Origin of the sequence: Martelella sp. NC20 (assembly GCF_013459645.1) — a bacterium.
In the GTDB taxonomy this organism is placed as follows: domain Bacteria; phylum Pseudomonadota; class Alphaproteobacteria; order Rhizobiales; family Rhizobiaceae; genus Martelella.
Genome location: NZ_CP054861.1, coordinates 4,467,178 through 5,375,591, shown reverse-complemented (window position 1 = coordinate 5,375,591; position 908,414 = coordinate 4,467,178). Strand labels below are relative to the sequence as shown.

833 protein-coding genes, 8 tRNA genes, 1 other RNA gene, 20 pseudogenes and 2 riboswitches (1 of these 864 running past the window's edge) are annotated in these 908,414 nt (G+C 62.1%); of the genes and pseudogenes, 487 read left to right on the top strand and 375 right to left on the bottom strand.

The window, feature by feature from the left end; translation table 11 throughout:
- From HQ843_RS25575 to HQ843_RS25535, 9 genes and pseudogenes are all read left to right on the top strand, one after another.
- Window positions 1–458: the final stretch of an ABC transporter ATP-binding protein gene (locus tag HQ843_RS25575; RefSeq protein ID WP_180900564.1), read on the top strand. It extends 667 nt beyond the left edge of the window; 458 of the gene's 1,125 nt are visible here — the last part of the coding sequence; its start codon lies off the left edge, out of view; its stop codon occupies window positions 456–458.
- A complete protein-coding gene (locus tag HQ843_RS25570) occupies window positions 458–1,309 on the top strand; it encodes an ABC transporter permease (RefSeq protein WP_180900565.1) in 852 nt (283 codons plus the stop codon). Before HQ843_RS25575 ends, HQ843_RS25570 begins: the two co-directional genes overlap by 1 nt.
- 32 nt (window positions 1,310–1,341) lie before the next feature.
- On the top strand, window positions 1,342–2,127 hold the full coding sequence (locus HQ843_RS25565; protein ID WP_180902032.1) for an ABC transporter permease: 786 nt from the start codon (window positions 1,342–1,344) through the stop codon (window positions 2,125–2,127).
- Window positions 2,128–2,174: 47 nt separating this feature from the next.
- Window positions 2,175–3,503 carry an NAD(P)/FAD-dependent oxidoreductase gene (locus tag HQ843_RS25560; protein ID WP_210275288.1) on the top strand — a complete coding sequence of 443 codons (1,329 nt, stop codon included), beginning with the start codon at window positions 2,175–2,177 and terminating at the stop codon, window positions 3,501–3,503.
- Window position 3,504: 1 nt separating this feature from the next.
- Window positions 3,505–4,632, top strand: coding sequence for an acetylornithine deacetylase (gene argE / locus HQ843_RS25555; RefSeq protein WP_180900566.1), 1,128 nt, complete (start codon window positions 3,505–3,507; stop codon window positions 4,630–4,632).
- Window positions 4,633–4,707: 75 nt separating this feature from the next.
- Window positions 4,708–6,750, top strand: coding sequence for a hydantoinase/oxoprolinase family protein (locus tag HQ843_RS25550; protein WP_180900567.1), 2,043 nt, complete (start codon window positions 4,708–4,710; stop codon window positions 6,748–6,750).
- A 3-nt stretch (window positions 6,751–6,753) separates the two neighbouring features.
- Window positions 6,754–8,739, top strand: a complete 1,986-nt coding sequence (locus HQ843_RS25545) for a hydantoinase B/oxoprolinase family protein (RefSeq protein ID WP_180900568.1) — start codon at window positions 6,754–6,756, stop codon at window positions 8,737–8,739.
- Between the two features lie 77 nt (window positions 8,740–8,816).
- On the top strand, window positions 8,817–10,277 hold the full coding sequence (locus HQ843_RS25540) for an aldehyde dehydrogenase family protein (protein ID WP_180900569.1): 1,461 nt from the start codon (window positions 8,817–8,819) through the stop codon (window positions 10,275–10,277).
- A gap of 11 nt (window positions 10,278–10,288) precedes the next feature.
- Window positions 10,289–10,533 (top strand): annotated as a pseudogene (locus HQ843_RS25535) (DUF2274 domain-containing protein).
- A 175-nt stretch (window positions 10,534–10,708) separates the two neighbouring features.
- Here HQ843_RS25535 and HQ843_RS25530 read toward each other — a convergent pair.
- The 5 genes from HQ843_RS25530 to HQ843_RS25510 all read right to left on the bottom strand — a co-directional run bounded on the left by HQ843_RS25530 (window position 10,709) and on the right by HQ843_RS25510 (window position 16,559).
- Window positions 10,709–13,150: a beta-glucosidase H gene (locus HQ843_RS25530; protein WP_371822107.1), complete on the bottom strand. Its 2,442-nt coding sequence runs from the start codon at window positions 13,148–13,150 to the stop codon at window positions 10,709–10,711.
- Between the two features lie 15 nt (window positions 13,151–13,165).
- Window positions 13,166–13,996, bottom strand: a complete 831-nt coding sequence (locus HQ843_RS25525; RefSeq protein WP_180900570.1) for an ABC transporter permease — start codon at window positions 13,994–13,996, stop codon at window positions 13,166–13,168.
- Between the two features lies 1 nt (window position 13,997).
- Complete coding sequence (locus HQ843_RS25520) at window positions 13,998–15,053, bottom strand: extracellular solute-binding protein (RefSeq protein WP_180900571.1); 1,056 nt, start codon at window positions 15,051–15,053, stop codon at window positions 13,998–14,000.
- A gap of 74 nt (window positions 15,054–15,127) precedes the next feature.
- Entirely contained in the window at window positions 15,128–16,210 is a 1,083-nt protein-coding gene (locus tag HQ843_RS25515; RefSeq protein WP_180900572.1) for an ABC transporter ATP-binding protein, read from the bottom strand.
- Between the two features lie 22 nt (window positions 16,211–16,232).
- A complete protein-coding gene (locus tag HQ843_RS25510) occupies window positions 16,233–16,559 on the bottom strand; it encodes an ABC transporter permease (RefSeq protein ID WP_246710219.1) in 327 nt (108 codons plus the stop codon).
- A gap of 5 nt (window positions 16,560–16,564) precedes the next feature.
- Here HQ843_RS25510 and HQ843_RS29615 point away from each other — a divergent pair, with 5 nt between their 5' ends.
- Complete coding sequence (locus tag HQ843_RS29615; protein WP_246710457.1) at window positions 16,565–16,744, top strand: hypothetical protein; 180 nt, start codon at window positions 16,565–16,567, stop codon at window positions 16,742–16,744.
- 85 nt (window positions 16,745–16,829) lie between these two features.
- Here HQ843_RS29615 and HQ843_RS25505 read toward each other — a convergent pair whose 3' ends face one another.
- On the bottom strand, window positions 16,830–17,132 hold the full coding sequence (locus HQ843_RS25505; RefSeq protein ID WP_180900573.1) for an SRPBCC domain-containing protein: 303 nt from the start codon (window positions 17,130–17,132) through the stop codon (window positions 16,830–16,832).
- A 127-nt stretch (window positions 17,133–17,259) separates the two neighbouring features.
- Here HQ843_RS25505 and HQ843_RS25500 point away from each other — a divergent pair, with 127 nt between their 5' ends.
- The 3 genes and pseudogenes from HQ843_RS25500 (at window position 17,260) to istB (ending at window position 20,932) form a co-directional block, all read left to right on the top strand.
- Window positions 17,260–18,294 carry an IS110 family RNA-guided transposase gene (locus HQ843_RS25500; RefSeq protein WP_180900574.1) on the top strand — a complete coding sequence of 345 codons (1,035 nt, stop codon included), beginning with the start codon at window positions 17,260–17,262 and terminating at the stop codon, window positions 18,292–18,294.
- A gap of 280 nt (window positions 18,295–18,574) precedes the next feature.
- Window positions 18,575–20,184, top strand: a pseudogene (gene istA / locus HQ843_RS25495) (IS21 family transposase).
- A pseudogene (gene istB / locus HQ843_RS25490) lies at window positions 20,181–20,932 on the top strand (IS21-like element helper ATPase IstB). Before istA ends, istB begins: the two co-directional pseudogenes overlap by 4 nt.
- Before the next feature lie 139 nt (window positions 20,933–21,071).
- On the opposite strand, the gene HQ843_RS25485 reads toward istB, so the two are convergent.
- A complete protein-coding gene (locus tag HQ843_RS25485) occupies window positions 21,072–22,259 on the bottom strand; it encodes an acyl-CoA dehydrogenase family protein (protein WP_180900575.1) in 1,188 nt (395 codons plus the stop codon).
- A gap of 279 nt (window positions 22,260–22,538) precedes the next feature.
- Here HQ843_RS25485 and HQ843_RS25480 point away from each other — a divergent pair, with 279 nt between their 5' ends.
- From HQ843_RS25480 to HQ843_RS25470, 3 genes are read left to right on the top strand one after another with little or no spacing between them, the layout of a single operon-like run.
- Entirely contained in the window at window positions 22,539–24,149 is a 1,611-nt protein-coding gene (locus HQ843_RS25480; RefSeq protein ID WP_180903350.1) for a class I adenylate-forming enzyme family protein, read from the top strand.
- Between the two features lie 12 nt (window positions 24,150–24,161).
- Window positions 24,162–25,007 carry an FAS1-like dehydratase domain-containing protein gene (locus HQ843_RS25475; protein ID WP_180900577.1) on the top strand — a complete coding sequence of 282 codons (846 nt, stop codon included), beginning with the start codon at window positions 24,162–24,164 and terminating at the stop codon, window positions 25,005–25,007.
- A gap of 4 nt (window positions 25,008–25,011) precedes the next feature.
- Entirely contained in the window at window positions 25,012–25,800 is a 789-nt protein-coding gene (locus HQ843_RS25470) for an HpcH/HpaI aldolase/citrate lyase family protein (RefSeq protein WP_180900578.1), read from the top strand.
- A gap of 19 nt (window positions 25,801–25,819) precedes the next feature.
- On the opposite strand, the gene HQ843_RS25465 is transcribed toward HQ843_RS25470, so the two are convergent.
- Together HQ843_RS25465 and HQ843_RS25460 are read right to left on the bottom strand one after the other, a co-directional pair.
- The gene (locus tag HQ843_RS25465) at window positions 25,820–26,734 is read right to left on the bottom strand and encodes a LysR substrate-binding domain-containing protein (protein ID WP_180900579.1); all 915 of its coding nucleotides are present in this window, start codon (window positions 26,732–26,734) and stop codon (window positions 25,820–25,822) included.
- Between the two features lie 106 nt (window positions 26,735–26,840).
- A complete protein-coding gene (locus HQ843_RS25460; protein ID WP_180900580.1) occupies window positions 26,841–27,884 on the bottom strand; it encodes a quinone oxidoreductase family protein in 1,044 nt (347 codons plus the stop codon).
- Between the two features lie 244 nt (window positions 27,885–28,128).
- On the opposite strand from HQ843_RS25460, the gene HQ843_RS25455 reads away from it, so the two are divergent.
- From HQ843_RS25455 to HQ843_RS25415, 9 genes and pseudogenes are all read left to right on the top strand, one after another.
- Window positions 28,129–28,554, top strand: coding sequence for a Zn-ribbon domain-containing OB-fold protein (locus HQ843_RS25455; protein WP_180900581.1), 426 nt, complete (start codon window positions 28,129–28,131; stop codon window positions 28,552–28,554).
- On the top strand, window positions 28,547–29,695 hold the full coding sequence (locus HQ843_RS25450; protein WP_180900582.1) for a thiolase family protein: 1,149 nt from the start codon (window positions 28,547–28,549) through the stop codon (window positions 29,693–29,695). The genes HQ843_RS25455 and HQ843_RS25450 overlap by 8 nt, the downstream gene beginning before the upstream one ends.
- Window positions 29,692–30,276 carry a hypothetical protein gene (locus tag HQ843_RS25445; RefSeq protein WP_180900583.1) on the top strand — a complete coding sequence of 195 codons (585 nt, stop codon included), beginning with the start codon at window positions 29,692–29,694 and terminating at the stop codon, window positions 30,274–30,276. The genes HQ843_RS25450 and HQ843_RS25445 overlap by 4 nt, the downstream gene beginning before the upstream one ends.
- An 8-nt stretch (window positions 30,277–30,284) precedes the next feature.
- On the top strand, window positions 30,285–31,031 hold the full coding sequence (locus HQ843_RS25440; protein ID WP_180900584.1) for an SDR family NAD(P)-dependent oxidoreductase: 747 nt from the start codon (window positions 30,285–30,287) through the stop codon (window positions 31,029–31,031).
- A 10-nt stretch (window positions 31,032–31,041) separates the two neighbouring features.
- Complete coding sequence (locus HQ843_RS25435; RefSeq protein ID WP_180900585.1) at window positions 31,042–31,548, top strand: MaoC family dehydratase; 507 nt, start codon at window positions 31,042–31,044, stop codon at window positions 31,546–31,548.
- A gap of 8 nt (window positions 31,549–31,556) precedes the next feature.
- Window positions 31,557–32,309, top strand: coding sequence for an electron transfer flavoprotein subunit beta/FixA family protein (locus tag HQ843_RS25430; protein ID WP_180900586.1), 753 nt, complete (start codon window positions 31,557–31,559; stop codon window positions 32,307–32,309).
- Between the two features lie 11 nt (window positions 32,310–32,320).
- Complete coding sequence (locus HQ843_RS25425) at window positions 32,321–33,250, top strand: electron transfer flavoprotein subunit alpha/FixB family protein (protein ID WP_180900587.1); 930 nt, start codon at window positions 32,321–32,323, stop codon at window positions 33,248–33,250.
- A 254-nt stretch (window positions 33,251–33,504) separates the two neighbouring features.
- Window positions 33,505–34,350 carry a 3-mercaptopyruvate sulfurtransferase gene (gene sseA, locus HQ843_RS25420; protein WP_180900588.1) on the top strand — a complete coding sequence of 282 codons (846 nt, stop codon included), beginning with the start codon at window positions 33,505–33,507 and terminating at the stop codon, window positions 34,348–34,350.
- A gap of 91 nt (window positions 34,351–34,441) precedes the next feature.
- Window positions 34,442–34,976: pseudogene (locus HQ843_RS25415) on the top strand (helix-turn-helix domain-containing protein); the annotation flags it as partial.
- Between the two features lie 286 nt (window positions 34,977–35,262).
- On the opposite strand, the gene HQ843_RS25410 reads toward HQ843_RS25415, so the two are convergent.
- Entirely contained in the window at window positions 35,263–36,300 is a 1,038-nt protein-coding gene (locus HQ843_RS25410; protein ID WP_180900589.1) for a nucleotidyl transferase AbiEii/AbiGii toxin family protein, read from the bottom strand.
- Window positions 36,293–36,886, bottom strand: a complete 594-nt coding sequence (locus HQ843_RS25405; RefSeq protein WP_180900590.1) for a DUF6088 family protein — start codon at window positions 36,884–36,886, stop codon at window positions 36,293–36,295. The genes HQ843_RS25410 and HQ843_RS25405 overlap by 8 nt, the downstream gene beginning before the upstream one ends.
- Window positions 36,887–37,261: 375 nt before the next feature.
- Between HQ843_RS25405 and HQ843_RS25400 the strand changes: the two are divergent.
- Window positions 37,262–37,835: pseudogene (locus HQ843_RS25400) on the top strand (tyrosine-type recombinase/integrase); the annotation flags it as partial.
- Between the two features lie 37 nt (window positions 37,836–37,872).
- Window positions 37,873–38,869, top strand: a pseudogene (locus HQ843_RS25395) (IS630 family transposase).
- Window positions 38,870–39,286: 417 nt separating this feature from the next.
- On the opposite strand, the gene HQ843_RS25390 reads toward HQ843_RS25395, so the two are convergent.
- The 7 genes from HQ843_RS25390 to HQ843_RS25360 all read right to left on the bottom strand — a co-directional run bounded on the left by HQ843_RS25390 (window position 39,287) and on the right by HQ843_RS25360 (window position 47,162).
- Window positions 39,287–40,618, bottom strand: coding sequence for an NAD(P)/FAD-dependent oxidoreductase (locus HQ843_RS25390; RefSeq protein WP_180900591.1), 1,332 nt, complete (start codon window positions 40,616–40,618; stop codon window positions 39,287–39,289).
- Window positions 40,619–40,663: 45 nt separating this feature from the next.
- Window positions 40,664–42,070 (bottom strand): M20/M25/M40 family metallo-hydrolase, encoded by a 1,407-nt coding sequence (locus tag HQ843_RS25385; RefSeq protein ID WP_180900592.1) that lies wholly within the window; start codon window positions 42,068–42,070, stop codon window positions 40,664–40,666.
- Between the two features lie 52 nt (window positions 42,071–42,122).
- Window positions 42,123–43,301: a trans-sulfuration enzyme family protein gene (locus tag HQ843_RS25380; RefSeq protein WP_180900593.1), complete on the bottom strand. Its 1,179-nt coding sequence runs from the start codon at window positions 43,299–43,301 to the stop codon at window positions 42,123–42,125.
- A gap of 131 nt (window positions 43,302–43,432) precedes the next feature.
- Window positions 43,433–44,209, bottom strand: a complete 777-nt coding sequence (locus HQ843_RS25375; RefSeq protein WP_180900594.1) for an amino acid ABC transporter ATP-binding protein — start codon at window positions 44,207–44,209, stop codon at window positions 43,433–43,435.
- 3 nt (window positions 44,210–44,212) lie between these two features.
- Window positions 44,213–45,124, bottom strand: a complete 912-nt coding sequence (locus HQ843_RS25370; protein ID WP_180900595.1) for an amino acid ABC transporter permease — start codon at window positions 45,122–45,124, stop codon at window positions 44,213–44,215.
- 4 nt (window positions 45,125–45,128) lie between these two features.
- Window positions 45,129–46,019 (bottom strand): ABC transporter substrate-binding protein, encoded by an 891-nt coding sequence (locus tag HQ843_RS25365; RefSeq protein WP_180900596.1) that lies wholly within the window; start codon window positions 46,017–46,019, stop codon window positions 45,129–45,131.
- 267 nt (window positions 46,020–46,286) lie between these two features.
- Window positions 46,287–47,162 (bottom strand): LysR substrate-binding domain-containing protein, encoded by an 876-nt coding sequence (locus HQ843_RS25360; protein WP_180900597.1) that lies wholly within the window; start codon window positions 47,160–47,162, stop codon window positions 46,287–46,289.
- A gap of 347 nt (window positions 47,163–47,509) precedes the next feature.
- Here HQ843_RS25360 and HQ843_RS25355 point away from each other — a divergent pair, with 347 nt between their 5' ends.
- The 11 genes and pseudogenes from HQ843_RS25355 to HQ843_RS25305 all read left to right on the top strand — a co-directional run.
- Window positions 47,510–48,559, top strand: coding sequence for a LacI family DNA-binding transcriptional regulator (locus HQ843_RS25355; RefSeq protein WP_180900598.1), 1,050 nt, complete (start codon window positions 47,510–47,512; stop codon window positions 48,557–48,559).
- 64 nt (window positions 48,560–48,623) lie between these two features.
- Entirely contained in the window at window positions 48,624–49,862 is a 1,239-nt protein-coding gene (locus HQ843_RS25350; RefSeq protein ID WP_180900599.1) for an ABC transporter substrate-binding protein, read from the top strand.
- Between the two features lie 102 nt (window positions 49,863–49,964).
- Window positions 49,965–50,888, top strand: coding sequence for a carbohydrate ABC transporter permease (locus HQ843_RS25345; RefSeq protein ID WP_180900600.1), 924 nt, complete (start codon window positions 49,965–49,967; stop codon window positions 50,886–50,888).
- A complete protein-coding gene (locus HQ843_RS25340; protein WP_371822108.1) occupies window positions 50,885–51,748 on the top strand; it encodes a carbohydrate ABC transporter permease in 864 nt (287 codons plus the stop codon). Before HQ843_RS25345 ends, HQ843_RS25340 begins: the two co-directional genes overlap by 4 nt.
- 26 nt (window positions 51,749–51,774) lie before the next feature.
- The gene (locus HQ843_RS25335) at window positions 51,775–53,706 is read left to right on the top strand and encodes a glycoside hydrolase family 127 protein (protein WP_180900602.1); all 1,932 of its coding nucleotides are present in this window, start codon (window positions 51,775–51,777) and stop codon (window positions 53,704–53,706) included.
- Between the two features lies 1 nt (window position 53,707).
- The gene (locus HQ843_RS25330) at window positions 53,708–54,796 is read left to right on the top strand and encodes an ABC transporter ATP-binding protein (protein ID WP_180900603.1); all 1,089 of its coding nucleotides are present in this window, start codon (window positions 53,708–53,710) and stop codon (window positions 54,794–54,796) included.
- Window positions 54,797–54,813: 17 nt separating this feature from the next.
- Window positions 54,814–55,851 (top strand): 4-hydroxythreonine-4-phosphate dehydrogenase PdxA, encoded by a 1,038-nt coding sequence (locus HQ843_RS25325; RefSeq protein WP_180900604.1) that lies wholly within the window; start codon window positions 54,814–54,816, stop codon window positions 55,849–55,851.
- A complete protein-coding gene (locus tag HQ843_RS25320; RefSeq protein WP_180900605.1) occupies window positions 55,848–56,750 on the top strand; it encodes an SMP-30/gluconolactonase/LRE family protein in 903 nt (300 codons plus the stop codon). Before HQ843_RS25325 ends, HQ843_RS25320 begins: the two co-directional genes overlap by 4 nt.
- Window positions 56,747–57,697 (top strand): YncE family protein, encoded by a 951-nt coding sequence (locus HQ843_RS25315; RefSeq protein WP_180900606.1) that lies wholly within the window; start codon window positions 56,747–56,749, stop codon window positions 57,695–57,697. The genes HQ843_RS25320 and HQ843_RS25315 overlap by 4 nt, the downstream gene beginning before the upstream one ends.
- A pseudogene (locus HQ843_RS25310) lies at window positions 57,697–58,197 on the top strand (four-carbon acid sugar kinase family protein); the annotation flags it as partial. The gene HQ843_RS25315 and the pseudogene HQ843_RS25310, both read left to right, overlap by 1 nt.
- Before the next feature lie 7 nt (window positions 58,198–58,204).
- A pseudogene (locus HQ843_RS25305) lies at window positions 58,205–58,414 on the top strand (hypothetical protein); the annotation flags it as partial.
- Between the two features lie 218 nt (window positions 58,415–58,632).
- On the opposite strand, the gene HQ843_RS25300 reads toward HQ843_RS25305, so the two are convergent.
- The 4 genes from HQ843_RS25300 to HQ843_RS25285 all read right to left on the bottom strand — a co-directional run bounded on the left by HQ843_RS25300 (window position 58,633) and on the right by HQ843_RS25285 (window position 67,753).
- The gene (locus HQ843_RS25300; protein WP_180903348.1) at window positions 58,633–60,969 is read right to left on the bottom strand and encodes a hypothetical protein; all 2,337 of its coding nucleotides are present in this window, start codon (window positions 60,967–60,969) and stop codon (window positions 58,633–58,635) included.
- A 43-nt stretch (window positions 60,970–61,012) separates the two neighbouring features.
- Window positions 61,013–63,433 (bottom strand): hypothetical protein, encoded by a 2,421-nt coding sequence (locus HQ843_RS25295; RefSeq protein ID WP_180900609.1) that lies wholly within the window; start codon window positions 63,431–63,433, stop codon window positions 61,013–61,015.
- Between the two features lie 360 nt (window positions 63,434–63,793).
- On the bottom strand, window positions 63,794–65,386 hold the full coding sequence (locus HQ843_RS25290) for a hypothetical protein (RefSeq protein WP_180900610.1): 1,593 nt from the start codon (window positions 65,384–65,386) through the stop codon (window positions 63,794–63,796).
- Window positions 65,387–65,578: 192 nt separating this feature from the next.
- Window positions 65,579–67,753, bottom strand: a complete 2,175-nt coding sequence (locus HQ843_RS25285) for an Ig-like domain-containing protein (RefSeq protein WP_180900611.1) — start codon at window positions 67,751–67,753, stop codon at window positions 65,579–65,581.
- Between the two features lie 538 nt (window positions 67,754–68,291).
- Between HQ843_RS25285 and HQ843_RS25280 the strand changes: the two genes are divergently transcribed.
- From HQ843_RS25280 to HQ843_RS25270, 3 genes are all read left to right on the top strand, one after another.
- The gene (locus HQ843_RS25280; RefSeq protein WP_180900612.1) at window positions 68,292–68,525 is read left to right on the top strand and encodes a hypothetical protein; all 234 of its coding nucleotides are present in this window, start codon (window positions 68,292–68,294) and stop codon (window positions 68,523–68,525) included.
- A gap of 248 nt (window positions 68,526–68,773) precedes the next feature.
- Window positions 68,774–73,369, top strand: coding sequence for an autotransporter outer membrane beta-barrel domain-containing protein (locus HQ843_RS25275; RefSeq protein WP_180900613.1), 4,596 nt, complete (start codon window positions 68,774–68,776; stop codon window positions 73,367–73,369).
- An 800-nt stretch (window positions 73,370–74,169) separates the two neighbouring features.
- Window positions 74,170–75,285 carry a hypothetical protein gene (locus HQ843_RS25270; RefSeq protein WP_180900614.1) on the top strand — a complete coding sequence of 372 codons (1,116 nt, stop codon included), beginning with the start codon at window positions 74,170–74,172 and terminating at the stop codon, window positions 75,283–75,285.
- A 285-nt stretch (window positions 75,286–75,570) separates the two neighbouring features.
- Here HQ843_RS25270 and HQ843_RS29610 read toward each other — a convergent pair whose 3' ends face one another.
- Both HQ843_RS29610 and HQ843_RS29830 read right to left on the bottom strand, forming a co-directional pair.
- Entirely contained in the window at window positions 75,571–75,867 is a 297-nt protein-coding gene (locus HQ843_RS29610; RefSeq protein ID WP_256432961.1) for a transposase, read from the bottom strand.
- Window positions 75,868–75,873: 6 nt separating this feature from the next.
- Window positions 75,874–76,047, bottom strand: a pseudogene (locus HQ843_RS29830) (TniB family NTP-binding protein); the annotation flags it as partial.
- Between the two features lie 383 nt (window positions 76,048–76,430).
- Between HQ843_RS29830 and HQ843_RS25260 the strand changes: the two are divergent.
- The 11 genes from HQ843_RS25260 (at window position 76,431) to HQ843_RS25210 (ending at window position 89,602) form a co-directional block, all read left to right on the top strand.
- Window positions 76,431–77,012: a TetR family transcriptional regulator gene (locus HQ843_RS25260; protein ID WP_180900615.1), complete on the top strand. Its 582-nt coding sequence runs from the start codon at window positions 76,431–76,433 to the stop codon at window positions 77,010–77,012.
- Between the two features lie 69 nt (window positions 77,013–77,081).
- Entirely contained in the window at window positions 77,082–79,058 is a 1,977-nt protein-coding gene (locus HQ843_RS25255; protein WP_180900616.1) for a hydantoinase/oxoprolinase family protein, read from the top strand.
- Window positions 79,059–79,061: 3 nt separating this feature from the next.
- Window positions 79,062–79,421, top strand: a complete 360-nt coding sequence (locus HQ843_RS25250; protein WP_180900617.1) for an acetone carboxylase subunit gamma — start codon at window positions 79,062–79,064, stop codon at window positions 79,419–79,421.
- Entirely contained in the window at window positions 79,418–80,221 is an 804-nt protein-coding gene (locus HQ843_RS25245) for a hypothetical protein (RefSeq protein ID WP_180900618.1), read from the top strand. Before HQ843_RS25250 ends, HQ843_RS25245 begins: the two co-directional genes overlap by 4 nt.
- Window positions 80,222–80,250: 29 nt before the next feature.
- Complete coding sequence (locus tag HQ843_RS25240) at window positions 80,251–82,413, top strand: hydantoinase/oxoprolinase family protein (protein WP_180900619.1); 2,163 nt, start codon at window positions 80,251–80,253, stop codon at window positions 82,411–82,413.
- Window positions 82,414–82,455: 42 nt separating this feature from the next.
- Window positions 82,456–84,522: a hydantoinase B/oxoprolinase family protein gene (locus HQ843_RS25235; RefSeq protein WP_180900620.1), complete on the top strand. Its 2,067-nt coding sequence runs from the start codon at window positions 82,456–82,458 to the stop codon at window positions 84,520–84,522.
- Window positions 84,523–84,539: 17 nt separating this feature from the next.
- Window positions 84,540–86,117 carry an AMP-binding protein gene (locus tag HQ843_RS25230; RefSeq protein WP_180900621.1) on the top strand — a complete coding sequence of 526 codons (1,578 nt, stop codon included), beginning with the start codon at window positions 84,540–84,542 and terminating at the stop codon, window positions 86,115–86,117.
- Entirely contained in the window at window positions 86,114–86,524 is a 411-nt protein-coding gene (locus HQ843_RS25225) for a Zn-ribbon domain-containing OB-fold protein (RefSeq protein ID WP_180900622.1), read from the top strand. The genes HQ843_RS25230 and HQ843_RS25225 overlap by 4 nt, the downstream gene beginning before the upstream one ends.
- Window positions 86,525–86,563: 39 nt before the next feature.
- Window positions 86,564–87,715, top strand: coding sequence for a thiolase family protein (locus HQ843_RS25220; RefSeq protein WP_180900623.1), 1,152 nt, complete (start codon window positions 86,564–86,566; stop codon window positions 87,713–87,715).
- A 48-nt stretch (window positions 87,716–87,763) separates the two neighbouring features.
- Complete coding sequence (locus HQ843_RS25215; protein ID WP_180900624.1) at window positions 87,764–88,537, top strand: SDR family NAD(P)-dependent oxidoreductase; 774 nt, start codon at window positions 87,764–87,766, stop codon at window positions 88,535–88,537.
- A gap of 195 nt (window positions 88,538–88,732) precedes the next feature.
- The gene (locus HQ843_RS25210; RefSeq protein ID WP_180903346.1) at window positions 88,733–89,602 is read left to right on the top strand and encodes a transporter; all 870 of its coding nucleotides are present in this window, start codon (window positions 88,733–88,735) and stop codon (window positions 89,600–89,602) included.
- A gap of 38 nt (window positions 89,603–89,640) precedes the next feature.
- Here the strand turns inward: HQ843_RS25210 and HQ843_RS30130 are convergent.
- From HQ843_RS30130 to HQ843_RS25180, 6 genes and pseudogenes are all read right to left on the bottom strand, one after another.
- A pseudogene (locus tag HQ843_RS30130) lies at window positions 89,641–89,757 on the bottom strand (IS630 family transposase); the annotation flags it as partial.
- 140 nt (window positions 89,758–89,897) lie between these two features.
- A complete protein-coding gene (locus HQ843_RS29600; protein WP_180902339.1) occupies window positions 89,898–90,050 on the bottom strand; it encodes a hypothetical protein in 153 nt (50 codons plus the stop codon).
- A gap of 183 nt (window positions 90,051–90,233) precedes the next feature.
- Window positions 90,234–91,226 (bottom strand): branched-chain amino acid ABC transporter permease, encoded by a 993-nt coding sequence (locus HQ843_RS25195; protein ID WP_180900627.1) that lies wholly within the window; start codon window positions 91,224–91,226, stop codon window positions 90,234–90,236.
- 3 nt (window positions 91,227–91,229) lie between these two features.
- Complete coding sequence (locus HQ843_RS25190) at window positions 91,230–92,090, bottom strand: branched-chain amino acid ABC transporter permease (RefSeq protein ID WP_180900628.1); 861 nt, start codon at window positions 92,088–92,090, stop codon at window positions 91,230–91,232.
- Window position 92,091: 1 nt separating this feature from the next.
- Window positions 92,092–92,796 carry an ABC transporter ATP-binding protein gene (locus tag HQ843_RS25185; RefSeq protein WP_180900629.1) on the bottom strand — a complete coding sequence of 235 codons (705 nt, stop codon included), beginning with the start codon at window positions 92,794–92,796 and terminating at the stop codon, window positions 92,092–92,094.
- Window positions 92,789–93,529 (bottom strand): ABC transporter ATP-binding protein, encoded by a 741-nt coding sequence (locus tag HQ843_RS25180; RefSeq protein WP_180900630.1) that lies wholly within the window; start codon window positions 93,527–93,529, stop codon window positions 92,789–92,791. The genes HQ843_RS25185 and HQ843_RS25180 overlap by 8 nt, the downstream gene beginning before the upstream one ends.
- A gap of 139 nt (window positions 93,530–93,668) precedes the next feature.
- Between HQ843_RS25180 and HQ843_RS25175 the strand changes: the two genes are divergently transcribed.
- Window positions 93,669–95,273, top strand: coding sequence for a bifunctional 3-(3-hydroxy-phenyl)propionate/3-hydroxycinnamic acid hydroxylase (locus HQ843_RS25175; protein WP_180900631.1), 1,605 nt, complete (start codon window positions 93,669–93,671; stop codon window positions 95,271–95,273).
- Window positions 95,274–95,325: 52 nt separating this feature from the next.
- Entirely contained in the window at window positions 95,326–96,600 is a 1,275-nt protein-coding gene (locus HQ843_RS25170; RefSeq protein ID WP_180900632.1) for an ABC transporter substrate-binding protein, read from the top strand.
- On the opposite strand, the gene HQ843_RS29825 is transcribed toward HQ843_RS25170, so the two are convergent.
- From HQ843_RS29825 to HQ843_RS25145, 6 genes are all read right to left on the bottom strand, one after another.
- Entirely contained in the window at window positions 96,498–97,331 is an 834-nt protein-coding gene (locus tag HQ843_RS29825; RefSeq protein WP_246716352.1) for an ISAs1 family transposase, read from the bottom strand. The two genes, HQ843_RS25170 and HQ843_RS29825, sit on opposite strands and share 103 nt — an antisense overlap.
- A 118-nt stretch (window positions 97,332–97,449) precedes the next feature.
- Window positions 97,450–97,866: an ISAs1 family transposase gene (locus HQ843_RS29820; protein ID WP_371824624.1), complete on the bottom strand. Its 417-nt coding sequence runs from the start codon at window positions 97,864–97,866 to the stop codon at window positions 97,450–97,452.
- Between the two features lie 171 nt (window positions 97,867–98,037).
- Complete coding sequence (locus HQ843_RS25160; RefSeq protein ID WP_180900633.1) at window positions 98,038–101,613, bottom strand: glycosyltransferase; 3,576 nt, start codon at window positions 101,611–101,613, stop codon at window positions 98,038–98,040.
- Window positions 101,614–102,108: 495 nt separating this feature from the next.
- Window positions 102,109–103,125 carry a GDP-mannose 4,6-dehydratase gene (locus HQ843_RS25155; RefSeq protein WP_180900634.1) on the bottom strand — a complete coding sequence of 339 codons (1,017 nt, stop codon included), beginning with the start codon at window positions 103,123–103,125 and terminating at the stop codon, window positions 102,109–102,111.
- 209 nt (window positions 103,126–103,334) lie between these two features.
- The gene (locus HQ843_RS25150; protein ID WP_180900635.1) at window positions 103,335–104,519 is read right to left on the bottom strand and encodes a glycosyltransferase family 4 protein; all 1,185 of its coding nucleotides are present in this window, start codon (window positions 104,517–104,519) and stop codon (window positions 103,335–103,337) included.
- A gap of 29 nt (window positions 104,520–104,548) precedes the next feature.
- Window positions 104,549–106,195 (bottom strand): glycosyltransferase, encoded by a 1,647-nt coding sequence (locus HQ843_RS25145; RefSeq protein ID WP_180903344.1) that lies wholly within the window; start codon window positions 106,193–106,195, stop codon window positions 104,549–104,551.
- 273 nt (window positions 106,196–106,468) lie between these two features.
- Between HQ843_RS25145 and HQ843_RS25140 the strand changes: the two genes are divergently transcribed.
- A complete protein-coding gene (locus tag HQ843_RS25140; RefSeq protein WP_180900638.1) occupies window positions 106,469–107,440 on the top strand; it encodes an FkbM family methyltransferase in 972 nt (323 codons plus the stop codon).
- Window positions 107,441–107,547: 107 nt separating this feature from the next.
- Here the strand turns inward: HQ843_RS25140 and HQ843_RS25135 are convergent, their stop codons facing one another.
- The 4 genes from HQ843_RS25135 to HQ843_RS25120 form a co-directional block, all read right to left on the bottom strand.
- Window positions 107,548–108,327, bottom strand: a complete 780-nt coding sequence (locus HQ843_RS25135; protein WP_180900639.1) for a TIGR02186 family protein — start codon at window positions 108,325–108,327, stop codon at window positions 107,548–107,550.
- Entirely contained in the window at window positions 108,324–109,250 is a 927-nt protein-coding gene (locus HQ843_RS25130; protein WP_180900640.1) for a sulfite exporter TauE/SafE family protein, read from the bottom strand. The genes HQ843_RS25135 and HQ843_RS25130 overlap by 4 nt, the downstream gene beginning before the upstream one ends.
- 117 nt (window positions 109,251–109,367) lie before the next feature.
- On the bottom strand, window positions 109,368–112,994 hold the full coding sequence (locus HQ843_RS25125; RefSeq protein WP_180900641.1) for an SEL1-like repeat protein: 3,627 nt from the start codon (window positions 112,992–112,994) through the stop codon (window positions 109,368–109,370).
- Between the two features lie 192 nt (window positions 112,995–113,186).
- Window positions 113,187–113,924, bottom strand: coding sequence for a DUF1223 domain-containing protein (locus tag HQ843_RS25120; RefSeq protein ID WP_180900642.1), 738 nt, complete (start codon window positions 113,922–113,924; stop codon window positions 113,187–113,189).
- Window positions 113,925–114,261: 337 nt separating this feature from the next.
- On the opposite strand from HQ843_RS25120, the gene HQ843_RS25115 reads away from it, so the two are divergent.
- Entirely contained in the window at window positions 114,262–114,975 is a 714-nt protein-coding gene (locus HQ843_RS25115; protein WP_180900643.1) for a DNA helicase, read from the top strand.
- A 279-nt stretch (window positions 114,976–115,254) separates the two neighbouring features.
- Here the strand turns inward: HQ843_RS25115 and acnA are convergent, their stop codons facing one another.
- On the bottom strand, window positions 115,255–117,948 hold the full coding sequence (acnA, locus tag HQ843_RS25110; RefSeq protein ID WP_180900644.1) for an aconitate hydratase AcnA: 2,694 nt from the start codon (window positions 117,946–117,948) through the stop codon (window positions 115,255–115,257).
- Window positions 117,949–118,232: 284 nt separating this feature from the next.
- Here acnA and ccmA point away from each other — a divergent pair, with 284 nt between their 5' ends.
- Genes ccmA through HQ843_RS25085 form a run of 5 tightly spaced genes read left to right on the top strand, consistent with a single transcriptional unit; the run spans window position 118,233 to window position 121,111 of the window.
- Window positions 118,233–118,892 (top strand): heme ABC exporter ATP-binding protein CcmA, encoded by a 660-nt coding sequence (ccmA, locus tag HQ843_RS25105; protein WP_180902035.1) that lies wholly within the window; start codon window positions 118,233–118,235, stop codon window positions 118,890–118,892.
- Window positions 118,893–118,895: 3 nt separating this feature from the next.
- On the top strand, window positions 118,896–119,555 hold the full coding sequence (ccmB, locus tag HQ843_RS25100; RefSeq protein WP_180900645.1) for a heme exporter protein CcmB: 660 nt from the start codon (window positions 118,896–118,898) through the stop codon (window positions 119,553–119,555).
- Between the two features lie 34 nt (window positions 119,556–119,589).
- Window positions 119,590–120,360, top strand: a complete 771-nt coding sequence (locus tag HQ843_RS25095) for a heme ABC transporter permease (protein WP_180902036.1) — start codon at window positions 119,590–119,592, stop codon at window positions 120,358–120,360.
- A complete protein-coding gene (gene ccmD / locus HQ843_RS25090; RefSeq protein WP_180900646.1) occupies window positions 120,357–120,518 on the top strand; it encodes a heme exporter protein CcmD in 162 nt (53 codons plus the stop codon). The genes HQ843_RS25095 and ccmD overlap by 4 nt, the downstream gene beginning before the upstream one ends.
- Window positions 120,515–121,111: a DsbE family thiol:disulfide interchange protein gene (locus tag HQ843_RS25085; RefSeq protein WP_180900647.1), complete on the top strand. Its 597-nt coding sequence runs from the start codon at window positions 120,515–120,517 to the stop codon at window positions 121,109–121,111. Before ccmD ends, HQ843_RS25085 begins: the two co-directional genes overlap by 4 nt.
- Window positions 121,112–121,129: 18 nt before the next feature.
- On the opposite strand, the gene HQ843_RS25080 is transcribed toward HQ843_RS25085, so the two are convergent.
- The 4 genes from HQ843_RS25080 to dapF form a co-directional block, all read right to left on the bottom strand.
- A complete protein-coding gene (locus HQ843_RS25080; RefSeq protein ID WP_180900648.1) occupies window positions 121,130–121,777 on the bottom strand; it encodes a septation protein A in 648 nt (215 codons plus the stop codon).
- Window positions 121,778–122,162: 385 nt separating this feature from the next.
- A complete protein-coding gene (gene ftsY / locus HQ843_RS25075; protein ID WP_180900649.1) occupies window positions 122,163–123,596 on the bottom strand; it encodes a signal recognition particle-docking protein FtsY in 1,434 nt (477 codons plus the stop codon).
- Window positions 123,597–123,703: 107 nt separating this feature from the next.
- Window positions 123,704–124,966, bottom strand: a complete 1,263-nt coding sequence (mtaB, locus tag HQ843_RS25070) for a tRNA (N(6)-L-threonylcarbamoyladenosine(37)-C(2))-methylthiotransferase MtaB (RefSeq protein WP_180900650.1) — start codon at window positions 124,964–124,966, stop codon at window positions 123,704–123,706.
- A gap of 64 nt (window positions 124,967–125,030) precedes the next feature.
- Entirely contained in the window at window positions 125,031–125,927 is an 897-nt protein-coding gene (gene dapF, locus HQ843_RS25065; RefSeq protein ID WP_246710218.1) for a diaminopimelate epimerase, read from the bottom strand.
- A gap of 303 nt (window positions 125,928–126,230) precedes the next feature.
- On the opposite strand from dapF, the gene HQ843_RS25060 reads away from it, so the two are divergent.
- Both HQ843_RS25060 and HQ843_RS25055 read left to right on the top strand, forming a co-directional pair.
- The gene (locus tag HQ843_RS25060) at window positions 126,231–127,130 is read left to right on the top strand and encodes a DMT family transporter (protein ID WP_180900651.1); all 900 of its coding nucleotides are present in this window, start codon (window positions 126,231–126,233) and stop codon (window positions 127,128–127,130) included.
- A 31-nt stretch (window positions 127,131–127,161) separates the two neighbouring features.
- A complete protein-coding gene (locus HQ843_RS25055) occupies window positions 127,162–127,851 on the top strand; it encodes a DNA alkylation repair protein (RefSeq protein ID WP_180900652.1) in 690 nt (229 codons plus the stop codon).
- Between the two features lie 2 nt (window positions 127,852–127,853).
- Here the strand turns inward: HQ843_RS25055 and HQ843_RS25050 are convergent, their stop codons facing one another.
- A complete protein-coding gene (locus HQ843_RS25050) occupies window positions 127,854–128,876 on the bottom strand; it encodes an MBL fold metallo-hydrolase (RefSeq protein WP_180900653.1) in 1,023 nt (340 codons plus the stop codon).
- 324 nt (window positions 128,877–129,200) lie between these two features.
- Here HQ843_RS25050 and ffh point away from each other — a divergent pair, with 324 nt between their 5' ends.
- From ffh to HQ843_RS24975, 15 genes are all read left to right on the top strand, one after another.
- Window positions 129,201–130,742, top strand: a complete 1,542-nt coding sequence (gene ffh, locus HQ843_RS25045; RefSeq protein WP_180900654.1) for a signal recognition particle protein — start codon at window positions 129,201–129,203, stop codon at window positions 130,740–130,742.
- A 5-nt stretch (window positions 130,743–130,747) separates the two neighbouring features.
- The gene (locus HQ843_RS25040) at window positions 130,748–131,353 is read left to right on the top strand and encodes a hypothetical protein (RefSeq protein WP_180900655.1); all 606 of its coding nucleotides are present in this window, start codon (window positions 130,748–130,750) and stop codon (window positions 131,351–131,353) included.
- A complete protein-coding gene (locus HQ843_RS25035) occupies window positions 131,350–131,661 on the top strand; it encodes a chorismate mutase (protein ID WP_180900656.1) in 312 nt (103 codons plus the stop codon). The genes HQ843_RS25040 and HQ843_RS25035 overlap by 4 nt, the downstream gene beginning before the upstream one ends.
- Window positions 131,662–131,705: 44 nt before the next feature.
- Window positions 131,706–132,089 (top strand): 30S ribosomal protein S16, encoded by a 384-nt coding sequence (rpsP, locus tag HQ843_RS25030; protein WP_180900657.1) that lies wholly within the window; start codon window positions 131,706–131,708, stop codon window positions 132,087–132,089.
- Window positions 132,090–132,414: 325 nt separating this feature from the next.
- Entirely contained in the window at window positions 132,415–132,981 is a 567-nt protein-coding gene (rimM, locus tag HQ843_RS25025) for a ribosome maturation factor RimM (RefSeq protein WP_180900658.1), read from the top strand.
- Between the two features lie 10 nt (window positions 132,982–132,991).
- Window positions 132,992–133,678 (top strand): tRNA (guanosine(37)-N1)-methyltransferase TrmD, encoded by a 687-nt coding sequence (gene trmD / locus HQ843_RS25020; RefSeq protein WP_180902038.1) that lies wholly within the window; start codon window positions 132,992–132,994, stop codon window positions 133,676–133,678.
- A gap of 116 nt (window positions 133,679–133,794) precedes the next feature.
- On the top strand, window positions 133,795–134,073 hold the full coding sequence (locus HQ843_RS25015; RefSeq protein WP_180900659.1) for a metal/formaldehyde-sensitive transcriptional repressor: 279 nt from the start codon (window positions 133,795–133,797) through the stop codon (window positions 134,071–134,073).
- On the top strand, window positions 134,070–135,011 hold the full coding sequence (dmeF, locus tag HQ843_RS25010) for a CDF family Co(II)/Ni(II) efflux transporter DmeF (RefSeq protein WP_180900660.1): 942 nt from the start codon (window positions 134,070–134,072) through the stop codon (window positions 135,009–135,011). Before HQ843_RS25015 ends, dmeF begins: the two co-directional genes overlap by 4 nt.
- Before the next feature lie 187 nt (window positions 135,012–135,198).
- Window positions 135,199–135,666: a 50S ribosomal protein L19 gene (rplS, locus tag HQ843_RS25005; protein WP_180900661.1), complete on the top strand. Its 468-nt coding sequence runs from the start codon at window positions 135,199–135,201 to the stop codon at window positions 135,664–135,666.
- A gap of 179 nt (window positions 135,667–135,845) precedes the next feature.
- Entirely contained in the window at window positions 135,846–136,022 is a 177-nt protein-coding gene (locus tag HQ843_RS25000) for a hypothetical protein (protein ID WP_180900662.1), read from the top strand.
- A 93-nt stretch (window positions 136,023–136,115) separates the two neighbouring features.
- On the top strand, window positions 136,116–136,916 hold the full coding sequence (locus tag HQ843_RS24995) for a transporter substrate-binding domain-containing protein (RefSeq protein ID WP_180900663.1): 801 nt from the start codon (window positions 136,116–136,118) through the stop codon (window positions 136,914–136,916).
- A 15-nt stretch (window positions 136,917–136,931) separates the two neighbouring features.
- The gene (locus HQ843_RS24990) at window positions 136,932–137,786 is read left to right on the top strand and encodes an amino acid ABC transporter permease (RefSeq protein ID WP_180900664.1); all 855 of its coding nucleotides are present in this window, start codon (window positions 136,932–136,934) and stop codon (window positions 137,784–137,786) included.
- A gap of 268 nt (window positions 137,787–138,054) precedes the next feature.
- A complete protein-coding gene (gene leuC, locus HQ843_RS24985) occupies window positions 138,055–139,464 on the top strand; it encodes a 3-isopropylmalate dehydratase large subunit (protein WP_180900665.1) in 1,410 nt (469 codons plus the stop codon).
- A 333-nt stretch (window positions 139,465–139,797) separates the two neighbouring features.
- The gene (locus HQ843_RS24980; RefSeq protein ID WP_180900666.1) at window positions 139,798–141,510 is read left to right on the top strand and encodes a thiamine pyrophosphate-binding protein; all 1,713 of its coding nucleotides are present in this window, start codon (window positions 139,798–139,800) and stop codon (window positions 141,508–141,510) included.
- 333 nt (window positions 141,511–141,843) lie between these two features.
- The gene (locus tag HQ843_RS24975) at window positions 141,844–142,695 is read left to right on the top strand and encodes an IclR family transcriptional regulator (RefSeq protein WP_180900667.1); all 852 of its coding nucleotides are present in this window, start codon (window positions 141,844–141,846) and stop codon (window positions 142,693–142,695) included.
- 48 nt (window positions 142,696–142,743) lie between these two features.
- Here HQ843_RS24975 and argE (HQ843_RS24970) read toward each other — a convergent pair whose 3' ends face one another.
- From argE (HQ843_RS24970) to HQ843_RS24915, 12 genes are all read right to left on the bottom strand, one after another.
- Window positions 142,744–143,844, bottom strand: coding sequence for an acetylornithine deacetylase (argE, locus tag HQ843_RS24970; protein ID WP_180900668.1), 1,101 nt, complete (start codon window positions 143,842–143,844; stop codon window positions 142,744–142,746).
- Window positions 143,845–143,921: 77 nt separating this feature from the next.
- Window positions 143,922–144,941 carry an extracellular solute-binding protein gene (locus HQ843_RS24965; RefSeq protein WP_180900669.1) on the bottom strand — a complete coding sequence of 340 codons (1,020 nt, stop codon included), beginning with the start codon at window positions 144,939–144,941 and terminating at the stop codon, window positions 143,922–143,924.
- Window positions 144,942–145,024: 83 nt separating this feature from the next.
- Complete coding sequence (locus HQ843_RS24960; RefSeq protein WP_180900670.1) at window positions 145,025–145,825, bottom strand: ABC transporter permease; 801 nt, start codon at window positions 145,823–145,825, stop codon at window positions 145,025–145,027.
- On the bottom strand, window positions 145,822–146,697 hold the full coding sequence (locus HQ843_RS24955) for an ABC transporter permease (RefSeq protein ID WP_180900671.1): 876 nt from the start codon (window positions 146,695–146,697) through the stop codon (window positions 145,822–145,824). The genes HQ843_RS24960 and HQ843_RS24955 overlap by 4 nt, the downstream gene beginning before the upstream one ends.
- Window positions 146,694–147,767, bottom strand: a complete 1,074-nt coding sequence (locus HQ843_RS24950; protein WP_180900672.1) for an ABC transporter ATP-binding protein — start codon at window positions 147,765–147,767, stop codon at window positions 146,694–146,696. Before HQ843_RS24950 ends, HQ843_RS24955 begins: the two co-directional genes overlap by 4 nt.
- A gap of 238 nt (window positions 147,768–148,005) precedes the next feature.
- Complete coding sequence (locus HQ843_RS24945) at window positions 148,006–148,959, bottom strand: LysR substrate-binding domain-containing protein (RefSeq protein ID WP_180900673.1); 954 nt, start codon at window positions 148,957–148,959, stop codon at window positions 148,006–148,008.
- Between the two features lie 66 nt (window positions 148,960–149,025).
- Complete coding sequence (locus HQ843_RS24940) at window positions 149,026–150,507, bottom strand: aldehyde dehydrogenase (protein WP_180900674.1); 1,482 nt, start codon at window positions 150,505–150,507, stop codon at window positions 149,026–149,028.
- Entirely contained in the window at window positions 150,507–151,184 is a 678-nt protein-coding gene (locus tag HQ843_RS24935) for a DUF1028 domain-containing protein (protein ID WP_180900675.1), read from the bottom strand. Before HQ843_RS24935 ends, HQ843_RS24940 begins: the two co-directional genes overlap by 1 nt.
- Before the next feature lie 18 nt (window positions 151,185–151,202).
- Entirely contained in the window at window positions 151,203–151,616 is a 414-nt protein-coding gene (locus HQ843_RS24930; protein WP_180900676.1) for a RidA family protein, read from the bottom strand.
- Window positions 151,617–151,747: 131 nt separating this feature from the next.
- Complete coding sequence (locus HQ843_RS24925) at window positions 151,748–153,019, bottom strand: flavin-containing monooxygenase (protein WP_180900677.1); 1,272 nt, start codon at window positions 153,017–153,019, stop codon at window positions 151,748–151,750.
- Window positions 153,020–153,207: 188 nt separating this feature from the next.
- The gene (locus tag HQ843_RS24920) at window positions 153,208–154,800 is read right to left on the bottom strand and encodes a GMC family oxidoreductase (protein ID WP_180900678.1); all 1,593 of its coding nucleotides are present in this window, start codon (window positions 154,798–154,800) and stop codon (window positions 153,208–153,210) included.
- A gap of 124 nt (window positions 154,801–154,924) precedes the next feature.
- On the bottom strand, window positions 154,925–156,295 hold the full coding sequence (locus HQ843_RS24915) for an aminotransferase class III-fold pyridoxal phosphate-dependent enzyme (RefSeq protein WP_180900679.1): 1,371 nt from the start codon (window positions 156,293–156,295) through the stop codon (window positions 154,925–154,927).
- Window positions 156,296–156,420: 125 nt separating this feature from the next.
- Between HQ843_RS24915 and HQ843_RS24910 the strand changes: the two genes are divergently transcribed.
- The 10 genes from HQ843_RS24910 to cnbZ all read left to right on the top strand — a co-directional run bounded on the left by HQ843_RS24910 (window position 156,421) and on the right by cnbZ (window position 166,097).
- The gene (locus tag HQ843_RS24910; protein ID WP_180900680.1) at window positions 156,421–157,236 is read left to right on the top strand and encodes a helix-turn-helix transcriptional regulator; all 816 of its coding nucleotides are present in this window, start codon (window positions 156,421–156,423) and stop codon (window positions 157,234–157,236) included.
- Window positions 157,237–157,420: 184 nt separating this feature from the next.
- Window positions 157,421–158,323: a LysR family transcriptional regulator gene (locus tag HQ843_RS24905; RefSeq protein ID WP_180900681.1), complete on the top strand. Its 903-nt coding sequence runs from the start codon at window positions 157,421–157,423 to the stop codon at window positions 158,321–158,323.
- A gap of 124 nt (window positions 158,324–158,447) precedes the next feature.
- Complete coding sequence (locus tag HQ843_RS24900) at window positions 158,448–159,650, top strand: amino acid ABC transporter substrate-binding protein (protein WP_180900682.1); 1,203 nt, start codon at window positions 158,448–158,450, stop codon at window positions 159,648–159,650.
- A 73-nt stretch (window positions 159,651–159,723) separates the two neighbouring features.
- Window positions 159,724–160,590 (top strand): branched-chain amino acid ABC transporter permease, encoded by an 867-nt coding sequence (locus HQ843_RS24895; RefSeq protein WP_180900683.1) that lies wholly within the window; start codon window positions 159,724–159,726, stop codon window positions 160,588–160,590.
- Complete coding sequence (locus tag HQ843_RS24890) at window positions 160,587–161,531, top strand: branched-chain amino acid ABC transporter permease (RefSeq protein ID WP_180900684.1); 945 nt, start codon at window positions 160,587–160,589, stop codon at window positions 161,529–161,531. Before HQ843_RS24895 ends, HQ843_RS24890 begins: the two co-directional genes overlap by 4 nt.
- On the top strand, window positions 161,528–162,283 hold the full coding sequence (locus tag HQ843_RS24885; protein WP_180900685.1) for an ABC transporter ATP-binding protein: 756 nt from the start codon (window positions 161,528–161,530) through the stop codon (window positions 162,281–162,283). Before HQ843_RS24890 ends, HQ843_RS24885 begins: the two co-directional genes overlap by 4 nt.
- On the top strand, window positions 162,276–162,995 hold the full coding sequence (locus tag HQ843_RS24880) for an ABC transporter ATP-binding protein (protein WP_180900686.1): 720 nt from the start codon (window positions 162,276–162,278) through the stop codon (window positions 162,993–162,995). Before HQ843_RS24885 ends, HQ843_RS24880 begins: the two co-directional genes overlap by 8 nt.
- A 27-nt stretch (window positions 162,996–163,022) precedes the next feature.
- Entirely contained in the window at window positions 163,023–164,501 is a 1,479-nt protein-coding gene (locus HQ843_RS24875) for an aldehyde dehydrogenase family protein (protein WP_180900687.1), read from the top strand.
- Complete coding sequence (locus HQ843_RS24870; RefSeq protein WP_180900688.1) at window positions 164,494–165,309, top strand: aspartate dehydrogenase domain-containing protein; 816 nt, start codon at window positions 164,494–164,496, stop codon at window positions 165,307–165,309. Before HQ843_RS24875 ends, HQ843_RS24870 begins: the two co-directional genes overlap by 8 nt.
- 41 nt (window positions 165,310–165,350) lie before the next feature.
- Entirely contained in the window at window positions 165,351–166,097 is a 747-nt protein-coding gene (gene cnbZ, locus HQ843_RS24865) for a 2-amino-5-chloromuconate deaminase CnbZ (protein ID WP_180900689.1), read from the top strand.
- Between the two features lie 45 nt (window positions 166,098–166,142).
- Here the strand turns inward: cnbZ and HQ843_RS24860 are convergent.
- A pseudogene (locus HQ843_RS24860) lies at window positions 166,143–166,451 on the bottom strand (ABC transporter ATP-binding protein); the annotation flags it as partial.
- On the opposite strand from HQ843_RS24860, the pseudogene HQ843_RS24855 reads away from it, so the two are divergent.
- Window positions 166,441–166,875: pseudogene (locus HQ843_RS24855) on the top strand (alcohol dehydrogenase); the annotation flags it as partial. The pseudogenes HQ843_RS24860 and HQ843_RS24855 overlap by 11 nt on opposite strands.
- Window positions 166,876–167,017: 142 nt before the next feature.
- Here HQ843_RS24855 and HQ843_RS24850 read toward each other — a convergent pair.
- Window positions 167,018–167,758 carry a FadR/GntR family transcriptional regulator gene (locus HQ843_RS24850; RefSeq protein WP_180900690.1) on the bottom strand — a complete coding sequence of 247 codons (741 nt, stop codon included), beginning with the start codon at window positions 167,756–167,758 and terminating at the stop codon, window positions 167,018–167,020.
- Window positions 167,755–168,816, bottom strand: a complete 1,062-nt coding sequence (locus tag HQ843_RS24845; protein WP_180900691.1) for a four-carbon acid sugar kinase family protein — start codon at window positions 168,814–168,816, stop codon at window positions 167,755–167,757. The genes HQ843_RS24850 and HQ843_RS24845 overlap by 4 nt, the downstream gene beginning before the upstream one ends.
- Before the next feature lie 165 nt (window positions 168,817–168,981).
- Between HQ843_RS24845 and pdxA the strand changes: the two genes are divergently transcribed.
- Window positions 168,982–169,956 (top strand): 4-hydroxythreonine-4-phosphate dehydrogenase PdxA, encoded by a 975-nt coding sequence (pdxA, locus tag HQ843_RS24840; protein ID WP_180900692.1) that lies wholly within the window; start codon window positions 168,982–168,984, stop codon window positions 169,954–169,956.
- A 9-nt stretch (window positions 169,957–169,965) separates the two neighbouring features.
- Window positions 169,966–170,850, top strand: coding sequence for a dihydrodipicolinate synthase family protein (locus tag HQ843_RS24835; RefSeq protein WP_180900693.1), 885 nt, complete (start codon window positions 169,966–169,968; stop codon window positions 170,848–170,850).
- Here the strand turns inward: HQ843_RS24835 and HQ843_RS24830 are convergent.
- Window positions 170,847–171,455: an SDR family oxidoreductase gene (locus HQ843_RS24830; RefSeq protein ID WP_256432960.1), complete on the bottom strand. Its 609-nt coding sequence runs from the start codon at window positions 171,453–171,455 to the stop codon at window positions 170,847–170,849. The genes HQ843_RS24835 and HQ843_RS24830 overlap by 4 nt on opposite strands.
- A 313-nt stretch (window positions 171,456–171,768) precedes the next feature.
- On the opposite strand from HQ843_RS24830, the gene HQ843_RS24825 reads away from it, so the two are divergent.
- Window positions 171,769–172,554, top strand: a complete 786-nt coding sequence (locus HQ843_RS24825) for a MipA/OmpV family protein (RefSeq protein WP_246710217.1) — start codon at window positions 171,769–171,771, stop codon at window positions 172,552–172,554.
- On the opposite strand, the gene HQ843_RS24820 is transcribed toward HQ843_RS24825, so the two are convergent.
- From HQ843_RS24820 to HQ843_RS24780, 9 genes are all read right to left on the bottom strand, one after another.
- Complete coding sequence (locus tag HQ843_RS24820; protein ID WP_180900696.1) at window positions 172,555–173,886, bottom strand: ATP-binding protein; 1,332 nt, start codon at window positions 173,884–173,886, stop codon at window positions 172,555–172,557.
- Window positions 173,883–174,602 (bottom strand): response regulator, encoded by a 720-nt coding sequence (locus HQ843_RS24815; RefSeq protein WP_180900697.1) that lies wholly within the window; start codon window positions 174,600–174,602, stop codon window positions 173,883–173,885. The genes HQ843_RS24820 and HQ843_RS24815 overlap by 4 nt, the downstream gene beginning before the upstream one ends.
- A 99-nt stretch (window positions 174,603–174,701) precedes the next feature.
- Window positions 174,702–177,770 carry an efflux RND transporter permease subunit gene (locus HQ843_RS24810; protein ID WP_180903342.1) on the bottom strand — a complete coding sequence of 1,023 codons (3,069 nt, stop codon included), beginning with the start codon at window positions 177,768–177,770 and terminating at the stop codon, window positions 174,702–174,704.
- A 7-nt stretch (window positions 177,771–177,777) separates the two neighbouring features.
- Window positions 177,778–178,428 carry an efflux RND transporter periplasmic adaptor subunit gene (locus HQ843_RS24805; RefSeq protein ID WP_256432959.1) on the bottom strand — a complete coding sequence of 217 codons (651 nt, stop codon included), beginning with the start codon at window positions 178,426–178,428 and terminating at the stop codon, window positions 177,778–177,780.
- A gap of 12 nt (window positions 178,429–178,440) precedes the next feature.
- Complete coding sequence (locus HQ843_RS24800; RefSeq protein ID WP_180900698.1) at window positions 178,441–179,037, bottom strand: efflux RND transporter periplasmic adaptor subunit; 597 nt, start codon at window positions 179,035–179,037, stop codon at window positions 178,441–178,443.
- Window positions 179,038–179,521: 484 nt separating this feature from the next.
- A complete protein-coding gene (locus HQ843_RS24795) occupies window positions 179,522–180,325 on the bottom strand; it encodes a DeoR/GlpR family DNA-binding transcription regulator (protein WP_180900699.1) in 804 nt (267 codons plus the stop codon).
- A gap of 43 nt (window positions 180,326–180,368) precedes the next feature.
- On the bottom strand, window positions 180,369–181,673 hold the full coding sequence (locus HQ843_RS24790) for a TRAP transporter large permease (RefSeq protein ID WP_180900700.1): 1,305 nt from the start codon (window positions 181,671–181,673) through the stop codon (window positions 180,369–180,371).
- Window positions 181,674–181,791: 118 nt separating this feature from the next.
- A complete protein-coding gene (locus HQ843_RS24785; protein ID WP_180903340.1) occupies window positions 181,792–182,358 on the bottom strand; it encodes a TRAP transporter small permease in 567 nt (188 codons plus the stop codon).
- Between the two features lie 108 nt (window positions 182,359–182,466).
- Window positions 182,467–183,483 carry a TRAP transporter substrate-binding protein gene (locus HQ843_RS24780; protein ID WP_180900701.1) on the bottom strand — a complete coding sequence of 339 codons (1,017 nt, stop codon included), beginning with the start codon at window positions 183,481–183,483 and terminating at the stop codon, window positions 182,467–182,469.
- A gap of 302 nt (window positions 183,484–183,785) precedes the next feature.
- Here HQ843_RS24780 and HQ843_RS24775 point away from each other — a divergent pair, with 302 nt between their 5' ends.
- The 7 genes from HQ843_RS24775 (at window position 183,786) to HQ843_RS24745 (ending at window position 191,414) form a co-directional block, all read left to right on the top strand.
- On the top strand, window positions 183,786–184,502 hold the full coding sequence (locus HQ843_RS24775; protein ID WP_180900702.1) for an SDR family NAD(P)-dependent oxidoreductase: 717 nt from the start codon (window positions 183,786–183,788) through the stop codon (window positions 184,500–184,502).
- Between the two features lie 12 nt (window positions 184,503–184,514).
- Window positions 184,515–185,831, top strand: coding sequence for an NAD(P)/FAD-dependent oxidoreductase (locus HQ843_RS24770; protein ID WP_180900703.1), 1,317 nt, complete (start codon window positions 184,515–184,517; stop codon window positions 185,829–185,831).
- An 85-nt stretch (window positions 185,832–185,916) separates the two neighbouring features.
- Window positions 185,917–187,965, top strand: coding sequence for a hydantoinase/oxoprolinase family protein (locus HQ843_RS24765; RefSeq protein ID WP_180900704.1), 2,049 nt, complete (start codon window positions 185,917–185,919; stop codon window positions 187,963–187,965).
- 3 nt (window positions 187,966–187,968) lie between these two features.
- Window positions 187,969–189,585: a hydantoinase B/oxoprolinase family protein gene (locus HQ843_RS24760; protein WP_180900705.1), complete on the top strand. Its 1,617-nt coding sequence runs from the start codon at window positions 187,969–187,971 to the stop codon at window positions 189,583–189,585.
- Window positions 189,586–189,693: 108 nt separating this feature from the next.
- On the top strand, window positions 189,694–190,119 hold the full coding sequence (locus tag HQ843_RS24755; protein WP_180900706.1) for a RidA family protein: 426 nt from the start codon (window positions 189,694–189,696) through the stop codon (window positions 190,117–190,119).
- A 240-nt stretch (window positions 190,120–190,359) separates the two neighbouring features.
- Window positions 190,360–190,854: a cupin domain-containing protein gene (locus HQ843_RS24750; RefSeq protein WP_180900707.1), complete on the top strand. Its 495-nt coding sequence runs from the start codon at window positions 190,360–190,362 to the stop codon at window positions 190,852–190,854.
- Window positions 190,851–191,414 (top strand): YbhB/YbcL family Raf kinase inhibitor-like protein, encoded by a 564-nt coding sequence (locus HQ843_RS24745; RefSeq protein WP_180900708.1) that lies wholly within the window; start codon window positions 190,851–190,853, stop codon window positions 191,412–191,414. The genes HQ843_RS24750 and HQ843_RS24745 overlap by 4 nt, the downstream gene beginning before the upstream one ends.
- A 49-nt stretch (window positions 191,415–191,463) precedes the next feature.
- Here HQ843_RS24745 and HQ843_RS24740 read toward each other — a convergent pair whose 3' ends face one another.
- The 9 genes from HQ843_RS24740 to HQ843_RS24700 form a co-directional block, all read right to left on the bottom strand.
- Window positions 191,464–192,408: a LysR substrate-binding domain-containing protein gene (locus HQ843_RS24740; protein WP_180900709.1), complete on the bottom strand. Its 945-nt coding sequence runs from the start codon at window positions 192,406–192,408 to the stop codon at window positions 191,464–191,466.
- A gap of 102 nt (window positions 192,409–192,510) precedes the next feature.
- The gene (locus HQ843_RS24735) at window positions 192,511–193,050 is read right to left on the bottom strand and encodes an RBBP9/YdeN family alpha/beta hydrolase (RefSeq protein WP_180900710.1); all 540 of its coding nucleotides are present in this window, start codon (window positions 193,048–193,050) and stop codon (window positions 192,511–192,513) included.
- A gap of 154 nt (window positions 193,051–193,204) precedes the next feature.
- The gene (pdxY, locus tag HQ843_RS24730; protein WP_180900711.1) at window positions 193,205–194,047 is read right to left on the bottom strand and encodes a pyridoxal kinase; all 843 of its coding nucleotides are present in this window, start codon (window positions 194,045–194,047) and stop codon (window positions 193,205–193,207) included.
- Window positions 194,044–194,724, bottom strand: a complete 681-nt coding sequence (locus HQ843_RS24725) for an MOSC domain-containing protein (protein WP_180900712.1) — start codon at window positions 194,722–194,724, stop codon at window positions 194,044–194,046. Before HQ843_RS24725 ends, pdxY begins: the two co-directional genes overlap by 4 nt.
- A 221-nt stretch (window positions 194,725–194,945) precedes the next feature.
- Window positions 194,946–195,707, bottom strand: a complete 762-nt coding sequence (locus HQ843_RS24720) for an SDR family NAD(P)-dependent oxidoreductase (RefSeq protein WP_180900713.1) — start codon at window positions 195,705–195,707, stop codon at window positions 194,946–194,948.
- 10 nt (window positions 195,708–195,717) lie between these two features.
- Window positions 195,718–197,346 carry an AMP-binding protein gene (locus HQ843_RS24715; RefSeq protein ID WP_180900714.1) on the bottom strand — a complete coding sequence of 543 codons (1,629 nt, stop codon included), beginning with the start codon at window positions 197,344–197,346 and terminating at the stop codon, window positions 195,718–195,720.
- Window positions 197,343–198,137, bottom strand: coding sequence for an enoyl-CoA hydratase/isomerase family protein (locus HQ843_RS24710; RefSeq protein WP_180900715.1), 795 nt, complete (start codon window positions 198,135–198,137; stop codon window positions 197,343–197,345). The genes HQ843_RS24715 and HQ843_RS24710 overlap by 4 nt, the downstream gene beginning before the upstream one ends.
- Window positions 198,137–199,054 (bottom strand): acyl-CoA dehydrogenase family protein, encoded by a 918-nt coding sequence (locus HQ843_RS24705; protein ID WP_180900716.1) that lies wholly within the window; start codon window positions 199,052–199,054, stop codon window positions 198,137–198,139. The genes HQ843_RS24710 and HQ843_RS24705 overlap by 1 nt, the downstream gene beginning before the upstream one ends.
- Complete coding sequence (locus HQ843_RS24700; RefSeq protein ID WP_180900717.1) at window positions 199,054–200,208, bottom strand: acyl-CoA dehydrogenase family protein; 1,155 nt, start codon at window positions 200,206–200,208, stop codon at window positions 199,054–199,056. Before HQ843_RS24700 ends, HQ843_RS24705 begins: the two co-directional genes overlap by 1 nt.
- A 287-nt stretch (window positions 200,209–200,495) precedes the next feature.
- On the opposite strand from HQ843_RS24700, the gene HQ843_RS24695 reads away from it, so the two are divergent.
- Genes HQ843_RS24695 through HQ843_RS24685 form a run of 3 tightly spaced genes read left to right on the top strand, consistent with a single transcriptional unit; the run spans window position 200,496 to window position 203,406 of the window.
- Entirely contained in the window at window positions 200,496–201,617 is a 1,122-nt protein-coding gene (locus tag HQ843_RS24695; protein WP_180900718.1) for an acyl-CoA dehydrogenase family protein, read from the top strand.
- Window positions 201,618–201,622: 5 nt separating this feature from the next.
- Window positions 201,623–202,588 carry an acyl-CoA dehydrogenase gene (locus HQ843_RS24690; protein ID WP_180900719.1) on the top strand — a complete coding sequence of 322 codons (966 nt, stop codon included), beginning with the start codon at window positions 201,623–201,625 and terminating at the stop codon, window positions 202,586–202,588.
- Window positions 202,585–203,406 carry an SDR family NAD(P)-dependent oxidoreductase gene (locus HQ843_RS24685; protein WP_180900720.1) on the top strand — a complete coding sequence of 274 codons (822 nt, stop codon included), beginning with the start codon at window positions 202,585–202,587 and terminating at the stop codon, window positions 203,404–203,406. Before HQ843_RS24690 ends, HQ843_RS24685 begins: the two co-directional genes overlap by 4 nt.
- A gap of 141 nt (window positions 203,407–203,547) precedes the next feature.
- Here the strand turns inward: HQ843_RS24685 and HQ843_RS29865 are convergent, their stop codons facing one another.
- From HQ843_RS29865 to HQ843_RS24660, 5 genes are read right to left on the bottom strand one after another with little or no spacing between them, the layout of a single operon-like run.
- The gene (locus HQ843_RS29865; protein ID WP_210275292.1) at window positions 203,548–205,809 is read right to left on the bottom strand and encodes a 3-hydroxyacyl-CoA dehydrogenase/enoyl-CoA hydratase family protein; all 2,262 of its coding nucleotides are present in this window, start codon (window positions 205,807–205,809) and stop codon (window positions 203,548–203,550) included.
- Window positions 205,806–206,939, bottom strand: coding sequence for a thiolase family protein (locus tag HQ843_RS24675; protein ID WP_180902041.1), 1,134 nt, complete (start codon window positions 206,937–206,939; stop codon window positions 205,806–205,808). The genes HQ843_RS29865 and HQ843_RS24675 overlap by 4 nt, the downstream gene beginning before the upstream one ends.
- Window positions 206,940–206,972: 33 nt before the next feature.
- Window positions 206,973–207,761, bottom strand: coding sequence for an enoyl-CoA hydratase/isomerase family protein (locus HQ843_RS24670; protein WP_180900721.1), 789 nt, complete (start codon window positions 207,759–207,761; stop codon window positions 206,973–206,975).
- Between the two features lie 24 nt (window positions 207,762–207,785).
- On the bottom strand, window positions 207,786–208,925 hold the full coding sequence (locus HQ843_RS24665; RefSeq protein ID WP_180900722.1) for an acyl-CoA dehydrogenase family protein: 1,140 nt from the start codon (window positions 208,923–208,925) through the stop codon (window positions 207,786–207,788).
- Between the two features lie 18 nt (window positions 208,926–208,943).
- A complete protein-coding gene (locus HQ843_RS24660; protein WP_180900723.1) occupies window positions 208,944–210,110 on the bottom strand; it encodes an acetyl-CoA C-acyltransferase in 1,167 nt (388 codons plus the stop codon).
- A 132-nt stretch (window positions 210,111–210,242) separates the two neighbouring features.
- On the opposite strand from HQ843_RS24660, the gene HQ843_RS24655 reads away from it, so the two are divergent.
- Complete coding sequence (locus tag HQ843_RS24655) at window positions 210,243–210,887, top strand: TetR/AcrR family transcriptional regulator (RefSeq protein WP_180900724.1); 645 nt, start codon at window positions 210,243–210,245, stop codon at window positions 210,885–210,887.
- A gap of 3 nt (window positions 210,888–210,890) precedes the next feature.
- Window positions 210,891–211,820 (top strand): NAD(P)H-dependent flavin oxidoreductase, encoded by a 930-nt coding sequence (locus HQ843_RS24650; protein WP_180900725.1) that lies wholly within the window; start codon window positions 210,891–210,893, stop codon window positions 211,818–211,820.
- A gap of 6 nt (window positions 211,821–211,826) precedes the next feature.
- Here HQ843_RS24650 and HQ843_RS24645 read toward each other — a convergent pair whose 3' ends face one another.
- From HQ843_RS24645 to HQ843_RS24635, 3 genes and pseudogenes are all read right to left on the bottom strand, one after another.
- Window positions 211,827–213,452, bottom strand: a complete 1,626-nt coding sequence (locus HQ843_RS24645; RefSeq protein WP_180900726.1) for a thiamine pyrophosphate-binding protein — start codon at window positions 213,450–213,452, stop codon at window positions 211,827–211,829.
- Between the two features lie 28 nt (window positions 213,453–213,480).
- Window positions 213,481–213,711, bottom strand: a pseudogene (locus HQ843_RS29815) (electron transfer flavoprotein subunit alpha/FixB family protein); the annotation flags it as partial.
- A gap of 243 nt (window positions 213,712–213,954) precedes the next feature.
- Window positions 213,955–214,716 (bottom strand): IclR family transcriptional regulator, encoded by a 762-nt coding sequence (locus HQ843_RS24635; RefSeq protein ID WP_180900727.1) that lies wholly within the window; start codon window positions 214,714–214,716, stop codon window positions 213,955–213,957.
- Window positions 214,717–215,098: 382 nt separating this feature from the next.
- Here HQ843_RS24635 and HQ843_RS24630 point away from each other — a divergent pair, with 382 nt between their 5' ends.
- From HQ843_RS24630 to HQ843_RS24595, 8 genes and pseudogenes are all read left to right on the top strand, one after another.
- On the top strand, window positions 215,099–216,322 hold the full coding sequence (locus HQ843_RS24630; protein ID WP_180900728.1) for a C4-dicarboxylate TRAP transporter substrate-binding protein: 1,224 nt from the start codon (window positions 215,099–215,101) through the stop codon (window positions 216,320–216,322).
- Between the two features lie 67 nt (window positions 216,323–216,389).
- Entirely contained in the window at window positions 216,390–216,950 is a 561-nt protein-coding gene (locus HQ843_RS24625; protein ID WP_180900729.1) for a TRAP transporter small permease subunit, read from the top strand.
- Between the two features lie 33 nt (window positions 216,951–216,983).
- A complete protein-coding gene (locus HQ843_RS24620) occupies window positions 216,984–218,432 on the top strand; it encodes a TRAP transporter large permease (RefSeq protein ID WP_180900730.1) in 1,449 nt (482 codons plus the stop codon).
- Between the two features lie 13 nt (window positions 218,433–218,445).
- Window positions 218,446–218,607, top strand: a pseudogene (locus HQ843_RS30125) (TetR/AcrR family transcriptional regulator); the annotation flags it as partial.
- 97 nt (window positions 218,608–218,704) lie between these two features.
- Window positions 218,705–219,901: an acyl-CoA dehydrogenase family protein gene (locus HQ843_RS24610; protein ID WP_180900732.1), complete on the top strand. Its 1,197-nt coding sequence runs from the start codon at window positions 218,705–218,707 to the stop codon at window positions 219,899–219,901.
- Window positions 219,902–219,908: 7 nt separating this feature from the next.
- Complete coding sequence (locus HQ843_RS24605; RefSeq protein WP_180900733.1) at window positions 219,909–220,970, top strand: acyl-CoA dehydrogenase family protein; 1,062 nt, start codon at window positions 219,909–219,911, stop codon at window positions 220,968–220,970.
- A gap of 46 nt (window positions 220,971–221,016) precedes the next feature.
- Window positions 221,017–222,987 (top strand): 3-hydroxyacyl-CoA dehydrogenase NAD-binding domain-containing protein, encoded by a 1,971-nt coding sequence (locus HQ843_RS24600; protein ID WP_180900734.1) that lies wholly within the window; start codon window positions 221,017–221,019, stop codon window positions 222,985–222,987.
- A gap of 1 nt (window position 222,988) precedes the next feature.
- The gene (locus HQ843_RS24595; protein WP_180900735.1) at window positions 222,989–224,191 is read left to right on the top strand and encodes an acyl-CoA dehydrogenase; all 1,203 of its coding nucleotides are present in this window, start codon (window positions 222,989–222,991) and stop codon (window positions 224,189–224,191) included.
- 212 nt (window positions 224,192–224,403) lie between these two features.
- On the opposite strand, the gene HQ843_RS24590 is transcribed toward HQ843_RS24595, so the two are convergent.
- Genes HQ843_RS24590 through HQ843_RS24575 form a run of 4 tightly spaced genes read right to left on the bottom strand, consistent with a single transcriptional unit; the run spans window position 224,404 to window position 228,670 of the window.
- Entirely contained in the window at window positions 224,404–225,657 is a 1,254-nt protein-coding gene (locus HQ843_RS24590) for a CaiB/BaiF CoA transferase family protein (protein ID WP_180900736.1), read from the bottom strand.
- A 54-nt stretch (window positions 225,658–225,711) separates the two neighbouring features.
- Complete coding sequence (locus HQ843_RS24585; protein ID WP_180900737.1) at window positions 225,712–226,662, bottom strand: tripartite tricarboxylate transporter substrate binding protein; 951 nt, start codon at window positions 226,660–226,662, stop codon at window positions 225,712–225,714.
- The gene (locus tag HQ843_RS24580) at window positions 226,659–228,224 is read right to left on the bottom strand and encodes a tripartite tricarboxylate transporter permease (protein ID WP_180900738.1); all 1,566 of its coding nucleotides are present in this window, start codon (window positions 228,222–228,224) and stop codon (window positions 226,659–226,661) included. The genes HQ843_RS24585 and HQ843_RS24580 overlap by 4 nt, the downstream gene beginning before the upstream one ends.
- Entirely contained in the window at window positions 228,221–228,670 is a 450-nt protein-coding gene (locus HQ843_RS24575; RefSeq protein ID WP_180900739.1) for a tripartite tricarboxylate transporter TctB family protein, read from the bottom strand. The genes HQ843_RS24580 and HQ843_RS24575 overlap by 4 nt, the downstream gene beginning before the upstream one ends.
- Window positions 228,671–228,790: 120 nt before the next feature.
- Here HQ843_RS24575 and HQ843_RS24570 point away from each other — a divergent pair, with 120 nt between their 5' ends.
- Window positions 228,791–229,789 carry a LysR family transcriptional regulator gene (locus HQ843_RS24570; RefSeq protein WP_180900740.1) on the top strand — a complete coding sequence of 333 codons (999 nt, stop codon included), beginning with the start codon at window positions 228,791–228,793 and terminating at the stop codon, window positions 229,787–229,789.
- 170 nt (window positions 229,790–229,959) lie between these two features.
- The gene (locus tag HQ843_RS24565) at window positions 229,960–230,868 is read left to right on the top strand and encodes a helix-turn-helix domain-containing protein (RefSeq protein WP_210275293.1); all 909 of its coding nucleotides are present in this window, start codon (window positions 229,960–229,962) and stop codon (window positions 230,866–230,868) included.
- Between the two features lie 222 nt (window positions 230,869–231,090).
- Here the strand turns inward: HQ843_RS24565 and HQ843_RS24560 are convergent, their stop codons facing one another.
- A complete protein-coding gene (locus HQ843_RS24560) occupies window positions 231,091–233,214 on the bottom strand; it encodes a TonB-dependent siderophore receptor (protein ID WP_180900741.1) in 2,124 nt (707 codons plus the stop codon).
- Window positions 233,215–233,466: 252 nt separating this feature from the next.
- Between HQ843_RS24560 and HQ843_RS24555 the strand changes: the two genes are divergently transcribed.
- Genes HQ843_RS24555 through HQ843_RS24535 form a run of 5 tightly spaced genes read left to right on the top strand, consistent with a single transcriptional unit; the run spans window position 233,467 to window position 238,418 of the window.
- Window positions 233,467–234,459 carry an iron-siderophore ABC transporter substrate-binding protein gene (locus HQ843_RS24555; RefSeq protein ID WP_180900742.1) on the top strand — a complete coding sequence of 331 codons (993 nt, stop codon included), beginning with the start codon at window positions 233,467–233,469 and terminating at the stop codon, window positions 234,457–234,459.
- Window positions 234,456–235,502 carry a FecCD family ABC transporter permease gene (locus tag HQ843_RS24550; protein WP_180900743.1) on the top strand — a complete coding sequence of 349 codons (1,047 nt, stop codon included), beginning with the start codon at window positions 234,456–234,458 and terminating at the stop codon, window positions 235,500–235,502. Before HQ843_RS24555 ends, HQ843_RS24550 begins: the two co-directional genes overlap by 4 nt.
- The gene (locus HQ843_RS24545) at window positions 235,499–236,533 is read left to right on the top strand and encodes a FecCD family ABC transporter permease (protein WP_180900744.1); all 1,035 of its coding nucleotides are present in this window, start codon (window positions 235,499–235,501) and stop codon (window positions 236,531–236,533) included. The genes HQ843_RS24550 and HQ843_RS24545 overlap by 4 nt, the downstream gene beginning before the upstream one ends.
- Window positions 236,530–237,363, top strand: a complete 834-nt coding sequence (locus HQ843_RS24540; protein WP_180900745.1) for an ABC transporter ATP-binding protein — start codon at window positions 236,530–236,532, stop codon at window positions 237,361–237,363. Before HQ843_RS24545 ends, HQ843_RS24540 begins: the two co-directional genes overlap by 4 nt.
- Window positions 237,360–238,418 carry a siderophore-interacting protein gene (locus tag HQ843_RS24535; RefSeq protein WP_180900746.1) on the top strand — a complete coding sequence of 353 codons (1,059 nt, stop codon included), beginning with the start codon at window positions 237,360–237,362 and terminating at the stop codon, window positions 238,416–238,418. Before HQ843_RS24540 ends, HQ843_RS24535 begins: the two co-directional genes overlap by 4 nt.
- Window positions 238,419–238,424: 6 nt before the next feature.
- On the opposite strand, the gene HQ843_RS24530 is transcribed toward HQ843_RS24535, so the two are convergent.
- Complete coding sequence (locus HQ843_RS24530) at window positions 238,425–240,080, bottom strand: Na/Pi cotransporter family protein (RefSeq protein WP_180900747.1); 1,656 nt, start codon at window positions 240,078–240,080, stop codon at window positions 238,425–238,427.
- 119 nt (window positions 240,081–240,199) lie between these two features.
- Here HQ843_RS24530 and HQ843_RS24525 point away from each other — a divergent pair, with 119 nt between their 5' ends.
- Window positions 240,200–241,219 (top strand): LacI family DNA-binding transcriptional regulator, encoded by a 1,020-nt coding sequence (locus HQ843_RS24525; protein ID WP_180900748.1) that lies wholly within the window; start codon window positions 240,200–240,202, stop codon window positions 241,217–241,219.
- A gap of 53 nt (window positions 241,220–241,272) precedes the next feature.
- Here HQ843_RS24525 and HQ843_RS24520 read toward each other — a convergent pair whose 3' ends face one another.
- The 9 genes from HQ843_RS24520 to HQ843_RS24480 form a co-directional block, all read right to left on the bottom strand.
- Entirely contained in the window at window positions 241,273–242,853 is a 1,581-nt protein-coding gene (locus HQ843_RS24520) for a metallophosphoesterase family protein (RefSeq protein ID WP_180900749.1), read from the bottom strand.
- Window positions 242,850–243,503, bottom strand: coding sequence for a dual specificity protein phosphatase family protein (locus HQ843_RS24515; protein WP_180900750.1), 654 nt, complete (start codon window positions 243,501–243,503; stop codon window positions 242,850–242,852). Before HQ843_RS24515 ends, HQ843_RS24520 begins: the two co-directional genes overlap by 4 nt.
- Window positions 243,500–244,345: an inositol monophosphatase family protein gene (locus HQ843_RS24510; RefSeq protein ID WP_180900751.1), complete on the bottom strand. Its 846-nt coding sequence runs from the start codon at window positions 244,343–244,345 to the stop codon at window positions 243,500–243,502. Before HQ843_RS24510 ends, HQ843_RS24515 begins: the two co-directional genes overlap by 4 nt.
- Before the next feature lie 64 nt (window positions 244,346–244,409).
- Window positions 244,410–245,279 (bottom strand): inositol monophosphatase family protein, encoded by an 870-nt coding sequence (locus HQ843_RS24505; RefSeq protein ID WP_180900752.1) that lies wholly within the window; start codon window positions 245,277–245,279, stop codon window positions 244,410–244,412.
- A 66-nt stretch (window positions 245,280–245,345) separates the two neighbouring features.
- Window positions 245,346–246,464 (bottom strand): ABC transporter substrate-binding protein, encoded by a 1,119-nt coding sequence (locus HQ843_RS24500; RefSeq protein WP_180900753.1) that lies wholly within the window; start codon window positions 246,462–246,464, stop codon window positions 245,346–245,348.
- A gap of 55 nt (window positions 246,465–246,519) precedes the next feature.
- Window positions 246,520–247,629, bottom strand: coding sequence for an ABC transporter substrate-binding protein (locus HQ843_RS24495; protein WP_180900754.1), 1,110 nt, complete (start codon window positions 247,627–247,629; stop codon window positions 246,520–246,522).
- Window positions 247,630–247,687: 58 nt separating this feature from the next.
- A complete protein-coding gene (locus HQ843_RS24490) occupies window positions 247,688–248,809 on the bottom strand; it encodes an ABC transporter substrate-binding protein (RefSeq protein ID WP_180900755.1) in 1,122 nt (373 codons plus the stop codon).
- A 28-nt stretch (window positions 248,810–248,837) separates the two neighbouring features.
- Window positions 248,838–249,956: an ABC transporter ATP-binding protein gene (locus tag HQ843_RS24485; protein WP_180900756.1), complete on the bottom strand. Its 1,119-nt coding sequence runs from the start codon at window positions 249,954–249,956 to the stop codon at window positions 248,838–248,840.
- A 3-nt stretch (window positions 249,957–249,959) separates the two neighbouring features.
- Window positions 249,960–251,792 (bottom strand): ABC transporter permease, encoded by a 1,833-nt coding sequence (locus HQ843_RS24480; RefSeq protein ID WP_180900757.1) that lies wholly within the window; start codon window positions 251,790–251,792, stop codon window positions 249,960–249,962.
- 493 nt (window positions 251,793–252,285) lie between these two features.
- Here HQ843_RS24480 and HQ843_RS24475 point away from each other — a divergent pair, with 493 nt between their 5' ends.
- The 8 genes from HQ843_RS24475 to HQ843_RS24440 all read left to right on the top strand — a co-directional run bounded on the left by HQ843_RS24475 (window position 252,286) and on the right by HQ843_RS24440 (window position 260,715).
- Window positions 252,286–253,476, top strand: a complete 1,191-nt coding sequence (locus tag HQ843_RS24475; RefSeq protein WP_180900758.1) for a methylenetetrahydrofolate reductase — start codon at window positions 252,286–252,288, stop codon at window positions 253,474–253,476.
- 121 nt (window positions 253,477–253,597) lie between these two features.
- Window positions 253,598–254,593: an ABC transporter substrate-binding protein gene (locus HQ843_RS24470; RefSeq protein WP_180900759.1), complete on the top strand. Its 996-nt coding sequence runs from the start codon at window positions 253,598–253,600 to the stop codon at window positions 254,591–254,593.
- Window positions 254,594–254,644: 51 nt separating this feature from the next.
- Window positions 254,645–256,195, top strand: coding sequence for a sugar ABC transporter ATP-binding protein (locus HQ843_RS24465; protein ID WP_180900760.1), 1,551 nt, complete (start codon window positions 254,645–254,647; stop codon window positions 256,193–256,195).
- On the top strand, window positions 256,188–257,120 hold the full coding sequence (locus HQ843_RS24460) for an ABC transporter permease (RefSeq protein WP_180900761.1): 933 nt from the start codon (window positions 256,188–256,190) through the stop codon (window positions 257,118–257,120). The genes HQ843_RS24465 and HQ843_RS24460 overlap by 8 nt, the downstream gene beginning before the upstream one ends.
- Window position 257,121: 1 nt before the next feature.
- On the top strand, window positions 257,122–258,075 hold the full coding sequence (locus HQ843_RS24455) for an ABC transporter permease (RefSeq protein WP_180900762.1): 954 nt from the start codon (window positions 257,122–257,124) through the stop codon (window positions 258,073–258,075).
- Window positions 258,076–258,077: 2 nt separating this feature from the next.
- Window positions 258,078–259,052, top strand: coding sequence for a phosphotriesterase family protein (locus tag HQ843_RS24450; RefSeq protein ID WP_180900763.1), 975 nt, complete (start codon window positions 258,078–258,080; stop codon window positions 259,050–259,052).
- Between the two features lie 8 nt (window positions 259,053–259,060).
- Entirely contained in the window at window positions 259,061–259,825 is a 765-nt protein-coding gene (locus tag HQ843_RS24445) for a creatininase family protein (RefSeq protein ID WP_180900764.1), read from the top strand.
- A 71-nt stretch (window positions 259,826–259,896) separates the two neighbouring features.
- Window positions 259,897–260,715, top strand: a complete 819-nt coding sequence (locus HQ843_RS24440; protein ID WP_180900765.1) for a GntR family transcriptional regulator — start codon at window positions 259,897–259,899, stop codon at window positions 260,713–260,715.
- 1 nt (window position 260,716) lies between these two features.
- Here the strand turns inward: HQ843_RS24440 and HQ843_RS24435 are convergent, their stop codons facing one another.
- Together HQ843_RS24435 and HQ843_RS24430 are read right to left on the bottom strand one after the other, a co-directional pair.
- A complete protein-coding gene (locus tag HQ843_RS24435; protein ID WP_180900766.1) occupies window positions 260,717–262,219 on the bottom strand; it encodes an FGGY-family carbohydrate kinase in 1,503 nt (500 codons plus the stop codon).
- A 130-nt stretch (window positions 262,220–262,349) separates the two neighbouring features.
- On the bottom strand, window positions 262,350–262,784 hold the full coding sequence (locus tag HQ843_RS24430) for an RbsD/FucU family protein (RefSeq protein WP_180900767.1): 435 nt from the start codon (window positions 262,782–262,784) through the stop codon (window positions 262,350–262,352).
- Between the two features lie 342 nt (window positions 262,785–263,126).
- Here HQ843_RS24430 and HQ843_RS24425 point away from each other — a divergent pair, with 342 nt between their 5' ends.
- The 6 genes from HQ843_RS24425 to HQ843_RS24400 all read left to right on the top strand — a co-directional run bounded on the left by HQ843_RS24425 (window position 263,127) and on the right by HQ843_RS24400 (window position 269,733).
- On the top strand, window positions 263,127–264,041 hold the full coding sequence (locus HQ843_RS24425; RefSeq protein WP_180900768.1) for a LysR substrate-binding domain-containing protein: 915 nt from the start codon (window positions 263,127–263,129) through the stop codon (window positions 264,039–264,041).
- A 239-nt stretch (window positions 264,042–264,280) separates the two neighbouring features.
- Entirely contained in the window at window positions 264,281–264,721 is a 441-nt protein-coding gene (locus HQ843_RS29810) for a YidH family protein (protein ID WP_305793957.1), read from the top strand.
- An 18-nt stretch (window positions 264,722–264,739) separates the two neighbouring features.
- A complete protein-coding gene (locus tag HQ843_RS24415) occupies window positions 264,740–265,066 on the top strand; it encodes a DUF202 domain-containing protein (RefSeq protein WP_180900769.1) in 327 nt (108 codons plus the stop codon).
- Window positions 265,067–265,126: 60 nt separating this feature from the next.
- A complete protein-coding gene (locus HQ843_RS24410) occupies window positions 265,127–268,066 on the top strand; it encodes a molybdopterin oxidoreductase family protein (RefSeq protein ID WP_180900770.1) in 2,940 nt (979 codons plus the stop codon).
- The gene (locus HQ843_RS24405; RefSeq protein WP_180900771.1) at window positions 268,063–268,797 is read left to right on the top strand and encodes a 4Fe-4S dicluster domain-containing protein; all 735 of its coding nucleotides are present in this window, start codon (window positions 268,063–268,065) and stop codon (window positions 268,795–268,797) included. Before HQ843_RS24410 ends, HQ843_RS24405 begins: the two co-directional genes overlap by 4 nt.
- A 6-nt stretch (window positions 268,798–268,803) precedes the next feature.
- Window positions 268,804–269,733 (top strand): dimethyl sulfoxide reductase anchor subunit family protein, encoded by a 930-nt coding sequence (locus tag HQ843_RS24400; RefSeq protein ID WP_180900772.1) that lies wholly within the window; start codon window positions 268,804–268,806, stop codon window positions 269,731–269,733.
- Between the two features lie 122 nt (window positions 269,734–269,855).
- Here HQ843_RS24400 and HQ843_RS24395 read toward each other — a convergent pair whose 3' ends face one another.
- The gene (locus tag HQ843_RS24395) at window positions 269,856–271,892 is read right to left on the bottom strand and encodes an NADH:flavin oxidoreductase (RefSeq protein WP_180900773.1); all 2,037 of its coding nucleotides are present in this window, start codon (window positions 271,890–271,892) and stop codon (window positions 269,856–269,858) included.
- A gap of 114 nt (window positions 271,893–272,006) precedes the next feature.
- On the opposite strand from HQ843_RS24395, the gene HQ843_RS24390 reads away from it, so the two are divergent.
- The gene (locus HQ843_RS24390; RefSeq protein WP_180900774.1) at window positions 272,007–272,630 is read left to right on the top strand and encodes a TetR/AcrR family transcriptional regulator; all 624 of its coding nucleotides are present in this window, start codon (window positions 272,007–272,009) and stop codon (window positions 272,628–272,630) included.
- A 228-nt stretch (window positions 272,631–272,858) separates the two neighbouring features.
- On the opposite strand, the gene HQ843_RS24385 is transcribed toward HQ843_RS24390, so the two are convergent.
- The 12 genes from HQ843_RS24385 to HQ843_RS24330 all read right to left on the bottom strand — a co-directional run bounded on the left by HQ843_RS24385 (window position 272,859) and on the right by HQ843_RS24330 (window position 287,275).
- Window positions 272,859–273,854: an alpha/beta hydrolase family protein gene (locus HQ843_RS24385; protein ID WP_210275294.1), complete on the bottom strand. Its 996-nt coding sequence runs from the start codon at window positions 273,852–273,854 to the stop codon at window positions 272,859–272,861.
- A 117-nt stretch (window positions 273,855–273,971) separates the two neighbouring features.
- Window positions 273,972–275,057, bottom strand: a complete 1,086-nt coding sequence (locus HQ843_RS24380; RefSeq protein ID WP_180900775.1) for an ABC transporter ATP-binding protein — start codon at window positions 275,055–275,057, stop codon at window positions 273,972–273,974.
- A gap of 8 nt (window positions 275,058–275,065) precedes the next feature.
- A complete protein-coding gene (locus HQ843_RS24375; RefSeq protein WP_180900776.1) occupies window positions 275,066–277,300 on the bottom strand; it encodes a glycoside hydrolase family 2 protein in 2,235 nt (744 codons plus the stop codon).
- Between the two features lie 9 nt (window positions 277,301–277,309).
- Window positions 277,310–278,134, bottom strand: a complete 825-nt coding sequence (locus HQ843_RS24370; RefSeq protein ID WP_180900777.1) for a carbohydrate ABC transporter permease — start codon at window positions 278,132–278,134, stop codon at window positions 277,310–277,312.
- Complete coding sequence (locus tag HQ843_RS24365; protein ID WP_180900778.1) at window positions 278,131–279,027, bottom strand: carbohydrate ABC transporter permease; 897 nt, start codon at window positions 279,025–279,027, stop codon at window positions 278,131–278,133. Before HQ843_RS24365 ends, HQ843_RS24370 begins: the two co-directional genes overlap by 4 nt.
- Before the next feature lie 89 nt (window positions 279,028–279,116).
- Window positions 279,117–280,388, bottom strand: coding sequence for an ABC transporter substrate-binding protein (locus HQ843_RS24360; protein ID WP_180900779.1), 1,272 nt, complete (start codon window positions 280,386–280,388; stop codon window positions 279,117–279,119).
- A 117-nt stretch (window positions 280,389–280,505) separates the two neighbouring features.
- Window positions 280,506–281,573, bottom strand: coding sequence for a LacI family DNA-binding transcriptional regulator (locus HQ843_RS24355; RefSeq protein ID WP_180903336.1), 1,068 nt, complete (start codon window positions 281,571–281,573; stop codon window positions 280,506–280,508).
- Between the two features lie 216 nt (window positions 281,574–281,789).
- Window positions 281,790–282,611, bottom strand: a complete 822-nt coding sequence (locus tag HQ843_RS24350; protein WP_180900780.1) for a carbohydrate ABC transporter permease — start codon at window positions 282,609–282,611, stop codon at window positions 281,790–281,792.
- Window positions 282,608–283,480: a carbohydrate ABC transporter permease gene (locus HQ843_RS24345; RefSeq protein WP_180900781.1), complete on the bottom strand. Its 873-nt coding sequence runs from the start codon at window positions 283,478–283,480 to the stop codon at window positions 282,608–282,610. Before HQ843_RS24345 ends, HQ843_RS24350 begins: the two co-directional genes overlap by 4 nt.
- A 77-nt stretch (window positions 283,481–283,557) precedes the next feature.
- Window positions 283,558–284,880, bottom strand: a complete 1,323-nt coding sequence (locus HQ843_RS24340; RefSeq protein ID WP_180900782.1) for an extracellular solute-binding protein — start codon at window positions 284,878–284,880, stop codon at window positions 283,558–283,560.
- A 36-nt stretch (window positions 284,881–284,916) separates the two neighbouring features.
- The gene (locus HQ843_RS24335) at window positions 284,917–286,455 is read right to left on the bottom strand and encodes a putative N-acetylmannosamine-6-phosphate 2-epimerase (RefSeq protein WP_210275295.1); all 1,539 of its coding nucleotides are present in this window, start codon (window positions 286,453–286,455) and stop codon (window positions 284,917–284,919) included.
- Window positions 286,456–286,525: 70 nt separating this feature from the next.
- A complete protein-coding gene (locus HQ843_RS24330) occupies window positions 286,526–287,275 on the bottom strand; it encodes a GntR family transcriptional regulator (protein ID WP_180900784.1) in 750 nt (249 codons plus the stop codon).
- A gap of 343 nt (window positions 287,276–287,618) precedes the next feature.
- On the opposite strand from HQ843_RS24330, the gene HQ843_RS24325 reads away from it, so the two are divergent.
- The gene (locus HQ843_RS24325; RefSeq protein ID WP_180900785.1) at window positions 287,619–289,025 is read left to right on the top strand and encodes an autotransporter outer membrane beta-barrel domain-containing protein; all 1,407 of its coding nucleotides are present in this window, start codon (window positions 287,619–287,621) and stop codon (window positions 289,023–289,025) included.
- A 43-nt stretch (window positions 289,026–289,068) separates the two neighbouring features.
- Here the strand turns inward: HQ843_RS24325 and HQ843_RS24320 are convergent, their stop codons facing one another.
- The 8 genes from HQ843_RS24320 to HQ843_RS24285 form a co-directional block, all read right to left on the bottom strand.
- Complete coding sequence (locus tag HQ843_RS24320; RefSeq protein ID WP_180900786.1) at window positions 289,069–289,794, bottom strand: SDR family oxidoreductase; 726 nt, start codon at window positions 289,792–289,794, stop codon at window positions 289,069–289,071.
- A gap of 263 nt (window positions 289,795–290,057) precedes the next feature.
- Entirely contained in the window at window positions 290,058–290,789 is a 732-nt protein-coding gene (locus tag HQ843_RS24315) for an SDR family oxidoreductase (protein WP_180900787.1), read from the bottom strand.
- A gap of 51 nt (window positions 290,790–290,840) precedes the next feature.
- Entirely contained in the window at window positions 290,841–291,827 is a 987-nt protein-coding gene (locus HQ843_RS24310) for an ABC transporter permease (protein ID WP_180900788.1), read from the bottom strand.
- Entirely contained in the window at window positions 291,817–293,319 is a 1,503-nt protein-coding gene (locus HQ843_RS24305; RefSeq protein WP_180900789.1) for a sugar ABC transporter ATP-binding protein, read from the bottom strand. The genes HQ843_RS24310 and HQ843_RS24305 overlap by 11 nt, the downstream gene beginning before the upstream one ends.
- A gap of 68 nt (window positions 293,320–293,387) precedes the next feature.
- Window positions 293,388–294,302 carry an ABC transporter substrate-binding protein gene (locus HQ843_RS24300; protein WP_180900790.1) on the bottom strand — a complete coding sequence of 305 codons (915 nt, stop codon included), beginning with the start codon at window positions 294,300–294,302 and terminating at the stop codon, window positions 293,388–293,390.
- 95 nt (window positions 294,303–294,397) lie between these two features.
- Entirely contained in the window at window positions 294,398–295,282 is an 885-nt protein-coding gene (locus HQ843_RS24295; RefSeq protein ID WP_180900791.1) for an AraC family transcriptional regulator, read from the bottom strand.
- Window positions 295,283–295,720: 438 nt separating this feature from the next.
- Window positions 295,721–296,758, bottom strand: coding sequence for an NAD(P)-dependent alcohol dehydrogenase (locus HQ843_RS24290; RefSeq protein ID WP_180900792.1), 1,038 nt, complete (start codon window positions 296,756–296,758; stop codon window positions 295,721–295,723).
- A gap of 197 nt (window positions 296,759–296,955) precedes the next feature.
- Window positions 296,956–298,002, bottom strand: coding sequence for a LacI family DNA-binding transcriptional regulator (locus tag HQ843_RS24285; protein WP_180900793.1), 1,047 nt, complete (start codon window positions 298,000–298,002; stop codon window positions 296,956–296,958).
- Between the two features lie 97 nt (window positions 298,003–298,099).
- On the opposite strand from HQ843_RS24285, the gene bglB reads away from it, so the two are divergent.
- The 7 genes from bglB (at window position 298,100) to HQ843_RS24250 (ending at window position 307,086) form a co-directional block, all read left to right on the top strand.
- Window positions 298,100–299,203: a beta-galactosidase BglB gene (gene bglB, locus HQ843_RS24280; RefSeq protein ID WP_180900794.1), complete on the top strand. Its 1,104-nt coding sequence runs from the start codon at window positions 298,100–298,102 to the stop codon at window positions 299,201–299,203.
- Window positions 299,197–300,030, top strand: coding sequence for a 5-dehydro-4-deoxy-D-glucuronate isomerase (kduI, locus tag HQ843_RS24275; protein WP_180900795.1), 834 nt, complete (start codon window positions 299,197–299,199; stop codon window positions 300,028–300,030). The genes bglB and kduI overlap by 7 nt, the downstream gene beginning before the upstream one ends.
- Window positions 300,027–302,525: a hypothetical protein gene (locus tag HQ843_RS24270; protein ID WP_371822110.1), complete on the top strand. Its 2,499-nt coding sequence runs from the start codon at window positions 300,027–300,029 to the stop codon at window positions 302,523–302,525. The genes kduI and HQ843_RS24270 overlap by 4 nt, the downstream gene beginning before the upstream one ends.
- Window positions 302,526–302,651: 126 nt before the next feature.
- On the top strand, window positions 302,652–303,914 hold the full coding sequence (locus tag HQ843_RS24265) for an ABC transporter substrate-binding protein (RefSeq protein WP_180900796.1): 1,263 nt from the start codon (window positions 302,652–302,654) through the stop codon (window positions 303,912–303,914).
- Between the two features lie 71 nt (window positions 303,915–303,985).
- Complete coding sequence (locus tag HQ843_RS24260) at window positions 303,986–304,951, top strand: carbohydrate ABC transporter permease (RefSeq protein ID WP_371822149.1); 966 nt, start codon at window positions 303,986–303,988, stop codon at window positions 304,949–304,951.
- Entirely contained in the window at window positions 304,948–306,000 is a 1,053-nt protein-coding gene (locus HQ843_RS24255; protein WP_180900797.1) for a carbohydrate ABC transporter permease, read from the top strand. The genes HQ843_RS24260 and HQ843_RS24255 overlap by 4 nt, the downstream gene beginning before the upstream one ends.
- Before the next feature lie 9 nt (window positions 306,001–306,009).
- Entirely contained in the window at window positions 306,010–307,086 is a 1,077-nt protein-coding gene (locus HQ843_RS24250) for an ABC transporter ATP-binding protein (RefSeq protein ID WP_180900798.1), read from the top strand.
- Between the two features lie 47 nt (window positions 307,087–307,133).
- Here the strand turns inward: HQ843_RS24250 and HQ843_RS24245 are convergent, their stop codons facing one another.
- Window positions 307,134–308,027, bottom strand: coding sequence for an alpha/beta hydrolase family protein (locus HQ843_RS24245; RefSeq protein WP_246710215.1), 894 nt, complete (start codon window positions 308,025–308,027; stop codon window positions 307,134–307,136).
- A 21-nt stretch (window positions 308,028–308,048) separates the two neighbouring features.
- On the opposite strand from HQ843_RS24245, the gene HQ843_RS24240 reads away from it, so the two are divergent.
- A complete protein-coding gene (locus HQ843_RS24240; RefSeq protein ID WP_180900799.1) occupies window positions 308,049–308,834 on the top strand; it encodes an SDR family oxidoreductase in 786 nt (261 codons plus the stop codon).
- Between the two features lie 10 nt (window positions 308,835–308,844).
- Here the strand turns inward: HQ843_RS24240 and HQ843_RS24235 are convergent, their stop codons facing one another.
- On the bottom strand, window positions 308,845–309,861 hold the full coding sequence (locus HQ843_RS24235) for a LacI family DNA-binding transcriptional regulator (protein WP_180900800.1): 1,017 nt from the start codon (window positions 309,859–309,861) through the stop codon (window positions 308,845–308,847).
- A gap of 133 nt (window positions 309,862–309,994) precedes the next feature.
- On the opposite strand from HQ843_RS24235, the gene HQ843_RS24230 reads away from it, so the two are divergent.
- The 6 genes from HQ843_RS24230 to HQ843_RS24205 all read left to right on the top strand — a co-directional run bounded on the left by HQ843_RS24230 (window position 309,995) and on the right by HQ843_RS24205 (window position 316,160).
- The gene (locus HQ843_RS24230) at window positions 309,995–311,035 is read left to right on the top strand and encodes a Gfo/Idh/MocA family protein (RefSeq protein ID WP_180900801.1); all 1,041 of its coding nucleotides are present in this window, start codon (window positions 309,995–309,997) and stop codon (window positions 311,033–311,035) included.
- Between the two features lie 4 nt (window positions 311,036–311,039).
- Window positions 311,040–311,942: a sugar phosphate isomerase/epimerase family protein gene (locus HQ843_RS24225; RefSeq protein ID WP_180900802.1), complete on the top strand. Its 903-nt coding sequence runs from the start codon at window positions 311,040–311,042 to the stop codon at window positions 311,940–311,942.
- Window positions 311,943–312,000: 58 nt separating this feature from the next.
- Window positions 312,001–313,236: an ABC transporter substrate-binding protein gene (locus HQ843_RS24220; protein ID WP_180900803.1), complete on the top strand. Its 1,236-nt coding sequence runs from the start codon at window positions 312,001–312,003 to the stop codon at window positions 313,234–313,236.
- Between the two features lie 118 nt (window positions 313,237–313,354).
- Window positions 313,355–314,257: a carbohydrate ABC transporter permease gene (locus HQ843_RS24215; RefSeq protein ID WP_180900804.1), complete on the top strand. Its 903-nt coding sequence runs from the start codon at window positions 313,355–313,357 to the stop codon at window positions 314,255–314,257.
- Window positions 314,254–315,081: a carbohydrate ABC transporter permease gene (locus HQ843_RS24210; RefSeq protein ID WP_180900805.1), complete on the top strand. Its 828-nt coding sequence runs from the start codon at window positions 314,254–314,256 to the stop codon at window positions 315,079–315,081. Before HQ843_RS24215 ends, HQ843_RS24210 begins: the two co-directional genes overlap by 4 nt.
- Window positions 315,078–316,160 (top strand): ABC transporter ATP-binding protein, encoded by a 1,083-nt coding sequence (locus tag HQ843_RS24205; protein ID WP_180900806.1) that lies wholly within the window; start codon window positions 315,078–315,080, stop codon window positions 316,158–316,160. Before HQ843_RS24210 ends, HQ843_RS24205 begins: the two co-directional genes overlap by 4 nt.
- 74 nt (window positions 316,161–316,234) lie before the next feature.
- Here the strand turns inward: HQ843_RS24205 and HQ843_RS24200 are convergent, their stop codons facing one another.
- Window positions 316,235–316,378: a hypothetical protein gene (locus HQ843_RS24200; protein WP_180900807.1), complete on the bottom strand. Its 144-nt coding sequence runs from the start codon at window positions 316,376–316,378 to the stop codon at window positions 316,235–316,237.
- Between the two features lie 124 nt (window positions 316,379–316,502).
- On the opposite strand from HQ843_RS24200, the gene HQ843_RS24195 reads away from it, so the two are divergent.
- Both HQ843_RS24195 and HQ843_RS24190 read left to right on the top strand, forming a co-directional pair.
- On the top strand, window positions 316,503–317,435 hold the full coding sequence (locus tag HQ843_RS24195; RefSeq protein ID WP_180900808.1) for a DMT family transporter: 933 nt from the start codon (window positions 316,503–316,505) through the stop codon (window positions 317,433–317,435).
- A 173-nt stretch (window positions 317,436–317,608) separates the two neighbouring features.
- Window positions 317,609–317,872, top strand: coding sequence for a hypothetical protein (locus HQ843_RS24190; protein ID WP_180900809.1), 264 nt, complete (start codon window positions 317,609–317,611; stop codon window positions 317,870–317,872).
- A 402-nt stretch (window positions 317,873–318,274) separates the two neighbouring features.
- Here HQ843_RS24190 and HQ843_RS24185 read toward each other — a convergent pair whose 3' ends face one another.
- Complete coding sequence (locus tag HQ843_RS24185) at window positions 318,275–319,210, bottom strand: tyrosine recombinase XerC (protein ID WP_180900810.1); 936 nt, start codon at window positions 319,208–319,210, stop codon at window positions 318,275–318,277.
- 197 nt (window positions 319,211–319,407) lie between these two features.
- On the opposite strand from HQ843_RS24185, the gene HQ843_RS24180 reads away from it, so the two are divergent.
- From HQ843_RS24180 to HQ843_RS24140, 9 genes are all read left to right on the top strand, one after another.
- Window positions 319,408–320,355, top strand: coding sequence for a GNAT family N-acetyltransferase (locus tag HQ843_RS24180; RefSeq protein ID WP_180900811.1), 948 nt, complete (start codon window positions 319,408–319,410; stop codon window positions 320,353–320,355).
- A gap of 57 nt (window positions 320,356–320,412) precedes the next feature.
- Window positions 320,413–322,629, top strand: coding sequence for a primosomal protein N' (locus tag HQ843_RS24175; RefSeq protein WP_180900812.1), 2,217 nt, complete (start codon window positions 320,413–320,415; stop codon window positions 322,627–322,629).
- Window positions 322,630–322,685: 56 nt separating this feature from the next.
- Window positions 322,686–323,072: a hypothetical protein gene (locus HQ843_RS24170; RefSeq protein WP_180900813.1), complete on the top strand. Its 387-nt coding sequence runs from the start codon at window positions 322,686–322,688 to the stop codon at window positions 323,070–323,072.
- A gap of 356 nt (window positions 323,073–323,428) precedes the next feature.
- Window positions 323,429–323,995, top strand: coding sequence for a F0F1 ATP synthase subunit delta (locus HQ843_RS24165; protein WP_180900814.1), 567 nt, complete (start codon window positions 323,429–323,431; stop codon window positions 323,993–323,995).
- Entirely contained in the window at window positions 323,995–325,530 is a 1,536-nt protein-coding gene (gene atpA / locus HQ843_RS24160) for a F0F1 ATP synthase subunit alpha (RefSeq protein ID WP_180900815.1), read from the top strand. Before HQ843_RS24165 ends, atpA begins: the two co-directional genes overlap by 1 nt.
- Before the next feature lie 23 nt (window positions 325,531–325,553).
- Window positions 325,554–326,432: a F0F1 ATP synthase subunit gamma gene (locus HQ843_RS24155; RefSeq protein ID WP_180900816.1), complete on the top strand. Its 879-nt coding sequence runs from the start codon at window positions 325,554–325,556 to the stop codon at window positions 326,430–326,432.
- Between the two features lie 22 nt (window positions 326,433–326,454).
- Window positions 326,455–327,891 carry a F0F1 ATP synthase subunit beta gene (gene atpD, locus HQ843_RS24150; protein ID WP_180900817.1) on the top strand — a complete coding sequence of 479 codons (1,437 nt, stop codon included), beginning with the start codon at window positions 326,455–326,457 and terminating at the stop codon, window positions 327,889–327,891.
- A 197-nt stretch (window positions 327,892–328,088) separates the two neighbouring features.
- The gene (locus HQ843_RS24145) at window positions 328,089–328,493 is read left to right on the top strand and encodes a F0F1 ATP synthase subunit epsilon (protein ID WP_180900818.1); all 405 of its coding nucleotides are present in this window, start codon (window positions 328,089–328,091) and stop codon (window positions 328,491–328,493) included.
- Window positions 328,494–328,656: 163 nt separating this feature from the next.
- Entirely contained in the window at window positions 328,657–330,210 is a 1,554-nt protein-coding gene (locus tag HQ843_RS24140; RefSeq protein WP_180900819.1) for a putative bifunctional diguanylate cyclase/phosphodiesterase, read from the top strand.
- Here HQ843_RS24140 and HQ843_RS24135 read toward each other — a convergent pair.
- Together HQ843_RS24135 and HQ843_RS24130 are read right to left on the bottom strand one after the other, a co-directional pair.
- Window positions 330,194–331,180 (bottom strand): WD40 repeat domain-containing protein, encoded by a 987-nt coding sequence (locus HQ843_RS24135; RefSeq protein ID WP_180900820.1) that lies wholly within the window; start codon window positions 331,178–331,180, stop codon window positions 330,194–330,196. The genes HQ843_RS24140 and HQ843_RS24135 overlap by 17 nt on opposite strands.
- Window positions 331,180–332,241: a CobW family GTP-binding protein gene (locus HQ843_RS24130; protein ID WP_180900821.1), complete on the bottom strand. Its 1,062-nt coding sequence runs from the start codon at window positions 332,239–332,241 to the stop codon at window positions 331,180–331,182. The genes HQ843_RS24135 and HQ843_RS24130 overlap by 1 nt, the downstream gene beginning before the upstream one ends.
- Before the next feature lie 204 nt (window positions 332,242–332,445).
- Between HQ843_RS24130 and HQ843_RS24125 the strand changes: the two genes are divergently transcribed.
- Together HQ843_RS24125 and HQ843_RS24120 are read left to right on the top strand one after the other, a co-directional pair.
- Window positions 332,446–333,486, top strand: a complete 1,041-nt coding sequence (locus tag HQ843_RS24125; RefSeq protein ID WP_180900822.1) for a LacI family DNA-binding transcriptional regulator — start codon at window positions 332,446–332,448, stop codon at window positions 333,484–333,486.
- A 36-nt stretch (window positions 333,487–333,522) separates the two neighbouring features.
- Window positions 333,523–334,482 (top strand): 2-hydroxyacid dehydrogenase, encoded by a 960-nt coding sequence (locus HQ843_RS24120; RefSeq protein WP_180900823.1) that lies wholly within the window; start codon window positions 333,523–333,525, stop codon window positions 334,480–334,482.
- A gap of 3 nt (window positions 334,483–334,485) precedes the next feature.
- Here the strand turns inward: HQ843_RS24120 and HQ843_RS24115 are convergent, their stop codons facing one another.
- Window positions 334,486–334,920, bottom strand: coding sequence for a MarR family winged helix-turn-helix transcriptional regulator (locus HQ843_RS24115; RefSeq protein WP_180900824.1), 435 nt, complete (start codon window positions 334,918–334,920; stop codon window positions 334,486–334,488).
- A gap of 137 nt (window positions 334,921–335,057) precedes the next feature.
- On the opposite strand from HQ843_RS24115, the gene HQ843_RS24110 reads away from it, so the two are divergent.
- Entirely contained in the window at window positions 335,058–335,426 is a 369-nt protein-coding gene (locus HQ843_RS24110) for a hypothetical protein (RefSeq protein ID WP_371822111.1), read from the top strand.
- A gap of 30 nt (window positions 335,427–335,456) precedes the next feature.
- On the opposite strand, the gene HQ843_RS24105 is transcribed toward HQ843_RS24110, so the two are convergent.
- Window positions 335,457–336,212 (bottom strand): gamma-glutamyl-gamma-aminobutyrate hydrolase family protein, encoded by a 756-nt coding sequence (locus tag HQ843_RS24105; RefSeq protein ID WP_180900825.1) that lies wholly within the window; start codon window positions 336,210–336,212, stop codon window positions 335,457–335,459.
- Between the two features lie 278 nt (window positions 336,213–336,490).
- Between HQ843_RS24105 and HQ843_RS24100 the strand changes: the two genes are divergently transcribed.
- A complete protein-coding gene (locus tag HQ843_RS24100) occupies window positions 336,491–337,609 on the top strand; it encodes a TRAP transporter substrate-binding protein (RefSeq protein ID WP_180900826.1) in 1,119 nt (372 codons plus the stop codon).
- 284 nt (window positions 337,610–337,893) lie between these two features.
- On the opposite strand, the gene HQ843_RS24095 is transcribed toward HQ843_RS24100, so the two are convergent.
- From HQ843_RS24095 to HQ843_RS24085, 3 genes are all read right to left on the bottom strand, one after another.
- A complete protein-coding gene (locus HQ843_RS24095) occupies window positions 337,894–339,651 on the bottom strand; it encodes a TRAP transporter large permease (protein WP_180900827.1) in 1,758 nt (585 codons plus the stop codon).
- Window positions 339,644–340,222: a TRAP transporter small permease subunit gene (locus HQ843_RS24090; RefSeq protein ID WP_246710214.1), complete on the bottom strand. Its 579-nt coding sequence runs from the start codon at window positions 340,220–340,222 to the stop codon at window positions 339,644–339,646. Before HQ843_RS24090 ends, HQ843_RS24095 begins: the two co-directional genes overlap by 8 nt.
- A 184-nt stretch (window positions 340,223–340,406) precedes the next feature.
- Window positions 340,407–341,615 (bottom strand): MFS transporter, encoded by a 1,209-nt coding sequence (locus HQ843_RS24085; protein WP_180900828.1) that lies wholly within the window; start codon window positions 341,613–341,615, stop codon window positions 340,407–340,409.
- 243 nt (window positions 341,616–341,858) lie between these two features.
- Here HQ843_RS24085 and HQ843_RS24080 point away from each other — a divergent pair, with 243 nt between their 5' ends.
- The 5 genes from HQ843_RS24080 to HQ843_RS24060 all read left to right on the top strand — a co-directional run bounded on the left by HQ843_RS24080 (window position 341,859) and on the right by HQ843_RS24060 (window position 346,132).
- Entirely contained in the window at window positions 341,859–342,077 is a 219-nt protein-coding gene (locus HQ843_RS24080) for an aa3-type cytochrome c oxidase subunit IV (RefSeq protein ID WP_180900829.1), read from the top strand.
- Window positions 342,078–342,177: 100 nt separating this feature from the next.
- A complete protein-coding gene (locus tag HQ843_RS24075) occupies window positions 342,178–343,329 on the top strand; it encodes a Re/Si-specific NAD(P)(+) transhydrogenase subunit alpha (protein ID WP_180900830.1) in 1,152 nt (383 codons plus the stop codon).
- On the top strand, window positions 343,329–343,742 hold the full coding sequence (locus tag HQ843_RS24070; protein ID WP_180900831.1) for a proton-translocating transhydrogenase family protein: 414 nt from the start codon (window positions 343,329–343,331) through the stop codon (window positions 343,740–343,742). The genes HQ843_RS24075 and HQ843_RS24070 overlap by 1 nt, the downstream gene beginning before the upstream one ends.
- 11 nt (window positions 343,743–343,753) lie before the next feature.
- Entirely contained in the window at window positions 343,754–345,151 is a 1,398-nt protein-coding gene (locus HQ843_RS24065; protein ID WP_180900832.1) for an NAD(P)(+) transhydrogenase (Re/Si-specific) subunit beta, read from the top strand.
- A 195-nt stretch (window positions 345,152–345,346) separates the two neighbouring features.
- A complete protein-coding gene (locus HQ843_RS24060; protein WP_180900833.1) occupies window positions 345,347–346,132 on the top strand; it encodes an extensin-like domain-containing protein in 786 nt (261 codons plus the stop codon).
- A 22-nt stretch (window positions 346,133–346,154) separates the two neighbouring features.
- Here the strand turns inward: HQ843_RS24060 and HQ843_RS24055 are convergent, their stop codons facing one another.
- Window positions 346,155–346,517 (bottom strand): SpoIIAA family protein, encoded by a 363-nt coding sequence (locus HQ843_RS24055; RefSeq protein ID WP_180900834.1) that lies wholly within the window; start codon window positions 346,515–346,517, stop codon window positions 346,155–346,157.
- Between the two features lie 206 nt (window positions 346,518–346,723).
- On the opposite strand from HQ843_RS24055, the gene HQ843_RS24050 reads away from it, so the two are divergent.
- From HQ843_RS24050 to HQ843_RS24035, 4 genes are read left to right on the top strand one after another with little or no spacing between them, the layout of a single operon-like run.
- Window positions 346,724–347,119: a DUF2325 domain-containing protein gene (locus HQ843_RS24050; RefSeq protein WP_180900835.1), complete on the top strand. Its 396-nt coding sequence runs from the start codon at window positions 346,724–346,726 to the stop codon at window positions 347,117–347,119.
- Window positions 347,119–347,352, top strand: a complete 234-nt coding sequence (locus HQ843_RS24045) for a hypothetical protein (protein WP_180900836.1) — start codon at window positions 347,119–347,121, stop codon at window positions 347,350–347,352. The genes HQ843_RS24050 and HQ843_RS24045 overlap by 1 nt, the downstream gene beginning before the upstream one ends.
- Window positions 347,337–347,651 carry an antibiotic biosynthesis monooxygenase family protein gene (locus HQ843_RS24040; protein ID WP_180900837.1) on the top strand — a complete coding sequence of 105 codons (315 nt, stop codon included), beginning with the start codon at window positions 347,337–347,339 and terminating at the stop codon, window positions 347,649–347,651. Before HQ843_RS24045 ends, HQ843_RS24040 begins: the two co-directional genes overlap by 16 nt.
- Window positions 347,651–348,022: a bleomycin resistance protein gene (locus HQ843_RS24035; protein ID WP_180900838.1), complete on the top strand. Its 372-nt coding sequence runs from the start codon at window positions 347,651–347,653 to the stop codon at window positions 348,020–348,022. The genes HQ843_RS24040 and HQ843_RS24035 overlap by 1 nt, the downstream gene beginning before the upstream one ends.
- Here HQ843_RS24035 and HQ843_RS24030 read toward each other — a convergent pair whose 3' ends face one another.
- The 3 genes from HQ843_RS24030 to HQ843_RS24020 form a co-directional block, all read right to left on the bottom strand.
- Window positions 348,023–348,391: a DUF423 domain-containing protein gene (locus HQ843_RS24030; RefSeq protein WP_180900839.1), complete on the bottom strand. Its 369-nt coding sequence runs from the start codon at window positions 348,389–348,391 to the stop codon at window positions 348,023–348,025. It lies immediately after the preceding gene.
- Window positions 348,392–348,393: 2 nt separating this feature from the next.
- Entirely contained in the window at window positions 348,394–348,786 is a 393-nt protein-coding gene (locus tag HQ843_RS24025; RefSeq protein WP_180900840.1) for a group II truncated hemoglobin, read from the bottom strand.
- A gap of 94 nt (window positions 348,787–348,880) precedes the next feature.
- Entirely contained in the window at window positions 348,881–349,336 is a 456-nt protein-coding gene (locus HQ843_RS24020; protein WP_180900841.1) for an Rrf2 family transcriptional regulator, read from the bottom strand.
- 158 nt (window positions 349,337–349,494) lie between these two features.
- Between HQ843_RS24020 and HQ843_RS24015 the strand changes: the two genes are divergently transcribed.
- Window positions 349,495–350,400: an NAD(P)/FAD-dependent oxidoreductase gene (locus HQ843_RS24015; RefSeq protein ID WP_180902049.1), complete on the top strand. Its 906-nt coding sequence runs from the start codon at window positions 349,495–349,497 to the stop codon at window positions 350,398–350,400.
- A gap of 23 nt (window positions 350,401–350,423) precedes the next feature.
- Here the strand turns inward: HQ843_RS24015 and HQ843_RS24010 are convergent, their stop codons facing one another.
- A complete protein-coding gene (locus tag HQ843_RS24010) occupies window positions 350,424–351,188 on the bottom strand; it encodes a DeoR/GlpR family DNA-binding transcription regulator (protein ID WP_246710213.1) in 765 nt (254 codons plus the stop codon).
- A 232-nt stretch (window positions 351,189–351,420) separates the two neighbouring features.
- Between HQ843_RS24010 and fba the strand changes: the two genes are divergently transcribed.
- Window positions 351,421–352,485 (top strand): class II fructose-bisphosphate aldolase, encoded by a 1,065-nt coding sequence (gene fba, locus HQ843_RS24005; protein ID WP_180903334.1) that lies wholly within the window; start codon window positions 351,421–351,423, stop codon window positions 352,483–352,485.
- A gap of 52 nt (window positions 352,486–352,537) precedes the next feature.
- Here fba and HQ843_RS24000 read toward each other — a convergent pair whose 3' ends face one another.
- Window positions 352,538–354,157 carry an ABC transporter permease gene (locus tag HQ843_RS24000; RefSeq protein ID WP_246710453.1) on the bottom strand — a complete coding sequence of 540 codons (1,620 nt, stop codon included), beginning with the start codon at window positions 354,155–354,157 and terminating at the stop codon, window positions 352,538–352,540.
- Window positions 354,158–354,283: 126 nt separating this feature from the next.
- Complete coding sequence (locus tag HQ843_RS23995; RefSeq protein WP_180900844.1) at window positions 354,284–357,130, bottom strand: PAS domain-containing sensor histidine kinase; 2,847 nt, start codon at window positions 357,128–357,130, stop codon at window positions 354,284–354,286.
- Window positions 357,131–357,356: 226 nt separating this feature from the next.
- Here HQ843_RS23995 and HQ843_RS23990 point away from each other — a divergent pair.
- The 3 genes from HQ843_RS23990 (at window position 357,357) to HQ843_RS23980 (ending at window position 360,872) form a co-directional block, all read left to right on the top strand.
- A tRNA-His gene (locus HQ843_RS23990) sits at window positions 357,357–357,433 on the top strand.
- A 268-nt stretch (window positions 357,434–357,701) separates the two neighbouring features.
- A complete protein-coding gene (locus HQ843_RS23985) occupies window positions 357,702–359,345 on the top strand; it encodes a hypothetical protein (RefSeq protein WP_180900845.1) in 1,644 nt (547 codons plus the stop codon).
- Between the two features lie 225 nt (window positions 359,346–359,570).
- Window positions 359,571–360,872 (top strand): polysaccharide biosynthesis/export family protein, encoded by a 1,302-nt coding sequence (locus tag HQ843_RS23980; protein ID WP_246710212.1) that lies wholly within the window; start codon window positions 359,571–359,573, stop codon window positions 360,870–360,872.
- 393 nt (window positions 360,873–361,265) lie between these two features.
- Here HQ843_RS23980 and HQ843_RS23975 read toward each other — a convergent pair whose 3' ends face one another.
- Window positions 361,266–362,300 carry a Fe(3+) ABC transporter substrate-binding protein gene (locus tag HQ843_RS23975; RefSeq protein ID WP_180900846.1) on the bottom strand — a complete coding sequence of 345 codons (1,035 nt, stop codon included), beginning with the start codon at window positions 362,298–362,300 and terminating at the stop codon, window positions 361,266–361,268.
- 163 nt (window positions 362,301–362,463) lie between these two features.
- On the opposite strand from HQ843_RS23975, the gene rirA reads away from it, so the two are divergent.
- Entirely contained in the window at window positions 362,464–362,931 is a 468-nt protein-coding gene (gene rirA / locus HQ843_RS23970) for an iron-responsive transcriptional regulator RirA (RefSeq protein ID WP_180900847.1), read from the top strand.
- 7 nt (window positions 362,932–362,938) lie between these two features.
- Here rirA and HQ843_RS23965 read toward each other — a convergent pair whose 3' ends face one another.
- A complete protein-coding gene (locus tag HQ843_RS23965) occupies window positions 362,939–364,309 on the bottom strand; it encodes an aminotransferase (protein ID WP_246710211.1) in 1,371 nt (456 codons plus the stop codon).
- Between the two features lie 176 nt (window positions 364,310–364,485).
- On the opposite strand from HQ843_RS23965, the gene HQ843_RS23960 reads away from it, so the two are divergent.
- A complete protein-coding gene (locus HQ843_RS23960; protein ID WP_180900848.1) occupies window positions 364,486–365,418 on the top strand; it encodes an ABC transporter substrate-binding protein in 933 nt (310 codons plus the stop codon).
- On the opposite strand, the gene HQ843_RS23955 is transcribed toward HQ843_RS23960, so the two are convergent.
- The 3 genes from HQ843_RS23955 to HQ843_RS23945 are packed head-to-tail and all read right to left on the bottom strand — an operon-like array spanning window position 365,376 to window position 368,210.
- The gene (locus HQ843_RS23955) at window positions 365,376–366,215 is read right to left on the bottom strand and encodes an ABC transporter ATP-binding protein (protein WP_180900849.1); all 840 of its coding nucleotides are present in this window, start codon (window positions 366,213–366,215) and stop codon (window positions 365,376–365,378) included. The genes HQ843_RS23960 and HQ843_RS23955 overlap by 43 nt on opposite strands.
- A complete protein-coding gene (locus HQ843_RS23950) occupies window positions 366,208–367,221 on the bottom strand; it encodes a FecCD family ABC transporter permease (RefSeq protein WP_180900850.1) in 1,014 nt (337 codons plus the stop codon). The genes HQ843_RS23955 and HQ843_RS23950 overlap by 8 nt, the downstream gene beginning before the upstream one ends.
- The gene (locus tag HQ843_RS23945) at window positions 367,218–368,210 is read right to left on the bottom strand and encodes a FecCD family ABC transporter permease (RefSeq protein WP_180900851.1); all 993 of its coding nucleotides are present in this window, start codon (window positions 368,208–368,210) and stop codon (window positions 367,218–367,220) included. Before HQ843_RS23945 ends, HQ843_RS23950 begins: the two co-directional genes overlap by 4 nt.
- A 95-nt stretch (window positions 368,211–368,305) precedes the next feature.
- On the opposite strand from HQ843_RS23945, the gene HQ843_RS23940 reads away from it, so the two are divergent.
- The 5 genes from HQ843_RS23940 (at window position 368,306) to HQ843_RS23920 (ending at window position 374,314) form a co-directional block, all read left to right on the top strand.
- Window positions 368,306–369,211, top strand: coding sequence for an ABC transporter substrate-binding protein (locus HQ843_RS23940; RefSeq protein WP_246710210.1), 906 nt, complete (start codon window positions 368,306–368,308; stop codon window positions 369,209–369,211).
- Window positions 369,212–369,394: 183 nt separating this feature from the next.
- The gene (gene rbfA, locus HQ843_RS23935) at window positions 369,395–369,799 is read left to right on the top strand and encodes a 30S ribosome-binding factor RbfA (protein WP_180900852.1); all 405 of its coding nucleotides are present in this window, start codon (window positions 369,395–369,397) and stop codon (window positions 369,797–369,799) included.
- A gap of 4 nt (window positions 369,800–369,803) precedes the next feature.
- Window positions 369,804–370,736: a tRNA pseudouridine(55) synthase TruB gene (truB, locus tag HQ843_RS23930; protein ID WP_180900853.1), complete on the top strand. Its 933-nt coding sequence runs from the start codon at window positions 369,804–369,806 to the stop codon at window positions 370,734–370,736.
- Window positions 370,737–370,872: 136 nt separating this feature from the next.
- A complete protein-coding gene (locus HQ843_RS23925) occupies window positions 370,873–372,489 on the top strand; it encodes an FMN-binding glutamate synthase family protein (protein ID WP_180900854.1) in 1,617 nt (538 codons plus the stop codon).
- 217 nt (window positions 372,490–372,706) lie between these two features.
- Window positions 372,707–374,314 carry an APC family permease gene (locus HQ843_RS23920; RefSeq protein ID WP_180900855.1) on the top strand — a complete coding sequence of 536 codons (1,608 nt, stop codon included), beginning with the start codon at window positions 372,707–372,709 and terminating at the stop codon, window positions 374,312–374,314.
- A gap of 461 nt (window positions 374,315–374,775) precedes the next feature.
- Here HQ843_RS23920 and apaG read toward each other — a convergent pair whose 3' ends face one another.
- Both apaG and HQ843_RS23910 read right to left on the bottom strand, forming a co-directional pair.
- Window positions 374,776–375,171 carry a Co2+/Mg2+ efflux protein ApaG gene (apaG, locus tag HQ843_RS23915; protein WP_210275296.1) on the bottom strand — a complete coding sequence of 132 codons (396 nt, stop codon included), beginning with the start codon at window positions 375,169–375,171 and terminating at the stop codon, window positions 374,776–374,778.
- 65 nt (window positions 375,172–375,236) lie between these two features.
- Window positions 375,237–376,421: an O-succinylhomoserine sulfhydrylase gene (locus HQ843_RS23910; protein WP_180900856.1), complete on the bottom strand. Its 1,185-nt coding sequence runs from the start codon at window positions 376,419–376,421 to the stop codon at window positions 375,237–375,239.
- Window positions 376,422–376,454: 33 nt separating this feature from the next.
- Window positions 376,455–376,532, bottom strand: a riboswitch (SAM riboswitch).
- 70 nt (window positions 376,533–376,602) lie between these two features.
- Here HQ843_RS23910 and HQ843_RS23905 point away from each other — a divergent pair.
- Entirely contained in the window at window positions 376,603–377,691 is a 1,089-nt protein-coding gene (locus tag HQ843_RS23905; RefSeq protein WP_180900857.1) for a 2'-deoxycytidine 5'-triphosphate deaminase, read from the top strand.
- A 2-nt stretch (window positions 377,692–377,693) separates the two neighbouring features.
- Here the strand turns inward: HQ843_RS23905 and HQ843_RS23900 are convergent, their stop codons facing one another.
- Window positions 377,694–377,984 carry a YggT family protein gene (locus HQ843_RS23900; RefSeq protein WP_180900858.1) on the bottom strand — a complete coding sequence of 97 codons (291 nt, stop codon included), beginning with the start codon at window positions 377,982–377,984 and terminating at the stop codon, window positions 377,694–377,696.
- Between the two features lie 139 nt (window positions 377,985–378,123).
- On the opposite strand from HQ843_RS23900, the gene HQ843_RS23895 reads away from it, so the two are divergent.
- Entirely contained in the window at window positions 378,124–379,383 is a 1,260-nt protein-coding gene (locus HQ843_RS23895; RefSeq protein ID WP_180900859.1) for an MFS transporter, read from the top strand.
- Here HQ843_RS23895 and HQ843_RS23890 read toward each other — a convergent pair.
- The 6 genes from HQ843_RS23890 to hemC all read right to left on the bottom strand — a co-directional run bounded on the left by HQ843_RS23890 (window position 379,374) and on the right by hemC (window position 385,577).
- Entirely contained in the window at window positions 379,374–380,093 is a 720-nt protein-coding gene (locus HQ843_RS23890) for a glutamine amidotransferase (protein ID WP_246710209.1), read from the bottom strand. The genes HQ843_RS23895 and HQ843_RS23890 overlap by 10 nt on opposite strands.
- Window positions 380,086–380,574, bottom strand: a complete 489-nt coding sequence (locus HQ843_RS23885) for a tellurite resistance TerB family protein (RefSeq protein WP_180900861.1) — start codon at window positions 380,572–380,574, stop codon at window positions 380,086–380,088. Before HQ843_RS23885 ends, HQ843_RS23890 begins: the two co-directional genes overlap by 8 nt.
- A gap of 114 nt (window positions 380,575–380,688) precedes the next feature.
- Entirely contained in the window at window positions 380,689–382,455 is a 1,767-nt protein-coding gene (locus tag HQ843_RS23880) for a heme biosynthesis protein HemY (RefSeq protein ID WP_180900862.1), read from the bottom strand.
- Window positions 382,456–382,466: 11 nt separating this feature from the next.
- The gene (locus HQ843_RS23875) at window positions 382,467–383,705 is read right to left on the bottom strand and encodes a COG4223 family protein (RefSeq protein WP_180900863.1); all 1,239 of its coding nucleotides are present in this window, start codon (window positions 383,703–383,705) and stop codon (window positions 382,467–382,469) included.
- Between the two features lie 217 nt (window positions 383,706–383,922).
- A complete protein-coding gene (locus tag HQ843_RS23870; protein ID WP_180900864.1) occupies window positions 383,923–384,639 on the bottom strand; it encodes a uroporphyrinogen-III synthase in 717 nt (238 codons plus the stop codon).
- An 8-nt stretch (window positions 384,640–384,647) separates the two neighbouring features.
- Window positions 384,648–385,577, bottom strand: a complete 930-nt coding sequence (hemC, locus tag HQ843_RS23865) for a hydroxymethylbilane synthase (RefSeq protein ID WP_180900865.1) — start codon at window positions 385,575–385,577, stop codon at window positions 384,648–384,650.
- A 65-nt stretch (window positions 385,578–385,642) separates the two neighbouring features.
- Between hemC and tsaD the strand changes: the two genes are divergently transcribed.
- The 5 genes from tsaD (at window position 385,643) to HQ843_RS23840 (ending at window position 391,107) form a co-directional block, all read left to right on the top strand.
- Window positions 385,643–386,740 carry a tRNA (adenosine(37)-N6)-threonylcarbamoyltransferase complex transferase subunit TsaD gene (gene tsaD / locus HQ843_RS23860; protein WP_180900866.1) on the top strand — a complete coding sequence of 366 codons (1,098 nt, stop codon included), beginning with the start codon at window positions 385,643–385,645 and terminating at the stop codon, window positions 386,738–386,740.
- Window positions 386,737–387,717: an NAD(P)H-dependent glycerol-3-phosphate dehydrogenase gene (locus HQ843_RS23855; RefSeq protein WP_180900867.1), complete on the top strand. Its 981-nt coding sequence runs from the start codon at window positions 386,737–386,739 to the stop codon at window positions 387,715–387,717. Before tsaD ends, HQ843_RS23855 begins: the two co-directional genes overlap by 4 nt.
- Before the next feature lie 11 nt (window positions 387,718–387,728).
- Window positions 387,729–388,022, top strand: a complete 294-nt coding sequence (locus HQ843_RS23850; RefSeq protein WP_180900868.1) for a YciI-like protein — start codon at window positions 387,729–387,731, stop codon at window positions 388,020–388,022.
- A gap of 3 nt (window positions 388,023–388,025) precedes the next feature.
- Window positions 388,026–388,445 (top strand): EVE domain-containing protein, encoded by a 420-nt coding sequence (locus tag HQ843_RS23845; protein ID WP_180900869.1) that lies wholly within the window; start codon window positions 388,026–388,028, stop codon window positions 388,443–388,445.
- A 526-nt stretch (window positions 388,446–388,971) separates the two neighbouring features.
- Window positions 388,972–391,107: a sodium-translocating pyrophosphatase gene (locus HQ843_RS23840; protein ID WP_180900870.1), complete on the top strand. Its 2,136-nt coding sequence runs from the start codon at window positions 388,972–388,974 to the stop codon at window positions 391,105–391,107.
- A gap of 52 nt (window positions 391,108–391,159) precedes the next feature.
- On the opposite strand, the gene HQ843_RS23835 is transcribed toward HQ843_RS23840, so the two are convergent.
- A complete protein-coding gene (locus HQ843_RS23835) occupies window positions 391,160–391,693 on the bottom strand; it encodes an outer membrane protein assembly factor BamE (RefSeq protein WP_180900871.1) in 534 nt (177 codons plus the stop codon).
- A 238-nt stretch (window positions 391,694–391,931) separates the two neighbouring features.
- On the opposite strand from HQ843_RS23835, the gene HQ843_RS23830 reads away from it, so the two are divergent.
- From HQ843_RS23830 to HQ843_RS23785, 11 genes are all read left to right on the top strand, one after another.
- Window positions 391,932–392,540 (top strand): ubiquinol-cytochrome C chaperone family protein, encoded by a 609-nt coding sequence (locus HQ843_RS23830; RefSeq protein WP_371824607.1) that lies wholly within the window; start codon window positions 391,932–391,934, stop codon window positions 392,538–392,540.
- Window positions 392,533–393,111, top strand: coding sequence for a YceD family protein (locus tag HQ843_RS23825; protein WP_180900872.1), 579 nt, complete (start codon window positions 392,533–392,535; stop codon window positions 393,109–393,111). Before HQ843_RS23830 ends, HQ843_RS23825 begins: the two co-directional genes overlap by 8 nt.
- A 134-nt stretch (window positions 393,112–393,245) precedes the next feature.
- A complete protein-coding gene (gene plsX, locus HQ843_RS23820) occupies window positions 393,246–394,292 on the top strand; it encodes a phosphate acyltransferase PlsX (RefSeq protein ID WP_180900873.1) in 1,047 nt (348 codons plus the stop codon).
- Between the two features lie 53 nt (window positions 394,293–394,345).
- Complete coding sequence (locus tag HQ843_RS23815) at window positions 394,346–395,314, top strand: beta-ketoacyl-ACP synthase III (protein WP_180900874.1); 969 nt, start codon at window positions 394,346–394,348, stop codon at window positions 395,312–395,314.
- 103 nt (window positions 395,315–395,417) lie between these two features.
- Window positions 395,418–395,762, top strand: a complete 345-nt coding sequence (locus tag HQ843_RS23810; RefSeq protein ID WP_180900875.1) for an integration host factor subunit alpha — start codon at window positions 395,418–395,420, stop codon at window positions 395,760–395,762.
- A 96-nt stretch (window positions 395,763–395,858) separates the two neighbouring features.
- Window positions 395,859–396,383 carry a MerR family transcriptional regulator gene (locus HQ843_RS23805; RefSeq protein ID WP_180900876.1) on the top strand — a complete coding sequence of 175 codons (525 nt, stop codon included), beginning with the start codon at window positions 395,859–395,861 and terminating at the stop codon, window positions 396,381–396,383.
- Window positions 396,384–396,533: 150 nt separating this feature from the next.
- Entirely contained in the window at window positions 396,534–399,077 is a 2,544-nt protein-coding gene (locus tag HQ843_RS23800; protein WP_180900877.1) for a plasma-membrane proton-efflux P-type ATPase, read from the top strand.
- Window positions 399,078–399,154: 77 nt separating this feature from the next.
- A complete protein-coding gene (locus HQ843_RS23795; protein WP_180900878.1) occupies window positions 399,155–399,988 on the top strand; it encodes a PPK2 family polyphosphate kinase in 834 nt (277 codons plus the stop codon).
- Between the two features lie 481 nt (window positions 399,989–400,469).
- Window positions 400,470–400,598, top strand: a complete 129-nt coding sequence (locus tag HQ843_RS29805; RefSeq protein ID WP_256432935.1) for a hypothetical protein — start codon at window positions 400,470–400,472, stop codon at window positions 400,596–400,598.
- A gap of 94 nt (window positions 400,599–400,692) precedes the next feature.
- Window positions 400,693–400,769: transfer RNA gene (locus HQ843_RS23790), tRNA-Pro, on the top strand.
- A 135-nt stretch (window positions 400,770–400,904) separates the two neighbouring features.
- Window positions 400,905–401,843, top strand: coding sequence for a formylglycine-generating enzyme family protein (locus tag HQ843_RS23785; RefSeq protein ID WP_180900879.1), 939 nt, complete (start codon window positions 400,905–400,907; stop codon window positions 401,841–401,843).
- Here the strand turns inward: HQ843_RS23785 and clcA are convergent, their stop codons facing one another.
- Window positions 401,844–403,196, bottom strand: coding sequence for a H(+)/Cl(-) exchange transporter ClcA (gene clcA, locus HQ843_RS23780; protein ID WP_180900880.1), 1,353 nt, complete (start codon window positions 403,194–403,196; stop codon window positions 401,844–401,846).
- Window positions 403,197–403,420: 224 nt separating this feature from the next.
- On the opposite strand from clcA, the gene HQ843_RS23775 reads away from it, so the two are divergent.
- Complete coding sequence (locus HQ843_RS23775) at window positions 403,421–403,906, top strand: acyl-CoA thioesterase (protein ID WP_180900881.1); 486 nt, start codon at window positions 403,421–403,423, stop codon at window positions 403,904–403,906.
- Window positions 403,907–403,985: 79 nt separating this feature from the next.
- Here the strand turns inward: HQ843_RS23775 and HQ843_RS30120 are convergent, their stop codons facing one another.
- The 5 genes from HQ843_RS30120 to HQ843_RS23750 all read right to left on the bottom strand — a co-directional run bounded on the left by HQ843_RS30120 (window position 403,986) and on the right by HQ843_RS23750 (window position 408,595).
- Window positions 403,986–404,651, bottom strand: a complete 666-nt coding sequence (locus tag HQ843_RS30120; protein ID WP_371822113.1) for a BA14K family protein — start codon at window positions 404,649–404,651, stop codon at window positions 403,986–403,988.
- 120 nt (window positions 404,652–404,771) lie between these two features.
- Complete coding sequence (locus HQ843_RS23765) at window positions 404,772–405,803, bottom strand: histone deacetylase family protein (protein WP_180900882.1); 1,032 nt, start codon at window positions 405,801–405,803, stop codon at window positions 404,772–404,774.
- A gap of 144 nt (window positions 405,804–405,947) precedes the next feature.
- Window positions 405,948–406,469: a GNAT family N-acetyltransferase gene (locus HQ843_RS23760; RefSeq protein ID WP_180900883.1), complete on the bottom strand. Its 522-nt coding sequence runs from the start codon at window positions 406,467–406,469 to the stop codon at window positions 405,948–405,950.
- An 8-nt stretch (window positions 406,470–406,477) separates the two neighbouring features.
- Window positions 406,478–407,053 carry a helix-turn-helix domain-containing protein gene (locus HQ843_RS23755; RefSeq protein WP_180900884.1) on the bottom strand — a complete coding sequence of 192 codons (576 nt, stop codon included), beginning with the start codon at window positions 407,051–407,053 and terminating at the stop codon, window positions 406,478–406,480.
- Between the two features lie 135 nt (window positions 407,054–407,188).
- On the bottom strand, window positions 407,189–408,595 hold the full coding sequence (locus HQ843_RS23750; RefSeq protein ID WP_180900885.1) for a hypothetical protein: 1,407 nt from the start codon (window positions 408,593–408,595) through the stop codon (window positions 407,189–407,191).
- A 367-nt stretch (window positions 408,596–408,962) separates the two neighbouring features.
- Here HQ843_RS23750 and lepA point away from each other — a divergent pair, with 367 nt between their 5' ends.
- The 3 genes from lepA (at window position 408,963) to leuA (ending at window position 414,388) form a co-directional block, all read left to right on the top strand.
- The gene (gene lepA, locus HQ843_RS23745; RefSeq protein WP_180900886.1) at window positions 408,963–410,789 is read left to right on the top strand and encodes a translation elongation factor 4; all 1,827 of its coding nucleotides are present in this window, start codon (window positions 408,963–408,965) and stop codon (window positions 410,787–410,789) included.
- A gap of 415 nt (window positions 410,790–411,204) precedes the next feature.
- Window positions 411,205–412,392, top strand: a complete 1,188-nt coding sequence (locus HQ843_RS23740) for a benzoate/H(+) symporter BenE family transporter (RefSeq protein WP_180900887.1) — start codon at window positions 411,205–411,207, stop codon at window positions 412,390–412,392.
- A 298-nt stretch (window positions 412,393–412,690) separates the two neighbouring features.
- On the top strand, window positions 412,691–414,388 hold the full coding sequence (gene leuA / locus HQ843_RS23735) for a 2-isopropylmalate synthase (protein WP_180900888.1): 1,698 nt from the start codon (window positions 412,691–412,693) through the stop codon (window positions 414,386–414,388).
- A 56-nt stretch (window positions 414,389–414,444) separates the two neighbouring features.
- Here leuA and HQ843_RS23730 read toward each other — a convergent pair whose 3' ends face one another.
- The gene (locus tag HQ843_RS23730; RefSeq protein ID WP_180900889.1) at window positions 414,445–414,984 is read right to left on the bottom strand and encodes a hypothetical protein; all 540 of its coding nucleotides are present in this window, start codon (window positions 414,982–414,984) and stop codon (window positions 414,445–414,447) included.
- Between the two features lie 377 nt (window positions 414,985–415,361).
- Here HQ843_RS23730 and HQ843_RS23725 point away from each other — a divergent pair, with 377 nt between their 5' ends.
- The gene (locus HQ843_RS23725) at window positions 415,362–416,051 is read left to right on the top strand and encodes a CerR family C-terminal domain-containing protein (RefSeq protein WP_180900890.1); all 690 of its coding nucleotides are present in this window, start codon (window positions 415,362–415,364) and stop codon (window positions 416,049–416,051) included.
- Here the strand turns inward: HQ843_RS23725 and HQ843_RS23720 are convergent.
- Together HQ843_RS23720 and HQ843_RS23715 are read right to left on the bottom strand one after the other, a co-directional pair.
- Window positions 416,036–416,950 carry a metallophosphoesterase family protein gene (locus HQ843_RS23720; RefSeq protein ID WP_180900891.1) on the bottom strand — a complete coding sequence of 305 codons (915 nt, stop codon included), beginning with the start codon at window positions 416,948–416,950 and terminating at the stop codon, window positions 416,036–416,038. The two genes, HQ843_RS23725 and HQ843_RS23720, sit on opposite strands and share 16 nt — an antisense overlap.
- A 151-nt stretch (window positions 416,951–417,101) precedes the next feature.
- Window positions 417,102–418,073, bottom strand: coding sequence for a glutathione S-transferase family protein (locus tag HQ843_RS23715; protein WP_180900892.1), 972 nt, complete (start codon window positions 418,071–418,073; stop codon window positions 417,102–417,104).
- A 273-nt stretch (window positions 418,074–418,346) separates the two neighbouring features.
- On the opposite strand from HQ843_RS23715, the gene HQ843_RS23710 reads away from it, so the two are divergent.
- Window positions 418,347–418,844 (top strand): GNAT family N-acetyltransferase, encoded by a 498-nt coding sequence (locus tag HQ843_RS23710; RefSeq protein ID WP_180900893.1) that lies wholly within the window; start codon window positions 418,347–418,349, stop codon window positions 418,842–418,844.
- A gap of 188 nt (window positions 418,845–419,032) precedes the next feature.
- Here the strand turns inward: HQ843_RS23710 and HQ843_RS23705 are convergent, their stop codons facing one another.
- The 4 genes from HQ843_RS23705 to HQ843_RS23690 are packed head-to-tail and all read right to left on the bottom strand — an operon-like array spanning window position 419,033 to window position 425,803.
- Window positions 419,033–421,096 carry a hypothetical protein gene (locus HQ843_RS23705; protein WP_180900894.1) on the bottom strand — a complete coding sequence of 688 codons (2,064 nt, stop codon included), beginning with the start codon at window positions 421,094–421,096 and terminating at the stop codon, window positions 419,033–419,035.
- On the bottom strand, window positions 421,096–423,882 hold the full coding sequence (locus HQ843_RS23700; RefSeq protein ID WP_180900895.1) for a DUF4159 domain-containing protein: 2,787 nt from the start codon (window positions 423,880–423,882) through the stop codon (window positions 421,096–421,098). The genes HQ843_RS23705 and HQ843_RS23700 overlap by 1 nt, the downstream gene beginning before the upstream one ends.
- Window positions 423,882–424,790: a DUF58 domain-containing protein gene (locus HQ843_RS23695; RefSeq protein ID WP_180900896.1), complete on the bottom strand. Its 909-nt coding sequence runs from the start codon at window positions 424,788–424,790 to the stop codon at window positions 423,882–423,884. Before HQ843_RS23695 ends, HQ843_RS23700 begins: the two co-directional genes overlap by 1 nt.
- 11 nt (window positions 424,791–424,801) lie before the next feature.
- Window positions 424,802–425,803: an AAA family ATPase gene (locus HQ843_RS23690; RefSeq protein WP_180900897.1), complete on the bottom strand. Its 1,002-nt coding sequence runs from the start codon at window positions 425,801–425,803 to the stop codon at window positions 424,802–424,804.
- Window positions 425,804–425,964: 161 nt separating this feature from the next.
- Between HQ843_RS23690 and HQ843_RS23685 the strand changes: the two genes are divergently transcribed.
- From HQ843_RS23685 to HQ843_RS23675, 3 genes are read left to right on the top strand one after another with little or no spacing between them, the layout of a single operon-like run.
- Window positions 425,965–426,573 carry a DUF1285 domain-containing protein gene (locus tag HQ843_RS23685; RefSeq protein ID WP_180900898.1) on the top strand — a complete coding sequence of 203 codons (609 nt, stop codon included), beginning with the start codon at window positions 425,965–425,967 and terminating at the stop codon, window positions 426,571–426,573.
- Window positions 426,570–427,202: an NUDIX hydrolase gene (locus HQ843_RS23680; protein WP_180900899.1), complete on the top strand. Its 633-nt coding sequence runs from the start codon at window positions 426,570–426,572 to the stop codon at window positions 427,200–427,202. The genes HQ843_RS23685 and HQ843_RS23680 overlap by 4 nt, the downstream gene beginning before the upstream one ends.
- Entirely contained in the window at window positions 427,199–428,464 is a 1,266-nt protein-coding gene (locus HQ843_RS23675) for a CCA tRNA nucleotidyltransferase (protein WP_180900900.1), read from the top strand. Before HQ843_RS23680 ends, HQ843_RS23675 begins: the two co-directional genes overlap by 4 nt.
- On the opposite strand, the gene HQ843_RS23670 is transcribed toward HQ843_RS23675, so the two are convergent.
- The 3 genes from HQ843_RS23670 to hemF form a co-directional block, all read right to left on the bottom strand.
- On the bottom strand, window positions 428,461–428,643 hold the full coding sequence (locus HQ843_RS23670; RefSeq protein ID WP_180900901.1) for a DUF1059 domain-containing protein: 183 nt from the start codon (window positions 428,641–428,643) through the stop codon (window positions 428,461–428,463). The two genes, HQ843_RS23675 and HQ843_RS23670, sit on opposite strands and share 4 nt — an antisense overlap.
- A 113-nt stretch (window positions 428,644–428,756) precedes the next feature.
- Entirely contained in the window at window positions 428,757–428,927 is a 171-nt protein-coding gene (locus HQ843_RS23665; protein WP_180900902.1) for a hypothetical protein, read from the bottom strand.
- Window positions 428,928–429,048: 121 nt separating this feature from the next.
- Window positions 429,049–429,960, bottom strand: a complete 912-nt coding sequence (hemF, locus tag HQ843_RS23660; protein ID WP_180900903.1) for an oxygen-dependent coproporphyrinogen oxidase — start codon at window positions 429,958–429,960, stop codon at window positions 429,049–429,051.
- Window positions 429,961–430,067: 107 nt separating this feature from the next.
- Between hemF and HQ843_RS23655 the strand changes: the two genes are divergently transcribed.
- Complete coding sequence (locus HQ843_RS23655; RefSeq protein WP_180900904.1) at window positions 430,068–430,319, top strand: hypothetical protein; 252 nt, start codon at window positions 430,068–430,070, stop codon at window positions 430,317–430,319.
- Window positions 430,320–430,325: 6 nt separating this feature from the next.
- Here HQ843_RS23655 and HQ843_RS23650 read toward each other — a convergent pair whose 3' ends face one another.
- A complete protein-coding gene (locus tag HQ843_RS23650; RefSeq protein ID WP_180902055.1) occupies window positions 430,326–430,799 on the bottom strand; it encodes a tRNA (cytidine(34)-2'-O)-methyltransferase in 474 nt (157 codons plus the stop codon).
- A 35-nt stretch (window positions 430,800–430,834) separates the two neighbouring features.
- Entirely contained in the window at window positions 430,835–432,214 is a 1,380-nt protein-coding gene (locus HQ843_RS23645) for an SLC13 family permease (protein ID WP_180900905.1), read from the bottom strand.
- 65 nt (window positions 432,215–432,279) lie between these two features.
- Between HQ843_RS23645 and HQ843_RS23640 the strand changes: the two genes are divergently transcribed.
- From HQ843_RS23640 to HQ843_RS23610, 7 genes are all read left to right on the top strand, one after another.
- Window positions 432,280–433,137 (top strand): AraC family transcriptional regulator, encoded by an 858-nt coding sequence (locus HQ843_RS23640; protein ID WP_210275297.1) that lies wholly within the window; start codon window positions 432,280–432,282, stop codon window positions 433,135–433,137.
- Between the two features lie 344 nt (window positions 433,138–433,481).
- Window positions 433,482–435,341: an ABC transporter ATP-binding protein gene (locus tag HQ843_RS23635; protein WP_180900906.1), complete on the top strand. Its 1,860-nt coding sequence runs from the start codon at window positions 433,482–433,484 to the stop codon at window positions 435,339–435,341.
- A gap of 221 nt (window positions 435,342–435,562) precedes the next feature.
- Window positions 435,563–437,431 carry an ABC transporter ATP-binding protein gene (locus HQ843_RS23630; protein WP_180900907.1) on the top strand — a complete coding sequence of 623 codons (1,869 nt, stop codon included), beginning with the start codon at window positions 435,563–435,565 and terminating at the stop codon, window positions 437,429–437,431.
- A 221-nt stretch (window positions 437,432–437,652) separates the two neighbouring features.
- Window positions 437,653–438,231 (top strand): ubiquinol-cytochrome c reductase iron-sulfur subunit, encoded by a 579-nt coding sequence (petA, locus tag HQ843_RS23625; RefSeq protein ID WP_180900908.1) that lies wholly within the window; start codon window positions 437,653–437,655, stop codon window positions 438,229–438,231.
- A gap of 16 nt (window positions 438,232–438,247) precedes the next feature.
- Complete coding sequence (locus HQ843_RS23620; protein WP_180900909.1) at window positions 438,248–439,525, top strand: cytochrome b; 1,278 nt, start codon at window positions 438,248–438,250, stop codon at window positions 439,523–439,525.
- Window positions 439,526–439,581: 56 nt separating this feature from the next.
- Entirely contained in the window at window positions 439,582–440,412 is an 831-nt protein-coding gene (locus tag HQ843_RS23615) for a cytochrome c1 (protein WP_371822150.1), read from the top strand.
- Window positions 440,413–440,500: 88 nt separating this feature from the next.
- Window positions 440,501–441,040, top strand: coding sequence for an adenine phosphoribosyltransferase (locus HQ843_RS23610; RefSeq protein WP_180900911.1), 540 nt, complete (start codon window positions 440,501–440,503; stop codon window positions 441,038–441,040).
- Between the two features lie 155 nt (window positions 441,041–441,195).
- Here the strand turns inward: HQ843_RS23610 and HQ843_RS23605 are convergent, their stop codons facing one another.
- Both HQ843_RS23605 and ychF read right to left on the bottom strand, forming a co-directional pair.
- On the bottom strand, window positions 441,196–441,684 hold the full coding sequence (locus HQ843_RS23605; protein ID WP_180900912.1) for a glutathione peroxidase: 489 nt from the start codon (window positions 441,682–441,684) through the stop codon (window positions 441,196–441,198).
- Window positions 441,685–441,767: 83 nt separating this feature from the next.
- Complete coding sequence (gene ychF / locus HQ843_RS23600; protein WP_180900913.1) at window positions 441,768–442,871, bottom strand: redox-regulated ATPase YchF; 1,104 nt, start codon at window positions 442,869–442,871, stop codon at window positions 441,768–441,770.
- Window positions 442,872–443,087: 216 nt separating this feature from the next.
- On the opposite strand from ychF, the gene clpS reads away from it, so the two are divergent.
- Window positions 443,088–443,399, top strand: a complete 312-nt coding sequence (gene clpS / locus HQ843_RS23595) for an ATP-dependent Clp protease adapter ClpS (RefSeq protein WP_180900914.1) — start codon at window positions 443,088–443,090, stop codon at window positions 443,397–443,399.
- 6 nt (window positions 443,400–443,405) lie between these two features.
- Here clpS and pth read toward each other — a convergent pair whose 3' ends face one another.
- The 5 genes from pth to topA form a co-directional block, all read right to left on the bottom strand.
- Window positions 443,406–444,122, bottom strand: coding sequence for an aminoacyl-tRNA hydrolase (pth, locus tag HQ843_RS23590; protein ID WP_180900915.1), 717 nt, complete (start codon window positions 444,120–444,122; stop codon window positions 443,406–443,408).
- Window positions 444,123–444,176: 54 nt separating this feature from the next.
- A complete protein-coding gene (locus tag HQ843_RS23585) occupies window positions 444,177–446,414 on the bottom strand; it encodes a putative bifunctional diguanylate cyclase/phosphodiesterase (protein ID WP_180900916.1) in 2,238 nt (745 codons plus the stop codon).
- Window positions 446,415–446,676: 262 nt separating this feature from the next.
- Entirely contained in the window at window positions 446,677–447,330 is a 654-nt protein-coding gene (locus HQ843_RS23580; RefSeq protein WP_180900917.1) for a 50S ribosomal protein L25/general stress protein Ctc, read from the bottom strand.
- A gap of 192 nt (window positions 447,331–447,522) precedes the next feature.
- Entirely contained in the window at window positions 447,523–449,835 is a 2,313-nt protein-coding gene (gene rnr / locus HQ843_RS23575; protein WP_246710206.1) for a ribonuclease R, read from the bottom strand.
- On the bottom strand, window positions 449,832–452,483 hold the full coding sequence (gene topA / locus HQ843_RS23570) for a type I DNA topoisomerase (RefSeq protein WP_180900918.1): 2,652 nt from the start codon (window positions 452,481–452,483) through the stop codon (window positions 449,832–449,834). The genes rnr and topA overlap by 4 nt, the downstream gene beginning before the upstream one ends.
- A gap of 506 nt (window positions 452,484–452,989) precedes the next feature.
- Here topA and HQ843_RS23565 point away from each other — a divergent pair.
- Entirely contained in the window at window positions 452,990–453,154 is a 165-nt protein-coding gene (locus tag HQ843_RS23565; RefSeq protein ID WP_246710205.1) for a hypothetical protein, read from the top strand.
- 71 nt (window positions 453,155–453,225) lie between these two features.
- On the opposite strand, the gene dprA is transcribed toward HQ843_RS23565, so the two are convergent.
- From dprA to HQ843_RS23545, 4 genes are read right to left on the bottom strand one after another with little or no spacing between them, the layout of a single operon-like run.
- Window positions 453,226–454,350, bottom strand: a complete 1,125-nt coding sequence (dprA, locus tag HQ843_RS23560; RefSeq protein WP_180900920.1) for a DNA-processing protein DprA — start codon at window positions 454,348–454,350, stop codon at window positions 453,226–453,228.
- A 58-nt stretch (window positions 454,351–454,408) separates the two neighbouring features.
- Window positions 454,409–455,026, bottom strand: coding sequence for a glycerol-3-phosphate 1-O-acyltransferase PlsY (plsY, locus tag HQ843_RS23555; protein WP_180900921.1), 618 nt, complete (start codon window positions 455,024–455,026; stop codon window positions 454,409–454,411).
- A gap of 15 nt (window positions 455,027–455,041) precedes the next feature.
- A complete protein-coding gene (locus HQ843_RS23550; protein WP_180900922.1) occupies window positions 455,042–456,331 on the bottom strand; it encodes a dihydroorotase in 1,290 nt (429 codons plus the stop codon).
- Complete coding sequence (locus tag HQ843_RS23545; RefSeq protein ID WP_180903332.1) at window positions 456,328–457,269, bottom strand: aspartate carbamoyltransferase catalytic subunit; 942 nt, start codon at window positions 457,267–457,269, stop codon at window positions 456,328–456,330. The genes HQ843_RS23550 and HQ843_RS23545 overlap by 4 nt, the downstream gene beginning before the upstream one ends.
- A 147-nt stretch (window positions 457,270–457,416) precedes the next feature.
- Between HQ843_RS23545 and HQ843_RS23540 the strand changes: the two genes are divergently transcribed.
- Window positions 457,417–459,063, top strand: coding sequence for an acyl-CoA dehydrogenase family protein (locus HQ843_RS23540; RefSeq protein ID WP_180900923.1), 1,647 nt, complete (start codon window positions 457,417–457,419; stop codon window positions 459,061–459,063).
- 346 nt (window positions 459,064–459,409) lie between these two features.
- Here the strand turns inward: HQ843_RS23540 and HQ843_RS23535 are convergent, their stop codons facing one another.
- A complete protein-coding gene (locus tag HQ843_RS23535; RefSeq protein ID WP_180900924.1) occupies window positions 459,410–459,577 on the bottom strand; it encodes a hypothetical protein in 168 nt (55 codons plus the stop codon).
- 308 nt (window positions 459,578–459,885) lie between these two features.
- Between HQ843_RS23535 and HQ843_RS23530 the strand changes: the two genes are divergently transcribed.
- Complete coding sequence (locus HQ843_RS23530) at window positions 459,886–461,793, top strand: aminopeptidase P family protein (RefSeq protein ID WP_180900925.1); 1,908 nt, start codon at window positions 459,886–459,888, stop codon at window positions 461,791–461,793.
- Here HQ843_RS23530 and HQ843_RS23525 read toward each other — a convergent pair.
- The 10 genes from HQ843_RS23525 to lgt all read right to left on the bottom strand — a co-directional run bounded on the left by HQ843_RS23525 (window position 461,718) and on the right by lgt (window position 472,232).
- Window positions 461,718–462,035, bottom strand: a complete 318-nt coding sequence (locus tag HQ843_RS23525; protein ID WP_180900926.1) for an AzlD family protein — start codon at window positions 462,033–462,035, stop codon at window positions 461,718–461,720. The genes HQ843_RS23530 and HQ843_RS23525 overlap by 76 nt on opposite strands.
- Complete coding sequence (locus HQ843_RS23520) at window positions 462,032–462,736, bottom strand: AzlC family ABC transporter permease (protein ID WP_180900927.1); 705 nt, start codon at window positions 462,734–462,736, stop codon at window positions 462,032–462,034. Before HQ843_RS23520 ends, HQ843_RS23525 begins: the two co-directional genes overlap by 4 nt.
- Window positions 462,737–462,891: 155 nt before the next feature.
- Complete coding sequence (gene pncA / locus HQ843_RS23515) at window positions 462,892–463,518, bottom strand: bifunctional nicotinamidase/pyrazinamidase (RefSeq protein ID WP_180900928.1); 627 nt, start codon at window positions 463,516–463,518, stop codon at window positions 462,892–462,894.
- A 47-nt stretch (window positions 463,519–463,565) separates the two neighbouring features.
- Entirely contained in the window at window positions 463,566–465,731 is a 2,166-nt protein-coding gene (locus HQ843_RS23510) for a sensor domain-containing protein (RefSeq protein ID WP_256432934.1), read from the bottom strand.
- Window positions 465,732–466,153: 422 nt separating this feature from the next.
- On the bottom strand, window positions 466,154–467,086 hold the full coding sequence (locus HQ843_RS23505) for a ribose-phosphate pyrophosphokinase (RefSeq protein ID WP_180900930.1): 933 nt from the start codon (window positions 467,084–467,086) through the stop codon (window positions 466,154–466,156).
- 126 nt (window positions 467,087–467,212) lie between these two features.
- Complete coding sequence (locus HQ843_RS23500) at window positions 467,213–468,070, bottom strand: hypothetical protein (protein ID WP_180900931.1); 858 nt, start codon at window positions 468,068–468,070, stop codon at window positions 467,213–467,215.
- 162 nt (window positions 468,071–468,232) lie between these two features.
- Window positions 468,233–469,384 (bottom strand): M24 family metallopeptidase, encoded by a 1,152-nt coding sequence (locus HQ843_RS23495; RefSeq protein ID WP_180900932.1) that lies wholly within the window; start codon window positions 469,382–469,384, stop codon window positions 468,233–468,235.
- A 45-nt stretch (window positions 469,385–469,429) separates the two neighbouring features.
- Window positions 469,430–470,230: a peptidoglycan editing factor PgeF gene (pgeF, locus tag HQ843_RS23490; RefSeq protein WP_180900933.1), complete on the bottom strand. Its 801-nt coding sequence runs from the start codon at window positions 470,228–470,230 to the stop codon at window positions 469,430–469,432.
- A 53-nt stretch (window positions 470,231–470,283) separates the two neighbouring features.
- Entirely contained in the window at window positions 470,284–471,384 is a 1,101-nt protein-coding gene (locus HQ843_RS23485; protein WP_180900934.1) for a class I SAM-dependent methyltransferase, read from the bottom strand.
- Entirely contained in the window at window positions 471,381–472,232 is an 852-nt protein-coding gene (lgt, locus tag HQ843_RS23480; RefSeq protein WP_180900935.1) for a prolipoprotein diacylglyceryl transferase, read from the bottom strand. The genes HQ843_RS23485 and lgt overlap by 4 nt, the downstream gene beginning before the upstream one ends.
- 191 nt (window positions 472,233–472,423) lie before the next feature.
- Between lgt and HQ843_RS23475 the strand changes: the two genes are divergently transcribed.
- Complete coding sequence (locus HQ843_RS23475) at window positions 472,424–472,687, top strand: accessory factor UbiK family protein (protein WP_180900936.1); 264 nt, start codon at window positions 472,424–472,426, stop codon at window positions 472,685–472,687.
- Between the two features lie 45 nt (window positions 472,688–472,732).
- Here HQ843_RS23475 and HQ843_RS23470 read toward each other — a convergent pair whose 3' ends face one another.
- The gene (locus HQ843_RS23470; RefSeq protein ID WP_180897501.1) at window positions 472,733–473,683 is read right to left on the bottom strand and encodes an IS110 family RNA-guided transposase; all 951 of its coding nucleotides are present in this window, start codon (window positions 473,681–473,683) and stop codon (window positions 472,733–472,735) included.
- A gap of 773 nt (window positions 473,684–474,456) precedes the next feature.
- Between HQ843_RS23470 and HQ843_RS23465 the strand changes: the two genes are divergently transcribed.
- From HQ843_RS23465 to HQ843_RS23455, 3 genes are read left to right on the top strand one after another with little or no spacing between them, the layout of a single operon-like run.
- Window positions 474,457–474,957, top strand: a complete 501-nt coding sequence (locus HQ843_RS23465; RefSeq protein WP_180902058.1) for a type III secretion system chaperone family protein — start codon at window positions 474,457–474,459, stop codon at window positions 474,955–474,957.
- Between the two features lies 1 nt (window position 474,958).
- Entirely contained in the window at window positions 474,959–475,780 is an 822-nt protein-coding gene (gene proC / locus HQ843_RS23460) for a pyrroline-5-carboxylate reductase (protein ID WP_180900937.1), read from the top strand.
- Window positions 475,781–475,812: 32 nt separating this feature from the next.
- Window positions 475,813–476,154: a tRNA-binding protein gene (locus HQ843_RS23455; RefSeq protein WP_180900938.1), complete on the top strand. Its 342-nt coding sequence runs from the start codon at window positions 475,813–475,815 to the stop codon at window positions 476,152–476,154.
- Between the two features lie 237 nt (window positions 476,155–476,391).
- Here the strand turns inward: HQ843_RS23455 and HQ843_RS23450 are convergent, their stop codons facing one another.
- Window positions 476,392–478,818, bottom strand: coding sequence for an ATP-dependent helicase (locus HQ843_RS23450; protein WP_180900939.1), 2,427 nt, complete (start codon window positions 478,816–478,818; stop codon window positions 476,392–476,394).
- 220 nt (window positions 478,819–479,038) lie between these two features.
- Between HQ843_RS23450 and HQ843_RS23445 the strand changes: the two genes are divergently transcribed.
- From HQ843_RS23445 to HQ843_RS23430, 4 genes are all read left to right on the top strand, one after another.
- On the top strand, window positions 479,039–480,157 hold the full coding sequence (locus HQ843_RS23445) for an efflux RND transporter periplasmic adaptor subunit (RefSeq protein WP_180900940.1): 1,119 nt from the start codon (window positions 479,039–479,041) through the stop codon (window positions 480,155–480,157).
- Complete coding sequence (locus tag HQ843_RS23440) at window positions 480,154–483,309, top strand: efflux RND transporter permease subunit (protein ID WP_246710204.1); 3,156 nt, start codon at window positions 480,154–480,156, stop codon at window positions 483,307–483,309. Before HQ843_RS23445 ends, HQ843_RS23440 begins: the two co-directional genes overlap by 4 nt.
- Window positions 483,310–483,530: 221 nt before the next feature.
- Window positions 483,531–484,121: an OmpA family protein gene (locus tag HQ843_RS23435; protein WP_180900941.1), complete on the top strand. Its 591-nt coding sequence runs from the start codon at window positions 483,531–483,533 to the stop codon at window positions 484,119–484,121.
- Between the two features lie 133 nt (window positions 484,122–484,254).
- A complete protein-coding gene (locus HQ843_RS23430) occupies window positions 484,255–484,905 on the top strand; it encodes an OmpA family protein (protein WP_180903330.1) in 651 nt (216 codons plus the stop codon).
- An 87-nt stretch (window positions 484,906–484,992) separates the two neighbouring features.
- On the opposite strand, the gene HQ843_RS23425 is transcribed toward HQ843_RS23430, so the two are convergent.
- Complete coding sequence (locus tag HQ843_RS23425) at window positions 484,993–485,235, bottom strand: hypothetical protein (RefSeq protein WP_210280275.1); 243 nt, start codon at window positions 485,233–485,235, stop codon at window positions 484,993–484,995.
- 247 nt (window positions 485,236–485,482) lie between these two features.
- Entirely contained in the window at window positions 485,483–486,937 is a 1,455-nt protein-coding gene (locus HQ843_RS23420) for a D-alanyl-D-alanine carboxypeptidase (protein WP_180900943.1), read from the bottom strand.
- A gap of 251 nt (window positions 486,938–487,188) precedes the next feature.
- Between HQ843_RS23420 and HQ843_RS23415 the strand changes: the two genes are divergently transcribed.
- Entirely contained in the window at window positions 487,189–487,920 is a 732-nt protein-coding gene (locus HQ843_RS23415) for a rhomboid family intramembrane serine protease (RefSeq protein WP_180900944.1), read from the top strand.
- A 106-nt stretch (window positions 487,921–488,026) separates the two neighbouring features.
- Window positions 488,027–488,461, top strand: a complete 435-nt coding sequence (locus HQ843_RS23410; protein WP_180900945.1) for a CBS domain-containing protein — start codon at window positions 488,027–488,029, stop codon at window positions 488,459–488,461.
- A gap of 256 nt (window positions 488,462–488,717) precedes the next feature.
- Here HQ843_RS23410 and hisI read toward each other — a convergent pair whose 3' ends face one another.
- Window positions 488,718–489,167, bottom strand: coding sequence for a phosphoribosyl-AMP cyclohydrolase (hisI, locus tag HQ843_RS23405; RefSeq protein ID WP_180900946.1), 450 nt, complete (start codon window positions 489,165–489,167; stop codon window positions 488,718–488,720).
- Window positions 489,168–489,296: 129 nt separating this feature from the next.
- On the opposite strand from hisI, the gene HQ843_RS23400 reads away from it, so the two are divergent.
- Complete coding sequence (locus HQ843_RS23400) at window positions 489,297–489,755, top strand: iron-sulfur cluster assembly scaffold protein (RefSeq protein ID WP_180900947.1); 459 nt, start codon at window positions 489,297–489,299, stop codon at window positions 489,753–489,755.
- Complete coding sequence (gene yidD / locus HQ843_RS23395) at window positions 489,748–490,080, top strand: membrane protein insertion efficiency factor YidD (RefSeq protein WP_180900948.1); 333 nt, start codon at window positions 489,748–489,750, stop codon at window positions 490,078–490,080. The genes HQ843_RS23400 and yidD overlap by 8 nt, the downstream gene beginning before the upstream one ends.
- Here the strand turns inward: yidD and HQ843_RS23390 are convergent.
- The 4 genes from HQ843_RS23390 to moaA form a co-directional block, all read right to left on the bottom strand.
- Window positions 490,068–490,889: a class I SAM-dependent DNA methyltransferase gene (locus HQ843_RS23390; protein ID WP_180900949.1), complete on the bottom strand. Its 822-nt coding sequence runs from the start codon at window positions 490,887–490,889 to the stop codon at window positions 490,068–490,070. The genes yidD and HQ843_RS23390 overlap by 13 nt on opposite strands.
- 66 nt (window positions 490,890–490,955) lie before the next feature.
- The gene (gene mobA, locus HQ843_RS23385; protein ID WP_180900950.1) at window positions 490,956–491,561 is read right to left on the bottom strand and encodes a molybdenum cofactor guanylyltransferase MobA; all 606 of its coding nucleotides are present in this window, start codon (window positions 491,559–491,561) and stop codon (window positions 490,956–490,958) included.
- A complete protein-coding gene (locus tag HQ843_RS23380) occupies window positions 491,558–492,514 on the bottom strand; it encodes a DMT family transporter (RefSeq protein WP_180900951.1) in 957 nt (318 codons plus the stop codon). Before HQ843_RS23380 ends, mobA begins: the two co-directional genes overlap by 4 nt.
- A gap of 81 nt (window positions 492,515–492,595) precedes the next feature.
- The gene (gene moaA, locus HQ843_RS23375; protein WP_180902060.1) at window positions 492,596–493,612 is read right to left on the bottom strand and encodes a GTP 3',8-cyclase MoaA; all 1,017 of its coding nucleotides are present in this window, start codon (window positions 493,610–493,612) and stop codon (window positions 492,596–492,598) included.
- A 184-nt stretch (window positions 493,613–493,796) separates the two neighbouring features.
- Here moaA and HQ843_RS23370 point away from each other — a divergent pair, with 184 nt between their 5' ends.
- A complete protein-coding gene (locus HQ843_RS23370) occupies window positions 493,797–494,168 on the top strand; it encodes a gamma-butyrobetaine hydroxylase-like domain-containing protein (RefSeq protein ID WP_371824606.1) in 372 nt (123 codons plus the stop codon).
- A gap of 4 nt (window positions 494,169–494,172) precedes the next feature.
- Here the strand turns inward: HQ843_RS23370 and HQ843_RS23365 are convergent, their stop codons facing one another.
- Window positions 494,173–495,249 carry an AI-2E family transporter gene (locus tag HQ843_RS23365; RefSeq protein ID WP_180900953.1) on the bottom strand — a complete coding sequence of 359 codons (1,077 nt, stop codon included), beginning with the start codon at window positions 495,247–495,249 and terminating at the stop codon, window positions 494,173–494,175.
- A gap of 100 nt (window positions 495,250–495,349) precedes the next feature.
- On the opposite strand from HQ843_RS23365, the gene HQ843_RS23360 reads away from it, so the two are divergent.
- From HQ843_RS23360 to HQ843_RS23300, 13 genes are all read left to right on the top strand, one after another.
- The gene (locus HQ843_RS23360) at window positions 495,350–495,931 is read left to right on the top strand and encodes a DUF924 family protein (RefSeq protein WP_180900954.1); all 582 of its coding nucleotides are present in this window, start codon (window positions 495,350–495,352) and stop codon (window positions 495,929–495,931) included.
- 91 nt (window positions 495,932–496,022) lie between these two features.
- The gene (locus tag HQ843_RS23355; RefSeq protein WP_180900955.1) at window positions 496,023–498,656 is read left to right on the top strand and encodes a mechanosensitive ion channel domain-containing protein; all 2,634 of its coding nucleotides are present in this window, start codon (window positions 496,023–496,025) and stop codon (window positions 498,654–498,656) included.
- Window positions 498,657–498,961: 305 nt separating this feature from the next.
- The gene (locus tag HQ843_RS23350; protein ID WP_180900956.1) at window positions 498,962–501,475 is read left to right on the top strand and encodes a GcvT family protein; all 2,514 of its coding nucleotides are present in this window, start codon (window positions 498,962–498,964) and stop codon (window positions 501,473–501,475) included.
- A gap of 325 nt (window positions 501,476–501,800) precedes the next feature.
- Window positions 501,801–501,876 (top strand) — tRNA-Trp (locus HQ843_RS23345).
- Window positions 501,877–502,044: 168 nt separating this feature from the next.
- Window positions 502,045–502,245 (top strand): preprotein translocase subunit SecE, encoded by a 201-nt coding sequence (secE, locus tag HQ843_RS23340; RefSeq protein WP_026173618.1) that lies wholly within the window; start codon window positions 502,045–502,047, stop codon window positions 502,243–502,245.
- 17 nt (window positions 502,246–502,262) lie between these two features.
- Window positions 502,263–502,793 (top strand): transcription termination/antitermination protein NusG, encoded by a 531-nt coding sequence (nusG, locus tag HQ843_RS23335; protein ID WP_180900957.1) that lies wholly within the window; start codon window positions 502,263–502,265, stop codon window positions 502,791–502,793.
- A gap of 145 nt (window positions 502,794–502,938) precedes the next feature.
- Window positions 502,939–503,367: a 50S ribosomal protein L11 gene (gene rplK / locus HQ843_RS23330; RefSeq protein ID WP_180900958.1), complete on the top strand. Its 429-nt coding sequence runs from the start codon at window positions 502,939–502,941 to the stop codon at window positions 503,365–503,367.
- 5 nt (window positions 503,368–503,372) lie between these two features.
- Entirely contained in the window at window positions 503,373–504,068 is a 696-nt protein-coding gene (gene rplA, locus HQ843_RS23325; RefSeq protein WP_180900959.1) for a 50S ribosomal protein L1, read from the top strand.
- Window positions 504,069–504,417: 349 nt separating this feature from the next.
- Window positions 504,418–504,936 (top strand): 50S ribosomal protein L10, encoded by a 519-nt coding sequence (rplJ, locus tag HQ843_RS23320; protein ID WP_180900960.1) that lies wholly within the window; start codon window positions 504,418–504,420, stop codon window positions 504,934–504,936.
- A 65-nt stretch (window positions 504,937–505,001) separates the two neighbouring features.
- Window positions 505,002–505,379: a 50S ribosomal protein L7/L12 gene (gene rplL / locus HQ843_RS23315; protein ID WP_180900961.1), complete on the top strand. Its 378-nt coding sequence runs from the start codon at window positions 505,002–505,004 to the stop codon at window positions 505,377–505,379.
- A 195-nt stretch (window positions 505,380–505,574) separates the two neighbouring features.
- A complete protein-coding gene (rpoB, locus tag HQ843_RS23310) occupies window positions 505,575–509,714 on the top strand; it encodes a DNA-directed RNA polymerase subunit beta (protein ID WP_180900962.1) in 4,140 nt (1,379 codons plus the stop codon).
- A gap of 191 nt (window positions 509,715–509,905) precedes the next feature.
- A complete protein-coding gene (rpoC, locus tag HQ843_RS23305) occupies window positions 509,906–514,120 on the top strand; it encodes a DNA-directed RNA polymerase subunit beta' (RefSeq protein WP_180900963.1) in 4,215 nt (1,404 codons plus the stop codon).
- Window positions 514,121–514,254: 134 nt separating this feature from the next.
- Entirely contained in the window at window positions 514,255–514,869 is a 615-nt protein-coding gene (locus HQ843_RS23300) for a LysE family translocator (protein ID WP_180900964.1), read from the top strand.
- Window positions 514,870–514,881: 12 nt separating this feature from the next.
- On the opposite strand, the gene HQ843_RS23295 is transcribed toward HQ843_RS23300, so the two are convergent.
- Window positions 514,882–515,175, bottom strand: coding sequence for a transcriptional regulator (locus HQ843_RS23295; protein ID WP_180900965.1), 294 nt, complete (start codon window positions 515,173–515,175; stop codon window positions 514,882–514,884).
- A 209-nt stretch (window positions 515,176–515,384) separates the two neighbouring features.
- Between HQ843_RS23295 and HQ843_RS23290 the strand changes: the two genes are divergently transcribed.
- From HQ843_RS23290 to rplQ, 33 genes are all read left to right on the top strand, one after another.
- The gene (locus tag HQ843_RS23290; RefSeq protein WP_180900966.1) at window positions 515,385–516,032 is read left to right on the top strand and encodes a glycoside hydrolase domain-containing protein; all 648 of its coding nucleotides are present in this window, start codon (window positions 515,385–515,387) and stop codon (window positions 516,030–516,032) included.
- A 162-nt stretch (window positions 516,033–516,194) separates the two neighbouring features.
- Window positions 516,195–517,787: an ABC-F family ATP-binding cassette domain-containing protein gene (locus tag HQ843_RS23285; RefSeq protein ID WP_180900967.1), complete on the top strand. Its 1,593-nt coding sequence runs from the start codon at window positions 516,195–516,197 to the stop codon at window positions 517,785–517,787.
- A gap of 426 nt (window positions 517,788–518,213) precedes the next feature.
- The gene (gene rpsL / locus HQ843_RS23280; RefSeq protein ID WP_018065617.1) at window positions 518,214–518,585 is read left to right on the top strand and encodes a 30S ribosomal protein S12; all 372 of its coding nucleotides are present in this window, start codon (window positions 518,214–518,216) and stop codon (window positions 518,583–518,585) included.
- A gap of 75 nt (window positions 518,586–518,660) precedes the next feature.
- Entirely contained in the window at window positions 518,661–519,131 is a 471-nt protein-coding gene (gene rpsG, locus HQ843_RS23275) for a 30S ribosomal protein S7 (RefSeq protein WP_180900968.1), read from the top strand.
- A gap of 27 nt (window positions 519,132–519,158) precedes the next feature.
- Entirely contained in the window at window positions 519,159–521,258 is a 2,100-nt protein-coding gene (gene fusA / locus HQ843_RS23270) for an elongation factor G (protein ID WP_180900969.1), read from the top strand.
- Window positions 521,259–521,326: 68 nt separating this feature from the next.
- Complete coding sequence (gene tuf / locus HQ843_RS23265; protein ID WP_180900970.1) at window positions 521,327–522,502, top strand: elongation factor Tu; 1,176 nt, start codon at window positions 521,327–521,329, stop codon at window positions 522,500–522,502.
- A gap of 155 nt (window positions 522,503–522,657) precedes the next feature.
- Window positions 522,658–522,966 carry a 30S ribosomal protein S10 gene (gene rpsJ, locus HQ843_RS23260; protein ID WP_018065614.1) on the top strand — a complete coding sequence of 103 codons (309 nt, stop codon included), beginning with the start codon at window positions 522,658–522,660 and terminating at the stop codon, window positions 522,964–522,966.
- Between the two features lie 127 nt (window positions 522,967–523,093).
- On the top strand, window positions 523,094–523,789 hold the full coding sequence (gene rplC / locus HQ843_RS23255; protein WP_180900971.1) for a 50S ribosomal protein L3: 696 nt from the start codon (window positions 523,094–523,096) through the stop codon (window positions 523,787–523,789).
- Window positions 523,789–524,409, top strand: a complete 621-nt coding sequence (rplD, locus tag HQ843_RS23250) for a 50S ribosomal protein L4 (RefSeq protein ID WP_180900972.1) — start codon at window positions 523,789–523,791, stop codon at window positions 524,407–524,409. The genes rplC and rplD overlap by 1 nt, the downstream gene beginning before the upstream one ends.
- A complete protein-coding gene (locus HQ843_RS23245) occupies window positions 524,406–524,699 on the top strand; it encodes a 50S ribosomal protein L23 (RefSeq protein WP_018065611.1) in 294 nt (97 codons plus the stop codon). The genes rplD and HQ843_RS23245 overlap by 4 nt, the downstream gene beginning before the upstream one ends.
- Window positions 524,700–524,740: 41 nt before the next feature.
- Window positions 524,741–525,577 carry a 50S ribosomal protein L2 gene (gene rplB / locus HQ843_RS23240; RefSeq protein WP_180900973.1) on the top strand — a complete coding sequence of 279 codons (837 nt, stop codon included), beginning with the start codon at window positions 524,741–524,743 and terminating at the stop codon, window positions 525,575–525,577.
- Window positions 525,578–525,592: 15 nt separating this feature from the next.
- A complete protein-coding gene (gene rpsS, locus HQ843_RS23235) occupies window positions 525,593–525,871 on the top strand; it encodes a 30S ribosomal protein S19 (RefSeq protein ID WP_180900974.1) in 279 nt (92 codons plus the stop codon).
- A 2-nt stretch (window positions 525,872–525,873) separates the two neighbouring features.
- Window positions 525,874–526,257: a 50S ribosomal protein L22 gene (rplV, locus tag HQ843_RS23230; protein WP_180900975.1), complete on the top strand. Its 384-nt coding sequence runs from the start codon at window positions 525,874–525,876 to the stop codon at window positions 526,255–526,257.
- Window positions 526,257–526,970, top strand: a complete 714-nt coding sequence (gene rpsC, locus HQ843_RS23225; protein WP_180900976.1) for a 30S ribosomal protein S3 — start codon at window positions 526,257–526,259, stop codon at window positions 526,968–526,970. Before rplV ends, rpsC begins: the two co-directional genes overlap by 1 nt.
- A 36-nt stretch (window positions 526,971–527,006) precedes the next feature.
- Window positions 527,007–527,420, top strand: a complete 414-nt coding sequence (gene rplP / locus HQ843_RS23220; protein ID WP_180900977.1) for a 50S ribosomal protein L16 — start codon at window positions 527,007–527,009, stop codon at window positions 527,418–527,420.
- A 12-nt stretch (window positions 527,421–527,432) separates the two neighbouring features.
- Window positions 527,433–527,633 (top strand): 50S ribosomal protein L29, encoded by a 201-nt coding sequence (gene rpmC, locus HQ843_RS23215; RefSeq protein WP_180900978.1) that lies wholly within the window; start codon window positions 527,433–527,435, stop codon window positions 527,631–527,633.
- Between the two features lie 21 nt (window positions 527,634–527,654).
- Complete coding sequence (gene rpsQ / locus HQ843_RS23210) at window positions 527,655–527,900, top strand: 30S ribosomal protein S17 (RefSeq protein WP_180900979.1); 246 nt, start codon at window positions 527,655–527,657, stop codon at window positions 527,898–527,900.
- Between the two features lie 352 nt (window positions 527,901–528,252).
- A complete protein-coding gene (rplN, locus tag HQ843_RS23205) occupies window positions 528,253–528,621 on the top strand; it encodes a 50S ribosomal protein L14 (RefSeq protein ID WP_018065603.1) in 369 nt (122 codons plus the stop codon).
- 13 nt (window positions 528,622–528,634) lie between these two features.
- Window positions 528,635–528,946 carry a 50S ribosomal protein L24 gene (gene rplX / locus HQ843_RS23200; RefSeq protein ID WP_180900980.1) on the top strand — a complete coding sequence of 104 codons (312 nt, stop codon included), beginning with the start codon at window positions 528,635–528,637 and terminating at the stop codon, window positions 528,944–528,946.
- Window positions 528,939–529,496, top strand: coding sequence for a 50S ribosomal protein L5 (gene rplE / locus HQ843_RS23195; RefSeq protein ID WP_180900981.1), 558 nt, complete (start codon window positions 528,939–528,941; stop codon window positions 529,494–529,496). The genes rplX and rplE overlap by 8 nt, the downstream gene beginning before the upstream one ends.
- A gap of 33 nt (window positions 529,497–529,529) precedes the next feature.
- A complete protein-coding gene (gene rpsN / locus HQ843_RS23190; RefSeq protein ID WP_018065600.1) occupies window positions 529,530–529,835 on the top strand; it encodes a 30S ribosomal protein S14 in 306 nt (101 codons plus the stop codon).
- Between the two features lie 11 nt (window positions 529,836–529,846).
- Entirely contained in the window at window positions 529,847–530,245 is a 399-nt protein-coding gene (gene rpsH, locus HQ843_RS23185; protein ID WP_180900982.1) for a 30S ribosomal protein S8, read from the top strand.
- A 42-nt stretch (window positions 530,246–530,287) separates the two neighbouring features.
- Window positions 530,288–530,821 (top strand): 50S ribosomal protein L6, encoded by a 534-nt coding sequence (rplF, locus tag HQ843_RS23180; protein ID WP_180900983.1) that lies wholly within the window; start codon window positions 530,288–530,290, stop codon window positions 530,819–530,821.
- Window positions 530,822–530,833: 12 nt separating this feature from the next.
- Window positions 530,834–531,196: a 50S ribosomal protein L18 gene (gene rplR, locus HQ843_RS23175; RefSeq protein WP_180900984.1), complete on the top strand. Its 363-nt coding sequence runs from the start codon at window positions 530,834–530,836 to the stop codon at window positions 531,194–531,196.
- A 163-nt stretch (window positions 531,197–531,359) separates the two neighbouring features.
- Window positions 531,360–531,929: a 30S ribosomal protein S5 gene (gene rpsE, locus HQ843_RS23170; RefSeq protein WP_180900985.1), complete on the top strand. Its 570-nt coding sequence runs from the start codon at window positions 531,360–531,362 to the stop codon at window positions 531,927–531,929.
- 13 nt (window positions 531,930–531,942) lie between these two features.
- On the top strand, window positions 531,943–532,143 hold the full coding sequence (gene rpmD, locus HQ843_RS23165; RefSeq protein WP_018065595.1) for a 50S ribosomal protein L30: 201 nt from the start codon (window positions 531,943–531,945) through the stop codon (window positions 532,141–532,143).
- A 14-nt stretch (window positions 532,144–532,157) separates the two neighbouring features.
- On the top strand, window positions 532,158–532,634 hold the full coding sequence (gene rplO / locus HQ843_RS23160; RefSeq protein ID WP_180900986.1) for a 50S ribosomal protein L15: 477 nt from the start codon (window positions 532,158–532,160) through the stop codon (window positions 532,632–532,634).
- A 220-nt stretch (window positions 532,635–532,854) separates the two neighbouring features.
- A complete protein-coding gene (secY, locus tag HQ843_RS23155; protein WP_180900987.1) occupies window positions 532,855–534,192 on the top strand; it encodes a preprotein translocase subunit SecY in 1,338 nt (445 codons plus the stop codon).
- Window positions 534,189–534,839 (top strand): adenylate kinase, encoded by a 651-nt coding sequence (locus tag HQ843_RS23150; RefSeq protein ID WP_180900988.1) that lies wholly within the window; start codon window positions 534,189–534,191, stop codon window positions 534,837–534,839. Before secY ends, HQ843_RS23150 begins: the two co-directional genes overlap by 4 nt.
- 302 nt (window positions 534,840–535,141) lie before the next feature.
- A complete protein-coding gene (rpsM, locus tag HQ843_RS23145) occupies window positions 535,142–535,510 on the top strand; it encodes a 30S ribosomal protein S13 (RefSeq protein ID WP_180900989.1) in 369 nt (122 codons plus the stop codon).
- Window positions 535,511–535,720: 210 nt separating this feature from the next.
- Window positions 535,721–536,110 (top strand): 30S ribosomal protein S11, encoded by a 390-nt coding sequence (rpsK, locus tag HQ843_RS23140; protein WP_018065590.1) that lies wholly within the window; start codon window positions 535,721–535,723, stop codon window positions 536,108–536,110.
- Window positions 536,111–536,208: 98 nt separating this feature from the next.
- Complete coding sequence (locus HQ843_RS23135; RefSeq protein ID WP_180900990.1) at window positions 536,209–537,219, top strand: DNA-directed RNA polymerase subunit alpha; 1,011 nt, start codon at window positions 536,209–536,211, stop codon at window positions 537,217–537,219.
- A gap of 45 nt (window positions 537,220–537,264) precedes the next feature.
- Window positions 537,265–537,693 (top strand): 50S ribosomal protein L17, encoded by a 429-nt coding sequence (gene rplQ / locus HQ843_RS23130; RefSeq protein ID WP_180900991.1) that lies wholly within the window; start codon window positions 537,265–537,267, stop codon window positions 537,691–537,693.
- Window positions 537,694–537,935: 242 nt separating this feature from the next.
- On the opposite strand, the gene HQ843_RS23125 is transcribed toward rplQ, so the two are convergent.
- From HQ843_RS23125 to HQ843_RS23090, 8 genes are all read right to left on the bottom strand, one after another.
- A complete protein-coding gene (locus HQ843_RS23125; RefSeq protein ID WP_180900992.1) occupies window positions 537,936–538,802 on the bottom strand; it encodes a DUF817 domain-containing protein in 867 nt (288 codons plus the stop codon).
- 60 nt (window positions 538,803–538,862) lie between these two features.
- Complete coding sequence (locus HQ843_RS23120) at window positions 538,863–540,125, bottom strand: RNA polymerase sigma factor (protein WP_180900993.1); 1,263 nt, start codon at window positions 540,123–540,125, stop codon at window positions 538,863–538,865.
- Between the two features lie 49 nt (window positions 540,126–540,174).
- On the bottom strand, window positions 540,175–540,582 hold the full coding sequence (locus HQ843_RS23115) for a YciI family protein (RefSeq protein ID WP_180900994.1): 408 nt from the start codon (window positions 540,580–540,582) through the stop codon (window positions 540,175–540,177).
- 194 nt (window positions 540,583–540,776) lie between these two features.
- Window positions 540,777–541,445 carry a protein-methionine-sulfoxide reductase heme-binding subunit MsrQ gene (msrQ, locus tag HQ843_RS23110; RefSeq protein WP_180900995.1) on the bottom strand — a complete coding sequence of 223 codons (669 nt, stop codon included), beginning with the start codon at window positions 541,443–541,445 and terminating at the stop codon, window positions 540,777–540,779.
- Between the two features lie 11 nt (window positions 541,446–541,456).
- The gene (gene msrP, locus HQ843_RS23105; RefSeq protein ID WP_180900996.1) at window positions 541,457–542,434 is read right to left on the bottom strand and encodes a protein-methionine-sulfoxide reductase catalytic subunit MsrP; all 978 of its coding nucleotides are present in this window, start codon (window positions 542,432–542,434) and stop codon (window positions 541,457–541,459) included.
- A 148-nt stretch (window positions 542,435–542,582) separates the two neighbouring features.
- The gene (locus tag HQ843_RS23100) at window positions 542,583–543,059 is read right to left on the bottom strand and encodes a helix-turn-helix transcriptional regulator (protein ID WP_246710203.1); all 477 of its coding nucleotides are present in this window, start codon (window positions 543,057–543,059) and stop codon (window positions 542,583–542,585) included.
- Window positions 543,060–543,118: 59 nt separating this feature from the next.
- Window positions 543,119–543,757 (bottom strand): cytochrome b/b6 domain-containing protein, encoded by a 639-nt coding sequence (locus HQ843_RS23095; protein WP_180900998.1) that lies wholly within the window; start codon window positions 543,755–543,757, stop codon window positions 543,119–543,121.
- A 1-nt stretch (window position 543,758) separates the two neighbouring features.
- Window positions 543,759–544,019 (bottom strand): PepSY domain-containing protein, encoded by a 261-nt coding sequence (locus HQ843_RS23090; protein WP_246710202.1) that lies wholly within the window; start codon window positions 544,017–544,019, stop codon window positions 543,759–543,761.
- Between the two features lie 311 nt (window positions 544,020–544,330).
- Here HQ843_RS23090 and ilvD point away from each other — a divergent pair, with 311 nt between their 5' ends.
- Both ilvD and blaOXA read left to right on the top strand, forming a co-directional pair.
- Entirely contained in the window at window positions 544,331–546,166 is a 1,836-nt protein-coding gene (gene ilvD, locus HQ843_RS23085; RefSeq protein WP_180901000.1) for a dihydroxy-acid dehydratase, read from the top strand.
- Window positions 546,167–546,253: 87 nt separating this feature from the next.
- Window positions 546,254–547,072, top strand: coding sequence for a class D beta-lactamase (gene blaOXA / locus HQ843_RS23080; protein WP_180901001.1), 819 nt, complete (start codon window positions 546,254–546,256; stop codon window positions 547,070–547,072).
- A 49-nt stretch (window positions 547,073–547,121) separates the two neighbouring features.
- On the opposite strand, the gene HQ843_RS23075 is transcribed toward blaOXA, so the two are convergent.
- On the bottom strand, window positions 547,122–547,493 hold the full coding sequence (locus HQ843_RS23075; protein ID WP_246710201.1) for a lysozyme inhibitor LprI family protein: 372 nt from the start codon (window positions 547,491–547,493) through the stop codon (window positions 547,122–547,124).
- A gap of 243 nt (window positions 547,494–547,736) precedes the next feature.
- Here HQ843_RS23075 and HQ843_RS23070 point away from each other — a divergent pair, with 243 nt between their 5' ends.
- The 3 genes from HQ843_RS23070 (at window position 547,737) to HQ843_RS23060 (ending at window position 550,772) form a co-directional block, all read left to right on the top strand.
- Complete coding sequence (locus tag HQ843_RS23070) at window positions 547,737–549,143, top strand: DegQ family serine endoprotease (RefSeq protein ID WP_371822115.1); 1,407 nt, start codon at window positions 547,737–547,739, stop codon at window positions 549,141–549,143.
- Window positions 549,140–550,450: a replication-associated recombination protein A gene (locus tag HQ843_RS23065; protein WP_180901002.1), complete on the top strand. Its 1,311-nt coding sequence runs from the start codon at window positions 549,140–549,142 to the stop codon at window positions 550,448–550,450. The genes HQ843_RS23070 and HQ843_RS23065 overlap by 4 nt, the downstream gene beginning before the upstream one ends.
- A 115-nt stretch (window positions 550,451–550,565) precedes the next feature.
- The gene (locus HQ843_RS23060; protein ID WP_180901003.1) at window positions 550,566–550,772 is read left to right on the top strand and encodes a hypothetical protein; all 207 of its coding nucleotides are present in this window, start codon (window positions 550,566–550,568) and stop codon (window positions 550,770–550,772) included.
- An 85-nt stretch (window positions 550,773–550,857) separates the two neighbouring features.
- Here the strand turns inward: HQ843_RS23060 and gpt are convergent, their stop codons facing one another.
- The 3 genes from gpt to HQ843_RS23045 form a co-directional block, all read right to left on the bottom strand.
- Window positions 550,858–551,358: a xanthine phosphoribosyltransferase gene (gpt, locus tag HQ843_RS23055; protein ID WP_180903328.1), complete on the bottom strand. Its 501-nt coding sequence runs from the start codon at window positions 551,356–551,358 to the stop codon at window positions 550,858–550,860.
- A gap of 76 nt (window positions 551,359–551,434) precedes the next feature.
- A complete protein-coding gene (locus HQ843_RS23050; protein ID WP_180901004.1) occupies window positions 551,435–552,277 on the bottom strand; it encodes a universal stress protein in 843 nt (280 codons plus the stop codon).
- 89 nt (window positions 552,278–552,366) lie between these two features.
- Entirely contained in the window at window positions 552,367–553,101 is a 735-nt protein-coding gene (locus HQ843_RS23045; RefSeq protein ID WP_180901005.1) for a competence/damage-inducible protein A, read from the bottom strand.
- Between the two features lie 187 nt (window positions 553,102–553,288).
- Here HQ843_RS23045 and wrbA point away from each other — a divergent pair, with 187 nt between their 5' ends.
- From wrbA to mnmA, 3 genes are all read left to right on the top strand, one after another.
- Window positions 553,289–553,888 carry an NAD(P)H:quinone oxidoreductase type IV gene (gene wrbA, locus HQ843_RS23040; protein WP_180901006.1) on the top strand — a complete coding sequence of 200 codons (600 nt, stop codon included), beginning with the start codon at window positions 553,289–553,291 and terminating at the stop codon, window positions 553,886–553,888.
- A gap of 355 nt (window positions 553,889–554,243) precedes the next feature.
- Window positions 554,244–555,110 (top strand): N-acetylmuramoyl-L-alanine amidase, encoded by an 867-nt coding sequence (locus HQ843_RS23035; RefSeq protein ID WP_180901007.1) that lies wholly within the window; start codon window positions 554,244–554,246, stop codon window positions 555,108–555,110.
- Window positions 555,111–555,200: 90 nt separating this feature from the next.
- Window positions 555,201–556,394 carry a tRNA 2-thiouridine(34) synthase MnmA gene (gene mnmA / locus HQ843_RS23030; protein WP_180901008.1) on the top strand — a complete coding sequence of 398 codons (1,194 nt, stop codon included), beginning with the start codon at window positions 555,201–555,203 and terminating at the stop codon, window positions 556,392–556,394.
- 261 nt (window positions 556,395–556,655) lie between these two features.
- On the opposite strand, the gene HQ843_RS23025 is transcribed toward mnmA, so the two are convergent.
- From HQ843_RS23025 to rph, 5 genes are all read right to left on the bottom strand, one after another.
- Window positions 556,656–557,003 (bottom strand): hypothetical protein, encoded by a 348-nt coding sequence (locus HQ843_RS23025; protein ID WP_180901009.1) that lies wholly within the window; start codon window positions 557,001–557,003, stop codon window positions 556,656–556,658.
- Window positions 557,004–557,097: 94 nt separating this feature from the next.
- Window positions 557,098–558,255: a radical SAM family heme chaperone HemW gene (gene hemW, locus HQ843_RS23020; RefSeq protein ID WP_180901010.1), complete on the bottom strand. Its 1,158-nt coding sequence runs from the start codon at window positions 558,253–558,255 to the stop codon at window positions 557,098–557,100.
- A 14-nt stretch (window positions 558,256–558,269) separates the two neighbouring features.
- Window positions 558,270–558,914, bottom strand: a complete 645-nt coding sequence (gene rdgB, locus HQ843_RS23015) for an RdgB/HAM1 family non-canonical purine NTP pyrophosphatase (protein ID WP_180901011.1) — start codon at window positions 558,912–558,914, stop codon at window positions 558,270–558,272.
- A gap of 219 nt (window positions 558,915–559,133) precedes the next feature.
- A complete protein-coding gene (locus HQ843_RS23010; RefSeq protein WP_180903327.1) occupies window positions 559,134–559,547 on the bottom strand; it encodes a VOC family protein in 414 nt (137 codons plus the stop codon).
- 4 nt (window positions 559,548–559,551) lie between these two features.
- Window positions 559,552–560,274, bottom strand: a complete 723-nt coding sequence (gene rph, locus HQ843_RS23005) for a ribonuclease PH (RefSeq protein ID WP_180901013.1) — start codon at window positions 560,272–560,274, stop codon at window positions 559,552–559,554.
- Between the two features lie 150 nt (window positions 560,275–560,424).
- On the opposite strand from rph, the gene hrcA reads away from it, so the two are divergent.
- Together hrcA and grpE are read left to right on the top strand one after the other, a co-directional pair.
- Complete coding sequence (gene hrcA, locus HQ843_RS23000) at window positions 560,425–561,513, top strand: heat-inducible transcriptional repressor HrcA (RefSeq protein WP_180901014.1); 1,089 nt, start codon at window positions 560,425–560,427, stop codon at window positions 561,511–561,513.
- Between the two features lie 109 nt (window positions 561,514–561,622).
- Window positions 561,623–562,249, top strand: a complete 627-nt coding sequence (grpE, locus tag HQ843_RS22995) for a nucleotide exchange factor GrpE (RefSeq protein WP_180901015.1) — start codon at window positions 561,623–561,625, stop codon at window positions 562,247–562,249.
- 335 nt (window positions 562,250–562,584) lie between these two features.
- On the opposite strand, the gene ptsN is transcribed toward grpE, so the two are convergent.
- The 6 genes from ptsN to lptC all read right to left on the bottom strand — a co-directional run bounded on the left by ptsN (window position 562,585) and on the right by lptC (window position 567,723).
- On the bottom strand, window positions 562,585–563,049 hold the full coding sequence (gene ptsN, locus HQ843_RS22990; protein ID WP_180901016.1) for a PTS IIA-like nitrogen regulatory protein PtsN: 465 nt from the start codon (window positions 563,047–563,049) through the stop codon (window positions 562,585–562,587).
- A gap of 53 nt (window positions 563,050–563,102) precedes the next feature.
- Window positions 563,103–563,675 carry a ribosome hibernation-promoting factor, HPF/YfiA family gene (gene hpf, locus HQ843_RS22985; RefSeq protein ID WP_180901017.1) on the bottom strand — a complete coding sequence of 191 codons (573 nt, stop codon included), beginning with the start codon at window positions 563,673–563,675 and terminating at the stop codon, window positions 563,103–563,105.
- Between the two features lie 328 nt (window positions 563,676–564,003).
- Window positions 564,004–565,530, bottom strand: a complete 1,527-nt coding sequence (gene rpoN / locus HQ843_RS22980) for an RNA polymerase factor sigma-54 (RefSeq protein ID WP_180901018.1) — start codon at window positions 565,528–565,530, stop codon at window positions 564,004–564,006.
- Between the two features lie 132 nt (window positions 565,531–565,662).
- Window positions 565,663–566,553, bottom strand: a complete 891-nt coding sequence (gene lptB, locus HQ843_RS22975) for an LPS export ABC transporter ATP-binding protein (protein ID WP_371822116.1) — start codon at window positions 566,551–566,553, stop codon at window positions 565,663–565,665.
- Entirely contained in the window at window positions 566,495–567,058 is a 564-nt protein-coding gene (locus tag HQ843_RS22970; RefSeq protein WP_180901020.1) for an LptA/OstA family protein, read from the bottom strand. Before HQ843_RS22970 ends, lptB begins: the two co-directional genes overlap by 59 nt.
- A gap of 8 nt (window positions 567,059–567,066) precedes the next feature.
- Entirely contained in the window at window positions 567,067–567,723 is a 657-nt protein-coding gene (gene lptC, locus HQ843_RS22965) for an LPS export ABC transporter periplasmic protein LptC (RefSeq protein WP_180901021.1), read from the bottom strand.
- 436 nt (window positions 567,724–568,159) lie between these two features.
- On the opposite strand from lptC, the gene HQ843_RS22960 reads away from it, so the two are divergent.
- From HQ843_RS22960 to trmB, 24 genes are all read left to right on the top strand, one after another.
- Complete coding sequence (locus HQ843_RS22960; protein WP_180901022.1) at window positions 568,160–568,456, top strand: integration host factor subunit beta; 297 nt, start codon at window positions 568,160–568,162, stop codon at window positions 568,454–568,456.
- Window positions 568,457–568,493: 37 nt separating this feature from the next.
- Complete coding sequence (locus HQ843_RS22955; protein WP_180901023.1) at window positions 568,494–568,841, top strand: LapA family protein; 348 nt, start codon at window positions 568,494–568,496, stop codon at window positions 568,839–568,841.
- 81 nt (window positions 568,842–568,922) lie between these two features.
- Window positions 568,923–570,026 carry a class I SAM-dependent methyltransferase gene (locus tag HQ843_RS22950; RefSeq protein ID WP_180901024.1) on the top strand — a complete coding sequence of 368 codons (1,104 nt, stop codon included), beginning with the start codon at window positions 568,923–568,925 and terminating at the stop codon, window positions 570,024–570,026.
- On the top strand, window positions 570,023–570,880 hold the full coding sequence (locus tag HQ843_RS22945; RefSeq protein ID WP_180901025.1) for a TrmH family RNA methyltransferase: 858 nt from the start codon (window positions 570,023–570,025) through the stop codon (window positions 570,878–570,880). The genes HQ843_RS22950 and HQ843_RS22945 overlap by 4 nt, the downstream gene beginning before the upstream one ends.
- Complete coding sequence (gene lspA, locus HQ843_RS22940) at window positions 570,877–571,365, top strand: signal peptidase II (RefSeq protein ID WP_180901026.1); 489 nt, start codon at window positions 570,877–570,879, stop codon at window positions 571,363–571,365. The genes HQ843_RS22945 and lspA overlap by 4 nt, the downstream gene beginning before the upstream one ends.
- A 290-nt stretch (window positions 571,366–571,655) precedes the next feature.
- Window positions 571,656–572,516 (top strand): l-ornithine N(alpha)-acyltransferase, encoded by an 861-nt coding sequence (gene olsB / locus HQ843_RS22935; RefSeq protein ID WP_371822151.1) that lies wholly within the window; start codon window positions 571,656–571,658, stop codon window positions 572,514–572,516.
- 341 nt (window positions 572,517–572,857) lie between these two features.
- Entirely contained in the window at window positions 572,858–575,587 is a 2,730-nt protein-coding gene (mutS, locus tag HQ843_RS22930; RefSeq protein WP_180901028.1) for a DNA mismatch repair protein MutS, read from the top strand.
- A gap of 54 nt (window positions 575,588–575,641) precedes the next feature.
- Complete coding sequence (locus HQ843_RS22925) at window positions 575,642–578,572, top strand: [protein-PII] uridylyltransferase (RefSeq protein WP_180901029.1); 2,931 nt, start codon at window positions 575,642–575,644, stop codon at window positions 578,570–578,572.
- Window positions 578,569–580,128 carry a murein biosynthesis integral membrane protein MurJ gene (gene murJ, locus HQ843_RS22920; protein WP_180901030.1) on the top strand — a complete coding sequence of 520 codons (1,560 nt, stop codon included), beginning with the start codon at window positions 578,569–578,571 and terminating at the stop codon, window positions 580,126–580,128. The genes HQ843_RS22925 and murJ overlap by 4 nt, the downstream gene beginning before the upstream one ends.
- A gap of 94 nt (window positions 580,129–580,222) precedes the next feature.
- On the top strand, window positions 580,223–581,284 hold the full coding sequence (gene trpS / locus HQ843_RS22915; protein ID WP_180901031.1) for a tryptophan--tRNA ligase: 1,062 nt from the start codon (window positions 580,223–580,225) through the stop codon (window positions 581,282–581,284).
- Between the two features lie 147 nt (window positions 581,285–581,431).
- Window positions 581,432–581,923: a universal stress protein gene (locus HQ843_RS22910; protein ID WP_180901032.1), complete on the top strand. Its 492-nt coding sequence runs from the start codon at window positions 581,432–581,434 to the stop codon at window positions 581,921–581,923.
- Between the two features lie 130 nt (window positions 581,924–582,053).
- A complete protein-coding gene (locus HQ843_RS22905; protein WP_180901033.1) occupies window positions 582,054–582,620 on the top strand; it encodes a NifU family protein in 567 nt (188 codons plus the stop codon).
- Between the two features lie 8 nt (window positions 582,621–582,628).
- Window positions 582,629–583,282: a tRNA (adenosine(37)-N6)-threonylcarbamoyltransferase complex dimerization subunit type 1 TsaB gene (tsaB, locus tag HQ843_RS22900; protein WP_180901034.1), complete on the top strand. Its 654-nt coding sequence runs from the start codon at window positions 582,629–582,631 to the stop codon at window positions 583,280–583,282.
- A 313-nt stretch (window positions 583,283–583,595) separates the two neighbouring features.
- On the top strand, window positions 583,596–584,084 hold the full coding sequence (locus HQ843_RS22895; protein WP_180901035.1) for a GNAT family N-acetyltransferase: 489 nt from the start codon (window positions 583,596–583,598) through the stop codon (window positions 584,082–584,084).
- A 60-nt stretch (window positions 584,085–584,144) separates the two neighbouring features.
- The gene (locus HQ843_RS22890; protein WP_180902063.1) at window positions 584,145–584,573 is read left to right on the top strand and encodes a Fur family transcriptional regulator; all 429 of its coding nucleotides are present in this window, start codon (window positions 584,145–584,147) and stop codon (window positions 584,571–584,573) included.
- Between the two features lie 10 nt (window positions 584,574–584,583).
- A complete protein-coding gene (gene olsA, locus HQ843_RS22885; RefSeq protein ID WP_180902064.1) occupies window positions 584,584–585,369 on the top strand; it encodes a lyso-ornithine lipid O-acyltransferase in 786 nt (261 codons plus the stop codon).
- 61 nt (window positions 585,370–585,430) lie between these two features.
- Complete coding sequence (gene miaB, locus HQ843_RS22880; protein ID WP_180901036.1) at window positions 585,431–586,810, top strand: tRNA (N6-isopentenyl adenosine(37)-C2)-methylthiotransferase MiaB; 1,380 nt, start codon at window positions 585,431–585,433, stop codon at window positions 586,808–586,810.
- A gap of 236 nt (window positions 586,811–587,046) precedes the next feature.
- Complete coding sequence (locus HQ843_RS22875) at window positions 587,047–588,087, top strand: PhoH family protein (RefSeq protein ID WP_371822118.1); 1,041 nt, start codon at window positions 587,047–587,049, stop codon at window positions 588,085–588,087.
- Between the two features lies 1 nt (window position 588,088).
- The gene (gene ybeY / locus HQ843_RS22870; RefSeq protein ID WP_180901037.1) at window positions 588,089–588,595 is read left to right on the top strand and encodes an rRNA maturation RNase YbeY; all 507 of its coding nucleotides are present in this window, start codon (window positions 588,089–588,091) and stop codon (window positions 588,593–588,595) included.
- 13 nt (window positions 588,596–588,608) lie between these two features.
- Window positions 588,609–589,820: a hemolysin family protein gene (locus tag HQ843_RS22865; protein ID WP_180901038.1), complete on the top strand. Its 1,212-nt coding sequence runs from the start codon at window positions 588,609–588,611 to the stop codon at window positions 589,818–589,820.
- Window positions 589,804–591,309 (top strand): apolipoprotein N-acyltransferase, encoded by a 1,506-nt coding sequence (lnt, locus tag HQ843_RS22860; protein ID WP_180901039.1) that lies wholly within the window; start codon window positions 589,804–589,806, stop codon window positions 591,307–591,309. Before HQ843_RS22865 ends, lnt begins: the two co-directional genes overlap by 17 nt.
- A gap of 243 nt (window positions 591,310–591,552) precedes the next feature.
- On the top strand, window positions 591,553–591,966 hold the full coding sequence (locus HQ843_RS22855; protein ID WP_180901040.1) for a helix-turn-helix domain-containing protein: 414 nt from the start codon (window positions 591,553–591,555) through the stop codon (window positions 591,964–591,966).
- Window positions 591,967–592,145: 179 nt separating this feature from the next.
- Window positions 592,146–593,384, top strand: coding sequence for a methionine adenosyltransferase (gene metK, locus HQ843_RS22850; protein WP_180901041.1), 1,239 nt, complete (start codon window positions 592,146–592,148; stop codon window positions 593,382–593,384).
- Window positions 593,385–593,393: 9 nt separating this feature from the next.
- On the top strand, window positions 593,394–594,092 hold the full coding sequence (trmB, locus tag HQ843_RS22845; protein ID WP_371822152.1) for a tRNA (guanine(46)-N(7))-methyltransferase TrmB: 699 nt from the start codon (window positions 593,394–593,396) through the stop codon (window positions 594,090–594,092).
- 15 nt (window positions 594,093–594,107) lie between these two features.
- Here the strand turns inward: trmB and HQ843_RS22840 are convergent, their stop codons facing one another.
- Together HQ843_RS22840 and HQ843_RS22835 are read right to left on the bottom strand one after the other, a co-directional pair.
- Window positions 594,108–594,359: a BQ00720 family protein gene (locus HQ843_RS22840; RefSeq protein WP_180901043.1), complete on the bottom strand. Its 252-nt coding sequence runs from the start codon at window positions 594,357–594,359 to the stop codon at window positions 594,108–594,110.
- A gap of 75 nt (window positions 594,360–594,434) precedes the next feature.
- The gene (locus tag HQ843_RS22835) at window positions 594,435–594,839 is read right to left on the bottom strand and encodes an Hsp20 family protein (protein WP_180901044.1); all 405 of its coding nucleotides are present in this window, start codon (window positions 594,837–594,839) and stop codon (window positions 594,435–594,437) included.
- A gap of 105 nt (window positions 594,840–594,944) precedes the next feature.
- Between HQ843_RS22835 and HQ843_RS22830 the strand changes: the two genes are divergently transcribed.
- Window positions 594,945–595,889, top strand: coding sequence for a nucleoside hydrolase (locus tag HQ843_RS22830; protein WP_180902066.1), 945 nt, complete (start codon window positions 594,945–594,947; stop codon window positions 595,887–595,889).
- 18 nt (window positions 595,890–595,907) lie between these two features.
- Here HQ843_RS22830 and glcF read toward each other — a convergent pair whose 3' ends face one another.
- From glcF to HQ843_RS22810, 4 genes are read right to left on the bottom strand one after another with little or no spacing between them, the layout of a single operon-like run.
- Window positions 595,908–597,209 carry a glycolate oxidase subunit GlcF gene (gene glcF, locus HQ843_RS22825; protein ID WP_180901045.1) on the bottom strand — a complete coding sequence of 434 codons (1,302 nt, stop codon included), beginning with the start codon at window positions 597,207–597,209 and terminating at the stop codon, window positions 595,908–595,910.
- Window positions 597,210–597,212: 3 nt separating this feature from the next.
- Window positions 597,213–597,590: a DUF4870 family protein gene (locus HQ843_RS22820; protein ID WP_180901046.1), complete on the bottom strand. Its 378-nt coding sequence runs from the start codon at window positions 597,588–597,590 to the stop codon at window positions 597,213–597,215.
- Entirely contained in the window at window positions 597,587–598,822 is a 1,236-nt protein-coding gene (gene glcE / locus HQ843_RS22815) for a glycolate oxidase subunit GlcE (RefSeq protein WP_180901047.1), read from the bottom strand. Before glcE ends, HQ843_RS22820 begins: the two co-directional genes overlap by 4 nt.
- Window positions 598,815–600,251, bottom strand: coding sequence for an FAD-linked oxidase C-terminal domain-containing protein (locus tag HQ843_RS22810; protein ID WP_180901048.1), 1,437 nt, complete (start codon window positions 600,249–600,251; stop codon window positions 598,815–598,817). Before HQ843_RS22810 ends, glcE begins: the two co-directional genes overlap by 8 nt.
- 167 nt (window positions 600,252–600,418) lie before the next feature.
- Between HQ843_RS22810 and HQ843_RS22805 the strand changes: the two genes are divergently transcribed.
- Entirely contained in the window at window positions 600,419–601,324 is a 906-nt protein-coding gene (locus HQ843_RS22805) for a LysR family transcriptional regulator (protein ID WP_180901049.1), read from the top strand.
- Between the two features lie 3 nt (window positions 601,325–601,327).
- Here the strand turns inward: HQ843_RS22805 and HQ843_RS22800 are convergent, their stop codons facing one another.
- Window positions 601,328–601,492 (bottom strand): DUF1328 family protein, encoded by a 165-nt coding sequence (locus HQ843_RS22800; RefSeq protein ID WP_180901050.1) that lies wholly within the window; start codon window positions 601,490–601,492, stop codon window positions 601,328–601,330.
- A 260-nt stretch (window positions 601,493–601,752) separates the two neighbouring features.
- Between HQ843_RS22800 and HQ843_RS22795 the strand changes: the two genes are divergently transcribed.
- The 4 genes from HQ843_RS22795 to HQ843_RS22780 all read left to right on the top strand — a co-directional run bounded on the left by HQ843_RS22795 (window position 601,753) and on the right by HQ843_RS22780 (window position 605,014).
- Complete coding sequence (locus tag HQ843_RS22795; protein ID WP_246710200.1) at window positions 601,753–602,199, top strand: NUDIX hydrolase; 447 nt, start codon at window positions 601,753–601,755, stop codon at window positions 602,197–602,199.
- A 91-nt stretch (window positions 602,200–602,290) separates the two neighbouring features.
- Complete coding sequence (locus tag HQ843_RS22790; protein ID WP_180901052.1) at window positions 602,291–603,028, top strand: 16S rRNA (uracil(1498)-N(3))-methyltransferase; 738 nt, start codon at window positions 602,291–602,293, stop codon at window positions 603,026–603,028.
- Between the two features lie 193 nt (window positions 603,029–603,221).
- Window positions 603,222–604,595: a glutamate--cysteine ligase gene (locus HQ843_RS22785; protein ID WP_180901053.1), complete on the top strand. Its 1,374-nt coding sequence runs from the start codon at window positions 603,222–603,224 to the stop codon at window positions 604,593–604,595.
- 62 nt (window positions 604,596–604,657) lie between these two features.
- Window positions 604,658–605,014 carry a VOC family protein gene (locus HQ843_RS22780; RefSeq protein ID WP_180901054.1) on the top strand — a complete coding sequence of 119 codons (357 nt, stop codon included), beginning with the start codon at window positions 604,658–604,660 and terminating at the stop codon, window positions 605,012–605,014.
- A 224-nt stretch (window positions 605,015–605,238) separates the two neighbouring features.
- Here the strand turns inward: HQ843_RS22780 and HQ843_RS22775 are convergent, their stop codons facing one another.
- Window positions 605,239–605,400, bottom strand: a complete 162-nt coding sequence (locus HQ843_RS22775) for a DUF1127 domain-containing protein (RefSeq protein WP_180901055.1) — start codon at window positions 605,398–605,400, stop codon at window positions 605,239–605,241.
- 31 nt (window positions 605,401–605,431) lie between these two features.
- Here HQ843_RS22775 and HQ843_RS22770 point away from each other — a divergent pair, with 31 nt between their 5' ends.
- Together HQ843_RS22770 and HQ843_RS22765 are read left to right on the top strand one after the other, a co-directional pair.
- Entirely contained in the window at window positions 605,432–605,695 is a 264-nt protein-coding gene (locus tag HQ843_RS22770) for a hypothetical protein (protein ID WP_180901056.1), read from the top strand.
- 55 nt (window positions 605,696–605,750) lie between these two features.
- Complete coding sequence (locus tag HQ843_RS22765) at window positions 605,751–606,698, top strand: LysR substrate-binding domain-containing protein (protein ID WP_180902067.1); 948 nt, start codon at window positions 605,751–605,753, stop codon at window positions 606,696–606,698.
- 7 nt (window positions 606,699–606,705) lie between these two features.
- Here the strand turns inward: HQ843_RS22765 and HQ843_RS22760 are convergent, their stop codons facing one another.
- The 4 genes from HQ843_RS22760 to HQ843_RS22745 all read right to left on the bottom strand — a co-directional run bounded on the left by HQ843_RS22760 (window position 606,706) and on the right by HQ843_RS22745 (window position 610,219).
- The gene (locus HQ843_RS22760) at window positions 606,706–607,461 is read right to left on the bottom strand and encodes an IclR family transcriptional regulator domain-containing protein (RefSeq protein ID WP_180901057.1); all 756 of its coding nucleotides are present in this window, start codon (window positions 607,459–607,461) and stop codon (window positions 606,706–606,708) included.
- 168 nt (window positions 607,462–607,629) lie between these two features.
- Complete coding sequence (gene pcaF / locus HQ843_RS22755) at window positions 607,630–608,829, bottom strand: 3-oxoadipyl-CoA thiolase (RefSeq protein WP_180901058.1); 1,200 nt, start codon at window positions 608,827–608,829, stop codon at window positions 607,630–607,632.
- Between the two features lie 2 nt (window positions 608,830–608,831).
- Window positions 608,832–609,515: a 3-oxoacid CoA-transferase subunit B gene (locus tag HQ843_RS22750; protein WP_180901059.1), complete on the bottom strand. Its 684-nt coding sequence runs from the start codon at window positions 609,513–609,515 to the stop codon at window positions 608,832–608,834.
- Window positions 609,512–610,219 carry a 3-oxoacid CoA-transferase subunit A gene (locus HQ843_RS22745; protein ID WP_180901060.1) on the bottom strand — a complete coding sequence of 236 codons (708 nt, stop codon included), beginning with the start codon at window positions 610,217–610,219 and terminating at the stop codon, window positions 609,512–609,514. Before HQ843_RS22745 ends, HQ843_RS22750 begins: the two co-directional genes overlap by 4 nt.
- A 312-nt stretch (window positions 610,220–610,531) precedes the next feature.
- On the opposite strand from HQ843_RS22745, the gene HQ843_RS22740 reads away from it, so the two are divergent.
- Together HQ843_RS22740 and HQ843_RS22735 are read left to right on the top strand one after the other, a co-directional pair.
- The gene (locus tag HQ843_RS22740; protein ID WP_180901061.1) at window positions 610,532–611,248 is read left to right on the top strand and encodes a glutathione S-transferase C-terminal domain-containing protein; all 717 of its coding nucleotides are present in this window, start codon (window positions 610,532–610,534) and stop codon (window positions 611,246–611,248) included.
- A gap of 150 nt (window positions 611,249–611,398) precedes the next feature.
- Window positions 611,399–611,896: a YciE/YciF ferroxidase family protein gene (locus tag HQ843_RS22735; RefSeq protein WP_180901062.1), complete on the top strand. Its 498-nt coding sequence runs from the start codon at window positions 611,399–611,401 to the stop codon at window positions 611,894–611,896.
- Between the two features lie 279 nt (window positions 611,897–612,175).
- On the opposite strand, the gene HQ843_RS22730 is transcribed toward HQ843_RS22735, so the two are convergent.
- The gene (locus HQ843_RS22730) at window positions 612,176–612,868 is read right to left on the bottom strand and encodes an outer membrane protein (protein WP_180901063.1); all 693 of its coding nucleotides are present in this window, start codon (window positions 612,866–612,868) and stop codon (window positions 612,176–612,178) included.
- A 76-nt stretch (window positions 612,869–612,944) separates the two neighbouring features.
- Here HQ843_RS22730 and HQ843_RS22725 point away from each other — a divergent pair, with 76 nt between their 5' ends.
- A complete protein-coding gene (locus HQ843_RS22725; RefSeq protein WP_180901064.1) occupies window positions 612,945–613,157 on the top strand; it encodes a hypothetical protein in 213 nt (70 codons plus the stop codon).
- 35 nt (window positions 613,158–613,192) lie between these two features.
- Here HQ843_RS22725 and groL read toward each other — a convergent pair whose 3' ends face one another.
- Window positions 613,193–614,842, bottom strand: coding sequence for a chaperonin GroEL (groL, locus tag HQ843_RS22720; RefSeq protein ID WP_180901065.1), 1,650 nt, complete (start codon window positions 614,840–614,842; stop codon window positions 613,193–613,195).
- Window positions 614,843–614,923: 81 nt separating this feature from the next.
- The gene (gene groES, locus HQ843_RS22715; protein ID WP_180901066.1) at window positions 614,924–615,220 is read right to left on the bottom strand and encodes a co-chaperone GroES; all 297 of its coding nucleotides are present in this window, start codon (window positions 615,218–615,220) and stop codon (window positions 614,924–614,926) included.
- Window positions 615,221–615,486: 266 nt separating this feature from the next.
- Here groES and chrA point away from each other — a divergent pair, with 266 nt between their 5' ends.
- The 6 genes from chrA to HQ843_RS22685 all read left to right on the top strand — a co-directional run bounded on the left by chrA (window position 615,487) and on the right by HQ843_RS22685 (window position 623,603).
- The gene (gene chrA / locus HQ843_RS22710) at window positions 615,487–616,827 is read left to right on the top strand and encodes a chromate efflux transporter (protein ID WP_246710199.1); all 1,341 of its coding nucleotides are present in this window, start codon (window positions 615,487–615,489) and stop codon (window positions 616,825–616,827) included.
- A 44-nt stretch (window positions 616,828–616,871) separates the two neighbouring features.
- Window positions 616,872–617,720: a TIGR01459 family HAD-type hydrolase gene (locus HQ843_RS22705; RefSeq protein ID WP_180901067.1), complete on the top strand. Its 849-nt coding sequence runs from the start codon at window positions 616,872–616,874 to the stop codon at window positions 617,718–617,720.
- Between the two features lie 20 nt (window positions 617,721–617,740).
- Window positions 617,741–618,721 carry a bifunctional riboflavin kinase/FAD synthetase gene (locus tag HQ843_RS22700; RefSeq protein WP_180901068.1) on the top strand — a complete coding sequence of 327 codons (981 nt, stop codon included), beginning with the start codon at window positions 617,741–617,743 and terminating at the stop codon, window positions 618,719–618,721.
- Between the two features lie 367 nt (window positions 618,722–619,088).
- Window positions 619,089–622,256: an isoleucine--tRNA ligase gene (ileS, locus tag HQ843_RS22695; protein WP_371824605.1), complete on the top strand. Its 3,168-nt coding sequence runs from the start codon at window positions 619,089–619,091 to the stop codon at window positions 622,254–622,256.
- 169 nt (window positions 622,257–622,425) lie between these two features.
- Window positions 622,426–623,091 (top strand): hypothetical protein, encoded by a 666-nt coding sequence (locus HQ843_RS22690; RefSeq protein WP_180901070.1) that lies wholly within the window; start codon window positions 622,426–622,428, stop codon window positions 623,089–623,091.
- 23 nt (window positions 623,092–623,114) lie between these two features.
- Window positions 623,115–623,603 (top strand): GNAT family N-acetyltransferase, encoded by a 489-nt coding sequence (locus HQ843_RS22685; RefSeq protein ID WP_180901071.1) that lies wholly within the window; start codon window positions 623,115–623,117, stop codon window positions 623,601–623,603.
- On the opposite strand, the gene HQ843_RS22680 is transcribed toward HQ843_RS22685, so the two are convergent.
- Window positions 623,595–624,050, bottom strand: a complete 456-nt coding sequence (locus tag HQ843_RS22680) for a nucleoside deaminase (RefSeq protein ID WP_180901072.1) — start codon at window positions 624,048–624,050, stop codon at window positions 623,595–623,597. The two genes, HQ843_RS22685 and HQ843_RS22680, sit on opposite strands and share 9 nt — an antisense overlap.
- Window positions 624,051–624,119: 69 nt before the next feature.
- Between HQ843_RS22680 and HQ843_RS22675 the strand changes: the two genes are divergently transcribed.
- On the top strand, window positions 624,120–625,700 hold the full coding sequence (locus HQ843_RS22675) for a pseudouridine synthase (protein WP_180901073.1): 1,581 nt from the start codon (window positions 624,120–624,122) through the stop codon (window positions 625,698–625,700).
- Entirely contained in the window at window positions 625,681–626,238 is a 558-nt protein-coding gene (rsmD, locus tag HQ843_RS22670; RefSeq protein ID WP_180901074.1) for a 16S rRNA (guanine(966)-N(2))-methyltransferase RsmD, read from the top strand. The genes HQ843_RS22675 and rsmD overlap by 20 nt, the downstream gene beginning before the upstream one ends.
- A gap of 10 nt (window positions 626,239–626,248) precedes the next feature.
- Here rsmD and HQ843_RS22665 read toward each other — a convergent pair whose 3' ends face one another.
- Genes HQ843_RS22665 through hemP form a run of 5 tightly spaced genes read right to left on the bottom strand, consistent with a single transcriptional unit; the run spans window position 626,249 to window position 630,259 of the window.
- Window positions 626,249–627,037, bottom strand: coding sequence for a heme ABC transporter ATP-binding protein (locus HQ843_RS22665; protein ID WP_180901075.1), 789 nt, complete (start codon window positions 627,035–627,037; stop codon window positions 626,249–626,251).
- A 2-nt stretch (window positions 627,038–627,039) separates the two neighbouring features.
- On the bottom strand, window positions 627,040–628,125 hold the full coding sequence (locus HQ843_RS22660; protein ID WP_180901076.1) for a FecCD family ABC transporter permease: 1,086 nt from the start codon (window positions 628,123–628,125) through the stop codon (window positions 627,040–627,042).
- 6 nt (window positions 628,126–628,131) lie between these two features.
- Window positions 628,132–629,004 carry a heme/hemin ABC transporter substrate-binding protein gene (locus HQ843_RS22655; RefSeq protein WP_180901077.1) on the bottom strand — a complete coding sequence of 291 codons (873 nt, stop codon included), beginning with the start codon at window positions 629,002–629,004 and terminating at the stop codon, window positions 628,132–628,134.
- 8 nt (window positions 629,005–629,012) lie between these two features.
- On the bottom strand, window positions 629,013–630,083 hold the full coding sequence (locus HQ843_RS22650) for a hemin-degrading factor (protein WP_180901078.1): 1,071 nt from the start codon (window positions 630,081–630,083) through the stop codon (window positions 629,013–629,015).
- Window positions 630,084–630,085: 2 nt separating this feature from the next.
- Entirely contained in the window at window positions 630,086–630,259 is a 174-nt protein-coding gene (hemP, locus tag HQ843_RS22645) for a hemin uptake protein HemP (RefSeq protein ID WP_180901079.1), read from the bottom strand.
- A 176-nt stretch (window positions 630,260–630,435) separates the two neighbouring features.
- On the opposite strand from hemP, the gene HQ843_RS22640 reads away from it, so the two are divergent.
- Both HQ843_RS22640 and HQ843_RS22635 read left to right on the top strand, forming a co-directional pair.
- On the top strand, window positions 630,436–630,870 hold the full coding sequence (locus HQ843_RS22640; RefSeq protein ID WP_180901080.1) for a hypothetical protein: 435 nt from the start codon (window positions 630,436–630,438) through the stop codon (window positions 630,868–630,870).
- A gap of 32 nt (window positions 630,871–630,902) precedes the next feature.
- Window positions 630,903–632,414 (top strand): energy transducer TonB family protein, encoded by a 1,512-nt coding sequence (locus HQ843_RS22635; protein ID WP_180901081.1) that lies wholly within the window; start codon window positions 630,903–630,905, stop codon window positions 632,412–632,414.
- A gap of 65 nt (window positions 632,415–632,479) precedes the next feature.
- On the opposite strand, the gene HQ843_RS22630 is transcribed toward HQ843_RS22635, so the two are convergent.
- Both HQ843_RS22630 and rpsU read right to left on the bottom strand, forming a co-directional pair.
- Window positions 632,480–633,355: a tetratricopeptide repeat protein gene (locus HQ843_RS22630; RefSeq protein WP_180901082.1), complete on the bottom strand. Its 876-nt coding sequence runs from the start codon at window positions 633,353–633,355 to the stop codon at window positions 632,480–632,482.
- Window positions 633,356–633,529: 174 nt separating this feature from the next.
- The gene (gene rpsU / locus HQ843_RS22625; protein WP_180902069.1) at window positions 633,530–633,742 is read right to left on the bottom strand and encodes a 30S ribosomal protein S21; all 213 of its coding nucleotides are present in this window, start codon (window positions 633,740–633,742) and stop codon (window positions 633,530–633,532) included.
- A gap of 348 nt (window positions 633,743–634,090) precedes the next feature.
- Between rpsU and HQ843_RS22620 the strand changes: the two genes are divergently transcribed.
- From HQ843_RS22620 to HQ843_RS22600, 5 genes are read left to right on the top strand one after another with little or no spacing between them, the layout of a single operon-like run.
- Window positions 634,091–635,344, top strand: a complete 1,254-nt coding sequence (locus HQ843_RS22620) for a sarcosine oxidase subunit beta family protein (RefSeq protein WP_180901083.1) — start codon at window positions 634,091–634,093, stop codon at window positions 635,342–635,344.
- 9 nt (window positions 635,345–635,353) lie between these two features.
- Entirely contained in the window at window positions 635,354–636,190 is an 837-nt protein-coding gene (locus tag HQ843_RS22615; protein WP_180901084.1) for an alpha/beta fold hydrolase, read from the top strand.
- Window positions 636,191–636,496, top strand: a complete 306-nt coding sequence (locus HQ843_RS22610) for a sarcosine oxidase subunit delta (protein ID WP_180901085.1) — start codon at window positions 636,191–636,193, stop codon at window positions 636,494–636,496. It abuts the gene before it with no gap.
- Window positions 636,493–639,444 carry a sarcosine oxidase subunit alpha gene (locus HQ843_RS22605; RefSeq protein WP_180901086.1) on the top strand — a complete coding sequence of 984 codons (2,952 nt, stop codon included), beginning with the start codon at window positions 636,493–636,495 and terminating at the stop codon, window positions 639,442–639,444. The genes HQ843_RS22610 and HQ843_RS22605 overlap by 4 nt, the downstream gene beginning before the upstream one ends.
- A complete protein-coding gene (locus HQ843_RS22600) occupies window positions 639,437–639,991 on the top strand; it encodes a sarcosine oxidase subunit gamma (protein WP_180901087.1) in 555 nt (184 codons plus the stop codon). The genes HQ843_RS22605 and HQ843_RS22600 overlap by 8 nt, the downstream gene beginning before the upstream one ends.
- 53 nt (window positions 639,992–640,044) lie before the next feature.
- On the opposite strand, the gene HQ843_RS22595 is transcribed toward HQ843_RS22600, so the two are convergent.
- From HQ843_RS22595 to HQ843_RS22530, 14 genes are all read right to left on the bottom strand, one after another.
- Window positions 640,045–640,533 carry a MaoC family dehydratase gene (locus HQ843_RS22595; RefSeq protein ID WP_180901088.1) on the bottom strand — a complete coding sequence of 163 codons (489 nt, stop codon included), beginning with the start codon at window positions 640,531–640,533 and terminating at the stop codon, window positions 640,045–640,047.
- Window positions 640,508–642,544, bottom strand: coding sequence for a glycogen debranching protein GlgX (gene glgX, locus HQ843_RS22590; protein ID WP_246710198.1), 2,037 nt, complete (start codon window positions 642,542–642,544; stop codon window positions 640,508–640,510). The genes HQ843_RS22595 and glgX overlap by 26 nt, the downstream gene beginning before the upstream one ends.
- 8 nt (window positions 642,545–642,552) lie before the next feature.
- Entirely contained in the window at window positions 642,553–644,181 is a 1,629-nt protein-coding gene (locus tag HQ843_RS22585; protein ID WP_180901089.1) for an alpha-D-glucose phosphate-specific phosphoglucomutase, read from the bottom strand.
- Entirely contained in the window at window positions 644,178–645,629 is a 1,452-nt protein-coding gene (gene glgA / locus HQ843_RS22580; RefSeq protein ID WP_180901090.1) for a glycogen synthase GlgA, read from the bottom strand. The genes HQ843_RS22585 and glgA overlap by 4 nt, the downstream gene beginning before the upstream one ends.
- Before the next feature lie 3 nt (window positions 645,630–645,632).
- Window positions 645,633–646,895 (bottom strand): glucose-1-phosphate adenylyltransferase, encoded by a 1,263-nt coding sequence (gene glgC, locus HQ843_RS22575; RefSeq protein ID WP_180901091.1) that lies wholly within the window; start codon window positions 646,893–646,895, stop codon window positions 645,633–645,635.
- A gap of 15 nt (window positions 646,896–646,910) precedes the next feature.
- Window positions 646,911–649,124: a 1,4-alpha-glucan branching protein GlgB gene (gene glgB, locus HQ843_RS22570; protein ID WP_180901092.1), complete on the bottom strand. Its 2,214-nt coding sequence runs from the start codon at window positions 649,122–649,124 to the stop codon at window positions 646,911–646,913.
- Window positions 649,121–651,583 carry a glycogen/starch/alpha-glucan phosphorylase gene (locus HQ843_RS22565; RefSeq protein ID WP_180901093.1) on the bottom strand — a complete coding sequence of 821 codons (2,463 nt, stop codon included), beginning with the start codon at window positions 651,581–651,583 and terminating at the stop codon, window positions 649,121–649,123. Before HQ843_RS22565 ends, glgB begins: the two co-directional genes overlap by 4 nt.
- A gap of 228 nt (window positions 651,584–651,811) precedes the next feature.
- Window positions 651,812–652,702: a transglutaminase family protein gene (locus HQ843_RS22560; RefSeq protein WP_180901094.1), complete on the bottom strand. Its 891-nt coding sequence runs from the start codon at window positions 652,700–652,702 to the stop codon at window positions 651,812–651,814.
- Window positions 652,703–652,708: 6 nt separating this feature from the next.
- Window positions 652,709–655,144, bottom strand: a complete 2,436-nt coding sequence (locus tag HQ843_RS22555) for a circularly permuted type 2 ATP-grasp protein (RefSeq protein WP_180901095.1) — start codon at window positions 655,142–655,144, stop codon at window positions 652,709–652,711.
- A 169-nt stretch (window positions 655,145–655,313) separates the two neighbouring features.
- Window positions 655,314–658,643, bottom strand: a complete 3,330-nt coding sequence (locus tag HQ843_RS22550; protein ID WP_180901096.1) for a transglutaminase family protein — start codon at window positions 658,641–658,643, stop codon at window positions 655,314–655,316.
- 116 nt (window positions 658,644–658,759) lie between these two features.
- Complete coding sequence (locus HQ843_RS22545) at window positions 658,760–659,905, bottom strand: ABC transporter permease (RefSeq protein WP_180901097.1); 1,146 nt, start codon at window positions 659,903–659,905, stop codon at window positions 658,760–658,762.
- A complete protein-coding gene (locus tag HQ843_RS22540; RefSeq protein ID WP_180901098.1) occupies window positions 659,895–660,836 on the bottom strand; it encodes an ABC transporter ATP-binding protein in 942 nt (313 codons plus the stop codon). Before HQ843_RS22540 ends, HQ843_RS22545 begins: the two co-directional genes overlap by 11 nt.
- Window positions 660,833–661,798 (bottom strand): HlyD family secretion protein, encoded by a 966-nt coding sequence (locus HQ843_RS22535; protein WP_180901099.1) that lies wholly within the window; start codon window positions 661,796–661,798, stop codon window positions 660,833–660,835. Before HQ843_RS22535 ends, HQ843_RS22540 begins: the two co-directional genes overlap by 4 nt.
- Entirely contained in the window at window positions 661,795–662,421 is a 627-nt protein-coding gene (locus HQ843_RS22530; protein WP_180901100.1) for a TetR/AcrR family transcriptional regulator, read from the bottom strand. The genes HQ843_RS22535 and HQ843_RS22530 overlap by 4 nt, the downstream gene beginning before the upstream one ends.
- Before the next feature lie 323 nt (window positions 662,422–662,744).
- Between HQ843_RS22530 and HQ843_RS22525 the strand changes: the two genes are divergently transcribed.
- The 3 genes from HQ843_RS22525 to HQ843_RS22515 all read left to right on the top strand — a co-directional run bounded on the left by HQ843_RS22525 (window position 662,745) and on the right by HQ843_RS22515 (window position 666,622).
- The gene (locus HQ843_RS22525) at window positions 662,745–663,851 is read left to right on the top strand and encodes a TRAP transporter substrate-binding protein (protein WP_180901101.1); all 1,107 of its coding nucleotides are present in this window, start codon (window positions 662,745–662,747) and stop codon (window positions 663,849–663,851) included.
- A 380-nt stretch (window positions 663,852–664,231) separates the two neighbouring features.
- Window positions 664,232–665,452, top strand: a complete 1,221-nt coding sequence (locus HQ843_RS22520) for an NAD(P)/FAD-dependent oxidoreductase (protein WP_180901102.1) — start codon at window positions 664,232–664,234, stop codon at window positions 665,450–665,452.
- 141 nt (window positions 665,453–665,593) lie between these two features.
- Window positions 665,594–666,622: a LacI family DNA-binding transcriptional regulator gene (locus HQ843_RS22515; RefSeq protein ID WP_371824604.1), complete on the top strand. Its 1,029-nt coding sequence runs from the start codon at window positions 665,594–665,596 to the stop codon at window positions 666,620–666,622.
- Here the strand turns inward: HQ843_RS22515 and HQ843_RS22510 are convergent.
- Together HQ843_RS22510 and HQ843_RS22505 are read right to left on the bottom strand one after the other, a co-directional pair.
- Window positions 666,619–667,329, bottom strand: a complete 711-nt coding sequence (locus HQ843_RS22510) for a phosphoadenylyl-sulfate reductase (RefSeq protein ID WP_180901104.1) — start codon at window positions 667,327–667,329, stop codon at window positions 666,619–666,621. The genes HQ843_RS22515 and HQ843_RS22510 overlap by 4 nt on opposite strands.
- A gap of 142 nt (window positions 667,330–667,471) precedes the next feature.
- Window positions 667,472–668,884 carry a chloride channel protein gene (locus tag HQ843_RS22505; protein ID WP_180901105.1) on the bottom strand — a complete coding sequence of 471 codons (1,413 nt, stop codon included), beginning with the start codon at window positions 668,882–668,884 and terminating at the stop codon, window positions 667,472–667,474.
- 353 nt (window positions 668,885–669,237) lie between these two features.
- On the opposite strand from HQ843_RS22505, the gene HQ843_RS22500 reads away from it, so the two are divergent.
- From HQ843_RS22500 to HQ843_RS22490, 3 genes are read left to right on the top strand one after another with little or no spacing between them, the layout of a single operon-like run.
- Window positions 669,238–669,801: an HdeD family acid-resistance protein gene (locus HQ843_RS22500; RefSeq protein WP_180901106.1), complete on the top strand. Its 564-nt coding sequence runs from the start codon at window positions 669,238–669,240 to the stop codon at window positions 669,799–669,801.
- A gap of 9 nt (window positions 669,802–669,810) precedes the next feature.
- Window positions 669,811–670,809 carry an NAD(P)H-quinone oxidoreductase gene (locus HQ843_RS22495; RefSeq protein ID WP_180901107.1) on the top strand — a complete coding sequence of 333 codons (999 nt, stop codon included), beginning with the start codon at window positions 669,811–669,813 and terminating at the stop codon, window positions 670,807–670,809.
- An 11-nt stretch (window positions 670,810–670,820) separates the two neighbouring features.
- A complete protein-coding gene (locus HQ843_RS22490) occupies window positions 670,821–671,819 on the top strand; it encodes an asparaginase (protein ID WP_180901108.1) in 999 nt (332 codons plus the stop codon).
- Between the two features lie 2 nt (window positions 671,820–671,821).
- Here HQ843_RS22490 and HQ843_RS22485 read toward each other — a convergent pair whose 3' ends face one another.
- Complete coding sequence (locus tag HQ843_RS22485) at window positions 671,822–672,283, bottom strand: MarR family winged helix-turn-helix transcriptional regulator (RefSeq protein WP_180901109.1); 462 nt, start codon at window positions 672,281–672,283, stop codon at window positions 671,822–671,824.
- Window positions 672,284–672,451: 168 nt separating this feature from the next.
- On the opposite strand from HQ843_RS22485, the gene HQ843_RS22480 reads away from it, so the two are divergent.
- Window positions 672,452–672,877, top strand: coding sequence for an organic hydroperoxide resistance protein (locus tag HQ843_RS22480; RefSeq protein WP_180902070.1), 426 nt, complete (start codon window positions 672,452–672,454; stop codon window positions 672,875–672,877).
- An 88-nt stretch (window positions 672,878–672,965) separates the two neighbouring features.
- Here HQ843_RS22480 and tam read toward each other — a convergent pair whose 3' ends face one another.
- The 3 genes from tam to HQ843_RS22465 all read right to left on the bottom strand — a co-directional run bounded on the left by tam (window position 672,966) and on the right by HQ843_RS22465 (window position 675,881).
- Window positions 672,966–673,730: a trans-aconitate 2-methyltransferase gene (gene tam, locus HQ843_RS22475; RefSeq protein WP_180901110.1), complete on the bottom strand. Its 765-nt coding sequence runs from the start codon at window positions 673,728–673,730 to the stop codon at window positions 672,966–672,968.
- A gap of 3 nt (window positions 673,731–673,733) precedes the next feature.
- Window positions 673,734–674,384, bottom strand: a complete 651-nt coding sequence (locus HQ843_RS22470) for a haloacid dehalogenase type II (RefSeq protein WP_180901111.1) — start codon at window positions 674,382–674,384, stop codon at window positions 673,734–673,736.
- Window positions 674,385–674,825: 441 nt separating this feature from the next.
- Window positions 674,826–675,881 (bottom strand): porin, encoded by a 1,056-nt coding sequence (locus HQ843_RS22465; protein WP_180901112.1) that lies wholly within the window; start codon window positions 675,879–675,881, stop codon window positions 674,826–674,828.
- A gap of 494 nt (window positions 675,882–676,375) precedes the next feature.
- On the opposite strand from HQ843_RS22465, the gene HQ843_RS22460 reads away from it, so the two are divergent.
- Window positions 676,376–676,451: transfer RNA gene (locus HQ843_RS22460), tRNA-Ala, on the top strand.
- Between the two features lie 32 nt (window positions 676,452–676,483).
- Here HQ843_RS22460 and HQ843_RS22455 read toward each other — a convergent pair.
- Genes HQ843_RS22455 through HQ843_RS22440 form a run of 4 tightly spaced genes read right to left on the bottom strand, consistent with a single transcriptional unit; the run spans window position 676,484 to window position 678,809 of the window.
- The gene (locus tag HQ843_RS22455) at window positions 676,484–676,912 is read right to left on the bottom strand and encodes a DUF1178 family protein (protein ID WP_180901113.1); all 429 of its coding nucleotides are present in this window, start codon (window positions 676,910–676,912) and stop codon (window positions 676,484–676,486) included.
- A gap of 5 nt (window positions 676,913–676,917) precedes the next feature.
- Window positions 676,918–677,772, bottom strand: coding sequence for a carbon-nitrogen hydrolase family protein (locus tag HQ843_RS22450; RefSeq protein ID WP_180901114.1), 855 nt, complete (start codon window positions 677,770–677,772; stop codon window positions 676,918–676,920).
- Window positions 677,773–677,782: 10 nt separating this feature from the next.
- Window positions 677,783–678,040, bottom strand: coding sequence for a glutaredoxin 3 (grxC, locus tag HQ843_RS22445; RefSeq protein WP_180901115.1), 258 nt, complete (start codon window positions 678,038–678,040; stop codon window positions 677,783–677,785).
- 37 nt (window positions 678,041–678,077) lie between these two features.
- A complete protein-coding gene (locus tag HQ843_RS22440) occupies window positions 678,078–678,809 on the bottom strand; it encodes a ComF family protein (protein ID WP_246710448.1) in 732 nt (243 codons plus the stop codon).
- 120 nt (window positions 678,810–678,929) lie between these two features.
- Here HQ843_RS22440 and HQ843_RS22435 point away from each other — a divergent pair, with 120 nt between their 5' ends.
- Entirely contained in the window at window positions 678,930–679,814 is an 885-nt protein-coding gene (locus tag HQ843_RS22435; protein ID WP_180901117.1) for a methyltransferase domain-containing protein, read from the top strand.
- A gap of 3 nt (window positions 679,815–679,817) precedes the next feature.
- On the opposite strand, the gene mutT is transcribed toward HQ843_RS22435, so the two are convergent.
- From mutT to HQ843_RS22415, 4 genes are all read right to left on the bottom strand, one after another.
- The gene (gene mutT, locus HQ843_RS22430) at window positions 679,818–680,216 is read right to left on the bottom strand and encodes an 8-oxo-dGTP diphosphatase MutT (protein WP_371822121.1); all 399 of its coding nucleotides are present in this window, start codon (window positions 680,214–680,216) and stop codon (window positions 679,818–679,820) included.
- 14 nt (window positions 680,217–680,230) lie between these two features.
- Window positions 680,231–680,989 (bottom strand): GNAT family N-acetyltransferase, encoded by a 759-nt coding sequence (locus tag HQ843_RS22425; RefSeq protein WP_180901119.1) that lies wholly within the window; start codon window positions 680,987–680,989, stop codon window positions 680,231–680,233.
- Between the two features lie 181 nt (window positions 680,990–681,170).
- Window positions 681,171–682,406, bottom strand: a complete 1,236-nt coding sequence (gene argJ / locus HQ843_RS22420) for a bifunctional glutamate N-acetyltransferase/amino-acid acetyltransferase ArgJ (protein ID WP_180901120.1) — start codon at window positions 682,404–682,406, stop codon at window positions 681,171–681,173.
- An 81-nt stretch (window positions 682,407–682,487) separates the two neighbouring features.
- Complete coding sequence (locus tag HQ843_RS22415) at window positions 682,488–683,351, bottom strand: peptidylprolyl isomerase (RefSeq protein ID WP_180901121.1); 864 nt, start codon at window positions 683,349–683,351, stop codon at window positions 682,488–682,490.
- Window positions 683,352–683,686: 335 nt separating this feature from the next.
- Between HQ843_RS22415 and secA the strand changes: the two genes are divergently transcribed.
- The 4 genes from secA to HQ843_RS22395 all read left to right on the top strand — a co-directional run bounded on the left by secA (window position 683,687) and on the right by HQ843_RS22395 (window position 690,749).
- The gene (gene secA, locus HQ843_RS22410; RefSeq protein ID WP_180901122.1) at window positions 683,687–686,461 is read left to right on the top strand and encodes a preprotein translocase subunit SecA; all 2,775 of its coding nucleotides are present in this window, start codon (window positions 683,687–683,689) and stop codon (window positions 686,459–686,461) included.
- Between the two features lie 278 nt (window positions 686,462–686,739).
- Window positions 686,740–688,941 carry an anthranilate synthase gene (locus HQ843_RS22405; RefSeq protein ID WP_180901123.1) on the top strand — a complete coding sequence of 734 codons (2,202 nt, stop codon included), beginning with the start codon at window positions 686,740–686,742 and terminating at the stop codon, window positions 688,939–688,941.
- Between the two features lie 172 nt (window positions 688,942–689,113).
- Window positions 689,114–690,028: a cation diffusion facilitator family transporter gene (locus tag HQ843_RS22400; RefSeq protein ID WP_246710197.1), complete on the top strand. Its 915-nt coding sequence runs from the start codon at window positions 689,114–689,116 to the stop codon at window positions 690,026–690,028.
- A gap of 139 nt (window positions 690,029–690,167) precedes the next feature.
- Entirely contained in the window at window positions 690,168–690,749 is a 582-nt protein-coding gene (locus tag HQ843_RS22395) for an ATP-dependent Clp protease proteolytic subunit (RefSeq protein ID WP_180901124.1), read from the top strand.
- 26 nt (window positions 690,750–690,775) lie between these two features.
- Here HQ843_RS22395 and HQ843_RS22390 read toward each other — a convergent pair whose 3' ends face one another.
- Window positions 690,776–691,153, bottom strand: coding sequence for a winged helix-turn-helix transcriptional regulator (locus HQ843_RS22390; RefSeq protein ID WP_180901125.1), 378 nt, complete (start codon window positions 691,151–691,153; stop codon window positions 690,776–690,778).
- Window positions 691,154–691,214: 61 nt separating this feature from the next.
- Between HQ843_RS22390 and HQ843_RS22385 the strand changes: the two genes are divergently transcribed.
- Together HQ843_RS22385 and HQ843_RS22380 are read left to right on the top strand one after the other, a co-directional pair.
- On the top strand, window positions 691,215–691,535 hold the full coding sequence (locus tag HQ843_RS22385) for a nuclear transport factor 2 family protein (RefSeq protein ID WP_180901126.1): 321 nt from the start codon (window positions 691,215–691,217) through the stop codon (window positions 691,533–691,535).
- A gap of 166 nt (window positions 691,536–691,701) precedes the next feature.
- Window positions 691,702–692,220, top strand: coding sequence for a BA14K family protein (locus HQ843_RS22380; protein WP_180901127.1), 519 nt, complete (start codon window positions 691,702–691,704; stop codon window positions 692,218–692,220).
- 300 nt (window positions 692,221–692,520) lie between these two features.
- On the opposite strand, the gene HQ843_RS22375 is transcribed toward HQ843_RS22380, so the two are convergent.
- The 5 genes from HQ843_RS22375 to HQ843_RS22355 form a co-directional block, all read right to left on the bottom strand.
- Entirely contained in the window at window positions 692,521–693,777 is a 1,257-nt protein-coding gene (locus HQ843_RS22375; protein WP_180901128.1) for a class I SAM-dependent RNA methyltransferase, read from the bottom strand.
- A 6-nt stretch (window positions 693,778–693,783) separates the two neighbouring features.
- Entirely contained in the window at window positions 693,784–694,551 is a 768-nt protein-coding gene (locus HQ843_RS22370) for a TlyA family RNA methyltransferase (protein WP_246710196.1), read from the bottom strand.
- A 152-nt stretch (window positions 694,552–694,703) separates the two neighbouring features.
- Window positions 694,704–696,623 (bottom strand): 1-deoxy-D-xylulose-5-phosphate synthase, encoded by a 1,920-nt coding sequence (gene dxs, locus HQ843_RS22365; protein WP_180902073.1) that lies wholly within the window; start codon window positions 696,621–696,623, stop codon window positions 694,704–694,706.
- 163 nt (window positions 696,624–696,786) lie between these two features.
- Window positions 696,787–697,716: a pirin family protein gene (locus HQ843_RS22360; protein ID WP_180901129.1), complete on the bottom strand. Its 930-nt coding sequence runs from the start codon at window positions 697,714–697,716 to the stop codon at window positions 696,787–696,789.
- A gap of 34 nt (window positions 697,717–697,750) precedes the next feature.
- Entirely contained in the window at window positions 697,751–698,005 is a 255-nt protein-coding gene (locus HQ843_RS22355; protein WP_180901130.1) for an exodeoxyribonuclease VII small subunit, read from the bottom strand.
- Between the two features lie 240 nt (window positions 698,006–698,245).
- Here HQ843_RS22355 and HQ843_RS22350 point away from each other — a divergent pair, with 240 nt between their 5' ends.
- Window positions 698,246–698,644 (top strand): acyl-CoA thioesterase, encoded by a 399-nt coding sequence (locus tag HQ843_RS22350; RefSeq protein ID WP_180901131.1) that lies wholly within the window; start codon window positions 698,246–698,248, stop codon window positions 698,642–698,644.
- Between the two features lie 31 nt (window positions 698,645–698,675).
- On the opposite strand, the gene HQ843_RS22345 is transcribed toward HQ843_RS22350, so the two are convergent.
- The 5 genes from HQ843_RS22345 to HQ843_RS22325 form a co-directional block, all read right to left on the bottom strand.
- On the bottom strand, window positions 698,676–699,248 hold the full coding sequence (locus HQ843_RS22345; protein ID WP_180901132.1) for a biotin transporter BioY: 573 nt from the start codon (window positions 699,246–699,248) through the stop codon (window positions 698,676–698,678).
- Entirely contained in the window at window positions 699,245–699,865 is a 621-nt protein-coding gene (locus HQ843_RS22340; RefSeq protein ID WP_180901133.1) for an energy-coupling factor transporter transmembrane component T family protein, read from the bottom strand. Before HQ843_RS22340 ends, HQ843_RS22345 begins: the two co-directional genes overlap by 4 nt.
- Window positions 699,865–700,542 carry an energy-coupling factor ABC transporter ATP-binding protein gene (locus HQ843_RS22335; protein WP_180901134.1) on the bottom strand — a complete coding sequence of 226 codons (678 nt, stop codon included), beginning with the start codon at window positions 700,540–700,542 and terminating at the stop codon, window positions 699,865–699,867. Before HQ843_RS22335 ends, HQ843_RS22340 begins: the two co-directional genes overlap by 1 nt.
- Window positions 700,543–700,708: 166 nt before the next feature.
- Window positions 700,709–701,029: a hypothetical protein gene (locus tag HQ843_RS22330; RefSeq protein ID WP_180901135.1), complete on the bottom strand. Its 321-nt coding sequence runs from the start codon at window positions 701,027–701,029 to the stop codon at window positions 700,709–700,711.
- Between the two features lie 383 nt (window positions 701,030–701,412).
- On the bottom strand, window positions 701,413–701,733 hold the full coding sequence (locus HQ843_RS22325) for a hypothetical protein (RefSeq protein ID WP_180901136.1): 321 nt from the start codon (window positions 701,731–701,733) through the stop codon (window positions 701,413–701,415).
- A 258-nt stretch (window positions 701,734–701,991) separates the two neighbouring features.
- On the opposite strand from HQ843_RS22325, the gene HQ843_RS22320 reads away from it, so the two are divergent.
- Window positions 701,992–703,191, top strand: coding sequence for a winged helix-turn-helix domain-containing protein (locus tag HQ843_RS22320; protein ID WP_180901137.1), 1,200 nt, complete (start codon window positions 701,992–701,994; stop codon window positions 703,189–703,191).
- Here the strand turns inward: HQ843_RS22320 and HQ843_RS22315 are convergent.
- Window positions 703,184–703,903 carry a response regulator transcription factor gene (locus tag HQ843_RS22315; protein WP_180901138.1) on the bottom strand — a complete coding sequence of 240 codons (720 nt, stop codon included), beginning with the start codon at window positions 703,901–703,903 and terminating at the stop codon, window positions 703,184–703,186. The two genes, HQ843_RS22320 and HQ843_RS22315, sit on opposite strands and share 8 nt — an antisense overlap.
- Window positions 703,904–704,205: 302 nt before the next feature.
- Here HQ843_RS22315 and HQ843_RS22310 point away from each other — a divergent pair, with 302 nt between their 5' ends.
- From HQ843_RS22310 to HQ843_RS22300, 3 genes are all read left to right on the top strand, one after another.
- A complete protein-coding gene (locus tag HQ843_RS22310) occupies window positions 704,206–704,586 on the top strand; it encodes a DUF4189 domain-containing protein (protein WP_246710195.1) in 381 nt (126 codons plus the stop codon).
- A gap of 214 nt (window positions 704,587–704,800) precedes the next feature.
- Window positions 704,801–707,905 (top strand): autotransporter outer membrane beta-barrel domain-containing protein, encoded by a 3,105-nt coding sequence (locus HQ843_RS22305; protein WP_180901139.1) that lies wholly within the window; start codon window positions 704,801–704,803, stop codon window positions 707,903–707,905.
- A 43-nt stretch (window positions 707,906–707,948) separates the two neighbouring features.
- Window positions 707,949–709,985 carry a sensor histidine kinase gene (locus tag HQ843_RS22300; RefSeq protein ID WP_180903324.1) on the top strand — a complete coding sequence of 679 codons (2,037 nt, stop codon included), beginning with the start codon at window positions 707,949–707,951 and terminating at the stop codon, window positions 709,983–709,985.
- Here the strand turns inward: HQ843_RS22300 and HQ843_RS22295 are convergent.
- The 5 genes from HQ843_RS22295 to HQ843_RS22275 all read right to left on the bottom strand — a co-directional run bounded on the left by HQ843_RS22295 (window position 709,952) and on the right by HQ843_RS22275 (window position 714,616).
- Window positions 709,952–710,539, bottom strand: a complete 588-nt coding sequence (locus HQ843_RS22295) for a glutathione S-transferase family protein (protein WP_180901142.1) — start codon at window positions 710,537–710,539, stop codon at window positions 709,952–709,954. The genes HQ843_RS22300 and HQ843_RS22295 overlap by 34 nt on opposite strands.
- A gap of 98 nt (window positions 710,540–710,637) precedes the next feature.
- On the bottom strand, window positions 710,638–711,645 hold the full coding sequence (locus tag HQ843_RS22290; RefSeq protein WP_180903322.1) for an MBL fold metallo-hydrolase: 1,008 nt from the start codon (window positions 711,643–711,645) through the stop codon (window positions 710,638–710,640).
- A gap of 11 nt (window positions 711,646–711,656) precedes the next feature.
- The gene (locus tag HQ843_RS22285) at window positions 711,657–712,970 is read right to left on the bottom strand and encodes a TRAP transporter large permease (RefSeq protein WP_180901143.1); all 1,314 of its coding nucleotides are present in this window, start codon (window positions 712,968–712,970) and stop codon (window positions 711,657–711,659) included.
- A complete protein-coding gene (locus tag HQ843_RS22280) occupies window positions 712,967–713,488 on the bottom strand; it encodes a TRAP transporter small permease subunit (protein ID WP_180901144.1) in 522 nt (173 codons plus the stop codon). The genes HQ843_RS22285 and HQ843_RS22280 overlap by 4 nt, the downstream gene beginning before the upstream one ends.
- A gap of 54 nt (window positions 713,489–713,542) precedes the next feature.
- A complete protein-coding gene (locus tag HQ843_RS22275; RefSeq protein WP_180901145.1) occupies window positions 713,543–714,616 on the bottom strand; it encodes a C4-dicarboxylate TRAP transporter substrate-binding protein in 1,074 nt (357 codons plus the stop codon).
- A gap of 114 nt (window positions 714,617–714,730) precedes the next feature.
- Here HQ843_RS22275 and HQ843_RS22270 point away from each other — a divergent pair, with 114 nt between their 5' ends.
- The 4 genes from HQ843_RS22270 to HQ843_RS22255 are packed head-to-tail and all read left to right on the top strand — an operon-like array spanning window position 714,731 to window position 719,046.
- A complete protein-coding gene (locus HQ843_RS22270; RefSeq protein ID WP_180901146.1) occupies window positions 714,731–715,399 on the top strand; it encodes a TetR/AcrR family transcriptional regulator in 669 nt (222 codons plus the stop codon).
- Window positions 715,400–715,425: 26 nt separating this feature from the next.
- On the top strand, window positions 715,426–716,394 hold the full coding sequence (locus HQ843_RS22265; RefSeq protein WP_180901147.1) for a fumarylacetoacetate hydrolase family protein: 969 nt from the start codon (window positions 715,426–715,428) through the stop codon (window positions 716,392–716,394).
- 1 nt (window position 716,395) lies between these two features.
- On the top strand, window positions 716,396–717,547 hold the full coding sequence (locus HQ843_RS22260; RefSeq protein ID WP_180901148.1) for a thiolase domain-containing protein: 1,152 nt from the start codon (window positions 716,396–716,398) through the stop codon (window positions 717,545–717,547).
- Complete coding sequence (locus HQ843_RS22255; protein ID WP_180901149.1) at window positions 717,544–719,046, top strand: class I adenylate-forming enzyme family protein; 1,503 nt, start codon at window positions 717,544–717,546, stop codon at window positions 719,044–719,046. The genes HQ843_RS22260 and HQ843_RS22255 overlap by 4 nt, the downstream gene beginning before the upstream one ends.
- 14 nt (window positions 719,047–719,060) lie before the next feature.
- On the opposite strand, the gene HQ843_RS22250 is transcribed toward HQ843_RS22255, so the two are convergent.
- Window positions 719,061–719,534 (bottom strand): VOC family protein, encoded by a 474-nt coding sequence (locus HQ843_RS22250; RefSeq protein ID WP_180901150.1) that lies wholly within the window; start codon window positions 719,532–719,534, stop codon window positions 719,061–719,063.
- Window positions 719,535–719,659: 125 nt separating this feature from the next.
- Between HQ843_RS22250 and HQ843_RS22245 the strand changes: the two genes are divergently transcribed.
- Window positions 719,660–720,490, top strand: coding sequence for a VHL beta domain-containing protein (locus HQ843_RS22245; protein ID WP_180901151.1), 831 nt, complete (start codon window positions 719,660–719,662; stop codon window positions 720,488–720,490).
- Between the two features lie 140 nt (window positions 720,491–720,630).
- Here the strand turns inward: HQ843_RS22245 and HQ843_RS22240 are convergent, their stop codons facing one another.
- Window positions 720,631–721,185, bottom strand: a complete 555-nt coding sequence (locus HQ843_RS22240) for a response regulator transcription factor (RefSeq protein ID WP_180901152.1) — start codon at window positions 721,183–721,185, stop codon at window positions 720,631–720,633.
- Window positions 721,186–721,225: 40 nt separating this feature from the next.
- On the opposite strand from HQ843_RS22240, the gene HQ843_RS22235 reads away from it, so the two are divergent.
- The 12 genes from HQ843_RS22235 to HQ843_RS22180 all read left to right on the top strand — a co-directional run bounded on the left by HQ843_RS22235 (window position 721,226) and on the right by HQ843_RS22180 (window position 731,467).
- Complete coding sequence (locus HQ843_RS22235) at window positions 721,226–721,513, top strand: hypothetical protein (RefSeq protein ID WP_180901153.1); 288 nt, start codon at window positions 721,226–721,228, stop codon at window positions 721,511–721,513.
- Between the two features lie 125 nt (window positions 721,514–721,638).
- Window positions 721,639–721,884 (top strand): sensor histidine kinase, encoded by a 246-nt coding sequence (locus HQ843_RS30115; RefSeq protein ID WP_180902075.1) that lies wholly within the window; start codon window positions 721,639–721,641, stop codon window positions 721,882–721,884.
- Window positions 721,885–722,221: 337 nt separating this feature from the next.
- The gene (locus HQ843_RS22225) at window positions 722,222–722,533 is read left to right on the top strand and encodes a hypothetical protein (protein WP_180901154.1); all 312 of its coding nucleotides are present in this window, start codon (window positions 722,222–722,224) and stop codon (window positions 722,531–722,533) included.
- 11 nt (window positions 722,534–722,544) lie between these two features.
- Window positions 722,545–722,850 carry a hypothetical protein gene (locus HQ843_RS22220; RefSeq protein WP_180901155.1) on the top strand — a complete coding sequence of 102 codons (306 nt, stop codon included), beginning with the start codon at window positions 722,545–722,547 and terminating at the stop codon, window positions 722,848–722,850.
- Between the two features lie 11 nt (window positions 722,851–722,861).
- The gene (locus HQ843_RS22215; protein WP_180901156.1) at window positions 722,862–723,206 is read left to right on the top strand and encodes a hypothetical protein; all 345 of its coding nucleotides are present in this window, start codon (window positions 722,862–722,864) and stop codon (window positions 723,204–723,206) included.
- Between the two features lie 29 nt (window positions 723,207–723,235).
- Window positions 723,236–723,454: a hypothetical protein gene (locus HQ843_RS22210; protein ID WP_180901157.1), complete on the top strand. Its 219-nt coding sequence runs from the start codon at window positions 723,236–723,238 to the stop codon at window positions 723,452–723,454.
- Window positions 723,451–723,738 carry a hypothetical protein gene (locus tag HQ843_RS22205; RefSeq protein ID WP_180901158.1) on the top strand — a complete coding sequence of 96 codons (288 nt, stop codon included), beginning with the start codon at window positions 723,451–723,453 and terminating at the stop codon, window positions 723,736–723,738. The genes HQ843_RS22210 and HQ843_RS22205 overlap by 4 nt, the downstream gene beginning before the upstream one ends.
- A 68-nt stretch (window positions 723,739–723,806) precedes the next feature.
- On the top strand, window positions 723,807–724,184 hold the full coding sequence (locus tag HQ843_RS22200; RefSeq protein ID WP_180901159.1) for a hypothetical protein: 378 nt from the start codon (window positions 723,807–723,809) through the stop codon (window positions 724,182–724,184).
- 381 nt (window positions 724,185–724,565) lie between these two features.
- The gene (locus HQ843_RS22195) at window positions 724,566–724,958 is read left to right on the top strand and encodes a hypothetical protein (protein WP_180901160.1); all 393 of its coding nucleotides are present in this window, start codon (window positions 724,566–724,568) and stop codon (window positions 724,956–724,958) included.
- Between the two features lie 172 nt (window positions 724,959–725,130).
- Window positions 725,131–726,408, top strand: a complete 1,278-nt coding sequence (locus HQ843_RS22190; protein WP_180901161.1) for an NHLP bacteriocin system secretion protein — start codon at window positions 725,131–725,133, stop codon at window positions 726,406–726,408.
- Between the two features lie 16 nt (window positions 726,409–726,424).
- Complete coding sequence (locus tag HQ843_RS22185) at window positions 726,425–728,614, top strand: NHLP family bacteriocin export ABC transporter peptidase/permease/ATPase subunit (protein WP_180901162.1); 2,190 nt, start codon at window positions 726,425–726,427, stop codon at window positions 728,612–728,614.
- 12 nt (window positions 728,615–728,626) lie between these two features.
- Window positions 728,627–731,467 carry an NHLP bacteriocin export ABC transporter permease/ATPase subunit gene (locus tag HQ843_RS22180; RefSeq protein ID WP_180901163.1) on the top strand — a complete coding sequence of 947 codons (2,841 nt, stop codon included), beginning with the start codon at window positions 728,627–728,629 and terminating at the stop codon, window positions 731,465–731,467.
- A gap of 578 nt (window positions 731,468–732,045) precedes the next feature.
- Here the strand turns inward: HQ843_RS22180 and HQ843_RS22175 are convergent.
- Window positions 732,046–732,738, bottom strand: a complete 693-nt coding sequence (locus HQ843_RS22175; protein ID WP_180901164.1) for a GntR family transcriptional regulator — start codon at window positions 732,736–732,738, stop codon at window positions 732,046–732,048.
- 136 nt (window positions 732,739–732,874) lie between these two features.
- Between HQ843_RS22175 and HQ843_RS22170 the strand changes: the two genes are divergently transcribed.
- The 7 genes from HQ843_RS22170 (at window position 732,875) to HQ843_RS22140 (ending at window position 741,238) form a co-directional block, all read left to right on the top strand.
- Entirely contained in the window at window positions 732,875–733,987 is a 1,113-nt protein-coding gene (locus HQ843_RS22170) for a sugar ABC transporter substrate-binding protein (RefSeq protein WP_180901165.1), read from the top strand.
- Between the two features lie 63 nt (window positions 733,988–734,050).
- Window positions 734,051–735,610, top strand: a complete 1,560-nt coding sequence (locus tag HQ843_RS22165) for a sugar ABC transporter ATP-binding protein (protein WP_180901166.1) — start codon at window positions 734,051–734,053, stop codon at window positions 735,608–735,610.
- Window positions 735,607–737,664, top strand: a complete 2,058-nt coding sequence (locus HQ843_RS22160; RefSeq protein ID WP_180901167.1) for an ABC transporter permease — start codon at window positions 735,607–735,609, stop codon at window positions 737,662–737,664. Before HQ843_RS22165 ends, HQ843_RS22160 begins: the two co-directional genes overlap by 4 nt.
- An 11-nt stretch (window positions 737,665–737,675) precedes the next feature.
- Window positions 737,676–738,470: an SDR family oxidoreductase gene (locus HQ843_RS22155; protein WP_246710194.1), complete on the top strand. Its 795-nt coding sequence runs from the start codon at window positions 737,676–737,678 to the stop codon at window positions 738,468–738,470.
- The gene (locus tag HQ843_RS22150) at window positions 738,470–739,411 is read left to right on the top strand and encodes a 3-hydroxyacyl-CoA dehydrogenase (RefSeq protein WP_180903320.1); all 942 of its coding nucleotides are present in this window, start codon (window positions 738,470–738,472) and stop codon (window positions 739,409–739,411) included. Before HQ843_RS22155 ends, HQ843_RS22150 begins: the two co-directional genes overlap by 1 nt.
- Before the next feature lie 4 nt (window positions 739,412–739,415).
- Entirely contained in the window at window positions 739,416–740,342 is a 927-nt protein-coding gene (locus HQ843_RS22145) for a BKACE family enzyme (protein WP_180901169.1), read from the top strand.
- A gap of 17 nt (window positions 740,343–740,359) precedes the next feature.
- Complete coding sequence (locus HQ843_RS22140) at window positions 740,360–741,238, top strand: SMP-30/gluconolactonase/LRE family protein (RefSeq protein WP_180901170.1); 879 nt, start codon at window positions 740,360–740,362, stop codon at window positions 741,236–741,238.
- 134 nt (window positions 741,239–741,372) lie between these two features.
- Here the strand turns inward: HQ843_RS22140 and HQ843_RS29565 are convergent.
- Window positions 741,373–741,575: pseudogene (locus tag HQ843_RS29565) on the bottom strand (ATP-binding protein); the annotation flags it as partial.
- A 208-nt stretch (window positions 741,576–741,783) separates the two neighbouring features.
- On the opposite strand from HQ843_RS29565, the gene HQ843_RS22135 reads away from it, so the two are divergent.
- Window positions 741,784–742,083 carry an ABC transporter permease subunit gene (locus HQ843_RS22135; protein WP_256432931.1) on the top strand — a complete coding sequence of 100 codons (300 nt, stop codon included), beginning with the start codon at window positions 741,784–741,786 and terminating at the stop codon, window positions 742,081–742,083.
- 23 nt (window positions 742,084–742,106) lie between these two features.
- Window positions 742,107–743,173 (top strand): annotated as a pseudogene (locus HQ843_RS22130) (ABC transporter ATP-binding protein).
- Between the two features lie 56 nt (window positions 743,174–743,229).
- Here HQ843_RS22130 and HQ843_RS22125 read toward each other — a convergent pair.
- The 3 genes from HQ843_RS22125 to HQ843_RS22120 all read right to left on the bottom strand — a co-directional run bounded on the left by HQ843_RS22125 (window position 743,230) and on the right by HQ843_RS22120 (window position 744,548).
- Window positions 743,230–743,769, bottom strand: a complete 540-nt coding sequence (locus HQ843_RS22125) for a transposase (RefSeq protein WP_256432958.1) — start codon at window positions 743,767–743,769, stop codon at window positions 743,230–743,232.
- Window positions 743,770–744,104: 335 nt separating this feature from the next.
- Window positions 744,105–744,311, bottom strand: coding sequence for a DUF6538 domain-containing protein (locus HQ843_RS30110; RefSeq protein WP_371822122.1), 207 nt, complete (start codon window positions 744,309–744,311; stop codon window positions 744,105–744,107).
- Between the two features lie 160 nt (window positions 744,312–744,471).
- Window positions 744,472–744,548, bottom strand: a tRNA-Arg gene (locus tag HQ843_RS22120).
- A 400-nt stretch (window positions 744,549–744,948) separates the two neighbouring features.
- Between HQ843_RS22120 and chvE (HQ843_RS22115) the strand changes: the two genes are divergently transcribed.
- From chvE (HQ843_RS22115) to mmsB, 4 genes are all read left to right on the top strand, one after another.
- Window positions 744,949–746,019: a multiple monosaccharide ABC transporter substrate-binding protein gene (chvE, locus tag HQ843_RS22115; protein WP_180901171.1), complete on the top strand. Its 1,071-nt coding sequence runs from the start codon at window positions 744,949–744,951 to the stop codon at window positions 746,017–746,019.
- A gap of 199 nt (window positions 746,020–746,218) precedes the next feature.
- The gene (gene chvE, locus HQ843_RS22110) at window positions 746,219–747,292 is read left to right on the top strand and encodes a multiple monosaccharide ABC transporter substrate-binding protein (RefSeq protein ID WP_180901172.1); all 1,074 of its coding nucleotides are present in this window, start codon (window positions 746,219–746,221) and stop codon (window positions 747,290–747,292) included.
- 152 nt (window positions 747,293–747,444) lie between these two features.
- The gene (mmsA, locus tag HQ843_RS22105) at window positions 747,445–748,965 is read left to right on the top strand and encodes a multiple monosaccharide ABC transporter ATP-binding protein (protein WP_180901173.1); all 1,521 of its coding nucleotides are present in this window, start codon (window positions 747,445–747,447) and stop codon (window positions 748,963–748,965) included.
- A gap of 13 nt (window positions 748,966–748,978) precedes the next feature.
- On the top strand, window positions 748,979–750,175 hold the full coding sequence (mmsB, locus tag HQ843_RS22100; RefSeq protein WP_180901174.1) for a multiple monosaccharide ABC transporter permease: 1,197 nt from the start codon (window positions 748,979–748,981) through the stop codon (window positions 750,173–750,175).
- A 641-nt stretch (window positions 750,176–750,816) separates the two neighbouring features.
- On the opposite strand, the gene HQ843_RS22095 is transcribed toward mmsB, so the two are convergent.
- Entirely contained in the window at window positions 750,817–751,716 is a 900-nt protein-coding gene (locus tag HQ843_RS22095) for a ribokinase (RefSeq protein WP_180901175.1), read from the bottom strand.
- Window positions 751,717–751,858: 142 nt separating this feature from the next.
- The gene (locus HQ843_RS22090) at window positions 751,859–753,025 is read right to left on the bottom strand and encodes a DNA recombination protein RmuC (RefSeq protein ID WP_180901176.1); all 1,167 of its coding nucleotides are present in this window, start codon (window positions 753,023–753,025) and stop codon (window positions 751,859–751,861) included.
- Between the two features lie 156 nt (window positions 753,026–753,181).
- On the opposite strand from HQ843_RS22090, the gene def reads away from it, so the two are divergent.
- The 5 genes from def to arsH all read left to right on the top strand — a co-directional run bounded on the left by def (window position 753,182) and on the right by arsH (window position 756,786).
- Window positions 753,182–753,697, top strand: a complete 516-nt coding sequence (def, locus tag HQ843_RS22085; protein WP_180901177.1) for a peptide deformylase — start codon at window positions 753,182–753,184, stop codon at window positions 753,695–753,697.
- A gap of 199 nt (window positions 753,698–753,896) precedes the next feature.
- Window positions 753,897–754,835, top strand: a complete 939-nt coding sequence (fmt, locus tag HQ843_RS22080) for a methionyl-tRNA formyltransferase (protein ID WP_180901178.1) — start codon at window positions 753,897–753,899, stop codon at window positions 754,833–754,835.
- The gene (gene truA, locus HQ843_RS22075; protein ID WP_180901179.1) at window positions 754,835–755,587 is read left to right on the top strand and encodes a tRNA pseudouridine(38-40) synthase TruA; all 753 of its coding nucleotides are present in this window, start codon (window positions 754,835–754,837) and stop codon (window positions 755,585–755,587) included. Before fmt ends, truA begins: the two co-directional genes overlap by 1 nt.
- A gap of 72 nt (window positions 755,588–755,659) precedes the next feature.
- The gene (gene arsC / locus HQ843_RS22070; RefSeq protein ID WP_180901180.1) at window positions 755,660–756,073 is read left to right on the top strand and encodes an arsenate reductase (glutaredoxin); all 414 of its coding nucleotides are present in this window, start codon (window positions 755,660–755,662) and stop codon (window positions 756,071–756,073) included.
- 38 nt (window positions 756,074–756,111) lie between these two features.
- Window positions 756,112–756,786, top strand: a complete 675-nt coding sequence (gene arsH / locus HQ843_RS22065) for an arsenical resistance protein ArsH (RefSeq protein ID WP_246710446.1) — start codon at window positions 756,112–756,114, stop codon at window positions 756,784–756,786.
- A gap of 28 nt (window positions 756,787–756,814) precedes the next feature.
- Here the strand turns inward: arsH and HQ843_RS22060 are convergent, their stop codons facing one another.
- From HQ843_RS22060 to HQ843_RS22035, 6 genes are all read right to left on the bottom strand, one after another.
- Complete coding sequence (locus HQ843_RS22060; RefSeq protein WP_180901182.1) at window positions 756,815–757,279, bottom strand: hypothetical protein; 465 nt, start codon at window positions 757,277–757,279, stop codon at window positions 756,815–756,817.
- Between the two features lie 63 nt (window positions 757,280–757,342).
- Complete coding sequence (locus HQ843_RS22055) at window positions 757,343–757,927, bottom strand: hypothetical protein (protein WP_180901183.1); 585 nt, start codon at window positions 757,925–757,927, stop codon at window positions 757,343–757,345.
- Entirely contained in the window at window positions 757,911–759,095 is a 1,185-nt protein-coding gene (dapE, locus tag HQ843_RS22050; RefSeq protein ID WP_180901184.1) for a succinyl-diaminopimelate desuccinylase, read from the bottom strand. The genes HQ843_RS22055 and dapE overlap by 17 nt, the downstream gene beginning before the upstream one ends.
- A 38-nt stretch (window positions 759,096–759,133) precedes the next feature.
- On the bottom strand, window positions 759,134–759,985 hold the full coding sequence (gene dapD / locus HQ843_RS22045) for a 2,3,4,5-tetrahydropyridine-2,6-dicarboxylate N-succinyltransferase (RefSeq protein ID WP_180901185.1): 852 nt from the start codon (window positions 759,983–759,985) through the stop codon (window positions 759,134–759,136).
- A 190-nt stretch (window positions 759,986–760,175) separates the two neighbouring features.
- Window positions 760,176–760,928, bottom strand: coding sequence for an EF-hand domain-containing protein (locus tag HQ843_RS22040; protein WP_180901186.1), 753 nt, complete (start codon window positions 760,926–760,928; stop codon window positions 760,176–760,178).
- Between the two features lie 112 nt (window positions 760,929–761,040).
- Window positions 761,041–761,733, bottom strand: a complete 693-nt coding sequence (locus HQ843_RS22035; protein ID WP_180901187.1) for a pyrimidine 5'-nucleotidase — start codon at window positions 761,731–761,733, stop codon at window positions 761,041–761,043.
- 275 nt (window positions 761,734–762,008) lie between these two features.
- Here HQ843_RS22035 and HQ843_RS22030 point away from each other — a divergent pair, with 275 nt between their 5' ends.
- Entirely contained in the window at window positions 762,009–762,923 is a 915-nt protein-coding gene (locus HQ843_RS22030; RefSeq protein WP_180901188.1) for an EamA family transporter, read from the top strand.
- 277 nt (window positions 762,924–763,200) lie between these two features.
- Here the strand turns inward: HQ843_RS22030 and gap are convergent, their stop codons facing one another.
- Complete coding sequence (gene gap / locus HQ843_RS22025) at window positions 763,201–764,202, bottom strand: type I glyceraldehyde-3-phosphate dehydrogenase (protein WP_180901189.1); 1,002 nt, start codon at window positions 764,200–764,202, stop codon at window positions 763,201–763,203.
- A 211-nt stretch (window positions 764,203–764,413) separates the two neighbouring features.
- Entirely contained in the window at window positions 764,414–766,396 is a 1,983-nt protein-coding gene (tkt, locus tag HQ843_RS22020; RefSeq protein WP_180901190.1) for a transketolase, read from the bottom strand.
- Between the two features lie 460 nt (window positions 766,397–766,856).
- Here tkt and HQ843_RS22015 point away from each other — a divergent pair, with 460 nt between their 5' ends.
- The 7 genes from HQ843_RS22015 to HQ843_RS21985 all read left to right on the top strand — a co-directional run bounded on the left by HQ843_RS22015 (window position 766,857) and on the right by HQ843_RS21985 (window position 770,735).
- Window positions 766,857–767,138 carry a DUF4164 domain-containing protein gene (locus HQ843_RS22015; RefSeq protein WP_180901191.1) on the top strand — a complete coding sequence of 94 codons (282 nt, stop codon included), beginning with the start codon at window positions 766,857–766,859 and terminating at the stop codon, window positions 767,136–767,138.
- A gap of 11 nt (window positions 767,139–767,149) precedes the next feature.
- Window positions 767,150–767,515 (top strand): cell division protein ZapA, encoded by a 366-nt coding sequence (locus HQ843_RS22010; RefSeq protein WP_180901192.1) that lies wholly within the window; start codon window positions 767,150–767,152, stop codon window positions 767,513–767,515.
- Between the two features lie 162 nt (window positions 767,516–767,677).
- Window positions 767,678–767,841, top strand: a non-coding RNA gene (gene ssrS, locus HQ843_RS22005) — 6S RNA.
- Window positions 767,842–767,860: 19 nt separating this feature from the next.
- Complete coding sequence (locus tag HQ843_RS22000) at window positions 767,861–768,430, top strand: 5-formyltetrahydrofolate cyclo-ligase (protein ID WP_180901193.1); 570 nt, start codon at window positions 767,861–767,863, stop codon at window positions 768,428–768,430.
- Window positions 768,431–768,552: 122 nt separating this feature from the next.
- Window positions 768,553–769,377, top strand: coding sequence for a TIGR00282 family metallophosphoesterase (locus HQ843_RS21995; RefSeq protein WP_180903318.1), 825 nt, complete (start codon window positions 768,553–768,555; stop codon window positions 769,375–769,377).
- 223 nt (window positions 769,378–769,600) lie between these two features.
- On the top strand, window positions 769,601–770,122 hold the full coding sequence (locus HQ843_RS21990) for a DUF6790 family protein (protein WP_180901194.1): 522 nt from the start codon (window positions 769,601–769,603) through the stop codon (window positions 770,120–770,122).
- Between the two features lie 37 nt (window positions 770,123–770,159).
- On the top strand, window positions 770,160–770,735 hold the full coding sequence (locus HQ843_RS21985; RefSeq protein WP_246710192.1) for a YdeI/OmpD-associated family protein: 576 nt from the start codon (window positions 770,160–770,162) through the stop codon (window positions 770,733–770,735).
- Window positions 770,736–770,792: 57 nt separating this feature from the next.
- Here HQ843_RS21985 and HQ843_RS21980 read toward each other — a convergent pair whose 3' ends face one another.
- The gene (locus tag HQ843_RS21980; RefSeq protein WP_180901196.1) at window positions 770,793–772,217 is read right to left on the bottom strand and encodes a DUF1254 domain-containing protein; all 1,425 of its coding nucleotides are present in this window, start codon (window positions 772,215–772,217) and stop codon (window positions 770,793–770,795) included.
- 275 nt (window positions 772,218–772,492) lie between these two features.
- Between HQ843_RS21980 and HQ843_RS21975 the strand changes: the two genes are divergently transcribed.
- Entirely contained in the window at window positions 772,493–773,614 is a 1,122-nt protein-coding gene (locus HQ843_RS21975; RefSeq protein WP_180901197.1) for a site-specific DNA-methyltransferase, read from the top strand.
- Between the two features lie 174 nt (window positions 773,615–773,788).
- On the opposite strand, the gene HQ843_RS21970 is transcribed toward HQ843_RS21975, so the two are convergent.
- Both HQ843_RS21970 and mutY read right to left on the bottom strand, forming a co-directional pair.
- On the bottom strand, window positions 773,789–774,403 hold the full coding sequence (locus HQ843_RS21970; RefSeq protein ID WP_180901198.1) for an HAD family hydrolase: 615 nt from the start codon (window positions 774,401–774,403) through the stop codon (window positions 773,789–773,791).
- The gene (gene mutY, locus HQ843_RS21965) at window positions 774,393–775,463 is read right to left on the bottom strand and encodes an A/G-specific adenine glycosylase (protein ID WP_180901199.1); all 1,071 of its coding nucleotides are present in this window, start codon (window positions 775,461–775,463) and stop codon (window positions 774,393–774,395) included. Before mutY ends, HQ843_RS21970 begins: the two co-directional genes overlap by 11 nt.
- Window positions 775,464–775,564: 101 nt before the next feature.
- Between mutY and HQ843_RS21960 the strand changes: the two genes are divergently transcribed.
- The 3 genes from HQ843_RS21960 to HQ843_RS21950 all read left to right on the top strand — a co-directional run bounded on the left by HQ843_RS21960 (window position 775,565) and on the right by HQ843_RS21950 (window position 777,868).
- On the top strand, window positions 775,565–776,074 hold the full coding sequence (locus HQ843_RS21960; protein WP_180903524.1) for a DUF721 domain-containing protein: 510 nt from the start codon (window positions 775,565–775,567) through the stop codon (window positions 776,072–776,074).
- 213 nt (window positions 776,075–776,287) lie between these two features.
- The gene (locus HQ843_RS21955; RefSeq protein WP_180901200.1) at window positions 776,288–777,166 is read left to right on the top strand and encodes a branched-chain amino acid aminotransferase; all 879 of its coding nucleotides are present in this window, start codon (window positions 776,288–776,290) and stop codon (window positions 777,164–777,166) included.
- A gap of 207 nt (window positions 777,167–777,373) precedes the next feature.
- Complete coding sequence (locus HQ843_RS21950) at window positions 777,374–777,868, top strand: GNAT family N-acetyltransferase (protein WP_180901201.1); 495 nt, start codon at window positions 777,374–777,376, stop codon at window positions 777,866–777,868.
- A 262-nt stretch (window positions 777,869–778,130) separates the two neighbouring features.
- Here the strand turns inward: HQ843_RS21950 and HQ843_RS21945 are convergent, their stop codons facing one another.
- The 6 genes from HQ843_RS21945 to HQ843_RS21920 all read right to left on the bottom strand — a co-directional run bounded on the left by HQ843_RS21945 (window position 778,131) and on the right by HQ843_RS21920 (window position 783,652).
- On the bottom strand, window positions 778,131–778,991 hold the full coding sequence (locus tag HQ843_RS21945) for a c-type cytochrome (RefSeq protein WP_371822154.1): 861 nt from the start codon (window positions 778,989–778,991) through the stop codon (window positions 778,131–778,133).
- 175 nt (window positions 778,992–779,166) lie between these two features.
- On the bottom strand, window positions 779,167–779,610 hold the full coding sequence (locus tag HQ843_RS21940; RefSeq protein ID WP_246710191.1) for a c-type cytochrome: 444 nt from the start codon (window positions 779,608–779,610) through the stop codon (window positions 779,167–779,169).
- A 110-nt stretch (window positions 779,611–779,720) separates the two neighbouring features.
- Complete coding sequence (gene thiD / locus HQ843_RS21935) at window positions 779,721–780,536, bottom strand: bifunctional hydroxymethylpyrimidine kinase/phosphomethylpyrimidine kinase (protein WP_180901203.1); 816 nt, start codon at window positions 780,534–780,536, stop codon at window positions 779,721–779,723.
- Window positions 780,533–781,165 (bottom strand): thiamine phosphate synthase, encoded by a 633-nt coding sequence (gene thiE / locus HQ843_RS21930; protein ID WP_180901204.1) that lies wholly within the window; start codon window positions 781,163–781,165, stop codon window positions 780,533–780,535. The genes thiD and thiE overlap by 4 nt, the downstream gene beginning before the upstream one ends.
- The gene (thiM, locus tag HQ843_RS21925; protein WP_180901205.1) at window positions 781,162–781,956 is read right to left on the bottom strand and encodes a hydroxyethylthiazole kinase; all 795 of its coding nucleotides are present in this window, start codon (window positions 781,954–781,956) and stop codon (window positions 781,162–781,164) included. Before thiM ends, thiE begins: the two co-directional genes overlap by 4 nt.
- Window positions 781,957–782,008: 52 nt before the next feature.
- Window positions 782,009–782,103, bottom strand: a riboswitch (TPP riboswitch).
- Window positions 782,104–782,155: 52 nt separating this feature from the next.
- A complete protein-coding gene (locus HQ843_RS21920) occupies window positions 782,156–783,652 on the bottom strand; it encodes a CoA-acylating methylmalonate-semialdehyde dehydrogenase (RefSeq protein ID WP_180901206.1) in 1,497 nt (498 codons plus the stop codon).
- 164 nt (window positions 783,653–783,816) lie between these two features.
- Between HQ843_RS21920 and HQ843_RS21915 the strand changes: the two genes are divergently transcribed.
- Window positions 783,817–784,701 (top strand): LysR family transcriptional regulator, encoded by an 885-nt coding sequence (locus tag HQ843_RS21915; protein WP_180901207.1) that lies wholly within the window; start codon window positions 783,817–783,819, stop codon window positions 784,699–784,701.
- A 10-nt stretch (window positions 784,702–784,711) separates the two neighbouring features.
- Here HQ843_RS21915 and HQ843_RS21910 read toward each other — a convergent pair whose 3' ends face one another.
- Window positions 784,712–785,278, bottom strand: a complete 567-nt coding sequence (locus HQ843_RS21910; RefSeq protein ID WP_180901208.1) for a tyrosine-protein phosphatase — start codon at window positions 785,276–785,278, stop codon at window positions 784,712–784,714.
- 342 nt (window positions 785,279–785,620) lie between these two features.
- Here HQ843_RS21910 and HQ843_RS21905 point away from each other — a divergent pair, with 342 nt between their 5' ends.
- Window positions 785,621–787,735, top strand: a complete 2,115-nt coding sequence (locus HQ843_RS21905; protein WP_246710190.1) for a TonB-dependent hemoglobin/transferrin/lactoferrin family receptor — start codon at window positions 785,621–785,623, stop codon at window positions 787,733–787,735.
- Between the two features lie 311 nt (window positions 787,736–788,046).
- Here HQ843_RS21905 and HQ843_RS21900 read toward each other — a convergent pair whose 3' ends face one another.
- Together HQ843_RS21900 and HQ843_RS21895 are read right to left on the bottom strand one after the other, a co-directional pair.
- The gene (locus HQ843_RS21900) at window positions 788,047–789,243 is read right to left on the bottom strand and encodes a phosphoglycerate kinase (protein WP_180901210.1); all 1,197 of its coding nucleotides are present in this window, start codon (window positions 789,241–789,243) and stop codon (window positions 788,047–788,049) included.
- 160 nt (window positions 789,244–789,403) lie between these two features.
- Entirely contained in the window at window positions 789,404–791,194 is a 1,791-nt protein-coding gene (locus HQ843_RS21895; RefSeq protein WP_180901211.1) for a potassium/proton antiporter, read from the bottom strand.
- Between the two features lie 220 nt (window positions 791,195–791,414).
- Between HQ843_RS21895 and HQ843_RS21890 the strand changes: the two genes are divergently transcribed.
- Both HQ843_RS21890 and HQ843_RS21885 read left to right on the top strand, forming a co-directional pair.
- The gene (locus HQ843_RS21890; protein WP_180901212.1) at window positions 791,415–792,041 is read left to right on the top strand and encodes a TetR/AcrR family transcriptional regulator; all 627 of its coding nucleotides are present in this window, start codon (window positions 791,415–791,417) and stop codon (window positions 792,039–792,041) included.
- Window positions 792,022–793,500 carry a DHA2 family efflux MFS transporter permease subunit gene (locus tag HQ843_RS21885; RefSeq protein ID WP_180901213.1) on the top strand — a complete coding sequence of 493 codons (1,479 nt, stop codon included), beginning with the start codon at window positions 792,022–792,024 and terminating at the stop codon, window positions 793,498–793,500. The genes HQ843_RS21890 and HQ843_RS21885 overlap by 20 nt, the downstream gene beginning before the upstream one ends.
- A 51-nt stretch (window positions 793,501–793,551) precedes the next feature.
- Here the strand turns inward: HQ843_RS21885 and argB are convergent, their stop codons facing one another.
- The gene (gene argB, locus HQ843_RS21880; RefSeq protein ID WP_180901214.1) at window positions 793,552–794,439 is read right to left on the bottom strand and encodes an acetylglutamate kinase; all 888 of its coding nucleotides are present in this window, start codon (window positions 794,437–794,439) and stop codon (window positions 793,552–793,554) included.
- A 192-nt stretch (window positions 794,440–794,631) separates the two neighbouring features.
- Here argB and HQ843_RS29560 point away from each other — a divergent pair.
- Window positions 794,632–794,745, top strand: a pseudogene (locus HQ843_RS29560) (fasciclin domain-containing protein); the annotation flags it as partial.
- Window positions 794,746–794,923: 178 nt separating this feature from the next.
- Here the strand turns inward: HQ843_RS29560 and yihA are convergent.
- The 4 genes from yihA to rpmH form a co-directional block, all read right to left on the bottom strand.
- Window positions 794,924–795,574, bottom strand: coding sequence for a ribosome biogenesis GTP-binding protein YihA/YsxC (gene yihA, locus HQ843_RS21870; protein WP_180901215.1), 651 nt, complete (start codon window positions 795,572–795,574; stop codon window positions 794,924–794,926).
- Between the two features lie 371 nt (window positions 795,575–795,945).
- Entirely contained in the window at window positions 795,946–797,742 is a 1,797-nt protein-coding gene (gene yidC / locus HQ843_RS21865) for a membrane protein insertase YidC (RefSeq protein ID WP_180901216.1), read from the bottom strand.
- Window positions 797,732–798,139, bottom strand: coding sequence for a ribonuclease P protein component (rnpA, locus tag HQ843_RS21860; protein ID WP_180901217.1), 408 nt, complete (start codon window positions 798,137–798,139; stop codon window positions 797,732–797,734). The genes yidC and rnpA overlap by 11 nt, the downstream gene beginning before the upstream one ends.
- 15 nt (window positions 798,140–798,154) lie before the next feature.
- Complete coding sequence (gene rpmH, locus HQ843_RS21855; RefSeq protein WP_180901218.1) at window positions 798,155–798,295, bottom strand: 50S ribosomal protein L34; 141 nt, start codon at window positions 798,293–798,295, stop codon at window positions 798,155–798,157.
- A 508-nt stretch (window positions 798,296–798,803) separates the two neighbouring features.
- Here rpmH and HQ843_RS21850 point away from each other — a divergent pair.
- Both HQ843_RS21850 and HQ843_RS21845 read left to right on the top strand, forming a co-directional pair.
- A complete protein-coding gene (locus HQ843_RS21850) occupies window positions 798,804–800,246 on the top strand; it encodes a sensor histidine kinase (RefSeq protein ID WP_180901219.1) in 1,443 nt (480 codons plus the stop codon).
- A gap of 143 nt (window positions 800,247–800,389) precedes the next feature.
- Window positions 800,390–800,466 (top strand) — tRNA-Arg (locus tag HQ843_RS21845).
- Here HQ843_RS21845 and HQ843_RS21840 read toward each other — a convergent pair.
- The 5 genes from HQ843_RS21840 to HQ843_RS21820 form a co-directional block, all read right to left on the bottom strand.
- Complete coding sequence (locus HQ843_RS21840) at window positions 800,467–801,537, bottom strand: tyrosine-type recombinase/integrase (protein WP_180902078.1); 1,071 nt, start codon at window positions 801,535–801,537, stop codon at window positions 800,467–800,469.
- The gene (locus tag HQ843_RS21835; RefSeq protein WP_180901220.1) at window positions 801,521–801,727 is read right to left on the bottom strand and encodes a transcription factor iiib subunit; all 207 of its coding nucleotides are present in this window, start codon (window positions 801,725–801,727) and stop codon (window positions 801,521–801,523) included. The genes HQ843_RS21840 and HQ843_RS21835 overlap by 17 nt, the downstream gene beginning before the upstream one ends.
- A gap of 169 nt (window positions 801,728–801,896) precedes the next feature.
- Window positions 801,897–802,439: a hypothetical protein gene (locus HQ843_RS21830; protein WP_180901221.1), complete on the bottom strand. Its 543-nt coding sequence runs from the start codon at window positions 802,437–802,439 to the stop codon at window positions 801,897–801,899.
- Window positions 802,432–803,292 (bottom strand): hypothetical protein, encoded by an 861-nt coding sequence (locus HQ843_RS21825; RefSeq protein WP_180901222.1) that lies wholly within the window; start codon window positions 803,290–803,292, stop codon window positions 802,432–802,434. The genes HQ843_RS21830 and HQ843_RS21825 overlap by 8 nt, the downstream gene beginning before the upstream one ends.
- Before the next feature lie 642 nt (window positions 803,293–803,934).
- A complete protein-coding gene (locus HQ843_RS21820; protein WP_180901223.1) occupies window positions 803,935–804,240 on the bottom strand; it encodes a helix-turn-helix domain-containing protein in 306 nt (101 codons plus the stop codon).
- Between the two features lie 726 nt (window positions 804,241–804,966).
- Between HQ843_RS21820 and HQ843_RS21815 the strand changes: the two genes are divergently transcribed.
- From HQ843_RS21815 to nusG (HQ843_RS21780), 8 genes are all read left to right on the top strand, one after another.
- Window positions 804,967–805,470: a hypothetical protein gene (locus HQ843_RS21815; RefSeq protein WP_180901224.1), complete on the top strand. Its 504-nt coding sequence runs from the start codon at window positions 804,967–804,969 to the stop codon at window positions 805,468–805,470.
- Complete coding sequence (locus HQ843_RS21810) at window positions 805,467–806,273, top strand: GcrA family cell cycle regulator (protein WP_180901225.1); 807 nt, start codon at window positions 805,467–805,469, stop codon at window positions 806,271–806,273. The genes HQ843_RS21815 and HQ843_RS21810 overlap by 4 nt, the downstream gene beginning before the upstream one ends.
- A 62-nt stretch (window positions 806,274–806,335) precedes the next feature.
- Complete coding sequence (locus HQ843_RS21805; protein ID WP_180902079.1) at window positions 806,336–807,049, top strand: hypothetical protein; 714 nt, start codon at window positions 806,336–806,338, stop codon at window positions 807,047–807,049.
- Window positions 807,046–807,813: a hypothetical protein gene (locus tag HQ843_RS21800; protein WP_180901226.1), complete on the top strand. Its 768-nt coding sequence runs from the start codon at window positions 807,046–807,048 to the stop codon at window positions 807,811–807,813. The genes HQ843_RS21805 and HQ843_RS21800 overlap by 4 nt, the downstream gene beginning before the upstream one ends.
- On the top strand, window positions 807,813–808,931 hold the full coding sequence (locus HQ843_RS21795) for a hypothetical protein (protein WP_180903316.1): 1,119 nt from the start codon (window positions 807,813–807,815) through the stop codon (window positions 808,929–808,931). Before HQ843_RS21800 ends, HQ843_RS21795 begins: the two co-directional genes overlap by 1 nt.
- On the top strand, window positions 808,906–809,361 hold the full coding sequence (locus HQ843_RS21790; protein ID WP_180901228.1) for a hypothetical protein: 456 nt from the start codon (window positions 808,906–808,908) through the stop codon (window positions 809,359–809,361). The genes HQ843_RS21795 and HQ843_RS21790 overlap by 26 nt, the downstream gene beginning before the upstream one ends.
- On the top strand, window positions 809,351–810,085 hold the full coding sequence (locus tag HQ843_RS21785) for a hypothetical protein (protein WP_180901229.1): 735 nt from the start codon (window positions 809,351–809,353) through the stop codon (window positions 810,083–810,085). Before HQ843_RS21790 ends, HQ843_RS21785 begins: the two co-directional genes overlap by 11 nt.
- Window positions 810,086–810,093: 8 nt before the next feature.
- Window positions 810,094–810,771, top strand: a complete 678-nt coding sequence (nusG, locus tag HQ843_RS21780) for a transcription termination/antitermination protein NusG (protein WP_180901230.1) — start codon at window positions 810,094–810,096, stop codon at window positions 810,769–810,771.
- A gap of 165 nt (window positions 810,772–810,936) precedes the next feature.
- On the opposite strand, the gene HQ843_RS21775 is transcribed toward nusG (HQ843_RS21780), so the two are convergent.
- Complete coding sequence (locus HQ843_RS21775; protein WP_180901231.1) at window positions 810,937–811,818, bottom strand: AraC family transcriptional regulator; 882 nt, start codon at window positions 811,816–811,818, stop codon at window positions 810,937–810,939.
- Window positions 811,819–811,953: 135 nt separating this feature from the next.
- Between HQ843_RS21775 and HQ843_RS21770 the strand changes: the two genes are divergently transcribed.
- The 5 genes from HQ843_RS21770 to rfbA all read left to right on the top strand — a co-directional run bounded on the left by HQ843_RS21770 (window position 811,954) and on the right by rfbA (window position 817,038).
- A complete protein-coding gene (locus HQ843_RS21770) occupies window positions 811,954–812,925 on the top strand; it encodes an aldo/keto reductase (RefSeq protein WP_180901232.1) in 972 nt (323 codons plus the stop codon).
- Between the two features lie 770 nt (window positions 812,926–813,695).
- A complete protein-coding gene (rfbC, locus tag HQ843_RS21765) occupies window positions 813,696–814,253 on the top strand; it encodes a dTDP-4-dehydrorhamnose 3,5-epimerase (RefSeq protein ID WP_180901233.1) in 558 nt (185 codons plus the stop codon).
- Window positions 814,254–814,262: 9 nt separating this feature from the next.
- Window positions 814,263–815,306, top strand: coding sequence for a dTDP-glucose 4,6-dehydratase (gene rfbB / locus HQ843_RS21760; RefSeq protein WP_180901234.1), 1,044 nt, complete (start codon window positions 814,263–814,265; stop codon window positions 815,304–815,306).
- A complete protein-coding gene (gene rfbD / locus HQ843_RS21755; RefSeq protein ID WP_180901235.1) occupies window positions 815,303–816,151 on the top strand; it encodes a dTDP-4-dehydrorhamnose reductase in 849 nt (282 codons plus the stop codon). Before rfbB ends, rfbD begins: the two co-directional genes overlap by 4 nt.
- A complete protein-coding gene (gene rfbA, locus HQ843_RS21750; RefSeq protein ID WP_180901236.1) occupies window positions 816,148–817,038 on the top strand; it encodes a glucose-1-phosphate thymidylyltransferase RfbA in 891 nt (296 codons plus the stop codon). The genes rfbD and rfbA overlap by 4 nt, the downstream gene beginning before the upstream one ends.
- A 91-nt stretch (window positions 817,039–817,129) precedes the next feature.
- Here the strand turns inward: rfbA and HQ843_RS21745 are convergent.
- Window positions 817,130–817,288: pseudogene (locus tag HQ843_RS21745) on the bottom strand (DJ-1/PfpI family protein); the annotation flags it as partial.
- On the opposite strand from HQ843_RS21745, the pseudogene HQ843_RS21740 reads away from it, so the two are divergent.
- The 17 genes and pseudogenes from HQ843_RS21740 to HQ843_RS21660 form a co-directional block, all read left to right on the top strand.
- Window positions 817,287–817,708, top strand: a pseudogene (locus HQ843_RS21740) (transposase); the annotation flags it as partial. The pseudogenes HQ843_RS21745 and HQ843_RS21740 sit on opposite strands and share 2 nt — an antisense overlap.
- An 849-nt stretch (window positions 817,709–818,557) precedes the next feature.
- Window positions 818,558–819,562 (top strand): NAD-dependent 4,6-dehydratase LegB, encoded by a 1,005-nt coding sequence (locus HQ843_RS21735; RefSeq protein ID WP_180901237.1) that lies wholly within the window; start codon window positions 818,558–818,560, stop codon window positions 819,560–819,562.
- A 10-nt stretch (window positions 819,563–819,572) separates the two neighbouring features.
- The gene (locus HQ843_RS21730; protein WP_180901238.1) at window positions 819,573–820,766 is read left to right on the top strand and encodes a LegC family aminotransferase; all 1,194 of its coding nucleotides are present in this window, start codon (window positions 819,573–819,575) and stop codon (window positions 820,764–820,766) included.
- Window positions 820,763–821,905 carry a UDP-N-acetylglucosamine 2-epimerase gene (gene neuC / locus HQ843_RS21725; protein ID WP_180901239.1) on the top strand — a complete coding sequence of 381 codons (1,143 nt, stop codon included), beginning with the start codon at window positions 820,763–820,765 and terminating at the stop codon, window positions 821,903–821,905. The genes HQ843_RS21730 and neuC overlap by 4 nt, the downstream gene beginning before the upstream one ends.
- Complete coding sequence (gene neuB, locus HQ843_RS21720) at window positions 821,902–823,002, top strand: N-acetylneuraminate synthase (protein WP_180901240.1); 1,101 nt, start codon at window positions 821,902–821,904, stop codon at window positions 823,000–823,002. The genes neuC and neuB overlap by 4 nt, the downstream gene beginning before the upstream one ends.
- Window positions 822,990–823,637: an acetyltransferase gene (locus HQ843_RS21715; RefSeq protein WP_180901241.1), complete on the top strand. Its 648-nt coding sequence runs from the start codon at window positions 822,990–822,992 to the stop codon at window positions 823,635–823,637. Before neuB ends, HQ843_RS21715 begins: the two co-directional genes overlap by 13 nt.
- Window positions 823,638–823,641: 4 nt before the next feature.
- Complete coding sequence (locus tag HQ843_RS21710) at window positions 823,642–824,706, top strand: nucleotidyltransferase family protein (protein WP_256432930.1); 1,065 nt, start codon at window positions 823,642–823,644, stop codon at window positions 824,704–824,706.
- Window positions 824,703–825,410 (top strand): acylneuraminate cytidylyltransferase family protein, encoded by a 708-nt coding sequence (locus HQ843_RS21705; RefSeq protein WP_180901243.1) that lies wholly within the window; start codon window positions 824,703–824,705, stop codon window positions 825,408–825,410. Before HQ843_RS21710 ends, HQ843_RS21705 begins: the two co-directional genes overlap by 4 nt.
- Complete coding sequence (locus tag HQ843_RS21700) at window positions 825,407–826,870, top strand: capsular polysaccharide export protein, LipB/KpsS family (protein WP_180901244.1); 1,464 nt, start codon at window positions 825,407–825,409, stop codon at window positions 826,868–826,870. The genes HQ843_RS21705 and HQ843_RS21700 overlap by 4 nt, the downstream gene beginning before the upstream one ends.
- A gap of 12 nt (window positions 826,871–826,882) precedes the next feature.
- Window positions 826,883–828,118, top strand: coding sequence for a lipopolysaccharide biosynthesis protein (locus tag HQ843_RS21695; RefSeq protein WP_180901245.1), 1,236 nt, complete (start codon window positions 826,883–826,885; stop codon window positions 828,116–828,118).
- A gap of 1 nt (window position 828,119) precedes the next feature.
- Window positions 828,120–828,782 carry a CatB-related O-acetyltransferase gene (locus HQ843_RS29860; protein ID WP_180901246.1) on the top strand — a complete coding sequence of 221 codons (663 nt, stop codon included), beginning with the start codon at window positions 828,120–828,122 and terminating at the stop codon, window positions 828,780–828,782.
- Complete coding sequence (locus HQ843_RS21685; protein WP_180901247.1) at window positions 828,779–829,675, top strand: putative capsular polysaccharide synthesis family protein; 897 nt, start codon at window positions 828,779–828,781, stop codon at window positions 829,673–829,675. The genes HQ843_RS29860 and HQ843_RS21685 overlap by 4 nt, the downstream gene beginning before the upstream one ends.
- Before the next feature lie 7 nt (window positions 829,676–829,682).
- Window positions 829,683–830,309, top strand: a complete 627-nt coding sequence (locus HQ843_RS21680; RefSeq protein WP_180901248.1) for an acyltransferase — start codon at window positions 829,683–829,685, stop codon at window positions 830,307–830,309.
- Window positions 830,310–830,586: 277 nt separating this feature from the next.
- Window positions 830,587–831,540, top strand: coding sequence for a hypothetical protein (locus tag HQ843_RS21675; RefSeq protein WP_180901249.1), 954 nt, complete (start codon window positions 830,587–830,589; stop codon window positions 831,538–831,540).
- 117 nt (window positions 831,541–831,657) lie between these two features.
- Entirely contained in the window at window positions 831,658–832,629 is a 972-nt protein-coding gene (locus tag HQ843_RS21670) for a CgeB family protein (RefSeq protein ID WP_180901250.1), read from the top strand.
- Window positions 832,626–833,621, top strand: coding sequence for a glycosyltransferase family protein (locus HQ843_RS21665; protein ID WP_180901251.1), 996 nt, complete (start codon window positions 832,626–832,628; stop codon window positions 833,619–833,621). Before HQ843_RS21670 ends, HQ843_RS21665 begins: the two co-directional genes overlap by 4 nt.
- Window positions 833,618–834,763, top strand: a complete 1,146-nt coding sequence (locus HQ843_RS21660) for an NAD-dependent epimerase/dehydratase family protein (protein ID WP_180901252.1) — start codon at window positions 833,618–833,620, stop codon at window positions 834,761–834,763. Before HQ843_RS21665 ends, HQ843_RS21660 begins: the two co-directional genes overlap by 4 nt.
- A 538-nt stretch (window positions 834,764–835,301) precedes the next feature.
- Here the strand turns inward: HQ843_RS21660 and HQ843_RS21655 are convergent.
- Both HQ843_RS21655 and HQ843_RS29550 read right to left on the bottom strand, forming a co-directional pair.
- On the bottom strand, window positions 835,302–836,201 hold the full coding sequence (locus HQ843_RS21655) for a LysR family transcriptional regulator (RefSeq protein ID WP_180901253.1): 900 nt from the start codon (window positions 836,199–836,201) through the stop codon (window positions 835,302–835,304).
- Window positions 836,198–836,419 (bottom strand): hypothetical protein, encoded by a 222-nt coding sequence (locus HQ843_RS29550; RefSeq protein WP_246710465.1) that lies wholly within the window; start codon window positions 836,417–836,419, stop codon window positions 836,198–836,200. The genes HQ843_RS21655 and HQ843_RS29550 overlap by 4 nt, the downstream gene beginning before the upstream one ends.
- Between HQ843_RS29550 and HQ843_RS21650 the strand changes: the two genes are divergently transcribed.
- The 4 genes from HQ843_RS21650 to HQ843_RS21635 all read left to right on the top strand — a co-directional run bounded on the left by HQ843_RS21650 (window position 836,312) and on the right by HQ843_RS21635 (window position 840,821).
- A complete protein-coding gene (locus HQ843_RS21650) occupies window positions 836,312–837,868 on the top strand; it encodes a sulfatase (RefSeq protein WP_246710445.1) in 1,557 nt (518 codons plus the stop codon). The two genes, HQ843_RS29550 and HQ843_RS21650, sit on opposite strands and share 108 nt — an antisense overlap.
- Window positions 837,869–837,935: 67 nt before the next feature.
- Window positions 837,936–838,925: a Bug family tripartite tricarboxylate transporter substrate binding protein gene (locus HQ843_RS21645; protein WP_180901255.1), complete on the top strand. Its 990-nt coding sequence runs from the start codon at window positions 837,936–837,938 to the stop codon at window positions 838,923–838,925.
- A gap of 16 nt (window positions 838,926–838,941) precedes the next feature.
- Window positions 838,942–839,442, top strand: a complete 501-nt coding sequence (locus tag HQ843_RS21640; RefSeq protein ID WP_180901256.1) for a tripartite tricarboxylate transporter TctB family protein — start codon at window positions 838,942–838,944, stop codon at window positions 839,440–839,442.
- Window positions 839,443–839,474: 32 nt separating this feature from the next.
- The gene (locus HQ843_RS21635; RefSeq protein WP_180901257.1) at window positions 839,475–840,821 is read left to right on the top strand and encodes a tripartite tricarboxylate transporter permease; all 1,347 of its coding nucleotides are present in this window, start codon (window positions 839,475–839,477) and stop codon (window positions 840,819–840,821) included.
- Here the strand turns inward: HQ843_RS21635 and HQ843_RS21630 are convergent.
- Window positions 840,793–841,743, bottom strand: a complete 951-nt coding sequence (locus HQ843_RS21630) for an IS110 family RNA-guided transposase (RefSeq protein WP_180897501.1) — start codon at window positions 841,741–841,743, stop codon at window positions 840,793–840,795. The genes HQ843_RS21635 and HQ843_RS21630 overlap by 29 nt on opposite strands.
- A gap of 218 nt (window positions 841,744–841,961) precedes the next feature.
- On the opposite strand from HQ843_RS21630, the gene HQ843_RS21625 reads away from it, so the two are divergent.
- Together HQ843_RS21625 and HQ843_RS21620 are read left to right on the top strand one after the other, a co-directional pair.
- On the top strand, window positions 841,962–842,171 hold the full coding sequence (locus HQ843_RS21625; protein WP_180901258.1) for a hypothetical protein: 210 nt from the start codon (window positions 841,962–841,964) through the stop codon (window positions 842,169–842,171).
- A gap of 4 nt (window positions 842,172–842,175) precedes the next feature.
- Complete coding sequence (locus tag HQ843_RS21620) at window positions 842,176–843,669, top strand: sulfatase (protein ID WP_180901259.1); 1,494 nt, start codon at window positions 842,176–842,178, stop codon at window positions 843,667–843,669.
- A gap of 782 nt (window positions 843,670–844,451) precedes the next feature.
- Here the strand turns inward: HQ843_RS21620 and HQ843_RS21615 are convergent.
- From HQ843_RS21615 to HQ843_RS21595, 5 genes are all read right to left on the bottom strand, one after another.
- On the bottom strand, window positions 844,452–844,886 hold the full coding sequence (locus HQ843_RS21615) for a PACE efflux transporter (protein ID WP_180901260.1): 435 nt from the start codon (window positions 844,884–844,886) through the stop codon (window positions 844,452–844,454).
- A 182-nt stretch (window positions 844,887–845,068) separates the two neighbouring features.
- On the bottom strand, window positions 845,069–846,229 hold the full coding sequence (locus tag HQ843_RS21610; RefSeq protein WP_246710189.1) for a GGDEF domain-containing protein: 1,161 nt from the start codon (window positions 846,227–846,229) through the stop codon (window positions 845,069–845,071).
- 727 nt (window positions 846,230–846,956) lie between these two features.
- Entirely contained in the window at window positions 846,957–848,177 is a 1,221-nt protein-coding gene (locus HQ843_RS21605; RefSeq protein ID WP_180901261.1) for a glycosyltransferase family protein, read from the bottom strand.
- A 184-nt stretch (window positions 848,178–848,361) separates the two neighbouring features.
- Window positions 848,362–849,129, bottom strand: coding sequence for an HAD-IIB family hydrolase (locus HQ843_RS21600; RefSeq protein WP_180901262.1), 768 nt, complete (start codon window positions 849,127–849,129; stop codon window positions 848,362–848,364).
- 20 nt (window positions 849,130–849,149) lie between these two features.
- Complete coding sequence (locus tag HQ843_RS21595) at window positions 849,150–850,022, bottom strand: TrmH family RNA methyltransferase (protein WP_180901263.1); 873 nt, start codon at window positions 850,020–850,022, stop codon at window positions 849,150–849,152.
- Window positions 850,023–850,236: 214 nt separating this feature from the next.
- On the opposite strand from HQ843_RS21595, the gene HQ843_RS21590 reads away from it, so the two are divergent.
- From HQ843_RS21590 to tuf (HQ843_RS21575), 4 genes are all read left to right on the top strand, one after another.
- Window positions 850,237–850,321 (top strand) — tRNA-Tyr (locus HQ843_RS21590).
- Window positions 850,322–850,338: 17 nt separating this feature from the next.
- Window positions 850,339–850,412: transfer RNA gene (locus tag HQ843_RS21585), tRNA-Gly, on the top strand.
- Between the two features lie 375 nt (window positions 850,413–850,787).
- Window positions 850,788–851,978 (top strand): GGDEF domain-containing protein, encoded by a 1,191-nt coding sequence (locus HQ843_RS21580; protein WP_180901264.1) that lies wholly within the window; start codon window positions 850,788–850,790, stop codon window positions 851,976–851,978.
- A gap of 231 nt (window positions 851,979–852,209) precedes the next feature.
- Entirely contained in the window at window positions 852,210–853,385 is a 1,176-nt protein-coding gene (tuf, locus tag HQ843_RS21575) for an elongation factor Tu (protein ID WP_180900970.1), read from the top strand.
- A gap of 108 nt (window positions 853,386–853,493) precedes the next feature.
- On the opposite strand, the gene HQ843_RS21570 is transcribed toward tuf (HQ843_RS21575), so the two are convergent.
- From HQ843_RS21570 to HQ843_RS21560, 3 genes are read right to left on the bottom strand one after another with little or no spacing between them, the layout of a single operon-like run.
- Window positions 853,494–854,033 (bottom strand): chloramphenicol phosphotransferase CPT family protein, encoded by a 540-nt coding sequence (locus tag HQ843_RS21570; protein ID WP_180901265.1) that lies wholly within the window; start codon window positions 854,031–854,033, stop codon window positions 853,494–853,496.
- A 43-nt stretch (window positions 854,034–854,076) separates the two neighbouring features.
- Window positions 854,077–854,454: a VOC family protein gene (locus tag HQ843_RS21565; RefSeq protein WP_180901266.1), complete on the bottom strand. Its 378-nt coding sequence runs from the start codon at window positions 854,452–854,454 to the stop codon at window positions 854,077–854,079.
- A gap of 9 nt (window positions 854,455–854,463) precedes the next feature.
- Complete coding sequence (locus HQ843_RS21560) at window positions 854,464–855,390, bottom strand: AEC family transporter (RefSeq protein ID WP_180901267.1); 927 nt, start codon at window positions 855,388–855,390, stop codon at window positions 854,464–854,466.
- 104 nt (window positions 855,391–855,494) lie between these two features.
- Between HQ843_RS21560 and HQ843_RS21555 the strand changes: the two genes are divergently transcribed.
- The gene (locus HQ843_RS21555) at window positions 855,495–855,668 is read left to right on the top strand and encodes a hypothetical protein (RefSeq protein WP_180901268.1); all 174 of its coding nucleotides are present in this window, start codon (window positions 855,495–855,497) and stop codon (window positions 855,666–855,668) included.
- A 4-nt stretch (window positions 855,669–855,672) separates the two neighbouring features.
- Here the strand turns inward: HQ843_RS21555 and ruvX are convergent, their stop codons facing one another.
- Window positions 855,673–856,149 carry a Holliday junction resolvase RuvX gene (gene ruvX / locus HQ843_RS21550; RefSeq protein WP_180901269.1) on the bottom strand — a complete coding sequence of 159 codons (477 nt, stop codon included), beginning with the start codon at window positions 856,147–856,149 and terminating at the stop codon, window positions 855,673–855,675.
- Between the two features lie 103 nt (window positions 856,150–856,252).
- On the opposite strand from ruvX, the gene HQ843_RS21545 reads away from it, so the two are divergent.
- The 4 genes from HQ843_RS21545 (at window position 856,253) to HQ843_RS21530 (ending at window position 859,222) form a co-directional block, all read left to right on the top strand.
- Window positions 856,253–856,957 carry a metal-dependent hydrolase gene (locus tag HQ843_RS21545; protein WP_180901270.1) on the top strand — a complete coding sequence of 235 codons (705 nt, stop codon included), beginning with the start codon at window positions 856,253–856,255 and terminating at the stop codon, window positions 856,955–856,957.
- A gap of 72 nt (window positions 856,958–857,029) precedes the next feature.
- A complete protein-coding gene (gatC, locus tag HQ843_RS21540) occupies window positions 857,030–857,317 on the top strand; it encodes an Asp-tRNA(Asn)/Glu-tRNA(Gln) amidotransferase subunit GatC (RefSeq protein WP_180901271.1) in 288 nt (95 codons plus the stop codon).
- Between the two features lie 35 nt (window positions 857,318–857,352).
- A complete protein-coding gene (gene gatA / locus HQ843_RS21535; protein ID WP_180901272.1) occupies window positions 857,353–858,834 on the top strand; it encodes an Asp-tRNA(Asn)/Glu-tRNA(Gln) amidotransferase subunit GatA in 1,482 nt (493 codons plus the stop codon).
- 16 nt (window positions 858,835–858,850) lie between these two features.
- Complete coding sequence (locus tag HQ843_RS21530) at window positions 858,851–859,222, top strand: hypothetical protein (RefSeq protein WP_210275300.1); 372 nt, start codon at window positions 858,851–858,853, stop codon at window positions 859,220–859,222.
- A gap of 23 nt (window positions 859,223–859,245) precedes the next feature.
- Here the strand turns inward: HQ843_RS21530 and HQ843_RS21525 are convergent, their stop codons facing one another.
- The gene (locus HQ843_RS21525) at window positions 859,246–859,494 is read right to left on the bottom strand and encodes a BrnA antitoxin family protein (RefSeq protein ID WP_180901273.1); all 249 of its coding nucleotides are present in this window, start codon (window positions 859,492–859,494) and stop codon (window positions 859,246–859,248) included.
- Window positions 859,469–859,753: a BrnT family toxin gene (locus HQ843_RS21520; protein WP_180901274.1), complete on the bottom strand. Its 285-nt coding sequence runs from the start codon at window positions 859,751–859,753 to the stop codon at window positions 859,469–859,471. Before HQ843_RS21520 ends, HQ843_RS21525 begins: the two co-directional genes overlap by 26 nt.
- Window positions 859,754–859,898: 145 nt before the next feature.
- Here HQ843_RS21520 and HQ843_RS21515 point away from each other — a divergent pair, with 145 nt between their 5' ends.
- The gene (locus HQ843_RS21515) at window positions 859,899–860,693 is read left to right on the top strand and encodes a M23 family metallopeptidase (RefSeq protein ID WP_246710188.1); all 795 of its coding nucleotides are present in this window, start codon (window positions 859,899–859,901) and stop codon (window positions 860,691–860,693) included.
- A gap of 15 nt (window positions 860,694–860,708) precedes the next feature.
- Here HQ843_RS21515 and HQ843_RS21510 read toward each other — a convergent pair whose 3' ends face one another.
- From HQ843_RS21510 to HQ843_RS21495, 4 genes are all read right to left on the bottom strand, one after another.
- Window positions 860,709–861,482, bottom strand: a complete 774-nt coding sequence (locus HQ843_RS21510; RefSeq protein ID WP_180901275.1) for an IclR family transcriptional regulator — start codon at window positions 861,480–861,482, stop codon at window positions 860,709–860,711.
- 71 nt (window positions 861,483–861,553) lie between these two features.
- Window positions 861,554–862,915, bottom strand: a complete 1,362-nt coding sequence (locus HQ843_RS21505) for a TRAP transporter large permease (RefSeq protein ID WP_180901276.1) — start codon at window positions 862,913–862,915, stop codon at window positions 861,554–861,556.
- Window positions 862,916–862,925: 10 nt separating this feature from the next.
- On the bottom strand, window positions 862,926–863,600 hold the full coding sequence (locus HQ843_RS21500) for a TRAP transporter small permease (protein WP_180901277.1): 675 nt from the start codon (window positions 863,598–863,600) through the stop codon (window positions 862,926–862,928).
- Between the two features lie 94 nt (window positions 863,601–863,694).
- Window positions 863,695–864,930 carry a TRAP transporter substrate-binding protein gene (locus tag HQ843_RS21495; RefSeq protein WP_180901278.1) on the bottom strand — a complete coding sequence of 412 codons (1,236 nt, stop codon included), beginning with the start codon at window positions 864,928–864,930 and terminating at the stop codon, window positions 863,695–863,697.
- Window positions 864,931–865,047: 117 nt separating this feature from the next.
- On the opposite strand from HQ843_RS21495, the gene HQ843_RS21490 reads away from it, so the two are divergent.
- The 4 genes from HQ843_RS21490 (at window position 865,048) to HQ843_RS21475 (ending at window position 870,443) form a co-directional block, all read left to right on the top strand.
- A complete protein-coding gene (locus tag HQ843_RS21490) occupies window positions 865,048–866,664 on the top strand; it encodes a GMC family oxidoreductase (RefSeq protein WP_180901279.1) in 1,617 nt (538 codons plus the stop codon).
- 32 nt (window positions 866,665–866,696) lie between these two features.
- Window positions 866,697–868,472 (top strand): sulfoacetaldehyde acetyltransferase, encoded by a 1,776-nt coding sequence (xsc, locus tag HQ843_RS21485; protein ID WP_180901280.1) that lies wholly within the window; start codon window positions 866,697–866,699, stop codon window positions 868,470–868,472.
- A gap of 151 nt (window positions 868,473–868,623) precedes the next feature.
- Complete coding sequence (pta, locus tag HQ843_RS21480) at window positions 868,624–869,628, top strand: phosphate acetyltransferase (RefSeq protein ID WP_180901281.1); 1,005 nt, start codon at window positions 868,624–868,626, stop codon at window positions 869,626–869,628.
- A gap of 53 nt (window positions 869,629–869,681) precedes the next feature.
- Window positions 869,682–870,443, top strand: a complete 762-nt coding sequence (locus HQ843_RS21475) for a sulfite exporter TauE/SafE family protein (RefSeq protein ID WP_180901282.1) — start codon at window positions 869,682–869,684, stop codon at window positions 870,441–870,443.
- On the opposite strand, the gene HQ843_RS21470 is transcribed toward HQ843_RS21475, so the two are convergent.
- The 4 genes from HQ843_RS21470 to HQ843_RS21455 form a co-directional block, all read right to left on the bottom strand.
- Entirely contained in the window at window positions 870,440–871,501 is a 1,062-nt protein-coding gene (locus HQ843_RS21470) for a glycosyltransferase family 10 domain-containing protein (RefSeq protein WP_246710187.1), read from the bottom strand. The two genes, HQ843_RS21475 and HQ843_RS21470, sit on opposite strands and share 4 nt — an antisense overlap.
- Before the next feature lie 28 nt (window positions 871,502–871,529).
- Window positions 871,530–872,006: a transcription elongation factor GreA gene (gene greA, locus HQ843_RS21465; protein WP_180901283.1), complete on the bottom strand. Its 477-nt coding sequence runs from the start codon at window positions 872,004–872,006 to the stop codon at window positions 871,530–871,532.
- A 268-nt stretch (window positions 872,007–872,274) separates the two neighbouring features.
- Window positions 872,275–873,798, bottom strand: a complete 1,524-nt coding sequence (locus tag HQ843_RS21460) for an MFS transporter (RefSeq protein ID WP_180903314.1) — start codon at window positions 873,796–873,798, stop codon at window positions 872,275–872,277.
- A gap of 189 nt (window positions 873,799–873,987) precedes the next feature.
- Window positions 873,988–874,764 carry a VOC family protein gene (locus HQ843_RS21455; protein WP_180901284.1) on the bottom strand — a complete coding sequence of 259 codons (777 nt, stop codon included), beginning with the start codon at window positions 874,762–874,764 and terminating at the stop codon, window positions 873,988–873,990.
- Between the two features lie 290 nt (window positions 874,765–875,054).
- On the opposite strand from HQ843_RS21455, the pseudogene HQ843_RS21450 reads away from it, so the two are divergent.
- Window positions 875,055–875,171: pseudogene (locus HQ843_RS21450) on the top strand (creatininase); the annotation flags it as partial.
- Here HQ843_RS21450 and HQ843_RS21445 read toward each other — a convergent pair.
- The 4 genes from HQ843_RS21445 to carB form a co-directional block, all read right to left on the bottom strand.
- The gene (locus HQ843_RS21445; protein ID WP_180901285.1) at window positions 875,172–875,633 is read right to left on the bottom strand and encodes an SRPBCC domain-containing protein; all 462 of its coding nucleotides are present in this window, start codon (window positions 875,631–875,633) and stop codon (window positions 875,172–875,174) included.
- Window positions 875,623–876,081 carry an SRPBCC domain-containing protein gene (locus tag HQ843_RS21440; RefSeq protein WP_180901286.1) on the bottom strand — a complete coding sequence of 153 codons (459 nt, stop codon included), beginning with the start codon at window positions 876,079–876,081 and terminating at the stop codon, window positions 875,623–875,625. The genes HQ843_RS21445 and HQ843_RS21440 overlap by 11 nt, the downstream gene beginning before the upstream one ends.
- Window positions 876,078–876,410 carry an ArsR/SmtB family transcription factor gene (locus tag HQ843_RS21435; RefSeq protein WP_180901287.1) on the bottom strand — a complete coding sequence of 111 codons (333 nt, stop codon included), beginning with the start codon at window positions 876,408–876,410 and terminating at the stop codon, window positions 876,078–876,080. The genes HQ843_RS21440 and HQ843_RS21435 overlap by 4 nt, the downstream gene beginning before the upstream one ends.
- A gap of 122 nt (window positions 876,411–876,532) precedes the next feature.
- Complete coding sequence (carB, locus tag HQ843_RS21430; RefSeq protein ID WP_180903312.1) at window positions 876,533–880,015, bottom strand: carbamoyl-phosphate synthase large subunit; 3,483 nt, start codon at window positions 880,013–880,015, stop codon at window positions 876,533–876,535.
- 243 nt (window positions 880,016–880,258) lie between these two features.
- On the opposite strand from carB, the gene HQ843_RS21425 reads away from it, so the two are divergent.
- Window positions 880,259–880,426 (top strand): hypothetical protein, encoded by a 168-nt coding sequence (locus HQ843_RS21425; RefSeq protein WP_180901288.1) that lies wholly within the window; start codon window positions 880,259–880,261, stop codon window positions 880,424–880,426.
- A 33-nt stretch (window positions 880,427–880,459) separates the two neighbouring features.
- On the opposite strand, the gene HQ843_RS21420 is transcribed toward HQ843_RS21425, so the two are convergent.
- The gene (locus tag HQ843_RS21420; protein ID WP_180901289.1) at window positions 880,460–881,290 is read right to left on the bottom strand and encodes an isocitrate lyase/PEP mutase family protein; all 831 of its coding nucleotides are present in this window, start codon (window positions 881,288–881,290) and stop codon (window positions 880,460–880,462) included.
- Window positions 881,291–881,434: 144 nt separating this feature from the next.
- On the opposite strand from HQ843_RS21420, the gene HQ843_RS21415 reads away from it, so the two are divergent.
- The 3 genes from HQ843_RS21415 (at window position 881,435) to HQ843_RS21405 (ending at window position 884,761) form a co-directional block, all read left to right on the top strand.
- Window positions 881,435–882,463 carry a sodium:calcium antiporter gene (locus tag HQ843_RS21415; RefSeq protein WP_180901290.1) on the top strand — a complete coding sequence of 343 codons (1,029 nt, stop codon included), beginning with the start codon at window positions 881,435–881,437 and terminating at the stop codon, window positions 882,461–882,463.
- 77 nt (window positions 882,464–882,540) lie between these two features.
- Window positions 882,541–883,218, top strand: coding sequence for a glutathione S-transferase (locus tag HQ843_RS21410; protein ID WP_180901291.1), 678 nt, complete (start codon window positions 882,541–882,543; stop codon window positions 883,216–883,218).
- A gap of 154 nt (window positions 883,219–883,372) precedes the next feature.
- The gene (locus HQ843_RS21405; RefSeq protein ID WP_180901292.1) at window positions 883,373–884,761 is read left to right on the top strand and encodes an MATE family efflux transporter; all 1,389 of its coding nucleotides are present in this window, start codon (window positions 883,373–883,375) and stop codon (window positions 884,759–884,761) included.
- Between the two features lie 74 nt (window positions 884,762–884,835).
- Here the strand turns inward: HQ843_RS21405 and fumC are convergent, their stop codons facing one another.
- A complete protein-coding gene (fumC, locus tag HQ843_RS21400) occupies window positions 884,836–886,227 on the bottom strand; it encodes a class II fumarate hydratase (protein ID WP_180901293.1) in 1,392 nt (463 codons plus the stop codon).
- 497 nt (window positions 886,228–886,724) lie between these two features.
- Here fumC and HQ843_RS21395 point away from each other — a divergent pair, with 497 nt between their 5' ends.
- Entirely contained in the window at window positions 886,725–888,665 is a 1,941-nt protein-coding gene (locus HQ843_RS21395; RefSeq protein WP_246710186.1) for a L,D-transpeptidase family protein, read from the top strand.
- Between the two features lie 304 nt (window positions 888,666–888,969).
- On the opposite strand, the gene HQ843_RS21390 is transcribed toward HQ843_RS21395, so the two are convergent.
- A complete protein-coding gene (locus HQ843_RS21390) occupies window positions 888,970–889,647 on the bottom strand; it encodes an HAD family hydrolase (protein WP_180901294.1) in 678 nt (225 codons plus the stop codon).
- Window positions 889,648–889,824: 177 nt separating this feature from the next.
- Between HQ843_RS21390 and rpiA the strand changes: the two genes are divergently transcribed.
- The 12 genes from rpiA (at window position 889,825) to HQ843_RS21330 (ending at window position 903,422) form a co-directional block, all read left to right on the top strand.
- Window positions 889,825–890,523: a ribose-5-phosphate isomerase RpiA gene (gene rpiA, locus HQ843_RS21385; protein ID WP_180901295.1), complete on the top strand. Its 699-nt coding sequence runs from the start codon at window positions 889,825–889,827 to the stop codon at window positions 890,521–890,523.
- 13 nt (window positions 890,524–890,536) lie between these two features.
- Complete coding sequence (locus tag HQ843_RS21380) at window positions 890,537–891,094, top strand: DUF2059 domain-containing protein (protein ID WP_180901296.1); 558 nt, start codon at window positions 890,537–890,539, stop codon at window positions 891,092–891,094.
- Window positions 891,095–891,222: 128 nt separating this feature from the next.
- Window positions 891,223–892,611 carry a glutathione-disulfide reductase gene (gor, locus tag HQ843_RS21375; protein WP_180901297.1) on the top strand — a complete coding sequence of 463 codons (1,389 nt, stop codon included), beginning with the start codon at window positions 891,223–891,225 and terminating at the stop codon, window positions 892,609–892,611.
- Window positions 892,612–892,901: 290 nt separating this feature from the next.
- On the top strand, window positions 892,902–893,765 hold the full coding sequence (locus tag HQ843_RS21370) for a LysR family transcriptional regulator (protein WP_180901298.1): 864 nt from the start codon (window positions 892,902–892,904) through the stop codon (window positions 893,763–893,765).
- A gap of 105 nt (window positions 893,766–893,870) precedes the next feature.
- A complete protein-coding gene (locus tag HQ843_RS21365; protein ID WP_180901299.1) occupies window positions 893,871–895,250 on the top strand; it encodes a class II 3-deoxy-7-phosphoheptulonate synthase in 1,380 nt (459 codons plus the stop codon).
- A gap of 396 nt (window positions 895,251–895,646) precedes the next feature.
- Window positions 895,647–897,305: an NAD+ synthase gene (locus tag HQ843_RS21360; RefSeq protein ID WP_180901300.1), complete on the top strand. Its 1,659-nt coding sequence runs from the start codon at window positions 895,647–895,649 to the stop codon at window positions 897,303–897,305.
- Window positions 897,306–897,346: 41 nt separating this feature from the next.
- Window positions 897,347–898,174, top strand: coding sequence for a TolB family protein (locus HQ843_RS21355; protein WP_180901301.1), 828 nt, complete (start codon window positions 897,347–897,349; stop codon window positions 898,172–898,174).
- A 98-nt stretch (window positions 898,175–898,272) separates the two neighbouring features.
- Window positions 898,273–899,103 carry a UDP-2,3-diacylglucosamine diphosphatase gene (locus HQ843_RS21350; protein WP_180901302.1) on the top strand — a complete coding sequence of 277 codons (831 nt, stop codon included), beginning with the start codon at window positions 898,273–898,275 and terminating at the stop codon, window positions 899,101–899,103.
- A 229-nt stretch (window positions 899,104–899,332) separates the two neighbouring features.
- On the top strand, window positions 899,333–900,460 hold the full coding sequence (locus HQ843_RS21345; protein ID WP_371822156.1) for an ABC transporter permease: 1,128 nt from the start codon (window positions 899,333–899,335) through the stop codon (window positions 900,458–900,460).
- 9 nt (window positions 900,461–900,469) lie between these two features.
- Window positions 900,470–901,273, top strand: a complete 804-nt coding sequence (locus HQ843_RS21340; protein ID WP_180901304.1) for an ABC transporter ATP-binding protein — start codon at window positions 900,470–900,472, stop codon at window positions 901,271–901,273.
- A gap of 15 nt (window positions 901,274–901,288) precedes the next feature.
- The gene (locus tag HQ843_RS21335) at window positions 901,289–902,659 is read left to right on the top strand and encodes an MlaD family protein (protein WP_180901305.1); all 1,371 of its coding nucleotides are present in this window, start codon (window positions 901,289–901,291) and stop codon (window positions 902,657–902,659) included.
- A gap of 148 nt (window positions 902,660–902,807) precedes the next feature.
- The gene (locus HQ843_RS21330; RefSeq protein ID WP_180901306.1) at window positions 902,808–903,422 is read left to right on the top strand and encodes an ABC-type transport auxiliary lipoprotein family protein; all 615 of its coding nucleotides are present in this window, start codon (window positions 902,808–902,810) and stop codon (window positions 903,420–903,422) included.
- A gap of 324 nt (window positions 903,423–903,746) precedes the next feature.
- On the opposite strand, the gene HQ843_RS21325 is transcribed toward HQ843_RS21330, so the two are convergent.
- Genes HQ843_RS21325 through HQ843_RS21310 form a run of 4 tightly spaced genes read right to left on the bottom strand, consistent with a single transcriptional unit; the run spans window position 903,747 to window position 907,488 of the window.
- A complete protein-coding gene (locus HQ843_RS21325; protein WP_180901307.1) occupies window positions 903,747–904,436 on the bottom strand; it encodes an HAD family hydrolase in 690 nt (229 codons plus the stop codon).
- Between the two features lie 58 nt (window positions 904,437–904,494).
- Entirely contained in the window at window positions 904,495–905,406 is a 912-nt protein-coding gene (locus HQ843_RS21320; RefSeq protein WP_180901308.1) for an NAD-dependent epimerase/dehydratase family protein, read from the bottom strand.
- Window positions 905,403–906,263 carry a glycosyltransferase gene (locus tag HQ843_RS21315; protein ID WP_180901309.1) on the bottom strand — a complete coding sequence of 287 codons (861 nt, stop codon included), beginning with the start codon at window positions 906,261–906,263 and terminating at the stop codon, window positions 905,403–905,405. The genes HQ843_RS21320 and HQ843_RS21315 overlap by 4 nt, the downstream gene beginning before the upstream one ends.
- 4 nt (window positions 906,264–906,267) lie before the next feature.
- Window positions 906,268–907,488, bottom strand: coding sequence for an NAD-dependent epimerase/dehydratase family protein (locus HQ843_RS21310; RefSeq protein WP_180901310.1), 1,221 nt, complete (start codon window positions 907,486–907,488; stop codon window positions 906,268–906,270).
- A 202-nt stretch (window positions 907,489–907,690) separates the two neighbouring features.
- Between HQ843_RS21310 and ybgC the strand changes: the two genes are divergently transcribed.
- Window positions 907,691–908,146: a tol-pal system-associated acyl-CoA thioesterase gene (ybgC, locus tag HQ843_RS21305; RefSeq protein WP_180901311.1), complete on the top strand. Its 456-nt coding sequence runs from the start codon at window positions 907,691–907,693 to the stop codon at window positions 908,144–908,146.
- Window positions 908,147–908,414: the final 268 nt, after the last annotated feature.

Sequence of the window (908,414 nt, the reverse complement as noted above, 5' to 3'; positions counted from 1 at the left end):
TGTTGCAGTGTGGCGCGCCGGCAGAAGTCTATGCGCGTCCGGCCACGCGCGGGGTGGCTGAGTTTCTTGGATCGATCAACTTGTTCCCGACAATTGTCGAGGGGAGAGGAGAGGGCGGCTTCTCGCTTGTCTACAGCCATGGCGGCGTGGTCAACAGGTTCACTGCGGCAAGTGATCGTGATCTTGGCCACGGTCAGGCGGTCCTTCTTGCCGTGCGGCCCGAAAATATCCGCATTGGCGCTGCGACGGACGGCTCCGACGCTCTCAATGCAACCGTGCGCCAATATGCGTTCCGCGGAAGCTTCAACACCGTGCTGCTCGATGTCGAAGGGCGCGAGGAGCCTGTCATTGTTTCCTATCGCGACGCCGATGTGCCGGATGTCGAGATCGCCTCCGGTGCCAGGGTGTCGCTTTCGTGGAACGATGCCGATTCAATCCTGCTCGACGAGGCCGCGTAATGGCGCGATCCCTGAAAATGCCCCTCTTGCGGCTCGGGCGGGAGAAGGTCGGGCTTGCGCTGCCCGCGCTTGCCTTCGTGATTTTCTTCTTCGTCCTGCCGCTGATCGGCAACGGCGTCGGCAGTTTCTTTCCGGATGAAGGCGCCTTCAGCCTGGAGCTATACCGGCGTCTTCTGACGGACCCGTTCTATCTGAAGATCCTGTTCGAGACGCTCAAGGTCAGCGTGATCGTGACTGTGCTCTGTGTCGTAACGGGTTATCCGATTGCTTATTTTCTGGTGCGCAAGGCCAACCGCTCGCAGGCGCTGATCGTGTTCCTGTTGCTCGCGCCGCTTCTGACCTCGGTCATCATGCGGACCTTCGGCTGGCAGGTGTTCTTTGCGCGCAACGGATTGATCAGCGTCGCGCTGGTGGATCTCGGCATTCTCGACCGCAAGGTCGACCTCCTGCGCAATCCCGTTTCGGTCTATGTCGGTCTGGTGCATATCCTCGTCACCTATATGGTGCTGTCGATTTCTTCCGTGCTGCAAAGCATCGATACGCGCTATGAAGAAGCCGCTCAGATCCTCGGCGCGAACCGTTGGCGCGCGTTCTGGAACATTACCCTGCCGCTCAGTCTCGATGGTATCGCGACAGGGGCGGTGCTGGTCTTCATGCTTTGCAATGGCAGCTTTCTGACCATGCTTCTGCTGGGCGGCGGCAAGGTCGTTACCCTGCCTCTGTTGATCTACCAGCAGTTTACCGTCTCGCAGGACCTGAGCCTCGCGAGCGCAATGTCCAACGTGCTGATGTTCATGGCCATCCTCGTGATGGTGCTGCAACTCGCCTTTCTCAAACGTCGTGGGGTGTAAGCGCCATGTCTCAATCCAAACTGGCCCGTTTGATGCGCTTTGACTGGGTCTTGCCCGTCTATGTGGTGACCTTCTTCGTATTCATGCTGGCGCCGATCGTGGCCGTGGTCGCAGTATCGTTCAACTCGGCAGCCTTCATCTCCTTTCCGTTCGAAGGCTTCTCCTTCAGATGGTATCACCGCATCATCGAGTACACGCCCTTCATCACCTCGCTAGTCACCAGTATCAAGCTGGCGGTTCTGGCCACGGCGTCGGCGAGCCTGTTCGCGATCCCCGCTGCCCTTGCCCTGGCGCGGTCCCGATCGGTCGCGGCATCGGCCATCAGCGCGCTCCTGCTGGCTCCGCTCGCAGTGCCTGCCATCGTTTTAGGTTTTGCCTTGCTCTATTTTCTCGGGTCGTTGCACTTTGGCGTTTCTTTCCTCGCGCTCTGGATCTCGCACACCGTCCTGCTGATACCGTTTGTTTTTCGCACGGTGCTGGCTGTCTATCGCGGAATCTCGCCCCAATATGCCGAGGCCGCGGCCATTCTGGGCGCCAATAGCTGGCGGGTGTTCCGGTATGTGACGCTGCCGTTGATCAAGCCCGGCATCTTTTCCGGCGCTTTGTTTTCATTGCTGATCTCGTTCGACAACGTTCCGGTCTCGTTTTTCTTCGGTTCGGCCAATTCGACGACGCTGCCCATCGTGATGCTCAGTTACATGGAGAACCAGTTCGATCCTTCCATCGCAGCCATCAGCGCCGTGCAGATGGCCATCGCCTTTGTTGCGTTGTTCGCCGTGCAAAGGCTTTTCGGCCTGAAGGGGATCGTCGGCGCCTGACGGGATACCGCTTTTGCCTGCCTTCGAGAGAGTTTTGGATACGCATTATGATGCCAGCAGTGAGAGCCGTTGAAACAGGCAAGGTCTTGCCCGACCGCAGCGACGTGGTGATTGTGGGCGCCGGTATCGCGGGTATGGCCGCGGCGTGGCATCTGCGCAAGCGCGGTCTGACCGTGACGGTGCTGGAGAAGGGCCGTGTCGGAGCGGAGCAATCGTCACGGAACTGGGGTTGGTGCCGTCAGCAGAACCGAAATCCGAAAGAACTGCCGCTTGCCCGGCTTTCCCTGCGGCTTTGGGGCGAGATGAATGCCGACCTCGGCGAAGAGACTGGCTTCAGGCGCACTGGCCTGCTCTATGCCTCGGCAAATGCGTCTGACGTGGCGCAATGGGAAGCATGGGGACGTATCGCCAGGGATTACGGCGTCGAGACCTATATGCTCAACGGCCGTGAACTGAGTGAACGTTTGCCCGGCAACCAGCGTCGCTGGCTCGGCGGGGTCTGGTCTCCTCATGATGGCCGTGCCGAGCCGGAACTGGCAACGTCGGCCATGGCGCGCGCGGTGCAGCGCACGGGTGGCGTGATCGTGCAGGATTGCGCCGTGCGCGAACTCGATATCGCGGGCGGCAGGATTGCAGGCGTCGTGACGGAACGGGGGCGGATCTCCAGTGAGGCGGTCCTGGTGGCGGGCGGAGCCTGGAGCGGCATGCTCCTGCGCCATCATGGGGTCAAGATACTGCAAGCTTCGGTCAAATCGACCTGTTTCTACACCGAGCCGGGCCCCGAGGTTCTGGACGGCGCGGTATCCATGGAAACCGTCGCGCTGCGCCGCCGCCTCGATGGGGGCTATACGGTCGGCGTCAGCGGGCGGGCACAGCTGCAGGCGAGCCCGTGGGGCGCGCTGCAGGCCGCAGCCTTTTGGGATACCTTCCTGATCCGGCGCAAGAAACTCAGCTACGGCATCGGGTCGCAGTTTTTCAACGGGCCGGAATCATTGCATCGCTGGACCGGCGATCATGTGTCGCCATTCGAGCGCGTGCGCATCCTGGACCCCGCTCCCGATCAGGGGCTGCTGCGTCGGGGCATGGCCGATCTGACCACCGCCTATCCCCAGCTTGCCAATCTGCGCATGGCCTGCGCCTGGGGCGGCATGGTCGACAATACGCCCGACGCGATCCCGGTGATTTCCGGCGTCGACCATGTGCCGGGGCTGTTCATATCGACAGGGTTCAGCGCGCATGGCTTCGGGATCGGGCCGGGGGCTGGCGTGCTGGCGGCAGAGCTTGTCACCGGAGCGCCCACATCCGTCGACCCGACGCCCTTCCGTTACAGCCGGATGATCGATGGCACAAAATTCGCCAAGCCAGGGATGCTTTGACATGCGTGCGATAGAGATTCTGGAACAATTGCTCGCCTGTCAGGCGGTGGTCGGGCGGCCGAACGGGCCGATCGTCGAAACCATTTGCGAGATTGCCCGGAAGGCGGGAGCGCAGGCGCAGGTCCTGCCGGGCCCGGAGGGCGACCGGTCCAATCTGTGGATCACGCTCGGCCCGAAAGACAGGGCAGGTTATGTGCTGTCCGGCCATATGGATGTGGTTCCCGCGCCGGCGAAGGGCTGGACGTCCGCGCCGTTCACCTTGCGGGACGATGGCGCCGGCCGTTTATATGGACGGGGCACATCCGACATGCAGGGCTTTCTTGCCTGCTGCCTGGCGGTTTTGCCCGCGACCGGGAACCGCACGCTGTCACGGCCCCTTCACCTTGCCTTTTCCTACGACGAAGAGGCGGGGTGCCGGGGTGTGCCGCATCTTCTGGCGCATCTGCCGGAACTGTGCGCGTTGCCGCTTGGCTGCATCATCGGCGAACCCTCCGACATGACCCCGATCCTGGCTCATAAGGGCAAGGCCGCGGTGCGGCTCAGGGTAGAGGGGCTCGCCGGCCATTCTTCGCGTCCTGATCTCGGGCGGAACGCCATCCACGGTCTTGTCTCCGTGCTGAACGAAGCGCTTGCGGTCAACGCAAACCTGCCGGACACCGGTCAGGATGTTCGTTTTGCCCCGGCCTGCTCGACGCTGCAGGTGGGCGTGGTGTCCGGCGGCGTGGCGGTCAACGTGATCCCGGATCTGGCAGAGGCCGAGATCGAGCTGCGCGCGATCCCCGGGCAGGATCCCCTGGCGCTGCTCGCTCCGGTCAAGGCCGCGCTTGATGCGCTTCGTTCCGAGGGCTTCGTGACGAACTGGGAGGTCGTGAGTGCCTATCCCGCACTGTCTTTGGCGCAGGATTCGCCGCTCAGTCGTTTGATCGGACGGCTTTCGGCGCGCGAGCCCGTCGAGGCGGTGAGTTTTGGAACCGAGGGCGGTCTTTATCAGCTGGCGGGTATTGCTTCGGTGATTTGCGGGCCAGGTCACATCGAACGCGCGCATAAGCCCGACGAATTCGTCACCAAGGACGAGCTTGCCGCCTGCGAACGGATGATCGCGGGCCTCGTTGATGAAATGAGCGCCTGAAGCCGCTTTTGGCGGCGCTCAGATTTGCGCGCGGTTCGTCAGGGTGCATGGAAACACGTGTGGGAAAGAACGATAATGGGATACAGGATTGGCGTTGACGTCGGCGGTTCGTTCACGGATTTCGCTGTATTGAATGAAGAAACCGGGACGCTTTCGACGCTCAAGGTGTTCTCTCGTCCCGATGCGCCGGGCGAAGAAATTGCGCTGGGGCTCGATACGCTTGCCGGCACGGCCGGATTGCGTGCCGAAGATGTTGTGCATTTTTCGCATGGCACGACGGTGGGTGTGAACACGGTGATCCAGCGCAACGGCGACAGGATTGCGCTTTTCACCACTGCCGGATTCGAGGACGTGCTTGAGGTCGCGCGGCTGAAGATACCCGAGATACACAATCTCTATTGCTCCCGGCCCATGCCTTTGATCGCCCGCAATGCCGTGTTCGGTGTTACCGAGCGGATGGGCGCGGACGGGCAGATCCTGCGCGCGCCATCGCGTGAGGATGTCGCCGCGCAACTGGCGCGCGTTCGCGACATGGGGTGCGTGGGCATTGTCGTCTCGTTCCTGAATGCCTACCGGAACGGTGCCAACGAGGCTGCGGTCAAGACGATGATCCGCGATATGGCGCCGGATCTGCAGGTCTACGCCTCAAGCGAGACATGGCCCGTCATCCGCGAATATGAGCGCACCATCACCACGGTCATCAGCGGCTATGTGCAGCAGCGCGTCTCGCACTATCTCGATCGGTTTGAAACCGTGTTGCGCGAAAAGGGGCTTACGTGTCCGCTTTTGATCTCCAAGACCAATGGCGGGGTGATGGCGATCGATGAAGCGCGCGAGAAATGCGTGCAGATGATCCTCTCCGGAACCGCCTCGGGCGTTATCGGGGCAGGGTATCTGGCGCGCAACAGCGGCTATGACAAGATCATGACGCTTGATATCGGCGGAACCAGTGCCGATGTGGCCGTGATCCAGAATGGAGAGGCGCAGTATGGCACGGGCGAACTGATCGGCGAGTTCCAGATCTATGTGCCCTCGGTCTCGGTCTCGTCGGTTGGCCAGGGCGGCGGGTCCGTCGCCTCGGTCGATGCGCTCGGCATGCTGCGGGTGGGACCGGAAAGCGCGGGTTCCACGCCCGGCCCGGCCTGCTATGGCCGTGGCGGCGACCGCCCCACGGTTACGGATGCGATGGCGGTGTGCAACCTGATCGGGCATATGCCGCTCGGCTACGGCGCGGTCACGGTCGATCATGACGCTTCGCGCCGGGTCTGCGCGCCTCTTGCCGAAGCGCTGGGCTGTACGCTTGAAGAGGTCGCGGGTCACATCATCGATATCTCGGTCTCCAGCATGTATGCCGAGGTGAGCGGCCTGATCTCCCGCTTCGGCGTCGATCCGCGTGATTTCCACCTCTTCGCTTTCGGCGGGGCAGGGGCAATGCTTGCCTGCTTCCTTGCCGATGAACTCGACATGAAGGGCGTTGTCGTTCCGCCGCGACCGGGCGTCGTTTCCGCCTTTGGCGGGCTGATTGCGGACCTGAAGAACGATTTCCTGCGCACCGTCTTCACCGATGTAACGGTTCAGGCACTGCCGGCGCTGCAAGAGGCGCTTTCGGAACTTGAGACCGAGGCGAATTCCTGGCTGCGTGATCGGCAGGGCTATAAAGGAGAGGCCTCGCTTCATGTCGTGGCCGACATGCGTTTTGCCGGCCAATCCTACGAAATCGAGACGCCGCTTGAACCGGACTGGATCCGGTCGGGAGATATCGCCGCAATTCTTGCGGCGTTCTGGGCCGAGCATACCCGCCTTTTCGGTCACGCGGATGAAAAGGCCATGGCGCAGCTCGTCAACCTGAGACTGATCATCGTAGGGCCTACGCCCAAGCCCGTTTTGCAGGAAGCGCCCGTCAGCGATGCGATTGTCGCGCCTCGCATGACGCCTACGGCCTATTTCGGCGGCAAACCCTATAAGACGCCCCTCTATCACCGCGACGATCTGGCCTGCGGCAGCGCGTTCAGCGGTCCCGCAATTATCGCGCAAGATGATACCACCACCGTTGTCTTGCCCAATTTCACCCTCCGGGTGGACACATTCGGCAATCTCATCATCGAGCGGGAGGCTTGAGCCATGGCAATCGACAGCCGCAATCTTCAGGTTCTGGCCAATTTCTGTGCCGCCGCCGCAGACGCGATGGCCTTCACCTTGATGCGCACCGCCCATTCGGCCTTCGTCAAGGAAACGGAAGATTTTTCGTGCCAGCTTGTGACCCGTGAGGGCCTGGCCTTTGCCTCGCCGCGCCAGTTTGGCGCACCGTGGTACAGCGGCATCGACTATCGGCCGCTGCTCGACATGTTCGATCATTACGAAGAAGGCGACATCTGCGTCACCAACGACCCCTATAATGGTTTCGTCGCAACGCATTCGCCCGATATGCACATCTGGAAGCCGGTGTTCCATAATGGTGAGATTGCCTGTTTCGTGGTGGGGCATATCCACAATACCGATGTCGGCGGCGCGGTTCCTGCGTCATTGTCGCGCAGTCTGACCGAGATCGAGCAGGAAGGCGTGCGTATCCCGCCGGTGAAGCTGGTCACCAGGGATGGGCTCAATGCGTTCGTGGTTGAGGTGCTGCGTTCCAATGTGCGTTTACCAGAGCAGAACTGGGGCGACCTCAACGCACAGATCGCAGCGGTGAATATCGGCGAGCGCAAGGTGCATGAGATCATTGCGCGCTTCGGGTTGGAGGATTTCATTGGCGGGCTCGAGCAGATTCTCGACTATTCCGAGGCGCAGGCCCGTGCGGTGTTGGGCGGAATCCCGGATGGCGAATATTTCTTCTCCGATTATGCCGATGAAGACGGCGATGGCGGCTGGCCGTGCCGGATTGCGCTGACGCTTACGATCCGGGGCGAAGAGGCGATACTCGATTACACCGGCAGCGACCCGCAGCTAAGGTCATCGCTTAACATGCCCACCGGCGGGCGCGAGCGGCATCCGCTGGTTATGGTGGGGCTGACCTATGTGCTCAAGACCCTCGATCCGAAGCTCATCTTGAATGCCGGTACGCTGCGCGCCGCACGCGCCGTCCTGCCGAACGGTACAGTGGTCAACTGCGAGCGCCCTGCCGCTGTCGGCATGCGCTCTCTCACCTGCGCGCTTACCCAAGTTGCCACGCTCGGGGCATTTGCCAGGGCCTTGCCCGACTTGATGCCGGCAACGGCGCCGGGCGGCAATGCGATCATGAACGTGAAGACGGTCGACCGGTCCGGCCGGCCGATCATGGCATCGATCGGTCCGGTGGGCGGCGGCGGCGGCGGCACGCCGATGGGCGACGGAAGTTCGGGTGCAGGCGGATTCAGTGGCTTTCTGCGCAATACGCCGATCGAGATCACGGAAGCTGAGGTGCCGATCCTGTTCCATCGCTACGGTCTGGCGAAGGATACCGGCGGTGCCGGGCGCTATCGCGGCGGGCTCTCTGCCACGATGGAATTCGAAGTCTTCGCGCCGGGCACGGTTGTCACAGCGCGCAACCGAAACCGTTCGGTGATGGGATCGTGGGGGATGTGCGGCGGCGCCGCCGGAAAAATCTCGCAATTTGTACTCAACCCCGGGCGTGCAGGCGAGAAGGCGCTTGGCAATATCGACGTTGTTGAATGCGGCCCGGGGGATGTGATCCGCGTTATCGGGCCCGGATCAGGCGGCTATGGCGATGCTTTCACGCGCCCGGCCGAAGTTGTGCTCGACGATGTCAGGCGCGGCGCCGTGTCCGTTGAAATGGCGCGTCAGGAGTATGGCGTTGTCTGTGATGGCGCCGGGATAGACGTAGCTCAGACGGCCCGGATGCGGGAGCCGCTGCGGCCGGCCTGCACCGAGATTATCACCTTGAGCCCGCAAATGGCTGCCTTTGAGGCGCTTTGGACGCGGGAGCGCTATGAGTTGCTGACCCGGTTCCTGTCGAGCTGGCCGGTCGGTTGGCGCTTCTTCATGAAGCATCGGGTGTTCGATGCAGTCGATGCGCTCGCCCCCGAACGGTGTGCCGACGCCTCTTCGGAAACCGTAAAGCGGGATATGACGAAGATCTTTACCCGTCTGCGCCAGGAATATCCCCTCTAGGATTCGTCCGCGTTTTCGCATGCCAGGCCGGACGGTTTACACCCTCCGGCCACGCCCTTTTCAATGGAATATTTTCAATGCTTTCGTTCGATCCGAATTCGCTTTCCCTGCCTGCGGGCCACTATATCAATGGCGCGTTTCGCCCTGGCCCCGCCGAAATCGAGCTTTTCAGAGCTTCGGATGGGGCGGCCTATGCGGGTTGCGCCATTGCCGACGTCGCCACGGTTGACGACGCCGTCGAGGCCGCAAGCGCGGCCTTGAAAACCAGCGGCTGGGGCGAGGTCGCCCCGCGTGAAAGGCGCAACTTGCTATGTCGCTGGGCCGATCTGATCGAGGCAGAATCCGAGTTGCTGGCCGCATTGGAATGCGTCGGCTCGACGCGGCTGATCTCGCAGGCGACCCGGATGGACATAGCGGTGACGGCCGAACAGATCCGCTTCTTTGCCGAGTTTGCCGACAAGGAAGGCGGCATGGTCGCGCCGACCGGATCCGAGACGATGGGCATGGTGGTCGATGAGCCGTATGGCGTGGTCGCGGCGATCACGCCCTGGAATTTTCCGATATCCATGGCCGGATGGAAGCTTGGCCCGGCACTGGCCGCAGGCAATGCCGTGGTGATCAAGCCTTCCGAACTGACGCCGTTTTCAACCTTGCTGCTTGCCGAACTCGCGGTGCGCGCCGGCCTGCCATCCGGGCTTTTAAACGTGGTGACCGGCGATGGGTCAATAACGGGCAATGCCCTGACCGGTCACGCCAGAATTGCCAAAGTGAGCTTTACCGGATCGACAGGGGCGGGGCGGGCGATCATGGGGAATATTGCGCGTCACGGCGTCAAGCCGATGACGCTGGAGCTTGGCGGCAAGAGCCCGCAACTGGTCTTCGCCGACGCCGACCTGGCGATGGCAGCAACGGCAATCGCAGGCAGCATCCTGTTCAACGCGGGGCAGGCCTGTGTGGCGGGCGCGCGGGTGATCGTTGACCAGCGCGTCGCGGACGAGTTGACCGAGTTGCTCAAACTGGCGATGTCCGGTGTCAGGCCGGGTCCGACATGGGACGACCAGACAACATTTTCGCCGATTGTTTCGGCGCGCCAGCTGGAGCGCATCGAAGGGCTGGTTTCTTCTGCCGTGGCTGCCGGCGCCGAGGCGCTGATCGGCGGGGCGGCGTTTGATCGCGCCGGTTATTTTTTTCAGCCGACATTGCTCACCTCGGTGCCGCGCGCGAACCCGATCCTGAGCGAGGAAGTCTTCGGTCCGGTGCTGACCCTGGAAACTTTCGAGGATGAAGATGAAGCGCTCGCTCTTGCCGATCACGAAATCTATGGGCTCGCGGCGGGTATTTTCACCAAAGATCTGTCGCGCGCCCTCAGGGTGATGCGCAAGCTCGAATCCGGAACTGTCTGGATCAACCGTTACAGCCGCTCGCGCGATCATATCCTGCCGACGGGAGGCTACAAACAAAGCGGCTTCGGAAAGGATCTGGGGCGTGAAGTCTATCACGCAAACCGTCGGCAGAAGAGCGTATTGATTCAGCTTTGACGTCTGTTGGCGTGACTGGAGGCAGTCGCGAATTTTCGGGCCGGCTGTGTCCGCTGCCCGACGACAAGCACGTGAAGGTGACGGGGAACTGCCTGCATCGCTCGATTGCGATCTGACTGGCTATGCTGAGGTGCTGGCTCGCGAGACCGATCAGCCCGCCGCTGATCCGGTGAAGCTGATTGTGCCTATGATGGAGCGGTTCAACGCAACGGATCGCGGCTTCGTCAAGACGCGGAGGGTAAGGGGTAGGGCTTAACCTGGACTGCTGCATGGCTACTTCCAGTGAATGTTGGCATCGGTAGTTGCGAGCCCCCAACCACCGACACAGACATTCTCTCGTCACAGCGATTTAATTGAGGCTAGAGTTCTGGATATCAGGGGTCGTTTGCGGGGCCGAAAATGAATCCGTCCAAAGTAGATAGGCAGCCTTGCTACTCTTGCGCCAGCGATTTCAGAATGCGTAAATCCGCCGACGAGGCGCCGATGGCGAGGGTGAAGGGGACAGGTTCACGCACCCATTGGCGTTTGTCGGGCTTCCATGTGCAAAGCCTGCGCTCCGGGATCGCGATGGTGAGGCTCTTTTTCTCGTGCGGCGCGAGGGTTGCCCTTGAAAAGGCGACGAGGCGACAAGATGCCCCGGTTTCGCTCATCAAATACACCTGCGCAACTTCGCTGCCTGTCCGCTCCGCGTGGTTGAAGAGATCGACCTCGACCGTGATCTGCTCGCCTTCGACAACCAATCGCGCATCGGTGAATTCGATCTTGCCATAGCCAAGCCCGTGACCGAAGGGAAATTGCGGTCTCGTGCCGCGTGCGGCGAAGCCGCGATAGCCGATAGCCGTTCCTTCGCTGTAGACTATCTGGCCGTGTGCTTCCGGGCGCCGAGTGATCGCACCCAGTTGTTCCACTGATCCGGGAAATGTCTGCGGCAGGCGGCCGCCCGGCTCTGCCCGCCCGGTCAGGATATCGGCGAGCGCGTTGCCGCATTCCTGGCCAGGATACCACAATTGCAGGATGGCCGGTACGGCCTGCGCCCAGGGCATAGCAACCGGCGCGCCGGATTGCATGACGACGACGGTCGACTTGTTGACGGCGGCAACGGCTTCGATCAGATCGTTCTGCGCCTGCGGCAGGTCGAGGCTCTCGCGATCCTCTGCCTCGGTTTCCCAGTCGTCGTTGAGGCCGGCCACCAGCACGACCGCATCGGCTTCACGCGCCAGCGCAACGGCGTCGTCAAGCGAACCGGCGGTCGAGGGTGCCCTGAGGCCGAAGCGAACGGCTTTCAGCGTGGTGGTGATGCCGTCGCCGCAGGCATAGTCGACGCTGATGTCATAGCGTTTTCCCGCTTCAAGATGGACACGGCCCCGCCGCTCGGCGCAGCCATGGCCGAAATAGCTGAATCCGCGCGTCCAGCTCTCCCATGCTTCGAGAACGGGTCTTCCATCGATGGCGAGACGGCTTGTGCCCGCGCTCATCAGACCGATCTCGTGCCATCCCGTTTCCTGCGCCTCGTAACGTGCTGTCAGACGCGCCGAAAACGCGCGGTGATCCACCTCGCGCGCAACCGGCCCGAACCAGCGGAATTCGCTTCTTTCGCCCGTCCTGGTGAGAACCGGAGGACCGGAAAAACCGGTTCCGGCAAAGAAGCGGATCTCCACGGGACCCTCGACCAGCGGCAGGTAGCGGTCCCCGGGACATCCGAGCGCATAATCAACCTCGGCGTCGGGAAATGCAGCGCGGATGCCTTCGAGCGGCGAGATCGCATAATGGGCGTTGATCTGGGCCGAACCGCCGCCGAACATCACAGCCTTGGCGGCATTGGGGCCGATGACGGCAATCCGGCTGAGCTTTTTGCCGGCAAGCGGCAGCAGGTCGTCGTCGTTCTTGAGAAGAACGGCGGCCTCGGCGCCGGCACGGCGGATCAGGGCCCGCGTTTCGGGGCGATCCTCCGCCCTTTCAGCCTCCAGATCATCACTCATGCGCGCGCCGACGCGGTCGATCAGTGCCAGAACCCTGCGGGCGGCGCGGCGGACAGAAGCGGCTGACACCTCGCCGGTTTCGACGGCCTGAACCAGCGTCTCGCCACGGAATTTCCCGGGGCCCGGCATTTCGAGATCGAGACCGGCGTCAAGGGCCGCAGCGGTTGAATGGGTGGCGGTCCAGTCCGACATCACCACGCCGTCAAATCCCCATTCCTGACGCAGGATGGTATCGAGCAGCCACGGGTTTTGCGAGGTGTGGACGCCATTGAGTGCATTATAGGCGGTCATGACGCAGGCAACGCCGGCCTCTTTCACCGCCGCCTCGAAGGGCGGGAAGTAGACCTCGCGCAAGGTCTTTTCGTCGATCTCGGAGCTGGTCGTGCGGCGTTCAAGCTCGCATTCATTGCCGATGAAATGTTTGATTGTGGCGGCGACGCCGCCGGACTGGACGCCGCGGATATAGGCCACGGCCATGGCCGAAGCGAGGACGGGATCCTCGGAAAAACACTCGAAATTGCGCCCGTTGAGCGGGTTGCGATGCATGTTCACGGTCGGGCCGAGCAGGATGCGCGCGCCCTTCGTTCGCGCCTCGCGGGCGAGGTCCGCGCCGATCTCCTGGACGAGGTCGGGATCAAAGGTTGCCGCGAGCGCGATCGCGACCGGATAGGCGGCGGACCGCACGCCGCCGGAAAAATCCTCCCCGCGCGCGCCGTTCGGCCCGTCCGTCATTTTCACGGCGGGAATGCCAAGACGGGCGATCGCCGCCGTGCGCCAGAAGGAAGCGCCCGAAAGCAGGCTGACCTGTTCGGCAAGCGTCATCGCTTCGATCCGGGCTTCGATCCGGGCGTCAAGCTGGGCGTCGATCTGGGTATCGAGGTTCATGTCGGTCATTTCAAAACGTGTTTTTCAGCCGGCGCGGCGTTTGAGGGAGCGCGACAATCCGTAGCTGACGGCCATGGTGAGGATGAGGGTCGTGGCCAGCAGAACAAAGGCAAGTGCCGCGCCGAACGGCCAGTTTCCGGCGGTTACGAACTGGTCGTAGACCGCGGGCGCCAGCATGGTAAAACCGGGGCCGCCAAGCAGGACCGGGGTGGCATAGGCGTTCATGGACAGGATGAACACCAGCATGCTGCCCGCCAGAACGCCGGGTGCCGCCTGCGGCAGCAAGACCCGGAAGAACACCTTCAGCGGCGTGGCGCGGAGATTGGCGGCTGCCTCCTCGGTTTCGCGCGGCACGGTTTCCACGACGGAGGAAAGCGTGAGGATCATATAGGGCAGCACCACCGCCGTGGTGCCCACCACCACGGCGAGCGGCGTATACATCAGCGTCAGCGGGGCGACGCCGAGGGCGCCCAGAAAGGCGTTTATGGCGCCATGCGTGCCCAGAAGCGCCATCCATCCCGCCGCGCGAACAACATTGCCGACAAGCAGCGGAAACAGCGTCAGGATGATCAGCATAGACTTCCACTTGCTCTGCATGCGCGCCAGCCAATAGGCCGGCGCGAGCGAAAGCAGGAGGCAGAGCGTCATGCACAGGAACGCCACGCCGACCGTCGTCAGGATGATCTCCTGGTAATAGGGATCGGTCAGGGCAGCGATGTAGTTTTCCCCGCTGAGCGCCGCGGTCATCATCTCCATCGGGCTATAGAGGTTGAGCGACATTCTGAAGAGACCGGCCATGGGCAGGACCAGCAGAACGAAAACCAGCAGGGCAGCGGGGAAAACCAGGAGCGCCATTTCAGCCCTTGAACTCACGGTTCCAGAAATCGAGAATTTCCGTCTGATGCTGCATCAGATAGTCATCGTCGAGACGGATCAGGCGATCCTGGTCGGCCGCCGGGAGACCGATTGCCGCTTCCAGTTCCGCTGGCAGCTTCGCGTCGGTGACGGTCGGCAGGTAGCCCATCTTCGCGGCGAAGCCGATCTGGGCTTCCGGATCGAGAGCGGCATCGAGATAGGCGAAACCGCCATCCTTGTTGGGTGCATTTTTCGGCACTGCCATCTCGAACGCGATCGGGATCGCACCTTCCGATGCCACGGCGCGCTCGATGTTCAGGCCGCTCTCGCGCCATGAATAGGCTCTGGAGACATAGTTGATCGTGATCCAGATATCGCCGCTGTCGAAGGCCGCCGCGATCGCTTCGTTCGATGGCAGGATCTGGACGTCCTGCTTGTCGCGCAGTTCCAGGAGTTTGGTTTGGCCGGGCGTAAAATCGCTCATCGAGCCGCCGCCGACGAGCGCGGCAACGGCCGATGTTGCCACATGCAGCTTGTCGGAAACGCCGACCTTGCCCTTGTATTCCGGCTTCCAGAGGTCGGCGTAGGAGGTTGGCGGCGCCGTGATCTTCTCGGGATTATAGAGAATGGCGATATAGGAATAGATCTGAGGCACCGAATGGGTCTTGAGCAGTGCCGGAATGACCGCCGAGAGCCGCGGCACATTTTGCTCCGTGACTTCGGCCAGGACGCCGATCTTCGCCATCGGATACATGTCGAGGTCGGCAAGCACGGCCACGTCGAAACTCGACTTTGCGCGCATCTTCTCGGTTCTGAGCTTGGTCTGGCGGGCTTCGGTCGAGGAAATATCCTGAATGACCTCGTAGCCTTCCGGCGCCATGATCGCCTCATCGACGGTGGTGCGCAGGATGTCGCCATAATCGCCGCCGAAAACGGAGGTAATGACCGTTCCCTTTTCTTCGGCAAACGCCGCGCCGGCGGCGGTGAGCGCAATGAGCGCGGTTGCCGCACTGACGGAGAGGAAAGTCCGGCGGGTTGTCTTGAATCTGTCTGACATAGGCTGTTCACACTTCCTTTTGAGTTTCTTCTTTTCCGGGCCGAGCGGGCCGGGATGGCTTGACATGCGGCCGCTCAGGACCACTTGGGAAGCAGGCGCGCGTCCTGCGCCTGCCATGTTGCGAAGACTTTTGCTCCCGGCTGAAGAGCTGAAAGAGGCGTATTGCGGGAGGGCGTTGGCATGACGGCGACAAGCGATATGCCCCCAAGTTCGAGCTGATACTCCGTCTGCGCGCCGAGATAGGCGATGCCGGTGATCCGCGCCTGGTGACCCATTTGAGGGTCTGTAAGCTGGGCCGTATCGATCGGGACAAGCGTGATCTTCTCCGGGCGCAGCGCGAACATGACATCGCCCGTGTCCGCATCCATCGATGGGTCGCAGCGCAATTCCGTCTCGCCGGTACTGACGAACAGGCCCTTGTCCTGTTGCCGTCCTGCGACCAGATTGCAGCGGCCTATGAACCCGGCGACATAGACATCCCTTGGCGTGTCGTAGATTTCGCGCGGCGTGCCGATCTGGCGGACCACGCCGCCTTCCATCATCGCCAGGCGATCGGCCATGGTCAGGGCCTCGTCCTGGTCGTGGGTCACGATCAGCGTCGTCAGTCCCAGCCTTTGCTGCAGGTTCCGGATTTCATGCTGAACCTCGCCGCGCAACTTGGCGTCCAGATTGGACAGAGGCTCGTCGAGCAGCAGCATCTTCGGGTTGATCGCCAGGGCCCTTGCGAGAGCGACGCGCTGCTGCTGGCCGCCGGAAAGCTGCCGTGGCATGCGCTCCGCCAGGTGATCGAGCCGGACCATCTCCAATGCCTGTCTGATCCGCCCATCACGCTCGGCCCGGCCGACTTTCCGCATTTCGAGGCCGAAGCCGACATTGGCGGCGACGCTCATATGCGGAAACAGCGCGTAGGACTGGAACACCATGCCGGTATCGCGGCGGTAGGGCGGCAGGCCGGATATATCCTGTCCGCCGAGAAGGATCCGGCCCTCGCTCGGTTTCACGAACCCGGCGATCATCCGCAATGTCGTGGATTTTCCGCACCCCGAAGGCCCCAGCAAAGCCACCAGTTCGCCATCCTCGATGTGAAGGTTGATGTCCTTCACGACACGGGTGTCGCCATAGGCCTTGGCCAGATGTTCAATGGTCAGTTCGCTCAAAACATTCTCCAGGCCTTGGGTCTCAAAGGATACGCGACAGCTTGACGTAACGATCGGTCACCAGCATCAGCACGCCGATCAGGAGGATCTGCAACGTGCCCACGGCAGCGAGCGTCGGATCGATCTTGAATTCCAGATAGTTCAGCATCGCAACGGGCAGCGTGATCTTGCCGGGGCCGATCAGCAGCAGCGAAAGCTCAAGATTTTCGAAACTCTGGATGAAGGAAAACATGCAGGCCGCGACAATGCCGGAACGCAGCATGGGCAGCGTAATCCGCCAGGCGACGACATGCGGCGGAGCGCCGAGATTGGCGGCGGCTTCCTCGACGCGCAGATCCACGCCTTCCATGCTGGCTGTCGATCATTTTCACCCTGATCTTGCTTGGCATTTTCGGAGCCCAGGGGTTTGGCAAAGAACCCGCAGAATGGGTGTATTTCCTGCCCTTGTTCCCGTTGTTCCTGATGCTGATCACCGGCCTCTATCTGTTCGCGCTGCCTTATTTCAGCGGGCGACGCAGCAAGCCTGTTGAATGACACCGACGGCAGTCGAATGTCAGGGAAATTGGCGATCCTGACGAGCAGTGCCATCTATGAACCTCTGGAGGGCGGATGCACAACATCAGGGACAACGTGGCTCGGGCCGACGCCTTCCACCAACACGACCGTGCCCTGGCTTCGCCTCCACATGGCGTTTGAAGTCGTTCAGGATCGCCTGCCAGCCATCGCGCCGCATGTCGATCGAGTTCTGTTCTTCCGCGTCGAAAGTGGTGGTGACTTTCGTCTTCCCGCCAGCAGGTTCGAATGTCGCTCGAGCCTTGCGCCCATCGCTCATGACCATCGTCAGCGCTGAGAACGGCGGAGCAAAAGTCGGCCACGGAAGCGGCGGAATAACTCGGTCGCGGGCGGCGTAAAATCCGGCCACCTATCTTCCTTCTGCAATGAGCGCAGGAGGGACAGAGGATTTACACCGTGTTGGTGTGGACGGCTCCCAACGGCATCGCAATGTGCCAGGATGAGTTCGTTGATATCTCAAACGAGGGAGACCGCCCGTGAAACAGATTATTCGCATTGGAATGGATACGTCAAAAAGTGTTTTCCAGTTGCATGGTGTGAACGCAGCCGAGCAGCCCATCCTGCGCAAGAAGCTTTCGCGCAGAGAGATGGTAAAATTTTTCGAGAAGTCACCGCCGACTGCAATCTCGCTTGAAGCCTGTGGCGGGTCTCATCATTGGGCGCGGCTATTAAGTTCGTTTGGTCATGAGGTGAAATTGATTGCGCCTCAGTTGGCTAAACCCTATGTCAAGCGCGGCAAGAACGACGCGGCGGACGCGGAAGCCTTGTGTGAGGCGATGAGCCGGCCCACCATGCGCTTCGTTCCGGTGAAGACTGCCGACCAGCAGGCGGCGTTGATGCTGGTCGGCATGCGGGAAAGGCTCATTCGCAATCGAACACAGCTCGCCAATGCCATTCGCGGTTTTGCCATGGAGTTCGGCATTGTCGCAGCCAAGGGCATGCGCCGGATCGAGCCATTGCTGGAGCGAATAGCGGCTGATCAATCCCTGCCTGAATTGGCCCGCGCGTTATTTGCGATGCATGGCGCTGAATATCGAGATCTGCTTGCTGAGACGAACGCCGTTGAAGAAAAACTCATCGCACTGCATCGCTCCGATGAATGCAGCAGGCGGCTTGCCGAGATTCCAGGTGTCGGGCCGGATGGCGCATCACTTTTGATGATGAAGACCCCCGATCCCAGGATGTTCAAGTCGGGTCGCGATTTTGCCGCCTGGATAGGGCTTACCCCCAGGGATCATTCGACCGCAGGCAAGGTCAGGTTGGGGGTGATCACGCGTGCAGGCGACGAAATGCTGAGAAGCGTACTGGTGGTTGGCGCCACTGCCCTTTTTCAGCATGTCAGGATAGGTCGAAGCAAACATACTTCCCGATGGCTCATTGCTCTCCCGCAACGGAAAAAGCCGAAACTGGTGGCCGTGGCGCTCGCCAACAAGATCGCCCGTATTGCCTGGAAGCTCATGGTGAGTGGCGAAACGTATCGGCGACCGGAAGGACAAACACAAGCAGTATAGGAGATTGGCCGCCACGGGGAGCATGATATGAATGCAATCGTGTCGAGCTGATGCTGTGAACTTGCAAGGGAAAAGCAGGTGGTGTGATCGATCCAAGACGCGTGAAACTCCGTTAGTTCCACTGGCCTTTTTAAGGTCGTCATCGTGTTGGGAACATGCGTTGCGGAAACCATCTTGGCCAGTGATCATGTGCGATCACAAACAAAGGCCGAACATATGGCAGCAAGAGATCCGATCAAAGTATCTGCAAAAAATGCTTGCAAGTGAGAGCCGTCCACATATGGATCTTTATCTGAAGGTTCGTCTGGCCGTCTCGGAAGGGATGAGCCGACGTCAGGCTGCAAAGCATTTCAATATATCGCGCGACAGCGTAGCGAAGATGCTGTCGTATTCGACGCCTCCTGGCTATCAGCGACAATCACCAGTCCGGCGGCCGAAGCTGGACGCGTTTGTTTCGACGATCGACCACTGGTTGGATGAAGACAGACAAGTCCCTCGCAAGCAGCGCCATACGGCCAAACGGGTGTTTGACCGGCTTCGCGACGAATGCGGGTTCACCGGCGGCTATACGATCATCAAGGATTATATTCGCGAGCGGGAACAACGCCGTCAGGAAGTGTTCGTGCCGCTTTCTCATCCGCCCGGTCATGCGCAGGCTGATTTCGGTGAGGCGACGGTCGTGATCGGCGGTGTCGAGCAGAAAGCCCGGTTCTTCGTGCTCGACCTTCCGCATAGCGACGGCTGCTATGTGCGGGCTTATCCGGCGGCGGTGGCCGAGGCCTGGGTCGATGGCCACGTCCATGCGTTCGCCTTCTTCGGGGCCGTGCCGCAATCGATCGTCTATGACAATGACCGCTGCCTTGTGGCCAGGATCCTGCCCGACGGCACGCGCAAGCGGGCAACACTGTTCAGCGGGTTCCTGTCCCACTACCTGATCCGGGATCGCTATGGCCGCCCCGGCAAGGGCAATGACAAGGGTAACGTCGAGGGCCTTGTCGGTTATGCCCGGCGTAACTTCATGGTCCCCATCCCGCAGTTTGCGACCTGGGACGCGTTCAATGGCTTTCTGGAAGAACAGTGCCGGAAGCGCCAGGGCGACAGGCTGCGCGGTGAGAGCGAGACGATCGGTGAACGGCTGCAACGCGATCTCGCTGCCATGAGTTCCTTGCCGGCGTCGCCATTTGACGCCTGCGACCAAGCCAGCGCCAGGGTGACGGCCCAGTCTCTCGTTCGCTACAAGACCCGCGCATCGGTGAGGCAAATCGGGAACAATTTTCGGAAAGCACGATGCGCCCATTCAAAGTGCCGGATCGTCTCGTGCGCACGAAGAGCGCACGGCGATCCGGTGACTATTCCGTCCCCGTCGCCTATGGCCACAGGCAAGTCTGGGTCCGAGGCTATGTCGACAAGGTGGTGATTGGTTGCCGCGGCGAGATTATCGCCCGCCATCCCAGGAGTTGGGCCCGAAGCTGGGATCGGGAGGATGTCATCTTCGACCCTGTGCATTACCTGCCGCTGATCGAGCGGAAGATCAATGCGCTGGATCAGGCGGCCCCTTTGCAGGGCTGGGATCTGCCGGAGGAATTCGCCACACTGTGCCGTCTGATGGAGGGCCGCATGGCAAAGCATGGCAGGCGGGAATATGTACAGGTTCTTCGACTGCTGGAGACTTTTGAGCTTGTCGACCTGCATGCGGCGGTCAAGCAGGCCATTCATCTCGGCGCGATTGGCTTCGACGCCGTCAAGCACCTGATCCTTTGCCGGGTGGAGCGCCGCCCGCCGCGACTGGATCTGTCGATCTATCCCTACCTGCCAAGGGCGACGGTCGAGAAGACACCGGCGAAAGCCTACATGCGACTTCTGTCGTCGGGGAAGGGAGAAGCGGCATGAGCACTGAAGCACCTGAGATCCTGCTTGCCCACTACCTCAAGAGCCTGAAGCTGCCGACCTTCCAGCGGGAGTATCAGAAACTGGCCCGGCTTTGCGCCACCGAGGGCGTCGCAGGTACCTCAGCCGGCTTGCCGAGCGGGAGATGATCGAACGGGATCGTCGCAAGGTCGAGCGCCGTATCAAGGCGGCAAAATTCCCGGTCGTCAAAAGCCTCGACAGTTTCGATTTTGCCGCCATACCGAAGCTCAACAAGATGCAGGTGATGGAACTGGCCCGCTGCGAGTGGGTCGAGCGTCGCGAGAACGTCATCGCTCTCGGCCCCAGTGGAACCGGCAAGACGCACATAGCGCTCGCCCTCGGCCTTGCGGCCTGCCAGAAGGGCCTGTCCGTCGGCTTCACCACAGCCGCCGCCATGGTCAGCGAGATGATGGAGGCCCGTGACGAGCGGCGTCTCTTACGTTTCCAAAAGCAGATGGCAGGGTACAAGCTGCTGATCATCGACGAACTCGGCTTCGTGCCGCTCTCCAAGACTGGCGCGGAACTGCTGTTCGAGTTGATCTCGCAGCGATATGAACGGGGCGCCACCCTGATCACCAGCAATCTGCCCTTTGACGAATGGACGGAAACTCTGGGTTCGGAGCGTCTGACCGGCGCTCTGCTCGATCGTATCACCCACCACGTCAACATTCTCGAAATGAATGGCGACAGCTACCGTCTCGCCCAAAGCCGCGCCCGAAAGGCTGGCTGAAACCCTTCAAAAAATCGCAACGCAGGCATGAGACCCCGCTCGGGCTACGCCCTCCCGCGGGCCTCATGCCTGCGCCCAAAGTGGCCGACTTTTGCTCCGCCCCGTGGCCGGTTTTTACGCCGCCGGTGACACAATAGTCTCAGTAGGAACGTGGCATTCCCAGAACGTGCTCACCGACATAGGTGAGTATCAAGTTGGTTGAAATGGGGGCCACTTGGTAAAGTCTTGTTTCCCGGAACTTCCGCTCAATGTCGTATTCCTCGGCAAAGCCGAAACCTCCATGAGTCTGAAGACAGGCCTCTGCCGCCTTCCAGGCTGCTTCCGATGCGAGAAGTTTGGCCATATTGGCTTCCTTGCCACAGGCTATGTGGGAGTCGTACAGCTCTGCGCCCTTGTACACCATCAAACGAGCGGCGGACGCTTCCACATAGGCCCTGGAAATGGGGAACTGAACACCCTGATTTTGCCCAATTGGTCGATCAAACACGATGCGCTCTTTGGAATAGGCAGCGGCTTTGCCGATGAACCAAGCGGCGTCGCCAATGCACTCTGAGGCTACAAGAAGACGTTCTGCATTCATGCCGTCCAGCACGTATTTGAACCCCTTACCTTCTTCGCCAATCAAGTTTTCAGCAGGCACTTCCATGTTGTCAAAGAATATTTCAGTGGTGGCGTGGTTCATCATTGTGCGAATTGGACGTATTTCCAGGCCGTTTCTGCGGGCCTCACGCATGTCCACCAGAAACACCGACAGCCCTTCAGACCGTTTCTTGACTTCTGCCTTGGGAGTGGTCCGTGCAAGCAAAATCATGAGGTCGGAATGTTCCGCGCGGGAAGTCCAAATTTTTTGTCCGTTGATGACGTACTTATTGCCATTTCTTACCGCAGTTGTCTTGATGGACGTTGTGTCGGTTCCCGCAGTTGGTTCGGTCACCCCGAATGCTTGCAACCGCAGGCTGCCGTCTGCAATCTTGGGTAGCCATTTCTGCTTCTGTTCTTCGGTTCCATGGCGCAGTATTATACCCATCACATACATCTGGGCGTGACAGGCTCCACCGTTGCCGCCGTTTGCGTGAACGGTTTCGAGGATTGCTGCGGACTCAGTAATTCCCAGACCTGAGCCGCCATACTCTTCCGGAATTAAAGCTGCCAGGTAACCCGCCTTCGTCATGGCCTCCACAAATTCGCTTGGGTACCGGCGATCACGATCAACCTCACGCCAGTATTCGTTGGGGAAGTTTGAACACAATGCAGCCACCGCATCGCTAATGTCCGTTGTGTCTTTCTGAGCTTTAGGAAAATCGACTGATCCGCCCTTATTGTCCATATTGGGAGTTCCTACTCTGCATTTAGCGCGTTGCCCAACCTACCGGCCCAGTTGCTCAGTCTGAAGGTAGGTTTTTGTGCTATCTGCTATGTCTGCGGAAAAACGCCTTCGGGCCATTTTACATTTTTGGGGAGGTCTCTCAAGGCGCGCGCAAAACGAGAATATCTGTTATGCGCTCAGTCGTGCCGACTAACGGGGGCTGCCCGGTATATAAACTTGAATGTCGTGCACGCACTTTGTGCAGGTTTAGCCTACAAGAAGAGAAATTTCCTAGGACCAATGATGAATTCAATTCCAAAATTGACAATGCCAAAGGCGAGAACAATTCCTGCACTGATTGAGGAGCAGGCGCTCGCCTACACAAATTTGGATGCAATCGTCTGGGAAGGTCAAACCTACAGCTTCGGCGACCTCGCAAAATCAGTAAGAGATTTTGCCAAGGGCCTGCTCGCCGCTGGTATCAAGCCGGGAGATCACGTTGCGATACTGATGGGCAATCGTCCCGAGTGGATCATCGGCGCCTTGGCGATATCGAGCATTCGTGCTGTGATGGTGGCAGTCAATACGTGGGGCAGGGAGCCCGAAATAGGCTATATCCTAGCGCACTCCGACGCTGCTGCAATTATCTATGCAGGAAAATATCTAAAGGCTGACTACACCGAAATTCTCGAGAACCTTCGCGGCTCCTTACCCAAATTGAAAGCCTTTATTCACGTTGAACAAGAGTGCTGCGTTGGGAGCAGGTCCTTTGACGAGATTTCTGCTCTCGGATCCGCCCAATCCGATCAGGCCTACACAGCTGCGATGGGGCAAGTCACACCGGAAACAATCTGCTTTCTGATATATACTTCGGGATCAACTTCGACGCCGAAAGGTGTGCAAATCCAGAACGCGCCGTTGATTGAAAACATGTGGTATCTTGGTAACCGCATGCACGCCGTCCCCGGAGACCGGATCTGGATGGCGGTTTCCCTGTTTTGGGGTTTCGGTTGCGAAAATGCCCTATTCAATAGCCTTACTCACGGTGCTTGTCTGGTGCTGCAAAGCCACTTTGATCCCGAGCAAGCTCTCTCGCTCATTGAGCGTGAGCGGTGCACTTTGTTTTATGGCATGGGCAATATGGTTCAGGCGCTCGCATATCATCCGAACAAGGGTCTTTTCGATCTCAGTTCGCTGCGGTCCGGCGTGATGACAGGCACCCCCGAACAATTCAAAGCAATTCAGGAGTTAGGCGCCACCGAGATATGTCACATGTATGGCTTCACCGAAGGCTATGGGAATTGCAACGTTACTGATGGAAGACTGGATCCACCGGAAAAAGTGATCGCTTCCATCGGGCGCCCGCTGGAATGCGTGGTCCAACGCGTCGCAAACCCGGAAACTTTGGAAACATGTCCGACCGGAACGGTAGGCGAAATCCAGAACAAATATCCAGTGACGATCGGCTATTATAAAGACGAGGACAAAAACCAAGCGGCCTTCACCAAGGATGGCTACTTCCGAACCGGAGATCTTGGATATTACGATGAAGATGGGTTTCTGTACTTTGCCGGGCGTCTGAAGGAACTGATAAAAACGAACGGCATAAATGTCGCGCCAGCCGAAATTGAAGCCGTCATCAAGGCGCAGTCGGGAATAAGAGACGCCTTTGTCGTTGGGGTTCCCGACGCCGTTCGGGAGGAGGCGGTCGCTGTTGTGATTGTACCGCATTCACTGGACGAATCCGACCAGATCGAAAGGCGACTACGCGCCGAACTGCCAAAATTGCTTTCGGGGTATAAGGTGCCGCGATATTACAAGTTTTTACAGGCCGACGAACTTCCGCTTACAGCGACCGGCAAGGTCCACAAGCTTCGCATGCCCGATCTTTTTGAAGTAGAGAAGGCTTGAGGATCAGCGGAGATGGGCATTGATGAGCTGAAATCATGGGTTGGTCGTTCTCAGCAAACGACCGATGTTTTGTCGCAAGGATTAGTTGCCCGCTTCTGTGCCACATTCGATCGGAATGAAGTGGATTTGCCGCTTGGTACTCCGGCACCTCTGGCGGTCCATTGGGCTTTGGGCGCGTTACTGACGCCGACGAGCGAATTGGGACCTGATGGGCATCCGAAGAAAGGAGGCTTTCTTCCCCCAGTGCCTTTGCCGCGCCGAATGTGGGCAGCAGGCGACCTGAACTTTCACGATCGCCTGAGAGTAGGAGACGAAGTAAGAATTCGCTCTGAAGTGGCCAGCATTGACTTCAAAGAAGGTAGGAGCGGTGCGCTCTGCTTTGTTCGGGTCGATCACCAGGTTGATACCTCGCGTGGCCGCGCCATCACCGAACAGCAAACGATAGTCTATAGAGAGGCCTCCACCTCGAACTTCGTTCCGTCACCCACTCAGTGGGATCCACCAGAGGACGTAATTCTTCATCGTGAAATGAAGGCGGATACGGTTCTGCTCTTCCGCTATTCGGCCCTCACATTCAATTCTCACCGGATTCACTACGACAGAGACTATGCTGTTGATGTTGAACGTTATCCGGGGCTGGTGGTTCAGGCACCGTTACAGGCCACATTGCTGATGAATGCTGTGGACGACTGGCTTGATGGCAGAAAGCTTAAATCTTTCAGCTTTCGCGCTGAGCGTCCGATGTATGATGGCGATAACCTGCATCAATTTGGGAGATTGCTGTCGGCGCACGAAGTTGCACTCTGGACTTGCGGAGCCGAAGGGGTCCCCGCTGTTAGCGCAAAAGTGGAGTTCTGATCCGATGTCTGCAGCAACGTGCATAGCCCCTTTGTTTGTCCCGGGTGATCGTCCCGAGCTGTTTTCGAAAGCCGCTGCATCTGGTGCCGATCTTGTTATTCTTGACCTGGAAGACGCGGTCGCTCTGGCGCGAAAAAACATAGCCCGCAAGGCAGTTTCGGAGAGGCTTCCCGGTGGTTTCGCAGTACGCGTGAACGCCGAAGCGACCGGACTGATGTTGGACGACGCCAAGGCCGTTGAAAAATCCGGGGTTCTGGCCGTGGTATTGCCAAAAGCCGAAGACGCCGGACAGATTACCTTGCTCAGGTCGCTCATTTCTAGATCTATCGAAGTGATTGCATTGATCGAAACCGCCAAAGGGCTGGATAACGTAAAGCAAGTAGCGCTGAAAGCGGACCGATTGGCATTTGGTTCGATTGATTACGCGGCGGACATGGGCTGCGACCTTCACAAGGACGCGCTGCTGCCGGCCCGACATGCCATCGTTCTCGCCTCCAGACTTGCGGGTTTGCCCAGTCCGATTGACGGCGTGACTGCTGATATGCGGGGAGGGGAAGGTCTGAGGGCTGAGGCGGCGTATTCAGCTTCCCTCGGCTTTGGCGGCAAGCTTTGTATTCACCCCTCTCAAATCGAATTGGTAAAGGAGGGTTTTTTTCCCACCGAGACGGAAATCGCCTGGGCGCAAAAAGTAGCAGCCAGTGGGGACGGGGTGGTGAACATAGGTGGCGAGATGATTGATGCACCCGTCAGAGATCGAGCCAATCGCATTTTGCGCTTGGCCGGCATCAAATAGGGAATCCAAGTACCTTTAATTACCTTTCCCATAGCCCTTTTGCAGTCAATTCATCGGCAATCTGGTGAACCGCCGCAATGATTGAGCGGGCGATCTTGCTCACCGGGCGTTGGGTCGAAGTTGCGAGCATGAGCTGGCGTGAGAGCTTGGGTTTTATCGGTGCAACAAACAGCTCTCCTAAACTAACATATTCCGCGACGCTTGCGAAAGGCAGTATGGTGTAGCCTAGGCCTTGCTGGACGGACTGAACGCATGTGGAGAGGGCATCGATTTCGAACTCGACATTCAACGTTGCACCATTTGCCATTGCAAAGCTTTCAACCAGAATGCGAAGTCCGTGTGGTTTTGATGGTAATATCATAGGCAAAGAGACCATTTGTTGCAAAGTGACCCCATTCCTGAGTTCATCTTCACCCAATCCCTTTTTGCCAATCAGCAGCAGTTCCTCCTCAATCAGAGGTTCGGAAAGAACCATTGGTGTTTTGGGCGCATCGTATATGATCGCGATATCGACTTTGCCGGTTGCCAGCCACTCGAGCACATGCCCGCTATACCCTTCCTGAATGCGCAAGGACACCTTTGGATAGTTGGCTTTCACCCATTTGGCCAGGGGAACACCGAGCACAGATCCCGAGGTTGGCGGCATGCCGACGCTTACAGAGCCACGTGGTTCGGCATTAAGTATTTCCATCTCAGAGCGTATGCTATCAGTCGCCTTGATGATCTGGCGGGCATATTCGGCCACAATTTCTCCAGAGTCGGTTAGTATGACGCCCCGGCCATTGCGGTAAAGTAACTGCGTACAAAGTTCATCTTCCAGGTATCTGATATGCCGTGACAGCACGGGCTGGGCTACCGACATCATAACGCTGGCTTTTGCCTGGCTACCTGATTCAATGACGGCCAGGAAGTACTTGAGTTGTTTAAGTTCCAACGACGCGTTCTCCGATCTCTGGCTCTGTGGTCACAGCTATACAAATCAGCATTCATCCAAGCTAAGAATTGTAGCGCTTTTCAGTCGAATAGCTAGAGACGTGTTGTTACGCCTCTGGCCTGAGAATGATCCGTCCCGTGATTTTTGCCTGAGCCATCAAATCATGGGCGTGCCTTGCCCGATCAAGCGGCAAAATCTGAGCAATCGTTGGTTTGACCATTCCACGTTTGACGAGTTGCAGGCATTGTTCCAGTTGTAACCGTGTTGTTGAGGTCGCAGTTAGAAGCGATATGTTCTTGAGTATGAGCTGCGCCGGGTTGAACTGTACAAAATCTCCTGTTAGCTGGCCCACAGATATCCATCGGCCTCCTGTCCTCAAAGACCGTCGGACGGATTCAAAAACGGGGGTCCCGATATTGTCCAGAACGACGTCCACGCCAACTCCGCCGGTCAGCTTGAGTATTTGATCGCTGAACGGCTCGCCCCGACCGTGAACGACGATCTTGTGCCCCCCCAATTCTTCGAGCATCGCCGCTTTTTCTGGCGCACTCGTTTGAGCAATTACCCACGCGCCTTGGGCACGCGCAATTTGCACGGCCTGGGTGCCCAAACCACCGCTCGCCCCTGTGATCAGCACAGTTTCTCCGATCTTGACGTTCCCAACGTCTCTTAAGGCGTTGTAAACACTTCCAATTGTGCATGCTGTGACCGCGGCGTCGTCGAAACCCACACCCTCAGGTATCAGCGCCACATTGTCGTGTTCGACGGAGACATACTCTGCGTACCCACCAAACATCCCATAGTCGCCGAGGAACTTCTTTTCCTCGCACAGCGGTTCGTGATTTGTGCGGCAATGGTGGCAATGCCCGCAAATATGATAACGTTGTGTTGTTGCCACTCGATCACCAGATTTGAAGCCTCCAGCGTCAGACCCCACATCGACGATGGTTCCTGCGATCTCGTGTCCAAGTATCAGCGGCATCTGCACCCCATGCTTGATTACGCCCTTCCTGACCAAAACATCGTGGTAGCAGACCCCACTGCTGGCGATTTTAATCAGGAGGTTTTTCGGGCCAATCTTGGGAATTGGAACGTCGATAAACTGCATGCTATCAACATCACCCGGCTCGCGAACCACGACTGCTTTCATCGCTTTCTCCAGAATGTTAAGTAATCACCACTTGAAATTGCGCGGCAGTCAGTCAGGCCAATCCAAACGCGTCCGCCACCGTCGATATAGCATCCCGGTCATCGGCCGCTTGTGTTTAGCAGTTATGCTTTATTGACTAGGTCACCACGAACAGCAAGTTGTGTAACCTATGCCTAATTGTATTGGCCAATTGGTCGAGCGCGCCCGTTGCGTGCCGCTAAGAGTCGAGGAGGCTACGACTGCAATGAGTAAAATCGAGGTGCCTACTAGGGTGATGCGAGAGGGGCTGTTCGAGGTCAACCCGCCTAAACTTATTGGTTCACGCTGCAAAACTTGTTCCGTCGAAACGTTTCCTGCGCGAGATTTCTGTCCCGCCTGTGGTGCCGACGAAGTCGAAGCCCCTATCTTGTTGTCGCCTGATGGGCGGGTCTATAGCTTCACGGTAATTCGGCAGGCACCAGCGGGCCGCAAAACCCCATATAGCCTTGCATATGTTGATCTGGCAGATGGGGTTCGGGTGCTGGCCCAGGTTGATGAGGATCCAGAGCTATTGCGCATAGGCATGCCAGTCACACTAAAAATTCGCAAGGTAATGCAGGACGGTGAGGTGGAAGTCATCGGCTATGCATTTGAACCAGACAAGAAAGCGGAGGGCGAAGTAGATGCCTAAAACCTTGATAGTCGGCGCTGGCATGGTCCGCTTCGGCAAATTTGCACCAGAAATTACGCTTGAAAAGCTCGCGACAGGCGCAGCTCGAAACGCCATGAAAGATTGCGGGGTATCTCGCAAGGATATCGAGGCTGTTTTTGTCGGGCATGTATTCGGCGGTCCCGTTGCCGGTCAACGCATTGCAACAGAATTAGGGCTGGGTGGGCTGCCGGTCAGTAACCATGAGAACTACTGCGCCAGTGGCGCGACGGCGCTTCGTGAGGCATGGACCGCAATTAGTGCCGGGCTTTACGACATAGTCCTTGTGATCGGTGTTGAGAAAATGACCGATCGAGTCAAGGGTGGGGTCGCGCCAGACGCCAATGATCTCGACGCCATGCATGGCTACATCATGACGGCAGGGCACGCGATGAGTGCGCGTCGTTACATGCATGACCACAACGCTACCCGTGAGCAAATTGCTGCTGTAGTGGTGAAAAATCATGCGCATTCCCAACATAACCCCTATGCTCAGTATCAGCATGCGATTTCGTTGGATGAAGTGTTGCATGCTCGTCCCATTGCGGATCCGCTGGGACTTCTTGATTGCAGCCCGATCAGTGACGGTGCCGCAGCCGCCATCGTTTGTTCCGAGAAAGGACTGGCGAAGCTGGGCATCACGGAAAAGCGGCCGGAGGTTCGTGGGGTGGCGCTGGTAAGCGGTACTTTGCGTGCCGGCACAGGTGACATCAACGAAGAGGATATCTCTCGTCGTGCCGGACGTCTGGCTTACCAAATGGCCTCAATTGATCCTGCGGACATCGATTTTGTCGAAATGCACGATTGTTTTTCCATTGCTGAGATTGTGCGTATGGAAGGCTTGGATCTGATACCAACAGGAGAAGGGGCGCGCTGGACAGAGTCAGGGAAGACTTCGATAGGTGGTCAACTTCCTGTGAACCCAAGCGGAGGCTTATTGTCTAGGGGGCATCCTGTAGGTGCAACAGGTATGGCGCAGGTGTGCGAACTCTATTGGCAATTGACGGGCCAGGCGGGTGCGCGACAGGTTGAAGACGCAAAACTCGCGCTGGCCTACTGCAAAGGTGGGACGGTTGCCGGAACAGACGGGGGAGCTGTCAGCGTCGTGGTCATGTCGGTATGAGTTCAAAGCGTGGGCTTATCATCACGGGTGGTCAGGAGGTGTGCGGGCTAAGAGACCATCTGTTCGATATTAATTTCGATTTGGAAATACGTAGATTTGAGGAGACTGACCTTATCGTGAAGTCGTTGGGCGGTGACGTGTCAGGCTGGTCACTGGTGGTCTTGGTACCCGCTCTCAGTCCGTTAGATTCCACATTGTTGGCGCTGGAATCGCGGCTGGCCGAGTTATTTTCCATAACCAAGTCAACCGCTGCAGTTTTTGAAGATTCTGGTAACGCGCCGAGGTTCGTGGTGCTTTTGCGTGGAGCTGCTGCAATGGGACAAAAAGATGATTTGCTGAATTCCGCGCTTGCCGGAGCGATGCTCAGTCTTGGCCGGACTTTGTCACTTGAACTCAAGAAAGTCGGTGGGAGCTGGAATACGATTATGTATTCATCGGACCTTGGTGTTGATAACGAAAGTGATAGCATTGCCCCTGTCGCAGCGCTGATTTCCGTTCTGGCTGGATCATCGGGATCCGCGATAAACGGACAGGAGATTTTTGCCATGCAGGGGGCGGACGTCGGCCGGTTGCATCCATGACTGGACCGTTGAATTCTGCCATCTTGACCGGCGCTGGCGGTGGTATCGGCAGGGAAATCCTTCAGACTCTCGTCGCGAAGGGCATATCAGTGCTTGCCACTGATTTGAGCGAAAGCGCCTTGGCCTCTGCCGCAGATGAACTGAAAGACCTGCCCGGCAAAATTATCTGCAGTGCGGGAAATATTACCGATCCAGATTTCGCGGTCGCCCTGACCGCGCGCGCTTTAGACGCCTTTGGCGGCATTAGTCTACTGATTAACTGTAGCGGTTTTCTCAAAGACGCCCGCTTTCAAAAAATGTCTGATGACCTGTTTCGGACGCTCATTGCCGTCAATCTGATCGGCCCGATCCGGTTGATCGAGGCGGTTACCCCTTACATGAAACAGGAAGGACGCGGTCGGATCATCTCCTTGGCGTCGCGGGCCTGGTTGGGAAATTTCGGTTCTTCGGGATACAGTGCGGCGAAAGGCGGTATCGTGGGATATTCGCGAGCGCTAGCGCTGGCTCTTGCCCCGCACGGAATTACGGTCAATTGCGTCGCGCCGGGCTTTATCGACACGCCGATGGCCAGATCCTTGCCGCCTGAAATCATGCAGCGTGTTCTCGAGGCAATTCCGGTTGGGCGGGCGGGCACTGTGCAGGACGTTTCGGCACTCGTTGCGTTCCTGGCATCCGACGAAAGCGGATACATCACTGGGCAGACGTTGGTTGCCTGTGGTGGCAGAAGCATCAGTGATCCGATTTCAGCGAAGTGAGGTAATTTTTGTGACCGATATTGAGTGGCGCGACCGCTTTTTCGAAGATTTTACAGTTGGTGATGTGTGCAAGCACCGCAGTGCCCGCACAGTGACCACCTACGACAACATGATGTTTACGCTGCTGACCCAAAATCCTGCTCCGTTGCATCTTAATCACGACTTTGTCAAAGCGGCCGGGCATCAAAATGTTCCATTTAACAGCACATTTACCCTTGCCTTGGTGACGGGGCAGTCGGTTGCCGATTTGACGCCCAATGTGATGACAAATCTGGGGTGGCAGGACGTTAGGTTACCATCTCCCGCTTTTGAAGGCGATACAATCTACAGTGAGTCTGAAGTTGTCAGCCTCCGAGAGTCCGCCAAGCATGAAAACGCGGGAATCATGTCAGTCAAAACGACTGGATATAATCAGGACGGAGAAATTGTCATCGAATTTGTTCGGACGGTGATGATCTATAAAAAGGGGAAAGGCCCCAAGGTGCGCCGGCCGGAACCGGTTCGGAAGGGTTCTTGAGGTTTAGTATGATTAGCAAGATTTTGGTCCCCGTTAAGCGGGTTGTCGACTACAACGTGAATGTGCGTGTGAAGTCGGACGGTTCAGGTGTTGAGCTGAATAACGTCAAGATGAGCATGAACCCGTTCGACGAGATTGCGGTCGAGGAGGCCCTGCGGCTGAAGGAGGCCGGCAAGGCGGAAGAAGTTGTGGTGATCTCGATCGGCTCGGACAAGAGCGCCGAGACGTTGAGGACGGCTCTGGCCATGGGCGCGGACCGGGCGGTGCTGGTGAAGGCCGAGGGCGATGTGGAGCCGCTGGCTGTGGCCAAGATCCTGAAGGGCATTGTTGCTGAAGAGAAGCCCGATCTGGTGATCCTCGGCAAGCAGGCGATCGACGACGACAGCAACCAGACCGGGCAGATGCTGGCGGCATTGCTGGGCTGGGGACAGGGGACCTTTGCCTCAGAAGTCGATCTTGGCGCTGGCAGCGTCGTGGTCACCCGCGAGGTCGATGGCGGATTGCAGAAGGCCAAGTTGAAGCTGCCGGCCATCGTGACCACCGACCTGAGACTGAATGAACCGCGCTATGCCAGCCTGCCCAATATCATGAAGGCCAAGAAGAAGCCGCTCGACGAAAAGAGTGCGGCCGATTACGGCGTCGATACGAATCCAAGGCTGAAGGCGAAGAAGACCGAGGCGCCCAAGGGCCGTCAGGCCGGCGAGATGGTGCCGGACGTAGCAACGCTCGTCGAAAAGCTCAAGGCCGCTGGCGCATTTTAGGGAACTCTCGCATGACCATTCTTCTGATTGCCGAACACGACAACAAGACCCTGTCCGAGCAGACCGCCAAGGCGCTGAATGCCGCGCTGGCGATTGGCGGGGAGATCGACATCCTGGTGGCGGGCAAGGGGGCAAAGAGCGTGGCCGATGCCGCCGCAAAGCTCAATGGCGTGCGCAAGGTGCTGCTCGCTGAGGGCGATGCGCTGGAACACCACATGGCCGAGCCGCTGGCGGCGACCATTCTCGCCCTCAAGGACAATTACGATTGCTTCATCGCCCCGGCCACGACCAATGGCAAGAACGTCATGCCGCGGGTTGCAGCCCTGCTCGATGTGATGCAGGTCTCCGAAGTGATGGAAGTGATCAGCCCCAACACCTTCAAGCGCCCCACCTATGCCGGCAATGCCATCCAGACGGTCGAGACGTCCGAGGCGAAAAAGGTGCTGACTATCCGCACCGCGAGCTTCACAGCAGCCTCAGAAGGCGGCAACGCAGCAGTTGAATCAGTTTCCGCGGCAACAGACCCAAGCCTTTCAAAATTCGTGGAAAACATCACCGCCAAGTCCGACCGCCCCGAACTCACGGCGGCCAGGATCGTCGTCTCCGGCGGACGGGCGCTGGGCTCGAAAGAGAAGTTCGAAGAGGTGATCCTACCGCTGGCCGACAAGCTCGGCGCGGCCGTGGGTGCCTCGCGCGCCGCGGTCGATGCGGGCTATGCCCCCAACGACTGGCAGGTCGGGCAGACCGGCAAGATCGTCGCCCCCGAACTCTACATCGCCATCGGCATCTCCGGAGCCATCCAGCATCTCGCGGGAATGAGCGACAGCCGCATCATTGTCGCCATCAACAAGGACGCGGACGCGCCCATCTTCCAGATCGCCGATTATGGTCTTGTCGGTGATCTGTTCGCGATCGTGCCCGAGTTCGAAAAGCAAGTGTAGGGTCTATACTTTTTTACTTCGTTTCGCGCCGAGCCAAAACTGCTGCGCGGCGAGCTGTTGCAGGGCGCACCGGGTAAGTTCGCCATCAACGCCGAACGGACTGATTGGCTTAATGGCCAAAGGAAAATTTTTAGGCTCCCCATTACCGTAATGAAATAAATGAAGAGACAGAAAAAAAGTATTCGCGTCGGCCACACTGCATAGTGCTTTGCGACATCTCGCACCATCCGCTTAAATTACTGAAAGATTCAGTAATGTCCCTTACCGGATCTATAGTTTCCACTGAATGGCTTGCCCGGCATCTTGATGCCGATAAAGTCGTAGTTGTTGATGGCTCATTTAAGCTTCCAGGGGTCACACCCACCGCGAGGGAGGATTACGAAGTTCGCCACATCCCAGGAGCTCGTTTCTTCGACATCGATGCCATCGCCGATCATTCGTCCTCCCTCCCGCACATGCTGCCCTCATCGTCCGATTTTGAAAAATCGATTGAAGCGCTTGGGGTGTCTTATGACAGTTTTGTCGTCGTCTACGATACGCCCGGCTTGATGTCGGCTGCGCGCGTCTGGTGGACCTTTCGAGTATTTGGTCACGAACGCGTCGCCATCTTGGATGGCGGTCTTAAAGCGTGGATTGCAGAAGGTCGGACGGTCACCGCTGAAATGCCTGCTGTGAGGCCCGGATCATTCAATGCGAAATTCGACACCAACCGCGTTGTCTCCAAGGCTGATGTGCTTCAGAACATCGGCACAGGTGGGCGCGCTGTGATTGATGCGAGGTCGGCAGCCCGCTTCACCGCCACAGAAAAAGAGGCGCGCATTGGCCTGCGCTCTGGCCATATCCCCGGGAGCCTTAACTTGCCTTTCAACCTGCTCACAAATCCTGAAACAGGAAAGCTGAAACAGGTCGTGGAAATCGAAGCGCTGTTCCGCGAGGCCGGCCTTGACATGTCAAAACCCACAATTGCCTCATGCGGTTCGGGGGTCACGGCGAGCGCGCTGGTTTTCGGCATGCATCTCGCCGGAAAGGACGACGTTGCGGTCTATGGCGGTTCCTGGGCGGAGTGGGGCTTGCCGGGTGACACACCGGTTGAACCCTAGACTCTTTCAGTCTTTGATTGAATCGAATTGGGATTCCCTTTTTGAGCGAATTATGATTCAGGATGCTTGCTGGGACAGGAGGCCAGCAAGCATGACGCGAGCTTATTCCAACGATCTTCGAGAGCGTGTTGTTTGTGCCGTTGAGGCTGGGGCGCGTACCCGCGCGGTTGCTGAACGGTTCGGGATTGCGGTGTCCTCTGTGGTCAAGTGGCATCAGCGTTACCGTGTGAACGGGAGCGTTGCACCGGGCAAGACAGGTGGGCACCGCAAACGGCTTCTGGAACCGCACCGAACATTTATCATTGAACGGATCAAGCAAACCCCGCACCTGACGCTGCACGGGCTGAAAGCTGAACTTGCGGCGCGTGGTGTGAAAGTGTCGCACGATACGGTGTGGCAGTACTTGCGCCGCGAGGGCCTCAGCTTCAAAAAAAACTCTGTTCGCGCTGGAACAGGCGCGCCGGGACGTCGCCCGTCGGCGTGAGCGCTGGAAGAGCTGGCAATTCCGGCTTGATCCCTCCCGTCTGGTGTTCATCGACGAAACCTGGATCAAGACCAATATGGCTCCGATCCGGGGATGGGGCCGAAAGGGCCAGTCTCTGCGCGGCTACCGATCGCGCAGATGGGAGGCTGCTGGGGGGCGCCATGGAGAGGCCGGCACCGCAGACCACCAAAAGGCGACCCGCGTTCATGGATGCCAATAGCCGAGCGATGGTTTGCGGCGTCAAGCAACCCTCCGTCTATCTCCAACACGCCCAGCAGATATGTTCGCGGGCGGTTGGCTGAGGGCACTGTGATCTGAAAAGTGCAACAAGCGAGGGCGCGCTCGAAGACACTCCACGAGATCGTCAGCTCCACGCAGATCAGTGATAAGTATCGAAATGATCAATCCCCCGGAGTAGTTGTTTCGCGCTATGCGTTTATTATTTCTTGTATTATTGCGATCTTCGCAAGTATGTCGTCGAACAGAGGCGGCGATTTGTCGAACATCATCGGTGCCATATCTCGGTAATCGGCCCGCAAATCTTTAATGCGCGCCGCATCGGGCACGAGCCGCAGCGTTCCTGGCCGCGCGCTGTCATAGCTGGCCCAGCCGGAGCGGAAGAAAGTTGCCTTGTGTTTGGCCACCTGCGCCAACAAATCGATATCTGTCGTCGCGGCTTTGCCTTCCTCCGTATCGAGGAGCATGGCGAGATCATAATAGTGCCGCGAGAAATATTGCGGCGTGGGTGAATCCGCCGGACGGTGCGCTTCCGCATGAAGTGCGGTCGCCTTTTCCCAAAAGGTGCGCCGGGCTGACAGCACCGTCACGCTGGTGTCGGAATGCTCGAAAAAGTCGGGATAATCTTCGGCCGCATAGGGGCGAATGGCTTGCTCTTCGGTCGGCCAGGGATCGCCCCGCGCGCCGAGTTCGAGCTTCACGCGTGGGGTGATATAGGCCATGCCTTCATATTCGGTAACGGGCAGCGCCGTCGGATAATGAAAGTTGACCGTCTGGGCGTCGCCGGCATCGATCTCTAGCGTCCACTCGCCGTTGGTCGGCTCGCCGAGCTGTTCTACGATCGCGGCGCGGAGCGCCGGGAGCAGGTTCTCCGCGATGTGACGCTCGACGTCGCCAACCAGATCTTCGATCAGCCGCGCAGCTTGCTTCCTAGAGATCCCATCTTTCTCGGGATCGCGGTCGCCGGTGTATCCGAGTTCGGCCCGATCAAAAGATAGATCGATGTCTTCCGAGAAACGGTGGATGGCGTCGAACGCTTTTGAAAGCGACGTACCGCCCTTGAAGACCAGGGACGCTGTTGCGCCCTTGGGCAGGCCGAAAAGGCGCCTCAGGCTCCAGCAGACCCAGAAGTCCTTTTCGATGATGGTGTCGGCGACGCCCCGACGGGCGCCGGTTTCCCCGAAAAGGGCAGCACGATCGTCGGTGGGAAGCAGGGCAACCTTATCCATCGACATTCGCCGACGCTGCGTTTGCAATCGAGACGAGTGTCGGACGCATCCAGGCGGGTGCCTGCATGGCGGTGGAGGCCAGCGTCTTCTTGTCGTTGGCTGAGAGCCTGCGCGCCGCGATCTGCGCGACGTCGGCGGCTCGCACAGGTCCCACATGGCGAAGCGCCTGAACCACCGTACCGGCAGGGCTGCCCGGAGCGATCAGATGCTTGGGCGAGGCGTGGCGAAGATCGACGACACGCTTTCCCAGCACGACGCGTCTCGACGGGCCATCGGTCAGATAGGTGCTCTGAGCGGGGACCTGCGTCGAAAGACCGAGCGCGTTGGCTGCCCGCGCGCCGGCAATCTGCACCTGCGAGCCGGTCTCGCGAGCGAGCGCCTGCGCGACATCATCGGGAGTTGGTGAAAGGGGGCCAAGCTTCGGATGCAGCTTGGGATAATCGTACAGCCCGCGCGCAAGGCGACGAAGCTGGCCGCCCTTGACCAGTCGGGAGAGAGCTTGGTCGACGGAAGAGCGGACGGCGACGGTCAGGAAATCGCTGGGCGTAAAGACGCTACCGCGTCCGCTGGCGCGGACACGCTTCATGACCCGGTCTGGAACAGAGGCAGCGATCGTCTTCATGCGTCAGAAAATAACGTATCTTTTTCTGACATTCAAGAGGTAAGCTCGATAGCTGACGATCAACTCCGAAGCGGTCTCGATTTTCGAGTGCCATTCTGTTAAAACCATCGATGACGGTACTTTTCGAGGTCGGCGGCGAGATCAATGCGGACCAGAATATTCAGCTCAGACGGTCGATTGGTGCCGATAGATATCGAAACCGCGTAAATAAATTTACGGGCTGATTTCCCTTTAAAATCAATATCTTATGATTTTGACGGCCCGAGGGTCGGCATCCGGCATCCCACGCAAGAAAAAACCCAGCTAGATCAATGCTCTAGCCGGGTTTTGGACAATTGAGTGGGAATGAAGCTCTTCCTCCTAACGATGGTCAGGAAAAGCGAGCTGCAAGACGCGACGTGGGATGAGTCGATTTCGAGAACGCCGTCTGGTCGATACCTAAGGAGCGAATGAAGCGGTCGAAGGCGCACAACGTCTATCTGTCACAGCAGGCCGTCGACATCTTCATCGCGCTGAAAACCTGCGCAGGCAATTCGCGCTACGTCCTTCCGTCGTGATATGACGCTGACGTGCCGATGTCGCGAGCGATGTTCAACCGGATTACGACCGCAGTCGTTGTCAGAGCAAAAAAGGAGGGGTTACCACTCGAACCCTTCACTGTTCACGATCTTCGACGCACAGGCTCGACCTTATTGAATGAGCTCGGCTTCAACAGTGCCTGACGCACGAGGACGGCCGATCCTCGCGTGGTGTCTACAACAAGGCGGAGTACGAGCATCAGCGCCGGCATATGATGCGGGAGTGGTCCAATCTGGTGGACGCATGGGTCTCGGGGCGGAAGTATGTCCCGACTTTACTCCCGGCCACGATGGAACTGCTTGAGCTCGAGCCCAGTGTCCTGATCGACAAATGAGTTACATACCTTGTGGGTTTAGGCAAGGAGAGGCGGAATGGCGAAAGGTCGGGCGGTTGCGATCGTGCTGGAGGGCCGGGAAAAGAGTGCATTGGCTGCGTTGACGCGCAAACATGGCGCGCCGCAGGCCCTGGCGCAGCGAGCGCGGATCGTTCTGGCCGCGGCGGATGGATGGCCTCCACGACGAGCCGCGCCCCGGCGCACCGCGCCAGATCGGTGACGACGAGATCGCAGCCACGATCCGCAAGACGCTGGAAACGCTACCGAAAGGAGCGACGCAGTGGAGCCTGCGAACCATGGCCACTGAGATCGGTCATGCGCCCTCGACCGTGCACCGGATATGGGGCGCCTTCGGGCTGCAGCCACACCGCGTCGAGACCTTCAATCTCTCATCCGATCCGTTATTCGTGGAGAAGGTCCGAGACATTGTCGGGCTCTACCTGTCGCCGCCCGAGCGCGCGCTGGTGCTGTGTGTCGATGAGAAATCGCAGGTGCAGGCGCTCGGCCGTACGCAACCTTTGCTGCCAATGCGGCCTGGCCAGATCGAGCGGCGCACCCACGACGACAAGCGCAACGGTACGACATCCCTGTTCGCCGCCCTCGACGTCAAGGCGGGAACCATCGTCGGCCAATGCATGCCCCGGCATCGGACGACGGAGTTCCGAAAGTTCCTCGACGAGGTCGAGCGCAACGTGCCCGCCGATCTCGACATTCACGTCATCATGGACAATGACGGCACACACAAGACCAAGCTGATCCGCAACTGGTTCGCCAAGCGTCCGCGCTGGCATGTGCATTTCACGCCCACATCGGCGTCATGGATCAACCAGGCCGAACGGTTCTTCGCGCTGCTGACCGAACGCGCCCTCAGGCGTGGCGTATTCCGTTCGATCGCCGAACTCGAAACGGCAATCAACACTTACATCGACGCCACAAATGCCGAACCCAAACCATTCCGCTGGACCAAGTCCCCCGACGACATCCTCGCCAGCATCCAACGCTTCTGCCTCCGGACAATCAAAGCAAATCCATAGAATGAACCGGACCTCAGAATCGGGACACTAGGTGACTATTTCGATTTCGCTTGCATCCCCCGAAGATAGCAACTGCCACGCTAACGCTCTGTTAACCACAGACTTTTAGGAAGAACCCTTCAAACTGGGACTCGGTCAGTTTTTGTTGGCTATGCGAATGCGGCCTCTTTTTCCAAAGCTAGCCTCCAGGATTCAATGGTTTCATCGGTGACTCGCTCAATACGACCCTGTATCGCCTCGATTGCAAGTTCGATGGGCATCCCGAATACTCGCACCGTTATGCCGTCGCCGAGGCGGGAAAGGTGTCGCAGACTTTGGCCCGATAAGATGGATGGAAGTTCGAACGTTAAACTGCGCAGGATTGCGATGCCCCACCATTCTGTCGGGCGTCAGGATATCCTGTGGCCGGAACGCCTCTCAAACCCCCGTATAGGGGCGCGGCCGGCTCCCGTCGGTGAAACGCGACAGACGGAAGGGATGCGGGTCGACGAAGGCTTGTTCTCCGGTAGCAAGTTGTGCCGCGAGTTTGCCTGCGGCCGGGCCGATGCCGAAACCGTGGCCGGAGAACCCGGTCGCCACCACCAGTCCGTCGACCGCGGGCACGTCGGAAATCACCGGTACGGTATCGGGCATCGCATCGATCATCCCGGCCCAGGCCTGTACGACCTTCGCCTCTCCGAAAGCCGGGAAGCGGCGTTTGAGTTCAGCATGGGCGGCGCGAATGAAGCGCATGTCGGGCGCGGGGTCGAGGGTGCGGCAGGCCTCGTAGGGAGAGGGGCGATCATAGGGCACATGCCTGTCGCACTGAAGCGCCTCGAAGAAATCACGCCCGAACCTGAGCGCGATATGGCGCCATTCCATTTCCAGCAGGGGGATGTAGTCGAGCATGTAACGGAAATGGGCGGGCGTGATCGGCGCGCTGTTGGAGAGCGCGTTGGCGATGGTCAGGCCGCCATCGGAGCGACGGCGGACGCCGAGGACGCCGTCCCAGAAATTCACGTCGAGGCCGTTGCTCGTCATTGCCTGCGTGCGTGAAACGGAGGAGCGGACGGCAAGTTGCGGCAGCCGGATATCGAGGTCGACAAGGATCCGGCGCGTCCATGCGCCGCCGGCCACGATGACCGCGTTGCAGCGGATGGTGCCCTGTTCGGTCACCACGCCGGTCACCCGCCCGGCGGCGGTTTCGATGCCGCGCGCCGCGCAGTCGGTCACGATCGTCGCGCCCATGCGCCGCGCGGCCATTGCCATGCGCGGCACGGCCCATTGCGGCTCGGCGCGTCCGTCGCTCGGGCAAAGCAGTGCACGGGGCGGAGGCGCTGTGTCGCCGTGAAGACGGCGGGCGATCTCGGCCGGGCCGATCATGCTTGCGGCAATACCCGCCTCGGCCGCGGTTTTGACCCAGGCCTCGTATTTTTCGGTCAGCGCCTCGTCGCGGGCGGCGAAGAAGGTTCCGCAGGTCGCAAAGCCGACATCGGCGCCGATGCGCGCCGCCATGCCGCGCCACATCGCCAGGCTTTCGCGGATCAGATGCAGTTCGCGCGGATCGCGACGGCCCTGCCGGCACCAGCCCCAGTTCCGGCTCGACTGTTCGGCGGCGATCTGTCCCTTCTCGACAAGCGTGACCGGATGGCCCTTCTCGGCCAGTTCCAGCGCCGCCGAGACGCCGATGATCCCGCCGCCGATCACCACCGTTTCTGCGGCATCGGGAAGAGCAGGGGGCTCGAAGAGCGGAAGTATCGCGGGACCCATATAGACTTTTCTCCGGTTTGAGAGTTTGGAACAATTAAGACGGGCTCATGCCTTTGCCGCTGCGGATTTCTGCAGCTTTTCCAATTCCTTGAGGATATGCACCCAGCTTCGCGCGCCTCTGCGAACCCGTTCGACATCATAATGTTCGTCAGGGGCGTGGATCGCATCGCCGGACAGGATGAAGCCGATCACCACGCATTCCGCACCCAGCATATCGTTGAACAACTGAACCAACGGAATGGCGCCGCCGGAACCGATCAGGCGCGTTGGCTTCTGCCATTCGATTTCAAGACCGCGACTGGCGGCGGCAAGATGCGGGCTGTCTTCCGAAAGTGCCACCGCCGAACTGCCCCCTTCGCCATGAAACGAGACCGAACAGCCCTGCGGAACACGCGCTTCGACATGGCTTCGGAAACGCTTCCGGACCCGGTCGGGATCCTGTCCGGGCGCAAGGCGGAAGGAGAGTCGGGCCGTCGCCGTTGCCGGAAGAACCGATCGTTCGCCCGGCCCCTGATTGCCGCCGGTAATGCCATTGATGTCCACGGTCGGGCGACCCCACATGGCTTCCAGCGCGGTATATCCCTCCTCTATGATCCCGCCGGCGCGGTCGACCTCGTCGAAAAGCGCCGTCTGGCGCGACAATTCCTGCCAATCGGTGCGCAGGCCCGGCGGAATGTCTTCCACACCGTCGTAGAAGCCTTCGATTGTGATCCGGCCGGTGTCGTCATGCAGTCCGGAGAGGATGGAACCGAGGATGCGGATCGGATTGGCGGCGACGGCCCCGAAAAGACCGGAATGGAGATCGGGGTTGGGAGTTGCCACCGTCACCCGCTCGTGGACAAGGCCCTTGAGCCGGGTGGTGATCGCCGGTTCGGTCGGCGACCACATCTCGGCATCGCATATGAAAGCAACGTCACAGGCCAGCGCCTCGCGATAGGCGTCGATGAAAGCCGGCAGGCTTGCCGATCCGGATTCCTCCTCGCCTTCCAGCAGAATGACGATCTCGGTCGGAAAGTCGCCGTTGACGGCCTTCCAGGCCCGCAGGGCCTCGATGAAGCTCCAGAGCTGGCTCTTGCTGTCGGATGCGCCACGACCGTAGAAGCGCTTCTTGCCGTCTTCCTCGACCAGTTCGGGAGAAAACGGCGCGTGGCTCCATTGTTCGCGGTCGCCAACAGGCTGGACGTCGTAATGCCCGTAGAACAGCAGCCGTCCGGCCTTGCCGGTTCTGCCGGAGCGGGCGAGTACGACGGGATGGCCCGCGGTCTCGATGATCTCGCTTTCAAATCCGATCAGCGACAGTTCATGGAAAAGCCACTCGGCGGCGCGGCGAATGTCTGCCGCGTTTTCCGGATCGCTGGAAATCGAGGGGATCGCGATCAGATCGAGCAGTTTGGCAATCGCCTGATCGAGATTGTCATCGATGTCGCTGAGCATTTTCTCGGTGTCTGTCACGCCGGTTCTCCGTCTGGCCGTTTCGGCTGCCATTGCCGCGTTTGCAGTGTCTTCAAGCCGCTCTCTGCGCTGTTTCGAGCACTGAAAGCAGCCGCTCTATATCGTCCCAGAGCTCTCTCTCGTCCTCCAGGCCGATGCTCAGGCGCAGGATGATGTCTGGCCCGGACCAGGATGTCGCCGTGCGAAACCCGTCGACTGACATCGGCGCCGCAAGGCTGCGCGTGCCGCCCCAGGAGGCGCCGATGGCGAAAATTTGAAGCGCATCCAGCGCCGCTGCGATATGCGGCGCGGCCGCGGCGCAAAACACCACGCTGAAGACGCCGCTCGAACCGAGAAAGTCGCGTTTCCACAGCCCGTATCCGGGAAAGCTCTCCAGCGCGGGATGCAGGACCGCATCTACTAACGGGTGACCTTCGATCCTGCGGGCGAAATCGAGTGCCACGCGTTCACTGTGGCGCAGTCTTACCCCGAGCGTTTCAAAGCCCCGCAGCACCAGCGAGGCATCATCCGGCGAGACGCCTATCCCCATCCTGCCGATCAGGGATCGGATGGGATAGATCAGTGCCTCGTTCTTGACGGTTATCGAGCCCATCAGCACATCCGAATGGCCGGAAACGAACTTGGTGAGCGCCTCGGTGACGATGTCGGCGCCATGGGCGATCGGCTTGAAGTTAAGCGGCGTGGCCCAGGTGTTGTCGACGCCGACAAGCGCGCCGCCAGCATGCGCAATGGCCGCGATGGCGGGGAGATCGAGCACCTCCATCGTCGTCGAACCGGGGCTTTCGCACCAGACGATACGGGTGTTCTCGCGCATTTTGACGGCGACATCCTCGGGCGATAGCGGATCAAAAAAATCGACTGCGACGCCGAGCCGGCGCAGGTCTGTCTCCGCCAGGTCGCGCATTGGCGGATAGGCGGTGTCGGCGATCAGGATATGGTCGCCTGCCGACAGGAAGGGCAGGACCGCAAGGGCGTTGGCGCCTTGGCCCGAAGGGGTCAGGAACGTCCATGCGCCGCCTTCCAACGCGCTGAGCTTTGCCTCGAGCGTGCGTGTCGTCGGTGTCCCGTAGAGGCCGTATGAGTAACCCGCATGGCCTCGTTCCAGGCGCGATGCGTAGGCCTTGGCGTCGGCAAACACGATTGTCGAGGCGCGGTGGACGCCGACGCCGAGCGGCGAAAAGCCTTCGGACGGTACAGACGGGGTCAGGACGCATTGCGTGAGATCATTCATGATAAAGGCCTTTCCCGGAACGGAAGGCTTCAAGAGCCATTTTCCGCCAAGCGTCAGCAATGCTGACGGATATTACAGTTATTTGCATTTCGATAAGGGCGGCGAACCGCCCTCTGTTGTTTTGGGGCGGGTCAGAGCACTTTGGACAGGAACGCTGCCGTACGCGGGTTTTGAGGGTTGGCAAGCATGGCTCGTGGAACGCCTTTCTCGACGATCTGGCCCTGGTCCATGAACACGAGGTGATTGCCGACTTCACGCGCAAAGCCGATCTCGTGGGTCACGACGACCATGGTGATGCCGCTTCGCGCAAGGTCCTTGATGACATCGAGAACCTCGCCGACCAGTTCGGGATCAAGCGCCGAGGTCGGCTCATCGAACAGCATCACATCCGGCTCCATGGCAAGCGCCCTGGCGATGGCGACGCGTTGCTGCTGGCCGCCGGAAAGCTGTGCCGGGTAGCGGTTTCCGAACCCCTCGAGCCCGACGCGCGCCAGCAATTGCTCTCCCTTCTCGCGGGCTTTGTCTCGTGGCCAGCCCTTGACGTGACGCGGCCCTTCCATGACGTTCTCGATGGCCGTCATGTGCGGGAACAGATGAAACCGCTGGAACACCATGCCGGTCATACGTCTTTGGGCGGCGACCTGAGCAGGTGTCAGGGGGTGAAAGCGGCCTTCGCGTTCCGTGAAACCTTGCAGTTCGCCCTTCAGAAACACCCGGCCGGCGGAAATGCTTTCGAGCTGGTTGATGCATCTGAGAAGCGTCGACTTGCCAGAGCCGGAAGGCCCGATCGCGACACAGACCTCGCCCTGGCGGACCGTGATGTCAACGCCTTTCAACGCATGCACATGGCCGTAGAATTTGTGGATGTTCTGCATATCGACGCAGAAATCATAGCTGGTTGCGACCATGGTCTACTCCGCCCTCGTGGGATAGCCGGCAACGCCCCTGCCGAAGTGGCGTTCGAGGTAGTGCTGGCCGACCATCAGCAGGCTGGTGATGGCGAGATACCAGGTGCCGGCGACCATCAGCAGCGGGATCGGCAGATAGAGCCGGTTGGCGATCGCATTGGTCGCGAAGGTCAGGTCGAGCGTGAACGGTATGGCGAGCACCAGCGACGTCATCTTCAGCATGCCGATGGTTTCGTTGCCTGTCGGCGGAATGATCACGCGCATGGCAAGCGGCATCAGGATGCGCCACCAGATTTTCGCCGATTTCATGCCCAGCGCCTGCGCCGCCTCTTTTTGTCCGGCGTCGATCGAGTTGAAGCCCGCGCGGAAGATTTCCGTCAGATAGGCGGATTCGTTGAAGCCAAGCCCGAGGATGGCGGCAAGCGCGGGCGTGATGACATAGCGCGTATCGAGGCTGATCAGTTCCGGACCGAAGGGGATGGAAAGGCTGAGGCTCGGAAACAAGACCGCGAACAGACCCCAGAACAGCAACTGCGTATAGATCGGCGTGCCGCGAAAGAACCAGACCCATGTGTATGCCAGCCAGCGCAGGATCGGGTTGTCGCTGTCGCGCATCACCACGAGCAGCCCGGCGACGACGATTGCTACCGCCATGGCCACGACTGTGAGCAGCAGCGTCCACCCGACGCCGCGGATGACCTGCGGCGAAAACAGATAGCTGAAGTATACGGACCAATGGAAATTGGCATTGTTGACGATTGCATGGCTGACCTGCAGCACGAGGATCGCTATTACCAGAACGGTCAGCCACCGGCCGAGGTAGCGCCGCGGCACCACGACGTTGTGCGTGATATCGGGCTTTGCCTCGGAGACCGGTTGCAATCCGGTCGCCGTGCTTTTGATATCGTATGTCATGATCTCAGTGATTGGTTTCAGGGTTGACCTGCGCTTCCTCGACGACTGCCGAGCCAATACCCCAGCTGTCGAGAAGCGCCTGATAGGTTCCATCCGCAATCAGCGCATTGACCGTATCGGCGATCAGTTCGGCGAGCGCCAGATCGGGTTTGGCCACGGCTATGCCGTTGGGTCCGCTGTCGCCAAAGGCACCGGCCACCGGCTCCATCGTTTCCAGCCGACCGTCGGATTGCTTGGCCGCGTAGCCAATGCCTGCCTCCCCGGAGACCGTGGCATCGGCGCCACCGACGGCAACGCGCGTCAGCACCTCGGTCTGCTTGCCAAACGGCAGGACCTCGATCTCTTCCTTGCCGGCCGAAACGCATGTCTCGTTCTCCGCCAGAATGGCCCGTTCGTGGTAGGTGCCGGACTGGACCGCGATCGTGCGCCCGCAGAGCTTGGATGGATCGAAGCCCGTCGGATTTCCTGTCCTGACGAGCCACATGTCGCCGGTGATGGCATAGCTGACGAAGTTGACCGCCTTCATGCGCTCTTCGGTAACCGAGAATGCGGATATGCCGAGGTCGAATTTGGAACCCAGCGCGGGAAGGATCGCTTCAAACGCCGAGGTCCGAAAATCGATATTAACGCCGAGCTTCCGGCCGATAGCATTGGCGATGTCGACATCGATGCCTTCCGGCGTCTGGCCATCGGCGGCGCTCAGGAATTCCCAGGGCGCATAGGCCGTGTCCGAGCCGATCGTGAGTATGCCGGCCTGCTTGATCTTGTCCGGCAGTCGGGCCGCGAGAGCTTCATCGACATTGATGCCGGAAGTGTCGAAATTCTGCGCGAATGCCGGAAGCGATGCGGTCGCCAACAGGGCGGCCAGCGACATGCGAAGGAAGGATTTGTTCATCTGATTGTTCCCGTCTTGTTATGATTTGGTCCTCCGAAACTTGGGAGGCTTCGTTTTGACCATGCTCATACTATCGGGGATGGAATTTGCGCCGTCCAATAATAAGATCGGGGCGTTCTATTCCGTATGGTTATTGATTTTTCTGGTCACGGATATGATGGCGCAGCCCTCGGCAAGGTTTGAAGCGGGGCCCGAAGTTGTGGCAGTTGTCGCGAAGTGTCGGCCCAACCAAGGTCGGCGTTTGGTGAGGAGCCCTGCGTGGCCGGCTCACACCTCTGCCTTCAGGTCCGCGACAAATTCTTCCAGATGCCGGGAGGGAAGGCGGTTGGGCGGGGTGATGAGGAGCGTGCGGAAATGCATTTCCGGCTCGAACGGCTTCAGCACCAGACCGCGCCCGAGATAGGGCTCCGCCGTCAACGGATCCACCAGACCGATCCCGATGCCGGCCGCAACCATCGAACATATGGTTGTCGAATATGGGGTTTCGATAACGGTTTTCATTTTCACCCCGGCCGCCTGGAACAGGTCTTCGGCCTCGGCGCGGGTGGTGTCTTCCGGAGCGAGCGCGATAAAGGGGTGACCTGCCAGATCATTCGGACGAACCGTATCGAGCCTCTCAAGGGGATGTCCCTCGGGAATGGCCACCGCGACGCGGAAACGGGCGAATTCGGTGAAGGTGACGCCGGTTTTGTCGATTTCGTCGGCGACGACCCCGAGGTCGAACTGCCCCGAAGCGACGAGATCGCGAACTGTCGAGGACATGCGAGCCTGGAACGTGATGGCGATATTCGGATTGCGGGCCATGAAGCGTTTCATGGCGCGCGGCAATATGTTGGTCGACAGCGCAGAGAGGCAGGCAATCCTGAGTTCGCCCGAACCGAAATCGCGAATGCGTGCGGCCGCGCCGCGCAGATGCGCCAGGCCAAGGAATGCGTGTTCCACCTCCCGGAAGAAAAGCTGGCCTTCTGGGGTTGGATGCAACCGCCCCTTGACGCGGAGGAAGAGGGCAAAGCCAAGGGAACGTTCCAGCTCCTGTATGGTCTTACTGATGGCGGGCTGTGAAATATGCAGCACCTCGGCCGCCCGCGCCGTGGTTCCGTTGGTCATGACCACGCGAAAGACTTCGATCTGTCTCAAGTTCATCAGCGGCTCCATCGATGCGTTTCTGCAGATGTTGGACGGGCAATGGACCCACCCACACACTCGCGGCAATCTGTCTTCTAAAATAGAACTGGCCGATATCCCAACCTGTCGGCGCCAAAATCGCGCGGAGGGTTATTGTCTCCCTTGCCGGGAAGCGAACCAGAGCCAGATGCCAGACTCACGGAATTGGCTCATTATGACGCTGGATATCTCAAGCTGTTCGGCGCGTACTCGATTGCGCGAACTGTCACACTTCATAGCATCGTCAAGGCAGGGATTGAGGGTAGGCAACAGCGAGCCGCCAAAAATGTTTTGAGAAACCCTTTTCTCAGGCGTTATTTTTTGATATGTCGAATGAGAAACCGGTTTTTCATTGGGAGAATGACGTGGCGGATGCGAATGGTGGCGGGCGTGTTACGATTTATGACGTGGCCTCGAAGGCCGGCGTCAGCACCGCCACTGCGTCGAAGGCGCTCAACGATACCGGCCGCATGTCGGCGGAAACCCGGGCCCGTATCCGGCGCGTTGCGGAAGAACTGGGTTTCCGCCCCAATGCGCTGGCGCGCAGCCTCACCAGCAAGCGCAGCTTCACCGTCGGGCTGCTGACGGACGACACCTATGGCCGTTTCACCCTGCCTGTCATGGCCGGCGTATCGGAGGGGCTTATCGACCAGGGCGTTTCGGTGTTCCTCTGCTCGGTCGGGGGGGATCCGGCGCTTGCCCGCATTCATGTCGATGCGATGCTCGACAAGCAGGTTGACGGGATCATCGCCACGGGCAAGCGGGTCGACCGGCCGCTTCCTGTCGATCTTTCGAAAGTTCCGGTCCCGGTCGTCTACGTGCTGACCGAGGGGCCGGCAGGAACAATTACCCTTGTGCCGGACGAGCGGCAGGGGGCGGGCGAGGCGGTGCGGCATCTGGCGGCAAGAGGCTGCCGGCGTATCGCCCACATCACCGGCCCCGAACATTTTCTGGTCGTGCGCGAGCGTGCGTTTTCCTATCGGCAGACCCTGGAGGCTGCGGGTCTGGAAATGCCTGCAGCCGGAGTGCTTTGCGGCACATGGTCGGAGCATTGGGGGCATGAAGCCATTGCAAGGCTCTGGGCCTTCGATGAGCGGCCGGACGGTATCTTCTGCGGCAATGACCAGATTGCGCGCGGGGTGATGGACGCCCTTCGCGAGCGTGGCGTGGCCATACCGCATGACGTTGCCGTGGTGGGCTTCGACAATTGGGAGATTGTCGCCGAGGAGACCCGGCCCCCGCTCACCACAATCGACATGAATTTGAAGGAGCTTGGACGCCAGGCCGGGCTCACGCTCGTGCGCCTGGTCAATGGCGAGGAGATTGAGAGAGGGCTTTTGCAGCTGCCGTGCAAACTGGTCGTGCGCAGCTCCTGACGCCTTTCGCAAGCGTGCAACGGGGCCGGCACGGAACACGGCCCCACATCGGAGGAGGATAGAAATGAAACCCGTTAAAATCGCGGCGCTGACGGCGCTCGCCCTCAGCATGGCGCCCTTCGGCGCTTCCGCCGAAACCTACAGCATGTGGGTGCGCAACAGCAGCGAAGCCTTCATGCCGGACCTGATCGAGGCTTTCAACGCCTCGCATGAGGACCAGATCGAGTTGCAGATCGTGCCCAGCACGGAGATGGTGCAGAAATATGCCGTGGCGGCCGCAGGCGGCTCGGCTCCCGACTTCGTCTCGCTCGATCTCGTCTATACGCCGGCTTTCGCCAAGGCCGGACAGCTCGCGGACCTGACCGAACTGGCCAGGAGCCTTCCCTATTTCGATCAGCTGTCGAAGGCCCATGTCGAGGCTGGCACCTATGACGGCAAGATTTACGGCGTGCCGATGTCGGCCGATGTTTCGGTGTTGTTGTGGAACAAGAGGCTGTTCCGCGAAGCCGGGCTTGATCCCGACAAGGCGCCCGCCAACTGGGCCGAAATCGAGGAATATGCCGGTAAAGTCAATGCGGTCGGCGATGGCACCTACGGTTTCTATTTCGCCGGCGCATGCGGCGGCTGCAATGCCTTCACCTTCATGCCGCTGATCTGGGCATCGGGCGGCGACATTCTGGTGGATGACGGCAAGCGCGCCACCATCGATACGCCGCAGATGCATGATGCGATCAATTTCTATCGCGACATGGTCGCCAAGGGTTATGTGCCGGAGAGCGCGAAGACGGATACAGGCACCAATTTCTTTGGCGGCTTCGCGGCGGACAATGTCGGCATTTCGCCAATCGGCGCCTTTGCCATCGGCAACCTTGTCAAGAACTACCCGGATGTCGAATTCGGCGTGGCTCCCCTGCCAGGCAAGGATGGCGGCGCCTCCGCATTCGGCGGCGGCGACAATTTCGTCGTCACGGCGGGCCGCGACACGCTCGGCGCGGCGAAAGAATTCCTGGACTTTGCCTATTCTGTCGAGGGACAGACGCTGCTTGCCAAGCTGGGCAGCCTGCCGACGCGCGCCGATGTGGCGCAGGAGGCGCTTTCCGGCCTCGATGACCGCTACCTGACGGCGGTCGAAGCGATGGAAACCGCGCGCACGCCGTCTTCGCCGGTCTACAACGACATCATCAATTCCAAGACGGGGCCGTGGAAGCAGATGCTTGGCGAAGCCTTCTTCGGCGATGATGTCGACGGTTCCCTGAAGCGGGCGCAGGATACGATGCAGTCGATCCTCGACGCGTCCAACTGATCGCGCTTTCCCCGGGCGCCTGAAGGGGCGTCCGGTTCCCTTCCCGGGCACCGTTCACGGCGCTCCGGGGGCAATTTTTCCATGACCCACGGAACAGGCGCCATGCCAGAAACGCAATTCACAACAGCGACGCCACGCAGGCCGCGCCGGGGACGGGTTCGGCGCAAGCAACTCGTCGGACTTCTGTTCGTCGCGCCAGCGGTCGCGCTGGTTACCGTATTCTTCGTCATCCCGTTATGCATGACCTTCTGGATGTCGCTTCACAACTGGCCGCTGATGGGCGCGCCGCGCTTCATCGGCCTCGGCAATTATGCGCAGATGTTGCACGACAGCCAGTTCTGGAACTCGCTCCGCTTCACGGTGTTCTACACGCTCATCGTCACGGTCGTGCTTTTTGCGGTTGCCTTCCCGCTTGCCGTCTTCGTGGACAGGCCGGATGCGATGACCAGGTTCTACCGCACGGCTTACTTCCTGCCTTACGTGGTCGGTTTCGGTTCGGCGAGCCTGCTCTGGGTGTGGCTGATGAACGTCGATTCCGGGCTGTTCTCGCAGCTAGCCTGGCGGCTGGGGCTCACCGAAAAGCCGGTCAACCTCCTGGCGAGTTTCGACACCACCTTCATCTCAATCATCGTCATGGTGGTTTGGAAGACGGTGGGCTTCAACATGATCATCCTGCTCACCGGTCTGCAGGGCATCTCCACCGAGGTGCAGGAAGCGGCCCGCGTGGACGGCGCCTCCTCCTGGCAGCGCTTCCGCCGCATCACGCTTCCGCTGATGCGGCGCACGATCGCGCTGGCCCTCATCCTGTCGGTTTCGGGCTCGATGCTCGCCTTCGACCAGTTCTACATCATCTCGGACGGCGGACCGCAGAACCAGACGATCACCACTGTGTTCTGGATCTTCAGCCAGTCCTTCATGTCGTTCCATCTGGGCTACGGCTCGGCGCTGTCGATGGTCCTTCTGCTGATCCTGGTCACCATCAGCGTGATCCAGCTCAGGCTTCTGCGCAATCCGGAGGGTATGTGATGAGCCGCCGCAAAATGAAATTACGCCGCCAGCGGTTTCAGATGACCCGGCGCAATATGATTGGCCTGTTTTTCGCCTTCCTGTTTCTGGCGCCGCTCGCCTGGAGTCTGCTGGTGAGCTTCAAGACCTCGGCGGAATCACGCAAACCGCCCTTGCCGCCATGGCCGACGACCGGTTTCAGCACCCAGAGCTACCAGAACCTCTCCGATTTCGGCAGCGGTATCTGGACCTATACCGGCAACAGTCTCACCGTGTCGCTGGCGACAGTGGTCCTGTCGGTGGTGGTGAGCCTGTTGGCCGGCTACGGTTTCTCGCGCTTCCGTTTCCCGTTCAAGAACGCGCTTTTCGTGCTGATCATCGCCACGATCATGATCCCGTTCCAGTCGGTTCTGACGCCGCTTTTCGTCATCCTGTCCAAGCTCGGCCTGCAGAATACGCTGACCGGTATCGTCTGCGTCTACGTCACGCTGCAGATGCCGTTCTCGATCTTCATGATGCGCAATGCCTTCGACGCCGTGCCGAAGGAGATCGAGGATGCGGCCCGCGTCGACGGCGCCTCGGTCATCAAGGTGCTCTACCGGATCATGCTGCCGCTGGTGCTTCCCGGCGTGGCCACGGTCGCGATCTTCGCCTTCCTCGCCTCCTGGAACGAGTTCCTGGCAGCCCTCATCCTTCTGACCGACCAGCAGAAATACACCCTGCCGGTGTTGATGGTCGCGGTTCGCTCTGGACAATACGGCACGATCGACTGGGGCGCGGTCCAGGCGGGCGTGACGCTGATGATGGTGCCGTGCCTCGTCGTCTTCCTGCTTTTGCAGCGCTACTACATCCGCGGCCTGACCGCGGGCGCCGTCAAGTGAATATCAAGATCAAAAAGGACTGACCTATGACTTCCTTCGACCTTCCCGCCATCAGCGGCTTCCGCCCTCCCGCGCTCCCCGATGTCGACGTCCAGGGGTTCTGGGGCGACCGCATCGATGCTGTCGCGCATCAGACGGCGATGATCCTCTATGATCGCTGCGTTGCCGCCGGCATGCTCGAGCAGATCAACCCTGATGTTCCTGTTCCGCCACTGCGGCTGCCCTACCACACCCGCGCCGACGGCACGCCGGACACCGTCAATGTCCAGATGTTCTGGGATTCGGACGTCGCCAAGGTTATCGAGACGGCGGCCTACGCGCTCTACCGCACGCCCAACCCCGATCTCGAGGCGAAGACCGACGAGATCATCGCGATGTTCTGCAAGCTGCAGCAACCGGATGGCTATCTCAATTCCTGGTTCATCCGCATGCGCCCCGGCGATCGCTGGAGCAATCTGCGCGATTGCCATGAGCTCTATTGCGCCGGCCATCTGATGGAGGCTGCGGTTGCCTATTTCCAGGCGACCGGCAAACCTGCGCTGCTTGACGCCATGTGCCGCTATGCAGACCACATCGGTTCCGTATTCGGGCCCGGCCCGGACCAGAAGCCCGGCTATTGCGGCCACGAGGAAATCGAACTGGCGCTGGTCCGCCTCGGCCGCGTCACCGGCGAGCAGCGCTATCTCGACCTCGCGCGCTTCTTTATCGATGCCCGCGGCCAGGAGCCGCATTACTTCGATGTCGAGGCGGCCGCCCGCAACGAGGACCCGAAGCGTTTCCGCCACGACACCTATGAGTATAACCAGTCGCATCTGCCAGTGCGCGAGCAGACCAAGGTTACCGGACACGCGGTCCGGGCGATGTACCTCTATTCCGGCATGGCCGATGTCGCCACGGAATTCGGCGATGACAGCCTCACGGATGCGCTGAAGATCCTGTGGGAGGATCTGACGGAAAAGCAGATGTATGTGACCGGCGGCATCGGCCCGGCGGCGAGCAATGAGGGCTTCACCGACTATTACGACCTGCCGAACGAAAGCGCCTATGCCGAGACCTGCGCTTCCGTCGGCCTTGCCATGTGGGCGAGCCGCATGCTCGGCCGGGGTCCGGACGGCCGGTTTGCCGACGTCATGGAGCAGGCGCTCTACAACGGCGCGCTCTCCGGTCTTTCCCTCGACGGCACGACCTTCTTTTACGACAACCCGCTGGAGAGCCGGGGCGGCCACCACCGCTGGACCTGGCACCGCTGCCCCTGCTGCCCGCCGAACATCGCCCGCACCGTCGCCTCGATCGGCACCTACATGTATGGCGTCGCCGCCGACGAGATTGCCATCCATCTCTACAATGAAAGCACCGCCCGGCTGGCGGTCGCCGGAGGCAGCGTCACGGTGGAGCAGAAGACCGCCTATCCGTGGTCCGGCCGCATCGATATCACGCTCGGCCTCGAAATGCCGCTCGCCTTCCGCCTGGCGCTGAGGATTCCCGGCTGGTGCGAAGGCGCATCGCTTGCCATCAACGGAAAGACCGTCGAGTGCGACCCCGAACGCGGCTATCTGCGCATCGAACGGGAATGGCAGCCCGGCGATGCACTGTCGCTCGACCTGCCGATGCAGCCCTATGCGCTGCGCGCCAATCCGGCCGTTCGGGCCGATCTCGGACGGGCCGCACTGGCGCGGGGCCCGCTGATCTACTGCGTCGAGGAAACCGACAATACCGCCGGTCTCAACGCGCTCATCGTTGACGATGCCATTGCGGAGGCGAACACAAGCGTGCTGAGTGCCCTGAGCGGTGGCGTTGCCATCGACGTTCCGGCGCACCGCGAAGACTGGCAGGGACACGGCAACCGGCTTTACGACCGGAAGGCCCCCGATCTTCGTCCGGTGACGGCTCGCTTCGTTCCCTATCACCTCTGGGATAACCGGGAGCCTGGCGAGATGCTCGTCTGGGTCAGGACTTAAGATGAGCACATTATCGCAGGAAAAGGCCGACATCACGCTTCACGGCGTGCGCAAGAGCTTCGGCGCGGTCGATGTCATTCACGGTCTCGATCTCGCCATCAAGGGCGGCGAGTTCGTGGTCTTCGTCGGCCCATCGGGCTGCGGCAAGTCCACGCTGCTCCGGATGATCGCGGGCCTGGAGGATGTCACCGACGGTGACATTCTCATCGCCGGACGCGACGTCACCGACCTCGATCCCTCGAAGCGGGGCATCGCCATGGTGTTCCAGTCCTATGCGCTCTATCCGCATATGAGCGTGCGCCAGAACCTTGCCTTCGGCCTTGAAATCGCCAGGACGCCGCCGCCCGAAATCGAACGTCAGGTCGAAGCGGCTGCCGAAATCCTGAAGATCGGCCCGCTGCTCGACCGGCGGCCGGGCCAGCTTTCGGGCGGGCAGCGGCAGCGCGTCGCGATCGGCCGGGCAATCGTGCGCAAGCCGCTCGCCTTCCTGTTCGATGAGCCGCTGTCCAATCTCGATGCCGAACTCAGGGTCAGCATGCGCATCGAGATCGCAAGGCTGCATCGCGAACTCGGCAACACCATGATCTACGTCACGCACGACCAGACCGAGGCCATGACGCTTGCCGACCGGATCGTCGTCCTGCGTGACGGCAGGATCGAGCAGGTGGGCACGCCGCGCGATGTCTATGAAGATCCGAACAACCTGTTCGTCGCCGGCTTCATCGGCTCGCCGCGGATGAACATCATTGACGCGACCGCCGGCCCGGCGGGAAGTCTTTTCGTCGGCGGACAGACGATTGTCGTCGATCCGCCCGTCGAAGCGACGACTGAGAGCGGGCCGGTCAAGCTCGGTATTCGGCCGGAGCACCTGACCATCGGCGAAAACAGCGGTTCTTCGTTTGAAGCCACAGTGGATTTTGCCGAATATCTCGGCGGCACGCGCTATCTCTACTGCCGTCTTGCGGACGGACAGGATCTCACCGTCGAACAGCGCGAAGGGCAGGATCACTCCTCCGGGGAGCGGATATGGCTGACATGCCAGAAGGGCTGCATGCGGCTGTTCTCGCCCGAAGGCGCGCGGCTGCGGTGACGAAAGGAGACAACGACATGGATGCTGAGCAGCAAGGCAGGCAACGCCCGCTGATCGCGCTCGCGATGGGCGATCCGGCAGGGATCAGCACCGAACTTGCCACCCGGCTTGTGGCGTCGGCACGCGTCCGGGAGGCGGCTCGGCTGGTCGTCATCGGCGACCGGCGGATGCTCGATGCGGGAGCGGCCGTCGCGGGGCTCGCAACCGCCGTCCCTTCGGTCGCGATCGAGGAGATCGGGAATGCGGATACCGGACCGGCGCTGATCGATCTCGGCAATCTCGATCCAGCCGATATCACGCCCGGCGAAGCAAGCCTTGCCGGCGGACGGTTCGCGGTCGAAAATTTCACCCTGGCGCTGAGGCTTGCCAAGGCAGGCAGGGTGGACGGGGTCTGCTACACGCCCTTCAACAAGAAGGCGATGCGCTACGCCCATCCGGGTTATGACGATGAAAGCCGTTTCATCACCGGGCTTCTTCGCCTCGACGACGGCGGCGTGCGTGAATTCAACGTCCTCCAGCAGATCTGGAATGCCCGCGTCACCTCGCACATTCCGCTGAAGGATGTCTCCGCGGCGCTGAGCGAAGAGGTAATCCTGCGGGAAATAGCCCGAACGGAGAGCTGCCTCAGGCTGGCCGGCATTGAAAAGCCTCGTATACTGGTTGCCGGTCTCAACCCGCATGCCGGTGACGGCGGCAGCTTCGGCATGGAGGAAATCGAGATCATTGCCCCGGCCATCGAGGCGGCAAGGGCACGCGGCCATGATGTCGCCGGCCCATTTCCCGCCGATACCGTCTTCGTCAAGGCGCTGAAGGAAGGCCATCACGCGGTGCTGACAATGTATCACGACCAGGGCCAGATCGCGATGAAGCTGATGGGCTTTGACCGGGGCGTCACCATGCTGGGCGGTCTTTCATTTCCGGTCTGTACGCCTGCCCATGGCACGGCCTACGATATTGCAGGCCAGGGCATTGCCAATCCGCTTGCCGGCGAGGAGGCGGTGCTGTTGGCCGCGCGCATGGCTGCATCCACAGCGACGGAGAGGAGACCGCAATGAGCGATGTGATTGTCGAGGATCCCCGCATGACCGGACTGGTCGCGCCGGATGCCAGGCTTGAAAAACTCTGGACCGGAGCGACATGGAGCGAGGGGCCGGTCTGGTGGGAAGACGGCAGCATCACCTGGAGCGACATTCCCAATAACCGGATGCTGCGCTGGCATCCCGAAGAGGGCGGGTCGGTGTTCCGCGAACCGTCCAGACACGCCAACGGCCACACACGCGACCGCGAGGGGCGGCTCGTCTCCTGCGAACACTCCGGCCGCGCGGTCAGCCGCACCGAGGCCGACGGCACGGTGGTGACGCTCGTCGACCGTTATCAGGGCAAGCGACTGAATTCGCCGAACGATGTGGTCGTGAAATCCGACGGCACGATCTGGTTTACGGACCCGCCCTACGGCATCCTCTCCGACTATGAGGGCGTCAAGGCGGACAGTGAAATCGGGGCCTGCTACGTCTATCGTTTCGACCCGGAGACGGAAGAACTCACCGTCGTCGCCGATGATTTCGACAGGCCGAACGGTCTCGCCTTCTCGGTGGACGAGGGCCTGCTCTACATTTCCGACACGGGACGGTCCGATGCGGCCGACGGACCGCCGCATATCCGCGTTTTCGAGGTCGAGGACGGCAAGCGGCTCAGGAACGGCCGGATCTTTGCCGAGGTGCTGCCCGGCGCTTCGGATGGTTTCCGGCTCGATGTCCACGGCCATATCTTCACCTCCGCTCATGACGGCATTCAGGTGTATACGCCCGGAGGCGAGCGGCTAGGGAAAATCCTGGTGCCCGAGATCGTCGCGAACTGCACCTTCGGCGGACCTGAGAACAACAGACTGTTCATCACGGCCTCGACGTCGCTCTACGCCATCGACGTGCTGACCAGGGGATTGCCGGGCCGATGAGCGAAGCAAATGCCGGCATGCTGGTTATCGTCGAGAAAAGCAGTCACTGCCTGAGCTTCTACGACAGCAAGACGACCAAGCGCCTCGACAGTATCGACCTGCCCCGCTACTCGCACGAGTTCGTGGTCTCCGCCGATCAGGCATTCGCCTTCATCGGCCACTACGGTCTGCGTACATCCGCCGACCATGGTGATGGCGGTAGTTCGATCACCGTGGTCGATCTGGCCGCCCGCAGCATCGTCAGAACGCTGGACTGCCGACCCTGGCGCCGGATTCACGGCATCGCGCTCGATGGCCGCGGCCGGCTGCTGGCGCTCAGTGAAGGTGATAACATCCTGATGACCTTCGATGACCCTCTGTCGGTGGACGTTCCGTCCCGGGCTGTGCCGAGTGGCGGGCTGAAAGGCCACCTTTTCCGGGTCAGCGCCGATGGCGAAACAGCCTATTGCTGCAACCTCCTGAGCCATACCGTGACGAAAGTCGCGCCGCGTGACGCCGCCATCCCGCCGATCGCGGTGACGCCGGGCGAAAAGCCTGAAGGGATATGGCTCAATGCCGGAGGCGACACCCTCTATGTCACGAACCGCCTCTCCGACACGCTTGTCGCAATCGACACCGCCTCGATGCGCATTACGCGCGAGATGAAGACGCGAAGCGATCCGCTGCGCGTCTATGGCCTCGCCGGAAACCGGCTTCTGCTCCTGAACTGCGGCGACAGGAGCATTTCGCTCGTCGACGCGGAAGGCATGCGCGAGCTCGGCTGCCTGCCGCTCGGCAGCATTCCGCTTGCGGCCCACGTCGTCGGTGAGACCGCCTTCATCTCACTTGCGGATGATCGCTGCGCGGAAGTCGAGCTTGCCGACCTTTCCGTCGTGAAGACCTTCGCCACGCAATCGGAGCCGGATTGCTGCTTTCTGCTCGATGCCGTGAGAGGGGAGGGCCGGTAATGCTTCTCGGGGCGATCGCGGATGACTTCACCGGCGCAAGCGACCTTGCCAACACGCTTGCCAAGGGCGGCATGGCGACCAGTCTGTTCGTCGGGCCAGGTGGTGACCCGGGCGCGTCCGAGGCCGGCGTGGTGGCGTTGAAGACACGGATGCTTCCTGTCGCGGAGGCCGTGCGGCAATCGCTTGCGGCAGCCGAATGGCTGTTGGCGCAAGGCTGCGAGCAACTCGTCTTCAAATATTGTTCGACTTTCGATTCGATGCCGGACGGCAATATCGGACCGGTCGCCGAAGCGTTGCTCGATCTCATGAAGACAGATATCGCCATCGTCTGCCCGGCCTTTCCGGAAACTGGCCGACGCGTTTTCATGGGGCATCTTTTCGTCGGGGACAGGCTCCTGAACGAATCCGGGATGGAAAACCACCCCCTGACGCCGATGACCGAGGCGGACCTGCGCCGCTTCCTGCGTCTGCAGACGCGCGGGTCGATTGGCCATGTCTCGTTCGACAGCTCTTCAGCCGACAATCCCGCATCTGGCACGATTGTCATTGCATCGATGCCTGCAACGCCATGGGATTTCGAGACGACCGGATGTGGAGGGCGACAAGCCTAAACATCGCTGGATAAATGGCCAGGTCGAGCGGGTGAACCGGACAATCAAGGGCGCAACCCTCAAACGCTATCATTACGACAGCCACGACCAGCTTCGCAGTCAGGTGATTCTGCCTGACTGCGAAATGCTCTAAAGTCGCTCAACTCTTCTCGAGTTGGACCCTCATCCAAGTCCCACTGAAAATCTTGGGCGTTCTCTCGGACATCAGCCGAATTTCTGCAACAGAGCCCGATCCGGTCGGCGTCACCGGTGGCTGGAGATCGAGCGAAGCGGAAATGCACTGGCCGATTCCAGAGACCGATGTCGCCGGCGGTCGGAAAATGCCTACTCCTGGTTCGGGTACCCCTCGGGCTTGGAATTGTAGGGCGTCATTGTTCCGTTATCCGGAAAGGCGGAGACGAGGTTCAACTGATCGTGTTGGGCCAGTGTCAGGCCGTCCGGATAGGGAATATTGAACGCTGTCTCCGTGCCCGGCAGCGCCTGGTCAACGATCTTCTTCCCGTCGCTCGATCGCCAACCCATGATCACCTGCGCAGGTTGAGGGGCCGTTCCCGTGACGGCGGTCTCGCTGACGCTGTCGACGACCAGAAACCCCTTCTGGTTCTGGTTCAAAACCTTGACATAAGCGTCCGACGGATCGCCGGTTTGACCAAACCTTGCCGTTGCGGAGAACACCGCACCGCTCGGCGCGACGGTCCCTATCGGAACCTCCCAGTTTCCGTCGACCGATTGTACTGCGGGGAACTCCTGCGGGCCTGAACCTTCTATAGAGAGGGTTAGCGTTATATAGGTTCCAAGTTGGGCTGTCCCGGTGACTGAATCGCCCAAAATATAGTCGATCTCGGGCGGAAGGGGGACTTTCGTTGCAGGCGCTTCGCCGACCGTATAATAGTTCGATATTTCCGAGGTCACGCCATAGCTGTTGCCGGTCTTGGTACTGGCGGTAGCGTAGACTTCATCGCCTGGTTTGGGGACAAACTCCGGTTGAAAAGTCCATTTGCCGAGAACAACCGGCGAACTGCCTCGCTTCATTTCCGTACTTAGTTCGGAACAGTTGAACATGCGGATGAAGACGTCGGCTGTCCCTTCCGTTCCGTAAAAGGTCTGTTCATCGCGATAGCCAAGGATGACCGGCGGTTCGATGATCTCCGCGTCCGCGTCCGCATACCGCGCGGCGTATTCCGAAGTCGGTGAATAGAAACCGGAATTGATCGATTCCATTTGAATGAAGTAGACGACGGTCGATTTCGGGAGAGAGCCCACGCTTCCGGTCCAGTCGATGCTCCATGTGTTTTGGTTGCTGATGAGCGCCATATGGATGAGGCCGTGTTCAGCGGACGAGACCACGATATACTGGCCGCCCTGGCCGGTCCCAGTGGCATGTTTCTGGTCAATTGATGTGATCCCCGGCATGTCGGGCCTGGGCGAACCGATCGTCACGGCAGAATGGATCAGTGAAGCTCTTCTGTTGTCCGTGCTTCGGGTTGTCGCGACGAAACTGTCGTTTTCCTGATAATCTCCGAAACCTGCAGCGCTCTCCCACCGATTATTTTCGTCGGCGGCCAGATCGGTAGCTTTGATCAGAGTTCCGTCACGAAAGTGCCTGCATTCCACAAGCAGACCTGAAAGCGCCAAGCCGCCGATCCTGGAGTCCGCCAGCATATCGATAACAGGGGCCAGGCATCGCTCGACATCGGTCTCAAAGACCGGGCCCGCGGACGATGAGCCGTCCAGGTGAACACGGCGGATGTTGATGCGTGTGCTGGCCGCAAGCGCCTTGCAGAACGAAATCGACCATGTGCCCGACGGCGTCGCATCGGTTTCCGCGAGCAGATTGCCCTCCGATGTGAAGATCTGAATCCTGTCGCCCGGCCTTGCTCCGGAGCCGGCGATATGGCCGACATTGCGATCGTCGACCGAAAAGGTGTTTGCGGATGTGAACAGCGGCAGGGACGTGTCGCCGCCGAGAATTTTCGCGACGACGCAGATCCTGTCTCCGGCCTTGAGCGGTTTGCGGAAGGTGACGGCCCATATTCCCTCATTGCCCAGGACGAATGTGCGCCCGAGTAGGTCGCCTTCTGGACCGTAGACATTGATTTCGTTGCCATTCTTGATGCGACCGAAGACAACGGTCCTGCTTGCATAGACATCCTCGAATGTCGGGCGCTTGCCGCCGACGGTGACCTGTATTTCCTCCGACCCAGCGCCTGTTGCCCGGTCGCAGGCCCAGAGCCTGAAGATCGTATACCAGCGCGGAGATCCGCGGAGAGCGATTGCCCACTTGCCGTCACTGTCCGCCGTTGCCGATTGCAAGCGCGGATCGGCGCTGCTTGTCAGCCTGATGGACACGCCTGGTCGGGCAGTGCCGGAGAAGATGCCGGTTGCCGCGTTGAAGGCGATTTCGGGCGGCAGCGGCCGCCGATCCTTGGGGGGGAGGGGCAGAAGGCTCCCTGTATCCATAACCATGTTTGTTCTCCGTAAAAGTGTTTGAGCCGGATCTGTCCACTGGCGGCTCCGCGCCCTGATCGCGAACAGATGAAATGCCATTTCAAGTTGTTTTGAGCGGGGCGTTGATCCGCCGTCGCTCCGCGTCGACCTGCCCCGGGGCCCGGTTTCCGGTACGGGCCAGGATCGCGGACTCGGCCCGATCCGGGCGGACAACCGGCGGCCGCTCCGCCGGTTGTCTTTTCATGGAACGAGTTGTTTAGTTGACCTGCTTCCCGTCATAGGCGGTCATCGTGCCCTCGGTGGCATCAGTCGCCGTATCCTGCGCCGAGAACTTGATGATGTCGCCGCTGCTGACGGTGACGCTGGAGAGGTAATTCGCTGTGAAGCTGAGTGAGGTCAGCAGCGTGTCCATGACTTTCAAACCATCGGTCAGGCGCCACCCCAGGAGTCTCTGATTGGGGTCGGTGACGGTGCCGCTGGCGCTTGTGGTCGTGATGGTTGTCGGATCCATTGCAAGGCTCGTTGGGCCATCACCAACAATGGCGTAGAAAGGATCCGATCTGTTGCCGGAGCTATCGATTGCGACGGCCTCGAAGCGTGTGCCAACCGGAGGCGTTGATCCGACATTGATCTTCCAGCTCAAACCTGCCGAGACCAAGGTTGTTCCCACGACGTTCCCGTTCATCGACAGCTCTACCGTCGTTTGATAGGTGCCGGCGCCGCCAACATCTGCCACTTGATCGATTGTGATCTCGGGGGGCACGGGCTTGGAGACCGCTGCGATCGTGAACGGCGTGTACCCCGACTTTGCGCCTGCATCGGTCTGCGCCCACGCAAGCATGTTTTCTCCGGGCGTTCTGGGCGGCGAGGGCTTTATCTCCCAGGTCCTGCCGCTTGTCAGATGGCCGCTGTTGCTTGAGATCGGGGTTCGGGTCAGGTCTGCCGCATCGCAGACATAGATAGTGATATTCGGCAATTGCGTGATATCGGCAAGTGAAACAGGCTCGCTGCCCTTGATGTCGTTGGTAAACGCGGTGGTAACAATCGGGGAAGGCGGAACAAAACTGTCGACGGTGACTTGACTTGATGCCGGTCCGGAAAGGGTGAGGCTAGTGCCTGACTTGAACCAGGCCGTGGCGGTGACGGGTGTGCCGTCACCTGGAATGAGGCCAGGGGTCGAACTCAGATCAAGACTCCAGCGCTGGCTGGAAGTTGTCTCGGCTCCATCTGGATTGAGAACCTGGGTCGGCGTGGAGACCCTCACCCATGTGGATGGACTGGTAACGGTTTCTCCACCGGCGAACTGAGCGCCGATATAGAGGTCGATCGTGGGCTGGGCGGGATAGGTTGCGTTTGCGTCCGCGTAGCAGGCGGCAGACAGGGAGGTTGGGGCGTCTCTGTCTGGCAGCAGAGATTCGAAGACCTCAAAGACAACCACCGTCGTCGTCGGCAGCGATCCGACATAGCTCGACCAGTCGACATACCAGTGGCCTTCCCAGGTGGTTCTTCCCACGCAGATCACGCCCTTGTCTGCGGTCGAGACCACCACGAAGGTATGCGGCTCCGCCCATCCGCTTGCGCTGTTCTGGTCCACATATTCCACAAGCGGGGAACCCGGCCGGGTGCCGTCGACCGTTACATTCGAGGAAACCAGGGATTCCGCAGTTCCGTCGGCGCTCTGCGTCGTGGCGATGAGGATATCACCGGGTTTGAAATCGAAGGGCGTCTTGTCCGGTCCGGTAGAACTGTTCCAGAGCGATGTTTCGTCGGTTGTCACGGCACCGCTGCGGATTTTGCTATGACCACGGATCTGCGTGTAAGTGACCTCAAGCCCGGGTTGCGCCATGCCGCCCAACTGGCCACCTGAGAAAGTCTCGATCACCGGAGCGAGACAGTCATACTTGGTGGCTGTGAAGATTGGTCCCTCGGAGGTCGTGCCGTCCTCGTGCACGCGCTGAACGGCGATGCGTTTGCCGGTTTCGAGCGGGTCGCAGAATGAAACCGACCAACTGCCCGAATCTGTCGCTGCCGGTTCGGCGACCTGCTCTCCAGACGCGGCATCGAATAGACGAATCCTGTCGCCGATCGCCGCGCCCGAGCCTGCGATATGGGCGACGTTGCGGTCGTCGACGGAAAAGGTTTTTGCCGCGACGAACAGCGGCATGGAAGTGTTGCCGTTCGGGAGTTTGGCGACGATGCACGCCTTGTCCCCGGCCTTGAGCCGTTCACGGAATTTTACCGACCAAATGCCATACTTGCCGAAAGCGAAGCAACGCCCGAGAACCTGTCCGGCCGGGCCGAACACGGATACTTCGGTGCCGGCGCCGGTGCGACCGAAGGCGACGGTCTCGCTGGCATACACTTCATTAAGCTTTGGGCTGCTGCCGCCGAAGGTGAATTCGATCGTCTCTGACGAACTGCCCGTCGCAGGGTCGCAGGTCCAGATCTTGAAGATGGTGTACCAACGGGGCTGGCCGATGGCGATCTTCCATGTTCCGTTCGCGTCCGCCTCTGCCGAACGCATCTGCTGGTCGAAGCTGCTCGTCAGCCTGACGGATAGCCCCGGTGCAGCAGTTCCGGAAAATGTTCCGGCCGTTGAATTGAACTTGATTTCCGGCGGCAAGGGCCGCTGGGTGTCGGGTGTGAGGGCCCTCAGGTCCCCTGTCTCCATGGTCATGGTTCATCTCCGTAAAAGTTGTTTTCTCGTGAAGCTTTGCGGCAACGGATTGGAGCACGATGCCTTTTGAAAGATAGCGTATTAAACCTATGGTTGTCTATGTAAAAATACAACCATAGGTTTAATATACCGACTGAACAACCACCCCGACTGTCTGTCGACAGCAAGGCAAGTGCACGGTGAAAGACGAAAATTTTCTTGAAAAGATTGTATTTTCGGTGAGTGACTTGTCCACGGCCGCCAAGGGCGAAGACGGCCAGATGACGTAACGCCATCTGGCCGGCCTTTGCATGGTTGGGTTGCAGGTTGCGGCCCAAGCGATCCCAACGCTTCACGTTCGAGGCGATCTCGAATGCCGGATCAACAGTAGAAAGTATCTGATTGGTCGGATGTCGCGCCGGGGTCGCCACTGTCCGTCGTTCCGATGGCTTGGGCGTAAACCCCATCACCGGGACTAGGAGGATAGTCGGCTATCTCCGACCAGTTGCTGCTTGTGATTTCCTGCGGGGTTTTCGCCACGGTTGAATAGGTCTCGGTGTTGAAAATCTTGATTTTGGTTTGAACCAAACCCTCAGTGCCGTGGAAGGTTGCATCTGCTTGAGACCAGCTCGTAATCACAGGTTTGGGGGGCGGGTCCGCGGATTCACTGGCGTAGCGAATGCACGAATGTGAAGACGGTGTGTCGTGACCACCTCCGGCAAGAGCGGTATAAATGGTGAAGTGCACCAGCATCGTTTCGTCGCTCCAGTCCGGAAGCGGCGTCCATTGCACGGCCCATGTCGCGTCGTCCTTCACCTGGCTCCAGGCGATTACGCCATCTGCGGTGGTGGAGGCCACGACATAATCGCCGGGATTGGCGTAGCCCGAAGCGCAATCTGCTGCTGTAGAAGCGACGAGCGGTATGCCCGGCCGAGCGCTTCCGACAGTGACGGAGGCATAGAGCTGCGACGTCGTCATGCCGGAACTGTCAGCCGTTGTCGCGACAATGCTGTCTCCCTCCTGAAGGTCCGTTTCCGGGACTGTCCATGTGCCGGAAGGTGGAACGCGTATACTCTCGGCGACAACCGGCTGACTGTCACGATAACGGTTGTAGCGGACGAGCAGGCCGGGTCGCGCCGTCCCCGCGACTTCAGAAGCCGAAATCAGATCGATGACGGGCGCAGGGCAGTTATGCGTCGTTACCGTCACAATCGGCCCCGTGGATGACGAACCGTCCTGATGAAAGCGCTCGATGCCGATCCGCGTGCCGGCCTCCAGCATATCGGCGAAATTTGCCGACCAGTTGCCCGCGTCCGTCACTGTTGCCTCCGCGATCTTCTGGTCGGAAGCGACGTCGATGATTTCGAATCTGTCTCCGGTTCTGGCGCCGGCGCCGGCGATGCGGCCCACATTGCGGTCATCGACCGAGAAGGTCTCGGCCTTGACGAACACGGGCATGGACGTGCTGCCGTCGGGGCGCGATGCGATGACGCAGACTTTTTCTCCGGCATCAAGCGCCTCGCGGAAGTTGACGGCCCATCCACTTTCCCTGCCAAAGACGAAGGTGCGGCCGAGGGTCTGGCCCGCTGGTCCGAAGACGATGATCTCGGTGCCTGGCCGTGCACGGCCGAAGACGAGCGAACGGCTGGCATAGACGTCTTTCAGCATCACTTTGTTGCCGCCAAAAGTATAATTGGTCGTGTGCGAGGTCGCTCCGGTGGCAGGGTCGCTGGCCCAGATTTGAAAGATGGTATACCACCGTGGCTCCTTTCCCATCACGATTTCCCAGTGGCCGTCCTTGTCGACGGGCGCCAACCGGGTGTGTTTGTCGGCGGTGTTCGTGAGCTTGATGACCTTGCCCGGTTCGGCCGTACCGGAGAAGGTGCCGGTTGGTATGTGGAATTTGATTTCCGGCGGCAGCGGCCGCTGCGTATTGGCTTTGTGGGGCACGGTGGTCCCGGTCTCCATAGACATGGTGTTCTCCGCAAGAGTGTTGTCGTCCTGCGCGGACGCGTCAGCGTGGTTCCCGCTCGGCGAATGTTGGGTGCACGCGAACCTGGTGCTGTTCGACATGCAGATGTGACCTTGGCATCGACAGCCGGCGACACAGCGCCGGCTGTGCAGGGGGGCAGGCGGCACGTGCTTGTGCCGCCTGCCCCGATGTCGTCAGTGCACTTGTGGATAGCCTTCCGGTTTGGAGTCATACTCCGACATCGTGCCGCCATCGGGGAAGGCTGAAACCAGATTGATCTGGTCGTGTTCGGAAAGTGTGACGCCCGGGAGGTAAGGAAGAACGTGATCGGTACCCGAGTCAGAGGGATTAAGCGAGGAATCTACGATCTTCATTCCGTCGCTCGAGCGCCAGCCGATGATTTCCTGCGGGCCGGGGTCAAGTTGATTTACCGTCACACTTGTCGAAGTGACCGCTGTTATGTTGGGACTCATTTTGATATCGTGTCCAACCCATTTGACATATGGATCCGACGGCTGGTCTTCCTCATAATACGCCACAGCGGTGAAAATCGCATTTGTTGGCAGCGCGGCGGGAATGTTGATAGTCCAGTTTCCATCGGTGGTGAATGGAATCGTTGGATAGTTCGTTATGTTGCCTCCTACGTTCGAACTCAGCTTGATGTTGACATTAATCTGCGATGTTCCGTTTATGGTCGAACCGACGACATAGTCGATTTCGGGCGGGATGGGTACCTTCACGGTGGTGGGCGGTGTGCCAACGTAAGAAGTGGCGCCCACCATGGTCGCACCGGGTTCACCGGTCGATTTTATGTAGCGTGCCTGCGGGAAAACCCTATCGCCCAGGGGAACTGGCGGCTGCCTGCCGTTGTTGAGGTCGTTGAGCGTCGAATTGGCCGATGTCCAGCTGGAATTGTTGACGGGCATCGGGTCCTTGGTAACGGTGCCGCCTTCATCTTTGTCGAAAACCTTGATTTGCGTGGGCATCGTCTGCTCGGTGCCGGCGAAGGTGTAACCGTCATATTGGGTCATCACCGGGACTGCCGGAACGGTGTCGTCCGGATCCGACACCAAGGTCGCGGTTGAAGACGATGTTACGTCGATGCCGCTGGGGTTATAGAGCGTGCTGATACTGAAGACCTCGCCTGATGGATCCACGGTGCTTAGGTTATAGTTGAAATACCAATAGCCGGTCGGGTCAACGTTCGCCGTCGTGATTGAGCCGTAGCTGGTCGAGGAAATCACGACATATTTGCTCTGGTCCGCATAACCGCTAATGCCGGATGAATCGATAGAGGAAACATGAGGCGGGTTTGGCCGAGTGCCCATATATTCGGCGCAACTGTAGGAATTTGAATATGTGCCGCCATTTGACTGGGTCGATGTTCGTGTCGCGTACTTTGTCCCTTGCTGGGGCGGATACAAGGTTTTGGACCAACTGCCATTCTCTGCGATCTGAACCGGGAAATTGTCCATTATTGGCGACCCCCAAACTGGGTATTGGTCAACGTTGACCCAATAACCCGGCGTGCCGGTTCCCCAAGCTGCCGAACTGTCGACACCGTCGATGTCGGCGGGAATGATACCGTCGAAGAACCCGAAAATGGTCGGACCTTCGGCGGTAGAACCGCCCTTGTGGACACGGCGGATGTAGACGCGCTTGTTTGCCGCGAGCGGCGGGTCGAATGAAACGGACCAGGTGCCGGTGGCCGTCGCTTTGGCGGTACCGAGCAGGGGCCCGCCGCCCACGTCAAAAATCTGGATCTTGTCGCCCGGACGCGCGCCGGAGCCCGAAAAATGAGAGGGGCAGCGCTCTTCGACCGCGAATGTGTCCACCTCGGCGAACAGCGGCATGGAATTGTTGCCGTTAAGCAGCTTGGCAACGATACAGACCTTCTCTCCGGCGGCGAGCTTCTCAGGCAACTTGACATTCCAGCTGCCGTTTTTGCCGAAGGCGAAGGCGCAGCCGAGAAGGTCGCCGTTCGGACCATGCACGGTGACGTTGGCCGGCGCATCGGAAATGCCGCAGGCGAATGTCCCGCTGACATAGATATCTTTCAGTTTCGGGCTGCTGCCGCCGAAGGTGAACTTGATCTTGTCAGAGGTTGCGCCGGAGCCCATATGCTGGGCCCAGATGGTGAACACGGTATACCAGCGCGGCGGCTTGCCGAGAATGACCTCCCATTTGCCGTTGGAGCAGGGCTTTGCCGTGAACGACTGCTGGTCGTCACTGCTTTCGATCCTGATGGATGTACCTGGCGCGGTGGCGCCGGAAAAGATCCCGGTTGTGGGATCGAAACTGATCTCTGGCGGCAGTGGCCGCTGGGTGTCGGGTGCGAGGGACATCAGGTCCCCGGTCTCCATGGACATGGTTTTTCTCCGAGATAGTGGTTTGATCTGGTGCTTTTTCGGCAACGGCTTTGTGCGCGACGCCAATTGAAAGGTAGCGGAACCTACCATAGGTTGTCCAGATAAAAATACAACCATAGGTTTAAATTGGCGACTCGGATGGTGTATGCCGCGCCAGTCGCCGGCAGCACATATGGGTGCCACCGCACGGCGAAACTCCGGAAAACGCAGCTATTTCATTGGCTACGGCGGCGTAGCCCTGACCGGGCACGCGCATCAAGGCTGTGGCTTTCTGCTCGTCCGGTTGCGGGATCGATCTCCGCCAAATTCAGGTCGCGTATCCGTTCGAACGAATGCGCTGGCGCCCTTCAGGTTGGATATCATGGGCGTCATGGTGCCTCGTTTGGTGAAGCTGCCGTGACAAAACGGCACGTCTCCGGTTTCAGTGTTTCTGCGATCAGCCACGGGATGCAGGCACAGCCAGGTGACGGCGGCTTGTCGTCAACGAGTTTGATGCCGGCGCTCATCCGCCAGTCCGCGATCGGGCGGATGTGAGGACATGCTGGTCGCCCTTCACATGGCTGTCTGCACTGGTGCCGTCGATATGAGCGACGAAGGGCGGGTTTTGATGGGTACGCAGATAAGGGGCGGCGTTGTGGAAACTCGATCGCGCGCCACCGTTGCGACCGTCAACACGATCGTCGCGCTTCCCGAATCATGGCCAGATCACACCATGCTGATGGCGCGCGAATACGGTTGCATTCGAGCAATATGCGCACTCAAAGACGATTGATCCTGACGGATACATCCGTTCGCTATTGCCCGTAGAAGCCTATCAGCTTTGAACAGAGAATGTCATTCCTTGATAAATTAATACAATTGATATTTCTTTAAATTTAGTTTCGCCTAAAAAACAATATTATTATTAACTTAAATATATAATGAAAGTTATAATCGAGTTTAAAATAAGTTTAATTCAAAATTAACCATTAAAGTGGATTTTTTATTTATCGATTTGTTCGTAGGTTCAGGAGAGCTGAAATGTTATTTTATGAGAACAGCGAAATACGCTTTTGCGTCTCGTCTTCGTCGATGTTGTCGTCCGTCTCTGCCAGAGCGATCATCGCGGCCGCCGTCGCGATCGGGCTGCCGTCCGGCGCGGCCTATGCCGATGACTGCGGAGCGCCGCCGACCGCGACCTGTTCGGGTCCCTACCCGTCCGGCATCACTTATACTGGCGTGGATGCGCTGACGCTCAGCCTGCCGGGCGGGGTCAGTGTCACTGGCGGCGTGACCATTACGACAGCGGCGGCAGCAACCGGGGATGTTAAAGTGGACATCGATACCGGTGCGGGCGTCGTCGCCTCGGCCACGGGCAGCGATCCTGACGTCGACCATTTTCCTGGGGCTCTTCGGATCGAAGCAGGCGCGGGGGCGTCGGGCGATCTTTCCGTCAGTATGAAGAGCGGAGTGGTCCAGAATAACGGCGACTACACAGCGGGCTTGATTTTGACGACCAGTGACCCGACCACGAGTTCCGATATGCAGGTCGATTTTTCGGGCGGCAGCATCGTGGTTTCGGGCAATGCGGCGGGCGGTCTCACGATCAACAACACAGGTACAGGTTCGTCAGTCGTGAACATGACCGGAGGCACAATCACGGCCAATGCGAGCCCGGGGGCGACAGGATTGGGCGGTGTGCAGAACACGACGTTTTTCAACACACCGGCTCAGGCGCAGAATATCGTCAATCTGTCGGGCGGTACCATCACGATGAACGCTGATGAGTCCAACGCGGTGATCGCCATCGCGGTCGGCCTGAATGACGCCGTGATCAATCTCTCGGGAACGACAGTGCTGTCGACCGGGCAGGGGGCGGCGACAGATTCACAACAGTTTCGAAATGGCTCCTCCACGGTTATTGTCGAAGCTGACGGTGGTGGCGATGCCCAGATCTGGATGACCGACGGGAGCGTCGCGTCCGAGGGGGACTACTCGCCGGCACTGCACTCGCGGGCGCAGGGCAACGATTCATCGACCGCCAACGCACTGGTTTCCGTCGAGGGTGGCACGGTTTCGACAAAGGGCTCCACAGCCCCCGCAGTCTATGCTTACAATATCACCTCGGGCGCCGCGAATGCCAGCATCAAGGGCGGAGTGATCTCGACCGAAGGCGACAACAGCGACGCCGTCTACGCCCTGGGCAGGCGGTACGGTGAAGTTTCCGTCAACATGGCGGGCGGCACAGTCACCACAACGGGCAAAGATGCCTCCGGCCTTGTCGCCGAAATCAACACGGTGCTAGATCTCTCCGACGCCAAAGTTTACGCCACCGCGGGGTCGGTCACGACGGGTTCTTCGTCGGATCCGACGAAGGGAAGCGGGTCCCACGGCCTTTACGCAACAAGCATGAGCCCCACCGGCCAGGCCTATGCTTTTGCCGCGGGGCAGACCGCTCCCTTGACGATCACGACCTATGGCGCAAACGCATATGGTATTTTTGCCGAAGCCGCCAACACAGGGACGGCATATGCTGGCATGCAGGGCGGCACGATCAGTACAGCGGGTGATGGCTCCTATGGCATTGCCGCGACCACCACCAAGGGCGACGTCGAGGCCGATTATTTCTGGGGTGATATCGCCACCGCCGGTGATGGTGCTCACGGCGTTTATGCTCAGGCGGGCGGAGCGGGCAAGGTCAGCATGATCTTGCAGAACTATCCGGATCAGGGACAACAGCTTTCCACCACGGGCGACGGTGCGCATGGCGCCTATGCCACGTCCTTGGGGGGCGCGATCGATCTCTTCATTCAGGGCAACATCATAACAAAGGGAGCCGGGTCCTATGGTGTCGACGCCGAGATCCTTGGCACGGGTGCCTCATCGGATATTACCGCCGCTGTCGGCAAGGCCGACATTTCAACGCAGGGTGCAGCGTCCCACGGCATATATCTGAAGAATCACGGAAAAGGCAATGTGGTCGCCGCCTTCTCGGGAGAGGAGGTCAACGGCAGCAGCATTTCGACAGCGACCGACGGTTCTTATGCAGTCTATCTGGAATCGTCAAATGACGGCTCGGCCCAGTTTACCGGCGACGTCACCAAGATAGATACCAGCGGCAGCGGTGCGCACGCCATCTATGTGACCAACCAGGACACGGGCGCCGCAGGCAATGCCAGCATCAGCTACCAAAGCGGCCACATCACCACTACGGGCAGCGGCGCCTACGGCCTTTATGCCGAAGCGCTCGGTTCCGGTACGGCGGATGTCACGACGAGCAGTAACGGCTTCGCCTCCACGATCAATGTCTCCGGTGCAGACGCCTTCGGCGTCAGCGCCTACAGCCAGGGCGCCGCGACGACCGTCTCGCTCGACGACGCGACGATCACCGCCACGGGCAACGCCGAGGCGGCGGTCGGTTTTGCCGAGCGCTGGAGCGCCGGACAGGCGGCGACCCAGGCCACGATCACCTTCGGCGGCAACCTGATCATCGATGCTTCCGGTTCTGCCGGCCAGCATGCCTTCTACAATGCCGACGACCAGGCCGGCACCAACATGAACCTCACCACGACAGGCACGGTCACCGGCTCGGCGATGATGGGCGGCGGCAATTCGAGCTTCACGCTTGCCGGCGGTTCCTTCACCGGCAATATCTACGGCGACTTCGACCCCTCGGAAACGCCCGCCATCAACCAGGGATCGGATGCCTTCATCTGGTCCGGCGGCACACTCAACAGCGGGTTCTACGGCCAGGGCGGCAATGACACGGCCCTGATCGAGGTTCCGGGTTCCGCCAACTTCGCGGCGGCCATTTTGGATGGCGGCGAGGATGGCGGTGCGCCGGAAAGCAGGATCAGTTCGGATATCGACGAGATCACCTTCGCCGCCAGCAACGATAGCGTCGCCGGCCGCAACATCACCAACTGGGAAAAGTTCACCGTCAACGAGAATCTCGCGATCAAGTTCATCGACGACGGGATGACGCTGGACGGCTATGACGGCGGCAACGCCAATGACATGGGCGACCTCTATATGCTCGCCGGTTCGAGTGTGATGGGCGGCACCCGCACGGGGCAGAGCTTCACCCTTAACGGCAACCTCTCGAACCAGGGCGTGCTCTCGATGCAGGATGGCGCCTATGGCGGCAACTTCATCGTCGAGGGCGACTATACCAGCAATGGCGGCGAACTCGCGCTTGATGTCGATTTCGGCGACCTGAAGGCGGACGTGCTGACCGTCGGGAAAGACCTCGGCGGCGTCACCCAGCTCGAGATCGCCGACATCGGCACGACCGGCAATCCCGGCGCTGTCCTGATCGTCGACACGACCACGGGGACCCATATCGACCAGAACGAGTTCAAACTCGACAAGAACGATATGACCGCATCGGGCATCTACGCCTACGGACTGACCTACAGCCTGGAGGGCGATCCCGCCAACGGTTATCCGCCCGGCGTCTATCTTTCGGCCGTTGGCAACCCGACACCGTCCCCCCCAGGCCCGCCGGTTCCCCCGCAGCCCCGGCTCCAGCCCTTCGTGCCGCTTTACGAAGGCTATCAGTCGGCGCTCTTGGACATGAACAAGCTTCCGACCATGCGCCAGCGCGTCGGCAAGCGGGCCTGGCTCGGCGCCGAAACGCCTGCTCCGGTCTCGCCGCCGATACTGACGCCGAAGGACCCGGGCTACTATTCGCAGCCGGGGGCCTCCGTCGACAGCGCCGGCACGCCCGAGATCTCCCAGAACGGAAGCCAGACCACAGTGCTGATACCGCTCCAGCAGGCGGTGCCGGCCCTGGAGAATGTCTGGGGTCGTATGAGCGGCGATTTCTCGCATCTCGATCCCTCGAGCTCCACGACCGGGTATAAATACGACCTCTCCACCTTCGAGGTCCAGGCAGGCGTCGACGGGCTGTTCTACGACGACGGGCCGGGCTCCCTGGTCGCCGGGCTGACGGTGCATTACCGCACGGGTGAGGCCAAGTTCGACTCGGTCTATGGCGACAGCAAGGTCCATCCGGATGGTTATGGCTTCGGCGGCACGCTGACATGGTATGGCGAGAACGGCTTCTACACCGACGGCCAGGCCCAGGCGACATGGTATTCGAGTGAGCTCAAGGCGGATGATCTCTACAACGGCGTTGAGAATTCCGATGCCTTCGGTTACGCGCTTTCGGTGGAGGCGGGCCAGCAGTTCCTGCTGGACAGCAATGACCTGATCCTGACCCCGCAGGCACAGCTTGCCTGGTCGTCTGTCGCAATCGACAGCTTCACCGGCGCCTATAACGACGATGCGAGCTTCGACAATGGCGACAGCCTGCAGGCGCGCCTCGGTCTGGCGGTCGAAAAGGAGTTCATATCGACAGATGCGAACGGCCTCGCCCGCCGCGGCAATATCTACGGTATCGCCAATATCTACCATGAGTTCATGGGCGAGACCAAGGCGGTGATCGAGCAGACCTTCGTGGCATCATCCGCGCTCGATGACTGGACCGGCGAGATCGGCATAGGCGGGACCTATGACTGGACCGATGCCAACAATGCCAACTACGGCGTCTACGGCGAAGTCACCGCCGCAACGGGCCTCAGCGGCGGCTCCTATTCCTATGGCGGTAATCTCGGTTTCCGGGTGAAGTGGTAGGCCGTAGAGGCCTTCCCCACTCGGGGGCGAGGTTCGCATGTGAACGATGCCCCTCAAAGTCGTATTTCATCCGATCGGCGCCAGATATCTGGCGCCGATTATTGCTGTCTGATCGCGCCGGTTGTGTTTTTTAAGTTCTGTTATATGCGATGCAGAATTTTAAATGAAAACAAAGAACGGTCTCGCCTGAAACACCATAAAAAACATGTTCTCATGTAAAAGTCTGATCATTTTATCTATCTTAGGTTGTATTTTTGGATAGACAAAGAAAGGTTGTGGTATATAGTTCTCTGCATGCAGTAGTCAGATTGCCTGCTGCAGGAACTCCCTTTTAAAAACTGCTTATGGAGAGCAGCGATGTCTATGGATTCCGAGGACCTGATGTCCCGCGTGTCGGATGGGGTGCGTCCGCTTCCGCCCGAAATCGACCAGCCCAACCAAGACGGTTTTCTTTCTGGTACGACGCAGGGGAACACGAGGTTACGGTCATGCGCAAGAACCAGACGTTTCCGCGAGTGAGTTCCACCAACGGGAATTGGAGCGTCTACGTCGGCCAGCAATAACAACGCGATGAAAAACGGATACGGAGACGCCCGCGCAAACGTCTCGGCCGGCGTCTCCGGCCCGACCCCGCTTACGTCTTCATGAGGACTGATCATGAGCCTGGCCGTTCCGGTAACGACAGAGCGGATGCGCTCTCTCCATCAGGTACTGACTGCAGCTTGTGAGCAGAATCCATTGATTAACGATATTAATTGAGTTCGACGATTGCAGCTTAAACCAGAACCTGGAGAAGGAAAATGTCGAAGAGTAACGGATCAGCACCTGCCGCGCCGGTCATCTCGCGCAGCACCACCACGAACATTGCCGGCAGTGAGACAACCGCGGGAACGGTTGTCAATGTCTTCAGGTTCGGCGACGACAAGACGCCGGTGTCGAGCGAGCCGGCGCCCGTTAATGATGGCGCGTGGAGCCTTTCGCCGGACAATCCGCTCACCGTTGGCGATATGGTCTATGCCGAGGCTTACGTGAAACAGCCCAACGGCTCTCTGGGCCCGCCTTCCGCCCGGTCCGCAAGCCATAGCGTCACGGATTCCGGCAGTGCCGACAAGCCCGTCATCACGATCTATACCGGACAGTATTTCGCCGGCCTGGAAGAAACACCCGGTACGTTGGTCAATGTGGTCAATGTAAACAATCATCTCAAGAGCGTGATGAAAAGCCCGGTCCCCGTGATGAACGGCGCATGGAGCATGGTTGCCGACAATTACCCTGCGAACGCCGGTGATACCGTCCTCGCTTTCGCCTATCTGCCGGGACCGGACGGCGTGCCGACGCTGGCGTCGGGCGCCTCTGAACCCGTGACCGTGGATCCCGGCGCCGTGGCGCCGATTCCACCGGAGATGGATTACGTTTATTTGGACGGGGCCACTGTCAGCGGCACCACTTATCCCAACACCTATGTCACTCTCAGCGTTTCCGGCGGTTCAGGTGGTGGGGCTAAGTTCGCGCCGGTGTTTTCCGCGGATGGCGACTGGTCGGTCGATGTTGGCCCCGGCGTCGCGAGCGATGCGACCTTCAGCGCGACGGCAAACTATCCCGGTGGTGTCGCCTCCGACGCCTATGTACGGGCGCTCGGCCATATTGAGATGGGGCCCCTCAGCATCAGCGAGGTCGGCTCGCGCCAGGTGATCGGCGTGGCTCCGCAGCCGGGCCAGCATATTCTGGCGTGGCGGTCGAGCGATGGAAAGAAGATCGTGGACCACACCATGTCGGGGATCGGCACGAATTTCACCGCTCCCTATCTGAAAGGTATGACGCTGGCCGATGGAGACCTCCTGAATGTCGTCGCCGCATTGCCGGAATATGGATCGATGACGCCATTTTCTACCGCGCCGGAAGGCTTTCCGGGGTAGCAACGGACCGCCGGCGCCCGACGCGACGCCGGCGGGAAGGTGCGGCTGGGACCCGATGGCGTCACCGCAAAGGCCGGGGCCCCTCCGCGTCGGCGAACCATGATCCACCGCTTCCGATCCGGAGCAAGGCATCCGTCCAGGCTGAAGTGGAATGCATTCTATAATTGCTTTTAAGATTACTACAATCGGACATCCAGATTCGGCTAGCAGTCTGTCGGATTTTCTATGAGGTCGTTTTGGAATTGAGCGGCTTCGAAGCGGAATTGGGGCGAGGTTCGCCCGCCCTCACGCCGTTTCGGCCCTCAACTTGGCCATTCTCTTGACGTTATAGGCCAAGGCGACGAGGCTCCATTCGCTTTTGACCTTTTCGAGGCCACGAAGCCTGAAGTTTCGGAATCCCAGCACCGATTTGACGATGCCGAAGGCGGGTTCGACGGTCTGTTTGCGCAGTTTGTGCATGGCCCGTCCCTCCTTTGTTTCCAGCGCCTCTTTCATCTCGATCCTCCAGGGTTCCCTGATCGCCCGCGGCGGTTTGTCCTTGTCCGCCGAGTGGCCGGTTTTTACGCCGCCGTTGACAGCCAGCTGTGTGTCGCCGGCAACTGCGTCGCGCGCTTCCGACACGCCAAGGCGGACGAGCGAGGCTCCGATCTCGTTGCTGAGATATCGCAGCAGTTGAAGGATCACGCGCTGCTCTCTCGGGGTTCCGGCGGGAAAATTGTGGGCCTCGTCAAATACCAGAACGCGAACGTTGTCGCTTTTCAGCAGGAGGGGCGGGGCAACCGATCAGCGTCGCGGAAATCGCCGAATAACTGGTCTTCGAGATCGCGGAGACGTTGGGGCTGACTGCCGATTACTCAATTCCGAGTGCGATCCCGGCCTTGCGGAAGCTCCCGCATTCTGCGGCCATAACAAAATAATTTGGATGACGAAGCTCGGTGGCTGCATGGCGATGTCTCGCCTGAACGCTATGCTCCGTTCTCGGCTGTGCTCACAAAGCAGGGCCAATCTGAGCAAGTCAGCGCATGCAATTCCCAAAAAAATCACTGTCGCCAGACAATTGAGCGTTGACTCTCAAGAGGGTTCGATATTTTATAGAACGAACGTTCGAACTACGCCTGCGATGAAAGAATTGAGAGGACCGGGCTTTGACAACTCAATCGGCGGATATGCGGGAAAACCTGCTTGCAACGGCGCTTTCCATGTTTTCGGAACGCGGCTTCAGCGGCACATCGATCCGGGAGATCGCCAAGGTCCATGGAGCCAGCCTTTCCAATATCTACTACCACTTCGGCAACAAGGAAGGCTTGTGGCGAGCGCTGCTCGAGCAATCGGTTTTCAATCTGCCGACCACGCTTCGCAAGGCCGCGGCGCGTCAAACCGAGCCGCGTGCGCAGCTTGAGGCGGTCGTTCGCGAGCACCTTTCCGTGGCGATCGGCCATCAGCGCGAGTTGCTGATGCTGCTTGGCCGGAAGGGTGAACTCGATAACGATCTTGGCGACGAAACCGCCGAAGTCCAGCGCGAAATCGTTGCGATCTACATCGGAATTCTGGAGCGATTGAACGCTGAGGAGGCGCTTCATTCGGCCCATCTGAAGATCACTGTCTTCAACATTCTCGGCGTCATCAACTGGTATCTCCGCTGGTATCGGGCAGACGGCCCTCTGGATGCGGAGGTCATCCATCAGGACATTCTGGACTTTGTCATGCGCGGCGCCTGCAAAGGCTGAAAACCGGAACGCAGACGAAGTTCAGGCGAAAAAGGACGGCCGGAGGCCGTATCTCAGGGAGGAGATATTGTGGGATACACGATCGACATCGATACCGGCGGCACATTCACCGACGGTTTTGTGGCAGGCCATGGGCTGGCGCGTGCGGTGAAAACGCCGACCACCCCGCATGACCTGACGGAGTGTTTTTTGAACTGCATCAGGGCAGGGGCAAAAGCCGTGGACCTGCCTCTCGAAGGGTTTCTGGAACAGGCGGACATCATCCGCTTTGCCAGCACCGTGGGCACCAACGCCTTGATCGAGCGCACCGGCGCGAAAATCGGGCTCATCGTTTCGGCCGGCGGGCAGGCGATTGCGCCGGTCATGGTTGATGGCGGGCACGGCATCGTCGAAGCCGACATGATTGTCGAGATTGATGACACCGTCGCGCCGGAAGCCGTGCTTGAGCGCGCCCAGGTGCTGATCGATGCCGGCGCGCAATGTCTGGTCGTGGCCCTTGCCGGCAGTGAAACCGACCCCTCACGCGAGCGGGCGGTGCGCACCGTGATCAAGCGGGAATATCCGCGCGACTTTCTGGGCTCCATCCCGGTGTTCCTGTCGTCAGACATCACCGTGCGCGATGGCTATGACGAGCGGATCAACAGTGCCGTCGTCTCTGCCTATTCCCACAGCCGTCTGGCACGGCTTCTCTATCGCGCCGAACAGGAATTGCGCCGTCTGCATTATCGCGGCCCCTTCCTGATCGGGCACAATGACGGGGCGGTGGCGCGCGTGGCCAAGACGCGGGCGATCAGCACCTACAATTCCGGCCCGGCTGCCGGGCTGGTGGGTGCGCGTGCCGTTGCCGCACTCTATGGCGAGGCCGATGTTATCTCAGCCGATATGGGTGGGACCTCCTTTGACATCGGCCTCGTCAGCGACGGCCGGTTGAATGTGGCTTTGAGGCCCACGATCGAGGGATATCAGACCAATGTGCCGATGAACGAGGTCGAGGCGCTCGGCGCCGGTGGCGGTTCGATTGCGGGCGTTCGCGATGGCAGGCTTTTCGTCGGGCCGCGTTCGGCGGGCGCGATACCGGGACCCGCCTGTTTCAGTCTGGGCGGCAGGGAGCCAACGGTCACCGATGCCAATCTGGTTCTGGGTCGTATTGATCCCGACAATTTTCTCGGTGGCGCGCGAAAACTTGACGCGGAAAAGGCCCGTACGGCGATCGGGTCCGTGCTGGCCGAGCCGCTCGGCATCAGCATTGAAGCTGCAGCTAAGGCTGTCATCGACCACATTGACAGCCAGGTGGGAGCAGCCATCGGCGCGTTGAAGGCCCGGGCTTCGGGAGACCAGCCGCTGTTGACGGTCTATGGTGGTGCGGGACCACTTCATGCCTGCCAGGTTGCAGCGCGGGCAGGACTGAAGAAAATCGTGATCACGCCGTTCTCGGCGGTGTTCTCTGCCTTCTCCTCGTCGCTGATGGACATCGGCCACAACTATTCGAGCGCCGTCCAGATGGCGATCGGCGATCCGGACCTGGACGACGTGCTGGGCCGGGCGATCGGCCGGATGCATGATGCGTCGCTGCGCGATATGCGCGGCGAAGGCTTTGAGAGCGAGGGCCTTTGCTGGCGCCTCGATGCGATCCTGCGCCAGGTCGACGGGCTGGAGACGCGCGCAAGCGTCGAGGTTGGTGATCCGCTTTCCGACACCGCGCTCGTAACTTTGCGTCGCGCGATCGCCGAACAGGCGCCGGGTGCGGCGCATGTCAGTGCGATTGGCCTTTTTGCCGCCGCCGCGGTTTCACACTTCAGCTTTGTGGAAACCGGTGACGCCCTGGATCAGGACCCTTCGAAGGCGCGCACCGGTGAGCGCGGTGTTGTCTGCGATGACGCCGGCACCCGTCAGATCGTTCCTGTTTTCGATCTTGAGCGGCTGCAAACAGGTCATGTCATGGCCGGACCGGCGATCCTTGAAAGCGACAAGACCACCGTATGGGTCGCTCCCGGCTGGGAGGCCGGGGCCGACCGCTTTTCCAATCTTGTCATGACGCGGAGGTGAGTGATGACTGTCCGTATTACCGAAAATCTCTCCATCGATCTCGAACATGAGGCGTGGTGTTGTGCTGCCTGCGGCCACCGGCTTACCGGCGCTCGCGAGAACTACAAGACCGGCTGTCTTGTTGCCGAAGTGCCGATGGAAGAGGCGCATCCGCCGATGGTCGAGGGCGCGGCTTTCAGCTTCACGCCGCATCCCGATTTCTGCCGTCTCGTCGAATTCTATTGTCCGGGCTGCGGCACGGTGCTCGAAAACGAGTATCTGCCGCCCGGTCATCCGATTACGCATGATATCGAACTCGATATCGATGCGCTCAAGGCACGCCGGAGCGGCAATGCCACGGCAACGGACGGCAGGGCAGCATGAGCGCCCGCGCAGCCATCGAGGCGCTGAAGCAGGCGCGCTTCTGGCCGGAACCGGTTTTGATGCCCTCGGCTGCCGGTCTCGGGGCGCGGCTGGAAGCCGTTGCGCCGGAAATTCTGCGGCAGGACCCGCAGAAATTGGCTGATGCCTGTCTTTCGGCCGCGCGCTATCTGGGCGCGGACGCCGTCTGGGTTTCAATGATTGCCGCCGATGGCGGGGCGGATTTATCCGCTGCCTTTCTGGCCGACGCGGCAAACCGGGCCATTGCCGCCGCCAAGACCGAACGCATCTGCGTCGTGGAACTGCGTGGGCCCTTGCACAGGGCGCTTCATGTTGGCGGCGCGCTTGAAGATGTACTCAAGCAGATCAAGCCGGCAATGATTGCCGAGTTCGAGGCAATCGCCAATCTGCGTCCTGACATCATCGTTCTGGCGGAACCACCGGCCTTGCCGGAGCAGGCCGAAAGCCGTGGTCTTGCCCGGCTTTACGGCGCGCTGAAACGGCTTGCCGAGCACTACGATATTTTGAAGGGAATGCGCCCGGTACAGCCGGGAATGACGGGGCCGGCGCTGCCGGATCTGGCGTTTCCGATCGGTAATGAAATTGCGTCTGCTCGCTGCGCGCGCGCGATTGCACCCGACTGGGCCAGCCCGGCCGCATTCAGTGCAACGGTCCTGAGCGCTTTGGAGGAGGCAAGGGCGAGCGGCACGTTGCTGATCGTATCCGGCGATCGGGGATTGACGGGAGAAGCAGAACCGCACCTGACCCGCGAGGCGGTGCAAGGTTTGAGGGAGCGCGTCTGAAACGCGTATCCGGCAGGAGGAGAAATAGCATGACATTCGATGTTGGTATCGACATCGGCGGCACGTTCACCGATCTGTGCGCCATCGGCGCGGACGGTGCACTGGTGACCGCCAAGACCCCGACGACCCATTACGACCTTTCCGTCGGCCTGATCCGGGGCTTGCGTGATCTTGGCGAGCGGGCCGGGCTCGCCCCGGAGGCGTTTCTGGGCGATGTGGAGGCGCTGCGCTATTCCACGACCATCGGCACCAATGCGCTGATCGAGCGCAAGGGGCCGCGTCTCGGCCTCATCACCACTGCGGGTTTTGAGGATACGATCTTCATCGGCCGCAGCCGCAGCTGGGCGGATGGGCTGGCCGTCCACGATATTCGCGATATGGCGACCATCGAAAAACCGGCCCCCCTGATCGAGCCGGAAATGGTTCTGGGGCTGTCCGAGCGGATCGACTGCCATGGCAATATCGTGCGTCCGCTTGATCCGGATGCGGTGCGCGAGCAGCTTCAGCGGCTCGTTGATCGGGGTGTCCAGGGCATTGTCGTGTCACTGATGTGGTCCTTCCTCAATCCGGCCCATGAACAGGAAGTGCGGCGGATCATCGAGGAGGAATATCCGGAAGAGTTTCTGGGATCGATGCCGGTGACGCTGGCCAGCGAAGTCTCGCCCAAGGCCGGTGAATATACCCGCACGATGACGGCCGTGGTCAACGCCTATATCCACGGCGTGATGATGCAGGAACTGGGCGATCTGACGACCAATCTGCGCCGTGCCAATTACCGCCGCCCGCTCATTCTGGTGCACAATACCGGCGGCAGCAAGAAGGTCTCGCGCACCCGCGCCGTGCTCACGCACAATGCCGGGCCGGTGGCGGGCATGTATGGCGCGGCATTGATCGGCGCGCAGGAAGGCCACAAGAACATCATCTTTGCCGATATGGGCGGGACATCGTTCGATATCGGCGTTCTGGCGGGCGGCCAGCTCCGTGCCCATGATTTCATCCCGGTCATCGATCGCTGGCGGACCAATATCCCGGCCATCGAGGTCAAGTCCATCGGTGCAGGCGGCGGTTCGATTGCCTGGATCAATGAGGCGATGGGCGGTCAGCTCGAAGTCGGGCCGCATTCGGCGGGTTCCGTGCCGGGGCCTGCCTGTTACGATCAGGGCGGCACACGGCCGACCGTCACCGATGCCGATCTGGTGCTCGGCTATATCAACCCCGACAATTATCTCGGCGGCAAGATGCTGCTGGATACCGATGCTGCCGAAGAAGCCATCGAAACCAATATTGCAAAGCCGCTCGGTATTTCGGTGATCGAGGCAGCCTGGCGCATGCGCCGCCTTGTCGATGCTCGCATGGGACAGGAAATCTTCAACGAGGTGGCGCTCAAGGGGCATAATCCGCGCAAATTCGCCGTTTTCGCCTGCGGCGGCGCCGGTGCGGCCCATGCATGCGGTTTTGCCCGCCATGTCGGCGCGGCAACGGTGATCGTGCCGGCCATGTCTTCGGTTTCGGGTGCGTTCGGTGCGTCGAGCATTGAAATTCGGCAGGTATGGGAGCAGTCGCGTAGCGTCAAGGTGTTCAACTTCATGAACCAGTCCTATCTGGACGATCCCGCGCCGCTCAACGCGCTGGTTGCCGATATGACAGACCGGGCGAGGCGCGACCTGAAGCTTGAGGGCTTTGACGGCGACAGCATCGATTGTTCACTCGAATTCGATATGCGCTATGGATCGCAATATAACCTGACACGGATTGCTGCTCCCTCGCTTTCTTTCAACGGCGCGGACGATATCAAGGCGCTCTGCGATCTCTTCGAAAAACAGTATGCCGCGGTGTATTCACCGGAAGCGGCCTTTCCATCGGGCGGCATCAACATCGAGACGGTGTTCGTTACGGCGCGGGTGCGTCAGGAGCCGCGACGGCTGAATGTCAGCGGCAGGGCATTCTCGCATCAGGCTGAGCCCGCAGGTCAGCGCGCCGCCTGTTTCGATCCGGTCAAAGGTCTGGAGCAAACGCCGGTTTTCGACTGGACGGCATTATCGCCGGGAGCCGTGATTGTCGGTCCGGCCATTATTGAAGCACCGGATACGACCTATGTGATCGAACCTGGCTGGACCTACCGGATGAACGAATTCCGCAACGGGATCGTCAGCCTCGGGGCCCAGCAAGACATGCATAAACACGCGCACTAACCCTTTTGGGAAAAAGGGTGCAGTCGCGACCGGGAGGATATCATGAACGCATTCAATACAATCAGATACGCGCGCGACCCCGAGGTTGTGCAGCGACTGCGGCCCGAAGCGCCGACCGATTGGGAGACGCGGGCCATGCAGGGGCTCGACGAACTCGACTACGAGATCTTCACCCACAAGATGCACATGATCGCGCTGGAGGGTAAGGAAACCACCATGAAGCTCGGCGCATCCACGGCGATGCGGTGGGGCGATGTGGCCTTCGGCATCTATACGGCGCAGGGTGATCTGGCCGTCTGTGCCACCGGCATCTATCACCATGCGGTGCTGAGCCAACTGCCGGTGAAATATCTGATCAAGCATCTGGCGGCAGAGCCGACCGTGGGGCTGAAGGCGGGCGATGCCTTTTTTTACAACGATCCCTATTATGGCGGTGTCCACAATGCCGATATGGGGTTGTGCATTCCGGTTTTCGTCGAGGACAGGCTTGTCTGCTTCATCGGTGCGGCGGTACATACCGGCGAATGCGGCGGCTCGGAACCCGGCGGCATGGTCAATGGCGCGAAGTCGCGTTACGACGAGGGCCTGATGTGCCCGCCGATCAAGGTCGGCGAGAATTACGAGCTCAAGGAAGACCTGCTCGGAATGCTGGCCACCATGACCCGCGATCCGCGCACCATGGTGCTCGATATCAAGGCGCGGCTCGCCGCAGCGCGTATTGCCGAGCGCCGGGTGCACGAATATCTCGAGGAAATCGGAACGGATTTTCTGGTCGGTGGCCTCCGCCGCATTCTCAAGCAGACCGGCGAGGCGGCACGGCAGAAGATCGCCACGTTGAATGACGGGATCTACCGCCAGCCGCGTTTCATGGACACGACCGGGCCGGAAGCGGCGCTCCTGAAGATCAACCTGACAATCGAGAAGAAGGGTGAGCGGATCAAGCTGATCCTCAACGGTTCCTCTCCGATGCTGCCCGACAGGCCGGTCAACGCCTATTTTCAGGGGCTTTTGGGCATGGCCATGGTCTATGCCTGTGGCTGGCTGTTTCCCGAACTTCCGGCCAATAACGGTCTTCTGGAAGCGGTGGACTGGGAATTTCCCGACGACAGCTTCATCAATCCCAAGGGTGATGTGCCGGTATCCTATGCGCCCGCGACCATGGTGGCCTTCAGCCAGGGCATGTTCATGGCCGGCGCGAAGATGACCTACGCCACCGATCCGAGCCGTGCGGTTGCCGCGTGGTACACAGGTTTTGCTGTGACCGTGTTTGCCGGCTTCAACCAGTGGGGCGAGCCTATGGCGGATATCACGCCGGAGATCAACGCGACCGGCGCGGGCGGGCGGCCCGGAAAGGACGGTGTTGACGTCGCGGGCGCATTCTTTGCCACGATGAGCGATTGCGGCGATGTGGAGACCACGGAATCAGAACGGCCATTCCTCTACACATTCCGGAATTTCTTCAACAATTCCTATGGCCACGGCAAGTTCCGCGGCGGTTGCGGCGTCGGATACGGGCTCAAGGTGCACGGCGTGCCGATGGTCGCGCTCGGCAGCATGGGGTTCGGCTCGCATTTCCCCTCGACGCTGGGCGTGTTCGGTGGGCGCGCAGCGCCACCCGCATTCATTCAGACCGTACGAGGCTCCAACCTCGACACGTTGATGGCTGATGGCGGGACAGTCCTTCCAGCAAGGTTGGAAGAGCTTTACGCGCCTGGCGGATCAGTGGAAGAGGGCGACCGCGCCTATCTGAGCGTCGCCCATCCGCCCGCACTTTACCAGGGCGGAGACACGTATTACGCGCCGGTTTCGGGCGGGGCGGGTTATGGCGATCCGCTGCAGCGTGAACCGGCATCGGTAGCGCGTGATGTGGCCATCCGGCGGTGTTCGAAAGAGGCCGCGCGCGACATCTATGCGGTGGAAATAGACGAGCATACCGGTCTTGCCGACGCAGAGGCGACGAAAACACGCCGGGCCGAGGTCGTCAGAAAACGGCTTGAACGCGCCAAACCCTATCATGCCTTTCTGGCGGAGTGGTCGAAACAAGCGCCGCCTGCCGATGTGCTGCGCTATTACGGCCCCTGGGACGGCGCATCCGCGCAGACAGCATGAGCGGGGAGGACAACCGGATGACGGCGACAACGCTTCACGGCCTGCTGGACGCGCAGGCCGCCCGCTACGGGACAAGACCGTTCCTGACCTTCAACGGCCAGGTCTTCAGCTTTGACGATCTCAATGCCATGAGCCGTAGCGCGGCGGCTGGCCTTGCCGCGCAAGGGATCGGCAAAGGTGATCGCGTGGCGCTGATGCTCGACAATTGCGTCGAGTATCTGGCGCTGTGGTTCGGCCTCTCCCGGCTGGGCGCGGTGGAGGTTCCCCTCAATACCGGCCATCGCGGTGCGGTGCTTGCCCATATGCTGCGCCTTTCCGGGGCGAAGATGGTCGTGATCGAGGCGCAGCACCTTGCCGCCCTGGACGAGGTGGCGCCCACGCTTGACCGTTCGCCGCAGGTCGTGGTTCGCGGCGGCATCCTGCCCGAAGGGGCGATAGCACTGGATGCGCTGATGGCCACACGGGATGCGCCGCCCGAGGTTTGCGTTTCGCCGCGCGATCCCTATGCGATCATGTTCACCTCCGGCACGACCGGGCTTTCCAAAGGTGCGTTGATGCCGCAGGGCTACGCGCTGGCTGCTGCCCGTCAGATCTGCGAGGCGACCGGCTACAACGAGGCTGATTGCCTCTATAACGCTCTGCCCCTGTTCCACGGCAATGCCCAGATCCTGAGCACCCTTCCGGCGTTGATGGCCGGTGCGCGCGCCGTGCTTTGCGAGCGCTTTTCGGCCAGCCGCTTCTGGGATGATGTCCGTACCCATCGCTGCACCGCATTCAACTATATCGGCACGATCCTGTCGGTGCTGATGAAAGCACCGGAAACCCCGGCCGACCGCGACCATCCCTTGCGGGTGATGATGGGAGCAGGCGCGGGCAAGGGTCTTTTCGAGGCTTTTGAAGCCCGCTTCGGCGTGACGCTGATCGAGGGTTACGGAATGAGCGAGATCGGCGTGCCGATCACAAGCGATCCCGAGCGAAAGAGGCCCGGTTCATGTGGCCGTCAGACGCCGCATTACGATCTCATGCTGGTCGACCGTGACGGCTGTGCCATTGAAGCGTCGGATACGCCGGGCGAGCTTCTGGTCCGCCCCAAAACGGCAAACGCGATGATGATCGAATATGTCGAGATGCCGGAGAAGACCGTGGAGGCATTTCGCGATCTCTGGTTCCACACAGGCGATCTGTTGCAGCGCGATGCCGATGGCTTCTGGTTCTTTGTCGACCGCGACAAGGATGCGTTGCGTCGCCGTGGCGAAAATATCTCCTCTTTCGAGGTGGAGCGCGTCGTCAACGCCATGGAAGACGTCGCAGAGAGCGCGGTGATCCCGGTGCCGTCCGAACTGGGCGAGGACGACGTGATGGTCTGCGTCGTTGCGCGCGACGGTGCTGTGCTGACGGGCGAAGCGGTGCGGGCCTTTTGCAAGGACAGGATGGCCGATTTCATGCTGCCGCGCTATGTCCGCGTGGTTGATGCCTTACCCAAAACCCCGACGGCGCGGGTGGAAAAGCACAGGCTTCGCACCGAGGGCGTGACGCCTGATACCTGGGACGCGGAGAACAGCAGCACCGCTCGGGACAAGGCGGTGCGGGCATGAGCACTGCAACACCGTCTTTGCCGTCCGAGCTTCACCGTCAATACCATGTGGACGCAGCCGGGCGGGTGTGGCTGCGTGCCGGGCGTTGCACCGGAGAGGGCGGTATCGTTTTCCCGCCGCGCCGTTTTTGCGGGGACCTTTCCGAGCCGGATGAGCAATTGCTGCCAAGCGATGGCAAGGTGAACTGCATCACGCGTGTGCGGGTGCGCGCGCCTTACGGACTGCCGCAGGGCTACATGATCGGCTTTGTTGATTTTGACGCCGCGCCGCTGCGGATTTTCGGCCTGTTCGATCCTGAAACCGCTGATGATATCGCACCGGGAAGCCCCGTGAGGCTGATCCTCAAACCGCTGGGCGTGAACAATGACGGCGCGCCCTGCCTGCGCCCCGTCTTCGTTGCCGCCTGAAATGGCCAGCGGGAAAACGGCGCATAGAAAGGAATGACCATGACAACGCCATGGATTGCGGGCTGCGGCCTGACGACTTTCGGGCGGCACGAGGAGACCGGGCTCGACATCCTGGCGGCTATCGCCGCGCGTGATGCGCTGCTTGATGCCAGAATTCCCCCGGCGAAGATTGGCCTCGCCGTCTTCGCCAATGCGCTTGCAGCGCGGCTTTCAGGCAGTCTCACGATTGGGCAGGACGCCTTTGCCCATGTCGGTCTGGCGGGCTGCGCGGTGCTCAATGTCGAGAATGCCTGTACCTCCGGGTCGAGTGCATTTCATATCGCGGTGATGGCGATCCGGGCCGGGGAGGTGGAGGCGGCGCTTGTCGTCGGCGCGGAAAAGATGTTTCACCCGGCGCTCGGGCTGATTGATTCCGGGCGCACGCTACCCGATACGTTGCTGGGCCGGGTTACGCCCGCGGGCTTTGCCTTGCGCGCCAGCCGCCACATGCAGCGCTTCGGCACCACGGCCGAGCAACTGGCGGCGGTCTCGGTCAAAAACCGCCGGTCGGCAGCCACAAATCCGAATGCAATGATGCGCGATCCGATTTCCGTGCGCGACGTCCTGTCAGCGCCGATGGTGGTCGATCCGCTGACCCGGCTGCAATGCTCGCCGATTGCCGACGGCGCGGCCGCCATGGTTCTGGTCAATGACAGGCTCGCCCGCCAGATTGGCGCCCGCACCCATGTGCGCGCATCGGTGCTGACCAGCGGCACCTATGACCAGATCGACGACCTCGCCGAATGGCGTACCGATGGCCGTAGCGCGCAAATGGCATACGAGCGCGCGGGCGTGTCAGCCGGCGATCTCGACGTTGTTGAATGCCACGACGCCTTTTCGATTGCGGAGATCCTGCATTACGAGGGGCTGGGGCTTTGTCCCGTCGGGGAGGGCGGACGCTACGCCGAGCGGCTGCTTGCCGGGGATACGGCTTGCGTGCCGGTCAACCCCTCCGGCGGGCTGATGTCGCGGGGGCATCCCGTGGGGGCGACAGGCATCGCCCAGATCATAGAAATCACGCGCTACCTGGAAAAGTGCGGCGGGCATCGGCCCGGCCGTCTGGGGTTGGCGCACTGCATGGGCGGCGACAAGGACGCCGATACCAAATCCTGCACCGTCGCCATTGTCGAACGCAAACACGCTGTCGCGTGAGGGCTTCGGTGCGGACATGAACGTCTGACAACCAGGGAGGAAAACAGGATGGAAGACAGAACGAGACTGACAGGCAAGGTGGCGCTGATCACCGGTGCCGGCGGCGTCATCGGCGGCACGACGGCGCGGCTGATGGCCGGGCGCGGTGCACGGATCGTTGCGGTGGATCGCGATCCGGCAGCCCTTGAGGCACTGGCGAAGGATATTGACGGCTGCGTCACCGTGGTTGCGGACGTGACCGACGAGGCTGCGGTGAAAGCCTATGTCGACAAGGCGATCGCGGCCTGTGGCCAGATCGATATCTTCTTCAACAATGCCGGGATCGAGGGCGACTTCCATCCCATCGGCGAATATCCGACAGAGGATTTCCGCAAGATTGTCGAAATCAATCTGATCGGCGTGTTCCTTGGCTACAAGCATGTCGTGCCGCAGATGCTGAAGGCCGGAAAGGGCTCGATCATCGTCAGTTCTTCGGTGGGCGGGTTGATTGGAACGCCTTTGATCAGCGGCTATACCGCAACGAAACATGCGGTTTTGGGACTGATGCGCTCGGTCGCCGCCGAATGCGGTGCGGCCGGGGTGCGCTCCAACGCCGTGAACCCGGGGCCGATCGCCTCGCGGATGATGGACGATGTGGAGAAGGGCATGGGGCGCGGAATGCCGGATGGCGCCGTGCGCCAGGTCATGACCCAGATGGTGCCGATGCACCGCTACGGCACGCCCGCAGAAGTCGCGGAACTGGTGAGCTTTCTCGGTTCCGACGCGGCAAGCTTCGTCAATGGCGCGGCGATGACTGTGGATGGCGGCTTTACCGCTGTCTGACGTTCAGCTTCATCCGGGCTTTCCACCTGAAGAATAAGGCGGGAAAGCCCGGCAGTTCAGCAGTACGCCGCGCCCTGAAGACGGGCTGCGCGATGTGCTGCAAGGTTTGAATATCAGCATTTCGAGCGGCCAGGCGCCGCATCGCACATGGATCCGGCGCGGATGGCGTTGCCGGAATGAGGGAGGGTTTGCCAAATGAAGCGTTTTTACCGCGGAATATTCTCGACACTTGGCGTTTTCGCCATGACAGCCTCGGCCCACGCGATTGACATTTCGCCGGGCGATTACACACTTTTGCCAGCAAATACCAAGGTCGCGCTTGAGTATTTTCAGTACACAAACATGGACAGTTTCGAGCTTGACGGGGCGGGCAAGGTGCCGGATTCGGGCTTTGACAACATCACCGGTGTTTCCCGTTTTCTCTACTACGGTGAAGCCGGCACGCTTCGATATGGTCTTCAGGCCTATCTGCCCTATGGCACATTTTCCGATGCGCATATCGGCGGCATGGATGCTCCGGTGACCAACGGTATCGCCGATTTCACCGTCGGTGCCACGGCCTGGTTGGTCAAACCGGACAATCCGGCAGTCGGTACCACGCTTGCCCTGACCGGCTTTTTGACGCTGCCGACGGGCGACTACGATCCGTCGCGCATTGGCCTTGGCGGTGGCACAACCGTCATTACCCCTCAGATCGGGCTGATTCAGGCGCTTGGCGGCGGGCTCTATTTCGATGGTGCTTTCGATACGGCCTTTGCCTTTGACCACGACGAAGACGGCGTTGACTACAGTCGCGATCCGAGTGCCCAATTGCAGGCCTATCTGCGCTATCAGCCATCGGCAAAGGCATCGGTCTCGTTTGGTTATTCCGGAAAATTCGGCGGAAAAAGCTATGCGAACGGAACCTATACGCAGCAGATGACGCGACAGGATTCTCTCAGGCTTTTCGCCAATACTTTCATCACCCCGACTGTGCAGATAGAAGCCATGCTGTCCATGGATGTGAATGTTAACGGTGGCTTCAAAGGCACGACGGGGCAATTGCGTCTGATGAAGCTGTTCTAGGTGTTTATACCAGCCGTCAATGATCAGAACCCTTGCGCCTATTGGCGTCGGCCAATTGACATGATCTTCCATGGCAGCTGCTGCAGAGTTCGCCAAGCGTGGCAGCAGTGGTTGACGATATCGTCGTAGGACTTGAAAACGCGGTTGGAGAGCCAGTTATACCAAGGCGCGAAGATGATGCTGACGCATCCTCGCCTTGCAGGAATTGCGAGTTTCCCAATTGTCCTGGTGACTTGGGAATTCGAAAACGGAATACCAACGGTCATTTTCAATGACCGTTGGTATGGTTTTCTGATCAGGGTTTGGTCAAGGGGTTGGCTTTTTCTCCTCTCTTCTGTGCCGCGGTGGCCGAGCTGGCTTTGAAGCGGAAGCTGTCGTTTCCTGTTTCCAGGATAACCTCGCCTTGCAGGCAGTCCGCGCACGGATACTCGCGTTTCTTGACAGCCATTACGCCGATGCCGGTCTCACGCCGGACAGGATTGCGAGGGCCTGCGGTATCTCGCGGAGTTATCTCTACAAGGTTTTCTCCGGCACTGAGACTGTGATGGAGAGTCTCAGGAACCGCTTCTAAAGCGGAACGTCGCCGACAAGTCCTCCACTCGTAGATAAGCACAGAAAAGAAAGGGCGGTCTCATGTAAGCTCTCTGGCGCTTGCAGCGGCAGGCTTTCGCGTAGTTGCAAACAGCGGGGCGATCTTGGCGCGCTCCAATATTCCCCAGATACCATTTCGCGAAAGAAGCATTGTCAAAATGGCGACCGATCCCAGAACAATCAGATAAACAGATCCGTAATCCGCAAGGAGTTCGCGCAGCAGAAAGTAAACCAGTGTGCCAATAATTGCGCCTTCCAGTCGCCCGATGCCGCCGATTACCACGGCGAAAATTACGAAGACTGTCCAATCGTTGAGGTTGAAAGCCGCACTGGGAGAAATGCGCAGCTTCTGCAGGAAGATTACCGAACCGATGCCGCCAGTCATTGCAGCAACCGCGACATAGGTCATGAGTTTCGCACGCCAGATATCGATGCCCAATGAGGCTGCTGCCAAGCTGTTGTCTCGCATTGCCATCAAAGCCAGGCCGGCTTTGGAACGCAGCAGCGCGTAAGTGCCTAACAGTGTCGCGAGCCCGAGCGCGAGGACCAGCCAGTAAATCGTAAACTCACGCCAAGTTTTGCTGGCCGCGATACCTTTTACGACGGCAACTGGCAAAGACATGCCGGCACCGCCGCCCAGTGGACGGATCATGCTAAAAATCAAGAGGACGGTTTCAGCAGCGACCCAGGTGCCAATCGAAAAATAGGCACCTTCCAATCGGAACAACAGCGGCGCGAAGATCAGAGCGACGATGCCAGAGGCGGCAACTGCCAGCGGGATCGCTAAAATCGGTGAAATCCCGAGGAATATGCTGGCGGAAAACAGCACATAGGCGCCAATGCCGACAAAGGCCTGTTGGCCGACGGAAACCAGTCCCGCATAGCCTGCCAGCAGGTTCCAAAGCACTGCCAATGACATGAAGCAGAGAATCTCACCCAGCAGACGTAGCCCACCAGCATCTGTCCAGAGTGGGGCAGCAATCAATGCGGCTGTGGCAATTGCAAAGAATATAGTGACAGGCGACAAGCGCATCGTTCAGGATCCCTTGGCGAAAAGACCGCGCGGGCGCAGTGCGAGGACGGTGAAGAAGACCAAGTGTCCGGCGAGCACCTGAAACTGAGGTGAAATTTGCCCGCCCAGGGCCTGAGCTATTCCCAAAATCACTCCGCCAGCCAAGGTTCCCCAAAAGCTGCCCAGACCGCCGATGATCACCGCTTCAAAGCCGAAGATCAGGCGGGCGGGACCAGAAAAAGGATCAAAATTTGACCGGATCGCCAGCAGCACCCCGGCGATCGCAATGGTGGCAAAGCACAGGGCCATCGCGAGTGCGAATATTCTTGAGGTTTTGACCCCGATCACCATAGCGATTTGCGGATCGTCAGAGGTGGCACGGAAAGCGCGGCCAATCTTTGTGCTGGAGAACAGCCACTCCAATCCGAATATAAGGGCAATTGCGACTGCCAATGTCAGCAATGGTAAAATGCCGAGATTGATGTCACCGATAGCGAGGCTGGTCGTTTCCAGCGTTCCCGCAGGCAGACGTTGTGCATTCGAGGAAAATGCCGTGAGCAGGCCGTTCTGGAGAATGACGGCGAGCCCAAAGGTAACTAAAAGTGGCGGCAGGAGATCTTCGCCCATAATCCGCGTCAGGATGTGGCGTTGCAGTGCGTAGCCGATACCAGCCATCACCGGTACCACAATGATAAGAGACACCAATGGGTGCATTCCCGTGGCGCTAATCGCCATTTGTGCGATATAGGCGGCGAGGACGATGAAATCGCCATGCGCGATGTTCACCAGCTTCATTACGCCAAAAATCAATGAGAGACCAACGGCAAACAGCGTATAGAGTCCACCCAGCAGCACGCCTTGCAAAATGGTGTCGATTAAACTCATGTCAGTCTCCGAAGTAAGCGGTGACAAGCGCTTGTTTTGTCAATGCGTTCGCGGGCCCCTGCAAGGCAACTCTCCCCTCGCGCAGGCAGACCAGCGCGTTTGAAACGCTTCGCGCTCGCTCGATATCTTGCTCGACGATCACTGCGCCGATTCCAGATCCGAGGATTTTGGGCATTGCTGCATAGACATCGTTCACAACTATGGGCGCCAAACCGAGACTGATTTCGTCAAAAAGGATTAAAGCCGGGTTAGCCACAAGAGCGCGCCCAATAGCCACCATTTGTTGCTGACCGCCAGACAATGACTGTCCAGGGTGATGCCGCTTTTCGGCTAAAATCGGAAATAGCTCATACACCTTGGAGATATCCCACGACCCTCTGCGACCGTAGTCTGCAGCAATTTTCAGGTTTTCTTCCACTGAGAGCGAGCGAAACAGGCGGCGTCCCTCAGGAACCAAAACGATCCCCATGGCCGCCAGTGCGTCCGGAGGTGTGGAGCCAATGGAGCGTCCTTGAAAGCGCACCATGCTGTCCTTGCGGGGCAATAAACCGAGAATAGCGTGAAAAAGTGTAGTTTTTCCCGCGCCGTTAGCGCCGACAAGGCCAAGTACCTCGCCTTGAGCGAGGTCAAAAGACACATCGAATAGTGCCTGAAAATCGCCATATCCTGAGGAAAGTCGGTCGACTGAAAGAAGCGGCTCAACCATGTGCGGCCTCATCAGATAGTCCTAGATAAACCGCCCTGACCTGAGGGTCCTGCATGATCTCCTCGGGTGCGCCCTCGGCAATTTTTTCGCCAAAATCCAGCACCATGACGCGGTCTACGATTTTCAGGAGTGCGTGCAGGACGTGTTCGATCCATATAATGGTTACGCCGGATTCCTTTATCGAGAGGATCAGATCAATAAGGCTGACGCATTCCGCATCTGTAAGGCCACCAGCAATTTCATCCAGCAATATCAGCTTGGGAGCGGTGGCGATCGAGCGCGCAAGTTCCAGTCGCTTACGATCCAATAGTCCAATTTGACCAGCCTTGGTGAGCGCCTTCGGCCACAGTCTGCATCGGCGCAGGGCTTCTTCGGCTGGAGCACGGGCCTCAGTTTCGGACAGGCCCTGACCGAAAGCTGCCGCGACCAAAACATTCTCAAACACGCTCAAGCCACCGAAAGGCTGGGGCACCTGAAAGCTGCGGGCGATACCCATACGACAACGCTTGCGCGCTTGCGCATTGGTAATGTCGTCTCCAAATAGACTGATCGCGCCTGAATCAGCGCGCGTGGTGCCGGTGAGCAGATTGAACAGCGTGGTTTTTCCCGCGCCATTCGGCCCGATTATTCCGAGCGCTTTTCCCGGTTCCAGATGTATTGAAACATCGCGAGTCACCTGCAAAGCGCCGTAGGCTTTGCATAAACCGGTAGCCTCCAATGCAAAGTCCGCCAACCCGAACCCTCCCGTATGCCGTCCTTCATGGCTAACGCAAGAATACACGATATGCAATATAATATATTAATATTGCTACTGCGGCATTTCTGTGCAATTTAGTTCCGACGGTTTTGGGACGAAATGAGGAGGTCCGCGGATGTCGGTATCAAGCAAGAACGTGGATTATGATGTTGTTCAGATCGGCTATGGCCCGGTCAGCAAGGCGTCCGCCTTGTTCTTGAATCGACTGGGTTGGAGTGTGGGCATTTTTGAACGATTTGCGGATGTGTACCCTTTGCCGCGCGCGGTGTGTATTGATCACGAGCTCTACCGAGTTTTACACGCCGCTGGCTTGGGTGACGTTGCAAAGTCGGTGTGTACAGATGCGCCGGTCTACCGTTGGTTCAACGCCGACTGGAAAGAGCTTCTGGCGATTGACTGGTCGGCCGGATCGGTGTCCGGCGGCGCTGAAGTGACGTTTATTCATCAGCCGACTTTCGAACGCGCGATGGACACTCAGGTCAAGAATGCACCGGGTGTTGACCTTACTTTCAACGCCGAATGTGTCGGAGTTCGGCAAACCGATGACTATGCGGTTGTCACCATCAAAGATGCCAAGACAGGTGAAATTCGTGAGGTGACTGCCCGGTACGTACTTGGCATTGACGGTGCTAACAGTTTTGTCCGCGAGAACCTCGGTATTGGCCGTTCGGATCTAGGATTTGAAGCGGATTGGCTGGTGATTGACTTTGCTTTGAACAATGGTCTGACCGCCCGTGACTTGGGTATTCCCGAAGCCGGACAATATGCCAATCCGGAGCGGCCAACTACTATCGTTCCAGGCGGTATCGAAGCTGATGGGCGGGTCTGTCGGCGCTGGGAGTTCATGCGTTTGCCTCATGAAACGCGCGAGGAGATGAACAAGGAAGAAAAGGTATGGGAGCTGCTTGGCGATTGGATAAAGCCGGATCAGGGCGAATTGGTGCGCCACACTGTTTATACCTTCCGCAGCCTTGTGGCTGACACTTTCCAAAAAGGGCGCATATTTCTGGCTGGTGACGCGGCTCACGTCATGCCGCCATTCATGGGGCAGGGCATGTGTGCTGGGCTGCGCGATGCGTGGAACCTGGCCTGGAAACTGGATCTTGTCATGTCAGGCAAGGCTGATGCGTCGCTGCTGGAAACCTACACCCCGGAGCGGGCTCCACACGTCACCGATATTATCAAGATCTCGATGTTCCTCGGGTCGATCATCTGCATGCCGGACAAGGCTGAAGCCGCAAAAAGAGACGAAATGTTTCTTGGTGGCAATGCCCCCCGTCCGGCACCTTTCCCCATTCTGACTGATGGGATGCTGCAACGTGACAAATCGGGAGTCGTTGTTGCCCCGGCAGGTGAACTCAGCCCCCATGGCGCGGTGCGGCACCAGGGCAAAACTGAAAGGTATGATAGCTTCGTGCCGGTGGGATTCACTTTGGTTCTGAATGGCGATTTTAAGCCTTCCGAGGTTGATGCCGCCATTTGCGCCAGACGCGAAATTCAGATCGTCAATGTCGCCGACCGCCGCACCGCCACAGATAACCAGATTGGCGACACCCAAGGGCAGTTTGGCCGCTTCATGGATGAGCGAAATTTGCAAGCTATGCTTGTTCGTCCGGACTTTTATCTGTTCGGAGGCGCCTCGGATGCTGCGGGCCTAAGTGCGCTGCTGATGGAGTTTGAGCGCCAGTGCCACGTCCACCACTTGGTGGCAGCTGAGTGATTGGCGACCGCAAAAGAGAGTGACCGGTTAATTCAACCAGGGAGGATAAAGAATGGCCAAGGGATTGAACCGTAGAACATTTCTGGGCGCCGGGGCCGCAGCTTTGGCTGCTCCTGCGTTTTTACAACACCGTGCATTCGCTGCGACCGGTGAAACGATCAAGGTCGGGTTTGTCAGTCCACAAACCGGCCCCATCGCTGCTTTTGGTGCCTCGGATGAGTATGTGCTGGCTGGTGTACGCGCCGCCCTCGGTGCGGGGATTGAAATTAATGGACAGGTTCATCCTGTCGAGATCATCGTTAAAGACAGTCAATCCAGCCCAAGCTATGCCTCGGAAGTAGCCAGTCAACTTATTCTTGATGATGACGTCGATCTGATGCTTGCGTCATCGACTGCTGACACGACTAACCCGGTGGCAGATCAATGTGAGTTGAATGAGGTGCCTTGCATTTCAACGGATACACCCTGGGACGGACACTTCTTTGGCCGTGGTGGAAATCCGGCTGAAGGGTTTGGTTGGACCTACCACTTTTTCTGGGGGGCGGGCCAGATTGTTGACAGCTACACCTCGCTCTGGAACCAATTGGACACGAACAAAAAGGTTGGCGTACTCTGGTCCAATGATAGTGACGGGGTGCCGCTATCCAATGCTGAACATGGTTTGCCCCCTTTGTTCAAGGCCCGGGGTTATGAGGTTGTGGATGCCGGTTTTCATCAACCACTGAGCGATGACTTTTCCGCTCAGATTTCGCAATTGAAAGCAGCGGGTGTCGACATTGTCTCGGGTGTGTTCCTCCCGCCCGATTTCACCACCTTTTGGGCGCAGTGCGCCCAGCAGGGCTTCCGCCCGAAGGCAGTAACGGTGGCGAAGGCGTTGCTGTTCCCTTCAGCCGTCGCGGCCCTCGGCGCCAATGGTGACGGTGTGTCATCCGAGGTCTGGTGGTCACCAAATCACCCGTTTAAATCCGGGCTGACCGGTCAGTCCTCGGCCGAACTTGCCGCTGGATATGAAAAGGCGAGTGGCCAGCAGTGGATCCAGCCCACCGGCTATAAGCACGCTCTGCTCGAGGTTGCCGTTGACGTGCTGAAGCGTTCCAGCAATCCCAAAGACAAAGCGGCCGTTTTGGAGGCGATCACAAAAACCGATTACGCATCAATTGTCGGTCCCGTTTCCTGGGCGAATGGACCCCTAAAAAATGTCAGCCAGACCCCGTTGGTGGGCGGTCAGTGGGTGGCGCGTGGAGACGGAAAATACGACCTTATTGTTTGCGAAAATACTACTGCTCCGGAAATTCCGGTGCAGAATGCATTCAAACCTCTCGCATAAATGGTTATGGGCGCCCATGCTTTTGTTTGACCGGTAAGCTTAGATCGCCGTGCGTTCTGATGGAGCCCACCGTGCCAGGGGAATCGGTTGAACGGATCATCGGGCAATGAGGCTTGCGAGGAAGTCGTCGTCCCAGGCGGCGATTTTTCGCCTTGAGCGGAGTGAATCTCTGGAGGTCGGCAATCGCAGCAGATTGGTTGCGATATGTTTGATGGTGGTGAATTGGCTGGGGCGTTTTCGGTTCGCACGCGGCATTCGTCGTCGCGGAAGACCATGTCCATCACCCAGTGCAGGCTGTTTTCAATGGCCCAATGACTGCGAACGATCGGTCCGAACTTGTCGGCGGGCAGATTCAGAGAACTGATGTATAAGCGGGTCTCCCGCTCGGTTTTGCTGCCGGTTTCGCGTATGCCGTCGATGACGACGACGGATTTCAGGGCGGGCCATTTGTGGCGTTGCTGAAGCCAGGCGATATCATGCAGGACAGTCGCGGTCGTGGTTTCGATGCGACCATGATCGCCATCGACGGTCTCATGTCGACTGATCACGGTATCGGCGTATTGCCTGGCTTTCCGCTCGGTCACGAACAGGCTGATATCGTCGCGCAGCGCGCTTTGATTGCCCTTGAGGGCGAGGACATGGTCGGCCTTCTGGTCGACGATCTGCTGCGCGATCGCACGCTGGCAGCCCATGGCGTCGATGGTCACGATCGCCCCCTCGATCGCCAGCACCTTCAGAAGGTGGGGGATCGCGACGATCTCGTTAGAGCTTCGGGCGAAAAAGTGGAATCCGGTTTTTCGTTAACCCGACGCGTCAAAATGAAGAATCTAGAGCATCGGGCGATGCCAACTAATCGCCCGATGCTCTAGCCTTGTCGCCAACCTTGACCTGACCCGGCACCAGACGTTGGCGCGCGGCGAACGCCGAGACCATGTGGATCGCCGCCTTGGCCCCTTTCGACCGGCGCACGGTCTTGCCATCGATGGCGATCACCTCTGTCGCCAGGCCGGTCAGCGACGTGACCCAGGCGACAAAACAGCGCTGAAACGCCGCGGCATCAAGCGTGGCAAGGATGTCGCCGAGATGGTCATGCGACGGTGTGCCACCGGAAAAGGGCCGAAACCGACGCAGAAAACTCAGTTTCCGATGGCCAAAATTCGCGATGTCCGTGAAGGTTTCCGCCCCCGACAATACCGCCAGCAGGCACAGCAGCAGCACCTCGCTCAGTGGGTAGCCGACCTTGCCGACCTCACGCCCGTCCGGAATATCCTCGAAATATCCCAGAAAAACACCCGCCTCCTCAAAAAAAATCCGCCATGCTCCCGATCGCTATCCGTCATCGTCGTTGCTCCTCCATCCAGAGGAGCGCAACTGATTCAGCAATTCAAACCTTTGTCACCTACTCCTCCACCCGATCGCCCTGTCCGTCCACATCGCCTAGTTGTCTTCGCTGATTTCCTGCCCGAAAAGCGAGGAGACTGCGTCGTTGAAACGACCGTAACTGAAATCCAGCGCGCGCGAATGGGCAGTGAGGCTCAATCGTTGCAGCTCATCCTCTGAGGTGTCGTTCATGACGCGCCTGGTCTGGTCGACCAGGCCTGCTATGTCATCATAGAAGAACCCATTCACGCCCTCAGTGATGATCTCCGTCGGGCCGCCCGCACGAAGCGTGATCGGGATGGCGCCGCCCGACATTGCCTCGACGATGCTGATCCCGAAGTGTTCCGCTTTCTCCGGTTCCTTCTCCAGGTCGCGGCCGAGCCCTGTGGCGTGCCAGTAGACAAGGCTCTCACCGTAAAGTGCTCCGAGCTCGCTTGCCGAACAGTTGATATGAAAGAATACGGGAAGGTCCGAAGCCGCTTCTCTGATCGAGGCCAGGAAATCGATATCCGAGGCCTCGGGAAACGAGGAGCCGGCGAGGTGCAGTTCGACGTCCTTGACGCCGCTCTCGATCAGCGCACGAAAAGCCTCGACTTGAAGATCCTGACGCTTGGAATGACCGCCAACGATGAAGCGGCCGACCGACAATATGGCCCTTCGGCGCGGCTTTCTCGGCATAATTGGCGGCACAGGCGGATTGACGATTCGCGTCGGCATCGAGGTCATACCGGCTTCGGCCAAACGTTTCCCGTAGAAACCTTGCGTGAATGCCGAGTTCACCATGACTTCCTGATAGGTCTGCAGCATCGCCTCGTTGCTTGCTTCCGCTTCCTTGAGCACGAATGGAAACTGGCAATGATATACCGTCTTCCTTCCGCGAGCGGGAATCGGCGGCAGAACCGCGTTTCCCATTGTCAACATCAGGTCCGGTTCGGGATCCTTCTCAAACTCCTGAAGCGTTTTGAACCTTAGCATGCCAAGATCAAGATTAAGAGCGCAGCCGATCTGCTGAAGGCGCAGGTTCGAATACCGGTAAGGCGTAACAACTTCCACACGATGAGTGCGCGCCAACTGACGTGCCGCGCTCAAGATATAGCGCTCTCCGCCGCCAGGCGTCACGGCATAAGGAGTGAAGACGACGGCAACGGGCAACGGCCTGTCCTTGCCGGGCGGGGAAGACCACTTGGCTGGAATGAAGCTCTCGACCGAGAACACCGGTTCCTTCTCGCCCGTCGATTTCAGCAGGCGCTCCCAGCGCGAGACGAATTTGTCGCGATTGGAGTCTCCCAGTGCCTTTCGTCGGGCCTCCGCCTTGGTGTTTCCGTTTGCGGCCGCTCCCTCGATGTGGATGACGCGACTTGCGGGACAATAGGCAACCGGACGCCCCAATGCCTTGAGCTTGAAGCACAGATCGGAGTCTTCATAATAGGCTGGCTCAAATGTAAGATCGAACCCTCCCACCCGTATGAACAGCGCCCGTTCGACAAGCATGGCGGCGGCAGAAATGTAGTCGACATATCTTTCCATCAGGATGTCTGGCGAGGGATGGTCCTGCCCTCGGCCAAATCGCACCGGATAACCGCCTTCGTTGATCATGCCTCCAGCCTCCTGAACGCGTCCGTCAGGCCAGAGGAACATAGGCCCGGCCGCGCCGAGGGACGGATTTTCAGCCATCATGTTCATCAGCGAAGGAAGCCAATCATCCTGCGGAAAGGCATCGTTGTTGAGCAGTACGATATATTTTCCGCGAGCAGCTTCGGCGGCGATATTGTTGGCTTCGCCGAAAAAACGGTTCCTGCCGATCGGAATGAAGACCACTCCCGGTATAGGTCTGGACAAACGAGCGATATCGTCCTCGTCCGAGCCATTGTCCACGATCACGATCTCGTAGGTATGCCCCTCGGTATGCATCCATATCTGCCGGATGCATTCGAGCGTCAGAGGCGAAGCGTTCCAGTTCACGATCAGGATCGAGACCTCGGGCGCGTCGTTCGTGCACCAGCGCGATGCCAGCTTCAGCACCTCGCTTGTCTTGAAACGCTCCGCCCCTGGAAATTCCGGAAGGAAACGCCCGGGTATAATGGAAACCGGCCTCTCGCGCGCTGCTTTGATGCCTTCGACTTCGAGACGCCTTGCCGCAGCGGCCCAGGTCGGCCGAACATAATCGGCCCTGATCTTTGCTTCTGCCGCGATAACGGCGTCACGATCCTCAATGGCCTTGCGAAACAGCTTTTCAGCCTGCAGAGAATCGTCAACATCGAAATACCAGGCGAGTTCGCCCGCCTGTTCTTCAATCACCGCAAGCCTGGACGCCAGACACAGCTTTCCCTGAAGCAGGCTTTCCGCAACCGGTAGACCATAACCCTCGCTGGTCGAGGGGAAGGCGGTGAACCGGCAAGCCGCCGTCAGGGCGGCGATATCGGCATCACCAAGCCCGGACAGAACGAGCAACTTGCCTGATCGCAGCAGATCACGGTAAATCGATTGGTCTTTGCCGAGTCCTAGATCATCGCGTCCGGCCAGCACCAATTGCGGGACGTTGAGGCCGCTCGCGATCAGGTTTCGCCATAGCCTGCAAAGCATGATCTGGTTCTTGCGTGGGTCTATCGTGCCAACGCTCAAGACAAAATTGCTGGATTCGAGCGACGGGAATCGCTCCTGTAGGCTCTCAGACCGTAACGGCTCCTCTTCCCTCAAAGGCTTCGAGCCGAACGGTATCTTGACGATCTCGGCCGCCACTTCGACGCCTTCAAGCAAGGCCCAGCGCAAGATCTGGTCTCGAACGACGTTCGTCGATACGTAAAGTCTGTCGGCGCTTTGAAGGCAGACGAGCAGCCACTCCGCGAAACGCGAGCCTTCCGCCTCGTTTACATTATCGCCTCCCTCGAGCGGGATGATGTCGTGGACCAGAACCGAAAACCCGATGCCTCTCGAAGACAGATGGCGGAAAAGAGCGCTAAACTTGGGGGTCCAGACCAGACCCGTGAAGAAGACATGTTCGCCCTTTGCCGGAGAGCTGCCGCCATCGAACGCCCCAAGTCCACTGCCATAGCGGCCATCGAGCCTGTTCAGTACGCTTTCCTGCAGCTCGGCGCTGCCTATCGCCACAATATCCAGATCGGAGCGGCCGGTGCGGCAGGGCCGGATCGATGTCGTCGGCTCCTGCAGAAATGCGTCGAACAGTTCAACCGACACGCGCCCGACGCCCGTGAGCCGGTCATGCGCCTCAAGCCAACCCATCGTGTCACCGAGGTAGAACCAGAGGGTCGGAGCTGTCGTGACCGCTCGCGAGGAGTGAGGCATTCTCGGGGGCGGCGCGGGCATGGCGAAGCTTGGCACGAGAGCGAAAGTCAAAGCATCAAGGCGCTTGCGACGATATTTTCGACGCTTCCTGGCGCTGAAAGGGTGACGTAACAGAGATGTGTATCTGATCTTCCTGCGCTCTTTGCGCTCGTCGAAATCGGGACCCAGATCGGCGGGCATGCCTGCGCCACCAGCCAGCTTACTCAATTTGCGACGACGATATGACTTTCGTTTCTCGCCTGAGAACGGGTGATGATAAAAGGACTTCAAGCGAAGGGAACGTTTCGTGATCTTGTGCTCCGGGAGCTGAACCATCTTGTCATCATCCATTTATGCCTGTCGCGGGCCAACAGACAGTAGTTCCTAAAAATAAACAGAAATGCACAGGACCAAACGCGATGGAGACCGTAGCCCTTTAACGCAGCCGTCGCCGCTACCGTTGGTATCATAAAGCGAGCGCTTTCGAGTTCAAATGTCGTTTCCTTCGAATGCGGTAAGACACTGATGCCTCCAGCCAGCCTAGGGCGCTGATGTTTGAAGTCCTTCGCTGGCCAGCATCAGACACCTTAACCTTGGTTTCAAAGCGCAGACACTCACCGCAGACAAGCACATTTTGCAGGTCGCTGGCCAACTACACCTTTTTCCATTTCGGGCAAAGATCCACAGCCCCGAAATTGGCCCGAATCCAGCCGCTTTTCGTGCAACACCGCATCGGGTGAAACGAATCCGGCGAGAAAGCCAAGCTGCACCCTCAAAAACATGTTTCTCGGTCGGCAGGCGGCGGGCGCATTTCGATCATCGTCGGGCACTCCGCGCCTTGAGGGCCTATCTGGCCATCAGTGGTTTCAGGCGCTTGATCTGGGCCTGAACCATCAACCCGACCATTTCTTGAAAGCTGACCGTTGGCCTCCAACCAAGGTCATTCTCGGCTTTGGAGGCATCCGCCAGCACATGAGCGGTTTCCAGAGGGCGAACAAGCTCCGGATCGCTGAATACACTTTCTCGCCAGTCACAGCCGACGTATTCATATGCGTAGCCACACAGATCTTCCAGCGTATGCAGCCTTCCAGTACCAATTACAAAATCGGCAGGTTCCGGCTGCTGCAAAATCATCCACATTGCGCGAACGAAATCCGGGGCGTAGCCCCAGTCGCGCGCGACCTGAAGGTTTCCCAGCGCGAGCCGCCCCCTCTCCACGATGGGACGCCCACGTTCATTTCTGTCAGGTGAATCCATGACACCAAGGGCCGCGCAGGCCGCACCGTAGGCGACCTTTTGCGTCAGAAAGTGGAGTGGTCTTCGCTCGCTTTCATGATTGAAGAGAATTCCGCAGGCAATATAGAGACCATAGCTCGACCGGTAGATCGATGCCATGTTGTGCGCATAAACCTTCGTTGCGGCATAGGGGTTTACCGGGCTGAAAGACGTATCTTCATCTTGAGGCGCTTTTGTTGGCCGCCCGAACATCTCGGATGACGAAGCGTGGTATATTCTGGCCGTCGGTCGGTTGTGTCGTACTGCCTCGAACAGACGTACGGCAGCCAATCCATTCACCTGCAAGGTTTCCGCGGCACGAGACCACGATTCTCCTGGGCGGGATTGCGAAGCTAGATTGTAAATCTCATCAGGCATCGAATCACAAATGGCGTTGGATACATCAAGGCCTTCGGCAATGTCGCCGAGAAGCATTTTGATTTTCCCTGCCAGATGGGTAGCACAATTCGCCCGATACCAGCTTTCCGGACGGGCAAAGCCGTAAACTTCATACCCTTTTTCCAGCAACAATTCCGCCAGATATGACCCGTCCTGTCCCGTGATGCCGGTAATGAGAGCTCGCTTCATCCTTAGGCCTTTAATGTTTCAATCCATACCGCTAGCGACTTTAATGGTCCCGGGCCGAAATGAACTTCCTGCGAAAGCAACCAAAATACCACAGATCGGCCAGTCCCTATTCCACCAAATCAATTTACTGACGCCAAAACGACGCTCACTAGTGCAATATCGGACGAAGTCGATCTTCCTCTGCTTGCTGAAAACTGGATACTCTGCCGCTACAGACTAACGTCAATGTCAGCCTGAATGCGCCGAAGTCTGTTCCACTCTTTCATGAAATTAATAATTTCGGGTGATGCACGCTCATCTGCTGCTTTGAATGCAAGCTTGCGCAGCTCCTCAGCCATAGGCTCCCAAGTGAAGCGCCCGGCGCGCTCCAGTCCTCGTTCGCGCAACTCGTCTCGTTTCGCGGGGTTCCACGCCAATTTGAGGGCATTCGCCAGTTCGTTGGCATCCTTGCCTGAAATAAGAACCGCGGCATCGCCGGCCACCTCCTTCAGCGAGCCATGAGGCGTAGTGATGACCGGGCAGCCGCAGGACATGGCTTCAACCACCGGCAATCCAAAACCTTCATATAAGGACGGATAGACCAGCGCGCGGGCTCCGGTATAAGCACATGCCAGTTCGTCATCCGTCAAATCGACACGTTTTACCGTGATGTTATCCGGCAGACCTTCCGTAAAATGCTTCTGAACTACAGGCTCACCCCCAACGCACAATATTTGCAACTCTGACCGGCTCGACTGATCGAACACGTCGAAGAACTGCCCTTGTTTCTTCAGCGCATCAAAAAGAAGGCCGGCGTTCTTGTAACCGGTATGCTGCTCCCGCGAGCCGACAAGAATGCAGTAATCCTCGGCAACCTCATACTCTTTTCGAAATGCTGAAACCTCTTTCTCTTCACGCGGACGAAATGCTTTAGAATCAAGTCCGCAATAGGCAGTAGTAACACGTTCCGGATCAAACTTTGGATAAATCCGCAGCAAATCTTTTCGTGTGTTTTCAGAAATACATAAACAATATTGAGCGAAGCTAATGGCCAGATCTTTCTCTTGCCAGGCTCGTAGCTTCATGTCGAACCCGAAAAGCTCAGGGATCATATCGTAGACAATCAGGACTGAAGGAATTTGGGTGGGCGTCGTATAATAGGTCGTCAGGAACACGTCAGCATCGCAATCCTTGGCAAAGACATCAATCAAAAGAGAGTCCGAAGCGGTGCTCGTAAAGGTGTAGGAAGGAAAGTCGATATACTCGATACCCGCAAAACGCGGACTTCGCCCGCGATCCAACACCGTGATCTCAATATCCGGAAACGCAGCCAGACGTGGGAGAAGGGAACGCCAGACGCGAGCGATTCCCGAGTTCGACAGCTGAAAGAAAACACCATCAACTAAAAGTCTCATATTGGCTCCACTGTGTCTTTTCAGCCAGATCAGGCCGTCTGTGCAATTTGTCGCGCTTCGGGCCAGAAAGCCCGCGCCTCGGCGGCAAAGGATCGCAGCCTTTCCTGAACCATATCATAGTCAGTAACCTCGGTGCTGGGGACTTCGATCAGTCCGATATCATGCGCGAATTCGGCTCGCGACTTCTCGAAATCGGGCGACATGAGTTCTTCGGCATGAGCCTGCCACGCACGGCGAGCCTCGTGAACGCCGGGCGTATCCGACACAGTCGAGATACCGTCAGGGTTTTGATAATAGACAACATGAGGAGTATTTGTCTTCAGGAAAGACTTCCCGCCTTTCAGGCAGCGCAGCCAGAATTCGTAGTCGCCGGCAGACCGATAACTCGGGTCAAAATAGCCAATCTCCTCATGCAGTCGTTTTCGCCACATGGGAGCGTTGTGAGGAGAATTGAATTCCAGCATATTGTTGACGGTGGCGATCGGCAGATTGCTCTTGAAACCACATTTGCTCACCGCCTCGTAATCGAACGTGAAATCCAGACTGTAGTAGAAGTCCTGGTAAACGACATCGGCAAACGTGTGCCTGTCCAGTGCAGCGGCTTGAATTTCAAATGAATCCGGGTGGCGCAGATCATCAAGATTCGTATTGGTGAGATACTTTCCACGCGCGATTTGAGCCGCATAGTTCCACGCATCATAGATCCCTATCCGATAATCGAAACGCTTGTAGACGATATTCGGATAAACTTTCATGTAGCGCGAGATCAGCTCTTCCTCGCCTTCCGGCGAGCAGGCATCGACAATGATCAGTTCCGATTGGTCAAAAATGGACTGTGAGACAATGTTTTCGAGAAATGTCTCAAGGTATTTACCGCCTTTGTACATGCTCGCGATGGCCGATACGCGATACTCACCTGTATGACGGAATTCACGCTGCGCGATTTCCTGGGGCTGAGCCTTGGGCGGCGATGTTATCGCCGCGTCTTCAAGACCGGCAATCTTTTCGTCCCAGGACTGTCGGGTGAGGAACTCATCGGTGCCCATTATCCAACATTTGTCTAGCTCCAGGCAGAGTTTTTTTTGCATCCCGCGCCGGACGATCTGCTCGGAAACAAGCTGTTGCACAAGCGGCATGCGGTTCAGCGGGTCTTCGCCGAGTCTTTGCTTGTAGTGCGCAAAATCCCGGGGCCGGGCCACCGTGCTTTCAAAGAGCAGATAGCCAATCTCACGAATGAAAGCGCCGTCCGAGAGGCCGTCCTTCCCGTCTCCGGGGGAGAAGAATTGCTGCTTCTGCTTCGCCTCCGGGCTTGAGGAGAGAACATCTGCCAACGTCGAAAGCGACATCCCACGCTCGATGGCCGATCGATAGATTTGCTTTCCAGCTTCGTCGGGCTCTCTTTGCAAATAGAGGCGATATGTCAGGGCAATCACTGTATCGATGTCATCAGCCGGCCAGTCCGGGTTCGCTCTCTTGCGCCTGCCCTTTCTCTTTTGCCGGGCTTCCTCGCTGCTAGAGACGCTCTTGATAAAGGAAACAAGCGACATTCCGCCCAGAAGCGCTTTCCTGTAAAATTCAAGCCCCTCGGGATCCGGATTGCGGTCCAGATATTTTCTAAACATATAATCAACGACCTGGGTTACATTTTCCGCAAGTTCTTTTTTCTTACCCAACATGCCGATGACCTCAGTCTTACTCTGTTAATATCTCAACTGGGCATGGTCCGTGCTTCCGCCTGATTCCAGTCTGACGAATGCAGTGATAGGGATTTCGTTACTAACGTCAATCATCAGAGCTACGAAAACCTCAAATTGCGTTGCCAGCGGGATCAAGAGAGCCGGCTTAAGCTTTCAGCTATACATTTGTCCGAATTGCGGGCAAGAACGAAACCTTCAAGTCCCGAACCGGGAAGGTCGCACAGGCCCGAACTCAGGCAGGAGGCCAGACGGATGATCTCTTACGCTCAAAACTTCGAGGACGTCATGCTTACGCGCCTCTTCCCTTCGGGCTACCGGGGCACGTATCTGGACATCGGCGCTGCCGATCCTGTGTACCTCTCCGTCACCAAGCACTTCTACGACAACGGGTGGCGCGGCGTGAACGTTGAACCATTGCCGCGGTGTCAGCGTCGCCTGTCGGCGTTGCGCCCGGAAGACATCAATGTGCAGGCTGTTATCGGCAATTCCGCCGGCTCGTGCCGGTTCTACGAAATCGCCGACTACCCGGAAAACTCGACAGCAGTCGAAAGCCTTGCCCGCAAGCTTGAGGAACAGGGACATTCCGTCAAGATCCATGAGATCCCCATCATGCGACTGGACGAAATCTGCGCCCGCTTCTTTGACGGACGGGAGATTGATTTCATGAAGATCGATGTCGAAGGCGGCGAGACGGAACTGCTCATGAGTGGTGACTGGGATCGGTTTCGTCCTCGGGCGCTTGTCATGGAAGCGGTCGAAATCAACGGCAGGAAACGGGTCAGCGGTGAATGGGAGCATATCCTGACCGGCAATGGTTACAATAGGGTCTGGTTTGACGGTCTGAACGATTTTTATCTTCGAGACGAAGATATCGAACTGAAAAAGCACTTCGTTTTGCCGCCGGGCGCTTTCGACAGCATCGAAACGGCTCGTTACGTCAGAAAAGAAGCGATGGGCGATGTCTTTTTTGATGTTGAAGGCGATATCGTCCAGCAGCTTCTGAACGAGCGTGACGCCATCGCAGCTGACCGGCATGCAAAGCAGGCCGTAATCGATAGACTGATATCAGAACGCGATGCGATCGACGCTGACCGGCATGCAAAGCAGGCCGTAATCGATGGGCTGATATCAGAACGCGATGCGATCGACGCTGATCGGCATGCAAAGCAAGAAGTTATCGACAGGCTGCTTCAAGAGAGACAACAGGACGACGCCGACCAATAATACATCCCATACATGAGGTTGCTGCTCCCCTTGGGTCTTCGACAAACCAGGGCGGATGGTCTCGCCCGCCGAGGGGAGCAGCAACCTCATGTAAGGGATGTATGAAATCAGCTCTTGCGGAATATGACGCTTGCGAACCAGCCGGAAAACAGCGCGATGAACACCGCGCCGAGGCCGTAGAACAGCGGATATTCGTGTGCGGCTATCGTGAGCTGGGCCTCGAGCCCGGTCTTCACGACCTTCAGCGGCAGCGTCTCGGTCGCGATCTGGCGGTCGTTCTTGAACAGATAGGCCCGCACCGTGTGGGTGCCCTGGGGAATGTTCACCGAAAGCCGGAGGCTCGCCCGGAACAGGCTGTTGGAAACGAAGGTCACCCCGTCCGGCTCGCTGTCGTAAAGCGCGTCGGCGGCGTTCAGGCGCAGCATCGCGTCGCGGAAGGTGGCCACGTCGCTGGCATCGCCGAAATAGCCGACGGGGGAAATGCGCAGGTGCGAAACGCCGATGCCGGCGGAATTCAGCGTCTGCGGCGTGGTCACATCATCCAGCGGTCGCGTGCTCGAAATCGAGTAGGAGCGCGGCACATGCTCGAAGGTTACCGTCTGGCGGTTGACCCAGATACCGAACATGCGCTCCTTGCGGCGCACGTCGGCCTCGGCTTTCGGGCCTTCCAGGATCACCACGATGTCGTAGCCGCCCCTGGAAAGCACCATCGGATCGGCATCGTTGATCGCGCCGAACACGGTCAGGTCGGCGCCGGAAAAATCCGAGGTGATCGCGATCTGGTTGGTCGAGGTTCCGATCTCGAGCGTTTCCTGCTGCGGCGTCTGGGCAATGGACGTTGCCGGAAGCAGAAGGACGGCGAGGAAAAGGAGTGCGTTTCTGATCATTGCGGCGCTCCCTCGAACACGACCGAGAAGAAATCAGCCGGCGTGGCCACCAGGCCGAAGGCAAGTCTCACGCCGACGGCGAGGATCAGGATCGCCAGCAGCGCGCGCAACTGCTCGCCCTTGAGCTTCTGGCCGACGCGCACCCCGTATTGCGCGCCGACAACGCTCGACAGCATCAGGATGGTGGCCAGCACGATATCGACCGAATAGTTCGTCGTTGCCTGTACCACGGTGGTATAGGCGGAGACGAAGATGATCTGGAACAGCGACGTGCCGACCACGATATTGGTCGGAATGCGCAGGAGATAGATCATCGCCGGCACCATGATGAAGCCGCCGCCGATGCCGAGCGAGGAGGTGAGAACGCCGATCACGCCGCCGAGCACGAATACCGGAATGACGCTGAGATAGAGCTTCGATTTCTTGAAGCGCATCTTGAACGGCAGGCGGTGGACCCAATTGTGCTGGCCGGGCTTGCGCAGCGAGACGGATTGCTCCTTGGCGCTGCGACGTATGGCGCGGATGCTCTCCACCAGCATCAGCGCGCCGATTGACGACAGCAGCACGACGTAAAGCAGCGAAATCACCAGGTCGAGCTGGCCGAGATCGCGCAACAGCGAAAACAGCCAGATGCCGATGGTCGCGCCGACCAGACCGCCACACAGCAGAACCGTGCCGAGCTTCATGTCCAGCGTGCCGCGCCGGAAATGGGTGAGCGTGCCGGAGACCGAGGATGCGACCACCTGGCTCGCGCCCGTGGCAACCGCCACCACCGGCGGGATCTGGTAGAAAATCAAAAGCGGCGTGATCAGAAACCCGCCGCCGACGCCGAACATGCCCGATAAAAAACCCACTGCCGCGCCCATGCCGAGTATCACGAAAATATTGACCGAAAGTTCGGCAATCGGCAGGTAGATCGACACGCATATCCCCAATAGCATTTGGGCCGGATGTTCAATCCAGCCTTCTTAAAAGTGGTCTATTTCTGCGACTCAAAGCTCTGCAAGTCAATTCGCAAAGCCGTGATTTTGCATTTCTTTTCAGGCGCTGTTGCGGGCCAGCAATTCCTTTACCAGTTCCGGCGTGATCGCGCCATCGGCGGCAAAGCCGTTTGCCTGTTGAAAGGCCCTGATGGCGGCATCGGTCTTGGCGCCCAGCAGGCCGTCGGCAGGGCCGGCATCATAGCCGTTGTTGTTGAGGATCGTCTGGATATCGCGAACCACCGCTTCCTTGTCGACCGTCGTGGCGGCGGCGACGAGATCGTCCGGAACCCACTCCCTGGGGCTCGTCAGGCGGTTGGCGGTTTCGTCGGGCGCCTCGGCCTTCCACTCATCGGCGAGTTTCCTGGCGCGGCGCAGATCGGCATCGCCGAGCGCTTCCGCCACCTCGTCGCGGCGTTTGGCGGCCTCGGCATCGCCCTCCATCGCGGCGACGGCGAACCATTTATACGACTGCAAGAGATCGGCTTCGGTGCCTGCGCCGCGGGCATGCAGGATGGCGAGGTTGAACTGGCTGTCGGCAACGCCGTGGTCGGCGGCCTTCTGGAACCATTTTGCCGCCTCCGTGAAATCGGGCCTGGCGTCGCCCGCGCCGTTGGCGAGCATGACGGCGAGATTGTGCATGGCGCTGACATTGCCCTTGTCGGCGGCTTCGCGATAAAGCGCCACCGCCTTGCCTGCGTCCTCGCCGAGCCCGGTGCCCTTCTCGTAGAGACTTCCAAGCTGGAAGGCGCCGGGGGCGGAGCCGCGCTCGGCCGCCAGATCGAACCAGAAAGCAGCCTTTGCGAAATCCTGGTCGAAGCCGAGGCCATCGAGATAGCGAAGGCCGATCTCGTAGAGCGCCGCAGGATTGCCGGCCTTTGCCGCATCGGCGAGCGCCCTGGTTTCAAGTCCGGGCGGCAGATCGGCGGTGATCGCGCGGAACCCGTCCGTTGCGGCCCGCGGCGCAGCGCTTGCCCGCGGCGTATCGGTCGATGCTGCCGGCATGGTCTCGACAGACAATTCCGCGGCCTCGGGACCCTGCTTCGCCGGCGCGTTCAGCGCGTCGAGAACCTCCCTGGTGGTAACAGCGGCGGTCTCGACCGGCTTTTCCTGTTTGTTTTCGAGCGCGATGGCCGCTTTTTTGAGCTTTTCCGCCGCCGATGGCGCGGTCTCGGCAAGGCTCGGCAGACCGTCTGTCGGCTCGGGCGCATCGGGCTCGATGCTGCCGGTGATCAGATCGTTGTCGGTTTCGATCATGCTGAAGGCGCGGACCGGCGCGCTGGCGACTTCTTCGGGCGCTTCAGGAGCGAAATTGCTCTTCACCACGGGTGTCATGGTGAGATCGATCGTGGCCGGCGCGCGCGCGGGCGCGGCAGTGCTGACCCTGGCCGGCGCCGGCGTTTCTCTCCTGAGCGCGCTGGCTTCCAGCGATTGCGTTGCCTGGAGAATGGCATCGCGGTCGCGGCCCATGCCGGTCAGGAGCGGATAGGACATGATCGCAAGCAGGATGGCGCCTGCGGCAAGATAGACCGGGCGGCGGGAGAACCTGTCCTTCGGCGGCTCCGAGGCTTCGTCCGGGCCCGTTTCTCCTACTTCCGATGCCGCCGTGTGGACCGCGCGGCGCGCTGCGGCGATCAGGTCGGCGCGCGGCGCGCGCGGGCCAAGACCCTCGCTCCTGACGCCGGCGGGCTTGGAGAGAACGCGTTTGCGGCTTTCCTCTCCCGGCCGATCATGCACGGGAAGCACGGGACCATGGGCGGCCTGCCGGTTTTCCCTCTGGCCGGAGCGTACCCGCGACAGGATATCCAGTACGTCCCGGCTGTCGTCTTCCTCCGGATTTTCGCGCGGGGGCATCGCCCTGAAACGGGTTTCGAAAGGGGACGGGCCAAGCGGGGCCGTCGGCTGAACCGGCGGACGCGCTTTCGGGGCCGCCTGCGGGGCCCCGGCGTCGGGCATGGCGTCAAGGCGGTTCGCGATCGTCTTCAATGTCTCCTGAAGGCCGGCGCTTGCCTTGTCCTGATCGGCGTTCGCCGGCATCCGCAGCGCCTTCAGATCGGCAGCGAGACCCTTGATGATTTCGATATGTTCATCGGCTTCGCCCTTTCTGCTGGCCTCGAAGGTTTTCAGCGCTTCTTCGGCGGCATGCTGGGCGGCTTCGATGACCATGTCGTCATTGCTTGCCGACAGCGCTTCGATGCGGGCGCCGATCCGCTCCTCAAGCTCGCCGATCGGCAGTTTCGGCTCCGGTCTGTTCATCAGCGTGGTCAGCTCGGCAATCTGGCGCTCGAGCTTCTGCAGTTCGGGACCGCTGCTGTCGCGGCGGCTTTCCTCCAGCCGGTTGGCAAGCGCGGTCAACTGCGCGGACAGGCGGGATTCGGCGCCGCTCTGCTCTACCGCCGCTATTTTGCGGGACAGCCTTTCCTCGAGGCCGGCGAGGTCCAGCGCGTCGAGACGTTCGGCAATCCCGGTTTCAGCCGCAAGCCTGGCCTCGATCTTCCGGCGCAGTTCCGGATCCGCGCCGGCGACCGGCATTGCGGAGATCTGGGCGGAGATCTGGGCTGTGATCCTGCGCTCGACGCCTGCAAGGTCGATATCGCCGACCTTGTCGGAGAGCGTGGCGACGGCCTTGCCGAGCGTGTTGCGCTCGGCACCGATCCGATCGACGGCATTTGTCAGCGTTTCGATGCGGGCTTCGAGCTTGGTATGCGCATCGGCGCTGTTGTGGCTCTCGATGCGGCGCGCGACCGCGTCGAGGTTTTCCATGAGCGTCGCCTGCGTGGCGCTCTGGTCGCGCATCTGCCAGTCGACGGCGGCAACGGCGTTTGAAAGCTCGCCAAGACGGGCCTCAAGCCGCTCCACCGCCGGGTCGCGCGGGGTCTCGCTCTGGCGGCGGCCGATCCGCTCCAGATTGCGGTCGATATCGTCGATGCGGCGCTCGATCGCATGCATCTGGCCGTCGAGCCGGTCGTCGGAGGTCGGAATGCGGGCGCACAGCACCTCCATTGCCTCGGCAAGGCCGGCCATCCGGGCTTCGATGTCCTGAAGGCTGTGGCCGCTGTCATTGGTCTCGAGCCAGTGGCGCACATCGTCGAGCCCGCGCGCCAAGGCCGTCAGTTCGAGATCGAGCCGGGCCGGGTCGAAGGGCGCGATCTGGCGTTCGAGAGTGTCGAACCGGCTTTCCAGCCGGGCAACGCTCTTGGCATCGGCAAGGCCGCGCAACAGCGATTGCAGATGATCGAATTCGGCCATCAGCCGGCTGTCGTCATCGGCGGCCGCGTTGCTCAGGAGCCAGTCGACGCCCTCGGAAATCCGGAGCAGTTCACTGCGGGCGTCATCGTCAATGTCCCGGGTATCGGTCTGGCGTTCGATATGGGAGAGCATGGTGTGCAGGCCGGCCAGCTCATCCCTGAGGCTGGCGGTGAAATCGTCGCGCACGGACTGGCGGAGATCCTTCAGCGTGCGGGCGATGTCGCGAAGTTCGGAATCGAGACGCGCGTTCACGGGCTCGACCGGCAGGCGGCGATCGCGGGGGAGGCGGTCGCGATAGTCGGTCGCTCTGGCAGGGCCGCGGGGAGCAGCGCCTGCGGCGCGCGCTTCCATCATCTCGCTCAGGCGCGCCTCAAGGCCTTCGATCGTCTGGCTGAGCGCGTCGAGACCGGGTCTTGCCTCTGCCCTCTCCTGTGCCATCCGCGCCTGCGCCATTCCGCTGCCCCAAAATGTTGGCGGCTCTACGCAAACGGACGTCCCCCGGCGCGCAAGACCGCATCAAAAGTCTTGACGGCAGGATTCGCGCAACATGGTAAAGAAGTTGTTAATTTTCGCGTTCTGCGGACCGGAAAGTGCCGGAATGGAAGCTTTTCCGGGTCTGTTCCCGGCCGCTTAGTTGGCGGTCACCATCGTCGCGCCGAGAATCGCGCCGGGATTGCCGTTCCCATCGGTTGTCTGCAGCAGGATGGCGCAGCCATCGCTCTCGCGCGGTTCGAGCACGCGGGCCGGTAGCGTAACCTTGGTGGCCTTGCCGTGCCACATGCCCACCGTCTGCACGTCGGTGACGATATTGCGGTAGTCGATGGTCCGGCCTTCGTTCTCGCCGTCCTTGATCGCCACCTGCTCACGGCTCTTGAAATAGACCACCAGCACATCGGCCTTGCCCTTGCCGCTTCCGATATCGATGATCACCTCGTCGCCGGACTTGCTGATGCTGACCGGCACGTTCATCCCCTCTCCATCGGACTGAAGGCCGGCGAGCGTTTGGCGCAGCTTTTCGGCGCTGGCGCCGACCATCTCCGCGCGGCCGTTGACCACGGCCTGCGGCGTATAGACGCCGGAGCGACCCATGGCGGCGCTGTAATCATACTGGCGTTGGGTGTTTTCCGGGCTGCTCATCGTGTCGGTCCAGCCGAGATAGTTCCAGTAATCGACATGGTAGCTGAGCACGATCACATCGCCTTCATCGGCAAGCCCGGCTACGGCCTTGTCGGCAGGCGGGCAGGACGAGCAGCCCTGCGAGGTGAACAGTTCCACCACGCCGAGCGGGCTTCTGATCTCGCCGGCGCCGGCGCCCGAAAACGCGAAAGCGGCAGCCAGAGCGCCCAATATGATCGTATGTTTCAGCAATGCACTGAACCTCTGTTGAATGCGCGGTCCCTGGTCCCGGGCCCGGGCAATCTAGCTTCTTCCGAAATCAATCGAAAGTCACGATGGGGTGAAAAGGCGGCGGTCTTTCCGTGAGGCCCTGTGTTCTCTCCGTGATGGACAGAGGTGCGGATATGACCGTCAGGGGACCGTTTCATCGTGCGCGATTTTCGGCTATCCTCTGATTCCGGCGCTGCTCGCGCCGCCTCCCTCCATTCGGGAAAGCACCTGCCGTGCGGAGCTTCAACGATGAAACCGTCTGTCCGGGCCATCGCATAAGGAGGGATTGCATTGTCGTCCGGGATGGAAGGTTTGAACCATGAAACTCTCCCGACCCGTCTACCGGCTGAAACACCGCGCCAAAAAGCTGGCGCGCGCCGAAGATATACCACTCAATGCCGCGCTGGACCGACTGGCGATCCAGGAAGGCTTTACAAGCTGGAGCGCGCTGGCCGCCGCGGTTCCGGCCGTCCGGTCCGCCGCCGACATCCATCATAAACTCGCGCCGGGCGATCTGCTGTTGTCGGCGGCCCGTCCCGGTCAGGGCAAGACCTTGCTCGCGCTCGAACTCGCGCTCGCCGCAATGCGCGCCGGCCATCGGGCTTTCTTCTTTTCGCTGGAATATACCGATCTTGATATGGTCAGCCGTTTCGAGGCGCTCGGCGCAGACGTCGCGTCGTTCAGAGATCGCTTCACCTTCGACGACAGCGACAGGATTTCGGCGGATTACGTGACGACGAGACTTGCCGGCGCACCCGCCGGCACGCTTGCGGTCATCGATTACCTGCAACTGCTCGACCAGCGTCGCGAGAATCCGCCGCTTGAGGCGCAGATACGGGCATTGCGGGCCCATGCCCGCCGCCACGGCCATGTCTTCGTGTTCATCGCGCAGGTCGATCGTCGTTTCGAGGCGGCAGACCGGGCATTCCCCACATTTGCCGACCTGCGCCTGCCAAACGCGCTCGATCTCGGCCTGTTCGACAAGGCATGCTTTCTGAATGCCGGCGCGGTCTGGTACGCCGAGGCCGTCTGACCATAAAAAAACCGGGCGGTTCGCTGACAGACGTCCCCCCACATTCCGGGTCATCCTCGGGCTTGACCCGAGGATCCAGGCCGCCCGGCAAGGGCTCGTTATAGATCTTTGCAAATTCAGCGACTTAAACCGCCTGGATGCTCGGATCGAGTCCGAGCATGACACAAGAACGAAGGGCCGATGACACATGATGGTCAAAGCCTGGTGCTTTGTCAGCAGTCTGAGCCGGGCGGTTCGCGCCGCCCGGCTCATGATTCTCAACCGTCAGGCAAACAGGCCCTACGCCGCCAGATCGCGCAGCACCGTCTGCAGGATGCCGCCATTGTTGACGTAGGTGAGTTCATCGAGCGTGTCGATGCGGCAGAGGATCGGGATGTCCTTCACCGTGCCATCGGCAAAGGTCACCTTGGCAATTTTCTTCTCGCGCGGCTTGATGTCGGCAAGGCCCTCGATCGAGACGGTCTCGTCGCCCTTCAGGCCGATGCTTTCCCAGCTTGCGCCGTCTTCCAGGGTGAACGGGATGACGCCCATGCCGACGAGGTTGGAGCGGTGGATACGCTCGTAGCTCTCGGCGATCACGGCGCGAACGCCCAGAAGGTTGGTGCCCTTGGCCGCCCAGTCACGCGAGGAGCCGTTGCCGTATTCGCCGCCAGCGAAGATCACCAGCGGAACGCCTTCACGCTTGTATTCCATGGCCGCGTCGAAGATCGACATTTCTTCCTTGGACGGATAGTGGATGGTGTAGCCACCTTCCTTGCCGTTCGGGCCGAGCATGTGGTTGCGGATGCGGATATTGGCGAAAGTGCCGCGCATCATCACTTCATGGTTGCCCCGGCGGGTGCCGTACTGGTTGAAGTCGGCGACGCCGACGCCATGGTCGATGAGATATTCACCGGCCGGCGACTGGGCCTTGATCGAACCGGCCGGGGAAATGTGGTCGGTCGTGATCTTGTCGCCGAACAGGCCGAGAATGCGCGCATCCTTGATGTCGGAGACAGCGCCCGGGTTCTTGCCCATGCCGACGAAATAGGGCGGGTTCTGGACATAGGTAGAATTGTCGTCCCAGGCATAGGTCTGGCCATCGGGAATCTTGACGGCCTGCCAGTTCTCATCGCCCTTGAAGACGTCGGCGTATTTGGTCTCGTAGAGTTCGCGGGTGACGTATTTCTCGATCGTCTCCTGCACTTCCTTCGAGGACGGCCAGATGTCCTTCAGATAGACCGGGTTGCCGTTCTGGTCTTCGCCGAGCGGTTCCGTGGTCAGGTCCTTCCTGACCGTGCCGGCGAGCGCATGGGCGACAACCAGCGGCGGGGAGGCGAGGTAGTTGGCCTGAACGTCCGGCGAGATCCGGCCCTCGAAGTTGCGGTTGCCGGAGAGAACGCCGGCGGCGATCAGGCCCTTGTCGTTGATGGACTTGGACACAGGGGCCGGAAGCGGGCCGGAATTGCCGATGCAGGTGGTGCAGCCGAAGCCCACCAGGTTGAAGCCGAGCGCGTCGAGATCCTTCTGCAGGCCGGCCTTTTCGAGATATTCGGCAACGACTTGGCTTCCGGGTGCGAGCGAGGTCTTCACCCAAGGCTTGGTCTTCAGCCCCTTGGCGACGGCGTTGCGGGCGAGAAGCCCGGCGGCGATCAGGACCGAGGGGTTCGAGGTGTTGGTGCAGGACGTGATCGCGGCAATCGCGACGTCGCCATGGCCGAGATCATAATCGGTGCCTTCGACGGGATAACGCTTGTCGAGTTCGGAAGCGTCCTTCTTGTACATGTCGACCAGCGCTTCGGCGAAGCCGGAGCCGATGTTTTCCAGTGCGACGCGGCCTTCCGGACGCTTTGGGCCCGCCATCGACGGGACGACGTCGCCGAGGTCGAGTTCCAGCGTGTCGGTGAAGACCAGGTCTTCGCCGTCATTGTCGCGGAACATGCCCTGCGCCTTGGTATAGGCTTCGACGAGCGCGATGCGATCCTTGGTGCGGCCCGACATGTTAAGGTAGCGCAGCGTTTCGACGTCGACGGGGAAGAAGCCGCAGGTGGCGCCGTATTCCGGACCCATATTGCCGATCGTGGCGCGGTCGGCGAGCGTCATGCTGTCGAGGCCGTGGCCGTAGAACTCGACGAACTTCGAGACGACGCCCTTCTTGCGCAGCATCTGCACGACGGTGAGCACGAGGTCGGTGGCGGTGACGCCTTCCCTGAGCTGGCCGGTGAGCTTGAAGCCGATGACTTCCGGCAGCAGCATCGAAACCGGCTGGCCGAGCATCGCCGCTTCCGCCTCGATGCCGCCGACGCCCCAGCCGAGAACGCCGAGACCGTTGATCATCGTGGTGTGGCTGTCGGTGCCGACACAGGTGTCGGGATAGGCGATTTCGGAACCATCCTCTTCCTTGGTCCAGACGGTCTGGCCGAGATATTCGAGGTTGACCTGGTGACAGATGCCGGTGCCGGGGGGAACGACGCGGAAGTTCTTGAACGCCTGCTGGCCCCATTTCAGGAAGCGGTAGCGTTCGCCGTTGCGCTTGTATTCATATTCGACATTGTGGGCGAAGGCCTGCGGCGTGCCGAATTCGTCGACGATCACCGAGTGGTCGATGACGAGGTCGACGGGCACCAGCGGGTTGATCTTTTCGGGATCGCCGCCGAGATTGACGATGCCGTCACGCATGGCGGCAAGGTCGACGACGGCGGGAACGCCGGTGAAGTCCTGCATCAGCACGCGGGCGGGACGATAGGCGATCTCGGCGCCGGCGGTGCCCTTGTCGGAAAGCCATTTGGCGACGGCGAGGATGTCGTCCTTCTTGACCGAACGGCCGTCTTCGTTGCGAAGCAGGTTTTCCAGAAGCACCTTCATGGAGAACGGAAGCTTCGATACGCCTTCGAGCCCGTTTGCCTCGGCCTTTGGCAGGCTGAAGTAAACATACTCTTTTCCGTTCACATCAAGTGTGGAACGACATTGGAAACTGTCGAGTGATTTAGCCACGGATAGAACCCCGCTCATTCTGATTGGCCTGGACCAGCCGTGCGAACGCCTATGTACTAACGACATCAGGATGCGGGTACGACCATTTCCGCTGTCCGCACGTGGGGCAAAATGCCCCAGGTTCGGCGCAAGGATGTGATTCACGCCGGTCGCTGACGTGGTTGCGCATCTTATAGATAATTTCTAAGAAAGGTGCCAGATCAACATGTGTTGAAATTTGAATTTTTTTTAAATTTGCCGTTTGGACGGCTGAGACGGCTCCAAGGGTTAAAGACATCATGACAATTGCCGTCAGGGCGGACGATCTGACCGTGAGCCGGGGCGACATGCTGATCTTCAGCGGCCTTTCGCTGTCGCTGTCCGCTGGTGAAAGCCTGATTCTGACCGGGCCCAACGGTGCGGGAAAGTCGACGGCGCTCAGGGCCATGCTGGGGCTGGTCGGCGGGGCAGAAGGCAAGGCCTCGTTCTTTTCCGGCGAGGGTGCAGCGCCTTTGCCGCTTGCCTTTGCCGCCCATTATCTCGCTCATCAGAACGCCATGAAACCCGAGATGACCGCGCGCGAGAACCTCGTGTTCTGGAAGACGCTGATGGGAGATTTCGGCGATGGCCATGGCATGGCGGTGGATGATGCCGCCGATGCCGTGGGTCTCTACGAGGTGCTTGACCTTCCCTTCGGCTTTCTGTCGGCGGGTCAGAAGCGGCGGATCGCCTTTGCGCGCCTGTTGTGCAGCTATCGGCCGGTGTGGCTGCTCGACGAGCCGACCGCGGCCCTCGACAGCGCCGCGAAGGCCCTGTTCTCAGCGCTGATGAATGCGCATGTTGCAGCGGGCGGGATCGTGATCGCGGCGACCCATGAACCCCTCGATCTCGCCAATGCCCGGGAGATGCGCTTTTCCGGTCCGGTGCGGCTCGTCGCCGATCCGTTCATGGATGCGGAGGGCTGAGCGATGTGGGCGCTTTACCGCAGGGATGTGTTGCTATCTGTCCGGGCCGGCGGCGGCGCGCTGGTCGGCCTTTTGTTCTTCCTTTCGGTGATCGCGGTCGTGCCGTTCGGGGTCGGTCCCGATCTGGCGCTGCTTGCGCGGATAGGTCCCGCCATGGTCTGGATCGCGGTTCTGCTGTCGACCCTGATCGGCCTCGACCGGATGTTCCGCGCCGAGCGCGACGACGGCTCGCTCGACCTTCTGAAAATGCGCGATGAACCGCTGGTGTTGATCGTGCTGGTCAAATGCCTGGCGCACTGGACGGGCTATGTCCTGCCGCTGGTTGTCGTGTCGCCGGCGATGGGGCTGTTGATGAATATCGGCCCGGCGGGGCTCGGCGGGGCGTTTGTCACGCTGCTGTTCGGCTCGCCGGCGATCACCTTTATCGGCGCGGCGGGCGCGGCCATCGCGGTTTCGCTGCCGCGCGGCGGGCTGCTGGTGCCGATCCTGATCCTGCCGTTGGCGATCCCGGTGCTGATCTTCGGCGTCGGCGCGACCTATGCGGTGACCTCCGCTATCGATCCGTTCCTGCCACCCTTCCTGCTGCTTGTCGCGCTCACGCTGTTTTTTGCGGTTGTCGGCCCGGTTGCGGCAAGCCTGGCCTTGCGTCAGGCGGATGATTGAGCGAAACCATGCTGACGAGGAAGCGGTGACGATGATGAACGAGACGACGGCAAAGAGCGGGCTGATTTCGGGACTGGCAAACCCGACCCGGTTTCTGGGCCTCGTCAGGCGCGTCATGCCGGTCATGATCGCCGTCACAGCCGTGCTTTTTGCCGTCGGCCTCTGGCTTTCCTTCACGTCTGAGCCCGATTACCAGCAGGGCGATACGGTGCGGATCATGTATATCCATGTGCCGGCGGCCTGGCTTTCGATGATGTGTTATGTGGTGATGGCCGCCGCCGCATTGGGGACGCTGGTATGGCGCCATCCGCTCGCCGACGTCGCCCACAAGGCCGCAGCGCCGATCGGCGCCGCCTTCACCTTTCTGGCGCTTCTGACGGGCTCGCTCTGGGGCAAGCCGATGTGGGGCGCATGGTGGGTTTGGGATGCGCGCCTGACCTCGGTGTTCATCCTGTTCCTGATGTATCTCGGCATCATCGCGCTGCATCGCGCGGTCGACGAGCCGGCCCGCGCGGCGCGCCTTGCCGCGATCCTGATCCTGATCGGCGTCGTCAACATCCCGATCATCAAGTTCTCCGTCGACTGGTGGAACACGCTGCACCAGCCGGCAAGCGTGATCCGGCTTGACGGACCGACGATCGATCCGGTGTTCCTGTGGCCGCTGGCCGTGATGGCGGTGGCCTACACTTTCGCCTTCTTCACCATGCATCTTGCCGCCATGCGCAACGAGATACTGCGACGCCGCGTTGCCGCGATGCGCCGGGTCGCGGCCAGCCGGGTGGAAGCGCCGAGGATGAGCAAGTGAGCCACGCATTCTATATCTACGCCGCCTATGGCGCGACCGCGCTGGTATTTGCCGGGCTGGTGCTCTGGCTGTCGCTCGACGGCCGCGCCAGACGGCGCGAGCTTGCAGCGCTTGAAAAGGCGGGCGCTGCCCGCCGCAGCGCCCGGGTCCGCCCATGAGCGGGGAGGGCAAAGGCGAAGAGCGCAAAACGCGCCGATATCTGGTCGCGGCAATTCCGCTGATCGTGGTCGCCGGGCTTTTCGGCGTGTTCGGCTGGCAGTTCGTGTCGGGTCACGACCCCTCGCAAATCCCCTCCGTGCTGATCGGCAAGAAGGCGCCGGCGATCGATCTGCCCGCGCTTGCCGGCAGCAACCGCGCCGCACTTGACGATGCCGCGATTGCGGGAAAGTTCACGCTTGTGAACGTCTTCGCCTCGTGGTGCATCCCCTGCCGCGCCGAGCATCCCTATCTTCTGGAACTGTCGAAGGACCCGGCGATCAACCTCGTCGGCATCAATTACAAGGACAAGCCGGCGAACGCGCTCAAATTCTTAAATGAGCTGGGCAACCCTTACGCCGCGATCGGCGTTGACGAGAACGGCGCGGAGGCGATCGACTGGGGCGTCTACGGCATTCCCGAAACCTTCGTGGTCGGCGCCGACGGCACCATCATCTTCAAGAAGATCGGCCCGATCGACCAGACGTCATACGAAAAGGAAATCCTGCCGGTGATCAACCGGAGCATCGGCCCGGCGTCGCGGCTGATGAACTGAGCCTCGAGAGGCGAGGCCTCAGCCTTCCTCCACTTCCTCATCCGCCGGGTTCACGGTGTGCCGGTTGATCAGCGGCATCTGGAAAAGCGTGAAGGCGATGGTGATCGGCATTGTGCCCCATACCTTGAAATTCACCCAGAAATCGGCGGAAAAATTGCGCCAGACCACTTCGTTGAGGACCGCCAGAAACACGAAGAACAGACCCCAGCGAAAGGTGAGCTTGCGCCAGCCTTCGTCGTCGAGGCTGAAGGCGGAATGGAACACGTAGCCGAGCAGCGAGCGGCCGAAAACCAGGCCGCCAAGCAGCACGGCGGCGAACAACCCGTTGACGATGGTCGGTTTCATCTTGATGAAGGTCTCGTCCTGCAGCCAGAGCGACAGGGCGCCGAACACCATCACCACCGCGCCCGAGACCAGCGGCATCAGCGGTATGCTGCCAAGCACGATGCGCGAGCCGACCAGCGAGATCACGGTCGCCGCCATGAACAGCGCGGTCGCCACCAGCAGCGGCGTCCCGAACACGGAGAGCGAGGGAAAAGTGTTCATCAGCCATTCGCCGCGGAAATTGGCGAAGAAGAAGATCAGCAGCGGGCCGAGTTCGAAGGCAAGCTTCAGAAACGGGTCTTCCTTTTGCGCCGTGGTCAGTTTTTTCGTGGTGTCGGTCATCGTCCCGCCGGTTTTTTAGGTGTGATCTGGTAATTGGCCTGTCGGCCGCGCCTCATCAACCCCAAAAGCGGCAAATTTGGGTATGTGAGGCGCAAAAACGGCATTTCGGGTGGAAGCATTGAGCAATCTCCTGCTCAAAGGCACGGCCATTGTATTTGGTTTCACCGCACAGCCACCAAGTCTTCTCACCCCGGAGGGGAGAGATGTCGCGACAGCGACAGTGAGGGGCGAGTCTATCCCCGCGAGCGCCCTATCGGGATGAAATGCTGCATCACCCTCACTCCCCCTGTCGGGGGTATCTCTCCCGCAGGCGGGAGAGAATATTGGGAGCAAGCCGCTCGGCAAAGATGCCAATCCGCTACCAAAGCGGCAGGTAGCCTGATCGTCAACCCTGCTCTTCCACCTGTCGTCCTGCAATCGCCTCGGCGAATTCGGCGGCTTCGAAGGGTTCGAGGTCGTCGATCCCCTCGCCGACGCCGATGAAATAGACCGGCAATTTGTGCTTGGCGGCGATCGCCACCAGAATGCCGCCGCGCGCGGTGCCGTCGAGCTTGGTCATCACCAGCCCGGACACGCCGGCGATATTGCGGAAGATTTCGACCTGGTTCAAGGCGTTCTGCCCGGTGGTGGCATCGAGCGTCTGCAGCACGGTGTGCGGGGCGTCGGGATCGAGCTTGCCGAGCACGCGCACGATCTTGGCCAGTTCGTCCATCAGCTCGGCCTTGTTCTGAAGCCTGCCGGCGGTGTCGATGATCACGACGTCGGAGCCGTTTTCCTGGCCGCGCTTGAAGGCGTCATAGGCAAGGCCCGCCGCGTCCGCGCCCAGTTTGGTGGCGACGAATTCGGCGCCGGTGCGCTCCGACCAGATTTTCAACTGCTCGATCGCCGCCGCGCGAAACGTGTCGCCGGCCCCGAGCGTCACCTTCAGTCCGGCGCGGGTGAGCTTGGCGGCGAGCTTGCCGATCGTCGTGGTCTTGCCGGTGCCGTTGACGCCGACGACGAGGATGACATGCGGCTTCACCGAGAGATCGAGCGCCAGCGGCTTGGCCACCGGGGTCAGCACCTTGGTGATTTCGCCGGCCATGATGCGCACGACGTCGTTGCCGCTGACATCGCGCCCGTAGCGTTCCGAAGACAGCGTGTCGGTGATCCGCATCGCGGTCTCGACGCCGAGATCTGCCTGGATCAGCAGGTCTTCCAGCTCCTCCAGCGCTTCCTCGTCGAGCTTGCGCTTGGTGAACAGCGCGGCGATCTGGCCGGAAAGCTGTTGCGAGGTGCGGAACAGCCCGGCGCGCAGGCGCTGGAACCAGGTCTGCCGTTTGACGGGTGCTGCGGCCGGGGCCTCGGCCTTCCGGCCGGTGACGATCTCGAAACCCTGATTGCGGGTCGCGGGCTGTTCGGGTGCCTCCGCAGCTTTTTCGGGCGCTGTGGGGCTTTGCGCCACGGGCTCGTCGGTTGGCTCTGGCGGGGCTGCTTCGATCGGCTCATCGGCTGCAGCAGATTGTTGCTCAGGCTCCTGTGCCGCTTCGGCGGTCGGCAACGCCTCCTCCTCCGCCTCTCGCGCAGGCTTGCTGCCCGGACCAACGACACCGCCGACAATGCTGTCGTCTTCCCACGGATCGGCGCTTCGGGCCTCAGCAAGCGTTTCCGGCGGGCTGGGCGCTTCTTCCACCGGGTCCGCAGCCGGTACGGCCGCTTCCTCCTCACCGGCGGCGATCGCTTCCGCTTCGCCCAGTGAAATCGCGTCTTCCGGCTTCAGGTCTCCGGCGGCCTGTTTCCTGCCGAAGGTGAAGACGTTTTTCATGAAGCCAAGGGCCATGGGAATCTTTTCCTGTTTCGGGCCGTTTCAAACCGGGGCGCCCGTATTTCCCCCTATATCCTTGCTGCGGCGGAGGCTTGTCAACGCGCTGGCGGCCAAAAGCCGTTTCAGACGGGGCTGAAATCCGCGATCAGCCGCTTGCCGTCATGGCCGGTGATGCGGGCGGTCACGAACCGGCCGGGTTCGAGGCCGGGGGTCGCGACCGGCGCGAAATTCTCGGTATGGCCGTTTTCGCCGCGTTCGGTGAGCACCATCTCCGTGCTGCCGGTCATATTGTCCAGATGCCGCTCTCTCAGCGCCGCGCCGGCCTCGCGCAGCCGCCGCGCCCGTTCCTTCACCAGCGCCCGGTCGAGCTGCGGCATGCGGGCGGCGGGGGTGCCGGGGCGGGGGCTGTAGGGAAACACGTGAAGCTGGGCGATATCGGCCGTCTCGGCAAAGCGCACGAGATTTTCGAAATGCGTCTCGGTTTCGGTCGGGAAACCGGCGATGAAATCCGCCCCGAAGGCGATGCCGGGACGCAGCTCCCGCGCCTTTGCCATGAAGGCGAGCGCGTCCGCGGACAGATGCCGCCGCTTCATCCGCTTCAGGATCAGGTCGTCGCCATGCTGGAGCGAGAGATGCAGATGCGGCATGAAACGCGGCTCGTCGGCCAGAAGATCGAGCAGGTGCCGGTCGACCTCGATACTGTCGATCGAGGACAGCCTGAGGCGGGCGATTTCCGGCACCTGCTTCAGCAGCGTCTTTGCCAGCAGGCCGAGCGTCGGGTTGCCGGGAAGATCCGCGCCATAGGAGGTGGCGTCGACGCCGGTCAGCACCATCTCGCGGTAGCCTTGCTCTGCAAGCTTGCGGGCCTGATCGATCACCGCGCCCATCGGCACGGAACGCGAATTGCCGCGGCCATAGGGGATGATGCAGAAGGTGCAGCGGTGGTCGCAGCCGTTCTGCACCTGCAGGAAGGCGCGCACATGGCCGTCAATGCTCTCGACCATTTGCGGCGCGGTGTCCCGAACGCTCATGATGTCGTTGACCAGCAGTTTTTCCTCTGCCGAAACCCCGAAGTCGGGCAGGTCGCGATAATGCCGGGCCTCGAGCTTTTCGGCATTGCCGAGCACGGCGTCGACCTCCGGCATGGCGGCGAAGACCTCCTTCTCGGTCTGCGCGGCGCAACCGGTGACGACGATGCGGGCGGCCGGGTTTTCCCGCCGCGCCCGCCGGATCGCCTGGCGCGCCTGCCGCACGGCCTCGCCGGTCACCGCGCAGGTATTGACCAGGATCGCATCCTCGAGCCCCGCCTCGGTGGCGGCCTTGAGCATGACTTCGCTTTCATAGGTGTTCAGCCTGCAGCCGAATGTCAGGGTACGGACGGTCATAATTCTCGGGTTCCGGTTTGCCCGCTATATGGCGCAAACTGGCTCGGATTGAAAGGTGCTCGGCTCAAGCCCGCGCCCACTCGCCCGTCGCCGGATCGACCCGGCCGGTCCACTCGTGCTCGGCCGGACCGGTCATGATCACGTTGCCGTCGTCTTCCCGCCAGTCGATCTCCAGCGCGCCCGCCGGCACGTAGACGGAGACCTTGCGGCCGGTGCGGCCGGTGCGCGCGGCGGCAACGGCGGCCGCACAGGCGGCGGAGCCGCAGGCAAGCGTCAGGCCGGCGCCGCGCTCGAAGGTCTTCAGCGACAGCGAGGACGGCGAGGTGACCTGCGCCAGCGAGATATTGGCGCGCTCGGGAAACATCGGATGGTGCTCGTAGCGCGGACCGAAGGCGAGAATATCATAGCTGTCGACATCGCGCGGCACGAAGAACACCGCATGCGGATTGCCCATGGATACTGCGGAAAAGCGCTGCAACGCGGGATCTGGCTCGTAGGGTTCCGAGAGCGCGATATGCCTGGTGTCGCCCGGCGACCCGGCCATGGGAATTTTTTCCCAGGCGAATTCGGGCGGCCCCATATCCACCGAAATCCGGCCATCCCCGAAACGGTCGGCGACGAGCGCGCCGGCGATCGTGCGGAAATCGAAATGGCTGCGGCCATCCATGTCGAAGAGGTAGTCGACCACACAGCGCGTACCGTTGCCGCAGGCCTGCGCCATCGAGCCGTCGGAGTTGAGGATGTCGATCCAGCCGTCCGGGGCGTCATCGCGCGGGTCGTAAAGCGCCATGATCTGGTCGAAGGCGGTGTCGGGATGGGCGTTGAGGCGGATGGCGGCCTGTGGGGTCACCTTGTCGGCCCGCCCGCGCAGGTCGATCACCAGGATCTTGTTGCCAAGCCCGTTCATGCGCATCAGAGGCGCCCAGTGTTCGCGGTCGTCCCAGTGTTCGCGGTCGTCCATGCCTGGCACTCCTGTCATTATCGCGATCTTATATGGGCAAATGCCCGCGCCGTCACCAGTCCCGCCGGGCAAAACCGGGAAAATCCGCTGCGGGGAACCGCAAGGCGGGTTGGCGGCCTTTGCCAAGGGGGCGTTTCATGATTAGGTTCGCCCATGATCCAGCCTGCCCCGGCAATGCGCAAACCCCGATAACCCCGGCCGCGCCGCCTTCGAAAGTCCAGACCCGATGCCCACTCATGATATTGAGTCGATGAACCAGACGACCCCGGCCCGGGACGTCCGTCATGACGCCGGAGTGCCGGCATGAAGGTCTCGGGCATTCTGCTTGCCGTCGCGGCGGTCACGATCTTTTCCGCCCAGGATGCGATCACGCGCCATCTCGGGCCGCTCTATTCGCCGTTTTTCATCGCCATGGTGCGCTTCTGGGCGTTCGCGGCGTTCGTGGTTGTGTTTGCGGCGCGCCGGCCGGGCGGTTTCGCAGCCGCGATCAGGACCGAGCATCTCGGGCTCCAGATCGGGCGAAGCCTGCTGCTGATCACGCAGATCCTGTTCGCGATCTTTTCGTTCTCGATTGTCGGGCTGGCGCAAAGCCAGGCGATCTTCATGGCCGCCCCCCTCGTTGTCGCGCTGCTTTCGGTGCCGATTCTCGGGGAAAGGGTTGGCTGGCGGCGCTGGCTGGCGATCATCAGCGGGCTTGTCGGGGTGCTGATCATCATCGATCCGCTGGGCGAGCGGTTCTCGCCGGCGACGCTTATCCCGGTGGCGAGCTGTTGCGTCTTTGCGCTCTATTCGCTGTTCACGCGGCTTGCCGGCCGCTATGACAGCGCCGATGTCAGCCTGTTCTATACCGGCGTCGTCGGCATGGCGGTGACCAGCCTGATCGGGCCGTTCTTCTGGGAAAACCCGGTGCCGGTCGACTGGTTCTGGTTGACGGCGCTCTGCTTTTCCGGGATCGCCGGTCACTACTGCCTCATCCGGGCGCTGGCGATCACCGAGGCGGTCACGGTGCAGACATTTGTCTATCTGCAACTCGTCTACGGCCTGCTTTTCGGCGTGCTGTTGTTCCACGAGACGCTGACCGTGAACATGCTGACCGGCGCCGTGATCGTGGTCGGCGCCGGTTTCTTCACGATCTGGCGCGAGCATGCCCTGAAAAAACGCGAAGGCGCCTCGTCCACCGAAGCCTCGCTCGCCGGCAGGTGAGGGGGCGGATACCGGCTCTGGAGGGCCTCGCATGCTGTCAAAGTCTTCCTCGGCGGATGCGGTCGTGGCCGCGCTTGAGGCCAGTGCCGATCCGGCGCTGATTTCGGGCATGGACCGCGTCGGCATCCGGACGGAAAGCGCCATCGGGCTTTCCAATCCGGCGCTGCGCCAGATTGCCCGCACCATTGGCGCCGACCACGCGCGGGCCTTCGCGCTCTGGCAGAGCCCGGTGCGCGAGGCCAAGCTTCTGGCGCTGCTGACATTCGAGCCCGAAAGGCTGACGTCGGATGAGATGTTCGGCCTTGCCGCCGATTTCACCTCCTGGGAAATGGTCGACATGGCCGCCGACCTGTTCGTGGAGGCGCGGTTCGATCCGGCGCTGATTGCACGGTTTGCGGCCGACGACCGGGAATTCGTGCGCCGGACGGCCTTCGCCATGATCGCGGGCGCGGCCGTCCACTGCAAGACGGATCCGGACGAGAGCTTCATGGCCCTTCTGCCGCTGATCGAAGTCCATGCCGGCGATGATCGCAATTTCGTCAAGAAGGCCGTCAACTGGGCGCTGCGCAATATCGGCATGCGAAACACGACCTGCCATCGGGCGGCCCTTGCCCTCGCGGAAAGCCTGGCGACGTCGGATGACGGGACCAGGCGCTGGGTTGGCCGTGACGCGGCGAAGTATCTGAGCGAACCGAAGCGACTGGCGCGGCTGAAAGCCTGACGTCAGGCGGGGGCGGGCACATCGAAAGCCTCGCCGGGCTCAAGCGGCCGGAACCGCTCACCGGCAATGCCGGCATCGGCGAGCGCGGATTTCAGGAGATCGACTGGATCGTCCCGTCCCTCGTCGGTGAGCTGGAACGTGCCGAAATGGTGGCCGCAGGCATAGGCGGCGTTGCAGAGCTCAAAGCCGGCCACGGCCTCGACCGGATCCTGATGCTCGTTCTTCATGAAGAACCGCGGCTCATAGGCCCCGATCGGCAGGTTGGCGAGCCGGAAGCTGCCGTATCTTTCCGCCGCCGCCTTGTAGTTGCGGCCCTCGTGAAAGCCGGTATCGCCGACATGATAGATCAGCCCGGCGGGCGTTTCGACCACAAAGGCGGCCCAGAGCGCCATGCGCCGGTCGGTCACCCCGCGCGCCGACCAGTGGTGGCAGGGCTCGGCGAAGACGTTGAGCCCGCCGGGAAGCGGCGCCTGCGCGCCCCAGTCGAGCACGGCGATATCGGCATCGGGCACCTTGGTGCGGATGATCGTGTCATTGCCGAGCGGCGTGACGATGCGCGGTCTGTGGGCTTTGTGAAGCCGGGTGAGCGTTGGCAGGCTCAAATGGTCATAGTGGTTATGCGTGACCAGCACGACATCGATCGGCGGCAGATCATCAAACGGCACGCCGGGCGCGCACACCCGTTTGGGGCCGGCGACCTCGAACGGGCTTGCCCGCTCGGTATAGATCGGGTCGGTCAGGATATTGATGCCGGCGACCTGGATCAGCAGGCTGGCATGGCCGATCATGGTGACCCGCATGTCGCCGCCGGCAACGCGCCGATCCGGTTTTGCCGGCGTGAACGCGCACTCGACCTGTTTCGGCCAGAGCGATTTCTTGTTGCTGATCTGCCATTTGATGACTTCGCGGAAGCCGGGCGGATTCATGCCGTCTGGATTGAAGAACAGCTTGCCGTCGAAATGATCGCTTTTCGGACCGGTGTAATAGCGGTTCTTTGTCTGCAAAACGGTTCTGGCCGGTATCATATGGAGCTTGACCTTCCTTCGCCGGGAGCGCCCGGATACAGTGTCGATAGCGTTATATGCTGTTGGAACGGGTAAAGTTCCATGGGGCGTTCGGCGGGCAGGCTTGACTTTGCCGCAATCTTGCTGTTTATCCGGCCTCAATCAGCTGACAGCAAGACGTTCAGCCGCCGACCGGGGCCCGCAAAGGTATAAAGAGAGCCCGGAGGTCAACATCCGACAGCGCGATGCGCCCTCGGATGGATTTTTGCTTTGCGTCTTGTTTTTGCCGGCTGCTGTGCCAACGTTTCGGCATGACCAAAAGCCGAAACGAAAAGGGAATGGGCAATGTTTGAAAACCTCCAGGACCGCCTTGGTTCCGTCCTCAAGGGATTGACCGGCCGCGGCGCGCTTTCCGAAGCCGATGTAGCGGCTGCGCTGCGCGAGGTTCGGCGCGCCCTGCTGGAGGCCGACGTCGCGCTCGAAGTGGTGCGCGACTTCACCGCGAAGGTGAAGGAAAAGGCCGTTGGCGCCGACGTTGTGAAATCGATCAAGCCCGGCCAGATGGTCGTCAAGATCGTCCACGACGAACTGGTCGAGATGCTGGGCGCCGAGGGCGTCACCATCGATCTCAACGCCCCGTCGCCGGTCGTGATCATGATGGTCGGCCTGCAGGGTTCGGGCAAGACCACCACCACCGGCAAGATCGCAGCAAGGCTGACCAACCGCGACCGCAAACGTGTGCTGATGGCCTCGCTCGACACCCGGCGGCCCGCGGCGCAGGAGCAGTTGAAGCAGATCGGCGAACAGGTGAAGGTCGACACGCTGCCCGTGATCAAGGGGCAGGACCCGGTCGCGATCGCCAAGCGCGCGGTGCAGGCCGCGAAACTCGGCGGCCATGACGTCGTCATTCTCGATACCGCCGGCCGCACCCATATCGACGAGCCGCTGATGGTCGAGATGGCCGAGATCCGTAAGGTCTCGAACCCGCATGAAATCCTGCTGGTCGCCGACAGCCTGACGGGTCAGGACGCCGTCAATCTCGCCCGGAATTTTGATAGTCGCGTGGGCATCACCGGCCTGGTGCTGACCCGCATGGATGGCGACGGGCGCGGCGGTGCGGCCCTTTCGATGCGCGCGGTCACCGGCAAGCCGATCAAGCTGATCGGTACCGGCGAGAAGATGGATGCGCTTGAGGAGTTTCACCCGAAGCGCATTGCAGACCGCATTCTCGGCATGGGCGATATCGTCTCGCTGGTGGAAAAGGCCGCCGAGACCATCGATGCAGACAAGGCCCGCGCCATGGCCGAGAAGATGGCCAAGGGCAAGTTCGACCTCGATGACATGTCCGAGCAGTTGAAGCAGATGCAGAACATGGGCGGCATGGGCGGCATTATGGGCATGATGCCCGGCATGGGCGGCATGAAGGACAAGCTGGCGGCCGCCGGCATGGACGACAGCGTGTTCAGGCGCCAGCTCGCGATCATCTCGTCGATGACCAGATATGAGCGCGCCCATCCCGATGTCCTGAAGAATTCGCGCAAGAAGCGCATTGCCGCCGGTTCCGGCACCTCCGCCGCCGATATCAACAAGCTTCTGAAGATGCACCGCCAGATGGCCGACATGATGAAAGCCATGGGCGGCAAGGGCAAAGGCAAGATGAAGCAGATGATGGGCATGCTCGGCGGCGGCGGAATGCCCGGTGGCATGGGTGGAATGGGTGGAATGGGTGGCGGCATGCCCGACCTTTCCAAGCTCGACGCCAACCAGCTTGCCGAGTTGCAGAAGCAGGCCGGCAGTCTCGGCGGCGGACTTCCTGGCCTGGGTGGTCCCAAGCTTCCGGGGCTTGGCGGCTTCGGCGGCTTCGGCAAAGGGAAGAAAGGTAAATAACTCAGATGAGTGACGTGCCTTTTAGCGAATGGTTCACTTCTCTTGACACAAGCTTGCAGGTGGCCTTTATCGGCGCGGCCGCATTGGTTTTAAACGGAGTTGTCAGCGCAACAATTACGCTTGCTGGTCTTGCTATCGGTGCGCGAAATGCCAGGCGGAGCAATAAAGTAATCTTGCAGTCGGCAGAAGTGTCTTTTCGTCGCCAAAGTCACCATACGAATGCTGTGGAGATTGCCAAAATGAGGCAAGCTTGGTTGGACGATCTCCGGCTTCATATGGCTAATTTTAGCCAAAAGACAGCTAACTTGATGATGTCTATAAAATCGTCGGTTCCATATAAGGAAAGTGCTCAATTCGAGTTTAATTACATACATCTTAAACTCACCGATAACGGCGAACGAGCTACTGAAATTCGAAATATTATGCACGATATGACGGAGCTATCAAATAACTGTATTGCTAATCGAGAAAGTATTGATTTGGAAGATTCCCATGAAAAATTCCAAGATTTACATAGTAGATTTATAGTTGTTTCTAATTTATTTATGAAAGATGAGTGGAAAAAAATAAAGCAAGAGCTGCGGTATAGCGAGGTTAGCGAAGACCTATGACAGATAATGGTATCACACGTCAGCTCACGCAATATCGCCAGTCGATCGATAATCTCGACGCCGCGCTGGTGCATATTCTGGCCGAGCGGTTCCGCTGCACCAAGGCGGTGGGCCACCTCAAGGCCGACTACGATCTTCCCCCCGCCGACCCGGCGCGCGAGGAACAACAGATTTCGAGGCTGCGGGCTCTGGCGAACAGCGCCGACCTCGACCCCGACTTTGCCGAGACATTCCTGAATTTCATCATAAAGGAAGTCATCCGGCACCATGAGCAGATCGCCGCCGAACACAGCGGCATCGAACAGTAAAAAGGCCGGAGACCGGCCGATATCCATCAAGGAGAAACATAAAAATGGCAATCAAACTTCGTCTCGCCCGCGGCGGTTCCAAGAAGCGTCCTTACTACCACATCGTTGCCGCCGACGAGCGCTCCCCGCGCGATGGCCGCTTCATCGAGAAGCTCGGTCACTGGAACCCGATGCTGCCGAAGGACAACGAAGAACGCGTCACGTTCGATGAAGAGCGCGTGAAGTACTGGCTCGGCACCGGCGCGCAGCCGACCGACCGCGTTATGCGCTTCCTCGCCGAAGCCGGCATTGTCGAGCGCAAGGTCCGCAACAACCCGAACAAGGCAAAGCCCGGCAAGAAGGCCGAGGAACGCGCCGCCGAGAAGAAGCAGAAAGCCGAAGAAGCAGCCGCAGCCGCTGCCGAGGCAACCGCCGAAGCTTCGGAATAAGGCTGGCGGGTTGTCCGCGAGCGGTCGCGATTGTGCTCCAATTAATCTCTCCCCTTGAGGGAGAGATGCCCCGACAGGGGCAGAGAGGGGTGAACCCTTTCCGAGAGCACGGCGTCGTTGGCGGCTTATGCCCGTTACCCCCCTCTGTCGCTTTCGCGACATCTCCCCCTCAAAGGGGGGAGATTGTGGGCGGTGGGGCTTGAGGATCGCTGCGACGGGCGAGCAATCTGGTGCGTTTCAACAAGTAAGGCCGGGCGCTCGCGTCCGGCCCTTTTCCTTTGGCCCGAAACGGAATAGATAAAACTCAAAGGTGGAATTTTCGACCATGGTGAAGCTGAAAGACCCGGTATTGATGGCGAGCATCGGCGCGGCGCAGGGATTGCGCGGCGATGTGCGGGTGCGCTGCTTCAGCGCCAATCCGCTCGCCGTTGGCGACTACGGCCATCTTCATGCCGAGGATGGACGCAGTTTCGAGATACTCGAGGTCCGGCCGGGCAAGAACAACATGGTGGTGATCCGGTTTCGCGGGGTCAATGACCGCACCGCCGCCGAGGCGCTGCGCGGCCTCGACCTGTTCATCGATCGCGAAAACCTGCCCGATGACGAACTGGATGAAGACGAGTATTTCTATGCCGACCTGGAAGGCCTCGATGTGTTCGATGATGCCGGCAACAGCTACGGCGCCGTCAGCGCGGTGTTCGATTTCGGCGCCGGCGATCTTCTTGAACTGAAAGGCCCCGGCCGGCGTCCGGTGCTGATCCCGTTCAACGAGAACGCGGTGCTGGAGGTGGATTTCGAGGACGGTCGCATCCTGATCGACCCGGTCGCAGCCGGACTGATCGATGAAGACGATGACGGCAATCCGGATTTTCCCGGCGCCGGCGGCGCGTGAAGGCCGCGCCATGAGCTTCAAGGCGACGGTGCTGACGCTTTATCCCGAAATGTTTCCGGGGCATCTCGGCCATTCGCTCGCAGGCCGCGCGGCCGAGCGCGGCGACTGGTCGCTCGATGCCGTCAATATCCGCGACTTTGCCGATGACAAACACAGAAGCGTCGACGATACCCCGGCCGGCGGCGGCGCGGGCATGGTGCTGCGCGCCGATATTCTGGGCAAGGCGATCGACGCCGTTTCCGGCGCTGACGCCCGGCCCCGGCTGCTGATGAGCCCGCGCGGACGGCCGCTCACGCAAAAGCGGGTGCGGGAACTGGCGGAAGGCCCCGGCGTCGTCATCGTCTGCGGCCGCTTCGAAGGCGTCGACCAGCGGGTGATCGACGGGCGCGATCTGGAGGAAATCTCGATCGGCGATTATATTCTCTCCGGCGGCGAACCGGCGGCGCTGACGCTTCTCGATGCTGTCGTCAGGGTTCTGCCGGGAGTGATGGGCAATGCCCTTTCCGGCGCCCATGAAAGCTTCGAGAACGGCCTTCTGGAACATCCCCATTATACCCGCCCGGCCGAATGGGAAGGCGAGGGCATTCCCGACGTGCTGACCTCCGGCAATCATGCCGCGATCGACCGCTGGCGTCATGAACAGGCGCTGGCGCTCACCCGCGCGCGAAGGCCCGACCTGCTCGATCGGAAGTCGTAAAGCCGCCGCATTGCCGCCCGGCACGTCGGGGACCGGCGTCAGCCTTGCCCGTCTGCTGCTGCCCGATTGTAACCTGCTATTGTGTTGTGCCCGCCTATAGGGTACCCTCCTATCCTATGTCGCATACACATGAAAACAAGGGCAGGCTTCTCGCCCGGGTCCGGCGCCTGAAGGGGCAGATCGAGGCGGTGGAGCGTCAGCTCGAGGCTGGCGCGCCGTGTGCCGATATCCTGAACCTGGTCGCCTCGGTGCGCGGCGCGGCCAACGGGCTGACGCTGGAACTGATCGAGGACCATATGCGCGAACATGTCGTCGCCCCTCTTGCGCCCGGCAACGAGGCGAGCGCGGCTGGCGCGGAGGAGCTCATCGCGGTCATCAGGCGGTATTTGAAATGAACCACGACCACACGCATCCCCATCATCACGGCCCGGCGCTTTCCGGCGCGCATGATCACGTCTTTCTCGGCGACAACCACACCCGCAACGAAAAGCGCACATGGCTGGTGATCGCGATCACCGCCACGATGATGGTGGTCGAGATCGTTTGCGGATCGCTGTTCGGCTCGATGGCACTGACGGCGGATGGATGGCACATGTCGACCCATGCGGCGGCAATGCTGATTGCGGCGTTCGCCTATCTTTATGCCCGCCGCAATGCCGAAAACCCGCGTTTTTCCTTCGGCACCGGCAAGGTCGGCGATCTCGCCGCCTTCGGCAGCGCGACGGTTCTGGCGCTGATCGCGCTTCTGATCGGCTGGGAAAGCCTGATGCGGCTGCAAAATCCGGTCAGCATCAACTTCACCGACGCCATCATAGTCGCTTCCGTCGGTCTCGCCGTGAACCTGGTCTGCGCCCTGCTCCTGCATGAGGACCACTCCCACCATTCCCATGGGCATGTTCACGGCGCGCACGATCACAATTTGCGCGCGGCCTATCTCCACGTGCTCGCCGATGCGCTGACCTCGGTGCTGGCGATCGCGGCGCTGGCGTTTGGCCGGTTGCTCGGGTGGTCGTTCCTCGATCCCGTCATCGGCATTGTCGGCGCCGTCGTCATCGCCCGCTGGTCGTGGACGCTGATGCGCGATACCGGCGCGGTGCTTGTCGACTACAACGCCGCTGAAGACGACCTCGGCCCCGAAATCCGCCGGATCGTCGAGGCGGAGGGCGCGCAGGTGCAGGATCTGCATCTCTGGCAACTCGGGCCGGGTCACCGCGCCGCGATCGTCTCCGTTGCCGCCGAGGAGATGCGCCCGGTCGCCTACTACCGCGAAAAGCTCAGCGCCGTTCCCGGCCTTTCGCATCTGACCGTCGAGGTCGAACCGTCTCACGCCTGATTTTATCCAAAAGGGGTGACAGGGACGAAAAAAACGTCTATAGGCCCGCCCTGACCGGTGTTTCCGGTTACCCAAATGAAGAACCGCGTAACGCTCCGGCCCTTCGAGGCCAATCCGGAGGCTTTGACCAAAGGATGATTGTCGGGCGCTCTGGCTGTTGAAGCAAGACTGACAAGAGGTAAGACCGATGAACATCATCGAGCAGATCGAAGCTGAAGAAACCGCGCGCATCAATGAACTGCGCAAACTTCCCCCGTTCGAAGCCGGCGATACCGTGCGCGTCGACGTCCGCGTGACGGAAGGCACCCGCACCCGTGTGCAGGCCTTCGAAGGCGTGTGCATCGCCCGTTCCGGCGGCGGCATCCACGAGAACTTCACCGTTCGCAAGATTTCCTACGGCGAAGGCGTCGAGCGCGTATTCCCGGTTTACTCGCCGCAGGTTGAAGGCGTTGAAGTTATCCGCCGCGGCAAGGTTCGTCGCGCCAAGCTCTACTACCTGCGCGACCGTCGCGGCAAGTCGGCCCGTATCGCCGAAAACACGTCCGTGCGCTCGCGCCGTCTGAACGACGAGGCCCGCGAAATCGCTGCCACAGCGCGTGCCGCTGCAAAGGCCGAGAAGGAAGCTGCCGCCGCCGCAAAGGCGAACGAAGCATAGGCTTTTATCGAGGCATTCGAATATCAAAGAGCCGCCTCAGCGCGGCTCTTTTTGCATTTCCGGGTTGCGAAAGTTGGGTTTGACAAGAAAAAGTCGAAATCGCTTCCTATCTACGGCATCCTTGAAACGATAAGCCGGTTGTCGCCAAGGACGATCGGCGAAATGGAGCAGAAATGTTCATGCGACGCGTCAAAGTGGCTGACGCAACCCGGATACTGGGAACCATCGCCACACCCGTCCTCCACCCCAGAATGCTGACGCGCGACGTGTTCGAGTTTCTGAGCGACGACGACCCGGAACCGCTCAGTTATCCGCCTTCGGGCGAGGTCCCGAAGCGAAGCGGGCTCCCGCACTGATGGCCTTCATGCGGTTTCGGACAGAGACAGACTTGCGTTTTCCTGCCGGGATATGACACCTTGCGGCAATCATCTGCTGCAAGGAGTTAGATCATGTTTTCGAGACGCGCCCTTTGTGCCGCGGTTCTGGTTTCGCTGGGCGCGTTTGCAAGCCCGTTACTTGCCGCCGAACTGCCCGATCTCGGTGGGCGGACCGTGACCGTCGTTTCCGAAAATACCTATCCGCCGCTGCAATTCATCGATCCCGCGACGGGGGAGGCGATCGGCTGGGAATATGACGCCGTCGCCGAGATCGCCGAACGCCTCAATCTGGATATCGAATACACCACGACAAGCTGGGATGCGATGATCCAGGCGATCCATGACGACCAGTACGATATGGCCATGAACGGCATCACCATCCGCGACGACCGCAAGCAGATGGTCGATTTCTCCGAGCCCTACATGCATTCCGAAATGCTGATGCTGGCGCGCGGCGATGAGGACCGGTTCTCCGATGCGGAGAGTTTCGCGGCCCTGGATGACGGCCTGATCGGCTCGCAACCCGGCACCACGCCGTTTTATACCGCCGTCTACGAAGTGCTGGACGGCGACGAACAGAACCCGCGCATCAAGCTCTACGAGACCATCGGGGCGGCGATCCAGGCGCTCAGAGTAGGCGATGTCGACCTGGCGCTGACCGACAGCACGGCGGCAAACGGCTATGTCAGGGTTTCGAACGGCGCTCTGAAGCTGATCGGCGGGCCGCTCGGCGCCGAGGATTTCGGCTTCATCTTCCCGCCCGGCTCGGATCTCGTGGCGCCGTTCAATGCCGCGATCACGGCGATGGCCGCCGACGGCACGCTCGACGCGCTGAACCAGAAATGGTTCGTCGACTACGCCATGGGCCAGTAAGCCGTTGGGCGGGGCATGAGCTTCCAGAAACTGCCCGCCGGCAATGCGGGCGAGCGGCCGTGGTGGCTCTACGCCTTTCTGGCGCTCGCGGGCGCCGCGGGCATAGCGATCGCCGTCAACGGGCTTTACGCCCAGGTATTCGCCGTTGTCGCCAAAGGCATTTGGGTCACGGTGTTCGTGACGCTGGTCGCCTTCGCGCTGGCAACGGTCATCGGCATGGCGATCGCGCTGATGGGGCTTTCAGGCCATGTGGCGCTGCGTCAGGCCGCGCGTTTCTATGTCGAGATCGTCCGTGGCATACCGATCCTGGTGCTGCTTTTCTACGTTGCCTTCGTCGGCGCGCCGGCCATGGTCGCCTTCGCCAATCTCGCGATGACGCCGCTGATCGACGCCGGTATCATGGACAGGATCGTGGTGCGGGATTTCTCGCTGATGTGGCGGGCGATCATTGCGCTTACCATCGGCTACGCGGCCTTCATCGCGGAAATCTTCCGGGCCGGCATCCAGGCGGTCGACGAGGGGCAGATCGAGGCGGCGCAGGCGCTGGGCCTCGGCCGGTTCCAGCGGTTCCGGCTGATCATCTTTCCGCAGGCGATCCGCACCATCTTCCCGCCGCTTTCCAATGACTTCGTGTCGATGGTGAAGGATTCCTCGCTGGTCTCCGTGCTCGGCGTTGCCGATATCACCCAGATGGGCAAGGTTTACGCGGCAAGTTCGTTCCGTTTCTTCGAAACCTATTCGATCGTCGCCTATATCTATCTGCTGCTGACGATCGGCCTGTCGCTGATCCTGCGCGGCGTGGAGCGCAGGATGCGGCGCAGGGCCGGGTTTTCGCGCGATGCCGGCCCGGGGCCTTCCCGTCCGGCATGACGCGTCCGGCCAGTTTCGAACCATTCTCGGAAGAGATTGCCGTCATTGCCGAAAGCTGGTAATAACCCGGTCCATGAGGACCATTGAACATTGCAATCAGGCCGTATCTCCAAGGCCCTTCGTTCTGCAGGACAGGAAACGCCTGCCGGGACGGTTCTTTGCGATGATTTCCGGCGCGCTCAACGCCCGACTTAGCTGATCGCCTCCAGCTTGACGTCGGCTTCGCGCCGTATTTTCCTTTTTTCTTCGACATATGGGTCATGAAATCATGAGCAAGGCTCGCACAATTTACGACAAGATCTGGGACGACCATCTGGTGGACAGCCAGGACGACGGCACCTGTCTCCTCTACATCGACCGCCACCTGGTGCATGAAGTCACCAGTCCGCAGGCGTTCGAAGGTCTGCGTCTGGCCGGGCGCAAGGTCCACGCGCCGGTGAAGACGCTCGCCGTCGTCGACCACAACGTGCCGACCACGCCGGACCGGGTCAACGGCATCAAGAACGAGGAAAGCCGCATTCAGGTGGCAGCCCTTGCCCAGAACGCACTCGATTTCGGCGTCGAATACTATTCCGAGAAGGACAAGCGCCAGGGCATCGTCCACATTGTCGGCCCCGAGCAGGGCTTCACGCTGCCGGGCATGACGATCGTCTGCGGCGACAGCCATACCTCGACGCATGGCGCCTTCGGCGCGCTGGCGCATGGCATCGGCACCTCGGAGGTCGAGCACGTGCTCGCCACCCAGACGCTGATCCAGTCGAAGGCCAGGAACATGCTGGTGCGCGTCGACGGCAAGGCGCCGGAAGGCGTCACCGCCAAGGACATCATCCTCGCCATCATCGGCGAGATCGGCACCGCCGGCGGCACCGGTCACGTGATCGAATTCGCCGGCGAGGCGATCCGCGACCTTTCGATGGAAGGCCGCATGACGGTCTGCAACATGACCATCGAGGGCGGCGCCCGCGCCGGCCTGATCGCGCCGGACGAAAAGACCTTCGAATATATCAAGGGCCGCCCGCGCGCGCCGCAAGGCGAGGCCTGGGACAAGGCCGTGGAATACTGGCGTTCGCTGACGACCGATGAGGGCGCGGTCTATGACCGCGTCGTCACGCTCGATGCCGCCAACCTGCCGCCGATCGTGTCCTGGGGCTCGTCGCCCGAGGATGTCGTCGCCATCACCGGCGAAGTGCCGAATCCGGACGATATCGCGGACGAGAACAAGCGCACCTCCAAGTGGCGGGCGCTGAAATATATGGGCCTTGCGCCTGGCACGAAGATGACCGATGTCGCCGTTGACCGCGTCTTCATCGGCTCCTGCACCAATGGCCGGATCGAGGATCTGCGCGCCGCCGCCGCCGTCGCCAAGGGCCGCAAGGTAGCAAGCACCGTCAACGCCATGATCGTGCCGGGCTCCGGGCTCGTCAAGGAACAGGCGGAAGCGGAAGGCCTCGACAAGGTCTTCCTCGATGCCGGTTTCGAATGGCGCGAGCCGGGCTGTTCCATGTGTCTGGCGATGAACGACGACCGGCTGAAGCCGGAGGAGCGCTGCGCCTCGACCTCGAACCGCAATTTCGAGGGCCGTCAGGGCTACAAGGGCCGCACCCATCTGGTTTCCCCCGCCATGGCCGCCGCTGCCGCCATCGAGGGCCATTTCGTGGATATCCGCGACTGGAAGTAGGACCTCGGGGACGGTCCATTCCGAGAAAGTTCAGGAGGGGCGGAGCAATCCGCCCCCTTTTTTTGTTGATAAATCGCGTAACAGGTCACGGAGCCGCATCCCTCTCCACCGTCACCCCGGACTTGATCCGGGGTCCAGCAAGCGCCGGGTCCTTGCGCAAAGACTCTTGTCTGAAATTCATCACAAGCTGCCCTGGATGCCGGGTCGAGCCCGGCATGACGGACGAACTTGGCAAGAAGGGCAGTGCCATCAATAAATCCACATAACAATACAAAATTGCGCTTGGCAGAATTAATACGATTGATTATCCTCCCCTCAAAATGGAGGAAATCGATGAAAACCAATGAAGGCGTCATCAAAACATTTATCGAGGCCGGCATCACGCGCGGCTTCACGCTGCCGGGCCTCGGGATCACATGGTCGCTGCCGGCGTTTTTCGATCGCAAGGACGAGTTCGAACTGGTGCTGGCGCGCTCCGAGCAATCGGCGTCGGTGATGGCGCAGGTCGCGGGCAAGCTCACCGGCCGCCCGGGCCTGTTGATGGCGCAGGGGCCGTTTTCGACCTCGACCGGCGCTTTCGGGATTCTGGAGGCGTATTTCTCCTCGTCGCCGATGGTCGTGCTCACCGACACGTCCTGCTATGACGGCTTCGCCCAGTATGGCGTCTACCAGACCATGACCGGCGATTACGGCGCCGGCGACGCCTTCGCGGTGATGAAGACCATGACCAAATACGCCACCTATGCGACCACGCCGGCGGAAGCGATCTACGGCACCCAGCTTGCGGTCAAGCATGCCATCACCCCGCGCCAGGGACCGGCGGCGGTGGTGATGCGCACCAACATCATCCGCGAGGAGGTGCCGGAAAATCCGCGCGCCAAACTCTATCCGACCGAGGGCTATCTGCGCTCGACCCCGATGAAGCCGGACGGCGATGCGCTGCACAAGATCGCCGAGACCCTGAAGGCCGCCGAACGTCCCGTCATCATCGCCGGCAATGGCGTCTATATGAGTCGCTCCGGCGAGATGCTGTCGCGGTTCGCCAATCGCGAGGGGATCGCGGTCGCCTCCAGCTATCACGGCAAGGGCGTCATTGACGAGACCACGCCGGTCGCCGTCGGCATGATGGGCAACTGGGCGGCGAAATCGGCCAACCGCATGGTTCAGGCCGCCGATGTCATCCTCGTGCTCGGCTGCAGCCTCGGTCCGGAATATACCCGTTTCCGCGACGAGAAGATGATGCGTCCGGGCGAGCAGACGATCATCCAGGTCGATCTCGATCCGCTGAACGCCGGCTGGGTCCTGCCGGTCGACATGGCGGTGACGGCGGATGCCGCCGACGTGATCCGCTATCTGCTCGATGCCACAGGCGTCGACCAGCGGCAGGCGGAAGGGCGCAAGGACTTCATCGGCAAGATCAAGGCGGATAACGGCTATGGCGACCTGCCACACTACAAGACCCGCCCCGGAACGGTGCACTACGCCGATATCATGCGCGGGCTCGACGGCTTCCTGACGCCCGACGACCTCTTGACCCTCGACGCCGGCACCAACCGCATCTGGGCGACCTCGTCGCTGCCGCTCAGAACGCCGCATCAGCTTGTCGCCCCCGGCGGCATTGGCGGCATGGGCTGGTCGACGCCGGCGGCCACCGGCGCCAAGATCACGTGCCCGGAAAAACGCGTCACCGGCGTGATCGGCGATGGCGGTTTCGTCATGACCATGGATGCGATCGCGACGGCCGCCGAGAACAATCTCGATGTCGTCTATGTGGTCGCCAACAATGCCGGCCTCGGCATGGTGCGCGACAATCTCGGCAACAAGGCGATCGGCGTCAATTTCGGCGATCACGACTTCGCCAAGGTCGCCGAGGGCCTCGGCGGCTCGGGGATTACGGTAACGGAAGCCGATCAGATCGGAGATGCGATCAGGGAAGGCCACAGACGCGGCGGTCCGGTCGTGATCGACGTCAAGGTCGATCCGGCGGCAAGCCACCGCGATTGCTCCGATTACGACGACCTGCCGGATCCATCCGCCCTCAAATAGGAATTTTGTCCTTCCCGCGCCCGTCAAACCCAATGACAAACGGGCGCGGGATGGGTTAGAGCCCTTCAGGCTGAAATGGACGCAGTTCTGTTTGCCCAAACCGGTTCTTCCACGCGAAGAAGCCCGCGCGGCATAGCCATAGCGAAGGGCTTCGACAAAGTGGAGGGCCGGTTTGGGCGAACCCGCAGGGCGGCAAGGAATTTGCGCCATTACCGGCGGTCTTCGGCTTGGACATAGCGACGGCTATGCCCGGCGCCAAAGCCCTTGGTTCTGGCGCAAATTCCTTGCCGCAGAACGCTTCCATTTCAACCTGAAGGGCTCTAAACAAGGTTCATGAGCGAGGACAACGATACAAATGATCAGCCTGTCCGGCGGCGCGGCCGCCCACGGCAGGATATCGGGGCCGCCGCCCTGAACGAGGAACGGCCGTTCGTCAGTTCGCTGGCGCGCGGTCTTTCGATTCTCAGAGCCTTCCGGGCGGACGACAAGGTTCTGGGTACGCAGGCGCTTGCAGAACGCACGGGGCTGCACAAGACCACGGTCTCGCGGCTGCTCGGCACGCTCACCAAGCTCGGCTATCTGCGCTACATGCCGGAATACGGCAAATATGCCGTCTCCAACCAGGTGCTGACGCTCGGTTATGCGGCGATCGGCCGGTTCGGCTTCGGCGAGCTCGTGCGTTCCCATATGGACCAGATGGCGGCGGAAGGGGATTGCGTCGTGGCGCTGTCGGTGCGCGACGGTCTCGATATGATGTTCGTGGAACTGGTGCGCCGCCCGACGGCGGTGGCGCTCAATCTCAATGTCGGCTCCCGCATTCCGCTGGCCGAAAGCGCGCCCGGCCGGGCCTATCTTTTCGCCGTGGGCGAAGACGAGCGGACGGAGGCCTTCAGGCAGCTTTCCGATCTCCATCGCTCCGCTTGGGAGAAGGAGAAACGCCCGGCGCTCGAGGCGGCATTGTCGCGCATGGCGGGCAACGGCTATTCGGATTCCTTCGGGGAATGGGTTCCCGGCCACAACGCCATCGGCGTTGTCCTGCGCGCGCCGATGACCGGCGATATCTACACGCTGAGCGTTGGCGGCAATGCCCGCAACCTGCCGCCCGAAAAGCTGAAACTGGTCCATCTGCCGATGCTGATGCGGGCCGCCCAGGAAATCTCCGCGCTTTCCGCCGGCAATTTCTGAAGCGCATCCGGGGAAAGCGGCTACCGGTGTTGCTTCCGGTGAGAGAACCTACGACGACGTGACGCGCTTCAGAAAGCCGAGGCAGGCGACCAGTTGGTCGATGGCGATGGATTCGTCGGGTTGGTGGCCGTCATCCATCGTACCCGGCCCGCAGACGATGGTGGGAATGCCGAGGCGTGAGAAAAATCCGGCTTCCGTGCCGAAGGCGAGCTTGAGCGGGGCGGCGAGCACATCCATGACCGGGCGGAGCGCGGGATCCTTCGGATCGGTATCGAGGCCGGGATAGGCGCCGGTCTCGATGATCTCGATGCCATCCGGCAGGCCGGCGCGAATGTTCTCCAGAATGTCGGCGGGGCGCTCAGCGGCAAGGTGGCGGATCTCGAAATCGACATCGGCCCTGTCGGGGACGATGTTGAGCGCCTTGCCGCCCTGCATGATGCCGGCGTGAACCGTGGAAAAGGGCGGTTCGCAATCGCCATCGCGCGCGCCGTCCGCAATGAGACGCGCCTGCTCGGCCCTGAGCGCCATGATCAGGTCGGCGGCAAGATGAAGCGCGTTTTGAAACTTCGGCGCCATGGCGCTGTGGCCCGGCGTGCCGCGGCATACGGCATGGTAGCTCGCCTTGCCCTTGTGGCCGATGGCGGGCCGCATCAGCGTCGGTTCGCCGACAATGCAGAGATCCGGCCGGCCCAGAAACGGAATGATCCGGTCGATCATCTGGGGAATGCCCCGGCAGCCGACCTCCTCGTCAAAGCTGAGGGCGATCATCACCGGGCGATCCGGCGCATGCGCGCGCAGGCTTTCGCCATGTGCCAGAACGCAGGCGACAAACCCCTTCATGTCCGTGGCGCCGCGACCGTAAAGCCGGTCATCGAGGCGCGCCAGTTTGAACGGATCGCGGCTCCAGGCCTGCCCCTCCACCGGCACCACGTCGGTATGGGCAGACAGCAGCACCCCGCCCGCGCCGCCGCCGAACCGCGCCAGAAGGCCTGCCTTCGCTCCGCAGGCGGAAGGGAGCCGGGCAACGCTGAAACCGGCCTGTGTCAGTAACGTCTGGACCCAGTCGACAAGGTCGAGGTTGGAGGCGGACGATATGGTCTGAAAGGCGACGAGCTTTTCCAGGATTTCACTGACGCGGTCGATCGTCATGGTGGCCTCATCGAAAACAGGGGGCGGGCCCGGTCCCCGCGTGGAAAGACCGGGCCCGCCCTCAAAGTCACATTGGATTACTGCAGCAGGTCAGTCCAGACCTTGGTGACAAGATCCTGTGCCTGCGGGTTGCAGGCCTCGGAGAATTTCACCGGAACGGTCGGGAACAGTTCCGGCGCGTTTTCGGGCGTGAACTCGGCCTTGCTCTCATCCAGCGCGACGGGCGCGGAATGGCCGTAGTAATTGTACTGGATCGTGGCGTTCTCGACGGCCGAGATATAATCGATGAACGCCTTGGCGTTATCGACGTTCTCCGCACCCTTCGGCACGACGAAGCTGTCGAGCCAGCCGACGAGGCCTTCCTTCGGCATGGCATATTCGAGATTGGCGCCATCGCGGCGGGCGCGGCCCTCATTGCCGTCCCACCAGAAATGCATGGCGACCTCGCCGGAGCCGAGACGGTTTTCGATATTGTCGGAGGAATAGGCGGCGACGAACGGCTTCTGCGCCTGAAGCAGGTCGTAGACCTTCTTCATTTCGGCCTTGTCTTCCGAGCAGAAGGGAATGTCGAGATAGAGTTGGGCGGCGCCCACGACCTCGTCCGGATAGGAAAGCGAGGCGATCTTGCCCTTCAGCTCTTCCGGCGGCTCGAAATAATAGGACCAGCTGTCGATCGGCCCCGTGTAAAGGTCGCGGTTGACGGCGTAGCCGGCCGTTCCATAGGCAAGCGGGATGGAGTAGCGGCTTTCCGGGTCCCACCATTCGCCTTTCCAGCGGTCATCGACCTGGCCATAGGCCGCCATGTCCTTCGCGTCGATATCTTCCAGAAGGTCCTGGTCGACCATGATCTTCACGAAATGCTGCGACGGCGTGACGAGGTCATAGCCCGAGGCGCCCGCCTGCAGCTTGGTCAGGACATCTTCGTTGGAGTTGAAGGCGTCGACATTGACGGTGATGCCGGTTTCATTCGAGAAGGCCTCGATGACCTCGGGCGAGATGGAATCCGACCAAGCGTAGATGTTGAGCGTGCCGTCCGCCAGAGCGGGGGTGGCAACGGCGACGGAAATGATGGCTGTCGCCAGCAGATGCTTCTTCATGTTCACTCTCCTTCGTTTACCTTGTTTGTTGGCGCTTTTGCGCTTCTTGCGGCGGGCGATGCCCACCAGACCTTTTGATGTGGCTATTCCCGCCGCATGGCGCGGGCGCTTGCGACAAGCGCCAGGGTTGCCAGAACCAGCGAGACGAGAATGATGAGGGTCGAGATCGCGTTGAGCTCCGGCGTCGTACCCTGTTTTACGAGCCCGAAAATGTAGACCGGAAGCGTCGTCGCGCCGCCCGAGTTCAGCATGTTCGAGGTGATGAAATCGTCCATCGACATGACGAAGGCGAGCATCATGCCGGCAAACAGCCCCGGTGCGATCAAGGGCAGGGTGACGCGGCGAAACGCCGTCATCGGCGTGGCATAGAGATCGCGCGCCGCCTCGTCATAATCCGGGCTCATGCCCTGAAGCCTTGCGCGGATGGGCAGAAAGGCGAATGGCGTGCAGAATGTCGTATGGGCGATGGCGAGCTTGACCATGCCATCGGAGATGCCGAGCTGCGAAAACAGGATGAGCACGGCGACCGAGACAACGATTTCCGGCAGAAGCAGCGGCAGGTTGACGATGGTTTCGGACAGCCGGGCGAACCTCAGCCCCGGCGTCCGCGTCAGAACCAGAGCCGCGGCAAGGGCGATCAGCGTGGAGCAGAGCGTGGCGATCACGGCAACCGTCAGCGACACCTCGACGGAAGAAAGCAGCGCCCGGTTTTCGAGCGCGCTCGCATACCATTTGGTCGAAAACCCGGTCCACACCGAGACGATGCGGTTCTCATTGAAGGAATACCAGATGACAACGGCGATCGGCAGATAGAGCCAGAGGAAGAAGACGGCGGTAAACAGCCGGCCCCCCGGATAATGTCGGATATTGGCGGTCTCGCTCATGACAGCACCTTCATCGCGTTTCTGCGCGCGCGCTGGGCATTGATGGTCAGGACGATGGCCGCCATCGCCATCAGCACGACCGCGACGGCCGAGCCGAAGGGCCAGTTGCGCCCGCCGCCGAACTGGGTCTGGATCAGCGTGCCCATCATCATCTGTTTGCCGCCGCCGAGGATCATCGGCTCCAGAACCGTGCCGAGCGCGGGCACGAAGACGAGGATCGCGCCGGCGGCAAGACCCGGCCAGATGAGCGGCAGAATGATGCGGCGCGCCGTGACCCAGCGATCGGCGTAGAGGTCGTGGCTTGCCTCCAGAAGCGCGCCGTCGAGCTTTTCCACCGTGGCATAGACCGGCAGCACCATCAGCGGGATATAGCTGTAGACCATGCCCGTCAGCATCGCGCCGGGGGTAAACAGCAGCGTGTCGAGATCACCGCCGCCGAAGAACTGCCAGACCTTTTCGATGATGCCGTTATTGCCGAGAATGATCTGCCAGGCATAGACGCGCACGATCATCGAGACCCAGAAGGGCAGGGTCACCAGATAGAGCAGCAGCGTCTTGGTTTTCGGCTTGCAGAGCGAGATCACGTAGGCGACGGGAAGCGCGATCGCCATGCAGATCAGCATGGTCGCCGCCGCCAGAAGCACGGTCCGGCCGATGATGACCAGATATTTCGGGTCGAATTCGAGCTCGCCCGACCAGCCCTCGGTAAACAGGATCTGGCGATAGGCGTCGAAGGAAAAGCCCCAGGTGAACCCACCATAGGCGCCGCGCTCGGCAAGGCTGACGGCGATCACGATGCCGACCGGAACGATCAGCGTCAGCCCCATCACCAGCCAGGCGGGCAGGAGCCCGAAGACGGCGCCTTTCCTCATCGGCCCAGTATCCGGATGCTGTCGCCGTTGAAACCGATGCGGACCGTCTGGCCGATCGCATAGCGTTCGGCGTGGGAAACGGCATTGCGCCGGAAGACGCGAAGGGAGACGCCGCCGGTCTCGACCGTATAATGAGTATAGCCGCCCATATAGTTTCGGGCGCTGACGGTGCCGGTGAGGGCTTCGCCGACGGCCTGGTTTTCCATGCCGATCTTCTCCGGCCTGAGCGACATGGTCGCGCTACCTTTGGAGACGACGCCCTTTTGCGGCGCGGTAAGCTCGATGCCGAACGGCGTCCTGACGCGGGCATGGCTGCCATCGACGCTCAGCACCTCGCACTGCATGAAATTGGTTTCGCCGACGAAATCGGCGACGAACGCATTTTCCGGTTCCTCGTAGACCTCGTCGGGCGTACCGATCTGCTGCACCCGGCCGTCCCCCATCACGCAGATGCGGTCGGACATGTCGAGCGCTTCTTCCTGATCATGGGTCACGAAGATGAAGGTGATGCCGGTCTTGCGCTGAAGGCTGCGCAACTCGTCGCGCATGGCCTGCCGCAGCTTCAGGTCAAGGGCCGAAAGCGGCTCGTCGAGCAGCAGCACCTGCGGTTCCGGCGCAAGCGCGCGGGCCAGGGCAATGCGCTGGCGCTGGCCGCCGGAAAGCTGGGCCGGGCGGCGGGAGGCGAATTTCTCCATATGCACCAGCGACAGCATCTCCTCCACCCGCCGCTGCCGCCGCGTCTTCTCCCAGCCTAGGTTCTCAAGGCCGAAGGCGATGTTCTGCGCCAGCGTCATGTGCGGAAACAGGGCGTAGCTCTGAAACACGGTGTTGACGCGGCGCTTGTGCGCGGGAAGCGCGTCGATGACCTCGCCCATCAGGGCGACATCGCCGGAAGTCGGCGTTTCGAAACCGGCGATTATGCGCAACAGCGTGGTCTTGCCGCAGCCCGACGGGCCAAGCAGCGTGAAGAATTCATTCTCGCGAATGGTGAAGCTGACGCGGTCGAGCGCCTGATAGTTGCCGAAATGCTTCGACACCTCAAACACTTCTACAGCTCTGCCTCGCTCCATCAAGCAGCTCCGAACTTCCGCCGCAGGCCTCTCTTCCCGTGGCGATAAAGCCGGGAAAAGCAACGCGTGCAGCCAGATTGACAATTGCAGTGACGTCAATTTGGCGGAACGCAGCTTGAAGTAAATTACGGCTTGTGAAACCCCGGATTAGGCTGTGCCTAATTGCATAAGGGGTAAGCAAAAGCCTCTGACTTAGGCATTGGAGGCCCGAAATCGAGGCATCTCCGGCCAGGCTCTTCTAGAAATCCCGCCTGAGCCCGTTGGGCCGGACATGCATGCCCGGAGCGCCCATATCGGTGATGCGGCTGCGCGCGTGCTCGACAAAAGCTCTGGTCGTCAGCGACTGCTCCCAGCCCTCCGACATCAGCAGGCCGAGTTTCAGCGCCCGGACAGGTCCGGTGAGCGGTACGAAGCGCAGCCTGCGGCCATCGGGCGCCAGATCGGTCAGGGGACGGATATTGGCCAGCGAGTAACCGAAGCCGTTGGCCACCAGCGAGCGCATCACCGCCATGTCGCGGGTGCGCTCGGAAATCTGCGGAGCCACGCCGGCCGCGCTGAAAAAGGACAGGAAATATTCAGCGCTCATCGGCAGGTCGAGCAGCACCATCGGATATTCGGCAAGCTCGGACGGCGCCACGCTTTCGCGGTGGGCCAGATCATGCGTCTCGTTGATCAGCGCGTAGGGCGGCAGCTCGATGAGCGGCAGAAAATTCAGGTCGGAGGGTATATTGAGGTCATAGGTCAGCGCCAGATCGATCCGGGCGGCGCGCAGCGCGTCGAAAAGCTCGGCCTGATCGCGCTCGAACTGGCGGATATGCACCTCGGGGTAAAGATCGACGAAGCTGCGCCTGATCTGCGGAAGCACGATCTGGGCGAAGGTCAGCAGACAGCCGATATGGAGCGGACCGCGCACATTGCCGGTGATCTCGTTGGCGAGCGCATTGAGGCCGGCGGCCTGGCCAAGCAGCGCGCGCACCTGTTCCATGAAGCGCGTGCCGCCCTGGGTCAGCGACAGCCCGTGGGCATGGCGGCGCACGAACAGCTTCAGGCCGAATTCAGCCTCAAGCTGCGAAATCGCCGCCGATATCGACGGCGAGGACACGTTGATGCGCTCGGCGGCAAGCGCGATCGAACCGCACTCACCGACGGCAAGAAAATACTCCAGTTGACGGAGCGTGAAGCGTAAGGCCATCTCTAATCCGGCTGCGGTTCAGGTTCGCCCCTCCCTTAGCCAATAGCGCTTACGCTCCCATAATTGTCAATACTTGATCCAGACGGTCTTCAGCGCGGAATACTTGTCGAAGGAATGCAGCGACAGGTCGCGCCCGAAGCCGGACTGTTTCATGCCGCCAAACGGCGTCATCGCCGAAAGCGCATCGACCGTGTTGACCGAGACCGTGCCGGCATGCAGCCGGTCCGACATCGAGATGGCGCGGGAAATGTCTTTTGTCCAGACGGAGGCGGCAAGGCCGTAGATCGTGTTGTTGGCGATCGTCAGGGCCTCGTCCTCGTCGCGGAAGGTCTGGACCGAGAGAACCGGGCCGAAAATTTCCTCTGCGGCAACCTTCGCGTCCAATGGCACGTCGGCGAAGATCGTCGGCGCAATGAAGGCGTCTGAAGAGCCGATGGTGAGCCGCTCGCCGCCGGTTACCAGCCGGGCGATTTCGCGCCCCGCCTTCAGGAAGCCTTCGACACGGTCGGCGTGATGGGCATCGACCATCGCGCCCATCGTCGTGTCCGGCGACAGCGGGTTGCCGACCCTGATCGCCTCGGCGCGGGTCTTCATCCGCTCCAGCATCTCCCCGGCAATGCTTTCATGGACGAGCATGCGCGAATTGGCCGAGCAGACTTCGCCCTGATTGTAGAAAATGCCGAACGCGGCCATGTCGGCGGCGGCATCGAGATCGGCATCGGGGAAGATGAGGTTGGGGCTCTTGCCGCCGGTCTCCAGCCACACCTGTTTCATGTTGCTTTCGCCGGCATAGCGCTGGAACAGCTTGCCGACCGTGGTCGAGCCGGTAAAGACGAGGCAGTCGACATCCGGGTGACGCCCGAGCGCCTGGCCAGCATCCTCGCCAAAGCCGGGAACTACGTTCAGGACGCCATCGGGAAGTCCGGCTTCTGCCGCCAGTTCGCCAAGCCGAAGCGCTGAAAGCGGCGATTGCTCGGCGGGTTTCAGCACCACGGAATTGCCGGCGGCAAGCGCCGGGGCAAGCTTCCAGGTCGCCATGTCGAGCGGGAAATTCCACGGCACGACCGCGCCGATGACGCCGAGCGGTACACGCCGGATCAGCGCCAGATCGCGCCCGCCGGTGGGGGCGATCTCATCGTAGAGCTTGTCGATCGCCTCGGCGTGCCACTGGAAGAAATGCGCGGAACCGGGAACGTCGCCGGTCACCGTTTCGGTGATCGGCTTGCCCATGTCGAGCGTGTCGAGCAGGGCGAATTCCTCGAGATTTTCGCGCAGGAGGGCAGCGAGTTTCAGCAGCACCTCTTTCCGTTCTGCCGGCGTTTTGCCCGACCAGCGGCGGTCACCGAAGGCCGCGCGCGCGGACCTGACGGCGCGGTCGATATCCTCGGCCCCGCCGCGCGCGACATCGGTCAGCACCGCGCCGGTGGCGGGATTGATGCAGTCAAAGCGCGCGCCGGAGGCAGCGGCCACATATTTTCCGTCAATCCAGCACTGGTTGCGCAGGGCAAGTGCGGCGGCTTTTTCGGTGTAATATTCAAGGCTCTGCATCATTCGTCTCCGGGAACGCCATAGGAAGGGGCCGCAGTCGGGTTCAGGGCCCGCGTCACATAGTCGTCGGCCTGCGGCGCATAGACCGCCAATGCGGCGGCGATATTCTCGATCGGGCAGGCGTCGGCAAGCCAGTCGCAACGCAGCTCGATATAGGGCCATGCCTGTTTGTCAACGACCAGAAGCCCGGCGGAATGCACCGGCCCGGCCTCGCCGCCTGCCGCAAGTCCCGCTTTCATCGCGGCAATCAGCCGTTCGGCAAGCGAGCCCTCTGACGCTTCGAAAGCGGCGACCATTTTCGCCGGAACGCCTTCATCGGCCAGAAGATTGCCTCCGGCCGCGCAGTGCTCGCCCGTGGCAGACGACCAGACGCCAAGCGCGTTCGGCCCGGAGTGAATGGCGGGCGGTCCCTCGCTGCCGATCGCGATCAGCTGCCGGTATGCGGGGAAACCGTCCCGGGAAACGGCCTCTTCCACCGCCGCCTGCGCGCTCCCGCCCGCAGCCAGAACGTCGAGCATGGCGGGACCGAGCGCCGGATTGGTCACATTCTGCGTGGCCGCAGCGCCAGTGCCCGCCCGCGCAAAGGCGCAGCGCGCGGCAACGGCGGGCGATGACGATGAAATGGCCATGCCGAACTGGCCTGTCTTGCGGCAGCGGGCAACGATGGAAAAGGTCATGGTGTCTCCTGAAAGGCTCTAGTCCGGGATAACGGCGGTGGCATCGATCTCGACCAGCCAGTCGGGCCGGGCAAGGGCTGTGACGACCACGCCGGTCGATACCGGGTGAACGCCCTTGATATATTCGCCCATGGTGCGGTAGACCGCCTCGCGGTTGCGCACATCGGTGAGATAGACCACGACCTTGCACAGATGGTCCATGCTGCCGCCCGCTTCTTCAATCAACTGGCGGATATTCTGCATCACCTTGTGGGTCTGCTCCACCGGGTCATGGCTGTTGATGTTTTCGGCGGTGTCGAGGTCCTGCGGGCACTGGCCGCGCAGGAAAATCGTGGCGCCGCGCGCGACAACGGCCTGGCAGAGGTCATTGTCGAGCTTCTGCTCGGGATAGGTGTCCCTGGTATTGAACTTGCGGATACGGGTATGGGCCATGAGGCGCTCCATCGCTTGAAGATTTAGGCTGGAGCATCGGGCGATTGGTTGGCATCGCCTGATGCTCCAGATTCTCTATTTTGATGCGTCGGGTTAACGAAAAACCGGTAACCACTTTTTCGCCCGACGCTCTAAACGGTTTCGGCTTTCGCGGTCTCCGGCCCTTCATAGGCAAGATAGCCGCGCTGCTTGTCGATATGGTCCGCCAGATATTTCGCGTCGTACCATACGCCCCAGATGAAGGACGAGCCGCGCCGCGTCTGCCAGGGCAGGCCAAGGAAATAGATGCCGGGTTCGGCGGAAATGCCGCGATGATGGGCGGGCCTGCCGTTTTCATCCAGCGCATCGACCTTGAGCCAGCTGTAATCGACGCCGAAACCCGTCGCCCAGATGACGGTGGTGATGCCGGCCCCGGCAAGGTCGAGGGTGTCAAGCGGGTTGGACATGCAGTCCGGGTCGGGACCGATCACGTGGGCTTCCGGCTCTTCCGGCAGGTCGAGGCCATTGCGCGTCACATAGGCATCCGCCTCTTGCAGCAGCGAGAGGTAGTTGGCGTCGCCCGCCTCGATATTCGTCTTCAGATCGGCGGCAAAGCGCAGCCTGCCATCTTCATAGGCCTCGGTGCGGCCAAGCAGCACGATGCCGCGTTCGGCCAGCTCGCGGAAATCGACCGTGTTGCCGCCATGTGCGCCGCTGACGGCGATCGTCGTATGCTCGACGCCCGGAACCGCCTCCATGTCCCATTTGTTGAGCACGCCGAGCCACCACACGAAATCGCGGCCGCGATAGCGGCGCGGCGGGCGATCATGCGGGCCGACCGAGAGGAAGACCTTGCGGCCGCTTTCCAGAAGCTCCTCGGCGATCTGGACGCCCGACGATCCGGCCCCGACGATGAGGACAGCGCCGTCCTCAAGCTTACCCGGATGCCGGTAGGCGGCGGAATGGATCTGGGTGACGCCGGCCTTGTCGGGAATGACCGGCGGGATGATCGGCGTCTGGAACGCGCCGGTCGCCGCGACCACGTAGTCGGCCTCGATCACGCCTTCGCTGGTTTCGGCGCGAAAGCCCGGGCGGCCCTGATTGCGCCGGACCGCCTTGACCTCGACGCCACAGCGCACCGGCGCGCCGATCTTCTGCACATAGTCGACGAAATAGTCGGCGATATCGTCCTTGGGCACGAAGCTGTCCGGGTCAAAATCCTCAAAGCCAAGGCCCGGGAACCGGTCATGCCATGCCGGTCCGTTGGCCACCAGCGAATCCCATCGCGCCGTACGCCAGCGTTCGGCGATCCGGTCGCGCTCCAGTACAAGATGCGATATCCCGCCCTTGGCGAGGTGCTCGCTCATGGCGATACCGGCCTGACCGGCGCCGACAACGAGCACTTCTGTTTTTTCAACCGACATTTACCAGTCCTTTCCGGCAATTTTCAAAAGTCTTTTGCATGAGGTTATTTCTGTTTCCGGCGCATCCCGGCCATCCGCCATGGGGGAACTACTGGGACATGGAAGATGAGCCGGAAATGCGCAGGCTCTCCGCCCTGTTCCTCGCAAACGGCCTGTCCTGCATGCTCGGTTCTCCCGTCCGTTCGCGGTCAGGCGGAAAGCACCATGCGGGCGCAGCGCTCGCCGATCATCATCGTCGGCACATTGGTATTGCCGCCGATCAGCGTCGGCATGATTGAGGCGTCGGCGACGCGCAGCCCATCGACCCCGTTGACCTTCAGGTTTTGCGGGTCGCAAACCGCCATGGCATCGGTGCCCATCTTCGCCGTGCCGACGGGGTGGTAGACCGTCAGCGCCTCGGCCCTCAGATAGGCGCGGATATCGTCATCGCTGACGACGCCGGGACCGGGCAGCATCTCCTTGCCGCGAATGGGCTCGAACACCGGATCGGCCATGATGGCGCGGGCGACCTTGATGCCTTCGACCAGCGTTTCGAGATCCTGGGGATCGGAGAAGAAGCGGTGATCGATCTCGACCGCGCCGCTGCCGGCAAGACGCAGCTCGCCGACCGATTTCGGCCGCAGGACGCAGGTGTGGATGGCATAACCATGGCCGTATTCGATCAGCTTGCCGCGGTGGCTGCGATAACCGGGGACGAAGTGGAACTGGATGTCCGGTTCCTTGCCGGCATATCTGGTTCTCGCAAAACCGCCCGCTTCCACGTAATTGGTGGTCAGCATTCCTTTCCGGGCAAGGAAATACTGGAACGGCGCGGCGATCATCGCCGGAAGATTGGCGAGGGAAAGGCCGAGCGTCCTGGTGGAATGCGAACGCGTGGTGATCATGCCGTCGATATGGTCGCGCAGGTTCTGGCCGACGCCCGGTAGGTCGTGAACGACGTCGACGCCCGCCTCCTTCAGCATCGCTGCCGGACCGATGCCGGAGCGCATCAGGATTGCCGGTGAACCGATCGAACCGGCCGACAAGATCACCTCGCGGCTCGCCGTCAGCACTTTCACGCCATCCGCTCCGGCGATTTCGATGCCGGTGATCCGTCTGCCGTCCATCACCACGCGGCGGGTTTCGACGCCGGTCATGACGGTGAGGTTCGGCCGGTTTTCCACAGGCTTCAGGAAGGCGCGATAGGACGACCAGCGCTTGCCGTCCTTCTGGGTAACGTCATAGATGCCGACGCCTTCCATCGTGCCGTCGTTGAAGTCCGTGTTCTCCGAAAGGCCGACGGCGCGTCCGGCGGCGATGAACATTTTCGAGACGATATTGGGATCGCGGGCGCGGTTGACGAAGAGTTCGCCGTCAGCTCCGTGCCAGTCGGGCGACTGGCCGTTCATGTTGTGCTCGAGGGACTTGAAAACCGGTAATACATCGTCCCAGCGCCAGCCGGCGCAGCCCCGTTCGGCCCATTCGTCATAATCCGAGCAGGCGCCGCGGATGAACACCATGGAGTTGATGGTGGAGGACCCGCCGAGCGCCTTGCCGCGATTGACCGGAATGCGACGGTTGTTCATGTCCTTCTGCGGCACGCCGACATAGGCATAGTCATATCTGGGATTGCCGTAGAGCGACAGGATGCCGGCGGGAACCGAAACATTGACGGCATTTTCGGAGCCGCCGCCCTCGACGATCAGGACGCGGTTGCGGCTGTCGGCCGAAAGCCGGTTGGCCAGCACACAGCCGGCCGAACCCGAGCCGACGATGATGAAATCGAATTCCTGATTGTCCATACAGCATCCCCGGAATTTATAGCGGGCCCAGAATTTTCGAGGGGATGTTGGTTCGTCCCGGGGTTAAAGTCGATTAAAGTCTTTCTTCCCGGGACTTAGGATTTTCTGAATTCAGGGCAGACGATCAGCCTCGCACCTCGGCCATCACTTCCAGAATGCTTTCGCGCAGGATCGCGCCGATGCGGGCGATCTCGGCTTCCGAGAGGATGAGCGTCGGCGAGAGGATGAGGATATGGCCGAGCGGGCGGGCGACCAGCCCCTTCCTTTGCGCCCGGCGCGCGACCTTCATGCCGATATTCATCGCCTCGGGGAAGAGCGCCCTGGTTTCCTTGTCGCTGACGAATTCGATGCCGGCCATGAAGTGGCTGCCGCGCACCTCGCCGACGATCTCGATGTCCTCCAGCCCCTTCAGCGTCTTCTCGAACAGCTTGCCGGTGGTGCGCACGCGTTCGGGGATCTTCTCGCTTTCCATCAGCGCGATATTGGCAAGGGCGGCGGCTGAGGCCGCCGGATGGCCGGAATAGGTCATGCCGTGCAGGAAAACGCCGTCCGGTCCGGAAATCACCTCGTGGATCTCGTCGCTCATGATGGTCGCCGAAAGCGGCTGGTAGCCGGATGTCAGCCCCTTGGCGGTGGTGATGATATCGGGCGTGGTGCCGAAAACGTCTTGCGATGCGAAGAAATGACCGAGCCGGCCGAAGGCCGTCACCACCTCGTCGGCGACGAACTTGATGTCATAGGCCCGGCAGATATCCTCGGCGCGGCGGTGGTAGCCCGGAGGCGGCACGATGACGCCGCCCGCGCCCATGATCGGCTCGGCGATGAAGCAGGCGATGTTCTCCGCGCCGATCCGCTCGATTGCGGCGCGCATGTCCTCCATCAGCGCGTCGAGGAATTCCGCCTCGCTCATGCCGTCGCCCTCGCGCCAGTAATGCGGCTTTTTCAGATGGTGCACGATGTTTTCGGCCTTGTCCCAGCCCTTGCTGTATTCCGGCGTGGTCATGGCGATGGCGAGGAAGGTCGAGCCGTGATAGGCGCCGTTGCGGCTCAGCACCATGCGCTTTTCCGGCCGGCCGAGACGCCGGTTGTAATGCTGCAGGATGCGCACGGCGGAATCATTGGCGACCGAGCCCGAATTGCCGAAATAGACCTTGTTGAGATTGCCGGGGGCAAGCGCGCTGAGTTTCCTGGCAAGGGCGGCGGCTGCCGGATGGGTGAAGGTGTAGAAGGTCGAATAGAAATCGAGCGTCTCAAGCTGGGTGCGGATGGCGTCGATGATCTCGCGCCGTCCGTGGCCGACGTTTACGCACCACAGCCCGCCGATGCCGTCGATCAGCTGATTGCCGTCGCTGTCGGTCACCATCGTGCCCCTGGCGCTGACGATGGCGGTGCGCGCGCCCTCCTGCTTCAGCGCATTGAGATCGGCAAACGACTGAACCAGATGGTCGTCGCTTTTGAGAATGTCGCCGGTGCTCGCCGGAAGGTCGAATGTCATGCTGGTCTCCACTGTTCCGCAATGTTTTCTTCGGGCGGCGGGGCTGGTCGCCTTCATACCACCCGATATTGAAATTTGATGCTAATCGCGGCTATAAGAGGAGTATATAACTCCAGAGGGGTAACATGCGCGGCGCACCGGGTCAGGTCGAGGCCATGCTGGGTGAAACCATTGCGGCCGTTCACAGCGATCGGTTCGCACCCTTGCTTGCGGCGTGGTTGCGCCTTGCCCTCGCCTTCGACAACATCACCATTCTTGCCTATGCCGACGGCCGGCCGCCGACGGGGCTTTACGCCCAGGCCAAGGAGAAATCGGTGCATGCCGGTTTCGACACGGTCTACCGCGCCGGCTCCTATCTTCTCGATCCGTTTTACGCGCTCCACGCCAGGCGCGCGCCGGACGGCCTCTACCGGTTGAGCGATATCGCGCCCGACCAGTTCAGCCGGTCGGACTATTACCTCGCCTATTACCGGGCGACGACGCTGGTGGACGAGGTCGCCTTTGTCGCCACGACGACAGGCGATGTTTCGTTCCATATCTGCCTCGGGCGCGATGCCAGTTCGGGGCGGCGGTTTTCCGCCGCCGAGCTTTCCCGCGGGCGGCAGATCGCGCCGGTCGTCAACGCCCTTTCGGCGCAGAACTGGGCGGAGATCCGCGCCGCCGGCAGCGCGCCGACGGATGAGGATGTGCTCGGCGCGCTCTGGCAGGGCATGCGGGACGGGCATGGTATCGCGCTGACGCCGCGTCAGACCGAGGTTGCCTTCCTGATCCTGAAGGGGCACTCCTCGCTGTCCATCGCGGCAAGGCTCGGGCTCAGCACCCACACGGTCAAGGTCTTTCGAAGGCAGCTCTACCAGCGCTGCGGGATATCCTCGCAGGCGGAACTCTTCTCCCTGATGATGCCGATCATCGCGGCCTTGCCGAAGCCGGCACAGCCATAGAGAGCCGATGCCGGTCCTGCCTCCAATTGCAAAACGCCGCCCGGCCTCATATCGTGGCTTGCGGTGCATCCAGCGAAGCTGGCTCCGGGGTGCCTGCCCATTGGCGGGAACACGGTTCGGGCTCGCCGGCGCGGTCGCGAAATGAAAAGCGGCTTGTTTTCATTCAACGCAAACGGAACGGGATATGGAAACAGCCTTCTTTCAATTCGAGACTGTCGCGGAGCTCGGTTCGATCCGGAAGGCATCCGAACAGCTTCATATCTCTCCGTCCTCGGTCAGCCGGCAGATCCAGAAACTGGAATATACCTATGGGGTCGAACTGCTGGTTCGCCAGTCCCAGGGCGTCAGGCTCACGCCCGCCGGAGAGCTGATCCTGCGTTATGTGAAGGGCCGCAACAAGGAACTGCAACGGCTGCGCGCGGAAATCGACGCGCTGAAGAACCTCGAAAGCGGCCATGTCATCGTCTACACGGTCGAAGGCATGATCGGCGGACTTCTGCCGCGCGCGCTTGCCCGGTTCGGACGGCACCATCCCAATATCACCTATCAGGTGATGGTGGCGGGCACGGACGGCGTCATGCGGGCGGTGGCCGAGGATCGCTGCGATATCGGTATTTCCTTCCAGCCCTTCCCGCGGGCGGATATCGATACGCTCCTCAGCCTGCGCCAGCCGGTGATGGCGGTGATGTCGCGTCATCACCCGCTGGCGGGAAAACAGGAACTCACCCTTGGCGAGGCGCGCGATCAACCGGTTGGCCTGCCCGACAGGTCCTTCGGTATCCGCCAGCTTGTCGACCACGTGGTCAAGAGCGAACAGCTTGCTCTGAATATCAGGCTGGAAACGAATTCCATCGACATGATGCGCCAGTTTGCCCTTCAGGACATGGGCATTGTTTTTCTGCCCGCCTTCTCGTTCGAGCGGGAACTGGCGTCGGGAGAACTGATCGGCGTTCCGGTCAAGTCCACCGTGCTGACGCTTTCGACGACCGAGGTATGCAAACGCGCCGAGGTTGAACTCAGTCCGGCGGCGCGCCGGCTGGTCGACTATATCCGCCAGGTCGCCGACGAATTCGTTGGCGTTGCGTGAAATGCAACGCGGTGTGGCTGAATTACTTCTTCCGTGAAGCGCGCTTTGTCCCTTAGGCTGTTGATGCAGGGGGATTGCCAAATCCCTCATGCTTCAAGAACAACGAGAACTGAGGGGTTCCGAAATGACGAAATTCACGACGCCGTGGCTGCTTGCGCTCGCCGGCACCACATTGTTGCTGGCCCAGCCGGCACTTGCCAACGAAACGATCCGGGTTGGCGCGCCGCTGCCCCTGACCGGGCCGCTTTCGCCGGAGGGGCTGAAACAGCAGCGCGGCTATGACCTGTGGGCGGAGACCGTCAACGCCGCCGGCGGCATCACGGCCGGCGACACCACCTATGATGTCGAGATCGTCTATGTCGACTATGAAAGCCAGACCCCGCGCGCGGTCCAGACCGCGGAACGGCTGATCACCGCCGACGAGGTGAATTTCCTGTTCGCGCCGTTCGGTTCGGGTGCTGCCAAGGCGGCCAGCTCCGTCGCCGAGCGCTACCAGATCCCGATGGTTGCCGCGACGGCTTCGTCCGTCGAGGTTTACGACCAGGGCTATGAATATCTGTTCGGCACATTCACGCCCAACAATACGCTGACCGACCCGCTTGCCAGGATCGTGGCGGATTCCGGCGAGGACATCTCGACCGTCGCGATCTACGCCCGAAACGACCTTTTCCCGCTGTCCATCGCCAAGGAAATGGAAAAGTCGGCGGCCGGGAACGGCATCGAGGTCATTTCCTTCGACGAATACGCCATCGGCACGATGGATCATGCCTCCGCCATGACGCTGATGATGCGCTCCAAGCCGGACTGGATCTTCGCCACGGGCTATATCAACGACCTCATCCTCATCCGTCGCCAGATGGCCGATCTCGGCATCGAGCCAAAGGCTCTGACGATGCTGGCGGGCCCGGCCTATCAGGAGTTCATCGACGCCACCGGCGACCATTCGAACAATGTCTCGAGCGCCGCATGGTGGCACCCGGCCGTGGCCTATGACGGCAAGGACATTTTCGGAACGACAGCGGACTTCGTGACCGCCTTCGAGACGAAATACGACGCCACGCCCGATTACGCGGAAGCCTCCGCCGCCGCTGCCGGCGCTGTCCTGCAACTGGCCATCGAGGAAGCCGGCACGATCGAGCCGACCGCCGTGCGCGACGCGCTCGCCTCCATGGATGCCATGACCTTCTACGGTCCGGTTCATTTCGGCGAGAACGGACAGATCGATTCGCTTGAGCCGCCGGTCTTCCAGATTCAGGACGGCACGGCCAGGACGATCTATCCCGAGGCCATCAAGCAGGCCGATATGCGTTTCGGCGGCATCGAATAGTCGGGACAGACGTTCTTCAGCGCGTTAGCGGCCGGCCGCGGGGGCCGGCCGCTCAAACAGCGGAAAACATCCAATGCTATATGCACAGATCCTCCTCAACGGGCTGGTGCTGGGCGGGCTCTATGCCTGTATCTCGGTCGGCTTCTCACTGGTGTGGGGCGTCCTGAACGTCATCAACGTGCTGCACGGCTCGTTCGTGGTTCTCGGCTCCTACATCGCCTACTTCGCCTATGTCCATCTCGGCATTCATCCGTTCGTTTCGGTGGTCATCGCCGGCGCGCTGCTGTTCGCACTCGGCTATGTGGTGCAGCTCGGGCTGATCAACCGGGTCGTCGGCGCGCCGGTCCTGACCACGCTGGTGCTGACATTCGGGCTCGATCTTCTGCTCAACAACGGCATGCTTCTGGCCTTCAGCGCCGACTACCGCTCGGTGCAGCTGGCCAATCCGCTCGGCAGCAAGGTGATCGCAGGACTGGTCCTGCCGCTCGACCGGCTGGTGGCGATGCTGCTTGCCGGCGTGCTGACCGGCCTGCTTTATCTGCTGCTGGTCCGCTCCAAGATCGGCCACGCCATCGTCGCCGTGCGCATGGACCGCGAGGCCGCAGCCCTTATGGGCGTCGACGTCAAGAAGATATACGCGATCACCTTCGGCATCGGCGCGCTGATGGCAGGGGCGGCCGGCAGCCTTTTGAGCCTCGTCTTCCCGATCTCGCCGCTTGCAAGTTCCGAATATCTTTCGATCGCCTTCATCGTCTGCGTTCTCGGCGGGCTTGGCAGCATCGCCGGCGCCATTGTCGGCGGGCTTGCGCTCGGCCTCATCCAGAGCTTCGGCGCGCTGTTCATCGGTCCCCAACACGGACTGACGATCGCCTTCGTCCTGCTCATCCTGCTTTTGATCTTCAAGCCGACCGGCATCATGGGCCGCAGGGGGTATGAATGAAACATCCGCTGATCGGCCTCTGCTTCTTCGCCATCATCGCCTTTCTGCCGGTGTTCGGAGACAATTACATTCTGCGCCTCGGCACGATGTTCGCCATGTATGCCGTGCTTTCCCAGTCGTGGAACATCATCGGCGGTTATGCCGGCTATCCCTCGTTCGCAACGGCCGCCTTCTTCGGTCTCGGCGCCTATACCGGCGCCATCCTGCAGGGGCTTGGCCTTGCCATGCCGCTTGCCTGGGCCGCGGCGGGTCTGATGGCCGCCGCGTTCGCCGCCGTCATGGGCGCTGCCATTCTGCACCTGAAAGGCCATTATTTCGCAATCGCCAGTCTGGTGCTTGCCGAAGTGCTGCTTGAGATCACCACTTCATGGACCAGCCTGACGGGCGGCGGCATGGGCCTCAACCTGCCGATTATCCGCATGTCGGTCAGCGCCCAGGCGCGGCTGTTCTTCTGGGCGATGCTCGCCCTTGCGGTGCTCACCTTCCTGATGAGCTGGTATGTTTCGGCCGGGCGCATTGGCTTTGCGCTGCGCTGTATCCGCCAGAACGAGGATGCCTCCTCGATGGTCGGCATCAACACCACGCTCTACAAGATCATCGCCTTCGTCCTGTCCGCCCTGTTCGTCGGTTCGGCCGGCGCGCTCTATGCCTCCTGGGTGTTTTATATCGAGCCGCCGGACGTCTACTCGGTGATGACCACGATCCGCCCGATCGTGATGACCATGCTTGGCGGCCCCGGCACGCTTCTCGGCCCGGTGATCGGTTCCGGCATCTTCCTGGTGATCGAGGAAGTGGTCTGGCGCAATTTCCTGTCCATCCATGCCGCCGTTCTCGGCATCCTGATTGTCGGGCTGATCTTCTACCTGCCCAACGGCGTCGTCGGCGCGGTCATGCGCAGGCTGCGCAAGCGCACGAAAAGCAAAGCGGAGACCAAGCCATGAGTATTCTTGAACTCAAGGGCCTGACCCAGCGTTTCGGCGGGCTGACGGCCGTAAACGAGGTCAATCTTTCGGTGGAGCCGGGTGAAATCGTCGGCCTGATCGGTCCCAACGGCGCGGGCAAGACCACGGTCGTCAACCTGGTGACCGGCGTCTTCAAGCCCTCAAGCGGCAGCGTGACCTATGACGGCCGCCGTATCGATGGAATGAAGCCCTACCAGATCAGCCGGCTCGGCGTGGCGCGCACCTATCAGGTGGTCCAGCCATTTCCCGAGATGACGGTGCTCGAAAACGTGATGGCGCCCGCGGTCTTCGCGGCGGGCGCATCGTCGACAAGCGAGGCGATGCGCGCCGCCGACGAGGCGATCGAATTCCTCGGGCTGAAACAGCTTCGCGATACGCCTGCAAGCGAACTGACCCTTGCCGGGCGCAAGCGGCTGGAACTCGCCAAGAGCCTCGCCATGAAGCCGAAGGTTCTGCTGCTCGACGAGGTCAATGCCGGTCTCAACCCGGCGGAGATCGAAACCGCGCTCGAGATGATCCGGGCGATCGCCGGGCGCGGGGTCACCATCATCCTGATCGAGCATCTGATGAAGGTGGTGATGACGCTCTGCACCCGCATCGTGGTGCTGCATCACGGCGCCAAGATCGCGGAGGGGCGTCCGGACGAGATCACGCAGAACGACAAGGTGATCGAGGCCTATCTCGGCAATCGCTATGCAAAGGCAAATGCCGGGGAGACGGCCGATGTCTGAACCACTCTTCCAGATCAGCAGGCTTGAGGCCGGCTATGGCGAAATCCGGGTTCTCTGGGGCATCGATCTTGTGGTCAATGCCGGCGAGATCGTCTGCCTGATCGGCTCCAACGGTGCGGGAAAGACGACCCTGTTGCGCACCGTCTCCGGCCTTCTGCAGCCCACGGCGGGCAGTATTTTGATCGAGGGCCAGGAACTGGCGGGGGCCGGCTCGCGGCAGGTGCTGGCGGGCGGGATCGCGCATGTGCCCGAAGGCCGCCGGCTGTTTCGCACCATGTCGGTGAAGGACAATCTGATGATGGGGGCCTATCTCCGGAAGACGGATGGCGCGGTTCACGACGACCTCGACCGCGTCATGACCATGTTCCCGCGCCTTGCCGAACGGGCACATCAGGACGCCTCGACGCTTTCGGGCGGCGAGCAGCAGATGTGCGCGATCGGCCGCGGGATCATGAGCCGCCCGAAACTCCTGATGATCGACGAGCTTTCGCTCGGTCTCGCGCCGCGCGCGGTCGAGCTTTTGAGCGAGTCCCTCATCGAGATCAACAAATCCGGCGTCGCCATCCTGCTTGTCGAGCAGGACGTGATGACCGCGCTCGACCTTGCCCATCGCGGCTATGTGATCGATCGCGGACGGATCTCCTTTGCAGCCCCTTCAGAAGAACTCCGTCAGGAGCCCGCCGTGCGGGAAGCCTATATCGGCGCGGCCTGACACCGAGAAAGACAGAAAGCAAATCCGATGAATGCCTCTCAAAACACCGCTGTCCGGCAGGACGCCATCCTCTCGCCCTATGACGGCAGCCTTGTCGGCCATATGCCGGTTTCGCAGGATGCCGATATCGAGCAAGCCATCCTGACGGCCCAAAAGGGCTTCGACGTGATGCGCAAACTGCCGCGCTTCGTGCGCGCCGATATTCTGGATCGCACGGCCGCGCTGATCGAGGCGCGCAAGGACGAGTTCGTCCGCCTTATCGCGGCGGAAGCGGGAAAGCCGCTCTATGACGCGCGCGGCGAGATATCCCGGTCGCTTCTGAACCTGCGCGGCGCGGCGCGCGAGGCCCGCGCCTTCGGCGGCGAGGAAGTGCCGCTGGATATCGACGGCGCCGTGTTCGAATATCAGACGGCATCCGCCGATGGCAGTCCGCTCGATCTTTCGAGCGCCGATCTGGCGACGCTGAACGGGCTCGGCCGGCGCGTCGGCATCGCCCGCAGGTTTCCGATCGGGCCGATCCTCGCGATCACGCCGTTCAACTTTCCGCTGAACCTGGTGCTGCACAAGCTGGCGCCGGCCTTTGCGGTCGGCAATTCCGTGATCCTCAAGCCAGCGCCGCAAACGCCGCTGACCAGCAGGCTTCTGGCAGAGGTTCTCTATGAGGCGGGCCTGCCGCAAGAGGCGCTGAGCGTGATCCATTGCGACGTGCCGCTTGCCGAAAAGCTCGTGCGCGACGAACGCATTGCAATGGTCACCTTTACCGGCAGCGTTCCGGTCGGCTGGCATATCAAATCGCTGAGCGGCAAGAAGAAGGTCTCGCTCGAGCTTGGCGGCAATGGCGCGGTTGTCGTCTCCGATGACGCCGACGTCGCCTTCGCGGCGGCGCGCTGCGTGCGCGGCGGGGTGGTCTATGGCGGCCAGTATTGCATCGGCGTCCAGCGCATTTTCGTCCATGAAAAGGTCTATGACGCTTTCGAGAAGGAACTGGTCAGCCGCGTCGAGGCCTGCAAGGTCGGCAATCCGATGGAAGAGGGCGTGGATGTCGGCCCGGTCATCGATGAGCGCTCGGCGATGCGCATCGAAAGCTGGATAAAGGAAGCGGTCGAACAGGGCGCGCGCGTTCTGACCGGCGGCACCCGCGACAAGGCCGTCGTCATGCCGACCGTGCTGACGGACACGAAACCGGACATGAAGGTGGAGGCGGACGAGATCTTCGGCCCGGTGCTGACGCTGACGAAGGTGAAGGACGCGGAAGAAGGCGTCCGCCGTGCCGCCGACTCCCGTTTCGGCCTGCAGGGCGGGTTCTTCACCAATGACATGAAGGCTGCCTTCCGGGCGCTGGAGGACTGGGATGTCGGCGCGCTGATGATCAATGACGTGCCGATCTACCGGATCGATACCATGCCGTTTGGCGGCTGGAAGGATTCCGGCCTCGGGCGGGAGGGCACCCGCTATGCCATGGACAGCATGACCGACATCAAACTGCTCGTGGTCAATTATGGCTGATAGCCGGAAAGTGGCGGTGGCCGGGCTCGGGTCGATCGGCTTGCGGGTTGCCGCGGCGCTCGATCAGGGGATAGAGGGGCTTGAACTCACGGCTGTTTCTGCCCGCGACGCCGGGTCTGCCGCGGCACGGCTAGCGACATTTCGGAACATTCCCGAGCTCCTGCCGCTCGCCGCCCTGCCCGATGCAGCCGACATTGTGGTCGAGTGTCTGCCGCCATCGGCCTTCGCGGTGCTGGGCGGGGCGATGCTGAAACATGACGGCAAGACCTTCGTTGTGGCAAGCGTCGGGCAATTGCTGATCATCGAGGGTTTTCTCGATCAGGCGCGCGCAGCGGGATTGCGGATCCTGGCGCCTTCCGGGGCGGTTGCCGGCATCGACGGCCTGCGGGCCGCCCGCGAGATCGGCCTTGAGGCCGTGACGCTGAAGACGCGCAAGCCGCCGGGTTCCTTCGGGGAGGCGGTCGCGAGCGACGGGGGAATGCTGGCAACAGAGACGATCGATGCACCCGTGCGGGTGTTTTCCGGCTCAGCCCGTCAGTCGATCGCTGCCTTTCCCAGGAACATCAATGTGGCGGCAACCGTCGCGCTCGCCGGGCTTGGCGCCGATGCGACATCGGTCGAGATCTGGGCAGATCCCGGCATCGGCACGAATATTCACGAGCTCACGATCCGCTCGAAGGGCGGCACGCTCCGCGTGGCGTCGGAGAACCTGCCGGACGCGGGCAATCCGAAGAGCAGCGCGATCACGGCCTACAGCATCATCGCCGCCCTGCGGCGCATGGACGGCTTTCTTTCGGTCGGCTCCTGAGATCCGGACCGCCGAAATCATCAGACAGAAAGGATTTGATCATGAAGACAACAACCATGGCGGCCGGCGGCTATCGCTACATTCCCGGCGTGCTGCAGTATTCGGCCGGCGTCAGCGCCCTTGACGGCTATCGCATCATTCGCGCCCGCTTCTTCGATGTGGTGCCGATGGAGGCGGGTTTTGAACGCATCGCCGCGCATCTTCGTGAACGCGGCCGGCCGCTGGAAGCATTCTGCGCCTGCGAGATGCGGTCGCCCGGCCAGTTCAGTGAGGATGGGTTCGCCGCCTTCAATGCCCTTTACGCGGAAACGCTGCGCGCCTGGAACATCATGGAAGGCGACGACAATCCGGTGGCGCGTTCCAATATCTGCCCGGAGATCGGCGCGCCGGAAGAGCCCGGCTTTCATGCCTTCTGCTATACGGTCAAGGACGACGACGCACCGAAAACCTTCGCAATTGCCGGATCTGGCGAAGTGCCGGAAGGCGCGGGCAACTATCGCGACCACATCATCCGCCCGGGCGAGACGAGCGCAGATGCCATGCGCGAGAAGGCCGCCTTCGTGCTTGATGAGATGGAGCGCCGGATGAGCTTTTTCGATGGCAAATGGCCGGATACGACGGCGGCCCAGATCTATTCCGTCCACGACATCCATCCGCTGATCGAGACGGAGCTCGCGCCGCGCGGCGTCCACCGCAACGGCCTTACCTTGCACTATAACCGCCCACCGATCGTCGGTCTGGAATATGAGATGGACTGCCGCCGGGTCTTCGACGAAATCGTTCTTTGAACACGGGGAAGCGGTCTGGTTCGTGGCCTTACGCCACCATGATCGTCAGGCGCGTTCCAGCCCCGCTCTCTCCAGCGCCAGTCTCGCCTCCCGGTGTCCTGCCTGGACATCCGGGTCGGGATCGAGTCCGGCGGCGAGAAGGCGTTGGGTGTAGAGTTCCTGCGGGTGCTCGAAAATCTGGCGGACGGTGCCCTGTTCGACGATCTCGCCGCGCTGCATCACCAGCACCCGGTCGGCGAAGTCGCGCACGACCGGAAGATCGTGGGCGATGAAGATGAAGGCGATGCCGAGCCGGTCGCGAAGTTCGCCGAGGAGGGCGATCACCTGCGCCTGTATCGAGACATCGAGCGCCGAGGCCCGCGCGGGCATGATGCTGGCCTCCTATTACGGCGGCATCTGCCTCGGGCCGGTCAACACGGCGGCGGGCCATGCGCTCGCCTATCCGCTCGGCACCCGGCTCGGCCTGCCGCACGGGCTCGCAAACGCCATCATCTTTCCCCATGTGCTGGCCTTCAACCAGCCCGTGGCGGCGGAGAAGACCGGCGAGATCATGGGCGCGCTCGGCCTTGCGGCGGAAACGCCGGAGATGGTGCACCGCGCCGCCCATCAATTCTGCGCGCGCCTCGGCGTCGAGATGCGGCTTGGCGCCCATGGCGCCGACGCGGCGGATCTGCGGCTGTGGGCGGAGGAAGCCCACGCCATCCGCAGGCTGATGGACAACAATCCGCGCGACATGTCGGTCGATGACGTCCATGCGATCTATCGGGCGGCGTTCTAGAGTTTGTCAGGGAAAAGTGGAATCCGGTTTTCCCGAAAAGACAAACGAAAACAAATAAATCTAGAGTCTGTCTGGTTCGATTTGAACCTGACAGACTCTAGCATTGCCGGGTTGGAGGCTGCCCGCTGCCGCCAGCCGGTTTTCAGAGTGAAAGATCGAACAGGCCGCCGCCGAACAGCCGTTCGCGCGAATGCTCGATATGGGCGCGCATGGCGGCGCGGGCGGCGTCCGGCGCGCGCTCCATGATGGCGGTGTAGATCGCCTTGTGCTCGGCCAGCACCTCCTCCAGCGCCCAGGCGCCATCGGACATCAGCGTCTCGCCATGCAGCTTCATGCCGACATAGATGTGGTCGCGGAGCGCCTTCAGCGTCTCCCCGTAATACTGGTTGTTGGTGGCCTGGGCGACCGACTGGTGAAACGCGAAATCGGCGTCCTCGCGGTGAAGCTGCTGGCCGGTCGCATCCGCGAGAAGATGCAGCGCCCTCTCCATTTCGGCCAGAACGGCATCATTGCGCCTCAGCGCCGCAAGGGCGGCGGCGTCGGTTTCGACGGTCAGGCGGAACTCGTAGCAGCGCTGGATATCGGCGATGGTTTCGACCGGGGTGTAGCCAAGCGCCGTCTCGCGCTTGATCCGCACGAAATTGCCGGCGCCCTGGCGCGAATAGATCAGCCTTTCGTCCCGCAACCGTTCGAGCGCCACGCGCAGCACCGGACGCGAGACCCCGAACTTGATCGAAAGTTCCTTTTCCGCCGGCAGTTTTTCATTGGCGCCGTAATCGCCGCGCATGATCCGCCCGCGCAGCGCCTCATAGACCTTGTCTGACAGCGAGGTGCGCCGTTGCGGGGTGCCGCGATCCGCTTCCTGGTTCAGATTGTCGGTCATCGCATGTCCTCTTCGTCATCGACGCTATCCGCCATCGCTTCGGCAAAGAGCTCGGCGAGAAGCGACGGCGTACCAAAACCGCCCGATTTTGTCACGAGTTGTAAATTTCCCCAAGGCGCCTTTGCGTGACTGACCGGGATTCCGGGCCGCAACTCGGCGATCACTTGTAAACTCCGGATATCGAGGCGGTCGAGAATGCCGTTGCAGCTCTCGCCGCCGGCGACCAGCAGCGCTTCCGGCCTGAGCGCGCGCAGCAGGCGGCTGACGCCGTCGCAGAAGCGGGCGCCGGCAGCGTCGCCGGCAAGGCCGCCGCCGCCGTCGCTGATCGACAGGACGAGCGGCAGTTCAGCCCCGGGCGTCGCCGGAACCGCGCCGTCGGGCGCGTCGAGCAGCAGCGTCAGCGCCCGCAGGCGCTCGACCTGCGCCACCGTGATCGGATCGCGCGACCCGTTGACGATCATCAGCGGTGAATGAAGCCGGAACGGCCGTGGTTCGGGATGCCGGGGGGCGCGCGCCAGCGCAAAGGCGAGACCGCGTGCGCCAACCCACAGCACGCCGGGTCCGGCAGAAGCGACAAGCTCGTTCATATCGCGGTCGCTTTCGGCATCCGGTATCTCTACCGGAACCCCGATGCGGGACGCCACGTCGATCGGCCCGGAAACGCCGTCGCCGCTCAGCATGCCGCCCGTCACGCGGCGGCCCATTGCCGGGATCGCCGGGGCCGCGATGATGCGACGCGCGCCAGGCATGGCCTGAAGCACGGCCATTTCGGCAGCGATATTTCCCTTGAGCCGCGAGTCGACTTTTTTCATGATCATCGGAATATCGGCCACGGGCAGGTGGGCGAGGGCTGCCGCCACGCGCTTCGCCGCTTCGTCTGCGCCGCATTCCCGGCTTGCCGTATTGATGGCGAGAACGTCCGGCGCGCGGCTCAAAAGCTCGGGAATGGCATTGGGATTGCGCGCCACCAGCACGGATCGCCCCGGTCCCGCAAAGGCCACGCTCGAATCAAGCGCGCCGGTCAGGTCATCGGCTATGATCAGAACGCTTGGCGGCACGGATGTCTCCAAAAGTTGTCATTATTATTACGTCTCGATCTTGCGATAAAAAGAGGATAAATTTCAAGGAAAAACAACGTATCAGATTAATTTATGCCTCGGTTATTGAAACCTGTTTACCTATAAGTTAATAGCTGAATGACGCGTCGTTATCGGGAGGCCTTCATGAAACAGTCAATCGTCATCACCATGGGGGATCCTTCCGGCGTGGGCGCGGAGGTGACCGTGAGGGCGCTCGCCGCCCGCGATGCCGCCTTGCGCCGGCAGGTCCGCGTCATCGGGGACCGGTCGACGGTCGCCCGCGCCGCTGCGGTTTGCGGCGTCGACCTGCCGGTTCTTGCCCCGGATGACGAGGGAGATGGTATCCGCGTCGACCACGTTGCCGTCGACGGATTGCCGGAGACATTCGGCGTCCTGAGCCCGGCCTGCGGCGAGGCTTCCTACCGCTATATCGCCCGCGCTGTGGAACTGACCATGGGCGGCGCGGCCGCCTGCATCGTCACGGCGCCGATCAACAAGGAAGCGCTCAACGCGGCGGGGCATCATTATGATGGCCATACCGGCATGCTGGCGCATCTGACGGGGTCGAAATCGTCATGGATGCTGCTTGCCTCCGAGCGGCTGAATGTCGTGCATGTTTCGACCCATGTGTCGCTCAGGGATGCGATCGGGCGGGCGACGACGGAGCGTGTCCTCGAGACCATCCGCACCGGCGACAGGCACATGAAGCGCATGGGGCTTGCCGCGCCGCGCATCGCGGTGGCGGGCATCAACCCGCATTGCGGCGAGAACGGGCTTTTTGGCCGCGAGGATGACGAGGCGATCGCGCCCGCCGTTGCCGCGGCACGGGCCGAGGGCATCGCCGTGGAAGGGCCGATCTCGGCCGACACCGTCTATCATCGCGCCTATAACGGCGCTTTCGATCTGGTCATCGCCCAGTATCACGACCAGGGCCATATCCCGATCAAGCTCGTCGCCTTCGATACCGCTGTCAACGTCTCGCTTGGCCTGCCGATCGATCGCTGCTCGGTCGATCACGGCACGGCGTTCGACATCGCCGGCACGGGCAGGGCCAACCATGTCAATATGCTCGCGGCACTCGATTACGCCGCAAGAATGGGCGCCGCCGCGCGCGGCTGAGGAGGAAGAATGACCGGCAAGAAGGAAGCGTTCGTCGCGCTGGTAACCTGTTTCAACGATGACGAAACCATCAATTACGAGGCGACGCGCGCGCAGGTGCGCCGGCAGGTTTCTGCTGGCAACAACATCATGTGCGCCGGCACGAATGGCGATTTCTCCGCCCTGACCTTTGACGAGAAGGTGCGGCTTTGCGGCGAGGTGGTCGATGAGGTCGCCGGCCGCGCCCGCGTCATCGTCAATGCCGGCATGCCCGCGACCTTCGAGACGGTGAAGCTCGCGCGCGAATTCGACCGCATCGGCGTCGACGGCATCGCCGTCATCACGCCGTTCTTCATCGCCTGCACCCAGGATGGCCTCGAACGCCATTTCACCACGGTCGCCGACGCGGTGGCGACGCCGATCTATCTTTACGACATTCCGGCGCGCACCCAGAACCATATCGAGCCCGAGACCGCCCGCAGGCTGGCCGCTCACGGCAATATTGCGGGGATCAAGGATTCGGGCGGCGCGCGGGACACGCTTGAGGCCTATATGGAGGTTGGTCGGTCGGTTGACGGGTTCGACGTCTATTCCGGACCCGACCAGTTGGTGCACTGGGCGCTGAGCAATGGCGCTAGAGGCTGCATTTCCGGCCTTGGCAATGTCATGCCTGACGTGCTGGCCAGGATCGTTTCGTGCGTCAACGCCGGCGACGAGGAGGGGGCGGCCAGGGCGCAGGAGACCTACGCCGCCTTCCGCACCGATCTTTACAAGCTCGGCTATCCGCCGGCCCTGGTGAAGCGCGCGCTCTACCTGCGCGACCCCTCAGTCGGTCTTTCCCGCCAGCCCGCGCTTTCGCCGGATCCGGAACAGGACCGGGCGATCGAGGCGATACTGGCCAGATACGAACTTTAGAACATCGGGCAAAACGCCTCTGAAGAACCGCGAAACTGGCGATCCATTTGGCGGTCGGGTTCTGGCGCGCCTTGTGCCGGCAGGGAAATACCGCCGTCGACATGGATGTTCTGGCCGGTAATGTAGCCGGCGCCGTCGGAAAGCAGGGAAGCGACGGTTGCGGCGACTTCATCGATTTCGCCATAGCGGCCCAGCGGGATCGCACCGCGAATGGTCTCGTCTTCGGGCAGGTAGTCAAGCCAGCCGGGGAAGACATTGTTCATCCGGATGTTGTGAGCCGCATTGCCGGCCGAAAAACGCGCGGTCAGGGCCATGAGACTGTCGGTGAACGCGTCTTCGCCCGATGCCATGAAGTCGGGCATGGGCGGCGGGGCTATGTTCACGATCGCCCCGGATTTCTGCTTTCTCATGATCGGTGCGACGATGCGCATGGTGCGGATCATCGACATCAGGCAGGCCCCGTGGATTGCCGTACCGGGAAGGGCGTTGAAGCCGAACGCTTCGGACCAGGGGCAGTTCAGCAGTGCATCGATGCGCCCCCAACGACCGAGGGCCATGTCGGCGAGTTGCCGAAGGTCCCGCCAGGACTGGGCGGTGCCGACGATGCCGATGCCGCCGATCTCATGGACAAACGCCTCCTGTCGCGGCCGTTGCCATATTCGCGTTTATGCCGGTCCCGCGACGCCTGTTTCAGCTCTGCCTTGATGAGGCCCCGGCACTGCCACACATGTGGCTATCCCGTAATCTTTGGCAATGAAAGAAAACACACGGCTGCTTGTTGCCGGCGCAAGATGAAACCGTCCTCCCAGGTTGCGCCGGGTTCTCCGGTGCGTTCGTGTTTCATCGGAGCTTTCATTGCAGATGGTAAAACTAAATCATTTCGCTGCTGCGGCAGTCGGATTTACGGGGTTCGTTTCCGTGGGCGCTGTTGCACATCGAGGCCTTGCAGCGGATTTCGTCGTTCGTGATGATCCGCCGCCGGCCATTTCGGGGCCGCAGCCGCTGGAAAAAGAGGCGTTTGCGTCCCGGTGGGAAGTGATTGTCGGCGGCGGGGCGAGCTTCGAGCCGGCCTATGAGGGCGGCGAGAAAATGGAGATCAGCCCGATCCCGATCGTGTCGATCGGCTATGCCGACTGGCTTCAGTTCGATCCCGGCGGCCTGGATGTCACGCTCTACAAGGATGGCGGCTTTTATGTCGACGCCCGGTTTGGTTACGAATCCGGCCGTTCTGAAGGTGACGGCGATCTGCTCAGGGGCCTCGGTGATGTCGATTTCGGCGTGACCGCAGGGATCAAGGTCGGCTACCAGTGGGATGCCTTCGAGTTCTACGGCGTCATCGACAAGACCATTGGCGGCAGCGAGGGGCTCACCGGCAAGATCGGTGCGAATTACGGCTGGCATATGGGCGAGAAACTGGTTGTCGCGACCAGCCTGGAAGCGACGATTGCCGACGAGAACTATATGGACAGCTATTTCAGCATCGATGCCGCCCAGGCGGCGGCTTCGGGCCTGCCGCAATACAAGGCCGGGGCCGGCCTGCAGCGCGTCGACTTCGATATTTCGGCGACCTATGCCTTTGATGAGAACTGGTTTTTGCAGGCCGGTGCCGGCGTCGGTCTGCTTGTCGGCGATGCCGCCGACAGTCCGATCGTGGAGCGTGAATGGCAGCCGCAGGTCACGCTGTCGCTCGGCTACCGGTTCTGATTACGCGGGAGTGTCGGTGGAGAAACTCAACACGACGACGAGCCCGTGCGGCACGTTGTCGTGAAACGACACCGTGCCGCCGTGGTCGCGGATAATGTCGTCGACGATCGACAGGCCGAGGCCGAAGCCGGTCGGGAAATGGTCCGCGCCGCGCGCATCGTCGAGCTTGAAGAAGGGTTCGAGAAGGCGACCGCGCATGGCTTCGGGGACGCCCGGACCATTGTCGCGGATTTCGATTTGCGCGCCGGCCCCGCTTTCCCTCAGCACGACGGTGACATGGGTGCCGAATTTCAGTCCGTTGTCGCAGAGATTGACGATGGCGCGCTGGAAGGCGTGCGGCTTGACGGTCCAGACCAGACGCGGCGGTCCGTCATAGGCGATGTCGGAACCGAGATCGGAATAGTCCGCGACGATTGTCTCCAGCATGCTGGCGAGGTCGGTGCGTTCCGGTTGTTCGGTATCCCTGTCGTTGCGGATATAGTCCAGCGTCGCGTTGATCAGCATGTCGACCTTGGCGACGTCCGAAACGATCTTGTCGCGCAAACCGGGATCCTCGATCCGCTCGCTGCGCAGGCGGATGCGCGTCAGCGGGGTTCTGAGATCGTGGCTGACGGCGCGCAGCATCCGATTCTGGCCCGCCATCATCGCCTGGATGCGGAATTTGAGGTCGTTCAAGGCCCGGATCAGATCGACGATTTCGCGGCTTCCCTGCTCCTTCAGCGGCAAGTCCTTGTCCAGAAAAGCCTTCGTCGAGGCCAGTTCGCGTGAAAGAGCGCGGATCGGCGCGGTGATGGCCCGAACGCCGAAGATGGAAAACAGCGCGACAAAGGTGACGAATGACAGGAAATAATAGGTGTAGCGCGAGGTGAGATCGAAACCCGCCGATCGCGGAATGTAGACGAGCGCCTCGCTTTGCGTGATCGACACGAGAAGGGCCGGCCGGTCCTCATAGAGGATGATGCTGGTTCCGGACGCCAGACTGTCGTCGTATCTGGCCTGAAACAGCAAGGAGAGCATCAGGCTGACGAAGCCGGCGGACTGCTCGGCCTCCTCCAGCGTTTCGAACTGCCGGCCGTCGGCCATAAAGACATCCATCCCCGTGCGCCTGGCGTTTTCAAGCAGCGCTCGTCGCCCGTCAGGCGGGGTTTCGGACATCAGCGCCGCGAGCAGTTCGGCCTGCGCCACCACGGCATCGCTGTCGGTGCTGTAATCCCTGTCCTCCAGACGTTCCAGCAACGCGCCGGCATTGACCACGACAGCGATCGCCACCACCACGAGCAGCACCATCTGTGCCCTGATCGTGGTCGGCATAAACCGTCTGAGCCGCCTCATTCGCGTTCCACCGCGGCGGTGAACACGTATCCGCCCAGACGCACGGTCTGAAGAAGCTGCGGTTCTTTCGGGTCCTTCTCGATCTTCTGCCGCAACCGGCTGATATGGACATCGATACTGCGCTCGATCGGCCCGGCAAGCCCTGAATGGGTGAGCATCAGCAGTTCCTCGCGCGAGATGACGCGGCCGGGATTCTGGCAGAAGGCAATCAGGATATCGAACTCGGTCGTCGTCAGCGACACCCGGGCATGGCTTGGATCGTGAAGCTGGCGGCGCATCGGATCGAGGCGCCAGCCCTCGAAACGCAGCGCGGTCGGCGCGTGGCTGGCCTTGACGCCGTAGCCCGCGCGCCTGAGCAGGCTGCGGATGCGGGCGATCACCTCACGCGGGCTGAACGGCTTGGTGATGTAGTCGTCCGCGCCGACCTCCAGTCCGACGATACGGTCGACCTCCTCGCCAAGCGCGGTCAGCAGGATGATCGGTATCGTGTTGCCGGCGCGAATGCTCCGGCACAGGCTGATGCCGTCTTCGCCCGGCAGCATGACATCGAGAATGATGAGGTCGAAACTCTGTCGCCTGAGGATCGCGTGCATGGCCTGCCCGTCCCTGACATGCGTGGCATGCATGCCGTTCTGACGGATGGTCTCGGCCAGAAGATCGGCGATTTCGGCATCGTCCTCGACAATCAGAATGTCTCCGGATCTGTAGCTGTTCAAGTCTTTCTCCCTGAACCGGCCGGAAAGGGCCGGCGGGCCGCACCGGGGCGGCCCTTCTAGTCAGGTTTGTGCGTTTTGCGGCCATTGTCCAGCCGCCGTTCAGCCGGCGGCCGGCGGTTGGACGAGCTCCGGTCTGCGTGAAAACAGGCCGTCCAGCCGGTCGCCCAGTCCGGAGGTGATAAGGTGCAGCGCCGGGACGACCACAAGCGAAAGCACGGTGGATGCGATCAGTCCGCCGATGACCGTGATGGCCATCGGCGCCCGGAACCCGCCCCCCTCGCCAAGGGCCAGCGCCGAGGGCGCCATGCCGGCGACCATCGCCAGCGTGGTCATGATGATCGGCCGCACCCGTTCCGCGCAGGCTTCCATCGTCGCTTCCAGGCGGGGATGGCCGGCCCGTTCCTTCTCGATGGCGAAATCGACCAGCATGATCGCGTTCTTGGTGACGATCCCCATCAGCATCAGAATACCGATCACGGCGGGCAGGGACAGCGAACTTCCCGTGAGCATCAGCGCCGCCACGACACCGCTGATCGACAGCGGCAGCGAGGCAAGGATGGTAAAGGGCGCCAGAAAACTGCCGAACAGCAGAACCAGAACGACCATCACAAGCATCACGCCCGCACCCATGGCGACACCGAAGCTCGACAGAACTTCGCCTTCAGAATCGGAATCGCCGGTTGCCGAAATCCGCACCGTTGGCGGCAATCCCCGCACCACAGGCAGGCTCTCAAGCGTTGCAAACCCTTCACCCGAGGTCAGGCCCCCGGCGACATCGGCCCCGATATTGACGCGGCGTTCGCGGTCGAGCCGCTCGATGGAAGATAGCGTCTCGCCATATTCGAAACGAACGATGCTGGAGAGCGGAACCTGCCCGCCGCCGGCGGTGGGAACGCCGATCAGGCTGAAGCTTTCGATATCGTCGCGGACGCGTCCGTCGAGCTGAACCCGGATGGGGATGAGACGGCCATTATCGGCGAATTGCGGCAGGTTTCCGCTGCTGTCTCCGACCGTCGAGATACGAATGGTCTCCGCGATCGCGGCCGTCGATATGCCGAGCGAGGCAGCCTTGTCGGACAGCACCTGCATGCGCAGTTCCGGCCGCATGGCGGTCGCTTCCGAGCCTGGATTGACGAAGGCCGGATCGGCTTCCATTGCCGCGAGAATATCGGCGGCCGCCATCTGCGCGGCATCGCCGTCATTGCTCAGGATGGCGAAGGACACATCGCGGCCGCCCCGGGCATTCAGAAACTGGAAGCGGATGTCGGCGATAGCCGAAAGCTCGATCTTCAACGTTTCCTCGATGGCGGAAACCGGTGTGTTGCGTTCAGTCGCCGGTCCCAGATCGAGCATGACGTAAGCAAAGCGAACGTCCCGGTCGCCGGTGGCGCTGGAACCGCCCTGGATGAAAATCGTCTCGACATTGTCGACATGGGCGAAACGTCGGCTTGCATCTTCGGCTACGGCGCGGGTTTCGTCGAGAGACGCGCCCGGCGGCAGTTCGAGCGTGAGCGTCAGTTTTCCGGTATCTTCCTCCGGAACGAATGACGTCGGTATCGCGCCGAGCTGCATCACCGAGATCCCGAAAAGCGCGACCGCAATGGCAACGGTCAACCACCGGTATCTGAGAACCGCGCCGAGGAAACGCTGATAGGCTGCGGCCATTGCTCCGCGCTCGCTCTCGGCCGATACCTTGCCCGTCAGGAAATAAGCCGCCATGATCGGCGTGATCAGCCGCGCGACCAGCAGCGAGAAGAAAACCGCGATGGCGACCGTCAGTCCGAATTCACGGAAATACAGCCCGACCTCGCCGCTCATCAGGCCGACCGGCAGAAAAACGGCGATGATGGTGGCGGAGATCGCGACAATGGCAAGGCCGATCTCGTCGGAGGCCTCGAGTGCTGCCTGATAGGCCGGCTTGCCCATGCTGCGATGGCGCGCGATGTTCTCGATCGCCACGATCGCGTCGTCCACGAGAATGCCGGTGACCAGGGTGATCGCCAGCAGCGTCAGGATGTTGAGCGAGAACCCGAGCAGGTCGATGACAAAGAATGTCGGGACCACCGAAAGCGGCAGGGCCATAGCGGCAATGATGGTCGCCCGCCAGTCCCGCAGGAACAGGAAGATGACCGCGACGGCGAGAGCCGCCCCCTCGATCAGGGTCTGCATCGCGGAGTTATAATTCCCGCGGGTGTAGCGCACGCCATCGTCGACCCGTTCGATGGACATGCCGGGGTTCTCTGTGGCGATTTCGCCGATGCGCAGGGCAACGCCATCGGCAACGCCGATTTCGCTTGCGCCTTTGGTGCGCTCAACCGAGAACCCGACGACCTCGCCGCCGCCGAGCAGCGTGAAGCTTTGCGGCTCAGCATAGACATCGCGGATCTCGCCGAGGTTTCCGAGCGTGATCTGCCGGCCGTTTCCGCGCGGAATGCCGATCGCCGCAAGCTCTGAAACATCGCTCACGCGCGCATGCGTGCTCAGCACCTGCTCGCGGGCGCCAAAAGAGCTGCGCCCGCCTGAAACATCGAGATGATTGGCCGCGAGGCTTTGCGTCACCGTGTCGGCCGTCAGCCCGTAGGCGCGAAGCCGATCCGGGTCGAGCGAGACCCGGATCTCGCGGTCGACCCCGCCGATACGGCTGATGCCGGCCAGGCCCGGCACGGATTGCAACTCGCGCGCCAGCGTATCGTCAATGAACCAGGAGACCTCTTCGAGCGACATGTCCGTGCTCGACACCGCATAGATGGCGACCGGCTGGGCTTCTTCCTCGATGCGCTCGATGATCGGTTCGTCGATATCGGCCGGCAGGTCGGAGCGGATCCGGGAAATCGCGCCGCGCACTTCAGAAACAGCGCGGTCGATATCGACCGTGCCGAGCACGAAATCGACTTCGGTGACGGACTGGCCATTGGTTATGGTCGAAGATATCTGTTCGACATTGGCGAGAGAGGCCAGTGTATTTTCAATCGGCTTTGTGACTTCGGTTTCGAGTTCTTCCGGCGCAACACCGGACTGTTCGACGGTGATGCTGACCACCGGCGTGTCGATCGTCGGGAAGTAGGTCACCGGCAGGCGCATGAAGCCATAGATTCCGGCGGCCATCAGCACGATGAAAAGCAGGACCGAAGCCAGCGGCGAGCGGATCGCCCAGGCGGAAATACTCATATTCATCTCAGTCAGCCCTCGAGATCGTCGTTGGCGCGGACACGGGGCGATCGGAGGCGACGCCGTTTTCAAAGGGCAGCCTATATTGAAGATGCGCCGGCGTTGCGGGCTCTCCCGGTTTCAGAAAACTGCCCGCCTTCAGCACGATGAGGACGCCGGGGGCGAGGCCGTCGATGACTTCGACAAGGTCTCCTCTGACCTGCCCGATCTCAACGCTTCGTTTCGAGACAATGCCGTCCTCCACAGTGGTTATAGTGGCGCCGTCGCCGGTAAAGCGGACAGCCGTCGCCGGCACCAGAACCGAACGCCGGGCGAACACCTCGATCCGCCCGCTGACGAAGGCGCCGACCACAAGGCCCGCCGGGTCTTCAAGCGCGATGCGCACGCGCCCCATGCGGCTTGCCGCATCGATCCGCGCCGCGCGATGCCGCACAGTGCCCGTGAGTGGAGCGGCGTGCCCGGAGAGATGGAAGATCGCCGGCTGTCCTTCGCGCACCAGCGGTAGGTCTGCCTCGGCGACTTCGACCTCCAGTTCGAGCGCGCCGTCTTCGGCCAGAACGAAGAGCGGCTCCCCGCCTGTTTCGACGGCAAGGCCGGTGCGGGCGTTGCGCGACAGCACGAGGCCTGCGGTCGGCGCCTTGACCGTGCTCGTCTCGATCGTGCGCTCGATCTATGCGCGGTTGTGTTCGATCAGCTCCAGTTCGGCGTGCGCGACCTGAAGTGTCTGACCTGCGATCTCCAGATCGACGGCGGCGCGGGCATGTTCGTTTTCATGCTCGCTGAACATGCGTTCGGACGACGCGCCCTCGGCCGTCAGAGACCGGCTGCGCTCCAGTTCCTTTCCGGCCTCGGCCTCGCTGACCCGGGCCTTTTCCAGCCGCGCCGTTTCCTGAGCGATCATCATCCGGGCCCGGCGCAGTTCGACGGTGTTCCTGTCGAGCGCCAGTTCGGCATCGGCCGTGTCGATTTCCGCAAGCGGCATGCCGGCTTCAGCGTACTCGCCCGCATCGACGAGAACGGCGCGGATGATTCCCCCGTCGACCTCGGCATGGACCGGCACCTCTTCCCGGGCGACGACCGTGCCGGTTGCCGCAACCGTGCCGACAACCGCGCCTTCACGCGCCGAGACGACCGTGACGCGCTTGATATCCTGCGCCGAAGCGAGGGAAACGGGCGCCATCGCGAGCAGCAGGACAAGGGAGCGCAACAGCGCCCGCCGCCGGCCCTGCTGCTTGCCGGAGGAAGAAATGGTGTTTCTGTCTGTCATGGCCGATCTCTGTCTGAGAACCCGGAGCCGGATCATCCGGCCCCGCCATGACCTCTGCCAGAGCAGGCAGGCAGGGGGTGCTACGTTATGTTACGAAATGTTGCGGGGTTCATTTGCCGGGGAGCGAGGCGACAGCGATCTTTGTCGGGAAGGCTTCCGTCGATCGGCCGAACTCTCTGTGCGAGCGCTGTTATCTCGCGCTCTGTCCCGAACGCGTCACCTTGCTCTTGCCTTCCGGAACCGCGGCGATTTGATTTCCGACATGATGGAAGCGTCGAGGGCTTCGATATTGTCGACCCAGGCAAGCACGTTCACCGCGCTGTTTCAGGCATGCGGGTCGGTCACCTGTTTACTGTTCCCTGCCAGATCATCGCGCGCGGGTCTTCGGGCCCGGTTCCGGATAAGCAGCCGGCTTCGGGCTGAAACAGCGGCCTTCTCCGGCCCGCGCGTGCGTTTTGCCTCGGCGGGAGCCCGACGGATATGCTCACCCCATTTCCGCGGTGATGAATTCGGGGCCGGGGGAGGGGAATTTGTCGATCTGGTCGCGGCCGAGGCCCTCATCGGTGATGATGGTGTCGATCGCGTCGATCGGGGCGGTCTTGTGCAGGGCGCGCTCCATGAAGCGGCTGGAATCGGCCATCAGGATGACCCTGTTGGCCGCCGCGATCATGGCACGCTTCAATTGCACCAGTTCGAGCAGGGTCTCCGACACGCATTGCTCGTCGATCGCGGCCGCCGACATGAAGAACAGGTCGCAGCGTATATCTGCGAGAAAGCTCAGGCCGGGTTCGCCGAGAAGGCTGAACGAACCGAACCTGCAGCCGCCGCCGGGGACGATCAGCTTGATGTTCGGCTTGTAGGTCAGCACCTTGGCGACATGGAGATCGTTGGTGATGATGGTCAGCGGAATATCGAGACCGGCGATTTCTTCCGCCAGCAGGTGACAGATGACAGCGCCCGTATCAATCAGCAGCGCCTGGTCGGGTTCGATGAAGCGCATGGCCTCGCGCACGATCCCCTGCTTTTCCTCAAGCGCCGTGCGGCGCGCGAGATCCGTCGAAGGCTCGTAGGTCGCGCGCGAGCGGATGCTGACGGCGCCGCCATGGGTGCGCTTGACCAGGCCTTCCGAGGCCAGCAGATCAAGGTCGCGCCGGATCGTCGACACGGAGATGCCGAACATGCGCGCCAGATCCTGGCTGGTGCCGGCCTGGTTGCTCTTGAACCAGTCCACCAGTTGCTGACGCCGCTCGGCGGGCAGGAGTTCTTCGCTGTTGCTCTCTTCGTTCAATGTCCGGCCTTCGGGTCGTATGGGGGGCGCGCGCAGCTTGCCATCACAGGGCGTTGGGCAACCAAAGCACAATCTGCGGGAAAACCGCAAGCAGGGCTGTACCGATACACAACAGCAGGAAGAACGGCAAGGCGGCGCGCACGGTCTTGCCGATGGTCTCCCCGGTCAGCGCCTGAAGGATGAACAGGTTCAGGCCGACCGGCGGCGTGAGCGCGCTCATCTCGATCATGATCACGAGATAGATGCCGAACCAGAGCGGATCGAAGCCCGCATGCACGATCAGCGGAACCGCGATCGGAACGGTCATCACGGTCATCGAGGTGCCGTCGAGGAACATGCCGAGGATGATGTAGAGAACCGCGAGGATCAGCAGCACGCCGTAGGGCGAAAGGTTCATGGCGGCGATGCTTTCGGTGATCATCGACGGCAGGTGCATGTAGGCGATGGCCGAGGACAGGAACGCCGATGCCGCGATCAGCATCAGGATCATCGAGGAGACCCGGATCGTGCTCTTCAGGCTGTCGGCCATCAATTGCCAGGAGAACTGGCGGGTGACGAGGGTGATCACGATCGCGCCGAAAACCCCCACCGCCGCCGCTTCGGAGGGCGTGGCGACGCCGGAGTAGATCGCCCCGAGCACGATCGTCATCAGCACCAGGATGGGGACGAGATCCAGAAGGCCTCTCCAGATGACGTTCCAAGATACCGGTTCGCCATGGGGCGGGGCCACGGAAGGCCGGATGAGCGATACAATTGCGATATAGCCGGAGTAGAGCGTCGCCATCATCAGGCCGGGCAGCAGACCGGCCGCGAACAGCTTGGCGATCGAGACCTGCGCCAGCACGCCATAGACGATCATTGCGATGGAGGGCGGAATGAGCAGGCCGAAGCTGCCCGCGCCGGCAAGCGAGCCGGAGGCGAGCGCGACGTCATAGCCGCGCGCCTTGAGTTCGGGAATAGTGATCTTGCCGACCGTCGCGGTGGTCGCGGTCGAGGAGCCCGAGATCGCGGCGAAGATGGTGCAGCCGATGACATTGGTATGCAGCAGGCCTCCGGGTATGCGGGAGACCAGCGGCGAGAGGCCGCGGAACAGGCGGTTCGAAATATCCGTGCGGAAGATGATGTCGCCCATCCAGATGAAAATCGGGATAGCGGCAAGCTCCCACGACACGGCCGAGGAAGACACCACTTTGGTGGCGATCGAGCCGATCCGGACCCAGTTGAAATCGAGCGCGAAATACATCGCGCCCGCGCCGACCAGCATCAGACCGGCGAAGATCCACGTGCCGGCGCCGAGAAAGACCACCAGCAGAAGCAGCAGCGTAAGGACGGACATAGAGACGGACATGGTTTTCCTTCCTGTCCTGGAGCATTTCGCAGTCAGGTGGAGCCACCTGACGTCCGCGAAAATGCGTCAAAACAAACAGATAGAGCATTCCGGTGATCCCGTTTTCACCGGAAATGCGCTAAAGCGTCAGCGCGCGTTCGTCGGCGTGACCGACGGCCAGAAGCCGGAGGAGCCGCACGAAAACCTGGAACGCCATCAGGCAAAGGCCGATCAGGAAAAAGCTTTCGGGGATCCACATGGGAATGGGGAGGTAGGATTCGGAGACAGTGCCCCGGCTCCAGTTCTTGAAGACGGATTTCCACTGATAATAGGCCATGAACAGCATCAGCGCCTCGACGGTAGCCAGCGTGAAGAATTCGCACAGCCAGGCCATTCTGGGGCCGACACGATCGGTTATGACCTTCACCCGGATCATGAAGCCTTCCTCCAGCGCCCAGGCGGCGGAGAGGAAGCCGACGGCGGCGACGCCGTTGCCGACCAGCGAGTCGGCCATGAAGGTCGATTTCGAAAACAGCCTCAGGCAGATTTCCAGAAGCGTGAATGCGGTCATGAACACCAGGATGCAGGCGGCGACGAGGGCCGCGGCCCGGTTGAGCATCGTCGAGGCATGAGCGATCAGCCGCAGCCATTTCGGATCGTCGGTCGCCTCGGTCATGTGGTGTGAATGCGGTTCTTCAAGCGCCATTGTCGTCTCCGGAACGGAAAGGCAGCGGCAGATCGTGCGCTGCATGCCCGCTGAATGAAAGCTTCATGCAGCCCACCCTTATCAAGAAGGCGGGCTGCCGGAGAGATATCAGCCTGCCTTCAGCGCATCAAACTTTGCCAGCACGTCGGCGCCGCGCGATCCGGTCTTCGCCACCCAGTCCTCGCGCACCGCCGCGCCGGCGGTGTTGAGCGCTTCGAAGACGGCATCCGGTACATCGTTGGCGGTGGTCACCGTCATGCCGTGGTCGCGCAGGATCTTGTAGGAGGCCTCGATGCTGTCGGTCATGATCTGCCAGTTATAGGCGTCGCAGCTTTCGGTAAGGCCGAGCATGGCCTCCTGGACGTCCTTCGGCAGGGCGTCGAACGCGTCCCTGTTCACATGGCACATGAACAGGCCCATGGCGTAGTTCATCTCGGTGAAATCGCTGAGATAATCCCAGAGGGACAATTGCACGCCGCCGTCGGCGGAGGTCAGGACGGCGTCGATCGCGCCGGTCGAAAGCTGGGGGATGAGATCGGACCAGGCGATCTGCAGCGGTGCCGCGCCGGCCTTCATCAGCGTCTGCGTGCCGTTGACGTCATAGGTGCGGATGCGCAGGCCGTTGAGCGCTTCCAGCGATGCGATCGCCCGATCGGCAAAGATGCCGGACGGCGGGTTCGGCATCGCCCAGAGCAGCACCATATTGTTGTCGGCGAAGATTTTTTCGTATTCCGGCCGGGCGGCCTGCCAGAGAAGATAGGCTTCCTTCGGCGTCTTCGCGATGAAGGGCAGGGAGGAGAGGTTGAACAGCGGATCGATGCCGCCGAGCTGGGTCATCAGCGTCACCGCAGTCTGGACGGCGCCGTCCTGCACGGCATCGAACTGGTCCGCCGATTTGTAGCCGAGCGCACCGCCGCCCTGATAGGTAATGGCGATCTGGTCGCCGACCTTCTTCTGCAACTCGCTCAGAAAGTACTTTGATGCCTTGCCCGAGAGGGCGTCGGCATTGTACTCGTCCGCCATATCCCAGCGGACGGTGGAAGCGGCAAAGGCACGGTTGCCAAGGGCGCAGACAGCGCCGGCGATAGTGGCATTGCGCATCAGCACGCGTCTTGTAATGGTCATTCGGTTCCCCTTTCGAAGGCTTTGCGCCCGCCCGATTTGCGGCCGGGCACCGAGACGTGTTCGTTCTTCGGATTTGTCAAGGAAAGCAGTCTCGCCAAAAACTGTCAATTAAAAACGCACAAAAGGTCATCTTTTTTGCTAAGTTGCGCTGGATATTGCGTCAATTCCTGCGTGTTTTGAAAAGTTTGCGGCGCATACGTCGATTATCGGTTGTCATTTGACGGCATATCGATCATAAAACGTCACATAGACGCATAAAACGGCGATCGATTTTCAGATAACGTTGCAAGAGAATTTGATAAATGCACACTTCACCACAGAGCGCACCGGTCATCATGATATCCGGCGCCAATCGCGGCATCGGCGCGGCGATCGTCCGGGACCTTCTCCAGCATGGTTACCGGCTGTCCCTCGGAGCGCGCGATGTCGCGACGCTCGAGGCCGAGCACGGCGCGCCCGGGGATACATTAAGCTATCACCGTTTCGATGCCTTTGAGCCGGAGACGGCCAGGCAGTGGGTTGACGAGACGGTTGCCCGGTTCGGGCGCATCGATGGCCTCGTCAACAATGCCGGCAGCGGCGAGCAGGTTCTGCTCACCGATGACAATGAGGAAGCGCTGGACCGGCTCTGGGCCGTCAACGTCAAGGCGCCACTCAGGCTAACGCGGCTGTGCCTGCCGTATCTGGAGGAGACCGGCCGCGGCCGGATCGTCAATATCGTCTCGATGTCCGGCAAGCGCGTCCGCAACGGCTTTGTCGGCTACAACATGACCAAATTCGCGGTGATGGGCCTGACCCACACGACGCGTCACGTCGCCTGGGAAAAGGGCGTGCGCGCCACCGCCATCTGCCCGAGCTTCGTGCGCACCGAAATGAGTTCCTACACCAGCAAGGTCAAGCCCGACGACATGATCCAGCCGGAGACCATGGCCGAACTGGTTCGCACCGCAATCGAGCTTCCCAACAACGCGGCGATGGCGGAAATGCTGGTCAACTGCCGCCTCGAAGACATGCTCTGAGGAGACGTCGTCATGCCGGTTCCGAATTTGCAACGTCCGGGCTTTTCGGCCCCCCTGCCTGAAAGCGCGGATGTCGTCGTGATCGGCGGCGGCATCGCCGGGGTGACGACCGCCCTGTTCCTGGCCGAGGCCGGTGTTAATGTCGTGCTGTGCGAGAAGGGGACGGTTGCTGCCGAGCAGAGTTCGCGCAACTGGGGCTGGGTGCGGCAGATGGGGCGTGACCCCGCCGAACTGCCGCTGACCATCGAAAGCCTCAACCTCTGGCGCGATGTCGACCGTCGCTTCGGTATCGAGACCGGTTTTCGTGAGACCGGCATCACCTATGTGTGCCGCACGAAGGCGGAGATCGCCGAATTTACCGCCTGGGAGAAATACGCCCGCGAGGCTGGAATGCTGTCGCGGCTTCTCGATGCGAGCGGCCTTCAGGCACTGCTTCCGGGGATCACCTCGCCTTACAAGCTTGGTCTTTATACCGCCAATGACGGCCGGGCCGAACCCGGGCAGGCCGTGCCGCAGATGGCCGCAGCCGCCGTCAGGCTTGGCGCGAGGATCATCGAGAATTGCGCGGTACGCGGGTCCGAGCGGTCCGGAGGACGCATCAGCGGCGTGGTGACGGAAAACGGCACGATCGCGACGTCCAGCGTCGTCGTGGCGGCCGGGGCCTGGTCGCGGCTTTTCCTCGGCAATCTCGGGCTCGACTTTCCGCAGCTGAAGCTGCTCGGCACGGCCGCGCGGATCGAAAGCGATGGCGCCGTGCCGGACATGCCGGTCGGCGGCGGCGATTTCTCGTTCCGCAAGCGTCTCGACGGCGGCTATACCATCGCCCAGCGCAATGCCAATGTCGCGCCGATCACGCCCGACAGCTTCCGCCTGTTCTTCGATTTCCTGCCGACATTGCTGACAAGCTGGCGGGAGCTGAAGCTGCGCGTCAACGGCCAGACGGTGAGTGAGCTGAAGATGCCGCGGCGCTGGTCGCTCGATCAGGTCACGCCCTTCGAGGCGATCCGCATGCTCGATCCGGTGCCGCACGCACCGTTCAACCGCAATGCGCTGGCGAACCTCGCGCGCGCCTTCCCGGCCTTCGCCGATGCCCGCCTGACCGATAGCTGGGCCGGCATGATCGATGCGACGCCGGATGCCATTCCGGTGATCGGTCCGATTGCGGCCGTGCCGGGGCTCTATCTGTCATCGGGCTTTTCCGGCCACGGCTTCGGCAGCGGGCCGGGCGCGGGCCGCCTGATGGCCGAACTCGTCCGCAATGAAAAACCCTGCGTTGATCCGGCGCCTTTCCGGTATGAACGCTTTTCGAAGACCGCCAAGGCCGCCTGAAGAGCGGCGCAACGGCGCAGAGCGCGGGCAGAAAAAGTTGCAGACTTTTTCGTTCGCAACGCGCGTCAGAACAAGGGAACACGATATGGCCTGGAGAATCGGCGTCGATTCCGGCGGAACATTCACCGATGTCTGCCTCTTCAATGATGAAACCGGAGCAATCGAGATCTGGAAGGTCTCGTCCACCCCGGACGATCCGTCGCGCGCCATCGCGCAAGGCGTGGTCGAGGGGCTGGAAAAGGTCGGCGCGAAGGCCGGGGACCTTGCCTTCCTCGGCCACGGCACCACGGTCGCCACCAATGCGCTGATCGAACTGCGCGGCGTGAAAACCGGCCTCGTCGTCTCCGACGGCTTCCGCGACCTGCTCGAGATCGGCCGCCAGAAGCGCCCGAACCTCTACGATATGTTCGCCGAAAAGCCGGAGCAGCTCGTCACCCGCGACCTGCGCCGGGAAGTACCCGAGCGGCTGAAGGCCGATGGCAGCGTCGCCGTGCCGCTGGACGAGCAGGCGCTGCGCGAAGCCTTCCGCGCGCTCGCCGCCGAGGACATCAAGGCGCTGGCGATCTGCTTCCTCTATGGCTTTCTCAACACCGCGCATGAACAGCGCGCGCTTGAAATTGCGGCCGAGGAACTGCCGGACGTGTTCGTCTCCGCCTCCCATGCCGTCGCCCCGGAATTCCGCGAATACGAGCGGTTGTCCACCACCGTCGTCAATGCCTATCTCGGCCCGGTGATGCAGCGCTATATCCGCCGCCTCAAGGACAGGCTCTCAGAAATCGGCCTCAGGGTCGCGCCGCAACTCACCCAGTCGAATGGCGGCGTTATCGGTTTCGATCAGGCGAGCAGCCTGCCGGTGCGCACCGTGCTGTCCGGTCCCTCGACCGGCGTCGTCGGCGCCCAGGCGATCGGCCGTATGGCCGGTTTCGACAATATCATCACCTTCGATGTCGGCGGCACCTCGTCCGATGTGGCGCTGTTGCAAAACGGCGTCTGCCAGCTCACCGGCGAGGCCGATGTCCATGGCTATCCGATCAAGGCGCCGATGCTCGATATCCACACGGTCGGCGCCGGCGGCGGCTCGATCGCCCATGTCGATACCGGCGGCCTCCTGAAGGTCGGCCCGCGTTCGGCCGGCGCCCATCCGGGGCCGGTCTGCTACGGGCTCGGCAATGAGGAGCCGACGGTGACCGACGCCAATATCGTGCTCCAGACCCTGAACCCGGTCGAAATTCTCGGCGGCCGCATGAAGGTGCGGCACGATCTGGCGCTCGCCGCAATCCAGCGGCTCGCCGACAGGCTCGGCGTCGGCGTGATGGAGACCGCGCAGGGGATCATCTCGGTCGTCACTGCCAACATGGCCAAGGCGATCCGGGTGATTTCGGTCCAGCGCGGCCATGATCCGCGCGATTATGCGCTGATGGCCTTCGGCGGCGCCGGTCCGCTGCATGCCGCCCGCCTTGCCCGCGAGCTGGACATGAAGAAAGTGATCGTGCCGCTGACGCCGGGAACCCTTTGCGCGCTCGGCCTGCTGCTCACCGATCTGCGCTCCGATTTCGCGCTGTCGAGGCTGATGGAACTGTCCGAGGCGGCACTTCCCGCCGTGGAAGAAGGTTTCACAACGCTTGCCGAACAGGCCGATGTCTGGTTCGCGGCCGAAAACATCGCCGAGGATCGTCGCGTCATCACCCGCACGGTGGACATGCGCTATGCCGGGCAGAACTACGAACTCTCGGTCGCGGTTCCGGCGGGGCCGATCACGACGGAGACCTTCACGGCGCTCGAAAAGGGCTTCGAGGCGGCACACCGCCAGCGTTTCGGCTTCATCGCCGAGGGCGAGCCGATCCAGCTTGTCACCCTGCGCATCGAGGCGGCCGGCATTGTCGACAAGGCCGAATTCCAGAAACAGGACGATCACGGCCCCGATGCCTCGGGCGCGAAGATCGGCGAACGCGATGTGTGGATGTCGGAGGCCGGCGGCTTCGTCACCTGCCCGGTCTATGAACGCGGTCTCATGAAGGCCGGCAACGTCATCACCGGTCCGGCGATCGTCGAGCAGATGGATACGACCACCGTGCTGCTGCCCGACATGACCGGCACGGTCGATCCCTATCTCAATCTCATCCTGGAGGTTTGAACGATGACCGCAATCGATCCTATCACAGTAGAAGTCATCGGCTCGGCCCTGCAGTCCATCGTCGAGGAGATGGGCGAGGCGTTGGTGCGCGCCTCCTATTCCACCAACATCAAGGAACGCCGCGACTGCTCGACAGCGCTCTTCGACCGTCACGGCAACACGCTCTGCCAGGCCGAGCACATCCCGATGCATCTCGGCTCCTTCCTCGGCGTGATCGGCGCGATCCACGGCCGCTTCAGGATGGATGATATCAAGCCCGGCGATGTGTTCATGGCCAATGACGCCTATGCCGGCGGTGCAACTCACCTGCCGGATATCGTGCTCGCCGAGCCGATCTTCGTTGATGAAACGCTGGTGGCTTGGGCGGTCAACACCGCCCACCATTCCGATTTTGCCGATCGCGGACACGAACATATTTACCAGGAAGGCCTGCGCATTCCGCCGGTCCGGCTCTATCGCGAAGGCGTGCTGAACGAGGACCTGCAGGAGATGTTCCTGCTCAACTGCCAGGTCCCGCGCGAGCGCCTGTCCGACCTGCGCGCCCAGATGTCGGCCAACCGGCTCGCGGTCCGGCGCATGCAGGATCTGTGTGGCAAATACGGCACGGACAAGGTGCTGGCCGCCGGCGAGGCGCTGCAGGACTATGCCGAGCGCAAGATGCGCGCCGGCATTGCCGCCATTCCTGACGGCAGCTACAGCTTCTCCGACCAGTTCGACAGCAATCAACGCGGCGACCGGATCCGGCTTTCCGTCGAGATCACCATTGCCGGCGACGAGATGACGCTCGCCTTCGATGGCCCGCCGCAGCTTCGTGCCGGGCTGAACCTGATCTATACCTCGCTGCTGGCGGCAAGTTATTTCGCGGTGAAATCGGTCGTCGATCCGACGATCCTGCCCAATGCCGGGCTCGCCCGTCCGCTGACGGTGACGGCACCCAAGGGCTCGATCCTCAACTGCGAGCATCCTGCCGCCGTCGACGGCCGTATCGCCGCCGCCCAGCGGGTCTGCGACCTCGTCTACGGCGCGCTTGCCAAGGCGCTGCCCGGCAAGGTCATGGCGGCCGGCAACGGCTGCTGCACCGGCGCGATCTTCAACGGCACCCATGCGGACGGCTCGATCTGGGTCTATCTCGAAACCATCGGCGGCGGCGGCGGCGCGCGACCGTCCTCCGACGGCCTCTCGGGCATCCATGTCAGCCTCACCAACACCTCGAATCTTCCCGTGGAATCGCTGGAGCTCGAATATCCGCTGACGCTGCTGCGCTACGAACTGGTGGATGATTCCGCCGGCGCCGGCACCTATCGCGGCGGTATGGGCGTGCGCCGGGTCTATCGCGCGGAAAAAGCCTGCCGGTTCACCGTCGAGGGTTCCCGCGTCGCTTCCGAGCCCTGGGGCCTCGATGGCGGCACCTCGGCGCGTGGCACCGTGCTCGACTTCGGCGACGGCCGCACCGATTTTTCCGGCATGGTCGACCTGAAACCGGGCCAGATCGTCTCGATCGTGACCCCCGGCGGCGGCGGCTATGGCGATCCGGCGGCACGCGACCCGGCAGCCGTCCGGCGCGACCTTGCCGAGGGACGCATCAGCGCCGCGACCGCCGAGCGCGTCTACAAGCAGTAGCGGCAGCCGGTCGCGGCCGGCCTTTCATCCGATTTCCATCCTGATCGCAGGCGCTCGCGCCTGCGGACACTCTCCCTTTGACCCTTTCAACCCAGAACAGGAAAAACCATGGTCAAGATCACCAAAGTCAAATCCGGCTCCATCTTCGAAACCAAGGAAAGCTATTCGCGCATTGTCTGCGTCGACGACTGGATCTTCGTCTCCAACACCGCCGGCCGCAACTACAAGACCCGCGAAATGTCGACCGATCCGGTCGAGCAGGCCCGCCAGTGCTTCGACAATATCGAGGGCGCGCTGAAGGCGGTTGATTCCTGCCTTGAAGATGTCGTCCAGTCGAAGATCTTCATCCCCTATGTCGAGGACGCCAAGGCGGTGATGGAATATGTCGGCGAGCGCTTCCGCGGCATCGACCCACAGCGCACCGTCACCTGCTCGCCGCTCGGCGCGCCGGACTTCAAGGTCGAGATCGAAGTCACAGCCTATCGCGGCGCTGCCAAGGCCGACGTCGAGGAAATCACCATTTCGCTCGGCTGAAAACCGTGCATGCCGCGGCAGCGGCCATTCCTGGTCGGTGTCGCCTGTCTTGACGCGTCGGGTTAGCGAAAAACCGGATTCCACTTTTTCGCCCGACGCTCTATTCCATCGCCTGCTTCAACGCGGGCGGTGGGGATTGTCGAATGAGCATCCTTCCTCCCGGCATGAGAAGCGCTCAATTGCGTTGGTCGCTGACCGGTGCCTTTTATCGGATCATCCGGAATCAGGCAGGTATGACCAATGCATCCAATCGTCAGTCTGCGGGCGCTGTCGCTCCAGACACAATCCCATGGTGAAACCTATGAGGCGCGTCTGGCCGCCGTGGCGGCGCCGCTTGGCGCAAAGCGGCTCGGCGCGCGCTATGTCGAGCTTCCTCCGGGCAAGAAGGCCTGGCCCTTTCACTGCCATCACGCCAATGACGAGCTCTTTGTGATCCTGTCCGGGGCCGGCGTGCTGCGATATGGCGGGGAGGAACATGGCGTGAGCGCCGGCGATGTGGTCGTCTGTCCCGCCGGCGGGGTCGAAACGGCCCATCAATTGCGGGCTGAAGGCGCTGAACCGCTTCGTTACCTGGCGATCAGCACGATGAACGAGCCCGATGTTCTGGAATATCCCGACAGCGGCAAGGTGGCGGTGTTCGCAGGTTCCGCGCCGGGCGGCGAAAAAACGGCCCGACGTCTGGAACTGACGGTGAAGAAAAATGCGGCCGTCGGATACTGGGAGGGAGAGGAATGAATTCGCTCCGAAACAGGAAAACCCTGCGTTCCGACGGCAGCCGGGCGTTCATCGTTCTCGCGGCCATTGCCGTGCTGCCCGCATCCGCCTTGGCGATGGAGCTGACAAGCTCATCTTTTGACGATGGCGGTGCTGTTCCGCTTCGCCATGCGCTGCGCGGATCGGGATGTCTTGGACAGAACGTCTCACCGGCGCTTGAATGGAACGATGCGCCTCCGGAAACCAAAAGCTTTGCCGTGACCATGTTCGATCCGGATGCGCCAACCGGAAGCGGCTGGTGGCACTGGGTGCTGGTCAATATTCCTGCCGATGTGACGGCGCTGGCCGAAGGGGCGCGGCCGGGAAAGGCGTTCGCCACAAGGACGGATTTCGGCATGGCCGGTTACGGCGGTCCCTGTCCGCCGGCCGGCGCTGCGCCGCATCGCTACGTCATCACCGTCTATGCGCTCGATGTCGACAGCCTGCCGCTGGACGCCATGTCGTCGGGTGCGATGGCGGGATACATGATCAACAGCCATGCGCTTGCCAGGGCGCGTATCACAGGGCTTTTCGGGCGCTGACGGAGTGCGTTTCCGGGCAAGACCGGAGCGCCTCAAACGCCTTCTGGTTTCATGACGTTCCGCCTGCCGCCTCAGCCAGCATCCAGGTCCGGAGGTTTCTGATGCGGCGGTCGCGCTCAAGGGCGGGCGGATAGCACAGATAATAGCCGCCATTTGCCGGAACCTGATGCTTCATGATCGGGGAGAGCCTGGCGGCGGCGATATCGCAGGCCGCAATCTCGACGCCCGCGAATGCGAAGCCGGCGCCGTCGATCGCCGCCTTGAGGCCGAGACCGGAGGAGTCGACGATTGTGATTGCGCCCGGCTTGACGGGACCGCCGGGCAGGGTCTCGTTCCACCGCTGGAAATCGCCGCGCCGGTGCTGGGAAAGAAACAGGTTGGTTTCGGAGATGGCCTTGCGGATATCGGCTTGGTCCCGCCCTTGCCAGTCGGCCGGACGACCAAGCAGGGTCAGGTGTTCATCGAACAGGCGTTCGCAGAGGACGCCCGCCCATTGCCCGGAACCGTGACGCACGGCGGCATCCGCGACGCCGGCGCCCAGATCGACGGCGGTCTGGGTCGTGGATATCAGCAGTTCGAAGCCGGATCGCGCAAACGGATAGGAGGCCATTCGCGGCGACAGCCAGTGGACCGCGAATGTCGGCAGCATGGACAGGCGCAGCGGGCCAAGCTTGCGCTCCTTCTTCAAGGCTCCGACCGCCTCGATGATCCGCGTGAAACCGATGGTCAGGTCCGGGGACAGCTGCCGTCCGGTTTCCGTCAGCTCAAGGCGCGCGCCGACGCGGCGCATCAGCTCGACCCCCAGCATATCCTCGAGGATGCGAAGCTGATGGCTGACGGCCGACGGCGTCACGCCGATTTCTTCGGCCGCGTCCTTGATGGACATATGGCGCGCGGCAACCTCGAAGGCGCGCAGCGCATTCAAGGGCACTGTGAGCCGGTTCGGCTCGATCCGGTGACTTTCCAAAATCCGCGTCTCCAAATCCTGTTCCATCGCCGCGCCCCGCAGCTTCATCTTTCGTGAGGATGGGCGGCGAGCGGAGGCATGACGAGCGACGATGATATTGGAGGGAACATATTTGGCAAAGTCTTGATGTCAGCACCTCAGTCCGGCGCAGAAGGCATCCATGAGCATGCGCCCCTGAGCCCATGCGCCAAGGCCGCTTGCGCCGTTGATGTGGCCGCAGGCGCCGACCTCCACGAGACCGGCTTTCCATTCCTTCGCGCGCGTCCTGACATGGTCCGGCGCGGCATAGGGATCATTGGCGCTTGCAATGATCAGCGCTGGAAACGGAAGCGGCCGCCGGGGCGGGTTTGCGAAGCCGGCCGCTGCCGCCGGGAATGCCGCGGAGCCGGGATCTGGTACGGCAACGAGAAAAGCGCCGCTGATGCGGCCCGCGATCTGCTCGGCCGCATGAGCGACGAGCAGGCAGGCGAGGCTGTGCGCGACCAGAACAGGCGGTGATCGCGCGCTGTCGATCTGTCGTTCCAGCGCAAGGCGCCAGTCGGCAAGAACGGGCTTATCCCAGTCGGACGGACGGAACCGGGCGAAGCAAGGGTCCGCGGCTTCCCAATGGCTTTGCCAGTGGGTTTCGCCGGAGCCGCCAATGCCCGGAAGCGTGATGAATGAGGTCATTGTGCCGCCGTATCTGGAGAGGCCAGGCTCTCACCCCGGCCAACCGTGTTCTTCGCGTGAGGATCATAGGCCCTTGCGGGAGGCCGGAAAATGAAATCATCTCAACGGGTCCGCAGCATTTCTCATGCCGCCGGCTTCGCGGAAGCCGCGTTCGTCATGCGAGCGTCAGAAGGGCGCGGCGGAATTCGGGCTCGCTGAGAACCACTTCGCCGGCGCCAAGCGCGCTGGCATGGGTGAGCGCGCGCGCGGTGAGGCGCTGGGCGATCTCCACGGCGCGCGGCAGGGTCAACCTGCGCGCCAGCCCTGCGACAATCAGCGCTGCAAAGAGATCGCCGGTTCCGGGCAGCGCGACCGGCAGATGCTCCACCGGGTGCCGGCTTGGGCCGTCATCGCCGAGAATGACGCTCTCGATATGACCGGCAGGGGTGTCTTCCAGCGCGCAGCCCGTCGCGATCAGATGTGCGTTGGGCGCGATGCGGAGGTAGGTTCTGGCCGCTTCGAGGTCGTTCAGGTTCGCGATCTTCCGCCCGGTCAGCCAGGCGAGTTCGAACGGGTTCGGGGTTGCGATGTCGGCCATCGGCAGCAGGCGGTCGCGCATGACGTCGGCAATGGCTTCCGGCACGTAAAGCCCGGGGCCGGTGTCGCCCATCACCGGGTCGCAAAGATAGACGAGGCGTGGGTTGACGGCCTTGGCCTCGGCCACGAAATCCGCCACCATCAGCGCCACGTCGAGAGAGCCGATATAGCCCGTCAGAATGAAATCCGCCCGCTCCGGCAGGCCGCGTTCGCGCGCGCCTTGCAGCAGATCGGAGAAAAATTCGGGCGGAAGCGCCCGGCCGCGCAGCGTCGGATAGTCGGGCGTGTTGGAAAAGATCACGGTCGGGATCGCCGCTACCTCCAGCCCCGCCGCCTGCATGGGAAACAGCGCCGCGGAATTGCCGACATGGCCGAACACGACCTGGCTCTGGATCGAGATCACGAAAGGCGGTGGGTTCATGCTGTGCCGTCCAGTCTGTTGCGCCAGTCTTCGACGCGGCCGCTTTCAAGCCGCCGCACCGCATATTTCCGCCAGCCTTCAGCCAGCACGTCAAGCGCTGCAATGCCCTTGAGTTCATTCAGGTTCAGCCGGTCGACATAAAGCGCATGCCAGAGCCGGTGCAGGGTCCAGTCCGGGGCCGTGCGGTCGACACGCTCGAGCCGGTCCCCCGTCGTCACGATGCCGTGTTCCAGCACCCGATAATACCAGCCCGTCCGGCCGGTCTGCTGCACACGGCGGGCCATGTCCGGCACGGCGAAACGGTGGTTGAGCTTCCAGCAGGGCTGCCGTCCCTGGGAGATCTGCACCAGCGCCGTGCCTAGCCGGAAGATGTCGCCGACGGCGACGTTGATCTCGGTCAGACCGGAGGCCGAGATGTTCTCGCCAAATCCGCCGGGTGCGCCCAGCGCCGGCAGATCCCCCAACTCCTCGCGCCATAGCGTGTAATGATCCAGCGGATAATGATGCACCGCCTTCTCGACGCCGCCATGGACGCGCCGGTCCGCCTGTTCGTCGCCCTCGAACCCTTCGGGACCAAGCCGAAGCGGTCTGTCCGCCGGTTGTTTCACAATGCCGCTTAGCGCGCCGCTTTCCGCCAGCGGCCGGGCGCGCCCGGTCAGAAGGGTGATCGCGGTCATGCAGGCAGACCTTGCAGCCAGGCCCGGAGCATGGACCCGCCGGCGCGCTTCAGCGACGGGCCATGGGGCCGGGCCTCGCGGCGCAGGATCAGGGCGGATTTCGACATTGAAGGCCTCTTGCGTTTTGACATTTGTCTCGCGAATATCCGGCCTACTGAAAAGAGCCAGTTTTCGAAATTTGGATAGGCCGGTTGCCATGGCCCCTGACCCGGGCAGGGCCGTTATTTGGGCGCCATGCGCAGGGCGCCGTCGAGACGGATCGTTTCGCCGTTCAGCATCGGATTGTCGAGGATCGACAGCACGAGGCGGGCATATTCGGCCGGCTGGCCGAGCCTGGACGGGAAGGGCACGGAGGCGCCGAGGCTCTGTTGCGCGGCTTCGGGCAGGCCCTTCAGCATCGCGGTCTCGAAAATGCCGGGAGCGATCGCCATGACGCGGATGCCGAGCGGCGCAAGTTCGCGGGCGGCCGGCAGCGTCAGCGCGATGATCCCGCCCTTGGAGGCGGCATAGGCGGTCTGGCCGATCTGGCCCTCGAAGCCCGCGATCGAGGCGGTGTTGATCGCAACCCCGCGCTCGCCGGTATCGAGCGGATCGAGCGTCGCGGCGGCCTCGGCGAAAAGCCGCAACATGTTGAAACTGCCGATCAGATTGACCTCAACGGCGCGCCGGAATTCCACGAGCGGCATGACGCCGGCTTTGGACAATATCTTTTTCGCGGGCGCGATCCCGGCGCAATTGACAAGGACACGCGCCTTGCCGTTCTTCGCCTCGGCGGCCGCAAACGCTGCTTCCGCTTCGTCTGACGAGGCGACGTCGCAGCGCAGCGCAAGCCCGCCGATTTCCTCTGCGACGGCGCGCGCGGCCTCGATGTTGAAATCGACGAGCGTGACATTGGCGCCCCGCGCGGCAAGCGCCCGGGCGGTGGCCGCGCCGAGCCCGGAGCCGCCGCCGGTGATGATAGCGTGAAGATTATTCAGGTCCATGTTTTCCTCCTCAATTTCGGCCGTTTGTGGCGCGCAAGGGCGCCGGCGCGGCGTTTCGTTCAATCGCCCATCGGCGCAATTCCGTCTTGACGACCTTGCCGATCGTATTGAGCGGCAGTGTTTCGACCGTTTCCAGCCGTTCGGGAAACTTCTGCCGGGCAAGTCCGAGGCGATCGAGATGCGCCGTCATCTCGGCGAAATCGAAGCCCGCGCCATCACGCAGGATGACGAAGGCGACGACCAGTTCGCCGCGCTCGGGATCGGGGATGCCGACCACCGCCGACTGGCGGATGGCGAGATGGCGGGCGAGCGCGTTCTCGATCTCGAGCGGTGAGAGGTTCTCGCCCTTGCGGATGATGATATCCTTGCTGCGGCCGGTAATTTCGAGATAACCGCCTTCGAGCCGCCGTCCGAGGTCGCCCATCATGAAGAAACCGTCGGCGATGAACGCCCCTTCGTCGTCGCGGGCGTCGAGATAGCCGAGGAACATGCGTGGCGAACGGACTGCAATCTCGCCGCTTTGCCCGTTCGCGACGGGGTCTCCGTCTGCTCCCAGAATGCGCAGTTCCGCCTCGCAATACCCATCGGTTCCGGCATGGGCGGCCGCATCCTCCCGGGTGGTGATACCGGGACAGACCAGCGGCACTTCGGACGAGCCGTAGGCGCGCGAGACCACGGTATCGGGAAAATGCGCGAGCCCCTCGAGGATCAGTTCGGGCGGCACCTGGGCGCCGCCGCATATGAAACGCCTCAGACCGGGAAGGCGGGTGCCGGCCCGCCCGGAAGCTTCGATCAGGCCGCGCAGAAATGGCGTCGCCCCGGCCATGAAGGTCGCGCCGTGCGCTTCGATGTCGGCGACGGCGCGGTCCGGGTCCCAGCTTTCGGCGAGCACGGCGGCGCAATCGGTGATCCAGGGAAATTCGAAGGCATAGATCGAGCCGCCGATATGGGCGATCGGCGAGGGGACATAGAGCCGGTCATCGGCCCCGATCCCCCAGAACCCGGCTGCCATGCGGATCACCGCATCGATAGAGGCATGGCTGTGCAATACGCCCTTCGGCCCGCCGGTCGTGCCCGAGGTGAAGAGGATCATCTTGATGTCGTCGTTTTCGGCAAGGGCCGGCGTGCCGGGCGCATGGCGGATCAGCCGGTCGAAGCTCAGTTCGCCTTTCGCGCCGTCACGCAGCGTGATCACGAGGCGCGGCGGCGCCGGCAAATCCGCGATCAGCGCCGGAAAATCCTTGCCGCGAAAGGTTTCGGGCACGAACAGCGCCTCGACGCCGCAAAGCGGCAGCATGGTCGAAAGCTCGGCCGAGCGGTAGATCGTCAGAAGCGGCACGATCCGGTAACCGAAAAGCGATGCCGCGAGGTTGATGACGCAGGCCTCCCACCAGTTCGGCAACTGGAAGCCGATCGCGGCGCCGGGCTGAAGGCCGCGCGCGGTAAGCGCGCCGCCGAGATTCAGCGCCGCCTGAAGCATTTCGGCGCGGCTGACCGCCCGTCCGCCCTCGATGACGACGATCCGCTCCGGGTCCGCTGCCGTCTTTTCAAGCGCGATCGCGCCGAGGCCGGGGCCGTGCGCCATGCTGGTGCGGCCGGCCGCGCGCAGCGCCTCCAGTCGGTTTTCAAGCGTGGTCATGACTTCTGCTTCCGCGCGATCCGCTCCTTCATCGCCTGAACAGCGGCGCGGTGCTCGTTTGAGTGCACCGAAAGCGCCTCGTAGGCAAGGCCCGTATCCATCGCCATATGGGCGATCCGCTTCAGTTCGAGATTGATCACCGCCTTCGTCCGCCGCCGCGCCTGGATCGCGCCGGCGAGAAGCCGGTCGACAAAGGCATCGACCGTCTGATCGAGTTCCGCATCGGCGACCACATGGTTGATGAGGCCGATCCGCTCGGCCTCGCGCGCGCAAACAAGGTCGCCGGTCAGGAGATATTCCTTGGCGCGGGCAAAACCGACGAGTTGCGGCCAGATCACCGCGCCGCCATCGCCGGCGACAAGCCCGACGCTCACATGCGGATCGCCGATCCGCGCCGTCTCGGCGGCAAAGATGACGTCGCAGAAAAGCGCCAGCGTCGCGCCGAGACCGACGGCCGGTCCGTTGACCCTGGCGATCACCGGCTTTTCGATGTCGAGCAGGCGAAAGATGATCCTCTTCGCGTCGGCCACTTCCTGGTCGAAGGCGGCCGGATCGGCGATGATTTCCTCCATGCGCGAAAGATCGCCGCCAGCGGAAAAGGCCCGGCCGGCGCCGGTCAGGACGATGACGTCGGAGCCCTCGTCCCGGTCGGCGAAGTCGAGAACATCAACGAGTTCGCCATGCATGGTCGGGCCAAAGGCGTTCAGCACCTCCGGCCGGTTGAAGGTGATCGTCAGCAGCCGGTCGCGCCGCTGAAGCAGGATCGTCTCGAATTCGGGCAGGCCGTGCATCAATTCCCCCACAGGCGGTCGGCTGCCATTGTCTGATTCTCCCCCGCGCCGCCAAGAGCGGACTTTAAGAGCTTGGCGCGATATGTCCAGCGGTGCAAAGGATGTTCGAGCGTCAGACCCATGGCGCCCATGAACTGGTGCAGATCGCCGGCAATGCGGCCGGAGGCCTCCTGGATATAGCCGAGCGACAATGCGGCCATTGCGGGATCGCCGGTCTGCGCCGCCTTCTGCACCATCAGTTCGCCAGCTTCAATCGAGATGACGGCCTCGGCGAGCCGATGCTGGATCGACTGGAAGGCGCCGAGCGGGCGTCCGAACTGCCGGCGCTCGCGGACATGGGCAAGGACTGCCTGGAACCCGCCGGCAAGCACGCCGGCAAGCTCGGCGGCTACCGCGACGCGCCAGCGGGTGCGCACGACCTCGGGGTCGATGTCGATCGGGTTCCAGTCGAGATATTCACCGGAAAGAACGCTCATCGGATAGGCAAACAGGCTCGCAACTTCTTGGCATGAGGCGGGCGAGACCGGCGCGGAGCTGACGCCGTCATCGTCGATCCGGATGACGGTCTTCGCCACCGGCAGGAAGCGCGTCGGCCGGTCGGCCGCGCCCTCGATCACGGCGATCGGCCGGGGAAGCTCGGCGCCGACAAGCGGCCGGATGAGGGCGGAGGCCGCCGCTTCCACCGTGACCGGCAGCCGGGCGAGCCGGCCGATCAGGGTTGCCGCCGCCGCCGGACCGAGGGTTTCCTCCGGCGCGCAGTCATAAAAGCCCTGCTCCTCGAGCAATCGGTCGAAGCTTGCAGACCATTCGAAACGGGCCCAGTCCGCGCCGGCTCGGAAACCGGCTTCCGGCGCGGTCATCATCTTTTCCAGCATCGCGAGGAAAGCCTGCTGGTCGTCATTCGGCTCGAACAGCATCAGCTTACCTCCCGCGGCAGATCGAGGTGTCGGCGCGCGATCAGGCCGAGCTGGATTTCGCTGGCGCCGGCGGCAATGCCGGTGACGATGGCGCGCTCGTGATGGGCGAGGAACTCCGGGCTCGCATCGCCGGAATAGGCGTCCGGTAGGTAATCAAGGCCGAAATCGGCAACGGCGTGATCGGCCCGAATGACGGCGGAGCGGGCAATATTGGCCATCGCGCCGGGATCGATGCCGCGGGCGATCCGGTCAACGACCCGGTAGACCAGCAACCGCGCGGCCTCGCAGGCCCCGGTCGCTGCCGCCGCGCGGGCGCGCACCGGTGCGCCGGAGAAATCGCCGCGCTGCTTCAGTGCCTCGACCATGGAATTGAGCACCCGCCCGGAGAGTTCATAGCGCGGAATGCCGACGCGCTCGTTGGCGAGCGAATAGCCGATCACGGACCAGGCCTCGCCTTCCCCGGCAAGCCGGGCGGTGACCGGCACGCGCACATCGGTGAAGAACACCTCGTGGATATCGCCATGGCCGATCAGGCTCGGAATTGCCCGAACCTCGATGCCGGGGCTTGCCATCGGCACCAGCACGATCGAGATGCCCTGCTTGTCGCCGGCCTTGCCGGCCGTGCGCGCCAGAAGAAAGCAATGCTCGGCCATGCCGGCATAGGAGGTCCAGATCTTCGACCCGTTGATGATATAATCGTCGCCGTCGCGAACGGCCCGCGTCGAAAGAGCGGCGAGATCGGAGCCGGCATTGGGCTCGGAAAAGCCCTGACACCAGATCGCCGTGCCCGCCGCCATCGGCGGAATGAAGCGGCGCTTCTGCTCGTCGCTGCCAAAGCGCATCAGCGTCGGGCCGATCCAGTTGACGTTCATGTACTGGCCGCCGCGCGGCTCTCCGGCCGCCCACATTTCCTCGCCGAGTATGAAGTGTTCCCAGGTGCTGAGCCCCGCGCCGCCCCATTCGCGCGGCCAGTGCGGCACCAGCAGGCCGGCGGCGGCGAGTTTCGGGCAGAATTCCAGACTGAACGCGGTCTGTTCACGCGAACCCGGCCCGTGACGGCGGATTGCGTCCCATCCCGGTGGCAGCTCGCGGTCGAGGAATTCGCGGACCCGCGCGCGAAACGCCCGTTCCCCGTCCGTCCATTCGAAATCCATGGCCCAGTATCCTCCACATTATGGGATGATTTTCGTATTCTCTTTTCATCGAAATAACTGAACTGCGCGGGCAACCTTGTCAAGAACCCAATTTAATTCGGGTTCTATGTGGATTTTCATTTGTCTATGACATAAAGTTGGGGCAAATGATTTACGGCAAAGAGTGGCCACATAGTGGAACAATAGTGAAATAAGTCGATCAGCTGGCGATTTCCGAGCGGATGGCTCCTCTCAGGAGGTAGGGTCATTCCGCGATCGATGGCGGCGTTCGGGGAGGGATTGAGACGATGGAGCTTGAATTCTCGCTTGAGGATGAGGCCTTCCGGCAGCAGGCGCGGCAATGGCTTGCCGAAAACGTGCCGCAGGAAAACGCCCCCGCTGACGGAATGGCGGCGCGCGACTTTGCCGCCGCCTGGATGGCGCGCTGCCATGCCGGCGGCTTTGCCGGCATCGCCTGGCCGGAAGACTATGGCGGTCGGGGGCTTGCGCCCGAGCGGCTGCTGATCTGGTACGAGGAATATGTCCGCGCCCGCGCGCCCTCCGCGCTTGATTGCACCTTCGTTGCGCTCAACCATGCGGGACCGACGCTGATCGCCCGCGGCTCGGATGCGCAGAAGGCCTTCCATCTGCCCCGGATCCTCGCCGGGCAGTCGATCTGGTGTCAGGGCTTTTCTGAGCCCAATGCCGGCTCCGATCTCGCCTCCCTTTCCACCAGCGCTGTCATCGACGGCGACGAGCTCGTGGTCAACGGCGCCAAGATCTGGTCGAGTTTCGCCGATATCGCCGACTATCAGGAATTGCTGGTGCGCACCGAGCCGGGTTCGAAACGGCACAAGGGACTTTCCTGGGTGATCTGCGACATGAAGACGTCGGGCATCACCGTGCGGCCGATCGAGAACATGGCGGGGGCGACCCATTTCGCCGAGGTCTTCTATGATGATGTCCGCATTCCGCTCGAAAACGTCGTCGGCGGGCTGCATGACGGCTGGCGCGTGGCGATGACCACGCTCGGCTTCGAGCGCCGGACTGCCGCCATGGGCCTGCAATTCGAACTTTCGGTGAAGATCGAGGACCTGATCGCGATGGCGCGGCCTTCACCCGGCTCGGCGATCGCCGAGCGCCTCGGCAGGCTTCGGGCCGAAGCGGCGGCGCTTCGGGCCATGACCTGGCGTTCGCTGCTGCGCGAACCGTCTGGTCCCTTCGACGGCTCGCTGGTGCGGCTTCGTTTCGGCGAACTGTCGCAGGCGATCCACCGCGCGGCGATGGACGTGCTGGGCCCTGACGGACTTGGCCACAGCCGCTGGAGCCATGACTATCTCGAAAGCTACAGCGAGACGATTGCCGGCGGAACGGCCGAAATCCAGCGCAACATCATTGCCGAGCGCATTCTCGGCCTGCCCCGGGAGTGAGCGATATGGCCTGCGATCTCAATCTCAACGCCGATCAGCGACAGATCCTCGATGCCGCCGCCGCGCTGCTTGCGGCCGATGCACCGGACCCACTGGCGGAAATTGCCGGCTTCGGCGCCTTCGCCCTGTCGCTCGACGAGGAATTCGGCGGCGCGGGGTTTACTCTCGTCGAGGATGCGCTGCTTCATGTTCTCTTCGGTCGGCATCTCGTCTCGACCCATGCGCTTGCGACCACGCTCGCCGTCCGGATTGCCGCGCGGGCGGGGCTTGACGAACTGGCCACGGAATTTGCGTCCGGCGCGCAGATGGCGGCCGTCGCGGTCGCCGCCGGCGGCGCCCTGCGTCTGGTCGAACCCGCCGGTGCCAGACATGCGGTGGTCTTCGATGGCAACCGACTCCGTCTCGTCGCGGTTGCCGGTCTCGCGGGAAGCACTGAAACGGGGCTTGGCGGGACGGTGGCCCTGAGCACGGTTGAAGCCGGGGCGGCGGACACGGTTGCCGAAACCGCGGATGCCGACATCCGCGCCTTCGCCGATTTGCTGGTTTCGGCCGAACTTCTGGGCATTGCCGAGGCGACGCGCGATCTTGCGGTCGCCTATGCCGGCACGCACCGCCAGTTCGGCAAGCCGATCGGCGCGTTCCAGGCGGTCAAGCATCACGCGGCCAATATGGCGATCGCCGCTGAAACCCTGTCCGCGACGCTCGACATGGCGGCAATTTCCCTCCGCGACGGGCGCGCGGATGCGGGCTTTCAACTCGCGGCGCTTTGCCTGATCGCCCCGGACGCTGCCCTTGCCAATGCCCGGACCGCGATCCAGCTTCACGGCGGCATCGGCTTTTCGGCGGAGGCGTCCGTGCATCGTTTTCTCAAGCAGGCGCATCTGTTGCGGCTTCTGCTTTCGCCGCGCGACATGCTGGCCGAGCCCGCGCCGATGGCGCCGCGCGCGCCAAGCCGGGAGGTAACACCATGACCGTTGCATTGATCACCGGCGCTTCGAGCGGCATCGGCCTTGCCACCGCGCGGGCCTTTCTCGGCGCCGGCATCGCCGTCGTCGCGGTGGCGCGCGATCCCGAAAAACTTCGCCGGATGGAGGCCGATAGCGCCGTCCTCGGCGCGGAGCTTGCAACACTTGCCGTCGACGTGACCGAAGACGACGGACCGCGCCGGGCCGTCGCCTGCGCGATCGAGCGCTTCGGCCGTCTCGATCATCTCGTCAACAATGCCGGCATCGGCAGCCCGAAACCTGTGCACGAGACCGATGACGAGACACTCGACGCCTTTCTGGGCCTGATGCTGCGCGCGCCCTTCCGGCTTTGCCGCGAGGCCTTGAGGCATTTCGGCGACGAGGCCACGATCGTCAATGTCAGTTCCACCTATGCGCTGGTCGGCGGGCTTCGCGGCGGCGCCTATTCGGCGGCGAAGGGCGGCATCGACGCGCTGACCCGCCACCTCGCCTGCCAGTACGGCGCCTCCGGCATCCGCAGCAATGCCGTGGCGCCGGGGGTGATCCCGACGCCGATGACCCTGCACCGCCTGGAGGATGAGGGCTTCCGCCGGATGAACATCGACATGACGCCCGCTCCCAGCATGGGCCGGGCGGAGGATGTCGCCGAGGCGATCCTGTTTCTGTCCTCGAGACGCTCGCGCTTCATCAACGGCCAGGTGCTCGCCGTCGATGGTGGCTGGTCTTCGACCCGGTTCCTGAGCGAGGCGGCGCTCACCGCCGAGCGCACCTTCGTCGATCCCGGTTTCAGCCATTCGGGCAGACGGGGGGAGGAGGCGGAGTGAGGACTTCCAATCTCCCCCTCAAGGGCGGAGATTGTGGGTGGGTGGGCTTGCCCAGGTCTGCACCGGGCCGCAGTCGGGACTTGGAACCGGCCCGTGCATGGCCGAGCGTGAGGGGCGGGCGTTTTTTGTGGCCCGCCCTCGTCAGTTCCTGAGCGGCTTGCCGGTTTTCAGGAAATGGGCCATGCGCGCGGCCGTTTCCGGTGTTTGGATCAGCATCGTCAGCGCTTCGCATTCGCGCTGCATCATCTCGTCTTCGCTGATCGCGCGCGATTGGTCGGCCTCCGGTCCGCCGGTCATCACATCGGCGATTGCCTCGGCGATGCGCAGATCGGTTCCCGTGCTGCGGCCGGCGGCGAGATTGCCGCGCATTGCCGTCGTCAGCCCGAGAAAGCCGGAATGGCCGGTGACGGTGAGGAGCGCCTGCGGCGGCGGCGCGTAGGCCTCGGCGAGCTCAAGCGCCTTCTGCCGGGCGGCATCGAACACGGCGTCGCGATGCATCACGATGGCATCATCCGGCCGGAGCAGCAGTTTTTCGGCTGCCTCCGGCGCGGAACCGGAAACGAAGGCGCCGAGCACGAGATTGAAGGCGTGGGCGGCGCTGGCAAGCGGACCCGCCGGTCGTGCCCGCTCCTGAGCGCGCAGCAGCGCCTGTGTGCAGCCGCCCCAGCCGGGCAGGAGGCCGAGATTGGCCTCGGGCAGGCCGAAGCGCGCTTCGGCATGGGCGACGATCGCATCGGCGTGGAGCGCAAGTTCGCAGCCGCCGCCAAGCGCCACGCCCTGCACGGCGGCCACCACCGGCGCGGGCGCATATTTCAGCGCCAGAAAGAGCTGCTGGCCGCGACGGATGAAGCTGGAAATGCCGGCAAAATCGCCCGCCTCGATCGCCGTGACGAAATAGCCGAGATCGGCGCCGGCGGAAAAGGCGCGCGGCGAGCGGCTGGCCAGCACCAGCGCCCGGTAGTCGCTGCCGGCCTTGCCGATCGCGGCTTCGAGCATGTCCTGCACACCGGGCGAAATCGCGTTCATCTTGCGGTGGATCTCGAAGACGGCTAGCCCGTCCTTCATGATGTGCAGCGAGGCATCGTCATTGCCGGCGAGCAGGTTCGCACCCGAAAGAAACGCGGGGGCCGCCGTTTTCGCCTCGGGCAGTCGGTCGTCCTCGAGAAGTGCGGGAACGGCAAGTCCGAGATCCGCGATGTTCCTCCGGATCAGCGGCAGGCCGGCCCGGCTTGCAAGCGCGAAGGGTCCCTCGCGCCAGGAATAGCCGAGCACCATGGCGGTATCGACATCGGCCGGATCATGGGCGATGGCGCGGCCATGTGCGCCGGCATAGGCGACGACGCGGGCGAGCACAGCCGCCGCGTAACGTCCGAGCCGGCTCTCGCTTTCAATCAGCGCCGCAATATTGCCAGCGCCCGGCGGCGGTTCCGGCGTCTGCTGCGGCCGGTACTCGCCCGAAACGAGATCGAGGGCGAAACGGGCGCCATCCTTGTCCTTGCGGTAGAAGCCGGCGCCGCTCTTGCGGCCGAGATGGCCTGCTGCGATCATCTCGCGGGCGCGTTCCCATTCCGGAAGATCGAAATGCTTCAGGTCGTCATCGGCGGGAAGGGCGGCCATCAGGCTGCCCCAGACGGCTGGAATGAGGTCGATGCCGATAAGGTCCATCAGCCCGAAGACGCCGGTGCGCGGCATGCCGAGTGCGGCGTGAACGGCATCGGCCTCCTCGACCGTCAGGCCCATGCGCTCGGCCTCCAGAAGCGCCACCGCGAGCCAGTAGCAGCCGATGCGATTGGCGATGAAACCGGGCGCATCGCGGCAGTCGATCACCGTCTTGCCGAGCCCGTCGCGGGCGGCGCGGCGCACCGTCGCGGCGATTTCGGGCGCGGTCTCCTCGCAGATCACCAGTTCCATCAGCGGCATGCTGCGCGGCGGATTGAAGAAATGGCTGATGACGAAATCGCGCCGGAACCCATCGGGCATACCCGCCGTCAGTGCGGCATGGGGAATGGTCGAGGTGTTGGAGGAGACGATGCTCCCGGGCTTGCGGGCGCGGTCGATGCGGGCGTTGAGATCGCGCTTGACGTCGAGGTTCTCGACAATCGCCTCGATGATCCAGTCAGCCCCGGCGACGCGGTCGAGATCATGCTCGATCGTGCCGGGGGCGACGCGTGTCACGGCGGCCTCGCCCATGAAGCCGCCGGCCTTTGTCTGGCGGGCGATCCCGGCTTGGGCCGGGCCTGGGCCGCCATCGGGACCGGCGATGTCGAGGAGGTCGACAGGGATGCCGGCATTGGCGAATTGCGCGGCGATGCCGCTCCCCATCGTGCCGGCGCCGATCACCGCCGCGCGCCGGACACCGCTTTCAAGCGCGCCGAGGGCTGCTTTCCGGGTCGTGTTCATCATGCTGCCTCCAGCACCATGGCGATGCCCATACCGCCGCCGATGCACTGGGTGGCCAGGCCGTAGCGTTCGCCGTCACGCTTCAGGAGCGTGGCGCATTTGCCGACGAGCCTTGCCCCGGTCGCGCCGAGCGGATGGCCGAGCGCGATCGCCCCGCCATCGCGGTTGAGCTTTTCCGGGTTGATGTCGAGCGCCCGGCGCGAGGCCTCGGCCTGGGAGGCGAAGGCCTCGTTCATCTCGATGACGCCGATATCGGCGATCGTCCGTCCGGCGCGCGCCATCGCCTTTTGTGACGCGCCGATCGGCCCGAGCCCCATCACCCCCGGTTCGCAACCGGAGACGGCAAAGCCCGCGACCCGGGCGAGCGGGGAAAGTCCATGGCGTTTCAGGAAGGCCTCGCCGCAGACCAGAACGGCAGCCGAGCCGTCGGTCGTCGGCGAGGATGTGGCCGCCGTCACCGAGCCGCCTGCGACAAACACCGGCTTCAGTTCGGCCATCTTTTCAAGCGGGGTGTCGCGCACGCAGCCGTCGTCCGAAACGAGACCGTCGGCCGTGGCAAAGGGCACGATCTCGCTTTCGAGACGTCCGGCGCGTCTTGCGGCAAGCGCCTTCTGGTGGCTCTGATAGCCAAAGAGGTCCTGTTCCGCGCGGCTCACATGGCATTCGCGGGCAACGCGCTCGGCCGTCAGCCCGACGCTGACAAAGTCATCGACCGCATCCTTGCTCCAGCCTGGCGGCGGCAGGAGATTGAAGCCCATCATCGGCACGCGCGACATGCATTCCGTGCCGCCGGCAATGAAGGCATCGCCCGCGCCCATCATCAGCATGCCGGAGGCGATCTGCACCGCCTGGATCGAGGAGCCGCACCAGCGGTTGACGGTCATGCCGCAGGTGGTCACCGGCAGCCCGGCCTCAAGGCCGGTAACGCGGCCGATATTCAGCCCCTGCTCGCCCTCGGGAAAGGCGCAGCCCCAGATCACGTCCTCGATTTCGTCGCCGGGTGCGCCGGTGCGCTCCAGAAGCGCGCGGATCACATGAGCGCCGAGCGCTTCCGGCCGGACGCCGGCCAGCGCGCCCTTGCGCGCGAATGTGAACGGGCTGCGTACATAGCCCGCGATATAAGCCTCGGTCATCGGTTTTACCTCCATTGAATCCATCCTGAAATCTCATTGTCCCTCGAAGCGCGGGGCGCGGCGTGCGCGAAAGGCTGCAACGCCTTCCGCGAAATCGGCGCTGCCGGCGGCCGCGATAAAGGCCTGCCGCTCACGCGTGATCTGCTCTTCGAAGGAGCGTTCCCGGTCGAGCAGGTCGCGGGCGGCGACAAAAGCCCGCGTCGGGCCGCCAGCAAGGCGGCTGGCGCGCGCTGCGACCGCCGCGGCAAAGCCGTCATCGTCGAGCACTTCGGTGACGAGGCCCATGGCGGCAGCGGCCGGCGCATCGAGGGTGGCATCGTTGATCAGCATTTCCACCGTCCGGGCCGGGCCGATGCGGCGTGAAAGCGCATGGGTGAGGCCGCAATCGGGCGTACCGCCGAGGCGGGTATAGGCAACGGCAAAGCGGGCGGACCGCGCCGCGAAAACCAGATCCCCGGAAAGCGCGAGCGCAAAGCCCGCGCCGGCGGCCATGCCCTGAACCGCGGTGACAAGCGGCGCCGGCGCTTTTCTCAGCGTCAGAAGCCCGGCATTCATCGCCGCGAGCAGCCGGTCGATCGCGGCTGGCGCCGATCGGGGATCGGCAAAGGTTTCTATGTCGCCGCCGGCAACGAATGCGCGGCCGGTCGCATCCAGGAGAATGAGCCGCAGCCCCGCGCGGGTGGCTGCCCATTCGGCGGCGTCGCGGAAGGCCTCCGCCGTCTTCTGGTCGATGGCATTCAGCTTTTCCGGCCGGTTGAAGGTGATGCGGGCGATGCCGGTCGAGGGATCGAAGACGGTGAGAACGGGAGGCTCTCCGGTCATGGCACTCTTCCTTTTTCTTCCGGGTCATCGCCCGCTGATGATCTCGCGGGCGATGACCATGCGCTGGATGTCGCTGGTGCCCTCGTAGATCCGGCAGACGCGAACGTCGCGATAGATCCGCTCGACCGGAAAATCGGTGACATAGCCATAGCCGCCGTGGATCTGCAGCGCCTCCGAGGCGACCCGCTCGGCCATTTCCGAGGCGAAGAGCTTGGCCATGGAGGCGGCTTTCAGCGCCGGCTCGCCCGCCCCGCGCAGTGCGGCCGCATGGTGCACGAGTTGCCGCGCCGCTTCGATCTCTGTTGCCATGTCGGCAAGCCTTGCGGCGATCACGCCATGGGCGTGAAGCGGCTTGCCGAAGCTTGTCCGCTCGCCGGCATAGGCAAGTGCTGCCTCAAGCGCTGCCCGCGCCATGCCGACCGATTGCGCGGCGATGCCGATGCGCCCGCCTTCGAGATTGGCAAGGGCGATGCGATAGCCCTCGCCCTCGTCGCCCAGGCGCAGAGAGGCATCGAGTTCGAGATCGTCAAAGGCGATCTGGGCGGTGTCGGAAAGGTTCTGGCCGAGCTTCTCCTCGATCCGTGCGACGCGGTAGCCGGGCGTGTCGGTCGGGACGATGAAGGCGGAAATTCCGCGTTTTCCGGCGTCCGGATCAGTGACGGCGAACACGATCGCGATATCGGCATTCTTGCCCGACGTGATGAACTGCTTGGTGCCGGAAAGGACGTAGCGCTCGCCCACCCGCCGGGCACGGCACTTCAGCGCCGCGGCATCCGAGCCGGCATGGGGCTCGGTCAGGCAGAAGGCGCCGAGCAATTCGCCCCGCGCCATCGGCTTCAGGAAACGCTCTTTCTGGGCATCGCTGCCGAATTTCAGGATCGGGCCGCAGCCGACGGAGTTGTGGACGCTCATGACCGTCGAAAGCGCGCCATTTCCGGCGGCGATCTCCTCCAGCGCCACGGCATAGGCGATGAGATCGGTCAGCGATCCGCCCATTTCCTCGGGCACCAGCATGCCCATGAAGCCGAGTTGCCCCATCTCCGCGATGCGGTCGCGCGGGAAGGTCTTCGTGCGGTCCCATTCGGCGGAGAAGGGCTTCAGCCGCTCCTCGGCGAAGCGCCGCGCCATGTCCTGGACCATCAGATGTTCAGCCGAAAGCAGCATTGTGTCTCCTTGCGCCGTTCAGGCGATTTCGATGGCGAGCGCGGTCGCTTCGCCGCCGCCGATACACAGCGCCGCGACGCCGCGTTTCAGGCCGTGACGTTTCAGAGCCGAAATCAGCGTCACCACGATCCGTGCGCCGGAACAGCCGATCGGATGGCCGAGCGCGCAGGCCCCGCCATGGATGTTGACCCTGTCGTGGGGCAGATCGAGTTCGCGCATTGCCGCCATGGCGACCACCGCGAACGCCTCGTTGATCTCGAAGAGATCGACATCGGCCTTCGTCCAGCCCACCTTGTCGAGGAGCTTGCGGATGGCGAAGACCGGTGCGGTGGTGAACCAGGCCGGCGCCTGGGCATGGCTTGCGGCGCCGCGGATCAGCGCCAGCGGCGAAAGTCCGCGGGTTTCGGCAGCCGTCCGGCTTGCAAGCACGAGCGCCGCCGCGCCATCGGAAATCGAGGAGGAATTCGCCGCCGTCACCGTGCCGTTTTCGCGGAAGGCGGGTTTCAGGAGCGGGATCTTCTCCGGCCTGGCGCGCGCGGGCTGCTCGTCCTCCGCGACCGCGCCGATGGCGACGATCTCGCTTACGAACCGGCCTTCGGCGAGGGCCGCGCGGGCGCGCTCAAGCGAGGCGAGCGCATAGGCATCCTGCTCTTCCCGGGTAAAGCCGTAATGGGTGGCGGTTTCCTCGGCAAAACCGCCCATCGCGCGGCCGCGATCATAGGCGTCCTCAAGTCCGTCGAGGAACATGTGGTCGTAGAGGCGGCCGTGGCCGGCGCGGTAGCCGCCGCGCGCCTTGTCGAGCAGATAGGGGGCATTGCTCATGCTCTCCATGCCGCCGGCGACGGCGATCGTCGTCGATCCGGCCTTGATGCCGTCGGCCGCCAGCATGATCGCCTTCATCCCCGAACCGCAGACCTTGCTGACGGTGGTCGACGGCACGGAAAGCGGCAGGCCGGCGCCGAGCGCCGCCTGTCGCGCCGGCGCCTGGCCGAGGCCGGCCGGCAGCACGCAGCCCATATAGGCCTCCTCGACCTCCTCCGTCGCGATGCCCGCGCGGCGGGTGGCCTCGCGGATGGCGGCGGCGCCAAGCGCGGTTGCGCTTTCGCCCGACAGCGCACCCTGAAAGCTGCCGATCGGCGTGCGGGCGGCTGAAAGTATAGCGATGCCGACGTGATCAGTCTCCATGGATGCGCCTCCTTCGTCTCCGGAATTGACAGTTCTTTACTCATGAGTATAGTTTCTACTCAAGAGAAAAATCAAGCGGGAATCGGTCTCATATCGCGCCGGCTCTCAATGATGTGCTGCAGGAGGTGGCTGATGGCGCAGGCGACGGCAAAATCGCCCTGGCCCGGGGCGGAGGAACGAAAGCGCGGACGCAGCGAGAAGCGCGACGCCGTGCTTGAAACGGCGGTCGCCCTGTTCAACGAGGTCGGCTTCCATGCCACCTCGCTGGATGAGGTCGCGGCCCGGCTCAACGTCACCAAGCCGACGATCTATCACTACTTTCCGACCAAGGATGACATCCTGTTCGAGTGCGTCGAACGAGGTTTGGGCGCTATCCGGCGCGCGACCGAGGCCGTTGCCGGCGAAAAGGGGTCGGGGCTCTCGCGGCTGGTCGCGCTGATGGAGGGCTATGCTCTGACGATGACGCAGGATTTCGGCATATGCGTCTCGCGCACCTCCGATCACGAACTATCGGCGGAAAGCGGCAGGAAATTCCGCGCGCTGAAGCGCGAGATCGATCAGTTTATCCGTGGCGTGGTGGCCGAGGGTATGGCCGACGGCTCGATCGCGCCCGGCGATCCGCGGCTCGTGACTTTCACGCTGACCGGCGCGTTGAACGGCATTGCCAAATGGTACGACCCTAAAGGGCCGGTGCCGGCGGATATCGTGGCGAAAGCCGTTGTCGGCCAGCTGGTCGTGGGTCTTGCCCCGCGCAGCCGGCCTCATGAAAAGGAATAGGGCATGGCACTGCCGATCGCATTTCAGGGCAGGCTGCGCCTGCCGGTCATTTCCGCGCCGATGTTTCTGACATCGGGTCCGGATCTCGTGGTCGAGGTCTGCCGGTCGGGGCTTGTGGGCACGTTTCCGGCGCTGAACCAGCGCTCGACGCAAGGTTTTGTCGACTGGCTCGGCGAGATCGAGGCCCGTCTTGAGGGCGTTTCCGGCGCGGCGCCCTATGGCGTCAACCTGATCGTCCATCGCACCAATCCGCGCCTTGAGGCCGATCTCGCCGCGGTCGTCGCCCACAAGGTGCCGCTGGTGATCACTTCGCTCGGCGCGGTGAAGGATGTCGTCGATGCGGTGCATTCCTATGGCGGGCTGGTGTTCCACGATGTCATCAGCCGGCGCCACGCGGAAAAGGCGGCGGAGGCGGGCGTCGACGGGCTGATCGCCGTTAGCGCCGGAGCGGGCGGCCATGCCGGCGCGCTGAGCCCGTTCGCGCTTCTGGGCGAGATCCGTTCCTTCTTCAAGGGCACGGTGATCCTTGCCGGCGCGCTCGGCACGGGCCGGGATATCGCCGCGGCGCGGATGATGGGTGCCGACATGGCCTATCTCGGCACCCGCTTCATCGCCACGCGCGAGGCGATGGTGCCTGCGGCCTACAAGGACATGATCGTTTCCGCCGCCGCCGCCGATATCGTCTATACCCCCAATATTTCCGGGGTGAATGCCAATTTCCTCAAGCCCAGCATCGTTGCGGCGGGGCTCGACCCCGATCATCTTCCCGCCCATGCCGAGCTCGACATGAAGAATGAGTCAAGAGCGTGGAAGGCGGTCTGGTCTGCCGGTCAGGGCGTCGGCGGGATCTCGGATATTCTCCCCGCTGCCGAACTCTGCGACCGGCTGGTTGCCGAATACGAGGCGGCGGTTGGGGAATTCTGCGGGCGCTGAGGCCCGTCACCAGAACGGCATCTTCGCCGGATCGAGGCGGAGCTCGATCAGCAGCGGCCGGTCGCGGCTGGCGATCGCCTCGGCGGCGCGGCCGAAATCGTCGGGGCCTTCGATGGTGACGCCGCGCCCGCCAAGCGCCTCGGCAATCGGCGCGAAGGCGGGCCAGTCGAACCGGCTGAGCGCGGTATCCATCTGCTTGTCGCGCAGGATCGCATATTCGGCGCCGTAGCAATTGTCGTTCATGAGAAGGACGATCAGGTCGGTGCCGTGGCGCACGGCGGTGTTGAATTCGGTGAGCCCGCCGAGCATGAAACCGCCATCGCCGACGGTCAGCACAACCGGCCGATCCGGCTCCGCTTCCGCCGCGCCGATCGCCTCGGCCATGCCGAGGCCGATCGAGCCGAAGGAAGCCGTCTGGACATAGAGCCGGGGATGCTCGACATCGAGATATTGCATGGCCTTGACCATGTGGCGGCCTGCATCGGTAACGAGCATCCGGTTTTCAGGCAACAGGGCGTCAAGCCGGGTCAGGGCGTCGACATAGTCGAGGTCGCCGGGGGATGAAATACGCGTCGGGCCGGGCTGTTGCGCGAGCGAGCCGGCGGGAAGGGCGGTGCGGAAACCGGAGCCCGCGATTTCGGCCTCGTCCAGCCAGTAAAGCATGCGCCCGGCGGTTTCGGCGATGCCGCCGACGAGGCCGACGCTCGGGGTGTGACCGCGACCGATCCCGGCTTCCTGGCGCGCGATCTGGATCACCCGCTTGCCTTCGACGAGACTGCCCTCGGCAGTTGTGTGGAAATTGAGGCCGGCGCCGAAGGCGATGATGCAATCGCTCGAAATCAGCGCCTCGGTCGCCTGTGGCGTGCTGAGCGTGCCCATGATGCCGAGATGGTAGGGATGGCCGGAGAAAAGCCCCTTGGCCCGGAGCGTCGTTGCAAGCGGCGCCTCGATGCGGTCGGCAAGCCGGATCAGGGCGTCGCGGGCGGCATCGTCGATGGCATCGCGCCCGGCGAGTATGATCGGCCGGCGGGCGGCGGCGATCATGCCGATGGCATTGTCGAGATCATCGCCGGAGGGCGTGATTTCGGGGCGGGACAAGGCGATCCGAAGCTCGCAGGCGTCGTCCTCGACCTCGCTTGAGAGAAGATCGACGGGCATGTTGAAAGCGACCGGGCGGCGCTCGGCGCCGGCGCGGCGGATCGCGCGGGCAAGATCGTCGACGGCGGTCTCGGGCCGGTGGATCGTCTCAAACCCGGCGCCGGTCGCGAGGATGAGGTCGCGCTGGGCGATGTTCTGCAGGTTCTCGCGTTCGCCGTGGCGGGTATCGCCGGCGAGAAGCACCATCGGCGTTCCGGCTTTCACGCCTTCGGCCAGCGCCGTCAGGGTGTTGGTGAGCGCGGGCCCGTGGGTCACGGTCGCAAGGCCGACCCGGCCCGAAACCGAGGCATGACCCAGCGCCATCAGCGCCGCGCCCGCTTCGTTGGCTGCCGCGACGAAGCGGCCGCCATGGCCGCTGACGAAGGCGTCGATCAGATAGACATTGGCGTCGCCGGTGACGCCGAAGAGCGGACCGAGGCCAGCCTTCGCCAGCGCCCCGGCGAGACGTTCCTGGACTTTCATGCGTTTTGCCATGGTGGGCCTCCCTCCCGATGGTTGCTGTTCAAAGCGCCTTTTCATGCTCCGGCAGAACCACGAACAGGTCGCCGACAATGCCGTAATCGGCGACCTGGAAGATCGGGGCTTCCTCGTCCTTGTTGATCGCGACGATCACCTTGCTGTCCTTCATGCCGGCCAGATGCTGGATCGCGCCGGATATGCCGCAGGCCATGTAGAGATCGGGGGCGACCACCTTGCCGGTCTGGCCGACCTGCCAGTCGTTCGGCGCAAACCCGTTTCACCGGGACCAGAATTTTCATGTTTATCCTCCATATGGCCGGGCGGGGAAAGCTGACCGCGAGTATCCCAAAATACGGGATGAACTTTTTTCCCATTGACGATTGATCACAAGGAGAAAGCCGAATGTCAATGAAGTCAGCACAAATCACGAAAGAAATGAGACTATTGCGTCCCACAATATGAGATTACGATTGGCTCGCATTCTGGGGGAGTTTGGTGAGCGGCGGCTTGTTCGGGGTTACCCCGCGCTTGCCTGCTGTCGCAGATCATCGAAATGGCGCTTCCAGGCTGCAATGTTTTGCGGCGTGGCGAGCGAGGTGTGGGTGGCGATGCTCATCGCCAGCATGGCCGGGTGCTGCCCGGTCGGCAGTACCATGCCGAGGCCATAGACATTGTCGGCAACGAAATCGCGGCTTTCGGTGAAGCCGGTCTTGCGACCCTCGGCGATGTTGTGGCGGATCTGTGCGGTATCGAGCCGCGAATGCGCGGCAAGATGCGGGGCGATGGCGGCGAGGATGCGCTCCGTCTCGGCCTCGCTCGTGTCGGCGAGGAGCGCGGTTGCCGCCGCCCCGACGCCGAGCGGTCGGCGCTGGCCGACCTCGACGGGGATGGCGCGCAGCACCGAGGAGCCTTCCGCCTTGTAGAGGCAGACGCTTTCATAGCCGCTGCGCGCCAGCAGATAGGACGTGGCGCCGCAGCGGCGGGCGAGTTCATCGATGAGGGCGCGCCATTTCATCACCTCGGTCTGTCGCGATGTGGTGGCGAGGCCCAGTTCGAAGACGAGATTGCCCACCGTGTAGCGCCGCGTGTTCTCGTTGTAATCGAGCAACTGCTCTTCCATCAGGCATTTCATGATCCGATGGGCGGTCGAGCGGGAGAGGTCGGTCGCCTCGCAGACCTCGCGCAGGTTTGTGCCATTGTCGGCGTCGGCCGCAACCCGGCGCAATACCGCGGCGGCGCGGCGGATTGCCTGCGTGCCTTCCTGTTTCGGTTCGCTCATCCGTTTTCTTCCGTTGGGTGGCTGTTTCCTCTGTCGGCTATAGCATCGCGCGCGCCGCAGTGGAAAGGGCGCGGTGATGTACCGTATCTCCCATATTGTAGGATGAAATGCAATTGCGCTTGTCGTCGATGCGTCCATTTTCGAGGAATGTCTGTCGAAAGGAACGGACGTGACGTAATCTTATATATCTGAAAAATAATGATTAATTTAGGTAAATCGTCGGTTCATGCCTTTCCGATGGCAACAAAAACATATCCTGCATGCTTTGATATTGTTCCATATCGTAGGATATGTTAGAGGGGAATGGTGCCGGGAGTTGGGGTTCCGGGCGCGCTCCTGCCGGCAGTGTCGGAGGGGCTGTATTCACATGCGGGAGGAGAGCATGAAGCAAACTGGAATCAAGGCGAGGCTGTCTCTGGCGGCGCTCGCGGCAGGCCTTTTCGTCACGACAGCATCGCTCGCCTCTGCCGACGATGCATGGCTGGACAAGCTTGAGCCGCAGGTTCTGAAGCTCGCCGATTTTTCCGGCGACCAGAACGCCAATTTCGGCAAGGCGATGGTTGCGTGGGAAGAGGCGATCACCGCCTATACCAAGGGCAAAATCACCTTTGAGAACTACTGGTCGTCCTCGCTTCTGAATGCGACCAACACGCTTTCCGGCGTGGGCGACGGGGTGGCCGATATCGGCCTGATCATTGCGTCCTATTATCCGCAGGACCTGCCGGTCGGCTCCTGGCTGTTCGGCCTTGGCGGCGCGCTGTCGGGTTCGACCGTGCACGATGTCGCCGCCGGCGGCGCCGCGGCGCTCGAGACGGTGCTGACGCTGCCTGCGCTGACGGAGGAATATGCGGCGCACAATGTGAAGGTGCTGCAGGGCACCTCGACGCCCGCCTACAATCTGCTCTGCAACACGCCGATCTCCTCGCTGGAGGAGGCAAAGGGCAAGCGCGCCCGCGCAATCGGCGCGGTCTGGTCCGACACGGTCGTGGCGCTTGGCATGAGCCCGGTCGCCATTGCCTGGAACGAGGCCTATGAAGGGCTTCAGCGCGGCGTGTTCGAATGCATGGTGATCAACCCGAACCAGTATGTGAACGGTCTGATCCTGAAGGATGTCGCCCCGGAATATGTGCCGGTGACGATGGCGCAGTTGCAGTCCTCGACCTGGGTCATCAATCTCGATGTCTGGAACGATTTCCCGGTGGAGCTTCAGAACTTCATCACCGAACAGAACGTCAAGGCCGCCTACGACATCTGGAAGGGCTATCTCGAGATCGAGGCCGAGGCGGGCGACTTGATCGCCGCCGGCAAGGAAATCCATACCAATGACGTCTCCGAACTCGAGCCCATTGCAAGGGCCCAGCGCGAGGCCGCGGTGATGGCGCTGCCGCAATCGGCGCCGTCGAGCGTCGACAACCCGGAACAGGTGGTTCAGACCTATCTCGACCGGATCGCCGACTGGACCAAAGTGCTCGAGGACGAGGGCTATCCCGTGACCGAGAGGACGCCCGAGGCGATTGCCAGGGCCTTTGCCGGACTTCGCGATGTTGACCTCGCGGATTTCTATGCGAAGTTCAATGCCGAGGTGACCCCGAAGCTTGTGCAGTAATTTCTGTCGCCCGGCCTCGTCCGGGCGGCCGTCCCGTTCCTCAAGCGTCAGAAAGGGCAGGAGCGCCATGTCCGCAATCGACCCGCCGGAAGCATCGCGGCTTCCCGCCATCATCCGGTTGATCGACCGCATGAGCGGGCTTGCCGGCATCCTGGCCGCCGCCGCCGTGGTGATGCTCGTCGTCAACGTCTTCGTCGATGTCGTCGGCCGCACCTTCTTCAGCGCGCCGTTCCAGGGCACGCTCGAAATGACGGCGAACTGGTGGATGCCGACGCTGGTGCTGCTGGCCTTCGCCTTCACCGAGCGCGAGCAGGAACACATCAAGGTGACGGTACTGCTCGACGTCCTTCCCCCGCGCATGCGCCGGTATGTCGAGGGCGTCTTCGGACTGATTGCCGCCGGCATCCTTCTGGCGCTGACGGTCTACACTTTTCAGGGCGCGCTGAAGGCCGAGCATATCGGTCAGACCACCGCCGGCACGCCGCCGGTTCTGATCTGGCCCTTCAAATTCGTTGCCTTTGCGGGCGTCGGCCTGATGACGCTGCAGACGGTGGCGACGGCCTGGCGCTATTTCACGGGGCATCTGCCGCGTGTCCATGAGTATAGCAACGACGCCGATCTTGGATAGACCATGCCCAAACCGCTTCTTGAGGAAAACCCCATGACGCGCCCGGCGCCCGGGCGGGGTGGCGTCGTCTTTTTTGCGATCGGCCTGGCTGTCGCGATTGCCGCCGCCGGCGCGATGCTGTTTCTGGATCCGTCGAACCATGCCGTCGGCGTACTGGTGATCGTGCTCAGCATCGTTCTCCTGCTGATGGGCGTGCCGGTCGGCATCGCCATGCTCGGCGCTTCGCTTCTCGGTCTCTGGTCGATGAGCGGCATGCGGGTTGTGGCCTCGACCCTCAGGAATGTCGCCTTCGATTCATCCGCCTCCTGGTCCTACAGCGTCATCCCGATGTTCGTGCTGATGGGCATGATCCTCTGGCGCTCGGGGCTGACGGCGAATGCCTTCGAATCGGCGCGCCGCTGGCTCGGCTGGCTGCCGGGCGGCCTTGCGGTCGCCACCAATTTCGCCGGCGCGGCGCTCGCCGCCTCGAGCGGCAGCACCATCGGGATCACCCATGCGGTCGGCCGCGTCTCGATCCCGGAAATGCTGAAATCGGGCTATGATCCGAAGATCGCGGTCGGCAGCGTTGCTGCGGCCGGGACGCTTGGCCAGATCATACCGCCGAGCCTGCTTCTGGTGATCTATGCCGGCGCCGCCCAGGTGCCGGTCGGCCAGCAGCTACTCGCGGGCGTCGTGCCGGGCCTGATGCTGACGCTCGCCTTCGCGTTCCTGATCATCGGTCAGGCAACGATCTGGCCCTCGCTTGCGCCGCGGATCGACATGAGCACCGTGACCTGGCGCATGCGGATCGAATCCCTTCTGGGCAGTCTGCCGATCATCCTCGTCGTCCTCATCGTGATCGGCGGTCTTTTCAGCGGCGTGTTCACTGCGACCGAATCCGGCGTCTTCGGCATGCTGGCGGCGCTGTTATTCGGCGTTATCCATCAGCTTCGTCAGGGGCTTGGCTGGCGGGCGATCGCACTGTCGCTGAAGGAATCGCTTGCGGGAACGCTGGTCAGTTCCGCCTCGATCTTCCTTCTGATCCTCGGCGTTTCCGTGCTCACCCGCGCCACGGCGCTGAGTCAGGTGCCGAACGCGCTCGCTTCCGCCATGGTGGATCTGGGGCTGAGCCGCGAAGGCCTGCTCCTGATCCTGATCCTGGTCTATCTGGTGCTTGGCATGTTCATGGATACGCTCGCCATGATGCTTCTCACCATTCCGGTTCTGCTCGGCCCCCTTGGCGCGCTCGGGGTGGATCCGCTCTGGTTCGGGGTATTTCTCGTCATCATGGCGGAGGTCGGGCTGTTGACGCCGCCGCTCGGCATTCTGAGCTTCATCGTCCACCGGATCGCATCGGATCCGGAAGCCAATCTCGGCCGGCCGGTGCCGCTGACATCCGTGTTTCTCGGCGTCGCGCCGTTCACCGTCGCCGCGCTCTGCGTGGTCCTGATCCTGATCCTCGCGCCCGATGTGGTAACCTGGCTTCCCGGCCTCGGCGGATGACGCCGGCGTTGCGGCAGGGGCAATCACGGTTCCCGATGTGCCGACCTTTGCCAGAGGCGTGCTTGGCATACTGAACTGGATGGCCAGATGGTATCGTCCCGACGAGCGGCTCACGGCCACCGAAATAGCCGAATCCTACGCGCAGACATTGCTGGCCGGCATTTCCGCCAGATAGGCGTTCGCTCTTCCTGGCGATTGACAAAGAGTATGGCATATTTTATTACCGGCCAGACGGTATTTAATGTGTCGCGACCAGAAGGGGATGTGCTCAGATGGGGAAGACCGGGCCCTCAAGCGGTTATCTTGCGAAGGAAGATCAGGAATTTCGTGCTGAAATGCGGGCCTTCTTTCAGGATAATATTCCCGCCGAAATTCGCGCCAAGGTCAGTGCGGGCCAGCCGCTGGCAAAGCAGGATATCGTGACCTCGCAGCGCATTCTAAACGCTAATGGACTGGCGGTGCCGAACTGGCCGCTCGCATGGGGCGGCAGGGACTGGACGCCGATCCAGCGCTATCTCTACATCGAGGAGCTGCAATTCAACGCGGTGCCGCTTCCGCTGCAGTTCAACTGTTTCATGGTCGGGCCGGTGATCGCCGCCTTTGGCAATCAGGCGCAGAAGGAGAAATTCCTGGCGCGGGCGGCCAATCTTGACGACTGGTGGTGCCAGGGTTTTTCGGAACCCAATGCGGGCTCGGACCTTGCTTCGCTGACGACAAGGGCCGTGCGTGACGGCGACGATTATATCGTCAATGGCCAGAAGACATGGACGACCTACGGACAGTACGCCAACTGGATATTCTGTCTGGTCAGAACGGATTTAGAGGCGAAGAAGCAAAGGGGAATCTCGTTCCTGCTCATCGAGATGGACACCCCTGGCGTGGAATTGCGGCCGATCATCACGATGGATGGCCGGCATGAGGTGAACGAGATCTTCTTTACCGATGTGCGGGTGCCGGTTGAAAATCTGGTCGGCGAGGAAAATCGCGGCTGGGATTATGCCAAGTTCCTGCTGGCGAACGAACGCTCGGGCATTGCCCGCATAGGCCTGTCCAAGGAACGCGTGTCGCGCATTCGCCGCAGGGCGGAAGAGAACGGCGTCTGGGACGACCCGCTGTTCCGCGCGGACGTCATACGGCTTGAAGTCGAGCTGAAGGCGCTCGAAGTCGCCCAGATGCAGATTCTGGCGCGGGCCGGCGAGAACGCTGGCCGGCCGGACCCGGCATCGTCAATCCTCAAGCTGCGCGGCTCGCAACTTCAGCAGCGCGCTTCGGAAATTCTGATGGAGCTCGAGGGTGTCGCGGCCTTGCGCGCGCCGGGCGACGTTGCCGACCCGTATCACGCGGCCGAAGAGGACCTGGCGGCCGCGACAGCGCTCAACAATTATCTGAATTTCAGGAAGGTCTCGATCTATGGCGGCTCGAACGAGGTTCAGAAGAATATCATCGCCAAGACAATTCTGAATCTGTGAGGCGCACATGGAAGCTTTGACCGACGAAGAACGGATGCTGCGGGACAGCGTGCAGGGAATCCTGTCGGAAGTTGCCGATCCGGCGGACCTGTGGCCGCAACTGGCCGAGCTCGGCATGCTTGGCCTTGCATTGCCCGAAAGCGCCGGCGGTGCCGAACTGGGCCCGCAGGCGCTGATGGTGTTTGCGCGCGCCTTTGGACGGGCCGGTATCGCAACGCCGTTTCTGGCGTCGGAAGCCCTCGCCATGCCCTTGCTGGGCCGGCTGGCGGATAAGCCGAAGGTGAAGGCCTTGCTGGCCGATCTTGCCAGCGGCGCGCGCATCGCGACGCTGGCGCTTCATGACCTGGTACCGGTTGTCGCGCGGCGCGTGTCCGACACGTTCATCCTTGGCGGCGTCAAGATGGTCGTGCCGGCAGGGGCCGCCGCAGACGTCGTGATCGTGAGCGCGATGCTCGATGAACGCCCGGCGCTGTTCCTGCTCGATCTTCAGGCCGTGGCTGTGACGAAGACCCCTTATATGCCGGCAGGTCCGGCTGCCGGGGCCGACATTTCGCTGGAAGGGGTGACCCTGCCGCAAACGGCGCTGCTGGCTGTGGGCGGGGAGGCCGCGCAACTGATCGCGGACGCCACGGCGCTCGGCCAGTTGATCACATCCGCCGAAATGCTGGGCGGCATGGAGCGGTTGCTGGAACTGACGGTGGACTATCTGCGCGACCGGCGCCAGTTTGGCCAGCCTTTGTCCAGTTTCCAGTCGCTGCAACATGCTGCGGTCGACATGTATATCGAGCTGGAAACGGCGCGCGCAATGCTCGATTTCGGAAGCTTGATGGTCGGCGCGGCTGTCGAGGAGCGGGCATTGGCGCTGGATTCTGTGAAGCTGAAGATGAACGGGGCGGCAAAGCTCGTCGGGGAGAGCGCCGTCCAGCTCCATGGCGGCATCGGCATGACGGAAGAAAGCCTGACCGGCCGCATTTTCAGTCGCCTGACCGCGCTGCGGATCTGCTCCGGTGACAGCCGGAGCTGCATGGAACGGTTGCTTGCAAGCAATATCAGCGTTGCGCTCAACTGATAGCAGCCATCGGACATGATTGAACTTGCAGTGGAGGCTGCGTGACATGAAGGTTGATCTTGAAAAATTCGGCGGGATCGCGGTCATTACCATTGATCGCCCGCCGGTAAACGCCCTGTCGCAGGCATTGCGCAAGCTGATCGACGCGCGGCTGGACGAGGTGGCGGGGGATGCCGCGGTCAAGGGCGTGGTCCTGGCCTGCGCCGGGCGCACATTTGTTGCCGGCGCCGATATAGAAGAGCTGGGTGAGGTCAGGCCGCCAACGCTGCGCGACGTGATCGACAAACTCGAAGCCCTGGGCAAGCCGAGCGTCGCGGCACTTCATGGCACGGCCCTCGGCGGCGGATTTGAGCTGGCGCTTGGCTGCACGTTCCGGGTCGCGAGGCGGAATGCCCGGCTCGGCCTGCCGGAGGTGAAGCTGGGCCTGTTGCCGGGCGCAGGCGGAACCGTGCGGACCACCTATCTCATCGGCGCGGAGGCGACGCTGAGACTGGCCGGCAGCGGCGACATGATGGGCGCGGAAGCGGCACATGCGATCGGCCTTGTGGACGCGGTTTTCGACGACGACCTGACCGCCAATGCGATACGGTATCTGTCCGACAGGATCGCCGCAGAGGATATCCCGCCGCCCGTGAGCCGCCGTCGCGACCGGATGCCGGCTTGTGAACCGGAGGTTCTGAACACCCTGACGGCCGAACTCTGCAAGAAGGCGCGCTCATCCGCGCCCGAGCTTGCGGCGCAATCCGTGCGCAATGCGCTGGCGCTGTCGTTTGAGGATGCGATGCGCGAAGAGCGGCGGATATTCGAGACCGCGACCCGGAGCCCCCGGTTCGGCGCGCTGCGCCACCTGTTTTTTGCCGAGCGGGCCGCGGCAAAGCCTTCAGGCGACGTCGCAGGGACCGAGACGCGCGATGTCCAGTCCGTGGCCGTTATCGGTGCGGGCACAATGGGCGCCGGGATCGCGATGGCGTTCGCCAATAGCGGGTTTGACGTGATCGTGCGCGAAACCGACGAGGCGGCCTTGCAACGCGGCATGGAGCGCATGGCGGAGATCTACGATCGCTCTGTCAGGCGCGGTTCCCTGAGCGCGGAAGAAGCCGGCAGGCGCAGGGGCCGGATTGCGGGCACGACCAATATCGCCGACCTGTCTTCCGCCGACCTGATCATCGAGGCGGCCTTCGAGGACATGGCCGTCAAGAAAGCCATATTTGCCGAGCTCGATGGCGTTGCGCGGCAAGGCGCTATCCTTGCGACCAATACCTCCTATCTGGACGTGAACGAGATCGCGCGCTCGACTGCGCGTCCCTCCGACGTGCTCGGGCTGCATTTCTTTTCGCCGGCCAATGTGATGACCCTGCTGGAAATCGTGCGGGCAGCGGAGACGTCGCCTGACGTTGTGGCGACGGCGCTCAAGGTCGCCAGACGCCTCGTCAAGCAGCCGGTGGTGGTGGGCGTATGCCACGGCTTTGTCGGCAATCGCATGCTGCAGGCCCGCAACGGGCAATTGTCGCAACTGCTTCTGGAGGGTGCGAAGCCGGACGAGATCGACGCTGCCTTCCGGGCTTTCGGCTGGCCGATGGGCCCCTGCCAGATGCAGGATCTGGCCGGGCTCGATATCGGCTGGCGAAACCGCAAGGCGCTGGGCAGGACCGACGCGCTGCCTGACCGGCTTTGCGAACTTGGGCGGTTTGGCCAGAAGGCGGGCAAGGGCTGGTATCTTTACGACGACAGCCGCACGCCCCGGCCCGACCCGGAGGTGGATGCGATCATCGCCGGGATTGCCGAACAGAGCGGCGTTGCGCGGCGGAACGTATCCGATGCCGAGATTATCGAACGCACGCACGGCCCGATGGTCGCGGAGGGGCGGCGCATTCTTGAGGAAGGGATTGCGGCGCGCAGTTCCGATATCGACGTTGTGTGGACGCATGGATACGGTTTCCCCCGCGATCTCGGCGGACCGATGTACTGGGACGATCATTTGCGCGACGGGGCGCAGGCTATAAAGGGCGAGGTGTAAGATGGGCGATACGAACGGGCCGGAACTCGGCCGATTTATCTGGGACGATCCGTTCCTGCTGGAAGACCAGTTGACGGACGAGGAACGCATGTTGCGCGACGGGGCGAATGCCTTCGCCCAGGACAAGCTGCAGCCTCGCGTGGTCGCGGCGTTTGCGAATGAGACCGTTGATCCGTCGATATTTGCCGAAATGGGCGGGATGGGCCTGCTCGGCGCGACCTTGCCGGAGCAATATGGCGGCGCGGATGCCGGCTATGTTGCCTATGGCCTGATTGCGCGAGAAATCGAGCGTGTGGATTCGGGCTATCGCTCGATGATGAGCGTACAGTCCTCGCTGGTCATGTATCCGATCTATGCCTATGGCTCCGAGGAACAGCGCAACAGATATCTGCCCAAACTCGCCGCCGGCGAATGGATCGGCTGTTTCGGTCTGACCGAGCCTGACAGCGGTTCCGATCCGGGCGGCATGAAGACCACCGCGCGCAAGACAGATGGCGGCTATGTGCTGAATGGCGCGAAGATGTGGATTTCCAACGCGCCGATCGCCGACGTTTTCGTCGTCTGGGCCAAGTCGGATGCCCATGGCGGCAAGGTCCGGGGATTTGTGCTGGAAAAGGGGCTGAAGGGCCTCAGCGCGCCGAAGATCGGCGGCAAGCTCAGCCTGCGCGCTTCCGTCACCGGTGAAATCGTCATGGACGGGGTCGAGGTCGGCGAGGATGCGCTGCTGCCGAATGTCGAGGGGCTCAAGGGCCCCTTCGGCTGCCTCAATCGCGCCCGCTACGGTATTGCGTGGGGTGCGATGGGCGCGGCCGAGTTCTGCTGGCATGCGGCGCGTCAATATGGTCTTGACCGCAAGCAGTTCGGCAGGCCGCTGGCCCAGACCCAGCTTTATCAGAAGAAGCTGGCGGATATGCAGACCGAGATTACGCTGGGCCTTCAGGCAGCGCTCAGGGTCGGCCGGTTGCTCGAGCAGGGCGATGCCGCGCCGGAGATGATCTCGCTGATCAAGCGCAATAATTGCGGCAAGGCGCTGGATATCGCGCGCAACGCCCGCGACATGCATGGCGGCAACGGCATATCGGAGGAATTCCATGTGTTCCGTCACATGGTCAACCTCGAAACCGTCAACACCTATGAAGGCACCCATGATGTGCATGCCCTGATCCTGGGCCGCGCCCAGACCGGCCTGCAGGCATTTTTCTGAGGGGCTTTTCGGTCAGGCAGAGCCTTTCAAGAAGCTCGCCCGTCATCCCGGCCTCGAGCCGGGATCCAGGGCAACGCGACGTATGCTTGCGAAAGCGTCTTCGTGCTCAAAGGCTTGAACGCAATGGATGCCCGGATCAAGTTCGAGCATGTGAGAGGCCGGCGGTGACATGCACCTCCGGCCTTGTCGGCAGTCCGAGGGCGCTCGCGCCCTCATACTCTGGCAAAGGCGGCGCTGGCGGGCGTGCCCGTCCCGTGCCTGTCGGCCGTTCCTACGATATTCGCGGAGACCAGGGCATCGATCTCGTCCTCCGACAGTCCGAGGTCGCCCAGCACTTCGCGCGAATGTTCCCCGAGGCGCGGGGGCGGCGTCGTGGGCGCGATCGCGGCGCCGTTGGCCTTGAAGCCCGCCGTCGGGACGTGCACCGTCATGCCGGGCATCGCTTCGATCGGCATGGTGAACTGGCGGGCCACGGCGTGCTCTTCCGCCAGCATTTCGGAAAGATTGCGGACCCGACCGGCGGGTACGCCGACGGCGTTGAGGTCTTCCTCCCATTCGCGCGCGGGGCGGGTCAAAAGGGTGGCTTCGAGTATGGGGCGCAACCCGTTCAACTCGCCCTTGGCCGCCATCGGGTCGATCCGCGCCTTTTCGGCAAGATCGGACAGGCCGAGCGTTTCGAGCAGCGGTACGATCTGGCGGAGATTGTTTGCCGCCAGCATCAGCAGTCCGTCGGATGTCTGGAAACAGCCCGATGTCGGGCTCCGGCTCCAGGCTTCATTGCCCGCGGGCTCAGGCGCCCAGCCGGAACTGAGATGGCTGGTCAGCAGCGAGGCCATCAGCATCATCGACGTATCGAGCATGGCGACGTCGAGGTGCACGCCTTCGCCGGTCGCCCGTCTCTGGTGCAGCGCCGCGGAGATGGCATAGGCCGCATTCAGGCCGGTGGCGAAGTCGACATAGGGCGCGCCGACCTTTGTCGGTCCGCTTTCCAGCGTCCCTGTCGTGCCCATGATGCCGCACATGCCCTGGATCACATGGTCATAGGCGCCGCGCCGGCTATAGGGGCCGTCCTGCCCGAAGGCCGAGATCGAGCAATAGATCAGGTCGGGTTTGACGGCCTTCATATCCTGATAGCCAAGCCCGTTGCGGTCCATTGTGCCCGGACGCATGTTCTCGATGAACACGTCGGCGGTCGCGGTGAGGCGCTTGAGGATATCGCGTCCCTCGGGGCTCTTGATATTCAGCGCCACCGAGCGCTTGGAGGCATTCTGCGACATGTAGGAAAGCCCCATGCCCGCTTCGTTGAGTTCGGGAATCTGGCCGCCCTTGCGGGTCCAGTCGCCGATACCCGGCACCTCGATCTTGATGACGTCGGCCCCGAGCAGGGCCAGTTGATATCCGGCATAGGGGCCGGCAAGAACCTGACTGGTGTCGATGACGCGGAGGCCTTTAAGGGGCTCAAACACGGATGATACTCCCGGAAATTCCGGGACGCGACCATCGCGCCCCGGGTATGGTGTTCAGTTGGGCGCCGCAACGGCTTCCCTGAGTGCGAGTTCGGCCTCGTAGGCCGCGTTGACTTCTGCCGTGAGTTCGGCCGCTCCCTTCTCGGCGGGCGGGAAGTCGAGGTTGGCCATGATCTGGCGGACGCTTTCGGTGCGGCCGGCCTCCAGCAGCGATTTCTCGAGCGTGGCAACGACGTCGTCAGGCAGACCGGCCGGACCGACAAGAACCAGCTTCGAGCCGTAGCTGGACATGTAGCCGTATTCGTTCATCGTCTTGATGTCGGGGCTGGCCACCAGGCGTTCTTCCCCGGTCGAGGCGATGGTCTTGATCTCGTCGGGATATTTCTGGTGCGCGCCGCCGCTATAGGCGACGTCGAAATCGCCGCCGAGCAATCCGCTGATCATGCCGGCGCCGCCCTTCACCGGGACGAAGTTCAGTTCCAGGCCTTCCTTCTTGGCGACCAGTTCCAGCTGCACCTTCGAGGCCGGCGTGATCGTCGCAACCTTGGCGCCGGGGTTTTCCTTGGCGAAGGCGACGAATTCGTCGAACGTGTCGTAGGGGCGATCCATGGGCGCGGCGAAGGCGGGCTGGTAGGCCGCGACCGAACCGATCATGGTGAAATCCCCGACCTTGTAATCGGCGCTCGGGTTCCAGATCTGGTTGGTGGCGACTGCGCTCGAGGGGGCCAGCATCAGCGTGTAGCCATCGGGCTTCGCCATCTTCAGCTTGAGCGCCGCGACGCTGCTGGCCGCGCCCGGCAGGTTGACCACGATGATCTGTTGCCCGAGGGTTTCCTTCATCTCCTCGAACAGGACCCGGCCGATCGTGTCGGTGCCGCCGCCGGCTTCGTAGCCGATCAGCACGGTGATCGCTTTAGAGGGATAGTCTTCCGCCAACGCTGCCCCTGCGACGAGTGTCGCCGTGGCGAAGGCCGCGGCGGCGGCGAGTTTCTTCAGTATGGTCATGAGTTCCTCCCGGTTTTATCGAATGCGACGGACCCTTCGGATATTTCGAGGGCCGCCCGTGTGCGGCGCCGGATTTCGGCCAGCGCCAGGATCGCGATGAGCGCGACGGTCAGGCCGATGAAAACGGCCGCAATTGGATGCTGCGCAAGGTTGGTGACATCCCGGTCGAGCAGCGGAATCGTCTGGCGCAGGGTCAGTTCCAGCGACGGCCCGATGACGAAGCCGATCAGAAACGTGACGAAGGAATAGTCGAGCTTCTTGGCCAGCACGCCGAGCACCGCGAACAGCAGCATCAACCCGATGCCGAACAGTCCTCCGCCCTGCATGAACGATCCGATCGCGCAGAAGAACAGGACCGCGGGTGCGATCAGCCGCATCGGCGAGCGGATCACCCAGGTAAAGAACGACTGGCCGATCAGCCCGATCGCCAGCAGGGCGAAGCTCGCCACGATCATCGCCGCGTAGAGGCTCTGGACGATCTCCGCGTCCTCGACGAACATCAGCGGACCGGGGGTGATCCCGTGAATGACGAAGGCGGATATCAGGATCGCGGCGATCACGGAGCCGGGGATGCCGAGCGCGAAAAGCGGCACGAAGCTGGAGGGCACCACAGCGTTGTCCGCGCTTTCCGACGCGGCGACGCCTTCGATCGCGCCCTTGCCGAAGCGCTCCGGGGTCTTCGACATCCGCGCGGTGGCGCCATAGGACATGAACGATGCGACGCTGGCGCCAAGACCCGGCAGGATGCCGACAAACACGCCGATCCCGGTGCCGCGCAGGATCACGGGCAGGCAGCGGCGCCAATCCTGACCGGTCACCCGGCTGTCATCCGGATCGGACGAGACGCGGATCTCGGCCACCTTCCGATCAAGGGCGCGGTGGTCGGCCATCTGCAGGATCATCTCCGACACCGCCATCATGCCGATAGCGACGGGGATCAGCGCCAAGCCGTCGAACAGCGAGAGCTGACCGAAGGTGAATCTGGGCACGGCGGTTTCGATCTCCAGGCCGACCGTTGCGACCAGCAGGCCGAGCGTGCCGGAGATCAGGCCCTTTACCAGGGACTTGCCCGCAAGCGCCCCGATGAAGGTCAGCGAGAACAGCAGGATGGCGAATTGTTCGACCGGCCCGATCTCGAGCGCGAACTGGGCCAGCGGCGCGGCGAGCGCGATCAGGCAAAGGGTCGAGATCAGGTCGCCGATCACCGAGGCATAGAGCCCCATCTTCAACGCCTTGCCGGCCTTGCCCTGCTGCGCCAGCGGATAGCCGTCGAAGGCCGTGGCGGCGGAGGACGGCTCGCCGGGGGTGTTCATGAGGATGGCGGAGATCGCGCTGCCCGCGGTCGAACCCTTGGCGATGCCGATCAGCAGGCCGATGGCGGCAACGGGGTCCAGATAGAAAGTCACCGGGATCAGGACGGCGGTGGCGGTGCCCTTGCCAAGGCCGGGGATGGCGCCGACCGCGTATCCTACCGCCACGCCGATGAAGACGTAGAAAAGCGTCCAGAAATTGGCGATGGAGGCGAACCCGGCAGCGAGCGGAGTGATGAATGCATCGATCATTGGAAGCTCGTCCCCAGCACGACGTAGAACAACAGCCAGGCGCCGCCCATGAGGCCGGCGGGCAGCAGGGTGAGCATCGCAATCCGCCGCTCGCCAAGCGCCAGCATCGGCAGGATGACAATCATCAGCCCCGGCAGCAGCGGCCCGGTGTAGACGAAGAGCAGCGTGGCGATGGCGAACAGAGCGACGACGCCGAGGGTGGCGATGACTTCGCTCCGACTGAAGACCGGCCCGCTGTCATCGCGGACCTGACGCAGGGCCAGAAAGGACTGGACGATCAGCACCAGGCTCAAAAGCACCAGAATGGCCGCACAGAGAAGCGGCATCATGCGCGGCGATATGGTCGCCGTCGGCGCCTCGGCGATTTGCCAGGGGACCAGGACAAGCCATAATAAAATACCGAATGCCATAAGCACCAAGCCGGAAACCAGCTCTGCCTTTTTCATGTTTTCCCTCCCGCGCCAGCTTAAATTGGCGTTGTTTTGCCGGTATACCTACGGGAGTTTCGGTAGCCTGAATAAGTCAAAGATTGACCACCGGGTATAATGTTTTTATTATACCTCCTCATGAAATTGCGGAATCTGAACATTTTCATAGAGATCGCCCATGCCGGTTCGCTGTCGAAAGCGGCCGGCAGCCTCGGGATCGCGCAACCGGCGCTGAGCCAGCTTGTCGCCAATCTCGAACATTCATTGGGGTCAACGCTGTTTCATCGCCGCACAACCGGGATGGAGTTGACCCCGGCGGGCGAGATGTTCCTGAAATACGCCAAGAAAATCTCCGCGGATTTCGAGCAGGCCCGGCTCGATGTGAAGCACGCCAGCCAGGTGCCGGCGGGCGAAGTGACCGTGGTGATCGCGGCCGCCGTCGCCAACCTCCTGGCGCCCGAGCTGATGATACGCGCAGAAGCGCTGTTTCCCGACGTGAAGATAACCGTGCGCCGCGCAATGAGCTATCCGGCCGCCCAGATGATCAGGGAAGGGCAGGTCGATGTCGGCATCGTGCCGGGCGCGAAATCGATGCCCAATGTCAGGGCCGAACTCGCCTATATCGACGAGATGATCTTTGCCGGCGGGGTCGGCATGCCGCTCGACCAGCCGGGGCCGATCGCGTTCGCGGAGGCTTGCCGCGCGCCGCTGGTCCTGCCGTCCCAGGGGCACCTTACGCACAGGACCATCGACCAGGTCGCCTTCGACCGCGGCCTGCACCTGAACCTGCGCACCCGCCAGGACAGTTCGTCGCTGCTGCGCAAGCTGCTGGCCTGCGGCTATGCCTACACGATCATGCCGCGCGCGGGGATGCTGGAGGGCGTGCGCGAGGGCAAGCTCTTCATCCGCCCGATCCCCGATCTGCCCCTGACGCGGCAGATGTTCGTCATTACCAGTACGGAGCGCCCCAACTCGGCCGCGGTGCGCGCGGTGCGGACGCTGCTGTGGCAGCAGCTCGAGAGACTGAGCGCGGAGGGGATTGTTCCCACCCTGGCCCCGCGGGAGCCTTCGCCCGATGACTATCCGATCCCCGCCTCGGCATGGACGGAAGCGCCTAACAGGGCAGGGCTTTCCTGAAGCTCCTCCCGGCGGTCGGAGCGGTTTCGATGCTTGCGCGTGGAAAAAATATGATATTTATAGTCCAGTTAAATGGCTGAGCCTGTTGGTCTCGCGCGGGACGAGCAGGATCACCCAACCCCATCGACGGGCGCAAGCCAGACCTGCGCCCGGGAAAATGGTGTTCTGTCTTGATCTATCAGCATTCCATGATCTGCCAGACTGAGGGTATCCATCCGGTGGCGCCGGTCAAATGGCGCGGCCTCGATGGGCTCGTCAGTGTCTACTGGGATGCGGAGGGCCATCCCGGCGCGAACGCCTATTATCTGTCACCGGACCCGAGGATCGTGATTTTCTTCAACGATGTGTCGCGCCACATCCGCATGTCGAACAGGAACGGCGAATTGGGCGCCCATGACCGGCCGCTGACGCGGGCGATCTTCGTGCCGGCCGGGCTTCCGATGTGGACCCGGTTCACGGCCTGGCACCGTTTCTCCCATCTCGACCTCCATTTGCATGAAGACCGGCTGTTGCGCTTCATCGCGCCCTCGATCGGCATGTCCGCCGCGCGCGCCGTGCTGCGACGGCCGGTCGAGATCCAGGATGTCGGCCCGATCGAAACGCTGGCGCGGCTGATCGTCGATGAAGTCTCCGATCCGACGCGGCATTCGCTCTATGCCGAAAGCCTGGTCGGCAGCGTCGCCACGGCGCTTCTCGAATTTCCGGCAGAGGGCGGACGGCGCACGGCCGGCGGCCGGATCACGAAGGCGCAGATGAACCGCCTCACAGCCCGGTTTTCCGAGACAGCCGAAGGCCGTATGAGCGTTGCCGAAATGGCCGAAACCGTCGGCCTGTCGGAAAGCTGGTTTTCCACCGCCTTCAAACAGACCACCGGCCGGACGCCGCTGCAGTGGCAGCTTGCGCGACGCATCGAGAAGGCACAGGCGCTTCTCGACCAAGGCAACGGCAGCGTCGCGGAGGTCGCGGCGCAGCTCGGCTTTGCCGATCAGGCGCATCTGACCCGGGTGTTCCGCCAGATCACCGGCGAGACGCCGGCCGCCTGGCGGCGGTCGCAGGCCTCTGGTTTGAAAAACCGCTGACCCACGGCATGGGTCAGCGATCAGTTTGTTGAGAAAGCGCTTCCCAAGCTCGTCCGTCATGCCGGGCTTGACCCGGCATCCAGGGCCGTTTGTGGTGCATCTCAAAAAAAAAGTCTTTGCGCGCAAGGACTTGCGCTTACTGGATCCCGGATCAAGTCCGGGATGACGGCAGAGAGCGGGGCAACGCAGCGACCACGCACGGTGTTTGTCAGCGTTCAAACCTCACCAGCTCTGCCTGAGCGTCACGTAGACCGCGCGGCCCTGATTGTACCAGTCGGCGCCGTAGCCGCCATAGGCGACATATTTCTCATTGAAGAGATTGGTCGCATTGACCTGAAGCGTCGTGTGTTCCGCGACGTCATAGCTGAAGGCGGCATCGAAGGTGATGTTGGGATCGGACTTGATCAGGTTGTCCTCGCCGAAATAGTAGGAGCTCTGGTAGCGCGCGCCGAGGCCGAAGGTCATGTCGCCGCGACGGCCTTCGCCCTCGAGCTCATAATCTACCCACAACGAGGCGACATTGTTTGGGACGAAACTGAGCTCGTTGCCGACATTGCCGCCTGAACCGTTCTCCACGATTTCCGACATCATGTAGGAATAGGCGGCCGTGAGGCTGATATTGTTCATCAGTTCGGCCTTGGCTTCGAGGTCGATGCCGCGAACCCGCGCCTCGCCGATCGATTCCTGCATGTTGGTTGCGGGATTGGTGACCGTGATGTTCGTCTTCGTCAGGTCGTAGACCGAAGCGCTGAACAGCGCCGGGAAAGCGAGCGGAGCATATTTCACCCCGACTTCATACTGCTCGCCGCGCTCCGGGTCGATCCCGAGCGTCGGCGGCGCGACCGACTGGGCGTAGCTTGCATAGGTCGAGACCTCGTCGGTGATCCGGTAGGTCAGCCCGGCGCGGCCGGTGAACTCGCTGTAATCTCCGCTGGTCGTGGTGTCAGTGAGCTGATCGAGCTGCTTCAGGTCCAGCCAGTCATTGCGCAGGCCGACGGAGGCGATCAGCTTTTCGGAAAAGGTCAGTTCCTGCTGCAGGTAGACCGAGGTCGTGTTCTGGTCGCTCTTGGTGCTGGCATAGGGTCCGCTGTAATCCGGCCCGCCGGAATAGACCGGATTGGTCCAGTCGATGCCGGGGGCTGCGGCCCAGTAGCTGTCGTTGGTGCCGGAATAGGTCTCGTATTGCAGACCGGCGAGCGTCCGGCTTTCAATGTTCGCGAACGACGTATCGTACTGGAAATGGGCATCGATGACGAAATCGTCATAGGACTGGGCATTGCCGAAATAATAGCGGTCGGCGATCGTGTCGCCATTGTCGACCGGTTCGTAGACATAGGCATAGCCGAAACCGGTTTCGGAATTCGAATAGCGCGCCCGCGAGCTGAATGTCAGCCCCGAGCCGAAATCGTGGTCGAACATCCAGGTGACGGTGTTGCGGGTCACGTCGTTGTAATTGTAGTCGGGTTCGCCGAGGAAGAAGCTGCGGTCGAAATCCGAGCCGATCGGATGCCCGCCGCTGCCCGGCGTGCCGTCGCTATCGAGATAGTCGTAGATCAGCGTCATCGTCGTGGCATCGTCGATGCGCCAGGTCAGCCCGCCCATGATGAAGCTCTCGTCATCATTGGAATAGTCGTATTCCGCGTCGGAATTCTGGAACTTGCCGGTCAGGCGATAGGAGAGCGTGTCGTCTTCGGTGATATTGTCGCCGAAGTCGAAACCCACCTCGGCGTGATTATAGGAACCGCCGGTGATATAGGCCTCGCCGAAGCGCTCGTCCCGTGGCGTCTTGGACACGAAATTCACCGTTCCGCCCGGATCGGAGACGCCGAAGATCGTCGAATCGGCGCCCTTGAGAACCTCCACCCGCTCGAACGCGTAAGGCTCCTCGCGAACGCCGCCGAAGGGGGCGCCGAGAGGAAGGCCGTCACGATAGGTATAGGCGTCGAAGCCGCGGATCTTGTAATAGTCGAAGCGGTCGTCTGAGCCGTAGAAATCGGTGGTCACGCCGGCGGTGTAATCCAGCACCTGTTCGACGGTCCGGGCATCGCGCTGCTGGATCTCCTTGGCGGTGATGACGGAAACCGAGGCGGCGGTATCGAGGAAATCGGTCGCCAGCTTGCCGCCGCCGGAATTGCCGAAGGCGACGATCGAGTCCGCGTCGCTGGCGCCGATGCCGCTGGTTTCGACGGTCACCGGTTCCAGCACCGTCGTGCCGGCGCTATCGCCCTGATCCTGCGCCCGAAGGGTCATCGGGCTCGCGGCCAGTGCGGTGCAGCCGAGAAGAACGGCTGCCCTCTGCCTGATCATTGCGTGCCGGTCGTCGTGTTTGCTTTTTGCGTGGTTCATCTTCAGCTTCCAGAAATCGCGTCCCGCGGATTGACAGTCGTTGCAGCGAACCGGTCGGCATCGGACCGAGGCTGCTCTCGTGTTCAGATCGCGATTAACCTGATTATTTTAGTCTAGTATTGTATATTTCCTCGTTTTTGTAGGATTCCCCTGCAACTTCAGCCGCCATGGCGGAAGACCACAGCGGCCGGCTTGACCCTCCTTATTGAACATGAGAATGAGGATCAACTTTAGCCACCCGGAGAGATCGCCATGTCGCGCTTGCCTGGTTTGCCCCTGCTCATCGCCGCGATCGTGCTTTTGACGACCGCCGTCGCCCGTGCAGGCGAGCCCCTCCCCGAACCGATCACGATCGAACATGCCTTCGGGCAGACCGTGATCACCGAGAAACCCGAGCGCGTCGCAACCGTCGCCTGGGCCAATCATGAGGTGCCGCTGGCGCTGGGCGTGGTGCCGATGGGCTTCGCGGCCGCCAATTTCGGCGATGATGATGGCGACGGCCTTCTACCCTGGGTCTCCCGCCAACTCGATGAACTCGGCGCCGATACGCCGACCCTGTTCGACGAGGGAGACGGCATCGATTTCGAGGCGGTCGCCGCCGTCAGGCCCGATGTCATCCTCGCCGCCTATTCGGGCCTGACCCGGAGCGAATATGACACGCTGAGCCAGATCGCGCCGGTCGTGGCCTATCCGGAGGCGCCATGGTCGACGAGCTGGCGCGACATGATCCGCCTCAACAGCGCCGGCCTCGGCACGCCGGACGAGGGCGAGGCGCTGATCGCGCGGATCGAGGCCGAGATTGCGGCCGAAATTGCCCGATATCCGGAGATCAGCGGCAGGAAGGCGATGTTCATCACCCATCTCGATGCCACCGACCTGAGCGTCGTGAATTTCTACACGACGCATGACACTCGCGTGCAGTTCTTTGCCGATCTCGGGCTTGAAACCCCCGAAAGCGTCATCGAAGCCTCGAAGGGCGGCAGCTTTGCCGGCTCGGTCAGCGTCGAGCGCATCGATGCTTTCGACGATGTCGACATCATCGTCACCTATGGCGACGGCACGCTTCTGGAGGCGATGCGGCAGAACCCGGTTTTCCGGCACATGCCCGCGGTGGAAAACGGCGCCGTGGTTCTTCTCGGCCGCGATCCCCTCGGCACGGCGGCCAACCCGACCCCGCTGTCGATCTCCTTCGTGCTGGAGGACTATGTGGCAAAGCTTGCGGAAGCCGCCCGAAAATCGCAATGACGAAGCCGGGCTCCCATGCATCCGGGGCGAACCGTCGCCTGCCCGGGATCGGCGACCACGGGCGGCTGTCATGGCTGGTCGTGGTGCTTGCCGGTCTCGTGCTGCTGGCCGCGGCATCGCTTGCCATCGGCACGCGGCTGGTTTCGCCCGCCGATTTTATCGCTGCACTTGCGGGCCATGACGACACGATCGGCGAGGCGGTGGTGGCGATGCGCATTCCGCGCACGGTGCTTGCCGTGCTGGCGGGCGCGGCGCTCGGGCTTTCGGGTGCATTGATGCAGGGCATGACGCGCAACCCGCTTGCCGATCCCGGCCTGTTCGGCGTCAACATGGGGGCGTCGCTCGCCGTGGTGATCGGCGTCGCCTGGTTCGGTATCAGCTCGTCCGGCGCCTATATCTGGGCCGCCATCCTCGGAGCGGGCGTGACCGCGATGTTCGTCTACCTCGTCGGCTCGCTCGGACGCGGCGGCGCAACCCCGCTGAAACTGACGCTTGCGGGCGCCGCGACCTCGATCGCCTTCGCCTCGCTGGTGATCGCCATCGTCCTTCCCCGGGGCGATATCGCCGGCGGCATCCGCGCCTGGCAGATCGGCGGCGTCGGCGGCGCGACCTTCGCGCGCATCGTTCCCGTTCTGCCGTTTCTGCTCCTCGGCCTCGTGCTCGCGCTGATCTCGGCCCGCAAGCTCAATGCCATGGCGCTGGGCGATGAACTGGCGGCCGGTCTCGGCGAGAACGTCGCGCTCGGACGTGGCATCGCGGCGCTTGCCGCGGTGCTGCTCAGCGGCGCGACCACGGCTATCTGCGGGCCGATCGGCTTCGTCGGCCTCGTGGTGCCGCATGTCTGCCGCCTGATCGTCGGGGTCGATCACCGCTGGCTGCTGCCGTTCTCGGCGCTCGGCGGGGCCGTCCTCCTGCTTGCGAGCGACATCGTCGGGCGGATCGCCGCGCGACCCGGCGAAGTGGATGTCGGCATCGTCACGGCGCTGGTCGGCGGGCCGTTCTTCATCTGGATCGTCAGGCGGCAGCAGGTGCGTGAACTGTGACGGCGATCTCCCTGACCATCGAAACCGTCAGCGCGACGAGAGCAAGGCGCGCGCGGCGGCGGTGCCTTGTCCTGGCGCTGTTTGTCGCCCTGCTCGCGACTTTTTTCGCGCTGACGCTGATGCTCGGGCAGTCCTTCGCGCCGCCGCGCGCCGTCCTCCGCGTGCTGATGGGAGAGGACGTGCCGGGCCTTTCCTTCACCGTCGGCCAGTTGCGCCTGCCGCGCGCCGTGCTTGCGATCCTCGCGGGGGCAAGCTTCGGCCTCGGCGGCGTCGCCTTCCAGCTGATGCTGCGCAATCCGCTGGCGAGCCCCGACATTATCGGCATCAGTTCCGGGGCGAGTGCTGCGGCCGTCTTCGCCATCGTGGTGCTTGCCCTGGACGGGCCGGTCGTTCCGGTGTTTGCGGTCGCCGCCGGGCTCGGCGTGGCGCTTTTGGTCTACGGCCTTGCGGCAAAGAACGGCGTTGCCGGAACGCGCCTGATCCTCGTCGGGATCGGCATCTCCTCGATGCTCGAGAGCATCATCGCCTATGTTCTCTCCAGGGCGCCGACCTGGGACCTGCAGGAGGCGATGCGCTGGCTGACGGGCAGCATCAACGGTGCAAGGCTCGATCAGGCAGGCCCGCTTGCCATCAGCATCGTGCTGTTCGGCGGCCTGCTCCTCAGCCGTGCCCGCGACCTCGAAACGCTGAGGCTTGGTGACGACACCGCCGAGGCGCTTGGCGTCGGCGTCGCGCGCACCCGGCTTGTGATCACCATCTCTGCGGTCGGCCTGATCGCGATCGCGACCGCGGTCACAGGGCCGATCGCCTTCGTGGCGTTCCTGTCGGGGCCGATCGCGGCCCGGATCATGCGCAACAACGGATCGCTGCTGCTGCCGTCGGCACTCGTCGGCGCGTGTCTGGTTCTGGTCGCGGACTATGCCGGACAATTCCTGCTTCCCGCGCGCTACCCGGTTGGCGTGGTCACCGGCGCGCTTGGCGCGCCCTATCTCATCTACCTGATCATCCGGGTCAACAGAGGTTCGCTATGACCCCGCATTCCCTCAGCGCGCGCAGGATTTCCGCCGGTTATGGCGACAGGACCATCCTCGAAGACCTCAGCTTCGACGTGCCCCCGAACCGGATCACCGTGATCGTCGGCGCCAATGCCTGCGGCAAGTCGACCCTGCTCAGGACGCTTTCGCGCCTGCTGACGCCAGTGGCGGGCGAGGTGATCCTGGACGGCAAGGCGATCCATCGCAGCCCGACGAGGACGATCGCGCGCGCGCTCGGCCTGCTGCCGCAATCGCCGCTGGCGCCGGAAGGGATCACGGTCGCCGATCTCGTCAGCCGGGGCCGGCATCCGCACAAGACCATGTTCTCGCGCTGGAGCCGGCAGGATGATGCGGCGGTGGCGCTGGCCCTCGATACCACCGGAACGGCAGACCTGGCGGACCGACCGGTCGACGAGCTCTCCGGCGGACAGCGCCAGCGGGTCTGGATCGCGATGGTGCTGGCGCAGGAGACCGATATCCTGCTCCTCGACGAACCCACGACCTTTCTCGACATCAGCCATCAGGTCGAGGTGCTGGACCTTCTGACCGACCTCAACCGGACCGGCGGAACCACCATCGTCATGGTTCTGCACGACCTGAACCTTGCCGCGCGCTATGCCGACCATCTGGTCGCGATGAAGGCCGGAAGGCTGCATGTCGCGGGCACGCCCGAAGCCGTTCTCACCGAAGACCATATCAGGGAGGTGTTCGGGCTCGAAAGCAGGATCGTCACGGATCCGGTTTCCGCAAGACCGATGATGCTGCCGATCGGACGCCATCACGGTGGCCGGGGTCTGCCGGACGCTATCAAAGGAAGACAGTCATGACCGAGAATTTCCGGCTTTCCGGCATAGCCATGCCGCAAGACGCCGCAGGTATGCTCGACATTGCCGCCGAGCACTTCGCCGAACATGCGGCGGTCGCAAGAACCGGCGATCGCGTAACGATAACGAGCGAGGTCGGCGAGGCCGAGCTCGCCCTGGACGGCAGCCTTCTGCGGATCGACCTTGCCGCGCAAAGCACCGTAAAGCTGCAATTGGCGCGGACCATGCTGGCCGAACACCTGTTCTATTTCGCCGGCGACGCGCCGTTCGAGCTGACATGGTCCGATCCGCCCCCGCCCGCCGTCCTCGCGAACCTGCACGAGGTCCGCGTCGTCTCCGCCGAGCCTGTGACGCCGCATATGCTGCGGGTGAAATTCGCCTGCGCCGACGTGACGCCGTTTGTCGGCGGCCAGATGCATGTCCGGCTTCTGGTGCCGCCGAAGGGAAGGCCGCCGGTCTGGCCGGTTATCGACGATGACGGTCGGATAAAGTGGCCGGAAGGCGAGGATGCGCTTCTGGTCCGGGTCTATACGATCCGGTTCGTCGACACCGGGCGCAACGAAGTCTGGGTCGATTTCCTGCAGCATCCGAACCCCGACACAGCGACGCCGGGCGCTGACTTCGCGCGTGACGCCAGGCCCGGTGACAGGGCGGCGTTCCTGGGACCCGGCGGCGGCGGCGTTCCGGAAGCCGGACACATCTTTCTGGCGGGCGACGAGGCGGCGCTTCCCGCCATCGCCCGGATTGCCGAGGAAGCCCCGGCCGGAACCCGGCTGACGGCCATCATCGAGGTGGAAAACAAGGACGAGGAACAGCCGATCGAAAGCGCCGCCAGCCTCGACCTCAACTGGATCCACCGTGCGGAACATGCCGCGACGGGTGGTTTGCTGCCGGCTATCAAGGACAAGATCGCCAGCCTGCCCCCCGAAACCTTCATGTGGATCGCGTGCGAGAGGGGCGATATCCGCGACATTCGCGCGTTGCTGAAGGACAGACAACACGATCGCAAGCGGATGTATGTCGCCTGGTACTGGGAGCGCGGCGGCGAAAGCGGCTGAGGGTCGTCAGCCGGCATTCTGCAGCGAGATCACGCGGCTGGCCGACAACTCCCCGACCTCGGAAAGGATCGGGTAGGATACCGCCGCGATATGGGCGTTGATGCGCTTCAGGTCGCGCAGGATATCGAGATGCAGCGTCGACGAGCCCATCGTTTCCGGCTGGCCGTTCTGCAGGCGTTCGATGTGTTTCTTCTGCGAGCGTTCCTCGATCTGGCGGACATGAACCTTCTCGGCCGTCAGGCGGCGGGCGAGGTTCACGTCGCGGCTGAGGAAGACCGATTGCGCCAGTTCGAGGTTCAGCAGCGTCTGGCGGTAGAGTTCGCCGATTTCCTCTTCGCCGGCGGCCGAGAACTTTACCTGCCGGTCGGTCTTCTTTCGCGCCATTTCCGAAAGATCGCGGTCGATGATATCGCCGACATGTTCCAGGTTGATCGCGTAGGACAGAACCTCGCGCATGCGGGCATTCTCGTCGTCGCTCAGTTCGGTGCGGCCGAGGCGGGCAAAATAGAGCTTCAGGTCTGTCAAGGCGGCGTCGACGCGGTCGTCGAGCTTGGAGATGTCGCGCGCGGCGTTAGGGTCGTCCACCAGCAGCGACCGCAGGTTCAGCTCCATCATCAGGGCCACGTTGTCGCCGATCCGCAGCACCTCGCGCGCCGCGCCGCCGATGGCAAGGGCGGGGGTGTCGAGCGCCGCGTCGTCCAGATAGGAGGCCTCGCCCCGTTCGGCGGCGGGATCGGGCCATATCAGACGGGTGAGGCGGTCGAGCGGGCCGAGCAGGGGCAGGAACAGCGCCAGCAGGATCGCGTTGAAGGCCAGGTGCGCGGCGATGGCGAGGCGCGCGTCGGGCGGCAGAAGATCGGCGAGAGACGGGCCGGCGATGCCGGCGGTTGCCAGCACCAGTAGCGCTCCGACGCCGCGCACCGCGAGATTGCCGCGCACAAGGCGTCGCGCCTTGGGGCCGTCGCCGGTGACGGCCAGGCAGGGCGGTATCGCGCCGCCCAGATTGGCGCCCGCCACCAGCACCAGCACCAGCGAAGGCGTCACGCCGCCGCTTTGAGCGAGCATCGAGATAAACAGCACGACGGCGAGGCTCGAGGATGATGCGAAGGCCAGCACGGCGGACAGCAGCAGGCCGAAGATCAGCCCCTGATCGAGCGCCGAGAGGATGGCGCCGGTCACCTCCGCCTCCCGAAGCGGCTCCGTGGCGCCGCCGAGCAGTTCCAGCGCCAGCAGCATCAGGCCAAGCCCGATCAGCGCCTTGCCAATGCCCCGCCCGCGCGCAAGCCGGCTGCGGGCATGGATCACGACGCCGCACAGAACCAGCGCCGGCGACAGCCAGTGCAGGTCACGCACCAGGATAGCGGCGGTCAGGGCCGTGCCCAGATTGGCGCCGAGCAGCACCGCCTGCGCCATGCGCGGGGCGATGATGTTGCGCGAGACGAAAGAGCCGGCGATCACCGCGGTTGCCGTCGAGGATTGCACCGCGATGGTGACCAACATGCCCGAGATCGCCGCGAAGACCCGGTTGCCGGTGCCCCTGGCGATGCCCTGCCTGAGCGAAGCGCCGAAGCCCGACAGGATCCCCGACTTGATCATCCGCAGGGCCCAGAGAACCAGCGCGCCCGCACCCAGAAGATCGATGAGCTGGATCGTCGAGTTCATGCCGCGCCTCCGCTCCGGTTTGCCGGTGGCATGCCGGCGTCAGCTTTTGCTTGAGCGGCGCGGGGCAAGGCATTAGTCTCACGAGTGAACATGGTTGCAACAATTTTCAAAGGCTGTGCATGACTGGATCGACCACGCCCCGCGCCGACAGGGTTTCCTACGTCAGCGCCAACGAGGTGGCGGAACGCGCCGGGGTTTCCCGGTCGGCCGTGTCGCGCACCTTTTCCGGCGCCGGCAGCGTGGCGCCCGCCACGCGGCGCAAGGTGATGAAAGCGGCAGAGGAACTGGGCTATCATGCCAATCTCCTGGCGCGTGGACTGGTCGGCGAGCCGTCCAAGATCGTGTGTCTGATCGCCGCCGATGTCGGGCAGCCTTACCATAGCGCGATGATCGACAAGGTCACCCGCCAGCTTCAGCTCCACGGCAAGGTGGCGATGTTGATCAATACCGCCGGCGACGATGATAGCGTCAGCCAGGCGTTGAGGCAAAGCCTGCACTACCGTGCAGAAGCCTCGGTGGTGCTCAGCGGGTCGCCGCCGGCAAAGCTGGTGCAGAGCTGTCTTTCGAACGGTCAGCGGGTGGTGCTGGTCAACCGCGACGACGACGCCGAAGGCGCCGAGCGCATCCGTATCGACAATCGCTCGGCCTGCCGCGAAGCGCTGGCGCTGCTTAGGCGGGCGGGCTGCGCGCGGCTGGCCTGTGTCTCGTCGCAGGCGCGGACCTCGTCCATGACCACGCGCGAGAGCGCCTTCGCCGAGGCCGCCGCCGAGGTGGGGATCGAGATCGACGTTGTCCGGGTCGGCCCCACTAGCTATGAAACCGGTCAGGAATCCGCCCGCGTTCTTCTGGGGCGGTCGAACCCGCCCGACGGCGTGTTCTGCGTGACCGATCTGCTGGCCTTCGGCTTCATCGATGCCGCCCGCAACATATTCGGCGTCGAGATCCCGCGCGACCTTTGCGTGATCGGGTTCGATGACGTGCCGCAGGCGCGCTGGTCCTGCTATGAGCTGACCACGTTCCGCCAGCCCATGGACGAGATGGTCGCCCGCATTGCCGAGATCCTGACCTCGGATACCATCGGCAGCGATTCCGCCTTCGAGGTGCTGCCGGTCTGGCGCAAGACCGTGCGCATGGGCTAGAATGTCACGCACCTCCGGACGGAAAACCGGTATCCGCTTTTCCTGGAATTGCTCTAGCACGGGACATAGGCCTCCTTGAGCCGGTCGAGCGCCGCCCGTTTCGCGTCATAGCCTTTGAGCAGAAGTCCGAGCGTGCGCAGGAAGACCGCGAGAATGGCGGCGTCGGAGCCCTCCGGGTAATCCATCCGGGCGCAGCCTTGCGCAAGCTCGGCGTAAAGCGCGCGGCGCTCCCTCGATACGCCGGCCGCAGCGCCCCCGCCGGCCTCGCGCAGGCGGTACCAGTCGACGAAGATATCGGCGAAGGCAATGTCGGGACGGGCGGCTTGCGGAAGCGACAGGCGCGTGACGAGTTCCGGCAGGCGCGCGCGCTCCGCCATCGCCTGCAACTGTGGCGGCCAGTCCTCGGGCAGGCGACGCTGCAGGACGATGGCGCGGAAGTGCCGGTCGAGGAACTGGCGGTAATCCGCGGCGCTCAGAACCGATCTGTCCTGTCCCGTGCGGTCGGCCTCGGCGGCGTAGCGGGCGAACCAGGCATCGAACCCGGGAGCATCGGGCAGGGCGCGGTCCGAGATATGCGTGCCGTCGGCGTCGATCTCGAGACATTTCCAGCCGGCGGGATAGGCGACGGTCGAGGGTACGGAGACGTTGACCAGCCCGCCCGCAGTCGCTGTGGCATCCACGTGCCAGTGACCGCTGAAATGCAGTGGAATACCGGTGGCGGCGATGGCGGCGGCGACATCCGACGTCGGCATCCGCCTTGCGCCGGCGCGCGAGCCAGGCAGGGTTTCGAGCTCTGCCGTCAGGCCGCAGAAGATATCCGCGACGGGGTAGTGCGAGAACGCGACCAGCCGCTTGTTTTCCGCCCTGGCCCGGCGGGCGACATCGCGCATCCAGTCCAGCAGATAGGGCTTGTGCCGCAGCGTGGCGTTCCAGCCGTCCTTGCTGCAATCGACAAAACCGCCGTCCCCGTCCGGCAGATAGACATTCGCATCGATCGAGAGCAGCCACAGCCCCTCGACCGGCTCGACCAGATAGGACATGTCGCTGATCAGGGCGCTGTCGCCCCGGTCCGAGGTGACCCGCGACCTGCGGCCTGCCATATCGGGCGTGGTGCCGAAGGGGGTTTCCCAGTGCAGGTCGGAAGGGTGCGGGTGGTAGCCGAACTCTCCGGCATAGGGCAGCGCTTCGTCATAGCCGAGCATGCGCATGCCGGGGCAGGATTGCGCGCCGTCGCTACCCGGCAGGCCCTGGCCCGCGAAAGCCGCGACATTGCCGGCCGGGTCGACGAAATTCTTGGCTAGCGGCTTGCCGGTCATCGACCACTGGTCGTGGTTTCCGGGCGTGGCGAAGAAGCGGATGCTATGGCGACGGCTATAGTCCGCCAGAAAGTCCGAGACCGCCTGCCAGTTCGCGGACTGGCCGTCATCCGTCAGATCGCCGACGATGATGCACAGCCTGATCCCCTCGGCCGCGACGGTGTCGAGGGCCGCGCGAAACGCCGCCTCGCTTTCGTTGAAGACGCGGGTGGAGTGCAGGCTGTCGGAAAGCGAGCGCACGAACCGCGCCTCGGCGGCGGCGCTGCCGAAGCGGACGTCATGCAGATGCGGATCGGACAGGACGGCGATGCGGATCATTGCGCGTGACCGTCCCTGTCCGCATGTTCGGGGTCGCGGTGGTCGATCCGGTCGATCCAGGCGGAGGCCTTGCGCGTGGCCTCGACCAGCATCGGCTTGGGCGCTTCGAACCATTCGTCGGGGCGCAGTTCACGCCGGGTGCGGACGTGGTCCAGCGCACCCTCGATCGTCGGGTAGCGGTCGGGCATCTGCTTATGCAGGAGCAGCGCCACGAGCGCCACCGAACGGCTGCGACCGCCACGGCAGTTCACCAGCACATTGCCGCGTTCGCGCCGCGGATAGGAGGCGCGGTCCGGCAGGATTTGCGACAGCGCGCCAAGCAGCTGGTAATAGCCGGCAAGAATCATGGTTTCGGCATTGCCGGCGCCGTCGACAAGGCCGAGCTTGTAATAGCGATAGGCGCCGTGGCCATAGGTCAGGTGCCCCTCTTCGATCGAGGGGTCGGGGGCGTCGACGAGGTTGATGTCGAGATTGACGGCGCAGTTCACGACGGTGGTGATGTTGTGTTCGCGCAGCAGCGGCAGGTTCGACATGCCCTCGCGTCCGCCGACATAGACGGCGATGCCGTACGGCTCCAGCCGTTCCTCGATCAGGCTGATTTCGGGGCGGTCATAGCGGGGCGATTTGGGCAACGGGCTGGCGTGGTTCATGCGATCATCCTTGCGCGGTCTGTTTCGTTCGACAGGGAGGCCAGCGCAATGCCGGTCGCCGCGCTGACTGCCGAGGCCAGCGCCGGCACGACGGCCAGCACCGGGCCGCCCTGGCCCAGGCCATCCTCCGGCAGGTCGCTGACCCGGCCGCCGGCCTCCTCGACCAGCAGCAGGCCGGCCAGGCAATCCCAGGCATTCATGTGCAATTCTGCATAACCGTCTGAGCGGCCATCGGCAACATAGGCAAGCCCCAGCGCGCCGGAGGCCGCGCGGCGGAGGTTCGCGCCGTGATCGAGCAAGCGGTTCATGACCGTCAGATAGTCCTGCTGCGGGCGGCGGTTGCTCCAGCCGAGCTCCAGGCAGGCGGCTGAGAAGCTGCGGGTTCCGGCGACGTGGATCGGCCGGCTGTTGCAGGTCGCACCCGCGCCGCGCCGAGCAAACCACAGCTCCTTTGTCGCCGGGGCGAAGATCGCGCCGATCTCGGTGATGCCATCGCGGACATAGGCGATGGAAATGCAGAAATGCGGAATGCCGCGGGCGAAATTGGCGGTGCCGTCAATCGGGTCCACGACCCAGACCGAGCGCCCGCTGACCGCGCCGCCGGTTTCCTCGCCGAGGAACTCGTCCTCGGGCAGGGCGCTTTCAAGGCGCGCTTTCAGATGCGCTTCGACCGCGGCATCGGTCTCGGTCAGGAAATCCTGCGATCCCTTCATTGCGATCTCTTCGAATTCGCGGCGGCGGAAACCGTCCAGCGCGATCCGGCCGGCGCTCTGGGCGAGGGAGAGACACAGGTCGGCGCGATCGAGGATTTGCTTGTCTGCGGATGTGGCTGCTTGGCTCATGCAGGGGAGGCTCCGTTGAAGAGACGGCGCGCGGGCGCCGGTGTTTTGGTAAAGGTGGTCATCGTCACAGGGCAGGGGCCATGGCGCTTGCGCGGCGGCGGGAATCCACGGCGTCGGCGACGCGGTCGAGGGTTGAAAAACGACCACCGGGGCCCTGCGCGACATAGCCCGGGCAGTGATGCGCCGGCGCTCCGTCTGGCTGCTTGCCCAGCGTCAGGGGACGATAGTTGCCGCCGGCGCGTTCCAGGATCAGGATCGCGGCGGTAACGTCCCAGGCGTTGACGCCGAAGCCCGCGGCCGCATCCGCCCAGCCGGCCGCGACATGGCAGAGGCTGAGGGCAGCGCTGCCGGGACGGCGCAGGCACGAGAACGCGGAGATCAGATCGCCGAGCCCCGCCAATGCCGCCTCGCGTCCTTCCAGACGGAAGTCGCGCTGGACCGGGTAGCCGGTGATCAGCGTCGCGCGCGCCTCGTCGCGGACCTCGGGGCAGATGAGCGCCGCGCCGTTCAGCGATGCGCCGTCGGTATCGGCGGAAAACAGGTTGTCGGCCATCGGGTCGTAGACCGCGCCGGCGACGATCCGGCCATCGACCACGGCCCCGATCGAGACGCACCAGAAGGCGAGGCCGGCGGCAAAATTCGAGGTGCCGTCGATCGGATCCACGAACCATTTGACCGGGCCGCTGCCAATCTCGCCGCCTTCCTCGCCGACGATGGCGGAGCCGGGGACCTCGGCCAGCAGGCTTTCGCGGATCATCGCCTCGGTGCGCTTGTCGTGGACCGTCACGGGGTCATGCAGGTCGGCCTTGTAGTCCACGGTCATGTCGGCGCGAAACACGGCGGTCAGCGGCGTACCCGCGGCCCGCGCCACGGTTTCGGCGACTTCGCGCAGGCGGGCGGGCGAGGGGAGCGCGGTTTCGGCGATGGCGGTCATTGTCTTGGGTCCTTCGTTGTTGTGCCCCGGGCTCATCGAGAGCCCGGGGCGCGGCTGCCTGGGAGGTCAGCGGCTGTAGTGGATGCGCCAGAAATCCTGCCAGTCCTGGCGGCTGTCCCAATCGTCCAGCCCGGTCGTTGAATCGTAGGCCTGCAGGTTGTCCCAAAGGTCTACGATGCCGGACGGCTCATCATCGGGCATCGCGATGGTGGTGTTCGTCGGCACCTTGCCGTCGACCATTTGCGGGGCAATGCCTTCCTCGGTCAGGACATAGTGCACGAACAGCTCGGCCGCGTTCGGGCTGTCGGTGCCCGATGCGATCAGCGCCAGCTTGGAATAGGTCCAGCCGACCCACGGCTCCAGCGTGTCGCAGATGGCCATTTCATAGCCTTTGTCCGCGACATCGCGGAACTTGGCCGAGGACATCAGCCCGAAGAACGGCTCCTGCTGGCCGGGCGCGCCGACGGCGGCGGAGGTGTTGTCGTCGCCCTCCGTCACCAGCGGCGCGTTTGCGCCAATGGCTGCGACCCAGGCCTTGGTGGCGCTGTCGAATTCGGTTTCGAGCGGCTTGCCGTAATGCGCCTCGTAGGCGGCGCGGACGGCGTCGTCATGGTGACTTTCCATCTGGCTGAACCAGTCGGTGTAGCTCGACTTGGACAGCGGGTCGATCATGGCGAAGCGCCGGTTCCACTCCGGATCGGTCAGCGCCCAGATGTTGGTCACCGGGCAGGTGTCGTAGACCTCGGTGTTATAGGCGAAGACGTTGGCATTGGTGGTCGCCGTCAGCGGGTCCTGATAGCTGGCGGGGATCACATCGGCCATGTCCGGCGGCAGATAGCTGTAGACGAAGTTCTCGGGAAGAAGCTGGGCAAGCGCTGCCGGCGCGTCGGTGATCATCAGCACGTCGCCCTGCACGTTGCCGGCCTGCGATTCCCGGATCACCATTTCAAGCTGCGAGGTCGCCTTGACTTTCTGGCCGATGGCGTCGACCCCGTATTTGCCGGCGAAGTTCTCGACCATTTCCACGATCTTGCCGGTGCTGTCGTAGACGGTCAGCTGCGGTTCGCCCTTTGCGGCCTCGACCAGTGCGTCGAGATTAAAATCCTGGGCAAGCGCCGGCGCGGCCAGTGCGGCCGTCAGCGCCAGGGCTGTCATGCTCGTTTGTATCTGCGTCATGTTGTTCATATCGGGTCTCCTCCCCTGATGACGGCCGGGCATTTTGGTTGCCCGGCCAGTTCGTTTATCGGGCGTAGTTCAGGCGCCAGAAATCCTGCCAGTCCTGCCGCGTGTCGTAGTCTTCCATCGCGGTGGTGAGGTCGTAGGTCAGCAACTGGTCCCAGGCGGCGGCGATGCCCGAGGGCTCGTCGTCAGGCAGGCCGACCTCGGTATTGGCGGATTTCTTGCCATCCTCGGCCTGCGGGGCGATGCCTTCGGCCGTCATTGCGTAATGGATGAACAGCCTGGCCGCGTTCGGGCTGTCCGTGCCGGGTGCAATCAGTCCGACGCCGACATTGGTGAAGCCCAGCCACGGCTTGATCTCGCCGCAAAGGCCGAGCTTGTAGCCGGAGGCCTCGTTGTCGCGGTATTTCGCCGAGCTCATCAGGCCCATGAAGCCTTCCTTCTGCCCGGGCGCGCCCACGGCCTCGGCCGCGTTGCTGTCGGAGCCGCCGAGCAGCGGCGCATTCGCCGCAAGCATGGCGACCCATTGCTCCGTCGCGCTCTGTTCGGACGTATCGATCGGCTTGCCGAAAAAGTCCTCATAGGCGGCGGCGAGAGCATCGTCGCCGTGGGATTCCATCTGGTTGAACCAGTCGGTGTAGACCGACTTGTTCAGCGGGTCCTGCATCGCCACCTTGCCGCGCCATTCCGGCCGGGTCAGTTCCCAGACATTCGAGACGGGGCAGCTATCGTAGAGCTCGGTGTTGTAGGTCCAGACATTGGCCATCGTGACCACGACCAGCGGGTTCTGATAGCGCGCCTCGATCACGTCGGCGAGGTCCGGCGGCACCCAGCTGACGGCGAAGTCGTTCGGCAACAGCTCCGTGATCGCCGCCGGCGCGTCCGAGATGATCGAGACGTCGCCCTGCACGTTTCCGGCCATCGCCTCGCGCGCCATCATCTCCAGCTGGGCATGGGCCTTGACCTTCTGGCCCACCGCCTCCAAGCCGTATTTGGCGGAGAAGTTTTCCGCCATCGTCACGATCTTGCCGGTGCTGTCGAACACCGTAAGCTGCGGCTCGCCCTTCGCGCTCTCGATCAACACGTCGAGGTCGAATTCCTCGGCATGAGCGCCGATCGCCGTCAGGCAAAGGGCGAGCGCGCCGGTTGTTTTTAAAATAGTCCGTCTCATGTCTTTCCTCTCCTCCCGTTGAGATGTGGTTGCGGCCCGCTCCTCCGCGGGCCGGAAGTTATCGGCTGTAGTGAATGCGCCAGAAATCCTGCCAGTCCTGGCGCTTGTCGAAATCCTCCGCGGCAGTCGCGGTGTCGTAGACCATCAACTCGTCCATGAACCCTGCGACGCCCGACACCTCTTGCGGGTTAGGCGGCACGGCGCTGTTGGACGAGACCTTGCCGTCGACCGACATCGGCGCGATGCCGTCTTCGCTGAGCAGGTAATGGACGAAGAGCTTCGCCGCGTTCGGGCTGTCCGTGCCGGCGGCCATCACGGCGAGCCCCGGATAGAGCCAGCCGGAGAAAGGCTGCATCCCGCCGCAAATGCCGAGCGCGGTTTCGCCGCTTGTATTGGACCGGAACTTCGCGGTCGACATGATCCCGAAGAACGGCTCCGCCTGCCCGACGGCGCCCACGGCCTCGGCGACCGAGGTGCTGTCGCCCAGAAGCGGCGCATTCCCGGCATACATCCGCACCCATTGCTGGGTCGCGCTTTCATCCGACCGGTCGATCGGCTTGCCGAAATGAGCCTCGTAGGCTTCCGCCATGGCGTCGTCGTGATGGGTCTCGAGCTGGTTGAACCAGTCGGCGTAGTTCGGCTTCACCAGCGGGTCGAGCATGGCGACCTTGCCGTGCCATTCCTGCTCGGTCAGCGCCCAGATATTGTCGACGGGGCAGGCGTCATAGACCTCGGTGGAATAGGTCCAGACATGCGGGTCCGACACGACCACCACCGGATCCTGCTGTCCTTCGGGGATGTTGCCCGCAAGGTCCGGCGGCAGCCAGCTTGTGACGATGCCTTCCGGGATCAACTGTCCCATGATCGAGCCGACATCGGCGGCCACGCCGAGATCGCCGACAATGTTGCCGGCCTGATATTCGCGGATCATCAGGTCGATCTGGTCGGCCTCGTTCACCTTCTTGCCGGCGGCCACGACGCCGTAGAGCGCGGTGAAGGCCTCGGCGGTGCCGACGATCTTGCCGGTCACCGCATAGACGGTGATCGGCGGCTCGGCCCGGGCTGCCTCGACGAGCGCGTCGATGTCGAAACCGCTCTCCTGCGCCTGAGCCGCGCCGCCAAGCGCGATCCCGAGGGCCAGCGCCGAGAGCGCGGTGGTGGTTTTGTCGTTGATGGTCAAGTGTTTCTCCTCCCTGAAAAACAGTGGTTCATGCGGCGGCGGCGGCCAGAACCTCGTCCGCCGCGTGGATGCGGTTGCCGTCGCCGTCGAAGACGTTCAGCGCGCGCGCCTGGACGCGGAAATGCATCCGGTCTCCCTCGCGCACGCCCGGCGCGATATGGGTGTTCATGAAAATCACCTCGCCGCCGGTTTCGAGCTCGATGATCCAGCTTCCGCCGGTGGGCAGGATAGCGGCCACCCGCGCCGGCGCGCCGAAATCGCCCTCGGCCAGATCGTCCTTGCCGGCGACCAGCGAAATCGCCTCGGGACGGATGCCGACCGAGCCGATGCCGGAAATCTCCGGGTGGCGCACCGAAAGAAAGCGCATCACGTTCTGGACCAGTTCGTCCTTGCGGGCGAAGTCGAGGATGTTGATCGGCGGCGAACCCACGAATTCCGCGACGAAGCGGTTGGCGGGTCGCTCGTAGATATCGTCGGGCGTGCCGAGCTGTTGCAGCGTGCCCTCGTTCATCACCGCGATCGTGTCGGCGAGCGTCATCGCCTCCCACTGGTCGTGGGTGACGAACACGATGGTGGTCGAGAACTGGTTGTGTATCCGCTTCAGTTCGGCCCGCATTTCAAGGCGCAGGCGGGCGTCGAGGTTGGAGAGCGGTTCGTCGAGAAGCAGAACGCTCGGGTTCACCGCCAGCATTCTGGCCAACGCCACGCGCTGCTGCTGACCGCCCGAAAGCTGCGAGGGATAGCGTTCGCCGTATTTGCCGATCCCCAGTGCCTCCATCACCTCGGCGGTGCGTTTCTGGCGGTCGGCCTTGGGGACCTTGCGGAGCTTGAGGCCGAATTCGACATTCTGCTCGATGGTCAAATGCGGCCACAGCGCATAGCTCTGGAATACCAGGCCCATGCCGCGTTTTTCAGGCGCGATGAAGGTGGCGGTCTCGGGGCAGTCGACGACACGATCGCCGACCGCCAGCTCGCCGCTGGACAGGTTCTCCAGTCCCGCGATCATCCTGAGCGTTGTGGTCTTGCCGCACCCCGACGGGCCCAGCAGGCACAGGAATTCTCCGTCCGCCACCGCGAGATCCAGTTGGTGGATCGCCTCGTAGGCGCCGTAACTTTTCTTGATGTTCTTCAGCGTAATTCCCGGCATGCCTTATCCTCCCAGGCCTTCGGCGAGATTTGTCTTGGTAAGCTTCTGCGCGATGAGCGTGCCGAAATAGGCGAGCCCCGCGACGATCAGGACCACCGCATTGGCGGCCTGGGTATAGTTGTAGTCGACGAGCCGCAGCGAATAGGTGGTCAGCACGTCGGTGGAGGGCACCGCCAGCACCACGAACAGGCTGAGGCCCTTGATGCCCGAGATGAACGGCAGCAGCACGCCGGTGACCAGCGATCCCTTCTGGATTGGCACGACGATGCGGGTCATCCGGTGGAACCAGCTCGATCCCGCGACCTGCGCCGCCTCCTCGGGTTCCTTGCCGAGCTGCATCATCGCCGAGATCCCGGCGCGCGAGGCATAGGGCATCTGGTCGGCGATCAGCGCCAGGATCAGGATCGCCATGGTTCCGTAAAGGGCCGGTATCGGGCCGCGCTGGACGGCGAACAGCGACAGATAGGCCGCCGCGAAGGCGATGCCCGGCACCAGATAGGGGAAGAACGTCACCTGCCTGAGGAAACTGCCAAGCGGGCGCAACGGCGTGCGGACCACGGCGTAGCCGACGAGCAGGCCCAGGAGCCCGGACACGACCGACGCCGAGCCGACGATCCACAACGTGTTCCAGGCCGCGCTCCACAGTTCGGGCGTCAGCAGGATGCCCTGCTGCAGCGCGACCGTGTCGAGATTGGTGCCCAGCCAGTAATCGAGCGTAAAGTTCTCCCAGGTGAAACGCGCCGGGACGTGCATCACGGTGGACAGGAACAGCGTCAGAACCGGCAGGCCGACGCTGATCAGGAAGATAAAGGCGGCGAAACCGGTCGCCGGCAGCCGCATGCCCCGCAGCCGGGACAGGCGGTTCATCGAGCCCTTGGAGCCCACGGTCACGAACCTGCGGGCCTCGCGGATCAGATAGGCGTCGATCAAAAGCGTCATAATGCCGAGGATCATGATCGAAGCGGCGAGTACGCCCGCGACGCCGGTCTGGCGCGAGCCGAGATTGCGGTAGAGCGAGGTGGCGAGCACGTCGAACTTGACCGGCAGGCCCAGCACATAGGCGACGCCGAACTCGCCCAGGCATTTGGCGAAGATCAGCACGATCGCCGAGATCAGCGCCGGTTTCATCAGCGGCAGCACGATCGACCATGCGATCCGGCCCCGGCTGGCGCCGAGCATCCGCGCGCTGTCCTCGAGCTGGCTGTCGAAGCGGCGCAGTGCGCTGCCGAACAGCAGGATGATGAAGGGGGTATAGTGCAGCGCCAGGATAACGGTAATCGGCACCTGGCCGTAAGCCAGCCAGTCCGGCGGCGAGAAACCCATCGCCTCGACCCAGCCCTGCTGGCCGCCGACCGTGCGGTTCTTGAAAAGCGTGTTCCAGGCCAGCGCGAAGGTCCAGGCGGGAAGCATGTAGGGCACGATCAGCGCCGTGGCGAACCAGCGCCTCGCAAACATGTCGGTGCGGCTGATCAGCCAGGCGAGGATGCCGCCGACGATCACCGATACGACGATTGCGCCGAAGGCAACGCTGAGCGTGTTCCTCAGCGGCTCCCAGAACATGTCGCGCGCGACCGGGGACAGGAAAGTCCTGTGCAGGTAATAGCTGGTCCATTCGCCGACGGCGGCGCCGGTGCGTCGTGAATCGCCGAACTGGGTCTGCACGGCGTCGAGAAGGATCGAGATGATCGGAACGACAATCAGATAGGTGAACAAAACCGCCATCAGCAGGCCGATCACCGTGGTCGGCTCCCGCATGGCGATCCGGGTCCGGTATTTCAGCCTGGTGATCCAGCTCGACCCGGCTGGTCGGCCAACAGGTTCCGCGGCGTTACTCATTGCGCAAACCCCGCATGCGCAGCGGTGGAATATTCTGTTTCATGTCTCTCCTCCCGTGGTCGTCACCAGCCATTTGCAGGGTTTTCCGATTGCACTCCCGTGCATCGCGGAAACCGATACAGCCATGGATCGACGATCTGACGTGCACGGTTGCAGCAATTTCCAAAGGTGTCAAAGGGAAAATTCAAAAAATGACACGCGAGTGCAATCAAATAATTTGTTTAACTATCTGAAATATATATGAAATATTGTAGGATTAGAGAGTTTTAAAAAAAATTATGCACATATGTGCATAACCACGGATGGCAATTCGGCGGCGCCGTGTCGGCTTGGGACGCTTGTTCACGACCTGAAGAGCCGTCGTCTCACCACCGGACGGCTTCAGACCCGGTGACTGGCGTCAATTCACAACTGACAGGTCGAAGTACATTTGACACCTGCATGATTTATATGACTACATGTGCAGTCATGTGATCAACATGCGGAGCTTCAGATGCATCTTTCGATGTGGACCTATCCCTGGGACGTGCAGGGTCAGGGGCTTGAACGGACGTTTTTCGATCTTGCCGGGCGGGCGGGGCTGAACAGCATTTCTCTTGCCTCGTCCTATCACGCCGGCCGGTTCCTCCAGCCGCGCAGCCCCAAGCAAAAGGCCTACTTCCCGCAGGACGGAACGGTCTATTTCCGTCCCGACGAAGCGTTGTGGGAAGGCAAGTCGATCCGCCCGCTGATGGCCGACAATGTGGCCGAGCGCGGCGACATGCTGGAAGCGCTCACGACTGCGCGCGATGCCGGCAGCGGCATGAAGGTGTCGTGCTGGACGGTGTGTCTGCATAATACCCGGCTTGGCATGCTGCATCCCGGTCATGTGACGCGCAACGCGTTCGGCAATCCCAACTACTATAACCTCTGCCCGTCGAGCCCTGCCGCGCGCGACTACGTGGTCACCCTCGTGCGCGATATGACGACGCGTTACCGGCCTGACATGGTCGAGCTCGAAAGCCCCAATTTCATGGGATTTGCCCATGAATTCCACCATGAGAAGGACGGCGTCGGGCTCAATGCCGAGGATGATTTCCTGCTGTCGCTGTGCTTCTGCGACCATTGCATGGCGCGCGGCCGGCTGGCCAGCGTGCCGATGGAGGACGCGCGCGCTACGGTGCGCGGCTTCATTGCCGAACTTTGCGAGCGCGATGTGCCCGAAAGGCAGTTTCCGGACTTCCCGGCGGCGGGCAATGACGCCTTCAATGCCTGGCCGGCGCTGCGTGCATTCCTCGAATGGCGCACGGAGCCGGTCACCAGCCTGATTGCCGAAATCCGCGCCAAGGCCGATCCTGCAAGCAGGATCGTGCTCATCGATCTTGCCGATGGCTGGATGGGCGGCGTCGATCTTCAGGCCGTCGGCAAGGTCTGCGACGGCGCGATCCTGTGCTGCTATTTCATGGAGCCCGAACAGGTCGCAGCCCTGATGAAGGCGGGGCGTGAAGCGCTCGGCCCGGAAAAATATCTCGGCGCCGGCTACCGGGTCTTCTACCCGGAAGTGACCTCGCCCGAGGCCCTCGCCGATCGGGCCCGGGCCGCGATCGAGGCCGGCGCGGACGGCATCAACTTCTACAATTACGGCCTTATCCCGGAAAAGCGGCTGGACTGGGTGCGTCGCGCCGTCGACGGTCTGCCGCAATAACAGGCAGGATGGCGTGTTGCCGCAAAACGATCTGCTTTCGCGGATTCCAACTTGACTACATGAGTGTACAAGCTAACAATAAGGCATAGCCATGCTTGGCTTCTCGAAAAAGGGGAAAAACATGAAACTGAAGAAACTGCTTCTCGTCGCCTCCGTCCTTGCGGGCATGGCGGTTCCTGCCATGGCTGAGGAAAAGTTCACCATCGGCTACGACAATTATTTCAACGGCAATTCCTGGTCGGTTCAGCTCTCGAAGGAGTTCGAGGCCGAGGCCGAACGGCATCGCGACGAAGTCGATGTCGTCTATACCGAGTCCGAGCTGAAGGCCGACAAGCAGGTCTCCAACATCGAGGACATGATCACGCGCGGCGTCGACGCCGTCATCCTCACGCCGATCTCGCCGACGGCGGTTATCCCGGTGCTGAAGAAGGCTGAAGCCAAGGGCATCAGGATTGTGCTGCTCGCCTCGACCATCCGCAGCGATGATTATGACGCGCTGGTTACCGTCGACGATGTCGATTTCGGCAAGGCGGGCGCCGAATGGCTGGCCGACAAGCTGGACGGCAAGGGCAGGATCATCGCGCTCAACGGCATTTCCGGCATTTCCGCCAGCGATGACCGCTGGACCGGCGCGAAGGCCGTTTTCGAGGAATACCCCGATATCGAGGTCATCAGCGTCGTCGATGCCGGCTGGGACTATGCCAAGGCCAAGGTCGCGGTTTCCAACCTTCTGGCGGCCAATCCGGAAATCGACGGCGTCTGGTCGCAGGGCGGCAGCATGACGCTCGGCGCGATCGATGCCTTCGAGGCGGCGCAGCGTCCGCTGGTGCCGATGACCGGCGAGGACAATAACGGTTATCTGAAGCGCTGGACGGCGCTTGAGGCCGACGGCTTTGAATCCGTGGCGCCCTCGAAGCCGACATGGCTCGGCTCCGAAGCCCTTCTGGTCGCGCTCGACCTGCTTCAGGGCGAAGAGGTCGAAAAGAACAAGGTATATGACGTGCCGATGATCACCTCGGAAAACCTCGGCGAGTTCACCCGCGACGACCTGTCCGACTCCTTCTGGGCCAATACCCGCCTCAGCGACGAACAGGTCCGGGCAACCTTCCAGGATTGACCGGGCTTATACCAGGGACCAGTCCCTGGTATTGCAAGCGAGAGAGAAACAGTGACAAGCCAAACCTCCGCACAACTCCCCCCACTGTTAGCGGTCACGGGTCTGTCGAAGTCCTTCGGGCGCAACGCCGTTTTGAAAGACGTTTCTTTCTCGCTTGGCCGGGGGGAAGTTCTGGCGCTTGTCGGCGAAAACGGCGCCGGCAAGTCCACCCTCATGAACATCCTGTCCGGCAACCTTGCCCCTGACAGCGGCGAGATCCGCCTGAACGGCAAGGCCTACAGCCCGGCAAACCCCGCCGAAGCGGCGGGCAGCGGCGTTGCCATCGCGCACCAGGAAACGGCGATCATGCCGGACCTGACGGTTGCCGAAAATACCTTCTTCCGCCGCGAGCCGCGCAATGCGCTCGGCCTGATCCGGCAGAAACGGCTTCACGCCGATTTCGAAACCCTTTCCGCATCTCTCGGCTTCAGCCTCGACGGCAAGCGGCTCGGGCGGCGGCTGAGCGCTGCCGAACGGCAACTGGTCGAGATCGCCCGCGCCATCTCCGCAAGGCCGGACCTGCTGATCCTAGACGAGCCGACGGCATCGCTCTCCGCCGAAGCCGCACAGTCCGTGCTGAAGCTGATGAACGAACTGAAGCGGGAAGGCACCTCGATCATCTTCATCTCGCACCGCATGGGCGAGATCATGGAGGCGGCAGACCGCGTCGTGGTGCTGAAGGATGGCGCGCTGACGCTTGCGGCCGCCCGCGGCAAATTTACCGAGGACGACCTGATCCACGCCATGGTTGGCCGCAAACTGGAAAACATCTTTCCAAAGCGCCCGGCGCCGGGCGATCTGGCTGTCCGTTTTTCCGTAACCGGCGGCACCAATGCGAACCTCCCGGAAATCGACTTTTCCGTCCGTCGCGGCGAGGTGCTCGGCATTGCCGGTCTCGAAGGGCAGGGGCAGAAGCCGCTGGCGGATGCGCTGTGCGGCTTTGCGCCGTTCAAAAGCGGCCGGGTCGAGATCGATGGTGAAGAGGTCAATCTCAAATCGCCCGCGGCAGCCATCGACGCCGGCATTGCCAGCATTCCCGACGACCGCAAGCATGAAGGCCTGGCGCTGTCGCTGCCGATCCGCCTCAATATGAGCCTGTTTGCGATTTCGGAGCGCGCGCGCGCCGGCTTCCTGCCGCTCGGCTATGAGCGCGAATTCGTCCAGGACGCCCGCAAGCGCTTCTCGATCCGCTCGACCGATATGGAACAGCCTGTCGGCGAACTCTCCGGCGGCAACCAGCAGAAGGTCGTCTTCGCCCGCTGGCTGGCGCATGAGCCGAAGCTTCTGGTGCTTTACGAGCCGACCAAGGGCGTCGACGTCGAGTCGAAAAGCGAGATCTATCATCTGGTCGGTGCGCTTTCGAAAAAGGGCGTCTCCGTCATCCTCATCTCATCCGATCTGATGGAGCTGATCGGCCTCTCCGACCGCATACTGGCGCTCTATGAAGGCCGCGTCACAGGCGAGATCGCCCGCTCCGACTTCTCCGAGGAGAAGATCATGCGCTATGCAGCCGGCCTGCCGGCCGAACAGCGGAATGCAGGCGGGGAGGTGCCCCTTGTTTGAAGGTTCGCTTCGCCACAACCTGATTTTGAGCCTGCCGGCGCTTGCGCTCGCGGTTCTGCTGATCGCGGTCACCGGCTTTCTCTCTCCGAATTTCCTGAGTGATTCAAACCTGACCAACCTGTCCACCCGGCTTCTGCCGCTCGGGCTGGTGGCGCTGGGCGAGGCGCTGGTGCTGTTTGCCGGCCGGATCGATCTTTCCGTCGGCTCGATCATGAGCCTTGCGACGGCGATCATGGCGCTGACTTCGGGATCGATCGGATGGTTCTCGGTTCCGCTGGCGCTTTTCGCCGGGCTTGCCTGCGGCATCTTCACGGCCTGCGGCGTCAATTTCCTGAGGATCAACCCGCTGGTGATGACGCTGGCGACGGCGGCCATCGTCAAGGGCATCACCATGCTCTTGCTGCCCTCTCCGGGCGGCGAGGTCGACTATGCCTTCTATGAAGCGCTTTTCGGCGCAGAGCGCCTGTTCTCCGCGCCGCTTGTGATCTCGCTCGCCGTCTTTGCCGTGATCGCGATTGCCATGAACTGGACGCGGCTCGGCCGGTCGATCTACGCCTTCGGCTCCGACCCGCGCGCGGCCTTTTCCAACGGCATCTCGGCGTTCCGGGTCGACCTGATGGTCTTCGGCCTGTCGGGCGTGCTGGCCGCCGCCGCCGGCATCGTGCTGTCGATCCGCATCCTCTCCGGCGATCCGCTGATCGGCGAATCCTACACGCTCGATGCCGTTTCGGCGGCGATCCTCGGCGGCGTCGCGCTGCAGGGCGGTCGCGGCAATGCCGTCGGCGTGTTGTTCGCAGCACTCTCGCTCGTGCTCATCAACAACATGTTCAACCTGCTCGACATCGACACCAGCCTGCAGAACATCGCCAAGGGGCTGATCTTCATCGTGGCGCTGGTGTTCTTCATGCGCGGCAAGGAGAACTGACATGGCGCTTTCCGCCTACCTTTCCAATGCCAGACCGGCCGGCGCGACATGGCGCGCGCTGGCGCTTCTCGCCATCCTGCTGGTCGTGCTGTTCGTGTTCTCGGGCCGCGTCTCGATGGTGCAGATCATGGACAATGCCCGCCAGGCGGCGCCCCTCGGGCTGATCGCGCTCGGTCAGGCGCTGATCCTGATGATGGGCCGGCTCGACCTCTCCGTCGGCGCGACGGCAGGCCTTGCCAATGTCGTGCTGGCGGCAAGCTTTGCCGGCGATATGGACAATATGGCAGCGGCACTGGCGATCACGGTGTTCTTCGGCCTGCTCGTCGGCCTTGCCAATGGCGTACTGGTGGTGCTGCTGCGGATTCCTGCGTTTCTCGCCACGCTCGCAACCTCGCTGGTGCTGTCGGGCGCCATCCTCGTCTATACCGGCGGCAGCCCCAGAGGCTCAATACCGGCAGGTTTCCGGGTCATCTCGGAAGGTTGGTTCTTCGGCATTGTGCCGTGGTCGGTGGTTATCTGGGTTATTGCCAGCCTGATCCTGCTTGCCTTCGTGCACTATTCGCTGTCCGGCCGAAAAATGCTGCTTTCCGGCGCCAATGCCGCTGCCGCGCGCCGCAACGGGATCGCCGCCGACCGCATGGTGATCTTTTCCTTCGTGCTGGCGAGCTTCATGGCGACGCTTGGCGGCATCATGCTGTCGTCGATCACCGGCATGGCGTCGATCGGCATTGCCGATACCTATACGGTGGATTCGATCGCGGCGGCGGTCATCGGCGGCGCGCTGTTCACCGGCGGCGTGTTCCTGCCGCTGGGGGCCGCCGCCGGCAGCCTGATCCTGTTCTTCCTCCAGAGCCTGCTCTACGTCCTGTCGCTGCCGCCCGCGGCGCGCTTCGTCCTGCAGGGCTCGATCATCATTCTCGCGCTTGCGCTTTCAAACTTCAAAAAGGACCGCTGAACATGGAATTCATTCGGACACTCAACGGCGATATCGCGCCGGAGGACCTCGGCGTCACCTATTCGCATGATCACCTGTTCTGCATTCCGCCGCTGTGGCAGGAAAAGAAGATCGACGATTTCATGATCGATGACATCGAGGCCTCGATCAGGGATGTCGAGCTGTTCACCGCCGAGGGCGGCCAGGCCGTCTATGATGCGACCGCAATCGACTACGGCCGCAAGCCCGCCGCGCTGAAGGAAATCTCCGACCGCACCGGCATCAGGATCATCGCCACCGCCGGCTTCAACAAGGCGATCATGTGGCCGGGCCAGATGGCGGGCACCGGCGGCACGTTCCAGCAATGGATCGACGGGCATTCGCGCGCCGAGATCCGCGACCATGTCGTGGCCGAACTGACCGTCGGCATGGATGGCACCGACCTCAAGGGCGGCGTCGCCAAGTTCGGGACCGGCTACAACACGATCTCGGAGGCCGAGGACAAGGTCACCCGCGCCGTTCTCGACGCCCACAAGGAAACCGGCTGCCCGCTGCATTCCCACACCGAACTCGGCACGCTGATCCTCGAACAGCTCGCCATCCTGAAGCAGGAAGGCGTCGACCCGACGCGGCTGACCATGGCCCATGTCGACCGCAACCCGGATCACTGGCTGCACCTGAAAGCGGCCGAAACGGGCCTGTTCATGTGCTTCGACGGCATCAGCCGCATCAAGTACCATCCCGAAAGCGTGCTGATCGACTGCATCCTCAATCTCGTCAGCCACGGCCATGAGGACCAGATCGTCGTCGGCGGCGATATCGCCCGGCGTACCATGTACCGCAATTATGGCGAGGGCGGTCTCGGTCTCGGCTACATTCTGGAAAGCTGGGCGCCGCGTTTCATGGAACAGGCCGGCGAGGCGGGCTTCGACGGCAAGGCGCTGTTTGAAAAGTTCTTCGTCAAGAATCCGCAGCGCGCCTTTGTCTTCAAGCAGTGAGCATCCCCTTGGAATACGATAAAACCGATATCTCGCGCCTCAACGACAGCGACATGGAAGCGGCGCTGGCAAAAACGCCGGTGCTTCTTCTGCCGATCGGCGCGGTGGAAAGCCATGGCGATCACCTGCCGGCGGGAACCGACAACATTCTGGCGGCAAGGCTCGTCGAGGAACTGGTCAGGACGATCGACGGTGAAACGCCGGTGCTCAGGTTACCGGTGCTGCCGTTCGGCCAGGTCTGGTCGCTTGGCGAAGCGGCGGGATCCTTCGGCGTCAGCAACGAGACGGTCAGCAACACGATTGTCGAGATCGCCCTCAGCGCCGCCGGGAAGGGCATCCGCACCGTGGTGGTCGTCAACGCGCATCTCGGCAACGCCGTTGCCATTCGCGATGCGCAGCGCCGGTTGCGGGACAAGGGCATCACGCTGGCGAATTTCTTCTATCCCGGCGCCGGCCCGGTGATCGAGGAGGTGCGCCAGAAAAGGCAAGCCCATCCTTCCTACATGCATGCCTGCGAGATCGAGACGTCCTATATGCTGCATCTGGCGCCGGACGCGGTCGATATGGGCAGGGCCATCGAAAACTATCCGGAGTTTCCGGAGGATTTTGCAACGATTGCCTATCGCTGGACCGATTTTTCCGAAAGCCCGGTCCTGGGCGATGCCCGCGCGGCAACAGCGGAAAAAGGCGAAAAAATCCTGAAGGTTGTGCTGGCCAATATGGCAAAGCAGATAGCCGTCCTCTATGCTAGGCAGCTTCACGGCAATAGCTGAGCGGCGGAGGACTTCGGCTTCTCGGAGATTGCGGACACGATGACATCCGAACCGTTTTCAGGAGCCCCCTCTTGCGCGCAGATGCCCCCGCGGCGAAGGACCATCGCCCGGTCTATATCCAGATTGCCGAAACGCTGAGAGCCCGGATCGTTTCGGGTTTCTACGACGACAAGGTTGACGGCGAACTGAAGCTGGCCGCGCAATGGCAGGTCAGCCGCCGGACGATCCAGCAGGCGTTAGAGATCCTAGTGCGCGAGGGCCTGCTCGTGCGCCAGCACGGCATGGGCACCTTCATCAACCGCAAGGGCGTCGAAAAGCGCTATCACGCGATCGCCTCGATCACCGAGAGCATGGTCGGGCAGGGGCTGAGGCCCGATTATACGGTTCTCGAAAGCGGCGAGGTTCCGGCGGGCGAGGCGGAGAGCCGCTTTTTCCGGCTTCCCGAAGGTAGCACGGTCTATCGCCACAAGCGGCTGGCGGTGGCCGATGGCAAGCCGCTTGCCGTGGTTTCCACCAGCCTCAATCTCGCCGTTCTGGAAGGGCTCGAACTTTCCGCGCTCTCCGGCTCGCTCTATAAGGTTTTGCGCGAGAGATTCGGCCGCACCGTGGTCGTCGCCGACGACAAATACATGCCGGTCGCAGCCGATGCCGAGATTGCATCCCTCCTGATGCTTCCCGAAGGCGCGCCGGTGTTTCTGGCCGTGCGTGAGGCGCGCGATCAGACGGGCGCGCCGCTTGAGGTGTCGCGCATCGTCATGCTGCCGGTGCCGCTCGACATCTCGATCCGCAATGTCGGCTTCCCCTCCGCCGAACCGGACAACCGCAGCCCTGCTGCCAGGGAATGGACCTACATGGTCGGCTTCGGGAATTTCCGGTCGGATGGCGAATAGCTTATCCGGCAACCGCCCTTAATACGCCAAGAGCGGCCTCGCTGCCTGCCTGAAACCGTGCAAATCCCGCGTCATAGGCGGGTTTTACGATATCGGACGGGTCATAGTGGGCCTTGAGCCTGAAGGTCGCTTCGCAGGCCTCGTCCAGCGTGGCAAAATCGCCGATGGCGACGGCGGCGCAGAGCGCGGCACCCTTTGCGCCGAACTGCGTGCCTTCCGGCACTTCCACCGGCGCGCCGGTGACATCGGCAATCAGCTGCGACCAGAACGGGCTTCGGGCGCCGCCGCCGACGAGGCGGATCGAGGTTTCGACGCCGCCGATCGCCTCGAAGCAGTCACGGATCGCATAGGCCAGCCCCTCATAGACGGCGCGCACCATGTCGGCGCGGCGGTGATGCGGGGCAAGACCATGAAAGCCGGCGCGGGCTCTTGGTTCGATACGCGGCGCGATGACGCCCGCAGCCGACAGATAAGGAATGAAACACACGCCATTGGCGCCCGGCGGGCTCTGTGCCGCCAGCGCGCCCAGCGCCTCATAGGGCGCTTCACCGGCGGCGAGATCGGGACAGAGCGTTTCGAGGCACCAGTCGAGCACGGTGGTGCCCGCGACATTGACCATGGATTTCATCCACCGATTTCCCGGAACGATGAACAGCAGCCCGAGGTCGCGCGGCTCATAAACGGCGCGGTCGAAGATGACGCCGTTGAGGCAGGTGGTGCCGAGCACGCTGACGGCCTGTCCCGGCCTGTGGGCGCCGGCCCCAAGAACACAGGCGCTGGTATCGCCGGTGCCGATGGCCACCGGCGTGCCGGCGGCAAGGCCGGTCGCCGCGGCGGCCTTTTCGGTGACCGCGCCGGCAAGCGTTTCGCCGCGAGCGACGGGCGAGAGCAGGTGGACATGGTCTTCGATGCCGAGGAGGGCTGCCTGATCGGGGTGGAAATCGCGGGTAACGGCCGAACCCGGGGCCATTGCGGCTTCGGATTCATCGGTTGCGACCGCGCCGGTCAGCCGGTAGCGGATGAAATCCTTGGCGGTCAGGATGTGGCGGGCCTTGGCCAGCACGTCCGGCTCGTTTTCGGCAAGCCAGGCGATCACCGGCAATGTGCAGCCAAGCTGCATCACCGAGCCGGAATGGCTGAAGACGGAGGATATCAGCTCCGGCTTTTGACGTTGAAGCCTTGCGACGAGGTCCTGTGCGCGGGCATCGTTCCACAGGATCGGCGGGCGCAGAAGCCGGTCGTGTTCATCCAGCGCCCAGACGCCGACCATGACGCCAGTAATGCCGATGCCCCTGATCGAAGTCGGATCGATGGCAGCGGCCGCAAGAAGATCGCCGATAACGCGAACCGCCGTTTCCCAGGTGGCCTCGCCGTCGAGTTCCGACCAGCCAAGCGGCGCGTCGAGCAGGGACATGCGCTCGCTTGCCTCTGCCTGCTGCTGTCCGTTTTCGTCGAAGAGAGCGGCCTTGATGACGGATGTGCCGATGTCGATTCCAAGATACATGCCCGTCACTATGGCTTGTCCATATATGTAGTCAAGTGGTGCCGGTTACCGCCATGCCGGTATTCCGGCGGCCGCAATGCGGGATAGCGATCGGGGCAGGGGCGCAGCGCTTGCGCCGCGCCCCGAAAGGTCACGAAAAGATCACGCCCTTGCGGAGAATGAAATTGCCGTAGGGGCGCATTTCGCTTGTCTGGACCACGGCGAACGACTCTTTGGCGCGCTCGTAAAAGGCGAAACGCTCCAGTCCGACCGGCTTGTGGCCAAGCGCATCGAGCGTCGGCATGGCCTCCGCGATTACCGGCGGCACGGCGTCGGGTTCGCCCACGACCTGCATGGTGAGAACCGGGTCGGGTTCGAATTCGTCGAGCGGCAGCAGCGAAACGATTGCCGACAATGCCTGAAGCGCGTCGCACCCGATCGTAAGCGCCGACCCGTAGACGGTCTGCTCGCCAACGGAGGCTGCGGGGAAATTGGCATCCACGATCACGATCTCGTCGCCATGACCCATCATGGCAAGGACGTGCAGCAGGTCGGGTCCGAGAAGCGGATCAATCCCTTTCAGCATGGGTATTCCTTTCAAAAGCAATGGTTTACGGTTACCACGAGCCGAGCGGTCGAGTGGCCGCTGCCGGGAAGAGCCATCGGCCTGTCATATGGCCTGCCCGAGCCGAAAGCAAGAAGGCGCAGCCGGGTGCGATTTTCCGGGTTCGCCAAGTCCGCCCGGCTCGATTATCCGCCGGATACGGGCCGCGCGGGTCAACCGCGCGGCGGAAAGCGGCGGCCCAAACATCCGGATTCACTGCGTTTTACGCTGTTTGCCTAGCGGATGCCGGAAAGCTATAGTGCCGAAAAACAGAAGCCAGATTGCGCGATCGAGCTGACCTTCTGATCAGGTGGGGGACCTGCGATGACTTTCGAGCAATTGCGCATCTTCGTCGAAGTGGCCGAGCGTCAGCATGTCACGCAGGCCGCGCAGGCGCTCAACATCGCTCAATCCGCAGCCAGTCACGCGATCGCCCAGCTTGAGGCGCGCTACGATACCCAGCTCTTCTACCGCGTCGGGCGACGGATCGAGCTGTCCGAAGCGGGCCGAACGCTACTCACCGAGGCGAGCGCGATCCTGGGGCAGGTGGAGCGCGCCGAACTGGCGCTGAGCGAGTTCAGCACGCTGTTGCGCGGGACGCTGCTGGTCGAGGCGAGCCAGACGATCGCGAGCTACTGGCTGCCCGCGCGGCTGGCCACATTTCGCCGGGCGCATCCCGGCATTACGCTCCGCATGAAGATCGAGAACACCCAGCAGGTCGCCGATGCGGTGCTGACGGGGGCTGTCGAACTCGGCTTCGTCGAGGACGAGGTCGTTCATCCGCAACTGGTCTGTTACCCCGTCGCCGCCGATCGCCTGATCGTCGTTGTCGCGCCCGACCATCCCTGGGCCGGACTGACGCGGCTCGACCCCGTCAAAATGTCGGAAAGCGATTGGGTGCGGCGCGAGACGGGATCGGGTACGCGCTCCGCTTTCGAACACGCAGCCCTCGCGCTGGGCGCGGATGTGGCGGGGTTTCGCATCGCCATGGAACTGCCGTCCAACGAGGCGGTGCGCGCGGCGGTTGAAGCCGGGCTCGGGGCAGCGGCGATGTCGGCTTCGGTTGCGGCGCCCAGCCTGGAGGCGGGATTGCTGCATCACGTTCCTCTTGAATTGCCGGAACGATCATTCATCGCCCTGCGTCTCGCCGCCCGTCGCCCGACCCGCGCCGTGGCGGCGTTCTTGAACCAGCTGGGCATCGTCGAGCCGGCGAACGGCACACAATCCGAAAAGCATTGAACCTCGCCGTCGACACGTCTTGATGGCCCGCGCCGGGAGACTTGCGGCGCGGCCGATGTCCGGTTTTTCGGCGACGGGCCTTACCACTCCGGGGAGCGGGGCCCGGAAAGGCAGCGGTGCGGGCACATACCGCAATCCATCGGAATTCCAGATTGAACGTATCCAATCCCCGTATTGGACCGTTTCGTCCGGTTTCTCTACGTATGGTTTAACCGGACTACCGGACGAGGAACCCGACAATGCGCAGGACCAGCCATGAAGGCATGATGCCACAAGCCGACGACACGGCTTCCAGCCCTTCGGCGGGCAGCGCTCTGACCGGGCCGCCGCAGACCACGGATGAGCACGAGCCCGACTACCGTTTCACGCTCGCCAATGAAAGAACCTTCCTTGCCTGGGTGCGCACGGCGCTGGCGCTTCTGGCCGGCGCGGTGGGGCTGATGCATTTCGCGAAACCGCTGACCGGCGTCGATCCCGACAAGTTCTTCGCCATCGGGCTGGCCGGTGCGGGTCTCGCGGCCATCATTTACGCAACATGGCGGTGGCACAGCGTCCAGCGGGCCATGTGCCACGATGCGCCGTTGCCCGGCGGCATCGTCATCTGGTTCCTGTCGGGTCTCATCATCCTGACCGGCGGCCTTGCCGGGATCACCGCGCTTTTGAGCGGTGGCCTCCTGTGATCGGGAAAGGGCAGGCCCGTGACCGAACGTCTCATCCCCGGTCGCCCCGGCTTGCAGCCCGAGCGGACGGACCTGTCCTGGGTCCGCGCAGCACTGGTCGTTGCCATCTTCGGTGGGCTTCTGCTGCTGCGGGAAGGCGGGCCGCGGGGCCTGTTGTCAATTCTCGGCGGCAGCTTCGCCATGGCGCTTTCCATCATGATGATGCTGACCGGCGCGAGACGCACGCGACGGCTCGGGCGGCGACCGCTGCCGCATCACCTTGCGCCACGGCAGGAAGTGCTGATCACCGGCATCTCTGTCGCCCTGCTGGGAGTGATCACGCTCCTGATGATCGGTGTCCGCTGATGGCGGCGCGCATATCGTCTCCGACCGTCCCCTTTCCGTCCCCGCTTGAAGGAGCCCCAGATGGCGCGAAATGACCGTGGCGCGAATTCCGCCCCCTCGCAGCAAGCCCTCCATGACAGTCCCGCTCCAGATGAGGGCGACGGGGTCGTAACCTCTCCCCGGATCGGCGATCGGGTCGCGAAAACCACCTGCTACATGTGCGCCTGTCGCTGCGGGATCGACGTGCATCTCCGCGACGGCAAGATCCGCTACATCAACGGCAACAAGGACCATCCGGTCAACCAGGGCGTTCTGTGCGGCAAGGGCAGCGCCGGCATCATGCAGCATTACAGCCCGGCGCGGCTGCGCAAGCCGCTGTTGCGCACCGGTCCGCGCGGCAAGGGCGAGTATCGCGAGATCGAGTGGGACGAAGCGTTACGGATCGTCACCGAGCGCCTTGCCCGTATCCGCGCCACAGACCCGAAGAAGCTGGCCTTCTTCACCGGCCGCGACCAGTCGCAATCGCTGACCGGCTGGTGGGCAACGCAGTTCGGCACGCCGAACTTCGCCGCCCATGGCGGTTTCTGTTCGGTCAACATGGCCGCTGCGGGCCTTTATTCCATCGGCGGCGCGTTCTGGGAATTCGGCGAGCCCGACTGGGAGCGCTCGAAATACTTCATGCTGTTTGGCGTGGCCGAGGATCACGATTCCAACCCGATCAAGATCGGCCTTGGCAAGCTCAAGGCCAACGGCGCCAAGGTGGTGGGGATCAATCCCTGCCGCACCGGCTATAACGCGATCGCCGACGAATGGATCGGCATCCGTCCGGGCACTGACGGGTTGTTCGTGCTTGCGCTGGTGCATGAGCTGTTGCGCGCGGGCAAGGTCGATCTCGATTACCTGATCCGCTACACAAACCTGCACCAACTGGTGATCCGCGATCCAGGTGCTGCCGACGATGGTCTGTTCCTGCGCGATGGCGACGGCAATATCCTGAGCTGGGAACGCGACAAACGCACCACCGCGATTTCCAGCGATCCGGCCATTTCTCCGGCAATGAGCGGCACGTTTCAGGCGCTTGGCCGAACCGTCAGCCCCGCTTTCCAGCTTCTCGCCGAGCGCTATTTGTCGAAGGGCTATGCACCCGAGGCGGTGGCCGATTCCTGCGGCGTGCCCGCCGCCACCATCCGCCGGATCGCGGCGGAACTCGCGAAGGTCGCCTTCGAGGAGGAAATCGAGCTGCCAATCGCCTGGACGGACTGGGCGGGGCGCGAGCACAAGACGATGAAGGGCCGTCCGGTCTCGATGCATGCCATGCGCGGCATCTCGGCCCATTCCAACGGCTTTCACACCTGTCGCGCCATCCACCTGCTTCAGGTTCTGCTCGGAACCGTCGATGTCCCCGGCGGCTTCCGCTACAAGCCGCCCTATCCGAAACCGGTCCCGCCGCCGCTGAAGCCGGCGGGCAAGGATGGCGGAAAGCCCGACACGCCGCTCGCCGGCGCGCCGCTCGGCTTCGTTACCGATCCCGCGGATCTGCTGGTTGACGAAAACGGCGGCCCGATCCGCATCGACAAGGCCTATTCCTGGCAGGCGCCGTTCTCCGCCCACGGGCTGATGCACATGGTGATCCGCAACGCCCATGACGGCGATCCCTATCCGATCGACACGCTGTTTCTCTACATGGCGAACATGGCGTGGAACTCGTCGATGAACACCACCGAGACGGCGCGGATGCTGACGGCCAAGGACGGGAACGGCGACTACAAGATCCCGTTCATCATCTATTCCGACGCCTATCATTCCGAGACGGTGTCCTACGCCGACCTGGTGCTGCCGGACACGACCTATCTGGAACGCCACGACTGCATCAGCCTGCTCGACCGGCCGATCAGCCATGCGGACGGGCCGGGCGATGCGATCCGGCATCCGGTTCTCGAACCCGACCGCGACGTGCGCGGCTTCCAGTCGGTGCTGATCGACCTCGGCGCAAGGCTGGGGCTGCCGGGCTTCGTCAATGATGACGGCAGCGCGAAATACCGCGACTATGCCGATTACATCGTCAACCATGAACGCAGCCCCGGCATCGGCCCGCTCGCCGGCTGGCGCGGCGAGGACGGCGATCGGCACGGCCGCGGCGCGCCGAACGCAAACCAGCTTGAGCGCTATATCGAGCATGGCGGCTTCTGGCATCATGAGTTCAGGCCGGAGGAACGGTTCTACAAGATGGCCAACAAGGCCTATCTGGAGACAGCGGTGCAGTTCGGCTTCCTGCCCAAGGCCGAGCCGATCATCCTCCAGATCTATTCCGAACCGCTGCAGCGTTTCCGTCTGGCGGCGAAGGGCCACGGTCCGGTCCAGCCGCCCGAGAGCGAACGCGAGCGGGTCGCCACCCATTTCGACCCGCTGCCGTTCTGGTCAGAGCCGCTTGAGGAGACCTTGATCTCGACGGAGGACTATCCCGTCCACGCGCTGACGCAGCGGCCGATGTTCATGTACCATTCCTGGGGGTCGCAGAATGCGTGGCTGCGGCAGGTGATGAACCAGAACAAGCTGTTCGTGCATCGCGACCTTGCCGCAAGCCAGGGCCTCGACGACGACGACTGGGTCTGGATCGAAAGCCCGCATGGAAGGGTGCGCGGCCAGATCACGCTGGTCGAGGGGGTGAACCCGAACACGGTCTGGACCTGGAACGCCATCGGCAAGCGCCGCCGGACATGGGGCCTGCATGCGGATGCCGGGGAGGCAAACCGCGGCTTTCTTCTGAACCACGCCATCACCGAACTGCTGCCGCCGGATGCCAAGGGCCGCCGGTTCAGCAATTCCGATCCGGTGACCGGGCAGGCCGCCTGGTTCGATCTGCGCATAAGGCTGGTGAAATGCTCGCCCGAAGAAGCGGGCACAACCGCCCCGCTCGATCCGCCGGTTGAACTGCCCCCGGGCCTCTCCGAAGGTCCTGACAAGCTGACCTATGGCGCTGAATTCAAGCCAACGCATAAACCAAGGGAGCGCGCGAAATGACCTGTCTTCCCGAAAAGACCGACCGCAAGCTCGGTCTGGCGATCGACCTCGACACCTGTGTCGGCTGCAATGCCTGCGTCACCTCGTGCAAGGAATGGAATGCGGGCGGGCACATGGCCCCGCTGACCGATCTCAATCCCTATGCCGACAAGGTGGACGGGGTGTTCTTCAACCGGGTCCACACCTATGAGCAGGATACGCCGAAGGGCGGGGCAACCATCCATTTCCCGCGCTCATGCCTGCATTGCGACACGCCGGCCTGCGTCACCGTCTGTCCCACCGGCGCGTCCTACAAACGCGCCTCGGATGGCATCGTGCTGGTGGACGAGGACAAGTGCATCGGCTGCAAGCTCTGTTCCTGGGCCTGTCCCTACGGCGCGCGGGAATTCGACGTCGATGTCGGCGTGATGAAGAAATGCACGCTATGCGTCGACCGGATCTACAACGAAAACCTCGCCGAGGAGGATCGGGTGCCCGCCTGCGTCGCCGCCTGTCCTACCGGCGCGCGTCACTTCGGCGATTTCGGCGATCCGGAATCGCCGATCTCGAAGCTTTCCGAGGAGCGCGGCGGCGTCGCGTTGATGCCGGAGCTCGGCTACAACCCGGTCAACCGCTACCTGCCCCCACGCCCGCGGCGCGACGCAGCCACCGCGACAGATGCCCTGCCGCTCGAGGATGCCGCGCCTGAAGGCGGGTTTCTCGGCTGGGTCGACCGCATGCTTTCGAGGTAGACGCCGATGCATCCCGCCTTTTCCGTCATCTTCTTCACCACCGCCTCGGGCGCGGGCTATGGCCTGCTGTTCGCGCTCGGGATCGCCGCTGCGCTCGGCCTGCTGCCGCCGGATTTCGGGCTTGGCGTTTCCGGCTTCGGCCTGTCGCTCGGGTTGATCTCGGCCGGGCTGCTGGCGTCGAGCGCCCATCTCGGCCGCCCCGAGCGCGCCTGGCGGGCCTTCAGCCAGTGGCGGTCGTCATGGCTTTCGCGCGAAGGGGTTTCTTCCGTTGCGACCTATATCCCCGCCGTCGCGCTGGCCTTCGGCTGGGTGATCCTGCACGAAAGCGGCGGCTGGGTCGCGCTCGCCGGCGGGCTTGCCGCGATCGGCTCCGTCGCGACGGTCAGCATGACGGCGATGATCTACGCCTCGCTCAGGCCGATCGCGGAATGGCACGGCCCCTGGACATTGCCCGCCTACCTCGTCTTTGCCGCGATGACCGGTCTGACGCTGCTCAACGCTCTGCTCGTGCTCTTCGGCCCCGCAAGCCGGTTCGTTACCGCGCTGGCGGTGGTCCTGGCGCTCTCAGGATGGGCGGTCAAGCGCGGCTACTGGGCCTACCGCGACAGCGGCAGGGGGCAACCCACCGCCAATCAGGCGCTCGGCCTTGGCGAGGGCGCGATCCGGCAGGTGCAGTCCCCGCACAGCGAGCAGAACTACCTGCTCAAGGAAATGGGCTATCGCGTCGCGCGCAAGCATGCCGCAAGGCTGCGCCGGATCGCGCAACTCCTGGCCTTCGCCCTGCCGGCAGCCTGTCTCACGCTGTCGCTGCTGCTTCCGGGAGCGCTGATCTTCGCGCTCGCCGCCGTCCCCCTGCAACTTGCCGGCATGCTGGTCGAACGCTGGCTGTTCTTCGCCGAAGCACGGCACACGGTGACGCTCTATTACGGCATGTGATATCGCAAGACGCTGTCCCGTGCCGGGTTTTCCTGAGGAATTCGGGACATCGAACGGGAACCGTCAGGAGCCGGCAGGCCGGATCGATCTTCCGTTCGTTCCGCCAAACGGTGGCCGGGGCCCTACAGATCCTTCACCAGCCGCAGGGCATCATAGATGGCGGCATGGATGTTGCGGGCAGAGACGGCGTCTCCGATCCGGAACAGCCGGTAGGCGCCGTCCGGGTTGGCGTTGACCGCCTGCGGGGTCCCAGCCACCAGCGCCTCGTAATCGACCGCGCCGAGATTGGATGATCCGGGCTTCAGTTCGAAATAGAGATCATCGAGCGGACGGGTGCCGTGGTTGACGATCACCTGATCGACCGAACGGGTGCGCGTCACCCCGCCGTAATCGCTGTCGATGGTGGCCAGAAGCCGGTTGCCGTCGCGTTCGACGCGCTTCAGCTTCCAGGTCACGGTAAAGGTGACATCGCGTTTCTGCAGGGCGCGCATGAACGGCGTGAGCGACATTGCCATCACCTCCGGCGAAAAGGACCGGTCGCGCGTCATGATCTCCACCTTCGCGCCGGTCTCGGCGATCTTCTCGGCCGCCTGAAGCGCCGGATAGTCGCCGGCATCATCATAGATCAGCACGTTATTGCCGGGCTTGACGTCGCCGGTCAGGATATCCCAGGCGGAAACCACGAGGTCCTCTCCCGCGCCGGTCACATCGGTGTGGGGCAGGCCGCCGGTGGCGATGATGACGATATCGGGCCGGTCGGAAAGCACGGTTTCGCCATCGGCGAAGCTGTTGAAATGCAAGGCGACGCCCAACCGTCGACATTCGGCGAAACGCCAGTCGATGATCGAGATCATCTCGCGACGGCGCTCGCTCCGGGCCGCAAGACGGATCTGGCCGCCGGGGTCGTTGGCCGCCTCATGCACGATCACTTCGTGCCCGCGCTCGGCGGCCACGCGCGCGGCCTCCATGCCCGCGGGCCCCGCGCCGACGATCACGACGCGGCGCCTTTGGGCCGCCGGCTGAATGGTCTGCGGCATGGTTTCCTCGCGGCCCGTTGCCGCGTTGTGAACGCAGAAGGCAAGCCCCCCCTGATAGATCCTGTCGAGACAGTAGTTTGCCCCGACACAGGGCCGGATGCGCTCTTCCTCGCCGGCGATGATCTTGGCAACGATATGGGGATCGGTCATATGCGCGCGGGTCATGCCGACCATATCGAGCTTGCCGCTGGCAATCGCGTGGCGGGCGGTCGCGACATCCTGAATCTTGGCGGCATGGAAGGTCGGGAAATTCGTGGCTGCGCGGATTTCGCCGGCGAAATCGAGATGCGGGGCGCTGGCCATGCCCTGCACCGGGATAACGTCGGTCAGGCCGGCATCGGTATCGATATGGCCGCGCACGACATTGAGAAAATCGACCAGCCCGCTGTCCTTCAGGCGGCGCGAAATCTCGATGCCTTCCTCGCGGCCGAAACCGCCCTCCAGCCGTTCATCGCCGGTGTAACGCACCCCGACCAGGAAATCCGGGCCAACCCGCCTGCGAATTTCGGCGAGCACCTCGAAGGTGAACCGCAGCCGGTTGTCGAGCGAGCCGCCATAGGGCGCATCCAGTTCATTGGTCAGCGGCGACCAGAACTGATCCATCAGATGGCCATAGGCCTGGATTTCAATGCCGTCCAGGCCGGCCGCTTTCATGCGTTCGGCGGCATCGGCATAATCGGTGATCAGGCGGGCGATGTCCCAGTCCTCGGCCTTTTTCGGAAAGGCGCGGTGCGCCGCCTCGCGCTCGTGGCCGGCGGAGACCACCGGCAGCCAGTCGGCCTTGTCCCAGCGGGTGCGGCGGCCAAGATGGGTCAGCTGGATCATCACCGCGCAGTCATGCTCGTGACACTCATCGGCGAGCCGCCTCATCCAGCCGACCACCTCGTCCTTCCAGGCGAGGATATTGTTGAAGACGGGCGGGCTGTCGCGCGCCACCGACGCCGAACCGGCGGTCATCGTCAGGGCCACGCCGGCGCGGGCGCGCTCGACGTGATAGGCGCGATAACGCTCCTTCGGCATGCCGTCCTCCGGGTAGGCCGGCTCGTGCGAGGTGATCATGATGCGGTTCTTCAGGCGCAGATGCCTGAGCTGGTAGGGCTGCAGCAGCGGATCGTTGTTCATGGCGTTCTCCTCTGGTTGAGAGAAGTTCGACATAACTGTACAGTACTGTCAAGTTAATCTACATCATCGTCTATTTTCTTGTATCGGCCCCGCCTTGCGGCTAGTCTGCGGCACATGGATGCTGACACGGAAAAGAATGCAGGCTGGCGCGGTTCGCGCGCATTATGGCTCGATGCGGCCCGGCAGGCGTTTGTCGAAACCGGCCTGGATGCGGTCAGGATTCAGGCGCTGGCCCACCGGCTGTCGCTGTCGCGCACCAGCTTCTACTGGTTCTTCAAGGATCGTGCGGCGCTTCTGGACGCGCTTCTGGAACATTGGGAAGACACCAATACCGGCGCGCTGATCGAAGCCTGCGATGCCTATGCCGAGACCCTTACGGAAGGCATTCTCAACCTGATCAGCGTCTTCATCGCGGAGGCGGAATTCGACCCGCGTCTCGATTTCTCCGTTCGCGGCTGGGCGGCGCAATCCGCCGATGTCACGGCGCGGGTCGCCAGTGCCGACAGCAGGCGGATTTCAGCGATCAAGGCGCTTTTCGTCCGCTTCGGCTTTGCGCAAGAAGAGGCGGATGTGCGTGCCCACGCGGTGTATCTGGTGCAGATCGGCTATATCTCGCTGCAGGTCACGGAAGATACCGCCACGCGCGTCGAACGGGCGGCGGAATATGTCAGGATCTATACCGGGCAGGCGCCGGACGAGCGGGAACTGGCCCGCTTTCGCGCCCGCCATGGCTGCTGAACCCGTGAGAGCGAGCCATGGATATTCGCGCGGCTTTCCTCGCGCTTTCCACGATGTGCCGAATGATCAGACAGCGCCGTTGCGGTTCCGGCGATATTTGTATGAGACAAAACGGGGACAATAGAGTCTGTCAGGTTCAAATCGAACCAGACAGACTCTAGATTTATTTGTTTTCGTTTGTCTTTTCGGGAAAACCGGATTCCACTTTTCCCTGACAAACTCTAGCGGTCAGGAGGGACGATTTTCCTCAGGCATGGCCTCACTTGCCAGCCGGCCGGGCGTAGCGGCGGGGACATCGCCGGTTCGCAGCCATGCCAGCGCGATCGGCCACAGACTGTCTTTGAAGCGATCGTGGAAAAACGCGAAATGGCCGATCGTCTCGACGCCGATGTCATCGGGGCGGATGCGCCAGTGCCGCCGATGACTGGCGGTGAAATAGGCCAGAAGCCGGTCGATCGCTGCCGGCGTTCCGTGGGGATCGTCGTCGAGGCCGATCGCCAGGATCGGCGCTGTCGCCCCGGTGAACCGCTGACGCAACTCTTCGGACTGGCGCTGGTCATCGATGATGCGGTCCTGACGCACGGTCTCCTCGAAGCGCGCTTTCATGCCGCTCCAGTCGCTGACGACGCCGGCCGGCGTGTCCTCCATCCAGCCGAGGCGCTTGGCCGGGAAGTAGCCGGCCAGCGCCGTCACCATCGGCATGACGATATGCCACTTCGCATACATCCGGAGGCGGTGGCCGGCGGCATAGTCGCGCCAGTAGGCGAACTGCGATCCGACGGTAAGGATGCGTCCGATCTTGTGGCTCGATGGCGCCAGGCCAATCGCAAACCCGCCGATCGAATGGGCGACAACATGGATCACCTGTCCTGGAAACGCTGTTTCCGCATGGCGAAGCGCGCCTTCGAGATCGTTTTCGCCCCAGTCCACCCAGTCCGCGTCGAAACCGCGCAGCGACCGCGGCCGGGATTCTCCGATGCCGCGATAATCGTAGGTGATGACGTTGAAGCCATTTCCGAACAGGTAATCCGCAAAGCGTGCGTAGTATCGGCATCGAACCGATGTCGCCGCGGATATCACCACAACGGGCCTTTCGCCATCGGCATGGCGCCATATGAAGCCGCCGAGCCCCATGCCATCGGGAGCCTGAAAGCGCAATGGCGCGCCCGAACGCCCCTGATCGGCAAGGCGTTCCGGCGACTGGATATCCGCTTGTTCGTCCACGCCTCCGCCCCGGTCAGTTCCTGGATACCCGATCTTATACAGTCTGGCTGTGGAGTCGAATGAGTATCTCTTTCGATGGCCTGAGGAGCGCTCAGGCGTCGAGGGTTCCAGATGGGATCAACGCTCGATGCGTTGACCGGATTCGTCGAAGATATGGACATCGGCGACATCGAAGGTGACACGGATGGTTGTGCCGGTTTTCAGCCCGTGCTGGCCGGCAAGCACGGCCATGACCCGCTCGCCATTGCCGGCTTTTCCGTAAACCACGGTTTCCGTGCCGAGCGCCTCGACCAGGGTGATGGCGATCTCGAAACCCGCCTGTTCGCCTGTCGCGAGCCTGATATGCTGCGGCCGCACGCCGAGCGTCACCTTCGCGCCGGAAGCAGGCCGCGCGCCGGTGATCGCCAGATCGAGCATTTCCGCGTCGAGGAGGCTGATCTTCGGCCCGGCCTCACCGGCATCGATAACGCTTGCCGGCAGGAAATTCATGGCCGGCGAACCGATGAAGCCGGCGACGAACAGATTGGCCGGGGTGTTGAACAGCTCCAGCGGCGTTCCGATCTGTTCGACCTTGCCGGCGCGCAGAACCACGATCCGGTCCGCGAGCGTCATTGCCTCCACCTGATCATGGGTCACATAGATCATGGTCGTCTTCAGCCGGTCGTGAAGGGCGGAGAGTTCGGCGCGCATGTGCACGCGCAACTCCGCATCGAGGTTAGACAGCGGCTCATCGAACAGGAACACGTCCGGATGGCGAACGATGGCGCGGCCGATCGCCACGCGCTGCCGCTGGCCGCCCGAAAGCGCCTTCGGCTTGCGGTCGAGATAGGGCTCCAGCTCCAGCATTTTCGCCGCATCCATCACCCGCCGTTCGATCTCCTGCTTGTTCATGCCGGCGAAGCGCAGCGCGAAGCCCATGTTCTCGCGCACCGTCATATGCGGGTAGAGCGCATAGGTCTGGAACACCATGGCGATGCCGCGCTTGGCCGGATCCTCGTCCGTCATGTCCCTGCCGCCGATCGAAAGCGAACCGGCGGTGATGTCCTCCAGCCCCGCGATCATCCGCAACAGGGTCGACTTGCCGCAGCCGGAGGGGCCGACGAAGACGATGAACTCTCCGGACCTCACGTCAAGATCGACGCCCTTGATGACCTCGATGGCGCCGAAGGACTTGCGGATTTCTTTGAGGGAAACATCTGCCATGGCAAACCTCAGGTGAGCGTGAAGGTGACGGCGTCGTCGGCAAACGGAGCGCAGCGAACCGAAAGCGTCAGCGTTCCGGTCTCCTCACCCGCCTCGACATAGAGGCCTGCGGTGCCGCCCCTGAGGCTTGTGATCTCCGGTCCGACGATGCGACCGGGTCCTTCAAGTGAAAGCACGACCGGCTCATCGAAGAAGGGCATGATGTTGCCGCACTGGTCGAGGGCGCGCAGGATGACGCGCACGCAATCCTTCTCGGCCGCCCTCAACTCGGTCGCATCCGGCACGATCTCGAGCGTCGTCGGCACGGGATTGGCGGAAAGCTTCATCGTCTTGACCGCTTTGCCGTCGATATAACCCGTCAGCGTACCGTCGAACCATTGGCGGCCCCAATCCCCGAACTCTTCGGCGGATACATTGTGGCTGTCGAGAATGACCGGCGGGTGAGGGAGGTGCGGATATGTCGCGCGGTCGGGCTCCACCCGCTTCGGCGCGCTGTCGCCGACGGTAAGCTCGATATAGTCGCAATTGGTCAGGATGATCAGCGGCAGCACGCCGCCGATATTACGTTCGCCGCGCGCCCAGAAGGTGACCGGCTGAAGCACAACCCCGTCCTCGGGTTCGCCCTGCGAGGCATAGGCATAGGCCGCGAACTTCGGTTCGCGATACATGTCCATCACGCCGTGATAGCAGATGCGGTCGCCGGAGCCGAAATCCTGATGGGTGTTGTAGTCGAACATGCACCAGCCGGTGCTGCCCGAAATCGTCGGATCGCCGGCGACGGCGTTCATCATCTGCAGGTGGCGGGTGACGTGCTCGGCCTGGCGGCTCTCCTGATCGAAGCGCTTGGTGGGATACATGTGGCCGTTATATTCGGTGATCATGTAGGGCACCGTCTTGGCAAGCCCGGTCACCTGCTTCTGGTCGCGGGTGGATATCCTTGCGTGGTTGCGGCCGGGCTGCTCCTCGTCGCCGAGGACGAAGTCGTTCATGGTGTAGACGTCTTCCAGCATCTCGCTGTTCTCGATGCAGCGCACGCCGCCGGTCTGGCGGGTGGCGTCAAGCGCGCGGGCAACCCGGTTGGTCTCGGCGTAGAAATCATGGTCGTCGGCGGATTCGTTGATGCGCACGCCCCAGATGATGATCGACGGATGGTTCCAGTCGCGGGTGATCATCCGGCGGACGTTTTCGACCGATTCCTGCTTCCAGACCGCGCCGCCGATATGCTGCCAGCCCGGAATTTCCTCGAAAACCAGAAGGCCGATCTCGTCGCAGCGGTCGAGGAAATATTTCGACTGCGGATAGTGCGAGGTCCGGGCGATGTTGCAGGCGAGTTCGAATTTGAGGATGTCGGCATCCTTTTCCTGCCCGCGTCTTCCCATGGCGTAGCCGAGATGCGGATAACTCTGGTGGCGGTTGAGGCCGCGCAGTTTCAGAAGCCTGCCATTGAGGCGGAAGCCGTCGCTGGCGAAGGACGCGGTGCGGAAGCCGAAACGGCTTGAAACTGCATCCGTGCCGGCTTCGGTGTCGAGCGTCACGGTCAGGGTATAGAGCGCCGGGTCATCGATATCCCACAGCCTGAGCCCTTTCAGGCCGGACAGTTCAAGACGCGCCTTTCTTCCCGAAAAGGAGGTCTCGGTGGTGGCTACCGTGTTGCCTTCGTCATCGCTGAGCGTGGCGCTGAGCCTGCCGCCGGTCTCATCCGTCAGGAACACGTCGGCGGTCACCGACTTGGTTTCGGCGAGCGCGTCGGGCGTCTCGATCTTGACGTTGTCGATCGCGACCGGGGTCGTCACCTTCAGCCAGACATCGCGATAGATGCCGGCAAAGGTCAGATAGTCTATGACATTGCCGAAGGGCGGGATTTCCGGGTTTTCCGAACCGTCGATCTTTACCGTCAGCAGATTGTCGCCATCCCTCAGATATGGACCGATCTCGACCTCGAAGGGGGTATAGCCGTCCTTGTGCGCGGCGATCTCTGTGCCGTTGAGCCAGACCACCGCATCCGCCATTGCGGCATCGAAGACGAGGGTGACGCGCTTGCCGGCAAAGTCAGAATCATTGGCGAACACCTTCTGGTAGGTGAAGGCGCGCTGATAGAGCGTCTCGTCGAAATAGTTGAAGGGCAGTTCGACGGTGGTGTGCGGCAGGCGCACCTTCTCGCCATTACGAAGGGCGCTGGTCGCCGCGTCATCGAACCCTTCGGAGAAGACCCAGCCGGCATTGAAATTCTGAACTTTACGCATGTGTATGACCTATTTGACGGAACCGAGCATGCCCTGGACGAACTGGCGCTGCATGGCGAAGAAGATGAGGAGCGTGGGCAGGGTCGCAAGGATCGTGCCGATCATCACCGTGCCGTAATCGGGGTAATAGGCGGAGGCGAGCGAGGAGACCACCAGCGTGATCGTCTTGGTCTCGTTCGACTGCAGCACGATCAGCGGCCAGAGATAGTTGTTCCAGTACAGCATGAACACGATGACGAACGCCGCCGCATAGGTCGAGCGCATCACCGGGAAATAGATGTGGAGGAAGATCTGCCATTCCTTCAGCCCGTCGACCTTGGCGGCATCGCGCAGTTCGGAGGGGAAGGACTTGGTGGCCTGGCGGAAATAGAAGATCACGAAGGCCCAGGCGATGAACGGCAGGATGATGGCGATATGGGTGTCGATCAAGCCGGCCTTGGCCGTCATCATGAACAGCGGGATCATGATCGCCGCGAACGGCACCATCAGCGTCAGAAGCACGATGGCGTAGACCCGGTCGCGCAGCTTGGAGCGGAACACCTCGAAACCGTAACCGGCAAGCGAGGTGACCGCGAGCGTCAGGAAGGTGCCGAGACCGGCGATCTTGATCGAGTTCCACATGATCCGCACGACATCGACCTGCGCGAGGAACCCCTCGATATTGGTCATCAGCGCATGGCCGAATGTGACCTTGCCGATGACGATATCGGCGGTGGTGTTGGTCGCGCCGATCACCATCCAGATGAACGGGAACACCGAGATGAAGGCGGCGATCCCCAGCAGGATATATGTCAGCGAGCCGGTGGCGAGGCGGGTGAGGCGGCGGGGCGTCAATTGCGTTCCCTCGCGGCATAGAATTGCAGGAAGGAGAGCACCGCGACGATCAGCACGATGACGTAGGAGACCGTGGCCGCATAGCCGAAATTGGGCATGAAGCGGAAGGTCAGGTTGTAGATGTAGAGCGACAGCGTCAGCGTCGCGTTCGCCGGTCCGCCCTTGCCCTCGGTCAGGTTGTAGACCTCGTCGAAGAGCTGCAGCGTGCCGATGGTGGAGGTGATCGTGGTGAACAGGATCACCGGCTTCAGCATCGGAATGGTGATATGCAGGAACCGCCGGTAAGCCGGCACCCCGTCGATGCGGGCGGCCTCGTAGATCGACCTGTCGATATTTTGAAGCGCGGCGAGATAGAAGATCATGTTGTAGCCGGTCCAGCGCCAGGTGATGGCGAGGATGACCAGCACCTTGGCCCAGAACGGATCGGTGAACCATTCGATCGGACTGTCGGCAAGCCCTATCGCTATCAGCGTGCTGTTGATGATGCCGTCGGTGGCGAACATGCTCTTGAACAGGATCGAATAGGCGACCAGCGAGGATACGCAGGGCAGGAAGATCGCCGTGCGGAACAGGCCGGAGAATCTGAGCCGCGGATTGTTGAGCGCATTGGCGAGGATCAGCGCCAGCACGATCATGATCGGCACCTGGATGATCAGGAAGGTCAGCGTGTTGGTCAGCGCCTGCCAGAACACGGCGTCGTACCAGAGCCGCTGGATATTCGAGAAACCGGCGAAATTCATCATCATGCCGCGGCCGGAATAGAACGACAGCACCAGCGAACGGATGATCGGATAGAACATGAAGGCGGCGACGAGAATGAGGGCAGGGGCCACGAACAGCCAGCCGTTGACGTCGTAGAACCGCTTCAGATTGCCGGGTCTTGCATTAGCCATGGTGGATCCCAGTTGCCGGCGGGCGAGCCGGTTCTCCAACAATCATGATGGCGAGGCCGGGGCAGGCGAACCCGCCCCGGCCAGACACCTTACTGGATCTGGAACTTGGCCTGATCGTTGATCGCCTTCAGCACCTCGTCGACCGGCTTGCCGTCGACCAGCGACTGGAGGTTGGAGGTGACCGCGACGTCGAGTTCGTTGGTGAAAATACCGTAATCGACCGCCGGGATCTGGTTCAGCCAATCGGAGAATTTCTGCCAGACCTTCTCGCCGCCGAAGAACGGATCGGCCTGCTGATAGGCTTCGCCTTCGCGCGCTGCCAGCAGCGATCCGACCGCGCCGCGCTCGACCAGGATCTTCTGGTAGAAACCGGTGTCCTTGGCGTAGATTTCGTTGAGGAAATCGACCGCCTCGTCCTTGATATCGGAGCTTTCGAGGACATACCAACTCGAGCCGCCGAGGTTGGAGGCATTGATCGCGCCGTCGATGCCATCAAGTTTCGGGATGGGGGCGACGCCCCATTTGCCGGACTGGTCTTCCTGCGCCTTGATGGTGCCGGTGATCCACACGCCGGTGATGACCGAGGCGACATTGCCGGAGGTGAACGCGTTGACGTAATCCGACCAGCCCGTCGCCGGATAGATCAGGCCTTCCTTGGCGATCTTGGCCTGGGTTTCGAGAGCGGCCTTGAGGGCTGCGTTATCGAGAACGTCGAGGTCGCCGTTTTCGTCGAAATACCAGCTTCCGGCCGACTGCATCATGATCCGGGTCATGCCGCCGTCATTGAGGTCGAGCGTGGTCATCTTGTGGCCGGTCTTGGCCTCGACATCCTTGCCGATCTCGATGAACCGGTCCCAGGTGATGTCCTGCATGTCCTCGGGCTTGAAACCGGCTTCCTCCAGATAGTCGCGGCGGTAATACATGCCGGTGACGCCGGTGTCGAAAGGCATGCCGTAGACCTTGCCGTCGACCGTCATCAACTGCACCTTGTAGGGTGCGAAGGCTGAATAATCGACGACGCCATCCATGGCCGCAAAGGCGCCCGGAAACGACTGGAGATATTTCTGCGCGCCGTAGTCCTCGATCAGCACGATATCCGGCAGCGCATTGGTGGCGCCGGAGGCAAGGGCCGTCTGGAGCTTCTGCTCGACATCGGCCTTGGCGAAATCGACGACGTTGAAGGTCGTGTCGGGATGCGACTTCGAATAGATCTCGCCCGCTTCCTTCATGATCGCGACATTGAAATTGGGGTCCCAGCACCAGATGGTAATTTCGCCCGCGAAGGCGGCGGTCGCACCGAATACACACGCCCCCGACAGCGCCACACCCGTGATGCGGCCCAGCACTTTCTGCTTATCCATTGGTTTCCTCCCGTTTGGACAATTGCCCGGCGGCTCTCCCTGCCGCCCTTCAACAAGCTAACTGCAAATTGGAAAACTTCGCAATAAAAAATTTAGTAAAAAACTAAGTAAATATTTCTATCCGGCTGGCGGCCGGCGGCAACTGTCGCGCCAGATCATCTCGCTGGGGATGATCACGCGCTTGGTATATTCACGCCCGTTGATGCGCTCGACGAGCAGGTCGACGGCGCATTCGCCGATGGCTTCGCCCGGTATCTTCATGGTGGAAAGCGCGGGATTGAGGAACTGGGCGACCGGTATGTCGTTGAAGGAAGCGATGGCGATGTCGTCCGGCACGGAAAGTCCCGCTTCGGCCAGAGCCCGGCCGGTTCCGATCGCGATATTGTCATTCGCGGTCAGGATCACATCCGGGCGTTCCGTGCGGTCGAGCAGGTCGCGGGCATGCTCATAGCCGACTTCGAGCCGCAAATTCTGGCCGTCATTGCAGTCATTATTGAGTGCGATCAGGGCCGGATCGAATGTCCCGCGGGCCTTTTGCCAGTCCACATAGGCCCGGCAGCGGGTTTCGCTGTAGGGAACATCGCCAAAGCTGATCCTGTCCTCCGCGCCGATGAAGGCGATGCGCCGATAGCCGGCAGCGGCAAGGCTATCGAGAATTTTCGTGGTCGCCAGAGCAAGATCGCTGTAAACACAGTCGTATTGTTCATCCGAAGGCTGGAAGTCGGCGAATACCAGGTGGTCGCAACACTCTTCGAGAAAGGCAATCTCCTCGGGCCTGTGCTTGCCGACGGCGATGATGCCGGCGACCCCCTGCAGCAGGCTGCCCTCGTTGAAAAGGTCGGCGTGAAACACCTTCACGATTTCACTCTGGTAGTGTTGCGAACGCCTCTCTATGCCCAGCCTTACCCCGATATAATACGGGTCGATCAGCTCTTCGTCGCGCTCCAGGAAGTGAACCGTGGCAATGCGGGGCAAAAGGTCCGCGCGCGGTTGCTGCGGGCGGATCGGCGCGACCTTGCGGCGATTGCGGTTGCGCGGCGTTGCGTAATCCAGCGCCTCGGCGGTTTCGATGATCGCCTTGCGCTTGGCTTCGCTCACCGACAGGGTGGGATCGTAGTTCAGCACGCGGGAAACCGTACCGGCGGAAACGCCGACCGCCTTCGCAATTTCACGGATTGTGACCATCATCTCCCCCGAGGCAGCCGGAACCACAACGGTCTGGCAGTTCTGGTAAATTTTTACCAAAACCCGGATAGACTGCAACCCTTTCCTGCACTTTTCGGTTCGGGTTGTTCCGGGCGGATAATGAACGGGGCCTGGAGCATCGCCATATGCTCCAGATTCTTTATTTTGACGCGTCGGGTTGACGAAAAACCGGATTCCACTTTTTCGCCCGCCGCTCTAGCCCTTGACGGCGCCGGTGGTCATCGAGCCGAAAATCTGCTTGTACATCAAAAGCCCGATAACGGCCGGCGGCAGCGCGCCGATGATCATGACGGCGGAAGCCGTGCCCCAGTTGACGCCACCGCCGCTGGCGGCAAAGAAGAACGAGGCGCCCACCGTCATCGGCACGGCCTTGCTGGTGGTCAGCATCAGGCCGAACAGGAACTCGTTCCAGGCGGTGATGAAGCCGAAGATGAAGGTGGTCAGCATGGCGGGACGGACCACCGGCCATATCACCTGCCGCAGGATCTGCGGCGTCGATGCGCCATCGACCTTGGCGGCTTCATCAAGATCGACCGGGACTTCGGAAATGGCGTTGACGAGGATGACCAGCGCCAGCGGGATATTGACGATCGTCAGGATCAGCCCGAGGCCGATCCGCGTGTCGAGCAGGCCCAGCCACTGGTACATCATGTAGAGCGGGATCGCGAAGATGATCAGCGGCACGGCGCGCAGGTTGACGACCACGGGAAACAGGACTTTCCGGCCGACCTGAGACCGGGCGATGGCATAGGCCGCCGGAAAGGTCAGGATCATCGCCAGCACCGTGCCGATCAGCGCGGCCACCGTGGAGTTGAAGAGATAGAGCCAGATGTTGAAACGGGTCGTGTCCGTCAGCACCGAAAGATAGTTGGAAAGCGTCGGGCTGTTGATCCAGAAGCCGGCATTGGAACTGATCTCGCGCGCGCTCTTGAACGAGGTGATCAGCGTCACGATCACCGGGAAGTTCATGGCGATCGCGGCGACGGCGAACACGATCCAGCGCAGCGTCTTCATCATGACCGGCCCTTTCTGCGCGCACCGAGCGCTGTCAGGGCGTACAGCACGATGAGCGAGGCGATGAACAGAATGACGGAGGCGGCGACGGCCTTGCCGATCGCGCCCTGCTTGAAGAATGCCTGATAGATATAGATCGACAGCGACGTCGTCGAACCGCCCGCTCCGGCTCCGGTGAGCGCGTAGATGTTGTCGAAAACGCGGAACCCATCGATGAAGCGAATGAAGAACGCGATCACCAGCGTCGGCATGATCAGCGGAAGCTCGATCCTGGTCAGCATCATCCATCCGCGGGCGCCGTCGAGCGAAGCGGCTTCGCGCACATCCGTCGGTATCGCGGAATAGGCCGTGTGAAACAGCAGGAACGCGAACGGCGTCCACTGCAGCGTTTCGATGACGACAAGCGTCTTGAAGGCGTTGTTCGCATCAAGAAAGGCGGGGCTGTCGCCGAACCACATCCACAGATAATAGGGGACGGGCCCCGCGAACTCATGCAGCACCAACCGATACATCAGGCCGACCATGGCGGGTGCGACCATCAGCGGCAGCATCAGGGGCGCCATCAGATAGGGCCGTTTGCCGAGAAGCGGACTGAGAAAGATCGCCAGAAACAGCCCGATCAGGCATTCAGCCAGCGCGGTGATGATGCCGAAGCGCAGCGAGAACCATGAGGCCTGCCAGAAATACCGGTCGTTCAGCACTTCCAGATAGTTTCCAAATCCGCTGAGTTCCGGCGCGCGCAGGTTCTCGAAGGAGACCGACGAGACCGAGTAGACCAGATTGACGATCGCCGGAAAGCCCAGAAAGAGCAGCAGGAATATGACAAGCGGGGACAGAAACAGCCGACCTTCGCCCGGTTTCACAAGTTGCATAAGGTTAACCGCCGATGTTCATCGTTAATCCGGGAACCGTCATGGCGGCGTGATCACCGCCGCCATGGGTCTCCCTGCTACTGGTTCAGCAGTTTTTCCATTTCCGCCTTGGTGTTTGCGAGCGCTTCGTCGAGGCTCTGCTGTCCGGACCAGTAACCGGTGAATTCCCGCGCCTGCACCTCATAGATCGACAGCGCATTGGCCGAGGTGCCGCCATCCATCACATAGCCATACTGGCTGGCGAAATTGCCGAGGTCCACCAGATCCGGCCGCTCGTCGGCGATTTTTGCCACCACATCGGGCATCAGCGCCGGTGAGCCGCCGTTTTCGGCGTAAAGCAGGGCTGCATCTTCCGTGGCGAGCCATTGCAGGAATTTCACCGCGCCTTCCTTGTTTGCGGCATTCTTGTTCAGGCCGAGGCCGAGACCGTGGATATGATCGGCGCGGCCTTCGGGACCTGCCGGCGGGGCGACCACGCCGGTGACGTCGGCCACGGCCGGGGTCTTTTCGGGATCGGTCAGTTCGGCCGCGGCCGCATTCCATTGCAGGGCCGTCGCCACCTGCCCGGAGGCAAAGGCGGCATTGGTTTCGGCATATTCATAGGACAGCGAATCCTTGGGCGTGGCGCCGGCATCGTAGAGCGTCTTGTAGAGTTCGAGCCCCTTGCGATAGCCCTCGGAATCGATGGTGATGTTGCCGTCGGCATCGCGCCAGTCGGCGCCATAGGAGCGCGGCAGGGACTGGAACACCATCATGTTGAACAGCAGGTTCTTCATCTGCAGAACCGTGCCGTAGCGCACCGGGCTGTCACCATTGACGGATTTGGTGAAATAGAGCGCGGTTGCCGCCCAGTCGTCCCAGGTCCATTCGTCAGCCGGCTTCGGCTCCATCGGCTTGCCGAGATATTCCTCAGCGATCCTCGAATATTCAGCCTTGGCATCGTCATCGCCGAGCAGTTCGTCCATCAGATCCGTGCGGTAATACATGAAGTGGAGCGAAAGGTCGGTCGGCACGCCGTACTGCTTGCCCTCATACTGCATGGTTTCCAGAACCGCCTTGCCGAACACGCTCTCGGCGGTGTCGCCAAGGTCGATCGGCTCCATATAGGGGGCGTAGCGTCCGATCGAGTAGGTCGCGATCAGGTTGATGTCGAAGGCGTCGGAGCCGGCCGCGAGATCGGCCTGCAGCTTGTCGTAAAAACCGTCGCGGCTGAAGAAGATCAGCTCGACCTTGTCGTCATCGGCGGCGGTTTCGTTGTAGACCTCGGTCGCCGCCCGCAAGGCGGCTTCTTCCGAGCCGCCCGGCCAGCCGAGTACCGTCACCTTGGCGTTGGCAAGGCCCGGCAGCGCGGTGCCGGCCAGAAGTGCTGCAATGGCTGCTATTGTGGTTTTCCTGATCATGTCGAGTTCCCTTCTCTTGTTTGGTTTCTGCAGTCGTTACGTGGTGCATTTGCCCTTGGCTGCCGCCGCGCGCGCCAGATCGGCGACGCCGATCAGCCCGGCCTCGGCGCCGCAGCGCGCCGCCTTGAGTTCCGGCCTCAGGCGCGGCGGCAGCGCGGCGAAATGTTTCGTGACCCGGCCAAGGAAGCCATCGGCCAGCCCGATGCCGCCGCCGATGACGATGGTATCGGGGTCGAACATCAGCTTGATATCAGCGCAGAGCGAGGCGACCTTGGCTGCCGAGCCATCGACAATATCGGCGGCCCATTCTTCGCCATTGGCGGCGGCCCGGAAAACCGCCGGCGTGTCTTGATCGTGGCCCAGACGAGCGGCTTCGGCCGCGATGAACTTGCCGGAGACCCGGTCCTCAAGCGGGGCTGCGCCGCCCGAGGCGCTGCGCGTCAGCCCGAAATGTCCGGCAAGCCCGGTCATCAGCGCGCCGTTGCTGACAACGCCGCCGCCAATGCCCGTCGAGATCGTCAGAAACACGATCGATCCCGTCGTCTTGCCGGTGGCCAGATATTCGCCCCACGCCGCCGCCTGGGCATCATTGACGGCAAGGACCGGTGCGCCGAACAGGCTCTCGGCCTGTTGCTTCAGGGGGTAGCGGCCCGGAATATCGAGCGTGGCCGGGTTCAGCGCCTGCCACAGGCCTTGTTCCACAAGACCTGTGGCCGCAATTCCGACAGAACCATAGCGGCCATGCCAGTCCCGGGTGGCGGCATGGATGGCGGCGAGCCAGCCGTCGGGCGTGCCGCCGGCAGCCGTCGGCGCCTGGACCCGCTCGATGAGCCTGCCATCGGAGACCAGGGCCGCCATCGACTTCGTCCCGCCGATATCGATCGCCAGCACCGCGCGGTCGTCATCTGCCCGGTAGGCGTCGGCCAGCGCGTCGCGGAACCAGGCCGTGGTGTGTTCCGTGCGGGTGATGGCGGAGCCGACCGTTACCGCAAACGCGCCGGCGCGGGCGGCATCGGCTGCCTGCTGCGGCGTGCGGATGCGGCCCTCGGCGATGACATAGGGGGTCAGGGCAGCCATTTCGGTGATCAGGGCGATATCCGGGTCCTCGGGCTCGGGACCGCCGACATAGCCGGAAAGCGTTGTGCCCACGAAGTCCATGCCGCACTCAAGCGCGTGGCGCGCGTCTTCGAGCGAGGAGCAGTCCGCCATGGTGAGCTTTCCATGGGCGCGGGCGGCGACGACCAGATCGGCAAGGGCCACGGGGCGCGGCCGGCTGGTTGCGTCGATCGCGATAATATCCGCGCCGGCCGCGGCGAGATCCTCGACGTCGGAGAGAAACGGCGTGATTCGAACCGGGCTGTCTTCAAGGTCGCGCTTGACGATGCCGATGATCGGCACATCGACCTTCGGCCGCACGGCCCGGACATAGCGGGCGGACTCGATCCTGAGCGCCGTGGCCCCGGCCGCGACGGCCGCCATGGCAAAACCCGCCACGAAAACCGGCTCGTCCATCGGACCGCCGGGCACCGGCTGGCATGAAACGATCAGGCTGTTTTTCAGAATGTCCGGCTGCACCGCAATCCCCGCTGCTTTTTGCATATAGCAACGCAGAAGAGACCAGAATGCAACCAGTTTATAACTGGTATTATCGTTGCAGTTCGAAAACGAAATCGTAAACGTCGCCGCGATAGCGCGTCTCGCAATATTCGATGACGTCGCCCTGCGCCAGGAAGCATCTGCGTTCGGTCACCAGAAGCGGCGCGGCGGGTGGGCACGAAAGCCGTTCGCTGTCTTCGCGCGAGGCGGCGCGCGTGCGCATGCGCTGAACCGCCCGTTGCGGCAGGTAGCCCCGCGCCTCCAGCGCCTCATAGAGCGAGTTGCCGACCAGTTCGGGCGACGGCAGGTAGCGCTGGGGCACGCTGGCGATCTCGATGGCAATCGGCTTGCCGTCGGCGGTGCGGATGCGTCGCATGCGCAGGACATGCTCGCTGCCCCCCATGCCGAGCGCCATCATTTCCGTCGGCGAAGGCCGGCTGATAAGCTTGGAAAGCCAGATACATCCGGGCTCCATGCCGCGCGAGCGGATGTCCTCCGAAAAGCTGGTCAGCGTCGACAGCGTCTTCTCGACCTTGGAGGCAATTTCCGTCCTTGCGCCATGACGCCGGCTGAGCAGCCCGTCCTCCTGCAACAGCGTGAAGCTCTTGCGCACGGTGACCCGCGAAAGCCCGAGCTCATCGGCCAGAATGCGCTCGCCCGGCAACCGCTCGCCGGCATGCAGCGCATTGGAAAGGATGACCTGTTCGAGCGCCGTCTTCAGCCGCTTGTACAAGGGAATATCGGCCGAGCTGTCAGCAAGGGCAGTGCGAACGCGCTCTATTATGTCCGTTGCGGCCATGGACTAATCCGGTGGGTCGTAAAAAATGATGTGGACTTATACTGGTATTATCCCCGGAAGGCAAATCGGGAAGGTCACCCGTGCTCATAGCCCGAATTCCCTTTTCACCGAACTCGGTGCCCGCGCAGGAGGAAAGTCAGAAGCAAAGTAATAAAAAACAAAATATATACATGTTTAAATTTGTATAATTACTTTTCTCCAGAATTTATAAATGAACATGTAAGTTGATTTTATGTATTTATAAATATAACATTGAAGTCAGGAAAAACACATGTAGTAAAGGTTCGCGTTGAGATTGCGCGGGCGGCGTTCGCTGCCGCCGCATGTTGTCGGGAGCACTTGAATGGCCACCGCGGAGCTCCGGGATCATTCCGTTGTCGAGATGAGGATGCGGCCTCATGCATTGCGCGCAACAGTCGGTTGCTTTCTTTACCGCATGGCGGTGATGGGCTGCCTCTTCCTTGGCGGCGGCTTCCATCCTGGAGAGGTCGACGGCGCGCGGGCGGCGGCCGTCGTGGCGGGAAAATCCGGTCCGGACGCGGATGCCGCCAATTATACGATTCAAGGAGCACAACAATGCGGGGGGACCGTTGCCGAGCCGCAGACCTTTTCGGTAAATGCCGACTACAAAATATACATGAACACGGGAGCAGGGGATAAGGCTACGGGCGGCGCTGTCGATATCGGCGCGCCTCATTACGGCACAGTCGTCTTCAAGGTCGGGGTGCCCAGGGAAGACGCCGATTCGGTCATTATGGCCGGGAGCCCCGTCAATTACGGCAATATGGAATGTAGCGACCCGCAAGCTCGCAACGTCGACATCAGCTTTCCGGTCTCTCCCGGCAACCCGAATATGCTGGTGATGGACCTCAAGGAAAACGCCTTGATATTGGCATCCTGCGCAAACGGCGGCTTAACGCGGGATGATTGCGGGGTCTTCAAGGGGCTGGGCGAGGGCGACTTGCTTTTCGGCAAGGCGATGGCCGGGCAGCGCGATGATGCGGTGACGGCACTCGATGCGCTTTCGAGCGATGCGGCGATGGCGGCGGTCAGCCGTCATGTCCGTGAGGCGACGGCGGACCGGATGGACGTCGCTTCGGGCCTGCTCGAGGAGGGCAATTCAGGCATCCGGCTGTGGACGACGGGCTATGGCTCGTGGTCGAAGCCCGACGGCAACGGCAATGTGGCTGCGATCACCGACCAGTTTAACGGTTTCCTTGTCGGCGGCGATTTCGCGGCGTCCCCGACCATGCATTTCGGCGGGCTCGCCGGCTATGGCCACTTGAACTACCAGAATGAGTCCAACAATGCCGATGGCTCGTCCGATCACTTGACGCTCGGCGTCTATGGCGGCAGCGCTTTCGATGGCTTCGGCGTCGATTTCGGGGCGGCCTATACCTGGCACGACGTTTCGAGCCGGCGCAACATCGTCTTCTCGATGCTTCCGGAGCAGATTACGGACAGCTACAACGCAGGAGTATTCCAGCTTTATGGCAGGATCAGCCACAGGTTCAAGATTACCGACAGCTTCCATGTCAAGCCGTTCCTGGGGGCGGCCTATATCCATCGGGATTGGGATGCGTTCACGGAGTTGGGCGGTGCGTCGCAGGCAGAGAATTACGCGGTGCTTTCGGCGGGCTTGCAGACGCGGCTCCGGCACAATGCCAACCTCGGCATCAGCTATACCGGCCAGTTCGGCGACGGCACCCCGAGGCACAATTTCAGGGCGACGTTGAAAATCAGGTTCTGAGGACAGGCGCCCCGGATTGAAAGAAGAAATCCGGTGGCGCCCATTACACGGCCAGAAACCCGCCATCGATTGGCAGGACGGCGCCGGTCACCATGTCGCAATCATCCGAGAGCAGCATCGCGATACCGGCGGCGATATTGTCCGCCTCGGCAAATCGCCCGAGAGGGTGGCGCACCATCATCGGTTCGCTTTTTGCGGGATCGCTCCAGGCTTCGACGGCCAGTTCGGTCAGCGTGATGGTCGGGGCAACCGCATTCACGCGGATATTGTGCGGGCCAAGTTCTTTGGCCATCACCCGCGTCGCGCCTTCGAGGCCGGCCTTGGAGGCGGCATAGCAGAGATGTTCGGAAAACCCGCGATGCCCGGCGATAGACGTAATGTTCACGATCGCGCCGCCGCCGCCGGCCAAACGTCGGGCCCTCGCGAATTCCTGGCAGGTGATCAGCGCTGCCCGCAGATTGACCCCCAGCACGGCCTCATAGCCCGCCTCGCTCATGTCGAACGTGCTTTCGAGCACATTGATCCCGGCGCTGTTTATCAGATAATCCGCCGTGCCGGCTTCGGCCATGGCGGCGCGGGCAGCCTTCGGGTCCTGCAGGTCGACCGCGATGATGCGGCAACCGGTTTCGGCCTTCAGGCTGTCGAGGTCGGCCATGGTGCGGCTGAGCGCGATCACCTCGGCTCCACGTCTGGCCATCAGCGTTGCGCAGGCGCGTCCGATCCCCTTGCCCGCGCCGGTGATGATGACGGATTTGTCCGAAAATTGCATCAATGCCTCCATTCACGCATTTCGCCTTTGCCTGATGTCGGCGAGGATGCGTCTAAAAACAAACAGATAGAGCGGGGCCGCATCTGCGTGAAAGGCAGCTCCGCTCCGGTGTGATCGCGCTCGGTCCGGGACCGACCCTCTCATGGCAAGGCGAAGATGCTGACGCATCCTCGCCTTGAAGGAATTGCGAATTTCCCAATTGTCCTGATGACTTGGGAATTCGCAAACGGAATACCAACGGCCGTTTTCAATGACCGTTGGTATCAGACCCTGTCGAAAGCCGTCGGAAGCACGATCATGTCACGGATTGTGACGGTGCGCTTGCGGGTCAGCATGTATTCGACCGCATCGGCGACTTCCTCCGGCTCGATTAGCGCACCGGATTCTTTCGCCTTGCGCAGGTTTTCCTCGGGCCAGTCGGCCAGAAGGGCGGAGACCACGGGTCCGGGCGAAACCTGTCCTACGCGAACGCCATGCGGGATCATCTGGCGGCGCATGGTCTGCACGAAACAAGTGACGGCCCATTTCGACGAGGTGTAGACAGGCTCCCAATAGGCCGGGAAATGGCCGGCGATCGAGCAGGTGACGATGATGTCGCCGGTCTTGCGCCCGGTCATGTGCGGAACCACGGCGTGGACATTCTTCATCACCGCATTGACGTTGAGGTTCAGCATACGGTCGATGGCGGCCGGATCGGTATCGACCAGGTCGCCGCCGATATAGGTGCCGGCATTGCAATACAGAATATCGATGTGATCGACCTTCTGCAGGATCTCGGGCACCATGGCGTTGCAGCTGTCGAAATCCAGAAGGTCGGTGACCTGTGGAACGGCTTTGGGGCCAAGGCGCGTGACGAGCTCGTCGAGCGCCTGCGCGTTGCGGTCGACCATCACCACCGTCGCGCCTGCCGCCAGAAGCTTTTCGGTTGTGGCAAGCCCGATGCCCGAGGCCGCTCCGGTAATGACGGCGATTTTGCCTTCCAGCGATACAGACATTCTTTTCTCCTAGAATCTGCGTTTTTTTGTTGTGTGTTTGTTACACGCGTTTCAGCGCCACTCGCGGCCGATATAGATGGCGAGCAGGATGATGAAGCCCTTGATCACGTCCTGCAGGTAAGGGTTGATGCCCATCAGGTTCAGGCCGTTGTTGAGGATGCCGAGAAGCACCGCGCCGATCAGCGTGCCAAGCACCAGACCGCGCCCGCCGGCAATCGCGGTGCCGCCGAGCACGACCGAGGCGATCGCGTCGAGTTCGAAACCGACGCCGGCATTGGGCTGGCCGGACATCAGCCGTCCCGTCAGCACCACGGCCGCGAGCGCCGCCGTCAGTCCGGAAATCGCGTAGACGGCAAATTTCACGTACTGGGTCTTCACGCCCGAGAGCTTTGCCGCGGTTTCATTGCCGCCGATGGCGTAGACATGGCGGCCGAAGGGCGTACGCTGAAGCAGGACCCAGGCAAGCCCGTAGACGATGAACATCAGGATGACCGGAACCGGTACATTGCCGATCCGCCCGATCCCGAACCATGCGATCCAGGAGGGAAGGCCGCTGATCGGATAGCCTCCGGAATAGATCAGCCCCAGGCCCCGGGCGATGCCCATCGTGGCAAGAGTCACGATGATCGCCGGCATCCTTCCCCAGGCGACGAGCACGCCGTTGAAGACGCCGAGGCCTATGCCCACGCCGATCCCGGCCAGAAGTCCCACCCAGCCCGGCAGACCCATATTGACCATCAGGCCTGCCGCGATCGTTCCGGCAAACGCCATCACCGCGCCGACGGACAGATCGATGCCGCCGGTCAGGATGACGAAGGTCATGCCGACCGCCAGTATGCCGACGATCGAAACCTGCCTCAACACATTGAAGATGTTCGAAACACTGAAGAAGTTATCGCTGGCGAGCCCCATCAGGATGGAAACCACGACAAGCCCGGCGAGCGGCAGAACAAGCGGCGAATGAAGCAGCCGGCTCCAGCTTTTGTCGTTTGCCCTGTCGTCAGCGTCGACCGCATCGGCATTTGCATCATGCGACATTTTGAACCCTCCCGGTGGTTGCGTGCTTCATTATTTCTTCCGAATTGATGCTCTCGCCCGCAACCGTCGCGACGATGCCGCCCTGGCGGAAGACGCAGACGCGGTCCGACATGCCGACGATTTCCGGAAGCTCCGACGAGATCATGATGATGGAATAGCCCTTGGCCGAAAAATCGCGCATCAGCTGGTAGATTTCGGCCTTGGCGCCGACATCGATGCCGCGCGTCGGCTCGTCGAAGATCAGGACCTTCATATTGTGATTGAGCCAGCGGGCGATCACCACCTTCTGCTGGTTGCCGCCGGACAGCGTATCGACACGGGCGCGGGGGCCCTGTGCCTTGACGCGCACCTGGTCCATCGCGGTCTGCGTGGAGGACATCTCCTTCTTCATGTCGATGAAGAGCCGAGCCGCCCGGTACTTGCGGTAATTGTTGAGCGAAACATTCTGCAAAATGGAAAAGCTGGTAATCAGCCCCTCCGTCTTGCGGCTTTCCGGCAGCAGGCCGATGCCCCGCGCCAGACCATCGGCCGGCGAACTGAGGCGCGTCTCCACGCCGTCGATCAGCATCTTGCAGCGGCTTGCCGGATGGGCGCCGAGCATGGCCAGCGCCGTCTCGGTGCGGCCGGAGCCGACCAGACCGGCAAAACCCAGAATTTCGCCCTCGCGCAGTTCGAACTGCGAGACCGGCCCGCCCTTGCGCAGTTGGATCTCCTTGACCTCAAGCCGCATGGGCGCGTTCGGTCTTGGCTCAGGCTTGGGCGGAAAGCTGTTTTCGATGCGCCGCCCGACCATCATCTCGACAAGCCGGTCGTGATCGACGTTGGCCACGCGGCAGGTGGCGACGAATTCTCCGTCGCGCAGCACCGTGATGCGGTCGCAGATCTCGAAAATCTCCTCGAGATGGTGGGATATGAAGACAACCGCGACGCCCTGGCTGCGCAACTCGCGCATGACCTTGAACAGATGCTCGACTTCCGATGGCGTCAGCGTCGCCGTCGGCTCGTCCAGAACCAGTATCCGCGCATTGAGGGACAGCGCCTTGGCGATTTCGACAAACTGCTGTTCGGCGACGGAAAGCCGGCCGACGGGAACATCGAGCGGAAGATCGACATCGAGCCGGCGCAGGATCTCGCGGGCGCGTTGCCGCATCGCCCTGCGGTCGAGCAGGCCGAAACGATTGCTGATCTCACGCGCAAGAAACATGTTTTCGACGGCTGTGAGATAGGGAACAAGACTGAATTCCTGGAAGACGATACCGATGCCGGCTTCGATCGCCTCGTCATAATCGGCGAAATGACGCTCGTTGCCGTCAACGCGGATCGTGCCTTCACTCGGCCGGAAGATGCCGCAGACGATCTTCATCAGGGTCGACTTTCCGGCTCCGTTTTCCCCCAGAAGCGCATGGATTTCACCCGCCTCGACATGGAGATCGACCCCATGCAGGACCTCGATCCTCCCGAAGCTTTTCTTGATGCCGTTCAGTTCCAGCATGATCTTTTCCCGAGCATGGACGGCCGCCCCCGGCCCCAAAAGAACGCGGGGGCGACCTGGAGGAGACGTTACCAGCTGAAATCCGCTGCGTTTTCGGAATCGACAACACGGACGTCGATCGGAACCTCCTTCGGCACCACGCGGGCGCCCCACTTCTGGGCGAGCGCCATGGCAAGACCGACGCGAACCTGGTCGCGCGGGAACTGCGCGGTGGTCTCGATGAACGGCGTGCCATCGCTGATCGCCTTGACGGCTTCTGGAGCGCCATCGACCGACGTCAGCTTGATATCCTTGCCGGACCCCTGGATGGCCGCCAGCGCGCCCATTGCGCCGCCATCATTGACGGAGAAGATGCCGGCGAGGTTCGGGTGCGACTGGATAATGTTCTCGACCACGCCAAGTGCCACCGAGCGGTCCTGACGGCCGTTCTGCGTATCGACCAGTTCGATGCCGTCAAATTCACCAAGGGCGGCCTTGCAGCCTTCGACACGCTCGAGGATCGGGATCACCGGAATACCGTCGAGGATCGCGACTTCGCCCGAGCCGCCCAGCGCCTCGCCGAGATATTTGCAAGACTGATAACCGGCATCGCGGTTCTTGGAGCCGACGAACGTGTCGACGGGGCCTGCGGCATTGGCATCCACGGCAACGACGATCACGCCCTGCTGCTTGGCCATGTTCACGGCCGCCTCGACGCCGGCGCTGTCGGTCGGGTTCAGCAGAAGAATGTCGATATTCTGCTGCAGCATGTCTTCAACGTCGGAAATCTGCTTGGCCACATCGTGCCCGGCATCGGTCACGATCACCTCGGCGCCAAGGCTGGCGGCCGCTTCATCGAGCGCTTCCTTCATTGATACGAAATAGGGATTGTTCATCTCCTGAAAGGTCATGCCGATCTTCAGGCCGTCATCCTGGGCGAGCGCCGGCAGTGCCGTCGTCGCGGCAAGGGCTGCAATGGACAGTGTCTTCGTCAGAACATTCATTTCAAGTCCTCCCATTGGTGCGGGTAGGCAAAGGCCTCCCGTTTCCGGACAACACCATGTCGCCCGAATTGCTGAATTTCGATTGTGGTCTGCGCTCAGTCGGCCATGGCCAGAGCCCCGTTGGCCGCAAACGTCGTCCTGAACTGCGAGGGCGACATGCCCTTGAACTTCAGGAAGTGGCGATTGAAGTTCGACAGGTTCGAAAACCCGACTTCGTAGCAGATCTCGGCCACCTTGATCTCCTCGGAATCAAGAAGAAGCCGGCAGGCGAGATCGATCCGCAACTGGTTCTTGTAGCGAACCAGCGTCGTGCCGGTGTGCCGCTTGAAGGCGCGCGAAAAGGCGCTTGCGCTCTGTCCCACGAGGTCGGCGAGTTCGCTCTCGTCGACCGGCTCCGTGAGGTGTTCCCGCAGATAGGCTATGGCACGATTGACCCCGCCGGCATCGTTATCGGAAACGTCGAGCTCGTAGCTGAGACTGGCGAGCACTTCCGGCTCGGGGGCCTCGGCCAGAATGTCGAGCACCTGCCAGAACAGCGAAAGGCGTTGCATGCCGCGCGCCTCGATCAGATGTTCCATCAGCGGCCGCACGATCCGGCTCGTGGCGTCGTCGAAAAGAAGGCCGCGATGACAGCGCTCCAGCAATGGCCGGATCGCCTGCATTTCCGGCATCGCCTTACAGGCATCCTCGATGAACTTTTCGGGAAACTGGATGATCAGCGACCGCGCCGGAACGATTTCGTCGGTCCCCACATCGCTGATCCAGTTCTGCGGCAGGTTCGGTCCGGTCATGATCAACTGGCCGGGCTGGAAATCACCGATGAAGTCGCCGATGTAGAATTTGCCCGAGGTCGCTGCAATCAGATGGATTTCGTATTCGGGATGATAGTGCCAGCGCACGGTGCGGAACGGGTAGCCATGCTTCCATGCCGCGAAGGATTCACCCTTGCGAATATGAACAAGCTCCAGATCCGGCTGCATCCTCTATCCTCCCTCGCCGTCGATTGCCTTGCGGCGGTTGTCGTGGCTCCCTCCACGGCATCGGCGTTGAGGAAACACTACGCTGCGCCCGAGGTCCGCCTCAACATCACCACAAAAAATTTACTGATACTTTTTTGCTTGAAAAAAGGAAGAAATCGACAGGGTGCTGTCCCTGAACGAAGCCAGGGATTTGGCATCGCAGAAGTCTGATACCGCATTGCAACGAGAAACTCGCGGTTTTACGACTTAAAACAAGGAAAATGCTGCAACAATGCCATGACCCGTCAATCGTCAATCTGCAGGCGATCGGCGGATAAACACCATTCGGCCCTTATACTTTTCTTGCAGGTTTTGAGGGGCGAATCCAACATTTCGGGACCCGGAAGGTTCCCGCGCCGTTGCTGGCCCCATGAGAGCGCGGGACCAGCAACTGACGGATCAATCCGGCATGACGATCTGGAGTTTCACATCGGTTTCACGGGCCTCGACGGCGCGGTCGAAGGCGGCGATGCTGTCGGCAAACGGCAGCGTGTCCGAGATCAGCGGCTTCAGGTCGACCTTGCCCGAGGCGATCAAGGCGATCGCGCGATCATAGACATTGGCATAGCGGAACACGGTCTCGACCCTGAGTTCCCTGGCCTGCAATCCGACGATATCGACGGGAACGGGCTCGACCGGCATGCCGACCAGCACGACGGCCCCGCCGGGGCGGGCAAGCTTGTCCACGCCAAGGATCGCGGGCGCTGCACCCGAGCATTCGAAGACGACATCGGCGCCCCAGCCATCGGTGGCCTCGGAAACCGCCTCGGCGGCTGGGCGATTGCGGATATTGACCGTCTCGATGCCGTCATATGCGCCGATGATATCGAGCTTCGGCTGCGCCAGATCGGCGATAATCACCTTTGCGCAGCCGCCGGCAAGGGCCGCCAGCGCCACCATCATGCCGATCGGGCCGGCCCCCGTGACGACGGCGATATCGCCGGGCCGGATGCGGGCGCGCAGCGCCGCCTGCATGCCGATCGCAAACGGCTCGACCATCGCGCCCTCCGCGAAGCTGACCGTATCCGGGAGCTTGTAGGTGAAGGCGGCCGGGTGGATCACCTCCGGCGTCAGGCAGCCATGGATCGGCGGCGTCGCCCAGAACCGCACGGCGGGATCGACATTGTAGATGCCGAGCTTGGACGCACGCGAGGTGACGTCGGGGATGCCCGGCTCCATGCAGACCCGGTCTCCCGCTTTCAGGTGCGTGACCTCGGATCCGGTCTCGACCACGGTGCCGGAAGCCTCATGGCCGAGGATCATCGGTTCGCGAACGACGAAATGGCCGATCTTGCCGTGGGTATAATAGTGAACATCGGAGCCGCAAATGCCGACCGTGTGGGTCTTGATCCGCACATCCTTCGCGCCGAGCGCGACCGGTACGTCGAAATCGCGCAGCGAAAGTTCGCCCTTTCTCTCCAGAACCAGTGCCTGCATGTCATGTCCTCCCATATGAAATTCGATTTGTTGTTGGCCGTCCCGGCCTGAGATTGTCCTTTCGCTAGTCCCTTTGAAGGACGTGCGTAAACAAAAAAACGCGTTTCAGCGCCGACAATTTTCGCGGCGGTGAAAAAAGTATCGGAGCCGTTCCTCTGGCGTATCAACCGGCCTTGGGGGCAGCGTGAGGGCGCGCGTTACCGGGGGAGCCTCACAGGCGCGGTCGACGCGCGCTCGACCAGCCAGCAGGCAAGCTCCACGCGCCGCGCGGGCAGGCGGGTGACGCCGAGATCGTCGAGCAGCAGGCTGAGCGCGGCGGAGCCGATGTGGCGCATGGGAATATGCATCGTCGTCAGCGGCGGGTCGGAAAAGCCGGAAAGCGGCAGGTCGTCCATGCCGACGACAGAGAAATCCTCCGGCACCCGGTAACCCGCCTGCTTTATGGCGAGCATCGCGCCGTAGGCGAGGCTGTCTCCGGCGGTCAGCACGGCGGTGAAATCGGGACCGCGCTCGGCAAGCCGTCCGGCGATCGCCCGGCTTGCAAGCTCGGGCAGCCAGTCGTCGACCGTTACCACGAGATCATCAATGTCATCGACGCCGCGTGAGCGCATCGCATCGCGCCAGCCTTCGAAACGGCGCTCGATCGTGCGCCGGCCCGGATGCATCAGAAACAGGATACGGCTGTGGCCCTGATCCAGAAGATGGCCGGCGGCAAGCTGCGCCGCGGACCGGTTGCAGGGCGTCACGCTCGAATGGCGCATGGCCGGGTCATCGCCGTTGATCAGCACGATCGGTTTGGAAAATCCCTCGGAGCGGGTCAGGACCTGGGCATCATCAAGCGTCAGGAAAAGGCAGCCGGCGACCGAGGCATCCTGTTCTCCTTCCGCCAGCAGCAGCGCTTCATCCTCCGGCGTCGAAACCGCGCGGGTGACCAGTTCGATGCCGAGCGCGGCAGCGCGTTCCTGCAGACCGTCCAGCACGTGAAAGGTGAACTGGTTGCGCTGGTGGTCGATCATCGCGACGCTGGATGTCGCCAGAATGATCCGTCGCCCGGCGGCCGATGTCGGGTTGACATAGCCGAGCGCGAGCGCCGTTTCGACGATGCGCGCTCGCAAATCGTCCTTGACCCCGCCGGTGCCCGAAAGCGCGCGTGAGGCGGTCGAAACCGAGACCCCGCAATTGCGGGCTATTTCCTCCAGCCGAACCCGTCTGTTCGGCTTGCCGCGCTTTCCCTGAATGGTCATTTCTCCTTGATGGGTCCAAGTTTGCAAAAAATTTGCAAATTGCGCAACAGCTTTATCTATGGAACAGTTCGTCCCGGAGGAATGAACGGGAGGAAGCATGCCGACCACGGCCGAACAGATTTCCGATGTATTGTCGGCGCTGGTGCGCGGGATGACGGGACTGCGCCACGACGGGCGCTTCAACGAGCCCAATCTCGACGGCACGCCGGGCGACTACGTCAGTTTCGACAGCTGGGAATGGCCGCAGGGCGTCGGGCTTTACGGGCTCGCGCGTCTGTGGCGGCATACCGGCGACGACGCGCAACTGAAAATTCTCGAGAGCTGGTACGACCGCCGGATTGCGGCCGGCCTGCCGAAGATGAATGTCAACACCACCGCGCCGATGCTGGCCTTAAGCGAAATCTGGCGTCGCGAACGCCAGCCGCGCTACGAGGCGGTCTTGCGCGACTGGGCCGAGCGGGTGGTCTCCGACATGCCGAGAACGCCGGAGGGCGGCTTCCAGCACGATGTCTCCGACAAGATCAACGACAATGAATTGTGGGACGACACGCTGTTCATGGTCGCCCTGTTTCTGGCCTCCTACGGGCAGGCGTCGGGCGAGCGGCGCTTTGTCGACGAGGCAGAGCGGCAGTTTCTGGTTCACGCGCGCTATCTCGCCGATCCGAAATCCGGGCTCTGGTATCACGGCTGGACCTTTTCCGGCCGGCACAATTTCGCCGGCGCGCTCTGGGGCCGGGGCAATGCCTGGATCACGGTCGGCATTCTCGAACTGATCGAACTCTGCGATCTGTCGCCTGCGGTGGAGGCCTATCTTCTCGGCGTGCTCGAAACCCAGATCGAGGCGTTGCTGAAGTTCCAGACCGCTTCGGGCGCGTGGACCACGCTGGTGGACGACCCGTCCTCCTATGAGGAGATTTCGGCGACGGCCGGCTTCGGCTTCGGGCTGATGAAGGCCGCCCGCAAGGGCCTCGGCCCGCCCGGCAGCGGGGCAGCGGGGCTGAAGGCGCTGGACGCGGTCATGGCCAATATCAGCGCTGACGGCGTGGTCTCGAACGTTTCCTACGGCACCCGCATGGGCCATGATCTCCAGTTCTATCGTGATATTCCTGTGCAGCCGACAGGCTATGGTCAGGCGCTCGCAATCCTGTGTCTTGCCGAAGGGCTGCATCACAGCAATGAAAGGATGAGGAAAGCATGCTGAAAACGCTTTACGGCGCTTCGCCTGCCGATATCGACAGCATGAACACGGCGCGGCTGCGCGACGAGTTCATGGTGGAAGGGCTTTTCACGGCCGGCGAACTCCGCTTTGCCTATACCCATGTCGATCGCATGATTGTCGGCGGCGCGGTTCCGACCTCCGATGCGCTCGGCTTCGGCGACGGGGCAGAGGTCGGGACGAAGGCATTTTTCGACGCGCGCGAGATGGGGATCGCCAATCTCGGCGGCGCGGGCGCGATCACGGTCGATGGCAAGCGCCATGACCTCGAAAACCGCGACATTCTTTACGTCGGACGCGGCGCGCAGAACGTGACCCTCGAAAGCGCGGATGCCAAAAATCCGGCACGGTTCTACATGAATTCTGTTCCCGCCGGGGCGGACATACCACACCGCCTGATCAAAAGGGAAGAATCCAAGCCGCTGGTGATGGGCGATGCGGCGAAGTCCAACAAGCGTGAATTGCGGATGTATATCCACCCCGAGGTCGCGCCGTCCTGCCTGCTTCTGATGGGCATTACCGATCCGGCGCCGGGCAGCATCTGGAACACCATGCCGCCGCATCTCCATGAGCGGCGAATGGAGGCCTATTGTTATTTCGATCTCGGCGAGGAAGACCGTGTCTTCCATTTGATGGGCCGTCCGGACAATACCCGCCATCTGGTCGTCGCGAACGGGGATATCGTGATCTCGCCGGCATGGTCGATCCATATGGGCGCGGGCACGGGGCCCTATGCCTTCGTGTGGGGCATGACCGGCGAAAATCAGGCTTATACCGATGTCGATCCGGTAGCGATCAGGGAGCTCAGATGAATTCGGCGTCGAACCAGATGGAGACGGATATGACGCTCAGGCGTCCGCTTCAGGCGGGCGAGCCGGTGGTATACTGGCGGCTTTCGGCCACTGACGAGGCGCGCTACGATGCGCCCGACCAGCCGATGCAGGGGGAAATGGACCCCTTCTTCTTTCTGACCAAGCACAAGAACTTCATTCCGCACGAATATCCCTGCCGGACGCTGTTTGCCGCCGAAAGACGAGGCAAGCGGCCCGAGGTCGGGGCGACGACGCCGAAGCTTGCGCGCGTCTGGCTGCCGTTCGGCTCGCCGCGCGTGGACCTTTCGGGCTTCTGGTTCCGCGCCACCGAGCTTGCAACCTTTGCCGAAACCACGATCCGCGCGCAATCGGCCGGCGCGGCGCGGTTTGCGCTGCGCACCTGCGGCGGCGCGGTGCTGTTCGTCAATGGCCGCGAGGCCGGTTTCATGGCGCCTTACGGGCGCAATCTCGAGACGATCGAAGAGTTTACCGTCCAGCTTGAGGCCGGTGACAATGTGATCGGCATCTTCTTTGACGATCTGGCCGAGCGCGACGCGCGCTATTATTTCCAGCTCGATTATGTTTCCGGCCCGTTGGTCGAACACGCCTTGCCCATTGCCGTCGAGGCTCCGGTCGCCGATGCGATGGAAGCCATGCTCGCCTCGATGCATTTCGAAAAGCCGGCCTATGGCGAGGGCGAGGTGGCTCTGGTTGCCGATACCGGACTGCCGGTCGATGTGACGGCGAAGGTGGTGATCGAGGGCGACTTCATGTCGATCGAGAAGCCGCTGAGCTTCGAGCGGGAACTTGCGGCCGGATCGCTGCGGCTGGCGGTTGCCGATACCGCCGACCTGCCTGCCGACTTCCGCCATTTCAAAGTGACGCTTTCCTGCGGCGATTACGCGGTTTCGCGCGTTTTCGGCGTCGAACTCTGCCATGTGGCGCGTCAGGGGCTTGCGCCGGCAAGCCTCACCGAGCGGATAGAGGAAGCGCTCGGCGAAGTCGCAAACCACGCCGAGGCCGATACGGTGCGGGCGCTCGCGCGGTTCGCCATCGGCATGACCGGCGCGGCGACCGACGCCATGATCGCAAGCGCGCTGCCGGCGATCGAGGATTGCCATGACTGCGCCGATTTCATTCTCGTGCCGCTGATCTGGTGCCGCGCCGCCTATGGCGATGAGATCGGCGCCGAAGTCCGGGACCGCGTCGATGCCGCCATCCTCAATTATCGCTACTGGATGGATGAGCCCGGCAATGACGTGCAGTGGTATTTTTCGGAAAACCACGCGCTGCTGTTTCATACGGCGGCCTATCTGGCGGGGCATATGCTGCCCGAGGCCCGGTTCGTGCGATCTGGGCGGACGGGCGTCGAACAATCGGCGGTCGGGGCCGCGCGGGTGCGCGCCTGGCTCGATCACTTTGAGAAATGGGAGATGGCGGAGTTCAATTCCGCGCCCTATTTCCCGATCGACCTGAAGGGGCTGTGCGCGCTCTATGCGCTGGCGCCCGACGGTGACATTGCAGACCGCGCGGGCAAGGCCATCATCCGGCTTGTCGAAATCGTCGCCCGCTCGGCCCATCACGGCGTCATGACCGGCGCGCAGGGCCGCTCCTATGAGCACACATTGCGGGCATCGCGCTCGCTTGAGCTTTCGGGTATTGCGCGGATGATCTGGGGGCGGGGCAATTACGGCATGCGCTTTCACGCGCTGCCGCAACTGGCGCTGTGCCTGCGCGATCACGGTTTGCATATCCCCGGGGAACTGGCGGCCGTCGCCTCGGTTTCCGGTAATGAAGGGCATGAATGGACCTTCGCGCAGGGGCAGGACAGGTTTGCGCGGCTCTACCATTACAAGACCGCCTCCTATGCGCTTGGCAGCGCCGTCGCCTATCGCTGGAACCAATGGGGTTATCAGGAGACGGTGTTGCATCTGCGCCTCGGCGACAATCCGGATGCGACCATCTGGATCAATCATCCGGGCGAGGTGCTGCATTCGGGCTATGGACGGCCGTCCTACTGGGGCGGCTCGGGTACGCTGCCGCGCGTGCACCAGTATCGCGGCCTTGCCGTGGTGCGTTTCGACTGCGCGGACGAGCAGCCGGATTTCACCCATGCATGGTTCCCGCAGGCCGCATTCGACGAAGCGCGCATTGAAGGCAATACGGCGCTGGCGTTGAGCGGCGGCGGATGCGTTATGCTGAAGGTCGATACGGGCCTTCAGCTTGTCACGACAGGGCCAACAGCGGGTAACGAGCTGCGCGCGCCCGGTCGCAAGGCCACATGGATCGTGCGTCTGGGCGACCACGACAGCGCAAGCGCGCTTGAAGATGCTGTTGGAGCACTGCGTTGGGTCGATCAGGCCAATGGTGATATTCTGGTGGACGACCCGGAATACGGTATGGTTCGCTTCGGGGCCGACGGCTCTGTCGAAGCCGAAGGGCGCAGGCTCGATCCGGCGGAGTGGACGATCGAGGGCGCGGCGCGGACGTTCTGAAGCGCTTTCAGCCCGGGGATTTGCCGCTGGGCAGGGAGAGGCCCACGGGAGACGCCCGCCGCAAGGCGGGCAATATGAGGCCGATGATCGGCAAGGGCGAAGGCCCGTTGAAGAGGAGGAAATGATATGAGAAATGCAGTCAGCATTCTATCCATCGTTGCGGCGGGGTTCATGGCCTCGACATCCGCATTCGCGGGCGATGTGCGGATCATGTGGTATTCGGACGGTGTCGAGGGCGAGGTCATGCAGGACCTTGTCGACCGGTTCATGAAAGATAACCCGGATATCAACGTCACGCTCGACAACGTCGCCTACAAGGTGATCCAGGAGCAGCTCCCGATCCAGCTCGAAGCCGGACAGGGTCCCGATATCGCCCGCGTCACCGACCTCAAGGCGCTGGCGCAGCACTGGCTCGATCTCAGGCCCTACCTTTCCGATCCGGCTTACTGGGAGGAGAATTTCGGCGCCCAGGCCGACTGGATGCGTCCGGACGGCTCCGACGCCATCACCGGCTTCATGACGCAGCTGACGCTGACCGGCGGTTTTGCCAACAAGACCCTGTTCGAGCAGGCTGGCGTCGATCTGCCGGGCGACAAGGCCACCTGGGACGACTGGGTCAATGCCGCGGCCGAAGTCGCCAAGAACCAGCAGACGGCAGCGGCCTTCGCGATCGACCGCTCCGGCCACCGCATTTCCGGGCCGAACGTATCCTATGGCGCCAATTATATCGGCCCCGATGGAATGCCGGCGCCGGTGGACGAGGGAACCAAGACCTTCGCGACCAAGCTCGTCGACTGGACCAATAACGGCCTGATGCTGAAGGATACCTGGGTGTCCGCCGCCGGCTCCACCTATCGCGCGGCCGCCGACGACTTCATCAATGCCCAGATCCCGTTCTACTATTCGGGAAGCTGGCAGGTCGCGAACCTGTCGACCAAGATCGGCGACGGCTTCGACTGGGTGGCCACCGGCTCGCCCTGCGGCACGGTCGGATGCTCCGGCCTGAAGGGCGGCGCGGCTCTGGTGGGCATCAAATACACCAAGAACCCCGAGGATGTCGCCAAGGTCATGGAATATCTGGCCAGCGCTCCGGTGGTGAAGGAGTTCTCCGAGCGCACCCTGTTCCTGCCCGCGCATAAGGGCGTGATTGCCGCAGGCGGCATGAAATGGGCCACCGACGACAAGAATGTCGGCCCGGCGCTTGATGCCTTTGTGAAGTCGTCCGCCGAGACGCTGCCCGCGGCAGACGCGTTGCCGGCATGGAGCTGGGCGTCCGCCTATTACGGCGCGCTCGTGACCCGCATCAGCCAGGTCATGGCCGGTGAACTGACCCTCGACGAGGCCTGGACGCGCATCGACCAGGATATCGCCGACAAGGTCGCACAATAGGCAAGCGCAAGACAGTGGCGAACCTGTCCGACATAAAGCACATGGCCGGTACCGTGGTTACGGCGCCGGTCATGTGGCTGGCCGCGCTTTTGAACCCGCCGCTGAAGGCGTGGCAGCGGGCAACAGGCACCGGCGGCATGGCGGCGTTCTTCCTGGCGCCGAACATGGCGATTTTCGGCGTGTTCGTGCTGATCCCGCTGGTCATGAATTTCTTCTATTCGATGACCTCCGGCTCGGCGTATTTCCTCGCCGACCGGACCTTTGTCGGCCTCGAACAATATGGCCGGCTTCTCGATTGCGGCAATTATCTCGATCCGGGCACGTGCCGGGAGGACCTGTTCTGGAAGGCGGCGCAGAACACCGCCATCTTCGTGTTCTTCCAGGTGTCGCTGATGACGCTCACGGCGATGATCACCGCGCTCATTCTCAACCGCAAGATCGCGGGCAGGGGATTCTGGCGGGCGGTGTTCTTCTTCCCCGTGCTGCTGTCGCCCGTCGTCGTCGGCCTGATCTGGCGCTGGATCCTGCAGCGTCAGGGCCTGCTCAACTACGTTCTCTATTCCTTCGGTGCCGATACCCATGACTGGCTGACCGAGCGCCTGCCGGCCTTTACGGCTGCGGTCTCGGTTTCGGTCTGGGCGCATATGGGTTTCTTCACCCTGATCCTGCTGGCGGGTCTTCAGGCGATCCCGCGCGACCTTTACGAGGCCGCGGAGATGGATGGCACCAAACCCGCAAGGGTGTTCTGGCGGCTCACGCTGCCGCTGCTGATGCCGAACCTGCTGGTGGTCATCGTGCTGTCGCTGATCCGCGCCGTGCAGATATTCGACGAGGTCTACGTCCTGACGGGAGGCGGTCCGGGCACCTCCACCATGTATCTGACCCAGTATATCTACGAGGTCGGTTTCGCCTCGCTGCTGCGCAATCCGGGCCTTGCCGCCGCCGCCTCGATCCTGATGGGGCTGGTGCTGGTGGTGCTGACGCTGGCGCAACTCGGCCTCGGGCGGCGCAATGAACACAAGGGAGCGCGCGAATGAACGCCGTTTCGAAGTTCCTGTTCCGCCGGCGCGGCGGAAGCGGCTGGCACTGGACCGATATCGTCACCTGGGTCTGGCTGGTGGGCGGGCTGATCATCATGTTCGGCCCGGCGTTGTGGCTGGTGTTTTCCTCGTTCAAATCGCCGGCGCAACTGGCCGAGTTCCCGCCCACCATCCTGCCCTATGTCAGCCAGCAGGTGGAGGTCGAGGGCTACGACAAGCCGCTCAACCTCCACCATGTGACCTTGCCCGACGGCTCGACAAAGGTGATGGCCGAAGTGCGCCGCATCGGCATCGTCGCGCAGATGGTGGACCCGGCCGATCCCGGCGAAATCGTCAAGGTCAACATCGCCGACCGGACGCCCGTGCGCGAGATCGGCTTTGCGACGGAGAACTACGTCACCCCGCTCGAGAGCAATGATTTCCTGCTCTATCTGCGCAATTCCGTGTTCGTGACCGTGATGGCCACGCTGATCACGCTGGTGACCAACTCGATGGCGGCGTTCGCGCTGTCGAAATACAAGTTCCGGGGACGCGACGCGGTGCTGATGCTGATCGTCGGAACGCTGATGGTGCCGCTTTCGGTGCTGCTGGTGCCGCTCTATTCCGTGGTCAGCGCGGTCGGGCTCTACAACTCGCTGTGGGGCGTCATCCTGCCGACGGTGGCCACGCCCACAGGCGTGTTCCTGCTGCGCCAGTACATGCTGACGATCCCCGACGAGCTTCTCGACGCAGCGCGGATGGACAATGCCTCCGAATGGCAGATCTACTGGCGCATCGTGCTGCCGCTGGCCGCACCCGCGCTTGCGGTGCTTGCGATCTTCTCTGTGGTCTGGCGCTGGAACGACTTTCTCTGGCCGCTGGTCGTGCTGTCGTCGAAGGAGGTCTATACCCTCCAGGTCGGGCTCAACACCTATGCCGGCGAGCTGAACGTCCAGTGGCACTACATTCTGGCGATGACGGTCGTGACCATGATCCCGGTCGTGCTTGTCTTCGTCTTCCTGCAACGCTTCATCACCTCCGGCATTGCCGGCTCCGGACTGAAATAGGTAGAGATTATGGGACAGATCACGCTGAGCAAGGTCGATCGGGCTTATGGCAAGCTGAAGATCCTGCACGACATCAATCTCGATATCCCGGACGGCGAGTTCACGGTTCTGGTGGGTCCGTCAGGCTGCGGGAAATCGACGCTGCTGCGGCTGATCGCGGGCCTCGACAAGCCGACCTCGGGCGCGATCGTCATCGATGGCAAGGACGTCACAAAGGCATCGGCCGCCGATCGCGGCCTTGCCATGGTGTTCCAGTCCTATGCGCTCTATCCGCATATGACGGTGCGCCAGAACCTCGCCTTCGGGCTTGAGAATATCCACATGCCGAAACCGGAGATCGAGGAGCGCATCCAGGAAGCCACGCGCATGCTCGAGATCGAACCCTATCTCGACCGCCGGCCGGGGCAGCTTTCGGGCGGGCAGAAGCAGCGCGTGGCGATCGGCCGGGCGGTGGTGCGCAATCCGACGGCCTTCCTGCTCGACGAACCGCTCTCCAATCTCGATGCCGAACTGCGGATCACCATGCGCGCCGAGCTTTCGGCGCTGCACGAGCGGCTGACAACCACCATGGTCTATGTCACCCACGATCAGGTCGAGGCGATGACGCTGGCCGACCGGATCGTGGTGATGCGCGCGGGCCGGATCGAACAGATCGGCAAGCCGCTGGATCTGTTCCACAGGCCCGCGAACCTGTTCGTTGCCGGCTTCATCGGCGCGCCGCGCATGAACCTCCTCCCGGTCACCGTCAGCGCTGTCGATGACGATGCGGTCCGCGTCGAGGGGCCGGGCGGGCTCAGGGCGCGGGTCGCCTGCGCCAATACCGGGCTGAAGCCCGGCGATGCCGCGACGCTGGGCATCCGTCCCCATGATTTTTCATCGGGCGGAGACGATGCGATCGAGGCGGAGGTCACCCTGATCGAGGCGCTCGGGCCGGAAACCGTCGTCCATGCGAAGACCGCCGGCGGGCAGAAGCTCGTCGCGGTTTTCGGCGGCGGCGAGATCGACCCCGAGGCGGAGCGCGTTTCGCTGCGCTTCGACCCGGCGCGGCTGCACCTGTTCGGCGCGGACGAGCAGCGGGTGAACTGAAACGGTTCAGCCCGGATTGGAACCGTTTCCGGGCCATGCCGGTCGCATCAGGCGAGGCCGATATGACGGTCGAGAAATGTAAATACCGCAGCGCGCATGGCTGGCGTTTCCACATGACCCGCCTTCGGCTCGCGCACGAGTACGAGCCGGTCCGTGGCGTCCGCCTCTTCATAGGCCCGCCGGGTCTGGGCGAAGGCAGGCTCGAAGGCTGCGGGCGGCGTCAGCGGATCGAGGTCGCCGATCCCGATGAGCTGCGGTCGCGGCGCGATCAGTCCGGCGATTTCGCCGTTGCCGGCAAGGCCCAGGAGGCCGGGCACCGTGAGGTATATGCCGTGAAGATCGATATTGCCGGCGGTAATCAGCGCTGCGTAATCGGCATAGGCGCAAAGATGCGCGCTGGCCGCGATGCGCGGTTCGGCGGCGGCCAGCCAGTAGCTGAATGTCGCGCCCATGGAAATGCCGAAAACGGCGATCCTCTCGGCGATGATGTCGGGACGGGATGCCAGCCAGTCGAAGGCGGCGGCCTGTTCGCCGAGCATCTGACCGGCAAGGCTCTGGCCGTTCCAGAGCGCAGCCTTCGCCCGGGCGCTTTCGCCGGGGCGGGAACGGGCGCCGAAGGCCGGCAGCTCGATCATCAGCACCGCGAAACCCCGGCGCGCGAATTCCGGTCCCAGCGGCGACAGCAGCGCCTTGCGCCCGTCAAGAAGTTCGTCCGCGCCGATATCGTAGGCATTGCCATGGGCGTGGATGTAGAGGATCGCCGGAACCGGCGCATCGCCCGGCGGGCGAAGCAGGAAACCGCGCGCGCGCTCGCCGTCCTTCGTGGCGAAGGTCAGCCGCTCCAGCGTCATTCCGTCGTGCTGGATGCCGACGCGTTCGCTGAGCGTCAGCGGATGCGCGTCGATCTCGAATTTTTCACGCAGGTCCTGTCGTAATGTCATCAATTATCCGGAGAGCCGACCATGAGTATCGAAGCCTATCTTAAACACCAGTTCAGCCTCGAAGGCCAGCGCGCGCTAGTCACCGGCGGCGCGAGCGGCATCGGCCAGGCGATCGCCGTGGCGCTTGCCGAGGCCGGCGCGGATGTGGCGATCACCGTGCATTCGAACCCGGGGGATGAAACCGCCCGGCTCGTCGGCGCTACCGGCCGCGCCTTTGCTCGCGTGTCCGCCGATCTCGGCGCGCTCGATGCCGCAGGCGCGGACAAGCTGCTGGAGACCGCGGCGGAAGGCCTTGGCGGCGATATCTCGATCCTGGTGAACAATGCCGGCACGATCCGGCGCGGCGATGTGGTGGATCACTCCGAGAGCGACTGGCGGGCCGTGCTTTCGGCCAATCTCGATGCGGTCTGGTTCCTGTCCCAGGCGGCGGCAAGGCGGATGCAGGCGGCGGGCGCGGGACGGATCATCATGACCGCGTCGCTGCTGTCCCTTCAGGGCGGCATTCGCGTGCCGGGTTACACTGCCGCCAAGCACGGCGTTGCCGGTTTGACCAAGGCGCTCGCCAACGAGCTTGCGCCGCACGGGGTGACGGTCAACGCGATTGCGCCGGGCTATATCGCCACGGCCAATACCAAGGCGTTGCGCGAGGATCCGGAGCGTTCCCGCCAAATCCTCGAGCGCATTCCCGCCGGGCGCTGGGGCCGGCCGGAGGATATCGCGGGCGCCGCCCTGTTCCTCGCCTCACCCGCCGCCGCCTATGTCAACGGCCATATTCTGGCGGTCGATGGCGGCTGGCTTTCGCGCTGAGCGAACGCCGTCAGCCGCTCTCGCCCTCCACCAGCGTCATCGGCCAGATCCGCCGCGCGACGATATCCGGGTAGAACTGGCGATAGGCGGGCATGGAGCCCAGAAGCGTTTCCGCTAGCGCTATGCCGAGGTCGCGCAGAGACAGGTCGAAAGAGGTGAGGCTCGGCGACAGGAACTTCGCCTGGGGGCTGTGCCTTCCTATGATAGCGAGGTCCTTGCCGGGCTTCAGTCCGACTTCGGAAAGCCCGCGATAGAGCCCCATGACGATTGCCTCGTTGACGAGCACGATGGCCGTCGGTGGTTCCTCGCAGGTCTTGATATCCCTGGCGATCCGGTAGCCGCCGTCTTCGTTGGGCGGCCCCTTGAAAATATAATGGTCGGGCAGGGACAGGTTATGACGCGCGAGCGTATCGCGGATCCGGTCGATGAAGACATAGGCCAGATTGTGATCCCCATGCGGCCAGATGACGCCGATACGGCGATGTCCTCTTGCGACGAGACGGTTGATTGCCGTTTCGGCCATGCCTTCGAAATCGAGGTCGATCCAAGGCTGGCCGACATCGGTCAGGCTGCGTCCGAGCGGGATGAAGGGTATCTTGCGCCGCGCCAGAAGCTCGAATCGCGGGTCGTGCCGGCGCGTACCGGACAGGATAACGGCGTCGACAAAGCCGCGCGCGACGATACGGTCGAGATAGGCGTCCGGTTCCTCGCTTGATGAACAAAGCAGGGTCACGAGGTCGAGCTGATGACGCAACAACACGCTCTGCACGCCATCGAAGACGCTGCTGAAGAACAGGTCGCCATAGCGGCTCACTTCCGGGTCGGTTTCCATCATGAAGCCGACAATACCGGTCTTGCCCTTGCGCAGCGAACGCCCTGCCTGATTGGCGACATAGCCAAGTTTTTCGGCCGCTTCGAGCACCCGGCGGCGCGTGTCCGGATTGACGTCGGGCTTGCCGTTCAGCGCCCGCGAGACGGTGCCGATGGAGATATTGAGATGATCCGCTAGCTGGCGAATGCCTGTCATCAAGCCGTCCTCGCGCAATTTTTCGTAAACGATTACGGAAATTGCATTGACATATTAAACAGGTCGTTCATAGTCCCGTAAACGTTTACGGGCGGTGCGGAGAAGGAAATTGCCGTCCGGAGGGAGGAAATTCGTGAAAATGAAAGCCGTTCTGTGCGGATGCGGAGCTATGGCCAAGGGCTGGCTTCGCGCGCTGCAGACAAATGAAGAGCTTGGCGACGCCATCGAACTGGTGGGCCTCGTCGATCTGGATCGCGCCACCGCCGCAGCGCTGGCGACCGAATTCGATCTCGGCGACATCGTCATTGGGACGGACCTCGCCGATGTTCTTCGGCAATGCGATGCCGACCTCCTGTTCGATGTGGTCATTCCCTCCGCGCGTCATTCCGTTGCCGCGACCGGCCTGCGCCATGGTTGCCATGTCCTCAGCGAAAAGCCGCTGGCGTCCACGATGCAGGAAGCGCGTGATCTGACGAGGCTTGCGGCCGAAACCGGGAAAATCCACGCCGTGGTCCAGAACCGGCGCTTCATTCCGGGTATCAGGCGGTTGCGGCGCGCGGTCGAGGCGGGGCTGATCGGCGATCTCACAGGTGTTCATTGCGACTTCTTTCTGGGCCCCCATTTCGGCGGCTTCCGCGAAGCCATGGACAATGTTCTGCTGCTCGATATGGCCGTTCACACGCTCGACGCCGCGCGCTTCGTGTCCGGCCTGACGCCGCTCTCGGTCTATTGCGTCGAAACCAATCCGTCGGGCTCGTGGTATGCCCATGGCGCGGCGGCGAACGCCATCTATCGCCTCTCCGGGGATGCGGTTCTGACCTATCGCGGTTCGTGGTGCGCCGAGGGCCGCCCGACAAGTTGGGAAGGCAGTTGGCGGCTCGTCGGCTCGCGCGGCATGATCACCTGGGATGGTGATGCCGGCTTCGATGTCACCACGTCCGGAGATGAAACGGGCCTCCTCGCCGGCTTCAGGACGCTCGAAATGCCGCCGGCGCCGGACGAGGATCATGTGCATGGCCATGCGAGCGTCATGGTCGACTTTGTCCGCGCGGTGCGCAGCGGCGCAAGGCCTGAAACCGCGAGCGACGACAACATCAACAGCCTCGCAATGATTTTCGGCGCGATCGAAAGCGCGCGCACCGGTGTTCCCGTCGATTTGCAAGCAAAGGAATGAATTCGTGACCAATCCCGCAACAGCGATCCGTATCGGAACCATGATCAAGGCCACGGAAGGCGCCGCCGCCGAGCGCATCGGCAAGATCGCCGATATGGGCTTTGAGAGCTTCGAGCCCTTCTTCTGGCAGACGACCCGGGGCCAGGACCTTGCCGAACTCGGCAAGCGCTGCCGCGATGCCATCGGCGATCGCGACATCACGATGTCGACGCTCGGCATGTTCGGCAATCCCCTTGAAACGACCGATATCGATCTTGACACCCTTCAGGGCTGGAAGGACTGCATCGACAACGCCCATCATTTCGGCGCGAATTGTGTGGCTGGCTTCACCGGCCGCATCCGCAACAGGCCGCTGACGGAAAGCCTGCCGCGCTATCGCGAGATCTGGAGCGAGCTTGCCAAAAGGGCTGCCGACAAGGGCGTGCGGATCGCCTTCGAGAATTGCGCGATGGACGGCAATTGGCAGACCGGCGACTGGAACATTGCCCACAACCCCGATGCCTGGGAACTGATGTTCAACGAGACGCCGGATGACAATATCGGGCTCGAATGGGAACCCTGCCACCAGATGGTCTATCTCATCGATCCGCTGCCCCAGATCCGCAAATGGGCACCCAAGATATTCCACGTGCATGGCAAGGACGCCACCATTCGCTGGGAGGTGATCCGCGAGCACGGCATTTTCGGCAAGCATCCTTTCGTCCTAATGCGGTCGCCGGGCTTCGGCGACAGCAACTGGACGGATGTGATCTCGGAACTGCGGCTCGCCGGCTGGTCCGGCTCGATCGACATCGAAGGCTGGCACGATCCGGTCTATCGCGACGAGCTGGAAATGACGGGGCAGGTTCACGCGCTGAACCACCTGAAGAATTGCCGGGGCGGCGAATTCGTCGTCGATCCGCAATAGCCGCCTTTATCCCGGCTTTGGGAGCCGGATGGCGCGAGAGGAGAAAAAGGAGGAGAAAATGTCAATTCGCAAGACCCTTATGGCAGGCGCCTTCGCGCTTGCCGGCGTATCGGCCTGTGCTCTGGCCGCCAATGCCGAAGATACGACCATCACCGTCTGGTCGCTGGACAAGGACATCCAGCCGGCGCCCAATCTGGTGAAAGAGTTCAACGATCTCGATAACGGCATTCATGTCGACTATCGCGAGATCCAGTTCGATGACGTCGTGAGCGAGGCGATGCGCGCCTATGCCACCGGAAACGCGCCCGACATCATCGCGATCGACAATCCGAACACGGCGATGTTCGCTTCGCGCGACGCGTTTCTCGATCTCACCGACATGATCGCAGCCTCGGATGTCATCAATGCCGACAACTACTTCCCCGGCCCGCTGGAATCGGCGACCTGGGACGGCAAATACTACGCCGTGCCGAAGGCCACCAATACGATCGCGCTCTATTACAACAAGGATATGTTCCGCGCACACGGGCTCGATCCGGACCAGCCGCCGAAGACCTGGGACGAGCTTGTCGAGACGGCCCGCACGCTGACCGATCCGGCAAACAACGTCTATGGTCTCGCCTTCTCGGCCAAGGCAAACGAGGAGGGCACCTTCCAGTTCCTGCCATGGGCGCAGATGGGCGGCGCCACTTATGACCACCTAAACACCGAAGGCGCGGTGAAGGCGCTGGCGACGTGGAAGGAGATCATGGACGAGAAGCTCGCTTCTCCCGATACCCTGACCAACAGCCAGTGGAATGCAACGGCAACCTTCAACGCCGGCAATGCCGCGATGGCCATTTCCGGCCCGTGGGAAATCGACCGCATGCTTGCGGACGCTGATTTCGACTGGGGCGTGGCGCTGCTGCCCGTTCCGGAAGAAGGGGCCGAGCGGTCATCGGCCATGGGCGACTACAACTGGGCGATATTCTCCAGTTCCAAGCATCCGAAGGAAGCCTTCCAGGTGCTGGAATATTTCGTCTCGCAGGATGACACGATGTTCGAGAATTACGGCCAGATCCCGGCCCGGTCCGACATCTCGATCCCGCCCACGGGCAACGCCCTGAAGGATGCGGCTCTGGCGACCTTCGTCGAGCAGTTGCAATACGCAAAGCCGCGCGGTCCGCATCCGCAATGGCCGAAGATTTCCAAGGCGATCCAGGACGCCATCCAGGCCACGCTGACGGGACAGACGGACCCGCAGGCCGCGCTGGACCAGGCCGCCCAGAAGATTTCCGCCGTTCCGGATCGGTAATCTTCGCCTGACCGGCGGCCCTGATCCTTGTGATGAGCCGCCGGCCCCTTGCCTCCCGAAGAACCATCCGCGCCGCCCCCGGCGGCCGGATGGTTTTAAGGGCAACGCCGGAGGAGCTATGAAACGCATCCTTTCCAGCCTGACCGATGGTCGTGGCTTCGATATCACGCTGGTGGCCGTGCCGCTGACCTTCCTGTTCCTGCTGTCCGGATTGCCGCTCATCTACAATGTGCTGATGAGCTTTCAGGAAGTCGACATGTTCAGCATGGGGCAGATCATGCGGCCGTTTGTCGGTTTCCGGAATTATGTCGATCTCTTCAGCCAGCCGGAGACGTTCGGTATCCTGCTCAATACGGCGATCTTCGTCGTTGCCTCGATTGCCGGCCAGTTCATCCTTGGTTTCGGGCTTGCCCTGTTCTTCGGCACGCAATTCCCGGGAGCCTCGTGGTTGCGCGGCCTGTTTCTGGTGTCATGGGTGATGCCCGGCCTTGTCGTCGGCGCAATCTGGAACTGGATCCTTTCGGGAGATTACGGCGTCCTCAATTTCCTTTTGACGGCAACCGGAATAACGGACGGCAATATCTACTGGCGTTCGGACCCGTCCTATTCTCTGTGGGCGGTCATCCTCGCCAATATATGGCTGGGCACGTCGTTCAACATGATCCTGCTTTCGGTCGGACTGTCCTCGATCCCGCGGGATCTCTATGAGGCGTCCGAGCTTGACGGCGCCAACGTCTTCCAGCGGTTCTGGACCATCACTCTGCCGATGATGCGTTCGACGATCGGGGCGGTGGTCGCGCTCGGTCTGATCTTCACCCTGCAGCAGTTCGATCTGTTTGCCGCCATAACCGACGGCGGCCCCAATAATTCATCCAATGTCGCCCAGTACTGGGCCTGGGATCTGTCGTTCCGCCAGTATGATTTCGCCAGGGGCGCGACGGTTTCGGTCATCATGATCGTGTTCGTGATGTTCGCGTCGCTGGTCTATGTCCGCTCCACACGCCATGAGGTGAGAGGATGAGCGATACGTCCCGCAACCGCCTGATGCTCGCCATCGCCGTCATTCTGGCGATCATCTACCTGTTTCCGCTGTACTGGATGTATGTCACCAGCCTTAAGACCGGCTCGGCGATGTTCGCCACGCCGCCGCGCCTGCTACCGTCCGATCCCCAGTGGTCGACCTATGGCGATGTCTGGGCGAGCCGCAACATGGCGCGCTATCTCTGGAACTCGCTGGTCATCGCCACCGGCTCCGTCGTGCTGATCTCGGTGCTTGGCGTGGGCTGCGCCTATGTGCTCGCCCGCTATCGCAGCGGCTGGGTCGACGCCGGCCTGTTCCTGATCCTGCTGTTGCAGGTTCTGCCGGCGTCACTGATGATCACGCCGATCTTCGTCGGGTTTTCGCAGGTCGGGCTTCTCGACTTTCCGCGCTTGGCCGTAATCCTTGCGATTGCTGCAAAGAGCATGCCGTTCTTCGTCGTACTCGTCCGCGCAACCTTCATGAGTGTGCCGATCGAACTTGAGGAGGCGGCGATGGTCGACGGAAACTCCCGGATCGGCGCCTTCTTCAGGATCGTCCTGCCGCTGGCGCGCAATGGCATCCTCGTCAGCGGCATCCTGATCTTCATGCAGGCCTTCGGCGAATTCGTCTATTCGAAGTCGATGATCCAGGCCGCCGAATTGCAGCCGGCCAGCGTCGGTCTCAACAGCTTCATGGGTCCGAACACCACCGAGTGGAACAAGATCATGGCCTATTCGACCATCTATGTGACGCCGATCCTCGCCATCTTCGTTCTTCTGCAACGCCGTATCGTATCCGGCCTTACCTCTGGAGCCCTCAAATGACCTATCATATCCAGTTCGAAGGCGTGAATAAGTATTATGGCGCCTATCACGCCCTGAAAGACATTCACCTTGGCATACCCAAGGGCATGTTCGTGGCCCTGGTCGGTCCCTCCGGCTGCGGCAAGTCGACCCTGCTGCGTTCGCTCGCCGGGCTGGAGAAGATATCGAGCGGGGACCTGATCATCGCCGGCGAGACGATGAACAACGTGCCCCCGCGCAAGCGCGATCTCGCGATGGTGTTCCAGTCCTATGCGCTTTACCCGCATATGACCGTCGAGGAGAACCTGACCTACAGCCTCAGGATTCGCGGCGTCGGAAAGGCCGAGGCGAAGAGGGCTGCTGCTGAGGTTGCAAAGACCACGGGACTATCGGAGCTTCTGGGCCGCTATCCGCGCGAGCTTTCGGGCGGGCAGCGCCAGCGCGTGGCGATGAGCCGGGCGATCATCCGCCACCCGAAGGCCTTCCTGTTCGATGAACCGCTTTCCAACCTGGACGCCGCCCTGCGTGTGCAGATGCGCAAGGAAATCCGCGCATTGCACGACCGGCTGGGCGCGACATCGGTCTATGTGACCCATGACCAGATCGAGGCGATGACCATGGCCGACCATGTCGTGGTCATGCGCGCCGGGGTCATCGAGCAGCAGGGCGCGCCGCTTGAGCTGTACGACCGGCCCGTCAACAGGTTCGTTGCAGGCTTCATCGGCTCGCCGGCCATGAATTTCGTCGCTGCCGGCATTGGTCAAGGCGGCCGATCGCTTACGCTTGAGCTGGGCGGGCAGCAGACCATTTCCATCGAGACGGGCTTGCCGGAGGGGCGTTCCGTCACCGTTGGCCTGCGGCCGGAGCATCTGCGTCTCGTTGCCGACGATGAAGCCATGCTGAAGTTCTCTGTCGCGACGGTGGAAAGCACCGGCTTCAGCACCTATCTTGCCGGCGATGGCGCCGAGGACTTCAATCTGGTTCTGAACGGTCGCACGGACGTCAGGCCCGGAGATGTCGTCGGCGTTGCCTTCGATCTCCCGCAGCTTCACCTGTTCGACGCACAAACGGGCGAAAGGCTGGCTTTCAAAAGCCGGTAGGTTGCCGGCCGCATATTCCCCAGCCGCGACTTCGCCGGTCGAGGTTTTCTGTCGACGGACCGGAGATTCCCCTCTCAGTGGCAGTGCACTTTGCCGACCCTTTTCTCCATATGGCAGCACTGGCCGGGCGGCGAACTCTTGCGGCAGCCGCCGCCATGGGCGAAGGCGGCGGTTGTGGTCGACAGAATCAGCACGGCGGCAAGGCATAATCTGGTCATGGTGTTTCCCCTGTTCCCTTTCAAAGCCCGCTTGTCGCGGGTCTCGCATTTCATAAGACCCGCTGAAGCATAACATCACCGCTATTCATTTCCATCCGGGAAGCGAATCTGCTTCTGTGTCGCCATGTCATCCAATAAAGCCCCCAATTCCGGCCAGCTCGCCGGCATCGCCCTGATCACCTTTGCGGTGCTGCTGCTTTCGCTGTCCGATGCTTTGGTGAAGCTGACCGGCGCGCATTACAGCCTCGGCCAGCTGATCCTGATGCGCTCGCTCGGCGCGGGCCTTTTGCTGTGCCTGTGGGCGTGGGCGCGGGGCAGGAGGCTCGGCGCTGACCGTCCGTTATGGGTAACGCTCAGGAGCCTCTGCCTGGTGGCTATGTGGTTTTTCTATTATGCGGCGCTGCCGGAAATACCGTTGGCGCTGGCGGCGGCATGCTTTTACACCGCGCCGCTCTGGATGGCGCTGATCTCCCGCGTCGTCCTTGGCGAGCCGCTCGGATTGCGCCGGCTGGTCGCGGTGATCGCAGGCGCGGTCGGCGTGTTTCTGGCCGTCAATCCGGCGGCCGCCATGCCATCACCCTATGTCGTCCTGCCGCTGCTTGCGGCGTTCTGCTACGCGTTGAGCGCGATCATCACCTGGAGCCGATGCCGCGATGAGCGACCGGTGGCCATGGCTTTCAACCTGAATGTCGCACTGGTTTGCGCCGGCGGCGGGCTTTTGGCAGCACTTTCCCTGATGGATGCAGGCATCGAGGGCAGTTTCATTTTCGGCGTCTGGCCGCAGCTCGGCGTCGCCGACCGGGCGGTTCTCGGCCTGCTGGCGGCGTTCCTGATGATCATCACGGTTTCGGTGGCCGGCGCATATCGCATGGCGCCGGCGCCGGTGATCGGCCTGTTCGACAACGCCTATCTGGTTTTCGCCGCGATCTGGGGCGTGGCGTTTTTCGGACAGGTTCCATCCCCGGTCGAATTGACCGGAATGGGGCTTATCCTGGCGGCGGCGACCGTGGCGGCGCGGGCCGGCACGCCTGCGCCCTCCAGGATTGCGGCGAAATGAGGTTTCCGGCTGTCCATGGCTGATGTTTAATGCAGGTTAAATGTCTGTAACATATTGAAAATAGTGCTAAAATAACAGGATATTCATTTTCCGGGAGCTGCAATTTGGAGTAGTGAGTCCGCCGCAAGAAGGGATTTACCCTCCGCTTGCTGAAACAACCGAGGATTCTCAGCATGAAGAAGATCATTGCACTTTCGCTCGCCACTTTGATGATCGGTTCCGGCGTGGCGCTCGCGGCCCCACCCTTGAACCCGTCGATGTACGGGGCGAAACAGACCACCGCCGATCGCGAGATCGCCCGCATTTCCGCGCCCGGCAAGGTGTATTCGACCGAGGTCGACGGCGGTCCCGGTTGGCATGCGACCAAGACCTACAGGGTACAGCCGGATGGAACGCCCAGGCTGATCGATTTCAGCTATACCAACAACCAACACTGATCGGTTGAGACGAGCTTCACCAGGCCCTGCGGCACGGTGCTGCGGGGCTCAGTTTGTTGACAAACGGCGTAAGCGGTCACGGAGCCGCATCCCTCTCCGCCGTCACCCCGGACTTGATCCGGGGTCCAGCAAGTGCCGGGTCCTTGCGCGCAAAAGCTCTTGTCTGAAATTCACCACAAGCGGCCCTGGATGCCGGGTCAAGCCCGGCATGACGGACGAACTTGGCAAGGACTTTGTCAGCAGTCCGAGGCCCTGCGGCTGATCGCCGCGGGGCCTTTCATACCAAGGCGCGAAGATGCTGATGCATCCTCGCCTTGAAGGAATTGCGAATTTCCCAATTGTCCTGGTGACTTGGGAATTCGCAAACGGAATACCAACGGTCATTTTCAATGACCGTTGGTATCATTTGCGCGGATGGGCCCGGTCGTAGATTTCCAGCAGGCGGCCGGTATCGACGCCGGTATAGACCTGGGTGGTCGACAGGCTTGCATGGCCGAGCAGTTCCTGAATGGTGCGCAGATCGCCGCCGGCGGCCAGAAGATGGGTCGCGAAAGAGTGGCGCAATGCATGCGGCGTCGCCTTGTCGGACAAGCCCAGCGCGCCGCGCATCGCCTGCATTTCGCGCTGTATGATCGCGCTTTGCAGTTTCTTGCCGCGCGCGCCCAGAAACAGCGGGCTTTCGGGTTCCTGGTGGTAGGGGCAAAGCCGGATATAATCGTTGACTGCCGCAAGGGCTGCCGGCAGCAGCGGCACGATCCGCGTCTTGTTGCCCTTGCCGGTGATGCGCAGGCTTTCCGGCGCGCAGGAGAAATCGGCGGGCGTCAGCCCCAGCGCTTCGGAAATGCGCAGGCCGCAGCCGTAAAGCAGGCAGAACACGGCGGCATTGCGCGCCGCGATCCACGGTTCCTCCGCAAGCTGGCTGTCGATGCCTGACAGCGCCACGGCGTCTTCGATATTGAGCGGCTTCGGCAGCGATTTCGGTTGTTTCGGCGCTCGCATCGCGCGCACGCCGGCGGCATTGGCAAGCCCGCGTTTTTCAAGCCAGCGCAGAAACGAACGGATGCCGGCAAGGTCGCGCCCGAGCGTGCGCGCCTCCGCGCCGCCCTTGCGCCGGAACGCCAGATAGGCGCGGATATCGGCGGGCCGGAGCGCGTCGATGTCGGACAAGCGCACCGGCCGCGCGACATGGCGGCACAGAAACTGCAGAAACTGCCGCGTGTCCCGCTCATAGGCATTGACCGTATGGGCGGCGAGACGGCGTTCGCTGTCCAGCGTTTCAAGCCAGTCGCGTCGAAGCGCCATCAGGGCGTCGTCTGCCGGAATCAGAATGGTTTCCATCGATCGCTTGCCGTCATCCACAGGCATTTAAGCAGGCCGGCGGGCCTCGCGCCTCGCCGTCAGTGCTTGACGAAATCTTGTCGGGCGTCGATCCTGCACTAGATTGCGTTATAAAAAAGCTAACGCCCGGAGGAGGGTGTCATTGTCTTATCATATCGAGTTGGGATATAGACCTTCCACCATTGACGGGACTCTATATGGCGCGCCGTGATTCATCTTCCGCATTGACGCATTTTGCCGAGACATTGGCGCTCGTCTCGCAGGGACGTCCGGGCCACATTGTCGATACACTGATCGCTGAACGTGGCGAAAAGATCGTTCACAGCCCGTTCTGGCCGGTGATGCGTCCGTTCCTTTATGCATTGCTCGGCTACGGCAAGGCGATCGAGTTCGCCACCGAAACCCAGTCGATGGATGGCTACGGCGTCTTCAAATATCTCTCCGAAAAGCTGACGCTCGATATCCATTGCCAGCGCGGCGAGCGGATTCCGGAAACCGGCGGCTTCATCATGGTTTCCAACCATCCGACCGGAATTGCGGATGGCGTTGCGGTGTTCGATCTTCTGAAGGAGCGTCGCCCGGACATGATGTTCTTCGCCAACCGCGATGCCGTACGCGTCAATCCACGTCTCGTGGAGATGATCGTTCCTGTGGAGTGGCGCGAGGAATTCAAGAGCAAGCTCAAGGCCCGCGAAACGCTTCAGGTCACCAATGATGCGATCAAACAGGGCAAGGCTATGGTGCTGTTTCCCTCCGGCCGCATTGCCTATTGGGCCGAAGGCAAGCTCAACGAGCGGCCGTGGAAAAATTCCGCCATCGGCTTCGCCCGCAAATACAATCTGCCGATCCTGCCTGTGCACCTGAAGGCGCGCAATTCGGGCCTGTTCTACTGGTTCGCCAAATGGTCGACCGAACTGCGCGACATGACGGTGTTCCATGAGCTTCTGAACAAGAAGGGCGACCGGTTCGATTTCAGCATCGGCAAGATGATCATGCCGGACGAACTTCACGGCGATCCCGCCGATGTTACAACCGCGCTTGAAAACCACACCGTGCATGCGCTGGCGAAGGATCCCGATGCCGTCTTCTGCCTGCCGCCTGCCGAACCGAAGGCCGAAGCCGCGGCAAATGAAGGAGCGGCCTGAGCCGCGCGCCGTGTTGCCGCTTCACTTTCCAGGCGCCGGCAGGCACTCTTGTCAGCCATGACCCGAGATTCGCTCGACCTTTTCGGAAAACCCTTGAACCCTGCCGTGTTGCGCAGCGTGCCCGTGATGGTGCCGCTGCCGGTGGCGGGGCCTTATTCCTATGCCGTGCCCGATGGCATGGCGGTGATGGCCGGTTCGGTGGTGCAGGTGCCGGTCGGCCCGCGCAAGATGATCGGGATCGTCTGGGATGATGGCGAAGAGGCCGGAGCCGTCGATCCGAAGAAGCTCAGGCCGATCGAGCATGTCTTCGATTGCCCGCCGATCAGCCCGCCAATGCGGACATTCATCAACTGGGTGGCGGGTTATACGCTGACGCCGCCGGGCCTCGTCGCGCGCATGGCCGTCCGCGCGCCGACGGCGCTTGAGCCCGAGCCGATGGTGGAGGGGCTGACGCTGACCGGAACGACGCCGGAACGCATGACGCCGGCGCGTCAACGGGTGCTGGAACTGGCCGGAGACGGCGCCGGCTGGACGCGGCTCGGGCTTGCGCGCGCCGCCGGCGTCAGCGCCGGCGTGGTCGAGACCATGATGAAGCAGGGCGTGTTCGATACCGTGTTGCTGCCGCCGCCGCCCGCCGTCGGCGCGCCGGATCCGGGATACGCCCCGCCCGAACTGTCCGCCGATCAGCAGGCCGCCGCCGACAGGCTGAAGGTCGCCGCCGGGCAGGGTTTCAGCGTCACCCTGATCGACGGCGTCACCGGTTCGGGCAAGACCGAGGTCTATTTCGAGGCGATCGCCGAGACGCTTCGAAAGGGGCGGCAGGTGCTGATCCTGCTGCCCGAAATCGCGCTGACATCGGCGTTTCTGGAGCGGTTCGAGGCCCGGTTCGGCGCAAGGCCCGGCGAATGGCACTCCGATCTCGCCCCGCGCATGCGTGAAAAGGTCTGGCGGCAGACGGCGGAGGGCCGCATCCGCGTCGTTGCCGGCGCCCGCTCGGCGCTGTTTCTGCCATTCGAGGATCTGGGCCTGATCGTGGTCGACGAGGAGCACGATACCGCCTACAAACAGGAGGACCGGGTGTTCTACAACGCCCGCGACATGGCCGTGGTGCGCGCCCGGATCGGCGATATTCCGGCGGTGCTGGCCTCGGCGACGCCCTCGGTCGAAAGCCAGGTCAACGCGCTTGCCGGTCGCTATGAGCGGCTGCATCTGCCGGGTCGGTTCGCCGAGGCGGCTCTGCCCGACCTGAAAACCATCGACATGCGGCGCGATCCGCCGGCGCGCGGCGGCTTCCTGTCGCCGGTGCTGCTGAGGGCGGTGGACAAGGCGGTCGGGCGCGGCGAGCAGGCGCTGCTGTTCCTCAACCGCCGGGGTTATGCACCGCTGACGCTCTGCCGGGTCTGCGGTCACCGGTTCCAGTGCCCCAATTGCTCAAGCTGGCTGGTGGAGCACCGGTTTCGCGGGCAGTTGATGTGCCACCATTGCGGCCATGCCGAGCCCGTGCCGGAGGCCTGCCCCGAATGCGGCACGCTCGATCATCTCGTCGCCTGCGGGCCGGGGGTCGAGCGGATTGCCGAGGAAGTCGAGCAGCATTTCCCGGAAAAACGTACCATCGTTCTGTCCTCCGATCTTTCGGGCGGCGTCAAGCGGCTGCGGCTTGAGCTGGAGGCGGTGGCAAACGGCGAGGCCGATATCGTCATCGGGACGCAGCTGGTGGCCAAGGGGCATAATTTTCCGCTGATGACGGTCGTCGGCGTCGTCGATGCCGATATCGGCCTTGCCAATGGCGATCCGCGCGCGGCCGAGCGGACCTTCCAGCTGCTGGCCCAGGTGACCGGCCGGGCAGGGCGCACCGGGCTCAAGAGCCATGGGCTGATCCAGACCTACCAGCCCACCCACCCGGTGATGCGCGCGATCGTTTCCGGCGAGGCGGAGGGGTTTTACGCGCGCGAGATCCGCGAGCGCGAAAAAAGCGGCCTGCCGCCCTTCGGACGGCTCGCCTCGGTCATCGTTTCGGCCGAAACCCGTGGCGAGGCGGAGGCCCATGCCCGCGGTCTCGGGGCCTCCGCTCCGCAAAGCCGCTCGATCTCGGTGCTCGGGCCGGCGGAGGCGGCCCTTGCCCTGATCCGCGGCCGCTACCGGTTTCGGCTGCTGGTGCATGGCGCCCGCGCCGACGACATGCAGTCGTTTCTGATGGCCATGCTTGACAACGGGCCGAGGCCGCGCGGTTCGGTGCGGGTGCAGCTCGACATTGACCCGCAGAGCTTTCTCTAGATAATGAATGGCGAGGGGATGCGGCGCGTGTCCCTAAAACTGGGAAGGGGTCTGCAATGAGTTTCTATTGGCCGGAGAGTTTCGTGGGGCAGGTCGCCCTGTTCATGGCGGTGGTGATCCTGATCTGGGGGCTGATCGTGGCTCTGGCGCCGCTGAGACTGATGTCTCTGACCGGATTTTCGGGCCTCAAGGTCGAGAACGGCGAAACCATTCATATCCGCTCGCTGATCGGCGGCACCTATGCGGCGTTGTCGCTGATGGCGTTGCTCTTCGACCAGCCGATGATCTACCGCACCTTCGGTCTTGCGCTGATCTTCGGGTTTCTCACCCGGCTGCTGTGGATGGCGACGATCAAGAGCCGCTCGATCAAGGGAGGGATTTTTCTCGCCTGCCAGGCTGTGGCCGGGGTGTTCATGCTGCTTTACGGCCTCGGCTGGGCGTAACGCCATCGTGTAGAACGGGAGGATGCGCGGCTCGGTAGCCGGGCATTTCCGCCCTCGGGAAGTGTAATTGCGGCGCCAGGGGATTTTTCCAGCATTTGTGGATGAAACATGCGGCATCGGCCGCTGTAAAACATCGGTTTTTCAGGGGTTTTCGGAGATTGCGTGAAGAAACGCGCGCCAATGCTCCAAAGGGGCTTTGAGCGTGTTGCGGAGAGCTTTTACCTGTGCTAGACGGACCCCGACTATCGGGAAAGGCGGACTTGATCACCGCAGTTTCTCTGGGGATATTGTAAAGTTCTAAGGGTTGGAAACGACGGCCAAAACCGCCGTTTCTGCCGGTTTTAAAAAGGGAATCTGTGCCTGTGGCGGACCTATCCCATTCTGTTTCGAGCGTCGCGCAGCGCTATGCCGCTTCGCTGTTCGAACTGGCCAAGGAAGAAGACAAGATTGACGCCGTCGGCGCCGATCTCGACCAGATCGACAAGATGCTCAAGGGTAGCGACGACTTCCGGCGTCTGGTCATGAGCCCCGCCTTCAGCGCCGACGAGCAGCTGAGGGCCGTGAGTGCCGTTCTCAAAAAGGCGAAGATCGGCGGCTATGCCGGCAACTTCGTCAAGCTGGTCGCAAAGAACCGCCGTCTGTTTGTCCTGCCGGGCATGATTGCCGCCTATCGTGGCGCGGTGGCGGTCCATCGGGGCGAACTGACGGCCGAAGTGACGGTGGCGCATGCCCTGTCGAAAGAACAACAACAGGAACTGGTAACTGCGCTGAAGGATGTGACGGGCAAGGATATCGCGCTCGACATTACCGAAGATGCTTCCCTTCTCGGCGGCATGGTCGTCAAGGTGGGGTCGCGTCAGATCGATACATCGCTGCGCACGAAACTCTCCAAACTTAAGCTTTCACTGAAAGAGGTTGGCTGATGGATATCCGGGCCGCGGAAATTTCCGCAATTCTGAAAGAGCAGATCAAAAATTTCGGCGACGAGGCGGAAGTCTCGGAAGTCGGCCAGGTGCTTTCTGTTGGTGACGGCATTGCCCGCGTCTACGGTCTCGACAATGTCCAGGCCGGCGAGATGGTCGAGTTTTCCAGCGGCGTTCGCGGCATGGCGCTCAATCTCGAAAGCGACAATGTCGGCGTCGTTCTGTTCGGCTCCGACCGTGAGATCAAGGAAGGCGACATCGTCAAGCGGACCGGCGCCATCGTTGACGTTCCGGTCGGTCCGGGCCTGCTTGGCCGCGTCGTGGACGCGCTTGGCAACCCGATCGACGGCAAGGGTCCGATCAATTCCGATACCCGCGCCGTTGTCGACGTGAAGGCGCCGGGCATCATTCCGCGCAAGTCGGTCCATGAGCCGATGTCCACGGGCCTGAAGGCCATCGACGCGCTGATCCCGATCGGCCGCGGCCAGCGCGAACTCGTCATCGGCGACCGCCAGACCGGCAAGACAGCGATCATTCTCGACACCTTCCTCAACCAGAAGCCGATCCACGACAACGGTCCGGACGCCGAAAAGCTGTACTGCGTCTACGTTGCCATCGGCCAGAAGCGCTCGACGGTTGCGCAGTTCGTGAAGACGCTCGAAGAGCGCGGCGCGATGCAGTATTCGATCGTGATCGCCGCGACCGCGTCCGATCCGGCGCCGATGCAGTACATCGCGCCGTTTGCCGGCTGCGCCATGGGCGAGTATTTCCGCGATAACGGCATGCATGCCCTGATCGCCTATGACGACCTTTCCAAGCAGGCCGTCGCCTACCGCCAGATGTCGCTGCTGCTGCGCCGCCCGCCGGGCCGCGAAGCCTATCCGGGCGACGTGTTCTACCTGCACTCGCGCCTGCTCGAGCGCGCAGCCAAGCTCTCCGACGAGCGCGGCGGCGGTTCGCTGACGGCGCTGCCGGTGATCGAAACCCAGGGTAACGACGTTTCGGCGTTCATTCCGACCAATGTGATCTCGATCACCGACGGCCAGATCTTCCTTGAAACCGACCTGTTCTATCAGGGCGTTCGCCCGGCCGTGAACGTCGGTCTGTCGGTTTCGCGCGTTGGCTCGGCCGCCCAGGTCAAGGCGATGAAGCAGGTTGCCGGTTCGATCAAGGGTGAGCTTGCCCAGTATCGTGAAATGGCCGCCTTTGCCCAGTTCGGCTCCGACCTCGATGCCGCGACCCAGCGTCTCCTGAACCGCGGCGCGCGCCTGACCGAACTCCTGAAGCAGCCGCAGTTCTCGCCGCTGAAGACGGAAGAACAGGTCGCCGTGATCTTCGCCGGCGTGAACGGCTATCTCGACAAGCTGCCGGTCGGTGACGTCCGCGCCTTCGAGAAGGGTCTGTTGTCGCATATGCGCGGCGAGGCCAGCGACGTTCTGGACGCCATCCGCACCGAAAAGGCGCTGAGCGACGAATTGCGGCAGAAGCTGAAGTCCGCGATCGAAGCATTCGCCAAGAATTTTTCGGCCAAGTAACACCAGACGGGGACTGAACACCCATGGCTTCATTGAAGGATCTGAAGCTTCGCATTGCCTCGGTGAAGGCGACGCAGAAGATCACCAAGGCGATGCAGATGGTCGCCGCCGCGAAGCTGCGTCGCGCGCAGGAGGCCGCCGAAAACGCGCGGCCTTACACCGAGCGCATGGCGACCGTGATGGCCGACCTGACCGCGGCTGTCGGCGAGGGCGAGGAAGTGCCCGCGCTGATGAAGGGCAGCGGCAAGGACGATGTCCATCTGCTGGTGGTCTGCACGGCCGAGCGCGGCCTTTGCGGCGGCTTCAACGCGCAGATCGCGCGTCATGCGCGCCTTCATGCCCGCAAGCTGATCGCCGAGGGCAAGACGGTCAAGATCTTCAGCGTCGGCCGCAAGGGTTACGACGCGCTGCGCCGTGAATTCGCCGACCTCGTTGTCGAGCGCAAGGATCTGCGTGACGTCCGCAAGATCGGTTTCGAGAATGCCGAGGATATCGGCAACCGCATCATCGAGATGTTCGGAGCCGGCGAGTTCGACGTCTGCACGCTGTTCTATTCGGAGTTTCATTCGGTGATCTCGCAGGTGCCGACCGCGCTCCAACTCGTTCCCTCCGCGCCGCCCGCCGACGCGGAAGAGCGCGAGAGTGCGGCGCTTTACGAATACGAGCCGAGCGCCGAGGCGATCCTTGACGATATCGTGCCGCTCAACATCCGCGTGCAGGTTTTCCGGGCTCTCCTGGAAAATGTCGCCGGCGAGATGGGCGCGAAGATGACCGCGATGGACAACGCCACGCGCAATGCCGGCGAGATGATCGACAAGCTGACGCTGACCTATAACCGCAGGCGTCAGGAAAAGATCACCACGGAACTGATTGAAATCATTGCGGGCGCGGAAGCGCTCTAAAGCTTGAGAAGAGGGTTTTAACATGGCTGAGGCCTCTATCGGTAAGGTGACGCAGATTATCGGCGCCGTCGTTGACGTGTCGTTCAGCGGCGAACTGCCTCCCATCATGAATGCGCTTGAGACCGACAACCACGGCAACCGGCTGGTTCTCGAGGTCGCGCAGCACCTCGGCGAGAACGAAGTGCGCACGATTGCCATGGACGCGACCGAAGGTCTCGTCCGCGGACAGGAAGTCAAAAACACGGGTTCACCGATCATGGTGCCGGTCGGCGTCGAGACGCTCGGCCGGATCATGAACGTCATCGGCGAGCCGGTTGACGAAGTCGGTCCGATCAAGACCAAGGAAAAGCGCGGTATTCACCAGGAAGCGCCGCCCTATGTCGACCAGTCGACCGAAGGCGAAATTCTGGTCACCGGCATCAAGGTCGTCGACCTGCTGGCGCCTTATGCCAAGGGCGGCAAGATCGGCCTGTTCGGCGGCGCCGGCGTTGGCAAGACCGTTCTGATCCAGGAACTGATCAACAACATCGCGAAGGCGCATGGCGGCTACTCGGTGTTTGCCGGTGTTGGCGAACGTACCCGCGAGGGCAACGACCTTTACCACGAAATGATCGAATCCAACGTGAACGTCGACCCGGCCAAGAACAACGGTTCCACCGAAGGTTCGAAGTGCGCGCTGGTCTACGGCCAGATGAACGAACCGCCGGGCGCGCGTGCCCGCGTTGCGCTTTCCGGCCTGACGATCGCCGAAAACTTCCGTGACGAAGGTCAGGACGTTCTGTTCTTCGTGGACAACATCTTCCGCTTCACGCAGGCCGGTTCGGAAATCTCGGCGCTGCTCGGCCGTATTCCTTCGGCCGTTGGCTATCAGCCGACGCTGTCGACCGACATGGGCGCCCTGCAGGAGCGCATCACCACCACGACCAAGGGTTCGATCACCTCGGTCCAGGCGATTTACGTGCCCGCCGACGACCTGACCGACCCGGCGCCGGCGACCTCGTTCGCCCATCTGGACGCAACGACCACGCTGTCGCGCTCGATCGCGGAAAAGGGCATCTACCCGGCCGTCGACCCGCTCGACTCGACCTCGCGCATGCTCGATCCGATCATTGTCGGCGAGGAGCACTACCAGGTGGCCCGTGCGGTTCAGTCGACGCTGCAGCGCTACAAGTCGCTTCAGGACATCATCGCGATTCTCGGGATGGACGAGCTTTCCGAGGAAGACAAGGTGACCGTTGCCCGCGCCCGCAAGATCGAGCGCTTCCTGTCGCAGCCGTTCCACGTCGCCGAAGTGTTCACGGGCTTTCCGGGTATTCTGGTTTCGCTCGAAGACACGATCCGCTCGTTCAAGGGGCTCGTCGAAGGCGAATACGATCACCTTCCGGAAGCCGCCTTCTACATGGTCGGCACCATCGACGATGCGGTCGAAAAGGCCAAGAAGCTCGCTGAAGCGGCTTGATTTTCGAAACGGGGCGGCGAAAGCCGCCCGGTTCAACCGGTAATACCAACGGTCATTGGAAATGACCGTTGGTATTACCGGTTGCGAATTTCCCAAGTCACCAGGACAATTGGGAAATTCGCAATTCCTTCAAGGCGAGGATGCGTCAGCATCTTCGCGCCTTGGTATAATTTGTGAAGACGGGAAAGTAGAACGTCATGGCTGACACGATGGTTTTCGAGCTGGTGACCCCGGAGAAGCTTCTTGCTTCTGCGGAAACGGATGCGGTCGTTATTCCGGCCTCGGAAGGCGAAATGACGGTGATGCCGAACCATGCGCCGACCATGACCACGATCCGTCCGGGTCTGGTGAAGTTCAAGAACCACGACGGCAAGGAATACCAGTTTCTGGTGTTCCACGGCTTTGCCGATATCCAGGGCAAATCCTGCACGCTTCTGGCCGAGACCGCCGTCCCGGTCGGCGAGGCGAGTGGCGCGATCGAGGATCGTATTGCCATGCTGCGCAAGGAACTGGACGAGGCCAGCCATCACGAGCACAAGAATGCTCTTGAACAGATGCTGGGTGAACTGACCCATCTCGGCCAGACTGTATTGCCCGCCTGACAGGTTCGTTTGAGTACATTGATATAAGGCCGCAGTTTATGCTGCGGCTTTTTTCATTTTTCTGTTACCGTTGTTGGCGCAGGCGGCGATAGAGCCGTGGCAAAGGTGTTCTGCGCCCGTTCCGGGCGCGGACATGATATATGTAGCGATCGGGAAGTGCGCCTTGCATTGGCTGAAATTCGGGAGAAAGTACCTGAATGACGTCGTCATCCTGAGTATTCTCGGCGTGGCGGCGCTGCTGTTTTTTATATCGGTCGACGCGTTCGAGCGCCTGCACGACTTTTCCCGGAATCATGAAGACTGGGAGCTCGATGAGTTGTTCACGGGCTTCATGGTTGCCAGTATCGGCCTTGCGATATTGCTTTTGCGACGGACGCGGGCGCTGCGCAAGGAGGTCGACCGGCGGCGTCAGGCGGAGCGGCTGGCGCAGGCGCTTGCCAGGCAGGATTCGCTCACGGGTCTGCCGAACCGGCGTTCCTTCGAGGAGGAAAGCGACAGGCGGCTTGCGCGGGCGCGCCGTCAATCCGACAGTTTTGCGCTGTTCTTCATCGATTTCGATCGGTTCAAACAGATCAACGACAATCTCGGCCATGAGGCAGGAGACCGGCTTCTGCAGGAGGTGGCGGAGCGGCTGAAGAAGAGCCTGCGGGCCGGGGATTTTCTCGGACGGCTCGGCGGCGACGAGTTTGCGGTTCTGGTCGAGGGCGATATCTCGTCCGAAACCGTCGGGAATGTCGCCAACAGGCTGCTTTCCGCTGTAGGCGAGCCTGTGACGTTGCTGGGCCGCACGGTTGCGACCTCCGCAAGCATCGGCGTCGCGCTCTATCCGCGTGACGGACGGAACCGGGAGGCGTTGCTGAAGAAGGCCGACGCGGCGATGTACCAGGCCAAGGAGGAGGGCCGCCGTCGCTTCGTGATTTACGATCCGGAAGCGCCCTACGCTCATCGCGATCATCAGATGCTTGAGTTCGAACTGAAGGAGGCGATCGCGAAGGGCGAGATCGTGCCGTTCTACCAGTTGATCCGGGGTTGCGAGAACGGCGAAATCGGCACTGTGGAGGTTCTTGCGCGCTGGCGGCATCCGAAACTCGGTCTTCTGAACGCCGGTGATTTCGTTCCCCTTGCCGATGCCGCGGGACTCATCCAGGAGATGTTCGATGCGTTGCTCGATCAGGTCTGCCGCGATGTCCGCACCTGGCCGGTTGAGCCCGGCATCGCCGTCAATGTCACCCCTCACCAGCTATCCGACGGCGATTTCGCGCAAAAGGTATTCGCAATCCTCTCGCGTCATCGTTTCCCGCCCGCGCGGCTGGAGATCGAGATCACCGAAGACGCATTGGTTGTCGATCTGGAGGCGACGCGCCGTTGCATTCGGAAGCTGAAAGACAAGGGTGTGCGGGTCGTGCTCGATGATTTCGGCACGGGCTATTCGAGCCTCAGGCAGCTTCGCGAACTGCCCTTCGACCGCGTGAAGATCGACCGCAGCTTCGTCGCTGGCGTCGGCAGCGACCGGCAGAGCGAGGAGATCGTGATCTCCACGATCAATCTGTGCCGCGCATTGGGGTTGAAGACGGTTGCCGAGGGGATCGAGGACCAGGTTCAGGCGGACTGGATCTGCGCCCATGGCGCGGATGCCGCACAGGGTTTTTTCTACGCCCGTCCGGTATCCGCAGTGGAGGTCCTGGAAAAGTTGAAGGGCCTCAATCCGCGATCGTGATGATGCCGCAATCGCCCGCTTGCGAGGCGAAGGCGAGCCGTTTGCCGTCATCATCCCAGGACAGCGCGGAGATCGCGCCCTTGCCCGGCCGGCGCAGCAGCGCTTCCTTGCCGTCGGAAATCCGCACCGCCAGCACCATCCCATCGACAAAGCCGATCGCGAGCAATTCCTCGCTGGGGTGAAAGGCGACCTGGGTGACGAGGATGTCGGAGCGCGTTCCAAGCTCCAGCGGCGCCTTGCCCATCGGCCCGTCCTTGCCGGAAAACGGCCAGACGATGGCCGCCGGCGCGCCGGAGGTCGCAAGCCATTTGCCGCGCGGGCTCCAGGACCACGACTTGACCTTGGCGGGATAGCCGCTCATGCGCATGTCGCGAAAGCCGTCCTTCGGCTTGCCGTCGAGCTTCCAGCCATGCAGCGCGTTTTCCTGCATGGTGGTCACCAGGAAACGGCCATCGGGCGAAAAGGCCGCGCCGAGATGGGCGCCTTTCCAGGGTAGCCAGATCGCCGGTGCGGCGCCGCCGACCCAGTGCAGGCTGACGCCGTCATAGCGGGCGACGGCAATTCTCAGCCCCTTTGGCGCAAAGGCGAGGCCTTCGACGCTGCGGTCTTCCGGAAGCGTGTGGGTGTTGCCCTGGGTGACGACCCGCGTCTCGCGGCCGACGGCATAGGCGACCGCACCCTGCGGCCCGCCGGCAACGACGGAAATCCACTTGCGCGGCTCGTTTGCAATCTCGGTGACGCTGCCGTCCGCGCCGATGCGCAGCACCCGTCCATCCTCGCCGCCGGTAATCAGCGAGCGGCTGAAGGGATCGCGGATGCAGGTCAACAGCCCGTCATGGGCCTCGGTTACCTTCTCGCCTTCGTCGAGGCGATGGATCGTGCCGGAGGCGGTGGCGAAAAACGGCACGCCGCCAAGAAAGGCGGCGGCGACGACATGGTCATCGATGTCGAAGGGCGCGACGCTCGGCATTACGACTGGGCCTCGCAGGCGCGGAAGCTCTTTTCAAGCTTCTCCCGGTCGAGATCGCGGCCGATGAACACCAGCCGGCTGTCACGGGGCTCGCCATCCTTCCAGGCGCGCTGGTGGTCGCCTTCGATGATCATATGCACGCCCTGCACGACATAGCGTTCCGGATCGTCCTTGAAGGCGAGAATGCCCTTGAGGCGCAGAATGTTCGGGCCCTGGTTCTGGGTGACCGACTGGATCCATGGGAAGAACCGCTTGGGATCGATTTCGCCGCCGCGCAGCGAAACCGACTGCACCGTCACGTCATGATGATCGGACAGGCCATGGTGATGGTGGTCATGGTGGTGGTGATCGTGGTCGTGGTGATGATCGTGATCGCAATCGGGCCCGCACTCGTGGTCATGATCGTCGTGATCGAGAAAGTGGGGATCATCGGCCAGCACATGCTGCAGGTCGAAGGCGTTCTGGCCGAGAATGTGCTCGAGGTCTATGCCCGAGCGCTCGGTGCGATGGATCTTCGCGGCCGGATTGATGGCGCGCACCAGGCTTTCGACGCTGGCGAGCTCTTCGGCGCTGACGAGATCGGTCTTGTTCAGCAGCACGATGTCTGCAAAGGCGATCTGGTCTTCGGCCTCGCGGCTGTCCTTCAGGCGCAGCGGCAGGTGCTTGGCGTCAACCAGCGTGATGACGGCGTCGAGTGCCGTCTTGGCGCGCACATCATCATCCATGAAGAATGTCTGGGCGACGGGAACGGGGTCGGCAAGCCCGGTGGTTTCCACTATGATGCCGTCGAAGCGCGGCCGGCGCATCAGGCCCTCGACCACGCGGATCAGGTCGCCGCGCACCGTGCAGCACACGCAGCCATTGTTCATCTCGTAGATTTCCTCGTCGGATTCCACGATCAGGTCGTTGTCGATGCCGATCTCGCCGAATTCGTTGACGATTACCGCATATTTCTTGCCGTGATTTTCGGAGAGGATACGGTTCAGGAGCGTGGTTTTGCCGGAGCCGAGATAGCCGGTGAGCACGGTCACGGGAATGGGCTTTGCGAGCGTTTCGGTCATGATCAATCCTTGAGAGGGCGTTTTGGCATATATAATGAGCGCCGCGAGGGGGAGCAAGGCATCGGCGGCAGGCCTCGTTCATGTTGATAAGCGAGATCAATTAAAACGATTGTAGATGTACAGTTGAAAGAGCGAAGATTTTTGTTTAAAAAATTTAAATGAAGGCGGTGCGGAGGAGCGCCGGTTGCCAATTCGGAGTATTTCGTGGCCCAGAAAGTCAAACTCTCCACCATCGCGGAGTCGCTGGGCATCTCGACAGCCACGGTTTCGCTGGCATTGCGCGACAGCCCGCTTGTGGCGGCGGCCACCCGCGACCGGATCAAGGAACAGGCCCGCGCGCTCGGCTATATCTACAACCGCCGCGCCGCCAGCCTCCGCACCTCGCGCTCCGGCATTATCGGGGTGGTGGTGCATGACATCATGAACCCGTTCTACGGCGAGATCCTCAAGGCGATCGAGAGCGAGCTCGACCGCAACCAGCATACCTTCATCCTGTCCAATCACTATGATTCGGTCGAGAAACAGCGCAATTTCATCGAGACGCTGCTGCAGCTTGGCGGTGACGGCGTGATCATGTCGCCGGCGATCGGCACGCCTGCCGCCGACGTGCAGCTTGCCGAGGATAACGGCATGCCGGCGATTTTCGTCGCCCGCACGCTGGAGGAACTCGACCTTCCGACCTATCGCGGCGACGACAGCTACGGCATTGCGCTCGCGACCAATCACCTGATCGGGCTCGGCCATCGCTGCATCGCGATGATCGGCGGGACCGACCAGACCTCGACCGGGCGCGACCGCTACGCCGGTTATGTCAACGCGCTGAAGAAGGCCGGGATTCCGGTCGATCCGGGGCTTCGCATTCCCGGCCCGCGCTCCAAGCAGGGCGGGTTCGAGGCGGCGGTGCATTTCCTGTCGCTGCCGCAGAAGCCGACCGCCGCCGTGTGCTGGAACGACCTGGTGGCGATCGGGCTGATGAACGGCATTTCCCGCGCCGGCCTGACGCCAGGCGTCGATATTTCGGTCACCGGCTATGACGATCTTGAGGAAGCCTCGATCGCGACGCCGTCGCTGACCACGGTGTGGAACGGCCAGGCGGAGGTCGGGCGGCTTGCCGCGCGCGCGCTTCTGGACCGGCTCGCCGGCTCCAATGCGCCGAACGGCATGCATCTGATCAAGCCGGAAATGCGCATCCGCCAATCCACCGGCCCTCACCGCGAGACGGCGGAAAGCTCGCTCGCGGGCTGATCCATTTCATCGAAAACGAATATTCCCGGAGGCCCCATGCCCAAACACGCCGTGCTGCTGTCGCAAAAGCTGAACAAATTCATCGAAGATGCCCTGCAGGGCGAGTATGAACTGCTGGATATGCCGAAGGAAGGGATCGCCGCGCTGGGTGGGCGGACGGCGGATATCCGCGCCGTGATCGCCTTCGGCGCATTCTCGGCCGCCGACATGGATGCCTTGCCGAACCTCGAGATCATCACCTGCCCGGGCGTGGGCTATGACGGCATCGACACCGACCACGCGGCAAGTCGCGGCATCATCATCACCCACACCCCGAACGTGCTGAACGACGAGGTTGCCGATACGGCGGTGGCGCTGCTGCTCAACACGGTGCGGCAGTTCTATTTCGCCGAAAAGTGGGTCCGCGACGGACGCTGGGAGAGGGATGGCGCCTTCGCCCTTTCGCCGTTCTCGCTGAAGGGGCGCAAGGTCGGGCTTTACGGCCTCGGTCGGATCGGCGAAGAGATCGCCGCGCGGCTCACGCCATTCAAGGTCGAGATCGCCTATCACACCCGGAGCCCGAAAAAGGGCGTGGCCTATGCCTATCACCCGACACTCGCCTCGCTTGCAGAGGCTGTGGACACGCTGATCGCCATCGTTCCGAAAACGGAAGAGACCCACAAGACCATCAATGCCGATATCCTGAAGGCGCTTGGACCGGACGGCATTCTCATCAATGTCGGCCGGGGATGGACGGTGGATGAGGACGATCTGATTGCCGCCCTTGAGGCCGGCACGCTGGGCGGCGCGGGCCTCGACGTGTTCTATGACGAGCCGCATGTGCCGGAAAAACTGCTGGGTTTCGACACCGTCAGCGTTCTGCCGCATGTCGCCTCCGCCTCCGTCGCCACCCGCCGTGCGATGGCGCAACTGGTCGCCGACAACCTCAAATCATGGTTCGCCGAAGGCCGCCCGGTCACGCCGGTTCCGGAGACGCCGGTCACATCCAAAGTGTGAGGGTCAGGAGCGCTGCTTCCTGGCCGCGACGATCTTTTGCATGAAAGAGATGAACCGTGCGCTCTCTTCGTCCGAAAGGGCCTGGAGGGCGTCTTCGTTTTCCGCCGTGGCGGCGGCAATCGCGGGATCGTGCAGTGCTCGGGCGCGCTCCGTCAGCCTGATGCGCTGAACGCGACCGTCCTCGGAATCCCTCTCGCGCCTGATTAACCCGTCGCGCTCCATGCGCGAGAGCGTGTTGGCCATCGTTGCTTGCTCGATATCGAGCCGTTCCACCAGTTGCTTTTGCGTCAGCCCGTCATTTTCCCACAATTCAAGAAGGGCCGGGAAGGTTCCCGTCGTCAGCCCGAGCGGTCTGATGCGGCCTGCCAGCCCGCGCTCGAAAAGCCGGGCCAGATGGTTGGCGAGATAGCCGGCTGATTGGTCTTTTGAAAACGTCATGCTCTCCGTTAGCATTTACATAGCTTGCTATTCAATGATATATAGCATGCTATATAAATATGGAGAAAGATGATGCTGAAATCACTTCATCCCGTTGCCGGTGCACTCGCGTTGGCTATCATCACCGCATTCTGGCTGTGACCGTGCTGGCCGAAGCCTTTGCCGGCCTGGCGCTCGTCACGCTGGTCAAGAGGTCGATACCATGGGGTTTCTTGCTGCTTGTGCCGCTTCTGGCGCTTGCGGGTTTTTCCGGCTTCCGTTTAGCGCGGCCGATGCGCGGGCGGTTGGTGGCGGCCAAGCGCAGACGCATGCCGGTGATCGCCATCAACGGCATTGCCGTGCTGATCCCCTCGGCGCTGTTTCTTTCGACAAAGGCGCAGGCCGGCGCATTTGATGGGAGTTTTTACGCCGTGCAGGCGATTGAACTCATCTTCGGCGCGGTCAATATCGCGCTGCTTGCGATGAACATGCGCGACGGACTGCGCATGAAGGACCGGCCTCGCTGACCCGCGGTGTCTGTGGTGCGCGGCCGACTATCAGCCTTTTCGGGCGACCTGATAGGCCCGCACCGCATCGCCGAACGCCTCGAACAGCTTGCGCGATGCGCTGTCGGTACGGGCCCAGTATTCGGGGTGCCACTGCACGCCGACGGCGAAGTTCGACGCGCCGATGACCGAGACCGCCTCGACGGTGCCGTCCTCGGCAACCGCCTCCACCGTAAGGTTCGGCGCGAGATCGTCGATCGCCTGCCGGTGCAGCGAATTCACCGTCACCTCGCCGGCGCCGAGAATATCGGCGAGGCAGGTGCCTTCCCTGATAAAGACGGGTTGGCGGATCACGAATTTCTCGGCGCGATTGCCGGATTCGGGCTCGCGGTGGTCGATGCGGTCATCGAGTTCATGGACTTCGCTGATCAGCGTTCCGCCCAGCGCGACATTCAGTTCCTGGATGCCCCGGCAGATACACAGAAGCGGGATGCCGCGCGAAATGGCGCGGCGGATCAGCGGCAGGGTGACGGCATCGCGGCCGGGATCGAAGGGGCCATCCTTGTCCTCGGCTTGCCTGCCGTAAAGCGCAGGCGCGACATTGCTGGCCGCGCCCGTGATCATCACCCCTTCAACCCGGTCGAGTACCGCATCGATGTCGGCGCCGTTTTCGTAGGCCGGTACGATCAGGCTCATCACGCCCGCGACATCCATCGCCGCCCCGATATATTGCTGCTGGGCAGAGTGCCATGTGATCTCGCCGAAGACCTTGGTATCTGCGGGAACGGCAATGATGGGGGTGGACATGGATTTTTTCCCTGCCTGTTGTGAGTGACTGGAGTGATGTCGGGTGGCCGCTCGGCTGTCAAATGTTTCCTTGGTCCGCGCCATACGAATTTTCATTTGCCTGATAATCGAAATTGATAAGCCGCCCATTAGACCTTCGTTTAAGACCGGGCATATGGGGCCATAAAAACGGCCTCACGCACTCGTGCAGGAGTTGAAACAAAGGGAGCAAAGTGCTTTCCTCGCATGACGCCCGCCGGAGGAGAATGGTGCGGGCACATCACAGTTGGGAGGTATTTATGGACCGTCGTTCCTTTATGAAAAAGGTCGGAGCGGGTGGCGTCGGCGCTGCCGCCGCGACCGCGCTTGCCGCACCCGCCATCGCGCAGGAGAACCCGAAAGTCACCTGGCGCCTGACGTCGTCGTTCCCGAAATCGCTCGATACGATTTACGGCGGCGCGGAGGATATCGCCAATCACGTCGGTGCTGCCACCGGCGGAAATTTTGAGATCCAGTGCTATGCCGCCGGTGAAATCGTGCCGGGCCTGCAGGCGCTCGATGCCGTGCAGGACGGCACGGTCGAAGCGGCGCATACCTGCTCCTATTATTTCTGGGGCAAGGACCCGACATTCGCGATCGGCACGGCCATTCCCTTCGGGCTCAACGCGCGGCTTTCGAATGCCTGGTTCTATCAGGGCAACGGCAACACGCTGATGAACGAATTCTTTGACGGCTACGGCGTCTACGGTCTTCCGGCAGGCAATACCGGGGCGCAGATGGGCGGCTGGTTCTCCAAGGAAGTCAACACGGTTGACGACCTCAAGGGCCTGAAGATGCGTATCGCCGGCCTTGCGGGCAGGGTGATGGAAAAGGTCGGCGTCGTGCCGCAGCAGCTTGCCGGCGGCGACATCTATCCGGCGCTGGAAAAGGGCACGATCGACGCCGCCGAATTCGTCGGTCCGTACGACGACCAGAAGCTCGGCTTCTACAAGGTCGCCAAATACTACTACTATCCCGGCTGGTGGGAAGGCGGCCCGGTCATTCATGCCTTCTTCAACAAGGAAAAGTATCAGGGCCTGCCCAAGCATTACCAGGCAGCGCTCGATGATGCCTGCGCCTTTGCCAACACCAACATGATGGCGAAATATGACGTGAAGAACCCGGTCGCGATCCGCCAGTTGATCGCCGATGGCGCGCAGATGAAGGGCTTCAGCACCGACATCATGCAGGCCTGCTACAATGCCGCGATGGAAGTCTATGCGGAGCTTGGCGCCCAGAACGCGACGTTCAAGAAGATCTACAACGATCAGACCGAATACAAGAACGACGCCTATGGCTGGCTGAAGACCTGCGAATTCCGCTACGACCAGTTCATGATGGCCGCGCAGAACGCCGGCCAGATCAAGCCGCTTGCGTAAGGTAAAAGTGTTTTTTGAAAAGCGATCCCCGGAGGCCGGCGCTTCCGGGGTTTTCTAATGCCTGACCACACGATACTCCAATCTCCCCCCTTGAGGGGGAGATGTCGCGAAAGCGACAGAGAGGGGTATGGGGCATAAGCCGCAAATGCCGTGCTCTCGGAAAGGGTTCACCCCTCTCTGCCCTGTCGGGCATCTCCCCCTCAAGGGGGGAGATTGGTTTGCTGATGGGTTGTACGAAAAAAACAAACGCCGGCGCCTTTTAATTCCGGAGTTTGTCATGTCCGTCAATTGAAATTCAGATCCGGCGGGCTGTCGAGGTTGAAGTCGTTCGAGCCGCCGTCCGCGGGCTGGTCGCCGCTGCCGAAGTCCGGGAGCGCGAACGGTTCGCTGCTTTCGCCGCCGAAGCCGCTGTCGAAGCTTTCGCCAAACGACGGCATTTCGATCTGGACCGTGCTCGGGTCGACCCGGACGGTGTCATCCTGGTAGTGGGTGACCAGTTTGGGAAAGAAGATCACCGCCATGATCGCCAGGAACTGGATGATGATGAACGGCACGATGCCCTTGTAGATCTCCAGCGTTCTGACGCCGCGCATCATCCTTCCCGTCGCCTTGTCCTGCCACTCGCCGGCCGGCGTCACTGAGCGCAGGTAGAACAGCGAGAAGCCGAAGGGCGGGGTCAGGAACGAGGTCTGCAGGTTGAGCCCCAGAATGATGCCGAACCAGATCAGGTCGATGCCGAGCGCCTGCGCGGGCGCCACCAGCAGCGGCACCATGATGAAGGCGATCTCGAAGAAATCGAGGAAGCAGCCAAGAATGAAGATGATGATCGTGACCACGATCAGGAACCCGTATTCTCCGCCCGGCAGGCCGGTGAGCAGTTCCTCGATCCAGACATTGCCGTTGATGCCGTAGAAGGTGAGGCTGAAGACGCGTGCGCCCATCAGGATCATCATCACGAAAGCGGAAAGCTTGGTGGTGCTGTCGAGGGCTGCCTTCAGCGCCGTGAAATTCAGGCGTCCCTTGGCCACCGCCAGCGCCAGCGCGCCGGTGGCGCCCATGGCGCCGCCTTCCGTGGGCGTTGCGATGCCGAGGAAGATTGTGCCGAGCACCAGGAAGATCAGCGCCAGCGGCGGCACCATCACGATGATGACCTGCTGGGAAAGCCGCGACAGGATGTTGAGCTTGAACCGGTCATTGGCCAGTGCTGCAAGATAGATCGCGATCACGCCGAAGAACAGCGCCGCCACCAGCCGCCAGGCCTCGTCAAGTGCGGTAAACAGAACGTGGTAGCCGAGAAAGTAGAGTGCCGCCGCAACCGCGATCATCGCAAACAGCGAGGTGACGCCGCTGCCCAGCGTGCGCGCCTCCACCGGCATGGCCGGTGCTGCCTTCGGGCGGATCAGGGTCGTGATGAAAACGTAAAGGCAGTAGGCGGCGATCACCATCAGCGAGGGGTAGAGCGCGCCGATATACATGTCGCCAACGGAACGGCCGAGCTGGTCGGCCATGACGATCAGCACCAGCGAGGGCGGCACGATCTGCGCCAGCGTGCCGGAGGCGGCAATCGTGCCGGTGGCGAACGAGCGGTCATAGCTGTAGCGCAGCATCACCGGCAGCGAGATCAGGCCCATCGCCATGACCGAGGCTGCGACCACGCCCGTTGTCGCGCCCAGCAGCGCGCCGACCAGAACCACGGCATAGGCAACCCCGCCGCGGATCGGGCCGAACAGCTGTCCGATCGTGTCGAGCAGGTCCTCGGCCATGCGCGAACGCTCGAGGATGATGCCCATGAAGGTGAAGAACGGAACGGCAAGCAGCGTCTCGTTCGACATGATGCCGCCGAAGAACCTATCGGGATGAGATTGCAGCAGCGGCCAGAACAGATGGATTTCCGGCGAGATCGAGGAGAACTCGACCCCGAGCACGAAGAAGATCAGGCCGCCGGCGGCAAGCGTGAAGGCCACCGGATAGCCGAGAAGCAGCATCGCCATCACGGAAACGAACATGATGGGGGCGAGGTTGTGCGCGACAAGATCAATCATGCGGCCGGTCCTCGGTCATCATGTTGGCGGCATTGCCGGCATCGGCATAAAGCGCCTCGTCTTCCCGTATATGGCCGGAAAGTGCGCCCATCCGTTTGATGATCTCGGAGAAGGCCTGCAGCAGAAGCAGGATGAAGCCGATGAGGATGAAGGATTTCGCCGGCCACAGGATCAGCCCGCCGGCATTGGTCGAGTGCTCGCCGGAGAAGAACGAACGCCAGAACCACGGCCAGCACAGATAGACCATCATCGATGCGAACGGCACCAGGAAGGCGATGTGGAGCACGAGATCGATCCAGTCGCGGGTCCGCCTGGACCATGACGACGACAGGATGTCGATCCGGATATGCTCGTTCTTCAGCAGCGTGTATGCGGCGGCCAGCATGAAAACGGCGCCATAGAGGTACCACTGCAATTCCAGCATGGCATTCGAGGACAGCGAGAACAGCTTGCGGCTGACCGCATTGCCGGCGCTGACCAGGATCGCTACCAGAAGTAGCCAGGACACCGAGTGTCCGATGAATTCATTCAGCCTGTCGATTGTCCGGCTTATTATTATGAGTGGTCGCATGGGTGCCTCCAAACCGTCCGACCTCCTTAATGGAAGTTGTCAAGGCCACGCAACATGCCTTTGGTACAATACGGGCTGAAAACGGCCCGAAATTGGAAGTTTTGGGCAGAAAATCAGCGCCCAGCCGCAGTTTTATTGCTGAAGGGCGGAAGGACAGATCGTATCCGTCCTTCGAAGCGCCACTTCATGCGGGCTGCGGAACGGCGGGGTCGCGGCTCGCGCGGGAGCGGAAGGTGAGCGCCATCAGCGTGGCGCCGATGCCCATGCCCCAGGCGCCGACATACATCCAGGTATAGGTCGCGAAGGCGTCATAGATCAGGCCGCCGGCAAGCGGGCCGAGCGCCATGCCGAGACCGCCGGCAAGACCGGTGCCGCCGATCACCGTGCCCATCATCCGCTGCGGGAAGTTTTCACGCGCCAGCACCGCATAGAGCGGCATTACGCCAGCATAGATGAAGCCGAAGAGCGCGGCGACGGTGTAGAAGCCGGCAAGTTCGCGAACGAAGGCATAGGCAAGCGCGCCGAAGGCCTGGGCGAGAAGACCCGCGACCAATACCCGCTTGGCCCCCAGCCGGTCTCCGAGAATACCGAAGACCACCCGTCCGCCTAGTCCGGCAAGTCCTTCGATCGAATAGATCGAAACTGCCGCCATCAGCGGAATGCCGCAGGTCACGGCATAGCTGACGGTGTGGAAGATCGGCCCGGCATGGGTGGCGCAGCAGAAAAAGTTGGTAAGACAGAGCACGATGAACTGCGGCGAGCGGATGGCCTCGGCAACCGTGATCTCCGGTTCGGTGCCGGCCATGCCGGGCATCGCCGCCTCAACCTGCGGCGGCCGACGGATCAGCATCGCGGCGGGAAGCATCAGCACCGCCACCACGATTGCGATAATCTGCATCGAGGTGCGCCAGTCATACCCCTCGACCAGCCATGCGGCGAGCGGCGACATCGTCATGGGCGCGACGCCGAAGCCGACCGAAACCAGCGATACGGCGAGCGAGCGATGGGTATCGAACCAGCCGACGATCGAAGACATCATCGGTGCCATCAGCGCCGCGATCGCAAGTCCGGAGACCAGGCCGAAGCTTGCCTGGAAGGCCAGCAGGCTGGAACTCACGCTTGCGAGGAGGAGGGCAGCAACCATCGCGACGCTGCCGGCGAGTACCACCGGTCGCGGGCCGATCCGGTCTGACAGCGTACCCATGATCATGCTTGCAAGCGCCGAGGTGATGAACCCGATGGTCATGGCTGCGGAAATGCCGGTGGTCGACCATCCCGTCGCCTCCGCCATCGGCCTCAGGAATACCGGCAGCGAGAATATCGCGCCAATGGCGAGACAGCCAATTACGGCGCCGGCGGCTACCATGACCCAGCGATAATGGACGTTCAGCATTAAACCAGGCCTCCCGTGCTCCGTCAGGACCGGCGGGAAAGGCCGGTCGAATTATATAAGTTGATATCAACCTAAATAAGTGCTGTCAATTGTCTGTCCTCATCAATAATCGATTGAATGGGCGGAGTTTTCCGACGGCGTTGTTGAAAGCGTGAAACAAGGTATGATAATCGAAAGCCCCGAGGGAGTTTGGCCGGCCGGAGACGGCGGCGATCGCGGTGACGCCGCAAAGGAGGGAAGTCTATGCAGAATGTCGAAATGCCCCAGCCCGCGGATGAGGCGGATTTTTCGGAACATGCCAAAACCTACAAGATGTTCGTCAATGGCACGAAGTACGGCACTATCCATCTGATCGCGCTGATGGCGGCCATGGCGGCCGGGCTGCTCGGGCCTTTCGGCTTCATCGGCAGCCTGATTATCTTCATCGTCATTAGCGCGCTTGGCTACGTTATCCTGCGCTGAAAGCCTTGAAAAATCGCTTTTCTGCGGAATAGGGCGTGTCGGTTTGCCGGCGCGCCGGTGACGCCTGACGTCCGTTCCGACTTCAATCTGGGAGCATGTCTTGAGCAAGACACTATTCGTACCGAAGGAAACGGCGGACGCGGAAACCCGCGTCGCCGCCTCTCCTGATACGGTCAAGAAACTGAAGGGTCTCGGCTTCGACGTCATCGTCGAAAGCGGCGCCGGTCTCAAATCGCGCATGGACGACGATGCGTTCCGCGCGGCGGGCGCCGAGATCGCCGGTCCGGAGGCTGCGGCCAATGCCGATGTCGTCTTCCGCGTGCGCCGGCCCACGGAACCCGAGTTTTCCGGCTACAAGAGCGGCGCTGTCGTGATCGCAACCATGGATCCCTACGGCCATGAGGATGCGCTCTCGGCGATGGCGGAGAAGGGCATCTCCGCGTTCGCGATGGAGCTTATGCCGCGCATTACCCGCGCGCAGTCGATGGACGTGCTTTCCTCGCAGGCAAACCTTGCGGGCTATCAGGCCGTTATCGAGGCCGCAGCAGTGTTTGACCGCGCAATGCCGATGATGATGACGGCGGCGGGCACGGTGCCGGCCGCACGCGTTTTCGTGATGGGCGCCGGCGTTGCCGGCCTTCAGGCGATCGCGACCGCGCGCCGTCTAGGCGCCGTGGTTTCGGCGACCGATGTGCGTCCCGCCGCCAAGGAACAGGTCGCCTCGCTCGGCGCGAAATTCATCGCGGTCGAGGATGACGAGTTCAAGGCGGCGGAAACCGCCGGCGGCTATGCCAAGGAAATGTCGGCCGAATACCAGGCCAAGCAGGCCGAACTGGTGGCTTCGCACATTGCCAAGCAGGATATCGTCATCACCACCGCGCTGATCCCCGGCCGCCCCGCCCCCCGGCTTGTCAGCCGTCAGATGCTGGCGTCGATGAAGCTTGGCTCGGTCGCCGTCGACCTTGCGGTCGAGCGCGGCGGCAATATCGAGGGTGCGGTTGCAGGCACAGTCACGGAAGTCGATGGCGTGAGCGTGATCGGCTATGAGAACCTGCCGGGACGGATCGCCGCCAGCGCATCGGCGCTTTACGCCAAGAACCTTCTGACTTTCTTCGAAACGCTGGTCGACAAGGAAACCGGCGCATTGAAAATCAACCGGGAAGACGCACTCGTCGCCGCCACGCTTTTGGCGCATGAGGGCGCGCTCGTTCATCCGAAATTCGGCGGCCAGCCCGCCGGGGGAGAGGTCTGATGCCGTTAGATGATGTTCATAGCTCGATCGATCAGGCGATGCTTTCGCTGGAACACGCCAGGAGCGCGCTCGGCAATCTCGAGGACGGGACGCTCGCCTCGCTCGCCCATGGCGTGACCGGCGGGGTCATCGATCCCTTCGTCTTCCAGCTTGCGATCTTCGCGCTCGCAATTTTCGTCGGCTATTACGTGGTGTGGTCGGTGACGCCGGCGCTGCATACCCCGCTGATGGCCGTCACCAACGCGATCTCCTCGGTGATCGTGGTCGGCGCGCTGCTCTCGGTTGCCCTTTCGGCAAGCGGTATCGCCACCGGCATGGGCTTCGTTGCCCTGATCCTGGTCTCGATCAATATTTTCGGCGGCTTCCTCGTCACCCAGCGCATGCTGGCGATGTACAAGAAAAAAGAGAAGTGAGGCCATAGACAATGTCTGTCAATCTCGCAGCCTTGCTGTTTCTCGTCTCCGCGGTGCTTTTCATTCTGGCGCTGCGCGGCCTGTCGCATCCCTCCACCAGCCGCAAGGGCAACCTTTACGGCATGGTCGGCATGGGGATCGCGATCGTCACCACGCTGTTGCTGGCAAAGCCTGATTTTCCGGCCCTGATCCTGATCGTTCTGGCGATCGCGATCGGCGGCGGTATCGGCGCCTATGTCGCGCGCACCATTCCGATGACCGCGATGCCGCAGCTTGTCGCGGGCTTTCACTCGCTCGTCGGTCTTGCGGCGGTGCTGGTGGCGGGGGCGGCGCTCTACTCGCCGGAAAGCTTCGGCATCGGCACGCCGGACGATATCCATCTCAGAGCCCTGATCGAGCTTTCGCTCGGGGCGGCGATCGGCGCCATCACCTTTACCGGCTCGATCATCGCCTTTCTGAAGCTCGATGGGCGGATGTCCGGCAAGCCGATCATGCTGCCCGGACGCCATATCATCAATATCGCGCTTCTGGCCGGGCTGGTGCTGTTCATCGTGTCGCTGTCGGCAACGGCCAATCCGGTTCACTTCTGGCTGATCGTCATTCTGGCGCTGGCGCTCGGCGTTCTGCTGATCGTGCCGATCGGCGGGGCCGACATGCCGGTCGTGGTGTCGATGCTGAACTCCTATTCGGGGTGGGCGGCTGCCGGCATCGGGTTTACGCTCGGCAATATGGCGCTGATCGTCACCGGCGCGCTGGTCGGCTCGTCCGGCGCGATCCTGTCCTACATCATGTGCAAGGGCATGAACCGCTCGTTCATTTCCGTTATTCTCGGCGGCTTTGGCGGCGATAGCGGGGCTGCCGCCAGCGCGTCGGATACCGATCGCTCCGTCAAGACCGGTTCGGCCGACGACGCCGCCTTCCTGATGGAAAACGCTTCCAAGGTGATCATCGTGCCGGGTTACGGCATGGCTGTTGCCCAGGCCCAGCACGCGCTGCGTGAACTGGCCGACAAGCTGAAGGAGAAGGGCGTCGAGGTGAAATATGCCATTCACCCGGTCGCCGGCCGCATGCCGGGGCACATGAACGTACTGCTCGCCGAGGCCAATGTGCCCTATGACGAGGTGTTCGAACTTGAGGATATCAACTCCGAATTCGCCCAGGCCGACGTCGCCTATGTCATCGGCGCCAACGACGTCACCAACCCGGCGGCGCGCGACGACAAGGCCTCGCCGATCTACGGCATGCCGATCCTCGACGTCGACAAGGCCAAGACCTGCCTGTTCGTCAAGCGCTCGCTCGGCTCCGGCTATGCCGGCATCGACAACGAGCTGTTCTACAAGGACGGCACGATGATGCTGCTCGGCGATGCCAAGAAGATGACCGAGGACATCGTCAAGGCCTTCGAATAGGCAGTGCCTGGTCTTTGAGAATGTTTAAGCCCCGGCGGTTGTTTTCGCCGGGGCTTTTTGCTGGGCGTTCGCCCTTGCGGAACCGCGCGGCACCACCGCACGTTGTCCAGAGGCAACATCAACCGAGGACAGTACGTGGCCAATTTCAGGAAACCCCTATCCGTCGCTCTCATCCCAGCGATGGCATTTTGCCTGATGGCGTTCGATCTTCCCGAAAATCCGCCGGTGCCGGAGCAGCGTCCGGATGGCGGGGCTGCCGTGGAGGCGCCGGTGACGGAGGAAAAGCCCGCTGCGGAAGAAAACGAAGCGGCGGAGGAAGAGGCGGTCGAGAAGGTCGGGGAAGACCTGCCGGACGAGCCGCCCATGCCTGAAGAGCGCGCCGAGAACCCGCCGCCGCCAGATCCCAAGCCGCCCGAGGAGGACGAGGGCGAATTTCTCCGCTGCACGGCGGCGCTCACCGCGCTCGGAGCGCAGTTCGACGTGCTCGCGCCAATCGACGGGGAGGGGGCCTGCGGCATGGCGCGGCCGCTGAAGGTCACTGCGGTTATGGAAGGGGTGGAGCTTTCGCCCGAGGGCACGATGCGCTGCAAGACGGCGCTCGCGCTTGCCACATGGGCGAAGGCCTATGTCGAGCCGACGGCGAAGATCGCGCTTTCCGCCGATGCGCGGCTGGTCGGCGTCGAGCAGGCCTCGGCCTATGTCTGCCGCGGCCGCAACGGCGTATCCGGCGCCAAAATCTCCGAGCATGCCAAAGGCAATGCGGTCGATGTTCGCAGCCTCTCCTTTTCGGATGGCACCACGGTGGAGATGCTGCCGCGCACAAAGGACGGCAGCGCCACAGGCGCCTTCCAGCGCACCGTCAGCGCAGCGGCGTGCCTCTATTTCATGACTGTGCTGTCACCCGGCAGCGATGCGACCCATCAGGACCACATGCATCTCGACGTGATCGAGCGCAACGGCGGCTACCGCTACTGCCGGTAGGCGGCTGCTTCCGGTCGCGCAATCAACTCGCGAGCCAGGCAATGGCTTCTGTCTGCTTGTCAGGGTCGAAGACCTTCACCTCTGCATGGAACAGCATGCCGAACATCTGAACGGCCTGGGTAAAGCCCTTGTTGGCGCTGACGATCGCGATGCTCTTGAATTCCAGCGGTTCGGAGCGGCGGAAGGGCTGGCCGCCGATCGCGGTGCCGACATCCGATCCGGCGAAATCCGAGCCGGTCACCAGAAGCAGGCGCAGCCCGCCGCCCTTTGTGCTCTGGGTTTCGAGCGCCGGAAGCAGGACGTTCTGGTAATCATTGGCGCTCAGCGCCTTGTGAATCGTGAAGCCGATCATGGTGTCCGGCAGGTTTTCGATTTTCTCAAGCATGGAATCCCTCCGATTTTGCCCCATGTTGTAACGCGGCCACCGCAACTTTAAAAGCGCCACCGAGCAGGATTGCCGATTTGTAATCCGTGCAACCGGACCACGATCAAAAACATGAGTAGAACTATCATATTTAAACTTTACCTTTTTAATCATGTTTTATATGCTCGCCGCGACATTGCGAAATTCCCCTTGTTGAGGAGGCATTCATGGCGAAGAAAAACCGGCGTAAAGCGGCTCGGTCCGAACAGAAATCCGGGGAGGTGACGCGGGTAGCGGACGCGCCGGACGGCCTTTCCGGCCGCAGTTTTCTTTATGTCGGCGGGCGCGACTGTCAGGTCGCTCATCTGCGCGCGGTAGCCGATGGTTATGGCGCGGAACTGATCCACCATGATGGCGGCCTGCGCGAGGCGGTGTCGCGAATCGACCGGGTGCTGCCCTCCGTCGATTGCGTGTTCTGCCCGATCGACTGTATCAGCCACGATGCCTGCGTCCGCGTCAAATCCGGCTGCAAGAAATTCAACAAGGCGTTCATCCCGCTCCGCAACGGCTCGAAATCGTCGCTCGAGCGCGCGCTGCAGAGCATGAACGAGCGCAAGACCTGATGATATGTGATATCGATGGGGTTCGCCTGATCGGCCTGCACAGCACCGATGCTGCCGGCATGCTGGTGAACCGCTTTGGCCCGATGCGCGCCGGCGCGGCGGTTGTCCCCTTTGCGCAACGGCGGCGTCGCCGTGCCGGGATTTCCGGAACCGGTACTGTGATAGACCTCGCCGCCTGGCGTCATCAGGTTGAAGACAAAACGATAGAGGTAAGACAATGTATATCGCAATGAACCGCTTCAAGGTCGCGACCGGTTCCGAGGAGGCGTTCGAGGCCATCTGGAAAGGCCGGGATTCCCGGCTCGCGGAACTTTCCGGCTTTATCTCGTTCCATCTCCTGAAGGGCAGGCAGTTCGCCGACGACGGCTATACGCTCTATGTCTCGCATACGATGTGGGAGAGCGAGGAGGCGTTCACCGACTGGACCAGATCCGAGCAGTTTCGCGATGCCCACAGGAATGCCGGCGAACGCAAGGCGGAATATCTCGGGCCGCCGGTTTTCGAAGGCTTCAATGCAGTCGAGGGCGCGTGATGAGCGATCCGACGGAAATCACGGTTCTGCCTGTTCTCCCTTCGGTCAATCTTGCCGAGACCAGGGCGTTCTACACCGAAAAGCTCGGATTGTCGGAAGTGGTGCACGAGCATGAGAATTACCTCATCCTGCGCCGACCCGGACTGGAACTGCATTTCTGGCTGACCGACGACAAATCGCTTTGCGAACGGACATCGGTCTATATCCGCGGCGGCGGCATCGACGCGCTTTATGCCGAGTACGAAATGCGCGACATCCTCCATCCGCAGGGCTTTGCCGAGCGCGCATGGGGGATGAAGGAATTCTACATCTCCGATCCGCACGGCAATCTGCTGCGCTTCGGCCGCATTCCGGACGATGTAAAGGAATAGTCAGTCGCGGCTTGCCGGCAGCAGCGCGGCGAGTGCGGCCATCAGCCAGCCCGCTATGATCGCGGTTCCGCCAACCGGGGCCGCCATGCGGAAAAGATCCGAGCCCATATAGGCGAGCGCCGCGATGTCGCCTGCAAACAGCAGCGTTCCGAATGCGATCAATATCCCCGACGCAGTCGCGACGGCGGTGCGCATGGCCAGCATCGCGAGCGCCAGCAGCGCCGGGCCGTTGGCGAGACAGACGAGGGCGGCCGATTGCAGCACGGCGCTGTCGCCATGATAGGCGGCGGCGGCAAGCATGACACCGCTTGCGCCAGTGAGGCCTCCGCAGAAAAGCAATATCCGTGATGAAAGCGCAAGGCCTGCCATCCTCAACTCCTGTTTTGCATGTGATAAGCGAGTTTCTCGATCGGCGGCATGATCACCGCGCGCAGCCTGATATCGGGCACGGTCTCTTCCAGCGCCCGGCGGAAGCACAGCAGCCACTCATCGCGCTCCTCCGGCCCGATCGGCGCCGGCATATGGCGCATTTTGAGGCGCGGATGCCCGTGTTTTTCGACATAAACCGGTGGTCCGCCGAGATAACCGGTCATGTAGTCGCGAAATTTCGCTTCCGAACCCGATAGGTCGGCAGGATGGACGGCGCGGCAGCGCGCGGCCTCCGGCAGGGTATCCATCAATTCGTAGAAACGGTGCACGAGCCGTGCGACGGCGTCGGCCCCCCCTATGGCCTCGTAAAGTGTGACCGTTTCGCGCGCGTTCATCTGGTCGTCCTGCATAAACCTATATCCGCGATCTCTGCTTTTCCGTCGAAGGCGTAGTCAACAGACCCGTGCGCGTCAACCGCGTTGGCTGTGGTCAACTGCAACGCTCTCCCGTGGCGGGGCTGCCGTCCGGAGAACCGGCCGGAAACGCATCGGCGATATCGGCCAGGGTCATGCCGGAAAAACGCCTGAGCAGCAATTGCTCCGCCTCGTCGAACACATCCTTCAGTTTCGCGTTAACCGCCTGCTCGATCGGGCAGCCCGGCATGTCGTAGGCGGGGCCGACGGCGAATACCGATGGCTCCCCCACGGCGCGGTAGATGTCGAGCAGCGACAGTTCGGAAAGCGGTCTTGCCAGCGTCCAGCCGCCGCGATGGCCCTTTTCGGAGCGCACATATCCCTGATCGCGCAGCCCCGCCATGGTGCGGCGGATCACCACGGGATTGGCGTCGAGCATGCCGGCGATCATGTCGGAGGTCATGACGCCGTCATAGCGGCCCATATGGATCAGAACATGAAGCATGCGCGAGAGCCGGCTGTCCTGTCGCATGATGTCTCTCCTTTGGGTGATGCTCGCGAGATCGCCTTGCCGTTTTCTCCTACCACGGTCAGCAAGTCACGTCACAACAAAAGTTTCGAGAGCCTTGACTCGCGTAAATTATGTAACTTATGTTGTGTCGAGATATGAAAGGTTATCCCATGAATGCTATCATTCACGACGTGATCATAATCGGCGGAAGCTATGCCGGTCTTTCCGCCGCCCTGCAGCTCGGCCGCGCCCGGCGCAGCGTGCTTGTCATCGATGAGGGGCAGCGGCGGAACCGGTTTTCAAGCCACTCGCATGGCTTTCTCACCAATGACGGCGCCGATCCCGCCGTCATCGCCGCCGACGCGCGCGCCCAGGTGATGAAGTACAGCACGGTAAGCTGGCTTTCGGCCCGGGCCGAAAGTGCGGTACGCCTGGAGCCGGACGAAGGTACCGAGGCGCGCTTTGCGGTCACGGCCAAGGGGGAACGGCATCTGGCGCGCCGGCTGCTTCTGGCAATCGGCGTCAGGGATATCATGCCCGATATCGCCGGCCTTGCCGAACGCTGGGGCAGGGCGGTGTTTCACTGCCCGTATTGCCATGGCTACGAGCTGAACCAGGGAGAGATCGGTGTGATTGCCGGCTCGGCGCTTTCGCTGCATCAGGCGCTTATGCTGCCGGATTGGGGCCCCACGACATTGCTCCTCAACAACGCCTTCGAGCCGGATGACGACCAGCTTCAAAGCCTTGCGGCGCGCGGCGTGACGATCGAGCGCGGCCCGATCGAGGCGATTGCCGGTCACGCCGACGTTCGGCTTGTGGGTGGGCGGGTTCTGCCCTTCGCCGGCCTGTTCGCCCTGGCGCGGTTCGAGGTCGCCAGTCCGATCGCGAGCGACCTCGGCCTTGATTTCGAAGAGGGGCCGATCGGGGCGGTGATCCGGACCGGCGAGATGAAGGAAACCAGCCAGGCGGGCGTGTTTGCCTGCGGCGATGCCGCTCGCCCGATGGCATCCGTGGCGCTCGCCGTGGGTGACGGCAATCTCGCCGGCGCAAGCGTGCATCGTTCGCTGCTGTTCGGCTCACACTGAGCGGGTTGCGGGTAGGGCGTGGATCAAGGCGCAACGCAATGCAGCGCAACGCCTTTTTCCTGCAATACGCCGCGATGCTCCTCGGCCAGTTCCGATCCGGTGAACACTGCGGTGAAGGTTTCGAGCCCGGTCAGGAAATGCAGGCCGGGGCGGCCGAACTTGGTGTGATCGGCCAGCAGGACGCGCCGTTCGGCGCCTTTGACGACCAGCCTTTTGGTTTGCACGACTTCCGGGTCCTGGTGGAAGGCCGCGCCCTCATAGATCGCCGATGCGGAGATGAAGCCGATATCGGCGCGCAGCCCCCGGAGCGCGTCCTCCGTCAGCAGGCCGAAAAATCCGTTGAACTTGCGGCTGTACTGGCCGCCCAGCGCCATCAGTTCGATGCCGGCAACGCCGGCAAGCTGTGAAATCACACTCAGATTGTTCGAAATCACAGTCAGCGGCAGGCGGTGGGTCAGATGCTCGGTCAGGTTGGCCGCCGTCGACGAATCATCGATCATCAGCGTCATGCCAGGCTCGACGAGCGCTGCCGCACGCGCGGCGATCCGCGCTTTTTCGTTGGCCGCCATCTTCTGGCGATAGCGGAAATCCGCCTGGAACATCGCTGACGACTGCACGGAAGCCCCGCCGCGCACCTTGCGGAGCTGGCCGGAGGCCTCGAGTTCATCCAGATCGCGATGCACCGTCATCTTCGAAACATGGAAGCGAAGGCTCAGCTCATCGACGCCTGCGGTGCCCTTTTCCATCAGCAGCGCCATCATCGCCGCCCGTCTTTCATCGGCTTTCACCGGCCTCTCCATGTCCCAATGTTCGGGTGTTTTAGATATAACACCGCCGTCTATGATACATATCACATTTTATAACGATTAAAATAACAATTAATATGTTGTTTGTAAAATGATATTGTTATTTTCGTCGCACCTCCTATCATCAGAAAACAAAGCTGCCATAATCGGGTGGCTGAGGAACATTTTGATGGGCCGCCGACAAAGGCGGCGCTCGATCACAGGAGACTTGGCGATGCCCCGGATTACCTTGCGGCAGTTACTCGATCACGCGGCCGAATACGGTTATGGCGTTCCGGCCTTCAACATCAACAACATGGAACAGGGCCTCGCGATCATGGCCGCGGCGAAACAGACGGCGTCGCCGCTGATCATTCAGGCAAGCCGCGGCGCGCGTTCCTATGCCAACGACCTGATCCTGGCCAAGCTGATCGAAGGACTGATTGAACTTTATCCCGATATTCCGGTTGTCATGCATCAGGACCACGGCAACAGCGAAGCCACCTGCATGACCGCCATCCAGTACGGCTTTTCCTCGGTGATGATGGACGGTTCTCTGGAAGCCGACGGCAAGACCCCGGCCTCCTACGAATACAATGCCGGCATCACGAAGCGGGTCTGTGATTTCGCCCATTGGGCGGGCGCCTCCGTCGAGGGCGAGATCGGGGTGCTCGGCTCGCTGGAGACCGGCGAGGGCGAGAAGGAGGACGGCCACGGCTTCGAGGGCAAGCTCGAACGCGAAGAGCTTCTGACCGATCCCGAACAGGCGGTGCAGTTCGTGAAGGACACCGGCGTCGATGCGCTGGCGGTTGCCATGGGCACCAGCCACGGGGCCTACAAGTTCACCCGCAAGCCGGATGGCGAGGTGCTGGCAATGGATGTGATCGAGGAGATCCACCGCCGCCTGCCGAACACCCATCTGGTCATGCACGGCTCATCCTCCGTGCCGGAGGAGCTTCAGGAGATCATCAACAGATATGGCGGCGAGATGAAGCCGACCTGGGGCGTGCCGGTCGAGGAAATCCAGCGCGGCATCAAGCATGGCGTGCGCAAGGTCAACATCGACACCGACAACCGCATGGCCATGACCGGGGCGATCCGCAAGGTGTTCGCCGAAAACCCGTCCGAATTCGACCCCCGCAAATATCTGAAACCCGCGATGGAGGCGATGACCAGGCTCTGCGTCGAACGCTTCGAAGCCTTCGGCACGGCCGGTCACGCCGACAAGATCAAGGCGATCCCGATGTCGGAAATGGCCAAACGCTACGCCAGCGGCTCGCTGGCGCCGAAGATCGGGTAACATGCCTTCTCCGGTCTTTTCCTCAGGGGAAGGGCCGGGAGAGGAAGATGGATCAGTCTCGCCGTTCCATCGACCGTGACACCAGCAGCACCGGGACCAGTCCCGCAAGAATGATGATGATCGCGGGCACGGAGGCGCTTTCGACCTGGGATCGCGAGGCATCCTCGTAGACGAGGGTTGCAAGCGTGTTGAAGTTGAACGGTCTGAGCAGGATCGTCGCCGAAAGCTCCTTCAGCGTCTCGATGAACACCAGCAGCGCCGCGGTCCACAGCGCCGGGCGCATATTGGGCAGAAGCACGGAAAACAGCGCCTTCATCGGCGGCCGGCCAAGCGTGCGCGCGGCCATATCGAGATTGGGCGAGAGTTTCTGGAAGCCGGAATCGATGCTGCCTTCGGCCATCGCCAGAAACCGTGCGGTGCAGGCATAGACGATCGCAAAGCCGCTGCCTGACAAAACCAGCCCCGTCGAAATCCCGAACGAGGATCGCATCAGGCCATCCACGCCGTTATCGAACCCGGCAAGCGGTATCAGCACGCCGATCGCCAGCACTGTTCCCGGAATGGCGTAGCCGAGCGAGGCGAGGCGGGCGAAACCGCGGGTCCTCGGCGAGGCATGGCTTCTGACGGCGTAGGCGATCGTCAATCCGAAGATGACAGCGGCGATCGCGGCCAGCCCGGACACGGTGATGCTGGTCATCAGGGCATCGAGCAGGCGCGCGGAGGCGAAATCGTCCAGCCGCTTCAGCGCGAAATCGAGCAGCACCAGCGCCGGGACCAGAAAGCCGATGACGACCGGCAGCATGCAGCTGACGGTCGCAGTCCAGGCTTTCGCGCCGGTGAGCCGCTGCCGGGCGGCCTCGCCGCTCGCGCGCGCCGAGGCGTAACGCTGGTTTCGCCGCGCCAGCCGCTCAAGCATGATCAGCGCCAGCACGAAGGCCAGCATGATCGCCGAAAGCTGCGCCGCCCCGCCCAGATCGCCCCGGTTCAGCCAGGTCTCGTAGATCGAGAAGGTCAGCGTATTGACGCCGAGATATTGCACCGCGCCGATATCGTTGAGGCTTTCCATCATCACCAGCGTCAGCCCGACAATGATGGCGGGGCGGGCCATCGGAAACTGCACCCGCCACAACACCCGCCAACGCCCCGCGCCGAGGGTGCGGGCCACCTCCGCCGCATTGCGCCCCTGCATGGCGAATACAGCGCGGGCGGTGAGGTAGACATAAGGATAGAGCACCGCCGTCATCACCAGCACCGCGCCGCCGAGCGAGCGGATATCCGGGAAATAATAGTCGCGCGCGCTCTGAAAGCCAAAGACCGAGCGGTAAAGCGTCTGCACCGGGCCGGTGAAATCGAGGAACTCGCCGAAGGCATAGGCGGCGAGATAGATCGGCATGGCGAGCGGCAGCACCAGAAGGACCGAGAGCGCCCGTCGGAAGGGGAAGCTGAACGACACCACCAGCCATGCCGTCATGACCCCCACCACTCCGGTGATGAGGCCGTTCAGCGCCAGCAGCCAGAATGTCCGCCGGGCTGCACCCGGCAGCACCGTCGTTGCCAGATGTGAAATCGCCGAAAGATCGGAGGTGAAGGCGAGCCAGACGATCGCGGCAAGCGGCAGCAGCATCAGCGCGCAGATCACGCCCGCCGCCAAGGGGAGCGGCGCAAACGCCATCCGCCGACGAACGCGCGTGGTGTTGCTGATATCTGATGCGGACATGGGCAGCGGCCTTCCGGCAAGCCGATTTGTGATGACCGTTCTTACGGTCTCAATCCGTCCCGGGCAATACGCCCCGCGCTCTCAATAATGCAGCGGCCGGGCCTGCCGCTCGGGCAGGAAAACCTCGACCAGCATGCCTTCATTCGGCACTGCCTGAACGACCAGGCGCGCGCCGAGGCTTTCGGCAAGTCTGCGGGCGTTTTCCAGATGCGTATTCTCAGGCGCGGCCTGTTCCGTCCGCGCGCCGCCATTGCCGACGCGCCGGCGCGAGGGGGCGATGCCATTGTCGCGGAAACGCAGGACCGTGCCGCCGTCCGTCGTCAGCGCCGTCGAAACCACGACCTGACCGCCCGCCGGCGTAAACTGAACCGCGCCCAGCAGCAGTTCATGCGCGATTTGCCGGAGCGGCTCCGGGGAGCCCGTGGTGGTGGCGACGCTTGACGAAAGGGCGGCGCGAATGATGATCCGCCGGCTGTTGGCGCGCGGCTGCACCATGCTGACGGCTTCGGCGACGGCGTCGTTGATGCGCGTTGCCTTATCCCCGGCGGGCTTTGTTTCGGGTTCCGCCGGGGGCGGAGCGATTTCCGGTTCCGGCTCACCCAGAAGCCGCCCGATCACGCCGCGCGCATGACGGCCCTTGGTCGCTATTTCCCGGGCAATTCCATGGTAGCGGGCATCGCCGATCGCGCCGAACGGCTGGTGATCCAGGGTTTCGGAAAGCGAAACGATCGCTTCGATCGGCTGGCGGACCTCATAGCGCAGCGCCGAGATGAACGCCTCGCGGTCATCCTCGGCCTGGCGCGCCTCGCGCCGGGCCGCGCGCAGATCGTCCTCGCGGCGCTTCAGCGCGGTGATATCGCGCAGCACCACGCAGATTCCGTCCGATTGCGGCAGCGGGCCAAGCGTCACGTAAAGCGGGATCAGCCCGCCGCCCGATTCCCGGCCGATCACTTCCAGCCCCTCCGTGGCAATCTCGCCGGCCGGCCGCTGGCTGAGGCGGTCGAGATGCATCCTGATATCGCTGTGGCTCTCCTCGGCGAACAGGATATCGACCGATTTGCCCGCGACTTCCGCCGTGTCGGTCGCAAACAGAGCGGCGGCCGAGGCGGAGAGCGAGCGCAGCTTCCGCTCACCGTCCAGGATCAATATGCCGTCTGTGGCGGTGTCGAGGATCGAGGACAGTTCGGCGACCTCGGCGTCCTTGGCAGGCGCTGCTTCGCTCCCCTGCTTTGGCGCGGCGCCAGCTACAGGCGTTTCAAGGGAAACCGCATTCTCGTGTTCCGGACGCAATGTGAGCGCGAGCGCCCGGCCATTGTTCCAGGTGATCGCCTGCATGTGGAACGATACCGGAAGCCTGTCGCCGTCGGCCGTGCGCAGGAACAACCGGTCGTCGCCGCCGCGCTCGACAAAGGCATCGGTTCCGCCGGCCGCGATCACCGCGTCGAGCGAGCCATAGCCGGAAATCGCCAGAAACGCGGGGTTGGCGTAGAGGACACGCTCTCCCGCCTGAATGACGATCGGGTTTTCACTGCGATCGAATGCGGACGTGTCGGGCGCGCTTTCGGGTTTGTCGAGAGGTGCGGTCGTGCGCCGGATCACCGGGCCGGCGGGCACGCTCTCCGGCGCTTTCGGTTCTATATCCTCGGCAGGGGCTGCGGAGCGCAACTGGCTTGCGATCTCATCCAGCGCATGGCGCTCGTCCGCCGTCAGCGTTTTCGGGTTGTCGGCCTGCTTTGTCTCCTGCGTCCGGACCGGCCGCGGCGCCTCCCGCTGTTCGCCAAGCCGGACGAGGCCGAAGCCGCGAAAACCATCGAACCGGCGCTCACGGGTGAAGGTGGGCAGGGCCGCGAGATCGACCGGCACGACCATGTTGGTGTCGCTGAGCGGCCATTCGACGCTGCGGCCGGACCATGTTTCCGTCGTCTGCAGCAGGTCGCCGATCGCGCCGGCGCCCTTGACGCCGAGCTGCGATTCGATCTCGGCGAAGGTGAGGCCGGAGATCGCGCCGGTTTCCGCGCCGACGGCCTCGACCAGTTCCCCGGAGGTTTCGACGATCCGCCCGGCGATATCCGTGCGCCAGACGAAGCGGAGCGGAAGCGCTGTTTCCAAGACAGCGTCGGCCGGTGCTTCCCCGGGCAATGCCGGCTCGGGTTGCTTTCTGACCACGGGGCTTGCGGGCTGCCCCACCCTTGCCTCCATCAGCGCGCCAAGGCTTTCGTCAATGGCGGCGATGGCGTCGCGCGCCGATCGCTGTGGTGCGGCCGGTTCGAGGCGTTCGGGCCGCACATGCGGTCTGAGTTCCGCCGAAAGATCGGGGGAGACGGCGAGCAGGAACAGGTCGGGCGTGCTGGAAAGCCGTCCCAGCGCCACCGGCCAGATGCCGGCGTCGTTGGTTACCAGTCGCTCGATATAGCTGTCAGCCCGCCTCGAAAGGCTCAGGGCGATTTCGGCAATATCGTCTTCATTAACACCGGTAGCGGCGAATTCGTCGGATTTGAGCGTGATCCGCCCGTCGCCATCCACGAGCGCCAGATGTTGCGGTCCTTGCACGAGGCTTGCGTCATCCTGGCCATCGGCCTCGCATTCCAGCAGGAAATAGCGTTTGCCGGCAAGCACGAACAGTCGCGCCATCGCCGTCGTCGCCACCCGCCGGAACCGCTGCGTCAGGTGAATTGTGAGGTTTTCGCAATCGCCAGGTTCCAGCAGCCTGTCGGCGGCGGCGGTGAACTGACGCCGGAGAATCGGATCGGCCAGGCCAGCGCCGATCGCCGCGTCTGTCGCGGGATAACCGAAAAGCCGGGCTCCGGCGGCATTGGCCCACACGATCGCGCCATCGGGAGCGTCGAATACCAGCATGGGCCGCGCCTCCAGGAATCGCTGGCGCAGGGCAGGGTGCGATGCAAAGGCGATGAAGGGCGGGATGCTCATGAACTGCAGTCCGGTTCGCGTTGTCGGCCAGGCGCGTGGGCGCCGCCTGTTAATGCTTTTTTAATAATAATAACGAAAGCGGTCCAGATCGAGGCAAGGTTTTTCGCGCTGCACGGTTAATGTTCGGCGCACGGCTGTTTGAATCTTTGAGGGAGGACACGTTGGGGCTTGCAAATTCGGTTCAGGCACTTTAAACGGGCCGCGATGCATCACGCATCGCCCTTGGGCGGTTGTAGCTCAGTTGGTTAGAGCGCAGGTTTGTGGCACCTGAGGTCGTAGGTTCGATTCCCACCAACCGTACCATTCCCTTCTTTATATTCTGTATTCCGGGCGTCGCCGGCGTCATTGCCCTCCCGGTGCGTCGCAGATAATACAAAGTTAACGTTAACAGCTACTTTGGTTATCGTGAACAAACCGTCTTATCCCTGTCATCTTAGGCCTTGCAGCATGTTTATGCTCTCTGCAATGACATGAAGAGCCTTGCGAGCGCTTGTGAACGTCATGGCGATGATCTATGGTTCCGGCGATTTCAGAGACATTTTCGGCCGGGGCCTGGCGGTTGACAGATAGTATGACCAACCTGACCGCTTATTTCACGGGACTTGGCCTTTCGGCCGCAGCGGTCCTGTGCGCCGGCGCACAGCCGGCATCAGCGCAATTGCTGGAAGGGCCGGGCGCCCTGTTCCTCGATCAGACTCCGATCGAGATGATGGCTTCCAACTATTCGAGTTTCGAGACCGGTTATCTTCTGCCGCGTGGCGCTGTGTATCTGCAGGTCGGCTTCGATCAGACCGGTGCCGGGGCCGGGACGGGCACGGAAGTCTACAATCTGCGCGGCGACTGGGCCGTTGCCGACTGGCTTCAGGTCAGCGCGTTCGGCCAGGTGTTCGACGATCCGCCGCTTTGCGGGACGGCGGCCTGCAATGCCAACCTGACCTTCCTTGCCGGCGGCGGCGGTTTGAAGCTCGGACTTGTCGACAGCTACGGTCTTTCGATCGCTGCTTCCGGATCGCTGGAGACTATTTTTCTCTCGGGCAATCTTTATGGCAACGAGGCGAACGGCAATTGGGAGATGGCCGGCAGCCTGCAATTGCCGATGAGCCTGACGGTCACGGACAGTCTTCGGCTGCACGTCACGCCGGGGGTTTCTTTTCTGCCGGATAGCGTCAACGGCGTGCCCTATTACGGCACCATTCCCTATGTCGGCGCGGGGCTCACCTGGCAGCCGATCACCGGCCTTCAGTCCTATGCGACCGTCATGCTGCCCTACGGCACGGATGGCAACGGCCTTTCGAGTTCCGGCGGGTTCGAGGTCACGCCGGTGTGGATGACCGGGGTCAAATTTGCGGTGACGCCCAAGGCGGCCGTGGATATCTTCGCGACCAATGGCTGGGGACAGACGCCGGCGACCAGTATCCTGGCCTTTCCCGGCAATGACGATGACATCGCCTACGGGATAAGGTTGAGTTACACGCCATGGGTCGGAGTGGCGACCCGGGATGTCTATTTCGACAGCTACCGGGTGGATATGCTGAGCCCGGTGACCCACCTCGAACGGGCGCGCCAGATTGACGGGTTGACGCTGACCAGCGCCAATACGCTCACCCCGCACCGTATCCTTGCGGAGGCCGGGATCGGCAACCGGGATTTCATGGACGTCCATCTCGGCTTCAGCCCGGATCAGGATCTGCAGCTTGACGCGATCTTCTCGCAATATCCGGGCGGCGGCGTTGCCGGAAATGCGCTCAGCCCCTGGTCGGATGAGTGGTCGTACATGGTTGGCGGCAAGCTGCGGCTGATGGACCAGAATTACGGCGACCTGTTTTCGCTTGCGGGGCAGGTCCTTGCAGGCCGGGACTTCAACCAGCCGACGGTCGGCGTTATTTACGCGTCTCTTCCGGCGAACCTTGCCCTTTCGGATACAGTCTCCGTTGCGCTCGAATCGAAGTTCGCGGCCTATGGCGACGAACGCCTGAAAGCGATTGGCGGCGGCGTGACGGTGCGTCCGGTGCGCGATCTGGCACTGATCGGCGAGGTTACAGTGGACCTTGACGAGGGCGATCCGGTCTGGGCGGGTGGAGTGCGCTACGCGCTTCCAAACACGCCGTTCAGTGCCGACGCCTATGTTACAAATGCAACAGGTCTGCATGGAGTTGGAACAATGCTCGCTCAGGATGAGGCCCGCTATGGACTCACTTTACGTTTTGCGTATTAAAGTCATCCCACTCGTTTTGAATGCGATATTTTAACGGGTGCCTGCAAGTCGGTTGGAGGCAGTCCGGGTTATAATCTTTTTATATGCTTGTTGAGGTAGATCGGTTTTTAATTCATTTTCAACTGTTCGCGCGTATCCCGAAAGCGTAATAGTGCGTTTCCAGATGCATGTGTTCAGAAGGCTCGAATGCCAGAGCAAAAACAAGGCAATTCGGAGAATTTCTAAGTGCGTGCTGTAACAACCATTTGTCTGACCGTGCTGCTTTCCGGCTGCAGCGCCATTTACAATGTGTCGGAAGTGCGCCCGGTCGTGGGCGAAAGCTCGTCCGTGAAGGTGGTGCCGGTCACGAGCCAGAATGTGCTGCTTGCGAACGCCCTCACGCCCTATAGACCCTTGTCTCTGCCTTCGGTGTTCGATCAGACGGCGACCCTCCATGGCTCGGCCGTCCCGCAGATTTCCGCTTACAAGCCGCAGGCGAGACCCGGCCCGATCGCGACCAAATTGCCGCCTCTCCAGCAACCGAAATCCTATCGCATCGGGGTCGGTGATGTTGTGCTTCTGGCGACGCCCAACGCCGACTCTGCGATAAACGAGATCAACGGCCTGCTGGCGGCGCAGAACGCCCGCCAGGGCTACACGGTCCAGGATGACGGCGCGATTGCGATCCCCACCGTGGGGCGCGTCAATATCGCGGGCATGACGCTCCAGGAAGCTCAGTCCGCCCTGTTCCAGAAGCTGGTTGCGAGCCAGATCGACCCGACCTTCAATCTTGAGATCGCCGAATTCAATTCGCAACGCGTATCCGTGGGTGGCGCTGTCGGCAATCCTCAACTGGCGCCGATCACGCTGACGCCGCTCTATCTCGATGAGGCGATCACGGCGGCAGGGGGCATCCAGGCAACCGATCCGAGTTATGCCACTGTGCGGCTCTATCGCAATGGCGAGGCCTACCAGATAGCGGCCACGAAACTTTTCGCCAAGAACGACATCCCGAAAGTGCTGTTGCAGAACGGCGACCGGGTTTTCGTCGACAGCGAGTATTCCGTGGAACTTGCCGAAGGCTATCTCCGGCAGGAGCTCGATCTCGCAAAGTTTCAGCGCGATGTGCTGGACGAACAGCGCGACATCTTCGAGACGAGAGTGAGCATGGACGCGGTCGATCGCGACTATGTCTATGTCTTCGGTGAAGTGAAGAACCAGGGCCGCTGGCCTTTGCCCTTCGATCGCTATGCAAGTCTGGCGGACGCGATGTTCGAACAGGGCGGGATTTCGCCGGTAACCGGCAATCCGCGCCGGATATATCTGTTGCGAAAGAGCCCTCTGCAGACCGCCGGCCCGATGGAAATCACCGCATGGTCACTTGATGCGCAAAACACCGCTAACCTGCTTCTGGCGACCGAGTTGCAGTTGCGGCCGAACGATATCGTTTTCGTTGCCTCTCAGCCGATCACCAACTGGAATCGTGTGATTTCCCAGGTGCTACCGTCGATTTCCATCCTGGGAACCGCGAACGGCATCCTGAATTGATCCGGATTGGATGACGGAGCGCGACGTTTCGCTCTGATCGCGCAACGATGAAACGCAGGCTGCCGACAAGGCCTTCCCTCAAATTCGTCCGTCGTGCCGGCCTCGAGCCGGCATCCAGGACCTCTTTTGATGAACTTCAAGGAAGAGTTTTTGCGCGCGAGGGACTAGAGTCTGTCAGGTTCAAATCGAACCAGACAGACTCTAGATTTATTTGTTTTCGTTTGTCTTTTTGGGAAAACCGGATTCCACTTTTCCCTGACAAACTCTAGCGCTTGCTGGATTCCGGCTCAGGGCCGCAATGACGGCGGAGAAGGAGGCCACGCCGGGATTGCGTATGGGTCTTCTCAACAAACAGACGGCGGCGTGTTGCCGCCGTCCGGTTTTTTGCGGGCCTCAGGGGCCGTCGTTGAAGCCAACCTTGTCGACCAGTTCGGATGCTTGCTTGCGGTGCGACGCCACGTCCGAAAGCGGCAGCGTATCGGGATTGATCTCGCCGAACGACTGCACGATCTCGGAGGCTTCGGCCCCAGGCATCACCGGATACTCAAAAACCTGTTCGGCGTAGATTTCCTGGGCCTCGGGCGAGGCGAGGAATTCCATCAGTTTCAGAGCGTTGTCCGGATGGGGCGCATTCTTGGCCATGGCCATGCCGGAAATGTTGACATGGGTGCCGCGGTCGTCCGCATTCGGGAACAGCACGGTGATGGCAGCCGCCCAGTCCTTCTGCTCCGGGTCTTTCTCATTGGTCATCATCAGGCCGACATAATATGTATTGCCGAGCGCAATGTCGCATTCGCCAGACATGATCGCCTTGGCCTGACCGCGGTCATTGCCGTTCGGCTTGCGCGCCAGGTTGGCCTTGAAGCCTTTCAGCCATTCCTCGGTATATTCGGTTCCGTGGTGGGCGATCATCGAGGCAATCAGCGCGATATTGTAGGGATGCTGGCCGTCGCGGACGCAGATCGCGCCCTTCCATTTCGGATCGGCCAGTTCCTCATAGGTAATCGGAATGTCGCCCACCCTGTCCTTCGAGGCATAGACCACGCGTCCGCGCTTGGTCAGGGCGAACCATTCGCCGGCGTCGTCGCGATATTGCGCTGGAATGTCGGCATTGATAAGCTCGCTTTCGACCGACTGGGTGACGCCGGCCTCCTTGGCTTCGGTCAACCGTCCGATATCAACAGTCAGGATGACGTCCACGGGGCTGTTGACCCCCTCGGCCTGAATGCGTTCGACAAGGCCCTTGTCGAGGAACAGGACATTTGTCTGGATTCCGGTTTCCGCCTCGAACCGTTCCAGCAATGGCGCGATCAGCTCCGGCTGGCGGTAGGAATAGACGTTGACCTCCTCGGCAGAGAACGCCGGCGCGGCGAACGCCAGAGTGCCGACCGTCGCAAAAATACGGGTGATCGCTGAAAGTCTTGTCATTTCTTTCTCCCTGTGGTCTCTTATCTTGAGTATTGTAATCAGGTAATAGCCGACCCCTGTCAAGCTTCTGTGAAACAGACTTGAGTGAAAATTTCTTCTTTTGGAATTGTTCAAAAGAGGGAAAGGCGCTATAACGTGGAAACATTCTAAAGAGGAGCACGGTATGCGCCTGACAAAGCAGACAAATTATGCGGTTCGGATGCTCATGTATTGCGCCGCCAATGAGGGAAAGCTGAGCCGCGTGCCCGAGATCGCCAAGGCATATGGCGTTTCGGAGCTGTTCCTGTTCAAGATCATCCAGCCGCTTCACAAGGCCGGAATCATGGCCACCGTGCGCGGCCGCAATGGCGGTGTCCGCCTTGGCCGGCCCGCAGCCGATATCACTTTGTTCGATGTCGTGCGGGTGACGGAAGAGAATTTCGCGATGGCGGAATGTTTCGAAATCGGGGCCGAATCGGATTGTCCGCTGGTCGACAGTTGCGGCTTCAATTCCGCGCTCCGTGAGGCGCTCAATGCCTTCTTCGCGGTTCTGGCAAAATACACCATCGACGATCTCGTTCGCCGCCGCCCCGACATTTTCAGACTGCTCAATATTGAGGACAGTCGCAAGACCGAGCAGTCAGCGGCCTGATCGGCGCTTATGCCGGGCCGGTCATCGGCCCGACATCGGCAAACACCTCTTCGATGGTCTTCTCCAGAATGTCGAACATCGTGTCCATCTCCGACCGGGTGATGATGAAGGGCGGCGCCAGCACGACGGAAGCGCCGAGCGGGCGGCAGATCAGTCCGTTTAGAAGCGCCTTGTTGGCGATCCTTTCGGATATGCCGATCTTGCCGTCAAAACCCGCCTTTGTGTTCCTGTCGGCAACGATTTCGATCGCGCCCATAAACCCGATGCCGCGCGCCTCGCCGGCGTGACGGTGCTCTCCGAGCCGGCCGAGCCGCTCCAGGAAGTGCGGTGAGAGCTTGCGGACATTGTCGATCAGCCCTTCATTCTCGATCACGTCGAGCGCCTTCAGCGCAACGGCGCTGCCGAGCGGACTGCCGGCTGCGGTGAAACCGTGGGGGAATTCGCCGAAGCGTTCGCAGGCCTCCATCAGCGACGACGAGAGCTGCTCGCCGAGAATGACCGCGCCCATCGGGTAATAGCCGGCGGTCAGGCATTTCGAGGCGATGATCGCGTCCGGCTCGATGGCATAGACATCGCTGCCCCACATTTCGCCAAGCCGTCCGAAACCGCAGATCACCTCGTCGGCGATCAGCGGGATGCCGTATTTCCTCAGGATCGGGCGGATCGCCTGGAAATAGCCCTTCGAGGGCGGGATAACGCCGCCTGCGCCCTGCACCGGCTCGGCAAACATGCCGGCGATCGTTTCCGGTCCCTCGCGCTCGATCAGGTCCTCAAGGTTGCGGGCCATGCGCTGGGTGAACGCCTCCTCGCTCTCGCCCGGCAGGCCGTGGCGCCAGAAATGCGGGCAGTCGGCGTGCAGGAAACCCGGCAGCGGCAGGCCGAACTCGGCATTATAGGGCTTGGCGGTCATCGACGCGGTGGCGATGGTGACGCCGTGATAGGCGTTCTGGCGGGTGATGATCTTGCGCCGCTCCGGCTCGCCTTTGGCGCGATTGATCATCCACAGCATCTTGACCATGGTGTCGTTCGCCTCGGAGCCGGAATTGGTATAGTAGACCTTGCCGCTTTCAAACGGCGACAGGCCGATCAGCCGTGCCGACAGTTCGACCGTGACATCGGCGACCCGGCCGAAGAAGGAATGGTAGCCGGGAAAACGTCTGGCCTGGGCGCAGAGCGCATCGATCAGGCCCTGATGGTTGAAGCCGGCGACATTGTTCCAGAGCCCGGAATTGGCATCGAGATAGCGCTTGCCATCGACATCGACGACATGGACGCCCTCGCCGTGGGAGAGCACGATCGGGCCGATTTCATCCAGCGAGGCGAAATCAGAAAAGCCCGGAAAGAGGTTTTCCATGCCGTGTTTTTCCCATGCATGCATCGTTTTCTCCGTCTGTTGCTCAGGCTGCGAGGTTTGTCGCGTACGACAGCCATCGTCAAGCCATGTCTGTTCGCGCCGACCATGAAGTTCGCAATTGAATGGCGCGCTGCCTCGATTGACAATGATGACTGTTTAACTCAAGTATTGCGCCCTGTTCTCAACCAGCAGGGGGCCCCATGCCGTCCGGAATTCTCGCATCCGCCGTTCTTTCCATCTCGTTTCTGACAAGCGGCATCGCGTTCGCCGGTGAGGCGATCGACCATGCCATGGGCACGACGGAGGTGCCGGATGCGCCGCTGAAGGTAATCACGCTGACCAATGAGACGACCGAGGCCGCGCTCGCGCTCGGCGTGACCCCGGTCGGCGCGCCGCAATCCTGGTATGGCGACCCGTGGTATCCACATCTTGGCGACAGGCTCAACGGAACCGAAGTGCTAGGAACCGAACTTTCCGTCAATGTCGAGCTGGTGGCGGCGCTTGAGCCCGACCTGATCATCGGCAGCCGCAAGCGCGACGAGGAGATCTACGGTCAGCTTTCGGCGATCGCGCCGACCGTGTTCATCGAAGGGCTCGGCGCGTGGAAGGACAATTTCGCGTTTGTCGCCGATGTGCTGAACCGCGAGGCCGAGGGCGAGGCGGCACTGGCAAGCTATGAGGGCCGGGTCGAGGCGCTGAAGGACGGGCTTGGCGACAAGGCCGGCGAGAGCATATCGGTGGTGCGCTTCGTGCCGGGCCAGACCTATCTCTACCTGAACGGCAGCTTCCTCGGCCATGTGCTGGCTGATGCCGGCTTCACCCGGCCGCCGCAGCAGGATGCCGACGGGCTCGCGCTCGCGGTCGGCCGCGAAAGCATTCCCGACATGGATGGCGACCGGATTTTCTGGCTGACCTATGATACCGGCGACGGCAAGGGCAGGGCGATGTCGGAGGAATTCCTGTCCGATCCGCTGTGGTCGCGGCTTTCGGCGGTCGGGGATGGTCGCGTCCACGAGGTCGATGACGGCGTGTGGGCGACCGCCGGCGGCTGGTTCGCCGCCCAGAAAATGCTGGATGATCTCGCCGATGTCTACGAGGTCGAACTGCCGCCGGCCGAGGTGCTCCCCGAGTAAGCCGAACCCGGCTGGCGGGACAGCGGCACGATCACCGGCAGGTCGGTTTCCGGCAACGGCAGTATCCGGCAATCGATATCGAACACGGCGCTGATCCGTTCCTCGGTCAGAACGTCGCGGGTCGCGCCTTCGGCGGCGATCCGGCCGTTGTCGAACAGCACGACATGATCGGCATAGCGCAGCGCGTGGTTGAGGTCGTGCAGCACGATCACGAAGCTGCGCTTCTCCCGGCGGTTGAGCATCACCAGCAGATCCAGGATTTCAAGCGCGTGGGCGATGTCGAGATGGTTGGTCGGCTCGTCGAGGAAGATCCGCGGCGCGTCCTGCGCCAGCGTCATCGCGATCCAGGCGCGCTGCACCTGCCCGCCCGAAAGCTGGCCGATACTGCGGGTCGAAAGCGCATCCATGCCGGTGGTCCGAAGCGCGCTCTCGACGGCGCGCCGGTCTTCCGCGGACGGACCGGAAAACCGGCTGCGGCGGGAATAGCGGCCGAGCATGGCGAGATCGGACACGCTCATGTCCTCCGGCGCGTCCGGCGACTGGCTGAGCATCGCGATTTCCCGGGCAAGCGCGCGCGGCGTCCATTCATCGAGCGCCTTGCCCGCCACTTCGGCCGTGCCGCCGCTTGGCGCGTGGAGCGCGCGCAGCACCTTGAGCGCTGTCGACTTGCCGCTGCCGTTCGGCCCGCAAAAGGCGATGATCCGTTCCTCCGGCAACGTCAGGTCGACCGCATGGAGCGCCGGAAATCCATCATAACTTGCGGAAAGCGCGGACATGGCGGCGAGCGGCTTAGACATTGTTGCGCTGGCTCCTGAGAATGAGGATGAGGAAAAGCGGCGCGCCGATCAGCGCGGTGACCGCGCCTGCCGGCAGTTCGAGCGGGCTTGCGATCGTGCGGGCCAGCGTATCGGCAGCAAGCACCAGCACGCCGCCGAGCAGGGCGGTGGCCAACAGATAGCCGGCGGTGAACTGGCCGTAGCAGAGCCGTGCGGCATGGGGCGCGATCAGCCCGACGAAGCCGATCGCACCGACCTGCGAGATCGCCAGCGCCGTCAGCAGAACCGAAAGGATCATCAGCGCGATCCGGTTGCGATCAACCGAAAATCCGGTTGTGGCGGCCGTCTGGGTATCGAGCACGATCTGGCGCATCGGCAGGCGCAGGAAGACAAGGACGGGGATCGCGGCCGCTAGGCCGAGCGTGACGACGCCGACATCCATCCAGTGGGCGGCGCTGACCGAGCCGGTGATCCATTGCAGCGCCTGGCTGGCGCGATAGACCGGGCCGATGATCATCATCAGCGTGACTGCGGCCTTGGCCAGCGCCGAAAGGGCGATGCCATAAAGGATCACCCGAACGGGATCGCGGCGGCGTTGGTCGGCGAGCGTCAGCAACCCGACAAGGACGGCAAAGGCCAGCGCGCCGATGACGGCCGCCAGCGGTTGCCAGTGGATCGATACCATCAGCACATTGGCGTTGTCGGAAAACAGCCACAGGAAGGTGACGACGCCGAAGGCCGCGCCATCGGTGATGCCGAGGATCGAGGGGGCGGCCATCGGGTTTCTAAGCGCGCGCTGCAGGATCGCGCCGGCAAGGCCGAGCGCCATGCCGGCCGCGACCGCCAGCGCCACCCTTGGCAGCCGCAGCGTCCAGATGATCACGGTGTCCATCCGGCTGCCATGGCCGAAAAGGGCGGCGATGACCCGCTCCGGCCCGATGAAGCTCGATCCGAGGCCGGTGGCGATGACCAGGCAGAGCGCCAGAAGCGCCCCGAGAATAATCAGGCGAAGGGCGGGGGAGGTCATACGCCGACCTCCCGCAATCTTCTGGCGCGCAGCAGCACGATCAGGAACGGCACGCCGACAAAGGCAAGCACGGCGCCGATCGGCGCTTCGCCGGGGGCGACGATCAGGCGCGCCAGAATATCGGCCAGCACCGCGATGATCGCGCCCGTCAGCATGGCGAGTACGGCCATGCCGATAAAGGCCGGACGGTCTGGCGCAAGCCGGCGCGCGATATGCGGCGCGATCAGCCCGAGAAAGGCGACCGGGCCGGACATGGCGACCGCGCCGGCAGAGAGCAGGGCGGCAAGCGCGAGCGCTGCAATGCGCGTGCGGGCGACATCGACGCCGATGCCTTTGGCGCTCTGGTCGTCAAGCCGCAGCGCATCGATGGAGGGACCGAGAAAGACGCATCCGGAAAGCGCGATCGCGAGCGCCGCAACGCCGACCGACAGCAGCGCCAGCGGGCGATCGGCAAAGCCGCCGGAGAGCCAGAACAGCAGCGTTTCAAGCGCGGTCTCGTCCAGAAGCAGGGCAAGCTGGGTGAGCGAGGCAAGCATGGCGGCAACCGTGACGCCGATCAGCAATATGCCCGTTGGCCCCGCCTGCGGCCCGAGCGCGGAGGACAGGCCGAAGACGAGCGCGGTGGCGGCAAGCGCGCCGCAGACCGCAAGCAAGCCGATGGCGCCGACCGAGACCACGCCGAAGATCACCAGACCGAAGGCCACCGCGAAGGCAGCCCCGGCATTGACGCCGAGAAGCCCGGGTTCGGCGAGCGCGTTGCGGGTGGTCGCCTGCATCAGCAGGCCGGAGACGGCGAGGGCGGCGCCGGTCGCCATCGCGTTCAGGGTGCGCGGCAGACGCAGGGTGCGAATGATGATGTCCGCCGTGTCGCCGCCGCCCGAAAACGCCGACCACACATTTGCGGGACCATAGAACCGTACGCCGAGATGCAGGCTTGCAATCACGGCGATCAGCAATGTCAGGCTCAACAGCAGCAGCGGTTTTCGCACGGGGGTTCCCTTTCGCAGCGACGATTGACATTGCTGATTGAATTGGTCAACTTTAAATCCGAAACATGAGCGCAATATTCAACTTGAGAGTTCCCGTGGTCCGATTGATCCGACTGGCAGTAGTGGCTGCCCTTGCCGCCTTGCTTGCAACCCCGCTAGCCGCCCGCGACGTGACCGGTGCGATGGGCGCCGTCACGGTTCCCGATCATCCCGCGCGCGTCGTGGTGCTCACCAATGAGGGCACCGAGGCGCTGCTCGCGCTCGGCGTCCAGCCGGTCGGCGCGGTCAATTCCTGGCAGGGCGATCCGTGGTGGGATCACATCGAGGACAAGATGGGCGATGCCGAGCCGGTCGGGACCGAAAGCGCTGTCAATCTGGAACTGGTCGCGGCGCTTGAGCCGGATCTGATCATCGGCAACCGTCAGCGTCAGGAGGAAATCTATCCCCAGCTTTCCGCGATCGCGCCGACGGTAATGTCGGGCGAACTGCGCGGCGACTGGAAGGTCAATTTCAAGCTCTATGCCGAAGCGCTCGGCCTTTCCGACAAGGGTGACGAGGTCATCGCCGCCTATGATGCCAAGGTCGCCGCCCTTCGCCAAAAGCTCGGCGACGCGACCGATGAGGAAGTCTCGGTCATCCGCTTTCTGCCGGGCCAGATCCGCATCTACCAGCTCGACAGTTTCTCGGGCGTCCTGCTGAAGGATATCGGGTTCCACCGCCCGGAGAACCAGAATGTCGAGGAATTCGCGATCCGCACCGGCAAGGAAAGCATTCCGGACATGGATGGCGACCGGATATTCTATTTCACCTGGGAGGTCGGCAATGGCGAGGGCGCGGCGCTTGAACAGGAGGTTCTGGCGGACCCGCTCTGGCAATCGCTCTCCGCCGTCAAGGCTGGTAAGGTCCATGGCGTTTCCGACGCGATCTGGAACACCGCGGGCGGCGTTCTGGCGGCCGACCTGATGCTCGACGATACCGCCCGGATTTACGGCGTTCAGTAACGATAGCCGGCTTTGAACCTGTTCTTCTTGCCGTGCGGGTGGGCAACCCGCGCGGCATTTGCCGTTTGAGAGACCCGATTGACCTTCGACATTCGAAGCGTTAAACGGGCGGTCTATGGCGTCCGGCCGGGTTCGACCCCCGTCAGACCGGATCGACACGAACACGAACGAACCAGGACTTCTATGACGAGAGCTACCTCCTCGGCGCCCTCCCAGCGCATGCTTCGCGTTGGCGAACAGGTGCGCGCCGCCATTACCAAGGTGTTGCAGCGCGGCGATCTTCTCGACCCGCTGATCGAAACCACCGTGATTTCCATTTCCGAAGTGCGGATGTCGCCGGACCTCAAGGTCGCGACCGCCTATGTCACGCCGCTTGGCCAGACCGACCATGATGCGGTGGTGAAGGCGCTCAATCATCACGCGAAATTCCTGCGCGGCCGGATCACGCGCGAGATCCGGCAGATGAAGAACATTCCGGAACTCAGGTTCCGCGACGACACCAGCTTCGAGAACTTCCGCAAGATCGACGAGCTTCTGCATTCGCCCGAAGTGGCGCGCGATCTCGATCGCGACGACAGCGAAGAATAAGACCATGGCGCGACAGAGAAAACCCAAGGGCCGTCCGATCTCCGGCTGGCTGATCCTCGACAAGCCGATCGATTTCGGTTCCACCGAGGCCGTGTCCAAGATCAAGTGGCTCTACAAGGCCCAGAAGGCGGGACACGCCGGCACGCTCGATCCGCTCGCCTCCGGCATGCTGCCGATCGCGCTCGGCGATGCCACCAAGACCGTGCCTTACGTGATGGACGGCCGCAAGATCTATGAATTCACCGTCAGCTGGGGCGAGGAACGCACCACGGACGACCTCGAAGGCGAAGTCAGCAAAAGCTCTGACAAGCGGCCGCAGCGCGCCGATATCGAGGCATTGCTTGCCGGATATACCGGAGTCATCGAACAGGTTCCGCCGCAGTTCTCCGCCATCAAGATCGACGGCAACCGCGCCTATGACCTGGCGCGCGAGGGCGAGATCGTCGATATCCCGACCCGCGAGGTCGAAATCCACCGCCTGACGCTGCTCGGCTGCCCGGACGAAAATTCCGCGGAATTCGAGGTCGAGTGCGGCAAGGGAACCTATGTGCGCGCGCTTGCCCGCGACATGGGCCGCGATCTCGGCTGCTACGGTCATATCTCGTCGCTGCGCCGCCCCTTCGTGGCGCCGTTTTCCGAAGACATGCTGGTGCCGCTGTCCGATCTCGTCGCGCTCGAGGAGATCGAGGATGATGCCGAGCGGTTTGCAGCCCTTGAGGAATATCTCATCGATACGTCCGAAGCGCTCACCAGCCTGCCGCATGTGCCGGTCACGGAAGACCAGGCCCGCCGCCTGAAGCTCGGCAACCCGATCATCCTGCGCGGCGCCCACGCCCCCGTGGAAGAACCGGACGCCTACGCCTCGGTCGCCGGAAAGCTGGTGGCGATCGGCGAGATTGCCGAGGGCCAGTTCCGGCCAAGGCGGGTATTCGGGTAGGTTTTCGCCGGTGGGGTGGATCCGCGATCTGAAGAAAAGCGGAACCACTCCCGAATTCCTGTTGCGTGGCCTTTCGGTTGTGGTGGCAAAAGCGTAGAGATTCTGATAACGCTGGCTTACCACAATGGGAGGTTGCATGCTGGATATGCTCATGCGGTGCATCGTACCGATCGCCGCCGCCTTTTTCACCGTTATTGCGATTGCCACCGGCTGGTTCTGGATCCTGCTGATCACGATCCCTGTGCTGGCCATTGCTTTCTATGACTGGTTCCAGTCGTCGTGGACGATTACCCGCAACTATCCGGTTGCGGGGCGGCTGCGCTGGTTGGCGCTGTCGCTTCGCCCTTTCATCCGCGCCTATGCGGTCGAGGACGACACCCATGGCACCCCCTATTCCTATGCCGCCCGACAGTTGATCAGGACGCGGGCGCACGGTCTTTCCGACACGGTGCCCTTCGGCACGGAACTTGAAGTCTACGAGGATCCGCATCACTGGATCTCCCACAGCATGGCGCCGAACACCGATCCGGATCGCTCGCCGCGGGTGACGGTCGGCAACGAGCAGTCGTCGAAACCCTACGAGGCCTCGATCCTCAATATCTCGGCGATGAGTTTTGGCGCGCTCTCGGCCAATGCCGTGCGGGCGATGAATATCGGTGCGAAGACCGGCGGGTTCTACCAGGATACCGGCGAGGGCGGGTTGAGCCGCTATCATCTCGAACATGGCGGCGATCTGGTCTGGGAAATCGGTTCCGGCTATTTCGGCGCGCGCGACAAGGATGGCCATTTCGACCCGGAAAAATTCCGCGACAAGGCTGCCAATGACGCGGTCAAGATGACCGAGATCAAGGTGAGCCAGGGCGCCAAGCCCGGCCATGGCGGCATGCTGCTCGGTTCCAAGGTGACGCCGGAGATCGCCGATGTTCGCGGCGTCCCGGCTTATGAGAACTGTCTGTCGCCGCGTGGTCACTCGGCGTTTTCGACGCCGGTGGAGATGCTGGAATTCGCTGCCCGGATGCGCGATCTTTCGGGCGGCAAGCCCGTCGGCATCAAGTTCTGCGTTGGCCAGCCGCATGAACCCTTCGCGCTGGTCAAGGCCATGCTTTCGACCGGCATCTATCCCGATTTCATCGTGATCGACGGCGCCGAGGGCGGCACGGGGGCTGCCCCGCTGGAGCTTGCCGACTGGGTCGGCATGCCGCTTTGGGACGGGCTGATCATAATGCGCAACGCGCTGGTGGGCGCGGGCGTGAAGAAACATGTCCGCCTTGCCGCCAGCGGCAAGGTGTTTTCCGGCATGGGGCTTGCGCACAATCTCGCGCTCGGCGCCGACTGGTGCAATGCGGCGCGTGCCTTCATGATGTCCGTCGGCTGCATCCAGGCGCAACGCTGTCACACCGGCACCTGTCCCACCGGGGTCACCACCCAGGATAAATGGCGCCAGCGCGCGCTGGTGCCGGAAGAGCAGGGCGCCAACGCGGCCCGGTTCCAGAAGAAGACCGTCGAGGCGCTGTCGGAGATCGTCGCCGCCTGCGGCTATGCCCATCCGCAGGACCTGCAGCCGCATCACATCATGCACCGCGTCGGCTCGCATGATGCCGTGCCGCTCGACAAGCTGCACACGTTCCTGCCGGAAGGCGTGCTGCTGGAGGACCCTGGCTCGACGCTCTATGCCGACTGGTGGCGGGCGGCGAGCCCGGACAGTTTCCGCCCCACGGCCGATCTGGTGCGGATGAGAGCCAGCAACGGCTGAAGCAGTTCCGGCGCAGTCCATAAGACTGGCATTCCAGGGTTCTGGGTTGCAATTTGGACGCAACGTCGACGAATGTAAGCGACGGGCTCGAAACCGATTGACTCGGTTTCGCGCCCGTCGGAATAATTGAAGCTGAAAATTGCATATTCATTGTAGTAAGCCAGCAGGGGTGGTCGGCTGCAGTCGTTTAAGCGCATTGAGCTAAGGGGGATTTTCTATGGCAATGCGACGCGAAATAGGGCTGCTCGGACTGACTTTCGTCGCGGTCGGCGGTGTTTTGGGCTCTGGTTGGCTGTTTGCTCCGCTTGAGACGGCGCAGCTTGCGGGCCCTGCCTCCATCATTGCCTGGCTGATCGGTGCGGTGGCGATGCTGCTGATCGCACTCACCTATGCCGAAAATTCCACGCTGTTTCCGATCGCGGGCGGCATCGCCCGTATCCCGCAATTTTCCCACGGACGGCTGCTGGCGCTTGCCATGGGTTGGAGCGCGTGGGTCGGCTATTGCACGACCGCGCCGATCGAGGTGAAGGCCTCGCTCGGCTACGCCTCCTCCTATCTGCCGTGGCTGACCAACAGTGCCGGCGGATTGACCATTTCCGGCTATCTCGCCGCGGCCGCGTTTCTTGCGGTGCTGACCGTCGTCAACGTCTTCGGCGTGGCCTGGTTTGCCCGCATCAATACCACGATGACATGGTTCAAGCTGTTTGTGCCGGTGGTGTTCATCGTCGTCATCGTCGCGGCCCGGTTCGAGCCCTCGAACTTCACGTCCGCCGGCGGTTTCGCGCCGTTCGGCGTTCCCGGCATTTTCGCTGCCGTTTCCACCGGCGGCGTGGTCTTTGCCTTCATCGGCTTCCGCCATGCGATCGACCTTGCGGGCGAGGTGCGCGACACCCAGAGGGTTATCCCGCTGGCGCTGATCCTGTCGGTGCTGATCTGCCTTGCGGTCTATGTCGGCCTGCAGATCGCCTTCGTCGGCGCCATCGACCCGGCCTCGCTTTCGGGCGGCTGGCAGACCATCGAATCGACCCATGAGCTCGGTCCGCTCGGTGCGCTCGCGACCTCTGTCGGCGTCTTGTGGCTTCTCAGCATGCTGAATGTCGCGGCCGTGGTTTCGCCCGCCGGCAGCGGCCTCGTCTCGGTCAGTTCGAATGCGCGCCTGGCGCTGGCGATGTCGAACAACGGCGTGTTTCCGCGCCTGTTTGCCAAGCTCAACGAATATGGCGTTCCGCTCTGGGCGCTGATCCTGAACTATTTTGTGGCGCTGTTCATGCTGATCGTGCTGCCGTTTCAGCAGATCCTCGCGCTGAACAGCGCGGCGGTCGTATTGTCGTTCATCGCCGGTCCGGTTTCCATGGTCGCCTTCCGCTATCTGGCGCCCAATGCGCACCGCCCCTTCGTGGTGCCGGCCGCCGGTTTCATCGGCGCCCTTGCCTTCGTGATCGCGAGCCTGATGATCTACTGGTCCGGCTGGAGCACGATCTGGCTTTTGCTGGCGTTGCTTGCCGTCGGCGCGGTGCTGTTCCTGCTGCGCTTCGCCGTGATCGGCCGGGAGGATCTGGAGCCGATGAGCGCGGTGTGGTTCGGCGTCTATATGGCCGGCCTTACCGTCATCTCCTATCTCGGCGGTTATGGCGGCGGTCTCGGCGTTATCCCGCACCCGCTCGATTCGGTGCTGGTCGGCCTGTTCGCGGTCGTGATCTTCCTGATGGCAATCCGCGGCCGCGTTTCACAGGACGTCTTCGACCGCTTCCGCCGCGAGCAGCACGAGATCGAACGCCAGGAATATGACGGCGACGACCTTGAGGACGCGATGACGCGGGAGTAGTCCCCTCTGTCTGGCTCCAGAGCGTCGGACGAAAAAGTGGTTACCGGTTTTTCGTTAGCCCGACGCGTCAAAATAAAGAATCTGGAGCATCGGGCGATGCACCAGGCCCGATCCGCCCTTGCTCATCGACGGGTGGTTCGGGTTGTTGACAAACCGTGCGTATTCGCGGCATCGCCTCCCTCTCCGCCGTCATCCCGGCCTTGAGCCGGGATCCAGGGCCACTTGCGATGAGCAGAGCAGAGAGACCTTGCGCGTAAAATCCCTTTTTTGAGATGCACCACAAGCGGCCCTAGATGCCGGGTCGAGCCCGGCATGACGGACGAGTTTGGGGAGCACTTTGTCATAAGCCTGAACCGTCCTTCCACATCGACGGATGGTTCGTTATGTCTCCTTCTCCGGTCAAGCGCCCGTCGCTTTAGGCCCAGCGGTTGTTCGCGAAAACGAAAAGCCTTCTCGTAAAATCAATGCCGGCTTCGTATCTCATAGGGCGAATCCAGGGAGAAGGCGGGGATGTCGATCTTGAGGAGCCGGTCGTCGGCGGTCTTGATGATGTAGTGGCCGACCATGATGCCGGAGGGCGTATCCAGAGGGGCCGCGGACTGGTAGCTGTAGCGCGCTCCGGCCTCGATCATCGGCTGCTTGCCGGCGACGCCGGAACCCGACACGGTCTCGACAATCCCCTCTGCATTGGTGATCGTCCAGTGGCGGGACAGAATCTGGATGCGCTCGTCGCGGTGATTGACGATCTCGATCTCGTAGGCCCAGACGAAGTGCCTGTCTTCCGGCATCGAGTGGCCGTCAAGGAAGCTTGGCCCGACGCTGACCTCGATATCGTTGGTGATTGCCCTGTAGGCCACTGATACTCCCCGGCTAAAGCCTTGAGCGGCTGCGGTCACGCAACCGCCCATCAGGGCAATGTGGCTCAAGCTGGCAATTTCGCAAGGGCCTGGGCGAAATCCTCGATCAGATCGTCGGTATCCTCGATGCCGGCCGAGAACCGGATCGTGCCGCCGGTAATGCCGAGTTCCAGGCGTGCTTCTTCCGCCAGGTTCTTGTGCGTCGTGGTTGCCGGATGGGTGATCAGGCTCTTGGCATCGCCGAGATTGTTGGAGATCGAGACGATATCCAGCCGGTCCTGCAACGCGAAGGCCGCATCCTTGCCGCCCTTCAGTTCGAAGGCGACCAGCGAGGAGCCGGCGGCCATCTGCTTCTTCACGATATCGGCCTGGGGATGGTCGGCGCGGCCCGGATAGATGACGCGCGCCACCTGTTTCTGGTCGGCCAGAAAATCGGCGATCCGGCCCGCGGTCTCGGTCTGCTGGCGCACCCTGAGCGGGAAGGTCTCCAGCCCCTTCAAAAGCAGCCAGGCATTGAACGGCGAAAGCGCGGGGCCGGTGTGGCGGAAATAATCCTGAAGCTCTTCCTCGATCCATTCCTTCGACGACAGCACTACGCCGCCAAGGACCCGGCCCTGGCCGTCGATATGCTTGGTCGCGGAATAGACGACGATGTCGGCGCCAAGCTCCAGCGGCTTCTGGTAAAGTGCTGTGGCAAACACGTTGTCGACCACGGTGCGGGCGCCGGCCTGTTTGGCAAGGGCTGCAACGCCGGCGATATCGACCACTTCCAGCGTCGGGTTGGTGGGGCTTTCAAGGAAGAACAGTTTGGTATTGGGGCGGATCGCGGCTTCCCAGTTGGCAAGGTCGCGGCCATCCACCAGCGTGCATTCGATGCCGTATTTCGGCGCCAGCGTTTCGACCACCCAGCGACACGAGCCGAACAGCGCGCGGGCGGCGACGATATGGTCGCCGGCCTTCAACTGGCACAGGATCGCGGCGGAAACGGCGGCCATGCCGGAGGCGGTGGCGCGGGCATCTTCCGCGCCTTCCAGCGCGCACATGCGCTGCTCGAACATCGCATTGGTCGGGCTGCCGTAACGGGCATAGATGAAGCCTTCTTCCTCGCCCTTGAAGCGGGCCTCGGCGGCGGCGGAATTTTCGTAGAGAAAGCCCTGCGTGAGGAAGATGCCCTCCGACATTTCGCCATACTGCGAACGGAGGCTGCCACCGTGAACGAGCTTGGTCTGAGGACGCCAGGACTTTTTCATCAAATCTCTCCAAACAAAAAAACCGGTCGCGCGGGACCGGTTCACCCGGTCTTTTAGCTAGTTGTTTAACGTGGCTGCAAGCCGACCGGCCAAATCACCACGGGTATAAAGGCGGCATAATCCCTATAACCGCTTGCGTCAATTCTGAAACCTTGGTTTTGTCGCGCGACAGGAGCAAAACATGTCACAAAAGCCCGGAATTCTGGCCGATCGTGCGATCGCCAGCCTGTTTGAGAGCGGCAATCTGATTGCAGCCGTGCCGCGCGATCACGACCAGATCCAGCCGGCGAGCCTCGACTTGAGGCTCGGACCCAAGGCCTATCGGGTGCGGGCGAGCTTCCTGCCGGGCCCCGGTCACAAGGTCGAAGACAAGCTTTCCCGCCTCAGCCTGCACGAGATCGACCTTTCCGAGGGCGCGGTGCTGGAGACCGGTTGCGTCTATATCGTGGAACTGATGGAGGCGCTGAAACTGACGGACGGGCTGTCGGCCTCGACCAATCCGAAAAGCTCGACCGGCCGGCTCGATATCTTCACCCGGGTGATTTCCGATTACGCGCAGGAATTCGACATCGTTCCGGCGGGTTACGAGGGGCCGCTCTATCTCGAAATCTCGCCGCGCACATTCCCGGTGATCGTCAGGCAGGGGTCGCGGTTGTCGCAGATCCGCTTCCGCACAGGCCAGTCGGTGCTGACCGAGGAGGCGCTTCTGGCGCTTCACGAGCGCGAGACACTGGTGGCGAGCGAGATGCCGAATGTCTCCGGCGGCGGGATCGCGCTGTCGATCGATCTGGCGGGCGAGGGGCTGGTCGGTTATCGCGGCAAGCACCACACCGGCGTGATCGATGTCGACCGCAAGGCCGGCTACGACATTCTGGATTTCTGGGAACCGATCCAGGGCCGCGGCAAGGGCGAACTGATCCTCGATCCGGACGAATTCTACATTCTGGTCTCGCGCGAGGCCGTGCACGTGCCGCCGCTGTGTGCTGCCGAAATGACTCCGTTCGATCCGCTGGTGGGCGAGTTCCGGGTGCATTATGCCGGCTTTTTCGATCCCGGATTCGGCCATGCAGGCGCCGGCGGCAGGGGCGCGCGCGCCGTGCTGGAGGTGCGCAGCCACGAGGTGCCGTTCATCCTCGAACACGGCCAGATTGTCGGCCGGCTGATCTACGAGCACATGCTGGAAATGCCCGAAACCCTTTATGGCGCGGGTCTCGGCTCAAACTATCAGGCGCAGGGCCTGAAGCTCTCCAAGCATTTCAGGGCCGGCTGAGATCAGTAAAGGCGCGGGATGACGCCGGTCAGGATCAGGCGCTGCAGGAAGAACACGATCAGAAGCACGATCACCGGCGAAATGTCGATGCCGCCGAGATTGGGCAGGAAATTGCGGATCGGCCGGTAGACCGGCTCGGTCACCGCATAGAGCATGCGTCCGATCGAGTTGATGAACGGGCTGTGGGCATTGATGATGTTGAACGCAAAGAGCCAGGAGAAGATAGCGCTGGCGATGATCACCCACTTATAGATTTCAAGGGCGTAGTAAATCGTCTCGAACAGCGCGATCATGAAGGACTCCCGTTTTTTCCTTGCAAACATTTAGACATTCAATTCTAAACGGGCAAGGGGCGGAGGGTTTTGTCCGGTATTTATTGCCGGGGCCAGGACTTACCTCGCGCAATGTATCTCCCCGGAAAGCTTGTCGCAGATGAACGTTTCCCAGTCCGGCGCCCGTTTCGACGCCTTCCGCCACAAAGGCTATTCCCTTTATTTCTTCTCGCGTTTTCTGGGCACGTTCGCGGTCCAGATCGTATCCGTCGCTGTCGGCTGGCAGATGTATGACGAGACCGGAAATGCCTTCTATCTCGGTCTCATCGGCCTGTTCCAGTTCCTGCCCGCGCTGCTTTTGACGCTGGTGACCGGCACGGTTGCCGACCGCTACAACCGCCGCGTGATCGCGGCGATCTGTTTTGCGGTGGCGACCGCCTGCGCCGCCTGCCTTCTGGCGATCACCATGCTCGGCCTGTTTTCGCCCTGGCCGGTCTTCGGGCTGCTCGCGGTCTTCGGTACGGAGCGCGCCTTTTCCGGCCCGGCGCTGCAATCGCTTGCGCCAAACCTGGTGCCGGAAAGGGATCTGGCCAATGCGATCGCCTGGAACTCATCGTCCTGGCAGATCGCCTCGATCGTCGGCCCGGTCGCCGGCGGCCTGCTTTACGGCGTCGGCGCTGTCCTTGCCTATTCAACGGCGCTCGGCCTGTTTGCGGCGGCAACATTGCTGATGCTGACCGTGCCGAAGCCGAGCCAGAGCCGTCCGACAAGCGCGGTCACGATCAGGACCATCCTCGCCGGTTTCCGCTTCATCACTTCGGAAAAAGTGGTTCTCGGCGCGATCTCGCTCGATCTGTTCGTGGTGCTGCTCGGCGGCGCGGTGGCGCTGATGCCGGTCTTTGCCCGCGACATTCTGGCGCTCGGACCGTGGGGGCTTGGCCTGTTGCGCGCGGCGCCCGGCGTCGGCGGCGTTATTGTCGCGCTGCTTCTGGCAACCGTGCCGATCCGTCATCATGCCGGCTATTTCATGTTCGCCGGCGTGGCGATGTTCGGCCTTTCCACCGTCGTCTTCGGCCTGTCGCAAAGCGCCTGGATTTCGATTGCGGCACTCGCGGTCATGGGCGGGGCGGACATGATCTCGGTCTATGTGCGCGAGACCCTGATCGCGCTGTGGACGCCGGATGAGCTGCGCGGTCGCGTCAATGCGGTCAACATGGTGTTCGTCGGCGCTTCCAACGAGTTGGGCGAGTTCCGCGCCGGCACGATGGCGCATGTCATCGGCGCCGTGCCGGCGGTCGTCTTCGGCGGCGTCGGTTCGCTTGCGGTCGCGGTGATCTGGGCGATGGGCTTTACCAGGCTGAGAAAGATCGACAGTCTGGAGATGCCCGAACATCTGGCCGGAAACCCGGATCAGCCCTGAACCGATTTCGCCGGTACGCGCTCGAAAACGATGTCGAGAAATTCGCTGAGCCAGACCTTGAGCGCCCGGTCATGCAGCATCCGGCCCTCAAGGTGAAGGTGACCGGCCTGAGCCTTAGGCAGCGAGAAACGGCTGGCGCCGTGCACCACCCATCGCTGCATCATCATCCGGGTCAGTTCGGCATGAAACTGCACGCCATAGGCCTTTTCGCCATAGCGGAAAGCCTGGTTCGGGTAGAGGTCGCCGCCCGCGAGCAACTCGGCGCCATGCGGCAGCTCAAACCCTTCGCGGTGAAACTGATAGACCATGGCCGGCCAGTTCATCATCAGCCGGCCGTGATTGGTCGCGTGCAACGGATACCAGCCGATCTCGACCGAGCCGTCGCTGTTGCTCTCGACCCTGCCGCCGAGATGGCGGGCCAGCATCTGCGCGCCGAGGCAAATTCCGAGATAGGGGCGGTTTTCCTTCAGCGGAACTGAAAGCCAGTCGATTTCGCGCCGGACATAGTCCTCATTGTCATTGGCGCTCATCGGGCCGCCGAAGACCACGGCCCCGGAATGAGCCTCAAGCGTATCGGGCAGCCTGTCGCCCAGCGCCGGGCGGCGGATATCGAGGCGGAAGCCCTTTTCTGTAAGCATCTGGCCGACACGGCCGGGGGTCGAGCGTTCCTGATGAAGGATGACCAGGATCGGTCGGCGTGGTTCAATCATCAACGGGAATGTCTCCATGGTCGTCGATTGCCGCGCGTTTGAGCGCGGCCTGGCGTTCCAGCACCCGCTCGCGGCCCGAAACGCCGATCAGTTCGGCAATCCGCCAGACGACATTGTCCTCCATCTCGCTGCGGCTGCCGTCGGCATAGGCGATGTCCCACAACAGCCCGATGAGACGCACGCGCTGGTCCTCGTCGAGATGGCGTTTGACATCGGAGGTGAAGCGATAGAAGTCGACCGCCTCGCTGCCGGCCTCCTCGCCGGCGGAAATCAGCTCTTCCAGTCCGGCGCCGTGCAGGTCGTACTGGCTCTCTATCAGTTCCCTGAGCCTGCTGCGCTCGCTCTCGCTGACGACGCCGTCAGCCTCCATCACCTGATAACAGAGCGCGACCACGGCCACGCGGGCGTCGTCCGGACGCGCCTCGCCGTGCGGTCCGTCATTGCCGATGTCCTGTAGAAACCTGCTGATTTTTTCAAACATACTGAGAGATTCGCCTTGTTCTATATGCCATCATGACCTGCCCTTGCGCGTTCGCCAATAGATCAGATAGCAGGGGTCGATCAAATTACGTTTACGACACAAAGGCTGACCGGATCAGAAGAACCGGCGCTTTTTCGCGGTCGGCGGGGTGTCGTCGTCCTCGTTTTCGCCGATGCCCGGATCGTCGGGAGTGCGCCCGCCAAAGGGAGATAACGGGGCTTCGCGCTCGTTGTCGTCCTCCTCCGCGCCGCCCTCGGCGGGCCGCGGCGGGATATCTTCCGAAAGCGCTTCCACGACGAGGGGCTTTTCTTCGGGCGGGATCGCGGCTTCATCCGATTTGATGGCGGAAGCGCCGGCGTTCGGGGTCACGGGCCGGACTGATTCTGTTGTCGGGGCCTCCGTCATGCTTTTATCGTCGGAAGATGCCTCGGCCTCGGATGTTTGCGGCGCTTCCGGTTCCGGCGTGGCCTGCTTCTCGAATATCGGGGCGTCCGCCGGCGTTTCCGGCTCTGAACGAAGGCCGCCGACCGGGGGCAGGCTTTTCAGCGCCTCGTCGAGGCGGGACGCCGTGCCTTCCTCGATCGGCCCGGCGATTTCGCCGTAAGGCACCTTCCAGGCAAAGGCGTCGAGCTGGCCGGTCGTTGGCGAGAACGGCCGCCAGTATTCGGAAACAAGACCGTCGGCAACCCAGGTCGGATCGCGTTCGGAACGCAGCGCCTGCGCCATCCAGTGGCGCACACGGGCCTGATCGCCGGTTTCGGCCTCCTCGATATCGGCCAGCAGCAGGAAGGCGCTTTCGCGCGGCTGCATGCGCGCGGCCGCCTCCGCCTTGGTGCGGGCCTTCTCGAATTCGCGGGCATCGAGCGCTGCGCGGGCGGCGACCATCAGCGAGACCCAGTTGTTGGGCTTCAGCGCCTCCAGTTTCTCGGCCCGCTTCAGCCGGTCGACGGCGCTGTCGCCGCCGCGGGCGCGCACGTAAAGCGCACCGGTCTGGGGATGGGGTTCCTTCTTCCACACCATTTCCAGAACGCCCGCCGATTTCCGGAGATTGCCCTGCGCCAGATAGGCCTTGGCGGCGATGATGGCCGCGGGGTGGAAATCGTCGCGCAGCTTCAGCGCCTGCAACGCGTCGGCGGCGGCGGCTTTCGGGTCGGCGTCGAGCCTGCTTTCGGCGCGCGCGGTCAGCACCACCGATTTCAGCCGCGCCGAACCGTCCTTGTCGGTCACCTTGGCGGAGCGCTGCTGGTCCAGAAGGCGGATCGCATCGTCCCAGCGGCCCTGGCGGGCGCGGACCTCGAGCGTCGCCTTGGCGGCCCAGGCGAGATAGGGCGCCTTGTCGGCGGCCTGCTCGGCAAAATGCTGGGCGGCCTCCTCGGCGCCGACGCGCTTGGCCTCGAGGTAAAGGCCGCGCAGCCCGAGTTCGGCGGTTTCGGGATCCTCCGACATCGCCTCGAACAGGCGTCGCGCCTTGTCGTAATTGCCCTCGGTCAGCGCCACCTGCGCATCGAGTACGTGAATCAGCGGTTCCTGATCGGCGCTGAGCAGGGCATGGGCGCGCGTGCTCATCTTGCGGGCCATCACCAGATTGCCGGACCCGACGGCGATCAGCCCGGTCGAGATCGCCTGATAGCCGCGATCGCGCTTGCGGGCGCGGAAATAGCGGGTCACGCTTTTCGGCGAGGTCCAGATCGCGCTCACAAGCCACCAGACGATCATCACCACGAAGATGAGGGCGATCAGCAGGGCGAGCGCGGTGGTCAGCGGGGTCTCGAAAATCTGGCCCTGCCACACAAGCGTCAGTTCGCCGGGGCGGTCGGCGAACCAGGAAAAGCCCAGCGCGAAGGCAAGAACGATGATCGCGAAGACCAGCAGCTTGATCATAACCTACCTCCTCAATTGCCTGTCGGCGCGACGGGCGCGCCGGCGGTGGCGCCGAGCGCGCTCGAAAGCGTGCTGGAAACGAGGTCATCGGCCTCGATCCGGGCCTTCAGCCCATCGGCGAATTTCTGCGAGGCCTGCTTGCCGTCCGCAGGCAGCGTTTCCCATTCGGCCTCCGCCTTCTTCAGATCGCCCTTTGTCAGCGCGTTTTCAATACGCGCGACAATTGCCGGCACGGTGTCGCCCTCGACATCGCCGACGGGGCGCACGCTGACGAGGTCCTTGGCGCTGTCGACCAGGCGATTGAATATATTGCCCTCCGGCGGCGGCGCTTCGGTCGCCGCGATGATGGCGTCGGCGGCGTCGGAGAATTCGGCGGAGAGTTCCTCGCGGGTCGGAATGCCGCTTGTCGCGAGCGCCTTGAGCTTCGAGATATCGGTATTTTCCGGCGCGACCTCGGCATAGGTCGCAAGCTCGGTCGCGAAATTGTCGCCCCGGTCGATCGCCGATTTCAGGCCGGCGGCGGCAATAGCGCGGGCAACGGCCAGATCCTTGCCGGGCGTGTTCACCTTCGCCTCCAGCGCCGCAAGCTTCTGCCGCACCGCCTGCTGGTCGGAGGACAGGCTGGATTTCAACTGATCGAGCCGGGATTCGAGGCTCTTGACCGCGCCAACGTCGCTCTGTTGCGTGCTCTGAATGGAACTGACCTGCTGCTTGAGGCTCGCGATGTCCTCGGCCGAGGTCTTGGAACTCTGTACCTGTTGTTTCAGCGCGTCGAGTTGCGATTGCAGGGAGGCCGAGCCGTCATTGGCTTTCAGCGTTTCGATCTCCTGGCGGAGCGAGGCGATCTCGTCATTGACCTTGCCGCCGGCGGGGGTGCCGAGGAGGCCGGCGGAGGAGAGCGCGAACGCCCCGGCAAGCGCGAACACGGCCCCGGCGACACCGGCGGCGAGCAGAGCGGCGAGGCCCAGGCCCTTGCCGGAAGAAGCAGCCGGAGCCGGCGGCTCGGGCGGCGGCGGCGGCGCGCCTCCCGCCGTGGCGTCGGTCGCGGCGTCCTCGCCGGTGCTGTCGGCTTCGGAAACGTCTTCGCCCTGATGGTCCTCATGGCGCTTGATCGCAGCGGCGACGTCTGCCATCGCGGTTTCAACGGCGGTATCATCGGTTTTTGGCGGCACGGGCGCGCTCGCGGCCGTATCTTCCGGTGTCGCGACGTTTTTCTTTTCGTCTTTCGAAGACGGCGTATCCGAAACCATGGCTACCTCCTTTGCGCTTCCCGGTTCTGGAACATGTTGGCGTTTCCCTGAACCGCGAACATGTTCCAGAACCGTTTGCAAACCTTTTGCTTTTCCGCGCGTCCGGACGGAAAACCGGTGTCCACTTTTCCTGGACGCGCTCTAGGGTAGTGGCCGGGTGGTATTAAGAAAAGGCTTTTGTTGAAGACTTGTTCCCTGTCTCCGCGAGCCTTTGTCGTCACCCCAGCAGCGCAAGCAGGCTTTCCTCGTTCGCCGCCTCGGCAATGCGGATGCGACCGGCAAGTTCGGCCGGGACAGCATGCGCGACATTCGCCGACAGGCACAGCAGGGCAGGTGGGTCGGGGCGTTCCGCGAGCCCCTTTGCGGCGCCAAGCGCGAAAAAGCGGGCGGCCGTCATGTGGGAATAAAACAGGATCGCATCGGTTGCGCCAGCCAGAGCCTCGATTTCCGCTGCGTCGTAGTCCAGCGGCTCCATGGCATAGACGGTGACGGTTTCGAACGGCACATGCAGGGCCGCGAGCCCGCGCTCCAGATAGGGCGCGCGCGGGACGCCGGCGAGATAGAGGAGCGGCGCGCGGACAAACAGCGACGGTTCGGCCGCGATCGCCCCGGCAAGCTCTTCGCCATTGCCTGCGCCTGTGAAAACGCGCGTGAAGCCGGCTTCGCGGGCCCGGCCGGCGGTTTCGGCTCCCACGGCGAACACCGGGCGGTCGATCATGTCGGGAGCATCGGCCGCCGCTTCGATCTCGAAAAGGGCCTCGGTGCTGGTGATGGCGAGTGCCGCCCAGCGCCCACGGGCGATTGCTTCCCTCGCCCTGTCCGGGTGGTGCACGGTCTCAAACAGCGGCATCGCCACCGGCTGGTGGCCCATGGCGGACAGCAGCGCGCCGGTCTTTCCGGCCTTGTTTTGCGGGCGGGTCACCAGAACGCGCATCGAAAGCCTCAGCTCCAGTCCTCGAAGAAGCGTGGTCCGGCGCGGCCGCGCAGCGTTTCGCCCGCCGCGCGGCCGAGTGTTGCGGCGTCGGCGCGCGGGCCTTCTACCGTGATATCGTGGGCCTTTTCGCCGTCCGGCGTCAGGATCAGGCCGGAGAAATGAATGGCGTCGCCGTCAAGCACGGCGTGGCCGGCGATCGGCGTGCGGCAGGAGCCGTCGAGGGCAGCCAGAAAACCGCGCTCGCAGGCAACGGCGTCATAGGTATCGCGATCATTGACCGGGGCAAGCAGGGCCGATATCCGCTCGTCATCGATGCGCTGCTCGATGCAGATCGCGCCCTGGGCCGGGGCAGGAATAAATTCCTTCGGATCGAGAATTTCGGTCGCAACATGCTGCAGACCGAGCCGCGAGAGGCCGGCATAGGCGAGAAACGTGCCGTCGACGGCGCCTTCGGCAAGCTTCGTCAGCCGCGTCTGCACCGAGCCCCGGAAAATCACCACTTCGATATCGGGCCGCAGCCGGCGAATCAGCGCCTGGCGTCTCAGCGACGCGGAGCCGACGATCGCGCCTTTCGGCAGATCGGCGAGATTTTTCACGGTCCGGCCGATAAAGGCGTCGCGCGGGTCGGCGCGCGGCAGGAAGGTGGAGAGCGTCAGCCCTTCCGGCAGCGCCGTCGGCATGTCTTTGGAGGAATGCACCGCGAAATCGAGCGCGCCGGAAAGCAGTTGCTGCTCGATCTCCTCGGTGAAAAGCCCTTTTCCGCCGATGGCCACAAGCGCGCGGTCGGTGATCCGGTCGCCCCTGGTGGAAAGCACCACGATCTCAAACATCTCCGCGGCCAGATCATGGGCCGCCATCAGCCGGTTGCGGGTTTCATGGGCCTGGGCCAGCGCCAGCGGGCTGCCGCGGGTTCCGATCCGGTAAGGTTTCGTTTGCATCCTGCGTCCACCATTGTTACCGGGTGTCTCGTAAACCGGATTGCGCGCCGCCGCAAACAATCGCGATGAAAAAACAGACAGTCTTTCTCGGCATCGAATCGAGCTGCGATGAAACCGCCGCCGCCATCGTGGCGATGGACGAGGGCGGTCGCGGCGAAATTGTCGCCGATCTGGTGCTGAGCCAGCTTGAAGAACACGCGGCCTTCGGAGGCGTGGTGCCGGAGATCGCCGCGCGCGCCCATGTCGAGGCGATGGACGGGCTGATTGCCGGCGCGCTCAAGGATGCCGGCATCGGGTTTGGCGACCTCGACGGCATTGCCGCGACAATCGGTCCCGGCCTTGTCGGCGGGCTGATCACCGGCGCGATGAGCGGCAAGGCGATCGCCTATGCGGCCGGCAAGCCGTTTTACGGCATCAATCACCTTGAAGGCCACGCGCTGACGGCGCGGTTGACCGATGGCGTCGCCTTTCCGTTCCTGATGTTGCTGGTTTCCGGCGGCCATACCCAGATCGTTCTGGTGAAGGGCGTCGGCCGGTACGAGCGGTGGGGCACGACAATCGACGATGCGCTGGGCGAGGCCTTCGACAAGACGGCCAAGCTTCTGGGGCTCGGCTATCCCGGCGGGCCGGCCGTGGAGCGGGCGGCCGCAACAGGCGATCCGAAGCGGATCAGGCTGCCGCGGCCGATGAAGGGCGAGGACCGGCTGGACTTCTCGTTTTCCGGGCTCAAGACCGCCGTGCGCCAGGCGGCGCAGGCAATGGCGCCGGTGAGCGGGCAGGATGTCTCCGATATCTGCGCCGCCTTCCAGCTTGCCGTCACCGATACGCTTGAAGACCGTATCCGTCGCGCGCTTTCGCGGTTTCGGGCGGAAGGCTATGCCACGGGTGCCGCGCCGGCGCTGGTGGTGGCAGGCGGGGTCGCCGCCAATGGCGCGATCCGGGCGATGCTGACCGGGCTTTGTGAGCGGCAAGGCTTTGCCTTCGTTGCGCCGCCCCTGCGGCTGTGCACGGATAACGCCGTGATGATCGCCTGGGCGGGGCTCGAGCGCCGGCAGGCGGGGTTTCCTCCAGACGACATGGAAATCGCTGTGCGCTCGCGCTGGCCGCTCGACGGCAATGCCGCCGCGCTGATCGGCAGCGGTAGGAAGGGGGCCAAGGCATGACCAGGAAAATCGTGATTATCGGCCCCGGAGCGTTCGGCACGGCGCTTGCGGCAGTCTTTGCCCATGAGGGCGAGGACGCGGTAACGCTGCTTGGCCGCAATGCCGGACTGATCGAGGACCTTCGTAAAACCCGCCGTCACGAGGCCGTGCTGCCGGGCATTGTGCTTCCGGACGCGCTCGCCTTCACGCTCGATCCTTCCGTGCTTGAAACCGCCGATATCGTGGTGCTGGCGGTGCCGGCGCAGGCCCAGCGCGCGGTGGCGCTCTATTACGCTCCCTATCTCAACCCCGCTGCCGTGATCGTCTCTGCCGCCAAGGGCATCGATCGCGCCAGCGGCCGGCTGATCACCGATGTCCTGAAAGAGGCGCTGCCGCGTCATCCGGCGGGCGCGCTTTCCGGCCCCGGTTTCGCCGTCGATCTCGCCGCCGGCAAGCCGATCGCGATGGTGCTTGCGTTTCAAAGCCCCGAACGCGCCAGAGAGATCGCGACCATTCTGTCGGGCCGGAGCTTTCGTCTTTATGCCTCGGGCGATCCTGTTGGTGTGCAGATCGGCGGCGCGCTGAAGAATGTGCTGGCGATCGCCTGCGGCATTGTCGAGGGCGCGGATCTCGGCGAATCCGCCCGCGCGGCACTGATCGCGCGCGGGCTTGCGGAAATGTCGCGGCTTGCCGTTGCCATGGGCGGCGCGCCGGAAACGGTGCGCGGGCTTTCCGGCCTCGGCGATCTGGTGCTGACGGGCACCTCGCGCCAATCGCGCAATTTCCGTTACGGCGTGGCGCTGGCGAAGGGTAATTTCGAAGGCGTCAATTCGGCGCTCGTCGAGGGTGTCTACAGCGCCTCCGTTGCCAATGAACTTGCCGTGAGCCATGGCGTTGAAATGCCGATTTCAAGCGCCGTCGCCCGCGTGCTCGACGGCAAGCTCGGCATTCCGCAGGCGCTCGAGGAACTGATGAGCCGGCCGATCACGACCGAATGAAGGAGAAAACGATGCTCTACGCCGTCTTGTGCAAGGACAAGCCCGACCATATTCATATCCGCATGGAAACCCGCCCGCGCCACCTCGCATGGCTCGACGGGCTCAATGCAAACGGCACGCTGAAGATCGCCGGTCCGTTTCTTGACGGCGACGACAAGCCCTGCGGCTCGATGCTGATCATCGCCGCCGGCAGTCAGGCCGAGGCCGAGGCGATCGCGGCCGAGGACCCTTACGGCGAGGCCGGCCTGTTCGAAAAGGTCGAGGTCAAGCCGTACAAGTGGATCTACAACAACCCGGAGGACTGAGGCATGGCCTATTGGCTGTTCAAATCCGAACCGTTCAAGTTTTCCTTCCAGATGCTGAAGGACAGGGGCGAGGCCGGGGAACAATGGGACGGCGTGCGCAATTATCAGGCGCGCAACAACATGCGGGCGATGGCAATCGGCGACAAGGGCTTCTTCTACCACTCCAATGAGGGGCTGGAGGTCGTCGGCATCTGCGAGGTATGCGCGCTTGCCCATCATGACAGCACCACCGACGATCCGCGCTGGGAATGCGTCGATATCCGCGCGGTTGCCGATATGCCAAAGCCTGTGACGCTGAAGGATGTCAAGGCCAATCCGAAGCTTGCCGATATGTCGCTCGTCACCTCGATGCGGCTTTCGGTACAGCCGGTGAAGGAAGACGAATGGCTGGAAGTCTGCCGCATGGGCGGGATGGACGTCTGATGACCGGTCCCCACACTCCGCGTCATCCTCGGGCTTGTCCCGAGGATCTAATCACCGTTCCGCACGAGCGGTGTTGGCGTTTCGTAAGAGATTGTATTTGAGTTGACTTTTCGACCGAGACGCTTGTCTTGTTGATATGTGCTTGGATGCTCGGGACAAGCCCGAGCATGACGGCGGAGAGTAGGGCAGGCTTTGTCAACAAGCTGAGCGCTCTCAAGAGCGCGGTTCGCTCCGTGCCATCGGGCGGTAGTATGCCTGTGCAAGTGGTCGGACCAGCCTGAAAACGCGTCAATCGGCCTCGCGCGTCGATCGTCTAAAGTGCTTCAAGGGCACTTGACGCTTCGGCTGCGGCCCATCACTCTCGTTTCGGCTGCGGGACGCGGGAGGAACAGGACGTCCGGCAGCGCTATACGGCGGTTTCGGACCAGCCGGCAGGTGGAAAACCTTCCGACAGGGCGAGTTTCGCCGCGGAGTCAATTCGGCCGTTAAGCGCTTTCGCGCAGGCCGTAGAGGGAAGGAAAGCGAAATGACGATACTGCTTGCCGTGATTGTCTGCGGCCTCTTGTCGATCGTATACGCCCTGTGGGCGATCCGATCGGTCATGGTCGCCGATCAGGGAACCCCGCGCATGAAAGAGATCGCGGGTTATATCCGGGAAGGGGCGCAGGCCTATCTGACGCGCCAGTATACCACGATCGCCATTGTCGGCGCGGTCGTCTTCATTCTGGTCTGGCTGCTGCTTTCGCTGACGGCGGCAATCGGCTTCGTCATCGGCGCCGTGCTTTCGGGCGCTGCCGGCTTCATCGGCATGCATGTTTCCGTGCGCGCCAATGTGCGCACCGCCCAGGCTGCCTCCTACAGCCTGTCTTCCGGCCTCGACATCGCCTTCAAGTCGGGCGCCATCACCGGCATGCTGGTGGCCGGCCTCGCGCTTCTCGGCGTCTCGGTCTATTATTATTATCTCACTGCCATCATGGGCCATGCGCCGGATGACCGCCATGTCATCGACGCGCTGGTCGCGCTCGGCTTCGGCGCCTCCCTGATTTCCGTGTTCGCCCGTCTCGGCGGCGGCATCTTCACCAAGGGCGCGGACGTCGGCGGCGATCTCGTCGGCAAGGTCGAGGCCGGTATTCCGGAAGACGATCCGCGCAACCCGGCCACCATCGCGGACAATGTCGGCGACAATGTCGGCGATTGCGCCGGCATGGCTGCCGACCTGTTCGAGACCTATGCCGTCTCGGTGGTCGCGACCATGGTGCTCGGCGCGATCTTCTTCGGCGGCGCGGCGGTCCTTGCCGATGTCATGCTGCTGCCGCTCGCGATCTGCGGCGTCTGCATCCTGACCTCCATCGTCGGCACGTTCTTCGTCAAGCTCGGCACCAACGGCTCGATCATGGGCGCGCTCTATCGCGGCCTGATCGTCACCGGCCTGCTGTCGATCGTCGGTATCGGACTTGCCACCTGGGCCACTGTCGGCTTCGGATCGATCGGAGAGGTCGCGGGCAAGAACATCACCGGCCTGGCGCTGTTCATCTGCGGTATCGTCGGCCTGATCGTCACCGCGCTGATCGTGGTGATCACCGAATACTATACCGGCACGGGCAAGCGCCCGGTGGTGTCGATCGCCCAGGCCTCGGTCTCCGGCCACGGCACCAATGTGATCCAGGGGCTTGCGGTTTCGCTTGAGGCGACCGCTCTGCCGGCGATCGTGATCTGCGGCGGCATCATCTCCACCTATCAGTTGGCGGGCCTGTTCGGGACCGGCATCGCCGTTACCGCCATGCTTGGAATCGCGGGCATGATCGTGGCGCTCGATGCCTTCGGCCCGGTCACGGATAATGCCGGTGGGATTGCGGAAATGGCGGGGCTTCCGCCGGAAGTGCGCAAATCCACCGACGCGCTCGATGCGGTCGGCAACACCACCAAGGCGGTGACCAAGGGCTATGCGATCGGCTCTGCCGGGCTCGGCGCTCTGGTGCTGTTCGCCGCCTATTCGAACGATCTTGCCTTCTTCGCGGCGCATGGGGATCAATACCCATTCTATGCGGATATGGGCGATATCTCGTTCTCGCTCTCCAACCCTTACGTGGTTGCCGGGCTGATCTTCGGCGGCCTTATCCCCTACCTTTTCGGCGGCATCGCGATGACGGCCGTGGGGCGGGCGGCAAGTGCCGTGGTGGCCGAAGTGCGCCAGCAGTTCCGCGACAAGCCCGGCATCATGGACGGCACGGAAAAACCGGATTACGGGCGTGCCGTCGACATGCTGACCAAGGCCGCGATCCGCGAGATGATCGTGCCCTCGCTGCTGCCGGTGCTGGCGCCGCTGGTGGTGTTCTTCGGCGTCTGGGGGCTTTCGGGCTCCAAGGCCTCGGCCTTTGCGGCCCTCGGCGCATCGCTGCTCGGCGTGATCGTCAACGGTCTGTTCGTCGCGATCTCGATGACATCGGGCGGCGGCGCATGGGACAATGCCAAGAAGAGCTTCGAGGATGGCTTCGTCGATGCCGACGGCGTTACCCACGAAAAGGGCTCCGAGGCCCACAAGGCCTCGATCACCGGCGATACCGTCGGCGATCCCTACAAGGACACTGCCGGTCCCGCCGTCAACCCGGCGATCAAGATCACCAATATCGTGGCGCTGCTGCTGCTGGCGGTATTGGCGTAGGCTTCAACGAAAAAAGACCCCGCCATTTCGGCGGGGTCTTTTTTCGCGTCCTTTACGGCCCGACCACGCCGGCATTGTTGCCTGCGCCGAAGAAGTCGCGGGCGGCGCTGCCGCCGGTGCCCTGCAGGATCTGCTGGATGAAGGTGATTTCCTTGCCGCCGGTCGGCGTTGTTTCGGTCGCCATGTCGATGACATTGCCATCCTGCAGCGTGTAGCGCCCGATGCGCGCGACGCGGCCGTTGCCGTCGAAATAGACCGCGAGGATTTCCTGGTCGACCAGACGCGGTTTCTGGAAGGTGAAGCGTTTTTCCTTCTTCTGCGAGATGTAGAAGAACACTTCATTGTCGAAGGTCGCGGTGGTCGAGGGCTCGCCGAGCGTCAGCAGAACCTGCTCGCGGCTGGAGCCGACCTTGACGAGCTGCAGCATCTGCTCGTCGACGACATAACCCTGATAATAGACATTCTTGCTGCCGACGATATCGCTGGTCGAGCAGCCTGCGACCAGAAGGGTGACGGCGACAAGAGCACCGGCGGCTGCCGGACGGGCCGGCTTCAGATCAAATTTCACACCGTGCGTCTTCAACATACACTCCCTGACAGGTCTCGGTGTCGGTCGGGCGAACCCGCCGACTGTTTGTTTCCATCATTCGCCAACGCCAGGCCCGTGCCAATGCCTGTTGCCGGCGACGATTCCCGGTTGCGGGCAGGCCCCGCGCAAACTACCATTATCCATGGTTGGTTCAGGGGACTGCAGCCAATTCTGGCCGGCTCATCATCGAGCTTCGCGTTTTCCAGTGTAACTGGATAAACCAGCTTGTGTCCGGATGCAATTGCATCAGGTGAGTGCGGCACTATGGAATTTATGTAGAGAGAGTGGGACTACCTTGGGATTATTCAGCAGGAGACGCGGCAACCGTCAGGTGGTGCAACGTCAGTATGGCGTGATTACGACCACGGCGCGCCAGCCGTGCTTTTATACCGACTATAATGTGCCCGACACCGTGATGGGGCGTTTCGAGATGCTGTCGTTGGTGATGATCCTGTTCCTGTGGCGAACCTCGAAATCATCCGAAAGCGGCAAGCAGCTCTCGCAGGAGGTGGTCGATGCCTTTTTTCTCGACATCGATTATTCCATCCGCGAACTTGGCGTCGGCGACAATTCCGTGCCGAAACGGATGAAAAAGCTGGCGGGCATGTTTTACGGCCGGCTGGAACGCTATGTCCGCTGCCTTCAGGATCGCGATCTCGGCCAGCTCGCTGTCGCCCTTGGGCAGAATTTTCACGGTTTCGATGCCGAGCCGGTCGATATGGCCGAGCTCGCGCGCTGGATGCTGGCCAATGCCGATCATCTTTCGCGCATGGACGAGGTCATCGTCGAAACCGGCATGGTGAGTTTCCTGGTGCCGGAATGCACGGAGGTCGCCCGTGGCTGATGAAGAAAACGCCGCCGTCAGGAAACTGCCGTTCTCGCGGCCTTTCGCCGTCTCCCGCGCGTCTTCCGCCGCCTTCGACATGCGCATCGATGCCGACGCGGCGGAACGCGCGGCGACCGCCGGGTTTCTCGATGTCCGCTCGGTTGAAAGTCTTTCGGCGGATCTGAGGATTTCGCCCTGGCGGCGTGATGGCGTGCGCGTCAAGGGCACGGTCAGGGCCGGGATCACCCAGACCTGCGTGGTCACGCTCGAGCCGCTCGAGGCGACCATCGAGGAAGAGGTGGACGTCACTTTCCTGCCGGAGAACTCCCGCCAGTTCCACCGCAAGCTCAATGAGGAAGGCGAACTGATCGTTGATCCCAACGGTCCGGACGAGCCGGAGCCGTTTTCCGGAACCGAGATCGATCTCGCCGCAGTTGTGATCGAGGCAATCGGCCTTGCGGTCGACCCTTATCCGCGAAAGCCCGGCGTCGCCGTGACGGAGAAACTGATCGACACGGATGATGCGCAAGATGATGCCGCGCCTTCCCCTTTTGCGGCGCTGAAGGATTGGAAAAACCAGTCTGAATAGTACCTTGGAGGCAAGCGGCGCAGGACCTGGCGGTGTAATCTCGGGTTTTTCAACCGCAGCAGTTGTCTCAGGAAACAAAAAGGGTATTTTGGCCCGGCTCCGCCGATGCGCGTGTAAACAGGGACCTGGAACGTTTGATTAGAATTTCCATTGATGTCATGGGGGGCGATGTCGGGCCGCAAGTCGCGATTGGAGGCGCTGCCCAGGCGCTGACGCGGCATCCCGATATCAGCTTTCTCCTTTACGGCAGGAAGGACGCGATCGAACCGCTCCTTGCAGGCTTTCCCAGGCTTGCGGAACGGGCCGAGGTGATCGATTGCGAAGTGACCGTCGAAATGGATGAGAAGCCGAGCCAGGCTCTCAGGCGCGGACGCAATGTTTCCAGCATGTGGTGCGCGATCGACGCGGTCAAGGAAGGCCGTTCCGACGCCGCCGTTTCCGCCGGCAATACCGGCGCGCTGATGGCGATGGCGATGTTCTGTCTCAGGACCATGCCGACAATCGACCGTCCGGCGATCGCGGGCATCTGGCCGACATTGAGGGGCGAGAGCATCGTGCTCGATATCGGCGCCACGATCGGCGCCGATGCCAAGCAGTTGCTCGATTTCGCGCTGATGGGCGGAGCGATGGCTCGCGCGCTGTTCGAGATCAAGAAGCCTACCGTCGGCCTCATCAATGTCGGCGTCGAGGAGGTCAAGGGCGTCGAGCAGGTCAAGGAAGCGGGCAAGCTTCTGCGCGAGGCGGATATCGACAATCTCGAATATGCCGGCTTCGTCGAGGGCGACGATCTCGGGCGCGGAACGGTGGACGTTTTCGTGGTCGAGGGGTTCACCGGCAATATCGCGCTGAAGACGGCCGAGGGCACGGCCCGCCAGATCGCGGAATATCTGCGCTCGTCGATGTCGCGGACATGGATGACCCGGATTGGCTATGTGCTTGCCCGCAGCGCCTTCCAGATGCTGCGCGACAAGCTCGATCCCCGCAAGGTCAACGGCGGCGTCTTCCTCGGCCTCAACGGCATCGTCATCAAGAGCCATGGCGGCACGGATGCCGAGGGGTATGCCTCTGCGATCGATGTGGCCTATGACATGGTTCACAACGGATTGCAGGCCAAGATCCAGCATGATCTGAACGAATACCATGCCCGTAACGAATCACCGATGGGGCCGGAAGCGGCCTGAAGCCGGTGCGGCCGGATAACGCAGCCCCGGGCTGCCAATAAGGAAAAAGAAACATGACCCGTTCTGTCGTTTGCGGTTTCGGTTCGGCCCTGCCCAGACGCGTTGTGACCAACGAGGAGCTTCGGCAGCTTGTCGATACCTCCGATAGCTGGATCCAGCAGCGAACCGGCATCAAGCAGCGCTATATCGCCGGCGATGGCGAGACCACGGCTTCGCTTGGCGAGGCTGCCGCGCGGGCGGCCCTTGCCAATGCCGGACTGAGCGCCGATGACATCGACGTCATCGTGGTCGCGACCTCCACGCCCGACAACACCTTTCCGGCAACAGCCGTCAATATCCAGCACCGCCTCGGGATGAGCCACGGCTTCGCCTTCGACCTGCAGGCGGTCTGCTCGGGCTTCGTCTACGCGGTGACGACGGCGGATAATTTCATCCGCGCGGGGCGGGCGAAGCGGGTGCTGGTGATCGGCGCGGAGACATTTTCGCGCCTGCTCGACTGGACCGACCGGACCACCTGCGTGCTGTTCGGCGACGGCGCCGGCGCGGTCATCCTCGAAGCCGTTGACGATGCGGTGGCCGGTGATCGCGGCATCATCGCCTCAAGCCTGCGTTCCGATGGCGCGCATTGCGAAAAGCTCTATGTCGATGGCGGCGTGTCGACCACGGGTGATATCGGTCATCTGCGGATGCAGGGCCGCGAGGTTTTCAAGCATGCGGTCGGGATGATCACCGATGTGATCGAGGCCGCATTCGGCGAGGCCGGCGTCACCGCCGACGATCTCGACTGGCTGGTCCCGCACCAGGCCAACCGTCGTATCATCGAGGGATCGGCCAAGAAGCTCGGCATTCCGATGGACAAGGTCGTGGTCACTGTCGACCAGCACGCCAATACCTCGGCCGCGTCGATTCCGCTGGCGCTTGCCACGGCTGCCGGCGATGGTCGGATCAAGCGGGGCGATATGGTGATGCTGGAGGCAATGGGCGGCGGTTTTACCTGGGGCGCGGTGCTTTTGCGCTGGTAGCGGCTCGTCATCATGGATTCCGTCCCATCAGGCGCTTGACCGCCATGCCGGTCGGCAATAGTGTCTATGCGACGGGGAATTAAATAAAAATCGGGATGCGGTAATGCCTGGCAAAACTGTGACGCGAGCGGATCTGGCAGAATCAGTGTTCCGCAAGGTGGGTCTTTCACGAACAGAATCCGCCGAACTGGTGGAAACCGTGATCGATGAGATTTGTGACGCGATTGTTCGGGGTGAAACGGTCAAGCTCTCCTCGTTCGCGACCTTCCAGGTGCGCGACAAGAACGAGCGCATCGGACGCAATCCGAAGACCGGTGAGGAAGTGCCGATTTCGCCCCGCCGGGTGATGACCTTCAAGGCGTCCAACGTCTTGAAGCAGAAGATATTGAAGTCGCATCTGACGCGTCGCAACAAGGCCGAGAAGGCCGCGGCCAGGACGGCTGGCTGACCTGCCTCACGCAAATCTCTGATTCCGTCTTGTCATCGCGGCGTGTTCGCGGTGAAATAGCTGCGATTCGATATCAGCGGAAGGCGTTTGATCATCATGGACAAAAGTCCCGAGGCGTTTCGCACCATTTCCGAGGTTGCCGAAGAACTGGAGCTGCCGCAGCACGTGCTGCGGTTCTGGGAAACCCGCTTTACCCAGGTCAAGCCGATGAAACGCGGCGGCGGACGACGCTATTACCGGCCCGAGGATGTCGAACTGCTGAAGGGCATCCGCCACCTTCTTTATGATCATGGCTACACCATCAAGGGCGTGCAGAAGCTTCTGAAAAGCAACGGCAACCGTTTCGTCACGGCCGTCGGCAGCGGCGATGCCGAACTGATCGAGGCGCTTGCGCCGCAGCCCGAGGCCCGCCAGCAGGAAGACCAGCATTCGATCTTCGATGATGATCAGGTGGTCGGCCGGCCGAAGAAGGCCAGCGGCAAAGGTTTTTTCAGACGGGGCAAGGAAGGCGAGGGCGATATCGATCCGGCTTTCGGCCTTGCGCGCTCCGACGATGCGATGCTGAAGGAAGTTCTGTCCGACCTTCTGGAGTGCAAACGCCTTCTCGATCAGGTTCGCTGATATCTGCCGTTTGATCTCGGTCATCCCGCCATCGCGCTTTTCGTATAGATTTCTTCCAGTACGCAGATTTTGCCATGGAAAACCGGTTTCGGTTCCACTTATGGTAGTATCATTGTAGCGTCTGGAAAGCGGGATTGCTGGAGTTGGGCGATGGCTGGTGAAGCGGCGAAAACGGACCTCGAAAATGCGCCGCTCGACGCGGTCGTGGCGCAGCTGAAAACCGATATCACGACGGGGCTTTCCGACGAGGAAGCCGGGACGCGGCTTGCGACTTATGGTCCGAACGCGCTGCTGGAAGAGAAGACCAGCCTTGCACGGCAGATCCTCCGGCACTTCGTCGGCCCGATCGCGTTCATGATCGAGGCGGCGGCGCTGGTTTCGCTTCTGCTCGCCAACTGGGGCGATTTCTTCATTATTCTCGGATTGCTGCTCTTCAATGTCGCCCTCGAATTCTATCAGGACAGCAAGGCCACCAATGCGCTTGCCGCCCTCAAGAACTCGCTCGCCCCGCAGGCAAGCGCCGTTCGCGGTGGTGCGGCGAAGACGGTGGACGCCGCGACGCTCGTGCCCGGCGATATCGTCAATATCCGTCTGGGCGGCATCGTACCCGCTGACATAAGGCTGGTTTCCGGCGACTACGCCTCGATCGACCAAGCCGCGCTGACCGGCGAATCACTGCCTGTTACCAAGAAAATCGGTGATCTCGCCTATTCCGGCAGCGTGGTGAAGCAGGGCGAGATGGCGGGCGTCGTGATCGGCACCGGCGGCAACACGTTTTTCGGCCGTACCGCGAAGCTGGTGGCAGGCGCGGGCACCGTCAGCCAGGCGCAGAAGGCGATGTTTCATATCGGCAACTTCCTGATCGCGCTTGCCGTGGTACTGGCGCTGATCATGGTGGCCGTTCAGGTTTATGTCGACATCGTGAAATCCGACAATTGGGGCCTTGCCGATGCGCTGGCGATCCTGCAGTTCGTGCTGGTGCTGCTGGTTGCCTCGATCCCGGTCGCCATGCCCGCCGTGTTTTCGATCACCATGGCGCTCGGCGCGCTGGCGCTGTCGAAGGAAAAGGCGATCGTCTCGCGGCTCTCCTCGATCGATGAAATGGCCGGCGCAGATATTTTGTGCTCCGACAAGACCGGTACGCTGACGAAGAATATCCTGACGCTCGGCGAGCCGATCCCGCTTGACGGCGTCGATCCGTCGCGGATCGTTCTGGCCGCCGCTCTTGCCTCGCGCGACGAGGGAAGCGACGCGATCGATGGCGCGGTGATTGCCGCGCTGCCGGACAAGGCCGTGCTTGGCCAATACCGGCTTTCGCGATTCACGCCGTTCGATCCGGTTTCCAAGCGCACGGAGGTTTCCGTCGCCGGGCCGGATGGCAAGACGTTCCTGGCCTCCAAGGGCGCGCCACATGCGATCGTGGCGCTCTGCGGCGGGGCGAACGCGGCGGCGGTCGATACCCATGTGGCGGCGCTGGGCGCGAAGGGCTATCGCGCGCTTGCCGTGGCGCGTTCGGACGATGACGGCGCCCATTGGCAATTGATCGGCATCCTGCCGATGTACGATCCGCCGCGCGATGATTCGAAACAGACCATCGACAATGTCCGCGCCAAGGGCGTGACGGTGAAGATGATCACCGGCGATGATACCGCGATTGCGCGCGAGACCGCCCGCCAGCTGGGCCTTGGCACCAATATTCTGGCGGCGGCGGATGTGTTTCCGAAAGACATGGACCCCGACAATGTGCCCGGCCCGATCGCCAACCGCATCCTGACGGCGGATGGTTTCGCGCGGGTCTTTCCCGAACACAAATATGCGATCGTCAAGACGTTCCAGAAGAACGGCCATCTGGTCGCGATGACCGGCGACGGGGTCAACGACGCGCCGGCGCTGAAACAGGCCGATTGCGGGATCGCGGTCTCGGGCGCGACCGATGCTGCGCGCGGTGCCGCGGCGCTGATCCTGACGGCCCCCGGCCTTTCGGTGATCGAGAACGCGATCGACGAGGCGCGGCGGATTTTCGGGCGGATCACCAGCTACACGGTCTATCGCGTGGCGCTGACCCTGACGATCATGTTCCTGGTGGTGCTGTCGACGATCTTTCTCGGGTTCCAGCCGCTGACGCCGATCATGATCGTGTTGATGTCGCTGCTCGACGATGTCCCGATCATGACGGTCGCCTATGACAACACCACGGTGTCGGAGCAGCCGATCCGCTGGCGGATGCCGCATCTGCTGACCGTTGCCGCCGTGCTCGGCTTTGCCTCGATCGTTCAGTCCTTCGGGCTGTTGCTGATGGGGATGGAGGTGATGTCCGAGCCGGCGCGATGGCCCGGGCTCGGCATTACCGACAACGCGCATCTGCAATCGATGATGTTCCTGCAGCTTGTCGCCGGCGGTCATCTGCTGCTGTTGGTCGCGCGCAAGGAAAACTGGTTCACCAAAAGGCCCTATCCGGCGCCGCCGTTGCTGATCGCGATCGTCGCCACGCAATTGGTGGCGGTGCTGATGTGCGGTTTCGGGATTCTCGTGCCGAAGATTTCGTGGCTGCTCATCGGCCTCGTCTGGGTCTATCTGATCTTCTGGCTGTTCGTGCTCGGCCTGGTACGGATCGGCATTGATCATGTGCTGGAAAACCGCAGCGCGCGACGGGCAATGTCGATCGATGTGGTGAATGAGCGCCTGTTCCGGTAGATCATTGCAACAAGTCGCTGCCGATTCTGACGCTTGCGCGTTAGGTTTCAGGAACGCGCAGCGCATGGGAGTAAATCATGGATTATCGAAAGAAGCTCGTTATCGAACCCGGCAGCACGGTCTCGCTCGCCGATATCGATCCGGCCCAGGATGGCGGGATTGGCAGCAAGGATGAGGGCAAGGAGGCGCTCGACGGCATACTGGACGAGATCACGCCGCTTCAGGAGATGCTCTACGCGGAAAAGAACCATGCGCTGCTGATCGTGCTGCAGGGCATAGACGCGGCCGGCAAGGACGGCGTCTGCTGGCATGTGATCCGCGCCATGAACCCGCAGGGCACCTATGTCGCGAGCTTCAAGCAGCCCACCGAGGTTGAAAAGGCGCATGATTTTCTCTGGCGCGTGCATCAGCGCGTGCCGGCGATGGGCCAGGTGGCGGTCTTCAACCGCTCGCATTACGAGGACGTGCTGGTGGCGCGGGTGCACAATCTCGTTTCCAAACAGGTGTGGTCGAAGCGTTATCATCAGATCAATAATTTCGAGGAATTCCTGACCGAGAACGGCGTCACCATCGTCAAGTTCTTCCTCTATATTTCCAAGGATGAGCAGCTCGAAAGGTTCGAGAAACGGCTCGAGGACAAGGAGCGGCAGTGGAAGATTTCGCTTTCGGATTATGCCGAGCGCGATCGCTGGGACGAGTATATCGAGGCCTATGAGGCGATGCTCGCCAATTGTTCGACGGCCCATGCGCCCTGGTATGTGATACCCGCGAACCGCAAATGGTTCCGCAATCTGGCTGCCGCCGACATCATTCATCGCGCCATGCTCGACATGAAGATCGAGAGCCCGCGGCCGACCGTCGATATCAACGAGATCTATCGGCGTTACCATCACGCCGTCAGGGAGCAGTGAGCGATTTCGGTTGAGCGGAATGCCCGGATAGATCGAGATATGTGGAAGGCTTCCTGTGCCCGGACGTTTCTTGTCGCGGCCGATATCACGTCAGTTAGAGCATCGGGCGAAAAAGCGGAATCCGATTTTTTCGTTAACCCGACGCGTCAAAATAAGAAATCTGGAGCATTGGCGATGCCAAATAATATCCGATGATATAATTGATTATTGTCTATTTTTATATTTGTATATTTTAATATAGCATTCAATATTTGCGGAAATGATCGACTCTATGAATTTAATATGAATATTTTAATGTTATTTCTTTTAATATTTGAATATTACTCTCGACTGTGTATAATAAAAACTGTCTTTAATGGCTTGCAGGGCACTGGGTATGCGTATTTTCAGGTGTAAGACGTGCCATCATCACCTTCGTTACGGTCGCAACGTCTGTTCGGTATGCTACTCGTCATCGCCGATCGCCAACAGGAAATGGGTTTTGCTGACACTTCTCGCCGTCATGGTCGGACTGTCCTCGTCTCTCATGCCGTTCTTCTATTCGATTTTCGTCGCCCGCCTGGATATGATCCAACCGGAACCGCTTTTCTGGCAAACGATGGCGGTATGAAAACCTGCTTCGGATTTTGTACGTAAAGCCGGTTTTGCCTCTTGCGCCGCCTTCAGCGAAAGTCTAAAGGGGACGGGCCGTTTAGACGGTTGGTCGGGGTGTAGCGCAGCCCGGTAGCGCACTTGACTGGGGGTCAAGGGGTCGTGGGTTCGAATCCCGCCACCCCGACCATTTTCCGGATTTATCGTGATTCAGATCGTTCAGCGCATCCCCCCATTGCGACGGGCTGCGACAAAGCGCCATTGGCGGTCGTTGCCCGAAATTGCTACACGATGAAGACGACGTGAGACGATCGGGAGCGGATGGATGAGCGGAAAGGGCAGCTGCTGCGCGGTATCGCGCAATGCCGAAATGCCGGCGGGGGAAGCGGTTTCCGTGATTGCCGCGGGCAGCGGCGAACGCGCCAACGCGATTTCCCTTCCCGGCGGGCGCAGCCATGTGGGCATCGACAATCCGGCAATCCCCCTGGATGGCGAGGGCCCGGTGCGCTTCGTCAAGCTCAATCCCTTTGCCCTTGAGGCGCAGACTGTGACGATCCGCCGCTTTTCCGAATTCGTCAAGGCGACCGGTTATGTCAGCGAGGCCGAGCGTTTTGGCTGGTCGGCGGTGTTTTCAGGGCTGGTTTCGAAGGATACCGAAGTGATGGGCGGCGCGCCGGACACGCCCTGGTGGTGGCGGATCGACGGCGCCGACTGGCAGCATCCCGAAGGTCCGGGCAGCAGCGTCGAGGACCGTCTCGATCATCCCGTCACCCAGGTCTCCCATGCCGATGCCGTGGCGTTTGCCACCTGGGTTGGCGGCAAGCTGCCGAGCGAGGCGGAGTGGGAGCGGGCAGCCCATGGCGGCGTCGTTGGCCGCAAGTTCGTCTGGGGCGATGAGGAGCCGACCGACACCAATATCTTCTGCAACATCTGGCAGGGGCGCTTTCCTGATCACAACACCATGGCCGACGGCTATATGGGCACAGCGCCGGCGCAATCCTTCGAGCCGAACGAGGGCGGGTTCTACAATATGGCCGGCAATGTCTGGGAGTGGACCGCCGATCCCTACCGCATCCGTTCCCTGTCCCGCCACGCCAAGCAACGCAACGCCGCCGCCGTCGCCGCCAATGAACGCCTGCTCAAGGGCGGGTCGTTCCTCTGCCATTACAGCTATTGCTATCGTTACCGGATCGCCGCGCGCATGGCGCTGACGCCGGACAGCGCCGCCAGCAATGTCGGTTTCCGCGTGGCCTACGACGGCTGATCAGCCGAGTTCGCTTTCGGGCCTGTGCGGCATGCGCTCCGGATGGACGCCTGCCTGCTTGAGCGTCCGTTCCAGCAATTGTTCATAGATCGGCTGTCCGCCAAGCCAGCGGGCCGCGACATTGGCGGTGACGCAGGTGGCGATCAGCGGCAGGGTCATGGTGTAGGCCCCCGTCAGTTCCAGCGTCAGCGCCACGCCGACCACCGGCGCGCGCACGGAGGCCGAGAACAGGCCGCCCATGGCTGCGATGCCGAAGGCGAGCGGAACGGCGGTCCCTTCCGGCAGCATGCCGTCCAGAATGGTGCCGAAGGCAAGCCCGACCGCGATCGCAAGCGCCAGCATGGGCGCGAAAATGCCGCCGGGGGTGCCGGCGGAATAGCTCACGACCATGGTGGCGAACCGCAGCACCGCGAGAAGCAGCAGCGCGCTCAGCACGACATGATCGCGGGCAAGCGCTACGATGACGTTCTCGCCGCCGGTGACGGCGCGCGGAAACAGGATGAACAGCGCGCCGATGGCAAGGCCGATCAGCGCCGGGGCGAGATAGGGAATGCGCTTCTGCATTGCCATGGTGAAGCTCGAAACGCTCATCAGGCTGGCATTGAGCGCAACGCCGACGACCCCGAGGAGCGCGCCAAGCACGATGAAGGCCGGCAGCAGGGCGAGTGCCGGCGTGGCGACGGCCATGGAGAAATCAGGGGCGGTTCCGCCGATCACTTCCGTCATCACCGTGGCAAAGAAGGCCGCGACGATCACGCCCATGTAACTGCGGAAGTTATAGGGAAACTGGTTGTGGGTTTCCTCGATGATGAACAGCACCGCGGCGAGCGGCGCGTTGAAGGCGCAGGCGAGGCCCGCGGCCGCTCCGGCGCCCAGAAGACCACGCCTTTCGGTATCCGAGACCTTGAAGAAATCGGTGGTGGCGGCCGCGATCGACGCGCCGATATGGATCGTCGGCCCCTCGCGCCCGAGCACGAGGCCGGATGACAGCGCGCCGATGCCGGTGAGGAATTTGACCGGCAGGACCCTGCGCCAGCGTACGTTACGCAGATTGCTCATCGCGCCTTCGATTTCCTGTACGCCGCTGCCGGCGGCCTCCGGCGCATAGCGGCGGACGACGGCGACCATGGCGACGGTGACGGTCATGGTAATAAGGGCCGCCGCGAGAACGAGCCAGGGCCCGTCAATATGGCGTCCGAGCGCCTGCGGCCAGGTCGACAGCCGGTCGATCACAAGATGGAAAAATGAGCCGATCGTGCCCGTGACGATGCCTGTGATGGCGGCCATCGTGATGTAGCGGGTCTCCGCGCGTCGGTCGCGCGCCTCGAGCGCTGCGTCTTCCGGCTCGCTCATCGGGCGACCGCGACGCGCCAAACGAACAGGGTGAAGTCCGCTGAAATTGATATGCGCATGTATCGCCTCTCTTTCTGATTGCACTATGCAGACTGGAAATTTCTTGTCCAGAGCGCCGGGACGCGCGCCTGTCTTCATCCAACGTCATAGTTTGCTGTTGATTGCATTCGCCTTTCAGGCAAGACTCCGAACGGTCGCGAACGGCTTGCAACAAGGGGAACTGAATGGACCGCGAACACGATCCGAGCCAGCTTGAAATGGTGGTGCTGATGACGCCGGACATGGCGAATTTTTCCGGCAAGGTGCATGGCGGCGCGCTGCTGAACCTGCTCGACCGCGTGGCCTATTCCTGCGCCGCGCGATATTCACAGGATTATGCGGTGACGCTGTCGGTCGATCAGGTGACGTTTCGCGAGCCGATCAGCGTGGGGGAACTTGTTACCATGCGGGCATCGGTGAACTATACCGGCCGCACCTCGATGGAGATCGGCATAAGGGTCGAGGCCGAGGATGTGCGAAGCGGACAGCGCCGCCACACCAATTCCTGTTATTTCACGATGGTCGCCGTGGACGAGCACGGCAAGCCGACGCCAATTCCGAAGATCGATCTCAGCACGCCGGACAAGGAGCGCCGTTTCAAGGAGGCGCAGATGCGTCACCAGCTCCGCCGCGAATATGAAAGCCGCTTCAAGGCGCTGAAGGCGGATTAACAGCCTTCGGACTCGGGTGTCGGCGCCGATGCAGAAATACCCCGCAACGGCGTCGATCCGTCGCGGGGTGTCGTCCCCCTCAGTAGTACGGCGAAACGCACTGCTGCCTTGGCCCGTGATAGGGCTGGTAGGTATTGTCCGAGACGCGGTATGATTTGTAGCGATCCTCGCACCACTGATAGTGCTTCGGATTGATCGTGGGCGTGGTCGCCGTATTGACAGTGTTGTTGTTGGTTGCCGCAACCACGCCGCCGCCGATCAGCGCGCCTGCCGCAAACGGCACCCAGGCGCCGCCGTTCCAGCCCCAGCCCGGACCATAGGGGCCGTATGGCGGGCCATACCAGTAAGGACCAAGTGCGGCCGGGCCATAATAGGGGCCGCCATGCCAGTACGGCGGGGGGCCGCCATGCGAGTACGGCGGAGGTCCGCCATGCCAGTGGGGAGGCGGACCGCCGTGCCAGGGCTGGCCGTTGGGCGCGCGCACAGGGCCGGGGCCGCGCGGGCCGCCGCCATGCGGGCCGTCGTGCCAGTTCGGAGGAGGGCCCTGCCAGTGCGGGCTGCCGCCGCCATGAAAGGCCGGGCCGAAGCCAGGGCCGTCGGGCGCAAACCCGCCGTGAAAACCGCCCCCGTGAAAACCACCCCCATGAAAACCGCCTGCCGGGTGGGCAAGCGCTGCCATGGGCGACAAGGCCAGTGCGGCAGCAGCGACGGCGGCCACCAGTCTATTGCGTGCAAGTCCGAACATCGCATTCCTCCTGCATCTTCAAGAGAGCCGCCACACAGGGCGGGATCATTCTAAACCGCAGGTAGCATTGCTTTGCTGAACGCAAGCTGAACAATCCTTGCTTTCGCCGGCCCAGTTGCCTCAGCTTTCCTCCATGCCGATGAGCACATTGGCGACATTCTGGCCGATTTCGAGAACGCCGTAGCCGCCTTCCATGACGGTGACGATCGGCAGGCCGGATGATCCGAGGATCGCGCCCATCCGCCGGAAATCGGGCGTGGTCAGCCTGAAGAACGAGATTGGATCTTTTTCGAAGGTGTCGACGCCGAGCGAGACCACCAGCGCCTCCGCGCCGAAGGCGGCGATACGCGCCATCGCCCTTTCCAGCGCGTCGCGATAGGCGCTCCAGGGCGTGTTGCGGGGGAGGGGGAAGTTGGCGTTGAAGCCTTCGCCTCTGTCCTTGCCGGTTTCTTCCGCGTGACCCCAGAAATAGGGAAAGGCATCGTCCGGATCGCCATGGAGCGAGGCGAAGAAGATATCGTCGCGCTCATAGGTGATGTCCTGCGTGCCGTTGCCGTGGTGAAAATCGACATCGAGGATCGCGACCTTGCCGGCGCCGTGATCGATGAGCCGCTGGGCCGCGATGGCGGCATTGTTCAGGAAACAATAGCCGCCGAACAGATCGATCCCGGCATGGTGGCCCGGCGGGCGGCAAAGCGCAAAGGCAAGGCGATTGCCGGCATTGACATGGTCGCTCGCCGACAGCGCGCAGTCATTGGCGGCAACGGCCGCCCGGTAGGTGCCATCGGTGATCGAGGTCTCGACCGAATTGGCGTAGTAGCCGAGCAGCCCGTCGATATTCTTTGGCGGCCGGGCATGATAGGAGCGCCGGACGGGGAGCGAAATCGGGATCGCCTCGCTGGTGAAGCCGGCCGCGACCCACCGTTCCCAGATCGTCTCGAGAAATTCCAGATAGCCGGTATCATGCAGTTTTGCGGCGACCGAAAGCCCATGGGCCTCGGGAGCGACGATATCCGAAAACCCGTTTTCCTTCAGCGCCGCCAAGATCCATTCCGCCCGGAACGGCCCCTCGAAGGGCTTCACCAGTTCGCCGCCATGCAGCTCCGTTTTCGCGTCGCGGAACTTGTGATCCTCGGAATAGATAATGCGCATTGCAACATGACCCCATCTGTCGGTATCGCGCCGAGCCCTGGTGGCCGGACGCCTATCTCTCCGGTTCTATCGGGATTCAGCGGCGAAAGAAATCGAAAGGCGCGCATCCGGTCGCGAGACGGTCCCGGCCGGGGTCAGCAGCGCTCAGGCTCCGAGCCGCTTGTAGAAGAACGTCGTGCCGCAGAAGCCGCCATCGGGATAGAGCGCATAGTCGGGCACGACGCCGACGCGTTGCCAACCGAACCGCGGATAGATCGCTTCGGCAGCGCTTCCCGTCGCGGTGTCGAGCACCATCAGCCAGCGGTCCCGTTTGAGGCATTCGGCCTCCAGCCGGTCCATCAACAGGCGCGCGATGCCGTTGCCGCGCATGTCGCGGCGCACGATCAGCTTCATCACATCACCGCGATGCGGCTGGTTGGGTTTGCGGGCGAAGCCGGCCTGCACCGTGCCGACGATGTCATCCCCGTTCGCCGCCACCGCCAGCACGGTGAAACCTTCGGCAACGCCATCGGCGACGCCCTGCCAGAAGGCGCGGGCCCCGGCCGGGTCATGGGGCGCCATGAACCCCATCGATGCGTTGTCCTCGATACTGTCGCGCAGGAGTTCGCAAAGCGCCGGGATCGCGGCCACGGCTTCTTCCGCGGATAATATTCTGATGCTTGTCATGGCGCTCCTTATCGCGTTCGTTCGATGATGACGGCGTAGAGCACGTCGGTGTCGCCGGCATTGGAAAACCCATGCGGATCGGCCACCGGCATATAGAGGCAGTCCCCCTTGAACAGAAGATGGCTCTGGTCGCCAACCTCGACCTTCAGTACGCCGCTCATGATCCAGATATGCTGGCTTAATCCCTCGGCGCCGTGTTTGGGCGGGTAGGCGATACTGCCGCCGACCGGAAAGCGGACGAGCACGATATCGACCCCGGACCCGGTGCCGGAAGGCGAGATCGAGCGTCGGGAATAGCCGGTTTCGGGATCGCGCCAGACCGGCTGGTCGACCCGGCGCGACAGCGGATCGACGGGCCGGTCGCTGTCTGCGAAAAACGCGGAAAGCGAGGTGCCGAGCGCGGCGCAGAGCTTTGCCAGTATCAGCGCGGACGGCGAGGCCTCCGCCCGCTCGATGCGCGAAATCATCGCCCTGCTGACGCCGGAGGCTTCCGCAAGCCCATCCAGCGTAAAGCCGGCCGCGGCGCGCAGGCGCTTGAGGTTGACAGCGATGGCATGGTCGAAGGTGAGATCGAGATTTTCCATGATGTGATCATGGCTTTCTACTATAAGAGAGTCAAGCCATTTTCGTGGCCAATCACCACGCCCATGAAATTCGCCAGCCCGTCATCGGTGGTATTGCGCTAGAAACGGCACGCCAACGCTGCGGTCAAATACCTTTCATAAACGCCCATAGCCTTCCGATTTAGTGACATAGGGTGACATTGTTCCCCCATCAGGAAACTGCGCGACGAGGTTGATGATATCGCCCTCCATCAGAGCCATCGGAAACAGATACTGCGCTTTGAAACTCACGCCATCGCCGCCACCCGACGCCGATGGCACCGCATAATTGACGATCAGCTTTCCGTCAGTCGACCGCCAGCCCTTGATCACCTGACCGGGTTGCGGGGCCTTTCCGGAAACATATGTTTCCGTGACGCTGTCGACGATAAGAGGGCCGGCTTGCGTCATGCCAACGACCTTGACAAAGTCATCGGATTGCGGAGCGCCCTCTTCAAAGGATGCGGTGGCCTTGACGAAACTGCCATCAGACAGGTTTGCAAAGAAGCGCGTCGACCACCTGCCATCGTGGTCGGCCTGCACCGGCGGATATGATTGGGATACCTCGCCTTTGGTCAAGGAAACCGTCACAAAATTTCCCGGGTCTGTCGACCCCGAAACCGTGTTGTCCTTGCCGCCGATAACGCTTAGCGTGTTTGTGTAAAGCGTGTTGTCGTTATAGTTTTTCCACACAGTTCGAAGACCGGAAAAATCGCCACACAAGCCAGGTGAAAAGATCGTGTTCGCTCCATTAACCTGAAGCGTGTCGCCCCAGCCGGCGCCCTCAGTCCAGCTGGCAGATGTCAGGGATGACCGATAGCCGTCTTTCCACATAAACCATAGCCGGTCGCCATCGCTTGCCAGCGCAGGCCCGGAATTGGTAGCTTTATCCTGATCTGCAGACCACGACCTCGTCACCACGCCTGAAACAATCCGGCACCAGGCAATGGGTTGGTCGCGGCCAGGACAGGCGACAATGTAGAGCGCATCATCAAAAGGCGCCATCGCCGGACCGCTGTAGACAGACAAACCAGTCCATTGCGGATCAGACCAGCTTTCTCCGTCAAACCAGCTATATGAGAGAGCAGCTGTCTGCCCGGCATAATCGCCGGCGTTGCATGCTAGGTACAGATAGCCATCATAGCTGGCGATCGCCGGGTTTTCGAACGTCCTGGCACCTGGAACCATTGATGGAATACTCCAGCCAGTGCCGTCATAGACCGACCAGAAGATGAAATTATCCGTATAGTTGCGCCAGGCGATATAGATCTGGTTATTGTGAGCCGTGATCGTTGGCGCCGAGATTGTCCGGATGCCAAGCGTCGCTGGCGCGCTCCATACGCCGTCACTCCCATGAGCGTAAAAAATTTCGCTGGAAACAAAGTCCTTCCAGACAATCCATGTAACGCCGTTCAGACAGGCGCAGCGTGGCCCGGCACCTGTTCGATCCTGGAAGAGACGCGATGGAGAACTCCATGTGGGGGTGGCTGATTCAGTTTCAGGATGTGCTGGTTTTGCTTCCATCTTTTTATCCGGTCATCCTATTCACATGTAGCGGTCTTGAAAAATGAACAATCATAGATTGCATTCTGAATATATCAACCACAACTCGTGCGCTATCGCACAAGTAAAAAAGACTTGAAATTCAGGTCATTCTTTGCCGATCAGATACATTGGAAAACGGCGCAGTGCCTATGGCGGCCAGTGCAGACGATGTTGCCATGACACGTCAGACCGCGCTGTTGACACAGATTGCACATTCCCCTGGCGACATTGAAGCCATTTCAATCCCGCGTGTCCCTGAGACCAGAGCGATATCCAGCCGTTTCTTCGAGTGCGCTCCCCGCAATTTCGCTTTGAAGACGCCGCCTGCGCTGCTATATGCGCGCACATGACCACAAATGACGCTCGCATTCCGCTGGACCATATCCGCAACTTCTCCATCGTGGCCCATATCGACCACGGCAAGTCGACCCTTGCCGACCGGCTGATCCAGACCTGCGGGGGGCTGGCCGAGCGCGAGATGTCGGCGCAGGTGCTCGACAATATGGATATCGAGCGCGAGCGCGGCATCACCATCAAGGCCCAGACCGTGCGCCTGCATTACAAGGCGAATAACGGCGAGACCTATGTGCTGAACCTGATCGACACGCCCGGCCATGTCGACTTCGCCTATGAGGTCTCGCGCTCGCTTTCGGCCTGCGAGGGCTCGCTGCTGGTGGTTGATGCCTCGCAGGGCGTGGAAGCCCAGACGCTCGCAAACGTCTATCAGGCGATCGACAACGATCATGAACTCGTCACCGTTCTCAACAAGGTCGATCTGCCGGCCGCCGAACCCGACCGGGTCAAGGAACAGATCGAGGATGTGATCGGCATCGATGCCTCCGACGCCGTGCTGATTTCGGCGAAAACCGGACTCGGCATTCCCGATGTGCTGGAGGCGATCGTCAAGCGCCTGCCGCCGCCGAAGACCGAAAAGGGCGCCGACGCGCCGCTGAAGGCACTGCTGGTCGATAGCTGGTACGACACCTATCTCGGCGTCATGGTTCTGGTGCGCGTCATCGATGGCGTGCTGAAGAAGGGCCAGACCATCCGCATGATGGGCACCGACGCCAAATATCATGTCGAGCGCGTGGGCGTGCTGACGCCCAAAATGCTGGTCGTCGACGAACTCGGCCCCGGCGAGATCGGCGTCATCACCGCCTCGATCAAGGAAGTGGCCGATACCCGCGTCGGCGATACGATCACCGAGGACAAGCGCCCGACCGAGAAGATGCTGCCGGGCTTCAAGCCGGCGCAGCCGGTGGTGTTCTGCGGGCTGTTCCCGGTTGACGCCAACGACTTCGAGGATCTGCGCGCCGCCGTCGGCAAGCTGCGCCTCAACGACGCGTCGTTTTCTTTCGAGATGGAAAGCTCGGCGGCGCTCGGCTTCGGCTTTCGCTGCGGCTTCCTTGGCCTGCTGCATCTGGAAATCGTCCAGGAACGGCTGGAGCGCGAATTCGACCTCGACCTGATCGCGACCGCGCCTTCGGTGGTCTACCAAATGTCGATGAATGACGGGTCCGAGATCGAACTGCACAACCCCGCCGACATGCCGGACGTCGTCAAGATCGCCGAAATTCGCGAGCCGTGGATCAAGGCCAATATCCTGACGCCGGACGACTATCTCGGCAGTATCCTGAAGCTTTGCCAGGACCGGCGCGGCGTCCAGACAGGGCTCACCTATGTCGGCAACCGGGCGATGCTTTCCTACGACCTGCCGCTCAACGAGGTGGTGTTCGATTTCTACGACCGGCTGAAGTCGATTTCCAAGGGCTATGCCTCGTTCGACTATCATCTGGATACGTATCGTCCGGGAAATCTGGTGAAGATGTCGATCCTCGTCAACGGCGAGCCGGTCGATGCGCTGTCCATGCTGGTGCACCGGGCCGCGGCCGAAAAACGCGGCCGCGACATGTGCGAGAAGCTGAAAGAGCTGATCCCGAAGCACATGTTCAAGATCCCGATCCAGGCCGCGATCGGCGGTACCGTGATCGCGCGCGAGACGATCTCGGCGCTGCGCAAGGACGTGACGGCCAAGTGCTATGGCGGCGACGCCACTCGCAAGCGCAAGCTGCTGGACAAGCAGAAGGCCGGCAAGAAGCGCATGCGCCAGTTCGGCAAGGTCGAAATCCCGCAGGAAGCCTTCATCGCCGCGCTGAAGATGAGCGACGAGTAACGGGCTTCGGGAAATCCGCTCCAGCGGATGCGCCGCCGATTTCCGGCTATCGGCTTTTTGCGGAACTCTTCGCATATAATCTCTCCCCTTGAGGGAGAGATGCCCCGACAGGGGCAGAGAGGGGTGAACCCTTTCCGAAAATTCGGCATTTGCGGCCTGTGCCCGATACCGCTCTCTGTCGTGTTCACGACATCTCCCCCCAAAGGGGCCCTCAAGGGGGGAAATTGATAGCGGCCAGGGTCTCCGGACCACAAGCCGAAAGCCTGTCTCCCCCGCGCGCAGTGTCAGGCTTTGTTCCGCGCCGTACCGGCCATTCCGGTGTCGGGCTTGACTGCAACCTTCATTTCCGCTGCAAACGCTTGATGCCTCCAAGGGCAGGACACCGGATTGCCCGGCGTTGATGAGGGGATGCGCAATGCTGCGGGATTTTTCATTGCAGAGCCTGTTCATGGGGCTTCTGGTCGCCTTTGTCGGTTTCGCGAGTTCGTTTTCGGTCGTGCTGCAAGGGCTGGAAGGGGCGGGCGCCAGCCATGCCCAGTCGGCGTCGGGCCTGATGGCGCTTTCGATTGGCATGGGGCTGTGCGGTGTTGTCATTTCGGCGGTTACGCGCATGCCGGTCAGCGTTGCCTGGTCGACGCCGGGTGCCGCGCTGATGGCGACCAGCGGCGCTTTGCCCGGCGGGTTCAACGCGGCCGTCGGCGCATTTCTGATCTCGGCGGTGCTGATCATCGTCGCCGGTCTGGTGAGGCCGGTCGGGCGCGCGATCTCCGCTATTCCCGCCCCGCTTGCCAATGCGATGCTGGCCGGCGTGTTGCTGGCGCTGTGTTTCGCGCCGGTCGAGGCGGTGAAGTTCTCGCCGCTTCTGGCCCTGCCGATCGTGGCGGCCTGGGTGATCGTCGGGGCCTTCAACCGGCTGATGGCGGTGCCGGCAGCCCTTCTCGCTTTCGTCGCCGTGCTGATCTTCGGCGTCGATATCGGCGGCGAGGCGTGGTCGGGCGTGTTCCGCAACGCCTTTGCCGCGCCGGTCTGGGTGACGCCGCATTTCTCGCTTCAGGGCGCGATCTCGCTGGCGCTGCCGCTGTTCATCGTCACCATGGCCTCGCAGAACATTCCGGGCGTGGCGATCCTGAATATCAACGATTACCGTCCTTCGGCCGGCCGCATGTTTTCGGCAACCGGATTGGCGACGCTGTTGATCGCGCCCTTCGGCGGGCACGGGGTCAATCTGGCGGCAATCACGGCTGCCATGTGCGCGGGCCCGGATGCGCATGCCGATCCGAAACGGCGCTATTGGGCCGCGATCGTCGCCGGGGTTGGCTATATCGTACTCGGCCTGTTCAGCGGGCTCGTCGTCGCGCTTGTCTCGCTGGCGCCGCCGGTGCTGATCGAGGCGGTGGCTGGCCTTGCCCTGATCGGAGCGTTCGGGGGCGCGGTTCTGGGCGCGTTCAAGGAGCCGGATGCGCGCGAGGCGGCGGCGATCACTTTTCTGGTTGCGGCTTCCGGCGTAGGCTTCTTCGGTATTTCCGGCGCATTCTGGGGTCTTTTTGCCGGGCTGTTGATTCACGGCCTCAAGGGATGGGCGGCGCGGCGCGGTCGCGTCTGAGCGATGATTGTTTGAGATTGCAATTCGGCACGGATGCAGCTAAGGAACGATCATGATCAGGTTTGCGAACACACAAAAGGCAGATAATTCGCGCGGCACCTTTGCCGCCGCGTCAGCCATGCGCGACCTGAACTCGCTTCTTCTTCTCGGCCTTAACGGCGGTTGCCGGGTCCTTTGAGGAGCGCCCGGCGGCCGGAAAGCCGTCCTGGCACAAGCGCTCCCCACCCCATCCCTGAATATGAAGATCAAGGCCGCTATTGCGCGTGGAGCGTTAACAAGCGCCGGAGTTGAGGATAAAATGGACGTGAAAACCACCGCCAAAGGCATGCCGTTCGCGGCGCAGAAATACCAGCCCTATCAGCAGATCGACATGTCCGACCGGAAATGGCCGTCGAAACGCATCGAAAAGGCGCCGATCTGGTGCTCTGTCGATCTGCGCGACGGCAACCAGGCCCTGGTTGATCCGATGGGGCATGACCGCAAGGCCCGGATGTTCCAGCTGTTGCTCGATATGGGCTTCAAGGAAATCGAGATCGGGTTTCCCTCCGCATCCCAGACCGATTTCGACTTCGCCCGCTGGTGTGTCGAAAACGGCAATGTCGGCGACGATGTCTCGTTGCAGGTGCTGGTGCAGTGCCGCCCGGAACTGATCACCCGCACATTCGAATCGCTGGAAGGCGCGGTCCGTCCGATCGTGCATTTTTATAACTCCACCAGCGAGTTGCAGCGCCGGGTCGTGTTCGGCAAGGATGTGGCGGGCATTCGCCAGATCGCCGTCGATGCGGCAAAGATGATTACCGACATGGCGGCAAAGGCCGGCGGCGGCTACCGGTTCGAATATTCGCCGGAAAGCTTTACCGGGACCGAGCTGGAAGTCGCGCTGGAAATCTGCAATGCGGTGATCGAGGTGGTCAGGCCGACGCCCGATAACAAGCTGATCATCAACCTGCCCTCGACCGTCGAAATGTCGACGCCGAACATTTATGCCGACCAGATCGAGTGGATGTGCCGCAATCTCGACAATCGTGAAAACCTGATCGTGTCCGTGCATCCGCATAATGATCGCGGCACGGGCGTCGCCGCTGCCGAAATGGGCGTTCTGGCCGGCGCCGACCGGATCGAAGGCACGCTGTTCGGCAATGGCGAGCGCACCGGCAATGTCGATATCGTCACGCTGGCGCTCAACATGTTCACCCAAGGGGTCGATCCGGAACTGGACTGCTCGGATATCGAGCGGATCAAGGAAGTCTACGAATATTCCAACCAGATGGTGATCCCGGAGCGCCATCCCTATGTCGGCGAACTGGTCTACACCGCCTTTTCCGGCTCGCACCAGGATGCGATCAACAAGGGCATGAAGGCGATCAAGGTCGCCAACAAGCCGCAATGGGAAGTGCCCTATCTGCCGATCGATCCGCAGGATGTCGGCCGTACCTACGAGGCGATCATCCGCATCAACTCGCAGTCCGGCAAGGGCGGTCTCGCCTATATCCTGCAATCCGACCACGGCATCAACATGCCGCGCGGCCTGCAGGTCGCATTCCGCGAGCACGTGCAGAAGATCACCGATGAAGAGGGCCGCGAGCTTCCCTCGAAGCGGATCTACGATGTGTTCATGGAAAAATATGTCGAGCAGCCGAACGGGCGTATCAGGTTCGTTGATCACCAGACCTATCCGCAGGGCCAGGCCAAGGGCCAGCGCGTCGTGATGGGGGAGATCGAGGATAATGGCGTTGCCAAACGCATCGAGGCCAGGGGCAACGGCCCGGTGGACGGTTTCGTCAACGCGCTTTCCGCCTATCTCGGCATTGCGCTGTCGGTCGAGGACTATTCAGAGCACTCGCTGAACCACGGCTCGGATGCCAAGGCAATCGCCTATGTCGAGGTCGCCTATGACGGCGGCAAGATGTATGGCGTCGGCATCAACACCAATATCGTGGCTGCGTCGCTGGAAGCGATCGTGTCTGCGGCGAACCAGATCGTGGCCGCGCGGTAAGGCGCGCTCGAATATCCGCTGAAGGCCGGTCGCGCAACGCGTGGCCGGCCTTTGCTTTAGAGCTTGAGATAGGCGGCCTTGGCAAGGTCGGGCATGTTGGCATCGGAAGAGGGGCCAACGACGGCAACGAGCGTGCGTTCGCCCTGCCACCACGAAACGGTGAGATTGTCGCGGATGGTCTCCTGCACATCCGTCACCTCGTTTTCAGGCGAGGCGGGGCGGGCCATCACGAACACCGAAAGCAGGTCGCCGGCGGCGTTGCGGTAAAACAGTTCGATGCCGGGTGCGCCATCGATCGCGACGACCCTCGTGCCCTCGAAGATCGAAGCGCCTTCATCGAAAGTGGGGACCGCCATGTCGATGCCGATCGTACGCTGGACGAGTTCGGCGAAGGCTGCGGGGTCGTCCGGTCCGACGTCAACCAGCGGCTGATATTTGCGGCCGAAAACCCGGAAGCTTGCGCAAACATCGTCGATCCAGTCGGTGGGTTGCTCGAGCGAAAGATCGACCACGTGAGAGGCGCTGGAATCCCGCGAAAGGCTGGCGCCGACGGCGACGCCGATACCCAGAAACGCCGCGCACACCATCGACGCCATCCATCGGCGGCGATGCGGGCCTGCTGCCCTTTTCGGTCTGCTCTTAATGACTGCGGAATCCATCACGACCTTGAAACTCTCGATCGCATACGTGATATATCCATGGCTGGTCAACCCCTCGACCGGACCGTATGCTGGCGCGATATTGCCTTGTGTAAATGGCGGAAACAAGGGTCGTGCGGCGTTTCACCCGGCGGAAAGCATATATAATTATTCCGCAATCCGCTGTTGTTGTGGTTTCCTGGCGGAATATGGCCGAAATATGGCTGGCGCTCGCGAGCCGGTTGCTTTATCTTCGTGCCAACAGGACAATAAAATGAAGGGGAGGATGAGATCTTGATCAACGTTTGGCGGAAAGCAGAGTAACAAACAAAGCCATGATCGAAACCCAAAGCGGCGCAGCAGCAACGAGACAGGCGATTATCTCCGCAGCCCTCCGGCTTTTTGGAGAATATGGTTATAACGCTGTTTCTACACGTAAAATCGCGGAATTGTCGGAAGCAAATATCGGCAGTATCGCCTATCACTTCGGCGGCAAACCGGGGCTTATGCGCGCCTGTGCCCTTTATGTGATCGAGATTGCGGAAAACAATATCGGCAGCGCGATGCTGGAGCCGATTTCGGACAGGATGACGCCGGCCGAAGCGAGGGAGGAGTTGATCGAGTTGCTGCTGCGACTGGTTCGGCCGATGACCCCCAATTACGACGAGGACGAGGTTTCGGCGTTCATCATGCGCTACATCTCGCTTCCGAGCGAGGCATTCGACCTGCTGTTCACCCGGTTCATTCAACCCCTGCATAATCATTTGCGGCAATTGCTGGCGCGCGCCACCGGCCAGGATGAGGGCAGCGAGGACGTGGCGATCCTGACCTTCACCCTGCTCGGGCAGTCGCAGTATTTCAAGATTTGTCGCCATATCGTGCAGCGCAGCCTCGACTGGGACGGCATAGGCATGGATGAGTGCGCGAAACTGCGCAAGGCCGTCAGCTTGAATGTCAACGCAATCGTCGATGCCTACACCACGCCTGCCGTGCGCCGTTCACATATCCATCAGCTTGCGGTGTAGGAAAAGCTGAACTCGCTTTCCGGCTCGATGATGCCGCTGGTTGCGCTCAGCATGTGGCGGCGGCATTGCATTTCGAATGAGCCGGGCCTGCCGCTGACCGAGATAAGATTGAAGCCGGACGGCGGCTTCTTTCCGCCCGCTCCCTGACCGGCGGCCGCAATGCCGATCACCGGGGTTTTACCGTGTCGCGTTTCGATGAAATGCACCGTGTTGAGATGGGTATGGCCGTGAAGCACCAGTTCGCAGCCGCCGGTGGCAATCATTGCCCGGAACCGGCGAATGCCGAGCAGGCGCTTGTGGCGGGCCGCGGCGGTGCGCACGGGGGGGTGATGGATCATGACGATCCGGAACAGGTCTTCCTCTCCGGCCTGGCGGAGAAGCTCGGCGGTCTTGCGGGCTTGGTTGCCCTCGAAGGAGCCGATCGCCAGAAACGGCGGCGATGGAATGGCCGATGAGCAACCGATGATGGCGACAGGCCCACGCCTGCGGATATAGGGGAACGTCATCCGGCCCTGATGCTCGCCTTCGGCGTCATCGCCTTCCATATAGTCTCCCCACGCCTTCGCAATCTTGGCATAGGCGCCGCCGACATAGGCATCGTGATTGCCCGGCACCAGCGATACTTCGTGCGGCGGCCCGACGCTTCTGAGCCATTCGGCGGCGATTTCTATTTCCTTGGTGGTGGCGAGATTGACCAGATCGCCGGTGATCGCAAGGTGATCGGGGTTTTCGTCCGCGATCGCCAGCAGCAGGTTATCGAGCGTGTCCTTGCCGAGATGTTTCCGGCGGTTGCGATGCCAGTTGAAGAAACCGGTTATCCGCTTGGAAAACAGTTCCTTTGGCGATAGGCGCGGGAGCGGTCCGAGATGGATGTCGGAAATATGGGCTATTGTGTACATACAGTCTTCTTAGCTTTCCGCCGCCGCTGAAACAAGCAGACCCTGACCGGGAGGAACGGTTCCGCTTTTTCTGAAATGCGGAACCGTTCCATCTGTTCATCCCACCGCATTTTCGCGGAGACCAGGAGAGCGCACCTGGCTGCGAGAAGCCTTATCCGCGCCCGTGCGGCGCGTCGAGGTCGAGCAGGGGCCCCTCGGGCACGATGCCGGTCGGGTTGATGGTCTTGTGCGAGCCGTAATAGTGGCGCTTGATGTGTTCGATGTTGACTGTCTCGTTGACGCCCGGGACCTGATAAAGTTCGCGCAGATAGCCCGAGAGGTTGGGATAGTCGGCAATCCGTCTCAGATTGCACTTGAAGTGGCCGACATAGACCGGATCGAAGCGCACCAGCGTGGTGAAAAGCCGCCAGTCGGCCTCGGTCAGCCGGTCGCCCATCAGATAGCGGTTGTCGCCGAGCCGGTCTTCCAGCATGTCGAGCGTTTCGAACAGCTTCGTCACATTTTCCGAATAGGCTTCCTGCGTCGTCGCAAAACCGGCCTTGTAGACGCCGTTATTGACCGCGTCGTAGACCACCGCGTTGATCTCGTCGATGCCATCGCGCAGGTCCTCAGGGTAGAAGTCGGCTTCATTGCCGGTCAGGTGGTCGAAGGCGCCGTTGAACATGCGGATGATTTCCGCTGATTCGTTCGAGACGATCGTCTCGCGCTTCCTGTCCCAGAGAACGGGCACGGTGACGCGGCCTGAATATTTCGGATCGGCTTTGACGTAGACTTGCCAGAGATAGTCGGCGCCGTTCACCTTGTCCTTCGTGCCGCCATCGCGGTTTTTGAATTCCCAGCCGTTTTCAAGCATCAGCGGATCGACGATCGAGACGTCGATATAGTCCTCAAGTCCCTTGAGCTTGCGAAAGATCAGCGTGCGGTGAGCCCAGGGACAGGCAAGTGCGACATAAAGGTGATAGCGACCTTTCTCCGCCGCAAACCCGCCTTCGCCATCAGGGCCGGCGCTGCCATCGGCGGTGATCCAGTTCCTGAATTTCGAGTTTTCGCGCTTGAATTTGCCGCCCGTCTTGTCGGTGTTGTACCAGACGTCCTTCCAGACGCCATCTACCAGCATACCCATTGGCTTGTTCCTTTCATTCGGCTTGCCCTTTTACATACGGCGCGGTTGTCGCTTTGCCAGCCCTGAAACCATTGACAGTGTGTTGCATACCCCTCTGGGGCTGCCGTTTTCGGCGCGACCGGTCTGGACGGCTGCGGCATTTCCTGCTAGTGGCGATCGAAACGCAAATACGGAAATTGTCATGCGGGACCTGCGACGACGCTGATTAGAAGTTCAGACCGGATTTTTCTCCGGCCCCTAAATCATGCGTTCTCCAGACAGGTTCAGCCGCCAATGACGAGTGAATTGCGTTACCTCCCGGAAGAGACTTCCCACGACGCCGCCATCGAAGACATCAATGCCGAGGCATTCGGTCCGGCGCGCTACGTGCGCGCGGCGGCCCGTATCCGCGAGCAGGGACCGCACGATCCCTTATTGTCGTTCGTCTGCCTGGATGGTGACGAGGTCATCGCCTCGGTGCGGATGACGCCGGTTTTTGCCGGTGAGGCGAAGGGGCACATGCTCGGCCCGCTCGCGGTCAAGCCGTCGCACAAGAATCGCGGTATCGGCCGGCATCTGGTGAAGATCGCGGTTCAGGCTGCAAGGGAAGTCGGCTCGGAAGTTGTGATCCTGGTCGGCGATCCGCCGTATTACGGCCCTCTCGGCTTCCTCCCGATCGTCCCACCGACACTGCGATTGCCGGGGCCGGTCGATTACCGGCGCGTTCTGGCTGCTGCCCTTGTCGATGGCGTCGAGGCGAAGCTTATCGGGATCATGCGTTTTCGCGGATAGGGCTTTTCAGTTTCCTCGGATATCTGCCGTTAGCGAAACCCTCCCAGCCGCAAGCTCCGAATTCTCGGAAAGGGTTCACCCCTCTCTGCCCCTGTCGGGGCATCTCTCCCTCAAGGGGAGAGATCGTGGTTGCGAACGATCGCGTCAAACCGCCGCTCACATTCTTACCACATATCCAAAAGGCTGCCTCAGTTCCGCCCCTCGCGCCACCACGTGGCGGAGATCAGCGCCAGAAGTGCTGCAAGGCCCAGCAGGCCGTTGAACAGCGGCAGCGAGCGGATGCTTTCAAGCCGTGTGTCGGCGGTCTTCACAATTGGCATATAGCTGTCATTGCCGGCTCTCAGCGGGCCGTTGACGACCCGGATCGGCGGCATGCCGTCGGCAATGCGCTGCGTCAGTCCGCCGGTCTCCTGTGAAAGCGGGGCGAGCGTCGCGGTGGTCGAGATCATCGCCTTGAATTCCGGCGCGTCCGGATCGCCGACATTGACGAGGCGCTGAAGATCGCCGTTGGCGACGGTGAACAGCCCCATTTCATCGACGCGGGCCTCTCCCCGGTAGAGACCCGGTTCTGCTTCGGAAAGCGGTACGGTGATGCTCTGGCCCGAAGGCGTGGTGACGACGGCGTCCGGGGCTCTCTCGTCCATCGTCTGGCGGGTGATTGCGAGCGTATCGCCGTTCACCGTGGCCGAAAGCGTTTCCTCCTCCAGCGCCGGTTCCTTCATCAGCCAGTGGGCGATCCGGCGGTAGAGCGGTACATAGGGGCCGCCGCCCTCGAAACCGCGCGCCCACAGCCAGCCCTGGTCGGACAGAAATTCGGCAACGCGGCCTTCGCCCTCGCGCGAAAGCACCAGAAGCGGCGCGCCATCGGCGGTCATGACGGTTTCCCCGCGCGCCGGACCCACGGGAATGGAGCGGAACCACCGTCCCCAGGCCGGCGGTGTGGACGCGCTGCCGGGCAGGTCGCGGGTGACCGGATGGCGCTCGCCAGTTTCGGAGATTTCGGGATAGAAGCCGCCCTCGGCAAGATCGCCGGTGGGGATCGCAGGCAGCACGGCGGAAAGCGGCGTGTCGGCGATCGAATCAGGGCCCGCGATCTCCGGTCCCGCCGCCACCAGCAGCGCGCCGCCATTCAGCACATATTGAGCGATATTGTCGTAATAGAGCAGCGGCAGCACGCCGCGGTTCTGGTAGCGGTCGAAGATGATCAGGTCGAAATCGTCGATCTTGTCGATGAACAGTTCGCGGGTTGGAAAGGCGATCAGCGAAAGTTCGTTGATCGGCGTGCCGTCCTGTTTTTCCGGTGGGCGCAGAATGGTGAAATGCACAAGGTCGACCGAGGCGTCGGATTTCAACAGGTTGCGCCAGGTGCGCTCGCCCGAATGCGGTGATCCCGATACCAGCAGCACCCTGAGGTTCTCGCGAATACCCTCGATGATCTGGACGGCGCGGTTGTTGATGGTGGTCAGTTCGCCATCGACGGGAGCGACCGAGAGTTCGAGAATGTTCTCGCCGCCGTTCTCAATGTCGAAGACATAACGCGTCGGCAGGTTTGTGCCAACCAGCATTTCGGCTGCGACCTCGCCGTTGATGCGGGCCGTTACCTTGGCCGGTCCGCTTGTGTGCTCGTCCACCGGCCCGTCATCGACAACGGTGAATTCCACCGGCAGGCTGTCGCCGACGAGGCCGAAGCGGGGCGCCTCGTTGATCTCGATACGGCGGTCATATTCGCTGTCGGTTCCGGTCACCAGGGTATTGAGCGGGATTGCGCCCGGAAGGCCGCCGGCGTCATCCGGCAGGTCGTGGATCTGGCCGTCGGTGATCAGGAAGGCGGCGCCCAGACGGCTCGGCGGCACATCGCGCACGGCTTCTGACAGGGCTGCGAAGGCGAGCGTTTCGGCGCGGCCGTTTTCGTCTGCGGTGACGACATCGACCAGCCGGGGCTCCAGCATCGGGTCGTCGGCAAGCCGTGCCTGAAGGGCGGCAAGCGCGTCGTCCGTCTGGCCCTGGCGCTCTTCGGTCAACTGGCTCTGGCTGCGGTCGACCACGATCGGCACGATGGTTGTCAGCGCCGAGCGCTCCTCGCGGCTGATTGTCGGGTTGGCAAGCGCGGTCACCAGCAACAGCCCGGCCGCGGCCCTGAGCGTGGTAGCCCGCATGCGGGCAAGATAGCCGGCCGCCATCAGCGCCAGCACGAAGGCGAGCGCGATATAGATGGCCCAGAGCGGCAGCAGCGGTGCGAAGGTCAGCGCCATTATTGTCCCAGCCTTTCCAGGAGGGCAGGGACGTGCACCTGGTCGGCCTTGTAATTGCCGGTCAGCATGTACATCACGATGTTGACGCCGGTTCGGAAGGCATATTGGCGCTGCGTCGGATTTTCCGGCACGGTCGGCAGCATCGGCGTCGAATCGGGATTGATCGCCCAGGCGCCGGCGAAATCATTGCCGGTGATCAGGATCGGCGAGACGCCGTCGCCGCCGCTCGAGACGATATTGCCGACTGCATCCTCGCCGGCGCGGGCTTCGACCCAGAGCGGCGAGCCGTCGTAGCGGCCGGGGAAATCGGAGAGCAGATAGAATGACCGGGTCAGCACATGATCGTCCGGCACGGGCTCCAGCGGCGGCACGTCGATATTGTCGAGTATCTGGCGCAGCCGCGCCGTATTCGGGCTGACGGCATTCTGGCCGAGCGGCGAATACTGGTCGCGGGTGTCGAACAGCACGGTGCCGCCATTGCGCATATAGGCCTCGATCCCGGCAATCGCCTCTTGCGACGGCATCGGCGCGGTGGCCGAGATCGGCCAGTAGATCAGCGGATAGAACGCCAGTTCCTCGCTGGCCGGATCGACCCCCACCGGATCGCCGGGCTCCAGCGCCGTGCGGTAGGAGATGTAGTCGGACAGGCCCTTCAGGCCGCGCTCGGATATCCGGTCGACCTCATCCTCGCCGGTGACGACATAGGCGAGATGGGTCTCGTAAAGCAGATCGGCGATTGCCGCATCGTCGCCCTGGGCGTGAACCGGCGGCGGCGCCCCGAGATAAAGCGGGATTGCAAGGGCGCAGGCGGCGAGTACCGCAACGGGCATGGCGGCCCGGCGCGGACGCAGCGTCCGGAACGCACCGTTCATGGCCATCATGACAAAGCCGTCGATGATCAGCAGCACCATTGCGGCGGCGAGAAGCCAGGGCTTCAGGCTGAAGGCGCGTGCATTGCCGATCGGCTCGGTCCTGACCGCATCGCCAAAGCCCGTTGTGTCGACCGGCGAGAGCTGATCGGACGACTGGAACAGGTTCAGCGCCGTGAAGCCGTCCGGCGAGCCGTAAAGGCCGGGCGGATGTTCCGCCGTTGCCACGGCCGGTTCGCCGGGTACGGCAAGCGGTTTGGCGTTCGACACATCGCTGGTAAGCGTCCCGTTGGCGGCCAGCAGCCGATAGGGCGAAAGCAGGGCCACAGTCCCGGTCTCCCCCTCTTCGGCCTGGCTGGCGCGTGACAGGTTGACGATCCGGCGCAGCATTTCCACGAAATATCCGGAGATCGGCAGGTTCGACCAGTTGGGATCGGCGGAGGTATGGAACAGCACGATCCGGCCGTCGCCGAGCGCGCCCTCGGTCACCAGCGGCGTTCCGTCGGCAAGGCTTGCCCAGGTGTGATCGGAAAGCGTTGGCGCGGGTTCGGCCAGCACCTGACGGGTGACGGTGATGTCGTCTGGAACCGGCAATCCGTAGAAAGGACTGTCGGGCGGAAACGGCGCCAGCGGCTGCGGCTCGCTCCAGCTCATCGCGCCACCGAATGCCCGCGCGCCGGAACGCAGCCGCACCGGCAGAAGACTGTCATCCCCGGAAGCGGCGGCAAGCCGCGGGCCTGCAAAACGCACCAGCGTACCGCCGGCCTCTACCCATTGCTGAAGCTCGGCATGGGCTTCCTCGGGCAGTGTGCCGACATCGCTCAGGATCATGACGGACGGATTGCGGTCAATCAGCGCCGCGATTTCCTCCGTCAGGGTCGCAGCGTCGCTCGAAATCAGATCGGCATAGGGCGAGAGCGCCTGACGCAGGTAATAGGCAGAGGAAAGAAGCGGCTGGGCATCGTTTGCCGGGCTGCCCGATATCAGCGCCACCCGGCGTCTCTTGAAGCCGTCATCGAGAAGCTGGACCGCGCCGGCATTGCTGGCGCCGTCGACCGAGACCCTGGCGAAATCGTTGCGAACCTCGAACGGCGCGCGGATTTCCGTGGTCGCGGCCCTTGCGCCTGCCGCAAAGATCAGCGGGGCCGTGGCGATCACCCGACCCTGAAGATCGTAGGCGTCGACCGTCATCTCTGCCTGCGCGCCGGCTTCGGCCCGCGTTGCGGTGATCCGGCTTGCGGTCGCGTCGTTGCGGACGTCAGTGAGGGCGACCGGCAGCGCGCGGGGGGCGCTCAGCACGATGTTGTCCTCGGCGGAGGACAGCATGGAAAACGCGGTTGCGTCATCCGGTTCGGCCAGGCCATCGCTGATGAAGGCGACGGTTGCCGGCGGGGTCTCGCCGAAGGCCTCGGAAAGCGCTGTTGCGGCGGCAAGCCGGTCGGGCCGGGCGGCGCGCGGTTCGGCGGCGGCGAGGCGGCGGCGCGCCTCGGTTGCCGAAACCGGGCTCGGATCATTGGCGGTCTCGGCGGTGAACGCCATCATGATCGGCTGGTCGGCATCGGCGGCAGCGTCGATCAGCGTTTCGGCGGCGCGGGTTCGCGCCTTCCAGTCCTCGGCGCTGGCCCAGCCATTGTCGATCAGCAGCGCCAGCGGGCCGCCGGTCGCAATCGCGGTGCGCTCGGGATCGATCACCGGATTGGCGATCGCGAGGATCACCAGCGCGGCCAGCGCCATGCGCAGCAATGTCAGCCACCACGGGCTCTTCGCCGGCGTCTCGTCGCGTCTGGCAAGCCGCAGCAGGATCGCAAGCGGCGGAAACACCTCGCGGCGCGGGCGCGGCGGCGTCAACTTCAACAGCCACCAGATTGCCGGAAGCACCGCCAGCGCGGCCAGAATGAGCGGGCTTGCAAACTCCATCACCGCACCCCTTTGCCGAGGCCGGACAGGCGCAAATGGACGGCGGTCAGCGCTTCGGAGGCGGGGCGGTCGGTGTGATGGGTCACGAACGACCAGCCGGAATGACGCGCGGTATCGGCAATCGCCTGCCGGCGAGTGCGATACTCCGAGAGATAGGCGTCCTTCAGGCTTTCGGCGCGGCCGAGCGTCAGTTCGCGGCCGGTTTCGGGATCGGAGAAAGCCGTGCGGCCGCTATAGGGGAAACTCTCCTCGGCGGGGTCCGCCACTTCAACGAGATGCGCCCGCAGGCCGCGCTCGGACAGCGGCGTGATCTGCGAAAACAGGGCATCCGGGGCATCCAGGAAATCGCCGATCATCACCAGTTCCGAGGGACCGCGCATCATCCGGGTCTGCGGCAGTTCGGCCGGAATTTCGGATGCCGTCGCCAGCGCATGGGCAAGTTTTTCGGCGCCGTTTCTGTTGGAGATTGGCTCCATCAGGCCGGGGTAGCCGACGCGTTCGCCGGAGCGCAGCAGGGTTTCGGCAAGAGCCAGCAGGATCACCAGCGCGCGATGTTCCTTGGAAACCGGGGCAAGCTCCGAGCGGAAATGCATCGACGGGCTGAGATCGGCGAACAGCCAGACGGTGTGGGCTGCCTCCCATTCCATGTCGCGGACATAGATATGGTCGTCGCGCGCAGAACGCCGCCAGTCGATGCGCATCATCGATTCGCCCGGCGCATAGGGTCTGAATTGCCAGAAATTCTCGCCCGGCCCCCGCCGCCTGCGTCCGTGCCAGCCTGAAATCACGGTATTGGCGATCCGCCTTGCCTCGATCAGGCAATCCGGCAGCAGGGCCGCACGCCGCCTGCCCTCGGCAAGGGCCGAATTGCGGGCGGTTGGCGGTGTCGTTTGTCCGATTGCAGCCAATGGCAAGCCTGTCAGTTGAGATCGCGCTTGGCGATTGCGGCGATGACGTCGGTCACGGTGGTTCCCTCCGCCCGGGCGGAGAAGGTCAGCGCCATGCGATGCTGCAGCACCGGGCCGGCAAGCGCGCGCACATCATCGACGGAGGGCGCGAGCCGGCCCTCGTAGAGCGCCCTTGCGCGCGCCGTCAGCATCAGCGACTGGCCGGCACGCGGGCCGGGACCCCAGGCAACGTCGCGGTCGGTATCGGCATGGCCTTCGCCGGGACGCGCGGCGCGCACCAGCGCAAGGATCGCCTCCAGTACGCTTTCGCTCACCGGCATCTTGCGGATCAGCGTCTGGATTTCCATCAGCCGCGCGGCGCTCAGCACAGGGCTTGCGGTTTCTTCCACCGCACCCGTGGTTTCGAGCAGGATGCGACGTTCGGAGGCGAGGTCGGGATAATCGACATTGACCTGCAACAGAAACCGGTCGAGCTGGGCTTCGGGCAACGGATAAGTGCCTTCCTGCTCCAGCGGGTTCTGGGTGGCGAGCACGTGGAACGGTCGCGGCAAATTATAATGCTGGCCGGCGATGGTGACGGCATATTCCTGCATCGACTGCAGCAGCGCAGACTGGGTGCGCGGCGAGGCGCGGTTGATTTCGTCGGCCATCAGCAATTGCGCAAACACAGGTCCCTTGATGAAACGGAAGGCGCGGCGGCCGGCCTCGCTTTCCTCCAGCACTTCCGAACCCAGAATATCGGAGGGCATCAGGTCGGGGGTGAACTGGATGCGGTTGCTGTCAAGGCCGAGCACGGTGCCGAGCGTGGATACCAGCTTGGTCTTGGCAAGCCCGGGCACGCCGACCAGCAGCGCATGGCCGCCGGACAGGATCGCAAGCAGCACGTTCTCGACCACGCTTTCCTGTCCGTAGATGACTTTCGACACTTCTTCGCGCACGATCCTGATATCGGCGAGCGCCCTTTCGGCTTCCGCCACGATCCCGTGCGTTTCTTCTGTGTCAATCGCGCCCATTCACATGTCTCCATGGCCCATGGCCAGTTCGGGTCTCAGGCGGCGAAATGGTGGAGCGCTGCCTGTCGGGAAAGGATAATCACCTGCGGGCGGCTGACAAGCCGGTTTGAAATGACTATTTCGAGAGGAGGCCAGTTTGGCCCTGAAAGTGAGACGGAAAAATGACGCAAGGCAACATAGCGGGCGATGCCGGCGGGCTGGCCTCGGCTATCACCCGCCAGCTTGACGGCGGCACATTGCGCAAGCCGGCGCCCGTGGATGCGTGGGAACCGGCGTTCTGTGGCGATATCGACATGGAAATCCGCGGTGACGGGGCCTGGTTGTATCAGGGGTCGCCAATCGGCCGCGCGGCTCTGGTCCAGCTTTTCTCTACCGTGCTGCGTAAGGACGAAGACGGCGAGACCTATCTGGTGACGCCGGTGGAAAAACTCCGGATCAGGGTCGAGGACGCCCCGTTCATCGCCGTCGGGATGGAGGTCGAGGGTGTGGGAGACAGCCGGACGCTGGTGATTCGCACCAATATGGGCGATTTGGTCGAGGCCGGTCCCGACCATCCGTTGCGCTTCGATGCCAGCGGCGATGATGACGGGCTGAAGCCCTATGTGCTGGTGCGCGGCCGGCTTGAGGCGTTGTTTTCGCGGGCGCTGACCTATGACCTGATGGCGCTTGGCGAGGAAATCGAGATCGAAGGCCGGGCGATGTTCGCGATTCGCGCCGGCGGCGCTGCGTTTCCGGTCATGGATATGGCCGCGTTGGAGCAACGCCTGTGAAGGAAACACCATTTGCCGCAGGCGCTTTCCGGGAACGCGCGCTTCGCCAGCGCGGCCGGCCGTCGGAACATGCATGGCGCGATCACGGCGATCACAAGCTCAATCCCGATCTGTTCGCCTATTACGAAGACCTGGATATGCGCGCGGCCGCCGTGCTGGTGCCGGTGGTCGACTATGGCGACGAGGCGCGGGTGATCTTCACCCGGCGCACGACGAAACTGCGCAAGCATTCCGGCCAGATCGCCTTTCCGGGCGGCTCGATCGATCCGGACGACCGTTCGCCGGAAGATGCGGCGCTGCGCGAAAGCGAGGAGGAAATCGGACTTGCCCGCCATTTCGTCCAGCCGGTCGCCCGCTTGCCGGATTATCTCGCGGGCAGCGGCTTCCGGATCACGCCGATTCTTTCGGTGGTGCGCCCGGGCTTTTCCCTGAACATCAATCCCGATGAGGTCGATGCGGTGTTCGAAGTTCCGCTCGGCTTCATGATGGACCCCGCCAACCATGCCCGGGGCACCGCGATGCTGGGCGGAAGTATGCGGCAATATTACGAAATCAAGTTCGGCGACCACCGGATCTGGGGGATAACCGCCGGCATCGTCAGGACAATTTACGAAAGGCTTTACGCGTGATCGAGCTTGGCAGTCAGGACTGGTTCAACGACGACCGGCTCAGGAAGGTTCTGCGCCTTCTCAACGGCGACGGCGGCGAAACCCGTATTGTCGGCGGCGCGGTGCGCAATGCGCTGATGGGCGTTCCGGTCGGCGATACCGATCTTGCGACAACGCTTTTGCCCGACGCCGTCATCGCCCGTGCCAGGGAAAGCGGCATGAAGGCGATCCCGACCGGCATCGATCATGGCACGGTGACGGTGGTCTGTGACGGCAAGCCGTTCGAGGTGACCACGCTTCGCGCCGACGTCGAGACCTTCGGCCGCCATGCGACCGTGCGCTTCGGCACGGACTGGGCCGAGGATGCCGCGCGGCGCGACTTCACCATCAACGCGCTCTATGCCGATGCCGATGGCAAAATCCATGATCCCGTCGGTGGGCTTGGCGATATCGAGACCAAGACGGTGCGGTTCATCGGCGAGGCCGAAACGCGGATCCGGGAGGATTATCTCAGGATCCTGCGGTTTTTCCGGTTCTTCGCCTGGTATGGCGGCGGCAGGCCGGATGCGGAGGGTCTGCGCGCTTCGGTTCGCGCGCGCGACGGTCTTGCCTCGCTTTCGGCCGAGCGGGTGTGGGCCGAGACGAAGAAGCTGCTCGCCGCCCGTGACCCGTCGCGCGCGCTGTTATGGATGCGCCAGACAGGCGTTCTGACCGCGATCGTGCCGGAGAGCGAGAAATGGGGGATCGACGCTATTCCCGCGCTGATCGATTGCGAAGCCTCGCTCGGCTGGCGGCCGGACCCGTATCTGCGGCTCGCCGCGATCATTCCGCCCTATGATGTCCGCGTCACGGAACTCGCCGATCGGCTCAGGCTCTCCAATGCCGAGCGCGCGCTCCTGCTCGCCTTCGCGACAGCGCCGGCGTTAAGCGGTGCGACCACAGCGCCAGCATTGCGGAAGTTGCTTTACCGCAATGGCAGGGGCGGTATTCTGATCAGGCTGAAACTGGCGCTGGCCACGGTGCGCGGAAAAGCGGGCGCGGGCGATCTCGATGCCGCGGGCGAGGCCGGCAGGCTCGGGCAACTGGTCGGTCTGGCGGAGACATGGGAAAAGCCGCAGATGCCGCTTTCGGGCGGGGATATTGTTGCCGCCGGCGTGTCGGCGGGGCCGCAGGTCGGGGATTATCTGAAGAAACTGGAGGAATGGTGGGTTGACGGCGACTTCAAGGCTGACCGGGCAGCGCTTGCTGCCCGGCTTGAGACGCTTCGGGCGGGCAAGGCCTAGACCTGTTCCTCGTCCTTCACGCGCGCCTTGATGTTTTCGACCATGTTCTCGCGAATAATGGTCTCGCCATGGGTTGTCCTCAAATGCTCGACGGCGCGACGGACGACCTCCGCCTCCTCGTCCGCGCGGGCATGAAAGGTGCAACCGGGTACGAGTGAACCGCAATCAAAACGTTTCATGGTATCCTCCTTTGGATTGGCCTCCCTGCCGCAAAGGCCGGGAGGTCTTTCTCAAATGCCGCGAAAGCGCGGCAGTAGAGCCCGGACGGAGCCGCACGGGGCGGCTCCCCATTTCAATGCTGGGCCCAGGTTTCAAACACAGCCGAGCTTTCGCAGGGCCGGCCATGCCGGCGGGCGATATGGGCTGCGTATGCGCTGTCGTCGGTGACCGCAACCTTATGGGGTTTCGGCTTCTGATGGTCCGACGGCTTTCTGTCTTCCTTGATTTCGACTTTCTTCGTCATTGTTCAGCTCCTCCCGAACAAGTTTGCAATCAAGTCTTACATTGACGTGGTGCAGGGAGCCCATGAATGCAAGGCGAACAAGGCGATTCTTTGATGAAAAATTAACTATATCGATTTAGGTTCAAGGCCATCGCGTGACAGGCGGCAGCGAGGACAGGATCGCCTCGATATTGCCCCCGGTTTTGAGCCCGAAAACGGTGCCGCGGTCATAGAGAAGATTGAACTCGACATAGCGCCCGCGACGGATCAACTGCTCGTCGCGATCCTCCGATGTCCATTCGTGATTGAAGTTGGAGCGCACGATCCGCGGATAGACCAGGTTGAACGCCCGGCCGATGTCCTGAACGAAGGCGAAGTCGGCGTCGAGCCCGCCCCTGTCGTCCTCCGAATGCTGCCAGTCGAAGAATATGCCGCCGATGCCGCGCGCCTCCTTGCGGTGGGGCAGGTAAAAATATTCGTCGCACCATGCCTTCATCTTCTTGTAGTCGATGATCGCCTGATGCCGGTTGCAGGCGATCTCCATCGCCCGGTGAAACAGCGTGCTGTCGGGGTCTTCCTGCTTGCGGCGGCGCGCCAGCACCGGCGTCAGGTCCGCGCCGCCGCCGAACCACCAGCTTTTGGTCACGATCATGCGGGTGTTCATGTGCACGGCCGGCACATTCGGATTGACGGGATGGGCGATCAGCGAAATCCCGCTTGCCCAATAGCGCGCATCCTCATCGATCCCCGGCATATTGGCGGCCATTTCGGGGGAAAACGTCCCTTCGACGGTGGAGGTATGAACCGCCGCCTTTTCGAACACGCGACCGTGCATGACCGACATCCGTCCGCCGCCCTCGCCATTTTCGCGGGACCAGTCCTTGACCGCGAAGCGGCCGGGTTCGAGATCGCTCATCGGCCCGGTCAGTTCCCGTTCCAGCGCCTCGAAGCCGGCGCAGATCGTATCCCGGAGGCTTTCGAACCAGGCTTGGGAAGCCGCTTTTTTCTCTTCGATGTCGTCCGGCAGACCCACGGGCAATTGCGGCCGTTCCATAGATGCACTCCACTCAAGACTGAAACGCCCGTTGATCCGGGCTTTTGATTTGACTCGCAAATTTTCAAGGAAAACCTTATCTTCTTTGAAGAATGAAGGATAGCGTGATGGGCAATGTTCCAAAGCCGCCTTCGATGGCGGGGCTGAAAAAACGCATCCGGGAACACCGGGCGCAGCAAAACAGCGACGGCTTCGTGCGCGAGCGCTATTGCCTTGCCCGCGACGACGCCCGCGCCAAGGCGCGCGAATGGTTCCAGAGCTATCCCAAGGCCGCCTACTGGACCGAGGTCGAAAGCTGGCGCGTTACCGGCGACGACCGGATCGAATTCACCATGCGGCGGCTGTCGTCCGCCGATTGATCCCAATCAGACACGTCGTTCAAAGCCGCCGGTCTGGCGCATCGCCTCGGCCGCGACGATGCCCGCCGATACCGCGAGATTGATCGATCGTTGCCCTTCGGCCATCAGGATTCGCACCCGGTGGTCGGCGGCCGCGTGGACATGGTCCGGCACGCCGGCGCTTTCGCTGCCGAACAGCAGAATATCGTCGGGCCGATAAGCGAAGTCGGTATGACCGAGCGCCGCCTTCGTCGAGGCAAGCACGAGACGGCGGCCGCTATCGCGCCGGAAGGTCTCGAAGGCTTCCCAGTCCACGTGCCGGGTCATGACGGCGCCGGCGATATAATCCAGGCCCGCCCGTTTCAGGTTCCGGTCGGAAAGCGCAAAGCCCGCCGGCTCGATGATGTCGACGGCAAGGCCGAGGCAGGCGGCAAGCCGCAGGATCGTGCCGGTATTGCCGGCGATATCCGGCTGATAGAGAGCGATGCGCAGGGTCATCAGCGTTGTCTACGGCGGAACGGCTGCCCGCTCAAGCGTCATATCACCCCGAGCAGTTTCCACCACAGAAAGTCGAGCGGCAGCAGCACGAGCGCGGTGATCACGGTCAGCGGCGCCAGGATTTTCATCAGTTTGGCCACCGGCTGTTCCGTCACCTGCATGCCGACCATCAGCGGCGCCGACTGGTAGGGAAACAGGATCGTCGAAAAACCGATCACCTGCGTCATCAGCACCGCCATCACGCTGAACCCGGTCAGGTCCGCCAGTTCGCCCGCCATCGGGGTCAGCACGGCGGGTACGCCGGGCAGGATCGATATGACGCCGACCACGAAGGCGATCACCGAAAGCGACATGAAGTTCAGGAAATCTCGGCCGGGTTCGAGCGGCAGAATGTGTTCCATGCCATGCGCGATCACGACGCCGAGCCCGGTGACATTGACGACGGCGCCGAGCGCGAGGAACCCGGCCATGAACAGCAGCACGCTGAAATTCACATGCTTGTCGAATTCGGCCGGCCCGACCGGCCCGACGCCCGGCCAGAGCAGCGCGATCGAGGCAATGATGCCGACCCAGGCCGGGTTGATGCCATGGAGCGTGTCGGTCATCCAGAAGGCGAGCGTCGTGGCGAGAATGGCGACCACATACCATTGCCGCCAGCCGAGCGGGCGGGATGCGGCCTCGGCAACGCCGCCGCTCTTCGGGCGTGGCGTATCGGGGAAGATGCGGACAATCAGCGCGACCATGATGATGCTTTTCAGCAATCCGAGGATCGGAAAATGCAGCGCCATGTAATAGGCATAGGTGAGGTCGATGCCGTAGATCGTCTGGGCCGCGCCGGCGAGCACCAGATTGGGCACGTTGGATGGCAGCAGCGCGAAACCGGGAATATGGCAGGCGAACGTGGCGGCGATGGCAATCGCGGCTCGTCCCGTCGTTCCCTTTTCGAAGCCGAGGCTGTCGGCAAGGGCCGCGGCGATCGGCCAGAGCAGGAAGAACCGCCCGAGCGATGACGGCATCACGAAGGACAGCACGATCGAGATCGCGAATATGCCGGATATCAAAAATGTGTAGCTTCGCGAAAAGCGTCCGAGCAGCGCTGCCCCGATCTTCTGGCTGAGACCGGAACTGGTGATGGCCGCGGCGATCAGAAGGCCCGAGAAGATCAGCCACATGGCGGCGGAGTGGAAGCCGGAAAACACGACCTCCGGCGGCGCGAGCTTCAGCACCAGCGCAATGACGAAGAACAGCAGGCTCGCCAGATAGGGCGGAACGACGCCGGTCGCCCAAAGGCTCAGCGTCACCAGCACGAGACCGAGCGTGCGGGTCTGATCGGCGGTCATGAAGGATACGGGAAACAGCGGGAATATGATCGCCACCGTGGCAATGCCCGCGACGAGAAGTTTCTTGTAGGACGGCATGCGGAAGCCTTTGGATTGTTCTTTCGTTCAGTGTATGAGATCGGTAACTTCTGCGGAACTGCTACATGATGCCAAACGATATCGCGTTTCCGACAATTTTCTTCGAGGATGAGGGTCCGGGCTCGATCCTCGATCCCGCGCGCCCGGTGACGGCGCGCTCGCGGCGCTGGAAGGCGGGGGAGGTTGGCCGTGCCCTTCATTCCCACCCGCGCGGCCAGCTTTTATGGGCGGAGGAGGGGATATTGCGGGTGCGTTCCGGCGACACCCACTGGCTCGCGCCCTCCAGTCACTGCGTCTGGATACCGGGCGATGTCGTGCATGCGGTGGCGATGGAGACGGATGTCTCGGCCTGTTTCATCTATATCGATCCCTCCGTTACCCGCGTTGACAAGGGCGAATGCGAGGTGTTGCACATGACCGCGCTGATGCGGCAGCTGATCCTCAGGTTTTGCGCGCTGGCGCTGGAAACGGCGGCCAAGGGCGAACGGCTCTCGCGGCTTTCGCAAGTCATCATCGATGAGCTGGCGACCTTGCCGTCGGCTCCCCTCAGCCTTCCCGCCGGCAGCGATCCGCGCCTCAAACGCGTCACCGACAGGCTGCTTGAGAGCCCGCATGATCATGCCGGTCTTGAGGAACTGGCGCGGTCGTCGGGGGCCGGGGTGCGAACGCTGGAGCGGCTGTTCAGGCGGGAGACCGGTTTCAGTTTTTCCGAATGGCGCAGCCGGCTCCGGCTGATGGAGGCGGTCAATCAACTCAGCCACGGCAAGAGCAGTACCGAAATCGCGGGACGGCTCGGCTATATGAGTGTAAGCGCATTCGTCGCCGCCTTTCGCCGCCACTTCGGCGTTCCGCCGCAATCCTATCTCAACGGCGGGCAGGGCGGCGATCGGGATACCACGCACGCCATTCACAACCAGGGTTGATGGTTGCCATCACCCCCGTTGCCTACCGGCAACACTATCGCGCAAACGCCAATGAAATGCTTCCCGGCGCTGGTCAAGTTCCGGGAACGGGGGTATAAGCGGCTCCGTTTTCAACACCGGCAGAGGAGCGCCCGCATGATGATTGTCAGCAGCACCGTGTTGCTCCGCGTTCCACCACGCCGGTTCGCGTGACCTTTCACACGCTTTTCCTAATTCCTAGATAATCAATCCCTACTGTCGCGGCCGTTTCGTTCGGTCGCTGTTCCAGTCTCCGCTTCGTCCCGCGTCCGTGCGCCCCCGTGCCGCCGTTTTGAGGGTTTGAGGAGACCTATTGGAGTCCGATCATGTTTCGCTGGTTTGAAAACCGCCTGAATCCCTATCCCACGGAAGTGCCCGGCACGCCGCCCAAGGGGCTGTTCCCGTTCCTTTGGCATTATTCCAAGCCGGCCGCGCCCTGGCTTGCGGTGATGTCGCTGGTGGCGGCATTGATCGCCTTCGCCGAGGTCTATCTGTTCCAGTTCCTCGGCGATATCGTCAACTGGTTGTCGACGGCCGATCGCGAGACCTTTCTCGCGGATGAGGGCCGGCACCTGTTCTTCATGGGCGCGCTCGTGCTCGTGGGGTTGCCCTTGCTCACGGCTTTCGGCTCGCTGCTGATCCATCAGTTGCTGATGCCCAACCTGCCGATGATCGGCCGCTGGCAGATGCACCGTTACGTTCTGCGCCATTCGATGAACTTCTATGCCAACGAGTTCGCCGGGCGGGTCTCGCAGAAGGTGATGCAGACCTCGCTTGCCGTTCGCGAAACGGTGATGAAGACGCTCGACATGTTCGTCTATGTCGTGGCCTATTTCGCGTCGATGATCTTCGTGGTCGCCGCGGCGGATATCAGGCTGGTGATCCCGCTTCTGGTATGGCTGGTGATCTACGGCATCCTGCTGTGGTATTTCATCCCGCGGCTGAGAAGGATTTCGGCCGAGCAGGCCGATGCCCGTTCGCTGATGACCGGCCGGGTGGTCGACAGCTACACCAATATCGCCACGGTGAAGCTGTTTTCCCATGCAGGCCGCGAGGAAGAGTTCTCCAAGCAAGGCATGGACGGATTTCTGGATACCGTCTACCGGCAGATGCGTCGGGTGACCCAGTTCCAGATCCTCGTCTATATCAACAACGCCATCGCGTTGTTTTCCGTGGCGGCTCTGGCGATCCATTTCTGGCTGCAGGAATCGATCACCGTCGGCGCCATCGCCCTGACGCTCGGTCTCGTCATGCGCATCGGCGGCATGTCGCAGTGGATCATGTGGGAAGTGACCGCGCTTTTTGAAAATATCGGGACCGTCTATGACGGTATGTCGATGATGACCAGGAAGCACGAACTCACCGATGTCGAGAACGCCCCGGCCCTGACCGTCACGAAAGGCGAGATCGTCTATGACGATATCTCCTTCCATTACGGCAAGAAGGGCGGCATTATCGAAGGCCTGTCGCTGACGATCCGGCCGGGCGAAAAGGTCGGCCTTGTCGGGCGCTCGGGCGCCGGCAAGACCACGATGATGAACCTGCTGCTGCGCTTCTTCGATCTGGAAAGCGGGCGGATCACCATCGATGGCCAGGACGTGTCCAGGGTCGCGCAGGACAGCCTGCGGGAGAATATCGGCGTCGTGACGCAGGATACCTCTCTGCTGCACCGCTCGATCCGCGACAACATCGCCTATAGCCGCCCGGGCGCGAGCGACGAGCAGGTGATCGCGGCGGCCAAGCGGGCCAATGCCTGGGAGTTCATCCAGGGATTGTCCGACATGCACGGCCGGATCGGGCTTGAAGCCCATGTCGGCGAGCGTGGCGTCAAGCTTTCCGGCGGGCAGCGCCAGCGCATCGCGATCGCGCGCGTGTTCCTGAAGGACGCGCCGATCCTGGTGCTGGACGAGGCAACCTCGGCGCTCGATTCGGAGGTCGAGGCCGCGATCCAGGAAAGCCTGTTCGAGCTGATGGAAGGCAAGACGGTGATCGCGATTGCCCACCGGCTTTCGACTTTGACGGAGATGGACCGTCTGGTCGTGCTCGACAAGGGCGAGATCGTCGAACTCGGCACCCACGAGGAACTGGCCAACGCGCACGGCATCTATGCCGATCTGTGGCGCCGTCAGTCAGGCGGTTTCCTCGGCGATGACGAAAACCTGGTCGCCGACACCGCCGCCGAATGAGATGGACCGGGCCCGCTACAAGGCGGGCCCGGTTTTTTGATGAGCCTCTTGCCTATCGTGTGTCACCCTTGACCCGAGGGTCCAGGCAAAGTTCTCCGTATGGCCTGGATGCTCGGGTCAGGCCCGAGCATGCCCCTTAGAGAAGGAAGCGGCTATGCCGGCTGTCAGCCAGCCAGAAATGCATATTTCCGCGACCGGCGAATCCCTGTAAGGCTCAGACCATGATTTTCCGCCGTATCGCCCGCATCTTCGAAAACTGGATCGATCCGCTTGCCGACCGGCCGGTGGAGCAGCCGCCGGCCACGCTTCTGGGCTTTACCTGGTTCTATCTCAGGCAGGCCAGGTGGCCGTTCTTCGCGATGCTCGTGCTTGGCGGCGGCAGCGCGCTGATGGAGACGGCGTCGTTCTGGTTCATGGGAGTGCTGATCAACATTCTGGACGCGACGCCGCGCGATGCGGGCTGGTCCGGCATGATGGCGGACCATGGCTGGGTGCTGATCGGCATGGCCTTCACCATGATCGTGGTGCGCGTCGTGCTGCTGTCCGCCTCGATGCTGATCGAGGAGCAGACGATCACGCCCGGCTTCCAGAACCTGGTGCGCTGGCAGTCCTACCGCTATGTGGCGCGCCAGTCGCTGACCTTCTTCCAGAACGATTTCGCCGGCCGGATCGTCACCAAGGTGTCGGCCGCCGGCCAGTCGATCGGCGACCTGATGTCGTCGCTGCTGCAGGTGGTCTGGTTCATGGCGATCTACACGATCTCGACCATGGCGCTGGTGGCAGCGCTCGACTGGCGGCTGGCGGGGCTGATCGCGCTGTGGATCGCGATCTTCGCGGCGCTTGCCCGCTATTTCGTGCCGCGCATCCGCAAAAATGCCAGGGACCTCGCCGAGGTCAATTCGATGATGTCGGGCAGGCTGGTCGATTCGTTTTCCAACGTTCTCACGCTGAAGCTTTTCGGCAGCGACGAGGGCAATGATTCGTATATCCGCCAGGGTTTCCTGCGGCTGATCGCCCAGATCCAGCAATTCACCCGGCTGATCACCGGGGTGCGGGCGGCGCTCAACCTGCTTTCCGGCGTGATGATCACCGCGATTGCGGCACTTTCCGTTCAGCTCTGGTTTACCAGCGACATCTCCTCGGGCGCGGTCGCCTTCACGCTTGGTCTTGCGCTCCGGCTCTCCATGCTCTTGGGGCGGTTGATGATGCAACTGAACGGGATGATGCGCGCGATCGGCACGATCCAGAACTCGGCCGAGATGATCGCCCAGCCGATCGGACTTGTGGACAGGCCGGATGCGGCGGCGCTGACCGTCAGCCATCCGGAGGTTCGCTTCGAGAACGTCGCCTTCGGCTATGACGGAGGTGGGCCGGTGATCCGCAATCTTTCGCTCACGATCGGGGCGGGTGAGAAGGTCGGCATTGTCGGGCGTTCGGGGGCCGGCAAGTCGACGCTGGTGAACCTCCTGCTCCGGTTTTACGATGTCGATGGCGGCCGCATCCTGATCGACGGCCAGAATATCGCCGATGTCACGCAGGAGAGCCTCAGGGCCAATATCGGCATGGTGACGCAGGACACCGGCCTGCTGCACCGCGCCATCCGCGACAATATCCGCTTCGGCCGCCGGGAGGCCGATGACGACAGACTGTGGGAAGCGGCCGAGCGGGCCGAAGCCGACAGCTTCATCGCCGATCTCTCCGATCTGCGCGGCCGCAAGGGGCTCGATGCCCATGTCGGCGAGCGCGGGGTGAAACTGTCGGGCGGCCAACGGCAGCGCATCGCGATTTCCCGCGTGATGTTGAAGAACGCGCCCATCCTGGTGCTCGACGAGGCCACATCGGCGCTTGATTCGGAAGTGGAAGCGGCGATCCAGTCCAATCTGATGAAGCTGATGGAGGGCAAGACCGTGCTGGCGATCGCCCACCGGCTGTCGACGATCGCGGCGCTGGACCGGCTGATCGTGATGGACAAGGGCCGGATCGTGGAACAGGGGACGCATGGCCAACTGATCGAGAGCAACGGGCTTTACGCCTCGCTGTGGGAGCGACAGTCCGGCGGCTTTCTGCCGTCCACCGACGCGGAGGATTGAGGCGCCGCCGAAGCCGATCGCCCCTTTGCCGACCGCATTTCACCGGCTTGCTTCGGCCTGACGGTTTGCCTGTGATTGAAATCCGTCAAACACTGGACATCGTTGATGAACATGCATAAAACTTGGCGGATCAAATGGACGTTGCCACGCGCCTTCGCTGGTAGACATGCGGAGGAAGGACGGTCCTCGGTGGCAGCGGCATCAGCTATGGAGGGACAGCGGTGCAAGACGAGATTGTTTCGACGGATCATTCCGGCGAACCGACCCGGCGCGATTTTCTTTATCTGACTACCGGAATGGCCGCAGCCGTCGGGGCCGCTTCGGTCGCCTGGCCGTTTATCGACCAGATGCGACCCGACGCGTCGACCCTTGCGCTATCGACCGTGGAAGTGGATGTTTCGAGCCTCGAACCCGGCATGTCGCTGACGGTGAAATGGCGGGGCAAACCGGTATTCATCCGCAATCGCACGGAACAGGAAATCGAGGAGGCCAAGGCCGTTCCGCTTTCCGACCTGAAGGATCCGGAAGCGCGCAACGAAAACCTGCCCTCGGGCTCGCCCGCGACCGACGTTGATCGCTCGGCCGGCGAATCCATGGAAAACTGGATCGTGATGATCGGTTCCTGCACCCATCTCGGCTGCATTCCGCTCGGCCAGGCTGGGGATTTCGGCGGATGGTTCTGTCCCTGTCATGGCTCGCATTACGATACGGCGGGCCGTATCCGTAAAGGTCCCGCGCCGCAGAACCTTGCCATTCCGCTATACGCATTTACGGCCGACACCGTGATCACGATCGGTTGAGGGGAGAGACTGATTCATGAGTGGACACTCGAGCTATGTGCCGTCGAACGGCGTGTCGAAATGGGTGGATTCGCGTCTGCCGCTGCCGCGTATGCTTTACGACAGCTTCGTCACCTATCCGGTACCGCGTAATCTGAACTACGCCTACACGTTCGGCGCCATGCTGTCGGTCATGCTGATCGTTCAGATCGCCACCGGCGTCGTGCTTGCCATGCACTATACCGCCTCCACCGGCGCCGCCTTCCTCTCGGTCGAGAAGATCATGCGCGACGTCAATTACGGCTGGCTGCTGCGCTACATGCATGCCAATGGCGCGTCGTTCTTCTTCATCGCCGTCTACCTGCACATCGCGCGCGGGCTCTATTACGGCTCCTACAAGGCGCCGCGCGAGATCCTCTGGATGCTCGGCGTGGTGATCTATCTGCTGATGATGGCCACCGGCTTCATGGGCTATGTTCTGCCCTGGGGGCAGATGTCGTTCTGGGGCGCCACCGTCATCACCGGCTTCTTCACCGCCTTTCCGCTGATCGGCGACTGGGTTCAGCAGCTTCTGCTCGGCGGCTTTGCCGTGGGCGAGCCGACGCTGCAGCGTTTCTTCGCGCTGCATTACCTGCTGCCGTTCATGATCGCCGGCGTGGTGATCCTGCATATCTGGGCGCTGCACGTGACCGGACAGACCAACCCGACCGGGGTCGAGGTCAAGCAGAAGAGCGATACCGTCGCCTTCACGCCCTATGCGACCGTCAAGGATGCGCTCGGCGTGACCGTGTTCCTGATCGTCTATGCCTGGTTCATCTTCTACATGCCGAACTTCCTCGGGCATCCGGACAATTACATTCCGGCCGATTCGATGAAGACGCCGTCCCATATCGTGCCGGAATGGTATTACCTGCCGTTCTACGCGATGCTGCGCGCCATCACCTTCAATGTCGGCCCGATCGATTCGAAGCTTGGCGGCGTGCTGGTGATGTTCGGCTCGATCCTGATCCTGTTCTTCCTGCCCTGGCTGGACACCTCCAAGGTGCGTTCGGCGGCCTACCGTCCCTGGTACAAGCTGTTCTTCTGGCTGTTCGTGGCCAACGCGATCATGCTCGGCTGGCTCGGCTCGCAGTCCGCCGAAGGGGTGTTCGTGGTGCTTTCGCAGCTCGGCACGCTCTATTATTTCGGGTTCTTCCTCGTCATCATGCCGGTTCTTGGCCTGTTCGAAAAACCGACCCGGATACCGAATTCCATTACCGAAGCGGTGCTTGAAAAAGAAGCCGCCCGGAAAAAGCCAGCCGGATCCGGCGTGTGAAGGGCGGGGGAAATATCATGAAGAAACTCGTTACCCGCATCCTGTTCGTCTCGTTGATGACGCCCTTCTGTCTCACGGCCGCCACCGTCGCGATGGCGGCGGAGGAGGAAGAGCATGCAGGCGGCACGCCGCATTATCCGCTGAAGCATCCGCACAATATGGAATGGAGCTTCTCCGGCCCGCTCGGCACATATGACCGCGCCCAATTGCAGCGCGGACTGAAGGTCTACAAGGACGTCTGCTCTGCCTGCCACTCGATGGATCTCGTGGCGTTCCGCACGCTGACCGATCTCGGCTATTCGGAAGATCAGGTGAAGACATTCGCCGCCGACTACGAAATCGAGGCCGGGCCCGACAATGACGGCAACATGTATATGCGGCCGGGCATCCCGTCGGATTATTTCCCGGCGCCCTTTGCCAATGCCGAGCAGGCGGCTGCCTCCAACAATGGCGCGGCCCCGCCCGATCTTTCGCTGATGGCCAAGGCGCGCGGCATCACCCGCGGCTTTCCGACCTTCGTGTTCGACATGTTCACGCAGTACCAGGAAGGCGGACCGGATTACATCTATTCGCTGCTGACCGGCTATGAAGAGGCGCCGGAAGGCGTCGAGGTGCCGGCCGGCGGACATTACAATCCGTATTTCGCCAATGCCGCGGCGCTCGCCATGGCGCCGCCGCTTTCCGACGGGATCGTCACTTACGACGATGGCTCGCCGGAAACCCTCGATCAGTATGCCAAGGATGTATCGGCGTTTCTGATGTGGACGGCGGAGCCGAAGCTCGAGGCGCGCAAGCAGACCGGCCTGACGGTCATGGTTTTTCTTGTGATCCTGACGGTGCTGGTCTACCTCACGAAGAAGTCGATTTACGGGCGCAAGCCGCATTGATTTCGCACGGTTTTACATAAGCAGAAAAAGGCGGCGGCAGCCGCCTTTTTAATGTGTTCGGTCTGGCACGACGAAAGGATCCTTGAAAATGAGTTCGAACCCCGAACTGGCCGCCGCCATTCGTTCGATCCCGGATTATCCCAAGCCCGGCATCATCTTTCGCGATATCACGACGCTTCTGGGCGATGCCCGCGCCTTTCGTCGTGCCGTGGATGAACTGGTGCAGCCCTATGTCGGGATGAAGATCGACAAGATCGCCGGCATCGAGGCGCGCGGCTTCATTCTCGGCGGCGCGCTGGCGCATCAGCTCTCTGCCGGTTTCGTGCCGATCCGCAAGAAGGGCAAGCTTCCCAACAAGACCGTGTCCATGGCCTATCAGCTCGAATATGGCGAGGACACGATGGAAATGCATGTCGACGCCATCCGGCCGGGCGAGAAGGTGATCCTCTGCGACGACCTGATTGCGACCGGCGGTACGGCCGAAGGCGCGGTCAAGCTTCTGCGCCAGATGGGGGCGGAGATCGTCTCGGCCTGCTTCATCATCGACCTGAAGGACCTGCCCGGCCGCAAAAAGCTCGAGGCGATGGATGTCGAGGTGCGGTCGCTGGTGGAGTATGAGGGGCACTGAGGCGACATTACGCCGGCTGTTTTAGTTGACCAACCTTTCACGACGGGCGTCACCCTCGGGCTTGACCCGAGGGTCCAGGCAGCGTTCTCCGTGTCGCCTGGATGCTCGGGTCAAGCCCGAGCATGACCCAAGAAAATCGGCAGCACGAGGCAGCATCAGGCCGCCTTCGAAAGCGCCTCGTTGATATCGTCCTGGATATCCTCCGGCTTTTCGGTCGGGGCATAGCGCTTGATCGGCTCGCCGTCGCGACCGATCAGGAATTTGGTGAAATTCCATTTGACGATGCCGGAGCCGAGAAAGCCGGGGCGTTCCTTCTTCAGATATCTGAACAACGGATGCGCATCGTCGCCATTGACGTCGATCTTGGCGAACATCGGGAAGTCGATATCGAACTGGGTCTTGCAGAACCCGGCGATTTCGCCCTCATCGCCGGGCTCCTGTCCGCCGAACTGGTTGCAGGGAAATCCGAGGACGGCAAAGGCCTGATCCCGGTATTTCCTGTGCAGCATCTCCAGCCCCTCATATTGCGGTGTGAAACCGCATTTGCTGGCGGTGTTGACGATCAGCAGCACATGCCCTTTGAAATCGGCGAGGCTGACGTCCTCGCCGGTTATGCTTTTGGCGGTAAAATCATAGATACTCATGCTTGTCCCCGGTTCCCTGTGGATCGGGATCAATGTGGCGCAGGGCGCACCGGACTTCAAGCTGCACGGTCGCGGGCGGAGCCCTACGTGTTGAACCGGAAATGGATCACGTCGCCATCGGCGACGATGTATTCCTTGCCTTCGTCGCGGGCCTTGCCGGCTTCCTTGGCGCCGGTCTCGCCCTTGAAGGTGATATAGTCCTCATAGGCGATGGTGAAGGCGCGAATGAAGCCGCGTTCGAAATCGGTATGGATCACGCCGGCGGCGGCCGGGGCCTTGGTTCCACGGCGGATGGTCCAGGCGCGGGTTTCCTTGGGGCCGACGGTGAAATAGGTGATCAGCTCGAGCAGCTTGTAGCCGGCGCGGATCAGCCGGTCGAGGCCGGGTTCCTCAAGACCCATTTCGGATAGGAACATTTCGGCTTCTTCCGCGTCGAGCTGGGCCACTTCGGCCTCGATCGCCGCCGAGATGATCACGGTTTCCGCTGCCTGGCCGGCCGCCATTTCGGCTACCGCCCTGGTGTGCTGATTGCCTTGGGCAGCATCGCTTTCTGCAACATTGCAGACGTAAAGCACTGGCTTGGACGTCAGCAGGTTGAGCGCTTTGAGGATTTTAAGCTCTTCGGGATCGAGTTCGCCAAGAAGGCTGCGCACCGGCTTGCCGTCCTGAAGCAGCTTCAGCGATGCCTCCATCACGGGAAGCACGGCCGTTGCCTCCTTGTCCTTGCCGGTCGCGCGCTTGCGGGTCTGGTCGGCGCGTCGTTCGAGACTTTCGAGGTCGGCGAGCATCAGTTCGGTCTCGATTGTTTCGGCATCGGCTACCGGGTCGATCCGGCCCTCGACATGGGTAATGTCGTCATCCTCGAAACAGCGCAGCACGTGAACCACGGCATCGACCTCGCGGATATTGGCGAGGAACTGGTTGCCGAGCCCTTCGCCCTTGGAGGCGCCGCGCACCAGGCCCGCGATGTCGACGAAGGAGATGCGGGTCGGTATGATTTCCTTGGAGCCCGCGATCTTAGCAAGCGCCGTCATGCGCTCATCGGGGACCGCAACTTCGCCGGTGTTGGGCTCGATCGTGCAGAACGGATAATTGGCGGCCTGCGCCGCGGCGGTCTTCGTCAGCGCGTTGAAAAGGGTCGATTTGCCGACATTGGGCAGGCCGACAATTCCGCATTTGAAACCCATGGAAATATCCTGTTTCGTGAATTCCTGTCTTGCGAGAGGCTATGGGCGATGAAGGCGGCCGAGGTCAAGGCTGGATCGGCGAAACCGGGCTTTTCTGGCCTCGGGTCTTGCGAAAATGGCGGTGAAAGCGCAAAATAGGTCATTCGTCAGGCGCCGCGATGAATGGCTGCTATTGGCACACAATCTTCTTCAGAGAACATTTCAGAGAGCACGCGCGTGAGCGATACGGGCATCGATACAAAACGCAAGACCAAAACCGCGCTGAAGCTTGAAAAGCCGCGGCTCTACAAGGTCATTCTCGTCAACGACGACTATACCCCGCGCGAATTCGTGCTGATGGTGCTGAAGGCGGTTTTCCGCATGAGCGAGGATCAGGGCTACAAGGTGATGATCACCGCCCACCAGAAGGGCAGTTGCGTCGTCGCGGTCTACAGCCGCGACATCGCCGAGACCAAGGCCAAGGAAGCGGTCGATCTCGCCAGGGAGATCGGCTTTCCGCTGATGTTCCAGACCGAGCCCGAGGAGTAGGGCGCTTCAGTCCTTCTTCGGACCGAACATCTTCTTCAGCATCTCGGCCATCGGGCCGCGTTCCGGCACATTCTGCGGGCCGCGCTGCCGTGCCTTGTGGATATGGGACTGGCCCTTGCGGACGGGCGCCGCTTTCGGTTCGGGTTTTGCGGGCGGCGCGCCTGCCGATAGCGCAAGCTTGTTCATCAACTGGGAATCCTCGCCGCGCACCAGAAGCGCGGCATTTTCGGCCAGCGCCGCAAGCAGCGGCTCCAGCCATTCGGAATCCGCCTTGGCAAAATCGCTGAGAACATGGCCGTGCACGCGCTCCTTGCTGCCGGGGTGGCCAATGCCCAGCCTCAGCCGCCGGTAGGCATTGCCGCAATGCGCGTCGATCGACTTGATGCCGTTGTGGCCGCCGGAGCCGCCGCCGGTCTTGATCCGCGCCTTGCCGGGCATCAGGTCCAGTTCGTCGTAGATCACGATCAGATCGGCCGGGGTGAGCTTGTAGAAGCGCATTGCTTCCCCGACGCTCTCGCCGGAAAGGTTCATGAAGGTCTGGGGCTTCACGATCAGGACCTTTTCACCGGCGAGGCTACCCTCGGCGATCAGCCCCTTGAATTTCTTCGACCAGGGCGAAAACCCGTTCCTGTCGGCAATCGCGTCGGCGGCCATGAAGCCGATATTGTGGCGATTGCCGTCATATTGGCTGCCCGGATTGCCGAGGCCCGCGATGATGAGCATGGGACTGTCCTGTCATGAAAACCGGCTCTCAACAACCGGTTTTCGTCGCCGCTGTCAACCGGCGGAAAGCCGTATGATGGTATCGGCGAGCGGAAGCGGGCGCGAATAGAGGTAGCCCTGGCCATATTGGGCGCCGATGGCGTGGACCTGGCGCGCCTGTTCTTCGTTCTCGACGCCTTCCGCCACCATCTGACATCCCATGTTCAGCGAGATCGCGGCGATACCCTCGATCAGCCGGCGCGACCGGCTGGCGACAGCGGCGTCGGGGTCGGTGAGGTTGCGGGTGAAGGACTGGTCGATCTTGATCACGTCGACCTGCAGGCGCGAGAGATAGGAAAGCGAGGAGTAGCCGGTACCGAAATCGTCAAGCGCCAACCGACAGCCCAACAGCCGCAGCTTCTGCAGGCTTCCGCGAATCCGGTCGCTGTCTTCCAGGAATACGGCCTCGGTGATCTCGACGGTCAGACGCGCCGGATCGATGCCGAAGGCGTCGAGTTTCTCGGCCATGAAATCGACCATGTCCGGGGTGAGTTGCACCGGCGACAGGTTTACGGCGAGATCGAGCGCGTCATTGCGCAACTGCTTGCTGATCTGGCGGAAACCCGCCAGCGCTTTCGCGAAGAACTGGCGTCCGGCGGGAGCGATCTGCTCCGTTTCCTCGGCGATCGCTATGAACTCGCCGGGCATGATGACGCCCTTTTCGGGGTGGTTTATTCTGATCAGCGCCTCGAAGCCGATCGTTGCGCCGCTGGCGAGACTGATGATGGGCTGGAAATGCGGCTCGAACAGGTTTTCTTCGATACCCCTTCGCAGATCCGCCTCGGTTTGCGCGCGCTTTCTGGTGTTGGTAAACATTTCCGGTTCGAACCAGAGCGTTCCGTGGCGGCCAGCCTTTTTCTGAACGGAAACCGCGATTGTGGCGAGCCGCAGCAGGTTCCTGCCATCGGTGGCGTGGTCCGGCGCTGAGGCGATGCCGATGCTGACATTTGTGGTGATCGAGGCTGTCTTCACGGTGAAAGGCAGATAGATCGCATCGTGAATGGCATTGGCGAGAGCTTCGGCGCGCGCCTTCGCCTCTGCGCCGGCGAGCACGAAGGCGAATTCATCGCCTCCAAGCCGGGCTGCGTAACTCCTTTCATCCAGTGCCGGGGTGAGCCGCTTGACGAAACCGCGAAGGACCTCCTCGCCCTTCTGGAATCCGTGATGGTCGATGACGGTCTTGAAACGGTCGAAATCCACCAGAACGCAGATCACGTCCTGTCCCGGGCTTGCCAGCAGGTGGTCCAACGCGCGTTCAAACCCCATCCTGTTCAGCAGTCCGGTCAAGGGGTCGGTAAGAAGCGGCGCGTTCTCGTGCGCACTGGCCGATATCTCGGGAATTTCACGGATGACGGCCAGTATGAAGTGATCGCCATCGGGGGTGGCGACGGGTAGGGCGGAAAACCAGATATCCACGCGGCTACCATCGGCGCGCAGATATTTCAGCGTGCCTGCCTGCGCGAGGCTGGATGAACGCATCCGTTCGAGGCGGTCAGCGATCATGCGGCGGTCGGAATCGGCAATGAATTCGGTCATGTGCACGTTCAGGACATTTTCACGTCGATATCCGCCCGCCGAAAGCCAGCCATGGCTGGCATCGACGATCTGACCGCTGACCGAAATCAGAACGACCATTTCGGTTTCGCTCTCGAACAGCTCGCCAAAAGCGTTCGCCTCCGGCAGCGCCTTTGGTTCCGATGCCGCAAAGTAGCGCGAGAAGCGGTTCAGCTTCGATAGGCGTCTGCGCCGCTTGTTGCGGGCTTCGAGCAACTCACGCTTGAAGGTGCTGTCGGCCAGCACCGTCGGCGCCCGCCACATCAGCAAGCCGAGCGCGGCAATGGCGATCAGGCACACGCCGCGCAATATCCAGGTGCTCAAGAGCGAGGGGTCGGAAAAATAGAGCGTCAGTTCTCCCGTCCCGTCCGCCGGGTTCGTGAAAACGATCGTCTGCGTATGGGTGAGCAGATGCCGCTCCTGCCGGCCGGAGAGATTTCCGTCCGTCACGATCAGGTCGAGCAGGCCGGTCTGGTTCCTTATTTCAAGCTTCTTGACAACGGACGTATCCACCAGCGCGGCGGCAATGACGCCAATGGCCTCGATATCAGCGGCCGCGATTGTCGGCGCACTGACATTTGCAAGGCCGGCAATATAATCATTGGTCTCTATCCGCCGCTTCTCTCCCACCCAAAGCCCGAAAAGGGCGGTCAGCACCATCGCACAGGCAAGCGTTACTCCGCATGAAAGCGCTAACATTCCCGTTCTACTCAACTTACGGCGCAAAACTGCACGCTCCTGCCTGATGCAAATGACGTTTGATCCCGAACAGGGAAACACCTGAATATGTTTCGGCTCCAGACCAGCGCAACCGGCGGAGGCAATCGCGCAGCAAATATATGTAAGCCAATGATATTAAACGCACCGGCGTCAGCCTTGGCAAGCATATTTTAGTGTGCACTTACAATTAAAAAACCGCGGACTCGCGCCCGCGGTTCGTATCTGCCGATATCGGACGAGATCAATTCTCTTCAGAATTCTCGTCTGACTGTGCAGTCGCTTCGACCTCACCTGCCTCTGGCGTATCGCCCTCGTCGGACTTGAGGCCTGCGGGCGTTGCGATCGTGGCGATGGTGAAGTCGCGGTCGGAGATGACCGGCGTCACGTTTTTCGGCAGGTCGACGGCCGAAATGTGGATGCTGTCGCCGAGCTGGGCCGAAACGAGATCGACCGTGATGCTGTCGGGGATCGCGTTGGCCGGGCAGTGGAATTCAACTTCGTGACGCACGATGTTGAGCACGCCGCCCTTCTTGATGCCGGGGCACTTGTCATCATTGATGAAGTGAACCGGGACGGCGACGGTAACGGTGCTCTTTTCGGAGATCCGCAGGAAGTCGACATGCATGACGAAATCGCGGACGGGATCGAGCTGATAGTCCTTGGGCAGGACCATGTGCTTATCCTTGCCGACTTCGACGGTGAAGGTGGTCGTCATGAAACCACCGTCGAAGATAAGCTTGGTGATCTCCTTGCGCGCGATCGCGATTGAAACCGGGGCTTGTTTGTCGCCGTAGATCACGGCGGGGACCATACCGTTGCGGCGCAGTTCCCGGGCGGACCCCTTACCGACCCGTTCGCGCGCTTCGGCCGTGAGCACGGAATTGGTGTTGCTCATAGCAATTCCTTTCGGTTGTGTGCGGAGCGTTTTGCGGCGATATCTGAAAACCGCAAGACGGAGCGCCGTTGCCGGCCCTCATTCGCGCTGCCTCCAAGGGTGTCTGCGCGAACGGAGTGCCTATATATGAGGTGGTCTCAAAAGGCAAGTGTGAGCTGTGCCGGCAAAACTTCGCGAAATGCGGGCCCCGCTCTATCGCCGTCCGCGCGGGCCGGGGCGGCCGCCTTGCATCGGGCGGCCGCGCTTCGACTTGTGGAACGAGCGGGTGGCGGCCGGCAGTTTCTTGCCGGAACTCAGCATTTCGAAACGCAGGGCGCCCGCAAGCGGGATCGCCTCGACCAGTTGCACCTCGACATCGTCGCCGAGCTGATAGCCGAGCCCGGTCTTGTCGCCGACCAGCGCCTGGCGGACCTCGTCGTGGACGAAATAGTCTGTCCCGAGCGTGGAGACCGGAATGAAGCCGTCGGCGCCGTATTCGGGCAGCGCGATGAACAGGCCGGAGCGGGTGACGCCGGCCACGCGGCCATCGAAGCTCTCACCGATGCGGCCGGCCAGATGATGCGCCACCAGCCGGTCGACGGTCTCGCGCTCGGCGGCCATGGCGCGGCGCTCGAAGGTCGATATCTCGGCGGCGATGTCATCGAGCTGGGCTTCCTCCTCCGCCGTCAGCCCGCCTTCGCCGAGATGCAGCGAGGCCACCAGCGCGCGGTGGACGATCAGGTCGGCATAGCGGCGGATCGGCGAGGTGAAATGGGCGTATTTCATCAGGTTCAGCCCGAAATGGCCGATATTCTCCGGTGAATAGACCGCCTGGCTCTGGGAGCGCAGCACCATCTGGTTGACGATGTCCTTGTGCGGGCTGTCCTCCGCCTTGGACAGGATGCCGTTGAAGGAGTTGGCGCGCAGATTGCCGCCCTTCGCCAGCGGAATCGAGAGCGTGGCCAGAAAATCGCGCAGGGTTTCCTGCTTGGCGAGCGTCGGTGCGTCATGGGCACGGTAGATCAGTTTCTGGCGCTTGCTTTCCAGCGTTTCGGCGGCGGCGACATTCGCCTGGATCATCATCTCCTCGATCAGCTTGTGGGCATCGAGGCGGGGCGGGACCACCACCCTGTCGACCGTGCCGTCTCCCTTCAGCAGGATGCGGCGCTCCGGCATGTCGAGTTCGAGCGGCTGGCGGCGGTCGCGGCCGCGCTTCATCGTCTCGTAGGCCGCCCAGAGCGGCTTCAGAATGGGCTCCAGCAGCGGGCCGGTCTGGTCGTCGGTGTGGCCGTCGATCGCGGCCTGCGCCTGTTGGTAGGAGAGTTTTGCGGCACTCTTCATCATGATCCGGTGGAAGGTATGGGAGGCCTTTCGGCCGTCCTTCGAAAACACCATCCTGACGGCAAGCGCCGGCCGGTCCTCGCCCTCGCGCAGCGAGCAGAGGTCGTTGGAAATCCGCTCGGGCAGCATCGGCACCACCCGGTCCGGGAAATAAACCGAATTGCCGCGCTTCAGCGCCTCGCGGTCAAGCGAGGATTTCGGGCGGACGTAATACGAGACATCGGCGATCGCGACGGTGACGATCACGCCGCCCTCGTTTTCGGGCCTTGTGTCCGGCTCGGCGAAGACGGCGTCGTCATGGTCCTTGGCGTCGGCCGGGTCGATGGTGACGAGCGGCAGGTCGCGCCAGTCCTCGCGATGCGACATGGTGGCGGGCTTGGCGGCGTCCGCCTCGTCTAGCACCTGTTTCGGGAAGATATGCGGAATCCCGTGAGCGTGGATCGCGATCATCGACACCGCCTTTTCGGAGGCGAGCGAGCCGACCACCGAGAGCACCGAGCCGCGCGGCAGGCCGTAACGGCCGGAGCGCTGGACGTCGACCTCGACAAGGTCACCGTCCTTGGCGTCGGCGAGTTCGACGAGGTCGACTTCATTGTCGCGCCGGTCGATCGGCATCAGCCGGGCGCTGCCGTCATCGAGGATGCGGACGACGCCGAGGGCGGCGAGCTTGCGCTTGTCGATCACCTTGATGATGCGGGCGGTATAGGACGGGCCGGTCTCGGATTTCGACGGGAAAATCTTGGCGAGGATCCGGTCGCCGAGGCCAGCGGTCGGGGACTTGCGGTTGCCGTTCTTGCCACCGCCAGACTGGCGCACCAGCACGGCGGGGGCCGCACCCTCCTCGATCGGCCATTCGGCCGGCCGGGCGATCAGTTCGCCGTCCTTGTCGCGGGTGGTGATGTCGAGCACGGTGACTGGGGGTAGGGCGCCCGGGCGCATCAGGCTCTTGTTCTTCTTCTGCAGCAGCCCTTCGTCCTCGAGCTCGCGCAGCAGCGCCTTCAGCACGATACGGTCGTCGCCCTTGATCCCGAAGGCCCTGGCGATCTCGCGCTTGGAGGCCTGTTCCGGATTGTCATTGATGAAGGCGAGCAGCACGTCGCGCGGCGGCACCGCGCCATGGATGATGGTCGGGGCGGTCGCGCTCTTCTGCTTTTCCGTCCGGCGGGGACGCGGTTTCTGGCTCAACTGTTGTCGCCTTCAGCCTCTGCGGTTTTCTTCGCGGAAGCTGTTTTCCTGGTGGTTGTCTTCTTTGCCGCCGTCTTTTTGGCGGCTGGCTTTTTCGCTGCGGCCTTCTTCGCGGGTTTCTTCAGGCCCGCCTTTTCGGCGCGCGCGGCGAGAAGCGGCACGGCCTCTTCCATGGTCACGGATTGCGGTTCCTTGCCCTTGGGGATTGTGGCGTTGATCTTGCCCCATTTGACATAAGGTCCGTAGCGGCCCTCATTGACCGTCACTTCGCCGCCCTCGGGGTGGTCGCCGAGCGATTTCAGCGCCTTGGCTGTTGCGCCCCGGCGTCCGCCATTGGCCTTCTTGTCGGCAATGGCGGCAACCGCGCGGTTGACGCCGACCGCGAAGACCTCGTCGATGCTCTCGAGATTGGCATAGGTGCCGTCATGAAGCACGAACGGTCCGTAGCGGCCCAGGCCCGCGGTAATCATCTTGCCGTCTTCGGGATGCGATCCGACATCGCGCGGCAGCGCCAACAGCCTGAGCGCCTTTTCAAGGTCGATATCCTCCGGCTTCCAGCCCTTCGGCAGCGAGGAGCGCTTGGCCTCCTTGCCGTCGCCGCGCTGGACATAGGGGCCGAAGCGGCCGGAACGGAGCGTGACCGGGTCGCCCGTTTCCGGATCGGTGCCGAGTTCGTTGGGTTCGTTCGGATTGACGCCGCCATTGGCGGCTTCCGCGTCGCCGGAAAGCTGGCGGGTGAAGTTGCACTCCGGATAGTTCGAGCAGCCGACGAACGCGCCGTATTTGCCGAGCTTCAGCGAAAGCTGGCCGGTGCCGCAGGCCTGGCACTGGCGCGGATCGCCGCCATCCTCGCGCTTGGGGAACACCAGCGGCGCCAGCGCCTCATTCAACGCATCGAGAACATTGGTGACGCGCAGTTCCTTGGTGCCTTCGACCTGGGCGAAGAAATCCTTCCAGAAATCACGCAGCACCTGTTTCCATTCGAGCGAGCCGTCGGAAATCCTGTCGAGCTTTTCCTCAAGCTCGGCGGTGAAATCGTATTCGACATAACGGCTGAAGAAATTCTCCAGGAACGCCGTCACCAGCCGGCCCTTGGGCTCGGGCGTCAGCTTGCGGTTCTCGATCGTCACATATTCGCGGTCGCGCAGCGTGGCGAGCGTCGAGGCATAGGTGGAGGGGCGGCCGATGCCGAGCTCTTCGAGCCGCTTGATCAGCGATGCTTCCGAAAACCGCGGCGGCGGTTCGGTGAAGTGCTGGGTGGCGCGGATCTTTTCCTTGGCGACGCTCTCGCCCTGATTGATCTCGGGAAGGCGTCCGTCATCGTCACCGTCGTCGGACGGCGTCTTTTCTTCCTGATTATCGGTGTAGGCCGCAAGGAAACCGTCAAAGCGGACGATGGTGCCAACTGCGCGCAGCCCGACAATCTCGCCACCATTGGCGGCCTCGATTTCAGCAGTGGTGCGCTCCATCTCCGCAGAAGCCATCTGGCTTGCGATTCCGCGTTTCCAGATCAGGTCGTAGAGCCGGAACTGATCGGAATCGAGATGTTTGCGCACCGATTGCGGCGTGCGGGTGAAATCGGTCGGGCGAATCGCCTCGTGGGCTTCCTGGGCGTTCTTGGCCTTCACGGAGTATCCGCGCGCCTGCTCGGGAAGGTAGCGCGTACCGAACTGGTCGCCGATCGCGTCCCTGGCGGCGGCAATGGCCTCGGGCGCCATCGAGACGCCGTCGGTACGCATGTATGTGATCAGACCGGCGGCCTCGCCGCCAAGGCTTATTCCCTCATAGAGGCGCTGCGCCACCTGCATGGTGCGTGAGGCCGAAAAGCCGAGACGCGAGGAGGCGGCCTGCTGCAGGGTGGAGGTGGTGAAGGGCGGTCCCGGATTGCGCCTGACGGGCTTTGCCTCGACGCTCTTGACGCTATAGCTCGCCGTCTCCAGCAAGACCCTGATGCGCTCGGCCTGTTCGCCGGTCTTGATCGAATTCTTCTGAACCCGCTTGCCGTCGGCCAGCACCAGCCGCGCCTCGAAGGCATCATTGCGCGGGGTCTTCAGGTCGGCGACAATGCTCCAGTATTCCTCGGGAATGAAGCGCTCGATCTCGCTTTCGCGTTCGCAGACCAGACGCAGCGCCACGGATTGCACCCGGCCCGCCGAGCGGGCGCCGGGAAGCTTGCGCCACAAGACCGGCGACAGGTTGAAGCCGACGAGATAGTCGAGCGCGCGCCGCGCCAGATAGGCATTGACCAGCGCTTCATCGATATCGCGCGGATTGGCCATGGCGTCGAGCACCGACTTCTTGGTGATCGCGTTGAACACCACCCGCTTGACCGGCTTGTCCTTCAGCAGTTTTTTCTTGTTCAGCAGGTCGAGAACATGCCAGGAAATGGCTTCGCCTTCCCTGTCCGGGTCGGTCGCGAGGATCAGGCCGTCGGCGTTTTTCATCGCGTCGGCGATATCCTTGACCCGCTTGGCCGATGCGGTGTCGACCTTCCATAACATCGCGAAATCATCATCGGGCAGGACCGATCCATCCTTGGCAGGCAGATCACGGACATGGCCGAAAGAGGCGAGAACCTTGTAGTCCTTGCCGAGATATTTGTTGATTGTCTTGGCTTTGGCGGGCGACTCTACAACAACAAGGTCCATGTAATCCGTTTCCTGGGTCTGCGTACGAACCTGGTTCGACGCCCGCATCTTCGCGGTAAATTATCGGTCGCGCGCTCGGCCCGTACCCGCCGGCTCGGCGGCCGCGAGGCGCATCCGGGCAGAATGGCGGATATGACGGGGGTGTCCCGCTTGGCGGAGAACGCTATCGAGGCGTTCCCTTGATGGCAACCTTCGCCTCCGCTTCTACCAATTTCGCCGGGAGATCAAGCAGAATGGACATTTTTGGCTGTCTCAAGCTGCATTTACTGTTCCGACCGTTGGCTCACGAGATGGACAGGGATGGCGGCCGGGTCAAGGCCTCGGGGCCATTTTTGCATGTTTACACGCTAATACAACCAGAAGAGAATACTAATAATAATTGCAATCCTGACCTTTGGCGGTATTGTTTGTCAGGTGAGTAGAGTGCCGGTTCGGATTCGATCCGTTGCCGAAAAATAGGTGTATGTATGTCGTCCTTTCCTCCTGAACGCGAAGGTTCCCGAAAATTGACCGAAGAGGAAATTATTTATATCCGTCAGATACTGGGCCAACTGCGTCGGCTTTCAAATAAGGACGGGGCTGAAATGCTCTGCTACCTGATCGACATGGCCTATATAGAGGCGGGGGATGTGCAGACGCAGGTGCTCGCCCCCTCGGTCCGCAAGGGCTGAATTCCAATTTGACCGGCAACAACCGTTTTCGATTTGTTAGCGCTGTCATTTCTATCTGAAGGACGCAATCCTCAGATCAGTGAAACTTTGCCTCCGGGGTGGCGCGCCAGCCGGCCGGCGAGGTCCAGTTCGAGCAAAATCAGCTGAACGGCGGCCGCGTTCACGCCGCTGAAGCGTATCAGGTCGTCGATCTCGCAGGGGCTCGGACCCAGCGCCTCGGCCACCCGTGCGCGATCGTCATCATCGGGGGCTGCTGCCGGAGGCTCTTCCGCCTCCTCTTCATCCGCGCCGCCTCGTATCGGCAGCTCCATCTGCGACAGCGGCGCCAGCGCCTCCAGCACATCCTCCGGGCTGCACACGATCATCGCGCCCTGCTTGATCAGCCCGTTGGTTCCATGCGCGCGCGGATCGAGCGGCGAGCCCGGCACGGCCAGCACCAGCCGTCCGCATTCATTGGCAAGCCGCGCGGTGATCAGCGAGCCCGAGCGGTTCGCCGCCTCGATCACGACCACGGCGAGCGAGCAGCCGGCGATCAGCCGGTTGCGGCGCGGAAAGTCGCGCGCGCGCGGCTCCCACCCATAGGGCATTTCGCTGATGGCAACGCCGCCTTCGCCGCAGATTTCGCGATAGAGTTCGATGTTTTCGGGCGGGTAGGGGCGGTCGAGGCCGCCGGCGATCACGGCCAGCGTTCCGTGAAACAGGCTCGCGCGGTGGGCGGCGGCGTCAATACCACGCGCCAGCCCCGAGACCACGGTATAGCCGGCGCCGGCTGCGACATTGGCGATCATGGCGGTGAACTTGGCGCCGGCCACCGAGGCGTTGCGGGCGCCGACAATGCCGACGGCGGGGCGGGTCGCGACATCGCCGCTGCCGCACATGGCCAGAAGCGGCGGTGCGCCGTCGATGGCCCGCAGCGCCGGCGGGTAATCCGGCTCGCCGATGGCGACGAACCGGCCCTTGTGGCGGGCCGCCACCGCCAGTTCGCTTTCGGCCTCGACCGTGCTCGCCACGCGAAAACGCTTCCGGGCGCCGCCGCGCACCGCGAGTTCGGGAAGCCTTTCAAGCGCTGCCTCGGCGCTGCCGTAATGGTTGATCAGTTCGCGAAACGTAACGGGGCCGACATTGTCGCTGCGGATCAGGCGAAGCCAGGCGATGCGCTGGCTTTCCGAAAGGGCGATGCCGGAGCGGTCTTTCAAGGAAGGGCTTCCGTGTTTTGGAACCCGACGGCCCCGCTTCGGAAATCCTCCCCTGGTGTCACCCCTTGTCTCCGATCCTGCTTTCGGTGCCCGAAATCAGGCGCTCGATATTGGTCTTGTGTCGCCACCATGAGATCATCGTCAAAATCGCCATGACGAGTGAAACCTGCGGTAGGCCCATTATCCACAGGGCAACCGGTATGGCAAGCGTCGCGATCAGCGCGGAAAGCGAGGAATAGCGCGAAAGTCGCGCGATCAGCAGCCAGACGAAGGCGAAGATCAGCACCGCCGCCGGCGCGACCCCGAGCAGCACACCGATATAGGTCGCGACCCCCTTGCCGCCCTTGAAGCCGAGCCAGACGGGAAACAGGTGGCCGATGAAGGCCGCGGCCCCTGCCAGAAGTCCCGCATCGCTGCCGTAAAGCGTGGTGGCGAGGATCACCGCAAAGGTCGCCTTCAGGGCATCGAGAACGAGGGTGAGGGCTGCCAGATGCCGTTTGCCGGTGCGCAGCACGTTGGTGGCGCCGATATTGCCGGAGCCGATGCTCCGGATATCGCCGAGGCCCGCCGCCTTCGTGATCAGGAAACCGAACGGGATCGAGCCTAGAAGGTAGCCGCCGGCAAGCGCGATCGCGGCTTGTGTCGCTGTCAGATCGAATGAGAATAGTGCCGGCACTTTGCCCCCTTCCGGTCAGTCCGCCTGATAGACCTTGATGCCGCCAACATATGTCCTGACGGCCCGGCCGGAAAAGCGGGCATTTTCGAATGTCGTGTTTTTCGAGCGTGAAACCAGCCGGTCGGGCTTCACCACCCATGGTTCGTCGAGGTCGATCAGGGTGATATCGGCCTTTGCGCCGGGCCGAAGCGAGCCGGCATCGAGATCGAACAGTTTCGCCGGCCGGGTCGACATCGCATCGATCAGCCGCATCAGCGGCACGTCGCCGCTATGGTGGAGGCGAAGGGCGGCGGCGAGCATGGTCTCCAGGCCGATCGCGCCGTCTTCCGCATCCGAAAACGGCAGACGCTTGGTGTCGACATCCTGCGGGTCGTGCGAGGAGACGATGATGTCGATCAGCCCGTCCTTCAGCGCCTCGACCATCTTCTGCCGGTCCTCTTCCTGCCGGAGCGGCGGCGACAGCTTGAAGAAGGTGCGGTATTCGCCGATGTCGTTTTCGTTCAGCGTCAGGTGATTGATCGAAATGCCGCTGGAAACCGAGGCGCCGCGGTTGCGCGCCACGCCGATGGCCTCGACCGATTCGGGAACCGAAATCAGCGCGGCATGGTAGCGGGCCCCGGTGAGGGTTGCCAGACGCAGATCGCGCTCGAGCGGGATCACTTCCGCCTCGCGCGGCGTGCCGGAAAGGCCGAGCCAGCTTGCGAACAGGCCCTCGTTCATCACGCCGGTCTCGGAGAGGTAGCGGTCGCGCGGCTCCAGCGCCACCACCGCGTCGAACGAGCGGGCGTAGGTCATCGCGCGTCTGACCACCCGGTTGTCGGAAAGCGAATAGCGGCCATTGGCGAAGGCGACCGCGCCTTGCGCCTTCAGCATGCCGATCTCGGTCATCTCGTCGCCCCTGAGGCCCTTGGTGAGGGCGGCGGCGGGATAGACGTTGACGACGGCCTTGTCGCGCGCGGTCTTCAGTACGAATTCGAGCAGCGCCACGTCATCGATCGGCGGCTGGGTGTCCGGCATCATCACGAACGAGGTGATGCCGCCGGCCGCCGCCGCGCGCCCGGCCGACTGGATGGTTTCGGTATGCTCCGCGCCGGGCTCGCCGACGAACACATGGGCGTCGACGAGGCCGGGGGTTGCGACAAGGCCGTTGCAGTCGACGATCTCGGCGTCGTCCGGCGTTCCCTGGTTGCGGGCATCGGCTCCGGCGGCGACGATCCGGCCGTTCTCGACGATGATCGTGCCGGTTTCATCGAGGTTGCGGGACGGATCGATGATGCGGGCGTTTTTGAGAACGAGCGGCTTCATGCGCGCGGCCCTCCGTTTTCCGAAAGCATCAGCGTCTCCATCACAGCCATGCGCACGGCGACCCCCATTTCCACCTGCCGCTCGATCACGCTCTGCGGGCCGTCGGCGACCTCGGAGGCGATTTCGACGCCGCGGTTCATGGGGCCGGGATGCATCACCAGCGCATCGTCCTTGGCCGCCTTCAGCTTCTCGCGGTCGAGCCCCCAGAAATGGAAATATTCGCGCACCGAAGGCACGAAGGAGCCGGACATGCGCTCGCGCTGGAGACGGAGCATCATCACCACATCGGCGTCCTTCAGCCCTTCCTCCATCGTGTCGCAGACCTCGACGCTCATGTCGCGGATGCCGGCGGGCAGCAGCGTCGCCGGACCCACGACCCGCACCCGGGCGCCCATCGTGTTGAGCAGGATGATGTTGGAGCGGGCGACGCGCGAATGCAGGATATCGCCGCAGATCGCCACCACGATATTGTCGAGCCGGCCCTTTGCCTGCCTGATCGTCAGTGCATCGAGCAGCGCCTGGGTCGGATGTTCATGCGCGCCGTCGCCGGCATTGATCACCGAGCAGGCGACCTTCTGGGACAGGAGTTCGGCAGCCCCCGCCGAGGAGTGGCGGATCACCAGAACATCGGGATGCATGGCGTTCAGCGTCATCGCCGTATCGATCAGCGTCTCGCCCTTCTTGACCGAGGAATTGCCGACCGACATGTTCATCACATCCGCGCCGAGCCTTTTGCCGGCCAGTTCGAACGAGGCCTGGGTCCGGGTCGAGGCCTCGAAGAACAGGTTGATCTGGGTTAGGCCGCGCAGCACGCTGTTCTTCTTCTGGCGTGACCGGTTGAAGGCGATCGCCTCTTCGGCCTTGTCGAGAAGGGTTTCGACATCGATGGGAGAGAGCCCCTTTATGCCGATCAGGTGTCGGTGGGGAAAGAAGACCATGAAGCTTTCCTCCATATGAGGTCGGGCGGTCCGTCGCGGGAAGTTCTGGCGTCTATAATGGCTCGCCGGCCTCGCCGCAAGCTTTGACAGATGATATCGAAGCATGCCAACTGCGGATAAGCTGAAAACGGGACTAAGTGCACGCCGATGGCCGACGCCGACATTTACAAGACTCTGAACCAGCCCAGGCCCTGGAGCAACCTGAACGCCTTCCAGTCGGACCCGCTGCTGGGTGATCTGACGCGCGCGCTGGGCCGACCGTTGCGCGAGGAGTTCGACGCGATCGGGCGCTACGTCACCTCGCCGGAGGCGCAGGAACTGGCGCAGATGGCCAATACCAGCCTGCCGCAGCTGAAGACGCACGGACCGGCGGGTGAGCGGCTCGATACCGTTTCGTTTCATCCGGCCTGGCATGCGCTGATGCGCCGCTCCATGGCCACGGGCCTGCATTCCCTGCTTTGGGAGCCGCCGCGCGATGCCGACTCGAGATCCAAGGCTCACAAGCTGCGCGCCGTCCGGCTGTTCCTCTCCGCCCAGCTTGAATGCGGCCATCTGGAGCCGCTGTCATCGACCTCTGCTTCGCTTGCGGTACTCGCAGCCGCCCCGCAACTGCGCGACGAATGGGCGCCGAAAATCCTGTCGCGCAAATATGATTCGACCAACCGCGCCCAGAACCAGAAGACCTCCGCCACCATCGGGTTGGCTATTGCCGAAAAGCAGGCCGGCAGCGACATGCGCGCGCCGGTCACCAAGGCGCACCGGGTCAGCGAAGGCGTCTACCGGCTCTCCGGCCACAAATGGTTCGTCTCCGCGCCGATGAGCGACGCTTTCATCATGCTTGCCGATGTCGAGGGCAAGCCCGGATGTTTCCTGGTGCCGCGTCTGCTCGACGAGGGGCGGGGCAATGCGCTGCGCTATCAGCGTCTCAAGGACAAGCTCGGGCTCAGATCCAATGCGGCCGCCGAGGTCGAATTCTCCGACGCTTTCGGATTCCTGCTCGGGCCGCCCGATGGCGGGCTCAGGACGATCCTCGACATGCTGACGCTGATGCGGCTCGACAGCGCCGTGATCGCCTCCGGGCTGATGCGCGCCGCCGTCGCCGAGGCGGCGCATGCGGCGCGGGGGCGGAAGGTCGCCGGCCGCGCGCTCGTGGTCCAGCCGCTGATGATGCGCGTGCTCGCCGATCTGGCGCTCGATGTCGCTGCCGCCGGCGCGCTTTCGTTCCGGCTTGCCGAAAGCTTCGACCGCGCCCGCGACAGCGCCGAGGAAGCGGCTTACGCCCGGGTGATGACCCCGGTCGCCAAATACTGGACCACCAAGATCGCGCCCGCCGTGGTGGCCGAGGCGATGGAGACGATGGGCGCCAACGGTTTCATCGAGGACCGGCCGATCACCCGTCACTATCGCGACGCGCCCGGCCTTGCGATGCACGACGGCGCCGGCAATCTGATGGCGCTCGATCTTCGCCGTGTCGTGGAACATGGCGGCGAGCTGTTTGAAGCCGTCTTCCAGATCATCGCCCGCGATCTCGGCGCCTCGGGCGGCAAGATCGTGGAATTGCTGCGCGCGGCGATGGCGCTGTGCAAGAGCGACGAGAGCGCCGCCCGGATATTCATCGAGCAACTGGCGCTCGCCGCCGGTGCCGCGGAACTCTACCGGCTCGGTGCCGGACGGATTGCAGATGCCTTCCTCGAAACCCGCCTCGCAGCCGGCTGGCGCTCCACCTATGGCATGCTCGATACCCGCTTCGACCCGAGCTATATCGTCGAATTGCTGTTTCCCGAAGTCGACTGACGGGGCCGTCTGATCAGGAGAACAAAAGGCCACGCCCGAAGGCGCGGCCAAGGTGCTGACCAAGCTGCGATTTCAGAGTTTTTGATCCTATCTGATCCTACCCACAGGTGTCATGCTCGGGCTTGACCCGAGCATCCATGCTACGCAAGCCATTGATCATAATGGTGTTTTTGAGACCGCGCAGTCCGACCTGGATCCTCGGGTCAAGCCCGAGGATGACACGGGATAGGCAGGCGGGTTTGTCAATAAACTAAAGGCCACGCCCGAAGGCGCGGCCTTTTTGGTACGGATCACCCGCGAGCAAGCTCAAGCAGGCGTGATCTTTCTTGCCGAACGCTGCGGCTGCTTAGAACGTCGAGGAGCCGCCGCGCTTGCCCTTGAGGTCGGCGCGGGACTTGCCCATTGCGTTGAGCGATGCGTCGTCGAGGCGCAGCAGGGCGTCGGCGACGAAGCGGTCTGCCTGACGCTGGCGGGCATCGGTGAGGTTCTTGTAGGCGGTGCGGAAAAAGCCCATTCTGGTAACTCCCTGTCTTGATGATCGAGATGCGGTGTCTGCCGCCGATCCAATCGGCCCCGGCTGCTGTCAAACCGTCTTCCGGTCCGGCGCGAGGCCTTCATCGATCAACTGTGCCCAATATAAGGACATGCCCGGCGTTGAGGCAGATAGGCAGGGTCATGGGAGCCATGCGTCTCCTGCATGCTTTGCCTTTCGCGCTTCATGGCGATAGAGCCGGGCGGTCGCCAGAAAACGGCGGAAAACGATTCCGATCCGGGACGGGATCGGCTATCGTCGCGCCGACAATGATCCGGTGGTATTTATTCATGTTTCAGACCTTCGACGTTTCCTCCCGCCCCGAACAGGCTTCTCCGCGCATCGCCGCTCTTCGTGCGCTGTTTCCCGCTCTGGGCATCAACGCCTTTCTGGTGCCGCGCACCGATGAATATCAGGGCGAATATGTGCCGGCATCGGCCGAACGGCTCGCCTGGCTGACCGGGTTTACCGGCTCGGCCGGGATCGCGCTGGTGATGGAACGCCAGGCGGTGGTGTTCGTCGATGGCCGCTACACCACGCAGCTTGCCGCCCAGACCGACGCCGATCTGATCACCGCCGGCGATCTGGTCAACTGCCCGCCGCCGGCATGGCTTGGTGAACACAAGCCGAAGCGGCTGAAACTCGGCATCGATCCGTGGCTGCATACGCCGGCGGAAGTCGAGAAGCTGCAATCGGCGCTGGCCGGTATCGACGGCGAACTGGTGCTGCTTTCCGAAAACCCGGTGGACGGCATCTGGACCGATCGCCCGGCCGCGCCTTCCGCCCCGGTCACGGTCCAGAACAGCGACCTTGCCGGACAAACGGCCGGGCAAAAGGTTGCGGCCGTTGCCGCGATGCTGCGGGAGAAGAACGCGGATGCGGCGCTGATCGCCGATTCGACCTCGGTTGCATGGCTGTTCAACATCCGCGGCAATGACGTGGCCCATACGCCCGCGCCGCTGTCGCGCGCGATCGTGAAGGCGGATGGATCGGCTCTGCTGTTCCTGACGCCCGGGAAGGTGGCCGGGGAAGCGGCGGCTCATCTGAGGCCGCTCGCCTCGCTTTTGCCGCCGGACGCCATTTCCGACGCGCTTTCAGCGATCGCGCAGGCGGGCGAAACCCTTCTCATCGATCGCGCGGCGGTGCCCTATGCGGTTGTGCGGATCGTGGAGGCGGCCGGCGGCAAATGGCGGAACGCGCCCGATCCGGTTCCGCCCACCCGTGCGATCAAGAACCCGGCGGAGCAGGCGGGAACGCGCGCCGCCCATATGCAGGACGGCGCCGCCATGGTGTCGTTTCTGGCATGGCTTGACGGCCAGGCGCCGGGCACCGTCAGCGAGATCGATGCGGCGACGGCGCTGGAAACGGCGCGCGCGGAGACCGGAATGCGGATGCAGAACCCGCTTCGCGACATTTCCTTCGATACGATCTCGGGCGCAGGCCCGAATGCCGCGATCATCCACTACCGCGTCACGACTGAGACCAGCCGCATGCTGCAATCCGGCGAGATGTATCTCGTCGATTCCGGCGCGCAGTATCAGAACGGCACCACCGACATCACCCGAACGCTGGCGATCGGCGATGTCGATGACGCGCGGAAGAAGTTCTTCACGCTGGTGCTGAAAGGCATGATCGCGATTTCGCGTGCGCGCTTTCCGGCGGGCACGCGCGGCATGGATCTCGACCCGCTCGCCCGGACGGCGCTCTGGCAGGCCGGCGTCGATTATGCCCACGGGACTGGTCACGGCGTCGGTTCCTATCTTTCGGTTCATGAGGGGCCGCAGCGGATATCGCGGCTGGGCTCGGCCGAGCTGAAGCCGGGCATGATCCTGTCCAACGAGCCCGGCTATTATCGCCCGGGCGCCTTCGGAATCCGGATCGAGAACCTGGTTCTGGTGAAGGAGGCCGAACCCATCGAGGGCGGCGAAATTCCGATGCTCGGCTTCGAGACGCTGACCTGGTGCCCGATCGACCTCCGGCTGATCCTTCCGGCACTTCTGAGCCCCGAGGAGATAGCGTGGCTCGATGGCTATCACGGCGAGGTTCGCGAAAAACTCGCCCCCCTGGTCGCAAGCGATGGCGAGCGGCGCTGGCTGGAGCAGGCGACAAGGCCGCTCGGCTCTCAGGCGATGACGAAGGTGCGCGCGACCATCACCACCGACCAGCCGGCGGCGATCATCGGCAGCGGCGAGGCATAGCGCAGCCCGAGCAGCAGGGCTGCGGCCATGGCGAGTTTCGTGTCCCACCCTCCGGCATAGAAGGCGGGCGCGACCAGCGTCGTCAGCACCGCCGCCGGAATGGCGTTGAGCGCCGCCTCGACGCGCGGCGGGATGCGCGAGACCACCGACAGCAGGAGATAGCCCGCGATCCGCGTCAGATAGGTGACGAGGGCGGCGGCCAGGATGACAAGCGTGATATGATCGTCGGTGAAATTGCTCACGGCTTTTCCGCCTTCCCGGCGGGCTGCGGCGGAAGGGCCGCGGCCAGCAGAATACCCGCAAAAGCCCCGACGCTGACATGCCAGGGCGAGCCGATGGTGATGAAGGCGAGCACCGAACCGATGGCGCTGACGGCCACCACCGGCAGATAGTTGGCGCGATGCCGGAAGCCGATGACGATGCTCAGAAAATAGATCGGGAGCAGCACGTCGAGCCCGAGGGCCTCCGGATTGGTGATGAAGCCGCCCAGCGTCGCCCCGAGCAGCGTCATGGCGTTCCATATCGAATAGAAACAGAGCGCGACGCCGATATACCAGGCGAAGGTCACCGGCGTGCCTGCATCCTCCCGCTTCAGCGTCTCGGCGAATTGCGGATCGGTGAGGAAGAAGAACGAGGTAAGGCGCTCGGCTCTTGAAAAACGCGAGAAGATCGGCGTCACGGCCGCCGAATAGAGTACGTGCCGAAAATTGACCGCGAGGATCGAAGCCACGATGATCCAGGCCGCGACATGCTGCCCGAAGAGCTCGACGCCCACGAGCTGGCTCGCGCCGGCAAACATTGTCAGGCTCATCAGCGCGGCCTCGGCCACGCTTTGCCCCTGCGCCACGGCGACGGCGCCGAACAGGACGCCGAAGGGCGCCGCCGATAGCGCCGGCACCAGGCCGGAGCGCAGCCCGCTCCGGAATTCGCGTGTGTCAGCCAAGATGCGAGCCTCCCGTCGTCGGGAGCGGAGAATATGAAGCGGTCATGGGGCGGTACGTGTGGTTGCGGGCGTGGAAAGAAGTGTTTCCGCCATGGATAAGCCGGTTGCCGCCCGGAACACAAATCAGATCCGTTGATGGATCGATTGACAAATGCTCAACCTGAAATGGCGGTATCGCTGTCGATGATCTCGACGCCGGCGTCGCGCATCTCGCCGATCGCGCTCCTGACGCCTTCGGGATCGATGCCGCGGCAGCCGTCCTCGATCAGGCGGACCGTCACGCCCGGCAGCATGGCGACGGCATCGAGCGCGGAAAACCTGACGCAGTAATCCGTCGCCAGCCCCAGAATATCGAGCGTTCCGACCGATTTGTGCCGCAGATAGGCATCGAGCCCGGTCACCGCATTACGATCATTGTCACGAAAGGCCGAATAGGAGTCGACCTCGGGGTTCTCGCCCTTGCGTTGGACATGGTCGATCGCGGCGACATTCAGGTCGGGGTGAAAGTCTGCGTCGGGCGTGTTCTGGACGCAGTGATCGGGCCACATCACCTGCGGTTTTCCCGAAAGTTCGCCGATGTCGAACGGCTGTTTGCCGGGATGGGCGGAGGCAAACGAACCGTGGCCCGGCGGGTGCCAGTCCTGCGAGGCGACAATCAGTCCGTAGCCGCCGTTTTCGATCAGCCGGTTGGCGACCGGCACCACGGCATCGCCATCGGCCACGGCAAGATTGCCGCCCGGGCAGAAGCCGTTCTGGATATCCACCAGCAGCAGCGCTTTCATCTCTCACCTCCTCAAAACACTTTCTCCAATCTGCCACGGACAGGTGGTCAATGGGAAGACGGCAGATAGTGTTCGACCGGTTGCGGCCGGCTGAAAAGAAAGCCCTGCAGGCTTTCACAGCCATATCTGCGCAGCCATTCCTCCTGCTCCTGGGTTTCCACCCCTTCCGCCACGATTACGAGGCCGAGGTGATGCGCCGTGGTGATGATCAGTTCGACCAGCGACGTGTCATTGCTGTCGTGCGGTACGCCGGAGATGAAGGATTGGTCGATCTTCAATTCGTCAAGCGGCAGTTGCTTGAGGTAGAGAAGCGCGGAATAGCCGGTCCCGAAATCGTCGATCGACAAGCGGACCTTCAGGTCGCGGATGGTCAGCAGTTGCGAAAGCGTGAGTTCGAAGTTGGCGATCATCAGGCTTTCGGTCATCTCCAGCGTGAGATGGTTGGGCGCGAAGTCGTAGTGCTTCAACAGCGCGTTCAACTGATCGACGAAATCCTCCTGAAGAAACTGCTGCACCGAGACGTTGACCGACAAATGCAGATCGGGATATTCGGCAAGCAGCTTGCAGGCCTCTTCTAGAACCCACGCGCCGATCGGCACGATCAGGCCGGTGCTCTCGGCGACATCGATGAAATCGCCGGGACTTATGATGCCGCGCTCGGGATGGTCGAGCCGCAACAGCGCCTCGAAATGACGGCCGGAGGTGTCACGGTTGATGATCGGCTGCAGATAGATCCTGAACCCGTTGCTCTGCAATGCCCGCTCCAGAGCGGTTTCCAGGTCGAACCGCGATACCAGCTGGTCGACCATGTCGTCGTGGAACCAGCTTATGCTGCCGCGCCCCTTCGCCTTGGCGTTGTGCATGGCAAGGTCGGCGCGGCGCAACTCGTCATTGGCGCTTTCGGCCTCGGGGCCGACGAGTACGGCCCCGACGCAGGTGCTGGGCGTAATGTGGTGGCTGTTGACGAAGGCCTTCTGCGAGAGCTTCTCATGCAGCCTGTCGATCCGTTCCTGCGCCGCCTCCAGGGCCGTTGTCCGGTCTGTGCCCAGATCCGTCAGCAGCACCAGAAACTCGTCGCTCGACAGCCGTGCGGTGAAGCTGCCGGGCTCGATGTTGTTGCTCAGCCGCCGCCCTGTCGCGCGCAAAAGCGCATCGCCGATATTGTGGCCGAAGATCGAGTTTACGGCGGCAAAATTGTCCAGGTCGAAGATGGCAAGCGCCATGTGCTGGTTGGAAAGCCTGTGGGAGGCGAGAAAGTTCAGCATCACCTCCTGCGCCCTGGCGCGATTGGCAAGCTTGGTCAGCGGATCGTAGAAGGCGAGTGCTTCGATCCGCTCCTCATTGCGGCGCCGATCGGTGATGTCGCGCCAGATGCTGACGGCGCCGAGCGGCTCGCCGCGGGGGTCGATCACGGGTGTGCGAAACATTTCAAGAGTGTATTTCTTGCCCGTCGGACTTGTGACCTCCCCCTGGGCAACATGGTTCTCGCGCGCGTCGATGGCTCCGAAGACCTGCTGACGCAACAGGCTGTCCTCGCTCTGCCCGAACAGTTCCCTGTCGCTCTTGCCGACAATCATTTCCACCGGCATGCCAACGAATTCCGCCGCTGCCTGATTGCAGGCCACGATCTGGCGGTCGGGACGCCTGAAATAGATCTGGTCGGGTATGGCATCCATCATCACGCGCAGCAGCAGGTGCTGGCGGGCAAGCTCGCGGACCAGGCGCCGACGTCGGAATGTGATGAAGACCAGCAGCAGGACCGTTGCCAGGAGAATGCACAGCACCGACACGAATGCAAAATTCAGCCGGTTGAAATTGACGACGGTGTAGGTCTGGCCAACGTCCCGGCTCTCCAGGACCACCGACATCAGCGCCGTTTCGCCCTCCTGGGTCACCGGCCAGCTGAACATGCTTACCTGGCGGATTTCGCCATCCTTCAAACGTTGCTCGAACCGGAAATAGTTCTTCCGCAGTTGCACCGCCTGGTCCAGATCGTCGGCCATCTTCGATTGCTGGATCTGGTTCAGGTCGGAAACGGAAAGCGTCTGGAATTCTTCCCGCGACCAGCCGTAGAGCGCCTGGGCAGCCTGGTTTGAGGCTAGAAACTCGCCGGTCGAGGGGTCGAGGACGAACATTGCCATCGGGCTCTCATCGATGGCCGGCGGAAACTCAAAAGGGCGGGGTCTGGCATGGAGGGGGGAGGCAAATAACACAATAGCGAGCAATGCCAGGTGAGCGAAGCTGCGAACGCACGTCCGTTGTCTGCATGCGGAATATATGACAGCCTCCTGCGCAACTACCTAGTCTATCTAAATCGCTTTGGTGAGAACAACCTGAACGGAAGGGCAGTATGAGGCGAAACTAATTTAAAATTGATAAATGGCGAGGCTTGCGAGCGTGTGCGATAATATGGCCATCGGCATCCACAGCCGAATGATTCCGGTCACAAGACATAAGTCCGAGCGATCGAACAACTCGATCGTATGACTTTTTTTGGTATCGGGAAGGCGTTTCCGAAAAAAACGGATCGTCTTGGAATGCCGGGCGATCAGTCGGCACCGCCCGATGTTCCGGATTCTCTATTTTGGCGCGTCGGGTTAACGAAAAACCGGTGCCCAGTTTTTCGCCCGACGCTCTAATCGAACAGGCTCGAGACCGATGATTCGTGGCTGGTGCGGTTGATCGCCTCGCCGATGAGCGCCGCTGTCGAAATCACGCGCAGCTTGGAGGAGGCGACCATCTCGCCGCGCGGCTGGATCGAATCGGTGATCACCAGTTCCTCTAGGCTCGAGGCGGTGATCCGGTCGACGGCGGTGCCGGACAGCACGCCGTGGGTGATATAGGCTGTCACCGACAGGGCGCCGTTGGCGAGCAGCGCGCTTGCGGCGTTGACCAGCGTGCCGCCGGAATCGATGATGTCGTCGATCAGGATGCATTCCTTGCCCTCGACCTCGCCGATGATGTTCATCACTTCCGATTCGCCGGGGCGCTCCCGGCGCTTGTCGACGATGGCGAGCAGACAGTCGAGCCGCTTGGCGAGCGCGCGGGCGCGCACAACGCCGCCGACATCGGGCGAGACGACCATGACATTATCGAGATTGCGCCGCGCCTTGATATCGCGCGCGAGGATCGGCAGGGCATAGAGATTGTCGGTCGGAATATCGAAAAAGCCCTGGATCTGGCCGGCATGGAGATCAAGCGTCAACACCCTGTTGGCGCCGGCCTGGGTGATCAGGTTGGCAACCAGCTTGGCCGAGATCGGGGTGCGCGGGCCGGGCTTGCGGTCCTGGCGGGCATAACCGAAATAGGGAAGGACGGCGGTGATGCGGCGCGCGGAGGAGCGGCGGAACGCATCGATCATGATCAGCAGTTCCATCAGGTGGTCATTCGTCGGAAACGAGGTCGACTGCACGACGAAAACATCCTCGCCGCGGACGTTTTCCTGAATTTCAACGAAGATTTCCTGATCGGCGAAGCGTCTAACGCTGGCCTTGCCCAGGGGCACATTGAGATAATTGCAAATCGCTTCGGCAAGTTGTCGGTTGGAGTTGCCTGCGAAAACTTTCATATCATCTCGCCCGTTCAATCTGACTGTCGCCTTTTAACGCGGATCAACGCGAAAGCAAGTCCGCAGTCAACATGTCGTTTGGCTTTTCCGGATTTTTTATGACACGGCCGGAGCAGGGGCGTCCACTCAGCCCTGCGTGTCGAGCCATGCCAGAAGCGAGCCGATCGACTTCTGGCCGATCGTCGCCATCATTTCGGGACTGACGCCGGCCCAGGGGTCTGCGCCGGTAAAGCCGCCGGTCTCGGCGGCCTGCCGGTCCTGGATGCGGTGCAGGCGAACGCCATCGGCGCCGATCACGTCCCAGACATAGATCACCGAGACCACGCCCTCCTGATCGACTGCGGAGAAGTACCCCTTCAGGCTGAGGTCGGCTGTAGCGTCATCCATCGCGACAATCGAAAGTCCGGCAGCGCGCGCGCTTTCGCCAAGGCGGGCGGAGAGCGGCTGCAGCCTGTCGGCCGGTGCGCCGATGATCGGCAGGAAGCGGAGCGTGTCGGCGGCGGCGATCGAGGCGCGCGGCGGGGCGGATGCCGGGGCGGCTGCGGTCGCGGTGGGCTGTGCAACCTGCGCCGCGGGAGCCGGAGCGACGGCCTGAGGCGCGGGCGCTGCGACGGCTTGTTGCGGCGGCGGCGTATCGGCGGGCTGGGCCGGCGTAAGGCTTGCCGCCTGGGCGCCGAACGTGCTGGGCGCGCGGCCGACGCCCGGCGTTGCATCATAGCGCGGCGTGCTCGAGGCTGTGGCCGGATATCCCGGTTGCGGCGCGGCGGCGTAGGTCGGCTGCGGGTTGCCCGATGGCGGCGCGAGGCTCTGGCGGGCCACGTTTTCCGCCGGCGCGGCGGCAACAGCGGGCGGGTTATACTGGGCAGGCGCAGTGACGGCGGGGCCGACGGTCTCGGGCGGCGTTGCGTCCACCGTCAGCACGTCGGCTGTCGAACAGGCGGCAAGCAGGCAGGCCACGAGTAGAATGCTTGCCGCGCGCATCATATGCCCTTTCCTGAAAACGCCGGAGGCGTCCAGGAAAGGCGGAAGCCGGCCCGGACGCCAAAAAACAGATCGAGCATTTCCGGATTTCGGAAAAGCCGGGAAATACGCCTGCGATTGTCCGGAGCGCGCGGGGCAATGTCAAACGCGCGACGCGATCATCCTTTATTTTGCGTAAAGGTCGAGGCCGAGCCGCGACAGCGGGCGGGGCTCGTCTTCGCCGGTCAGGTAGGTGCGCCCGAGCGTCATCGCGGTGCCGCTGTCGGAATCCATGATGATGATATGCACGAACAGCGACATCGACGGCAGGATCGGGTGCGGGTTGCCGGTGTGGAACATCTGGTGCTCCATCCATGACGGCGCAAACCGGGCGCCCAGCGAATAGCCGCAGGCGTTCAGGCGGTGGCGCGACAGCCCGCGCGCGTCCATGACCTCGGCATGCTTGTCGAAAATCTCGCCGAACGTGTAGCCCGGCCTTAAGATTTCCTCGATCGCCGAAAGCGTCGCGGTTGCCGCGCGCAACAGCGACTGGTGGCGCTCCGTTGGTTCGCCGATGACCACCGTGCGCATGGCGGCGGCGTGATAATGCGACCAGACGCCCGCCCATTCGAGCGTCAGCTGGTCGTTTGCGTCGAGCTTGCGGCGGCCGGATTTCGCGCGGCAAAGAAGCGCGCTTTCGCCGGAGCCGACGATGAAATTGTTGGCGGGGTAATCGCCGCCGCCGGACAGCACCGCGCCCTGCATGGTGGCGAGAATCTCGGCCTCGTCGGCGCCCGGCCTGATCAGCGGCAGGGCGGCATCGAAGGCGTCGTCGCAGAGCGTGGCGGCCTTTTCGATGCAGGCGATTTCCGCCGGCGATTTGATCAGCCTGAGATTGCTGACGAGGTATGAGGCGTCCTGAAGCTGGCCGAAGGAACTGAGCTGGCCGTCGAGGAAATGGGCCGAACGGCCGGTCATGCCATGGGTGTCGTATTCGACGCCGATCCGGCAACCAAGCAGGTCCATGTCGGCGAGCATGTCCTTCAGGTCGCGGCTCGGGTCGGTCTGGCCGCGATCGACCCAGATGCGGATCTCGGAAATGTTGGAGGTCTGGCGGGCCTGGCGCACATCGGCCGAGCGCGTCAGAAGCGCCGTGCGTCCGTCGGCGGTTACGACGAGGCATTGGAAAAACACGAAGCCGAACGTATCGTAGCCGGTCAGCCAGTACATGCTCTCCTGCGCGAACAGCAGCACGGCATCCAGTTTCTTTTCGGCCATCGCGGCTTTGAGCCGCGACAATCGCTCGGCATATTCTTCAGGTTCAAAAGCAAGCGCCATGTCAGTCTCCCCAAGCGTGCGGACACGCATTGATATGTGAAATGCTCAAAGAATGGAAATGGCCGAGATCTGACGGCCATAATCCTTTTCACCCTGATGGGTGCCGCGACGATAGGAATAAAAACCTTTTTCGTCCTGATAGGTGCAATGCCGGATGATGTCGTGCTCGATCCCCGCCCGGTCAAGCCTGAGGCCGATAAAGCCGGGCAGGTCGAACCATGCATGGCCGTCTGACGGCGAGGGTCGGAACAGGGCGCGCAAGGCCGGGGCGGCGCTGGTGAAACGCTCGACGAATTCGGGCCCGACCTCATAATTCTCGGGCCCGATCGTCGGTCCGAGCGCTGCGATGATCGCGCGCCGGCGCGCGCCGAGCGCCACCATTTTCTCGATGGTCGCCTCGATGATGCCGCCGAACGCGCCGCGCCAGCCGGCATGGGCCGCGGCGATGATCTCGTTTTCCGGATCCGCGAACAGCAGCGGCCCGCAATCGGCTGTCAACACGCCGAGCACGATGCCGGGCGTTGCGCTCGCCATGCCGTCGGCATGCGGACGTTCGCCTACCTGTGGGCCGGAAACCGCGATCGCATCGGCGGAATGGCATTGGTAAAGCGTCACCAACTGATCCGCATCCGCGTCGAACCATCCCGCGACCCGGGCCCGGTTTTCCGCGACAGCCTCCGGGCGGTCGTCGGAGCCGATCCCGCAATTGAGGCTGTCGTAAAGCCCTGTGGAAACGCCGCCCCGGCGGGTGAAGAAGCCGTGGCGGATATCCGTGCCCGCAAGCCTTTCCTCAAGCAGCGGGCTTTGCATCGGCGAGAGCGCATCACGGGTGGCGGTGTCCGGCATTGCATGTTTCCAGGTTTCGTTTTGCAAATGGTGGGGCGGGCGCGGGCGGTTTGTCAATCCGCACGGTCGAAGGGAGTGAGCGTGACAGGGCCTGCCGAGATCGCCAGCGCCTTGAACAGGTCGCCCATGTCTTCCGGCCCGTCGCCTGCAAGCCGGCGGGCGGCGGCGACGATTTCATCCTGGGTTTCCCGGTCCTTGCCGCGGCCGAGCGCGGAAGCGCGGGCCCCAAGTCCGAGTGCCGCCAGAAAGCCCCCCTGCGTCATCGGCGGATGGAGATGCGCGCCTTCCGCGCGGGCGGCTGCGGCGAGTGCCGCGAAGTCGACATGGCTGGTGAGATCCGCCTCGCCGGGATGGGCAAGCGGAGGATCGAAACGATGATTGCTGAGCGCCTGAAGCGTATCCCCGAAGCCGCTTTCGAGATGGCCGTAATCGATGATCAGCGCGCTGCCGCCATGGCGGATCAGCCGGGCCGCGATCTCCGCCATCAGCGCTTCGCGGGCCGGCGCATATTCGAAGATCGCGCCTTCCTTCGCGGCCTGCCAGCCCTCGGGAAGGCTTGCCGGTTCGAGGCGGGCCGGCGACAGCGAGAAGGCAAGTGCGCCGTTATCGTCCAGCGTCACGACCCGTTCGAAAAAATGCGCGCCGGATTTGACGAATTGCCGGGTGGGCAGCGCGTCGAAGAGTTCGTTGGCGACGAACAGGGTGAAACCGCCGGGCGCTTCGGCCAGGTGTTCGATCCATGAAAGCCGGCCGGCATGGGCGGAAAGCGTTTCCTTCTGCCGGGCGCGCAGCGCCGGGCTGGTTTCCATCAGCGTCACCGAGAGCCCGCTGTACATGGCAGGCGCCAGCGCCGCGATGGTCTTCAGGATATCGGCCATCATCGTGCCGCGTCCGGGTCCGCCCTCGATCAGCCTGGTGTTGGCCGGGCTGCCATGGGCCTGCCATGTGGTGATCAGGAAAATGCCGACGAGTTCGCCGAAAAGCTGGGAGATTTCCGGCGCGGTGGTGAAATCGCCCGCCGCGCCGAGTGGATCGCGGGTGCGGTAATAGCCGTGCTCGGGATCGGCGAGGCAGAGCGAGAAATAGGTCGCGACTGGCATCGGTCCGTCGGCCTCGATCATCGCCCGGATTTTCGGCAGGAGCGGCGTCGTCACGGGGCCGTGTTCCGGCTTGCCATGCGGCCGGAATACCAGATGCCCCAGAGCCCGACCGCCAGCATCGGCAGCGACAGCACCATGCCCATGGTCACGAACCCGCCATAGAGATAGCCGAGCTGCGGATCTGGTTCGCGGAAGAATTCCACGAAGATACGCGACAGCGCGTAGAGGCAGATGAAGATGCTGCCGGTGAGCCCTGGCCGCTTCAGCGCGCCGAAGAACTGGGTGATGATGAAAAGGACAACAAGGGTGACGAGCCCTTCCAGCCCGGCCTCGTAAAGCTGGCTCGGATGGCGCGGCAGGTCTCCCGCGCCCGGAAACACCATCGCCCACGGCACGTCGGAAGTCCGGCCCCACAATTCGCCATTGACGAAATTGGCGATGCGGCCGAAAAACAGCCCGATCGGCGCGACCGTCGCTATCAGGTCGAGCAGCGACCAGACATGGATGCCATGTCGCCGCGAAAAGATGATCATGACCACGATCATGCCGATCAGCCCGCCGTGAAACGACATGCCGCCATCCCACACCTTGAACACGGTGAGCGGATTGGCGAGGAAGGCGCCGGGAGCGTAGAACAGCATGTAGCCGAGCCGCCCGCCGACGACGATGCCGATCACCGACCAGGTGACGAAGTCGTCAAGCCGCGCGATCGCCATCGGCGGCCGGTTTGCCGGCCACAACCGGTCACTCTTCAAAAGCCAGCGGGCATAAAGCCAGCCGAGCAGGATCCCGGCCACATAGGCGAGCCCGTACCAGTGGATCTGCAACGGGCCGAGGCTGAGCGCGATCGGGTCGATGGCGGGGAAGGGGATGGCAGCAAGCTTGATGTGATCTGGCAGCAAGGCGCGGTTTCCTTTATGATCGGGCGGGAAGATGGCGGCATAATGCGGCCCGGTCAAGCCGGCCGGATTGTGGCAGCGGGCGCCGATCGCCGCAGATAATCGACCGGCGGCCTTGCGGCCCGGACAAACCGGCATTACTTCACGAAAGAAGACAGCCGGCAGGCGCCCGGCCCGAGCAAGGAGACAGCGACATGAGTTCCGGCACCACCCGCATTCTCGACGATCTGGCAAAGCTGATGACCGATGCGGCAGGCTCGGTGCAGAGCGCCGGCAAGGATATCGAAACCGGGGTCAAGGCCCAGGTCGAGCGCTGGCTGAACAGCATGGATGTCGTCAAGCGCGAGGAGTTCAACGCCGTGCGCGACATGGCGATCAAGGCCCGCGACGAAAACGACGCCTTGCTGAGCCGTATCGATGCGCTGGAAGCCAAGCTCAACGAAAAAGCGGGCGGCTAGACCACTTCCAGACCGTTGACAAAACTACCCTTTTTACGGACGTCATCAACTCTGTTGGCTTAGCTGGTCTCTGAACCTTGCATTCAATGTGATGACTATCTTTCGCATGACCGCGGCGAGGGCGACGATTGGCTTTTTACCGTTGTGGATGAGGCGTTTGTAGAATTCGACGAATTCGCCCCTTCCTTGTGCGGCCTGCATGGCGGGCATGAACAGGATCGTTCGCACGGCTGGCCGTCCACCGCGCATCCTGCGGTAGCCGATCTTGTTGCCGCTTTCGTTTGGATGAGGCGCCAGGCCCGCCAGAGCCGCTGCTTGCTTTCGGTCCATCTTCCCCAGTTCCGGTATGGCGGCAATGAGGGCTGCGGCCGTCGTTTCGCCGATACCCTTCATGGCGGTTGCGGTCCTGGCCCTCTGCACAAGGGATGCGGAGCGCATCAGCGCACTGATGGCTTTGTCGACAAGCACGATCTGCCGGTTGAGGACAGTGAGCAGGGCCTTGAAGGTGGCGGCCAGGTCGCGCCCGCCCAGTTCGCGCGCGCTTGGGGCCTTGGCGCGATTCTGCTCGGCCACCCTCATGGCCACCAGATCGGCGCGGCGGCGCACGAGAGCCTTGAGCCTTGCCTCACAGGGGTCCTCCGCATGCCATAAAGGCAGGGTTGCCCATCGCTCCAGCCCATAGGCGACCATTTCCCGCGCATCGATCGCATCGCTCTTGCCCAAGCGGCCGCGTGACCGGATGAAAGCCTTGAGCTTGCGTGTGTCGGCGCGATGGAGCGGAAGTTTCAGGCCCCGGCATTCTTCCATCAAGATGATCTCGTAGCCGCCGGTGGGCTCGCAAATGACCAGGTCGACATCGCACTTTCGCAGGAAGTGCCGGATCTGTTTTCGCTGGTTGGGAATGACCGTCGCGATGCGGCCGTCAAAAACGGCGATGGTGTCCTTGGCGACATCGACGCCAAGGCAACGGCACGGGGGATGATGCAAAAAGGTCATGGTGATGCTATCCTCTCTAGGCTTCGGATTGTTTGCGGGCGTGCCAGGCAGCGGCCCAATCAACTCTCCAAGCGATGGCAGAGTGCGGCAGTGACCTTGATGACGTCGGGTGTTGCCCAATCCTCGGACGGTCGCCTGCCACAGCAGCTGCGGGCTGTGAAAGAGCCCGCAGCTGCGCCAACATCATAACCTGCATTCAACAAACAATCCTCGGGCTTGACCGGAGGATCTATCACGGTTCAGCACGAGCGGCGTTGGCGTTTCGTAATGTACGGCATTTGAATGGCTCTTCGTCCGAGACGCTTGTCGTGTTGCAACGTGCTTGGATGCTCGGGACAAGCCCGAGCATGACGGCGGTGAGTAGGGCAGGCTTTGTCAACAAACCGAAGGCGGGCGAATAGCGCGCCTCCGGTCAACCCGGAAATCCGAATTTTGAAAGCGGGTCCGCGCAGGCGGCCCGCTTTTTTCGCTTTCCGGCGCGAAAACCGCCTTGAACAGGATCGCCAAACCGGGTTTCACCAAAAAAAATCAGGCCTGTGGACATGGTGAAAAAATGCAGGTCGCAGAGTCGGTTAGGTGGCGGCCCTGAATCATTTTCAGAGCCCCAAAACGACGCTGATCGCGAAAGGCCCGGGCAGGGGGCTGGTGTAGATGAAATCGCGTTATACACTGATTTTAATAGATGATTCGAAATGGAAGCAGGAGAGCCCGCTGTCGACGACGTCATCCGCCTCGACGGACGACCGACGGGCCTCGCGCTGAAAAGGTGGTTTATGAGCCTGGGTTTGCTGGAAATCGAACGACTGAACAATCCGGTCGACATGATCGAATTCGTGGCCGCCACGAATGACTGGACGTTCGAGCGTTCCGGCGAGGACGAGATCGCCATGACGGTCGGCGGCCGCTGGGCGGATTACCATGTCTCGTTCTCCTGGATGAGCCATTACGAGGCGCTGCATCTGGCCTGTGCTTTCGACCTGCGCGTTCCCGACCATCGGGTCAATGAGGTCGTCAGGCTGTTGTCGCGCGTCAATGCCCAGGTGCTGATGGGGCATTTCGATTTCTGGGCGCATGAGAATGTCGTGGTCTACCGCCAGTCGCTGCTTCTGGCCGGCGGGGCAGAACCCACCAACCAGCAGGTTGAGGGCACGCTTTCCAGCGGGCTCGATGCATGCGAGAACTATTTCCAGGCCTTCCAGTTCGTCGTATGGTCGGGCATGTCGGCCGATGACGCCATGAAGGCGGTGCTGTTCGAGACGGTCGGAGAGGCCTGAGATGACGGAACTGGCAGAAATTGACGGCGTGGCGCTTGTCGGGGCCGGCAATATGGGCGGCGCGATGCTGTCCGGCTGGGTCGCCGGCGGGTTGAGGCGCGAGGCGATCACCGTCATCGACCCGAACCCTTCCAACAGCATCAAGAACCTGCTCGACAGCCGCGGCATCCGCCACGTGGTCGCGGCCTCCGATGCGATCAGGGCCAAGATCCTCGTGCTCGCGGTCAAGCCGCAGGTGATGTATGCCGTGCTCGATACGGTCCGGCCGATGATCGGTGAGGATACGCTGGTGATCTCGGTGGCCGCCGGCAAGACGCTCGGTTATTTCGAGGAGCGGCTGGGCGCGCTGCCCATGGTCCGCACCATCCCCAATACGCCGGCGATGATCGGCCGCGGCATGATCGGCGCATTCGCCAATGATCAGGTCACGGCGGCGGGCCGCGCGGTCGCCGATACGCTGCTGTCGGCGGTGGGCAAGGTCGAATGGGTGGCGAGAGAAGCCGATATCGACGCCGTCACCGCAGTTTCCGGCAGCGGTCCGGCCTATGCCTTCTACCTTGTCGAGTGCATGGCCGAAGCCGGGCGCAAGCTCGGCCTCGATCCCGACCTTGCCATGCGGCTTGCCCGCGGCACGGTGACCGGCGCGGGGGCGCTGCTCGATTCCTCCGCAGATGACGCGGGCGCGCTGCGCAAGAACGTCACCTCGCCCGGCGGCACCACGGCGGCGGCTCTGGAGCATCTGATGGCCGAGGATGGGCTGCAGCCGATTTTCGACCGCGCGCTGGACGCCGCCTGCAAACGCTCGCGGGAGCTTGCAGGCTGATGGCGCCGGTCGGTATTCAAGAGGGTTTCAATTTGAGTGAAGAGATTGATTTCGATGATTTCATGAAGGTCGATATCCGCATCGGCACCATCATCGAGGCCGAGGTGTTCCCCGAAGCGCGCAAGCCCGCCTTCAAGCTGAAGATCGATTTCGGTCCTGAAATCGGCGTCAAGAAATCCTCGGCCCAGATCACCGTGCATTATACGCCGGAAGCGCTCGTGGGTCGCCAGGTCATGGCGGTGGTCAACTTCCCGCCGCGCCAGATCGGCCCGATGCGCTCCGAGGTTCTCACTCTCGGCTTTGCGGACGAGGCCGGCGCGGTCGTTCTGGCAGCCATCGATAAATCCGTCACGAACGGCGCCCGGCTGCACTGAGCGCACACCGGAAAAGAGAATAATCCAGCTTGTTGACAACCCCGCGAACGATCGCGGGATCATCTCTCTCCGCCGTCATTCCGGCCTTGAGCCGGAATCCAGCAAGCGCAAGCCCTTGCGCACAAAGACTTTTTCTTGAGATTCACCACAAGCGGCCCTGGATGCCGGGTCGAGTCCGGCATGACGGAGGAGTTTGGGGGATTTTGTCAGCAGTCCGATAACCGGTTCCTCTGACGGTCAGACGGGTTTCACAAATCCGTCGAGCACGCGCTTGCGGCCGGCCTTGTCGAAATCGATGGTCAGCTTGTTGCCTTCGATCGAGGTGATGTTGCCATTGCCGAATTTCATGTGAAAGACGCGGTCGCCAACGCTGAAGGCAGAGCTTTCCTCGCCGGTGCTGCGCGCCACCAGCTCGCCCTCGATGGTGCGCCCGCGCGGCCCGCTCTCGCCATAGCCGACCCGCTCGACCGCGTGGCCGGAACGCGTGCCCCAATTGTCGCGGGTGGCATCGCTGCGGTGTTCCTGCGCGCGCTTCCAGCCGGGGGTGGAGTAGGTGTTGGAAAACGGCTCGGCCCGGTCGAAGCGGGACTGGCCGTAGCCGCCATAGGAAACCTCGGTCTCGCCGACCTCGACATGGTCTTCCGGCAGCTCATCGAGAAAACGCGATGGCATGGTCGATTGCCACAACCCGTGAATCCGGCGGTTGGAAACGAACCAGATATGGCAATGGCGCTTGGCGCGGGTGAGACCGACATAGGCGAGCCGGCGCTCTTCCTCGAGCCCCGCCCGGCCGCTCTCGTCGAGCGCGCGCTGGTGCGGGAACAGGCCCTCTTCCCAGCCCGGCAGGAACACGGTCTTGAATTCCAGCCCCTTGGCGGAATGCAGCGTCATGATCGAGACGGCGTCCATTTTTTCGTTCTGGTCGACATCCATCACCAGCGAGACATGTTCGAGGAACCCGCGCATGCTCTCGAAACCGTCCATGGAGCGGATCAGCTCCTTCAGGTTTTCAAGGCGTCCCGGGGCTTCGGCCGAGCGGTCGTTCTGCCACATCTCGGTATAGCCGCTTTCATCGAGGATCTGTTCGGCAAGCTCGGTATGCGGCGTCGTCTCCAACAGGTCCTGCCAGCGGTCGAACTGGGTGACGACATCGAACAGCGCCTTGCGCGGCTTCGGCTTCAGCTCGTCGGTGTCGATCAGTTCGCGGGCGGCCGCCAGCATCGGAATGTCGCGGGCGCGGGCGTAATCATGGACCTTGCGCACGCTGGCATCGCCAAGGCCGCGCTTCGGCGTGTTGATGATCCGTTCCAGCGCCAGATCGTCAGCCGGCTGGCAGGTCAGCCGGAAAAACGCCATGGCGTCGCGAATTTCGAGGCGCTCGTAAAAGCGCGGGCCGCCGATGACGCGGTAGTTGAGCCCGAGCGTGACGAAGCGGTCCTCGAACTCGCGCATCTGGAACGAGGCGCGCACCAGGATCGCCATGTCGTTCAGCGCCTCGCCCTTCTTCTGGTATTGTTCGATCTCCTCGCCGACGGCGCGGGCTTCCTCCTCGGAATCCCAGGCGGCATGGACCTGGACCTTGTCGTCGTCGGGATCGGTGCGCTCGGTGAATAGCGTCTTGCCGAGGCGGCCTTCATTATGGGCGATCAGATTGCCGGCGGCCCCCAGAATATGCGCGGTGGAACGGTAATTGCGCTCCAGCCGGATCACCTTCGCGCCCCGGAAATCCTTCTCGAAGCGCAGGATGTTGTCGACTTCCGCACCGCGCCAGCCATAGATCGACTGGTCGTCATCGCCGACGCAGCAGATGTTGATCGGGCCTTCGTCGCCGCTGGGACGCTGGGCCAGCAGCCGCAGCCACATATATTGCGCGGTGTTGGTGTCCTGATACTCGTCCACCAGGATATAGCGGAAGCGCCTGTGATATTCCTTCAGGATGTCCGGGTGCTGACGGAACAGCTCGATCGGGTGCAGCAGAAGATCGCCGAAATCGCAGGCATTGAGCGTCCTCAGCCGGTCCTGATAGGCCTGATAGAGTTCCCGGCCGCGACCGTTGGCAAAGGCGCGGGCATCGCCTTCCGGTATCGCCTTCGGGGTCAGGCCCTTGTTCTTCCAGTTGTCGATCATGCCGGCGAACTGGCGCGCCGGCCAGCGCTTGTCATCGAGCCCCTCGGCCTGGATCAATTGCTTGATCAGCCTGATGACGTCGTCGGTATCGAGAATGGTGAAGTCCGACCTGAGGCCGGCAAGCTCGGCGTGACGACGCAGAAGCTTGACGCCGATCGAGTGGAATGTGCCGAGCCAGGGCATGCCCTCGACCGCGCCGCCCACCAGAGCGCCGACCCGCTCCTTCATCTCGCGCGCGGCCTTGTTGGTGAAGGTGACGGCGAGGATCTGGCTGGGATAGGCCTTTGCCGAGGCCAGGATATGGGCGATGCGGGTGGTCAGCACGCGGGTCTTGCCGGTGCCTGCGCCGGCGAGCACCAGCAGTGGTCCTTCGGTCGTTTCCACGGCGTCGCGCTGCTCGGGGTTGAGGCCGGTCAGATAGTCGGGCGCCGCCGGCGCGCGGCGCGCGGCCATGGCCCGGGCGGCCAGTCCGGTGCGCGCGGCCGGCTGTGCATCGTCTTCATCGAAAAACGGAATGTCGTCGTCACCTTGATTCATGGGGCCAATCTAGTGGCTCGCATGGCAAAGGTGAAGGCGGCGCGGTCAATGAGAACAAAAAAAGCACATTGAAAGCTCCGCCGGCCGCCGGTTATCTGTCGGTCGGCGAGGGGAACATTACAATTTGGTGAGGTTTAATCTGGCGACTTGCAGAGGCGGGAACGATAACGATACTGCGCTGACAGGTACCCCGCCCCCAGCTTCCAGTCCGAGGTCATGAATGCGTCTTTATCAACAGCTTGCCGTCAGTCTCGGTGTTCTGGCCGTCGGGGCCGCGGCCTGGCTCTGGTTCGCTCCCGGCGGGCGCGAGCTTATGGCCTCGATGGGCGTTGTGGAGAGCAAGAGCGCGGCAAAACCCGCAGCCGGCGGCCGGGGCGGCGGTTTCGGCGGCGCCGTCCAGGTGGTCACCGCGCCGGTCAGGATGGGCACGGTCAACGATCAACTGACGGCGATCGGCAGCGGGGCGGCAATCCAGTCTGTGACGCTTCTGCCGGAGCAGGCCGGCACGATCACGGACATCAGCATATCGTCCGGCGACACGGTGGAGACGGGCGAGATCATCGTCCAGCTCGATGACCGCGAGCAGGTTCTGGCCCGCAATCTGGCAGAAGTCGCTCTCGAAAGCGCCACAAGGCAGGCCGATATCAACCGCAGGATCAGTTCCTCGATTTCCAATCTTGAGGTCTATAACGCCGAGATCGCCGAAAAATCCGCTCAACTCGATCTGGAGTCGGCCGAGCTCGATCTCGCCCGCCGGCAGATCGTCGCCCCGATTTCGGGCGTTGCCGGCATTGTCGGCGTTACTGTCGGAGACTATGTCACCACCTCCTCGGAAATCGTCACCATTGACGATCGTTCGGCGATTCTCGTCGATTTCTCCGTGCCGGAACGCTTCGCCACCGCCGTGACACCGGGCGCGCCGGTGGAGGCAAGCCTGGTCTCCGCCCCGCAGAAACGGTTCGACGGCGTGGTCGAGGCGGTCGACAACCGGATCGACGCCGCAAGCCGGACCTTCACCGTTCGCGCGCGCATCGACAATGACAATGATGCGCTGAGAGCGGGCATGTCCTTCGACGTGACCATGCGCTTTCCGGGCGATGAGTATCCAGCCGTCGATCCGCTTGCGATCCAGTGGGATTCGGAAGGCTCCTATGTCTGGCGGATCGTCGACGGCGCGTCGCAGAAGGTCCGGGTCCGGGTGATCCAGCGCGATCCCGATATGGTGCTGGTGGATGCCGTGCTCAAGGCGGGCGATGCCGTCATCATCGAAGGCATCCAGCGCCTGCGCGAGGGCGGCCCGGTGCGCGAGGCATCGACAGGCGCGGAGGCATCGTCATGAGCGAGGAGACCCCGCCCGACGAGCTGCGCGACGAGATCGACGAAACTGCTGTCGAACATGCGACTGAACACGGCTTCACCGCGATCTTCGTGCGCCGGCCGATCATGGCGCTGGTGTTCAATGCGCTGATCGTGGTTGCCGGCCTTGCGGCCTATTTCGGCGTCGAGGTGCGTGAACTGCCGGATGTCGACCAGCCGGTGATCACCGTGCGCACCACCTTTTCCGGCGCTTCGCCCGAAACGGTCGACCGCGAGGTCACCGGCGTGATCGAGGGGGCGGTGGCACGGGTTTCCGGGCTTCAGTCGATGTCCTCCAACTCGCAGACCGGCTCCAGCCGGGTGACGCTGGAATTCAGCAAGGATACCGACATCAACGTCGCCTCGATGGACGTCCGCGATGCCGTGGGCCGGGTCGAGGGGCAATTGCCCGATGACGCCGACGAACCGCGCATCGTCAAGGCCGATTCGGATGCGCAGCCGATATTGCGGCTGGCGGTTACCTCGACCACGCTCGATATCGACGATCTGACCAAATATGTGGAAGACAATATCGAGGACAGGCTTGCCGCCGTATCGGGCGTGGCCGATATCGCGGTCTATGGCGACCGGGATAAAGTCTTCCGCATCGATATCAATCAGGCCGCCCTCGCCAGCCGGGGCCTGACCGTTGCCGATCTTGCCAACGCGCTTTCCGACATGTCGTGGGATGTGCCGGCGGGGTCGCTCACCAGCACCACCCAGGCGCTCGGCGTGCGCGCGACGGCCGACCTCACCACGCCGGAGGAATTCGCCGATCTGAAGGTCGCCGACAATGTCCGTATCGGCGATGTGGCAACCGTGGTCTTCGGCCCGGACACGGCGGCGACGGCCCTTCGCTACAACGGCCAGCCGGGCATCGGTCTCGGCATCGTGCGCCAGGCCAAATCCAATACGCTCGAAATATCCGAGGGCGTGCACAAGGTCATCGCCGATATCGAGCCGAACCTGCCGGAAGGCACCACGATCCGGATTTCGAGCGACGACGCGGTGTTCATTTCCGGTTCGATCGAGGAGGTGATCCGCTCGCTCTCGCTTGCGGCGCTGATCGTGGTGGCGATCATCTTCCTGTTCCTGCGCGACTGGCGGGCGACCGTCATCCCGGCGATCACGCTGCCCGTCGCGCTGATCGGCACGCTGGCCGCGATCTATCTCGCCGGTTTCTCGATCAATATCCTGACCCTGCTGGCGATCGTGCTGGCCACCGGCATGGTGGTCGATGACGCGATCGTGGTGCTTGAAAACATCGTGCGCCTGCGCGCGCTCGGCATGGGGCCGCGCGCGGCTGCCGTTCTCGGCACGCGCCAGGTGTTCTTCGCGGTGATCACCACCACGGCGACCCTTGCCGCCGTGTTCGTGCCGCTGTCCTTCCTGCCCGGACAGGCGGGCGGGCTGTTTCGCGAATTCGGCTTCGTGCTCGCCTTTGCGGTGATGCTGTCCTCGTTCGTGGCGCTGACGCTGTGCCCGATGCTGGCGTCCCGTATTCTGGTCCAGCATAAGGAAACCCGGCCGGGACTTGCGACCCGTCTCGGCAACGGCTTCAACCGCTTTTACGCGCGTTCGCTGGGTTGGGCGCTTTCCGCGCCGCTGGTGGTGCTCTCGTTCGGCGCGCTCCTGATGTTCGGCGCCTATCTTGCCTATTCCAACATCACCAACGAGCTTCTGCCGAGCGAGGATCGCTCGATGCTGATGATGCGGGTTTCCGCGCCCGAAGGCGTCAGCCTCGATTATACCCGCGACCGCATCCAGCAGGTCGAGGAACGCCTGCAGCCGCTGATCGACAGCGGCGAGATCGAAAGCGTGTTCTCGATCTCGGGATTCGGCAGCAATACCAATAGCGGCTTCATGGTGATGACGCTCGCGCCGTGGGGAGAGCGTGAACGCGTCCAGAATGCGATCGCCGGCGATGTCAATATGGCCGCCGGCCAGATCCCGGCGGTGCGCGCCTTCGCGTTTCAGCCCAATTCCCTGAATATCAGGGGCGGCGGTAATGGGCTCAGCGTGGCGCTGGTCGGCGCGACCCACGAAAAACTCTCGCTCGCGGCGTCACAGATCGTGGCGGCGATGGAGGCGGATCCGATGTTCGATGCCCCGCGCCTGAGCAATGACGCCTCCCAGGCGCAGCTCGCTCTGACGCTCGACCGTCGCAGGGCCGATGATCTCGGCATCGATATCGCCGGACTTTCCGAAGCGCTGCGGGCGCTGCTCGACGGACGATCGGTCGGCGAGGTGTTTATCGATGGCGAGGCATATGACGTGCAGCTTCGCTCCGACACCCGCAAGGTCGATGATCCCTCCGATCTCAGGAATATATTCCTTCAGGCCGGGGACGGTCGTATCGTACCGCTGTCCACCATCGCCTCGCTGGAGGAGAAATCGATCGCGCCGACGCTTGAGCGCGAAAACCAGTTGCCCTCGGTCTCGCTGTCGTCCAGCCTCGGCGAGGGCGTGGCGCTCGGGCAGGCCTATCAGCGGCTGGTCGAGATCGCGGAGCCGCTTCTGCCAGCCGGCGCGCATGTCGAGGCGCAGGCGGAAGCCGCCGCGCTTGACGAGAACGCGTCCGGCATGACCATGGTGTTCGGCTTTGCGATCATCATCGTGTTTCTGGTGCTGGCCGCACAGTTCGAGAGCATGTGGAGCGCGCTGATCATACTGGCGACCGTGCCGTTCGGCATCGGCTGCGCGGTGATCGCGATGCTTCTGACCGGCACCAGCCTCAACATCTATTCCCAGATCGGTCTTGTGCTGCTGATCGGGGTGATGGCCAAGAACGGCATTCTGATCGTCGAGTTCGCCAATCAGCTTCGCGACCGGGGCGAGGGGGTGCGCGACGCGATCGAACATGCGACCCTGCTGCGCCTCAGGCCGGTGATGATGACGATGATCTCTACCGTGCTCGGCGGCATTCCGCTGGTGCTGGCCTCGGGCGCCGGGGCGGAGGCGCGTATCGCGCTCGGCTGGGTGATCGTCGGCGGACTCGGTTTCGCCACCATCGTGACGCTCTACGTCACCCCGGTCGCCTATCTGATCCTCGCCCGTTTCTCCAAGCCGAAAGTCGACGAGGAACGCCGCCTGAATGCCGAGATGCACGACGCGACATTGCTGGGTCATCACTAGAGCATCGCCCGATGCTCTAAATTCTTTATTTTGACGCGTCGGGTTAACGAAAAACCGGCGCCCACTTTTTCGCCCGACGCTCTAGCATAGGCCCCTCATGGCATGCCGTCCCGCCTGATCATGGCCCGAAATCGTCAGGCACAACTTGCGGAATCATGCGCCATGCTATTGTTATAGAGATCGGTCGGCTCGGCCGGCATTTTTGAACAGAGGGGAACACCATGATCAGGACCATCGCAATCGCTCTTTCGGGCACGCTGCTGCTTGCCGGATGCGCATCGACCAGCAGCGAGGATGTCGCGCCGCAGGAAGTATCGGTAACGACTATCTCCGTTTCCGATCCGGGCGCTTACATGGACAGCCAGGAGCAGGCCTTCCGCGATCAGCTCAAGGACACCGGGGTCACGATCATTCGCACGCCGAAATACATCGCGCTGATCTTCCCGTCCTCGATCACCTTCGAGACCGACAAATACGATATCGTTCCCGAATTCGTTCCGGCACTCGATACCGCCGCCGCGCTGCTGCGCAAATACAGCGCCACCGATATCGACGTGAACGGCTATACCGATTCCACCGGCTCGGATGCCTATAACCTGAAACTGTCGCAGCAGCGGGCCAATGCGGTCGCCGGCGCGTTTATCCAGCGCGGCATCAGCGCCCAGCGCATTCTGCCGGTGGGCTACGGCAAGGCCGATCCGGTCGCAAGCAACGATACCGCCGATGGCCGCGCCCAGAACCGCCGGGTCGAAATCCGGATCGCGCCGCCGGCTGCCGCGGCGCCTGTTGCCGCAGCGCCTATGGCCAATTGAGGCGCGCGCGCTACCTTTATGATGTGTGCGGCCTAATTCGGGTTTGAGCCCGGCGGGCCGCACACGAATGCCATATGATTGCCGCAAAGAAACGGCTTCAAGGTTGGCGAAGCTTTCAACGCTGAGGGACATCATGCTGAAAAAAATCACCATCGCGGCGGCGGGCCTTGCCTTTCTCGCCGGCTGCACGACCACCGACCCGTATTCGGGCCAGACCGTCAACAACAACACCGGTACCGGCGCTCTGGCCGGCGGCGCGCTCGGCGCGCTGGCGGGTCTTGCCGTGGGCGGCGACGCCAAGGGGGCCGCGATCGGCGGCGCGATCGGCGCGATCGCCGGCGGCGGCATCGGCGCCTATATGGACAGCCAGGAAAGGGAATTCCGTCAGGCGCTCGCTGGCACCGGCGTTACCGTGGTCCGCAATGGCGACATGCTGACTCTGGTCATGCCGGGCAACGTCACCTTCCCGACCGATCAGTACACGATCCTGCCGAATTTCTATTCGACGCTGAACGCCGTTACCACGGTGCTGCGCAAGTATGACAAGACCGCAGTCAACGTCAACGGCTATACCGATTCGACCGGCTCGCTCGAATACAACCAGCGGCTCTCTCAGGAACGCGCCAACAGCGTCGCCAACTACCTGATCCAGAGCGGCGTTGGCGGCAACCGGATTTCCGCAGTCGGCTTCGGTCCGTCCAACCCGATCGCCTCGAACGCAACGCCGGAAGGCCGCGCCCAGAACCGCCGCGTCGAGGTTCAGATCTCCGCCGTCAAGATGTAACGGCGAAAGGCGGCTGTCGGGCCGCCTTTACCGTTTACGTGCGTCGTAGAAGAAAGGCCGCGCTCCGCGTGGCCTTTTTGTTGCGCGTTATCTGAGCTTGAGATTGACCGGCGCACGGCCGGCAGCGCCCGCGATATAGATATGGATTTTCACCGCGGGCTCGATCGCGCGTGTCGCGCGCTCGCTCTGGCTGGACAGCAGGCCGACGAGGTCGCGGGCCTTGTAGCGCCCCTGGAAGCGGGCGTAGTCGGCAAGCTTCTGGGCGGCTTCCTGCAGCGGGCTGAGGCCGCTGCGGCGATCGATGGAGAGAGATGATTGGCCTGACATCATTCCGAAACGCTGTTTCCTGGTCACGTCTATCCTCATACGCAAGACACTCAAGGATTTACTGGCGGGTTTGGAACGCGTTGAGGCGAGGTGCGGCTCTTCGAACTTTCGCTGTTCTTGCTTTCCAAAACCTTACTCTTGAGAATAAGGCGGAAACCTTTCAAAAGCCTTTACGACAAACGCCGGCCCGTTATCGGGGCCGGCGTTTTATTGTCGTGAACGGTGGCTATGAGCCGTCAACTCATCGCTTCTACTGCAGGCTTGCCCAGCAGCTTACGCCATTCTGCTTCAATGCGCGGCAGGCGCGCACGGCCTCTTCCTGATCGGAGAAGCCGCCGAAGCGGGCGCGATAGACCGACTGGCCGCCGGTATTGTAGGCGAGCGCGAAGGGCTCGGAGCTGTCAAGCGCGCCGCCGGCCTTGCCCTTGGTGTCGGCGAGCAGCGCCTTGGCTGCCTCGGGGGTGGCGGCGGTGCCGACCTGAACCACCCAGCCGCGCGAAGAGCGGATCGAACTGGTCTTGATCGAGGTGTCGGGCTCGGAGGCCTCAGCGGCGGGGACGATCGCGTTTCCCACCGCATCGGCGACGCCGTCGGCGGTTTCGAGAATATCCTCGACGCTCAGGCCGTCGTCATTGGCGGGCTCTATGCGTGCGCTCGGAACCGGTACATTGGCGATCAGTTCGGCCTGCGGGCCGGAAAGGGCTGCGGGCGCCACATTGTCGTTGGCGTAGGCGAGCGCGACGCCGCCTGCCTGGCCTGCCGGACGCGGATAGGGGATCGGGCCGGTCTTCGGGAACACCATGGCGGCTGCGACAATCGGGCCGCCGCTGCTCTTCGAGCGGGCGATCACGAACTGCTTGCGGCCGTTGGAGGCCTTGGGCAGGTAGGTGGTGATCAACCGGGTTGCCCACTGGTCGCGGCTGGCGCCCGTGGAGCCGCCCATGACCACGGCGACGATCGAGCGGTTGCCGGAAACGACCGAGGTCGCGATGTTGAAGCCCGAGGCGTTGGTGTAACCGGTCTTGATGCCGTCGACACCCTTGATCTGGCCGAGAAGACGATTGTGGTTGCCGATCGTGGTCTTGCCGTATTTGAAGCTGCGGGTGCCGAAATATTTGTAATATTGCGGAAAATGCTGGCGCAAGGCGATGCCGAGGCGGGCCTGGTCGCGCGCCGTGGTCTTCTGCGCGCTGTTCGGCAGGCCGTGGGCATTGCGGTAGGTCGTCCTGGTCATGCCCAGCGAATGCGCCTTGTTGGTCATCATCGTGGTGAAATTGGTTTCCGATCCGCCGAGAAATTCGCCGAGCGCTGTTGCCACGTCGTTTGCCGACCGGGTGACCAGCGCATAGATCGCCGTCTCGACGGTAACCGACCCGCCCGCGGGAATGCCGAGCTTGGTCGGCGGTTCGGCGGCTGCGTTCTTGGAGAACGGCACCTTGGTGTTGAGCGTGATGCGGCCGTCGTCCAGTGCCTCGAAGGTGAGGTAGAGCGTCATCATCTTCGTCAGCGAGGCCGGGTAGCGCGGCGCATCGGGGTTGTCGCCGTAAAGCACCTTGCCGGTATTGACGTCGATGACGATCGCGGCATCGTTGGTATCGGCGCGTGCGGGGGCAAGCCCGGTCAGCAGAATCGTGAAGGCCGCGAGGAGGATCGCGGCCGCTGAAAACCGGCTCTTGGGGAATCGGCTTGTTGCCTGTCTCTGCATTCGAAAAACTCTTGCGAAATCTGGCGGTTAATGTTTGCTGGCGGTTCCGTGAACGGATGATACCGGTCCGGAAAGCACATTGCTAGGCTGTTGTGGAGTGTGCTCAAATCGGGGTTAATATCCCATTAAGCCCGCGCCGTACCGGCAGGTTTATTTCAGAATTCGCGCATATGTAAAGCGCGGGCGCCGGCCCGGCGCCGCTTTCCAAGTCCCGGTCGATCGGATATCACACCGCAAACAGGAGTGCGATCATGGAAACACCGCGTACGGGTGGCGAACGGCCGGAAAACGACCGGCGTCGGGAACCGGCCATCAATCTGCCGCCGGTGGTCGTTGGCGCGCTGGCCGTGCTGTTCGCGGTCTTCCTGGTGCAGGAATTCCTGCTCGGCTATCGCACCAATGTGATGATCTGGCAGGAATTCGGGTTCCTGCCGGTGCGTTATGCCCATGGCCTTGCGGGCCAGGGCTGGGCATGGCTCTGGTCGCCGTTCACCTATTCGCTGCTCCATGGCGGCTGGACCCACATCGTGTTCAACAGCATCTGGCTTGCGATCTTCGGCGCGCCTGTGGCCCGGCGCATCGGGGCCGTGCGGTTTGTGGTCCTCTGGGTCACGAGCGCCGCTGCCTCGGCATTTTTCTTCGCGGCCACCGACTGGGGCGCGGTCACGGTGCTGATCGGCGCTTCCGGCGTGGTGTCGGCCTATATGGGGGCGGCCTGCCGCTTCGTGTTCGCCGGCGGCCGGTTTCTGCCCCAGGCCCATCTCGGGCCGCGGCTTGCCATTGCCGATGTGTTTCGTGATCGCACCGCCCGCGCCTTCGTGCTCGTATGGCTGGTTGGTAATCTGCTGATCGCCGTCGGCGTCAGCTTTATCGGGGTCAGCGCCGGCGAAATCGCCTGGCAGGCCCATATCGGCGGTTTTCTCTTCGGTTTCCTGGCTTTCCCGCTGTTCGACGTCAAGGTGCCCCGAACCCTGTTTTTCTGAGCCGATCACGGTTTTCTTGCAATCGGCTGAAACCTCATGCACCATTCGATTTTGCGTGACCGACCGGAGGCGGACCCGCGCCGGCACCGTGAACGAGGAGGTTTCGATGTCCATTACCGTGAGAATGATACTTGCCGAGAAGGGCCGCGCGGTCGTAACCGCGAAGGCAGATGCGTCGATTTCGGAAATCGCGATGATCCTGCATCAAAACCGTATCGGGGCCGTGGTGATCGTCGGCAAGAATGACAGCATTGCCGGCATCTTCACCGAACGCGACCTGGTCGGCGCGATCGGCAAGCACGGCGCAGGGTGTCTGTCCCATCCGGTCTCGGAGGCGATGACCGAAAACGTCTATCGCTGCGACGAGGGCGTCAGCGTCAACGAATTGATGCAGGTGATGACCAAGCGCCATTTCCGCCACGTGCCCGTCGAAGTCGACGGCCGTCTCGCCGGCATCATCTCGATCGGCGACGTCGTCAAATCCCGCATCCGCGAGGTCGAGCAGGAAGCCGAGCACATCAAGTCCTATATCGCCGGCTGAGCGGGGCGGAGCGTTTCAGCAAATAATCTCTCCCCTTGAGGGGGAGATGCCCCGACAGGGGCAGAGAGGGGTGAACCCTCTCGACAGGTTCGGCGGTTGCGGCTTTTAGGGCTTACGCCCTTAACCCCTCTCTGTCGCTTTCGCGACATCTCCCCCTCAAGGGGGGAGATTGTAGGCTGCGAGATTGCAGCTAAACCGGACGTATGCACGGACTGAAATTCGCGAAAAGGGAAGGTCAAAGTCTCCCTCCCGACCCCTATTTCCCGCCGTAGACCTCTGCCGGATCGAAGGCCTTGTCGTCGTCGATGACGGTCAGCGCGGCGTTGCCGTCGACGATCGAGGCGGTGCGGTAGAAGCAGGAGCGGCGGCCGGTGTGACAGGCGGCTGCGTGGCCGGACATCGTCACCTTGAGCAGCACGGCATCCTGGTCGCAATCGGCCAGCACCGCCTCGACGCGCTGAAGATTGCCCGAGGTTTCGCCCTTCTTCCAGATCGCCTTGCGCGAGCGGCTGTAGTAATGGGCAAAGCCGGTCTCAAGCGTCAGCGCCAGCGCCTCGGCATTCATGTGGGCGAGCATCAGCACCGCATTGTCGCGCGCGTCCGTGACCACGGCGGTCACGAGACCGTTTTCGTCGAAACGCGGGGTGAAGGCGCGTGATTCATCGAGCAGGGCCTTGTCCTGCGGCGGCTTTTCGAAATTCAGCATGGCTTTTCCCGTTTCTCGCGGGTTAAATAGACCCGAAGCGGGGTGTTGGCAATTGTGTGCTGCGGGCTTGTCGCGGCAGCGCCGAAAACCCATCTTCCGGATTGAACCATACGCGGCGCAGGACGATTGATGGACGATATCTATTCCGCGATAATATTGAAGCATGCCGGCAATGTGACCCGGCTTGGCGTGCTGGAGGGGGCCGATGCCTCGGCTTCCGCACATTCGCGGCTGTGCGGCTCGAAACTGACGGTCTATCTCGACCTTGAGGATGGCCGTGTCAGCGATTTTTCCCACGAGCTCAAGGCCTGCGCGCTCGGCCAGGCGTCTTCCGCGATCATGGCCGAGACGGTCATCGGCGCAACGCCGGCGGAAATCCGCGATGCCCGCGAGAAGATGCGCGCCATGCTGAAGGAGGGCGGCGAGGGGCCGGATGGACGCTTTGCCGAAATGCGCTGCCTGCTGCCGGTGAGGGATTATCCGGCCCGCCACGGTTCGGTGATGCTGACCTTCGAGGCCACCGTCAAGGCGCTGGATGCACTGGAACAGGGGCCAGCGCTGGCCGAGGCCGTCGGGCGCGATGTGTAACGGGCATTCGCGCAACTACGGCGGAAGGTTTCCGAAAACGCCGGGCAGACTTCTCGGTCTCGGCCTGATCCGGTTCTACCAGCTCACATTTTCCAGCCTGATCGGCCAGTCCTGCCGGCATCTGCCGACATGTTCGGAATATGGCTACGAGGCGATTGCCCGCCACGGGCTGTGGTCGGGCGGGTTTCTCACGCTGTTCCGGGTCGGGCGCTGCGGACCGGGCGGCACGTCCGGCTTCGATCCGGTGCCAGAAGAACTTCCGCCGGACTGGCACTGGTACACGCCCTGGCGGTTCTACCGGGCGGGCCGCCGTCACGGCTCCTGAAGGCGGGCAATCACCAGATAGCCGGGCGTCGGCGCGCCGTTTTCCATGCGGACATTGATATCGGCAACCTCGACCACCGCGAAGCCGGCGTCTTTGAGCCCGGCCTCGATATAGGCCAGACTGTGGCCGAAGCGGTGATGCGGGCCAACGGCATAGCCCGCGCCCTTCAGCCGCTCCTCCGGCAGGGTTTCGGCGGAAAACGCGAAGATGCCGCCGTTTTCCATGTTGGCGGCGGCGCCCCGAAACAGCGCGTCGAGCGTGCCGAGATAGGGCAGAACATCGGCGGCGATCACCAGATCGAACGGGGTCTCGTCGTTGTCGTCGAGGAATTCCTCGACCTCGGCGACGAACAGGGTTTCGTAGAGCCCCTTGTCATAGGCGATCTCGACCATGTTCTCGGAAATGTCGAGGCCGGTGATGTCGTCCGCCATATCGTTGAGCGCATCCGCGCCAAGGCCCGTGCCGCAGCCGAGATCCAGCATCCGCCGGAACGGGCCGAGCGAGAGCGCCTGAAAGCGCTGGCGGATCGTCATCGGCACGCAATAGCCGAGCTGCTCGACCAGAATATCCTCGAAATCCTCCGCATGCTGGTCGAACAGGGTTTCGACATAGGCGCCGGGCGCCTTCAGCGGGGTCTCGCCGAAGCCCACGGCGGCAAGGCGAACCTCGGCGCCGCCATGATCATCGGGGTCGATGGCGAGCGCCTCGCGATAGGCTTCCGCAGCCTCGGCAAGCTTGCCTTCCTTCTCCAGCGCCAGCGCCCGGTTATAGGCCTTTGCCAGTTTCTTCTCGTCGATCTTCTTTGCCATCGGCTCAGCCTCATCTCTTTCAGCCCACGCTCTATGGTGGCCGGCGGCATGGCGCAACAGGGGATGTTAAAACGAACCGAGCCGCTTGCGGGCTTCTTCCAGATCTTCCGGCGTGTTGACGTTGAAGAACGGATCGCTGGCCCCGACGACGTCGAAATCCACGTATCGGTGCGGATGGCGTTCCACGAAGGCCATCAGCCTTCTGTTGCCGTCCGCAAGCCAGTCCGCAAGGTCATCGGCAAGCAGGACCGGCCAGAGGGCGAAGACGGGATGGACGCGGCCGTTCGAGCGCGCGGCAATGATCTCGCGGGAGCGCGGCGCCGCAGCCTGCAGCCGGCCGACGAAATCCGCCGGGAAAAACGGCGTGTCGACAGCGATCGAGGCGATATGGGAGGCGGCGCTGCCCTCGAAATGGCGTAGCGCCGCGAGAATGCCGGAGAGCGGACCGTGATGGTCCCCGCCGCCATCGGCGATGACAGGAGCGCCACCGAACTCCGCCATCGCCCCGTCATGGCGGCTGACAACGACCTCTCCGCTCTGAGCGCCAATGCGGGCAAGCGCATGGGAGAGCAGGGTGCCGTCGCCGAAGGCGAGCATGGCCTTGTCTGTGCCCATGCGTTGCGAGGCGCCGCCGGCGAGAATGACGGCCGGGATGTGGTCAGGTCCCGTCAATCGCGAAAGGTCTCCTCTTCGGCGCGCGCCAGCAATCCGCCGCCCTGCGGACCGCCGGGCTGGGTGGTCTCGCTCAGCGGCTCGATGCCCTTCTGGCGCTCGCGGTAGAAGGAATAGAGGCCGGCGCCGACGACGATCGCCCCGCCGATCAGCACATTGGCCCCCGGATAGGTCGAAAACATGATCATGCCGAGGATCGTCGACCACAACAGCCCGGTATAGCGGAACGGCGCGACATAGGAGATATCGGCCTTGCGCACGGCAAACACGATGAACTGGTAACCGACCAGCAGAAAGCCCGCCGCCAAGACCAGCAGGCCGACGATCGGCCAGCGCATCAGGTCCCAGTCCTGTTCGATGGTGCCGAGCCCCGCCCCGCCGATGGTCAGCATGGCCGAGGTTGACAATGTGATCACGATTGCCGGCACTTCGGTGCGGATCGCCTTGGTGAGCAGGTCGCGGGCGGTGGCGAACAGCATCGCGATCACGACATAGGTCGCGCCGTCCTCGAAGCCTGCGGGACCCGGCTTGATGATGATCATCACGCCGATGAAGCCCGCGATGATTGCGCTCCAGCGTCGCCAGCCGACAGGTTCGCCCATGAACAGCGCCGCGCCGAGCGTCACAGCCAGCGGCAGGCATTGCAGGATGGCCGCCGCATTGGCAAGCGGCATCGCCTTCAGCGCTTCGAGATAGGCAATGGCCGCGACGAGTTCGCAGAGGCTGCGGATCAGAACCCGCGGCTCGAGCGCGGCCCGCATATGGACGAACGCGCCCGCCCGCCATGCGACGATGAGCGCGATCACCACGACGATCAGGCCGCGGAAGAACATGATCTGGCCAACGCCGATTTCCTCGGTCAGCCCTTTTACAATTGCGTCGTTGACCGAGAAACTGGCCATGCCCGCGATCATGAAGAGCGCGCCGGATAGATTTGAGGAAATACGCATCATTCGCCCGTTTTTTGATCAATCGGTTCATATCGCCGAACCGATGGCGGGGGAAGGGATAGCGGGCTTCGGCGCACTATATTTTCAGCCGCCGGTCATGCTCATGTGACGGGCGACCGCGACGCGGGAGGTTTTTTCGTCGAGTTCGAAATTATGCTCTTTCGGCTTGCGGGCAATAGCATTGTCGATGGCGCGATGAAGCGCTTCGTCATCATCCGGGTTTTCGCGTAGCACGGCGCGGAAATCGGCGCTGTCGTCCTGGCCGAGACACATATAGAGCATGCCGGTGCAGGTGAGGCGCACCCGGTTGCAGCTTGCGCAGAAATTGTGGCTGAGCGGGGTTATGAAGCCGAGCTTGCCGCCGGTCTCCGCAACCCTGACGAACCGCGCCGGTCCGCCGGTATCGAGCGGGATGTCGGTGAGCGTGAAGCGGTCCTCGAGATCGCGGCGGACCTTGGACAGCGGCAGATATTGGGCGGAGCGGTCGGTCTCGACCTCGCCGAGCGGCATCGCCTCGATCAGGGTCAGGTCCATGCCTTCGCCATGGGCGAAGCGCAGCAGGTCGGGGATTTCGGCCTCGTTGAAACCGGCGAGCGCCACCGCATTGAGCTTGACCTTCAGTCCGGCCTTGCGCGCGGCTTCCAGCCCGGCCATCACCTTGTGGAAATCGCCCCAGCGGGTGATCTCGCGGAACTTGTCGGGGTCGAGCGTGTCGAGCGAGACGTTGATGCGGCGCACGCCGGCGGCATGGAGATCGTCGGCATAGCGCGAAAGCTGCGAACCGTTGGTCGTCAGCGTCAATTCGTCGAGCGCGCCGTCCGCAACGCGGCGGCCGAGCCCCTCGATCAGATGCATCACGTTCTTGCGCATCAGCGGTTCGCCGCCGGTGAGCCGCAGCTTGCGCACGCCCTTGTCGATGAAGGCGTTGCAGAGGCGTTCGAGTTCTTCCAGCGTCAGCAGATCGCGCTTCGGCAGAAACGTCATGTTTTCCGCCATGCAATAGGTACAGCGGAAATCGCAGCGGTCGGTCACCGAGACGCGCAGATAGGTGATCGCCCGCCCGAAGGGGTCGATCATCGGGGCGGGTTTTTCGCCTGTCATCTCGCTGAAATGCCGGTTCACGCAAAATCTCCTTGACGTGAAAATGTTCTTTGGGTTGGCAAGCGTCAAGTCAGATGTCAAACAAAGCTCTGTGATCTGGAGTGCGTCCAGGAAAAGCGGACACCGGTTTTCCGTTCGGACGCCCGGAAAACAAAGGGCGTTTTCATAGCGAATGGAGCCGATTTTGACATCGATACCGACCGAAATCAGGGTCTCGAAGGACCGTAAATGTCTGACCGTGACGTTCGACGACGGCGCCCGTTTCGCGCTGCCGGCCGAGATGTTGCGGGTGTTGTCGCCCTCGGCCGAGGTCAAGGGCCATGGGCCCGGCCAGGCGGTGACGGTGCCCGGCAAGCGCAATGTCGGGATCATGACCGTCGCGGCCGCCGGTAACTACGCGATCCGCATCGGCTTCGACGACATGCACGACAGCGGCATCTATACCTGGACCTATCTGCGCGAACTCGGCGAGGATGGCGAGCGGATGTTTGCCGGCTACGAAGCCGAGCTTGCCGCAAAAGGCATGACCCGCGACAGGGCCGAGCGTCCGCGCTGACCGGTCAGGCCCGCGGCGGGCTGATGCGAAGCGCCTGCGCCTTTTTCGATCTGGTTTTGCCGCCGAGAATGTCGGCGACCCAGTTGAGCGACGGAATGTTTTCGCACACCGTCAAAAGCGCGATCGCGATCGGTACGCCCAGAAAAGTCCCGAACAGGCCCCACATGAAGGTCCAGAAGAAGATCGAGAACACGACGAGGAAGGGCGAGATCGAAAGCGTCGATCCCGATACCATCGGCTCGACGTAATTGCCGATGATGAACTGGATCAGGTTGAGCGAGACAAACAGCATCAGCGCCGTTTCCCAGTGCTCGAACTGGATGACGCCGTAGAGCGAGGGAAACACGGTGGCGATTACCGAGCCGATGAACGGGATGTAGTTGAGCGCAAACGCCATCACCCCCCACTCGACCGGATAATCGAGCCCCGTGACGGTTGCAGCGCCCCAGAACAGCAGCCCCGTGATCGCGCTCATTGCGGTTCTGACCAGCATGTAACGGCCGAATTTGCGCGCCGTCTCGTTGGCAATCCGCACGGTCGTGGCGGCAACGCCTGGCTGGTTGATCGCCTCGATCTTGCTGCGCAGCTTGTCGACTTCCGTCAGGCCGAGCACGACATAGGCCAGCACCACCAGCCAGAAGCTCAGCGTCGTGCTGGCCTGCCCGGTGATCTGCCTGATGGTGCGCACCACGAGCCCGACATTGAAGACGTCGGACAGCGAGCTTGCGACCGCGATCCCTTTTCCATCGAACCACGCGACGGCGTCCTGATAGGCGGCCTGGAGCTGCCACGCCGCCTCGATGAACGACGTCGCGACCCGGGTGAATCCCCAGATCACCAGCGTGGCGAAGATCACGAACACGACGATCGTGGAAATGACGGTGATCGTCAGCGCCGCCAGCGACGGCATGAATTTCTGCAGCGCATTCTTGATCGGCCAGGTGACGGCGATGATGAACAGCGCCAGCGCCACCGGCTTGAGAAATGTCCCCGCCCCCCGGATCGCCAGCAACAACAGGATCACGAAGATCAATGATGTGACGACGGTGACGCCGCGCCGCGATCCGGCTGGTTCAGGCATATATGTCTCGCAAATGTCTTGCTTGAGCGGAACTGCATGAAAATGTATCGTCCCCCTCTGTCATGCGCAAGCAGAACTGCAACAGCCGAGGAGAGGCGACATGAGCGAATTCATCAGTGAGGCGGCGGTTCCCGAACAGGTGCTTGCATTCTGGTTTGAGGAACTGACGCCGAAGGACTGGTTCCAGCCCGACGATGTGGCAGCGCTCGACCGCGCTATCCTCTATCGCTTCTTCTCCACTCACAAGGCTCTGGCGCAAAAGGTCGACGGCGCGTGGCGCGCGAGCCCCGAGGCGCAGCTTGCCGCCGTGATCGTGCTCGATCAGTTCCCCCGCAATATCTACCGCGCGACGCCGATGGCCTTTGCCACCGACCGGCTGGCGCTGAGGGAAGCCAAATTCGCGGTGGCCAGCGGCGCCGATGCCGCGGTGCCGGAGGACCGGCGCGCCTTCTTCTATATGCCGTTCGAGCATTCCGAAAAGCTGAAGGACCAGAAACGCTCCGTCGAGCTTTTCAAGGCGCTCGGCAACGAGGAATATACCCGCTTCGCCGAAAGCCACCGGGACGTGATCGCCCGGTTCGGCCGCTTTCCGCACCGCAACGCGATCCTGAAGCGCCGTTCGACCCCCGACGAGCGGCGCTATCTTTCGAGCGATGAAAATACCGGCTGGGGTCAGAAGTGACGAAAGACGGCCTTGGCAGCCGCTGCTGCCATCAAAATGACGCGCTGCTCCTCAAGAGCTCCCGTGCAGGACAGAAGGAAGGGCCGGCGGTTTGATTTGGCGAGGCGGCGCGAGGGCAGGGGTTTTCAACATTTTATGTCTGGCGCTGGCGCTTGTCTTCGCGCTGCCGGTCATGGACGTCCACGCCCAGCAGGCATTCGAAACGGCCGCCCCGGCCGCAAGCCCGCAGGCTGCCAACGATGCTTCCGCCGCGCCGGCCACAGGCGAACCCGGTCAGCCGCAGGCGGCCGGCCCGGCGGAAACAGAGCAACCGGCGCTCGATCCGTTCTTTCAGGACATGAAGGATCAGCTTGACGGGTTCTCGCAGTCGCTTGCAACCGTCACCGCGACAATTGCCGAGGCTTCACCGGGCACCGATACGTTGGTGAGGCTGCAGACCGAGGTGGACCAGGTTCAGACCGGACTTGCCAAAATCCTGAGCTCGATCTCGGAACGGCTGACAGATGTGCGCGCGCAACTCCTCGAACTCGGCACCGCGCCCGGTCCTGGCGAGACCCCCGAGCCGGGGGTGACGACCGAGGAGCGCAACAAGCTCCTGGCCCAGCGATCGGAAATCAACGCGCTCTCCGAGCAGGCGCAGAAACTGAGCGTTTCGGCCGAGAAGGCCTCCGCCGATATCAGTCGCCTGAGGCGCGTACAATTCACGGAGGCGCTGTTTGCCCATACCGATCTGGTGCAGCTTTTTTCCTCCGATTTCAGCCGTCTGGTGCGGGGCGAGATCACCGCTTTCAAAGTCTCCTACGGCGGCTGGCTGAATTATATCTGGAATGCCAAGCGGCTTCAGTTCCTGGCAGCGCTTTTCCTGTCCCTGCTGGCGGCGGTGTTTTCCTACCGCATCTCAAGCCGGGTTCTGGAGCGCTCCAAGCTCGACCTGCAGGAGCAGGAGCCCGATTACGTCGCGCGGCTTCTGGCGAGTTTCTGGACCACGGCGATCCCGAGTCTTGCGCTTCTTGCCTTTCTCGCCGTTTCCTATGTTCTGTTTGTCGGCCTGAGCATCTTCCTGCCGGATGTCGAGCGTTTCGTGCGCGCGGCTTATGTCTCGGCCGCGATCGTCATCTTCGTGTACCTGCTGTCGCGCAACGTGCTGACGCCGGGGCGGCCGCAATGGCGGCTGGTGCCGATCAGCAACCCGGCGGCCCGCAACCTGACGCTGGCCTTCACCATGCTCGCCGCGATCAACTGGGCGGATATCCTGCTCGGCGTATTGAACGACACGCTCGATGCCGATCTGCGCCTCGAAGTCGCGCGAAGCCTCATCACCTCGGTGCTGATCGGGGTCATACTGATCGCGGTTTCATTCATCCGGCCCCGCGCTCCGCTTGGCGGGGCTCAGGCGCAGACGCGCTCGATCAAGATCCTGTTTCCTTCCGCCATCGCCGTGATGACCCGGCTCGTGGGCGTGTTCATCGTGGTGACGGCGCTGATCGGCTATGTCGCGCTGTCCCGGTTTGCCGCAAATCAGGTGGTGCTGACGGGCGGGGTGCTGATCACAATGTATATCGGCATCCTGCTTGGACAGGCGGTGTCGCAGCCCGGCAGTTTCGCAAGAACCGGATACGGCAAGCACGTCGTCAAGCGCTTCGGCGTTTCGGGCGTGCGCAGCGACCAGATCTCGCTTGTTCTCGGGTTGGTGACCTATGCGGCGACGTTTCTGATCGGTATCCCGATGATCCTGATATCGTGGGGTGTGCGCTGGGAGGAGATCAAGCTCTGGGCCGGAAAGCATCTGACCTCGGTGACCGTCGGATCGATCACGATCTCGCTTGGCGGCATCCTGATCGGCGTGCTGCTGTTCGTCGGGGGCTATCTCGGTACCCGCTGGTTCCAGGGCTGGTTCGACAACAATGTGCTGCTGCGCTCTAGGGCCGACGCCGGTGTGCGAAACTCGGTCAAGACCGGTATCAGCTATCTCGGCATCGTGCTTGCCGGCCTGCTTGCGATTTCGGCCGCCGGCGTCAACCTGTCGAGCCTCGCGCTTGTGGCCTCGGCGCTGTCGATCGGCATCGGCTTCGGGCTGCAGACGATCGTGTCGAATTTCGTCTCAGGCCTCATCCTGCTGGCGGAGCGGCCGTTCAAGGTGGGTGACTGGATTGTGTCCGGCACCACCGAGGGCTTCGTCAAGCGCATCTCGGTGCGCGCGACCGAGATCGAGACCTTCCAGCGCCAGTCGATCATCGTGCCGAACTCGGAACTGATCAACGCCTCCGTCGGCAACTGGATGCATCACAACCAGATGGGGCGCTCGGAGGTGGCCATCGGCGTTTCCTATGACAGCGATCCGCGCACCGTGATGAATATTCTGATGGGGATCGGAACGTCGCATCCGCTTGTGCTGCAGAACCCGGAACCGATGGTGATCTTCGTGGGCTTCGGCGAATCGACCCTCGATTTCGAGCTGCGCGTCTATCTCGCCGATGTCTTCAACGGGATTTCGGTGCGCAACGATATCCGGGTTGCGATCTTCGAGCGGTTCCGCGACGAGGGCATCACCATTCCCTATCCCCAGCGCGATCTGCACATCATTCCCCAGAAGGAACGGCACGACGAACTGGCGAACTCGATCCGCAAGCAGATGCGCAAGACGGCCGCCGCGCCGGCGGAGACTGCGCCAGCCTCGTCGCATGATCATCCCGACGCCGGCAATGACGACGGCGGCGAGCGCTGACCGGCGCGGCCGGTTTTCAACGCGTCGCGGCCACAGGAATGCATGTCGCAAACGGGCTGTTGGTGTGGCGATGGGCGTTGCATAGTCGGGCGTAGAACGGCCCGTCGACAAGCGAGTCAGTTTGCGGACAGACTTCCCCCTAGCTGGGGTCACCCTCGGGCTTGACCCGAGGGTCCAGGCAGCGTTCTCCGTGCCGCCTGGATGCTCGGGTCAAGCCCGAGCATGACGCATGAAGGGGTTGGGGCCTTGTCATCAGACTGACGCGCCCAAGGCGGGCACACACGCTATCCTCAGAGGCGGAACGGATGACAACGAAAACTCGGGCACTGGTGATCGGCGGCGGAGTCGTCGGCGTATCGACGCTTTATCATCTGGCGAAAAAGGGCTGGTCGGACGCGGTTCTGATCGAGCGCAAGGAGCTGACCTCCGGCTCGACATGGCATGCCGCCGGCCTGCTGCCGCTGTTCAACATGAGCTATTCCGTCGGCCAGTTGCACAAATATTCGGTCAATCTCTATTCCGCGCTCGAAGAAGAGACCGGGCTGAATGTCGGTTTTTCAAAGGTCTCCAACATCCGCCTGGCGATGACCAGGGACCGGATGGACGAATATCTCTATTATTCCGGCATCGCCGAGACCATCGGCGTCGATGTGAAATTCCTGACCCCGGAGGAGGTCAAGGAGGTCTGGCCGCTATGCGAGACCGACGGCATCCTGGGCGCGATCCAGCACCCCGATGACGGCTACATTCAGCCGGCCGACCTGACGCAGGCCTTCGCGAAGGGCGCGCGCGACCGCGGTGCGCGGATCATGCGCAATACCACGGTGACGGCGATCCACCAGAACCCGGACGGCTCCTGGCATGTCGAGACCGACAAGGAGGCATTTACCGCTGATCACGTCATTTCCTGCACCGGCAATTTCGCCCGCAGGACCGGCGCGATGGTCGGGCTTGATATTCCCGTGATCCCGGTCGAGCATCAGTATATCGTCACCGAACCGCATCCGGCCATTCTGGAACGCAAGAGAAAGGGCCTGCCCGAAATGGGTGTCCTGCGCGAATCCGACAGCGCCTGGTACATGCGCGAGGAGGCGGGCGGGCTGATCCTCGGGCCCTACGAGACCGGCGCGCCGGTCTGTTATGTCGACGGTCCCTCCGACGACAGCGAATACGAGCTGTTCCAGGAAGAACTCGACCGGCTGATGCCGCATATCGAGACCGCGATGGCGCGCGTTCCGGCCTTCGCGGAAGTCGGCATCAAGAAGGTCTATAACGGCGCGATCGCCTATACGCCGGACGGCAACCCGATCGTCGGGCCCGCGCCGGGGCTGAAGAATTTCTGGCTGAACGAGGGCCATTCCTTCGGCATCACCGCCGCCGGCGGCGCCGGCTGGCAGCTTGCCGAATGGATCGTCGACGGCGAGCCCACCGTCGATCTCGCCGGCGTCGATCCGCGCCGCTTCGGGCCCTATGCGACCGAAGGCTACCTGATCGCCAAGAACGAGGAGGCCTATGCCAATGTCTTCACCATGCATTATCCCGACGAGGAGCGCTCCGCCGCCCGTCCGCTGAAAACCGCGCCGGTCTATTCCAGGCTGAAGGCGCTTGGCGGCGTGTTCGGCTCGGTCTATGGCTGGGAGCGGGCGAACTGGTACGCGCCGCAAGGCTATGCGCTGGATGAGAGCGAACTCGGTGTCGGCGCCGATGTGCTGACCAGCCACAATCACGCCCCGCCGCTTGAAGATGGCCGGATCGTCGAAAAATGGTCGTTCCGCCGATCCAACTATTTCGAGCATGTCGGCAATGAGGTGAAGCACGTCCATGAGAAGGTCGGCGTGCTGGACATGACGCCGTTTGCCAAGATGGAAGTCTCCGGCGTCGGCGCCCGCGCCTTTCTCGACAGCATCTTCGCCAACGCCATTCCAAAGAAGCGCGGCCGGATCGCGCTCTGCCACCTGCTCGGCCAGGAAGGCGGGGTGAGGGCGGAGTTCACGCTTTACGAATGGGCGCCGGATCGTTTCTATCTGGTTTCGGGGGCGGGGCTCGAAAGCCACGACCATGACCTGTTGACGAAACTCGCGCCAACCGATGGCTCGGTCACACTCCGGCCGCTGACCATGGAAATGGGCGTGCTGGTGGTCGCCGGCCCGAAATCGCGCGATCTCCTGAAGAAGCTGACGCGCACCTCGCTCGAAAACGAGGATTTCGGCTGGCTCACCGGGCAGCCGGTCTCGATCGGGGCTGCGGGCTGCCATGCGCTGCGCGTCAATTTCGTCGGCGAACTCGGCTGGGAACTGCATCACCCGATCGCGATGCAGACCTATATATTCGACAAGCTTATGGAGGCGGGCGCCGAGTTCGATATCAAGCCGTTCGGCATCCGGGCGATGGGCGCGATGGCGCTCGAAAAATCCTACCGGGCCATGCAGCGGGAAATGTCGATCGAATACACTGCCTACGAATCGGGCCTCGACCGCTTCATCAAGCCGAAAAAGGATTTCATCGGCAAGCAGGCATTGCTTTCGAAGAAGGAGGCCGGTCTCGGCTCGGTGTTCTCGACGCTGATCGTCGAGGGCGTCACCGATGTCGATGCCCGCGGTTCCGAGGCGATCTATGACGGCGACGGCAACCTCGCCGGCCGCGCCACCCAGGGCGGTTTCGGCTGGCGGATCGGCAAATCGATCGCGCTGGCGATGCTGAAGCCGGACTACGCAGCGCCGGGAACGAAGCTGAGGATCAGGATCCTGGGCGACCTCTATGACGCGACCGTGGTCGAGGAGAGCCCGTTCGACCCGGACAATGCTGCGTTGAGGGCGTGAAACGAAAGCTCCCACGCTTCATCTTCCGTCATGCCGGCCTTGAGCCGGCATCCAGGGCGGTAAGGCAAAGGTGTTGGCTTTCGCGCGCCATCAGCTTAAGACGGCTGCCCGTCGCGTGGCTCTGGATCCCGGCTCAAGGCCGGGATGACGGCACAGGGGAGGGCAGGCGACGGGCCATGTCGCTTTCCAGTCGGGCAACGGGGCGCATTGCGCAATCTTCCCCGGCAATCGTCAAAAACCCTCTTGCAAAGCATCGGCCATCACCGTAAATGAGCGCAATGTCTGATGTCGGCGCGCGGAAACGCTCGTCGCCGGCGGAGGATGAAGGGGTATAGCTCAGTTGGTAGAGCGGCGGTCTCCAAAACCGCAGGTCGTAGGTTCGAGCCCTACTGCCCCTGCCAACACGCCGGACCGGTATCGCAAATCAGCGGCCGGCTCGCGTGAATGTGAAAACAAAATTTCGTTTTTCTCTTGTGTCAACGAAAAACGATGATATGTAGTGAAAAACAGACTCGCGGCGCGTGGAGCTGGATCTTCCGCTTTACGTGCCGTAAAGGCGTGGGCAGTTTATGGCATCTAAAACCAATCCATTCACGTTTCTGCAGCAAGTGCGCGCTGAGACGGCCAAAGTCGTTTGGCCTTCCCGGCGCGAAACTGTGATTTCGACCCTCATGGTTATCGTGATGGTCGTGATCGCGGCGTTTTTCTTTTTTGCAGCAGACCAGTTGATGAGCTTGTTGATGAATTTCATCCTCAATCTCGGCGCCTGATCGGGAAGGGGAAACAGATGGCTATGCGTTGGTATATCGTTCATGCCTATTCCAACTTCGAAAAGAAGGTGGCAGAGGCGATCGAGGAAAAGGCCCGCCAGAAGGGGCTTGATCAGTATTTCGACCGTATTCTCGTTCCGACCGAAAAGGTCGTCGAGGTGCGTCGCGGCCGCAAGGTCGATTCGGAGCGCAAATTCTTTCCCGGCTATGTGCTGGTGAGGGCCGAGCTCAATGATGAGGTGTTTCACCTGATCAAGAATACGCCCCGCGTGACGGGGTTCCTCGGCAGCGATCAGAAGCCTGTTCCGATTCCGGACTCCGAGGCCGAGCACATTCTCGGTCAGGTGCAGGAGGGCGTCGAGCGTCCGAAGGCCACCGTGCTTTTCGAGATCGGCGAGCAGGTTCGGGTATCCGATGGTCCGTTCGCATCGTTCAACGGTGTGGTGCAGGATGTCGACGAGGAGCGCGCCCGCCTGAAGGTCGAGGTCTCGATCTTCGGTCGCGCCACTCCGGTCGAGCTGGAATACGCGCAGGTCGAGAAAGTTTGAAGTTTTACCCCCTCGCGGGGGTATTGCGCGTGGGAGAACAGGGCGCTTAGCCGGCGCCTGGACGTTCGCACCACGCAACCGCAGCCGCCGGTGACAGACCGGCAGTCGGGCCGGAATTCCGGTCCACAACGTGAAAGGCAGAGTAATGGCTAAGAAAGTTGCAGGCCAGCTCAAGCTGCAGGTCCCGGCAGGTTCGGCAAATCCGTCCCCGCCGATCGGTCCCGCACTTGGTCAGCGTGGCATCAATATCATGGAATTCTGCAAGGCGTTCAACGCCGCCTCGCAGGAAATGGAAAAGGGTATGCCGATCCCGGTCATCATCACCTATTTCCAGGACAAGTCGTTCACCTTCGCGATGAAGCAGCCGCCGGTCTCCTACTTCCTGAAGAAGGAAGCGAAGATCAAGTCCGGTTCGAAGACTCCGGGCAGGGCATCGGCCGGCTCGATCAGCGCTGATCAGGTCCGCAAGATCGCGGAAGCCAAGATGAGCGATCTGAACGCCGCCGATATCGAAGGCGCAATGCGCATGGTCGAGGGTTCCGCCCGCGCCATGGGCCTGGAAGTGACGGGTTGATTGCCATGACCAAGATTGCAAAACGCACACAGAAGGCCCGCGAGGGCGTCGACGTCGACAAGTTCTACGCCTTGTCCGAGGCCGTTAAGATGGTCAAGGAACGCGCCACCGCGAAGTTCGATGAAACCATCGAGGTCGCGATGAATCTCGGTGTCGATCCGCGTCACGCCGACCAGATGGTCCGCGGCGTCGTCAACCTGCCGAACGGCACGGGCCGCACCGTCCGCGTTGCCGTTTTCGCCCGCGGCGCCAAGGCCGATGAAGCCAGGGAAGCCGGTGCGGACGTCGTCGGCGCGGAAGATCTAGTCGAAGCCGTCCAGGGCGGCAACATCGATTTCGACCGTTGCATCGCCACGCCGGACATGATGCCGCTCGTCGGCCGTCTCGGCAAGGTGCTCGGCCCGCGCGGCATGATGCCGAACCCCAAGGTCGGCACCGTCACGATGGACGTCAAATCGGCTGTCGAAGCCTCCAAGGGCGGCGCTGTCGAGTTCCGCGTCGAAAAGGCCGGGATCGTTCACGCCGGTATCGGCAAGGCCTCGTTCGAGGCATCCGCGCTGGAAGAAAACATCCGCGCCTTTGCCGATGCCGTCGTCAAGGCGAAACCGGCCGGCGCCAAGGGCAACTACGTCAAGCGCGTCGCGCTGTCCTCGACCATGGGTCCGGGCGTCAAGATCGACTTCTCGTCGGTCAACGCCTGAGCGCATAGAACAGAATTTCCGGAAGGTATTTCCGGTAAAGAGTTTCCGGGCTCCAGGGCCCGGAAAGACCCGGGATAAAACCCGGTTTCCTGTCCGAGATTGCAGGTGGGCAACCTTAATTCATTGCCTGCATGAGACGGGTGAGACCAATTTTTCCGTTGGCGGCGAAAGTCACCTTTGGCGGTTTAACTGGTTCGAACCTGGTGTGCCTAGGCGCTGTTGGAAACAGCGCGCCGATGGGGGCAGGATCCTCGAGCGTCGCTTGGGATCTTGGATAAAAACAAGAAGCCCCTTGCGGCAAAGGCAAACCGACAGGTCCGAAAATGGGCCTGTCAACTGGAGATAGGCAGTGGAAAGAGCGGAAAAACGCGAATTCGTCACGGAACTGAACGAAGTCTTCAAGGCTTCCGGCTCGGTTGTCGTGGCCCACTATGCCGGTGTCACCGTTGCGCAGATGAACATCTTTCGTTCGAAGATGCGTGAAGCGGGCGGCACTGTCAGAGTCGCGAAGAACCGCCTGGCCAAGATTGCCCTTCAGGGTACGGAGTCCGAGGGAATGTCCGACCTGTTCACAGGTCAGACGCTCATCGCATTTTGCGATGACCCGGTGACGGCTCCGAAGGTCTGCATGGACTTCGCCAAGACCAACGACAAGCTCGTTGTCATCGGCGGCGCCATGGGGGCAACCGTGCTCGATGCGGATGGTGTCAAGTCGCTTGCGACGATGCCTTCGCTGGACGAGCTGCGTGCGAAGCTGGTGGGCATGATCCAGACCCCGGCTACCCGTATCGCGACGATTGCTTCGGCACCCGCAAGCCAGCTTGCGCGCGTGCTCAACGCCTACGCCACGAAGGACGAAGCCGCCTGATGCGGTTTTTCGCTGTTTACAAAATTTCGAACCAGTTCGAACCAACACACTAAAGGAAGACCAACATGGCTGATCTCGCCAAAATCGTAGACGAACTCTCTGAACTGACGGTTCTCGAAGCCGCCGAGCTGTCCAAGCTGCTCGAAGAAAAGTGGGGCGTTTCCGCCGCAGCGCCGGTTGCCGTCGCTGCTGCCGGCGGCGCTGCCGCCGCTGCTGAAGCCGTTGAAGAAAAGACCGAATTCGATGTCGTCCTGACGGAAGTCGGCGCCAACAAGATCGGCGTCATCAAGGAAGTCCGCGCCATCACCGGTCTCGGCCTCAAGGAAGCCAAGGACCTCGTCGAAGGCGCTCCGAAGCCGGTCAAGGAAGCCGTTTCCAAGGCTGAATCGGAAGAACTCAAGGCCAAGCTGGAAGCAGCCGGCGCCAAGGTTGAGCTCAAGTAAGCTTTGCTGATCTGCACCGCGGGCGGGGTTTCTTGCCCGCGGTGCGACAACTGACGTGAAACCATTACCCAAAGTCCCTTTTCGGGCCTTTGGGTAATGGGTTCTCAAGAAGACCCTTAAATGATGACGGAGCCAATTGGCCATCGGTGACCGTCTGTTGCAGGCCCGGATGCAGATTGACAAGGAGCTACCTGAATGGCTCAGACCCTTTCCTTTAACGGTCGCAGGCGCGTACGCAAGTTTTTCGGAAAGATCCCGGAAGTCGCGGAGATGCCGAACCTGATCGAGGTTCAGAAGGCCTCTTATGACCAGTTTCTCATGGTTGACGAGCCCAAGGGCGGACGTCCCGACGAGGGGCTGCAGGCGGTGTTCAAATCCGTCTTCCCGATGACCGATTTTTCCGGCGCTTCGATGCTGGAATTCGTTTCCTACGAATTCGAGCAGCCGAAGTTCGACGTCGAGGAATGCCGCCAGCGCGACCTGACCTATGCCGCGCCGCTGAAAGTGAAACTGCGCCTGATCGTGTTCGATATCGATGAGGACACCGGCGCGAAGTCGATCAAGGACATCAAGGAACAGTCGGTCTACATGGGCGACATGCCGCTGATGACCAACAATGCGACCTTCATCGTCAATGGCACCGAGCGCGTCATCGTTTCGCAGATGCACCGTTCGCCGGGCGTGTTCTTCGACCACGACAAGGGCAAGAGCCACTCCTCCGGCAAGCTGTTGTTCGCTGCCCGCGTGATTCCCTATCGCGGCTCCTGGCTCGATATCGAATTCGACGCCAAGGATATCGTGCATGCCCGCATCGACCGCCGCCGCAAGATTCCGGCGACGTCGCTGTTGATGGCGCTCGGCATGGATACCGAGGAAATCCTCGAGACCTTCTATGAAAAGGCCACCTATGAGCGTGATGGCGACGGCTGGAAAGTGCCGTTCTCGCCCGAGCGTCTGCGCGGCCAGAAGGTCATTACCAACCTGATCGACGCCGACAGCGGCGAAGTGGTGGTCGAGGCCGGCAAGAAGCTGACGCCCCGCATGCTGAAGAAGCTTTCGGAAGGCGGTCTGAAGGCGCTCAAGGTCACCGACGAGGAGCTTTACGGCACCTTCCTGGCCGAGGACATCGTCAACCTGGAAACCGGCGAGATCCATCTCGAGGCCGGCGAAGAGATCGACGAGAAGAACCTCGCCGGCATCATCGATCAGGGTATCGACGATATCGCGATCCTCAACATCGACCACGTCAATGTCGGCGCCTATATCCGCAATACGCTTGTGGCCGACAAGAACGAGAATCGTCAGGACGCGCTGTTCGACATCTACCGCGTCATGCGTCCGGGCGAGCCGCCGACCATGGATTCGGCCGAAGCCATGTTCAATTCGCTGTTCTTCGACAGCGAACGCTACGACCTGTCGGCCGTTGGCCGCGTCAAGATGAACATGCGTCTCGACCTCGACGCCGAGGATACGGTTCGCGTTCTGCGCAAGGAAGACATTCTGGCGGTCGTCAGGACGCTGGTGGACCTGCGTGACGGCAAGGGTGAGATCGACGACATCGACAATCTCGGCAACCGCCGCGTCCGCTCCGTCGGCGAACTGATGGAGAACCAGTATCGTCTGGGTCTTCTGCGCATGGAGCGCGCGATCAAGGAACGCATGTCCTCGATCGAGATCGATACCGTGATGCCGCAGGACCTGATCAACGCCAAGCCGGCGGCTGCCGCCGTGCGCGAATTCTTCGGCTCCTCGCAGCTGTCGCAGTTCATGGACCAGATCAACCCGCTGTCGGAAATCACCCACAAGCGCCGTCTCTCGGCGCTTGGCCCGGGCGGCCTGACCCGCGAGCGCGCGGGCTTCGAAGTCCGCGACGTGCATCCGACCCATTACGGCCGTATCTGCCCGATCGAGACGCCGGAAGGCCCGAATATCGGTCTGATCAACTCGCTCGCGACCTTCGCCCGCGTCAACAAGTATGGCTTCATCGAGAGCCCGTACCGCAAGATTTCCGAGGACGGCAAGCTCACCGACGAGGTGATCTATCTGTCGGCCATGGAAGAGGCGAAATACTATATCGCCCAGGCCAATTCGGTGATGACCGATGAGGGCAAGTTCGTCGACGAATTCGTCGTCTGCCGCCACGCCGGCGAAGTCATGCTCGCCCCGCGCGAAAACATCAACCTGATGGACGTTTCGCCGAAGCAGCTCGTGTCCGTTGCCGCCGCTCTTATTCCGTTTTTGGAAAACGATGACGCCAACCGCGCCCTGATGGGCTCGAACATGCAGCGTCAGGCCGTTCCGCTTCTGCGCGCCGAAGCGCCGTTCGTCGGAACCGGCATGGAGCCGATCGTTGCCCGCGATTCCGGTGCTGCGATCGCCGCCAAGCGCAGCGGTATCGTCGACCAGGTCGATGCGACCCGTATCGTTATCCGAGCGACGGAAGATCTCGACGCCTCCAAGTCCGGCGTCGATATCTACCGGCTGATGAAGTTCCAGCGTTCCAACCAGAATACCTGCGTCAACCAGCGTCCGCTGGTGCGCGTCGGCGATATTCTGAACAAGGGCGACATCATTGCCGACGGTCCATCGACCGATCTCGGCGACCTGGCGCTCGGCCGCAACGCGCTGGTCGCGTTCATGCCGTGGAACGGCTACAACTACGAGGACTCGATCCTGCTTTCCGAGCGGATCGTTTCGGATGACGTCTTCACCTCGATCCATCTGGAAGAATTCGAGGTCATGGCCCGCGATACCAAGCTCGGCCCTGAAGAAATCACCCGCGACATTCCGAATGTTTCGGAAGAAGCGCTGAAGAACCTCGATGAAGCCGGCATCGTCTATATCGGCGCCGAAGTGCATCCGGGCGATATTCTCGTTGGCAAGATCACGCCGAAGGGCGAAAGCCCGATGACGCCGGAAGAAAAGCTTCTGCGCGCGATCTTCGGCGAGAAGGCCTCGGACGTCCGCGACACCTCGATGCGCATGCCGCCCGGCACCTTCGGCACGGTCGTTGAGGTCCGCGTGTTCAACCGTCACGGCGTCGAGAAGGACGAACGCGCCATGGCGATCGAGCGCGAGGAAATCGAACGCCTTGCCAAGGACCGCGACGACGAGCAGGCCATTCTCGACCGTAACGTCTATTCGCGCCTGTCCGACATGCTGCGCGGCCAGACCTCGATTGCAGGCCCGAAGGGCTTCAAGAAGGGCGCCGTGCTGTCCGATGAGGTGATCTCCGCCTATCCGCGTTCGCAGTGGTGGATGTTCGCCGTCGAGGACGAATCGTTCCAGGGCGAACTCGAAGCGCTTCGCGGCCAGTACGACGATTCCAAGAACCGCCTTGAACAGCGCTTCATGGACAAGGTCGAAAAGGTCCAGCGCGGCGACGAAATGCCCCCGGGCGTCATGAAGATGGTCAAGGTCTTCGTGGCCGTCAAGCGCAAGATCCAGCCCGGCGACAAGATGGCCGGCCGTCACGGCAACAAGGGCGTGGTCTCCCGCATCCTGCCCGCCGAGGACATGCCGTTCCTGGAAGACGGAACCCATGTCGACGTCGTGCTGAACCCGCTCGGCGTTCCGAGCCGCATGAATGTCGGCCAGATTCTGGAAACGCATCTGGCCTGGGGTTGTGCCGGCATGGGCAAGCGCATCGGCGAGATGCTCGAAGCCTACCAGGAGACCCACGACATCAAGCCGCTGAAGGAAACGCTGACCGAGGTCTACGCTTCCGAGGCCCGTAACGAAGTTGAGTATTTCGACGATGACGGTCTGTTGCGTCTGGCAGAAGAAGCCAAGCGTGGCGTCTCGATCGCAACGCCGGTGTTCGACGGCGCCCATGAGGGCGACGTTTCGGAGATGCTGATCCGCGCGGGCTTCGATCCGTCCGGCCAGTCCGTGCTCTACGACGGGCGTACCGGCGAGCAGTTCGACCGTAAGGTAACGGTCGGCTACATGTACATGATCAAGCTCAACCATCTGGTTGACGACAAGATCCATGCGCGCTCGATCGGTCCGTACTCGCTCGTTACCCAGCAGCCGCTGGGCGGCAAGGCGCAGTTCGGCGGCCAGCGCTTCGGCGAAATGGAGGTCTGGGCGCTCGAAGCTTACGGCGCCGCCTACACGCTGCAGGAAATGCTGACCGTGAAGTCGGATGACGTTGCCGGCCGCACCAAGGTCTATGAGGCGATTGTCCGCGGCGATGATACGTTTGAAGCCGGTATTCCGGAAAGCTTCAACGTTCTCGTCAAGGAAATGCGTTCGCTGGGACTTTCGGTCGAGCTGGAAAACTCCGCCGAGGAGCCTCAGCCCGAAGTCGAGCTTCCGGACGCTGCGGAATAAGTTGAGAGCCGACGCGCCCCCTTCGCAAAAGGCGGGCGCGTCGCCGGCACTCGATGGTTTAAAGTAAGCCTCAAGTGTCAGTTTCGCCGCATTTCGCGGCCATAACCGTTTTAGAGGCAGGTTGTCCGGTATCAGGGTTTGGCCGGACTGACTGCCAACAAGGGCGATGCCGCCCAGTCAAGGAGACAGGCATGAACCAAGAGGTCATGAATCTTTTCAATCCGCAGGCGCCGGCGCAGGTCTTCGATTCGATCCGGATCTCGATCGCCAGCCCGGAGAAGATCCTTTCCTGGTCTTATGGCGAAATCAAGAAGCCGGAAACCATCAACTACCGCACCTTCAAGCCGGAGCGTGACGGCCTGTTCTGCTCGCGCATCTTCGGCCCGATGAAGGACTATGAATGCCTGTGCGGCAAGTACAAGCGCATGAAATACAAGGGCATCATCTGTGAGAAGTGCGGCGTTGAAGTGACGCTGTCGCGCGTTCGTCGCGAGCGCATGGGCCATATCGAGCTGGCCGCTCCCGTTGCCCATATCTGGTTCCTGAAGTCGCTGCCGAGCCGCATTTCGACGCTGCTCGACATGACGCTGAAGGATGTCGAGCGCGTTCTCTATTTCGAGAACTATATCGTCACCGAGCCGGGCCTCACCGACCTGAAGGAGAACCAGCTCCTTTCGGAAGAAGAGTACATGCTCGCCGTCGACGAGTTCGGCGAAGACCAGTTCACGGCCAATATCGGCGCGGAAGCGATCTATGAAATGCTGGCCGGCATGGATCTCGAGAAGATCGCCGGCGATCTGCGCGCCGAGCTTGCCGACACCACGTCGGACCTGAAGCAGAAGAAGCTGATGAAGCGTCTCAAGATCGTTGAGAACTTCCTCGATTCCGGCAACCGTCCGGAATGGATGATCATGAAGATCGTTCCGGTGATCCCGCCGGATCTGCGTCCGCTGGTGCCGCTCGATGGCGGCCGGTTCGCGACCTCCGACCTGAACGACCTCTATCGCCGCGTCATCAACCGCAACAACCGTCTGAAGCGGCTGATCGAACTGCGCGCGCCGGGCATCATCATCCGCAACGAAAAGCGGATGCTGCAGGAATCCGTCGATGCGTTGTTCGACAACGGCCGCCGCGGCCGCGTCATCACCGGCGCCAACAAGCGTCCGCTGAAGTCGCTGTCCGACATGCTGAAGGGCAAGCAGGGCCGGTTCCGTCAGAACCTGCTCGGCAAGCGCGTCGACTATTCCGGCCGTTCGGTTATCGTGACCGGCCCGGAACTGAAGCTGCATCAGTGCGGCCTGCCGAAGAAGATGGCGCTCGAACTGTTCAAGCCGTTCATCTATGCGCGTCTTGACGCCAAGGGCTATTCCTCGACCGTCAAGCAGGCCAAGAAGCTGGTTGAAAAGGAGCGTCCGGAAGTCTGGGATATCCTCGACGAGGTTATCCGCGAGCATCCGGTGCTGTTGAACCGTGCGCCGACGCTGCACCGTCTGGGCATCCAGGCCTTCGAACCGATCCTGGTCGAGGGCAAGGCGATCCAGCTGCACCCGCTGGTCTGCACCGCCTTCAACGCCGACTTCGACGGCGACCAGATGGCCGTTCACATTCCGCTGTCGCTTGAAGCGCAGCTGGAAGCGCGCGTGCTGATGATGTCGACCAACAACATCCTGCATCCGGCCAATGGTCTGCCGATCATCGTGCCGTCGCAGGACATGGTTCTCGGCCTCTATTACCTCTCGATCATGAACGACAACGAGCCGGGCGAGGGCATGGTGTTTGCCGATATGGGCGAACTGCACCACGCGCTGGAAAACAAGGTCGTCACGCTGCACTCCAAGATCCGGGGCCGGTTCAAGACCGTGGACGAGGACGGCAATGTCGTCGCCAAGATCCACGACACCACGCCGGGCCGGATGATCATCGGCGAGCTTCTGCCGAAGAATTTCAACGTGCCGTTCGACACCTGCAACCAGGAAATGACCAAGAAGAACATCTCCAAGATGATCGACACGGTCTACCGTCATTGCGGCCAGAAGGACACGGTGATCTTCTGCGACCGGATCATGCAGCTCGGCTTCAGCCACGCCTGCCGCGCCGGCATTTCGTTCGGCAAGGACGACATGGTGATCCCGGATGCCAAGCACACCATCGTCGCCGAAACGGAAGCGCTGGTGAAGGAATACGAACAGCAGTACAATGACGGCCTGATCACCCAGGGCGAGAAGTACAACAAGGTCGTCGACGCTTGGGGCAAGGCCACCGAAAAGGTCACCGAAGAGATGATGGCCCGCATTCGCGCGGTCGAATTCGATCCGGAGACCGGCCGCCAGAAGCAGATGAACTCGATCTACATGATGAGCCATTCCGGCGCGCGTGGTTCGGTGAACCAGATGCGTCAGTTGGGCGGCATGCGCGGCCTGATGGCCAAGCCGTCCGGCGAAATCATCGAGACCCCGATCATCTCGAACTTCAAGGAAGGCCTGACCGTGAACGAGTACTTCAACTCGTCGCACGGCGCCCGCAAGGGGCTGGCCGATACCGCGCTCAAGACCGCGAACTCGGGCTACCTCACCCGTCGTCTGGTCGACGTCGCGCAGGATTGCATCGTCAACACCGCCGATTGCGGGACCGACAAGGGCCTGACCATGACCGCCATCGTCGATGCCGGTCAGGTGGTGGCATCCATCGGCCAGCGCGTTCTCGGTCGTGCGGCGCTCGTCGACATCGAGGATCCGGTCACCGGCGAACTGATCGTCGAGGGTGGTCGTCAGATCAACGAGGTCGACGTCCTCAGGATCGAGGCTTCGGGCATCCAGTCGGTGCAGATCCGTTCGGCGCTGACCTGCGAAGTCCAGACCGGCGTCTGCCAGGTCTGCTACGGACGCGACCTTGCACGCGGTACGCCGGTCAATCTCGGCGAGGCTGTCGGCGTTATCGCCGCGCAGTCGATCGGCGAGCCCGGCACCCAGCTGACCATGCGTACCTTCCACCTTGGCGGTACGGCGACCGTGGTCGACCAGTCGTTCCTGGAATCCTCCTATGAGGGCACGGTGCGCATCAAGAACCGCAACGTTCTCAGGAACTCCGACGGCGTGCTGGTGGCGATGGGCCGCAATATGGCGATCCAGATCCTCGACCAGCGCGATCAGGAGCGGTCCTCGCAGAAGGTCGCTTACGGTTCGAAGCTGTTTATCGATGATGGCGACAAGGTGAAGCGCGGACAGCGCCTTGCCGAGTGGGATCCCTATACGCGCCCGATGATGACGGAGATCTCCGGTACGGTCGATTTCGAGGATCTGGTCGAAGGCCTTTCGGTCACCGAAACCACGGACGAGGCCACCGGCTTCACCAAGCGTTCGGTCATCGACTGGCGCTCGACCCCGCGCGGTTCGGACCTGAAGCCGACGATCGTCATCAAGGACGAGAACGGCGAGATCATGAAGCTGCCGCGCGGCACCGAAGCCCGTCTGCCGCTGTCCGTCGATGCGATCCTGTCGGTCGAGCCCGGCCAGAAGGTCAGCCAGGGCGACGTGCTCGCGCGTTCGCCGCTGGAAAGCGCCAAGACCAAGGACATTACCGGTGGTCTGCCGCGCGTGGCCGAACTGTTCGAGGCCCGTCGTCCGAAGGATCATGCCGTCATCGCTGAAATCGATGGCACGATCCGCTTCGGCCGCGACTACAAGAACAAGCGCCGCATCCAGATCGAGCCTGCGGAAGACGGCGTCGAACCGGTGGAATATCTCATTCCCAAGTCGAAGCCGTTCCATCTGCAGGATGGCGATTACATCGAGAAGGGCGACTACATTCTCGACGGCAACCCCGCTCCGCATGACATCCTTGCGATCAAGGGCGTCGAGGCGCTGGCCTCCTACCTCGTCAACGAGATCCAGGAAGTCTATCGTCTGCAGGGCGTGGTCATCAACGACAAGCACATCGAGGTGATTGTCCGTCAGATGCTGCAGAAGATCGAGATCACCTCCTCGGGTGACAGCGGCTATATCTCCGGCGATATTGTCGAGGCGATCGCCTTCGATAATCTCAATGCGGAGCTGGTCGAGCAGGGCAAGAAACCTGCGGAAGGCGAACCGGTGCTGCTCGGCATCACCAAGGCCTCGCTGCAGACCCCGTCCTTCTTCTCGGCGGCCTCGTTCCAGGAGACCACCAAGGTGCTGACCGAAGCGGCGATCGCCGGCAAGGTCGATACCCTGCAGGGCCTGAAGGAAAACATCATCGTCGGCCGTCTGATCCCGGCCGGCACCGGTCGCGCCATGTCGCAGGTCCGTCGCATCGCGTCGACCCGCGACGACCTGATCATCGACGCCCGCCGCAAGGCTTCCGGCGCCGACGAGGCAACGCCGATGCTGTCGCAGATGAACCCGGAAAGCGAGCCGCAGCCGGGCGAATAAGCTCAGGCTGGCAAGAAGAATTGAGGGCCCGGTGCGAAAGCGCCGGGCCTTTTCATGTTTCCGGCGTATTCCGGATTGTTGGCTTCCACGTTTGGCGATAACCTGAATTCAACCGCATGGAAGAGGGAACGTCTTTGAGCGAACTGCCCAATATCGTTGTCATAGCGCTGGCATTTCTTGTCGTCGCAGTCTCGCCGGGCCCGGCCAATATCGCCACGGCGACGCTGTCGATGCGCTACGGGCGTGGCGTGGGCGTCAGGTTCGGCCTCGGGCTCGCAACCGGCCTTGCCTTCTGGGGCGTTGTCGCGGCGACGGGCATGGGCGCGCTGCTGCAGGGCTCGATCTATTTTCTGACCGCGCTGAAGATCGTCGGCGGGCTCTATCTGTTGTGGCTGGCGATCCAGTCGGCTCGAAGCGCCGTGAGGGGCGGGCAGGAAACCACCGCCGGCAATGCGGCCGGGCGCTGGTTCCGGCGCGGCCTGCTGCTCAACCTGTCGAACCCGAAGGCCGTGCTTGCCTGGATGGCCGCCCTGTCCATGGGGGCGGAGGCCGGAGGTCATATGGTGGTGTCGGCGACGGCGCTGTGCATGCTGATCGGCCTTGCGAACTACATGTTCTATGCGCTCATCTTCTCTCTCAGCGGGGCGATGGCGGCCTATCGGAGGCTGAAGCGCCTGCTGGAAGGCGCCGTCGCGGGGCTGTTCGCGATGGCGGGCTTCAGCCTGCTGCGCTCCGCCTTCACCCGGTGATCGCTCGCCGGACTACTGCCCGCTGAGCTTCACGATCGCCACTTCGCCTTCCAGCGCCGTCTGGTAGGCCGAGGCATGGGGTTCCTCGTCGGGGATTTCGGTAATCAGGCCGATCTGGTCGAGGTCGGCTTCCGAATAGCCCTCATTGGCGAGCGCGTTCAGCGTGTTGCGCACGGCACTATCCTCGTCGGGCGCGGCGATCAGGACGTGGACCTCGGTATCGCCATTCCACTCGTGATAGACCTTGCCGGTGATGATGAAGACCATGCGCTCGCCGTCGCTGGTATAGCCGGGTATGGCAATCATGTCGGGCCTTTCTCTGGTATCGCCACCCCGATCCGCATCTGCGGTCACCGGGGATAAGGGCGTTTCTTTCTTGCGGGACGCGGAGCCTGCTTCGCCGAATGATATCGCGATCCGGGTCGAGAATGCGACCAAAGATTTTTCATCTGGTTGCTTCGCGAGATATAATATACCATAGGTTGTATTATCGGCTCTGGCGAGGATGGATTTCCATGTACACGATCATCGATACTCCGTGGAACACGACGACCTATATTCCCCAACTGAAAAGTGGCGGCGTCGAGACCGTCATCCGCTATTACAATCTCGAGGACTCGTCATCCCTGCCGCAAAAGCAGTTTCAGCCGGGCGAGGCCAACGCGCTTGCCGCAGCCGGCCTTGCGATGGCGGTCGTGTTCGAGCAGACCGGCGGCGCGAACGGACAGATCGGCGATCTCGATGCGGCGAACGGAAGCCGCGATGCGGCGCAGGCGCTGAAGCTTGCGGCCGCGATCGGGCAGCCGCACGGCTCCGCGATCTACTTCTCCGTCGACTATGACTATTATGAAAGCGCCGATCTCCAGAAGATCGAACCCTATTTCGCGGCCGTGTCCAAGGCGTTGGCCGGAGCATACAGGCTCGGGGTCTATGGCTCCGGAACCGTGGCTTCGGGAATGCAGGGCGCCGGCCATGCCGAACTGATCTGGCTTGCGGGCTCAACCGGCTGGTCCGGCACGGAGCAGATGCTCGCCACCGACGATTGGGCGCTGTTCCAGAGCGAGATGGACCTTACCGAGCCTCTCGCTCACGACGGCAACACGGCATCATCAGCATTTCCGAATTTCGGTCAGTTCACCCTTGGAAGCGGCCTGATTTCCTGACGCGGAGAGGCATTCCCGTTCCGGCCGCGGTTGCCGCATGGCCTTGAAATGACAGCGGGGAGGGCGTATCTAGAGGTTATTGCAATCGAGCAGGGATACGCAAGACGATGATTTCTCACCTCAAGACAGCACACGTTCTGGCTTCGAGGGAGAGTTTCATTCATGCATGCGTCGATCACGCTTTACGGCCTGTCCTATAATACCGCTGACGGCCACACGCTTTTCAAAGATATTTCCGCGATTTTCAACACCGGGCTGACCGGCCTCATCGGTCGTAACGGCGTTGGCAAGACGACCTTACTGAAACTGATTTCGGGCGCGCTGTCGCCGTCCTCCGGCAGCGTTGATGTTACCGGGCGCATCGCCGTGCTTGATCAGTCGGTTTCGACAGGGGAGGGGGAGACCCTGGCCACGCTCTTCGGCATCGACGCCATACTGGCGGCGATAGAACGGGCCGAGCGCGGCGAGGCCGATGCCGAAGCGCTTGCCGCCATCGACTGGACAGCGGAGGAGAGGGCGGCCGCAGCGCTGGCCCGCCTGGGCCTTGCCCTCCCGCTCTCAACGCCGCTGGCACGGCTTTCCGGTGGGGAGATCACCCGCGCCCGGCTGGCGGCACTGGCTTTCGGAGCGCCGGATTTCATCCTGCTCGACGAACCCACCAACAATCTCGACGCCGCCGGACGGGAGGCCCTTATCCGCTTCCTCGAGGACTTTCGCGGCGGCGCGCTGGTGGTGAGCCATGACCGCGAGCTTCTGGAGCGCATGGACGCGATCATCGAACTGACATCGCTCGGCATGACGCGCTATGGCGGCAATTTCAGCTTCTTTGAAGCGGAGAAGGCGGCTGAGCGGCTGGCGCTGGAGCATGATCTGCGCGACGCCGGCAAGGAGGCGCGCAAAACCGCCCGCACCATACGCGAGCGCGCCGAGCGCAAGGCGAAGCGCGATGCCAAGGGGCGCAGGCTGCGCGAAAGCCGTGGCCTGCCGAAAATGGTGCTCGATGGCATGAAGGCGAATGCGGAGCTGACCGGCGCGCGCGACAGGGCGCTGTCTGCGCGCCAGCATGATGAGGCGGCGGCTGGGCTGGTAAGCGCGCGGGCAAAGGTAGAGGTGGTGGTGCCGTTCAGCGTGGCGCTTGCCCGCTCGGGACTTGCCGTAGGCAAACGGGTGGCCAAAGCGAAGCGTCTCACCGGCGGCTATCCTCCGGCGCCGCCATTGTTCCGCGATCTCTCCTTCGACATGAGGGGACCCGAGCGGGTGACGGTTGCGGGCCGGAACGGCGCGGGAAAATCGACCCTGCTCGCAATCCTGACCGGCAGGCTTCAGCCGCTCGGCGGCAGCGCCGGCATATATGTTCACTACGCGCTGTTCGACCAGACGGTATCGCTGCTCGCCCCGGATCAGACCGTGCGCGACAATTTCCGCCGTCTCAACCCGGATGATGACGAAAATTCGTGTCGCGCGGCGCTTGCGCGATTCCGGTTCCGCGCCGACGCCGCCTTGCAGAGCGTGTCGACGCTGAGTGGCGGCGAACGGTTGAGGGCGGGGCTTGCGGCTGCGATCGGCGGCAACAGGCCGGCTGAGCTGCTGATTCTCGACGAGCCGACCAACCATCTCGACCTCGACAGCCTCGCAACCCTCGAGGCGGGGTTGAACGGCTACGACGGCGCCATCCTGGTCGTCAGCCATGATGCGATGTTCCGGCAGAGAATCGGCGTGACTCGCACGATCGACCTCGACGAGTACGAGCCATGAGGGACGAGTCATTTTATTGCGCGGGTAGGGGCGCTTGTTGCCAAAACTTGCCGGATCGGCGACAGTCGCCTCAAATACGCCGCCGATACGGGGGTTTGGTAAGGAAATTCGGGCCTTCAGGCTTGACGGTGCGCGGGGAAGCGAGTATGTCCGCGCCAACGGAACCCATGTGAGGTCTGGCCGTTCGGGAAGCCAAATGTCCCGGAGTTCACCTCAGACTAGGTTCTTATACAGCACGTTGAAGATCAAATGCTGCACGCATGACGCGGCAAAGCGCCTGTGTCCTCTGCTTTTAGGTCCATCCGTCGGAAAGGCGGCTTGGGCCGTGCTTGTGCGCATATAGCGCTTGATGTGCTTCTTTTCGCCGGAAACGGCATGGACTATGCCCCAGAAGGGCGATGAGACACGAAATCAAGGGATGGTTGAATGCCTACCGTAAACCAATTGATCCGCAAGCCGCGTCAGCCCCAGGTGAAGCGGAATAAGGTTCCGGCTCTGGAGCAGAACCCGCAGAAGCGCGGCGTTTGCACCCGCGTCTACACCACGACGCCGAAGAAGCCGAACTCGGCTCTTCGTAAGGTTGCCAAGATCCGCCTGACCAACGGCTTTGAAGTCATTGGCTATATCCCGGGCGAAGGCCATAACCTGCAGGAACACTCCGTCGTGATGATCCGCGGCGGCCGCGTCAAGGACTTGCCGGGCGTGCGTTACCACATCATCCGCGGTGTCCTCGATACCCAGGGTGTCAAGAACCGCAAGCAGCGCCGTTCGAAGTACGGCGCAAAGCGTCCGAAGTAATTCGGTTTTCATTTCTCTGGCGCTGCGCGAGGTTCTCCGCGTTTTAAGCGCCGCAACTGTTGAGAGACAAAAAGCATGTCACGACGCCACAGTGCAGAAAAGCGTGAGATCAACCCGGACCCCAAGTTCGGTGATCTGGTTGTCACCAAGTTCATGAATGCCGTCATGCTGCACGGCAAGAAGTCCGTCGCGGAATCGATCGTCTATGGCGCGCTCGATGTCGTCGAGGGCAAGCTGAAGCAGAACCCGGTCGAGGTTTTCCACCAGGCTCTCGATAACGTCGCGCCCCATGTCGAGGTTCGCTCCCGCCGCGTTGGCGGTGCGACCTATCAGGTTCCGGTCGACGTCCGTCCCGAGCGCCGTCAGGCGCTCGCCATCCGCTGGTTGATTGCTGCCGCGCGCAAGCGCAACGAAACCACCATGATCGAGCGCCTTTCCGGCGAGCTCATGGATGCTTCCAGTAATCGCGGCTCCGCTGTCAAGAAGCGTGAAGACACGCACAAGATGGCCGACGCCAACCGCGCATTCTCGCATTACCGCTGGTAATAAGAACACCGAGGAAGGCCTGATATCATGGCTCGCGAATATAAAATCGAAGACTACCGCAACTTCGGGATCATGGCGCATATCGACGCTGGCAAGACCACGACGACCGAGCGCATCCTGTTTTATACCGGCAAGTCCCACAAGATCGGTGAAGTTCACGATGGCGCGGCCACGATGGACTGGATGGAGCAGGAGCAGGAGCGTGGCATCACGATCACGTCTGCTGCCACCACCACCTTCTGGCAGGGTCGCGACGGCAAGAAGCGCCGCTTCAACATCATCGACACTCCCGGCCACGTCGACTTCACCATCGAAGTCGAGCGTTCGCTGCGCGTGCTCGACGGTGCTGTCGCCCTTCTCGACGCCAATGCCGGCGTCGAGCCGCAGACGGAAACCGTCTGGCGCCAGGCTGACAAGTACAATGTCCCGCGGATGATCTTCTGCAACAAGATGGACAAGATCGGCGCCGACTTCTACCGCTCGGTCGAGATGATCAAGTCCCGTCTCGGCGCGATCCCGGTTGTCATCCAGCTGCCGATCGGCGCTGAGAATGACTTTGCCGGCGTGATCGACCTGATCGAGATGAAGGCGCTGGTCTGGGACGGCGAGCATCTTGGCGCCGAATGGGAAGTCACCGACATCCCCGCCGACATGAAGGACAAGGCCGAGGAGTATCGCGACCTGATGATCGAGACGATCGTCGAAGTCGACGAAGCCGCGATGGAAGCCTATCTCGAAGGCGAGATGCCCGACAACGACAAGATCCGCGCGCTGATCCGCAAGGGTACGATCGACGTTGCCTTCTACCCGATGATGTGCGGTTCGGCGTTCAAGAACAAGGGCGTTCAGCCGCTGCTCGACGCCGTTGTCGACTTCCTGCCGTCGCCGCTCGATATTCCGGCGATCAAGGGTATCGACGTCAAGACCGAAGCCGATATCGAGCGTCATCCTGATGATGAAGAGCCGCTTTCGATGCTGGCCTTCAAGATCATGAACGACCCCTTCGTCGGTTCGCTGACCTTCTGCCGCGTCTATTCGGGCAAGCTCGAAAAGGGCTCCTCGGTTATGAACACGGTCAAGGAAAAGCGCGAGCGCGTCGGCCGTATGCTGCAGATGCACTCGAACTCGCGTTCGGACATCGAAGAAGCTTTCGCCGGTGACATCGTGGCGCTTGCCGGCCTCAAGGAAACCACCACTGGTGACACGCTCTGCGATCCGCTGAAGCCTGTTATTCTCGAGCGGATGGAATTCCCGGAACCGGTAATTCGCATCGCGATCGAGCCGAAGACCAAGGCTGACCAGGAAAAGATGGGCCTCGCGCTCAACCGCCTGGCCGCCGAGGATCCGTCCTTCCGCGTTTCTTCCGATGAGGAATCCGGTCAGACGATCATCGCCGGCATGGGCGAGCTTCATCTCGACATTCTCGTCGATCGCATGAAGCGCGAATTCAAGGTCGAGGCCAATGTCGGCGCGCCGCAGGTGGCTTACCGCGAGACGATTACGCAGACCCACGAGGAAGACTACACCCACAAGAAGCAGTCGGGTGGTTCGGGTCAGTTCGCCCGCGTCAAGATCATCTTCGAACCCAATCCCGATGGCGAGGATTTCGTATTCGAATCCAAGGTTGTCGGCGGTACTGTTCCGAAGGAATATATTCCTGGCGTCCAGAAGGGTATCCAGAGCGTTCTGTCATCCGGTCCGCTGGCCGGCTTCCCGATGCTCGGCATCAAGGCAACGTTGGTCGACGGCGCCTATCATGATGTCGACTCCTCGGTTCTGGCCTTCGAAATCGCCGCGCGCGCCTGCTTCCGTGAAGCAGCCCGCAAGGCCGGCGCCCAGCTTCTCGAGCCGATCATGAGCGTTGAGGTCGTTACCCCGGAAGACTATGTGGGTGACGTCATCGGCGACCTGAACTCCCGCCGTGGGCAGATTCAGGGTCAGGAGCCGCGTGGCAACGCGACTGTTATCGAGGCTGAAGTGCCGCTGGCGAACATGTTCAAATATGTCGACACGCTGCGCTCGATGTCGCAGGGCCGCGCCCAGTACACGATGACCTTCGATCACAACGCGCCGGTGCCTTCGAACGTCGCACAGGAAATTCAGGCGAAGTACTCCGGTCAGAAGTGATCGGCGTCTAGCCGCAAAGATAATGAGATTAACCCCCTCGCGGGTTCGATAGGAATAGGAGCCTTAAAATGGCAAAAGCAAAGTTTGAGCGGAGCAAGCCGCACGTAAACATCGGCACGATCGGCCACGTTGACCATGGCAAGACGTCGCTGACGGCAGCGATCACGAAGTATTTCGGCGAATTCCGCGCGTATGACCAGATCGACGCGGCTCCGGAAGAAAAGGCCCGCGGCATCACCATCTCGACGGCCCACGTCGAGTATGAGACCGAAAAGCGTCACTACGCCCACGTCGACTGCCCCGGCCACGCCGACTATGTGAAGAACATGATCACCGGTGCTGCCCAGATGGACGGCGCGATCCTGGTCGTGTCGGCTGCCGACGGCCCGATGCCGCAGACCCGCGAGCACATCCTGCTTGCCCGTCAGGTCGGCGTTCCGGCGATCGTGGTGTTCCTGAACAAGGTCGACCAGGTCGATGACGAGGAGCTTCTTGAGCTCGTCGAAATGGAAGTCCGCGAGCTGCTGGACTCTTATGAGTTCCCCGGCGACGAAATCCCGATCATCAAGGGTTCGGCTCTTGTCGCTCTTCAGGACGGCGACAAGGCGATCGGCGAAGACGCCGTTCGCGCGCTGATGGCCGCCGTCGACGACTATATCCCGACGCCTGAGCGCCCGATCGACCTGCCGTTCCTGATGCCGATCGAGGACGTGTTCTCGATCTCGGGTCGTGGTACGGTCGTGACCGGTCGCGTCGAGCGCGGCATCGTCAAGGTTGGCGAGGAAGTCGAGATCGTCGGCATCAAGGACACCCAGAAGACGACGGTTACCGGCGTTGAAATGTTCCGCAAGCTGCTCGACCAGGGCCAGGCCGGCGACAATATCGGCGCTCTGATCCGCGGCGTTCAGCGCGATCAGGTCGAGCGCGGCCAGATTCTGTGCAAGCCCGGTTCGGTTACCCCGCACACCGTGTTCAAGGCAGAAGCCTATATCCTGACGAAGGATGAAGGCGGTCGTCATACGCCGTTCTTCACCAACTACCGTCCGCAGTTCTACTTCCGCACCACGGATGTGACCGGTGTCGTCACGCTGCCGGAAGGCACGGAAATGGTGATGCCGGGCGACAACGTCACGGTTGACGTCGAGCTGATCGTTCCGATCGCGATGGAAGAAAAGCTGCGCTTCGCGATCCGCGAAGGCGGCCGCACCGTCGGCGCCGGCATCGTCGCTTCGATCATCAAGTAAGCGGCTGGCCCTCGGGGCTTGACGCAAATAATGCAAGGGGCGGGTCTGCCGCCCCTGCAGATATTTGGAAAGCCGGCAAGCCCGGGCTGCAAGTTAGCAACACGCCTGATCGATGACGAGAAGGCGGAGATAAGAACAAGACAAGGACGAGTCGCATGAACGGCCAGAATATCCGCATCCGCCTGAAGGCGTTTGATCACCGGATCCTTGATGCCTCCACGCGTGAGATCGTTTCGACGGCCAAGCGCACCGGCGCCAATGTTCGCGGTCCGGTTCCGCTTCCGACGCGGATCGAGAAGTTCACGGTCAACCGTGGCCCGCATATCGACAAGAAGAGCCGCGAGCAGTTTGAAATGCGCACCCACAAGCGCCTGCTCGACATTGTCGACCCGACCCCGCAGACCGTGGACGCGCTGATGAAGCTCGATCTGGCTGCCGGCGTGGACGTTGAAATCAAGCTCTGATTTTCAGGGCGAGGGATAATTAAACGGGACCAATCGCTGGGCGCTTTATGGAGGCGCGCATGATGTCCCAAAAAGAGACACGCCGGGGGCTTTTGCCGAAGGCCGGAACTCTAAAAGGAACGAACTGATGCGTTCAGGTGTGATAGCAAAGAAGGTGGGAATGACCCGCGTCTTCACAGACGCAGGAGAGCATATCCCTGTAACAGTTTTGCAAATGGACGGCTGCCAGGTCGTTTCCACGTGCACAAAGGAAAAGAACGGCTATACCGCCGTTCAGCTCGGCGCCGGCCGCTCGAAGGTCAAGAACACCACGAAGGCGCTGCGCGGTCACTTTGCCGCCGGTTCCGTCGAGCCGAAGGCCAAGCTTGTCGAATTCCGCGTGTCGGAAGACAACCTGCTCGATGTTGGCGCCGAACTGACGGCCAGCCACTTCGTTTCGGGCCAACTCGTCGACGTGACCGGCACCACCATCGGTAAGGGTTTTGCCGGCGCCATGAAGCGCCACAACTTCGGCGGCCTTCGCGCCACCCACGGCGTGTCGGTGTCGCACCGTTCGCACGGCTCGACCGGTTCCAACCAGGATCCGGGCAAGGTCTGGAAGGGCAAGAAGATGGCCGGTCACATGGGCCAGACCCGCGTCACCACGCAGAACCTCGAGATCGTCCGCACCGATGAAGAGCGCGGCCTGATCCTCGTCAAGGGCGCCGTTCCCGGTTCGAAGGGCGCCTGGATTACGGTTCGCGATGCCGTGAAGTCCGGTGTTCCTGAAAATGCGCCGCGGCCTGCCGGCCTGCGTGCGGCTGAAACCAATGGAGCCGAATAATGGATCTCACAGTTAAAACACTTGAGGGCAAGGACGCCGGCAAAGTCAGCCTGAAGGACGAGATCTTCGGCCTCGAGCCGCGTCAGGACATTCTCGCCCGCATGGTTCGCTACCAGCTCGCTGCCAAGCGTCAGGGTTCGCACAAGGTCAAGACCCGTTCGGAAGTCTCGTTGACCGGCGCGAAGATGTACAAGCAGAAGGGCACCGGTAACGCCCGCCACCACGCCAAGCGTGCGCCGCAGTTCCGCGGCGGTGGCGTTGCCCACGGTCCGGTCGTTCGCGATCACGCGCATGATCTGCCGAAGAAGGTTCGCGCACTTGCGCTGAAGCATGCCCTGTCGTCGAAGGCGAAGGCTGAAGAGCTGATCATCATCGATGACCTGGTTGCCAAGGAAGCCAAGACCAAGGCGCTGCTCGGCCTGTTCGTGGGCCTCGGCCTCGACAATGCGCTGATCATCGGTGGCGCGGAAGTTGACGGCAACTTCAAGCTGGCCGCCCGCAACATCCCGAATATCGATGTTCTGCCGGTTCAGGGCATCAATGTGTATGACATCCTGCGCCGCGGCAAGCTCGTGCTGTCGAAGTCTGCGGTCGAAGCTCTGGAGGAGCGGTTCAAATGAGCGATATCCGCCATTACGACGTGATCGTTTCGCCGGTCATCACTGAAAAATCGACCCTGGTCTCCGACAACAACCAGGTCGTGTTCAACGTTGCCAAGACTGCAAGCAAGCCCGAGATCAAGGCCGCCGTCGAAGAACTCTTCGGCGTGAAGGTCAAGGCGGTCAACACGCTTGTACGCAAGGGCAAGATCAAGCGCTTCCGGAACTTCTCCGGCAAGCAGAAGGACGTCAAGAAGGCGATCGTCACGCTGGCTGAAGGTCAGTCCGTAGACGTGACGACCGGCGTTTGAAACAGACCCGTTAGGGTAAAGACCCAATAGGGAATGAGAAAATGGCATTGAAAACATTCAATCCGACAACGCCGAGCCAGCGCCAGCTGGTGATCGTCGAGCGTTCGGAGCTTTACAAGGGCAAGCCCGTCAAGGCTTTGACGCAGGGCTTGTCGTCCAAGGGCGGCCGCAACAATTACGGCCGCGTGACGGCGCGCTTCCAGGGCGGTGGCCACAAGCGCACCTATCGCATGATCGACTTCAAACGCCGCAAGTTCGGTGTCGAGGGCACGGTCGAGCGCCTGGAATACGACCCCAACCGGTCGGCATTCATCGCGCTGATCAATTACGCCGACGGCGAGCTTGCCTATATCCTGGCGCCGCAGCGTCTGGCGGTCGGCGACAAGGTGTCGGCCTCCGACAGCGCCATCGACGTGAAGCCGGGCAATGCGATGCCGCTGCAGAACATTCCGGTCGGCTCGATCGTTCACAACGTCGAGATGAAGCCGGGCAAGGGCGGTCAGATCGCCCGTTCGGCAGGGACCTATGTCCAGCTGGTCGGTCGCGACCAGGGCATGGCCATCCTCCGGCTCAACTCCGGTGAGCAGCGTCTGGTGCCGGGCACTTGCCTTGCAACGATCGGCGCTGTATCGAACCCCGATCACTCCAACACGAATGACGGCAAGGCCGGTCGTTCGCGCTGGCGGGGCAAGCGTCCGCATGTTCGCGGCGTCGTGATGAACCCGATCGACCACCCGCACGGCGGTGGTGAAGGCCGCACATCCGGCGGTCGTCATCCGGTTTCGCCATGGGGCAAGCCCACCAAGGGCAAGCGCACGCGCAAGAACAAGTCGACCGATAAGTTCATCATGCGCTCGCGCCACCAGAAGAAGAAATAAGAGAGGTAGTCCTAGATGGCTCGTTCAGTTTGGAAGGGACCGTTCGTTGACGGCTATCTTCTCAAGAAGGCTGAGAAGGTGCGCGACAGCGGTCGCCACGAAGTAATCAAGATCTGGAGCCGCCGTTCCACGATCATGCCGCAGTTCGTCGGCCTGACCTTCGGCGTCTACAATGGTTCGAAACACATTCCGGTTTCGGTATCGGAAGACATGGTCGGCCACAAGTTCGGCGAATTCTCGCCGACCCGTACCTATTACGGTCACGGCGCCGACAAGAAGGCGAAGAGGAAGTAACAATGGGCAAGGCAAAAGCCGCGCGCCGGCTTAAGGAAAATGAGGCGCAGGCCGTTACGCGCACCATCCGCGTCAGCCCGCAGAAGCTCAACCTCGTCGCCGCCATGATCCGCGGCAAGAAGGTTGACCGGGCGCTGGCCGAACTCGAATTCTCGCAGAAGCGGGTTTCGGATACGGTTCGCAAGACGCTCGAATCGGCGATTGCGAATGCCGAAAACAACCACGATCTCGACGTTGACCAGCTCATCGTCGCGGAAGCCTATGTCGGCAAGTCGATTGTCGCCAAACGCTTCATGGTTCGTGGTCGTGGCCGTGCTTCGCGCATTCTGAAGCCGTTCTCGCATCTGACGATCGTCGTCCGTGAAGTCGAAGAGGAGGCCGCATAATGGGTCAGAAAATCAATCCGATCGGTTTCCGTCTCGGCATCAACCGCACCTGGGACAGCCGCTGGTTCGCTGACAACCACGAATATGGCAAGCTTCTTCACGAAGACCTGAAGATCCGCGCCTATATTCAGAAGGAACTGAAGCAGGCCGGTATTTCCAAGGTCGTGATCGAGCGTCCGCACAAGAAGTGCCGCGTGACGATCCATTCGGCGCGTCCGGGTCTGATCATCGGCAAGAAGGGCGCGGACATCGAGAAGCTGCGCCGCAAGCTCGGCACGATGACGGATTCGGAAACGCATCTCAACATCGTTGAAGTGCGCAAGCCGGAAACCGATGCCACGCTCGTCGCGCAGTCGATCGCCCAGCAGCTCGAGCGCCGTATCGCGTTCCGCCGCGCCATGAAGCGTTCGGTTCAGACGGCCATGCGCATGGGCGCGGAAGGTATCCGTATCGTTTGCGGCGGCCGTCTCGGCGGCGCTGAAATCGCGCGCACCGAATGGTATCGCGAAGGCCGCGTTCCGCTTCACACGCTGCGCGCCGACATCGACTACGGCACGGCGGAAGCAGTAACCGCATACGGCATCTGCGGCATCAAGGTCTGGATCTTCAAGGGCGAAATCCTTGAGCACGATCCGATGGCCTCCGAGCGTCGCGCGACCGAAGGCGACAACAAGGGTAACAGCGGCAACAATCGCCGCCGCGAACACGCCTGATTGCGGGCGTCCAGCGAAGTTCGGAGATAGAAGAAAATGTTGCAGCCAAAGCGTACAAAGTACCGCAAGCAGTTCAAGGGCCGGATCCATGGCGTTGCCAAGGGCGGCACCGACCTGGCTTTCGGTGAATATGGGCTGAAGGCGCAGGAACCCAACCGCGTCAACGCACGTGAGATCGAGGCGGCCCGCCGCGCGATCACCCGTCACATGAAGCGTGCCGGTCGTGTGTGGATCCGTATTTTCCCCGACGTTCCGGTCACCTCGAAGCCGACCGAAGTGCGTATGGGTAAGGGCAAGGGCGGCGTCGACTATTGGGCAGCCAAGGTCAAGCCCGGCCGGATCATGTTCGAAATTGACGGCGTGAGCGAAGACATTGCCCGCGAAGCCCTGCGCCTCGGCGCGGCCAAGCTTTCGGTCAAGACGCGCTTCATCCAGCGCATCGCCGAATAAGGAGTGGTACTGATGAAAACCTCTGACGTACACGCCATGAGTGAAGACCAGCTCAAGGACGAACTCGCCAAGCTGAAGAAGGAGCAGTTCAACCTGCGCTTCCAGAAGGCGACCGGCCAGCTGGAGCAGACGGGCCGCATCAAGCAGGTGCGTCGCGACATCGCGCGTGTAAAGACAATCGCAAGCCAGAAGGCTTCGGCCACCAAGGCCTGAACGTAAGGGACCGACAAGAAAATGCCTAAACGCATCCTGCAAGGCGTTGTCGTTAGCGACAAGAACGATAAAACGGTCGTCGTCCGGGTTGAGCGTCGTTTCGCCCACCCGCTGCTTCAAAAGACCGTACGCCGCTCGAAGAAGTACAAGGCGCACGACGCCGAGAACCAGTACAAGACCGGGGATACCGTATTCATCGAAGAATGCGCTCCGGTCTCCAAGGACAAGCGCTGGACGGTGGTATCCACCGTTGCCGCGGACGCTTGATCCGGAAATACCGGCAGTATTTGGCCTGAGCCCTTGCGCTTTGGCGAAATTTCTGTATGTAGCACGGCAGATGTGCAAAGGGCGTCCGGCAACGGGCGGCCTTTTCCGTAAGGGCGCTTCCCATCTTCGGGCCGGATCCTGGTTATCGATCCGGATGGCGATCCTGAAAGACGCTACACCAAGACGCTCCGGCTCTTGCTCTCGCGTCGCCTCATCGGGCGGCGGAAAGCGCCGGTAGGGAATTTGAGCGGCCGCAGGCCTGAAAAGGCGGCGGGCGCTTCGATACGTGTCGATTAAGCTGGTCTAGGGGGGATTCCCAACCGGGCCGGTAACAACAAAAAGGCGACCTGATATGATTCAGATGCAAACAAACCTCGACGTGGCGGATAATTCCGGCGCACGTCGTGTCATGTGCATCAAGGTTCTGGGCGGCTCCAAGCGTAAATATGCCTCGGTCGGCGATATCATCGTCGTGTCCGTGAAAGAGGCTGTTCCGCGCGGGCGCGTCAAGAAGGGCGATGTGATGAAGGCCGTTGTCGTGCGCACGGCGAAGGACATCCGCCGCGCTGACGGCTCGGTCATCCGCTTCGACGGCAATGCCGCCGTTTTGATCAACAACAACAAAGAGCCGATCGGTACGCGTATCTTCGGGCCAGTGCCGCGCGAACTGCGCGCCAAGAGCCATATGAAGATCATCTCCCTGGCTCCTGAAGTTCTGTAAGGGAGCGCGGAAAATGCAGAGAATCAAGAAAGGCGACAAAGTCGTCGTCATCGCCGGCAAGGACAAGGGTCGTTCGGGCGAAGTGGTTGCGGTCTCCCCGAAGGACGATCGCGCCGTCGTTTCCGGCATCAATGTCGTGCGTCGCCATCAGCGCCAGTCGCAGACCACTGAAGCCGGTATCATCGCCAAGGAAGCGCCGGTTCATCTGTCGAACCTCGCGATCGCCGATCCCAAGGACGGCAAGCCGACCCGCGTCGGTTTCAAGGTCGAGGGCGACAAGAAAGTCCGCTATGCAAAGCGTTCGGGAGAAGTGATCGATGGCTGAAGCAAAGTATGAGCCGCGTCTGAAGAGGGCCTACCTCGACAAGATTCGCCCCGAGCTGCAGGAGCAGTTCTCCTACGCCAACGCAATGATGATCCCGCGCCTGGACAAGGTCGTGATCAACATGGGCGTCGGCGAGGCGGTTGGCGACAGCAAGAAGCCGGCCAATGCCGCCGCGGATCTGGCCGCGATTTCCGGTCAGAAGGCGATCGTCACCCACGCGCGCAACTCCATCGCCGGCTTCAAGGTCCGCGAAGGCATGCCGATCGGCGCCAAGGTGACGCTGCGCGGCAACCGCATGTATGAATTCGTTGACCGCCTCATCAACATCGCGCTTCCGCGCGTTCGTGACTTCCGGGGCCTCAATCCGAAGAGCTTTGACGGGCGTGGCAACTTCGCCATGGGCGTCAAGGAGCACATCGTGTTTCCTGAGATCGAATACGACAAGGTCGATCAGATGTGGGGCATGGATATTATCGTTTGCACGACGGCTAACAGGGACGATGAAGCACGGGCGCTTTTGACGGCGTTCAACTTCCCGTTCCGCAAGTAACCGTAACGACGAGCGTAGAAAAGGAACAACGACATGGCTAAGACAAGCGCAGTCGAAAAGAACAAGCGCCGCCGCGAGACGGTTGCCCGGGATGCTGAAAAGCGTGCCGCGCTGAAGGCGATCATCAAGGACCAGAAGCTTCCGATCGAGGAGCGCTTCCGCGCGACCCTCAAGCTTGCCGACATGCCGCGCGACGGCTCCAAGACGCGCATCCGCAACCGTTGCCAAGTGTCAGGCCGCCCGCGTGCGTATTACCGCAAGCTGGGCATGTCCCGTATCGCACTTCGTGACCTTGGCAACACCGGCAAAGTGCCCGGTATTGTCAAGTCCAGCTGGTAAGGAGGCGCCTCATGGCAATGTCCGATCCCCTGGGTGATATGCTCACCCGTATCCGCAACGGCGCCTCGCGCCGCAAGACGTCCGTGACCACGCCGGCTTCCAAGCTGCGCGCTCGGGTTCTCGACGTGTTGCAGTCTGAAGGCTATATCCGCGGTTACACCCAGACCGATTTCGACAACGGCAAGTCCGAGATCGAGATCGAGCTGAAGTACTACGAAAACGCTTCGGTGATCCGCGAGATCGCCCGCGTTTCCAAGCCGGGCCGCCGGGTCTATGTCTCGGTCAAGTCCATTCCGCAGATCGCAAACGGTCTGGGTATCACGATCCTCTCCACCCCCAAGGGTGTGATGGCTGATCACCAGGCACGCGAACAGAATGTTGGTGGTGAGGTTCTCTGCTCGATCTTCTAAGATCGAGACAGATCCTCCTAGCGAAACAGACAGGTAAACAAAATGTCTCGTATCGGTAAAAGGCCCGTTCAGGTTCCAAAGGGTGTGACTGCGTCGGTGGACGGCCAGAAAATCACAGCCAAGGGTCCCAAGGGCGAACTGTTCTTCGTCGCCAATGACGAAGTCAGCGTGGCGATGGAAGACGGCGCAATCGTCGTTGCCCCCGCCAACCAGACCAAGGACGCGCGCTCCAAGTGGGGCATGTCCCGCACCATGGTTGAAAACATCATCAAGGGTGTAACCGACGGCTATGAGCGCAAGCTCGAAATCAACGGCGTTGGTTACCGCGCGGCGATGCAGGGCAAGAACCTGTCTCTCTCGCTCGGCTTCTCCCACGAAGTTGTCTATCAGCCGCCGGAAGGCATCACCATCACCTGCCCGAAGCCGACGGAAATCACCGTCACCGGTATCGACAAGCAGGTTGTCGGCCAGGTCGCCGCGAACATTCGCGAATATCGCGGTCCCGAGCCCTACAAGGGCAAGGGCGTGAAATACGCGGAAGAACGCATCGTCCGCAAGGAAGGCAAGAAGAAGTAAGGAACACGCGTTATGGCTAGCAGGAAAGAAACCATTGCACGCCGCGCCAGCCGCGTGCGCCGCCAGGTCAAGAAGGTCGCAAACGGCCGTCCGCGTCTGTCGGTCCATCGTTCTTCCAAGAACATTTATGCCCAGATCATCGACGATGTGGCCGGCCGTACGCTGGCTGCCGCCTCGACGCTCGACGCTTCGCTGCGGTCTTCGCTGAAGACCGGCGCGGATCGTGATGCGGCCGAAGCCGTTGGCAAGCTCGTCGCCGAGCGCGCCACCAAGGCCGGCGTCAAGGAAGTCGTCTTCGATCGCGGCGCTTTCATCTTTCACGGTCGCGTCAAGGCTCTTGCCGACGGCGCCCGCGAAGGTGGCCTGAGCTTCTGATGAAGCCCCGAGACGCGCGGCAGAAAGCGCGTCTCAAACCCGGCGGGTCGATACTGCTCCTCAGGAGCCAAGTCTCCCGACCGTTCGCCGGCCACCACGCCCGCTTGGGCTAGTGGCCTTTCCATATGCCGATTGCACCCGGAAAAGAAAAAGGAACAGGACAATGGCACAGGACAGAAGGGGATCGCGCGACGATCGCCACAACAGGGATGAGCGCGACAGCGAATTCGTTGACAAGCTCGTTGCCATCAATCGCGTTGCCAAGACCGTCAAGGGCGGTCGCCGCATGGGCTTTGCAGCGCTCGTCGTCGTCGGTGACGGCAAGGGCCGCGTTGGCTTCGGCCACGGCAAGGCGCGCGAAGTGCCGGAAGCTATCCGCAAGGCCACCGAAGCCGCCAAGCGCGAAATGATTTTCGTGCCGCTGCGCGACGGTCGTACGCTGCATCACGATGTCAAGGGCCGTCACGGCGCCGGCAAGGTGTTGATGCGCAGTGCCAAGGCTGGTACCGGCATCATCGCCGGTGGTCCGATGCGCGCCGTTTTCGAGACGCTGGGCGTTGCCGACGTGGTTGCCAAGTCGACCGGTTCGTCCAATCCCTACAACATGGTTCGCGCCACGTTCGACGCTCTCAAGAGCCAGGTGCATCCTAAGGACATCGCAGCGCAGCGCGGCCTGAAATACGCCACGCTTCAGGCTCGCCGTCAGGCCGCCGGCGTTGTCGTCGACGAGTAGGGGAGAGGCACCAATGGCCAAAGCGAGCACCAAGAAGACTGTCACCGTTGAGCAGATCGGTAGCCCGATTCGCCGTCCCGCCGTCCAGCGCCAGACGCTGATCGGCCTCGGCCTCAACAAGATGCATCGTGTGCGCACCCTGGAAGATACGCCTTCCGTGCGCGGCATGATCAACAGCATTCCCCATCTCGTCCGCGTCGTCGACGAGAAGTGAGACGGGAGAACATCATGAAACTGAACGAAATCAAGGATCACGAAGGCGCGACGCATTCGAAGAAGCGTCTCGGTCGTGGCATCGGTTCGGGCTCCGGCAAGACCGGCGGTCGCGGCGTCAAGGGTCAGAAGTCCCGTTCGGGCGTTGCCATCAACGGCTTCGAAGGCGGCCAGATGCCGATCTATCGTCGTCTGCCGAAGCGCGGCTTCGTCAACATCTTCGCCAAGGACTTCGCGGAAGTGTCGCTCGGCCGCTTGCAGCAGGCCGTTGACGCCAAGAAGCTCGATGCCAAGAAGACGGTAACGGCTGAAGCGCTCAAGGAAGCCGGCGTGATTCGCCGCGTCAAGGACGGCGTTCGCGTGTTGTCGGGCGGTGAACTGAAGGCCAAGCTGACGCTCGAAGTTGCTGGCGCCTCCAAGGCCGCGATCGAGAAAATCGAAAAGGCCGGCGGCTCGATCACCGTGGCCGGCGGCTCCAAAACCACCGAATAATTCGGCTTCTATTTGAAAAATCTACGCCCGGAGTGCTTCACACCGGGCGTTTTTTCTTCCATATGTGCCTCAACCACCGGCTGGCCCTCTCAAAAAGCCAAGCGGGTGTTTTATCGTGAAGACGGCCCCCGTTCGAAATGGAGCGATGTCGCCTGTTACGATCGGGCAATTTCTCGCACCGGGCGCTTGATCGCGGCCGTGCGGCGACGCGGAGATACGCATGGCTTCTGCAGCGGAACAACTCGCATCAAATCTGAACTTCTCGACGTTTGCCAAGGCGACGGACCTGAAGAAGCGGATCTGGTTTACCCTCCTGGCGCTTCTGGTGTACCGGCTGGGTACGCATATCCCGCTTCCCGGAATCAATCTCGAGGCCTATGCCCAGGCCTTCCAGGGGCAGTCCGAAGGCATTCTGGGCATGTTCAACATGTTCTCGGGCGGCGCCGTCCAGCGCATGGCGATCTTCGCGCTCGGCATCATGCCCTATATCTCGGCTTCGATCATCGTGCAGCTCCTGACCGCCGTGGTGCCGTCGCTGGAAGCGCTGAAGAAGGAAGGCGAGCAGGGCCGCAAGATCATCAACCAGTATACCCGTTACGGCACTGTCGTGCTGGCCACGGCGCAGGCCTATGGCATTGCGATCGGCCTGCAGTCGGGCGCCAACCTGGTCTCCGATCCGGGCTGGTTCTTCATCCTGTCGACCGTGGTTACGCTGGTCGGCGGCACCATGTTCCTGATGTGGCTCGGCGAGCAGATCACCTCGCGCGGTATCGGCAACGGCATCTCGCTGATCATCTTCGCCGGCATCGTCGCGGGCCTTCCGGCCGCCGTCGGCAACATGCTGGAACTGTCGCGCGTCGGCTCGATCTCTGCCTTCGTTGTCGTCGGCATTCTGGTTGTCGTCATTGCCGTGTTCGCGCTGATCGTGTTCGTCGAGCGCGCGCAGCGCCGTCTGCTGATCCAGTATCCGAAGCGCCAGGTCGGCAACCGGATGTTCCAGGGCGATACCTCGCATTTGCCGCTGAAACTCAACACCTCGGGCGTTATCCCGGCGATCTTCGCATCGTCGCTGCTGCTGCTGCCGGCGACGCTTGCGGGCTTCACCTCGTCCGAACTGCCGGGCTGGGCGACCGCCGTCATCGCATCGCTCGGTCATGGTCAGGCGCTCTACATGATCGTCTACGGTCTGCTGATCGCGTTCTTCGCGTTCTTCTATACCGCTATCGTGTTCAACCCGAAGGAAACGGCGGACAATCTGAAGCGTCACGGCGGCTTCATTCCGGGCATTCGTCCGGGCGAACGCACCGCCGAATACATAGACTATGTTCTGACTCGCATTACCCTCGTCGGTGCGGTTTATCTGGTCTTCGTCTGCATTCTGCCGGAGATACTCGTGGCCCGCACCGGTGTGTCGCTGGCGCTCGGCGGTACCTCGCTGCTCATTATCGTGAGCGTGACGCTCGATACCGTGTCGCAGATCCAGGGACATCTGATTGCCCAGCAGTATGAGGGGCTGATCAAGAAATCGAAATTGCGGGGAGGAAAGAGGGGACGATGAAACTTATACTTCTGGGACCGCCGGGCGCCGGCAAGGGGACGCAGGCGCAGCGGATTGTTGCCAGCCATAACATACCTCAGCTTTCCACCGGTGACATGCTGCGCGCAGCCGTTGCCGCGCAGACAGAGGTCGGCAGGAAGGCGAAAGCCGTGATGGATGCCGGCGGTCTGGTTTCCGACGATATCGTGATCGCGATCGTTTCGGAGCGGATCGATCAGGACGACTGCAAGGACGGCTTCATCCTGGATGGCTTTCCGCGGACGCTTGTCCAGGCCGACGCCACGGAAAAGATGCTCTCGGCGAAGGGGCTTGAGCTCGACGCGGTTATCGAGATCCAGGTCGATGACGAGACGCTTGCCGAGCGAATCGCCGGTCGCTACAGCTGCGCCAGATGCGGTGCGGGCTATCACGACGTGTTCCACAAGCCGAAGGTGGACGGCGTCTGCGATAAATGCGGGTCGACCGAGTTCAAGCGTCGCCCCGACGACAATCGCGAGACCGTCGAGAAGCGTCTCAAGGCCTATTACAAGGAAACCGCCCCGCTGATCGGCTACTACTATGCCAAGGGCAAGCTTTCCTCGGTGGACGGTATGGCCACCATGGACGATGTGACGGCCAGTATCGAAAACGTCCTGGCGAAGCTTTGAGTTTTATCCTTGTGCTCGTCCAGCGGACGGCCGGGGCAATGACACGGTTGCGGCGGCTTCAGGGCTGATCCGATCGTCACAAAAATCGAGGAGACGGTTGCAATATGTCGCCGTTTCCGCTATGAGCGCTCCAACTCGCGACATGGGGCAAGGCTGTCGATAGTCCTTTTAGTTTGGATCAGGACGCGTCTTGTCACGAATATCAGTTGCGGCCGAGCAATGACCGGCGGGTTATCCGTCAAAGAAACCGGCAGTTTCTTGCGACATCAAGCTGCCAATAGAAAATGCTAAGGAGAATCGGCGTGGCTCGTATTGCTGGCGTCAACATCCCGACTGCCAAGCGCGTTGTAATCGCGCTGCAGTATATTCACGGGATCGGACCGAAATTTGCACAGGAAATCTGCGAAAAGGCTTCCATCCCGGCTGAACGCCGCGTGCACCAACTGACGGACGCCGAAGTCCTTCAGATCCGTGAGGCGATCGATCGCGATTACATGGTGGAAGGCGACCTGCGTCGCGAGAACTCCATGAACATCAAGCGTCTGATGGATCTTGGCTGCTACCGCGGCCTGCGTCATCGTCGCGGCCTTCCGGTCCGCGGCCAGCGCACGCACACCAATGCCCGCACCCGCAAGGGCCCGGCAAAGGCGATTGCAGGCAAGAAGAAGTAAGTTTTACGGGACATTTCGTTCCGGAAAGAGCCGGCGGGTTTGCGCCGGCTTTCTGCGTAGATGACCGGGCCTTGAAAGGAACGGTTTGCGGTGCGGCGAAAAACAGCCGGGCCGCGATGAAACGGATCAGGAGGGTTTCCGCGACAGCGGAGAACTTCCCGGTGGAGCCGCTGGCGTTACGGCGGTGTCGAGATCAACGAAAGGAATACCATGGCCAAGGAAGCCACCCGCGTTCGCCGTCGCGAGCGCAAAAACATTTCGTCGGGCGTTGCCCACGTGAACTCCTCGTTCAACAACACGATGATCACCATCACCGACGCGCAGGGCAACGCGATTGCATGGTCGTCCGCTGGTGCCAAGGGCTTCAAGGGCTCGCGCAAGTCGACGCCGTTCGCGGCCCAGATCGCTGCCGAAGACTGCGCCAAGAAGGCTCAGGAACACGGCATGAAGTCGCTGGAAGTCGAAGTCTGCGGTCCCGGTTCGGGTCGTGAGTCGGCTCTGCGCGCGCTCCAGGCCGCGGGTTTCGTCATCACCTCGATTCGCGATGTGACGCCGATCCCGCACAATGGTTGCCGCCCGCGCAAGAAGCGTCGCGTCTGATTATCTGTCAATTTGCTCCGGTGGTCTCGTTTGAGGTCCCGGTTCTACGAAGCTCGGCCGTCACGATTGGATAGTGCGGCGAACGAAAGGTAGAAATCATGATACAGAAAAACTGGCAGGAACTGATCAAGCCCTCCAAGGTGGAATTCACCTCGAGCGGTCCCAAGAAGGTGACGCTGGTTGCCGAACCGCTGGAACGCGGCTTCGGCCTGACGCTCGGCAATGCGCTGCGCCGCATCCTTCTGTCCTCGCTGCGCGGCGCTGCCGTGACCGCGGTTCAGATCGATGGCGTTCTGCATGAATTCTCGTCGATCCCGGGCGTTCGCGAAGATGTCACCGACATCGTCCTGAACATCAAGGAAATCGCCATCCGCATGGAAGGCGACGAGGCCAAGCGCATGGTCGTGCGCAAGCAGGGTCCGGGCGTGGTCACCGCAGGCGACATCCAGACCGTTGGCGACATCGAGATCCTGAATCCCGATCTGGTGCTCTGCACGCTCGATGAAGGCGCTGAAATCCGCATGGAATTCACCGTCAACAACGGCAAGGGCTATGTGCCGGCCGAGCGCAATCGCGCCGAAGACGCGCCGATCGGCCTGATCCCGGTCGACAGCCTGTATTCGCCGATCCGCAAGGTTTCCTACAAGGTCGAGAACACCCGTGAGGGCCAGGTTCTCGACTATGACAAGCTGCTGATGACCATCGAGACCGATGGTTCGGTCACCGGCGAGGATTCGGTCGCATTCGCCGCCCGCATCCTGCAGGATCAGCTCTCGGTCTTCGTCAATTTCGAAGAGCCGCAGAAGGATACCGAGGAAGACGACGTCACCGAACTCGCCTTCAACCCGGCCCTTCTGAAGAAGGTCGACGAACTCGAGCTTTCGGTCCGTTCGGCCAACTGCCTGAAGAACGACAACATCGTTTACATCGGCGATCTCATCCAGAAGACGGAAGCGGAAATGCTGCGGACCCCGAATTTCGGCCGCAAGTCGCTGAACGAGATCAAGGAAGTGCTGGCCTCCATGGGCCTGCATCTGGGCATGGAAGTGCCGGCCTGGCCGCCGGAAAATATCGAGGACCTCGCCAAACGGTACGAGGATCAGTACTAACACGTCATACTGCGGGCAACGCCCTGCAAGTGAAGGAGAATAGCAATGCGCCATAAAAGTGCAGGCCGCAAGCTGAACAGAACGGCAAGCCATCGCAAGGCGATGTTTGCCAACATGGCCGTCTCGCTCATCATCCATGAGCAGATTGTCACGACGCTGCCCAAGGCCAAGGAAATCCGTCCGATCGTTGAAAAGCTGATCACGCTCGGCAAACGCGGCGATCTGCATGCCCGCCGTCAGGCGATCTCGCAGGTCAAGGACGTGGACGCCGTCAGGAAGCTGTTCGACGTTCTGGCATCGCGCTACGTCGACCGCAATGGCGGCTACACCCGCATCATGAAGGCCGGCTTCCGCCACGGCGACAACGCCCCGATCGCCGTGATCGAGTTCGTTGACCGCGACGTCAACGCCAAGGGCGCAGAAGACAAGGCCCGCGTCGCCGCCGAAGCCGAATCGGAAATGGAAGCCGCGTAAGCAGCGGTTTTCAATTTTGAGTATTTGAAGAGCCGGGTGCGAAAGCGCCCGGCTTTTTGTTGCTCACTTGCGCCCCGGCGTTACCGTCATGCCGGACCTGATCCGGCATCCAGGGCGGATTGTGAGAGAGGCGGCAGAAGAACAGCAAGGCCCGTTCTCTGGCCCTGGTTCCCGGCTCAGGGCCGGGATGACGGAGGAGGTGGCCTGAAAACGGGCAGCCAGTTCCTTGTTGGTCCTCGCCTCTACCGCGGAACATGAATTGTCGCCCGCACATGTTTCAGCGAGGCGACGATGGTGAAGGTCATGATCACCAGAAGGGTCCAGGAGCTCCATTTGCCGAGATGCACGGTCGACCACGCGCCGAGTTGATCGGGATATTGCCAGATGGCGAAGAAGGTCGAGACGTTTTCCGCAAGCCAGATGAAGAAGCCGATCAGCACGAAGGAGAGCAGCATCGGCATTTTGCGGTCGCGGTCATAGGGCCTGAAGATCACGGTGGCGCGGGCATAGAGGCCGATGGCGAGCGCCGCGATATACCAGCGATAGTCGCCGATATAGTGGTGGGTGAAGAAGTTGAGGTAGATCGCCAGCGCCACAAGCGTCGCCATCCAGTAGGGCGGGTGGTGGATGATGCGGATATCGAGGATGCGCCAGGCCTGGATGATATAGCTGCCGACGGCGGCATACATGAAACCTGAAAACAGCGGCACGCCGAGCAGTTTGGTATAGGCGAAATCCGGGTAGGACCATGACTGGATCGTGCCGGACGTCTTGAATAGCTCAAGCGCGAAACCGACGACGTGGAACAGGCAGATCGCCTTGAACTCGTCCACCGTCTCCAGACCGAGCCGGATCATCGCAAACTGGATGACCAAGGCGATGGCGAGCAGAAGGTCATAGCGCGGAATACCGGCGACGCCGCCGCGCGGCACGGCAAAGATCGCGATGAAGAACAGGCCGGCGAACAGGCAGGCCCGCGCTTCCTTCAGACCGAAGAACAGGAATTCGACGGCGAAGCGGCGCGGGCCGAGAAGGTCCGGTCTGGGCGCGATATCGGTGAGCCACCGGTCGATCGACCACACGCCACTGTTTCCCGCCAAATCCGTCATGTCCCCTCGCGCGTCGTCTGCCCTTCGAGTGCTGGCTCACCGGTAGGGCGATATTATGGCTCAGTTTCTCCGGCAGATCTCGATGCGTCGTTTGAAAAAGGCCTTCTCGGAGTGGTTTCCCGAGAGCGTCATCGCCCTGGCGAAGAGATCGGCCGCTTCCGGGTAATGTCCGGCGCGCAGCAGGCAATCGGCCCTGGCGGCATAAAGCGGGACTGCAAGGGCGGGCAGGTGCTCGATCTCGGCGAGCAGCGTCAACCCAAGCTCCGGGCCACCGGCCATGCTGTGGGCGATCGCGCGGTTGAGCGCGACCACGGGCGAGGGGACGAGGTCGATGAGGCGATCGTAGATCGCGGCGATGGTTCGCCAGTCGGTATCCTCTGCCCTCGGCGCAAGGCCGTGGCGGGCGGCGATCGCGGCTTGCAGGGTGTAGGGCCCCGGCTGTCCCCCGGCGGCGGCGAAGGCCCTCTCCAAAGCGGAAAAGCCGTGGGTCAGCAACAGCCTGTCCCAGCGCGCGCGGTTCTGTTCCGTGATCGGTACCGGCACGCCGTCCCGATCGATACGGGCGGGAAAGCGGGCGGCCTGCAGCTCCATCAGGGCCAGCAGACCCAGCACTTCCGGCTCCTCGGGAAGGAGCGCTGCCAGAATGCGGCCAAGGCGCATCGCCTCTTCCGAAAGCGGCGGGCGAAGCACGGCATTTCCGCTTGTTGCAGCATAGCCCTCGTTGAAAATCAGATAGACCACCTCCAGCACCGAGGCGAGGCGCTGGACGCGTTCCGGCCCGGTGGGAACCTCGTAAACCGGCCGGGCCGCGCCGAGCTGGTTTTTTGCCCGCAGCACCCGCTGCGAGACCGTCGCCTCGCCGGTGACGAAGGCGCGGGCGATTTCGGCGGTGGAAAGTCCGGCGACGACTTTCAGCGTCAGCGCCACGCGCGAGGCGGGCGTGAGCACCGGGTGACAGGCGGTGAAGATCAGGGCGAGGCGTTCATCGCCGATATCATCGTCCATCGCGGCCTCCGCCGCATCGGCATGGCTGGTCCCGATTTCATAGAAAGCCAGCGTGACGGCGCTTTCCTTCAGCGCTTCGGTTTGCCGCCGGCGGGCATGGTCGATGGCGCGGCGCTTTGCCGTCGTCATCAGCCAAGCGGCGGGATTGGCCGGAATGCCGGCTTTCGGCCATGCCGAAAGGGCTGCGACAAGCGCCTCCTGGGCAAATTCTTCCGCAAGCGAGAGATCGCCGACATAGCGGACGAGCCCGGCAACGAGCCGGGCCCGCTCGATGCGGAAGGCTGCCTCTATGGCCTTGCGGCTGTCGTCCTCGTCCATGAACCGGACTATGGCGCATCCGTCTTGCCGGTCAATCCCGTTTCGGCGCTCAGCGGTTGCGGCCCTCGAAACGGGCGAGCTGTTCCTCGGTCGCAACGTCGGCGAAATCCGCCAGTTCGTAGAAGGGGCGAATTTCGATCTCGCTCGGGCCGAACATCGGGTTCGGGCAGCGTTTGACCCAGGCAACGGCCTCGTCCATATCCTTCACCTCCCAGACCCAGTAGCCGGCGACGAGTTCGCGGGTCTCGGCGAACGGCCCGTCGATGACGGTGCGGCTCGCGCCGTCGAAGGCGATACGCTTGCCCTTGGAGGAGGGTTTCAGCCCGTCAGCGGCAAGCATGATGCCGGCCTTTGCCAGTTCCTCGTTGAACTTGCCCATCGCATCCAGCAATTCGGGCGTCGGCATCACGCCGTTTTCGCTGTCTTCGGTCGCCTTGACCAGTACCATGACTTTCATCGTCGTCTCCCTTGTTTGCGGCGCGCCCGTTTGGCGCTCCTGTCTCCACGACGAATGACCAATGCCGTTTCCGACATTATCAGCAAAAAAATCGAAGAAAAGATCACGTGCGGCGATCGCGGCGGCCGCCCGGATACTGAACCCTATATCCTGCAATGCGGCACGGGCGTTTGGCATTTCTGACAGGCCGTTCTCTACTTCGCCGCCCTTTGCATCCGTGCCGCCTTCTTGCGGGCGCGCTTGCGTTCCGTGATCGCGGGGCGCGCGAAGCGGTAGCCGAGGAGAAGGACGGCGATCGCGATGTAGAGCATGATCTCCGGGCCGATGACCTTGCGCGACATGGCAAAGTGGAGGGTGGCGAGCGCGGTGATCTCGTAGATGAAGGAGTGGATCAGGATCCAGCCCTTTTTCAGCGTGCGGATCGACCAGTTGTTGGAGGTGACGGCGAGCGGGATCAGCATTACCAGCGCCATCATGCCGAAGGTGATGAACGGCCGCTTGATCACGTCCTCCACCACCATCGAAATATCCATGCGCTGGTCGAGCACGAGATAGACCAGGAAATGGAAGCAGACGTAATAGAAGCCGAGCAGGCCCAGCGCCCGCCTGTAGCGCATCAGGTTGATCTCAGCGAGATCACGCAGTGGTGAAATGCAGAGCGTTGCCAGGATAAAGCGCAGCGCCCAGATGCCCAGCACATGCTCGAAGGTCTTCACCGGGTCGACGCCGAGCTGGTTGGTGGCGCCGAGGTAGAAATACCAGACGGCGGGCGCCAGTCCGAGCGCATAGAGCGCCCAGACGGAGGCCGGACGCCACCAGTTGCTCTTGGCGGCGGGGCGTCTCTTGGCTGCGATATCGGTCATGGCTCAGGTGCTCAATAATTGGCCTTGAGGTCCATGCCCTTGTAAAGGCTCGCCACCTCGTCGCCATAACCGTTGAACATCAGGGTCGGAATGCGCTCGCCGCCGAAGAAGCCGCCGCCTTCGCCGATCACGCGTTCGGATGCCTGGCTCCAGCGGGGATGCGGCACGTCGGGGTTCACATTGGCGTAGAAACCGTATTCGCTGGGCTGCAGCAGGTTCCAGCTGTTGGGCGGCTGCTTGTCGGTCAGCGTCATCTTCGTGATCGACTTGATGCCCTTGAAGCCGTATTTCCACGGCACCACGAGCCGCATCGGCGCGCCGGACTGGTTCAGCAGCGTCTTGCCGTAAAGCCCGACGGCGATGATCGTCAGCGGGTGGTTGGCCTCGTCAAGCCTCAGCCCCTCGACATAGGGCCACGGCATCGGCTGGCCGAAACCGCGCTGTGCCGGCATTTGCTCGGGGCGCACCACGGTCTGGAATGCGACATATTTCGCCGAGCCGGTCGGTTCGGCGAGATCGAGGATCGATTTCAGCGGAATGCCGACCCAGGGGATCACCATCGACCACGCTTCCACGCAGCGCATCCGGTAGGTGCGATCTTCCAGCGGGAATTTGGTCATCAGGGTTTCGATGTCGACGGTCTGCGGCTTCTGCACCATGCCATCGATCTCGAACGACCAGGGGTAGGGCTGGAAATCGCCGGAGTTGCGATAGGGATCTTCCTTGCCGGTCCCGAACTCGTAGAAATTGTTGTAGTGGGTGATGTCCTCGTAGCTGGTGACCTTGCGGTCGGCGGGCGCGGGGATCGGCCCTTTCACCGTTTTCAGCGCTTCGCCCTGGGCGAGGTCCTCGCCGGCGGCGAACGCGCCCGGGGCCGCGGCAAAGGTTGCGCCCGCCGCAAGGCCCGCCAGAAGCGTGCGGCGCTTCAGGTAGATGTGCTCCGGCGTGATCTGCGACGCGGGGATATGCGGCGGCTTGTAAGCGGACATCGAAATGTCTCCCGTAATGTTCGTCAAGAACTGTTACGTTTGAAGATCGTCGATAGTTTCAGCTTTAACAAGAAACTTTACGACCACATTTTTGTGTATCGGTCGTGAGGCCGGGGCGGGATTGCCCGGCAAGGGCCGCGCCTTCGGCTCAAGTCGACCTTGGTTTTTCACCCGCCTCGGGCGGCGAGATGCCGTCTCCCAGAAGCTCCTCGACAAACCATGCCGCAAACTGCGCGCGGCCGGAAACGCCGGCCTTGGCATAGATCCGGGTCATCTGGGCGCGCACCGTGCCCTGGGCCGATCCGCGCAGGCGCGCGATTTCCGCCAGATCGATGCCCTTCAGGGCGAGCATGCCGACCTCCCGCTCCGCTGTCGTCAGCCCCCAGATATCGAACTGGGTTTCGATGATGCGGACGAAATCGCCGCGGGCGATATCGAGGGCGCGCCCTTGGGCTGCCATGCGCTCGAGCGTCAGCCGAAGCTGCCAGCCGGCCATGAATATGCCGAGCACGAGAACGAATGCCGTCAACGCCTCGATGATCGACTCAGCGTTCACGGGGGCATCGGCAAGGTCTCGAATGGCATCGGCGACGAAGAACAGGGCTGCCACGCTCTGCAGCATCATGAAGATCGCAAGGGCGATCGTTTGCGACCGCCCTTGCCGTGTTGGTTTCCGGGTTTTCGTCAACGCGGTGGACCCTTGATCATCGGGCGCACAAGATTTCTCCTGAGCGCGTAGCTTTCGGCCGCAACGCCTGCGACATGAACGAGCGCCAATACTAGCATGAGATTGGCCGCCGTTTCATGGATCTCTTTCACGATTTCGCCCGAGTCCTCGGAGGGGTCCTCGCCTTCGCCATCCCCTGCAAGCACGGACCAGTCGCCCTGTTCGACCGCAACCCGCTCCTTGGCGATGGCGATCGGGGTTTTTGCGTCGGTCAGGATCAACCCCGTCGCGATCACCGCCGCAAGACATGCCCAGAGCGCATAGACCATGATCGCGCCGGCCGGGTTGTGCGAGGGATATTCCTTCGGCTTGCCGCGCAACAGCGAGAAGAGATGCGATACCGCGGCGCGCGGATCCGGAAGGAAGGCGGTAAACCGGGCTTCCTTCGGGCCGATGAACCCCCAGACCAGACGAATGACCAGCACCGCCATCGCGATCCAGCCGATCCAGATGTGGACGGCTCCGCCCGGCTCCGAGAGCAGGCCGTTGATGATGACGGCGGCGGCGATGAGCCAGTGACTGAGGCGCACCACGGGGTCCCACGGGTTGGGCGGGGCAATCGCTGCCCCAGTCCCTGTTCGTCTACCGGTCGACATTTCAGTCCTTCCCGGAAATTCTGGCGATCGCGCCGGTCTTCGGGTTGATGTAGACTTCGTGCATCTTGTTGTTTGCGTCATAGCACTTCGCCTCGATCATGCCGCCCTCGGCTTCAAAGCCCTTGAGGTCGCAGCCAGCTTTTTGCAGCGCGGCGGCGGCATCCGTCGGGTTGGTGCCGACGATATCGCCAACGGCAGGCATTGCGAAGGCGGCAACAGGGGCGGCAATGAGCGTAACCGCGAGCATCATGGAACGGATCATTAGAATTTCCTCTCTTGGGAAGGCGCGCCGGAAGTGGAGCGCAACGACCCCGATCTGCTGCCTGCCAGCCTCGTCGTCCATCTGCTTATGGCTGAGCGCGGTCCACGTAAGCAATTGCTTAGGAGGCGATGCCCGTTTTCGGATTAACCGTACCGGAGAGTACCGTTTTGCCGCCAACCGATAGTGACAGCCCGGTTAATATGGGTTACCACCACCACAAGCGGCGATACCTGCGTTTGGCGCAGGAGCACATTGAGGAGGACCCGAGCGGTCATATGTGCTGAACGCCCGGATTTAAGAAAGGAAGACCCATGCCTGCCTATCGTTCCAGAACGACGACCCATGGTCGAAACATGGCCGGCGCGCGCGGTCTCTGGCGCGCAACCGGCATGAAGGATGGTGATTTCGGCAAGCCGATCATCGCCGTCGTCAATTCTTTCACCCAGTTCGTGCCCGGTCACGTCCACCTGAAGGACCTCGGCCAGCTCGTCGCCCGCGAGATCGAGAGCGCCGGCGGCGTCGCCAAGGAATTCAACACCATCGCTGTCGATGACGGCATCGCCATGGGCCATGACGGCATGCTCTATTCGCTGCCCTCGCGCGAGATCATCGCCGACAGCGTCGAATACATGGTCAACGCCCATTGCGCCGATGCCATGGTCTGCATCTCCAACTGCGACAAGATCACGCCCGGCATGCTGATGGCGGCGCTGCGCCTCAACATCCCGGCGATCTTCGTTTCCGGCGGCCCGATGGAGGCCGGCAAGGTGGTGCTGAACGGCAAGGAACAGGCGCTCGATCTGATCGACGCCATGGTCGCCGCCGCCGACAGCAAATATTCCGACAGCGACGTTCAGGCGATCGAGCGTTCGGCCTGCCCGACCTGCGGCTCCTGCTCCGGCATGTTCACCGCCAATTCGATGAACTGTCTGACGGAAGCGCTCGGCCTGTCGCTGCCGGGTAACGGCTCGACGCTCGCAACCCACGCCGATCGCCGCCGCCTGTTCGTCGAGGCCGGCCACCAGATCGTGGATCTTGCCCGCCGCTATTACGAGCAGGATGACGAGACCGCGCTGCCGCGCACCATTGCCAGCAAGGAAGCGTTCGAAAACGCGATGACGCTCGATATCGCCATGGGCGGTTCGACCAACACCGTGCTGCATATTCTGGCCGCCGCCTACGAGGCCGAGCTCGATTTCACCATGGATGATATCGACCGCCTGTCGCGCCACGTGCCGTGCCTGTGCAAGGTGGCGCCCGCCAAGAACGACGTCCACATGGAAGATGTCCACCGCGCCGGCGGCATCATGGCGATCCTCGGCGAGCTGGACCGGGCAGGGTTGATCAAGCGCGACAGTCCGACCGTGCATTCGGCAACGCTGGGCGACGCGATCGACCAGTGGGATATCGTGCGCACCAATTCGGAAAGCGTGCGGAAATTCTTCATGGCAGCACCAGGCGGCGTGCCCTCGCAGGTGGCTTTCTCGCAGGAGCGCCGCTGGGCCGAACTCGATCTCGATCGGGTTTCCGGCGCGATCCGCAGTGCCGAGCATCCGTTCTCCAAGGATGGCGGACTTGCCGTGCTGAAGGGCAATATCGCGCTTGACGGCTGCATCGTGAAGACCGCCGGCGTCGACGACAGCATCCTGAAATTCTCCGGTCCGGCGGTCGTTTATGAAAGCCAGGACGCCGCGGTGAAGGGCATTCTCTCCAACGAGGTCAAGGCCGGGGACGTTGTCGTCATCCTCTATGAGGGCCCGAAGGGCGGCCCGGGCATGCAGGAAATGCTGTACCCGACCAGCTATCTGAAGTCGAAAGGCCTCGGCAAGGATTGCGCGCTGATCACCGATGGCCGGTTTTCGGGCGGGACATCCGGTCTTTCCATCGGTCATGTCTCGCCGGAAGCGGCCCAGGGCGGCGCGATCGGCCTGGTGCGCCAGGGCGACATGATCGATATCGATATCCCGAACCGCACGATCAGCCTCAGGATCTCGCCCGCCGAACTCGAGGCCCGCCGCTCCGCGCAGGACGAGAAGGGCTGGAAGCCGGAACATCCGCGTCGCCGCAAGGTGACGACCGCGCTGAAAGCTTATGCCGCCTTCGCCGCCAGCGCCGACAGGGGCGCGGTGCGGATTTTGCCGGAATAGCCCGGGCTTTTCCGTGTCACAGATGGCGTTTGTGTTAATCTTCGGGCCGTCCTGCAAGGGGCGGCCCGAAACTTTGAGTGGCTGAAGATGATCCGATTGTTTGCCGTCCTCGCGCTGATCCTGTTTCCGGTTCTTGCCCGTTCGGCCGGGGCTGCGCTTGTCTGTACGCTCGTGATGAACGCCAGCTCCGGTACGGTTGTTGTGGAGGATGGCGATTGTCGATCCGAGGTCACGCCGGCATCGACATTCAAGGTGGCGCTGGCGGTCATGGCTTTCGATGTCGGCGTGTTGCAGGATGCCCATCACCCGGTCATGGCCTATCGCGATGGCGATCCCGACTGGGGCGGCGCGGCATGGAGGCAGGACACGGACCCCGCGCGCTGGATGCGCTATTCCGTGGTCTGGTATTCGCAGCGTCTGACCCATCTGATGGGGCCGGCGACGCTTACGCGTTATGGCGAGGCCTTTGGCTACGGCAACGCCGACTTTTCAGGCGATCCGGGTTTTGACAATGGACTTGATCGCGCCTGGATTTCGTCGTCGCTGAAGATTTCGCCCTATCAGCAGGCCGTCTTCCTGCGCGGGCTTGTTCTCGGCGCTCTGCCGGTCGATCGTGAGGCCATGGCCAAGGCGCAGAGCCTGCTTGAGCAGCAAGACATGGACGGCTGGCTCCTGCGCGGCAAGACCGGGGCAGCGTATCCCCGTCGCGCCGATCGCAGTTTCGATTACGATCATGGCTGGGGCTGGTATGTCGGCTGGGCCGAACGCGGCGATGATACGCTTGTGTTCGTGACTCTGACGCAGGCGGAGCAGCGCAACCGGCAATCGCCGGGAATACGGACCCGGGAGGTTTTTCTCGGGCAATGGCCGGCCTTGTCGGAGCGGGGCCTGAACGCCGCGCACTGATCCGGCCGGCAAGGGAAACGCGGCGCGCGCGTTTCCCTCGGGGTTCGCCTCAGAGCGGCTTGTCGATCCCGTCATAGAGCTTCTGCAACTGGCCAATGCGGGTATCGTAGGCCTTTTCGATGCAGGAGACCGAGGTGCCACAGGCTTCGCGTTCCTTCAGCCACGCCTTCTGGTCGTCGGCCATGTTTCCGGAAACGCCCATGGCGAACAGGCCCTTCAGCATGGTGTACATCGTCGCCATCTTCACGTCGTCATCGTTGAGCGTGAGATTGGCGCAGATGGTCTTTTCATTCGGCGTCAGGCCGGAGGCGCTGCAATCGAAGCTCGCTGCGGATGCCGGTGCGGTCATCAGGGCGGCGGCGCCGACGACGGCGAGCGATGCCACAAGCGCGAGTGCTGCGGTGCGGGGAGCGTGTTTCATGGATTGTACCTCCTTGTGTTTCTGCCGTAGGTTGCGCTTGCCGCCCGGCAATTTTGTGGCGGGCGCGGCCCTGTGCGATGACCGCAATTTTCCGCCCCAATCGTGAATGTGTCATGAATACTGCGATATCGCCCGCCTGTTTTATCGCATCTGCCCCTTTTTCACCCTATATCGGGCGATGATTGTGATGCATCTTCCGGGGTCCCGGATGTCTGATGGATTTCATGAAAAGACAGGTGACTGATGACGGCACACTTCACACGCATTTCCGCAGCGGCACTTCTCGCCGGGGTGGTCCTGACCATGCAGCCCGCGCTTGCTGCCGAAAGAGCGGTTCCCGGCAGCGATGCCGAACTGCAGTATTCCTATGCGCCGCTGGTCAAGGAGACCGCGCCGGCGGTGGTCAATGTCTATGCCGAGCGCATGGTGACGCGGCGCTTGTCGCCGCTGTTTTCCGATCCGTTTTTCGGCCAGTTCTTCGGCCAGCAGATGCCCGGAAGATCCGAAAAACAGACGTCCCTCGGTTCCGGCGTGATCGTCGAGAACAACGGTATGATCATCACCAACAACCACGTCATCGCCGGGGCGGACGACGTGCGGGTCGCGCTTTCGGACGGGCGCGAGTTTCCCTGCACCGTTCTTTTGAAGGACGAGCGCTATGATCTGGCGGTGCTGAAGATCGACTCGGATGAGGAATTTCCGACGATCCCGATCGGCGATTCCGATGCGGTCGAGGTCGGCGACCTGTCGCTTGCCATTGGCAACCCCTTCGCGGTCGGCCAGACGGTCACGAGCGGCATCATCTCGGGACTTGCGCGCAACTCGGTCACCGACGGCGAATTCGGCTTCTTCCTGCAGACGGACGCGGCGATCAATCCGGGCAATTCGGGCGGCGCGCTGCTCGATATGCAAGGCGAGCTTATCGGCATCAACACCGCGATCTTTTCCAGGGGCGGCGGGTCCAACGGCATCGGATTTGCCATTCCGGCCAATATGGTCAAGGTGTTTCTCGCCGCCGCCGACAGGGGAGAGACGCGGTTCCAGCGCCCCTATGTCGGCGCGACATTCGGCCCGGTCACCTCCGACATGGCGGAAGCGCTGGGGCTGAAGGCCGCGCGCGGGGCGATCGTTTCCGCGGTGAGGGCGGCGGGCCCCGCAGAAAAGGCCGGCCTCCAGCCCGGCTCCGTCATCACGGCGGTCAACGATGTTCCGGTCGAGCATCCCGACGCCCTGCTTTATCGCCTTACCGTGATCGGCATCGGCGAAGAAGCCGATCTCACGGTGGAACGCGACGGCAAGATCAGCCATATCGACCTGTCGCTCGCGCTCGCGCCGGAAGACCCACCGCGCGATACCCGCTCGATCGACGGCGACAGCCCTTTTTCCGGCCTTACGGTGGAAAATATCTCGCCGCGCGTGGTCGAGGAGTTGCGCCTGCCCGACATATCTGATGGTGTGGTTGTCGCAGACGTTGAAAGCGGTTCGCCCGCGGCCCGGATCGGCTTTGCCCGGGGCGATATCATCGTCGCCGTCAACGGAACCGAAATCGACAGCACCGGTACGCTGGAAGACCAGGCTGCCATCAGTCCCGGCTATTGGCGCCTTTCCATCAACCGTGGCGGCAGAGTGATAAACCAGATCTTCAGATGAGCGACCTGTTTGCCCCCAAAGTCCCCGAAGACATCGAGCGCAAGCGGCCGCTCGCCGACCGGCTGCGTCCGAAGCACCTCGCCGAGGTCACCGGCCAGCCGCATCTGACCGGCGCCGATGGCGTGCTGACGCGCATGATCGCGTCCGGCTCGCTCGGCTCGATGATCTTCTGGGGGCCGCCGGGCACGGGAAAAACCACGGTCGCCCGTCTGCTGTCGGGCGAGGCCGGTCTTGCCTTCGAGCAGATTTCCGCGATCTTCTCCGGCGTCGCCGATCTCAAGAAAGTGTTCGAGGCGGCCCGCGCCCGGCGCATGAACGGACGTCAGACCCTGTTGTTCGTGGACGAGATCCATCGTTTCAACCGCGCCCAGCAGGACAGTTTTCTTCCCGTCATGGAGGATGGCACGATCATCCTGGTCGGCGCCACCACCGAAAACCCGTCATTCGAACTCAACGCCGCCCTTCTGTCGCGGGCACGGGTGCTGACCTTCCGGCCGCATGACGCGGAGAGCCTTGCCGAACTCGTCGCCCGCGCAGAGACGACAGAGGGCAAGAAACTACCGCTCGATGACGCCGCCCGCCAGACCCTGCTGATGATGGCCGATGGCGACGGACGGGCGATCCTGACGCTGGCGGAGGAGGTCTGGCGGGCCGCGCGGGAAGGGGAGTTGCTCGACCCGCAAAGCCTGCTGAACATCGTCCAGCGCCGTGCGCCGATCTACGACAAGGGCCAGGACGGCCACTACAATTTGATTTCCGCGCTGCACAAGGCGGTGCGCGGCTCCGATCCCGATGCCGCGCTCTATTACCTCGCCCGCATGTTCGATGCCGGCGAGGATCCGCTGTTCCTCGGGCGAAGGCTGGTGCGCATGGCGAGCGAGGATATCGGCCTTGCCGACCCGCAGGCCCTCGTGATCGCCAATGCGGCCAAGGACGCCTATGACTTTCTCGGTTCGCCGGAGGGCGAACTGGCGCTGGCGGAGGCCTGCGTCTATCTCGCCACCGCGCCGAAATCGAACGGCGTCTACGTCGCCTTCAAGGCGGCGATGCGGGCGGCCAAGGAAAACGGTTCGCTGCTGCCGCCCAAACATATCCTGAACGCGCCGACAAAGCTGATGAAAACGGAAGGCTATGGCGACGGCTATCGCTACGACCACGACCAGCCCGACGCCTTCTCCGGACAGGATTATTTTCCGACCGAAATGGGTCGCCAGAGCTTCTACCGCCCGCCGGATCGCGGTTTCGAGCGAGAGATCAACAAGCGTCTGCAATGGTGGGACAAGCTGCGCAAGGAACGCGGCGGCTGAACCGGATGCGCCGGACGCCCGGTCTTTTTACGGATTGATTTGCGAATACCGCCGCAGCAAGGGAACTCTCGTCTTCACTTCGCGTTTACCATGCAACACGAAATGGAGAACCGAAATGGAAAATCTGCCCCTACGCGTTCTTGCCTACGCCGCCATCGCGCTTTGCTGCGCAATGGTTATCGGGATCATCCTGACGGTGCCGGTTCTTTACGAGGCCAGGATTTTCCTTCTCCCCGCCATGCTGCTGATTGCCTGGGTCTCGGGCCCGCTCCTGACCCACTACCTCGCCCCCTCCGGGGCCCGCAGATTGCGCAAGCGGTAAGCCCCCCGGCCGCGCGCTGAAAACGCCTGACCAGAAGGGAAGCTGGTCAGGCGTTTGTTTTTTTGAGCAATGCCGGCAAACCGGACTACCTTTCCGAGGGCGCCTTCTTGATCGGCGCCTGATAGGTGAACCCCATGTCCCAGGGGAAATAGATCCAGGTGTCCTGACTGACCTCGGTGACGAAGGTGTCGACCATGGGCACGCCCTGCGGCTTGGCGTAGAGGCAGGCGAAATGGGCCCTCGGCAGCATCTCGCGCACTTCGCGGGCGGTGTTGCCGGTATCGGTCAGGTCGTCGATGATCACGACGCCTTCGCCGCCATTCTTCTTCAGATCCTCGGAAATGCCCTTCAACAGCAGGGTTTCGCCCTGATCGGTGTAATCGTGATAGCTCGCGATACAGACCGTCTCGATCAGGCGGATCTCAAGCTCGCGCGAAATGATCGCGGACGGGACCAGGCCGCCGCGCGTGACGCAGACGATCGCGGTGAAGGTCTGTTCGAGGCCGGCGAGACGCCAGGCCAGCGCACGGGCGTCTCGATGGAACTGGTCCCAGGAAACGGGGAAGGCTTTTTCGGGAAGGGACATGGCAGGCTCCGCAGGGCAACAAACGATGCGGGCTAATAGCCGTATTCGCGCCTTTATTGCAAGGCCTGCGCCGCCCTCACCGCGACATCAGCGTTGCCGCCGTCATAGAGCCGAGCAGCGTGCGGGTCACGCCGCCGAAAAGCAGTTCCCAGAGCCGCGAATGAGTATAGGCGCCCATGATCAGCAGATCGACGGAATTGTCGGAGAGCCGGTTCTCGATGATCTCGGCGGCTTTGGCCTTGTCGGCATGGGCGCTGGTGGCCACCACATTGATGCCGTGGCGGGCAAGCGTTGCCGCGATCTCGGCGCCGGCAAGCCCGCTATCCTCGTCGGCGCTGTCGCGCGGATTGACCGAGAAGATTTCGACCTCGTCCGCCTGTTTCAGGAAGGGCAGGGCGTCGAACGTGGCGCGCGCGGCCTCGCGCGAGCCGTTCCATGCGACCATCACCTTGGAAAACGGCCTGGCGGTCTTGGCCACATGCGGAACCATCAGCACCGGGCGGCCGCTATCGAACAGGAAGTTCTCGAAATTGGTGCGAATGTCGCCGGGCGCGTCCGAGGCAAGCTGCGGGGCTATGATCAGGTCGACGGCGCGCGCGCTGTCAACTACCGATGGCCCGGCAAAGCCGGAGGCCGAGACGATGTTGCGCCAGTCGCAGGAAATGCCTTCCCGCTCGGTGCGGGTGCGGAAAATCTCGCCGATTTCAGCACTCCGCTTTTCGGCAAGCTCCTGCATCGACTGAATGGAAACCGGGTCCGGGATTTCCATCGGCGCCACGATCGGGGTTGGCGTGACGGCCTCGGCGTGGAGACCGATCAGATGCGCATCGAAGCTGCGCACGACCTCAAAGGTGAAATCGAGAAATCCGCCCTGCTGCGCGGGCGATTCCATCACCGCCAGAATGGTCTTGTAGCTCATCGAAATGCCTCCCGAATACGGATCGTGTTGTTACACTGTAGCGTTGGTGTCGCCGATTGCGAAGGGCAAAGCATTGACCGGTGTCAAAATCATCCTTGAAGCGACGCAATCATTGCCCGGATGTCGGCCGCAGCCGCATCGACAGCCGCGCGTTCGCGCGCACGAACCACGAGCTGGGTATTGAAACCCTTGTCGGAAAAGCGCGGATAGGAGCCGATCGAGGTTTGCGGATGGGCCTTCTGGATCGCCGCCAGCGCCGTGCCGATATCGCCCTCGCCGAAGGGGCAGTCGATCGCCTCCGAGATGATCGCAACGCCGCCCCGAAGCGTCGGGATGACATTGGCGAGCATGGCCTGAAACACCTGCGGCACGCCGGCCATGACATAGACATTGCCGATTATGAAACCGGGCGCGGTCGAGACCGGATTGTCGATCAGCGTCGCCCCTTCCGGCATGCGGGCCATGCGCTGGCGCGATTCGTTGAACGCAATGCCGTGCCGCGCATAATTTTCGGCAAGACGCGCCATCGCCTCGTCATTGTAGATGCAGGCAAGGCCGAAGGCGGCGGAAACCGAGTCGGCGGTGATATCGTCATGGGTGCCGCCGATGCCGCCGGAGGTGAAGACATAGGTGTAGCGGCCCCTCAGCGCGTTGACCGCTTCCACGATCGCGTCGCTGTCGTCGGCGACGATCCGGACCTCCCTGAGTTCGATGGCTGCAAGCGTCATGGCGTCCGCCAGATAGCCGATATTCTTGTCCTTGGTCCGTCCGGACAACAATTCGTCGCCGATGGCGAGCATGGCTGCGGTTGGCTGTGTGGTCATATAGGTCTGATCCGTGATATGCCGGGGCCTGTTTTCTGAACCTTTCGGCGGGTTTCTTCAAGCGCGCATTTTCATCTTCATTTGCCGTGGTGTGAACAGTGCGTCTATCGCCCGCCGTCTCGACAAAAGCCCCGCGGAAGCCCTATTCCGGGCTCAACGCATGAACCAGCGAAACCGGAGTGTTGAAATGGCTAAAGTTCTCGTTCTCTATTATTCCGCCTATGGCCACATCGAAGCCATGGCCAAGGCCGTTGTCGAAGGCGCGAAAGCGGCCGGCGCGGACGTAACCCTGAAGCGCGTTCCCGAACTCGTTCCCGAGGACGTTGCCAAGGCATCGCACTTCAAGATGGATCAGGAAGCGCCGATCGCAACGCCCGACGAGCTGGCCGAGTATGACGCCATCATCTTCGGATGCGGCACCCGCTACGGTACGGTCGCCTCGCAGATGCGCAACTTCATCGATCAGACCGGCGGGCTGTGGGCCCAGGGCAAGCTGGTTGGCAAGGTCGGCTCGGTTTTCACGTCGTCGGCGACCCAGCATGGCGGCCAGGAGTCGACCATTCTCGGCTTCATCCCGACGCTGCTGCACCACGGCATGATCGTCGTCGGCCTGCCTTATGCCTTTGCCGGCCAGATGGGCGTTGAGGAAGTCAAGGGCGGCTCGCCCTACGGCGCTTCGACGATCACCGATGGCGACGGCTCGCGCATGCCGTCCGAAACCGAACTGGCCGCCGCCCGCTATCAGGGTGAGCATGTGGCCAGGATCGCTGCCAAGACGGCCGCCTGAGGCCCCGACTCCTCCCTGACTTAAGCTGCGCGGCCTTCACGGGCCGCGCTCAGTTTGTTGACGAACCTAGTGCGCAATCACGGCGTCGCCCCGCTCGACGCCGTCATCCCGGGCTTGATCCGGGATCCAGCAAGTGCCGAGTCCTTGCGCGCAAAGACTTTTTTTCCGAGATGCCCCGCAAGCGGCCCTGGATGCCGGGTCAAGCCCGGCATGACGGGGGAGGGGCTTTGTCATCAGTCTGTGCGCGGTCCTCACGGGCCGCGCTTTTTTGTGCCCGTTCTTCCCCGCGAAATCCCGCCGCCCGCGCCGCCCTTACGATTCCGGTTATCACGAACCGCATCGAAGGACAGGCGTCATGCGCATCGACAACCACAAGATCCCCGGCCTCTGGTACGGCCAATCCTCCAATCTGGGGGCCGCGCGCGAAAGGCCGCCGGTCGTCATCGTGCTGCATTACACCACCGGCTGGAACGGCAGAGCGAGCCGGGACTGGCTGATGGGGGAGGCGGGCGGCACCACCAATCGCGGTTCCAGCGCCCATATCGTGGTCGACCGCGATGGCGCGGCCTGGCAGATCGCGCCGTTCAACCGTACGGCCTGGCATGCGGGGCCGTCGCGCTATGGCGAGTTGCAGGGCCTCAACAGCCATTCGGTCGGCATCGAATTCGTCAATGCCGGCTGGATGAAGCCGAACGGCCTCGGCGATTACATCGATGCCTATGGCCGGCGGATGAACGACCGCGCCCTGAAAAAGGCCGGCGGCTATACGCTCGCCGCGCATGACCGGGTCGGGTCGGGAACCTTCGCCTGGCCGCTTTATCCGGAAGCGCAGCTTGAAACCGGGCTCGAGATCGTCCAGGCGCTGCTTGCCGCCTATCCGATCGCGGCGATCGTCAGCCATGAGGAGATCGACACGCGCGGCTGGAAGACCGATCCGGGGCCGGCCTTCCCGATGGCCCGGTTTCAGGAGCTTCTGGGCGAGGCCGCCGATCGTGAGGACGCCTATGTTGTCACTGCCGGCCGGCTGAACCTGCGCGGCGGACCGGGTACCGGTTTCGAGAAGATCGTGCCGCCGGGGTTTTTGTTGCGCGGCACCAGACTTCGGGTTCTGAAGCGAAACGGCGACTGGGCTTTCATCGCGCCGGAGCGGGAGGATGGCGCGGAGGGCACTGTGCGCGGCTGGGTGCATGCCGCCTATATCGCGCCGATGATTGCGGCTTGAAACAGGCATTTCTTGCGTCTTTGGCGCAAGGCCTCTATATCACCGGAAAATATCGGATTCACATCCAACCTTGAACTGGACTGGCGGATCATGAACACACTCGGTTTTGACAAGAAGCCGCAGGACACCCGCGTCGTCGTGGCGATGTCCGGCGGCGTCGACAGCTCGGTGGTGGCCGGGCTGTTGCAGCGCGAGGGCTATGACGTCCTCGGCATTACCCTGCAGCTATACGACCATGGGGCAGCGGTGCACCGCGCCGGCTCGTGCTGCGCGGGACAGGATATCGACGATGCGCGCCGTGTCAGCGAGCGTCTCGGCATTCCGCATTATGTGCTGGATTACGAGGCGCGGTTTCGCGAAACGGTGATCAATCCCTTCGCCGAGGCCTATATCGCCGGCGAGACGCCGATCCCCTGCGTTGCCTGCAACCAGACGGTCAAGTTCGCCGACCTTTTGACGACCGCGCGCGAGCTCGGCGCCGATGCGCTGGCGACCGGCCATTATATCCGCTCGGCCCCCAATCCGTCCGCCGACAACCCGATGCGGCGCGCGCTTTATCGCCCGGTCGATGCCGAGCGCGACCAGAGCTACTTCCTGTTTGCGACCACGCAGGAACAGATCGATTTCCTGCGCTTTCCGCTCGGCGGGCTGCCGAAGGCTGCGACCCGCAAGCTTGCCGGGGAAATGGGCCTGATCGTCGCTGACAAGCCGGACAGCCAGGACATCTGTTTCGTGCCGCAGGGCAAATATTCCGATGTCATCGCCAAGCTCAGGCCGAATGCCGAGCTTTCCGGCGAGATCGTCCATCTCGACGGCCGCGTACTGGGCCGCCATGAAGGCATCGTCCGCTATACGATCGGTCAGCGCAAGGGGCTTGGGGTTGCCACCGGCGAGCCGCTTTACGTGGTCTATCTCGATGCCCGCTCGCGCCGCGTCGTCGTCGGCCCGCGCGAGGCGCTGGAAACCCGACGGATCTATCTGCGCGACGTCAACTGGCTGGGCGATCGCCCGCTTGCCGGCGAAGCGGCGGGCGGCTTCGAATGTTTCGCCAAGGTGCGTTCCACAAGGCCGCCGCTTCCGGTTGTCCTGCGCGCCGATGAGAACGGCGTCTACGTCGATCTCCTGGAAGGCGAGGCCGGCATTGCCAGCGGGCAGGCCTGCGTCCTCTACGACGCGCCCGGTAACGACGCCCGCGTCTTCGGCGGCGGCTTCATCGACCGTTCCGAGCGTTCGGCGGAGGCCGAGGCGGCGCTGAAGAGCCTGATGAACGGGCTTGCCGCCTGAGCGTCATCCCGTTCCCGGCAGCGGTATGCCGCCGGGCAGGTCGGTTACGTCGCGATCGTCGCCGTTTGTTGAAGAGTTTGGTGGGTGCTCCGGCGTTTCCTCCCTCTCTACCGTCATTCCGGCCTTGAGCCGGATTCCAGCAAGCGCAAGTCCTTGCGCGCGAAGACCCTTTATAGCGTCACCACAAGCGGCTCTGGATCCCGGCTCAGGGCCGGGATGACGGACGTGGTTGGCAGGAGGTGGGTCGTGAGACCAAGCTTGTCACGTCGTGATCGGCTTTTCGGCCGCCATGAACAGCTTCAGCGATTCCTGGTAGCCCAGGGTCAGCAACTGATGGACGTAGGCGATCAGCCTGTCGGCCCAGTCGAAACCCATATAGGCGGCGAGCCACACCAGAAGCGCCGCGATGATCAGCGCGTAGATGAAGCTTCTGAGCACCATCAGCACGATGGCAAGCAGCACGAAGGCGATCAGCCCGTAGAAGATCGAGGGCGCCAGCGCTACGCCGTCACGATGCGCGAGATAGCCCATATAGAGCGCGAAGATGATGCAGACCGCAGCGCTCAGCCGGTCGCGGATATTGCGGTGGGTGTAGGACGCGCTTGCCATTCTCGATCTCCCTTTCGACACGGCAGTCAACGTTACAGGAACGCGGTTGAACGACGCCGGTTCCCGATATCCCACGTTCAGCGCTGATTGTCGATCAGGCGAGTTCCGCAACCACACGGTTTAAAACCAGCATGCCCTCGGGCGTTGCCCTCAGCCTGTGGTTGCCGATGCGCTCGACAAGGCCAAGGTCGATCAGGAAGGCCTCGCGCTCGGCATCGATCGCCTTGCCGGCAAGCGACGACCATCGGGCAAGGTCGACCCCTTCGACCACGCGCAGCCCCATCAGCAGCAATTCGTCGGCCTGTTCCTCACCTGCGAGCGCGGTCTGCTCGGCAATGCCGTTGCCGGTGCCCTCCACCATCGACAGCCAGGTCTCCGGATGCCGCTCGTCAGCCGTCGCGAGCTTTTCACCGGCGGTCTGGAGCCTGCCATGAGCGCCGGGGCCGATGCCGGCATAATCGCCGTAGCGCCAGTAGGTGAGGTTGTGACGGCTTTCCGCGCCCGGTCGGGCGTGGTTGGAGACCTCATAGGCGGGCAATCCGCGTGCTGTCGTCACGGCCTGCGTGATCTCGTAGAGTTCGGCGGCGTGATCCTCGTCCGGCACGGTCAGCTTTCCGGCCTTGTGCAGCGCGTAGAACGGCGTGCCTTCCTCGATCGTGAGTTGGTAGAGCGACAGGTGATCGGCGGCGAGATCGATCGCGCGGTTGAGTTCGGCCTCCCAGTCGGCCGCAGTCTGGCCGGGCCGGGCATAGATCAGGTCGAACGACATGCGCGGGAAGATGTCGCGCGCAAGCCGGATCGCGCCGAGCGCCTGTTCGACAGTGTGCAGCCGTCCGAGAAACCGCAATTGCCGGTCGTCGAGCGCCTGAACGCCCATCGAGACGCGGTTGACGCCGGCGGCGCGATAGCCGCGAAAACGCGTTGCCTCGACGCTCGAGGGATTGGCCTCCAGCGTGATCTCGATTCCATCCGGCACATGCCAGGCCTTCGCGACGGCATCCAGAATGCCGCCCAGCGTTTCCGGCGCCATCAGCGAGGGCGTGCCGCCGCCGATGAAGATGCTGGTGACCGCGCGCGGGCCGGACAGCGCGCGCATATGGTCGATCTCGCGGATAAACGCCGCCTGAAACCGCTGCTGATCGACAGGCTGGTGGCGGACATGGCTGTTGAAATCGCAATAGGGGCATTTGGCCGCGCAGAACGGCCAGTGCAGATAGACGCCGAAACCGGGTTCGCCGTCGTCGCGGGCCATGGTTTGCGGATCGCTCAGCGTGACAGCCCCTTTTCGACGAACAGGCGGAAGGCGCGGGCGCGATGCGACAGCGCGCCGCCATCCTCAGGCCCGCCACGGGTCTTCTCGTCGGTTTCCATTTCACCGAAGGTCCTGTCATGGCCCGCCGGCCTGAACACCGGGTCGTAGCCATGGCCCTTGTCGCCGCGCGGCGGCCAGATCAGCGTGCCCTCGACCTCGCCCCGGAAGGTCTCGGTGTGGCCATCGGGCCAGGCGAGACAGAGGACGCAGACGAAGCGGGCGGTGCGGTTTTCGGGCGTGGTTGCGCCTTTTTCCGCCAGCAGCTTCTCGACCTTTTCCATCGCCATCGCGAAATCGCGGCTGCCATCGGCCGTTTCCGCCCAGTCGGCGGTATAGACGCCCGGCGCGCCATCGAGCGCGTCGACGGCGATCCCGGAATCATCGGCAAGCGCCGGCATGCCGGATTTGCGAGCCGAGGCCAGCGCCTTGATGGCGGCGTTTTCCTCGAATGTCGTACCGGTCTCTTCGGGCACGTCGAAATTCAGTTCGGCCGCCGATCGTGCGGAAAAACCTAGCGGGCCGATCAGGTCCGCGATCTCCGCGATCTTTCCGGCATTGTGGCTAGCGACGACGATGGTCTTGGTCTCGAGTTTGCGCATGTCAGGTCCCAATAAGGCAGGATGAAAGGGTTTTGGCCGCATAGCCCCCAACCAATCTCCCCCCTTGAGGGGGAGATGTCGCGAAAGCGACAGAGAGGGGTATAGGGCGTGAGCCGCCAATTCCGAATTTGCCGAAACGGTTCACCCCTCTCTGCCCCTGTCGGGGCATCTCTCCCTCAAGGGGAGAGATTGAAGGGAGGAGGGACGCAAACCTCGTCATCACACCCCCCAGAGCCTGCCCTCGGCGCATTCAAGGCTGTTGCCGGCGGGGTCGCGGAAATAGACGGAGCGGGCGCCGTTCGGCCAGCGGAAATCGCTTTCGATGGCGATGTCATGGTCGGCGAGGCGCTTGAGCAGGGCTGCGAAATCGTCGCCTTCAAGCCGGAAACAGGCATGGCCCGGGCCGCGCGCGCCGTGGGCGGGAACGGGCAGGGCATCCGGCGGCGCGGGTATGATCGTCTCGTCCGGATTGAAGATAAGAAGCACGCCCGGGCCGCAGCGGAAGAACACATGCCGGTCGCCGGCGCGAGAAATCCTCTCAAGGCCCAGAACGCCGCCGTAAAACCGCTCGGCGGCGTCGAGGTCATCGACGTAAAGCGCGGTCTCCAGAATGGCGGCGATCGGGCTGGTCATCGCGTCACGCGCCCTCGACGGTCTTCTTCTGCAACTCGACCAGTTCGGCAACACCGTTGCGGGCCAGATCCAGCAGCGTCAGGAACTCGTCCTGGCTGAACGGCTTGCCTTCGGCGGTGCCCTGGATCTCGACGATCCCGCCGGCGCCGGTCATGACGAAATTGGCGTCGGTCTCGGCGGAGGAATCCTCGAGATAATCGAGGTCGATGACCGGCTGGTCGGCGAAGATGCCGCAGGAAATCGCCGCGACATGGTCCTTCAGCACCTTGCCGGACTTGACCATGTTGCGCGCTTCCATCCACTTCAGGCAATCATGCAGAGCGATCCATGCGCCGGTGATGGAGGCCGTGCGGGTGCCGCCATCGGCCTGGATCACGTCGCAGTCGACGCTGATCTGGCGCTCTCCCAGCGCTTCGAGATCGACGACGGCGCGCAGCGAACGGCCGATCAGGCGCTGGATTTCGAGCGTGCGGCCGCCCTGCTTGCCGGCGGATGCCTCGCGGCGCATGCGTTCCCCGGTGGCGCGCGGCAGCATGCCGTATTCGGCCGTCACCCAGCCCTTGCCGCCATTGCGCAGCCACGGCGGCACGCGCTCTTCGAGCGAGGCGGTGCACAGCACATGGGTGTCTCCGAACTTCACCAGGCAGGAGCCTTCGGCGTGCTTGGAGTAGCCGCGCTCGAACGAGACTTTGCGCATCTGGGTGAGTTGTCTGCCTGATGGCCGCATGGTGTGGTCCTTCCGGTTGCCTTTGGCCGCGTTCTACGAGCATGCGCCCGCTTTTGCAAAGAAAAACGGTGTGAGATCAGCCCTCAATTGCGCCCGCGCGGCTTCGCACTATATTAGGCGGGAAGCTTTCTCACGTTCCGGCAAAGGTGCATGACCACAGATCGCAAAACAAAGGTTGATATGCCCGCCATCTCGCTCGACGACCGCTCGCGCGAGGTGTTCCGCCGCATTGTCGAAACCTATCTGGAGAGCGGCGAGCCGCTCGGCTCGCGCAATCTGTCGCGGCTTCTGCCGATGTCGCTGTCGCCGGCATCGGTGCGCAACGTCATGAGCGATCTCGAGGAACTCGGCCTGATCTATGCCCCGCATATCAGCGCCGGCCGGCTGCCGACCGAAAGCGGCCTGCGCTTCTTCGTGGATGCCTATATGCAGATCGGCGACCTTGCCGAGGGCGAGCGCGCCGAGATCGAACGCCAGATGGGCGGTATCGGCAGCGGCCAGCCGGTGGAGACGCTGCTGGACGAGGCGAGCCAGATGCTCTCCGGCATGTCGCGCGGGGCCGGACTGGTGATGACGTCGAAGAGCGACACCGTGCTGAAACATGTCGAGTTCATCCGTCTGGAGCCGACCAAGGCGCTGGCCGTGCTGGTCGGCGAGCACAATCAGGTCGAAAACCGGATCATCGATCTTCCCGCCGGCACCACCTCTTCGCAACTGACGGCGGCCGCGAATTTTCTCAATGCCCATCTGAACGGCCAGACGCTGCCGGAGCTGAAATCGGTGCTGACGCGGTTGAAGGACCGGGTGCGCCACGAACTCGATCAGTTGTCGCAGGATCTCGTGGGGCGCGGACTTGCCTTGTGGTCGGGCAGTAACGAAGACGGCAATCCGGGGCGGCTGATCGTGCGCGGGCGCGCCAATCTGCTCGAAGGGGTGGCGGATGCCGCCGATATCGACCGGTTGCGCATGCTGTTCGACGATCTCGAAAAGAAGGACAGCCTGATCGAGCTGATCAACCTTGCCGAAAGCGGCTCCGGCGTCAGGATCTTCATCGGCTCGGAAAACAAGCTGTTTTCGCTGTCCGGTTCCTCGCTGGTGGTCGCGCCCTATCGCGACGGCGACAATCAGGTCGTCGGCGCTGTCGGCGTGATCGGGCCGACCCGCCTGAACTATGCGCGTGTCGTGCCGATGGTCGATTATACCGCCCATCTGCTGTCGCGGCTTTCCAGTAGGCGCTGATTGCGGCAAAACCCATACCGGCCCCATATCGGACCTTGATTTTTCGATGCTTAACCTCGATATCGGGGCTCAATAAATTCACCAATGGAATGCAATCTGCGGAGACGTCATGACCGACGAGACCAAGAAAAACGGAACTGACGAGGAAATCAGGGAAACGGTGCTCGACCTCGAAGCCGAGATGGACGCTGCAGCCGCCGAGGATATCGCCGAAGAGGCCGAACCCGATCCGATCGATATCCTGCGCGCCGAAAACGAAAAGCAGCGCGACCAGTTGCTGCGGCTTGCCGCCGAGATGGAAAACCTGCGCCGCCGCACCGCCCGCGATGTCAAGGACGCCAAGGCCTACGCCGTGACCGCGTTCGCGCGCGACATGCTCGGCGTTTCCGACAATCTGCGCCGCGCGCTCGATGCGATCCCGCAAGACAAGCGCACCGAGGAAATCAGGGGCTTCATCGAAGGCGTCGAAATGACCGAGCGTTCGATGCTTTCCGGCCTCGAACGTCACGGCGTGAAGAAGATCGAGGCCGAGGGCGAGCGCTTCGACCCCAATATCCACCAGGCGATGTTCGAAGTGCCGAACCCGGAGATCCCCGCCAACACGGTGGTGCAGGTGGTGCAGGCCGGCTACATGATTGGCGAGCGGGTGCTGCGTCCGGCGATGGTCGGCGTTTCAAAGGGCGGTCCGAAAGCGGAGCAGCCGCAAGCCGCCGAAGAGGCGCCGAAGGACGAGTAAGGCGCACTGAAATGCGCTGGCATTGAAATTATTGAGGCGTTCCGCGATCGCGGAGCGCCTCAATTTGTTCAGAAGCTCTGTGCGCAGTCACGGCGTTTCCTCCTCCGCGCCCTCATCCCGGCCCTGAGCCGGGATGACGGCGGAGCGACGGGCGCATTAGCATCATCATATTTATCGTAACGACATCGCCATACTGCCCTGGATGCCGGCTCAAGCCCGGCATGACGGAGGAGGGGGCTTTGGCAGCAGTCCGGGCGTTCCGTCATCGCGGAGCGCCCTTTTGCATTCAGCGCCGTATAGAATAATGGGAAAAAGAGACCCGGGTGCGAGGTCCCTCAGGCCGCCGAGGAATCCGGGTCGGAATTCAGGAAGGCGTAGATCGCGCTTTCGGTATCGGAGGCGCGCAGCTTGCGGGTCAGTTCCGGGTCACGCAGCAGGCGGGCGACCCGTGAGAGCGCTTTCAAATGATCCGCGCCAGCGCCTTCCGGCGCCAGCAGCAGAAAGGCGAGGTCGACGGGCTGGTCGTCGAGCGCGTCGAAATTCACCGGGTGCTGAAGCCGCGCGAAAACGCCGGCGATGTGGTCGAGCTTCGGCAGCTTGCCGTGCGGGATGGCGATGCCGTTGCCGACGCCGGTCGAGCCCAGCCGCTCGCGTTGCAGCACGATGTCGAAGATTTCACGCTCCGGTATCCCGGTCACGGCTTCCGCCCGGGCGGCGAGTTCCTGCAGCAATTGCTTCTTGGAATTGGCCTTGAGGGCGGGGATGATCGCTTCCTGTTTCAGCAGGTCGTCGAGTGCCATGTCCTGGTATCCTGGCGTGAAGCGGACGCCTTGCGGCGCCCGCCGGTTTGAAGTCAGCCCTGAATGCCGGCTGTGTCGATCCAGCCGATATTGCCATCCGGGCGGCGATACACGATGTTCAGCGTCTTGTTGTCCGGGTTGCGGAACAGCATCAGCGGCTTGTCGGTCATGTCCAGCGCCATGACGGCGGTTGCCACAGCCATGGTGCGCACCTCGGCCCGGGCCTCCGCGACGATCGCCGGCGCGTAGTCCTCGGGAATTTCCGCGTCATCCTCCGGTGGCGTGTCCATCACCGAATAGGCAAATTCGGCGGAAACGGCATGGCCATTGTGATGGTGGTCCTTCAGCTTGCGCTTGTAGCGGCGCAGGCGCTTGGCGATCCGCTCGAAGGCTGCCTCGAAGGCGGCCTGGGGATCGTGCGCCTTGCCGGCCGCGTGTAGCACGGCGCCGCTGTCGAGGTGGACCTTGCAATCGGCCTCAAAGCCGCCGCCGGCCTTTTCCACGGTTACCTGGCTCGAATAGCCGCCGTCGAAATATTTCGTGACCGCTTCCTCGATCTGGTCCTCGATTCTTTCGCGGAAAGCCTCGCCGACTTCCATCTGTTTGCCCGAGACGCGAACACTCATGGTTATTCCCTTCTTTTCGTGTTTGCACGAGCCAGTGTAGGCCAAGCCTCGATCTCCTCCAAGAGGTTCGGTTTGTCGGCCCGAGTGGCAGTGCGATGACAACCGGTCATCGATATGTATTTGGGCTTTTTTCAGCCGTTTGCCAGCGGGAAATTTGCAATTCGTTCCGCGTTTTTCGTGCCGTCCGCCAGTTGGGCTCGTCATATCGACGCCGGCGTCCGGTCACAAAACCATTAAACTGTCGGTTCGCGCCCCTTTGCGGCGGATGCTCTAGCGTTCATGGACGGCGAAGTCAATGCGGCCGTTGTTTTGTCCGGCCTTCGCCGCTTCAGCCGGCAGCAACCCGGGCATAGGCCCGCTTCTCCCGCCGGCGCTGGACGGAGGAGGGGATGTTCATGGCTTCGCGGTATTTGGCAACCGTCCGGCGGGCAAGCGTGATCCCGTCTTCCTTCAGCGCCGCGGCGATGTCATCGTCGGAAAGCACTGTGGCCGGCATCTCGGTGTCGATCAGCCGCCTGATCTTGTGGCGCACGGCTTCGGCGGAGTGGCTCGCGGCGTCCTCATCGGCGCCGGCGATCGAAACGGTAAAGAAATAGCGCAGTTCGAACAGCCCGCGCGGCGTGAGGATGAACTTGTTGGAGGTGACCCGGCTGACGGTCGATTCGTGCATCTTGATCGCATCCGCCACCGTTCTGAGATTGAGCGGGCGCAGATGGTCGACGCCATGTCGGAGGAAACCGTCCTGCAGGCGTACGATCTCACCGGCGACCTTCAGTATGGTGCGGGCCCGCTGATCCAGGCTGCGGGTCAGCCAGTTGGCATTCTGCAGGCAGGTGTTGAGGAAGGTGCGGTCAGCCTCCGACATGCCCTGCGATGCCCTGACCTGGGCCAGATACGAGCGATTGACCAGCACCCTCGGCAGGGTGTCGCTGTTGAGTTCGATCTGCCAGTCGCCGCCGGGCCTCTCGGTGACGATGACGTCGGGCAGGACTGATTCGCTCGGGTGGCTGGAGAACGCGCTGGCGGGTTTCGGGTTCAGCCTTCGCAATTCCCCCAACATGTCGAGCAGGTCGTCGTCATCGACCCCGCAGATGCGCCTCAGTTTCTGAAAATCCCGTCGCGCCAAAAGATCGAGATTGTCGACCAGGGCCTCCATGGCGGGGTCCAGCCTGCCGCATTGCCTGAGCTGCTCGCGCAGGCAATCCGACAGAGACTGAGCGAAAATGCCCGGCGGATCGAGCGATTTGAGCGCTGAAAGCACCTGCGTCACCTCGTCCGTATCGATCCCGACGCTGGCGGCAATTTCGTGCGGCTCCCCCTGGAAATATCCGGCCTCGTCGAGATAGTCGATCAGGTGGCGTGCGATCGCCTGCGCGCGCGCGCTGCGGAAGGTCAGGGCGATCTGGTCGGTCACATGGTCGCGCAGGCAGCGCCGGCTGGCGACGAACTCGTCGAGGTCGACGTGATCGGCGCTGCCGCTGCCGGGCATCGACTTCCACTGGCTCATCAGCTCTGGCGCATCGGGCCGGAGCGGCGGGGCATCCTCGCTGAAAGCGCTGTCGTAATTGCTGTCGAGGCTTTCCTTCAGGCTGTCGGAGGCCTGGCGGTCTTCGCGGAACCAGTCGCTCGAAGGCTCCGGGCTTTCATGTGCGACAAGCTCAGCGGCTTCGTGCTTTTCATCCCCGCGGCCTTCATCGCCGGTCATTTCCAGAAGCGGGTTCTTTTCGACTTCCTGCGCGATAAAGGCGGTGAGCTCCGCATGCGGCATCTGCAGAAGCTGGATCGACTGCATCAACTGCGGGGTCATAACCAGCGATTGGTTCTGCCTCAGAAACAGATTGGCGCCGAGTGCCATGAAAACGCAAAACCCCCACGAAAAATGCATGGCCGGCAGAAGCCGACCTGTTCAGGCGGGGAGATTGGCATAAAAATTGCTTGCGGATCAAGCCTGAATCGAGAGCGCGCTCTCAAACTCCGGCGCATGACCTCAAAGGCTGAAATTATCGCCGAGATAAAGCCTGCGGACATCGCTGTTGGCGACGATTTCCGAGGCCTTGCCGTGGGTCAGAACCTCACCGGCATGAATGATATAGGCCCGGTCGATCATGCCGAGCGTTTCGCGCACATTGTGGTCGGTGATCAGCACGCCGATGCCGCGCTGCGTCAGATGACGGATCAGGCCCTGGATATCCGAGACCGAAATCGGGTCGACGCCCGCAAACGGTTCGTCAAGCAGCATGAAGGCCGGATCCGTGGCAAGCGCGCGGGCGATCTCGAGGCGTCGCCGCTCCCCGCCCGAAAGCGCCACGGCCGGCGACTTCCTGAGCCCTGCGATGCCGAACTCCTCCATCAGCTGTTCGAGCTTGTCCTCGCGTTCGCGTTTTTTCAGCGGTGTGAGTTCCAGAACGGCGCGGATGTTGTTTTCGACGGTCAGTCCGCGGAAGATCGAGGCCTCCTGCGGCAGGTAGCCGACGCCGAGCCTGGCGCGGCGATACATCGGCAGGCCCGTGACATCGCGCCCATGCAGCGCGATACGGCCTTCGTCGACCGGGACAAGGCCGGTGATCATGTAGAAGCAGGTGGTCTTGCCGGCGCCATTCGGGCCGAGCAGGCCGACGGCCTCTCCGCGGCGCACGACCAGCGACACGCCGTTCACGACGCGGCGGTTGCGGTAGGACTTGGTCAGGCCTTCGGCAATCAGCGTGCCTTCGTAATTGACGGTGCGTCGGCCGTTGCCCGCTTTGGGCGACGCGGTTTGTGCCGTCGGGGCTGCAGGCCGCGGCGCTGGGGATTGTGTCTTGTTCACTTGCACCCCCGGATCAGTTGCCCGACCGCGATTGCGGATTGAGACGGATCTGGACGCGCTTGCCACAGGCATCAAGCTTGGCCTGGCTGCTTGCCATGTTGACCGTCAGCTTGCAGCCGACGAAGACATTACCGTTTTCCTTGAGCACCACTTCCTTGCCCTCCAGCACGAATTGCTGGCTCGGCATGTCGAAATGGCCGGTGTCGCCGGTTGCCGACTGGGTATCAGTATCGAGACGAACGCCGCCGGTAAGATCGATCCGGTCGATATCGCCCTGGCCCGAGGCAATGCCGGTGGAGCCGCCTTCGTAGCGCACCGTCATCTTGGCGGCGCGCACCGTGTTGACGCCCTGCACGGCAACGACATTGCCGGAAAAGGTGATCAGCTTGGTCGCGTCATCGACCTCGAATTCATCGGCGTCGATATTGATCGGTTGATCGCCGGCGAGTTGGAAACCGGTGGTCTCGGTGGACTGGGCGAATGCCGTTTTTGCCGGAAGGCTGGCGAAACAGATCGAGGCGATCGCGACCGCCGCCGGGATCATGCCGGTTCTGAATTTAAGAATGCCCAACTCCATCGATAACCTCACTGATCGCCCTGGCCCAGGGCAGAAGGAGAAAGTGTAACATGGACACCGCCCCCGAACCGAATTTTCTGTCCGTTATCGGTGATATTTACGTTTCGGGCAACCACCGAGGCCTGCGGCGCGGTCACCGTGACCGGATCATCGCTTTTGAGCGTGCCGCCCTGGATATCGATAGTGGCGGAGTTGAATTCCGCATGCATGCCGTTCGAAAGCTTGATGGTGAAGGGTTCGTCGATCTCGAGGTGCTCGGTCGCGCGGTTGTAGAGCGTGCGCGCCGCATCGACGATCGCCGTCACCGAATCCTCGACCGGGACCTGGGCGACCACGTTTTCCAGCAGCACGGTGCTGTCATCGGGATTGGCGGCGGGAAGAAGCGCCCGGTCGGCTTTCAGCGAATACGGTATGCCGTCGCGGTTGCGACCGGTGATGCCGGGATTGGTCATGACGATCATGCCGTCTTCGATGGTGGCCGCGCCAAGCGATACATTTTCGGGCATCAGCGATTGCACGAAGGCGGTGGCGATCAGCGCGAGCGCGATCGCGAATGCGGCGATCGGCAGCAATATCTTCAGCCGCCGAACGGTGCGCGAGTGCTTTGCCGCCCTGCGGAAAGCCTGATCGATCGGCGTTCGGTCTGCTGCCTCGGAAATGCTCATGCCGTGCCGTTTCGGTGTCCATTGCGCGCTTTTATTACAAGCGTCACGATTATTATGTTTTGCGATCGAGAACAAGTTGACCATCTAGGCATCGGAAGTCCCGCAATCAAGCGGAGGTGCTGTGTGGCGGACCGATTGTCAAGCGGCACCGCGATTGGGGCCTTCGTTCGGGGTCGCTCGGGCGAAAACGCCGTCGCCGGGGTTCCCAACCCGCAAAATCGCTCCATCTTATGCCTACGCATACTTGAAATCGGGGTTGCGTATAACGTAAACAGGTCAGGTTTGAGGCGTTACACGGCTGAATCAGACCTTCACCGGCGTCAGACCGGCGTCCGGGGGGACGAAGTCGTCTTGTCGCCGATCTGACTTGTTGACGGGCCATAGTCTGTCGGGCAGACTAATTGGCATTGAAAATCATGGATTTGAGGGGTCGAATGTGATCAAGTCGGAGCTGGTTCAGATTGTTGCGGCACGTAATCCGCATCTCTATCACCGCGATGTCGAGAACATCGTGAACGCCATTCTCGATGAAATCGCCGATGCGCTGGCCTCGGGCAACCGGGTCGAACTACGCGGTTTTGGCGCTTTTTCGGTGAAAAACCGACCCTCGCGCTCGGGCCGAAACCCGCGCACCGGCGACGCGGTATTCGTCGAGGAAAAGTGGGTGCCGTTCTTCAAGACCGGCAAGGAACTGCGCGAACGCCTCAATCCTGATCAGAAAGACGGCAATTGACCGCTGAATGCGGCGACACTATCGGGGCGGGCACATCATGACCAGGAAACTGATCAACATTCTCATTCTGGCGCCGGTCGGGGTCGTGCTCATCGTGCTTTGCGTGGCAAACCGCCAGTCGGTGTCCATGGCGCTCAACCCGTTCAATGCCGACGACAAGGTGCTTTCCGTCTCGGCGCCGTTCTTTGTCTATATCTTCGCCGCGTTCATTCTGGGATTGATCTTCGGCTCGCTGGCGACCTGGTTTTCCCAGCGCAAGTACCGCAAAACGGCCAAGGCGAAGCGCCGCGAGGCTGCCGAATGGCGCGCGGAAGCCGATCGCCAGAAAACCCGGCCCGCCGAATTGCCGCAAACGCGGCCGCTCGACCGGCTGCCCTCGGCCTGAGGCTGTGCCGACAGGACTTGCCATTTTCCCGACAGGGCTGATAAACCGCGAGCTTCCGACCAACCCGGGATACGGTCTTTCATGACGCCTTCGAGACAGGACAAGACGCGCCGCAAGCCCGGCAGGGGCGACGGCCGCAATGCGCCGTCCGTCAAGGCAGCGCAGGATCAAAATCCGCGCCGCCGCGATGAGCAGCGCGAACCGGGCGAGCGGAAAAGCCGCCAGCCGGAGCCGCAATGGGTGGCGATGAAGCAGGGCGAGCGGCCGGCCGAACGCATTCCCCATATTCTCGAATCGGCATCGGCGGACGGCTTCCATCTGATCGATAGCGGCCATGGGCTGAAGCTCGAACAATATGGCGACTATCGCATCGTGCGCCCTGAAGCCCAGGCGCTGTGGCCGCCGCTGCTGGATGAAAAGACCTGGGCCAATGCCGATGCGGTGTTTACCGGCGATACCGATGAGGAGGGCATGGGCCGGTGGATGTTTCCCAAGGCGGCGCTGGGCGAAACCTGGCCGCTTCGCATTCTGGATGTCGATTTTCTGGGGCGCTTTACCGCGTTTCGCCATGTCGGCGTGTTTCCCGAGCAGATCGCCCACTGGCAGTGGATGCGCGACGTGCTGGAGGCCGCGGGAAAACGCGGCGGCGCGAAGCCGAAGGTGCTCAACCTGTTCGGCTATACCGGCGTCGCCTCGCTGGTGGCCGCGGCCGCCGGCGCGGAAGTGACCCATGTCGACGCCTCGAAGAAGGCGATCGGCTGGGCGCGCGAGAACCAGGCGCTGTCCGGCCTTTCCGACAAGCCGATCCGCTGGATCTGCGACGACGCCATGAAATTCATCGAGCGCGAGGCGCGGCGCGGCAATCACTACGACATCATCCTGACCGACCCGCCGAAATTCGGTCGTGGTCCGAATGGCGAGATCTGGCAGCTGTTCGAACACCTGCCGAAAATGCTCGATCTCTGCCGCGCGATCCTGAAGCCCGATGCGCTGGGTCTGGTGCTGACCGCCTATTCGATCCGCGCCAGCTTCTACTCGATCCATGAGCTTATGATGGAGACCATGCGCGGCTTCGGCGGCGTGGTCGAATCGGGCGAACTCGTCATCCGCGAGAGTGGGGTTTCCGGAAACGAGCCGGGCCGGGCGCTCTCGACCTCACTTTATGCGCGGTGGTTGCCACAATGAGCTTCGACAGGGAACGCGCCCCGCGCGTCGGCACGGTCAAGGAGGTCACCAGCCTCTCCAATCCGATCATCAAGGATATCAGGGCGCTCAGCCAGAAGAAGCATCGTGAGGAAAGCGGCACGTTTCTCGCGGAAGGACTGAAGCTGATCATCGACGCGCTTGAACTCGGCTGGATGATCCGCACGCTGATCTACGCCAAGTCGGCCAAGGGCAAGCCGGCGGTCGAAAAGGCGGCCGCCAAGACCGTCGCCTCCGGCGGGCTGGTGCTCGAGGTCTCGGAAAAAGTGCTCGGCGCGATCACCCGCCGCGACAATCCGCAGATGGTGGCCGGCGTGTTCGAAAGCCGTTACCGGCCGCTTGCCGAGATCACGCCGAGGAAAGACGAGACCTATATCGCGCTCGACCGGGTGCGCGATCCCGGCAATCTCGGCACGATCATCCGCACGGCGGATGCCGCCGGCGCATCGGGGATCATTCTCGTTGGCGAGACGACGGACCCATTCTCGCTGGAGACGGTGCGTGCGACGATGGGATCGGTGTTCGCGCTGCCGGTCTCGCGCGCCGAGCCGCGAGCCTTTCTTGAGTGGGCGAAAAAAAGCGGCGCGGAAATCGTCGCGACCCATCTGGCGGGCTCCGTCGATTACCGCACCATCGACTATACCAAAAAGCCGGTCGTGCTCCTGATGGGCAACGAGCAGCAGGGCCTGCCGGCCGAACTTGCCGAAGGCGCGGGCAGGCTTGCGCGCATACCGCAGCAGGGTCGGGCCGATTCGCTCAATCTGGCCGTCGCCACCGCCGTGATGCTTTACGAGGCGCGCCGCCACCTTCTGTCGCTTGAGGAGCCCGGCCGATGACATCGCCGCTTTCCCGTCCGGGGCCTGCAATCCTGTTCATCGTGATCGCCGTTCTGATCGACGCGGTGGTGAAATATGCCGTCGAGATCTATCTTCCGCTGCACCGGACCTATGACGTGCTGCCGTTTCTGGGTCTGTTCAAGACCTATAATCCGGGCATCGCGTTTTCGCTGCTTTCCGACACCAATGGCTGGGCGCTGGTGGCGATGCGTCTGGTGATCGTCGCGGTGGTGATCTATCTCTGGCGCCGAACCGCGCCGGGGCAGGCGTTCGCGCTTTTCGGTTTCGCGCTGGTGGTGTCAGGCGCGCTCGGCAACATTCTCGACCATTTCATCTATGGCCACGTCGTCGATTACATCCGCTTTCATGTCGGCAACTGGACGTTTCCGATCTTCAATCTCGCCGACAGCTACATCACCATCGGCGCCGTGATGATCTTCATTCAGGAGTTCCTGCTGAAGCAGCCGGACAAGGACGACGCCTGAGGGGCTTCAGCGCTATATTAGCGGAACTGTTGCCCATTCAATGACTTGGACCATGGCCTCGCGGGCGTGTTCGACGTTGGCGGTTCGTCAAAAGCGGCTGGACCTTGTTCCCGCCATGTATTACAGTTTCTTACAGCTGGGCGGTTGCCCGGATAGCACGGAAACGGCGCGGGGAGGTCTTGAGCCAAGCCTTCTCCTGCCCTCAGATTGCGGGATGCGGCTGTCACGAACCTGTCGCAGTAAAGTGCTTTATGACACCCAAGACAAATAATCCGGAACGTGCGATGACGATGGAAGTTCTTGATCTTCTGCAACCGTCGGTCCCCGGTAGCCCCATTGCCATGGCGGGCGACGGCGTACTCGGCCGCATCGGCAGCATGGAAACCCGGATTGCAGAGACGGCGGCGGAGATCGATGCCGCTCAATCCATCCGCTACCGCGTTTTCGTTGAGGAAATGCAAGCCCGCCTGCCGGAAGACGCGATGCGGGCAAAGCGTGATTTCGACCGCTGGGATGACATCTGCGACCATCTTCTGGTGATCGACCGCAAGATCGAGGGCGAGCCCGAAGATCAGATCGTCGGCACCTACCGGTTGCTGCGCCATGAGGTCGCGATGGAACACGGCGGATTTTATTCCGATTCCGAATTCCAGACCGCCGGCCTCGTCGCTCGCCGTCCCGAGGTCCGGTTCATGGAACTCGGCCGGTCCTGCGTGTTGCCGGATTACCGCAGCAAGCGCACCGTGGAACTGCTCTGGCAGGGTAACTGGGCCTATGCGCTGAAGCACGATATCGGCGTGATGTTCGGCTGCGCCTCCTTCCACGGTACCGACCCCGCCGCCCACGCCATGGCGCTCTCCTTCCTGTATCACAACGCCCGCGCCACCGGCGACTGGTCCGTTGCCGCCCATCCGGAACTGGCCGTCGACATGAACCTGATGCCGGCCGAAGACGCCTCGGGCCGGCGCGCGCTCACCGGCCTGCCGCCGCTGATCAAGGGCTATCTGCGCCTCGGCGCGATGGTGGGCGAGGGCGCCGTGATCGACCACGCCTTCAACACGACCGACGTGCTGATCGTGCTTCCCATCACCTCGATTTCGGACCGCTACCTGAATTATTACGGCGCCGACGCCGGACGCTTCGCGAGCTGAGCGGTTTCTTAGCGGCGAACCGCATAGCCCCCAATAATCTCCCCCCTTGAGGGGGAGATGTCGCGAAAGCGACAGAGAGGGGTATGGGCATAAGCCGCAAGCTCCGAGCATGAGGAAAGGGTTCACCCCTCTCTGCCCCTGTTGGGGCATCTCTCCCTCAAGGGGAGAGATTGTAGGCTGAGAAGCCTTTTAGGCGTCGATAGGCCGAGCTTGGATCGAGCGCAGCGAAACCGGACAGGCCTCCATTCACGTTTTGCCCAGCTTTCTTGCCGCCGACCCTTTCGAGCCGCAGAAATTCGTGACAGATGAAAGGGACAATCCCTTCATATCGAGCGTGCGCCGTGGCAGACGATAATCGTATCCCGACCGAAGAACTGATCTCCGAGGAAAGCCGGGCATCGGCAACGCCGATGATGGAGCAGTATATCGAGATCAAGGCCGCAAACCCCGATCTTCTGCTGTTCTACCGGATGGGCGATTTCTACGAGCTGTTTTTCGATGATGCCGTGGCGGCCGCGCGCGCGCTGTCGATCACGCTGACCAAGCGGGGCCAGCATCTCGGCCGCGACATTCCGATGTGCGGCGTGCCGGTCCATGCCGCCGACGATTATCTCCAGAAACTGATCGGCCTCGGCTTCCGGGTCGCCGTCTGCGAGCAGACCGAGGATCCGGCCGAGGCCAAGAAGCGCGGCTCGAAATCCGTGGTCAGGCGTAACGTCACCCGTCTGGTGACGGCGGGCACGATCACCGAGGACAAGCTGTTGGCCCCCGGCGAAAGCAACTACCTGATGGCGCTGTCGCGCATGAAGGGCGAGGGGGAAAGCAATTACGGTCTTGCCTGGATCGATATTTCCACCGGGGTTTTCCGGGTTTGCGCGACATCGCAAAGCCGCCTTGCCGCCGATATCATGCGCGTCGAGCCGCGCGAACTGCTCGTCGCCGACACCGTGTTTTCCGACGAAAAGCTGCGGCCGGTCTTCGATCTTCTGGGGCGCGCGGTCTCTCCGCAGCCGGCCGTGCTGTTCGATGGCGCCACCGCGCAGGATCGTCTCGGCCGCTTCTTCGGCGTTGCCACGCTCGATGGCTTCGGGCGGTTTTCCCGGCCGGAGCTTTCCGCCGCCGCCGCCGCCGTCGCCTATGTCGAAAAGACCCAGATCAACGAGCGCCCGCCGCTTGGCATTCCCGAGCAGGACGGCGCTTCGGCCGCGATGTTCATCGATCCCGCTACCCGCGCCAATCTCGAACTGGTGCGCACCATGGCGGGCGGGCGCGACGGGTCGCTGCTGAAGGCGATCGACCGGACGGTGACCGGCAGCGGCGCGCGCCTCCTCGGCGAACGGCTGATGTCGCCGCTGACGGACGCGGAAACCATTCATGCCCGCCTGGATTCGGTGAGCTTCTTCCTCTCCGACGTTGCGCGCTCGGATGCGGTTCGCGACCATCTGAAGCAGCTTCCCGACATGCCGCGCGCGCTGTCGCGTCTGGCGCTCGATCGCGGCGGCCCGCGCGATCTCGGCGCGATCCAGCGCGGCCTCGCCGTTGCCCGCGCGATTGCCGATGTGCTTTCGGACGCCGATCTGCCGGCGGAACTCGCAGCTGCGCTTGCATCGCTGCAGGCGCTGCCGCACGACCTCGAGCAGCAACTCGCTGCCGCCCTTGCCGATGAGTTGCCGCTCCTGAAGCGCGACGGCGGTTTCGTGCGCGAAGGCGCTGATAACGCCCTCGACGAGGCCCGGGGGCTGCGGGACAAATCGCGCCGGGTGATTGCCGGGCTGCAGGCGCAATATGCCGAGGAAACCGGGGTCAAGGCGCTGAAGATCAAGCACAACAACGTGCTCGGCTATTTCATCGAGGTCACCGCCGGCAATGCCCGCGCGCTGACCGAGGGCGATGCGGCGAAGGCGAAGTTCATCCATCGCCAGACCATGGCCAACGCGATGCGGTTCACCACCGCCGAGCTTGCCGATCTCGAAAGCCGGATCGCCAATGCCGCGGGCGAGGCGCTGGTGATCGAACTCCATACCTTCGAAACCCTGCGCCGCAATGTCGTGGCCGCCGCCGAACGCCTGAAGAAGGGCGCGCTCGCGCTTGCGGTTGTCGATGTGTCGGCCGCCTTTGCCGTGCTGGCCGAGGCGGAGGCCTATTGCCGGCCGCTGGTCGACGAGACCACGGCGTTCGAAATCGAGGGCGGACGTCACCCCGTGGTCGAGCAGGCGCTGCGCAAGCAATCGGCGGGGCCATTCGTTGCCAATGACTGCACGCTGTCGCCGGTTACGGGCGAAAACGGCTGTCTCTGGCTGCTGACCGGACCCAATATGGGCGGTAAATCGACCTTTTTGCGCCAGAACGCACTGATTGCGATCCTCGCCCAGATCGGGGCCCATGTGCCGGCCGCAAAGGCCCATATCGGCATTGTCGACCGGCTGTTTTCGCGGGTCGGAGCCTCCGACGATCTGGCGCGCGGGCGCTCGACCTTCATGGTCGAGATGGTCGAGACGGCGGCGATCCTCAATCAGGCGGGCCCCCGCTCGCTGGTGATCCTCGATGAGATCGGCCGCGGAACGGCGACTTTCGACGGGTTGTCGATCGCATGGGCGGCGGTCGAGCATCTGCACGACGTCAATTGCTGCCGGGGCCTGTTCGCCACCCATTTCCATGAGTTGACCGCGCTTTCCGAAAAGCTTCCCCGGCTGGTGAACGCGACCATGCGGGTCAAGGAATGGAAGGGCGACGTGGTGTTTCTGCATGAGGTCGGGCCCGGGGCGGCCGACCGCTCATACGGTATCCAGGTTGCCCGTCTCGCGGGCCTGCCGGCCGCCGTGGTCAGGCGGGCGAAGAACGTGCTGTCGCGGCTCGAGGATGCCGACCGCAAGAACCCGGCGGCAAGCCTGATCGACGACCTGCCGCTGTTCCAGTCCGCCATGCGCGCGCCCGAGCCATCGCCCGGAACCTCCGGGGTCGAAGCCATGCTCGCCGATATCAGGCCCGACGACATGACGCCGCGCGAGGCGCTGGAAACGCTCTACGCCCTGAAGCGGAAAATGCATGATGCCGTTTCCATTGGCGAGTGATTTGCTTTAAGAAACCTCCGGCGGCGCGAGAACCGCCGAGGAAAAGGCAGGTCTATGCAGACACAAAGGCCAGTACAGCGCGGGCCAGAACAGCGCGAGCGTGCCGCGCAGAACGCGATCAAGACCGCCGCGGCGCCAGCGAAGGCTGATCTATACGCCATGACGGAGGTGTTCGACCCCTCAGTGCTGCGCAACGAACTGCGCGCGATCGCGCGCAAGCATGCCGGCAACCCGGATGCGGTGCGCCAGGCAATCCTTGCGCGGCTGAAGGAGGTCAATGCCGCGGGCCGCGCCCGTGCCTACGAACTGCTGAAGGCCGATGGCGGCGGGCTGGAATGCGCCCGGCGGATTTCCTGGCTCGAAGACCAGGTGCTGATTGCGCTGCATGACCTCGTCACCCGCACGATTTTTCCCGATACCCGCAAGGAATTCGCGGTCACCGCCGTCGGCGGCTACGGACGTGACACGCTGGCGCCGGGCTCCGATATAGACCTTCTGTTCCTGATCGACGATTCCGACCGGGAAGAGACCCTGAAGGCGATTGAATATATTCTCTACATGCTCTGGGACATGGGCCAGAAGGTCGGTCATGCGACCCGCAGCGTGACGGAGTGCATCAAGCTTTCCAAGGCGGACATGACCATCCGCACCTCGATCCTGGAAATGCGCTACATCGTCGGGCGCAAGGCGCTTGCCAATGCGCTGGAGCGGCGTTTCGACAAGGAGGTGGTGGCCGATACAGGTCCGGATTTCATCGCCGCCAAGCTCGCCGAACGCGATCAGCGCCACCAGAAATCCTTCGATACCCGCTATCTCGTGGTTCCCAATATCAAGGAGGGCAAGGGCGGCCTGCGCGATCTCAACACGCTGTTCTGGATCGCCAAATATTACTACCGGGTGCGCGATACCGCCCAGCTTGTGGAACTCGGCGTGTTGTCGCGCCAGGAACTGAAGCTGTTCCTGCGGGCCGAGGATTTCCTGTGGACGGTGCGCTGCCACCTTCATTTCCTGACCGGCAAGGCCGAAGAACGGCTGTCCTTCGACGTCCAGGCTGAAATCGCGGCCGCCCTCGATTATCAGGACCGACCCGGCCTGTCCGCCGTCGAGCGGTTCATGAAGCATTATTTCCTGGTCGCCAAGGATGTCGGCGACCTGACCCGCATCTTCTGCTCCGACCTTGAAGAGCAGCAGGCCAAGGCCTCGCCGTCGATCGGGCAGGTGGTCTGGTCGAAGCTTTACAAGCGCCAGCGCAAGATACCGGGGTCGCTCGAATTCGTCTCCGACAGCGGCCGGATCGCGCTCGCCGAGCCGGACGTGTTCAAGAAGGACCCGGTCGCCCTCATCCGCTTCTTCTACGTCGCGGTGATCAACGACCTCGAATTCCATCCGGATGCGCTGAAGGTGGTGACGCGCTCGCTGTCGCTGATCAATGCCGAACTCCGGGAAAACGAGGAGGCCAACCGGCTGTTTCTGTCGATCCTGACCTCGCGCAACGATCCGGCGCTTTATCTGAGGCGCATGAACGAGGCCGGCGTGCTCGGCCGGTTCATTCCGGAATTCGGCCGTATCGTTTCGATGATGCAGTTCAACATGTATCATCACTTCACCGTCGACGAGCACCTGATCCGCGCGGTCGCCGTGCTGTCGGAGATCGACAATGCCGGCGGTCAGTCGGAGATCCATCCGCTTGCGGCAAGGTTGATCCAGTCCGTCGAGGACCGCGCCGTGCTCTATGTCGCGGTGCTGCTGCACGATATCGCCAAGGGTCGCAAGGAAGATCATTCGATCGCCGGCGCCCGGGTTGCGCGCAAGCTGTGCCCGCGTTTCGGAATGACGGCGAAGCAGACCGAGCTTGTCGCCTGGCTGATCGAACATCATCTGCTGATGTCGATGACCTCCCAGACCCGCGACCTCAACGACCGCAAGACCGTGGTCGATTTCGTCGACAAGGTTCAGTCGCTCGACCAGCTCAACCTCCTGCTGATCCTCACCGTCTGCGATATCCGCGCCGTCGGGCCCGATGTCTGGAACGGCTGGAAGGGGCAATTGCTGCGCACGCTTTATTACGAAACCGAAATCCTGCTTTCCGGCGGTTTCTCCGCCGTTTCGCGCAAGGCGCGGACCGAGCGCGCGATCGAGGTGCTGGAGGATTCGCTTACCGGCTGGGAAGATGCCGCACGGCACAAATATGCCAATCTGCACTACCAGAACTATCTTCTGTCGGTGCCGCTGGAGGATCAGGTCCGCCATGCCCGCTTCATCCGCGAGGCCGACAAGGCGCGGCACTTGTTTTCCACCATGGTGCGTACCAATGCGTTTCACGATATTACCGAGATCACGCTTCTGGCGCCCGATCATCCGCGATTGCTGTCGATCATCGCCGGCGCCTGCGCTGCAACGGGGGCGAACATTGCCGACGCCCAGATATTCACCACCACCGACGGCCGCGCGCTCGACACCATCCTCCTGAACCGGGCGTTTGACGATGACGCCGATGAATTGCGGCGCGCAAACACCATCGGCAAGCTGATCGAGGACCTGCTTGCCGGCCGCAAGCACGTCAACGAACTGATCGCGGCGCGCAAGCGCGAGCGCCGTTCGGTGCGGCCATTTTCGGTGCCGACTCATGTCTCCGTGTCGAACAAGCTCTCCAATATCTTCACCGTCATCGAGATCGAATGTCTCGACCGCACCGGCCTGCTGGCCGATGTGACCCAGACGCTGTCGGAGCTTTCGCTGGATATCCAGACGGCGCGGATCACGACGTTCGGCGAGAAGGTGATCGACAGTTTCTACGTGACCGACCTCGTCGGCGCGAAGATCACCAGTGAAAGCCGGCAGGCTGCGATCGTCGAAAGGATGAAGGCGGTGCTCGACGAAAAGGGCGACGACTACCGCAAGGGCATGCCGCCGGGCATGCTGTTGCCGGCCGAAAACGGTACGCGGGCCCGACGCGTCGATGCAAAGGACGGACGCGACAAATGAGCCTCGTCGGCAAGTTCGCCACCGTTGGCGGCGCGACGTTTGCGAGCCGGTTGTTCGGCTTTGCACGCGAAACCATGATGGCGGCGGCGCTCGGCACCGGCCCGATGGCCGACGTGTTCTACGCTGCCTTTCGTTTTCCCAACCTGTTTCGCCGGCTGTTTGCCGAGGGCGCGTTCAACGCCGCCTTCGTGCCGCTGTTTTCCAAGGAGATCGAAGAAAGCGGGATCGACGGCGCCAAGCGGTTTTCCGAGCAGGTTTTCGGCGTGTTGTTCACGGCGCTGTTTCTCATCACCGTGGTGATGGAACTGTCGATGCCGCTGATCGTGCGCTTCGTGATCGCGCCGGGCTTTGCCGACGACGCCGAGAAATTCGAGATGACGGTGCGGCTGTCATCGGTGATGTTTCCCTATCTGATCTGCATGTCGCTGATGGCGATGATGAGCGGGATGCTGAACTCGCTGCACCGCTATTTCGCCGCGGCGATCGCGCCGGTGTTTCTCAACGTCGTGCTGATCGCCGTTCTTGGCTATGGCGTCTGGGTCAGCGCCGATCCGGTGATGATGGCGGAATATCTGTCCTGGGGGGTGCTTGGCGCGGGGATCATCCAGCTCGCCGTCGTCTGGTTCGATGTGCGGCGCGCCGGAATTCGCTTCACCTTCCGTTTGCCCAGGATCACGCCGAAGATCAGGCGGCTGGTGGCGCTTGCCGTGCCGGCGGCGATCACCGGCGGCGTCATCCAGATCAACCAGCTGATCGGTCAGGCGGTGGCCTCCGGCAAGGATGGCGCGATCTCGTCGCTGCAATACGCCGATCGCCTCTATCAGCTTCCCCTCGGCGTCGTCGGCGTGGCGGGCGGCGTCGTGCTGTTGCCGGAACTGTCGCGGGCGCTGAAGGCCGGTCACTTTTCCGAGGCCGGGCACATCCAGAACCGCACCATCGAATTCGTGCTGTTCCTCACCGTTCCGGCGGCGTTCGGGCTGATGATGATCTCGACCGAGATCACCCGTGTGCTTTATGAACGCGGGGCCTTTACCCCCGAGACCACGGCGCTGGTGGCCGCGATCATGACGGTCTACGCCTTCGGCCTGCCGGCCTTCGCGCTCACCAAGGCGCTGCAACCGGCCTTTTATGCGCGTGAGAACACCAGGCTGCCGATGCGTTTCACGATGATTGCGGTAGGAATAAATTCCGTGCTGGCGATCTCGCTGTTTCCGATCCTCGCCGAACGCGGCATCGCGCTTGCCGAGGTCGTATCGGGCTGGACCAATGTGGTTCTGCTGGCGACCACGCTTCTGATTTCCGGTCAGTTGAAGTTCGACCGCCTGCTGATGCGCCGGGTGCCGCTGATCATTCTGAGTGCGGCGGCGATGGCTGCGGCGGTGAAGTTCGCGGCGGTGAAGCTTTCGGCCTGGTTTGCGCCGGGCGCGCCTTTCCTGCAGCAGCTTGGCGGTGTCGCGATCCTGCTCGCGATCGCCATGGCGGTCTATTTCGGCCTCGTGCTCGTCACCGGCGGCGTCAACCGGACGCTGATCAAACGGCTTGTCAAACGCCGCTGAGTTCTGCGTTTGACGCGCCGCGCGGCTCGGTGCATAAGCGCTGCCAGCAAAGTCCAACCAACCGGGCCTTCCACCCGTCCGAAAGAGAACTGACATGAGTGAATTCAAGCCGCAAATCTTCTCCGGCGTCCAGCCGACCGGCAATCTGCATCTCGGCAATTATCTGGGCGCGCTCCGAAAATTCGTGGCGCTTCAGGACAAGATGGATTGCATCTATTGCGTGGTCGACATGCATTCGATCACCGCCCAGCTCGTTCATGAAGACCTGAAGGGCCAGACCCGCGCGATCACCGCCGCCTATCTCGCCTCCGGCATCGATCCGGTGAAGCATATCGTGTTCAACCAGTCGAAGGTTCGCGAACACGCCGAGCTTGCGTGGATCTTCAACTGCGTCGCCCGGATCGGCTGGATGAACCGGATGACCCAGTTCAAGGACAAGGCCGGCAAGGACCGCGAGAACGCCTCCCTCGGCCTGCTCGCCTATCCGAGCCTGATGGCGGCCGACATTCTGGTGTACCGCGCCACCCATGTGCCGGTCGGCGACGACCAGAAGCAGCATCTGGAACTGACCCGCGATATCGCGATGAAGTTCAATCTGGATTTTGCGAAGAAAATCCGCGCGGCCGGAACCGGTGTCGACATCACGGTCGGCAATGAGCCGGTGCATGCCTTCTTCCCGATGGTCGAGCCGTTGATCGAAGGCCCTGCGCCCCGGGTGATGAGCCTGAAGGACGGCACGAAGAAGATGTCGAAATCCGACCCGTCCGACCTGTCGCGCATCAACCTGACGGATGATGCCGATACCGTGGCGCGCAAGATCCGCAAGGCCAAGACCGACCCGGATGCGCTGCCGAGCGAGGTCGAGGGCCTGAAGGGCCGGCCTGAAGCCGACAATCTCGTCGGCATTTTCGCCGCCCTTTCGGATCGCACCAGGGCCGATGTTCTTGCCGAATTCGGCGGCCAGCAGTTCTCCCAGTTCAAGCCGGCGCTCGCTGATCTCGCGGTCTCGGTGCTGGCGCCGATTACCGCCGAAATGCGGCGTCTGGACGCCGATCCGGGCCATATCGACGCGGTCCTCAAGGATGGCGGCGAGCGCGCGGGCGCGATTGCGGAAGGTACCATGAAGGACGTTCACGAGATCGTCGGTCTGCTCTGACGCTTGTTTTTTTCCCATCTATGGTATGATGCGCGCCTGGCCTCCGGATCAACGGTCGGGCCCGGCCGCAGCTTTGTCTTCAGGCCAGGCCTGCTGTTTTCAGATTGCCGAGCTGGCTTTTTTTCAGATTAATGGGGTGACGCGACAATGGTTTCCAAACGTCTTTCCGGCGAGGCCGGACATCGCCGAAAATTCATGGCCATCGTGGACGATACGCCCGAATGCATCCGCGCCGTGCGTTACGCCGGTCGCCGCGCCAAGAATTCAAATGGCGGGCTGGTGTTGTGCTACATCATTCCCCAGCAGGATGTGCAGGAGTGGATCGGGGTTCAGGAAATCATCCGCGCCGAGGCGCGCGAGGAGGCCGAAACGATTGCCAACCGCGCCGCCGAGAATGTTCGCGAGGCGATCGGCATCGATCCGGAAATCGTTATCCGCGAGGGCGATCGCGCCGAAGAGATCAACGCCGTGGTCGAGGAGGATCGCGATATAGCGATCCTGGTGCTGGCCGCCGGTCCCGCCAAGGAGGGCCCCGGCCCACTCGTTTCGATGCTGGCGGCGCGCGGCAATGCGTTCACGATCCCCGTGACGGTTCTGCCCGACGGGCTCGACGACGCCGATATCGATGCGCTCTGCTGACCCTTGCGTTTGAGCGCCCGAGCGCCGATATAGGGGACCAGAGCATTGTGTTTGCGCGCGCCCGGACGGTAAACCGGCAATATCTTTTTGCGGACGCGCCCCAGCCGCCCGAACTGATTTGGAGATGGATATGTTCATCCAGACGGAAACGACGCCCAATCCCGCGACCCTGAAGTTCCTGCCCGGACGCGTTGTCATGGAAACCGGTAATGCTGATTTCCGCAGCGCCGATGACGCGATCGTATCGCCGCTTGCCACTCGGCTGTTTGCCGTGCCGGGCGTGGAGGGCGTGCTGTTCGGCTATGATTTCGTCGCCGTGACCAGGGGCGAACTGGAGTGGCAGCACCTCAAGCCCGCCATTCTGGGCGCAATCATGGAGCACTTCCTTTCCGGCGCGCCGGTGATGGCCGATGGCGCTTCGCCCGCGATCGATCCCGACAGCGACGAGGAATTCTTCGATGCGGGCGACGAGACCATTGTCGCCACCATCAAGCAACTGCTGGAAACCCGCGTTCGCCCCGCCGTTGCCCAGGATGGCGGCGACATCACCTTCCGCGGCTATCGCGAGGGCACGGTATTCCTCAACATGAAGGGCGCCTGCTCGGGTTGCCCGTCATCGACGGCGACGCTGAAGCACGGCGTCCAGAACCTGCTGCATCACTTCGTTCCCGAAGTGCGCGAAGTGGAAGCCGTCTGAGGTCTGCAATGCTGATTTTGGCGCTCGATACGGCCCAGGCGGATTGCTCGGCCGCAGTGTATGACTGTGACTCGGCTTCGCTCATCGGCCGCTCGGTCGAGACCATCGGCAAGGGCCATGCGGAGCGGATGATGGCCGTGATCGATGCGGCACTTCGCGAGGCCGACGTAAAACCCGCGGCACTTGGCCGCATCGCCGTCAATATCGGACCCGGATCGTTCACCGGCGTGCGCATTGGCGTGGCCGCCGCGCGCGCGCTGGCGCTGGCGGTCGGGGCGGAAAGCGTCGGCGTATCCTCGCTGGCATCGATCGCGTTTCAGCATCGCATGGCCCGGCCGGGCGCGGCCGTGATGGCGACCCTCGACGCCCGGCGCGGCGAGGCCTTCGCCCAGGTTTTCGATGCCGAAGGCGAACCGCTGACGCCGCCTGCCGCCCACAGGTATGAAGACCTCGCGGACCTCGCCCGCGCGCATCAGGCGGTACCCGTCGGCACCGGCGCGATCGTCGCCGGACTGGCGCAACCGATGCCGGAAGATCGGGTGACCATCGATACGATCGCGGTTCTCGGCGCCAGCGCCGTCGCCGGCCCGGCGGTCTCGCCGCTTTATCTGCGCGCGCCCGATGCCAAACCGCAGCTCGGCTTCGCCGTCGCCCGTGCGTGAGGAGGTCGCTCATGCCTCTCGCCCATACACCAGCCGCACAGCCCCCCAATCTTCTCGCCCCGGAGGGGAGAGATGTCGCGACAGCGACAGTGAGGGGGGAGAACATCCACACGGATGCCCTCACGGAACCGAAATGCTGCATCACCCTCACTGTCCCTTTCGGGGCATCTCTCCCGCAAGCGGGAGAGAATATCGGGAGCGAGCTCTGGCCTCCGCGTGTCATCTCATTGCTGATGAGGTTGGCGAGGATGCTTCATGCCATTGACCGATCCATCTCCAATCGCGAGCATTTTTATCACCAGGGAGGCATGCCATGCTGCCTTCCTTCCTGAAACGTCCCCCCGATTTCGATCTCTTTCCGCTTGAGGACGAACATCTCACCCTTGCCGCCGACCTGCATCGCAAGTGGTTTTCGCCGTCCTGGAGCGCTGGAGAATTCCGCAAGCTTCTGGCCCAGAACCCGGTCTATGGCCATATCGTGCGAGCGAACCGCAGGGCTTCGGAAGCGGCGGGGTTCGTTCTGGCGCGCAGCGTCGACGATGAATCCGAAATCCTGACGATCTGCGTCGACCGGCAGTTTTCCCGCAACGGTCTCGGCTGGCGGCTGATGGTGGCCGCCATGCAGGAAGCGCGGGCGAGAGGGGCTCAGGCCATGCTGCTCGAGGTCTCCGCGGAAAACGCCGCGGCGCTGTCGCTCTATGGCAGGCTCGGCTTTGTCGAGGTCGGTCGGCGAAAGGCCTACTATACCCATGACGACGGTACCCGGACGACCGCGCTTGTCATGCGGCGCGAACTCGGCTAACCCGAATTCGTGAACGACGCTCAGCCGGCATTGCCGGCTTCAACCGCCGGTGCGCTCTGGATGAACGATCTGCCGAAAACGCTTGAGGAAATCTGTGCCGAACGCGGCATGCGCATGACCGAGCAGCGCCGGATCGTGGCGCGTGTGCTGCAGGAGGCCGAGGATCATCCCGATGTCGAGGAACTGCACCGCCGGGCGGCACTGGTCGACCAGAGGATTTCGATCTCGACCGTTTACCGCACGCTGAAGCTGTTCGAAGACGTTGGCATCATCGCCCGCCACGATTTCCGAGACGGCCGCTCGCGTTACGAGACGCTGCCGGAAGAGCATCACGACCACCTGATCGATCTGAAAACCGGCGTGGTGATCGAGTTTCAGTCGCCCGAGATCGAGGCGCTGCAGGAGCGGATCGCCCGCGAATACGGCCTGAAGCTCGTTGATCACAGGCTCGAGCTCTATGGCGTTCCGATCAAGGGCAGGGGCGAGTGAGCCGGGCGCGATGATCTATCTGCGCTATGTCTACGTCGCCTTCGTCCTGTTCGTGACGACGCTCGTCCTGTCGCCATTGCAGATCGTGGCGCTGTGGCGCGGCTGGAAGATCGCGCGAAAACTGCCGCGCTACTGGCACGTGGTCGCCTGTTTCGTGCTCGGCATCCGCATTCATGTTCACGGCGAGATCGAGCGGGAACGCCCGCTGCTGCTGTCGGCCAACCACACCACCTGGCTCGATATCGTGGTGCTGGGGCGGGTTGCCGAAGTCGCCTTCATCGCCAAGTCGGAGGTCAAGACCTGGCCGGTCTTCGGGCTGTTCGCGCGGCTGCAGAATTCGGTGTTCATCGAACGCGCCGACAAGCGCGGCACGGGAAAACAGGTGGGCTCGATCGCCGAGCGGCTGGCCGGCGGCGAGATCATCATCTTGTTTCCCGAAGGCACGACCTCGGACGGGAACCGGATCTATCCCATCAAATATTCGCTGTTCGGCGCGGCCTCCAGCGCGGTTCCGCTGTCGCCGACGGGCAAGGTTCACGTTCAGCCGGTGGCCGTCGCCTATACCGGCATCCGGGGTTTTCCGATGGGGCGTTTTCTGCGTCCGATCGTGGCCTGGCCCGGCGATGTCGAAATGCTGCCCTCGCTTGCCGGCGTCATCAGGGCGCGCGCGCTCGATGTCGATGTCTGTTTCGGCGAGCCCGTGGTGTTCGATGCGGCGACCCGGCGCAAGGAGGCTGCCGCCGAGGTGGAGGCGCGCATGCGCACGCTTCTTGCCGAGCGGTTGCGGGGACGCTGACCATTTCTTGATTTTCTCTTTTTTCATTTTCTCTGCGGGCAAAGCGCGTTAAAAGGCCGGCATGAGCGAACAGACAACACTTCCGAGCCCCGGCATCTCGAACCAGCGCAAGGTCTTCATCAAGACCTATGGCTGTCAGATGAATGTCTATGACAGCGAACGCATGGGCGAGGCGCTGGCCGCCGACGGCTATGAGGCGACCGAGGTGATCGAGGATGCCGACCTCATCCTGCTCAACACCTGCCATATCCGCGAGAAGGCCGCCGAGAAGGTCTATTCCGCGCTCGGACGCTATCGCGACCTGAAGGCGGAACGGCTGAAGCAGGGCCGCGAGACGATGATCGGGGTCGCGGGCTGCGTGGCCCAGGCCGAGGGCGAGGAAATTCTCCGCCGCGCGCCGGATGTCAACGTGGTCATCGGCCCACAGACCTATCATCGCCTGCCGGAGGCGCTGAGACGCGCGAAGACCGGGGAGCGCGTCGTCGATACCGAATATGCGGTCGAGGACAAGTTCGATTATCTGCCGAAGAAGGAACGCGGCGTTCGCCCGAAGAACGTCTCGGCGTTCCTGACGGTGCAGGAAGGCTGCGACAAGTTCTGCACCTTCTGCGTGGTGCCCTATACCCGTGGTTCCGAAATCTCCCGCTCGACCAGGCAGATTATGGACGAGGCCCGCCGGCTTGCCGAAAACGGCGTGCGCGAGATCACCCTGCTCGGCCAGAACGTCAATGCCTGGCATGGCGCGGACGAGGATGGCGCGGAACGGGGCCTCGGCGACCTGCTGTTTCAGCTTGCCGAGATCGACGGCATTGCCCGGCTGCGCTATACCACCAGCCATCCGCGCGACATGGATGACCGGCTGATGGCGGCCCATCGCGACCTGCCGAAGCTGATGCCCTATCTGCACCTGCCGGTGCAGGCCGGCTCCGACCGTATCCTGAAGGCGATGAACCGTCGCCACACCGCTGCTGAGTATCTGGCGCTGATCGAGCGCATCCGCGCCGTCCGCCCGGATATCGCCATGTCCGGCGATTTCATCGTCGGCTTTCCCGGCGAGACCGAGGCGGATTTCGAGGCGACGCTCGCGCTGATCGAGAAGGTGCGCTACGCACAGGCATTCTCGTTCAAATATTCGCCCCGTCCCGGCACCCCCGGCGCCGAACTCGGCGATCAGGTTCCGGAAGCCGAAAAGGCCGAACGGCTGCAACGGCTTCAGGCGCTGCTCACCCGTCACCAGCTTGAATTCGCGCAATCGCGGATCGGCATGGAGATGGATATTCTGCTGGAAAAGCCGGGCCGCAATCCGGGCCAGCTCATCGGCCGCTCGCCCTGGCTGCAATCCGTCGTGATTGACGGTGGCGAGGCCGAAATCGGCGATCTCGTAAGGGTCAGGATCACCGATGCGGCGACCAACAGCCTTGCCGGTGTCCGGGTCGCCTGATTGATGACAGTCCCATGAATTTATCGGGGCGAAATACAAATCGCTTCACAAAGTCGGGAATCGCGATTAGCCTTCTCCCATGAAGCTTGATTGGCGAACAGAGACTCACATTTCTGCCGTTTTACTTCTGTCTTTGACTGAACGATCCCCTATGTATCGTATCGACGAGGACGCTGCCGATACCGGTTTATCCTGGACGGCGGCGCGCTTTGCGTTGAACCAAGGAGCAGGACCGCTTGAACGCTACTGAAATGGTTGCATCGCACGGACAGCCGGCCGGCCCGGACGCCAGCCACTTCGTGCTCACCTTCGAGAACAATCGCTTTGCCAGCGAATTGTTCGGTCAGTTTGACGAGCATCTGAAACTGCTGGAGAAGGAGCTCGGCGTCGATGCCGTGGCGCGCGGAAACGCCGTGGCGCTGAGCGGATCGACGCTCGCCACCCATCAGGCCCGGCGGGCGCTGGATTATCTCTACGCCCAGCTGCAGAAAGGTGCGCAACTGGAAAAATCCGATGTCGAGGGCGCGATCCGCATGGCGCGCGCGGCCGACGACCAGTTGACCCTGCCGACGCTGGAGCGCAAGGCCCGGCTTTCGATGTCGCAGATATCGACGCGCAAGAAGTCGATTGCCGCCCGCACGCCCGCTCAGGACGGTTATATCCGGGCGATGGAGCGCAACGAACTGGTGTTCGGCGTCGGCCCGGCCGGTACCGGCAAGACCTATCTTGCCGTTGCCTATGCCGCCCAGCTTCTGGAGCGCGGCGGCATCGAGAAGATCATCCTGTCGCGACCGGCGGTGGAAGCCGGCGAAAGGCTGGGCTTCCTGCCCGGCGACATGAAGGAGAAGGTCGATCCGTATCTCAGGCCGCTCTACGACGCGCTCTACGACATGATCCCGGGCGACCGGGTGGAACGCGCGATGACGGCGGGGGTGATCGAGATCGCGCCGCTTGCCTTCATGCGCGGCCGGACGCTGACCAACGCGGCGGTGATCCTCGACGAGGCGCAGAACACGACCTCGATGCAGATGAAGATGTTCCTGACCCGGCTTGGCGAGAATTCGCGGATGATCGTCACCGGCGATCCGAGCCAGGTCGATCTGCCGCGCGGCGTCAAATCCGGCCTCGTGGAAGCGCTGGATGTGCTGGAGGGCGTGGAGGGCGTTTCGACCACGCGCTTTACCGACAAGGATGTCGTGCGCCATCCGCTGGTGGCGCGCATCGTCAGGGCTTATGAGAGCAGGGGACGCGCGCCGCAGAACGGCGACAACGCCTGATATGGCCGCATTCGATTTTCAGGTGAGCCGGGAGGCCGAGGGCTGGCCCGATGAGGCCCGGTTGGAAGCGCGGGTGGCCGATGTGATCGGCGCTGCCGCGCGCTACCTGGAAAAGGAGGAGGGGCAGCCATTTCCCTCTCACCCTGTCGAATTGTCGCTGGTGTTTACCGACGATGCGGCGATCCGGGAAATCAATGCCGAGTGGCGCGACAAGGACAAACCCACCAACGTGCTGTCCTTCCCGGCCTTTCCTGTTGCCCCCGGCGGGATGCCGGGGCCGATGCTCGGTGATATCGTGATTGCGCGGGAAACCGTTGCGCGCGAGGCCGACGAGCTTGAAAAGAGCTTCGACGATCACCTTACCCATCTTCTGGTGCATGGATTTCTGCATCTTTTGGGGTATGATCATATCGAAAACCACGATGCGGAGGTTATGGAGCGTCTGGAGACTCGCATTTTGGCCACACTTGGCCTATCTGATCCCTATCAGGGCAGCGACCCTCTCTAACGCCTAAGGAACGATGAACCAGCAACAGATTGTACCGCTCGGTGATAGCGGTCAGGATTCCGACGACGGATCCGAGTTCGACGAGCCTAACAGTCCGGAGACGGGCAGAACTACTCAGAAATCGTCATCCTCGCCCCTCAAGGGCCTTCTCCTGTACTTCAAGCGTAACGGGAACGGTTTGTCGCGCCTGCGCGAAGACCTGGAGGACGCGCTTTCGCCCGACAATTCCAGCGACAACGACTTCTCCCCCGAAGAGCGGGCGATGCTCAACAACATCCTCTCCTTCCGCGAGGTGCGGGTCGAGGATGTGATGGTGCCGCGCGCCGATATCGATGCGGTGGATCAGTCGATGACGATCGGGGAATTGCTGCTGGTATTTGAAAACTGCGGCCATTCGCGCATGCCGGTGTTCTGCGAAACGCTGGATGATCCGCGCGGCATGGTCCATATCCGCGACCTGCTGGCCTATCTTTCCAAGCAGGCGCGCGGCCGCCGGCGCGGGCGTCCCGCCAATGCGCGCGAGGCCGCCAAGAGCGCGTCTTTGAAGGCAAGCGAGGTCAAGCCGACGGAGCGCCAGACCAAGGCCGCCCACAGCGCCTTCGATCTCGGCAAGGTCAATCTCGACAGAACCATTGTCGAGGCCGGACTGATCCGGCCCGTGCTGTTCGTGCCGCCCTCCATGCTTGCCTCCGACCTGTTGCAGCGCATGCAGGCGGGCCGCACCCAGATGGCGCTGGTGATCGATGAATATGGCGGAACCGACGGGCTGGTGTCGCATGAGGATATCGTCGAAATGGTGATCGGCGAGATCGATGACGAGCATGATTCCGAAGAGGCGATGTTCACCCGGGTTTCCGACGACGTCTATCTCGCCGATGCGCGCGTCGAGCTGGAGGATATCGCCGAAGCGATCGGTCCCGATTTCGAGATCGACGATCATGCCGAGGATGTCGACACGCTTGGCGGGCTGATCTTCTCGACCATCGGCCGCATTCCCGCGCGCGGCGAGGTGATCCAGCTTTCGGGCTTCGAGGTTCATATTCTGGATGCCGATCCGCGCCGTATTCGCCGGGTCAGGATATTGCGCAAGCGTGGTCCGGCACGCCGCCGCTACGCTGCCCGCGCGGGCGGCCAGGACGAGAGCCGCGACGAGGCCCGGAATGAGGAGCATGACGTCTCCTATGACGAGGTCATCGGCAGCGAAGAGCATGACGGGCGGCGCTGACCCGCCGGAAGGGACTGCTTCTTTGCAACGGCTTTCAGCCTATCTCGCAGACCTTTCGGGTTGGCCGCGGCGATGGACGTTGTTCGGCGCTGGCGCGGTTGCAACCTTTGCGCTGGCCCCGTTTGGTCTGGCGCCGGTGATGTTCATTGCCCTGCCGCTGCTGGTGATGGTGATGGACGGGGCGCTTTCCGGCAAGTCGCTCAGGGCGCGCGCCATGGCCGGCTTCGGCGCCTGCTGGTGGTTCGGCTTCGGCTATTTCGTTTTCGGCCTGTGGTGGCTTGGCGTCGCGATCTGGAAGGATGGCGCGTTCTGGGCGCTGCCGCTTACCGTCCTTGCGTTTCCGGCCGGTCTCGCGCTGTTTTACGGGCTGGCGGGTGCGCTTGCGGCGCTTGTCTGGCGGCCGGGGCCGTTGCGCCTGATTGCGCTCGGCGCGGCGATGGTCGTAGCGGAGTGGCTGCGCGGCCATGTCGCGACAGGGTTTCCCTGGAACGCGATCGCCTATACCGCGATGCCGACGCCGCTGTTCATGCAGGCAATCCGCTTGACCGGGCTCTATCTGATGGGCGGCTTTGCCGTCTACATTTTCGCAAGCCCCGCGCTTCTTGCCGCGCGGCCCGGCAGGCGCGCCGGACTGGCGCTGGCCCTTGTTCTCGTGGCCGTTGATATTGGCTACGGCTGGCATCGGCTGGGGACCGATCTGCCGGAGGGAGAACGCGGGCTGCGCTTTCGGCTGGTTCAGCCGGCTTTTGCCGAGGCCGACTGGAGCACGGAGGAGGGGCGCAACAGGGTGTTCGCGACGCTGCTGGAACTCTCTTCCGCGCCGCCGGAACAGGCCGGCTGGGCTCCCGACATCATCATCTGGCCGGAAAGCGTGCTTCCCTTTACGCTGGAATCGCGGCCCGATGCCCGCACCGCGATCGGCGAGATGCTGAAGCCGGGACAGACGCTGGTGCTCGGCGCGGCAAGCTTTGCCGGGCGCAAACCCGATGGCTGGCCGGAATTCTACAACGCCGTCTATGCGCTTGACGATGCCGGGGCGACGGTCTCGGTGTCCGGCAAGACCCACCTCGTTCCCTTTGGCGAGTATCTGCCGTTCGAGGATTTCTTCCGCTCGATCGGCCTTGAAGCGCTCACGACCTTGCCGGGTAGCTATGTTCCTGTTGATAACCGCCAGATGCTGCTGCTTCCGGATGGCGTCACGCTGTATCCGCTCATCTGCTATGAGGCGGTTTTTCCGCGTCTGGTGGAGGGGCAGGCGGCAGGTGCGTCAGCGCTGGTGAACGTTACCTACGATGCCTGGTTCGGGCGTACCCCCGGTCCGTTCCAGCATTTCGCCCAGGCGCGACTGAGGGCAGTCGAGACCGGCAAGCCATTGATCCGCGTCGGTGAAAACGGCGTCACGGCGATGGTCGACCAATACGGGCGCATTGTCGACCGGTTGCCGTTTGACCGGCGAGCAGTACTCGATGGAAGCGTCAACTTACATTAGAAAAATTCATGGCGCACACGCTGTTTCGTGTCCTTAAATTGCCACACTATTTGCTGAATTAGCATATCTTTACTCATCTCATGGTTTTATATTTAGGGCAGAATTGACCGCTTTACTCCAAAATTGCATAGTGACGGCACTTGGCACTCAACTATGGCTTTTTGGTCGCTTACTCGAAGGGTTGCATAGCTCTCTGGCAAGGTGGCGAGGCCTACATGTCAGGTTAAAAAAACAGGACGAACAATGACAGAAAACAAGAAGAAGCCGAACCCCATAGACGTGCATGTCGGGAGTCGGATCAGGTTGCGCCGTACCATGCTGGGCATGAGCCAGGAAAAACTTGGCGAGAGCCTTGGCATCACCTTCCAGCAAATTCAGAAATATGAAAAGGGCACCAATCGCGTTGGCGCCAGCCGATTGCAGAACATTTCGACCATTCTCAATGTTCCGGTCTCATTCTTTTTCGAGGACGCACCCGGCGAACAGGGCATTGGCGCATCCGGAATGGCAGAGGCTTCGAGCTCGAGCTATGTGGTCGATTTCCTCTCGTCTTCCGAGGGGTTGCAGCTTAACCGCGCGTTCGTGAAAATTAGCGATGCCAAGGTCCGGCGCAAGCTGGTTGACCTTGTGAAGTCGCTGGCTGCGGAAGCGGAATGAGGTAACAGAGTGATTTTGACGCATTGTGGAGGAGAGCGCTTGGCTCTCCTCGGGTCAAGGCATGCGTCAGAATTCACCTGATTTTCAGGACATAAAGATATACTGATATCGTTGTGCGCTTGTCATTGCCGCGCGAAGCGTTTATCAAAATCGGGCAAGTTTCTATGTGGGGAATCCCGATGCGCGCCAACTATCTTTTCACCAGTGAATCCGTTTCAGAAGGCCATCCGGACAAGGTCTGCGACAGAATTTCCGACGAGATCGTCGATCTTGTCTACCGCGAGGCCGTCAAAACCGGCGTCGATCCCTGGTCTGTGCGCGTTGCCTGCGAAACCCTGGCCACGACAAACCGGGTCGTCATCGCCGGCGAGGTGCGCCTCCCGCCGAGCCTGATGAAAAAAGACAAGAACGGCAAGGAGATCGTCAATCCTTCGCGGTTCAAAGCGGCCGCGCGCCGCGCTATCCGCAGTATCGGCTACGAGCAGGAAGGCTTCCACTGGAAGACCGCGCGCATCGACGTGCTGCTCCACGCCCAGTCCGCCCACATCGCCCAGGGCGTCGATAATGCCGCAGACCGCCAGGGCGACGAGGGCGCCGGCGATCAGGGCATCATGTTCGGCTTTGCCTGCCGTGAAACGCCGGATCTGATGCCGGCGCCGATCTATTATGCCCACCGTATCCTGCATACCCTGTCGGAGGCGCGCAAGGCCGGAAAAGGCGACGTCGCCTTGCTCGGGCCGGATGCCAAGAGCCAGGTGACCGTTCACTACAAGGACGAAAAGCCCGCGGCGGTGACGTCGATCGTGCTGTCGACCCAGCATATCGACGAAAGCTGGGACTCGCACAAGGTCCGCAGCGTCGTCGAACCCTATATCCGCGAGGCGCTCGGCGATCTGCCGATCTCCGACGACTGCGTCTGGTACATCAACCCGACCGGAAAATTCGTCATCGGCGGACCTGACGGCGATGCCGGGCTGACCGGCCGCAAGATCATTGTCGATACCTATGGCGGGGCGGCCCCCCATGGCGGCGGCGCGTTTTCGGGCAAGGACACCACCAAGGTCGACCGTTCGGCTGCCTATGCCGCGCGCTACCTGGCGAAGAATGTGGTGGCAGCCAATTTTGCCGACAAATGCACGATCCAGCTTGCCTATGCGATCGGCGTCGCCCAGCCGCTGGCCGTCTATGTCGACCTGCACGGAACCGGCAAGATCAGCGAAGAAGAGGTGGAAAGGGCGATCCGCGCCGTGATGGACCTGTCCCCCTCGGGCATTCGCCGTCACCTCGATCTCAACAAGCCGATCTATGCCAAGACCTCGGCCTATGGCCATTTCGGCCGCAAGGCCGGACGCGACGGCTCGTTCTCATGGGAACGGCTCGACCTGGTGAAGCCGCTGAAACAGGCGCTGAAGGGCTGATTGCGGACGGTGACCGAAGACAGTCAGAAACTCACCGGACGGGCGTTTTTCGGCCGCCGCAAGGGCAAGCCCCTGCGCGAACGGCAGGCGCGCAATCTGGCCGAACTGCTGCCCGCGCTGGCGATCGATCCCGGCAAACCGACTCCGACCGATCTCCGTGAGATTTTTGCCGTTCCCGTGGAGCGGGCGCGGCTTGAAATCGGCTTCGGCGGCGGCGAACACCTGTTTCACCGCGTCGAGGAAAACCCGCGGACCGGGTTCATCGGCGTCGAGCCCTTCGTCAATTCGATGGCCAAGCTTCTCGGTCGCGTCGAGGAGCGCACACCCGGCAATCTCAGGCTTTACGATGATGACGCCGTCGATATCCTGGACTGGCTGCCCGACGCCTCGCTCGACCAGATCGACCTGCTCTATCCGGACCCGTGGCCGAAGAGGAAGCACTGGAAGCGCCGGTTTGTTTCGCAGCCGAACCTTGAGCGGTTCCACAGGGTGCTGAAGCCGGGCGGGGTGTTCTGCTTCGCCTCGGATATCGACAGCTACATCAACTGGACGCTGCTCCATTGCCGCCGGCATGGCGGGTTTCAATGGCAGGCGCGCGGGGCGGCCGACTGGCTGACGCCCTATTCGAATTGGCCGGGGACGCGGTATGAGGCGAAGGCGAAGCGGGAAGGCCGCGGCAGCGCCTATCTGACGTTCATCCGGCGTTGAGGAGCGCGGATCGCTTCAGTGAAGCGTGACCGTCTTGAGGTCGTCTTCCATCGCCTTGAAGAAGACGCTGGTGCGGTTTTCGGTCAGAAGCAGCAGGGCGCCGTCCGCGCCGAAAAGGGCCCACAGCTTTTCCGAGGTCTTGAGGCCGGCCGCGTCCGGGAAGTGGCGCAGAGCCTCGGTCCGCTCGAACTCGCGGAAGTAACCGAGATGTCCCGTGCCGAATGCTGCGAGACTTTCGAGGGACAGTTCCGCACCCGGAATTTTCATGAAGCCGTTTCCTGCTATAGACCTGAGAATTCGGGCAACCTTCCGGAAAGGACGGAAGCCCGTGTTTTTACAAGCCTATTGTGAAACGGAAATCTTAATTTTTCGTACCTCCTGAGGGCGATGGGCGAGGTCGATGGACAATAAACCGCGCTCCAGTCCCGCGCGGACCACCTCCATGCCATCGGCGAGCGCGAACTGGCGGCGGAACTGGCGTCCGGCGATGCCGCGAAACAGATATTCGCCCTCATCGCGTTCCTCTGCCTTGCCGCTGACGATCAGGACCGAGCCCTCGATCACCACGTCGAGTTCGCTTGCGGCAAAACCGGCAACCGCGAGCGTCAGGCGCAGAAAGCCGGCCTCCGCCTTGCCGGGAAACCAGGCGACATCGAAAGGCGGATACCCGGAAGCGCCTTTCACGGCGTTCATGCTTTCCTGCCTGTCGGAGAGCCGGGGATCGAATCTGAGGTCAATTCTGGGCATGTTCGTTTCCGTCTGTTCCATTGCAGTGTGCCAAGCCCGGTCCGCCTTGACAATCGGGGGCCGAATGTCCATTCACACCGCCGGTCTATTCATTTCGGATTTTATATAATGAGCGCACGGAAAATCATAATCGATACCGATCCCGGTCAGGATGACGCGGCGGCGATCATGCTGGCGCTTGCCAGCGGCGACGAGATCGAGGTGCTCGCCATCACGGCCGTTGCCGGCAATGTGCCGCTTGCCAGAACCGAGCGCAATGCGCGCATCATCTGCGAACTTTCCGGGCGTCCGGACATCAAGGTGTTTGCCGGTTGCGACAGGCCGATGCGCCGGCCGCTGATCACGGCGGAACATGTCCACGGCACGACCGGGCTCGACGGCGCGGAACTCGAAGAGCCGACCATGGCCCTGCAGGACGGGCACGCGGTCGATTTCATCATCGAGGCGCTGCGTAGCGAACCGGAAAAGACGGTGACGCTCTGTACGCTGGGCGCGCTCACCAATGTCGCCACGGCGCTCGAAACGGCGCCGGATATCGCGGCCCGGGTTCAGGAAATCGTGATGATGGGCGGCGGTTATTTCGAGGGCGGCAACATCACGCCTTCCGCCGAGTTCAACATCTATGTCGACCCGGAAGCGGCCGATATCGTTTTCCGGTCGGGCATACCGATCGTGATGATGCCGCTCGACGTCACCCATCAATTGCTGTGCCTGAAGGAGCGGGTCGACCGCATCGACGCGATCGGGCGTCCGGCCGCAAAAGCGATGGCCGCGATGCTGCGCTTCTATGAGCGCTTTGACGTGGAGAAATACGGTTCCGATGGCGGGCCGCTGCATGACCCGGCGGTGACCGCCTATCTCATTCGCCCGGAGCTGTTTTCCGGGCGGCACTGCAATGTCGAGATCGAGACGCAATCGCCGCTGACGCTGGGCGCAACGGTAGTCGACTGGTGGCACGTCACCGACCGCAAGCCCAATGCGCTGGTCATCGGCAAGGCCGATGCCGACGGCTTTTTCGCGCTTTTGACGGAACGGCTGGCACGGCTTTGAGGCGCTGAAAGCGACGGGTCAGCCGGCGAGTTTCGCCGGCTTCGGTCCGCCATAGGCCCAGTCGAGCAGTTCGACGGTGTGCAGGATCGGCGTTGCGGTGCCGCCGGCGATCTGGGTGATGCAGCCGATATTCCCGGTCGCGATGATATCCGGCTTCAGCGCCTCGATATTCTTCACCTTGCGGGCCTTCAGCTTTGCCGAAATCTCCGGCTGCATGATGTTGTAGGTCCCGGCCGAGCCGCAGCACAGATGCCCCTCGGCCGGTTCGCGCACCGCAAAGCCCGCCGCTTCCAGAAGCAGTTTCGGCGCGGTCTTGATCTGCTGGCCGTGCTGCATCGAACAGGCCGAATGATAGGCGACGGTAACGCCCTTTTTCGGCTGGTCGTCGAGCCCGAGCGTCGACAGATATTCGGTGATATCCTTCGCCAGCGCCGAGACGCGCGCGGCCTTTTCGGCATAGGCCGGATCAAGCGCCAGCATGTGGCCGTAATCCTTGATCGTCGTACCGCAGCCCGACGCCGTGATGATGACGGCGTCGAGGCCGCCGGCCTCGCTCTCCCGCATCCAGACATCGACATTGCGCCGCGCCTCGGCAAGCGCCTGTTCCTCGCGGCCCATATGGTGAACCAGTGCGCCGCAACAGCCTTCGCCTTCCGGCACCACAACCTCGATGCCGAGCCGGGTCAGCAGCCGGACGGTTGCCTCGTTGATCGCGGGATCGAGCACGGATTGGGCACAGCCGGTCAGCAGCGCCACCCGGCCGCGCCGCTCGCCTTTGGCGGCATGGGTGTTGGGCCTGGAAACGGGGGAAGACGCGGGAAGGCGTTTCGGCGCAAGCTTCAGCATCGCCTCGAACGGCTTCAGGGCCTCAACGCCGGCGAACAATCCCGCAAGCGGGCGGCCGAGACGGGCGAGCCTCAGCGCGGCCCTGAAGCGCGCCGGGTAGGGCAGCACCGCCGCCAGCACGGCGCGGGTGAACCGGTTGATCGGCGGGCGCTTGTAGGTCTTTTCGATATGAACGCGCGCATGATCGACCAGGTGCATGTAATCGACGCCCGAGGGACAGGTGGTCACGCAGGAAAGGCAGGAGAGACAGCGGTCGATATGGGTGACGGTTTGCGTATCCGCAGGCCGGTCGTTCTCCAGCATTTCCTTGATCAGGTAGATCCGGCCGCGCGGGCTGTCGAGCTCGTTGCCGAGCGTGACATAGGTCGGACAGGTGGCGGTGCAGAAGCCGCAATGGACGCATTTGCGCAGGATCGATTCTGCTTCCGCGACCTTCGGATCGGCAAGCTGGGCAAGCGAAAAACTGGTCTGCATCGATCAGATCAGCCAGCTTTGCGGGTTTTCGATCGGCTCGTTGCGGTTCACCTTCTGCAAGCCGATCAACACCCGCGCGATCACCCATACGCCGGTCACGATAAAGCCGATGAAGCCGATCAGAAGCAGGGTCAGCACGGTCGAGATGACCGCCATGCCGAGCGCGATCCAGAAGGTGCGGATCGCCCAGGTATAATGGGTTTGCAGCCAGGGCTCCGCCTTGCCGCGATTCATATAGGCGGAGATCACGCCGATGACGCCGGCGACCACCACAAGGAAGCTCACCAGATAGAGGATATAGATCAGGATGACATTGTTGCGGGTCGGGTCCATCCATCCGTCGCCGAAACGCTTGGGCGTCTCGTTTTGCGGGTCGCTCATGCTTGCATCTCCTGTCTGGCCATCTTGCCGGGATTGAAAATTCCGCTGGGGTCGAATTTCGCGCGGATACGGGCCTCAAGCGCTGCGACCGCCGCCGGTTGCGGCTCGAAGGCCGGAACCATGCCGCGCGCGGCGGCATCGGCGCGCATCAGCGTGGCGTGGCCGCCGCCGTGGCTCCGCAACAGCGCGCGCAAGACACGGTCTTCCGGCGCGCCATCCATCCGCATCCAGACGAGCCCGCCCTGCCAATCGTAGAACGCATCGACCGCCGCCTCAAGCCGCATCGCGCCGACCAGCGCTGCCGCCTGCGACGGCGTGACGCCGACGCGCCAGAGCGGGCGGAGCGAGCGGTCCCGATAGGGCGCGACATCGCGGATTTCGCCCCACAGCGTCCGCGTGTCGTCATCGTCGAGCCGGGTGAGGGGGCCGAAAGGTTCGGCATAGGCGGAAAGCTTGTCGAGACGGTCGGTGACCGATTCCGGCAGGCCTTCCAGCCGCAGGCAGGTGGCGCTGTCGCCCGTGAACCTGCCGTCCAGAAATGCGGTTCGCACGCTATAGGGCAGGTGGGCGGCGCCAGAGACCTCGAGCGGCAGCGCCATCGCCGCGGCCATCAGCTTGACGGCATCCTCCTCGGTGAGATCGGAAACCACCAGCGTGGCGGCGGCCTTGGGGGCGGGCAGGACCTTGAAGGTGACCTCGGTCAAAAAGCCAAGCGTGCCGTGCGAGCCGGCCATCAGCCGCGACAGATCAAGACCTGTGACATTCTTCATCACCCGTCCGCCGGCGCGGATCGCCTCGCCGCGGCCATTGACGAAGCGGGTGCCGAGCAGGTGGTCGCGGGCAGCGCCCGCCAGCGCAAACCGTCGTGGCCCCGAAACATTGGCGGCAAACACGCCGCCGATCGTCGGAGTGCCTTCGGTGCCCATGATGCCGCGATGGTCCATCGGCTCGAAGGCGAGGAACTGGCCGTTTTCGGAAAGCGCGGCCTCGATTTCGGCAACCGGCGTGCCGGCCTTCGCGGTCATCACCATTTCGGCCGGCTCATAGGCAACGATGCCCGAGAGCGCGCGGGAGCTCAATGTCATATCCGTCTCGGCCGGCCCCTCGAAAGGGTTGCCGAAACCGGAACGCGTATCGCCGCCGCAAAGACGCAGAGACGCGCCGCGCTCGTGGCGGCGGGCGATGATTTCGGCCGCTTCGGCCTCGCTTGCGGGCGTCAGCAACTCAGTCATCGCGTCCCTCCAGCGGAAACACCTTGGAGGGGTTCAGCGACCATTCCGGATCGAAGGCGGCGCGCACCGCCATTTGCTGGCGAAGGTCGGCCTCGCCATACTGGAAGCGCATCAGGTCGCGCTTTTCGATGCCGACGCCGTGTTCGCCGGTCAGGCAACCGCCGGCCTCCACGCAGAGCTTCAGGATTTCGGCCCCGGCCTCCTCGGCGCGCGCGGCGTCTTCCGGATCGTTGATATTATAAAGGATCAGCGGGTGCATGTTGCCATCGCCGGCATGAAACACATTGGCGACCCTGAGACCGTAGCGGTCGGTGATCTCGCTGGTCTTCTGCAGCACGTGGGAAAGCTGGCTGAGCGGCACGGTGCCGTCCATGCAGATATAATCGGCGATCCGTCCGGTCGCGCCGAAGGCGGATTTGCGGCCCTTCCAGATCAACGCGGCTTCGGTTGCCGACTGGCTGCGGCGCACGGCCATCACGCCGTGGGTCTCGGCGATCGCCACGATCCGGGCGAGCATCGCTTCCATCTCGGCCTCGGAACCCTCGACCTCGATGATCAGCAGCGCCGCCGCGTCGAGCGGGTAGCCGGCATGGGCGAAGGCCTCGCAGATTTCGATGGCCGGCTTGTCCATGAACTCGATCGCCACCGGAATGATGCCGGCGGCGATGATATCGGTGACGCAGGCGCCGGCGCTTTCGGACGAGGGAAAGCCGAACAGCACCGGACGCGCGCCCTCGGGCTTTGCCAGCAGCCTGACGGTCGCCTCGGTGATCACCCCGAGTTGGCCTTCCGAGCCGCAGACGAGCGCAAGCAGATCGAGGCCGCCGGCGTCCAGCATCTTTCCGCCGAGCTCGATCACTGTGCCATCGACAAGCACCAGTTTGACGCCGAGAAGGTTGTTGGTGGTGACGCCGTATTTCAGGCAATGCGCGCCGCCGGAATTCATGCCGATATTGCCGCCGATGGTGCAGGCAAGCTGCGAACTCGGGTCCGGCGCGTAGAAAAAGCCCTCAGGCGACACCGCTTCGGATATCGCGATATTGGTGACGCCGGCCTGCACCACGGCCACGCGGTTGGGCAGGTCGATATCGAGGATCCGTTTCATCCGCGACAGTCCGAGGATGATCGCATCCTCCTGGCCGATCGCTCCGCCGGCAAGCGAGGTCCCGGCCCCGCGCGGCACCACGGGAATGCCGTTTTCATGGCAGTAGCGGAGAATTTTGGCGACATCCTCGGTCGTCTGCGGCAGGCAGACGGCAAGCGGTACGCGATGATAGGCGAGAAACGCGTCGGTCTCGAACGGCACCAGTTCGCGCGCCTCGTGCACCAGCGCATCTTCGGGCAGAAGCGCCTGCAATTCCTGAATGATGGTTTCGCGCCGCGCCAGAATGCCGGCATCGGGTTCGCGAAATGCGATTGCGCCTGCCAAAGCGGACCTCCCAGAGCGCGCCGGGGAAATGCAAATCGGTTTCCCTTCCGGACGCGCGCAAAAACAAGATGATTGCAGCGTCGAGGCTACCATTCATTCTCTAACATTGGCCTGTCTGAGAGACAAATGCTATTACTTATTCCATATGGGCAATAATCGTGGTGATTATGAAAAATCTACAGGATCTGGAAGTGTTCGCTCAGGTGGCCGCGACCGGCAGCATGAGCGAGGCGGGCCGGATGCTCAGGCTTTCGCCGGCCGTGGTCTCGAAGACGATACGCCGGCTCGAGGAGCAACTCGGCGTGCGTCTGCTGCAGCGCACCACCCGCATGATCGCGCTGACGGAAACCGGACGCGGTTTCTACGAGCGCCTTCTGCCGGTGCTGGCCGGGATGGAGGAGGCGGAGGCTTTTGTCGAAGGTCAGGCGTCCGCGGTTGGCGGAAGGCTCAGGATCTCGGCGCCGACCTCGTTTGGACGGATGCATATCGCACCGCATCTGGCGACCTTCATGAACACCCATGAGGCGCTCGAAATCGAGCTTACGCTCAGCGACGCCTTCGTCGATATTGTTGCCGATGGCTATGATCTTGCCGTGCGGATCGGCGAACTTGCCGATTCCACGCTGGTGGCCCGCAAGCTTGCCCCGGTCCGACGGGTGCTCTGCGCATCGCGTCATTATGTCGAACGCTTCGGCGCTCCGTCAGACCTGAAGGACCTTGAACGCCATGTCTGTCTGCCGGCGCATAACGGCGAATACTGGCGTCTGGACGGACCGGAAGGTCCGGTGGCGTTCCGTCCGGTCGGACGGCTGGTGACCAATTCCAGCGAGGTTATCCGGGAGGCGGTGCTGGCCGGTATGGGCATTGCGCTCAGATCGACCTGGGACATCGGGCCGGAACTTTCCGCGGGCGAGCTCGTTCAGGTGCTGCCGGAATATAAAAGCCCGGACAATGTCGGGCTTTTCGCCGTCTACGCCTCGCGAAATTTCCTGCCCACCAAGGTGCGGCTGTTCATCGATTTTCTGGCGGCGCTGTACGGCCCGTCGCCATATTGGGACAAGGCCGTGCAATAACGGTCAGGCGATGATCAGAATGCCGGTTATGAGTGCGATCAGAATGACCACGAGCACGATGAAGATCAGAATGCGGGCAATGCCCGCGGAAAGGCCCGCGACGCCGCGAAAGCCCAGAAGGCTGGCGACCGCCGCGATGATCAACAGAATCAGAATCCACTCAAGCATGACTTGTCCTCTCGATATTCGCCGAACCGGCATTTCGACATGTCAACGACGGCGGCGGCGTTAAAGTTCCGGCGCAACTCACCGGACTTGACAGATACCCGGCGGACAGGCGATTCTGTGTTTGCGCACGTGTGCAAGTGAATTTCACAAAAGCTTCACGCGCCGGTGAAGAACGCAGTGCAATCGTGTGTTAAATGGTGCGGTCGCGGCCTCGTCGGTCGTGATTCGCTGGAAGGAAGGCAATGCTATCAGGTGAAGACTTGGCAGATGAAATCGTCGAAGCCCGTCAGCAATATGCGGCGCTGTGCTACCGGCATGCCAAGATAAAGAAGAAGAAATCCATCGAGGTTCTGCTGATCACCAGCCGCGACACCGGCCGCTGGGTGACGCCGAAGGGCTGGCCCATGGCCAACAAGGCCCCCCACGAGGTCGCCGAACGGGAGGCTTACGAGGAAGCCGGCATCAAGGGCAAGGTTTCCGACAAGCCGTTCGGCATCTTCCGTTATCTGAAGCGGCTCGATGACGGCACGGCGGTGACATGCGTGGTCGAGATCTTTCCGCTTCTGGTGCGCAAGGCCAAGGCGCGTTTTCCGGAGCGCGATGAACGCGTGCGCAAATGGGCAAGCCCGGAAGAGGCAGCCGAATTGGTCGACGAAAACGAGTTGAAATCGCTGCTGATGGATTTCGCCGGCCGCCTGGGCGCATAGTTGCGTCCGCTCCCCTGCCTGTGCAAGAACACGGATACGTCCTTTATCGGCGTATCGTAACGGCGATGCGCCCTCTCCATGCGAGCCTGCCATGCGCGCAAATTATCGCCTGCAACGCCTGTTTGTCGAAGCCGATCTCGGTCCAGGCGCCGAGTTCGAGGCTGACAAGGATCAGTTTCACTACCTCGCCCATGTCCTGCGCGCCAGCGAGGGGACGGAACTGCTCGCCTTTAACGGCCGGGATGGCGAATGGCTGACGCGGCTGACCTTCCCGACGCGCAAGAAAATCACGCTCACAACCGTTGAACAGACCCGCCCCCAGCCCGCGCCGTCCGATCTCCACTACCTGTTTGCGCCGCTCAAGACCGGACGCATGGATTACATGGTGCAGAAGGCGGTCGAGATGGGCGCCGGCGCCATCCGGCCGGTGATGACCCGTCACGTGCAGGGCAAGCCAGCAAAACCCGAGCGCCTCGCCGCCAACATCGTCGAGGCGGCGGAGCAGTGCGGGGTGCTGAGTGTGCCGGAACTTCGCGAACCGGCACGGCTTGAAGACATTCTCGACCAGTGGGAGCCCGGCCGGCACCTGATTTTCTGCGATGAGGACGCGGAAAGCCAGAACCCGCTTGCCGCGCTCCAAACCGTGCAGGCGTCGAAGCTGGCACTGATCGTCGGCCCGGAAGGCGGGTTTTCGGACGACGAGCGATCACTATTGCGTGGCCTTCCCTTTGTCACCGCAATTCCGCTGGGACCGAGAATCCTGCGGGCCGATACGGCGGCGGTGGCGGCCCTTGCCGTTATTCAGGCCACGATCGGCGACTGGCGCTGACCCCGGTCTACCGCCGGAACGGATACGGTTTTCCCGCGTTTGAAAGGCGATCAAAGAAATTGACTTGATTGCCACGGCGATCCGGTTCAAGAGCGAGTTGCGCGGGCTAAGGCCGTGAAAACGAGAGCGGTTCCGCCTTTCGCGGAAACGTGACCCCGCCCGATCTGTTTGTTTTGAGAACGAGGAAGCTTGCATGGCCCGTGACACGTCCGACGGGACGCCGATTACCGCGAAGGCGGAACTGGTCGCCTATCTCGAAGACGGCTGCAAGCCCGAAGCGGAGTTCCGGATCGGTACGGAGCACGAGAAATTTCCGTTCTTCAAGGGCGACAACACGCCCGTTCCCTATGATGGCGAACGCTCGATCTCGGCAATCCTGAAGGGCATGAAGGGCAAGCTCGGCTGGGACGCCATCATGGATGGCGACAACATCATCGGCCTTGCCGAACCCAATGGCATGGGCGCGATCTCGCTGGAGCCGGGCGGGCAGTTCGAACTTTCCGGCGCGCCCCTGAAAACGCTGCATGAGACCTGTCGCGAATCGAACCGGCATCTGGCCGTGCTGCGCGGCGTCGCCGAGCCGATGGGGATCGGCTTTCTGGGGATCGGCGGAAGTCCGAAATGGTCGCGCGCCGAAACCCCGAAAATGCCGAAATCGCGCTACGAGATCATGACCCGCTACATGCCGAAGGTCGGCAGCCAGGGTCTCGACATGATGTACCGCACCTGCACCATCCAGGTGAATGTCGATTTCTCCTCGGAGACCGATATGCGCCGCAAGATGGCGCTGTCCCAGAAGCTGCAGCCGCTTTCAACCGCGCTGTTCGCTTCGTCCCCCTTCACCGAGGGGAAGCCGAACGGGCTTCTGTCATGGCGCGGCGATATTTGGCGCGACACCGACAACAATCGCGCCGGCCTGCTCGATTTCGCGTTCCGGGACGATTTCAGCTTCGAACGCTATGTCGACTGGGCGCTCGACGTGCCGATGTATTTCATCATCCGCGACGGCCGCTATCGCGATTGCACGGATATCACCTTCCGCCAGTTCATGGACGGCGCGCTGAAGGGCAAGATCGATGAATGGCAGCCCACGATGGGCGACTGGACCAACCATATCTCGACGCTGTTTCCGGATGTGCGGCTGAAGCGCTTCCTGGAAATGCGCGGCGCTGATGGTGGAACGTGGCGGCGTATCTGTGCGCTGCCGTCCTTCTGGGTCGGCCTGCTTTATGACAAGGGCGCGATGGATGCCGCCGAGCAACTGACGTCCGACTGGCAGGTGGAGGATATCCACCGCCTGCGCGACGAGGTGCCGCGTCTGGCGCTGAAGGCTGAAATCGGCGGGCGCGCGCTGGTGGATGTTGCTCGCGAGGTTGTCGGTATTGCCCGCAACGGGCTGAAATCGCGCGGCAATCTCAATGGCGATGGCCAGGACGAAAGCGTGTTCCTCAACCCGCTCGACGAAATCGTCGCCAAGAAAACCACCTTCGCGGAAGATCTGCTTTCGCTCTATCACGGCCGCTGGAAAGGCTCCGTCGATCCGCTGTTCGAGGAATTCCAGTACTGAATTTTCGCGTATGGACGTCCGTTCCGCGCAGCGCTATTTTAGACGCTGGCGCGGAGGTTGGCATGGGCGTTACCGGCATTGGCGGTTTTTTCTTTCGCGCGAGCGACCCGGGGATGCTTGGCGCATGGTACGCCGAACATCTCGGCGTCGGCGCCGGTCCCCATGGTCTTTGGGAAACCGGGGCCGGTCCGTCCGTGTTCGCGCCATTTCCCGAGGCGAGCGATTACTTTCCGACCGATCGGGCTTTCATGCTCAATTTCAGGGTGGATGATCTTGACGCCCTGTGCGGGCGGTTGCGTGCCGCCGGTATCGAAATCATCCGCGATCCTGCGTGGGATATGCCGGGCGTCGGTCGCTTTGTCCGGATTCATGATCCCGAAGGAAATCCGGTCGAGCTGTGGCAGCCTGATCAGGCGTGAACCAACGCACGGCACAAAAAAGCCCGGAAACACGAGTGCTTCCGGGCAAAATGCAGAGTGAAGGCTGAACCACCCTGCGGGGAAAATGACGCTTTCTCGGACCGCCGTTGGGACTTGCGGCCTTCAAATAACGTCAATTCGGGATGCCGCTATGCGGTGCGGCGAGGCCTGCCGCTTTCGCGGCGGGCGTGATCTTGTGGCGCTCGAACGTGGCCGGAATGCGTTCAGACATACATTCTCGCCGAACGGTTCGCCGCGGCCTTGCGCAGTTCGGCCATCGGGTCATCGGAAATCGGCGCCATATAGGCGCGGTCGATATCGTGGCGCGTCAGGCCGATATCCTTCAGCAGCGCGTCGTCCATCTCGGCGATATAGCGCACGGCCATGCGATTTTTCGTAAAGCGCCGCGCAGCACCAATGAACGCACTGATGCCAGCCCAGAGTGAATGCCTGGTGCCGATCCGGGTTACGGATGTCCTTTCAATCAACGACATTGTCGCCTCCTTGGTGTGTGTAAAACCGCTTCGGTTCCGCACGGCTTGCGTGGCGGCAGCCTTTTGGCTACCCTTCGATGCGAACAAACCGCAATATCCGTTCGGCAGCCACCCGATTCTTGCCGGTGTTTCCGCCTGCGATGCGTTGCCCGCTTCCTTCAGTTGCAGATTGGCGATTTGTTATTGATCAGTCCAACGAATGTTTCTAATATCACTCATCAGGAAACTTGATGGGTGTGAACATGGCAGCGCCACTCGATATAGATCAGCTCCAGACCTTCGTTGCGATCGTCGATTACGGATCGTTCACGCGGGCGGCCGAACACGTCTTCAAGACGCAATCGGCCGTCTCGATGCAGATGCGGCGGCTGGAGGAGCGGATCGGCAAACAGCTCTTCACCAAGGACGGCCGCGGCGTCAGGCTCACGGACGAGGGCGACAAGCTCCTGAACTACGCCCGCCGGATCATCCGCCTCAACAATGAGGCGATCACCGCCTTCGATGAGAACCGCCTCCAGGGCTCTCTTCGGATCGGCACCCCGGATGATTACGCCGACCGCTATATGCCGGATATCATCAACCGCTTCGCCAAGAGCCATCCCAATGTCGAACTCTATATCGTTTGCGAGGATTCCGTCGATCTTGCCGAGCGGCTGAAGCAGGGGGAACTGGATCTGGCGCTGGTCACGCACAATGCGCGCACCCGCCAGTCCGAGGTGGTTCGCACCGAGTCGCTCTGCTGGGTTGCCTCCTCCAACCACCCCTTGCCGGTCGACAGGCCGGTGCCGCTCGCCGTCGGGCGGCGCGATTGCTGCTGGCGCGATCTGGCGGTGAAGGCGCTGGATGGCGTCGGGCGCGAGTATCGCATCCTGTTTACCAGCTGGTCGGCAACCGTGCTTGCCTCGGCGGTGCTAGCGGGCATGGCGGTCTCGGTCCTGCCGGAATCGGCGGTCAGGAACGGCATGCGCGTATTGACGCCTGCGGACGGTTTTCCGACGCTGGAGCCGGTCCAGATCGGCCTGATGAAGCGGCCGGGCGCGCCGGCGTCGCTGACCACCGCGCTCTCCAACCACATCATCGCATCCCTCGACAATATCAGCCAGGCGGAGATGATGCCGGAACTTGAGCCGGAAAGGGGCCAGCCGCGCCCGCAGCGCCTGAAGTCCGGCCAGATGCTTGCGAGTTGGTGAGGCGGATCTACACAATCCGCTTCAGGTTCTGCTGCACCTTCAAAAGCGCGGGCAGGTAGGTCTCGATCAGGCTTTCGGCGGGGTCCCGGGTAACGGACATGCCGGTATTGAGGGCAGCCACGGTGCGCCCGCGACCGTCGATGACAGGCACGGCGATCGCGCGCAGGCCCATTTCCACCTCCTCGTCGATCAGGCTGTAGCCGTCATGGTTGACGGATCTGACGCGTTCCATGATGTCGTCCGGATCGGTCAGGCTTTTGGGGGTGCGCGGGGCGAGATCGGCGCGGGCGATCACTGCGCGGGCCTCGGCCTCGGGCAGCGCCGCAAGCAGCACCCGGCCCATCGATGTGGCGTGGGCGGGAAGGCGCGAGCCCGGCATCAGCCCGATCGACATCACGCGACGCTGGGCAGCGCGGGCGACGTAGACGATTTCGGTCTCATCGAGAAGCGCCACCGAACAGGATTGTCCTATCTGTTCGGATAACTGGTCGAGCCAGGGCTGGACAAGTTGCGGCAGCGGCAGCGCGTTGAGCGCGCTCATACCCAATCTCAGCGCTTGAGGCGTGAGCGCGAAATACTTGCCGTCATAGCTGGCATAGCCCTCGGCATGCAGCGTCAAAAGGCAGCGCCGCGCGGTGGCGCGATCATAGCCGGTGGCCGCCGCCACCTCCGCGATCGAAAGCCGCGGCGTGGCCGCGCCGAAGCAGGTGATGACACGCAGTCCCTTGGCGAAGGAGGCGATATGGTCGGTCGACCGTGGCATGGGCGATCTCATTGTGAACAAAAATCACATTGTGCACAACTCCGGCCGATCTGCAATTGCCGATTCCGAACCATTTGCCTCATGCTCAGATTGCCTGATGATGAGGCCGAATGGCCGGGAATGCGATCGGCAGAGAGCGGCACCCGCCGGGCGCCGCCCCATCTGTCGCTAGATCCGTTCCAATGCGATGGCGATGCCCTGGCCGACGCCGATGCACATGGTCGACAGCGACTTCTCGCCGGGCTTCAGGTCGAGCATCGCACTGCCGGTGATGCGGGCGCCGGACATGCCGAGGGGATGGCCGAGCGCGATCGCGCCGCCATTGCGGTTCACGCGCGGGTCGTCATCGGCGATGTTCAGGTCGCGCAGCGTGGCAAGGCCCTGCGAGGCGAAGGCCTCGTTCAGTTCGATCACCGCGAAATCGTCTGCGGAAAGCCCGAGCCGCTCCATCAGCTTCTTCGAGGCAATGGCCGGGCCGAAACCCATGATCCGCGGGGCAACGCCTGCGGTCGCGCCGCCGAGAACGCGCGCGATCGGCGTGAGGCCGTGCTTTTTTGCCGCTTCGGCGCTGGCGACGATCAGCGCGGCGGAACCATCATTGACGCCGGAGGCATTGCCGGCCGTGACCGTGCCATTTTCGCGGAACGGCGTGCGTAGTTTCGAAAGCGCTTCCAGCGTGGTGTCGGGGCGGGGGTGTTCGTCGGTATCGACGATCACCGGATCGCCCTTGCGGCGCGGGATCGAGACCGGGGTGATCTCCTCCGCCAGCCGGCCGGAGGCCATGGCCCTGCCGGCCTTCTGCTGCGAGGCAAGCGCGAACCTGTCCTGGTCCTCGCGGCTGACCGAAAACTCCTCGGCGACATTCTCGCCGGTCTCGGGCATCGAATCGACGCCGAAACGGGCCTTCATCGCCGAGTTGACGAACCGCCAGCCGATGGTGGTGTCGAAGATCTCGGCCGAGCGGCTGAACGCGGTTTCGGCCTTGCCCATGACGAACGGCGCGCGCGACATCGATTCGACGCCGCCGGCCACCATCAGCTCGGCCTCGCCGGCCTTGATCGCCCGGGCGGCGGTAATCACCGCATCCATGCCGGAACCGCAAAGCCGGTTCATCGTGGTGCCGGAGATTGCCTCCGGCAGGCCGGCGAGCAGCAACGCCATGCGGGCGACATTGCGGTTGTCCTCGCCCGCCTGGTTGGCGCAGCCGTAGATGACATCGTTGACCGCCTCCCAGTCGACGCCGCTATTGCGCGCCATCAGCGCCTTGAGCGGGATCGCGCCCAGATCATCGGTGCGCACGGACGAAAGCGCGCCGCCATAGCGGCCGATCGGGGTGCGGATATAGTCGCAGATATAAACGTCTTTCATGATCAAACCTCTGCAGCCTTCAGATCTTTTACGTCGCCATCGATATGGAGCGTGCCGCCGGTGACGGATTGCAGCTCCTCAACCGACATGCCGGGCCGTTTTTCGCGCAGGACAAAGTGGCCGTCGGCGATATCGACCACGGCGAGCGATGTATAGACGCGGGTCACGCAGCCGACGCCGGTCAGCGGCAGCGAGCAGCGTTTCACCAGCTTGGGCTGGCCCTTCTTGGTGGTGTGCTCGGTCAGCACCGCGACCCGGCCGGCGCCATGCACCAGGTCCATCGCGCCGCCGACGGCGGGCACGCCGCCCTTGCCGGTCGACCAGTTGGCGAGATCGCCGTTTTCAGCGACCTCGTAGGCGCCCAGAATGGCGACGTCGAGATGGCCGCCGCGCACCATGGCGAAACTGTCGGCATGGTGGAAGAAGGCGGTGCCCGGCTTCAGCGTGATCGCCTTCTTGCCGGCATTGACGAGATCCCAGTCTTCCTCGCCCTCGGGGGGCGCGGCCCCGAAATCGAGCACGCCGTTTTCGGTGTGGAAGATCGCCTGCTTGCCCTCTGGCTGGAATTTGGCGACCATTTCGGGAAAGCCGATGCCGAGATTGACATAGGCGCCGCCCTCGATGTCCTGGGCGGCGCGCCAGGCGATCTGGGCGTTGGAGAGCTTGATGTCGGAAAAATCGTTCATGGGTAGCGCGCCTCCTCGCGGGTCAGGAGTTCCTCCTGCACGGGGTTCGGGACCTCGACCACGGTATCGACGAAGATGCCGGGGGTGATGACATTTTCAGGATCGATACCGCCGAGCGGCACGACATGGCTTGCCTGGACGATCGTCTTCTTCGCCGCCGTCGCCATCAGCGGCGAGAAGTTACGCGCGGCCATGCGATAGGTGAGGTTGCCATGGGGATCGGCGCATTCGGCCTTGATCAGCGCGAAGTCGGCCTTCAGCCAGCGCTCGCGCACATAATGCCGGCCCTCGAATTCCTCGACCGGCTTGCCCTCGGCGAGTTCGGTGCCATAGCTGGTCGGCGTGTAGAAGGCGGGGATGCCCGCGCCGCCGGCCCGGATGCGCTCGGCAAGCGTGCCCTGCGGGACGATCTCCAGTTCGATCCTGCCCGCCAGATAGCGTTCATTGAACACCGTCGCGTTGGATGACCGCGGAAACGAGCAGATGATCTTTGCAACCCGGTCCTGCTCGATCAGGGCGGCGAGGCCGATATGGCCGTTGCCGGCATTGTTGTTGATCACGGTCAGGTTGCGCGCGCCCTGGTCGATCAGGGCGTGGATCAGTTCGATCGGCGAGCCGGAACCGCCGAAGCCGCCGATCATCACGGTCGCGCCGTCGAAGATATCGGCGACAGTGTCCCTCAGGGACGTCGCTGTCTTGTCCATGTGCTGGATCTCCTTCCATGAAGGCCTTGTAGAAGGCGCGCAAGGCAACAGCCAGACGGAAAGTTCATATTGCGATCTTTGTTCAATATGGTCGCAAAACTGTGCGCATGGTGAACATTGTTCGTATGAAGTCGGAAGGATCACTACAGACTTTGCTGCATGTGCGCAAACAAGTGACGATTTATCAAAAACGTCATCTTTTCGGCGCGGTGACACGTTTTTGCCATAAAAATGACATGAGAGGTCTTGTGAATTGCCATTTCACTGCACATCTCGCCCATATCTTGAAACAGACATATTGCAGGAGCGTCCATGTCCCGCCTGTCGGAATTTCCCATTACACAACGTTGGCCGGCCGAGAATCCGGGCGTCATTCAGCTCTATTCCCTGCCAACGCCCAATGGAGTGAAAGTCTCGATTGCGCTGGAAGAGATGGAATTGCCGTACGAAGCCCATCGGGTGTCGTTTGAAACGGACGACCAGATGACGCCCGAGTTTCTGTCGCTCAACCCCAATAACAAGATACCCGCCATCATCGACCCGGACGGCCCCGAGGGACAGCCTATCGGGCTGTTCGAATCGGGCGCCATCCTGATCTATCTCGCCGAAAAAACCGGCCGCCTGATGCCCAACGATCCGGTTGGCCGCTATGAGGCGATCCAGTGGGTGATGTTCCAGATGGGCGGCATCGGCCCGATGTTCGGCCAGTTCGGCCATTTCTACAAATTCGCAGCCGACAAGGTGGCCAACAATCCGTATCCGGTGCAGCGCTATACCAATGAATCGCGCAGGCTTCTCGGCGTACTGGAAGGGCGGCTCAGGGATCGCAAGTTCATCATGGGCGAAGAGCCGTCCGATTACGGCATTGCCGATATCGCGATCTTCCCCTGGGTGCGCGGCCTTTCCGTTCACTATGCGGCTGAGGACGTGCTGAAGCTCTCGGATTTCCCTGCGGTTGCCGCATGGGTCGAGCGCTGCGCGGATCGTCCGGCAAGCGTGAAGGGCTTTGCGGTGCCCGCCGCCGCCTGATCTTCTGACTGATGGGATATGATTTCGGGCGCGGCGAAGGCCGCGCCCTTTTCATCTGAGGTTCTGCGTTCGGCATGGAACCGCTTCGGCAGAAGGGACGTTTCAGGGGCAGTCGCATCCGAATGACGGGTGCCAACCGAGGAGAAACCCATGACCAAGCAGAAAACGCTCGACGACCTGTTTCTTGACACACTGAAAGACATCTATTTCGCCGAACGCCAGATCCTGAAGGCGCTGCCGAAAATGGCGCGCGCGGCCAGTTCCGAAGACCTTGCGGCAGCCTTCCGCAATCACAAGGAGGAGACCGAGGGTCAGGTGGAGCGCCTGCAGCAGGTGTTCGAAATCCTGGGCAAGCCGGCCCGCGGCAAGACCTGCGAAGCGATCCAGGGCATCATCGCCGAAGGCGAGGAGATCATCGAGGAATTCGACGGCGCGCCCGCGCTCGACGCCGGCCTGATTTCATCCGCCCAGGCAGTCGAGCACTACGAGATGGCCCGTTACGGCACGCTTCTCGCCTGGGCCCGCCAGCTCGGCAAGAAGGATGTGGCCAAGCTTCTCGAGGAAACCTTCGAGCAGGAATCCAAGGCTGATCTGGAACTGTCGAAACTGGCGGAAAAATCGATCAACCGCAGCGCCGAGGCCGCGTAAAGCGGTTTGGGACGTTGTCAGATACGGAAAGGGCGGTCCGCCGCCCTCAGACTGCTGACAAACCTCGTGCGCCGTCACGACGTCGCCTCGCTCTCTGCCGTCATCCCGGCCTTGAGCCGGGATCCAGCAAGCGCAAGTCCTTGCGCGCAAAGACTCTTTTCTGAAATTCACCGCAAGCGGCCCTGGATGCCGGCTCAAGGCCGGCATGACGGAAGAGCCGGAAAAGAGACTTTATCAACAAGCTGAGGGCGGTCCGCCGCCCTTTTTGCGTTTGCTCATTCAAAACCTGAAACCGATGCCGGCGGTGAGGCTGGCCTGGGTCAGCTTTGTCTCGGCAAGGCCCGGAAGCCCGGTCGCCCGGGTAACGAGATCGGTGTTGCCGTAATCGCTGTAGGTTGCCTTCAGCCGTCCGAAGACATGCTCGCTGAAGGCGTAATCCACCCCGAGGCCGGCGGTCCAGCCGTTCAGCACGTCATCATAGTCCTGCCCCGTCAGCGAAAAGCTCCCTTCGAGCCGGGTCGAGGCAAAGCCGCCGGTCGCATAGACGAGGGCCGGGCCCCAGGCATAGCCGAGCCGTCCCTCGACGGTTGCCCGCCACTCGGTTCCGAATGTCACGCTCTGGCCGTTCAGGATCGGGAGGGGCGAGGATACGGTGTAGCTGTTATCGTTCCAGTTATAACCGTAGGACCCCTCGACGCCGATCACCATACGGTTGTCGAACTGATGATCATAACCGATGAAAAGCCCTGCCGTGCCGCCGGATGCGGCCTCGGTCGCGCCGGCGGTGAACACCGTCTCGGGTATCTTGCCCGCCAGCCAGCCGTAGCCGCCTTCGGCTCCCAGATAAAAGCCCGACCAGGAAATTCCGGTTGTCGGCTGCGGCTGCGGGGCGGCGGGCACGGTGATATCCGCTGCGCCGGCAGCGGGAGCGGTGAGCAGAGCGGCAAGAGCGGCGGAAGGGAAAAGTTTCATGGGCTTCTTTTCGGGTGCGCGAGCGAAGTTGATGGAAAGCAAATACCATCCTTGATCTGCGGATGAAGCTCTACCCATGCCAACAAGCCAGAACGCGCCGGATGTGTTGCTGATGGAACACACAAAAAAGGCGGCGCCGAAGCACCGCCTTTCGTATTCCGGATGGGACCGGACTTCATTCCGTAATCAGGCTTATCGCCTGATTACATCATGCCGCCAGTTCAGCGCGCTTGCCGCGCTGAACCACTTAAGCAAGCGCGCGCTTGCCGCGCTGAACCACTTTGGGTGATGGGCGTGCTATTCTGTAATCAGGCTTTCGCCTGATTACATCATGCCGCCCATGCCGCCCATTCCACCCATGCCGCCCATGTCAGGCATGCCGCCGGCGCTGTCCTTCTTAGGAGCATCTGCAATCATGGCTTCCGTGGTGATCAGCAGCGAGGCAACCGAAGCTGCGTTCTGCAGAGCGGTGCGGACAACCTTGACCGGGTCGACGATACCCATGGCGATCATGTCGCCATATTCGCCGGTCTGGGCGTTGTAGCCGTAGTTGTCTTCGTTCTTGTCGAGGATCTTGCCGACCACGATCGAAGCTTCGTCACCGGCATTGGTGGCGATCTGACGAACGAGCGACTGAAGGGCGCGGCGAACGATGTTGATGCCGGCATCCTGGTCGTCGTTTTCACCCTTGGAGGTGATCTTGGTGGAGGAGCGCAGAAGAGCAACGCCGCCGCCGGCAACGATACCTTCCTGAACGGCAGCGCGCGTCGCGTTGAGCGCGTCGTCGATGCGGTCCTTCTTTTCCTTCACTTCGACTTCCGTGGAACCGCCAACGCGGATCACGGCAACGCCGCCAGCGAGCTTGGCAAGACGTTCCTGCAGCTTTTCGCGGTCGTAGTCGGAGGTGGTTTCTTCGATCTGGGCCTTGATCTGGGCAACGCGGGCTTCGATGTCGGACTTCTGTCCGGCGCCGTCGACAACCGTGGTGTTTTCCTTGGTGATCGAGACCTTCTTGGCGGTGCCGAGCATGTCGAGGGTGACATTTTCGAGCTTGATGCCGATGTCTTCGGAAATAACCGTGCCGCCCGTGAGGATGGCGAGGTCTTCAAGCATCGCCTTGCGGCGATCGCCGAAGCCAGGCGCCTTGACGGCAGCAATCTTCAGGCCGCCGCGCAGCTTGTTGACGACCAGCGTTGCAAGCGCTTCGCCTTCAACATCTTCAGCAATGATGAGGAGCGGCTTGTTCGACTGAACGACAGCTTCCAGAACCGGCAGCAGAGCCTGAAGGTTGGAGAGCTTCTTTTCGTGCAGCAGGATGTAGGCGTCTTCCAGTTCGGCAACCATCTTCTCGGAGTTGGTTACGAAATAGGGCGACAGGTAGCCGCGGTCGAACTGCATGCCTTCGACGACTTCGAGTTCGGTTTCGGCGGTCTTGGCTTCTTCAACCGTGATGACGCCTTCATTGCCGACCTTCTGCATGGCGGCGGCAATGTCTTGACCGATCTGCTTTTCGCCATTGGCGGAGATCGTGCCGACCTGGGCCACTTCCTCAGACGTGTTGATCTTCTTGGCCTTGGCCTGGAGATCCTTCACGACTTCGTGGACGGCCATGTCGATGCCGCGCTTCAGGTCCATCGGGTTCATGCCGGCGGCAACGGCCTTGTTGCCTTCGCGGATGATCGAGGAAGCGAGAACGGTTGCCGTCGTGGTGCCGTCACCGGCGATGTCGTTGGTCTTCGAAGCAACTTCGCGGACCATCTGGGCGCCCATGTTCTCGAACTTGTCTTCCAGTTCGATTTCCTTGGCGACCAAAACACCGTCCTTGGTGATGCGCGGAGCGCCGAAGGACTTTTCGATGACGACGTTGCGACCCTTGGGGCCCAGCGTGACCTTGACGGCGTCGGCGAGCACGTCAACGCCGTGCATCATCTTTTCGCGCGCTGTGCGGCCGAATTTGATTTCTTTAGCAGCCATTTGAAAACTCCTGGTTTATCAAAACCTTATGGGCGATTGCCCGGCTGGATGGAATGGTGAATCCTGGAAGAGGCGCTTTACTTAAGCGACGACGCCCATGATGTCGGCTTCCTTCATGATCAGAAGGTCTTCGCCGTCGAGCTTGACTTCGGTGCCCGACCACTTGCCGAACAGAACGCGGTCGCCGACCTTGACGTCGAGCGCGACAACCTTGCCGCTGTCGTCACGGGCGCCGGAGCCGACGGCGACGATTTCGCCTTCCTGCGGCTTTTCCTTGGCGGTATCGGGGATGATGATGCCGCCCTTGGTCTTTGCTTCAGACTCCACGCGGCGTACAACGACGCGGTCGTGCAGGGGGCGGAAAGAAATGCTTGCCATTGTCTATACCCTCGATCGAATGACATTCGCGACCGTGTTTGCGGTCGCATGGATCAGTGTTAGCACTCTCATTCGGAGAGTGCTAATGACGGTGATTTAAGAAGGGGGAGAAGCGGTGTCAAGAAACGGCATGAAGTTTTTTTTGATCGCCGCCGGAACTTTTCCACACCGCGTATTGCCGGGCTTCATACAGGTTTTATACCGTCATCGTAACCCCGGCCCGGATCTTTACCCGGTTTGATCTCTACCCGGATTGCGAGGACATTGTGACAATTGGCGCATCAGATGGCGGAAAGCCGGGGTTTGGCGAACTGACAGCCGTGTTCGCCCGGATCGGCCTGCTGTCCTTCGGCGGGCCGGCCGGCCAGATCGCGCTGATGCACCGGATCATCGTCGACGAAAAGCGCTGGCTTCCTCCCGAGCGCTATCTCCATGCGCTCAATTATTGCATGCTGCTTCCCGGTCCCGAGGCCCAGCAACTGGCGACCTATGTCGGCTGGATGCTCCACGGCGTGAAGGGCGGGCTCGCGGCGGGGATATTGTTCGTGCTGCCGGGCTTCATCCTGATCGTCGCGCTCGCCGCCCTTTATGCCACGCTCGGCGATGCCGCCTGGCTGGAGGCGATCTTCATGGGGCTGAAGGCGGCGGTGCTTGCCATCGTGGTGCAGGCGCTCTGGCGCATGGCGGGGCGTTCGCTGAAGGGGCCGGTGTCGGTCGGCCTGGCGATCGCCGCGTTTGTCGCTCTTTTCGTCTTCGGAGTGGCATTTCCGGTCGTGGTGCTGGCCGCCGGTCTTTTCGGCTATGTGTTCATGCGGCGGCCGGTTTCCCCCGAGCCTGATATCGAGCCCGATACCGTTGTACGGCAGGGCTGGCGCAGGAGGGGGCTGGCCACGGCGGCGACGCTGCTGGTCTGGACGGCGATCTGGCTGCTGCCGCTCATTGTGCTGGCGCCGCTCGGCGATTTCCACACGCTGGTCGAAATCTTCGGTTTCTTCGTCAAGATCGCGCTGTTTTCCTTCGGCGGGGCCTATGCGGTGCTGACCTATGTGGCGCAGGAGGCGGTGGCGACCTATCACTGGCTGACACCCGCTGAAATGCTGGACGGGCTGGCGCTTGCCGAAACCACGCCGGGACCGCTGGTGCTGGTGCTGTGCTTCGTCGGCTTCCTGGCCGCCCACGCCGCGCCGGTGTTTTCCGCGCCGCTCGCCTCCGGCATTCTCGGCGCGGCGCTGACCGCTTGGGCGATTTTCGTGCCGAGTTTCCTGTTCATTTTCGCCGGCGCACCTTATGTCGAGGATCTGCGCCGCAACCCGGCGCTTTCCGGCGCGCTTTCCGGCATCGGCGCGGCGATTGTCGGCGTGATCGCCAATCTTTCCCTCTGGTTCGCCATCAATGTCATGTTCGGCACGGTTGACCGGATCGCGTTGTTTTCGCTGCCGCCGGTGATGAATGCGAGCCTGATATGGCCGCATTGGGCGAGCCTTGATTTGGCCTCGCTCGCCATCAGCGCGGCGGGCATGGTCGCGCTCCTGAAATTCAGGATCGGCATTCTGCCGCTTCTTGCTGCCGCCGCGATCGCGGGGCTTGCCATCGGCACCCTGTTGTGACCATTTGTCGGCGCCTTCCAGCCGAACCGATACAAGGAAAATCCATGCCAAAAAAGATCGACGCCCTCAGCGCGCTTCATGCGGATTATGATGTGATGCTCTGCGATGTCTGGGGCGTTCTCCACAATGGCGTGACCTCGTTCGACACGCCGAAAGCGGCGCTGGCAGAGGCGCGGAGCGCCGGTAAAACGGTTATCCTGCTGACCAATTCGCCCCGATTGTCGCCCTCGGTGAAGGAACAACTCGCCGGTTTCGGGGTGACGACCGAAAGCTTCGACGCCATCGTGACCTCCGGCGACGTGACCCGGACGCTGGTGGCGGAAGGGCCGCGCAAGCTCTATTACATGGGCCCGCAGCGCGACGCCGACCTCTACGGCGACACCGGCGTCGAGCGCGTCGGCGAGGCGGAGGCCGAGGGCATTCTATGCAGCGGTTTCAAGGACGACGAAACCGAAACGCCGGAAGATTACCGCGACCTGCTTTCGCGCTTTGCGGCGCGCGGCCTGCCGCTGATCTGCGCCAATCCCGATCTGGTGGTCTCGCGCGGCAACCGGCTCATCCCCTGCGCCGGCGCGCTGGCGGCACTTTATAGCGAACTCGGCGGCAAGACCCGCATTGCCGGCAAACCGTACAGACCGATCTACGAGGCGGCGATGGCCAAGGCCGCCGCGTTGCGGGGCGATGTCGATGCCGCGCGCGTTCTCGCCATCGGCGACGGCATGCCGACGGATGTGCGCGGCGCGATCGATTACGGCCTCGATCTGCTGTTTGTGGCGGAGGGCATTCACGAGGCCGATTATGCCGTGAACGGGATCGTTGACGAAGCGTCGCTCGATCGGTTCTTGACGCGACACGGCGCGCATCCGAAATACTGGATGTCGAAACTCGCCTGAACAAGCGCCGGACGCAACGCATGACCGTATTTCACCGCAATGAATTTCGTGAGCCGCTGCCTGACACGCTGAAGGGCGGGGTGGTGGCGATCGGCAATTTCGACGGCGTCCATCGCGGCCATCAAAGCGTGCTCAACCGCGCGCTTGCCATTGCCGAGGAGCGCGGCGTGCCGGCGCTGGTGCTGACCTTCGAGCCGCATCCGCGCTCGGTATTCAACCCGCAGACGCCGGTGTTTCGCCTGACGCCGGCGCCGATGAAGGCGCGGCTGCTGGAGGCGATGGGCTATCACGCGGTCATCGAATATCCCTTCGACCGCACCTTTTCCCAGCGCTCGCCGGAGGAATTCGTCACCACGGTGCTGATCGACTGGCTTGCGGCAAGCGAGGTCGTGACCGGCTTCGATTTCCATTTTGGCCGCAACCGCGAGGGCGGGCCCGCCTATCTGATGCAGGCCGGCAAGCGCCACGGTTTCGGTGTCTCGCTGATGGATGCGTTTCGCGACGAGGGCGCCGAGGTGATCTCTTCGAGCCGCATCCGCGACCTGCTGACGCGCGGCGAGGTGGTCCAGGCCTCCGGCCTGCTCGGCTATCGCTACACGGTGACGGGCGAAGTGATCCACGGCGAAAAGCTCGGCCGCACGCTGGGCTTTCCGACCGCCAACATGGCCTTCGATCCCGACGCCAAGCTCAGCCCCGGCATTTACGCCGTGCGCTACCGCCGCCCCTCGGGCACGTTGCACGATGGCGTGGCAAGCTTCGGCCGCCGCCCGACCGTGGTCGAGGATGGCCGGCCGCTGCTGGAAACCTACATCTTTGATTTCAAGGGCGAGCTCTACGGCGAGGAGGGCGCGGTCTCGCTGTTCGCCCGGCTGCGCGACGAACTGAAATTCGACGGCCTCGAAGCCCTCGTCGCCCAGATGCACCGCGATGCCGACGAGGCGAGGGCGCTTCTGTCCGGCGTCAAGCCGTTTTCGGAGCTGGACGGGAAGATTGCGTTTTGATGGGTATGGTCCAGGACTGCTGCGAAATATCCGCTCTCCCGTCATGAGTCATGCTCGTGCTTGACACGAGCATCCAGGCAAAAGCTGCATGGACCCTCGGGTCAAGCCCGAGGGTGACCCCGTAAGAGGGGAAACTTTTCTGAGACCTGGCTCACACTCTTTGGATCATGCCTTCGCAGATTCTCGGCCCCGGCTCTTTTCTTCGCTCCGAAAAATCAGTAAAGACGGCCCATGATGACTGGGTACCGGTTTCGCACCATACGAATTATTGGCCCGGCTTTCCGCGCTGCTTGAGGTTTGAGCGCCGGAAGGTCCGGGATTTCGGCGCTTTCCGCGCCTCGACCGTATGTCTCATTTTCCCCGATAAATGCGCGCGCAAGATGCGCCGCCAGAAGGCCGCGACCCCATGAGCGACACGAAAGACACCGTCGATTACTCCAAGACCCTTTATCTGCCGCAGACCGATTTTCCGATGCGCGCGGGCCTGCCCGAGAGAGAGCCGGAAATGGTTGCCCGCTGGCAGGAGATGGGGCTCTATAAAAAGCTGCGCGAGGATGCCAGGGGCCGCGAGAAGTTCGTGCTTCACGATGGCCCGCCCTATGCCAATGGCAATATCCATATCGGCCACGCGCTGAACAAGATCCTCAAGGATGTCATCACCCGCTCGTTCCAGATGCGCGGCTATGACAGCAATTATGTTCCCGGCTGGGATTGCCACGGCCTGCCGATCGAATGGAAGATCGAGGAAGCCTATCGCGCCAAGGGCCAGAACAAGGACGAGGTCGAAATCAACGAATTCCGCCGCCAGTGCCGCGAATTCGCGCAAGGCTGGATCGACGTCCAGACCGCCGAATTCCAGCGCCTCGGCATCGAGGGCGATTTCGAAAACCCCTACACCACGATGAATTTCCACGCCGAGGCGCGGATCGCCGGCGAATTGCTCAAGATCGCCGCGTCGGGGCAGCTTTATCGCGGCTCCAAGCCGGTGATGTGGTCGGTGGTCGAGCGCACGGCGCTGGCTGAGGCCGAGGTGGAGTATCACGAGGTTCAGTCGGATACGGTTTGGGTGAAGTTTCCTGTTTGGAAGAGGGACAAGACGCTGTCTGAATCGCTTGCAGAGCAAGATAAAATTAACGACAGCTTTAAAACATTTGAGCAAGTCAAGGAAATGGGATCGGTTACTCAGTCAACCTGGAAGGACTTTTCAGAGTCTCTGGGAGACTTGGACGGTGCCCATGTGGTGATCTGGACGACAACACCTTGGACAATACCTGGAAACCGCGGAATTTCATTTTCATCAAGACTTCTCTACGGACTTTACGAAATTGAAGAAGCTATAAATGATTTCGGGCCGCAAGTCGGAGAGCGTGTTCTTTTCGCAAGAAATCTCGCAGAGGCATGTGCTGCTCAAGCCAAGATCAAGCTGAAGTTCTTGCGTGAAGTGGGGAGTGAAGAGCTTAGTGCGCTTTTATGTTCACATCCTCTAAGGGGGCTTCAGGGTGGTTATGAGTTTCCTGTCCCGATGATCGATGGCGAACACGTCACCGACGATGCCGGTACAGGCTTTGTTCACACTGCACCCGGTCATGGTCGTGAAGACTTCGATGCGTGGATGGACCAGCTTGAGTTGCTCGAGCTACTTGGGATTCCGACAAAAATTCCATTTACCGTCGCCGACGATGGCTACTATACCGAGGATGCGCCGGGCTTTGGTCCGTCTTCTGAAGGCGGTGCTGCTCGGGTCATGGATGACGATGGCAAAAAGGGCAATGCCAACGACCGAGTGATCAAGGCGCTGATCGACGCGAAAATGCTGTTTGCCCGTAGCCGGATCAAGCACGACTACCCACACTCCTGGCGCTCAAAGAAGCCCGTTATTTTCCGGAACACGCCCCAATGGTTCGTCTACATGGACAAGCCCCTGAGCGAAAAACGTCTTGGTTGGTGGGTGAACGACAGACGCTTCAAATCCGAGAAAGAAGCGCGCGAATATTACGTTGAAGGACGCGATGAGGGCGGGATTCTCGCCGACACGCTGCGCAACCGCGCGCTTGCCGCCATCGACGCCACCCGCTTTGTGCCGGCCGGCGGCAAGAACCGGCTGCGCGGGATGATCGAGAACCGACCGGACTGGGTGCTGTCCCGGCAAAGGGCGTGGGGCGTGCCGATCTGCGTGTTCGCCGACAAGGCCGGCAATGTGCTGGTCGATGATGCCGTCAATGCCCGCATCATCGAGGCCTTCGAGGCCGAAGGGGCGGACGCCTGGTTCGCCGAGGGCGCCCGCGAGCGTTTCCTGGGCGAAAAGGCGAACGAAGACTGGGACATGGTCACCGACATCCTCGATGTCTGGTTCGACAGCGGTTCGACCCACACCTTCACGCTGGAGGACCGTCCCGACCTGAAATGGCCGGCCGACGTCTATCTCGAAGGCTCCGACCAGCATCGCGGTTGGTTCCATTCCTCGCTGCTGGAGGCCTGCGCCACGCGCGGTCGCGCGCCCTACAATGCCGTCGTGACCCATGGCTTCACGATGGATGAGCACGGCCGCAAGATGTCGAAATCGCTCGGCAACACCGTCTTGCCGCAGGACGTGATGAAAAAATCCGGCGCGGATATCCTGCGTCTGTGGGTGATGACCACCGATTACTGGGACGACCAGCGGCTTGGCGATCAGATCATCAAAACCAATGTCGACAGTTATCGCAAGCTCCGCAACACGCTGCGCTGGATGCTCGGCACGCTCGCCCATGACCAGGGCGAGGAAATCGCGCTTGGCGATATGCCGGAGCTGGAGCGGCTGATGCTGCACCGGCTTGCCGAACTCGACGCGCTGGTGCGCAGGGGCTATGACGATTTCGACTTCAAGCGCATCACCCGCGCGCTCAACGATTTCGCCAATATCGAGCTGTCCGCCTTTTATTTCGACGTGCGCAAGGATGCGCTTTACTGCGATGCGCCATCGAGCCTGCGCCGCCGCGCGGCCCTGCATGTGATCCGCAAGCTGTTCGACTGCCTCGTCACCTGGCTTGCTCCGATGCTGCCGTTCACCATGGATGAAGCATGGTTGTCGCGCAACCCTGAGGCGGTTTCGGTGCATCTCGAACAGTTCCCCGACGTGCCGGCAGCGTGGAAGGACGATGCGCTTGCGGCCAGGTGGGAGAAAATCCGCGCGGTGCGCACCGTGGTCACCGGGGCGCTTGAAATCGAGCGCCGTGAAAAGCGCATCGGTTCCTCGCTTGAAGCCGCGCCGATCGTCTATGTCGATGACGAGACGCTGCTTGCTGCCCTCGACGGCCGCGATTTCGAGGAAATCTGCATCACCTCGGCGATCGCCATCAAACCCGGCAAGGGCCCGGACGATGCTTTCCGTCTGCGTGAAGTGGCCGACGTGGCCGTGGTGCCGGCACTGGCAAGCGGGACCAAATGCGCGCGCTCGTGGCGGGTGACCGAGGATGTCGGCTCCGATCCGGAATATCCGGATGTCTCGGCGCGAGACGCAGCGGCGTTGAGGGAGCTTGCGGCACTGGCCGGGTGAGGCGAAGCCGGGTATTTCCCGGCTTTTTCCACTGCCTTAACAAGCCGAATTGCGAAAACGGTGGTTCTGCGTTAGGAATGTCGCGGTTTCGCCGGATTCATCGTCACAATGTGGCAGATGACCAGAATAACAAGAAGCGCCACCGGCGCGGAGGTGTGGTAGACAGCGCATGACATTGGTTATCCGTTCGATGAAGATCGCAATCGCGCTTGCGGGCGTGGCTTCGCTTTCCGCCTGCCTTGGCGCGCCGACCTATGGCACCGGCAAGACCGCGACCACCCAGCTTGTCGAGGATCTGGGCGAGGCCGTGCTGGTGATCAATCCGGACCAGCCCGATATCGATTACAAGCCGCGCCCCGACCTCGTGAAGCCGATCAAGGGCACGTCCATGGCCTCGCTTGCGCCGCCGCAGAAATCGGTTGCCTCCGCTGATAATCCCAATTGGGTCGAATCGCCGGAAGAGCAGCGCGACCGCCTCTATGAGGAAGTGGAGGAAAACAAGGACAATCCATTCTACCGCTCGCCGCTTCTGGTCTCCGACGATCCCAGCAAGATGACCGAGAAGGAACAGCTTGAGGCTTTCCGGGCGGCGAAAAATGAAGCGACCACGATCGATATCACCCAGCGTCGCTATCTGATCGATCCGCCGCAGCAATATCGCACGCCCACCGATCCGGCGGCGATGAACGATCTCGGCGAGCCGGAGCGCGCCAAGGAGCGCCGCCGGCAGAAGCTTGCCGAGGGCAAGGATCCGGACAAGTGCTTCCTGTTCTTCAACTGCAAGAGCGGCGCCACCGACGACTTCCTGGAATCGTCGAAGAACGCCGGTCAGTAGAAAACGGAAGTTCCGAGGACATCATGGGTTACGCCATCCGGCCGGCGACGCGCGACGACGCCGGCACCATCTACCGTTTCGTGTGCGAGCTTGCAGAGTTTGAGAAGGCGCTCGACCAGGTCGAGACCAGCGCGGAGGGGCTTGCCGAGGCGATTTTCGGCAAGCGTTCGGTGACCGGCGCTCTGATCGCCGAAGCCGATGGCGAGCCGGTGGGGTTCGCGGTCTATTATTTCAGCTTCTCCACCTGGCAGGGCCGCAACGGCATCTATCTCGAGGACCTCTACGTGACGCCCGATCATCGGGGCAGCGGCCTCGGCCGGGCGCTGATGCAGGCGGTAGCGGAAATCGGCGTTGCAAAGAACTGCGGCCGGATGGAATGGAGCGTGCTCGACTGGAACGAGGGCGCGATCCGCGTCTATGACGGCATCGGCGGCAAGCCGCAGAGCGAGTGGATCCGCTACCGGCTGGAAGGCGAGGCTTTGGGCAAGGTCGCGGGGCGGCGTTCAGTCTGAACGTTTTGCGCTGAAGAACGCGCGCAGAAGATCTGCGGAACGGCTTTCGGAGAAACCGGAATAGACATCGGGCCGGTGGTGACAGGTCGGCTGCTCGTAAAACCGGCCGCCATGATCAACCCCGCCGCCCTTGGGATCGGCCGCGCCGTAATAGAGCCGTTCGATCCGGGCAAAGGAAATCGCGGCGGCGCACATGGCGCAGGGTTCCAGCGTGACGTAGAGGTCGGCGCCCGGCAGGCGTTCCGAGCCGGTCTTGCGACAGGCCTCCCTGAGCGCCAGGATTTCGGCGTGGGCCGTGGGGTCGGCCATCTCGCGGGTTCTGTTGCCGGCGCTGGCGACGACCTTGCCGTCGATGACGACCACCGCGCCGATCGGCACCTCGCCGCGAACGGCTGCCGCTTCGGCCTGTTCCAGCGCCAACGCCATGAAATCGCTGCCCACGGGCATTATCACAACTTTCCTCTTAACGGCTTTGACCCGACCTGATAGAGGATCGGGACAAACAGGCAAAGCAAAATGACCCAAAAAGACAAGTTTCCCAAACGCGGCACCAAACCTGCCGGCGGCAAACCGCCGCGCAAGGCTGAAACGCCCGCCGCTGCAGGCGAGGAGAAGCAGGGCGAGCGGATATCGAAGATCCTCGCCCGCGCTGGCGTTGCGTCCAGGCGCGATGCCGAGCGGATGATCCTCGACGGCCGGGTGAAGGTCAATGGCAAGCTCCTGGAAACCCCCGCCCACAATGTCACGCTCGAAGACAAGATCGAGGTGGATGGCGAGGAGATCCGGGGCATCGAGCGCACCAGGCTGTGGATCTACCACAAGCCATCCGGCCTCGTGACCACCAATTCCGACCCCGAGGGCCGGCCGACGGTATTCGACAACCTGCCCGACGAATTGCCGCGCGTGGTTTCGATCGGCCGCCTCGACATCAACACCGAGGGCCTGCTGCTGCTCACCAATGATGGCGGGCTGGCGCGGGTGCTGGAATTGCCGGCCACCGGCTGGCTGCGCCGTTACCGGGTGCGCGCCCATGGCAAGATCGAACAGGCCGATCTCGACAAGCTCAAGGACGGCATTGCCGTCGAAGGCGTGCTCTACGGCGCGATCGACGCCACGCTCGACCGGGTGCAGGGCTCCAATGTCTGGATCACCATGGGGCTTCGCGAGGGCAAGAACCGCGAGATCAAGAACGTGCTCGGCGCGCTCGGCCTCGAGGTCGGCCGTCTGATCCGGATTTCCTACGGCCCGTTCCAGCTTGGCGAGATTGCCGAGGGCAATGTGATGGAAGTGCGCGGCCGCACGCTGCGCGATCAGCTCGGTCCCCGGCTGATCGAGGAAGCCGGCGCCAATTTCGACGCGCCGATCTATAACGACAAGCCTGCTGAAGGCGAAGCTCCGAAATCTCGCGAAAACTGGAAACCCGAGCCCGAGAAACGGGCTGATCGCGGAAAATTCCGCCCCGACAAGCTCGACCGTGGCGAGCGCGCCGAGCGCGGCCGCGACCGGCTCGATACCAAGCGCAAGGGCGATGACGAGAAGCCGTTCAAGGATATCGTGACCCGCAACCGCGCCGCCAATGTCTGGATGGCGCCCGGCGCCCGCCCGCTCGGCCCCAAGGCCAAGAAGAAGGCCGAGGACAAGGCGAAAGAGGATTCACGGCGTGACGCAAGGCGCGATCAGCGCCGCGGCCCGGCCGGTTCTGCCGAGGGCGATGCACCACGCGCGCGCGGCCCGGCCGGCGGCAGGGGCAAGCCGTTCGCCAAACCGGCGGCCAGGGGACCGCGCAAGCCGCGCGAGGCAGGCAGCGAAGGAACGGGCGAGGCCCGCCGTTTCGATGGTCCCAAGCGCCCGCGCGGCGAGGGGCGTCCGTCCGGCGGCGATCGTCCTGCAGGCGGCAAGCGTTTTGCGGGCGAGAAGCGCGATGGCGCTTCCGGCGAGAAGGGTTTCGGCGGCGACAAGCGCGGCGCACGCCCCGAGGGCGGCAAGGGTAATCGTCCGGGCGGCGATCGTCCGGGCGGTGACAGGCCGCGTGGCGGTTCGGACAAGAGTGGCCCCGGCAGGGCAGGCAAGGGCGGCAATGCGGATCGTCGGCGGTGAATTTCGCGGGCGCACGCTCGCCACGCCGAAGTCCTCCGACATCAGGCCGACGACCGACCGCACCCGCGAAAGCCTGTTCAACATTGTGAGCCACGCCTATCCGGAGGCGCTCGCCGGATCGCGGATGATCGATCTTTTTGCAGGCACCGGCGCGATGGGCATCGAGGCGCTTTCGCGCGGGGCCAAGTCCGTCCTGTTCGTCGAAAACAGCGTCGAGGGCAGGGGGCTGCTATGGTCCAATATCGAGGCGCTCGGCCTTGCCGGGCGCACCCGGATCATGCGTCGCGATGCCACCTCGCTCGGCGTCGTCGGCAAGATTGAGCCCTATGATTTCCTGTTCGCCGACCCGCCCTATGGCAAGGGGCTTGGCGAACAGGCGATGGCCGCCGCCCATGATGGCGGATGGTTGAAGCCCGGCGCGCTGGCAATCCTGGAGGAGCGCGCCGATGTGCAGCCCGAACTTGCCGCCTGCTATCGCGCTCTAGAGACCCGCGAATTCGGCGAAACGCGCATGCATTTCTTCCGCTATCAGCCCTGATCGGGTCGCGTCAAAGCGCGCTGTGCGGCAGTACGAAGGGTGTGTCGTCCTTCGGCTTCTGGCTGACGGAAAGCCGGGTTGCGAAGACGGCGTGGAGATTGTCGTCGGTGATGGTGTCCCTGGGACTGCCCGCCGCAACCACCTGTCCCTCGCGCATCAGCACCACGTGATCTGCAAACAGCGCCGTCAGGTTGAGGTCGTGCATGATCGCGATCACGCCGCCGCCGGCGCGGCAGAAGTCGCGCGCAAGCCGCATGATCGCGAGCTGGTGTAGGATGTCGAGGCTTGCGACCGGCTCATCGAGAAGCAGCCAGTGCGGCTTGCCATCGGCGACCGGCGCCTCGATCTGGCATAAAACCCGGGCAAGCTGGACGCGCTGCTGCTCGCCGCCCGACAGTTCCTGATAGAAGCGGCCCTCGAAGCCGTCGAGGTCGACGGCGCTCAGCGCTTTCGCCATGACTGGCCGGTCGCCGTCGCCATTCCGGTGGCTGCGGCCCGAAAGTCCCAAGCGCAGCACCTCGGCGACGGTGAAGGGGAAGGCGAGGTTGGAGGCTTGCGGCAACACGCCGCGCATCTCCGCCAGCCGCCAGGGCGGAAGGCCTGCCACCGGCTCGCCGTTGATTTCGACCACGCCCTGATCGGGCCTGAGGTCGCCTGCGATCGCCTTCAGCGTTGTCGTCTTGCCGCAGCCGTTCGGGCCGCAGATCGTGCTCAGCGCGCCGGGTCTTGCCCGCAGCGCGATGTCTTTCAGCACCGGGCGGCCTGAAAGCGAGACGCTCATATTTCGGATTTCGATCATGATTACAAATTGAGCCGCGAACGGTTTTTGAGGAGAATCCACAGGAAGAACGGTCCGCCGGCGATTGCCGTGATGATACCGATCGGCAGTTCCGCCGGCGCGACCACCGTGCGGGCGAACAGATCGGCCAGCACCAGAAGCGTGCCGCCAAGCAGGGCGGAGGCAGGCAGAAGATAGCGGTGGTCGGGACCGATGACCAGCCGCAGCAGATGCGGCACGACGATGCCGACGAAACCGATCCCGCCGGAGACGGCGACGCCGGCGCCGGTGGCCGCGGCGACGGCGACGATGGTGATGTTCTTCAGCCGTTGAACCGGGATGCCGATGTGATAGGCGGTGGCCTCGCCGAGCGTGATGGCGTTCAGCCCCTTGGCCATGAACGGCAGCACGGCGAAAGCGGCCAGCATGATCGGGCTGATCGCCGCAAGCTTGGTCCATGTCGCGCCGGCCAGCGATCCCATCGACCAGAAGGTGAGATCGCGCAATTGCTGGTCGTTGGCGAGATAGACCAGAAAGCCGGTCGCGGCGCCTGCCAGCGCCGACAGCGCGATGCCGGCCAGCAGCATGGTCGCGACCGATGTCTGGCCCTGGCTGGTGGATATCCGGTAGAGCAGAAGCGTGGTGACGAGCCCACCGAGGAAGGCAGCGGCGGGCAGGGCGTAGAAGCCGAGCAGGCCATAAACGGGTGCCGCGATGCTGCCGCCGAGCACGATCATGATCACGGCGCCAAGCCCGGCTCCCGCCGAAACGCCGACAAGGCCGGGGTCCGCCAGCGGATTGCGGAACAGGCCCTGCATCGCGGCGCCACAGACGGCAAGCGATGCGCCCACCAGAAAGCCCATGACCGCGCGCGGCAGGCGGATATCGAAAATGATGATCCGGTCACGCGCCGCAAGCGCTTCGCTGCGGCCCGTGACGATTGCTTTCGCGACATCATAGAGCGAGGCATCCGAAGCCCCGTTGGCGACCGAGATCAGGATCGCCAGCCCCGAGGCAACCACGAGTGCCGCGATCATCACCACGGCAAGATCGGAGCGATCTCCGCTATCGCGCCAGCGCGCGCCCGACAAGGCTTCGATCACCGTCATTGCCGCTCAGTCTCCGTAGATCTCGGTTGTCAGCGCGGCGAGGTTTTCGGCAAAGCGCGGGCCGAAATTCAGCATGCCGACCGGATCGATCCGATAGATCGCCATGGCTTCGCCCGCCGGCGTCAGCGACAGCGCCGGATTGGCGGCGATATCGTCATTGCCCGGCGCGTGGCTGCCATTCGGGCCGCCCATCAGGATGATGACATCCGGCGCGGCCTTGATGATCGCCTCGTCGGAAAGCGCCTTGTAGCCCGGAAAATCGCCGATCGCGTTGTCGAGGCCGGCAGCCTCGATCATGCCGTTGGCAGCGGTGCCGGTGCCCGATCCCATCACCTTGCCGCCGTTGAGGCTGAGGATGAACAGCGCGCTTTTGCGCTCCGCTTCGGGCCGGGCTTCGTTTGCCGCCAGAAGCGGATCGAGCTTCGCCTTGATGTCGGCCGCCAGCGCCACCGCTTCGGTCTGCCTGCCGAGAAGCGCGCCGACGGTCTCGACCTTCTCCAGGATCCCGTCGCGGCTGTAATCTTCCGGCACGACCGCCATTTCGACATCGGCCTGTTTCAGCACGTCGAGCGTTTCCGGCGGTCCCGCACCCTCGATCGTGATGATGGCGCTCGGGTCAATCGACAATACGCCTTCGGGCGACAATTGCCGCATATAACCGATATCGGGCTTGGCCGCGGCTTCGGGCGGATAGGCGCTGGTGGTGTCGCGGCCGACGATGTCATCGCCGGCGCCGAGCGCATAGACGATCTCCGTCACCGAACCGCCTATGGTGACGAGGCGGGAGGTATCGGCGAGCGGTTCCGTTGCGCCGGCAGACGTGGCTCCGGCAAGAAGCAGAATTGCGGCGAGGGGGCGGCTCAGAAAATCTGCGGTCATCGGTTTCCTCACGCTGCTGCCGTCTGGGCGTAGCGCGGCAGGCCTTCGGCCAGCGCGCGCCAGACAGGCCGTTCGGCATAGCCTTCCAGCCGTTTGCCGAAGAACTGGATGATCAGTTCGCCATCCGCATTGAAGGCCTCGATCGAGGTGACATGTCCGTCGCTGGTGGGCTTGCGCACCAGCCAGGTCTCGGCGATCTGGTCGCGGCGCAGATGCAGGTGGAAGGTCGGATCCATCACGTTGATCCACGGCCCCATCTCGACGATGTTGGAGACCGGGCCGGAATGGATCTGCACGATCCCGTTATTGGCGACGAACACCATCAGCGGCAGGTCCGGCGTATCGGCCGCCGCATGGAACATCGTCGCAACGGCGTCGTCGGCAAGGCGGTAGGCATAATCGTCGCCGACGGTGGCGATCGCGGTCTGACGGTGAACCTTCAGATCGTTCAGCATGCCGAAGAACTGATGGGTATCGGTCAGCGCCGTCCAGCGGTCGCGCAGAAGTTCGACATCGACGGCGTTCGCATCGCGGGCGTGGTCCGCGTCATGGGCCATAAACGCCTCGGTCGTTACCGTCTGGCTCTGATCCTCCAGCCGGTATGTCCGGACGAAATCGCGATAGGCTTCGACATTGGAGGCGGGGCGCAGGTGCAGCTTGAAAACCGCCGTGCCGGTCACGTCGAAATATTGCAGGCTGAGTTTTTCGGCCCCGTCGGCATCCGTCTTGGTAACGGCGAAGGCGTGGGCCCAGCGGCTGGGGAATATCCGCAGGTCGATATTTTCCCCAAGCACGATCGCGGCCTTCTTGCCGTTCCTGATATTCTCGAAGACGCCGATCTTTTCGTGAACCGCGCTCTCATTGCGCGACAACGCCATGATTTCCCCGAAACTCTCGGCGTGATCGAGCAGGTGGGACGGTTCGGGCGCGATCCGGGTCGCGGTCAGGCCGACCTCGGCCGCCACAAGCGCCGCTTCGCTGATATCGAGCCTGGCGGCAATATCGCGCTCGCGCATTTTGGGGTTCTGGTGGCGGAAGTCGCGGATCTGTTGTGGTGTCGTCTCAGTCATGTCTCTCATGCCTACTTGTTCAGAATGAGTTTGCCCTGGCGGGTGATCTTCATGCGGTACTCGGCGCCCTGATGGCGGATGATGATTTCATTCCGACCCTGGAAGAGCGTCTCGCTTTCGAGAACCGGCGAACGGCGCGTTCCGGTTTTCGGGCCGGTGTCTGCGGGTTCTTTTTCATGGTTCATCGGTAAGGTGCCTGCGTCCATCTATAACTTGATTTCCGGAATCATGTTTTATAAGTTGACTCTATTAATCACCTTTGTCTATCCACGCAATAGACGTTTTCCCCGTTGAAGGATAGGATGGCGGCCGACCGCGACATGCCCCCGAACTCAATTTCACATTCCGGAGATTTCCAGCGATGAGATTATCGTTTTGCGCTGCCGCCCTTGTTTTCGCTCTTTCGCAGCCGGTTCTGGCTCAGGAAACGGCAAGTGAAGCTCCGACGGGCGACACGGCCAGACTTCTGGTTTCGCTGAATACGCTTGAGAGCACCGCGAATGGCTGCAAGCTGACTTTCCTGGTGGAAAACGATCTGCCCGAGACGATTGAAAGCCTTCAGGCCGAAGTCGCTCTGTTCGACAGCGAAGGCGTCGTCGACAGGCTGACCATGCTCGATTTCCTGACCCTTCCGGCCGGCAAGAAACGGGTTCGCCAGTTCGAGCTGCCCGGCGAAAGCTGCGATGCGCTCGGCGGGCTGCTGTTGAATGACATCAAGGTCTGCGATGCCGAGGGCGTGGATTGTATGGGCGCGCTTGAAACCGGTTCGAAGGCGGGCATTCCCTTCGACGGCTGAGGCCGGCCAGTACGCAATTGAGTGGACTGCCAATGATGAATGACCAGGCCATGTTTGCAATGGGCTTGCCGGGTGGCATGCGTGAGCGCGTAACCCTTGATGATGACGCGCTCGATGGCGCGGCCGTGCGGGACGTCCGTCCCGATGGCACGGCCGCGCCGGAAATCACCATCGCGCCGACATCGGCCGTTGACCTCGATACGGTGGTCATCGAACTGAAAGCGGCAGCGGCCGCAAAGACGCCCGAGCAGGCTGAAGAGAGTGACGCGCCGGAAATCGCGACATTGCCGCAGGAGGATGCCGAGCTTGGCATCGTCCCGCAGGCAGGGTGGCGCGACAGGGGCCGTGCGCCCGCCGGCAAACGCCTTTCCGCGGCGACGCTGGTTTCGCTGCTGATCCATTCCGCCGCTTTCGCCTTTGCGCTCCACGTCGCGCGCGTTCTGCCGGAAGCGCCCGAGGAGGAAGGAAACACGGTGGTCAGCGTGATCATGGTCGGAAACGGCGATGTCGATGCGGCTGCCAGCGGCGCGGAGCCGACAGTGGTCGAGGCCGAGCCGGTGCCGGTGGAAACCGCGACGGCCGTCGAGGCCGAGCCGATTGAAACGAGCGTCGCCGAGCCCCTCACGCCTCAAGCCACCGAACCCGTTGAACAGGCTGCGGCCACGCCCCCCGAGACGCTTGCTCCGGTGGAGACCGAGGCCGCCGCGCCGGTGACGGCCGAGCAGGTCGTTCAGCAACCGAGCCTGCCGTCCGTGCTTGCCGCCCCGCCAACCACGGCGCTTGCGCCTTCAACGGTTCCGCCCGCGCCGCCGGTTGTTGGCGAGGCCGTTTCACCTGCCGCAACTGCTGCTGCGGCGCCCGTTGTCACCGAAGCCCTGCCGCCGCAGGCGGCGGCGGTCAACCCGCCGACTGAAACGGCCGAACCGCTGGCGGCGCAAACCGAGCCGGTCGAGACCATCAAGGCGCAGGAGGACGATCCGGAGCTTGCCTATGATATCGACGCGCCCGTTCCCGCGCCCTCGCCATGGAAGACCGAGCCGGTGCCCGAAGATCAGGTCGCGACGCGAAAGGCTGAACAGCGCGCCGAACCGAAACCGGCCGAACCCAAACGAGTCGTGAAACGCACGTCCGCCGGCTCATCCGGCCAGTCGAATCGCGACGCGCGCAAGGGGGTTGCTTCAGGCACGGCCAACAAGGGCGCGAGCCAGGCGGCCGAGGCGCAAGCCGGCAATAGCGGAAACGGCGAGGCGGAGATGGCCAATTATGCCGGCAGGCTGAGGGCGAAGCTGCGCCGCTCGGTCGCCTCGGAACGCTACTACCGGGGCATAGAAAGGCTGCAGTCGACCGTGGTCGTCAATGTGAAACTGAACCGTTCCGGCTCCATTGCCGGGCTGTCGCTGGCAAGGTCCTCTGGCAACAGCAAGGTCGATGCGATCGTGCTGCAGCGCGCCCGCGCGGCCGGTCCGTTCGGCGCGTTCCCGGCGAGCTATCGCTCGGCAAGCCACAATTTCTCCCTGCCGATCCAGCTTAATCTCGGCCGCTGAGGCGGCCAATGCGCGCAAAAATCCGGCGACGAACGGGAAGGGCTCCAGGCCCTGTCCGCCCCCGGTTACGACCCGATGGTGCGCTGCAGGCCCTGAACCGCCGGCTGATAATTGGGGTCGAGCTGCTTGGCCTTCTGGTAATAGGAGGCCGCCTTGGTGAAATCGCCCTGGCGTTCGAGGGCCAGCCCGATATTGGCCCAGCTTTCGGCCACCGACTGGTCCAGCGCGAGCGCCTTGTCGAAATCGGCGCGGGCATTCTGGTCGTCGTTCAGCGCCAGATAGGAGACGCCTCGGCCATTATAGGGCTGCGGCGATTTTGGCGACAGCGAAATCGATTTGGAGAAGTCGGCGATCGCCAGTTCCTGCTGACCGCGCTGCTGATAGATCAGGCCGCGATAGTGGTAGGCGCGCGGATCGGTGGTGTTGAGCTGGATGGCGCGGTTGTAGTCGTTGAACGCGTCATTGAGCTGGCCCGATTCGCGGTAGAGATTGCCGCGGCCGATATAGGCGATGTCGTAATTGCTGTTGATCTGGATCGCGCGATTGTAGTCGTTCAGCGCATCCATCTGCCGGCCGAGGCTGCGTTCGATCAGCGCCCGGTTGGCATAGGCCTGATAATAATTGGGATTGAGGGCGATCGCCTGGTTGAAGTCCTCGATCGCCCGGCGATCGTCGCCGGCGCGTCCATAGGCAGCGCCGCGCACATTGTAGGCGCCGGGATCGTTGGGGTTGGAGGCGATTACGCTCGAAAGAGAGGCGATGTTCTGTTCGGAACCCTGGGCAGCGTCGAGGCTGACCACGTTCTGGTTCATGACCTGGCTGGTCTGGCAACCGGCGAGCAGGCCGATCGTTCCGGCCAGGACAATATTCCTGACATGCCGGCGATAGCCCGCCATGAACGAGCCGCCCGAAAGCGCGCTGGTGATCTTCGTCATATCCATCCCCATAATTGCATGCCTTTTGCGAGAACAGCCGGCGGGAGGTTTTTGTTCCCTTCCGGTCCCGGACGGGTTTACCTATCAGCTATCTGATCAAGGTTAACATTGTGCCAAATAAAAAGGCGGGAACATATGCTCCCGCCGTAAGAACGCATCAATGTGCTGAAAAAGCGACAATCAGCGGGAAACCACGCCTTCGCGAATCGCGCGCTTGCGAGCCAGCTTGCGAACGCGACGGATGGCCTCGGCCTTTTCGCGCGCGCGCTTCTGCGAGGGCTTCTCGTAGAAATCGCGCATCTTCATTTCGCGGAAGATGCCTTCGCGCTGCATTTTCTTCTTCAGAGCGCGGAGGGCCTGGTCAACATTGTTGTCGCGGACAAGTACTTGCACGTGTATCCCGTTCCTTAATCGTTGGTGTCTGAGCCTGGCAAATACTTGCACGTTCAGGCGTTGATTGGTCTCAAGGCGGCACAGTCCGCCCATATCTGGCGTCGCGGATATCAGATCGCGAGCAGGAAGTCCAGCCCTTACCGCAGGAGAAGGGCTTGCCGGCGAAAAATCCGACGCCCGATTGACAGGATTCGCCGCCAAAGGCAATCCTGTTTTGAGGGAAAGCGCCGTGGTAATCTCGATGTCGAAGGCGGGTCGCAAAAGCGTCGCAAAAAGGACGTTGCCTCGTATTTCGATTTGCGATTGGTATAGTGGCAACGACGCCGGCGAACCCCCATGGAGCCCATCATGCGCAAATATTCCGTTTTCGCTCTCGCGCGCGAGGCCATGCGCCATCACAAGGGCTGGGAAAAGCACTGGACCTCGCCGGAGCCGAAAAGCGAGTATGACGTCATCATCATCGGCGGCGGCGGTCACGGGATGGGCGCTGCCTATTACCTTGCCAAGGAGCACGGCATCACCAATATCGCCGTCATCGAAAAGGGATGGATCGGCGGCGGCAATACCGGGCGCAACACCACCATCGTGCGCTCCAACTATCTCTATGACGAGAGCATGGATATCTACGAGCATTCGCTCAAGATGTGGGAAGGGCTGTCGCTCGATCTCAACTACAACGTCATGTTCTCGCCGCGCGGCGTGATGATGCTGTCGCATAACGAGCATGACCGCCAGACGTTCAAGCGCCACGTCCACGCCAACCGGCTCTATGGCATCGACAATGAATGGCTGACCCCGGTTCAGGCCAAGGAATATTGCCCGCCGCTCGATATCGCAGCCTCCGCGCGCTACCCGGTCAATGGCGCGGCGTTGCAGCGCCGTGGCGGTACCGCCCGCCATGATGCGGTGGTCTGGGGCTATGGCCGCGCCGCTTCAGATCGCGGCGTCCACATCATCCAGAATTGTGAGGTCAAGGCGATCCGGCGCGGGCCGGATGGCGCGGTGACGGGCGTCGAGACCAATCGCGGCTTCATCGGCGCGAACAAGATCGGCGTCTCGGCATCCGGTCACAATTCGGTGGTGATGGCGATGGCGGATGTCCGCCTGCCGCTCGAAAGCCAGCCGCTGCAGGCGCTGGTGTCGGAACCGCTGAAGCCGATCTTTCCCTGCGTGGTGATGTCGAATTCGGTCCACGCCTATATCTCGCAGTCCGACAAGGGCGAACTGGTGATCGGGGCGGGCACCGACCAGTATAATTCCTATTCCCAGACCGGCGGGCTTCAGATCATCACCCATACGCTGGACGCGATCTGCGAGCTGTTTCCGATCTTCCGCCGCGTCAAGATGATGCGCCAGTGGGGCGGCATCACCGACAACACGCCCGATCGCTCGCCGATCCAGAGCGTGACCCCGGTGCCCAATCTGTTCGTCAATTGCGGCTGGGGCACGGGCGGTTTCAAGGCAACGCCGGGTTCGGCGCATCTGTTTGCCCATCTCATTGCCAGGGGCGAGCCGCACAAACTTGCCGCCGGCCTCACCCTTGAGCGCTACAACACCGGCCGGCTGATCGACGAAGCCGCCGCCGCAGCCGTCGCGCACTGAGGGGCCGCCATGCTCTGGAACGTCAACAACAAGCACGAGACCAGCGCCGGCACGGTGGCCTGGGGCAGCGTCGGCAAGGGGCCGCCGCTGGTGCTTGCCCATGGCTGGCCGTGGTCGTCGTTTTCCTGGCACCGCATCCTGCTCACGCTGTCGCATGCCTACACCGTCTACTGGTACGACATGCCGGGGTTCGGCCGCTCGGCGAAGGATGCCGGGCAGGCCACCGGGCTCGATGTCCAGGGACGGGTATTCAAGGAGATGGCGGCCTATTGGCGGCTCGATGCGCCGCATGTGCTTGCCCATGATTTCGGCGGCGCGGTGACGCTGCGGGCGCATCTTCTCCACGATGTCGCCTATTCCAGCCTGACCTTGATGAATGTCGTGGCCCTCAGCCCGTGGGGGTCGGAATTCTTCGACCATGTGGGGCGCAACGTCGATGCCTTCGCGCCGCTTCCCTCCCATATCCATGCCGCGATCGTGAAGGCCTATATCGAAGGCGCGCTGGTCAACGAGATCGATGCCACCGACCTGCACGAACTGGTCAGCCCCTGGCTCACGCCCGAAGGCCACCAGAGCTTCTACCGTCAATTTGCCGCGGCAGACGACGCCTTCACCGACGAATTCGCTGACAGGCTGAAGTCGATCACATGCCCGGTCACGATCATCTGGGGCGAGCGGGATCCGTGGATCCCGATCGAGCGCGGCCATGTTCTGGCGGGCCGTATCGGCGTGCCGCTGCATCCCCTGCAAGGGGCGGGGCACCTGCCGCAGATGGAAACGCCGCGCGAACTCATAGACCTGATCATCTCTATTCCCGACGCCTTGCCCGAACTGGAGGGAAACTGAATGCTGCTGATATACTGTCCCTATTGCGAGGAAGCGCGCAGCGAGCTGGAATTTTCCGGCGTGGGCGAGGCGCATATCGCGCGGCCTGAAAACATGGCCGGACTCTCCGATGCTGAATTTGCCGAGTTTTTCTTCATGCGCACCAATCCCAAGGGCCTGCATTTCGAGCGCTGGCGCCATTCCCATGGCTGCGGCCGGTTCTTTAACGCCGCCCGCGACACGGTTTCGGACCGGTTCCTGAAAACCTACAAGGCCGGCGAACCGAAGCCCGATCCTGCCTCGCTTGGTCTGGGAGACGGCAAATGAGCGGTGCATTCCGGATTGCAGGCAAGGGCCGGCTGACGCCCGCGAAAACCGTGCGCTTCACCTTCGACGGCAAGACCTATTCCGCGCTGGAGGGCGATACGCTGGCCTCGGCGCTCATTGCCAACGGCGTTCATCTGGTCGGCCGCTCGTACAAATATCACCGCCCGCGGGGGTTCCTGACGGCGGGCCCCGAGGAGCCGAACGCGCTGTTTGATATCGCCCGCGACAGCGCCCGCCGCCAGCCGAACGTGCGCGGCACGGTGCAGGAGGTGTTCGACGGCATGAAGGCGGGGTCGCAGAACCGCTGGCCGTCGCTTTCCTTCGATGTCGGCGCCATCAACGATATCGTCTCGCCGATGCTGATCGCCGGCTTCTACTACAAGACCTTCATGTGGCCGTTCAGCGCATGGCACAGGCTCTATGAGCCCGCGATCCGCAAGGCCGCCGGCCTCGGCGCGGCGCCCACGGAGGAAGACCCGGACAGCTATGCCAGCCGCTACGTCCATTGCGACGTTCTGGTCGCCGGCGCGGGGCTGGCCGGCCTGACGGCGGCGCTTTCGGCCGCGCGCACCGGCAGGCAAGTGATCATCTGCGACGAAAAGCCCGAGCCGGGCGGCGCGCTGCAATATGAAACCGGCACCATGGTAAACGGCATGCCGGGTTATGACTGGGCGCTTTCCGCCGTCGCCGAGCTTGCCGCGATGGACAATGTCCGCTACCTGCCGCGCACCACGGCTTTCGGTTACTACAACCACAATTTTATCGGCCTTTGCGAACGGCTGACCGACCATCTGCCGAATGCGAAGGCCGAAGGCCCGCGCGAGCGGCTGTGGCAGGTGCGCGCGGAAAAGGTGGTGCTCGCCGCCGGCGCGATCGAGCGCCCGATGGTGTTTCCCGACAATGACCGTCCGGGGATCATGCTGGCCTCGGCCGCGCGCAGCTATCTCAATCATTACGGCGTCGCGGTCGGCGCCAAGGTCGGGGTCTATTGCGCCCATGACTCGGCCTATGCGGCGGCGTTCGACCTGAAGCGCGCGGGCGTGAAGGTGGTGGCCATCGTCGATAGCCGCGCCGAGCCCGGCCTGGGGCTTGCCGAAGAGGCAAAGGCGCTCGGGGTCACGGTGCTTTCCGGCCATCGGGTGATCGGCACCAAAGGTCGGCTCAGGGTCAAGTCCATGCGGGTGAAGGGCAGCGGCAAGGCCCGCGATTACGATATCGACGCTCTGATCACGTCTGCCGGCTGGACCCCCTCGGTGCATCTGTTTTCGCAATCGCGCGGCAAGCTCGTCTTCGATGCCGAAAACGAGCGGTTCCTGCCGGGCGTCTCGGCCCAGAACGCGATCTCGGTCGGCGCCTGCAACGGAACCGATGCGGTGGACGCGCTCGTTTCGGAGGCCGTAGCGGCAGGCGGCGGTTTTGCCGATATCGCGGCCACCACCGAATATTCCTGGACCGGCGGCATGCTGGGCGAAAACGATGACGCCGATCCCTATGCCAAGGCCTTCATCGACTATCAGCATGATGTCTGCGCCAAGGATATCCGTCAGGCCGTGCATGAGGGCATGGCCTCGATCGAGCACATCAAGCGCTTCACCACCAATGGCATGGCCTCCGACCAGGGTAAGCTCTCCAACATGCATGGACTTGCGATCGCCGCCGAAATGCTGGACCGGCCGATCCCGCAGGTGGGGCTCACCACTTTCCGCCAGCCGTTCACCCCGGTCACGTTCGGCACGCTGATCAATCATTCGCGCGCGGCACTCTTCGATCCGGCCCGCAAGACCCCGATCAACGCCTGGGCGGAGGCCGAGGGCGCGGCCTTCGAGGATGTCGGCAACTGGAAGCGCGCCTGGTATTTTCCGCGCGCGGGCGAAACCAAGCATGATGCCGTCAACCGCGAATGCCGGACGGTGCGCGAGGCGGCCGGTGTCTTTGATGCCTCGACGCTCGGCAAGATCGAGGTCGTGGGTCCCGATGCCGAGGCGTTCATGAACCTGATGTATTCCAACGCGTGGTCGACGCTGAAGCCCGGAAAATGCCGTTACGGGTTGATGCTGCGCGAGGACGGCTACATCTATGATGACGGCGTCGTCGGCCGGCTGGCGCATGACCGTTTCCACGTGACGACGACGACCGGCGGCGCGCCGCGGGTGCTGAACATGATGGAGGATTACCTCCAGACCGAGTTTCCGCACCTGAATGTCTGGCTCACATCGACCACAGAACAATGGGCGGTGATTGCGGTGCAGGGTCCGAAGGCCCGCGAAATCATTCAGCCCTTCGTCGAGGGCGTCGATATTTCAAACGAGGCCCTCCCGCATATGAGCCTTGCCGAATGCACGGTCTGCGGCGTGCCCGCGCGGCTGTTCCGGGTGTCGTTTACCGGTGAGCTCGGCTACGAGATCAACGTGCCCGCCGATTACGGGCGTCAGGTCTGGCAGGCGGTCTTCGAGCGCGCGGAGGGTTTCGGGGCCTGCGCCTATGGCACCGAGACCATGCATGTGCTGCGCGCCGAAAAGGGCTATATCGTCGTCGGTCAGGATACCGACGGCACGGTCACGCCCTATGATGTCGGCATGGGCTGGGCGGTGTCGAAGAAAAAGCCGGATTTCGTCGGCATGCGCGGCCTCAAACGGCCCGATCTCGTTGGCGAGGGCCGCAAGCAACTCGTGGGCCTGATGGTCAAGAACAATTCCCGGCTGGTGCTGGAGGAGGGCGCCCATGTGGTGGCCGATCCGAATGCCGCAAAGCCGGTGCCGATGCTCGGCCACGTCACCTCCGCCTACTGGTCGGAGGCTCTGCAGAGCGGTATCGCCATGGCGGTGGTCAAGAACGGCCACGCGCTGAAGGGCCAGACGCTTTACGTGCCGATGCCGGACCGCACGATCGCCGTCGAAGTGGTCGACACCGTTTTCTATGACGCCGAAGGAGCGCGGATCAATGGCTGAGCAAACAATAGCGGAACGCGACCTGCCGCTTGCCGGCGCCTATGGCGGATCGGGTCTTGCGCGACTGGTGGTGGCGCGGCCCGCAACCCGGCTGTCGCTGCGGGCCGGTCAAGAGGCGATCCCCGGCCTGAATGGCATGCTGGAACTTGACCTGCCGGTGAAGCCGCTTTCCTCCTCCGGCGGCGAGGGGCGCTACGCCTTCTGGCTCGGACCCGACGAGTGGCTGGTGATCGATGAATACGAGGACGATCTTGCCGGCCGGCTGGGCCCGGCGGCGGGTCCCTATTCGGCGGTCGACGTCTCCCACCGCAACATCGCGATCATGGTCGACGGACCGGGCGCTGCCGTGACGCTGAACGCGGCCTGCCCGCTCGATCTGCGGCTTGAAAGTTTTCCAGTCGGCAAGGTCACCCGCACCGTGCTCGGCAAGGCCGAAATCATCCTTTTCCGCAAGGAAGAGCACACCTTCCGGGTCGAATGCTGGCGCTCCTTCGCGCCCTACGTCTTCGGGCTTCTCGATCAGGGTGCGAAGGACGCTGGGTTTTAGATCACGCTCGGTTCGCAGGCGCGTGCCCGGCTTTCGAACCCCGCGGCAATCGCCTAGACCGTTTCCGGCCGATCGGCGGCGGCGAACTGGACGAGGGTGATCCATTCGGCGGAAAGCGCGGGCTTGCGTTCGCCCTCGATTTCGACGGTGACGGCGTAGTTGATCGACAGCAGTTCCGCGCCCCTGAAGCGCGCGTCCTTCAGCGAAAAGCGGCCACGGACCCTGGCGCCGCTTTTCACCGGGGCCATGAAACGCACCTTGTCGAAGCCGAAATTGATGCCCATGGTCTGCTCGCGGATGCGCGGCGCGCAGTCGTAATTCATCGCCGAAAGCAGGGACAGCGTCAGAAATCCATGCGCGATCGTGCCGCCGAAAGGGGTCTCGTTGCGGGCCCGTTCGGGGTCGGTATGGATGAACTGGTGATCGAGCGTCGCATCGGCGAAGGTGTCGATCATCGGCTGATCGACCGTGAACCAGCGCGACAGGCCGACTTCCTGCCCGATCAGTCCCTTGACCTCACCCAGCGAAATTTCGAGAACCATCGGGCCTTCTTTCATCAACTGAGGAGGGGGAGTCTGCCTCTCCTTCGCCTAGCCTTTCGGCATAGAGCGATACCGAGCGGGGCGCAAGCGCGATCTCCACCGTGCCTTCGCTTTCGCCTGCGAGGCTGTGCCAGCCGTGCTCATCGGCCTCGGGCAGCATGAAGACGGCCTCCTCGTGGCCGCGATTGATGAGCACCGCAAGCCGCGTTGGATGGCCGGTCGTCGTCTCCGTGGTGGAAAGCACCATGCTGAGACACTGGCACTCGGGGCATTCCCAGTCGGCGACATCCATCACCTGGCCGTCCGGCCGCAGCCACAGGACATCGTCATCGGTGAAGAAGCCGGTTTGCGAGAACACCGAGAAACGTTTGCGAAAAGCCGAGAGTTCGGCGGTGTGGGCCACCAGCTTCTCGTCCATATCCGTCCAGTCGAGCCAGGTGATTTCGTTGTCCTGGCAATAGGCGTTGTTGTTGCCCTGCTGGCTGCAACCGCCCTCGTCGCCCGCCTTCAGCATGATCGCGCCGCGGCTTGCAAACAGCGTGCCGAGCAGCGCGCTGAGATCCTGCCGTCGCCGTTGGTTCACCATATCGTTGTCGGTCTCGCCCTCGACGCCGTTGTTCCAGGAATAGTTCTCGTCGTGACCGTCGCGGTTTTGCTCGCCGTTGGCGGCGTTGTGCTTGTGAACATAGGCCGTCAGGTCGTAAAGCGAGAACCCGTCATGGGCCGCGATGAAATTGACCGAGCGCGTCCGATCCTGCCCCCGGGTCGAAAAGATATGCGAGGAGCCCGAAAGCGCGTCGGCCAGCGCTCCGGTCATCGACGCGTCGCCGCGCCAGAATTTGCGGATGTCGTCGCGCGTGACGTCATTCCATTCCAGAAACGGCGACGGGAAATTGCCGAGATGATAGCCGCCGGGGCCGATGTCCCAGGGCTCCGCGATCATCGTCCGGTCCTTCAAAACGGGATCGTTGAGGATCGCGTGCAGCGTTTCGGAATTGGGGTCGAAGCCCTCATATCTGCGTCCCAGCACCGGCGCCAGATCGAAACGGAAGCCGTCAATCCCGGCCTGGGTCACGAAATGGCGCAGGCTGTCGACGATGTAGCGTCGCACCATCGGATGATCGCAGGCAATCGTGTTGCCGCAGCCGGTATCGTTGATCAGCACCGAGGGGTCGTCATGGGCTATGCGGTAATAGGTCTGGTTGTCGAGCCCGCGAAAACTCAAGACCCCGCCGAACGGGTCGCTTTCGCCGCTGTGGTTGAAGACGAGATCGAGAATCACGCCGATGCCGGCCTTGTGGAGGGCCTTGACCGCGCCCCGGAGTTCGGCAATGCCGCCCGGGCAGATGCGCGGCTCCAGCGCCATGAAGGTAACGGGATTGTAGCCCCAGGCATTGGTAAGCCCGAGCGGCAGCAGATGCCGCTCATCCATCCAGGCGGTGATCGGCAGAAGCTCGATCGCGTCGACGCCGAGCCGCTTCAGATGGTCGATCACGGCCGGGTGGCCGAGGGCTGCGACCGTGCCCCGAATGGCTTTCGGCACCTCGGGATGGAGCATGGTGAGCGAACGCACCCCGGCCTCGTAGATCAGCCCGCCATCGGGAAAGTCCACATGAGCGATGTCTTCCGTGCTGTCGGCGACGACGATGCTCTTGGGCACCATGTCGGCGGTGTCGAACCCGAACTCGCTCAAATCCGGATCGAACCTGTAGGGGCGGTCGATCTCGCGGGCATAGGGATCAGTGAGGAGTTTCGAGGGGTCGAACCACTGGCCGTGCATCGGGTCCCACGCACCGAAAGCGCGGTAGCCATAGCGCTGTCCGGGCTTCACCCCGTCCGCCATGAGGCGGAACAGATTGCCGCCGGCATGCGCCATCGGCAGTTTCGCGGTCGCCACGCCGGCCTTGTCGAACAGGCATAGTTCCATGCCGGCGGCGTTTTCCGAATAGACGGAAAACTCCACCCCCCGGTCCAGAACCCGGACGCCGGGCGTTTTCAAAGGCTCGGACATCGCGATGCTCAGGTGATCACGGTCGGGGCGGTGCGGCCCGTGCGCGCGGCGATTTCGGCCACATGCTCGGCATAGGCGATCAGATCGGCGAGCGTTTCCTGGGTTTCCTCTTCATGCCGGGCCGGGTCGGGCTCGTAATGTTCGAGATAAACCCGAAGCGTGGCGCCCGATGTGCCGGTGCCGGACAGGCGGAAGACCACGCGCGAGCCGTTTTCAAACAGGATGCGGATGCCCTGATGCCTGCTGACCGATCCGTCAACCGGATCGTGATAGGCAAAGTCGTCGGCCTTCGCCACAGTGAGGTCGCGGAAGGTCGTGCCGGGGAGCGTATCGAGCCCGGCCCTGAGCGCGTCCATCAGCCCGTTCGCGGCGTCGGTCTCGATGCCTTCATAATCGTGGCGGGAATAATAGTTGCGGCCATATTCGGCCCAGTGCTTCCTGACGACGTCGAGGGCGCTTTCGCCGCGCACCGCCAGAATATTGAGCCACAGCAGCACGGCCCAGAGGCCGTCCTTTTCCCGCACATGGTTGGAGCCCGTACCAAAACTTTCCTCGCCGCAAAGCGTCGCCTTGCCGGCGTCGAGCAGGTTGCCGAAGAATTTCCAGCCGGTCGGGGTCTCGTAGCAGCCGATGCCGAGCTTTTCCGCCACGCGGTCCGCCGCCTGACTGGTCGGCATAGAGCGGGCGATGCCGGCAAGACCGCCCTTGTAGGCCGGCGCCAGATGCGCATTGGCCGCAAGAATGGCCAGACTGTCGGAGGGGGTGATGAACACGCCGTGGCCGACCACCATGTTGCGGTCGCCGTCGCCATCCGAGGCAGCGCCGAAATCCGGTCCGCCATCGCCCATGACCGCGTCATAAAGCGCCTTCGCATGGACCAGGTTGGGGTCGGGATGGTGTCCGCCGAAATCTTCCAGCGGGGTGAAGTTCAGCACCGATCCTTCCGGCGCGCCGAGGCGGTTTTCGAGGATTTCCTTGGCATAGGGGCCGGTGACCGCGCTCATCGCGTCGAAGGAAATCCGGAAACCGGAGGCGATGTGCGAGCGGATCGCATCGAAATCGAACAACTGCTCCATCAGTTCGGCGTAATCGGCGACCGGGTCGAAGACCTCGACCTCCATGTCGTCCACCTTGTACGAGCCGATCTTGTCGAGCGCGACGTCATCGGCCTCCGATATCCGGTAGCGGTCGATCAGCTTGGTGCGTTCATAGATCGCGTCGGTGATCTTTTCGGGCGCCGGGCCGCCATTGGCGGTGTTGTATTTGATGCCAAAATCCTCATTCGGTCCGCCCGGATTGTGGCTGGCCGAGAGGATGATGCCGCCAAAGGCGTGATATTTGCGGATCATGTTGGAGGCGGCCGGCGTCGACAGAATGCCTCCCTGGCCGACCATCACCTTGCCGAAGCCGTTGGCGGCCGCCATCTTGATCGCGGTCTGGATCACCTCGCGGTTGAGATAGCGGCCATCACCGCCGATCACCAGGGTCTTGCCCTTGAAGTCGCCGATCGAATCGAAGATCGCCTGGATGAAATTCTCCGCGTAATGCGGCTGGGTGAAGACCGGCACCTTCTTGCGCAGGCCCGATGTGCCGGGCTTCTGGTCGGTGAAGGGGGTGGTCGCAATTGTCACGCTCATGGTTTCGACACCATCAAATCGAGTTGCTTGTAAAGATCGGCGTAAAGACCCGCGCTGGCCTTCCACGACACATCGCTCTTCATGCCCTGCTTTTGCATGGCGAGCCAGGTTTTCTTGTCATCGTAGAGATTGATCGTGCGGCGGATGGCGTGTGAGAGCGACCATGGCTCGACCGGCGAGAACTGGACGCCGGTGGCGGCGTTGACCGCAAGGGCGGCCGGGTTGGCGTCGATCACGGTATCGGCAAGGCCGCCGGTGCGGGCCACGACCGGGACACAGCCGTAGCGCAGCGCGTAAAGCTGGGTCAGGCCGCAGGGCTCGAACCGTGAGGGAATGAGAATGGCGTCGGCGCCGGCCTGCAGGGTATGGGACAGCGTCTCGTCGTAGCCGATAATGGTGCCGACGCGGCCGGGGTAATAGCGCACGGCGTTGCGGAAGGCTTCCTCGAGCCCCGGCTCGCCGGAGCCGAGCACGGCAAGCTTGCCGCCCATGGCCACCAGATCGCCGATAACGGTGGCGAGGATATCCATCCCCTTCTGCCATGTCAGGCGGGAGACGACGGAGAAGATCGGCGAATCGTCATTGTCGAGGCCGAAGTGCTCGCTCACCGCCTGCCGGTTCTCAAGCCGGCCCTTCGGCTTGTGCACGGAATAGCGGCTGACGATCGTTTCGTCGCTCGCCGGGTCCCAGACATCGGTGTCGATGCCGTTGACGATGCCGTGGACCGTGTCGGCGCGGGCCGAAATCAGGCCCTCAAGGCCCATGCCATACTGGGGCGTCTGGATTTCGCGGGCATAGGTCGGGCTGACCGTGGTCACCGCCCAGGCGGTCTGAAGGCCGCCCTTCAGGAAGCTCACCCTGCCGTAATATTCGACGCCGTCGACGGCGAGCGCATGATCGGGAAGACCGAGCCAGGGGAAAATGCCGGGATCGAAATTGCCCTGGAAGGCGATATTGTGGATGGTGAGGATCGAAGGCTTTTCCGGTGTCGGGCCGAACCGCATATAGACCGGCGTCATCGCCGCCTGCCAGTCATGGGCATGCACCAGATCCGGCTCCCAGCCGGGAATGGCGCCGGCGGCGATTTCGGCGGCGGCCTTGGAAAGCGCGCCAAACCTCCGCCAGTTATCGGAATAGCCCTCGCCATGGGGCGCGTTGTAGGGATTGCCGAAACGGTTGAACAGGGCAGGGGCGTCGAGAACAAGGAGGTCCAGACCGTCGTGGCGCACCGCCAGCACCGTCGCCTGCTCGCCGAAGAGATCATAGAGCGTGATCACCTTCTCGGCCTTTTCGCCGACAGCCTTCATCACGGCCGGATAACCGGGGATCAGCGTGCGGGTCTGAATGCCGTATGCCGCAAGCGCAAGCGGGAGCGCGCCCGCGACATCGGCAAGCCCTCCCGTCTTGATGAGGGGGTAGATTTCCGAAGCGACGGAAAGAACCTTCATGTTTTATGTGTCCAGTTTATCAATCATTGACTGCGTAATGAGGCAGATGCCGCTTTCCGAGCGGCGGAAACGGCGGGCGTCGATCTCGGGGTCCTCGCCCACCACCAGGCCTTCCGGGATATGGACGCCGTGATCGATGATCACGTTGCGAAGCTGGGCGTGGCGGCCGACATGCACGTGCGGAAGAACCACGGCACCTTCGAGGCGCGAGTAGGAATTGGCGCGTACACCGGTAAACAGCAGGCTCTTGTAAAGCTGCGAACCGGAAATGATGCAATCGCCGGAGACCACCGAGGAGACCGCCGAACCGCGCCGGTTTTCATCATCGTGAACGAATTTCGCCGGCGGCGTGACTTCCGAATAGGACCAGATCGGCCAGGACTTGTCGTAGATATCGAGTTCCGGCACCACGCCTGTCAGGTCGATATTGGCCTGCCAATAGGCATCCAGCGTTCCGACATCGCGCCAATAGGCCTGTTCCTCGAAGCTGGAGCGCACGCAGCTCTTGGAAAAGCGGTGGGCCAGCGCCTTGCCGTTCTTGACGATGTAGGGAACGATATCCTTGCCGAAATCGCGGCTGGAGGTCGGGTCGGCGGCATCGCGGTAAAGGCAGTCGAACAGAAACCTGGTCTTGAAGACGTAGATGCCCATCGAGGCGAGCGCCATCGTTTCATTGCCGGGAATACCGGGCGGGTTGGCGGGCTTTTCGACGAAATCGACGATCCGGTCGTTCTCGTCGACATGCATCACGCCGAAGCCCTTGGCCTCCTCCACCGGCACTTCGAGGCAGCCGATCGTGATGTCGGCGCCCTCGTTGACGTGCTGGCGCAGCATCATCTCGTAGTCCATTTTGTAAATATGGTCGCCTGCCAGAATGATCATGTATTCCGGATTGTAGGAATCGATGATGTCGATATTCTGGTAGACCGCGTCGGCGGTGCCTTCATACCACTGTGTCTCGGAAACACGCTGGGAGGCGGGGAGAACGTCGAAGCTTTCATTCCGCTCCGGCCGGAAGAAGTTCCAGCCCTGATGAAGGTGGCGGATCAGCGAATGCGCCTTGTACTGGGTCGCGACCCCGATACGGCGAATGCCGGAATTGAGCGCGTTCGACAGCGCGAAATCGATAATGCGGGTCTTTCCGCCGAAATAGACGGCAGGCTTGGCGCGGGTATCCGTCAGCTCCTTCAGACGGCTCCCGCGTCCGCCGGCCAGAACATAGGCCATGGCATCACGCGCAAGCGGCTGTCCCATGCGATTGTTCATCCTTCCCTCCCCAACTCACTCTTCCGGTTCCAACATGATGGTTGCGAGCGGCGGCAACATCAGGCCCGCGGAAATGCCGCCATGGCCATGGGTTTCGGCGCGCACCCGCCCGCCATTGCCCTTGCCGCTGCCGCCGTAAATTTCGGCGTCGGTATTCAGGATTTCCCGCCAGATGCCGGCCTTCGGCAGCGGCACGTGATAGCCGTCGCGCGGCACCGGCGTGAGATTGCAGACAACCACGATCGGCTTTTCCCCCGGCGCCTTGCGCTGCCAGGCGAAGACGGAGTTGTCGTGATCGTCGACGATCGTCCACTCAAACCCCTCCGGCTCGCAGTCGCGGGCATGGAGCGCGGGTTTGGCGCGGTAGGTGAAGTTCAGATCGCGCACCAGCCGGCGCACGCCCTCATGGGTGTGGTAGTCGAGCAGGTTCCAGTCGAGCGCGCGCGCCTCGCTCCACTCGCTCCACTGGGCGAATTCCTGGCCCATGAACAGCAGCTTCTTGCCGGGATAGGCCCACATGAAGGCGTAATAGGCCCTGAGATTGGCGAATTTCTGCCAGTCGTCGCCGGACATTTTGGCAATCAGCGAGCCCTTGCCGTGCACCACTTCGTCGTGGGAGAGCGGCAGAACGTAATTCTCCGTGAAGGCATAGAGCAGGCCGAAGCTGATTTCCTGGTGGTGATGCTTGCGGTATACCGGCTCGCGGGCGAAATAGCTCAGCGTGTCGTGCATGAAGCCCATGTTCCACTTGAAACCGAAGCCGAGGCCACCCTCATGCACCGGCTGCGACACTTTCGGCCAGGTGGTGGATTCCTCGGCGATGGTCATCATCTCGGGATGCTGGCCGTAGACCGCCTTGTTGGTTTCCTGGATGAAGCGCACCGCGCCCAGATTGGCGTTGCCGCCATATTCGTTCGGAATCCATTCGCCGTAATTGCGGGAATAGTCGAGATAGAGCATCGAGGCGACCGCATCGACGCGCAGGCCGTCAATATGGAATTTCTCGCCCCAGTAGAGCGCATTGTTGAGCAGGAACGACGCCACCTCGGTGCGATCGAAATTGTAGATCGCCGTGTTCCAGTCCGGATGAAAGCCCTTGCGCGGATCGGCATGTTCATAAAGCGCGGTGCCATCGAAATTGCGAAGCCCGTGCTCGTCGGTCGGAAAATGCGCTGGGACCCAATCGAGCAGCACCCCGATGCCGACCTTGTGGCAGCCATTGACGAAGCGGGCAAAGCCCTCCGGCTCGCCGAAGCGGGCGGTCGGCGCGTAAAGCCCGGTGGTCTGATAGCCCCAGGAGGGGTCGTAGGGATATTCGGAGATCGGCAGGAATTCGATATGGGTGAAACCCATGTCGGCGCAATAGGGGATCAGCCGGTCGGCGAGTTCGTCCCAGGACAGGAATGTGCCGTCATCATGGCGCTGCCATGAACCGGCATGGACTTCGTAGATCGAGATCGGCTCGCGGCGCTTGTCGCGGCCGGCCCAATGGGCGCGATGGTCCTCGTCGTCCCATACCTGCTCCATCTCGGCCGCCGTCACTGACGCGGTCTGGGGGCGCAACTCGCTGCGACGGGCAAAAGGGTCGGCTTTCAGCGGCTGGAGATTGCCGTCGGAGCCGATGATCTCGTATTTGTAAGGCGTACCGGGCTCGACGTCGGGGGCGAAGATTTCCCACACGCCGGAATCGGCCCTGAACCGCATCATGTGACGCCGGCCGTCCCAGTTATTGAAGCCGCCGACCACCGAGACGCGGCGCGCATTGGGCGCCCAGACGGCGAAATGGAAGCCCTTCACGCCCTGATGGCTCATCGGATGGGCGCCAAGCTTGTCGAACAGCCTGAGATGCGATCCCTCGCGGACGAAATAATCGTCCATGGGTCCGAGAACCGGCCAGAAACTATAGGGGTCGGTTACCGTCCAGACAGCGCCGCCGCGCCGGGCGCGATAGCGGATCGGAACGAAGGTGGTGAGGGAAATCCGACCGCAGAAGAAGCCGGAATCGTCAATGCGCTCCAGCTTTCCGAGGGGCTCCCCGTCGAGATCAAATACCTCGACGCTCTCTGCGCCCGGCAAGAAACACCGGGCAACGAGATTGCCGTTGATCTCATGAGTGCCCAGCACGGAAAACGCGTCTCCGTGCGTGGCATTCAAAATGGCTTCGACATCTCCCCTCGACGGAACATCGCCCCCGCCTCTATCCGGATCGTTTCGCTCCGGCTGTTTCATAAAGCACTCCAAATATCACGAGCATACTCCCTGATGGCTCTGTCGGAAGAGAACCACCCCATACGTGCAGTGTTCCTTATGGCCTTAACGTTCCACGATGCGCGATCGTTCCAGATTGCGTCAACTTCGCGCTGGGCGGCGGCATAGGCGTCGAAATCGGCGGCCACCATGAACCAGTCGTGATCGTAGATGCCGCCGATGAGATCGGCGTAGCGGCCGGGATCATCGTGGGAGAACACGCCCGACGAGATCGCCGACAGGGCCTGCGACAGCTCCTTGGAACCTTCGATCAGCTCGCGCGGATTGTAGCCGTCGGCGCGTCTCGTCTCGACCTCTTCGGCGGTCATGCCGAAGATCACCATGTTTTCCGCGCCGATCCAGTCGCGCATTTCGACATTGGCGCCGTCGAGCGTGCCGATCGTCAGCGCGCCGTTGATCGCGAACTTCATGTTGCCGGTGCCCGACGCCTCCATTCCGGCCGTCGAGATCTGCTCGGAAAGGTCGGCGGCCGGGATCATCACCTCGGCGGTCGAGACGTTGTAGTTCGGGATGAACACGATCTTCAGCAGACCGCGCACCGCCGGGTCGTTGTTGATGACGCGGGCGACATCATTGGCGAGCTTGATGATCAGCTTGGCGTTGTGATAGCTCGGCGCCGCCTTGCCGGCGAACAGTTTCACCCGCGGCACCCAGTCCATTTCCGGATGCGAGCGGATCTGGTCATAAAGCGCCACCGCCTCGATGATGTTGAGCAGTTGGCGCTTGTATTCATGGATGCGCTTGATCTGGATATCGAAGATCGCCGACGGGTCGATGCGGGTGCCGAGCCGTTCGCCGATCAGGTTCGAGAGCCGCGCCTTGTTCTCGCGCTTGACCGCGTCGAAGCGCTCCTGGAAGCTTGAATCCTCGGCGAACGCATCGAGCGCCTTCAGCTTTTCGGTGTCGTCGAGGAATTCGTCGCCGATGACATCGCGGATCAGGCGGGTCAGGGCCGGGTTGCATTCCTTCAGCCAGCGCCTGGGCGTAATGCCGTTGGTCTTGTTGTTGATCCGGTCGGGATAGAGCCGGTGCAGGTTGTAGAACACCGTTTCCTTCATCAACTGGGTATGAAGCGCCGAAACGCCATTGATCGAGTGCGAGCCGAGGAAGGCGATATTGCCCATGCGAACCCGGCGCTCGCCGCCCTCGTCGATCAGCGAGATCTGGCGGATCGCATCGTCGCTGGCGCCCCTCTGCTTGCGGGCATCGATCAGGACCTTGGCGTTGATCTGGTAGATCAGCTGCATATGGCGGGGGAACAGCCGCTCGAACAGCGGAACCGGCCAGCTTTCCAGCGCCTCGGGCAGCAGCGTGTGGTTGGTATAGGCAAAGGTTTTGACAGTGATGTCCCAGGCCTCGTCGAACGCGACGTTGTGGATATCGATCAGAAGCCGCATCATCTCGATCACGGCGATCGACGGATGGGTATCGTTGAGGTGGATCGCGACCTTGTCGGGCAGGCTGGAGATGTCGCCGAACTGCTGCATGTGCCGGCGCAGAATGTCCTGCAGCGAGGCGGAGGAGAAGAAATATTCCTGCCGCAACCGCAGTTCCTGGCCCGCCGGGTTGGCGTCGGCGGGATAGAGAACGCGGGTCAGGGTTTCAGCCTTGGTGCTTTCCTGCAGCGCGCCGATATGGTCGCCGGCATTGAACTTGTCGAGCAGGATCGGGTCGATCGCGTCGGCCGACCAGAGCCGGAGCGTGTTGACGCGCTTGGCGCGCCAGCCCACGACCGGCGTGTCGTAGGCCTCGGCCATCATCCGCTCGGCCGGCTTCCAGACATAGCGCGGCTCGGCGCCGCCTTCCTCGATGATGTCGACCTTGCCGCCGAAATTGATTTCATAGGTGCTTTCGCGACGATGGAATTCCCAGGGGTTGCCGTGGGCCAGCCAGTTTTCGGGCAGTTCCACCTGCCAGCCATCGGCGATTTCCTGGCGGAACAGGCCGTTGACATAGCGGATGCCGTAGCCATAGGCCGGCACGTCGACGGTCGCCATCGACTCCATGAAACAGGCGGCGAGGCGTCCGAGGCCGCCATTGCCGAGCGCGGCATCCGGCTCGAGCCCCGCGATTTCCACCAGATCGACATCGAGCTTGGCGAGCGCCTGGTTGATGGCGTCGATCATTTCGAGATTGGATATTGCATCGCGCAAAAGCCGGCCGATCAGGAACTCGAGCGACAGGTAATAGACCCGCTTGGAGCCGGCCTCATAGGTCTTGCGCGTGGATTCCATCCATTTGTCGGTGACCCGGTCGCGGATCGCGAGAATGACGGCGCGCAGCCAGTCATGCGGCTTGGCAACGATGGTGTCCTTGCCGACCTGATAGATCAGCTTTTCCAGAATGCTGGCGGCCAGTTCGTCAGCGTCGTGAGAGCGGGGCGTAGGCAGTGGGAGGTCGGGATTGGTCACTTTGTTCATTGTTTTTTTCCGTCAATGAAAGGCTGGAAAATTGGGTGCTTCGGCCGACTGAAATATGGGCCCGCCAGTGTGGAAGGTCCTGATGGGCATATTCTTTCGTGCAATTTATGCACTGATATGACGCACTTGCAATAAATCGATAGCGGCGGGCGGGAATTTCTTTCCCGGCCTGCACTTGCGGTCGATCAGCTTGACCGCCAAAGCGGCAGGAAAATGGCGTCGGCAGGCTCAGCGCACCGTTTCGGGGACCGGCACGACGTCGACCGCCTGGGTGGCCTGGTGCTCGCCATAGGTTTTCATGACGCCGAGAACCGGAACGACGTCGGCATAATCGCGGCCATAGGCGACAATGATGTGATCCGATCCCGCCTCGATATTGTTGGTCGGGTCCAGCTCGATCCAGCCAAGCGCACCGCCGCACCAGACCCGGACCCAGGCGTGCATCGCATCCGCGCCCTCAAGCCGCGGCTTGCCGGCCGGCGGGATGGTCCTGAGATAGCCGCTGACATAGCCGGCGGGAATGCCGATCGCCCTCAGCGCCGAAATCATCACATGGGAAAAATCCTGGCAGACGCCGCGTTTGAGGTGAAAGGCCTCAGCCGGCGTACTGTCGACGGTCGTCGCCTCGCCATCATAGGTGAAGTCGGCATTGATGCGCGCGCAGATCGCCTTCGCGATCTGCTGAACGCTCATGCCGGGCGCGGCACTTTCGCGGCCATAGGCGCCGATCGCGCGGTCATGGGGAATGCGCGGGCTGGCGCTGACGAAATGATGCGGCGAATCCCGGCCGAGGTCGAGAATGCGGGCATATTCCTCCCTGAGGCGCGGCAGTTCGGGAGAGAAGGCGAGCGCGGAGCGCGGGGCTTCGACGCTGACCCGCGCCTTCATCGTGATCGCGAAGCTCTGATGCGGCGGATCGATCAGCGTCGCGATTGCCGGATGACCGAAGAAATCGGTAAAGCCGCGCTGTTCGCTCGGATGCGGATCGAATTTGACATGGCCCGCGATCAGGCGCTGGCGCTGGGTCGCGGCGAGCGGCAGAACGCGGGTGATGTGGCGCGCGAGCGAAGCGGGCGTGTCGTATTTATATTCCATCTTCAGCGAGAGATCGTAGAGCATCATCCCTCACAGATAGCTTTGGGCGAGACAGTCGGAGAGCGCCTCGAAATCACGCTCGAGTATCGCGTAATAGTCGATCGAGATGGAGCTTGCGGTCATCACCGCGAGGCCGGACTGGACCCGCATGGTCTCGCGGTGGAGCGGCGACATATGGGTCATCTGGCCCTGGCTCGGCAGTTTTTCGACCTCCGCCAGCATCTCGTTCAACTGGAACAGCACCGAGCGCGGGTTCTGCGGGTCGAGCGCCAGAAGATCGGTGATCGTCAGCCGGTCGGTGTTGACGTTGTAGTGGCGGCGGTGGGTCATCACGTTGTCGCCGATCTCAAGCAGGATATCGAAGGCGCCGTCGGGGGCATCCTCGCCGGACAGTTCGCCCAGCAGGCGGGTCATGTGCAGGCCGCGCTCCAGATAGCGGCCGATCGACAGGAACCGCCATCCGGTCGAGCGGTACATGTTTTCATGAACGAGACCGGCAAAGCCCGCGAGCTTGCGCAGGAGAACCGTGATCGCGTGGGCGGCGTCGTCGCCGGGATCGACCCGGTCCACGAAGCGGTTCGCGGTCTTGGAAAGATCATTGAGGGCAAGCCAGCCATCGGGTGAAAACCGGTCGCGGATATTGCCGGCGGAATAGACCGCGCTGTCGATATCGCGCATCAGGCTCTTCGGCAGCGCTGCCTCCGAAAGCTCGTGCCCCGCCTGTTCGAGATAGGCTTCGATCCGCGTCAGGAGCGCCTGTCCGCGATCGTCGACCTCGGCGAACCGGCCGTGCCAGGCCCTGAGGATGCGCAGATTGCCTTCCGCCCGCTCGATATAGCGGCCGAGCCAGAACAGGTTGTCGGCGGCCCGGCTCGGCAGGTTGGCCGGCTGGTTGCGCGGCGCCCGGCTTTCGCGCGTCAGAAGCGTGGGCCGTGCGACCGGCGTCTTGCTCACCACCCACACATCGGCCGCCCTGCCGCCGGCCTGCATGGCGATGGCGGCGACATCGTCGGAGGAGCCGATGCGGGCAAAGCCGCCCGGCATCAGCTTCCAGCCGTCATTGGTGCGGGCCGCGAAAACGCGAAGCGAGAACGGATGCGGTTCCAGTTTGCCGTCGACGAAGGCCGGCGCGGTCGAGAGCTTCACCGCTTCCTGGCCGACAAGCCACGGCCCGCGCTTTTCGAGCCAGCGGGACACCGCGTCGGGACGTCGCTCGGCAAGCCGCCTGCCGGAAAACGACAGACCGGAATCATCGAAGAAGGGCTGCCGGGAATAGGCCGGGCCGATCAGCATCTGGTCGAGATTGGCGGCGACATGGGCGCGCTCGTTTTCCTGCCCGCACCACCATGTCGCGATCGAGGGGATCTTCAGATCCTCTTTCAGAAGACGCCGCGACAGGGCCGGCAGGAAGGCGAGCAGCGCCCGGGTTTCGACGATGCCCGATCCCAGCGCATTGACCATGGTGAGATTGCCGGCGCGAATGGCGCTGACGATGCCGGGCGTGCCGATGCGCGAGTGCTGGTTGAGCTCCAGCGGATCGGTGAAGTCGGCGTCGAGCCGCCGCCAGAGCACGCTGACGGGCATCGGTCCGGCGACGGTGCGGACCATCAGCCGGTCATTGACGACAATCAGGTCCTCGCCCTCAAGCAGCGAGATGCCGAGATAGCGGGCGATATAGGCGTGTTCGTAATAGGTCTCGTTGGCGGGGCCGGGGGTGAGCACGCCGAAACGGCCCTCATCGCCATGGGGGGCGGCCTGCAGCGCATCGCGGAAGGCGCCGAAGAACGAGGCGACGCGGCGCACATGCATGTCGCCGTAGATGCCGGAAAAGGCGCGCGATGCCGCGACCCGGTTTTCGAGCGCGAAGCCCGCGCCGGACGGTGCCTGCGCCCGGTCGGACAGCACCCACCATTTGCCTTCCGGTCCGCGTCCGACCTCGAAGGAAATGAAGTGCAGGAAATGGCCGCCGGCGGGCGTGACGCCGACCAGCGGGCGCAGGAATTCGCTGTTGGAGGCGACCAGCGCCGGCGGGATGAAGCCTTCCGCGACCAGCCGGTTGTCGCCGTAAAAATCGGCCATCATCGCTTCAAGCAGGTCGGCGCGCTGCTTCAGCCCCTCGGCAAGCTCCTGCCATTCATCGTCATCGATGATGACCGGAATATGGGAAAACGGCCATGCGCGGGTATCGTCCTGGCCATCATAGGCCCGGTAGAACACGCCGGCATCGCGCAGATAGCGGTCGGCGCGCGAAAACCGCTCGGCAAGCTCATCGGTGGTCATGCCGGAAAGGGCGTTGACGAAGGGTTGCCAGACCGGGCGCACTTTTCCCGCGGCGTCGACCATCTCGTCGGGCACTCCGGGAAGGGGTGCGTAATTCCCGGCGTTCCAGGCGATGGCGGGCTCCGCCTCGCTGGCCTGTTCGGCCCTCTGTCTTTCAGCGGAATGTTCCGCTTTCGCCTCTGCCATCTGGCGCGTCCCTGCCGCCCGCAATAAAAGCCGCTTCCCGTTGCCGGGAAGGTTCAGCCGAAATCATATATCGAAGCGGCGGGAGACTGGAGGCTTCCGCCGTTTTGCCGGCGCATGTCCGGCTGTGTGACGCATCGAAAAACGTGGTCAGAATATCACCGGGCGCGCCCTAAAATCCGGCCGGCCTTCGAAGATCGAGCGTCAGCGGAAACTCCGATGACGGCGCCTCGTTGAAAACGGCATAACCGCCGGCGGTGTGGCCCGAGGCCTCGAACCGCGACAGACGCCGCGCTTCCGCCTCGTTTCCGTTGACCGGAAAGGTGTCATAGTTTCGCCCGCCGGGATGCGCAACATGATATATGCAGCCGCCCACCGATCTTGCCGACCATGTGTCGTAAATGTCAAATGTCAGCGGAGAATTGACCGGCAGGACCGGGTGCAGGCCCGATGCCGGCTGCCATGCCTTGAAGCGCACGCCGGCAACCGAAACGCCCGATTTATCAGTGGCTTTCAGCGGAACCCTACGGCCGTTGCAGGTGACGATGTAGCGCTCCGGGGCATTGCTTTCGAGCAGCACCTGGAGCCGCTCGACCGACGAATCGACATAGCGCACCGTGCCGCCGGCCGCGCCCTGTTCGCCCATCACGTTCCACTGTTCCAGCGCCTGCCTCAGTTCCAGCCGGTTGCCTTCGTATTCGACCTCGCCGAAGAACGGGAAGCGGAACTGAAGCTGCGCCTCGAACCATTCGGGCCGGAATTCAATTCCGTTTTCCTTCAGGTCCTGCAGAACATCCATGAAATCCTGCCAGATGTAATGCGGCAGCATGAATCGGTCGGAAAGGGCGGTGCCCCAGCGCACGAACTTGCCCTCCAGCGGGTTCTTCCAGAACCGCGCCAGCAGGGCGCGCACCAGAAGCTGCTGGGCAAGGTTCATGCGCGCGTTCGGCGGCATTTCGAAGCCGCGGAATTCCACCAGCCCGAGCCGCCCGGTCGGGCCGTCCGGCGAAAACATCTTGTCGATGCAGATTTCGGCGCGATGGGTGTTGCCGGTGACATCGATCAGCAGATTGCGGAACAGCCGGTCCACCAGCCATGGCAGCGGCGGCATGACGCCCGCCTGCGGATGAGGTATCTGCGCCATCGCGATCTCGAGTTCGTAAAGCGCGTCGTGGCGCGCCTCGTCGATCCGAGGGGCCTGCGAGGTCGGACCGATGAACAGGCTCGAGAACATGTAGGAGAGCGATGGGTGGCGCTGCCAGTGCAGCACCACGCTCTTCAAGAGGTCCGGGCGGCGCAGGAACGGGCTGTCGCCGGGATTGGCGCCGCCAACGACGACGTGATTGCCGCCGCCGGTGCCGGTATGGCGACCGTCGATCATGAACTTGTCGGCGCCGAGCCGCGTCATCCGCGCTTCCTCGTAGATCGCGGTCGTGGTCTCGACGCATTCCTTCCAGTTCGCGGCCGGATGAATGTTGACCTCGATGACGCCCGGATCGGGGGCCACCCGGATGACGTTGATGCGCTCGTCATCCGGCGGCGCGTAGCCTTCGATGTGGATCGGCAGGCCGAGCTTTTCGGCGGCCCGCTCGGCGGATGCGATGAGATCGAGATATTCCTCGAGCGCCGTGGTCGGCGGCATGAAGACGCACAGCCGGCCATCGCGCGGCTCGACCGAGATCGCGGTACGGACATAACCGCCGATCGAATGGCCGGGAGAAGGGCGCGCCGATTGCGGGCTTTCCTCGAACGGGACGAAGCGCGCCGTCGGCAGCGGACGGCCCTCGTCCTTGCGGTAATCGGGAAGCGGATCGCGCCGGACGGAAGGGTCCATCGGATTGATGAACGGATATTGCGATTCCGGAATCCACGCCAGCGCATCAAGCGGCAGGCGGAAGCCGATCGGGCTGTCGCCGGGGATCAGGTAGATCCGCCCGCGCCGCGTGGTCCATCTGTCCGATACCCATTTCAGGCCGGAGGCGCGGCCCTGCCAGGCCTGAACCGGCAGCACATAGCCGGTCGGACGGGTCAGTCCGCGCTCGAAGACCTTGGTGAGGCGTGCGCGATCCTCGGCGCTTTTCAGTTTCGAGTTGGAGGGGTCGACATTTTCCGGCAGATTGCCTTCCCGGATCATCCATTCGGCCGGATCCTCGAAGGCGGGGGACACCATGTCCGGCTGGATGTCGAGTTCGTTGGCGATCGCCTGCAACAGCCGTCCGGCATCGCTCTCGTCGGCCTTGGTGTCGCTCGTCTCTTCGGCGACCAGCGATTGGTTGTTCCAGATCGGCACGCCGTCCTTGCGCCAGTAGAGCGAGAAGGTCCAGCGCGGCAGGCTTTCGCCCGGATACCACTTCCCCTGGCCGTAATGCAGAAAGCCGCCCGGGGCGAAACGTTCGCGCAGACGCCGGATCAGCTCATCGGCAAGCGCGCGCTTGGTGGGGCCGACGGCGCCGGTGTTCCACTCGTCGGATTCGAAATCGTCGATCGACACGAAGGTCGGCTCGCCGCCCATGGTCAGGCGCATGTCGGTTTCTTCAAGCAGCTTGTCGACCTTTTCGCCGAGCGCGTTCAGCGCCTCCCAGCTTTCATCGGAAAACGGCCTGGTGATGCGCGGATGCTCGGAGACCCGCGAAATCTTCATGTCGAAATCGAAGCTGGTCTCGGCCGTGCCGGAATAGCCGCCGGTGATCGGCGCGGCGTTGCGGTAATGCGGCGTGGCCGCGAGCGGCACATGGCTTTCGCCGGTCAGAAGCCCCGAGGTCGCGTCAAATCCGATCCAGCCGGCGCCCGGCAGGAACACTTCCGCCCAGGCATGAAGATCGGTGAAATCGTGATCGGTGCCCGAGGGGCCGTCGATTGCCTTCAGGTCGGGTTCGAGCTGGATCAGGTAGCCGGAGACGAAGCGCGCGGCGAGCCCCATGTTACGCAGGATCTGGACCAGCAGCCAGGCGCTGTCGCGGCACGATCCGGACTTGCGTTCCAGCGTTTCCTCCGGCGTCTGCACGCCGGGCTCCATCCGGATGATGTAGTCGACATCGTGCTGAAGATTGGCGTTGATGCCGACGAGCATGTCGACCGTGCCCTGACCGGGCGAAAGGTCGAGCTTTTCCATATAGGCCTTCAGCAGCGGCCCCATCGGCTCCGGCGTGCGATAGATCGACAGGTCCTCGCTGATCGCCTCGTCATAGTCGAACGGATATTTGGTCGCCTGTTCCTCGACGAAGAAATCGAAGGGATTGTAGACCGACATGTCGGCGACGAGATCGACCTCGATCTTGAATTCCGTCACCGGCTCCGGGAACACGAAACGGGCCTGGTAATTGCCGTAGGGATCCTGCTGCAGATTGACGAAATGATTGTCCGGGGTGACCTTCAGCGCGTAACTTATGACCTTGGTCTTGGAATGCGAGGCAGGCTTCAGCCGGATGATCTGCGGGCCGAGGCTGACGGGCTTGTCGTATTTGTAATGGGTGAGGTGGTAGATCGCTGCTTTGATTGACATATGCGTCCTTGCCGGCTTCTGCCGTTCCCCGGAGTTTTGCCGCGAGTGTGGGCAAAGCAAAGTGAGAAAGCAAGCGGGATTGAAACCGAAGGACGAGATTCAGGACGCTGGCGATTTCAGTCCAGCGTCCGGTTGAAGCGGGCGACAGCGATGGTGATCGCCGCGAGTGCGATGACGGCGAGCATCAGGCTGTCATAGCCGAGCACGGTGATATCTGCCCCCTTCAGCATGATCGCCCGCACGATCCGGATGTAATGGGTCAGCGGCAATGCCTCGCCGAGATATTGCGCCCATTGCGGCATGCCGGCGAACGGGAACATGAAGCCCGAGAGCAGGATGCTCGGCAGGAAGAACATCATCGACATCTGAACCGCCTGAAGCTGGTTTTGCGCCACCGTGGAAAAGGTGTAGCCGATCGACAGGTTGGTGACCACGAACAGCAGCGTCAGCGCGATCAGGGACCACGGATCGCCGAGGATCGGCACCCGGAACACGAACAGCCCGGCCATGATGATCAGCGCCGCCTGGAACAGGCCGACGAAGACATAGGGCATGATCTTGCCCATCATGATCTCGATCGGGCGGATCGGCATCGCAAGCAGGTTTTCCATGGTGCCGCGCTCGATCTCGCGGGTGACGGCAAGGGCGGTGAACACCAGCAGCGTCATCGTCAGAATGGTGCCGAGCAGGCCCGGGATGATGTTGAAGGTCGATTTGCCGGCCGGATTGTAGCGGCGATGGGTCACGAATTCGAACGGCGGCGGCTGTTCGACGTCAACCCTGATATGGCGCAGGCCGGAAAGCGACGAGGATACCACGCCGGAAAGGGCACCGAGCGCCGAGGACGAGGCGACGGGATCGGTGGCGTCGGCCGCGACCAGGATCGAAGGCGTATCGCCGCGCCTGAGATCGCGTTCGAAATTCAGGGGGATTTCGACGACGAACAGAACCTTGCCGGATTCCAGCAGCCGGTCCATCTCCTCGGCCCTGGTCGCGACGGCTTCGATCTCGAAGAAATCGGTATTTTCGAGCGCGGCCAGCACGGCGCGCGAGGCATCCGTGCTTTCGCCCAGCATCACGGCGGTCGGCAGGTGGTGCGGCGTGGTGTTGATGGCAAAGCCGAACAGCAGCAGTTGCATCAGCGGCAACGCGACCATCATGCCCATGGTCAGCCGGTCGCGGGCCATCTGGATGAATTCCTTCACCGTCATCGCCCAGAAGCGGTGGAGCGAGGCAAAGCTGCGTACGCCTTCATCTGTCATCGAAATTATCCTTCGATGCGTTCATCAGGTAGATAAAGGCGTCCTCCAGCGTCGCCTCGCTGCGGCTGCATCTGGTGCCCGGCCGGTTTCTGTAGGGCGCGATCGCGCGCTCCAGCGCCGCCTCATCGGGGCCGCAGACGTGAAGCGAGGCGCCGAACGGGGCGACGAGTTCAACGCCCTCTGCATGCTCAAGCGCGGACTGGAACTGGTGAACGTCCGGCCCGGTGATCAGATAGCTGTGGAGTTTCGAGGCGGCGACGACATCATCGACCGTGCCGCTCACCACAAGCTTGCCATAGGCCATATAGGCGATCTCGTGGCAGCGTTCGGCCTCGTCCATGTAGTGGGTCGAGACCAGTACGGAGAGGCCTTCGGCCGCGAGCGCGTGGATCTCGGTCCAGAATTCGCGCCGCGCCTTGGGATCGACGCCGGCGGTCGGCTCGTCGAGCAGCAGCAGGTCGGGGCCGGGGAGCGTGCATGCGCCGAGCGCAAGGCGCTGTTTCCAGCCGCCCGACAGATTGCCGGCCAGTTGCTTCTCGCGTCCGCCGAGCCCGAGCCGCTCGATTGCGTCGGAGACCTTCTTTCGCGGATTTTTAAGCCCGTGGATCCGGGCGACGAAATCGAGGTTCTCGCGAATGGTCAGGTCCTGATAAAGCGAGAACCGCTGGGTCATGTAGCCGACATGCCGCCTCAGCCTTTCGCCGTCGCGGGTGATGTCGTAGCCAAGGCAGGTGCCCGAGCCGCTGTCGGGCGTCAGCAGCCCGCACAGCATCCGGATCGTCGTGGTCTTGCCGGAGCCGTTGGGCCCGAGGAAGCCATGGATCGCGCCTTTCCTGACGCTCATGGTGAGGTGGTCGACGACCGTGCGGCCGCTGAAGCTCTTGGTGAGGTTTTCGACCGAGATGACGTTTTCCGCCGCCGCATCCGTCATTGTCCGCTCCCGTGGGTAACGGTGACCGGAAGGCCGACGGGGAGGCCGGCCGGATTGTCGGGGATGGCCTTCAGCCGGTAGACCATCTTGGCCCGCTCCTCGGTCGAGAAGATTTCCGGGGGCGTGTATTCGGCATCGCGGGCGATGAAGCTGATCGTCGCCGGTTGCGGCGTGCAGCCGTCGCAGGCGACCGTCACCCGGTCGCCGACCTTGAGTGCCGCGCGCTCGCCTTCCGGAACGAAGAATTCGATCCGGATATTTTCGGGCGGAAGCAGAGCGACGACGGCGCGTCCCGCCGGCGCGACCTCGCCGGTGCGATAATAGACCTCCTCGACGCTGCCCGCGGCCGGGGCCGCCACGCTTTTGAGCGCCAGAACGGCCTCGGCGGCGGCGACATCCGAGGTTGCGGCGGCAACGGCCTGTTCTGCCTCTGCAATCTGTTCCGGGCGTTGCGGCAATTTCCCGAGCGCGATCTGGGCATCGATCTTGTCAAGCGCGGCTTTGGCACTGGCATAGGCGCTGACGGCGCTGTCGAGATTGGCCTTGGTGCCGGTCTGCTGGCGATAGAGCGAACGGGCGCGGTCGAGCGTTTCCTTTGTATAGGTCTCATCCGCCTCCGCCTCCTTGCGGGTGGCTTGCAGGGCGTCAAGTTCCTCCTTGCGGCTCTGCGGGGCGTTTGCCAGCGCAAGGGCTGCCTCCGCCTTTGCCAGATTGGCCCGCGCCGTTTCCACCTGCGCCTTTTCGGCATCGGCTTCGAAGGTGAACAGGCTCTGTCCGGCGGTTGCCTGATCGCCTTCGCTCACGGCAAGTTCCGTCAGCCGCGCGGTGGCGCTTCCGCCGACATAGAGTATTTCCGCCTCCACCCAGCCGAGCCAGCCCTGCTGCTGTTCCGGTTGGAAGAAATAGACGCCGGCGGCAAAGGCCAGAGCGAGGATCACAACAAGTGCGACAAGCCGTTTCATGCCGTTTCTCCTTCGGGTGAGACGAACAGGGCATCAAGGTAGAAGTCGAAGGCCGCGCGGGTTTCGAACGTGGCGAATCTTGAAAACAGAATGTTCCACAACACAGTCATCACCGCAGGCGCGATGACGATCTGCGGAACGGCAAGCACGGCGCGCGAGCGCAACTCGCCCCGGCTTTCGGCCCGTTCAAGAATTGTCCTGATGAGGTCGAGGCCCGGCCCGACCAGATCGTGATAATACTGCTTGGTGACACTCGGAAACGCGCTGAGCTCGGTGATCATCAGCCGCAGCAGATCGCTTTTCGTGGTGTTCAGCACGTCCTGCTCCAGCTTGGCGTAAAGCGCATCGAGGAGGGCGCGCGAGGGCATGTCGGAGCCGAAAACGAGCTGGCGCGCGCCTTCGATGACCGGGCCGAGATCGGCGCTGACAAGAGCCCTGAACAGGCTCTCCTTGTCCGGGAAATGGAGATAGACCGTGCCTTTGCCCACGCCGGCGCGACGCGCGATATCCTCGATACGGGCGCTGGCGAAACCCTTTTCGACGAAGACAATGAGCGCTGCGTCGAGGATCAGGCGTTTGCGCTCTTCGGGCGGCATCGCCTTTCGCTTGGGCTCGGGTTTCATGGCATTCCCACCGATAGTTATGACTGACCAGTCAGTCATAACATGATGCACGGCCGGTTTCAACGCCTCCCCGACGTTCTCAGGGAAGCACCGGTGCTGGAAAACGATCAGGCGCGAAAAAAGCGGGAAGGGCTGGACTGGATAAAGGTGAGCCGTCGACTGTTCCTTGCTGTTACATGAACGCAGCGGCGGGCGCCGTCGAATGACGCTGGAAGCCTTGCAAGGCGGCGCAAAAGGGTCTAGGCCCCCACCCGTATCGATCGGCTGCCTTGCGGACGCGTTTCGCGGGCGCAGCGAAAAGCATCAAAGCAGGAAATACCCCAATGGATCGCCGTACATTCTTCAAGAAGGCGGGTGTCGCTTCGGCCGGCGCCCTTGCCCCGGCAGCGCTCGCCGCTCCCGCAATCGCCCAGGAAAACCCGAAGCTGAGCTGGCGTCTGTCGTCGGCTTTCCCGCAATCGCTCAATATCCTCTATTCGGCGGCAACCGGCATTGCCGATCGTGTGCGCGAGGCGACCGACGGCAATTTCGAAATCCAGGTCTATGCCGGTGGCGAACTCGTGCCGCCGCTGCAGGTGCTTGACGCCGTGCGCGACGGCACCATCGAGATGTGCCACACGCCGTCCTACTATTACATCGGCCAGGACATGGCCTATGGCCTCGGCACGGCCGTGCCCTTCGGCATGAACGCGCGTCTCAAGAACTCCTGGCTCTATCAGGGCGGCGGCAATGAGCTGTTCGACGCTTTCTTCGCCGAAAAGGGTCTCTGGGGTCGCCCGGCCGGTAACACCGGGGCGCAGATGGGCGGCTGGTTCGCCAAGGAGATCAACTCGGTCGAGGACATGAAGGGCCTCAAGATGCGCATCGCCGGACTTGCAGGTCAGGTCATGGCCAAGCTCGGCGTCACGCCGCAGCAGATCGCCGCCGGCGACGTCTATTCGGCGCTCGAGCGCGGCACGATCGATGCCACCGAGTTCGTCGGCCCCTATGATGATCTCGCGCTTGGTCTCGTGAAGGTTGCCAAGTACTACTACTACCCGGCATGGTGGGAAGGCGGCCCGGTCATCCACGCGTTCTCCAATCTCGAAAAGTTCAACGACCTGCCGGCAAGCTACCAGCAGATCCTGACGGATGCCTGTGATGTGGCGAACCTCGAAATGCTGGCAAGCTATGACGCCCAGAACCCGAAGGCGCTGCGTCAGCTTGTGGCCGACGGCGCCGTGCTGAAACCGTTCAGCGAGCAGATCCTCGACGCATGCTATGCGGCCTCGCAGGAAACCTTCGCGGAGATCTCGGCCGAAAATGAGTGGTTCAAGACCATTTATGAAAGCCAGCAGGCGTTCAAGAAGGACGCCTATCTCTGGATGCAGCTCGCCGAATTCTCGTTCGACAAATACATGATGGTCCAGCAGCGCAAGGGCAATCTCTGAGGTATTGCCGGCCCCGCAGTCAGCCTGCTGAGTCAATAAAACTGGTTTACGGAAAGGCCCGGGAGCGATCCCGGGCTCAGAGTGCTGACAAACCATATTGCAGACACCTTGAGTTTGCCTACCCCTCTGCCCGTCACCCCGGACTTGATCCGGGGTCCAGGGCTGCGGAACGCCATATGTGCAAGGGGAACACCTTGATAGCCCTCGAAATTTGGCCCTGGATGCCGGGTCAAGCCCGGCATGACGGAGGAGTTTGGTGAGGGATTTGTCAGCAGTCTGAGGCCGGGAGCGCTCCCGGGCCTTTTCGCATGCAATTGACGATGCGGACCGGAGGCCGTAAGTCGGTTATTGCAGTGCGACGAAGCGAGGTTATCAAAACAGTGACGGATCGGATTGTTATTGTCGGCGGTGGCCAGGGCGGTTTTGCGGTCGCCGCGAAACTGCGCGCGCTGAAGGACGAACGGGCGATCACGATCGTCGGCGCGGAGCAGGTCCCGCCCTATCAGAGGCCGCCGTTATCCAAGAAATATCTGCTCGGGGACATGACTTTCGACCGGCTGCTGTTTCGCCCGGAAAGCTGGTATGAGGAAAACGCGATCGACCTCAGGCTCGCGAGCTTCGTGGAGCGCGTGGACCGCGCCGCAAGGCAGGTGGTGCTGCAGGATGGCTCGACCATCGAATACGGCACGCTGGTGCTGGCGACCGGGGCGACGCCGCGCGTCCTGCCGCAGGCGATCGGCGGCGATCTCGACGGGGTCTACGTGATGCGCGACAAGCGCGATGCCGACCGCCTTGCCGAGGCGATGCGCCCGGGGGCGAAGCTGCTGGTCGTGGGTGGGGGCTATGTCGGGCTCGAGGCTGCGGCGGTCGCGCGCAAATTCGGGGTCGAGGTGACCGTCATCGAGATGGCGGATCGGATATTGAAGCGGGTGGCGGCGCCCGAAACGGCGGATATCATGCGCGCTGTCCATCGCGCGCACGGGGTGCATATTCGCGAGAATTGCGGCCTTACGCGCCTTGAAGGCGAGGGCGGACGTGTTGTCCGGGCCGTGCTTGGGGATGGCAGCGTGAAGGATGTCGACATGGTCGTCGTCGGCATCGGTGTCGCGCCGAACGATCAACTGGCCAAGGATGCCGGGCTTGCGGTCGGAAACGGGATTGCGGTGGATGAATTCGGACGGACCTCCGATCCGGCGATCTTCGCCGTCGGCGACTGCACCGAATTGCTCTACAAGGGCGGACGCATCCGGCTCGAATCCGTTCCCAACGCCGTCGATCAGGGCGAGGCGGTGGCCGGCGTGATTGCAGGTTCCGAGGAGCCTTATGTGCCGGAGCCGTGGTTCTGGTCCGATCAGTATGATGTGAAGCTGCAGATCGCGGGCTATAACGGCGGGTATGACCATACGGTGGTGCGCCAGGGCGCGCGTGAAGGCGCCGTCTCGGTCTGGTATTTCCGGGGCGACGCGCTTCTGGCGGTCGATGCCGTCAATGATGCGCGGGCCTATGTCTGCGCCAAGAAATTGCTCGCGGCCGGCAGCAGCCCGTCGCCGGAGGTCATTGCCGATCCCGCAACCGATCTGAAGGCGCTGGCCGCGCAGTGACCGGCTAAACCTTGTGGTCTTGTCACACAACGCATTTGTATTTGAAGCAATCATGTGCAAAGTAAAATTAGTGGTTCGTAAAATGCAACCTGATAGAAATAACAATGGGATGCGTTTACGATAGAGCAGGGGAACGGGGAATTGTCTTTACGGGTAAGAGGCGGCCCAAAATCGCGCACGACCTTGAGTGACGTAGCTCGGATCGCTGGAGTGAGCCCGATCACGGTATCGCGGGCGCTCAGGGAACCGCACAAGGTCAGCGACAAGCTGCGCGAGCAGATACTCGAAGTCGTCGAGGATATCGGCTATGTGCCGAATTTCGCCGCCCGCGCGCTGGCAAGCCGCCACAGCGGAACGATCGCCGTTCTGGCGCCGATCCTGGAAATGAGCGGCTTTTTCCATGCCGCCAGGGGGATCGAGGACAGGTTCAATTCAAGCGACGTCACAACGCAGTTTGCCAATATCGGGCTTAATGCCGCCGAGGAAGCAAAGCTGATCAACCTCTTCGTCGCGCAGAACCCCGCCGGCATTATTCTCGAAAGCGTTGCCGAATTTCCGGTCAACAAGCCGCTGATCACCGAACTCGGCTGCCCGGTCGTGCAGATGATGGATACCAGCATCACGCCCCTCGACATGGGGGTCGGCATTCGCAACCGCGAGGCGGCGAAGGCTGCGGTCGAGCATCTTCTTGCCAAGGGCTATCGCCGGATCGCCCTTCTGGGCGGCGGCAAGGATATCCGCTCGCGCCGTCGGTTCGAGGGCTATCAGGATGCGCTTTCCGATGCCGGACTTTACGATCCCGACTATGTTTTCGAGGCAAGTGGCGGCAGCCCGCTGGAGCAGGGCATGAAGCTCGCCTTCGATCTCGGCAAGCGTCTGCCGCAGATCGATGCGGTGTTCTGCCATAATGACCGGCTGGCGCTCGGCGTCTATTTCGGCGCGCAGCAGATCGGCCTGAAAGTGCCGGAGGATCTCGGCATTTGCGGCTATAACGGCGTCGATTTCGCCGATATGGAAGAATCGCCGCTGACCTCGGTCTACGTCCCGCTTTACGATATGGGTTACAAGGCCGCCGAGATGATCATGCGGTTCCTGACCGAGGGCGAGCGCCCCAAGAAGGCGGTGGAATTGCCGTTCGAGATCATTGAGGGCGCTTCAACGCGGCGTTAACTCGCCACCTTGACGACATGCAGGCCGCATTCGCGCTTGGCATCGTTTTCCCACCACCAGCGGCCGGCGCGCTCCGGTTCGCCCGGCTTGATCGCGCGCGTGCACGGCTCGCAGCCGATCGAAGGGTAACCGCGGGCGTGGAGGGGATTGACCGGTATCGCGTGCCGCTCGACATGGGCGCGGATATCGGCAAGGCTCCAGTCGGCCAGCGGATTGATCTTGACGAGGCCGCGCGCGGCATCCGCCTCGGCATAGGGGGTGGCCGCGCGATTGCCGGACTGGCCGCGACGCAGGCCGGTGATCCAGTATTCCGCGCCGTCCAGGGCCCGCGCCAGCGGCTCGAGCTTTCTCACCTGACAGCAGGCGTGGCGGGCTTCAACGCTGTCGTAGAAGCCGTTGCGGCCATAGGTCCTGACATAACCGTCGACGGCGGGCGTCTCGGGCCGGAAGCGCTCGATCTCAATGCCGTAAAGCGCTTCCGTTTCGGCAATCAACGCCTCCGTTTCGGCAAAAAGCCGCCCGGTGTCGAGCGTGACGATCCGGATGTCGAGGCCGGCGGTGGCGATCGCCTCGGTGATCACCTGGTCCTCGATGCCGAGGCTGGTGGTGAAGATCGCCGGCTGGCCGGTATCGGCGATCAGCCGCAGCCGCCCGACCAGATCGAGCTCGCCAAGTGTCCTGTCCAATGTCGCCGTGCTGTTCGTCATAACGTCCGCCTCTTCGAAATTTGGCGCAGTGTGACGGCTATCATGGCGGCGGGCGAGGAACCGGGTTCCCGAAATGCGGTCCGGATGGGTAAAAGCTTCGCGTGTGAGCCGGGCTTCGTAGAACGCCGGCGCTTTTCCGTTGTCAGAGCCCGCCCTTTTCGTCGTAGCGGCGGGTTTCCTCGCGCATCTCATCGATCGTGGCGCGGTCGTGCTCGTTGACCTCGCGGTTGCGGGCGCGCTGGAACTTGATGCTGTCGGCGAGGTAGGCGCGCGAAAGGCCATGATAGAGCGGTTCGCGCGAAATCAGGCGCGAGGCGATGTAGCCCAGCATCGAGGTCGCCATCAGCGTGATGATGCCGTCGTGATTGTCGGTCATTTCCAGAATGATCACAAACGCCGTCATCGGCGACTGCACCACGCCCGCGAAATAGCCGGCCATGCCGAGGATCGCGCCGAGCCCGATGCTGACGCCGAGCACATCGGCGATCGTGGAGCCTAAGGCGGCGCCGACCGAAAGCGACGGCGCGAACAGGCCGCCCGGAATGCCCGAGGCCATAGACAGGAAGGTGGCGGCAAGTTTGCCGATGAAGAACAGCGGGTTGATCGAACCGCCCTCGATCACGGTTCTGGCCTGCTCGTAACCGGTGCCGAAGGTCGCGCCGCCGAAGGCGATGCCGATGACGGCAACGGCAAGGCCGCAGCCGCCGGCAAACAATGCCATGCGCTTGACCGGCGCGGCCTGCGCCCAGCGCTTGATCCGCCGCGCCGCCTTCAGCGAATAGAGCGAGAACAATGCGCCGAGAAAGCCGCCGCCGATGCCGCAGACAAACACGGCGACCCATTCCTCGGGCTTGACGGCGATGGCGGAGGCATGGCCGAAATAGGTATAATTGCCGGCAAGCCCGATCGCGGCGAGGCCCGACAGGATGATGGCGGAGACCACCAGGCCGTTGGCGCGCGATTCATAGGCCCGGCTCATCTCCTCGATCGCAAACACGATGCCGGCGAGGGGGGTATTGAACGCCGCCGAAATGCCGGCCGCCGAGCCCGCGACGATCAGGCCGCGGGTCTGGATCATCTTTCCCCAGCGCGCGGTCTGGATCATGATCGAGGCGCCGACCTGCGCGGTCGGTCCCTCGCGGCCGATCGAGGCGCCGCAGAACAGGCCGATGACCGTGATCAGCACCTTGCCGGTTGCGACCCTGAGATTGAGCAGCCGGTGCTGGCTTTCGACATCGTGGAGATGGCGCGCGGCGATCGCCTGCGGAATGCCGGAGCCCTGCGTGTTCGGAAACCACCGCGTCGAAAGATACGAACAGAGCATGAAGCCGAGCGGGGTGAGCACCAGCGGCAGCAATGGCGACCAGGCGCTCGATTGGCGCAGCGCCTCGAACATCTCGAAAGCATGGTCGGCGGCGCGCGCAAAGCCGACGCTCACCACCCCGATCATCACCGCGCCGATCCAGAACACGAGCCGCGGCTGCCAGATCCGCCACGATCCCCACATCACCCGGGTGCGGCGGACCATTTTGACGTTCTTGTAATAGGGGCGCATGGCTCGGCTTTCGCGGCAATGTCAGTGTTTTATCTATCCGCGGCCCGGCGGTTTCGAACATCAGGATACGGGGTGAAGCTGATCCGTTATCCTCTTGGCCTTGAAGGATTTCAAGGCTCTTTCCGGCAAAAAGAATTGATCATTCGCACTTTATGTTACGGCGCGTCCGAAGCGTGATCCGGGTTCGCTCAGAGGCCGGCCGGATCGCGGAAAATCGTGACGCATTGACCCGCCGCCTTCGTCGCGCGGCCGTCGGGCGACCAATCTGTCGCCGCTGGACGAAGAACAGTTGCTTATGATTTCCTTCCTCACTATCGTCGCTGAAATTCTTATCTTTTGGAAGGGGATGTCCAATGACGATTCTTGAACAGCAGGAACTGAATACCGACAAGGTGAAGGGGCGCTGGGGATGGGTGCTGGCCCTTGGCGTGCTGCTGATCGTCATGAGCCTGATCCTGCTCGGCAATCTGGTGCTCGCCACCGTGGCCTCGGTCGTGTTCTTCGGGGCGATGCTGATCGTTGGCGGCGTCATTCACCTGTCGCAGCTTTTCTACAATCGCCGCACGGGTCATGTCGCCTTCTGGCTGATTTCCGGCCTGCTTTACGTGGTGGCGGGCATCTTCGTGATGCGCAACCCGGTGCTGGCTTCCGGCGTGTTCACCATCATGGTCGGCATCTCGCTGGCGATCGCCGGCGGTTTCCGCATCTATCTCGGCATGACGATGCGGCCGGTCAAGGGCTGGGGCTGGATGATCTTTTCGGGCCTGGTGCTGATCCTTGCCGCCGTGATGATCGCCTCCAATTTCCCGCAGAACAGCCTGTGGCTGCTCGGCCTGTTCGTGGCCGCCGACTTCCTGGTCTACGGCTTCTCGCTGGTGGTGTTCGCGCTGGCGCTGAAGCCGCGCAAGGAAGCGTGACCGGCTGACATGGCTTTGAATGGTAACATGCGCCATGTCGCGCTCAGTGGTTTCGGCGAACCGGATGTGATGTTGATTGCAACCGGCCCGCGTCCGATGCCGGGACCCGGCGAAGTGCTGGTCAAGGTTACGGCTGCGGGCGTCAATCGCCCGGATGTGGCCCAGCGGCAGGGCAATTATCCCCCGCCGCCCGGCGCGAGCGCCATTCTGGGTCTCGAAGTTGCGGGAACGGTGGCGGCACTCGGCGAGGGCGTGACCGGGTTTGCGCCCGGCGACCGGGTCTGCGGGCTTGCCAATGGCGGCGGCTATGCCGAATTCTGCGTGCTGCCGGAAGGCCAGGTGCTGCCGGTGCCGGACGGCATGGACGAGGTCAGCGCCGCAGGCCTTCCCGAGACCTTCTTCACCGTCTGGGCCAATCTGTTCATGATGGCCGGACTTGAAAAAGGTAAAAGCGTGCTGATTCATGGCGGCACCAGCGGGATCGGCACGACGGCGATCCAATTGGCGCGAGCCTTCGGGGCGGCGACGATATTCACGACCGCGGGATCGGCGGACAAATGCGCGGCTGCGGAGCGGCTCGGCGCGGATGTCGCGATCAATTACCGCGAGCAGGATTTCTCCGAGGTCATCAAGGAGAAGACCAGCGGCGTCGATATCATTCTCGACATGATCGGCGGCGCCTATTTCCAGCGCAATCTTTCAGCGCTCGCCAAGGATGGCTGCCTTTCGATCATCGCCTTTCTAGGCGGTCCCAAGGTGGAAAACGCCAATCTGATGCCGATCATGCTCAAGCGTCTCAAGGTCACGGGATCGACCATGCGCCCGCGCACCGACGTCGAAAAGCGCGAGATCCGGGACGAATTGCTTGAAAAAGTCTGGCCGCTGCTTGCGGCAGGGCGCGTCAAGCCGGTCATCGATCGGGTATTTCCCTTCGACGACGTGGTTGAAGCTCATCGCCGTATGGAGGCGGGCGATCATATCGGCAAGATCATTCTGACTTTCGATTGAGGGGGAGAAAGATGGCGAATCCGGTTCTGGTGGAAGTCACCCGCGGCGATGTCGTCGAAAGCCGCCATCGCGGCATGATCGCCGTTGTCGATGGCGCCGGAACGGTCGCCTATGCCGCGGGCGATATCGAGGCGGCGGTGTTTCCCCGCTCGGCCTGCAAGGCGATCCAGGCGCTGCCCTTCGTCGAAAGCGGCGCGGCGGATGCCTTCGGGTTCGGCAACAGGGAAATCGCGTTCTCGGCCTCGTCCCATTCCGGTGAGGATGCCCATGCCGAGCTGGCGCGCGAGATGCTGGCAAGGGCCGGGCGCTGCGTCGACGATCTCGAATGCGGCGCGCACTGGTCGTTCCAGCAGAAGGTTCTGATCCATCAGGCCCGCACCCGCGACAAGCCGGACGCGCTCTGCAACAATTGCTCGGGCAAGCATTCCGGCTTCATCTGTGCCTGCGTGCATCAGGGCATCGATACGAAGGGCTATTCCGGTTACGATCATCCGCTGCAGGCCGAGATCCGGGCGGCGATGGCGGATGTCACCGGCGCGCCGGTCGGCCGCGATCTCTGCGGCATTGATGGCTGCAACATCCCGACCTATGCGGTTCCGCTGAAGGCGCTGGCGCAGGGCTTTGCGAAGCTCTGGACCGGGGAGGGGCTATCCCCCTCGCGGGCCAGGGCCGCAAACCGCATTCTGTCCGCCTGCATGGCCGAACCCTGGTACGTCGCCGGCACCAGGCGGGCCTGCACCGAGTTGATGTCGCTGGCGCCGGGACGGATATTCGCCAAGACCGGCGCGGAAGGCGTGTTCTGCGCCGTGCTGCCCGAAAAAGGCCTCGGCATCGCGCTCAAATGCGAGGACGGGACGACCCGCGCGGCCGAAGCGATGGTGGCTGCGGTGCTTGCGCGCTTCATCGGTGACGATGCAGTCGCGGCAAGACTTTCGGACATGGCCGCCACGACGCTTGCGAACTGGAACGGTACCGATGTCGGCGCGGTTCGGGCGGTTCTGCCGAACTGAGTTTAATCGGCTGGCGCCAGCAGCCGCTTGCGCAATGCGTTCAACTCACCGAGCAGCATCTGCGCCTGTTCGAGACTGCATCCGGTCCTGACCGCGATCGCGGCCGCGACGTTGCGGGCCTTTTCCCGCGCGGCATTGCCCTTGTCGGTCAGGGCCAGATCCACCCGCCGTTCATCCTCGCGACCGCGCTGGCGCCTGATGTAGCCCGCGGCCTCAAGCCTTTTCAGCAGCGGTGACAGCGTTCCGGAATCGAGCCCCAGCCGTCGCCCCAGCGCGTTGACGGTCAGCGGCTTGCCCTCCCACAGCACCATCATCGCCAGATATTGCGGATAGGTCAGGCCGAGCTCCGCAAGCAGCGGCTTGTAGGCGCGCTGAAAGGCGTGCTCGGTCGCATAGACAGCGAAACAGAGCTGGTTGTCGAGGTTCAGAAGCGGTTCTGGGCCGTCATTTTCGTGGTGTTTCATGCGCCCACTATAATATGCGAGACAGAGTTTGTAAAATTATATTGCGAACAATTTAATTGTGAGCTATACAAATAATCATGCGCTGAGCGGGGAACCGAACCCGTCGCTCGCGCGTCGTGTCAACAGGTTCGAACAGATGCGCTACCGGCGCGAAGGAGAACGAAGATGATCAAGACACTTTACACCACCAGGGCCACCTCCACCGGCGGTCGCGAAGGCACTGCCCGCAGCGAGGATGGCGCGCTTGAGGTCAAGCTCGCCCTGCCGAAGGAAATGGGCGGCCCCGGCGGCGAAGGCACCAATCCCGAGCAACTGTTCGCGGCTGGCTATTCTGCCTGCTTCACCTCGGCGCTGTTCAATGTCGCCGGCAAGAAAAAAGTCAAGCTGCCGGCTGAAACGCGGGTGACTGCAACGGTCGGCGTTGGTCCGCGCGATGATGGCGAGGGCTTCGGCATCGAGGTGTCGCTTTCGGTCGCCATTCCCGGCCTCGATCGCGAGACCGCCGAAGATCTGGTGAAGACGGCCCACATCGTCTGCCCCTACAGCCATGCACTGCGGGTCAACTACGAAGTGCCGGTTTCTGTTTCGGAATAAGCCGGACTGTCGGAAGCGGGGCGTCGGGATGGATATCTCCCGACGCCTTTTTTATTTGAAGAAGAAACCGGGTTTCCGCCCGGTCCCGTCAACACGCCACGATAAACAGGCGCTGGAAGCGCAGCAGAACTTCTCCGGTTTCCGTGACCGGGTAGTTGCGCGCGATCCGCTTGGCATAGGCGGCCACAAAGGACGGCCGATCATGCGCCGGGATGCGCTCGAGATAGGGGCGCAGGCCGGTGCCCTTGACCCATTCGACGATCGCTTCGGCATTGGGAAGGGGATGATGATAGATGATGTGAAAGATATCCACCTTGGCGCAATGCCGCCGCAACGCCTCGTAATAAACCGATGGAGCCGGCAGCTTCCTACGATGGCTGGTGCTGTCGTCGAAGGCGTCCGCCCACGGTCCTTCCCTGGCCGTCTCCACCATCGCGACATGGCTGGGTTCGGATAGATTGTCGGGCATCTGGAGCGCGAGCGCACCGCCCGGCGCGAGGCTCGCCGCAAGCCGCTGCAGCACCGCGATATGGTTCGGCACCCACTGGAAAACGGCGTTGGAGAACAGCAGGTCCGGCCTGGTTGACGGGTTCCAGTGGACGAGGTCGGCCTTCTCGAATGCCGTATCCGGCATCCGCGCACGCGCTTTCTCCAGCATGTCGTCGTCAAGCTCGATGCCGGTGAGTTCGGCGTCCGGGAACCGCGCCTTCAAGAGCTCGGTGGAATTGCCCGGTCCGCAGCCGAGATCGTAGATCCTGCGCGGGGCGATATCGGGAAGCGCGTTGATCAGGTCGCGGGCAGGGCGGCTGCGCTCGCCTTCGAATTTCAGATATTGCGCGGCCGACCAATCCACTGCTCAAAGCCCCTCCAGCGTCGGCAGGATCAGGCTCGGCCCCATCCCCTCATATTCGTTCGGGGTCTTGTGGCGGTTGATCCATACCGTGCGGAAACCGAAATTGGCCGCGCCCGCGATATCCCAGCGGTTGGAGGACTGGAACGAGATCGCCTTCGGCTCGACCTGATAGGTTCTGGTCACCAGCTCGTAGACCTGAGGGGCGGGCTTGTAGAGGCGGAGGGTTTCGACGGAAAACACATCGTCCAGCAGGTTGCCGATCTTGGCGTTGGTGACCGCCGCATCCAGCATTTCGCTGCTGCCGTTGGAGAGGATGGCGACCTTCACATTGCGCGCCTTGAGCCCTGCGAGCACAGCCGGCACCTCGTGGTAGCAGTCGAGCGTCCAGTAGGCGGCGAGCAGGTCGGCGCGAAGCGTCTTGTCGATAAGGCCGACGGAATGCATCGCGAAGTCGAGCGCGCGCTCGGTCAGCGTCCAGAAATCCTCATAGGAGCCGGTCAGCGTCAGCACCCACGAATATTCGAGCTGCTTCGCCCGCCAGATATTGGACAGCAGCTTGTATTGTCCGCCGGCGCGATCCTGATGCCTGCGGGCTGCCGAATGGACGTCGAAGAGCGTGCCGTAGGCGTCGAAAATATAGACGGAGGATGCCATTGAACGGCCTTTGAATGCGATTTGCGCGTTGCCCCAGTATTAGGCCTTTCAGGCTGAAATGGAAGCAGTTCTGTTTGTCTAAGCCGGCCTTCGACGCGAAGAAGCCCATGCGGCACAGCCTTGGCGAAAGGTTTCGACTGGAGCATAGGGCGATCAGTTGGCATCGCCCGATGCTCCAGATTCTTTATTTTAACGCGTCGGGTTAACGAAAAACCGGTTTCCACTTTTTTCGCCCGACGCTCTAAGTGGAGGGCCGGTTTCGGCAAATGCCAGAAAATCATCCCGGCAGAGTGCCCGGGTCGTGGCGACGCGGCCGGCTGCGTCGACGGCATGAACCTGAAGGACGTGCTTGGCCAGATCGCCGCCAATGATGCACCCGTTTGCATGACAAAAGCCGCGGCAGGCTGCTACGGCTCCTGTCTTTCATGCTTGCGGCTGCAATCAGAAATCGCGTTCGAGACGCAACCAGCCGAACCAGTTCTGCTGGTTCCAGTCGTCGTCGAGGAAGGCGTAGTTGAGGTTGGCGCGGACGTGGAAATTGTCGACCACCGACCAGTCCGCCGTGGCGCCCGCTTCCCAGAAGGTCTTGTCGTTGCTGGCGACATTGTATTGCGTCTGCGGCGCCAGGATGAGGCTTTCCGTGACGTTGAAATAGTAGTTCGCAGCCACCGCATATTTCATATAGGTGCCGGCGATCGGCGAATCGTTCCAGTTGTCGGCGGTGAAATCCGGCGCGAATGAAATGAAACCGCTTTCATAAAGCCCGGCGATTTCGAATGTGCCCGGACCGATGCCAAAGCCCATCCAGGGGCGCAGGGCATAGTTCTCCGTCTGGGTGTCGTAGGCGAAATCGAATCTGGCGTAATGGCTGTCCGAAGGCTGGTAGCCGATTCGGCCCGATACCGCCATTTTCGGCGTGGCGGTGCCGGTGATGGCTGTCGGCAGCACGTCGGCCTGGACGCCGAGCACAAAATTATCGGCGTTGTAGGCAAGCCGCACGGAATTATAGCGGGTGGTGTTGTCGATATTGTCGAGTTCACCCCAAAGGTCGTCATTCCAGTAGGATTTGAAGTAGCCGACGCGAACGGAAACGGTGTCGCCGAGGTCGACGTAGAGATTGTCGAGCTTGAACTCGCTGTCGTCGCCATTGGCATAAACATAAAATTCCGGGACCATGACCGAGGTGAGGGTGCCGAGCTCGGTGTCGGTCTTGGCGGTGATCTGGAAGTTTGCCTTGGTATAAGGCGACCAGTCGCTGTCATCGGCGGACCCGGTCTGGATGCCGCCGAACTGGGTTTCGAAGCGGACGTAGCCGCCGATGTTCAGGCAGGTCTCGGTGCCCGGAATGTAGAAATAACCCGCGCCGAAGGCGTCGCAGACCTCGACATAATTGGCGGGCGCCGGCTCGATCGCCATCACGGGATCGGCGGCGCTGGCCTCAGTGGCGGCCAGAGCCGCCAGCGAAGCGGAGCCGATAAGCAATACGTTGATCTTCATGAACGGATGTCTCCAACAATTGACACGTAATGTGAATGCAGGACGCCACGACGCACTCTTGTTATTCGGTCAACCGGTTACTGGCGATTGCGCGGCCACTATACGTTGACAAACGCCCAAGACAATTGCCGGAAGCGAGACTCTACACGGTTGAAGAGCATTTGCTTCGATTTCACATCGGGGTGTGTTGATTGGGCAACTTTCGCCGGCGAGGCGAGGTGCGCCATGGTCGCTAGATGCCAAAGGGACAAAAATATAAGTTAAAACAGTGAATTAGGCGTTCTTTTGCCTAAATCTCACAAAGCGGCGGGCGCGGTGGATGAAGCCAAATGATTGTTTCCAAAGGCAGTCACGAGCCGCGTGTCGCGCCGCCGGGAGAATCCGCCTTGCACGGAGAGCTTGCGCAGCTTCGAGCTTATGCCGATCCGCCAGTTTTCACGCCGATGACGCTTGCTAGAGGCGGCGGATTGGAGTATCAGCGCTGTGATGTTATCGGGGCCGTAGCTCAGCTGGGAGAGCGCTGCAATCGCACTGCAGAGGTCGGCGGTTCGATCCCGCTCGGCTCCACCAATTTCCCTTTGCCATTGCTCAATCGGGTTCACTCAGTTCTTGTCGTCCGGCAGGATCGGCAGCGGCATGATCTCGATGCCTTCCTCCAGGAGATCGAGGACCTGATCGGGACTGGCTTCGCCGATAATGCCGCGTTCCTCTGCCTCGCCGTAATGGATCTTGCGGGCCTCGTGCGGGAAGCGTTCGCCGACATCCTCGGCATTGGCGCGGATTTCGGCCACGGCCTTGCGCAGCTTGTCCACCGCCTCGCGCTGGGCATGGTCGATCAGGGCGGCCTTGCGGCTTTCCTGCTTGCGGGCGGTGGCGACCTGCGGGGCCATCAGGCTTTTGGAAACATTGGCGGAATTGCAGACGGGGCAGGTCAGGAAGCCGCTTTCGAGCTGTTTGTCGAAATCGGCGCTGCCGGCGAACCAGCCATCGAAATCGTGGCCGTTGTCACAGGAAAGAGCGTAATGGATCACGGCTTTCAGACTTCCCTAACAGGCCGCGTATCGACCTCGTCCACGGAGAAGGAGCGGATATTTTTGAGGTTCGGAACCTTGCCGCGCGCAGCCGTCACGGCATCGGTGTCGATCTCGGCGATGATCACCGCCTCGCCCTCGTCGCCCGCCTCGGCAATGATCCTGCCCCAGGGGTCGACGATCATCGAGTGACCGAAGGTCTCGCGGCCGTCCTCGTGCAGGCCGGCCTGCGCCGCGGAGATCATATAGGCGCCGTTTTCGATGGCGCGGGCGCGCTGCAGCACATGCCAGTGCGCAAGGCCGGTCTGTCTGGTGAAGGCGGCGGGGGCTGTCAGGACGTCGGCGCCGGCAAGCCCATAGGCGTTGAAAAGGTCGGGGAAGCGCACATCATAGCAGATGCCGAGGCCGATCGCGGCGAAGGGCAGGCGGGCAAGCACCGCGTTTTCGCCGGGGCGATAGACCGCGCTTTCGCGCCAGCTTTCACCATTGTCGAGGTCGACATCGAACATGTGGATCTTGTCATAGCGGGCGAGGATATCGCCGTCCGGGCCGAACAGCAGGGCGCGATTGGCGATCATGCCGCCTTCGAGCGGGATCGCGGTCGAGCCGATATGGAGATAAATGCCGTGTTCGCGGGCAAGATCACGCGCCGTCTTGACGATGACGTCATCCTGTTCCGGCTTCAGCACCGCCATCAGCCCCTTGCGGTTCTTCTGCACCGCGCCGGTCATTTCAGGCGTCTGAAGATAGGTCGCGCCATGGCCCGCCGCCTGATGCACAAGGCGGGAAAGCGTCTCGGCGTTTTCCTCGGGATCGGTGCCCGAGCGCATCTGCAGGGCGGCGGCCTTGAAACGGGTCATCGTGTTTTACCTATGCCGCAAGCAGCGGATCGAGCTTGCCTTCGGCGTCAAGCGCGTAGAGATCGTCACAGCCGCCGATATGGCGGTTGTCGATGAAAATCTGCGGAAAGGTGGCCCTGCCGCCGGCACGGTCGATCATTTTCGCGCGGGCATCGGGTGTTTCGGTGGCATTGAATTCGGTATAGGCAACGCCCTTCCGGTCCAGCAGCGATTTGGCGCGGGCGCAAAAACCGCAGAAATCGCGGGTATAGATATCAACATTCGCCATCTTCGGTCGTGCCTCCTTTTGTGAGCCTGACAGGCCTTCATATAGTTTCATCAAGCACGCGTGCAAAGGTCAAAATGCTGACATCGGCGGTGCCGTGGCGTTTCAACAGACGCGCCGCCGCCGAAACCGTGGCGCCTGTGGTGTAGACGTCGTCGACAAGCAGGATGCGCCTGCCGAACACCATATCCTCGCTGTGCGGGGCGAGCACGAATGCGCCGCGCACATTGTCCTCGCGGGCGGCCCGTGTGAGGCCGACCTGCTGGATGGTGCGCTTCCTGCGCCGGATAAGTCCCGGCAGGAACGGCTTGCTGGAAAGGCGCGCGAGATGGCGGGCAAGCTCGGCCGACTGGTTGAAGCGGCGCGCCATCATCCGGGTCGGATGCAGCGGCACGGCGGCAATGCCGTCGCATTCCCTGACCATGCCGTCTTCGGCGCGCAGCATCCAGTTCGCCATCATCACCGCCAGATGGGTGTTGTCGCGGTATTTCAGCGCATGGACCAGATTGCGCACCGTGCCGGAATAGAACGCCGCCGAACGCAGCCGGTCGAAATCCGGCGGATGGGCGATCGCCTCGGCGCTCAGGATACCCTCGCCGAGATCATGCGAAAACGGGGTGCCGAGCACCGCGCAGAACGGTCGCTCGATAAAGCGTATATCGCTCCAGCAGGTCATGCACAGCGCGCGATGCGAACCGGTATTGCGCCCGCAGGAGGCGCAGACCGGCGGATACACCAGATTGCCGAGAGCATTGAGCGCGTCGAGCGCCATCGCCTCGGAGCGGGCGGCAAGGATTTTGAGAAGCGATGGTTCGGGCGCGTCCATGTTCTTGACAGTAGCGTGCTTTAAGATGCATTTCGAGGCCGATCCGCCGGGAAAGGACATTCAGTCATGGAACAGGTTTTCGATACGGCCCGCGTGGCGAAAAACCGTCTGCGCGCCTTTCAGAAGGGCCAGAAGGGCGCCGATTTCCTGCTTGATATCGTGGCCGAGGAAATGGCGGACCGGCTGGCCGTGGTCGAGCGCCGTTTCGACAAGGCGGTCGAGTTGCATGGCGTCACCGGCATCGTGGCCGCTGCCGCCCGCGCCTCCGGCAAGGTGGGCGAGATGGCGCGCGTCGAGACCGATGCGGGTTTTGCGGGCGAGGGAGAGCGGCTTACGCTTGCGCCGCTCGAACTGCCGGGGCTTGAGGATCAATCGCTGAACCTCGCGCTGTCGCCGCTTGCCGCCCATCTCATCAACGACCTGCCCGGCTATTTCATCCAGATCCGCAGGGCCTTGAAACCAGATGGCCTGTTTCTGGCGGCCATTCCCGGCAGCGGCACGCTCGCCGAACTGCGCGATTGTCTGCTTGCCGCTGAAATCGAGATCTATGGCGGCGCGAGCCCGCGGGTGATCCCGTTTGCCGATGTCCGCGATATCGGCGGCCTGCTGCAGCGCGCCGGCTTCACCCTGCCGGTGGTCGATCAGGAAACCTATACGGTGCGCTATGACACGCTGTTTTCGCTGATGGCAGATCTCAGGGCGATGGGCATGGCCAATCCGCTTCTGGGACGCTCCGAAAAGCCGGTCAGCCGCCGGTTTTTCCTGCGCGCCGCCGAACTTTACGCCGAGCGCTACGCCGATCCGGACGGTCGCATCCGCGCCAGTTTCTCGATCATCCACGTTTCGGGATGGAGCCCGCACGAAAGCCAGCAGAAACCGCTGAAGCCGGGCTCCGCCAAGGCCCGCCTTGCCGATGCGCTGAACACGGAAGAGATCAGGCTGAAGCGGTAGGCCTCACAGCAAGTCCTGCAGGATCGGGATCAGCGGTTCGTCGGCGGGCGGCATCGGGTAGTCGCGCAGGTCTTTGGCGCGGACCCATTTGATTGCCTGTCCTTCCTGGCCCGCTGGAATGCCCTGATAGCGGCGGCAGACGAACAACGGCATCAGCAGATGGAAATCGTCATAGCTGTGGCTGGCGAAGGTCAGCGGCGCGAGGCAGGCCACCTTGGTGGTGATGCCGAGTTCTTCTTCGAGCTCGCGGATCAGGCAGGCCTCGGGCGTCTCGCCCGGTTCGACCTTGCCGCCGGGAAATTCCCACAGGCCCGCAAGCGACTTCCCCGCCGGGCGCTGCGCCAGCAATATCCGTCCGTCGGTGTCGATCAGCGCGCAGGCTGCGACCAGAAGCATTCTCATGGAGCGATCATCCGTCATTGTTGTTCCCGCCAGTACCGGTAGCGATAGGCCTCGGTGAATCCAAAACCCTGATAAAGCGCGATCGCGGCTGCGTTTTTCGCCGTAACCTGAAGCCACGCCATGCGCGCGCCCCGACCCTTGGCCCAGCGCAGCATGGCTGCGGCAAGCTTGCGGCCATGGCCTTGTCTGCGGGCGCCGGCGGCAACGGCAAATGCCTCGATGCCGGCCATGTCGAAATCATGCACCGCAAGCCCCGCCGCATAGGCCTTGCCTTGCGCGCTCTCGCGGATGAACAGGCCGTGGGCGGGCTTGATGGCGGTCACCACCTCGGCAAGCCCGGCCTTGGTGAGGCCTTTGACCGGGTTGATCGCAAGCGATGCATCGACGAAGCGGCCGACATCCTGGCTCGGCAACAGTTCGACCGCGTCCGCGGCCTGAAACTGCTGAAGATCCACGGTCATCACCAGGCTTTCGTCAAAGGTTTCCGCGCCTTCCGAGGCGAGATATTCGCCGATCGCGGCCGGCGTCAGCGGGGTTTCGCGGATCAGCAGCGGGCGGCCGAAGGCGGCATAATGGCGTCTTGCCTTTTCCAGCCGGATTTCCATATCGGCGATATCGGACCGGTCCAGCACCGACAGGCTGTTCAGCCGCTTTGATGGATGGCCGGCCGTTACCCGAAGCTGCCAGGCGCCATCGTAAAGCACATTCTTTGCCGGCCATGCGCGCAGTCCCATGGCTTCCAGTCGACGGACAAGCGGAAGATCAACGTTCAAGATTATTCCGATTCTGTGACGATCCGTTTTGGTGCATCTATCGCAAGCCCGGCAAAAAGCGGCGACCGGTTCTCGTCCGGACTTGCGTTAAATCAAAGGATTAGAGTGGGGAGGTTTGGCTGTAAACACGGAGCCTCTTTTGAGGCGCTCTGTGTTGCGCTGCGGCAACGCGGAAGCGCGCTCAGCTTCGGTAATCGCCGTTGATGGCCACATATTCCTTGGTCAGGTCGCAGGTGTAGACCGTTGCCTGACCGTCCCCGATCCCGAGATCGGCGCGGATCGTGATCTCGTCCTGCCGCATCACGGCGGAGGCGTGGTCTTCCGAGTAGTCCGGATCGCGTTCGCCCTCGAAGGCCACGCGGATATCGCCGAACCAGATCGCGAGCCGGTCGCGGTCCGCCTTCTCGCCGGCCTTGCCGACGGCCATGACCACGCGGCCCCAATTGGCGTCCTCGCCGGCAACGGCGGTCTTGACCAGCGGCGAATTGGCGATCGAGCGGGCGATCTCGAAGGCGGCGCGATTGCTCTCGGCGCCGGTGACGTTGACGGTCACCATCTTGCGCGCGCCCTCGCCATCGCGGACGATCTGGAGCGCGAGGTCCTTCATCAGGGCGTGAAGGGCGGCGCGGAAATCGTCGAGGCGGGGATCATTGGCGTCGGTGACGGGGTCCTGACCGGGGGCCTTGCCGGTGGCGAACACCAGAACGGTGTCCGAGGTCGAGGTGTCGCTGTCGATGGTGATCGCATTGAAGCTTTCGCCGACGCCTTCGGAAAGCAGCGCCTGCAGCGCCGGCGCGGAGATGGCCGCGTCGGTTGCGATGAAGGAGAGCATGGTCGCCATGTCGGGAGCGATCATGCCGGCGCCCTTGGCCATGCCGTTGAGCGTCACGGCGATGCCGTCGATCGTCGCGCCGCGGGTTGCGACCTTGGGATAGGTGTCGGTGGTCATGATCGCTTTTGCCGCGTCCTGCCAGAAATCAGGTTTGGCTTCAGCGGCCATGCCGGCCAGCACACCGGCAAATTTGGAGGCGTCCAGCGGCTCGCCGATCACGCCGGTGGAGGCGAGGTAGACATCGCCCGTGCCGCAGCTTGCGGCTTCGGCGGCCGTTTTCGCCGTCAGCGCGGTCGCCTCGCTGCCTTTCTTGCCGGTAAAGGCATTGGCATTGCCGGAATTGACCACCAGAACCCTGGCCGTGCCGTTGCCGAGATTGGCGCGGCAGAAATCGACCGGGGCGGAGGGGCATCTGGAGCGGGTGAAAACGCCGGCGACAGCAGTCGGCTCGTCGAAGATCATCATCATCACATCGGTGCGGCCCTTGTACTTGATCCCCGCGCTGGCGGTTGAAAGGCGCACGCCGTCGATGACGGGCATGGGGGGCAGGGACCTGGGCGCGAGCGGAGATACGGCAGTCGACATGATGACCCTCTTCTGGGCCGGGCGGCGGGGCCGCTCCGGCCGGATAAAGCACCGGCCCGCGATGATGCGGGCCGGAAGTTTTTATTGCTGCTGCATTTTATTGACGGCGTCGTAGCTTGCTTGCAAGTCCTTATCTTCGATGACCACCGTATCGTCGCCCTTCAGCGCGTTGACGGCCTCGTTGTATTTCTCGCCGGCGACGAGCTGCTGGAGTTGCGGCTTGATCTGGTCGAAGGGAACCGGCGGCTTCTCGCGCTTGTCCTCGACCTCGATGACATGATAGCCGAAATCGGACTTGACCGGGGTTTCGGTATATTTGCCGGGTTCCAGCGCGAAGGCCGCATCCTCGAATGCCGGCACCATCTGGCCCTTGGTGAAATAGCCGAGATCGCCGCCGTCAGGACCGCTCGGGCCGGTGGAATGCTCCTTGGCCAGTTCGGCGAAATCGGCGCCGTTGTCGAGCTCCTTGATGATCTCGTTGGCTTCTTCCTCGTTGTCGACGAGGATATGGCGGGCATGGACCTCTTCCGTCTTCGGCGCCTTGGCGATCTCCTCATCATAGCGCGCCTTGAGCATGTCGTCGGTGATCTGTGCATTGATCATCTGGTCGAAATAGGCGTTGTAGAGTTCCTGCTGTTCCAGATGCTCCATCCGGGTCTTGAACGCATCGGTCTGGTCGAGGCCCTCATCCTTGGCGGCGTCCGAAATCAGCTTCATGTCAACCAGGCTTGAAAGCGCGATCGCGCGCATCTGGTCTTCGGGCATCTGGCCGAACTGGCCCTTGAACTGATCGACCGTATCCTGAAGCTCTTCCTGAGTGATCGGCGTGCCATCGACGGTCGCGACCACGGTCTGGCCGGCATCGGTGTCCTGCGCGAACACCGGCGCGGCAAAGCTGACGGTCGTTGCGAGCAGCGCTGCGGCTGCCAGGGTTCTTTTCTGCATGAGTTCACCTTTTCGTTTGTTTGAACGTAGTCGTTGCGGCCCGTCGTTATGCGCCGATGAATGCCCGGGAATGTGGTGGGCGCTGCTTTATCCGTCAACGCAAAACGGTGTGTTGCGTTGCAACCTTTCCACTTTTTAATATGAAGCCAGGCTGAATGCGGACCGGTTTTCCGCCGGTTTCCCGCCATTGTCGCGCGGCCTTTGACGTTGACATAGCCTGACCCCCCTCTTATCTGTCTGCCAAGCCAGCGTCGATAGACGTCCGGCGCGCATACGATGCGAACAGGGCGCTGCATAGAGTTTAAATATGACAACTTTCGGAAAGAGCTATTGAAATGGTCTCACTCGGTGGCGTAGCCCGCAAATTGTTCGGTTCGGCCAACGAGCGCCGCGTCCGTGCCTACAGACCCCGCGTCGTCGCGATCAATGCGATGGAAGAGCAGATTTCGGCCCTTTCGGATGAGGCCCTGGAGGCCAAGACCGAAGAATTCAAGAAGCAACTCGCGGACGGCAAGACGCTGGACGACATTCTCGTCGAGGCTTTCGCGGTGGTGCGCGAAGCTTCAAAGCGGGTTCTCGGCCTCAGGCCTTTCGATGTCCAGCTCATCGGCGGCATGATCCTGCATGAAAATTCGATCGCCGAGATGAAGACCGGCGAAGGCAAGACCCTGGTCGCGACCCTTCCGGTCTATCTCAACGCGCTTGCCGGCAAGGGCGTTCACGTTGTCACCGTCAATGACTATCTGGCGCGGCGCGACAGCGAGCATATGGGCAAGCTCTACGGCTTTCTCGGGATGACAACCGGCGTGATCCATCACGGTCTCGACGACCGCCAGCGCAAAGAGGCCTATACCGCCGATATCACCTATGCCACCAATAACGAACTCGGCTTCGACTACCTTCGCGACAACATGAAGATGCAGCGCGCCGAAATGGTGCAGCGCGGGCACAATTTCGCCATCGTCGACGAAGTGGACTCGATCCTGGTCGATGAGGCACGCACGCCGCTGATCATCTCCGGCCCGCTCGATGACCGCTCCGATCTTTACGTGTCGATGGACAAGATCATCCCGATGCTGAACGATGGCGATTACGAGCTCGATGAAAAGCAGCGCTCGGCCAACTTCTCCGAAGACGGCATGGAAAAGCTGGAGCAGCTCCTGACCGAAAACGGCATGATGAAGGGCGCGTCGCTTTACGATATCGAGAACGTCGCCATCGTCCACCACCTCAATAATGCGCTGAAAGCCCACAAGCTGTTTTCGCGCGACAAGGACTATATCGTCCGTGACGGCGAGGTCGTGATCATCGACGAGTTTACCGGGCGCATGATGCCGGGCAGGCGCTATTCCGATGGCCAGCATCAGGCGCTCGAGGCCAAGGAAAACGTCAAGATCCAGCCGGAAAACCAGACGCTCGCCTCGATCACCTTCCAGAATTATTTCCGCATGTACGACAAGCTCGCCGGCATGACCGGCACGGCCGCGACGGAAGCGGAGGAATTTGCCAATATCTACGGCCTCGACGTGGTCGAAGTGCCGACCAATATGCCGATCGCGCGCATTGACGAGGACGACGAGGTCTACCTGACGGTGCAGGAAAAATATCTCGCCATCGTCGAGGAGATCAAGGAAGCCAAGGCCAAGGGCCAGCCGGTTCTGGTGGGCACCACCTCGATCGAGAAATCCGAGCTTCTGGCCGCCGCTCTCAAGAAGGACGGCATCGATGATTTCGCCGTTCTGAACGCGCGCTACCACGAACAGGAAGCCTTCATCATCTCGCAGGCCGGCGTGCCGGGCGCGCTGACCATCGCCACCAACATGGCCGGTCGCGGTACCGACATCCAGCTTGGCGGCAATCTGGAAATGCGGATCGAGGCCGAGCTTGGCGATACCGAGCCGGGCACCGAGATCGTGACCAATGAGCAGGGCGAGCGGGTGGAAGTCGCCCGCAAGTTTACCCCGCCGGGTCCCGAACGCGAGGCGCGGGAAAAGGAAATCCGCGCCGATGTCGCGCGGCTGAAGGAGCAGGCGCTTACCGCCGGCGGCCTCTACGTGATTGCCACCGAACGCCATGAAAGCCGCCGCATCGACAATCAGCTGCGCGGCCGTTCCGGCCGTCAGGGCGACCCCGGCCGCTCGAAATTCTATCTCTCGCTTCAGGACGACCTGATGCGCATCTTCGGTTCCGACCGGATGGAGAGCATGCTCACCAAGCTCGGCCTGAAGGAAGGCGAGGCGATCGTCCATCCATGGATCAACAAGGCGCTGGAACGCGCGCAGAAGAAGGTCGAGGCCCGCAACTTCGATATTCGCAAGAACCTGCTGAAATACGACGACGTCATCAACGACCAGCGCAAGGTCGTGTTCGACCAGCGCAAGGAGCTGATGGATTCGGAGGAAATTTCCGAAATCGCCAGGGAAATGCGCGAGGAAGTGGTCGAAAAGGCCGTCAAGGCCCGTATTCCCGAGCGCGCCTATGCCGAGCAGTGGGATGTCGCTGGCCTCAAGGAAGATTGCCTGCGCATCCTCAACCTCGACCTGCCGATTGAAAAATGGGCCGAGGAAGACGGCATTGCCGAGCCGGAAATCGAAGAGCGCATCAACGAGGCCGCCAGGCAGATCGAGGCCAATCGCGCCAAACAGGCCGAGCAGTTCGGGCCGGACGTGCTGAAATATGTCGAGCGCCAGGTCACCATGCAGGCGCTGGACCATCTGTGGCGCGAGCATATCGTCAATCTCGACCATCTGCGGTCCGTCATCGGCTTCCGCGGTTATGCCCAGCGCGATCCGCTACAGGAATACAAGGCCGAGGCATTCGAGCTTTTCAGGGTCTTGCTTGGCGGTATGCGCGAAGTCGCGGTCTCGCAGCTTTCGCGCGTCCAGCTCGTGCGCGAGGCTCCGCCGCCGCCGCGACAGGAAATCAACCCCGCGCAGGTGCGCGCCAGCCACATCGATCCGGCTACCGGCGAAGACGAGATGGCCGGCGAGCAGGTCGCTTCCGGCGATGCCGCGACCATGCCCGCGGAGTGGAAAAACACCGGCCGTAACGAGCCGTGCCCCTGCGGTTCGGGTCTGAAGTTCAAGCATTGCCACGGCAGGCTGGCCTGAGCGGTCCAACGCGTTTGAAAGTCGGGACCGGGGCGGCAGCCGACTTCCCGCTTGCCAGCGCTTTGCGGTTACGGTACAAAACCTGCATGACGATCACGATGAACAACATTGCAAACTGGTGGTGGGCTCGCTAACGGCGGCCGCGATCACGCATGTTCAGTTGATCTGACGAAGCCGCCCTCAAACGAGGCGGCTTTTTTGTTTTGGGCCGTCTTTGCAAGGGCTTAAGATGACCAGAATGCGGGAAAAACGCCGCATTACCGAGGTGGAGCAGGAAAATGAGCCTTCATGAACGGCCCGATGGCGGCGAGAGCTATCTGACCAGAGGCGGCGTGACAATTACCCGCACACGGCGTTTCGTGCCCTATGACGACGCGATATCGAGCTATATCGAGCGTCTCGATTCGCGGCGCGGCGCGGTGCTGTCCTCCAATTACGAGTATCCGGGCCGCTACACCCGCTGGGACACCGCCGTCATCGATCCGCCGGTGGCGATCTCCTGCAATGGCCGCAACGTCTGGCTCGAGGCCTTCAACGGCCGGGGGGAGGCGCTGCTCGACCTGATGCTGCCGGCGCTGGAAACGCTCGACGCCGTGACCGTTCTGTCCCGGGAGGCCCGTCGCATCGATCTCAAGGTGGCCGAGCCCGACCGGCAGTTCACCGAGGAGGAGCGCTCCAAGGCGCCGACCGTTTTCACCGTGCTGCGCGCGATCGCCGATCTGTTCCATTCCGACGAGGATGCGAGCCTCGGCCTTTACGGCGCGTTCGGCTACGACCTCGCCTTCCAGTTCGACGCCGTCGCGCTGAAACTCGAACGCCCGCAAGACCAGCGCGACATGGTGCTGTTCCTGCCCGACGAGGTGCTGATGGTCGACAACCATGCCGCCAAGGCCTGGATCGACCGCTATGATTTTGAAAAGGACGGCGTCACGACCGATGGCAGGGATGGCGAGATCGAGCCCGATCCGTTCCGCCCGTCCAACAGCGTGCCGCCGAAAAGCGATCACCGGCCAGGCGAATATGCCGGGCTCGTGACGCGGGCCAAGGAAAGCTTCGTGCGCGGCGACCTGTTCGAAGTGGTGCCGGGCCAGCAGTTCATGGAGCGTTGCGCAAGCCAGCCCTCGGCGATTTCGAAGCGACTGAAGGCCACCAATCCCTCGCCCTATTCGTTCTTCATCAATCTCGGCAATCAGGAATATCTGATCGGCGCCTCGCCGGAAATGTTCGTGCGCATCACCGGCCGCCGGGTCGAGACCTGCCCGATTTCCGGCACCATCAAGCGCGGCGAGGACCCGATTGCCGACAGCCAGCAGATCCTGAAACTGCTCAATTCGCAGAAGGACGAATCCGAACTGACGATGTGCTCGGATGTCGACCGCAACGACAAGAGCCGCGTCTGCGAACCGGGCTCGGTCAAGGTCATCGGCCGGCGTCAGATCGAGATGTATTCGCGGCTGATCCACACCGTCGACCATATCGAGGGCCGGCTCAGAGAAGGCATGGATGCCTTCGATGCGTTTTTGAGCCACGCCTGGGCGGTGACCGTCACCGGTGCGCCGAAGCTCTGGGCGATGCGCTTCATCGAGAGCAACGAGAAGAGCCCGCGCGCCTGGTATGGCGGCGCGATCGGCATGGTCGGCTTCAACGGCGACATGAATACGGGGCTGACATTGCGCACCATCAGGGTCAAGCAGGGCGTTGCCGAGGTGCGCGCCGGGGCGACCCTGCTCTACGATTCCGATCCCCATGAGGAAGAAGCGGAGACCGAATTGAAGGCTTCAGCCATGCTTGCCGCGATCCGCGAGGCGGACGCGGAAAAACGCGCGCCCGCCGTGCGCACCGTCGAGAAGGTCGGCAAGGGCCTCAAGATCCTGCTGGTCGATCATGAGGACAGTTTCGTTCACACCCTCGCCAATTATTTCCGCCAGACCGGCGCGGAGGTCGCGACCGTGAGGTCGCCGGTGGCCGAGGAGACGTTCGACCGGGTCGCGCCCGATCTCGTGGTGCTGTCGCCCGGTCCGGGAACCCCGAAGGATTTCGACTGCAAGGCGACGATCAGGAAGGCGCGGGCGCGCAACCTGCCGATCTTCGGCGTCTGCCTGGGCCTGCAGGCGCTGGCGGAAGCCTATGGCGGCACGCTCAGGCAACTGGCCGTGCCGATGCATGGCAAGCCCTCGCGCATCCGCATCCTCGAACATGGCCGGCTGTTCGATGGCCTGCCCAACGAGATCACCGTCGGGCGCTACCACTCGATCTTTGCCGATGCGGTGGCGCTGCCGACCGATTTCACGATTTCCGCCGAGACCGATGACGGCATCATCATGGGCATCGAGCATGTCAGCGAGCCGGTAGCCGCCGTTCAGTTCCATCCTGAATCGATCATGACGCTCGGCGGCGATGCCGGCATGCGCATCATCGAGAATGTCGTCGGCAAATTGGTCGTTCATGCCGATGTTACAGGCCGGAAAGCTGTCGGCTGAGGCTTGCGGACAAGATCGTGATTGAGTAGCAATGCAAAGCGGGCCTCTCCGGCCCGCTTTGCATTTGACCGCCGTTAATCTCGGGTACACGCCTACATTCTGCAATTTTAAATCGTCATGAAGGAAGCCGCCCGGTTTCCCGAACGATTGTGAACGCCACGGGGAGAGCGCAATGAGCACAGGCCATGCCCACGGAAAAAGCATGCCCCGGAAGCTTGCCTTTGCCACAATCCCGCTGTCGCTGCTCGTGCTCGCGATCAAGCTTGCTGCCTGGCATCTGACCGGCTCGGTCGCCCTTCTTTCTGACGCGCTGGAATCGATCGTCAATGTGGTCGCCTCGATCGCGGCCTTCATCGCCATCGTCTATGCCTCCAAGCCTGCCGATCACGATCACCAGTTCGGTCATCACAAGGCCGAGTATATTTCCGCTGTTGTCGAGGGCGTCGCGATCGTCGTGGCGGCGCTTCTGATCTTCAGGGAAGCAGCCGCCGAGATGCTTCATCCCACCATGCCGGACGACATCTATCTCGGCCTTGGCGTCAATGTGGTGGCAAGTCTTATCAACGGCGTCTGGGCCTATGTGCTGATCCGCGCCGGGCGCGCGGCGCGCTCGCCGGCGCTTGTCGCCGACGGCAAGCATATCCGCACCGATGTCGTCACCTCGATCGGCGTGGTGATCGGGCTCGGGCTGGCGCTTGCAACCGGCTATGCGATCTTCGATCCGCTGATCGCGCTTGCGGTCGCCGCCCACATTCTCTACGCCGGGTGGACGCTGATCAGCGAATCAGTCGGCGGGCTGATGGACACGGCGCTCCCGCCGGACGAGGCGGAAGCCCTCCGCCGGGCGATCGCCGACAATGCCGCCGGCTCCTCCGATGTCCACGACCTGCGCACCCGCAGGGCGGGTTCCGCCGCCTTCATCGATTTCCATCTGGTGGTGAGCGCCGACATGACCGTTGGCGAGGCGCATGACATCTGCGACCGGTTGGAAGGTGCGATCAAGACGGCGATCCCCGGCTCCTCGCTTGCCATCCATGTCGAGCCGGAAGGGGTGAAGGCCCACGGCGTGCGGGTCCGGATCGAATGAGAACGTGAGGGCCGGGGTTTGCCCCCGACATGCGCAGGCGTTTTCTCGGGCGGCTCGGGGCCACAAGCCCGTCAGACATTGTAATAGCCGTATATTCGCATTAAGTCGGTTGGCAGTTCCCTGATTCTTGGAGATACCGATGAGCGAAGAAGACGACGACAAGACGACCGAACTGCCTCTGGGCAAGGAGGCGGAAGCCAACCTGTTCAAATCGCGCTCGATCTTCATCTATGGCCCGATCACGCAGGAACTCGCTCAGCGCGTGTGCTCGCAGCTTGTCGCAATGGCCGCCGTTTCCGACGAGGATATCCGCGTCTTCGTGAACTCGCCGGGTGGTCATGTCGAATCGGGCGATTCGGTCCACGATCTGGTCAAGTTCATCAAGCCGAAGGTGATCATGATCGGCTCGGGCTGGGTCGCTTCCGCCGGCGCATTGATCTTTGCGGCAGCGCCGAAGGAAGATCGCATCTGCCTGCCCAATACCCGTTTCCTGCTGCACCAGCCCTCCGGCGGCACCCGCGGCCCGGCTTCCGATATCGAGATCCAGGCCCGCGAGATCATCAAGATGAACGAGCGGCTGATCAGGATTTTCTCGAAGGCCACCGGTCAGTCGGAGGAAAAGATCGCCAAGGATATCGACCGCGATTACTGGCTTTCGGCCGAGGAAGCGATCGAATACGGCCTGGTCTCGCGCATTGTGACCAGCCAGAGCGAAATCTGATCATTGGCCCGTGGCGCATCAATGCGTCACGGGCTACGAAATTCGGGCTTCTGCCCCGCCCAGGTCAAAAGCGCGTCGAGCGCGGGGCAAAGCGCCTGCCCCCAGTCGGTGAGGCGATATTCCACCCTTGGCGGCACCTCGGGATAGACCACCCGGCGCACAATGCCGTCGGTCTCCAGCGCGCGAAGCTGCTGGATCAGCATTTTCTGCGAAACCTCCGGGATCGCCCTTTCCAGCTCCGAAAACCGCATCACCGTGCCGCCGAACAGGTGGAACAGGATCACCAGTTTCCATCGACCTTCCAGAAAACGCAGCGCGGCTTCCACGCCCTCAGCCGCAGATTCGCGCGTGTGTTCATGCTTACTTTCGGGTGAGTACCCAACTTTTTCGTTCGTACTTGTCATTTTTTCAGATTAGACCACATTTCCCCGGCGCGCAATGAAACCAGCAGACGAGGAAACCACCATGCTCGACCTACCGAAACCGATCGCCGCCTACCTGGCCGCCGATGCCGGCGATACCGATGCCATAAAGCAGTGCTTTGCCGAAGATGCCACCGTGCGCGACGAGGGCAAGACCCACACCGGAAGGGCGGCGATCGCCGCATGGAAGGCAAGGACAGCCAGCGAATATCAGTACACCAGCACGCCGGTCGCCGCCAGAACCGATAGTGGCAGGCACGTCGTCACCGCGCATGTCGCGGGCAATTTCCCCGGCAGCCCGGTCGATCTCGACTATGCCTTTACCCTGGAGAACGACCTTATCCGGACGCTGGAGATCGGCTAGCCAGCGCATATTCTTTTGAACCTCCCGTCGGTTTCAAACGTTTATCGATCACTAAACAAGCCGTTAATGCTGAGTTCAGGTGGCAGGTTTTATGGTGGTCACAGTCAGCAACGGAACCCATCGGTTTCGGTATTGCGAACAACAACGGGAGTAGCAGATGTTGAATATGGCAAGAAAAACGGTCGCAGCAGCGATTGCATCCGCCGTGGTCGCGGCGAGCGCTCTGCCGGCACAGTCCATGCCGATCTCCATGAACCCGACGGGCGTCGCCAGCTCGAATATCGAACTGGTCGATGGCCGGGGCTGGGATCGCAACCGGCACCAGGCTTATAATGGCGGCCGCAACAACAACAATTACGGCAATCGCGGCGGCTATTACAACGGCTACGGTAATCGTGGCGGCAACTACCACCATGGCGGTCGTCGTCCGCCGCCTCCGGGCCCGAACTGGGGCTGGGATGACAACAATGATTCCTGGGTGCCGCTCGCCATTTTCGGCGCCGGCGCGCTGATCATCGGCGGGGCGATTGCTGCCGGAAACAACAACCGTCCGCAGCAGACCAACGGGCTGAACCCCAAGCATTATGCCTGGTGCGATAACCGTTATCGCTCCTACCGGAGCTACGACAACACCTTCCAGCCTTATAACGGGCCGCGCCAGCAGTGCCTGTCGCCCTACTACTGAGTTTGTCCGGCAGGATGATCGAGACCCCGGCGGTTTTCCGCCGGGGTCGGACTGCTGACAAACCTATCCTTTTTTACGGACGTCATCCTCGGCCTTGTGCCGAGGATCTAACCACCGTTCCGCACGAGCGGCGTTGGCGTTTCGTAATGGACTGTGTAGTTGAATTGTCTTTTCGTCCGAGACGCTTGTCGTGTTGATACGTGCTTAGATGCTCGGGACAGGCCCGAGCATGACGGCGGAGAATGAGGCAGGCTTTGTCAACAAACTGACCCCCGACGGATTTTCCGCCGGGGTTTTGGTTTATCTGACCCGACTGAGAAGCGCTATCGCTTCCACGTGAGAGGACCAGAGAAACTGGTCGATCGGGATGACCCGCTCGATCCGGTAACCGCCGTCGACGAGTAGCCGCAGATCCCGGCCAAGGGTGGCGGGATTGCACGAAACCGCGGCGATCTTCGCGACCTTGGAGCGGGCAAGCTCTTCAGCCTGTTCGCGCGCGCCCGCGCGTGGCGGATCGAACACCGCGCCGTCGAAGCCTGCAAGCTCGCGCGGCAGCAGCGGGCGGCGGAACAGGTCGCGTCGCTCGCTCGTCACAGCCTTCAGTCCCTGGCGGTTGCGCACGGCGACATCGAGCGCGGCAAGGGCAGGCGCGTCGAATTCGACCGCGTGAACCTTGGATTTTGCGGCCAGCCGCAGGGCGAAGGTGCCGTAACCGCTGAAGAGATCGGCGACGTGACGGGCGCTTTTCAGATGCTTCGCCACCAGCCCCGCCATCACCTCCTCTGCCTCAAGGGTTGCCTGAGCGAAGCCCGAGGGCGGCGGATTGACCTTGGTTCCGGCAATGTCGAGGACAGGGCGCACCGGTTCGACAATGATCTCGTCCTCATAGGTCAGGCGGGCAATGCCCTTGACCGCGATGACCGCGCGGGTCGCGGCCTGGCGGCGCTTTTCGGATGGCGGCTTGAGCCCTGAAAAACCGATATCGAGGCCGGTTTCGGTGTCAAGCACGGCGATCCGGAAGGGGTCTGTGCCGGTTGCCAGAATGCCGGCCAGTAGGCGCAGGGCCGGCAGGCGCGAAAACAGCGCCGGCGACAGCACCGGACATTCCTCGATTTCGACGATGTGATGGCTTTCCGGGCTGGAAAAGCCGAGCACGATCCTGCCTTCGGTCCGGCGCGCGGAAAAGGTCGCTCTGCGGCGCTGGCCGGGCGCGGCCGTGACCAAAGGGTCGACCGGACAGTCGAGGCCGTTGGCTGCAAGCGCGTCGATTACCACCTGGCGCTTGAAGGCCTGATAGGGGGCGGCGGCCAGATGCTGGAGGGTACATCCGCCGCAGGTGCCGTTCTTGCCGTCCGGGCCGAAATGCCGGCAGGCGGGCGCCACGCGCTCGGCCGCCGGTTCCAGCAGCGCGAGCATTGTGCCGGAGGATTTGTGCCGCGCGATGGTGATGCGCTCTCCGGGCAATGCGAACGGCACGAAGACCGGGCCGTCGGGCGTGGATACGATGCCATCGCCCTTTGCGCCCAGCTTTTCGATGGTCACGGTTTCGGCCGCCATGGGATTTTATTCCTCTTTTTTGCCGGGTTTGCGTCCGGCGAGCAGAAATTCGCGGTTGCCGTCGCCGCCCTCGATCGGCGAGGGCGTAATGCCGAGGCTTTGCCAGCCAATGTCCCCGGTGAGCCATCTTTCAAGCTCGGCGGCAATCTGTGGACCGAGCGCTGCGTCCTTCAGCAGCCCCTTCTTGCCGATATTGTCCTTGCCGGCCTCGAATTGCGGCTTGACCAGCAAGATACAGACCGCGCCCGGTTCGGCAAGTTCCAACGCCGGCGGCAGCGCCAGCCTGAGCGAGATGAACGAGACATCGGAAACCACCCATTGCACCGACCCCTCGGCGATATCGTCGCGGGTCAGGTATCGGGCATTCAGCCCCTCGATATTCGTGACCCGGGGATCATCGGAGATCCGGCCCGCCATCTGGCCATGTCCCACATCGATCGCGGTGACGTGACCTGCGCCGCGCTCCAGCAGCACCTGCGTGAAACCGCCGGTCGAGGCGCCGATATCGAGCACATGCGCGCCCGCCGGCGACAATGCAAAATGATCGAGTGCTGCCGCCAGTTTCAGCGCGGCGCGCGAAACATAATGTTCGGCTGGGTCGTCGATTTCGATCAGGGCGTCGGGGCTGACGGTCATGCCGGGCTTTGCCGCCTTCTTCCCGTTCACCGTCACCGCCCCGCGCGCAATCGCATCGCGGGCCCGCGAGCGGGTTTCGAAACGGTTGAGCGCGACCAGCAACTGGTCGAGACGCATGGGGGTGACGGGCGCGGTCATGGCCGCTCCATGGACGGTTTTGGCGGCTGGCGCAAGCCGTCAGGGCGTCGGGCGAAAAAGTGGAAGCCGGTTTTTCGTTCATCCGAAACGAAAAGACAAACGAAAACAAATAAATCTAGTGTCTGTCTGGTTCGATTTGAACCTGACAGACACTAGCCGACCGTGCCGGTTGAAATGCCGTGGCGGCCAAGCGCGCGGAACACGGTTTCCACGATCCCGTCGCGGTTGAGGCCGGCCTTCGCATACATATCCTCGGGCCTGGCCTGTTCCATCCAGATATCGGGAAGAACCATCTGGCGCACCCTGAGGCCGTGGTCGAGCAGGCCCTCATTGGCGAGGAACTGGACCACATGGGCGCCGAACCCGCCGACGGCACCTTCCTCGATCGTCACCAGCACTTCGTGATGGGCGGCGAGCTGGCGGATCAGGGCGTGGTCGAGCGGCTTGGCGAAACGGGCATCGGCGACCGTGGTCGAAAGCCCTGCGGCGTTCAGAACCGTCGCCGCCTCGCGACATTCCCCGAGCCGGGTGCCGAAGGACAAGAGCGCCACCTTCGAGCCCTCGGAAATGATCCGACCCTTGCCGATTTCGAGAATCTCGCCGCGTTCCGGCAGCGTCACGCCGGTGCCTTCGCCGCGCGGATAGCGGAACGAGATCGGACCCTCGTCATAGGCGGCGGCGGTGCGCACCATATGCATCAGTTCGAGTTCGTCGCCGGCGGCCATCACCACGAAACCGGGCAGGGTGGCGAGATAGGTGGTGTCGAAGGACCCCGCATGGGTCGGCCCGTCGGCGCCGACGAAACCGGCGCGGTCGATCGGGAAACGTACCGGCAGGCCCTGGATCGCGACATCGTGGACCACCTGGTCGTAACCGCGCTGCAGGAACGTCGAATAGAGCGCGCAGAACGGCTTGATGCCCTCGCTTGCAAGGCCGGCGGCAAAGGTCACGGCGTGCTGCTCGGCAATGCCGACGTCGAAAATCCGACTTGGGTAAATCTCCTCGAACTTGTCGAGACCGGTGCCCGACGGCATGGCGGCGGTGATCGCCACCACATCCTTGTCGTTGCGGGCTTCCTCGATCAGCGCCCTGGCGAACACGGAGGTGTAGCTCGGCGCATTGGGCTTCGATTTCGCCTGATGGCCGGTCACCACATCGAAACGGCTGACGGCGTGGCACTTGTCGGCGGCGGCTTCGGCAGGCGCATAGCCCTTGCCCTTCTGGGTCACGACATGGATCAGCACCGGGCCGCGGGCATTGTCGCGGGCGTTGCGCAGCACCGGCAGGAGATGGTCGAAGGAATGACCGTCGATCGGGCCGATATGGTAGAAGCCTAACTCCTCGAACATGGTGCCGCCGGTGACGTATCCACGGGCATGGCCGACGGCGCGCGAGATCGCGCGGTCGATCGACTTGCCGAGATAGGAGGTCAGCCGCTTTCCGAAATCGCGAACTTCGAGATAGGTCTTGCCGGAGGCGAGCCGCGCCAGATAGGCGCTCATCGCCCCGGTCGGCCTTGCAATCGACATGTCGTTGTCGTTGAGGATCACGATCTGGCGCGCGCCGAGCGCGCCGGCATTGTTGAGCGCCTCATAGGCCATGCCGGCCGACATCGCGCCGTCGCCGATGACGGAGATGACGTTGCGCGGCCGGTCCTGAAGCTTCGAGGCGACCGCCATGCCGAGGCCGGCGGAAATCGAGGTGGAGGAATGGCCGGCGCCGAAGGGATCGTATTCGCTTTCGGCCCGCCGGGTAAAGCCGGAAATGCCGTTTTCCTGGCGCAGCGTCGTCATCCGCTCGCGCCGTCCCGTCAGGATCTTGTGCGGATAGCACTGGTGGCCGACATCGAAGATCAGCCGGTCGTCCGGGGTGTTGAACACCTTGTGGATCGCGATCGTCAGCTCGACCACGCCGAGACCGGCGCCGAGATGTCCGCCGGTGCGCGACACCGATGAGATCATCTCCGCGCGCACCTCGTCGGCAAGCTGCGGCAGGTCGCGGTCGTGGATTTCACGAAGGTCCGCGGGCAGACTGATCCGGTCGAGAATGGAGGTTTTTGACGGTAGCGTCACGATGCGAGCCTCATACGCCCGAAGGGGCGTCGTTTTCTTCCAGAGCATCGGGCGATTGGTTGGCATCGCCCGATGCTCCAGATTCCTTATTTTGACGCGTCGGGTTAACGAAAAACCGGTAACCACTTTTTCGCCCGACGTTCTAAATCGTTTCTAGCGAATTTCAGCGTTCCGGCAAAGGAACAAATTCCTGTTCGTCTCCCGGCACCAGCCCGAAGCGGCCCTGTCGCCAGTCTTCCTTTGCCTGTTCTATGCGCTCCTTCGAGGACGACACGAAATTCCACCAGATATGGCGCGGCTTTTCCAGCGCCTCACCACCAAAAAACATGAGGCGGCATCCGTGTTCCCCCGCTCCTCCGATTGTGATCGGATCGTTGGGGGCAAGTACCAGCAATTGCTCGGCGTCGAAAACGTCGCCGGCAACGCTCAACTGGCCTTCGAGGATATAGATCGCCCGTTCCTCATGCTCCGCGGGAAAGGATAGCCGGGCGCCGGGGCGCAAGGCGATATCGGCCAGCAGCGTATCGGTGAAGGTCTTCACATCGGCCTTCATGCCGCAGAAATGGCCGAGCACGAGCCGCCCGCTGACGCCGGTATCAGAAATGGTCGGAAGCGCGTTCTTCTCGGTATGCCCGAAGCTCGGATCGATCTCCTCGTCATGTTCCGGCAGGGCGAGCCAGGTCTGGACGCCGGACAGCGCATGCGGGCGCAGGCGCAGATCGTCGGGCGTGCGCTCGGAGTGGACGATGCCGCGCCCCGCCGTCATCAGGTTGACGTCGCCGGGGCGAATGACGGTGTGGTTGCCGAGCGTGTCGCGATGGCCGATCTCGCCGGAGGTGAGGTAGGTGACGGTGGAAAGGCCGATATGGGGATGCGGCTTGACGTCGAGCGCTTCGCCATGGCCACCGAAACGGGCAGGGCCCATGCGGTCGAAGAAGATGAAAGGACCGACGAGCCGGCGCTTGATCGTCGGCAGCGCGCGCCGCACCTCGAAGCCGCCGATATCGCTGGTGCGCGGAATGATCAGCTGGGTGACGTCATTGCAGCTTGCGGCGTCGCCGAATTCGGGGTCTTTTCCGGGAAAAAACGACATTTCCGATCCTCCGGGCGCCGGTTTGCGCCGATCTTTACTGCGGGTCGAGTGGTTCTGTGCCCGCCGGCTTGCCATCGCGATCGAGACGGATTTTCTCGACCCTTGCCTCGGCCGCGCTCAGAAGCTTTTCGCAATGCTTCTTCAGCGCTTCGCCACGGGCATAGATCGCAATCGATTCCTCCAGCGCGACATCGCCGCGTTCCAGTCGGGCGACGATCGATTCGAGTTCCTCGACCGCGCGCTCGAAGCTGAGACCGGTCACGTCGGTCGGTTTTGCTGCTTCCGTCATGGTCTGGGTCCCTCTCTGCCGATTATCGCGCGCGTCTCGTTCCGGCAAGGTAATGTTCACCGGCGCGATTGCAAGTCAAGCGGTGACCTTGCTAACCATCAGATAACCATATCATGGCGTTTGGGATCGAAAGGTTCTATAGAACGCTGAGCTTTTCCGCGTTGCAGCAGGCCTGCGCCATGCGAAAAGCCGGTGAAAACGTGCGTAACGGCGTCCTCTGATGCCGGGAAGGTGTGGCCCATGGATGAACTTCATCCTGAAAGAACGGAACTTCGCGTTCCCTATCGCGATATCGACATGCACGGGCGCATGCACACCGCCGCCTATATCGAGCATGCCGAAGAGGCGCTTGCGCGGTTCTGGCAGTACCGTCCGGAAGTAGCCAACGAACCGGCCTATGTGGTGCGCAAAGTCGGCTGCACGTTTTATCGCGGGCTCAGAAATGGCGAGACCGCGGATCTGGTCGTGCGGGCGGCAAAGATCGGCGGCAAGTCGATCGGCTTCAATGTCGCGGTGCAATCGGGCAATCAGATCGCCGCGGAGGTCGAATTGCTGTGGACAGCGGTCCATCGTGTGAGCGGCGAACCGGCCCCGCTGCCGGAAGCAACGCGGGACTGGCTGTTTTCGTTTCTCGATTAGAGCGCCGGACGGTTTCCCGTCTGGATATGCTCTAGCCTTCGCTGGACAGCTTCTTCGGCAGCAGCGGATAGCCGAGCATCACGGCGCGCGCCGCGAGTGCCGCCAGAACCGCCTTGATCAGGTCGCCCGGAACAAAGCTCATCGTGCCTGCGACCGCAGGTGAAATGCCCATGCCGATGCCATAGGCAAGCCAAGCGATGCCGAAGAAATATTCGACCACGACGCCGCCGGCAATGGCCGCGATGAAGAAACCGAAGGTCTGGCGCAGCGGGTTTGCGGTTTCCGCCGCGTATTCGGCAAGCGCGCCCGCGACATAGGCCGCCGGCAGCCAGCCGACGAGAAAGCCCGCCGTTGGAGCTGCAAAACTGCCAAGCCCGCCGCGCCCGCCGGCAAGCACCGGCAGGCCGATCGCAACCAGCACGAACACCACCAGCACGGCGGCAGTACCCCGCCTGCGCCCGAGGATCAGGCCGGCCAGCATGACGCCGAGCGTCTGCGCGGTGATCGGCACGGGAATGAACGCCAGCGGTATCGCCGGCAGCATGCCGAGCGCGACGATCACGGCGGCAAACAGCGATACAAGCACGAGATCACGTGAGTTCATTTGACATTCCTTTTGTCTTCGCCGCGAATGCCGCGGGCATCGATGGCATCGGCGATACTGTCGGCATCCCGCAAGGTCAAGATGATCAGCGGCACGATCGCGCCTCTCGGCCGAAACCTTATGCCCCGGGCCCGGTGGGCATCGCGGATCGCGCCATAGCGGGAGAGAATATCCGGGACGAAGCGAATCACAAGCCCGACCGCAAGCCCGATATCGGCGGCGCGCACCAGTCCGGTCTTCTCAAGCGGCCGGGCGGCGCGGGTGATGGTGTCGATAAAGGCCGGAACGGAGGTCGCCGCGGTGATGGCGGCCGCCGCCAGCATCAGCGCGGAAAGCCGGAGCACGGATGCCAGCGCCTGCTGCCATGGGTTGACGATCAGGCTGAAGCCGCCGACGAGCAGGATTGCGAGGCCCATCGGCACCAGCCGCGCCAGCGCCGTTCGAAGCCGCATCGGCAGGGTGAAGTAGACGAAAGCGGCGAGCGCGGTAAAGCCTGCGAGCACCGGCAGGTTTTCGGTCACGAACACGGCGAGCGAAAACACGATCAGGCCGCCGACCTTCACGCCCGGCTTCAGCCGGTGGAGAATGCTATCTGCCTCGATATAGAGCGACTGCATCAGCGGTTCATCGCCTCGTATTGCGCGATCACGTCTTGCGGTGCGCCGTCTCCGGCAAGCCGTCCCTCATGGAACAGCAGCACCCGCTCGAAATCGCCGAGCACCGAGAGATCATGGGAGACGACGATCACATCCTCGTCAAGCGCCTCGATCGTATCGGCGACGCGTCGGCGGTTCTGGAGGTCGAGCTGGTTGGTCGGCTCGTCGAGGATCACGAGCGACGGGTTTGTGGCGAGCACCGCGGCGAGGGCTGCAAGCTGGAGCTCGCCGCCGGAAAGCTCGTGGGCGCGGCGTCTGGCGAGATGGGCGATGCCGAGCCGGGCGAGCGCCTCCAGCGCGCGCTCGCCGATCCTCGCCTTGGCAACGCCGCGCGCCTTCAGGCCGAGTTCGATATCGTCCTGAAGGATCGGCAGGATGATCTGGTTCTGCGGCGACTGAAACACGAAGCCCGCATCCGCCATCACCGCCTGCGCGTCCGTTGCCGTATCGCGGCCATTGACTGTCACGGTGCCGGTCGTGGGCCGGGTCAGGCCGTTGATCAGCCGGGCGAAGGTGGTCTTGCCGGAACCGTTGAGCCCGATAATCCCGATACGGCGCTCGATCAGTGTCAATGTCAGTGGATGAAGCGCCGTGCGGCCCTCAAAGCTCACGCCGGCTTCAGAGAATTCGATCTTCAAAATTACGCCCCTGGTAAAGATCGCATCCTTATAGCCATCGAATTCCTTTTTCGATAGGGCCTCAAAGGCTGGACCAAGAGGCAGAGCTCGCATGATTTTGTATTGGTGACTGCGATGATAGTGCAGGGCGCCGGATTGCATCGGCGCCCTGGTTCTGCCTGTATTCTTACGGCAAAACGAAGGTCTTGCTTGGATCCGACGTGGAATTGGGCCCCGTGTATCCCATCACAATTGCCCACGCGATGGCCTCATCGCCCGAAGTGGAAGGGACGACCGCGTTCCAGGTGCCATCGCTGTTTACCGTAACAGGAGTGTAGGTCAGCCATGCGCCGACAGTCAAGTTTTCGAGTTTAACTCCAATGCTGTGACCGCTCGGAACACCGCTGAGATCCTCCGTCCCGCTGATGATTGCCGCGGGCTGACCGACGAAGGAGGTCTTTTGAATACTTACGATTTCGGGCGGTTGCGGTGTAAACTGATTTGCCATTGTCATGTCTCCTGATTGTTTTGACGTCATCAGCAGTACCAAATACAATCAGAGATTGCAGTATTGCTTGTCGCACCTTCGGCGCCTTGGCGCGGCGTCTGGCGAGCCGGGAGAGCGTTTCCCTTGCGCACTCGGCGATCTCCATCCTGGCGACGCCGCGAGCTTTCAGCCCCGGTTCGTTATCGTTCAGAAGGATCGGCAGGATGACCTGGTTTTGCGGCGGCTGGAACACAAAGCCAGCATCCTTATAGTCATCGAATGTCTCTTCCGATGGGGCCTTAAAGGCTGGACCAAGAGGCAGAGCTCGCGTGATTTTGTATTGGTGACTGCGATGATAGTGCAGGGCGCCGGATTGCATCGGCGCCCTGGATCTGCCCGTATTCTTACGGCAAAACGAAAGTCACGCTTGGATCCGATGTGGGACCGGGGCTCGTGGACGTGATCAGAATTGCAAACGCGATGGCCGAATCGCCCGAAGTGGAAGGGACGACCGCGTTCCAGGTGCCATCGCTGTTTACCGCAACAGGAGGGTTGGTCAGCGTTGAGCTGGCAGTCAGGTCTTCGATCTTAATTACAATGCTGTCACCGCTCGGAACACCGCTGAGATCCTCCGTCCCGCTGATGATTGCCGCGGGCTGACCGAAGAAGGAGGTCTTTTTAACACTTACGATTACGGGCGGTTGCGGTATAAACTGATTTGCCATTGTCATGTCTCCTGGTTGTTTTGACGTCATCAATGGTAGCGACTGCAACTTTTAGTTGCAATATTGCTTGTCACACTTTTGTTGCCTTGCGCGACATGACCTTTCATATCGTGTGCTTCAGGGTGCACCGCCTTCTCGATTCCTGGATGGATATAGGGATCATAACGGTCTCGACGCATTGCCCATGAATATTCGCCCCTGAACGTCTGCCAATGAACATCTGTTCTTATTTTGTCCGAATCGCTCTACCGTTGTCTCATGGTAAAAATGATCGCAAACGGCGATGCGCGCCGCATCTTCCTCGCCCGCCAGGGGCTTTCCGCGAACCCCGGTCGTGCGACGGGCAAGCAGGATATTTTGAAGCTCATCGAGCAACTCGGCTTCGTTCAGGTGGATTCGATCCGCACCGTCGAGCGCGCCCACGACATGATCCTGTTTTCGCGCAACCAGACATTCAGGCGCGAGCATCTTGGCGTGTTGTTGGAGCGCGACAGGGCGCTGTTCGAGCACTGGACCCATGACGCCTCCTTCATTCCGGTGAAGTTCTATCCCTACTGGAAGCACCGCTTCCGGCGCGAGGAGGAACGGCTGCGGGAGCGCTGGCGCAAATGGCAGGGGGAGGGCTTTGCCACAGCATTCGAGGAGACATATGAGGAGGTGCGCGAAAGAGGTCCGATCTTCGCGCGCGAACTGAAGCAGGACGATCACGTTTCCGGCGGCTGGTGGAACTGGCATCCGGCCAAGACCGCGCTGGAATATCACTGGCGTACCGGCCATTTCGCGATCTGTCACCGGGTCAATTTCCAGAAGGCCTATGATCTGGCCGAACGGGTGATCCCCGATCAATATCGTCTTGGCGAAGTCGACCACGACGCCTTCGTCGATTGGGCCTGCCGTGCAGCGCTCTCCCGTCTCGGCTTTGCGACATCGGGCGAACTCGCGGCCTTCTTCGCGCTTGTCACCCCGCAGGAGGCCAGGGACTGGGTGGAGGCCAATGCGGATCGGCTCACCGACGTGCTGGTCGAGACGGTCGATGGCGGCAGGCCGCGCGCGGCGGTGGCGCTTGCCGATGAGATGCCGTCGATTTTCGACGTTCCGGAACCGCCCTCGCGCGTGCGCGTGCTGAGCCCGTTCGATCCGCTGCTGCGCGACCGCGCGCGGGCGGAACGACTGTTCGGCTTTTCCTACCGGATCGAGATTTTCGTGCCGGAGGCGAAGCGGCAATATGGCTATTACGTGTTTCCGCTGATCGAAGGCGATCGCCTGATCGGACGGATCGACATGAAGGCCGACCGCAAGCGTTCGTCGCTCGATGTCCGCAGACTGTGGCTGGAGCCGGGCGTGCGCGCGTCATCCGGCCGCTTCGAAAAGCTCGATGCCGAGCTTTCACGCCTTGCCCGGTTTACCGGCGTTGACTCGGTCAACTACCTGCCGGGGTGGCGGAGCGAGGCTATCTGATCTCGACTGTCGCGGTGAAGCTGGTGCCGACGAGGCGAATGGTCTTGATCGGCAGGTCCATGTCGATCGCGCCGGCCTTGTGCTTCAGCCTTTGAATGATCGCGTCGATCCCGCGCGCCTCCGGCCGGTCGTCATAGCCAAGCTCGGCGGACAGCACCGCGCGGCTGACCGGGTTGCCGCCTGCATCGCCGAGCAGTTTCAGAAAATCGAGTTCCCGGCCGGTGAGCTCGATCTGGGTGCCATCGGGTGCGGTCAACGTGTAGCCGACCGTGTCGAGCTTCCACGGGGCGGCGGCGACGGAGGTCTTTTCGGAGAGCCTGCGCGCCAGGTTGTTGACCGCCAGAAGCAGTTCGTCGCCATCAACCGGTTTCGTCAGATAGAGATCGGCGCCCGCGCTGTAGCCGCTGATGCGATCCTCGCGCCCGGCGCGGGCGGTCAGCATCACGATGCCGATGCCTTCGGTTTCCCTCGCCAGTTCTCCGGCAAGCTCGAAACCGCTGATATCGGGCAGATTGACGTCGATGATCGCGACATCGAATTTCTGTTTTCGCAATGCCCGGTAAAACTCAAGCCCGGAACTCGCTTCCGTGACTGTGTTGCCGCGCAGCGTCAGGTAATCGGCGAAGCTTTGCCGCAGATCCCGTTCATCCTCCACGAGAAGAATGCGGATCCCTTTGGGGCCGTCGTCTGCGTTTTGTGTCTGGCTAACCATTGTGTGATGCGCTCCCTTTGAGCGAGATTTGAAGAGGCCCGCGGATGACCCTCATTAATGTACGTCCGAGCTGACATGTCAAAGTCTGCAACCGAGGTAGGGCGAGCGGGGCGAGGCGCGGGCGATCCCGTTGGAAATTCAGACGGTGCGCGTTATGATTCGTTACATTTGATTACTTTATTTCCTTAATCACTGGCAGCATCGGCGTTGTTTATATTTGATGCGGGTAAATATTTATTTTAGAATGGATGCATCGCCGCGGTTATCGTCGGGCGTTTGAGCGGTTTCAATTTGGGGGTCCTATGAAAAAGCTTCTGGAAATGATCGTGGTTATGGCAATATGCGCACTTCCTGCTGCGGCATTCGCGGAATCCAACGTCGCCGTGGCCTACAGCAGTTCCACGCAGGATGTCGGCTTCGCTGAGGCGGACTCGGAATCGGCAGCCAGCGACAAGGCGATGTCGGAATGCGGCACGAACGGCGCCGGCGATTGCACGATCGCCTTTTCGGGAGCGGATATGTGCGTTTCGCTTGCCCGCGCGACGAGCAAGGCCGCAATGGGGATCGGCGCCGGCTCCAGCAGGCACGCTTCTCAGGACGAGGCGATGGCAAAATGCGCCGAGGGCGGGGCCGAAGGCTGCAACATTCACGACACATATTGCGCGCCGTCGAACCTCGAATAGGGACTGTGAGCAGAGTTTGGTCTTTTGAGGGTGCGGTGTGATGGTGCCGGGCGGACGTTTGTGTTTCGGGCGCGGCGGACGCTTTCTGCGCGCGGGATTGTTGGCAGCCGGTACCGGCGCAATACCTCTCCCGGCGCTTGCGGAGTACTGGCCCGACTATGGGGCAGGGACGACGAGCTATACGATCGAAGCGGGTTCCGCTAGCACGGATTCAGTGCTGAAATTCGCGCTTAAACTGAAAACCAAGCCAGGCACATCCGATCAGCACACAAGCGGGCCGCTCGAATTCCTGATGGATACCGGTTCGACCGGCATCGCGGTCGACTACACGCTGCTCGACGACAACAAAAATCTTGTGGTGACCGACCAGCGCGGCTGGGTATATTACAATTCGACCGGGCTTCTGGCGGTGGGGTATATCGTCGAGGCCGAGGTCGAGTTCCTCGATGCCGTCGGGTCGACTGTGACCGCCACCGTTCCCATTCTGGCGGTCGACTACAAGGCGTGTGTGGGCAGCGGCGCGAATTCGGCCGATTGCGAGACGGCGAAGAATACGCCGATCACGATGATGGGCGTCGGGTTCGGCCGCAACACGCTCGGCGAGGACAATGCGGCAATGCCGGTGTCGTCGCTGATCAACGATCAATCGCAATACGCCCATCTCGCCGGCCTGCTCGACAATGCGGGCCAGACCTCGCAGGACCTCAATCCGCTTCTGCATATCGACAATGCCGGCCCGGACTTTCAGCCGGGCTACATCATCAACTGGGATACCTCTGCTTCGGGCGGCGTTGGCGGTCCCGGCGCGCAGGTAACGGTGACGGTGGGGTTGACGCCGGACAATACCGGCGGTTTCGCCTATGGACAGCTTGCCCCGGTAGCGGATGCGGAAGGCGAGCCCGCCTGGACGATGGCGGCCATGGGCGTGCAACTGACCAATGACCGCGCGGTGGCGGGGCCGCAAACCGGGATTTTCCTTGCCGATACCGGCGTTCCTGATTCCTTCGTCAACACGGCCACCGGCGATCCATCCGCCTTTTACAACACGACATCCGCCGGCAATGTCGTGAAGGATCAGACGTCGGTCCATGTCCAGTTGCTGGATGCCGGCGATTATGTGACGCTGTCTTATCTCTACGATGCCGGTTGCGCAGGCTCGCCGCCGCCGGCCGGCTGCAGTCAGGCGACGCCGAACCCGCTGAAATGGGTCGGCGCTCATGACGGCAATGCCTTTTTGAATACCGGCCTGAATTTCTATCGCCAGTTCACCTACATGTTCGATCCCGCCAACGGCTACCTTGGGTTGAGACCCAACAATCGCGACGCCGGTTCCGGTATCGTTTTCACGCCGATCATCTCCGCGATCGGGCAGATCGATTTTTCGTCCGATATCGCCACCGACATGCCGGTCTATCTGCGGAAAACCAATGCCGGCAATCCAGCGGCCAACGCGACCCCTTCGATTGCGGCGGCCTCCGGCGTGACCGCCACATTCAACAATTTCCTCGCCGGACCGGGCGATCTGGTTCTCAACGGCGAGGGGCGCGTCGTTCTCAATGGCGCCAACACCTATACCGGACAGACCACTGTCCAGTCCGGCACATTCGTGATCACGCGGTCCTCGACGAGCCCCGTCACGGTGCTTGCGTCCGGCAATTTCGAACTGTCGGGAAGCCTTGCCGGCGATGTCGTCAATAGCGGGACGACGACCGTCACCGGCGCGATCGCCGGTGATGTTTCCAACACGGGCGATTTCGTCAACAACGGCACGGTCAGCGGGATGCTGACGTCGAGCGGACGGCTTTCGGGAAGCGGCACGGTCAGCCAACTCGCCGTTGGCGACAACGGTACGCTCGCCACCGGCAATTCCATCGGCACGATGACTGTTCTCGGCGATTATGATTTCGGGCCAGCCGCGACCCGCGAGGTCGAGATCGGCGCCGACGGCGCGATCGATCTGCTGCTTGTCGGCGGAACGGCGTATCTCGACGGCGGCACGGTGGAGGCCATTGGCGAAGACGGTTTCACGCCATATCTCGGGGCGGGCTACGTCTTCCTCCATGCCGATGGCGGGATTGTCGGAACGCATGATACCCTGGAGGGCGGCCTGTTTACCGACAGCCTCTACCCGTTCCTGACCACCGGTCTTGCCTACGGCGCGAATGATGCCGTCCTCGTGGTGGAGCGCAGCGGCGTATCTTATGCCGAGGCGGGGCTGACGCCGAACGAGATCGCGGTGGGCGCGGCGCTTGACGTCTTCGTTGCGGGAAGCGTGCTCGATCTGCCGCTCACCCACCTGACCGCGAGCCGGTATCAGGCAGCGGCGGGCCAGCTTTCCGGCGAGATCTACGCCTCGGCGATGACCACGCTGCAAAACGGCGCCACTGTGGTGCGCGATACGCTGCAGGCGCGGCTCGACGGGGCGAAAGACGCGGACGAAGGCATGATGCATTCCGCCACGGGCAGGGTGCAGGCCGCGCGCGTTCCGGGACTTGGCGCCAGTGCCTGGATTGCGGGCTATGGCAATTGGTCCACCACGGACCGGGCAGCCAACACGGCCGAGCTCAAGAGCAAGGTTGGCGGCATGCTGGCGGGGCTCGACATGCCTGTGAGCGATTGGGGGCGGGCCGGCATTGCCGCGGGCTACGGTTCCGACAGTTTCAAGCTGGCCTCACAGTCGGCCTCCGGCGCTGCCGACAGCATCACGATCGCTGCCTATGGCGGCGGAGAATTCGGCGTCTTCGACGCCAGTCTCGGCGCAAGCTGGTCCTGGCACGAAGTCAGCGTCGACCGGACGATCAGCTTTCCCGGCTATTTCGCCGGCGAGAGCGCGGATTATTCCGCAACCACCGGTCAGATCTTCGCAGAAGCGGCGTTCGACCTTGGCACCGCGCCATTCGAGACCGAAGCCTTCGGCGGTCTTGCCTATGTCGCGACCTCGACCGGGTCCTTTTCCGAAGGCGGCGATCTGACAGCGCTGGCGGGCGGGGACGAGACCCAGGCCAATACGCTCTCGACGATCGGTCTCAGGTTCGCGCGGGTTTTCGCAATCGGCGAGGGCGGTTTGCGAGCCAACGCGACGATCGGCTGGCAGCATGCATTCGGCGATCTCGATCCGGGTGTTTCGCTTGCCTTTGCAGAGAGCGGCGCGGGCTTCACCGTGCTGGGCGCTCCGATTGCCCGGGATGCGGCCGTTCTGGCGCTCGGGTTCGATTTCGCCTTGACGCAACGCGCCTCGTTGTCGCTTGGATATAATGGCCGGATCGGTGGCGGCGTCGCGGAGAACGCCGCCTTCGCCGCGCTGTCGGTGTCGTTCTAAGGCGATATTCCGGTAAAACCGGATCTGAAGGAGAAAATCGCATTTGAATAATCACTGCCGCCTTCCGCCCTTTGTGTTTCCGGTTCTGCTGCTTGTTGTCGTGATGCTCGCTGCCGCCGGTCCTGCGCGCGCGGATGCGGTTACCGAGCCGGAATTTGCGATCTTCACCGATCCCTCCGCGGCTTTGACGCTGGCCGATATCATCGGGGGCGACGCCCTCTTTACGCCGGTGAAAAGTCGCGGGATACCGGCGCAGTTCACCAAGGATGCAGTATGGCTGCGGGTTGCCGTCTCTTCCGAAAAGGCGATGCGGGCGGTCATGGTGCTGACCCCGACCTTCGTCGAGTTCGTTGACGTCTATGTTGCAGACGAACGCCCCGACCTGTCGGGGGAGGATTTCACCCATTTCGGTCTGGGCGCGGGACGGCCGCTATCTGATGGCGCCCTTTCCGGTTTCGAGGATGCGGTGCCGATCGAATTCGGCGCCGGCGCTCCCAAGGTGATCTATATCCGCGCAACCTCTCCCAATGTCATGATGATGGTGAATGTCCGGTTCTATCAGCCGAAGAACTATCTGATGCACAAGGCGATGGTCTCCACGGTCGGCGGTGCCGTGATCGGATGCATGGCGCTGCTGCTGGTTACCCAGTTCATGCTCTATCGCTTTGATCCCGACCCGCTCTATCTTCTGCTGGCGCTCAGCACGATCTCGGCGGCAGCCTATCATATCGGCAGTCTCGGCTACGCGCGGCTGCTGTTTTCCGATGGCGGCCGAGGCAATGATCTGTTCCTGGCCTTCTTTTCGTCCTTCGGCCTGTTGGCGGGCGCGATAACGACGATGCGGGCGTTCGACCTCAGCAGTCCGCGCCAGTGGATGTATTGGGTCTGCGTCATCTCCGGCGGCGTCGGTCTCCTTTCCACGCTTGCGATCTTCGTCGGGCTCAACCTCTATACCGCGCCGGTGCGCAACATGTTCATTCTGGCGTGTGTCACGCTGGCCGCCATTTACGGGCTGATGACGATCAGGCGAGGCGATTGGGCAAGCTATTTGCGCGCCGCAGCCTTCCTGGTGTTGTGGGTCGGAATGACGGTGATGTTGCTCTACTACTGGAATGTGCCGGGTCTGCCCGAATGGGCATCCAAGGGATACGCCATTGCCTGCCTTCTGGAGGCGCTGCTTCTTACTGCCATGCTGAGCTGGCGGCTGAGGTCTGCCCATCACCTGAACTCCGCCCTGCAGGAAGAGGCGCTTCAGGCCGCCCGCAGCGCCGGGCAAAGGGCGGCTGAAATGGTCGAAATACGCACCGCCGAACTCGCCGAGGCGAAGCGCACCGCCGAGGCCGCGCTTGAAGCCGAACTCGAGCAGCAGAAAAGCCAGGTCCGCTTCATGGAGGTGATCTCGCACCAGTACCGCACGCCGCTGGCCTCGATCCGGTCCAGTGTCGACACCATGGAACTGGGGTTTGCAGATGATGACAAGGCCAATCATCAGCGGATCGCGCGGATACGACGCGGCATCGCCCGTCTGGTCGAAGTGCTTGAAATCAATCTGGAGCGCAGCCGGGTTCAGGGTTCGGCGCTGGAGCCGGAGGCAAGCCCCACGCCGGTCAGCGCGATCGCGCTCGAGGCCGCGCGCAGAAGCCGCGACCTGATGCCGGATGCCACGATCATCGTGGATTTGTCCGAGGCGGCGGCCGAGGCGGAGATCCGCGTAGATGCCGATATGGTCAACCTGGCGCTAATCAACCTTCTCGAAAATGCGGTGAAATATTCAGGCCCGACCGGCGGTGGACCGGTGGTGCTGTCGGCCGAAATCGTCGATGGCGATGTCCGGATCGCGGTGGAGGATCAGGGAATCGGCATACCAAGTCACGAAATCAGCGCGGTGCTTCATGCCAGGGTGCGCGGTTCCAATACAAGCAGGATAAAGGGCACAGGCATGGGGCTGTCGCTGGTTTCGCGCATCGCCGCCGCCCACGCCGCCGCGATCAATATCGAAAGCGCCGAAGGAAAGGGGACGATCGTCGCTCTTTCCTTTCCGCTTGCTCAGGCAGCGGAACGATCTGAAAGCCGGGCGTAGTAGGCTTCAAGCTGCTCGCCGAGCGGCACCTGATATCTGGGCTGCCAGCTCAGCACGTAATAGGCGGCCGCATCCGGCAGGGAAAAGCGTTCGCCCATCAGGAACTTCTGGCCGTCCAGTTCCCTTTCAAGCTGCGCCAGCCCTTTCTCGATGGCCTGCCGACCCATCGCCTTCACCTCTTCCTGCGCCTCGGCGGAATGCGCGAAAGCCGTTGGCCGCTGCACCAGCGCCGTGCCGCGCATATGCAGCGACGAGACGATGAAATCGAGCAGTTCCAGAGCTCTTGCCTCGCCATCGGGATCGGTCGGCAGCAGGCCGGCCTCGGGAAATTTGCGGGCAAGCCAGAAGGCGATGGCCGGAAACTCCGTCAACAGGCTGCCGTCGTCGCGCAGCAACGCGGGAACCTTGCCCTTCGGGTTGATCGCGAGGTAATCGGGCTGGCGCTGCTCGCCCGTTTTCACGTTGATCTCGTGAATGTCATAGGGCTCGCCTATTCTGTCGAGCAGCAGAACGATACCCTCGGAACAGGCGCCGGGCGCGTGGAACAGCTTCATGGACGTCTCCCTGGGGCATTTCGCAGTCAGGCGGGTTCACCTGACGTCCGCGAAAATGCGGCAAAACAAACAAGACAGAGCGGACACGCTCTCGGGGCTCAGTGATCGTGATGATCATGGCTGCAATATTCATGGTGCACCGGCGGTTTGCCAAGGCTTTCGCGCATCCCCTTCATCTGTTCGAAGAAGGGGATGGGCACGTGGGTGGGCCGAACCGGCGCGTTCTCGAAATCGTCATACAACGTGCGCAGCGTCACGACAACGCGTTCGGCGTCGTTCCAGCCGCGATATTCGCCGAGATCGATCCTGTAGGCCGCGTCGAGATAGTCCACGCCCTGCTCGTAGAACGGGCGGGCCTTTTCGGTGATGTCGAGCAGATAGTCGCGCATCTTGCGGACGTCATCCTTGGTCGAAAGCGGGCCGTGGCCTGCGACGATGATCTCGACATCCATGTCCAGCACCATGTTGCAGACATCGATCCAGCGGGCGATCGGGCCGTACCAGGCGATCGGCGTGCCGGCGGAAAACAGGATGTCGCCGGTGTAGAGAATTTTGTCCTCCGGCACGTAGATCAGCGCGTCTCCGAGCGAATGGGACGGGCCGACCTCGATCAGTTCCACCGTCTTGTCGCCGACCTTGATGGTCATGCGGTCCTTGAAGGTCTCGGTCGGCGGCGTCAGTTCGATGCCGGAGAAATCGAACGGACGGAAGCATTCGGCCATGAATTCGCCCGAGCGGCCGAATTTCTTCGGATCGTTTTGCACCGCAAGCAGAACCTTGGGGTCGAAGCGGTTGAAATCGCTGACCGTGCCTTCCGTGCCGATGATGCGCGCGCCCTTGACGAGCTGGTTGCCGAAGGTGTGATCACCATCGGCATGGGTGTTGACGAGGATGCCGATTTTCTTCGAAGCCGGCACGGCGTTGCGCATTTCCGCCAGCATGTCGCCGGTGCATTTCAGATCGAACAGCGTGTCGACCAGCAGGGTCGCCTCGCCGTCGGCGATCAGCCCCGCATTGGACCAGCCCCATGAACCATCCGGCACCAGATAGCCCCAGCATCCATTGCCGAGATCGTGCAGACCCTTGGTATATTTCCATCCGGACATGATTTTTCTCCCTAAAGTAGCGCGGTGGCGATGGCCGGAAACAGGAACACCAGCGCGAGCACGAACAGCATCATCAGCGCGAACGGGGCCGCGCCGCGGAAGATCTGCCCGAGCGTGATGTCGCTTTCCGGACCGAGTGTGGATTTGATGACATAGACGGCGATGCCGAAGGGCGGGGTCAGAAGTCCGATCTCGACGGCGAGGATCGCGATCACGCCGAGCCAGATCAGATCGACGCCGAGCCCGTTCAGGATCGGGACCGCGATCGGCAGCACCAGCAGCATGATCGAGGAACTGTCGAGAATGGTTCCGAGCAGCACCATCACCACGACCATGGCGAGCACCACGCCCTCGGTCGAAAATCCGGCCTCGAGCACGGTGTGGCCCAGCCAGCCCGGCATGCCGGTAAAGGCGAGCATGCGGGAATAGAGACTGGCGCCGATGATCAGGAAGCAGATCGAGGCCGTCGTATGGCCGGTCTGGACCAGCACCTGCCAGAAGTCCCGCCAGGAAAGGCGGCGTTTGACGATCGCGATGAGAAGCGCGCCGGCGGCACCCGCGCCGCCCGCCTCCGTCGGCGTGAACAGGCCGCCATAGATGCCGCCGAGAACCAGCGCCACCAATGCCGCGATCGGCAGCAGCTTGGCGGCGATCTCGCCCCAGCCCATATGCCGGGCATCAAGATCGTCCGCCGCCGTGCCGCCGACGAAGCCCGGCATCAGATGCGCCATCGCGACGATGCCGATGCTGTAGGTCACCGCCAGCAGCAGGCCGGGCAGGACGCCGGCGATAAATAGCGAGCCGACCGATTGTTCCGTGAGAATGCCGTAGAGGATGAACAGCAGCGATGGCGGGATCAGCATGCCGAGCACCGAGGAGCCGGCAACCACGCCGACCGAGAATTCCGGGGTGTAGCCCCTGGCCCGCATCTCGGGCACGGCAACCTTGGTGAACACGGCCGCCGACGCGATCGATATGCCGGTGATCGCCGCAAACACGGCATTGGCCGCGACGGTCGCGACCCCGAGCCCGCCGCGAATGCGCCGGAAAGCCTGCTGGGCGACATCGAACGTGTCGCGCCCCATGCCGGAGATCGAGACCACCAGTCCCATCAGCACGAACAGCGGAACCACGCCGAAGAGCTGATCGGTGATCGAATCCTTGAAGGCCAGCACCAGCATGTTGGCGGCGAGATCGAAATTGTCCTTCAGCACCCAGACGCCGATAAAGCTCACCAGGATCAGCGCGATCGCGACATGCAGCCCGGCATAGATCAGAACCAGCATGAGCGCGACCGAGCCGAGCGCGATTTCAACGCCGCTCATACGTCTTCCCCCTTAAGCGCCGCGAGCGCATTCGCCAGAAATTGCAGGATGGTCGCCGCCATGCCGATGCTCATCAGCCCGTAGAGCGGCCATGTCGGAATCTGGAAGAAGCCGGGATTGCCCATGAAGTGCCGCTCCGGCCTGTCCCAGGCGCTGAGGAAGGATGGAAAGAAGTGCCACAGAGCGATCGCCAGAATGGCGGCGCCGGTGAGATTGTAGAGTGCTAGCAGAAACTGCTTCAGCTTCGGGCTGTGGCGCTCGGCGACGATCAGCAGCAGGTCGGACCGGGTCAGCGAGCCGGCGCGCAGCGTGTGGGCCAGTTGCAGGAACACGATGCCGACAATGGAAAAGGCGACCATTTCGGCAACGCCCGCGATCGGCGCGTTGAAGACGCCGCGCATGATGATATCGGCGCATATCAGCAACATCAGGCCGAGGATCCAGACCGATCCAAGGGCGTTCAGCCCGGCGACAACGGGGCCAAGCAGCAGGCCCCGCCGGCTGCGCGCATTTGCCATGATTTTCTCCCGGATTGTCTGAGGACGGCCCGGCAAAGCCGGGCCGCGCCGGCCTTACTGGGCGAGATAATCGCGCGGGAAGGTGAAGCCATCTTCTGAAAGCGTATCGCGGTAGATTTCGAGCATTTCGTCCACCGGCTCGCCGCGGGCGAGGGCGGCATCGCGCCATGCGGTCAGCGGATTGGCCATCTCGTCGATCCAGGCCTGGCGTTCGGCGGGCTCCATCCGGATTTCCTCGCCGCCGCCCTCGATCATGGTCTTTTCATTGGCGGCGTATTTTGCCGACTGCTCCTCGAAAAAGGCTCTGGAATAGGCTTCCGCGCCCTTGCGGAAGGCGTCCCTGGTGTCGTCGGAGAATTCGTCCCACACCCGTTCGGCGATGCCCAGCCCGCCGATATACATCGCGCCGAAATCGGTACGGTTCCAGTATGGGGCGACCTCGTAGATGCGCGCTGGCACATTGGCGGTCATCCAGCCGATATTGCCGTCGTAAACCCCCGTCGAGATGTCGTTGTAGAATGTGACGTAGCTGCCCTGAACGCCGACCGCGCCGGTGGAGTTGAGCCAGCCAAGGTTCGGCCCGGCGCCGCCGATGCGCATGCCGTCCATGTCCGCGCGGGTTCTGATCGGGCGTTTGGCGGCAATGTTGTAGCCGTCGATCGCCACGCCGCCGCCGATATAGACGACGCCGGTTTCCTCCGTGAGCTGATCGATCAGGCCCTCGGTTCCGTAGAGCGCGTCCTCGACCGCCGACGTGACCATTTCCGGTTCGATCGGGCCGAACGGCATCGCATAGGTGATGTTGAGGATGCCCATGCCGGCGGGATCGAAGACGCCGGAGGCCATCGCGACGTCGGCAATGCCGGTTTCAAGCGCCTCGGCCTCGGAGCCGAGTTTCATCAGCGTGCCGCCATAGGCTTCGGTCCATTCGATCTGGAGGTCGCCCTTTTCGGCGAGCGCGGCATTGACCGTCGGAATGAAGGTGTCGTGCATGTGCTTGACCCAGAGGAACACCTCCGGATGGCCGGATGCGATGGTGAGACGCAGGGTCTCCTGCGCCATGGCCGGCGAAAGGGCCGCGAGTGCCACGCCGCCTGAAAGCGCTATTGTCGTGATAATTCGGTTCATCAAATCCTCCCTGATTTGCCACCGTTGCCGGTGCCTCCACAAAAAAGGATAATAGCACTTGAACAACTGTTCAACCTTTTTTATTGTTTGTTCAACTCAAGACGGGAAAGCATAGTGAACGAGCCAAAAACTGCGGAGAAACAGGGTCCGACCTCGAAAGAGAAGATTCTTTCGGCCGGCGAGGCCGTGTTCGGAAAATACGGTTACGACGCGACCACGGTGCGCAAGATCGCGGCCCGCGCGGATGTGCCGGTGGCTCTGATCAACTATCATTTCGGCTCCAAGGAAGGGCTCTACCGCGCCATCTTCGAGACCCGCTCGCCTGCGATACGCGACCAGCGCATCGTCGGGCTCCAGCTTGCCCGTTCGGAGGCCGATTGGGACAGGCGGGTGGAACTGGTGGTCAAGGCGCTGATCGTGCCGATGTTCGGCCTGCGCGACAACGCCAATGACGGCGCCTTCGGCCGTATACTCGTCCGCGAGCTTTCCGACCCGAGTTCCGAGGGGCGGGGGATTTTCCGCGAAATGTTCGATCCGGTGGCGGAAATGATGCTGGACGCCATCGCGGAGTGTTTTCCGGATTGGACGAAGGCCGAGGTGAACTGGGCCTACCAGACCATGCTCGGCGCGATGATGATCGTGATGATGGACAATGGCCGCATCGCGCGCCTTTCCGGAGGGGCGGCGGATTCGGCCGATACGTCAGCGGCGGCCACCCATATCGTCGCGGTCCTGACCGCCGGTCTGAAGCATCGCGACCGGAGCCAGACAGCGAATAACTAAATCATGTTTTCTTGGGAGGAAATTCAATGAAACTGGTGACTTATGATCGCGGCGACGGCATCGGCCGCCCCGGCGTTCTTCTCGGCGACGGCGAGCGCATCCTCGACCTTGCCGCCGCCACCGACGGGGCCATCGCCTCGATCCAGGCGCTGATCGAGGGCGGTGACGCGGCACTCGAACGCGCCCGGCAGGCGGAAGCCTCGGCCGCGAACGGCGATATGCTGGAAAGAAGCGCCGTGCGGCTGATGGCCCCCGTGGAGCCGCCGATCCAGATGCGCGATTGCCTGTGCTTCGAAACCCATCTGAAACAGGCGTTCCAGCAGGCCCGCAAGCTGCGCGCCCGGCAGTTCGACGACCCGGAAGAGGCCGAGGCGGAAATGGCCCGCAAGGGCATTCTCTCGGTTCCCGAGACCTTCTACGAACAGCCGATCTACTACAAGGCCAACCGGTTCTCCGTCGTCGGTCACGAAACCGATGTGATCTGGCCGCATTATTCCAAATTCATGGATTTCGAGCTGGAATTCGGGATCTATATCGGCAAAACCGCCAAGGACATCAAGGCTGCCGACGCCCGTCCCTATATCTTCGGTTACACGATCTTCAACGATTTCACCGCGCGCGATGCCCAGACCGCCGAGATGGGCGGCCAGCTCGGCCCCGCCAAGGGCAAGGATTTCGACACCGCCAACCCGATGGGCCCATGCCTGGTGACGGCGGATGAATTCGGCAATCCCTATGACAAGACCATGATCTGCCGCGTCAACGGCGAGGAATGGGGAAGGGGCAATACCGGCACGATGTTCTGGAGCTTCGAACAGGTGATCGAGCATGTCTCGGCATCCGAAACCCTGCGCCCCGGCGAGTTTTTAGGCTCCGGCACTGTCGGGAACGGCTGCGGGTTGGAGCATATGCGGTTCCTGTCGCCGGGCGATACCGTCGAGCTTGAGGTCGAGGGCATCGGCATTCTTCGCAACCGTCTCGTCAAGGTAGACTGACATGGCGCGCATCATCGGTTGGGGGCATACGCCCTTCGGAAGGCTTCCGGAGACGCTTTCGGAATTGCTGGTTTCGGCCGGGCGGGAGGCGCTGGAACATTCCGGCGTTCCCGCCGCCGAGATCGGCGGTATCTGGCTCGGTCATTTCAATTCCGGCATGGTCGGCGATGCATTCGCCTCCTCGCTTGCGCTCGATATCGATCCCGATCTGCGCTTTACGCCCGCGACCCGGCTTGAAAATGCCTGCGCATCCGGCTCGGCGGCACTCTGGGGCGCGCTCGACGCGGTCGAGGCGGGCAGGGTGGACACCGCTCTGGTGATCGGCGTCGAAAAGATGACCCATCTGACCACGCCGGAGGTCACCGCCGGGCTTGCCGGCGCTTCCGCTCAGAAGGAAGAGGCGGGCGTTTCCTTCCCCGAAATCTTCGCCCGCTTCGTAAGAGCCTATGCCGCCGAATATGGCGACAGGACCGATGCGCTCGCCCGGATCGCGGTCAAGAACCACGCCAATGCGATGGCGAACCCTCTGGCGCAGATGCACAAGCCGCTCGATTTCGAGTTTTGCCGGCAGGTTTCGGATCGCAATCCGATGATCGCCGATCCGCTGAAGGTCACCGATTGTTCGCTGATTTCCGATGGCGCGGCGGCGCTGGTGATCACCCGTGACGAGGCGGCGCGCGGCGCGGCGCGGGCCGTTGCCATCCGGGCGCGGTCGCAGGTCAACGACTATCTGCCGATGTCGCGCAGATCCTCGACGGAACTTACCGGTGCGGCGCGGGCGATCCGCCAGGCGCTCAAGGCGGCAGGGCTCGGCATTCGCGATATCGACGTCGCCGAGGTGCACGACTGCTTCACCATCGCCGAACTGATGACTTACGAGGCGATGGGGCTTGCAGCGCCCGGTGAGGGCCACCGGGCGATCGAGGAGGGCTGGGTCGCAGCGGACGGCATTCTCCCGGTCAATCTTTCCGGCGGGCTGAAGGCCAAGGGCCACCCGGTGGGCGCCACCGGCGTTTCGATGCACGTGATCGCCGCCCGGCAGGTTTTGGGCGAGGCGGAAGCCATGCAGCGCGCCGGCGCCGAGCGCGCGCTGGTCTTCAACATGGGCGGTTCCGGCGTTGCCAATTACGCCTCGGTGCTGGAGGCGACATGAATATCGCACACTGGCTTGACCGCGCGGGAAAACGCTGGCCCGCCAGCCCCGCATTGCTGATGGGCGCAGAAACCGTGGCCGATTATGCCGCGTTCAACGATCGCGCCGGCGGTTTCGCCCGCTGGCTTGTCGAACAGGCGGGCGTTGTGCCGGGCGACCGGGTCGTGATCTTCATGAAGAACAGCCCCGAATACCTGATCGCGCTGTTCGGCATCTGGAAGGCGGGGGCCGTCGCAGTGCCGGTCAACGCCAAGCTCCATCCCAAGGAGGCGAACTGGATCATCGCCCATTCGGGCGCCGCGCTGGCGCTGGTTTCCGAAAGCCTGGCTGCGGGCATCGAGGCGCCGGCCACCTTGCAGGTCCCGGGCGAAACCTTTGCCGGTGCGACCCGCATGCCGCCCATGGCCACACAAGAGCGCGGGCCGCGCGAACTGGCATGGCTGTTCTACACCTCCGGCACCACCGGCAGGCCCAAGGGCGTGATCATAACCCATGCCATGCTTGCCGACATGTCGCTCAGCTATCTCGCCGATGTCGATGACGTGACCGGCAGGGATGCCGCCCTTTACGCCGCGCCGATGAGCCATGGCGCCGGTCTCTATGCCCTCGTCCACGTGTTGCGCGGCGCGGGCCATATCTGCCCGCCCTCGGGCGGCTACGACGCCGATGAATTTCTCGCGATCGCCAAGGCGCATGGGTCCGTCACCGCGTTTCTGGCGCCGACCATGGTTCACCGGCTCACCCACGCCGCCCGGGCATCCGGCAGCCGGGGCGAGGGGCTGCGCACGGTGGTCTATGGCGGCGGGCCGATGTACCGCGCCGACATCGAAGCCGCGCTCGATCATTTCGGCCCGAAATTCGTGCAGATCTACGGCCAGGGCGAATGCCCGATGGGCATTACCGCGCTGTCGCGTGCCGAGATCGCCGGCCGGGATCACCCCGACTGGCCGCTCAGGATAGCATCGGTCGGGCGGGCGCAGTCGGCGGTGACGGTGAATATCCTGCGCGATGACGGCAACCCCGCCGAGCCGGATGAAATCGGCGAGATCGTGGTGCAGGGAAGCCTCGTCATGCCCGGCTACTGGAACGCGCCGGAGGCAAGCGCGGAAGCCCTTGCCGATGGCTGGCTCAGAACCGGAGACCGCGGCGCGATGTCGGCCGACGGCTACGTCACCATGCATGACCGCTCGAAGGACGTGATCATCTCCGGCGGCACCAACATCTATCCGCGCGAGGTGGAGGAGGCGCTCCTGACGCATCCGGCGGTGGATGAGGTTGCGGTGATCGGCCGGCCCTCGGCGGAATGGGGCGAGGATGTCGTGGCCTGCGTGGTAAGGGCGCGCGGCGCAACCTGCAACGCGGCGGAACTCGACGCCCATTGCCTCGCCTCGATCGCCCGCTTCAAGCGCCCGAAGGTCTATCGTTTTCTCGATGCGCTGCCGAAGAATGCCTATGGCAAGGTGCTGAAGACCGAACTGCGGCGGCGCGACAGCGAGTGATAATGCCGGGCCGGTCAGCCCTTGCGGGCCGCATCGATCGCCGCCACGTCGATCTTGCGCATCTGCATCATCGCTTCGAAGGCCCGGGCGGCCTCCGCGCCGCCTGCCGCGAGCGCCTCCATCAGCGTGCGCGGGGTGATCTGCCAGGATACGCCCCATCTGTCCTTGCACCAGCCGCAGGCGCTTTCCTGCCCGCCATTGCCAACGATCGCGTCCCAGTAGCGGTCGGTCTCGGCCTGGTCTTCCGTCGATATCTGAAACGAAAAGGCCTCGCTCTGGCTGAAGGCCGGCCCGCCATTGAGACCGAGACAGGGGATGCCGCAGACGGTGAATTCGACGGTGAGCACGTCGCCCTTGTGCCCGGAGGGGTAGTCGCCGGGCGCATGGGAAACCCGCGTAACCGCGCTGTCGGGAAACAGCTCCGCGTAAAAGCGCGCTGCCGCCTCGGCGTCTTTGTCATACCAGATGCATATCGTGTTCTTGTGCATGTTTCCGCTCCTCTCATCCACGGATAGGTTGATATCACCCTATTTACAGATTGCCTAAACTGAGGCCTGATGGCAATACTGTCCTTGTTGAATGAAGAATTTTGATGGCGCGGGGGAATGGCGACATGCGGGCCGGAATTTTTCGTATTCTCTTTATTGCGGCCATTTTCCTGCAGGCTGGCACGGCGTTGTCGGGCTGGCTCGACTATCGCGCCGAACACGCGATCACGCCGTATGGCGAGGTGAAGGGCTGGCGGGTCTATGCGATCGATCATTCGACCGCAGGCTTTCTTGGTTGCGGCGCGGTCAAGGCGGAGCCTTCCGGGCTGCTGGTTGTTGAAAACTATCAGGATCGCTGGCAGCTCGTGGTGCCGACCGGGCGCAGCGATGCGGAGCGTTATGACGGCGCGCTGATTTCCTTCGACGATCGTGCGATCGACTCGCAGTTCGGCTTCGAGGGCGGAAACGCGGTGTCCGATCTTACCCGGGACGAAGTCGGCTTCCTCATGCAATCGAGCGTGCTGACGGTCGCGATCAATGATGAGCGGCCGCTCCGCTTCGATCTTGCCGGTTCGACCGCCGCGGTGCTGAAGATCACGGAATGTCTCGAACGACGCGGCGCACTGCCGTCGACGGGCCCGGCCGCCGGAACGGATGATACGGTCTATGTGCCCTCGGTCGAACTGTGTCTCGGCGGCATCGCCACGGAAACGACCGGTGCGAAGCGCAACATCCATTTCACCGCCGACCGCTCGCTTGATTTCCCGTTCGATCTCTACTGGATCGATTTCGATGGCAATCGAAAGCTCTACACCCGCCTCGCCCCCGGTCAGTCCGTCAATATGGAAACCTATATCGGCCATCAATGGGTAGCGGAACTGGACGACAATGCCTGCGCCTATGCCGAGATCACGCCGGGCCTGAAAACCGTTATCTTCAGATATGAGGATTTTTAGCGCTGGCCGATCTGCGCCCGCCGGAAGCAAGGTCGAACCCAACGAGTTCGCAAGCCTTCCCGATTTGCCGGCCACCTGCGGCTACCCACCGGGAGCAAAGCGATCCGGTATCGACATGAAAACTATTGGCGCGCCACTACTTAGCTTAGCCTCTTCAGAATCTCCTCGTTTTGCAATCTGTTTTGCAAAATCCGTTTCCAGTACGTTCTCGAACTTCGCAATCGCGCTGTCGGCGAGCCTGCTTGTCCGAGCAAGAGATTTGTCGAGAATGTCCTGCGCGCGGCGTAGCGAATGTCCGGTGACCGCAGCGATTTCACCGAGGTTGCGCCCGGCTTCGAACAGCATGGCGACTGTGGTTCCGCTTCACCGTAGCCCCTGATGCGGTTGTCGCGGCCGGTGCGGGCCGTGAGCATGATGATCCCCATCCTTTCGGCTTCGGGCGCAAGTTCCCCGGCCAACTCGAAGCCAGTGCAATCGGGCAGGTTGACATCGATGATGGCGACGTCGAAGGCCGCCTTGCGCGGCAATTTGTAGAATTCGAGGCCGCAAGCCGCTTCCGTCACGGCAATGCCACACATCCTGAGATATTCGGCAAGAGTCTGCCGCAGGTCCATGTCATCCTCGACCAGAAGTATGCGGGCCGCCGCCTTTTGTTCTCCGTCAGCATGTTTAATATCTTGAATATCGTTCGCCATGGTTATCTGACCGGTTTCCTGAATGAGGCTTGTTCGGCAAGTGGCGATATTCAAGGAGGGCATTACTCATGTCCAGACGCATCTGTTGGCTTCCGGAGCGTTTTCTGACAATGCCTTGGTGCCTTTCGCCCAGATACTGGTTCTGGTCCTCCTGCTGGCGGGTGGAGGAGTTTCCCGGGCAGAGGGAGCCGACGCCGGCGATTTGCCTGTTTTGCAGGTATCGACCCTCGTGGATAAATCGACCGAACTGACACTGGCGGATATTCTGGCCGGTGGCGATGCCATCCGTTTTGTGCCGTCGCCTCATGACGGTATCGATGCGCGATAAAGCCGCGAGGCCGTCTGGATGAAACCCGTGATGAAACCCGAACGCACGATGCCCGCATTGATGGCATTGTCGCCAAATTTCGTCGATCTGGTTGATGCCTATGTCGCCGACATGGAGAAGGGGCTATCCCCGCGAACGAAATTGATGCTGTCATCGAACCCACGGTTCGCGGTTCGAACACCGACAAGGTCAATGGCACCGGGCTGGGCCTATCTCTTGTGTCGCGCATAGCGGCGGCCGACGGCGGCAGGCTCGATATCGAAGGCGTCGAAGGGAGCGGCACAAAAGCAAGGGTTTCGCTTCCGTGCGCAGGACCTCAAAGGCGCAAACCCCTTCCAGGTTATCGCATCCGTCTTGGCACGGGCCGATAGCCGCACCGGAAATCAAAAATTTAAGGGTGGGGAATTACGCGCCTGATCGCCTACGTGCCATTGCTCGAATTTCGTTACTTTAGATTACGTTACGTAACGCAATATAAATAAGTAACAAATTAAAAATAGTCAACATTTCATTTTGTGTTTGATATTTATCGCCTAGTATTATTTACTTCTCTCAGGCAGTATTCATGCTGACGATGTGGTGGGAAGCCGTTCTGCGCTGTGGCGAGACGATAGGAACCGGTTGGTTTCGCGGATGTCGATCCAGGTTCTCGAAGCCAGATGCCAAGGCAATGACCGTTTGAAAAACTGAAGCCGATGGAGAACAGAAATGACCAACGAAAACATCAAGTCCCCGATGCACACCGATGAAGCTGAAGTCAAGGAACTGGGCGCAGAGGAATTGCAGGGCGCTGCCGGCGGCAGCTTTGTCGGCATTGTCGGGCCCGGCGACAATGTGACGGACAGTATTGCAAATGGCATCGAAGATGTCGCCGATGCCACCAAACATGTGGTCGATGCCGGTGCCGCGGATGTCGTTAAAGGAGCGGAATTGGTAGGCGATGAGGCTTCCAAGGTTGGATCGGCGCTCGAGAGCGGTCTTGGCGATGTTGCCAAGGGCGTCTGGGACAACTGGTGCTGATGGAGACTGAAATGACGAACAGGATAATCAAAACCGGGATGAACGTCGATGAAGCTGCAATCGAGGAGCTGGGCCCTGAAGAATTGCAGGGCGCCAACGGCGGCAGCTTTTTCGGCAGCGTCTGGAATGGCATCCAGGATGGCGCCGAACTTACCAATGATGTTGAAAAAGAAGTGATGGTCACACTGCCCACGGAAGTCGTGGACGGTGCTTCGTCTGGCGCAAAATGGGTTGGCGGCGAAGCTGTCAAAGCTGCTTCGACCGCCGCGGGTGATGTCGAAAATACCGCCAAAACCGTTTGGAACAAATTGAGCTGAAGGAGAATGAAATGACGAACGGAAACACGAAATCCCCGATCAAGGCCGATGAGGCCGAAGTCGAGGAACTGGGCGCTGCAGAACTGCAGAATGCGACAGGCGGCAGCATCTCGGGAGATGTTTCAGATGCCGCAAACTGGTTGGACGATCACGATTCCAGTACGGGTGCTGTCGTCGGCGCGGCCGCCGTAGGCGTGCTCATGGCGCCAGCAGCAGTGGCCGGGACTGTCAGTGTGGGGCTCGGACTAACGGGGCTCGCTGTCGGCTCGGTTATCGGGGCGGGGGTCGGCGATGCTGCCGACGCCACTGTCCACGGCGTCGATGATCTCGTCGATGAGGCGAAGAAAATTTTCTGACATTTGCCGGACCAACGGGAGTGGTGACCATGTCGAACGAAAATACCAAATCCGTACTCAAAACTGATGAGGCCGAAATCGAGGAATTGAGTCCTGCAGAACTGCAGGACGCCGCCGGGGGCAGTTTTCTCGGCAGTGCCTTGAGCGACGTCGAGGATGGCGTCAAGGCCGCCGGTCATGTGGCCGGGGAGGTTGTCGAATTCGGCGCCGAGGTTGAGTGGGATATCCTCAAGTCTGGGGGTTCATGATAGTGGCAAACGAAGGCAAGAATCTGGTTGACCAGGAGATCGACGAAACCGAGATGCAGGAGCTTGATCCGGAAAAATTGCAGCATGTCACCGGCGGAAGTTTCATGGGCGATCTCAAGACTGTTGCCGACGCGGTGGGCAGTGATCTTGATCAGGCGTTTGACGTGCTGACGGGCTCCGGCCAGAGCCGTGTTACGCAGATCGGTCCGGTGATCGCGTCGCCCGGGATGAATGTCGTCGATCCTGAACTGGATGGCGGTCCGGGACCGGAAATCGGGAAGTGATCGTACGGAGAGAGGCAGTCCACGATGCAACTTTTGTCAATCAATTCAAATCGATGGAAGGAGTTATCATGAAAAGCCATGACAACAGGGTCGATCCGGCCAAGTCGGATGAAACGAACATGGATCAGCTCGGCCAGGAGGAGCTTCAGGACGCCGCCGGTGGCAGTATCTTTGGCGATGTCTGGGGCGGGATCAAGGCGGGGGCGGATGATGTCGGAGGCGCTGCATCTTCTGCCTATAACTGGACAAAGAGCGAAGCGGAAGCGCATCCTGATATCGCGAATATCGCGAAGGGGATTGCAATCGTCGGCGCTATGGCAACTGGCGTCGGAGCTGGCGCCGCTGCAGCTGATGCTATTACAGGTGCAGCAGAAGCCGATGCGGATAAGTTGGCTCTCGATAAAGCGGTTAAACGGTTTGTGAATCTATGGGGAAGTGACGATTGATTTGGGCGGTATGTTTCCACATCGGGCGGTTGGCGTAGTTTGCTGCTTCTTCCCACGCGATGAGACGACTGCGCTCATTTTTTGAAAATGCGACTGGCCCCAGCGAGGAGTGCATGAGCACCAATGCCGGAGCTTCATCTAGAAGAGCTGCAGAATGTTGCCGGGGCGCTTCCGTAGTGACAGTGAACGAGTGACGAGCAGCGATCTTGGTGCGGACGTCAATGATCTTGGGGCGGGAATAAGTAACTTGCCAACAATATTACGAAGATTTTCCTGAGACGGACACCGCTCCGCGACCGGAATTCGAGAAGTGATCGTGCGGCGAGAGACAGGTTTCACTGCACTTATGCTAATTAGTTCAAACAGATGAAAGGAATTGTCATGACAAGCCATGGCAACGGGATCGATCCGTCCAAGTCGGACGAAACGAACATGAATGAACTCGGCCAGGAGGATTTGCAGAGCGCCGCCGGCGGCAATATCTTCGGTGATGCCTGGGATGGCATCAAGGACGGGGTAGGGTGGGTCGCAAATGAGGCTGAGGAGCACCCGATTGCGGCTGTTGCTACTGTGGCCGGCGGCGTCACTGGAGTTGGCGCAGTTTTGAAAGTTATTAGTGTCGCCGGGTCGGAGGCCGCCGCAATCATGGGCGTGAGCACCGGCAACCTGATTCTCGGCGCCGCCGCCGAAACGGCTGCGAGTATTACAGGGGGCGCCGCCGTTGGCGGCATCGGCGACGTGATGGCCCAGTCGATCGAAGCCAAGAAAAGCTGAGAAGGTTCACCGGCTTTTTCGCCCGGATGGAACCGGATCCGCAACCGTCTGTGTCCCTGCGGTCTCGTGGCCGCAGGGACAATTTCAGCCCTGTATCAGGCAAAAAAATCGATCGCAGCATCTGGGCACGGAGAATATCGTGCTCCTGAGAGATTAAGAGTGCGCCAACTTCATGTCCAACTCGACAGATTCCCCCAAGCGCGTCTATCGCCAATCCGCCCTGCAACAGCTTCAATCCCCCGAAAGCACAGATAGCCTGATGCGTGTCGTCGGCCCGAGTGGCTGGGTCGTGGCCTTGGCGATTGCGCTGGTTTTTTGCGGCGCGATCTACTGGAGCATTTTCGGCGCGGTGACGACTTTTGTTGCTGGCAAGGGCGTTCTTGGCCCGGCCTATGGCGAGACCCGCGATTTCGTGGCGACGCATTCCGGCATATTGCAGTCTCTGCCGGTCAAGCTCGGCGACACGATCGAAGAGGGTGAGCTCCTGGCATCCATCGAGATCGTCTCGGTGGCGCAGGACAAGCGCGAGGCGGAACGGACGCTGCGCTCGCTGAAGGACGAGCAGACGCTGCTGGAAACCTACTGGAATACCCTGCTGCCGCAACGGATGGCCGACCTTGAGCAAAAGGAAAAGGATCTGGCGCGGCAGATCGAGTGGGACCAGAAGCAGGTCGAGAGCCGGGAGAAAATTCTTCAGGGCTTCGAGCAGGCCAGCAGCGACGGCGCGATAACCCCGCTCAGGCTTGAACAGGCCCGCGACGCATTTATCCAGGCATCGGGAAATCTGGACGAGACCAAATTCGACAAGGATCAGCTTGCGGCCAACCGGCTTGAGCTTGAAAACCAGAAAACCACGGCGTTTCAGGCGATGAACGACCGGGTGCTGCAGGCCCAGGAAAGCCTTGCCGATCTCGAAGATACGCTCGACAGCGGCGGAAAGGTGCTCTCCGACATGTCCGGACGCGTCGTCGCGGTCGACGCCAGCATCGGCTCCTTTGTCCAGCCCGGATCACCCATCGTGACGGTGCAACCCGTGAATGACGACATTGAAGGGGTGTTTTTCGCCAATCCGCTGCATGGAAAGAAAGTTCTGGCGGGCATGGACGTCAATGTTTCGCCATCGACCGTGGAGGCTTCCCGTTTCGGCACCATCCGCGGAAAGGTCGTCTGGGTCAGCGAAGACCCGCAAAGCGACACCGCCGTCGCGCGTCAGCTTGGCAATGAAACGCTGGCAAAAGCGCTCGCCGGCAATGAGCCCCCGATCGCCTTCGGCGTGCAGCTGGAAAAGGACAAGGGGTCGCCCTCGGGATTGAAATGGACCTCGGGGCACGGTCCGAACATGAAGGTCCGGACCGGCACCCTTGCCGATGCGGATGTTGCCGTGGAGCAGGTTCCGCCGATCGTTCTGGTGATACCTGCGATCCGCCGCGTGCTCGGTCTCGATCAATGACGGGCGGAGCTACGGCATGACCAAACGGTTTTCGGCGCTGAGACCACGACGCATCTTTCGCAGCGCAAAGACGCCGACCATCCTGCAGATGGAGGCGGTCGAATGCGGCGCTGCCTGTCTCGCCATGGTTCTGGCCTATCATGGCCGCTGGGTCTCCCTCGAGCGGCTGAGGCTCGAATGCGGCGTGTCGCGGAACGGTTCGAATGCCTGGAGCCTGATCGAGGCGGCCAGACGTTTCGGCTGCGATGCGAAAGGGTTCAAGGTCGGGCTGGAGAGATTGCGCGAGGTCAGCCTGCCCGCCATCATCTTCTGGCGCTTCAATCACTTCGTCGTGCTGGAAAAGGTCGGCCGCAAAGGCGCCCAGATCAATGATCCGGCGCAGGGGCGACGGCACGTCAGCTGGTCGGAGATGGACCGGGATTTCACGGGTATCGTGGTTACCGTCGAGCCCGGGCCGGAATTCGAGACCGGCGGCGAGAAGCCATCGGTGCTGCGCGAATTGCGGCAGCTCTCGCGCGGGACGGAAGGACCGTTCGCCTTCATATTGCTGGTGACGCTGCTGATGGTCATTCCCGGCATCGTGATACCGGCGCTCAGCAAGATCTATGTCGACGGTTTCCTTGTCGGCGGACAGAAGGACTGGGTCCGCCCGCTGCTTGCGGCCTATATCGTGGCCGGCGGCCTGAGCATGCTTCTGAGCTGGCTGCAGAAGCATTACCTGATGCGGTTTTCCGCCAAGGTCAGCATCGACATGACGCGCAAGGTGCTCTGGAGATTGCTGCATCTGCCGATGGATTTCTTCAGCCAGCGCTTTGCCGGGGACATTTCGAGCCGGCTCGGATCTGCCGGCCGGGTCGCGTCGATGATCTCCGGCCCGCTGGCATTCAGCATCGTCGGCATGATCTCGGTCGTCGTCTACGGCGCGCTGATGTTTTCCTACAGCGTGCCGCTGGCCTCGCTCGTCGTCTCCATGGCCGTCGTCAACCTCATCATGGCGCGCGTTGTCTGGCTGCGATTGGAAAACGCGCGCCATCTTCTGGCGAAAAACGGGGCGGAGCAGGCCTCGGCGATCATGAGCGGCCTTTCGGCGATCGAGACGGTCAAGGCCGCCGGGCTTGAGGACGATCTGTTTTCCCGCTGGGGCGGCCTTCAGGCCCAGCTCGTCTCGCTATCGCAGACCATCGGACGTCAGAACAACCTGCTCGGCCTCCTGCCGGGGTCTCTTTCCGCACTGGGGCATATCGCAATTCTCAGCCTCGGCGCGCTGTTCGTTCTGGATGGCCGGCTGACCGTCGGCGACCTCGTCGCATTTCAGGTTCTGGTCGGCAGCTTCAACGGGCCGATCTCCGGACTGGTGGGGCTTGGTTCGTCATTGCAGACCACGCAGGTCGACCTCAACCGTCTCGACGATGTCATCAATTACGGTTCCTCCGAGCCGGCACGGGCGGCGGCGCGGCCGGATGCTTCCGCCACCGCTGAAAAGCTCGTCGGCAAGGTCGAGCTTCGCAATGTCACCTTCGGATACAGCCGGCTTGAAAAGCCGCTGCTGGACGATTTTTCGCTGCTGTTACAGCCGGGTATGCGCATCGCGCTGGTCGGCGCCAGCGGCTCGGGAAAATCGACCGTCGGCAAGCTGGTTGCGGGGCTTTACCGCCCCTGGCAGGGCGAGATCTTCTTCGATGACATGCCGCTGCAACAGATCGACCGCCTGACGCTGACGTCATCGCTCGGCGTGGTCAGCCAGGACATCAACGTCTTCAGCGGGACATTGCGGGACAATATCACGCTCTGGGATACCTCGATCCCCGAACCGGTAATCAGCCGGGCGGTCGCCGATGCCTGCCTCGATCAGTTGCCGCTGGTGCGCGAGCAGGGGATCGATGCCGCCTTGTCGGAAGCGGGGCGCAATCTCAGCGGCGGCGAACGGCAGCGGCTCGAAATCGCCCGCGCGCTGGCGCGCAATCCGTCAGTGCTGATCATGGACGAGGCGACATCGGCGCTCGATCCCATAACCGAGCAGACCGTCGACATGAACCTGAGACAGCGCGGCTGCGCCTGCCTGATCGTCGCCCAGCGGCTTTCGACCATCCGCGACAGCGACGAGATCATCGTGCTGGATCAGGGCAGGATCGTGCAGCGCGGAACGCACGAGACATTGATTGAGCAGCCGGACGGGCATTACGCCCGCCTTGTTGCCGCGCATTGAGAAGCAGACCGGATGACCGACAGCCCGCAAACAGATCTGCCTTTGGCGCTTCTAAAAGCCCGCGACACCGCCCGGGTGCCGCGCGCGATCCCGCTCAACGACGTTGACGGCGTCTTCCTTGTCGAAGAGGGCGCGGCCGACGTGTTCGCGGTCGATCACGATACGCCGATCTACGGCCCGCTTCATCATCTTCTGCGCCTTTCCGGCGGCGACCTTTTCACCGGTCTTGCCGATGCCGGCCGGCCAGGCGGCGCCCCCGATATCGTCGTGGTTCCGGCGCCCGGATGCCGCATCGCCGCAGCCGAAGAGAGCCCGCCCGACGCGGGCGTGGATGCCTGGATCGGCCGTCTGCTGGCGGCCTGCCCGACCGCCCTGCCGCCGCGCGGCATTGCGCCATTGCGCGCGCGGCAGCATGTCTCGATCCCCGAGGGCGCCGCCGTCTGTGCCGCCGGCGCGTTGCTCTGGCTTGAGACGGATGGCGTTCTTTTCTCCGGCGACGGGCGTGATCTCGGTCCGGGTCTGGCGCCGCTGACGGCGGATTTCTGGGCGAGGGCACAGGCCGCTGTCACGGCGCGGGTCCATGACAGCGCGTCGCTTGCCGAGGCCGGATTGCTGCAGCGCGGGCGGGCGGAAGCGCTGCGCATCGCGCTCTCAGGCATAGCGACCACGCTCGCCAGACATCGCCGCGACGTCCGCGACGATGTCTCGCGCCGCGATCAGGCGGCGGAACTGCGACTGAAGGCGGCCTCCGGCGACGTGGCGGCGCTTCTCAATCGCAGGGCGAAACAGGCCGCAGGCACGCTGGAGCCCGATGCGCTGATGCGCTGCGCTGCCCGGGTGGCGGCGGCGGACGGCATCGCGCTCAAGGCCGGGCGGCACCTCGCGCAAGGGGAACGCGGCGAGGCGGTTGCCGCGATCGCCCGGCTCAATCATGTACGCGCCAGGCGCGCGCGGCTGCCGGAGGAATGGTGGCGCGGCGATCACGGCGCGTTTCTGGCGTTCACCGAAACCGGGGAGCCTGCCTGCCTCATTCCCGGCCGCTTCGGCTATCGTCATATCGATCCCGAAGGTCGCGAGCGCAAGGTCGGCAGGCAGCTTGCCGAAACGCTCGCGCCGGAGGCCTATATCTTCTATCGCCCGCTGCCGGACGGCAAGGTGACGTCGCGCATGCTTCTCGGCTTTGTGTTCCGCAACAATGTCCGGGCTTTCGCCACGATCCTGATCGCGTCCGCCTGCGCGGCCCTCCTGGGCTTGCTGACGCCGCTGGTGTCGGGCCATATCTTCGATACGATCATACCAAAGGCCGAATATGACCAGTTGCGCCAGGTCACCATTGTCCTGGCGGCGGCGGCGTTTGCCACGCTCGGCTTCGGCACGGCGCGGGCGTTGACGCAGCTGCGGATGCGCGGCCGCATCGACGCGGTGGTGCAAAGCGCGGTCTGGGACCGGCTGCTGCGCCTGCCCGCCTCCTTCTTTCAGCAATACGAGGTCGGCGATCTGGCGAACCGGGCGTCCGGGATCAACGCCCTCAGCCGGGCGCTCAGCGGCTCGACCCTTTCCGTTCTGTTCAGCGGATTGTTTTCCACCGTCAGCCTGGCGATGATGCTCTATTATCAGCCCATGCTCGCAGGCATCGCCGTGGGCTTCGTGGTGTTCGTCATTCTGATCAGTTCCGCATTCGCCTATCTGCAACTGATGTACCAGCGCGAGCAGTACGAACTGCGCGGAAAGCTTTCCGCCCGAACGTTCCAGTTCGTGTCCGGAATTGCCACGCTGAAGGTCAACGGCGCGGAAAGGCTTGCGTTTTCGGACTGGACCGAGCGTTTTGCCCGCGACATGCACTTCCGGCTGCGCTCGAACGTGCTGTCCTACAGCGAGGGGTTGCTGACGAGCGGGGTCCTCATCGTCTTCCATATCGTCGCGCTGGCGGTGTTCGCCTTTTATGTCGAGGACGTCTCGACCGGCACATTCATCGCTTTCAATACCGCCTTCGGGCAGTTTTACGGCGGGCTTTCCGGCTTTGCCGGCGCGTTCGTCACGCTGATGTCGCTGAAACCGCTTTATGAACGCACCGAGCCCATTCTGGCGGGCGAGCCGGAGGTTTCGGGCGCGAAAATCGATCCCGGCGAACTCAGCGGCCGTATCGTCATCGCCCATGCCGGTTTTGCCTATGAGGCGACCGACCGGCCGATCCTCGATGATGTGAGCATGGATATCCGCTCCGGCGAGTTTGTGGCGATCGTTGGCCCCTCCGGCAGCGGAAAGTCGACGCTGATGCGATTGCTGCTGGGGTTTGCGACGCCGCAGACGGGCAGCGTTGCCTATGACGGCCATGATCTCGAGAAACTCGATCCGTCGGCGTTGCGCCGGCAGATCGGCGTGGTCCTTCAGGATGGCAAGCTCCTGACCGGCAGTATTCGCGACAATATCACCGCCAACGGCATCTACACGGAAGCCGATATCTGGCAGGCTGTCAGGGATTCCGGCCTGGAACCGGATATCAGGGCGATGCCGATGGGCTTGCAGACGCCGGTCGGCGAGGGCGCGGCAACCTTCTCGGGCGGCCAGAAGCAACGGTTGCTGATCGCGCGCGCCCTGGTGCGCAAGCCGCGCATCGTGCTGTTCGACGAGGCGACCAGCGCGCTCGACAATGTCACCCAGGCTGAGGTGAGCGGCGCGCTGGAGCGCATGAAGGCAACCCGCATCATCATAGCGCATCGGCTCTCGACCATCCGTCACGCAGACCGCATCTATGTTCTTGAAAACGGCAGGATCGTCGAGAGCGGGACGTTTGACGAACTGATCGAGCAGGATGGCGCCTTCACGGCGCTGGCAAACCGCCAACTCATATAGCTATTGCTCTTGGGGATCGGCATTACCTGGAGCGTGTTTTCAATTTTGCCGGTCATATGCCGGAGCGAGTCGAAAACCTCCGGTGACGTGAAAGAGGGGCAGCTTGCAGCTTTCCACTTACAAAACCATGAGGGAACGTGCAGGCTCATAATCGCGGTCTTATCGTAGATTCCTAATCTGATCGTACATGCTTTCTCACGGGCCAGACGGCGGAGCGATCATCAACTTGGCTTATGCTATACGCGCTCCCATTGTGAGCAAGTGATCGTCTGGCGTACGAAACACCGACAGGCCGTAAGGGTTTGAAAGAAATTCAGGCGCCGTTCCAAGTGTTTTGTCGAAGCTTGCCTTCGGAGCGGGCGCTTGCGTCATCCTTTCGCGAAGCATAATCTTTTCATGCTCCAGTCTGGCTATGTGCTTTTCGAGTGCGGAAATCACGCTCGGGATACTTGCCTCCGTGAGGCGTTCCAGGAACCGATCGATCTGCTTTTCATTTTTTGGAAGCTGCGCGCCCTTCGCCTTTGCGCAATCCTCGTCTTGGCCTCATGGGGTCGGGTCAGAATGGATTTGTCCTGGAACTACCGTACCAGTGTGCGATCAGATCGCGGACTGCGTTCTTCCAGCGTTTTGAGGAGTACTTCATACGCGCTGTCGATGTCCTCCCGCAACGCAGAGACCGCGCCGTCGGCATCGCCCGCGCAGATGCGCTGAAGCAACGCCCGATGCTGCCGGTTGGACGCCTTGTAGTGGCCATGACGTTGCAGGAGGTGGAACTGTGGATTGATCCGGAGCCACAGCGTGCCGATGATCTCGAGCATGAGCGCGGAGCCTGCCTGCGCGTAGATCGCGAAGTGGAACTCGTAATTGCGGTGGATGAAGTCGCGCACCTGCCCTTTGGCTTCCGCATCTTCCATGCGTTCCAGCAGGGCTTCGAGTTTCGCTTCGAACTCCGGCGTCCGGTTCGCAACGGCCCAGGTGACCGCCGAGGCCTCGATCTCGGAGCGGACCCTGCGGAGATCCTCGAGCTGCCCCGCGCCGAGCAGAGGCACACCGATCGACCGACCGGAAACGACGGTCAGCGCCCCGAGCGCCATCAGTCGGGAAATCGCCTCGCGGACAGGCATTGGGCTGACGTTCAGCGCCTTGGCGATGCTCGCCACGGTGACCGATTCTCCCGGCGCGATCTCTCCTTGGAGGATCAGGTCACACAGGCGCTGGTGAACCAGTGCTTGAAGCGTCTCCTTCTTCAGCGGCGTCACATTCTCGAGCATGTCCGGATCCTCTTGTTCTGCAGGGCAAGGTACGAAATTTCGCTTCAAAGAGAAAGATGTTTTGACTTTTGATCAAAGATATTTAATCTCAAGTCCTGTCGGCGACCGGGAGGGTCGCCTATCAAGGGAGGAAGTCATGATTGGACGTTTACTCGCGGGCGCCGCCTGCGCCATCGGTCTTGCCGGGGCAGCACAGGCCCAGGATGCCGAGCCATACAAGATCTTTCTGTCGATGAGCTACATCGGCAATGACTGGCAGGCCGAAGCCTCGAACATGATCAAGGCACTGGCCGCATCCGAGGAGTACAAGGATCGCCTGAACCTTGATGTGCAAGTTGCCGGCCCCAACGCCCAGCGCCAGATCCAGCAGATCAATGCCATGGTGCAGGCGGGCGCGGATGCGATCGTAGTCTACCCGATCTCGCCCACCGCGCTGAACAGCGTGGTGCGCAGCGCCTGCTCGCGCGGTGTGACGATCATCGCCTATGACGCCGAAATCACCGAGCCCTGCGCCTATAACGTCACCATCGACCAAGCCGAAGCGGGTCGCAAGACAGCCGAATGGCTGGTCGAGCAGATGGGCGGCGAGGGCGATGTGGTGATGGTGACGGGCGTTCCGGGAACCTCGGTCGACACCGCCCGTACCTCGGCCGCGAAGGAGGTCTTCGCGCAGCATGACGGCATCAATATCGTCGGTGAGGCCGTTGGCATGTGGAGCCAGGCGGTGGCGCGGACCGAACTTAACAAGCTGATGGCCACCCGCGACTGGTCCGCGATCGACGGGCTGTGGATGCAGGTCGGCTGCTACACGGCCAACGCGATGCAACTCGAGGCGGGCCAAGCGCCCGAAGACCTGCTGCCCTGCGCGGGCGAAGGCTCGAACGGCGGACGCATCCAGATGCTGCCCGCCGATACCGCGGTCGACGGCGCGTCTGCGCCCTATGCGCCGATGGGCGCGCCGCGGATTTCCTATGCCTCTCCGCCCTATTCCGGGGCGCTGGCGCTGAAGCTGGCGGTCGACAAGCTCGATGGGGTGGAGATCCCGCAGCACACCACCCTGCCGCTGCCGCTGGTCACCAACGAGACGGTCGAGCTGTGCGAAACCGGGAGCTGGGAAGAACAGAAGGCCGGCTGCAACGCCTTCCAGCCGGGTCTGGTGTCGAATCCGGGCTGGTTCGCCTCGATCTTCTCGGAAGAGCTGCCGCAACTCGGGTTGAACGCCGCGCTTGTGGGCCAGCCCGAGCGCTGATCCCCGGCCCCGATCCGGCGGCAGACTGCCGCCGGACCCCTTCACAGCATTCTCGAGGACGCCATGTCATCCGCACCCGCTGTCGCGGTCTCCGGCCTGACCAAGGCCTACGGGCCGACCGTGGCCAATGACCAAGTCGAATTTTCCGTTGCCCGGGGCCGCGTCCACGCGTTGCTGGGCGAGAACGGCGCAGGCAAGTCGACCACGATGAAGCTGCTGTCGGGTCTCGTGCGGCCCGACGCCGGCAGCATCTGTATCGACGGACGGGAAGTCGCGTTGCGCTCGCCGCGCGACGCCCATGCGGCGGGCATCCAGACCGCCTTCCAGGAACTGACCCTGGTGCCGGACCTGACGGTGCTCGACAACATGCTTCTGCCGCGCGCGCCGTGGACGCCGCTCGGCACGCTGAACCGCGGTCGCACCCGCCGCGCCCTATCCGCCCATTTCTACGCACTCGACCTTTCCGTCGACCTCGATGCGCTGGCCGGCGAGCTGAGCCTCGCGGTCCGCCAGAAGATCGAGATAGCACGGGCACTCTATCGCAAGCCGCAGATACTGCTGCTGGACGAGCCGACCTCTGCCTTGTCGGGCAGCGATGTTGACTGGCTCGGGCGCATCATCGCCGATGCGGCGGTACAGGGTATAACGGTGCTGTTCATCTCTCACCGCATGCCCGAGGTGCGCGCCTTTTGCGACACGCTTACAATCCTGCGCAACGGACGCTCTGTCCATTCTGCGAGGGTAGCCGATGTCACCGACGCCGAGGTGGTCGAGATGATCATCGGACGTTCTGTGGAAAATGCGTTTCCTCCGCCGCGCCCGCCGCGCGACAGGCATGACGAAACGCCGGTGCTGGCGACACGCGGCCTGTCCGCCGGGCCGAAATTGCACGGGGTCGACATCGCGCTACACAGGGGCGAGATCCTCGGCATTGCTGGTTTGCAGGGCATGGGGCAGGAGGCGCTGTTCTCGGCTCTGTTCGGGCAGGAACACTTGCATGCGGGCCATGTCGAACTCGACGGCGCGCCGCTGCATTTGCGCTCGCCCGCCGACGCGCTGCATCCGTCCGTCGCCATCGGCCTCGTACCTGAGGAACGCAAGACGCAGGGACTGTTTCTCAAGCTGCCGGGACGGCAGAACGCCAGCCTGCCGGTGCTGGACCGTTTCCGTCGCGGCCCGCTGCTGGATGATGCCGCCGAAGCGCGCGCCGCCGCCGGGGCCTTTGCCGCAGTCGAAGTCGACGCGCGCGCGCACTACCTGCCCGCAGGCGCGTTTTCGGGTGGCAACCAGCAGAAGATCGTATTGGCGAAGTGGCTGGTCGCACAAAGCCGCATACTGTTGCTTTTCGATCCGACGCGCGGCATCGATGTGGGCACAAAGGAACAGCTCTACGCCCTGCTGCGCGCCTATTCCGACGCCGGCGGTTCTGTGCTGCTGCACTCGACCGAAATTCCCGAACTGGTTCATCTCTGCGACCGCGTCGGGGTGCTTTACGAGGGCCGCGTGCGCTGCTGGCTTGAAGGCGACGCCCTGTCCGAGAAAACAATCATGGCAGCGACGCTTGGGGGAAGCGATCCGCTCCACGTCTCGACGCCCCGCGACCGGCAGGAGGTTCCCGCATGATCGATCAGCCCCTTACGTCTGCCCCGCCCGCTGGCTTGTTGCCAGGCCTGCGCAGCCTGAAACGCGCCCAGGCGGTGATCGTCGCCGCTCTGGTGTTTGCCGGGCTGATGCTGCTGAACAGCCTTCTCAGCCCGTATCCGCTGAGCTATTTCGACATTTCCTTCCTTTCCAGCGGCGGAGCCACCACGGCTATCGCCGCAGCCGGCCAGACGCTGGTGATCATCTCCGGCGGGTTCGACCTGTCGGCAGGAGCCGTGGTGTCGTTGGTCAATGCGGTGCTTGCAACCTCGATGGACCCGTCGAACATGGAGGCCTCCGTGCCGCTCTGGACTGCCATCGGCATCGCCATCGGCACGAGCGTCGGCGCGGTCAACGGCTTTTTCGTCGCGGTGATGCGGCTTCAGCCCATTGTTGTAACGCTCGCTGTGATGTTCATCGTCCAGGGGCTGACCCTGCTGGTCATGGCGACGCCCGGCGGCTTCGTCGCGCCGTCGCTGGCAACGGTCTATCTCGGCGACACGCTGCCAGGCCTGTTGCCCGCACCGCTGACCCTGCTGGGTGTGCTGGTGCTGCTGTGGCTCTGGCTCAAGCGCACGGCGTTCGGCGTGGCGCTCTTCGCTGTGGGCAGTGATATCGAGGCGTCACGTGCAACCGGGCTCAGAACCCGCACCGTCACCTTCGTCACCTACATGCTAGCCGGCGGGCTCTACGGGCTGGCCGGAGTCTTCGTCAGTGCCCAGACCGGCAGCGGTGATCCGCTGGTGGGCAACGCGTTGCTGCTGCCGACCTTCGCCGCCGTCGTCATCGGCGGAACCCGGCTCGGCGGCGGCAAGGGCGGCATTCCAGGTACGATCCTCGGGGCCTATATCCTGATGATCGTGGTCAATCTTCTGCTGTCGCTCAACGTCTCGGCCTATTACGCAACCATCGCCGAAAGCGCCGTGTTGCTGGTTGCCGTGCTGGCGGGTTCGCTCACCAAGGACAGCCCGCTATCGCAGCGCCTGCGCGAACTAAAGGACGCGTTCGCCGCCCGCCGCAAGGGCTGGCTGGTATCGCAGCGTCCGAAGGCGGACCGCAGGCTTGTCTTCACCCAGCCTTCCGGAACCGCGCCGAAATTGAATTTCACGCAGCGTTATGGCGCAACGCTGCGCCACGCGCTTCCTGCCTGGATTTGCCTCGTACTGGTGCTGATCGCGACGCAGCTCGTGCTTGGAGGTGTGTTTACCGGATGGCGCTACTGGGATTCGCTGCTCGTGCTCTCAAGCTTCCTCGCCATCCTGGCGCTGGGCCAGGGTGCTGTGATCCTGACCGGCGGGCTCGATCTTTCGCTGCCATGGTGCATCGCGCTGTCGGGCGTGTTGATGACGGGGCTTGTCGGAGGCCAGGACGCCGGCCTTCTGGTGGCCCTGCCGGTGGTGTTCGCCGTGGCGGCGATGATCGGACTGGCAAACGGTCTCGGCGTGGTCGCTCTGGGGCTCTCGCCGATCGTGGTCACGCTGGCGATGAACGGCATCCTGCAGGGCGCGGCGCTGATCTGGTCCGGCGGCACGCCGGCGGGTTTTGCCCCGCCCGCGCTGCGCTGGCTCATGACCGGGAAGATCCTTGGCGTGACCCCGGTTATCCTGTTTATGGTCGCCTTTGCCGCCGCAGCGATCCTTCTGCTGGGACGCACCGTCTTCGGTCGCCAGGTTTATGCCGTCGGCAACAGCGCGCTCGCCGCGCGTCTGTCGGGCGTGCGAAGCGGGCGGGTTATCGTCTCGGTCTACATACTGTCGGCGCTCTGCGCCGCGCTGGTTGGCGTACTGCTGGCCGGGTTTTCCGGACAGGCAAGCCTCGGCATGGGCGACGACTATCTGCTGCCCTCGATCGCCGTGGTGGTGGTTGGCGGCGCACTGATCACCGGCGGGCGCGGGCATTACGCCGGCATGCTGGGTGGCGCTCTGCTGCTCACCGCGATGCAGATGCTGCTCGCGGGCACCGCACTGCCCTTTGCCTTCCGGTCCGTATTCTTCGGCCTTGTCATCCTGATGGCCGTTATCGCCCTGCGCGAATGAAGGAGATTGACATGAACGACACCCCCCGTATGATTTTGCCTGGCCTTGCGGGCATGCGCGTCGCGGTCACCGCCGGCGCAGGCGGCATCGGCCTTTGCATCGCGCGCGAACTGGCCCGACAGGGCGCCCGCCTGGCGATCTGCGACGTGGATCCCGCCGCGCTTGAAACCGCCGCCGCCGAACTTGACGCCGAGGTCGCGATGCTGGCCGACGTCTCGGACGAGGCCGAGGTCGCGGCATTCTTCAAGTCCATCGGGACCGGCATGGGCGGGCTCGACGCGCTGGTCAACAACGCCGGCATCGCCGGCCCGACCGGCGGCGTCGACGCGATATCGCCTGCCGACTGGCGACGCTGCATCGATATCTGCCTGACCGGCCAGTTCCTCTGCACCCATCATGCCGTGCCGATGCTGCGTGCGGCCGGCGGCGGGGCCATCGTCAACATCTCGTCGTCTGCGGGCAAGTTCGGTTATGCCTTCCGCACCCCCTACGCCTCGGCCAAGTGGGGCGTTGTCGGCTTCACCCAGAGCCTTGCCAAGGAGCTGGGGCCGGACAATATCCGCGCCAATGCCATCCTGCCGGGCATCATCGCCGGACCACGCATCGAAAAGGTGATCGCCGCCCGCGCGGAGCAGACCGGCCTCAGTCACGAGGCAATGACCGAGCGCTACCTGGCCAACGTCTCGCTGCGGCGCATGACCCCGCCGGAGGATGTCGCCGACATGGCCGCCTTCCTGATCGCCGATACCGGACGCAACCTGTCGGGGCAGAGCTTCCCCGTCGACGGCAACGTGGAGACGCTCTAATGCCCGCCCCTGTCGCCTGCATCGGCGCCGGCCTGATCGGCCGCGCCTGGTCCATCGTCTTCGCCCGCGCCGGCCACGAGGTGCGGCTCTGGGACGAGAGCGCCGAAGCGCCGCATGCCGCGCGCGCCTTTGCCGCCGAGATGCTGCCCGAACTGGGGCGGCTCGGCCTCATCGATTGTGACCCCGAGGAGGCGCTTGCGCGCATCCGCCCCGTCGCCACGCTCGAAGAAGCGCTGGACGGCGTGGAGCACGTGCAGGAAAGCACGTTCGAGGAGATCGGCGTGAAGCGCGCGATCTTCGCGCGGCTCGATGCGATCGCGGGTCCGGAAACGGTTCTGGCCTCGTCTTCCTCCGCTTTGCTACCCTCGGTGATCTCCGAGGGGCTTGCGGGACGTCACCGTGTGATGGTGAACCACCCGATCAACCCCGCCTACCTGGTCCCGGCGGCGGAACTGGTGCCCGCGCCCTGGACCGATCCCGCGCTGATGGACCGCACCGCGACCATGCTGCGCGCCGCGGGGATGCGACCCATTGTCATGAAAAAGGAGATCGACGGCTTCATCATGAACCGGATGCAGGGGGCTCTGCTCCACGAGGCCTTCCGGCTGGTCGAGGGCGGCTTTGCCAGCGCCGAGGACGTGGATATCGGCCTCAGCGAGGGGCTTGCGCTGCGCTGGTCCTTCATCGGGCCGTTCGAAACGATCGATCTCAACGCCCCCGACGGCGTGCGGCAATATGTCGAACGCTATGCGGGCATCTATGACGGCCTTTCCGAGCAGCCCCCCGCCGACTGGCGCGGCGCGGTGCTGGACCGCATCGAGGCGGAGCGCCGCGCCGCCCTGCCGGCAACAGACATCGCCGACCGGCAAGCCTGGCGCGACCGGCGACTCATGGCGCTTGCCGCCCACAAGCGGCGCGCCGCAAACGAAATCGGAGACTGAGACCATGCCTGACAAGGTGATCATCACCTGCGCCGTGACCGGCGCCATCCATACCCCGACCATGTCGGAATATCTGCCCATCACCCCCGACGAGATCGCCGAGGCCGCCATCGGCGCCGCCGAGGCCGGGGCCGCGATCCTGCATCTGCATGCGCGCGACCCCAAGACCGGCAAGCCCGATCAGTCGCCGGAAGCCTTCGCGCCCTTCCTCAGCCGCATCAAGCAGTCGACGAACGCGGTCGTAAACATTACCACTGGCGGCTCGCCCTATATGACCGTGGACGAGCGCACCAAACCGGCGGCGCATTGGTCGCCCGAAGTCGCCTCGCTCAACATGGGTTCGATGAATTTCGGCTTCTTCCCGCTGTTGGCGAAATACAAGGAATTCAAGCACGAATGGGAACGCGAACACCTTGAGGGCTCGCGCGACCTGGTGTTCCGCAACTCGTTCAAGGACATCGAATATGTGCTCGAGACCTGCTACGGCAACGGCACAAGGTTCGAGTTCGAATGCTACGACATCTCGCATCTCTACAACCTCGCCCATTTCGCCGATCGCGGGCTGGTGAAGCCGCCCTTCTTCGTGCAGTCGGTCTTCGGGCTTCTGGGCGGCATCGGCACCCACCCCGAGGACGTCATGCACATGAAGCGCACCGCCGGCCGGCTGTTCGGCAGCGATTTCCGCTGGTCGGTGCTGGGCGCGGGGAAGGACCAGTTCCGCATCGCTGCCCAGGCGGTCAGCATGGGCGGGAACATCCGCGTCGGGCTGGAGGACAGCATCTGGATTGCGCGCGGCAGGCTGGCGGAGAGCAACGCCCAGCAGGTTGCCAAGGCGCGCGCGCTTGTCGAGGGGCTGGGGCTCGAGATCGCCACCCCGGACGAGGCCCGCGAGATGCTGGCGCTCAAGGGCGGCGACGCTGTGAATTTCTGACAGGGAGGAAGACGGTTATGAAGATCGACATTTTACTGGACGTGAAGACCACGCTGGGCGAGGGCCCGGTCTGGGACGTGGAGAGCCAGCGGCTCTATTTCATCGACTCGATGGACGGGCGGGTGTTCCGCTGCACCGCCGAAGGTACAGAGCTGCGCGCCTGGGACGTGCCGGGCAAGATCGGATCCATGGCGCTGCGCAAGGACGGCTCCGGCGCCATCGTGTCGCTGGACAAGGGATTCCATCTGCTGGATTTCGAAAGTGGCGACTGCCAGTTGCTGCACGACCCCGAGCCGGGATTGGACACCACCCGTCTCAATGACGGTAAATGCGACCGCAAGGGACGGTTCTTCGCCGGCTCCATGGACATGATGGAAGAGGGCCCGAAAGGCGCGCTCTATCGGGTCGATCCGGACCTGAGCGTCACCACGGTCGACAACGGCATCATCTGCTCGAACGGGCCGTGTTTCTCGCCGGACGACAGGACCTTCTATTTCACCGACACCTGGACAGGCGAGGTCTGGGCCTATGACTACGACATCGAGACCGGTGCGGTTTCGAACCGCCGGACCTTTACGAAGGTCGACACCTCGAACGGCGGCGCGGCGGATGGCGCAACGGTGGACGCGGAGGGATATTACTGGCTGGCACTGGTCTATGACGGGCGGCTCTGCCGCTACGCGCCGGATGGCACGCTTGACCGCGAGATCGAGATGCCGGTGAAGAAGGTGACCAGCGTGCAGTTCGGCGGGCCGAATCTCGATGTGCTCTATGTCACGTCGATGGCCAAGCCGCCACTACCCCGCTTTCCTGGCGACGGCGTTCTGCGCGGCAGCCTTTTCGCGATCACGGGGCTTGGGGTCAAAGGCCTGCCCGAACCGCGCTTTGCGGGTTGAAGAGCGGCGGCAATGGCCAATGCAGTACATCGCGCTCTCTGGATCGGGGCCTTGGCAAGGCGCTTGCCGGTTTGGCCGTTGCCACAAACGATGCCTTTGGAAGGCCGTCGATTTACACTCCAATCGGTTCCTCTTCAATGCCTTTGATGCAGCGGCAGCACTCTCGCTCTCATCAATTCCGACCCGACGCGAACACCTGTCGCTCTCTTTTGTGTCGTGTGTACCGCTGCCGCGCCGGCTTTGAACCTGAAGCTGGGTTGTTTCCAGTCTGCAAGGTATGGCAAAGATGCGTCAGTCGGTCGGAGTGCGCCGTGGTTAATTTGGCATCACCGAAAACATCTTGGCGGCCAGGGCGGCCTATTCCGTTGCAAAGACAATGTCCGATTACAAGCGCCGACGATCCGCATTGTTTGTGCTGCAGGTTCGGCAATTCAATCAAGCTGCCGTCCCAAGAAATTCTATACCCAACAATTTCTATAGGGGAGGGTATTCATGATGGGTTGAGGGGGTGAGGCTTCACACTTTTCCTTGTCCGCCTCTGCTCGATGTTGAGCGCCTTCGTGCGCATCGTCCTGCGCAATTCGCTGCCGGGTATTCTGTCCACAGCGATCTACAGCTTCCTTCTGGCCTGGAATAACTACCTGATCGCGCTGGTCTTTCTCAGGTCCGATTCCAACTTCACGCTGCCGATCGGACTTCAGACCTTCTTTCAGCAGAACCAGGCCGACTGGGGACCGGTGATGGCCTGTGCCGTCATCATGCTGCTGCCCCCGGTTCTGGTTTTTGCCTTTCTCAATCGTTTCTTCAGCATCGGCGGCGTCGGCGGTGCACTTGCAGGCAAATAGTCATGCAGTCCGGGGAGATTTAAATGGCTGAAATGAGCATCGACACAGTCGGTAAATTCTATGGTGCCTATGAGGCGCTGAAACAGGTCTCCGTCGAGATAGAAGATGGGGAGTTCGTCATCCTTGTTGGGCCGTCCGGCTGCGGGAAGTCGACGCTCCTGCGCATGATCGCCGGTCTGGAAGACATATCCTCTGGCGAGATCCGGATCGCCGAGCAGGTTGTGAACGATCTCGCTCCCAAGGATCGCGATATCGCGATGGTGTTTCAGAATTATGCGCTCTATCCGCACATCACGGTTGCGGAAAACATGTCCTTTGCGCTGAAGATGAAGCGTGTTCCCAAGGCGGAAATCGATGCCAAGATCCGGCAGGCCGCAGACATTCTCGGACATGGCGCGCTTCTTGAACGCCGTCCGCGCGAGCTGTCCGGCGGGCAGCGACAGCGCGTGGCAATGGGGCGCGCGATCCGCAGGTCTTTCTCTTCGATGAGCCGCTTTCCAACCTTGACGCCAAGTTGCGCGTGCAGGTGCGCGCCGAAATCAAGGAGCTTCATCAGCGGCTGAAAACAACGATCATCTATGTCACGCATGATCAGATCGAAGCGATGACGATGGCGGACAAGATCGTGGTGATGAAGGACGGGCGAATTGAACAGGTCGGCGCGCCGCTGGAGCTCTATGACCATCCGGTGAATATGTTCGTTGCCGGCTTTCTGGGATCGCCATCGATGAACTTCATCAGCGGCACAGTCACGGACACCGGATTCCGCATCTCTGGCGACTACGAACTTCCTCTTGCCGATAAACGCGAAGCGGCGGTCTATGGTATCAGGCCGGAAAACATTGCCCTTGATCCGGACGGGTTGCCTGCCGAAGTCGTCGTCGTCGAGCCCACCGGGTCTGAAACGCAGGTTATTTTCCGTCTGGGCGGCGAACAGATTGTCGGCATCTTCCGCGAGCGGATCGAGGCCCGGCCGGGGGGTATTTTGAAGCTCATGCCCGATGCAACGAAGGTTCACCTGTTCGACCGCGACGGTTTGTGCTCGATCTGGAGCGGATTCCGCTCTAGCAGTCTGTCGGATTTTCTATGAGGTCGTTTTGGAATTGAGCGGCTTCGAAGCGGAATTGGGGTGAGGTTCGCCCGCCCTCACGCCGTTTCGGCCCTCAACTTGGCCATTCTCTTGACGTTACAGGCCAAGGCGACGAGGCTCCATTCGCTTTTGACCTTTTCGAGGCCACGAAGCCTGGAGTTTCGGAATCCCAGCGCCGATTTGAGGATGCCGAAGACGGGTTCGACGGTCTGTTTGCGCAGTTTGTGCATGGCCCGTCCCTCCTTTGTTTCCAGCGCCTCTTTCATCTCGATCCTCCAGGGGTCCTTGATCGCCCGCGGCGGTTTGTCCTTGTCCGGCGGTGGACGGAAGTCATAGGGCCGCTGGGGCTGTGTGGACGAAATCGCCACCAGTGGTTCGATGCCCCGGGCCTTCAATGCCGTGACCGCTTCGCCGCTGGCATAACCGGCATCACCCAGAACCCGCTTCGGTGTGCCAAGCTCCGCGTCGATCAACGCCATTGTCTCCACGAAGGTCGGCTGATCGCTCGGCGTGGTGGCGACATTCGTGGCGACAATCAGTTGGGTGCCGTCGGCGTCGACAACGGCCTGTGCGTTATAATACCAAGGCGCGAAGATGCTGACGCATCCCCGCCTAGAAGGAATTGCGAATTTCCCAATTGTCCTGGTGACTTGGTATAAGCTTGACGATATTCATGCCGCGCTGACTTGCGCATCAATTGACTGTCGGGGTCGCTCAGATTGGTCTGACCTTTCGGTGGAGGGGGCGGCCCATTTCCATTTGGGCCATCGTCCGACGCCCTTGGCGGAGACCCCTTGCGTCCCGTCCTGGCATCGAAGGCCGCCTTCTTCTCGTCATAGGCGCGCCTGGCGTCTTCATGCTCGGCCTTGGCCTTGGCCTCGGCCTCAAGCCGGGCACAGGCCGCGTCCAGCTTCGCCTTCAAGGCCTCCCGCTACCCCTCAAGCACCGGTGCTTGAGGGGTAGCGGGGTGATCTTTGGGATTGGCAAGAAAGAGCCGCAGCGCCTCAAGCAGCTCGTTGGTCGCCGCCGCCTGTTGCAGGTCTCGCCGCTTTGCCTGTCGTGGGTCTGTGGTCCGGAGGGATACGGTCAGTTCTCGCTTGAAGCGTCCCGTCTTCGGATTGACGAAAGTTGAAAACACAGGCGGGAGCCGCGTAGGCGCTGCCTTTTCGCCGTTGCATATATGTCATCCCTGCCATGTGGTGTCCGACCCCTGTGGGCTAGCATTGCGTACAAGCACGCTGCCGACAAGGTGTTGAAACCTTAAAGCTTTTTAGAGATAAATGCATTAAGAAGCTCATTGGCGCGCCCGACAGGATTCGAACCTGTGACCTTTGGAATCGGAATCCAACACTCTATCCAGCTGAGCTACGGGCGCTTTGCGCGGGCGTGATCCGCCTGCGCGGTCTGTTTAACCCAGCTTGCGGGCTGCATCAATCGCAAAAATACCGGGTCGTGAAAAACCCTTGCCGTTTGCAGGAATGGTCTCGCCGCCGGCGCCTATTAGACCATAGGATAAGACGCGGTCGTCCGGGACCCGACATCAGCTCGCGGGCGGGCTTGAAATTCAACGGGTTAATTCGCCCGAAAGCCGGAAACATAGCAGAAATGGTATATCAGCTTCGGCGATCTCGATTTGACACGCGTCGCGTTCTGGTAGCACCCTTGTGCCGCGATCTGCGTTTTGCAACCGCAAGGGTTGCGAAGGGGAGGACCTGAGAGCCGACACATCGGCCAAGGCGCGGAGCGAACACATATTCGCGAATTGGGAGAGAGCTATGAAATTGGTAGTTTCCGCACTTGCCGTTGCGGCAATGACGGTTGCGTCGTTTGCCGTGCCGGCCTTTGCGCAGGACAAGGGCACGATCGGGATCGCGATGCCGACGAAATCGTCGGCCCGGTGGATTTCGGACGGTGAGTCCATGGTCGCACAGTTCAAAGAGGCTGGCTACGACACCGACCTGCAATATGCTGAGGACAATATTCCTAACCAGCTTTCGCAGATCGAAAACATGATTACCAAGGGCGTCGATGCGCTGGTGATCGCCTCGATCGACGGCACCACGCTTTCCAACGCGCTTGCAAACGCCGCAGCCGCCGGCATTCCGGTGGTCGCCTATGACCGGCTGATCCGCGAGAGCCCGGATGTCGACTATTACGCCACATTTGACAATTTCCAGGTCGGCGTGCTTCAGGCCGAGAGCCTGGTCGACGGTCTGAATCAGCGCTTCCCCGATGGCAAGCCCTGGAATGTCGAGCTGTTCGGCGGCTCGCCGGACGACAACAATGCCTATTTCTTCTATGATGGCGCGATGTCGGTGCTGCAGCCGATGATCGATTCCGGCGATATCGTCATCCCGTCCGGCCAGATGGGCATGAACCAGGTCGGCACGCTGCGCTGGGATGGCGCGGAAGCGCAGGCCCGGATGGATAATCTTCTGTCGGCCAACTATACCGACAGTGAGGTCAACGGTGTGCTTTCGCCCTATGACGGCCTTTCGATCGGTATCCTGTCCTCGCTGAAGGGCGTGGGCTACGGTTCTGGTGATCAGAAGATGCCGATCGTGACCGGTCAGGATGCCGAAATTCCCTCGGTCAAGTCGATCATCGCCGACGAACAGTATTCGACGGTGTTCAAGGATACGCGCGAGCTTGCCCGCGTGACAGTTGGCATGGTTGATGCCCTGCTGGCCGGCGGCGAGCCGGAAATCAACGACACCAAGACATACGACAATGGCGTCAAGGTGGTCCCGTCCTATCTGCTGTCGCCGGTCTCGGTCGATGCCTCCAACTGGGAGGAAATCCTGGTCGATCAGAGCGGCTATTACACCCTTGACCAGCTTAAGTAGCAATTCTGGCGGACGGGCGCTTTTTCGCCCGTCCGTTGCTTTCTGCGGTCGCGCCAAGCCCAGCCGGATTTTATTGTGCGACCTGATATGACTTACGTGCCTCAGAATTGATGCCGTTGGCAATGCGGCGCAAGAGGCGATGAACCCTCCGGAAAGCCGGAGGGCGACCGGGCCGTCGGGCCCTTGAAGGGAGAGAGACATGCGGAAGATTATCTCAATGCTTGCAGCCGCTTCGGTGGTGGCTGTCGCGATCGGCGCACCGGCGATCGCCGCCGACAAGGGCTATGTCGGCATCGCCATGCCGACCAAGGGCCTTGACCGCTGGAACAAGGACGGCGCGTCCATGGTCGAGCAGTTCGAGGCGGCCGGCTACAAGACCGACCTGCAATATGCTGAAAACGAAATCCCCCAGCAGCTTTCGCAGATCGAGAACATGATCACCAAGGGCGTCACCGTTCTCGTGGTCGCGGCGATCGACGGCGGCTCGCTCAGCGGCCCGCTCGCCAATGCGGGCGCCGCCGGCATTCCGGTGATCGCCTATGACCGGCTGATCCTCAACACGCCCGATGTCGATTATTACGCGACCTTCGATAACTACAAGGTTGGCGTGTTGCAGGGCAACAGCCTGGTGGCGGGCCTGAAAGAGCGCTTCCCCGACACCAAGCCCTGGAATGTCGAGCTTTTCGGCGGTTCGCCGGACGATAACAACGCCTATTTCTTCTATAACGGCGCGATGTCGGTCATCCAGCCGCTGATCGATTCCGGCGATATCGTGATCCCGTCCGGCCAGATGGGCATGGACAAGATCGGGACGCTGAACTGGTCGAACGCCGCCGCCCAGGCGCGCATGGACAACCTGTTGTCGGCCTATTACACCGACAAGCCGCTACACGGCGTCTATGCCTCCAACGATGACCTTGCCATGGGATCGATCTCGTCGCTGAAGGGTATCGGCTACGGTTCCGGCGACATGAAGATGCCGATCATTACCGGCCAGGACAGCAATCTGCCGAACGTCAAGGCGATCGTCGACGGCGACCAGTATTCCTCGATCTTCAAGGATACCCGCAAGCTCGCCGGCGTCACCGTCGGCATGGTGGAAGCCATCGGCGAAGGCAAGGAGCCGGAAGTCAACGACACCAGCACCTATAACAACGGCGAGAAAGACGTGCCGTCCTACCTGCTGGAACCGGTGATCGTCACCCAGGACAACTGGAAGCAGATCCTGGTCGATGACAGCGGCTATTACACCATGCAGCAGATCGAGAACTGATAGAACCGACTTTGCTCAAGGGCCCGTCGCCGGTACCATCCGGCGGCGGGCCTGACGCGCGCAGGCCCGGCACGGCGTCCGGCGTTGTGTCGATGGAATGGGTGGGATCGGCGGGCAGGCCGCGATCCGGTGCCAAACGGATGACAGGTGTCATGACGAAATTGCTCGAAATGCGAAAGATCACGAAGACCTTTCCCGGTGTGAAGGCGTTGAGTGATGTCGACCTCCAGGTCGAGGAAGGCGAGATCCACGCTCTGGTCGGCGAGAACGGGGCAGGCAAATCCACGCTGATGAAGGTGCTCTCCGGGGTCTATCCTCATGGATCCTACGACGGCGAAATCTACTATGACGGTGAGCTGGCGATCTTTTCCGGCATTGCCGACAGCGAAAAGAAGGGCGTCATCATCATCCACCAGGAACTGGCGCTGGTGCCGCAATTGTCGATCGCGGAAAACATCTTCCTCGGCAACGAGGTGTCTAGGGCAGGCGTGATCGACTGGCCGGAAACCTTCGATCGCACCGAAAAACTGCTCAGAAAGGTGGGGCTGAAGGATCCGCCGGCAACGCTGGTGGACAAGATCGGCGTCGGCAAGCAGCAGCTCGTCGAAATCGCCAAGGCGCTTTCCAAGGATGTGCGGCTGCTGATCCTGGACGAGCCGACGGCGGCCCTTTCGGAATCCGACAGCGCCAAGCTTCTCAAATTGCTGCTCGAACTGAAACAGCAGGGCATTACGTCGATCCTGATCTCGCACAAGCTGAACGAGGTCGAACAGGTCGCCGACAACATCACGGTGCTGCGCGATGGCGCCTCGGTCGCAGATATCGATTGCGCCGCGGAGGAGGTGAGCGAGGCCCGGATCATTCAGGCCATGGTCGGCCGGACCATGGAAAACCGCTATCCCGACCGCGAACACAAGATCGGCGAGGAACTGATGGTGGTGAAGGACTGGACTGTCTGGCACCCCGAGCAGGCCGATCGAAAGGTGATCAAGAATGTCGGCTTCAATGTGCGCGCCGGCGAGATCGTCGGCATCGCGGGCGTGATGGGGGCAGGCCGCACCGAGCTTGCGATGAGTATTTTCGGCCACAGCTATGGGCGCAACATCTCCGGCGAGGTCTGGCTCGGCGGCAACAAGGTGGATGTCACCACCGTGCCGAAGGCCATTCATGCCGGTCTTGCCTATGTAACGGAAGACCGCAAGGGCCTGGGGCTGATCCTCGATGAACCGATCACCCGGAACGTGACGCTCGCCCATCTTGGCGGGGTGTCGCGCTACGGCGTGCTGAACTCCGCCGAGGAAACCAAGACGTCCGAACATTACCGCAAGGCCATGAACATCCGCACGCCGTCCGTGGCCCAGCGCGTGGTCAACCTTTCGGGCGGCAACCAGCAGAAGGTGGTGCTGTCGAAATGGCTGTTCACCCAGCCGGACGTACTGATTCTGGACGAGCCGACCCGCGGCATCGATGTCGGCGCCAAATACGAGATCTACACACTCATGAACGAGCTTGCGGCCGAAGGCCGGGGGGTCGTGATGATCTCCTCCGAAATGCCGGAACTGCTCGGCATGTGCGACCGCATCTACATCATGAACGAGGGGGCATTGGTGGGCGAACTGAGCGCCGCAGAGGCGAGCCAGGAACGCATCATGTCCTTCATTGTCAGAAAATGAGAAAGAGTTGACGATGAATACACCAGAGGAAACCACGGCAGTCGAGAACAAGCCCTCGATCCGCTCCTATCTGACGCTCAGGATGCGCGATTACGGCATCCTGCTCGCCCTGCTCGTCATCATCGCGTTTTTCCAGGTCATGACCGACGGCGTGCTGATGCGACCGGTCAACATCACCAACCTGTTCCTGCAGAATTCCTATGTGATCATCATGGCGCTCGGCATGCTAATGGTCATCGTTGCGGGGCATATCGACCTGTCGGTGGGCTCGATCGTGGGTTTCATCGGCGCGCTTGCCGCGGTGATGATCGTGCACTGGAACCTGCCGGTCATCGTCGCCTTCGTTGCCTGCATCTTCGCCGGCATGCTGATCGGGGCATGGCAGGGATATTGGGTCGCCTACTGGCGCATACCATCCTTTATCGTCACGCTTGCCGGCATGCTGATCTTTCGGGGGCTTTCGCTGTGGCTCCTCAACGGTCAGTCGGTCGGGCCGTTCCCCGGCTCGTTCCAGTTGCTGTCGACGGGGTTCGTGCCGGACATTTTCGGCGTTGGGAAACCCAATATGACGGCGCTCGCAGCCGGCATCATCGCGGCGGCCGCGATCGTCTATCTTGCCTGGCGTTCGCGCGCCCGCAACGTCGCCTACGGCATCGAGGACGAGCCGCTTTCCTTCTTCCTCGGGCGCAACATCATCGTCGCGGGCGTTCTGGTGTTCGTATCCTGGAAGCTCGCTTCGTTTCGCGGCCTGCCGAACGTGCTGATCTCGATGGCGATCCTGACGGTGATCTACACCTTCATCACCGAAAGCACGACCTTCGGGCGCAGGGTCTATGCCATCGGCGGCAATGAAAAGGCGGCAGCCCTTTCCGGGATCAACACCAAGCGGCTGAATTTCATCGTGTTCGTGAACATGGGCATGCTGGCGGCGCTCGCCGGCCTGGTGTTCGCGGCCCGCCTCAATATCGCGACGCCCAAGGCCGGCAACGGTTTCGAACTCGATGTGATCGCCGCCGTCTTCATCGGCGGCGCGTCGATGTCGGGCGGCGTCGGCAAGATCGTCGGCGCGGTGGTCGGCGCTTTCATCATGGGCATCATGAACAACGGCATGTCGATCATGGGCATCGGCATCGACTACCAGCAGGTGATCAAGGGTCTGGTGCTGCTCGCCGCCGTCGTCTTCGACGTCTACAACAAGAACAAGGCCTGACATTGCGCAAAAAAGGCAGGGCGATCTCGCCCTGCCGCAATGGCTGTCACGCGAGGTCGCCGATCCGAGAAACCCCGGCACATCGGGGGAGGATGTGCCGGGGCAGCGGGGCGCACCCCCTTCCAGACTGCCGGTTGAACCGGCACCTTGGCGTGTCTGGATAGTGCGTTAACGCACAACTCACGAAAAGGATCAAAAAAAAGTAAAAAATTTAACAATTGGGGCATTTCGCAGACGCCGCGCAGAGCCGCCTGAGGCTGCGACAAAACGGTGAGATGAAAACGTGCGTGGCCTCCCGCTCACCGGCTTGCGGGGCCGGGGCTTTGTTCTGCAAGCCGGGCAAACCGGAAATACCAGTTTGTTGGCGAAGCCTGCCCTGCTCTCCGCCGTCATGCTCGCCCGAGCATCTAGGCACGTATCAACACGACAAGCGTCTCGAACGAAAGTCAATTCAAATACAATCCATTACGACACGCCAACGCCGCTCGTGCGGAACAGTGGTTAGATCCTCGGGACAAGCCCAAGGATGACGTCCGTAAAAAGGATAGGTCTGTCAGCAGTCTGAATATCCTGTCAATTTGCTTTCATGCTTGTCCGGACGGAAAACCGGTATCCCTTTTTTGGGGGGACGCGCTTCGATATCAGGCCCGGGCATCGACTTCGCTTTTTTCCGGAATTGCCGGCTGGGCGCCGGGCTTGAGGCAGGCGAGCGCGCCGGCGACCGCGGCGCGGTGCGCTGCGTCCTCGAAGGACAGGCCCTGATCGAGCCCGCTTGCGAAATAGCCGCAGAAGGTGTCGCCGGCGCCGACGGTGTCGACCGGATCGATCTTCAGCGCGTCGATGCGGTGGAAGGCGCCTTCATGCATGGCGACCACGCCCTCGGCCCCGAGCGTGATGACGATGGTCTGGCCGGTTTCGTCATGGCGGGTTTTGAGCATGGCGATCCGGCCTTCGCTGCCCAGTTCCTCGGCGCCGACAAGCCGTTCGAACTCGGTTTCATTCGCAATGACGATATCGGCGAGCGCGCCGAGTTCGGCCGCTTCCTGCGTGAGCGGGGCGGTGTTGAGGATCGTGCGAATGCCTTTCTCGCGGGCCTTGGCGAGCGCCCTGCGGATGGCAGCGGCCGGTATTTCGAGTTGCAGCACGAGCGTGTCCTCGGCCGACATCCCCGCCACGACCGCCTCCGCGTCTGCTTCGCTGACCTTGCCGTTGGCGGCGGCGTTGATGACGATCACGTTTTCGCCGTCGCCGCCGACCAGGATCATCGCTGTTCCTGTGGCGCCATCGGTAATCTTCACCGCCGACAGGTCGACGCCGGCGTCAGCCAGAAGGGCGGTGGCGGAGCTTGCAAAATCGTCATTGCCGACGGCGCCCGCCATGGCGACGGCGGAACCCGCGCGGCGCGCGGCAAGGGCTTGGTTGGCACCCTTGCCGCCCTGGGCGGTGGCAAAGGAGGTTCCGGCTACGGTTTCGCCCGGCTTCGGCAGGCGCGGCGTGGTGGCGATGAGGTCCATATTGATGGAACCGAAGACCGTGATCATTGCATTTCTCCCGTCGACATCGCGTGGCTCTCGCGAAGGTTTCCGCCGGACCGCGCGGCCCGGATTTTCCGCCCGCCCGGTCACCCAACGAACCGGCGATGCGTTCCCAAGCGCTTTTATTGCCGGCGAGCGACAATGGCAATCAGTCCTCGTCGACGACGCGCAGTTTCATCCGGCCAAGCCCTTGTTGCTCGCCTTCCGGGCCGGAAGGTGGCTCCGTTTCGTTTCGTACGGATTCGAACTCCAGCGCCTCGATCCGCTCGCCCCGCCGGGCGATCTTGCCCGTGGAAATCCGGATCGTCTCGACATCCTGGCGGGCCTGGTTGAAGTGGTTTTCAAGCTTTGCCACGCGTTCGTTGAGGCGGGTCAGGTCGGCCAGCAGATGGGCAACCTCGCCCTGTATCAGATGCGCCTGCTCGCGCATGCGCTGGTCCTTCATCACCGCCTGCACCACCTGGATCGACAGCAGCAGCAGCGTCGGCGAGACGATCACCACGCGTGCCGCATGGGCGCGCTGAACAACCGCTTCATAGTGCTCATGAATATCGGCGAAAATCGATTCGGAGGGCACGAACAGGAAGGCCGTGTCCTGGGTCTCGCCGGGCAGCAGATATTTGCCGGCGATATCGCGGACATGGATGTCGAGATCGCGGCGGAAACGCTGGCCGGCGGTGCGGGAGGCCTCGTCGCTTTCCGCAGCGCGCATGGCGTTCCAGGCCTCGAGCGGAAACTTGGCGTCGACGATCAGCGGCGGCGCGCCGTTCGGCATGTCGATCACGCAGTCGGGCCGGGTGCCGTTCGAAAGCGTTGCCTGGAACCGGAAACTGCCGGCAGGCAGCGCATCTGCGATGATCGCCTCCATCCGTCCCTGGCCGAAAGCGCCGCGGGTCTGCTTGTTGGAGAGGATAGCCTGCAGGCCCACCAGATCCTTTGCCAGCGACTGGATATTGTTCTGCGCCGCATCGATGACGGCAAGCCGCTCCTGCAGGCGGCGCAGGTTCTCGTGGGTGGTCTGGTGTTGCTGGTGAAGCGTACTGCCGATCCGCTGCGAAAGGCCGTCAAGGCGGGACCCAAGCGCGGCGTTGAGCTCGGACTGGCGGCTGCCGAACAATTCCGCCATCGTCGCCATCCGCCCCTGCATCTCGTTCTGGGCCTGCACCAGTTGCTGCAGTTCGCGCTCCAGCGGCTTGTCCTGCCGACCGCCGCCGCGCCGCCTCATCAGGAGGATGACAATCAGAACACATAGGACCGCGGCGATGCCGAGCATCACCGGGTCCATCGTCGCCAACTGCGCCTGCACTCTGTCCATCACGTCACCCTCAATTTTTCAAGCCTAGCATATTTTTACTTGAAAGAAAGATCAAAACGTGAACAAAATAAATCCTGACAGACAAACAGTACGGAGGCCTTATCGACAGCGTACGAAATGATTTCCCCCGGCGCGAACATGCGCTATGGGGAGGACATGACCACGATGCCATTGATTATCTTGCCGGACCCTCTGCTGCGCACGGTCTCGAAACCGGTCGAGCGCATAGACGACGACTTGAAGAAATTTGCCAATGATATGCTGGAGACCATGTATGAGGCCCCCGGTATCGGCCTTGCCGCGATCCAGGTCGGCCTGCCCCGGCGCATGCTCGTTCTGGATGTCGCAAACAGGGACGAGGGCGAGAAGCAGCCCATGGTGGTGATCAATCCGACCGTGCTGCACACTTCGGATGAGCGCTCGGTTTATGAGGAGGGCTGCCTGTCGATACCGGAATTTTATGCCGAGGTGGAGCGGCCGGCCCGCGTACGGGTGCGCTATACCGACCTTCAGGGCGCGGAACAGGAAATCGAGGCGGATGGTCTGCTTGCCACCTGCCTGCAGCACGAGATCGACCACCTCGATGGCGCGCTTTTCATCGATTATCTCTCGCGCCTGAAGCGTGAACGGGTGATCAAGAAGTTCACCAAGACCGCACGGCACAAGCTCTAGGGCAATTCCGCTTGCCTGGCTCGCGTGCCCCGCGTTTTTCGCGCGCTGGACAAGCGAGCCGGTTGGCGCTTTGACCGGCGCGCTTCGGGACTGATTTGCTTTTTGCAGAAACGCGTGCGCGTCCTATCTATCTGTTTTACCGCATTTTCGCAGATGGCTTCACCTGACTGCGAAATGCTCCGGGCCGGAAGGAGCGATGATGACCCTTAGAATAATCTTTATGGGCACGCCGGAATTTTCCGTTCCGACCCTCAGGGCGCTGCGGGAGGCGGGCCATGAGATCGCCTGCGTCTATACCCAGCCGCCGCGGGCGGCGGGCCGCCGGGGGCTTTCGGAGGTCAAGTCGCCGGTGCACCAGGCCGCCGAACTGCTTGGCATGGCGGTGCGCACGCCGGAAAATTTCCGCGATGCCGCAGAGCGCGCCGCGTTCGCCGCGCTCGATGCCGATGTCGCGGTTGTCGTCGCCTATGGCCTGCTGCTGCCGGAAGCGATCCTGAATGGCACGCGGCTCGGCGCCTATAACGGTCACGCCTCGCTTCTGCCGCGATGGCGGGGCGCGGCGCCGATCCAGCGCGCGATCATGGCCGGCGACCGCGAGACAGGCATGATGATCATGAAGATGGAAAAGGGGCTCGATACCGGGCCGGTGGCGCTGACCAAACGGATCGCGATCGGTCCCGACATGACAGCGGGAACGCTGCACGACCGGCTGATGCATGACGGCGCGCGCCTGATGGTGGAGGCGATGGCAAAGCTCGAGGCCGGCGACCTGCCGCTGACGCCGCAGGACGAAGTCGGCGTCACCTATGCGAAGAAGATAGACAAGGGCGAGACCCGGATCGATTTAACGCGACCGGCGCTCGAAGTGCACAATCATATGCGGGCGCTCGCGCCGTTTCCGGGCGCCTGGATGGAAGTGCCGGCGGGCCGGCGACGGGAGCGGGTCAAGGTGCATGAAAGCGCGCTCGGCGAAGGCGAGGGAGCGCCCGGAACGGTGCTTGCGGGGCCTGACCTCACGATTGCCTGCGCAGAGGGCGCGGTGCGCCTTCTCAGATTGCAGAAGGCCGGCGGCAGGCCGCTTTCGGCCGGGGAATTCCTGCGCGGCACGCCGCTTGCGCCGGGAACGGTGCTCGACTGATGCCACGTTATCGCCTGAAGGTTGAATATGACGGCACTGCCTTTGTCGGCTGGCAGCGCCAGGCCACGGGGCGCTCGGTCCAGAGCGCGCTGGAGGAGGCCATTGCCGGATTTTCCGGCGAGACCGTTTCCATCCGCGGCGCGGGGCGCACCGATTCCGGCGTTCACGCCCGCGGCCAGGTGGTGCATGTCGATCTCGTAAAGCCCTGGAGCCCGTTCACGCTTCTGAACGCGGTCAATGCGCATCTGCGCCTTGCCCGCGACAGTATTTCGGTGGTCGATGCGGTTGAGGCCGAACCCGGGTTCGATGCCCGGTTTTCCGCGCTTCGGCGGCATTATCTCTACCGCATCATCAATCGTCGCGCCCACCCGGCGCTCGAATGGAAGCGCGGCTGGTGGGTGCCGAAGCCGCTGGATCACGAGGCGATGCACGCGGCAGCCCAGGTGCTCGTCGGCAGGCATGACTTCACCACCTTCCGCGCGGTTCAGTGCCAGGCCAAATCGCCGGTGCGCACCCTCGACAGGCTCGACGTGACGCGGGCGGGGGAGATCATCGAGATCCGCGCCACCGCGCAGAGCTTTCTGCACAACCAGATCCGCTCCTTTGCCGGAACGCTGAAGCTTGCCGGAGAAGGCAAGATGTCGGCGGAGGATGTGCGCCAGGCGCTGGAGGCGCGCGACCGCAAGGCCTGCGGCCCGGTGGCCCCACCCGAGGGGCTCTATTTCATGAGGGTCGAATATCCGGGTGATTGAGGCGGAGGCTTGAACTCAGCAGTAATCCGTTATATCGACATTTCCAGCATTATGGATATATAGGAGGCTTCGATGCCGGTCACCATTTACCACAACACGGCTTGCGGGACCTCCCGCAACGTTCTGGAGATGATCCGACAGTCCGGCGAGACGCCGGAGATCATCGAATATCTGAAGACGCCGCCGACGCGCGAAAGGCTTCAGAAACTGATCGCGGCGATGGGGATTTCGGTGCGTGATCTGCTCCGCCGCAAGGGTACGCCCTATGATGAACTCGGCCTCGATGATCCGGCGCTTTCCGACGCCGCGCTGCTCGATGCCATGATGGCGCATCCGATCCTGATCAATCGTCCGATCGTGGTGACGGAAAAGGGCGCGAAACTGTGCCGCCCGTCGGAGACCGTGCTGGAAATCCTGCCCAACCCTGCAATCGGCGCCTTCACCAAGGAAGATGGCGAGGTGGTTTCGCCGCGGGGTGAAAAATGAGCCCGCCGGACGCGGAGGCGATGCCCGCGCTTGATGCAATGGCATTTCGCCCTGTCGATCAGGAACGCCTGTTTTCCGGCAACCGGATCACGCATCCGCCGAGGGTGCTGATGTTATACGGCTCGCTGCGCGAACGCTCCTATTCGCGGCTTTTGACCGAGGAGGCGGCGCGTTTGCTCGAAGCCTTCGGCGCCGAAGTCCGGATTTTCGATCCGCATGGCCTTCCGCTGGTCGGCAGCACCGATGAAAACCATGCAAAGGTGCAGGAGTTGCGGTCCGCTTCGATCTGGTCAGAAGCCCATGTCTGGTGCTCGCCCGAACGGCACGGCGCGATGAGCTCGGTCATGAAAACCCAGATCGACTGGCTGCCGCTTTCTGCGGGGGGCGTGCGGCCGACACAGGGGCGGACACTGGCGCTGATGCAGGTTTGCGGCGGGTCCCAGAGCTTCAATACCCTCAATCAGATGCGTATTCTCGGCCGTTGGATGCGGATGTTCACCATCCCCAATCAATCCTCCGTTGCCAAGGCTTACAATGAATTCGACGAGAGCGGGCGAATGCATCCGTCATCCTATTATCGCCGCGTGGTCGATGTCATGGAGGAACTGGTCAAGTTCACCCTGCTGCTGCGCGGGCAAACCGCATACCTGACGGAGCGCTATTCCGAGCGGGTCGAGGCGGCCGAGCGGCACGCGCGCCAGACCGGAACCTGACCGCCGCTTCTGCAAAACGTTGCGGCCCTCACTGCGACGAAACGGTCGGGCCGGTGACGCAGGTGAGCTCGCTGAGCGGTGGTTGCGTGGTCTGCATCTGATAGGCGGCGCGTTCTTCCTTGGTCTGGCAATAGGGTATTTCCACGCCGGAAAAGCCCTTGTCCGAAAGGCAGCGGTTGATCAGGCGCTTGCGCAACTTCTCGTTGGTGTCGTAGCTGTAGCTCTCCACCGGCGTGGTGTAGCCGCCAACCTCGCCGCATACGGTGGTGTCGCCATCGCTGTTGCAACTGACATAGCCCGGATAGCTGTAGCCGCCGGTAACTTCCGTCACCATGTTCTGGGGCACATCCTTCAGCGCGGCGATGAAGCACTGGTCATAGGCTTCCTGCCGCTCAGTGCGGGTCGAGCCTTCCTTGTAGAGAACGGAAACCGGTCCCGTCTGGCAGGCGACAAGGCTCACCAGGACAGCCAAAGGTAGTGCGTGTTTGAACATTGCAAGTCCCCCGATATGCGCGAACTTTACGGCAGCAGCGGTCGCTGTCAAGCAAGAGCGGTTTCAACCGCCGATGATATAGCGCGTGCCGATATCGGTGACCAGCAGCGCGGTGATCGCCGAAGCGATGATCGCCGCAGCCGTTGGCAGCACCTTTTCGTTCAGCAGCATGTAGACGATCCGGATTTCGAACAGGAAGGCGCCGAGCAGCACGGTCTGGAATACCACCAGCACGATGCTCGCAAGCGGCTGCAGCCCGGTCGCGATCAGGAAGATCGCCAGCGCCGCGAAAATGTTGACCGGCAGGCTCAGCCAGTTGGTGGCGACGATGATCTTGAGGAAGGCGCGCGGCAGGCCGGAGACCATGCAGACGACGCCGAGCACCACCAGCGGCGCCATCCAGCTCAGACCCTGGATCAGCGCGGTGCGCACAAGGGCCGTGAGGGTCAGGTCGACGGCGGGCTGCATCAGGCGGGTGAGGCTGACCAGTTCGCTTGCCACCATCAGCGGAAAGGAATAGGCGAGCGCCCAGAACGAGCGCGCCACACCCCGATCGGTGAAATCGAGATGTCGTGCATGGGCAGGATCGGCCCTGAACAGCAGCCAAAGTCCGCGCATGTAGAAAAGGACTTCAGCAAGCTGCGGCAAGCGCGAACCACCTCCCGATGAAATGCCGGTAGATTTCGGTCAGCGTCTCGAGATCTTCGACCGCCACGTGCTCATCCACCTTGTGCATGGTCTGGCCGACGAGGCCGAACTCGACAACGGGGCAATAATCCTTGATGAAACGCGCATCCGAGGTGCCGCCGGTGGTGGAAAGCTGCGGCGTTTTGCCGGTTACCGCCGCAATCGCATCGGAAAGGCTGCCGGCAAGCTGCCGGTCGCGCGTCAGGAACACCGGGCTGACGCGGCCGAGCCATTCGACCTCGAAACGGGTGGTATCCTGTCCGTCGGCGCGGGCCGCGCGGCCAAGCCGTTCGAGGATTTCCGCCTTCAGCGTCTCCTCGCTCCAGAGGTCGTTGAAACGGACATTGAAGGTCGCCGTGGTCTTTTCCGGGATCACATTGGTTGCGGTATTGCCGGTATCGACCGAAGTCACTTCCAGATTGGTGGGCGGAAACAGATCCGTGCCGTCATCCAGCGGCTTGCCCATCAGCGCGTCGAGCATGGCCGCCATTGTTCTCAGCGGATTGTCGGCCAGATGGGGATAGGCGACATGGCCCTGAACGCCGGTCACCGTCAGCCGGCCGCTCAGCGAACCCCTGCGGCCGACCTTGATCATGTCGCCGAGCGCGTCCGGATTGGTCGGCTCGCCCACAAGCGCTGCGTCCCAGTGCTCGCCGCGCGCCTTTGCCCATTGCAGCAGCTTGTCCGTGCCGTTGATGCCCGGGCCTTCCTCATCGCCGGTGATCAGCAGCGAGACCGACCCCCGGGGTCGGCCATTCTCGCCGACAAAGCGGGCCAGCGCCGCCACGAAACAGGCAATGCCGCCCTTCATGTCGACGGCGCCGCGGCCATAGAGCATGCCGTCCGCGATCACGGCGGCGAAGGGCGGATGGCGCCAGGAGGCGGCATCGCCGGGCGGCACCACATCGGTGTGGCCGGCAAACATCAGATGCGGGCCGTCCGCGCCGAGCCGGGCATAGAGGTTTTCGACGTCCGGCGTGCCGTCTCCGCTTGCCGTCATTCGCGCGACGGCAAAGCCGAGCGGGGCCAGCATCGCCTCAAGCGCCGAGAGCGCACCGCCTTCCTCCGGGGTCACGGAGGGGCAGCGGATCAGGGACTTCAGGTTTTCGACGGGGTCGGTGACGCTCATCATCTCTATCTGGATAGTTCTGCGGCGATTGCCAGTGTTCAGTCGCGCAGAAGCTCGTTGATGCCGGTCTTGGAGCGGGTCTTTTCGTCGACGCGCTTGACGATCACCGCGCAATAGAGGCCGGGGCCGGGCTGGCCGTTGCCCATCGGCTTTGCGGCCGGCAGCGTGCCGGCGACGACCACGGAATAGGGCGGGACCTCGCCATAGGTGATCTCGCCGGTGGCGCGATCAACAATCTTGGTCGACTGGCCGATATAGACGCCCATGCCGAGCACCGAGCCCTCGCGCACGATGCAGCCCTCGACCACTTCGGAACGCGCGCCGATGAAGCAATTGTCCTCGATGATGGTCGGGCCGGCCTGCATCGGTTCCAGCACGCCGCCAATGCCGACGCCGCCGGACAGATGCACATTCTTGCCGATCTGGGCGCAGGAGCCGACGGTGGCCCAGGTGTCGACCATCGTGCCTTCGTCGACATGGGCGCCGAGATTGACGAAGGACGGCATCAGCACCACGCCCGGCGCGATGTAGGCGGAGCGGCGCACGACGGCGTTGGGCACGGCGCGAAAGCCAGCGGCGCGGAACTGGTTGTCGCCCCAGCCTTCAAACTTGGAGGGCACCTTGTCCCACCACGTGGCGTTGCCGGGGCCGCCCTTGACCACTTCCATGTCGTTCAGGCGGAACGACAGCAGCACCGCCTTCTTCAGCCATTGATTGACCTTCCAGGCGCCGTGTTCCTGCTTTTCGGCAACCCGGGCCTCGCCGCTGTCGAGCAGGTTCAGCGCCGCCTCGACGGCATCGCGGACCTCGCCGGTGGTCGAAACCGAAATTTCGCCGCGGTTCTCGAAGGCGTCGTCAATGGTTTTCTCGAGGGATGTGAGATCGGTCATGCTGGTATCCTGTGCCTGTCGCGCGAATATGCGCAAAGATAAGCCTGACCCGATCTAAGCGAGCCCAGGCACGGCGTCAATCTTTAGGGATCGTTCTTCCCGGACAAGCGGCGTCATACCAAATGAAAATGCCCCCGCTGCGGGCGGGGGCATGCCGATGGAGGTCATCGGGTGTGGCAGTGACGCCCGATCAGCGCATCGGGCGGCGATCCGGCAGGTCCTCGACCGTGATCACCATGTCGCCATTGCTGTCCATGCGGGTGAACATCCTGGCGGCGAGTTCGGCGAATTCCTCCTGGCTCACCTGGCCGCTGCGATCGGAGTCGGCGCGCACGAAGAAGATGCGTTCGACATTGCCGGGCCGGCCGCCCATTTTTTTGCCGCTCCGATCGCCCCAGTTCTGATCGCCCCAGTTTTGATCGCCTCTGCCATAGCCGCCCATGCGATGCTGCGGACCGTCATCGTTCATCGCCATGCGGCGCGGCGCGTCCTTGTTCATGCCGTTCGGGCTGGCGTCAGCCATCCTGCGGGAGGGCTTGCCGTCCGGGCCGGGCATGCCGTCCGGACCGCCATTCCCTGCCGCCATCTTGCCGCCGGGGCCGGGCTTGCCGGGGGCTGCGTCATTGGCAGCGGTATCGCCTTCCGGGCGGGGATTGGCATCGCGGAAAGCCTGCCACTCGGCCTTGCGGAAGTCGGAAAACTCGCCGGGCGTGATCACACCATCGCCATTGACGTCGATCTGTTCGAACCGTCCGTCCTGAAAGGCGACCACCTCGTCCTTGGTGATCTTGCCGTCCTTGTTGGCGTCGGAGGTCTTCAGCAGGTAGATGAAGCCGCCTTCCTGACCGGGGCCGCGCATGTCGCGGGCAAGGCTCGGGGTTGCAGCGGCGCCAAGCGCCAGCGTCGCGGCAAGGGCGGAGACGGTGAGTTGCTTACCATTCATGGCTTCTTCCTCATGTTTGTGTGTATGAGGAAAGAGTAGTTGAGCACCTGCGCAAAGACGACTTAATTATAGGAAAGGTAGCCTGAATAATCGGTAATTCATATTCCGTTCATCATAGTAGACTTGTGACGAAATCCGCCAGATCTTCCGTCACATAATCGATGTGGCCGGTCTCCTCGCCGAGCTTTTCAAAGGCTTCGGCGAACCCGTATTCCAGATTGGGCGGCACGATCAGGACGGTGCGCATGCCGAGCACTTTCGGCTCCCGCAGGTTGCGCGGCAGGTCCTCGAACATGGCCGCATGCCTTGTGTCGACGCCGGAGCGGGCGAGGAATTTGCTGTAGGCCCCGGCGTCGGGCTTCGGGATGTATCCGGCCGCCACGATATCGAAGATGTCGTCGAAGTGATCGCGGATGCCAAGTGCTGCGGCGGTCTTTTCGGCATGCGGCACGGAACCGTTGGTGAAGATGAACTTGCGGCCGGGCAACGCCTTGATCGCCGATCCAAGAACCGGATTGGGTTCGATCACGGTGTAGTCGATCTCATGCGCCTTTTCGAGAAAGTCGTCCGGGTCGACCTTGTGGTTGATCATCAGCCCCTGCAGCGTGGTGCCGTGGTCGCGGTAATACTGCTTCTGCAATTGCCGCGCCTCGTCATGCGGCAGGGACAGCAGGCGGGCGACATAATCGGTCATGTTGCGGTCGACCTGCGCGAACAGGTTGACATGATGCGGGTAAAGCGTGTTGTCGAGATCGAAGACCCAGTCCTGGACGGTTTCGAAATCGGCTTTCTTCGGATGTGTCATCGGTTTTGTCATGACCGCCTTATGGCAGAGAGCGGGCGCGAAGGGAACGGGGTTCGCGATCCTTGGCAACTGGCGCCGGCATGGGCGGCGTGATACACAGATAAGATGTCGATATGCATTCGCCAAAGCCCCATCATCCTGCAGGACCGCAAGCGCCTGCCGGTGCGGTTCTTTGCCGATTTCTGCAAGTCGGTGAACGGGCGACTTTGAAGGACTGAGCGGCGGCTGCTGCCGCCAGAGAGAACCCTTTCTCATCCTCTTCAAGGTCAATTTCCATGGAAATCTGGATCGGCATCACATTTGCCGCCGCATTCCTGCAAAACCTGCGTTCCTCGCTTCAGAAATACCTGAAAGGGCGCATGGCGACGCTTGGCGCCACCTTTACCCGTTTCGGTTTCGGCGTGCCGTTCGCGGCGTTTTATTTCGCCATTCTCGCCTACGGTCTCGACCGGCCCGTGCCGTCCGTCACCGGCGATTTCCTGTTCTGGTCGGTGATCGGCGCGGCAGGCCAGATAGCGGCGACGTTTCTGTTGGTCTACCTGTTTTCCTTCCGCAATTTCGCGGTCGGCACGGCCTATTCGCGCACCGAGCCGGCACAGGCTGCTGTCCTTGCCCTGCTGTTTTTCGGTGCGACGATCTCCTATGTCGCGGTGGTCGCCATCCTGATCTCGATTGCCGGCGTGATGCTGATTTCGCTGTCGCGCAGCGCCGTCAGCCTCCGCGCGCTTGTCACGGGCCTTGCGACCCGCACCGCGCTGATCGGGATTGCCTCCGGCACGCTGTTCGGGTTATCGGCGGTGTCCTATCGCGCGGCGTCTCTTGCGCTGGCGCCCACCCTGCCTGCGCCCGACAGCGTGATGCAGGCCGCGTTCACGCTGCTGGTCGTGATCGTGATGCAGGCGGTCGCGATGGTGGCGTGGATGCTCGTCTTCGACCGCGCGGAACTTGGCAAGGTGATGCGCGCATGGCGTCCGGCGTTCGCCGTCGGCTTCGTCGGGGCCACCGCCTCCTTCGGCTGGTTCATCGCCATGACGCTGCAGCAGGCCTCGATCGTCAAGGCGGTTGCCCAGGTCGAAATGCTGTTCACCATCGCCACCTCGGTGCTGTTCTTCAGGGAAACCATCACCCGCGTGGAGCTTCTGGGCTGCGGGCTGGTGGTTTGCGGCGTGCTGGTGCTGCTGTTTGCGTGAGGAACGCCCTTACGGCCGCGCAGAGAGTGCCGCCTGGACCCTCGGGTCAAGCCCGAGGGTGACTCGGAGAGGAGGAGACGGCGTCAAAAAAACAGCCGTCGGCATGTTCTGCTGCGCACCCCACCCTGTGTCATGCTCGTGCTTGACACGAGCATCCAGGCTACACGGAAAATGCTGCTCGGACGCCCCGCTGAGGTGCGGGTGCGCCTCGAGAACGCGCAAACAAAAAGAGGCCGGGGTGAACCCGGCCTCGGCATTCGAAAGGCTTCGGTGAAGCTTAAAGCAGCTTGCCCATGGCGACGGCGACGTCGCCCATGCGGTTGGAGAAGCCCCATTCATTGTCGTACCACGACAGCACGCGCACCAGCTTGCCTTCGAGTACCTTGGTCTGCTGGGCAGCGAAGATCGAGGAGGCCGGGTCGTGGTTGAAGTCGCGCGAGACCAGCGGTTCGTCGCTGTATTCCAGCACGCCCTTCAGCTTGCCTTCGGACGCTTCCTTGATGGCGGCGTTGACTTCTTCCTCGGTCACATCGCGGCTCGGCACGAATTTCAGGTCGACGACCGAGACGTTCGGGGTCGGAACCCGGATCGAGGAACCGTCGAGCTTGCCCTTCAGTTCCGGCACGACCAGACCGATCGCCTTGGCGGCGCCGGTCGAGGTCGGGATCATGGACAGCGCCGCGGCGCGGGCGCGGTAGAGGTCCTTGTGCATCGTGTCCAGCGTCGGCTGGTCGCCGGTGTAGGAGTGGATCGTGGTCATGTAGCCACGTTCGATGCCGAATTTCTGATGCAGCACAAAGGCCACCGGGGCCAGGCAGTTGGTGGTGCACGAACCGTTGGAGACGATGATGTCGTCCTTGGTGAGCTGGTCGTGGTTGACGCCGAAAACGATGGTTTTGTCGGCGCCGGCCGACGGCGCGGACACCAGCACGCGCTTGGCGCCGCTTGCCAGCAGCATTTCGGCCTTTTCCTTGGCGGTGAAGATGCCGGTGCATTCCAGTGCGATGTCGACGTCGCTCCAGGGCAGATCCTTGGGGTCGCGAATGGCGGTGACGCGCATCGGGCCGAGGCCGGCGTCGATCGTGTCGCCATCGACCGTGACCTCATGCGGGAAACGGCCATGCACGGAATCGTATTTCAAAAGGTGGGCGTTGGTTTCGACCGGGCCGAGATCGTTGATGGCAACGACTTCGATGTCCTTGCGGCCGGACTCGATGATGGCGCGCAGAATATTGCGGCCGATGCGGCCAAAACCATTGATGGCAACTTTAACAGTCATGTCAGAAACTCCCTATTCGCGAATAGTTTCACAAAGTCTCAAGGCCGCGGATCTCTGGAAGCTACCGGGGAGGGAGCGGAGAAAACGGTCTTGCGAGGCCTCGGCCCCGATATAAGCGGTTATGATCGGAATTTCAGCAAACATCTTCAGTTTGCGGCAATTTCCGGCGTTCCGCCCGGCATTCAGGCCGGGCGGCTTGCGGTTCGTCAAATCAGGCGCGCTTTTTCTCGACGGCCTTGATCACGGCATCGGCGGTGATGCCGAAATGCTCGAAAAGGGCCTCGCCCTTGCCGGAGGCGCCGTAGCCGGTCATGCCGATGAAGATGCCGTCCGAGCCGATGAACTGGTCCCAGCCCATGCGCACGCCGGCTTCCACGCCGACCTTGATCGGCGAATTGCCGATGATCGCCTTCTGGTAATCCTTCGGCTGCTCGAAGAACAGTTCCATGCACGGCACGGAAACGACGCGCGTGGAGATGCCCTTGCCGTCGAGCACCTTCTGCGCCTCGACCGCAAGCCCCACTTCGGAGCCGGATGCAAAGATCGTGACCTCGGCATCATTGGCCGGGATCAGGTCATAGGCGCCGGTCGCGCAGAGGTTCTTCTCGGAATAATGGGTGCGCACCGCCGGCAGGTTCTGGCGGGTGAGCGCGATACCCGAGGGGGCGTGCTTGCTTTCCAGCGCCAATTGCCAGCATTCGGCGGTTTCCATCGCATCGGCCGGACGGAACATCTGCAGGTTCGGCACGGCGCGCAGCGATGCCATCTGCTCGACCGGTTCATGGGTCGGGCCATCTTCGCCGACGCCGATCGAATCATGCGTCCAGACATGAATGACGCGGATGCCCATCAGCGCCGCCAGGCGCACCGAGGTGCGGCAATAGTCGGAGAAGATCAGGAAGCCGCCGGAATAGGGGATCAGCCCGCCATGGAGCGCGATGCCGTTCATGGCGGCGGCCATGGCGTGTTCGCGGATACCCCAATGCATAAAGCGGCCGGAGAAATCGTCCGGCGTGATCGGCGCGGTCTGGCTGGTATTGGTGTTGTTGGAGCCGGTCAGATCGGCCGAACCGCCGATGGTTTCCGGGACAACGCCGTTGATGACCTCGAGCGCGTTCTGCGAGGATTTGCGCGAGGCGAGCGTCGGCTTCTCGTCGGCGAGCTTCTGCTTGTATTTCTGGATCGCGCGATCGAAGGAGCCGGGCAGCTCGCCGGCGAAGCGGCGGTTGAACTCGGCCTTGACGTCGGCCTTCGCGGCATCGAGCTTCTTTTCCCATTCGACGCGCATCTTGGTGGAGCGCAGGCCGGCGACGCGCCAGGCGTCGAGAATTTCTTCGGGCACTTCGAATGCCGGGGCATCCCAGCCGAGCGCCTTGCGGGTTGCCGCGATTTCCTCGTCGCCGAGCGGCGAGCCGTGGGCCTTGTTGGTGCCGGCCTTCTTGGGCGCGCCATAGCCGATGGTCGTCTTGCAGGCGATCAGGGTCGGCTTGTCGGATTTGTGAGCCTCTTCGATGGCCGCGGTGATCTCATCCGGATTATGGCCGTCAATGTCGATCGTGTGCCAGTGGCTGGCGCGGAAGCGGGCAAGCTGATCGGTCGAATCGGCGAGCGAAACGGCGCCGTCGATGGTGATCGAGTTGTTGTCCCAGAACAGGATGAACTTGTTGAGCTTCAGGTGGCCGGCAAGCGAAATCGCCTCCTGGCTGATGCCTTCCATCAGGCAACCGTCGCCGCAAAGCGCATAGGTGTAGTGGTCCATCAGCTCGTCGCCGAATTCATTGGCGAGCTTGCGCTCGGCGATTGCCATGCCGAGCGCATTGCCAATGCCCTGGCCGAGCGGACCGGTGGTTGTCTCTATGCCGGAGGCGTGGCCATATTCCGGGTGGCCAGCGGTCTTGGAGCCGAGCTGGCGGAAATTCTTGATATCCTCGATCGTCATGTCCTCATAGCCGAGGAGATAAAGCAGCGAGTAGAGCAGCATCGAGCCATGGCCGGCGGAAAGGACGAAGCGGTCGCGGTTCGGCCAGTTGGGGTTCTTCGGATCGAAGCGCATGAAGCGGGTGAAGAGCACCGTGGCGACATCGGCCGCGCCCATCGGAAGGCCGGGATGGCCGGAATTGGCCTTCTGAACGGCATCCATGGAAAGGAAGCGGATCGCGTTGGCCATCCGGTTATGTTTATCAAGAGAAGTCATGTTCTTCTTCGCTTTTCTTGAGTCTGTGGGAATGACATCAGTCTTTGGGAATGACATTGGTCGACGGATTACCGGCGAAATCGCCGGACGGCAATGCTGCCGCGGAAACTATTGTATTGCTCCGGCCAATCAAGGCAGCCTTTCACAGGCGCCCCTTGCTCCGAAATCGTCGGGACCCTACACCATTTCAAACAGGCCTGCCACCGCTTAAATCAGCAAGTTTGCGGGCGCTGCGGCATTATCCGCGGGCCTGAGGCAAGGCCCGTGACGGGAAATTGCGAATGGGCGGCGGAGCAGACCAAGTTTCCTATTGACAACTGTCTGCCTGCGTTGACCTTTGCTGTTAACTCTCCCTAAGATCACGATGAAATTTAGAGCATCTTGGCGATTCGCTCGCGGTGACGCGATGGTTGGCCAGAGATGCCGGGTCAAATTCCATCATGGGGTGGGGTTGTAAACAATGGTCGCAAACACTGACCGGTTGGGTGCCGCGCTGGCCGCGCTCGAGAAGGCATTTTCGGGGCTCGAAAATGCGCTCGATGCCCGGGCTGAAAACCTCCAGAACCGCGAGGATCTCGAAAACGAGGTCCGGATCGTGCACGAGGACCGGGCGGGCCTTGCGCGCGAACTCGACCAGGCGCAGTTTCGCGCAAACAGGCTCGAGGAAGTCAACCGCGAGGTTTCCGGTCGGCTGGTGGCGGCGATGGAGACCATACGCTCCGTGCTCGCCCACGAGAAATAGGGACGAGGAGAATGGCGCAAGTCACCGTCAACATCGATGGCAAGGCCTACCGGATGGCCTGCGAGGAAGGCCAGGAGGATCACCTTCTGGACCTCGCCGCCCGCTTCGATTCCTACATTTCCAATCTGCGCGGCAATTTCGGCGAGATCGGCGATCTGCGCCTGACCGTCATGGCCGGGATCATGATCATGGACGAGCTTCACGACCTGCAGGCGGCCGTGGATGCCAATACCGCCGAGCTTGCCGATCTGCGCCGCACGGCGGGCTCCGCCGACGAGAACCGCGCCGCCGAGGCCGATGAACTTGCCGGCAGGCTTGAAAATCTCGCCGAGCGGATCACCGTGCTGTCCCGCAAGGTTTCCGGCGTGACGAAATAGGGTGCCAGGGGGCGTCTGCGTCTCTATGCGGGCTGTCGTCAGAACCGGTCTCGGGCGCCCGGTTATGGACGTTTGCCGGCCGGATCATCGCCATTTTCGGTTCCGTGAAATATCGCGTCGATTACCCCTTCCAGCGCGCCCCGCAACACTCTATATAGAAGTTACGGTCTGCGCTTCTCGACAGGAATCAACACGAATCCCCGGGGCCTTACTCGATCCTAAGGGAGCTGTCCCTGACCCGGCCCGTGGGCTGGGTTATATGGCGCCCACCTACAACTGTAGGCGCCCAGGATCAAACAGATTCCATCGGTTGTCGTGGACCGCCTTCAACCGAAGGAACCGCTCTTGCTCTCCAAGCCCGAACTGCGCCGCCAGATTCTTGCCAAGCGCGATGCGCTTTCGCCGGAAGAGCGACACACAAAAAGCCTTGCCATCGCCGCCCACGGGGCAAGCGCGCTGGCACCCCTCGCACCGCGCAGATGGTTTGCCGCCTATCACCCGATCCGTTCCGAGGCCGATGTCTCGCTTCTGGCGAAACTGCTGGAGCAGGCCGGCGCGCGCCTCGCGCTTCCCGCCGTCATCGATCGCGAGACAATCGCCTTTCGCGCCTATCTGAGCGACGTGCCGCTGGTCTCCTGCGGTTTCGGCACGATGGCGCCGGGCGAGGACGCCGACATCGTCATTCCCGATATCCTGCTGATGCCGCTTTCCGTTTTCGATTCAAAGGGCAACCGTATCGGCTATGGCGCTGGCCATTACGACCGGGCGATTGCCCGGATGGCCGCAGCCGGACGCAGACCGCTTCTGGTCGCGGTCGCCTTCGCGTTGCAGGAGGCGCCGGCGGTGCCTGCCGAGCCGCACGATATCCCGCTCGATGCCGTGATCACCGAGGCCGGGTTCCGCTGGTTCGAATAATCATTCCTGCGCGATTGACGCCGGGCCGCCTCCATCCGATGCGATGGCTTCCATTTCGCGCTGAACCGCTTTAAACCGGCCACGGCGGCTGGTGCCGCGCTCGCGGTTTGATGGGATTTTTCATGCGTTTGCTTTTTCTGGGAGACATGGTCGGCAAGACCGGGCGCACGGCGGTCTGGGAACGGTTGCCCGGCCTGATCAGCGACCTGCAACTCGATTTCGTGATCGTCAACGGCGAGAATGCCGCCGGCGGTTTCGGCATTACCGAGGCGATCTTCCAGGATACGATCGATGCCGGTGCCGATGTCGTGACCACCGGCAACCACGTCTGGGACCAGAAGGACGCGATCATCTTCGCCGACCGGCACGAGCAGTTCCTCCGGCCCGCCAATTATCCGGCCGGCACGCCGGGGCGCGGCTCCTCGCTCTATTATGCCAGAAACGGCGCGCGCGTTCTGGTTGCCAATATCATGGGCCGGGTGTTCATGCATCCCGAACTGGACGATCCCTTCAAGGCCGCCGAGACCATTCTCGAAGCCTGCCCGCTGAAGAGCGAGGCCGATGCGATCGTGTTCGATTTTCATGCCGAAGCGACCAGCGAGAAACAGGCCTTCGGCCATTTCGTCGATGGCCGCGCCAGCCTCGTTGTCGGCACCCATACCCATGTGCCGACCGCCGATTGCCAGATCCTCAACGGCGGCACCGGCTTCATGTCGGATGCCGGCATGTGCGGCGATTACGATTCCTCGCTCGGCATGGACAAGGAAGAACCGCTCAACCGCTTCATCTCCAAGATGAACAAATCCCGCTTCGAAGCCGCCACCGGCCCCGCCACCATCTGCGGCCTCGGCGTGGAGATTTCGGACCGCACAGGGCTCGCGGAGAAGATCGCGCCGCTGCGGTTGGGGCCGAGGCTGGAAGAGACCGTGCCGGCGTTCTGGGGGTAGGGCGCCGGAACAGAGACAGGCCATGCGGCGTCTCCGGGGTCGCATCCAGGCACTCGCCCCTTCGCCTTCTTCGCGGAAGTCCGGATCGCAAGTCTTACTAAATGATTCTCAAGCCGGCTTTCGGGTGCGAAGCGGCGCACGAAAGCCGATTTGCAGAAACCGCGTCTGGCGCTAATATACGAGCCGGGCGCCGCGATGCGGCGATGGAGACAGGGAGGGCCGGATGGCCGCCGCAATCAAATTTGTACTCTCGAATTTCACGCTGACCTGTTTCGTCTTCGGCCTGGTCGCCGCTGCGATCGCGCTTGCCGCGCAAAGGTCGCCGCGCGCGCAGGGCGCCGTCGTGGAGGCGCTGCTCGCATGGTTCCTGTTTTTCTCGATCGGCGTCTCGCTGTTCTACAATTTCGTCATGCATGTGTTTTTCGGCAAGATGACGGCCTCGTTCATCGGCTGGGCGGACAGTCCGTTCCAGGCGGAGGTCGGCTATGCGAGCCTCGGTTTCGCCGTGGTCGGGTTCATGGCCTTTGCCGGCAGCCGCGGCCTCAGGATCGCCGCGATCGTCGGCCCCGCCTGTTTCCTGTGGGGCGCCGCCGTCGGTCACGTGATCGCGATGGTCCGCGACCACAACTTCGCGCCGGGCAATGCCGGGGTCGTCTTCTGGACCGATATCTTCATCCCGGTTTTCGGGCTCGTGCTTCTGGCGCTGAGCCGGGACGGGCATGGCAGGACCGCCAGGGCGGCATGACCGGAGCGGCCTCGGGCCGAGCCGAAGGGAGTGTATCTTGACCAAGGCTGATGAATTCTATGCCGGCACCGCACGCTGGCAGGTGGAGATGAAGACGCTGCGCGCAATCCTGCTCGGGACGCCGCTCACAGAGGAATTCAAATGGCGCTCGCCGTGCTACACTTTCGAAGGCGGCAATATCGTCGCGGTCTGGGGTATGAAGGATTTCTGTACGCTCTCCTTCTTCAAGGGCGTGTTGCTCAAGGATGAGGCCGGCCTGCTGGCCGCGCCTGGCGAGAATTCGCGGTCCATGCGCCTTGCGCGGTTCACCTCGGTTGCCGGGATCGAGGCGGCGACGCCCGCGATCATCAGCTATGTCGAAGAGGCCATTGCGCTGGAACAGGCCGGGGTGAAGGTCGAACTCCCCAAGGGCGATTTCGTGTTGCCCGAGGAACTGCTGGCCGCATTCAAGGGCGATCCGGCGCTGGAAACGGCATTCAACGCGCTTACTCCCGGGCGGCAGCGCGGCTATTGCCTCCATTTCGCCCAGCCGAAAAATGCTTCGACGCGTCACGCCCGGATCGAGAAGAGCATCCCGCGCATCATGGCCGGAAAGGGCATGAACGAGCGGTAGTCGTTTAACGGTTTTCGGAAGCGGCGGCCGCATCGCCCTGACGCGACCGCCGTTCTGTCAGCCCTTGTCTGCGATGGCGTGTGGGATGATGCCGGGCGGTTGCCAGTCGCCGTCGAGTACCGCCTGTTTCGGCCAATAGATCCGCATCGCGATATAGAACGGTCCGTCGGGCGCGGGCAGCCAGTTGGCCTTCTGCGCCGGGTCGGCGGGCGGATCCTTCTGGATGTAGAGGGTCAGCGAACCATCGGCATTCTTTGTCAGTTCGGGCAGCATCGGCGCGTTGATCAGATAGCGGTTGATCGGGTTGGCCACCAGATGCTGGGTCTTGCCGTCATACATGGTGACCGACCAGAAGGCGTTGGCGGGCGGCAGTTCACCGGGTTTGAAGGTGATGGTGTAATCCGACTTCGAACCGTCGAGCTTCTGGTGATCGACATCGACATTGGTGATCGGATAGACCGCTTCGTCGGCGTCGTTGGCGAGAAGGCCGGCGATGGCGACAGCCGCGCGCAGGCCCCAGTCGCCGTTGTAGCCGGCGCGGTTGCCCTGAACGCTGGCGTTCACGCTCCAGCCGTTTTCATCCTTGCCCATGGTCCTGATCGCGTTTGCGATGTCGGCGGTGGCGGCCTTGGTCCCTTGCTCGATCGCCGCAAGCTCGGCGTCGCTGGTTCCGGCCGGCGGGAACGGCTTTCCGGCCTCCAGACCGATGCTGGCGAATTTCTCGCGTAACGGCTGTTCGACGGCGGCCGGGCCGGTCGCCGGGGCAAACTGGAGCAGGAAGGCGAGATAGCCGAGAAGGTTCTTCTTCGCGGACGCATCGTCGATCTTCGGCCAGTCGATTTCGGGCGCCGGAGCGGGCGCGGGTTCATCGAGGAACGCGGAAAGCGGTTCGACCGTGTAGCCGGCCTGGACCTTGCGGACATTGTCGATATCGGCGGCGTTGAAAAGCTGCGTGCGATAGAGGGCGGTCGCGAATTCGGTTTCGGACTGGAACACCTTGGCGATGCCCTTCGGCGCTTCGCCCTTCCAGTCGGGGCCGGCCACGGCGTAGCAGGCAGCATCGTTGCCGGTGGCGCGCGAGCCGATATAGCCGAAATTGAAGGTGTAGAGCGAGGTCAGCATCACCGAGTAATAACGATCCTTGTCGACCGCGGGCACGCACAGCACCATCGGCTCGGCGCGCAGGTCCATCCAGAGTTCCGAATAGGGGGTATCGCTGTTCGGGGTGACGATCGAGGTGTCGGCCGGGGTGAACACGTTGGATTCGTTGTGCAGCGTGTTGAACGGCGCCTTGAACTGCGAATTGCCCGTGTCGATCGCCTGATCGTACATCAGCTTGTAGAGGTCCACCATCGGCAGGCCGTAGACGATGGCCTGCTCGGCGATGGCAGCGGTATCATTGGTACTGTCGGCGGCGAAGCTGCTGACCGGGGCGAGGAGAAGGCCCGCGATCGCTACGCCTGTCATGAAGGGCTTGAACATCTGTTTTCCTGTTGCGCTCAATGCCGCATGTCACTGGCCAGGGGCGCGTGGCGGCGGCGATTTCACCCGTGGGAAGCTCTCATCGTTCCGGTCGATGCGGCGCTTTCCCGATGCCTCTATGCAACCTTAAATGTGAATACAAGATGTCCACTCGCTTTTCGAGCGGGAACAGCGGCCCGCGACATTTTTGCGCGGGCTTCAGGCTTTGGTAACCAAACTCGCGGAAACTCCGCTTCGTCACCAGTTTTCGAGTACGTGTACAAAGCGAGTATCACATGGTTCCGGTCTCAGCCCTTGCGGCAAAGGCGGTGCGTCCCGCATCGTTTCTCGACACCATCATCAAGGGCGATTGCGTCGCCGCGCTCGAAAGGCTGCCGGATCATTCGGTCGACGCGATCTTTGCCGATCCGCCGTATAACCTCCAGCTCGGCGGCGTGCTCCACCGTCCGGATCAGTCGAAGGTCGATGCCGTCGATGACGCCTGGGACCAGTTCGCCTCGTTCGAGGTCTACGACGCCTTTACCCGCGCCTGGCTGCTGGCCTGCCGCAGGGTGTTGAAACCCACCGGCACGATCTGGGTGATCGGCTCCTACCACAACATCTTCCGCGTCGGCGCCAAGATGCAGGATCTCGGCTTCTGGATCCTGAACGACATCGTCTGGCGCAAGACCAACCCGATGCCGAATTTCAAGGGTCGCCGGTTCCAGAACGCCCATGAGACCATGATCTGGGCAAGCCCCAATGCCGAGACCAAGGGCTATACCTTCAATTACGACGCGATGAAGGCGGCCAATGACGATGTCCAGATGCGCTCAGACTGGCTGTTCCCGATCTGCTCGGGCGGCGAGCGGCTGAAGGGCGAGGATGGCCGCAAGGTGCATCCGACGCAAAAGCCCGAGGCGCTGCTGTCGCGCATCATCCTGTCGTCGACCAAACCCGGCGATGTCGTGCTCGACCCGTTCTTCGGCTCCGGCACCACCGGCGCGGTTGCCAAGAGGCTCGGTCGCCATTTCGTCGGCGTCGAGCGCGAGCAGGACTATATCGATGCCGCCGAGGCGCGGATCGCCGCCGTCGAGCCGCTCGATGCCGCCATGCTGAAGCCACTGCCGAGCAAGAAATCGCTGCCGCGCGTCGCCTTCGTCTCGTTGCTCGAGAGCGGCCTGCTTTCGCCCGGCGACCGGCTGACCTCGCCCAGAGGCGACCATGAGGCGCTGGTATGTGCCGACGGAACGCTGGTGAGTGGCGCTGCTGCCGGCTCGATCCATCGGCTGGGTGCCGCGGTGCAGGGCGCGGAAGCCTGCAATGGCTGGACCTTCTGGCACTATGAAGAGGCCGGAAAACGCCATCCGATCGATCGGCTGCGCGGCCAGATACGCTCCGAGACGGCGGCGCTTTGAAGGCAATGCATGCCTTTTAAAGCACAACCTATATTAGTGATAATGCAGCTAAGTATACGAATTGTTTAGGATTTTCGTTTAGCTGTTGTTAGGCAAACCCTGCAGCAAGCGTCATGACCTCCGAACATACGCGACGTTCCGGGCCCGGCTTACGCCGGGCCCGGTCTGTTTTGCTCACACGATGATGCCGTGTTCGGCGAGGTCGCGTTCAAGCTGGGCTGCATCATGGAACTGGATGCCGTGCCATCCGATCGACCGCGCGCCTTCGATATTGACGGCCTTGTCATCGATGAACAGCGTCGCCTCGGGCGTGAGGCCGAATGTCTCGGCGTGGCGCTCGAAGATGTCGCGGTCGGGCTTGACCATGCCGACCTCGCCGGAAACCGTGATCCCCCGGCTCTCCTCCAGAAACGGATAGCGCGCACGGCAGATGCTGAACGTATCGGGAGCGAAATTGGTCAGCAGGGTGACATCGCGTTCGGAGGCTGTGAGCTTGCGGAACAGCGTGACCGAATCCTCGTAGCAATAGGGGATCATCTCCTCCCAATGGGCGCGGAAGGCGCGGATATTGTCGGCCTCGTCCGGGTGGCGGGCAATCGCCTCCGCCTCGGCCTCGGCCCAGGCGCGGCCGCGATCCTGCTCGTGGTTCCAGGCGCCGGTGCAGACTTCCGCGAAAAACCAGCTCCGCTTCTCCTCGTCCGGAATGATGCGCTTGAACGGGATCAGCGGATCGTAATGCACCAGTACCTGGCCGATGTCGTAGACGATATGGCGGATTTCAGCGGTCATGTGGTCTCCGTTTGAATGCATCTGGTATGGCCTTCGAAATGGCCTTCTTCATTACACTGGGAAGCGCTTTTTCGCCAAGCCCGGTTTCCCATCGCCCGCCCGTGACCGGCCGTTCCGGCGTCACCGCGTGCCAGACGGAAAGCCGCAGCTCGAAATGGGTGAAGACGTGGGTGATTTCGCCGGCATTGGTCCAGTTCGCGGCAAACGGGGCGGCTTCGCTGCCGGTCTCGCCATCCTGACGGGCGGTCCAGCCGGTGGTCGGCGGTTCCGCCATGCCGCCGAGAAGCCCTGTTTCAGCCCGGGTGCGCAGCAGAACGCGGCCATCCGGCGTTTCGGCCACGAATGCGGCGCCAAAGCGCACCGGACGGGCGGCTTTCGGCATTTTCAGCGGAAACCGCGCCGGATCGTCCCTTGCAAGTGCGAGACAGTGCACGCGAAACGGACAGAGCGCGCAGGCCGGGCGCTTCGGCGTGCAGAGCGTAGCGCCGAGATCCATCATCGCCTGGGCGAAATCGCCGGGGCGTTCGCGCGGCGTCAGTTTCGCCGTCCATGCCCGGATTTCGGGCTTGGCGGCGGGCAGCGGCGTCTCGATTGCGAAAAGCCGCGTAACCACGCGCTCGACATTGCCGTCGACCACGGTCTCGGGTCGGTCGAAGGCGATCGCGGCGATTGCCGCGGCGGTGTAGTCGCCGATGCCGGGCAGCGCCTTCAGGCCTTCAAGCGTGTCCGGAAACACGCCGTCATGCTCCCGCGCGACGGTTTCGGCGCATTTCTTCAGGTTGCGGGCGCGGGCGTAATAGCCAAGCCCGGCCCAGGCGGCCATCACGTCGTCGGTTTCAGCGGCGGCGAGGTCTTCGACCTTCGGCCAGCGGGCGAGGAACTTTTCGTAATAGGCCCTTACCGCCTGCACCGTGGTTTGCTGCAGCATGATTTCGGAGAGCCAGACATGGTAGGGGGCCGGTCTCGCGCCCTTCTGCTTGTCGCGCGGGCCGATCCGCCAGGGCAGGTCGCGGTGATGGCGGTCGTACCAGGTGAGCAGGTCTTCAGAAAAGTGGTTCATGAAATTCCGGTGCTGCGTTTTCTGCCCTGATCGAGTACAGTGCGAAGCGGAAACGGGCAACACATGGTGGCCGTTTTCACACTCCCTGTCGAAAGAGCATGATGCGTCCCACCCGTCCAGCAAGCGCCAGCCAGATTGCCGATGTCGCCAACAGCCTCATCGATCCGATATTGGCAAAAAGGGCCGGCATCTCCACCGCCCTTCTCAATGCCTGGCCGGAGATCGCCGGCGAAACCTACGCCGAATTTTCACGTCCCGAGAAGATCGCCTGGCCGAAACGTCCGGGCGCAAACGAAGATGGCGGCTTCAGGCCCGGCACGCTGACGATCGCCTGCGAGGGCGCGCGTGTTCTGTTTCTCACCCACGCGCAGGACGAATTGATCCATCGGGTCAACGGCTTCTTCGGCTATGTGGCGATCGAGCGGATCCGGGTGGTTCAAAAACCGATGCAACCTCCGGGGGGGCAGCGCAGGCCGAAGCCCACGCTTTCCCCATCGGAGCAGCGCGATCTTGAGGCGCGGCTTACCGGGATCGAATCCGACGCGCTGAGGAAGGCGATCATGCGGCTCGGCGCCGGCGTGCTGAGCGAGAAGAGAAACAAGCGCCGTTAAAAGACGTCCGGTGACACGGGTTCGTCGAAGTTGCTCCAGCTTATTGTTTGTTAGCTAGGCCTTTCAGGGCAGCGCCGCGATATGGCTGCGTCGGGCCGCGTGGCCGGCCGGGAATTTTCGCTTGACCTTGCCCGACGGTCCGTCTTGATTGTCGCCACAGAATCCGCCGCCGCCACCGCGATGGCGCAATGCGGATGGCCGAAGGAGAATAACATGGCAGCAGTCGACACCACCCCCGCATCCGAGACATGGACCTATGTCGACGGTGAATGGCTTGCCGGCAACCCGCCGCTGATCGGCCCGGTGTCGCATGCGATGTGGCTCGGCTCCACCGTGTTCGACGGCGCGCGCTATTTCGAGGGCATGGCCCCGGACCTTGACGAGCATTGCAAGCGCATCAACCGCTCTGCCCGTGCGCTCGGCCTGCTGCCGACGAAGACATCGGAGGAAATCGAGGCGCTGGTCTGGGAAGGGCTGACGCGGTTCAAGGGCGCCGAGGCGGTCTATATCAAGCCGATGTACTGGGCCGAGCACGGGCTTGCCGGCCTCGTGCCCGCCGATCCGGCCTCCACCCGTTTCGCGCTCTGCCTGTTTGAGACGCCGATGCGTTCCACCGTTCCGGTGCGGCTGACGGTTTCGCCGTTCCGCCGCCCGTCGCCGGAAGTGGCGATGACCCATGCCAAGACCGGCAGCCTCTACCCCAATTCCGGGCGGATGATGCTGGAGGCGAGAGGCCGCGGCTTCGACAATGCGCTGGCGCTCGACATGCTTGGCAATGTCGCCGAGACGGCATCCGCCAATATCTTCCTGGTCAAGGACGGCATTCCGATGACGCCGGCCGAGAATGGCTGCTTTCTCGCCGGGATCACCCGCAAGCGCATCCTCAAGCTGTTCCGCGACAACGGCATTGCCGCGAAGGAGAAGACGCTGACGGTGAAGAATTTCCTGGAGGCCGACGAACTGTTTCTCACCGGCAATTACAACAAGGTCGTGCCGGTGATCAAACTCGACGACCGCGATTTCGAACCCGGCCCGATGGCGAAACAGGCGATGACGCTCTACATGGACTGGGCGCGGTCGACCTGCAAATAGGGGCGGCTGCGTTTTCGGATTGACAACGCCCGCGTTTGGGCGCATTGGATTTTGCATGATCAAGACCGTGACCCACAATCATAAGTATTTTTGGCTGTTCCAATAGGAGCGGCCGATTGATCATGTTCATCACCGGCCGCCTGGGGGCGGCAAGGTGCTGAAACAAAACGTCCCCCCGGCGGCAAATTTGAAGGCCAAGGGACGACAATGACTGAAGATCAAGACAAAATCGCACTGGAACGACCAGCCCTGATGACCATCAGGAAGGCGGTCGACTCCGATATTCCGCAACTGCTCGACATGATCGGGCTGCTCTCCGCTTTTCACGACGATCCGTCGGAGATGACGGCGGAAAGCCTGAAGCGCGACCTGTTCGGCTCGACGCCGTGGGTGACGGCGTTGGTCGCCGATGCCGGAGCGCAGCTTCTCGGTTACGCGCTGCTGACCCCGCTCTACCGCGCCCAGCAGGGCCGGCGCGGCATGGATCTGCACCATCTTTTCGTGCGTGACGGCCACAGGAACCACGGCGTCGGCCAGCATCTGATCGCTCGCGCGCGCGATTTCGCGAGGGCCGCCGGCTGCACCTATATGTCGGTCAGCGCCGCCACGGGCAATTTCGGCGCCCACCGGTTCTACCAGCAGATGGATTTCGTCGCGCGTCCGGTGACCGGCATGCGCTACATGCAGGTGCTGGCGGATTGAGCCTGCGGCAACAACAAAGAGATAGAGTTTGTTGACAAACCGCGTAAGCGGTTACGAAGCCGCATCCCTCTCCGCCGTCACCCCGGACTTGATCCGGGGTCCAGCAAGCGCCTGATCCTTGCGCGCAAAGACTCTTGTCTGAAATTCACCACAAGCGGCCCTGGATGCCGGGTCAAGCCCGGCATGACGGACGAACTTGGCAAGGACTTTGTCAGCAGCCTGAGACAGAGCGTTTTCGCGTCCGGGGAAAAGCGGAAAGGCTCTACTGTGCGGGCACGGCCTTCAGATAGGCGGCGATGGCTTCGAGATCGGAGCGCGGCAGATGCGAGAGGTTCTGCTGCACATCGACCATCGAGCCGCCGACCGTATCGAACTCCGGCGTAAAGCCGGTTTCGAGATAGTCGGCGATTTCCGCTGCCGTCCAGTTGCCGATCTGTTTTGAGCCCGGGGTGATGTCCGGGATCGTCCCTTCACCATCAGGGTTCGGCCCGCCGGCAAGCCATTTATCATATTCGAGGCCGCCCAGCGCGTTGCGCGGCGTGTGGCACTCGCCGCAATGGCCCGGACCCTCGACCAGATACTGCCCGCGCATGATCTCGGGCGAGGCGTTGGTGAACTGCACGCGCGGCGCGTCGGAGAAGAACAGCTGTTTCCAGAACGACAGCGCCGGCCGGACGTTGAAGGGGAAGTCGACCTCGTGTTGCTTGCTCGGCGTGCTGCTTGGCGGCAGCGTCATGATATAGCGATGCAGGTCTTTGACGTCCTGGTTCCGCATCCGCACATAGGATGTGTAAGGCAGGGCGGGATAGAGGTTCCTTCCATGCGGGCCGACGCCTTTTTTCACGGCGTTGGCGAAGTCGACGAGCGACCAGTCGCCGATGCCTTCCTGCTTGTCGGGCGAGATATTGGGGGCATAGAAGGTTCCGAAGTCGCTCCTGACCGCATAGCCGCCGGAAAGGACGAGCTTTTGTTCGCCGGTTGCACCGGGTGCCGCATGGCAGCCGGCACATTGGGCGGCCCAGAACATCTTCTCGCCATTATGCGGATCCGCGGCCTGGAGGTTCTGATACTCCGCCGGGTCGAGCTTCGGCGGCGTGAAGGCGACGACGAAGGCCGCCCCCATGAAGAGAGCGGCGACAGCCAATACGATGATCGTGAGCTTCTTCACGCCAATTCTCCGGTGCCGCGTTGCCCATGCCCTGACTGGCAAGGTGCAATTCCAGGCAAAGTGGAAACCATTACGCTGTCCCGGACTGCGCAAGCGCCCGGGACAGCGAAACAACAACGAGAAAACCGCTCTATTTATCGACGCGGTACAGTTTGTGACAGGCCGCGCAATTGGCCCCCAGCGTCTTCATGGCGTCTCCGACGGCGGCCTGATCGGCGGGCAGGTTTGCCAGCAGCGCATCGGCATCATCGGCGAGCTTGGTTGCATGGGCCTCGAAGTCATCCATGTTTTCCCAGATCGCCGGGCTTGCCTCGGTGCCGTTGCCGGTTTTCGAATCGGGCGGGAAATGGGTCGTGAAATCGGTGATACTGGTGGAGATGTCGGAAAGCGCGCCCTGGACCACGATCGGGTCATAGGCATTCTGGCCCTTGGCGATCGCGCCGAGCTGGCCCATGGCCTTGCCGATCGCCTTCATGTCGTCCTGGCGCAGCATCTGCGGCGCATCCTGGGCAACCGCAAAGCCCGCGCTGAGACAGAGCGCGACAGCGCCGGCGATCATAAATCCATTTTTCATCCAAAGCCTCCTTCGTTGCTCGGCAGCAGTATACGCAGCCTCTGTTTGGAAGCTAGGGGCAGGATTAGGCTAGTGAAGATGAACGGCGTCTGACATTGCGCTTCATGCCATCACGTTTTGGTGATTCCGCTCCACAATTGATGGAAATGGTGCGTCGGGCCGTGGCCGGAGCCGACATGGAGACCGTCCGCCGCCGCGATCGCGCCGGCGACATAGCGCTTGGCGTTCGCGACCGCTTCGGAAAGTGGGACGCCCTTGCCGATCTCGGCCGCGATCGCGCTTGAAAGCGTGCAGCCCGTGCCATGGGTGTTGGCAGTGTCGATGCGGGGGCCCTCGAGCCATTCATAACCTGCGGCCGTGACCAGCAGGTCCGGGCTTTCCGCGCCCTCCAGATGCCCTCCCTTCAAGAGCACCGCCTGCGGGCCGAGGCCTCTGAGCGCCTTTGCCTGGGCGATCATCTGGTCGCGGTCGGCAGCGGTTTCGGTATCGAGCAGGGCGGCGGCTTCCGGCAGGTTGGGCGTCAGCACGGCGGCGAGCGGCAGCAGGTGGTCCTTCAGGGCCTCTACCGCATCTTCCGGTAGCAGCCGGTGACCGCCCTTGGCGACCATCACCGGATCGAGCACGACCGGCACTTCCACATGGTGGCGCAGGCTGTCGGCGATGGTGACGGCGATATTGGCATTGGCGACCATGCCGATCTTGATCGCGTCGACCTTCACATCGTCGAAGATCGCCGCGATCTGTTCGGCGACGAAGGCCGACGGCACCTGGTGCACGCCCGTGACGCCGCGCGTGTTCTGCGCCGTCAGCGCGGTAAGCGCCGCCATGCCATAGGTGCCGAGCGCCGAAAATGTCTTGAGATCGGCCTGGATGCCGGCGCCGCCCGAGGGATCGGAGCCCGCGATCGAGAGTATGTTTGCGATCATTGCTTCGCCTTCGCGATGGCGGCGGCAAGGTCTGCCGTCGCCTTATAGGGATCGGGCTGGCCGCAAATGGCCGAAACGACGGCGATCCCGTCGGCCCCGCTTTCGAATGTGGACGCCACATGCTCCGCTTTCAACCCGCCGATGGCAACGGAAGGCAATCCGCAAAGCCCGATCATCTCGGAGAGCCCTTCAAATCCGACAGGAAGCGCATGGTCGGGCTTGGTGCCGGTCGCAAACACCGGGCCCGCGCCGATATAGTCGATGCCGGCGGGATCGAAGGCGCGCGCGACGTCGAGGCCGTTGACGGAAACGCCGAGAAGCTTCTCCTCACCGATCCGGCGGCGCACATCCTCGGGATGGGCGTCCTCCTGTCCGACATGGACGCCATCGGCATCGATCGCGATGGCCGCTTCGACGTCGTCGTTCATGATCAGCCGGGCAGGGGTTCCGCCCGTGACCTGTTTCAGGGCGAGCCCCATGTCGATGCGCTCGCGCGTCGAGGCGTGCTTCATACGAAGCTGGACGATGGTCGCGCCGCCCGCGATGGCATCCCTTGCAGTGGCGACCATGCCGTAATCGCCGCAAAGTTCCGGATCGAGGACGAGATAGAGGGAAAGGTCGAAGTTCATGGCAATTCGATCTCCGCTTCGAGGGCAAGCGTGTCGGGCGTCACGGCGGCGAGCGCATCGAGGAAATGGACCTGGAACGAGCCGGGGCCTTCCGCCTTTCCATGCGCGCGTCGCCCCGCGACGCCGTAATGGGCGAGCGCTGCGACCGTCGCTTCGAAGGCATCCTCGCGCCATGCCCCGGCATAGCCGCCGACAAGCGCCGTCAGCGCGCAGCCGAGCGCCGTGACCCGCGGCATCAGGGCAGAGCCGCCGCCGATGCGGGCGCAGCGTTCGCCGTCGGTCACGAAATCGCGCTCCCCGGTGACGGCCACGACCATGTTGCGCTCACGGGCGAGCGCTTTCGCGGTCTCTTCGGCGGCCGCCACGCTGTCGCCGGCATCGACCCCCTTGCCGGCGCTGGTGGCGCCTGAGAACGCGAGGATTTCAGAGGCATTGCCGCGCAGGATCGTCGGGCCGAGGCCGAGAATTTCGAGCGCTGACCTGGCCCGGAAGCCGGTGGCGAAATGGGCGACGGGATCCAGCACCCAGGGCGTGTTGTTGCGGTTGGCGGTCTCGGCCGCGGCCTTCATGCCGGCGAGCCAGTCTGGCGAAAGCGTACCGATATTGATGGTGACGGCGGAAGCGATTCCGGCGAATTCGCCGGCCTCCTCCTTCGCGTGGACCATCGCCGGAGAAGCGCCTGCGGCCAGCAGCACATTGGCGGCGATATTCATCGCCACGTAATTGGTGATGCATTGCGTGAGCGGCGCTTCAGCGCGCATCTTCTGAAGAATGGCAGCAATATCAACCATCGGCTTCCTCCTTGCTTTGGCGGAGAAACCAGACGGGCCGGAGGGACGAAGCTCGCGAACCCGAGTGACTCCCTCCGCCGGTATGATCCGGATCAGGTTCCAAGGGTTCATCTCAGCCGGCTTTCGCCGACGCCCCTGTCGCTCTTGTTGGCCGCTATATAGCAGAAAAACGCCGCCCGGTAAGGGGCGGCGCGGTATTTTACTTCATCGTCGGCATCGAGAATTCCGCGCCGGCGCGGATGCCCTTGGGCCAGCGCTGGGTGATGGTCTTCAGGCGGGTGTAGAAGCGAACGCCTTCCGGCCCGTGCATGTGGTGGTCGCCGAACAGCGAGGCCTTCCAGCCGCCGAAGGAGTGGAACGCCATCGGAACCGGGATCGGCACATTGACGCCGACCATGCCGACCCTGATCTTGTGGGCGAATTCGCGGGCGGCATCGCCGTCGCGGGTGAAGATCGCGGTGCCATTGCCGAATTCATGGTCGTTGATCCACTGGGCGGCCTCGTCATAGCTCCTGGCGCGGGCGACCGAGAGGACCGGGCCGAAAATCTCTTCCTTGTAGATCTTCATGTCGGTCGTGACCTTGTCGAACAGGGTTGCGCCGATGAAATAACCGTTCTCGTAGCCCTGCAGCTTCAGGCCGCGGCCATCGACCACCAGTTCCGCGCCTTCTTCGACGCCCGAATCGATGTAGCCGTTCACGCGTTCGAATGCCGCCGCCGTCACCAGCGGGCCCATATCGGCTTCCGGATCGGTGCCGGGGCCGACCTTGAGGGCTGCAATCCGGGGTTTGAGTTTGTCGATCAGCCGGTCCGCCGTCTCGTCGCCGACCGGCACGGCCACCGAGATTGCCATGCAGCGCTCGCCGGCGGAACCGAAGGCCGCGCCCATCAGCGCATCTGCCGCCTGGTCCATGTCGGCATCGGGCATCACGATCATGTGGTTCTTGGCCCCGCCGAGCGCCTGGCAGCGTTTGCCGTTGGCGGTCGCGGTGGTGTAGATGTAGCGCGCGATCGGGGTCGAGCCTACGAAGGAAACGGCTTCGATATCCGGATCGGTCAGCAGCGCGTCGACGGCCTCCTTGTCGCCCTGGACGACGTTGAAGACGCCATCGGGCAGGCCCGCTTCCTTCAGCCACGCGGCAATCAGCAGCGAGGCGGAGGGATCGCGTTCGGACGGCTTCAGCACGAAGCAGTTGCCCGCCGCAAGCGCGATCGGGAACATCCACATCGGCACCATCGCCGGGAAGTTGAACGGCGTGATGCCGGCAACGACGCCGAGCGGCTGGCGGATCGCATAGCTGTCGACCCCGGTGCCGACATTTTCGGTGTATTCGCTCTTCAGAAGCTGCGGGGCGGCGGTCGCGAATTCGACCACTTCCATGCCGCGCTGGATTTCGCCGAGCGCATCGGAATGGACCTTGCCATGCTCGGCGGTGATGACGGCCGCCATCTCGTCGATCCGGGCTTCCATGATCGACAGGAACTTGTTCAGGATGCGGGCGCGGCGCAGCGGCGTGGTGGCCGCCCATTCCGGGAAGGCGGCGCTGGCGGCCTCGACGGCGGCGCGCACATCGGCCGTGTTTGCCAGCGAAAGTTCGCCGCTCTGCTCGCCGGTGGCGGGATTGTAGGTCGGCACGGTGCGGGTGCTGCTGCCGGCAAAGGGCTTGCCGCCGACAAAATGCTGAATGGACTTCATGTGTTTTCCTCCGGTGTTTTGCTGGTTTTTCTTCCTGCGGTCCGCCGAAGCAAAAGATCTTGCCGCAGGATCGCATCAATATCGTGATGGCACCTTCGCTTACTAAATTACGCAAAGAAACAGGATAATTGACAAATCCATTGTGCAAAAATTAAAGTTATTCGATGGATTGGGATCACTTGCGGGTATTTCTGGCGGTGGCGCGGCGCGGGCAGATTCTCGCGGCCGCGCACACGCTCGGGCTCAACCACGCAACCGTCGCGCGGCGGCTGAATGCGCTGGAGGAGACGCTCGGCGAGCCGCTGTTCGAGCGCCGCCCCTCCGGCTCCACGCTGACGGAGGCGGGCGAGCGGTTGCTTGCGGTGGCCGAGCGCGTGGAGACCGAAATTCTGGGCATTACGGAAGACACAAGGGCGCGGGGCGCGAGCCTTTCCGGCACGGTCCGCGTCGGCGCGCCGGATGGGCTCGGAACCTATTTTCTGGCTGCCGAACTCGGGCGCCTGCAGGAGGAGCATCCGGGCCTGATCGTGGAACTGGTGCCGCTGCCGCGCACATTCTCGCTTTCCAAACGCGAGGCGGATCTGGCGATCACGCTCGATCCGCCGGCGGAGGGGCGGCTGGTGGTTTCCAGGCTGACCGATTACACGCTCGGCGTCTACGCCGCCGCCGCCTATCTCCGGCAGCACGGCATGCCCGAAAGCGAGGAGGATCTCGCCGCCCATGTCGTCGTCACCGGCGTGGAGGACTATGCCTACGCCTCGTCGCTGAACTATGCCGGCCATCTGGCGCGCTTTGCCGGGCGGCAATTCCGCTGCGCCGGCGTCGCCGGGCAGATGGAGGCCGTCAGGGCCGGCATCGGCATCGGCATTCTGCATGATTTCGTGGCGCGAGACATGCCGGGGCTGGTGCGCATCCTGCCCTCGGTCAGCTTCCGCCGCGCCTATCACCTTCTGTCCCATCCCGACACCGGTAGTCTGGCCCGCATCGCGCTGATTCGCACGTTTCTGGCGCGACGGTTCAGGGAGGAGCGGATGCGTTTCGCGCCGTAGGGCAATGTCCTCAGCTGTCGAGGCCGAGAACTTTCTCGAGGTCTTCCCAGCTGGTGTCCATGGCGTAAGGCCCGATGCCTGGCAGGGCAACGTGGCCATAGAGCGGCGAAAGCTGCCACTCGGCTGTTTCCTCGTCGATGCCGCCCAGTTGCTGGAGATAGATGACGGAGGCAAGGCCGGTGCGGTCGGCGCCCGCCTTGCAATGGATCAGGATCGGCTTCGGCGCATCGCGCATCAGCGCCAGCAATTCCATGCTGCGTTCCGGCGACAATATGGTGCGGTCCGACATCGGGAAATCGATATGCTTGATGCCCTTGACGGCACTTACATTGACTTCGTCGTCATACCACGAACGCCCGGGGCTGGCGCCGCGCAGGTTGATCACCGTCCTGATGCCGTGCCGGTCGATATAGTTCGAGAGCGCGCTCGCGCTGGGCTGGGCGGAACGATAAAGCTCGCCGGCCTTCACTTCGTGAAAATTGCCGCTCACCTGAAGGCCGCCAAGATAAATGCCGCTGCTCACGGCCAGAACGCCGGTGGCTGCCCCGAGCCGCCGTGCAAGACGCTTCTTTTTCATCCAGAATTCCCTCTGCAATCTCGGCTCATCTTAATCCGGCTTTTGCCGACGCAACAGCCATCATGGCGCATAACCGGCACAGGCGGTGTAAATGTGTCAAAAGCCGGGCAATTTATCTTGACAGTTACAGTCATGTTTTATAGCGGATAGTCCATCGCCGGCGCAACGCCGGGAAAATGCCCAGCCAGCCAGTACGCAGCGCCGTTCGCAAGCCAGCCAGGTTCTTCAACGAACAAGAAGGATTCGGTGATGCGTATTTCGCGGATTTTGGCATCGTGTACGGCTCTGGCCACCCTTGCATGCGCAACAGCCTCATGGTCTCAGGACGGCAGTGAGACGACGGTGCTTTCCCCCGTCAGCGTGACGACAACGGGCGGCAAGGAGGGGATTGCCGATACCCCGCTTGCCACCGAGACGACCCGTGAGGAGCTCGACCAGAATATCGTCTCCGATTTCGGCGATTTCACCCGTGTGCTGGAGCCGGGGGTGACCTTCGTCGGCGATGATGCCGGCTCGGTCAATATCCGCGGCATGCAGGGCCCGCGCGTCTCGACCGTCATCGACGGCATCCAGATCCCCTATCTCGACGATACGGCGCGTTCCGACGCCAATGGCGGCGGCGATGCCTTCTCGTTCGATTCGATCGCGACGATCGATATTGTGCGCGGCGCCGACAGTTCGCGTTCCGGCAGCGGCTCGCTCGGCGGCACTGTGGTGCTGCGCACGCTTGAGCCCGAAGACCTGATCGATCCCGAAAAGGGCTATGGCGGTCGATTCGGCCTCACCTATGACAGCGCCGATGAGAGTATCGACGGCAATGCGGCTTTCGCCATACAGGCCGGCAATACCGCGCTTCTTTTCCAGGGCGATATCGCCTCCGGCTCCGAAATGCAGAACCAGGGCGATGTCGGCGGTTATGGCGCGACCCGCAGCGAGCCGAACCCGGCAAGCTTCGACGAGAACAACCTGCTGTTCAAGATCCGTCAGAACATCATGGAGGCTCACACCGTCGGCCTGACGGTCGAGCGCTATGACCGCAACAAGGATATCGAGCTGCTCACCGACCAGGGCGCGACCTACGCACCGGACAACTGGAACGGCAGCGAAGTGAAGCACCGCGACCGCGTCTCGATCGATTACAATTACGCCGCCATTGCCGATGACGGTCTGATCGACCAGGCGTTCAGCACGTTCTACTGGCTGAAGAGCGAACGCGAGAGCGGCACGGACGGCATCCGCCTATCCTCCCGTGGCACACCGCCCTATGGCGAGTACTCGCGTACGTCCACCACCGATGACGAGCGCTATGGCTGGTCCGGCTGGGCGGAGAAAAGCGTCGAAACCGGATCGCTGTTCCACACCTTCACGCTTGGCGGCGATTTCTACTATTCGCAGACCAGCCAGTATTCGAGCGGCGTCGACAATTGCGGCCCCGGCCCCTATGCGCCCTTCAGCACCTGCAGCTTCCTGCACACCAACCAGTCCGATACGCCGGATGTGAACGGCTATGTGCTGGGCCTCTATGCCCATGACGAGATCGTCTTCGGCGACAGCGGCTTTGCGCTGACCCCCGGCGTGCGGTTCGACTGGTATCAGTATGACCCGCAGGATACGGCAAGCTACACCAACAACCCGAACTATAACGGCCTGCCGGAAAGCCAGAGCAACTGGCAGATCTCGCCGAAACTGCTCGCGACCTATGACCTCACCGACTTCACCCAGATCTATGGCCAGATCTCGACCGCCTTCCGTGCGCCGACGCCGGGCGAGCTCTATGTCGATTACGGTTCGCCGGGCAGCTATCTCAGGATCGGCAATCCCGATCTCGAGCCGGAAACGAGCTGGGGCGTGGAACTTGGCGCCAATTTCGGCGACGACGAGGATGGCGGCAGGGTTTCGGCCTTCTACAGCCGCTACAAGGACTTCATCGACACCCAGTCGGTTGAGCCGACCGATCTGGGCTTTGCCAGCAGCCTCTATCCGCTCGGCATCACCCAGACCATCAATATCGACAATGTCGAGATTGCCGGTGTCGAGGCGAGCTTCCAGAAGTCGTTCGTCAACAACTGGGACCTGCATGCCTCGCTTGCCTTCGCGCGCGGCTGGGACATGGACACCCACAAGATGCTCGCTTCGGTCGCGCCCCTGAAAGCCGTCATCGGCGGCGGATATAACGATGAGACCTGGGGCGTGAACTCCAACTGGATCCTGTCGGCAAAGGTGCCGGACGGCTCCACCGCTACCTTCAAGGCTCCGGGCTACGGCATCGTCGACGTTACCGCCTGGTGGTCGCCGGAGCGGTTCGACGGGCTCCTGGTTCAGGCCGGCGTCTACAACCTGTTCGACCAGACCTATTACGATGCGCTGGACCTGCAGGACACCACGCTGACCCAGCCGCGGAGCTTCTATTCCGAGCCCGGCCGCACCTTCAAGATATCGATGACGCAGACGTTCTGAGACGCGTCAGGCGAGCATGAGAGGAGCCGGGTCCGAGAGGGTCCGGCTCAGTTTGTTGACGAAGGCCTTGACAGATACTTCCGTCATGCCGGGCTTGACCCGGCATCCAGGGCCGCTTGTGGTGGATTTCACGAAAGAGTCTTTGCGCGCAAGGACTTGCGCTTGCTGGATCCCGGATCAAGTCCGGGATGACGGCGGAGAGGGAGGCGACACCGTGCTCACTTACGGGATTTGTCATCAAACTGAGAGCCGGGCCCCGCGGGGCCCGGCTTTTTCGTTATGCGTCGCCCGATATTGGGCTCTGGCGGCGGTCACTTCTTCAGGATCTCGACGCCCGGCAGAACCTTGCCTTCCATCCATTCGAGGAACGCGCCGCCCGCCGTCGAGACATAGCTGAAATCATCCTTGACGCCGGCATGGTTGAGGGCCGAGACCGTGTCGCCGCCGCCGGCGACAGATACCAGCTTGCCGGCCCTGGTGCGCTCGGCCGCGAATTTTGCCGCGGCCACGGTGGCCGCGTCGAACGGCTCGATCTCGAACGCGCCGAGCGGGCCGTTCCAGACCAGCGTTTCGGCCTTTTCGATCCATTCGTTGATGGTCATGACGGATTGCGGGCCGACGTCGAGCATCATCTGGTCGGCCGGGATCGCGTCGATCGCGACGGTTTCGTTTGCGGCATTGGCCTTGAATTCGCCGGCGACCACACCGTCGACCGGCAGCACGATCGCGCAGCCGGTCTTTTCCGCCTTGGCCATGATCGCGCGGGCGGTATCGGCAAGATCATGCTCGCACAGCGACTTGCCGACATCGATGCCCTTGGCCGCGACGAAGGTATTGGCCATGCCGCCGCCGATCACCAGCGCATCGACCTTGTCGATCAGGTTTTCCAGAAGGTCGATCTTGGTGGAAACCTTGGCGCCGCCAACGATCGCCACCACCGGGTGCTTGGGATTGCCGAGCCCGCTTTCGAGCGCCTCAAGCTCGGCCTGCATGGTGCGGCCGGCATAGGCCGGCATGTGGTGACCGAGGCCTTCTGTCGAGGCATGGGCCCGGTGGGCGGCGGAAAAGGCATCATTGACATAGATATCGCCGTTTTTTGCGAGCGCCGCCACGAATTCGGGATCGTTCTTCTCCTCGCCCTTGTGGAAACGGGTGTTTTCGAGAAGCAGGATATCGCCGGCGCTCATCGCCGCGATCGCCTTCTCGGCGACCTCGCCGACGCAGTCATCGCAAAATGCGACGGCGTGATCGAGCACTTCCTCGACGGCGTAAACGATGGGCTTGAGCGACATTTCCGGCACGACCTGGCCCTTCGGGCGACCGAAATGAGCCATCAGGATGACCTTTGCACCCTTGTTGGACAACTCGTTGATCGTCGGCGCGACGCGCTCGATCCGGGTCGCGTCGGTTACCCGGCCCTCGCTGAAAGGCACGTTCAGATCGACGCGCACAAGGACGCGCTTGCCGTTGATATCAGGCAGGTCGTCGAGGGTCTTGAAAGCGGGCATGGGTCGTCCTCTTGAATGTTTGCCGCACCCCGGGGAGGGGCGCGTCCTGGCCGTGGGGCTGTGGCTCGTCTCAACGTTTCGCTGAAGACGCGCCATTGAAATCAACGATGGATTCCTAGTCAAAAACTGTCCGTTCGGCAATGTCGCAGTGACGAAAAGCCTATCGCCGCACCCTGCGCCGCAGACGGCCGAAGAACCGGGTCAGCGGTTCGAGGGGACCCGCCGGGCGTTCGCTTGCGGTGTCGTGCCAGACCCCGATCGAGGTAATGTTGTGCTCGGCATCGGCATCGCGCACGATCAGCGCAAGCGGGCCGAGATGCAGCCGGTCGGCGATGATCGGCTTGCCGCCAAGCTCCTGTTTCATGTAATCGGCAAGCCGCATGTCCTCGATATCCGCCGGTATCTCGACCATCGGGTCGATGGCGCGCAGTTCCTTCACGGGGCGGTCCGGCAACAGCACCTCGGTGCCGAGCAGCGGCTCCTCTCCCGCGCTTGCCGCAAGTGCGGGATCTGCGAAGAGCTGGTCGAGCAGGTAGGACATGCCGGGCGTCACGAACAGGTAGAGATAATCCCCGGCCTTCAGGTTTCCGGCATAGAAATAGCGCATCGAAAGCCCGTCGCGCACCACCAGCGAAGGTATGGCCCAGCGCGGGATCGGCGCGCCCTCCAGCACCGGCGCGCCTTCGGCCATACGATAGACCAGCAATTCGTGCTTGGCGTTTTCGTGGAGGTCGATATCGACGATTTCCAGCGCGCCGCTCGCCCGTGGCTGGACCAGTTTCAGAAACCGCGCGACCGGCGCCAGCATCCAGCCCTGCAGGATCAGCGAGACCAGCACCATGACGAAGACGATGTTGAATATTCGCCCGGCATTGTCGAGCCCGTAAAGGCTCGGGAGGATGGCGAGCAGGATGGAGGCCGCCCCGCGCAGCCCGATCCAGGCGATGAAATTGGTCTCGCGCGGCCGATAGTTGAATTTCCACAGGCAAAGCCAGACCGCGATGGGACGGGCGATGAAAACCAGAAACAGGGCGAGTGCGAACGCCGGAAGAAAAATCTCCGGAAAGTTCCGGGGGGTGGCGAGCAGACCCAGCAACAGGAACATGATGATCTGGGCCAGCCAGGTCATGCCCTCCTGAAACCGCCTTATGGAGCCGACATAGCGCACATGGCGGTTGCCGGCGATGAGGCCGGCGACATAGACCGCCATGAACCCGCTGCCGCCGGCGGCCCCCGTGGCCGAGAAGATCAAGAGGGCCGCCGTCAGCACCAGGATCGGCGCCAGACCGCGATTGAGGCTGAACCTGTTGGCGATCAGCACCGTCAACGCCCCGCCGATCACCCCGAACAGCAGGCCGAAACCGATCTCCTGCACGAAATGGAGCATCATCGGCAGGATTTCCTGCGTGCCGGTTTCCTTCATGGAGAGAACGGAAACCAGCGACATGGTCAGGAAGATCGCCATCGGATCGTTGATGCCGGATTCGACCTCGAGCGTCGCGCTGACCCTGTCGATCACCCTGATGCCGCCGATGCGCATCAGAAAGAACACCGCCGCCGCATCCGTCGAGGCGACGATTGCACCCAGCAGAAAACCCTCGAGCAAAGTAAATCTCAGGATAACGACGGCCGCCACGGCCACAAGGCCCGCCGTCGCCACCACGCCCACCGTCGCCAGGACGAGGGCGGGCATGGCGCTGGCGCGGAAGGTCTTGAACGACGTGCCGAAGCCGGAATCGAACAGGATCACGGCAAGCGCGAGCGAGCCGACATAGAAGGTCAAAGCGTCATTGTCGAACTCGATCCCGAAGCCATCGGTTCCCGCCAGAAGCCCGACACCCAGAAACAGGAGCAATAGCGGCGCGCCGAACCGGTAGGCGAGCGCGCTGGAAAGGGCGGCAAGAAGAATGAGGCCGGAAAAAACCAGCACCGCGAGATAGAATGTCGTCAAACTGTGTCCTTCCGGCAGAGCGGCGCGAGGAGCATGAAATGAGGTTCCGAAAAGTCCTTTTCCATAATGAAATAGGGTATTTGCGGCTTTTTTTAAAGCGTTGCCCGCACCATCGACGCGAAGTTGCAGCCAATGGCGAAAAAAGTTCGATTTCAGCTTTGCGAGCGTGTCTTGAAACCTGTCTTGACATTTCCCGCTCCATCAATCAATCGATTGATGGATGACAAGTACAAAATCCATACCGGGTCCGGTTCGCCGGCGCGAGATCGCGCGTGCAGCCCGTTCCATCCTCGCCGAAAAGGGCATGGAGGGATTGCGCACGCGCGCGGTTGCCGATGCGGTCGGCATCAATATTGCAACGCTGCACTATCATGTCGGCTGCAAGGATGGATTGCTGAAGCTGGTGACCGAGGCGATCCGCGATGATTTCGTGGCCATGCATGTCACGCGCCCGAGAGAAGGATTATCCGCCAGCGCTTGTCTGCGCCTCGAGTTTATCGAATATCGCGATATCCGGGCGGCCAACAGCGAAACCGTGAGAGCACTCGCCGAACTCAAGCGGCAGGCCACCCGGGACAGCTCGGTCGCAGCACTGCTCGCGCCGTTGCGAAAGGCCTGGCGCGAGGATTTCCGCGAGATTCTCAAAGACGGTCGCGCGACGGGCGAGTTCCGCGCCGACCTCGACCCCGAAACTTTTGCCGATATCATCATTGCGACGCTTGACGCTTATGGTAACGACGAAGCCTATGCCGAGACGAAGGCGATGTCGCGTCTGTTCTCGGAATTGTTTAAATCCGTGCTCGCTCCGCCCCAGAAGGAGGATTTCCGTGAATTCCAGTTTGACTGAAGCCCACGCCGAACCGCATCCGGGCCGGTGGGTGGCGCTTGCCGTGCTGCTTTGCGCCGTGTTCATGAACATGCTCGATGTCACCATCGTCAATGTTGCGCTGCCGTCGATCCAGAAGGGGCTCGGGGCAACCGATTCCGATATCGAATGGGTGGTCGCGGGCTATGTGCTGGTGTTTGCGCTGGCGCTGCTACCGTTCGGCAGGCTCGGCGATATCGTCGGCAAGAAGCGGATGTTCATGATCGGGGTGGTCTGCTTCACCATCGGCTCGGCGCTTTGCGGCCTGTCGCACGATATCGAGATGCTGATCGGCGCCCGCCTGTTTCAGGGCTTCTCGGCGGCGATGATGACGCCGCAGGTGCTGGCGCTGGCGCAGGTGATGTTTCCCCCGCATGAACGCGCGCGCGCCTTCTCGTTTTTCGGCATGATGGCGGGGATCGCGACCGTCAGCGGCCCGATCATCGGCGGGCTGCTGATCGATCACGATGTCTTCGGCCTCGGCTGGCGCGCGATTTTCCTGATCAATCTTCCGATCGGCGTGTTCGCGGTTCTGGCCGGCTGGAAGCTCGTGCCGCATACGCCCGGCAATTCCGGAGAGCGGAATGACTATGCCGGCATCGCGCTGATCGCCCTTGCGATGTTCCTGCTGATATTTCCGCTGGTCGAGGGTCGCACCTTCGGGTGGCCGGCCTGGTGCTTCGCGATGATGCTGGCCGCTGTCCCGGTGCTTGTGGCATTTGTGTTGTGGGAGCGCCGGCAGAACCGTCGCAATCGTCCGCAGCTTCTGGCCTTCGCGCTGATCGCCAACCGCAACTTCATGGTCGGCGGATTGATGGCGCTGGTGTTTTTCTCCACCTTGCCGGGCTTCTTTCTCTGCCTTGCCATTTTCCTGCAGGTCGGCTTCGGCTTCGACCCGCTGAAATCCGGGCTTACGACGATACCGTTTTCGGTCGGCGTCTTCGTGGCCTCCGTGGCCAATGGACGTTTTGGCAGCGTGGCGCTGAAATTCAGGATGATGTGTGGGCTGGTCCTGCTTCTCACCGGCATTTTCTGGCTGCGCTTCTATGTGCTGACCATAACCGATACGATTTCGCACTGGGCGGTGTTCGGGCCGCTGCTGACGGCGGGGCTGGGGCTCGGCATGTCGATCGCTTCAATCTTCCAACTGGTGCTGGCCGGGGTACCCGCCCGGGAGGCGGGATCGGCCTCCGGCGCGCTGCAGGCCGTCCAGCAGCTTGGCGGTGCGTTCGGCATCGCGATCATCAGCGAGATTTTCTTTTCCACGCTGGCAAATCTGCTCAAGGCCGGTTCCGGCCAGCATCCGGCCTATGTCGAAGCCTTCGCCGGCGCGGTTGTCTTCAACCTGGCCGCTTATGTGGTCGTGGCGGTGCTTGTGACGATGCTACCGGCCCACAAGGGGATACGCGGCCCGGGCAAGGCGGAGCCGCATATCGCCTGATGCTGTTTTGGCGGTCCCGGGTGAAGCGGATGCCACTTCACCCGGGATGGCTCAGGGCACGAGCAGCGTGCCCGCGCCGCCCTTGGTGAGGATTTCGAGCAGCACCGAGTGCTTGACCTTGCCGTTCAGAATGACCACGCCCTCGACGCCGGCCTCGATCGCCTCGATGCAGGTCTCGACCTTGGGGATCATGCCGCCCGAAACGGTTCCGTCCAGGATCAGGTTTCGGGCCTCGGCGACCGACAATTCCTTGATCAACTCGCCCTGCTTGTCGAGCACGCCCGGAACATCGGTGAGGAACAGCAGGCGCGTGGCGCGCAGCGCGCCGGCGATGGCGCCGGCAAAGGTATCGGCGTTGATATTGTAGGTTTCACCGGCGCGACCGGGCGCCACCGGCGCGATCACCGGTATCATCTCGGATTTCGCCAAAAGGTCGAGCAGCGTGGTGTCGACGGTCACGACCTCGCCGACAAAGCCGAGGTCGAGCACGCGCTCGATATTGGAATCGGGGTCGATCACGGTCTTCTTGGCCTTTTCGGCAAACACCATGTTGCCGTCCTTGCCGCAGAGCCCGATCGCCCATTCGCCGGTCTGGTTGATCAGCGCGACGATTTCCTTGTTGATCGAGCCCGCCAGCACCATCTCGACGATCTCGACGGTGGCCTGGTCAGTGACCCGCAGGCCGCCCTCGAACTTCGATTCAATGCCCATCCGCTTCAGCATATTGCCGATCTGCGGGCCGCCGCCATGAACGACGATCGGGTTGACGCCGGATTGTTTCAGGAGCGCGATATCGGCGGCGAAAGCCTGGCCCAGTTCGCTATCGCCCATGGCGTGGCCGCCATATTTAACGACGATCGTCTTGTTCTCGTATTTCTGCATATAGGGCAGGGCCTGGACCAAGAGCCGCGCCTGATGTTCGTTTTCCGACAGTGACATGAAACTCCCCGCTGCAATTCGCTCAGCGGCCTTTTAGCGCAAACTCCCGGTCGAGGAAACTCCTGTCGCGCCTTGGCCGAAAGACGGGTTGCGTCGGGCAGGCTTTGTCAGCAAACTGAGAAGAATTTCATGTTTGCACTTCTGAAACGAACCGCCATCGCCGCCACCCTTGTCTCTGGTACGGCGATCGCAGCATTCGTCGCTCTGCTGGACGGTACGGTCAACACGCTGCTGATGCCTGAAAACAAGGATGCGCTGGTCAAGGTTCTGACCTGCCGTGTCGTCGCCGCGAATTCGACACGCAAAAGGTGAATTATGCAATTATAGCAACTATAGAGCGATATAGGCTTGCCGTGACGGTGTCAGTAGCAGGTTTCGCGCAAAATTGCTGAATGCCGACCGGATACATAATGAGAAGACCCGGCGGCGGACACCAACCCCGGTGTGAACTGGCCGCCCTACGGGGCGGTCCTTCTATGTGCGGTCACATGTTGATCGTATCGATGATCGTCTGGCGCAGTTCATCGAGCCCATCGTGTTTCTCCGACGATGTCGCCATGATGACGGGGTAGGCGGCCGGGCGCTTGCGGATTTTCTCCGCAGTCGCCGTTAGCAGTTTGGCGACGGCCGGCGGTTTGATCTTGTCGCTCTTGGTCAGCACGATCTGATAGGAGACGGCGGCCTTGTCGAGAAGATCGAGAACCTCCTCGTCATTGTTCTTGATGCCGTGGCGGGCATCGATCAGCACATAGACCCGCTTCAGGGTGGCGCGGCCGCGCAGGTAGTCGAACACCAGCTTGGTCCATTGTTCGACCTGCTCTTTGGGCGCCTTGGCATAGCCATAGCCCGGCATGTCGACCAGCGCCATCGGCGGCAGGTCTTCGCCTTCGCCGGAATAGCCGTCGGGTACGAAATAATTGAGTTCCTGGGTGCGGCCCGGCGTGTTGGAGGTGCGCGCGAGCCCCTTCTGGGTCAGCAGCGCATTGATCAGCGAGGACTTGCCGACATTGGAGCGCCCCGCAAAGGCGACCTCGGCCGGCCCTTCCGGGGGCAGGAATTTCATCGACGGCACGCCGCGGATGAAAATCCACGGGCGGGAGAAAAGCACTGCGTCTTGGGCGATCTGCTGGGTCATGCTTTTTCACTACCACGAAGGAAGGGGGGACAAAATGTCGGCTGCGATACTTACGGAAAGATATTGGCCTGTAGGTGCCGGCGATTGGCGGCGAAGGCGTTGAGCCATTTGGCCACCATCAGTATTGCAGAGCCTCTCAACCCAAATCTCCCCTTGAGGGGGAGATGCCCCGACAGGGATAGAGAGGGGTGAAACGCAAACCGCGAATTCCGTGTCGATTGAGAGGGTTTACCCCTCTCTGTCGCTTTCGCGACATCTCTCCCTCAAGGGGAGAGATCGTAGCTTGCGGCCCTTCATGATTGTCAGAGCGAACGGTAGAGCCCTCGAGCGGTCGGGCAGGCGCGCATTTCCAATCGGCGCCAGCAGCGAACCTATTCCGAAGCCGGCTTCTTCTTGCCGAGTACGCCCTTCAGATTGTCGAACAGCTCGATCTTGACGCCGTGGCGCTTCATGATGATCGACTGCTGCAGGATCGACAGTGTGTTGTTCCATGCGTAGTAGATCACCAGACCCGCCGGGAACTGCGCCAGCATGTAGGTGAACACGACCGGCATCCAGTTGAAGATCATCGCCTGGGTCTTGTCCGGCGGCGTCGGGTTCATGCGCATCTGGATCCACATGGTGATCCCCATGATCAGCGGCCATGCGCCAATCATCAGGAAAGTCGGCACGGACCAGGGGAGAAGGCCGAACAGGTTGAACAGGCTGGTCGGATCAGGCGCGGAAAGGTCCTGAATCCAGCCGAAGAACGGGGCGTGGCGCATTTCGATGGTGACGTAGAGCACCTTGTAGAGCGCGAAGAAGATCGGGATCTGGATCAGCATCGGCCAGCAGCCGGCGACCGGATTGATCTTCTCCTTCTTGTAGAGCTCCATCATCGCCTTCTGCAGGCCCATGCGGTCGTCGCCGAACTGCTCCTTCAGCTCCGTCATCTTCGGCTGCATGCGCTTCATGTTGGCCATGGAGGCGTATTGTTTGGAAGCGAGCGGGAAGAAGACCAGCTTGATGATGACGGTGGTGATCAGGATCGCGACGCCGAAATTGCCGACCTGATGGTAGATGAACTCCATGAGTTGGAACAGCGGCTTGGTGATGAACCACAGCCAGCCCCAGTCGATCATGCGGTCGAAAAGCGGAATGTTGAACTGCTTTTCGTAGGCCGTCAGCGTATTGGTTTCCTTGGCGCCGGCAAACACCATCGTCTTCAGGTCGGCCGACTGGCCGGGCGCGATCGTCAGCGGGTTGTTGTCGGAATAATCCGCCTGATAGCGCGCGCGACCATCGGTGAAATGCGAGAACCGGGCGTCGTAATTGACATTTGCCTGCGGGATGACGGCGGTGCCCCAGTATTTGTCGGTCACACCGAACCAGCCGCCGGTCGAGTTGTCGTAGGTCTCGCTTTCCTTGGCGACGGATTTATAGGTGTCCTCGGTCACGCCGGCATCGGCGCCGAAAACGCCGAGGAAGCCTTCATGCAGAACCCATGCGGACGGTTCGTCCGGCAGGTTGAAGCGGGTGATGCGGCCATAGGGTGTCACCGAGGCCTGCTTTTCGGAATTATTGGTGATCTTGTCGTCGACGGTGATCATGTACTTGTCGTCGATCGAGAAGGTCCGGGTGAACTTGATGCCGGAATCATTGGTGTAGGAGATCACAACCGGCGTCGACGGCGTCAGTTCGCTGCCCTTTTCAAGCGTCCAGACCGTTTGCGGGCCCGGTACGCTGCCGGAATTGTCGCCCTGCACGAAGCCGAGTTCGGCGAAGTAGCCGTTCGGGGTTTCGGCCGGCGAAAACAGCGTCACGATCGGGCTCGTGGGGTCGACGGTGACGTGATAGTCCTTGAGCTTGATATCGTCGATCCGCGCGCCCGCAAGATTGATCGAGCCTTCGAGCGATGGCGTTTCGATCTTCACGCGCGGCGCGGTGGTCTGCTGGCCGCCTGCCTGGGAAAACACCGCATCGCTGCCGCCTGCCGGCGATGTGCCAGAGGCCGCGGGCGTCGCGCCATCGGGCGTAACCGTCTGTTCCTGCGCCTGCTGCTGCAGGGCAGCCTGTTCCTGGGCCTCGCGCTGCGCCTCCAGGCGCGGCCCCATGAAAAAGAACTGCCAGGCGAGGACGATCAGGACCGTCAGGCCGATCGCGATCATAGAATTGCGGTTATTTTCCATCTTTTATTCCTGGTGCGGAGGCCTTCCGGCTCCGTCCGGTTCGAGGCGGGTTTGAAATCCGCGATTCCAGCGCATCGGCCAGCCGCGCAAACGATGCATCGAGCACCTCGCGGCGGCCCACAACGACATAGTCGCAACCGGGCTCCATTGCAAACGCTGCCTTGAGGCGCACCGCCTCTTTCAGCCGCCGGCGAATGCGGTTGCGCTCCACGGCATTGCCCTGGCGTTTGGTCACGGTAAAACCGACGCGAGGCCCTGATGCGGGTTCGCGCCGGTCAAGTCGTTCCAGCAGAAACAGGGGGCCCTTGCGCCGCTCGCCTTTTTGAACGGCCAGAAACTGCGAACGGGTCTTGAGCCGTTCGACAGCAACCTCGGCCTTTTTCTCCGGCCCGGACATAAGGGCTAAAAGCCCTTACGCCGAAAGCTGCTTGCGGCCGCGGGCGCGGCGAGCCGACAGAACCTTGCGGCCGCCCTTGGTTGCCATGCGCGAGCGGAAGCCGTGGCGGCGTTTGCGAACGAGTTTGGAAGGCTGGTAGGTACGCTTGGTAGACATTTGTTTTAATACCGCGGTGTGCGGCCCTTCTTGAAAACCGGCCGAAACCGGTTAAGCGTGTGGTTGATGTCGGTCGGCTCCGGATCGCCGAAATGCCGGGTGCGGAGCCGAAACTGCGCGGCTTATAAGGGAAAGCGGCGCGAATTGTCAATCGCGCGGCGTATAAGACCGCAGCGAGAGGGCAGGGCCGGCGACAAGTTTTCGCGGGCATGTTTGTGATAAACCGATCCAACAGGGCGCCACGCCCGATCATGGTCCGGGTATCCACTACTTGCAAGTCCTTGAGTGCAAAAGGCTCTTCGCCGAGGTTCCAGATAGCATCTTCCATCCTCGAATCCGGCAAGAGGGCGGGAGCGCATCGATCCGCAGGCCTGGCGAGACGGTTTTGCATTTATTGCGTTCAGGCATAATATGGCGGCGGTTGAAGCGGAGAAAGCGGATGCGGTCTGAAAACCGCCCTCGGGGCACGGAAAGGGCACAACACCGCGCCGGCGCGGACGGCGTTGCGATGCCCCGTTTTCTGGCCGGCCTTTCCGGGCGGATACTGACGCTGACGGTCGCCGTCATCATGTTTGCCGAAGTGGTGTTCTTCGTGCCGGCGCTTTCGACCATGCGGCTGCGCTGGCTTGACGACCGGCTGAACACCGCGGCCGCCGCGGTCACCGTCATTGACGGGCTGCAGCCGCTGTCGCTGCCGCGCGCGCTTCAGGATGAGACGCTGATGGCGACGGGCACCAAGGCGATCGTGCTCAGAAAGGACGGCATGTCGCAATTGCTGGCCGTGGCCGACATGCCTCCGGAAATCAGTCGCAGCTACGATCTGACCGATGTCGGGCCGGTGGAAGCGGTGGTCGATGCCTTCGACGAGCTTCTGTTCGGCGGCGGACGGGCGATCCGCATTCTAGGGCATATCGGCGACAGCGACGCGATCATCGAACTGGTCATTTCCGACGATGAATTGCGCCACGCGCTGCTGATCTACGCGCGCAATATCTTCGCGCTCAGCATTCTGCTCTCGTCGGTCACCGCGATGCTGATCTTCTTCCGGCTGAATTCGATGCTGGTGCGGCCGCTCAGGCGCCAGATCGCCAACATGCAGGCCTTCTCCGAGCATCCCGACCTGCCCGAAAGCGTGTTCCGCGCGAGCGACGAACGCGACGAACTCGGCATCGCCGGCCGCCATCTCGCCACCATGCAGAGTGAATTGCAGAAGACCCTGCGCCAGCAGAAGCGGCTTGCCGAACTCGGCCTTGCCGTTTCCAAGATCAATCACGACATGCGCAATATCCTCGCGGCCGCGCAACTGATGTCGGACCGCATTGCCGGGACCGACGATCCCGTGGTCAAGCGCATCGCGCCCAAACTGCTGCGCGCGATCGACCGGGCTGCGGCCTATTCGCGCACGGTGCTGAGCTATGGTCAGGTCTCCGAGGCCGAGCCGAAGCGCCGGCTGGTCGATTTTCGGATGCTGGTCAACGACGTACATGACTATCTCGAACTCTCCGCAGATCCCTCGATCGAGTGGATCAACCGGGTGCCCGAGGGGCTGAATATCGATGCCGATCCAGAGCAGTTGTTCAGGGTGATCTTCAACCTTTGCCGCAACAGCGTCGAAGCGCTCGGCCAGCAGGCCAGGGCCAAGGCCGAGACGGTCAACTGTCTGACGGTTTCCGCCCAGCGACACGGCAGCGTGGTGTCGCTGACGATCGACGATACCGGCCCCGGCATGCCGCAGAAGGCGCGCGAGAACCTGTTTGCCGCCTTCCGCGGTTCGGCCCGCAGCGGGGGCACCGGACTGGGCCTTGCGATTGCCCGCGAACTGGTGCTCGCCCATGGCGGCACGATCGGGCTTGTGGAAAAGGCCGGGCAGGGCACGCTGTTCCGCATCGAAATTCCCGACCGCCCGGTGATGCTGGAAAGCTGGCGCGAGGAGAGCGGGGCCGGCGGATAGCGGCCGTGCATCGGTGGCGGCCTCGCCTGTTGATGTTGCAGGAAAATGACAACAATTTTCGCAAACCCGCTTGCAATCCAAATCGCAAGGCTCTAGAAGCCGTCTCGCACGCCGCAGACAGATGCGGCGACCGCAAAAGGCACGCGCCCGTAGCTCAGCTGGATAGAGCACCAGACTACGAATCTGGGGGTCAGGAGTTCGAATCTCTTCGGGCGCGCCACTACTTAGCCTCTTCAGAACCTCCGCGTTTTGCAACTTGTTTTGCAAAATCTGTTTCCAGTACGTTCTCGAATTTCGCGATTGCGCTGTCGGCAAGCCTGCTTGTCCGAGCCAGATATTTGTCGAGAATGTCCTGTGCGCGGCGCAGAGAATGTCCGGTGACCGCAGCGATCTCACCGAGGTTGCACCCGGCTTCGAACAGCATGGTGACTGTGGTTCCGCGAATATCGTGAAAGTGCAAGTCTTCGACAGCTGCAGCTTGCTGCGCCTCCGCCCACTGTTCAGCCAGATAGCGTTTCTGAAAGGGTCGCCCGGTCTTCGTCGTGAGAATTAGCGGCGAGCGCCTTTCGAGCCCGTCCAGCGTCGCTTTGAGTGCCTTGGTGCATTTGATTGCCACATACCGCTTCGTCTTCTGCTGGGTGAGGCGCAGATGTGAGCCGTCATAGTTGCCCCATGCCAGCCGCCGAAGATCGCCCTGGCGTTGGCCGGTGTGAAGCGCCAGAACCATGGCAAGCTGCATCTCTGCGCTTGCTACCGCCATGAAGGCTTCGAAATGCTCAGGAAGCCAAATCTTGTCGGAGCGGTCGCTTTTGTAAGCTTTGTCGAAGCCTTCCAGCACATTTTTGCCGAGCGGCCCATCCTTTGCTGCCCATGACAGCACCCGGCTTAAAATCGTGACGCGGTTGTCGGCTTCGCGCGGTTTGTCAGCAGAGAAGCTGTCATGCCATTTCACGATAGCGCGACGAAATGCCTTGTCCTCAAGTGCCGCATGCGGGACGCTGCCATACGTGTCTTCCCAAAACCTGAAAACGCGCCTGTATTCGTATTGTGTAGAGGCGGCCAGCCTGCGCCATTTGGCAGTTTCTTCAAAATCGCGCATGAGACCTGCCAGTGTTCCGGCGTCGCGCTTTCGTGATTTTTCTACCGCTTCTGCAATGGACGCTATGAACTCCGGCGAGCCGGGTTTCCCTTTGAGGCGAGCGCCCGTCGCCCGGTGATAGTAGTAGGTTTCAACCAGGCCGCTGGCCAGCTTGCGCCGAACCGTGTTGATTCCTTTAAACCTTGCGCGCATTTTCAAGTTCCCATTCTTCGAAAGGCGAAAGATCACTCACGACGAGTGCTGCGGGACCGCCTTCGCCAATAATCTCGATCTTGCCATCTGGATGGCGGACAAATCGCGCCCTTTCGAAACCGGCCTCGCGTGCCGCTTTGAAGTACCGTCTCATTTCTGCTTGCGTGATTTCAGCGCGGCGATTTGCCATCTGTCTCTTCCTGCTTTCTGTTCCGGCCATTGCATGATGAGCGAGGGTGAGGCCGACTGTTTTCTGTTGTGGACGGAGGGCGGGACGCCTCAGGTTAGCCGAAAGAGTCGGCCTTGCTGTGCGGCCAGATCTGCGACCTGCGCTGGGAGGGGGCGAACATCCATCCTCGTCATCCTCTGTTCCTCCACATCTCGAATTCCTTGACCATTTCCCTCCAGCCTGCCGCCGCCGCAGGATCCGTATTCAATTGGCCCGGGCTTGCGATCGCGAGAACTGACCGCACGCGCGTTGCGGCCGTCTTGTCTGTCGCCGGATGCGGCAGGTCGTGTCGCTCGATCAGAAACCGCATGAAGGCCGGCTCTGCGCACTTCATGGCGCATTCGGCGGCATAGTCCTTCGCGGGTTTGCCTCCTTTCGCCTCAAGCGCCTGTCGCAGCCGTTCGATCTCGCGCCGCCGTTCGACATCTCGTCTGGCCGCGGCATCCAGCATGCCGATCAGGTCGGTGGGGATTTCGATATGCCGCCGGATCAGTTCGCGGTTGTCGGCAGGGCATGTGACCGGAAGCGAGCAGATGATTTCCGGTTCGCCCGGACCAGTGACCTCAAGATGCATGCCGGCGGTATCGGCCAGAATGTCAGCCAGCGGGACAGCTCTGGAAACGAGCGCCCGATAGCCGTCCAGCCGCTCGCGTGCAGGCGGACGATTAGCCATCGCTGGATACTTCATTCAGAAACCTTGCCGGGATGTGTGTGAACTCTGCCGGCTCGGTTCCCGGCTTTGCCTCCCGCATGGGCATCCAGAAGCCGATGAACTCCGGATGACCCGCCACGGTCATCACATTCGGTCCGGTCTTGCGCAGCCAGTGCTTTGTGCTGAGTGTCCGGTGAGGGCTCATGGCATCGAGGAAGCCGGAGAACAGGGCCGGTATCTGCGGATTGAACCGGATCTCGTCGGCCCCGAACGAACCTGCCTTCCAGTTTGCGATCAACCGCCTCCAGTCGTGGGGAATGCCCCGGCTGATGCGGTAGTCGTGGCCGGGCATCAGACGGTTGCAGCCGGATGCAGACTGCTGAAACAGCACGGGCAGAAAATCCTCACCCTCTCCGGCATCGGCATGCCAACTGGGCGGTGCCATCTTCGGAAAGATCATCATTCCGGCTTCGTGGAACAGGGCCTCACCGGGTTGTGTCCATTCCGGCAGGTTGAAGGCATGTTCCCAGCCGCAGGAGAACATCCTGATCGGATCCTGCGGCCGGCGGAGGTCGAAGGCTCCGTCAGGAAGGTCGAGCGTCACGGCTTCGGATGCCCTTCCGTCCGGATCGTGGATCACGGCCATGGCGTGACCGCTGAAGACGCTGACGAATACGCCGCCTTCCGGCGCCGGTTCTACACCGACATGACCGAGGGGAAAGCGAGCCGGATCCTGCGAGCGGGCATAGTCGATCACGGCCTTCATCGGCCACAGCCATTTTGCGTTGAAAGTGCATGCGATGGGGCTGGCGGTTTCATCCAGGCCTGCCTTGTGGTTGCTGGAGTTCATTCCATCGATTGCCTCTGGCTTCATCGTCTTGGCTCCCGAAGTTGGTTTAGGACAAGGCGAGAACATGGGGCGAACGCCATGTTCCACCTGGGGTGCAAAAGCTCAGCTTCCGAGGATGGTGAGGGCAAGAAGTGCGGTGACGCTCATGCCGGCACAGAGGCCAACGACGAATCCGAGCCAAGAAGCTTTGCCCAAGCCTGTGTTTGTTGCATTTGTCGGGTTACATGCGGGAAATCGGTGCGTTATCAGACTATCTGACGCGATTTCTACGGCGTTCGGGCTGCGTGTAACCGGTACGCTGATACCAAGGCTCTTCATGTCGCTTTCCTTTTCTCGGCTATCTTCGGTGGCCGGCCGTCATGCCGGTCGGTCACACAAAGAGCAGGTTCAGAAAAGAAAATGGGACAATATGTCCAATATGTAAACAGTGAAAATGGACAATATGGACAAAATATCTATATGGACGTTTTGGCCTGAGGTGTTTAAAAGGGTGAGATTTATTGCGGGGTAGCTGTCGCGATGTGACGCTGAGTCGCTGCGATTGCCGCATTGGCGATGGGAATTCTACGAGGGTCGCTTTGAGCGCTCTGTGGGGTAGGGTGTTTAGTTTAGGGGGGGGCGGTTCTCTGCCTTTGAGAGTTCCCTGTGAGGCGGCTAAGCGCAGAGTTAGCCGCCTGTTCCTGTTCTTCGTTTTTGTGGCGAAGTGGCTTCTCCGCGGGAAACAATCATTGGCTTTACTCGCGAGCGCGGCTTTCCAAGCAGGAGGTGCTCAAGGTCGCAGCCTACGATTTGGCAGAATTTGCCGATAAGGTATGGAGGCAATGGGCTGCGGTTTTCGTATTTGCGATATCGCTCGGGCGGAATCGAAAGTAGAGTCGCCATCTGGGCGGCAGACATATTGGTTTCTTGACGGAAGCGCTTCACGCGGCCGCAATAGTCGTTGTTGAATAGGAATTCATCCGATTCGCTCATGTTTCAATATTAACATTGGACAATAAGTCTGTGTTGGGACATTTGCTCTGTTGACATATTGGACAAATCGTCCGATTTATGTCGCATGAGCTGTAAGAACGCCCCATCACGCTGGAATGAGATATCTGACGCTGCCGAAACCTGCGGCGCTGGATACTGGGCACGTAGAAAATGGCTTGAACGATCGAGCATTCCTGCGCGCTGGAAACTGAAAATAGTTGAGCAAACAGCCGGCCGAATTTCCCTGGCTGATATGGACTTCGCCATAAGCGTCGAAGAGGCCTCCGAATGATGGAGGTAGCTTCAATTCTCTCCCCCCGATCCGCAGTTGCCAGACCGGCATCGCGGACACCTTGCCGGCTTTGTTCCGGTCACGCCATGCCCCTGTGCAATGCGTTGCACGCGGCATGGCCTTTCCCTTTTTCCCTTCGCGCGCTCCGGGCAGCATCTGTGCCGGTCCGTTGCAGCGCGCGGCGTGTGACCGGCTTTCTCCTCCCGGCCGGTCCGCGCGGGGTGCGCCGGAGCGGGCGAGGCCTGCTCCGGCGCTGGTCCCTTTCAACTGCTGCGGCCCCCGGCCCATCCTGCTGTCCCTTCCGGCTTCGCCCGCCCTAGGTGCCTTATCCGACTGACCTGACCCTAAACCGCGATCCACCGTCCCGCCATGGGAAACGACGCCGGGTATTCCCCGGCGCGCATGGCCTTTTGTTGTTTTCGAAAGGGAGAGACATGGCCGAAGAGCCCTCCATCGATCCGTTCATCCTCGCCGTCCGCTGCGCCCAGCGCGACCTGATCAAAAGGGCAGGGGGGATCGAGCGCGTTGCGCTGATCACCAACCGCTCGACCAGCTCGGTCGGCCGCTGGAACGGCAAGCACGATACCGACATCATGCCGATCCCGGTGGTGCGGATCCTGGAAGAGGATACCGACGCGCCGCTGGTGACCGAGGCCATGGCAGCAGCCTCGGGCCGGCGGCTGAGCGAACCGGATGAGCGCAGCAGGACGGCGCTGTCGCTGATCCAGTGCATGGCCGGCGATCAGGCAAGCGAAAGCGAACTGATGAGCACGATCCTCGAAGCGCTGGCAGACGGGCATGTGACGCCTGGGGAAGCGCATCAATGCCTGCAGAAACTCTCCGACAAGGAAATCAGCGAGGACCGTCTGAAGCGCTGCCTGATCGGCGCGATTGCCGGCGGCGGTCTTTCGGTGCCCGGCGGGAGGAACGAGCGATGAAAGGCGCATTTCCCTTTGCCGAAGCCCCATCGCACCGGGTGATGCCCGGCGAGATCCGGCCCCGGCCATGGCAGCCGGAAGAAACCAGCCGTCCCGCCGAAGAGGACACGCCACCGGCAATCCCGATGCGCGACCTCACCGAGGATGAACTGGACGCCCTCTGCATGGAAGCGATCGAGGCTGCGACCGAGGCGGCGGCTGGCGCCGTTTGCGACCGGCGGCGTGAAGCCGGCACGGAATTGATCGTCCTTCCGCTCCGGTGTCCCGCCCTTAGTCACGGGCGGGCATCCCGAACGGAAAGGAGAGGCCTTGTGAAGCACTGGGACCGTCAGGAGATAGAGGCGATGGCCGCGATGCGCCGGGATGGCAAGGCGCTGACGGCGATTGCCGAGGCGTGGGGCGTGTCGCGCATGGTGGTTGCCGGCATTGCCCGCCGCAATCCGGAGCTGTTTCCCGTGAGGGAAAAGAAGACCGCAGCGGATAAAGCCGCGGAGCGAAAGTCGAAGGCCGCCAAGCTTCTGGCAAAGCGGAAGAAGGCAGCCGGGGCCGGGACGGTGGACAAACCCAGGCTGATCCCGGTCGAGGCCTATGACACCCAGCACATGCAGCTCCCCGGGGCCCCGACCGTGGCGTTCATCGACTGCGGCGAATTCCGCTGCCGGCTGGTGCTGACGCCGGGCGGGGAGCGGCTCGGGCCGGATACGCCCTGTTGCGGCAGGCCGGTGGCGGAGGGGGCCGCCTACTGCCCGGAGCATCAGAAGCTGATGTACCGGCCCTACATCAAGAGGACGCCGGCATGGTGATGGCAACCGAGACGGGGCCGGCTTCTGCCGTAACCTCGCCCGTCCTGCATTCTTCTTCGCCGATGCGGATCCTGATTGGCTGCGAGACCTCGGGCGTGGTGCGCCGGGCCTTTGCCGCTCTCGGTCATGATGTCTGGTCCTGCGATCTGCTGCCGGCAGAAGACGGCAGCAACCGCCACATGATCTGCGATATCCGTGAGATCCTGAATGACGGCTGGGATCTGCTGGCGGTGATGCATCCGCCGTGCACCCGGCTTTGCAACAGCGGGGTTCGCTGGCTCTCCGGTCCACCGACCAATCCGCCGGCGGAGACAACGGCGGAAGAGAAGCAGGCATGGCCGTCGCTCGATACCGATGCCCGCCGCGTGATCATGTGGCGGCTTCTGGATGAGGGTGCGGCGCTGTTTGCGGCCTGCTGGAATGCGCCGGTGGAGCGGGTCGCGGTCGAGAACCCGGTGATGCACCGGCATGCCAGGGCCCGGATTGAAGGCTATGCGCCGCCGGCACAGACGGTGCAGCCGTGGTGGTTCGGCGACAGGGCCTTCAAGGCGACCGCGCTCTATCTGCGCTCCCTGCCGAAACTGACGCCGACCGACAGGCTGATCCCGCCAAAACCCGGCACGGATGAACACAGGCGCTGGTCGATCGTTCACCGTGCCCCGCCCGGGGCGGACCGCTGGCGGCTGCGCTCCCGGACATATCCGGGGATTGCGCGCGCCATGGCCATCCAATGGGGCGGATATGCCGAGGAAATTCTGCGGGAGACCACAGCATGAGCACCACGGGAAGAACCACAAACGCACCGGCCCGCCACTTCGAGCGCGCGACCGTCGCGCACGCTGCCGGCATGGCCACAGCGCTGCGGATCGTCTGCGGCTGCTGCGAGGCCAGCGGCTACGCGATCCTCAGCGCCGCGCTCCGGCAGGGGCCACCCGAGGCCGTCACGGACCACTTTCGCGCCGGCGGCTGGACCGTCGGCGCCACACCGGCCGACGACCGGTGCCCGGCCTGCCGGCGAAACACTTCCACCCGAAACCGCATGAAAGGACAGACCATGGCAGCAGCAAAGCCGCGAAAGGCAGCGGCGACAGCAAAGGCACTTGCCGTCAGGACGACGGCAGCCGCAGCCGCAGCTCCCGCACCCACCGAAGCTCCCACGACTGCACCGCAGGCCGATCCGCCGCCGGCGATGGACCGTGAGGACCGGCGGATCATCACCGAGAAGCTGGACGACGTCTATGGCGACCGCGGCTATCGCGGATCCTGGACGGATACCACGCTTGCCCGGGATCTGAATGTGCCCCGGGCATGGGTTAGCGAGGTCCGCGAGGCCTTCTTCGGTCCGGAAGGCAGCAATCCGCTGCTCGACGAATATACGGCCGAGAAGGAGGGCTTCGATCGGTTGCACTCCGGCTTCATGGCGGCCCGCAAGGCGCATTGCGAAGAGCATGACCGGCTGCTGAAAATGGCGATGGACCTGTCGCGCAAGGCCGACGACATTGCCCGGATCGGCAAGCGGATCGAGCGGGAACTCGGCTGATGTGTGAGGTTGCCGCCCTGATAGCCGATATGGTGCGGGCAGGCGTCGACGCCGATCTGATCGGACGGACGGCTGCGGCGCTTTCCGAGCGCGAACCTGTGTTCGTGCCGGTGACCGTCGAGATGGATGACGACATGGCGAATGAAGGCCATGGCGGTCGTTCCGCTGCGGCCAGACGGCAGGCCCGCTATCGGGCAAGACGGGCGGCAAAACCTGCTTCAGGGCGTAACGCAGGCATAACGCGTGACGTAACGCGTGACGGGGGAGCGGAAGACGAGGAAAATGGCACAGGCCCTGACAATGCGGGCGAAACCGCAGATCGGGCCGATATTGCCGACGCCTTCGACCATAACGAAGCGTCACGCGGCGTTACGGGTGACGTAACGCGTTACGGTGCAGCACAAAAAGACACTTCCCCCCACACCCCCCAACAGAAAAATTCCCCCCTTAAAGAAAAGGCCCCTAAAGGGGCCCAAAAGAAAAATCCCCCCGTCGAGACGGAGACGGGTCTGTTTCCAGCAGAACCGGATACCGGTCCCAACCCTGACCTCGGGGCAGACCTCGGAGCAGAACCGGGACGGGAGCCGGAGGGGGCAGGGGTGGCAGCCAGCACCGGCAAGAGCCGCTCCCGCCGGAGCGGTGGCGACATCACCGGGCTGACGGCGGAGTTCGATGCCGATGTCTGGCCGCTCTACCCGCAGAAGGTGGCCCGCAAGACGGCGTTGAAGGCATGGGCCTCTGCAAGGCAGCGGGCGGACCTCGACACGATCATGGACGGGCTGAGGCGCTACGTCGCCAAGCGCGACGACCGGCCATGGTGCAATCTCTCGACATGGCTCAACCAGGACCGCTGGACCGACAGGCCGGCCGCGTCCTCACCATCGCAGGCCAGATCGCCGCCATGGCCTTCAGGCACATCTCGCTCCGAACAGATCCGGGAACACAACAGGCGGGTGCAGGCATCCCTCGACAAACGCATGAGGCACGACAATGGCAACAGTGACGACATTGGTAACCGGGAGACAGACATCATCGACATCGACGTCGACGTCGACGTCGACATCGACATCGGCAGATCGGACTGGACGGCGCATGGCAGCCCACGAAGCGGCCCTTGAACCGGCAGGCGAGCATCGCTCGGATCTGATGCTGTCCTCGCTGATGCAGTGCGGCTTCACGGTGCCCGACAGCATCGACCCGGAGATGGCCGCGGAGCTTTATGCCAGCGTGCTGCGCGACAAGCCGGTCGCCGCCATGCGCCGGGTGTTCACAAACCTCAGGCTTGGCCGCTATGAGCGCTTCCGCTCGTTCCTGCCGAAGCCGGCCGAACTCTCCGCCCTGATCGATGATGCCGCCCGCCATGACCGGGAGATGCTGCGGATCGAGCGCGATCGGCTGAAGGGCATCGAGGAACGAAGGCGGCTTTCGAGACCCATCTCTCCGGAAGAGCAGCAGCGCCGCCGGGAGAAGGTCGCAGCCGTCAGGGCATTGATGGCGGACGCCGCAAAGCGGGCAATGCCAACCACGGGAGAGTGCGATGACCACTGAGAGCGAAGACCGCAGGACGGTGCGAAAGTCCTTCCTGAAGTTCTACCGGCAATGGCCGACCTTCGGCGATGACAGCGACGAGCGGGCCTTTGCCGAATGGCAGGCGATGACCACGGAAGACCGGGAGAGGGCATCCACCCTGCTGCCGGCCTTCCTCACCCTTGCTGCGCTGAAGGGCAGGGCGGTGAAGTTTGCCGCCAGCACCTATCTCAGGGACAAGCGCTGGCAGGATGTGCCCGTGGGCATGGAAGCCCCGGCAACCGGCCCGGCCATTGCCGCGACCTTCGGCAAGGCGTGGATGGCCGAACGCTTCATCCGGCTTGGCGAGCCTGCCATGAAGCTGCCGCCGCTGACGCGGTTCCAGGAGCATGAGATTGCCGCAGGCCGGTCGGACCGCAAGACACTCCAGCATGAGCGGATGCAGAAGATGGGCTGGCCGTCGGTGAATGCCATGCACGAGCAGGCGCTGCACCATCCGGGCAGGGGCGTGCGGGTGACGGCGGAGACGGTGCTTGCCGGTGCGGACTTCGAGCAGGTGCGTGTCGGCAGCGATCTGTGGCTGGCCTGGCAGGCCGAACATGACGCCCGGTGCTTTCCGTGGCTTCCGGATCCCGGGCGGGCGCAATGGATCTACTTCCCGCCGGGAAAAACGCCTGAGGCGGCACTGACGGGTTTCTTCGGGAAAATACAGCGGATCCGGCAGGGCGAGGCGGCAGCACGATGATGGTGGCAATGATGACGACTGGGATGACGGCAGACGCAGGGGCAGCGGCAAGGGACGGGCTCGAAGCGGAACTGGGCGAACGCAGCCTGCGCAGGATGCAACGCGACGACACGATCCGGCGCATCCGGCAGGACGAAGATGGCGCGCTTGCCGCCAACACAGCAAGCGAGACGGCATGCTGGTATGTGGCAGCGGTTCATCCGGGTCACGAGCAGGCAACCGAGGCTGCGCTGAAGGCGATCGGAGCCGAGGCTCTGGCGCCGATGCGCCGGGGCAAGCGACGCAGGCGGCGCGGCAGGATGCTGCCGCCGCAGGACGAGGTGCTGATGACCGGCTATGTCCTCGTCCGCTTCGTCAGCACGGCGAAGGCTCTGCGGGGGCTGTTGCGGCAGGAACATGTGACGGCGATCCTCGGCGGCTGGGAGACGCCCTATGCCATCCCGGCCGATGCCGTCGCAGCGCTGATGCGCAAGGCCGACAATGGCGCCTTCGACTATGACCGGCAGAGCGATGTCCGGGTCGCTGCCGGAGACCGGGTAAAGATCGAAGACGGGATCTTCGCCGGGCAGGTGGGAACGGTGACGACGCCCAACACCACGGGCAGGGGTGATGTCGTGATCGAGGTCGATCTGTTCGGGCGCATGACGCCGATGGTGGTGCCGCTTGCCGTGGTTAGCAGACTATAAGCCGAAAGGCTGTTTGCCGGCCGGCCGGTCTTGGAGTTGGACAATCAAATAGCTGCCATCATCGACAAATGCTTCTATAGCAGCTTCCGACGCTCAATCGGCCGTTCGCAACATGCGCGCAAACTCCCGTAAGCTGCCGTCGTCTGCGAACGAGATGCTGCCGGGCTATGGACCAGATTCGACGATTGACCGCAAGGAGTCCGCGTCGCGACGCGGTGGCGCGCCGAACAGCCTTTTATACTCGCGCGAGAACTGGGACGCACTTTCATAGCCAACGGCATAGCCCACGGTGGCGGCCTCGGCATGTTCGGTGACGAGGCGCCGGCGCGCCTCGTGCAGCCGGATATGCTTCTGGTATTGCAGTGGGCTTACGCCGGTCACAGCCCTGAAACGGCGATGAAACACCGATACGCTCATGCCGGCGATCACCGCCATGGCTTCGATGCTCATATGCTCGGCATAATGTTCACGAACAAAGGCCATGGCCCGGCGGATATGGGATAGCCTTGTGTCCGCGTCAGCAATCTGGCGCAGCAATGCCCCATGCGGCCCCATCAGCAGACGGAATATCAGCTCATGTTCGAGGTGCGTAGCGAGGACCGGTATCTCATCGGGCCGGTCGAGCAGGCCGGCGAGCCGGCACCATGCATCGAGCAGGGCGGGCCCGGCCTTGGCGACACCGAACCCTGAGCCGATGGCGGGCTCGGCAAGCCCGTTCATGTCGAGCAGGATCGTCGAGATCACGGCGGGGTCGAGATAGAGATTGAGCGCCAGATAGGGCTCGTCGGTCGAGGCCTCGCAAACCTGTCCCATGGCCGTCAGTTCGGCAGCCACCACCATGCATTCGCTTGGGCCATATTCGAGCACGCCATCGCCGATGAACGTGCGCTTGCGGCCCTGCAGAACCAGGCAGACCAACGGCTGATAGATCAGGCCGCTGGCATCGTTGGGATTGTCGACGCGATAGATAAGAAGCCGCGGCATCGCCGGGTGAGGGGCGCCAGCATGGCGCAGCGCAATAGCGCGAATAGTGTCCAAGTCTGTCATGGCGCTATCCCACAGCGATTGCCTTAAAAGGTCAAGGGATCGGCAGGATCAGGCAATCATTCGGGACCATCAGATATCCGGCCATGGTGGCTTCGCACCTATATTCTGCCGGTACACGAACGAAAGGATAGTGCGATGCAGAAGCGTAAACTCGGCAGGAACGGACCCGATGTCTCAGCTCTCGGCTACGGTGCCATGGGGTTTCATCTCGCTTATGGCGCCGCCGACACCCAAGCGGGCCTCGACCTCATCAAGCGTGCCTATGACTTAGGCGTGACCTTCTTCGATACCGCCGAACTTTATGGCTGGGGCGAGAACGAGAAGTTCATCGGCGAGGCGGTGAAGGGTTTTCGCGACGATATCGTTATCGCCACCAAATTCGGTTTCACCCTTGATAATGGCAATTACGGCGTCAACAGCCGGCCCGACCACATTCGCGAAGTGACCGAGAACAGCCTGCGTAATCTAGGGGTTGAGCAGATCGATATTCTTTACCAGCATCGCGTTGATCCCAATGTGCCTATCGAAGACGTTGCCGGAACCGTCAAGGATCTGATTGCCGAGGGCAAGGTCAAGTATTTTGGCCTGAGCGAGGCCGGGCCACAGACCATTCGCAAGGCCCATGCCGTGCAGCCGGTGACGGTCCTGCAGACCGAATATTCCGTCTTCGAACGCGATGTCGAAGCGGTACTGCCTACCACACATGAACTGGGCATCGGCTTTGTCGCCTACTCGCCGCTTGGCCGTGGCTTTCTCACTGGTGCCGTAAAGCCGTCAGCCGAATATGAAGAGAACGACATGCGCCGCTTCGATCCACGCTGGCAGCCGGGCAATTTCGAGAAAAACCTCGACGCCGTCCGCCAGCTCGGTGAACTCGCCCAGGCCAAGGGCATCACGGTGTCTCAGCTGGCGCTGGCCTGGCTACTGGCCCAGGGCGACGACATCGTGCCGATCCCTGGCACGCGCAGGGTCGAACGTCTCGAAGAAAACCTGGCTGCTGTGGACGTGACGTTATCGGCCGATGACTTGGCCCGCATCCGAAATATCCTGCCGGATGGTGCTTTCGGTGCGCGCTACGCCGGCGATATGGTCCCAGACTGGATCTGACAGACAAAGGGTGGCTGGCCTCGCTCGCCACCCATCATTGACCAGCTAAGAGGCTTCACATGACAATGTCCGCTCAACGCGGTGGCGCGTCCAAATGCAGACACTCCGCTCTCCACCCCAAGCGGGACATCCAGTCCAAATAGGGCGAGCGACCGCTTTGAGGGAAACCTTGCGGTAGAGTGGACGGCTGGAATGTGGGCGGACCCCGCCAGAGCGGGCGCGATGGAACTTTGGCGTGGCTCTGCCATTCGAGCTTGCCGCGGCTGAGATAAAAGGACGGGTGCGCGAGGGCGAGTTGCTTCGGCGATCTGCCCTCTCCGCAAGGGGCTATAGACCTTCCGCATAAAAACGGCGGGTCCTTCCTGGCACCCTTGGCCATGCGGGTATTTGGCACCGCGCGGGTTGCCTAGTCTGAGACTAAATTCAAAGCCTAAAGTCGGGGCTAAACTAAAGAGGTGAGGACTAAAACAGGCTGGCTCCCCTCCCGTTTTGATCTCACCAACATTGGCCTATGCGCGACCGGGCGGAAGTGGCAGCGGCACGAACCTCCTAGCGTCCACAGTGTACATCCCTTGTCCTCCAGCTCTCAATACCGAAGGGAGATAGGTGGCCGCGTTTCTGCGCTGCACACGGCTGGATTGTTCCGTCGCCACTGTGATCGGCTTTTGCACTGAAAATCTCAGATGGGATCGCCAGCTTGAACTTGTCCCATGCCGCCGCCTCGTGTAATCGGAAGCACAAGAATTTTACGCGAGACGGGGGTGCGGGCCATGGACATTCAGAAACTCGAAATTCCGGGGTTGTTACTCCTCACTCCCCGCCGCTTCGGGGACGAGCGCGGGTTCTTCAGCGAGAGCTGGAACCGCAAGGCGCTTGCCGAGAAAGGCGTCGATATCGATTTCGTGCAGGACAATCATTCGCTCTCCAAGACCGTTGGCACCGTGCGCGGCTTGCATTTTCAGGCGCCGCCGCATGCGCAGGCGAAGCTGGTGCGGTGCGGGCGCGGTCGGCTTTTCGATGTCGCGGTCGATGCCCGCAAGGGCTCGCCCACCTTCGGTCAATGGTATGGCGTCGAGCTTTCCTTCGACAATGGCAAGCAGTTGCTGATCCCGGAAGGCTTCCTGCATGGCTTCATGACGCTGGAGCCCGATACCGAGATCATCTACAAATGCTCTGATTATTATGCCCCGGAATGCGACGGCAGCGTACGCTTCGACGATCCCGATATCGGCATCGACTGGCCGCTGAAGGATATCGATCCGGTGGTCTCCGCCAAAGACCGCGATGCGCCGTCCTTCAGCGCATTTTCAAACCCCTTCACATATTGAGGTCCAGTCATGAAACTCCTCGTCACGGGTGGGGCAGGCTTTATCGGTTCGGCCGTCGTGCGGCTCGCGGTCGCGCGCGGCTTTGACGTCGTCAATCTCGATGCGCTGACCTATGCCGCCTGCCTTGATAATGTCGCAAGCGTTGCCGACAGTCCGCTTTATGCCTTCGAGCAGGCCGATATCCGCGATCGCGCAGCACTCGACCGGGTGTTCGCCAAGCATCAGCCCGACGCGGTCATGCATCTGGCGGCCGAAAGCCATGTCGACCGCTCGATCGACGGGCCTGGCGACTTCATCGAGACCAATATCAACGGCACCTACAACATGCTGGAGGCCGCGCGCGCCTACTGGGTCGCCCGCGGCCGGCCGGAGGGGTTCCGCTTCCACCATATCTCGACGGATGAGGTGTTCGGCTCGCTCGGCCCCGACGGCATGTTCACCGAGGAAACGCCCTACGACCCGCGCTCGCCCTATTCCTCATCGAAGGCAGCGTCGGACCATCTGGTCCGCGCCTGGCACGAGACCTACGGCCTGCCGGTTCTGGTCACCAACTGTTCCAATAATTACGGCCCCTATCACTTCCCCGAAAAGCTGATCCCGGTGGTGATCCTCAATGCGCTCGCCGGCAGAGACATCCCGGTCTACGGCAAGGGCGAGAATGTGCGCGACTGGCTCTATGTCGAGGACCATGCCGATGCGCTTTTGACCGTGATCACCAAAGGCAGGGTCGGCCGCAGCTACAATGTCGGCGGAAACAACGAGCGCACCAATCTGGAACTGGTGCGCACGATCTGCGCGATCCTCGACGACAAACGGCCGCGCGAGAACGGCAGCTATGCCGATCTCATCACCTTCGTGAGCGACCGGCCGGGGCACGATCTGCGCTACGCGATCGACCCGTCCCGGATCGGCGCGGAACTCGGCTGGCAGCCATCCGTCAGCGTCGAGGAGGGGCTTGCCCAAACCGTTCAGTGGTATCTCGACAATGAGGCGTGGTGGCGGGCGCTGCAGAGCCGGAAGGGCGTCGGCGAGCGGCTCGGGGTGAAGGCATGATCCTGGTTTTCGGACACTCCGGCCAGGTTGCGACCGAGCTGAAGAAAATACTGCCCGACGCCGTGTTCCTGTCGCGGCAGGAGGCCGATCTGGGCAATCCCGCCGCATGTGCCGCAGCGATTGCGGAGCGCAAGCCGGCAGCCGTGATCAACGCCGCCGCCTATACCGCCGTCGACAAGGCCGAAAGCGACGAGGAAACGGCGCTGAACGTCAACGCCGCGGCGCCCGGCGCCATGGCGCGGGCGGCGGCCGAACGCGGCATTCCCTTCGTTCATATCTCGACCGATTATGTTTTCGCCGGCACTGGCGATAAACCGTTCTCGCCCGATGACGCGACCGCGCCGCTCGGCGCCTATGGCCGCACCAAGCTTGCCGGAGAACAGCTCGTGGCGCGCGCCGGCGGCTCGTTCGCGGTGCTCAGAACAAGCTGGGTGTTTTCCGCCCATGGCGGCAATTTCGTCAAGACCATGCTGCGGCTTGCCGAGACCCGCGACAGCCTGAACATCGTCGCCGATCAGATCGGCGGGCCGACCTCGGCGCGCGCGATCGCCTTTGCCTGCCGGGTGATCGCCGAACAGCTGATGAAGGCCCCGGAAAAATCCGGCATCTATCATTTCTCCGGAGCGCCGGATACGAGCTGGGCCGATTTCGCCCGCGCCATTTTCGAATTGGCGGGCAAGTCCGTAACGGTCACGGACATTTTGACATCGGCCTATCCGACGCCGGCGGCGCGGCCGCTGAATTCGCGGCTCGATTGCACGACGCTTTCCGCCTTCGGCCTTGCGCGACCGGACTGGCGGGTTGATCTGGCAGAGGTGTTGCAGGAACTGGGGGCGATATCATGAAGGCACGCAAGGGTATTATTCTGGCCGGCGGGTCGGGCACGCGGCTTTATCCGCTGACGATGGCGATTTCGAAGCAGTTGATGCCGATCTACGACAAGCCGATGATCTATTATCCACTGTCGGTGCTGATGCTGACGGGGATCCGCGAAATCGCGATCATCACCACGCCGGAGGATCAGGATCAGTTCAGGCGGCTTCTGGGCGACGGTAGCCAGTGGGGCCTGAGCCTGACCTTCATCACCCAGCCGTCCCCGGACGGGCTGGCCCAGGCCTATATCCTGGCGGAGGAATTCCTCGATGGCGCGCCGTCGGCGATGACGCTCGGCGACAACATCTTCTTCGGTCACGGCCTGCCGGAACTGCTGGCGGCCGCCGATGCCAAGACAACCGGCGGCACTGTGTTCGGCTATCACGTCGCCGATCCCGAGCGCTACGGCGTGGTCGCCTTCGACAGGCAAGGCAAGGCGAGCCAGATCATCGAGAAGCCGGAGGTTCCGCCATCGCACTATGCCGTCACGGGGCTTTATTTTCTCGACGGCGAGGCCCCGGAACGCGCGCGCGCGGTCAAGCCCTCGCCGCGCGGGGAACTCGAGATCGTGACGTTGCTGGAGAGCTACCTTCACGAGGGCAGGCTGGCGGTGGAGCGGATGGGGCGCGGCTATGCCTGGCTCGATACCGGCACGCATTCGAGCCTGCTCGACGCCGGCAATTTCGTACGCACCCTTTCGGTGCGCCAGGGCATGCAGTCCGGCTGCCCGGAAGAGATCGCCTATCGCAACGGCTGGATCGACGCAGCGCTGTTACGCCAGCACGCCGAAACCTTCCGCAAGACCGACTACGGCAAATATCTGTCCGAATTGCTGGCAGACGGTCCTTCCGCCGGCTGAATCACGCCGATGCTTTGTCAAAAGAAAACAACCCGGGCGTAATCCGGGTCGCTGAATACTCTTTCAGATGGAACGCCTCCGAAGCCCTGTCTCAGGCGGCCTTGCGCGGATGGCGGCCTTCCTCGCCCTCCTCGACGATCTTGTCGATGAAGGCCGGGAGATCGTTGGGATTGCGCGAGGTGATGATGCCGTTGTCGGTGACCACCTCGCGGTTGACCCAATTGGCGCCGGCATTCTTCATGTCGGTCCTAGCGCAAATCATGCGCACAGGCTGGTATCGGCAGGTGCATTTGAAGAGCCGGCAATGCCGCCTTTGGCGCTCTCTCCTTCTCTTCCTTCGCGCGTCGCCTTTGCCGGCGCTGACGCCGAGGTGATGGCGATGGTGAAACCGCTTCTTGCGATCCTCAGTGTGATGCTGGCGGAGTTCGCCCACTTAACCAAGCAGGTCCAGGGCATCGTCCGCAAAGAGGAAGCCTGTCGGCGGCTGATCAGCGCGCCCGGCGTCGGGCCGATCACGGCGCTCACCTTCCGCGCCACGATCGACCGGCCGGAGCGGTTCGGCTCCAGCCAGGCGGTGGGGACGCATCTGGGCCTGACGCCGGCACGCTATCAGTCGGGCGAGACCGATATCCAGGGCAAGATCAGCCGTTTGCGGGGACGGTCGGCGAGGTGATCTCGTTGAGAGTCTTGAATCTGCCGAACCAAGGTTCGCAAGGACGTAGAACAGATTGAGACGTCTCGCTTTCCTGACCCCATCATGCGGCATCCCCGAACAATGCGTCGATGCGCTGACCGCGAAGAGAAGCGAGTGGCACGCGGAACGGTCCGAGAAAATGTGCAGGAGCACCTTGACCACAACGACCCCAAAAAGCATTGGTGAAATAGTTTGAATTGCAAACTCTCTAGAAATCCAATGGTTTTCACACAGACGTATTGGCTCTGAAGCAAGAACTGGCACCAGAAACCTTGATTGCGCATACGTCGAGAACGCGCACTCCATCGTCCCTGCTTTGGGTCTTGATTCCGGGGGCAGCATTTGCTACCGCTCACAACCGTAGGGGCCTGAGGAGTTGACTCGATTTCGAGCGGACGGTCTTGTGCGATGGTCGAAGGATTATTTTTGCATAGCCAGTGAGCGCTCCGAACTGAAATAGGGCAAATAGCGCTGGTCGTTTTGCCGGGAACATTCCGGTGTGACAGCACTTGCTGGCGGCAAACGTAAGTACCAGCATCCTGTGCGCTGAACCGAAAAAGACGTAGAGAAAAGACGGACTAGAAAATTACTTTGCAGAACGAGCTGGTTTTTTTTACGACCTGTGCCAAGAATATCGTGAATGTCAGACTTTTTACAATACCTTGAATTGCAACGTCAAACAGCGTTTCTGCCTGGGTTGAATTTAATTTAATCTTCCGATCGATAAATGCTGTCATTTTTACAAATTATTTGAATTTTAGATAAAGTCTCCGCGATCAACGTTCATTACTATTTTATTAATAATAGACGAAAGAGTTATAAAACATGAGCGCCAATAAAGTTCTTGTAACCGGAGCTGACGGCTTCATCGGCTCGCATTTGACGGAAATGCTGGTTCGAGATGGCTTCGAGGTTCGCGCCTTCGTAATGTACAATTCCAGCAACAGCTGGGGTTGGCTGGAACACGCTCCGAGCGACGTGGCAGGTCATTTCGATGTCGTCGCGGGAGACATTAGAGATCCGAACGGAGTTGCCGAGGCCATGCAAGGCATGGACACGGTGTTGCATCTTGCAGCTCTGATCGCCATTCCGTTCAGCTATCACTCACCCGATGTTTACGTGCAGACCAATGTGACGGGAACGCTCAATGTCCTTCAGGCGGCCCGGAGGCTGGGCACGTCGCGGGTCGTGTGCACCTCCACCTCGGAAACCTACGGCACCGCTCAGTTCGTCCCGATCACCGAGGAACACCCGCTCAACGCACAATCGCCTTATGCGGCGACCAAGATCGGCGCGGATCAGCTGGCGCTGTCGTTTCAGCGCTCGTTCGAGATGCCGGTCACGGTGCTGCGCCCCTTCAACACCTTCGGGCCGCGGCAATCGGCGCGCGCGGTGATCCCGACGATCATCAGCCAGATTGCTTCCGGCTCGCGCCAGATCAAACTGGGGTCGCTCACGCCGACGCGCGACTTCACTTTCGTACGCGACACCGCCCGCGGCTTTATCCAGACGATGGAATGCGACGCAGCGATCGGTCAGGTCACCAATATCGGCTCCGGCTTCGAAATATCGATCGGCGATACGGTGAGCGCCATCGCCGAGGCCATGGGCGTCGAGGTCGAGGTGGTCCAGGACGAAGCGCGCCTGCGACCACAGGCCAGCGAGGTGGAGCGGTTGTTCGCCGGCACCGCGAAAGCGGAAAAGCTTTTCGGCTGGTCGCCGGAATTCGGCGGGCGTGACGGTTTCGTGCGTGGTCTGGCCGAGACCGCCGAGTGGTTCCAGGACCCTGCCAACCTCGCCGCCTACAAGTCCGACCGCTATAACCTCTGAGGGTTAGTTCATGGCCGAGCTTCAATATAATAGTGCACTGCTTGAGGGTGTTCTCGAGCGTCTTGGCCGCGTGCTGGGCCCCGCCGACGAATTCATCCCCCTGCATATCCCGGAATTTCTCGGCGACGAGCGCGCGCTGGTGGCCGATTGCATCGATACCGGATGGGTTTCGTCGGTCGGCAAATATGTCGAGCAGTTCGAACGGGACGTGGCGGCCGCCTGCGGCGCCGCTTACGGCGTTGCGGTGGTCAATGGTACGGCCGCGCTGGAATTGGCGATGAAGGTCGTGGGCGTAGAGCCGGGAGACGAGGTCGTCATGCCCGCCCTCACCTTCGTCGCGACGGCAAACGCGGCCCATCATCTTGGCGCCATCCCGCATTTCGCAGACAGCGCCGAAGGCACGCTCGGGCTCGACCCGGGAGCCCTCCGCGCGCATCTGAGCCGGATTGGCGAAGCGCGCGCCGACGGGCTTTACAACCGGGAGACCGGGCGGCGCATCTCGTGCATCGTGCCGATGCATGTGTTCGGCCATCCCGCAGACATGGACGGACTTGCCGCCGTGGCCATCGAATTCGGTCTGACGATCGTCGAAGACGCGGCTGAATCCCTGGGCAGCCGTTACAAGGGCCATGCCTGCGGCAGCCTGGGTCGTGTCGGCGCGGTCAGCTTCAATGGCAACAAGATCGTCACAACCGGCGGCGGGGGGGCGGTCGTGACGAATGACGAGGCGCTGGCGCGCCGGGCCAAGCATCTGTCGACAACGGCGAAGGTACCCCACCGCTGGGCATTCGAGCATGATGAGGCAGGCTACAATTACCGACTGCCTAACCTCAACGCAGCGCTCGGCGTCGCGCAGATGGCGCAACTCGATGAGCGAGTGGCAAAAAAGCGCCTGCTGGCGCGGCGCTATATCGATGGCTTCGCCGGCTTTGAAGGCGGGACGATCTTCGAAGAACCCGCCGGAGCCGAAAGCAATTACTGGCTGAACGCGCTCCTGCTTGCTCCCGGCACCGCCGAGGGCGCGCGCGACGACCTGCTAGACGGTCTCAATTCTGCAGGCTACATGGCGCGCCCGGTGTGGAAACTGATGCACCATCTACCCTTCCTCGCCGATGCGCCGCGCGCACCGCTGCCCGTTGCCGAAGACCTGGAGCGCCGGATCATCAACCTGCCGTCCTCGGCAATGCTTGCAGGCAGAACATGAAGGTGCTCGCGATAACCGGCACGAGAGCAGACTGGGGTCTGCTGGTCCCGGTTCTCGATGCGCTGCGTGACAATAGCCGGTTTGAGCTGGAAATCGTCGCCACCGGACAGCATTTGATGCCCGGCAGCACCTCCCTTGCGGCGATAGCTGCGGATGGTCATTCGGCAGCACATCAAGTTGACCTGGGTCTTGGCGTCGATGACAGTCCATCTGCACTGGCCCGTGGCATGGGGGCCGCGGTGGCAGGGGTCGGCGCAGCGCTGGCGGATGTGCAGCCAGACCTTGTTCTGGTGCTGGGCGACCGCTACGAGATTCTCGCGGCGGTGCAGGCTGCCGTGGTGGCGCGGGTGCCAATCGCGCATATGTGCGGTGGCGATGTTACCGAGGGGGCAATCGACGATTCGATCCGTCATGCCATCACCAAGCTCGCCGCTGTTCATTTCCCGACAAATGACGAGAGCGCCAGGCGTATCGTGCAGATGGGCGAAGATCCGGCTCGCGTGCATAATGTCGGCTCGACAGGGATCGACCGGATACTCAGTCTTGAGCCGATGGTCCGCGAGGATTTCTTCGCCTCCGTGGGCCTCGTCCCCCGAGACAAGAACTTCATAATCACGTTTCATCCCGCAACGCTTTCGGCAGACGCCCTCGCTGAGGCCGAGACGATGATTCATGCCCTGAAAGACTTTCCCGATACGGGATTGATTTTCACCGGTTCGAATGCCGATTCCGGTGCGCGCGCGATCGACTCCCTGATCATGGGCTATGTCAACAGCCGCGAGGACGCCGTCTTCCACGGTTCGCTGGGATCCAAACGATACTTCTCGGCGCTCGCCCATTGTGATCTCGTCATCGGAAATTCATCGAGTGGCGTTATGGAGGCCCCAAGCTTCAAGCTTCCGACGATTAACATCGGCGATCGGCAGGCGCGGCGACCGCGCGCGGCCTCTGTCATCGACTGCGCACCGGAGCCCCGCGCTATTGCCGACGCCATTCGCACTGGCCTGGAGCTGGATTGCAGCAAAGTGGAGAACCCATATGGTGACGGCCGCTCCGCCGAGCGGATCGTTGCGGTTTTGATGGCACTCGACCGGCCGGACCTACTGACAAGAAAATCATTCGTGGATATTTCTCTATGAACTCCCGCACCATCATTATTGCTGAAGCAGGCGTAAATCATAATGGCGACACCGCGCTCGCCCTCGAACTGGTCGACCGCGCCGCCGAGGCCGGGGCGGATTTTGTCAAGTTCCAGACCTTCAAGGCCGCCAAGCTCGCGTCGAAATCGCTATCGAAAGCGGCCTACCAGAAAGTCACAACAGCGGCGGAAGAGAGCCAGTTCGAGATGTTGAGCCGGCTGGAGCTATCACACGAGGCGCACCGTGCCTTGATAGACCGCTGCGCCGAAAAGGGCATCGCCTTTCTCTCGACTGCCTTCGACCTCGAAAGCCTCGGGTTCCTTGCCGGCGACCTTGGATTGAAAACGCTCAAGCTCGGCTCCGGTGAACTCACCAACGGACCGATCCTGCTGGCCGCAGCGCGCAGCGGAATGCGTCTGTTTGTATCAACCGGAATGGGCTCCCTCGCGGAAGTAGAGGAGGCGCTCGGCGTGATCGCATTCGGCCTGATGCGCGAGGGCGCGCCGTCGAGCCGGGCGGACTTCGCCGAAATATTGCTCGAACCGGCCGCCTGGGAGGCATTGCGCGAGCGGGTGACGCTGCTGCATTGCACCACGGAATACCCGGCAGCGGTGGAAGACACCAACCTGCGCGCAATCGAAACGATGCGCCAGGCCTTCGGACTTTCCGTGGGCTATTCCGATCATACCGAGGGCAACGCCATGAGCATCGCCGCGGTGGCACGCGGCGCCAGCGTGATCGAGAAGCATTTCACCCTCGACCGGACCATGGACGGACCCGACCATGCCGCCTCTGTCGAACCGGACGAACTCGCCCGGCTGGTGCGCGATATCCGCGCTGTCGAAGCTGGAATGGGTACCGGTATCAAGCAGCCCGGTCCCGCAGAGATCCGCAACCGGGCATCCGTGCGAAAATGCGTCGTTGCCGCGCGCGCTATTCCTGCCGGCCGGATCATCCAGGCCGAGGATCTTACGGCCATGCGCGCGGCTGGGCCAATTCCGGCTATCGCGCTTTGGGATTGTGTGGGTCGTCGCGCGCGACGCGACCTGCCCGAAGATACAGTTCTCGACTGGGACGTGTTGTCATGGGACGTATAGTCGGGGTTTTCGGCACGGCGGGCTTTGCCCGCGAAGTCATGCCGCTCGTGCGCAGGCAGTTGGCTGAGAGCCACCCTGATGATGACCTCGTCTTCGTCAGCCCGACGGTCGAAGCGCCGGTGAACGGCGTTCAGGTCATCGACGAGAAGGAATTTCTCGCCTCCAAGGATGAACGCGCCTTCACCGTCGCCATCGCCGACGGCAGGATCCGCCGAAAACTCTTCGATCGCGCCGTGGAAAGCGGAGCACAGCCGCTCGAAGTGCGTGCGGCAAGCGCCGAAGTATTCGACGCGGTGACGCTGGGCCCTGGCGCGATCCTGTGCGGCCACAGCTCGGTGACGTCGAACACGAGGGTCGGGATCGGCTTCCATCTCAATATCTCATCCTATCTCGCCCATGACTGCGTCATCGGTGATTTCGTCACTTTCGGACCCAACGTCGTCTGCGCGGGCAACGTTATCGTCGAAGATGGCGCCTATATCGGGGGCGGCGCCATGATCCGGCAGGGCAGGCCGGGACAACCGGTGGTTATCGGAGCGGGCGCGGTGGTGGGCATGGGCGCAGTCGTCACCAAGAGCGTGTCGCCCGGCGCGACCGTCATCGGCAATCCAGCACGCGCAATTGTGAAAGGCTAGAAACGTGGCAGAGCGACCGGCTTTTTTAAGCTCCTTGACCATTTCCGGATCCGCGACGGTTCGCGAGGCAATGGAGACCATTGACCGCGGCGCGCGGCAAATAGCGGTTGTCGTCGACGCGGACGGACGCCTGCTGGCAACCGTCACCGACGGCGATATCCGCCGCGGCCTTCTGCGCGGGGTGGGGCTCGATGCACCGGTCACCGAGGTCATGCACACCAAATTCACCTCGGTCAGCGAGGCCGAGGGCTACGAGGTCGCGCTCGGGCTGATGAAGGCGCGCGGGCTGCACCAGATGCCGATCGTTGACGATATGGGACGATTGGTAGATCTGGCGCTGATCGATGAGATGCCGGGTCTCAAGCGGCGCGACACGAAGGTTGTGTTGATGGCGGGCGGACTTGGTACAAGGCTCCGCCCGATGACAGAGACTGTGCCGAAACCGATGTTGCCGATCGGCGACAGGCCGATACTCGAACTCATCCTGCACAACTTCATCGATCAGGGATTTCACGACTTCACCATCGCGCTGAATTACAAAGGCGATATCATCCGCAAGCATTTCGGTGACGGCAGCCGCTTCAACGCCAGCATCGAGTATGTCGAGGAAACCAAGCGTATGGGCACAGCGGGGGCGCTTTCGCTGCTCACGAACCGGCCCGAAAAGCCCTTTATCGTTATGAATGGCGATCTTCTCACCGCCATTCCCTTCAATGCCCTCATGCGGTTTCACGAGGAAACCGAGGCGATGGGCACGATGTGCGCGCGCGACTATCCGATGCAGGTACCATACGGGGTGATCGAGGTTGAAGACACCGCGCTGAGGCGGATCGTAGAAAAACCGACCTACTCGTATTTCGTCAGCGCCGGCATCTATGTTCTATCGCCGAAAGTTCTGGACTGGGTCAGGCCGGACGAATTCCTCGACATGCCGACGCTGTTCGAGGCGATCATTGACGAGGGTTCCAAGGCATCGGTCTTTCCAATCCAGGAATACTGGATGGATATCGGACGGCCTGAGGATCTAGCCCGCGCCCGCGCCGAGTTTGACGGAGAATTCGAGCAATGAGCGCTGGCTCTCCGTCAGTCTTGGCCGTGATCACCGCGCGGGGCGGGTCGAAGGGAGTGCCAGGCAAAAACCTGCGCCCACTTGCCGGCAAGCCTTTGCTGAGCTGGACCGTCGAGGCGGCACTCTGCGCCAAATGCGTGACGCGCACAATCGTGTCGACTGACGCACCCGAGATCGCCGATGTCGCCGTCAAGGCCGGAGCCGAGGCGCCATTCCTGCGTCCGGCCGAACTGGCAAGCGACACCGCGAGCTCTGCCGACGTTGTTGTTCATGCGCTTGAGCAATGCCCCGGTTATGACTATGTCTTGCTGCTTCAACCAACGTCACCGTTGCGCACGGCAGATGATATAGACGCCGCATTTGCCCGAATGCTTGCCGCCAACGGCAATGCCTGCGTATCTGTCAGTGAAGTCGAAAAATCGCCATGGCTGATGTTCCGCCTCGACGAAGAAGGACGGCTCGCGCGGTTGTTACCCCCTTGGCCGGGAGGAATGCGACGTCAGGATCTGCCGGCGACCTATGTTCTGAATGGCGCAATATATATCGTGGCTGTCGATGTATTCCGTTCATCCGGACAGCTCGTGCCCGATTGCACAATTGGTCACAGGCTGCCACCTGACCATGCCGTTGACATCGACGCACTTGAGGATTTCGATCGCGCTGAGGCGATCCTTGCTGCCCGCAGCCGGGAGAACGCCGAATGACCACGTCGCACCGCCGCCGCATCCTCCTGTTTCACCGCATGGACCTCACCCTGCTGTTTGCCGGGCTTTCCGAACGGCTGTCACATGAGCTTGATGTGCTTCATCTTGCCTACGGCAATGAGGAAAAGGCGCGGCTGGAAAAGCTTGGGATTGACGGGCCAACCCCGGTCTTCAAGGAAAGGATTCGCGACTTACACCGACAGGTAGAGCCAACACCAGCGCTGCTCGAGGAGATCGATGCGCTCATCATCGAGCAGACCGACGGCGCGTTCACGCTCAATTCCGCGATCCAGAGCGACCGCGGCTTCGCCTTGCTCGACTACGCCGACGCACTGCACCTGACTGCAACCTACTACGTGTTCTGGTCCCGCTTCATCGAGGACGAGGGAATCGATTTCCTGTTGCACGAGCCCTGTACCCTGATGTTCAACTTCCTGCCGGCATTGATCCTTGCGCGCCGCGGCGGGGCTTATCTCTACAACATCATGGCCGTTGGGCAGAAAGGGACTCTGACCCATCTCACGATGACCGGGTTCGATTTCACCTGCCCCGAACTCGATCGGAATCTGGCAGCGATCAACGCCGGCGAACGGGATGTGGACCCTGTGGCCTGTGCCAAATTCCTTGCCGGTTTCCGGAAAGGCACCGAAGTGTTTCTGGGAGGCGTTCTCGGCAAAAAGCCATCGCCGTGGCGCTTGATCGGCGGGGCTATCAGACGGAGCGTGATCAACCGGCGCCGACGCCCGCATCTTGATCCGGTATTGGATAATATCGATTACTGGCAGTTCAGCAGGAATGGCAGGCTGGCGAAATTCAGGAACCTGCTCGGCTACCGAAAGGTGACGTTCGATGTGGTCCGCCCCGAGGAAACTTTCTTCTTCTATCCCCTGCACCTGGAACCGGAGGCCGTGGTGCTCTTCCACGCCCATGGAATCTATGAAAATCAGGTCAAGCTGATCCAGAACATCGCCAGGCAATTGCCGCCCGGAACCTTTCTCTATGTGAAAGATCATCCCCATGATATCGGCTACCGGGACGCAGATGACTATGTCAAGCTGAAGTCGGTGCCAAATATCCGTCTGCTCGACGCCCGGATCTCCGGTAGCGAGGTAATTCGACACGCGCAGGGCGTGATCACCCTGACGGGGACCGCCGGATTCGAAGCGCTGCTGCTTGGCAAGCAGGTCTATACGTTCGGAAAAACCTTTTATTCCGGAGGTCCGAGGGTAGACTACATACGTAACGTCCGGGATCTGCGGGCCGCGCTCTATGCCCGGCGCGAGGAAGACGGCCCCCGTGATGATGAACTCTACCCGTTTCTCACCGCCTATATCGAAGCATTGCACCCCGGCCTGACGGATTATTTCGCCGGGCGAGCTGAAAAATACGGGATCGACCTTACGGAAAACGCCGAGAAAGTGGCCGACAACCTCCTTTCGACCATCTCGAAGCTCCAGTAGAGGCGGTTGCGCATGCTTTCGACAAGATACAGCTATGTCATCTTGAATACTGCGATCAGTCTCATCGCCTTCGCGCGCAATCTGGTGTTCATGCGCACTTTGCAGATCGAGGATCTGGCACAGGTGAGCCTGATGCAAACGCTGGTGATGCTGATCGGTTTTGTGCAGTTCGGGCTTTTGAACGGCGCATATGTGACGATGGCCGAAAAGGACGCCAGGAAGGACCGGCAGGTGACCAACCTGATCTGGACCGGCCTCGGGTTTCTTGCTCTTGTGATCGGAGCCGGCGTCGCGGTCGGGCTTGCAGGGCTGCGCCCCGCCGTAGTCGCGCCGCAGACCCTGGTGCTGGCCGGTTTTGCCGGAACGACCACGCTTGCCTCCACCTTTCTCAACAACGCCCTTATCGCTCGCGGCGCTCTGAAGCAGGCGAATACGATCGGTATCGTCGCGGTATCGGTCTCTTTCGTGCTCGGGCTGCTGTCATATCCGTACGGGCTGTTTTTTGCGCTTCTGGCGCTCCTGTCTCAGCCGCTGCTGATCGCTCTCGGTGCGCTGATCAGAATTCCCGATCTGCGCCCCTCGGCTCCGGTGATCGAACGCGCTGCAACACAGGACCTGTTCAGGATCGGCGCGCCGGTTTTCATGGGAACTTTTTTTCTGCTCCTGAGCTATCAGGTGGAACGCTGGATGATCGTGTACAGTCTCGGCGAGACCCAGCTTGGCCAATTCTACATCGTGATGATGTACATGAATTTCTTCGTGCTCCTGCCAGCGTCGATTCTGAACCTGCATTTCCCTCCGGCCTTGCGGGCTTTGCAGGCGGGCTCACTCGTGGAGTTTCAGCGCCATGCGCGCAGGCATCTGCGTGACCTGCTGGCTTTCTTCCTGGTTGCGGGCACGCTCACTTTTTTGCTGTTGCCATGGTTGCTGCAAATCGGGTTTCCTCAGTTCAGAAACGAAACCGGCCTTATTTTTCTCGCCTTTCCGGCGATGATCTTTTTCGTCTTGCGCGATACGGCGGCTCTCACCTTCCTGGCCACCAGACGCACACGCTCATTCATCATTTCGGCCGGCGTTTTCTTCACGGTCTATGCAGCGGAACTGGCCATTCTGGAAGCAATCGGCGCGTTCTCGCTTCAGCGTCTTATTATTGCTCGCGGCGTGGCTTCGGTCGTCGCCCTGCTTGCCGCGCTCTATCTTCGCCGTGCGGCTTTGGTCGATGCAATGGGGCGAAAGGAGGTCGTCTGAAATGAACATCAAATCTCAAATCGCCGGACCGCTGAAAACAAGCGCCCGCTTCGTGCTGTGGCAGATACGGAACTACCGCCATCACCACACCGTCGAGTCAGCCCATGTTTCTCCGCGAGCCAAGATCGGGTATCGCGCGATTGTGCGGCGCGGAACCGAGGTGGGATGGGATGTGGAGCTTGGAGACTATTCCTACATTAGCGGGCCGCGAAGCTATGTCGAGGCGGCCCGGATCGGTCGGTTCTGCTCCATCGCGCGTCAGACCGTGATCGGCGCGAGCAACCACGATTATACCCGCGTATCGAGCCATCCGTTTGCGTTGTCGCCGGCATATGGCAATCTCTGCACACACCCGAAGGCGGTTGAACAGAAGCCGGCGCCGGTGATCGGCAACGATGTCTGGATCGCCGCAAACAGCGCCGTGATGCGCGGCGTCACGATCGGCGATGGCGCGGTCGTGGCCGCGAACTCGGTGGTCACCAGAGATGTTCCGCCGTACTCGATCGTTGGCGGCTCGCCGGCCCGGGTGCTGAAACCGCGTTTCTCCCCGGAGATTGCCGAAGCGATGCTGCGCATTGCATGGTGGAATTGGGACGAGACAACCCTGCGCGATCGAATTGAAACATTCGACGACCCGGAACAATTCGTGAAGGATTTTGGATGAGCGGCAAACCTGAATACAAGACGTCGTCGCGGCGAAGCCTTTTCAGCGATCTGGCGCGACCCGGCCGAATACGCGATTTAGCGCGAAAAGGCTGGGCGCAACTGCGATTTCGCCTGCTCGCTTTCAGCCGTCCCGGCACGACGATCCGGAGACACCGGGCGCTCAAGGGAAAGCAGGTTGTCGTCTACACTCTGGGAAAGGTCGGATCGTCGTCAGTCTATCATACGCTGGTCAAATCATTCCCGTTCCGCCACATCTACCATGTGCATTTCCTGTCGGGCGAATGGCTCGACCGGCGACTTCCCGGAACGCCGTTTGAGCGTGAGATCCGGTCGGGACGCCGCGTCCAGGCCGCATTGGAGCGCCCCGGAATGGAAACCCTGTACATCTGCATGATCCGCGATCCTGTCGCGCGCGATCTGTCGAATGTCATACAGAACCATGAGGAAAACGGTATCGACATTCACGGCGCGCCGCTTGCCGCCCTGATAGCCCGGCTTCGAGCGGAAGGACATGGCTTCAGCCAACTCTGGTTCGAGACAGAGTTCGCCGACCATATCGGGCGCGAGATCAAAAAGTTTCCTTTTGATCCAGCCAAAGGTTATGCAATTCACCGTATCGATGAAAACAGCCAGCTGTTATTGCTCACCATTGAGGCAATGGACAGAATTTTCGACTTAGCGCTTTCGACCTATCTTGGAACCGACATTGATGGTCAGGTCCGCTTTAACGACAGTAGTGATAAATCCGAGGCCGACTTCTACAGCGGGTTAAAGAGACAATATCGGCTATCTGAGGCGGAACTGGACGCGACGTACGGTGCCCCGGTCTGCCGACACTTCTACAGTGATGCACAGATCGACGCCATGCGCCGAAAATGGAAGGAAGAGTGACACAAAAATGGGGAATCAGGTTGCGTTTTCCATTCGATTGCGAAACGCCCTCTCGGCGCGTCTGTTTCGCTTGCGCTACGGACGCCGCCTTGCCGCATTCGGGCCCGGAACAAATGTGGTTCGACCTGAAATGCTCATCGGCGCGCACAATATTTCGATCGGCGCGGGCGTGGTTATCGCGCCGAACGTATATTTGGCAGCGATGGAAATCATCCCAGGTAACAAGCCGACCCTGACGATCGATGACGGCACAAGGATCGGGCGCAACAACCATATCTTCGCTACCAGCCGAATCCATATCGGTAAGCGAGTGCTCACCGCAGGGAATGTATATATCGCCGATAACAGCCATGGCTATGAGGATCCTGATGTCGCGGTCTTGGACCAGCCCCTGCTTCAGCTTGCTCCGGTATCGATCGGTGACGGAACATGGATCGGAAATGGCGCTTCGGTGCTGGGCGCGAGCGTCGGCCGTAACTGTGTGATTGGCGCCGGCGCTGTGCTTCGTAGCAACGTTCCTGATCATTGCTTGGTGGTCGGAGCCCCGGCTCGCATCATAAAACGCTATGACAGGGTTCAGGACCGCTGGCGGCGCACCGAACCGGATGGGAGCTTCCGCAATGGCGGCGACTAGTCAGGCAGAATTCTATGGCAAAGTCACGGTTGCCAGAGGGAGAAAGACCCCCTTTGCGACGTGGCTTGCCCGGGTCGACTGGCTGCTATTTGCCACTCTGATCGTAGCTTTTCTGCTTAGCGGTGTCGTACAGTATGTTAATATATTTCTGCTAACTGCGATAAACATCTTACTGCAATTTCTTCTACTTTTTCGCATAAATTTCAGATTTTCGAGATTAATATACCCAGCAGTGATGGTTATAACCATTTACTTGCTATACGTTGGCATATTATATATGAATTCCAGCGCTGGTCCTTCGCATTATATCGCCTTTAGATTTCACGATATCATAACAGCTCTACTAATACTTAACTATATTTTAGTTAGGCGTCCTGATTTCTTATTTACACTCGGCGCGGTTTTTATTTTTTTCCTTGTCCACGGGATCATCAACTGGTTGATTGTCAGCTTCGCCTTCCAGTTGTTCCACCCATCACCGGGTATAAAAGCATATAATTTTCTGATATTCTTTGGAATGAACGAGAAATACTTTGGAATCCACCGAAGCCAAGGGCTTTTTTGGGAGCCCGGCGTGTTTCAGATTTACCTCAACGTGGCCCTGCATTTCTTCCTATTTTATAAGCGCCAGAAGTTTTGGGCTGGACTCGCACTGGTCAGTGTCATCCTGACTTTGTCGACCACTGGCATAGTGATCGCCGGGCTCCAGATGGCTTACGCAGTGATTCGTGGACGCGGTTCGCCCGTTAACAAAGCGTTGATTATTCTGCTGAGCCTGCCTTTGTTAATCGTCTATGTCGAGTTTGCCAGTACTGTCGTTACTGACAAGATTTCCGGAGATCGCGCCGGTTCGTACTGGTCGCGCAGCTTCGACACCCGCAACGGCCTCGCCATAGCACTGGACAACCCCTTCGGTATCGGCTTCGATCCGAGTGTGTATCAGGCCATAGCGAAGCAGAACATTTTCAATATACAAACCAATATCGTAACTGACCGCGGCAACACCAACGGCATCGTGATGTTGATCTATTCAACAGGATGGTTCTGGGCATTTATATTTTTGACAAGTACGTACTTACAGAAAATATTTCCTGAGCACCGCCTATTGTTTTTTCTCGTTCTTTTTCTATCCATGAGCTCATCACCCCTGACATTTTCGCCGTTCTTTTTCCTTTTCACTCTTTCAGGATTTGTAAAGTCCGGACCATTGCTACGGCCGCCCAGCCGATAGGAAGAGCTCCTTAGCAATCATGTCAATAAGCTAAATTAACAAGTTTCATACAGGGAGCGTTTTTTGACATTCCGCAATGGTCGCCCCGCGCTCAACAATTTAACCGGGTAACATAAGATGAAAATTCTCTTCGTAGCCCTAGACTACCACGACTACACACAAAAAATTATCGCCGAGATGCAGAGCCTAGGGGGAGAGGTTACCTATGTGGACATTCTCCCGCGCAGCACTTTTTACAAAGTTTTCCGAACGCTGACCCCAGCCCGTTACGCGAGCTTCCTGCGACGCCACCACGCCAGAGCACTTAAACAGGCGGCACAACAACGCTTCGATCGGGTTGTTTTCCTGCAAGCGCATCAGGTCGACTTGCCGTTGCTTGGGGAGTTGCGGGCCAGCCAGCCCGGTGTACCTTTCGTACTTTACAATTGGGATTCCCTATCAACCCACGATTACCGTCCACAGGCTGCATTTTTTGACCATGTCTTCACCTTCGACGGAGACGACGCGGAGGCAAATGGCTTCCGCTACCTGCCGCTGTTTGGCACCCGACAAATGCAGGCACTGCGCCGTGACCGAACACGTGCGCGCAACGTTTACACGGTGGGAAATATCGTCAACCCCAAACGCTACCACGCAATCATTGCCTTTCAGGCCTATTGCCGGAGCGAAGGCATCGACTTCAAAGCCTTCATGAAAATTACGCCAGTGGTATATTTTCGAATGCTGCGTACAGGCATCTTACCCCGTGGCGTCAGCTTTCGCTCGATAACATCCCGGCAGTTCCACGACATGATGGAACAGTCCGTTGCTGTTTTCGATTTCGCCAATCACCAGCAATCCGGCCATACCATGCGCACGATCGAGAATCTTTGCAGCGGAAAGAAGATCATCACCAACAATGCCAGCGTTCTCAACGAGCCGTTCTTCAGCGAGGACCGGTTCCTGATCTTTCAGGACTTCGACTTCTCGCGGGTCTCCGCATTTCTCGATGTTCCGCTCGCCAATCCGGATGCGCGATTTGAGGAATACGGGATCGAGGCGTTCACCCGCCAACTGCTGCTGCTGGATGGCCGCGAGGGCGCCGCATGACCGCCCGACCCCGCTGCCTGTTGATCGCGCCGCTCACATTCTACACATTTCACGAGCGGCTCCGCTCGGCCCTCGAGGCGCGTGGCTATGATGTTGCCATGATGAACGAGGAATATCCTTCAAACACTTTCGGCAAGATTCTGGCGCAAACAATGCTGCCGCTTGCGCGCGCCACCACGCTTTCGGCGTTCCGCCGACACCTGCGGGAGGTCCCGCGCTACGATCTGGTTCTGATCGTAAAGGGGCGCGGCATGAGCCCGGAGGCGATCCGACTTCTCAAGGCGCATGCGGACCGGGTTGTCGCCTATACCTGGGACAGCATTGACTACAGCCGCTCGCCTCTCGACTGGAAAGACGAGACCGACCGGTTTGCGACCTTCGACATCGCCGATTCCGAACGTTTCGGCGTTCCGCTCGTTCATTTGTTCACCGGCACGACCTCCAGGCGTCAGTCGGATGAGCCGGCCTACGATCTGTCGATCGTGATGCGGGTCCACTCCCAGCGCCTGCATTATGTCGACCGGGCATTGAAGGCGTTGAAGGGCCAGCGGGTCTTCGTCTTTCTTTATGCCGGCAGCCTGTTCACCTACATTCCGCATGTATTGCGCGCGCCGCTCGCGGCTTTCCGGCTCAGGCGTCATATTTCCCGAAAAGCTTTGAGCTACGACAAGGCGATGGATGCGATTGCCAATTCAAGGGCCACGCTCGACTACGCGCATCCGCTACAAAGCGGCATAACGGTGCGCTGTTTCGAGTCGCTCAGCATGGGCGTGCCCGTCATTACGAACAACCCGCATGTGGCGCGCTCGGGCGTTTTCAACGACGGAGAAGTGGCCACCTTCCCTCTCGAGAGCGCGCCGGAACAACTGCCGGGTCTTATCGCCGAGCTTGACCGGCATGACACCCGCCAGACAGTCCGCACGATAGATGAATTCATTACCGATCTGCTCGACGACAGTTCGGTTGACAGCAAGAAAGTGAGACAAAAATGACGAGGGTCCTCATCACCGGCGGCGCCGGCTTCATCGGTTCGAACCTGGCTCGCGCTCTGCACGCCAAGGGCTATGAGGTGACAGCGCTTGATACGCTTTCGCCGCAAATCCACGGCGACGATCCCCAGACCTCGCCGCTGGTGCGCTCGCTTGACGGTGTGGCACGGTTGGTTCAGGGCTCAGTGACCGACAGGTCCCTCATGGAGGAAGAGCTGAAATCGGCCGACATGGTCGTGCACTACGCCGCCGAGACCGGCACGGGTCAGTCGATGTACAAAGTCCATCACTATTCCGAGGTCAACATCGGCGGCACGACGCTGATGCTCGACATTCTCGCGAGCGCGCCCCACTCGGTCAAGCGCATGGTGGTCGCTTCCTCGCGTTCGATCTACGGCGAAGGGCGCTACCGCGATAGTAGCGGGACCTACGTTTATCCGGGCGAGCGCAGGGCGGCAGATTGCGAGGCCGGTCGGTTCAACCCTGTCGACCCGCGTACCGGTGAGGAATATGAACTCTGCTCGACCGACGAGGCCTCGAAGATTCATCCCTCTTCAGTGTACGGAATCACCAAACAGGTGCAGGAACAGATGGTGATGACCGTAGCGCCGCTTCTCAAGATCGAGCCGGTGGCGCTACGCTACCAGAACGTTTACGGCCCCGGCCAGTCGCTGTCCAATCCCTACACCGGCATATTGTCGATCTTTTCCAACCTGATCCGACAGGGCAAGGAAATCAACGTGTTCGAGGACGGACTGGAAAGCCGCGACTTCGTGTTCATCGATGATGTGGTCGCCGCCACCATGCTGGCACTCGAACATGACAATGCTCCGGGCGAAGTCTTCAATGTCGGCTCCGGTGAAGCCACAACCGTGCTGGATGTGGTCGAGAACCTGCAAAAACATCTCGGCGATGGCGCCGGCTTCCGGGTCTCAGGCGAGTTCCGCCTCGGCGACATCCGCCACAACTACGCCGATCTCGAGCGGATCGAAACCTTGATCGGCTACCGCGCGCAAGTGCCATTCGCCGAAGGCATCGCCCGCTTCGCCGCCTGGGTCGCGGAACAGGGACCGGCGCAAAGTTCCTATGAGCAATCGCTTGCCGAAATGCGGGAACGTGGCCTGATGAAAGGCGTTTCAGGCTGAGCAGCAGATTAAAACGGATGAAGTTTCGAGAGTCGACGGCAGCTTCAGTTGCTGATTTCCGGTTAGAAGTGGCTCTGACGCAGTTTTGCTGCTTATTGGACTGAGGTTTTCGCTGACTCATTGGTGGGTGATGCACTATTTCAGTGTGCGAGCCGGGCTCCAATGGCCACTTAGTCGATTCAGTACAGTTTACCGGCGGTGGCGCACAGGCTATGTTACGTTCACCTTCAGGGCTTTGCCCCGACTGTGGGCAGACAAGCCGCGGTGTTCAAACCCGATATCTCAGGAGGCGCATTGCTCAGTGAGCGTCCGCATCCTGCCACTTTGCGGGAATTCGATCGGGTCAGGCGAACGACTGCTTTCGGTAGACACGCTTCGACTGGACACCTCAAAATACCTACCAGTTTCCCGCGTTTCATGATTCACTCGGTTCACGGTGATTCACTCGGTTCACGGTGATTTTTCGGAGAATGGCGATGCGTGGACAGCCCGGTTTCTTTGATCTTGATGAGCGTTACGAGCGGTTGAGCGCTGTTCGCTACGAGCCCTCGTCCAGCAGAGACAGAAGCGTGCGGAAAGGGCGCGTTTCAGTGAGACTTTCGCGGTAGCAGAGCATGCTGGAGAAGCGGTGGAGAGGCGTGTCGAGTGCAAGGATCCGAAGTTTTGGTTCAGCAAAGCGTGTCAGAAAAGGCCGCGCCATAATGATGACGTATGGTCCAAGAGCTGCCAGTTCAAGGCTGGCAAGCAAAGACTTGGTTTGCACGGCAATGTTTACCTTATGCCCGGCCAACTCCTCGATCCTTGCTATCACCTGGGTCATCAAGCCCATGTCGTCCTGATATACTACCATGGGCTGTGTTGCGAGGTCCGCAAGTACTGGTTTTGACTGCGACCATAGAGGTGAGGCGGGTCCGCAGGCGGCGGCGTAATCTATGTCCAGAAGCGGCTTCCGCACAAATCCCCGGCTTGGTACAAAGCCGTTGTGGTCGGCGCCGAAGAAGCAGTCGATTTTTCCATCCTCTAGACGCGGCAACGCTTGCGTCGTCAGAGAGATGTCGAGGTCAACCCGAAGCTCGGGATGGCGTTGCTGCAATTTGTGGATCACTGGTGGCAGGAAGCAATAGCCCCAGGCCGTTCCTGCCGCAATCGAAAGGAATTGACGACCACCCTGCGCCACATCAGCGATTTCGGCACGTGCGCGCGTCTCCTCGGCCAGCATTCTGAGGGAGCGATCGTAAAGGCGCTGCCCCGCTTCGGTCAGCGTCATACCTTTGCGTGTGCGCTCGAACAGACGGGCCTCAAAATTGATTTCAATCTGACGGACGGACTGTGTCAGCGAAGGTTGGGACATATTGAGCGCACGTGCCGCCGCCTGCAGACTACCGCATTCTGCTACGGTAACGAAGCGACGGACCAGCTCGCTGTAGGTGCTTCTCATGATAGGCTCTGCCTATTACAATTAAAAAATCCATATTTTACAGAAATAGTAGTTTTCCGCAATTTGACCATCGTTAATTTGAGGAGGACGCGGTGCGCGCGATTTTTTGTTTGTTCGATTCCCTTAACCGCAAGGCCTTGGGAGCCTATGGCGGAACTGAGATCGCCACGCCGAATTTTGATCGCTTCGCCGCCCGGGCTCAAACCTTCGATCAGCATTACGCAGGTTCCCTTCCGTGCATGCCGGCGCGACGGGACCTGCATACCGGGCGGCTCAACTTCATGCATCGGAGCTGGGGGCCTCTGGAACCTTTCGATAATTCGTTTGCCGATATCCTTGGGAAGGCGGGGGTGCAGACGCGCCTGACCACAGATCATCTGCACTATTTCGAAGATGGCGGCAGCACATATCACGGCCGTTTCACCGGCTATGATTTCATTCGCGGACAGGAATATGACAATTGCAATGGCGTGGTGGAGCCGGATATCGAGCGTTACCGCAAGACCTATGCATCGCAGCATTATCCCTTCAACGACGGGCAGACGCCCACCGGCCGCGCTGCCGTGCGCATCCAGCACGCGATCAACAACGATCATATTCTTGAAGAGGCCGACTATCCCGGCGTCAAATGCTTCGATGCCGGTCTCAACTTCCTGGAGTCCAACAAAGCTGCGGACAACTGGCTGCTGATGCTGGAATGCTTCGATCCGCATGAGCCGTTCAAGGCGCCCGAACGGTTCAAGGCGCCCTATCGGACGGGCTGGAACGGCGGCGTTCTGGACTGGCCGCTTTATGCCAAGGACGAGGGAACCGAGGAGGAGCGGGCCGAAGTGCGCGCCAATTATGCAGCCCTTGTTGCCATGTGCGACGCGCAGTTCGGACGCCTGCTTGACTGGATGGATGCCAATGACATGTGGAAGGACACCGCGTTGATCCTGTCGACCGACCACGGCTTCCTCCTGTCCGAGCACGAATGGTGGGGCAAGAACCTGCAGCCCTATTATCAGGAGATATCGCACACTCCGTTGATGGTTCACGATCCCCGCGCGCCCGAAAGAGCGGGCACGCGCTCACACCGCCTGACGCAGACGCATGACCTGATGCCCTCGATCCTCGACCTGTTCGGTGTGACGCCACCGCCGGAGGTGCAGGGCACGCCGGTCTGGAGCGAGAACAAGGCCCGCGAGGTGGCTGTGTTCGGCATGTTCGGCGGTCCGATCGGCGCGAGCGACGGGAATTACACCTGCTATATTTATCCCGAGGATCTTTATGGTCCGGGACTTCACGAATATACGCTGATGCCGATGCATGTGAGCAGCATGTTCGAAGTCGCCGAAATGCAGACCGCAAGACTGCGTCCACCGTTCGATTTCACCAAGGGCATGCCCGTCATGCAGATCGACGCGCTGATGAGCGCGGCTCGCATCCCTATGCACGACGGCGAGAGGTTTCAGGATACGGGCACCCGCATCTACAACCTTGCCTCCGACCCGGAGGAAAATCACCCCCTGCGGGATGACGGTATTGAAGAACGTATCTTCGCGGCGGTGAGCCGCGTTCTTCAGGCCCATGATGCGCCTGATGAAATTTATACCCGTTACGGGCTGAACCCGCCGGCTCGGGCCTCTCATGGCGGACAATCATCCGAAATGGCGACACCGGATTGACCGGTCGTCACAATTCTCCGTCCGGCGGGAGGCCGTGCGGACAAACTTCATCCTGGAGGAGGATTTTATGAGGAAACTAGCGAAACTTGCGGCGGTGGCCATGGCGGTCATGGTCACCCCGGCGATGGCCGAAGATTTCCCGTCCCGCAACATCGACCTGATCTTTCCGTGGACGCCGAACGCATCAATGGCCGCCAACCAGATTCTGGCCGAGGCCGTTGGCGAAGAACTCGGCGTAGCCATTCCGGTGATCTCGACACCAGGCGCTGCCGGCACGAAAGCCTACATGACGGCGATGGGCCGTCCTGCCGACGGGTATACGATTATGGATGCCTGGGTTGCGCCGCTGGTGCTGCAGCCAGTGCTTGGCAAGGCCGACTGGACCTATAAGGACGCAGTGCCGCTGCATGCCGGGGTGTCAAATGCGTTCTCCATCGGCATCAAGAGCGGTGACGAGCGGTTTTCGAATTTGCAGGAGTTGATGGAGTACGGCAAGGCCCATCCGGGTGAACTGCGCTATTCCTCGGGCAGCCGCAACAATCTGCCCCACATGGTCATCGCACGGGTGTTGCAGTCTTACGGCGTGGTGGCGCAGAATATACCATTCGGTTCCGATGCCGATGCCTTCCAGAACCTGAAATCCGGCGAAATCGACTTCTCCTACGTCAACGTCAATAACTGGCAGCAGGACCAGGATGCCGTCGATGTCGTGCTGGTGATGTCGGACCTCGATGAGTCGCGCGAGGCCTATGGCGGTGCTCCGAATTTCAATGATTTCGATCGCGACTTCGGTCTTTCGGGCCTTGCCTCCATGGGCTGGGACTGGTGGGTGGTCTCGCCGGACGTGCCGCAGGAGAAGGTCGACGTATTGCGCAAGGCAATGGCCGCCGCGGTGACCAGTGACGAGACGAAGGAAAAGATCCGTGCCCTCGGCTATGTCCCGTTGCCGTGGGACTACGACCAGTATCACGAAATCGTCGGCCCGGTGCAGGAGCAACTGGGGAAGATGGCAGAAGCTCTCGCCTGGGAGCAGGAACAGCTCAAGAAACTGAACTGAGCGAAGGGCAAGCGTCATGCGCTTTCGTACCGCCTGTGCGGAATGGTTGGCGGCTGCCGTCTGCCTTGGGGTGGCCGGGTTGGTGTTCCAGCAAGCCGCAACCGATCTGACTGAGCAAGGGATCGCCTCCGGCGGTCCCTATGATAACGCCGCCAGCTATCCGAAGACGATAGCGGCCTGCCTGATCGTCCTCGTCATCCTTCAACTCGGCTTCCAGGCTGTTGCCCGCGGTAGCGGATTAATGCGGGAAGACAGGGATATCCCACTCCGGGCATTGCTCCGTCCCGCTGCGGTGCTGGCAGTGCTTGTGATCTACGTGTTCGTCCTGAAAACGCTCGGCTACTACATTTCCACCCTCGCCATGATGGCGGGCATCATGGTGCTTTGCGGGCTTCGCAACTGGATTGCCATTGCCACGGTGACGTTTGCTTTGACGTTCGGCCTCGCGTGGATATTCGAGGTGGTGCTGCTCGTGACAATGCCGGGAGGGATTTTTGATCTCCACATGCCTTGGTGATGAACGTTTCCTGACAGGAGGGGTAATCCCAGATGCTGCCTGATACTCTCGGCGCCGGACTGGCGCTGCTGACGCCGCTAGCGCTGGGTTTTACCGCCCTCGGCGTTTTTTTCGGTCTCATCATCGGCGCCCTGCCAGGTTTGGGCCCGCTGATGGGGATCATTTTGATGCTACCGCTGGCGATCACCCTGCCACCGGTCGCGGCCATGGGTTTCCTGATTGCTATTTTTGTGGGCGGCTCCTGTGGAGGATCGGTCTCGGCCGTCATGCTGGGCATTCCCGGCACGCCGCTTTCTGCGGCAACACTGTTTGACGGACGGCCGATGGCGCAGAAGGGGCGCGCGGCGGATGCCATCGGCATTGCGATCAGTGCCTCAGCACTTGGCGGCATGTTGGGCGGACTGGTGCTGATATTCTTTGCGCCGAAGCTTGCCGGTGTCGCCTCGCGGTTCGCGCCGCCGGAATATGCTGCCCTGGCGATCACCGGGCTGCTCGCCATCGTCGTGGTTTCCGAAGGCTCCCTGCTGAAGGGACTGATGAGCGGCGCCATCGGCCTGATCATTGCGACGATTGGTACTGACAGCTTCACCACCGGCTACCGCTTCACCTTCGGCAACTACAATCTTCTCGACGGTTTCAATCTGGTTGCCATTGTCGTCGGCCTTTTCGCCATCCCGGAAATGCTGGTCGAAATCCGCCAGGGCGGGCTCACCGATCGGCCGACGGTCGAGCCTGTCCGGCCCGGATTCCGCGGCCTGATGCTGACGTTGCGCAACTGGGGCAATCTGCTGCGCTCCTCCGCCATCGGCTCGTTCTTCGGTGTGTTGCCCGGCGCTGGAGGCGTCATCTCCTCATTCACTGCCTACGCGGTGGCAAAGACAATAGCGCCCAAGAATGCTGGTTATGGCGAGGGAGCCGAAGGCGGGGTCGTGGCGACGGAAAGTGCGAATAATTCCACGGTCGGCGGAACGCTCGTGCCGTCGCTTGCGCTCGGCGTTCCTGGCGACGCCTCTTCCGCCGTGCTGATCGGAGCCTTGCTGATCCTTGGGTATTTTCCGGGGCCGCAGCTCTTTGTGCAGAGCCCGGATGTCGTGAGCGGCATCTTTCTTGTCTATTTCTTCTCCAATATTGCCCTTTTGGTGATTGGCATCGCAGCAACCCCGCTGTTCGTCTGGGTGCTGAGGCTCAGGAAGGCCTATCTGATCCCCACGATCCTGCTGCTCTGCGTGCTTGGCACTTTCGCGCTCCAGGCCTCATTATTCGATGTGGGCGCGATGCTGGGCTTTGGTCTACTCGGCATCATCCTGCGGGCGGGTGGCTACCCGCTGGCGCCGCTTGTCATCGGCGTCATCAACTCTGTTGGCTTAGCTGGTCTCTGAACCTTGCATTCAATGTGATGACTATCTTTCGCATGACCGCGGCGAGGGCGACGATTGGCTTTTTACCGTTGTGGATGAGGCGTTTGTAGAATTCGACGAATTCGCCCCTTCCTTGTGCGGCCTGCATGGCGGGCATGAACAGGATCGTTCGCACGGCTGGCCGTCCACCGCGCATCCTGCGGTAGCCGATCTTGTTGCCGCTTTCGTTTGGATGAGGCGCCAGGCCCGCCAGAGCCGCTGCTTGCTTTCGGTCCATCTTCCCCAGTTCCGGTATCGCGGCAATGAGGGCTGCGGCCGTCGTTTCGCCGATACCCTTCATGGCGGTTGCGGTCCTGGCCCTCTGCACAAGGGATGCGGAGCGCATCAGCGCACTGATGGCTTTGTCGACAAGCACGATCTGCCGGTTGAGGACAGTGAGCAGGGCCTTGAAGGTGGCGGCCAGGTCGCGCCCGCCCAGTTCGCGCGCGCTTGGTGCCTTGGCGCGATTCTGCTCGGCCACCCTCATGGCCACCAGATCGGCGCGGCGGCGCACGAGAGCCTTGAGCCTTGCCTCACAGGGGTCCTCCGCATGCCATAAAGGCAGGGTTGCCCATCGCTCCAGCCCATAGGCGACCATTTCCCGCGCATCGATCGCATCGCTCTTGCCCAAGCGGCCGCGTGACCGGATGAAAGCCTTGAGCTTGCGTGTGTCGGCGCGATGGAGCGGAAGTTTCAGGCCCCGGCATTCTTCCATCAAGATGATCTCGTAGCCGCCGGTGGGCTCGCAAATGACCAGGTCGACATCGCACTTTCGCAGGAAGTGCCGGATCTGTTTTCGCTGGTTGGGAATGACCGTCGCGATGCGGCCGTCAAAAACGGCGATGGTGTCCTTGGCGACATCGACGCCAAGGCAACGGCACGGGGGATGATGCAAAAAGGTCATGGTGATGCTATCCTCTCTAGGCTTCGGATTGTTTGCGGGCGTGCCAGGCAGCGGCCCAATCAACTCTCCAAGCGATGGCAGAGTGCGGCAGTGACCTTGATGACGTCGGGTGTTGCCCAATCCTCGGACGGTCGCCTGCCACAGCAGCTGCGGGCTGTGAAAGAGCCCGCAGCTGCGCCAACATCATAACCTGCATTCAACAAACAATCCTCGGGCCGTTGCTGGAGAGCAATCTGCGGCGCTCGCTGCTGTTGTCGCGGGATGGCTACGCCATCTTCTTCGAGCGGCCGATTTCAGCCACGTTGATCGCCATCGACGCGGTCCTGATCCTCGCCTCTCTCTATATGGCATATCGGGGTTTTCGTGCCGCCCGGCGGGAGCGGCGCGAGGCGCAGGCGGGGCTGAACGCCCGGCGGAATGAGGCATGAACGGATGAAGACGGTTCTGCTGCTCTTCGATTCGCTCAACCGCCACATGCTGGGCTGTTATGGCGGAACGACCGTCCCGACCCCGAACTTTGACCGGCTCGCCGGGCGCTCGCAGGTCTACGACCAACACTATGCTGGCAGCCTGCCCTGCATGCCGGCGCGGCGTGACATGATGACAGGTCGGCTGAACTTCCTGCACAGAAGCTGGGGCCCGCTCGAACCGTTCGATAATGCCGTTCCGCAAATGCTGGACGAGGCGGGCGTCCCCTCGCACCTAGTGACCGACCACTTCCACTACTGGGAGGACGGCGGCGCTACCTATCATACCCGCTATTCGAGTTTCGAACTGGTGCGTGGCCAGCAATCGGATCCGTGGAAATCGACTGTCTCTGCGCCAATGGAGCAATTGCGTGAGGCCTACCACCCCCGTCAGATGCAGAATGAGAAACACCTGCATTACGCGGTGAACCGCATGCATATGGTGCAAAACGACAGCTTTCCGGGCATTCGCACGTTTGATCTGGGTCTCGAATTCATCGAGCAGAACCATGAGGCCCCGGCATGGCTTCTGCAGATCGAGACCTTCGATCCTCATGAGCCGTTTCATACGCCCCGCCGGTTCCGTGATCCCTATCAGACCGGTTGGAACGGTCCCATCCGCGACTGGCCGCGCTATGGGGCGGTCGATGAAAACCCGGACGAAGCCGACGAACTGCGCGCCAACTACAATGCGTCCCTAGCCATGTGCGACGAACAACTGGGTCGCGTACTGGACAGTTTCGACCGCCTCGGCTTGTGGGAGGACACCGCGCTGATCGTCACCACCGACCACGGTTTCCTGCTGGGCGAGCATGAATATTGGGCCAAGAACCGGACGCAGATGTATGAGGAGATCGTCCATCTGCCGCTGCTTTTCCATGATCCGCGCTCGCCCGGAGCACGACGTATCGATCATCTGACACAGACGCCGGATCTGGCGCCGACGCTGCTTGACCTTCATAGCGTCGCGCCGGCACCCGAGATGACCGGCCGCAGTCTCGGCTCCGATCCAGACCGGCGTGCAGTGTTGTTCGGCATGTTTGGCGGTTCCGTGAACGTCACCGACGGGCGCTGGAGCTATCACCGGTATCCGCCAGATCCGCTGGCGCCGGGGCTGAACCAGTACACGCTGATGCCCACCCACATGGCCAGCCGGTTTACGCCCGAGGAACTCTCGCAGGCCACGCTGGTCCCGCCCCGATCATGGACACGCGGCGCTCCCTTGCTGTCCATTCCGGTGCAGTCGTGTTCGGCGATGTTCGATCACCAGGGCCCTGGTTGTCTCGTCGACGCCGAAACGCGACTTTATGACCTCGTCGCAGATCCAGCTCAACTGGCGCCCCTGGAAGATACGTGCGTTGAGGCCCGAATGAAGAAGCTCCTGATAGAAGAGATGGTCGCGCACGATGCGCCGGAAGAGCTGTTCAGGCGGTTGGGCCTGAATATGATGGCCGGCTAAGCCGAACCGGGTCGGTCATGCTTTGACCCGGAAGTGCAAGGAAATGTTTTCTCACCTGCGCAGCCTGGCGCCGACAATTGCCGAGGTGTTTTGGTTGCTTTCAGGTCCGAAGAGCCAATGCTGATAGCGGCCCAGCGAAGCTTGCGCTTCGTCTATGGTAAAAAGTTTCTGCTTCAGCGGATGGACGCCCCCGTCAGAAAGTCGATTTCGTTCGGCGCCATGGCGTCATTAACTAGCCCGTTGGTCGCGAGCGGAACACAGAGCTGATAGACGCACTCGCGTAGGTCAGCTTAAAACCTCGCCTCTGGTAAGCGACGCCTCCAGTTTCACCACCGGTTCGATCTGTATCATCCACGGCGGCTATACGCTCTGGTGATGCTGGCTTGTGGAAGGCCATGCATAATCACTCGTCGGAGTCGGTCTCTCTGAATAGATGAAATGATCGTCCGCAATTTGCGGAACACCGACAGGCTGTAGTGGAAATATCGGTTTGCATTTCAGCGGCTAACTATTTGTTTTAATTGGCGTTGAATTGTGATTGTTTTGCAAAAAAAGCTATTGGTGTCCGTTACCACCACGGAGCTACGAATCTGGGGGTCAGGAGTTCGAATCTCTTCGGGCGCGCCACTTTTATCAAGGCCTGATGTATTAGATTATGCTTGATCGGCCGCGTCGTGCAGGCGCTTCGGCCGGCCTGTGGTGGTCGTTCAGCTTTTCCGCAGGTTCCGAGACATCGCGATCAGCATGTTTCCATGCATGCCGGGCGGTGACCTTGCGTCGCTTCACTTCGGGTGTTCCGCCTTCCATTCCGGCAGCGGAAAAACCACGTCGTAGGCCCAATTGAAGCCGAGCGCATAGACCATGTAGAACAGCGCGAAGGAGGCATCCATCACCAGCGCCTGCCAGAGCGGGATGCCAAGATACCACGCGATGAACGGCATCAGCACGATGAGCAGGCCGATCTCGAACAGGACGGCATGCAGCACCCGCGCCGGCATCGTCTTCTCGGTGGTGCCGAACAGGCGCTGCATGCCCCGGTCGAAGATGTAATTGTACGCCATGTTCCACACGGCGGCGAGCGTGGCGCTTGCAATGCTCACCACGCCGATGTCGTGCATGGGCATATCGAAAACGAATGCCCCGAGCGGGACGACCAGAAGCAGGCCGACAATTTCGAAACCGAGGGCATGGCGAAGGCGATCGAGAGGGGAGCGCATGGGCAACCTGAAAATAGATGCCGGGTCGTCCCGGCCATTGTCCACTTCGCGGAGGTCGTCCTCACGGACCCGGAGATGGAGCATGCGCGCGCCGGTTTCAAGTGCCGGCAATCCGAAGTCTGAAAAAGTCTGCTTTGGACACTGTGCAAAAGCAGGAGGCGCCAGGCGACCCGCAGCGCCGGTTATTGAATCGCATTGTCCTGATGGACGACACGGTTGCGGCCGCCCCTCTTGGCGACATAGAGGCGCGTGTCGGCGCTCTTGAACAGATCGTTCCAGCTCTCGGATGGTTCGCGCGTCGCAAGACCGAAACTTGCAGTAACGCCATTTGCGGTAGCCGGCAAGCCATAGTGATGACCCTCGACGGCGATCCGCAGGCGTTCGGCGAATTGTAGCGCCGCCTCGCCATCGGTATCCGGCATGAGGATCGCGAATTCCTCGCCGCCCAGCCGCCCGATGATATCGCGCTTGCGGGCATTCCGGCGCAGAACCTCGCCCAGCTCCCGCAGGACCGCATCGCCCTGATCGTGACCGTAAAGATCGTTTATGCTCTTGAAGTGATCGATGTCGCAGAGAACAAGGGAAACCGGATTGTCGATAATCGGCAATTCCGCGTCGATCCTGTCGCCGAAGCCGCGCCTGTTCAAGACCCCGGTCAGGGCGTCGTAGTCGCGCTCCCGCCGCAAATCGTGCAGTACATCGGAAAAGGCTGCAAACAGCAGCGTGAGCGCCAATACTGCCGCGAGAAGACCGACGGAGAAAAGCATGGCCTGCCAGAACAGCGAGTTTGCAAAGGCCGCAGCATCGGGAGCGATCCAGTCGCCTGCGGTCAACAGGGTTCTTGGAAAGAATTGAAGGGCGAAAAGCAGCAGGACCCAGAAGAGAACACAATCGACAGGGCGTGGAGCCGGACGCTTGGCAAGGGGAACAGTTGCCGACAGCATGATCAGGCCATAGCCGAAATTCTGTACGTAGACGCGGGCGGTGAGATTCCTGTCGATATAGAAAAAATACCAGAGCAGCGCCATTATGATCGCGAATACAATCAGACAGAGCCACCAGTTGAATGGCTTTTCGGCGCGCAGGAGCATGCCCTGAACGTTCAGCAATACGGCGATTGTGTAGAGTGCGCCGGAAACAAGGGCATTCGGGCCGGCCTCAGGGGGCCAGTGGAGAATTTGCGAGAGAGAGCCCAGTGCGAACAGCAGGCAGGACAGCGCTAACACCGGCAAATAATGCAATCGTCTTTCGATCAGCCAGAACACAGCAAAGGCAAGGCTGAATATCAGCACGATGCCCGGGCCGGTCAATGAAAGGATTGTTCGCGCTACCACAGCATCCATTGGAGCTCAGACATCTGGAATAAACACCTGTCGGAAATCAACACTGGAGAGGGCCTATGGTCTGTCTCACCGGACTGTTGTCGACCACTCGTATAGATTGTTTCCGGGTTAAAAGTAAGCTGCTGGTTTTGTCATATTTTGACGACGGCACATTTGCGGCGCCAGTAGCAGGAAATATTGGAGGTCAACTAAAGCAGTTCCGCTTGAAATGAAAGCGGATATCTTTGTCCAGACCGATCATTACATGCGAATAGGCCCGCGCGGCGTTGCCATTATTATGTCAAGGACTTCGACAGAGTGGAGGGGCCGGTTCAGCGCATACATAACCGGGCGGCATTCCATGATCTTTCGCTCACGGAATGCTTGCGGTTCAGCCGCCGCGATCGCCTGTAGCGAGACGACTGACAGGTTTCTTCCAAAGCGCATCCATCATCGCGGACCTGATCCGGGCCATTTGTGGTGAGGTGAGAAGAAAAAGCCTTTGTGCGCAGGGACTTGCGCCTGATGGTTTCCGGCTGGGGGAGAGGGAGGCGACGCCGTGATTGCGCGCGGGGGTTCTCAACAGACAGCCGCCGCAGGCGCCTGCGGCGGCTGCCCTGCTGGAGCGTCGGGCGAAAAAGTGGGCGCCGGTTTTTCGTTAACCCGACGCGTCAAAATGGAGAATCCAGAGCATCGGGCGATGCCAATTGATCGCCCGATGCTCTGGAGATCGAATTTCAGGAACAGGTCAGCCGTATTCCGCCATATCGGCCGCCACCGCGGCCTGCAACTCGTCCAGCACATCGGGTAGCGCGCTCAGGACACGGTTCCAGCGCGGCATCAGCGGGGTTGCGTCCGGCGTCTCAAGGAATGCGTTGCCGGCATCCGTAAGGTTGGTTGCAAACAGTTCGACGGCCTGTTCCTCCTTGTGCCGATCGGTCGACAGGCCGTTCATGCGGGCATCATTGTGGTAGATTTCGACCAGATCGAGCGCGGTCCGGAAATAGGCCGCCTTCACGGTTCTGAGCGTCTCCTGCGAGAAGGTCACGCCGTCTGTCGCAAGCTTGCGGAACACGGTCTTGCAAATGTCCGTGGACATGCGCGACAGCCCCTGTCGGGCGTCGTCCTGCGAGAGCGGCTGATGCTTGTGGTCGTAAGCGTCCGAAATATCCACCTGGCAGATGGCATTGTTGGAGTAGTTGCGCCACAGTTCCGACAATACGCCGATCTCGAGGCCCCAGTCCCACGGAATCCGGATATCGGGCAGGATGTGGGTGCGCATCGCGAATTCGCCGGCAAGCGGATAGCGGAACGCCTTCAGGTAATCGAGATAGGGCTGGTGGCCGATGGTTTTTTCAAGCGCCAGCAGAAGCGGCGTCACCAGAAGCCTCGTCACGCGTCCATTGAGCGATCCATCGGCGATGCGCGGATAATAACCCTTCGAAAACACATAGGGAAAGGCCGGGTTCGTGACCGGATAGACCAGGCGGGCCAGCATCTCGCGGGAATAGGTCACGATGTCGCAATCGTGAAGCGCCACCACGGACGAGTTGCGCGCGCCGAGAACATAGCCGATGCAGTACCAGACATTACGGCCCTTGCCGGGTTCCTCAGGCGCCAGCGCCGCAGCGCCGAGCCGGTTGTGGACGGCTTGCATCCGGGGGCCATCGTTCCAGAGCACGGCATGGTTCTGGGGCAGGCGGCTGAAATATTTCAGCGCGTAGCGGTACTGTTCCTCGTCGGCGCGGTCGAGGCCGATGACGATGTTGGAGATATAGGGCACCTCGATCAGGTGGTTGACGATGTTGTCGAGCGCTTCGGCCTCGAGTTCGGAGAACAGGGAGGGCAGGATCAGCGTGATCGGGCGGGTCGCCGAGAAGCTCGAAAGCTCGCGCTCCACGCGGTGGAGGGAGCGTTCGCGCAGATTGTGAAGCGTCGCGACGACGCCGTTTTGATGAAAGTCAGCCATGGCGACGCTCCTGATTTTTTTGCTTGCGGCAGCGCCGGGGATAAGGGCTGCCGATCGGAATATGTGTCAGAGCTGGCCGCTTTCAGCGCTCCGCGGTTGCTCGATCGTCTTCGTTCTGCGGCGGTTTCGCGGCGGACGGGTGATTCCGCCCGAATGCGAAATGCTCATGTGATTACCAACTATATTACGCCAGTAATTGCAATATCATGTCATTCCAGCCAAAAGGCCCCGGCCGCTCGGACCGGGTGATGAAACCGGCGCGCTCACGGTCTGAAACCGGCATTTCGGCATGGGCGGGATTGGCGATGATGAAGCCCCTGTCGGCGCTTTCCAGCATGGCCGCGTCATTGGGCGCGTCGCCGAGCGCGACGGTGAAAACCGGTTCGCCGGTCATCTCGGCATAGAAGCGAGTGATCTTCGCCATTGCCTCGGCCTTCGAGGTTTTCGGCATCAGCGTGAAGAACCGGCCGCCCTGTACCGCCTGAAATCCGTGCGCATCGAGGATTGCGGCAAAGGCTTCGCGCTCGTCCTCGCTGCCCGACCAGAGGCCCGGCTCGGAAAAGCGGCGTTTGCGGGCAAGGCGGGCGCTTTCCAGCGGCATGCCGGTTTTTTCGGCCACTTGCCCATCGCTCCAGTCGCCAAAGCCCTGGTAGTGGCGACGCAAATCCTTGTCCATCGACGACAGAACCGCGCGCAGCCTGTCATAGACGCCGTCCTCGTCCTGCCCGCCACCCGGCCAGTTGACGATCCCTGCGCCGTTTTCCACGATCATCGGGTAATCGATGCCGATTGCCGCCGCGATCGGCCGCATCTCGGCCTCGGTCTTGCTGCTGGCCAGAACGAGCGGGATACCATGCGCCTTCAGCTCTTCCAGCGCCGGGCGGGCGGGCTCGAAGGAATAGGTCTCGTGGTCGAGCAGCGTGCCGTCGAGATCGGTGAAGACGATGTGCATCGGATGACCTTTATGCCGCCTCAGCCTTTGGCCAGAAACTGCCGTGCCGCGTAAAGCGCGATCGCCGAGGCGTTCGAGACATTGAGCGATTTGATTTCGCCGGGCATGTCCAGGCGGGCAAGCGTGGTCACGGTCTCGCGGGTCTTCTGGCGCAGGCCCTTGCCCTCGGCTCCCAGCACCAGCGCGATCTTCTGTCCATGAAGGCTTTCTTCCAGCACGGCGGGTCCCTCCGAATCAAGCCCGATGGTCACGAAGCCCATGGCATGCAGTTCCTCCAGCGTCTTGGCCAGATTGGTGATCTGGATATAGGGGATGTATTCCAGCGCGCCGGAAGCGGATTTGGCAAGCACGCCCGATTCGGCCGGGCTGTGGCGCATGGTGGTGATCACCGCGCCGGCGGCAAAGGCAACGGCGGAGCGCAGGATCGCGCCGACATTGTGCGGGTCCGTGACCTGGTCGAGCACCAAGAGCAGCGGGCTGTCCTGCAGCGCGTCGAGCCTGCGCACCGGAAGCGTGCGCGCCTTCAGCATCACGCCCTGGTGAATGGCGTCTTCGCCGAGAATGTCGTCGATCTGCTTCGGCCGCACGATCTCGACCGGAAGTTCTGGCGGCATTTCCAGTCCGTCGGTCAGGCGGGCGAGCGCATTCTGGGTGACCTTGAGCGCAATCAGCGTGCGCTCCCTGTTTTCGATCGCCGCGCGAACGGTGTGCAGCCCGTAAAGCAGCACCTCGTCTTCTGCGACCGGCAGGGGGCCGGCCGGTCCCTTTTTTCCTTGCCGGGCCGGGGCAGGGGGGATGTCCCCGCGCGCGCGCTTGGTATCGCGGTGAGCGCGTCGGAGCTTGGCGTAATGGCTGTCTTTGGCGTAGCCGTCATTGTCGCTTTTTTTGTTCATGGCTTTTTATAGAGCGGGCGACCGCTTCCGGCTAGGGCGTTTTGTACTGTGGTGCATCCGTGTTTTGGGCAAGATGATTTTTCGGCGGATTTTTCTGAAGCCCCGTGTTGACAGAGCGTCATCAGCCGGTCATATACGCGGCGCAGATCGAAGCGAGCCGAAAGTGACGGCGCGATTGTCGATCGGCGGCATGGCCGCCATCCAGGCTGGTACTGGAGGAGTGCGTGAGTGGTTAAAACGGACGGACTGTAAATCCGTTGACTTAGTCTACGTTGGTTCGAATCCAACCTCCTCCACCACCGGGCCCTAGAGTTCCGCGGGTATAGCTCAATGGTAGAGCAGCAGCCTTCCAAGCTGAATACGCGGGTTCGATTCCCGCTACCCGCTCCAGCCCATCAGATTCCCATACCGTATGTGAGTTTTGCTAGCGCCGCGATGGTCCGGACGGTTACATCGCGCTTTACTATTGCATAACTTGCTTTTAACTCGTATAGGTTGTGGATGGTGGCGCAGCGATTTTGGCGGCTGCGGCGCGGAGGCATGTACTGGGCGGGACAGGGCGTAACGCGCTCTGCGGGGATTGACTTGGAACACCGTTTCTCTTGAATAGACCTGTCTTCGACTTGTTTCAGGGGTTATGCTGACTGATTGGAGTGGGCTGACAATACCATCGCCGCTCCTGCAGTCCCGTGCGTGTAATGGTTTTGGTCGTCGCGGTTGCAGCAGGTTGATTATTTTGATGGGGTTCTCCGGCCGGTGAATATCATGCAGTCATTGATTGTGACGGGTGGGCTGGCGATCCTGGCAAGCAGCTTCGTCGTTGCCTGGTTTACCGGCGGCCGGCCGCTCTATCTGATGCTTTTCGCGCTTGCGCTGCTGATCGTGGACATGGCCTTCATCGGGATGTTTCTCCGCCCTTTCCTGCCGGATTATATCGCCTTGCCGTTCAGCAATATGGCCTTCATCGCCGCGCAGCTTGCCTTCGGGGAATCCCTGCTGCGGCGGCGGGGCAAGTCCTTCGGCCGCGCGTTTATCATCGCCACGTTCGTCGTCCTCAGCGCAGTCTATATTACGCTCTATGTCACATCGACGATCGAGATCCGCACGGCCGGCATCAATGTCGGCCTGATCGTGGTCTTCGTCGTCACCCTGAAGCATATCTGGATCCGTCGTGACGACACCATTCACGACAAGCTGATCTTCTGGACCTTCATGACGCTGGGCCTGATGCATACCGTCCGCACGGCCGGCGTGTTCTTCAATCAGGATATCGCCAATCCGCAGTCCATATTCTGGGGCTTTCTGCAGCTCTATATCCTGCTTCTGGCGATGATCCTGACGCTCGAACTGCTGGCCTCCCATTTCGTCGAACGGCTGGAGACGTTGAACACCCTGAAGGACCGCGATCATCTGACCGGCGTCCTGAACCGCGCCGGTTTTGAACGCGCTGTGAGCGCTATCTATGCCGAGCGGACGCGGGTGCTGGTGAGCCTGGTCCTGATCGATATCGACGAGTTCAAGGCGGTCAACGACGCGCTCGGTCATCCGGCCGGCGATGCGGTTCTCCAGCGCGTCGGCGGCGTGCTGATCGAGCAGTCGCGCGCCGGCGATGTCGTCGGGCGTATCGGCGGCGACGAATTCGCCATTCTCGCCGTGGATCTCGGCGCGGACGGCGCCGGCGCGCTTGGCGAGCGTATCCGCCGGCGGCTCGAAGAAAATACGGCCGTTGTTCAGGGGCGGCAGCTTTCCGCCCGCAGCAGTGTCGGCGCCGCCACCATCAACATCGAGCGCGGCTACGAGACGCTCTATGCCGCCGCCGATGCCGCGCTTTACGAGGCCAAAAGGCTGGGCCGCAACCGCGTGGTCAGCGGTTCGGCCGAGGCGGGCGAGGGCGGACGGACCGGCAAGGCGAGCGTGGTGCCTTTCGTGTCCGAGCGGCGGCGTACCGACGTGTGATGCCGGCGCATGTGGATGATTGCGGGCGTTGTCGCGGCGTATCGTTTTCGGCGCTGAAATCGGCGACCGGGGAGCCGCGCCGCGCCGGTACTGTCAGGCACGGAGTTCGTTGTGGCGCGCTTTGGGGCGCTCTCCAGATTTTGTCTTGCTTATTGCTTCCGAAAGCCTTAAACGGCGGCACTAAACCGGTTCGCCGGGGCATCCGTGTTATCAGTTACAGGAAGCATTCACATGGCAAAAGCAAAGTTTGAGCGGAGCAAGCCGCACGTAAACATCGGCACGATCGGCCACGTTGACCATGGCAAGACGTCGCTGACGGCAGCGATCACGAAGTATTTCGGCGAATTCCGCGCGTATGACCAGATCGACGCGGCTCCGGAAGAAAAGGCCCGCGGCATCACCATCTCGACGGCCCACGTCGAGTATGAGACCGAAAAGCGTCACTACGCCCACGTCGACTGCCCCGGCCACGCCGACTATGTGAAGAACATGATCACCGGTGCTGCCCAGATGGACGGCGCGATCCTGGTCGTGTCGGCCGCCGACGGCCCGATGCCGCAGACCCGCGAGCACATCCTGCTTGCCCGTCAGGTCGGCGTTCCGGCGATCGTGGTGTTCCTGAACAAGGTCGACCAGGTCGATGACGAAGAGCTTCTCGAACTCGTCGAAATGGAAGTCCGCGAGCTGCTCGACAGTTACGAGTTCCCCGGCGACGAAATCCCGATCATCAAGGGTTCGGCTCTCGTCGCTCTTCAGGACGGCGACAAGGCGATCGGCGAAGACGCCGTTCGCGCGCTGATGGCCGCCGTCGACGACTATATCCCGACGCCCGAGCGTCCGATCGACCTGCCCTTCCTGATGCCGATCGAGGACGTGTTCTCGATCTCGGGTCGCGGTACGGTTGTGACCGGTCGCGTCGAACGCGGCATCGTCAAGGTTGGCGAGGAAGTCGAGATCGTCGGCATCAAGGACACCCAGAAGACGACGGTTACCGGCGTTGAAATGTTCCGCAAGCTGCTCGACCAGGGCCAGGCCGGCGACAATATCGGCGCCCTGATCCGCGGCGTTCAGCGCGATCAGGTCGAGCGCGGCCAGATTCTGTGCAAGCCCGGTTCGGTTACCCCGCACACCGTGTTCAAGGCAGAAGCCTATATCCTGACGAAGGATGAAGGCGGCCGTCACACGCCGTTCTTCACCAACTACCGTCCGCAGTTCTACTTCCGCACCACGGACGTGACCGGTGTGGTCACGCTGCCGGAAGGCACGGAAATGGTGATGCCGGGCGACAACGTCACGGTTGACGTCGAGCTGATCGTTCCGATCGCGATGGAAGAAAAGCTGCGCTTCGCGATCCGCGAAGGCGGCCGCACCGTCGGCGCCGGCATCGTCGCCTCGATCATCAAGTAAGGCTTGATCGAACAGAAATGAAAAGCCCCGCCGGAGCGATCCGGCGGGGCTTTTTGTTATCGGAGATGCTGTCCAAGCGCACCGTCAGAAAATTGGCTGGTTTTGTCGTCAGGCCGGTTGTGAAAAATCTGAGATACGCCGGCCCGATCTCCAGCCTTTCAAAACAAGTTCGGTATTGTATTCAATTCCGTCCTGCGACTGGATCTCAAGATCATATGTTTTGCCGACATGGATTGTTTCGAAATCCTGCTTGGCGCTACCGATTATCCGGTTCCCACGGGCTCTTTCGCGCTCGATGAGGACACGCAGCGGACAGCGGACCGCGACGAAGTAGACATCGAAGGGTGCGAGTTGTCTCTGCAGAGCTTCATACCATCCGTCCGTATCCAGAATGTGTTCCACAATGAGATTGTTTCCTGTGTGGGCGTATGCTGCCAGCGAGGCGTGGAAACCGGCAAAAAAAGATGACCGACTTTCGCGCCATTCGAAATCGCCGTTCTTGAACCGCTCTGTCGGCAGCACACCTGAATCGCGCAGGTGATCAATTGAGATATGCCAAAACGGCTTCTCGATTGTTGCCTGTATGTGGCGGGCGAGAGTGGATTTTCCGCTGCTGGATGCTCCGTGCAGAAAAATGATCTGGCTCATGTTTTACCTGCCTTCAAGGAAAGCCAAGTGCGCAATGCCGCCATCACATTGGCTCGCCGATTTCGATGATATGCCCATCGGGATCGTAGCAGCGGAACACTTTCTGGCCCCAGGCCTGGGTTTGGATCGGGTGGATCAGGTCTGTCGCTTTCGCCATCTTTGCAAACATCCCCTCAAGATCGTCGGTTTCGAAATAGAGCACCAGATTGCCGCGGCCATAGCGGGTCCGGTCGCCGGAAGGCGCACCGAACATGGTGGTCTCGAGGGCGCTGCCGACATGGAGTGCCAGCCCGTTTTCGAGCTGCACGAAATCGCCGTGATCCTGCGCGATCGTCTGGCCGAGCAGGTCGCAATAAAAGCCCACCGACCGCTTCATGTCGGAAACGAAAACGAGGGAATTGATGAAGATCGGCTCTGCCATGATCCGGCCTCACCCGCCGCCGACAAGCAGCAGGGCGATCGGCAGGGTTACGATCGAGGCGACCGTCTGCACCGTGACAACCGCCGAATAGAGCCTTGCATCGCCGCCGAGTTGGCGGGCGAGCACATAGCCGTTCATGGCGGTGGGAACGCTGGCGCCGAGCACCATGACAGTGAGCGGCATGCCGGTAACGCCGAAAGCGGTGGCTAGGGCGTAGGTGACCAGCGGAAACAGGATCAGCTTCAGCACCGTCGGCAGCAGCACCATCGGCTTCGGCTTCAGCGCATCGGAAATCACCAGCCCGGCGCCGACCAGGAGCAGGCCCATGCCGAGTGCCGCGCGGGCAAGCAGGTCGAGGGCGGCGTAAAGTGGATCGTAGATCGGTATCCCCAGGGCATTGATGATGATCGAGACGAGTGCTGCGATAATCAGCGGATTGGTGACGACATTGCGCACCATCACCTTGATATTGGTCTTTTCCTCCGAAAACGAAACCAGGACGAGGACATTGATGATGTTGAGCGGCAGGATCGTTGCCGTCATCATCAGCGAGATCACCGCCATGCCCTCGAGCCCGGCAAACTTGTCGGCGATCGCCAGCGCCACAAAGGCATTCCAGCGCGTCGTGGTCTGAAACACCGAGGTGAAGGCCGGACGGCCGAGACCGGTGCGTTTCAGGATAGGCCAGAGCGCGATCGAAAGCGCGGATATGGCGGCGACCGCCAGCAGCGTGACCCAGCCGATCCGCCCGGCATCAAGCGAGGAGAAGTCGGCGCGCGCCAGCGTGGTGACCAGTAGTGCGGGAAACAGCACGTAGTAGCCGAGCTGGTTGAGGCCGGCCCAGAACGCCTCGCTGAACAGCGGAACGCGCTTCAGCACGACGCCGAAGGCTATGATCAGGAAGATCGGCAGGACGCTTTCGAAGATGATGAGCATGCGGATTACCGGTTTGAATTGTTCTGCGGTTAACTTTGCCGCCGATCATTGCTTGCCAGATGGACAAGGTTTCTGCCAGAGATAACCGCTGAAGGGTGAAGCAAATGCAGGAAGTCCGCGTGCGGCGTTATCAGGTGGCGATATTGGGCGTGTGTCTCGCATGCCTGCCGGTCGAGCTCGCCGTCAGCGGCGCGATCCTCATGGCTATCGCCTTCGTGGATCACATGTTCGATCCCAACCGCATGCTGCGCGGTGAGCTCGAACCGGCGCAGGAATAACCGGTCATCGCTGCCCGCCGATTGCCGCCAGCCGGTCGAGCGCGCCCTGGAGAATGAAGGCGGCGGCCGCCGAATCGATTCTTCCCGCACGCTTTTGCCGCGAGACATCCATTTCCAGAAGCGCGCGCTCGGCGGCGACCGTCGAAAGTCTTTCGTCCCAGAAGCAGAACGGCAGGGCGGTCTTTTCCTCCATGGTGCGCACAAACGCCCGGGTAGCCTGCACCCGCGGCCCGGCGCTGCCATCCATATTCATCGGCAGGCCGATGACGAAGCCGGCGATCCGTTCCTTCTCGGCAAAGGCCAGCAGCGCTTCGGCATCCTGCGTGAACTTGATCCGCTTCAGCACCGGGCGCGGCGTTGCAAAGCGGCGCGAAAGGTCGGAAACCGCAAGGCCGATGGTCTTTGTGCCGAGGTCGAGCCCGGCAATGGCTGTGGAAGGGCCAAGCGCTGCGGCCAGTTCTTCAATGGTATGGACTGTCATCGGTGTTTTCTTGGCGCCTTTTGCCACGCTTTGATGGAAAATGGCGCGCGGCCGCGTTAGGTGTTGGGAAGAACTCTTAACGCCACCAAGAAGGAAAAGCAAAATGAAGCTGACCTGGCTCGGGCATTCCGCGTTTCGTCTGGAAACCGCGAAGGCAACCATTCTCATCGATCCGTTCCTGAGCGGGAACCCGTCGTTCAAAGGGCTTGATCGCGATGCGGCGGTCAAGGGCGTCACCCATATCCTTCTGACCCATGGCCACGGCGATCACCTCGGCGATACCGTGCCGATCGCAAAGGAAACCGGCGCGACCGTGCTCGCCAATGCCGACCTTGCCGCCTGGCTCGGCAAGCAGGGGGTGGAGAAGCTGGAGGCCGGCAATACCGGCGGAACCGTCGATTTCGGAAACTTCACCGTCACCTTCACCAATGCGCTGCATTCCTCCGCCTTCATCACCGAGGACGGCGTGTCCCATGCGCTCGGCAATCCGAACGGGCTGATGCTGCATATCGATGACGAGCCGACGACCTACCATATGGGCGACACCGATATCTTTTCGGACATGGCGCTGATCAACGAGTTGCACGCGCCGCAGGTCGGCCTGGTGCCGATCGGCGACCGGTTTACCATGGGCGGCGCGGTGGCGGCGCTCGCCTGCCAGCGCTATTTCAACTTCGAGACCGTGCTGCCGATCCATTACGGCACATTCCCGATCATCGACCAGACGCCGGAGTCTTTCGTCACCGGCATGGCGTCGGGGCCGACGGAAGTGCTGACGCCGAAACCCGGCGAAACGGTCGACATCTGATCAATTGGCCCGTTGCGAAGGGCGGTAACGCCCTTTATAGCGTCAGGGAGAAATCAGAACCGGAGAGCTTTCATGTCCGTAGACACCGCGACCGTAAAACGTGTTGCCAAGCTGGCCCGCATCGCCGTCGATGATGAGGCGGCCGAGCGCATGACCGGCGAACTGAATGCGATCCTCGGTTTCGTCGAGCAATTGGGCGAGGTCAATGTCGAGGGCGTCGAGCCGATGACCTCGGTGATGCCGATGGTGATGAAGAAGCGCGAAGACGTCGTCACCGATGGCGACAAGGCCGACGACATCGTCGCCAACGCGCCCGAGACGGAACGCAATTTCTTTCTGGTGCCGAAGGTCGTCGAGTAGACCCTCCACCTTGCCACCGCAACAAAGTGATGCCCATGACCGAACTGACCAGCCTGACCATTGCCGAGGCCCGCGACAAGCTCACGGGCAAGGAGATTACCGCGACCGAGCTCACCGCCGCCTATCTGAAGGCGATCGATGACCATAACGTCGCTTTCAACGCCTATGTCGCCGTTACCCATGACAAGGCGACGGCGATGGCCAAGGCTTCCGACATGAAGCTGTCGCAGGGCACGGCCGGCGCGCTCGAAGGCATTCCGCTCGGCGTCAAGGACCTGTTCGGCACCCGAGACGTCCACACCCAGGCGGCCTCCCACATTCTCGACGGCTTCAAGCCGAAATATGAATCGACCGTGACCCAGAACCTCTGGGATGACGGCGCGGTGATGCTCGGCAAGCTCAACATGGACGAGTTCGCCATGGGCTCCTCCAACGAGACCTCCTATTACGGGCCGGTGATCAACCCGTGGAAGGCCAAGGGCTCGAACATGGATCTGGTGCCGGGCGGCTCGTCCGGCGGGTCTGCGGCGGCCGTTGCCGCGCATCTGTGCGCGGGCGCGACCGCGACCGATACCGGCGGGTCGATCCGCCAGCCGGCCGCCTTTACCGGCACGGTCGGCATCAAGCCCACCTATGGCCGGTGCTCGCGCTTTGGCGTGGTGGCGTTCGCCTCGTCGCTCGATCAGGCGGGTCCGATCGCGCGCGACGTGCGCGATGCGGCAATCCTGTTGAAATCCATGGCGAGCGTCGATGACAAGGACACGACCTCGGTCGACCTGCCTGTTCCCGACTACGAGGCCGCGATCGGCCAGTCGGTGAAGGGCATGAAGATCGGCATTCCGAGAGAATACCGCGTCGACGGCATGCCGGAGGAAATCGAAAAGCTCTGGCAACAGGGCATCGCCATGCTGAAGGATGCCGGCGCCGAGATCGTCGATATCTCGCTGCCGCACACCAGATACGCGCTGCCCGCCTATTACATCGTGGCACCCGCCGAAGCCTCCTCCAACCTTGCCCGCTATGACGGCGTCAGATACGGGCTGCGCGTGGACGGCAAGGATATTTCCGACATGTATGAGAAGACGCGCGCCGAGGGCTTCGGCAAGGAAGTGCAGCGTCGCATCATGATCGGCACCTATGTGCTTTCGGCCGGCTATTATGACGCCTATTACCTGCGGGCCCAGAAGGTGCGCACGCTGATCCGGCGCGACTTCGAGACCGTGTTCGCCGACGGCATCGACACTATCCTGACGCCTGCCACCCCATCGGCCGCCTTCGGCATTGCCGATCAGGACATGGCGAACGATCCGGTGAAGATGTACCTCAACGACATCTTCACGGTGACGGTCAACATGGCCGGCCTTCCGGGCATCTCCGTGCCCGCGGGCCTCGATCCCAGGGGCCTTCCCCTCGGCCTCCAGCTCATCGGCAAGCCGTTCGAGGAAGAGACCCTGTTCCGCACCGCCGCGGTGATGGAACAGGCCGCCGGACGGTTCACGCCGGAGAAGTGGTGGTAGGAAAAGGGAGGCGGGAATGGAAGCTGAACATGCAGATATCATCGAACGCATTCGTCAGCTTCCGCCCGGAACTGTGATTCCCAAACCTGAAGCGCGCAGTGATTTCAAGGTTAAAGGAATAGGCATGCGAAGAGGCGAGGACGCCCTCGTCTACCTTATTCCAAACAACAAAGGTGGACGCCTTCACGAAAAGGGCGTGACTTTTACCGAATTTTCAAAGGCTTTTGCTGAACTTTCTCGCAGTGGCATACTGACCCGAGCCTGGGCCAATGCGCACATACCGGAATGCGTCGAAAACGACTCGTGTAATTTCACGACAATCGGCGGCGTTTTTTCACTACTTGGCCATGCCAGATATCGTCGGCGCGGTATCTACGAGAGAACATGATATGAGCTATACGGCAGGTCCTGCTACTTCTCCTGCGCCCGCATATAGGCCTTCAAAACCGCGTTGATGCGGGTCTGATAGCCTTTTCCCTGTGACCTGAACCATTCAAGGACATCGCTGTCGAGTCGCATCGTGATCTGCGACTTGGCGACGGGTTCGACCAGCTTTGCCTCCCGGAAGAACGCCTCGTCCAGTTCCGGAATGTCGCTGTAGTCGATGTCGTCGTCGCCACGTTCGGCAAGGGTTTTAAGTTTTGCGTTCGATAGCGGCATTGAATAGAACCCTTTCTCTTCTGTTGGCGCGTCGCGCTGAAATCAGACGGGTGCGACCGTTCCGATCTGTGTGCACCACCACGATAATCAGCAACTTCTCGATACAGCCTATGCTTATGTGGCGTGCTTCTCCGTACTCGAAGCGGTCATCGCGTTTCGTCAGGACCGGCCCTTCGAATATCCTGCAGGCGTCTTCAAAGCTGATGCCGTGCTTTTCCAGGTTTCTGAGGCTTTTGACCCGGTCCCATTCAAACTTCATGGGTCAAATGTAGTTACATTTGTATTGCTGATCAATGGCGATTTCATGACATTCTCGCGGCATCATTTTCCTGCCGAAACCGGGTGTCATTTCCGCCATCTTCCAAGGGCTCTTGCCGGCCGACAACTGATTTGGAAGGCAAGGCTTGAAAACGTTTCCCCTGATGATGCTGGCAGGCCTTGTTGCGCTGTCGGCCTGTACGCCCGCGCTCTCGCCGCAAAACGAGACCGCCGCGATCGATCATTTCGTAAGCCCGCTGGAAGGCAAGTCGGAGGCTGGCGGGGCGGCAGGTCCCGACGACAGGCTGCGGCTGTCCTATGCCGCGGACAAGCCGGCGCAGACTTTGTCGCCGGCGTCGAAAGCGCTCGACATGGTGCTGCAACTCGGCAGCAACAGGATCAGCGTTTACCGCTACCGCGATCCGGAAAGCGGAAAGGCCGGTTATTTCGATGGCGATGGCAATCGGCTCGGCCAGTATCTGCTGCGCAACCCGGTGCCCGATGGCCGGGCGACCTCCGGCTTCGGCCGGCGGCATCATCCGGTGCTCGGCTATTCGCGCATGCATTCGGGCGCGGACTGGGCGGCTCCGGTCGGCACGCCGATCTATGCCGCCGCTGACGGGACGGTGACATTTGCCGGGACCCATGGCGGCGACGGCAAGCAGATGGTGATCGATCACGGCCATGGCTACCAGACCGCCTACAGCCATCAGAGCAAATTCGCCGCGGGCGTCAAGGTCGGCAGCCATGTGGAGCAGGGCCAGTTGATCGGCTATGTCGGCAAGACCGGTCTCGTCACCGGCGCACACCTGCACTACGAAGTCTCGATCAATGGCCGCAAGGTCGACCCGAGGAAGGTCCATTTCATCCGCGAAGGCAGGCTCGAGGGCACGGCGCTTGCGAAGTTCGAGAAATATGTGAACGGCGACGACGAAAGCTGAGCGCCCGGCGCGATTTCAGTCCGCTGGAGCGCTGATGAGCGCCGAGAGCCTGGCGGAGGCCTCGTTCAGCAGGCCGACATGGCCGATCGCCTCGTCGAGCGAGAGCCGCTGCAACGGGGCGTGGAAGGAGAGCGAGGAGACAAGGCGGCCGAAGCTGTCGCGGATCGGAACCGCGACGGCGATCATGCCGTCCATGAATTCCTCGTTGTCGGTGGAATAGCCGTTTTTGCGGATGCGCTTGATCTCGGCCATCACCGCCTCGGGCGATGTCATGGTGTTGGCCGCGCGCGGGCTGAGTTCGGCCGCGTTCAGATAGCCGTTGAGATGCTTGTCATCGAGCGAACTCAGGTAGATCTTGCCGGCGGATGTGCAGTAGAACGGCACCCGCGTGCCCACGGGAAGCTGGATCCTCAGCGGCCATTTGGTCTCGACGCGCTCGAGATAGATCATCGCGTCGCGGTCGGGCAGCGAGATGTTGCAGGTCTCGTTGATCTGTTCGGCGAGCGCCGTCAGGATCGCCTGACGGGCGGTGCGGATCCTCAGCGACGACATGATGCCCGCCGACATGATCCTGAGGCGGCTGCCGGGCGAATAGCCGCGGCCGTCGATCTCGCGCTGGATGAAGCCCTCGGCCTCGAGCGTCGAAAACAGCCGGTGGATCGTCGGCTTCGGCAGGCCGAGCGTCTGATTGACTTCCGTTGGCGTGACCGGCGCTCCCGCTTCGGCGAGCGCCTCGAGCACCATCAGCAGGCGAAGGTTTGTCGGTATCTGGCCGGTCTGATCATCCACTGGTAATGCTGCCGTTCACTTTGGTCGGTTTCGAATATGGCAATGGCGATCGCGCCGCCACTATCGGACTTTTACCGGTTCGGCAGTAGCATCGTCGAGAGCGAAGGCACAAGCGCCACCAGTATCCACACCGCGACAAGCGCAATGATATAGGGGTAGATATAACGGAGTATCCTGAAATAGGACACGCCGGTAACGCCCGCGGCGACGTAAAGGTTCAGCCCGTAGGGCGGCGTGATGAAGCCGATCGAGGCGCCGACCAGGAAGATCACCGCGAACTGGATCGGGTCAACGCCGATCGAGGCCGCGATCGGGGCGAGGATCGGCGCCATGATGATCGTGGTCGGCAGGCTTTCGAGCACCATGCCGGTGATGAAGACGATCCCCATCGCCGTGAACAGCACCGGATAATAGCCGCCCATGGAGCGCACGAAACCGCCGATCGCGTCTTCGGCCCCCATCACCGAAAGAATTTGCTGCATGACCACGGAGATCGCGATCAGCGGCGCCAGAATGCCGGTGATCTGCGCCGAGCGCAGCGTGATCGACGGAACGTCGAGCGGGCTGAAGCCGCGCACCACCAGCATCTCGCCGTAGCTGCGTTCGCTTGGCGGACGGTCCTCGCTGGGCGAGCCCATCAGGCGGTGAAGCGGCAGGCTGATGAAGCCGACGATGACGCAGAAGCCGACCGTGACAGCGGCGGCCTCTGTCGGAGAGAACTTGCCGGTGTAGATGCCCCACAGCACGATGCCGATGGCAAAGAAGCCGAGCCACGAGCCGATCGCGGTCTTGAGTACCCGCGAAGGCTGAAGCCGGATCAGATGGCCCCATCCGTTGATCGAGCAGATGACCCAGCAGAACAGCATCATCGAAAAGCCCATCAGCAGGCCGGGAATGATGCCGGCGACGAACAGTTCGGAGATCGGCAGGTTCATCAGGAAGCCGTAGACGATGAAGATGATCGACGGCGGAATGATGATGCCGAGCGTGCCGCCGGCGGCAGCCGTTGCCGCCGAGAAGCGCTCGTCATAGCCGCCCTTCTTCATTTCCGGATGCAGCATCGAGCCGATCGTGGCGGTGGTCGCCGAATTGGAGCCGGAGATCGCGGCAAACAGGCCGCAGGCGCCGATCGCGGCCATGGCCAGGCCGCCGCGCAGCCAGCCGAGGCACGAATAGGCGAAATCCGACATGCGGCGCGCAATGCCGGACTGGTTGATCAGGTCGCCGGTCAGGATGAACAGCGGCATGGCGAGCAGCGCGAAGCCATCGGTGAAGACGTCGGAAAGCGCGGAGCCGAGATTGTCGAGCGGCAGGCCGAGCAGCAGGCTCATGCCGATGACCCACATGCCGATGACCAGCAGAACGGGGACGCCGAGCAGGAAAACCGCTGTGGCGCCGAGAGAGATGAGGGTGACCCAGAGAGAATCGGACATGAAATGCTCCTCAGTCGCCGAATTGGGCGGAGGCGGCGATCAGCGGCGCGCCGGTCCGGTAATTCTGATAGTCGATCGCCAGATTCTCGAAGGCCCGACCGGCCATCAGCAGGAAGCTGACCGGCACGGAGGTCAGAAGCCACCATTGCAGCACGTTATCGGTGCCAAGCAGGATCTGGAAGTTGGCGGCCGCATTGAACACCACCCGCGTCGAGGTGACGATCACCACCCAGGAAAACACCACCCAGAGCGCGGCATCGAGCATGAGGCAGGCGAATTGTCCGGCGCGCGGAAGCATGCCGCGAAACTCGGCGAAGCTCAGATGGTTACGGAATTTCATATTATAGGAGCAGCCGGCCCAGGTCATGAAAAGGAACAGGAATGGCGGCAGCGTGGTCGACCATGGCTCCTGAACGGAGAACACGAAACGTCTGACGACTTCGACGGCGAGGATCGTGGCGATCAGGAGATAGGACCAGATCATCACACTCTTTTCGAGATGTCTTTCGAGGAACGGCAGGCGGGCATAGATGAACGCCACCAGCAGGCCGCCCACAATCGTCACAACCAGACCGACGAGCCATGCGCCATCGGATCGCATTGCGTCACTTATCGTCCATGAATCCCAGCTTCCGATCGACGCGACGATCGACCAGGCGCCGCCAAACAACGAATCCAACGTCATTCTCCTCCCCAAACCGAACTGATCGGTATTATTGTCGACAGCCGGCATCTCTCCTCGAAACGCCGGCTGCAGATTCTATATCACCGGAAGCGGATCAGCTCTTCCACCAGCGGCGCGGCTCGACGTTTTCCGGCCGCATGTCTGCCGGGACTTCGCGCGCGATGGCGCTGATCTCGGTATAGGTGTCGATCCCGCCGGCCCAGTTGTTGAGGCGCTCGCGCCACTGTGCCCAGGGCTCCGGATTGTATTCCGGCGAGCACATTTCTTCCGCCATCTTGATCTGGTCGTCGGCGAGGAAGGCCGGACGGACATTGTTGTCGGCGAATATCGTATTGGGAAGCTGCGGATCGGAGAAACCGACCGTGTTCAGCAGAGCCGCCTCGTTGGCGCCCTGGATCAGCACCTGCGTCAGGTAGGACGATTCCATCACGGCGTCCTGCACTTCCGGCTCGAAGCTGTCGAACACCTTGGCGTTCATCGAGGTATGCTCGGTGCCGCAGAAGAATTTCAGGTCCACGGATTGCGAGACCACCGGCGCCATGTTGGCGTAGGCCACGGCCGATGCCCAGGTTTCGGCGCCGTCGATCAGGCCCTGCTTCAGGCCGTCCAGCGTTTCTTCCCATGCGATCGGAACCGGATTGAGGTTCAGAAGCTGCATGGCGATACGGCCGAGCTGGGTGCCGGTCACGCGGTTCTTGGTGCCGAACAGTTCGTCGAGCCTGGTGATCGTCGGCTTGTCGGAATATTTCAGGCCGAGCTGGATGCCGCGCAGTTCGCAATGCGTGAACAGGAACTTCAGTCCATGGCGCTTTTCCAGCGGATCGCGCAGGATGCGCTGCGACTCGGGGCTATAGAAGAAGTGATACTGTGACGCCCGGCCCGGGAACATATAGGCATAGTCCAGCACGTTCAGATAAGGCGCGCCGCCGGCCGAGTTTTGGGTCGAGGCGGTGTACATGTCGACGATGCCGAGCTGGGTCTTCTCGACGCAGTTGAGCTGGCCGCAGATCTGGTTGTCGCCGATGAACTCGACCCGGACCAGGCCGTTGGTGCGCTCCTCGAGATCGCGGGCGAATTCGAGGCAGCCGACGCGCTCGATCAGCGTGTTCTGGGCGTTGAAGCCGGACGCGCCGTATTTCAGCGTGTATTTCGGCTCATTGCCGAAGCGCTTTTCATATGTGGATTCAACGGCTTTTGCCAGGCTCGGCAGGGTGATGACACCCGCCATCGAGCTTGCCGCAAGCAGCGTCGAGCTCAGTCCGAAACGTCCCGATAATTTGAAAAGATCGCGGCGCGATATGCCACGCAGTTTCTCGTCCAGTGTCGTCATTTTCTTCCCTCCCTATGAAAAAATGAGACTTGCGGTATCGAAATCAATCATATATCGAATGCCCTTGCAAGATACTTTCGTCGCTTCGGCGGCAAATTCAGGGCTTGAGGGGGGCTGATGGAGCGGCTGGAAGCAGATTATGTGATCGTCGGCGCGGGTTCCGCCGGCTGCGTCATCGCCAACAGGCTGAGCGCCGACCCCGATGTCAGCGTCGTGTTGCTGGAGGCGGGCCCTGCCGATCGCAATCCCTGGATCCACATCCCCGTCGGCTATTTCAAGATGATGCACAATCCGACGGTCGACTGGTGCTACAAGACCGAGCCCGATCCCGGACTTAACGGCCGTTCGCTCGACTGGCCGCGCGGCAAGGTGCTCGGCGGCTCATCCTCGCTCAACGGCCTGCTTTATGTGCGCGGACAGCAACAGGATTATGACCGCTGGGCGCAGATGGGCAATCGCGGCTGGAGCTGGGAAGATGTGCTGCCGCTGTTCAAGCGCTCGGAGAACCAGGAGCGCGGAGCCGACCAGTTTCATGGCACCGAGGGCGAACTGTCGGTCTCGAACATGCGGCTGCAACGCCCGATCTGCGATGCCTGGGTGGCGGCCGCCAACGAGGCGGGCTACCCGTTCAATCCGGATTACAACGGCGAGACCCAGGAGGGCGTCGGCTATTTTCAGCTCACCGCCCGCAAGGGCAGGCGCTGCAGCGCCGCCGTCGCCTTCCTCAATCCGGTCAAGAAACGCCCCAACCTGAAGATCGTCACCGGCGCGCTGGTGAAGAAGGTTGTTATCGAAAATGGCCGCGCCACCGGCGTGAGCTATCTGGCGAACGGCAACCGGGACGCATTGGTGACCTGCCGGCGCGAGGTGATCCTGTCCACCGGCACGATCAACTCGCCGCAACTGCTGATGCTCTCCGGCATCGGCGACGGCGCGCGGCTGAAGGATAACGGCATCGAGGTCGTCCATCACGCGCCGGATGTCGGGCGCAACCTGCAGGATCATCTTCAGGCTCGTCTAGTGTTCAAATGCAACGAGCCGACGCTGAATGACGAGGTCCGTTCGCTGTTCAATCAGGCGCGGATCGCGCTGAAATACGCGATGTTCCGCGCCGGCCCCATGGCGATGGCGGCAAGCCTCGCCACCGGCTTCATGCGCACCGGCGACCATGTGGAAACCCCGGATATCCAGTTTCATGTCCAGCCATGGTCCGCCGACAATCCGGGCGAGGGCGTGCATCCGTTTTCCGCCTTCACCATGTCGGTCTGCCAGTTGCGTCCCGAAAGCCGGGGCGAGATCGTGCTCAACGGGCCGGACCCGCGCACCTATCCGAAGATCTTCCCGCATTATCTGTCGACCGAGACCGACCGGCGCACCATCGTCGAGGGCGTGAAGATCGCCCGCAAGATCGCGCGCCACGCCCCGCTCAAATCGAAGATCGCCGAGGAGTTCAGGCCCACCGCCGAGCTTGCCATGGATGACTACGAGGGTACGCTGGACTGGGCGCGCAACCATACCGCCTCGATCTATCATCCGACCGGCACGTGCCGCATGGGGCAGGACGAACGCGCGGTTGTCGACGAGCGTCTGCGGGTGCGCGGCATTGCCGGGCTTCGCGTCGCCGATTGTTCCATCATGCCGGAAATCGTCTCGGGCAACACCAATGCACCGGCCATCATGATCGGCGAGAAATGCAGCGATCTCGTGCTTGAGGATAGCCGCCGGATCGCGTGACACCGAATAGAATATCGTAGAGGAGACCACCCATGAAAATGACCACCGAAGAGGCTTTCGTCAAAGTCCTTCAGATGCACGGCATCGAGCACGCCTTCGGCATCATCGGTTCGGCGATGATGCCGATTTCCGACCTTTTCCCGCAGGCCGGTATCGAATTCTGGGACTGTGCCCATGAATGCAATGCCGGAATGATGGCCGACGGCTACAGCCGCGCGACCGGCAAGATGTCGATGGTCGTTGCCCAGAACGGGCCGGGCATCACCTCGCTGGTCACGCCGGTCAAGACCGCCTACTGGAACCATACCCCGCTTCTGGTGGTGACCCCGCAGGCCGCCAACAAGACCATCGGGCAGGGCGGCTTTCAGGAAGTCGAGCAGATGGCGTTGTTCAAGGACATGGTCGCGTATCAGGAAGAGGTGCGCGACGCGTCCCGCATCGCCGAGGTGCTGAACCGCGTGATCCTGAAGGCCAAGCGCGCCTGCGGCCCGGCGCAGATCAACATTCCGCGCGATTTCTGGACCCAGGTCATCGATATCGAACTGCCGGCGATCGTCGAATTCGAACGCCCGGCCGGCGGTGAACAGGCGATCGACCGCGCCGCGAAGCTTCTGAGCGAAGCCAAATTCCCGGTGATCCTCAATGGCGCGGGCGTCGTTCTCGGCGGCGCGATCGAGGCATCGAGGGCGCTTGCCGAACGGCTGGATGCGCCGGTCTGCGTCGGCTACCAGCACAATGACGCCTTTCCCGGCAATCATCCGCTGTTTGCCGGGCCGCTTGGCTATAATGGCTCAAAGGCGGCGATGGAGCTGATCGCCAGGGCCGATGTCGTGCTGGCGCTCGGCACCCGCCTCAACCCGTTCTCGACGCTGCCGGGCTACGGCATCGACTACTGGCCGAAGGATGCGGCGATCATTCAGGTCGATATCAATCCGGACCGGATCGGCCTCACCAAGGCTGTGAGTGTCGGCATCGTCGGCGATTCGAACAAGGTCGCCACCGGGATTCTCGACAGGCTTGCCGGCAATGCGGGTGATATCGATCGCGACGACCGCAAGGCGCTGATCGCGAAGACCAAGTCCGCCTGGGCGCAGGAACTGACCTCGCTCGATCATGAGGAGGACGATGCGGGCACCAGCTGGAACGAGCGCGCCCGCGACCGCGAACCGGAGCGGATGAGCCCGCGCATGGCATGGCGCGCGATCCAGAAGACGCTGCCCAAGGATGCGATCATCACCTCCGACATCGGCAATAACTGCGCGATCGGCAATGCCTACCCGACCTTCGAGGAGGGGCGCAAATATCTCGCCCCCGGGCTGTTCGGTCCCTGCGGTTACGGTTTCCCGGCGATCGTCGGCGCCAAGATCGGCCAGCCGGACACGCCGGTTGTCGGTTTTGCGGGCGACGGCGCCTTCGGCATCTCGATGAACGAGATGGTGTCGCTGAAGCGCGACACGTGGCCGGCGATCACGATGGTGATCTTCCGCAACTACCAGTGGGGCGCCGAAAAACGCAACACCACGCTGTGGTTCGACGATAATTTCGTGGGTACCGAACTCTCGCTCGATGTCCGCTACGCCGATATCGCGAAAGCCTGCGGCGTCGAAGGCGTGCAGGTGACATCGATGGACCAGCTTTCCGCCGAACTCGAAAAGGCTGTCGAACGCCAGATGAAGGAAAAGCAATCGACCTTCATCGAGGTGGTGCTGAACCAGGAACTCGGCGAGCCCTTCCGTCGCGACGCGATGAAGAAGCCGGTTTCGGTCGCCGGCATCAACCGGGCGGACATGCGCAAACAGGCCGTCTGACCTGACGGCGGAGCCAATGGCGGGGAGGCGAGGCCTCCTCGCCTTTATCTGTTGAAAATGAGGCCGCGATCGATCTTGCCAATCGTCCCCTAAATGCCTTTTATGGGCCTCGTCGTCCCGATCAGCGCAATCGTAATCGTAAGGTGAGAACATGAACCAGCTTGAGAAGATTTTCGCCAATGCGAAGCGCCTGAACAAGACGATCATTCTGCCGGAATCGCACGACAGGCGCGTATTGGAGGCCGCCTGCAAGGCGGCGGATATGGGGGTTGCCCGTATTATTCTGGTCGGCGCGGAAGGCGACATCGACGCGCTTTGCGCCGGGATCGGCATCGCCCGTCCCGAAGCCATCGAGGTCGTCGCCCCGGAAAGCTCGCCGCTTCTGCCCGAGCTTTCGAAGCTCTATTTCACGCTGCGCAAACACAAGGGCATCACCGAGGAGGATGCCGCCAAGGCTGCGCGCAACCCTTATGTCTTCGCGGCGCTGATGGTGAAGGCCGGGCATGCCGACGGCACGGTGTCGGGAGCCGCGTGCTCGACCGCCGATGTCGTCAGAACCGCGATCCAGGTGATCGGGGCCGCACCCGGCACCCGTTTGGTTTCCAGCTTCTTCCTGATGATGCTGGAAGGCGAGCACCATTCCAGGAAGGGCGCTTTCCTGTTTTCCGATTGCGGGTTGGTCATCGATCCGGATGCGGCGGAACTCAGCAAGATCGCGATCGCGGCGGCAGGCTCCTATACCATGCTGACCGGCGACACGCCGCGGATCGCGATGCTTTCCTTTGCCACGCGCGGCAGCGCTTCCCATCCCATGGTCGACAAGGTCGAGCAGGCCGTGAAGCTGGTGCGGCTCAACCGGCCGGATCTGCTGGTCGACGGCGCGCTGCAGTTCGATGCGGCGTTCGTGCCCGAGATCGCAAAGTCCAAGGGCGCTGCCGAACCGCTCGGCGGAGAGGCCAATATCTTCATCTTTCCCGATCTTCAGGCCGGCAATATCGGCTACAAGATCGCCCAGCGCATTGGCGGCGCGTCGGCCATCGGTCCCGTGCTTCAGGGCCTCGACAAGCCGGCAAACGACCTGTCGCGCGGTTGCTCGGCTCAGGACGTGCTCGATATGATCGCGGTGACCGCCTGCCAGGCGGGCGCGCAGGAATGAGCTGTTTTCGCGTCCGCAGGTTCGCCTGTTCCGTCGGCATGCGGTGAGGGCCAATGCCCGACCTTGCCATTTCCCTTCCGGTGTTTGCTGGCTTTGCGGCCTGTCTCGCGGCGGGCGCTTTCCTGCGCGGACTGGCCGGATTCGGCATGGCGCTGGTTGCGATGCCGTTTCTGGTGCTGCTGGTGCCGCCGGCCGACGCCGTTCTGGCGGTGCTGGTCGTGCAGATCTCGCTGACCCTGATCGATCTGCCGGAATGTATCGGCCATGCCGATCGCCGGGCCGTCGGCATGTTGACGCTTGCAGCGCTGTTCGGCACGCCGGTGGGGTTGCTGTTCATCTCCGTCGTGCCGCTCTGGCTGGCGCAGATCGTGATCGGCTCGATTACCGCCGCGGCCGCTGCGGCGCTGTTTTTCAGGTTTTCGCTCGGAGCCCGTCCGGGCCCGGTCGCGACCACGGCGGTCGGTTTTTTCGCAGGCCTGTTCAGCGGGCTTGCCGCAGCCCCCGGTCCGCCGGTCGTCGCCTATTTTCTCGCGCGCGAGGTGCCGGCGCGGGCCAAGCGGGCGTCGATGATAATCCTCTTTGCGATTCTCGCGGTTTTCGCTCTGGCGACGGCGGCGTTTGACGGCTCGCTCCACCTCCATGTCGTCCTGCTCGGGCTGTTTTCCGCGCCCCTGTGCGCGGCCGGATCGGCGCTTGGCGCGTATTTCTTCCGGCGCGGTTCTGAGGCGAGCTATCGCAACGTGGCGCTGTCGGCGATGGTCTGTTCGGCGCTTTTCGGCATTGTCCTCGGCATCTCGGCCTGGTGGCGGCTCTAAAACGCCTCGGGGCTGCTCCAGTCAGGCGAGCGCAGGTTCGCGATGCGATTCTTGAACTGAAGGGCCGTGCGGAAGGCGAAATCTGCGATACCCGAAACCGGCGCCGCCTTGCGGGCGGCGTGCTGGCTGCGGATCCTGGTGACATCGGGAATATAGCGAGCGGCTTCGTCCCGGTGGACGATCTGTGAAACCAGCGAAAAAAAGTTATAGTCCTCGATCACGCGCCGCCTGGCCTCGATGATGGCCGGCAAGCGCTTTTCGTATTCATTCGAGTCGATTGCCGCTCTTATCATCGTCACGGCTTCGGCGGGCTTGCGGATGTCGACGGGAATGACGCTTTCGGCGGGAAAGTAGTCGAAGACATTGGGCGCGCCGAAATAGAATGGCAGCGACAGGCCGAGAAACGGGTCCGAGAGTTTTTCGGTGATGTGGTGCGGCGCGACGTGGTTTTCGATCGCCAGATGGTAGCGAAACCTGTCGATAGCCTCGGCCTTGTCGTCCATATAGCGGCGGCCATGCCCGAAGACCTGAAGCTCGGGCAGGTGTCTGGCGGCATATTCCGTGAAGTCGTAGCGCAGGCGGTGAAGCGTATGGCTCTGCCGCTTGCTGGAGCAGACGGTCGCCACGGTCTCGGTCTTTTCGGGGAAGCGGTGTGCGATCTCGTCGACGGACAGAAAGTCATTGTGATCTTCGTCCATGCCATAAAACCATGTCAGCCCGGCCTGGTGCCAGATACGGCCGGGATGGCGCAGCGCAATCGGCTCCTGGCTGGTCAGGACATGACCGAACTGGCGGACAAAAGACCGGCCGTAGACCTTGACGCCGCTTGGCTCCGAGGTGACCAGCAACGTGTTTTCGGGCGGGCAGGCAAGCCGTTCCTCGGTTATGCCGGTAGACCGGGGAAGGTCGTCATAGACGACCAGCCAGTCGTAAACCCTCGCATCGGGATCGAACACGAAATCGAGGCCGTTGGCTTCGGACCAGCCTGTGGGCAATTGCCGGGTGAGTCTGGGGTTTATCGGCTGGGAACGGCTTAGAACTTTGACCTTGATCGTCATGTCAGACCACTGGATGCGAGAAGTCGTTCTATTTCCAGAAGACTTCCAGAATTTCATAGGCGCGGGCTCCACCCGGCGCATTCACCTCGATCGAATCGCCGACTTCCTTGCCGATCAGGGCGCGCGAGATCGGGGAAGAGATCGAGATACGGCCTTCCTTCACGTCAGCTTCGAGGTCGCCGACGATCTGGTAGACCTTCTTCTCCTCGGTGTCCTCGTCCACGAGCTTGACGGTCGCGCCAAAACGGACCTTGCCGCCCGACATCTTGGAGGGGTCGAATATCTCCGCGCGGGTGGTGACATCCTCAAGTTCGCCGATCCGGCCCTCATTGTAGCTCTGGGCTTCCTTGGCGGCGTGGTATTCGGCATTTTCGGAAAGGTCGCCATGGGCGCGCGCTTCCGCGATTGCCTGAATGATCCGGGGACGTTCCTCCTGCTGGCGCCAGCGCAGTTCCTCGTTGAGCTTGGCAGCCCCGATCTTCGTCATCGGTACTTTCTCGACCATATTCTTGTCCTTTGGTCTGACTTTCGACGCGGCGGAGACGGGCTCCGTCACATCCGTGCGTGTTCTTTGATTTCGTGGGGCGAACAGCCATTCACTTGGGAAGCTTCCGCCGTTCTGCAACACAAAAAGAAACAGGTTCCGAAGCGTGACCCCGGAACCAGTTTCATAGCTGGCGAAACTTATAACAGATGCGGCGGCGCGATTTCCAGACAAATCGTCAATCGGTCAGCGATGGCGGCCGTGGCCGCCTTTTTCGGGCCGGAGCGCGTCAGTGCGCTTCCACCGGGCGCGGCGGCTCCTTGCGGTAAACCCTGTTTGCGGCAAAAGACAGGGCGAGCAGGGCGATCACCGCGACCAGCGCGCAGACGGCGAAGCTTGCGCAATAGGCATCGCGCGCGGCGGCGAGCCACGGGGCATCGCTGACGCCAAGCTCGCGGGCGGCGTCTACGGCGCCGGCGAGCGTCTGGCCGGTTTCGTAGGCGGCGGTCGCAGGCAAGGCCGAAAGGTCCACCGGCTGCATGGCGAAGCGGTAGACGATTGTCGCAAGGCTTCCCAGGAGGCCGACGCCGAGAGCGCCGCCGAATTCGGCGCAGGTTTCCGACATCGCCGAGGCGACCCCGCCGCGCTCGGGCGGCGCCGAGCCGATGATCAGCCCGGTGGTCGTCAGGATGGCCGGAATGAAGCCTGCGCCGAGGATGACATTGGCGATCAGCATCCCGGCAAGGCTCTGGTAATAGGCCGAAAGGCCGATGGCCGCGGCCCCGACCGCGTTGATCGCCAGTCCTGTGACGACGGTCGGGATCGGGCCGAAGCGGTTGGTCACGCGCCAGGCCTGCAGCGACATGGCGGTGAAGAACAGGCCGGGCAGGGCGCTCCAGAGTGCTGCCTCCAGCGGGCTCATTCCCAGCACGAGCTGGAAGAACTGGGCCTGCAGCAGGAAGATCGAGAAGATAAAGAACACCACCGCCATGTTGACCAGCATCGATACCGTGAAGGCCGGCAGACGGAAGAGCTTGAGGTCGATCAACGGCTCGGCTATCCGGTTTTGCCGCCGGACAAACAGAACGCCGAAGGCAATCCCGGCGGCCACCGGCAACAGGTCGGTTGCGTGAAAGCCATGGGCCGCGATCTGCTTCAGCCCGTAGATCACCGGCAACACGGTCGCAAGCGACAGCAATACGCTTGCGATATCGAGCCGAGGGCTCTCGCCCGAACGGTATTCCGGCAGCAGAAACGGGCCGCTTGCCAGAAGCGCGAGCATGATCGGCACGTTGATCAGGAACACCGAGCCCCAGTGAAAGAAATGGAGCAGCACCCCGCCGATCAGCGGGCCGACGAGGCCGCCGAGCGCAAAGGCCGTGCCCCAGACGCCGATCGCGCGGTTGCGTTCGTTCTCGTCGCGAAACATGTTCATGATCAGCGACAGCGTCGAGGGCGCCACCGTGGCGCCGGCAATGCCGAGCAGCGCGCGGGCGAAGATCAGCATGCCCGCCGTCGGGGCCATGGCGGCGAGAATCGAGGTCACGGCGAAGGCGGCGGCCCCGATCAGCAGCAGCTTGCGCCGCCCGATCCGGTCGCCCAGACCGCCCATCGTCACCAGGAAGCCCGCGACCATGAAGCCGTAGATATCGTTCATCCACAAAATCTGCGGCGCGGTCGGTTCCAGTTCCCGCACGATCGAGGGGATGGCGAGGAACAGCACCGAAAGGTCCATTGAATAGACCAGGCAGGCGACGGACAGGACCACGAGGCCCACCCATTCGCGGCGGGTCGCCTTGACGGTTTCGGTCATGATCTATGCTCCGGATTCGACACCAGGTTTACGCGAGATATGTCCGCGTTTCCCCGAATCGCGGATGCACTCTGATACTTCGTTTTTGCGCGCGTGGGGATGGAGAACCGGTCCGCACCGGATCGGTCCGAACAAAAATTTGCGCCGGAGGTGCCTCCGGCGCAAGCGTGTTGTGATGGCGTCGCTGCTTCAGCGCTGCATCGAGACGAGACAGAAGTACGCGCCCTGCGGATCGAGAAACTGGGCGACGACCGCGCCGTCCGGCACGTCCATCGGGCCGTTGAGCAATTGCCCGCCGCCGGCCTTCACCCGTTCGATGGCGGCGTTGAGGCCGTCGACCTGGAAGTAATAGCTCCAGGCTGGAACCGGCATGCCCTCCGGCATCCGCATCATGCCGCCAAGATCGTCGCCATCGCCGGCGAAGAGGTGGTATTTGCCCATTGGCCCCATATCCATCGCCTGCGTCTGCTTCCAGCCGAACATCTTGCCGTAGAAGGTGACGGCAGCTTCGGGATCGCGGGTGTAGAGTTCGCGCCATGCCACGGTCCCGGTCGCGCCTCCCGGCGGCATTTCCGGCATTCCGCCTTCCGGCGGGATCGGCTTGAAAATACTGATCGCCGCGCCCTGCGGATCGCTCACGACCGCGAAACGGCCGACTCCCGGAATGTCATGCGGCGCCATGAGCACGCCTCCGCCCGCGTCTTTGAATTCTGCGGCCTTGGCGTCGACATCCTCGACATGGACATAGCCCATCCAGTGCGGCGGAATTTCCTGCGCGCACATGTCCTCGGTCAGTTCCATCAGGCCGCAGACATGGCTCTCATAGCCCTCGATGCCCAGAAGCGTGTAAGGCATGTCGGGATGACCTGCATCCTGGGCCTTCCAGCCGACGACATTCTTGTAAAATGCCTTCGCGGATTCGGCATCGCTCGTCATCAGATCGTACCAGACAAATTCGTTCGCCATGCGGTTTTCTCCCTGTCCTAAAAACCGGTATTGCTCGGATTTTGAGTTGATATCAACGTATAATGCCTCGGTCAACCTTGATCCGATTTCAAGTGTGCGATTTTAGCAGCCGATTATGACAATGACGGGACTGCCGCGAGCGGCATTGCCAAGACTGGGGACCCAGGCTAGATTTTGCTGCGGCGAACCTCCGCGCCGATGGCGTCGTGCGCGACGGGAGGATCGCAATCACCATGATGATGGTCCTGCACGCCCGGACGTTTGAGCGTTTTGACGAACGCTTCGAACCGGGCATGCCGGGCGCGGGCGCCTACCGCGAACACGACATTCTGGTCGTGGGCGCGGATGGAGCCGACGACAACACCGGCTTTCCCTATGTTCCCTGGCACAATATCATCAGTGCGTGATCACGGCTTGATCCGCTGAAGGTAGGCGTCGAATTTCGCCAGCGTCTGCCTTCCGCCGTCCTCGGCGCCATGTTTCAGGGTGGCGTCGCGGGCCTCACTGGTCTCGAACACCAGCGTCATCGTCATCAGCGTGCCGTCCTCGGTTTCGTCGAGGTCGATGATGCCGCGGAAATGCGCCGGCTCGCCGATCTCGCCGCCATGCTCGTAGCTGATCCGGCCGGGCGTGATCTCGTGATAGCGGATCCAGTTCGGCCAGTCCTTGCCGTCGGGGCCGTGCATTGTGTAGCGCCACAGCCCGCCGACGGAAAAATCCATCGCGTGGGTCTCGTTCACAAAACCATCCGGCCCCCACCACCGGTCGAGATGGGCGGGATCGGAAAGCGCCTCGAAGACAAGCGCGCGCGGCGCCTTCAACAGGCGTTCGAAGCGGAAGATTTTCGCGGGATCGAGCTCAGCGGACATCGGTGGTTTCCTCCTGAAGAAAGTTGTCGAGACGTTCGAGGTTCTGGTCGTTGGCCGCCTTGAGGAAATGCGCGATTGCCTGGTTCTCCTCGGTCGGCTCGAACTCCATCACCCAGACGAGGCGGCTTCCGCCGGCATGGTCGTCAAACCGCATTTCCAGCACGAAATCATGCATCGGCAGATGATGGCGGGTGCGGATCAAGCGATCGTCCTCGATCGCCAGAAACGTCCAGTGGTTGTCGAATGCGTTGCCGTTTGATGCGGTCATGACGATCCGCCAGTTTCCGCCGGGACGGAAGTCGAAGGCGGTGATCCGGTTTTCAAAACCGTGTGGTCCCCACCAGCGCGCGAGCCTTGCCGGGTCGGCCACGGCGGAAAAGAGGGCGTCGCGATCCTGGAGAAATGTCCGCTCGTTGCGGATTTGGAGGGGGTTCGAAGATTCGGTCATGGCTTGTCCTTCTGCTGCAGGGTGGCCAGATAATCTTCCAGCCGGTCGAGCCGGTTTTCCCAGAGCAGGCGATAATCCGCGAGCCAGCCATCGACCGCCTGTAGCGCTTCCGGCTCGATCCGGCAGGGCCGCGTCTGGGCCTCGCGGCTGCGGGAAATCAGCCCGGCGCGCTCCAGCACCTTCAGGTGCTTGGACACCGCCGGCAGCGACATCGCAAACGGCTCGGCCAGTTCATTCACCGTCGCCTCACCCGCCGACAGCCGGGCAAGGATTGCACGGCGGGTCGGGTCGGCGAGCGCGGACAGGGTTTGAGACAACGGATCGGACATGGTTGTTATCCATTCGGTTAATTAACCTAACGGATAAATAAAAGAGAAAACCGTTTCCGTCAAGCCAAAAAAAAAGGGCCGGCGTTGAGCCTGCCCCGGTCTTCGTTCGAAAGTGTCGGGCCTCAGAAATAGTCCTGCAGCGGGCGCACTTCGAGCTGGCCCTGTTTCAACGCCTTGATCGCCATCGCCGCAGCCATCGAGCCGGCCATGGTGGTGTAGTAGGGCACCTTCTGGGTCAGTGCCGCGCGGCGGAGCGACTTCGAATCCGAGATCGTCTTGCCGGTGCTGGTGGTGTTGAACACGAGCTGGACCTGGCGGTTGCGGATCGCGTCCTCGATATGCGGACGGCCCTCGCGCACCTTGTTGATCTTGGTGGCGGAAATGCCGCTCTGTTCGAGGAAGTCACGGGTGCCGCCGGTTGCCATCACCGAAAAACCCTGTTCCACCAGAAGCTTGACCGCGGGCAGCACCCGCTCCTTATCCTCCGGCTTGACCGAGACAAAGACGCAGCCCTCGCGCGGCAGGTCGACGCTGGCGCCAAGCTGCGACTTGGCAAACGCGATCGCGAAATCCCTGTCGAGGCCGATGACCTCGCCCGTCGAGCGCATTTCCGGGCCGAGCAGCGTGTCGACGCCGGGGAAGCGGGCGAACGGGAAAACGGCTTCCTTGACCGCGACGTGGTTCAGCTTGCGCGGGTTCGGCCGGTCACCATAAGAGGCAATCACGTCGTTGAGCTTCTCGCCGGCCATCACCCGGGCGGCGATCTTGGCGATCGGCGTGCCGATGGTCTTGGCCACGAACGGCACGGTGCGCGAGGCGCGCGGATTGACCTCGAGGATGTAGATCGTGCCGTCCTTGATGGCGAACTGCACGTTCATCAGGCCCTTGACGTTGAGCGCCAGCGCCAGCGCGCGGGACTGCTCCTCAAGCTCGTCCAGCGTTTCCGGCGAAAGCGAATGCGGCGGCAGCGAGCAGGCGCTGTCGCCCGAATGGATGCCGGCCTCCTCGATATGTTCCATGATGCCGGCGATGAACACGTCGGTGCCGTCGCAAAGGCAGTCGACGTCAACTTCGATGGCGTTGGTCAGGTAGCTGTCGAACAGCAGCGGGTTCTTGCCGAGCATGGTGTTGATCTGCCCGGTCTTGTCGTTCGGATAGCGCTGCTTGATATCCTCGGTGACCAGTTCCGGCACCACTTCCAGCAGGTAATGCGACAGTCCCGCTTCGTTGTGAACGATTTCCATCGCGCGGCCGCCGAGAACGTAGGACGGGCGTACCACCAGCGGGTAACCGATTTCGGCGGCGACGAGACGCGCCTGTTCCACCGAATAGGCGATGCCGTTGTTGGGCTGGTTGAGATCCAGCTTGACCAGCAGTTTCTGGAACCGGTCGCGGTCCTCGGCAAGGTCGATCATGTCCGGCGCGGTGCCGAGGATCGGAATGCCGTTCTTTTCCAGCGCTTCCGCGAGTTTCAGAGGCGTCTGGCCGCCGAACTGGACGATGGCGCCGACAAGCGTGCCGTTTTCCTGTTCGGCGCGCATGATCTCGATCACGTCTTCCGCCGTCAGCGGCTCGAAATAGAGCCGGTCGGAGGTGTCGTAATCGGTCGAAACGGTCTCCGGGTTGCAGTTGATCATGATCGCTTCATAGCCGGCCTCGTTCAGCGCGAACGCGGCGTGGCAGCAGCAGTAATCGAATTCGATGCCCTGGCCGATACGGTTCGGCCCGCCGCCGAGAATCACCACCTTCTTGCGGTCGGAAACGCCGGCCTCGGAACGGGTCGCGCCATCGAAGGGCGTTTCGTAGGTCGAGTACATGTAGGCGGTGGGGGATGCGAACTCGGCCGCGCAGGTGTCGATGCGCTTGTAGACCGGGCGCACGCCGAGCTTGTTGCGGAGCTGGGCGACTTCCTTCGGCCGGCCGTGGGTGAGGCTGGCGAGCCGCTGGTCGGAAAAGCCCATGGCCTTCAGCATGCGCATGTTTTCGGCGTCCTGCGGCAGGCCGTGCTCGCGCACGCGCTCTTCCATGTCGACGATCGACTTCAGTTGCTCCAGGAACCAAGGATCGATGCGGCAATGCTCGTGGATTTCCTCAAGACTGAGGCCGAGCCGCATCGCCTGCGCGACCATGCGCAGCCGGTCCGGCGTGGGGGTGCCGATCGCGGCGCGGATCGCGTTGCGGGGCTCGCCGTTGTCGATGCCGGGGATCTCGATTTCGTCGAGGCCGGTCAGCCCGCGTTCCAGCCCGCGCAGTGCCTTCTGCAGCGATTCGGGGAAGGTGCGGCCGATCGCCATCACCTCGCCGACGGATTTCATCGCGGTCGTCAGCGTGTTTTCGGCGCCGGGGAATTTTTCAAAGGCAAAGCGCGGGATCTTGGTGACGACATAGTCGATCGAGGGCTCGAACGAGGCCGGAGTCGCGCCGCCGGTGATGTCGTTTTCAAGCTCGTCCAGCGTGTAGCCGATCGCAAGCTTGGCCGCGATCTTGGCGATCGGGAAACCCGTGGCCTTCGAGGCAAGCGCCGAGGAGCGCGACACGCGCGGGTTCATTTCGATCACGACGAGGCGGCCATCGACCGGATTGACGGCGAACTGCACGTTCGAGCCGCCGGTCTCGACCCCGATCTCGCGCAGCACCGCGATCGAGGCGTTGCGCATGATCTGGTATTCCTTGTCGGTCAGCGTCAGCGCCGGCGCGACGGTGATCGAATCGCCGGTGTGCACGCCCATCGGATCTACGTTCTCGATCGAGCAGATGATGATGCAGTTGTCCGCCTTGTCGCGGACCACCTCCATTTCATATTCCTTCCAGCCGAGCACGGATTCCTCGATCAGCACCTCGGTGGTCGGCGAGGCGTCAAGGCCGGAGCCGACGATCTCGAAGAATTCGGAGCGGTTGTAGGCGATGCCGCCGCCGGTGCCGCCGAGCGTGAAGGACGGCCGGATGATCGCGGGCAGGCCGATGGTGTCGAGCGCCTGCGCGGCAATCGCCATCGCATGCGACATGTAGCGCTGCTTGCGGTCGGTATTGCCGAGGTTCCAGTGGTTTTCGAGTTCATCGAGAGCCGTGTCCAGCGCATCGCCCGCGAGCGTCTTCTTCAGTTCGGCGCGCTTGGCCTCGTGCTCCTGGCGATGCTGGTCCTTGATCTCGGTGGCGTTGGCGAGCATCGACTTCGGCGTTTCGAGCCCGATCCTGGCCATCGCCTCGCGGAACAGCGCCCGGTCCTCGGCCTTGTCGATCGCGTCCGGCTTGGCGCCGATCATCTCGACATTGTAGCGCTCGAGAACGCCCATCCGGCGCAGCGACAGCGCGGTGTTGAGCGCGGTCTGGCCGCCCATGGTCGGCAGCAGCGCGTCGGGGCGCTCCTTGGCGATGATCTTGGCCACGACTTCGGGGGTGATCGGCTCGACATAGGTTGCGTCCGCAAGCTCCGGATCGGTCATGATCGTTGCCGGGTTTGAATTCACCAGAATGACCCGGTAGCCCTCTTCCTTCAGCGCCTTGCAAGCCTGTGCGCCGGAATAGTCGAACTCGCAGGCCTGGCCGATGACGATCGGCCCCGCGCCGATGATGAGGATGGATTTGAGGTCTTGGCGCTTGGGCATGGGCTTTATCCGTCGTTTCTTCTTATCATCCCTGCGTCAAAAACCGGCGCGGGTGTCCGGGCCGGGGAGGGGATGTGAAATCATGTAGGCTAGGTGGGCCTTATAGGGAAGTTGCCGGGGCAACGGAACCCCGAAAATGCACCGTTCGCACCGCCATCAACCGTGTTTTTTACGCTTTCATGCACTTAAGTGTGAACTTTTCGTTTACATGCCGCGTTACTACTCCAAACCGGAGACAATACCATGTTTGAATATCTGCCTCTTATCGCATTCCAGATCGCATTCGCGGCTGCAGGGCTTGCTATTCTCTACCGGATCGTCGGCGGCAGGCTTTTCGCAACGGCAGATGCCGAGCGTAAAACCGCCCACGACGAAGTCCTCCGCAAGGCGGCCAGAACCTCGCATGCCTGAATGCGCCCCTGTTTCGGGTGACGCCTGCCGGCGTCACTCTTTGCTGCGGGGCTCGGTCGTCAGCCTTTCGGCCTCGCTGCCGGACAGTCTGTCGTAGCTGAACGTTCCCTCCCTCAATACTTCATCCGCGGCCCGTTTCAGCCCTGCCAGCGCCGCCCGGGCGAATGAGCCGCCGACGCTGATGCGTTTCACGCCGGCGCGCGCCAGCGTCTCGACGGAATAATTTTCTCCCTGCAGCCCCATCACCACATTGACCGGCTTGTCGACGGCCCGGCACACCGTTCTGATCGCGTTGAGGTCGGGCAGGCCGGGCGCGTAAAGAACGTCCGCGCCGGCCTCTGAAAAGGCCTGGAGGCGGCGGATCGTGTCGGCAAGATCGGGACGCTGCCACAGGAAGTTTTCCGACCGCGCGGTCAGCAGGAACGGCCTTCCAGCCTTCGCCTCGGCCGCCGCGCGCACGCGCTCGACAGCGGTTTCGAAATCATAGATCGGATCATCGCGCCGGCCCGTGGCATCCTCGATCGAGCCGCCGGCGAGACCGGTCTCGATCGCAAGCCGGATCGTCAGCGCACAGTCGCCGGGCGCATCGCCGAAACCGTTCTCAAGGTCGGCGGAAACCGGCAGATCGGTGGCCTCCACGATCGCCCTTGCGTTGGCAAGTATCTCCTGGCGCGACAGATCTGCCGCCGAATCGCTGCGCCCCAGTGAAAACGCCAACCCCGCGCTGGTGGTCGCGAGCGCCTCGAAACCAAGATTGGCGAGCAGGCGCGCCGTTCCGGCATCCCATGGATTGGGCATCACGAAAGCGCCGTCGCGTGAATGCAGCGCCCTGAAACGCTCGAATTTCTCTGCCTGTGTTGTCATGACCCCTCCTTGACATGCAGACTTGACATATAGAACATATAGTGAACATAATGACTTGTAAAGGGGGCTGATTTTTGCATTCCGGCAGAAGGCCAAGAACAAACGGGGAGGGTGATGCGTTGGTTCTTCAAAGCGGAGACATTGATGCATTTCGAAAATCTCACACTGATCTGGCTGACGGTGCTGTTTTTGCTCGCCGGCGCGGTCATTCTTGGTTGCGGCGTGAAGATTACCGGCGTCGCCGACCGTATTGCCGACCGCACCGGGCTGGGCGAGGCGCTGATCGGCGGGTTGTTGCTTGGCGCCGCGACGTCGCTTTCCGGCACGGTGGTATCGGTCACCTCGGCGCTCGATGGCCGGGCGTCGCTCAGTTTTTCCAACGCCGTGGGCGGTATCGCCGCGCAAACGGCGTTTCTGGCGCTTGCCGACATGATCTATCGGCGGGTGAATCTCGAGCATGCGGCGGCCGATCTTTCAAACCTTTTCCAGGGCGCGCTGCTGGTGCTGCTGCTCAGCATGCCGCTATTGGCCTACGCTTGGGCGGAAATCACGCTGTTTGCGGTCAGTCCCGTCTCGTTCGCCATTTTCGGCGTCTATATCGCGGGCGTCGTGGCCTCCAAAAGGGTGCGCGACGAGCCGATGTGGAAGCCGGTGGGCACCCACGAAACACGCTCCGACCAGCCCGAGGAAGAAGAAAGCGATACGCGTGGAAATGTCGGCATTTTCGCGGTGTTCATCGCGCTGATGTTGCTGATGGGGATCGCCGGTTATGTGATTTCTCAGATCGCGGCCGTGATCACGGATCGCTACAGCCTATCCGCCTCGCTCGTCGGCGCGCTGATGACGGCGGTGGTGACCTCGCTGCCAGAACTGGTAACGACGCTTGCGGCGGTCAAGCGCGGCGCCCTTCAGCTCGCCGTCGGCGGCATTATCGGCGGCAACACTTTCGATACGCTGTTTTTGACGCTGTCCGATATCGCCTATCGCGACGGGTCGCTCTATCATGCGATCGGCAAGGACGATCTGATCTGGCTTGCCGTCGGCCTGTCGGCGACCGCGATCCTGCTTCTCGGCCTGATCGTGCGCCAGAAGGCCGGCCCCGGCAGCATCGGGTTCGAAAGCGCGGGCATTCTTGTTCTTTATTTCGGCGCGATCGCGATAACGGCTTTCTGAGCGGACTTGTCAACGACCCGCAATCAGGCCATATCTCATCGAACCGATTAGTTCGATATATTTTATTAGGTGGCTTCATGCTTGTTCATTATCTGGAAGATTCCCGTGCGCATCGCATTCTCTGGCTGCTCGAGGAACTCGGGGTCGACTATGAAATCAAGCGCTACAAGCGCGGCGAGAACATGAGCGCGCCGGAGGAGTTGAAGCAGGTTCATCCGCTCGGCAAATCGCCGATTATCGAAGACGAGGGGCGGATCGTCGCCGAAAGCGCCGCGATCGTCGACTACCTGATCGACCGTTACGGCGAGGGCAGCGGCCTGAGGCCGGAGCCGGGCACGGACGAGGCGCTGCGCTATCGCTACTGGCTGCACTATTCGGAAGGTTCGGCAATGCCGCTTCTGATCATGAAGCTGGTGTTCCAGAAAATCCCGGAGCAGGGGCCGCGCCTGATAAGGCCGCTGATGAAGATGATCTCCAAGGGTGTGACATCGAAACTCACGGACCCGCAATTGAAGACCCATGGCGCCTTCTGGGAGAGCGAATTGCAGCGCGACGGCTGGTTTGCGGGAGCGAATTTCACCGCCGCCGATATCATGATGAGCTTTCCGATCGAGGTCGGCATGGAGCGGATCCCGTTCGACCAGCGGCCGCAGGCCGTGCTCGACTATCTGGTCAATATTCACGCCCGCCCGGCCTATCGCCATGCGCTGCAGCGCGGCGGCGCCTATCGCTACGGCGGCAATCCGATTTCGTGAGATCAGCCTGCGGGCGCGGCTCGCACGGATTACCGGATCCGGCCTGTCGGCCTGCCTACAAGGGTGGCAATTGCCGAAAAAAGAAGCTAAGGAATTTTTGCCGCCCGGGCCCCGCTATTGTCTGGCCCCGGCGTGTCAGCTTCTGGTGAATTTCATGTCTGTCGCAATGCCTTCTGCGCAAGCAGCCGGCCATTCATGGTTCTCCCACCTCCGGGAAACCCTCGCCCTCGGCATCCCCCTCATCGGCGCGCAACTGGCCCAGCAGGGCATCAATGCCACCGATATCGTCATCCTCGGCCAGTTGAGCGCGCTCGATCTGGCGGCGACCGTGCTCGCCACCCAGTATTTCTTCACGATCTTCATCACCGGCGCGGGCCTTGCCATCGCCGTCATGCCGATGGTCGCGCAGGCCTATGGCCGCGGCGACGAGGTTGCGGTCCGCCGCGCCATGCGCATGGGGATGTGGGCGTCGATCATGTTCGGCGTGCTGGTCCAGCCGCTGTTTTTCTGGTCGGGACCGATCCTGCTTTCGCTCGGGCAGGAGCCCGAGGTGGTCGAACTTGCCGCGCGCTACCTGCACATTGTCGGTTTCGCGATCTTTCCGGCGCTGGTGTTTTATGTCCTGCGCTCGCTGGTGAGCGCCACCGGCCGCGCAAGCGTGGTGCTGTGGGTCACGGTGATGATGCTGGTGCTCAACGCGGCGCTTGCCTATGTGCTGGTTCTCGGCCATCTCGGCCTGCCTCAACTCGGGATTCGCGGCGCGGCGATCGCGGCGCTGGCCGTGCAGGCGTTCGGCTTCTTCTATCTGGTGTTTTATATCGAGCGGGACCGGGAGCTTGCGGGCTACCAGCTGTTCGTGCGGTTCTGGAAAGCGGATTGGCAGGCGCTCTGGGAAGTGATCATGCTCGGCCTTCCGATCGGGATCGCCGTGCTGGCGGAGGTCTCGATGTTTACCGCGTCGTCGATCCTGATGGGCCAGCTTGGCGCGATCCCGCTTGCCGCCCACGGCATCGTGCTGCAACTGGCGTCGATCGCCTTCATGGTGCCGCTCGGCCTGTCGCAGGCAGGAACGGTCCGGGTCGGCATCTTTCATGGGGCGGGCGATCGCGCCAACGTCATCCGGGCTTCGGTGACGGTGATGGCGATCGCGGTCTGTTTCGCCGTTTCAAGCGGCCTTGTCTTCGCGCTCGCGCCGGTCCCGCTCGCCTCACTGTTCATGGATACCAGCCTGCCGGAGGCGCCGCTGGTGCTGGCCTATGCCACGCCGCTGCTGATGGTGGCCGCGCTGTTCCAGCTTCTCGATGGCGGCCAGGCGACGATGAACGGGTTGCTGCGCGGGCTGAAGGATACGCGGGTGCCGATGGTTCTGGTGCTGGTCGCCTATTGGGGCATCGGCCTGCCGCTCGCCTGGCTGATGGCGTTTCCGTTCGGGCTCCAGGGCGTCGGTATCTGGGTCGGCTTCCTGGTGGGGCTGGGCGCGGCCATGGCGATGTTGTCATGGCGCTACTGGAAGATGCTGCGCGCCGCGCCGTCGCCAGTCTGAGAGCGTAGATCGGCCGTCATCGCCGTCGCAGGGAACGAAGCGTCCTTGCGACGGCATGATTGTCGGCCGACCGCTTATTTCGGCGAAATCATCAGTTCGGGGCGGACGATCTCGTCATATTCCTCGGCGGTAACCAGACCCGTCGCCAGCGCTTCCTCGCGCAGCGTGGTGTTGTTCTTGTGGGCGGTCTTGGCGATCTTGGCGGCGTTGTCGTAGCCGATCTTCGGGGCGAGCGCGGTCACCAGCATCAGCGAGCGGTCGAGGCCGGCCTTGATGTTGTCCTTGCGCGCCTCGATCCCGACCACGCAATGGTCGGTGAAGGAGCGGGCGGCGTCGCCGAGAAGCTGCACCGACTGCAGGAAGTTGTAGGCCATCATCGGATTGTAGACATTGAGCTCGAACTGGCCCTGGCTGCCGGCAAAGCCGATCGCCGTCTGATTGCCGGCGATGTGGGCGCAGACCTGGGTCATCGCCTCGTTCTGGGTGGGGTTGACCTTGCCGGGCATGATCGACGAGCCGGGCTCGTTTTCCGGCAGGGACAATTCGCCGAGACCCGAACGCGGGCCGGAGGCGAGGTAGCGGATATCGTTGGCGATCTTGAAGCAGGCCATGGCGGCCGCGTTGATGGCCCCGTGGGCAAACACCATGGCGTCATGGGCGGCGAGCACCTCGAACTTGTTCGGGGCGGTGACGAACGGAAGCCCGGTGATCCCGGCGACTTCTTCGGCGACCTTCTCGGCAAAGCCGATCGGCGCGTTGAGGCCGGTTCCGACCGCCGTGCCGCCCTGGGCAAGCTGGTAGAGGCCCGGCAGCGTCAGCTCGATGCGGGCGATCGCCGAGGCAACCTGCGCCGTATAACCCGAAAACTCCTGTCCCAGCGTCAGCGGGGTGGCGTCCTGGGTATGGGTGCGGCCGATCTTGATGATGTCGGCGAATTCTTTCTCCTTGGCGGCAAGCGCGTCGTGAAGGTGCTTCAGGCCGGGCAGCAAATGGTGGACGATCTGCTCGGCGCAGGCGATGTGCATCGCCGTCGGATAGGTGTCGTTCGACGACTGGCTCATATTGACATGATCGTTCGGATGCACCGGCTTCTTCGAGCCCATCGTGCCGCCGAGAAGCTCGATGGCACGGTTGGAGATCACCTCGTTGGCGTTCATGTTCGACTGCGTGCCGGAGCCGGTCTGCCAGACGACCAGCGGGAAATGGTCGTTGAGCTTGCCGTCGATGACCTCCTGGGCGGCCTTAACGATCGCGTCGCCGATTTCCGGCGAAAGCCGTCCAAGCGCCATATTGGCCTTGGCGGCGGCCTGCTTGACGATGCCGAGCGCGCGGACCACCGAAAGCGGCTGTTTTTCCCAGCCGATCTTGAAATTGCCAAGCGAACGCTCTGCCTGCGCCCCCCAGTAGCGGTCGGCGGCGACTTCGATGGGGCCGAAAGTGTCGGTTTCTGTGCGGGTTGCGGTCATGTGCTTCTACTCCTGCCATTGCCCCGGTGGGCGCGGTCGTCCTGACGAAAATCGGGATATGCAATCGCGCGCGCCGTGGCGCTCTGTCAATAATTGGCGTAAACTTATTCGATTAGTATCGCGGATTGCCGACGGAAACTGAAGAAAATGCAGGCCGGCGCCTTGCCGCGCCCCAACCCTGACGCATTGTCGGGCCTATGACGGGGCCATGATTTCCGCGATGGAACCGGGGCCACGGTTTCTGCGTTGAAATCGAGAGCGTCATGCTTTGCGGCGCATGTTGCATCGCAAGAAATCTCTCGGGTTTAAGCCCCTGTTAATGGGACATTGATAGGCTGATCCGGAACGGCAATCGGCCGGCAAGCGAGCCAGGGTGTTGTTTTCCCATGACACAACCAGTGGGTTTGCGCAGCGATAGCGCAAATGTTATTGGCTCACCAACGGGCTTGCAGGTAAGATGCTAATGAAAACGTTGACTTGCAAAACGGGGTAGAACATTGCGCAGCAAACTCTCAGTTCGCGTTTCATCTGTGGCTCTGGCCGTGGCGGTGTCTGCCGCCTTTGTGCCAAGCGCGGCCAACGCCCTGACATTGATGGACATCTTGCGGGGCCGTGAGAAGGAATCGCAGCGCGCGCCGGTCGTGCAGCCGCAGCCCCAGGCGCAGCCGCAGAAGCAGGTTCAGCGCAGCTATTCCGCCCCGAAGGTCGCGCCTCCGAAATATTATACCTACCGTGCCGATTCGATGCGCCTGATCGATATCCGCGAAATCCGCGATCCGGTGGTCACCGGCTCGATCAGCCCCGATCAAGCGGATGCGGACGAAACGGCCACGGAAGTCGCCGCGCTCGACCAGGGGTCGATGACCGATGCTGTCGAGATGGAAACGACGGTCGCAATCGCTGATGACGATCCGCGGCAGTATCTCGCCGATGCCCGCGTCAAGGCCATTGATGATGTCGCTTCGGCGATCGAAGATTATTATTCGAACGGCGGCGAACTGCTCTGGGTTCAGGATGGCGTGGTTTCCCAGAAGGCGCGCGCTGCCATGAGGGCGCTCGGCAATGCCGACGATTTCGGCCTGGAGCCCGACAACTATCTGGTTCAGACGCCGGATCTCATCTCGGCCGAGAGCGAGGATGACGAAAAGGCCGCCCTGATGCAGTTCGAACTCGCGCTTTCCGCCGAAGTGCTCTCCTACATGCAGGATGCCAGGCGCGGTCGTGTCGATCCGAACCGGCTCTCGGAATTCCACGACCTGAAGCGCAACCCCGTCGACCTTGGCGAGGCGATAAACAGTCTTGCCGTGACGAATGACGTCGCCGGTCTGATGGAGAGCTATAATCCTCAGAACACGTTTTTCGAGGACCTGAAGGCGGAACTTGCCGAACTGCGCAGAACCAAAACCGAGGTTGAACCGATCGTTTTCACCGGCCGCGTGTTCATTCGCCCCGGCCAGACCGACGAGAATGTGCCGAGCCTGGTCAAGGCGATCGAGCGCAAGGCCTCGCCCGAATTCAAGATCGACCATGCCGACACCTTCGCGGCCTATGATGGCGGTGATGAATATACGCCCGAACTGGTCGCTCTGGTGAAGGACTTCCAAAAGGCGGAAGGGCTTTATGTCGATGGCATTGTCGGCTCCAACACCGTGAAGGCCTTCGACGTCGAGACCAATGACGACCGTGCCCAGAAGGTGGTCGACGCCATGGAACGCCTGCGCTGGCTGCCGGACGATTTCGGTTCGCGCTATGTCTTGATCAATCAGCCCGCCTTCCGCGTGTATTATCATGACGATAACGGCGAGAGCTTCGATATGGGCGTCGTGGTGGGCAATCCCACCAACCAGACCTATTTCTTCCGCGACGAGATCGAAACCGTCGAATTCAATCCCTATTGGGGTATTCCGCGCTCGATCGTGGTCAACGAATATCTGCCGAAGCTGCGCGCCAATCCGAGCTATTTCGACCAGATCGGCTACGAGGTCAGCTATAATGGTCGCCGGGTCTCGTCTTCTTCCGTCAACTGGGCTGCAGCCCCGATGGTCGATGTGCGCCAGCCGCCGGGCGAACGCAACGCGCTTGGCCAGTTGAAGATCCTGTTCCCGAACGATCATGCGATCTACATGCATGACACGCCGCAGAAGAGCTATTTCGAGCGCGACATGCGGGCGCTCAGCCATGGCTGCGTCCGTCTCTCCGATCCCAACAAGATGGCGGCCGCTGTTCTCGGCGTGCCGGAAGCCGATATCGAGGCCAATATCGCGACCGGCCAGAACATGCCGGTGGATGTTCCGGAAAAATTCCCAGTCTACGTTACCTATTTCACCGCCTGGCCGGATGCCGATGGAAATATTCAGTATTACGACGACGTCTATGAGCGCGACATGTATCTGAAGCGCGCCATGGATGCCGAAAGCGAGGCGCGCCTCGGCAGCTGATCGCTGCGCCCGCCGTCATGAACAAAGGCGCGTCCGTGCTGCGGACGCGCGTTCAAACGTTGACAAACCACGTTGCAGACACTTTGAGCTTGCCTGCCCCTTTTTCCGTCACCCCGGACTTGATCCGGGGTCCAGGGCTACGGAACGCCATATGTTCAAAGGGGCTATTGTTGATAGCCCTCGAAATTTGGCCCTGGATGCCGGGTCAAGCCCGGCATGACGGAAGTATCTGTCAAGGCCTTCGTCAACAAACTGAAGGCGCGTCCGCTCTGCGGGCGCGCCTTTTGCGTTGGCGCGACCGCCGTTACTTCCGCGCAATCACCGCGCGCGCCAGCTCCGGCGTCAGTTCATCGAAATGGCTGATAACGCGGTCGGCTTCCATGTCGGCGACAGGGCGGTCGGCGTAGCCGAATGTTACGGCGATGGTTGCTGTACCCGCGCCCCGTCCCGCATCGATATCGTTGGAACTGTCGCCGACCATCACCGCGTTGGCGATGTCGCCGCCGCTCAGTGCGATGGTTTCCATGACATGGCGGGGATCGGGCTTGCGGAAGGCGAAGGTGTCGCCGCCGGTGATCGCGGTGAAATAGCCGGTGAGGTCGAGCGCATCGAGCAGCGGCATGGTGAATGATTCGCGTTTGTTGGTGCACACCGCCAGTTGAAACTCCGCGGCCCTGAGCCGTTCCAGCGCCGCGACAATTCCGGGATAGGGGCGGCTTTCGCCGGGAATGCCGGCGCGATAATGGTCGCTGAAGCGTTCGAAACAGGCATCGAAGGTGTTGTCGTCGAGCGATTTGCCGCGATGCTCGAAGGCCCTTTCGATCATCACCTTCACGCCGCGGCCGACCAGTATTTTGGTATCGTCGATACCGTAGGACGCCAGTCCCGCCGGGGCGATGGCGTGGTTGAGGCTTGCGATCAGGTCCGGTGCTGTATCGATCAGCGTGCCGTCGAGGTCGAATATGGCGAGCGGTGCGGGCATTGCGCAGGTCCTTCATTTTTCGGCGGACCACACGGCCTGCCTGCTGTCTGGCCCCGGTCATAGCCCGTCGGCGGCGGGCATGCCAAGCATTTGGCGCGGCCTCGGCGCAAAAGGTCTTTTGTTTGCCACGCGTGGCGTGTAAACACCTTACCGTTAGCCAAAAGGAGCATGTGACGCATGGATGCGCGTCAATTGAAGATAAAAGCTGCGGAAGCCGCGCTTGGATATGTCGAAGACGGAATGCGGCTCGGGATCGGGACCGGCAGCACGGCGCGGGAATTCGTCGCGCTCCTCGGCGAAAAGGTTGCCGGCGGGCTCAATGTCATCGGGGTTCCGACCTCCGAGGCGACGGCCCGTCAATGCCTTGAACTGGGCATCACGCTCAACTCTCTCGACGAAACGCCGGAGCTCGATCTGACGATTGACGGCGCCGACGAGATCGATCCGGCGCTCAATCTGATCAAGGGCGGCGGCGGCGCGCTGCTGCGCGAAAAGATCGTGGCTTCCGCCTCGAAAGCCATGATCGTGATCGCCGACGAAACCAAGGTGGTTGATTGCCTGGGCGCGTTTCCGCTGCCCATCGAAGTCATGCCGTTCGGGCTCGGCGCGACCCGCCTTGCGATCGAGCGGACCGCATCGCGGCTCAATCTGTCGGGTTCACTCGAACTCCGCCATTCGGGCGACGGGCCCTATATGACGGATGGCGGACACTATATTATCGATGCATCATTTGGCCGCATTCACGATGCACAGGCATTGTCAGTCGCGCTCAACGCCATTGCCGGCGTTGTGGAGCATGGGCTGTTCATCGATATCGCGACACTCGCTATCATTGCATCCGACGGCGGTGTACGTACACTCAAAGCAACTGAGTAGACAGGAGTCCTTTATGAAAACGAAATCCAGGTTCGGCCTTTCCGTGGCCATCGCCGCGACGATTATGGGACTTGGCGCCTTTTCGGTTGCTTCTGCGCAGGATATTTCGCCTGAGCATGAGGCTGCCGCCAAAGCCGCGCTCCAGGCCCTCGGCATCAACGGCCAGTTCGACGAAATCCTACCCAACCAGGCGGATCTCGTTCAGTCCCAGCTCACGCAGGTCTATCCGAACTACCACACGATGATCGACGAGGTCGTTACCGATACCGCGATCGCGCTCGCGCCGCGCCGCGCCGATCTCGAAAAGGAAGGCGCGCAGATCTACGCCAACATCTTCACCGCGGAAGAATTGAACCAGCTTGCCGAGTTCTACAGTTCGGATGTCGGCAAGAAGTTCATCCAGTACGGACCGATCGCGGCGCGCGAACTCGGCCAGGCTGGCGACATCTGGGCACGCGGCATTGCCCGCGATCTCAATCAGCAGGCGCAGGAAGAGTTGAACACGCGTATCGAGGCCGAGGGCGGCACCCCCGTCGAGGTTCCCGAGGTTCCGGCAGCACCCGCGCAGTAACCGGCGCCAGCCGATACGTCCGCTGCATATCAGCCCGCCGGCCCGGCGGGCTTTATTTTTGGCGGAAAGTCGCCATATTCAGCCAAAACCGATTACCGAAGACCATCCCACCGCAAGGAGCCACCCCGATGACCCAATATGACTATGACCTGTTTGTGATCGGCGGCGGTTCCGGCGGGGTGCGCGCGGCGCGCGTGGCCGCAAGCCTCGGCAAAAGGGTGGCCATTGCGGAAGAATACCGGTTCGGCGGAACCTGCGTCATTCGCGGCTGCGTGCCGAAGAAGCTGTTGGTCTACGCCTCGCAATATCCCGAGCATTTCGAGGATGCGGAAGGCTATGGCTGGACCGTGGGCGAGCGCAGCTTCTCATGGCCAGCGCTGATCAAGGCCAAGGACAGGGAAATCGACCGTCTGGAAGGACTCTATCGCAAGGGGCTGGAAAACAACGGCGCCGAAATCCTCGAGACCCGGGCCGAGATTGCCGGCGAACATCGTATCCGGCTGCTGTCGTCCGGACAGGAAGTGACCGCGGAGAAGATCCTGGTCGCGGTCGGCGGCCACCCCAATCCGCATCCGGAAATGCCGGGGTCGGAGTTCTGCATCTCCTCCAACGAGGCCTTTCATCTCGAGGAACTGCCGAAATCGATCGCGATTACCGGCGGCGGCTATATCGCGGTCGAATTCGCCAATATCTTCGCCGGCCTCGGGGTCGAGACCACGCTGATCTATCGCGGCGAGGAAATCCTGCGCGGCTTCGATATGGACATGCGCACCAATCTGCGCGAGGCGATGGAGAAGAAGGGCATCCGCGTGGTCTGCCGCGACACGATCGTCGACGTCGCGCAGGCCGCTGATGGCCGGTTGAAGGCCGAGACCCATAACGGCCATGTCTTCAACGTCGACAAGGTGATGATGGCGCTCGGCCGGCAGGCGAACACCAAGGGGCTCGGCCTCGAATCCGTGGGCGTCGAGCTGGATGCCAAGGGCGCGATCATTGTCGATGATTATTCGCGCACCAATGTCGACTATATCTGGGCGCTGGGCGATGTCACCGATCGCGTCCAGCTCACCCCGGTCGCGATCCACGAGGCGATGTGCTTCATCGAGACCGAGTACAAGGATAACCCGACCAAGCCGGATCATGACCTGATCGCGACGGCGGTGTTCTCGCAACCCGAGATCGGCACGGTCGGCCTGCCGGAGCATGTCGCCGCGGAACGGTTTGAGGACATCGAGGTCTATCTCGCCAAGTTCCGGCCGATGAAGGCAACGCTTTCCGGCCGCGACGAGCGCACGGTGATGAAGCTGATCGTCAATGCGGCCGACCGCAAGGTGGTCGGCGCCCATATTCTCGGCCATGAGGCCGGCGAAATGGCCCAGCTTCTCGGCATCGCGCTCAAGGGCGGCTGCACCAAGGACGTTTTCGACCGCACCATGGCCGTCCACCCGACGGCATCGGAGGAACTGGTGACGATGTACCAGCCGAGCTACCGGGTGAAGAACGGCGAGCGGATCTAGGCCCGCTTTCCCCTCAGGAGGCGACTGATCAGCCGGGCCATCCACTGATGGCCCCGCCATTCCTCGCCCTCCAACGGGTCGGCGAGCGGGTGGCGGGGCGATCTTTTCCGGCAGCTGACGACACTGATCCAGTCGAGCATGGCGTTCTCCATTTCTGCATGACCGGGAAGCTAGGGGCAGGGCGAGGGCGGCTGTAGAGCCGCAAATGAAAGGCCTGTTTCATCCGTGAACGGTTCGTGCCGGCGGGGGAAGGCGTTATAGAATTGGGCGTTTGACAATGGAGACAGCCGATGGCCGAGGCGAGCTGGGACGATCTGCAGCTTTTCCACGTGGTGGCGGAGGCCGGCGGGCTGAGCGGCGCGGCGCAACGCACCGGCATATCCGCCCCGACGATCGGCCGGCGCATGCTGGCGCTGGAGCGCACGCTCGGGCGCTCGCTGTTTGTGCGCTCGCAGCGCGGCTATCAGCTTGCCTATGACGGCGAGGTTCTCTATGAGCGCGTTTCCCGGATGCAGGGGATTGCCGAGGATATCTCCGCGTGGCACCGCGATGCCTTCGCGCTGCCCTTCGTTTCGATCGCCATCGATGGATGGTTGTCGCCCTTCATTGCGGATCACATTGAGAGCATACGCGGTGCGGATGATGCCTTCAGCATGTGTTGCTCTTCGGCCGGCCCATCATTGGATATGAAATTTCGCGGGGCCGATGTCGCCGTTCTGTCAGCCCGTCCCGATAACGGCAATCTGGCGGTTCGGCGTGCTGTAAACGTCGCTTATGCCGTATACCGGCCTGTCGGTCCCGACCGGATCGACCTTCCGTGGATTTCGATGTCGACGGGTTCTGCCATTTCGCCGGTCGACCGCTGGGTTTTCGAGAATCACGAAGCGTCGATCATGACCTGGACAGAAGACCGGCAATTGGTCCGGACACTGGTCGCCTGCGGAGCGGGCAGGGGCATCCTGCCGGTTTATGCCGGCGATGCCGATCCGCGCCTGCAACGTGAGGGAGGCGTTATCGAAGATCTGACGCATCCGCTGTTCATCATAGCCAATGACGACGACCGGCATCGGCCCGAGGTTCGCCTTGTGATCGAACGTCTGGCGGCCTTCCTCAAGGCCGAAGCGGCACGGCTTGCCGGGCAGGCGTCGAGCTGACGAACGGGTATACAAAAAAGCCGGAAGCGTCTATAAGCGCGCCACAATGGGAGAGAGACTGGTCCGGCTCAACAAAAAGGACCGCCAAAAAGCAGGTATGAGACGATGAGCAGCGCGAAAAACTGGACACCCGGAAGTTGGCGTCACAAGCCGATCCTTCAGGTGCCGGACTATCCGGATCAGGCGAAACTCGCCGAGGCCGAGGCAGCCCTTGCGACCTATCCGCCGCTGGTGTTTGCCGGCGAGGCGCGCCGCCTGACGCGGGCGCTGGGTGAGGTCGCCGAAGGCCGCGGTTTCCTGCTCCAGGGCGGCGACTGCGCCGAAAGCTTCGCCGAGCACGGCGCCGACACGATCCGCGATTTCTTCCGCGCCTTCCTGCAGATGGCCGTGGTGCTGACCTTCGGCGCCCAGCAGCCGGTGGTCAAGGTCGGCCGCATCGCCGGCCAGTTCGCCAAGCCGCGTTCCAGCTCCAACGAAACCATCGATGGCGTGACGCTGCCGAGCTATCGCGGCGACATCATCAACGGTATCGATTTCAACGAAGAAGCGCGCATTCCCGATCCGCAGCGCCAGCTGATGGCCTATCGCCAGTCGGCCGCGACGCTGAACCTGTTGCGCGCCTTCGCCATGGGCGGCTATGCCAATCTCGAAAACGTGCATCAGTGGATGCTCGGCTTCGTCAAGGGTTCGCCGCAGGGCGAACGCTACCAGGCGCTCGCCGACCGGCTGTCGGAGACGATGTCGTTCATGCGCGCGATCGGCATCCGCGCCGAAAACAACCACGCGCTGTCGGAGACCGATTTCTTCACCAGCCACGAGGCGCTGTTGCTTGGCTATGAGGAGGCGCTGACCCGCGTCGATTCGACCTCCGGCGACTGGTACGCGACCTCCGGCCACATGATCTGGATCGGCGACCGCACCCGCCAGGCCGATCATGCCCATATCGAATATGCCCGCGGCATCAGGAACCCGCTCGGCCTCAAATGCGGTCCGTCGCTCGCCGAGGACGACCTGTTGCGGCTGATCGACGTGCTCAATCCGGAAAACGAGGCCGGCCGGCTGACGCTGATCTGCCGTTTCGGCCACGACAAGGTCGCCGACCACCTGCCGCGCCTGATCCGCGCCGTCGAGCGCGAGGGCAGGAAGGTCGTCTGGTCCTGCGATCCGATGCACGGCAACACGATCACGCTCAATTCCTACAAGACCCGGCCGTTCGAGCGGATTCTCTCCGAAGTGGAAAGCTTCTTCCAGATCCACCGCGCCGAGGGCAGCTATCCGGGCGGCATCCATATCGAGATGACCGGCAAGGACGTGACCGAGTGCACCGGCGGCGCCTGGGCGCTGACCGGCGAGGACCTGCACGACCGCTACCACACTCATTGCGACCCGCGCCTCAACGCCGACCAGGCACTGGAACTCGCCTTCCTGCTGGCCGAGCGGATGAAGACGGCCTACGAGGAAAAGAAGCTCGCGATCAACGGGTGAGGGTGGCCGGCAAACGCCGGCAGTATTCAATTCCATCTCTCCCTTGAGAGCGGGGCTATCGCATATGGCTTCGCCGCACAGCCCGCAGACCTTCTCGCCCCGGAGGGGAGAGATGTCGCGAAAGCGACAGTGAGGGGCGAGTCTATCCACACGGACGCCCTCACGAGACTGACATGCTGCTTCACCCTCACTGCCCCTTTCGGGGCATCTCTCCCGCAGGCGGGAGAGAGTATTGGGAGCAAGCCGCAAGGCCATTTGCGCTGGCCCTGCTCTCAAGGGGGAGATTGTAGGAAGCTGTCTCTTGGGCCTTAATCGCGCCTTCCTCCCTTTTCCGGTTTGATTTTTGCGGCAAAACATGGTGTCCATCCCTCGTCGGACCCGAAAGGTGGAATTGCCATGAACCGCATCAGAATCGCACTTGCCCAGCTCAACCCGACGGTCGGCGATATCGCCGGCAACCTGGAAAAGCTGCGTGCCGCGCGCAGGACGGCGGCCGAAAAGGGCGCTGACCTGCTGCTTTCGACCGAGCTGTTCATCTCCGGCTACCAGCCCGAGGACCTCGTGATGAAGCCGGCCTTTCTCGACGCCTGCCTGAAGGCGGTGGAGGAGCTTGCGAAGGATACCGCCGACGGCGGCCCCGGCGTGATCGTCGGCTTTCCGCGCCAGGGCGAGGCGGGGCGGCACAATGCGGTCGCCGTGCTCGACGGCGGCGCGATCATCGCGATCCGCGACAAGGTCGACCTGCCGAATTACGGCGAATTCGACGAGAAGCGGGTGTTTGTGCCGGGCGAAATGCCCGGCCCGGTGAATTTCCGGGGCGTGCGGATCGGCATTCCGATCTGCGAGGATATCTGGGGCGATCTCGGCGTCTGCGAGACGCTCGCCGAATCGGGCGCCGAACTGCTGCTGTCGCCGAACGGCTCGCCCTATTATCGCGGCAAGGTCGATGTCCGCCATCAGGTGGCGCTGAAGCAGGTGATCGAAACCGGCCTGCCGCTGGTCTATCTCAACACGCTCGGCGGACAGGACGAACTGGTCTATGACGGCGGCAGTTTCGGCTTCAATGCCGATCGCTCGCTTGCGTTCCAGATGCCGCAATTTGCCGAGGAGGTTCGTATTTCCGAATGGCAGCGCGGCGAGGATGGCTGGCGCGTCGAAACCGGCGAAATAACGCCGCTGCCCATTGGCGAGGCATCGGATTATCACGCCTGCGTGCTGGGCTTTGCCGATTACGTCAACAAGAACGGCTTCAAGAGCGTGGTGCTCGGCCTTTCCGGCGGCATCGATTCGGCGCTCTGCGCGGCAATCGCGGTCGATGCGCTGGGGGCGGAGCGGGTGCATTGCGTGATGCTGCCCTATCGCTACACCTCCGAGGATTCGCTGAAGGATGCCGCCGATTGCGCCCGGGCGCTCGGCTGCCGCTACGATATCGTGCCGATCGAGGAGCCGGTCACAGGCTTCCTGTCGGCGCTTGCCGACATGTTCGAGGGCACCGAAGAGGGGATCACCGAGGAAAACCTGCAAAGCCGCACCCGCGGTACGATCCTGATGGCGATCTCCAACAAGTTCGGCGCGATGGTGGTGACCACCGGCAACAAGTCGGAAATGTCGGTCGGCTATGCGACCCTCTACGGCGACATGAACGGCGGCTTCAACCCGATCAAGGATCTCTACAAGATGCAGGTCTACGGCGTCTCGGCCTGGCGCAACGGCGCGCGGCCTGACGGCATGCTCGGCCCGGACCGCGACGTGATCCCGCAAAACATCATCGACAAGAAACCGTCCGCCGAACTGCGCCCCAACCAGACCGACCAGGATTCGCTGCCGCCCTATCCGGTGCTGGACGATATTCTGGAATGCCTGGTGGAAAAGGAAATGTCGGTCGAGGCGATCGTTTCGCGCGGCCATGACGTCGAAACCGTGCACCGCATCGAGCACCTGCTCTATATCGCGGAATACAAACGCCGCCAGTCCGCGCCGGGCGTGAAGATCACCAAGAAGAATTTCGGCCGCGACCGGCGCTATCCGATCACCAACCGTTTTCGCGATCGCTGAGCCCCACGCCCGGCGCTGTAAATCTGCAGGAGGAATGTCCGGTGCGCAGCTCGGTTGAAATCCATGATATCGGAAGCAGGCTGTCGCGGGTCGTGTTCCAGTCGGATGCGCTGATCGAGGCGCCGAACTGGGCGCCCGACGGCTCCCATCTGATGGTCAACAGCGATGGCATCATGTACCGGCTGCCGCTTGCGGGCCCGCCCGCGCTTCAGCGCATCGATACCGGCTTTGCCGTCCAGTGCAACAATGATCACGGCATTTCGCCCGATGGCGCGACCATCGCGATTTCCGACAAGTGCGCATTCGGCAAGTCGGCGATCTACACGGTTGCGGCCACGGGCGGCACGCCCAGACTGGTGACGGAAAACCTGCCGTCCTACTGGCATGGCTGGTCGCCGGACGGCGCGCGTTTTGCCTATTGCGGCATCCGCGACGATGTCTTCGATATCTATACGATTGCGGCCGGGGGCGGTGCGGAACTGCGGCTCACCCATGGCGAGGGCCGCAATGACGGGCCGGACTATTCCTTCGATGGCGAATGGATCTATTTCAATTCCTCGCGCACCGGCCTGATGCAGATCTGGCGCATCCGCCCCGACGGCACGGCGCTTCAGCAGGTCACCGGCGATGATTACGGAAACTGGTTCGCCCATCCGTGCCCGACCAATGACCGCGTTATCCTGATCTCCTACGATCCGGACGTCTTCGATCATCCGCGCGACAGCCAAGTCCGGGTGCGGATGATGGATATGGACGGCGGCAATCTCGAAACGCTGTTCGAGCTCTTCGGCGGACAGGGCACGATGAATTCGCCGAACTGGTCGCCGAACGGCGATGCCTTTGCCTTCGTGCGCTACCAGCCGGCCTGAGCCGCCCGGAGCCCGCCCGGAGCCGGCATGTCATCAAGCTGCAATACGACTCTGCTTTTAACGTCTGTGACGACAACAAGGCAGGGCGGGTTGAGGGCATGGAACCCAGGCAATTCAGAACGCTGTTCATTTCCGATGTTCATCTCGGCTCCAAGGCCGCGAAAGCGGATTTCCTGCTCGATTTCATGCGCCATCATGAAGCCGAAACCATCGTGCTGGTCGGCGATATCATCGACGGCTGGCGGCTGAAGCGGAACTGGTACTGGCCGCAGGTGTTCAACGACGTTATCCAGAAATTGCTGCGCAAGGCGCGCAAGGGTACGCGCATCATCTATATTCCCGGCAATCACGACGAATTCCTGCGCAACTTCCCCGGCACCCATTTCGGCGGGGTCGAGGTGGCGGAACGGATGATCTTCGAGGCCGGCGACGGCAAGAAATATCTTGTCATCCACGGAGATGAATTCGATGTCGTCGTGCGCCATGCCCGCGTCGTCGCCTATCTCGGCGACTGGGCCTATGATGCCGCGATTGCCATCAATCACGGCCTTGCGTTCTTCCGCCGCAAGCTGGGGCTGCCCTACTGGTCGTTTTCGGCCTGGGCCAAGCTGCAGGTCAAGCATGCGGTGAACTTCATCGGCGAGTTCCAGCGCGTCGTGGTCGAGGAGGCCCGTCGCAACGAGGTCGACGGCGTGATCTGCGGCCATATCCACCATGCCGTGATCGAGGACATGGACGGCCTGCGCTACATCAATACCGGCGACTGGGTGGAGAGCTGCACGGCAGTCGCCGAGCATTTCGACGGCACGTTCGAACTGATCTCCTGGCAGAAGATCGAATCGGTCGAGCTGCCTGTCGCGGCCGAACAGATCGAGGCCGATCCGCTGCCGCTGCTCCTGGCCGCCGGAGACAAGAGCCGGGCCGCCTGAACGCGGCGTGAAGCTATCCCATACACATTGAAAAGACTTGCAATCTCGCACGGGCCGTGAAAAGCCTAGCAAATGTTATTTGCAGGGTTGCGCCTTGGCCTGCGCGCGCCGGTTCTGACAGGCCGGGCCGCTGGCCGTTCGATCGGTCAGATCGCGGTGCCAGCCCGTTTCAAGAGCGCACGAAACTGGATACTGGCTTTTGCTGAACGCGGATAATTCCAAAGCCTCTCTGACCTTCAAGGCCAACGAGCAGCCAGTCGCGCTTGTCTTTGAAGGCGACTGGACCGTTCACAATGCGTCCGCGCCTTACGGCGAACTCGACGGGATCAGCGGCAAGCTGAAAGGGGCCGGGGGCGGCACGGTGGTGTTCGACCTCTCCGGCCTCGGACTGATCGATACCGCCGGCGCCTGGATAATCCGCGAGGTCGAGGCCGAATGCCGCAAGGCCGGCCTCGAGATCGAAATGCACGGCATGACGGACCGTCTTGAGGAACTGATCGAGGCTATCCCCGAAAGCCTGCCGGAGCCGGAGGAACAACCGGTCAAGCGCCGCTCGGCCGTGGAATACGTGCTGGAGCCGATCGGCATTTCGGCGGTCGCGGCCGGTCGCGACATCTATGCCGGCGTCGGTTTCTTCGGCGCGCTTTTCGTCGGGCTTGGCGAACTGTTTTCAAGGCGCGGCGGCGTCAACATGGCCGCGATCGCTGCCCAGATCGACAATATGGGCGTGCGCGCGGTGCCGATCATCGCGCTGATGTCGTTTTTGGTCGGCGCGATCATTGCCCAGCAGGGGGCGTTCCAGCTCAGCTATTTCGGCGCCGAACTGTTCGTGGTCGATCTGGTCGGGATCCTGCAGCTGCGCGAGATCGGTGTGCTGTTGACCGCGATCATGATTGCCGGCCGTTCGGGAAGCGCGATCACCGCCGAAATCGGCGCGATGCGCATGCGCGAGGAAATCGATGCGCTGCGCGTGATGGGGTTCGATCCGATCTCCGTGCTGGTGTTTCCGCGCATGCTGGCGCTGCTGATCGCACTGCCGCTGTTGACGGTGCTGGCGAACTTTGCAGCCCTTGTCGGCGCTGCGGTGGTGGTGGATCTCTATGCCGGCATTACGCCTGAAACCTTCCTGCAGCGGCTTCAGGAGGCGATCGATCTTGCCGACCTGATCTCGGGCCTCGCCAAGGCGCCGGTGATGGCACTGATCATTTCGATCGTTGCCGCGCTTGAGGGCATGAAGGTCGGCGGCAGCGCCGAATCGCTTGGTCAGAAGGTCACGGCGTCGGTGGTGAAGTCGATCTTCGTCGTGATTCTCGCCGACGGCATATTCGCGATCTTCTACGCCGCCATCGATTATTGAGGAGCTGAGGTGAATATCGAAGAGCAACCGCAGGGCGACAGGGACAGGGTGCTCAGTGTGCGCGGCCTCACCGTGGGCTTCGGCGGGCCGACCGTGCTCGAAAATCTCGACCTCAATGTCTATCGCGGCGAAATTCTCGGCTTCGTCGGAGGGTCGGGCACGGGTAAATCCGTGCTGATGCGCACCGTTTTGCGGTTGAACAAGCGTCAGGCGGGAACGATCAGCATTTTCGGCAAGGATTTCGATCATCTGAGTTACGAGGAACGGCTGGCGGTCGACATGCGCATCGGGGTGCTGTTTCAGCACGGCGCGCTGTTTTCGGGTCTGACCGTGCTTGAAAACGTGCAGGTGCCGATGCGCGAATATCTCGACCTGCCGAAAAAGCTGATGGACGATCTGGCCCGGCTGAAGATCGAGATGGTGGGGTTGAGGCCGGAGGCGGCCGAGCGCTATCCGTCCGAGCTTTCGGGCGGGATGATCAAGCGCGCCGCGCTCGCCCGCGCGCTCGCGCTCGACCCGGACCTCGTCTTTCTGGACGAACCGACATCGGGGCTCGATCCGATCGGAGCGGCGGAGTTCGATGAACTGATCGCCAGACTGCGTGACACTTTGGGCCTGACGGTCTATATGGTGACCCATGACCTCGACAGCCTGCACGCCGTTTGCGACAGGATCGCGGTTCTGGGCAAGAAGAGAGTCCTGGTCGAGGGCACGCTGGACAAGCTCCTCGCCTTCGAGGACCCCTGGGTACAGAGTTATTTCAGGGGCAAACGATCCCGCGCCATTTTCGGCGCCGGCCAGAATAGCCAATAGCGCGGACGGGCAATTATGGAAACCAAAGCAAATTATACCGTTGTCGGTTTTTTCGTCCTGCTGGTGCTGGCGGCTGGGGCAGGCTTCATCTTCTGGATGCAGGAATATGGCCGCCAGGGGCCGGTCGCCGAGCTTATCGTGCGGATACCCGGTTCCGCGAACGGCCTCAGCGTCGGTTCGGCGGTGCGCTTCAACGGCATCCAGGTCGGCTCGATCAAGTCGCTGGAGATTGACCCGAGCGATGCCCGCTACACCATGGCGCGGACCCAGGTGAAGGCCGATACGCCGGTGTACAAGACGACGACCGCGAAACTGGAACTTCAGGGACTGACCGGTACCGGCTACATCGAACTGTCGGCCAATGGCGAACAGGGCAACAATATCCTGCAGGAATCCCTGAGTACGGAAGTGCCGGCGGAACTGACGGCCGATAAATCGGGCCTCTCCAACCTGCTGACCACCGCCGACCGGATCATGAAGCGTCTCGACGACACGGTCGGCCAGGTGCAGAAGCTGGTGGATGACGTCAGCACGCCGCTGACCCAGACAGTCAAGAATATCGACACCTTCACCGGCGCTCTTGCCGACAATTCCGACCAGATCGGGGAATTCCTCGAATCCATAGGCAGGATGTCCGATACTGTCGACGGGCTCGCCGGACGCCTCGACAAGACGGTGGCCTCGCTCGACGTCCTGATCAAGGCCGTCAATCCGGAGGAGATCGATAAGATCATTACCAATGCCGGGACGATCACGTCCAACGTTGCCGTCGCCTCGAAAAATCTGGAAGAAGTCATTACACAGTTTGGCGACGCTATCGAAAGCTATGCCACCTTCGGCAAAACGGCACAGGATGTGTTCAAGAAAGTCGACACGATCGTCACCGCGATCGACGCCGCAAAGGTTGGCTCCTCGGTCGATGATCTCTCGGTTGTGATGGCGGATGCGAAGGTCGCCGTCGCTTCCGTCAAGAACGTGGCCGATTCGATCAATGCCAAGACCCAGAGCATCGACACCGCGATCGAAAACGTCTCCAACATGTCGATCAAGCTCAACCAGGCATCGACGCACGTGAACGAAATCCTGGTGAAGGTCGACAATCTGCTCGGCTCCGACAATGTCGATTCGCTTTCCGATCAGGCGCGCGAAACGCTGGCCTCGGTGAAGCAGGCGGCCGAGACGCTGAATGCCCGGATCGGCCCGATCACGGCGAATATCGAAGACTTTTCGGGGTCCGGCCTCAGGGATGTGCGCGCGCTGGTCACCGATACCCGCCGCACGGTGGAAAGCCTCAACCGCACGATCGAATCGATCAGCAACGATCCGCAGCAGTTCATCTTCGGTTCGGACAGCGTGAAGACCTATGACGGGCGCAAGCGTTATTGAACCGCCGGTGTAAAGCCAGAACGGTTGCCGGTTCTGGTTGCAATCCGACGCCTCCGAGAAGAAACAAAAGTGTCAGGCCTTTGCAATCGCTATCGTATGCCTTAGTTCTGATGGATACCGATACGGTCAGGCCGGAGAAGTTGAATAGATGTTTTTTGCCGCGATAGATAAAACCGGAGTGGGGCCGTTTCTCGCGCTCGGCCTGCTGGCGGCGGGAGTGAGCGGCTGTGCGTTGCGCCCGGCCCCGGACACGTTCGATCTGTCCGCCCAGCCGGTCGTTGCCTTCAATACCCCGAAAGCCCTGCGCTCCCAGCTTCTGGTGCCGACGCCGTCGGCAATCCAGGTGCTCAACAATCGCGGCATCGTCGTCCGTCTCGGGGGCGCGGAGCTGCGTTATCTTGCCGGCGCCCAGTGGAGCGATCAGCTTCCCGTGGTGATCCAGGCGCAGCTGGTGGCGGGGCTGGAGAACACAGGGCTGTTCGCCGGCGTCGGCATGCCGGGGCAGGGGCTTGCGATCGATTATCAGGTCGTGGTCGAGGTCCGCGAATTCGCGATCGACGCTGCGGGTCCCGGTTCCGCCAATGTCGAGCTCTCGGTCAAGCTGCTCGATGACAGGACCGGCATCGTGAGAGCGCAGAGGCTGTTCTCGGCAAGCGCCGCCGTCAACGCCAGCGCCTCCAGCGCCGTTCTCGTCGCCGCCCTCGACGACGCCTTCTCCAAGGTCCAGTCCGAAATCGTTGCCTGGATCGCATCCACGCTTTAGACGGGAGGCCTCTCGGCTATCAGACGGTCATGGCCAAGCGCACTGCCGTCCGGCTTTGCGCGGTGGTGGCAGCCATCAATCTCTCCCCTTGAGGGAGAGATGCCCCGACAGGGGCAGAGAGGGGTGAATCCTTTCCGAGAGCACGGCATTTGCGGCTTATGCCCATTACCCCTCTCTGTCGCGTTCGCGACATCTCCCCCTCAAGGGGGGAGATTGGGGCTGAGAGGCCTAAAAGAAACCGACAATCAGAGGACGGCTGAAAGTCTTTCAAGCCGAACTGTAGCGCACCCGGCCCGAGGTTTCGCCGAGAGAGCGGAATGCGCCTCAGATCGCGTCGGTCCACTCAAGCAGTGCGGTTGCGACGGCGGGGAGGTCTTCCATGCGGTGGATCACCGTTTCGGCGCCGGCTTCCGTCAGCTTGTCGGCGTGGGTCGGCGTGGTGTGCGATGCGCCGGTGAAACCGACGACGCGCATGCCGGCGGCCTTGGCGGCGGTGACGCCGTGAACCGAATCCTCGATCACCAGCGTGTTGCGCGGGTTTGCGCCCATTTTCTCCGCGCCGTGGAGGAAGATGTCAGGCTTGGGCTTGACCCTGTCCGGTCCAAGGCTTTCGGCGGAAAAGATATCGGGCTCGAAGATATCGAGCAGGCCGGTCTTGGCGAGCATCATGCGTATGCGTTCGGGCGTCGAGTTCGAGCAGATGCAGTGCGGTTCGGAAAGCTGGGCGACGGCCTCGCGCACGCCGGGGATCGCCTGCAACTCGCGCTTGATCCGCTCATCCAGCTTGGCTGTCGCCAGATCGAGAAGGGCAGCGGAGAGCGGAATATTGGCCTCGTCCTCAACCGCCAGCAGAATGTTGCGCCAGGTCATGCCGGAAAAGCGCTCGCCGATCTCGCCGGCGGTGATCGGATAACCGGCATCGCTCAGAAGCCTTGCCTCGACCTGAGCGGCGAGAATTTCCGAATCGACCAGAACGCCGTCGCAGTCGAAGATGATGAGGTCGTAACGGGCCATTTCGTAATCCTGTAAAAAGTAGCGGGCGGGCCGCACATAAACCTGTTCGCGCGCGAGATCAAATCGGCCTTCGGTCGCGGGTTTCGATAAAACGCTCGACCAATGTCTGAAGCGTGGCGGAAAACAGCGGTATGCCGCCGCTGCGCCAGCCGAGCGCGTTGAGACGCGTCGTCATCATGGCGCTCACCGCGCTCTGATCGGCGCGTGGGGGCAGGGGGTGTGAGGATTGCAGCGCCGCCTTCAGCGGCGCGAGGATGGTGTGGTGGTCGGTGACGATATCGGACACATGAAACGTCTTGCCCGAAATCTTCGGGATCGGTGCGTCGAGCACTGTCAGGATCGCGCCGGCGAGATCGCGGCCATGAACCTCGCTGCCCGCCCGGGCGGCAATGTCTTCGCCTGCGGCATAGCGTTCAAACAGCGCCTCCCACTTGTTGGGAAGCAGATCGCCGTACACCCCGGTGGCGCGCAGGCTGACCGGGATGAAGCCGGGACGGGCAAGGGCGGAAAGCGCCTGTTCCGCGTCCCATTTCGCCTTGCCGTAGAGGCTTTGCGGCTGGGGCGGGATCGTTTCGGGCAGTGGGGTTCCAGCCGGATAGCCGTCGAAGACCGCGCGGCTCGACAGAAAGAAGACGTGCTTGACGCCCGCGCGGCAGGCGGCTTCGAACAGCGCGATGCTGCCCTCGACATTGCGTGTCAGGAAACCGGCCGGATCGTCACCCTCGCCGCCGCGATAGCGTCCGGGCGCGTGGGAGAAGGCGGCGTGGACGAAGACATCGACGCCTGCGAAAAAACCGTCGGAGATCGATCCGCCGAGTTCCAGCGGCAGAAACCCGACCGGCGCCGTGAACAATCCCGGTTCCGGCGGCCGGCGGCCGGCGATGCTGACCCGGTGGCCTGCCGCAAGGCACTCCTCGGTGATATAGCGCCCGACAAGACCCGTTCCGCCGCTGACGAGAATGCGTTTCATGCCGGTTTGGTCGGGTTTTCGAGCGTGGCGATATCGGGGATGCCGTCGCCGTCGAAATAGGCCCACCAGAGATCGATCAGCGGCTTCAGCTGTTCTGCGCGCGGGTGGTCGTCCTCCCACGGCTTTTCATACTGGTAGTGCAGGACGCCGATGTCGGACCAGTTCCACAGTTCCGGCATGTTGAACCAGACATATTGCAGCATGTTCATGAACACCGGCAGGCCGTGCCAGTCGGGGAAAAATGCCTGCAGGAAAGTCTGGTCGGTGCGCTTCCAGAAGGCTTCGGGCTGGTCGAGAGCGGCAAGCATGGCGGCAAACGTCTCCACGTCCGGGCGCGCCACGAACACGCCCGAATTCATCCGGTGAAAATCCGCAAGACTTTCATAGACATTGGGTGCCGCGGAGAATTCCGGATAGAAAAACAGCTTGTCGATATTCTTCAGCACCAGCGCATCGGCGTCGATGAACACGGCTGCGTGGTACTCGACCAGTTGCCACAGGCGCAGCTTGCAGAAATTGTCGAGCGGGGTGTGGAAACCGGGCTTGCGGCCCTTGGTGAAGGGGGCCTCGCCATGAATGTTCTTGCGCGCGTGGCGCTCGTTGAATGCATCGGACAGCGGCAGATGGTCGACGCCGATCAGTCGGCAGCCGAGATCGGCGAGATGCTTCAGCCCTTCTTCGGGCGCACCGCCGGTATGCAGCACCACGACATCCGCCGGCGTACCGGTCAGGAAGATCGAGCGCGCCAGCGCCAAGGCGCCCATGGCGTAGTCGTTATTGGTGACCAGCGTCACGAAGGCGAAGGGATATTTGGCGTCCACGTTGCGGTGGACGCCCTCGTTTGCGGGATCGCTCATGGTCTCACGAAACCGATTTCAGCGACTTGCCTTCCGGATCGCGGTTGATCTTGGTCGCGATATCCTTGGTCCAGGCGGAAACGGCCGGAACGCGTTTGCGATCAACGCGGTAGGCGTATTTCTTGGCGATATCGACAATCTCGCCGAGCAGGCCTTCCTTCAGCGTGATCGGGTTGAGGCCGAGTTCCAGGAACTTGTCGTTCTTCACGATCAGATCGTTTTCCGGCGCTTCCTTGCGCGGGTTCGGCAGCCAGGCGATCTCGACGCCGGACATCTCGGAAATCATCTTCGCCAGATCGCGGACCCGGTGGGTCTCGGTCATCTGGTTGAAGATCTCGACGCGCGCGTTCTTCTCCGGCGGATTGTTGAGCGCGAGCTCGATGCAGCGCACCGAGTCCTGGATGTGGATGAAGGCCCGGGTCTGGCCGCCGACGCCGTGGACGGTCAGCGGATGACCGATCGCCGCCTGAATCAGGAAGCGGTTCAGCACCGTGCCGTAATCGCCGTCATAATCGAAGCGGTTGATGAGCTGCGGGTGGCGCTTGGTCTGCTCGGTGTGGGTGCCCCAGACGATGCCCTGGTGCAGGTCGGTGATTCTCAGCCCGTCATTCTTGGCATAGAAGGCGAACAGCAACTGATCGAGGCACTTGGTCATGTGGTAGATCGAACCGGGGTTCGACGGGTAAAGAATTTCCTGGGAGACCTTGTCGCCCGAATTGGTGGTGATATCGACAGGGAGATAGCCTTCCGGGATCGCCGCGCCCACCGTCGAATAGCCGTAGACGCCCATCGTGCCGAGATGGATGACATGGGAATCGAGATCGATCTCGACCAGCGCGTTCAGGAGGTTGTGGGTCGCGTTGACGTTGTTGTCGACCGTGTAGTTCTTGTGGCGGTCGGTCTTCATCGAATAGGGGGCGGCGCGCTGCTCGGCGAAATGGATGATCGCGTCCGGGCGCTCCTCGACGAGCCACTGCTTCAGGATTTCATAATCCTTGGCAAGGTTGATGAGGTGAAAATGGATGCGGCGGCCGGTCTCGGCATGCCAGATGCGGGTGCGTTCCTGGATCGAGTCCATCGGCGTCAGCGACTGGACGCCAAGCTCGGTATCGATCCAGCGGCGGGAAAGGTTGTCGATGATGTGCACTTCGTGCCCGGCGTCAGACAAATGCAGCGACGTCGGCCATCCGATAAATCCGTCTCCGCCCATAATCGCTATTTTCATCGAGCTTCTCCGATCCGTTCTAACGATTTCAATCAATGCGCTGTTGTTTGGACGCACTCTAAACGCTTTTATTATGACATAAATGCAATGTTTTTTTTAAGCAATCGCCACAGGCTGTGGGAAACCTGCTTCGGGATTGTCGTATTGCGCGGCGGAATGTGTTGACCTAGTTATGTCCGGATTTCTGACGAACGAGGCGGACATGGCCGAAATCGATGGCGCCGGCCTGAGCGGCTGGCTGGAAAACGGGACGCATCACCTGCGTCAGCGCGTCTATTACGAGGACACGGATTTTTCCGGCGTCGTCTATCACGCGCGCTATCTGCATTTTTTCGAACGCGGCCGCACCGATCTCCTGCGCTGCCTCGGCGTCGAGCAGCGCGTGTTGCATACGATCGACGAGGAGGGCCTCGCCTTCGCGGTGCATCACATGGACCTGAAATTCGTGCGCCCGGCGCGGATGGATGATATCCTCGAAATCACCACCAGAACCGCGAAAGCGACGGGCGCGCGCATGGTGCTCGAGCAGGCGATCCACGCCAACGGCCAGTTGCTGACCACGGCCACCGTCACCGTGGTGGTGATCAACAAGGCCGGACGCGCGCGCCGCATGCCGGACGATCTGGCCGCGACGCTGCTTGCAGGGCAGCAGCGATAGAGCGTCGGGCGAAAAAGTGGAATCCGGTTTTTCGTTAACCCGACGCGTCAAGATAAAGAAACTGGAGCGTCGGGCGAAATAGGCCGGAAGCCCCTGTAGGATGGGCTTGATAAAACATGAGTATTATGTGAAGGAATTTGCGCCGCCGCGGTGCGTGTGGTGCGGTTCAAGCCTTGTCCCAAAGGGCTGGCGATAAAATCGTAACACGGCGTTAACCATGTTCGGTTATTCTGCGAAAAGCGGAATTTTAGTCGGTTTGCCTAGCTTT

What these genes read in the sequence shown, in the direction of transcription:
- HQ843_RS25570 (WP_180900565.1), top strand. Translation starts at nt 458, where the DNA reads ATGGCGCGATCCCTGAAAATGCCCCTCTTGCGGCTCGGGCGGGAGAAG.
- HQ843_RS21950 (WP_180901201.1), top strand. Translation starts at nt 777,374, where the DNA reads ATGACTGAAGATCAAGACAAAATCGCACTGGAACGACCAGCCCTGATG.
- HQ843_RS21390 (WP_180901294.1), bottom strand. Translation starts at nt 889,647, where the DNA reads ATGCCCGCACCGCTCGCCATATTCGACCTCGACGGCACGCTGATCGAT.
- HQ843_RS29600 (WP_180902339.1), bottom strand. Translation starts at nt 90,050, where the DNA reads ATGGCTGTCAAGAAACGCGAGTATCCGTGCGCGGACTGCCTGCAAGGC.
- HQ843_RS21695 (WP_180901245.1), top strand. Translation starts at nt 826,883, where the DNA reads ATGCTTTCGACAAGATACAGCTATGTCATCTTGAATACTGCGATCAGT.
- HQ843_RS24040 (WP_180900837.1), top strand. Translation starts at nt 347,337, where the DNA reads ATGTATATCGCAATGAACCGCTTCAAGGTCGCGACCGGTTCCGAGGAG.
- ftsY (WP_180900649.1), bottom strand. Translation starts at nt 123,596, where the DNA reads ATGGCCCTTGGCTTCATGAAAAACGTCTTCACCTTCGGCAGGAAACAG.
- rpsS (WP_180900974.1), top strand. Translation starts at nt 525,593, where the DNA reads ATGGCTCGTTCAGTTTGGAAGGGACCGTTCGTTGACGGCTATCTTCTC.
- HQ843_RS25125 (WP_180900641.1), bottom strand. Translation starts at nt 112,994, where the DNA reads ATGGCACAGGAGAGGGCAGAGGCAAGACCCGGTCTCGACGCGCTCAGC.
- HQ843_RS23100 (WP_246710203.1), bottom strand. Translation starts at nt 543,059, where the DNA reads ATGATGCTGCAGAGCGTGGCAGCCCTGTTCTTCGTCGCCGATGCCATT.
- pth (WP_180900915.1), bottom strand. Translation starts at nt 444,122, where the DNA reads ATGCTCATCATCGCGGGCCTCGGCAATCCGGGCAGCCAATATGACGGC.
- HQ843_RS24295 (WP_180900791.1), bottom strand. Translation starts at nt 295,282, where the DNA reads ATGCAGCCGGATCTGGAGCTTGTTCATATTCGCAAGGGTGAATCCTTC.
- HQ843_RS23010 (WP_180903327.1), bottom strand. Translation starts at nt 559,547, where the DNA reads ATGACCAGCCCGATCGCCGCCATTCTGGAGACCGCGCTTTACGTCGAT.
- HQ843_RS21730 (WP_180901238.1), top strand. Translation starts at nt 819,573, where the DNA reads ATGGCCGAGCTTCAATATAATAGTGCACTGCTTGAGGGTGTTCTCGAG.
- HQ843_RS23580 (WP_180900917.1), bottom strand. Translation starts at nt 447,330, where the DNA reads ATGAGCAACACCAATTCCGTGCTCACGGCCGAAGCGCGCGAACGGGTC.
- HQ843_RS21990 (WP_180901194.1), top strand. Translation starts at nt 769,601, where the DNA reads ATGGCCGCCGCAATCAAATTTGTACTCTCGAATTTCACGCTGACCTGT.
- HQ843_RS23760 (WP_180900883.1), bottom strand. Translation starts at nt 406,469, where the DNA reads ATGACAAGCATCAGAATATTATCCGCGGAAGAAGCCGTGGCCGCGATC.
- HQ843_RS24610 (WP_180900732.1), top strand. Translation starts at nt 218,705, where the DNA reads ATGGGGAAGACCGGGCCCTCAAGCGGTTATCTTGCGAAGGAAGATCAG.
- HQ843_RS22800 (WP_180901050.1), bottom strand. Translation starts at nt 601,492, where the DNA reads ATGCTTGAGTGGATTCTGATTCTGTTGATCATCGCGGCGGTCGCCAGC.
- HQ843_RS21370 (WP_180901298.1), top strand. Translation starts at nt 892,902, where the DNA reads ATGGCCGAGGCGAGCTGGGACGATCTGCAGCTTTTCCACGTGGTGGCG.
- HQ843_RS23885 (WP_180900861.1), bottom strand. Translation starts at nt 380,574, where the DNA reads ATGTTTGAAAAAATCAGCAGGTTTCTACAGGACATCGGCAATGACGGA.
- HQ843_RS21620 (WP_180901259.1), top strand. Translation starts at nt 842,176, where the DNA reads ATGAAGACGGTTCTGCTGCTCTTCGATTCGCTCAACCGCCACATGCTG.
- HQ843_RS21785 (WP_180901229.1), top strand. Translation starts at nt 809,351, where the DNA reads ATGACCACTGAGAGCGAAGACCGCAGGACGGTGCGAAAGTCCTTCCTG.
- HQ843_RS22635 (WP_180901081.1), top strand. Translation starts at nt 630,903, where the DNA reads ATGATGAATGACCAGGCCATGTTTGCAATGGGCTTGCCGGGTGGCATG.
- HQ843_RS21960 (WP_180903524.1), top strand. Translation starts at nt 775,565, where the DNA reads ATGCGTCCCACCCGTCCAGCAAGCGCCAGCCAGATTGCCGATGTCGCC.
- HQ843_RS23840 (WP_180900870.1), top strand. Translation starts at nt 388,972, where the DNA reads ATGACGATACTGCTTGCCGTGATTGTCTGCGGCCTCTTGTCGATCGTA.
- HQ843_RS25425 (WP_180900587.1), top strand. Translation starts at nt 32,321, where the DNA reads ATGACCATTCTTCTGATTGCCGAACACGACAACAAGACCCTGTCCGAG.
- HQ843_RS24365 (WP_180900778.1), bottom strand. Translation starts at nt 279,027, where the DNA reads ATGGCTAATGCAAGACCCGGCAATCTGAAGCGGTTCTACGACGTCAAC.
- HQ843_RS21360 (WP_180901300.1), top strand. Translation starts at nt 895,647, where the DNA reads ATGAACCGCATCAGAATCGCACTTGCCCAGCTCAACCCGACGGTCGGC.
- HQ843_RS24285 (WP_180900793.1), bottom strand. Translation starts at nt 298,002, where the DNA reads ATGACCATTCAGGGAAAGCGCGGCAAGCCGAACAGACGGGTTCGGCTG.
- sseA (WP_180900588.1), top strand. Translation starts at nt 33,505, where the DNA reads ATGTCCCTTACCGGATCTATAGTTTCCACTGAATGGCTTGCCCGGCAT.
- rplA (WP_180900959.1), top strand. Translation starts at nt 503,373, where the DNA reads ATGACCAAGATTGCAAAACGCACACAGAAGGCCCGCGAGGGCGTCGAC.
- HQ843_RS24195 (WP_180900808.1), top strand. Translation starts at nt 316,503, where the DNA reads ATGTCATCCAATAAAGCCCCCAATTCCGGCCAGCTCGCCGGCATCGCC.
- tkt (WP_180901190.1), bottom strand. Translation starts at nt 766,396, where the DNA reads ATGACTTCTCTTGATAAACATAACCGGATGGCCAACGCGATCCGCTTC.
- HQ843_RS22385 (WP_180901126.1), top strand. Translation starts at nt 691,215, where the DNA reads ATGCTCGACCTACCGAAACCGATCGCCGCCTACCTGGCCGCCGATGCC.
- rplF (WP_180900983.1), top strand. Translation starts at nt 530,288, where the DNA reads ATGTCTCGTATCGGTAAAAGGCCCGTTCAGGTTCCAAAGGGTGTGACT.
- lptB (WP_371822116.1), bottom strand. Translation starts at nt 566,553, where the DNA reads ATGCCTGTGGCAAGCGCGTCCAGATCCGTCTCAATCCGCAATCGCGGT.
- rpsL (WP_018065617.1), top strand. Translation starts at nt 518,214, where the DNA reads ATGCCTACCGTAAACCAATTGATCCGCAAGCCGCGTCAGCCCCAGGTG.
- leuC (WP_180900665.1), top strand. Translation starts at nt 138,055, where the DNA reads ATGAGCAAGGCTCGCACAATTTACGACAAGATCTGGGACGACCATCTG.
- HQ843_RS23805 (WP_180900876.1), top strand. Translation starts at nt 395,859, where the DNA reads ATGGACAAAAGTCCCGAGGCGTTTCGCACCATTTCCGAGGTTGCCGAA.
- HQ843_RS25530 (WP_371822107.1), bottom strand. Translation starts at nt 13,150, where the DNA reads ATGACCGACATGAACCTCGATACCCAGATCGACGCCCAGCTTGACGCC.
- pta (WP_180901281.1), top strand. Translation starts at nt 868,624, where the DNA reads ATGAACCAGCTTGAGAAGATTTTCGCCAATGCGAAGCGCCTGAACAAG.
- HQ843_RS22490 (WP_180901108.1), top strand. Translation starts at nt 670,821, where the DNA reads ATGGCGAATCCGGTTCTGGTGGAAGTCACCCGCGGCGATGTCGTCGAA.
- HQ843_RS23420 (WP_180900943.1), bottom strand. Translation starts at nt 486,937, where the DNA reads ATGCAGAGACAGGCAACAAGCCGATTCCCCAAGAGCCGGTTTTCAGCG.
- HQ843_RS23615 (WP_371822150.1), top strand. Translation starts at nt 439,582, where the DNA reads ATGACGCCCTTCTGTCTCACGGCCGCCACCGTCGCGATGGCGGCGGAG.
- dapF (WP_246710218.1), bottom strand. Translation starts at nt 125,927, where the DNA reads ATGGACGACCGCGAACACTGGGACGACCGCGAACACTGGGCGCCTCTG.
- HQ843_RS24965 (WP_180900669.1), bottom strand. Translation starts at nt 144,941, where the DNA reads ATGAAGAAGCATCTGCTGGCGACAGCCATCATTTCCGTCGCCGTTGCC.
- truA (WP_180901179.1), top strand. Translation starts at nt 754,835, where the DNA reads ATGCCACGTTATCGCCTGAAGGTTGAATATGACGGCACTGCCTTTGTC.
- gpt (WP_180903328.1), bottom strand. Translation starts at nt 551,358, where the DNA reads ATGTCCCTTCCCGAAAAAGCCTTCCCCGTTTCCTGGGACCAGTTCCAT.
- HQ843_RS22035 (WP_180901187.1), bottom strand. Translation starts at nt 761,733, where the DNA reads ATGACACATCCGAAGAAAGCCGATTTCGAAACCGTCCAGGACTGGGTC.
- HQ843_RS24670 (WP_180900721.1), bottom strand. Translation starts at nt 207,761, where the DNA reads ATGACCGGAGAGCCTCCCGTTCTCACCGTCTTCGATCCCTCGACCGGC.
- HQ843_RS24715 (WP_180900714.1), bottom strand. Translation starts at nt 197,346, where the DNA reads ATGACCACGCTTGAAAACCGACTGGAGGCGCTGCGCGCGGCCGGCCGC.
- HQ843_RS23765 (WP_180900882.1), bottom strand. Translation starts at nt 405,803, where the DNA reads ATGCGCATTATCTATTCCGAGGATCACAAGTTCCGCGACGCGAAAACG.
- rpsC (WP_180900976.1), top strand. Translation starts at nt 526,257, where the DNA reads ATGGGTCAGAAAATCAATCCGATCGGTTTCCGTCTCGGCATCAACCGC.
- msrQ (WP_180900995.1), bottom strand. Translation starts at nt 541,445, where the DNA reads ATGACCGATATCGCAGCCAAGAGACGCCCCGCCGCCAAGAGCAACTGG.
- HQ843_RS23505 (WP_180900930.1), bottom strand. Translation starts at nt 467,086, where the DNA reads ATGAAAGTTTTCGCAGGCAACTCCAACCGACAACTTGCCGAAGCGATT.
- mmsB (WP_180901174.1), top strand. Translation starts at nt 748,979, where the DNA reads ATGAATACACCAGAGGAAACCACGGCAGTCGAGAACAAGCCCTCGATC.
- def (WP_180901177.1), top strand. Translation starts at nt 753,182, where the DNA reads ATGACCACGATGCCATTGATTATCTTGCCGGACCCTCTGCTGCGCACG.
- HQ843_RS23430 (WP_180903330.1), top strand. Translation starts at nt 484,255, where the DNA reads ATGCTGAAAAAAATCACCATCGCGGCGGCGGGCCTTGCCTTTCTCGCC.
- HQ843_RS25350 (WP_180900599.1), top strand. Translation starts at nt 48,624, where the DNA reads ATGAAACCCGTTAAAATCGCGGCGCTGACGGCGCTCGCCCTCAGCATG.
- HQ843_RS24405 (WP_180900771.1), top strand. Translation starts at nt 268,063, where the DNA reads ATGACCTGTCTTCCCGAAAAGACCGACCGCAAGCTCGGTCTGGCGATC.
- HQ843_RS23965 (WP_246710211.1), bottom strand. Translation starts at nt 364,309, where the DNA reads ATGCATGCATGGGAAAAACACGGCATGGAAAACCTCTTTCCGGGCTTT.
- yihA (WP_180901215.1), bottom strand. Translation starts at nt 795,574, where the DNA reads ATGACCCAGCAGATCGCCCAAGACGCAGTGCTTTTCTCCCGCCCGTGG.
- HQ843_RS24380 (WP_180900775.1), bottom strand. Translation starts at nt 275,057, where the DNA reads ATGGCAGATGTTTCCCTCAAAGAAATCCGCAAGTCCTTCGGCGCCATC.
- pcaF (WP_180901058.1), bottom strand. Translation starts at nt 608,829, where the DNA reads ATGAAAGACGTTTATATCTGCGACTATATCCGCACCCCGATCGGCCGC.
- HQ843_RS21530 (WP_210275300.1), top strand. Translation starts at nt 858,851, where the DNA reads ATGGAAGCTGAACATGCAGATATCATCGAACGCATTCGTCAGCTTCCG.
- HQ843_RS24685 (WP_180900720.1), top strand. Translation starts at nt 202,585, where the DNA reads ATGACCGTTGCATTGATCACCGGCGCTTCGAGCGGCATCGGCCTTGCC.
- HQ843_RS22040 (WP_180901186.1), bottom strand. Translation starts at nt 760,928, where the DNA reads ATGAATGGTAAGCAACTCACCGTCTCCGCCCTTGCCGCGACGCTGGCG.
- HQ843_RS21380 (WP_180901296.1), top strand. Translation starts at nt 890,537, where the DNA reads ATGAAAACGAAATCCAGGTTCGGCCTTTCCGTGGCCATCGCCGCGACG.
- leuA (WP_180900888.1), top strand. Translation starts at nt 412,691, where the DNA reads ATGGACGTGAAAACCACCGCCAAAGGCATGCCGTTCGCGGCGCAGAAA.
- HQ843_RS23730 (WP_180900889.1), bottom strand. Translation starts at nt 414,984, where the DNA reads ATGGCGTCGATGGTGTGCGCGGCGTTTCTGGGTATCGGCGTCGCCGTC.
- HQ843_RS25215 (WP_180900624.1), top strand. Translation starts at nt 87,764, where the DNA reads ATGGAAGACAGAACGAGACTGACAGGCAAGGTGGCGCTGATCACCGGT.
- argE (WP_180900566.1), top strand. Translation starts at nt 3,505, where the DNA reads ATGCGTGCGATAGAGATTCTGGAACAATTGCTCGCCTGTCAGGCGGTG.
- HQ843_RS22485 (WP_180901109.1), bottom strand. Translation starts at nt 672,283, where the DNA reads ATGAAACACCACGAAAATGACGGCCCAGAACCGCTTCTGAACCTCGAC.
- HQ843_RS24245 (WP_246710215.1), bottom strand. Translation starts at nt 308,027, where the DNA reads ATGACATTACGACAGGACCTGCGTGAAAAATTCGAGATCGACGCGCAT.
- HQ843_RS24585 (WP_180900737.1), bottom strand. Translation starts at nt 226,662, where the DNA reads ATGACCATACTGAAGAAACTCGCCGCCGCCGCGGCCTTCGCCACGGCG.
- HQ843_RS21705 (WP_180901243.1), top strand. Translation starts at nt 824,703, where the DNA reads ATGAGCGCTGGCTCTCCGTCAGTCTTGGCCGTGATCACCGCGCGGGGC.
- trmD (WP_180902038.1), top strand. Translation starts at nt 132,992, where the DNA reads ATGAGCTTCAAGGCGACGGTGCTGACGCTTTATCCCGAAATGTTTCCG.
- HQ843_RS22030 (WP_180901188.1), top strand. Translation starts at nt 762,009, where the DNA reads ATGGAAATCTGGATCGGCATCACATTTGCCGCCGCATTCCTGCAAAAC.
- HQ843_RS24745 (WP_180900708.1), top strand. Translation starts at nt 190,851, where the DNA reads ATGAATTCGCTCCGAAACAGGAAAACCCTGCGTTCCGACGGCAGCCGG.
- HQ843_RS24215 (WP_180900804.1), top strand. Translation starts at nt 313,355, where the DNA reads ATGAAACGCATCCTTTCCAGCCTGACCGATGGTCGTGGCTTCGATATC.
- rplV (WP_180900975.1), top strand. Translation starts at nt 525,874, where the DNA reads ATGGGCAAGGCAAAAGCCGCGCGCCGGCTTAAGGAAAATGAGGCGCAG.
- HQ843_RS24540 (WP_180900745.1), top strand. Translation starts at nt 236,530, where the DNA reads ATGACCCCGCATTCCCTCAGCGCGCGCAGGATTTCCGCCGGTTATGGC.
- HQ843_RS25275 (WP_180900613.1), top strand. Translation starts at nt 68,774, where the DNA reads ATGTTATTTTATGAGAACAGCGAAATACGCTTTTGCGTCTCGTCTTCG.
- mtaB (WP_180900650.1), bottom strand. Translation starts at nt 124,966, where the DNA reads ATGACCGTCCGTACCCTGACATTCGGCTGCAGGCTGAACACCTATGAA.
- HQ843_RS24895 (WP_180900683.1), top strand. Translation starts at nt 159,724, where the DNA reads ATGCTATATGCACAGATCCTCCTCAACGGGCTGGTGCTGGGCGGGCTC.
- HQ843_RS22465 (WP_180901112.1), bottom strand. Translation starts at nt 675,881, where the DNA reads ATGAAGATCAACGTATTGCTTATCGGCTCCGCTTCGCTGGCGGCTCTG.
- HQ843_RS24885 (WP_180900685.1), top strand. Translation starts at nt 161,528, where the DNA reads ATGAGTATTCTTGAACTCAAGGGCCTGACCCAGCGTTTCGGCGGGCTG.
- atpD (WP_180900817.1), top strand. Translation starts at nt 326,455, where the DNA reads ATGGCTGAGGCCTCTATCGGTAAGGTGACGCAGATTATCGGCGCCGTC.
- HQ843_RS21570 (WP_180901265.1), bottom strand. Translation starts at nt 854,033, where the DNA reads ATGAGCCAGATCATTTTTCTGCACGGAGCATCCAGCAGCGGAAAATCC.
- HQ843_RS23285 (WP_180900967.1), top strand. Translation starts at nt 516,195, where the DNA reads ATGCATGCGTCGATCACGCTTTACGGCCTGTCCTATAATACCGCTGAC.
- blaOXA (WP_180901001.1), top strand. Translation starts at nt 546,254, where the DNA reads ATGATCCGATTGTTTGCCGTCCTCGCGCTGATCCTGTTTCCGGTTCTT.
- HQ843_RS24950 (WP_180900672.1), bottom strand. Translation starts at nt 147,767, where the DNA reads ATGGAGCGAGGCAGAGCTGTAGAAGTGTTTGAGGTGTCGAAGCATTTC.
- HQ843_RS23450 (WP_180900939.1), bottom strand. Translation starts at nt 478,818, where the DNA reads ATGAATCAAGGTGACGACGACATTCCGTTTTTCGATGAAGACGATGCA.
- glgB (WP_180901092.1), bottom strand. Translation starts at nt 649,124, where the DNA reads ATGAAACAGCCGGAGCGAAACGATCCGGATAGAGGCGGGGGCGATGTT.
- HQ843_RS25280 (WP_180900612.1), top strand. Translation starts at nt 68,292, where the DNA reads ATGCTGGTCGCCCTTCACATGGCTGTCTGCACTGGTGCCGTCGATATG.
- HQ843_RS22295 (WP_180901142.1), bottom strand. Translation starts at nt 710,539, where the DNA reads ATGAAGCTGTTCCACGCGCCCGGCGCCTGTTCCGAGGGTATCGTTCTG.
- pdxA (WP_180900692.1), top strand. Translation starts at nt 168,982, where the DNA reads ATGAAACAGTCAATCGTCATCACCATGGGGGATCCTTCCGGCGTGGGC.
- HQ843_RS23410 (WP_180900945.1), top strand. Translation starts at nt 488,027, where the DNA reads ATGTCCATTACCGTGAGAATGATACTTGCCGAGAAGGGCCGCGCGGTC.
- HQ843_RS25470 (WP_180900578.1), top strand. Translation starts at nt 25,012, where the DNA reads ATGTCTGCAGCAACGTGCATAGCCCCTTTGTTTGTCCCGGGTGATCGT.
- argB (WP_180901214.1), bottom strand. Translation starts at nt 794,439, where the DNA reads ATGTCACTGTCGGAAAACGAACATCAGGCGCGGCTCTTGGTCCAGGCC.
- HQ843_RS21520 (WP_180901274.1), bottom strand. Translation starts at nt 859,753, where the DNA reads ATGAAGTTTGAATGGGACCGGGTCAAAAGCCTCAGAAACCTGGAAAAG.
- fmt (WP_180901178.1), top strand. Translation starts at nt 753,897, where the DNA reads ATGACCCTTAGAATAATCTTTATGGGCACGCCGGAATTTTCCGTTCCG.
- tsaD (WP_180900866.1), top strand. Translation starts at nt 385,643, where the DNA reads ATGAAAAAACAGACAGTCTTTCTCGGCATCGAATCGAGCTGCGATGAA.
- HQ843_RS23070 (WP_371822115.1), top strand. Translation starts at nt 547,737, where the DNA reads ATGACGGCACACTTCACACGCATTTCCGCAGCGGCACTTCTCGCCGGG.
- HQ843_RS22605 (WP_180901086.1), top strand. Translation starts at nt 636,493, where the DNA reads ATGAGCGGTGCATTCCGGATTGCAGGCAAGGGCCGGCTGACGCCCGCG.
- HQ843_RS23975 (WP_180900846.1), bottom strand. Translation starts at nt 362,300, where the DNA reads ATGACAAGACTTTCAGCGATCACCCGTATTTTTGCGACGGTCGGCACT.
- HQ843_RS23535 (WP_180900924.1), bottom strand. Translation starts at nt 459,577, where the DNA reads ATGGGCTTTTTCCGCACCGCCTACAAGAACCTCACCGATGCCCGCCAG.
- HQ843_RS21640 (WP_180901256.1), top strand. Translation starts at nt 838,942, where the DNA reads ATGCGCTTTCGTACCGCCTGTGCGGAATGGTTGGCGGCTGCCGTCTGC.
- HQ843_RS23750 (WP_180900885.1), bottom strand. Translation starts at nt 408,595, where the DNA reads ATGGAAGCAAAACCAGCACATCCTGAAACTGAATCAGCCACCCCCACA.
- HQ843_RS21675 (WP_180901249.1), top strand. Translation starts at nt 830,587, where the DNA reads ATGAATTCCAGCGCTGGTCCTTCGCATTATATCGCCTTTAGATTTCAC.
- HQ843_RS24665 (WP_180900722.1), bottom strand. Translation starts at nt 208,925, where the DNA reads ATGCTGCTTTCGGCTGAACATCTGATGGTCCAGGACATGGCGCGGCGC.
- HQ843_RS22595 (WP_180901088.1), bottom strand. Translation starts at nt 640,533, where the DNA reads ATGGTTCTCGAAATTTCGCTGGGTGAGGTCAAGGGACTGATCGGGCAG.
- HQ843_RS24975 (WP_180900667.1), top strand. Translation starts at nt 141,844, where the DNA reads ATGAGCGAGGACAACGATACAAATGATCAGCCTGTCCGGCGGCGCGGC.
- HQ843_RS23120 (WP_180900993.1), bottom strand. Translation starts at nt 540,125, where the DNA reads ATGGACGAGGACGACAGCCGCAAGGCCATAGAGGCAGCCTTCCGCATC.
- HQ843_RS23025 (WP_180901009.1), bottom strand. Translation starts at nt 557,003, where the DNA reads ATGGCAAGCGCGTCCTACACCCACCGCAATATCCGCGACCGGCTGAGC.
- HQ843_RS21405 (WP_180901292.1), top strand. Translation starts at nt 883,373, where the DNA reads ATGTCTGTCGCAATGCCTTCTGCGCAAGCAGCCGGCCATTCATGGTTC.
- HQ843_RS21615 (WP_180901260.1), bottom strand. Translation starts at nt 844,886, where the DNA reads ATGCGCTCCCCTCTCGATCGCCTTCGCCATGCCCTCGGTTTCGAAATT.
- HQ843_RS21460 (WP_180903314.1), bottom strand. Translation starts at nt 873,798, where the DNA reads ATGACCGAAACCGTCAAGGCGACCCGCCGCGAATGGGTGGGCCTCGTG.
- HQ843_RS24065 (WP_180900832.1), top strand. Translation starts at nt 343,754, where the DNA reads ATGTCTGTCAATCTCGCAGCCTTGCTGTTTCTCGTCTCCGCGGTGCTT.
- HQ843_RS21975 (WP_180901197.1), top strand. Translation starts at nt 772,493, where the DNA reads ATGGTTCCGGTCTCAGCCCTTGCGGCAAAGGCGGTGCGTCCCGCATCG.
- HQ843_RS22345 (WP_180901132.1), bottom strand. Translation starts at nt 699,248, where the DNA reads ATGAACTCACGTGATCTCGTGCTTGTATCGCTGTTTGCCGCCGTGATC.
- murJ (WP_180901030.1), top strand. Translation starts at nt 578,569, where the DNA reads ATGAGCCTCGTCGGCAAGTTCGCCACCGTTGGCGGCGCGACGTTTGCG.
- HQ843_RS24850 (WP_180900690.1), bottom strand. Translation starts at nt 167,758, where the DNA reads ATGACCGACAATCTGAACCAGGAAGCGGATCGCGGCACCCCGCAACGG.
- groL (WP_180901065.1), bottom strand. Translation starts at nt 614,842, where the DNA reads ATGGCTGCTAAAGAAATCAAATTCGGCCGCACAGCGCGCGAAAAGATG.
- HQ843_RS24080 (WP_180900829.1), top strand. Translation starts at nt 341,859, where the DNA reads ATGCAGAATGTCGAAATGCCCCAGCCCGCGGATGAGGCGGATTTTTCG.
- HQ843_RS24485 (WP_180900756.1), bottom strand. Translation starts at nt 249,956, where the DNA reads ATGCCGGGAATTACGCTGAAGAACATCAAGAAAAGTTACGGCGCCTAC.
- HQ843_RS24050 (WP_180900835.1), top strand. Translation starts at nt 346,724, where the DNA reads ATGGCGAAGAAAAACCGGCGTAAAGCGGCTCGGTCCGAACAGAAATCC.
- HQ843_RS25060 (WP_180900651.1), top strand. Translation starts at nt 126,231, where the DNA reads ATGAAGGTCTCGGGCATTCTGCTTGCCGTCGCGGCGGTCACGATCTTT.
- xsc (WP_180901280.1), top strand. Translation starts at nt 866,697, where the DNA reads ATGAAAATGACCACCGAAGAGGCTTTCGTCAAAGTCCTTCAGATGCAC.
- HQ843_RS22325 (WP_180901136.1), bottom strand. Translation starts at nt 701,733, where the DNA reads ATGGCAAATCAGTTTATACCGCAACCGCCCGTAATCGTAAGTGTTAAA.
- mutT (WP_371822121.1), bottom strand. Translation starts at nt 680,216, where the DNA reads ATGAGAATGCTTCTGGTCGCAGCCTGCGCGCTGATCGACACCGACGGA.
- HQ843_RS23090 (WP_246710202.1), bottom strand. Translation starts at nt 544,019, where the DNA reads ATGATCCGTTCCATGATGCTCGCGGTTACGCTCATTGCCGCCCCTGTT.
- rplE (WP_180900981.1), top strand. Translation starts at nt 528,939, where the DNA reads ATGGCTGAAGCAAAGTATGAGCCGCGTCTGAAGAGGGCCTACCTCGAC.
- rpmD (WP_018065595.1), top strand. Translation starts at nt 531,943, where the DNA reads ATGGCCAAAGCGAGCACCAAGAAGACTGTCACCGTTGAGCAGATCGGT.
- HQ843_RS22405 (WP_180901123.1), top strand. Translation starts at nt 686,740, where the DNA reads ATGAGCCTTCATGAACGGCCCGATGGCGGCGAGAGCTATCTGACCAGA.
- HQ843_RS23875 (WP_180900863.1), bottom strand. Translation starts at nt 383,705, where the DNA reads ATGGTTTCGGATACGCCGTCTTCGAAAGACGAAAAGAAAAACGTCGCG.
- HQ843_RS22840 (WP_180901043.1), bottom strand. Translation starts at nt 594,359, where the DNA reads ATGAAAATTCCGGGTGCGGAACTGTCCCTCGAAAGTCTCGCAGCATTC.
- HQ843_RS22260 (WP_180901148.1), top strand. Translation starts at nt 716,396, where the DNA reads ATGGCGCGCATCATCGGTTGGGGGCATACGCCCTTCGGAAGGCTTCCG.
- gatC (WP_180901271.1), top strand. Translation starts at nt 857,030, where the DNA reads ATGTCCGTAGACACCGCGACCGTAAAACGTGTTGCCAAGCTGGCCCGC.
- HQ843_RS22370 (WP_246710196.1), bottom strand. Translation starts at nt 694,551, where the DNA reads ATGACCGCGCCCGTCACCCCCATGCGTCTCGACCAGTTGCTGGTCGCG.
- hisI (WP_180900946.1), bottom strand. Translation starts at nt 489,167, where the DNA reads ATGCTGAATTTCGAAAAGCCGCCGCAGGACAAGGCCCTGCTCGATGAA.
- HQ843_RS24100 (WP_180900826.1), top strand. Translation starts at nt 336,491, where the DNA reads ATGGACCGTCGTTCCTTTATGAAAAAGGTCGGAGCGGGTGGCGTCGGC.
- HQ843_RS22280 (WP_180901144.1), bottom strand. Translation starts at nt 713,488, where the DNA reads ATGGCAAATGCGCGCAGCCGGCGGGGCCTGCTGCTTGGCCCCGTTGTC.
- HQ843_RS25330 (WP_180900603.1), top strand. Translation starts at nt 53,708, where the DNA reads ATGAGCACATTATCGCAGGAAAAGGCCGACATCACGCTTCACGGCGTG.
- HQ843_RS24800 (WP_180900698.1), bottom strand. Translation starts at nt 179,037, where the DNA reads ATGACAGACAGAAACACCATTTCTTCCTCCGGCAAGCAGCAGGGCCGG.
- HQ843_RS22680 (WP_180901072.1), bottom strand. Translation starts at nt 624,050, where the DNA reads ATGCCCGTGGGCAGCGATTTCATGGCGTTGGCGCTGGAACAGGCCGAA.
- HQ843_RS23095 (WP_180900998.1), bottom strand. Translation starts at nt 543,757, where the DNA reads ATGTCGACCGGTAGACGAACAGGGACTGGGGCAGCGATTGCCCCGCCC.
- HQ843_RS21440 (WP_180901286.1), bottom strand. Translation starts at nt 876,081, where the DNA reads ATGACCGAATCTTCGAACCCCCTCCAAATCCGCAACGAGCGGACATTT.
- HQ843_RS22690 (WP_180901070.1), top strand. Translation starts at nt 622,426, where the DNA reads ATGACATTGGTTATCCGTTCGATGAAGATCGCAATCGCGCTTGCGGGC.
- HQ843_RS24350 (WP_180900780.1), bottom strand. Translation starts at nt 282,611, where the DNA reads ATGATGAAGACGCTGCGCTGGATCGTGTTCGCCGTCGCCGCGATCGCC.
- HQ843_RS21775 (WP_180901231.1), bottom strand. Translation starts at nt 811,818, where the DNA reads ATGACAGACTTGGACACTATTCGCGCTATTGCGCTGCGCCATGCTGGC.
- HQ843_RS23400 (WP_180900947.1), top strand. Translation starts at nt 489,297, where the DNA reads ATGGACGATATCTATTCCGCGATAATATTGAAGCATGCCGGCAATGTG.
- chvE (WP_180901172.1), top strand. Translation starts at nt 746,219, where the DNA reads ATGCGGAAGATTATCTCAATGCTTGCAGCCGCTTCGGTGGTGGCTGTC.
- HQ843_RS22610 (WP_180901085.1), top strand. Translation starts at nt 636,191, where the DNA reads ATGCTGCTGATATACTGTCCCTATTGCGAGGAAGCGCGCAGCGAGCTG.
- HQ843_RS24090 (WP_246710214.1), bottom strand. Translation starts at nt 340,222, where the DNA reads ATGCGACCACTCATAATAATAAGCCGGACAATCGACAGGCTGAATGAA.
- HQ843_RS23440 (WP_246710204.1), top strand. Translation starts at nt 480,154, where the DNA reads ATGAGCGAGGAGACCCCGCCCGACGAGCTGCGCGACGAGATCGACGAA.
- HQ843_RS21600 (WP_180901262.1), bottom strand. Translation starts at nt 849,129, where the DNA reads ATGCACATCGTCTTCACCGATCTCGACGGCACGCTGCTCGACCACGAG.
- HQ843_RS21350 (WP_180901302.1), top strand. Translation starts at nt 898,273, where the DNA reads ATGGAACCCAGGCAATTCAGAACGCTGTTCATTTCCGATGTTCATCTC.
- HQ843_RS22620 (WP_180901083.1), top strand. Translation starts at nt 634,091, where the DNA reads ATGCGCAAATATTCCGTTTTCGCTCTCGCGCGCGAGGCCATGCGCCAT.
- glcE (WP_180901047.1), bottom strand. Translation starts at nt 598,822, where the DNA reads ATGACTGAGTTGCTGACGCCCGCAAGCGAGGCCGAAGCGGCCGAAATC.
- HQ843_RS22495 (WP_180901107.1), top strand. Translation starts at nt 669,811, where the DNA reads ATGGCTTTGAATGGTAACATGCGCCATGTCGCGCTCAGTGGTTTCGGC.
- HQ843_RS22310 (WP_246710195.1), top strand. Translation starts at nt 704,206, where the DNA reads ATGAAAAAGCTTCTGGAAATGATCGTGGTTATGGCAATATGCGCACTT.
- HQ843_RS24710 (WP_180900715.1), bottom strand. Translation starts at nt 198,137, where the DNA reads ATGCACGGCCTGCCCGAATTCGAGACGATCCTGCTTCAGCGGCGCGAC.
- HQ843_RS24925 (WP_180900677.1), bottom strand. Translation starts at nt 153,019, where the DNA reads ATGTCGGTTGAAAAAACAGAAGTGCTCGTTGTCGGCGCCGGTCAGGCC.
- HQ843_RS24450 (WP_180900763.1), top strand. Translation starts at nt 258,078, where the DNA reads ATGGAATTCATTCGGACACTCAACGGCGATATCGCGCCGGAGGACCTC.
- HQ843_RS21800 (WP_180901226.1), top strand. Translation starts at nt 807,046, where the DNA reads ATGAGCACCACGGGAAGAACCACAAACGCACCGGCCCGCCACTTCGAG.
- cnbZ (WP_180900689.1), top strand. Translation starts at nt 165,351, where the DNA reads ATGAAGACAACAACCATGGCGGCCGGCGGCTATCGCTACATTCCCGGC.
- HQ843_RS21840 (WP_180902078.1), bottom strand. Translation starts at nt 801,537, where the DNA reads ATGCGCGCAAGGTTTAAAGGAATCAACACGGTTCGGCGCAAGCTGGCC.
- HQ843_RS21900 (WP_180901210.1), bottom strand. Translation starts at nt 789,243, where the DNA reads ATGCCCGCTTTCAAGACCCTCGACGACCTGCCTGATATCAACGGCAAG.
- rpsE (WP_180900985.1), top strand. Translation starts at nt 531,360, where the DNA reads ATGGCACAGGACAGAAGGGGATCGCGCGACGATCGCCACAACAGGGAT.
- HQ843_RS25190 (WP_180900628.1), bottom strand. Translation starts at nt 92,090, where the DNA reads ATGAGTTTAATCGACACCATTTTGCAAGGCGTGCTGCTGGGTGGACTC.
- hrcA (WP_180901014.1), top strand. Translation starts at nt 560,425, where the DNA reads ATGACCACAGATCGCAAAACAAAGGTTGATATGCCCGCCATCTCGCTC.
- rpoC (WP_180900963.1), top strand. Translation starts at nt 509,906, where the DNA reads ATGAACCAAGAGGTCATGAATCTTTTCAATCCGCAGGCGCCGGCGCAG.
- HQ843_RS25480 (WP_180903350.1), top strand. Translation starts at nt 22,539, where the DNA reads ATGATGAATTCAATTCCAAAATTGACAATGCCAAAGGCGAGAACAATT.
- HQ843_RS23150 (WP_180900988.1), top strand. Translation starts at nt 534,189, where the DNA reads ATGAAACTTATACTTCTGGGACCGCCGGGCGCCGGCAAGGGGACGCAG.
- HQ843_RS24575 (WP_180900739.1), bottom strand. Translation starts at nt 228,670, where the DNA reads ATGAAAAAGGCAGAGCTGGTTTCCGGCTTGGTGCTTATGGCATTCGGT.
- HQ843_RS24880 (WP_180900686.1), top strand. Translation starts at nt 162,276, where the DNA reads ATGTCTGAACCACTCTTCCAGATCAGCAGGCTTGAGGCCGGCTATGGC.
- rplR (WP_180900984.1), top strand. Translation starts at nt 530,834, where the DNA reads ATGGCTAGCAGGAAAGAAACCATTGCACGCCGCGCCAGCCGCGTGCGC.
- HQ843_RS24240 (WP_180900799.1), top strand. Translation starts at nt 308,049, where the DNA reads ATGAGTATCGAAGCCTATCTTAAACACCAGTTCAGCCTCGAAGGCCAG.
- HQ843_RS25410 (WP_180900589.1), bottom strand. Translation starts at nt 36,300, where the DNA reads ATGGATAAGGTTGCCCTGCTTCCCACCGACGATCGTGCTGCCCTTTTC.
- rpsK (WP_018065590.1), top strand. Translation starts at nt 535,721, where the DNA reads ATGGCCAAGGAAGCCACCCGCGTTCGCCGTCGCGAGCGCAAAAACATT.
- HQ843_RS22095 (WP_180901175.1), bottom strand. Translation starts at nt 751,716, where the DNA reads ATGATCACGGTCTTCGGTTCCATCAATATGGACCTCATCGCCACCACG.
- rpsP (WP_180900657.1), top strand. Translation starts at nt 131,706, where the DNA reads ATGGCAATCAAACTTCGTCTCGCCCGCGGCGGTTCCAAGAAGCGTCCT.
- HQ843_RS25365 (WP_180900596.1), bottom strand. Translation starts at nt 46,019, where the DNA reads ATGAACAAATCCTTCCTTCGCATGTCGCTGGCCGCCCTGTTGGCGACC.
- HQ843_RS24935 (WP_180900675.1), bottom strand. Translation starts at nt 151,184, where the DNA reads ATGACCTTTTCCATCGTTGCCCGCTGCCGCAAGACAGGCCAGTTCGGC.
- fumC (WP_180901293.1), bottom strand. Translation starts at nt 886,227, where the DNA reads ATGACCGCAACCCGCACAGAAACCGACACTTTCGGCCCCATCGAAGTC.
- HQ843_RS25085 (WP_180900647.1), top strand. Translation starts at nt 120,515, where the DNA reads ATGAGCGGGGAGGGCAAAGGCGAAGAGCGCAAAACGCGCCGATATCTG.
- HQ843_RS22640 (WP_180901080.1), top strand. Translation starts at nt 630,436, where the DNA reads ATGAGATTATCGTTTTGCGCTGCCGCCCTTGTTTTCGCTCTTTCGCAG.
- HQ843_RS24870 (WP_180900688.1), top strand. Translation starts at nt 164,494, where the DNA reads ATGGCTGATAGCCGGAAAGTGGCGGTGGCCGGGCTCGGGTCGATCGGC.
- HQ843_RS24095 (WP_180900827.1), bottom strand. Translation starts at nt 339,651, where the DNA reads ATGATTGATCTTGTCGCGCACAACCTCGCCCCCATCATGTTCGTTTCC.
- HQ843_RS22195 (WP_180901160.1), top strand. Translation starts at nt 724,566, where the DNA reads ATGACAAGCCATGGCAACGGGATCGATCCGTCCAAGTCGGACGAAACG.
- HQ843_RS22380 (WP_180901127.1), top strand. Translation starts at nt 691,702, where the DNA reads ATGGCAAGAAAAACGGTCGCAGCAGCGATTGCATCCGCCGTGGTCGCG.
- HQ843_RS22770 (WP_180901056.1), top strand. Translation starts at nt 605,432, where the DNA reads ATGAACGCACTGATGCCAGCCCAGAGTGAATGCCTGGTGCCGATCCGG.
- HQ843_RS22945 (WP_180901025.1), top strand. Translation starts at nt 570,023, where the DNA reads ATGAGCTTCGACAGGGAACGCGCCCCGCGCGTCGGCACGGTCAAGGAG.
- dmeF (WP_180900660.1), top strand. Translation starts at nt 134,070, where the DNA reads ATGAACCACGACCACACGCATCCCCATCATCACGGCCCGGCGCTTTCC.
- HQ843_RS21505 (WP_180901276.1), bottom strand. Translation starts at nt 862,915, where the DNA reads ATGTCCGATTCTCTCTGGGTCACCCTCATCTCTCTCGGCGCCACAGCG.
- HQ843_RS24550 (WP_180900743.1), top strand. Translation starts at nt 234,456, where the DNA reads ATGACGAAGCCGGGCTCCCATGCATCCGGGGCGAACCGTCGCCTGCCC.
- HQ843_RS24765 (WP_180900704.1), top strand. Translation starts at nt 185,917, where the DNA reads ATGGCCTGGAGAATCGGCGTCGATTCCGGCGGAACATTCACCGATGTC.
- fusA (WP_180900969.1), top strand. Translation starts at nt 519,159, where the DNA reads ATGGCTCGCGAATATAAAATCGAAGACTACCGCAACTTCGGGATCATG.
- neuB (WP_180901240.1), top strand. Translation starts at nt 821,902, where the DNA reads ATGAACTCCCGCACCATCATTATTGCTGAAGCAGGCGTAAATCATAAT.
- HQ843_RS24790 (WP_180900700.1), bottom strand. Translation starts at nt 181,673, where the DNA reads ATGTCCGTCTCTATGTCCGTCCTTACGCTGCTGCTTCTGCTGGTGGTC.
- HQ843_RS23705 (WP_180900894.1), bottom strand. Translation starts at nt 421,096, where the DNA reads ATGGCGCTGACCTTCGCACCGCTGCTGCCGCTCTGGGCCATCTATATC.
- HQ843_RS22865 (WP_180901038.1), top strand. Translation starts at nt 588,609, where the DNA reads ATGAACCAGCAACAGATTGTACCGCTCGGTGATAGCGGTCAGGATTCC.
- HQ843_RS24290 (WP_180900792.1), bottom strand. Translation starts at nt 296,758, where the DNA reads ATGCAGGCACTGGTTCTGGAGAGAAAGGGCGAACTTTCGCTGCGCGAT.
- HQ843_RS24625 (WP_180900729.1), top strand. Translation starts at nt 216,390, where the DNA reads ATGTCCGCAATCGACCCGCCGGAAGCATCGCGGCTTCCCGCCATCATC.
- rplP (WP_180900977.1), top strand. Translation starts at nt 527,007, where the DNA reads ATGTTGCAGCCAAAGCGTACAAAGTACCGCAAGCAGTTCAAGGGCCGG.
- HQ843_RS22740 (WP_180901061.1), top strand. Translation starts at nt 610,532, where the DNA reads ATGTCCCGCCTGTCGGAATTTCCCATTACACAACGTTGGCCGGCCGAG.
- HQ843_RS21455 (WP_180901284.1), bottom strand. Translation starts at nt 874,764, where the DNA reads ATGGCGAACGAATTTGTCTGGTACGATCTGATGACGAGCGATGCCGAA.
- HQ843_RS23530 (WP_180900925.1), top strand. Translation starts at nt 459,886, where the DNA reads ATGTTTCAGACCTTCGACGTTTCCTCCCGCCCCGAACAGGCTTCTCCG.
- rdgB (WP_180901011.1), bottom strand. Translation starts at nt 558,914, where the DNA reads ATGCGCAAACTCGAGACCAAGACCATCGTCGTCGCTAGCCACAATGCC.
- rpoN (WP_180901018.1), bottom strand. Translation starts at nt 565,530, where the DNA reads ATGGCACTCGGCGCCAATCTGTTTCTGAGGCAGAACCAATCGCTGGTT.
- rplC (WP_180900971.1), top strand. Translation starts at nt 523,094, where the DNA reads ATGCGTTCAGGTGTGATAGCAAAGAAGGTGGGAATGACCCGCGTCTTC.
- HQ843_RS22955 (WP_180901023.1), top strand. Translation starts at nt 568,494, where the DNA reads ATGACCAGGAAACTGATCAACATTCTCATTCTGGCGCCGGTCGGGGTC.
- HQ843_RS24045 (WP_180900836.1), top strand. Translation starts at nt 347,119, where the DNA reads ATGATATGTGATATCGATGGGGTTCGCCTGATCGGCCTGCACAGCACC.
- HQ843_RS22565 (WP_180901093.1), bottom strand. Translation starts at nt 651,583, where the DNA reads ATGAACAAAGTGACCAATCCCGACCTCCCACTGCCTACGCCCCGCTCT.
- secE (WP_026173618.1), top strand. Translation starts at nt 502,045, where the DNA reads ATGGCATCTAAAACCAATCCATTCACGTTTCTGCAGCAAGTGCGCGCT.
- HQ843_RS25270 (WP_180900614.1), top strand. Translation starts at nt 74,170, where the DNA reads ATGTCGAAGAGTAACGGATCAGCACCTGCCGCGCCGGTCATCTCGCGC.
- HQ843_RS21410 (WP_180901291.1), top strand. Translation starts at nt 882,541, where the DNA reads ATGCTTGTTCATTATCTGGAAGATTCCCGTGCGCATCGCATTCTCTGG.
- groES (WP_180901066.1), bottom strand. Translation starts at nt 615,220, where the DNA reads ATGGCAAGCATTTCTTTCCGCCCCCTGCACGACCGCGTCGTTGTACGC.
- rplQ (WP_180900991.1), top strand. Translation starts at nt 537,265, where the DNA reads ATGCGCCATAAAAGTGCAGGCCGCAAGCTGAACAGAACGGCAAGCCAT.
- HQ843_RS24175 (WP_180900812.1), top strand. Translation starts at nt 320,413, where the DNA reads ATGACCCGAGATTCGCTCGACCTTTTCGGAAAACCCTTGAACCCTGCC.
- HQ843_RS22775 (WP_180901055.1), bottom strand. Translation starts at nt 605,400, where the DNA reads ATGGCCGTGCGCTATATCGCCGAGATGGACGACGCGCTGCTGAAGGAT.
- HQ843_RS22675 (WP_180901073.1), top strand. Translation starts at nt 624,120, where the DNA reads ATGACCCAAAAAGACAAGTTTCCCAAACGCGGCACCAAACCTGCCGGC.
- yidD (WP_180900948.1), top strand. Translation starts at nt 489,748, where the DNA reads ATGTGTAACGGGCATTCGCGCAACTACGGCGGAAGGTTTCCGAAAACG.
- HQ843_RS21560 (WP_180901267.1), bottom strand. Translation starts at nt 855,390, where the DNA reads ATGCTCATCATCTTCGAAAGCGTCCTGCCGATCTTCCTGATCATAGCC.
- HQ843_RS24750 (WP_180900707.1), top strand. Translation starts at nt 190,360, where the DNA reads ATGCATCCAATCGTCAGTCTGCGGGCGCTGTCGCTCCAGACACAATCC.
- HQ843_RS22165 (WP_180901166.1), top strand. Translation starts at nt 734,051, where the DNA reads ATGTCATCCGCACCCGCTGTCGCGGTCTCCGGCCTGACCAAGGCCTAC.
- HQ843_RS25345 (WP_180900600.1), top strand. Translation starts at nt 49,965, where the DNA reads ATGCCAGAAACGCAATTCACAACAGCGACGCCACGCAGGCCGCGCCGG.
- HQ843_RS22330 (WP_180901135.1), bottom strand. Translation starts at nt 701,029, where the DNA reads ATGGCAAATCAGTTTACACCGCAACCGCCCGAAATCGTAAGTATTCAA.
- lnt (WP_180901039.1), top strand. Translation starts at nt 589,804, where the DNA reads ATGACGGGCGGCGCTGACCCGCCGGAAGGGACTGCTTCTTTGCAACGG.
- HQ843_RS23985 (WP_180900845.1), top strand. Translation starts at nt 357,702, where the DNA reads ATGACCAACCTGACCGCTTATTTCACGGGACTTGGCCTTTCGGCCGCA.
- HQ843_RS22735 (WP_180901062.1), top strand. Translation starts at nt 611,399, where the DNA reads ATGACCAAGCAGAAAACGCTCGACGACCTGTTTCTTGACACACTGAAA.
- HQ843_RS25245 (WP_180900618.1), top strand. Translation starts at nt 79,418, where the DNA reads ATGAGCGCCCGCGCAGCCATCGAGGCGCTGAAGCAGGCGCGCTTCTGG.
- rfbB (WP_180901234.1), top strand. Translation starts at nt 814,263, where the DNA reads ATGAAACTCCTCGTCACGGGTGGGGCAGGCTTTATCGGTTCGGCCGTC.
- HQ843_RS21770 (WP_180901232.1), top strand. Translation starts at nt 811,954, where the DNA reads ATGCAGAAGCGTAAACTCGGCAGGAACGGACCCGATGTCTCAGCTCTC.
- HQ843_RS22780 (WP_180901054.1), top strand. Translation starts at nt 604,658, where the DNA reads ATGGGCGTTACCGGCATTGGCGGTTTTTTCTTTCGCGCGAGCGACCCG.
- HQ843_RS22785 (WP_180901053.1), top strand. Translation starts at nt 603,222, where the DNA reads ATGGCCCGTGACACGTCCGACGGGACGCCGATTACCGCGAAGGCGGAA.
- HQ843_RS21670 (WP_180901250.1), top strand. Translation starts at nt 831,658, where the DNA reads ATGAAAATTCTCTTCGTAGCCCTAGACTACCACGACTACACACAAAAA.
- HQ843_RS21790 (WP_180901228.1), top strand. Translation starts at nt 808,906, where the DNA reads ATGGCAGCCCACGAAGCGGCCCTTGAACCGGCAGGCGAGCATCGCTCG.
- HQ843_RS21490 (WP_180901279.1), top strand. Translation starts at nt 865,048, where the DNA reads ATGGAGCGGCTGGAAGCAGATTATGTGATCGTCGGCGCGGGTTCCGCC.
- HQ843_RS23425 (WP_210280275.1), bottom strand. Translation starts at nt 485,235, where the DNA reads ATGATGTCAGGCCAATCATCTCTCTCCATCGATCGCCGCAGCGGCCTC.
- HQ843_RS25510 (WP_246710219.1), bottom strand. Translation starts at nt 16,559, where the DNA reads ATGGAAGGCGTGGATCTGCGCGTCGAGGAAGCCGCCGCCAATCTCGGC.
- HQ843_RS24085 (WP_180900828.1), bottom strand. Translation starts at nt 341,615, where the DNA reads ATGCTGAACGTCCATTATCGCTGGGTCATGGTAGCCGCCGGCGCCGTA.
- HQ843_RS23495 (WP_180900932.1), bottom strand. Translation starts at nt 469,384, where the DNA reads ATGGCGCTTGCTTTTGAACCTGAAGAATATGCCGAGCGATTGTCGCGG.
- HQ843_RS22660 (WP_180901076.1), bottom strand. Translation starts at nt 628,125, where the DNA reads ATGACGGTGATCGAAGCCTTGTCGGGCGCGCGCTGGCGCGATAGCGGA.
- HQ843_RS21320 (WP_180901308.1), bottom strand. Translation starts at nt 905,406, where the DNA reads ATGAAACGCATTCTCGTCAGCGGCGGAACGGGTCTTGTCGGGCGCTAT.
- topA (WP_180900918.1), bottom strand. Translation starts at nt 452,483, where the DNA reads ATGGACCTTGTTGTTGTAGAGTCGCCCGCCAAAGCCAAGACAATCAAC.
- HQ843_RS22215 (WP_180901156.1), top strand. Translation starts at nt 722,862, where the DNA reads ATGACGAACGGAAACACGAAATCCCCGATCAAGGCCGATGAGGCCGAA.
- atpA (WP_180900815.1), top strand. Translation starts at nt 323,995, where the DNA reads ATGGATATCCGGGCCGCGGAAATTTCCGCAATTCTGAAAGAGCAGATC.
- rpsH (WP_180900982.1), top strand. Translation starts at nt 529,847, where the DNA reads ATGGCAATGTCCGATCCCCTGGGTGATATGCTCACCCGTATCCGCAAC.
- olsB (WP_371822151.1), top strand. Translation starts at nt 571,656, where the DNA reads ATGGAAGTTCTTGATCTTCTGCAACCGTCGGTCCCCGGTAGCCCCATT.
- moaA (WP_180902060.1), bottom strand. Translation starts at nt 493,612, where the DNA reads ATGACAGGCGAAAAACCCGCCCCGATGATCGACCCCTTCGGGCGGGCG.
- clcA (WP_180900880.1), bottom strand. Translation starts at nt 403,196, where the DNA reads ATGAGCGAGCCGGAAGACGCAGCGCTCGAGGCGCGCGACCGACGCGCG.
- HQ843_RS29865 (WP_210275292.1), bottom strand. Translation starts at nt 205,809, where the DNA reads ATGATGAACACGACCCGGAAAGCAGCCCTCGGCGCGCTTGAAAGCGGT.
- HQ843_RS23665 (WP_180900902.1), bottom strand. Translation starts at nt 428,927, where the DNA reads ATGACGAAGAAAGTCGAAATCAAGGAAGACAGAAAGCCGTCGGACCAT.
- HQ843_RS24635 (WP_180900727.1), bottom strand. Translation starts at nt 214,716, where the DNA reads ATGAGCGAACCGAAACAGGAAGGCACGCAGGCAATCCGCCGCGCCGCC.
- HQ843_RS22600 (WP_180901087.1), top strand. Translation starts at nt 639,437, where the DNA reads ATGGCTGAGCAAACAATAGCGGAACGCGACCTGCCGCTTGCCGGCGCC.
- HQ843_RS24820 (WP_180900696.1), bottom strand. Translation starts at nt 173,886, where the DNA reads ATGAGGCGGCTCAGACGGTTTATGCCGACCACGATCAGGGCACAGATG.
- hemC (WP_180900865.1), bottom strand. Translation starts at nt 385,577, where the DNA reads ATGCAAACGAAACCTTACCGGATCGGAACCCGCGGCAGCCCGCTGGCG.
- HQ843_RS25320 (WP_180900605.1), top strand. Translation starts at nt 55,848, where the DNA reads ATGAGCGATGTGATTGTCGAGGATCCCCGCATGACCGGACTGGTCGCG.
- rplD (WP_180900972.1), top strand. Translation starts at nt 523,789, where the DNA reads ATGGATCTCACAGTTAAAACACTTGAGGGCAAGGACGCCGGCAAAGTC.
- HQ843_RS24185 (WP_180900810.1), bottom strand. Translation starts at nt 319,210, where the DNA reads ATGGAAACCATTCTGATTCCGGCAGACGACGCCCTGATGGCGCTTCGA.
- HQ843_RS25155 (WP_180900634.1), bottom strand. Translation starts at nt 103,125, where the DNA reads ATGAAGCGAGCTCTCATTACCGGCATCACGGGACAGGACGGGTCATAT.
- HQ843_RS24910 (WP_180900680.1), top strand. Translation starts at nt 156,421, where the DNA reads ATGCGCGGCGCACCGGGTCAGGTCGAGGCCATGCTGGGTGAAACCATT.
- HQ843_RS23245 (WP_018065611.1), top strand. Translation starts at nt 524,406, where the DNA reads ATGAGCGATATCCGCCATTACGACGTGATCGTTTCGCCGGTCATCACT.
- HQ843_RS25050 (WP_180900653.1), bottom strand. Translation starts at nt 128,876, where the DNA reads ATGATACCGGCCAGAACCGTTTTGCAGACAAAGAACCGCTATTACACC.
- HQ843_RS22750 (WP_180901059.1), bottom strand. Translation starts at nt 609,515, where the DNA reads ATGAACGATTTTTCCGACATCAAGCTCTCCAACGCCCAGATCGCCTGG.
- glgX (WP_246710198.1), bottom strand. Translation starts at nt 642,544, where the DNA reads ATGTCCGAGCCTTTGAAAACGCCCGGCGTCCGGGTTCTGGACCGGGGG.
- olsA (WP_180902064.1), top strand. Translation starts at nt 584,584, where the DNA reads ATGATCTATCTGCGCTATGTCTACGTCGCCTTCGTCCTGTTCGTGACG.
- HQ843_RS23630 (WP_180900907.1), top strand. Translation starts at nt 435,563, where the DNA reads ATGATTTTCCGCCGTATCGCCCGCATCTTCGAAAACTGGATCGATCCG.
- HQ843_RS24720 (WP_180900713.1), bottom strand. Translation starts at nt 195,707, where the DNA reads ATGGACCTGAATAATCTTCACGCTATCATCACCGGCGGCGGCTCCGGG.
- greA (WP_180901283.1), bottom strand. Translation starts at nt 872,006, where the DNA reads ATGGTCGAGAAAGTACCGATGACGAAGATCGGGGCTGCCAAGCTCAAC.
- lepA (WP_180900886.1), top strand. Translation starts at nt 408,963, where the DNA reads ATGACCACAAATGACGCTCGCATTCCGCTGGACCATATCCGCAACTTC.
- HQ843_RS24300 (WP_180900790.1), bottom strand. Translation starts at nt 294,302, where the DNA reads ATGAATGTTCTGACGAAGACACTGTCCATTGCAGCCCTTGCCGCGACG.
- HQ843_RS23960 (WP_180900848.1), top strand. Translation starts at nt 364,486, where the DNA reads ATGCCGTCCGGAATTCTCGCATCCGCCGTTCTTTCCATCTCGTTTCTG.
- HQ843_RS30120 (WP_371822113.1), bottom strand. Translation starts at nt 404,651, where the DNA reads ATGTTCGGACTTGCACGCAATAGACTGGTGGCCGCCGTCGCTGCTGCC.
- rpsG (WP_180900968.1), top strand. Translation starts at nt 518,661, where the DNA reads ATGTCACGACGCCACAGTGCAGAAAAGCGTGAGATCAACCCGGACCCC.
- HQ843_RS24755 (WP_180900706.1), top strand. Translation starts at nt 189,694, where the DNA reads ATGGTCAAGATCACCAAAGTCAAATCCGGCTCCATCTTCGAAACCAAG.
- rnpA (WP_180901217.1), bottom strand. Translation starts at nt 798,139, where the DNA reads ATGTCCGGGCCGGAGAAAAAGGCCGAGGTTGCTGTCGAACGGCTCAAG.
- HQ843_RS22505 (WP_180901105.1), bottom strand. Translation starts at nt 668,884, where the DNA reads ATGCGCCCCTATTACAAGAACGTCAAAATGGTCCGCCGCACCCGGGTG.
- HQ843_RS22290 (WP_180903322.1), bottom strand. Translation starts at nt 711,645, where the DNA reads ATGTCCGGATGGAAATATACCAAGGGTCTGCACGATCTCGGCAATGGA.
- chvE (WP_180901171.1), top strand. Translation starts at nt 744,949, where the DNA reads ATGAAATTGGTAGTTTCCGCACTTGCCGTTGCGGCAATGACGGTTGCG.
- HQ843_RS25325 (WP_180900604.1), top strand. Translation starts at nt 54,814, where the DNA reads ATGGATGCTGAGCAGCAAGGCAGGCAACGCCCGCTGATCGCGCTCGCG.
- HQ843_RS23950 (WP_180900850.1), bottom strand. Translation starts at nt 367,221, where the DNA reads ATGACCTCCCCCGCCCTTCGCCTGATTATTCTCGGGGCGCTTCTGGCG.
- HQ843_RS21315 (WP_180901309.1), bottom strand. Translation starts at nt 906,263, where the DNA reads ATGAGCGATCCCGCAAACGAGGGCGTCCACCGCAACGTGGACGCCAAA.
- HQ843_RS23065 (WP_180901002.1), top strand. Translation starts at nt 549,140, where the DNA reads ATGAGCGACCTGTTTGCCCCCAAAGTCCCCGAAGACATCGAGCGCAAG.
- HQ843_RS25430 (WP_180900586.1), top strand. Translation starts at nt 31,557, where the DNA reads ATGATTAGCAAGATTTTGGTCCCCGTTAAGCGGGTTGTCGACTACAAC.
- HQ843_RS24400 (WP_180900772.1), top strand. Translation starts at nt 268,804, where the DNA reads ATGCATCCCGCCTTTTCCGTCATCTTCTTCACCACCGCCTCGGGCGCG.
- HQ843_RS25460 (WP_180900580.1), bottom strand. Translation starts at nt 27,884, where the DNA reads ATGAAAGCAGTCGTGGTTCGCGAGCCGGGTGATGTTGATAGCATGCAG.
- HQ843_RS21635 (WP_180901257.1), top strand. Translation starts at nt 839,475, where the DNA reads ATGCTGCCTGATACTCTCGGCGCCGGACTGGCGCTGCTGACGCCGCTA.
- HQ843_RS22210 (WP_180901157.1), top strand. Translation starts at nt 723,236, where the DNA reads ATGTCGAACGAAAATACCAAATCCGTACTCAAAACTGATGAGGCCGAA.
- HQ843_RS22160 (WP_180901167.1), top strand. Translation starts at nt 735,607, where the DNA reads ATGATCGATCAGCCCCTTACGTCTGCCCCGCCCGCTGGCTTGTTGCCA.
- HQ843_RS23050 (WP_180901004.1), bottom strand. Translation starts at nt 552,277, where the DNA reads ATGAGCTACAAGACCATTCTGGCGGTGATGGAATCGCCCGCGCAGCAG.
- HQ843_RS22510 (WP_180901104.1), bottom strand. Translation starts at nt 667,329, where the DNA reads ATGACGAACAGCACGGCGACATTGGACAGGACACTTGGCGAGCTCGAT.
- gap (WP_180901189.1), bottom strand. Translation starts at nt 764,202, where the DNA reads ATGACTGTTAAAGTTGCCATCAATGGTTTTGGCCGCATCGGCCGCAAT.
- HQ843_RS24265 (WP_180900796.1), top strand. Translation starts at nt 302,652, where the DNA reads ATGAGAAATGCAGTCAGCATTCTATCCATCGTTGCGGCGGGGTTCATG.
- HQ843_RS23785 (WP_180900879.1), top strand. Translation starts at nt 400,905, where the DNA reads ATGAGCGGAAAGGGCAGCTGCTGCGCGGTATCGCGCAATGCCGAAATG.
- HQ843_RS25240 (WP_180900619.1), top strand. Translation starts at nt 80,251, where the DNA reads ATGACATTCGATGTTGGTATCGACATCGGCGGCACGTTCACCGATCTG.
- HQ843_RS25210 (WP_180903346.1), top strand. Translation starts at nt 88,733, where the DNA reads ATGAAGCGTTTTTACCGCGGAATATTCTCGACACTTGGCGTTTTCGCC.
- HQ843_RS23550 (WP_180900922.1), bottom strand. Translation starts at nt 456,331, where the DNA reads ATGAAGCCGCTCGTTCTCAAAAACGCCCGCATCATCGATCCGTCCCGC.
- HQ843_RS24115 (WP_180900824.1), bottom strand. Translation starts at nt 334,920, where the DNA reads ATGACGTTTTCAAAAGACCAATCAGCCGGCTATCTCGCCAACCATCTG.
- HQ843_RS21605 (WP_180901261.1), bottom strand. Translation starts at nt 848,177, where the DNA reads ATGGCTGACTTTCATCAAAACGGCGTCGTCGCGACGCTTCACAATCTG.
- HQ843_RS23470 (WP_180897501.1), bottom strand. Translation starts at nt 473,683, where the DNA reads ATGACCTTTTTGCATCATCCCCCGTGCCGTTGCCTTGGCGTCGATGTC.
- ilvD (WP_180901000.1), top strand. Translation starts at nt 544,331, where the DNA reads ATGCCTGCCTATCGTTCCAGAACGACGACCCATGGTCGAAACATGGCC.
- thiD (WP_180901203.1), bottom strand. Translation starts at nt 780,536, where the DNA reads ATGATCGCAAACATACTCTCGATCGCGGGCTCCGATCCCTCGGGCGGC.
- HQ843_RS24000 (WP_246710453.1), bottom strand. Translation starts at nt 354,157, where the DNA reads ATGGCGTTTGCGCCGCTCCCCTTGGCGGCGGGCGTGATCTGCGCGCTG.
- HQ843_RS24775 (WP_180900702.1), top strand. Translation starts at nt 183,786, where the DNA reads ATGCACACTTCACCACAGAGCGCACCGGTCATCATGATATCCGGCGCC.
- HQ843_RS25235 (WP_180900620.1), top strand. Translation starts at nt 82,456, where the DNA reads ATGAACGCATTCAATACAATCAGATACGCGCGCGACCCCGAGGTTGTG.
- HQ843_RS22500 (WP_180901106.1), top strand. Translation starts at nt 669,238, where the DNA reads ATGACGATTCTTGAACAGCAGGAACTGAATACCGACAAGGTGAAGGGG.
- rpsQ (WP_180900979.1), top strand. Translation starts at nt 527,655, where the DNA reads ATGCCTAAACGCATCCTGCAAGGCGTTGTCGTTAGCGACAAGAACGAT.
- HQ843_RS23910 (WP_180900856.1), bottom strand. Translation starts at nt 376,421, where the DNA reads ATGAAAAAGTCCTGGCGTCCTCAGACCAAGCTCGTTCACGGTGGCAGC.
- HQ843_RS24890 (WP_180900684.1), top strand. Translation starts at nt 160,587, where the DNA reads ATGAAACATCCGCTGATCGGCCTCTGCTTCTTCGCCATCATCGCCTTT.
- HQ843_RS24410 (WP_180900770.1), top strand. Translation starts at nt 265,127, where the DNA reads ATGGCGCGAAATGACCGTGGCGCGAATTCCGCCCCCTCGCAGCAAGCC.
- rirA (WP_180900847.1), top strand. Translation starts at nt 362,464, where the DNA reads ATGCGCCTGACAAAGCAGACAAATTATGCGGTTCGGATGCTCATGTAT.
- HQ843_RS23905 (WP_180900857.1), top strand. Translation starts at nt 376,603, where the DNA reads ATGTCACAAAAGCCCGGAATTCTGGCCGATCGTGCGATCGCCAGCCTG.
- HQ843_RS23645 (WP_180900905.1), bottom strand. Translation starts at nt 432,214, where the DNA reads ATGCCGTCCTACAAGAAACTTCTCGTCGCGGGCATTGCCACGGTGGCG.
- HQ843_RS21685 (WP_180901247.1), top strand. Translation starts at nt 828,779, where the DNA reads ATGAGCGGCAAACCTGAATACAAGACGTCGTCGCGGCGAAGCCTTTTC.
- dapE (WP_180901184.1), bottom strand. Translation starts at nt 759,095, where the DNA reads ATGAGCGTCACCGACCCCGTCGAAAACCTGAAGTCCCTGATCCGCTGC.
- HQ843_RS24535 (WP_180900746.1), top strand. Translation starts at nt 237,360, where the DNA reads ATGACCGAGAATTTCCGGCTTTCCGGCATAGCCATGCCGCAAGACGCC.
- HQ843_RS25185 (WP_180900629.1), bottom strand. Translation starts at nt 92,796, where the DNA reads ATGGTTGAGCCGCTTCTTTCAGTCGACCGACTTTCCTCAGGATATGGC.
- HQ843_RS25285 (WP_180900611.1), bottom strand. Translation starts at nt 67,753, where the DNA reads ATGTCCATGGAGACCGGGGACCTGATGTCCCTCGCACCCGACACCCAG.
- HQ843_RS22170 (WP_180901165.1), top strand. Translation starts at nt 732,875, where the DNA reads ATGATTGGACGTTTACTCGCGGGCGCCGCCTGCGCCATCGGTCTTGCC.
- HQ843_RS25170 (WP_180900632.1), top strand. Translation starts at nt 95,326, where the DNA reads ATGGCCAAGGGATTGAACCGTAGAACATTTCTGGGCGCCGGGGCCGCA.
- HQ843_RS21330 (WP_180901306.1), top strand. Translation starts at nt 902,808, where the DNA reads ATGTTTTTTGCCGCGATAGATAAAACCGGAGTGGGGCCGTTTCTCGCG.
- HQ843_RS23775 (WP_180900881.1), top strand. Translation starts at nt 403,421, where the DNA reads ATGGACCGCGAACACGATCCGAGCCAGCTTGAAATGGTGGTGCTGATG.
- HQ843_RS24660 (WP_180900723.1), bottom strand. Translation starts at nt 210,110, where the DNA reads ATGGAGACTGATCACGTCGGCATCGCTATACTTTCAGCCGCCCGCACG.
- HQ843_RS25450 (WP_180900582.1), top strand. Translation starts at nt 28,547, where the DNA reads ATGCCTAAAACCTTGATAGTCGGCGCTGGCATGGTCCGCTTCGGCAAA.
- HQ843_RS24170 (WP_180900813.1), top strand. Translation starts at nt 322,686, where the DNA reads ATGAGTTTCTATTGGCCGGAGAGTTTCGTGGGGCAGGTCGCCCTGTTC.
- HQ843_RS22530 (WP_180901100.1), bottom strand. Translation starts at nt 662,421, where the DNA reads ATGAAACCCGAGCCCAAGCGAAAGGCGATGCCGCCCGAAGAGCGCAAA.
- HQ843_RS23605 (WP_180900912.1), bottom strand. Translation starts at nt 441,684, where the DNA reads ATGAGTATCTATGATTTTACCGCCAAAAGCATAACCGGCGAGGACGTC.
- HQ843_RS24525 (WP_180900748.1), top strand. Translation starts at nt 240,200, where the DNA reads ATGACTGGATCGACCACGCCCCGCGCCGACAGGGTTTCCTACGTCAGC.
- rplX (WP_180900980.1), top strand. Translation starts at nt 528,635, where the DNA reads ATGCAGAGAATCAAGAAAGGCGACAAAGTCGTCGTCATCGCCGGCAAG.
- argE (WP_180900668.1), bottom strand. Translation starts at nt 143,844, where the DNA reads ATGACGATCGACCGCGTCAGTGAAATCCTGGAAAAGCTCGTCGCCTTT.
- rplB (WP_180900973.1), top strand. Translation starts at nt 524,741, where the DNA reads ATGGCATTGAAAACATTCAATCCGACAACGCCGAGCCAGCGCCAGCTG.
- HQ843_RS24990 (WP_180900664.1), top strand. Translation starts at nt 136,932, where the DNA reads ATGAGCTTCCAGAAACTGCCCGCCGGCAATGCGGGCGAGCGGCCGTGG.
- HQ843_RS23925 (WP_180900854.1), top strand. Translation starts at nt 370,873, where the DNA reads ATGCTGGATATGCTCATGCGGTGCATCGTACCGATCGCCGCCGCCTTT.
- HQ843_RS23900 (WP_180900858.1), bottom strand. Translation starts at nt 377,984, where the DNA reads ATGATCGCGCTGTTCGAGACGATTTACTACGCCCTTGAAATCTATAAG.
- HQ843_RS24505 (WP_180900752.1), bottom strand. Translation starts at nt 245,279, where the DNA reads ATGACCGCCATCGCCGAAACCGCGCTCCCCTCGCCCGCCCGCCTGCGC.
- HQ843_RS22560 (WP_180901094.1), bottom strand. Translation starts at nt 652,702, where the DNA reads ATGCTCTACGATCTCTCGCTGAAGATGGAATATAAATACGACACGCCC.
- HQ843_RS21820 (WP_180901223.1), bottom strand. Translation starts at nt 804,240, where the DNA reads ATGAGCGAATCGGATGAATTCCTATTCAACAACGACTATTGCGGCCGC.
- HQ843_RS25250 (WP_180900617.1), top strand. Translation starts at nt 79,062, where the DNA reads ATGACTGTCCGTATTACCGAAAATCTCTCCATCGATCTCGAACATGAG.
- HQ843_RS25390 (WP_180900591.1), bottom strand. Translation starts at nt 40,618, where the DNA reads ATGGGTCCCGCGATACTTCCGCTCTTCGAGCCCCCTGCTCTTCCCGAT.
- tsaB (WP_180901034.1), top strand. Translation starts at nt 582,629, where the DNA reads ATGCTGATTTTGGCGCTCGATACGGCCCAGGCGGATTGCTCGGCCGCA.
- HQ843_RS24995 (WP_180900663.1), top strand. Translation starts at nt 136,116, where the DNA reads ATGTTTTCGAGACGCGCCCTTTGTGCCGCGGTTCTGGTTTCGCTGGGC.
- HQ843_RS22275 (WP_180901145.1), bottom strand. Translation starts at nt 714,616, where the DNA reads ATGAACCGAATTATCACGACAATAGCGCTTTCAGGCGGCGTGGCACTC.
- HQ843_RS24700 (WP_180900717.1), bottom strand. Translation starts at nt 200,208, where the DNA reads ATGGATTTCGAATGGACGGACGGGGAACGGGCGTTTCGCGCGCGGGTC.
- HQ843_RS21545 (WP_180901270.1), top strand. Translation starts at nt 856,253, where the DNA reads ATGAAGCTGACCTGGCTCGGGCATTCCGCGTTTCGTCTGGAAACCGCG.
- HQ843_RS24605 (WP_180900733.1), top strand. Translation starts at nt 219,909, where the DNA reads ATGGAAGCTTTGACCGACGAAGAACGGATGCTGCGGGACAGCGTGCAG.
- gatA (WP_180901272.1), top strand. Translation starts at nt 857,353, where the DNA reads ATGACCGAACTGACCAGCCTGACCATTGCCGAGGCCCGCGACAAGCTC.
- HQ843_RS23670 (WP_180900901.1), bottom strand. Translation starts at nt 428,643, where the DNA reads ATGAAACGTTTTGATTGCGGTTCACTCGTACCCGGTTGCACCTTTCAT.
- HQ843_RS22255 (WP_180901149.1), top strand. Translation starts at nt 717,544, where the DNA reads ATGAATATCGCACACTGGCTTGACCGCGCGGGAAAACGCTGGCCCGCC.
- lptC (WP_180901021.1), bottom strand. Translation starts at nt 567,723, where the DNA reads ATGAGCATTTCCGAGGCAGCAGACCGAACGCCGATCGATCAGGCTTTC.
- HQ843_RS22320 (WP_180901137.1), top strand. Translation starts at nt 701,992, where the DNA reads ATGGTAAAAATGATCGCAAACGGCGATGCGCGCCGCATCTTCCTCGCC.
- HQ843_RS21660 (WP_180901252.1), top strand. Translation starts at nt 833,618, where the DNA reads ATGACGAGGGTCCTCATCACCGGCGGCGCCGGCTTCATCGGTTCGAAC.
- HQ843_RS21310 (WP_180901310.1), bottom strand. Translation starts at nt 907,488, where the DNA reads ATGAAAATAGCGATTATGGGCGGAGACGGATTTATCGGATGGCCGACG.
- HQ843_RS22790 (WP_180901052.1), top strand. Translation starts at nt 602,291, where the DNA reads ATGCGCGCAAATTATCGCCTGCAACGCCTGTTTGTCGAAGCCGATCTC.
- HQ843_RS23135 (WP_180900990.1), top strand. Translation starts at nt 536,209, where the DNA reads ATGATACAGAAAAACTGGCAGGAACTGATCAAGCCCTCCAAGGTGGAA.
- HQ843_RS24780 (WP_180900701.1), bottom strand. Translation starts at nt 183,483, where the DNA reads ATGACCATTACAAGACGCGTGCTGATGCGCAATGCCACTATCGCCGGC.
- pncA (WP_180900928.1), bottom strand. Translation starts at nt 463,518, where the DNA reads ATGAAAGCGCTGCTGCTGGTGGATATCCAGAACGGCTTCTGCCCGGGC.
- ybgC (WP_180901311.1), top strand. Translation starts at nt 907,691, where the DNA reads ATGGCCGAAATCGATGGCGCCGGCCTGAGCGGCTGGCTGGAAAACGGG.
- HQ843_RS25375 (WP_180900594.1), bottom strand. Translation starts at nt 44,209, where the DNA reads ATGGTCGCAACCAGCTATGATTTCTGCGTCGATATGCAGAACATCCAC.
- HQ843_RS23500 (WP_180900931.1), bottom strand. Translation starts at nt 468,070, where the DNA reads ATGATGCGCGCGGCAAGCATTCTACTCGTGGCCTGCCTGCTTGCCGCC.
- HQ843_RS22205 (WP_180901158.1), top strand. Translation starts at nt 723,451, where the DNA reads ATGATAGTGGCAAACGAAGGCAAGAATCTGGTTGACCAGGAGATCGAC.
- thiM (WP_180901205.1), bottom strand. Translation starts at nt 781,956, where the DNA reads ATGGTTGATATTGCTGCCATTCTTCAGAAGATGCGCGCTGAAGCGCCG.
- HQ843_RS23710 (WP_180900893.1), top strand. Translation starts at nt 418,347, where the DNA reads ATGACGAGTGAATTGCGTTACCTCCCGGAAGAGACTTCCCACGACGCC.
- nusG (WP_180900957.1), top strand. Translation starts at nt 502,263, where the DNA reads ATGGCTATGCGTTGGTATATCGTTCATGCCTATTCCAACTTCGAAAAG.
- HQ843_RS24375 (WP_180900776.1), bottom strand. Translation starts at nt 277,300, where the DNA reads ATGCGTAAAGTTCAGAATTTCAATGCCGGCTGGGTCTTCTCCGAAGGG.
- HQ843_RS24435 (WP_180900766.1), bottom strand. Translation starts at nt 262,219, where the DNA reads ATGTATCTTGGAATCGACATCGGCACATCCGTCATCAAGGCCGCTCTC.
- truB (WP_180900853.1), top strand. Translation starts at nt 369,804, where the DNA reads ATGGCGCGACAGAGAAAACCCAAGGGCCGTCCGATCTCCGGCTGGCTG.
- HQ843_RS24560 (WP_180900741.1), bottom strand. Translation starts at nt 233,214, where the DNA reads ATGAACCACGCAAAAAGCAAACACGACGACCGGCACGCAATGATCAGG.
- argJ (WP_180901120.1), bottom strand. Translation starts at nt 682,406, where the DNA reads ATGTCGACTGCCGTATCTCCGCTCGCGCCCAGGTCCCTGCCCCCCATG.
- HQ843_RS21610 (WP_246710189.1), bottom strand. Translation starts at nt 846,229, where the DNA reads ATGGATGCTGTGGTAGCGCGAACAATCCTTTCATTGACCGGCCCGGGC.
- HQ843_RS23815 (WP_180900874.1), top strand. Translation starts at nt 394,346, where the DNA reads ATGACCCGTTCTGTCGTTTGCGGTTTCGGTTCGGCCCTGCCCAGACGC.
- HQ843_RS23890 (WP_246710209.1), bottom strand. Translation starts at nt 380,093, where the DNA reads ATGATTGAACCACGCCGACCGATCCTGGTCATCCTTCATCAGGAACGC.
- miaB (WP_180901036.1), top strand. Translation starts at nt 585,431, where the DNA reads ATGAGCGAACAGACAACACTTCCGAGCCCCGGCATCTCGAACCAGCGC.
- HQ843_RS21655 (WP_180901253.1), bottom strand. Translation starts at nt 836,201, where the DNA reads ATGAGAAGCACCTACAGCGAGCTGGTCCGTCGCTTCGTTACCGTAGCA.
- HQ843_RS24930 (WP_180900676.1), bottom strand. Translation starts at nt 151,616, where the DNA reads ATGGCCCATACCCGTATCCGCAAGTTCAATACCAGGGACACCTATCCC.
- HQ843_RS22905 (WP_180901033.1), top strand. Translation starts at nt 582,054, where the DNA reads ATGTTCATCCAGACGGAAACGACGCCCAATCCCGCGACCCTGAAGTTC.
- HQ843_RS24200 (WP_180900807.1), bottom strand. Translation starts at nt 316,378, where the DNA reads ATGACCAGATTATGCCTTGCCGCCGTGCTGATTCTGTCGACCACAACC.
- HQ843_RS25540 (WP_180900569.1), top strand. Translation starts at nt 8,817, where the DNA reads ATGCTTTCGTTCGATCCGAATTCGCTTTCCCTGCCTGCGGGCCACTAT.
- mutY (WP_180901199.1), bottom strand. Translation starts at nt 775,463, where the DNA reads ATGAACCACTTTTCTGAAGACCTGCTCACCTGGTACGACCGCCATCAC.
- HQ843_RS23855 (WP_180900867.1), top strand. Translation starts at nt 386,737, where the DNA reads ATGACCAGGAAAATCGTGATTATCGGCCCCGGAGCGTTCGGCACGGCG.
- HQ843_RS23075 (WP_246710201.1), bottom strand. Translation starts at nt 547,493, where the DNA reads ATGAAACACGCTCCCCGCACCGCAGCACTCGCGCTTGTGGCATCGCTC.
- metK (WP_180901041.1), top strand. Translation starts at nt 592,146, where the DNA reads ATGCGCGCCAACTATCTTTTCACCAGTGAATCCGTTTCAGAAGGCCAT.
- rbfA (WP_180900852.1), top strand. Translation starts at nt 369,395, where the DNA reads ATGACGAGAGCTACCTCCTCGGCGCCCTCCCAGCGCATGCTTCGCGTT.
- HQ843_RS22820 (WP_180901046.1), bottom strand. Translation starts at nt 597,590, where the DNA reads ATGAGCGACCCGCAAAACGAGACGCCCAAGCGTTTCGGCGACGGATGG.
- HQ843_RS24580 (WP_180900738.1), bottom strand. Translation starts at nt 228,224, where the DNA reads ATGATCGATGCATTCATCACTCCGCTCGCTGCCGGGTTCGCCTCCATC.
- tuf (WP_180900970.1), top strand. Translation starts at nt 521,327, where the DNA reads ATGGCAAAAGCAAAGTTTGAGCGGAGCAAGCCGCACGTAAACATCGGC.
- ruvX (WP_180901269.1), bottom strand. Translation starts at nt 856,149, where the DNA reads ATGACAGTCCATACCATTGAAGAACTGGCCGCAGCGCTTGGCCCTTCC.
- glgC (WP_180901091.1), bottom strand. Translation starts at nt 646,895, where the DNA reads ATGAACAATCGCATGGGACAGCCGCTTGCGCGTGATGCCATGGCCTAT.
- rph (WP_180901013.1), bottom strand. Translation starts at nt 560,274, where the DNA reads ATGCGGCCATCAGGCAGACAACTCACCCAGATGCGCAAAGTCTCGTTC.
- rfbA (WP_180901236.1), top strand. Translation starts at nt 816,148, where the DNA reads ATGAAGGCACGCAAGGGTATTATTCTGGCCGGCGGGTCGGGCACGCGG.
- HQ843_RS25055 (WP_180900652.1), top strand. Translation starts at nt 127,162, where the DNA reads ATGCTGTCAAAGTCTTCCTCGGCGGATGCGGTCGTGGCCGCGCTTGAG.
- HQ843_RS24260 (WP_371822149.1), top strand. Translation starts at nt 303,986, where the DNA reads ATGTGGCTGGCCGCGCTTTTGAACCCGCCGCTGAAGGCGTGGCAGCGG.
- mmsA (WP_180901173.1), top strand. Translation starts at nt 747,445, where the DNA reads ATGACGAAATTGCTCGAAATGCGAAAGATCACGAAGACCTTTCCCGGT.
- HQ843_RS23610 (WP_180900911.1), top strand. Translation starts at nt 440,501, where the DNA reads ATGAGTTCGAACCCCGAACTGGCCGCCGCCATTCGTTCGATCCCGGAT.
- HQ843_RS25035 (WP_180900656.1), top strand. Translation starts at nt 131,350, where the DNA reads ATGACAGATAATGGTATCACACGTCAGCTCACGCAATATCGCCAGTCG.
- dapD (WP_180901185.1), bottom strand. Translation starts at nt 759,985, where the DNA reads ATGACCGATCTCACATCCCTCGAGAAAACCATTGACGACGCCTTCGAG.
- HQ843_RS24030 (WP_180900839.1), bottom strand. Translation starts at nt 348,391, where the DNA reads ATGGCAGGCCTTGCGCTTTCATCACGGATATTGCTTTTCTGCGGAGGC.
- HQ843_RS22855 (WP_180901040.1), top strand. Translation starts at nt 591,553, where the DNA reads ATGACAGAAAACAAGAAGAAGCCGAACCCCATAGACGTGCATGTCGGG.
- HQ843_RS24135 (WP_180900820.1), bottom strand. Translation starts at nt 331,180, where the DNA reads ATGCCGAGCGTCGCGCCCTTCGACATCGATGACCATGTCGTCGCCGCC.
- rplO (WP_180900986.1), top strand. Translation starts at nt 532,158, where the DNA reads ATGAAACTGAACGAAATCAAGGATCACGAAGGCGCGACGCATTCGAAG.
- HQ843_RS21810 (WP_180901225.1), top strand. Translation starts at nt 805,467, where the DNA reads ATGAAAGGCGCATTTCCCTTTGCCGAAGCCCCATCGCACCGGGTGATG.
- HQ843_RS24220 (WP_180900803.1), top strand. Translation starts at nt 312,001, where the DNA reads ATGTCAATTCGCAAGACCCTTATGGCAGGCGCCTTCGCGCTTGCCGGC.
- HQ843_RS22175 (WP_180901164.1), bottom strand. Translation starts at nt 732,738, where the DNA reads ATGCTCGAGAATGTGACGCCGCTGAAGAAGGAGACGCTTCAAGCACTG.
- HQ843_RS24875 (WP_180900687.1), top strand. Translation starts at nt 163,023, where the DNA reads ATGAATGCCTCTCAAAACACCGCTGTCCGGCAGGACGCCATCCTCTCG.
- HQ843_RS24190 (WP_180900809.1), top strand. Translation starts at nt 317,609, where the DNA reads ATGAAGAAGATCATTGCACTTTCGCTCGCCACTTTGATGATCGGTTCC.
- HQ843_RS22375 (WP_180901128.1), bottom strand. Translation starts at nt 693,777, where the DNA reads ATGGCGGCCGAAACCGTGACCATCGAAAAGCTGGGCGCAAAGGGCGAT.
- HQ843_RS24020 (WP_180900841.1), bottom strand. Translation starts at nt 349,336, where the DNA reads ATGCGACAGGACAGCCGGCTCTCGCGCATGCTTCATGTTCTGATCCAT.
- HQ843_RS25080 (WP_180900648.1), bottom strand. Translation starts at nt 121,777, where the DNA reads ATGACCGACACCACGAAAAAACTGACCACGGCGCAAAAGGAAGACCCG.
- HQ843_RS24320 (WP_180900786.1), bottom strand. Translation starts at nt 289,794, where the DNA reads ATGCAATTTTCGGACAAATCCGTCATCATCACCGGCGCGGGCAAGGGG.
- HQ843_RS24785 (WP_180903340.1), bottom strand. Translation starts at nt 182,358, where the DNA reads ATGGCGCTTGAAGAACCGCATTCACACCACATGACCGAGGCGACCGAC.
- HQ843_RS22245 (WP_180901151.1), top strand. Translation starts at nt 719,660, where the DNA reads ATGCGGGCCGGAATTTTTCGTATTCTCTTTATTGCGGCCATTTTCCTG.
- HQ843_RS21630 (WP_180897501.1), bottom strand. Translation starts at nt 841,743, where the DNA reads ATGACCTTTTTGCATCATCCCCCGTGCCGTTGCCTTGGCGTCGATGTC.
- HQ843_RS22550 (WP_180901096.1), bottom strand. Translation starts at nt 658,643, where the DNA reads ATGTCAATCAAAGCAGCGATCTACCACCTCACCCATTACAAATACGAC.
- HQ843_RS21835 (WP_180901220.1), bottom strand. Translation starts at nt 801,727, where the DNA reads ATGGCAAATCGCCGCGCTGAAATCACGCAAGCAGAAATGAGACGGTAC.
- HQ843_RS24470 (WP_180900759.1), top strand. Translation starts at nt 253,598, where the DNA reads ATGAAACTGAAGAAACTGCTTCTCGTCGCCTCCGTCCTTGCGGGCATG.
- glcF (WP_180901045.1), bottom strand. Translation starts at nt 597,209, where the DNA reads ATGCAGACCAGTTTTTCGCTTGCCCAGCTTGCCGATCCGAAGGTCGCG.
- HQ843_RS22015 (WP_180901191.1), top strand. Translation starts at nt 766,857, where the DNA reads ATGGTCGCAAACACTGACCGGTTGGGTGCCGCGCTGGCCGCGCTCGAG.
- HQ843_RS21335 (WP_180901305.1), top strand. Translation starts at nt 901,289, where the DNA reads ATGGAAACCAAAGCAAATTATACCGTTGTCGGTTTTTTCGTCCTGCTG.
- HQ843_RS25370 (WP_180900595.1), bottom strand. Translation starts at nt 45,124, where the DNA reads ATGACATACGATATCAAAAGCACGGCGACCGGATTGCAACCGGTCTCC.
- HQ843_RS22435 (WP_180901117.1), top strand. Translation starts at nt 678,930, where the DNA reads ATGGAACAGGTTTTCGATACGGCCCGCGTGGCGAAAAACCGTCTGCGC.
- HQ843_RS23685 (WP_180900898.1), top strand. Translation starts at nt 425,965, where the DNA reads ATGACGCAAGGCAACATAGCGGGCGATGCCGGCGGGCTGGCCTCGGCT.
- HQ843_RS22650 (WP_180901078.1), bottom strand. Translation starts at nt 630,083, where the DNA reads ATGAGAGACATGACTGAGACGACACCACAACAGATCCGCGACTTCCGC.
- HQ843_RS24760 (WP_180900705.1), top strand. Translation starts at nt 187,969, where the DNA reads ATGACCGCAATCGATCCTATCACAGTAGAAGTCATCGGCTCGGCCCTG.
- HQ843_RS22315 (WP_180901138.1), bottom strand. Translation starts at nt 703,903, where the DNA reads ATGGTTAGCCAGACACAAAACGCAGACGACGGCCCCAAAGGGATCCGC.
- HQ843_RS23870 (WP_180900864.1), bottom strand. Translation starts at nt 384,639, where the DNA reads ATGCGCGTTCTGGTGACCCGCCCGCAAAACAAGGCCGGAAAGACCGGC.
- HQ843_RS24555 (WP_180900742.1), top strand. Translation starts at nt 233,467, where the DNA reads ATGTCGCGCTTGCCTGGTTTGCCCCTGCTCATCGCCGCGATCGTGCTT.
- HQ843_RS21915 (WP_180901207.1), top strand. Translation starts at nt 783,817, where the DNA reads ATGGATTGGGATCACTTGCGGGTATTTCTGGCGGTGGCGCGGCGCGGG.
- hemP (WP_180901079.1), bottom strand. Translation starts at nt 630,259, where the DNA reads ATGAACCATGAAAAAGAACCCGCAGACACCGGCCCGAAAACCGGAACG.
- HQ843_RS23755 (WP_180900884.1), bottom strand. Translation starts at nt 407,053, where the DNA reads ATGGAAAATCTCGATCTCACCTTCGACCATGCCATCGCTGTCAACCTC.
- HQ843_RS24035 (WP_180900838.1), top strand. Translation starts at nt 347,651, where the DNA reads ATGAGCGATCCGACGGAAATCACGGTTCTGCCTGTTCTCCCTTCGGTC.
- HQ843_RS22730 (WP_180901063.1), bottom strand. Translation starts at nt 612,868, where the DNA reads ATGAAACTTTTCCCTTCCGCCGCTCTTGCCGCTCTGCTCACCGCTCCC.
- HQ843_RS25550 (WP_180900567.1), top strand. Translation starts at nt 4,708, where the DNA reads ATGGGATACAGGATTGGCGTTGACGTCGGCGGTTCGTTCACGGATTTC.
- HQ843_RS21420 (WP_180901289.1), bottom strand. Translation starts at nt 881,290, where the DNA reads ATGACAACACAGGCAGAGAAATTCGAGCGTTTCAGGGCGCTGCATTCA.
- HQ843_RS23380 (WP_180900951.1), bottom strand. Translation starts at nt 492,514, where the DNA reads ATGATGCGTATTTCCTCAAATCTATCCGGCGCGCTCTTCATGATCGCG.
- HQ843_RS24655 (WP_180900724.1), top strand. Translation starts at nt 210,243, where the DNA reads ATGGCGCAGGCGACGGCAAAATCGCCCTGGCCCGGGGCGGAGGAACGA.
- HQ843_RS22760 (WP_180901057.1), bottom strand. Translation starts at nt 607,461, where the DNA reads ATGCCACGGTCGACCGACCATATCGCCTCCTTCGCCAAGGGACTGCGT.
- HQ843_RS23465 (WP_180902058.1), top strand. Translation starts at nt 474,457, where the DNA reads ATGAGCCTGGGTTTGCTGGAAATCGAACGACTGAACAATCCGGTCGAC.
- HQ843_RS22630 (WP_180901082.1), bottom strand. Translation starts at nt 633,355, where the DNA reads ATGGATATGACGAAGATCACCAGCGCGCTTTCGGGCGGCTCGTTCATG.
- HQ843_RS21850 (WP_180901219.1), top strand. Translation starts at nt 798,804, where the DNA reads ATGCCCCGTTTTCTGGCCGGCCTTTCCGGGCGGATACTGACGCTGACG.
- HQ843_RS21945 (WP_371822154.1), bottom strand. Translation starts at nt 778,991, where the DNA reads ATGGGGGCGGCCTTCGTCGTCGCCTTCACGCCGCCGAAGCTCGACCCG.
- HQ843_RS25175 (WP_180900631.1), top strand. Translation starts at nt 93,669, where the DNA reads ATGTCGGTATCAAGCAAGAACGTGGATTATGATGTTGTTCAGATCGGC.
- HQ843_RS24105 (WP_180900825.1), bottom strand. Translation starts at nt 336,212, where the DNA reads ATGTCCACCCCCATCATTGCCGTTCCCGCAGATACCAAGGTCTTCGGC.
- HQ843_RS25485 (WP_180900575.1), bottom strand. Translation starts at nt 22,259, where the DNA reads ATGGACAATAAGGGCGGATCAGTCGATTTTCCTAAAGCTCAGAAAGAC.
- proC (WP_180900937.1), top strand. Translation starts at nt 474,959, where the DNA reads ATGACGGAACTGGCAGAAATTGACGGCGTGGCGCTTGTCGGGGCCGGC.
- HQ843_RS24355 (WP_180903336.1), bottom strand. Translation starts at nt 281,573, where the DNA reads ATGGTCACAATCCGTGAAATTGCGAAGGCGGTCGGCGTTTCCGCCGGT.
- HQ843_RS23795 (WP_180900878.1), top strand. Translation starts at nt 399,155, where the DNA reads ATGGATTATCGAAAGAAGCTCGTTATCGAACCCGGCAGCACGGTCTCG.
- HQ843_RS25150 (WP_180900635.1), bottom strand. Translation starts at nt 104,519, where the DNA reads ATGAGACTTTTAGTTGATGGTGTTTTCTTTCAGCTGTCGAACTCGGGA.
- hpf (WP_180901017.1), bottom strand. Translation starts at nt 563,675, where the DNA reads ATGAGTGTTCGCGTCTCGGGCAAACAGATGGAAGTCGGCGAGGCTTTC.
- grpE (WP_180901015.1), top strand. Translation starts at nt 561,623, where the DNA reads ATGACCGACGAGACCAAGAAAAACGGAACTGACGAGGAAATCAGGGAA.
- HQ843_RS22355 (WP_180901130.1), bottom strand. Translation starts at nt 698,005, where the DNA reads ATGACGGAAGCAGCAAAACCGACCGACGTGACCGGTCTCAGCTTCGAG.
- HQ843_RS24645 (WP_180900726.1), bottom strand. Translation starts at nt 213,452, where the DNA reads ATGGCAAAACGCATGAAAGTCCAGGAACGTCTCGCCGGGGCGCTGGCG.
- HQ843_RS23640 (WP_210275297.1), top strand. Translation starts at nt 432,280, where the DNA reads ATGATGCCAAACGATATCGCGTTTCCGACAATTTTCTTCGAGGATGAG.
- HQ843_RS21955 (WP_180901200.1), top strand. Translation starts at nt 776,288, where the DNA reads ATGGCAGCAGTCGACACCACCCCCGCATCCGAGACATGGACCTATGTC.
- HQ843_RS24025 (WP_180900840.1), bottom strand. Translation starts at nt 348,786, where the DNA reads ATGAACGCGCGCGAAACGGTCACACTTTACGAGGCCATAGGGGGGGCC.
- HQ843_RS23845 (WP_180900869.1), top strand. Translation starts at nt 388,026, where the DNA reads ATGGCCTATTGGCTGTTCAAATCCGAACCGTTCAAGTTTTCCTTCCAG.
- HQ843_RS25140 (WP_180900638.1), top strand. Translation starts at nt 106,469, where the DNA reads ATGATCTCTTACGCTCAAAACTTCGAGGACGTCATGCTTACGCGCCTC.
- HQ843_RS23295 (WP_180900965.1), bottom strand. Translation starts at nt 515,175, where the DNA reads ATGATTGCCATACCCGGCTATACCAGCGACGGCGAGCGCATGGTCTTC.
- HQ843_RS24900 (WP_180900682.1), top strand. Translation starts at nt 158,448, where the DNA reads ATGACGAAATTCACGACGCCGTGGCTGCTTGCGCTCGCCGGCACCACA.
- HQ843_RS23920 (WP_180900855.1), top strand. Translation starts at nt 372,707, where the DNA reads ATGGCAATGCGACGCGAAATAGGGCTGCTCGGACTGACTTTCGTCGCG.
- HQ843_RS21580 (WP_180901264.1), top strand. Translation starts at nt 850,788, where the DNA reads ATGCAGTCATTGATTGTGACGGGTGGGCTGGCGATCCTGGCAAGCAGC.
- HQ843_RS21435 (WP_180901287.1), bottom strand. Translation starts at nt 876,410, where the DNA reads ATGTCCGATCCGTTGTCTCAAACCCTGTCCGCGCTCGCCGACCCGACC.
- HQ843_RS22225 (WP_180901154.1), top strand. Translation starts at nt 722,222, where the DNA reads ATGACCAACGAAAACATCAAGTCCCCGATGCACACCGATGAAGCTGAA.
- HQ843_RS25290 (WP_180900610.1), bottom strand. Translation starts at nt 65,386, where the DNA reads ATGTCTATGGAGACCGGGACCACCGTGCCCCACAAAGCCAATACGCAG.
- kduI (WP_180900795.1), top strand. Translation starts at nt 299,197, where the DNA reads ATGCTGAAAACGCTTTACGGCGCTTCGCCTGCCGATATCGACAGCATG.
- fba (WP_180903334.1), top strand. Translation starts at nt 351,421, where the DNA reads ATGCCCCGGATTACCTTGCGGCAGTTACTCGATCACGCGGCCGAATAC.
- rimM (WP_180900658.1), top strand. Translation starts at nt 132,415, where the DNA reads ATGGTGAAGCTGAAAGACCCGGTATTGATGGCGAGCATCGGCGCGGCG.
- wrbA (WP_180901006.1), top strand. Translation starts at nt 553,289, where the DNA reads ATGGCTAAAGTTCTCGTTCTCTATTATTCCGCCTATGGCCACATCGAA.
- HQ843_RS25315 (WP_180900606.1), top strand. Translation starts at nt 56,747, where the DNA reads ATGAGCGAAGCAAATGCCGGCATGCTGGTTATCGTCGAGAAAAGCAGT.
- HQ843_RS25115 (WP_180900643.1), top strand. Translation starts at nt 114,262, where the DNA reads ATGAAACTCTCCCGACCCGTCTACCGGCTGAAACACCGCGCCAAAAAG.
- HQ843_RS24315 (WP_180900787.1), bottom strand. Translation starts at nt 290,789, where the DNA reads ATGTCTGTATCGCTGGAAGGCAAAATCGCCGTCATTACCGGAGCGGCC.
- nusG (WP_180901230.1), top strand. Translation starts at nt 810,094, where the DNA reads ATGATGACGACTGGGATGACGGCAGACGCAGGGGCAGCGGCAAGGGAC.
- HQ843_RS23415 (WP_180900944.1), top strand. Translation starts at nt 487,189, where the DNA reads ATGGAAACACCGCGTACGGGTGGCGAACGGCCGGAAAACGACCGGCGT.
- HQ843_RS23830 (WP_371824607.1), top strand. Translation starts at nt 391,932, where the DNA reads ATGCAATTGCATCAGGTGAGTGCGGCACTATGGAATTTATGTAGAGAG.
- pdxY (WP_180900711.1), bottom strand. Translation starts at nt 194,047, where the DNA reads ATGAACCCACCGCCTTTCGTGATCTCGATCCAGAGCCAGGTCGTGTTC.
- HQ843_RS21795 (WP_180903316.1), top strand. Translation starts at nt 807,813, where the DNA reads ATGTGTGAGGTTGCCGCCCTGATAGCCGATATGGTGCGGGCAGGCGTC.
- HQ843_RS24305 (WP_180900789.1), bottom strand. Translation starts at nt 293,319, where the DNA reads ATGCTGGAACTGAACGGCATCAAGAAAAGCTTCGGGAGGATCGAGGTC.
- HQ843_RS24515 (WP_180900750.1), bottom strand. Translation starts at nt 243,503, where the DNA reads ATGAACCACGCCAGCCCGTTGCCCAAATCGCCCCGCTATGACCGCCCC.
- HQ843_RS24960 (WP_180900670.1), bottom strand. Translation starts at nt 145,825, where the DNA reads ATGAGCGAGACCGCCAATATCCGACATTATCCGGGGGGCCGGCTGTTT.
- HQ843_RS24130 (WP_180900821.1), bottom strand. Translation starts at nt 332,241, where the DNA reads ATGACCGAAACGCTCGCAAAGCCCATTCCCGTGACCGTGCTCACCGGC.
- HQ843_RS22265 (WP_180901147.1), top strand. Translation starts at nt 715,426, where the DNA reads ATGAAACTGGTGACTTATGATCGCGGCGACGGCATCGGCCGCCCCGGC.
- HQ843_RS22140 (WP_180901170.1), top strand. Translation starts at nt 740,360, where the DNA reads ATGAAGATCGACATTTTACTGGACGTGAAGACCACGCTGGGCGAGGGC.
- HQ843_RS22555 (WP_180901095.1), bottom strand. Translation starts at nt 655,144, where the DNA reads ATGGCAGAGGCGAAAGCGGAACATTCCGCTGAAAGACAGAGGGCCGAA.
- HQ843_RS22540 (WP_180901098.1), bottom strand. Translation starts at nt 660,836, where the DNA reads ATGACGGATGCGGCGGCGGAAAACGTCATCTCGGTCGAAAACCTCACC.
- HQ843_RS24695 (WP_180900718.1), top strand. Translation starts at nt 200,496, where the DNA reads ATGGAGCTTGAATTCTCGCTTGAGGATGAGGCCTTCCGGCAGCAGGCG.
- HQ843_RS24360 (WP_180900779.1), bottom strand. Translation starts at nt 280,388, where the DNA reads ATGGATAAGCAGAAAGTGCTGGGCCGCATCACGGGTGTGGCGCTGTCG.
- HQ843_RS29550 (WP_246710465.1), bottom strand. Translation starts at nt 836,419, where the DNA reads ATGCTGATCGAAGGTTTGAGCCCGGGCGGCGAAGCGATCAAAATTCGG.
- HQ843_RS22890 (WP_180902063.1), top strand. Translation starts at nt 584,145, where the DNA reads ATGAACGATCTGCCGAAAACGCTTGAGGAAATCTGTGCCGAACGCGGC.
- HQ843_RS22220 (WP_180901155.1), top strand. Translation starts at nt 722,545, where the DNA reads ATGACGAACAGGATAATCAAAACCGGGATGAACGTCGATGAAGCTGCA.
- HQ843_RS22440 (WP_246710448.1), bottom strand. Translation starts at nt 678,809, where the DNA reads ATGGCGCTCGACGCGCTCAATGCTCTCGGCAATCTGGTGTATCCGCCG.
- HQ843_RS24620 (WP_180900730.1), top strand. Translation starts at nt 216,984, where the DNA reads ATGACGCGCCCGGCGCCCGGGCGGGGTGGCGTCGTCTTTTTTGCGATC.
- HQ843_RS22450 (WP_180901114.1), bottom strand. Translation starts at nt 677,772, where the DNA reads ATGACCCGTTTCAAGGCCGCCGCCCTGCAGATGCGCTCGGGCACCGAT.
- rpmH (WP_180901218.1), bottom strand. Translation starts at nt 798,295, where the DNA reads ATGTCTACCAAGCGTACCTACCAGCCTTCCAAACTCGTTCGCAAACGC.
- HQ843_RS24210 (WP_180900805.1), top strand. Translation starts at nt 314,254, where the DNA reads ATGAGCGATACGTCCCGCAACCGCCTGATGCTCGCCATCGCCGTCATT.
- HQ843_RS29860 (WP_180901246.1), top strand. Translation starts at nt 828,120, where the DNA reads ATGAACATCAAATCTCAAATCGCCGGACCGCTGAAAACAAGCGCCCGC.
- HQ843_RS23540 (WP_180900923.1), top strand. Translation starts at nt 457,417, where the DNA reads ATGGCCGACGCCGACATTTACAAGACTCTGAACCAGCCCAGGCCCTGG.
- HQ843_RS21415 (WP_180901290.1), top strand. Translation starts at nt 881,435, where the DNA reads ATGCATTTCGAAAATCTCACACTGATCTGGCTGACGGTGCTGTTTTTG.
- HQ843_RS25145 (WP_180903344.1), bottom strand. Translation starts at nt 106,195, where the DNA reads ATGTTGGGTAAGAAAAAAGAACTTGCGGAAAATGTAACCCAGGTCGTT.
- HQ843_RS21980 (WP_180901196.1), bottom strand. Translation starts at nt 772,217, where the DNA reads ATGTTCAAGCCCTTCATGACAGGCGTAGCGATCGCGGGCCTTCTCCTC.
- HQ843_RS21815 (WP_180901224.1), top strand. Translation starts at nt 804,967, where the DNA reads ATGGCCGAAGAGCCCTCCATCGATCCGTTCATCCTCGCCGTCCGCTGC.
- HQ843_RS22190 (WP_180901161.1), top strand. Translation starts at nt 725,131, where the DNA reads ATGTCCAACTCGACAGATTCCCCCAAGCGCGTCTATCGCCAATCCGCC.
- HQ843_RS23850 (WP_180900868.1), top strand. Translation starts at nt 387,729, where the DNA reads ATGCTCTACGCCGTCTTGTGCAAGGACAAGCCCGACCATATTCATATC.
- HQ843_RS25220 (WP_180900623.1), top strand. Translation starts at nt 86,564, where the DNA reads ATGACAACGCCATGGATTGCGGGCTGCGGCCTGACGACTTTCGGGCGG.
- HQ843_RS22145 (WP_180901169.1), top strand. Translation starts at nt 739,416, where the DNA reads ATGCCTGACAAGGTGATCATCACCTGCGCCGTGACCGGCGCCATCCAT.
- HQ843_RS23620 (WP_180900909.1), top strand. Translation starts at nt 438,248, where the DNA reads ATGAGTGGACACTCGAGCTATGTGCCGTCGAACGGCGTGTCGAAATGG.
- HQ843_RS23715 (WP_180900892.1), bottom strand. Translation starts at nt 418,073, where the DNA reads ATGGGTATGCTGGTAGATGGCGTCTGGAAGGACGTCTGGTACAACACC.
- HQ843_RS22805 (WP_180901049.1), top strand. Translation starts at nt 600,419, where the DNA reads ATGAAAAATCTACAGGATCTGGAAGTGTTCGCTCAGGTGGCCGCGACC.
- HQ843_RS25160 (WP_180900633.1), bottom strand. Translation starts at nt 101,613, where the DNA reads ATGGATGATGACAAGATGGTTCAGCTCCCGGAGCACAAGATCACGAAA.
- HQ843_RS22390 (WP_180901125.1), bottom strand. Translation starts at nt 691,153, where the DNA reads ATGACAAGTACGAACGAAAAAGTTGGGTACTCACCCGAAAGTAAGCAT.
- HQ843_RS24255 (WP_180900797.1), top strand. Translation starts at nt 304,948, where the DNA reads ATGAACGCCGTTTCGAAGTTCCTGTTCCGCCGGCGCGGCGGAAGCGGC.
- HQ843_RS25135 (WP_180900639.1), bottom strand. Translation starts at nt 108,327, where the DNA reads ATGATCAGAAACGCACTCCTTTTCCTCGCCGTCCTTCTGCTTCCGGCA.
- HQ843_RS23545 (WP_180903332.1), bottom strand. Translation starts at nt 457,269, where the DNA reads ATGGTCTTCTTTCCCCACCGACACCTGATCGGCATAAAGGGGCTCTCT.
- HQ843_RS24810 (WP_180903342.1), bottom strand. Translation starts at nt 177,770, where the DNA reads ATGAGTATTTCCGCCTGGGCGATCCGCTCGCCGCTGGCTTCGGTCCTG.
- HQ843_RS24510 (WP_180900751.1), bottom strand. Translation starts at nt 244,345, where the DNA reads ATGAGCCAAGCAGCCACATCCGCAGACAAGCAAATCCTCGATCGCGCC.
- HQ843_RS22765 (WP_180902067.1), top strand. Translation starts at nt 605,751, where the DNA reads ATGGCAGCGCCACTCGATATAGATCAGCTCCAGACCTTCGTTGCGATC.
- pgeF (WP_180900933.1), bottom strand. Translation starts at nt 470,230, where the DNA reads ATGCCGGACACCGCCACCCGTGATGCGCTCTCGCCGATGCAAAGCCCG.
- rpsN (WP_018065600.1), top strand. Translation starts at nt 529,530, where the DNA reads ATGGCTAAGACAAGCGCAGTCGAAAAGAACAAGCGCCGCCGCGAGACG.
- HQ843_RS24940 (WP_180900674.1), bottom strand. Translation starts at nt 150,507, where the DNA reads ATGCAGAGCCTTGAATATTACACCGAAAAAGCCGCCGCACTTGCCCTG.
- HQ843_RS24425 (WP_180900768.1), top strand. Translation starts at nt 263,127, where the DNA reads ATGACTTTCGAGCAATTGCGCATCTTCGTCGAAGTGGCCGAGCGTCAG.
- rsmD (WP_180901074.1), top strand. Translation starts at nt 625,681, where the DNA reads ATGCGGATCGTCGGCGGTGAATTTCGCGGGCGCACGCTCGCCACGCCG.
- rplS (WP_180900661.1), top strand. Translation starts at nt 135,199, where the DNA reads ATGAACATCATCGAGCAGATCGAAGCTGAAGAAACCGCGCGCATCAAT.
- HQ843_RS22615 (WP_180901084.1), top strand. Translation starts at nt 635,354, where the DNA reads ATGCTCTGGAACGTCAACAACAAGCACGAGACCAGCGCCGGCACGGTG.
- HQ843_RS23690 (WP_180900897.1), bottom strand. Translation starts at nt 425,803, where the DNA reads ATGGGCGCGATTGACACAGAAGAAACGCACGGGATCGTGGCGGAAGCC.
- HQ843_RS25355 (WP_180900598.1), top strand. Translation starts at nt 47,510, where the DNA reads ATGTCGAATGAGAAACCGGTTTTTCATTGGGAGAATGACGTGGCGGAT.
- rpsJ (WP_018065614.1), top strand. Translation starts at nt 522,658, where the DNA reads ATGAACGGCCAGAATATCCGCATCCGCCTGAAGGCGTTTGATCACCGG.
- HQ843_RS22285 (WP_180901143.1), bottom strand. Translation starts at nt 712,970, where the DNA reads ATGAGCGGCGTTGAAATCGCGCTCGGCTCGGTCGCGCTCATGCTGGTT.
- HQ843_RS21910 (WP_180901208.1), bottom strand. Translation starts at nt 785,278, where the DNA reads ATGAAAAAGAAGCGTCTTGCACGGCGGCTCGGGGCAGCCACCGGCGTT.
- msrP (WP_180900996.1), bottom strand. Translation starts at nt 542,434, where the DNA reads ATGTCCGCTTACAAGCCGCCGCATATCCCCGCGTCGCAGATCACGCCG.
- HQ843_RS22200 (WP_180901159.1), top strand. Translation starts at nt 723,807, where the DNA reads ATGAAAAGCCATGACAACAGGGTCGATCCGGCCAAGTCGGATGAAACG.
- HQ843_RS25360 (WP_180900597.1), bottom strand. Translation starts at nt 47,162, where the DNA reads ATGAACTTGAGACAGATCGAAGTCTTTCGCGTGGTCATGACCAACGGA.
- carB (WP_180903312.1), bottom strand. Translation starts at nt 880,015, where the DNA reads ATGCCCAAGCGCCAAGACCTCAAATCCATCCTCATCATCGGCGCGGGG.
- HQ843_RS21920 (WP_180901206.1), bottom strand. Translation starts at nt 783,652, where the DNA reads ATGAAGTCCATTCAGCATTTTGTCGGCGGCAAGCCCTTTGCCGGCAGC.
- HQ843_RS23125 (WP_180900992.1), bottom strand. Translation starts at nt 538,802, where the DNA reads ATGACGGATTTGGCGGGAAACAGTGGCGTGTGGTCGATCGACCGGTGG.
- HQ843_RS21805 (WP_180902079.1), top strand. Translation starts at nt 806,336, where the DNA reads ATGCGGATCCTGATTGGCTGCGAGACCTCGGGCGTGGTGCGCCGGGCC.
- HQ843_RS21425 (WP_180901288.1), top strand. Translation starts at nt 880,259, where the DNA reads ATGTTTGAATATCTGCCTCTTATCGCATTCCAGATCGCATTCGCGGCT.
- HQ843_RS21645 (WP_180901255.1), top strand. Translation starts at nt 837,936, where the DNA reads ATGAGGAAACTAGCGAAACTTGCGGCGGTGGCCATGGCGGTCATGGTC.
- HQ843_RS24520 (WP_180900749.1), bottom strand. Translation starts at nt 242,853, where the DNA reads ATGATCCGCATCGCCGTCCTGTCCGATCCGCATCTGCATGACGTCCGC.
- HQ843_RS22185 (WP_180901162.1), top strand. Translation starts at nt 726,425, where the DNA reads ATGACCAAACGGTTTTCGGCGCTGAGACCACGACGCATCTTTCGCAGC.
- tuf (WP_180900970.1), top strand. Translation starts at nt 852,210, where the DNA reads ATGGCAAAAGCAAAGTTTGAGCGGAGCAAGCCGCACGTAAACATCGGC.
- HQ843_RS25545 (WP_180900568.1), top strand. Translation starts at nt 6,754, where the DNA reads ATGGCAATCGACAGCCGCAATCTTCAGGTTCTGGCCAATTTCTGTGCC.
- HQ843_RS22360 (WP_180901129.1), bottom strand. Translation starts at nt 697,716, where the DNA reads ATGTCGTTTTTTCCCGGAAAAGACCCCGAATTCGGCGACGCCGCAAGC.
- HQ843_RS21470 (WP_246710187.1), bottom strand. Translation starts at nt 871,501, where the DNA reads ATGACGATCAAGGTCAAAGTTCTAAGCCGTTCCCAGCCGATAAACCCC.
- HQ843_RS21565 (WP_180901266.1), bottom strand. Translation starts at nt 854,454, where the DNA reads ATGGCAGAGCCGATCTTCATCAATTCCCTCGTTTTCGTTTCCGACATG.
- HQ843_RS24675 (WP_180902041.1), bottom strand. Translation starts at nt 206,939, where the DNA reads ATGACCGAGGCTTATATCGCGGGCTATGTACGCAGCCCGTTCACATTC.
- HQ843_RS21700 (WP_180901244.1), top strand. Translation starts at nt 825,407, where the DNA reads ATGACCACGTCGCACCGCCGCCGCATCCTCCTGTTTCACCGCATGGAC.
- HQ843_RS24500 (WP_180900753.1), bottom strand. Translation starts at nt 246,464, where the DNA reads ATGAACAACATGACGCAGATACAAACGAGCATGACAGCCCTGGCGCTG.
- HQ843_RS25040 (WP_180900655.1), top strand. Translation starts at nt 130,748, where the DNA reads ATGAGTGACGTGCCTTTTAGCGAATGGTTCACTTCTCTTGACACAAGC.
- HQ843_RS24395 (WP_180900773.1), bottom strand. Translation starts at nt 271,892, where the DNA reads ATGAACAACGATCCGCTGCTGCAGCCCTACCAGCTCAGGCATCTGCGC.
- HQ843_RS22470 (WP_180901111.1), bottom strand. Translation starts at nt 674,384, where the DNA reads ATGGCATCCTCCGTCTATATTTTCGACGCCTACGGCACGCTCTTCGAC.
- HQ843_RS21555 (WP_180901268.1), top strand. Translation starts at nt 855,495, where the DNA reads ATGCAGGAAGTCCGCGTGCGGCGTTATCAGGTGGCGATATTGGGCGTG.
- HQ843_RS24430 (WP_180900767.1), bottom strand. Translation starts at nt 262,784, where the DNA reads ATGCTGAAAGGGATTGATCCGCTTCTCGGACCCGACCTGCTGCACGTC.
- HQ843_RS24600 (WP_180900734.1), top strand. Translation starts at nt 221,017, where the DNA reads ATGAAGGTTGATCTTGAAAAATTCGGCGGGATCGCGGTCATTACCATT.
- ybeY (WP_180901037.1), top strand. Translation starts at nt 588,089, where the DNA reads ATGGCCGCATTCGATTTTCAGGTGAGCCGGGAGGCCGAGGGCTGGCCC.
- HQ843_RS21940 (WP_246710191.1), bottom strand. Translation starts at nt 779,610, where the DNA reads ATGAAAAATGGATTTATGATCGCCGGCGCTGTCGCGCTCTGTCTCAGC.
- HQ843_RS21500 (WP_180901277.1), bottom strand. Translation starts at nt 863,600, where the DNA reads ATGACGTTGGATTCGTTGTTTGGCGGCGCCTGGTCGATCGTCGCGTCG.
- HQ843_RS23835 (WP_180900871.1), bottom strand. Translation starts at nt 391,693, where the DNA reads ATGTTGAAGACGCACGGTGTGAAATTTGATCTGAAGCCGGCCCGTCCG.
- HQ843_RS22700 (WP_180901068.1), top strand. Translation starts at nt 617,741, where the DNA reads ATGACCGTATTTCACCGCAATGAATTTCGTGAGCCGCTGCCTGACACG.
- HQ843_RS23475 (WP_180900936.1), top strand. Translation starts at nt 472,424, where the DNA reads ATGAGTTCCGGCACCACCCGCATTCTCGACGATCTGGCAAAGCTGATG.
- grxC (WP_180901115.1), bottom strand. Translation starts at nt 678,040, where the DNA reads ATGGCGAATGTTGATATCTATACCCGCGATTTCTGCGGTTTTTGCGCC.
- HQ843_RS24270 (WP_371822110.1), top strand. Translation starts at nt 300,027, where the DNA reads ATGAATTCGGCGTCGAACCAGATGGAGACGGATATGACGCTCAGGCGT.
- rplN (WP_018065603.1), top strand. Translation starts at nt 528,253, where the DNA reads ATGATTCAGATGCAAACAAACCTCGACGTGGCGGATAATTCCGGCGCA.
- HQ843_RS23800 (WP_180900877.1), top strand. Translation starts at nt 396,534, where the DNA reads ATGGCTGGTGAAGCGGCGAAAACGGACCTCGAAAATGCGCCGCTCGAC.
- HQ843_RS23585 (WP_180900916.1), bottom strand. Translation starts at nt 446,414, where the DNA reads ATGTTAGCGCTTTCATGCGGAGTAACGCTTGCCTGTGCGATGGTGCTG.
- HQ843_RS22835 (WP_180901044.1), bottom strand. Translation starts at nt 594,839, where the DNA reads ATGCCCAGAATTGACCTCAGATTCGATCCCCGGCTCTCCGACAGGCAG.
- HQ843_RS25015 (WP_180900659.1), top strand. Translation starts at nt 133,795, where the DNA reads ATGTCGCATACACATGAAAACAAGGGCAGGCTTCTCGCCCGGGTCCGG.
- ileS (WP_371824605.1), top strand. Translation starts at nt 619,089, where the DNA reads ATGCGCGCGCAAGATGCGCCGCCAGAAGGCCGCGACCCCATGAGCGAC.
- HQ843_RS22150 (WP_180903320.1), top strand. Translation starts at nt 738,470, where the DNA reads ATGCCCGCCCCTGTCGCCTGCATCGGCGCCGGCCTGATCGGCCGCGCC.
- HQ843_RS22950 (WP_180901024.1), top strand. Translation starts at nt 568,923, where the DNA reads ATGACGCCTTCGAGACAGGACAAGACGCGCCGCAAGCCCGGCAGGGGC.
- HQ843_RS22350 (WP_180901131.1), top strand. Translation starts at nt 698,246, where the DNA reads ATGGATGAACTTCATCCTGAAAGAACGGAACTTCGCGTTCCCTATCGC.
- HQ843_RS21665 (WP_180901251.1), top strand. Translation starts at nt 832,626, where the DNA reads ATGACCGCCCGACCCCGCTGCCTGTTGATCGCGCCGCTCACATTCTAC.
- HQ843_RS22685 (WP_180901071.1), top strand. Translation starts at nt 623,115, where the DNA reads ATGGGTTACGCCATCCGGCCGGCGACGCGCGACGACGCCGGCACCATC.
- HQ843_RS24250 (WP_180900798.1), top strand. Translation starts at nt 306,010, where the DNA reads ATGGGACAGATCACGCTGAGCAAGGTCGATCGGGCTTATGGCAAGCTG.
- HQ843_RS24330 (WP_180900784.1), bottom strand. Translation starts at nt 287,275, where the DNA reads ATGGCCGCAACGGACATAATAGAGCGCGTTCGCACTGCCCTTGCTGAC.
- HQ843_RS25445 (WP_180900583.1), top strand. Translation starts at nt 29,692, where the DNA reads ATGAGTTCAAAGCGTGGGCTTATCATCACGGGTGGTCAGGAGGTGTGC.
- HQ843_RS23435 (WP_180900941.1), top strand. Translation starts at nt 483,531, where the DNA reads ATGATCAGGACCATCGCAATCGCTCTTTCGGGCACGCTGCTGCTTGCC.
- HQ843_RS21970 (WP_180901198.1), bottom strand. Translation starts at nt 774,403, where the DNA reads ATGACCGCTGAAATCCGCCATATCGTCTACGACATCGGCCAGGTACTG.
- HQ843_RS24705 (WP_180900716.1), bottom strand. Translation starts at nt 199,054, where the DNA reads ATGCTGTTCGAGCCGAATGACGACCAGCAGGCTTTCCTCGCGATGCTG.
- ccmB (WP_180900645.1), top strand. Translation starts at nt 118,896, where the DNA reads ATGTGGGCGCTTTACCGCAGGGATGTGTTGCTATCTGTCCGGGCCGGC.
- HQ843_RS23360 (WP_180900954.1), top strand. Translation starts at nt 495,350, where the DNA reads ATGAGCGAATTCATCAGTGAGGCGGCGGTTCCCGAACAGGTGCTTGCA.
- HQ843_RS25525 (WP_180900570.1), bottom strand. Translation starts at nt 13,996, where the DNA reads ATGGCGCTCCTGGTTTTCCCCGCTGCCCTGCTGGTTTTCGTTCTGCTG.
- HQ843_RS22060 (WP_180901182.1), bottom strand. Translation starts at nt 757,279, where the DNA reads ATGTTCAAACACGCACTACCTTTGGCTGTCCTGGTGAGCCTTGTCGCC.
- HQ843_RS24915 (WP_180900679.1), bottom strand. Translation starts at nt 156,295, where the DNA reads ATGACATTCGACCTTCCGGCGAGCACCGGCGACATTCTCAAAAGCGAC.
- rpiA (WP_180901295.1), top strand. Translation starts at nt 889,825, where the DNA reads ATGGATGCGCGTCAATTGAAGATAAAAGCTGCGGAAGCCGCGCTTGGA.
- HQ843_RS23895 (WP_180900859.1), top strand. Translation starts at nt 378,124, where the DNA reads ATGAACGTTTCCCAGTCCGGCGCCCGTTTCGACGCCTTCCGCCACAAA.
- HQ843_RS24835 (WP_180900693.1), top strand. Translation starts at nt 169,966, where the DNA reads ATGACCGGCAAGAAGGAAGCGTTCGTCGCGCTGGTAACCTGTTTCAAC.
- HQ843_RS25520 (WP_180900571.1), bottom strand. Translation starts at nt 15,053, where the DNA reads ATGTCAGACAGATTCAAGACAACCCGCCGGACTTTCCTCTCCGTCAGT.
- HQ843_RS24650 (WP_180900725.1), top strand. Translation starts at nt 210,891, where the DNA reads ATGGCACTGCCGATCGCATTTCAGGGCAGGCTGCGCCTGCCGGTCATT.
- HQ843_RS22395 (WP_180901124.1), top strand. Translation starts at nt 690,168, where the DNA reads ATGAGCGAAGAAGACGACGACAAGACGACCGAACTGCCTCTGGGCAAG.
- HQ843_RS25195 (WP_180900627.1), bottom strand. Translation starts at nt 91,226, where the DNA reads ATGCGCTTGTCGCCTGTCACTATATTCTTTGCAATTGCCACAGCCGCA.
- HQ843_RS21525 (WP_180901273.1), bottom strand. Translation starts at nt 859,494, where the DNA reads ATGCCGCTATCGAACGCAAAACTTAAAACCCTTGCCGAACGTGGCGAC.
- HQ843_RS24235 (WP_180900800.1), bottom strand. Translation starts at nt 309,861, where the DNA reads ATGACAGGCATTCGCCAGCTAGCGGATCATCTCAATATCTCCATCGGC.
- HQ843_RS23350 (WP_180900956.1), top strand. Translation starts at nt 498,962, where the DNA reads ATGACAACGAAAACTCGGGCACTGGTGATCGGCGGCGGAGTCGTCGGC.
- HQ843_RS24475 (WP_180900758.1), top strand. Translation starts at nt 252,286, where the DNA reads ATGCATCTTTCGATGTGGACCTATCCCTGGGACGTGCAGGGTCAGGGG.
- HQ843_RS21475 (WP_180901282.1), top strand. Translation starts at nt 869,682, where the DNA reads ATGCCCGACCTTGCCATTTCCCTTCCGGTGTTTGCTGGCTTTGCGGCC.
- HQ843_RS25000 (WP_180900662.1), top strand. Translation starts at nt 135,846, where the DNA reads ATGCGACGCGTCAAAGTGGCTGACGCAACCCGGATACTGGGAACCATC.
- HQ843_RS21680 (WP_180901248.1), top strand. Translation starts at nt 829,683, where the DNA reads ATGGGGAATCAGGTTGCGTTTTCCATTCGATTGCGAAACGCCCTCTCG.
- HQ843_RS22655 (WP_180901077.1), bottom strand. Translation starts at nt 629,004, where the DNA reads ATGACCGCAGATTTTCTGAGCCGCCCCCTCGCCGCAATTCTGCTTCTT.
- HQ843_RS24570 (WP_180900740.1), top strand. Translation starts at nt 228,791, where the DNA reads ATGAAATTGCGGAATCTGAACATTTTCATAGAGATCGCCCATGCCGGT.
- ychF (WP_180900913.1), bottom strand. Translation starts at nt 442,871, where the DNA reads ATGGGTTTCAAATGCGGAATTGTCGGCCTGCCCAATGTCGGCAAATCG.
- HQ843_RS25295 (WP_180900609.1), bottom strand. Translation starts at nt 63,433, where the DNA reads ATGACCATGGAGACAGGGGACCTGAGGGCCCTCACACCCGACACCCAG.
- rfbD (WP_180901235.1), top strand. Translation starts at nt 815,303, where the DNA reads ATGATCCTGGTTTTCGGACACTCCGGCCAGGTTGCGACCGAGCTGAAG.
- yidC (WP_180901216.1), bottom strand. Translation starts at nt 797,742, where the DNA reads ATGGAAAATAACCGCAATTCTATGATCGCGATCGGCCTGACGGTCCTG.
- HQ843_RS21365 (WP_180901299.1), top strand. Translation starts at nt 893,871, where the DNA reads ATGAGCAGCGCGAAAAACTGGACACCCGGAAGTTGGCGTCACAAGCCG.
- neuC (WP_180901239.1), top strand. Translation starts at nt 820,763, where the DNA reads ATGAAGGTGCTCGCGATAACCGGCACGAGAGCAGACTGGGGTCTGCTG.
- secY (WP_180900987.1), top strand. Translation starts at nt 532,855, where the DNA reads ATGGCTTCTGCAGCGGAACAACTCGCATCAAATCTGAACTTCTCGACG.
- HQ843_RS24055 (WP_180900834.1), bottom strand. Translation starts at nt 346,517, where the DNA reads ATGCTTGAGAAAATCGAAAACCTGCCGGACACCATGATCGGCTTCACG.
- HQ843_RS24630 (WP_180900728.1), top strand. Translation starts at nt 215,099, where the DNA reads ATGAAGCAAACTGGAATCAAGGCGAGGCTGTCTCTGGCGGCGCTCGCG.
- HQ843_RS23035 (WP_180901007.1), top strand. Translation starts at nt 554,244, where the DNA reads ATGCGCATCGACAACCACAAGATCCCCGGCCTCTGGTACGGCCAATCC.
- arsH (WP_246710446.1), top strand. Translation starts at nt 756,112, where the DNA reads ATGGCATTTCGCCCTGTCGATCAGGAACGCCTGTTTTCCGGCAACCGG.
- HQ843_RS21995 (WP_180903318.1), top strand. Translation starts at nt 768,553, where the DNA reads ATGCGTTTGCTTTTTCTGGGAGACATGGTCGGCAAGACCGGGCGCACG.
- HQ843_RS21325 (WP_180901307.1), bottom strand. Translation starts at nt 904,436, where the DNA reads ATGGCCCGTTACGACCTCATCATCTTCGACTGCGACGGCGTTCTGGTC.
- HQ843_RS25560 (WP_210275288.1), top strand. Translation starts at nt 2,175, where the DNA reads ATGATGCCAGCAGTGAGAGCCGTTGAAACAGGCAAGGTCTTGCCCGAC.
- ffh (WP_180900654.1), top strand. Translation starts at nt 129,201, where the DNA reads ATGTTTGAAAACCTCCAGGACCGCCTTGGTTCCGTCCTCAAGGGATTG.
- HQ843_RS22925 (WP_180901029.1), top strand. Translation starts at nt 575,642, where the DNA reads ATGCAGACACAAAGGCCAGTACAGCGCGGGCCAGAACAGCGCGAGCGT.
- lspA (WP_180901026.1), top strand. Translation starts at nt 570,877, where the DNA reads ATGACATCGCCGCTTTCCCGTCCGGGGCCTGCAATCCTGTTCATCGTG.
- rplK (WP_180900958.1), top strand. Translation starts at nt 502,939, where the DNA reads ATGGCTAAGAAAGTTGCAGGCCAGCTCAAGCTGCAGGTCCCGGCAGGT.
- HQ843_RS25230 (WP_180900621.1), top strand. Translation starts at nt 84,540, where the DNA reads ATGACGGCGACAACGCTTCACGGCCTGCTGGACGCGCAGGCCGCCCGC.
- HQ843_RS21445 (WP_180901285.1), bottom strand. Translation starts at nt 875,633, where the DNA reads ATGTCCGCTGAGCTCGATCCCGCGAAAATCTTCCGCTTCGAACGCCTG.
- thiE (WP_180901204.1), bottom strand. Translation starts at nt 781,165, where the DNA reads ATGAACTTCGACCTTTCCCTCTATCTCGTCCTCGATCCGGAACTTTGC.
- HQ843_RS24180 (WP_180900811.1), top strand. Translation starts at nt 319,408, where the DNA reads ATGGCGCGCCGTGATTCATCTTCCGCATTGACGCATTTTGCCGAGACA.
- HQ843_RS24310 (WP_180900788.1), bottom strand. Translation starts at nt 291,827, where the DNA reads ATGTCGCATGATGCAAATGCCGATGCGGTCGACGCTGACGACAGGGCA.
- hemF (WP_180900903.1), bottom strand. Translation starts at nt 429,960, where the DNA reads ATGGAACGGCCGCAATTGCCCGTGGGTCTGCCGGACGACATCGAAGAG.
- HQ843_RS25405 (WP_180900590.1), bottom strand. Translation starts at nt 36,886, where the DNA reads ATGAAGCGTGTCCGCGCCAGCGGACGCGGTAGCGTCTTTACGCCCAGC.
- HQ843_RS24205 (WP_180900806.1), top strand. Translation starts at nt 315,078, where the DNA reads ATGACCTATCATATCCAGTTCGAAGGCGTGAATAAGTATTATGGCGCC.
- bglB (WP_180900794.1), top strand. Translation starts at nt 298,100, where the DNA reads ATGCCGACCACGGCCGAACAGATTTCCGATGTATTGTCGGCGCTGGTG.
- rpmC (WP_180900978.1), top strand. Translation starts at nt 527,433, where the DNA reads ATGAAAACCTCTGACGTACACGCCATGAGTGAAGACCAGCTCAAGGAC.
- HQ843_RS23365 (WP_180900953.1), bottom strand. Translation starts at nt 495,249, where the DNA reads ATGCCTGAACCAGCCGGATCGCGGCGCGGCGTCACCGTCGTCACATCA.
- HQ843_RS25335 (WP_180900602.1), top strand. Translation starts at nt 51,775, where the DNA reads ATGACTTCCTTCGACCTTCCCGCCATCAGCGGCTTCCGCCCTCCCGCG.
- HQ843_RS25455 (WP_180900581.1), top strand. Translation starts at nt 28,129, where the DNA reads ATGAGTAAAATCGAGGTGCCTACTAGGGTGATGCGAGAGGGGCTGTTC.
- HQ843_RS22745 (WP_180901060.1), bottom strand. Translation starts at nt 610,219, where the DNA reads ATGGACAAGACAGCGACGTCCCTGAGGGACACTGTCGCCGATATCTTC.
- HQ843_RS21495 (WP_180901278.1), bottom strand. Translation starts at nt 864,930, where the DNA reads ATGACGACACTGGACGAGAAACTGCGTGGCATATCGCGCCGCGATCTT.
- HQ843_RS24595 (WP_180900735.1), top strand. Translation starts at nt 222,989, where the DNA reads ATGGGCGATACGAACGGGCCGGAACTCGGCCGATTTATCTGGGACGAT.
- HQ843_RS21735 (WP_180901237.1), top strand. Translation starts at nt 818,558, where the DNA reads ATGAGCGCCAATAAAGTTCTTGTAACCGGAGCTGACGGCTTCATCGGC.
- HQ843_RS24345 (WP_180900781.1), bottom strand. Translation starts at nt 283,480, where the DNA reads ATGCAACTTGTGAAACCGGGCGAAGGTCGGCTGTTTCTGTCCCCGCTT.
- HQ843_RS22525 (WP_180901101.1), top strand. Translation starts at nt 662,745, where the DNA reads ATGGATCGCCGTACATTCTTCAAGAAGGCGGGTGTCGCTTCGGCCGGC.
- HQ843_RS24155 (WP_180900816.1), top strand. Translation starts at nt 325,554, where the DNA reads ATGGCTTCATTGAAGGATCTGAAGCTTCGCATTGCCTCGGTGAAGGCG.
- HQ843_RS24770 (WP_180900703.1), top strand. Translation starts at nt 184,515, where the DNA reads ATGCCGGTTCCGAATTTGCAACGTCCGGGCTTTTCGGCCCCCCTGCCT.
- HQ843_RS24980 (WP_180900666.1), top strand. Translation starts at nt 139,798, where the DNA reads ATGAAAACCAATGAAGGCGTCATCAAAACATTTATCGAGGCCGGCATC.
- HQ843_RS22585 (WP_180901089.1), bottom strand. Translation starts at nt 644,181, where the DNA reads ATGAGCGTGACAATTGCGACCACCCCCTTCACCGACCAGAAGCCCGGC.
- HQ843_RS24920 (WP_180900678.1), bottom strand. Translation starts at nt 154,800, where the DNA reads ATGGACAATCAGGAATTCGATTTCATCATCGTCGGCTCGGGTTCGGCC.
- HQ843_RS23810 (WP_180900875.1), top strand. Translation starts at nt 395,418, where the DNA reads ATGCCTGGCAAAACTGTGACGCGAGCGGATCTGGCAGAATCAGTGTTC.
- HQ843_RS22090 (WP_180901176.1), bottom strand. Translation starts at nt 753,025, where the DNA reads ATGGACAGAGTGCAGGCGCAGTTGGCGACGATGGACCCGGTGATGCTC.
- HQ843_RS25475 (WP_180900577.1), top strand. Translation starts at nt 24,162, where the DNA reads ATGGGCATTGATGAGCTGAAATCATGGGTTGGTCGTTCTCAGCAAACG.
- HQ843_RS23635 (WP_180900906.1), top strand. Translation starts at nt 433,482, where the DNA reads ATGTTTCGCTGGTTTGAAAACCGCCTGAATCCCTATCCCACGGAAGTG.
- HQ843_RS23655 (WP_180900904.1), top strand. Translation starts at nt 430,068, where the DNA reads ATGGGCAATGTTCCAAAGCCGCCTTCGATGGCGGGGCTGAAAAAACGC.
- HQ843_RS24530 (WP_180900747.1), bottom strand. Translation starts at nt 240,080, where the DNA reads ATGAACTCGACGATCCAGCTCATCGATCTTCTGGGTGCGGGCGCGCTG.
- mnmA (WP_180901008.1), top strand. Translation starts at nt 555,201, where the DNA reads ATGAACACACTCGGTTTTGACAAGAAGCCGCAGGACACCCGCGTCGTC.
- HQ843_RS23995 (WP_180900844.1), bottom strand. Translation starts at nt 357,130, where the DNA reads ATGAGCATCCCGCCCTTCATCGCCTTTGCATCGCACCCTGCCCTGCGC.
- HQ843_RS23060 (WP_180901003.1), top strand. Translation starts at nt 550,566, where the DNA reads ATGGAAAATCTGCCCCTACGCGTTCTTGCCTACGCCGCCATCGCGCTT.
- HQ843_RS22910 (WP_180901032.1), top strand. Translation starts at nt 581,432, where the DNA reads ATGGTTTCCAAACGTCTTTCCGGCGAGGCCGGACATCGCCGAAAATTC.
- HQ843_RS23720 (WP_180900891.1), bottom strand. Translation starts at nt 416,950, where the DNA reads ATGTACACAATAGCCCATATTTCCGACATCCATCTCGGACCGCTCCCG.
- glgA (WP_180901090.1), bottom strand. Translation starts at nt 645,629, where the DNA reads ATGAAGGTTCTTTCCGTCGCTTCGGAAATCTACCCCCTCATCAAGACG.
- HQ843_RS25095 (WP_180902036.1), top strand. Translation starts at nt 119,590, where the DNA reads ATGAACGAGACGACGGCAAAGAGCGGGCTGATTTCGGGACTGGCAAAC.
- HQ843_RS22545 (WP_180901097.1), bottom strand. Translation starts at nt 659,905, where the DNA reads ATGACAGATGAAGGCGTACGCAGCTTTGCCTCGCTCCACCGCTTCTGG.
- HQ843_RS24725 (WP_180900712.1), bottom strand. Translation starts at nt 194,724, where the DNA reads ATGACCGCGATCACCCTTCTGACCGGGCGCGCCCGGCCGCTGGCGGAA.
- HQ843_RS21830 (WP_180901221.1), bottom strand. Translation starts at nt 802,439, where the DNA reads ATGGCTAATCGTCCGCCTGCACGCGAGCGGCTGGACGGCTATCGGGCG.
- HQ843_RS23290 (WP_180900966.1), top strand. Translation starts at nt 515,385, where the DNA reads ATGTACACGATCATCGATACTCCGTGGAACACGACGACCTATATTCCC.
- HQ843_RS22665 (WP_180901075.1), bottom strand. Translation starts at nt 627,037, where the DNA reads ATGATCGAAATCCGAAATATGAGCGTCTCGCTTTCAGGCCGCCCGGTG.
- HQ843_RS24905 (WP_180900681.1), top strand. Translation starts at nt 157,421, where the DNA reads ATGGAAACAGCCTTCTTTCAATTCGAGACTGTCGCGGAGCTCGGTTCG.
- HQ843_RS22240 (WP_180901152.1), bottom strand. Translation starts at nt 721,185, where the DNA reads ATGGCGAACGATATTCAAGATATTAAACATGCTGACGGAGAACAAAAG.
- HQ843_RS22535 (WP_180901099.1), bottom strand. Translation starts at nt 661,798, where the DNA reads ATGAAACGGCTTGTCGCACTTGTTGTGATCCTCGCTCTGGCCTTTGCC.
- HQ843_RS21595 (WP_180901263.1), bottom strand. Translation starts at nt 850,022, where the DNA reads ATGAACAAAAAAAGCGACAATGACGGCTACGCCAAAGACAGCCATTAC.
- HQ843_RS22340 (WP_180901133.1), bottom strand. Translation starts at nt 699,865, where the DNA reads ATGCAGTCGCTCTATATCGAGGCAGATAGCATTCTCCACCGGCTGAAG.
- trpS (WP_180901031.1), top strand. Translation starts at nt 580,223, where the DNA reads ATGAGTGAATTCAAGCCGCAAATCTTCTCCGGCGTCCAGCCGACCGGC.
- rfbC (WP_180901233.1), top strand. Translation starts at nt 813,696, where the DNA reads ATGGACATTCAGAAACTCGAAATTCCGGGGTTGTTACTCCTCACTCCC.
- HQ843_RS24735 (WP_180900710.1), bottom strand. Translation starts at nt 193,050, where the DNA reads ATGACCTCATTCATCACGCTTCCGGGCATTGGCGGCTCCGGCGAAACC.
- HQ843_RS23115 (WP_180900994.1), bottom strand. Translation starts at nt 540,582, where the DNA reads ATGAAAGTCATGGTACTGGTCAAGGCGACCGAAGACAGCGAAAACGGC.
- HQ843_RS25565 (WP_180902032.1), top strand. Translation starts at nt 1,342, where the DNA reads ATGCGCTTTGACTGGGTCTTGCCCGTCTATGTGGTGACCTTCTTCGTA.
- gor (WP_180901297.1), top strand. Translation starts at nt 891,223, where the DNA reads ATGACCCAATATGACTATGACCTGTTTGTGATCGGCGGCGGTTCCGGC.
- HQ843_RS23880 (WP_180900862.1), bottom strand. Translation starts at nt 382,455, where the DNA reads ATGATCAAGCTGCTGGTCTTCGCGATCATCGTTCTTGCCTTCGCGCTG.
- HQ843_RS24340 (WP_180900782.1), bottom strand. Translation starts at nt 284,880, where the DNA reads ATGATCAGGAAAACCACAATAGCAGCCATTGCAGCACTTCTGGCCGGC.
- HQ843_RS24390 (WP_180900774.1), top strand. Translation starts at nt 272,007, where the DNA reads ATGGATGCTGACACGGAAAAGAATGCAGGCTGGCGCGGTTCGCGCGCA.
- rpoB (WP_180900962.1), top strand. Translation starts at nt 505,575, where the DNA reads ATGGCTCAGACCCTTTCCTTTAACGGTCGCAGGCGCGTACGCAAGTTT.
- secA (WP_180901122.1), top strand. Translation starts at nt 683,687, where the DNA reads ATGGTCTCACTCGGTGGCGTAGCCCGCAAATTGTTCGGTTCGGCCAAC.
- HQ843_RS25225 (WP_180900622.1), top strand. Translation starts at nt 86,114, where the DNA reads ATGAGCACTGCAACACCGTCTTTGCCGTCCGAGCTTCACCGTCAATAC.
- HQ843_RS22155 (WP_246710194.1), top strand. Translation starts at nt 737,676, where the DNA reads ATGAACGACACCCCCCGTATGATTTTGCCTGGCCTTGCGGGCATGCGC.
- HQ843_RS24455 (WP_180900762.1), top strand. Translation starts at nt 257,122, where the DNA reads ATGGCGCTTTCCGCCTACCTTTCCAATGCCAGACCGGCCGGCGCGACA.
- ptsN (WP_180901016.1), bottom strand. Translation starts at nt 563,049, where the DNA reads ATGGCACTCGACGACCTGCTGAAACAGGAAGCGATCATCCCCGCCCTC.
- HQ843_RS22010 (WP_180901192.1), top strand. Translation starts at nt 767,150, where the DNA reads ATGGCGCAAGTCACCGTCAACATCGATGGCAAGGCCTACCGGATGGCC.
- HQ843_RS22970 (WP_180901020.1), bottom strand. Translation starts at nt 567,058, where the DNA reads ATGGAGTTGGGCATTCTTAAATTCAGAACCGGCATGATCCCGGCGGCG.
- HQ843_RS24325 (WP_180900785.1), top strand. Translation starts at nt 287,619, where the DNA reads ATGGCCACCGCGGAGCTCCGGGATCATTCCGTTGTCGAGATGAGGATG.
- HQ843_RS22895 (WP_180901035.1), top strand. Translation starts at nt 583,596, where the DNA reads ATGCTGCCTTCCTTCCTGAAACGTCCCCCCGATTTCGATCTCTTTCCG.
- HQ843_RS21825 (WP_180901222.1), bottom strand. Translation starts at nt 803,292, where the DNA reads ATGAAGCCAGAGGCAATCGATGGAATGAACTCCAGCAACCACAAGGCA.
- HQ843_RS21715 (WP_180901241.1), top strand. Translation starts at nt 822,990, where the DNA reads ATGGGACGTATAGTCGGGGTTTTCGGCACGGCGGGCTTTGCCCGCGAA.
- rplL (WP_180900961.1), top strand. Translation starts at nt 505,002, where the DNA reads ATGGCTGATCTCGCCAAAATCGTAGACGAACTCTCTGAACTGACGGTT.
- arsC (WP_180901180.1), top strand. Translation starts at nt 755,660, where the DNA reads ATGCCGGTCACCATTTACCACAACACGGCTTGCGGGACCTCCCGCAAC.
- HQ843_RS23725 (WP_180900890.1), top strand. Translation starts at nt 415,362, where the DNA reads ATGATCGAAACCCAAAGCGGCGCAGCAGCAACGAGACAGGCGATTATC.
- HQ843_RS23700 (WP_180900895.1), bottom strand. Translation starts at nt 423,882, where the DNA reads ATGGAGTTTGCAAGCCCGCTCATTCTGGCCGCGCTGGCGGTGCTTCCG.
- HQ843_RS24060 (WP_180900833.1), top strand. Translation starts at nt 345,347, where the DNA reads ATGGCGTTCGATCTTCCCGAAAATCCGCCGGTGCCGGAGCAGCGTCCG.
- HQ843_RS23740 (WP_180900887.1), top strand. Translation starts at nt 411,205, where the DNA reads ATGCTGCGGGATTTTTCATTGCAGAGCCTGTTCATGGGGCTTCTGGTC.
- HQ843_RS22250 (WP_180901150.1), bottom strand. Translation starts at nt 719,534, where the DNA reads ATGCACAAGAACACGATATGCATCTGGTATGACAAAGACGCCGAGGCG.
- HQ843_RS24480 (WP_180900757.1), bottom strand. Translation starts at nt 251,792, where the DNA reads ATGAGTAACGCCGCGGAACCTGTTGGCCGACCAGCCGGGTCGAGCTGG.
- HQ843_RS24945 (WP_180900673.1), bottom strand. Translation starts at nt 148,959, where the DNA reads ATGGCCTTACGCTTCACGCTCCGTCAACTGGAGTATTTTCTTGCCGTC.
- HQ843_RS22400 (WP_246710197.1), top strand. Translation starts at nt 689,114, where the DNA reads ATGAGCACAGGCCATGCCCACGGAAAAAGCATGCCCCGGAAGCTTGCC.
- HQ843_RS21890 (WP_180901212.1), top strand. Translation starts at nt 791,415, where the DNA reads ATGACAAGTACAAAATCCATACCGGGTCCGGTTCGCCGGCGCGAGATC.
- hemW (WP_180901010.1), bottom strand. Translation starts at nt 558,255, where the DNA reads ATGGCCCGCGACGACGGCGAACCCGGTTTCGGCGTCTATCTGCACTGG.
- HQ843_RS23445 (WP_180900940.1), top strand. Translation starts at nt 479,039, where the DNA reads ATGCGTCTTTATCAACAGCTTGCCGTCAGTCTCGGTGTTCTGGCCGTC.
- HQ843_RS24955 (WP_180900671.1), bottom strand. Translation starts at nt 146,697, where the DNA reads ATGAGGAAAGGCGCCGTCTTCGGGCTCCTGCCCGCCTGGCTGGTGATG.
- HQ843_RS24495 (WP_180900754.1), bottom strand. Translation starts at nt 247,629, where the DNA reads ATGAGACGGACTATTTTAAAAACAACCGGCGCGCTCGCCCTTTGCCTG.
- HQ843_RS22415 (WP_180901121.1), bottom strand. Translation starts at nt 683,351, where the DNA reads ATGCAGAAAAGAACCCTGGCAGCCGCAGCGCTGCTCGCAACGACCGTC.
- HQ843_RS23045 (WP_180901005.1), bottom strand. Translation starts at nt 553,101, where the DNA reads ATGACCACACAGCCAACCGCAGCCATGCTCGCCATCGGCGACGAATTG.
- HQ843_RS22180 (WP_180901163.1), top strand. Translation starts at nt 728,627, where the DNA reads ATGACCGACAGCCCGCAAACAGATCTGCCTTTGGCGCTTCTAAAAGCC.
- HQ843_RS24690 (WP_180900719.1), top strand. Translation starts at nt 201,623, where the DNA reads ATGGCCTGCGATCTCAATCTCAACGCCGATCAGCGACAGATCCTCGAT.
- HQ843_RS29810 (WP_305793957.1), top strand. Translation starts at nt 264,281, where the DNA reads ATGCGCAGGACCAGCCATGAAGGCATGATGCCACAAGCCGACGACACG.
- HQ843_RS23390 (WP_180900949.1), bottom strand. Translation starts at nt 490,889, where the DNA reads ATGGCAAAGAAGATCGACGAGAAGAAACTGGCAAAGGCCTATAACCGG.
- HQ843_RS25380 (WP_180900593.1), bottom strand. Translation starts at nt 43,301, where the DNA reads ATGAATGATCTCACGCAATGCGTCCTGACCCCGTCTGTACCGTCCGAA.
- HQ843_RS24740 (WP_180900709.1), bottom strand. Translation starts at nt 192,408, where the DNA reads ATGGAACAGGATTTGGAGACGCGGATTTTGGAAAGTCACCGGATCGAG.
- HQ843_RS24070 (WP_180900831.1), top strand. Translation starts at nt 343,329, where the DNA reads ATGCCGTTAGATGATGTTCATAGCTCGATCGATCAGGCGATGCTTTCG.
- HQ843_RS23955 (WP_180900849.1), bottom strand. Translation starts at nt 366,215, where the DNA reads ATGTCTAAGCCGCTCGCCGCCATGTCCGCGCTTTCCGCAAGTTATGAT.
- HQ843_RS22705 (WP_180901067.1), top strand. Translation starts at nt 616,872, where the DNA reads ATGCCAAAAAAGATCGACGCCCTCAGCGCGCTTCATGCGGATTATGAT.
- HQ843_RS22725 (WP_180901064.1), top strand. Translation starts at nt 612,945, where the DNA reads ATGCCAACAAGCCAGAACGCGCCGGATGTGTTGCTGATGGAACACACA.
- HQ843_RS22135 (WP_256432931.1), top strand. Translation starts at nt 741,784, where the DNA reads ATGTTGAGCGCCTTCGTGCGCATCGTCCTGCGCAATTCGCTGCCGGGT.
- HQ843_RS24120 (WP_180900823.1), top strand. Translation starts at nt 333,523, where the DNA reads ATGCCCAAACACGCCGTGCTGCTGTCGCAAAAGCTGAACAAATTCATC.
- HQ843_RS24145 (WP_180900818.1), top strand. Translation starts at nt 328,089, where the DNA reads ATGGCTGACACGATGGTTTTCGAGCTGGTGACCCCGGAGAAGCTTCTT.